This window comes from Halorussus vallis, assembly GCF_024138165.1.
Classification (GTDB): domain Archaea; phylum Halobacteriota; class Halobacteria; order Halobacteriales; family Haladaptataceae; genus Halorussus; species Halorussus vallis.
In genome coordinates, this window is sequence record NZ_CP100000.1 from 1,945,338 (window position 1) to 2,833,451 (window position 888,114).

Annotated in this window: 875 protein-coding genes, 10 tRNA genes, 3 rRNA genes, 1 other RNA gene and 8 pseudogenes (1 of these 897 cut by a window edge); 488 read left to right on the forward strand and 409 right to left on the reverse strand. The window is 66.9% G+C overall.

The window, feature by feature from the left end; genetic code table 11:
- The 5 genes from NGM07_RS09865 to NGM07_RS09885 form a co-directional block, all read left to right on the forward strand.
- On the forward strand, window positions 1-767 hold the 3' portion of the coding sequence (locus NGM07_RS09865; RefSeq protein WP_253520064.1) for an aldehyde dehydrogenase family protein. It extends 658 nt beyond the left edge of the window; only the last 767 of its 1,425 coding nucleotides appear in the window; its start codon lies off the left edge, out of view; it ends in the stop codon at window positions 765-767.
- A 1-nt stretch (window position 768) separates the two neighbouring features.
- The gene (locus NGM07_RS09870; RefSeq protein WP_253520086.1) at window positions 769-1,905 is read left to right on the forward strand and encodes a saccharopine dehydrogenase family protein; all 1,137 of its coding nucleotides are present in this window, start codon (window positions 769-771) and stop codon (window positions 1,903-1,905) included.
- Between the two features lie 3 nt (window positions 1,906-1,908).
- Complete coding sequence (locus NGM07_RS09875; RefSeq protein WP_253520089.1) at window positions 1,909-3,384, forward strand: CoA-acylating methylmalonate-semialdehyde dehydrogenase; 1,476 nt, start codon at window positions 1,909-1,911, stop codon at window positions 3,382-3,384.
- Between the two features lie 631 nt (window positions 3,385-4,015).
- Window positions 4,016-5,704: an aldehyde ferredoxin oxidoreductase family protein gene (locus NGM07_RS09880; protein WP_253520091.1), complete on the forward strand. Its 1,689-nt coding sequence runs from the start codon at window positions 4,016-4,018 to the stop codon at window positions 5,702-5,704.
- Between the two features lie 76 nt (window positions 5,705-5,780).
- The gene (locus tag NGM07_RS09885; RefSeq protein ID WP_253520093.1) at window positions 5,781-5,969 is read left to right on the forward strand and encodes a hypothetical protein; all 189 of its coding nucleotides are present in this window, start codon (window positions 5,781-5,783) and stop codon (window positions 5,967-5,969) included.
- 227 nt (window positions 5,970-6,196) lie between these two features.
- Here NGM07_RS09885 and NGM07_RS09890 read toward each other — a convergent pair whose 3' ends face one another.
- Entirely contained in the window at window positions 6,197-6,496 is a 300-nt protein-coding gene (locus NGM07_RS09890; protein ID WP_253520094.1) for a hypothetical protein, read from the reverse strand.
- A gap of 376 nt (window positions 6,497-6,872) precedes the next feature.
- Here NGM07_RS09890 and NGM07_RS09895 point away from each other — a divergent pair, with 376 nt between their 5' ends.
- Window positions 6,873-7,376: a VOC family protein gene (locus NGM07_RS09895; protein ID WP_253520095.1), complete on the forward strand. Its 504-nt coding sequence runs from the start codon at window positions 6,873-6,875 to the stop codon at window positions 7,374-7,376.
- A gap of 79 nt (window positions 7,377-7,455) precedes the next feature.
- On the opposite strand, the gene NGM07_RS09900 is transcribed toward NGM07_RS09895, so the two are convergent.
- Together NGM07_RS09900 and NGM07_RS09905 are read right to left on the reverse strand one after the other, a co-directional pair.
- Window positions 7,456-9,525 carry a PQQ-dependent sugar dehydrogenase gene (locus NGM07_RS09900; protein WP_253520096.1) on the reverse strand — a complete coding sequence of 690 codons (2,070 nt, stop codon included), beginning with the start codon at window positions 9,523-9,525 and terminating at the stop codon, window positions 7,456-7,458.
- Window positions 9,526-9,983: 458 nt separating this feature from the next.
- On the reverse strand, window positions 9,984-11,126 hold the full coding sequence (locus NGM07_RS09905) for a thiolase family protein (RefSeq protein WP_253520097.1): 1,143 nt from the start codon (window positions 11,124-11,126) through the stop codon (window positions 9,984-9,986).
- Between the two features lie 165 nt (window positions 11,127-11,291).
- Here NGM07_RS09905 and NGM07_RS09910 point away from each other — a divergent pair, with 165 nt between their 5' ends.
- The 3 genes from NGM07_RS09910 (at window position 11,292) to NGM07_RS09920 (ending at window position 15,542) form a co-directional block, all read left to right on the forward strand.
- Window positions 11,292-13,115 (forward strand): flippase activity-associated protein Agl23, encoded by a 1,824-nt coding sequence (locus tag NGM07_RS09910; protein ID WP_253520098.1) that lies wholly within the window; start codon window positions 11,292-11,294, stop codon window positions 13,113-13,115.
- 119 nt (window positions 13,116-13,234) lie between these two features.
- Entirely contained in the window at window positions 13,235-14,626 is a 1,392-nt protein-coding gene (locus tag NGM07_RS09915; RefSeq protein WP_253520099.1) for an ATP-binding protein, read from the forward strand.
- 70 nt (window positions 14,627-14,696) lie between these two features.
- Entirely contained in the window at window positions 14,697-15,542 is an 846-nt protein-coding gene (locus NGM07_RS09920; protein WP_253520101.1) for an alpha/beta fold hydrolase, read from the forward strand.
- A gap of 57 nt (window positions 15,543-15,599) precedes the next feature.
- On the opposite strand, the gene NGM07_RS09925 is transcribed toward NGM07_RS09920, so the two are convergent.
- On the reverse strand, window positions 15,600-16,208 hold the full coding sequence (locus NGM07_RS09925; protein WP_253520103.1) for a cupin domain-containing protein: 609 nt from the start codon (window positions 16,206-16,208) through the stop codon (window positions 15,600-15,602).
- A 129-nt stretch (window positions 16,209-16,337) separates the two neighbouring features.
- Between NGM07_RS09925 and NGM07_RS09930 the strand changes: the two genes are divergently transcribed.
- Window positions 16,338-17,162: an MBL fold metallo-hydrolase gene (locus tag NGM07_RS09930; RefSeq protein ID WP_253520105.1), complete on the forward strand. Its 825-nt coding sequence runs from the start codon at window positions 16,338-16,340 to the stop codon at window positions 17,160-17,162.
- Between the two features lie 49 nt (window positions 17,163-17,211).
- Here the strand turns inward: NGM07_RS09930 and NGM07_RS09935 are convergent, their stop codons facing one another.
- A complete protein-coding gene (locus NGM07_RS09935; RefSeq protein WP_253520106.1) occupies window positions 17,212-18,729 on the reverse strand; it encodes a PGF-CTERM sorting domain-containing protein in 1,518 nt (505 codons plus the stop codon).
- Window positions 18,730-18,888: 159 nt separating this feature from the next.
- Between NGM07_RS09935 and NGM07_RS09940 the strand changes: the two genes are divergently transcribed.
- From NGM07_RS09940 to yqeC, 3 genes are read left to right on the forward strand one after another with little or no spacing between them, the layout of a single operon-like run.
- Window positions 18,889-19,632, forward strand: a complete 744-nt coding sequence (locus tag NGM07_RS09940) for a hypothetical protein (protein WP_253520107.1) — start codon at window positions 18,889-18,891, stop codon at window positions 19,630-19,632.
- 51 nt (window positions 19,633-19,683) lie between these two features.
- Window positions 19,684-20,187 carry a DUF6653 family protein gene (locus NGM07_RS09945; protein ID WP_253520108.1) on the forward strand — a complete coding sequence of 168 codons (504 nt, stop codon included), beginning with the start codon at window positions 19,684-19,686 and terminating at the stop codon, window positions 20,185-20,187.
- Window positions 20,184-20,993: a selenium cofactor biosynthesis protein YqeC gene (gene yqeC / locus NGM07_RS09950; RefSeq protein WP_253520109.1), complete on the forward strand. Its 810-nt coding sequence runs from the start codon at window positions 20,184-20,186 to the stop codon at window positions 20,991-20,993. Before NGM07_RS09945 ends, yqeC begins: the two co-directional genes overlap by 4 nt.
- 42 nt (window positions 20,994-21,035) lie before the next feature.
- Here yqeC and NGM07_RS09955 read toward each other — a convergent pair whose 3' ends face one another.
- The 5 genes from NGM07_RS09955 to NGM07_RS09975 form a co-directional block, all read right to left on the reverse strand.
- Window positions 21,036-21,677 (reverse strand): universal stress protein, encoded by a 642-nt coding sequence (locus NGM07_RS09955; protein ID WP_253520110.1) that lies wholly within the window; start codon window positions 21,675-21,677, stop codon window positions 21,036-21,038.
- A 416-nt stretch (window positions 21,678-22,093) separates the two neighbouring features.
- Window positions 22,094-23,056, reverse strand: coding sequence for a DUF5787 family protein (locus NGM07_RS09960; RefSeq protein WP_253520111.1), 963 nt, complete (start codon window positions 23,054-23,056; stop codon window positions 22,094-22,096).
- An 81-nt stretch (window positions 23,057-23,137) separates the two neighbouring features.
- Window positions 23,138-23,452 carry a hypothetical protein gene (locus tag NGM07_RS09965; RefSeq protein WP_253520112.1) on the reverse strand — a complete coding sequence of 105 codons (315 nt, stop codon included), beginning with the start codon at window positions 23,450-23,452 and terminating at the stop codon, window positions 23,138-23,140.
- Between the two features lie 73 nt (window positions 23,453-23,525).
- On the reverse strand, window positions 23,526-23,807 hold the full coding sequence (locus tag NGM07_RS09970; RefSeq protein ID WP_253520113.1) for a hypothetical protein: 282 nt from the start codon (window positions 23,805-23,807) through the stop codon (window positions 23,526-23,528).
- Between the two features lie 281 nt (window positions 23,808-24,088).
- On the reverse strand, window positions 24,089-25,039 hold the full coding sequence (locus tag NGM07_RS09975; protein WP_253520114.1) for a winged helix-turn-helix domain-containing protein: 951 nt from the start codon (window positions 25,037-25,039) through the stop codon (window positions 24,089-24,091).
- 312 nt (window positions 25,040-25,351) lie between these two features.
- Between NGM07_RS09975 and NGM07_RS09980 the strand changes: the two genes are divergently transcribed.
- The 9 genes from NGM07_RS09980 to NGM07_RS10020 all read left to right on the forward strand — a co-directional run bounded on the left by NGM07_RS09980 (window position 25,352) and on the right by NGM07_RS10020 (window position 31,178).
- Window positions 25,352-26,584, forward strand: a complete 1,233-nt coding sequence (locus tag NGM07_RS09980; protein ID WP_253520116.1) for a translation initiation factor IF-2 subunit gamma — start codon at window positions 25,352-25,354, stop codon at window positions 26,582-26,584.
- A 6-nt stretch (window positions 26,585-26,590) separates the two neighbouring features.
- Window positions 26,591-26,971 (forward strand): PIN domain-containing protein, encoded by a 381-nt coding sequence (locus tag NGM07_RS09985; RefSeq protein ID WP_253520118.1) that lies wholly within the window; start codon window positions 26,591-26,593, stop codon window positions 26,969-26,971.
- Between the two features lies 1 nt (window position 26,972).
- Window positions 26,973-27,542: a DNA-directed RNA polymerase gene (locus NGM07_RS09990; RefSeq protein ID WP_253520119.1), complete on the forward strand. Its 570-nt coding sequence runs from the start codon at window positions 26,973-26,975 to the stop codon at window positions 27,540-27,542.
- Window positions 27,543-27,544: 2 nt separating this feature from the next.
- Entirely contained in the window at window positions 27,545-27,742 is a 198-nt protein-coding gene (gene spt4 / locus NGM07_RS09995; protein WP_253520121.1) for a transcription elongation factor subunit Spt4, read from the forward strand.
- 11 nt (window positions 27,743-27,753) lie between these two features.
- On the forward strand, window positions 27,754-28,305 hold the full coding sequence (locus NGM07_RS10000) for a GTP-dependent dephospho-CoA kinase family protein (protein ID WP_253520122.1): 552 nt from the start codon (window positions 27,754-27,756) through the stop codon (window positions 28,303-28,305).
- 320 nt (window positions 28,306-28,625) lie between these two features.
- The gene (locus tag NGM07_RS10005; RefSeq protein WP_253520172.1) at window positions 28,626-28,949 is read left to right on the forward strand and encodes a 30S ribosomal protein S24e; all 324 of its coding nucleotides are present in this window, start codon (window positions 28,626-28,628) and stop codon (window positions 28,947-28,949) included.
- Window positions 28,949-29,083: a 30S ribosomal protein S27ae gene (locus NGM07_RS10010; RefSeq protein WP_253520123.1), complete on the forward strand. Its 135-nt coding sequence runs from the start codon at window positions 28,949-28,951 to the stop codon at window positions 29,081-29,083. The genes NGM07_RS10005 and NGM07_RS10010 overlap by 1 nt, the downstream gene beginning before the upstream one ends.
- A gap of 2 nt (window positions 29,084-29,085) precedes the next feature.
- A complete protein-coding gene (locus NGM07_RS10015) occupies window positions 29,086-30,675 on the forward strand; it encodes a bifunctional N(6)-L-threonylcarbamoyladenine synthase/serine/threonine protein kinase (protein WP_253520124.1) in 1,590 nt (529 codons plus the stop codon).
- Window positions 30,676-30,902: 227 nt separating this feature from the next.
- Complete coding sequence (locus tag NGM07_RS10020) at window positions 30,903-31,178, forward strand: DUF5808 domain-containing protein (RefSeq protein ID WP_253520125.1); 276 nt, start codon at window positions 30,903-30,905, stop codon at window positions 31,176-31,178.
- 84 nt (window positions 31,179-31,262) lie between these two features.
- Here the strand turns inward: NGM07_RS10020 and pan2 are convergent, their stop codons facing one another.
- Complete coding sequence (pan2, locus tag NGM07_RS10025; RefSeq protein ID WP_253520126.1) at window positions 31,263-32,504, reverse strand: proteasome-activating nucleotidase Pan2; 1,242 nt, start codon at window positions 32,502-32,504, stop codon at window positions 31,263-31,265.
- Window positions 32,505-32,745: 241 nt separating this feature from the next.
- Complete coding sequence (pepF, locus tag NGM07_RS10030; protein ID WP_253510685.1) at window positions 32,746-34,539, reverse strand: oligoendopeptidase F; 1,794 nt, start codon at window positions 34,537-34,539, stop codon at window positions 32,746-32,748.
- Window positions 34,540-34,942: 403 nt separating this feature from the next.
- Between pepF and NGM07_RS10035 the strand changes: the two genes are divergently transcribed.
- A complete protein-coding gene (locus NGM07_RS10035; protein ID WP_253510688.1) occupies window positions 34,943-36,259 on the forward strand; it encodes a M28 family metallopeptidase in 1,317 nt (438 codons plus the stop codon).
- A gap of 150 nt (window positions 36,260-36,409) precedes the next feature.
- A complete protein-coding gene (locus NGM07_RS10040; RefSeq protein ID WP_253510691.1) occupies window positions 36,410-38,257 on the forward strand; it encodes a hypothetical protein in 1,848 nt (615 codons plus the stop codon).
- 45 nt (window positions 38,258-38,302) lie between these two features.
- Here the strand turns inward: NGM07_RS10040 and truA are convergent, their stop codons facing one another.
- The 7 genes from truA to NGM07_RS10075 form a co-directional block, all read right to left on the reverse strand.
- Window positions 38,303-39,097, reverse strand: coding sequence for a tRNA pseudouridine(38-40) synthase TruA (truA, locus tag NGM07_RS10045; protein WP_253520174.1), 795 nt, complete (start codon window positions 39,095-39,097; stop codon window positions 38,303-38,305).
- 297 nt (window positions 39,098-39,394) lie between these two features.
- Window positions 39,395-39,775, reverse strand: a complete 381-nt coding sequence (locus NGM07_RS10050) for an SHOCT domain-containing protein (RefSeq protein ID WP_253510694.1) — start codon at window positions 39,773-39,775, stop codon at window positions 39,395-39,397.
- 45 nt (window positions 39,776-39,820) lie between these two features.
- The gene (hisS, locus tag NGM07_RS10055) at window positions 39,821-41,128 is read right to left on the reverse strand and encodes a histidine--tRNA ligase (RefSeq protein WP_253510696.1); all 1,308 of its coding nucleotides are present in this window, start codon (window positions 41,126-41,128) and stop codon (window positions 39,821-39,823) included.
- A gap of 111 nt (window positions 41,129-41,239) precedes the next feature.
- Window positions 41,240-41,830 carry a DUF7411 family protein gene (locus NGM07_RS10060; RefSeq protein ID WP_253510699.1) on the reverse strand — a complete coding sequence of 197 codons (591 nt, stop codon included), beginning with the start codon at window positions 41,828-41,830 and terminating at the stop codon, window positions 41,240-41,242.
- A 1-nt stretch (window position 41,831) separates the two neighbouring features.
- Window positions 41,832-42,173, reverse strand: a complete 342-nt coding sequence (locus NGM07_RS10065; RefSeq protein WP_253510702.1) for a DNA-binding protein — start codon at window positions 42,171-42,173, stop codon at window positions 41,832-41,834.
- A gap of 125 nt (window positions 42,174-42,298) precedes the next feature.
- The gene (locus tag NGM07_RS10070) at window positions 42,299-42,754 is read right to left on the reverse strand and encodes a 30S ribosomal protein S19e (protein ID WP_253510705.1); all 456 of its coding nucleotides are present in this window, start codon (window positions 42,752-42,754) and stop codon (window positions 42,299-42,301) included.
- Window positions 42,755-42,840: 86 nt separating this feature from the next.
- Window positions 42,841-43,881, reverse strand: a complete 1,041-nt coding sequence (locus NGM07_RS10075; protein ID WP_253510708.1) for a lysylphosphatidylglycerol synthase transmembrane domain-containing protein — start codon at window positions 43,879-43,881, stop codon at window positions 42,841-42,843.
- Between the two features lie 355 nt (window positions 43,882-44,236).
- On the opposite strand from NGM07_RS10075, the gene thiL reads away from it, so the two are divergent.
- On the forward strand, window positions 44,237-45,124 hold the full coding sequence (gene thiL / locus NGM07_RS10080; protein ID WP_253510711.1) for a thiamine-phosphate kinase: 888 nt from the start codon (window positions 44,237-44,239) through the stop codon (window positions 45,122-45,124).
- Between the two features lie 44 nt (window positions 45,125-45,168).
- On the opposite strand, the gene NGM07_RS10085 is transcribed toward thiL, so the two are convergent.
- Window positions 45,169-46,287 (reverse strand): site-2 protease family protein, encoded by a 1,119-nt coding sequence (locus tag NGM07_RS10085; protein ID WP_253510714.1) that lies wholly within the window; start codon window positions 46,285-46,287, stop codon window positions 45,169-45,171.
- Between the two features lie 172 nt (window positions 46,288-46,459).
- On the opposite strand from NGM07_RS10085, the gene NGM07_RS10090 reads away from it, so the two are divergent.
- Window positions 46,460-47,539: a DNA primase large subunit PriL gene (locus NGM07_RS10090; RefSeq protein WP_253510717.1), complete on the forward strand. Its 1,080-nt coding sequence runs from the start codon at window positions 46,460-46,462 to the stop codon at window positions 47,537-47,539.
- 294 nt (window positions 47,540-47,833) lie between these two features.
- Window positions 47,834-49,261: an FAD-binding oxidoreductase gene (locus NGM07_RS10095; RefSeq protein ID WP_253510720.1), complete on the forward strand. Its 1,428-nt coding sequence runs from the start codon at window positions 47,834-47,836 to the stop codon at window positions 49,259-49,261.
- 159 nt (window positions 49,262-49,420) lie between these two features.
- Here the strand turns inward: NGM07_RS10095 and NGM07_RS10100 are convergent, their stop codons facing one another.
- Entirely contained in the window at window positions 49,421-49,618 is a 198-nt protein-coding gene (locus tag NGM07_RS10100; RefSeq protein WP_253510723.1) for a DUF7472 family protein, read from the reverse strand.
- On the opposite strand from NGM07_RS10100, the gene NGM07_RS10105 reads away from it, so the two are divergent.
- Window positions 49,617-49,934 (forward strand): hypothetical protein, encoded by a 318-nt coding sequence (locus tag NGM07_RS10105; RefSeq protein ID WP_253510726.1) that lies wholly within the window; start codon window positions 49,617-49,619, stop codon window positions 49,932-49,934. The genes NGM07_RS10100 and NGM07_RS10105 overlap by 2 nt on opposite strands.
- Window positions 49,935-50,149: 215 nt before the next feature.
- On the forward strand, window positions 50,150-50,845 hold the full coding sequence (locus tag NGM07_RS10110; protein ID WP_253510729.1) for an SWIM zinc finger family protein: 696 nt from the start codon (window positions 50,150-50,152) through the stop codon (window positions 50,843-50,845).
- A gap of 21 nt (window positions 50,846-50,866) precedes the next feature.
- On the opposite strand, the gene hjc is transcribed toward NGM07_RS10110, so the two are convergent.
- Both hjc and NGM07_RS10120 read right to left on the reverse strand, forming a co-directional pair.
- On the reverse strand, window positions 50,867-51,358 hold the full coding sequence (gene hjc / locus NGM07_RS10115; RefSeq protein WP_382194235.1) for a Holliday junction resolvase Hjc: 492 nt from the start codon (window positions 51,356-51,358) through the stop codon (window positions 50,867-50,869).
- Window positions 51,359-51,461: 103 nt separating this feature from the next.
- Window positions 51,462-51,884 carry a RidA family protein gene (locus tag NGM07_RS10120; RefSeq protein ID WP_253510735.1) on the reverse strand — a complete coding sequence of 141 codons (423 nt, stop codon included), beginning with the start codon at window positions 51,882-51,884 and terminating at the stop codon, window positions 51,462-51,464.
- Window positions 51,885-51,983: 99 nt separating this feature from the next.
- Between NGM07_RS10120 and NGM07_RS10125 the strand changes: the two genes are divergently transcribed.
- Complete coding sequence (locus NGM07_RS10125) at window positions 51,984-52,808, forward strand: formate/nitrite transporter family protein (protein ID WP_253510738.1); 825 nt, start codon at window positions 51,984-51,986, stop codon at window positions 52,806-52,808.
- A 16-nt stretch (window positions 52,809-52,824) separates the two neighbouring features.
- On the opposite strand, the gene NGM07_RS10130 is transcribed toward NGM07_RS10125, so the two are convergent.
- The 5 genes from NGM07_RS10130 to NGM07_RS10150 form a co-directional block, all read right to left on the reverse strand.
- On the reverse strand, window positions 52,825-53,766 hold the full coding sequence (locus tag NGM07_RS10130; RefSeq protein ID WP_253510741.1) for an alpha/beta fold hydrolase: 942 nt from the start codon (window positions 53,764-53,766) through the stop codon (window positions 52,825-52,827).
- Between the two features lie 262 nt (window positions 53,767-54,028).
- A complete protein-coding gene (locus NGM07_RS10135; protein ID WP_253510744.1) occupies window positions 54,029-55,312 on the reverse strand; it encodes an adenosylhomocysteinase in 1,284 nt (427 codons plus the stop codon).
- 273 nt (window positions 55,313-55,585) lie between these two features.
- Window positions 55,586-56,359, reverse strand: a complete 774-nt coding sequence (locus NGM07_RS10140; RefSeq protein ID WP_253510747.1) for a hypothetical protein — start codon at window positions 56,357-56,359, stop codon at window positions 55,586-55,588.
- Window positions 56,360-56,611: 252 nt separating this feature from the next.
- The gene (locus tag NGM07_RS10145) at window positions 56,612-57,901 is read right to left on the reverse strand and encodes an amidohydrolase (RefSeq protein WP_253510750.1); all 1,290 of its coding nucleotides are present in this window, start codon (window positions 57,899-57,901) and stop codon (window positions 56,612-56,614) included.
- Between the two features lie 104 nt (window positions 57,902-58,005).
- Window positions 58,006-59,250, reverse strand: coding sequence for a threonine synthase (locus tag NGM07_RS10150; protein WP_253510752.1), 1,245 nt, complete (start codon window positions 59,248-59,250; stop codon window positions 58,006-58,008).
- Between the two features lie 154 nt (window positions 59,251-59,404).
- Here NGM07_RS10150 and NGM07_RS10155 point away from each other — a divergent pair, with 154 nt between their 5' ends.
- Together NGM07_RS10155 and hisG are read left to right on the forward strand one after the other, a co-directional pair.
- A complete protein-coding gene (locus NGM07_RS10155) occupies window positions 59,405-60,541 on the forward strand; it encodes a cellulase family glycosylhydrolase (RefSeq protein ID WP_253510754.1) in 1,137 nt (378 codons plus the stop codon).
- 99 nt (window positions 60,542-60,640) lie between these two features.
- The gene (hisG, locus tag NGM07_RS10160; protein ID WP_253510757.1) at window positions 60,641-61,501 is read left to right on the forward strand and encodes an ATP phosphoribosyltransferase; all 861 of its coding nucleotides are present in this window, start codon (window positions 60,641-60,643) and stop codon (window positions 61,499-61,501) included.
- A 481-nt stretch (window positions 61,502-61,982) separates the two neighbouring features.
- On the opposite strand, the gene NGM07_RS10165 is transcribed toward hisG, so the two are convergent.
- Window positions 61,983-62,324 carry a DUF7473 family protein gene (locus tag NGM07_RS10165; protein WP_253510760.1) on the reverse strand — a complete coding sequence of 114 codons (342 nt, stop codon included), beginning with the start codon at window positions 62,322-62,324 and terminating at the stop codon, window positions 61,983-61,985.
- Between the two features lie 138 nt (window positions 62,325-62,462).
- Window positions 62,463-63,023: a TATA-box-binding protein gene (locus NGM07_RS10170; RefSeq protein WP_253510763.1), complete on the reverse strand. Its 561-nt coding sequence runs from the start codon at window positions 63,021-63,023 to the stop codon at window positions 62,463-62,465.
- Window positions 63,024-63,365: 342 nt separating this feature from the next.
- Between NGM07_RS10170 and NGM07_RS10175 the strand changes: the two genes are divergently transcribed.
- Window positions 63,366-64,370, forward strand: coding sequence for a methyltransferase domain-containing protein (locus tag NGM07_RS10175; RefSeq protein ID WP_253510766.1), 1,005 nt, complete (start codon window positions 63,366-63,368; stop codon window positions 64,368-64,370).
- A gap of 7 nt (window positions 64,371-64,377) precedes the next feature.
- Here the strand turns inward: NGM07_RS10175 and NGM07_RS10180 are convergent, their stop codons facing one another.
- The 4 genes from NGM07_RS10180 to NGM07_RS10195 form a co-directional block, all read right to left on the reverse strand.
- Window positions 64,378-64,815 (reverse strand): acyl-CoA thioesterase, encoded by a 438-nt coding sequence (locus NGM07_RS10180; RefSeq protein WP_253510769.1) that lies wholly within the window; start codon window positions 64,813-64,815, stop codon window positions 64,378-64,380.
- Between the two features lie 405 nt (window positions 64,816-65,220).
- Window positions 65,221-66,228, reverse strand: coding sequence for an AAA family ATPase (locus tag NGM07_RS10185; protein WP_253510771.1), 1,008 nt, complete (start codon window positions 66,226-66,228; stop codon window positions 65,221-65,223).
- A 106-nt stretch (window positions 66,229-66,334) separates the two neighbouring features.
- Entirely contained in the window at window positions 66,335-67,330 is a 996-nt protein-coding gene (locus NGM07_RS10190) for a DUF4382 domain-containing protein (protein WP_253510774.1), read from the reverse strand.
- A gap of 126 nt (window positions 67,331-67,456) precedes the next feature.
- Window positions 67,457-69,352 carry a DUF7282 domain-containing protein gene (locus NGM07_RS10195; RefSeq protein ID WP_253510776.1) on the reverse strand — a complete coding sequence of 632 codons (1,896 nt, stop codon included), beginning with the start codon at window positions 69,350-69,352 and terminating at the stop codon, window positions 67,457-67,459.
- 330 nt (window positions 69,353-69,682) lie between these two features.
- Between NGM07_RS10195 and rnz the strand changes: the two genes are divergently transcribed.
- On the forward strand, window positions 69,683-70,609 hold the full coding sequence (gene rnz / locus NGM07_RS10200) for a ribonuclease Z (protein WP_253510779.1): 927 nt from the start codon (window positions 69,683-69,685) through the stop codon (window positions 70,607-70,609).
- Between the two features lie 97 nt (window positions 70,610-70,706).
- Here the strand turns inward: rnz and NGM07_RS10205 are convergent, their stop codons facing one another.
- Together NGM07_RS10205 and NGM07_RS10210 are read right to left on the reverse strand one after the other, a co-directional pair.
- On the reverse strand, window positions 70,707-71,132 hold the full coding sequence (locus tag NGM07_RS10205) for a hypothetical protein (RefSeq protein WP_253510782.1): 426 nt from the start codon (window positions 71,130-71,132) through the stop codon (window positions 70,707-70,709).
- 141 nt (window positions 71,133-71,273) lie between these two features.
- Window positions 71,274-71,600, reverse strand: a complete 327-nt coding sequence (locus tag NGM07_RS10210) for a cupin domain-containing protein (protein ID WP_253510785.1) — start codon at window positions 71,598-71,600, stop codon at window positions 71,274-71,276.
- Window positions 71,601-71,952: 352 nt separating this feature from the next.
- Here NGM07_RS10210 and NGM07_RS10215 point away from each other — a divergent pair, with 352 nt between their 5' ends.
- Together NGM07_RS10215 and NGM07_RS10220 are read left to right on the forward strand one after the other, a co-directional pair.
- Complete coding sequence (locus NGM07_RS10215) at window positions 71,953-73,986, forward strand: bifunctional metallophosphatase/5'-nucleotidase (RefSeq protein ID WP_253510787.1); 2,034 nt, start codon at window positions 71,953-71,955, stop codon at window positions 73,984-73,986.
- 167 nt (window positions 73,987-74,153) lie between these two features.
- On the forward strand, window positions 74,154-76,157 hold the full coding sequence (locus NGM07_RS10220; protein ID WP_253510790.1) for a DUF460 domain-containing protein: 2,004 nt from the start codon (window positions 74,154-74,156) through the stop codon (window positions 76,155-76,157).
- Window positions 76,158-76,252: 95 nt separating this feature from the next.
- On the opposite strand, the gene NGM07_RS10225 is transcribed toward NGM07_RS10220, so the two are convergent.
- Window positions 76,253-76,483, reverse strand: coding sequence for a hypothetical protein (locus NGM07_RS10225; protein WP_253510792.1), 231 nt, complete (start codon window positions 76,481-76,483; stop codon window positions 76,253-76,255).
- A gap of 179 nt (window positions 76,484-76,662) precedes the next feature.
- On the opposite strand from NGM07_RS10225, the gene NGM07_RS10230 reads away from it, so the two are divergent.
- Window positions 76,663-77,649 carry a tyrosine--tRNA ligase gene (locus NGM07_RS10230; protein WP_253510795.1) on the forward strand — a complete coding sequence of 329 codons (987 nt, stop codon included), beginning with the start codon at window positions 76,663-76,665 and terminating at the stop codon, window positions 77,647-77,649.
- Between the two features lie 152 nt (window positions 77,650-77,801).
- Here NGM07_RS10230 and NGM07_RS10235 read toward each other — a convergent pair whose 3' ends face one another.
- Window positions 77,802-78,008 (reverse strand): DUF7470 family protein, encoded by a 207-nt coding sequence (locus NGM07_RS10235; protein ID WP_253510798.1) that lies wholly within the window; start codon window positions 78,006-78,008, stop codon window positions 77,802-77,804.
- Between the two features lie 100 nt (window positions 78,009-78,108).
- Between NGM07_RS10235 and eif1A (NGM07_RS10240) the strand changes: the two genes are divergently transcribed.
- From eif1A (NGM07_RS10240) to thsA, 6 genes are all read left to right on the forward strand, one after another.
- Window positions 78,109-78,399 (forward strand): translation initiation factor eIF-1A, encoded by a 291-nt coding sequence (eif1A, locus tag NGM07_RS10240; RefSeq protein WP_253510801.1) that lies wholly within the window; start codon window positions 78,109-78,111, stop codon window positions 78,397-78,399.
- A gap of 518 nt (window positions 78,400-78,917) precedes the next feature.
- Window positions 78,918-79,586, forward strand: a complete 669-nt coding sequence (locus NGM07_RS10245) for a nitroreductase family protein (protein WP_253510803.1) — start codon at window positions 78,918-78,920, stop codon at window positions 79,584-79,586.
- A 96-nt stretch (window positions 79,587-79,682) separates the two neighbouring features.
- Window positions 79,683-80,546 carry a serine/threonine-protein kinase Rio1 gene (rio1, locus tag NGM07_RS10250; protein ID WP_253510805.1) on the forward strand — a complete coding sequence of 288 codons (864 nt, stop codon included), beginning with the start codon at window positions 79,683-79,685 and terminating at the stop codon, window positions 80,544-80,546.
- Between the two features lie 778 nt (window positions 80,547-81,324).
- The gene (locus tag NGM07_RS10255; protein ID WP_253510808.1) at window positions 81,325-81,873 is read left to right on the forward strand and encodes a KH domain-containing protein; all 549 of its coding nucleotides are present in this window, start codon (window positions 81,325-81,327) and stop codon (window positions 81,871-81,873) included.
- Between the two features lie 632 nt (window positions 81,874-82,505).
- Window positions 82,506-83,171, forward strand: coding sequence for a hypothetical protein (locus tag NGM07_RS10260; protein WP_253510811.1), 666 nt, complete (start codon window positions 82,506-82,508; stop codon window positions 83,169-83,171).
- A gap of 260 nt (window positions 83,172-83,431) precedes the next feature.
- Entirely contained in the window at window positions 83,432-85,108 is a 1,677-nt protein-coding gene (thsA, locus tag NGM07_RS10265) for a thermosome subunit alpha (RefSeq protein WP_253520176.1), read from the forward strand.
- A gap of 219 nt (window positions 85,109-85,327) precedes the next feature.
- Here the strand turns inward: thsA and NGM07_RS10270 are convergent, their stop codons facing one another.
- Together NGM07_RS10270 and lrp are read right to left on the reverse strand one after the other, a co-directional pair.
- Window positions 85,328-85,675 (reverse strand): DUF7344 domain-containing protein, encoded by a 348-nt coding sequence (locus NGM07_RS10270; protein WP_253510813.1) that lies wholly within the window; start codon window positions 85,673-85,675, stop codon window positions 85,328-85,330.
- Window positions 85,676-85,840: 165 nt separating this feature from the next.
- Entirely contained in the window at window positions 85,841-86,302 is a 462-nt protein-coding gene (gene lrp, locus NGM07_RS10275) for an HTH-type transcriptional regulator Lrp (RefSeq protein WP_253510815.1), read from the reverse strand.
- A gap of 126 nt (window positions 86,303-86,428) precedes the next feature.
- Here lrp and glnA point away from each other — a divergent pair, with 126 nt between their 5' ends.
- Window positions 86,429-87,799, forward strand: a complete 1,371-nt coding sequence (gene glnA, locus NGM07_RS10280; RefSeq protein WP_253510818.1) for a type I glutamate--ammonia ligase — start codon at window positions 86,429-86,431, stop codon at window positions 87,797-87,799.
- 45 nt (window positions 87,800-87,844) lie between these two features.
- On the opposite strand, the gene NGM07_RS10285 is transcribed toward glnA, so the two are convergent.
- From NGM07_RS10285 to NGM07_RS10295, 3 genes are all read right to left on the reverse strand, one after another.
- Window positions 87,845-88,675, reverse strand: coding sequence for a phosphatase PAP2 family protein (locus NGM07_RS10285; protein WP_253510821.1), 831 nt, complete (start codon window positions 88,673-88,675; stop codon window positions 87,845-87,847).
- A gap of 128 nt (window positions 88,676-88,803) precedes the next feature.
- Window positions 88,804-90,045, reverse strand: a complete 1,242-nt coding sequence (locus NGM07_RS10290; protein WP_253510824.1) for a YhjD/YihY/BrkB family envelope integrity protein — start codon at window positions 90,043-90,045, stop codon at window positions 88,804-88,806.
- A gap of 94 nt (window positions 90,046-90,139) precedes the next feature.
- Window positions 90,140-91,249, reverse strand: coding sequence for a tRNA (guanine(26)-N(2))-dimethyltransferase (locus NGM07_RS10295; RefSeq protein ID WP_253510827.1), 1,110 nt, complete (start codon window positions 91,247-91,249; stop codon window positions 90,140-90,142).
- Between the two features lie 160 nt (window positions 91,250-91,409).
- Here NGM07_RS10295 and NGM07_RS10300 point away from each other — a divergent pair, with 160 nt between their 5' ends.
- The 4 genes from NGM07_RS10300 (at window position 91,410) to NGM07_RS10315 (ending at window position 92,912) form a co-directional block, all read left to right on the forward strand.
- A complete protein-coding gene (locus tag NGM07_RS10300) occupies window positions 91,410-91,940 on the forward strand; it encodes a DUF6790 family protein (RefSeq protein ID WP_253510830.1) in 531 nt (176 codons plus the stop codon).
- 63 nt (window positions 91,941-92,003) lie between these two features.
- On the forward strand, window positions 92,004-92,219 hold the full coding sequence (locus NGM07_RS10305; RefSeq protein WP_253510832.1) for a zinc ribbon domain-containing protein: 216 nt from the start codon (window positions 92,004-92,006) through the stop codon (window positions 92,217-92,219).
- Window positions 92,219-92,386: a DUF8143 family protein gene (locus NGM07_RS10310; RefSeq protein WP_253510835.1), complete on the forward strand. Its 168-nt coding sequence runs from the start codon at window positions 92,219-92,221 to the stop codon at window positions 92,384-92,386. Before NGM07_RS10305 ends, NGM07_RS10310 begins: the two co-directional genes overlap by 1 nt.
- A 178-nt stretch (window positions 92,387-92,564) precedes the next feature.
- A complete protein-coding gene (locus NGM07_RS10315) occupies window positions 92,565-92,912 on the forward strand; it encodes a hypothetical protein (RefSeq protein WP_253510837.1) in 348 nt (115 codons plus the stop codon).
- Between the two features lie 87 nt (window positions 92,913-92,999).
- Here NGM07_RS10315 and NGM07_RS10320 read toward each other — a convergent pair whose 3' ends face one another.
- The 4 genes from NGM07_RS10320 to NGM07_RS10335 form a co-directional block, all read right to left on the reverse strand.
- Window positions 93,000-93,332: a hypothetical protein gene (locus tag NGM07_RS10320; protein WP_253510839.1), complete on the reverse strand. Its 333-nt coding sequence runs from the start codon at window positions 93,330-93,332 to the stop codon at window positions 93,000-93,002.
- A 260-nt stretch (window positions 93,333-93,592) separates the two neighbouring features.
- A complete protein-coding gene (gene hisH / locus NGM07_RS10325; RefSeq protein ID WP_253510842.1) occupies window positions 93,593-94,258 on the reverse strand; it encodes an imidazole glycerol phosphate synthase subunit HisH in 666 nt (221 codons plus the stop codon).
- A gap of 79 nt (window positions 94,259-94,337) precedes the next feature.
- Window positions 94,338-95,000: an alpha/beta hydrolase gene (locus tag NGM07_RS10330; protein ID WP_253510845.1), complete on the reverse strand. Its 663-nt coding sequence runs from the start codon at window positions 94,998-95,000 to the stop codon at window positions 94,338-94,340.
- Window positions 94,997-96,025 carry a ring-cleaving dioxygenase gene (locus NGM07_RS10335; RefSeq protein WP_253510848.1) on the reverse strand — a complete coding sequence of 343 codons (1,029 nt, stop codon included), beginning with the start codon at window positions 96,023-96,025 and terminating at the stop codon, window positions 94,997-94,999. The genes NGM07_RS10330 and NGM07_RS10335 overlap by 4 nt, the downstream gene beginning before the upstream one ends.
- Before the next feature lie 145 nt (window positions 96,026-96,170).
- On the opposite strand from NGM07_RS10335, the gene NGM07_RS10340 reads away from it, so the two are divergent.
- The 6 genes from NGM07_RS10340 to NGM07_RS10365 all read left to right on the forward strand — a co-directional run bounded on the left by NGM07_RS10340 (window position 96,171) and on the right by NGM07_RS10365 (window position 104,591).
- Window positions 96,171-96,521, forward strand: coding sequence for a winged helix-turn-helix transcriptional regulator (locus tag NGM07_RS10340; RefSeq protein WP_253510851.1), 351 nt, complete (start codon window positions 96,171-96,173; stop codon window positions 96,519-96,521).
- 178 nt (window positions 96,522-96,699) lie between these two features.
- Window positions 96,700-98,802 (forward strand): thermonuclease family protein, encoded by a 2,103-nt coding sequence (locus NGM07_RS10345; RefSeq protein WP_253510854.1) that lies wholly within the window; start codon window positions 96,700-96,702, stop codon window positions 98,800-98,802.
- Between the two features lie 216 nt (window positions 98,803-99,018).
- A complete protein-coding gene (locus NGM07_RS10350) occupies window positions 99,019-99,987 on the forward strand; it encodes a phosphate/phosphite/phosphonate ABC transporter substrate-binding protein (RefSeq protein ID WP_253510857.1) in 969 nt (322 codons plus the stop codon).
- 45 nt (window positions 99,988-100,032) lie between these two features.
- Window positions 100,033-100,803, forward strand: coding sequence for a phosphonate ABC transporter ATP-binding protein (locus NGM07_RS10355; RefSeq protein ID WP_253510860.1), 771 nt, complete (start codon window positions 100,033-100,035; stop codon window positions 100,801-100,803).
- Complete coding sequence (locus NGM07_RS10360; RefSeq protein WP_253510862.1) at window positions 100,800-101,804, forward strand: PhnE/PtxC family ABC transporter permease; 1,005 nt, start codon at window positions 100,800-100,802, stop codon at window positions 101,802-101,804. The genes NGM07_RS10355 and NGM07_RS10360 overlap by 4 nt, the downstream gene beginning before the upstream one ends.
- Before the next feature lie 501 nt (window positions 101,805-102,305).
- On the forward strand, window positions 102,306-104,591 hold the full coding sequence (locus NGM07_RS10365) for an outer membrane protein assembly factor BamB family protein (protein ID WP_253510867.1): 2,286 nt from the start codon (window positions 102,306-102,308) through the stop codon (window positions 104,589-104,591).
- 40 nt (window positions 104,592-104,631) lie between these two features.
- Here the strand turns inward: NGM07_RS10365 and NGM07_RS10370 are convergent, their stop codons facing one another.
- From NGM07_RS10370 to NGM07_RS10385, 4 genes are all read right to left on the reverse strand, one after another.
- Window positions 104,632-104,898 (reverse strand): hypothetical protein, encoded by a 267-nt coding sequence (locus NGM07_RS10370; protein ID WP_253510870.1) that lies wholly within the window; start codon window positions 104,896-104,898, stop codon window positions 104,632-104,634.
- Between the two features lie 69 nt (window positions 104,899-104,967).
- The gene (locus NGM07_RS10375) at window positions 104,968-105,555 is read right to left on the reverse strand and encodes a uracil-DNA glycosylase (RefSeq protein ID WP_253510873.1); all 588 of its coding nucleotides are present in this window, start codon (window positions 105,553-105,555) and stop codon (window positions 104,968-104,970) included.
- Between the two features lie 518 nt (window positions 105,556-106,073).
- The gene (locus NGM07_RS10380) at window positions 106,074-106,637 is read right to left on the reverse strand and encodes an endonuclease dU (protein ID WP_253510875.1); all 564 of its coding nucleotides are present in this window, start codon (window positions 106,635-106,637) and stop codon (window positions 106,074-106,076) included.
- A 3-nt stretch (window positions 106,638-106,640) separates the two neighbouring features.
- Complete coding sequence (locus NGM07_RS10385; RefSeq protein ID WP_253510878.1) at window positions 106,641-106,820, reverse strand: DUF5786 family protein; 180 nt, start codon at window positions 106,818-106,820, stop codon at window positions 106,641-106,643.
- Window positions 106,821-106,903: 83 nt separating this feature from the next.
- On the opposite strand from NGM07_RS10385, the gene NGM07_RS10390 reads away from it, so the two are divergent.
- Window positions 106,904-107,515: an MBL fold metallo-hydrolase gene (locus NGM07_RS10390; RefSeq protein ID WP_253510881.1), complete on the forward strand. Its 612-nt coding sequence runs from the start codon at window positions 106,904-106,906 to the stop codon at window positions 107,513-107,515.
- 24 nt (window positions 107,516-107,539) lie between these two features.
- Here NGM07_RS10390 and hisH (NGM07_RS10395) read toward each other — a convergent pair whose 3' ends face one another.
- The 3 genes from hisH (NGM07_RS10395) to NGM07_RS10405 form a co-directional block, all read right to left on the reverse strand.
- Window positions 107,540-108,199 (reverse strand): imidazole glycerol phosphate synthase subunit HisH, encoded by a 660-nt coding sequence (hisH, locus tag NGM07_RS10395; protein ID WP_253510884.1) that lies wholly within the window; start codon window positions 108,197-108,199, stop codon window positions 107,540-107,542.
- Window positions 108,200-108,268: 69 nt separating this feature from the next.
- A complete protein-coding gene (locus NGM07_RS10400) occupies window positions 108,269-108,775 on the reverse strand; it encodes a cupin domain-containing protein (protein ID WP_253510887.1) in 507 nt (168 codons plus the stop codon).
- A 169-nt stretch (window positions 108,776-108,944) separates the two neighbouring features.
- Window positions 108,945-109,094, reverse strand: coding sequence for a 50S ribosomal protein L40e (locus NGM07_RS10405; protein WP_253510890.1), 150 nt, complete (start codon window positions 109,092-109,094; stop codon window positions 108,945-108,947).
- Window positions 109,095-109,191: 97 nt separating this feature from the next.
- Between NGM07_RS10405 and NGM07_RS10410 the strand changes: the two genes are divergently transcribed.
- On the forward strand, window positions 109,192-110,571 hold the full coding sequence (locus tag NGM07_RS10410) for a NosD domain-containing protein (protein ID WP_253510893.1): 1,380 nt from the start codon (window positions 109,192-109,194) through the stop codon (window positions 110,569-110,571).
- Window positions 110,572-110,582: 11 nt separating this feature from the next.
- Here the strand turns inward: NGM07_RS10410 and NGM07_RS10415 are convergent, their stop codons facing one another.
- Complete coding sequence (locus tag NGM07_RS10415; RefSeq protein ID WP_253510895.1) at window positions 110,583-111,089, reverse strand: DUF367 family protein; 507 nt, start codon at window positions 111,087-111,089, stop codon at window positions 110,583-110,585.
- 879 nt (window positions 111,090-111,968) lie between these two features.
- Here NGM07_RS10415 and NGM07_RS10420 point away from each other — a divergent pair.
- Both NGM07_RS10420 and NGM07_RS10425 read left to right on the forward strand, forming a co-directional pair.
- A complete protein-coding gene (locus tag NGM07_RS10420) occupies window positions 111,969-112,559 on the forward strand; it encodes a DUF7474 family protein (RefSeq protein ID WP_253510897.1) in 591 nt (196 codons plus the stop codon).
- Window positions 112,560-112,811: 252 nt separating this feature from the next.
- The gene (locus tag NGM07_RS10425; RefSeq protein WP_253510900.1) at window positions 112,812-113,183 is read left to right on the forward strand and encodes a DUF7344 domain-containing protein; all 372 of its coding nucleotides are present in this window, start codon (window positions 112,812-112,814) and stop codon (window positions 113,181-113,183) included.
- A gap of 108 nt (window positions 113,184-113,291) precedes the next feature.
- Here the strand turns inward: NGM07_RS10425 and NGM07_RS10430 are convergent, their stop codons facing one another.
- Window positions 113,292-114,035, reverse strand: coding sequence for a DNA polymerase sliding clamp (locus tag NGM07_RS10430; protein ID WP_253510903.1), 744 nt, complete (start codon window positions 114,033-114,035; stop codon window positions 113,292-113,294).
- Window positions 114,036-114,321: 286 nt separating this feature from the next.
- On the opposite strand from NGM07_RS10430, the gene NGM07_RS10435 reads away from it, so the two are divergent.
- The gene (locus NGM07_RS10435; protein ID WP_253510905.1) at window positions 114,322-116,631 is read left to right on the forward strand and encodes an MEDS domain-containing protein; all 2,310 of its coding nucleotides are present in this window, start codon (window positions 114,322-114,324) and stop codon (window positions 116,629-116,631) included.
- Between the two features lie 99 nt (window positions 116,632-116,730).
- Window positions 116,731-117,504: a 23S rRNA (uridine(2552)-2'-O)-methyltransferase gene (locus tag NGM07_RS10440; protein WP_253510908.1), complete on the forward strand. Its 774-nt coding sequence runs from the start codon at window positions 116,731-116,733 to the stop codon at window positions 117,502-117,504.
- Between the two features lie 147 nt (window positions 117,505-117,651).
- On the opposite strand, the gene NGM07_RS10445 is transcribed toward NGM07_RS10440, so the two are convergent.
- From NGM07_RS10445 to NGM07_RS10465, 5 genes are all read right to left on the reverse strand, one after another.
- On the reverse strand, window positions 117,652-117,858 hold the full coding sequence (locus NGM07_RS10445; protein WP_253510911.1) for a DUF8132 family protein: 207 nt from the start codon (window positions 117,856-117,858) through the stop codon (window positions 117,652-117,654).
- A gap of 80 nt (window positions 117,859-117,938) precedes the next feature.
- Window positions 117,939-118,703, reverse strand: a complete 765-nt coding sequence (locus NGM07_RS10450; RefSeq protein WP_253510914.1) for a DUF7537 family lipoprotein — start codon at window positions 118,701-118,703, stop codon at window positions 117,939-117,941.
- An 81-nt stretch (window positions 118,704-118,784) separates the two neighbouring features.
- Window positions 118,785-119,516 (reverse strand): queuosine precursor transporter, encoded by a 732-nt coding sequence (locus NGM07_RS10455; protein WP_253510917.1) that lies wholly within the window; start codon window positions 119,514-119,516, stop codon window positions 118,785-118,787.
- Window positions 119,509-119,682, reverse strand: coding sequence for a ribbon-helix-helix domain-containing protein (locus NGM07_RS10460; protein ID WP_253510920.1), 174 nt, complete (start codon window positions 119,680-119,682; stop codon window positions 119,509-119,511). Before NGM07_RS10460 ends, NGM07_RS10455 begins: the two co-directional genes overlap by 8 nt.
- 568 nt (window positions 119,683-120,250) lie before the next feature.
- On the reverse strand, window positions 120,251-122,521 hold the full coding sequence (locus NGM07_RS10465; RefSeq protein ID WP_253510923.1) for a twin-arginine translocase subunit TatC: 2,271 nt from the start codon (window positions 122,519-122,521) through the stop codon (window positions 120,251-120,253).
- A 93-nt stretch (window positions 122,522-122,614) separates the two neighbouring features.
- Between NGM07_RS10465 and tatC the strand changes: the two genes are divergently transcribed.
- Window positions 122,615-123,436, forward strand: a complete 822-nt coding sequence (tatC, locus tag NGM07_RS10470; RefSeq protein ID WP_253510926.1) for a twin-arginine translocase subunit TatC — start codon at window positions 122,615-122,617, stop codon at window positions 123,434-123,436.
- 530 nt (window positions 123,437-123,966) lie between these two features.
- Here tatC and larE read toward each other — a convergent pair.
- The 3 genes from larE to NGM07_RS10485 form a co-directional block, all read right to left on the reverse strand.
- Window positions 123,967-124,896: an ATP-dependent sacrificial sulfur transferase LarE gene (gene larE, locus NGM07_RS10475; RefSeq protein ID WP_253510929.1), complete on the reverse strand. Its 930-nt coding sequence runs from the start codon at window positions 124,894-124,896 to the stop codon at window positions 123,967-123,969.
- 104 nt (window positions 124,897-125,000) lie between these two features.
- Window positions 125,001-125,456: a DoxX family protein gene (locus NGM07_RS10480; RefSeq protein ID WP_253510932.1), complete on the reverse strand. Its 456-nt coding sequence runs from the start codon at window positions 125,454-125,456 to the stop codon at window positions 125,001-125,003.
- Between the two features lie 148 nt (window positions 125,457-125,604).
- On the reverse strand, window positions 125,605-127,230 hold the full coding sequence (locus NGM07_RS10485) for a SagB/ThcOx family dehydrogenase (RefSeq protein WP_253510934.1): 1,626 nt from the start codon (window positions 127,228-127,230) through the stop codon (window positions 125,605-125,607).
- A gap of 90 nt (window positions 127,231-127,320) precedes the next feature.
- Here NGM07_RS10485 and NGM07_RS10490 point away from each other — a divergent pair, with 90 nt between their 5' ends.
- The 3 genes from NGM07_RS10490 (at window position 127,321) to NGM07_RS10500 (ending at window position 130,780) form a co-directional block, all read left to right on the forward strand.
- Window positions 127,321-129,291, forward strand: coding sequence for a MutS-related protein (locus tag NGM07_RS10490; protein ID WP_253510937.1), 1,971 nt, complete (start codon window positions 127,321-127,323; stop codon window positions 129,289-129,291).
- Between the two features lie 79 nt (window positions 129,292-129,370).
- Window positions 129,371-129,529, forward strand: a complete 159-nt coding sequence (locus NGM07_RS10495) for a DUF1059 domain-containing protein (RefSeq protein ID WP_253510940.1) — start codon at window positions 129,371-129,373, stop codon at window positions 129,527-129,529.
- Window positions 129,530-129,646: 117 nt separating this feature from the next.
- A complete protein-coding gene (locus NGM07_RS10500) occupies window positions 129,647-130,780 on the forward strand; it encodes an ORC1-type DNA replication protein (protein ID WP_253510943.1) in 1,134 nt (377 codons plus the stop codon).
- A gap of 370 nt (window positions 130,781-131,150) precedes the next feature.
- On the opposite strand, the gene NGM07_RS10505 is transcribed toward NGM07_RS10500, so the two are convergent.
- The 5 genes from NGM07_RS10505 to NGM07_RS10525 all read right to left on the reverse strand — a co-directional run bounded on the left by NGM07_RS10505 (window position 131,151) and on the right by NGM07_RS10525 (window position 136,484).
- Entirely contained in the window at window positions 131,151-131,852 is a 702-nt protein-coding gene (locus tag NGM07_RS10505; RefSeq protein WP_253510946.1) for an SDR family NAD(P)-dependent oxidoreductase, read from the reverse strand.
- A 63-nt stretch (window positions 131,853-131,915) separates the two neighbouring features.
- Window positions 131,916-132,860: a hypothetical protein gene (locus NGM07_RS10510; protein WP_253510947.1), complete on the reverse strand. Its 945-nt coding sequence runs from the start codon at window positions 132,858-132,860 to the stop codon at window positions 131,916-131,918.
- Between the two features lie 550 nt (window positions 132,861-133,410).
- Window positions 133,411-134,655: an ABC transporter permease gene (locus NGM07_RS10515; RefSeq protein ID WP_253510950.1), complete on the reverse strand. Its 1,245-nt coding sequence runs from the start codon at window positions 134,653-134,655 to the stop codon at window positions 133,411-133,413.
- Between the two features lie 198 nt (window positions 134,656-134,853).
- Window positions 134,854-136,017, reverse strand: coding sequence for a sodium:calcium antiporter (locus NGM07_RS10520; RefSeq protein ID WP_253510952.1), 1,164 nt, complete (start codon window positions 136,015-136,017; stop codon window positions 134,854-134,856).
- A gap of 158 nt (window positions 136,018-136,175) precedes the next feature.
- Window positions 136,176-136,484: an ArsR/SmtB family transcription factor gene (locus tag NGM07_RS10525; RefSeq protein WP_253510955.1), complete on the reverse strand. Its 309-nt coding sequence runs from the start codon at window positions 136,482-136,484 to the stop codon at window positions 136,176-136,178.
- A 137-nt stretch (window positions 136,485-136,621) separates the two neighbouring features.
- Here NGM07_RS10525 and NGM07_RS10530 point away from each other — a divergent pair, with 137 nt between their 5' ends.
- Window positions 136,622-136,924 carry an amphi-Trp domain-containing protein gene (locus tag NGM07_RS10530; protein ID WP_253510958.1) on the forward strand — a complete coding sequence of 101 codons (303 nt, stop codon included), beginning with the start codon at window positions 136,622-136,624 and terminating at the stop codon, window positions 136,922-136,924.
- A gap of 9 nt (window positions 136,925-136,933) precedes the next feature.
- Here NGM07_RS10530 and NGM07_RS10535 read toward each other — a convergent pair whose 3' ends face one another.
- Window positions 136,934-137,752, reverse strand: a complete 819-nt coding sequence (locus tag NGM07_RS10535) for an ABC transporter ATP-binding protein (RefSeq protein WP_253510961.1) — start codon at window positions 137,750-137,752, stop codon at window positions 136,934-136,936.
- A 113-nt stretch (window positions 137,753-137,865) separates the two neighbouring features.
- Here NGM07_RS10535 and rpiA point away from each other — a divergent pair, with 113 nt between their 5' ends.
- On the forward strand, window positions 137,866-138,552 hold the full coding sequence (gene rpiA, locus NGM07_RS10540; protein WP_253510964.1) for a ribose-5-phosphate isomerase RpiA: 687 nt from the start codon (window positions 137,866-137,868) through the stop codon (window positions 138,550-138,552).
- 91 nt (window positions 138,553-138,643) lie between these two features.
- On the opposite strand, the gene NGM07_RS10545 is transcribed toward rpiA, so the two are convergent.
- Window positions 138,644-138,811, reverse strand: a complete 168-nt coding sequence (locus NGM07_RS10545) for a DUF1931 family protein (protein ID WP_253510967.1) — start codon at window positions 138,809-138,811, stop codon at window positions 138,644-138,646.
- Between the two features lie 179 nt (window positions 138,812-138,990).
- Between NGM07_RS10545 and larB the strand changes: the two genes are divergently transcribed.
- The 3 genes from larB (at window position 138,991) to NGM07_RS10555 (ending at window position 140,515) form a co-directional block, all read left to right on the forward strand.
- Window positions 138,991-139,776 (forward strand): nickel pincer cofactor biosynthesis protein LarB, encoded by a 786-nt coding sequence (gene larB / locus NGM07_RS10550; protein WP_253510969.1) that lies wholly within the window; start codon window positions 138,991-138,993, stop codon window positions 139,774-139,776.
- A 266-nt stretch (window positions 139,777-140,042) separates the two neighbouring features.
- Window positions 140,043-140,198 (forward strand): DUF7563 family protein, encoded by a 156-nt coding sequence (locus tag NGM07_RS25530; protein WP_438267709.1) that lies wholly within the window; start codon window positions 140,043-140,045, stop codon window positions 140,196-140,198.
- 56 nt (window positions 140,199-140,254) lie between these two features.
- Window positions 140,255-140,515, forward strand: coding sequence for a GIY-YIG nuclease family protein (locus NGM07_RS10555; protein ID WP_368410203.1), 261 nt, complete (start codon window positions 140,255-140,257; stop codon window positions 140,513-140,515).
- A 70-nt stretch (window positions 140,516-140,585) separates the two neighbouring features.
- Here NGM07_RS10555 and NGM07_RS10560 read toward each other — a convergent pair whose 3' ends face one another.
- On the reverse strand, window positions 140,586-141,182 hold the full coding sequence (locus NGM07_RS10560) for an NADPH-dependent FMN reductase (protein WP_253510972.1): 597 nt from the start codon (window positions 141,180-141,182) through the stop codon (window positions 140,586-140,588).
- 528 nt (window positions 141,183-141,710) lie between these two features.
- Here NGM07_RS10560 and NGM07_RS10565 point away from each other — a divergent pair.
- Entirely contained in the window at window positions 141,711-143,093 is a 1,383-nt protein-coding gene (locus NGM07_RS10565) for a phosphoglucomutase/phosphomannomutase family protein (RefSeq protein ID WP_253510974.1), read from the forward strand.
- Here the strand turns inward: NGM07_RS10565 and NGM07_RS10570 are convergent.
- Window positions 143,090-143,299, reverse strand: a complete 210-nt coding sequence (locus NGM07_RS10570) for a hypothetical protein (RefSeq protein ID WP_253510977.1) — start codon at window positions 143,297-143,299, stop codon at window positions 143,090-143,092. The genes NGM07_RS10565 and NGM07_RS10570 overlap by 4 nt on opposite strands.
- A gap of 115 nt (window positions 143,300-143,414) precedes the next feature.
- Between NGM07_RS10570 and NGM07_RS10575 the strand changes: the two genes are divergently transcribed.
- Window positions 143,415-143,996 carry an FkbM family methyltransferase gene (locus tag NGM07_RS10575; RefSeq protein ID WP_253510980.1) on the forward strand — a complete coding sequence of 194 codons (582 nt, stop codon included), beginning with the start codon at window positions 143,415-143,417 and terminating at the stop codon, window positions 143,994-143,996.
- Between the two features lie 51 nt (window positions 143,997-144,047).
- Here NGM07_RS10575 and NGM07_RS25460 read toward each other — a convergent pair whose 3' ends face one another.
- The 4 genes and pseudogenes from NGM07_RS25460 to NGM07_RS10595 all read right to left on the reverse strand — a co-directional run bounded on the left by NGM07_RS25460 (window position 144,048) and on the right by NGM07_RS10595 (window position 146,546).
- Window positions 144,048-144,542, reverse strand: coding sequence for a GNAT family N-acetyltransferase (locus tag NGM07_RS25460; protein WP_368410204.1), 495 nt, complete (start codon window positions 144,540-144,542; stop codon window positions 144,048-144,050).
- On the reverse strand, window positions 144,532-145,173 hold the full coding sequence (locus NGM07_RS10585) for a peroxiredoxin family protein (protein WP_253520182.1): 642 nt from the start codon (window positions 145,171-145,173) through the stop codon (window positions 144,532-144,534). Before NGM07_RS10585 ends, NGM07_RS25460 begins: the two co-directional genes overlap by 11 nt.
- Window positions 145,150-145,353 (reverse strand): annotated as a pseudogene (samp2, locus tag NGM07_RS10590) (ubiquitin-like small modifier protein SAMP2); the annotation flags it as partial. The gene NGM07_RS10585 and the pseudogene samp2, both read right to left, overlap by 24 nt.
- Window positions 145,354-145,451: 98 nt before the next feature.
- On the reverse strand, window positions 145,452-146,546 hold the full coding sequence (locus NGM07_RS10595; RefSeq protein ID WP_253510983.1) for a DUF8173 domain-containing protein: 1,095 nt from the start codon (window positions 146,544-146,546) through the stop codon (window positions 145,452-145,454).
- Between the two features lie 238 nt (window positions 146,547-146,784).
- On the opposite strand from NGM07_RS10595, the gene NGM07_RS10600 reads away from it, so the two are divergent.
- The 4 genes from NGM07_RS10600 to NGM07_RS10615 all read left to right on the forward strand — a co-directional run bounded on the left by NGM07_RS10600 (window position 146,785) and on the right by NGM07_RS10615 (window position 150,921).
- Window positions 146,785-147,792, forward strand: a complete 1,008-nt coding sequence (locus NGM07_RS10600; RefSeq protein WP_253510986.1) for a replication factor C small subunit — start codon at window positions 146,785-146,787, stop codon at window positions 147,790-147,792.
- 259 nt (window positions 147,793-148,051) lie between these two features.
- Entirely contained in the window at window positions 148,052-148,234 is a 183-nt protein-coding gene (locus tag NGM07_RS10605) for a hypothetical protein (RefSeq protein WP_253510989.1), read from the forward strand.
- A 150-nt stretch (window positions 148,235-148,384) separates the two neighbouring features.
- A complete protein-coding gene (locus tag NGM07_RS10610; protein ID WP_253510992.1) occupies window positions 148,385-149,209 on the forward strand; it encodes an ABC transporter ATP-binding protein in 825 nt (274 codons plus the stop codon).
- Window positions 149,206-150,921: a hypothetical protein gene (locus NGM07_RS10615; protein ID WP_253510995.1), complete on the forward strand. Its 1,716-nt coding sequence runs from the start codon at window positions 149,206-149,208 to the stop codon at window positions 150,919-150,921. Before NGM07_RS10610 ends, NGM07_RS10615 begins: the two co-directional genes overlap by 4 nt.
- 15 nt (window positions 150,922-150,936) lie before the next feature.
- Here NGM07_RS10615 and ddfA read toward each other — a convergent pair whose 3' ends face one another.
- Window positions 150,937-151,236: a DdfA family disk-determining factor gene (gene ddfA / locus NGM07_RS10620; RefSeq protein ID WP_253510998.1), complete on the reverse strand. Its 300-nt coding sequence runs from the start codon at window positions 151,234-151,236 to the stop codon at window positions 150,937-150,939.
- A gap of 257 nt (window positions 151,237-151,493) precedes the next feature.
- On the opposite strand from ddfA, the gene alaS reads away from it, so the two are divergent.
- The 3 genes from alaS to NGM07_RS10635 all read left to right on the forward strand — a co-directional run bounded on the left by alaS (window position 151,494) and on the right by NGM07_RS10635 (window position 158,132).
- The gene (gene alaS / locus NGM07_RS10625) at window positions 151,494-154,280 is read left to right on the forward strand and encodes an alanine--tRNA ligase (RefSeq protein WP_253511001.1); all 2,787 of its coding nucleotides are present in this window, start codon (window positions 151,494-151,496) and stop codon (window positions 154,278-154,280) included.
- Between the two features lie 279 nt (window positions 154,281-154,559).
- Window positions 154,560-157,040, forward strand: coding sequence for a bacterio-opsin activator domain-containing protein (locus NGM07_RS10630; protein ID WP_253511004.1), 2,481 nt, complete (start codon window positions 154,560-154,562; stop codon window positions 157,038-157,040).
- A gap of 42 nt (window positions 157,041-157,082) precedes the next feature.
- Window positions 157,083-158,132: a methyl-accepting chemotaxis protein gene (locus NGM07_RS10635; protein WP_253511006.1), complete on the forward strand. Its 1,050-nt coding sequence runs from the start codon at window positions 157,083-157,085 to the stop codon at window positions 158,130-158,132.
- Between the two features lie 12 nt (window positions 158,133-158,144).
- On the opposite strand, the gene NGM07_RS10640 is transcribed toward NGM07_RS10635, so the two are convergent.
- The 3 genes from NGM07_RS10640 to NGM07_RS10650 all read right to left on the reverse strand — a co-directional run bounded on the left by NGM07_RS10640 (window position 158,145) and on the right by NGM07_RS10650 (window position 160,600).
- Window positions 158,145-159,212: a DUF7972 family membrane protein gene (locus NGM07_RS10640; protein WP_253511009.1), complete on the reverse strand. Its 1,068-nt coding sequence runs from the start codon at window positions 159,210-159,212 to the stop codon at window positions 158,145-158,147.
- Window positions 159,205-159,429, reverse strand: coding sequence for a Sp36 family protein (sp36, locus tag NGM07_RS10645; RefSeq protein ID WP_253511011.1), 225 nt, complete (start codon window positions 159,427-159,429; stop codon window positions 159,205-159,207). The genes NGM07_RS10640 and sp36 overlap by 8 nt, the downstream gene beginning before the upstream one ends.
- An 85-nt stretch (window positions 159,430-159,514) precedes the next feature.
- Window positions 159,515-160,600: a YihY/virulence factor BrkB family protein gene (locus tag NGM07_RS10650; RefSeq protein ID WP_253511012.1), complete on the reverse strand. Its 1,086-nt coding sequence runs from the start codon at window positions 160,598-160,600 to the stop codon at window positions 159,515-159,517.
- Window positions 160,601-160,796: 196 nt separating this feature from the next.
- Here NGM07_RS10650 and dps point away from each other — a divergent pair, with 196 nt between their 5' ends.
- The 7 genes from dps to NGM07_RS10685 all read left to right on the forward strand — a co-directional run bounded on the left by dps (window position 160,797) and on the right by NGM07_RS10685 (window position 169,485).
- Window positions 160,797-161,492, forward strand: coding sequence for a DNA starvation/stationary phase protection protein Dps (gene dps / locus NGM07_RS10655; protein WP_253511015.1), 696 nt, complete (start codon window positions 160,797-160,799; stop codon window positions 161,490-161,492).
- A gap of 329 nt (window positions 161,493-161,821) precedes the next feature.
- Window positions 161,822-163,654 (forward strand): vWA domain-containing protein, encoded by a 1,833-nt coding sequence (locus tag NGM07_RS10660; protein ID WP_253511017.1) that lies wholly within the window; start codon window positions 161,822-161,824, stop codon window positions 163,652-163,654.
- Window positions 163,654-166,143 carry a VWA domain-containing protein gene (locus tag NGM07_RS10665; protein WP_253511019.1) on the forward strand — a complete coding sequence of 830 codons (2,490 nt, stop codon included), beginning with the start codon at window positions 163,654-163,656 and terminating at the stop codon, window positions 166,141-166,143. Before NGM07_RS10660 ends, NGM07_RS10665 begins: the two co-directional genes overlap by 1 nt.
- Complete coding sequence (locus tag NGM07_RS10670; RefSeq protein ID WP_253511022.1) at window positions 166,140-166,775, forward strand: hypothetical protein; 636 nt, start codon at window positions 166,140-166,142, stop codon at window positions 166,773-166,775. The genes NGM07_RS10665 and NGM07_RS10670 overlap by 4 nt, the downstream gene beginning before the upstream one ends.
- A 4-nt stretch (window positions 166,776-166,779) precedes the next feature.
- Window positions 166,780-167,685: a DUF7502 family protein gene (locus NGM07_RS10675; protein WP_253511025.1), complete on the forward strand. Its 906-nt coding sequence runs from the start codon at window positions 166,780-166,782 to the stop codon at window positions 167,683-167,685.
- Window positions 167,678-168,631, forward strand: coding sequence for an AAA family ATPase (locus NGM07_RS10680; protein ID WP_253511028.1), 954 nt, complete (start codon window positions 167,678-167,680; stop codon window positions 168,629-168,631). Before NGM07_RS10675 ends, NGM07_RS10680 begins: the two co-directional genes overlap by 8 nt.
- Window positions 168,628-169,485 carry a DUF58 domain-containing protein gene (locus NGM07_RS10685; protein WP_253511031.1) on the forward strand — a complete coding sequence of 286 codons (858 nt, stop codon included), beginning with the start codon at window positions 168,628-168,630 and terminating at the stop codon, window positions 169,483-169,485. The genes NGM07_RS10680 and NGM07_RS10685 overlap by 4 nt, the downstream gene beginning before the upstream one ends.
- 52 nt (window positions 169,486-169,537) lie before the next feature.
- Here the strand turns inward: NGM07_RS10685 and NGM07_RS10690 are convergent, their stop codons facing one another.
- Window positions 169,538-169,732, reverse strand: coding sequence for a hypothetical protein (locus tag NGM07_RS10690; RefSeq protein ID WP_253511034.1), 195 nt, complete (start codon window positions 169,730-169,732; stop codon window positions 169,538-169,540).
- A 215-nt stretch (window positions 169,733-169,947) separates the two neighbouring features.
- Between NGM07_RS10690 and leuS (NGM07_RS10695) the strand changes: the two genes are divergently transcribed.
- Together leuS (NGM07_RS10695) and NGM07_RS10700 are read left to right on the forward strand one after the other, a co-directional pair.
- Entirely contained in the window at window positions 169,948-172,587 is a 2,640-nt protein-coding gene (gene leuS, locus NGM07_RS10695; RefSeq protein ID WP_253511037.1) for a leucine--tRNA ligase, read from the forward strand.
- Between the two features lie 678 nt (window positions 172,588-173,265).
- A complete protein-coding gene (locus NGM07_RS10700; protein WP_253511040.1) occupies window positions 173,266-174,720 on the forward strand; it encodes a PAS domain S-box protein in 1,455 nt (484 codons plus the stop codon).
- 29 nt (window positions 174,721-174,749) lie between these two features.
- Here NGM07_RS10700 and NGM07_RS10705 read toward each other — a convergent pair whose 3' ends face one another.
- From NGM07_RS10705 to NGM07_RS10715, 3 genes are all read right to left on the reverse strand, one after another.
- Window positions 174,750-174,884 (reverse strand): transporter, encoded by a 135-nt coding sequence (locus tag NGM07_RS10705; RefSeq protein ID WP_253511043.1) that lies wholly within the window; start codon window positions 174,882-174,884, stop codon window positions 174,750-174,752.
- 60 nt (window positions 174,885-174,944) lie between these two features.
- Window positions 174,945-176,195, reverse strand: coding sequence for an HD domain-containing protein (locus NGM07_RS10710; RefSeq protein ID WP_253511046.1), 1,251 nt, complete (start codon window positions 176,193-176,195; stop codon window positions 174,945-174,947).
- An 81-nt stretch (window positions 176,196-176,276) separates the two neighbouring features.
- Window positions 176,277-176,498, reverse strand: coding sequence for a hypothetical protein (locus tag NGM07_RS10715; RefSeq protein ID WP_253511049.1), 222 nt, complete (start codon window positions 176,496-176,498; stop codon window positions 176,277-176,279).
- A 108-nt stretch (window positions 176,499-176,606) separates the two neighbouring features.
- On the opposite strand from NGM07_RS10715, the gene NGM07_RS10720 reads away from it, so the two are divergent.
- The 4 genes from NGM07_RS10720 to NGM07_RS10735 all read left to right on the forward strand — a co-directional run bounded on the left by NGM07_RS10720 (window position 176,607) and on the right by NGM07_RS10735 (window position 180,686).
- Window positions 176,607-177,509 carry an ArsR/SmtB family transcription factor gene (locus NGM07_RS10720; RefSeq protein WP_253511052.1) on the forward strand — a complete coding sequence of 301 codons (903 nt, stop codon included), beginning with the start codon at window positions 176,607-176,609 and terminating at the stop codon, window positions 177,507-177,509.
- Between the two features lie 75 nt (window positions 177,510-177,584).
- Complete coding sequence (locus tag NGM07_RS10725; RefSeq protein WP_253511055.1) at window positions 177,585-178,103, forward strand: hypothetical protein; 519 nt, start codon at window positions 177,585-177,587, stop codon at window positions 178,101-178,103.
- A gap of 69 nt (window positions 178,104-178,172) precedes the next feature.
- Complete coding sequence (locus NGM07_RS10730) at window positions 178,173-178,979, forward strand: alpha/beta fold hydrolase (RefSeq protein ID WP_253511058.1); 807 nt, start codon at window positions 178,173-178,175, stop codon at window positions 178,977-178,979.
- A gap of 135 nt (window positions 178,980-179,114) precedes the next feature.
- Window positions 179,115-180,686, forward strand: coding sequence for a class I adenylate-forming enzyme family protein (locus tag NGM07_RS10735; protein ID WP_253511060.1), 1,572 nt, complete (start codon window positions 179,115-179,117; stop codon window positions 180,684-180,686).
- A gap of 4 nt (window positions 180,687-180,690) precedes the next feature.
- Here the strand turns inward: NGM07_RS10735 and NGM07_RS10740 are convergent, their stop codons facing one another.
- Entirely contained in the window at window positions 180,691-182,430 is a 1,740-nt protein-coding gene (locus tag NGM07_RS10740) for a HEAT repeat domain-containing protein (protein WP_253511064.1), read from the reverse strand.
- A gap of 135 nt (window positions 182,431-182,565) precedes the next feature.
- On the opposite strand from NGM07_RS10740, the gene NGM07_RS10745 reads away from it, so the two are divergent.
- From NGM07_RS10745 to NGM07_RS10755, 3 genes are all read left to right on the forward strand, one after another.
- Window positions 182,566-183,282, forward strand: a complete 717-nt coding sequence (locus NGM07_RS10745; protein ID WP_253511067.1) for a type 1 glutamine amidotransferase — start codon at window positions 182,566-182,568, stop codon at window positions 183,280-183,282.
- A 190-nt stretch (window positions 183,283-183,472) separates the two neighbouring features.
- The gene (locus NGM07_RS10750; RefSeq protein WP_253511069.1) at window positions 183,473-183,895 is read left to right on the forward strand and encodes a DUF7344 domain-containing protein; all 423 of its coding nucleotides are present in this window, start codon (window positions 183,473-183,475) and stop codon (window positions 183,893-183,895) included.
- 140 nt (window positions 183,896-184,035) lie between these two features.
- Entirely contained in the window at window positions 184,036-185,199 is a 1,164-nt protein-coding gene (locus tag NGM07_RS10755) for an acyl-CoA dehydrogenase family protein (protein WP_253511071.1), read from the forward strand.
- A gap of 27 nt (window positions 185,200-185,226) precedes the next feature.
- Here the strand turns inward: NGM07_RS10755 and NGM07_RS10760 are convergent, their stop codons facing one another.
- A complete protein-coding gene (locus tag NGM07_RS10760; protein WP_253511073.1) occupies window positions 185,227-185,586 on the reverse strand; it encodes a DUF6176 family protein in 360 nt (119 codons plus the stop codon).
- Window positions 185,587-185,796: 210 nt separating this feature from the next.
- Here NGM07_RS10760 and NGM07_RS10765 point away from each other — a divergent pair, with 210 nt between their 5' ends.
- The 3 genes from NGM07_RS10765 to NGM07_RS10775 all read left to right on the forward strand — a co-directional run bounded on the left by NGM07_RS10765 (window position 185,797) and on the right by NGM07_RS10775 (window position 188,012).
- Entirely contained in the window at window positions 185,797-186,714 is a 918-nt protein-coding gene (locus NGM07_RS10765) for an aminoglycoside phosphotransferase family protein (protein WP_253511076.1), read from the forward strand.
- 65 nt (window positions 186,715-186,779) lie between these two features.
- On the forward strand, window positions 186,780-187,220 hold the full coding sequence (locus tag NGM07_RS10770; protein ID WP_253511079.1) for an MOSC domain-containing protein: 441 nt from the start codon (window positions 186,780-186,782) through the stop codon (window positions 187,218-187,220).
- 57 nt (window positions 187,221-187,277) lie between these two features.
- A complete protein-coding gene (locus NGM07_RS10775; RefSeq protein WP_253511081.1) occupies window positions 187,278-188,012 on the forward strand; it encodes a CPBP family intramembrane glutamic endopeptidase in 735 nt (244 codons plus the stop codon).
- Window positions 188,013-188,057: 45 nt separating this feature from the next.
- Here the strand turns inward: NGM07_RS10775 and NGM07_RS10780 are convergent, their stop codons facing one another.
- From NGM07_RS10780 to NGM07_RS10790, 3 genes are all read right to left on the reverse strand, one after another.
- Window positions 188,058-189,110 (reverse strand): ferredoxin--NADP reductase, encoded by a 1,053-nt coding sequence (locus NGM07_RS10780; RefSeq protein ID WP_253511084.1) that lies wholly within the window; start codon window positions 189,108-189,110, stop codon window positions 188,058-188,060.
- A gap of 66 nt (window positions 189,111-189,176) precedes the next feature.
- Window positions 189,177-189,971 carry an aldo/keto reductase gene (locus NGM07_RS10785; RefSeq protein ID WP_253511087.1) on the reverse strand — a complete coding sequence of 265 codons (795 nt, stop codon included), beginning with the start codon at window positions 189,969-189,971 and terminating at the stop codon, window positions 189,177-189,179.
- 77 nt (window positions 189,972-190,048) lie between these two features.
- The gene (locus tag NGM07_RS10790; protein WP_253511090.1) at window positions 190,049-191,329 is read right to left on the reverse strand and encodes an MFS transporter; all 1,281 of its coding nucleotides are present in this window, start codon (window positions 191,327-191,329) and stop codon (window positions 190,049-190,051) included.
- Between the two features lie 106 nt (window positions 191,330-191,435).
- Here NGM07_RS10790 and NGM07_RS10795 point away from each other — a divergent pair, with 106 nt between their 5' ends.
- On the forward strand, window positions 191,436-191,672 hold the full coding sequence (locus NGM07_RS10795) for a hypothetical protein (protein WP_253511093.1): 237 nt from the start codon (window positions 191,436-191,438) through the stop codon (window positions 191,670-191,672).
- Between the two features lie 66 nt (window positions 191,673-191,738).
- On the opposite strand, the gene NGM07_RS10800 is transcribed toward NGM07_RS10795, so the two are convergent.
- Window positions 191,739-192,206 carry a cupin domain-containing protein gene (locus NGM07_RS10800; RefSeq protein WP_253511096.1) on the reverse strand — a complete coding sequence of 156 codons (468 nt, stop codon included), beginning with the start codon at window positions 192,204-192,206 and terminating at the stop codon, window positions 191,739-191,741.
- A gap of 204 nt (window positions 192,207-192,410) precedes the next feature.
- Between NGM07_RS10800 and NGM07_RS10805 the strand changes: the two genes are divergently transcribed.
- Both NGM07_RS10805 and NGM07_RS10810 read left to right on the forward strand, forming a co-directional pair.
- Window positions 192,411-192,731, forward strand: coding sequence for a 4Fe-4S dicluster domain-containing protein (locus NGM07_RS10805; protein ID WP_253511099.1), 321 nt, complete (start codon window positions 192,411-192,413; stop codon window positions 192,729-192,731).
- Between the two features lie 39 nt (window positions 192,732-192,770).
- A complete protein-coding gene (locus tag NGM07_RS10810; RefSeq protein WP_253511102.1) occupies window positions 192,771-194,144 on the forward strand; it encodes a hypothetical protein in 1,374 nt (457 codons plus the stop codon).
- A 19-nt stretch (window positions 194,145-194,163) separates the two neighbouring features.
- Here NGM07_RS10810 and NGM07_RS10815 read toward each other — a convergent pair whose 3' ends face one another.
- On the reverse strand, window positions 194,164-194,328 hold the full coding sequence (locus NGM07_RS10815; protein WP_253511105.1) for a DUF6757 family protein: 165 nt from the start codon (window positions 194,326-194,328) through the stop codon (window positions 194,164-194,166).
- 49 nt (window positions 194,329-194,377) lie between these two features.
- Entirely contained in the window at window positions 194,378-195,169 is a 792-nt protein-coding gene (locus NGM07_RS10820; RefSeq protein ID WP_253511108.1) for a PHP domain-containing protein, read from the reverse strand.
- 123 nt (window positions 195,170-195,292) lie between these two features.
- Between NGM07_RS10820 and NGM07_RS10825 the strand changes: the two genes are divergently transcribed.
- Complete coding sequence (locus NGM07_RS10825; protein WP_253511111.1) at window positions 195,293-195,577, forward strand: DUF5789 family protein; 285 nt, start codon at window positions 195,293-195,295, stop codon at window positions 195,575-195,577.
- Window positions 195,578-195,920: 343 nt separating this feature from the next.
- Here the strand turns inward: NGM07_RS10825 and NGM07_RS10830 are convergent, their stop codons facing one another.
- Window positions 195,921-196,931, reverse strand: coding sequence for a DUF5784 family protein (locus NGM07_RS10830; protein ID WP_253511113.1), 1,011 nt, complete (start codon window positions 196,929-196,931; stop codon window positions 195,921-195,923).
- A 247-nt stretch (window positions 196,932-197,178) separates the two neighbouring features.
- Here NGM07_RS10830 and NGM07_RS10835 point away from each other — a divergent pair, with 247 nt between their 5' ends.
- Window positions 197,179-197,355: a DUF5786 family protein gene (locus NGM07_RS10835; RefSeq protein WP_253520183.1), complete on the forward strand. Its 177-nt coding sequence runs from the start codon at window positions 197,179-197,181 to the stop codon at window positions 197,353-197,355.
- 119 nt (window positions 197,356-197,474) lie between these two features.
- Here NGM07_RS10835 and NGM07_RS10840 read toward each other — a convergent pair whose 3' ends face one another.
- On the reverse strand, window positions 197,475-198,341 hold the full coding sequence (locus tag NGM07_RS10840) for a YkgJ family cysteine cluster protein (RefSeq protein WP_253511116.1): 867 nt from the start codon (window positions 198,339-198,341) through the stop codon (window positions 197,475-197,477).
- Between the two features lie 108 nt (window positions 198,342-198,449).
- Between NGM07_RS10840 and NGM07_RS10845 the strand changes: the two genes are divergently transcribed.
- Window positions 198,450-198,779 (forward strand): DUF7967 family protein, encoded by a 330-nt coding sequence (locus NGM07_RS10845; protein ID WP_253511119.1) that lies wholly within the window; start codon window positions 198,450-198,452, stop codon window positions 198,777-198,779.
- Here the strand turns inward: NGM07_RS10845 and NGM07_RS10850 are convergent.
- Window positions 198,776-199,099 carry a HalOD1 output domain-containing protein gene (locus tag NGM07_RS10850; RefSeq protein WP_253511122.1) on the reverse strand — a complete coding sequence of 108 codons (324 nt, stop codon included), beginning with the start codon at window positions 199,097-199,099 and terminating at the stop codon, window positions 198,776-198,778. The genes NGM07_RS10845 and NGM07_RS10850 overlap by 4 nt on opposite strands.
- Before the next feature lie 161 nt (window positions 199,100-199,260).
- Here NGM07_RS10850 and NGM07_RS10855 point away from each other — a divergent pair, with 161 nt between their 5' ends.
- The 4 genes from NGM07_RS10855 (at window position 199,261) to NGM07_RS10870 (ending at window position 202,950) form a co-directional block, all read left to right on the forward strand.
- On the forward strand, window positions 199,261-199,470 hold the full coding sequence (locus tag NGM07_RS10855) for a DUF7561 family protein (RefSeq protein ID WP_253511125.1): 210 nt from the start codon (window positions 199,261-199,263) through the stop codon (window positions 199,468-199,470).
- Window positions 199,471-199,649: 179 nt separating this feature from the next.
- Window positions 199,650-199,838 carry a hypothetical protein gene (locus NGM07_RS10860; RefSeq protein WP_253511128.1) on the forward strand — a complete coding sequence of 63 codons (189 nt, stop codon included), beginning with the start codon at window positions 199,650-199,652 and terminating at the stop codon, window positions 199,836-199,838.
- A gap of 151 nt (window positions 199,839-199,989) precedes the next feature.
- Entirely contained in the window at window positions 199,990-201,822 is a 1,833-nt protein-coding gene (locus tag NGM07_RS10865; RefSeq protein WP_253511131.1) for a helicase C-terminal domain-containing protein, read from the forward strand.
- 108 nt (window positions 201,823-201,930) lie between these two features.
- On the forward strand, window positions 201,931-202,950 hold the full coding sequence (locus tag NGM07_RS10870; RefSeq protein ID WP_253511134.1) for a cupredoxin domain-containing protein: 1,020 nt from the start codon (window positions 201,931-201,933) through the stop codon (window positions 202,948-202,950).
- A gap of 27 nt (window positions 202,951-202,977) precedes the next feature.
- Here the strand turns inward: NGM07_RS10870 and NGM07_RS10875 are convergent, their stop codons facing one another.
- From NGM07_RS10875 to NGM07_RS10900, 6 genes are all read right to left on the reverse strand, one after another.
- Complete coding sequence (locus NGM07_RS10875) at window positions 202,978-203,463, reverse strand: GNAT family N-acetyltransferase (RefSeq protein WP_253511137.1); 486 nt, start codon at window positions 203,461-203,463, stop codon at window positions 202,978-202,980.
- Between the two features lie 326 nt (window positions 203,464-203,789).
- Window positions 203,790-204,860 carry a class I SAM-dependent methyltransferase gene (locus NGM07_RS10880; RefSeq protein WP_253511140.1) on the reverse strand — a complete coding sequence of 357 codons (1,071 nt, stop codon included), beginning with the start codon at window positions 204,858-204,860 and terminating at the stop codon, window positions 203,790-203,792.
- Window positions 204,857-205,996 carry a 60S ribosomal export protein NMD3 gene (locus tag NGM07_RS10885; protein ID WP_253511143.1) on the reverse strand — a complete coding sequence of 380 codons (1,140 nt, stop codon included), beginning with the start codon at window positions 205,994-205,996 and terminating at the stop codon, window positions 204,857-204,859. Before NGM07_RS10885 ends, NGM07_RS10880 begins: the two co-directional genes overlap by 4 nt.
- A gap of 111 nt (window positions 205,997-206,107) precedes the next feature.
- Window positions 206,108-206,566, reverse strand: coding sequence for a DUF2243 domain-containing protein (locus NGM07_RS10890; RefSeq protein WP_253511145.1), 459 nt, complete (start codon window positions 206,564-206,566; stop codon window positions 206,108-206,110).
- Between the two features lie 119 nt (window positions 206,567-206,685).
- Window positions 206,686-207,582, reverse strand: a complete 897-nt coding sequence (locus NGM07_RS10895; protein ID WP_253511147.1) for an NAD-dependent epimerase/dehydratase family protein — start codon at window positions 207,580-207,582, stop codon at window positions 206,686-206,688.
- 84 nt (window positions 207,583-207,666) lie between these two features.
- Window positions 207,667-208,419 (reverse strand): CPBP family intramembrane glutamic endopeptidase, encoded by a 753-nt coding sequence (locus NGM07_RS10900; RefSeq protein ID WP_253511150.1) that lies wholly within the window; start codon window positions 208,417-208,419, stop codon window positions 207,667-207,669.
- Between the two features lie 143 nt (window positions 208,420-208,562).
- On the opposite strand from NGM07_RS10900, the gene htpX reads away from it, so the two are divergent.
- Window positions 208,563-209,429 (forward strand): zinc metalloprotease HtpX, encoded by an 867-nt coding sequence (gene htpX, locus NGM07_RS10905; protein WP_253511154.1) that lies wholly within the window; start codon window positions 208,563-208,565, stop codon window positions 209,427-209,429.
- A 142-nt stretch (window positions 209,430-209,571) separates the two neighbouring features.
- Here the strand turns inward: htpX and NGM07_RS10910 are convergent, their stop codons facing one another.
- The gene (locus NGM07_RS10910; protein ID WP_253511157.1) at window positions 209,572-209,910 is read right to left on the reverse strand and encodes a DsrE family protein; all 339 of its coding nucleotides are present in this window, start codon (window positions 209,908-209,910) and stop codon (window positions 209,572-209,574) included.
- A 90-nt stretch (window positions 209,911-210,000) separates the two neighbouring features.
- Between NGM07_RS10910 and pspAB the strand changes: the two genes are divergently transcribed.
- The 3 genes and pseudogenes from pspAB to NGM07_RS25470 all read left to right on the forward strand — a co-directional run.
- Window positions 210,001-210,606, forward strand: a complete 606-nt coding sequence (gene pspAB / locus NGM07_RS10915) for a PspA-associated protein PspAB (RefSeq protein WP_253511159.1) — start codon at window positions 210,001-210,003, stop codon at window positions 210,604-210,606.
- Window positions 210,607-210,888: 282 nt separating this feature from the next.
- Window positions 210,889-211,323, forward strand: coding sequence for a hypothetical protein (locus NGM07_RS25465; protein WP_368410290.1), 435 nt, complete (start codon window positions 210,889-210,891; stop codon window positions 211,321-211,323).
- Window positions 211,230-211,778 (forward strand): annotated as a pseudogene (locus NGM07_RS25470) (sensor histidine kinase); the annotation flags it as partial. The gene NGM07_RS25465 and the pseudogene NGM07_RS25470, both read left to right, overlap by 94 nt.
- 139 nt (window positions 211,779-211,917) lie before the next feature.
- On the opposite strand, the gene NGM07_RS10925 reads toward NGM07_RS25470, so the two are convergent.
- Window positions 211,918-213,006, reverse strand: coding sequence for an ATP-binding protein (locus NGM07_RS10925; RefSeq protein ID WP_253511164.1), 1,089 nt, complete (start codon window positions 213,004-213,006; stop codon window positions 211,918-211,920).
- A 318-nt stretch (window positions 213,007-213,324) separates the two neighbouring features.
- Between NGM07_RS10925 and radA the strand changes: the two genes are divergently transcribed.
- Window positions 213,325-214,356 (forward strand): DNA repair and recombination protein RadA, encoded by a 1,032-nt coding sequence (radA, locus tag NGM07_RS10930; RefSeq protein ID WP_253511166.1) that lies wholly within the window; start codon window positions 213,325-213,327, stop codon window positions 214,354-214,356.
- Between the two features lie 54 nt (window positions 214,357-214,410).
- Window positions 214,411-215,409 (forward strand): AI-2E family transporter, encoded by a 999-nt coding sequence (locus NGM07_RS10935; RefSeq protein ID WP_253511169.1) that lies wholly within the window; start codon window positions 214,411-214,413, stop codon window positions 215,407-215,409.
- Between the two features lie 33 nt (window positions 215,410-215,442).
- On the opposite strand, the gene sufU is transcribed toward NGM07_RS10935, so the two are convergent.
- The 5 genes from sufU to NGM07_RS10960 all read right to left on the reverse strand — a co-directional run bounded on the left by sufU (window position 215,443) and on the right by NGM07_RS10960 (window position 220,382).
- Window positions 215,443-215,871: a Fe-S cluster assembly sulfur transfer protein SufU gene (gene sufU / locus NGM07_RS10940; protein ID WP_253511171.1), complete on the reverse strand. Its 429-nt coding sequence runs from the start codon at window positions 215,869-215,871 to the stop codon at window positions 215,443-215,445.
- A gap of 80 nt (window positions 215,872-215,951) precedes the next feature.
- Complete coding sequence (locus tag NGM07_RS10945; RefSeq protein ID WP_253511174.1) at window positions 215,952-216,398, reverse strand: hypothetical protein; 447 nt, start codon at window positions 216,396-216,398, stop codon at window positions 215,952-215,954.
- A gap of 343 nt (window positions 216,399-216,741) precedes the next feature.
- Complete coding sequence (locus NGM07_RS10950; RefSeq protein ID WP_253511177.1) at window positions 216,742-218,007, reverse strand: MFS transporter; 1,266 nt, start codon at window positions 218,005-218,007, stop codon at window positions 216,742-216,744.
- Window positions 218,008-218,296: 289 nt separating this feature from the next.
- A complete protein-coding gene (locus tag NGM07_RS10955) occupies window positions 218,297-218,929 on the reverse strand; it encodes an HD domain-containing protein (protein WP_253511180.1) in 633 nt (210 codons plus the stop codon).
- 208 nt (window positions 218,930-219,137) lie between these two features.
- Window positions 219,138-220,382, reverse strand: coding sequence for an aminotransferase class V-fold PLP-dependent enzyme (locus tag NGM07_RS10960; protein WP_253511183.1), 1,245 nt, complete (start codon window positions 220,380-220,382; stop codon window positions 219,138-219,140).
- Between the two features lie 257 nt (window positions 220,383-220,639).
- On the opposite strand from NGM07_RS10960, the gene NGM07_RS10965 reads away from it, so the two are divergent.
- Window positions 220,640-220,858: a hypothetical protein gene (locus tag NGM07_RS10965; RefSeq protein WP_253511186.1), complete on the forward strand. Its 219-nt coding sequence runs from the start codon at window positions 220,640-220,642 to the stop codon at window positions 220,856-220,858.
- Window positions 220,859-220,891: 33 nt separating this feature from the next.
- Here NGM07_RS10965 and NGM07_RS10970 read toward each other — a convergent pair whose 3' ends face one another.
- Complete coding sequence (locus NGM07_RS10970; RefSeq protein WP_253511188.1) at window positions 220,892-221,182, reverse strand: DUF424 domain-containing protein; 291 nt, start codon at window positions 221,180-221,182, stop codon at window positions 220,892-220,894.
- Window positions 221,183-221,196: 14 nt separating this feature from the next.
- Window positions 221,197-221,934, reverse strand: a pseudogene (locus NGM07_RS10975) (tetratricopeptide repeat protein); the annotation flags it as partial.
- 605 nt (window positions 221,935-222,539) lie between these two features.
- Between NGM07_RS10975 and thpR the strand changes: the two are divergent.
- The 11 genes from thpR to ftsY all read left to right on the forward strand — a co-directional run bounded on the left by thpR (window position 222,540) and on the right by ftsY (window position 228,203).
- Window positions 222,540-223,097 (forward strand): RNA 2',3'-cyclic phosphodiesterase, encoded by a 558-nt coding sequence (thpR, locus tag NGM07_RS10980; RefSeq protein ID WP_253511193.1) that lies wholly within the window; start codon window positions 222,540-222,542, stop codon window positions 223,095-223,097.
- On the forward strand, window positions 223,094-223,750 hold the full coding sequence (locus NGM07_RS10985) for an arsinothricin resistance N-acetyltransferase ArsN1 family B (RefSeq protein ID WP_253511195.1): 657 nt from the start codon (window positions 223,094-223,096) through the stop codon (window positions 223,748-223,750). Before thpR ends, NGM07_RS10985 begins: the two co-directional genes overlap by 4 nt.
- A 60-nt stretch (window positions 223,751-223,810) precedes the next feature.
- Entirely contained in the window at window positions 223,811-223,963 is a 153-nt protein-coding gene (locus tag NGM07_RS10990) for a 50S ribosomal protein L39e (RefSeq protein ID WP_253511196.1), read from the forward strand.
- On the forward strand, window positions 223,963-224,241 hold the full coding sequence (locus NGM07_RS10995; RefSeq protein ID WP_253511199.1) for a 50S ribosomal protein L31e: 279 nt from the start codon (window positions 223,963-223,965) through the stop codon (window positions 224,239-224,241). The genes NGM07_RS10990 and NGM07_RS10995 overlap by 1 nt, the downstream gene beginning before the upstream one ends.
- Before the next feature lie 4 nt (window positions 224,242-224,245).
- On the forward strand, window positions 224,246-224,911 hold the full coding sequence (locus NGM07_RS11000; protein WP_253511201.1) for a translation initiation factor IF-6: 666 nt from the start codon (window positions 224,246-224,248) through the stop codon (window positions 224,909-224,911).
- Window positions 224,912-225,082: 171 nt separating this feature from the next.
- Window positions 225,083-225,493 carry an ArsR/SmtB family transcription factor gene (locus NGM07_RS11005; protein ID WP_253511204.1) on the forward strand — a complete coding sequence of 137 codons (411 nt, stop codon included), beginning with the start codon at window positions 225,083-225,085 and terminating at the stop codon, window positions 225,491-225,493.
- A complete protein-coding gene (locus NGM07_RS11010; protein ID WP_253511206.1) occupies window positions 225,490-225,951 on the forward strand; it encodes an arsenate-mycothiol transferase ArsC in 462 nt (153 codons plus the stop codon). The genes NGM07_RS11005 and NGM07_RS11010 overlap by 4 nt, the downstream gene beginning before the upstream one ends.
- Complete coding sequence (locus NGM07_RS11015) at window positions 225,948-226,190, forward strand: MarR family transcriptional regulator (protein ID WP_253511209.1); 243 nt, start codon at window positions 225,948-225,950, stop codon at window positions 226,188-226,190. The genes NGM07_RS11010 and NGM07_RS11015 overlap by 4 nt, the downstream gene beginning before the upstream one ends.
- Before the next feature lie 118 nt (window positions 226,191-226,308).
- Window positions 226,309-226,485: a 50S ribosomal protein L18Ae gene (rpl18a, locus tag NGM07_RS11020; RefSeq protein WP_253511212.1), complete on the forward strand. Its 177-nt coding sequence runs from the start codon at window positions 226,309-226,311 to the stop codon at window positions 226,483-226,485.
- On the forward strand, window positions 226,485-226,952 hold the full coding sequence (gene pfdA, locus NGM07_RS11025) for a prefoldin subunit alpha (protein ID WP_253520185.1): 468 nt from the start codon (window positions 226,485-226,487) through the stop codon (window positions 226,950-226,952). The genes rpl18a and pfdA overlap by 1 nt, the downstream gene beginning before the upstream one ends.
- A 6-nt stretch (window positions 226,953-226,958) precedes the next feature.
- A complete protein-coding gene (gene ftsY / locus NGM07_RS11030; RefSeq protein ID WP_253511214.1) occupies window positions 226,959-228,203 on the forward strand; it encodes a signal recognition particle-docking protein FtsY in 1,245 nt (414 codons plus the stop codon).
- Between the two features lie 180 nt (window positions 228,204-228,383).
- Here the strand turns inward: ftsY and NGM07_RS11035 are convergent, their stop codons facing one another.
- Complete coding sequence (locus NGM07_RS11035) at window positions 228,384-228,593, reverse strand: hypothetical protein (RefSeq protein ID WP_253511216.1); 210 nt, start codon at window positions 228,591-228,593, stop codon at window positions 228,384-228,386.
- Window positions 228,594-228,893: 300 nt separating this feature from the next.
- Between NGM07_RS11035 and NGM07_RS11040 the strand changes: the two genes are divergently transcribed.
- Window positions 228,894-230,291 carry a signal recognition particle protein Srp54 gene (locus tag NGM07_RS11040; protein WP_253511218.1) on the forward strand — a complete coding sequence of 466 codons (1,398 nt, stop codon included), beginning with the start codon at window positions 228,894-228,896 and terminating at the stop codon, window positions 230,289-230,291.
- Between the two features lie 57 nt (window positions 230,292-230,348).
- Here the strand turns inward: NGM07_RS11040 and NGM07_RS11045 are convergent, their stop codons facing one another.
- Complete coding sequence (locus NGM07_RS11045) at window positions 230,349-230,864, reverse strand: halocyanin domain-containing protein (RefSeq protein WP_253511221.1); 516 nt, start codon at window positions 230,862-230,864, stop codon at window positions 230,349-230,351.
- A gap of 159 nt (window positions 230,865-231,023) precedes the next feature.
- On the opposite strand from NGM07_RS11045, the gene NGM07_RS11050 reads away from it, so the two are divergent.
- The 4 genes from NGM07_RS11050 to NGM07_RS11065 all read left to right on the forward strand — a co-directional run bounded on the left by NGM07_RS11050 (window position 231,024) and on the right by NGM07_RS11065 (window position 233,567).
- Window positions 231,024-231,602, forward strand: a complete 579-nt coding sequence (locus NGM07_RS11050; RefSeq protein ID WP_253511224.1) for a magnesium transporter — start codon at window positions 231,024-231,026, stop codon at window positions 231,600-231,602.
- On the forward strand, window positions 231,603-232,163 hold the full coding sequence (locus tag NGM07_RS11055; RefSeq protein WP_253511227.1) for a magnesium transporter: 561 nt from the start codon (window positions 231,603-231,605) through the stop codon (window positions 232,161-232,163).
- 94 nt (window positions 232,164-232,257) lie between these two features.
- The gene (locus tag NGM07_RS11060; RefSeq protein WP_253511230.1) at window positions 232,258-233,085 is read left to right on the forward strand and encodes a DUF2391 family protein; all 828 of its coding nucleotides are present in this window, start codon (window positions 232,258-232,260) and stop codon (window positions 233,083-233,085) included.
- Window positions 233,085-233,567: a hypothetical protein gene (locus NGM07_RS11065; protein ID WP_253511232.1), complete on the forward strand. Its 483-nt coding sequence runs from the start codon at window positions 233,085-233,087 to the stop codon at window positions 233,565-233,567. Before NGM07_RS11060 ends, NGM07_RS11065 begins: the two co-directional genes overlap by 1 nt.
- A gap of 137 nt (window positions 233,568-233,704) precedes the next feature.
- Here NGM07_RS11065 and NGM07_RS11070 read toward each other — a convergent pair whose 3' ends face one another.
- The 4 genes from NGM07_RS11070 to NGM07_RS11085 form a co-directional block, all read right to left on the reverse strand.
- Window positions 233,705-240,646 (reverse strand): S8 family serine peptidase, encoded by a 6,942-nt coding sequence (locus NGM07_RS11070; RefSeq protein ID WP_253511234.1) that lies wholly within the window; start codon window positions 240,644-240,646, stop codon window positions 233,705-233,707.
- Window positions 240,643-241,023, reverse strand: a complete 381-nt coding sequence (locus NGM07_RS11075) for a hypothetical protein (RefSeq protein ID WP_253511236.1) — start codon at window positions 241,021-241,023, stop codon at window positions 240,643-240,645. Before NGM07_RS11075 ends, NGM07_RS11070 begins: the two co-directional genes overlap by 4 nt.
- Before the next feature lie 415 nt (window positions 241,024-241,438).
- A complete protein-coding gene (locus NGM07_RS11080; protein ID WP_253511238.1) occupies window positions 241,439-241,855 on the reverse strand; it encodes an RNA-binding domain-containing protein in 417 nt (138 codons plus the stop codon).
- Window positions 241,852-242,448, reverse strand: a complete 597-nt coding sequence (locus NGM07_RS11085) for an AAA family ATPase (protein WP_253511241.1) — start codon at window positions 242,446-242,448, stop codon at window positions 241,852-241,854. Before NGM07_RS11085 ends, NGM07_RS11080 begins: the two co-directional genes overlap by 4 nt.
- Window positions 242,449-242,568: 120 nt before the next feature.
- Here NGM07_RS11085 and NGM07_RS11090 point away from each other — a divergent pair.
- A tRNA-Arg gene (locus NGM07_RS11090) sits at window positions 242,569-242,643 on the forward strand.
- Between the two features lie 266 nt (window positions 242,644-242,909).
- Here NGM07_RS11090 and NGM07_RS11095 read toward each other — a convergent pair.
- Both NGM07_RS11095 and NGM07_RS11100 read right to left on the reverse strand, forming a co-directional pair.
- Window positions 242,910-243,059, reverse strand: a complete 150-nt coding sequence (locus tag NGM07_RS11095) for a hypothetical protein (protein WP_253511243.1) — start codon at window positions 243,057-243,059, stop codon at window positions 242,910-242,912.
- Between the two features lie 465 nt (window positions 243,060-243,524).
- On the reverse strand, window positions 243,525-244,619 hold the full coding sequence (locus tag NGM07_RS11100) for an aminopeptidase (RefSeq protein WP_253511246.1): 1,095 nt from the start codon (window positions 244,617-244,619) through the stop codon (window positions 243,525-243,527).
- Between the two features lie 96 nt (window positions 244,620-244,715).
- Here NGM07_RS11100 and NGM07_RS11105 point away from each other — a divergent pair, with 96 nt between their 5' ends.
- Complete coding sequence (locus tag NGM07_RS11105) at window positions 244,716-245,744, forward strand: threonine aldolase family protein (RefSeq protein ID WP_253511249.1); 1,029 nt, start codon at window positions 244,716-244,718, stop codon at window positions 245,742-245,744.
- Between the two features lie 102 nt (window positions 245,745-245,846).
- Here NGM07_RS11105 and NGM07_RS11110 read toward each other — a convergent pair whose 3' ends face one another.
- Window positions 245,847-245,987 carry a DUF7859 family protein gene (locus tag NGM07_RS11110; protein ID WP_253511252.1) on the reverse strand — a complete coding sequence of 47 codons (141 nt, stop codon included), beginning with the start codon at window positions 245,985-245,987 and terminating at the stop codon, window positions 245,847-245,849.
- 92 nt (window positions 245,988-246,079) lie between these two features.
- Here NGM07_RS11110 and NGM07_RS11115 point away from each other — a divergent pair, with 92 nt between their 5' ends.
- Window positions 246,080-246,472 carry a hypothetical protein gene (locus NGM07_RS11115; RefSeq protein ID WP_253511255.1) on the forward strand — a complete coding sequence of 131 codons (393 nt, stop codon included), beginning with the start codon at window positions 246,080-246,082 and terminating at the stop codon, window positions 246,470-246,472.
- 231 nt (window positions 246,473-246,703) lie between these two features.
- The gene (locus NGM07_RS11120) at window positions 246,704-247,351 is read left to right on the forward strand and encodes an ArsR/SmtB family transcription factor (protein ID WP_253511258.1); all 648 of its coding nucleotides are present in this window, start codon (window positions 246,704-246,706) and stop codon (window positions 247,349-247,351) included.
- Window positions 247,352-247,781: 430 nt separating this feature from the next.
- On the opposite strand, the gene NGM07_RS11125 is transcribed toward NGM07_RS11120, so the two are convergent.
- Window positions 247,782-248,291 carry a metallophosphoesterase gene (locus NGM07_RS11125; RefSeq protein WP_253511261.1) on the reverse strand — a complete coding sequence of 170 codons (510 nt, stop codon included), beginning with the start codon at window positions 248,289-248,291 and terminating at the stop codon, window positions 247,782-247,784.
- A gap of 140 nt (window positions 248,292-248,431) precedes the next feature.
- Here NGM07_RS11125 and NGM07_RS11130 point away from each other — a divergent pair, with 140 nt between their 5' ends.
- On the forward strand, window positions 248,432-249,403 hold the full coding sequence (locus NGM07_RS11130; RefSeq protein WP_253511264.1) for a cation diffusion facilitator family transporter: 972 nt from the start codon (window positions 248,432-248,434) through the stop codon (window positions 249,401-249,403).
- 595 nt (window positions 249,404-249,998) lie between these two features.
- Complete coding sequence (locus NGM07_RS11135) at window positions 249,999-252,179, forward strand: ATP-dependent DNA helicase (protein ID WP_253511267.1); 2,181 nt, start codon at window positions 249,999-250,001, stop codon at window positions 252,177-252,179.
- Window positions 252,180-252,682: 503 nt separating this feature from the next.
- Here the strand turns inward: NGM07_RS11135 and NGM07_RS11140 are convergent.
- Window positions 252,683-253,189, reverse strand: coding sequence for a 2'-5' RNA ligase family protein (locus NGM07_RS11140; RefSeq protein ID WP_253511270.1), 507 nt, complete (start codon window positions 253,187-253,189; stop codon window positions 252,683-252,685).
- Between the two features lie 490 nt (window positions 253,190-253,679).
- Here NGM07_RS11140 and NGM07_RS11145 point away from each other — a divergent pair, with 490 nt between their 5' ends.
- The 11 genes from NGM07_RS11145 (at window position 253,680) to NGM07_RS11195 (ending at window position 265,148) form a co-directional block, all read left to right on the forward strand.
- A complete protein-coding gene (locus tag NGM07_RS11145) occupies window positions 253,680-254,948 on the forward strand; it encodes an argininosuccinate synthase (protein WP_253511272.1) in 1,269 nt (422 codons plus the stop codon).
- 1 nt (window position 254,949) lies between these two features.
- On the forward strand, window positions 254,950-256,413 hold the full coding sequence (argH, locus tag NGM07_RS11150; RefSeq protein WP_253511275.1) for an argininosuccinate lyase: 1,464 nt from the start codon (window positions 254,950-254,952) through the stop codon (window positions 256,411-256,413).
- A gap of 172 nt (window positions 256,414-256,585) precedes the next feature.
- On the forward strand, window positions 256,586-256,750 hold the full coding sequence (lysW, locus tag NGM07_RS11155; protein WP_253511277.1) for a lysine biosynthesis protein LysW: 165 nt from the start codon (window positions 256,586-256,588) through the stop codon (window positions 256,748-256,750).
- A 1-nt stretch (window position 256,751) separates the two neighbouring features.
- Window positions 256,752-257,618 carry a lysine biosynthesis protein LysX gene (gene lysX / locus NGM07_RS11160; RefSeq protein WP_253511280.1) on the forward strand — a complete coding sequence of 289 codons (867 nt, stop codon included), beginning with the start codon at window positions 256,752-256,754 and terminating at the stop codon, window positions 257,616-257,618.
- Complete coding sequence (argC, locus tag NGM07_RS11165; RefSeq protein WP_253511282.1) at window positions 257,618-258,694, forward strand: N-acetyl-gamma-glutamyl-phosphate reductase; 1,077 nt, start codon at window positions 257,618-257,620, stop codon at window positions 258,692-258,694. Before lysX ends, argC begins: the two co-directional genes overlap by 1 nt.
- 2 nt (window positions 258,695-258,696) lie before the next feature.
- Window positions 258,697-259,698, forward strand: coding sequence for an acetylglutamate/acetylaminoadipate kinase (locus NGM07_RS11170; RefSeq protein ID WP_253511285.1), 1,002 nt, complete (start codon window positions 258,697-258,699; stop codon window positions 259,696-259,698).
- Window positions 259,695-260,831 carry an aspartate aminotransferase family protein gene (locus NGM07_RS11175; RefSeq protein ID WP_253511288.1) on the forward strand — a complete coding sequence of 379 codons (1,137 nt, stop codon included), beginning with the start codon at window positions 259,695-259,697 and terminating at the stop codon, window positions 260,829-260,831. Before NGM07_RS11170 ends, NGM07_RS11175 begins: the two co-directional genes overlap by 4 nt.
- On the forward strand, window positions 260,828-261,961 hold the full coding sequence (locus NGM07_RS11180; RefSeq protein ID WP_438267710.1) for a [LysW]-lysine hydrolase: 1,134 nt from the start codon (window positions 260,828-260,830) through the stop codon (window positions 261,959-261,961). The genes NGM07_RS11175 and NGM07_RS11180 overlap by 4 nt, the downstream gene beginning before the upstream one ends.
- Entirely contained in the window at window positions 261,958-262,911 is a 954-nt protein-coding gene (gene argF / locus NGM07_RS11185; protein ID WP_253511290.1) for an ornithine carbamoyltransferase, read from the forward strand. Before NGM07_RS11180 ends, argF begins: the two co-directional genes overlap by 4 nt.
- A gap of 265 nt (window positions 262,912-263,176) precedes the next feature.
- Complete coding sequence (locus NGM07_RS11190) at window positions 263,177-264,001, forward strand: manganese catalase family protein (protein WP_253511293.1); 825 nt, start codon at window positions 263,177-263,179, stop codon at window positions 263,999-264,001.
- A gap of 151 nt (window positions 264,002-264,152) precedes the next feature.
- A complete protein-coding gene (locus tag NGM07_RS11195) occupies window positions 264,153-265,148 on the forward strand; it encodes a CapA family protein (protein ID WP_253511296.1) in 996 nt (331 codons plus the stop codon).
- A gap of 197 nt (window positions 265,149-265,345) precedes the next feature.
- Here NGM07_RS11195 and NGM07_RS11200 read toward each other — a convergent pair whose 3' ends face one another.
- Window positions 265,346-266,908: an HTTM domain-containing protein gene (locus NGM07_RS11200; protein WP_253511299.1), complete on the reverse strand. Its 1,563-nt coding sequence runs from the start codon at window positions 266,906-266,908 to the stop codon at window positions 265,346-265,348.
- Window positions 266,909-267,200: 292 nt separating this feature from the next.
- Here NGM07_RS11200 and thrC point away from each other — a divergent pair, with 292 nt between their 5' ends.
- From thrC to NGM07_RS11215, 3 genes are all read left to right on the forward strand, one after another.
- Window positions 267,201-268,475, forward strand: a complete 1,275-nt coding sequence (thrC, locus tag NGM07_RS11205; protein ID WP_253511302.1) for a threonine synthase — start codon at window positions 267,201-267,203, stop codon at window positions 268,473-268,475.
- Between the two features lie 107 nt (window positions 268,476-268,582).
- A complete protein-coding gene (locus NGM07_RS11210; RefSeq protein ID WP_253511304.1) occupies window positions 268,583-269,809 on the forward strand; it encodes an FAD-dependent oxidoreductase in 1,227 nt (408 codons plus the stop codon).
- A gap of 211 nt (window positions 269,810-270,020) precedes the next feature.
- Window positions 270,021-270,497 (forward strand): hypothetical protein, encoded by a 477-nt coding sequence (locus NGM07_RS11215; RefSeq protein ID WP_253511307.1) that lies wholly within the window; start codon window positions 270,021-270,023, stop codon window positions 270,495-270,497.
- A gap of 25 nt (window positions 270,498-270,522) precedes the next feature.
- Here NGM07_RS11215 and NGM07_RS11220 read toward each other — a convergent pair whose 3' ends face one another.
- The 3 genes from NGM07_RS11220 to serA form a co-directional block, all read right to left on the reverse strand.
- Entirely contained in the window at window positions 270,523-271,740 is a 1,218-nt protein-coding gene (locus NGM07_RS11220) for an MFS transporter (protein ID WP_253511309.1), read from the reverse strand.
- Window positions 271,741-272,741: 1,001 nt separating this feature from the next.
- A complete protein-coding gene (locus NGM07_RS11225; RefSeq protein ID WP_253511312.1) occupies window positions 272,742-273,848 on the reverse strand; it encodes a hypothetical protein in 1,107 nt (368 codons plus the stop codon).
- 742 nt (window positions 273,849-274,590) lie between these two features.
- A complete protein-coding gene (serA, locus tag NGM07_RS11230) occupies window positions 274,591-276,177 on the reverse strand; it encodes a phosphoglycerate dehydrogenase (protein ID WP_253511315.1) in 1,587 nt (528 codons plus the stop codon).
- A gap of 264 nt (window positions 276,178-276,441) precedes the next feature.
- Between serA and NGM07_RS11235 the strand changes: the two genes are divergently transcribed.
- Complete coding sequence (locus tag NGM07_RS11235; RefSeq protein ID WP_253511318.1) at window positions 276,442-277,653, forward strand: inorganic phosphate transporter; 1,212 nt, start codon at window positions 276,442-276,444, stop codon at window positions 277,651-277,653.
- Between the two features lie 108 nt (window positions 277,654-277,761).
- On the forward strand, window positions 277,762-278,151 hold the full coding sequence (gene fer / locus NGM07_RS11240; RefSeq protein ID WP_253511321.1) for a ferredoxin Fer: 390 nt from the start codon (window positions 277,762-277,764) through the stop codon (window positions 278,149-278,151).
- Window positions 278,152-278,538: 387 nt separating this feature from the next.
- Here fer and NGM07_RS11245 read toward each other — a convergent pair whose 3' ends face one another.
- Window positions 278,539-278,760 carry a hypothetical protein gene (locus tag NGM07_RS11245; protein ID WP_253511324.1) on the reverse strand — a complete coding sequence of 74 codons (222 nt, stop codon included), beginning with the start codon at window positions 278,758-278,760 and terminating at the stop codon, window positions 278,539-278,541.
- Window positions 278,761-279,331: 571 nt separating this feature from the next.
- On the opposite strand from NGM07_RS11245, the gene NGM07_RS11250 reads away from it, so the two are divergent.
- The 23 genes from NGM07_RS11250 to NGM07_RS25325 all read left to right on the forward strand — a co-directional run bounded on the left by NGM07_RS11250 (window position 279,332) and on the right by NGM07_RS25325 (window position 296,079).
- A complete protein-coding gene (locus NGM07_RS11250) occupies window positions 279,332-280,294 on the forward strand; it encodes a hypothetical protein (RefSeq protein WP_253511326.1) in 963 nt (320 codons plus the stop codon).
- On the forward strand, window positions 280,291-282,075 hold the full coding sequence (locus tag NGM07_RS11255; RefSeq protein WP_253511329.1) for a UvrD-helicase domain-containing protein: 1,785 nt from the start codon (window positions 280,291-280,293) through the stop codon (window positions 282,073-282,075). Before NGM07_RS11250 ends, NGM07_RS11255 begins: the two co-directional genes overlap by 4 nt.
- Window positions 282,072-283,505, forward strand: coding sequence for a hypothetical protein (locus tag NGM07_RS11260; RefSeq protein ID WP_253511332.1), 1,434 nt, complete (start codon window positions 282,072-282,074; stop codon window positions 283,503-283,505). The genes NGM07_RS11255 and NGM07_RS11260 overlap by 4 nt, the downstream gene beginning before the upstream one ends.
- 121 nt (window positions 283,506-283,626) lie before the next feature.
- Complete coding sequence (locus NGM07_RS11265; protein WP_253511335.1) at window positions 283,627-283,848, forward strand: AbrB/MazE/SpoVT family DNA-binding domain-containing protein; 222 nt, start codon at window positions 283,627-283,629, stop codon at window positions 283,846-283,848.
- Window positions 283,849-284,181: 333 nt separating this feature from the next.
- Window positions 284,182-284,445: a hypothetical protein gene (locus NGM07_RS11270; protein WP_253511338.1), complete on the forward strand. Its 264-nt coding sequence runs from the start codon at window positions 284,182-284,184 to the stop codon at window positions 284,443-284,445.
- A 443-nt stretch (window positions 284,446-284,888) separates the two neighbouring features.
- Entirely contained in the window at window positions 284,889-285,119 is a 231-nt protein-coding gene (locus NGM07_RS11275; RefSeq protein ID WP_253511341.1) for a hypothetical protein, read from the forward strand.
- On the forward strand, window positions 285,116-285,490 hold the full coding sequence (locus NGM07_RS11280; RefSeq protein WP_253511344.1) for a hypothetical protein: 375 nt from the start codon (window positions 285,116-285,118) through the stop codon (window positions 285,488-285,490). Before NGM07_RS11275 ends, NGM07_RS11280 begins: the two co-directional genes overlap by 4 nt.
- The gene (locus NGM07_RS11285; protein ID WP_253511347.1) at window positions 285,487-285,708 is read left to right on the forward strand and encodes a hypothetical protein; all 222 of its coding nucleotides are present in this window, start codon (window positions 285,487-285,489) and stop codon (window positions 285,706-285,708) included. Before NGM07_RS11280 ends, NGM07_RS11285 begins: the two co-directional genes overlap by 4 nt.
- Entirely contained in the window at window positions 285,708-285,890 is a 183-nt protein-coding gene (locus tag NGM07_RS11290; protein ID WP_253511350.1) for a hypothetical protein, read from the forward strand. Before NGM07_RS11285 ends, NGM07_RS11290 begins: the two co-directional genes overlap by 1 nt.
- A 222-nt stretch (window positions 285,891-286,112) precedes the next feature.
- Entirely contained in the window at window positions 286,113-287,165 is a 1,053-nt protein-coding gene (locus NGM07_RS11295) for a hypothetical protein (RefSeq protein ID WP_253511353.1), read from the forward strand.
- A 99-nt stretch (window positions 287,166-287,264) separates the two neighbouring features.
- Window positions 287,265-287,654, forward strand: a complete 390-nt coding sequence (locus NGM07_RS11300) for a hypothetical protein (protein ID WP_253511356.1) — start codon at window positions 287,265-287,267, stop codon at window positions 287,652-287,654.
- Window positions 287,651-287,890, forward strand: coding sequence for a hypothetical protein (locus tag NGM07_RS11305; protein ID WP_253511359.1), 240 nt, complete (start codon window positions 287,651-287,653; stop codon window positions 287,888-287,890). The genes NGM07_RS11300 and NGM07_RS11305 overlap by 4 nt, the downstream gene beginning before the upstream one ends.
- Before the next feature lie 350 nt (window positions 287,891-288,240).
- On the forward strand, window positions 288,241-288,393 hold the full coding sequence (locus tag NGM07_RS11310; RefSeq protein WP_253511362.1) for a hypothetical protein: 153 nt from the start codon (window positions 288,241-288,243) through the stop codon (window positions 288,391-288,393).
- Between the two features lie 50 nt (window positions 288,394-288,443).
- Entirely contained in the window at window positions 288,444-288,839 is a 396-nt protein-coding gene (locus NGM07_RS11315) for a DUF8023 family protein (RefSeq protein WP_253511365.1), read from the forward strand.
- A gap of 47 nt (window positions 288,840-288,886) precedes the next feature.
- Window positions 288,887-290,032, forward strand: coding sequence for a PKD domain-containing protein (locus NGM07_RS11320; RefSeq protein WP_253520188.1), 1,146 nt, complete (start codon window positions 288,887-288,889; stop codon window positions 290,030-290,032).
- Window positions 290,033-290,115: 83 nt separating this feature from the next.
- Window positions 290,116-291,729: an Env/VP5 family phage fusion protein gene (locus tag NGM07_RS11325; RefSeq protein WP_253511368.1), complete on the forward strand. Its 1,614-nt coding sequence runs from the start codon at window positions 290,116-290,118 to the stop codon at window positions 291,727-291,729.
- A 112-nt stretch (window positions 291,730-291,841) separates the two neighbouring features.
- The gene (locus NGM07_RS11330) at window positions 291,842-292,834 is read left to right on the forward strand and encodes a DUF8063 family protein (protein WP_253511371.1); all 993 of its coding nucleotides are present in this window, start codon (window positions 291,842-291,844) and stop codon (window positions 292,832-292,834) included.
- Window positions 292,831-293,709, forward strand: coding sequence for a hypothetical protein (locus tag NGM07_RS11335; protein ID WP_253511374.1), 879 nt, complete (start codon window positions 292,831-292,833; stop codon window positions 293,707-293,709). Before NGM07_RS11330 ends, NGM07_RS11335 begins: the two co-directional genes overlap by 4 nt.
- Window positions 293,702-294,859: a hypothetical protein gene (locus NGM07_RS11340; RefSeq protein WP_253511377.1), complete on the forward strand. Its 1,158-nt coding sequence runs from the start codon at window positions 293,702-293,704 to the stop codon at window positions 294,857-294,859. Before NGM07_RS11335 ends, NGM07_RS11340 begins: the two co-directional genes overlap by 8 nt.
- A gap of 161 nt (window positions 294,860-295,020) precedes the next feature.
- Window positions 295,021-295,260, forward strand: a complete 240-nt coding sequence (locus NGM07_RS11345) for a hypothetical protein (RefSeq protein WP_253511380.1) — start codon at window positions 295,021-295,023, stop codon at window positions 295,258-295,260.
- Between the two features lie 220 nt (window positions 295,261-295,480).
- Window positions 295,481-295,678: a hypothetical protein gene (locus NGM07_RS11350; protein ID WP_253511382.1), complete on the forward strand. Its 198-nt coding sequence runs from the start codon at window positions 295,481-295,483 to the stop codon at window positions 295,676-295,678.
- A 124-nt stretch (window positions 295,679-295,802) separates the two neighbouring features.
- Complete coding sequence (locus NGM07_RS11355) at window positions 295,803-295,946, forward strand: hypothetical protein (RefSeq protein WP_253511384.1); 144 nt, start codon at window positions 295,803-295,805, stop codon at window positions 295,944-295,946.
- 1 nt (window position 295,947) lies between these two features.
- Window positions 295,948-296,079, forward strand: coding sequence for a hypothetical protein (locus NGM07_RS25325; protein WP_256523577.1), 132 nt, complete (start codon window positions 295,948-295,950; stop codon window positions 296,077-296,079).
- A 1-nt stretch (window position 296,080) separates the two neighbouring features.
- Here the strand turns inward: NGM07_RS25325 and NGM07_RS11360 are convergent, their stop codons facing one another.
- Window positions 296,081-296,296 carry a hypothetical protein gene (locus NGM07_RS11360; RefSeq protein ID WP_253511387.1) on the reverse strand — a complete coding sequence of 72 codons (216 nt, stop codon included), beginning with the start codon at window positions 296,294-296,296 and terminating at the stop codon, window positions 296,081-296,083.
- Window positions 296,297-296,564: 268 nt separating this feature from the next.
- On the opposite strand from NGM07_RS11360, the gene NGM07_RS11365 reads away from it, so the two are divergent.
- From NGM07_RS11365 to NGM07_RS11380, 4 genes are all read left to right on the forward strand, one after another.
- On the forward strand, window positions 296,565-296,819 hold the full coding sequence (locus NGM07_RS11365; protein WP_253511389.1) for a hypothetical protein: 255 nt from the start codon (window positions 296,565-296,567) through the stop codon (window positions 296,817-296,819).
- Between the two features lie 189 nt (window positions 296,820-297,008).
- Window positions 297,009-297,194, forward strand: coding sequence for a hypothetical protein (locus NGM07_RS11370; protein WP_253511392.1), 186 nt, complete (start codon window positions 297,009-297,011; stop codon window positions 297,192-297,194).
- Window positions 297,195-297,239: 45 nt separating this feature from the next.
- Window positions 297,240-297,434 carry a hypothetical protein gene (locus NGM07_RS11375; RefSeq protein WP_253511395.1) on the forward strand — a complete coding sequence of 65 codons (195 nt, stop codon included), beginning with the start codon at window positions 297,240-297,242 and terminating at the stop codon, window positions 297,432-297,434.
- On the forward strand, window positions 297,431-297,736 hold the full coding sequence (locus NGM07_RS11380; RefSeq protein ID WP_253511398.1) for a hypothetical protein: 306 nt from the start codon (window positions 297,431-297,433) through the stop codon (window positions 297,734-297,736). The genes NGM07_RS11375 and NGM07_RS11380 overlap by 4 nt, the downstream gene beginning before the upstream one ends.
- A 328-nt stretch (window positions 297,737-298,064) precedes the next feature.
- Here NGM07_RS11380 and NGM07_RS11385 read toward each other — a convergent pair whose 3' ends face one another.
- Genes NGM07_RS11385 through NGM07_RS11395 form a run of 3 tightly spaced genes read right to left on the reverse strand, consistent with a single transcriptional unit; the run spans window position 298,065 to window position 300,440 of the window.
- Window positions 298,065-298,613, reverse strand: coding sequence for a TATA-box-binding protein (locus NGM07_RS11385; protein ID WP_253511401.1), 549 nt, complete (start codon window positions 298,611-298,613; stop codon window positions 298,065-298,067).
- Between the two features lies 1 nt (window position 298,614).
- On the reverse strand, window positions 298,615-299,721 hold the full coding sequence (locus NGM07_RS11390; RefSeq protein WP_253511404.1) for a DNA adenine methylase: 1,107 nt from the start codon (window positions 299,719-299,721) through the stop codon (window positions 298,615-298,617).
- 44 nt (window positions 299,722-299,765) lie between these two features.
- Window positions 299,766-300,440 carry a type II restriction endonuclease gene (locus tag NGM07_RS11395; protein WP_253511407.1) on the reverse strand — a complete coding sequence of 225 codons (675 nt, stop codon included), beginning with the start codon at window positions 300,438-300,440 and terminating at the stop codon, window positions 299,766-299,768.
- Window positions 300,441-300,603: 163 nt separating this feature from the next.
- On the opposite strand from NGM07_RS11395, the gene NGM07_RS11400 reads away from it, so the two are divergent.
- On the forward strand, window positions 300,604-301,344 hold the full coding sequence (locus NGM07_RS11400) for a recombinase family protein (RefSeq protein ID WP_253511409.1): 741 nt from the start codon (window positions 300,604-300,606) through the stop codon (window positions 301,342-301,344).
- Between the two features lie 255 nt (window positions 301,345-301,599).
- Here NGM07_RS11400 and NGM07_RS11405 read toward each other — a convergent pair whose 3' ends face one another.
- The 5 genes from NGM07_RS11405 to NGM07_RS11425 form a co-directional block, all read right to left on the reverse strand.
- Window positions 301,600-301,737, reverse strand: a complete 138-nt coding sequence (locus NGM07_RS11405) for a hypothetical protein (protein ID WP_253511412.1) — start codon at window positions 301,735-301,737, stop codon at window positions 301,600-301,602.
- Between the two features lie 79 nt (window positions 301,738-301,816).
- Window positions 301,817-302,026 (reverse strand): hypothetical protein, encoded by a 210-nt coding sequence (locus tag NGM07_RS11410; protein ID WP_253511415.1) that lies wholly within the window; start codon window positions 302,024-302,026, stop codon window positions 301,817-301,819.
- Window positions 302,026-302,352: a hypothetical protein gene (locus tag NGM07_RS11415; RefSeq protein ID WP_253511418.1), complete on the reverse strand. Its 327-nt coding sequence runs from the start codon at window positions 302,350-302,352 to the stop codon at window positions 302,026-302,028. The genes NGM07_RS11410 and NGM07_RS11415 overlap by 1 nt, the downstream gene beginning before the upstream one ends.
- 55 nt (window positions 302,353-302,407) lie before the next feature.
- The gene (locus NGM07_RS11420) at window positions 302,408-303,469 is read right to left on the reverse strand and encodes a tyrosine-type recombinase/integrase (protein ID WP_253511421.1); all 1,062 of its coding nucleotides are present in this window, start codon (window positions 303,467-303,469) and stop codon (window positions 302,408-302,410) included.
- A complete protein-coding gene (locus NGM07_RS11425) occupies window positions 303,469-304,092 on the reverse strand; it encodes a hypothetical protein (RefSeq protein ID WP_253511424.1) in 624 nt (207 codons plus the stop codon). The genes NGM07_RS11420 and NGM07_RS11425 overlap by 1 nt, the downstream gene beginning before the upstream one ends.
- A 207-nt stretch (window positions 304,093-304,299) precedes the next feature.
- Between NGM07_RS11425 and NGM07_RS11430 the strand changes: the two genes are divergently transcribed.
- Complete coding sequence (locus tag NGM07_RS11430; RefSeq protein WP_368410205.1) at window positions 304,300-305,367, forward strand: A24 family peptidase; 1,068 nt, start codon at window positions 304,300-304,302, stop codon at window positions 305,365-305,367.
- Between the two features lie 172 nt (window positions 305,368-305,539).
- Here NGM07_RS11430 and NGM07_RS11435 read toward each other — a convergent pair whose 3' ends face one another.
- Genes NGM07_RS11435 through NGM07_RS11445 form a run of 3 tightly spaced genes read right to left on the reverse strand, consistent with a single transcriptional unit; the run spans window position 305,540 to window position 308,592 of the window.
- Window positions 305,540-306,442 carry an ABC transporter permease gene (locus tag NGM07_RS11435; protein ID WP_253511426.1) on the reverse strand — a complete coding sequence of 301 codons (903 nt, stop codon included), beginning with the start codon at window positions 306,440-306,442 and terminating at the stop codon, window positions 305,540-305,542.
- Window position 306,443: 1 nt separating this feature from the next.
- Window positions 306,444-307,382, reverse strand: a complete 939-nt coding sequence (locus tag NGM07_RS11440) for an ABC transporter permease (protein ID WP_253511429.1) — start codon at window positions 307,380-307,382, stop codon at window positions 306,444-306,446.
- A gap of 4 nt (window positions 307,383-307,386) precedes the next feature.
- The gene (locus NGM07_RS11445; RefSeq protein WP_253511432.1) at window positions 307,387-308,592 is read right to left on the reverse strand and encodes an ABC transporter substrate-binding protein; all 1,206 of its coding nucleotides are present in this window, start codon (window positions 308,590-308,592) and stop codon (window positions 307,387-307,389) included.
- Between the two features lie 214 nt (window positions 308,593-308,806).
- On the opposite strand from NGM07_RS11445, the gene NGM07_RS11450 reads away from it, so the two are divergent.
- Both NGM07_RS11450 and NGM07_RS11455 read left to right on the forward strand, forming a co-directional pair.
- On the forward strand, window positions 308,807-309,928 hold the full coding sequence (locus tag NGM07_RS11450) for an ABC transporter ATP-binding protein (RefSeq protein ID WP_253511435.1): 1,122 nt from the start codon (window positions 308,807-308,809) through the stop codon (window positions 309,926-309,928).
- A gap of 86 nt (window positions 309,929-310,014) precedes the next feature.
- On the forward strand, window positions 310,015-312,168 hold the full coding sequence (locus tag NGM07_RS11455; RefSeq protein WP_253511438.1) for a S9 family peptidase: 2,154 nt from the start codon (window positions 310,015-310,017) through the stop codon (window positions 312,166-312,168).
- Between the two features lie 380 nt (window positions 312,169-312,548).
- On the opposite strand, the gene NGM07_RS11460 is transcribed toward NGM07_RS11455, so the two are convergent.
- Entirely contained in the window at window positions 312,549-312,770 is a 222-nt protein-coding gene (locus tag NGM07_RS11460; RefSeq protein ID WP_253511440.1) for a DUF7569 family protein, read from the reverse strand.
- A 171-nt stretch (window positions 312,771-312,941) separates the two neighbouring features.
- On the opposite strand from NGM07_RS11460, the gene NGM07_RS11465 reads away from it, so the two are divergent.
- From NGM07_RS11465 to NGM07_RS11475, 3 genes are all read left to right on the forward strand, one after another.
- Window positions 312,942-313,817: a universal stress protein gene (locus NGM07_RS11465; protein WP_253511443.1), complete on the forward strand. Its 876-nt coding sequence runs from the start codon at window positions 312,942-312,944 to the stop codon at window positions 313,815-313,817.
- A gap of 160 nt (window positions 313,818-313,977) precedes the next feature.
- The gene (locus NGM07_RS11470) at window positions 313,978-314,625 is read left to right on the forward strand and encodes a hypothetical protein (protein WP_253511446.1); all 648 of its coding nucleotides are present in this window, start codon (window positions 313,978-313,980) and stop codon (window positions 314,623-314,625) included.
- 90 nt (window positions 314,626-314,715) lie between these two features.
- On the forward strand, window positions 314,716-315,771 hold the full coding sequence (locus tag NGM07_RS11475) for a glutamate-cysteine ligase family protein (RefSeq protein WP_253511449.1): 1,056 nt from the start codon (window positions 314,716-314,718) through the stop codon (window positions 315,769-315,771).
- A gap of 82 nt (window positions 315,772-315,853) precedes the next feature.
- On the opposite strand, the gene upp is transcribed toward NGM07_RS11475, so the two are convergent.
- The 3 genes from upp to NGM07_RS11490 all read right to left on the reverse strand — a co-directional run bounded on the left by upp (window position 315,854) and on the right by NGM07_RS11490 (window position 317,462).
- Entirely contained in the window at window positions 315,854-316,531 is a 678-nt protein-coding gene (upp, locus tag NGM07_RS11480; RefSeq protein ID WP_253511451.1) for a uracil phosphoribosyltransferase, read from the reverse strand.
- Window positions 316,532-316,561: 30 nt separating this feature from the next.
- Entirely contained in the window at window positions 316,562-317,101 is a 540-nt protein-coding gene (locus NGM07_RS11485; RefSeq protein ID WP_253511453.1) for a hypothetical protein, read from the reverse strand.
- Window positions 317,102-317,282: 181 nt separating this feature from the next.
- Window positions 317,283-317,462, reverse strand: a complete 180-nt coding sequence (locus tag NGM07_RS11490) for a DUF8107 family protein (RefSeq protein ID WP_253511457.1) — start codon at window positions 317,460-317,462, stop codon at window positions 317,283-317,285.
- Window positions 317,463-317,561: 99 nt separating this feature from the next.
- On the opposite strand from NGM07_RS11490, the gene NGM07_RS11495 reads away from it, so the two are divergent.
- From NGM07_RS11495 to NGM07_RS11520, 6 genes are all read left to right on the forward strand, one after another.
- Window positions 317,562-317,894 carry a hypothetical protein gene (locus NGM07_RS11495; protein ID WP_253511459.1) on the forward strand — a complete coding sequence of 111 codons (333 nt, stop codon included), beginning with the start codon at window positions 317,562-317,564 and terminating at the stop codon, window positions 317,892-317,894.
- Between the two features lie 124 nt (window positions 317,895-318,018).
- On the forward strand, window positions 318,019-318,189 hold the full coding sequence (locus NGM07_RS11500) for a hypothetical protein (RefSeq protein WP_253511462.1): 171 nt from the start codon (window positions 318,019-318,021) through the stop codon (window positions 318,187-318,189).
- Window positions 318,190-318,280: 91 nt separating this feature from the next.
- A complete protein-coding gene (locus tag NGM07_RS11505) occupies window positions 318,281-318,688 on the forward strand; it encodes an SRPBCC family protein (protein ID WP_253511465.1) in 408 nt (135 codons plus the stop codon).
- Window positions 318,689-318,794: 106 nt separating this feature from the next.
- The gene (locus NGM07_RS11510; protein WP_253511468.1) at window positions 318,795-319,091 is read left to right on the forward strand and encodes a DUF7990 family protein; all 297 of its coding nucleotides are present in this window, start codon (window positions 318,795-318,797) and stop codon (window positions 319,089-319,091) included.
- A gap of 1 nt (window position 319,092) precedes the next feature.
- Window positions 319,093-320,061 (forward strand): ArsA family ATPase, encoded by a 969-nt coding sequence (locus NGM07_RS11515; protein ID WP_253511471.1) that lies wholly within the window; start codon window positions 319,093-319,095, stop codon window positions 320,059-320,061.
- Window positions 320,062-320,241: 180 nt separating this feature from the next.
- The gene (locus NGM07_RS11520) at window positions 320,242-322,065 is read left to right on the forward strand and encodes a carbon starvation CstA family protein (RefSeq protein ID WP_253511474.1); all 1,824 of its coding nucleotides are present in this window, start codon (window positions 320,242-320,244) and stop codon (window positions 322,063-322,065) included.
- A gap of 113 nt (window positions 322,066-322,178) precedes the next feature.
- On the opposite strand, the gene NGM07_RS11525 is transcribed toward NGM07_RS11520, so the two are convergent.
- Together NGM07_RS11525 and NGM07_RS11530 are read right to left on the reverse strand one after the other, a co-directional pair.
- Window positions 322,179-322,805 (reverse strand): DUF8052 family protein, encoded by a 627-nt coding sequence (locus NGM07_RS11525; RefSeq protein WP_253511477.1) that lies wholly within the window; start codon window positions 322,803-322,805, stop codon window positions 322,179-322,181.
- Window positions 322,802-323,182 carry a cupin domain-containing protein gene (locus NGM07_RS11530; RefSeq protein WP_253511480.1) on the reverse strand — a complete coding sequence of 127 codons (381 nt, stop codon included), beginning with the start codon at window positions 323,180-323,182 and terminating at the stop codon, window positions 322,802-322,804. The genes NGM07_RS11525 and NGM07_RS11530 overlap by 4 nt, the downstream gene beginning before the upstream one ends.
- A gap of 136 nt (window positions 323,183-323,318) precedes the next feature.
- On the opposite strand from NGM07_RS11530, the gene NGM07_RS11535 reads away from it, so the two are divergent.
- From NGM07_RS11535 to NGM07_RS11545, 3 genes are all read left to right on the forward strand, one after another.
- Entirely contained in the window at window positions 323,319-323,558 is a 240-nt protein-coding gene (locus tag NGM07_RS11535) for a DUF8007 family protein (protein WP_253511483.1), read from the forward strand.
- A gap of 147 nt (window positions 323,559-323,705) precedes the next feature.
- Window positions 323,706-324,395, forward strand: a complete 690-nt coding sequence (locus NGM07_RS11540) for a DUF5828 family protein (protein WP_253511485.1) — start codon at window positions 323,706-323,708, stop codon at window positions 324,393-324,395.
- A gap of 135 nt (window positions 324,396-324,530) precedes the next feature.
- Window positions 324,531-325,721, forward strand: a complete 1,191-nt coding sequence (locus NGM07_RS11545; RefSeq protein WP_253511488.1) for an inorganic phosphate transporter — start codon at window positions 324,531-324,533, stop codon at window positions 325,719-325,721.
- Between the two features lie 114 nt (window positions 325,722-325,835).
- Here NGM07_RS11545 and NGM07_RS11550 read toward each other — a convergent pair whose 3' ends face one another.
- Window positions 325,836-327,245 carry a hemolysin family protein gene (locus tag NGM07_RS11550; RefSeq protein ID WP_253511491.1) on the reverse strand — a complete coding sequence of 470 codons (1,410 nt, stop codon included), beginning with the start codon at window positions 327,243-327,245 and terminating at the stop codon, window positions 325,836-325,838.
- Between the two features lie 113 nt (window positions 327,246-327,358).
- On the opposite strand from NGM07_RS11550, the gene NGM07_RS11555 reads away from it, so the two are divergent.
- Together NGM07_RS11555 and NGM07_RS11560 are read left to right on the forward strand one after the other, a co-directional pair.
- A complete protein-coding gene (locus NGM07_RS11555; protein ID WP_253511494.1) occupies window positions 327,359-327,637 on the forward strand; it encodes a glutathione S-transferase N-terminal domain-containing protein in 279 nt (92 codons plus the stop codon).
- Window positions 327,637-328,149: a redoxin domain-containing protein gene (locus NGM07_RS11560; protein ID WP_253511497.1), complete on the forward strand. Its 513-nt coding sequence runs from the start codon at window positions 327,637-327,639 to the stop codon at window positions 328,147-328,149. Before NGM07_RS11555 ends, NGM07_RS11560 begins: the two co-directional genes overlap by 1 nt.
- 363 nt (window positions 328,150-328,512) lie before the next feature.
- Here NGM07_RS11560 and NGM07_RS11565 read toward each other — a convergent pair whose 3' ends face one another.
- Window positions 328,513-329,535: an NAD-dependent epimerase/dehydratase family protein gene (locus NGM07_RS11565; RefSeq protein WP_253511500.1), complete on the reverse strand. Its 1,023-nt coding sequence runs from the start codon at window positions 329,533-329,535 to the stop codon at window positions 328,513-328,515.
- A gap of 87 nt (window positions 329,536-329,622) precedes the next feature.
- Between NGM07_RS11565 and NGM07_RS11570 the strand changes: the two genes are divergently transcribed.
- Both NGM07_RS11570 and NGM07_RS11575 read left to right on the forward strand, forming a co-directional pair.
- A complete protein-coding gene (locus tag NGM07_RS11570) occupies window positions 329,623-330,285 on the forward strand; it encodes a helix-turn-helix domain-containing protein (protein WP_253511503.1) in 663 nt (220 codons plus the stop codon).
- Window positions 330,286-330,393: 108 nt separating this feature from the next.
- On the forward strand, window positions 330,394-330,996 hold the full coding sequence (locus NGM07_RS11575; protein WP_253511506.1) for an L-threonylcarbamoyladenylate synthase: 603 nt from the start codon (window positions 330,394-330,396) through the stop codon (window positions 330,994-330,996).
- Between the two features lie 15 nt (window positions 330,997-331,011).
- On the opposite strand, the gene NGM07_RS11580 is transcribed toward NGM07_RS11575, so the two are convergent.
- Both NGM07_RS11580 and NGM07_RS11585 read right to left on the reverse strand, forming a co-directional pair.
- Window positions 331,012-331,677, reverse strand: a complete 666-nt coding sequence (locus NGM07_RS11580; protein WP_253511509.1) for a CRISPR-associated protein Cas4 — start codon at window positions 331,675-331,677, stop codon at window positions 331,012-331,014.
- A 393-nt stretch (window positions 331,678-332,070) separates the two neighbouring features.
- Window positions 332,071-332,673, reverse strand: a complete 603-nt coding sequence (locus tag NGM07_RS11585; RefSeq protein WP_253520192.1) for a conditioned medium-induced protein 4 — start codon at window positions 332,671-332,673, stop codon at window positions 332,071-332,073.
- Between the two features lie 120 nt (window positions 332,674-332,793).
- Here NGM07_RS11585 and NGM07_RS11590 point away from each other — a divergent pair, with 120 nt between their 5' ends.
- The 4 genes from NGM07_RS11590 (at window position 332,794) to NGM07_RS11605 (ending at window position 337,154) form a co-directional block, all read left to right on the forward strand.
- Window positions 332,794-333,378 (forward strand): biotin transporter BioY, encoded by a 585-nt coding sequence (locus tag NGM07_RS11590; protein WP_253511512.1) that lies wholly within the window; start codon window positions 332,794-332,796, stop codon window positions 333,376-333,378.
- A gap of 25 nt (window positions 333,379-333,403) precedes the next feature.
- Window positions 333,404-334,102 carry an energy-coupling factor ABC transporter ATP-binding protein gene (locus NGM07_RS11595; RefSeq protein ID WP_253520194.1) on the forward strand — a complete coding sequence of 233 codons (699 nt, stop codon included), beginning with the start codon at window positions 333,404-333,406 and terminating at the stop codon, window positions 334,100-334,102.
- Window positions 334,099-334,806 (forward strand): energy-coupling factor transporter transmembrane component T family protein, encoded by a 708-nt coding sequence (locus NGM07_RS11600; RefSeq protein WP_253511515.1) that lies wholly within the window; start codon window positions 334,099-334,101, stop codon window positions 334,804-334,806. Before NGM07_RS11595 ends, NGM07_RS11600 begins: the two co-directional genes overlap by 4 nt.
- Window positions 334,807-334,943: 137 nt before the next feature.
- Window positions 334,944-337,154 carry a heterodisulfide reductase-related iron-sulfur binding cluster gene (locus NGM07_RS11605; protein ID WP_253511518.1) on the forward strand — a complete coding sequence of 737 codons (2,211 nt, stop codon included), beginning with the start codon at window positions 334,944-334,946 and terminating at the stop codon, window positions 337,152-337,154.
- Window positions 337,155-337,401: 247 nt separating this feature from the next.
- Here the strand turns inward: NGM07_RS11605 and NGM07_RS11610 are convergent, their stop codons facing one another.
- Window positions 337,402-338,124 carry a DedA family protein gene (locus tag NGM07_RS11610; RefSeq protein ID WP_253511520.1) on the reverse strand — a complete coding sequence of 241 codons (723 nt, stop codon included), beginning with the start codon at window positions 338,122-338,124 and terminating at the stop codon, window positions 337,402-337,404.
- 125 nt (window positions 338,125-338,249) lie between these two features.
- Between NGM07_RS11610 and hemB the strand changes: the two genes are divergently transcribed.
- Window positions 338,250-339,230, forward strand: a complete 981-nt coding sequence (gene hemB / locus NGM07_RS11615; protein WP_253511523.1) for a porphobilinogen synthase — start codon at window positions 338,250-338,252, stop codon at window positions 339,228-339,230.
- 141 nt (window positions 339,231-339,371) lie between these two features.
- Here hemB and NGM07_RS11620 read toward each other — a convergent pair whose 3' ends face one another.
- Window positions 339,372-339,665 (reverse strand): hypothetical protein, encoded by a 294-nt coding sequence (locus NGM07_RS11620; RefSeq protein WP_253511526.1) that lies wholly within the window; start codon window positions 339,663-339,665, stop codon window positions 339,372-339,374.
- A gap of 399 nt (window positions 339,666-340,064) precedes the next feature.
- On the opposite strand from NGM07_RS11620, the gene NGM07_RS11625 reads away from it, so the two are divergent.
- Window positions 340,065-341,720, forward strand: a complete 1,656-nt coding sequence (locus NGM07_RS11625) for an ammonium transporter (RefSeq protein ID WP_382194772.1) — start codon at window positions 340,065-340,067, stop codon at window positions 341,718-341,720.
- A 437-nt stretch (window positions 341,721-342,157) separates the two neighbouring features.
- Window positions 342,158-342,574: a DUF5518 domain-containing protein gene (locus NGM07_RS11635; RefSeq protein WP_253511528.1), complete on the forward strand. Its 417-nt coding sequence runs from the start codon at window positions 342,158-342,160 to the stop codon at window positions 342,572-342,574.
- A gap of 16 nt (window positions 342,575-342,590) precedes the next feature.
- Here NGM07_RS11635 and NGM07_RS11640 read toward each other — a convergent pair whose 3' ends face one another.
- The 3 genes from NGM07_RS11640 to NGM07_RS11650 form a co-directional block, all read right to left on the reverse strand.
- Complete coding sequence (locus NGM07_RS11640) at window positions 342,591-343,610, reverse strand: hypothetical protein (RefSeq protein ID WP_253511530.1); 1,020 nt, start codon at window positions 343,608-343,610, stop codon at window positions 342,591-342,593.
- Window positions 343,607-344,533, reverse strand: a complete 927-nt coding sequence (locus NGM07_RS11645; protein ID WP_253511533.1) for a hypothetical protein — start codon at window positions 344,531-344,533, stop codon at window positions 343,607-343,609. Before NGM07_RS11645 ends, NGM07_RS11640 begins: the two co-directional genes overlap by 4 nt.
- A gap of 106 nt (window positions 344,534-344,639) precedes the next feature.
- Window positions 344,640-345,320, reverse strand: a complete 681-nt coding sequence (locus NGM07_RS11650) for a DUF8127 domain-containing protein (RefSeq protein WP_253511536.1) — start codon at window positions 345,318-345,320, stop codon at window positions 344,640-344,642.
- A 232-nt stretch (window positions 345,321-345,552) separates the two neighbouring features.
- Between NGM07_RS11650 and hemL the strand changes: the two genes are divergently transcribed.
- Both hemL and NGM07_RS11660 read left to right on the forward strand, forming a co-directional pair.
- Window positions 345,553-346,893 (forward strand): glutamate-1-semialdehyde 2,1-aminomutase, encoded by a 1,341-nt coding sequence (gene hemL / locus NGM07_RS11655; protein ID WP_253511539.1) that lies wholly within the window; start codon window positions 345,553-345,555, stop codon window positions 346,891-346,893.
- 108 nt (window positions 346,894-347,001) lie between these two features.
- Window positions 347,002-347,577, forward strand: coding sequence for a DUF8100 family protein (locus tag NGM07_RS11660; protein WP_253511542.1), 576 nt, complete (start codon window positions 347,002-347,004; stop codon window positions 347,575-347,577).
- 699 nt (window positions 347,578-348,276) lie between these two features.
- Here the strand turns inward: NGM07_RS11660 and NGM07_RS11665 are convergent.
- The gene (locus NGM07_RS11665; RefSeq protein ID WP_253511545.1) at window positions 348,277-348,756 is read right to left on the reverse strand and encodes an Lrp/AsnC family transcriptional regulator; all 480 of its coding nucleotides are present in this window, start codon (window positions 348,754-348,756) and stop codon (window positions 348,277-348,279) included.
- A 321-nt stretch (window positions 348,757-349,077) separates the two neighbouring features.
- Window positions 349,078-349,812, reverse strand: a complete 735-nt coding sequence (locus NGM07_RS11670; RefSeq protein WP_253511549.1) for a competence/damage-inducible protein A — start codon at window positions 349,810-349,812, stop codon at window positions 349,078-349,080.
- A gap of 121 nt (window positions 349,813-349,933) precedes the next feature.
- Here NGM07_RS11670 and NGM07_RS11675 point away from each other — a divergent pair, with 121 nt between their 5' ends.
- Window positions 349,934-350,404, forward strand: coding sequence for a hypothetical protein (locus NGM07_RS11675; protein ID WP_253511552.1), 471 nt, complete (start codon window positions 349,934-349,936; stop codon window positions 350,402-350,404).
- Here NGM07_RS11675 and NGM07_RS11680 read toward each other — a convergent pair.
- On the reverse strand, window positions 350,350-351,012 hold the full coding sequence (locus NGM07_RS11680) for an AAA domain-containing protein (RefSeq protein WP_368410293.1): 663 nt from the start codon (window positions 351,010-351,012) through the stop codon (window positions 350,350-350,352). The genes NGM07_RS11675 and NGM07_RS11680 overlap by 55 nt on opposite strands.
- A gap of 152 nt (window positions 351,013-351,164) precedes the next feature.
- On the opposite strand from NGM07_RS11680, the gene hemC reads away from it, so the two are divergent.
- The 10 genes from hemC to NGM07_RS11730 all read left to right on the forward strand — a co-directional run bounded on the left by hemC (window position 351,165) and on the right by NGM07_RS11730 (window position 360,632).
- On the forward strand, window positions 351,165-352,352 hold the full coding sequence (gene hemC / locus NGM07_RS11685; RefSeq protein ID WP_253511555.1) for a hydroxymethylbilane synthase: 1,188 nt from the start codon (window positions 351,165-351,167) through the stop codon (window positions 352,350-352,352).
- A 2-nt stretch (window positions 352,353-352,354) separates the two neighbouring features.
- A complete protein-coding gene (locus tag NGM07_RS11690) occupies window positions 352,355-353,098 on the forward strand; it encodes a uroporphyrinogen-III synthase (protein ID WP_253511558.1) in 744 nt (247 codons plus the stop codon).
- 57 nt (window positions 353,099-353,155) lie between these two features.
- Window positions 353,156-353,338 (forward strand): hypothetical protein, encoded by a 183-nt coding sequence (locus NGM07_RS11695; protein WP_253511561.1) that lies wholly within the window; start codon window positions 353,156-353,158, stop codon window positions 353,336-353,338.
- 82 nt (window positions 353,339-353,420) lie between these two features.
- A complete protein-coding gene (locus NGM07_RS11700) occupies window positions 353,421-353,825 on the forward strand; it encodes a methylglyoxal synthase (RefSeq protein ID WP_253511564.1) in 405 nt (134 codons plus the stop codon).
- 62 nt (window positions 353,826-353,887) lie between these two features.
- The gene (locus tag NGM07_RS11705) at window positions 353,888-354,685 is read left to right on the forward strand and encodes an RNA 2'-phosphotransferase (protein ID WP_253511566.1); all 798 of its coding nucleotides are present in this window, start codon (window positions 353,888-353,890) and stop codon (window positions 354,683-354,685) included.
- A gap of 38 nt (window positions 354,686-354,723) precedes the next feature.
- Window positions 354,724-356,163 carry a RecJ family nuclease gene (gene recJ / locus NGM07_RS11710; RefSeq protein WP_253511568.1) on the forward strand — a complete coding sequence of 480 codons (1,440 nt, stop codon included), beginning with the start codon at window positions 354,724-354,726 and terminating at the stop codon, window positions 356,161-356,163.
- Between the two features lie 295 nt (window positions 356,164-356,458).
- Entirely contained in the window at window positions 356,459-356,914 is a 456-nt protein-coding gene (locus tag NGM07_RS11715) for a hypothetical protein (protein WP_253511571.1), read from the forward strand.
- Window positions 356,915-357,234: 320 nt separating this feature from the next.
- On the forward strand, window positions 357,235-358,728 hold the full coding sequence (locus NGM07_RS11720) for a hypothetical protein (RefSeq protein ID WP_253511574.1): 1,494 nt from the start codon (window positions 357,235-357,237) through the stop codon (window positions 358,726-358,728).
- Window position 358,729: 1 nt separating this feature from the next.
- Window positions 358,730-359,470, forward strand: a complete 741-nt coding sequence (locus NGM07_RS11725; RefSeq protein ID WP_253511577.1) for an ABC transporter ATP-binding protein — start codon at window positions 358,730-358,732, stop codon at window positions 359,468-359,470.
- The gene (locus NGM07_RS11730) at window positions 359,463-360,632 is read left to right on the forward strand and encodes an ABC transporter permease (protein WP_253511580.1); all 1,170 of its coding nucleotides are present in this window, start codon (window positions 359,463-359,465) and stop codon (window positions 360,630-360,632) included. Before NGM07_RS11725 ends, NGM07_RS11730 begins: the two co-directional genes overlap by 8 nt.
- Before the next feature lie 51 nt (window positions 360,633-360,683).
- Here the strand turns inward: NGM07_RS11730 and NGM07_RS11735 are convergent, their stop codons facing one another.
- Together NGM07_RS11735 and NGM07_RS11740 are read right to left on the reverse strand one after the other, a co-directional pair.
- Window positions 360,684-361,358, reverse strand: coding sequence for a class I SAM-dependent methyltransferase (locus NGM07_RS11735; RefSeq protein ID WP_253511582.1), 675 nt, complete (start codon window positions 361,356-361,358; stop codon window positions 360,684-360,686).
- Window positions 361,355-362,299: an NAD(P)/FAD-dependent oxidoreductase gene (locus tag NGM07_RS11740; protein WP_253511584.1), complete on the reverse strand. Its 945-nt coding sequence runs from the start codon at window positions 362,297-362,299 to the stop codon at window positions 361,355-361,357. Before NGM07_RS11740 ends, NGM07_RS11735 begins: the two co-directional genes overlap by 4 nt.
- A gap of 216 nt (window positions 362,300-362,515) precedes the next feature.
- On the opposite strand from NGM07_RS11740, the gene NGM07_RS11745 reads away from it, so the two are divergent.
- The 3 genes from NGM07_RS11745 (at window position 362,516) to NGM07_RS11755 (ending at window position 365,087) form a co-directional block, all read left to right on the forward strand.
- Complete coding sequence (locus tag NGM07_RS11745; protein WP_253511587.1) at window positions 362,516-362,914, forward strand: helix-turn-helix domain-containing protein; 399 nt, start codon at window positions 362,516-362,518, stop codon at window positions 362,912-362,914.
- Between the two features lie 599 nt (window positions 362,915-363,513).
- Complete coding sequence (locus tag NGM07_RS11750) at window positions 363,514-363,843, forward strand: DUF5783 family protein (protein ID WP_253511589.1); 330 nt, start codon at window positions 363,514-363,516, stop codon at window positions 363,841-363,843.
- A 305-nt stretch (window positions 363,844-364,148) separates the two neighbouring features.
- On the forward strand, window positions 364,149-365,087 hold the full coding sequence (locus tag NGM07_RS11755; RefSeq protein WP_253520197.1) for a DMT family transporter: 939 nt from the start codon (window positions 364,149-364,151) through the stop codon (window positions 365,085-365,087).
- 89 nt (window positions 365,088-365,176) lie between these two features.
- On the opposite strand, the gene NGM07_RS11760 is transcribed toward NGM07_RS11755, so the two are convergent.
- Window positions 365,177-365,917, reverse strand: a complete 741-nt coding sequence (locus NGM07_RS11760) for a helix-turn-helix domain-containing protein (protein WP_253511592.1) — start codon at window positions 365,915-365,917, stop codon at window positions 365,177-365,179.
- A 29-nt stretch (window positions 365,918-365,946) separates the two neighbouring features.
- The gene (locus NGM07_RS11765) at window positions 365,947-366,339 is read right to left on the reverse strand and encodes a methylated-DNA--[protein]-cysteine S-methyltransferase (RefSeq protein WP_253511595.1); all 393 of its coding nucleotides are present in this window, start codon (window positions 366,337-366,339) and stop codon (window positions 365,947-365,949) included.
- A 198-nt stretch (window positions 366,340-366,537) separates the two neighbouring features.
- On the opposite strand from NGM07_RS11765, the gene NGM07_RS11770 reads away from it, so the two are divergent.
- The 4 genes from NGM07_RS11770 (at window position 366,538) to NGM07_RS11785 (ending at window position 371,303) form a co-directional block, all read left to right on the forward strand.
- Window positions 366,538-367,788: an ABC transporter substrate-binding protein gene (locus tag NGM07_RS11770; RefSeq protein WP_253511597.1), complete on the forward strand. Its 1,251-nt coding sequence runs from the start codon at window positions 366,538-366,540 to the stop codon at window positions 367,786-367,788.
- Between the two features lie 309 nt (window positions 367,789-368,097).
- Window positions 368,098-368,460 carry a NifU family protein gene (locus NGM07_RS11775; RefSeq protein ID WP_253511600.1) on the forward strand — a complete coding sequence of 121 codons (363 nt, stop codon included), beginning with the start codon at window positions 368,098-368,100 and terminating at the stop codon, window positions 368,458-368,460.
- A 148-nt stretch (window positions 368,461-368,608) separates the two neighbouring features.
- Window positions 368,609-370,096 (forward strand): sulfatase, encoded by a 1,488-nt coding sequence (locus tag NGM07_RS11780; RefSeq protein WP_253511603.1) that lies wholly within the window; start codon window positions 368,609-368,611, stop codon window positions 370,094-370,096.
- A gap of 25 nt (window positions 370,097-370,121) precedes the next feature.
- The gene (locus tag NGM07_RS11785; RefSeq protein WP_253511605.1) at window positions 370,122-371,303 is read left to right on the forward strand and encodes a lysylphosphatidylglycerol synthase transmembrane domain-containing protein; all 1,182 of its coding nucleotides are present in this window, start codon (window positions 370,122-370,124) and stop codon (window positions 371,301-371,303) included.
- Between the two features lie 76 nt (window positions 371,304-371,379).
- Here the strand turns inward: NGM07_RS11785 and NGM07_RS11790 are convergent, their stop codons facing one another.
- From NGM07_RS11790 to NGM07_RS11800, 3 genes are all read right to left on the reverse strand, one after another.
- A complete protein-coding gene (locus tag NGM07_RS11790) occupies window positions 371,380-372,276 on the reverse strand; it encodes a ketopantoate reductase family protein (protein ID WP_253511608.1) in 897 nt (298 codons plus the stop codon).
- Window positions 372,277-372,563: 287 nt separating this feature from the next.
- A complete protein-coding gene (locus NGM07_RS11795) occupies window positions 372,564-372,905 on the reverse strand; it encodes a DUF7130 family rubredoxin-like protein (protein WP_253511610.1) in 342 nt (113 codons plus the stop codon).
- A 99-nt stretch (window positions 372,906-373,004) separates the two neighbouring features.
- Window positions 373,005-375,257 carry a CDC48 family AAA ATPase gene (locus NGM07_RS11800; RefSeq protein ID WP_253511613.1) on the reverse strand — a complete coding sequence of 751 codons (2,253 nt, stop codon included), beginning with the start codon at window positions 375,255-375,257 and terminating at the stop codon, window positions 373,005-373,007.
- Between the two features lie 314 nt (window positions 375,258-375,571).
- Here NGM07_RS11800 and NGM07_RS11805 point away from each other — a divergent pair, with 314 nt between their 5' ends.
- Entirely contained in the window at window positions 375,572-376,087 is a 516-nt protein-coding gene (locus NGM07_RS11805) for a twin-arginine translocation signal domain-containing protein (protein WP_253511616.1), read from the forward strand.
- A 60-nt stretch (window positions 376,088-376,147) separates the two neighbouring features.
- On the opposite strand, the gene NGM07_RS11810 is transcribed toward NGM07_RS11805, so the two are convergent.
- From NGM07_RS11810 to NGM07_RS11820, 3 genes are all read right to left on the reverse strand, one after another.
- Entirely contained in the window at window positions 376,148-381,199 is a 5,052-nt protein-coding gene (locus tag NGM07_RS11810) for a DNA polymerase II large subunit (RefSeq protein ID WP_253511619.1), read from the reverse strand.
- Between the two features lies 1 nt (window position 381,200).
- A complete protein-coding gene (locus tag NGM07_RS11815) occupies window positions 381,201-381,620 on the reverse strand; it encodes a PPC domain-containing DNA-binding protein (protein ID WP_253511622.1) in 420 nt (139 codons plus the stop codon).
- Between the two features lie 126 nt (window positions 381,621-381,746).
- Window positions 381,747-381,920, reverse strand: a complete 174-nt coding sequence (locus NGM07_RS11820; protein ID WP_253511625.1) for a DUF7556 family protein — start codon at window positions 381,918-381,920, stop codon at window positions 381,747-381,749.
- 316 nt (window positions 381,921-382,236) lie between these two features.
- Here NGM07_RS11820 and NGM07_RS11825 point away from each other — a divergent pair, with 316 nt between their 5' ends.
- From NGM07_RS11825 to NGM07_RS11870, 10 genes are all read left to right on the forward strand, one after another.
- On the forward strand, window positions 382,237-384,111 hold the full coding sequence (locus NGM07_RS11825) for an ABC transporter substrate-binding protein (protein WP_253511628.1): 1,875 nt from the start codon (window positions 382,237-382,239) through the stop codon (window positions 384,109-384,111).
- Between the two features lie 193 nt (window positions 384,112-384,304).
- Complete coding sequence (locus NGM07_RS11830) at window positions 384,305-385,336, forward strand: ABC transporter permease (RefSeq protein ID WP_253511631.1); 1,032 nt, start codon at window positions 384,305-384,307, stop codon at window positions 385,334-385,336.
- A 1-nt stretch (window position 385,337) separates the two neighbouring features.
- Window positions 385,338-386,741 (forward strand): ABC transporter permease, encoded by a 1,404-nt coding sequence (locus NGM07_RS11835; protein WP_253511634.1) that lies wholly within the window; start codon window positions 385,338-385,340, stop codon window positions 386,739-386,741.
- Window positions 386,741-387,823, forward strand: a complete 1,083-nt coding sequence (locus tag NGM07_RS11840) for an ABC transporter ATP-binding protein (protein ID WP_253511637.1) — start codon at window positions 386,741-386,743, stop codon at window positions 387,821-387,823. The genes NGM07_RS11835 and NGM07_RS11840 overlap by 1 nt, the downstream gene beginning before the upstream one ends.
- Window positions 387,820-389,175, forward strand: a complete 1,356-nt coding sequence (locus tag NGM07_RS11845) for an ABC transporter ATP-binding protein (RefSeq protein WP_253511640.1) — start codon at window positions 387,820-387,822, stop codon at window positions 389,173-389,175. The genes NGM07_RS11840 and NGM07_RS11845 overlap by 4 nt, the downstream gene beginning before the upstream one ends.
- Entirely contained in the window at window positions 389,175-389,618 is a 444-nt protein-coding gene (locus NGM07_RS11850) for a DUF7555 family protein (RefSeq protein WP_253511643.1), read from the forward strand. The genes NGM07_RS11845 and NGM07_RS11850 overlap by 1 nt, the downstream gene beginning before the upstream one ends.
- Window positions 389,619-389,748: 130 nt before the next feature.
- On the forward strand, window positions 389,749-390,330 hold the full coding sequence (locus tag NGM07_RS11855; protein ID WP_253511646.1) for a DUF7529 family protein: 582 nt from the start codon (window positions 389,749-389,751) through the stop codon (window positions 390,328-390,330).
- Between the two features lie 133 nt (window positions 390,331-390,463).
- A complete protein-coding gene (locus NGM07_RS11860) occupies window positions 390,464-391,309 on the forward strand; it encodes a CBS domain-containing protein (RefSeq protein WP_253511649.1) in 846 nt (281 codons plus the stop codon).
- Window positions 391,306-393,060 (forward strand): glycine--tRNA ligase, encoded by a 1,755-nt coding sequence (gene glyS / locus NGM07_RS11865; protein WP_253511652.1) that lies wholly within the window; start codon window positions 391,306-391,308, stop codon window positions 393,058-393,060. Before NGM07_RS11860 ends, glyS begins: the two co-directional genes overlap by 4 nt.
- A gap of 3 nt (window positions 393,061-393,063) precedes the next feature.
- On the forward strand, window positions 393,064-393,642 hold the full coding sequence (locus NGM07_RS11870; RefSeq protein WP_253511655.1) for a diacylglycerol/polyprenol kinase family protein: 579 nt from the start codon (window positions 393,064-393,066) through the stop codon (window positions 393,640-393,642).
- A 133-nt stretch (window positions 393,643-393,775) separates the two neighbouring features.
- On the opposite strand, the gene NGM07_RS11875 is transcribed toward NGM07_RS11870, so the two are convergent.
- Both NGM07_RS11875 and NGM07_RS11880 read right to left on the reverse strand, forming a co-directional pair.
- Complete coding sequence (locus NGM07_RS11875; protein ID WP_253511658.1) at window positions 393,776-394,570, reverse strand: arylamine N-acetyltransferase family protein; 795 nt, start codon at window positions 394,568-394,570, stop codon at window positions 393,776-393,778.
- 10 nt (window positions 394,571-394,580) lie between these two features.
- Window positions 394,581-394,910 carry a hypothetical protein gene (locus NGM07_RS11880; RefSeq protein ID WP_253511661.1) on the reverse strand — a complete coding sequence of 110 codons (330 nt, stop codon included), beginning with the start codon at window positions 394,908-394,910 and terminating at the stop codon, window positions 394,581-394,583.
- A gap of 186 nt (window positions 394,911-395,096) precedes the next feature.
- On the opposite strand from NGM07_RS11880, the gene NGM07_RS11885 reads away from it, so the two are divergent.
- The 4 genes from NGM07_RS11885 (at window position 395,097) to NGM07_RS11900 (ending at window position 399,300) form a co-directional block, all read left to right on the forward strand.
- Window positions 395,097-395,420 (forward strand): hypothetical protein, encoded by a 324-nt coding sequence (locus NGM07_RS11885; protein WP_253511664.1) that lies wholly within the window; start codon window positions 395,097-395,099, stop codon window positions 395,418-395,420.
- On the forward strand, window positions 395,417-396,175 hold the full coding sequence (locus tag NGM07_RS11890; RefSeq protein WP_253511667.1) for a DUF7972 family membrane protein: 759 nt from the start codon (window positions 395,417-395,419) through the stop codon (window positions 396,173-396,175). The genes NGM07_RS11885 and NGM07_RS11890 overlap by 4 nt, the downstream gene beginning before the upstream one ends.
- 63 nt (window positions 396,176-396,238) lie before the next feature.
- Window positions 396,239-398,788, forward strand: coding sequence for a DEAD/DEAH box helicase (locus NGM07_RS11895; RefSeq protein WP_253511669.1), 2,550 nt, complete (start codon window positions 396,239-396,241; stop codon window positions 398,786-398,788).
- Window positions 398,789-398,988: 200 nt separating this feature from the next.
- Window positions 398,989-399,300 carry a hypothetical protein gene (locus NGM07_RS11900; RefSeq protein WP_253511672.1) on the forward strand — a complete coding sequence of 104 codons (312 nt, stop codon included), beginning with the start codon at window positions 398,989-398,991 and terminating at the stop codon, window positions 399,298-399,300.
- 46 nt (window positions 399,301-399,346) lie between these two features.
- Here NGM07_RS11900 and NGM07_RS11905 read toward each other — a convergent pair whose 3' ends face one another.
- Together NGM07_RS11905 and NGM07_RS11910 are read right to left on the reverse strand one after the other, a co-directional pair.
- Window positions 399,347-399,742, reverse strand: coding sequence for a universal stress protein (locus NGM07_RS11905; RefSeq protein WP_253511674.1), 396 nt, complete (start codon window positions 399,740-399,742; stop codon window positions 399,347-399,349).
- A gap of 80 nt (window positions 399,743-399,822) precedes the next feature.
- A complete protein-coding gene (locus NGM07_RS11910; RefSeq protein WP_253511676.1) occupies window positions 399,823-400,650 on the reverse strand; it encodes an Sjogren's syndrome/scleroderma autoantigen 1 family protein in 828 nt (275 codons plus the stop codon).
- Between the two features lie 182 nt (window positions 400,651-400,832).
- On the opposite strand from NGM07_RS11910, the gene mdh reads away from it, so the two are divergent.
- Window positions 400,833-401,747, forward strand: a complete 915-nt coding sequence (gene mdh / locus NGM07_RS11915) for a malate dehydrogenase (RefSeq protein ID WP_253511679.1) — start codon at window positions 400,833-400,835, stop codon at window positions 401,745-401,747.
- Window positions 401,748-401,813: 66 nt separating this feature from the next.
- Here mdh and NGM07_RS11920 read toward each other — a convergent pair whose 3' ends face one another.
- Window positions 401,814-402,473 (reverse strand): metallophosphoesterase family protein, encoded by a 660-nt coding sequence (locus tag NGM07_RS11920; protein WP_253511682.1) that lies wholly within the window; start codon window positions 402,471-402,473, stop codon window positions 401,814-401,816.
- A gap of 70 nt (window positions 402,474-402,543) precedes the next feature.
- Entirely contained in the window at window positions 402,544-403,137 is a 594-nt protein-coding gene (locus tag NGM07_RS11925) for an IMP cyclohydrolase (protein WP_253511684.1), read from the reverse strand.
- 174 nt (window positions 403,138-403,311) lie between these two features.
- Here NGM07_RS11925 and NGM07_RS11930 point away from each other — a divergent pair.
- Window positions 403,312-403,384, forward strand: a tRNA-Gln gene (locus NGM07_RS11930).
- 164 nt (window positions 403,385-403,548) lie between these two features.
- Here the strand turns inward: NGM07_RS11930 and NGM07_RS11935 are convergent.
- From NGM07_RS11935 to NGM07_RS11950, 4 genes are all read right to left on the reverse strand, one after another.
- Entirely contained in the window at window positions 403,549-404,004 is a 456-nt protein-coding gene (locus NGM07_RS11935) for a hypothetical protein (RefSeq protein WP_253511687.1), read from the reverse strand.
- Window positions 404,005-404,350: 346 nt separating this feature from the next.
- The gene (locus NGM07_RS11940) at window positions 404,351-404,731 is read right to left on the reverse strand and encodes a DUF5789 family protein (RefSeq protein ID WP_253511690.1); all 381 of its coding nucleotides are present in this window, start codon (window positions 404,729-404,731) and stop codon (window positions 404,351-404,353) included.
- Between the two features lie 80 nt (window positions 404,732-404,811).
- Complete coding sequence (gene cgi121, locus NGM07_RS11945) at window positions 404,812-405,327, reverse strand: KEOPS complex subunit Cgi121 (RefSeq protein WP_253511692.1); 516 nt, start codon at window positions 405,325-405,327, stop codon at window positions 404,812-404,814.
- Window positions 405,324-407,558, reverse strand: coding sequence for an ATP-dependent DNA helicase (locus NGM07_RS11950; protein ID WP_253511694.1), 2,235 nt, complete (start codon window positions 407,556-407,558; stop codon window positions 405,324-405,326). The genes cgi121 and NGM07_RS11950 overlap by 4 nt, the downstream gene beginning before the upstream one ends.
- Window positions 407,559-408,051: 493 nt before the next feature.
- Between NGM07_RS11950 and NGM07_RS11955 the strand changes: the two genes are divergently transcribed.
- Window positions 408,052-408,303 (forward strand): ferredoxin, encoded by a 252-nt coding sequence (locus NGM07_RS11955; protein WP_253511697.1) that lies wholly within the window; start codon window positions 408,052-408,054, stop codon window positions 408,301-408,303.
- Window positions 408,304-408,808: 505 nt separating this feature from the next.
- On the opposite strand, the gene NGM07_RS11960 is transcribed toward NGM07_RS11955, so the two are convergent.
- From NGM07_RS11960 to NGM07_RS11980, 6 genes are all read right to left on the reverse strand, one after another.
- A complete protein-coding gene (locus NGM07_RS11960) occupies window positions 408,809-409,591 on the reverse strand; it encodes a DUF7089 family protein (protein WP_253511700.1) in 783 nt (260 codons plus the stop codon).
- Window positions 409,591-409,683 carry a hypothetical protein gene (locus NGM07_RS25535; protein WP_438267711.1) on the reverse strand — a complete coding sequence of 31 codons (93 nt, stop codon included), beginning with the start codon at window positions 409,681-409,683 and terminating at the stop codon, window positions 409,591-409,593. Before NGM07_RS25535 ends, NGM07_RS11960 begins: the two co-directional genes overlap by 1 nt.
- 48 nt (window positions 409,684-409,731) lie before the next feature.
- Entirely contained in the window at window positions 409,732-411,204 is a 1,473-nt protein-coding gene (locus NGM07_RS11965) for an MATE family efflux transporter (protein ID WP_253511703.1), read from the reverse strand.
- Window positions 411,205-411,736: 532 nt separating this feature from the next.
- Window positions 411,737-412,507, reverse strand: coding sequence for an OapC/ArvC family zinc-ribbon domain-containing protein (locus NGM07_RS11970; RefSeq protein WP_253511706.1), 771 nt, complete (start codon window positions 412,505-412,507; stop codon window positions 411,737-411,739).
- Complete coding sequence (locus tag NGM07_RS11975; protein WP_253511709.1) at window positions 412,507-412,896, reverse strand: DUF2073 domain-containing protein; 390 nt, start codon at window positions 412,894-412,896, stop codon at window positions 412,507-412,509. The genes NGM07_RS11970 and NGM07_RS11975 overlap by 1 nt, the downstream gene beginning before the upstream one ends.
- Window positions 412,897-412,900: 4 nt before the next feature.
- Window positions 412,901-413,542 carry an Era-like GTP-binding protein gene (locus tag NGM07_RS11980; RefSeq protein ID WP_253511712.1) on the reverse strand — a complete coding sequence of 214 codons (642 nt, stop codon included), beginning with the start codon at window positions 413,540-413,542 and terminating at the stop codon, window positions 412,901-412,903.
- 2,099 nt (window positions 413,543-415,641) lie between these two features.
- On the opposite strand from NGM07_RS11980, the gene NGM07_RS11985 reads away from it, so the two are divergent.
- Entirely contained in the window at window positions 415,642-417,129 is a 1,488-nt protein-coding gene (locus NGM07_RS11985; RefSeq protein WP_253511715.1) for a Cdc6/Cdc18 family protein, read from the forward strand.
- 171 nt (window positions 417,130-417,300) lie between these two features.
- Here NGM07_RS11985 and NGM07_RS11990 read toward each other — a convergent pair whose 3' ends face one another.
- Window positions 417,301-418,116: a S26 family signal peptidase gene (locus NGM07_RS11990; RefSeq protein ID WP_253511718.1), complete on the reverse strand. Its 816-nt coding sequence runs from the start codon at window positions 418,114-418,116 to the stop codon at window positions 417,301-417,303.
- 238 nt (window positions 418,117-418,354) lie between these two features.
- On the opposite strand from NGM07_RS11990, the gene NGM07_RS11995 reads away from it, so the two are divergent.
- A complete protein-coding gene (locus tag NGM07_RS11995; protein ID WP_253511722.1) occupies window positions 418,355-420,079 on the forward strand; it encodes a DNA-directed DNA polymerase II small subunit in 1,725 nt (574 codons plus the stop codon).
- A 134-nt stretch (window positions 420,080-420,213) separates the two neighbouring features.
- Here NGM07_RS11995 and NGM07_RS12000 read toward each other — a convergent pair whose 3' ends face one another.
- Window positions 420,214-420,630, reverse strand: coding sequence for a hypothetical protein (locus tag NGM07_RS12000; RefSeq protein ID WP_253511725.1), 417 nt, complete (start codon window positions 420,628-420,630; stop codon window positions 420,214-420,216).
- 148 nt (window positions 420,631-420,778) lie between these two features.
- Here NGM07_RS12000 and NGM07_RS12005 point away from each other — a divergent pair, with 148 nt between their 5' ends.
- The 4 genes from NGM07_RS12005 to pheT all read left to right on the forward strand — a co-directional run bounded on the left by NGM07_RS12005 (window position 420,779) and on the right by pheT (window position 427,300).
- On the forward strand, window positions 420,779-422,047 hold the full coding sequence (locus NGM07_RS12005) for an ATPase domain-containing protein (RefSeq protein ID WP_253511727.1): 1,269 nt from the start codon (window positions 420,779-420,781) through the stop codon (window positions 422,045-422,047).
- Between the two features lie 147 nt (window positions 422,048-422,194).
- Complete coding sequence (locus NGM07_RS12010; RefSeq protein ID WP_253511730.1) at window positions 422,195-423,373, forward strand: aspartate kinase; 1,179 nt, start codon at window positions 422,195-422,197, stop codon at window positions 423,371-423,373.
- Window positions 423,374-424,064: 691 nt separating this feature from the next.
- Window positions 424,065-425,573 (forward strand): phenylalanine--tRNA ligase subunit alpha, encoded by a 1,509-nt coding sequence (pheS, locus tag NGM07_RS12015; protein ID WP_253511733.1) that lies wholly within the window; start codon window positions 424,065-424,067, stop codon window positions 425,571-425,573.
- Window positions 425,573-427,300 carry a phenylalanine--tRNA ligase subunit beta gene (pheT, locus tag NGM07_RS12020; protein WP_253511736.1) on the forward strand — a complete coding sequence of 576 codons (1,728 nt, stop codon included), beginning with the start codon at window positions 425,573-425,575 and terminating at the stop codon, window positions 427,298-427,300. Before pheS ends, pheT begins: the two co-directional genes overlap by 1 nt.
- A gap of 59 nt (window positions 427,301-427,359) precedes the next feature.
- Here the strand turns inward: pheT and NGM07_RS12025 are convergent, their stop codons facing one another.
- From NGM07_RS12025 to NGM07_RS12035, 3 genes are all read right to left on the reverse strand, one after another.
- Entirely contained in the window at window positions 427,360-428,880 is a 1,521-nt protein-coding gene (locus tag NGM07_RS12025; RefSeq protein ID WP_253511739.1) for a glutamate-cysteine ligase family protein, read from the reverse strand.
- A 96-nt stretch (window positions 428,881-428,976) separates the two neighbouring features.
- Window positions 428,977-430,032 (reverse strand): quinone-dependent dihydroorotate dehydrogenase, encoded by a 1,056-nt coding sequence (locus tag NGM07_RS12030; RefSeq protein WP_253511741.1) that lies wholly within the window; start codon window positions 430,030-430,032, stop codon window positions 428,977-428,979.
- Window positions 430,033-430,078: 46 nt separating this feature from the next.
- The gene (locus tag NGM07_RS12035; protein ID WP_115798291.1) at window positions 430,079-430,276 is read right to left on the reverse strand and encodes a hypothetical protein; all 198 of its coding nucleotides are present in this window, start codon (window positions 430,274-430,276) and stop codon (window positions 430,079-430,081) included.
- Between the two features lie 356 nt (window positions 430,277-430,632).
- Between NGM07_RS12035 and NGM07_RS12040 the strand changes: the two genes are divergently transcribed.
- The 6 genes from NGM07_RS12040 (at window position 430,633) to NGM07_RS12065 (ending at window position 437,177) form a co-directional block, all read left to right on the forward strand.
- A complete protein-coding gene (locus tag NGM07_RS12040) occupies window positions 430,633-430,941 on the forward strand; it encodes a non-histone chromosomal MC1 family protein (RefSeq protein WP_253520199.1) in 309 nt (102 codons plus the stop codon).
- Between the two features lie 888 nt (window positions 430,942-431,829).
- Window positions 431,830-433,301 (forward strand): 16S ribosomal RNA (locus NGM07_RS12045).
- A gap of 147 nt (window positions 433,302-433,448) precedes the next feature.
- A tRNA-Ala gene (locus NGM07_RS12050) sits at window positions 433,449-433,520 on the forward strand.
- 211 nt (window positions 433,521-433,731) lie between these two features.
- Window positions 433,732-436,651, forward strand: a 23S ribosomal RNA gene (locus tag NGM07_RS12055).
- A 118-nt stretch (window positions 436,652-436,769) separates the two neighbouring features.
- A 5S ribosomal RNA gene (rrf, locus tag NGM07_RS12060) occupies window positions 436,770-436,891 on the forward strand.
- Together the 16S, 23S and 5S rRNA genes with 2 tRNA genes alongside form the textbook arrangement of a ribosomal RNA operon.
- Before the next feature lie 210 nt (window positions 436,892-437,101).
- Window positions 437,102-437,177: transfer RNA gene (locus NGM07_RS12065), tRNA-Cys, on the forward strand.
- Window positions 437,178-437,323: 146 nt separating this feature from the next.
- Here NGM07_RS12065 and NGM07_RS12070 read toward each other — a convergent pair.
- Together NGM07_RS12070 and NGM07_RS12075 are read right to left on the reverse strand one after the other, a co-directional pair.
- A complete protein-coding gene (locus tag NGM07_RS12070; protein WP_253511744.1) occupies window positions 437,324-438,871 on the reverse strand; it encodes an FAD-dependent oxidoreductase in 1,548 nt (515 codons plus the stop codon).
- A 70-nt stretch (window positions 438,872-438,941) separates the two neighbouring features.
- Window positions 438,942-439,655, reverse strand: a pseudogene (locus NGM07_RS12075) (5-formyltetrahydrofolate cyclo-ligase).
- 114 nt (window positions 439,656-439,769) lie between these two features.
- Here NGM07_RS12075 and NGM07_RS12080 point away from each other — a divergent pair.
- Window positions 439,770-440,582, forward strand: coding sequence for a DUF8231 family protein (locus NGM07_RS12080; protein ID WP_253511747.1), 813 nt, complete (start codon window positions 439,770-439,772; stop codon window positions 440,580-440,582).
- Between the two features lie 12 nt (window positions 440,583-440,594).
- Here NGM07_RS12080 and NGM07_RS12085 read toward each other — a convergent pair whose 3' ends face one another.
- Genes NGM07_RS12085 through NGM07_RS12095 form a run of 3 tightly spaced genes read right to left on the reverse strand, consistent with a single transcriptional unit; the run spans window position 440,595 to window position 442,712 of the window.
- The gene (locus tag NGM07_RS12085; RefSeq protein ID WP_253511750.1) at window positions 440,595-440,795 is read right to left on the reverse strand and encodes a DUF8123 family protein; all 201 of its coding nucleotides are present in this window, start codon (window positions 440,793-440,795) and stop codon (window positions 440,595-440,597) included.
- A 49-nt stretch (window positions 440,796-440,844) separates the two neighbouring features.
- Complete coding sequence (endA, locus tag NGM07_RS12090) at window positions 440,845-441,861, reverse strand: tRNA-intron lyase (RefSeq protein WP_253511752.1); 1,017 nt, start codon at window positions 441,859-441,861, stop codon at window positions 440,845-440,847.
- A gap of 56 nt (window positions 441,862-441,917) precedes the next feature.
- The gene (locus tag NGM07_RS12095; RefSeq protein WP_253511755.1) at window positions 441,918-442,712 is read right to left on the reverse strand and encodes a topoisomerase DNA-binding C4 zinc finger domain-containing protein; all 795 of its coding nucleotides are present in this window, start codon (window positions 442,710-442,712) and stop codon (window positions 441,918-441,920) included.
- 169 nt (window positions 442,713-442,881) lie between these two features.
- Here NGM07_RS12095 and NGM07_RS12100 point away from each other — a divergent pair, with 169 nt between their 5' ends.
- Together NGM07_RS12100 and NGM07_RS12105 are read left to right on the forward strand one after the other, a co-directional pair.
- The gene (locus NGM07_RS12100; RefSeq protein WP_253511758.1) at window positions 442,882-443,526 is read left to right on the forward strand and encodes an HAD family hydrolase; all 645 of its coding nucleotides are present in this window, start codon (window positions 442,882-442,884) and stop codon (window positions 443,524-443,526) included.
- A 131-nt stretch (window positions 443,527-443,657) separates the two neighbouring features.
- Window positions 443,658-446,000: a DEAD/DEAH box helicase gene (locus NGM07_RS12105; RefSeq protein ID WP_253511761.1), complete on the forward strand. Its 2,343-nt coding sequence runs from the start codon at window positions 443,658-443,660 to the stop codon at window positions 445,998-446,000.
- Between the two features lie 18 nt (window positions 446,001-446,018).
- Here the strand turns inward: NGM07_RS12105 and arsN2 are convergent, their stop codons facing one another.
- Both arsN2 and NGM07_RS12115 read right to left on the reverse strand, forming a co-directional pair.
- Window positions 446,019-446,468 carry an arsenic resistance N-acetyltransferase ArsN2 gene (gene arsN2 / locus NGM07_RS12110; RefSeq protein ID WP_253511764.1) on the reverse strand — a complete coding sequence of 150 codons (450 nt, stop codon included), beginning with the start codon at window positions 446,466-446,468 and terminating at the stop codon, window positions 446,019-446,021.
- 141 nt (window positions 446,469-446,609) lie between these two features.
- Complete coding sequence (locus tag NGM07_RS12115) at window positions 446,610-448,010, reverse strand: MATE family efflux transporter (RefSeq protein ID WP_253511767.1); 1,401 nt, start codon at window positions 448,008-448,010, stop codon at window positions 446,610-446,612.
- Between the two features lie 162 nt (window positions 448,011-448,172).
- Between NGM07_RS12115 and NGM07_RS12120 the strand changes: the two genes are divergently transcribed.
- Window positions 448,173-448,832 carry a ribulose-1-phosphate aldolase gene (locus NGM07_RS12120; protein ID WP_253511770.1) on the forward strand — a complete coding sequence of 220 codons (660 nt, stop codon included), beginning with the start codon at window positions 448,173-448,175 and terminating at the stop codon, window positions 448,830-448,832.
- Between the two features lie 9 nt (window positions 448,833-448,841).
- Here the strand turns inward: NGM07_RS12120 and NGM07_RS12125 are convergent, their stop codons facing one another.
- Window positions 448,842-449,207 carry a DUF378 domain-containing protein gene (locus NGM07_RS12125; protein WP_253511774.1) on the reverse strand — a complete coding sequence of 122 codons (366 nt, stop codon included), beginning with the start codon at window positions 449,205-449,207 and terminating at the stop codon, window positions 448,842-448,844.
- A gap of 26 nt (window positions 449,208-449,233) precedes the next feature.
- On the opposite strand from NGM07_RS12125, the gene lipA reads away from it, so the two are divergent.
- From lipA to NGM07_RS12195, 14 genes are all read left to right on the forward strand, one after another.
- On the forward strand, window positions 449,234-450,352 hold the full coding sequence (lipA, locus tag NGM07_RS12130) for a lipoyl synthase (protein ID WP_256523650.1): 1,119 nt from the start codon (window positions 449,234-449,236) through the stop codon (window positions 450,350-450,352).
- A 480-nt stretch (window positions 450,353-450,832) separates the two neighbouring features.
- Window positions 450,833-451,942, forward strand: coding sequence for a pyruvate dehydrogenase (acetyl-transferring) E1 component subunit alpha (gene pdhA / locus NGM07_RS12135; RefSeq protein WP_253511780.1), 1,110 nt, complete (start codon window positions 450,833-450,835; stop codon window positions 451,940-451,942).
- A 2-nt stretch (window positions 451,943-451,944) separates the two neighbouring features.
- Window positions 451,945-452,946 carry an alpha-ketoacid dehydrogenase subunit beta gene (locus NGM07_RS12140; protein ID WP_253511783.1) on the forward strand — a complete coding sequence of 334 codons (1,002 nt, stop codon included), beginning with the start codon at window positions 451,945-451,947 and terminating at the stop codon, window positions 452,944-452,946.
- Between the two features lies 1 nt (window position 452,947).
- Window positions 452,948-454,540, forward strand: a complete 1,593-nt coding sequence (locus NGM07_RS12145; RefSeq protein ID WP_253511786.1) for a dihydrolipoamide acetyltransferase family protein — start codon at window positions 452,948-452,950, stop codon at window positions 454,538-454,540.
- Window positions 454,541-454,595: 55 nt separating this feature from the next.
- Window positions 454,596-455,618: an LLM class flavin-dependent oxidoreductase gene (locus NGM07_RS12150; protein WP_253511789.1), complete on the forward strand. Its 1,023-nt coding sequence runs from the start codon at window positions 454,596-454,598 to the stop codon at window positions 455,616-455,618.
- 131 nt (window positions 455,619-455,749) lie between these two features.
- A complete protein-coding gene (locus tag NGM07_RS12155; protein WP_253511792.1) occupies window positions 455,750-456,892 on the forward strand; it encodes an acyl-CoA dehydrogenase family protein in 1,143 nt (380 codons plus the stop codon).
- Between the two features lie 186 nt (window positions 456,893-457,078).
- Window positions 457,079-457,447, forward strand: coding sequence for a hypothetical protein (locus NGM07_RS12160; protein ID WP_253511794.1), 369 nt, complete (start codon window positions 457,079-457,081; stop codon window positions 457,445-457,447).
- A 95-nt stretch (window positions 457,448-457,542) separates the two neighbouring features.
- Entirely contained in the window at window positions 457,543-458,967 is a 1,425-nt protein-coding gene (gene lpdA, locus NGM07_RS12165; protein WP_253511797.1) for a dihydrolipoyl dehydrogenase, read from the forward strand.
- 131 nt (window positions 458,968-459,098) lie between these two features.
- Complete coding sequence (locus tag NGM07_RS12170) at window positions 459,099-459,308, forward strand: HVO_0649 family zinc finger protein (RefSeq protein ID WP_253511800.1); 210 nt, start codon at window positions 459,099-459,101, stop codon at window positions 459,306-459,308.
- A 127-nt stretch (window positions 459,309-459,435) separates the two neighbouring features.
- Window positions 459,436-459,642, forward strand: coding sequence for a hypothetical protein (locus tag NGM07_RS12175; RefSeq protein WP_253511803.1), 207 nt, complete (start codon window positions 459,436-459,438; stop codon window positions 459,640-459,642).
- Window positions 459,643-460,124: 482 nt separating this feature from the next.
- On the forward strand, window positions 460,125-460,931 hold the full coding sequence (pheA, locus tag NGM07_RS12180) for a prephenate dehydratase (RefSeq protein WP_253511806.1): 807 nt from the start codon (window positions 460,125-460,127) through the stop codon (window positions 460,929-460,931).
- Window positions 460,932-461,051: 120 nt separating this feature from the next.
- Window positions 461,052-461,504 carry an Hsp20/alpha crystallin family protein gene (locus NGM07_RS12185; protein ID WP_253511809.1) on the forward strand — a complete coding sequence of 151 codons (453 nt, stop codon included), beginning with the start codon at window positions 461,052-461,054 and terminating at the stop codon, window positions 461,502-461,504.
- A gap of 38 nt (window positions 461,505-461,542) precedes the next feature.
- Window positions 461,543-461,995, forward strand: coding sequence for a peroxiredoxin (locus tag NGM07_RS12190; protein WP_253511811.1), 453 nt, complete (start codon window positions 461,543-461,545; stop codon window positions 461,993-461,995).
- 180 nt (window positions 461,996-462,175) lie between these two features.
- Window positions 462,176-462,676, forward strand: a complete 501-nt coding sequence (locus NGM07_RS12195) for a hypothetical protein (protein ID WP_253511814.1) — start codon at window positions 462,176-462,178, stop codon at window positions 462,674-462,676.
- 68 nt (window positions 462,677-462,744) lie between these two features.
- Here NGM07_RS12195 and NGM07_RS12200 read toward each other — a convergent pair whose 3' ends face one another.
- Window positions 462,745-463,167: a hypothetical protein gene (locus NGM07_RS12200; RefSeq protein ID WP_253511817.1), complete on the reverse strand. Its 423-nt coding sequence runs from the start codon at window positions 463,165-463,167 to the stop codon at window positions 462,745-462,747.
- A gap of 141 nt (window positions 463,168-463,308) precedes the next feature.
- Between NGM07_RS12200 and leuS (NGM07_RS12205) the strand changes: the two genes are divergently transcribed.
- The 3 genes from leuS (NGM07_RS12205) (at window position 463,309) to NGM07_RS12215 (ending at window position 468,222) form a co-directional block, all read left to right on the forward strand.
- Window positions 463,309-466,236, forward strand: coding sequence for a leucine--tRNA ligase (leuS, locus tag NGM07_RS12205; protein ID WP_253511820.1), 2,928 nt, complete (start codon window positions 463,309-463,311; stop codon window positions 466,234-466,236).
- A 174-nt stretch (window positions 466,237-466,410) separates the two neighbouring features.
- On the forward strand, window positions 466,411-467,856 hold the full coding sequence (locus NGM07_RS12210) for a sugar porter family MFS transporter (RefSeq protein WP_253511823.1): 1,446 nt from the start codon (window positions 466,411-466,413) through the stop codon (window positions 467,854-467,856).
- 99 nt (window positions 467,857-467,955) lie between these two features.
- Window positions 467,956-468,222, forward strand: a complete 267-nt coding sequence (locus tag NGM07_RS12215; protein WP_253511826.1) for a DUF7535 family protein — start codon at window positions 467,956-467,958, stop codon at window positions 468,220-468,222.
- Window positions 468,223-468,247: 25 nt separating this feature from the next.
- Here NGM07_RS12215 and NGM07_RS12220 read toward each other — a convergent pair whose 3' ends face one another.
- Together NGM07_RS12220 and NGM07_RS12225 are read right to left on the reverse strand one after the other, a co-directional pair.
- Window positions 468,248-469,243, reverse strand: a complete 996-nt coding sequence (locus NGM07_RS12220) for an ornithine cyclodeaminase family protein (RefSeq protein ID WP_253511828.1) — start codon at window positions 469,241-469,243, stop codon at window positions 468,248-468,250.
- Between the two features lie 84 nt (window positions 469,244-469,327).
- Complete coding sequence (locus NGM07_RS12225) at window positions 469,328-469,696, reverse strand: Ig-like domain-containing protein (RefSeq protein WP_253511831.1); 369 nt, start codon at window positions 469,694-469,696, stop codon at window positions 469,328-469,330.
- Window positions 469,697-469,834: 138 nt separating this feature from the next.
- Between NGM07_RS12225 and NGM07_RS12230 the strand changes: the two genes are divergently transcribed.
- The gene (locus tag NGM07_RS12230) at window positions 469,835-470,392 is read left to right on the forward strand and encodes a hypothetical protein (RefSeq protein ID WP_253511834.1); all 558 of its coding nucleotides are present in this window, start codon (window positions 469,835-469,837) and stop codon (window positions 470,390-470,392) included.
- Window positions 470,393-470,632: 240 nt separating this feature from the next.
- Here NGM07_RS12230 and thsB read toward each other — a convergent pair whose 3' ends face one another.
- The 7 genes from thsB to NGM07_RS12265 form a co-directional block, all read right to left on the reverse strand.
- On the reverse strand, window positions 470,633-472,285 hold the full coding sequence (thsB, locus tag NGM07_RS12235) for a thermosome subunit beta (RefSeq protein ID WP_253511837.1): 1,653 nt from the start codon (window positions 472,283-472,285) through the stop codon (window positions 470,633-470,635).
- 320 nt (window positions 472,286-472,605) lie between these two features.
- Window positions 472,606-472,687 (reverse strand) — tRNA-Ser (locus NGM07_RS12240).
- Between the two features lie 53 nt (window positions 472,688-472,740).
- The gene (locus NGM07_RS12245; protein WP_253511840.1) at window positions 472,741-474,288 is read right to left on the reverse strand and encodes a M61 metallopeptidase family protein; all 1,548 of its coding nucleotides are present in this window, start codon (window positions 474,286-474,288) and stop codon (window positions 472,741-472,743) included.
- A gap of 72 nt (window positions 474,289-474,360) precedes the next feature.
- Window positions 474,361-474,579, reverse strand: coding sequence for a DUF7981 family protein (locus tag NGM07_RS12250; RefSeq protein ID WP_253511843.1), 219 nt, complete (start codon window positions 474,577-474,579; stop codon window positions 474,361-474,363).
- 1 nt (window position 474,580) lies between these two features.
- Window positions 474,581-474,961, reverse strand: coding sequence for a RidA family protein (locus NGM07_RS12255; protein WP_253511845.1), 381 nt, complete (start codon window positions 474,959-474,961; stop codon window positions 474,581-474,583).
- Window positions 474,962-475,078: 117 nt separating this feature from the next.
- On the reverse strand, window positions 475,079-476,290 hold the full coding sequence (gene ilvA, locus NGM07_RS12260; RefSeq protein ID WP_253511847.1) for a threonine ammonia-lyase: 1,212 nt from the start codon (window positions 476,288-476,290) through the stop codon (window positions 475,079-475,081).
- 481 nt (window positions 476,291-476,771) lie between these two features.
- A complete protein-coding gene (locus NGM07_RS12265) occupies window positions 476,772-477,197 on the reverse strand; it encodes a gamma-glutamylcyclotransferase family protein (protein WP_253511850.1) in 426 nt (141 codons plus the stop codon).
- 147 nt (window positions 477,198-477,344) lie between these two features.
- Here NGM07_RS12265 and NGM07_RS12270 point away from each other — a divergent pair, with 147 nt between their 5' ends.
- Both NGM07_RS12270 and NGM07_RS12275 read left to right on the forward strand, forming a co-directional pair.
- Window positions 477,345-478,724: an MATE family efflux transporter gene (locus NGM07_RS12270; protein ID WP_253511853.1), complete on the forward strand. Its 1,380-nt coding sequence runs from the start codon at window positions 477,345-477,347 to the stop codon at window positions 478,722-478,724.
- A 55-nt stretch (window positions 478,725-478,779) separates the two neighbouring features.
- Window positions 478,780-480,021, forward strand: a complete 1,242-nt coding sequence (locus NGM07_RS12275) for a potassium channel family protein (RefSeq protein WP_253511854.1) — start codon at window positions 478,780-478,782, stop codon at window positions 480,019-480,021.
- Here NGM07_RS12275 and NGM07_RS12280 read toward each other — a convergent pair.
- Window positions 480,018-480,281, reverse strand: coding sequence for a DUF7536 family protein (locus NGM07_RS12280; RefSeq protein WP_253511857.1), 264 nt, complete (start codon window positions 480,279-480,281; stop codon window positions 480,018-480,020). The two genes, NGM07_RS12275 and NGM07_RS12280, sit on opposite strands and share 4 nt — an antisense overlap.
- Window positions 480,282-480,408: 127 nt before the next feature.
- On the opposite strand from NGM07_RS12280, the gene NGM07_RS12285 reads away from it, so the two are divergent.
- A complete protein-coding gene (locus tag NGM07_RS12285) occupies window positions 480,409-480,645 on the forward strand; it encodes a hypothetical protein (protein WP_253511860.1) in 237 nt (78 codons plus the stop codon).
- Here the strand turns inward: NGM07_RS12285 and NGM07_RS12290 are convergent.
- Window positions 480,618-481,913, reverse strand: a complete 1,296-nt coding sequence (locus tag NGM07_RS12290; protein ID WP_253511863.1) for an MDR family MFS transporter — start codon at window positions 481,911-481,913, stop codon at window positions 480,618-480,620. The genes NGM07_RS12285 and NGM07_RS12290 overlap by 28 nt on opposite strands.
- Before the next feature lie 143 nt (window positions 481,914-482,056).
- On the opposite strand from NGM07_RS12290, the gene NGM07_RS12295 reads away from it, so the two are divergent.
- Window positions 482,057-483,235 (forward strand): MFS transporter, encoded by a 1,179-nt coding sequence (locus tag NGM07_RS12295; protein WP_253511866.1) that lies wholly within the window; start codon window positions 482,057-482,059, stop codon window positions 483,233-483,235.
- 567 nt (window positions 483,236-483,802) lie between these two features.
- Here the strand turns inward: NGM07_RS12295 and NGM07_RS12300 are convergent.
- Window positions 483,803-485,131 carry an MFS transporter gene (locus tag NGM07_RS12300; RefSeq protein WP_253511868.1) on the reverse strand — a complete coding sequence of 443 codons (1,329 nt, stop codon included), beginning with the start codon at window positions 485,129-485,131 and terminating at the stop codon, window positions 483,803-483,805.
- A 798-nt stretch (window positions 485,132-485,929) separates the two neighbouring features.
- Here NGM07_RS12300 and NGM07_RS12305 point away from each other — a divergent pair.
- Window positions 485,930-486,886, forward strand: coding sequence for a succinylglutamate desuccinylase/aspartoacylase family protein (locus NGM07_RS12305; RefSeq protein WP_253511871.1), 957 nt, complete (start codon window positions 485,930-485,932; stop codon window positions 486,884-486,886).
- Window positions 486,887-486,928: 42 nt separating this feature from the next.
- On the opposite strand, the gene NGM07_RS12310 is transcribed toward NGM07_RS12305, so the two are convergent.
- Entirely contained in the window at window positions 486,929-487,390 is a 462-nt protein-coding gene (locus NGM07_RS12310) for a DUF6653 family protein (RefSeq protein WP_253511873.1), read from the reverse strand.
- Window positions 487,391-487,515: 125 nt separating this feature from the next.
- On the opposite strand from NGM07_RS12310, the gene NGM07_RS12315 reads away from it, so the two are divergent.
- The 5 genes from NGM07_RS12315 to NGM07_RS12335 all read left to right on the forward strand — a co-directional run bounded on the left by NGM07_RS12315 (window position 487,516) and on the right by NGM07_RS12335 (window position 490,446).
- Entirely contained in the window at window positions 487,516-488,628 is a 1,113-nt protein-coding gene (locus NGM07_RS12315) for a pyridoxal-phosphate dependent enzyme (protein ID WP_253511876.1), read from the forward strand.
- Window positions 488,629-488,650: 22 nt separating this feature from the next.
- Entirely contained in the window at window positions 488,651-489,175 is a 525-nt protein-coding gene (locus tag NGM07_RS12320) for an NUDIX hydrolase (RefSeq protein ID WP_253511878.1), read from the forward strand.
- Window positions 489,176-489,364: 189 nt separating this feature from the next.
- The gene (locus NGM07_RS12325) at window positions 489,365-489,712 is read left to right on the forward strand and encodes a helix-turn-helix domain-containing protein (RefSeq protein ID WP_253511881.1); all 348 of its coding nucleotides are present in this window, start codon (window positions 489,365-489,367) and stop codon (window positions 489,710-489,712) included.
- On the forward strand, window positions 489,713-490,138 hold the full coding sequence (locus NGM07_RS12330) for a DUF7521 family protein (protein WP_253511883.1): 426 nt from the start codon (window positions 489,713-489,715) through the stop codon (window positions 490,136-490,138).
- On the forward strand, window positions 490,135-490,446 hold the full coding sequence (locus NGM07_RS12335) for a DUF7521 family protein (RefSeq protein WP_253511885.1): 312 nt from the start codon (window positions 490,135-490,137) through the stop codon (window positions 490,444-490,446). The genes NGM07_RS12330 and NGM07_RS12335 overlap by 4 nt, the downstream gene beginning before the upstream one ends.
- A 32-nt stretch (window positions 490,447-490,478) precedes the next feature.
- Here the strand turns inward: NGM07_RS12335 and NGM07_RS12340 are convergent, their stop codons facing one another.
- The gene (locus tag NGM07_RS12340; RefSeq protein WP_253511888.1) at window positions 490,479-491,231 is read right to left on the reverse strand and encodes a sensor domain-containing protein; all 753 of its coding nucleotides are present in this window, start codon (window positions 491,229-491,231) and stop codon (window positions 490,479-490,481) included.
- Window positions 491,232-491,468: 237 nt separating this feature from the next.
- Between NGM07_RS12340 and NGM07_RS12345 the strand changes: the two genes are divergently transcribed.
- The 3 genes from NGM07_RS12345 to NGM07_RS12355 are packed head-to-tail and all read left to right on the forward strand — an operon-like array spanning window position 491,469 to window position 493,071.
- Window positions 491,469-492,023, forward strand: coding sequence for a halocyanin domain-containing protein (locus NGM07_RS12345; RefSeq protein WP_253511890.1), 555 nt, complete (start codon window positions 491,469-491,471; stop codon window positions 492,021-492,023).
- Window positions 492,020-492,649 carry a hypothetical protein gene (locus NGM07_RS12350; protein ID WP_253511893.1) on the forward strand — a complete coding sequence of 210 codons (630 nt, stop codon included), beginning with the start codon at window positions 492,020-492,022 and terminating at the stop codon, window positions 492,647-492,649. The genes NGM07_RS12345 and NGM07_RS12350 overlap by 4 nt, the downstream gene beginning before the upstream one ends.
- Window positions 492,646-493,071: a DUF6220 domain-containing protein gene (locus NGM07_RS12355; RefSeq protein ID WP_253511896.1), complete on the forward strand. Its 426-nt coding sequence runs from the start codon at window positions 492,646-492,648 to the stop codon at window positions 493,069-493,071. Before NGM07_RS12350 ends, NGM07_RS12355 begins: the two co-directional genes overlap by 4 nt.
- Window positions 493,072-493,082: 11 nt before the next feature.
- Here the strand turns inward: NGM07_RS12355 and NGM07_RS12360 are convergent, their stop codons facing one another.
- Window positions 493,083-494,354: a tRNA(Ile)(2)-agmatinylcytidine synthase gene (locus tag NGM07_RS12360; RefSeq protein WP_253511899.1), complete on the reverse strand. Its 1,272-nt coding sequence runs from the start codon at window positions 494,352-494,354 to the stop codon at window positions 493,083-493,085.
- Window positions 494,355-494,513: 159 nt separating this feature from the next.
- Between NGM07_RS12360 and NGM07_RS12365 the strand changes: the two genes are divergently transcribed.
- The 3 genes and pseudogenes from NGM07_RS12365 to NGM07_RS12375 form a co-directional block, all read left to right on the forward strand.
- Window positions 494,514-495,485, forward strand: a complete 972-nt coding sequence (locus NGM07_RS12365; RefSeq protein ID WP_253511902.1) for a transcriptional regulator — start codon at window positions 494,514-494,516, stop codon at window positions 495,483-495,485.
- Between the two features lie 55 nt (window positions 495,486-495,540).
- Window positions 495,541-495,846, forward strand: coding sequence for a hypothetical protein (locus NGM07_RS12370; protein WP_253511905.1), 306 nt, complete (start codon window positions 495,541-495,543; stop codon window positions 495,844-495,846).
- A gap of 172 nt (window positions 495,847-496,018) precedes the next feature.
- Window positions 496,019-497,002: pseudogene (locus NGM07_RS12375) on the forward strand (outer membrane protein assembly factor BamB family protein); the annotation flags it as partial.
- A 154-nt stretch (window positions 497,003-497,156) separates the two neighbouring features.
- On the opposite strand, the gene NGM07_RS12380 reads toward NGM07_RS12375, so the two are convergent.
- The 6 genes from NGM07_RS12380 to pyrE all read right to left on the reverse strand — a co-directional run bounded on the left by NGM07_RS12380 (window position 497,157) and on the right by pyrE (window position 502,829).
- Window positions 497,157-497,420, reverse strand: a complete 264-nt coding sequence (locus NGM07_RS12380; protein WP_253511909.1) for a glutathione S-transferase N-terminal domain-containing protein — start codon at window positions 497,418-497,420, stop codon at window positions 497,157-497,159.
- Window positions 497,421-497,797: 377 nt separating this feature from the next.
- On the reverse strand, window positions 497,798-499,240 hold the full coding sequence (locus NGM07_RS12385) for an aryl-sulfate sulfotransferase (protein ID WP_253511912.1): 1,443 nt from the start codon (window positions 499,238-499,240) through the stop codon (window positions 497,798-497,800).
- 36 nt (window positions 499,241-499,276) lie between these two features.
- Window positions 499,277-499,570, reverse strand: coding sequence for a hypothetical protein (locus tag NGM07_RS12390; protein WP_253511915.1), 294 nt, complete (start codon window positions 499,568-499,570; stop codon window positions 499,277-499,279).
- A gap of 188 nt (window positions 499,571-499,758) precedes the next feature.
- Complete coding sequence (locus tag NGM07_RS12395; RefSeq protein ID WP_253511918.1) at window positions 499,759-501,237, reverse strand: NCS2 family permease; 1,479 nt, start codon at window positions 501,235-501,237, stop codon at window positions 499,759-499,761.
- Window positions 501,238-501,386: 149 nt separating this feature from the next.
- Window positions 501,387-502,103, reverse strand: coding sequence for a phosphoribosyltransferase family protein (locus NGM07_RS12400; RefSeq protein WP_253511921.1), 717 nt, complete (start codon window positions 502,101-502,103; stop codon window positions 501,387-501,389).
- A 183-nt stretch (window positions 502,104-502,286) separates the two neighbouring features.
- Window positions 502,287-502,829 (reverse strand): orotate phosphoribosyltransferase, encoded by a 543-nt coding sequence (gene pyrE / locus NGM07_RS12405; RefSeq protein WP_253511924.1) that lies wholly within the window; start codon window positions 502,827-502,829, stop codon window positions 502,287-502,289.
- 157 nt (window positions 502,830-502,986) lie between these two features.
- Between pyrE and NGM07_RS12410 the strand changes: the two genes are divergently transcribed.
- Window positions 502,987-503,415, forward strand: coding sequence for an OsmC family protein (locus NGM07_RS12410; RefSeq protein WP_253511927.1), 429 nt, complete (start codon window positions 502,987-502,989; stop codon window positions 503,413-503,415).
- An 86-nt stretch (window positions 503,416-503,501) separates the two neighbouring features.
- Here NGM07_RS12410 and NGM07_RS12415 read toward each other — a convergent pair whose 3' ends face one another.
- Window positions 503,502-504,317 carry a hypothetical protein gene (locus tag NGM07_RS12415; protein WP_253511930.1) on the reverse strand — a complete coding sequence of 272 codons (816 nt, stop codon included), beginning with the start codon at window positions 504,315-504,317 and terminating at the stop codon, window positions 503,502-503,504.
- A 119-nt stretch (window positions 504,318-504,436) separates the two neighbouring features.
- Window positions 504,437-504,637 carry a hypothetical protein gene (locus tag NGM07_RS12420; RefSeq protein WP_253511932.1) on the reverse strand — a complete coding sequence of 67 codons (201 nt, stop codon included), beginning with the start codon at window positions 504,635-504,637 and terminating at the stop codon, window positions 504,437-504,439.
- A gap of 70 nt (window positions 504,638-504,707) precedes the next feature.
- Here NGM07_RS12420 and NGM07_RS25475 point away from each other — a divergent pair.
- From NGM07_RS25475 to NGM07_RS12430, 3 genes and pseudogenes are all read left to right on the forward strand, one after another.
- Window positions 504,708-504,851: pseudogene (locus NGM07_RS25475) on the forward strand (ribonuclease HI family protein); the annotation flags it as partial.
- 164 nt (window positions 504,852-505,015) lie between these two features.
- Complete coding sequence (locus tag NGM07_RS12425; RefSeq protein WP_253511935.1) at window positions 505,016-505,951, forward strand: ABC transporter ATP-binding protein; 936 nt, start codon at window positions 505,016-505,018, stop codon at window positions 505,949-505,951.
- Window positions 505,948-507,726 (forward strand): ABC transporter permease, encoded by a 1,779-nt coding sequence (locus tag NGM07_RS12430; protein WP_253511938.1) that lies wholly within the window; start codon window positions 505,948-505,950, stop codon window positions 507,724-507,726. The genes NGM07_RS12425 and NGM07_RS12430 overlap by 4 nt, the downstream gene beginning before the upstream one ends.
- A gap of 80 nt (window positions 507,727-507,806) precedes the next feature.
- Here the strand turns inward: NGM07_RS12430 and NGM07_RS12435 are convergent.
- From NGM07_RS12435 to NGM07_RS12445, 3 genes are all read right to left on the reverse strand, one after another.
- Window positions 507,807-507,879: transfer RNA gene (locus NGM07_RS12435), tRNA-Pro, on the reverse strand.
- Between the two features lie 73 nt (window positions 507,880-507,952).
- Entirely contained in the window at window positions 507,953-509,770 is a 1,818-nt protein-coding gene (locus tag NGM07_RS12440) for an SLC13 family permease (protein ID WP_368410296.1), read from the reverse strand.
- Between the two features lie 141 nt (window positions 509,771-509,911).
- Window positions 509,912-510,202: a HalOD1 output domain-containing protein gene (locus tag NGM07_RS12445; RefSeq protein ID WP_253511941.1), complete on the reverse strand. Its 291-nt coding sequence runs from the start codon at window positions 510,200-510,202 to the stop codon at window positions 509,912-509,914.
- A gap of 145 nt (window positions 510,203-510,347) precedes the next feature.
- Here NGM07_RS12445 and NGM07_RS12450 point away from each other — a divergent pair, with 145 nt between their 5' ends.
- Complete coding sequence (locus NGM07_RS12450) at window positions 510,348-510,497, forward strand: rubrerythrin-like domain-containing protein (protein ID WP_253511944.1); 150 nt, start codon at window positions 510,348-510,350, stop codon at window positions 510,495-510,497.
- Window positions 510,498-510,551: 54 nt separating this feature from the next.
- Here NGM07_RS12450 and NGM07_RS12455 read toward each other — a convergent pair whose 3' ends face one another.
- Window positions 510,552-512,606 (reverse strand): DEAD/DEAH box helicase, encoded by a 2,055-nt coding sequence (locus NGM07_RS12455; protein ID WP_253511946.1) that lies wholly within the window; start codon window positions 512,604-512,606, stop codon window positions 510,552-510,554.
- A gap of 305 nt (window positions 512,607-512,911) precedes the next feature.
- On the opposite strand from NGM07_RS12455, the gene NGM07_RS12460 reads away from it, so the two are divergent.
- On the forward strand, window positions 512,912-513,085 hold the full coding sequence (locus NGM07_RS12460; RefSeq protein WP_253511949.1) for a hypothetical protein: 174 nt from the start codon (window positions 512,912-512,914) through the stop codon (window positions 513,083-513,085).
- Here the strand turns inward: NGM07_RS12460 and NGM07_RS12465 are convergent, their stop codons facing one another.
- Together NGM07_RS12465 and NGM07_RS12470 are read right to left on the reverse strand one after the other, a co-directional pair.
- Window positions 513,086-513,460, reverse strand: coding sequence for a cupin domain-containing protein (locus tag NGM07_RS12465; RefSeq protein ID WP_253511953.1), 375 nt, complete (start codon window positions 513,458-513,460; stop codon window positions 513,086-513,088).
- 67 nt (window positions 513,461-513,527) lie between these two features.
- The gene (locus NGM07_RS12470) at window positions 513,528-514,739 is read right to left on the reverse strand and encodes an RNA-guided endonuclease InsQ/TnpB family protein (protein ID WP_253511955.1); all 1,212 of its coding nucleotides are present in this window, start codon (window positions 514,737-514,739) and stop codon (window positions 513,528-513,530) included.
- Window positions 514,740-514,956: 217 nt separating this feature from the next.
- Here NGM07_RS12470 and NGM07_RS12475 point away from each other — a divergent pair, with 217 nt between their 5' ends.
- A complete protein-coding gene (locus NGM07_RS12475) occupies window positions 514,957-516,123 on the forward strand; it encodes a CBS domain-containing protein (RefSeq protein ID WP_253511958.1) in 1,167 nt (388 codons plus the stop codon).
- A 1,149-nt stretch (window positions 516,124-517,272) separates the two neighbouring features.
- Here NGM07_RS12475 and eif1A (NGM07_RS12480) read toward each other — a convergent pair.
- The 4 genes from eif1A (NGM07_RS12480) to NGM07_RS12495 all read right to left on the reverse strand — a co-directional run bounded on the left by eif1A (NGM07_RS12480) (window position 517,273) and on the right by NGM07_RS12495 (window position 519,208).
- Complete coding sequence (gene eif1A / locus NGM07_RS12480; protein ID WP_256523706.1) at window positions 517,273-517,557, reverse strand: translation initiation factor eIF-1A; 285 nt, start codon at window positions 517,555-517,557, stop codon at window positions 517,273-517,275.
- 167 nt (window positions 517,558-517,724) lie between these two features.
- Window positions 517,725-517,973 (reverse strand): helix-turn-helix domain-containing protein, encoded by a 249-nt coding sequence (locus NGM07_RS12485; protein WP_253511964.1) that lies wholly within the window; start codon window positions 517,971-517,973, stop codon window positions 517,725-517,727.
- Window positions 517,974-517,997: 24 nt separating this feature from the next.
- On the reverse strand, window positions 517,998-518,735 hold the full coding sequence (locus NGM07_RS12490) for a beta-ketoacyl-ACP reductase (RefSeq protein WP_253511966.1): 738 nt from the start codon (window positions 518,733-518,735) through the stop codon (window positions 517,998-518,000).
- 400 nt (window positions 518,736-519,135) lie between these two features.
- Window positions 519,136-519,208: transfer RNA gene (locus NGM07_RS12495), tRNA-His, on the reverse strand.
- A 257-nt stretch (window positions 519,209-519,465) separates the two neighbouring features.
- On the opposite strand from NGM07_RS12495, the gene NGM07_RS12500 reads away from it, so the two are divergent.
- The gene (locus NGM07_RS12500; protein WP_253511969.1) at window positions 519,466-519,906 is read left to right on the forward strand and encodes a hypothetical protein; all 441 of its coding nucleotides are present in this window, start codon (window positions 519,466-519,468) and stop codon (window positions 519,904-519,906) included.
- Between the two features lie 35 nt (window positions 519,907-519,941).
- On the opposite strand, the gene NGM07_RS12505 is transcribed toward NGM07_RS12500, so the two are convergent.
- From NGM07_RS12505 to NGM07_RS12590, 18 genes are all read right to left on the reverse strand, one after another.
- Window positions 519,942-521,045 (reverse strand): hypothetical protein, encoded by a 1,104-nt coding sequence (locus NGM07_RS12505; protein WP_253511972.1) that lies wholly within the window; start codon window positions 521,043-521,045, stop codon window positions 519,942-519,944.
- A 4-nt stretch (window positions 521,046-521,049) separates the two neighbouring features.
- Window positions 521,050-521,322: a hypothetical protein gene (locus NGM07_RS12510; RefSeq protein WP_253511975.1), complete on the reverse strand. Its 273-nt coding sequence runs from the start codon at window positions 521,320-521,322 to the stop codon at window positions 521,050-521,052.
- Between the two features lie 145 nt (window positions 521,323-521,467).
- Entirely contained in the window at window positions 521,468-521,788 is a 321-nt protein-coding gene (locus NGM07_RS12515) for a hypothetical protein (RefSeq protein WP_253511979.1), read from the reverse strand.
- Window positions 521,789-521,860: 72 nt separating this feature from the next.
- The gene (locus NGM07_RS12520) at window positions 521,861-522,211 is read right to left on the reverse strand and encodes a HalOD1 output domain-containing protein (RefSeq protein ID WP_253511982.1); all 351 of its coding nucleotides are present in this window, start codon (window positions 522,209-522,211) and stop codon (window positions 521,861-521,863) included.
- A gap of 78 nt (window positions 522,212-522,289) precedes the next feature.
- On the reverse strand, window positions 522,290-523,567 hold the full coding sequence (locus NGM07_RS12525) for a Glu/Leu/Phe/Val family dehydrogenase (RefSeq protein ID WP_253511985.1): 1,278 nt from the start codon (window positions 523,565-523,567) through the stop codon (window positions 522,290-522,292).
- Complete coding sequence (locus tag NGM07_RS25480; RefSeq protein WP_368410207.1) at window positions 523,557-523,985, reverse strand: PadR family transcriptional regulator; 429 nt, start codon at window positions 523,983-523,985, stop codon at window positions 523,557-523,559. Before NGM07_RS25480 ends, NGM07_RS12525 begins: the two co-directional genes overlap by 11 nt.
- Before the next feature lie 168 nt (window positions 523,986-524,153).
- The gene (locus NGM07_RS12535) at window positions 524,154-524,567 is read right to left on the reverse strand and encodes a hypothetical protein (protein ID WP_253511988.1); all 414 of its coding nucleotides are present in this window, start codon (window positions 524,565-524,567) and stop codon (window positions 524,154-524,156) included.
- The gene (locus NGM07_RS12540) at window positions 524,564-525,781 is read right to left on the reverse strand and encodes a cation:proton antiporter (protein WP_253511990.1); all 1,218 of its coding nucleotides are present in this window, start codon (window positions 525,779-525,781) and stop codon (window positions 524,564-524,566) included. The genes NGM07_RS12535 and NGM07_RS12540 overlap by 4 nt, the downstream gene beginning before the upstream one ends.
- A 3-nt stretch (window positions 525,782-525,784) precedes the next feature.
- Window positions 525,785-526,267, reverse strand: a complete 483-nt coding sequence (locus NGM07_RS12545) for a cation:proton antiporter regulatory subunit (RefSeq protein WP_253511992.1) — start codon at window positions 526,265-526,267, stop codon at window positions 525,785-525,787.
- A gap of 154 nt (window positions 526,268-526,421) precedes the next feature.
- The gene (locus NGM07_RS12550) at window positions 526,422-526,844 is read right to left on the reverse strand and encodes a hypothetical protein (protein ID WP_253511995.1); all 423 of its coding nucleotides are present in this window, start codon (window positions 526,842-526,844) and stop codon (window positions 526,422-526,424) included.
- 111 nt (window positions 526,845-526,955) lie between these two features.
- A complete protein-coding gene (locus NGM07_RS12555) occupies window positions 526,956-528,545 on the reverse strand; it encodes a cytochrome c oxidase subunit I (RefSeq protein ID WP_253511998.1) in 1,590 nt (529 codons plus the stop codon).
- Window positions 528,546-528,578: 33 nt separating this feature from the next.
- A complete protein-coding gene (locus NGM07_RS12560) occupies window positions 528,579-529,940 on the reverse strand; it encodes a hypothetical protein (protein WP_253512001.1) in 1,362 nt (453 codons plus the stop codon).
- Complete coding sequence (locus NGM07_RS12565; protein WP_253512003.1) at window positions 529,937-531,415, reverse strand: permease; 1,479 nt, start codon at window positions 531,413-531,415, stop codon at window positions 529,937-529,939. Before NGM07_RS12565 ends, NGM07_RS12560 begins: the two co-directional genes overlap by 4 nt.
- Before the next feature lie 79 nt (window positions 531,416-531,494).
- Complete coding sequence (locus tag NGM07_RS12570; RefSeq protein WP_253512005.1) at window positions 531,495-532,490, reverse strand: WD40/YVTN/BNR-like repeat-containing protein; 996 nt, start codon at window positions 532,488-532,490, stop codon at window positions 531,495-531,497.
- Between the two features lie 2 nt (window positions 532,491-532,492).
- Window positions 532,493-533,287 carry a DUF2182 domain-containing protein gene (locus NGM07_RS12575; RefSeq protein WP_253512007.1) on the reverse strand — a complete coding sequence of 265 codons (795 nt, stop codon included), beginning with the start codon at window positions 533,285-533,287 and terminating at the stop codon, window positions 532,493-532,495.
- Window positions 533,288-533,444: 157 nt separating this feature from the next.
- Window positions 533,445-534,824 carry a DUF7972 family membrane protein gene (locus tag NGM07_RS12580; RefSeq protein WP_253512009.1) on the reverse strand — a complete coding sequence of 460 codons (1,380 nt, stop codon included), beginning with the start codon at window positions 534,822-534,824 and terminating at the stop codon, window positions 533,445-533,447.
- On the reverse strand, window positions 534,821-535,888 hold the full coding sequence (locus NGM07_RS12585; protein ID WP_253512011.1) for a TIGR00341 family protein: 1,068 nt from the start codon (window positions 535,886-535,888) through the stop codon (window positions 534,821-534,823). Before NGM07_RS12585 ends, NGM07_RS12580 begins: the two co-directional genes overlap by 4 nt.
- A gap of 84 nt (window positions 535,889-535,972) precedes the next feature.
- The gene (locus tag NGM07_RS12590; protein ID WP_253512012.1) at window positions 535,973-536,542 is read right to left on the reverse strand and encodes a hypothetical protein; all 570 of its coding nucleotides are present in this window, start codon (window positions 536,540-536,542) and stop codon (window positions 535,973-535,975) included.
- A gap of 426 nt (window positions 536,543-536,968) precedes the next feature.
- On the opposite strand from NGM07_RS12590, the gene NGM07_RS12595 reads away from it, so the two are divergent.
- Complete coding sequence (locus tag NGM07_RS12595; RefSeq protein WP_253512014.1) at window positions 536,969-537,172, forward strand: heavy-metal-associated domain-containing protein; 204 nt, start codon at window positions 536,969-536,971, stop codon at window positions 537,170-537,172.
- A 111-nt stretch (window positions 537,173-537,283) separates the two neighbouring features.
- Here NGM07_RS12595 and NGM07_RS12600 read toward each other — a convergent pair whose 3' ends face one another.
- Window positions 537,284-538,705: a CAP domain-containing protein gene (locus NGM07_RS12600; RefSeq protein ID WP_253512016.1), complete on the reverse strand. Its 1,422-nt coding sequence runs from the start codon at window positions 538,703-538,705 to the stop codon at window positions 537,284-537,286.
- Between the two features lie 393 nt (window positions 538,706-539,098).
- Here NGM07_RS12600 and NGM07_RS12605 point away from each other — a divergent pair, with 393 nt between their 5' ends.
- Entirely contained in the window at window positions 539,099-543,355 is a 4,257-nt protein-coding gene (locus NGM07_RS12605; RefSeq protein ID WP_253512018.1) for a hypothetical protein, read from the forward strand.
- Window positions 543,356-543,437: 82 nt separating this feature from the next.
- Here the strand turns inward: NGM07_RS12605 and NGM07_RS12610 are convergent, their stop codons facing one another.
- On the reverse strand, window positions 543,438-544,193 hold the full coding sequence (locus tag NGM07_RS12610; protein ID WP_253512019.1) for a hypothetical protein: 756 nt from the start codon (window positions 544,191-544,193) through the stop codon (window positions 543,438-543,440).
- Between the two features lie 454 nt (window positions 544,194-544,647).
- Between NGM07_RS12610 and NGM07_RS12615 the strand changes: the two genes are divergently transcribed.
- On the forward strand, window positions 544,648-547,281 hold the full coding sequence (locus NGM07_RS12615; protein ID WP_253512021.1) for a hypothetical protein: 2,634 nt from the start codon (window positions 544,648-544,650) through the stop codon (window positions 547,279-547,281).
- A 153-nt stretch (window positions 547,282-547,434) separates the two neighbouring features.
- Window positions 547,435-547,890 carry a DUF5814 domain-containing protein gene (locus NGM07_RS12620; RefSeq protein WP_253512023.1) on the forward strand — a complete coding sequence of 152 codons (456 nt, stop codon included), beginning with the start codon at window positions 547,435-547,437 and terminating at the stop codon, window positions 547,888-547,890.
- A gap of 108 nt (window positions 547,891-547,998) precedes the next feature.
- Here the strand turns inward: NGM07_RS12620 and NGM07_RS12625 are convergent, their stop codons facing one another.
- Complete coding sequence (locus tag NGM07_RS12625) at window positions 547,999-548,412, reverse strand: DUF8146 domain-containing protein (protein WP_253512025.1); 414 nt, start codon at window positions 548,410-548,412, stop codon at window positions 547,999-548,001.
- Between the two features lie 241 nt (window positions 548,413-548,653).
- On the opposite strand from NGM07_RS12625, the gene NGM07_RS12630 reads away from it, so the two are divergent.
- The 3 genes from NGM07_RS12630 (at window position 548,654) to NGM07_RS12640 (ending at window position 552,054) form a co-directional block, all read left to right on the forward strand.
- Window positions 548,654-550,096, forward strand: a complete 1,443-nt coding sequence (locus tag NGM07_RS12630; RefSeq protein WP_253512027.1) for a cytochrome ubiquinol oxidase subunit I — start codon at window positions 548,654-548,656, stop codon at window positions 550,094-550,096.
- Window positions 550,089-551,099, forward strand: a complete 1,011-nt coding sequence (locus NGM07_RS12635; protein WP_253512029.1) for a cytochrome d ubiquinol oxidase subunit II — start codon at window positions 550,089-550,091, stop codon at window positions 551,097-551,099. Before NGM07_RS12630 ends, NGM07_RS12635 begins: the two co-directional genes overlap by 8 nt.
- A 106-nt stretch (window positions 551,100-551,205) precedes the next feature.
- Window positions 551,206-552,054 carry a mechanosensitive ion channel family protein gene (locus tag NGM07_RS12640; protein ID WP_253512031.1) on the forward strand — a complete coding sequence of 283 codons (849 nt, stop codon included), beginning with the start codon at window positions 551,206-551,208 and terminating at the stop codon, window positions 552,052-552,054.
- Window positions 552,055-552,110: 56 nt separating this feature from the next.
- Here the strand turns inward: NGM07_RS12640 and NGM07_RS12645 are convergent, their stop codons facing one another.
- The 6 genes from NGM07_RS12645 to NGM07_RS12670 all read right to left on the reverse strand — a co-directional run bounded on the left by NGM07_RS12645 (window position 552,111) and on the right by NGM07_RS12670 (window position 557,934).
- Window positions 552,111-553,709 carry an HAL/PAL/TAL family ammonia-lyase gene (locus NGM07_RS12645; RefSeq protein ID WP_253512033.1) on the reverse strand — a complete coding sequence of 533 codons (1,599 nt, stop codon included), beginning with the start codon at window positions 553,707-553,709 and terminating at the stop codon, window positions 552,111-552,113.
- 118 nt (window positions 553,710-553,827) lie between these two features.
- Window positions 553,828-554,511: an ABC transporter permease gene (locus NGM07_RS12650; protein ID WP_253512035.1), complete on the reverse strand. Its 684-nt coding sequence runs from the start codon at window positions 554,509-554,511 to the stop codon at window positions 553,828-553,830.
- On the reverse strand, window positions 554,504-555,472 hold the full coding sequence (locus NGM07_RS12655; RefSeq protein WP_253512037.1) for an ABC transporter ATP-binding protein: 969 nt from the start codon (window positions 555,470-555,472) through the stop codon (window positions 554,504-554,506). The genes NGM07_RS12650 and NGM07_RS12655 overlap by 8 nt, the downstream gene beginning before the upstream one ends.
- A complete protein-coding gene (locus NGM07_RS12660; protein WP_253512039.1) occupies window positions 555,469-556,122 on the reverse strand; it encodes an ABC transporter permease in 654 nt (217 codons plus the stop codon). Before NGM07_RS12660 ends, NGM07_RS12655 begins: the two co-directional genes overlap by 4 nt.
- Before the next feature lie 2 nt (window positions 556,123-556,124).
- On the reverse strand, window positions 556,125-557,063 hold the full coding sequence (locus NGM07_RS12665; protein ID WP_253512041.1) for an ABC transporter substrate-binding protein: 939 nt from the start codon (window positions 557,061-557,063) through the stop codon (window positions 556,125-556,127).
- 82 nt (window positions 557,064-557,145) lie between these two features.
- On the reverse strand, window positions 557,146-557,934 hold the full coding sequence (locus tag NGM07_RS12670) for a helix-turn-helix domain-containing protein (protein ID WP_253512042.1): 789 nt from the start codon (window positions 557,932-557,934) through the stop codon (window positions 557,146-557,148).
- Between the two features lie 124 nt (window positions 557,935-558,058).
- Here NGM07_RS12670 and NGM07_RS12675 point away from each other — a divergent pair, with 124 nt between their 5' ends.
- On the forward strand, window positions 558,059-559,480 hold the full coding sequence (locus NGM07_RS12675; protein WP_253512044.1) for a YjiH family protein: 1,422 nt from the start codon (window positions 558,059-558,061) through the stop codon (window positions 559,478-559,480).
- Here NGM07_RS12675 and NGM07_RS12680 read toward each other — a convergent pair.
- Entirely contained in the window at window positions 559,475-560,122 is a 648-nt protein-coding gene (locus tag NGM07_RS12680) for a helix-turn-helix domain-containing protein (RefSeq protein WP_253512046.1), read from the reverse strand. The two genes, NGM07_RS12675 and NGM07_RS12680, sit on opposite strands and share 6 nt — an antisense overlap.
- Window positions 560,123-560,213: 91 nt before the next feature.
- Here NGM07_RS12680 and hutU point away from each other — a divergent pair, with 91 nt between their 5' ends.
- From hutU to NGM07_RS12705, 5 genes are all read left to right on the forward strand, one after another.
- Window positions 560,214-562,019: a urocanate hydratase gene (gene hutU / locus NGM07_RS12685; protein ID WP_253512048.1), complete on the forward strand. Its 1,806-nt coding sequence runs from the start codon at window positions 560,214-560,216 to the stop codon at window positions 562,017-562,019.
- Window positions 562,016-563,041, forward strand: a complete 1,026-nt coding sequence (gene hutG, locus NGM07_RS12690; RefSeq protein WP_438267712.1) for a formimidoylglutamase — start codon at window positions 562,016-562,018, stop codon at window positions 563,039-563,041. Before hutU ends, hutG begins: the two co-directional genes overlap by 4 nt.
- Window positions 563,038-564,297: an imidazolonepropionase gene (hutI, locus tag NGM07_RS12695; RefSeq protein ID WP_253512053.1), complete on the forward strand. Its 1,260-nt coding sequence runs from the start codon at window positions 563,038-563,040 to the stop codon at window positions 564,295-564,297. Before hutG ends, hutI begins: the two co-directional genes overlap by 4 nt.
- Window positions 564,290-565,873, forward strand: a complete 1,584-nt coding sequence (gene hutH, locus NGM07_RS12700) for a histidine ammonia-lyase (protein WP_253512056.1) — start codon at window positions 564,290-564,292, stop codon at window positions 565,871-565,873. Before hutI ends, hutH begins: the two co-directional genes overlap by 8 nt.
- Before the next feature lie 97 nt (window positions 565,874-565,970).
- Window positions 565,971-567,146, forward strand: coding sequence for a thiolase family protein (locus tag NGM07_RS12705; RefSeq protein ID WP_253512058.1), 1,176 nt, complete (start codon window positions 565,971-565,973; stop codon window positions 567,144-567,146).
- A 6-nt stretch (window positions 567,147-567,152) separates the two neighbouring features.
- Here NGM07_RS12705 and NGM07_RS12710 read toward each other — a convergent pair whose 3' ends face one another.
- From NGM07_RS12710 to NGM07_RS12730, 5 genes are all read right to left on the reverse strand, one after another.
- A complete protein-coding gene (locus tag NGM07_RS12710) occupies window positions 567,153-567,470 on the reverse strand; it encodes a hypothetical protein (RefSeq protein ID WP_253512061.1) in 318 nt (105 codons plus the stop codon).
- Window positions 567,454-567,708 (reverse strand): DUF8118 domain-containing protein, encoded by a 255-nt coding sequence (locus tag NGM07_RS12715; protein WP_253512064.1) that lies wholly within the window; start codon window positions 567,706-567,708, stop codon window positions 567,454-567,456. The genes NGM07_RS12710 and NGM07_RS12715 overlap by 17 nt, the downstream gene beginning before the upstream one ends.
- 216 nt (window positions 567,709-567,924) lie before the next feature.
- Entirely contained in the window at window positions 567,925-568,650 is a 726-nt protein-coding gene (locus tag NGM07_RS12720) for an RPA family protein (protein ID WP_253512066.1), read from the reverse strand.
- Window positions 568,651-569,586 (reverse strand): replication factor A, encoded by a 936-nt coding sequence (locus tag NGM07_RS12725; protein WP_253512069.1) that lies wholly within the window; start codon window positions 569,584-569,586, stop codon window positions 568,651-568,653. It abuts the gene before it with no gap.
- Window positions 569,587-569,717: 131 nt separating this feature from the next.
- Window positions 569,718-570,383 (reverse strand): LysE family translocator, encoded by a 666-nt coding sequence (locus NGM07_RS12730; protein ID WP_253512072.1) that lies wholly within the window; start codon window positions 570,381-570,383, stop codon window positions 569,718-569,720.
- A 203-nt stretch (window positions 570,384-570,586) separates the two neighbouring features.
- On the opposite strand from NGM07_RS12730, the gene NGM07_RS12735 reads away from it, so the two are divergent.
- The 5 genes from NGM07_RS12735 (at window position 570,587) to NGM07_RS12755 (ending at window position 574,507) form a co-directional block, all read left to right on the forward strand.
- Complete coding sequence (locus NGM07_RS12735) at window positions 570,587-570,865, forward strand: DUF7091 family protein (RefSeq protein WP_253512075.1); 279 nt, start codon at window positions 570,587-570,589, stop codon at window positions 570,863-570,865.
- 14 nt (window positions 570,866-570,879) lie between these two features.
- Window positions 570,880-571,890 carry a mannose-1-phosphate guanylyltransferase gene (locus tag NGM07_RS12740; protein ID WP_253520203.1) on the forward strand — a complete coding sequence of 337 codons (1,011 nt, stop codon included), beginning with the start codon at window positions 570,880-570,882 and terminating at the stop codon, window positions 571,888-571,890.
- A 63-nt stretch (window positions 571,891-571,953) separates the two neighbouring features.
- Window positions 571,954-572,223 (forward strand): hypothetical protein, encoded by a 270-nt coding sequence (locus tag NGM07_RS12745; protein ID WP_253512078.1) that lies wholly within the window; start codon window positions 571,954-571,956, stop codon window positions 572,221-572,223.
- Between the two features lie 369 nt (window positions 572,224-572,592).
- Window positions 572,593-572,868, forward strand: coding sequence for a DUF8530 family protein (locus tag NGM07_RS12750; protein WP_368410208.1), 276 nt, complete (start codon window positions 572,593-572,595; stop codon window positions 572,866-572,868).
- Between the two features lies 1 nt (window position 572,869).
- Window positions 572,870-574,507, forward strand: coding sequence for a methyl-accepting chemotaxis protein (locus NGM07_RS12755; RefSeq protein WP_253512083.1), 1,638 nt, complete (start codon window positions 572,870-572,872; stop codon window positions 574,505-574,507).
- Window positions 574,508-574,573: 66 nt separating this feature from the next.
- Here the strand turns inward: NGM07_RS12755 and NGM07_RS12760 are convergent, their stop codons facing one another.
- The 7 genes from NGM07_RS12760 to NGM07_RS12790 form a co-directional block, all read right to left on the reverse strand.
- Entirely contained in the window at window positions 574,574-575,359 is a 786-nt protein-coding gene (locus NGM07_RS12760; protein WP_253512086.1) for an SDR family oxidoreductase, read from the reverse strand.
- Window positions 575,360-575,421: 62 nt separating this feature from the next.
- Complete coding sequence (locus NGM07_RS12765) at window positions 575,422-575,901, reverse strand: Tfx family DNA-binding protein (RefSeq protein ID WP_253512089.1); 480 nt, start codon at window positions 575,899-575,901, stop codon at window positions 575,422-575,424.
- 210 nt (window positions 575,902-576,111) lie between these two features.
- A complete protein-coding gene (locus NGM07_RS12770; RefSeq protein WP_253512092.1) occupies window positions 576,112-576,585 on the reverse strand; it encodes a TRAM domain-containing protein in 474 nt (157 codons plus the stop codon).
- A 292-nt stretch (window positions 576,586-576,877) separates the two neighbouring features.
- The gene (locus tag NGM07_RS12775; protein WP_253512095.1) at window positions 576,878-577,051 is read right to left on the reverse strand and encodes a hypothetical protein; all 174 of its coding nucleotides are present in this window, start codon (window positions 577,049-577,051) and stop codon (window positions 576,878-576,880) included.
- 136 nt (window positions 577,052-577,187) lie between these two features.
- The gene (locus tag NGM07_RS12780) at window positions 577,188-577,397 is read right to left on the reverse strand and encodes a DUF6684 family protein (protein ID WP_253512097.1); all 210 of its coding nucleotides are present in this window, start codon (window positions 577,395-577,397) and stop codon (window positions 577,188-577,190) included.
- A 123-nt stretch (window positions 577,398-577,520) separates the two neighbouring features.
- The gene (locus NGM07_RS12785; protein WP_253512099.1) at window positions 577,521-578,513 is read right to left on the reverse strand and encodes a radical SAM protein; all 993 of its coding nucleotides are present in this window, start codon (window positions 578,511-578,513) and stop codon (window positions 577,521-577,523) included.
- 98 nt (window positions 578,514-578,611) lie between these two features.
- Window positions 578,612-579,841, reverse strand: coding sequence for a glycosyltransferase (locus tag NGM07_RS12790; RefSeq protein ID WP_253512102.1), 1,230 nt, complete (start codon window positions 579,839-579,841; stop codon window positions 578,612-578,614).
- A 204-nt stretch (window positions 579,842-580,045) separates the two neighbouring features.
- Here NGM07_RS12790 and NGM07_RS12795 point away from each other — a divergent pair, with 204 nt between their 5' ends.
- The gene (locus NGM07_RS12795; protein WP_253512104.1) at window positions 580,046-581,158 is read left to right on the forward strand and encodes a DUF373 family protein; all 1,113 of its coding nucleotides are present in this window, start codon (window positions 580,046-580,048) and stop codon (window positions 581,156-581,158) included.
- On the opposite strand, the gene NGM07_RS12800 is transcribed toward NGM07_RS12795, so the two are convergent.
- Window positions 581,155-581,688, reverse strand: coding sequence for a twin-arginine translocation signal domain-containing protein (locus NGM07_RS12800; protein ID WP_253512106.1), 534 nt, complete (start codon window positions 581,686-581,688; stop codon window positions 581,155-581,157). The two genes, NGM07_RS12795 and NGM07_RS12800, sit on opposite strands and share 4 nt — an antisense overlap.
- Window positions 581,689-581,802: 114 nt before the next feature.
- Complete coding sequence (locus NGM07_RS12805; protein ID WP_253512109.1) at window positions 581,803-582,645, reverse strand: polyprenyl synthetase family protein; 843 nt, start codon at window positions 582,643-582,645, stop codon at window positions 581,803-581,805.
- 109 nt (window positions 582,646-582,754) lie between these two features.
- Here NGM07_RS12805 and NGM07_RS12810 point away from each other — a divergent pair, with 109 nt between their 5' ends.
- Entirely contained in the window at window positions 582,755-583,111 is a 357-nt protein-coding gene (locus tag NGM07_RS12810; protein WP_253512113.1) for a hypothetical protein, read from the forward strand.
- Window positions 583,112-583,322: 211 nt separating this feature from the next.
- Here NGM07_RS12810 and NGM07_RS12815 read toward each other — a convergent pair whose 3' ends face one another.
- The 3 genes from NGM07_RS12815 to NGM07_RS12825 all read right to left on the reverse strand — a co-directional run bounded on the left by NGM07_RS12815 (window position 583,323) and on the right by NGM07_RS12825 (window position 586,412).
- Window positions 583,323-584,276, reverse strand: a complete 954-nt coding sequence (locus NGM07_RS12815; RefSeq protein WP_253512116.1) for an electron transfer flavoprotein subunit alpha/FixB family protein — start codon at window positions 584,274-584,276, stop codon at window positions 583,323-583,325.
- Window positions 584,273-585,064, reverse strand: a complete 792-nt coding sequence (locus NGM07_RS12820; RefSeq protein WP_253512118.1) for an electron transfer flavoprotein subunit beta/FixA family protein — start codon at window positions 585,062-585,064, stop codon at window positions 584,273-584,275. Before NGM07_RS12820 ends, NGM07_RS12815 begins: the two co-directional genes overlap by 4 nt.
- Window positions 585,065-585,167: 103 nt before the next feature.
- Complete coding sequence (locus NGM07_RS12825) at window positions 585,168-586,412, reverse strand: helix-turn-helix transcriptional regulator (protein ID WP_253512120.1); 1,245 nt, start codon at window positions 586,410-586,412, stop codon at window positions 585,168-585,170.
- 153 nt (window positions 586,413-586,565) lie between these two features.
- Here NGM07_RS12825 and NGM07_RS12830 point away from each other — a divergent pair, with 153 nt between their 5' ends.
- The gene (locus tag NGM07_RS12830) at window positions 586,566-587,828 is read left to right on the forward strand and encodes a DUF7096 domain-containing protein (RefSeq protein WP_253512122.1); all 1,263 of its coding nucleotides are present in this window, start codon (window positions 586,566-586,568) and stop codon (window positions 587,826-587,828) included.
- Window positions 587,829-587,855: 27 nt separating this feature from the next.
- The gene (locus tag NGM07_RS12835) at window positions 587,856-588,335 is read left to right on the forward strand and encodes an archaellin/type IV pilin N-terminal domain-containing protein (protein WP_253512124.1); all 480 of its coding nucleotides are present in this window, start codon (window positions 587,856-587,858) and stop codon (window positions 588,333-588,335) included.
- A gap of 37 nt (window positions 588,336-588,372) precedes the next feature.
- Here NGM07_RS12835 and NGM07_RS12840 read toward each other — a convergent pair whose 3' ends face one another.
- Entirely contained in the window at window positions 588,373-588,999 is a 627-nt protein-coding gene (locus NGM07_RS12840; RefSeq protein WP_253512126.1) for a methyltransferase domain-containing protein, read from the reverse strand.
- Window positions 589,000-589,148: 149 nt separating this feature from the next.
- On the opposite strand from NGM07_RS12840, the gene ahaH reads away from it, so the two are divergent.
- From ahaH to NGM07_RS12885, 9 genes are all read left to right on the forward strand, one after another.
- A complete protein-coding gene (gene ahaH / locus NGM07_RS12845; protein ID WP_253512128.1) occupies window positions 589,149-589,481 on the forward strand; it encodes an ATP synthase archaeal subunit H in 333 nt (110 codons plus the stop codon).
- Complete coding sequence (locus NGM07_RS12850; RefSeq protein WP_253512130.1) at window positions 589,468-591,648, forward strand: V-type ATP synthase subunit I; 2,181 nt, start codon at window positions 589,468-589,470, stop codon at window positions 591,646-591,648. The genes ahaH and NGM07_RS12850 overlap by 14 nt, the downstream gene beginning before the upstream one ends.
- A 201-nt stretch (window positions 591,649-591,849) precedes the next feature.
- A complete protein-coding gene (locus NGM07_RS12855) occupies window positions 591,850-592,125 on the forward strand; it encodes an ATP synthase subunit C-like protein (RefSeq protein ID WP_253512132.1) in 276 nt (91 codons plus the stop codon).
- Between the two features lie 24 nt (window positions 592,126-592,149).
- Complete coding sequence (locus NGM07_RS12860) at window positions 592,150-592,731, forward strand: V-type ATP synthase subunit E (RefSeq protein WP_253512134.1); 582 nt, start codon at window positions 592,150-592,152, stop codon at window positions 592,729-592,731.
- Window positions 592,728-593,789: a V-type ATP synthase subunit C gene (locus tag NGM07_RS12865; protein WP_253512136.1), complete on the forward strand. Its 1,062-nt coding sequence runs from the start codon at window positions 592,728-592,730 to the stop codon at window positions 593,787-593,789. Before NGM07_RS12860 ends, NGM07_RS12865 begins: the two co-directional genes overlap by 4 nt.
- Entirely contained in the window at window positions 593,786-594,127 is a 342-nt protein-coding gene (locus NGM07_RS12870) for a V-type ATP synthase subunit F (protein ID WP_253512137.1), read from the forward strand. Before NGM07_RS12865 ends, NGM07_RS12870 begins: the two co-directional genes overlap by 4 nt.
- Window positions 594,124-595,884: an ATP synthase subunit A gene (locus NGM07_RS12875; RefSeq protein ID WP_253512139.1), complete on the forward strand. Its 1,761-nt coding sequence runs from the start codon at window positions 594,124-594,126 to the stop codon at window positions 595,882-595,884. The genes NGM07_RS12870 and NGM07_RS12875 overlap by 4 nt, the downstream gene beginning before the upstream one ends.
- Window positions 595,885-595,886: 2 nt before the next feature.
- Window positions 595,887-597,311, forward strand: coding sequence for an ATP synthase subunit B (locus NGM07_RS12880; RefSeq protein ID WP_253512141.1), 1,425 nt, complete (start codon window positions 595,887-595,889; stop codon window positions 597,309-597,311).
- 150 nt (window positions 597,312-597,461) lie between these two features.
- On the forward strand, window positions 597,462-598,160 hold the full coding sequence (locus NGM07_RS12885; protein WP_253512143.1) for a V-type ATP synthase subunit D: 699 nt from the start codon (window positions 597,462-597,464) through the stop codon (window positions 598,158-598,160).
- Between the two features lie 128 nt (window positions 598,161-598,288).
- Here the strand turns inward: NGM07_RS12885 and NGM07_RS12890 are convergent, their stop codons facing one another.
- Window positions 598,289-599,059 (reverse strand): Ig-like domain-containing protein, encoded by a 771-nt coding sequence (locus NGM07_RS12890; protein WP_253512145.1) that lies wholly within the window; start codon window positions 599,057-599,059, stop codon window positions 598,289-598,291.
- A 170-nt stretch (window positions 599,060-599,229) separates the two neighbouring features.
- Here NGM07_RS12890 and NGM07_RS12895 point away from each other — a divergent pair, with 170 nt between their 5' ends.
- Both NGM07_RS12895 and NGM07_RS12900 read left to right on the forward strand, forming a co-directional pair.
- The gene (locus NGM07_RS12895) at window positions 599,230-599,631 is read left to right on the forward strand and encodes a DUF6276 family protein (RefSeq protein WP_253512147.1); all 402 of its coding nucleotides are present in this window, start codon (window positions 599,230-599,232) and stop codon (window positions 599,629-599,631) included.
- Window positions 599,632-599,700: 69 nt separating this feature from the next.
- Complete coding sequence (locus tag NGM07_RS12900; RefSeq protein ID WP_253512148.1) at window positions 599,701-600,624, forward strand: aminoglycoside 6-adenylyltransferase; 924 nt, start codon at window positions 599,701-599,703, stop codon at window positions 600,622-600,624.
- Between the two features lie 14 nt (window positions 600,625-600,638).
- Here the strand turns inward: NGM07_RS12900 and NGM07_RS12905 are convergent, their stop codons facing one another.
- Both NGM07_RS12905 and prf1 read right to left on the reverse strand, forming a co-directional pair.
- Window positions 600,639-602,456 carry a metallophosphoesterase family protein gene (locus NGM07_RS12905; RefSeq protein WP_253512150.1) on the reverse strand — a complete coding sequence of 606 codons (1,818 nt, stop codon included), beginning with the start codon at window positions 602,454-602,456 and terminating at the stop codon, window positions 600,639-600,641.
- A gap of 604 nt (window positions 602,457-603,060) precedes the next feature.
- Window positions 603,061-604,302, reverse strand: a complete 1,242-nt coding sequence (gene prf1 / locus NGM07_RS12910) for a peptide chain release factor aRF-1 (RefSeq protein ID WP_253512151.1) — start codon at window positions 604,300-604,302, stop codon at window positions 603,061-603,063.
- 289 nt (window positions 604,303-604,591) lie between these two features.
- Between prf1 and minD the strand changes: the two genes are divergently transcribed.
- Both minD and NGM07_RS12920 read left to right on the forward strand, forming a co-directional pair.
- The gene (gene minD, locus NGM07_RS12915; protein ID WP_253512153.1) at window positions 604,592-606,334 is read left to right on the forward strand and encodes a cell division ATPase MinD; all 1,743 of its coding nucleotides are present in this window, start codon (window positions 604,592-604,594) and stop codon (window positions 606,332-606,334) included.
- 41 nt (window positions 606,335-606,375) lie between these two features.
- The gene (locus NGM07_RS12920) at window positions 606,376-606,513 is read left to right on the forward strand and encodes a hypothetical protein (RefSeq protein ID WP_253512155.1); all 138 of its coding nucleotides are present in this window, start codon (window positions 606,376-606,378) and stop codon (window positions 606,511-606,513) included.
- Between the two features lie 129 nt (window positions 606,514-606,642).
- Here NGM07_RS12920 and argS read toward each other — a convergent pair whose 3' ends face one another.
- A complete protein-coding gene (gene argS / locus NGM07_RS12925) occupies window positions 606,643-608,412 on the reverse strand; it encodes an arginine--tRNA ligase (protein ID WP_253512157.1) in 1,770 nt (589 codons plus the stop codon).
- 172 nt (window positions 608,413-608,584) lie between these two features.
- Here argS and NGM07_RS12930 point away from each other — a divergent pair, with 172 nt between their 5' ends.
- Window positions 608,585-609,472, forward strand: a complete 888-nt coding sequence (locus NGM07_RS12930; RefSeq protein WP_253512159.1) for an ABC transporter ATP-binding protein — start codon at window positions 608,585-608,587, stop codon at window positions 609,470-609,472.
- A 2-nt stretch (window positions 609,473-609,474) separates the two neighbouring features.
- A complete protein-coding gene (locus tag NGM07_RS12935) occupies window positions 609,475-610,284 on the forward strand; it encodes a hypothetical protein (RefSeq protein WP_253512161.1) in 810 nt (269 codons plus the stop codon).
- Window positions 610,285-610,351: 67 nt separating this feature from the next.
- Here NGM07_RS12935 and NGM07_RS12940 read toward each other — a convergent pair whose 3' ends face one another.
- Window positions 610,352-610,711: a DUF3784 domain-containing protein gene (locus NGM07_RS12940; RefSeq protein WP_253512163.1), complete on the reverse strand. Its 360-nt coding sequence runs from the start codon at window positions 610,709-610,711 to the stop codon at window positions 610,352-610,354.
- Window positions 610,712-610,994: 283 nt separating this feature from the next.
- Between NGM07_RS12940 and NGM07_RS12945 the strand changes: the two genes are divergently transcribed.
- On the forward strand, window positions 610,995-611,873 hold the full coding sequence (locus NGM07_RS12945; RefSeq protein WP_253512165.1) for an SDR family oxidoreductase: 879 nt from the start codon (window positions 610,995-610,997) through the stop codon (window positions 611,871-611,873).
- The gene (locus NGM07_RS12950) at window positions 611,870-612,775 is read left to right on the forward strand and encodes an alpha/beta fold hydrolase (RefSeq protein WP_253512167.1); all 906 of its coding nucleotides are present in this window, start codon (window positions 611,870-611,872) and stop codon (window positions 612,773-612,775) included. Before NGM07_RS12945 ends, NGM07_RS12950 begins: the two co-directional genes overlap by 4 nt.
- A gap of 13 nt (window positions 612,776-612,788) precedes the next feature.
- On the opposite strand, the gene NGM07_RS12955 is transcribed toward NGM07_RS12950, so the two are convergent.
- Both NGM07_RS12955 and NGM07_RS12960 read right to left on the reverse strand, forming a co-directional pair.
- Window positions 612,789-614,882 (reverse strand): outer membrane protein assembly factor BamB family protein, encoded by a 2,094-nt coding sequence (locus NGM07_RS12955; RefSeq protein WP_253512169.1) that lies wholly within the window; start codon window positions 614,880-614,882, stop codon window positions 612,789-612,791.
- A gap of 375 nt (window positions 614,883-615,257) precedes the next feature.
- Complete coding sequence (locus NGM07_RS12960) at window positions 615,258-616,820, reverse strand: Na+/H+ antiporter NhaC family protein (protein WP_253512171.1); 1,563 nt, start codon at window positions 616,818-616,820, stop codon at window positions 615,258-615,260.
- A 231-nt stretch (window positions 616,821-617,051) separates the two neighbouring features.
- Between NGM07_RS12960 and NGM07_RS12965 the strand changes: the two genes are divergently transcribed.
- The 3 genes from NGM07_RS12965 (at window position 617,052) to twy1 (ending at window position 621,199) form a co-directional block, all read left to right on the forward strand.
- The gene (locus NGM07_RS12965; RefSeq protein ID WP_253512172.1) at window positions 617,052-617,999 is read left to right on the forward strand and encodes a zinc-binding dehydrogenase; all 948 of its coding nucleotides are present in this window, start codon (window positions 617,052-617,054) and stop codon (window positions 617,997-617,999) included.
- A 983-nt stretch (window positions 618,000-618,982) separates the two neighbouring features.
- Entirely contained in the window at window positions 618,983-620,131 is a 1,149-nt protein-coding gene (locus NGM07_RS12970) for a tyrosine-type recombinase/integrase (protein WP_253512175.1), read from the forward strand.
- A gap of 90 nt (window positions 620,132-620,221) precedes the next feature.
- Window positions 620,222-621,199 (forward strand): 4-demethylwyosine synthase TYW1, encoded by a 978-nt coding sequence (twy1, locus tag NGM07_RS12975; RefSeq protein ID WP_253512177.1) that lies wholly within the window; start codon window positions 620,222-620,224, stop codon window positions 621,197-621,199.
- Window positions 621,200-621,337: 138 nt separating this feature from the next.
- Here the strand turns inward: twy1 and NGM07_RS12980 are convergent, their stop codons facing one another.
- On the reverse strand, window positions 621,338-622,678 hold the full coding sequence (locus NGM07_RS12980) for an alpha-amylase domain-containing protein (RefSeq protein ID WP_253512179.1): 1,341 nt from the start codon (window positions 622,676-622,678) through the stop codon (window positions 621,338-621,340).
- A gap of 411 nt (window positions 622,679-623,089) precedes the next feature.
- On the opposite strand from NGM07_RS12980, the gene NGM07_RS12985 reads away from it, so the two are divergent.
- Together NGM07_RS12985 and ribB are read left to right on the forward strand one after the other, a co-directional pair.
- Entirely contained in the window at window positions 623,090-623,797 is a 708-nt protein-coding gene (locus NGM07_RS12985) for a DUF120 domain-containing protein (protein WP_253512181.1), read from the forward strand.
- A complete protein-coding gene (ribB, locus tag NGM07_RS12990) occupies window positions 623,794-624,450 on the forward strand; it encodes a 3,4-dihydroxy-2-butanone-4-phosphate synthase (protein ID WP_253512183.1) in 657 nt (218 codons plus the stop codon). Before NGM07_RS12985 ends, ribB begins: the two co-directional genes overlap by 4 nt.
- Window positions 624,451-624,481: 31 nt before the next feature.
- Here the strand turns inward: ribB and NGM07_RS12995 are convergent, their stop codons facing one another.
- Both NGM07_RS12995 and NGM07_RS13000 read right to left on the reverse strand, forming a co-directional pair.
- Window positions 624,482-624,727 carry a hypothetical protein gene (locus NGM07_RS12995; protein ID WP_253512185.1) on the reverse strand — a complete coding sequence of 82 codons (246 nt, stop codon included), beginning with the start codon at window positions 624,725-624,727 and terminating at the stop codon, window positions 624,482-624,484.
- Between the two features lie 179 nt (window positions 624,728-624,906).
- A complete protein-coding gene (locus NGM07_RS13000; RefSeq protein ID WP_253512187.1) occupies window positions 624,907-625,437 on the reverse strand; it encodes a DUF4383 domain-containing protein in 531 nt (176 codons plus the stop codon).
- A 209-nt stretch (window positions 625,438-625,646) separates the two neighbouring features.
- Here NGM07_RS13000 and NGM07_RS13005 point away from each other — a divergent pair, with 209 nt between their 5' ends.
- Window positions 625,647-626,582: a branched-chain amino acid transaminase gene (locus tag NGM07_RS13005; protein WP_253512189.1), complete on the forward strand. Its 936-nt coding sequence runs from the start codon at window positions 625,647-625,649 to the stop codon at window positions 626,580-626,582.
- A 151-nt stretch (window positions 626,583-626,733) separates the two neighbouring features.
- Here the strand turns inward: NGM07_RS13005 and NGM07_RS13010 are convergent, their stop codons facing one another.
- Window positions 626,734-627,336 carry a DUF502 domain-containing protein gene (locus NGM07_RS13010; RefSeq protein WP_253512191.1) on the reverse strand — a complete coding sequence of 201 codons (603 nt, stop codon included), beginning with the start codon at window positions 627,334-627,336 and terminating at the stop codon, window positions 626,734-626,736.
- 87 nt (window positions 627,337-627,423) lie between these two features.
- A complete protein-coding gene (locus NGM07_RS13015; protein WP_253512193.1) occupies window positions 627,424-628,260 on the reverse strand; it encodes a proline dehydrogenase family protein in 837 nt (278 codons plus the stop codon).
- 186 nt (window positions 628,261-628,446) lie between these two features.
- Here NGM07_RS13015 and NGM07_RS13020 point away from each other — a divergent pair, with 186 nt between their 5' ends.
- Both NGM07_RS13020 and NGM07_RS13025 read left to right on the forward strand, forming a co-directional pair.
- Complete coding sequence (locus tag NGM07_RS13020; protein ID WP_253512195.1) at window positions 628,447-628,992, forward strand: CDP-2,3-bis-(O-geranylgeranyl)-sn-glycerol synthase; 546 nt, start codon at window positions 628,447-628,449, stop codon at window positions 628,990-628,992.
- 504 nt (window positions 628,993-629,496) lie between these two features.
- Complete coding sequence (locus tag NGM07_RS13025; RefSeq protein WP_253512196.1) at window positions 629,497-633,180, forward strand: LAGLIDADG family homing endonuclease; 3,684 nt, start codon at window positions 629,497-629,499, stop codon at window positions 633,178-633,180.
- Window positions 633,181-633,250: 70 nt separating this feature from the next.
- On the opposite strand, the gene NGM07_RS13030 is transcribed toward NGM07_RS13025, so the two are convergent.
- The gene (locus NGM07_RS13030; protein ID WP_253512197.1) at window positions 633,251-634,546 is read right to left on the reverse strand and encodes a right-handed parallel beta-helix repeat-containing protein; all 1,296 of its coding nucleotides are present in this window, start codon (window positions 634,544-634,546) and stop codon (window positions 633,251-633,253) included.
- Between the two features lie 319 nt (window positions 634,547-634,865).
- On the opposite strand from NGM07_RS13030, the gene NGM07_RS13035 reads away from it, so the two are divergent.
- From NGM07_RS13035 to NGM07_RS13060, 6 genes are all read left to right on the forward strand, one after another.
- Window positions 634,866-635,144, forward strand: a complete 279-nt coding sequence (locus NGM07_RS13035) for a DUF7854 family protein (RefSeq protein WP_253520204.1) — start codon at window positions 634,866-634,868, stop codon at window positions 635,142-635,144.
- 126 nt (window positions 635,145-635,270) lie between these two features.
- Complete coding sequence (locus tag NGM07_RS13040; RefSeq protein ID WP_253512198.1) at window positions 635,271-635,900, forward strand: DUF7504 family protein; 630 nt, start codon at window positions 635,271-635,273, stop codon at window positions 635,898-635,900.
- A 37-nt stretch (window positions 635,901-635,937) separates the two neighbouring features.
- Window positions 635,938-636,276: a DUF7855 family protein gene (locus NGM07_RS13045; protein WP_253512200.1), complete on the forward strand. Its 339-nt coding sequence runs from the start codon at window positions 635,938-635,940 to the stop codon at window positions 636,274-636,276.
- Window positions 636,273-637,169: a DUF7856 family protein gene (locus tag NGM07_RS13050; protein WP_253512202.1), complete on the forward strand. Its 897-nt coding sequence runs from the start codon at window positions 636,273-636,275 to the stop codon at window positions 637,167-637,169. Before NGM07_RS13045 ends, NGM07_RS13050 begins: the two co-directional genes overlap by 4 nt.
- A 26-nt stretch (window positions 637,170-637,195) precedes the next feature.
- The gene (locus NGM07_RS13055) at window positions 637,196-638,071 is read left to right on the forward strand and encodes a DUF7857 domain-containing protein (protein WP_253512204.1); all 876 of its coding nucleotides are present in this window, start codon (window positions 637,196-637,198) and stop codon (window positions 638,069-638,071) included.
- The gene (locus NGM07_RS13060; RefSeq protein ID WP_253512206.1) at window positions 638,068-638,733 is read left to right on the forward strand and encodes a MinD/ParA family ATP-binding protein; all 666 of its coding nucleotides are present in this window, start codon (window positions 638,068-638,070) and stop codon (window positions 638,731-638,733) included. The genes NGM07_RS13055 and NGM07_RS13060 overlap by 4 nt, the downstream gene beginning before the upstream one ends.
- Before the next feature lie 11 nt (window positions 638,734-638,744).
- On the opposite strand, the gene NGM07_RS13065 is transcribed toward NGM07_RS13060, so the two are convergent.
- A complete protein-coding gene (locus NGM07_RS13065) occupies window positions 638,745-639,623 on the reverse strand; it encodes a transcription initiation factor IIB (RefSeq protein ID WP_253512208.1) in 879 nt (292 codons plus the stop codon).
- 181 nt (window positions 639,624-639,804) lie between these two features.
- Here NGM07_RS13065 and NGM07_RS13070 point away from each other — a divergent pair, with 181 nt between their 5' ends.
- On the forward strand, window positions 639,805-640,320 hold the full coding sequence (locus NGM07_RS13070; RefSeq protein WP_253512210.1) for a DUF7858 family protein: 516 nt from the start codon (window positions 639,805-639,807) through the stop codon (window positions 640,318-640,320).
- A 12-nt stretch (window positions 640,321-640,332) separates the two neighbouring features.
- On the opposite strand, the gene NGM07_RS13075 is transcribed toward NGM07_RS13070, so the two are convergent.
- The 4 genes from NGM07_RS13075 to NGM07_RS13090 all read right to left on the reverse strand — a co-directional run bounded on the left by NGM07_RS13075 (window position 640,333) and on the right by NGM07_RS13090 (window position 642,937).
- The gene (locus NGM07_RS13075; RefSeq protein ID WP_253512212.1) at window positions 640,333-640,746 is read right to left on the reverse strand and encodes a GlcG/HbpS family heme-binding protein; all 414 of its coding nucleotides are present in this window, start codon (window positions 640,744-640,746) and stop codon (window positions 640,333-640,335) included.
- Between the two features lie 128 nt (window positions 640,747-640,874).
- Window positions 640,875-641,660 (reverse strand): AAA family ATPase, encoded by a 786-nt coding sequence (locus tag NGM07_RS13080; protein ID WP_253512214.1) that lies wholly within the window; start codon window positions 641,658-641,660, stop codon window positions 640,875-640,877.
- Between the two features lie 97 nt (window positions 641,661-641,757).
- Window positions 641,758-642,186: an HIT family protein gene (locus NGM07_RS13085; protein ID WP_253512215.1), complete on the reverse strand. Its 429-nt coding sequence runs from the start codon at window positions 642,184-642,186 to the stop codon at window positions 641,758-641,760.
- A 319-nt stretch (window positions 642,187-642,505) separates the two neighbouring features.
- Window positions 642,506-642,937, reverse strand: coding sequence for an SHOCT domain-containing protein (locus tag NGM07_RS13090; protein ID WP_253512217.1), 432 nt, complete (start codon window positions 642,935-642,937; stop codon window positions 642,506-642,508).
- A 132-nt stretch (window positions 642,938-643,069) separates the two neighbouring features.
- Here NGM07_RS13090 and ileS point away from each other — a divergent pair, with 132 nt between their 5' ends.
- The 3 genes from ileS (at window position 643,070) to NGM07_RS13105 (ending at window position 648,434) form a co-directional block, all read left to right on the forward strand.
- Entirely contained in the window at window positions 643,070-646,267 is a 3,198-nt protein-coding gene (gene ileS / locus NGM07_RS13095; protein ID WP_253512219.1) for an isoleucine--tRNA ligase, read from the forward strand.
- Between the two features lie 315 nt (window positions 646,268-646,582).
- Window positions 646,583-647,176 (forward strand): DUF7344 domain-containing protein, encoded by a 594-nt coding sequence (locus tag NGM07_RS13100; RefSeq protein ID WP_253512221.1) that lies wholly within the window; start codon window positions 646,583-646,585, stop codon window positions 647,174-647,176.
- Window positions 647,177-647,570: 394 nt separating this feature from the next.
- Window positions 647,571-648,434, forward strand: a complete 864-nt coding sequence (locus NGM07_RS13105) for a TrmB family transcriptional regulator (protein ID WP_253512223.1) — start codon at window positions 647,571-647,573, stop codon at window positions 648,432-648,434.
- 27 nt (window positions 648,435-648,461) lie between these two features.
- Here the strand turns inward: NGM07_RS13105 and prs are convergent, their stop codons facing one another.
- Window positions 648,462-649,346: a ribose-phosphate diphosphokinase gene (prs, locus tag NGM07_RS13110; RefSeq protein ID WP_253512224.1), complete on the reverse strand. Its 885-nt coding sequence runs from the start codon at window positions 649,344-649,346 to the stop codon at window positions 648,462-648,464.
- 190 nt (window positions 649,347-649,536) lie between these two features.
- Between prs and NGM07_RS13115 the strand changes: the two genes are divergently transcribed.
- Entirely contained in the window at window positions 649,537-649,716 is a 180-nt protein-coding gene (locus NGM07_RS13115; protein WP_253512226.1) for a hypothetical protein, read from the forward strand.
- Window positions 649,717-649,794: 78 nt separating this feature from the next.
- Here the strand turns inward: NGM07_RS13115 and NGM07_RS13120 are convergent, their stop codons facing one another.
- The 3 genes from NGM07_RS13120 to NGM07_RS13130 form a co-directional block, all read right to left on the reverse strand.
- Window positions 649,795-650,121, reverse strand: a complete 327-nt coding sequence (locus NGM07_RS13120) for a DUF8000 family membrane protein (RefSeq protein WP_253512228.1) — start codon at window positions 650,119-650,121, stop codon at window positions 649,795-649,797.
- A 400-nt stretch (window positions 650,122-650,521) separates the two neighbouring features.
- Complete coding sequence (locus NGM07_RS13125; RefSeq protein ID WP_253512231.1) at window positions 650,522-650,719, reverse strand: hypothetical protein; 198 nt, start codon at window positions 650,717-650,719, stop codon at window positions 650,522-650,524.
- 80 nt (window positions 650,720-650,799) lie between these two features.
- The gene (locus NGM07_RS13130; protein ID WP_253512234.1) at window positions 650,800-651,633 is read right to left on the reverse strand and encodes an HVO_0234 family beta-propeller protein; all 834 of its coding nucleotides are present in this window, start codon (window positions 651,631-651,633) and stop codon (window positions 650,800-650,802) included.
- Between the two features lie 157 nt (window positions 651,634-651,790).
- On the opposite strand from NGM07_RS13130, the gene glmM reads away from it, so the two are divergent.
- Together glmM and NGM07_RS13140 are read left to right on the forward strand one after the other, a co-directional pair.
- Window positions 651,791-653,155: a phosphoglucosamine mutase gene (glmM, locus tag NGM07_RS13135; RefSeq protein ID WP_253512236.1), complete on the forward strand. Its 1,365-nt coding sequence runs from the start codon at window positions 651,791-651,793 to the stop codon at window positions 653,153-653,155.
- A 66-nt stretch (window positions 653,156-653,221) separates the two neighbouring features.
- Complete coding sequence (locus tag NGM07_RS13140) at window positions 653,222-653,536, forward strand: HalOD1 output domain-containing protein (RefSeq protein ID WP_253512239.1); 315 nt, start codon at window positions 653,222-653,224, stop codon at window positions 653,534-653,536.
- A gap of 3 nt (window positions 653,537-653,539) precedes the next feature.
- Here the strand turns inward: NGM07_RS13140 and NGM07_RS13145 are convergent, their stop codons facing one another.
- Both NGM07_RS13145 and hisI read right to left on the reverse strand, forming a co-directional pair.
- Complete coding sequence (locus NGM07_RS13145) at window positions 653,540-654,697, reverse strand: DUF7118 family protein (protein WP_253512241.1); 1,158 nt, start codon at window positions 654,695-654,697, stop codon at window positions 653,540-653,542.
- Window positions 654,698-654,715: 18 nt separating this feature from the next.
- A complete protein-coding gene (gene hisI, locus NGM07_RS13150) occupies window positions 654,716-655,114 on the reverse strand; it encodes a phosphoribosyl-AMP cyclohydrolase (protein WP_253512244.1) in 399 nt (132 codons plus the stop codon).
- A 134-nt stretch (window positions 655,115-655,248) separates the two neighbouring features.
- Between hisI and NGM07_RS13155 the strand changes: the two genes are divergently transcribed.
- Entirely contained in the window at window positions 655,249-655,848 is a 600-nt protein-coding gene (locus tag NGM07_RS13155; protein WP_253512247.1) for a hypothetical protein, read from the forward strand.
- Between the two features lie 59 nt (window positions 655,849-655,907).
- Here the strand turns inward: NGM07_RS13155 and NGM07_RS13160 are convergent, their stop codons facing one another.
- From NGM07_RS13160 to trpY, 4 genes are all read right to left on the reverse strand, one after another.
- Window positions 655,908-657,992: a gamma-glutamyltransferase family protein gene (locus NGM07_RS13160; RefSeq protein WP_253512250.1), complete on the reverse strand. Its 2,085-nt coding sequence runs from the start codon at window positions 657,990-657,992 to the stop codon at window positions 655,908-655,910.
- A 71-nt stretch (window positions 657,993-658,063) separates the two neighbouring features.
- Entirely contained in the window at window positions 658,064-658,699 is a 636-nt protein-coding gene (locus tag NGM07_RS13165) for an IMPACT family protein (RefSeq protein WP_253512254.1), read from the reverse strand.
- Complete coding sequence (locus NGM07_RS13170; protein WP_253512257.1) at window positions 658,696-659,907, reverse strand: AI-2E family transporter; 1,212 nt, start codon at window positions 659,905-659,907, stop codon at window positions 658,696-658,698. The genes NGM07_RS13165 and NGM07_RS13170 overlap by 4 nt, the downstream gene beginning before the upstream one ends.
- Window positions 659,908-660,004: 97 nt before the next feature.
- On the reverse strand, window positions 660,005-660,508 hold the full coding sequence (trpY, locus tag NGM07_RS13175) for a TrpY family transcription regulator (RefSeq protein ID WP_253512260.1): 504 nt from the start codon (window positions 660,506-660,508) through the stop codon (window positions 660,005-660,007).
- Window positions 660,509-660,717: 209 nt separating this feature from the next.
- On the opposite strand from trpY, the gene NGM07_RS13180 reads away from it, so the two are divergent.
- A complete protein-coding gene (locus tag NGM07_RS13180; protein ID WP_253512263.1) occupies window positions 660,718-661,182 on the forward strand; it encodes a hypothetical protein in 465 nt (154 codons plus the stop codon).
- A gap of 250 nt (window positions 661,183-661,432) precedes the next feature.
- Complete coding sequence (locus tag NGM07_RS13185; protein ID WP_253512266.1) at window positions 661,433-662,752, forward strand: hypothetical protein; 1,320 nt, start codon at window positions 661,433-661,435, stop codon at window positions 662,750-662,752.
- Window positions 662,753-662,839: 87 nt separating this feature from the next.
- Here NGM07_RS13185 and hisB read toward each other — a convergent pair whose 3' ends face one another.
- Together hisB and hisA are read right to left on the reverse strand one after the other, a co-directional pair.
- Window positions 662,840-663,427 carry an imidazoleglycerol-phosphate dehydratase HisB gene (gene hisB, locus NGM07_RS13190; RefSeq protein ID WP_253512268.1) on the reverse strand — a complete coding sequence of 196 codons (588 nt, stop codon included), beginning with the start codon at window positions 663,425-663,427 and terminating at the stop codon, window positions 662,840-662,842.
- Between the two features lie 78 nt (window positions 663,428-663,505).
- Window positions 663,506-664,228 (reverse strand): 1-(5-phosphoribosyl)-5-[(5-phosphoribosylamino)methylideneamino]imidazole-4-carboxamide isomerase, encoded by a 723-nt coding sequence (gene hisA / locus NGM07_RS13195; RefSeq protein WP_253512271.1) that lies wholly within the window; start codon window positions 664,226-664,228, stop codon window positions 663,506-663,508.
- Between the two features lie 654 nt (window positions 664,229-664,882).
- Here hisA and serB point away from each other — a divergent pair.
- Entirely contained in the window at window positions 664,883-665,521 is a 639-nt protein-coding gene (serB, locus tag NGM07_RS13200) for a phosphoserine phosphatase SerB (protein ID WP_253512274.1), read from the forward strand.
- Between the two features lie 30 nt (window positions 665,522-665,551).
- Here the strand turns inward: serB and NGM07_RS13205 are convergent, their stop codons facing one another.
- A complete protein-coding gene (locus tag NGM07_RS13205) occupies window positions 665,552-665,956 on the reverse strand; it encodes a hypothetical protein (RefSeq protein ID WP_253512276.1) in 405 nt (134 codons plus the stop codon).
- 185 nt (window positions 665,957-666,141) lie between these two features.
- Between NGM07_RS13205 and NGM07_RS13210 the strand changes: the two genes are divergently transcribed.
- The 3 genes from NGM07_RS13210 to NGM07_RS13220 all read left to right on the forward strand — a co-directional run bounded on the left by NGM07_RS13210 (window position 666,142) and on the right by NGM07_RS13220 (window position 667,839).
- Window positions 666,142-666,612 carry an Hsp20/alpha crystallin family protein gene (locus tag NGM07_RS13210; RefSeq protein ID WP_253512279.1) on the forward strand — a complete coding sequence of 157 codons (471 nt, stop codon included), beginning with the start codon at window positions 666,142-666,144 and terminating at the stop codon, window positions 666,610-666,612.
- An 89-nt stretch (window positions 666,613-666,701) separates the two neighbouring features.
- Complete coding sequence (locus tag NGM07_RS13215; RefSeq protein ID WP_253512281.1) at window positions 666,702-667,142, forward strand: hypothetical protein; 441 nt, start codon at window positions 666,702-666,704, stop codon at window positions 667,140-667,142.
- A 256-nt stretch (window positions 667,143-667,398) separates the two neighbouring features.
- Window positions 667,399-667,839, forward strand: a complete 441-nt coding sequence (locus NGM07_RS13220; RefSeq protein ID WP_253512284.1) for a phosphate-starvation-inducible PsiE family protein — start codon at window positions 667,399-667,401, stop codon at window positions 667,837-667,839.
- A 196-nt stretch (window positions 667,840-668,035) separates the two neighbouring features.
- Here the strand turns inward: NGM07_RS13220 and NGM07_RS13225 are convergent, their stop codons facing one another.
- From NGM07_RS13225 to NGM07_RS13240, 4 genes are all read right to left on the reverse strand, one after another.
- A complete protein-coding gene (locus NGM07_RS13225) occupies window positions 668,036-669,217 on the reverse strand; it encodes a S1C family serine protease (protein WP_253512287.1) in 1,182 nt (393 codons plus the stop codon).
- A gap of 175 nt (window positions 669,218-669,392) precedes the next feature.
- A complete protein-coding gene (locus NGM07_RS13230; protein WP_253512289.1) occupies window positions 669,393-672,143 on the reverse strand; it encodes an Hvo_1808 family surface protein in 2,751 nt (916 codons plus the stop codon).
- Between the two features lie 141 nt (window positions 672,144-672,284).
- Window positions 672,285-673,484: a homoserine O-acetyltransferase MetX gene (gene metX / locus NGM07_RS13235; protein WP_253512292.1), complete on the reverse strand. Its 1,200-nt coding sequence runs from the start codon at window positions 673,482-673,484 to the stop codon at window positions 672,285-672,287.
- Window positions 673,481-674,815 (reverse strand): O-acetylhomoserine aminocarboxypropyltransferase/cysteine synthase family protein, encoded by a 1,335-nt coding sequence (locus NGM07_RS13240; protein WP_253512294.1) that lies wholly within the window; start codon window positions 674,813-674,815, stop codon window positions 673,481-673,483. The genes metX and NGM07_RS13240 overlap by 4 nt, the downstream gene beginning before the upstream one ends.
- Window positions 674,816-674,920: 105 nt before the next feature.
- Here NGM07_RS13240 and NGM07_RS13245 point away from each other — a divergent pair, with 105 nt between their 5' ends.
- Complete coding sequence (locus tag NGM07_RS13245) at window positions 674,921-675,994, forward strand: family 43 glycosylhydrolase (protein ID WP_253512297.1); 1,074 nt, start codon at window positions 674,921-674,923, stop codon at window positions 675,992-675,994.
- 33 nt (window positions 675,995-676,027) lie between these two features.
- Here NGM07_RS13245 and NGM07_RS13250 read toward each other — a convergent pair whose 3' ends face one another.
- Window positions 676,028-676,231 carry a hypothetical protein gene (locus tag NGM07_RS13250; RefSeq protein WP_253512300.1) on the reverse strand — a complete coding sequence of 68 codons (204 nt, stop codon included), beginning with the start codon at window positions 676,229-676,231 and terminating at the stop codon, window positions 676,028-676,030.
- Between the two features lie 162 nt (window positions 676,232-676,393).
- Here NGM07_RS13250 and NGM07_RS13255 point away from each other — a divergent pair, with 162 nt between their 5' ends.
- The 4 genes from NGM07_RS13255 (at window position 676,394) to NGM07_RS13270 (ending at window position 679,517) form a co-directional block, all read left to right on the forward strand.
- Complete coding sequence (locus tag NGM07_RS13255) at window positions 676,394-676,711, forward strand: hypothetical protein (protein ID WP_253512302.1); 318 nt, start codon at window positions 676,394-676,396, stop codon at window positions 676,709-676,711.
- Window positions 676,712-676,799: 88 nt separating this feature from the next.
- Entirely contained in the window at window positions 676,800-677,864 is a 1,065-nt protein-coding gene (locus NGM07_RS13260) for a S66 family peptidase (RefSeq protein ID WP_253512304.1), read from the forward strand.
- A gap of 53 nt (window positions 677,865-677,917) precedes the next feature.
- Entirely contained in the window at window positions 677,918-679,162 is a 1,245-nt protein-coding gene (locus tag NGM07_RS13265) for an MFS transporter (protein ID WP_253512306.1), read from the forward strand.
- Window positions 679,163-679,214: 52 nt separating this feature from the next.
- Complete coding sequence (locus tag NGM07_RS13270) at window positions 679,215-679,517, forward strand: hypothetical protein (protein WP_253512307.1); 303 nt, start codon at window positions 679,215-679,217, stop codon at window positions 679,515-679,517.
- A gap of 56 nt (window positions 679,518-679,573) precedes the next feature.
- Here the strand turns inward: NGM07_RS13270 and NGM07_RS13275 are convergent, their stop codons facing one another.
- The gene (locus tag NGM07_RS13275; RefSeq protein WP_253512309.1) at window positions 679,574-680,743 is read right to left on the reverse strand and encodes a pyridoxal-phosphate-dependent aminotransferase family protein; all 1,170 of its coding nucleotides are present in this window, start codon (window positions 680,741-680,743) and stop codon (window positions 679,574-679,576) included.
- A gap of 188 nt (window positions 680,744-680,931) precedes the next feature.
- On the opposite strand from NGM07_RS13275, the gene NGM07_RS13280 reads away from it, so the two are divergent.
- Window positions 680,932-681,168 carry a DUF8593 domain-containing protein gene (locus tag NGM07_RS13280; RefSeq protein WP_253512311.1) on the forward strand — a complete coding sequence of 79 codons (237 nt, stop codon included), beginning with the start codon at window positions 680,932-680,934 and terminating at the stop codon, window positions 681,166-681,168.
- 25 nt (window positions 681,169-681,193) lie between these two features.
- On the opposite strand, the gene NGM07_RS13285 is transcribed toward NGM07_RS13280, so the two are convergent.
- Window positions 681,194-682,099, reverse strand: a complete 906-nt coding sequence (locus NGM07_RS13285; RefSeq protein ID WP_253512313.1) for a hypothetical protein — start codon at window positions 682,097-682,099, stop codon at window positions 681,194-681,196.
- Between the two features lie 124 nt (window positions 682,100-682,223).
- On the opposite strand from NGM07_RS13285, the gene ligA reads away from it, so the two are divergent.
- Window positions 682,224-684,302: an NAD-dependent DNA ligase LigA gene (ligA, locus tag NGM07_RS13290; protein WP_253512315.1), complete on the forward strand. Its 2,079-nt coding sequence runs from the start codon at window positions 682,224-682,226 to the stop codon at window positions 684,300-684,302.
- Between the two features lie 26 nt (window positions 684,303-684,328).
- Here the strand turns inward: ligA and NGM07_RS13295 are convergent, their stop codons facing one another.
- From NGM07_RS13295 to NGM07_RS13305, 3 genes are all read right to left on the reverse strand, one after another.
- Window positions 684,329-685,207 (reverse strand): ABC transporter permease, encoded by an 879-nt coding sequence (locus NGM07_RS13295; protein ID WP_253512318.1) that lies wholly within the window; start codon window positions 685,205-685,207, stop codon window positions 684,329-684,331.
- Window positions 685,204-686,130, reverse strand: coding sequence for an ABC transporter ATP-binding protein (locus NGM07_RS13300; protein ID WP_253512321.1), 927 nt, complete (start codon window positions 686,128-686,130; stop codon window positions 685,204-685,206). The genes NGM07_RS13295 and NGM07_RS13300 overlap by 4 nt, the downstream gene beginning before the upstream one ends.
- Before the next feature lie 149 nt (window positions 686,131-686,279).
- A complete protein-coding gene (locus NGM07_RS13305; RefSeq protein WP_253512323.1) occupies window positions 686,280-686,555 on the reverse strand; it encodes a DUF7967 family protein in 276 nt (91 codons plus the stop codon).
- A 500-nt stretch (window positions 686,556-687,055) separates the two neighbouring features.
- Here NGM07_RS13305 and NGM07_RS13310 point away from each other — a divergent pair, with 500 nt between their 5' ends.
- Together NGM07_RS13310 and NGM07_RS13315 are read left to right on the forward strand one after the other, a co-directional pair.
- A complete protein-coding gene (locus tag NGM07_RS13310; protein ID WP_253512326.1) occupies window positions 687,056-687,670 on the forward strand; it encodes a hypothetical protein in 615 nt (204 codons plus the stop codon).
- 9 nt (window positions 687,671-687,679) lie between these two features.
- Window positions 687,680-689,551 (forward strand): excinuclease ABC subunit C, encoded by a 1,872-nt coding sequence (locus tag NGM07_RS13315; RefSeq protein ID WP_253512329.1) that lies wholly within the window; start codon window positions 687,680-687,682, stop codon window positions 689,549-689,551.
- Here the strand turns inward: NGM07_RS13315 and NGM07_RS13320 are convergent.
- Complete coding sequence (locus NGM07_RS13320) at window positions 689,542-689,874, reverse strand: hypothetical protein (protein WP_253512332.1); 333 nt, start codon at window positions 689,872-689,874, stop codon at window positions 689,542-689,544. The genes NGM07_RS13315 and NGM07_RS13320 overlap by 10 nt on opposite strands.
- A gap of 123 nt (window positions 689,875-689,997) precedes the next feature.
- On the opposite strand from NGM07_RS13320, the gene NGM07_RS13325 reads away from it, so the two are divergent.
- The 3 genes from NGM07_RS13325 (at window position 689,998) to NGM07_RS13335 (ending at window position 692,682) form a co-directional block, all read left to right on the forward strand.
- Window positions 689,998-690,855, forward strand: a complete 858-nt coding sequence (locus NGM07_RS13325; protein WP_253512335.1) for a VOC family protein — start codon at window positions 689,998-690,000, stop codon at window positions 690,853-690,855.
- A 78-nt stretch (window positions 690,856-690,933) separates the two neighbouring features.
- Window positions 690,934-692,079, forward strand: coding sequence for an SPFH domain-containing protein (locus tag NGM07_RS13330; RefSeq protein ID WP_253512338.1), 1,146 nt, complete (start codon window positions 690,934-690,936; stop codon window positions 692,077-692,079).
- A gap of 171 nt (window positions 692,080-692,250) precedes the next feature.
- Window positions 692,251-692,682: a hypothetical protein gene (locus NGM07_RS13335; protein WP_253512340.1), complete on the forward strand. Its 432-nt coding sequence runs from the start codon at window positions 692,251-692,253 to the stop codon at window positions 692,680-692,682.
- A 51-nt stretch (window positions 692,683-692,733) separates the two neighbouring features.
- Here NGM07_RS13335 and NGM07_RS13340 read toward each other — a convergent pair whose 3' ends face one another.
- The gene (locus NGM07_RS13340; protein WP_253512342.1) at window positions 692,734-693,117 is read right to left on the reverse strand and encodes a VOC family protein; all 384 of its coding nucleotides are present in this window, start codon (window positions 693,115-693,117) and stop codon (window positions 692,734-692,736) included.
- A gap of 153 nt (window positions 693,118-693,270) precedes the next feature.
- On the opposite strand from NGM07_RS13340, the gene NGM07_RS13345 reads away from it, so the two are divergent.
- Entirely contained in the window at window positions 693,271-693,864 is a 594-nt protein-coding gene (locus tag NGM07_RS13345; RefSeq protein ID WP_253512345.1) for a hypothetical protein, read from the forward strand.
- Window positions 693,865-693,867: 3 nt separating this feature from the next.
- Here the strand turns inward: NGM07_RS13345 and uvrB are convergent, their stop codons facing one another.
- The 5 genes from uvrB to NGM07_RS13370 all read right to left on the reverse strand — a co-directional run bounded on the left by uvrB (window position 693,868) and on the right by NGM07_RS13370 (window position 700,037).
- On the reverse strand, window positions 693,868-695,928 hold the full coding sequence (gene uvrB / locus NGM07_RS13350) for an excinuclease ABC subunit UvrB (RefSeq protein ID WP_253512348.1): 2,061 nt from the start codon (window positions 695,926-695,928) through the stop codon (window positions 693,868-693,870).
- Between the two features lie 640 nt (window positions 695,929-696,568).
- Window positions 696,569-697,639 (reverse strand): DUF7972 family membrane protein, encoded by a 1,071-nt coding sequence (locus tag NGM07_RS13355; RefSeq protein ID WP_253512351.1) that lies wholly within the window; start codon window positions 697,637-697,639, stop codon window positions 696,569-696,571.
- 63 nt (window positions 697,640-697,702) lie between these two features.
- On the reverse strand, window positions 697,703-697,855 hold the full coding sequence (locus tag NGM07_RS13360; protein WP_253512354.1) for a C2H2-type zinc finger protein: 153 nt from the start codon (window positions 697,853-697,855) through the stop codon (window positions 697,703-697,705).
- A 308-nt stretch (window positions 697,856-698,163) separates the two neighbouring features.
- Window positions 698,164-698,793: a rubrerythrin family protein gene (locus NGM07_RS13365; protein WP_253512355.1), complete on the reverse strand. Its 630-nt coding sequence runs from the start codon at window positions 698,791-698,793 to the stop codon at window positions 698,164-698,166.
- 380 nt (window positions 698,794-699,173) lie between these two features.
- Window positions 699,174-700,037, reverse strand: coding sequence for a sulfurtransferase (locus NGM07_RS13370; protein ID WP_253512357.1), 864 nt, complete (start codon window positions 700,035-700,037; stop codon window positions 699,174-699,176).
- 231 nt (window positions 700,038-700,268) lie between these two features.
- Here NGM07_RS13370 and NGM07_RS13375 point away from each other — a divergent pair, with 231 nt between their 5' ends.
- A complete protein-coding gene (locus NGM07_RS13375; protein ID WP_253512359.1) occupies window positions 700,269-701,057 on the forward strand; it encodes a sulfurtransferase in 789 nt (262 codons plus the stop codon).
- 20 nt (window positions 701,058-701,077) lie between these two features.
- Here the strand turns inward: NGM07_RS13375 and NGM07_RS13380 are convergent, their stop codons facing one another.
- Together NGM07_RS13380 and NGM07_RS13385 are read right to left on the reverse strand one after the other, a co-directional pair.
- A complete protein-coding gene (locus NGM07_RS13380; protein WP_253512361.1) occupies window positions 701,078-703,741 on the reverse strand; it encodes a PAS domain S-box protein in 2,664 nt (887 codons plus the stop codon).
- Between the two features lie 126 nt (window positions 703,742-703,867).
- Window positions 703,868-704,872 (reverse strand): AI-2E family transporter, encoded by a 1,005-nt coding sequence (locus NGM07_RS13385; protein ID WP_253512363.1) that lies wholly within the window; start codon window positions 704,870-704,872, stop codon window positions 703,868-703,870.
- A gap of 117 nt (window positions 704,873-704,989) precedes the next feature.
- Between NGM07_RS13385 and NGM07_RS13390 the strand changes: the two genes are divergently transcribed.
- From NGM07_RS13390 to NGM07_RS13400, 3 genes are read left to right on the forward strand one after another with little or no spacing between them, the layout of a single operon-like run.
- Entirely contained in the window at window positions 704,990-706,147 is a 1,158-nt protein-coding gene (locus NGM07_RS13390; RefSeq protein WP_253512365.1) for a thiamine ABC transporter substrate-binding protein, read from the forward strand.
- A 39-nt stretch (window positions 706,148-706,186) separates the two neighbouring features.
- Window positions 706,187-708,058: an ABC transporter permease gene (locus NGM07_RS13395; RefSeq protein WP_382193539.1), complete on the forward strand. Its 1,872-nt coding sequence runs from the start codon at window positions 706,187-706,189 to the stop codon at window positions 708,056-708,058.
- Window positions 708,055-709,110 carry an ABC transporter ATP-binding protein gene (locus NGM07_RS13400; protein ID WP_368410298.1) on the forward strand — a complete coding sequence of 352 codons (1,056 nt, stop codon included), beginning with the start codon at window positions 708,055-708,057 and terminating at the stop codon, window positions 709,108-709,110. Before NGM07_RS13395 ends, NGM07_RS13400 begins: the two co-directional genes overlap by 4 nt.
- A 7-nt stretch (window positions 709,111-709,117) precedes the next feature.
- On the opposite strand, the gene NGM07_RS13405 is transcribed toward NGM07_RS13400, so the two are convergent.
- The 6 genes from NGM07_RS13405 to NGM07_RS13430 all read right to left on the reverse strand — a co-directional run bounded on the left by NGM07_RS13405 (window position 709,118) and on the right by NGM07_RS13430 (window position 715,665).
- The gene (locus NGM07_RS13405; protein ID WP_253512369.1) at window positions 709,118-709,339 is read right to left on the reverse strand and encodes a hypothetical protein; all 222 of its coding nucleotides are present in this window, start codon (window positions 709,337-709,339) and stop codon (window positions 709,118-709,120) included.
- Entirely contained in the window at window positions 709,336-709,506 is a 171-nt protein-coding gene (locus NGM07_RS13410) for a hypothetical protein (protein ID WP_253512372.1), read from the reverse strand. The genes NGM07_RS13405 and NGM07_RS13410 overlap by 4 nt, the downstream gene beginning before the upstream one ends.
- 174 nt (window positions 709,507-709,680) lie before the next feature.
- Complete coding sequence (locus NGM07_RS13415; RefSeq protein ID WP_253512373.1) at window positions 709,681-710,250, reverse strand: twin-arginine translocation signal domain-containing protein; 570 nt, start codon at window positions 710,248-710,250, stop codon at window positions 709,681-709,683.
- Window positions 710,251-710,350: 100 nt separating this feature from the next.
- Window positions 710,351-711,229 (reverse strand): cupredoxin domain-containing protein, encoded by an 879-nt coding sequence (locus NGM07_RS13420; protein ID WP_253512376.1) that lies wholly within the window; start codon window positions 711,227-711,229, stop codon window positions 710,351-710,353.
- A gap of 158 nt (window positions 711,230-711,387) precedes the next feature.
- Entirely contained in the window at window positions 711,388-713,103 is a 1,716-nt protein-coding gene (locus tag NGM07_RS13425) for an outer membrane protein assembly factor BamB family protein (protein ID WP_253512378.1), read from the reverse strand.
- A 213-nt stretch (window positions 713,104-713,316) separates the two neighbouring features.
- Window positions 713,317-715,665, reverse strand: a complete 2,349-nt coding sequence (locus tag NGM07_RS13430) for an ATP-dependent DNA helicase (RefSeq protein ID WP_253512381.1) — start codon at window positions 715,663-715,665, stop codon at window positions 713,317-713,319.
- 720 nt (window positions 715,666-716,385) lie between these two features.
- Between NGM07_RS13430 and NGM07_RS13435 the strand changes: the two genes are divergently transcribed.
- The 4 genes from NGM07_RS13435 (at window position 716,386) to NGM07_RS13450 (ending at window position 718,227) form a co-directional block, all read left to right on the forward strand.
- Window positions 716,386-716,946 carry a DUF1684 domain-containing protein gene (locus NGM07_RS13435; RefSeq protein WP_253512383.1) on the forward strand — a complete coding sequence of 187 codons (561 nt, stop codon included), beginning with the start codon at window positions 716,386-716,388 and terminating at the stop codon, window positions 716,944-716,946.
- 132 nt (window positions 716,947-717,078) lie between these two features.
- Window positions 717,079-717,294, forward strand: coding sequence for a non-structural maintenance of chromosomes element 1 family protein (locus tag NGM07_RS13440; RefSeq protein WP_253512386.1), 216 nt, complete (start codon window positions 717,079-717,081; stop codon window positions 717,292-717,294).
- Between the two features lie 69 nt (window positions 717,295-717,363).
- Window positions 717,364-717,942, forward strand: coding sequence for a peroxidase-related enzyme (locus NGM07_RS13445; protein ID WP_253512389.1), 579 nt, complete (start codon window positions 717,364-717,366; stop codon window positions 717,940-717,942).
- A gap of 108 nt (window positions 717,943-718,050) precedes the next feature.
- Window positions 718,051-718,227 (forward strand): DUF7501 family protein, encoded by a 177-nt coding sequence (locus tag NGM07_RS13450; RefSeq protein ID WP_253512392.1) that lies wholly within the window; start codon window positions 718,051-718,053, stop codon window positions 718,225-718,227.
- Between the two features lie 84 nt (window positions 718,228-718,311).
- On the opposite strand, the gene NGM07_RS13455 is transcribed toward NGM07_RS13450, so the two are convergent.
- Window positions 718,312-718,992 (reverse strand): class I SAM-dependent methyltransferase, encoded by a 681-nt coding sequence (locus tag NGM07_RS13455; RefSeq protein ID WP_253512395.1) that lies wholly within the window; start codon window positions 718,990-718,992, stop codon window positions 718,312-718,314.
- 230 nt (window positions 718,993-719,222) lie between these two features.
- On the opposite strand from NGM07_RS13455, the gene NGM07_RS13460 reads away from it, so the two are divergent.
- The 3 genes from NGM07_RS13460 to NGM07_RS13470 all read left to right on the forward strand — a co-directional run bounded on the left by NGM07_RS13460 (window position 719,223) and on the right by NGM07_RS13470 (window position 720,958).
- A complete protein-coding gene (locus NGM07_RS13460) occupies window positions 719,223-719,663 on the forward strand; it encodes a DUF2391 family protein (protein WP_253512397.1) in 441 nt (146 codons plus the stop codon).
- A 64-nt stretch (window positions 719,664-719,727) separates the two neighbouring features.
- Entirely contained in the window at window positions 719,728-720,315 is a 588-nt protein-coding gene (locus tag NGM07_RS13465; protein ID WP_253512400.1) for a DUF7090 family protein, read from the forward strand.
- A 133-nt stretch (window positions 720,316-720,448) separates the two neighbouring features.
- Entirely contained in the window at window positions 720,449-720,958 is a 510-nt protein-coding gene (locus tag NGM07_RS13470; RefSeq protein ID WP_253512402.1) for a hypothetical protein, read from the forward strand.
- Window positions 720,959-720,963: 5 nt separating this feature from the next.
- Here the strand turns inward: NGM07_RS13470 and NGM07_RS13475 are convergent, their stop codons facing one another.
- Both NGM07_RS13475 and NGM07_RS13480 read right to left on the reverse strand, forming a co-directional pair.
- Entirely contained in the window at window positions 720,964-721,425 is a 462-nt protein-coding gene (locus NGM07_RS13475; RefSeq protein WP_253512404.1) for a group I intron-associated PD-(D/E)XK endonuclease, read from the reverse strand.
- Window positions 721,426-721,640: 215 nt separating this feature from the next.
- Window positions 721,641-721,844, reverse strand: a complete 204-nt coding sequence (locus tag NGM07_RS13480; RefSeq protein ID WP_253512407.1) for a hypothetical protein — start codon at window positions 721,842-721,844, stop codon at window positions 721,641-721,643.
- Between the two features lie 16 nt (window positions 721,845-721,860).
- Here NGM07_RS13480 and NGM07_RS13485 point away from each other — a divergent pair, with 16 nt between their 5' ends.
- Window positions 721,861-722,049, forward strand: coding sequence for a hypothetical protein (locus NGM07_RS13485; RefSeq protein WP_253512410.1), 189 nt, complete (start codon window positions 721,861-721,863; stop codon window positions 722,047-722,049).
- Window positions 722,050-722,260: 211 nt separating this feature from the next.
- Here NGM07_RS13485 and NGM07_RS13490 read toward each other — a convergent pair.
- Window positions 722,261-722,373 (reverse strand) — tRNA-Lys (locus NGM07_RS13490).
- Window positions 722,374-722,469: 96 nt separating this feature from the next.
- Here NGM07_RS13490 and NGM07_RS13495 point away from each other — a divergent pair.
- Window positions 722,470-723,780 carry a M20/M25/M40 family metallo-hydrolase gene (locus tag NGM07_RS13495; protein ID WP_253512413.1) on the forward strand — a complete coding sequence of 437 codons (1,311 nt, stop codon included), beginning with the start codon at window positions 722,470-722,472 and terminating at the stop codon, window positions 723,778-723,780.
- Window positions 723,781-724,175: 395 nt separating this feature from the next.
- On the opposite strand, the gene NGM07_RS13500 is transcribed toward NGM07_RS13495, so the two are convergent.
- A complete protein-coding gene (locus NGM07_RS13500; RefSeq protein ID WP_253512416.1) occupies window positions 724,176-724,928 on the reverse strand; it encodes a DUF7119 family protein in 753 nt (250 codons plus the stop codon).
- A 159-nt stretch (window positions 724,929-725,087) separates the two neighbouring features.
- On the opposite strand from NGM07_RS13500, the gene NGM07_RS13505 reads away from it, so the two are divergent.
- The 3 genes from NGM07_RS13505 to NGM07_RS13515 all read left to right on the forward strand — a co-directional run bounded on the left by NGM07_RS13505 (window position 725,088) and on the right by NGM07_RS13515 (window position 727,269).
- Window positions 725,088-725,240: a hypothetical protein gene (locus tag NGM07_RS13505; RefSeq protein WP_253512419.1), complete on the forward strand. Its 153-nt coding sequence runs from the start codon at window positions 725,088-725,090 to the stop codon at window positions 725,238-725,240.
- Between the two features lie 111 nt (window positions 725,241-725,351).
- A complete protein-coding gene (locus tag NGM07_RS13510; protein ID WP_253512421.1) occupies window positions 725,352-726,314 on the forward strand; it encodes an oxidoreductase in 963 nt (320 codons plus the stop codon).
- Between the two features lie 151 nt (window positions 726,315-726,465).
- The gene (locus tag NGM07_RS13515) at window positions 726,466-727,269 is read left to right on the forward strand and encodes a DUF7983 family protein (protein WP_253512424.1); all 804 of its coding nucleotides are present in this window, start codon (window positions 726,466-726,468) and stop codon (window positions 727,267-727,269) included.
- A gap of 48 nt (window positions 727,270-727,317) precedes the next feature.
- Here the strand turns inward: NGM07_RS13515 and NGM07_RS13520 are convergent, their stop codons facing one another.
- The 7 genes from NGM07_RS13520 to NGM07_RS13550 form a co-directional block, all read right to left on the reverse strand.
- Entirely contained in the window at window positions 727,318-728,655 is a 1,338-nt protein-coding gene (locus NGM07_RS13520) for an FIMAH domain-containing protein (RefSeq protein ID WP_253512427.1), read from the reverse strand.
- 145 nt (window positions 728,656-728,800) lie between these two features.
- Entirely contained in the window at window positions 728,801-730,096 is a 1,296-nt protein-coding gene (locus NGM07_RS13525) for an FIMAH domain-containing protein (protein ID WP_253512429.1), read from the reverse strand.
- 358 nt (window positions 730,097-730,454) lie between these two features.
- Entirely contained in the window at window positions 730,455-730,838 is a 384-nt protein-coding gene (locus NGM07_RS13530) for a helix-turn-helix domain-containing protein (RefSeq protein ID WP_253512432.1), read from the reverse strand.
- Between the two features lie 231 nt (window positions 730,839-731,069).
- Entirely contained in the window at window positions 731,070-731,222 is a 153-nt protein-coding gene (locus NGM07_RS13535) for a hypothetical protein (RefSeq protein ID WP_253512434.1), read from the reverse strand.
- A gap of 306 nt (window positions 731,223-731,528) precedes the next feature.
- Window positions 731,529-731,684: a hypothetical protein gene (locus NGM07_RS13540; RefSeq protein WP_253512437.1), complete on the reverse strand. Its 156-nt coding sequence runs from the start codon at window positions 731,682-731,684 to the stop codon at window positions 731,529-731,531.
- Window positions 731,685-731,785: 101 nt separating this feature from the next.
- A complete protein-coding gene (locus NGM07_RS13545; RefSeq protein WP_253512441.1) occupies window positions 731,786-732,241 on the reverse strand; it encodes an IS1096 element passenger TnpR family protein in 456 nt (151 codons plus the stop codon).
- Between the two features lie 99 nt (window positions 732,242-732,340).
- Window positions 732,341-733,114, reverse strand: a complete 774-nt coding sequence (locus NGM07_RS13550; protein ID WP_256523805.1) for a potassium channel family protein — start codon at window positions 733,112-733,114, stop codon at window positions 732,341-732,343.
- A 155-nt stretch (window positions 733,115-733,269) separates the two neighbouring features.
- On the opposite strand from NGM07_RS13550, the gene NGM07_RS13555 reads away from it, so the two are divergent.
- A complete protein-coding gene (locus NGM07_RS13555; RefSeq protein WP_253512444.1) occupies window positions 733,270-734,091 on the forward strand; it encodes a hypothetical protein in 822 nt (273 codons plus the stop codon).
- A gap of 78 nt (window positions 734,092-734,169) precedes the next feature.
- Here the strand turns inward: NGM07_RS13555 and NGM07_RS25330 are convergent, their stop codons facing one another.
- A complete protein-coding gene (locus tag NGM07_RS25330; protein WP_256523807.1) occupies window positions 734,170-734,304 on the reverse strand; it encodes a hypothetical protein in 135 nt (44 codons plus the stop codon).
- A 323-nt stretch (window positions 734,305-734,627) separates the two neighbouring features.
- On the opposite strand from NGM07_RS25330, the gene NGM07_RS13560 reads away from it, so the two are divergent.
- From NGM07_RS13560 to NGM07_RS25335, 5 genes are all read left to right on the forward strand, one after another.
- Window positions 734,628-735,431, forward strand: a complete 804-nt coding sequence (locus tag NGM07_RS13560; protein WP_253512447.1) for a hypothetical protein — start codon at window positions 734,628-734,630, stop codon at window positions 735,429-735,431.
- Entirely contained in the window at window positions 735,428-735,970 is a 543-nt protein-coding gene (locus tag NGM07_RS13565; protein ID WP_253512449.1) for a hypothetical protein, read from the forward strand. Before NGM07_RS13560 ends, NGM07_RS13565 begins: the two co-directional genes overlap by 4 nt.
- 121 nt (window positions 735,971-736,091) lie before the next feature.
- Window positions 736,092-737,525 (forward strand): alkaline phosphatase D family protein, encoded by a 1,434-nt coding sequence (locus NGM07_RS13570; RefSeq protein WP_253512452.1) that lies wholly within the window; start codon window positions 736,092-736,094, stop codon window positions 737,523-737,525.
- Between the two features lie 184 nt (window positions 737,526-737,709).
- The gene (locus tag NGM07_RS13575; protein WP_253512454.1) at window positions 737,710-738,291 is read left to right on the forward strand and encodes a hypothetical protein; all 582 of its coding nucleotides are present in this window, start codon (window positions 737,710-737,712) and stop codon (window positions 738,289-738,291) included.
- Window positions 738,292-738,446: 155 nt separating this feature from the next.
- Window positions 738,447-738,578 (forward strand): minichromosome maintenance protein MCM, encoded by a 132-nt coding sequence (locus NGM07_RS25335; protein ID WP_256523810.1) that lies wholly within the window; start codon window positions 738,447-738,449, stop codon window positions 738,576-738,578.
- A gap of 127 nt (window positions 738,579-738,705) precedes the next feature.
- Here the strand turns inward: NGM07_RS25335 and NGM07_RS25340 are convergent, their stop codons facing one another.
- Entirely contained in the window at window positions 738,706-738,837 is a 132-nt protein-coding gene (locus NGM07_RS25340; protein ID WP_256523812.1) for a DUF7556 family protein, read from the reverse strand.
- A gap of 189 nt (window positions 738,838-739,026) precedes the next feature.
- On the opposite strand from NGM07_RS25340, the gene NGM07_RS13580 reads away from it, so the two are divergent.
- Window positions 739,027-739,962 (forward strand): hypothetical protein, encoded by a 936-nt coding sequence (locus NGM07_RS13580; RefSeq protein ID WP_253512457.1) that lies wholly within the window; start codon window positions 739,027-739,029, stop codon window positions 739,960-739,962.
- Window positions 739,963-740,109: 147 nt separating this feature from the next.
- On the opposite strand, the gene NGM07_RS13585 is transcribed toward NGM07_RS13580, so the two are convergent.
- Window positions 740,110-741,057: a hypothetical protein gene (locus tag NGM07_RS13585; RefSeq protein ID WP_253512460.1), complete on the reverse strand. Its 948-nt coding sequence runs from the start codon at window positions 741,055-741,057 to the stop codon at window positions 740,110-740,112.
- A 409-nt stretch (window positions 741,058-741,466) separates the two neighbouring features.
- Here NGM07_RS13585 and NGM07_RS13590 point away from each other — a divergent pair, with 409 nt between their 5' ends.
- The 7 genes from NGM07_RS13590 to NGM07_RS13620 all read left to right on the forward strand — a co-directional run bounded on the left by NGM07_RS13590 (window position 741,467) and on the right by NGM07_RS13620 (window position 745,193).
- A complete protein-coding gene (locus NGM07_RS13590) occupies window positions 741,467-741,658 on the forward strand; it encodes a hypothetical protein (protein WP_253512462.1) in 192 nt (63 codons plus the stop codon).
- Between the two features lie 7 nt (window positions 741,659-741,665).
- Entirely contained in the window at window positions 741,666-742,235 is a 570-nt protein-coding gene (locus NGM07_RS13595) for a hypothetical protein (protein ID WP_253512464.1), read from the forward strand.
- 104 nt (window positions 742,236-742,339) lie between these two features.
- The gene (locus tag NGM07_RS13600; RefSeq protein WP_253512467.1) at window positions 742,340-743,296 is read left to right on the forward strand and encodes a transcription initiation factor IIB; all 957 of its coding nucleotides are present in this window, start codon (window positions 742,340-742,342) and stop codon (window positions 743,294-743,296) included.
- A gap of 368 nt (window positions 743,297-743,664) precedes the next feature.
- Window positions 743,665-744,129, forward strand: a complete 465-nt coding sequence (locus NGM07_RS13605; protein ID WP_253512469.1) for a PadR family transcriptional regulator — start codon at window positions 743,665-743,667, stop codon at window positions 744,127-744,129.
- Between the two features lie 172 nt (window positions 744,130-744,301).
- Window positions 744,302-744,466, forward strand: a complete 165-nt coding sequence (locus tag NGM07_RS13610; protein ID WP_253512471.1) for a DUF8015 family protein — start codon at window positions 744,302-744,304, stop codon at window positions 744,464-744,466.
- Between the two features lie 191 nt (window positions 744,467-744,657).
- The gene (locus NGM07_RS13615; RefSeq protein ID WP_253512474.1) at window positions 744,658-744,864 is read left to right on the forward strand and encodes a hypothetical protein; all 207 of its coding nucleotides are present in this window, start codon (window positions 744,658-744,660) and stop codon (window positions 744,862-744,864) included.
- A 149-nt stretch (window positions 744,865-745,013) separates the two neighbouring features.
- On the forward strand, window positions 745,014-745,193 hold the full coding sequence (locus NGM07_RS13620) for a hypothetical protein (protein WP_253512477.1): 180 nt from the start codon (window positions 745,014-745,016) through the stop codon (window positions 745,191-745,193).
- Between the two features lie 69 nt (window positions 745,194-745,262).
- On the opposite strand, the gene NGM07_RS13625 is transcribed toward NGM07_RS13620, so the two are convergent.
- On the reverse strand, window positions 745,263-745,922 hold the full coding sequence (locus NGM07_RS13625; protein ID WP_253512479.1) for a DUF7504 family protein: 660 nt from the start codon (window positions 745,920-745,922) through the stop codon (window positions 745,263-745,265).
- Window positions 745,923-746,114: 192 nt separating this feature from the next.
- Here NGM07_RS13625 and NGM07_RS13630 point away from each other — a divergent pair, with 192 nt between their 5' ends.
- Window positions 746,115-747,791, forward strand: coding sequence for an alkaline phosphatase D family protein (locus tag NGM07_RS13630; RefSeq protein WP_253512482.1), 1,677 nt, complete (start codon window positions 746,115-746,117; stop codon window positions 747,789-747,791).
- A 66-nt stretch (window positions 747,792-747,857) separates the two neighbouring features.
- Window positions 747,858-748,148: a hypothetical protein gene (locus NGM07_RS13635; protein ID WP_253512485.1), complete on the forward strand. Its 291-nt coding sequence runs from the start codon at window positions 747,858-747,860 to the stop codon at window positions 748,146-748,148.
- A 55-nt stretch (window positions 748,149-748,203) separates the two neighbouring features.
- Here NGM07_RS13635 and NGM07_RS13640 read toward each other — a convergent pair whose 3' ends face one another.
- The gene (locus NGM07_RS13640; RefSeq protein WP_253512487.1) at window positions 748,204-748,623 is read right to left on the reverse strand and encodes a hypothetical protein; all 420 of its coding nucleotides are present in this window, start codon (window positions 748,621-748,623) and stop codon (window positions 748,204-748,206) included.
- Between the two features lie 323 nt (window positions 748,624-748,946).
- On the opposite strand from NGM07_RS13640, the gene NGM07_RS13645 reads away from it, so the two are divergent.
- Complete coding sequence (locus NGM07_RS13645; RefSeq protein ID WP_253512490.1) at window positions 748,947-749,210, forward strand: hypothetical protein; 264 nt, start codon at window positions 748,947-748,949, stop codon at window positions 749,208-749,210.
- A gap of 500 nt (window positions 749,211-749,710) precedes the next feature.
- Window positions 749,711-750,187 (forward strand): hypothetical protein, encoded by a 477-nt coding sequence (locus NGM07_RS13650; protein ID WP_253512492.1) that lies wholly within the window; start codon window positions 749,711-749,713, stop codon window positions 750,185-750,187.
- 74 nt (window positions 750,188-750,261) lie between these two features.
- On the opposite strand, the gene NGM07_RS13655 is transcribed toward NGM07_RS13650, so the two are convergent.
- Both NGM07_RS13655 and NGM07_RS13660 read right to left on the reverse strand, forming a co-directional pair.
- A complete protein-coding gene (locus NGM07_RS13655) occupies window positions 750,262-751,476 on the reverse strand; it encodes an inorganic phosphate transporter (protein WP_253520208.1) in 1,215 nt (404 codons plus the stop codon).
- Between the two features lie 400 nt (window positions 751,477-751,876).
- Window positions 751,877-752,194 (reverse strand): annotated as a pseudogene (locus tag NGM07_RS13660) (MBL fold metallo-hydrolase RNA specificity domain-containing protein); the annotation flags it as partial.
- Window positions 752,195-752,325: 131 nt separating this feature from the next.
- On the opposite strand from NGM07_RS13660, the gene NGM07_RS13665 reads away from it, so the two are divergent.
- The 3 genes from NGM07_RS13665 to NGM07_RS13675 all read left to right on the forward strand — a co-directional run bounded on the left by NGM07_RS13665 (window position 752,326) and on the right by NGM07_RS13675 (window position 753,860).
- The gene (locus tag NGM07_RS13665) at window positions 752,326-752,754 is read left to right on the forward strand and encodes a DUF7539 family protein (RefSeq protein WP_253512495.1); all 429 of its coding nucleotides are present in this window, start codon (window positions 752,326-752,328) and stop codon (window positions 752,752-752,754) included.
- Between the two features lie 147 nt (window positions 752,755-752,901).
- Window positions 752,902-753,501, forward strand: coding sequence for a DUF5789 family protein (locus NGM07_RS13670; RefSeq protein ID WP_253512498.1), 600 nt, complete (start codon window positions 752,902-752,904; stop codon window positions 753,499-753,501).
- 119 nt (window positions 753,502-753,620) lie between these two features.
- On the forward strand, window positions 753,621-753,860 hold the full coding sequence (locus NGM07_RS13675; RefSeq protein WP_253512501.1) for a hypothetical protein: 240 nt from the start codon (window positions 753,621-753,623) through the stop codon (window positions 753,858-753,860).
- Window positions 753,861-754,069: 209 nt separating this feature from the next.
- Here the strand turns inward: NGM07_RS13675 and NGM07_RS13680 are convergent, their stop codons facing one another.
- Window positions 754,070-755,314 (reverse strand): cation:proton antiporter, encoded by a 1,245-nt coding sequence (locus tag NGM07_RS13680; RefSeq protein ID WP_253512503.1) that lies wholly within the window; start codon window positions 755,312-755,314, stop codon window positions 754,070-754,072.
- A gap of 270 nt (window positions 755,315-755,584) precedes the next feature.
- On the opposite strand from NGM07_RS13680, the gene NGM07_RS13685 reads away from it, so the two are divergent.
- The gene (locus tag NGM07_RS13685) at window positions 755,585-756,934 is read left to right on the forward strand and encodes a sodium/calcium exchanger protein (protein ID WP_253512506.1); all 1,350 of its coding nucleotides are present in this window, start codon (window positions 755,585-755,587) and stop codon (window positions 756,932-756,934) included.
- A 1,009-nt stretch (window positions 756,935-757,943) separates the two neighbouring features.
- Window positions 757,944-758,666: pseudogene (locus tag NGM07_RS13690) on the forward strand (DUF2270 domain-containing protein).
- A gap of 262 nt (window positions 758,667-758,928) precedes the next feature.
- On the opposite strand, the gene NGM07_RS13695 reads toward NGM07_RS13690, so the two are convergent.
- The 3 genes from NGM07_RS13695 to NGM07_RS13705 all read right to left on the reverse strand — a co-directional run bounded on the left by NGM07_RS13695 (window position 758,929) and on the right by NGM07_RS13705 (window position 760,181).
- Window positions 758,929-759,114: a hypothetical protein gene (locus tag NGM07_RS13695; RefSeq protein WP_253512508.1), complete on the reverse strand. Its 186-nt coding sequence runs from the start codon at window positions 759,112-759,114 to the stop codon at window positions 758,929-758,931.
- Window positions 759,111-759,464, reverse strand: a complete 354-nt coding sequence (locus NGM07_RS13700) for a HalOD1 output domain-containing protein (RefSeq protein WP_256523820.1) — start codon at window positions 759,462-759,464, stop codon at window positions 759,111-759,113. Before NGM07_RS13700 ends, NGM07_RS13695 begins: the two co-directional genes overlap by 4 nt.
- A gap of 87 nt (window positions 759,465-759,551) precedes the next feature.
- On the reverse strand, window positions 759,552-760,181 hold the full coding sequence (locus tag NGM07_RS13705; RefSeq protein WP_253512514.1) for a helix-turn-helix domain-containing protein: 630 nt from the start codon (window positions 760,179-760,181) through the stop codon (window positions 759,552-759,554).
- A 208-nt stretch (window positions 760,182-760,389) separates the two neighbouring features.
- Here NGM07_RS13705 and NGM07_RS13710 point away from each other — a divergent pair, with 208 nt between their 5' ends.
- Window positions 760,390-761,046, forward strand: a complete 657-nt coding sequence (locus tag NGM07_RS13710) for a helix-turn-helix domain-containing protein (protein ID WP_253512516.1) — start codon at window positions 760,390-760,392, stop codon at window positions 761,044-761,046.
- A 110-nt stretch (window positions 761,047-761,156) separates the two neighbouring features.
- Window positions 761,157-761,510: a DUF7344 domain-containing protein gene (locus tag NGM07_RS13715; RefSeq protein WP_253512519.1), complete on the forward strand. Its 354-nt coding sequence runs from the start codon at window positions 761,157-761,159 to the stop codon at window positions 761,508-761,510.
- 369 nt (window positions 761,511-761,879) lie between these two features.
- Here NGM07_RS13715 and NGM07_RS13720 read toward each other — a convergent pair whose 3' ends face one another.
- The gene (locus NGM07_RS13720) at window positions 761,880-763,169 is read right to left on the reverse strand and encodes an MBL fold metallo-hydrolase (RefSeq protein WP_253512522.1); all 1,290 of its coding nucleotides are present in this window, start codon (window positions 763,167-763,169) and stop codon (window positions 761,880-761,882) included.
- Window positions 763,170-763,449: 280 nt separating this feature from the next.
- Here NGM07_RS13720 and NGM07_RS13725 point away from each other — a divergent pair, with 280 nt between their 5' ends.
- Window positions 763,450-763,755: a hypothetical protein gene (locus NGM07_RS13725; RefSeq protein WP_253512525.1), complete on the forward strand. Its 306-nt coding sequence runs from the start codon at window positions 763,450-763,452 to the stop codon at window positions 763,753-763,755.
- A 93-nt stretch (window positions 763,756-763,848) separates the two neighbouring features.
- Here NGM07_RS13725 and NGM07_RS13730 read toward each other — a convergent pair whose 3' ends face one another.
- The 3 genes from NGM07_RS13730 to NGM07_RS13740 form a co-directional block, all read right to left on the reverse strand.
- Window positions 763,849-764,694 (reverse strand): RNA ligase family protein, encoded by an 846-nt coding sequence (locus NGM07_RS13730; protein ID WP_253512528.1) that lies wholly within the window; start codon window positions 764,692-764,694, stop codon window positions 763,849-763,851.
- Between the two features lie 96 nt (window positions 764,695-764,790).
- Complete coding sequence (locus NGM07_RS13735; protein ID WP_253512531.1) at window positions 764,791-765,339, reverse strand: hypothetical protein; 549 nt, start codon at window positions 765,337-765,339, stop codon at window positions 764,791-764,793.
- Between the two features lie 110 nt (window positions 765,340-765,449).
- Window positions 765,450-765,809 carry a group I truncated hemoglobin gene (locus NGM07_RS13740; protein ID WP_253512534.1) on the reverse strand — a complete coding sequence of 120 codons (360 nt, stop codon included), beginning with the start codon at window positions 765,807-765,809 and terminating at the stop codon, window positions 765,450-765,452.
- A gap of 176 nt (window positions 765,810-765,985) precedes the next feature.
- Between NGM07_RS13740 and NGM07_RS13745 the strand changes: the two genes are divergently transcribed.
- The 9 genes from NGM07_RS13745 to NGM07_RS13785 all read left to right on the forward strand — a co-directional run bounded on the left by NGM07_RS13745 (window position 765,986) and on the right by NGM07_RS13785 (window position 776,353).
- Window positions 765,986-766,354: a response regulator gene (locus NGM07_RS13745; protein WP_253512537.1), complete on the forward strand. Its 369-nt coding sequence runs from the start codon at window positions 765,986-765,988 to the stop codon at window positions 766,352-766,354.
- A 66-nt stretch (window positions 766,355-766,420) separates the two neighbouring features.
- Window positions 766,421-769,477, forward strand: a complete 3,057-nt coding sequence (locus NGM07_RS13750; protein WP_253512540.1) for an ATP-binding protein — start codon at window positions 766,421-766,423, stop codon at window positions 769,475-769,477.
- The gene (locus NGM07_RS13755) at window positions 769,474-770,841 is read left to right on the forward strand and encodes a chemotaxis protein CheC (protein ID WP_253512543.1); all 1,368 of its coding nucleotides are present in this window, start codon (window positions 769,474-769,476) and stop codon (window positions 770,839-770,841) included. The genes NGM07_RS13750 and NGM07_RS13755 overlap by 4 nt, the downstream gene beginning before the upstream one ends.
- Before the next feature lie 263 nt (window positions 770,842-771,104).
- A complete protein-coding gene (locus NGM07_RS13760) occupies window positions 771,105-771,656 on the forward strand; it encodes a heme NO-binding domain-containing protein (RefSeq protein WP_253512546.1) in 552 nt (183 codons plus the stop codon).
- Window positions 771,657-771,744: 88 nt separating this feature from the next.
- On the forward strand, window positions 771,745-772,281 hold the full coding sequence (locus tag NGM07_RS13765) for a heme NO-binding domain-containing protein (protein WP_253512549.1): 537 nt from the start codon (window positions 771,745-771,747) through the stop codon (window positions 772,279-772,281).
- A gap of 174 nt (window positions 772,282-772,455) precedes the next feature.
- A complete protein-coding gene (locus tag NGM07_RS13770) occupies window positions 772,456-774,231 on the forward strand; it encodes a methyl-accepting chemotaxis protein (RefSeq protein WP_253512552.1) in 1,776 nt (591 codons plus the stop codon).
- 37 nt (window positions 774,232-774,268) lie between these two features.
- Complete coding sequence (locus tag NGM07_RS13775; RefSeq protein ID WP_253512555.1) at window positions 774,269-774,775, forward strand: chemotaxis protein CheW; 507 nt, start codon at window positions 774,269-774,271, stop codon at window positions 774,773-774,775.
- A 31-nt stretch (window positions 774,776-774,806) separates the two neighbouring features.
- On the forward strand, window positions 774,807-775,832 hold the full coding sequence (locus tag NGM07_RS13780) for a chemotaxis protein CheC (RefSeq protein ID WP_253512557.1): 1,026 nt from the start codon (window positions 774,807-774,809) through the stop codon (window positions 775,830-775,832).
- Window positions 775,829-776,353, forward strand: a complete 525-nt coding sequence (locus tag NGM07_RS13785; RefSeq protein WP_253512560.1) for a chemotaxis protein CheD — start codon at window positions 775,829-775,831, stop codon at window positions 776,351-776,353. Before NGM07_RS13780 ends, NGM07_RS13785 begins: the two co-directional genes overlap by 4 nt.
- A gap of 99 nt (window positions 776,354-776,452) precedes the next feature.
- Here NGM07_RS13785 and NGM07_RS13790 read toward each other — a convergent pair whose 3' ends face one another.
- A complete protein-coding gene (locus NGM07_RS13790; RefSeq protein ID WP_253512562.1) occupies window positions 776,453-777,229 on the reverse strand; it encodes a sulfite exporter TauE/SafE family protein in 777 nt (258 codons plus the stop codon).
- 6 nt (window positions 777,230-777,235) lie between these two features.
- Window positions 777,236-778,510 (reverse strand): NRAMP family divalent metal transporter, encoded by a 1,275-nt coding sequence (locus NGM07_RS13795; protein WP_253512565.1) that lies wholly within the window; start codon window positions 778,508-778,510, stop codon window positions 777,236-777,238.
- Window positions 778,511-778,872: 362 nt separating this feature from the next.
- Here NGM07_RS13795 and NGM07_RS13800 point away from each other — a divergent pair, with 362 nt between their 5' ends.
- Complete coding sequence (locus NGM07_RS13800) at window positions 778,873-781,068, forward strand: PAS domain-containing sensor histidine kinase (RefSeq protein ID WP_253512567.1); 2,196 nt, start codon at window positions 778,873-778,875, stop codon at window positions 781,066-781,068.
- Between the two features lie 33 nt (window positions 781,069-781,101).
- Here the strand turns inward: NGM07_RS13800 and NGM07_RS13805 are convergent, their stop codons facing one another.
- From NGM07_RS13805 to solA, 4 genes are all read right to left on the reverse strand, one after another.
- The gene (locus NGM07_RS13805) at window positions 781,102-782,790 is read right to left on the reverse strand and encodes a BCCT family transporter (protein WP_253512570.1); all 1,689 of its coding nucleotides are present in this window, start codon (window positions 782,788-782,790) and stop codon (window positions 781,102-781,104) included.
- A 330-nt stretch (window positions 782,791-783,120) separates the two neighbouring features.
- Entirely contained in the window at window positions 783,121-784,371 is a 1,251-nt protein-coding gene (gene ilvA / locus NGM07_RS13810) for a threonine ammonia-lyase (protein ID WP_253512572.1), read from the reverse strand.
- A gap of 10 nt (window positions 784,372-784,381) precedes the next feature.
- Window positions 784,382-786,874 (reverse strand): GcvT family protein, encoded by a 2,493-nt coding sequence (locus NGM07_RS13815; protein WP_253512575.1) that lies wholly within the window; start codon window positions 786,872-786,874, stop codon window positions 784,382-784,384.
- A 127-nt stretch (window positions 786,875-787,001) separates the two neighbouring features.
- Entirely contained in the window at window positions 787,002-788,144 is a 1,143-nt protein-coding gene (gene solA, locus NGM07_RS13820) for an N-methyl-L-tryptophan oxidase (RefSeq protein WP_253512577.1), read from the reverse strand.
- Window positions 788,145-788,344: 200 nt separating this feature from the next.
- Between solA and NGM07_RS13825 the strand changes: the two genes are divergently transcribed.
- Window positions 788,345-789,484, forward strand: coding sequence for an aromatic ring-hydroxylating oxygenase subunit alpha (locus NGM07_RS13825; RefSeq protein ID WP_253512580.1), 1,140 nt, complete (start codon window positions 788,345-788,347; stop codon window positions 789,482-789,484).
- Between the two features lie 11 nt (window positions 789,485-789,495).
- Window positions 789,496-789,858 carry a hypothetical protein gene (locus NGM07_RS13830; protein ID WP_253512582.1) on the forward strand — a complete coding sequence of 121 codons (363 nt, stop codon included), beginning with the start codon at window positions 789,496-789,498 and terminating at the stop codon, window positions 789,856-789,858.
- A 75-nt stretch (window positions 789,859-789,933) separates the two neighbouring features.
- Here NGM07_RS13830 and NGM07_RS13835 read toward each other — a convergent pair whose 3' ends face one another.
- Complete coding sequence (locus tag NGM07_RS13835) at window positions 789,934-790,587, reverse strand: helix-turn-helix domain-containing protein (RefSeq protein ID WP_253512585.1); 654 nt, start codon at window positions 790,585-790,587, stop codon at window positions 789,934-789,936.
- A gap of 354 nt (window positions 790,588-790,941) precedes the next feature.
- On the opposite strand from NGM07_RS13835, the gene NGM07_RS13840 reads away from it, so the two are divergent.
- Window positions 790,942-791,694, forward strand: a complete 753-nt coding sequence (locus tag NGM07_RS13840; RefSeq protein WP_253512588.1) for a DUF8081 domain-containing protein — start codon at window positions 790,942-790,944, stop codon at window positions 791,692-791,694.
- Between the two features lie 7 nt (window positions 791,695-791,701).
- Here the strand turns inward: NGM07_RS13840 and NGM07_RS13845 are convergent, their stop codons facing one another.
- The gene (locus NGM07_RS13845) at window positions 791,702-792,397 is read right to left on the reverse strand and encodes an SOUL family heme-binding protein (RefSeq protein WP_368410300.1); all 696 of its coding nucleotides are present in this window, start codon (window positions 792,395-792,397) and stop codon (window positions 791,702-791,704) included.
- A gap of 241 nt (window positions 792,398-792,638) precedes the next feature.
- Between NGM07_RS13845 and NGM07_RS13850 the strand changes: the two genes are divergently transcribed.
- The 5 genes from NGM07_RS13850 (at window position 792,639) to NGM07_RS13870 (ending at window position 796,374) form a co-directional block, all read left to right on the forward strand.
- A complete protein-coding gene (locus NGM07_RS13850; protein WP_253512593.1) occupies window positions 792,639-793,049 on the forward strand; it encodes a 30S ribosomal protein S6e in 411 nt (136 codons plus the stop codon).
- A 253-nt stretch (window positions 793,050-793,302) separates the two neighbouring features.
- Window positions 793,303-793,743 carry a DUF7112 family protein gene (locus tag NGM07_RS13855; protein WP_253512596.1) on the forward strand — a complete coding sequence of 147 codons (441 nt, stop codon included), beginning with the start codon at window positions 793,303-793,305 and terminating at the stop codon, window positions 793,741-793,743.
- Between the two features lie 574 nt (window positions 793,744-794,317).
- Window positions 794,318-794,752, forward strand: a complete 435-nt coding sequence (locus NGM07_RS13860; RefSeq protein ID WP_253512598.1) for a DUF5807 family protein — start codon at window positions 794,318-794,320, stop codon at window positions 794,750-794,752.
- 341 nt (window positions 794,753-795,093) lie between these two features.
- A complete protein-coding gene (locus tag NGM07_RS13865) occupies window positions 795,094-795,384 on the forward strand; it encodes a hypothetical protein (protein ID WP_253512601.1) in 291 nt (96 codons plus the stop codon).
- 33 nt (window positions 795,385-795,417) lie between these two features.
- Window positions 795,418-796,374: a carbohydrate kinase family protein gene (locus NGM07_RS13870; protein WP_253512603.1), complete on the forward strand. Its 957-nt coding sequence runs from the start codon at window positions 795,418-795,420 to the stop codon at window positions 796,372-796,374.
- A gap of 27 nt (window positions 796,375-796,401) precedes the next feature.
- Here the strand turns inward: NGM07_RS13870 and NGM07_RS13875 are convergent, their stop codons facing one another.
- Window positions 796,402-797,214: a BtpA/SgcQ family protein gene (locus NGM07_RS13875; protein ID WP_253512606.1), complete on the reverse strand. Its 813-nt coding sequence runs from the start codon at window positions 797,212-797,214 to the stop codon at window positions 796,402-796,404.
- Window positions 797,215-797,387: 173 nt separating this feature from the next.
- On the opposite strand from NGM07_RS13875, the gene NGM07_RS13880 reads away from it, so the two are divergent.
- Window positions 797,388-797,582 carry a hypothetical protein gene (locus NGM07_RS13880; protein WP_253512608.1) on the forward strand — a complete coding sequence of 65 codons (195 nt, stop codon included), beginning with the start codon at window positions 797,388-797,390 and terminating at the stop codon, window positions 797,580-797,582.
- A 42-nt stretch (window positions 797,583-797,624) separates the two neighbouring features.
- On the opposite strand, the gene NGM07_RS13885 is transcribed toward NGM07_RS13880, so the two are convergent.
- On the reverse strand, window positions 797,625-798,749 hold the full coding sequence (locus tag NGM07_RS13885; protein WP_253512610.1) for a DHH family phosphoesterase: 1,125 nt from the start codon (window positions 798,747-798,749) through the stop codon (window positions 797,625-797,627).
- A gap of 148 nt (window positions 798,750-798,897) precedes the next feature.
- Entirely contained in the window at window positions 798,898-799,329 is a 432-nt protein-coding gene (locus NGM07_RS13890; RefSeq protein ID WP_253512612.1) for a universal stress protein, read from the reverse strand.
- Between the two features lie 106 nt (window positions 799,330-799,435).
- Between NGM07_RS13890 and NGM07_RS13895 the strand changes: the two genes are divergently transcribed.
- Window positions 799,436-799,891, forward strand: coding sequence for a universal stress protein (locus tag NGM07_RS13895; RefSeq protein ID WP_253512614.1), 456 nt, complete (start codon window positions 799,436-799,438; stop codon window positions 799,889-799,891).
- A 195-nt stretch (window positions 799,892-800,086) separates the two neighbouring features.
- On the forward strand, window positions 800,087-801,052 hold the full coding sequence (locus tag NGM07_RS13900) for a formate/nitrite transporter family protein (RefSeq protein ID WP_253512616.1): 966 nt from the start codon (window positions 800,087-800,089) through the stop codon (window positions 801,050-801,052).
- A gap of 243 nt (window positions 801,053-801,295) precedes the next feature.
- Here the strand turns inward: NGM07_RS13900 and NGM07_RS13905 are convergent, their stop codons facing one another.
- Entirely contained in the window at window positions 801,296-801,820 is a 525-nt protein-coding gene (locus NGM07_RS13905; RefSeq protein ID WP_253512618.1) for a GNAT family N-acetyltransferase, read from the reverse strand.
- Window positions 801,817-802,185, reverse strand: a complete 369-nt coding sequence (locus NGM07_RS13910) for a universal stress protein (RefSeq protein ID WP_253512621.1) — start codon at window positions 802,183-802,185, stop codon at window positions 801,817-801,819. The genes NGM07_RS13905 and NGM07_RS13910 overlap by 4 nt, the downstream gene beginning before the upstream one ends.
- A gap of 390 nt (window positions 802,186-802,575) precedes the next feature.
- Between NGM07_RS13910 and NGM07_RS13915 the strand changes: the two genes are divergently transcribed.
- Window positions 802,576-803,301, forward strand: a complete 726-nt coding sequence (locus NGM07_RS13915) for a DUF5806 family protein (protein WP_253520210.1) — start codon at window positions 802,576-802,578, stop codon at window positions 803,299-803,301.
- Window positions 803,302-803,374: 73 nt separating this feature from the next.
- Here the strand turns inward: NGM07_RS13915 and NGM07_RS13920 are convergent, their stop codons facing one another.
- Together NGM07_RS13920 and NGM07_RS13925 are read right to left on the reverse strand one after the other, a co-directional pair.
- Complete coding sequence (locus NGM07_RS13920) at window positions 803,375-804,421, reverse strand: DUF7972 family membrane protein (protein WP_253512624.1); 1,047 nt, start codon at window positions 804,419-804,421, stop codon at window positions 803,375-803,377.
- A 69-nt stretch (window positions 804,422-804,490) separates the two neighbouring features.
- Window positions 804,491-805,096 (reverse strand): DUF7529 family protein, encoded by a 606-nt coding sequence (locus NGM07_RS13925; protein ID WP_253512625.1) that lies wholly within the window; start codon window positions 805,094-805,096, stop codon window positions 804,491-804,493.
- 119 nt (window positions 805,097-805,215) lie between these two features.
- Here NGM07_RS13925 and NGM07_RS13930 point away from each other — a divergent pair, with 119 nt between their 5' ends.
- From NGM07_RS13930 to NGM07_RS13960, 7 genes are all read left to right on the forward strand, one after another.
- Complete coding sequence (locus tag NGM07_RS13930; protein ID WP_253512626.1) at window positions 805,216-807,711, forward strand: ABC transporter ATP-binding protein; 2,496 nt, start codon at window positions 805,216-805,218, stop codon at window positions 807,709-807,711.
- A 240-nt stretch (window positions 807,712-807,951) separates the two neighbouring features.
- Window positions 807,952-809,736, forward strand: coding sequence for an ABC transporter substrate-binding protein (locus NGM07_RS13935; RefSeq protein ID WP_253512627.1), 1,785 nt, complete (start codon window positions 807,952-807,954; stop codon window positions 809,734-809,736).
- A 136-nt stretch (window positions 809,737-809,872) separates the two neighbouring features.
- Window positions 809,873-811,543 (forward strand): ABC transporter substrate-binding protein, encoded by a 1,671-nt coding sequence (locus NGM07_RS13940; protein ID WP_253512628.1) that lies wholly within the window; start codon window positions 809,873-809,875, stop codon window positions 811,541-811,543.
- A gap of 93 nt (window positions 811,544-811,636) precedes the next feature.
- Window positions 811,637-812,650, forward strand: coding sequence for an ABC transporter permease (locus tag NGM07_RS13945; RefSeq protein ID WP_253512629.1), 1,014 nt, complete (start codon window positions 811,637-811,639; stop codon window positions 812,648-812,650).
- Entirely contained in the window at window positions 812,647-813,612 is a 966-nt protein-coding gene (locus NGM07_RS13950) for an ABC transporter permease (RefSeq protein ID WP_253512631.1), read from the forward strand. The genes NGM07_RS13945 and NGM07_RS13950 overlap by 4 nt, the downstream gene beginning before the upstream one ends.
- A 9-nt stretch (window positions 813,613-813,621) precedes the next feature.
- On the forward strand, window positions 813,622-814,011 hold the full coding sequence (locus NGM07_RS13955; protein WP_253512632.1) for a DUF7268 family protein: 390 nt from the start codon (window positions 813,622-813,624) through the stop codon (window positions 814,009-814,011).
- Window positions 814,012-814,048: 37 nt separating this feature from the next.
- A complete protein-coding gene (locus NGM07_RS13960; protein ID WP_253512634.1) occupies window positions 814,049-814,489 on the forward strand; it encodes a hypothetical protein in 441 nt (146 codons plus the stop codon).
- Window positions 814,490-814,496: 7 nt separating this feature from the next.
- Here the strand turns inward: NGM07_RS13960 and NGM07_RS13965 are convergent, their stop codons facing one another.
- From NGM07_RS13965 to NGM07_RS13975, 3 genes are all read right to left on the reverse strand, one after another.
- Complete coding sequence (locus tag NGM07_RS13965; RefSeq protein ID WP_253512636.1) at window positions 814,497-815,195, reverse strand: dienelactone hydrolase family protein; 699 nt, start codon at window positions 815,193-815,195, stop codon at window positions 814,497-814,499.
- A gap of 632 nt (window positions 815,196-815,827) precedes the next feature.
- Complete coding sequence (locus tag NGM07_RS13970; RefSeq protein ID WP_253512639.1) at window positions 815,828-817,138, reverse strand: dihydroorotase; 1,311 nt, start codon at window positions 817,136-817,138, stop codon at window positions 815,828-815,830.
- A gap of 333 nt (window positions 817,139-817,471) precedes the next feature.
- Entirely contained in the window at window positions 817,472-818,176 is a 705-nt protein-coding gene (locus NGM07_RS13975) for a lipoate--protein ligase family protein (RefSeq protein WP_253512642.1), read from the reverse strand.
- 55 nt (window positions 818,177-818,231) lie between these two features.
- On the opposite strand from NGM07_RS13975, the gene NGM07_RS13980 reads away from it, so the two are divergent.
- Together NGM07_RS13980 and NGM07_RS13985 are read left to right on the forward strand one after the other, a co-directional pair.
- Window positions 818,232-819,170 carry a DUF8155 domain-containing protein gene (locus NGM07_RS13980; protein WP_253520211.1) on the forward strand — a complete coding sequence of 313 codons (939 nt, stop codon included), beginning with the start codon at window positions 818,232-818,234 and terminating at the stop codon, window positions 819,168-819,170.
- Window positions 819,171-819,226: 56 nt separating this feature from the next.
- On the forward strand, window positions 819,227-819,868 hold the full coding sequence (locus NGM07_RS13985) for a hypothetical protein (RefSeq protein ID WP_253512645.1): 642 nt from the start codon (window positions 819,227-819,229) through the stop codon (window positions 819,866-819,868).
- Window positions 819,869-819,885: 17 nt separating this feature from the next.
- On the opposite strand, the gene NGM07_RS13990 is transcribed toward NGM07_RS13985, so the two are convergent.
- Window positions 819,886-820,458, reverse strand: a complete 573-nt coding sequence (locus tag NGM07_RS13990; RefSeq protein WP_253512647.1) for a cysteine hydrolase family protein — start codon at window positions 820,456-820,458, stop codon at window positions 819,886-819,888.
- A 161-nt stretch (window positions 820,459-820,619) separates the two neighbouring features.
- Between NGM07_RS13990 and NGM07_RS13995 the strand changes: the two genes are divergently transcribed.
- Window positions 820,620-822,083 (forward strand): Hvo_1808 family surface protein, encoded by a 1,464-nt coding sequence (locus tag NGM07_RS13995; protein ID WP_253512648.1) that lies wholly within the window; start codon window positions 820,620-820,622, stop codon window positions 822,081-822,083.
- 39 nt (window positions 822,084-822,122) lie between these two features.
- On the opposite strand, the gene NGM07_RS14000 is transcribed toward NGM07_RS13995, so the two are convergent.
- Entirely contained in the window at window positions 822,123-822,929 is an 807-nt protein-coding gene (locus NGM07_RS14000) for a hypothetical protein (protein WP_253512650.1), read from the reverse strand.
- A 188-nt stretch (window positions 822,930-823,117) separates the two neighbouring features.
- On the opposite strand from NGM07_RS14000, the gene NGM07_RS14005 reads away from it, so the two are divergent.
- On the forward strand, window positions 823,118-824,248 hold the full coding sequence (locus NGM07_RS14005) for a nicotinate phosphoribosyltransferase (protein WP_368410303.1): 1,131 nt from the start codon (window positions 823,118-823,120) through the stop codon (window positions 824,246-824,248).
- Here the strand turns inward: NGM07_RS14005 and NGM07_RS14010 are convergent.
- Window positions 824,245-824,847 (reverse strand): TIGR00296 family protein, encoded by a 603-nt coding sequence (locus tag NGM07_RS14010; RefSeq protein WP_253512654.1) that lies wholly within the window; start codon window positions 824,845-824,847, stop codon window positions 824,245-824,247. The genes NGM07_RS14005 and NGM07_RS14010 overlap by 4 nt on opposite strands.
- Before the next feature lie 437 nt (window positions 824,848-825,284).
- On the opposite strand from NGM07_RS14010, the gene rnpB reads away from it, so the two are divergent.
- The 4 genes from rnpB to NGM07_RS14030 all read left to right on the forward strand — a co-directional run bounded on the left by rnpB (window position 825,285) and on the right by NGM07_RS14030 (window position 831,662).
- Window positions 825,285-825,714, forward strand: an RNA gene (gene rnpB / locus NGM07_RS14015) — RNase P RNA component.
- Window positions 825,715-826,300: 586 nt separating this feature from the next.
- A complete protein-coding gene (locus NGM07_RS14020; protein WP_253512656.1) occupies window positions 826,301-828,919 on the forward strand; it encodes a heavy metal translocating P-type ATPase in 2,619 nt (872 codons plus the stop codon).
- Between the two features lie 730 nt (window positions 828,920-829,649).
- Entirely contained in the window at window positions 829,650-830,585 is a 936-nt protein-coding gene (locus NGM07_RS14025; RefSeq protein WP_253512658.1) for a cation diffusion facilitator family transporter, read from the forward strand.
- Window positions 830,586-830,612: 27 nt separating this feature from the next.
- Window positions 830,613-831,662, forward strand: a complete 1,050-nt coding sequence (locus tag NGM07_RS14030) for a matrixin family metalloprotease (RefSeq protein ID WP_253512660.1) — start codon at window positions 830,613-830,615, stop codon at window positions 831,660-831,662.
- Window positions 831,663-831,859: 197 nt separating this feature from the next.
- Here NGM07_RS14030 and NGM07_RS14035 read toward each other — a convergent pair whose 3' ends face one another.
- The 3 genes from NGM07_RS14035 to NGM07_RS14045 form a co-directional block, all read right to left on the reverse strand.
- Entirely contained in the window at window positions 831,860-832,312 is a 453-nt protein-coding gene (locus NGM07_RS14035) for a hypothetical protein (RefSeq protein WP_253512662.1), read from the reverse strand.
- Window positions 832,313-832,469: 157 nt separating this feature from the next.
- Complete coding sequence (locus NGM07_RS14040; RefSeq protein WP_253512664.1) at window positions 832,470-833,567, reverse strand: aminopeptidase; 1,098 nt, start codon at window positions 833,565-833,567, stop codon at window positions 832,470-832,472.
- Between the two features lie 554 nt (window positions 833,568-834,121).
- On the reverse strand, window positions 834,122-836,749 hold the full coding sequence (locus NGM07_RS14045) for a valine--tRNA ligase (protein WP_253512666.1): 2,628 nt from the start codon (window positions 836,747-836,749) through the stop codon (window positions 834,122-834,124).
- Between the two features lie 302 nt (window positions 836,750-837,051).
- Here NGM07_RS14045 and NGM07_RS14050 point away from each other — a divergent pair, with 302 nt between their 5' ends.
- The 4 genes from NGM07_RS14050 (at window position 837,052) to NGM07_RS14065 (ending at window position 839,931) form a co-directional block, all read left to right on the forward strand.
- Window positions 837,052-837,474, forward strand: coding sequence for a hypothetical protein (locus NGM07_RS14050; protein WP_253512667.1), 423 nt, complete (start codon window positions 837,052-837,054; stop codon window positions 837,472-837,474).
- 72 nt (window positions 837,475-837,546) lie between these two features.
- A complete protein-coding gene (gene gnd / locus NGM07_RS14055; protein ID WP_253512669.1) occupies window positions 837,547-838,452 on the forward strand; it encodes a phosphogluconate dehydrogenase (NAD(+)-dependent, decarboxylating) in 906 nt (301 codons plus the stop codon).
- Window positions 838,453-838,515: 63 nt separating this feature from the next.
- Window positions 838,516-839,049 (forward strand): GNAT family N-acetyltransferase, encoded by a 534-nt coding sequence (locus tag NGM07_RS14060; RefSeq protein WP_253512671.1) that lies wholly within the window; start codon window positions 838,516-838,518, stop codon window positions 839,047-839,049.
- Window positions 839,050-839,130: 81 nt separating this feature from the next.
- The gene (locus NGM07_RS14065; RefSeq protein WP_253512673.1) at window positions 839,131-839,931 is read left to right on the forward strand and encodes a hypothetical protein; all 801 of its coding nucleotides are present in this window, start codon (window positions 839,131-839,133) and stop codon (window positions 839,929-839,931) included.
- A gap of 3 nt (window positions 839,932-839,934) precedes the next feature.
- On the opposite strand, the gene NGM07_RS14070 is transcribed toward NGM07_RS14065, so the two are convergent.
- Window positions 839,935-840,543: a DJ-1/PfpI family protein gene (locus NGM07_RS14070; RefSeq protein ID WP_253512675.1), complete on the reverse strand. Its 609-nt coding sequence runs from the start codon at window positions 840,541-840,543 to the stop codon at window positions 839,935-839,937.
- Window positions 840,544-841,204: 661 nt separating this feature from the next.
- On the opposite strand from NGM07_RS14070, the gene NGM07_RS14075 reads away from it, so the two are divergent.
- Both NGM07_RS14075 and NGM07_RS14080 read left to right on the forward strand, forming a co-directional pair.
- Entirely contained in the window at window positions 841,205-841,780 is a 576-nt protein-coding gene (locus NGM07_RS14075; protein ID WP_253512677.1) for a 2Fe-2S iron-sulfur cluster-binding protein, read from the forward strand.
- Window positions 841,781-841,864: 84 nt separating this feature from the next.
- Window positions 841,865-843,319 (forward strand): MATE family efflux transporter, encoded by a 1,455-nt coding sequence (locus NGM07_RS14080; RefSeq protein ID WP_253512678.1) that lies wholly within the window; start codon window positions 841,865-841,867, stop codon window positions 843,317-843,319.
- A gap of 117 nt (window positions 843,320-843,436) precedes the next feature.
- Here the strand turns inward: NGM07_RS14080 and NGM07_RS14085 are convergent, their stop codons facing one another.
- A complete protein-coding gene (locus tag NGM07_RS14085) occupies window positions 843,437-843,931 on the reverse strand; it encodes a DUF892 family protein (protein ID WP_253512680.1) in 495 nt (164 codons plus the stop codon).
- A gap of 176 nt (window positions 843,932-844,107) precedes the next feature.
- On the opposite strand from NGM07_RS14085, the gene NGM07_RS14090 reads away from it, so the two are divergent.
- The 3 genes from NGM07_RS14090 to NGM07_RS14100 all read left to right on the forward strand — a co-directional run bounded on the left by NGM07_RS14090 (window position 844,108) and on the right by NGM07_RS14100 (window position 847,240).
- A tRNA-Arg gene (locus tag NGM07_RS14090) sits at window positions 844,108-844,180 on the forward strand.
- A 726-nt stretch (window positions 844,181-844,906) separates the two neighbouring features.
- The gene (gene xacF, locus NGM07_RS14095) at window positions 844,907-846,358 is read left to right on the forward strand and encodes a 2,5-dioxovalerate dehydrogenase (RefSeq protein ID WP_253512682.1); all 1,452 of its coding nucleotides are present in this window, start codon (window positions 844,907-844,909) and stop codon (window positions 846,356-846,358) included.
- A 108-nt stretch (window positions 846,359-846,466) separates the two neighbouring features.
- Window positions 846,467-847,240, forward strand: coding sequence for an IclR family transcriptional regulator (locus NGM07_RS14100; protein ID WP_253512683.1), 774 nt, complete (start codon window positions 846,467-846,469; stop codon window positions 847,238-847,240).
- Between the two features lie 625 nt (window positions 847,241-847,865).
- On the opposite strand, the gene NGM07_RS14105 is transcribed toward NGM07_RS14100, so the two are convergent.
- The 4 genes from NGM07_RS14105 to NGM07_RS14120 form a co-directional block, all read right to left on the reverse strand.
- Window positions 847,866-848,804, reverse strand: a complete 939-nt coding sequence (locus NGM07_RS14105; RefSeq protein ID WP_253512685.1) for a dihydrodipicolinate synthase family protein — start codon at window positions 848,802-848,804, stop codon at window positions 847,866-847,868.
- A gap of 164 nt (window positions 848,805-848,968) precedes the next feature.
- Window positions 848,969-850,651: a TCP-1/cpn60 chaperonin family protein gene (locus NGM07_RS14110; protein WP_253512686.1), complete on the reverse strand. Its 1,683-nt coding sequence runs from the start codon at window positions 850,649-850,651 to the stop codon at window positions 848,969-848,971.
- Window positions 850,652-850,674: 23 nt separating this feature from the next.
- Window positions 850,675-851,784: a hypothetical protein gene (locus NGM07_RS14115; RefSeq protein WP_253512688.1), complete on the reverse strand. Its 1,110-nt coding sequence runs from the start codon at window positions 851,782-851,784 to the stop codon at window positions 850,675-850,677.
- 2 nt (window positions 851,785-851,786) lie between these two features.
- A complete protein-coding gene (locus tag NGM07_RS14120) occupies window positions 851,787-852,071 on the reverse strand; it encodes a hypothetical protein (RefSeq protein ID WP_253512690.1) in 285 nt (94 codons plus the stop codon).
- A 268-nt stretch (window positions 852,072-852,339) separates the two neighbouring features.
- On the opposite strand from NGM07_RS14120, the gene NGM07_RS14125 reads away from it, so the two are divergent.
- Window positions 852,340-853,830 (forward strand): ABC transporter substrate-binding protein, encoded by a 1,491-nt coding sequence (locus NGM07_RS14125; RefSeq protein WP_253512692.1) that lies wholly within the window; start codon window positions 852,340-852,342, stop codon window positions 853,828-853,830.
- 150 nt (window positions 853,831-853,980) lie between these two features.
- On the opposite strand, the gene NGM07_RS14130 is transcribed toward NGM07_RS14125, so the two are convergent.
- Window positions 853,981-855,579 (reverse strand): TCP-1/cpn60 chaperonin family protein, encoded by a 1,599-nt coding sequence (locus tag NGM07_RS14130; protein ID WP_253512694.1) that lies wholly within the window; start codon window positions 855,577-855,579, stop codon window positions 853,981-853,983.
- A gap of 151 nt (window positions 855,580-855,730) precedes the next feature.
- Between NGM07_RS14130 and NGM07_RS14135 the strand changes: the two genes are divergently transcribed.
- The 4 genes from NGM07_RS14135 to NGM07_RS14150 all read left to right on the forward strand — a co-directional run bounded on the left by NGM07_RS14135 (window position 855,731) and on the right by NGM07_RS14150 (window position 860,165).
- Window positions 855,731-856,897: an ABC transporter ATP-binding protein gene (locus NGM07_RS14135; RefSeq protein WP_253512696.1), complete on the forward strand. Its 1,167-nt coding sequence runs from the start codon at window positions 855,731-855,733 to the stop codon at window positions 856,895-856,897.
- Between the two features lie 269 nt (window positions 856,898-857,166).
- Window positions 857,167-858,063 (forward strand): carbohydrate ABC transporter permease, encoded by an 897-nt coding sequence (locus tag NGM07_RS14140; RefSeq protein ID WP_253512698.1) that lies wholly within the window; start codon window positions 857,167-857,169, stop codon window positions 858,061-858,063.
- Window positions 858,064-858,074: 11 nt separating this feature from the next.
- Window positions 858,075-858,911 (forward strand): carbohydrate ABC transporter permease, encoded by an 837-nt coding sequence (locus tag NGM07_RS14145; RefSeq protein ID WP_253512700.1) that lies wholly within the window; start codon window positions 858,075-858,077, stop codon window positions 858,909-858,911.
- Window positions 858,912-859,076: 165 nt separating this feature from the next.
- The gene (locus tag NGM07_RS14150) at window positions 859,077-860,165 is read left to right on the forward strand and encodes a mannonate dehydratase (RefSeq protein ID WP_253512701.1); all 1,089 of its coding nucleotides are present in this window, start codon (window positions 859,077-859,079) and stop codon (window positions 860,163-860,165) included.
- A gap of 58 nt (window positions 860,166-860,223) precedes the next feature.
- Here the strand turns inward: NGM07_RS14150 and NGM07_RS14155 are convergent, their stop codons facing one another.
- Together NGM07_RS14155 and NGM07_RS14160 are read right to left on the reverse strand one after the other, a co-directional pair.
- Window positions 860,224-861,180 carry a malate dehydrogenase gene (locus NGM07_RS14155; protein ID WP_253512703.1) on the reverse strand — a complete coding sequence of 319 codons (957 nt, stop codon included), beginning with the start codon at window positions 861,178-861,180 and terminating at the stop codon, window positions 860,224-860,226.
- A gap of 598 nt (window positions 861,181-861,778) precedes the next feature.
- A complete protein-coding gene (locus NGM07_RS14160; RefSeq protein ID WP_253512705.1) occupies window positions 861,779-862,534 on the reverse strand; it encodes a YihY/virulence factor BrkB family protein in 756 nt (251 codons plus the stop codon).
- A 267-nt stretch (window positions 862,535-862,801) separates the two neighbouring features.
- Between NGM07_RS14160 and NGM07_RS14165 the strand changes: the two genes are divergently transcribed.
- A complete protein-coding gene (locus tag NGM07_RS14165) occupies window positions 862,802-864,322 on the forward strand; it encodes an MATE family efflux transporter (RefSeq protein ID WP_253512706.1) in 1,521 nt (506 codons plus the stop codon).
- On the opposite strand, the gene NGM07_RS14170 is transcribed toward NGM07_RS14165, so the two are convergent.
- Both NGM07_RS14170 and NGM07_RS14175 read right to left on the reverse strand, forming a co-directional pair.
- On the reverse strand, window positions 864,323-865,297 hold the full coding sequence (locus tag NGM07_RS14170) for an ornithine cyclodeaminase family protein (protein ID WP_253512707.1): 975 nt from the start codon (window positions 865,295-865,297) through the stop codon (window positions 864,323-864,325).
- Between the two features lie 39 nt (window positions 865,298-865,336).
- Window positions 865,337-865,651 carry a DUF5789 family protein gene (locus NGM07_RS14175; protein WP_253512708.1) on the reverse strand — a complete coding sequence of 105 codons (315 nt, stop codon included), beginning with the start codon at window positions 865,649-865,651 and terminating at the stop codon, window positions 865,337-865,339.
- A 389-nt stretch (window positions 865,652-866,040) separates the two neighbouring features.
- On the opposite strand from NGM07_RS14175, the gene NGM07_RS14180 reads away from it, so the two are divergent.
- On the forward strand, window positions 866,041-866,778 hold the full coding sequence (locus tag NGM07_RS14180) for a creatininase family protein (protein WP_253512709.1): 738 nt from the start codon (window positions 866,041-866,043) through the stop codon (window positions 866,776-866,778).
- 562 nt (window positions 866,779-867,340) lie between these two features.
- Here NGM07_RS14180 and NGM07_RS14185 read toward each other — a convergent pair.
- Window positions 867,341-867,814: a DUF5790 family protein gene (locus NGM07_RS14185; RefSeq protein WP_253512710.1), complete on the reverse strand. Its 474-nt coding sequence runs from the start codon at window positions 867,812-867,814 to the stop codon at window positions 867,341-867,343.
- 161 nt (window positions 867,815-867,975) lie between these two features.
- Window positions 867,976-868,353, reverse strand: coding sequence for a dihydroneopterin aldolase family protein (locus NGM07_RS14190; RefSeq protein ID WP_253512711.1), 378 nt, complete (start codon window positions 868,351-868,353; stop codon window positions 867,976-867,978).
- A 162-nt stretch (window positions 868,354-868,515) separates the two neighbouring features.
- Here NGM07_RS14190 and NGM07_RS14195 point away from each other — a divergent pair, with 162 nt between their 5' ends.
- The gene (locus NGM07_RS14195) at window positions 868,516-869,124 is read left to right on the forward strand and encodes a translation initiation factor IF-2 subunit beta (RefSeq protein ID WP_253512712.1); all 609 of its coding nucleotides are present in this window, start codon (window positions 868,516-868,518) and stop codon (window positions 869,122-869,124) included.
- Between the two features lie 52 nt (window positions 869,125-869,176).
- Here NGM07_RS14195 and NGM07_RS14200 read toward each other — a convergent pair whose 3' ends face one another.
- The gene (locus NGM07_RS14200) at window positions 869,177-869,404 is read right to left on the reverse strand and encodes a DUF7860 family protein (RefSeq protein WP_253512714.1); all 228 of its coding nucleotides are present in this window, start codon (window positions 869,402-869,404) and stop codon (window positions 869,177-869,179) included.
- Between the two features lie 91 nt (window positions 869,405-869,495).
- Between NGM07_RS14200 and NGM07_RS14205 the strand changes: the two genes are divergently transcribed.
- Entirely contained in the window at window positions 869,496-869,729 is a 234-nt protein-coding gene (locus NGM07_RS14205; protein WP_253512715.1) for a DUF8151 family protein, read from the forward strand.
- Window positions 869,730-869,809: 80 nt separating this feature from the next.
- Window positions 869,810-870,565: an NAD-dependent glucose-6-phosphate dehydrogenase Azf gene (azf, locus tag NGM07_RS14210; RefSeq protein WP_253512717.1), complete on the forward strand. Its 756-nt coding sequence runs from the start codon at window positions 869,810-869,812 to the stop codon at window positions 870,563-870,565.
- Between the two features lie 316 nt (window positions 870,566-870,881).
- Here the strand turns inward: azf and NGM07_RS14215 are convergent, their stop codons facing one another.
- The 3 genes from NGM07_RS14215 to NGM07_RS14225 form a co-directional block, all read right to left on the reverse strand.
- A complete protein-coding gene (locus NGM07_RS14215; protein ID WP_253512719.1) occupies window positions 870,882-871,712 on the reverse strand; it encodes a M48 family metalloprotease in 831 nt (276 codons plus the stop codon).
- A 118-nt stretch (window positions 871,713-871,830) separates the two neighbouring features.
- Window positions 871,831-872,448: a DUF309 domain-containing protein gene (locus tag NGM07_RS14220; RefSeq protein ID WP_253512721.1), complete on the reverse strand. Its 618-nt coding sequence runs from the start codon at window positions 872,446-872,448 to the stop codon at window positions 871,831-871,833.
- Between the two features lie 556 nt (window positions 872,449-873,004).
- Window positions 873,005-873,077, reverse strand: a tRNA-Arg gene (locus NGM07_RS14225).
- Between the two features lie 138 nt (window positions 873,078-873,215).
- On the opposite strand from NGM07_RS14225, the gene NGM07_RS14230 reads away from it, so the two are divergent.
- Together NGM07_RS14230 and NGM07_RS14235 are read left to right on the forward strand one after the other, a co-directional pair.
- Window positions 873,216-873,692, forward strand: coding sequence for a hypothetical protein (locus NGM07_RS14230; protein ID WP_253512723.1), 477 nt, complete (start codon window positions 873,216-873,218; stop codon window positions 873,690-873,692).
- A 308-nt stretch (window positions 873,693-874,000) separates the two neighbouring features.
- Window positions 874,001-875,476, forward strand: coding sequence for a single-stranded DNA binding protein (locus NGM07_RS14235; protein WP_253512725.1), 1,476 nt, complete (start codon window positions 874,001-874,003; stop codon window positions 875,474-875,476).
- Here NGM07_RS14235 and NGM07_RS14240 read toward each other — a convergent pair.
- Window positions 875,473-875,691, reverse strand: a complete 219-nt coding sequence (locus NGM07_RS14240; RefSeq protein ID WP_253512727.1) for a hypothetical protein — start codon at window positions 875,689-875,691, stop codon at window positions 875,473-875,475. The two genes, NGM07_RS14235 and NGM07_RS14240, sit on opposite strands and share 4 nt — an antisense overlap.
- 122 nt (window positions 875,692-875,813) lie before the next feature.
- Between NGM07_RS14240 and NGM07_RS14245 the strand changes: the two genes are divergently transcribed.
- Both NGM07_RS14245 and NGM07_RS14250 read left to right on the forward strand, forming a co-directional pair.
- Window positions 875,814-876,245: a histone family protein gene (locus tag NGM07_RS14245; RefSeq protein WP_253512729.1), complete on the forward strand. Its 432-nt coding sequence runs from the start codon at window positions 875,814-875,816 to the stop codon at window positions 876,243-876,245.
- Window positions 876,246-876,424: 179 nt separating this feature from the next.
- Window positions 876,425-877,435: a histone deacetylase family protein gene (locus NGM07_RS14250; protein ID WP_253512731.1), complete on the forward strand. Its 1,011-nt coding sequence runs from the start codon at window positions 876,425-876,427 to the stop codon at window positions 877,433-877,435.
- 230 nt (window positions 877,436-877,665) lie between these two features.
- Here the strand turns inward: NGM07_RS14250 and NGM07_RS14255 are convergent, their stop codons facing one another.
- Window positions 877,666-878,124: a metal-dependent transcriptional regulator gene (locus NGM07_RS14255; protein ID WP_253512733.1), complete on the reverse strand. Its 459-nt coding sequence runs from the start codon at window positions 878,122-878,124 to the stop codon at window positions 877,666-877,668.
- Window positions 878,125-878,213: 89 nt separating this feature from the next.
- Here NGM07_RS14255 and NGM07_RS14260 point away from each other — a divergent pair, with 89 nt between their 5' ends.
- Window positions 878,214-878,744, forward strand: a complete 531-nt coding sequence (locus tag NGM07_RS14260; RefSeq protein ID WP_253512735.1) for an NUDIX hydrolase — start codon at window positions 878,214-878,216, stop codon at window positions 878,742-878,744.
- A gap of 4 nt (window positions 878,745-878,748) precedes the next feature.
- Here the strand turns inward: NGM07_RS14260 and NGM07_RS14265 are convergent, their stop codons facing one another.
- Window positions 878,749-879,396, reverse strand: a complete 648-nt coding sequence (locus NGM07_RS14265; protein WP_253512737.1) for a uracil-DNA glycosylase — start codon at window positions 879,394-879,396, stop codon at window positions 878,749-878,751.
- Window positions 879,397-879,529: 133 nt separating this feature from the next.
- Here NGM07_RS14265 and NGM07_RS14270 point away from each other — a divergent pair, with 133 nt between their 5' ends.
- A complete protein-coding gene (locus NGM07_RS14270; protein WP_253512739.1) occupies window positions 879,530-880,027 on the forward strand; it encodes a GNAT family N-acetyltransferase in 498 nt (165 codons plus the stop codon).
- A gap of 278 nt (window positions 880,028-880,305) precedes the next feature.
- Here the strand turns inward: NGM07_RS14270 and NGM07_RS14275 are convergent, their stop codons facing one another.
- Window positions 880,306-881,592: a ribonuclease catalytic domain-containing protein gene (locus NGM07_RS14275; protein WP_253512741.1), complete on the reverse strand. Its 1,287-nt coding sequence runs from the start codon at window positions 881,590-881,592 to the stop codon at window positions 880,306-880,308.
- 154 nt (window positions 881,593-881,746) lie between these two features.
- Window positions 881,747-882,046, reverse strand: coding sequence for a DUF7562 family protein (locus NGM07_RS14280; protein WP_253512743.1), 300 nt, complete (start codon window positions 882,044-882,046; stop codon window positions 881,747-881,749).
- Between the two features lie 333 nt (window positions 882,047-882,379).
- Between NGM07_RS14280 and NGM07_RS14285 the strand changes: the two genes are divergently transcribed.
- Both NGM07_RS14285 and NGM07_RS14290 read left to right on the forward strand, forming a co-directional pair.
- Window positions 882,380-882,748 (forward strand): rhodanese-like domain-containing protein, encoded by a 369-nt coding sequence (locus NGM07_RS14285; RefSeq protein ID WP_253512745.1) that lies wholly within the window; start codon window positions 882,380-882,382, stop codon window positions 882,746-882,748.
- A gap of 102 nt (window positions 882,749-882,850) precedes the next feature.
- On the forward strand, window positions 882,851-883,192 hold the full coding sequence (locus NGM07_RS14290; protein ID WP_253512747.1) for a hypothetical protein: 342 nt from the start codon (window positions 882,851-882,853) through the stop codon (window positions 883,190-883,192).
- Window positions 883,193-883,274: 82 nt separating this feature from the next.
- Here NGM07_RS14290 and yciH read toward each other — a convergent pair whose 3' ends face one another.
- The 4 genes from yciH to NGM07_RS14310 are packed head-to-tail and all read right to left on the reverse strand — an operon-like array spanning window position 883,275 to window position 887,957.
- Window positions 883,275-883,568, reverse strand: a complete 294-nt coding sequence (gene yciH, locus NGM07_RS14295; protein ID WP_253512749.1) for a stress response translation initiation inhibitor YciH — start codon at window positions 883,566-883,568, stop codon at window positions 883,275-883,277.
- A gap of 54 nt (window positions 883,569-883,622) precedes the next feature.
- Window positions 883,623-885,890: a transglutaminase TgpA family protein gene (locus tag NGM07_RS14300; RefSeq protein WP_253512751.1), complete on the reverse strand. Its 2,268-nt coding sequence runs from the start codon at window positions 885,888-885,890 to the stop codon at window positions 883,623-883,625.
- The gene (locus tag NGM07_RS14305; protein WP_253512752.1) at window positions 885,887-886,966 is read right to left on the reverse strand and encodes a DUF58 domain-containing protein; all 1,080 of its coding nucleotides are present in this window, start codon (window positions 886,964-886,966) and stop codon (window positions 885,887-885,889) included. Before NGM07_RS14305 ends, NGM07_RS14300 begins: the two co-directional genes overlap by 4 nt.
- Window position 886,967: 1 nt before the next feature.
- Window positions 886,968-887,957, reverse strand: a complete 990-nt coding sequence (locus tag NGM07_RS14310; RefSeq protein WP_253512754.1) for an AAA family ATPase — start codon at window positions 887,955-887,957, stop codon at window positions 886,968-886,970.
- Between the last annotated feature and the right edge of the window lie 157 nt (window positions 887,958-888,114).

The window sequence follows — 888,114 nt, forward strand, 5'->3', positions numbered from 1 at the left end:
CGTTCACCGGGAGCACGGAGGTCGGCCAGCAGATCGCCAGGACCGCGGCCGACCGAAACGCCCAGTGCCTGCTGGAGATGGGCGGCAAGGACCCCATCCTCGTACTCGACGACGCCGACGTCGACCACGCCGCCGAGAGCATCGTGATGGGGAGCAACTGGAACGCCGGCCAGGTCTGCTGCGGCACCGAGCGCGTCATCGCCACCGAAGGCGTCCACGACGAACTCGTCGACGCGGTGGTCGAGAAGACCGAGGCGCTCGAACTCGGCGACCCCTTCGAGGAGGGGACCGACGTCGGCCCGATGGTGTCCGAGCGCATCCAGCGGAAGGTCAAGGACCACGTCGACGCCGCGGTCGAGCAGGGCGGGAAACTGCTGACTGGCGGCGGCACCGACGGACTGTTCTTCGACCCGGCGGTCGTCGACGGCGTGACCGAGGAGATGGACATCGCCCGCGAGGAGACGTTCGGGCCGGTGACGCCCGTCATCTCCGTCGACAGCTACGAGGAGGCCATCGAGGTGGCCAACCGGTCGCGGTACGGCCTCCAGGCCGCCATCTTCACCGACTCGCTCGAGCGGGCGCACGACGCGGCGAATCGGCTCAAGGCGGGCGGCGTGTTCGTCAACGAGACCAACAACTACTGGGAGCGACTGCTCCCGTTCGGCGGCTACGGCGAGAGCGGGTCGGGCGGCCGGTACGGCAGCAAGTGGCACCTCGAAGCGATGACCCAGACGAAGGCGGTCATGATGAACTACAAGGATTACTGAGATGAAGGTAGCTGCACTCGGTGGCTGCGGCGCGATGGGCCGGGCCACCTCCTGGGAACTGGCGACGAACGACGCGGTAGACGACCTGCTCATCGCCGATGCCGACGTCGACGCCGCCGAGGAGTTCGCCGACGAACTCCCCGGCGACGTCGACACCGCGAGGGTCGACGTGACCGACCACGACGCGCTCGTGGAAGTACTCGCGGACGCCGACGTGGTGGCGAACGCGCTCCCCTACGCGTTCAACCTCGACGTGATGGAGGCCTGCCTGGAAGCCGACGCCCACTACCTCGACCTGGGCGGCCTCTACCACAAGACACAGGACCAACTCGAACTGGACGAGGCGTTCGACAAGGCGGACCTGACCGCCGTCCTCGGCATCGGCGCGAGTCCCGGCCTGACGAACGTCGCGGCCGCGTGGGGCGCGAGCCACCTCGACCGGGTCGACGCGGTCCACATCCGAACCGGCGCGAAGGGCGGCGGCGAGGGGTTCGCCTACTCGGCGAAGACCATCCTGGACGAACTCACGATGAACCCCATCGTCTGGGAGGGCGGCGAGTACGAGGAGCTAGAACCGCTCTCGGGCCGCGAGACGTACACCATGCCCGACCCCGTCGGCGAAGTCGAGGGGTTCCACAGCATCCACTCCGAACTGGCGACGATGCCATACACCTTCGAGGGCGTCGAGACGGTCGACTTCCGGGTGGCGTTCTCGCCCGACCTCGTCGATATCTGCGACGTGCTCATCGGCCTGAACCTCACGAGCGAGGAGGAGATCGAGTTCGAGGGCGCGACGTTCAGCCCCCGGGAGTTCCTCGACTGGCACCTCGACCGCCAGCCCAAACCCGGCGCGGTCGAGGAGTGGAAGTCGTTCCGCGTCGACGTGACCGGCGAAGAGGACGGCGCGGACGCCCACTACCGGTACGAAGTCGTCGTCGAGTCCCGACTCGACGACTGGGGCCTGAAGGCCACCGCCGTCTGGACCGGCGTCCCGATGGGCATCGCGGCCGAAGTGGTCGGTCGCGGGGAGGCGCTCGACACCGGCGCGAAACCCCCCGAGGAACTGCTCGCCCCCGAGGATTTCGTCGACGAACTCCGCGAGCGCGACATCGACATCCGGGAGACGAGGGTGGAGTGAGCCGTGACCGACCTCACACCGATTTCGCCGGTCGAGCGAGCGCGTAACTACGCCGCGGGCGAGTGGCGCGACCCCGCCGGGAACGACGAGGCCGACGTGGTGAATCCGGCGACCAACGAAACCATCGCGGTCACCCCCTTCAGCGACGAGTCCGACGTCGACGAGGCCGTCCGAGCCGCCGACGAGGCGTTCGAGACGTGGTCGCGAAAGCCCGTCGAGGAGCGAATCCAGCCGCTGTTCGAACTCAAACGACTGCTGGAGGAGAACCAGGACGACCTCGCGGAGGTGCTGGTGAGCGAACACGGCAAGACGTTCGCGGAGGCGAAGGGCGAACTCCGGCGGGGCATCGAGAACGTCGAGGTGGCCTGCGGCATCCCCTCGATGATGCAGGCCGGCCACGTCCAGAACGCCGCGCCCGACATCGACGAGACGGCGGTCCGCCAGCCGCTGGGCGTGTTCGCGGCGATAACGCCGTTCAACTTCCCCGGGATGATACCGCTGTGGTTCCTGCCGTACGCGGTGGCGACCGGCAACGCCTTCGTGCTCAAACCCAGCGAGCGCACGCCGCTGACGGCCGTTCGAATCCTCGAACTCGTCGAGGCGGCGGGCTTCCCCGACGGCGTCGTCAGTCTGGTCCACGGCGGTCCGGACACCGTGAACGGCCTGCTCGCCCACGACGACGTGGTGGGCGCGTCGTTCGTCGGGTCCACGCCCGTCGCGAGACACGTCTACGAAACCGCCGCGAAACACGGCAAACGCGTCCAGGCCCAGGGCGGCGCGAAGAACCACGTCGTGGTTTCGGAGTCGGCGAACCTCGACTTCGCGGTCGAACAGACCGTCTCCTCGGCGTTCGCCAACTCCGGCCAGCGGTGTCTCGCCAACCCGGTCGCGGTGGTCGAAGACGCCATCTACGACGAGTTCGCCGACCGAGTCGTCGAGGCGGCGGCCGACCTCGAAGTCGGTTCCGGACTCGAAGACGGCACCGAGATGGGGCCGCTCATCACCGCCGAACACGCCGACGCCGTGCTCGACTACGTCGAGGTCGGCGTCGAGGAGGACGCGACGCTGCTGCTCGACGGCCGCGAGCGCGACTTCTCCGGGGCGGGCAACTTCCTCGGGCCGACGGTGTTCGGCGACGTCGACCCGGAGGCGACCGTCGCCTGCGAGGAGATCTTCGGGCCGGTGCTCGCGCTGATTCGGGCCGAGGACTTCGACGACGCCCTCTCGATAGTGAACCGCAGCGAGTACGGTAACGCCGCCAGCCTGTTCACCGAGCGCGGCGGCGAGGCCCGGCGGTTCCGCCACGAGGTCGAGGCGGGCAACCTCGGGGTCAACGTCGGCACGGCCGCGCCGATGGCGTTCTTCCACTTTGGCGGGCGCAAGGGGTCGTTCTTCGGCGACCTCCACGCCCAGGGCGACGATATGATTCGGTTCTACACCGACGAGACGGTGTACATCGAACGCTGGCCCTCGGAGTGAGGTAGGGCGGGCGGTTCCTTTTCTTTCCTCCGGAGACGGAACGGCGAACTGCGCTCCCACGACGGCGAGTAGACCGCAACCGCGACGGTAACACCAATCGCTTCTGCGACCGCTACTCGCACGATGCAAGTGAGTAATCGCAACCGCACCGCCACCGCAGGCCACACGCCTCCCCAGCCAACTCCGTCGCGCCCCTCCGGGGCGCTCGGTCGTCCCTCGCACGAAGATGTCGCCGCATGAAGCGGCGACTGCGCGCGCCATGTCGGCCGTGAGGCTGCACGAAACTTTCCTTGGTTAACGGCGCGCGCTGGCGCGACCCCGTGTCGCGCCGTCTCCGCGCGAGGGATGACCGAACGCCGAAGGCGTGAGGGAGTCGGCTGGGGAGGCGTGTGGGCGTCGCGGTGCGGTGGCGGTGCGGTTGCTCATATGAGTCGTGCGAGTGGCGGTCACAGAATCCGCCCTGTAGTTGGACGTTGCAACTCACCCGAACCCCCACGCGGAGAACATCGAGGGACTCCTCGCAGTCGCAACCATCGTGACAACTACATCGACGTTACGCTCGAGAATTCCCGACCAGGCTCGCTGTCGGACCTCACCATTTTATAGCATACAATCCCCAACGATTGCACATATGCTCCACAGCGAGGGCCCGCTGCTTACCATCGACGTGGGCGAGCGCGAGACGACCACCGAGGACATCGACGACGTGCTGGCGTCGTTCGTCGGGGGCCGGGGCGTCGGCACGAAACTAGCTCACGACCGGATTCCGTTCGACGCCGACCCGCTCGGCCCCGACAACCGCCTCTTCTTCACGACCGGGCCGATGCAGATGTCGAACATGAGTTTCACCGGTCGGATGAACGCCACCGGCGTCTCGCCGCTGACGGGCGGCCTGCTGTCGTCGAACGCCGGCGGATTCATGTCCCGGAACTTCGCCGACACCGGCTACTCCGCGGTCGAGGTTCGCGGAGAGAGCGACGACCTGGTGGTGCTCCACGTCACCGACGAGGGCGTCGAGTTCGAGGAGGTCGGCGACCTCGAAGGCGCGACGGTGCCCGAAACCTGCGAGTACGTCGAGGAGACTCGGGGGCTGAGTTCCGAGCACGTCGCCTGCATCGGGCCGGCCGGCGAGAACCGGGTCCGGTTCGCCTCCATCATGACCACCGAGGAGCGGGCGTTCGGCCGCGGCGGCCTCGGCGCGGTGCTGGGCGCCAAGAACGTCAAGGCGGTCACCTTCGAGGGCGACTCCCGGCCCGAGGTCGAGGTTCCCGCGACCCAGATGGAGATCCACCGCGAGGCCGCCACCACCGACCACATCATGAAACGCCAGGGGACGGTGGCGGTGATGGACATGGCCAACGAGATAGACGGCCTGCCCTCGTACTACTTCTCCGAGCAGTCGTTCGAGGGCGCCGACGGCATCAACGGCGACTCCGTCGAGGAGAAGAAGTACAAGAAGGGCACCTGCTCGGCCTGCGCGTTCGCGTGCAAGCTTCCGACCAGGGACGAGGAAGCGGGCGTCGAAACCGAAGGCCCCGAGTTCGAGACGGCGATGGCGTTCGGGTCCAACGCTGGCATCGACGACATCGTCGACGTGATGAAGTCCAACGAGTTGTGCGACCGCTACGGCCTGGACACCATCTCGGCCGGCAACACGGTTTCCGCGTACCTCGCCAGCGAGGACGCGTTCGGCGACGAGGAACTCATCCTCGAAACCGTCGAGAAGATCGCCCACCGCGAGGGCGTCGGCGACCTGCTGGCGGAGGGCATCGACCGCGCCCACGAGGAACTGGGCGTCGAGAACTTCACCGTCAAGGGCATGGACTTCGCCGCCCACGAAGGCCGCGTGCTCCACGGCCAGGGGCTCTCGTACGCCGTGGCCAACCGCGGCGGCGACCACATGTACGCGACCTTCTACTCGGTCGAGTACCCGCTGGTCCCCCAGGACGAGGCGATGGACCCCGAGGGGCTGGAGGGCAAGCCCGAGCGACTCGTCGAGCGCGAGAACCTGATGGCGCTCAACGACGCGGGCGTGGTCTGTAAGTTCTCGCGGGACTTCATGAGCCCCGAGCGCTACGAGGCGCTGTTCGGCGCGGACTTCGAGGAGTTGCTGGAGATGGGCGAACGCGTGGTCGAGATGGAGCGCCACTTCAACAACCAGCGCGGCATCGCCCGCGACGCCGACCGCCTGCCCTACGACATCCCCGGCATCGAGGAGGCGCTCGACGAGTACTACGCGGTCCGGGGCTGGAACGAGGACGGAACGGTGCCGGACGCGAAGCTCTCGGACGGCTCGGGTGCGGCGAGCGCCGACGACTGAGTTCCGGACGAACCCACTTTTTCCGCGCCGCCGTTCGGCCTTCGAGACTAAGGACCACCGCGTCGAACGGAAAGACATGACCCAGGACCCGGGCACCACTTCCGGCGAGGGGCCGCTGGTCGGCGACCCCGACGGTATCCGCATCGACGACGGCGAGGAGTTCGACTACGTGCTCTCGCGGCCGGACGGCGACGAGTTCGGCTTCGACGCCGTCGACGTGCCGGAACTCCGCGAGATGTTCGGCGAGATGCAGGGCGACGGGTGAAGAGCGACAGGTGAGGAGCGACGGGCGAGGAGTGTCGGGCGAAGAGCGACGGGCGAGCGGCGAGCGCGGTAGTCGAGGCGCCACGGAGGAGCGTCGAACGGTCCAGAGAACCGGTGATGAATCCGCGATTAGTCGGTGGTCTATAATACGAAATTAGTCGGTCCGCAATCGGTTCGCCTCGTCGGTTACCGTCCGGGAGAACCCTGCCAGGCGAGGGTTCTCCCGGTTCACTCCGCCTTCTCGTCCGCGTTCGTGTTCGCGCTCGCGTTCGCATTCACATTCGTCCTCGTGGCCGATTCGACTCTGTTCTCGATGCGCAGGAGTTCGAGCGCCTCGCGCACGAAGAAGTCGGCCTCGTCGGTGCCCTCGGCGTCCAGCGCTCGATTCGTCAGTCTCGTCACCTCCTTCCGGTCCTCGATGTGGAGGAGTTGGAGCGCCTCTCTGAGGTAGTAGTTCTCGGTGTCGGCGTCCTCGGCGTCGAGTGCCAACTGCAACACGTCGAGTACCGGCGCACGGTCGTCTCCCACGGAGGCCACGTCGTCGCGGCCGTGACGGCGGTCGTTACCGGTATGTGTCATAGGTGGTGTGGTCGCTGTTGCGGAACACGTGTACCCGTGCGGAGTGTTCCGCGTGCCGGTCGCACGAACGGCGTAAAATCGGAGCGAATCGCACGCGTCCCGTGCCACCGGCCCTCCGTCGTCGGGGCGTGGTTCGGGCACTCGGCGGGACCGTTGTTCCGTCCGAACAACGAGACGCGCCAGTCGGATACATCTGGTGGGCGTTCGTCGGTCGGAGTCCCGCGCGGTCGATACCACGGAACCGAACGCCGGTCACGCCGACGGTACCGGGTCGACGACCGCGCCACCGACCACCGTTAACTACGTCTCCACCGAACCACCGGCCATGCCCATCCACGGCCTCCACCACGTCGTGTTGAGAATCCCGAACCTCGCCGAAGCCGAGGCGTTCTACCGCGAACTGTTCGACCTGGACGTGCTGTTCCGCGAGGGAACCTACGAGGGGACGTTCGGGAAGGTCCCGGACGACCTCGACTGGGAAGACGCGACCGCCAGGGGCGTCGAACCCGGCATGTCGTTTCTCGGCCGCGACGAGTTCGCGCTGGCGCTGTTCGAACCCGAAGGCGAGAAAGACGCCGAGGAGGGGCAGCCGTCTCGCGGCTCCGCCGCTCGACACTCCGCGGAACTTCGTTCCGCGCTACTGGACCACATCGCGCTCGCCCTCGACCCCGACGACAGGGACGCCGTCCGCGACCGGGCGGCCGACCTCGACTGCGAATACGAGGAGAAATCGGACGCCGTGTTCGTCACCGACCGCTACGGCGTCGAGTGGGAACTCAACGCCTCCTCGCCCCCGCCGCAGACCCCGTTCGACGAACTGGACGTGTAGGGGTGCGAATCGGAGCCGGGAGCGCCCGGCCGGCCAGCGCGGCGACTACGGTCGCCGCGCTGGCCGACGAGCGGTCGAACTACCTGTCCTCGGCGACCTTTTCGAGGTCGTCGTCGAGCGCGGGCGACCGGTCGCCGGCCGCGTCGGTCGTCGTTCCTCCTTCGCCGGTGTCGCCTCCGGTCTGGGTTCCGGCGGTCCCCGTGGTCGTTTGGCTGGTCGTCGTCTGCTGGCCCGCACCGCTTCCGTCGCCCTGGCCCGGCGGCACCAGTTTCAGCACCGCGCCGGTGTCGCCCTCGGGGACGCCGCGCTTGTTCACGAGGACGTAGATCTCGCCGTCGGCGCCGCGGCCGAACATCCGGACGAACCAGTCGAACCCGCCGCGGATGACGAGCTCCTCCATGTCCCAGAGTCGGTCGCGCGGGACGACCTGCGGGCCCTCGGGCGGGACGTTCTCCTGACCGCCGGCGGTCGTGGTTTCGCCCGGCGTGCCGGTTTCCGCGGGTGCCTTCTCGACGTTCTCCCCCTCGGCAGGTTCGACCGTCGCGGTTCCGTTTGCGGTGGTCGTCTCGTCCTGAAGGGCGGCCTCCTGGACCGTCGTCTCGCCGCCTTCGGCTGTCGTCCCACCGCCTCCGGGGGTCGTCCTACCGGCTTCGGTCGCGGTTTGTCCCGTCGTCTGCCCCCCGCCGTCGAAGCCCTGCGGGGGCGCCGCCGCCAGGATTCGCCCGGCGGGTTCCTCCCGGAGCGGGTCTTCGGTCCACGCGCCGAAGACGTACTTACCCTGGAGGCCGGAGATGGTCGGCTGCTCGTAGCGGTGACCCCCGATGACGGTGATACCGACGGGGTTACCCCGGTACTCGTGGGGGAACTCCACGATGGGGTCGCGAAGCGGTTCGCCGCCGTAGGGCTGGTCGGGCGCGTTCGAGGGACAGTCGGTGATGGCGCCCGGAGTGCTGGGCCGTTCCGTGCTGAAGCAGTGGGTACCCTCCTTGACGTTCCAGCCGTAGTTGCCCCCGCGCTCGACCACGTTCGCCTCCTCCCAGAGGTTCTGGCCGGCGTCGGCGACGAACATGTTCCCCTGGCTGTCGAACGAGATACCGAACGGGTTGCGGAACCCGTAGGCGTATATCTCGTCGCGGCCCGGCGCCTCCCCGGCGAACGGGTTGTCCTCGGGGATGCCGTAGGGCGTGTTCTGGCCCTGACTATCCACGTCGATGCGGAGCACGTCGCCCAGCAGGTTGTGAACGATGTCCTGGCCGTTGCCGCCCGTGTTGGCCTCGTACCAGTCGGGGACGTGGCCGTACATGTTGTCGTTCGCGCCGCCGCCGTCGCCCATCGGGACGTAGAGGTAGCCGTCGGGGCCGAACGCCATCGGGCCAGCGTCGTGGTTGTACTGCGGCGACGGAATCCGGAGCAGTTGGCGCTCGGAGTCCGGATTCCCCGACGAGAAGTCCTCGGTCGCCTGGAACTCCGAGACGACCTCGATGTGGTCCCAGTTGATGGTCCGGAGTTCGTCGGTCGGCGGCGCGCTGTAGTGGAGGTAGAACCGCCGATTCTCCTGGAAGTTCGGGTGGAAGTCGATACCGAGCAACCCGCGCTCGTCGTAGTTCTGCTGGGCGTCGGCGTACAGACCGTAGAACCGGCCGAGTTCAACCATCCGGTCGGTGATGTCCATGAACGGTTCGTCGCGGAGTCCGTTCTGGGTGATGACGTACACCTGGCCGGTCTGGTCGGTGACGTACTGGCGCTGGTTCTGGCCCTGCGCGACCGCGAAGTCGGTCGGCGCGGTCAACTGGCCGTCGGCGACCATCTGGACGCCGACTTCGGTGCCGCGCTCGAAGAAGCTCTGGCGCTGGCCGCCGGCCTGGGTCGTCGTCTCCTGGCCGGCGGTCGTCTCCTGTTCGGTAGTCGTGTCTTGGGCGCTACCGAAACCGGTGACGCCGGCCAGCGACCCCGCCGCGACACCCTGGAGGATTCGCCGTCGCGAGGTGTTGGCCCGGTCGCGTACGCCGTCCGAATCCGTCACGTCGATCGGTTCGGCCACGTCGTCGACCGGTTGCGCCGAATCGTCCGCGCGGTCCTCGGCCTCCGCCCGCTCTCGTTCGTCCGTGCGTTCTCGCTCTGTTCGTTTCTCTGCGTCTTCGTCGCTCATCGGAAACCCCACGGGCGAGTCGCCGAACGGGGAGAAAAGCGAGTGTGATAGTTCGCAGAGTAGGCCGGCGTTCTCGGCGAGTAGCGGGGATTACCTCTCGTACGGAACGTCGCAACGGCCGCGTTCGCCGAGCGGGCGAACGCGGCCGACGAGAAAGGTTAGGTTTCTAAAAATTTGACGCGGGTCGTCCGCTCGCGATTCGGCGGTTCGAATCCCGGTTACTTCCGCTCGAACGTGATGGCCGCGCCCTGACGCGACGACCTTTTTCTACGCTCGGTTCGAGCCGGGACCGTACCGGTCCCGGTCTCCTCGCTCGAAAAACGTCGACGAAAAGCACGTCGTTACCGCCTCGTCGGACGCCTTCGGCGTCCTCCTCGACGGTTCCTCGGCCCGCTCGCATCTTCGAGGCCCGGGCAGTTCCCTTCGGCAACCTTCCGCGCCTCGCTGCTCGCGGCGAGTTACTTCCGCTCGAACGTGATGGCCGCGCCTTGGCCGAAGCCGACGCAGAGCGTCGCCAGGCCCTTCTCCGCGTCGCGCTTCTCCATCTCGTGGACGAGCGTCACGGGCAGGCGCGCACCCGACGCGCCCAGCGGGTGGCCGAGCGCGATGGCGCCGCCGTTGACGTTGAACTTCTCGGGGTCGACGCCGAGTTCGTCCCGGGAGTAGACGGTCTGGCTGGCGAACGCCTCGTTGAGTTCCACCAGGTCGAACTCGTCGATGGACTCGCCGGTGCGTTCGAGCAGGCCGCGGGTCGCCGGCACCGGACCGATGCCCATCACGGTGGGGTCGACGCCTGCGACGTTGTTGTCGCCGACGTAGGCCATGATTTCGAGGTCGTGGTTCTCGGCGAACGCCTCGCTCGTGACGAGGGTCGCGGACGCGCCGTCGGAGATCTGGGAGGCGTTGCCCGGCGTGACCGTCCCGTCGCTCCGGAACACCGTCGGAAGCCCCGCGAGGGCTTCCATGCTGGTATCACGGCGGATGCCCTCGTCCTCCTCGACCAGGCCCTCGTCGGTTTCGATGGGGACGATTTCGTCGTCGAACCGTCCGGAGTCGGTGGCCTCGGCGGCGCGGCGCTGGCTCTCGAGCGCGTACTCGTCCTGCTGTTCGCGCGAGATGCCGTACTCCTCGGCGACCTTCTCGGCGGTCATCCCCATCGAGAGTTCGCCGACGTTGTAGAGTTCGGACATCCGGGGGTGGACGTTGCCGTACCCCTGGCTCATCGGGGTTCGGCTCATGTTCTCGACGCCGCCGGCGATGATGGCGGTGCGCTGGCCGGCGCGAATCGCGTCGCTCGCGCTGATGATGGCCTGCATCGAGGAGGCGCACCAGCGGTTGATGGAAGCGGCGGGGACGCTCTCGCCGAGGTCCGAGAGGAGCGCGATGACCCGCGCGACGTTGTTGTCCTGCTCCTCGCGCTGCTGGGCGACGCCCCACATCAGGTCGTCAATGTCCTCGCCGGAGAGGCCGGTTTCCTCCAGGATGGTGTTTATGAGCGGAACCGAGAGGTCCTCGCTACGCACGTCCGCGAACACGCCGTCCTCCTTGCCCTGGGGCGTTCGGACGGCCTTCGCGATGACTGGAGTGGTATCGTCTGCCATGCACGTTGTTCGGGGCCGGACGCCTATAAATGTCCGTAGAACCGAAGGCACGCGGCGAAGAGTTTCTCCAGAAACTATTAGTTCGAACACACGGCTATTCAGGGTAATGCGACCCTCCACCCGCACCGGGAGTCGACCGTACGCCGAACGGAGTCCGCGCTGAGCATGGCATCGGAAACGAAATCGTCGCTGTCGGCGGAGTCGGCCCGCGAGACGCTGACCGGCTACGCCAACCGGACCGTCCTGATAGTCGGCGCCATCACCGTCCTCGCGCTGGCCGCGCGCTTCTTCGCGCTCGGCTACCGCGTCGCCCACCAGGACGAGGCCCGCGTCGCCTACTGGGCCTACCGGTTCATGGTGAACGGCGTCTACGAGTACCGACCCATCGTCCACGGACCGTTCCTCACCATCGTGAACGGCCACCTCTTCGGCCTGTTCGGGGCGTCCGACTTCGTCATGCGACTCGTTCCGGCGCTCTTCGGCGGTCTGCTTCCGCTGACCGCGCTGTTGCTCCGCGAGCGACTGCGCGCGTCCGAGACGGTCGCGCTCGCCCTCGTGCTGGCGTTCAACCCGCTCCTGCTCTACTACTCGCGGTTCTACCGCAACGACGTGCTGCTGGCGGGCTTCATGCTGGTCGCGTTCGCGTTCTTCGTCCGGGCCTACGACGACCGGCGTCCCGCCTACCTCTACGCCGGCACCGCGGCGTTCGCGCTGGCGTTCACGACCAAGGAGAACTCGCTCGTCTACCCGGTCACGTGGGCGGGCGCGGCGGTCCTGCTCTGGGACTACCGACTGCTCCGCGACCGCGCGGACGAGCGCGGCCTGTTCGCGGCCGTCTGGGAGCGCGTCGAGCGGACCGCTCGGGGCGTCTGGAATTGGGGACTCCACTTCGCGCTCGCGGTCGTGGAGTTCTTCGCCATCGTCGTGTTCTTCTACGCGCCGCGGAACACCGACCTGATGACCGAGCCGTCGCCGCCCAGTCCGTACGTCGACGTCGGCGTTCCGGGACTCTACGAGGCGCTCGGCGATCCGACGCTGCTGCCCGCGGTGGTCGGACACGCGACCCTCGGGTCGTGGCACGACTTCGTGGGCCAGTGGGGCGGCGGCAACGAGGGGTCGTACCTCTCGGCGTTCAAGCCGCTGATGGCGGTCCTCGAAGCCGGCGCCATCATCCTGCTCGCGCTGGCGCTCGTCGGATTCGTCCTCGACCGCTACACCGGCGAACACCCCAGCGACGTGGTGTCGTTCGCCACCTACTGGGGCGCGGCGAGCATCCTCGGCTACCCCGTCATCGTGGACAACCCGTTCCCCTGGGAGACGATTCACATGATAATGCCGCTGGTCGTCCCGGCGGCGGTCGGCCTCGCGTTCATCGGACGACTCGGACTGGAGAGCCTCGCCGACGGCGACGCGCTCTCGGCGACCGCGGCGGCGCTGTTACTGGTGGTGATGGCCGCGCAGGTCGGCGCGACGGTCGCCGACACGACGTACATCAACCCCCAGAGCGACGACAACGAACTCGTCCAGTACGCCCAGTCCTCCTCGGAGATGAAGCCGCTCCTCCACGAGATTCGGCGGGTGGTCCGGTCGAACCAGGGCATCGACGTGCTGTACTACGGTAGCGAACCCGACGGCGGCGGGTTCCACGCGCCCAACCCCGACTCGCACGAGATTCCGCCGGCCGGGACCGGGTGGTTCGCGCGCCTGCCGTTCGCGTGGTACATGGAGGCCTACGGCGCGGAAACCGACAGCGTCAGCCGCTCCCAACTGGTCGGCGACGTGGTCCGGGGCGACAACGCGCCGCCGGTCGTCATCACGTTCGGCAACTCGACCACCTGCTCGGACGACTACGAGAACGCCGCCGACATCCAGCAGTACATGGACGGCTACGAGCGCCACGAGGTCCAGCGGTTCAGCCACGACAGCGGGTGCACCGTCAGTAGCGTCGTGGTGTACGTGAACGACGGGACGAACTCGACCGCGTCGTAGTCCGGCGACGCCGCCGAACGAAATCCGAGCGCGGTGAAGTCGAGACGGGCCGCCGGCTTGGTGGCCCGCGGGAACTGCTTCGACGCGCTTAAGCCGCTCTGGGCTCAATTCTCGTGAGAATGAGCGACGCGGCCCTGGACGTCGTCGAATTTCTGCTGACCGCGAGTCTGTACAACGACAATCGAGAACTGGACGAGAACGACCTGCTCCCGCGCTACCGGCAGGTGTTCTGGCCCGACGGCGCGGGCGGCGACGCCTCGGGTCGCGGCGACGGTCCGGACGGGCCGCCGGGCATCGAGCGGCCCATCCGGCCGTCCGTCGAAACCGCCCGGCGAGCGACCGGAATCGACGACCCCTGGAGCGCCATCTCGGGGCTGATGTTCACCGACCGCGACGAGTTCTCGGGGTCGCTCGAACTCGCCCAGCCGGACATGGCCGAGGAGTGGTTCGTCCAGCGCGGCGAGGACCGAATCGTCCACAACCCGGTGCTCGCCTACGCCTTCGAGGACGAGGTCGACGGCGCCGACTATGAGGCCGCCCGCGACGCCAACCGGCCCATCCAGGCCGACCGCGCCTGGATAGACGGCCTCCTCGCGGAGTACTTCGCCGACGAGGAGGAAGAGGAGATGCTCGACCTCGTCGACATCCGGGCGCCCGAGGAGATAGAAACCACCCTCGACGACCTGGTGCTGACCCACGACCAGGAGGCCGAGATCCACAAGATCGTCAAGGCCATCGAGCACCGCGAGTACCTCGCGCAGATCGGCCTGCGCGAAATCGGCAAACTGCTGTTCGTCGGCCCGCCGGGCACCGGCAAGACCTCGACCGCGCGAGCGCTGGCCTACGACCTGGACCTCCCGTTCGTCGAGGTCAAGCTGTCGATGATCACCAGCCAGTACCTCGGCGAGACCGCCAAGAACGTCGAGAAGGTGTTCGAGGTCGCGAAGCGACTCTCGCCCTGCATCCTGTTCATGGACGAGTTCGACTTCGTGGCCAAGACCCGCGCGAGCGACGAGCACGCCGCCATCAAGCGCGCGGTCAACACCCTCCTCAAGAGCATCGACAACATCAGCCTCATCCAGGACGACGTGTTGCTCATCGGCGCGACCAACCACCCCGACCAGCTAGACGCGGCGGCGTGGCGGCGCTTCGACGAGATCGTCAACTTCCCCAAGCCCGACGAGCCGATGCGCTCGGACATCCTCAGGCTCATCACCCGGCCGATGGACATCTCGGACTTCGACCCCGACGCGCTGGCCGCCGAAACCGAGGGGCTGACCGGCAGCGACCTCCGGATGGTGCTCCGGGAGGCGGTGCTCGACGCCCTGACCGAGGGCCGGACCGCGCTGACCCAGCAGGACTTCTTCGACGCCATCAAGGACTTCGAGGAGCGCGACCACCTGAAGGACATGGACATGATAGAGGGCGACCACGACGCGCTGGTCGCGGGCGGCGACATCTCCGGCAGCGCGAGCGCCGACGGCGGCCACAGCCACGACCACGACCACTGAGCGCCGCCGGTCCTTCGCGGGACGTTCTCGCGGCCGTAAAACCATCCTACTCGCAGACCGGACGGGCGATATGCGATTTCCGGAGACCGGCCACCTGCTCGACCGATTCCCGTACGTCCGCGTCGGCGACGGTCCGCGAACGCTCGTCGTCGTCCCCGGCGTCGACGACGCGATGTTCGACGGCGAGTACCCCGTCGCGGCCGGGTGGTTCGCCCGGGCGTACTTCTCGCGGTTCCTCGACGACCACACCGTCTACGTGCTGAGCCGACCGCGCGGACTGGCCGACGGGACCACCATCGCCGACATGGCCGACGACTACGCCCGCGCGCTCGACGAGCGACTCGGTGCGGCCGATGTCCTCGGAATCTCGATGGGCGGGTTCGTGGGACTGGAGTTGTGTCTCCGCCACCCCGAACTGGTCGAGCGCCTCGCGCTCGCCAACTCCGGTTGTCGGATGGCCGGGCCGGGGCTGGAGGCCGTCGAGCGGTTCCTGGAGTACACCCGCGACCGCGACTGGGCCAGAATCCGGGCCGAACTCGCGGCGGCGTCGTTCACCGACTACAGGGCGTTGTCGTACCCGCCGTTGCTCCTGTCGGTCGGCCGGTTCGCGCTCCCCCGGCCGGCCGACCCCGACGACGTTCGAATCTCGCTCGAAGCCATCGAGGCGTTCGACGTCACCGACCGACTCGGCGACGTCGATTCGCCGACGCTGGTGTTCGGCGGTGCGGCCGACCCCTACTTCCCCGAACCCATCCTCGCGGAAACCGTGGCCGGAATCCCCGACGCGGAACTCGCCTCGATTCCCGGGGCCAAACACGGGGCGTTCCACGAGCGCAAGCCGGAGTTCGACGACCGACTCGCAGCGCTCCTCGACCGGCCGACGCACGCGAGCGAACGGTCGGCCGTGCCGGAGTAGCGCGGGTCGAGCCAAGTCGAGGCGGGTCGAGCCGAGTCAGGGCGGCCGACTCAGAGGTCACCGGCGCCCGTCGCCGTCGGTCCGGGCGTCCGGACGGGACGACGCCGGACTCTCGCCGTACCTCGGATACCGCGACCGGTAGCCCGCAAGTCGGCCCGCGGGAGCCAACGCCGTAGCTAGCGCCCGCTGGAGCGGGGCCGGGACGGCCGCGAACCGGAACTTATCGCCGAACGCGTCGGCGAGCACCGCGAACTGGAGGAGTCCCGGGTTCCCGTTCTTCGTCGTCTTCCCGTCGCGGGCTAGGCCGAACGTCGTCTCGAAGAACGCCTCGGCGTCGAGCGCGGGGCGGAGTTCCACCACCGCGTGCATCTCCGTGTCGCCGGCGTTCCACACGGTGTGGGCCGTCCCGGGGAGGACGGAGAACTTCGTTCCCGGAGTCGCGGTCCACTCGTCGCCGTCGATGCGAACCCCGAGCGCCCCCGACTCGACCGACAGTCGCTCCTCCTGTCGGGGATGGACGTGGGCGCGCTTGCCGGTCGCGAAGCCGCCCGGTTCGAGGTAGTAGTCGAACCGCACCGCCTCGCCGTCGGTGTCGCTGGCGGTCGCTCGAAACTCGATTCGCTCGCCGGTCGCCGGATTCGCTATCGTCTCGCCTCGTCGTGCCATCGTTCTCCCCCGCGTCCCGTTCGGTCGGGGCCGCCTTAGACTTGCTCGCAGGCGCCGGTCGATTGCGACCGGCGCCCGCTGTTCCCGTCCCCGAAAGCTTTCTATCCCGAGTCCCTACCGCTTCGACAGATGCAGGTCACCCTCCTCGGCACCGGCGATACCACGGGCACCCCGACGCCGGGCTGCGACTGCGACACCTGCGAGGAAGCCAGAGAGCGCGGCGTCGAGCGCACCCGCTTTTCGGTCCACGTCCGCAACGACCGCACCGGCGAGTGCCTGCTGGTCGACGCCAGCCCCGACTTCCGCCACCAGTTCCTCCACCGCGACGTCGCCCTGCCCGACGAGGCGATAGTGACCCACATTCACTTCGACCACTTGGACGGCCTCGGAAACGTCTACCGACTGCTCGACGACCTGCCGGTCCACGCGGCCGACGAGACGGACCCCGCGACCGGCGAGAGCGTCGCAGACACCGTCCGGCACAAGTACGACTACCTCGACCGGGTGACCGTCCACGGCCGCGCACCACACGAGACGTTCGCGGCCTGCGGGTTCGAGGTGACGCTCGTGCCGGTCGACCACCCGCCGCTGGTGTGCTACGGCGTCGTCGTCCGCGACCCCGAGACGGGCGCGAAGCTCTCCATGACCGGCGATACGAGTTACGGGATTCCGGACCGCTCGCGCGAAGCCCTGGCCGACGCCGACCTCCTGCTGGCCGACGCCATCGTCCCCGCCGACCTCTGCGAGTACCACCCCGCGGGCGGCGACCACCACGGTCCCGACGGCGTCCCCCGGACCTTCGGTACGAAGCACATGACGCGAGAGGGAGCGCTCGCGCTCGCCGATGACCTCGACGCCGCCGAAACCCGACTGGTCCACCTCGCTCATTACTACCCCGTCGAGGAGGCCTTCGAGGAACCGCTCGCCGTCGACGGCGAGCGGTATCGGCTGTAGTCACGGCCGACGGTTCCCGCGGCGAACGCGGGAGGAAAATCGATTGTCTTCAGTCCCGCCGGGCCAGCAGTGCCGCGGCGACCAGCGCCGCGAGCGCCGCGGGGACGCCGAAGCCCGGAACCGACGCGCCGGGGTCGCCGTGGGCGGTCGTGTCAGACGCGTCGGTCGTCTCGGACCCCGCGTCCTGCATCGCGCCCTCGTCGGTTTCGTTCGTCGTCAGGCCCTGGTCGCCGACCCTCCCGCTCGCGTTCTGGAGCGCGGCGTGGCAGGCGGACAGTTTCGAGTCGTTCTTGTGGAGTCCCGCACCGCTTCCGACCTTGTAGGTGCCGGAGGCGTTGATGTCGCGCATGGTCGGGCCGCCGCTCTCGTTCGGGTCAGTCACCCGGGCGGCGTCGTAGACCAGCCACGGCGCGTAGAACTCCCAGACGATGTCGCCCTTCGGCGTGACCTCGACCACGCGGTTGTGGCTGGAGTCGGAGACGAGCGTGTTGCCGTTGGGCAGGCGGTCGGCGTCGCGGGGCCACTTCAGGTCGCCCTTGAGCGTCCAGACGGGGTTCCAGCCCTGCCCGTTCTTCAGGTCGCCGTCAGACTCGTCTGACGAGCCTCCACTCGCTTCGCTCGCGGAGACGCCGTCCGGATTCGCGTACTCGACGATGCGGCCGTTCTCGCTGTCGGCGACCAGGATGGTCGGCGTGCCGTTCTCGCTCCGGAGGAAGTCGGGGTTGTGCTGCTGGTTGAGGATGTTCTTCTTCCCGTCCTCGCCGAGTTTCATCACGATCTCGTTCGACGAGCGGTCGACCACGATGGCCTGGTCGAAGTTGCGGGGCGAGAGGAGGAAGCGGTCCTCGCCCACCTTGTCGACGTCGTTGAGGTGGGTCCAGTCGTGGGTGTAGTTCTCCTCCAGGTTCTTCGGGTCGTAGTGGTCGTCGAAGCGCCACTGCCACGTGATGTTCTGGGTCGTGCGGTTGTAGACGAACACCCGGTCGTCGTTGGTCTGGTTACTCGGGTGGTAGTTGCGCATGTTCGCCACCGCGATGGCGGTGCCGTTGTTGATGAGGTCGGCGTCGTGGGTGTCGGCGACGTCGAACATCTTCGACCAGACCCGCTCCTGGGTTCGGGGGTTGAGTTCGTAGACGACCGTTTTGTGGCCCTTCACGGTCGCGGTGACGAACACGTTGCCGTTGGCCATCGGGTCGACGTCGTACCCCCAGACCACGTCGTACTTCGCGGCGCTGTGGTGGACCCACTCGACGTTCCCGCGCGGGCCGACGCCGACCAGTTTCGCCGGGCGCTTGCCGCCGTTTTTGCCGAACTTGTACCCCTGGACGCTGACGACCGTCATCCCATTCGCGGGCGATTTGATGACGCCCGTGCAGGGACCGGTCGCGTTCTGGAGGGTCGCCGGACTCGACTCCGGATGGACGCCCGGCGCAGTGGCGGCGTTCGGAGCGGTCGCGCCGTTTTCGGCCGTTCCGGTCGGCGCGACGGCCGCGGCGGGCGTCATCACCGAGAGGCAACACAGTAGCGTCGCGACGGCGGCGAATCGCCGCCGAGAGGACGGTAACATGGATTCGAATATCGACGGTATCACTTTTGAATGTTTAGCATCGAACGACGGCGGCGAGCTGTCGTCCGGACGGACAGTCAGAAATCAAATCATAAATATAGGTCTGCGAGTAGACATATATGCATGGATGAAAGTCCATTCAGTCGACGTCGGTTTCTGATGGCTAGCGGAACGACTCTCTCACTTACACTCTCAGGCTGTTCGGGCGGCGGCGACACGACGACCGACGACGGTAGCAGTGACGCGACGACGGTCGAGAACGCGGATACGACGACGGCGAACGAGGACGGTGACGCGACGACGAGCGGCGGCGAGACGACCGAACCCGCTAAATCGTCGAAGGGAACGTTCGCAGTCAAGGTCGTCTACGACGGCGAATGGCAGGGGTCGATTTCCGCCGACGGCAGTTCGAAGTCGATTCAGGGAACCGGACCGAAAACAGTTGAAGTGAAAGGGAACCCCTCCATCATTTCAGCGAACGCCCAGAAGAAGGACAAAGGTGCAGGGAAAGATCTGACCGTCAAGATTTTGAGAGATGGAGAAATCCTCGAAGAGAGTTCCACCGAAGCCGAGTACGGACTCGCGCAAGTCACCGCCTCCGAGTACAACTCGGAATCGAGTGGCAGTCAATCCGGGGGTGCGAAGCTCTCGGTCGAGGTCGTCTACGACGGCGAGTGGCAGGGGTCGATTTCCGGCGACGGAAGCTCTAGGTCGGTCCAGGGGACCGGACCGAAGACGCTCGAAGTGAAGGGTTCTCCTTCCATCGTCTCGGCGAACGCCCAGAAGAAGGACAAAGGCGCGGGCAAGAAGCTAAGCATCAATATTATGAAAGACGGTGAGATTCTCAAGGAGTCCAGCACCACCGCTGACTACGGAATGGCTCAGGTCACCGCCTCGGTGTAAGACCAACTCCTGGCGGGTGAGCTAATGGGGGTCGGCGTCGTAGCCGAAGCCATGGCAACGACGACGCTCAGGCGACGGTTCGCCGAGTCGGAGTTCTTCTGGGACCGCCACGCCAACCCCGCCAGCGGGTGGTCGCGCGTGCCGACCGGACCGCTGCTCGTCTACGCGCTCTACCGGCGGAACTGGGCGCTCCTCGGCGCGACGGTGGCGTTCGTGTTGGTCAACCCGGTGCTCTTCCCGGCCCGTGAGGCCGACGCGTCGGGGCCCGACGGCGCCGAGGAAGGGTGGATGACGAAGGGCGTCCGCGGCGAGCAACTGTGGTTGCGGGGCGCCGACGCCGGCCTGGCCAACTGGTTGAACGTCCTCAACGTTCCCGTCTTCGCCTACGCGCTGTACGCGGCGGTCCGCCGGAAACCGCGGGCGGCCGCCGCGGCGACGGCGGCCGCGATGGCGCTGAAACTCGCGTTCGTCGGCCGGATGGCGAGGCTCTACGAGCGAGAGCCGGGCTGGACGGTCGGCATCGCCGACCGTCCGGCCTCGGAGGAAACCCGATGACGAAGGACCTCGCCGACGCGCTCGACGCTCGCGAGTTGACCTGCATGGTCGGCGCGGGCGGGAAGAAGACGACCCTCTACGCGCTGGCCGACCGCCTCTCGCGCGCGGTGGTGACGGCGACGGTCCGCATCCCCATCTTCGACGGCGAGGTCGCCGACCTCGCCGTCACCGACGAACCGGTTTCGGCGCTGTCGGACGCCGATGCCGATAGTTGGCCGCTCGGCCTCGTGCCCGAGCGCGAGCGCCCGGACCGCTACCGCGGCTACGACCCCGAGACGGTCGCGGCGCTCGCCGACGCCCACGCCGGGCCGGTGCTCGTGAAGGCCGACGGGGCGCGCACCCGCTGGCTGAAGGCGCCCGACGAGCGCGAACCGCAGGTCCCCGCGGCGGCCGACACGGTGGTTCCCATCGCCAGCGCGAAGGTCGTCGGCGAGCGCCTCTCGGCCGAGCACGTCCACCGGCCCGAGGTGGTCGCCGAACTCACGGGCCGCGAGTTGGGCGACCCGATTCGGCCCGAGGACGTCGCCGCCGTCCTCGCCCACGAGGCGGGCGGCCTGAAGGGCGTGCCGGCCGACGCGACCGCGGTCCCGGTCGTCAACATGGTCGACGACGCCGACCTCCGCGAGACGGCCCGCGAGGTTGCCGACGAGGTGCTCGACCGGACGGCCGAGTCGCGGTCGCCCGCCAGTGATTCGACCGCCCGCGGGTCGACCGACTCCGACTCGACCGATCGCGGTCCGACCGTGCCGAGGGTCGTCCTCGCCCAGATGGTAGCCGACGACCCCGTGGTAGAGGTCGTGGAGTGAATTCGGAACCGCGAGCGAGCGAAATTCTCGGCGGAGCGGCCGCTACCGGCGAATCCTGGCGAGGCGCGCCTCGCCCGTGTTGGCGTCGATGTGGACGTTGAACGCCTCGCCGCCCTCGGTCCGCGCCCGGACGAGCCAGGTGTTGCTCTCGCGGTACGGTTCTTCGGGGAATTCGGCAACGGCGCGGCCCTCGTCTTCGAGCGCACGCCGGGCGCGCTCGCGGGCGGACTCGTCGTCCCGGACCGCCCGACCCTGGCGCGCGAGGTTCACCGTCAACACCGGCACGTCGCTCGCGCGGACCACTCGCTCGGTGACGCTCCCGAGGACGTAGCGGTCGACGCCCGACCGGCCCTGGGTCCCCATCACGAGCAGGTCGACGTCCCGCTCGTCGGCGTACTCGCCGATGACGCCCGCGGGGTCGCCCTCCTCGACGGCGGTGACGACTTCGACGCTCCGCTCGGCCCCTTGCCGAGCGATATCGTCGGTGGCTTCGCCGCCCTCCTGGCGCCGGCGCTCGCGGGCCTCCTCGCGGCCCTCCTTCGACGGCTGGTAGTCGAGGGCCTTCCTGTCCACGACGTAGAGCGCGTGGACGGTCGCACCGGTCAGTTCGGCGAGGTCGAGGGCGTGTTCGACGACCGGACGCTGTTCGCTCCCGTCGGTCGGCACCAGGATTCGGTCGTACATGTGCGGGCGTTCGATGCTCTCGTGGAAATAGTCTTGTTTCGCTCGTTGAGCGGAACTTCCTCGAAAGCCTCCGACCACTCGCTCCGAGCCGCGACAGCGACAGCAGAGGGAAGCACTTCGAAAGCCCCCGCCCGCTCGCGGTCGCTGGCCGGGATATTCACGCCTCGCTGCCGCTCGGCGAGAATAGTGCCCGCCCAGGCGACCACGTGAACGCGAGCGGGCGGCCCCTTTCAGTCCACCGTCGGACCTCCGGTCCGACGAGCTCTCGTTCGCTTCGCTCACGAGAACCACCCTGCCGGTTGGTCGGCCGAGCGTTTGCGGTTGTTCGTGTCGCAAAGCGCTTCCGGTGGACTAGTTCACCGAGCGCTTCCGGCTGGTGATTCGGTCGGCTATCGCACCTGAAAACACGCTCCTCGCTACCAGAACTTGTCCAAGCCCGACTGCTTTCGCGCCCGGCCGTCGGGGTCGGCGACCCACGGCGTCCGGCCGTCTCGGGCCGCCACGGCGTCGAACTCCGGCGGGTCGGCGGGGTCGTGGCCGGGGCAGTCAGGGCCGCACTCGACGGGATTCACGAGACTCCCCTTCCACCGGCAGAAAGGCAGGCCCTCGCTCCCTTCGCGGGTTGTGCTCTCGGCCTCCGCGCACGCCGGAAAGTCGTAGGTCCGCCAGCCCTTGCCGTACGCGCGTTCGGCCATCCGGCGGCGCTGGCGGGCCTTCTCGGCGGCCGAGACCACGGCGACGTCGGTCCGGCCGGTGTGGGTTTCGAGGAGTTCGACGCCGGCCTCGTCGGTCGGGAGCGGCCGGGCCTCGCGGACCACCTCGCGCTCGCCGGTTTCGGGGTCGAAGCGCCAGACGCCGACCTCCTCGGGGATGCGGTTGAGGTGGGCGCCGGTCACGTAACTCTCGGTGGCGAGCACCACCTCGTCGACGACCGCGAGACTGACGTCCTTGCGGAGTTGCACTTCGAGGTCGCCGGGGTCGCCGAGGTCGGGTTTGTTCTCAACGCCGACGAGGCGGCCGAACCAGTCGTCGGGGTAGCGGGCGACCTGCCGAATGCGGCCGTCGAGTTCGCGCTCGAAGAAGCCGACCTCGACCGCGCGCTCGGCGAGTCGTTCGGCCCGCTCGGGGTGGCAGTCGAACACCTCACGCGGGCGTCGGGCGCGCCCGACGCCCGCGTCGCTCTCGACGGCGGCCGGGGGAATCGTCTCGGCGGTCAGGGCCGCCCGGGCGTCCATCTCCGGGCCGGGTTCGACTCGGAGTACGTCGAGAATCCGATTGCCGGGGTCACGGACGCCGCCGCCGATCTGCCTGGCGACGACGGCGTCGCCGCGGGCTTCGAGGTGGGCGCACAGGGCCAACTCGAAGGGGAACTCGCGCACGGCCGTCACTGAGCGCGCCGGGAAGAAAAGTTCGCCGTTCGGCGGGCGGGTCGGTCGCGGTCGGTCAGTAGTGGTCGCCGGTCAGTCGTCGGCCGGAACGACCTCGCCCTTCTCCGACTCGGCGTCCTCGTCGTCCGAGTCGTCTTCGCGCTCGGTGCGCAGGTCCGCCTCGGTCGGATCGGCGTCGAGGATCGGGCGTTCTCGTCTCTCGCCCGCCTCGTCCGTGTCTGTGGCGGCGTCGCTCCGCCCGGAGACGAGCGCTCTCGCCCCGGCGACGAGGCGGTCCTTCGCGCGCGCCGGCAGCGCGGGTCGTCCGTCGTCGGTTTCGTCGTCGACGTTCGCCTCGTCGGTCGCTCTGCTCGCGGTTCGTTCCCAGTCGTCCCTCGGGTGGCACATGGTAACTCCCCTCCTGCTCTGGGCGGCCGGACGCGAATAAGGATTTTCGACGCCATCCGACAAAAGGCACCGTTCAGTCGAACCGTTCGAGCGCCGCGACGACGCCGCGGACCACCGCCAGTGGGAGCGCGAACGCCAGACCGACGGACGCGACCCATCCGACCAGCAGGACCGGGACGGTCGTCGGCACGACGGCCGCCGCGGTGGCGAGCGTCGCGGCGGCCAGTAGCGCCGCGGCGACCAGCGATAGCACGGTGATCGGAAGCGCGAGGCGGGCGACCAGCGCCGCGACGAGGCCCTCGCCCCGGGTCGTTCGACCGACCGATGCGGCCGTACCGTGGTTGTCGTACTTCATCTCTTTCTCCTCGCCTACGAGTAGGGGCGGCGGGGATAAAGTTGTAATCTGAAATACACTCCTGCACGGCGAGTTACCGGAATCGGGTTCTGTAAAGCGGTTGTCCATTCGGGGGCGAGCGCCGGGCGAGGAGACGGAACTCGCGGAGAACCCGCGTGAAACTGGACTCGGTGAAGACGGAACGTGAACGAAGTCGAGCACGAGTAAGACGAAGCGCGAACGAGGCGGACCTCGGAGGGCTCCGAAGAGAGAGCCGGGACGGCGGCGGAGAAGGGTGAGTCTCAGATGGCCTTCGCGCTGCTGGAGGACGCCGACCGGCTCTCGCGTTCGAGTTCCACCACGTCGAGGTTCCCGTCGAGGGTCACCGACAGCACCTCGTCGTCGAGCGGAATCTCGACCAGAATCTCCCAGGGGCCCTCCGAGACGACCGTGGTGTGCTCGTCGCTCACGCACCACTCCAGGTCCCAGTAGGGCCGGGTACAGACGTCGATGCCGTGGTCGCGGTGGAACGTCACCACGTCCGACTGGTCGAGTAGCGACAGGCCCACCGCAGAGTAGAGCTGGTGGCGACACTGCTCGCAGCGGTGGTCGACCCGGACTTCGAGGCCCAGGAAGTTCTCGGTGTCACGGGTGACCGTGGTGGTCATCCGGCCGTTGCACTCCGGGCAGACGCCGTCGGCGGCCAGGCAGTGGAGGTGACGGACGCGCTGGTTGAACGCGTCGGCGATTTCGTCGTTCGTGCGGTCGTTGAGGCCGCCCGGCGGGAACGGGTAGCAGCCGTGGTTCTTGCCGCACTCGGTGCAGTCGATGACGAGTCGCTCATCCTCGTAGCTCGCGCGCAGGGTCCCGTCGCAGGCCGCGCAGGTGCCCGTCACGTCGAACGGCTCCATCTCGGGGTGTTCGTTGAACGACCCCGCCAGGATGGCGCGGACGACCTTCTTGCCGGCCTGTCGGAAATCGTAGCCGTCGTCGGTCTGGACCACGAAGTGGTCGGTGAGCTGTTTCAGGTGGTAGTTGAACTGCGCGCTGTCGCGCATCCCCACCGCGCGTCGGAGTTCCGAGAAGCTGACGGGGCGCTCGGGGGCCGCCCACAGCGCCTCCAGAATCGACAGTCGCGTCTCGTTCGCGATGACCGAGAACGCCTCGGCCGGGGCGACGCAGTCCTCGCACTCCTGGAGCGTGACCTCGTCGGCGTCGGCGAGGTCGGGGTTCGGTTCACTCGTTCCGCTCATGTGAGACAGTTGTTATCCGGAGGAGCTAAAGTGTTCGCTTAATCTCGGTTGTGTAGATGAGTTGTCAAGTATATAATGGACCGAATCAGACTCGTCAGCCGCCGTACCGAGGGTAAACCGGAACGTCCGAGGGCGAACCGGGGATGCTCGCCGACGCCGACGGACGGCCGCGACCGCGAGAGCCGAGTCAGACGATGCCTAGCGGGGACCGCGTTCGTCGCCGATTCGGAGTGCGAAGCGGCGAGCGAGAACAGTAGGTTTATCAGTCGTTCGGGCCGAATCTTCCAGTAGAATTACTCCAGGAGGTCAACTTTGACAGGAAACAACGCCCAACCGGAGGTGAACATCGGGCTGGTCGGCCACGTAGACCACGGAAAGACGACGCTCGTGCAGGCGCTTTCCGGCGAGTGGACAGACCAGCACTCCGAGGAGATGAAACGTGGCATCTCCATCCGACTTGGCTACGCCGACGCCACGTTCCGCAAGTGCCCCGGTATGGACGAACCGGAGTGCTACACGGTCGAGGAAACCTGCCCCGACGGCACCGAGAGCGACGTGCTTCGGACGGTGTCGTTCGTGGACGCGCCCGGTCACGAGACCCTGATGGCGACGATGCTGTCGGGCGCGGCCATCATGGACGGCGCGGTGCTGGTCGTCAGCGCCACCGACCCCGTCCCGCAGGCCCAGACCGAAGAGCACCTGATGGCGCTGGACATCATCGGCATCGACAACATCGTCATCGCACAGAACAAGATCGACCTGGTCGACCGCGACCGGGCCCAAGATAACTACCAGGAGATACAGGAGTTCGTCGAGGGGACCGTCGCCGAGGACGCGCCGGTCGTCCCCATCTCCGCCCAGCAGGAGGTCAACATCGACCTCCTCATCGACGCCGTCGAGCGCGAGATTCCGACGCCCGAGCGCGACCCGGACGCCGACGCTCGGATGCACGTCGCTCGCAGTTTCGACATCAACCGCCCGGGGACGACCTGGGAGGGACTGATGGGCGGCGTCATCGGCGGCAGTCTGGTCGAAGGTCGACTCACCGAGGGCGACGACCTCGAACTCCGCCCCGGTCGCGAGGTCGAGGAGGGCGGCGAAACCCGCTGGGAGCCCATCCAGACCGACGTGCGTTCGCTCCAGGCGGGCGGCGACATGGTCGACGAGGTGACGCCGGGCGGCCTGCTCGGCGTCGGCACCGGACTCGACCCCAGCATCACGAAGGGTGACGCGCTCGCGGGACAGGTCGCCGGGTCGCCCGGCAGCCTCCCGCCGACGTGGCGCCAGTTCACGATGGAGGTCGACCTGCTCGAACGCCTCGTCGGCGTCGACAACGAGGACGTCGACGAGATATCGACCGGCGAACCGCTGATGCTCACCATCGGCACCGCGACGACCGTCGGTTCGGTGACGAGCGCTCGCCAGGGCGAGTGCGAGGTCGCGCTCAAGCGGCCGGTCTGCGCGCCCGTCGGGTCGAAGATCGCCATCAACCGCCGCATCGGTGCGCGCTGGCGGCTGATCGGCGTCGGCACCCTGCGGGAGTAGCAGCCGATGGTCGCGGCCGTCGCCATGGACACCAGCGCACTCATGATGCCCGTCGAATCCGACGTGCGGGTCTTCGAGGAGCTATCGCGGCTGCTCGGCGACTACGAGTGCGCGGTGCCACGCGCCGTCCGCGACGAACTGGAGAAGCTCTCGTCGGGCGCGAGCGCGGAGGCGGTCGCCGCGAGCGTCGGAGCCGACCTCGCCGACGACCGCTGTCGGCTCGTGGACCACGAAGCATCGTACGCCGACGACGCGCTGGTCGAACTCGCACCCGAGTTCGACTACGTCGTCACGAACGACGGACCCCTCAAGGCGCGCCTGCTCGAGGTGGGCGCGTCGGTAATTCATATAAGGGGCCGGAACAAACTCGCAATCAGTCAACCATAGCATGTACAAACGGGTCAGACTCAAGGATACGGTCGAGGTGCCCCCAGAGCACCTCGCGGACGTATCGCCGCAACTGGTGAAGAAGCTGCTGCAGGACAAACTCGAAGGGCGGATGGACGAGGACGTCGGGAGCGTCGTCAGCGTCGTGAACGTACACGACATCGGCGACGGGGCGGTGCTTCCCAACCGGCCGGGCGTCTACTACGAGGCCGACTTCGACGCCGTCACGTACGACCCGAAGATGCAGGAGGTCGTGGACGGCGAGATCGTCGAAGTGGTCAACTTCGGCGCGTTCGTGGGCATCGGGCCGGTCGACGGCCTGCTCCACGTCTCCCAAATCTCCGACGAGTACCTCGCCTACGACGAGGAGGGCCAGATGCTCGCCTCCCGGGAGTCCAACCGGACGCTCGGCGTCGGCGACTCGGTCCGAGCGCGCATCGTCACCAAGAGCATCGACGAGCGCAACCCGCGCGAGAGCAAGATCGGCCTGACGGCCAAACAGCCCGGTCTGGGCAAGCACGGCTGGCTGAAAGAGGACCGCGAGAAGCGCCAGGCCACCACCGGTGAGTGAGCATGGCGAGTAACCGTCTCGCGTGCCGCGAGTGCCACGCCGTGGCCGAAGCCGACGCCGACACCTGCCCCATCTGCGGGTCGACCAGCCTCACCGAGGACTGGAGCGGCTTCGTCATCATCTCCCACCCGGACAAGAGCGAGATCGCCAAGGAGATGGAAGTGACCCAGCCCGGCCGGTACGCGCTGAAGGTCCGCTGAGCGAGGGAACCGTGTCGGACGCCCTCCTCACCCTGCCGGCCGAACTCCGCGGCGAACTCAAGGAGCCGATGGGGCCGATACGCACCGACGTCGAGCGACTGCGCCCGGAACTGGGCGAACCGCTGGTCGCGGTCGGCGACGTCGTGACCTACCACCTCGAAGCCGCGGGTATCACGCCCGACGTGGCGGTGGTCGACGGCCTCACCGAGCGCGAGGCGGTCGACGACGACGTCGCCGACGCTGTCGCCGAACTCGGCGAGCGCGCTCGCCGAGTTCGGGTCGAGAACCCGGCGGCGGTCCTGACCCGTGACCTGCTGGCGGCGCTCCGGGACGCCCTGAGCGCGCCCGAGCCGACCGTCATCGTCGTCGACGGCGAGGAGGACCTCGTGACCCTGCCCGCCGTCGTCGCCGCGCCCACGGGCGCGAGCGTCGTCTACGGCCAACCCGGCGAGGGTATGGTCCACGCGAGCGTCACAGACGAGACGAAGGCCCGGATGCGTGACCTCCTGACCCGGATGGAAGGTGACGCCGAGGCGGCCTTCGAAATTCTCGAAGCCGAGTGAGAGGGGTGTTGCGGTGGCGGTGCCGTGCGGAGAGTAGAACCAATTTCTACCGCGAGCGACGCGAGGCGCTTCGCGCCTCGAACCGAGCGGGCCGAGGAACCGTCGAGGAGGACGCCGGAGGCGTCCGACGAGGCGGTGACGACGTGTCTGCGTGAGCGAAGTGAACGCAGGCTCGTCAGAGCGAAGCTCTGACGGTGCTTTTCATCGACGTTCTGCCAGCGAGGAAGTTCGCCACAGGCGAACTTCCGAGTGCGGCAAAAGGTCGTTCGAAATCCTTTTACACGCTACGGGCAGAATTAGAGAGTAACTGAGTGATACACATGGAAGTCGAAATCCTCTCGGAGGAGCAAAATCCCATGCTCCACCGGTCCGAAGTGCGGTTCCAGATAGTTCACGACGAATCGACCCCCTCGCGTCTGTCGGTCCGCGACAGCCTCGCGGCGAAACTCGACAAGGACTCGAGCGAGGTCGTCGTCCACGAGATGAACACCAAGTTCGGCATGCGCAAGACGGTGGGTTACGCGAAGGTCTACGACAGCCCCGAGGCCGCCCGCGACGTCGAGCAGGAGTACATGCTCGAGCGTAACAAGATCGCCGCGGACAACGAGTCCGAGGCCGAGGCCGAAGCCGAGGAGGCCGAATAATGGCGCGCAACGAGTACTACAACGACGACGGCACCACCGACAAGGAAACCTGCACGCGCTGTGGCGACTCGTTCCTCGCCGACCACGACGACCGCCTCCACTGCGGCCGTTGCGGTTACACCGAGTGGAAGTAGGAATGCGCGTCCTCGGCATCGAGGGCACAGCGTGGGCGGCCAGCGCGGCCGTTTACGACGACGAGAACGACCCGAGCGACTCCGACTCGGTTTTTATCGAAACCGACGCCTACCAGCCCGAGAGCGGCGGCATTCATCCGCGCGAGGCGGCCGAGCACATGGGCGAGGCCGTCCCGCGGGTCGTCGAAACCGCGCTGGCCGAAGCCGAGGGCGAAATCGACGCCGTCGCCTTCTCCCGCGGTCCCGGTCTCGGGCCGTGTCTCCGGACCGTCGGTACTGCCGCCCGCGCGCTGGCCCAGACGCTCGACGTGCCGCTGGTCGGGGTCAACCACATGGTGGCCCACCTCGAAATCGGCCGCCAGCAGTCGGGGTTCGACTCGCCGGTCTGTCTGAACGCCAGCGGCGCGAACGCCCACGTGCTGGGCTACCGCAACGGCCGGTACCGCGTGCTCGGCGAGACGATGGACACCGGCGTCGGCAACGCCATCGACAAGTTCACCCGGCACGTCGGGTGGTCCCACCCCGGCGGCCCGAAGGTCGAGGAGGCCGCGAAGGACGGCGAGTACACCGACCTGCCCTACGTGGTCAAGGGGATGGACTTCTCCTTCTCGGGCATCATGAGCGCCGCCAAGCAGGCCTACGACGCCGGCACCCCGACCGAGGACGTCTGTTTCGCCCTGCAAGAGAACGTCTTCGCCATGCTGACGGAGGTCGCCGAGCGCGCGCTGTCGCTCACGGGGAGCGACGAACTCGTCCTCGGCGGCGGCGTCGGGCAGAACGCCCGCCTTCGGGAGATGCTCGCGGAGATGTGCGACCAGCGGGGCGCCGACTTCTACGCGCCCGACGCACGGTTCCTCCGGGACAACGCCGGGATGATCGCCGTGCTTGGCGCGGAGATGGTCCGGGCGGGCGACGCGCTCGACGTTGAGGAGTCGGCGGTGAACCCGGACTTCCGGCCTGACCAGGTGAACGTCACGTGGAGAACCGACGCGGAGTCGGTGACCGTCGAGCGCGAGGACGAGACGGAAGTGAAGGGCGCGGAAGCCACCGTCACTATCGGCGAGTCGCGCGTGACCAAGCGCCGCCTGCCCAAGAGTTACCGCCACCCCGACCTCGACGCGCGGCTCCGCCGGGACCGGACCGTGCTCGAGGCGCGACTCACCAGCGACGCGCGCCGCCAGGGAGTGCCCACGCCGGTGGTGTTCGACGTCGACACCAGCGAGGGGACGCTGGTCTTCGAGCGCGTCGGCGAGGCCGACCTCCGGGACCGACTGACCGACACGCGGGGCCGCGAGGTGGCGCGCCACCTCGCGGCCATCCACGGCGCGGGGTTCGTCCACGGCGACCCGACGACCCGGAACGTCAGAGTCGACTCCGAGCGCACGTACCTCATTGACTTCGGCCTGGGGTACTACACCGACGACGCGGAGGACTACGCGATGGACCTCCACGTCTTCGACCAGAGCCTCGCGGGCACGTCGGACGACGCCGACGAACTCCGTCGGGCGTTCGAGGACGCCTACGCCGAGTCGGGCGACGACGAAGTGCTGGAGCGCCTGCGAGAAATCGAAGGCCGCGGGCGGTACCAGTAATTCCGCGTCGGACTCGGTTAGTGCCTTTCACCGAGGGGTTTCTCGGTACCGACTTCGGTTCGTCGGCGTGCGCTGGCGTCTGCGGGAGCTTCGCTCTCGCGGCACGACTTCGGCTCGCGCCTTCTTCGCGCTCATCACGAACTCATCGACCTGGAACCCCCGAAACGCCCACTGCCACAGCCCCGAGAGCCAAAGCACTTTATTCCCGTCCGCCGTACACGTTACCCATGGCAGACAGACCTAGCACCGGTTCGCTGTTCGGCGTTCCGTACAACTTCGAGCGACCGAGCATCGGACGCATGCTCTCGTCGTACTGGAAACCCGACGAGGGGATGCTGGTGGAGAAGCCGTTCGGCATCGGCTACACGCTCAACCTCGCCAACTGGCGCTCGTGGATCGTCCTCCTCGTCGCCGGCGCGCTGCTCTGGCACGAGCGCCAGGGCGAACAGCGGCGCGCGACGGCCGAGGAAGCGCCGGTCGAGGTCGTGGTCGACGACGACTGACCGTCACCGAAGATTGCAGTCGTCGAATCCGAAATCTCGTTTCTCGAAAAGAGTTCGTGGGTCGCCGAGTCGCCGTCGGGTCCGTCAGTAGGCGTAACTGGGTAGCGACCCCGGCGTGACGATGCTGCCGGCGTCGTCGTCGTCGGACTGCAGTTTTTCGAGGGCGTCCTCGAAGTCCTCGCCCCGGACCTCCGTGCGGCCGTCGCGGATGGCGAACATCCCCGCCTCGGTCGTCAGGCTCTCTATCTCCGCGCCGGAGAAGCCGTCGGTCTCCTTCGCGAGTTTGTCGAAGTCGACGTCGTCGGAGACGTTCATGTCGCAGGTGTGGATGGACAGAATCTTCCGGCGGGCCTCGCGCTCGGGGTCGGGCACCTCGATGAGGCGGTCGAAGCGACCGGGCCGGAGGATGGCGCGGTCGAGCATGTCGAAGCGGTTGGTCGCCGCGATGATGCGGATCTCCCCGCGGTCCTCGAAGCCGTCCATCTCCGAAAGCAACTGCATCATCGTCCGCTGGACCTCCGCGTCGCCCGACGTCTTCGAATCGGTGCGCTTGCTCGCCACGGCGTCGATCTCGTCGATGAAGATGATGGCGGGTTCGCGCTGGCTCGCCAGTTCGAAGAGGTCGCGGACGAGTTTCGCGCCCTCGCCGATGAACTTCTGGACCAGCTCGGAACCGGCCATCTTGATGAAGGTGGCGTCGGTCTGGTTGGCGACGGCCTTCGCGAGCATCGTCTTGCCGGTGCCCGGCGGGCCGTGGAGCAACACGCCGCTCGGCGGCTCGATGCCGACTGCTGCGAACTGCTCGGGGTTCTCCAGCGGTTGCTCGACGGCCTCGCGGACCTCCCGGACCTGCTCTTCGAGGCCGCCGATGTCCTCGTAAGACACCTCGGGGTTCTCTTCGACCTCCATCGCCTGGGCGCGGGCGTCCTTCTCGGCTTCGAGGATGGTCTGGACGGTGAACGAGTCGTTGACCGCCACGCGGTCGCCCGACTCTATCTCGTCGCGCAGGCGCGGGGACACCTCCGTCAGCACCTCCTGGTTGTTGCCGTGCTGTTTGATGATGATGCCGTCGTCGGTCACCTCCTCGGCGGTGGCGACGTACAGCGAGGTGGTCTTGAGGGTCTCGTTCTCGCGTTCGAGGTGGTCGACCTCCTCGCGGAGGTCGTCGCGGCGTTCGCGCGCGTCGCCGAGGCGGTCTTCCAGCGTGTCGTTGACCTCGACGATCTCCGCGAAGTGCTTTCGAAGCGCCGCGAGCCGTTCACCCTCTGTCATTTCGGGGTCGAGCTCGAGCGTCGGTTGGTCGGGGAGCGGTGGGCTGCGCGACATCCTTGCTGTGTCCCCATTGGGGACCAGCTTAAAAGTGCCTTTGGGTCTCGGTCGTTCTCTCGAAAGAAACACGTACACGGAATCGGCGGACACGGAGGATATCTCCGCCGTTGGTGGCGTTTTCGCTCGGGGCGGAAACGGGCGTTCGCCGTCCTCGCGGCCGCGGCCGCGAGGACGGTGCACACTGCATCTGCGACCCGAGCGGTTCGGTAGCGGGCCGAGCAGTCGAACAGCGACCCGATCAGTCCAGCAGCGTCTCCATCTCGTCGAGGTGGTCGTCGTACACGTCGAGCGCGCGCTGGATGGGTTCGGGCGAACCCATGTCGACGCCCGCGGTCTCCAGCAGTTCGAGCGGGTAGCCCCGCGAACCGCTCCGGAGGAACTCCAGGTACTGTTCGGCGGCGGGTTCGCCCTCCTCGAGAATCTTGTCGGCCAGTGCGACCGCCGCGCTGATGCCGGTGCTGTACTGGTAGACGTAGTACGCCCGGTAGAAGTGCGGGATGCGCATCCACTCGCGCTCGATTCGGTTGTCGACCACCGCGGGTTCGTAGAACTCGCGCTTGAGGTCGCCGTAGATCTCGTCGGCCCGGCCGGGGGTCAGCGCCTCGCCGTCCTCGACGACCTGGTGAGCCTGGTACTCGAAGTCGGCGAACATCGTTTGGCGGTAGAGCGTCGAGCGGAACCGCTCGAGGTACTCGTTGAGGACGTGGCGGCGGAACTCGGGGTCCTCGACGGTCTCGAGCAGGTGGTGGGTCAGCAGCGTCTCGTTGACGGTGCTTGCGACCTCCGCGACGAAGATCTCGTAGCGCCCGTAGACGTAGGGCTGGGTTTCGCTCGTCAACTGGGAGTGCAGCGAGTGGCCCAGTTCGTGAGCGAGGGTGAACATCGAGGAGATGTCGTCCTGGTAGTTCATCAGGATGAACGGCTGAGTGTCGTAGGTACCGCCGGAGTACGCGCCCGAACGCTTATTCTGCGTCTCGTAGACGTCGACCCAGCGGGATTCGAGGCCCTCCGCGACCCGGGACTGGTAGTCCTCGCCGAGCGCGTCGAGGGCGTCGACGACGTACTCGGTCGCCTGCTCGTACTCGACGTCGGGCGTCTCGCTCTCGGTCATGGGCATGTAGAGGTCCCACATCTGGAGTTCGTCGACGCCGAGCGCCCGGCGCTTGAGTTCGGCGTGGCGGTGGAGTTTGTCGAGGTTGTCCCGGACGGTGTCGAGCAGATTGTCGTACACCGCGGTCGGGACGTTGGGGCCGTCCATCGCCGCCTCGCGGGCCGAGTCGTAGCCGTGGATGCTGGCGAGGCGCACGTCCGCCTTCACGCTGTTCTTGTAGGCGGTGCCGATGGTGTTGCGCATGTCGGAGATCTGGTCGTAGAACGTCTCGTGGACGCGCTCGCGGAACTCGCGGTCGGGGTCCTTCAGCAGGGTCGTGAGGTTGTTCTGGGTGATCTCGACCGCGTCGCCGTCGGGGCGCTCGACGGTCCCGTACTCCATGTCGGAGTTCATCAGCATGTTGTAGATGTCGCCGGCCGCGCCGGTGACCTCGCCGAGTTCGGCGAGCACGTTCTCGACCTCGGCCGACCGGGTGTGTTCGGCCATCCGGAGCACGTCGTGGAGGTAGTGGTCGTAGGCCTCCAGGCCGTCGGTCTCCTCTATCATCCGGTCGAGTTCCTCCTCGGAGAGCGACTGGATTTCGGGGTCGAAGAAACTGCTCGCGCTGTTGGCCTCGGAGGCCAGGGCCATCGCGCGGGAGGTGAGCGCCTGATAGTGCTGGTCGGCGGTGTTCTCGTCCTTGCGCATCCGGGCGTAGGAGGCGACCATCTCGACCTCCCTGGATATCTCGTCGCTAAGTTCGAGCGCCGACAGTAGGGTCTCGCCGTCTTCGGTGAGTCGGCCCTCGTAGGCCGCGAGGTCGTCGAGTCGGTCCTGGACCGCCTCGTAGGCCTCCTCCCAGTCGTCGTCGTCCGTGTAGATGCTCTCCAAATCCCACTTGTATTCGGCGTCGATATCAGAACGTTCGGGAACCGAACTCATACCACTCCGTTAGGAAAGCCAACCTGTAAGCCTTTGTCATTCGGTCGGCGGTTCCGGTAGCGGGCGGGGTCGGTAGGGCACGAAGGTGCGGTAAGCCGGCAGAACGGAAAGGGAAACGAACCTCTGCAGACGCTCGGTGAAACTGACCGCCGGGTAGGACTGAAAGGGGCCGGCCGCTCGCGCATCGCTTGGTCGTCTCTGGAGGCGACTATTCTCGCCGAGCGCCGCAGGCGCGAAGCGTGAATATCCTCCAGAGCGACCGCGAGCGGGCGGGGGCTTTCGAGGCGGTTTCGTTTAGTGCGTCGTCGCAGTTCGTCACGAGTGACCAGTTCTCGCCTTCCCGTTCGTGCACAACCTCATCTCTGTCCCCACCTTTTTTCCCTCGCTCGCCCCATCTCGTGCCATGACCGACGTGGACCGCGCGCTCGGCGCGGCGTGGATCGACGACTACCCCTGGGAGTTCATCACCCGACTGACCGAGATCGGCGACCGGATGGGCGGCCACCCCGGCGAGCGCCGGGCGGCCGAACTGGTCGCGGAGGGGTTCGAGCGGGCGGGCGCCCGTGAGGCGACCGTCGAGTCGTTCGAGATGCGCCGCTGGACGCGGGGCGACGCCGAACTGGCCGTCACCGACCCCGTCGAGCGCTCGTTCGAAACCATCGCGTTGCCGTACTCGCCGTCGGGCGAGGTCCGGGGCGAACTCGTCGACGCGGGCCACGGCACGCCCGAGGAAATCGACGAACACGACGTGTCGGGCAAAATCGTCGTCGCCTCGACGACCACCCCGCGCGGGTCGCGGTTCGTCCACCGGATGGAGAAGTTCGGCCACGCCGCCGCGGCGGGCGCGGCGGCGTTCGTCTTCCGGAACCACAAGCCCGGCCAACTCCCGCCGACGGGGGCGCTCGAGTTCGACGCGGAGGCCGCGATTCCGGGCGTCGGCGTCAGCATGGAGACGGGCGACTGGCTCACCGAGTACGCGGAGCGCGGCGCTCGCGCCGCGCTCCGCGTGGAGGCCGACACCGACCGCGGGACGGGCCACAACGCCCACGCCCTTCTGGGACCCGACACCGACGACGAGATCGTCGTCGTCGGCCACCACGACGCCCACGACATCGCCGAGGGCGCGCTCGACAACGGCTGTGGCATCACGACCGTCGTCGCCGCGGCGCAGTTGCTCGCCGACATCGACCTCGACACGACGGTCAGGGTCGCGGGCGTCGGCTGCGAGGAGATCGGCCTGCTCGGCGCGGAGGCGCTGGCCGAGCGCCTCGACCTCGATTCCGTCCGCGCCGTCGTCAACGTCGACGGCGCGGGGCGGTTCCGGGACCTGCGGGCGCACACTCACGGCTCGGAGACGATTCGGGAGGTGGTCAAGACGGTCGCCGACGAGGCGAACCAGCCGATAGACGTGCGCGACCAGGTCCACCCGTTCAGCGACCACTGGCCGTTCTTGAAGCGCGGCGTGCCGGCGCTCCAACTCCACAGCGAGAGCGGCGAGCGGGGCCGCGGATGGGGCCACACCCACGCCGACACCCGCGACAAGGTCGACGACCGAAATATACGGGAGCACGCGATACTGACCGCCCTGCTCGTCCGGGAACTCGCCGCGACCGACGAGGTGCCCCGCCAGAGCGCCGAGAAGGTCGCCGGGAACCTGCAGGCGGGCAACTACGAGGAGGGGTTGCGCGCGGCGGGCATCTGGCCCGAGGGCTGGGAGTAGCGCCGAACGACTCCGATTTCCGCTACACCCTTAGTTTCGTCTTGTCAAACTCTTGTTCTTATCGCGCGGTCCGGTAATCGCATCCACGATACCGACGCGATACCTTAGACCATTGTTAACTACCAGCAGACGGTGTTGGGTATCGTTACCATGGGGCGAGAAAATCGCACGGACGCGATTCGGGGAATCAGCCGGCGACGACTCCTGGCGGGACTCTGCACGGGTGCGGTCGCCACGGCGACCGTCGGGGACCGTGCAGTCGCAACCGAACGCAGGTCGCAGAACGCGCCGGAACCGGGCAAACGGATAACGAACGCGCGACGAATCGGAACGCGAGACGTCTCTGACTACGACTACAAGGCGCTGTGGTCGTACCGCAAGCGCAAGTCGTTGGAGGTGTTGCTCTCCGACGCTCGCGTGAACGAGGTCGCTCGCGACTGGATCGGGGCGTTCGAGGCCTACGACCCGCTGACCAACCACCTGGATTCGATCAGCGTCCAGGGGACCACCGACATGAGCGCCGAAGGAACCGTCGCGTCCGGGACGTTCGACGTCACGGCGAACGACCGGCAGGTCGCCTACGGTCTGGTCGACCGTCGAACCGACGAGTTGGTCGCTCTACAGCTCACTGAACCGGAGGACGTCACGTGGGAGCGGAGCTTCGGCGGTCAACCGGGCCGACGCCGCCACGAGTTCGTGCTGTCCAAAGAACGGGTCTGGCAGCACCTCGCGAACCGGGAGTGGTACCCGCTGGTCAAGGTCGCCGAGAGTATCACCGGATACGCTGACTACCCCCACGGGGCGGTCACGCCCACCGCGTACTTCTTCAAAGACGACGGGAAGCTCTCGGTCCTGAGCGCGTTCCTCGACGTGCGGAATCCGGACGACCCGAAGCTACTTGACGTCACCGTCGTCGACCGGTTCGTCGAACACCCGGCGCAGGAGATCGCGCGGTCGATCACGCCCAACGGCGGGACGCGACTCGGACGGATTCCCGAGATTCCCGAAGATAAGCGGCCGCAGATCACCGGTGTACGGGGGTACCACAACATCGAGCAAGTTTCCCGGACTATCGACCGAGCGGGATGGAACGTCGAGTGGACGCCGCCGACCACCCAGGGCGCCGAGGTCGCGGCCGGATTCAACGGCAAGCCGGTGTTCGCGAAGGTCGCACCGTACGTCACCTTCACCGGCTACGACCTGCCGCGGCGGAACGGCCGAAGCACGGCGGAGTGGCTGTTCCCGAACGACGAACCTGTGTTCAGCGGCGAACTCCTCTACTGGGACATCCACAGCCAGTCGTTCGGCGGACCGGGCGTGCTGAGCCTCACGTCGTATCCCAAGACCGGCCGGCGTCCCGAGGGGTTCCGGTTCCGGACGCACTTCCACACTGGAGCGCTACCGAACGCGGTCGACTTCCACTCCGGGCACCGGTTCGGCCCGTACAACTACCACATCTCCTACGAGTTCTACGGAGACGGCGTCTTCAGGCCGGTGTGGCAGCGCCAGGGACCCGGGTACGTGACGGAGTTCATGTTCGAGCGCGAGCGCAAGAACGACGGTCCCGTCCAGTTCTACGTCTCCGCGTGGGCGATAGACGTGACGCCCGGCACCGCGAACGGCGTCCGAACCAGGGTCTTCGACGGCCAAGAGTGGACGACGCCGGAGTCGGAGTTCTACCTCCAGGGCAACGAGCACTCGGTCGTCCAGTTCTCGAACCCGAACGGCTCCGAAACCGTCTCGATTCCGCTCGACGAGACGAAGGAGATGGTGGTGGTCCGCAAGCGGGCCGGCGAAATCGGAGAGGCGACCAGGGTCGAGAACATGGACGCGGAACTCGCGTTCTACCACCCCGCGCAGTACGTGAGCGGCGACCCGATTCAAGGCGAGCGGGTGTACGCCTGGTTGCTACTCGAAGCGCCGACGTACGAACTGCCGCACTCCGCGGGCGTCACTACCTACTCCGCGTTCGGGGATATCGGCCTGCAGGGGTACTGAGACGGCCGTCTCAGCCGGCATCCCCCGCTCACACTCCGCTCGCGTTCACTCGACTCGCTGGAGCACTTCGTCCGCTACGCGCGCGCCGGTCGCCCGCTCCTCCCAGAGTGACTCGAACACTTCTCGCGCGCTCTCGGTGGCCGCGTCGTCGACCGAGAACTCCAGTTCCGGATACTCCACGTCCACCAGCACGAGCGGCGCCGCCGGCGCGGGCGCGACTCCTTCGGGCCCGGTAACCGGTTCGGGGCCGAGAACGCGCGCGACCTTCCCCAACTCGGCGTCGCCGGACGCCACCGCGTGGACGAGCGAGACGACCCTGCGGACCATCTCGCGGGCGAACCCGCCGGCTCGAAGGCGGAACACCAGGTAGTCGCTGTCCCGCGACACCTCGCCGCGTAGCTCCCGTACGGTGTTCTCGTCGTCCGACGTGAGGTTCCGGAAGTCGTTCTCGCCGCGGAGTTCTGCGAGCGCCGATTCCGCACGTTCGAGGTCTGCGTCGGGCGCGTACAGGTGGTAGACGTACTCTCGATACTCGGCGTGGTGAGTCGCGTGGAAGCCCGCGGGCGCGTCGGCGCCGGCCCACGCCCGAATCGACGCCGGGAGTTCGCTGTTGAACGCCCGGGGCGTGAGCCAGTCGGGACACGCGAAAGCGACGGTCTGAGCGACCGCCGAGACGCCGGCGTCGGTCCGGCCCGCCGCGGCGTAGCCCTCGGGCTTTCCGTCGGCGACGCCGAGACGCCCGAGCGCGGTGAAGATACGTCCCTCGACCGTCGGCACGTCGGGTTGGCGCTGGAAGCCGTGATAGGGGCGACCGTCGTACGCGACCCGGAACGCTCGCATGGTGCTCAACTCGGTGTCGGCGGCGGAGGTACTTAGTTTGGCGGAAGGCGCGTCCACCGGAACGTCTCGACCGCAACCACGGATACCAATGCGACACCGGAGACACTGCCGAACGTTCAAGTACGAAGCCGCGGCCAACCCGCCCCGTGACGTAGCACTCGCCGCGGAGGGTTCCGCGATTGCACGGTACGTCCCTCCGCGATTCGCTCTTCGAGACGCGGGCGGAGACCGAGCGTCTCCGCCCGCGTCTCGTTCGTGCCGTCTGTTCGCCACTCTTCGGACGACCCGGGAGACGCGTCACTTGCGGTCGAACGCCCGCTCCCTCGAACCGGCCGCCTCGACGTTCTCGGTTTCCAGCAGTCGTTCGAGGCGGCGCTCGAACTCGTCGTGGGTCAGTTCGCCGTCGGCGTAGCGCGAGCGGAGCCTCGCCACCGGTTCGTCCGACGCGGGCGTTTGGTCGGCCCGGGCGCCGTCGCTCTCGTTCTCGCTCTCGACTATCGGCAACTTCTCTCCGATGAGCGCGACCAGCGGGACGGCGATGAAGAAGCCGAGGACGAAGATGCTCGGGACGAGGAACTCCAGGCCCAGCACCGCCGCGAACGCCGTCAGCCCGAACGTCAGGACGGTCAGGACCAAGAGCAGTCGACTCTTCTCGAACTGCAACGAACGCTGGTTCATGGTCGGCGCTACGAGGGACGCCGACAAAAAGATTCAATCTCGCAACTACTCGAAGTCCTCGTAGGTCGGCCGGTGCTCGTCTTCGGGCGGGAAATCGTCGACAGGCACCTGGGTCTGGTCGCCGGAGGCCATGTCCTTGATCGTCACGTTCCCGTCGGCGAGGTCCTGCTCGCCGACGATGACAACCGTCTCGGCGTTGACGGAGTCGGCGTAGTCGAGCTGTGCGCTGAAGCTCCGCCCCGAGACGTCCGTTTCGACGACGAAGCCGCGCTCGCGTAGCTCGCGGGTGATTTCGGACGCGACGTCGCGGGTGTCGCCGACCTGCAGGACGTAGTAGTCGGTCGTCGCCTCCTCCTCGGGCCAGACGCCCGCGCGCTGACAGAGCAGCGAGAGCGGCGCGACCCCCGGCGCGACGCCGACGGCGGGCGTCGGCTGACCGCCGAAGCTCTCGATGAGGTCGTCGTAACGACCACCGCCGAACACCGACCGCTTGACCTCGCCGGTCGAGTCGAAGCACTCGAAGACGACCCCGGTGTAGTAGTCGAGGCCGCGCGCGGTCCGGAGCGAGAGTTCGCAGTACTCCCGCGCGCCGAAGTCGGCGGTCGCCGCCAGGACGTCCTGGAGGTTCGTGACCGCCGCCTCGACGCGGTCGGTGCCCGCGAACTCGATGAGGTCGTCCAGATCTTCCTCGCTCTTGTCGAGCAGCGCGTCGAACTGCTCGGCCTGGTCGTAGGAGAGGCCGGCGTCGTTGAGCAGGCCGTGGTATTCGGCTTCGTCGACCTTCTCGCTCTTGTCGACCGCGCGGATCGCCGCTCGAGCGTCCACGTCGGCGTCGAACGATTCGAGCAGGCCGCCGAGGATGTCGCGGTGGCTGACCCGGAACTCGAAGTCGTCGGCGGTGAGTCCGAGTCCCGTCAGCGCGTCCGCGGCGTAGGCGAGAATTTCGGCGTCGGCGCTGGGGTCCGAAGAACCGAAGATGTCGGCGTTGAGCTGGTAGAATTCGCGGTACCTGCCCTGCTGGGGTTCCTCGTACCGCCAGAACGGCCGGGTCGAAACCCACTTGATGGGTTTGGTGAGCTCCTGCTGTTTCGCCACAACCATCCGGGCGACCGTCGGGGTCAGTTCGGGCGTCATCGCGACCTCGCGGCCGCCCTGGTCCTCGAATGCATAGAGTTCGTCGACGATGCCCTCGCCGCTCTTGTCGACGTACATCTGCGTGCGTTCGAGCGCGGGCGTCCCGATCTCCCGGAAGCCGTACCGGTGCGCGGTTTCTTCGAGCGTGTCGAACATCTCGCGGCGCGCGCTCATCTCCGGGGGGTAGAAGTCCCGGAAGCCCTTGATTCGGTCGTACATGTGCTCGGATTGGGCGAGCGCGCGCTTGAAAGCTTCCGTTCGGGCGAGGCTCCCTGCGGCGGTCGACATCCGACCGCCGGAAACCGTGGGGAGTCGGTCGTCGGAGTCGGGTCAGCGAAAGCCGGTCACGTAGGTCTGGGTGTGGTCGGGGAACACCTCGGCGACGGCCGCCTCGCCGTGTTCGTCGGCCAGTAGCGTCCGGAGTTCGTCCTCGTAGTCGGCCTTCGGTATCTCCTCGCTCGGGCCAGTCGTCACCGACAGTTTCGCGCCGACAAGCCGGTCGACCGCCGCGCGGCCGAACCCGGCCAGCGGGACGATGTAGTCGACGTCGTGGCGGTCTTCGAGGCTCTGGGCCTGCGCCCGCGAGATGGAGGGCACCCGGTCGTCGCGCCGGGTGCCGTCGGCGACCGCGTCGAACCCCATGTCGGCCACCGATTCGAGCGCGTGCTGGTGGACTCGCTGGATGCCGTTGCGCGGGTAGCCGTCTTCGCGCATTCGGTCGACGACCTCCTCGGCCACGGCTTCGTCCAGGTCGACGGTGTCGAAGTCGAAGCCGGTCGCCTCCGCCGTCTCGCGGGCGTGCTCCCACGCGTCGGTGACGCCGAACCGGGCGGTGACCAGCGTCACGTCGTAGAAGTCGTCGAGCAGGAGTGCCGCCAGCGTCGAGTCCTTCCCGCCGCTGTAGAGGAGTCCGAGTTCCATCTCAGCGCCGCCGGATGTTGAAGCTCTTCGAGTCGGGCTTCAGTTCGCGGAGGAGCTCTTTCATCTTGTCCTCGTCTATCTGGCCGTTGACCCGGCCGCTCTGGGCCAGCGCCAGAATCTGCTGTTCGACGCGGTCGGCGAAGTCGGGCTTGCTCATTCGGACGGAGTTGAGCCGCTTGCGCGCGCCGTCGGTGAGGTACTTGCGGAGCAGCGCCTGCTTCTGGGCGTCGGCCTGCTGCTGGGCCTGCTGTTGGGCCTCCTCCTGTTCGCCCTGCTCCTGCATCTCCTGCATCTTCTGCTTGCGGAGTTCTTCGAGTCGTTCGTCGTCGGGGCTGTCGCTCATACTACTCGTTCGTTAACGCGCACGGCCAAAAATGATTACGGAGGGCGGCCGGCGCGCGGGGGTCGTCGAACGTCGGCGGCGCTATCGGAGTCGGGGTTCGACGGCGCGAAAAAGCGGCGGAGCGCTCAGGCGTAGCGTTCGAGTTCGGGGCGGTCGAGGTCCTCCATGACCTCGCCCGCGGTGTCGTCGAGCAGGCTGCGACCTTCGCCGGTCACGATGCGGCCCGCGCCGCCCTCGGTGTCGACGAGGTCCTCGTCTTCGAGCTGCTGGAGCATCGTCCGGATGATCTTCCGGCTGCCGTTGCGGCGGTGCTCGGGCGCGACCTGGTAGCGGTTCGAGCCGTCCTTCTTGCCGCCGTACTCGGTGGCGAGGCGCTCGACGCCGACCGGCCCGTTGGTGGCGACCTTGCGGAGCACGCTGGCCGTTCGGAGGTACCAGAAGTTCTCCTGCTCGGGCGGGAGTTCGCGCTGCGTGCCGGTCTTGGTGAACGTGGCCCAGTCGGGTTCGTCGATTCGGTCCTCGAGCTTCGCGGCGACCGCCTCGATGAGGTCGTCCGCGGGAACGTCGTAGAGCGTCGTCATACCCACGAATTCCGTTCCGCGGCGTTTAAAGCCATCGTTACAAGCCGACGCGTCCGCCGGATTCCTCGCGGCCCCGCCCCGCGCGCTCACTCGCCGACGCCGTAGGCGTTGTCGGCTTCGAGCATCGCGGTGGCGCTCCCGCCGATCAGGACGGGCAGCCAGTAGGTCGCCCCGCGGTGGATGAGCGCGGCCGCGGCCGCGGTCTGGGCGTCGACGCCCGTCACAGGAACGATGAGCACGACGAGTGCGGCCTCGACGCCGCCGAGGCCGCCCGGCAGGGGCGTGACTCCCGCGACACTCGCCAGCGGGACGACGAACAGCGCGGCGGCGAACGGGACCTGGTGGCCGAGCGCGAGCAACGATAGCCATAGCGAGACGGACAACAGCAACCACCCGAACGCAGAGAACGCCAGCGCGAGCGCGAGCTGGTGACGGTCGCCCGCGACCCGTTCGAGCGCCGCGAAGAAGCCCGAGATGCGTCGCCGGATCGTGGCCTCCTCGGGCGGGTCGACTCGGGGGAGCACGCGCCCGAGCGTACCGCCGACGCGGCCGACGACGCCGACCGCGAGGTCGGCCGCCCGGTCGCGGTTCCGCCAGGCGAGGTAGGCCGCGGCGGGGACCGCGAGCGCCAGCGCGACCAGCGAGACGGCCGCGAACTCGACGCGGTCGCCGACGGTGAACTTCGCGGTGTAGTAGCCCACGCCGACGAGCGCGAACGAAACCGACGGGACGAAGTTCAGGGTGTCGACGCTGGCGACCGCCGCGAGGCCGTTCTCGTACTCGGTGCCCGTCGTCCGGGAGACGAGCAGGGCGCTGAACGGTTCGCCGCCCGCCTGCCCGAACGGCGTGATGTTGTTGGCGAACGTCGCGCCCGAGAAGAGCAGGAATGCCCGGGGGACCGACACCGTGACCGCGATGACCGACAGCACCGTCCGGAGCGCGAGACTCCACGCGAGGAGCCATCCGACCGCGACGACACAGACGGCCGCGACGAGAGGCAGGTCGGCGTGGGTCAGCGCCGCCGCCACGTCGTCCAGTCCGACCAGCGAGTAGAGGCCCAGCAGGACGACGACGGCGGCACCGAATCCGACCGCTACGGACCGCGCTTCCCCGAGGTCTACGTCCATCGGTTCGACCGACGGGGGATTGGGGCTTGAAGCCACCGAAGAACGGTTCGGAACGATGGCTAGGGAGACTAGTTATTACGGGCACCCTGTAGCTCCCACTTCGAATTCTGAAACCGGAAGCCAGCGAACACTCGCGACGAATTGCAGCAGTAACTGGAAACGTGACCGCCTCGAAAGTCCCGCCCTGCCGGTTGATCTTCCGGGCGCTCCTGTGGTTTGGTTCACCGGCGGTTTCGAAGGTTGAACGTCCCACGTGGCGCGCGGGTACGACCCCCATACGACACACGTCCCACCGAACCCGATGTCTCGCAGCAAAGACAGGACACTTTTCTCCGCCGGGACGCAATCGAAGTGCATGGACGAGCGGGCGGCCTTGGCGGCCATCGCCGACCGACTGCCGAGCGCCGGCGACGACGCCGCGGTCGTGGACGGGCAGGTGCTGACGACCGACATGCTCCACGAGACGACCGACTTCCCCGACGGGACGACCCGCTACACCGCGGGCTGGCGGGCGGTCGGCGCGTCGCTGTCGGACGTGGCGGCCATGGGCGCGCGAGCGACCGCCGCGGTGGCGGTGTACGCCGCGACCGAATTCGACCCCGACGAACTCGACGCGTTCGTCTCGGGCGCCAGCGACGTCTGCGAGGCGGTCGGCGCGGAATACGTCGGCGGCGACCTAGACCAGAGCCGGGAGTTCACCGCCGCGACCACGGCGCTCGGCCGGACCGACGACCCGGTGTTGCGCTCGGGCGCGAGCGCGGGCGAGGTCGTCTGCGTGACGGGGACGCTCGGTCGGAGCGCGGCCGCGGTCGAACTGTTCGACCGCGGCGACGTCGAACGCGCCAACGAACTGTTCCGGTTCGAACCGCGGGTGGCCGCCGGGCGCGCGCTTGCACCTCGCGCCACCGCGATGATGGACTCCTCCGACGGCCTCGCGCGGTCGCTCCACCAACTCGCGGAGGCGAGCGACTGCGGTTTCTCCGTGGAGTTCGACGCGCTCCCGGTCGACGAGGCGGTCCGGGCGGTAGTCGAGGATAGTGACGGCGGGGAGGACGAGATTCGGGAACTCTCCGTCTTCTTCGGCGAGGATTTCGAACTCGTATTCACGCTCCCCGAGTCCGACCTCGCGGCCGCGAGGTCGGACTCGCCGACGCCGATATCGGTGGTCGGCGAGGTCACCGAATCGGGCGTCGAGATGGACGGCGAGGCGCTGGCGGACCGCGGGTACACTCACGGGGCGTGAGAGTACGGACGAAGAGCGAGACGACCGATTTCAGGCGACGAATCTCAGGTGATGATTTCGATTGGCACCGGCGTGAAACACAGCGCGCCGAGCAGGAACGTCAGGAGTCCCACCAGCTTCCGGCGCACGTCCAACCGACGGTCGTCTATCGGCTTGGCCGGGCCGACGTAGGCGACCCAGGTCGCGAGCAGCCCCCAGAACACCCACAGCACCGAGGCGTTCGACACCTGCTTGACGTAGAAGACGTAGGCCGCGAGGCCGAACAGCGCGACGGGCACCAGCGCGGCGACCCGTTCCTGCTGTTCGCCCACCATCGCCCGGACGATGTGGCCGCCGTCGAGTTGGCCGACCGGGATGAGGTTCAGGAAGGTGATGAACATCCCGACCCAGCCGCCGATGACCACCGGGTTGACCGACTTCGTCGGGGTATCGTAGGTGAGCGGTTCGCCGACCGCGGCCGCGATGATGTGCAACAGCGGCGGGTAGCCGAACTCGACCTCGATGGTGTTGGCGCTGGCTAAGAACTCCTGAGAGACGGTCACCGGTTCCATCGTCAGTCCGACGGCGGTGACGACGACGGTGGCGACCAGCCCCGCGAGCGGGCCGGCGACGCCGATGTCGAACAGCGCCTCGCGGTCGGGCATCTGGCCCTTCATCCGGATGACCGCGCCCATCGTCCCGATGAGCGTCGGCATCGGGATGAAGTACGGAAGCGACGCCTCGACGCCGTGGTAGCGGGTCATCACGTAGTGGCCGAGTTCGTGAGTCAACAGCACCCCGAGCACCGCCGCGGTGAACGGCCAGGCCCGGAGCGCGGCCGCCGGATTCTGCGCGACGTCGATGTGGTACCACGCCGCCCCCGCGTAGAGCGTCGAGATGACAGTGAGCAACAACAGTACGACGTTCGTCCACGGGAAGCCGTCGATGCCCGTCTCGGCGGGTTCGGCGACCAGCACGTACTCGCCGGTTCGACTGGAGAGATTCACCTCGTAACCGTACTCGCGGAACAGCGGCCACACGGTTTCCATGAGCCGTTCCCGGGGCACGGTCGGTTCGCCGTAGTACACTATCTGCTCGCCGTCGCGGCGGGTTTCGTACACTCGAAACACCGAGGCGAGTCGCTCCGGCGAGGGACCGTCTGCGGGCGGGTCGGTCGCACCCATTCGTTTCGAGATACGTCGCGCTCGTTGATAAACCCCCGGACGACGGCCGGATTCGTTCCCGCTGGCTGAAGCGTTCGGCCGCGGGACGACCGACGCCGGCGCCGGCCACCCCGGAGCGACGCCGACTGCGCGGACCGGGGCGTTTATCCGACTCGGTCGGAATGGGGGAGGTATGAAACCGCTCCACGCCGACTACCCCTTCCTCGAAGCCGCACGGGAGGCGGTCAGAGAGGCCGAGATAGACCTCTCGGCGGTCATCGCGGGCGAGCGGGTCGACGGGACGCGCCATCCGGCGGTCGAGCGCGGCGTCGAGCGCGTGCGCCGGGCGCTGCTCGACGGGACGGTCGAACCGCCCGAGGACGCCCGTCACCCCGGCGTCCAGACCGAACTCCTCTCCTACCCGGTGGCGCGGGTGCTGGTGTCGATGCTCGACACGCCCGGCGCGGTCGAGAAGTACGCGAGCGCCGAAGCCGAGACGGCCTACGAGCGGTTCACCGACGACTTCGAGGTGTCCGACGACGGCGACCTCCGGAGCGCCGACAGCGGGACGGTCACCCTGGAGTACCTGCTCTCGGAGGTCGACCTCGCCGACGCCGTCGAGTCCCACCAGGACGGCTACCGGATGGCGGTCACCGAGTACCTGCCGCTGGCCTCGGGATTCACCGGCGACGAGTGGCGGCTGGCCGCCCGACAGCTCTCGGACGGCCAAGTGGCCCTCTCGGAGGACGAACTCCACGCGCTGCTCCGGGAGGCGGTCCGGCGTCAAGTCGCCGACGGCCTCCCGACTCAGGTGCCCGAGGAGATTCAGGCGGAACTCGCCGACGAACTCGGCGAACTCGAGGAGTCGTTCTCGGAGGTCGACGTCTCGCGCAACATCGACGTGCTCGCGCCCGAACTGTTCCCGCCGTGCGTGTCGGCGCTCGTCGAGCGAGCGCGCGAGGGCGAAACTCTGCCGCCCCACTCGGCGTTCTCGCTGACCGCGTTCCTCGCCAGCGTCGGCGCCGACGCCGACGACATCGCGGAACTCACCGGCGAGAGCCAGGGCGCGACCAGTCTGGAGTACCGGGTCGCCCGGGTGGCCGACGATAGCGGCGCTCAGTACCTCCCGCCGACCTGCGAGACGATGCAGGCCTACGGCGACTGCGTGAACAAGGACGACCGCTGCGAGACGATTTCGCACCCGCTGGCCTACTACGAGGAGGCGCTGGCCGACGCCGAGAGCGTCCACGACTGGCGCGAAGCCGAGAGCTGAGCGGGGTTCGCCGGTGGTCAGTAGCACGGCCTCATTCGGAATCGTCCGCGTAACCGTCGGGAGACGCAGGTCGCGTGTTTTCGTTGCCACCAGCGACCTGCGGACGACTATCGGGAACGGCGTAATCACTCCGGAACGTGCACTGGGGATACCCCGTTCCTTTTCACGAACTGTTTCTCGGTACGTCTTCGGTTCGTCCTCGAACAGCGGTTAGAGAGCGGCCTCTTGGCAAGGAATCGCCGAATATCTTTTTGGTTTGTGCTAGCGTATAGCACGCAGTGTTCCCTTTACACCATGACCCAAGCAACCATCACCACCAGAGGCGGGACTACCGCCGCACTGGCAGAGGAAACCGTCGAGGCACTTCGCCAGCGCCTGCGCGGCCGGCTACTCTCTCCCGAAGACGAGGAGTTCGAGGAGGCGACGCGCATCTGGAACGGCATGATCGAGAAAACGCCCGCGCTCGTTGTCCGACCGACGGGGACGGCGGACGTCGTGGCCGCGGTGAACTTCGCCCGCGATAACGACCTCCTGCTCTCGGTGAAGGGCGGCGGCCACAACATCGCGGGCACGGCGCTGGCCGACGACGGCCTGACCATCGACATGTCCCGACTCCGCGGGGTCATCGTCGATCCCGAAGAGCAGGTCGCGATAGCCCAAGCCGGCTGTCTCCTCGGCGATTTGGACCGTGAAACGCAACTCCACGGTCTGGCCGTGCCGGGAGGCTTCGTCTCCGAAACCGGGTTGGCCGGCCTGACCCTTGGCGGTGGCTTCGGCTACCTGACCCGCCGATTCGGCTGGACGGTCGACAACCTGCTGGAGGTCGAGATCGTCACCGCCGACGGGCGGGTCCGGCGCGCCAATCGGGAGGAGAACGAGGACCTCTTCTGGGCGGTCCGCGGCGCCGGCCACAACTTCGGCGTCGTAACCTCGTTCACGTTCCAGTTGCACGATGTCGGGCCGACCGTCTACGGCGGACTCATCGCCTGGCCCTTCGAGCGGGCGGACGAGATCCTCGACGCCTATCGGGAGTTCACCGTCGAAGCGCCCAGGGAACTCGCGGTGTTCCTTATCATCCGTCGAGCCCCGCATGCACCCTTCGTCCCAGAGGAGTGGCACGGCGAGCGAATCTGCGCCATGACCGTCTGCTACAGCGGTGACCTGGGCGATACCGCCGAGGTGCTCGCCCCGATTCGGGCGCTAGAAGGTCCCGTCGTGGACCTGCTTCGGGAACAGCCCTACACTCAACAGCAATCCTACCTCGACGCGACCCAACCGAAGGGGAATCACTACTACTGGAAGACCGAGTTCACCGCGAAGTTGAGCGACGACCTCCTGTCGACGGTCCAAGAACTAGCCGCAGAGAACCCCATCCCGGGTGGACAGATAGTCTTCGCCCACATCGGCGGAGCGCTCAACGAGCGCGACCCGGACGACGGGGCCGTAAACAATCGCGACGCCCGGTTCGCGTACGGAGCGGCCGGTATGTGGGAGCCGGACGACCCCAACGGGGAGCAGTACCGTGATTGGGTCCGCGATGCGTGGGAGCAGTTCCGTCCCTTCTCGACCGGCGGCAACTACATCAACTTCCAGACCGCCGACGAAAGCGAGGAACGCATCGAGGCGACGTACCGGGACAACTACGACCGACTCGTCGACATCAAAGAGAAGTACGACCCCGAGAACGTGTTCCAGGTGAACAGGAACATCCAGCCGAAGTGAGCGGGTGTTGCAGAGCAGAGCACGGTTGAATCGACGCAACGAGGGAACTCCGGCAGATTCCCTCCGAGCGCAGCCGATTCGAGGGGTAGAACCGCCGTGTACAGCATCGCCACCACTAGAGCGCTCTGAAGTCGAGAGGAACCGCGCGAGACGTTCGAACTAGTACTGCCGGGACATCCAGAAGCCGATGCCGGTCATCAGCAACACGAAGAGGACGATGACGCCCACGACCGCCAGCGCTCCCGTCTCCGTCAGTCCGCCGTTCCCGTACGTCACGCCGACCCCCATCAGCAGCGCGACGAACACTCCGACGGCGGCGGTCGAGACCGCGATTTCGCGGCGCGTCTCGTGGTCCATGGCCGGGGTTTCCGCCGGTGTGGCTAAAAGGGCTTCGAAACCACCTTTCTCCTCCACCTTTTGCTGTGCTCAGGAACGCGGCTTTGCCGCGTTCCTTCGCTGGCAAAATCTGGACCAAAAGCGCTTCGTCACCGCCTCTGCGGCGGCCAAAGGCCGCCGCTTCGACGGTTCCTCGGCCCGCTCGCTGCGCTCGCGGGAGAACTACTGGCGGTGCCGCAGTCGGCAAAGATACCAGCCCTCGCGGCAGTCGAACCCGTTTTTCGAGGAATCGAACGTCGCCATTCGCGGTAAGATTCGGTTTCTATCCTGCACGTGAAACGTTGTGAGAAAATCCCGAAATCGCCGACCCTATTCCGGCGTTTCTAGGGCTCTAAGCCCGCCTTACCCCTGTCCTCCCGCGCTGACAGATGTAACACTTAGGGTCGTCCGGCACCTACGAATTAGTACGCGGAATCGACCGTATTTCGACGAGTGGCGGGGTGGAGACGCAGATTTTCGTCGCGCGGTCGCCGCACCAATTAGAGGGAAGCCATGGCAAACACAACAGCTTCCGAACGAACGCGAGCACCGCTCGCTCCGACGGGCCGGATGGCCGACTTGGACATCCGCGCACAGCGCGCCCGGATGGAGCGAATGGCAGTCACGCCGCTCGGTGGCGGCATCTACGAGGTCGAGGGCCAGAGCGGCCACGTCTACAGCGTGGACCTCCCCGGCGGGCGCTGTACCTGCCCGGACCACAACTTCCGGGGCGTCCGGTGCAAACACCTCCGGCGCGTCGCGATGGAGGTCAACGAGGGCCTCGTCCCGCCGCCGGGCAAGCAGGCCGTCGAGTGTCTCAACTGCGGCGACGAGATCTTCGTCGACGAAACCGACCGCGGCCCGCACCTCTGTACAGAGTGCGCGCTCGAACCCGGCGAGACGGTCATCGACCGCGAGACGGGCGACCTCCTCGTGGTCGCCGAGACGACGATGCGGCGGGCCGACCAGGTCGAGATCCTCGACCGGGACTGCACCGTCGCCGAGTACCCGAACAACCGGCGCTACCGACCCGACGACGTGGTGGTCGAGGTGATGTATCCGATTCCCGCCGGCATCCGCGGCGACGACCTCAAACCCCACCACCTGCGCCGGTACTCGTTCCCGCGCGGGCGACTCGCCCGCCGGGACGAGGTCGACGACGACCAGGCCGAACTCAGCGACTTCGCGGTCGCCGGGAACGCGCAGTAGAAGCGGTAGAACTCCTTCTCGCTATTCGAGCATCGCGGCCGCCTCGTCGACGGACAGCACGCCCTGCTCGACGGCGACTAGCACGTCCCTGACCCCGTGGTCGGAATCGTCGTCGGTCGCGTCGTCGCCTCTCAGGGCCCCCATCTTCTCGCCGTCCTCCAGCGCCTTCTCCTTCTTGACGCGATAGTTGCCGCCGTCGGTCTGGTGGACGTCGGCGGGATGGAAGAAGTACCAGTCCTCGCGGTCGAACCGGACCGCTATCTTGGGCTTGGCGCCGAAGTTCTGGCTGAAGTACACCAGCGCCTCGACCTCCTCGCCGGTGAGGTAGATGGGGTCGCCCGAACTCGACTTCGCCTCGATGGCGTAGAAGACGTCGCCGTCGCCCGCGAGCACGTCCGGCAGTTCGCGCTCGGTGGCGCTCCCGCTTGCGGGCGCGCGCATCACGGCGAACCCCTCCTCGTCGAGTCTATTGACGAGTTCGCGCTCCCGGCGGTCGCCCTTGGCGTTCGACATCACCGCGTCCCCCGGAATCCCGTCGCGTCGGTCATGTTGGGTAGTGTCTCCTTCCCCGTGTTAAGTCCCTCGCAAGCGCGGTGTAAGTGAAACCGGGCGGCGGTCACGCCGACTCGGTCCCCGCCTTATTCTCGACTTCCGGCAGACGGGCGGTCGCCTCGACTTCCACGAGCATCTCCGGGTCGATGAGAGCCGACACTTCGACCATGCTCGTCGCGGGCCGAACGTCCCCGAACACCTCGCCGTGGGCGCGACCGACCGCCTCCCAGTGGTTCGCGATGTCGGTGACGTACATCCGGGTGCGGACCACGTCCTCGACGCTCCCCCCCGCTTCTCCGAGCGCCGACTCGACGTTTTCGAGCGCCCGTTTCGCCTGGGCGTAGGGGTCGCCCGCGCCGACGAGTTCGCCGTCCTCGTCGGTCGCGGTCGTCCCCGACACTTCGACGACGCGCCCGACGCGAACCGCCCGCGAGTAGCCGACTTTCGACTCCCACTCGGTGCCCGAAGCGACGTTCCGGCGTGCCATGTCCGACCCACGAGGCGCGGGACCTTCACTGTCGCCGTCGGTCAAGACCTCGCTCGGCCGGCCAGTCGGCTTTTTCGTCTTCCGGCCGTGTCGTGTTCCGTGTCGTCGAACGTCCCGGACGAGAACCGCGAAACGACCCCGTCGTCCGACGAGCAGAAATCTTCGGAGGCCATCCTCGCCGGAGAGATAACGATGGGCGTGACCGAACTCGAACGCCCCACCAGCGGCCTGTTCCTCTCGGGGCTGTCGGCGGGACTGGACATCGGGTTCGGCCCGCTGTTCATGGGCGTCGTGCTGACGGTCGTCGGCGGGTCGTGGGGGACGCCGGCGACCGAACTGCTCGTCGCGAACGCCTACGCTATCGGCTTTATCTTCGTCATCGGAAGCCGGGCGGCGCTGTTCACCGAGTACACGACGCTCGCGGTCCTGCCCGTGCTCGACCGGCGAGCCACGCTCGCACAGCTGGGTCGGCTCTGGGGGCTCGTCTACGCCGGGAACATCGTCGGCGGTATCGCGTTCACCGTCGCGATGGTGAACTTCGCGCCGGCGTACGGCGCGGTCGAGCGCTCGGTGTTCGCCGAGATTGCGACGCCGCTCGTCCACCACGAACCGGGAGTACTGCTCGCGGGGAGCGTGGTCGCGGGCTGGCTGATGGGATTGCTCTCGTGGCTACTCACCGCCGCCCAGGAGAGCATCTCGCGCATCGTCGTCGTCTGGTTGGTGGCGACCGGCATCGGTATCGCCCACCTGCCACACTCCATCGCCGGCAACGTCGAAGTGCTGGCGGGCACGCTGGTGTCGCCGTCGATAACGCTGGCGAACTACGTCGGGTTCCTCGCGCTCGCCACGCTCGGTAACGTCATCGGCGGCGGCATCTTCGTGGCGATACTCAAGTACGCCTACGTGGTCCGCGGCGTCGACTAGCGGCGTTGGGCGGCTTTCACTCGCGCATGTCGGCCGCCAAGAAACTCACCGCGGCCTCCGTCGCCGCGTCGCCCGGTTCGAGCCACGGCGTGTGACCGTGGTCGCGCAGCGTCACGAAGTCGGCGTTCGCCATCGCGCCGGCGACGGGGCGACCCACCGACGGCGACCAGAAGTAATCCTCCGTACCCCAGACGAACCGGGTCGACGTCTCCATCGCCTCGACCTGCTCGCGCAGGTCGAACTGCGGGCGCATCCCTCGGACGGTACCCAGCGTCTCCATCAGCGACCGAAGGCTCTCGCGCTGGCCGGGCAGGTCCTCGGTGACGAGCCCCGGCCGGAAGAAGGCGTCCGGGAGCGCAGAGTCGTCCTCGACGTTCATCTGTCGGTAGCCCCGCCGGGCGTCGGCGACCGACTCGGCCTTCAAGTAGTCGAACAGCCAGTCGCCGACCACCGGCAGATCGAGAACCTTGAACAGCGTCGGAATCGACCGCGAGAGGCCGGCCGGCGCGCCGATGGCGCAGAGCCGGTCCACCCGCTCGGGGTGGTCGAGCGCGAGCGCGAAGGACTGAAAGCCGCCCAGCGAGTTGCCCATCACCGCGGTTTCCTCGACGCCGACCGAATCGAGGAAGTCGGCCACGTACTCGGCGCCGAACTCCCGGAACCCGGTTTCGCGGTAATCGACCGCGGTCGAGAGGCCTCGGCCCGGCCGGTCGGGTGCGTAGACGGTGAAGCGGTCGGTCAACGCGTCGAACATCGGGAGCCACGAGGCGGAAGTCGTACTGAGTCCGTGCAGAAGCAGGAGCGGTGGCCCCTCGCCCGCGGTCAGGTAGTGGACGCGGCTGGCGGGGTCGGGGAGTTCGGTGTACGCCGAGCGAGCGTCGACGTCGTAGTAGTCGCAGACCGCGTCGAGGAACCGTCGGGCCTCGTCGCTGGGAACGTGGTCGTATTCGAGCGTCATGGTGGCGGAGTAGGTGCTCCGGAAGGAAAGTGTTAGCGACCGGACGTACGCGGTGCGCACGTCCGGTCATCAGTAGCCGTCTCCCCGCGGACGACAGTTCGCAACCGTTGCTCGCGATCGGAGGAATCCTCGGGGGAATCGCGTATCTCGGAACGATAGTGAAGGGCGCGTCGAGGTTGCTGTCGAACGGCGAGTAATCGCGGCTAGCGTCGAAACCGAATCGAACGTGCGCCCGCTCTTCGGGCCGACCGACGAGTACCGCTTACGTCCCGTGCTGCCAGCTACCCATGTACTCTTCCTGCTCGGGCGTCAACTCGTCTATCTCGATGCCCTCGGCCTCCAGCTTTATCTCGGCGATCTCCCGGTCGAGTTCGTCGGGCACGTCGTGGACGCCCGCGTCGTAGGCGTCACCGTTCTCGACCAGTTCGCGCACGCTGGCGGCCTGGACGCCGAAGCTCTGGTCCATCACCTCGACCGGGTGGCCGAGCGCGATGGGCGAAGCGAGGTTTACGAGCCGACCCTCCGCGAGGACGTTGATGCGAGTGCCGTCTTCGAGGCGGTACTCCTCGACGCCGTCGCGGGCCTCGCGCTGACTGGTCGCCAGGTCCGAGAGGGCGTCCAGGTCGATCTCGATGTCGAAGTGGCCGGCGTTCGCCAGCACCACGCCGTCGTCCATCTTCTCGAAGTGCTCGCGGGTGACGACGTCCCGGTTGCCCGTCGTCGTCAGGAACACGTCGCCGACTTCGGCGGCCTCGTCCATCGGCATCACGTCGTAGCCCTCCATGTGGGCCTCCAGCGCGCGCCGGGGTTCGACCTCGGTGACGACGACGTTGGCGTTCTGGCCGGCCGCCTTCTTCGCGACGCCCTTCCCGCAGTAACCGTAGCCCGCGACGACGACGGTCTTACCCGCCCACGAGAGGTTCGTCGTCATGGCGATGTTGGCCAGCGAGGACTCGCCGGTGCCGTGGACGTTGTCGAACAGCCGCTTCATCGGCGTGTCGTTGACGGCGAAGACGGGGTACTTCAGTTCGCCGTCGGCGTCCATCGCGCGCAGGCGGTGGACGCCGGTGGTCGTCTCCTCACAGCCGCCGACGATGGAGTCGATGAGTTCGGGGTAGTCCTCGTGGATGGCCGCGACGAGGTCCATCCCGTCGTCGACGGTGATGGTGGGTTCGAGGTCGATGACCGCCTCGATGGCGGCGTAGTACTCCTCGTCGTCGACCTCGCGTTTGGCGTAGGAGGTGATGTTGGGGTGTTCGTCGAGCGCGGCGCTCACGTCGTCGTGGGTCGACAGCGGGTTGCACCCAGTCACCGCGACCTCCGCGCCGCCCTCCGCGAGCGTCTCGACGAGCACGGCGGTCTTGGCCTCAACGTGCATCGCCATGCCGATGCGCTGGCCGTCGAGGGGCTGGTCCTCCTCGAACTCGGCCTGCACCGCGGTCAGTATCGGCATGTGCTCTCGTGCCCAGTCCATCTTCCGGTGGCCCTCCTCGCGGGCGGACGCCACGTCCTCGACCTGCTCGGAGATGGTCGGATAATCTGCCATGGCTAAACGAGAGGGGACCGGACCCAAAACGCTACCGAAGCCGGACGTCGACGGCCCGCCGTCGGAGTCCTGCTGGGTCCGGCTTCCCGCCGGACTGAAGCGTGCGGAGGAGCGAAAACGAGCGTCAGCGAGTAGTGTCGAAGGTCGCCGAACGTAGACGGTCGGCGACCGGAGGGCGGCCCATTGGCCCCGGGCGAGTTACGAAACGCGGGGACCCGGGCGACCGAACGGAGCGCGGTCGGAGCGAAGACCGTGTCCGCCGGATTTCGGACCTCAGCGGCCCTTGGCCTTGCCGTTGCCCTTCTTACCGTCGTCCTTTCCGCCGTCCTTCTCGTCGTCACCCTGCTCGCCGTCGTCGTTCTTGCCGGCGTGGTCGGGCTTGCCGTGGCCGTCGCCCTCGGCGGTGGCGTTCTGCTCGGCGTCGGCGTCGCCCTTCTTGCCGTCCTTCCCGGCGTGGTCGGGTTTGCCCGCGTCGCCACTCTTGCCGGCGTGGTCGGGCTTCCCTGCGTCGGCGGGCTTGCCCGCGTGGTCAGGCTTGTGCTCCGAACCGGGGTTGTTCGCGGTCACGAAGTCAGAGACGAGTTGGCCGAGCGGGCCGCCCTCGCTGCCGGCTTCGAGCATGTCGTGGACGAACGCCGAAACCAGTTGGCCGAACGACTTCGACTCCTCTTCGGCCGCGACGGTCAGCGTCGCGGTGGTCTGGGCGGTCAGGTTCTCCTTCTCGGTGGTGACGACGACCGTCACGTTATCCTCGGGTTCGGGGAGCGAGACGGTGCCGTCCTCGTCGGTCGCGTACTCGCCCGTCCCCGCGTAGGAGACGTTGCCGGCGGGCGCCACGGACACGGAGGCGTTGGCGACGGCCGAGCCGTTCTGCGTGACCGTCACCGTCGCACCCTCGTTGCCCGCGTCGTCGACCGAAACCGATAGCGGCTGGTTGGCCGACGTATTTGCGGCGGTTCCGAGCGCGGCAGTGCCCGCGGACGCGAACGCCGACAGGATTAGGACGCCGGCGAGCGCGACCGCGACGAGTCGATTGTTCGATTTCATGCACTCGTCTCCTCGAATCTCGACAGGATAAACCCCGCTCGCCGTTCGTTCGGTTCGCACGGTTCACCGACAGTACACGAAGCTCTCATATCTGCTTAGAAAGTTCAAAAAGCATGGAGAGCGTTCAACGATGATAGTTTAACGCGACATTTCTTCTGCGGCGAGGCGGAAACGTCGCGTTTCTTCTCTCTGTTCCGACGGTTGCGGTGAAGAAATCCGATACGTCTGTGCGGCGAGTCGAAGGTCGAATACTTACTCCGCGCGCTTGACCGCGGCGGCCGCGCGCTCCTCGGCCGCGGCACGCACGGCGTCGGCGTCGAGGGTCAGCACTTCCCGGTCGCGCATCAGCACCCGCCCGTCGCAGACGGTGTGGCGCACGTCCGACCCGCGGGCCGCGTAGGCGAGGTGGCTCACGAGGTCGTGGCGCGGCGTCAAGTGGGCGGCGTCGAGGTCCAGCACCGCGAGGTCGGCGTTCGCGCCCGCCTCGATGCGGCCCGAGTCGAAGCCGAGCGCGTCGGCGCTCCCCGTCGTCGCCATCCCCACGACCGCCTTCGCGGGGACCGCGCTGGCGTCGTCGGCCGCGAGTTTGCCGACCATCGCGGCGTCGCGCATCTCGTCGAAGAGGTCGAGGTCGTTGTTCGAGGCCGCGCCGTCGGTGCCGAGCGCGACGGTCACGCCCGCCTCGCGCATCGCCTGGACGGGCGCCATCCCGCTGGCGAGTTTCATGTTCGAGGCCGGGCAGTGGACGACCGCGGTGCCCGAGTCGGCCAGCACCCCGATTTCGCTCTCGTCGAGGTGGACGCCGTGGGCCAGGAAGTCGTCGGGGCCGGTCATGTCGCAGTCGCGGGCGTACTCGATGGGGCGTTCGCCCCGTTCCTCGACGATGGGGTCGACCTCGCCCTCGGTTTCGTTGGCGTGGTAGTGGAGCGGGACGCCCGCCTCGCGGGCCTTCGCCACGAACTCCCGGAGGAGGTCCTCGTCGACGGTCGTGAGGCTGTGGGGCATCACGGCCGTCTTCACCCGGCCGCCGGCCGCGCCGTCGAACTCCCGGGCCGTGTCGAGACTCGTCCGGAAGTCCTCGCGGGCGGCCTCCTCGTCCTTGCCGACCGTGACGACGCCGTGGCCGACGCGGGCGCGCAGGCCCGCCTCCTCGACCGCCGCGACGACCTCCGGGACGTGGAAGTACATGTCGGCGAACGCGGTGGTGCCCGACCGAATCATCTCCAGCAGGGCGAGGTCGGTGCCCGCCCGCACGTCCTCGGGGGTGAACGCTCCCTCGACTGGCCAGACGTCCTCTTGAAGCCACGCATCCAGCGGCTTGTCGTCGGCGTAGCCCCGCAGGAGCGTCATCGCGGCGTGGCAGTGGGCGTTGACGAGCCCCGGTATCACGAGGCCGTCTTCGGCGTCGAGCGTCTCGTCGCCCTCGTCGGTGTCGCCGACGTCGAGAATCGTCCCCTCGTCCCGGTCTATCAGCACGTCAGCTTCCTCGACCGAGAGGTCCGGTCGGAGCACCGTCCCGCCCGCGATTCGCAGGGTAGTCATGTCCCGACGTTTCGGCGGCGGGCGTGTCAATCCATCGGGTTCAGGACGGCCGGAACTCGAATCCTGACGAACCGCGAGCGCCGCGCGCTCACATCCCCGTCGAGTCAGTCCAGGGAAAAGGGGACCGCGTCCGCCACGGCGTCGAGGTCGGGGTCGACCGTCGGGGCGTCTCCGACCGCGTCAGCGGTCTTCTCGGGCCACGCGACGCCCGCCCCGGTGGCGACGCAGACGACCGTCTCGTCGGCGTCGAGCAGGCCGTCGGTGACGGCCTGCTCGACCACCGCGGGCGCGAGCGCCGACGCGGGTTCGAGGAAGTGACCGTCCTGACCGCAGGTCCGAATCGCGGCCTCGACGGCCGCCCGCGGGGCGGCGTAGGCCGCCCCGCCCGACTCCCGGACCGCCGCGAGCGCGTGGTCGCCCGAGGTCGTCCCCATCGTCGACGTGCTCAGCGGTTCCGGCCCGTCGTCGCGGCCGACCGACTCCGTGCCGGCCGCGACGGCGGCCGCGAGCGGATGGCGCTCCGCGGACTCGGCGCTGACCATCTTCGGCACCGCGTCGGTGATGCCGAGGCCGCGGAGTTCCCGGAACCCCTTCCAGACGCCGTAGAAGCCGTCGCCCGCGCCGACCGGGACGACCACCGCGTCGGGCACCTCGCCGAGTTGCTCGACCAGTTCGAACGCGATGGTCTTGTAGCCCTCGTAGACGTAGGGCTGGCCGGTGTACTGACCGTCGAGGTCGTAGGCGACGAACCAGCCGCGGTCGGCGAGTTCCCCGAGGAGGCGCTTGCGGGGCGCGTAGTCGGACAGGTGAATCGACTCGGCCCCGTAGGCCCGCATCTGGCGGTGGTGGGGCGCCTCGCTCGACGGCGAGACGAACGCGAGGACGCGCTCGACCCCCGCACGGGCCGCGTAGGCGGCCACGGCGCTCCCGTGGTTGCCGGAGGTCGCGGTCGCGATGCGGTCCGCGCCGTCGGCGACCGCCCGGGGGACGACGACGGTCGCGAGGCGGTCCTTCCACGACCACGTGGGGTTGGTCGTCTCGTTCTTGAGGAGGACTTCGAGGCCGGATTCTCGTTCGTCCGCCGACGCTCCCGCGCTCGCGGCCGCGAGCGCGGGAGCGTCGGCGAGGGGCGTCCAGCCCTCGCCCATCGGGACCGGCGAGACTTCCTCGGCCGGGAGGAAGCTGGCGTAGCGCCAGAGGTCGGTGCGGTCGCTCTCGGGGAGGGCGTCTGGAAGCGCACCCGCGTCGAACGCGACTTCGAGCGGGCCACCGCAGTCGGGGCACTCGGCGGGTCGGTCTTCGGGGTCGACGCGGGCGCCGCACGCGATGCACTCGAAGTCGTAGCGCATGGCTCGGCGTTCGCGGACCGCGGAAAAGTGGGTTCGGGAATCGGCGAGAAGCCCGTCGGTTCGTTTCGTCCGAGCGCGGCGATACCTTCACGGTCGATGAATATACTCCGGGAGAACAGCAAATGATTTAAATTAGCCCTCTTCTTTGAATCTCATGGCACGCGACACTGGCACGCGAGAATCGTTGCTCGACCGGCGCTCCTACCTAAAGATGGCAGGCGCGGCGGCTGCGACCGTCTCGGCATCCTCGGTCGCGACCGATTCCGTGGCCGCGGGCGGCGGGTCCCCGAACGGCAACGAGCTATCGGGCCTCCGGGGGGCCATCTACTGGCCCGCCCGCGCGTACAACCACTACCAGGTCTGGACCGAGTACGACCGCGCGGAGATCGAACGCGACCTCTCGTACGCGGCCGACCTGAACCTTGACGCGCTCCGCGTCGTCGTGGGCTGGGAGTTCTGGCGCGACCACCCCGGGAAGTTCCGCCGCGCGTTCGACCACCTGCTCTCGACCGCCGCCGACCGGGACCTCCAGATCCTCCCCGTCCTCTTCGAGAGCATCGGGGCCGAACCCGTCCCGAAGAACTTCGCCGACGACGACGTGATGACCGCCTTCGCGGTGAAGTCGCCGAGCCTGAAGGTCGTCGAGAACGAGTCGCTGTGGGACGGCCCCCGGAAGTTCGTCGAGTGGTTCACGAAGCGGTACGGCGGACGCGACGCCCTCCTCGCGCTCGAGATTATGAACGAACCGGGCGACCTGAAACCCCGCGTCGAGTTCTGCCGGGCGATGCTCCGGGCCGCCCGCGGCGTCGATTCTACGGTCCCGCTGACGATGGGCTGCAAGGACTTCAAGTACAACCGCCAGTACGCCGACCCCGAACTCGATGTCTACCAGTTCCACTACAACCTGCCGAAGACGGCCGCCGACATGGAGCGCAAACTCCGGGAGGCCGAGCGGGTCGCGGCCGACGCGGGCAAACCCATCTGGCTGACGGAGTGGCAGCGCTCGCGCCGGCCGGAACCGCCGAACAAGTTCCTGCCGAACTACTCGTCGGTCGCCGATATCATCGCCGACAGCGACGTCGACGGCGACTTCTTTTGGCAACTCATGCTCAAGCCGGCATACATCAACAAACCCCGGAAGATGGGGCGGCTGAACGGCCTCGTCCACGAGGACGGGGCGGTCTACTCGGTCGACGACGCCCGTGCCATCTCGGGCGACGGCGGCGAGTGGTTCGAACGCCAAGACTGGCCCGACTGGGCAGCGACGGCCGAGCGCCGGTGGGCGCCGTAGCCGGAGCGACCCGGACGAAACGGAAGAGGGGCCGGCCCGCCGGCGAGAACTGCGGGATGGAAAGGTAGTTCCCCCGCGAACCCGAATCCCCACCGAACCATGCGAATCGCCGTCCCGAACAAGGGCCGACTGCACGACCCGTCGATGGAACTGCTCGAACACGCCGGCCTCCACGCCGTCGACGGCGCCGACCGGAAGTTGTACGCCGACACGGTCGACCCCGAGGTGACGCTGCTGTTCGCGCGCGCCGCCGACATCCCCGAGTACGTCAGCGACGGCGCGGCCGACGTCGGCATCACCGGCCTCGACCAGATGCGGGAGGCCGAACCCGGCGACGTGGTCGACTTACTGGACCTCGAGTTCGGCCGGTGTCGCCTCGTGCTGGCGGCCCCCGAGGACGGCGGCATCGAAACCGTCGAGGACCTCGCGGGGAAGACGGTGGCCACCGAGTTCCCGAACGTCGCCCGCCGGTACTTCGCCGAACAGGGCGTCGACCCCGACATCGTGGAGGTCAGCGGCGCGACCGAACTCACCCCGCACGTCGAGATGGCCGACGCCATCATCGACATCACCTCGACCGGGACGACGTTGAAGGTCAACCGCCTCGCCGTCGTCGACGAGGTGTTGTCGAGTTCCGTCCGCCTGTTCGCCCGCGAGGACGTCGCCGACGACGAGAAGGTCGAACAGGTCGTGATGGCGCTCCGGTCGGTGCTCTCCGCTGACGGGAAGCGCTACCTGATGATGAACGCTCCCGCCGACCGACTGGAGGCGGTCCGGGACGTGATTCCGGGGCTGGGCGGGCCGACCGTGATGGACATCGAGGAGAAGCAGGGAGGCGAGGAGATGGTCGCGGTCCACGCCGTCGTCGACGAACGCGACGTGTTCGAAACTATCAACGACCTGAAGGGCGTGGGCGCGAGCGGGATTCTGGTGACGGAAATCGAGCGACTCGTGGAGTGACGGCCAGGCGTGTGTTTTTCGGAGGTCATCGTACGTATGACGCGTAGGAGGAGAGAAACTCCTGAGCACGATGACGGTGAGACGGTGCACTAGGATACCCCCGCCTAGCACCGCCACTGCGGCCGCTACTCACACGAGACAACTGAGTACCGCACCGCAACCGCAGGGCCGCGCTAGCGCGCCATGCCCGAAGGACAGTTCCGCATGTCTCCACAGCTGGCACGGCGCGCGGTCGCCGCCTCGTGCGGCGACGAACTCGCGCGAGGGATGACCGAACGAGCGTCAGCGAGTGAGGGAATCGGCTGGGGAGGCGTGTGGCTGTCGCGGGGCGGTGCGGTTACTCATTTGTACCGTGCAAGTAACTGTCCGCGGTGCTGTCGGCCTTCCGTAGCAGTGTGCAGTCGTTCAGTTATAATGTGCGGGAGGCGGTCTGCAGTGCTGTCGTCCTACCGTCACAGTTCACAGCAAATGCACCCCGATGTTACGTCGGTGCTGTAGAGAGCAAAGCCACCAGATTGTAGATGGCGATGCCGAGCAGCGCGCTCACGGTGAAGTGGGCGGCCGTGACCAGTCCGCTGGTCAGATACTTGAGCCGGTAGACCCCCCGGACGGCGAAGAAGTCGGCCACGACCGCCAGCGGGATGACAACCGCCGGATGGTACGCCTGGAGCGCGAACGAGATTATCGCGGGCACGACGCCGACGACGAACGCCCGCGAGATCGGCACCTCGCCGAGGACGTAGCGCGCGGCGATGTGGGCGGTGACGCCGTAGAACAGCACCGCCAGCACGAACGTGCCGACGAGCGCCGTGACCGAAACCATACCGAAAAATGCGACCGCCGGGGTTTGTGTTTGCCGGTTCGGATCGAATCGAACCGGCGAGGACCGCTCCGGACCGCCGTGACCGCACCGCACTGCGACCGTTTCTGCGTTGCGACCGCTTCGAATCGCCGGATCGCGTTATTCGAGCAGACCGAGTTCTTCGAGCCGCGAGACGATCTTGTCGACCGCCTGCTCGGCGTCCTCGGGCTTCTTGCCGCCGGTGATGACGAGTTTGCCCGAACCGAACAGGAGCGCGACGACCTCGGGTTCGTCGAGGCGGTAGACCAGACCGGGGAACTGCTCGGGTTCGTACTCGATGTTCTCCAGGCCGAGACCGATGGCGATGGCGTTGAGGTTGAGGTTGCGCCCGAGGTCGGCGGAGGTGACGATGTTCTGGACGACGATCTCGGGGTCCTCGTTCACGTTGATCTGGAGCTCTCGAAGCTTGTCGAAGACGATTTCGAGGCTCTCGTGGACGTCGGCGGTGCTCTTGGCGCCGGTGCAGACGATCTTGCCCGAGCGGAAGATGAGCGCGGCCGACTTGGGGTTCTGGGTGCGGTAGACCAGACCGGGGAACTGTTCGGGGTCGTAGTCGGCCCCCTCCAGGTCCATCGCCACGCTCTGGAGGTCGAGTTCCTGCCCGATGCCGGTGGAGGCGACCACGTTTTCAATGTTGATGGTCTCCTTTGGGTCAGTCATGTACGACTTAAAGGACGTATTTAAGGTTTATAAAGGTTGGTACTCTTTGCTGATACGTACCTCAGTCGGTTTTTATGTTCTCCGTGGACCGTCTCCCAGAGTTTCACTTATATCAGGGTCGATACGGCCTCTCACTTCGTTTTTCGCCTCGCCGACCCGCGGTGCACGCTGGTTTCACCGACCGGGAAATTCAGCCCGGGAAAGGTGAACCGGCGAGATGGATCGGCGTCGCGTTCGTCCGACGCGGGCCGCCGAGTTCTGAGGCCCGCGAGGACTTCGCGTCCGAGTCCCGGCCGACCCGGAGACGAAACCCCCAAGAGCCACCGCCGAATCCCCTAGGGCGTGTACGCGCTGGAACTCGGAGGGGAGGACGACCGCTTCGCCGCCGCGGAGGCGGCGAGCGCCGCGACCGGCGTCGAGGTCGTCGCGCCCGGACTCGCGACCACGACCGCCGTCACCGACCGGGTGGCGAACCTCGCCTACACCCGCCGGGCCAGTGAACTCCTCGGCCGGACCGACGCCAGCCTCGCGTCGGCCCGCGCCCTGCTGAAAGCCGCCGACCTCTCTCGCGAGGGCACCGTCGCCGTCCGCGCCCGCGACGTGCGCGAAACCGCCGGCATCGACACCCAGCGCGCCGAACGGGAACTCGGACAGGTCCTCGTCGACGCGGGGTTCGCGGTCGACCTGGACGACCCCGACCACGAACTCCGGGCGCTGTTCAGCGACGACGTCTGCCTGTTGGGCTGGCTCGAAGTCGAGAGCCTGCGGGACTACGGGTCACGAAAGCCGACCGACCGGCCGTTCTTCCAGCCCGGCGGGATGGACCCCCTGCTGGCCCGCGCGCTCGCGAACCTGGCGGGCGCGCGACCCGGCGCGACCCTGCTCGACCCGATGTGCGGCACCGGCGGGGTGCTCATCGAGGCGGGACTGGTCGGCGCGACCGTCTACGGCGCCGACGCCCAGTCGAAGATGGCCCGCGGCGCGGCCGAGAACCTCGGCCGCTACCTCGACTCGGACGAACGAACGACCGGCGAATGGGCGACGCTCCAGGGCGACGCCACACACCTCCCGTTCCGGGACGGTTCCATCGACGCGGTGGTGTTCGACGCGCCCTACGGCCGCCAGTCGAAGATAGCGAACCTCGGGCTGGACGACCTCGTCTCGGGCGCGCTCGCGGAGGCCCGCCGCGTGGCCGACCGCGCAGTGGTCGTCGGCGACCGCTCGTGGGCCGACGAGGCTCGCGACGCGGGGTGGGAGGTGGAGGCGGAGTTCGACCGCCGGGTCCACCGGTCGCTGGTGCGCCACGTGGTCGTACTCGACGATTCCGAGACGGCGGCGCTCGACTAAGCGTCGTTCAGCTCTCGGCTTCCAGCGCTTCCTCGCGCAGACGTCGTTCTTCGTCGGTTTCGACCGCGAGTTCGGGGACCGAAACGGGCGCACCGTCCTCGTCGACGGCGACGAAGGTGAACGACGACCCCGTGGTGCGCTCGGTTTCGCCGGTCCGGGGGTCCTCGCGCCACGCCCGCAGGCGGACGGTGGCGCTGGTCTTTCCGGCCCGGTAGACGTACGCGTCGACGAGGGCGACATCGCCGACCGGTACCGGCCGGTGGAAACTGGTGTCCGAGACGCCGGCGGTGACGCACGTCTCGCCGGCGAACCGCATGGCCGACATCGCGCCGAGTTCGTCCATCCACTTCATGAGTTCGCCGCCGTGGAGCGTCTCGTAGTTGTTGGCGTCGTCTGGCTGGACGCGGAATCGGTTCTCCAGGTAGGTGTGTGAAAGTGAAGGCATACGGTGGGGTAGGTGTGGGCGCGTGAAGTATCTCGGGATAGAGACGGTACGATAACTAAAAGAACCGCTACCGCAACGGCGACCGCGACTCGCACGATGTAAATGAGTGACCGGAACCACGATCTCTCCAGCCGATTCGCTAACTGCGTTCGCTCATCCCTCGTACGGGTTGGTCGCGGCCTCGTGCCGCGACCCCGCGCGCCGTGCTGGGCGTGAAGGAACGCGATACGTCCATTGGTCACGGCGCGCGCTCGTGGGGCGGCTACTCGTGTGATTTGTGCGAGTCGCGGTCCGCGGTGCGGTTGCAGTTGAAGTCCGGTTGTAGTCGAAGGGGTAGCAGTCTGCGGTGCTATCGAAGCGGTACGCGGTGCTGTCGCTTACGAGAAACGAACACACATCCAAAACTCAGGCGCCCAGTTCCGCGAGCAGGTGACCGAGGTGAATCCGGTCGCTCGACCCCTCTGCGAGGTCCATGTCGATTTCGCCCGCCAGGCGCGTCAACTCCGCCAGTTCGTCGCCGGAGTACCGGCCCGAGTGAGCCACGTCGAGAATCTCGGCGAGCACCTCCTCGCCGCTGTAGCCCTCGTCGACGAGCAGGTCGTCGAGCGTCTTGCGGGCGTCAGAGAACTCGCCGGCTTCGGCGGCGTCCAGCATCTCGTGAATCTGGGCGTCGACGCCGACCTCGCCCAGCACCTCGTAGGCGGCGTTCATCGTGAGTTCGCCCGCCTCTTCGGCGGTGGTCTGGGCGCCCAGCAGGGCCTTCCGGAGGTCGCCGCCGGCGTAGCCCGCGACGTACTCCAGGCCGCGGTCGTCGTACTCGATGCCCTCGGCCTCGACGACGCCCTCTAACACTTCGACGATCTCGGGGACGGTCGGCGCGCGCATCGCCACCGGGAAACACCGCGACTTGATAGGCGGGATGAGCTTCGTGGGCTGGCGGGTCGTGATGACGAACTGTGTCGCCTCGTGGTGGCGCTCCATCACCCGGCGGAGCGCCTGCTGGAAGTCCTCGCGAATGGCCTCGGCGTTGTCCAGCACGACCGTCTTGTACGACCCCGAAACCGGCGAGTAGCTCGCCGACTCCTTGAGGACGTGGTTGATGAGGTCGGCCTTCGAGGAGTTGCGCTTGCGCTTGCTGTCGATGAACGACGAGAAGCGCGGGTCCGATGCGATCTCCTTCTTCGTCATGCCGAAGAAGTCGGCGACGTTTATCTCCACCAGGTCGGCGTCGGGGTTGTCGTGGGCCTCCCGGGCGAGCGCCCGGACGGCGGCCGTCTTGCCCGCCCCGGACGGGCCGTAGAGGACGAGGTTGATCGGCTCCTCGACGGCCTTCCCGAGGTACTCGCGGACCTCCTCCTGGGGGAGGTCGGCAAGGTCGGGCGCGTACGTGTCGGTCCACAGCGGCGCGTCCATCACCTCCGCCTAGGTATCGGGCGCGTAAGAATCGGTCGGTCCGGACCGGATTCGGGGTTCGAATCGTCGGGTCCGAATTCCGGGTTCGTGTCCGGTCGTCGCGGCGTCAGTCGCCGCCCTCGTCGCCGAGGCGCAGTTTCAGTTCGACCGACTCGTCGTCGGTTTCGACTTCGACTTCGAGTTCGGCCGCGTCGGGGACCGCGAACGTGAGTCGTCCGTCGGCGTCCGTCTCGCCGACGGACTCGCCGTTCACCGAAACCGTCGCGTTCGCCACCGCGGTCCCGTTCTGTGCGACCGCGAGCGTCGCGTTCCCGCCGCGGGTGACGTTCCCGACGAACGAGGCGTTCAGCGCGGCGTCGGTCCCCTCGTCCGAGCGGTCATCGCCCTTCTCTTGCTTCCCCTTCTGGCTCTTTTCCTTGCTGTCCTTCCCTTTCTTCTCGCCGACCGGGTCGACGGCGACGTCGGTGCCCGACTCGCTCACGACCGGCTTGAGGATGTACTTGCCGCTCTTGCCAGCCGCGAACACCGAGATGTCGAAGACGTAATCGACCGACTGGTTCGCGCCGAGGGAGAACTCCTCGTGAATCTGGAGTTTACTGCTCGGGAGTTTGACGTTCACCGACTCGCCGCCGGTCAGCGTGCCGTTCACCTCGCTGACGTGGACGAACACCGTCTGATAGGTGCCGTTGGCGGCGTCGAGCGCGCCGAGGTGGCTGGCGTTCGCGCCGGCCAGTTCGGTGAGGTCGACGGTCCGGTCGTCGACGTCGAAGGTCGTCCACGAGGCGTCGCCTTCGCCGGCGGCTTTGAGGCCGACCTCCGTGACGGTGACGTTCAGGTGTTCGAAGTCGCCCATCGCGTTGCGCTCGTCGCTCACGTAGAACTCTACGGTGGCGCGACCGTCAGTTCGGACGGCGGCGGATTCGCCGGCGGTCGTCGCTCCGGCCGACGCCGTCCCGGCGGTCGCGGTTTCGGTTCCGGTTTCGGTCGCCTCGGCGGTGGTCGCCGGCCCCGCGCTCGTCGTCGCTGTGCTTCCGGTTCCGCCGGTACACCCGGCGAGTAGTAGCATCGCCGTCAGGAGGACAGCGGCATGTCGTTTCGTCACGCTCGGTTCGAGCGCTGGCGGTGTTAATAAAGTATCGTCGTCGGTCGCATCTGCTCTCGGCACACCGTCGGCTCGACGGGGCCGAGTCCGAAAAATGAGTTCCCGAGTCCGTCGCGGTCGCCGTCGTCAGGCTTCCGCGGTCGTGGTCACGGGCGCTTCGGTCGTCTCGTTGCCCGTGGGCGTCTCGGTTTCGACGACCTCCGTGGTCGTCTCCGCGTCTTCCGCCGTGGTGGTTTCCGCGCCTTCGGCCGTGGTCGTCTCCTGGGTCGCGCTCTCGATGGAGATGACTCCGAGTTCACCGAAGTTGCGGGTGTAGACGCCGTGGATGTACTGTCCCGGCGGCACCGCGGCGGTTTCTATCTCGAAGCTCACGTTCGTCTGCTCGCCCGCGCCGAGCGTCACGGACTGGCGGGCGAGGACGGTCCCTTCGAGTCGGAAGGCCACCTCCTGGGTGGATTCCTGGTCGTTGGGGTTGCTGACGACCGCGGTGACGGTGATGTTGTCACCGGCAGTGGCGTTCGCGGGCGCGTCGAGGCTCGAAACGCGGAACGAGTTCATCTCGGCCGCGCCGGCGCCGTCTTCGGTGGTCGTCTCGGCTGCGGTCGTCGTCTCGACCGCTTCGGTCGTCGTTTCGGCCGCAGTCGTGGTTTCGACGCCACCGTCACCGTTCTCCTCTTCCTCGGTGGTCGTCTCGACTTCCTCGGTCGTCGTTTCGACCGCTTTGGTGGTCGTCTCGACCTCTTCCGTGGTCGTCTCGACTTCCTCGGTCGTCGTCTCGACTTCCTCGGTCGTCGTTTCCACGGCACCGTCACCGTCCTGCTGTTCGGTCGTCGTTTCGACCGCTTCGGTGGTGGTCTCGACTTCCTCGGTCGTCGTTTCCTCCGGCGGCATCTGCGGCGGCTGCGGCACGTCGACGTTGGCCGGAGCGGTGACGACGAACGTCACGTTCTCGATGTCGACGTTCTTGATGACGAAGCGGATCGTCTGGAGGTCGCCGGTGAGGTTCTCCTCGACCTGCTCCTCGACCTTCTCGGGGTTCTGGGTGGTGAACTGCTGCTCGCTGAGGTCACCCTGCTGCTGGAGAATCCGAGTCAGGTTGATGGTGACCCGGCGGTCCGAAACCGTGATGTTGCTGACGGTTTCGGTCCGGTCGGGCGTCTCGGAGTCGCCGATCACGAACGACCACCGGTCGATCTCCATGTTCTCGATCTTGAAGACGAACCGCTGCTGGCCGGCGGGTGCTTCGGTCGTCGTCTCCTCTCCCGCCTCGGTGGTGGTTTCGACCGCTTCGGTGGTCGTCTCCTCGGCGTCACCGTCGTCTTCCTCGGTGGTGGTCTCGACTTCCTCGGTCGTCGTTTCGACCTCCTCCGTGGTCGTTTCGACTTCCTCGGTCGTCGTCTCCACGGCACCACCGTTATCTTCCTCGGTGGTGGTTTCGACCGCTTCGGTCGTCGTTTCGACCGCTTCGGTGGTCGTCTCCTCGGCGCCACCGTTCTCTTCCTCGGTCGTCGTCTCCTCGCCGACGCTCACGGTGGCCGAATCGGTGACGGCCTCGCCGTCCGCGGTGTACGGCCCGTCGACGTTACCGGCGGACGTCACGAAGTCGTAGACCTCGTTGTCGTTCGTGTCGAGGTGCGGCATCGCGATGAGCGTCTGGGTTTCGTCGATCGGGCGAGCGAGTTTGATGGTCACGTTCTCGTGCGTCCCGGCTTCGAGGTAGACGGAGTTGCCGAGCACGCTCCCGACCGCGTCGCCTTCGAGGAGCGACGAGTCGTGAATCGCCACGAACCCGCCCTCCGGAAGCGTCACCGACTCGATGGTGATGGTTTCGCCGTCGGAGGACTGGTTCTGGAACGTCACTTCTGCGGTCTGCTGTCCTTCTGCGGTGGTCGTCTCTGCGGCGCCACCGTTCTCTTCCTCAGTCGTGGTATCCGCGACCTCCTCCGCGGTCGTCGTTTCGACCGCTTCGGTGGTCGTCCCACTGCCAACCGCGTTCGTCGCCGATTGCGTCTGGTCCGTCACTGCGAACGATACGGCTGTACCGCTCGCTAGCACCAGCAAAACGGCCATGAACACGGCGCTAATGGTCCTTCTATCTCGTGTCATTTGTAACCCCCTAACCGCAGGAAACAGGAACGGGGACGCCGCGAATAAACGGGGCCGACCGTTTACACGCGTAACACTCAGATACAGACCTTTAGGCCCGGACTATCCGGTGTCTCGTCCGTCGAGTCTCGGGAATCACCTGGCGCGTTTTCGGCCGTAACCCGACGTTTCCGCGGTCGTAACGCGACGTACGCGGCGGAGCGATTCGAAGCGAGTTTACCCCTCGCGGCCCGACCACCGCACATCATGACGATGCGCACTACCTTTCTGGGGACCAGCGGGGCGATTCCGACCACCGAGCGGAATCCAAGCGCGATACTGCTCGAACGCGAGGGCGACCGCATGCTGTTCGACGTCGGCGAGGGCACCCAGCGCCAGATGATGCGCTTTCGCACCGGCTTCGGCCTCTCGGACGTCTTCGTCACCCACCTCCACGGCGACCACGTGCTCGGCCTGCCGGGCCTGGTCCAGACGATGGGGTTCAACGACCGCGAGGAACCGCTGACCATCCACGCGCCGAACGGAACCGGCGAGGAAATCGAGAGCCTCGTCCACGCGGCGGGCCACCAGCCGTCGTTTCCCGTCCGGGTTTCGGAGGTCGAACCCGGCGGGGTCGCGGTCGACCGCGAGGAGTACGAGGTCCGGGTGTTCCGGACCAGCCACGACGCTACCTCGGTCGGCTACGCCGTGGTCGAGGACGACCGGAAGGGCCGCTTCGACCGCGAGCACGCCGAGGAACTGGGCGTCCCGGTCGGGCCGAAGTTCTCGCGCCTCCACGAGGGCGAACCGGTCGAACTCGACGACGGGACGGTCGTCCGCCCCGAGCAGGTGGTCGGCGACCCCCGGCCCGGCCGGACGTTCGTCTACACCGGCGACACCCGTCCGGCGGCCTCGGTCGCCGAGGCCGCCGAGGCCGCCGACCTCCTCGTCCACGACGCCACCTTCACCGACGACGCCGAGGACCGGGCGGCGGACACCCTCCACTCGACCGCCAGGCAGGCCGGCGAGATCGCCGAGCGCGCCGGCGCGAAGCGCCTCGCGCTCGTCCACGTCTCCTCGCGGTACGGCCGCGACGTCTCTGCCCACCGCGAGCAGGCCGCCGAGGCGTTCGACGGCGAACTGCTCCTGCCGGACGACGGCGACGTCTTCGAGGTGCCGTACCCCGACGACTGACGGGCGTTCGCGGGACGGACTCTCCCTCCGGAAGTAGCCGCGTAGTTGTCGCTCCGACCGACTCGCGGACGGAACGTGACGGTATCCGAGTCGGCCGCTACGGTACGTCGAGCGACTGCGCCACTTTCCGGTAGACGAGGAAGTCAGCGATAAGGTAGGCGAGAAGACACACCAGCAGTACGCTCGCGCTCAACAAACCCGGATACGCCCCGAAGCCGGACGGCCACGCGACGGCGTCTATCAGCCTGACACCGACCCAGTACGAGACGAGGGCTACGACCGCGAACGCCCAGAGGCGTCCGAGGGAAGACCCCCGTATCACCACGACCGCACCGGGCAGCAGGGCGACCAAGACGACGACTGCCCCCGTCGCCTCGACCGTCGAGTCGGCGATGGCGGGATACCCGTGGAGACTCGTGGGAACGAACAGCAGTGCGGTTGCCGCCGGAAGGAGGAGGACGACGAGGGAGAGCCAAGCGAGGACGAATCGAACGAGCGCGCTCGCTCCGGTTCGAATCTCCATATCCCGCGAGCGACGTGACACGCATTCAACCTATCGGCGAACTTCGTTCGAGCGTGACGTTCGCTTCGCATCGCGCCTCGCGGTAACGTCGCGGCAGTCGTGGACGTTCGACCGAACGAGGAAATCGCGGTACCGACCTCTCTAGAGGTACTCCTCGCGGGGCGGCACGAACACGTCGACGACCTCCCCCGATTCGAGCGCTTCGAGTTCGTGTTCGACGTCCTTCGGGACGACGTAGCTGTCGCCCGATTCCAGAATCGTCTCCTCGCCCTCGACGACGAGTCTGTACCGACCCGAAACCACGTAGCCGCTCTGCTCGTTGGGGTGGCTGTGGAGTCGGACTTCGTCGCCCGCCTCGTAGAGCATCTTCGTCACCATCGACTCGTCGCCGACCGCCAGCAGTTCGAACGTCACGCCGCTGTACTCCCGTGGCTGTGCGTCGGCGGATTTCGTAACTACGTCCGACATACGCCCCTGATAGGGCACCGTTCGCAATATCTTCTCCGGGTTAAGTGTCAGTATGGGGTAGTTCGTCCCGAACAGGTGGACGAACGGTCGAATCACAGAGTGACCACCCGGTTTTCGGGCCGGCGCCGTCTGCTTCCCGAACCAGGCCGCCGATTCGACGGATTGGCGGCCGCGGTAGTCAACGGGGAACGGGCGGCGGTGCGCATCGCAATCGACAGTACGACGGAGCAATCGACGATACGCCGAAACAATCGCGGTGCGCCGGAGCGGTCGGACGACTCCCGTGATATTCTTTCCCCTATTTCGTAAAATTAGCTGGTTTTATTCGTTATCACTACCATCGTATGCGCGCATGCGAAGGTCAGCAATCGCACTCTCGTTCGTACTGCTCGTCGTCGCCGCGGGGGCGGTTCCGCCCGCGGTGGCGAGCGGAATCGACGCGCAGAACAGTACCGAAATCGACGCACAGAGTAGAACCGGAACCGCCGCGGCCGGTCCGGCCGCGGCGGTGGCTCCGTCGAACAACACCACCGGCGCGACGACGCTCACCGTCCTCTCGTACAACGACGTCCAGACCGCGATGGCCGAGAACGGCACGCTCCCGCGGATGGTCCACCTGATAAACCGGCGCCGGGCGGCCCACGGCAACCCGACCGTCGTGGTCGGCGGCGGCGACGAGGTGAGTCCCTACGCGCTCTCGCCGCTCAGCCGGTGGCGGGTGCCGGTGAAGGCGCTGAACGTCCTCGACCCCGCCGCCGAGGTCGTCGGCAACCACGACCTCGACTACGGCTTCGACGCGGTGGCGAACTTCAGCGAGGCCTCGGAGTTCCCCTGGCTGATGGCCAACATCGTAGACGCCAAGACCGGCGAACCGATTCCGGGCACGAAGCCGTACACCGTCGTCGAACGTCAGGGCGTGAAGGTCGGCATCGTGGGCGTGGCAGACGAGAAGATCAAGTCCAAGACGGCGGTCGACTTCGCCGAGCAGGGCTACGAACTCCGCAACTACTCCGACGTGGCGAGCAGGTACGCCACGATGCTCAAGCAGGAGCGGAACGTCGACGTGGTCGTCGTCGCGGCCCACCTGGGCGTCCCCGTGGCGAAGAACCTCGCCAACACCACCGAGAACGTCGACGCCATCGTGGTCGGCGACGACGAAATCGAGTACCCGCCGCAGGAAACCGGCGGCGCGGTCATCATGGAGGCGGAGGCGCGGGCCGAACACGTCGCCGAACTCAACCTCACGGTCCGGGACGGCGAGGTCGTCGGGTGGAACGGCCGCCTGTTGAACGTCACCGAGAGCGTGCCGAAGAACGAGACGGTCGCCCGCATCGTCACGCGGGCCCGCGAACGGACCCTGAACGAGGTAATCGGGCGCACGACGGTCGCGCTCGACGCCCGGTTCGCCTCGAACTACCACGACGAGACGGCGCTGGGCAACATGATCGGCGACTCGTTCCGGGCCCAGACCGGCGCCGACGTGGCGATAACCAACGCGGGCGGCATCCGCTCGAACGCCGTCTACGGGCCGGGCAACGTCACCGTCGGTGATGTGTACAACATCCTCCCATTCCGGAACACCCTCGTCACGGTCGAGTTGACCGGCGCGGAGTTGAAGCGACTGCTCGCCAGCCAGGTCGTGACGCTCGAGAGCGAAACCGGCCAGCGCTACGGGCCGGAGTCGCAGTTGCAGGTCAGCGGCGTCACCTACGAGTGGGTCGGCCACGAGAACGCGACACGGATTCGGGACGCGTGGGTCAACGGCGAACCGCTGGACCCCGAGGCGAACTACACCGTCACGGTCAACTCCTACATGGCCGGATGGGACGGGTCGGTGCTCGAAGACGCGCCGCGAGTCAGCCAGTCTCACATGCTCTACGGCACCGCGCTGCTGGAGTACGTACGGGACAACACCCCCGTCTCGCCCGAGGACGAGGACCGTATCCGCCGGGTCGACGCGGTGGTCGAACCCGAGTCGGTGTCGGTCCGCGCGGGCACCGCGACCGTCACGCTCGACGCGCCCGCCGGGGCCAACGCCACCGTCGCGGATAGCTTCTACGCGACGCGCGCGCCGGAGGCGCCGCGCGTCGCGGCCGAGTCGGTCGAACTCGACGGCGACACGGTGAGGGTCCGCTTCGACATCTCGGAGTTGAAGCGCCTCGCCGGCGGGCACGGTGCGGTCGAGATATACGGCGAGTACGACTCGACCGCCTACGACCGGGTGTACTTCGCCCACTCGGTGCTGAACGCCGACCTCGAGCCGAGCGACTTCGGGAAGAAGCGCGGGCACGAGAAGGATGAGGAGGACGGTCACGGAAAGGACGGGAAACACGACGCGCGAGCACCCATCACGCACGCGACGGCGACTCCGGTCGCCGTCGCGTAGGTCGACCGAGTTGGCGATAGGTGAATCGGCCGGGTCGGCGACGGTACGCCGAAGAACGCCGGTTCGCTCATCACTCTTCTTTCGAACGGTCGCGGAGAAGCCGCGCGAAGCGGCCGAAATCCGCATCCCGCGCCGGATTTATATCTTCCCGCCGCATACCCCCGGCCGTGAACGCGCGCACGAGTGCCCTCGATACGCTCGTCTTCGGCGTGGACGTTCAGAGCGGGGACGTCCGCGGCGACTCGCCCTCCTACGCGCTGGTCGCCTTCGACGGCGAGAACGTCGACCGCGACGTGGTGAGCCACCGGAAACTCCGGCGACTCGTCGAGCGAGAGGAGCCCGCCTTCCTGGCGACCGACAACATGTACGAACTCGCGCCCGACAAGGACGCGCTGGTCCACTTCCTCCGGGAACTCCCCGACCGGACGCGACTGGTCCAGGTGACCGGCGCCGAGCGACCCGAACCGCTCTCGCGGGTCGCCTCGCGCCACGGCGTCCCGTACGGCAAGAAGCCGATGAAGGAGGCCGAGGCGGCCGCCAGGCTGGCGGCCGCCAACGTCGGCTACGAGGTTTCGGCCTTCGAGAACACGACCACGGTGAAGGTTTCGCGGGGGCGCTCGACCGGCAAGGGCGGGTGGAGCGAGGACCGGTTCACCCGGCGCATCCACGGCGCGGTGCGCAAGAAGGCCCGCGAAATCGAGAGCGACCTGGAGAAGGCCGGTCTGGCGTTCGAGCGCGAGACGACCGAGAAGTACGGCGGCCTCTCGAACGCCGTCTTCACGGTCGAGGCCCCGCCCGGCGACATCCCGGTTTCGAACCGGCGGTCGGGCGACGTTCGGGTCGAAATCGAGCGACAGCGCCGCGACGGTATCGAGTTCGAACCGCTGGCCAAGCGCCGCGACCACGTGCTGGTGGGCATCGACCCGGGCACGACGACGGCCGTCGCGGTGGTCGACCTCGACGGCACGCTCCTCGACGTGCTGAGCACCCGCACCGCCGACACCGCCGAGATCATCGAGTGGATAATCGAGCGCGGCCGGCCCGTCGTGGTCGCGGCCGACGTCGAGCCGATGCCCGAAACCGTCGAGAAGATCCGGCGGAGCTTCGACGCCGCCGGGTGGGAGCCGGCGTCGGACCTCCCGGTCGACGAGAAGCAACACCGGACCCGCGACCACGACTACGACAACGACCACGAGCGCGACGCGATGGCGGCGGCGCTCTACGCCTTCGACGACCGCGAGGAACAGTTCGAGCGCATCGCCGCGAAGGTTCCCCCGAGCATCGACCGCGGAGAGGTCACCGCGCGCGTGGTCGCGGGCGGCGAGAGCGTCGAGGTCGCCCTCGACGCGCTGACCGAGGACGAACCGGTCGAGGAGGAGGAAACCGAGCACACACCCCGGGAACTCACCGCCGAGGAAAAGCGCATCAAGCAACTGGAGTCGCAGGTCGAGCGACTCGAATCCCACGTCTCGGACCTCAACGAGACGGTCGCGGAGAAGGACGACCGCATCGAGGAACTCGAGGGCGAACTCACCGACGCCCGCCGCGAGGAGCGCCGCGAGGCCCGCGAGCGCCGGGCGGTCACCCGCCTCGAACGGCAGAACGACAGACTGGAGCGCCAACTCGACGAGCGCGACGACGAAATCGAGGAACTCGAAGGCAAACTCGCGCGATTGAAGGAACTCTGGAAGCTCGACCACTCGAACTTCAGCGACGTGGCCGAGAAGAAGCAGGGGCTCGTCCCGGTCAAGCCCGTCGCGAAGTTCACCAACGAGGCCATCGAGGCGGCCCACGAGAGCTTCGGCCTGGCGACCGACGACGTGGTGTTGCTCCGGGACGCCTCCGGCGCGGGCCGGTCGACCGCCGAGCGCCTCGCGGAGGTCGAACCCCGGGTCGTCCTCACGCGCGACGGCGGCATCTCGGACATCGCCGACGAGGTGCTGTTCGAGCGCGAGATTCCGGTCGGCCCGGCCGACGACGTGACGATTCAGGAGGTCGACGACCTCGCGGTCGCGCGCGACCGCGAGGTCGAGGCGGTCATCGACGACTGGGAGGACCGGGCCGAGGAGCGCCGCAAGGCCCGGAAGGAGGCCCAGTTGGACCAGCTAATCAGCGAACACCGCGCCGAAACCAAGTACGGGTCGTCGGGCGCGAGCGGTCAGAGCGGGTAGCGCTCGACCGGGTAGCGTCCAACTCGGATAGCGCCGACGCCGGCGTCGGCGCTGTCCGGCCCGTTTCGATTCCCCGTAGGTCGAGCGGTAGCGACTCACTCCTCGATTCGGTCGGCGTGTTCGATCAGGCGTTCGCCGACCGCCCGGGCCACCTCGGGAGTGAGCGTCGCTCGCGCGTGGATTCCTTCGTCGCGCTCGTCGGCCTTGAGGTGGATGTGGACCGCGCTGTCGGACTCGACGCCGACCGTTCCGCTCTCTTTCACGTACCCTTCCTCGTCGCCGTACTCGAAGCTCCCGTCGATCGTGGCCTCGTATTCGTCTTCCATACCCGGTGTTCACGCTGTCCAGCGGCAAAAGCGTGGTCGCTGAATCAGCGAGCACGGGCTTCCCGGTGTTCGCCGCGAAAGTCCACCTAAATTCCTTGCGGTGGTGCGCGGAGAACTGCCACGAGAGCCGGCGTCACAGTGTCGGAAGCCTCAAGCCGAACGCGGGACACTCACCGCGTATGGACGCCTACGAACTCATCACGCGGAACGTCGAGGAGGCCGTCACCGACGAGGAGGTGGAGGCGCTGGCCGACGACCCCGAAGGCAAACGGGTCTACGTCGGCTACGAGCCCTCCGGCGTGCTCCACATCGGGCACATGCTCACTGCAAACAAGCTCATCGACCTCCAGGACGCGGGGATGGAGGTCGTCGTCCTGCTGGCCGACGTCCACGCCTACCTCAACGGGAAGGGGAGCTTCGAGGAGATAGAGGAAACCGCCGAGAAGATGCGCCAGCAGTTCCTCGCCTACGGCCTCGACGAGTCCCAGACCGAGTTCGTCTACGGTTCCGAGTACCAGTTGGAGGAGGACTACGCGCTCGACCTCCACAAACTCGAACTCGGCACGACGCTCAACCGCGCCCAGCGCGCGATGGCCGAGTTGCAGGGCGGCGAAACCGCGAAGGTCAGCCACATCGTCTACCCCCTGATGCAGGCGCTCGACATCGAATACCTCGACCTCGACCTCGCCGTGGGCGGGATGGACCAGCGGAAGGTCCACATGCTGATGCGCGAGGAACTGCCGGAAATCGGCTACGACGCCCGGCCGTGCCTCCACACGCCCATCCTCGCCGACATCGGCACCGGCGAGGGCAAGATGTCGAGCAGTTCGGGCGTCACCATCTCGATGGAGGACTCCACCGAGGACATCGAGGAGAAGGTCAACTCGGCGTTCTGCCCGCCGACCCGCGACCCCGAGGGCGACCTGGAGAACCCCGTCCTCGAAATCTTCCGGTACCACGTCTTCCCGCGGTTCGAGCGCGTCGTCGTCGAGCGCCCCGAGAAGTACGGCGGGAACCTGGAGTACGACGACTACGAGTCGCTGGCCGACGACCTGGAGGGCGGCGAACTCCACCCCGCCGACGCCAAGTCGGCGCTGGCGTCGTACCTCGACGAACTGGTCGCCCCGGGCCGCGAGAAACTGAAGGAACTGGAAGCGCAGAACTGAGCCGTCTCCCCGAAGTCGCACTTCCCGGTAGACCGGCGGTCGATTCCGACGCCCGCCCCGAAGTTCTTTCTCCACCGTCTCGACCGGCACCGACCGTCTCCGTCAGAACACGGCAGTCGTCGGTACGGGTCGAGAGCGTTCGGTCGGCCGACTCACTCGAAGCCGCCGCCGCCCATCATCCCGCCGAGGCCGAAACTCGACATGAATCCGGAGATGAGGCCCCACGCCACGAGGACGAACCCGACGACGACCAGACCGATGCCGGCCGCGATGAGGAGGTTCTGTATCGCGATGACCGCGATTCCTCCGAGCAGGAGGAGCACGCCGACGATTCCTTTCGCACCGAGTTTCCCGAGCATACGACGGGTTCGGTTCGGGTGCGACTTAAACACCCTTGCTCCCGGGACGTGACGGACGAACGACGGCATATTTAAACCTCAGGGTCACCAAACCGCAGACATGAGCGACAACGACGGCGGACGGCGGAAGAACCTCCGCATGCCCGACGACGACGAGGTCTTCGCCACCGTCACCAACATGCTCGGGGCGAACCGCGTGAAAGTACGATGCGCCGACGGCGTCGAGCGGACCGCCCGCATCCCCGGCAAGATGCAAAAGCGCATCTGGATTCGCGAGGACGACGTCGTGCTGGTCGAACCGTGGGACTGGCAGGACGAGAAGGCCGACATCACGTGGCGCTACGACAAGCAGGACGCCGACCAGCTCCGTCAGGAAGGTCACATCCAATAAGACCACCTTTTGCTGCGGTCGGAAACGCCGCTTCGCGGCGTTTCCTGCCTGACAAAAGCTGGACCAAAAGCACCGTCAGAGCTTCGCTCTGACGAGCCTGCGTTCGCTTCGCTCACGCAGACACGGCGTCACCGCCTCGTCGCACGCCGGAGGCGTCCTCCTCGACGGTTCCTCGGCCCGCTCGCTCACTTCGTTCGCTCGCGGTACAGAAGAATATGCGCGAGCCTGTGGCTCGCTGGTCGGCGGTCGGTCGAGGAGCGCGTTACCGTTCAGAGAGACAATCGCTCGGCCTATAGTTCGCGGAGCGTTCGCGTCGCGCAGCGTTCCCGTCAGGGAGCGCCGCGCTGGCCGCGGAGTAGTCTCGTCTCTCGCGGGACGGTCACCGTAGATTTTAGATTTCAAATACGTCGGTAACCGTCGCGTCGGTCGGTTACGCCCCGGTCACGACACCACACCCCAATCGGCAAGACCGCGCGGTTCCGTGCGGGCATTAAAGTCGGAGCCCCTATCCAGAAATAATGGCACCAGAACTGGAGTTCGACGAGCAGGACGTGGCGCACGACGAGGAACTTCCGGCGGCCATCGAGGCCATCCGGACCCGGCGGTCGGGCCACAACTTCGACCCCGACGCCCAGGCGCTCGACGACGAGACGCTCGAAGAACTGATTCGCGACGCGGCACTCGCACCGTCGTCGTACAACCTCCAGCCGTGGGAGTTCGTCGCCGTCCAGGACGACGACCGACTGGAGGAAGTCGTCGAGTTGGCCTACGGCCAGGACCACATCCGGGAGGCCGGCACCGCGATACTCGTGGTGGGCCACACCGAAGCCGAAACCGCCGACCGCGTCTTCGACGAGTGGGAGGCGGCGGGTCGCATGGACGAGGCGTCCGCCGAGCAGACGAAGGCTCAAACCGTCGAGATGTACGAGGACGAGCGGATGGGCCGAGACTACGGCATCCGGAACGCCAGCCTCGCCGCGGAGAACCTGTTGTTGTCCGCGCACGCGCGCGGGCTGAAGGCGACGCCGATGATCGGCTTCGACGCCGAGGGAATCGCGGAGTTCCTCGACCTGCCCGCCGACAAGGTGCCCGTGATGCTCATCGCGGTCGGGCCGAGCGGCGGCGAGGAACCCGAGCGACTGCCCCGCCGGAGCGTCGACGAGATTCTGCACCGCGAGTCGTACTGAGACGCCGACCGCCAACCGCCGACCGATTGTTTCGGCGATTCGCTTCGCCGCCGCCGACCGACTCCTTTTACCGCTGGGGGCGCAATAGCGAGATAGATGTCCGAGGAGTACAGCCTGCTCGACCCCGACAACGCCGAGGGCGTCGGCGACGAGTGGGAAGAGATAGACGTAACCGACACCGAGGCCGACCGCATCGCGCGCAAGCGCGACCGCGAGTTCAACCAGTTCCGCGAGCGACTCGTGGACACCGAGCAGTTCAAGGTCGAACAGTCGGTGTTCGACGACGCGACGCTCGCGGCGCTGTACAAACTCGTCCAGGACGGCTACGTCCAGGCGTTCGGCGGTCCCCTCTCCTCGGGGAAGGAAGCGACCGTCTACAGCGCGCTCGGTTCAGAGGAGCGCGGCGAAGTCGCGGTGAAGATCTACCGCATCAACGCCTCGGACTTCCGAGACATGCGCGAGTACCTCGTGGGCGACCCCCGGTTCGAGGAACTCGGGGGGAACAAGAAGCGCGTCGTGCTGGCGTGGACCCGCAAGGAGTACGCCAACCTCAAGCGCGCGGCGAAAGCCGGCGTCCGGGTGCCCGAACCCATCGCGGTCCAGCGCAACGTCCTCGTGATGGAGTTCCTCGGGAGTGACGGCGACCGCGCGCCCACGCTCGACGACGCCCACCTCGAAAATCCCGAAACGGCCTTCGAGGTCGTCCGCGAGTACATGCGACGGCTCTACGACGCCGGACTGGTCCACGGCGACCTGAGCGAGTACAACATCATCGTCCACGACGGCGAACTCGTCATCATTGACCTCGGGCAGGCCGTAACCATCCACCACCCCAACAGCGACGAGTTCCTGACGCGGGACTGCGCGAACGTCGCCTCGTTCTTCCAGCGCCAGGGGATGGAGGTTACGGGCGAGGAGTTGGAGGACTGGGTCCGGGAGAACTCTGACCCCGATAAGTGAGGTCGGCCAGGAGTAGGACAGAGAGCGATAGCTTCGGTAGAATTTAGCGGGGTTGCTTCTTCCGCGACTGCATTCTCAGCGACCGCCTTCGCCTCTACCGCCTCTACCGCCTCTAACACGTCACAAATGAGTGCCTTGACCCTCCCCAGCCGACTGCGTTTCTCGGCCACTCGCTCTCGCTCGTGGCCTGCGATACTCGCCCCTCGCACGAGAAGCCGAATCCTTCGGATTCGGGGTCCGCGCGCCATCCGGTTGTGAAAACGTGCGAATCTCCACTTTCTACCTGACGCGCGCTGGCGCGGTCTGCGTGAGCGCGGCGAACGCAGGCTCGCCAGACCTTCGGTCTGACGGTGCTTCATGCCGCGCCCTCATGCGCGAGGTCTGCACGAGCAAAGCAAGTGCAGGCTCGTCGGAGCGAAGCTCCGACGGTGGATGAGCGAGTGACCGAAGGGAACGAGGGAATCGGCTGGGGAGGCGTGTGGCTGGCGGTTGCGGTCCTGGAGGATTGAAAGGGCGAGTGCGCTACCCGAACCCCGGCGAAGTTAAGCACCGCAGGCCGTGCCGTAGGCACGGCCGAGGAGCGCAGCGAGCCGCGGGAGGGTAGCGTACGAGGGCTTTCTGGGGGTTCTCGTCACATTCGAGTCGCCGTCAAGTTTCCGACTGCCTTCGTCCGAGATAGTCCCGAAGGAGCCACGAAACCACCGCCCCGTTCCACTGCCATTCACACCCAGACGGCGCGGACGAAGAGTTAAAACGGCCACAGCCAATACGTACTGCCATGCAACACGTGAAGATTCCGCAGGACCGGATCGGCGTTCTCATCGGGGAAGGGGGTGAAACGATGCGCGAGATCGAGAGTCGCGCGGAGGTGCGACTCGACATCGACTCCGAGAACGGGTCCGTGGAGGTCGAGAAGACCGGCGACCCCATCCGGGGACTCAAGGGACCCGAAATCGTGAAGGCCATCGGTCGGGGGTTCGCCCCCGAGGACGCGCTCGCGCTGCTCGACGACGACATGATGATGTTCGACATCATCGATATCGACGCGGCCGCCCGGAACAAGAACGACCTCGAACGCCAGAAGGGCCGACTCATCGGCGAGAACGGCCGGACCCGCCAACTCATGGAGGAACTCACCGGCGCCGACGTCGTCATCTACGGCACCACGATGGGCATCATCGGCAATCCCACGCAGGTCGACGTGGTCCGGAGCGCCGCCGAGATGATTCTGGACGGCGCGCCCCACGGGTCGGTCTACTCGTTCCTCGAACGCAAGCGCAACGAGATGAAGCGCCAGGGGATGGAGTTCCACCAGTTCACCGGGTAGAGTCGAAAACCGTTCCATTACGGGCCTTTCAGCCAGCAATGGAAATTCTCACTTGTGACTGGTTCTGCGTTGCTTCTACGTTCGACTACCGTGCTTGTTCGGTACGAGATAGCGTCCATCAGTATCCCGAACTCGTAGACTCGTAGACCGCTCTATCGCGGGCGCGGAGTCACAGTGTTAGATTTGGTGACTTTCCGCCACTCCTACCCCGTTCGGGGTTACGTCTCCAAACGGAAGTTCGTATACTTCCTCGTTATCGTTGACGTCGGAGCAAGCAAGCGAAAGAGACGAAGAAGAAAGCGATCGAGGTATAGAACCCCCACCGAACGACGGACTGGAGGATTCCGGGGGTCGAGAACCCCAGTATCGTGTGGGGAAGCGATGAACCGAGAAGCACGACGAAGATACAGACTCCGAATGCGAGACTGCCTAAACTCAACCACGTTCGCCAATCGGTAACACGATTCAGTGAGAATTCTATCGCCATTTCGCTGTATCTGTATTAGTGCGCACTCATGATATAAATCTAATGAGACGAAGTGGGCGCGATAATATACCCAAGAATTCGCATAAGTATATTTTCTAACTAGTACAAAATTTTATCATAGCTTACTTCCTACATGTGTGTGCGAATGACAGAAGAAAGAGAACGCACACAAGTTGGCCAGACTTCACCGAAGCGGCGAAACATACTGCGGGGCGTTGCTGCTGGACTGACCGCTACAGTTGGCCTAGCAGGAACAGCGTCGGCAGAGAACGTGTCTCAGAGTTCGACCAGCGTCGAAACCGTTGACGTCGACGTCAGTTCCGCTCTTCAGAAACTGGACGGCGTCATCAATTCCCCGCTGTTCGAAACGCTAGTTGCTGAAGGGCATCTTTCCCGGCGATCAATCGAAGATTTCCCTGCGCATCGGTTGGAAGACGATTCGAAACCAGGTGGTATAACGCGACTACGAGTCAACGGAGAGATAGAGCAGTTGAATTTCCACAAGGTGTTTGACGGGCAGAGGCTGGAGATCAACCTTCCCCTCTCCGACTACGAGCCAAGGGCGGTTCTTCACAGAGAGGACGGCAGTTCGATCGTCTACGAGTACGAAAACCAGTTCCAAGGTCAACCTCTTAACGAGATCGTCGCAGACGATTCTGTCGGTACGATGGACCACTGTTCGGGTTACCGCTACTGTACGACGTGCGTCGCCTGTTGCGGATACGATAACTGGTCGAGAATCGAGGAGCAGATAGAGTGTCCGAACTGCTGGGTCGGACACTGCCAGTGGGTCAAGATCGGCTGTTGTTGAGCCAGTGGGATTCGGCCATCGCCGTCCGTTTTCTATACGTCGTACGAAAGGCGTCTCGTTCCCGTCTATCACACTAAGTGGTACGTCCGGAATCAGCCGTCACTTCCTCGCGACGCCTCTTTGACGCCCCTCCTATAAAAATCTCCGTGCGAAGAGTTCTCATGGTGCTATCACACCGCCGTGCGGCGGGTTCTCGTACTCCAGAGGGAAAGATTTATGTAGAATAGCAATCAATCATTCAGGTGAATATGGCACAGCGAATGGGCAACCAGCCGATGATCGTACTTTCCGAGGACAGCCAGCGCACCTCCGGAAAGGACGCACAGTCGATGAACATCACCGCCGGGACGGCGGTCGCGGAGGCCGTTCGTACCACGCTCGGTCCCAAGGGGATGGACAAGATGCTCGTCGACTCGACGGGCGAGGTCGTCGTCACGAACGACGGCGTCACCATCCTGAAGGAGATGGACATCGAGCACCCCGCGGCCAACATGGTCGTGGAAGTCTCCGAGACGCAGGAGAACGAGGTCGGCGACGGGACGACCACCGCGGTCGTCGTTGCCGGTGAACTCCTCGAGAAGGCCGAGGACCTCCTCGAACAGGACATCCACGCGACCACGCTCGCCCAGGGGTACCGCCAGGCCTCCGAGAAGGCCAAGGAACTTCTGGAGGAGAAGGCCATCGACGTCGACGCCGACGACACCGAGTATCTCGAGAAGATCGCCTCGACGGCGATGACCGGCAAGGGCGCGGAGAACGCCAAGGACCTGCTCTCGGAACTCGTCGTCCGCGCCGTCCAGAGCGTCGCCGACGAGGAGGGCATCGACACCGGTAACGTCAAGATCGAGACGGTCGTCGGCGGTTCCATCGACCAGTCCGAACTGGTCGAGGGCGTCATCGTGGACAAAGAGCGCGTCCACGAGAACATGCCCTACTTCGCCGAGGACGCCAACATCGCGCTCGTTGACTCGGCGCTCGAGATCAAGGAAACCGAGATCGACGCCGAGGTCAACGTCACCGACCCCGACCAGCTCCAGCAGTTCCTCGACCAGGAGGAACAGCAGCTCCGCGAGATGGTCGACAAGCTCGAGGCGGTCGGCGCCGACGTCGTCTTCGTCGACGGCGGCATCGACGACATGGCCCAGCACTTCCTCGCGGAAGCGGGCATCATCGCGGTCCGGCGCGCGAAGTCCGACGACATGGACAAGCTGGCCCGTGCCACCGGCGCGACCCTCGTGAGCAACGTCGACGACATCGAGGAGGAGGACCTCGGCTTCGCCGGCTCCGTCGCCCAGAAGGACGTCGGCGGCGACCAGCGCATCTTCGTCGAGGACGTCGAGGAAGCCAAGTCCGTCAGCCTCATCCTGCGCGGCGGCACCGAACACGTCGTTGACGAAGTCGAGCGTGCCATCGACGACAGCCTCGGCGTGGTTCGCGTCACCCTCGAAGACGGCAAGGTCGTGCCCGGCGGCGGCGCGCCCGAAACCGAACTCGCGCTCGAACTGCGCGACTACGCCGACTCCGTCGGCGGCCGCGAACAGCTCGCGGTCGAGGCGTTCGCCGACACGCTGGAAGTCATCCCGCGCACCCTCGCGGAGAACGCCGGTCTGGACCCCATCGACAGCCTCGTCGACCTCCGCAGCAAGCACGACGGTGGCGAGTTCAACTCCGGCCTCGACGCCTACACCGGCGAAGTCGTCGACATGGAGCAGGACGGCGTCGTCGAGCCCCTCCGCGTGAAGACCCAGGCCATCGAGTCGGCCACCGAGGCGGCCGTCATGCTCCTGCGCATCGACGACGTCATCGCCGCGGGCGACCTGAAGGGCGGTCAGGTCGACGGCGACGACGGCGGCGACGCGGGAGGCGCACCCGGCGGCGGAATGGGCGGCGGCATGGGCGGCATGGGCGGTATGGGTGGCATGGGCGGCGCTATGTAAAATCGGTCAGAAACCGATTTTCATAGGCCGTCGAGTTTCGCTCGACGTAGCCGATGCGAAGGAGGCCGCACGCCTCTCACTCGCCAACCGACCCCCGCGAACCGCACCGACTTCCGAAAACGAGCTTCGTTTCTTTCGACCCAGTGCGCCAGTGGCGACGCGACGTCGCTCCGGGTTACGTCCTCGTCGGTGTCGCTCGACCGCCACACGCTGTCGTGGCTACTGTCCTTCCTCGTACTTCCGCGCCCGCCGAACGAAGGGTTCTACGTCCCCGACGGCGCGGGCGACGGCCACGTCGTCGCCCGCGCGCTCGACGATACCGCGCGTTTCGAGTTTCGGGAGATGAGCGTGGTGGAGTCGAACCTCGACCCGCTCGACGGACTCCTCGTCGGGGCCGGCGGGGTCGTCGGACGCCCGGGCCGCGACCCGACGGGCGAGGTCGTCGACGGCGAGCCGTTCGTGCTCGCAGAGTTCGTACAGCGCGTACCGGCAGTGTCGCGACGCCAGTAGCTCGAAGACGTCGTCCGGCGACAGGTCCCCGTTCACGTCGTTGGTCGAACTATCCATGCGTATCTGAGACCTCCGTGACGACCGCCCACCGTCTGACGTACGTCAGACGAACCTGTTAACGTTGGGGTGCTTTTCCTCGGCAGAGAAGTATCACCACGTTCGGGACGGCCGTCGCTCTCGCCGCCGGCCGACCCGCAACGCAACGTCGCGTCCGCCGCCGACTCAGGCGTCGGTGATTTCGAGTTCGAACTGCTCGTGCTCGCTGGCGGCGTTGAGCACGACGCTGGTGTTGCTCTCCTTGATGTCGGGGTCGTTGAGCAGTTCCTTGATCTGGCGGTTCATCCCGTCGGTGTCGGCGAACTTCCCGACGGCGATGATGTCGTAGTCGCCGGTCACCTCGTAGACGCTTATCATCCGGTCGGCGTTCCGCAGTCGCTCGGTCACGTCGGCCAGAGCGTTGCCCTCGACCTTCAACTGGACGATGGCGGTCACGTCGTAACCGAGCGCGTCGTAGTCGACTTTCGGGGTGTAACCGTCGATGATTCCCTCCTCTTCCAAATCTTTGAGGTGGTTCGAAACCGTCGTCACCGACACGTCGAGTTCCTCCGCGAGACTCCGGAGGCTCGCTCGGCCGTCGTCTAACAGCGCGTTCACCAACTTCGCATCGAGATTTTCGTACGTCATTACGTCCACCATCTCGCCCCACCCATTAGAATTTTACGAACATCCAATTCTCTCGGCTGAAACCCAGAATTGCGCCGACCAGTAACGTTTTAGTAGTGGACGTACTCGTGCAGACTGACGACAAAGATGACGGATGGACAAATTGCTGCTAGCAAAGATTCCGGCTTGAGCGAGGCCGAGCGGGACGTACTACGCCGTATCGAAGAGGAGAACGTCGACTTCGTTCGCCTCCAGTTCACTGACATCACGGGGACGGTCAAGAACGTGAGCGTTCCGGCCTCCCAGGTCGAGAAGGCGTTCGAGGAGGGCATCTGGTTCGACGGTTCGTCCATCGAGGGCTTCGTCCGGATTCAGGAGAGCGACATGCGCCTCGAACCCGACCCCGAGACGTTCGCGGTGCTGCCGTGGCGGTCGAACGGCGACTCCGCGAGCGCGCGACTCATCTGCGACGTGGTCAACACCGACGGCACGCCGTTCGCGGGCGGCCCCCGCCAGGTGCTGAAGCGCGTCCTCGACGAGGCCGAGCAGATGGGCTACACCGTCAGTATCGGTCCCGAACCCGAGTTCTTCCTCTTCGAGAAGGACGAGGAGGGGCGCGCGACCACCAAGCCCCACGACTCGGGCGGCTACTTCGATCTCGCGCCCAAGGACCTCGCCAGCGACGTCCGTCGGGAGATCATCTTCACGCTGGAGAAGATGGGCTTCGAGATCGAGGCCAGCCACCACGAGGTCGCCGACGGCCAGCACGAGATCAACTTCAAGTACGACGACGCGCTCACCGCGGCCGACAACATCGCCACGTTCCGGGCGGTCGTCCGAGCGGTCGCCGAGCAGAACGGCATCCACGCGACGTTCATGCCCAAGCCTATCAGCGCCATCAACGGGTCGGGCATGCACTCCCACATCAGCCTCTTCGACGACGAGGGCAACGCCTTCGCCGACGAGGACGACGAGTTCAACCTGAGCGAAACCGCCTACAAGTTCATGGGCGGGGTCCTGAACCACGCCCAGGCGTTCACCGCGGTCACGAACCCGACGGTCAACTCCTACAAGCGCCTGGTGCCCGGCTACGAGGCCCCGGTGTACGTCGCCTGGAGCGACGTCAACCGCACCGCGCTCATCCGCGTGCCCGACGCCGCGGGCGCGAGTTCCCGGTTCGAGATTCGGAGCCCCGACCCGTCGTCGAACCCCTACCTCGCCCTCGCCGTCGTCATCAAGGCCGGACTCGAAGGCATCGAGAACGACGCCGACCCTGGCGAACCGGTTCGCGAGGACATCTACGAGTTCGACGACGCCAAACTCGACGAGTACGGCATCACCACGCTCCCCGGCAGCCTCGACAGCGCGCTCGACGAACTCGAAGCCGACGAGGTCGTCCAGGAGGCGCTGGGCGAACACGTCACCGAGAAGTTCGTCCAGGCCAAGCGCGCCGACTACGCCGACTACAAGACCCACGTCTCCTCGTGGGAGAAAGATAAGTACCTCGAGAAGTTCTGAGTCGGCCACCGATCACGGCCTCGCCGCTTTTCTCTCCGTCGTCTTCTATCGGATCGGCGTCCCCGACCCCATCTCTCGCGCACGGTCGACCGCGACCGGGAGCAACAGGATTCCCGCGGGGACGACCATGTTCAAACCGAACACCGCGAGCAGCGACAGTTCGAGTTCGTTGCCGACGTAGCCGACCGCGGCGAGCGCCAGCAGTCCAGCGAACGCGGCGGGCGCGTTGACCGGCGTCCGCGGCGGTCCGTCGAACGTCAGCCACGTCGCGCCGGCGCCGACGACGCCCGCGAGCGTCGCCACCGCGTCGGGGGAGAGGCCGGCGGTCGCCAGCGCCGCGAGCGCGAACACGCCCGCCGCGGCGAACGCGCGGCGGGGCCGCCAGTCGCCCCAGTGGAGCAGTCCCCCGAGGTATGCCAGGCCGATGAGGGCGCCGACCGCCACGTCGACGAAGTAGTGGACCCCGATGACGACCCGCGAGGTGAGGACGACCGCGACGACGGCCGCGGCGGCGATAGCGCGCCACCGACGGTTCCGGTGTTCGAGCGCCTCGACGAGCACGCCCCAGAGCACAGTCGCGCCGATGGCGTGGCCGCTCGGGAAGCCGTAGCCGCTCGCGTGACCGACTCGGATGCCGGCGGGCGGCCGCGGGAGTTCGAACAGTCCCTTGAGCGCGACGGTCAGCGCCAGCGCCCCCAGCACCGCCCCGAGCGCGAACGCGCCCTCCTCGCGCTCGCCGAACCAGTAGAGGAGCGCGACCGCGGTGAAGATGAACCACGCGTCGCCCAGTTGGGTGAGGACCGTGAACGCCTCCCTGACGAGCGGCGGTAACAGTTGTTCGAGCGCCTGCGCGATACCGAAACCCCGTCCGTTCATTGTCGGGGAGTTGCGTCGCCGGGAGGATATACGCTACGACTGAGCGCGTTCGCCGCGACCGAATACCGAAACCGCCGCCGACCGACGAACCGTCGCCGGACGAGTCGACTACGACCGGAGGCGGTCGGCTACGACCGGAGGTTCGACACCCGGTCGCTGATGCGACCGGGGAGGCTCGCGGCGCTGATGCCGAAGCCGAGCATCACCATCAGGGTGTAGAGGCCGAGCGTCGACAGCCAGATGACCAGCATCGCGCCGATGGCCCACCCGCTTTCGAGCCAGAAGAACGCCCCGAGGGTCATCACGGTGCCGTACAGCAACACGAGGTACGGCCCCCAGCCGCGGGCGTGACCCCGGCGCATCTGCTTTCGCACGTAGCTCTTCAGTTCGGACTCCACCTCCGGCTTCTCGACCGTGCGCGATTCGATGTCCTCCTCGAACGATTCCACGTCCGCCCGTAACTCCCGGAGTTCGTCGCGGAGATCCACGATGTCGGGAGCGGATTCGTCGTCAGTCATGTATTGAGCCAGTATCTCCTGTTTTCGTTCTATGCGCGCCTGTTCGTCGTCCTTCGTCCGCTCGGCGTAGCTCCCTCGCTCGGCGAAGACCACGTTCACCACCGTCCCCAGCAGGAGGACGATGCTCCCGAAGTACAGCCACGTCACCAGCAACAGCGCGGTGCCGAGGAACTGCGAGGGACCGGTCGAACTGAACTGCGCGTAGATACGGAACAGCACCTGCAGCACCGTCCAGCCGACCGTCGCGACGACCGCGCCGGGGAGCGCCTCCCGGACTCCCACGTCGGCGTCGGGGAAGACGACGTACAGCGGGAGGAAGACGGGAACCAGCGCGACCAGTTGTATCAGCGTCGAGACGAGGCCGACGAACGGGAAGTTCGGAAACAGCGCGGTCGCCACGCCCGCCAGCACCACGACGACGACGGCGGCGCCGATGGCGGCCAGGACGAGGAGTCCGTCCTTGAGTTCGTCCATCAGCCCGGTGCCGCTCTCGGTGGCGTAGATGGCCGAGAACGCCTCGTCCAGTCCACGGAACACCTTCAGCGAGGACCACGCGAGCACGACCAGGCCGATGACCGTGGTACCGCCCTGGTTGGCCGGGTTGAGGATGAACTCCCGCAACTGCTGTTCGCCGGTCGCGGTCAGCAGGCCGGACACCTGCCTGATGACCTGCCTCGCGAACTGCTCGCCCGCCACGAACGAGACGACGATAAACGCCAGCAACAGCAGAGGGATGAGCGAGACGAACGCGTAGTACGCGATGCTCGCCGCGAGGAAGGTTATCTCCTGCTCGCGAGCCTCTTCGATGACCGACCGTCCGACGGTGACGGCGCTTCCGATTCGACTAGGCACGGGACTTGTTTCGCCGACGAGATACAAATATTCACGGGCAACGTATCGGGGTCTTGGCCCGCGAACCCGCGGAGTTACGTCGGTCGCGTCACTGTCACGCCGGTCGTGTCGCCTCGCGTATCTCTCGCACCGTCGCGGGCGTCTTGAACGTGGTGCCGCCGTAGTGGGCGCGCGAGGCCTCGAAGCCGGCGTCGCGCAGGCGGTCCAGAAACTCGTCCATACCCGACGCCGACCGGGTCCACTCCTTGCAGAGGCGATGCTGGTCGTAGTGGGTCGGCTCGTGGAGTTCGCCTTCGAGCGCGTCGAGCAGTCGCTCCGCCCGGGTCGCGGTGCCCATCTCGGGGTCGATTTCGTCGCGGACCGCCGCGACGAAATCGGCGTCGTGGGTCGGGCCGAGCCACAACGGCCCGGACGCCAGGACGCGCTCGCTCGCACACTCCGGGCAGACGTCGAGCGGGTCGGCGATCAGCCCTTCGTCGGCCTCCCGGTAGAGGCAGTCCTCGCAGTGGTAGACGTGGCCGAGTTCGTCGACGGCGGCGTTGGCGTCGGTGGCGCTGTGGTCGAGTTCGAGGTACGTCCGGACGTAGTGGTTGGTCGCGTGGGTCAGGATGGGGGTCACGCCGGCGTCGTAGCGGGCCGCGGTGCGCGCCAGCGCCGACAGTAGGACGCGGACGCCCATCTCGGCGTGGTAGTCGGTGTTTCGCGGGACTGCGCCGTACTTGCGGACCCCGCTGTGGAAGTGCGCGCCGCACAGCGGCGCGGTGTCGGTCGCGGTGACGCAGACCAGGTCGCGGGCGTTGGCGAACGCGGCGTCGGCGAAGGTAATCGGCGTGCCGAACGGGTCGACGTCCACCACGTCGAAGACGCCGTCGTGCATGAGCGCGTTGGCGTCGCGGCGGACGACCTCGCCCTCCAAATCGTTGCGTTCGAGGTTGCGCTCGCACAGGGCGACCGCGTCGGGGTCGATGTCGGCCATCGTCACGTCCCAGCCCTCGGCGGCGGCGCGGACGCCCCGGATTCCGCTGGCGGCCATCGCGTCGAGGTACGACTCGGCGCGCGGTTCCCGGTCGCGGTAGGCCCGCAGGACCGCGACCGTGAGGTCGCGGTTCAGTTCCTGGACGGGGTTGAAGAACACCTCGTCGCCGACTCCCTCCCCGTCCTGTTCGGGGACCTCGACCTCGACCGCGCCTTCCCGGACGTTCATACCCGTAGTCGGAACTCCCGCCTTTTTACGCCGTCGGGTCGCCGCCGGTCGGCGCTCCGTGTCGGCGGTGCCGACGTCGCACGTCGGCCGGCGCGAGTTTTATGCGCGTGCGAGTCGACCCCACACCGTCGCACCGACCGCGACGCGACCGCTCGGGACAATGGCATCGGAGAGCGAGGAGGTCGCGGGCGACTCGTCGCCCGCGACCGAACAGGGGCTGGTGGACCGAATCGTCGCCGCCTACCCGGTGGTGTTCGCGCTCGCCGCGCTCGTCGCGACTGGCGCGCAGGTGGTGTTCCTGGAGCGGCCGCTCGTGGAGTCGGCGCTGGTTAGCTTTCTCGCGTTCACCGCCGGGTTCCAGGGGTTGTGGGCGTTCCTGGGTCACTACTTCCGGTCGGACGAGGTCGCCGCCTCCATCGGCTGGCCGGCGGGCAACCCGTTCCAGAAGGAGGTCGCGTTCACCAACCTCGCGTTCGGCGTCCTGGGCGTGCTCTGCATCTGGTTCCACGGGAAGTTCTGGCTCGCCACCGGAATCGGAAAGGCAGTCTTCGTCCTCGGCGCCCAGAGCGTACACATCCGGGAGATGAGAGCGCGCGGGAACGCGCGTCCGGGCAACCGCGCCGAGTTCGTGCTGGTGAACGTCGCGGTGCAGTCGACGATACTCGTCCTGCTCGCGTTTCGGTTCGGGTGAGACACCTGGCGGTCGGCCGAGCGCAGACAGAAGACTCATGATGGATAGCTAACGATACGGCGTATGGTCTCCGACTCAGACGACCGCGGTTGCCCGAAGTGCGGCCACACCGGCACCGACGTCGGCAAGATTTCGACGACCGGCGGCGGCCTCTCGAAGATGTTCGACATCCAGACGAACAGCTTCAAGGTCGTCACCTGCACGAACTGCGGGTACTCCGAACTCTACCGGGACACAACCTCCGGGTCGAGCGACATCGTCGACATCTTCCTGGGCTGATGGCGGAATTCGGTGCGGTGTTCGTGCTGTTCCTCCTGTTCGCGGTCGTCGCTCCGCTCGCGCTGTACGCGCTGGTGCGGAGCGAACACGACCAGCGCGAGGAGATGGACCGCGAGTCGGCCGAACGAATCGCGCGGCGCGACACCGGCGACCGCGACTGGCGGTGACGGTGCCGAGCGGTAGTGACGAACGAAGCCGTCGCGCCGCGCGGGAGCGCCGGTTCCGTCGACCGGTCACCGTGGCGACACCGGAAACCGTTTAGTCCCGCCGTCCAAACTCCTCGCCCGTGTTCCCGGCCGACGCCATCGAGCGCGACGCCTCCCCGCCGACCCCGGAGGTGTACCCGTGAACGGGGTCGAGCAGTGGCAGGCCGACCTCGCCGACGCCGGGCGACTCACGCCGGCCGTGACGAACCGCATCCTGGCGGTCCACGACGACCGGGGCGCGCAGGCCATCGAGGCCGTCTCGGAGCGCCGGGTCAAGGAGTACCGCGACTTCACCGTGGTGGTCGGCTACGACGACGAGTACGTCGTGGAGGGGATGGGCTGTGGCTGTCGGGACAGCGAGTACAATCTCGACCCCGACGACCCCACCGACCTCTGCTGGCACGTCATCGCAGTCGCCATCGCCGAGCGCGTGGACGCCGTGGACCACCACGACATGTGGTACTCCGACGTGCGAGAGTTTCTCTAAAAATGGACGGCGCGTCTCGGTTCGAGGGCGGCGCGACGTTCGGCGACCCGTCGGACGGTCGTCGGGGTCTCGCCCGTGGTCCTCGGATTATACGCCTCGGGTAATCGGCGCGTCGGCGGTTATCGGACCCGTAATCGGCGACGCCGTGATGGGCGCGCCGGCCGTGATGGGTTCGGTGATAGGCGACGTCGTAATGGGACCGGTAATCGGTGCGTCGCCCGTGATGGGACCGGTAATCGGTGCGTCGCCCGTGATGGGACCGGTAATCGGTGCGTCGCCCGTGATGGGACCGGTAATCGGTGCGTCGCCCGTGATGGGACCGGTGATCGGCGTGTCGGCCGTAATCGGACCGGTGATCGGCGCGGTGAATGCGGGTTCGGCGTCCTGACGGGCGTGACCTTCGAGCGTGCGTGCGTTCATTGTAACTAATTACCTCTCGTGGCGCGGTGCCGTCTACAATTACTCACGATATCTACTTAACTATTATGTAGCAGTGAAAGTAGAAATTAACTCCGGTTCGGGGAAATAGGACCGTCACTCTCGCTAAACGAAACGTCGTTTCCGGAGGCAAAAAGACGGAATTCGGCCCCGTCAGCGGACGAGCGGCGGCGCGGCCGCAGTTGCGGCCGCGCTGCCACTCGTTCGTGAGGTCGCCCGAGAGCGCATCCGCAGTGACCCGGTCACTCGGCGCAGAGGCCGACGAAGTTCCGGAGGATGCGGAGTCCGGTTTCGCCGCTCTTCTCGGGGTGGAACTGGGTGCCGAAGACGGTGCCCGCCTCGTCGGCGACGACCGCCGGGAACCGCTCGCCGTAGTCGGTCGCGGCCACGACCGCGTTCTGGTCGTCGGGGACGGCGTAGTAGGAGTGGACGAAGTAGGCGTGTTCGCCGTCGACGTCCTCGACCAGCGGGTGGTCGCGTTCGACCGACAGTTCGTTCCAGCCCATGTGGGGCACCGTCACGTCGTCGGCGAACCGGACGTTCGTCCCCGGAATCAGGTCGAGGCCGCGAACTTCGCTCGCACCTGCTCGGTTGGCCTCCTCGCTGGAGGTCAGCAGCATCTGCATCCCGAGACAGATGCCGAACAGCGGCGTCCCCGACTCGGCGACGTCGGCCAGCGCCTCGCGGTACGGCCCGGCGTTCTCGACGCCCTCGCGGAACGCGCCGACGCCCGGGAGAACCACGCCGTCGGCCTCGCCGAACGCCTCGGGGTCGTCGCTGATTTCGACGCTCGCACCCGCGCGTTCGAGGCCGCGGGTGACGCTCCGGAGGTTCCCGAGTCCGTAGTCGACGACGACGACCGACGCCTCGGCGGATTCGCGCTCGCGCGCGCTCGTAGTCGTGCTCATGTGTAGACCTGGGTGCGACGCGGGCAAGTCGCTTTCCCTTGGGGAGAAGAGACGGCCCCCGGCCGACCGCGGGCGGGCGCTACTCGGTCAGGTCGGCGACCATCTCGGAGACGGCCGCGAGTTCGTCCTGGTTGACAGTGTGGCCCATCCCCTCGTAGATGCGCTCGTCGACCGCGCCGCCGAGTTCCTCGAAGACCTCGGTGGTTTCGCTGACGCGCTCGGCGGGGACGTGGGGGTCGCGGTCGCTACACCCGAGGAAGATGGGCGTCCCGTCCAGCGACCCGTCGTAGTCCCGCGGAGTCCCCTCCGGGCCGATGAGGCCGCCCGAGAGCACCCCCAGACCGCCGTAGCGGCGGGCGTTGCGCGCCAGGAACTCCGAGGAGAGACACGCGCCCTGCGAGAAGCCGACCAGCATCGTCCGCTCGCGGTCGACGCCGGTGTCGACCGCGGTCTGGATGGCGTCGCCGACCTTCGCGAGCGCCGACGACAGCCAGGGTTCGTTGGCGTCGAGGTCGGCCAGGAACGACTGGGGGTACCAGGTGCCCCGCTGGGCCTGCGGGGCGAGCAGGGCGATACCCTCCGCTTCGGGGTCGACGGCGAGTTCGTCGGCGAGTCCGAGCATCCCCCGAGCGGTCGCGCCCCGCCCGTGGACCAGCACGACCGCGGCGCGCGCCGCGTCGAGCGGCGCGCCCGCGGTCTCCAGCGGCTGGTCGCCGTGGGGGTCGTCGCCTTGGGCGCTCATCGGTCGGCCTCCGCGGTCGAGTCGTCATGACCGGCCGGCCCGCCGCCGTCCGCTCGCGTCTCCGAGCGCGAGCGCTCGGAGACGTGAATCTCGGGCAGTCGGGACTCGATGGCCTCGCGGTCGTTTTCGAGCCACGGCGGGAGTTTCAGGTCGGTGCCCAGCGCCTCGACGGTTTCGTCGCGGGTGAACCCCGGCGGGTCGGTCGCGATTTCGAAGAGGACGCTGCCGGGTTCCCGGAAGTAGACCGACCGGAAGTACTGACGGTCCTTGACCGGCGTGACGAACAGGCCGGCGTCGCCGAGGCGGTCGCGCCAGGCCGCCTGGGACTCGTCGTCGGGCGTCCGGAACGCGACGTGATGGACGGTGCCGTAGCCCTGCCGGCCGCGCTGTTCGTCGGCGGCGTCGACGAGGTCGACGACGCTCGCGCGGTCACCCGCCGCGCGGAAGCGCGTGCGGCCGTCGGTCCCGTCGTCGGAGATGCCCTCGCGCTCGTAGCCCATCGTCTCGAGGACGGTCGCGGTCGCCCCGAAGTCGGTCGAGTTCAGCGTGACGCCGTGGAAGCCCCGAATCGCGCGCTCGACCGGGACCGGGCTGTCGTCCCACGGGTCGATTCCGTCGGATTTGGACGCCGACTCGACCAGTTCGAGCGGTTGGCCGTCGTGGTCCTCGAAGGGGACGACCGTCTCGCCGAACCGCTCGCGGGAATCGCCGACCGAGACGCCCTTCGATTCGAGGCGGTCGACCCAGTAGTCGGCCGACCCCGGCGGAATCGCGAACGCCGTCGCGCCGACCTGGCCCGCGCCGACCCGGCCCTGGGCGGCCCCGTCGAACGGGAAGAACGTCAGGATGGTGCCGGGCGTCCCGCGCTCGTCGCCGTAGTAGAGGTGGTAGGTGTACTTGTCGTCGAAGTTGACGGTCTTTTTCACCAGTCGCAGGCCGAGGACGTCGGTGTAGAACTCGACGTTGCGCTGGGGGTCGCTCGCGATCGCCGTGACGTGGTGGACGCCGGATACTCGGTCGGTCATGGACGGAACGTGCGGAGTTGCGTATCGCGTAGCGTGTCGGCGCGGTCGAGTCGACTCGACCGCGCCGGCGGTAACACGACGTTAGCAGGTTCGCACCCGAACCGCTTTAGGCGTTCGCTGGCGAGGGGGTAATCAGGTAACACCGATGTCCCTGCCCGACGAGGACGACGGCTACAGCGAGGAGACCTGCTTCGTCATCGACTCGCTCGACCAACTCGGCTCGAAGTGGCGACTCGTCGTGCTCCACGACCTCCAGGACGGCGAGAAGCGGTTCAACGAACTCAAGCGCTCGACCGGCGCGAGTTCCCGCACCCTCTCGCGCGTCCTCGACGACCTCCAGGAAACCGGCTTCGTCGAGCGCCGCCTCGAACCCGACTCGCCGGTCGCCACCTACTACTCGCTCACCGAGAAGGGCGGGTCGCTCTGTCCCGTCTTCGAGGAGATAGAGTCGTGGGCCCGCGAGTGGCTCGACGCGTCGGCCGACGACGCCGAGTGACCCCTCGCGGTCGATTCGACGCGCCGCCGTCGGCCCGCGGCCGAACCTTCGCCGTCGACCGCACCTTCATCGTCAGCGCGAACGGTTCCGGAACCCGCGGGAATGTTTCGCAACCATCCCCAATTGTTTCCAAATACTTAGCCTTAATAATTACCGTGCCGAACGAGTGAGTGCGACAATGCAACGACGCACCTTCCTCGAACTCACCGCGGCCTCCACCGCCGCGAGCGTGACGGCGGTCGAAGGGGTCGACGAACTCGCAGGTACCGCGCGCGCCGCGGTCGGCGCCGACTGCGGGGAATCGAGCGGGGTCGCCGACCTCGAATTCGCGTCGGCGACCAGCCTGCTGGATTCGAACTACGGCGCGCTGACCGACTCGTCGGTCGTCGCCGTGTGGGCCGAGAGCACGGCGACGAACACGGACGCCGACGGCGACGGGAACGCCTACGCCTACGACGACGCCACCGACGTCCCGGTGGTCGCGGTGGACGGCAACGTCGTGGGGTTCGGCGCGATGCTCGTCAACGACGGCGACGCCGACTGGACGTACGGCAACGAGGAGTTCGTCCTGAACGTCTGGGACGAGAAACTCGGCGGGTCGGGCACCGTGCTCTGGGACGAGGGTCACGGCCAGTACTACGGCCTCTCGAAGTTCTCGGCGTTCGAGTCCTACGCCGAGGAGAACGGCTACGCGGTGAACGCGACGTCCTCGCTCGTCGCCGACCTCCCGTCGGCCGACGCCGCGGTAATCACCTCGCCGAGCGAGACGTTCACGACCTCCGAGTTGAACTCGCTGTTCGACTACGTGGAGAACGGCGGCGTGGTGTTCCTCCACGGCCAGTCGGACTACAGCGACTACGACGAAACCGAAAACCTGAACGACGTTGCCGGCTACCTCCAGCGGTCGTTCCGGTACAACGACGACGAGGTGGTCGACGCTTCGAACAACACCGGGGCCAACTACGACGTGCTCACGGGCAACTTCAACGAGTCGAACTTCGGCTACTTCTCGAACCGGCCCGGACTCGGCGGCGGCAGTGGTTTCGACGGACCCAAGACCGGAACCGTCGCGAACGTCACCGACGGCGACACCTTCGACGTCGACTTCGACGACGGGACGAGCGAGTCGGTGCGCGTCCTCGGCATCGACACGCCCGAGAAGAAGCAGAACAGGGACGCCGAGCGCGTCCAGGAGTGGGAGGGCATCGAGAGTCTAAGCTACCTCGGCGACTGGGGCGCGAACGCCACCGACTTCGCGACCCGGGAACTCGACGGCGCGACCGTTACCGTCGAAACCGACCCCGAGGAAGGCGCCTACGACGCGTACGACCGCCTGCTCGGCTACGTCTACTACGACGCCGACGGCGACGGGAACCGCGACGAACTCTACAACCGGCGGGCCGTCGAGCGGGGATACGCCCGGGTCTACGGGTCGGGCCTGACGAAACACGACGCGTTCCGGGCCGTCGAGGCGACCGCCCGCGCGAACGGCACGGGCGTCTGGGGCCGGAGCGACCCGGACGCCTCCAGCGAGATCCGCGACCGCGACGTGGACGACCTCTTCTTCCCGCACGCGTCGAGCGTCCGGACCGCGGCGGGCGCCATCGCCGACTCGCGCGTCCCGGTGTACGCCGAATCGACCGCGACCCAGACCGGCGGGAGCGTCGGCTACGACCGGATTCCGCTGGTCGGCGTGGACGAGTCGGCCGGCGTCGGCCTCGTCGGGTCGCCGTTCGTCGACGAGAGCTACGAGTCGGCCGAGGGCTTCGCCGTCGACACCTCCGGCTACGAGAACTTCGTCCTCGCGACGAACCTCCTCGACTACCTCGGCGACGCTTCGTCGGGCGACGTGCTCATCGACGGCGGTCACGGCCAGTTCGGGGCCGAGTTCGCGCTGTCGAGCGAGGACGCCGCCTACTACCAGCGCTACCTCGAAGGCCAGGACATCGGCTTCGAGCAGGTCAACGACATCACGAGCGCGAAGCTCTCGGGCGCCCGGGCGCTCGTCGTCACCGCGCCGACCGAGTGCTACGCGTCGAGCGAGGTCGACGCCATCGGCGGCTTCCTCGCCGACGGTGGCGCCGTCGTGCTGCTCGGGAGTTCCAGAGCCACCGACGCCGCGCGTGCGACGCTCAACGACCTGGCGAACGCGCTCGGGACGGACCTGCGGTTGAGCGCCGACGAGATCACGGATAGCTCGAACAACGTGAACGGCGACCGCACCATCCCGACGACGACGGCGTTCGACGCCTCGTTCCCACTGTTCTCGAAGTACAGCTGAGTCGGTCCGGAGCGCCGGGAGGCGGCGTCGGGTCGCCGGGCGGTCGCGACCGCCCGGCGATACCGCATCGACCGGTGCAGGGTCGACTCCGCACGTAGTCGACCCCGTGCGAGTCTTCGGCGTGCCGACCCGACGCACACCTATCGGACGGAGAGACATATAGAGAAAATAGGAAGGTTTAACGGGAAGCTGTCGAAGCGTTTAACCGATTCGGTCATGGAAAACCGACGAACCTTCCTCAAATCCGCGGCCGCGGCGGGCGCACTCGGTCTGACCGCCGGTTGTATCGGGAACTTCTCCGGGAACCAACCGTACGGAGACAACAAAGTCAAGTTCCTGATGTCACCCACCGAACCCCAGGACCAGATGCGGGCCCAGTACACCCCCATCAAGGAGCGCTTCGAGAGCTACCTCGACGTGAAGAAGGCGGAGATGCAGTACGCGAAGGACTACGCCGCCACGCTCGAAGCGCTCAACAGCGGCACCGCCGACGTCGCCGAAACCGGCCCGTTCGCCGCCGCGCTCGGCGTCGACTCCGGCAAGGCCGAGGTCATCCTCCAGCGCCACGGCTACGGGGCCTGGACTTACTCCAGCGTCATCGTCACGCGGAAGGGGTCGGACATCTCGAAACTCACCGACCTGAAGGGCAAGAAGATCGCGTTCGCCGACCCGCTGAGCGCCAGCGGGTCGCTCTACCCCCTCGGGATGCTGAAGAAGGCCGGCCTCTCGATTCCCGACGAACCGGGGAGTCCGAAGGGCGCCGACTTCGAACCGTCGTGGTCGGGCCACTTCGAGGCGCTCCAGGCGCTCAAGAGCGAGCAGGTCGACGCCGCCGGCGTCGGCTACTTCATCACGCTCAACGACGACCGCGAGTACAAGGACTTCGTGAAGGAGGTCGCCCGCGACAAGGGCATCCCGCGCGCGCCCATCCTGGTTTCGCCGACACTCAGCGACGAGGAGAAGACCAAGATCACCGAGGCGTTCACCAAGGCCGACAAGTCGCTGTACCTCGGCAAGGACGGCAAGGCCGACACCGACGAGAAGAGCGACGACCCCGACGACGACCTCTGGTTCGACGACGTCCGAAAGGCCGACGCCAAGACGTACGACCCCGTCGTCCAGGTGGCCAACGAACTCGGCTACGGCCAGGACATCTTCTCGAGCGGAACGACGACCGGCGAGTAGAGGTAGGCTTTTGACCGTCCCGTCAGGGAAACTTTCCAAGCACAAATGGCAGACATCTCATCGGAAGGCGTGACGAAGGTCTACGGGACCGACACGGTCGCCCTCGACGACGTCTCGTTCGAGATTCCGGACGGGGAGTTCGTCGTCCTGCTCGGTCCGTCGGGGGCCGGGAAGTCGACGCTGCTTCGCATCCTCAACGGACTGACGTCGCCCTCGGAGGGGACGCTGTCCATCGGCGACGAGGTCGTCGCCGGCACCCGGAGCGACGTGTCGATGGTGTTCCAGATGCACTACCTCGTCGAGAGCATGAGCGCCTACCGGAACGCGCTCACCGGCGCGCTCAACCGCACCGCCACCCTCGACAGCGCGCTCACCAACTACGACGAGGCCGACAAGGAGATGGCGCTCCGGGCGCTCGACACCGTCGGCCTCCTCCACGAGGCCGACCAGCGCGCCGGGAGCATGTCCGGCGGCCAGCAACAGCGGGTCGGCATCGCCCGGGCGCTCACCCAGGACCCCGAACTCCTGCTGGCCGACGAACCCGTCGCCAGCCTCGACCCGAAGGCCGCCCAGGACGTGATGCACTACCTGAAGCGGGCGGCCGACGAGCGCGACCTCACGTCCATCGTCAGCCTCCACCAGGTGAACATCGCCCGCGAGTACGGCGACCGCTTCATCGGCCTGCGCGACGGGCGGGTCGTCTTCGACGGCGGAAAGGACGACCTCACGATGGACGTGGTCGACGAGATATACTACGGCGCCGGCGACGGCGACGATGACCGCGGCGTCGAACACCTCACGGAGGCAGGGCGATGAGCGCAGACATCGCCGACGTCAAGCAGCGCATCGAGCGCGAACAGCGGATTCGACGGCTCCTCGGCGTCGTCGGCGTGCTGGCGGTCCTCGGCGCGACCGCGGCCGGCCTGACCTACCTGGGGTTCACCCTGGCGACGCTGGTCCGGCAGGCCGACGAGTGGGTCGCGTTCGTCTCGCACTTCCTCGCGCCGACGTTCGTCGACCTCACGTCGTACACCCGGGCCAACGGTATCGGCGGTCTGCGCGCCATCTGGGTGACGTTCACCAAGCCCTGGACCGTCGTCACCGCCATCGCGGAGGCGCCGGTCGGCAGCGGCGTCGTCCTCATCCCGGCGGCGCTCGCGACCGTCATCGTCGGCTTCACCGGGACGGTGCTCGGCTTCCCGCTCGCGCTCATCTTCGGCATCCTGGGCTCCGAGCGCGTGACGCCATTCCCGTTCAACTTCGTCTTCCGCGGCACGATGAGCGCGATTCGGGCGGTGCCGGCGCTCATCTGGGTGCTCATCTTCATCCCGGTGTTCGGCATCTCGCCGGTCAGCGGCGTGCTGGCCATCGCCACCGACACCATCGGGAACCTCGGACGGCTGTTCACCGACGAACTCGAAGAGATCGACGACGGCCCCATCGAGGCGATTCGCTCGACGGGGGCGTCGCGGCCTCAGGAGGTGCTGTTCGGCATGCTGAGCCAGGTGTCGAACTCGTTCATCGCGTGGACGCTGTACGTCCTCGAAATCAACACCCGCATCGCCATCAGCCTTGGCGTGACGAGCGTCGGCGGCCTCGGGATGTACATCCAGCTCAAACTCGGCACCGGCAAGCCCAACTTCGCGGCGGCGGGGCTCATCCTCGTGGTCCTCATCGTCGTGACCGTCGAACTGCTGTCCTCGCGGGTCCGCGCCCGCCTGCGGCCGGGCGAGCACCAGGGCAAGAGCGTCTTCGACGCGCTCCGCGACCTCGCCGACAGCCGGAAGTGGCTCGGCGTGGACACCGAGCGCCCCTGACGTTCTCTTTCTCTCCGTCGCGTTTCGACGCCGTCTTTCGACCTGCGAGCGCCGACCGACCGGTCTTCCGGAAGCGCTCGGCGACGCCTTCCACCGGAAACGGCCGGCCAATCGGCCGACCGGAAGCGCTCAATTACACGAACCACCAGCCACGACCGGCGACGCCTTCCACCGAAAACGCCCGGTGAACCGACCGGCGGGGTGGGACTGAAAGGGGCCGCCCGCTCGCGTTCACTTCAGTCGTCTCACCGACCCCTATTCGGCGAGCGGCGAAGCCGCGAGCCGGATATGTCGGTGAGACGACCGCGAGCGGGCGGGGGCTTTCGAGACAGTCTCGTTCGCCGCTATCGTTACGTTTTGTGGCGAGCGGGCGGGGGCTTTCGAGGTGTTCGCGTTCGCTGCGGTGGTTGTATCACGTGACGAGCGGGCAGGGACTCTCAGGGAATCTCGTTCGTGTCGACACCCCAACGCTGAATACCGGCGGGTGCGCTTTTTCCCGGTATGTGTCCCCGCGAAATCGGTCGCCGCGCCTTCCTCGGCGGTTTCCTCGGCGGCGGGTCGGTCGCCCGACGCTCGGGCGCCGCCGACCTTGCCGCAGGGATGGGTGCGAGTGCGAGTGTCGGCGTCGCGCCGACGCCCGCGTTCGAGGTCCCGGGCGTCGACGCCGACCACTCGATTCGGTGGCGGTTCAATCACACGAGCGGCCGGAACAGCGTCTACCCGACGGTGGAAGCCGGCGGAACGACCGTCTGCATCGTCCGTAACCACGAGTCGTCAGACGACGAACCGCGGTTCTGGCTGTACGGGCTCTCGACCGCCGACGGGAGCGTCCGGTGGAAGAACGAGCTACGGGGCTACCCGTCGGTCCCCGAAATCGCCGGCGACGCGGTGCTCGCCAACTGGCAGGACGGCCTGCGGGCCTACGACGTTCGGAGCGGCGAGGAGCGCTGGCGGTTCGAGAAGCGAACGTACGGCGGGAACAGTTACTCGCTCGCCGGCGGGACGCTGTATCTCGCGAGCGTCGAGCGGGGGTCCAACGAGGCGAAATCCGCGGTCCACGCCGTCGACCTGACCGACGGCGGGACCCTCTGGACGAAGGAACTGCCGGAGGAGGTCGGAGCGGCGTCGCCGCAGGTCGTCGCCGGCGACGCGGTGTACCTCTCGGCCCACGGCGGCGTCCTGGCGCTCGACCGGGCGGGCGGCGAGCGACGCTGGCTGGCGGAACTGGGCGAGAACGGATTCCGGCCGGTCGAATGCCGCGGTGACGCACTGTACGTCTGGGGCCGGACCGAGATGCTCGCGCTCGACGCCGCGTCGGGGGCCGAACGCTGGCGGACGTCGCTCGGCGAGGGACTGCACGCCCACGGGTTCGTCGGAACCGTCACCGACGCCACGGTGTACGTCTGGGAGGACCGCCTGTTCGCGCTGAACGCCGCCGACGGCGGCGAACGGTGGACGTTCGACCCCTACGAGACGCTGGACGCGAACGAGACGCCCGACTCGGCCCGCGGGCGGGCGCTCGAACTCCGCGACGGCGTGCTCTACGGCATCACGGGCCGACGTGTCCACGCCGTCGACGCCGACTCCGGCACCGAGCGCTGGCGGTTCGACTCCGGGCAGCGACTCCACCGGTACTGGGGCGGCGTGCGTGACGGCCTGGTCTACGTCATCGACGAGTCGAGCGTCGCCGTCCTCGACGCCGACTCCGGCGAGGAGCGCTGGCGGTTCGGACCCCCGTTCGGAGGACCGGAGACGGGGACGGAGTCGGAGACGACGTCCCAAGAGGCACGAGGAACCGAGTCGAGCGCGGAAGGCCAGCGGCAGGTGTTCTGGGCCGAGGTCACCGACGGGACGCTGTATGCGGGACTCCGTAGCGGGACGCTGTGTGCCGTCGACCGGCCCTCGCCGCTGGCCACTGCGCCGGTCGCGACCACCCGGCGGTACGCCACCTCGGGGCCGGGGCTGGTGGCGCTCGGCCTGCTCGGCACCGGACTGCTGGCGGCCGGCTATCGGCGGGCGAGGCGGAGCGCGGAACCCGACTACGAACTCGGCCTCCTCGACCGCGTCGGCGAACGCGGCGAAACCGAAACGTACCGCAAGCGCGTCGAGACGCCCGACGGACCGGCGGTGGTCGCCGAAACCCGACTGGTCGAGTCGGCCGACGCCGACACCCGCGAGGCGTTCGTCGCGGGCGTCGAGCGGTGGGCCAACCTCGACGGCCGGGGCGTCCTGCCGATTCGGGACTACGGCACCGACCCCGTGCCGTGGTTCGAGACGCCCTACGCCTCCGGCGGGTCGCTGGGCGACGCGTGGCCGCTGGCCCGCGAGGCGAGGGTCGAGGCCGCCTCGGCGGCCGCCCGAGCGCTCCATCGAGCCCACGGCGAGGGGGTCGTTCACGGACGACTCGCGCCGAGCACCATCCTGCTCCCCGCGCCCGGCGACGGCGCGAACGCCGCCGTCGCCGGGTGGTTCCTGGGCGACGCGCTCGGCGACCCGATGCCGGGGTACGCCCCGCCGGAACAGCGAGAGCGCGACGGAGATTCGGTCGCGGGGGCCGACGGAGTCGGCCCTGCGACCGACATCTACCGCGTCGGGGCGCTCGCCTACCACCTACTAACGGGCGCGGTGCCGCGGGCCGACCCGCGGCCGCCGAGCGAGCGAAATCCCGCGCTCTCGACCGCAACCGACGACGTGCTGACGACGGCGCTGGCGGCCGACCCGGCCGACCGCCACGGGTCGGCACTGGCGTTCGACGACCGGTTCCGGTGGGCGGCGCTGGACCGCTGAGGGTCGAGCGCCGAACGCTACCGGGCGGGCAGACGGAACGCTACCGGAGTCGAACCACCGCGTAACAGCACGCGACCAGCGGCGACCCGACGCCGGCGAGGAACGTCGTCACGCCCCACGCCAGCGCCGCGGTCGAGCGGTCGGACGCCCGCCGGTCGTGCGTCCGGCGGTCCCGGGGCCGGCGGTCCGGGCCGCGTCGACGCGCGTCGAGATATACCAGCAGTGCGAGAACGAGGGGAACGGCGACGGCCGCGGCGATTTTCGCGAGGTTCGCACCCGCTATCCAACTCTGGGTCGGCGGTACCATGGAGGATATCGGACGGGCGGGGACTTCGTTATGCGCGGCGTACCGGCGTCTCGCGGCCGGGGAGTCGGGTCAGTAGTCGCCGAGTTGGGACTGTCCGCCCGACCCGCCGGCCATCCCGGCGGCCTTGTCGAGGGCGGCGTCGAGGGTGTCCTCCTGGCTCCGGTCGTAGAGGGTCGCCGCGGGGTGGACGCAGACGAGCACGTCCCGGACCGACCCGCCGAGTTCGGCCTGCTCGACCGACCCCGCCTCCTTCGTGACCGCCACGCTCCGGTCGAGCAGGTGTTCGCTGGGCACCTTTCCGAGCGTGACGACCACGCTGGGGTCAACCTGCTCGATTTCGGATTCGAGGTATCCCCGGCAGTTCTCGAGTTCCTGCTTGGTCGGGTCGCGGTTCTCCGGCGGCCGGCACCGCACGCAGTTGGTGATGCGCACGTCCTCCCGGGAGAGGCCGCGCTCTTCGAGTTTCTCGTCGAGAATCGTCCCGCTCCGACCGACGAACGGTTCGCCCTGCTCGTCCTCCTTCTCGCCGGGACCCTCGCCGACGAACAGCACGTCGGCGTCCGCGGGACCGGTGCCGTTGACGATCTGGCTTCTACTGTCTACCAGTTCGGGACAGCGCGTGCACTCGGTGACTTCGAGGCCGTCCATTTCTCCCATGTTCGGTGACACGGCGTTGGGGTATTAAGAGTCGGCGGCCTTCCGTCGACGCGACGAAACCGGCTCTAGTCGTTCGCCAGCGACCAGCGTGACGACGGGAGCAGTGACTACCTCGAAAGCCTCTGCCAACTCGCCTTGACGACTGCGACGACAGCGAAGAAGGCAATCTCGAAAACCCGCCCACTCACCGCGAACGACTGCGACGACAGCAAAGAAGATAGCCCCGAAAGCCCCCGGGCGCTCGCGGTCGCTGCGACGGGATATTTCGGCCGCGGCGGTGCCGCGGCCGAAATAGTTGCCCGCGCAGGCGACCACATCCTTCGGACGCGAGCGCCCGGCCCCTTTCAGTCCCGCCCACGGTGGTCTGTGAAACCGAGCGCTTCCGGAGGTCTATGTCGTCGGGCGCTTCCAGTGGAACCTGTCACCGGCCGTCCCTGGTAGTTGGTGTCACCGAGCGCCTCTGTCGTCCGGCCAGCGACTGTCGGCGCGTCGAGGGGTTCGCGTACCGTTCCCGGAACTCACTCGTCTCCGTCCCGCCGGAGTTCGTCGGCCGCGCGGGCCGCCATGCGGGCGACCCGAACCGGTTCGGGTCGCCCGCCCTCGGGCGTGAACGCCCGGACCGCGTCGCGGGCCTCTCCCGGGTCGACGCCGACCGACCGGACGAAGACCGCCTGGTCGTTGACCGAGAGTCGCTCTCTTGGGGGTTGGGCGTCGAGGAGTTCGAGTCGCCGGTCGAGGGCGTCGCCCTCGAACTCGGCTTCGAGGGCGCCCCGGAGGCCCGGACTCTCCTCGAAGGTCACCGAAATCGCGGGGCGGTCGGTCGCCTCCGCGACTCGGTGGAGGTCCACGACGTTGTACCACGAGAGCGCGATACCCGCCAGTAGCAGGTAGCGCACGTCCTCTCGGTCGAGTTTCCGAAAAATCGAAACGACGGTGTCGGTGGCGTCGGTGCCGCCGACGGTGGCGGTGTCGTAGGCGAACCCGTCGACCACGCGACTCGCCCTGACGACGGTCCCGGCGAGCGTGCTACGGCGGCCGCGGTAGGATTCCGCGACGCCCAGCGCGCGAACGCCGGGCTTCACGGCTCAGGCCTCTTCGTCGTCCTTGATGTCTTTGAGGCGGTCGAGCAGTTCGTCGTTCGACGCGCCGATCTCGAAGTCGACTTTCCCCTCGTGGGAGTTCTCCTCCGTGGCGACGCCGCTGTCGTCGTCCACGTCGTAGTTCTGGTCCTCTTGTTCGGACTCGTCGTAGCTCCCAAATCCCATGGCTATCGAATAGTAGGGTCGCCGTTCACTAAAGTCCCCCGCCGCCCATCAGTCTTTTGAGGGGTGCGGGCGAAAAGCCCGGCATGCAGGTGTACAACGTCACCGCCGACGCGGAGACGTTCACGGCCAACGTCTTCCTCGCGACCGGCGATCGGAACGTCCTCGTCGACGCCGGGGCCATGCCGGGGGTCGTCGACGCCGTGAAGGAACACGTCGACGACGTGGACGCCGTGGTTCTCACCCACCAGCACGGCGACCACGTGGCCGAACTCGACGCGGTGCTCGACGCCTTCGACGCGGACCTCTACTGCTACGGCGACCACCCGCGCCGGACCGAGAAACTCGACGACGGCGACGAGGTCGAAATCGGCGACGAGAGGTTCGAGGCGGTGTACTCGCCGGGCCACGCAGACGACCACCTCGCGTTCGTCTCCGACTCCACCATCTTCAGCGGCGACGTCGTGGTCTACAGCGACGGCGCGTTCGACGACGGCAGTTTCGGCCGGACCGACATGGAGGGCCAGTCCCGGGAGCGAGAAATCGAGAGCATCCGGACAATCCTCGACCGACTGCCCGAAAGCGTCGAGAACATGTACGCGGGCCACGGCGAGGACTTCCACGGCGATGTCCGGGAAGTAATCGAGCGGTCGCTAGAGCGGGCCGAACGGCGCGAACCGAAATATCCGGACGAGTAAAGAGACGAGAGTCGCGTTCCGTTCTCAGTCGGCGGTCGCGGGCGACTCGGTCGATTCGTCGGCCTCGTACGCCTCGGCGTACTCGACGAAGTTCCGCAGAATGCGCAGACCCAGGTCGCCGCTCTTCTCGGGGTGGAACTGCGTTCCCATCACGTTACCGGCGTCGTTCGCGGCGACGGCCGCGAACGACCCGCCGTAGTCGCAGGCGCAGACCGCGCTGTCGTCCGTCGCCGCGCGGTAGGAGTGGACGAAGTAGGCGTAGTCGCCGTCGGCGATGCCGTCGGCGAGCGGGTGGTCGCGCTCGACGGTGAGTTCGTTCCAGCCCATGTGCGGAACCTTGACGTCGTCGCCCGAGAGCCGGACGACCCGGCCGGGTATCAGGTCGAGGCCCGTGACGGTTTCGCCGTCGGGCGCGCCCTCCTCGCTCTCGGTGTAGAGCAGTTGCAGACCGACGCAGACGCCGAGTATCGGGGTGTCTTCGGCAGCGTCGACGAGCGCGTCGTGGAACGGTTCGGAGTTGCGCATGCACTCTTCGAACGCGCCGACGCCGGGCAGCACGACGGCCTCGGCCGCCGCGATCTCGTCGGGGTCGTCGCTCACCTCGACGCTCGCGCCCGCGCGTTCGAGGCCGCGACGGAGGCTCCGGAGGTTGCCGACGCCGTAGTCGATGACCGTGACGTTCACACCGGAACGTGGCGGCCGAGTCCCTTGGCTCTTCCCGATGCGGCGGCGATTACGGGCGCGAAAATCCCCTCACTCCTCGTCGGCCTCGCCCTCCCAGAAGTCCACGTCGGCGTCCTCGGGGAAGAACCCCGAGAGGACGCGGTCGGCCGGGTCGCCGCCGGGCGGCGACCCGGCGTAGACGCCGACCTTCCCCGAGTCGGGGTAGCCCAGCACGTCGGGGTCGTTCATCTCCGAAATCGCGAGGAAGCGGAGCGGTTCGTCGCCGTCGTTTCGGAACTGGTGGGCGCTGTCCTCGCCCGCGGGCAGAGCGACGTAGCCACCGGGCGGTACCGTCGTCTCGCCCTCGGGCGTCCGGAGCGTTACCTCACCCGAGAGGATGTAAGCGGCCTCCTCGTTCCCGATGTGGTAGTGGTAGGGCCACACCTTCTTGCCGGGCGGGACCTCGTAGAGGCTACATCCCAGTCGCTCGCCGCCGGCGGCCGCGCCGAGTCGCACCCGGCGGAACTCGTGGTCGCCGCGTTCGGTCGACTCCCACTCGCGGTCGTCGGCGGCGACGATTCGGTCGGAATCCTCCATGCCGGGTCTTCGCGGCCGAGCGGAAAGAAGCTACTCGCGGGTCGTCATTTCGCTCGTTCTTCGAGACGCGCCGAGCGACAGCTCGGCGCGTCTCGATACTCGCGGAAGGAGGCGTGACCGGGCGGAGATGCGACTAGACGAACGGAGAACGCGAAAATCGAGCGGGCGATTACGCGTTGCGCGGTTCCTTGCTCTTCGGGCGGAGCTTCTTGTACCCGCACTTACGGCACTTGTCGGCGCCCTTGGGGTTGCGGGCGTTGCACCGCATGCAGATCATCTTGTCGAGGGTACGCGCTTCCGCCTTCTCGAAACTAGCCATACGGGCGAGTTTGGCGCGGTCGCGTTTAAACCTTACCGAGTCGGTCCGAGCGCCGGCGGGCGACAAGCTATAATCGGCTCGGCGGCGTCCCCGCTCCATGCGCCGAAGCAGCGTCTTCGCGGTCGCGCTCGCGGCGGTCCTGCTCGCGGTGAGCGCGTTCGCGCCGGTCGGTGGCGCGGCGCTCGCTGCCGACGCCGAGCGAGTCCAGCGTTCGGACCGGGCCGGTCCGACCGAGATATCGTCCTGCACCGACATCACCGAATCCGGCGAGTACATGTTGACCGGCCGCATTGACAACAGGTCGGCGACGAGGCCTTCGTCGGGGCTGGGCGCCTGCATCTCCATCGCGGCCGACGACGTGACGCTCCGCGGCCGGGGCCACACCGTCGCGGGCGGCGACAGTCCGGGCGTCGTCGGCGTCCTGGTCCAGGGGCCGAAGATGCTCTCGAACGTCACCGTCCGGAACCTCCGGACCACCGGCTGGGGCGCGGGCGTCGCGGCCGTCGGCGTCCGAGACGCGACGTTCCGGAACGTCTCGGCGGTCGGCAACCTCGGCGACGGCTTCTTCGTCGAGCGCGCGCCAAACGCGACGCTGGTCGACGCGACCGCCCGCGGAAGCAACACGGGCGTGTTCCTGCGGAACGCCGACGGCGCACGGGTGGTCGGCGGCGCAATCGTCGACAACATCGCGGGCGTCACGGTCGAGCGCTCGAACCGCGCGACCGTGACGGGCGCGAACGTCAGCCGGAACCGCCGGTACGGCGTCGGCGTCTTCGACTCGGCGAACGCGACGGTCGCCGACGTGACCGCGGCGGCCAACGGCTTCGCGGGCGTGGCGCTGTCCCGCGCCGACCGGGCGGTCGTCCGAAACGTCACGGTCGCGGCACCGACCGTCGGCGCCGAGGACTCGGTCGGCGTCCTCGTCAACGATTCGCGCGGCGTCGACCTCGTCGACGTCGCGCTCGGCGGCGGAGTCGGCTGGCCGCTCTACGCGACCGGCGGTTCGACCGTGGTCGGCGAGCGGGTCGAACTCGGCGGCGAAACCCTCTCGTTCGACCTCCGGGACGTGGCACTCGACGCGGCCGACGCGACGCCGCCGCTCCCCGCCGGCCGCCGAATCGTCGGCGGGCCGTTCGTCGCGACGCCGACCGGCGAGAGCGCACACCTTCGGCTCTCGGTCGACTATCGGGACCGGGCCGGAACCGCTGGCGAGACGGGCAGCGAGCCGAGCGGGGCACCGTCCGGGGAGGCACCGTCGCTGTGGCGGTTCGGCCCCGACGGCTGGACGCCCCTCGATGGGGCGAGCGGGGACGAGAACGAAGACGAGAATGGGGTCGAGAAGGAGGGCGAAGGCGGGGACGGCGCCGAATCGAACCTCGCGTCGGCGACCCTCGCCGACCTCGACGAGAACGGGACCGTGGTCGCGGTCCTCGCCCCGGAGCACCGGAACGCGACGACCGCGCCCGCCGGGCGGTAGCTACGGGGCGGCTACGCTTCGTTGCCGGCGTCGAGGTACTCCTGCTGGACCGTGACGACCTCCGAGGAGTCCTCGCAGTCGGCGTAGCGCCGGAGGGGTTCGGCGTTGAGTTCAAGGAACGTCTCGCCCCACCGGAACTTCGCGAGGATCTCCTCGGCCTGCTCGCGCTCGCCGAGAATCGTCAGGGCGGCCGCGAACGCCTCGACGGTGTTGAGTTTGAACGGCTTGCCGTAGTTGACGGGGTTGGCCGCGACGAGGAACGGGAGCGCGCGGTGGACGCCCGGCATCTCGAACAGCGCGCGCTCGGCGGTCTCCCACGAGCAGTCGAGCGCCACGAGGGTGTCTGTCTCGGCACGGTCGGCCGGCGAGAGCGCCCGCTCGGCGTGCGGGTTCAGGACGATGCCGTAGGGCGTCGCGCGGGCCGAGCGGTGCAGTTCCGCGAGGTCGAACCGCGCCAGTTTCCTCGCGGTGCACTTGTCGGGGTCGTCGTCGCCCTCGTACCGGACGTGAAGTTTCACTCTATCCCGACCGTAGGCGCATCGGCTTGAAAAGTCGCTCGTTCGTAAAAATCGGGGAGAGCTTGGCAGACACCAGCACTTCGACAGACGTGACCGCCTCGAAAGCCCCCGGACGTTCTGTCGCCGGAAATCGAGAGGTGATGGAGGAAACCGCTGCGATGAACAGCCAGAAAGCCCCCGGGCGCTCGCGGTCGCTGCGACGGGATATTCGGCTCGCACCTCCGGTGCTCGCCGAATAGTTGCCCGCGCAGACGACCAGGGGCCTGCGGCCCGCGAGCGCCCGGCCCCTTTCAGTCCCACCCGGTGGTTGGCCGCACCGAGCGACACCTTACCCAAGATGCGCCTGCCGAAACTGTTTCCGTGTCGAATCTTCGCGCCCACCCCCGGCGCGTGCTGGCGCGGCTCGCGGCTTGAGCCGCGCCTTCTTCGCGCGAGGGATGACTGAGTGCCCGCAGGGCACGAAGGAATCGGTTGGGGAGGGTGTGGTTCGGGAGGGTGAAAGGGGCCGCCCGCTCGCGTCCGGAGGACGTGGTCGTCTCAGCGACCCCTATGTGCGGCACGGCGGAGCCGTGCCGCGGATATGTCGGTGAGCGACCGCGAGCGGGCGGGGGCTTTCGAAGTAGTCACTGCCTCGGCTGTTGTTACATCTCGTAGCGAACGGGGGTTTCGAGAACGTCTCGTTTGCCGTAGTCGTCGCCGTCACCGTGTTCGGCCAACGCAAACCTACAGTGCTTTCGAAGTGTTCTCCGTTACCGCGTCTTAGACGCGGCGTACACGGCCTGAAACGTTCAAAACCGCCCTCGTACCGACGACGAAACGCGACTCACTCCGACGAAGAATCCCCGCAAGCTATGTACCTCCTGAGTATACGAGGCGAGTGTGCCGCGGTTCGACTACCCCTGCCCCGACTGCCGGACGACGAGCAACCTTCACGGCCCGGACTGCCGCTTCGAAGGCGAGCAGTGGGCCGACATCGAGAAGGCGTACGTCGACGTCGTGGCGATGCTCTCGGGCGGCCCGCTGGGCGAGGACGCCCTGCGCGACGCCGCCCACGGCCGCTGGGGCAAACTCCACCAGGCCGCGCTGGACCGCCTGCGCCACGAACAGCGCGTCGTGGAAACCGACGGCGGACAACTCGAACTCCTGACCGCCGAGCAGTACAAGGAACACGTCACCGACCCCACCGTCGAACCCATCCAGACCGTCGCCCGGAAGGGGTCGGTCCCCGGCGCCCACGACAACGCCGTCTTCGCCATGATCGCGTGGTACGAGATGGTCGGCCTCTCGTGGGAGGAAACCAGAGAGCGCGTCGTCGAGTGGCTCCACGACACCGGCACGTGGACCCGCGGGGGCTTCGAGGAGGCCACGCCCGAGGAGCTGGTCAACCGCAAGCGCCACGTCTACGAGGCGGGGTACGGCTGGAAGGAGAAGGCCGAGGCCGCAAAGGCCGTCATCGACCGGAGTCTGTAGCCGGGACGACAGCGGAGCCGGTTGCGACCCGACCACCGGTCCCCGGACGAACACTCGACTACGGGTTTCCGTCGCAATAATCGCCGGAGTCTATCACGGACGACCCTCGACGAATTCGGGAGTCGGCGTCAACCCAGGTTCCGCCGTCCCCCGAATTAGCCATTCAATTTTTGTAGGGCGATAATGTAATCCAGCTTGTAAACGTCTGACGATGGTTTACCCGGTACGTCCCGGGAAATAAAGAAGATAACTATGAAACCGGGGGAACTCTCTATCGACGAGGTGTTTGCACTGCTGGCGAACAGACGCCGACGGTACGTCTTCTACTGTCTGGAGCGGGAGGACGTGAGCAACACCGTCGGACTGGACGAACTCGCCGCCCAGGTGGTCGAGTGGGAGCGCGAGTGGGACGGCAGGACGAATCGGAACCCGTCCGAACACCACGAGTTCGTCCGCATCGAACTCCACCACAACCACCTTCCGAGGATCGCCGAGACGCCGCTCATCGACTACGACGCCCGGACCAGGACGGTCCGCCACTGGGAGGACTCCTCGCTCGAAGACTGGGTGGAGGACGACCACCCCGAGCGCGAGCACTTCCGGGAACTGCTGGAGACGGGGTGACGGGGAATCGGTTCGAACGCGGTCGAGAAGAGACGAGGAGCGAAAAGCGTCGAGACGACGAAGAGCGTCGAGGCGACGGAACGCCGACCCGGACAGTCGCTCTGGCAGTCAGTCGCTCTGGATGCGCGGTGCGAGCATGAAGGTGACGTTGCCCTGCCCCTCGGCGATGTCGAAGTGGAGTTTGACCGGGAACTCCTCGCCGAGTTCGACGCGGACCTCGGCGTCGCTCGGGATAGCCTTGTCCATGTCCTTCAGGTAGTCGAGGCTGAACAGCGAGCGGGCGTCGCCGGCCTGGAGGTCGATGAGGTCGTCGCGGTCGAGTTCGAGGCGCACGTCGTCGGTGTCGCCCTCGGCCTCGACGACGAACGTCTCGTCGCTCTCGCTGACCGACAGCGCGATATGGTCGCTGACCATGTCGGCGGCCTTGACCGCCCGGTCGATGTCCTTGCCCTCGACGACGATCTCGGCGGGGAGGTCGAGGTCCGGGATGTCGGGTTCCTGGCGGATGGAGTCGGGGTCGATGAGCGCCAGCGTATAGGCCAGTCCGTCGATCTGGATGTGAAGCTTGCGCGTCTCCTCGTCGAGTTCGAGTTGGACGGGCTGGTCGCCGTTGGCCATGCCGGCGATCTCCTTGAGTCGGTCGAGGTTGACGCCGATGATACCGCCGTCAGCCTCGTAGGATTCGAACGCCTCCGCGGAGAGATTCAGGTCTACCATCCCCACGTTCGCGGGGTCGACGGCCCGGATGAGAAGTTCGTCCTCTTCGAGGTGAATCTTACATTCGTCGACGAGCACGCCCACCGAGTCGATAGTCTCCTTGAGCGTGTCGGCACTCACGATGGCCTTAAACATCTTGACGGCAGGTACGAACCCCCAGCATAAAAAAGACCCGTTCAGGCGCGCGTGCGTGGGTGCGGAATCAAGGTGACTGTAACGTCGGCCTACCCCCGGGAAACGCCGAGCGTCGGGACGGACAAGCGAAGCCTGTAAACCGCTCTCTTGGACGGCCGGCGACTCACGTCGGACGGCTGGTGAGTGCACACCCTTATCCGCGGCGAGACGCTGACTACGGGTACGATGAAACGAGGAAACTGCGGATTGTGGGAGGGCCGTCGCGCGTCGGCAGGGGGTGGCATCGGTGAGTGAACGCGCGTCCCCCACCGCAGAGACGGACGACGTCGAGTACGTCGAGTCCGCAGTCGAGGCGCTCCGGTCGAGTCGGGCGTTCCGCGGTCCGGCCGAACCAATCGAGAACCACGACCACGCGAACGGCCACTTCGCACTCGTCTACGACTCCCGGAAAGAGCAGTTCGCCGCCGTCGCTCCGTTCGTTCGCCAGGGACTCGAACGCGGCGAGCGGTGCCTCTACGTCGCCGGCGAGAACTCCCGGGAGGACGTCGAGGAGGCGATGCGCGACCACGGCGTCGACGTGGACGCCGCCCTCGAATCGGGGCAGTTGTCCATCCACGACGAGCGGGAAACCTACCTCCGAAACGAGACGTTCGACGCCGACGAGACCGTCGAGTTCATCGACGCCGCCATCGAGGAGGCCACCGAAGAGTACGAGGGGCTCCGCATGGCCGGCGAGATGAGCACCGTCCTACGCGAAGACCCCGAGGGCGAGGAACTCGTCAGATGCGAGGCCAAGGCGAACTACCTCTTCGACGACGCCGACGGCATCGCGCTCTGTCAGTATAACCGGAACCTGTTCCCCTCGGAGGTCATCCGCGACGTCATCAGCACCCACCCGCTCCTCGTCCACGACGGGCGGATCAGCCACAACGTCTACTACACGCCGCCCGGGGAGTTCTTCGGCCCCGAGAAGTCCGAACGGGAGGTCGAGCGCCTGCTCGGGTCGCTCGGTGAGCAGACCGACGCGGAGGTCGACCGCCGCCAGCGCGAGCGGTTCCTGCGCGAGAGTTACCGAATCACGGCCGACCCCGCGCTCGACTTCGAGCAGAAGCTCCAGCAGTTGTTCGACCTCGGCTGCGAGCAGTTCGGCCTCGAACTCGGCGCGATGGCCAAAGTCGACCCCGACGCCGACCGGTTCGAGGTCGAACACGTCAGCGCCGACCACGAACACTTCGCGCCCGGACTCGAACTCCCGCTGCCGGATACCGACCACACCGCGGCCGCCGACGCCGACGCGGTCGAGAGCGTCGGCAAACCCGACGGATACGGTTACGACGTCACCGTCGGGGGCGAGTTCGGCTTCGAGACGTACCTCGGCACGTACATCGAGGTCAAGGGCGACCTCGACCGGACGTTCTTCTTCGTCTCCGAGGAGCCGCGCCGCGAGCCGTTCTCGGACAACGAACACCTCTTCCAGCGGTTGCTCGGTCAGTGGGTGAACTACGAACTCGAACGCCGCCAGCGCGAGCGGGAACTCCGCGAGCGGACCGAGCACCTGAGCGCGCTCGTCGAAACCACCCCCGAGTGCATCAAGACCGTCGACGCCGACGGGACGTTGCTCCAGATGAACACGGCCGGGCTGGAGATGGTGGAGGCCGACGCGGAGTCGGACGTGATCGGCGAGTCCGTCTACGGCCTCGTCGCGCCCGAACACCGCGAGCGGTTCCGCGAGTTCAACGAGCGAATCTGTCGGGGCGAGCGCGGAACGATGGAGTTCGACATCGTCGGCCTGGAGGGAACGCGTCGGCACATGGAGACGCACGCGGCGCCGCTGCACCTCCCCGACGGGACGACCGCCCACGTGGCCCTGACGCGCGACATCACCGACCGGGTCGAGCGCGAACGGCGACTCGAGGAGACGGTCGAGGAACTCGAGGAGTCCAACGAGCGCCTCGAATCGTTCGCCAGCATGCTCGCCCACGAACTCCGCAACCCCGTCGCCATCGGTCAGATATACGGCCAACGACTGCCGGACGAGTCCGACTCGGAGGCCGTCGAGTACGTCACCGAGGCGTTCGACCGCATCGAGGAGATGATCGACGTGATGCTGGTGCTGACCCGGGGTCGGGAAGCGGTCGGCGACCGGACGGCGGTCGACCTCGCGGCCGTCGCCCGGGAGGCGTGGGGCGACGTGCACGCGCCGGACGCCACCCTCGACGTCGCCGTCGACCGGACGATACGGGCCGACGAGGCGTACGTCCGACAGCTCTTCCGGAACCTCCTGGAGAACGCCGTGGAACACGGGGCCGACCGCCCCCGGCCCGACGATGACCGAGACGAGCGCGACGGACGCGGCGTCTCGGTCACCGTCGGGCGACTCCCCACCGGGTTCTACGTCGCCGACGACGGCCGCGGCGTCCCGGTCGAGGACCGCGAGACGATCTTCGAACCGGGGTACACCACGGCCTCGGAGAACGGGGGGACCGGCCTCGGGTTGGCGTTCGTCCGAAAGCTCGTGTCGGTGTACGGGTGGGACTGCCGAGTGACCGAGAGCGAGGCGGGCGGTGCGCGCTTCGAGTTCCGAGACGTGGTGTGAGGCCCTCCCGGTGGGGCCGCCGAGACGGCTGATCGCGGGCATTCGCCACGCTTACCCGCAGTGACGACCAACCTCCCCTCGTAACCGAGCTTCGCAATCATGGCAAGGAAAGACCACTACTACAACAAATCGAAACAGGAGGGATACCGCTCGCGGGCCGCCTACAAGCTCAAACAACTGAATCGCGAGGAGCACCTCCTCCACGAGGGCGCGACGGTCGTGGACCTGGGGGCGGCCCCCGGCGGGTGGCTCCAGGTCGCCGCCCAAGAAGTCGGCGAGGACGGCACCGTCATCGGCGTCGACCTCCAGCGCATCGACCCGCTCGACGGCGTCGAAACCGTGCGGGGCGACATGACTGACGAGGAGACGAAGGAGAAGGTCCGCGAAATCGCGGGCGACTCGGTCGACGTCGTGCTCTCGGACATGGCCCCGAACATGACCGGCGAGTACAACCTCGACCACGCCCGGTCAGTCCACCTCGCCCGTCAGGCGTTCGAGACGGCGATGGACGTGCTCGACTCGGGCGGCGACTTCGCGGTGAAGGTGTTCGAGGGACAGGACCTGCCGGCCCTCCGCGAGGACGTCGAGGCCGAGTTCGAGTACGTCCGCACCATGAGCCCCGACGCCTCCCGCGAGGAGTCCTCCGAACTGTACCTCGTGGCGAAGGGTCGGCTGACCGGACCGGTCCGCGAAGGCGACACCCTGGAGGTCGAGATAGCGGACGTCGGAAGCGAGGGCGACGGCGTGGCGAAGGTCGACGGCTACACCCTGTTCGTCCCGGGCACGGAGGAGGGTGACACGGTGGAGGTCCGCGTGACCGACGTGAAGCCCAACTACGGGTTCGCCGAGAAAATCGCCGAAGAAGGAGAGTAGCGAGTCCTTCGACCCGGTTTCGCCCGCACGTTCTGAACCGATTTCGCCCGCGAGTCCGGACGCCGACGGCGTCCGGACTCGCGGGGCTTTTCTCGCGCTCCGTTCTCGCTCTCCGCGGTTCGGTATCGCGCCGCCTTCGAGCCGCCGTCAGATGCGGGCGCCGACGCCGACCCAGCGAACCGCGCCCCAGCCGAACAGGACGATGCCGACCATGAACGCGCCGAGCGCCGCGAGCATCAGGTCGGTGCCGGGCGCGGGACCGCCGAAGAACGGACCGCGAACGAGGAGCCAGCCGCCGGCGCTCGTGGCCAGAAGCCCGAGTATCGCCGCGAATCCGCCGAGAAGTTTGTACATGCTCCGCACACCGCAGGAATCGAATAAAACCGTTGTGGCCGTCGAAGGTCGATTGCAGTCGAGTCCCAGGGACGGTCGCGTCAGTTCTCGGACCGGTTCTTCGCCTCGTCGAGCCAGTTCGGCTCTTCGACCGTCGTCTCACCCACGTCCGAGATACCGAGCGAGAAGCCGACCGAGGCGCGCTGGCCGTCCTGTTCGGTCGTCACCTGGACGTCGAAGCCGTGGACGAGGCCCTGCTCGTCGACGAGCAGCGTCCCGTTGTACTCGGTGACGTTCACGCGGTCGGGCGCGGTCACGGCCGACTCGTTGGCCCGGAGGACGATGAGCTTCGTCCCGTCGACCTCGCGGACGCCGGTGGGTCGGAAGCTCACGTTCGACGCGAACTGTTCGACGTATCGCGCGCCGGTGTACGACGCCGGGACGAACTGCATCCCCTTGGGGGTGCGGTTCTGGACCCGGTACATCGACCGGTTGTCGACGGTCGTCTTCGTGTACTGCTTCTCGCTGGTGAGGTACATCGACACCTGCTGGCGCATCGCCGAGACGTTCGCCCGCACGTCGTCGCGGTCGGCGCCGACCGCGGCGTCCATCTCGACCGTCCGGTTACCCATCGAGGAGTTCTGGGACAGTTCCATCGAGAGCGTGAAACTCTCGTTTTCGAGCGCGGCCCGGTGGCCGTCGGCGAGCGCGGCGGCGTCGGTGCCGTTCTCCGAGACGCCGTCGGGGTACGAGACGTCGTCGAGCGTGGGGCCGGTGCCACCCGGCGCGTCCGACAGTGCGCCGGAGCACCCGGCGAGGGCGACGAGACAGCTAACTGCGAGCAACATGAAGATGTTCTTTCGCATACACCGAGCGACCGAGGCGGGGGTCAAAGAAGTGTCGGAGTCCGGCGGTGGGCCGACCGCCGGCCGGCGTCCGAATCCGACTCAGTCGGCCGGGCGGGGCGCGGGCGCGACCGACCTGCGCGACCGGAGGTAGCCGACGACGGCGTAGACGAACGGCGTGTCGGCCACCGCGATAAGGAGTTTCAGGAGGTACTGGCCGACGATCAGACCGAGGAGCGCGCTCGCGCCATAGGGGTCGCCGCCCCGGAGCGCCGGCATCAGCGCGAAGCCGACGGTGACGAAGATGACGGTGTCGAGCAGTTGGCTGGTCGCCGTCGACCCGACGTTGCGGAGCCAGAGGTGGTCGCCGCCGGTGGCCGCGCGGATGCGGTGGAACGCCCACACGTCCCAGTTCTGGCTCACGAGGTAGGCCAGCGAACTGGCGACGACGATGTTGGCGCTCGCGCCGAGCACCCGCGCGAACGTCTCGGGGGCGACCGAACTGAACGGCGCGGCCGGCGCGGCGATGGTCGAGTACACCAGCGCGACCAGCACGAAGTTCATCGCGAAGCCGACGTTGACCAGCTTGTGGGTCTCCTCGCGGCCGTAGAGTTCGGCGTGACAGTCCGAGGCGAAGAACGTCAGCGCGTAGGCCAGCGCCGCGCCGGGCATCACGAGCATCGCGCCCACGACCGGGAGTTTCACCGGGAGCGCGAAGCCGAGCAGTTTCGAGGCGGTCAACTGGGCGGTCACCAGCGCGGTGACGAACAGCGCGATCAGCGCGAGTCGGCCGACCGGGAGCGGGTGGGCATCTCGCACGCGCCCGTCAGTCATCTTCGAGTCTCCCGTGGCGCTCGTCTATCTCGTCCAGCACGTCGAGCATCTTCCGGACCGAGGCCCGAATCGCCTCGCTCCGGTTGACGAACTTACCGTCGTCGCCGACGTGGGCGTCGAGGTCGGCGAGGAGTTCGTCGGGCACTTCCACGCTTATCTTGCTCATACTCGGATAATATCGGCCTGGGTGGTTTAAACTATTCGACAGTCGCTTCGGGCGAGTTCGCGGAGTAGAGTCGGAAACGGGGCCAGACTGGAAAGAGGGCGACGAAGAACGAGTCGAACGCGATACCGGAGACGACGGACGAGAGGAGCTAGCTACTCTCGACACCGAAGAGAACATCATCCGACTCTGAACCGGTCCGCAATCGCGACCGCCACTCGCACTCCACAACTGAGTACCGCAACCGCACAGCACCGCGCCCCGACCCTCCCCGCTCGGGGTCTTCGACCCCTCGCGCATCCACTGGCTGGTGGCATCGGCCGAAACAGGAAGAGCAATCACCAGGCCCGACACCGAGTGAAGGTTGCGCGCCGCCACGCGGCGCGGGGAGGAGTGGGGACCTCGGTGGATGAAGGGCGACCGAGGCCGACCGAAAGGGAGGCCGAGCGAGGGCTTCTTCCCTCATTGGTGTCGGGAGTAGCTAGCGCCCTATAGCGGTCAGAGTTACCGTTTCGGTCGTCCTTGTTCGTCGCCGTCGTACACCGCTTTGGACCGAAAAAGGGTGTCCGTCCTACCGCCGTCCGCCGAGCGTCACGACCCACAGCAGGCCGAGGCCGACGCCGTAGGCCAGCGAGATGGGCACCGCCAGCAGGAACATCGTGTAGAGGCTGTCGGGAGTCACCAGCCCCGAGATGGCGAACACCGCGATGGTGACCTCGCGCCAGCGACTCTTCATGGCGTCGAACGAGACGATGCCGCCGCGTTCGAACAGCAACATCGTCACCGGCACGTCGGCCAGCAGGCCGATGCCGGCCGTGGTGAAGAACACCAGCCAGAAGAAGTTGCTGACCCGGTAGGAGATGATCATGTCGGCGCGCAGGGCGTCGGCGACGAGCCACGAGATGATGTTCGGGGCGACGACCGTGTAACCGAGCGCGCTCCCGGCGATGAGGCCGATGGTGATCGCGCCGGCCCACACGCCGAAGACGCGGCGGTCGCCGCTGGCGATGCCCCGCTCCTTCATCGCGGGCCAGGACCAGTAGAGCAACAGCGGGAGGACCGCCACGGCCGCCAGCAGGGTCGATATCTTGACCTCGAACACCAGCGCCTCGACGGGGTGGAGCGTGACGATGCCGAGCACCTGCTGGTCGGCCCCCATCTCGGGGCGGACCGCCGCAGGGAGTCGCGAGAGGAAGTCCTCCCGAATCTCGCCGATGCCGCCCCGGTAGAGGAACGCGAACGTGAGCGCGAGGACGGCCATGAAGACGCCGACCAGGTACATCATCTTCGAGGTGAGGCTCTCGAAGATGAACCGCAGGTCGTAGAACCACCCGCCGATGTCGTCCTCGGTGGTCTCGTCCTCGGTGAAGGCGTCGGCCATGCCCGCGGCCGTGCTCTGGAAGACGTTCCCGGAGCCTTCGGGGGCTTGGTCGGACTCGCGGGGGAAGGTGGCTCCCTCGCCCTCGGCGTCGTCGCTCGCCGCGTCGGTTCCGTCGGCCGCCGCGCCGGCGGCGGTTTCGGCGGCCGCCTCGGCGTCCTCGTCCTCCTCGGGGTGGAGTTCGTCGTAGCGGTCGAGGATGGCCTGGGCCTTCTCGGGTTCGTCGTCGTCCATCGCCTGCCGGGCGTGGTCGACCGCCGTGGCCTCGTCCATCTCGACGAAGACCTCGGGCGGGGCGGCCCGGACCGCGCCCGCGTCGAGGGTGCTCAGGTCGATGTTGGCCGGAGCGGTCCCCGCGCCGGCAGGGGCGGCCGTCGCCGCGACCTTGTCGAGTTCCTTGGTGAGGTAGTAGATGAACGCCGCCACGAACGCGACGGCGGCGACGGCGCCCGAAACCGCCAGCACCGCCTGCGTCTCGGGGAGTCCGAGCAGTTGGCCGAGCGGCGAAAGGCGGTACTTCGCGTACTCGGTCGGAATCTGGGCGTTGATACCTGCGACGCCGACCCTGGTGAGGAACAGTCGCGCGGCGAGGAACGCCAGCGCGGGCGTCCCGAGCACGCGGATCCAGTTGTCTCGGATGACGCCCAGGAAACTCAGGCGCTCGCTACCGCGCTTGAGGGTGACGATGATCTTCGTCAGGTAGAGGCTGAACGCGTAGAGCATGACCAGCGGCGCGGCCCACATGACCTGAGTGAACGGGTCGGGCGGCGACGCGACCGCGCCGAAGACGAAGATGCCGAGCACGGCGTATCGCCACTTGTCGCGGAACGTCTCGTAGGGGACGATGCCGGTGTACGCCAGTCCGCTCATCGCCAGCGGGAGTTCGGCCGCGAGTCCGAACGACAGCGAGAGGAACGCGATGAACTCGGTCCACTTGACGATGGAGTAGCGCGTCTCGAACCCCGCCGAGATGGCGTTGTCGGCGAGGAACTGGAACATGAGCGGGAAGAAGACCGCGTAGCCGTAGAGGATGCCGGCGAAGAACAGCACGAGCGCGAGCAGGCCGATTAGCGCCAGTTTCCACCCGGCGATCTTTCCTCGGGGGTACCACGACCGCTGCCGGAACGAGTCGCGCGCGTAGTAGAGCAGAACGGGGAGCGCGAGGATGATTCCGGCGATGGCGCCTATCTTCGCCTGGAGCAGGATGACGTCGAACGGGGTCACCGCGACGAACTTCACGTCGGCCGCGAGTGAGGCCGTCATCTGGGCCGTGGTGACCTTCTTCAGGAAGGGCCAACCCACGCCCCGGAGCGCGTAGAACGACGCGAGAAAACCGACCAGGAAGACCACGAACACCTTCCGCAGGTGGTCCTGGGCCGTCGAGAGCATCGCTCCGACTGTCTCGCGACCGCTGTTGACGGCGCGTGCGGTATCCTCGTCGACGATGCTACTTCCACCGGACATTCCTTGGATGGGGTAGCCGTCTCGCGGTTATCAATCTTCTCGTCTTTCCAAGAGAAGAAAGCCTATAATGGGCCGAGCACCTAGCTCGGGTGAATGGCTGACGAAGAGGCGACGGCCGGGAACATCTCCCCCGCGACCGAGGAGGCGCCGGAGTCGTTCCGGGACCCCGAGCCGGCGGCACCCGACGACCCCATCCAGGACGAGGAGATGCCGCTGGCCGACCACATCGAGGAGATGGTAAAGCGGTTGGCCGTGGTCGTCGTCATCGCCGGCGTCGTCACCGCCTTCGCGCTCCTGTTCTCCGAGCAGATCATCAACCGCCTCTGGTACCACATCCTCCCGCTCGAACAGCTCGGCGACCAGGCGCGACCGAAGCTCTACCACCCGCTCGCGCTGGTGCTGACCAAGCTGAAGGCCGCCAGTCTCGCGGGTGCCGTCATCGCGCTCCCCGTGTTCGTCTACGAGACGTACCTGTTCATGCGACCCGGCCTCTATCCCCACGAGCGCCGGTACTACCTCGCGGCGGTGCCGACGAGCCTTGTGCTGGCGTTCGTCGGCGTGAGTTTCGCGTACTTCCTCGTCCTCCCCGCGGTGTTCACCTACTTCGTCTACTACACCGAGGACGTCGCCGTCCTGGCGTTCGGGCTGACCAAGACGTTCAACCTCATCCTGATGCTGATGGGCTACCTCGCGGTGGTCTTCCAGATTCCGCTGTTCATCATGCTCGCCATCATGATGGGCCTGACCACCCGTCAGTGGCTGGCCGACCGCCGGCTACTGTTCTGGGGTGCGTTCCTCGGCATCTCGTTCCTCTTCACGCCCGACCCGACCGGGATGGCCCCCATCATCGTCACCGTGACGATGATCGTGCTGTTCGAGGGGACGCTGTTGCTGCTCAAGTGGACCGACAGGTGACGTCCGGTCGGACTTTGGCTGGGTCCCCGACTGCGGCGCTCCGCCGGCGACGGATTCTCCTCGACGGCGACGTTCTCCTCCGGCGGCCGAAACTCCTCCGGCGACGGGCACTCCTCGATTGTGTCCTCCTTCGGGAGGATGGAGGTACTCGGTGACCCCACTTCGGCCGTTGCGGCGGGATTATTCGGCCCGCGCCGACGGCAACGAGGGATTTCCGGGCGTACAATCGGCATATAACTAAGCGGGTGTGGCTACTACGAACTGATAGCGTTCGCGCCTGCCACTTAGCTCGCGTGCCAGCAGCTACAAATCGCAGTTCGCGTGCCAGCAAACTGCCACCCTGGGTGCGAACGCCCATGCCATTTCTGCGAGGACTCGACCGGCGAGCGACGGCGCCGTACCGGAAGAAGGTTCGCTACGAATCCGGCCGAGAGCCGTCGGCAGTAACTGCCGACGGCTCTCGGCGGATTTTCGGGGAGAACGGGCGCCGACGGTGAGTCCGGACGGTCGGTCGCTATGGTCGGCGACGCTCACTCCGCCGACGGGTAGTCGGCGGCGAACACGTCCTCGACGAGCGGTTCGTCGGCGTCCGACGCCGACGAACCGCCGGCTTCGGTCCCGGCGTCGCGCTCCGTTTCGTCATCCTCGGGGCTGACGCTTCCGGTCCGATAGCCGTGGAGGTCCAGCGTGACGTGGTCGAAGCCGAGTTCGGTCAGGCGCTCGCGGGCGGCCGCGACGAACTCGGGGTTCAGCGCCGCGTCGAGTTCGTCGCGGCCGACCTCGATGCGGGCCAGTCCGTCGTGGTCGCGGACGCGGAACTGCGAGAAACCCCACTGCCGGACCAACTGTTCGGCGCGTTCGACTCGCGTCAGTTTCTCCTCGGTGACTTCGAGGCCGGTCGGGATGCGCGAGGAGAGACACGCCATCGAGGGCTTGTCGGCGACCGAGAGACCGTAGTCGTCGGCGATGGCCCGGACCTCGTCCTTGTCGATATCGTGGGCCAACAGCGGCGAGTAGGCGTCGAGTTCGTCGACCGCCTGGAGGCCGGGGCGGTGGCCGCCGTCGGCGTCGCTCGCGTTCGTCCCGTCGCAGACGACCGGGATGCCGAGGCGCTCGGCGGCGTCGAACATCTTCCCGAGGCGCATCGTCCGGCAGTGGTAACACCGGTCGTCGTCGTTGACGACGAAGTTCGGGTCGTCGAGTTCGGAGAACTCCACGACCTCGTGGCGGATGCTGATCTCCTCGGCGATCCGCCTGGCGTCGTCGAGTTCGGCCTCCGGCAGTGTCTCGCTCTTGGCGGTGCAGGCGACGGCGTCCTCTCCCAGCGCGTCGCGGGCCAGCGCCGCGACCACGCTCGAATCGACGCCCCCGGAGAAGGCGACCAGCACGCCCTCGCGGTCGGCGAGGTCGTCGCGGACGGCCTGCGCTTTCTCCTCGACGGTCCCGGTACCAGCGGTCATGGCGGGAGATTAGTCCGCGGAGGCAAAAGCGCGTTGACCCGACCGCGCGGAGTCGCGGTTCCGACGTGCGCGTGAGCGCCGACTCGCCCGCGCGAGGCCCAGACTCACCTGCGGACCGCGCTCGGAACCGGTTCGCGGCCGAGGACCGCGCGGTCGACCGAGAACGACCCCGACCCAAGGAACACCAGCGCGAGCGCGGCGAGAAAGAGCGTCAGCGTGAACTCGTAGCCGCCGTTCGCCACCGAGAACCCGCGCGGGAGGTGGACGAGCAGCGTCGCGGCAAGCATGTCGGCGGCGAAAAGCGCGGCGGCGTAGCGGGTCAGGAAGCCGGCGAGGACGAAGAGGCCGCCGACCGTCTCGACCAGTGCGACGCCGAGCGCGACCAGCGTCGGCAGGGGGACGCCCAGGCTACCGAGGAAGCCGCCGAACTCGCCCAGCGGCGCCGCCGAGGGACCGACGCCGAACAGTTTGCCGATCCCGTGGACGACCATCACCACGCCGACCGCGAGTCGGACCAGCGCGATTCCCAGGTCGCTGGACGTCGTTGCTCCGTTCGCCATAATTGTTGGTAATCCAAGGTACCCGGTCGGTCGTCAAGACGGTTGCGGCCGGTCGAATCGCAGGGCCGAACGTGGGGCGACTACGACGCTCGGCGAGGAAATCCGAACTCCTCCGGCGAGCGTGCGGCGATTCGCCGCGCGCTCGCCGTCACGCCGGCCGGCCGAGCGTCCAGAGGAACATCGGCGTCGCGCCGTCGGCGTGCGGTTCGAAGAACTCGGTCGCGCGGTCGTCGTAGAAGGTGAGGCCGGTCGCGCCGAGGTCGCGGTGGGCGTAGGCCGCCAGGTAGAGTTTGCCGGCGGTCAGCGACGCCTCCAGTTGGGCGGCGCGGTAGCCCCGGTCGCCGAGTCGGTCGACGATTGCGTCGAGGTCGGCGAGGAAGAACGCACAGAAACCGGCGTCGCCGGCGAGTCGCTGGTCGAGTGCGAGGTGGGCGGCCTCCTCCCGGAAGTCGCCCTCCCGGAGGAGTTCGAGTTCGCCCGCCTCCGGGCGGTAGCGGTACGCGCCGGGCGGCACCGCTGCGACATCGTGGACCACGAGGAAGCAGTCGGTGTACTGGAGCGCCGGCCCGTCCGGGTCGCGGAAGTCGGCGGGGAACCCGGAGACGGCGCGGTCGAGCACCGTCGAAACCTTCCGGAAGTTGAGCGTCTCGCGGGTGTACTCCCGGCAGGACCCCCGGCGGCGAATCGTCCGGTCGAGCGGCGTCTTGGCAGCCCGGGCGTCGTCCACCGGGTCGAGCGCGATTCGGTCGCCGGATTCGTTTCCGGCCGAGTCGCCGTCGCCGCCGGGCGACGACGGCGACGGCGATTCGACGCGGTCCTCGGCGCTCGCCGCTCGCTCGCGCCACGCCGCGGCCGCCTCGCCGTCGGCCAGCGACGACCCGCGGTAGGCGGCGGGGATGAGGTCGTAGCGCTCCTCGCGGTCCGAGAGCGGTTCGGTCGCGGGGTCGATGGGGTCGACCGGGCGCGGGTCGGGTGCGGGGTCGTCCGCCCCGACCGGGACGAGTTCGAGCGGCGCCTCGCGGTCGACGTCGACGCCCAGCAGGTCGGCGACCCGTTCGTCGGCGAACCCCGCGACGACGCTCGCCGGGAGGTCCAGCGCGTGGGCGACCGCGAGCAGGTTGGCCAGAATCGTCCCCGAGTCCCAGAAGGCGTGGCGGTAGGTCCGCTCGCGGTACTTCCAGGCGTTGCGCCACCACGTCGATGTGGCGACGAACGTGAGCGGCGCGTCGGCGACGCGCGCTTCGCCGCCGGTCACGTCCGCGAGCACGCCACGGTAGTCGCCCTCTCGGAGCACGTCCAGCGAGAGCGTCTGCGGGTCGAAGTGGTAGACCCCCGCGTCGAGCGCAGGGAGGTCCGCGGTCGCCGGAAGGTCGCCGGCGACGACGTAGAGGTCGACGTGGTAGAGCGCGCCGGTGCAGGCCGCCGCCCGGAAGAGGAGGTCGCGGTCGCCCCGCCGGATTCGCTTCGTCACGCCCGCCGAGTAGTAGCAGAGCTGGGTCAGCGCGTCGAGGTCCGGCGCGTCGACGCGCCGGACCTCGACGCCTTCCCGCGCTCCCCGGTCGCGGAACTCGGGTCCCAGGTCGGCGACCGCCGAGAGCGTCGGAACCTGGGGCGGCCGAATCCGGTCGGGGAGTTCGACCGCCGGCAGGTCCCGGTAGGCCTTGTAGGGCGTCGGCTTGTTCGAGAAGTCGAGGGAGAAGTCCGACTCCCGGAGTCGTTCGGGGGTGTGTTTCGTCCGCTCGTGGTACTCGCGAGCGCCGACGCGCGCTGGCATGGGCCCGAGTTCGACCCGACCGCTGAAAAAGTTCGAGGGACGTACCACTCCGCGAACGTTTTTAAGCCAGCGGTCGGTACTCCACGCCGAATGGAGTTGGAGGCGATACCGGGCGTCGGGTCGAAGACGGCGGCGGCGCTCGCGCAACTGGACGACCCCGAGCGCGCGCTGAAGACCGGCGACGTCGCCGAACTGGCGAGCGCGCCCGGCATCACGGAGGGCCGGGCCGCCGCCATCGCGCGCGGCGCCATCCGCGAGCGCCACGGCGACCCCGGCGGCTTCCTCGCGACCGACCGCGCGCGGGAACTCTACCGCGACGCGCTCGGCCTGCTGAAGGCCCGGACGGTCACGACCTACGGCGAGAAGCGCCTCGAAACCTTCTACCCCAGCGGCGTCGCCTCGCGCATCGAGGAGGCCCGAGAGTTCGCCGCGCGGGCGGTCGAGCGCGAACCGAACGAGGCGGTACTCGACGCGCTGGCCGGCGTCGAACCGCTGGTCGAGTCCCGGGACGCGATGGTCCGTGACCGCTGTCTGGCGACGACCGACGCCGAGCGCTACACCGCGGCCCAGAACGCCATCCCCGAACTCAGCGTCGAAATCGTCGAGGACGCCCGCGACCTGGCCGACCTCGCGCGGGGCTACTCGACGGTGGTCGCGCTCGACGAGGAGTTCACCGGAGTCACGGTCGACGGCGACGTGCGGGTCGAACCCGACGCGCTCGAACGCCCCGCCGAAGTCGTCCCCGAGCGCGTGCTGGGCTTCTACGCGGCGAACCGCGACAGCCTCCGGGCGGCCGCCGAGGTCCACCGTGCGGCCGGCATCGACCCGCCGCTCGACCTCGACGCGCTCGAAGCCGCGCTGGAGCAGGTCGAGACGGACGGCACCGTCGTCGGCGACGAGGAACTCGACCGACTGACCCGGGCGACCGCCGACCTCGACGCGGCGGTTTCGACCGCCGAGAGTCTCGCCAACGACCGCCTCAGGGAGGCCATCGAGGAGGAGGACGTCACCATCGAGGGGTCGGACCTGCTGTCACTGGTCGAGCGCGGCGCGGGCGTCGACTCGCTGCTCTCGCGCGAACTGAGCGACCAGTACGCCGCCGCCGTCGCCGACGCCCGCGAGGACCTCGTGGCGTCGCTCGACCTCGATTCGGGCGAGGCCGAGGTCGCCCGCCGGGCGTTCCCCGAGGAGCCGACGTTCCCCGTCGAGCACGACGAGCAGGCCATCTCGCGGCTCCGCGACGACCTCAACGCCGCGAAGGACCGCCGGGCCGCCAGCCGGAAGCGCGAACTGGCGGCGGAGCTGGCGGACCGCCGCGAGGACGCCGAGAAGCTCGTGCGGACCGCGCTCGAACTCGACGTCGAACTGGCGGTGTCGCGGTTCGCTCGCGATTTCGACTGCGTCGAGGCCGAGTTCGGCGGCGAGGGGTTCGCCATCGAGGGCGGGCGCTCGCCGCTGCTCGACGTCGAGTTCGCCGAGGTGGAGCCGGTCGACTACGCCGTCTCGGACGTGGCGTTGCTGTCGGGGGTCAACTCCGGCGGAAAGACCTCGACGCTCGACCTGGTCGCGCTGATAACCATCTTGGCCCACATGGGCATGCCGGTGCCCGCCGAGTCGGTCCGAATGGAGCGCTTCGGCGAACTCCACTACCACGCGAAGACCCAGGGGACGCTGGACGCGGGGGCGTTCGAGAGCACGCTCCGGGAGTTCGCGGGGCTGGCCAGCGGGAGCGAGGACCGACTCGTGCTGGTCGACGAACTCGAGAGCATCACCGAACCCGGCGCGAGCGCCAAGATAATCGCCGGCATCCTCGAGGAGTTGCGAGGTCGGGAGGTGACGGGCGTGTTCGTCTCGCACCTCGCGGCCGAGATTCGGGACGTGGCCGACTACGACGTGGCCGTCGACGGCATCGAGGCCGAGGGGCTGGTCGACGGCGAACTGATGGTGAACCGCTCGCCGGTGAAGGGCCACCTCGCGCGCTCGACGCCAGAACTCATCGTGGAGAAACTGTCGAACGACGCCGACGGCGGCTTCTACGACCGCCTGCTGGAGAAATTTTAGCCGACGAGCCGACCCGGAAAGCCACAGCAGTTATCCCGGTCGCCGGCGTCTCGGTAGCCGCCCCGGGGAGGGGAGACAGATGGCACACCAGTTCGAATGTCCCCAGCAGAGCTGCGAGTTCATGGTCCGGGCGAACGACGAGAACGAGGTCGTCGACGTGGCCCAGGAACACGCCCGAGACAAACACGGGATGTCGATGAGCCGCGACGACATCCAGGGGAACGTCCAGCAGGCGTAGATTCGCCGAAACCGAATACCGGGTCGCGAGGGCCCGAGAGTCCGCCGTAGCAGTCTCAGCTGGCCGATATTTTCGACTGCCGAAAGGTTAAGTAGCTGGACCGGCGTGGTGAAAGTGATGGCAGACGACCCCGAGGAGGGGATGCTCTCGTGGGACGAATCCGTGTTCAGAGACGAGCACGTCTTCGAAATCGACTACGTCCCAGAGACGTTCGCCCACCGGGAGAGCCAGATGCGCAGTCTCAAGTACGCGCTCCGGCCCGCCGCGCGCGGGTCGCGGCCGCTGAACGTCATCTCGCGCGGGCCGCCCGGCACCGGCAAGACCACCGCGGTCCAGAAGCTCTTCAGCGAACTGGCGGCCCAGACCGACGTGCGGACCGTCCGGGTCAACTGTCAGGTCGACTCGACGCGCTACTCCGTGTTCTCGCGCATCTTCGAGGGCATCTTCGAGTACGAGCCGCCCTCGTCGGGCATCTCGTTCAAGAAACTGTTCCGCCAGATTACCGAGAAACTGGTCGAGGAGGACGAGGTGCTCGTCGTCGCGCTCGACGACGTGAACTACCTCTTCTACGAGGGCGAGGCTTCGGACACGCTGTATTCGCTGCTGCGGGCCCACGAGGCCCACAGCGGCGCGAAGATCGGCGTCATCGTCGTCTCCTCGGACATGAACCTCGACGTCATCGAGGAACTCGACGGCCGGGTCCAGAGCGTCTTCCGACCGGAGGACGTCTACTTCCCGGTGTACGACCGCGAGGAGATCGTCGACATCCTCCGCGAGCGCGTCGAGCGCGGCTTCCACGAGGGCGTGGTCTCGGCGGAGGTGCTCGACCGCGTGGCCGAGTTGACCGCCGAGAGCGGCGACCTACGGGTCGGCATCGACCTGCTGCGCCGGGCGGGGCTGAACGCCGAGATGCGCGCCAGCCGGACCGTCAGCGTCGAGGACGTCGAACAGGCCTACCAGAAGTCGAAGTTCGTCCACCTGAGCCACAGCCTCCGGGCGCTCTCGGACAGCGAGATCGAACTCCTGCGGGTCATCGCCGAGCACGACGGCGAGCGCGCCGGCGACGTCTACGACGCCTTCCACGAGCAGACCGACCTCGGCTACACACGCTACTCCGAGATCATCAACAAACTCGACCAACTAGACATCATCGACGCGACCTACACCAACGTCGAGGGGCGCGGGCGCTCGCGACAGCTCTCGCTGCGCTACGAGCCCGACGCGGTGCTGAATCGGCTCGACGGCCAGTAGCCGACCCGAACTTCTCCGGAGAAGAGCGACGCCATACAGCCGAATTACAGGGCGTGTAGCGCCCGCACCAGCGATTCGAAGATGCGACTGCGCCGAGACGCCTCGCGTCTCGGCGCAGTCGTGTGTCCTTTTTGGTCTTCTCGTGAGCGAAGTCGTTCGAAAGGCGAAGCCTTTCGTGATGTCATCAGAAATCGGAGATTTCTGATTGCAAGCGGGAGCAGCGCTCCCGCAATGACGAGAGAGCTTCGCTCTCTCGAACCACGAACGAGAGCTCGCGGGAGCGGAGCTCCCACGGTGCAGATTTTTGCGGGGAGCGGTGGCCGGAGCGCCGGAGGCGCTCACGGCCACCCGACGCAGCAAAAAGGTGGTTTCAGAACCGTTCCGTGTGCGGCCGCAGGTCCAGTTCCAGCGTCCACGCGCTCCGGTCCTGTTCGACCAGATGCCAGTAGTTCTCGGCGATTTCGTCGGGGTCGAGGAACGTCTCCTCGTCGCGGTCGGGGTTCGACTCGCGGGCGCTCGGGGTGAGAATCTGGCCGTCGATGACGACGTGGGCGACGTGGATTCCCTCGGGACCGAGTTCCCTTGCCATCGACTCGGCCATCCCGCGGGCGGCGAACTTCGCGCTGGAGAAGCCGAGCGCGCCCTCGCGGCCGCGAATCGCGGAGGTCGCGCCGGTGAAGATGACGGTGCCGCCGTCGCCGTCGAGCATGTCCGGGACGGCCTCCTTCGCGCAGAGGAACGCGCCGTAGCCGCCGACGCGCCACGCTTGCTCGAACTCTTCGGCCGAGAGGTTCCGCAGTCCCTCCCACGCGCCGCCGCTGGCGTGGTTGACCAGCACGTCTACCGGGCCGAGTTCGTCCCGAACGCGCTCGAACCCCCGTTTCACGTCGTCCGGGTCGCTCACGTCCGTCTCGACGCCCACCGCGTCGGTCGGGAGGTCGTCCGCGAGGTCGGAAACGTAGTCGCCCGAGCGGGCGAACAGGCCCACCTCACAGCCCTCGTCGGCGAACGTCCGGGCGATCGATTCGCCCAGACCCGGTCCCACGCCTGCGATTACCGCGGTTGGTGCCATGGCTCGCGGTACGGCGCGGAGCCGGAAAGAGTCCGCGGCGAGGCCGATTCTCGGCGGACCCGTTCAGAGCTTCCGAGCCAGTTTCGCCAGCAGTCCGGTCATCGTCCCCGTGAACGTGACGTCCTCCACGGCGTAGCCGCCCTTCGAAACCTTCGCGAAGTGGACCCGGACGGCGGCGTTCTCTGCCGTCCGTAGCAGGTCACCGAGGCGCACGTCCGACAGCGCCTCGCCCACGGACGAGAGCGACAGCGAGCCGTCCTCGGCGTGTGCGGCGAGTTCCTCGAAGGTGTTCGTCCGAGCGGTGGACGTCGGCGGCTCGACGGTCATCGTCAGCTCCTCGAACGAGGCCGACTTGGACTCGGCAGTCACTTCGCCCGTCGCGGCGGTGACTTCGAGCGCGCCGTCTTTGCCCCGTGCGGTCACGTCCTCGGCGGTCAGCGTCGTTTCGCCGCGAGCGATCCGCACGGTCCGGAACTGTGTGGCGCCGAGCCCGGAGACGGACTCGCCAGCCGCCAGGTCGGCCGCCCCGTCGGGGACGATGCCGCCGACGGTCCCGGTGGCCGCCACTTCGTCGGCGAGCGGTCGGCCGTCGGCCGCGAGCGACGAGAGTTCGAGCTTCGCCGACGCGTCCTCGGGCACGTCGGCGCGCCCGAGCGCCGCGAACAGGTCGGTCGCCGACCCCTCGCTGGTCGCGTCGGCGAACCCCCGGCGGAGCATCCGATACGACTCGTCGTCGACCTGTTCGACGGTCACCCGAACGCCGTCGGCCGACAGCGTTCGCGTCTCGGTTTCGATGCGTCCGCCGCGCGCCCGGATGACCGCGGCGTCGCCATCGCGGGTCATCGCCGCCGAGTCGGCCGAGAGCGTCGCGGTGCCGAGCGTCGCCGAGACGTCCTCGACTCGCTCGGACTCGGCGTCCTGTGCGAGCGCGGTGGTCGAACTCGCGGAGACGCCCGCGAGCGCGAGTGTCGTGGAGGCGACCGTGGCCCCGAACTGGCGTCGGTTCATGCACTTCTCGAGGAGTGGCCCGAGGGTGATAAATCGGAGACGCCGTTCGCACGGTTCGCGGGGACCCTCCAGACGGTTCAGCGGAAAACGGTCGACGGGACGAGACGATTGAGGGAGCTTAGGCGTGGGCGGGCCGGGGCGACCGCGCCCGCGGTCGCCCCGGTCGAAACTGACCGGGAGAGCATCACTGTCGACGGATAAGCCGGGTCTGTGAGAGGTTTGGCGACACCTGACGAGACGAGTCTTTCGAAGAGGACGAGCACTACTACACAGCCGAACTACAGGGCGCGAAGCGCCCGCACCAGCGTCTCCGCCAGCGAGCCGAAGGCTCACGCACCGACGGTCCGAAGATGCGCTGAGGCCGAGTCGCATCGCAACTCGGCCTCAGTGCGTGTCCTTTTTTGGTCCAGATTTTTTCGAGCACCGTGGGAGCGAAGCTCCCACGAGCCGTGCGAGCGGCGGAGCCGCGAGCAGAGAGCGGTGGCCGAGTAGGCCGGAGGCGTGCTCGGCGACCCGACGACAAAAAAGGTGGAGCTGAAAGGTGGTGTTGTTACTCGTACCGGAGCGCGTCGATGGGGTCGGTGTTCGCGGCGTTCCACGCCGGATACAGCCCCGCCAGCACGCCGACGAGCACGCCGACCACGACCGCGATGGCGAACCACTTGTAGGGTAGTACGAGCGAGAGGCCGATGTACTGGCCCGCCGCGTACGCGCCGAGGACGCCCACCGGAATGCCGACGATCGACCCGAGTACGCCGAGCAACACCGCCTCCAGCAGGAACAACTGGAGCACGTCGCGGTTCTGCGCGCCGACGGCCTTCATAATGCCGATCTCCTTGGTGCGCTCGGTCACCGACACCAGCATGATGTTGGCGATGCCGATGGAGCCGACGACGAGCGAGATGACCGCGATGCCGGTGATGAAGCTCGTCAGGGTGTTCAACAGCTCTTCGAGCTGGTCGACGAGGTCCTGGTCGGTCGAAACCGAGAACTCGTAGCCGTCGGGCGCGAGTTGGGCGGCGTCCGAGCGGTTCGTCAGGTAGGCTCTGACGGATTCCTTGGTTTCTGCGACCGCGCCGAAGTCCTCGGCGACCACCGTCACCGTCGGGTAGACGCGCTGGCTCTCGCCGGTGGTCGGGCTCTCGATGGTGGTCCGGTAGAACGGGTCGGTCGGGACGAAGACGAGCGGCTGGGAGCCGAGTCCCTCGAAGGGGCCGCCGGCCGCCGAGGAGTTGAGCAGGCCGACGACTTCGGCCTCGACGGAGTCGCCCGACGCGAGTCGGAGCGTGACGTTCTCGCCGACCGCGACCTGCGTGTCGAACAGCTTGGCGGCCTGTTCGTTCAGCACGACCTCGCGCTGGCCCTGCCGGAACGCTCGGCCGGCGACGAAGCTCCCCGAGTCGAAGTAGGCGGGCGCCGTCGCTATCACCTGCCGCTGAGCGACGGTGTTGCCACTGTGGGAGAGGCCGGCGGTCGGGACGATGCCCCGCGGAACGACCGACTGCACCCCCGAGAGGTTCCGGAGTTCGGACACGTCGCGCTCGGTGAACACCGGTTGGGCGCCCGCGCCAGGCGTGCCGCCGCCCTCGCCCTCGGGGCTGGCCCAGACGTAGACGTTGGGCGTGCGGTCGGCGCCGACCTGGCCGAGCACGTCGGCCCGGAGGCTGGTGCCCAGCGTGACGAAAGTGATGACCGCCGCGACGCCGATGACGACACCCAGCGTGGTCAGCGTCGAGCGAAGCTTGTGGCTCCGGATGGCTCGCCAGCTCAGTCGCAGACTCTCCGTGAACTCCATTCGGTGTCGTACGGTCCTCGCGCGAACGCCTCGGTCGCGGCGGCCCGAGCGGGTCCGATGACGTCGGACCCGCTCGGGCGCGACTGTCCAGTTCCCCGACCTCCCCTTCGTCCGGTCGTCCCCCGATGTAGCGGAGCGGTCGTCCGCTCTAGGTCGACGGCGATACTTAAGATACCGGCCGCGTCCGGCGTCGCCGGTTCACCCCTCGACGGGGAGCGCGGCGAAGAACGCGACGTTGATGACGAGGTAGACGACGTAGAGCGCGAGCAGTCCCGCCCCCGCGAACCTGGTCAGCCGACCCCGGCGGAACAGGTAGGCCGACGCCCCGGCGAACAGCAGGAGCACGGGCAGGTGGAAGTACAGCGCCCGCGGGCTGGTCGAGATGGAGCCGACCAGCGCCACGATGCCGGTGTTAGCCGTGACGAAGAAGATGAGACTCCCGATGATGCCCCCGACCGTGACCTCGTAGTAACCCAGCCGAACCGGCTCGATGGCCAGCAGCAGGTCGTCGAGCGTGAACACGATGGTGACCAGCGTGACCCCGAAGATGGTCTCCCGGAGGTCCCACGTCTCGAGGATGCCCTCGGTCCCCGCCGAAGCAAACTGCGCGCCGAGGACGACGCCCCCGAGCGCGAGGAGCATCACGACCGGCCAGAACCAGTCGTGCCGCGAGAGCCGACGCACCGCGGCCGGGAGGTCGTCGTCGACCGGCGTCTCGGCGCCGTCGGCGCTCGTGGCGGCCTCCATCACCTCGGTCGAGCGCATGTACGACCGGTCGCCGCCGAGTTCCTTCCGGGCGATGTAGCCGAACACCGCCAGGAAGGCGCCGATGAGGAGCACGCCGTGGAGTGGCGCGATCTCGCCGGCGACGAGGAACGGGAGCAACACGAGCGGCGAGGCGACCATGATGGCGAGGTAGTCGTCGGGCACCGACACCTCGAACGGGTAGGCCAGCGCCGCCACCGCCAGCGTCAGCCCGAAGATGGAGATGGCGTTGCCGATGGCCAGTCCGAACGCCACGTCCTGCATCTCGGCGAAGCCGGTGAAGAGGCCGAACGCGACGTTGTCGACCTCGGTGCCCGAAACCACGATGGCCAGCAACAGCGCCGAGACGCCGAACCGCGAGGCGGTCCGGACCAGCGCGTGGATGAGTACCTCGACGCTGGCGAGCAGTATCAGCGACCCGAGCAGGAACGCCCCGACCGCGGCCCACCCCGTCACCGACAGCAGTTCTCCCGATTCGCTCGATTCGCCCGATTCCCCCGCCGCTCCTTGGTCGTCGTCCTGCGCGGCGACGCCGCCGACGGCGAGCGCGAGGACGACCAGCGCGACCAGACAGACCCGACGCGCGTCGAAATACACGTTTGCAGTTCCCCCTACCGCCTCCACGACCGCCACCTACGTGGTATTTGTTGGCCGGGTACCGCGTTCCATTGAACTCGTCTACACGGAGCCGCGGCCCCGGGCGGTTACTCCTGGCCCCTACGAACGTCCGAGGGCGCCCGCGGGCGCCCTCGGACTCAGTCGTCCGTGGCGGTCTCGGTCGGGTCCCAGTCGTCGTCGCGCTCGTTCGTCTGCAGGACGAACGTCCGCTCGGGCGGCGGGGCGGCCCGGAGTTCGACGGTGCGGTCGAGGTAGTAGTACTTCCGGTTGCCCCGCCGGTAGTGGGCGATGAGGCCGGCCTCTTCGAGGCGCGAGAGGTGGTGGACCGCGGTCTTGCCGTCCATGCCGACACGGTCGGCGAGTTCGGAGACGTACCGCGGTTCGCGCGATAGCTCCCGGATTATCTGTATCCGCGCCTTGCTCCCCAGCAGGTCGATGAGCGACACGACGCCGAGGGTACGGTTTCGCGGGCAAAAAGTAGCCGGTCGGTAACGGGCGTCGGAAGCGGTAGCCTTCGGGTAGCGAGCGGTAGCGTCCCGGTAACGGGCCGACGTTTATGCCCGACGTCGCCGTAGGCGACTCCATGGGGGACAGGGTGAACTTGCCCGACGACAACGAGCGCAAACAGACAACGGTGACCGACGGCTTCTTCGAACGCGAGGTCCACCTCTCGCGCGAGGCGACGGCGGCGTTCCTGCGGGACCTGGCCGACCAGATAGAGAGCGACACCAGCATCACGCTCTCGTCTCAGGAGTGGGAGATTCCGTTCGACTACCGCGAACCGATAGAGGTGGAGGTCGAGTTCGCCGGCGGTCGCGAAGCGGAACTGGAGGTCGAACTGGAGTTCACGCAACCGCGCGGCGGCGGCGAACTGAACGTGGAGTAGCGCCGCGGTTCAGTCGAGTTCCGCCTCGACCCGCCGAGGCGACTCTATCTCCTCGACGTCCTCGATGGTGCCGTCGAGGACGTGGACCACGCGCTGGGCGTGCTCGGCGATGGGCCGCTCGTGGGTCACCATCAGGATGGTGTTGCCCTCGTCGTAGAGTCGCTGGAACAGTCCCATTATCTGCCTGCCGGTCTCCTGGTCTAAGTTCCCGGTCGGTTCGTCGGCGAGGATGATGGCCGGGTCGGCCGCCAGCGCGCGGGCGATGGCGACCCGCTGGCGCTGACCACCCGAGAGTTCGTTCGGCCGGTGGTCGGCCCGGTCGGCGAGGCCCACCTCGTCGAGGCGTTCTCTGGCGCGCTCCATCCGCTCGCTCTTGCCGACGCCCTGGAAGACCAGCGGGAGCGCGACGTTCTCGGCCGCCGTGAGTTTGGGCATGAGGTTGAACGTCTGGAAGACGAAGCCGATCTCCTCGCCCCGGACGCGGGTGCGCCCGCGGTCGGACATCGCCGAAACCTCCTGGCCGTTGACGAACACGTCGCCCTCGGTCGGCGTGTCGAGACAGCCGATGAGGTTGAGCAGCGTCGACTTCCCCGACCCGCTCGGCCCCATGACGGCGGTGTACGAACCGGTCGGAATCGACAGCGACACGCCGTCGAGCGCGTGGACGGGTTCGCCGAGGAAGTAGGTCTTTCGCACGTCCCGGAGCGACACCGCCTCGCCGGTGGCCGACTCGCCGGCGGATTCGGCCCAGTCGTCGGCGTCGGCCTCGGCGGGCGGGTCGACGTCGGCGTCGCCGTCGGAGTCGGCGGTCGGGTCGCTGGTAGCCATGATACACGGCTTACGGGGGAGCGTCCCAAAACGCTGACGCCCGTTCCGCCGAGAAACGAGGGCTTGCGCCGAGTTCGGCCAGGCTTTTTACGACGGGCGACCCACCTCCTCGCATGAAGTCGACCGGCGGAACGGAAGCGCAGAAGCGAGCGGCGGGCGAGAGCGCCGCCGAGTCGGTCGAGGACGGGACGGTCGTCGGACTCGGCACCGGGAGTACGGCGGCCCACGCGATCCGCGCCGTCGGCGAGATGGTCGACCGCGGCCTCGACGTGCGCGGCGTGCCGACCTCCTTCCAGTCGCGCGAACTCGCGACGGAGGTCGGCATCCCGCTCGTCGGCCTCGACGAGGTCGAGTCCGTCGACCTCGCCATCGACGGAGCCGACCAGTTCTCGGGGCCGCACCTCGTGAAGGGCGGCGGCGCGGCCCACGCCCGGGAGAAGATCGTCGACGCCGCGGCCGACCGGTTCCTCGTCGTCGCCGACCCGAGCAAGCGCGCGAAACAGCTCGACCGCGCCGTCCCGCTCGAAGTCCTGCCGGACGCGCACACGACCGTCACGGCCGACGTGCGGGGCCTGGGCGGGACGCCGACGCTGCGGCGCGCCGAGCGCAAGGACGGCCCCGTCGTGACCGACAACGGGAACCTCGTGGTCGACTGCGAGTTCGGGACGATAGCTAATCCGGCCGAACTCGCGGCCGACCTCGCCGCGGTGCCGGGCGTCGTCGAACACGGCCTGTTCGTCGGTCTGGCCGACGAGATTCACGTCGGTACCGACGACGGCGTCGACGTGACGCGGTTCTGAGCGTCGGGTCCCCGCACTCGGTCGATTCGGCCGGCGCTGACGGCTCTGGTCGGTGTGGCGCTCGAAAGAAATGAACGGTCGATTTCCCGGTTTACAGGTCGCGGGGCTGGACGGTCTTCCGGTCGTTGGACTCGGCGCGGCGGGCGGCGTCGTCGAGCAGGTCCTCGACTCGCTCGTCGAGCGCGTCGTAGAAGTCCGAGGCAACGTTCTTGTCGTCCAGTGCGTCCTTGACAGCGGCTTTGACGATGAGGTCTGCCATACGCCCTGTCCTTTCCTCCCCCTCCTAATAAAGCTTCTCAAATTTTCGGGTGAACCGCTTCGTTTCGCTCGGTTACCGGTTATCTATGCACGTGGCCGGAACATATAAATAGAAGAGGGTTGTTTTGCGTGGGCGACCGCTGTCGGAGGATACGAGTACGGAGAGCGCCGAGAGAGGGTATGCGCGAGATACTGGAGGCTGTCGCCGCGGGCGAACTGAGCGTCGCGGCGGCCGAGGCGGAACTATCCGGATACGCGACCGACGAGGCCGGACGGTTCGACGCGGCGCGAGAGACGCGCCGCGGCGTTCCGGAGGCGATTCTCGGCGAGGGCAAGACGCCCGAGGAGGTCGCTTCGCTGGCCGCGACCGCCGTCGCGACCGCGGGGCGCGCGCTGATCACGCGGACGGACGGCGACCATCGCGCGGCCGTCCGCGAGCGACTGGCCGACGAACACCCCGACGCGGAACTGACGATTCACGGGCGGTCCGGCGCGGTCGTCGCCCACGCCGACGGCTTCGAGACGCCCGACGTGGACGCGACGGTCGGCGTCGTCACCGCGGGCACCAGCGACGCGGTGCCCGCGGGCGAGGCGGCCGTCGTGGCCGCGGAGATGGGCGCGAACGTCGAACGGGTCGACGACGTCGGCGTAGCCGCCCTGACCCGCATCGTCGACCAACTGGAGGACCTCCGCGAGGCCGACGCGCTCATCGTCGCGGCGGGCCGGGAGGGTGCGCTCCCGACGGTCGTCGCGGGCCTCGTGAGCGCCCCCGTCATCGGCCTGCCGGTTTCGGCGGGCTACGGCTTCGGCGGCGAGGGCGAGGCCGCGCTCGCGGGGATGTTGCAGTCCTGTACCGTGCTGTCGGTCGTGAACGTCGACGCGGGCTTCGTCGCCGGTGCGCAGGCGGGCCTCGTGGCCCGGGCCGTCGGCGGTGCCCGGTCGGGTGCCGACGGCGACTCCGAGTAGTCCAACGAGGCGAGGAAACGTCCGATTGCTCGGTGGGGATTCGAGTTCGGAGTGTCGCCGTCCGACTTCTCGAATCTACACGGCCGAATACGCGGGTACAATGGGGCGTTACTCGCTATCTCGCCTCCGTTTCGGCCACGCGGCCGAACGCTATCTCGGAAGATGTTCTGTCTGTTCACCAAAATAGGAACGAATTTGGAAAAGCATTTTTGGTGTTCCGGAACCAAGTTTTCAATCTGGCGGGGAGACTCGCCAGATGACAGCCAATGCCAAAGTGTGACCACTGCGGCGCGCACGTGTCCGAACGATTCGCCCGAGTGTTCGCCGACGAACACGGTCGGGTTCGAGCCTGCATCTCGTGTTCGGCGAACGCCGGAATCGCCGAAGTCGCGCGTCAGCGTGCCAGAGAGGCCAACGCATAGCACACTGAATGGGCGGAACCCAAGAGCTAATAACCACCACGCGAAGCCTGTCAGGCGTGTCGGTCCACTGGATCTACGTCATCGAATGCGCCGACGGCAGTTTTTATACGGGCTACACCACCGACGTCGAGCGCCGCGTCCAGGAACACGACCGCGGCGACGGGGCGAAGTACACCAGGGGACGCACGCCGGTCGAACTCGTCCACGCGGAGCGATTCGAGTCGAAGTCGGCCGCGATGTCCCGCGAGTACGAGATAAAACAGCTGACCCGCCGCGAGAAGGAGCGACTGGTCGAATCCGCCGACGGCGCGCCGTAATTCCGATGTGAGTGTGCTCCGCGGCGGGTCGAGTGCCACGGCGAGCGGCCGCCGCCACCCGCGGGACGGTTCAGTCGTCGGCGTCGGCGGTCTGCTGGTCCTCGTCCACGCCGGCGTCGGGTGCGGTCACGTCGGGGTGGATGAAGGCGTACTCGACGGCCTGCTCGCCGAGCGTTCGGACGCGCTCTTCGATGTCCTCGTCGACGAACTCGCCGCCCTCGATTTTGTTCCGGGCGCTCCGGATGCCGACCTGGTGGGGCAGGACCCAGGCGTGGACCCCGCGGGCGGTCACGCGCATGTGGTCGAGCGTGCTGGCGAACGACCCGCCGCCGGCGGTCGCCAGCAGGCCGACGGTGGTGTCCTCGTACTCGTCGAAACCGCAGTAGTCGTGGACGTTCCGGAACGCCGCGGAGTACGACCCGTGGTAGACGGGACTCCCCCAGAGGACGGCGTCGGCCTCGCGAATCTGTCGCTTGATTCGCGTCGCGTCCTCGGGTTCGGGTTCGTCGGGGTCGAAGACCGGGAGGTCGTATTCGCGCACGTCGAGGAGTTCGGTTTCGGCGCCGCGCTCCTCGGCGGCGTCGAGGGCGTGCCGCAGGGCGACGCGGGTGTAGGAGCCGTCGCGCATGCTTCCCGCGAGCGCGACGACTTTCGGATTTGCGTTCATCTTGTGTAGATTGTAGGGGCCGAGGTCGAAAACACTTTGCGGAAATCGACTTTTGTAAGGAATTCTATACCTGGGTTTCGCTCGAAGAAACCCGTACTCACCGCCCGTTTGGACTGTTTTACCGACCTCCCGGCGCGCACAGTCGGCCCCGCACGGGGCCGACATCCTCGCGCGAGGTCTGCGCGAGCGAAGCGAGTGCAGGCTCGTCAGAGCTTCGCTCTGACGGTGTCTTCGTGAACGGAGTGAGCGAATCGGTTGGGGAGGCACGTGGCTTGCAGTTGCGGTGCGGATACTCACAGTCATCGTGCAAGTAGCAGTCTGCAGTGCGGTCGCGGTCCCGTCGCCGTTACGGTTTCCGCAGAGTCGTCCAAGGGCAATCACCGTCGATGGAAGTGCCGTCAAGAGAAGGAACTGCCGTCAAAGGAAGCGAAAACCGCAGATCGCCGACGGAGGTTGAACGCCGAAAGGACCGTCACCGTTCAGCGAACACCCGACAGAGAAAAAAGGAGGGCCGACGACGGTGTGCGTATGGAGACGCCGATTTCGTTCGGGACCGACGGCTGGCGAGCGACGTTGGACGAGTTCACCGCGCCCCGAGTCCGGATGGTCGGCCAGGCGGTGGCCGACTACCTCCGGGAGGTCGAAGAGCGCGAGGAGGGAACCGTCGCGGTCGGCTACGACGCCCGCGAAACCTCGCGCGGGTTCGCCGAGGAACTGTGTCGAGTCCTGGCGGCCAACGGCTTCGACGCGCTGATTCCGCCGCGGGACTGCCCGACCCCGCTGGCGGTCTGGACCATCGCCGACCGCGACCTCGCGGGCGCGCTGGTCGTCTCCGCGAGCCACAACCCGCCGAACTACAACGGCGTGAAGTTCTTCCCCCACGACGCCGCGCCCGCCCTGCCCGAGGTTACCGACGAGATCATGGCCCGCATCGCCGACCCCGACCCGCTTCCCGAGGATGAACACGGCACCGTCGAGGAGGTCGACTTCCTCGAACCCTACGCCGAACACGCCTTCGACCTCGTGGACGCCGACCTCGACGGCCTCGAAGTCGTCTACGACGCCATCCACGGCTCCGGGCGGGGCTTCACCGACGAACTCCTGGAGCGGGCGGGCGCGACCGTCCACCGGCGGCGCTGCGAGCAGGACGCCGAGTTCGGCGGGACCAACCCCGAACCGAGCGCGGAGAACCTTCAGGGCCTCGTCGAGGAGGTACGCGAGCGCGACGCAGACCTCGGCATCGCCAACGACGGCGACGCCGACCGAATCGCGGTCGTGACCCCCAAGCGGGGCTTCCTCGACGAGAACCTCTTCTTCGCGGCGGTGTACGACTACCTGCTCGAAGACGACTCGGGGCCGGCGGTCCGGACCGTCTCGACAACCTTCCTCGTCGACCGGGTCGCCGAGGCCCACGGCGAGGAGGTCTACGAAACCGCGGTCGGCTACAAGTGGGTCGCTCGGGAGATGGGCGAGCGCGACGCGCTCGTCGGCGGCGAGGAGTCCGGCGGCTTCTCGATTCGGGGCCACAATCGCGAGAAGGACGGCGTGCTGATGGCGCTGGTCGCCGGGGCCGCCGAGAGCGAGCGGTCGTTCGACGACCGGGTCGACGGCCTGCTCGCGGAGTTCGGCGAGATTCACCAGAACAAGATCAGCGTCGACTGCCCCGACGACGGGAAGGCCCGGGTGTTGGAGGACCTCGAATCCGAACTGCCCGACGAAGTGGCGGGTGAGCGCGTCGAGGACGTCAACACCACCGACGGGTTCAAGATCCTGCTCGAAGACGGCTCTTGGCTCCTCGTGCGACCGAGCGGCACCGAACCGAAGATGCGCGTCTACGCCGAGGCCGACAGCGAGGACCGCGTCGAAGCCCTGCTCGACGCGGGCCGCGACTTGGTCGAACCGCTGGTCTAGTCGGCCGAGCCCTCGCTTCCGAAGTCGAGCATCCCCCGCGGGTTCGCGTAGTAGAGGTACGCCAGCGCGAGACCGAGGAGCACCGCGAGCGTCCCGAGCAGGTCGCCCACCCCCACCGCGAAGCCGTCGGCGAAGGTCACGTACGCCATCACGACCGCGAACGCCGTCCAGATCACCGCGAGCCGTCTGCGTCTCGTCTCGTCCATGGTCGAGGTTGGGGCATCGGCGAAATGAGTGTTCCCACTCGGAGACGGTCGGAGCGGTGCGACTGCATCCCACACCCGGACAAGCGTTTTCCCAGCGCCAACCGTCGGCCGGGGTGTGACCGACGCAGACGACCCGCGTCCGCGCACGGAGACGTACAACGGCGTCGCGGTGCCGACCACCGACCCCGAAGAGGGGCGGGACTACTTCCCGGAGTTCGAAGACGGCACGAGCGGGGCGCTCCGCCGCCGAGTCGGGCGGGGCGACGACGTGGTCGTGGTCGGCGGCGGACGGGGAATCACCACGGTCGTGGCCGCGCGGACGACCGGGTTCGAGGGGTCGGTGACGACCTTCGAGGCGAACGGGGAGATGCTGACGACGCTCGAACGCACGGTCCGCGTCAATCGGGTCGCCGACCGCGTGACGCTCGAACACGCCGCGGTGGGTCCGGTCAGCGAGGACTCCGAGTCGGTGTTCGGTCCGCCGGACGGCGACCGGCGCGACCCCGGCGCGATTCCGGACTGCGACGTCCTCGAACTCGACTGCGAGGGGAGCGAACTCGCGGTGCTAGACGGCCTCGAAGTCCGTCCGCGCGTCGTCGTCGTGGAAACCCACGAACCGCTCGGCGTGCCCGCAGACGAGGTCGCCGAGGTGCTCGCAGACCTCGGCTACCGCGTCGCGAATCGCGTTCCAGCCTGACTGGACGACGAACTCGAAGTGCTGACCGCGGTCCGGGCCGACCGGTAGCGGTCACTCGGCATCGCGCGTCCCGCGGAGGCGGTCGGACTCGCCGTCGAGTTCGAGCACGTCGAAGTTCAGCGACTCGTAGAAAGGAGCCACGCGGGGGTCGAACTCGGCGACGAGGCGGCCCTCGCGCGCGAGGGCCGCCTCGACGAGCGCGGTGCCGATTCCCCGGGCGCGCCGAGCGCGACGGACGGCCACGGCGTCCACGCGCGCGCCGTCGGACTCGGCCTCGTTCTCGGCCACGGCATTCTCGGCGTTCTCGATTCCATTCGCGTGCGCGCCGCGTTCGCGCGGCGCGCACGCGAGCGGGACCAGTACCAGCGCGCCCAGAACCGACCCCGACTCGGCGGCGTCCACGTCTCCCGGTTCCGTCGCGACGAGCACGTCGCCCGACTCGATGCGGTGGGCGAGGTCCTCGCGCACGTCCAGCATCGCGGCGTCGAGAACCCGGCGCACGTCGAGTCGGTCGTCGGGCGTCGCCTCGCGAACCTCAGCGTGCATCGCGCAGTCGGTCCGACGGACGTCGCTCGAACAGTCGGTCGACCATCGCCAGCACCTCGTCGACCTCGGGGCGGTCGTCCGGTCCGTCGCCGCGGTGGACGGCCCAGACGTCGAGTTCGCCGCGGGCGTCGAGAATCGCCGCCGCGGGAAGCCTGCCCAGCAGGTCGTGGAGGCCGCCGAGTTTCCCCCACCGGGTCGGCTGGCCGTAGTGTTCGCCGACGGTCTTGTCCTCGTCGGCGACCAGGCCGAACGGGAGGTGGTACTTCTTCTGCCACTTCTCGGCGCGCTCGCAGGGTTCGGGCAGGACCGCCACCGCCGCGGCGTCGCGGTCCCGGAACTCGCCGTAGCGGTCGGCAACGTCCTCGACCTGCGCGCGACAGCTCTTCGAGCGGTAGTCGCGCAGGAGAAACAAGACGACGGCGTCGTTCCGCGGGTCGGCGGCCAGGTCCGAGAGCGCGAGGGGGTCGGCCCCGGTGCCGGCGTTCGGCAGTTCGAAGTCGATTTCCGAGACGCCCAGCCGCCAGTCGCCGGTCCAGATGTCCGAGTCCGACCGCTCGTCGTCCTCGGAGTCGGTCGCGCCCGCCGGGCTGGCGCTCCGACTCTCGCTCCCGCCCTTGATGAGGCGAAGCACCTTCACGTGGTCGACCTCGACCGTCCGGTCCTCGGGGACCGGACGCCCGTCGACCAGCACCGAAACCTCGTGGGGACTCAACTCGACCTCGGCCAGCAGGTCGGCGTAGGTCGGCTCCTCGGAGTCCGGAACTTCGAGGTCGTGGCTCCCCTCGCCGACGACCTCGACGATGACGTGCATACGAGACGTGTCGACCGCGCGGGGCCTAAGGGTGTCGCTCCCGCCGGCGACCGGACGCGACGGCGGCGACGGGGCCGGCCCTATCCGGGCGACGATAGCTACAGCGTCGTGTCCGAACCGTCCCGAGTCTCCGCGCCCACTTCACCCCGCGGCGCCCGGCGACCCCGATACCGTGTGCGCGCGGCGCGCGCCAGGGCGCCGAAGCCGAGCAGGAGGACGAGGAACTGGACGAAAGCGCCGAGTATCGGAATCAGGCCGACGAGCGAAACCGCCGCGACCCCCAGCACGAGCGCGACCCACTTGCTCTCGCCGTCGGCCAGCGAGAGGCCCCAGACGCCGACCGCGTACATGCCGTAGACGGCCGCCACCCAGAGCGTGAGCGCGTAGACGATGGCTCCCGCCAGCGACAGCGGGATGCCGACGATGGTGATGGCGAGCAACACGAGCAGTATCGGCACCGCGACGAACGCGAGCAGGCCGACGCCGGCCGACCGGAGCGGGTCGTCGGTCGCGCGGGTCGCGACGTCGGCGGAGAACCGCGGCAGGACGACCAGCAGCGCCGCTCCGAGCAGGAGGTTCGTGACCAGTCCGAAGAGCACGCCCGTCCCGGTGGGCGTCGGCGGAGTCGGACCGGGTGCGGGTCCGCCGTCGTCGAAGAGGCTCTGGTCCTCGCGGACCGCGCCGGAAATCCGTGCCCCGGGCGCCCGGTCGAACGTCTCGACGTCGTAGATTACGTCGCCGTTCACGACGGCCGACGGGCCGATGCGGAACTGCTCACCGGCGACGCGCACGTCGCCCCGGACGGTGCCGTCGAGTTGGGCGTACCCCGCGGAGGCCGACAGCGACCCGCCGACGGTCCCCGACTCGCCGACCACGATGTTGCCGGTCCCGGCCTCGACGTCGCCGGTGACGTTGCCCTCGATTCGGACGTTGCCCGCGGCGGTTTCGACGTTCCCCCGGACTGTGGCGGTGTCGGCGACGAGGACGTTCCCCGCGAACGCGGTGAGGTCGCCTTCGACGGTGCCCCGAATCACGACCGTCCCGCCGACGGCGGTGAGGTCCTCGCTCACCGTCTCGTTCTGCCCGACCACGACCGACCCGCCGGTCCGGGTTTCGGCCGCGACGGGTGCGGGGACGGCCGCGAGCAACAGGAACGCGGCGAGGGCGACCGCGAGTACGGACTTCCGTCTCATGCCGCCGACATCGGCCGCCCGACGGATAATAATTGAGACGTTTACGGCGGCCCTCGGCGTTAAGCACTCCGTACCGCCCGAGAACCCGCGTTACCGGATATCGTCCTGCGTTACCGGACCTCGTCCGCTCGCGCGGTACGCCCCGATGCCTCTCCGGACCCCCGGGCGACGCTCGTTCCGCCGCCCGCGGGAGTCGACTCTCGCGGGCTTTAAGACCGGCAGGTTCCTCGTGTCTCACATGAGCGACGCCGAGAGCGAGGCCGACGGCGAGGCCGCCCCCGAGGGGACGCCCGGACGCGGCGACATCTGGGTCGAGAAGTATCGCCCCCAGACGTTGGACGACGTGGCGGGCCACGAGGACATCGTCTCCCGACTGAAGCGGTACGTCGAGCGCAACGACCTGCCGAACCTGCTGTTCTCCGGACCGGCGGGCGTGGGCAAGACGACGTCGGCGGTGGCAATCGCCAAGCAACTGTACGGCGACGACTGGGAGCAGAACTTCCTCGAACTCAACGCCTCCGACGAGCGCGGCATCGACGTCGTCCGGGATCGCATCAAGAACTTCGCCCGGTCGTCGTTCGGGGGGTACGACTACCGCATCATCTTCCTGGACGAGGCCGACTCGCTGACCTCCGACGCCCAGTCGGCGCTCCGCCGGACGATGGAGCAGTTCTCGAACAACACCCGGTTCGTGCTCTCGTGCAACTACTCCAGCAAGATCATCGACCCCATCCAGTCGCGGTGCGCGACGTTCCGGTTCGGCCCGCTCTCGGAGGAGGCGGTCACCGAGCAGGTGCTGAAGGTCGCGGCCGAAGAGGGCATCGAGACGACCGAGGACGGCGTCGACGCGCTGGTCTACGCCGCCGACGGCGACATGCGCAAGGCCATCAACGCGCTCCAGGCAGCGGCCGTGATGGGCGAGGTCGTCGACGAGGAAGCCGTCTTCACCATCACCTCCACGGCGCGCCCGGAGGAGATCGAAGAGATGGTCCGCCACGCGCTGGCGGGCGACTTCAGCAAGGCCCGCTCGGTCCTCGACGACCTGCTGACCAACAAGGGGATGGCGGGCGGCGACATCATCGACCAGCTCCACCGGTCGGTCTGGGACTTCGACCTGGACGACGCCGACGCGGTCCGACTGATGGACAAGATCGGCGAGGTCGACTACCGCATTACCGAGGGCGCCAACGAGAAGGTCCAGTTGGAGGCGCTGCTGGCGTCGCTGTCGCTCGAACACGCCGAGTAAGCCGGCCGGTGCGTTCGCGCCGGAAACGAATCCCGGCGCCTAACCGCGTTAGCGGGAGTCTGACCCGCGGCAATCGACCGTTTCGTCGGTTGCATCGGCGGAGTGAACCGTTCGCACGTCCCACTCGCCGCCGCGTCGACACCGTCGATACCGCCTGAAGTGGCGTCTCGGGCCGAAACGCCCGGATAATCGATGAAAACGGTCGGGAACGGCCGCCTCGCTTATGAGGCCGTCCGTCCTACGACGGAAGGAGAGAACCATGGGACGCTATCCGCGACAGGCGAGGGACGCACGGCTGAAGTGCATCGAGTGTAACGCGCCCGTCGTCGAAACCGTCGAGGGGAACTACGCCTGCGTGAAGTGCGGGGGCGAACCGCTGACCGCGCGGTCCCGGACGACCGACGGGTCGGAAGGACAGACCGCGTCGGCCGCCGACGACTGATTCGGCCGCCGACGACCGCTCGGACCCCGGCCGACTCCGCGGAACCCGACCGCTCGCATCGAATACGACCGACGTGAGGCGCGGCCGCCGGGGGTGCCGCGTCCGCGACGGAGGCCAGAACTTTTGTCAGTCGTTCGCGAATCGAGAGGCATGAGCGACCGCCCTCCGGTTGTCGACGGCGAGCGAGCGACGGATTCCGGCACCGGGGCCGCCATCCGGTCGGAGTCGCTGACCAAGCGGTACGGCGACGTGACCGCGGTCGACGGCCTCTCGTTCTCGGTCGCCCGCGGGGAGGTGTTCGGCTTCCTCGGGCCGAACGGCGCGGGCAAGACCACCACGATGCGGATGCTGACGACGCTGACCAAGCCGACCGAGGGCGAGGCGTGGGTGCGGGGCAACCCCGTCACCGACCGCGACGCGGTGGTGCCCCACCTGGGCTACCTGTCCGAGGAACCGCCCGTCCACGAGGAACTGACCGGCCGCGAGCAACTGGAGTACGTCGCCGGCCTCCGGGACCTCGGCCCCGAAGTGACTGAGCGAATTGAGGACCTCCTCGTCCGATTCGACCTGGCCGACGACGCCGACGACCGCATCTCGACGTACTCGAAGGGGATGAAACAGAAGACCGCCCTCATCCAGGCGGTGCTCCACGAACCGACCGTCCTCTTTCTGGACGAACCGACCTCGGGGCTGGACCCGCGGGCGGCCCGCACGGTCCGGGACCTCGTCGCGGAGTTCAGCGACGAGGGGATGACCGTCTTCCTCTCGACGCACATCCTCCCGGTAGTCGAGGAACTGGCCGACACCGTGGGCGTGTTGAACGACGGCCGCCTCGTCGCCGAGGGCTCACCCGCGGAGCTGACCCACCGTGCCGAGTCGGGCGAGGAGAGCACGCTCGAAGAGGTGTTCCTCGACGTGACCAGCGAGGACCCCTCGGAGTCGCGGGACGGGTTCTCGGAGCGGGCGCGACGATGAAGCGGCCGAACCTGACCCACGCCGCGGCCATCGCCCGGGTCGAGTTCGTCCGGAACCTGCGAGAGATCCGGAGCAGTTCGACCAAACTGCTCGCGTTCGGGTTCGCGCTGGTGTTCTGGGTCGGCCTGCCGACCGTCGGCGGGGGGTACCTCGCCTACCGACTCGGCGCGTCGCTCCCGGAGACCCAGTTCCCGGTCCTCGACCTCGTGCGGGGCGCGACCGCCGTCGGGTGGGTCGGCGGCGCGGCCCTGGCGGCCGCCAGGGCCGCGGGCAAGCGGGGTGAACTCGACGCCGAGGCGGGCATCTTGACGACCGTCCCGGCCCGAGACGCCGCGCTCGGCCTCGAGCTCGCGGAGTACCTCCGGATGGGTGTCGTCGCCGCGATTCCGGTCGCGGCGGTGTCGGTCGCGCTCGCGGTCGGGTCCGGGTCGGTCGCGCCGCTGGTCGCGGTGCCCGCGACCGTCGCGGCGCTGCTGGCGGTCGCGCTCTCGCTGGGCTTTCCCCTCGGCATCGGCATCAAGTGGGTGACGCTCCGGACGCCGTGGCTGGCCCGGAACAAGACGGTGCTGGTCTTCCTGGCGTTCGGACTCTACTTCCTCGCGGTGATGTCCGAGGCGCTCAACGACGCGGTCGCGACCCTCCAGCAGTTGCTCCGGGACACGCCGCTGGCGTGGTTCGGCGACGCCGGCCTGCTCGGACTGCCGGGCCTCGCGGCGAATCCGGTCCACGCGCTCGGCGCGGCCGCCATGGCGGCCGCGCTGGTGCCGACGCTGGCGGCCGTCGGCGTCTGGGCGGCGACGACGCTCTGGTACGCCGACCGGGCGCAGGCCGAGACGAAAGAAGAGAGGGAGGGCGTCGAATCGCGCGAAGGACGGCGGGGGTCCCGGACCGCCTCGCCCTCGCGCGCGACGCGCTCGACTCGCGCGAACGCCGGGAGCGCGGGGTACGCTTCGAGCGCCGGCCTGGTCGAGCGCGCGCTCTCGAAGGCGGTAGGCCGGCCGACCCGGACCGTGACGCTCGCGGCCTGGCGGCGCATCCGGCGTGCGCCCATCAAGATACTCTACGTCTCCTACCCGCTGTTCTTCCTCTACGCGCCGCTCCGGGCCGCCTTCGAGTCGGGCGTGCCGTCGTCGCTCCCGGTGCTGGTCGCGCTCTACGGAACGTGGGCGGTCGGCGCGACGGTGCTGAACCCGCTGGGCGACGAGGGCGCGGTCCTTCCGACGACGCTCCTGTCGGGCGTCGAGGGCCGGGAGTTCGTCGCCGGGCACGTGCTGTCGGCGGCGCTGGTCGGCGTGCCGGTCGTCGCCGGGGCGACCGCGCTGACCGGCGCGGCCAGTCCGCTCGCGCCGGCGCGGTGGCTCGCGCTCACGGCACTCAGCGCCCTCCTGGTCGTCGCCGGGTCGGTGCTGGCGGTCGGCGTCGGCGCGCTGTTCCCGCGGTTCGACAGCGTCGAGGTGTTCCGGAGTCGCGAGGTGCCGATGCCGAGCAAGGGCGCGTTCGCCGTCTACTCGCTCTCGCTGCTGGGCGGGACGGCGGGCGCGGTCGTCGCCGCGATTCCGGCGTTCGCGGCGCTCCTCGAGGGAGTACTCGGGATAAACGTCGGCGTCGTCCGCGCGCTCGGCGCCGGGTTGGCGGTCCTGGTCGGCGCGGTCGGACCGGTCGCGGCGTACCGCTACGCGACGCGGACGTTCGAGGACTTCGCGTTCGACTGAGTCGTTCGGGTTCGTTCAGTCGAGGGGCCGGACGCGAATCGTGCCGGCGCTCTCGACGACGACGCGACAGTCGGCGTACTCGAACCCGACGCGGCCGCCGCCCCGGGAAGTCCCGTCGTGTTTCGGCCGGAACAGTCGGTCCAGACCGTCGGGGTGGACGGCCTCGTGGAGCAGGTCGAGGTCGGTGGTCCCGACGCCTCTGTACTCGGCGACGGCGTCGACGACCGCCTGGGACGCCGGCCGGGTCCGCGGGTCGAACTCCGTCGCGTACGTCTCGTCGTCGCTGAATTCGTCGGGGGCGTAGCTATCGAACATGGGGTGGAGATGGTTTCTCGGATGCGCTCGCTGTGTCGTCCGGTCGGCCGACCCGCCGCGGGTCGGCCGACCGCCGTGAGACGCGAATTGCGCCCCGTGACTCGGATAGTCACAACACGTTCGGAAATAGCTGACGGCATCGCCGAAAACCCAGGGTAAACCATCGGGAACGTTTGCCGACGGAGGCAACCCGTCGACCGGGCCCCAACCCTCGTTGCGGAACTGTTTTACCCGTTCGTTGGCGAATTACGAACAATATGAGTGAACTCGAAGAGGAGTACCGCCTCGATTATTTCGAGGAGAACGACTTCGTTCGCAAGGAGTGCTCCGAGTGCGGCGACCACTTCTGGACGCGCGACCACGACAGGGAAACCTGCGGGGAACCGCCCTGCGAGACGTATCAGTTCATCGACGACCCCGGCTTCGACGAGGAGTACACGCTCGAAGAGATGCGCGAGGCGTTCCTCTCGTTCTTCGAGGAGCACGGCCACGAGCGCATCGACCCCTACCCGGTCGCCGCCAACCGCTGGCGCGACGACGTCCTGCTCACCCAGGCGTCCATCTACGACTTCCAGCCGCTGGTCACCTCAGGGGAGACGCCGCCGCCGGCCAACCCGTTGACCATCAGCCAGCCCTGCATCCGGATGCAGGACATCGACAACGTGGGCAAGACCGGACGCCACACGATGGCCTTCGAGATGATGGCCCACCACGCGTTCAACGCCCGCGAGGAGGTCGGCGACGAGTACGCCTACTCCGGCGAGGTCTACTGGAAGGACGAGACGGTCCAGTACTGCGACGAGTTCTTCGAGTCGATGGGGGCCGACGTCGAGGAGATAACCTACATCGAGGACCCGTGGGTGGGCGGCGGCAACGCCGGCCCCGCTATCGAGGTCATCTACAAGGGCGCCGAACTCGCCACGCTGGTCTTCATGTCGATGGAGCAGGACCCCGACGGCGAGTACGAACTCAAGGACGGCAACCGCTACTCGCCGATGGACACCTACATCGTCGACACCGGCTACGGCCTCGAACGCTGGACGTGGATGTCCCAGGGGACTCCGACCGTCTACGAGGCCGTCTACCCCGACATGATCGCCTTCCTCAAGGACAACGCGGGCGTCGAGCACACCGACGAGGAGGAGAAACTCGTCCACCGCGCCTCGAAGTTGGCGGGTCACATGGACATCGACGAGGCCGAGGACATGGAGGCCGCCCGCGACAACATCGCCGACCAGTTGGGGGTCTCGACCTCGCGGCTGGAGAATCTGCTCGAACCCCTCGAAGACATCTACGCCATCGCCGACCACTGTCGCACCCTCGCGTACATGCTCGGCGACGGCATCGTCCCGAGCAACGTCGGGACGGGCTACCTCGCCCGGATGGTGCTCCGGCGGACCAAGCGCCTCTGCGACAACGTCGGCGTCGACGCGCCCCTCGACGAACTCGTCGACATGCAGGCCGACCGACTCGGATACAAGAACCGCGACACCATCCGGGACATCGTCCGGACCGAGGTCGAGAAGTACCGCGAGACGCTCGAACAGGGCGGTCGACGGGTCCGACGCCTCGCCAGGGAGCACGCCGAGGAGGGCACCAAGATTCCGACCGACGAACTGGTCGAACTGTACGATTCCCACGGCATCCAACCCGACATGGTCGAGGAGATCGCCGACGAGTTCGGCGCCGATGTCGACGTGCCCGACGACTTCTACAGCGTCGTCGCCGCCCGCCACGACTCCGGCCAGGCCTTCGAGGAGCAGGAGGAGGAGGACGACCGCCTCGCCGACCTCCCGAAGACCGAGCGCCAGTACTACGAGGACCAGTTGGGCACCGACTTCGAGGCCGTCATCCTCGACGTCTTCGAGCGCGAGGACGAGGACGGCGAGGAGGTCTACGACGTGGTGCTCAACCAGACGATGTTCTACCCCGAGGGCGGTGGCCAGCCCTCCGACCGGGGCACCCTGACCAGCGACGACGCCAGCGTGCAGGTCGAGGACGTCCAGATCCACGACGGCGTCATCCTCCACCGCACCGACGGCGAACTCGACAAGGGCGACATCGTCCGCGGGCAGATAGACGCCCAGCGCCGCCGTCGGCTGATGCGCCACCACACCGCGACCCACATCGTCATCCACGCCGCCCGGCAGGTGCTGGGCGAGCACGTCCGGCAGGCCGGCGCCCAGAAGGGCACCGACAGTTCGCGCATCGACGTGCGCCACTACGAGCGCATCGACGACGAAACCCGCCGGGAGATAGAGCTGGTCGCCAACGAGATAGTGATGGAGAACACCTCGGTCCAGCAGGAGTGGCCCAACCGTCACGAGGCCGAGGAGGAGTACGGCTTCGACCTCTACCAGGGCGGCATCCCCGCCGGGATGAACATCCGGCTCATCCACGTCGCCGAGGACGTCCAGGCCTGCGGTGGGACCCACGTCCGGCGGACCGGCGACGTCGGCACCATCAAGATCCTGAACACCGAGCGCGTCCAGGACGGCGTCGAGCGCATCACCTTCGCCGCCGGCGACGCGGCCATCGAGGCGACCCAGCGCACCGAGGCCTCCCTCGCGGAAGCGGCCGAGATTCTGGACGTCTCGCCCGAGGAAGTCCCCGAGACCGCCGAACGGTTCTTCGAGGAGTGGAAGGCCCGCGGCAAGCAGATAGAGGACCTCAAAGAACAGCTCGCCGAGGCCCGCGCCAGCGGGTCGGCCGGCGGCGAGGAGGTCGAACTCGACGGCACCACCGCGGTCGTCCAGCGAATCGACGCCGACATGGACGAACTCCGGGCGACCGCCAACGCGCTCGTCGAGGAGGGGAAGGTCGCCGTGCTCGGCAGCGGGGCCGACGGCGCGACGTTCGTCGTCGCCGTCCCCGACGGCGTCGGCGTCAACGCCGGCGAGGTCGTCGGCGACCTCGCCGCGAAGGTCGGCGGCGGGGGCGGCGGCCCGCCGGACTTCGCGCAGGGCGGCGGTCCGGACGCCGGCAAACTGGACGAGGCGCTCGAAGACGCGCCGAACGTGCTGAAGCAGGTCCAGAACGCGTAATCCCGGAGCCGACCGGCGACCCGTTTTTCTGCCCGCGGTCCGAACCCCCGGAGAGCCACGCCCGCCGCCGTCCGGCGGGTCGCGGTCGCCGAGTGGTCGTTCGAACTCGAAGTCACCGCGGCCCGAGCGGGCGGCGGCTTCGACTCCGCGGAAGACCGTCGGTGACGCGACCCGAACCGCCCTTCGTTCTTTCGGGTGTTCGGCGGAGTTATCGAGGGTCGTATGGCGTCGTGCGTAGAAGACGTGCGGTTTATCACTTCTCGGCCGAATCACTCCCGGATGAGCGAGGTCGCACCGAATCACGAGCGGGCGCTCGACGCGCTCGCCGACCGCGTCGCCGTGCTCGACGCGTCGGGGACCATCCTCCACACCAACCGGGCGTGGGACGAGTTCGCGGCCGAGAACGGCGTCGGGACGTCGGCGAGCGCGGGGGTGAACTACCTCGAGGCCATCGACGACGGCGACGAGTTCGCCAGCGCGGCCAGGGCGGGAATCGAGGCGGTGCTCGCCGGCGAGCGCGAGTCGTTCACCCTGGAGTACCCGTGTCACGGTCCCGACCGAAAGCGATGGTTCCAGCTCCGCACGAGTCGGTTCGAGACCGACGGCGAAGCGCGGGCGGTCGCCAGCCACACCGACGTGACCGAGAGCCGCCTCGCCGGCGACGAACTTCACAAGAGCGAGCGGGCGCTGCGCGCGCTCTACGACGTCACCACCGATAGAGACGCCGACTTCGAGACGAAACTCGAACGCATCATCGAACTCGGCTGCGAGCGGGTGGGCCTACCGCTCGGCTTCCTGACGTACATCGACGCCGAGAACGGCCGCCAGGACGTCGTGTCGGCCCGCGGCGACCACGAACTCCTCCAGGAGGGCGCGAGCGAGGACCTCTCCCGGGCGTACTGCCGGAAGACCATCGAGTCGGACGGACTGCTGGGGGTCAGGGACGCCCCCGCCGAGGGGTGGACCGACGACCCCGCCTACGAGCGGTTCGAACTGGCCTGCTATCTGGGCGGGAAGGTGACCGTCGACGGCGACCTCTACGGGACGCTCTGTTTCGCCGACACCGACCCCCGCGACCGCACGTTCACCCCCTCCGAACGCGCGTTCGTCGAGATTCTGACCCAGTGGGTGAGCTACGAACTGGAGCGCCGCGAGCGGAGACGCGCGCTCGCCGAGAGCGAACAGCGGTTCCGGGCGGTGTTCGAGGAGGCGTTCGACGCCATGCTCGTCGCCGACGACGACGGCGAGTACGTGGAGGTGAACGCCGCCGCCTGCGACCTGTTCGGCCTGGGGCGCGAGGATTTGCTGGGTCGGACCATCGCGGAGTTCGCCGACGACGGCTACGACTTCGAGGCGGCCTGGGAGAGCTTCGACCACGAGGGCGGTCTGAAAGGGACGTTCCCGCTCGTGCGACCGAACGGCACGGAGCGAATCGTCGAGTACGTCGCCACGTTCGACTTCCTGCCGGGTCGACACCTCTCGGTCGTCCGCGACGTCACAGAGCGCAAGCGGGCCGAGCGGGAGGCCGAGCGCAACGCCGCGCAGACGCGGCGCGAACGCGAGCGACTCGAACACGTCCTCGACCGAATCGGCGGCCTGTTCCGGGACGTGGTGGAGGTGCTCGTCCAGGGGAGGACCCGCGAGGAGGTAGAGCGGGGCGTCTGCGAGCGCCTGGCCGACGCCGACCCCTACCGGTTCGCCTGGGTCGGCGCGACCGACCTCCGGCGCGAAACCGTGACGGCGCGGCGGTGGGCCGGCGAGGGACCGGACGTCGAGGGGCTGGAACTCCGCCTCGACGGTGACGCGACCGACCCCTGCGTCGCCGCCATCGCGACCGGCGAGGTCCAGATAGCCGTCGACCCGGGCGACGCCGACCTCGCGCCCGCCCACGCGGCGGCGCTGGCCGACGCCGACGACGTCTCCTCGATGGTCGCGATTCCGCTCGCGTACAAGGACGCCGTCTACGGCGTGCTCGCGGTGTACGCCGACCAGGCCGACGCGTTCGACGCGCGCGAGCGGGTGGTCCTGGAGACGCTGGGGGTCGAGATAGCCAACGCCATCAACGCCATGGAGAGCGGGCGCATCCTGACCGCCAACCGGGTCGTCGAACTCGAGTTCGACGTCTACGACGACCTCCCGACCGGCGAAATCGCCGCGGCCGGCGACTGTCGGCTGTCGTACGTCGGGTCGACGTCCCGGACCGACGGGACGCTCCGACAGCTCTGGACCGCCGAGACGTCGAATCCGGAGGCGGTCGTCGCGACCGCCGAGGAACAGGACCGCGTCCGCACCGCGACCCGGGTGACCGAGCGCGACGGCGACCACCTCTTCGATGTCGTGGTCGAGGACTCGTTCATCGCGGAGATGGCCGACTACGGCGCGGTCACGCGGGCCGTCGACGCCGAGGACGGCCGGACGCGGGTCGAACTCGACCTGCCGAACGAGACGGCGGCGCGGTCGGTGTACGAGACGATGGGCGAGCGGTTCGAAACCATCGAACTCGTCGGCTTCCGCGAGAGCGAGCGGCCGACCCGGACCCGACAGGAGTTCGCGTCGACGGTCGCCGAGCGACTCACCGAACGCCAATCGGCCGCGCTCGAAACCGCGTACTTCGGCGGCTACTTCGAGTGGCCGCGGCCGATGTCCGGCGACAACCTGGCGGCGTCGATGGGCGTCACCCGCTCGACGGTCCACCAGCACCTCCGCGCGGCCGAGCGGAAGGTGTTCGAGGAACTGTTCGAGGACGGCGACCCCAACTAGTCGGGTACCGTATCTATCACCCCGTCGGAGAAATCCGGTGTGATGACGACCAACCCGAACGCCGCCGACCGACGAGCCGACATCGGCGACCGGAACCCCGTCGCGGTGTCCAGCACCGACGACGGCGGTGAGCGAAGCGACGGTGACGCGGCCGCGATGGAGGACGAACTCGAGGCCCAGGCCGAGTCGGTCAGAGACGACCTCGACGTCGCCGGCGACGTCGAGGACGAGAACCAGTTGGAGGTCAAGGAGTCGCTGCTCGAACTCTACGAGTCCTCGCAGGGTATCTCGTCCCGGACAACCGAAATCTCCGACCTCGCCCGCGAGCAGTCGACCGGGATGTCGCAGGTCGCCCAGGAGGTTTCGACGCTCTCGGCGGCCGTCGAGGAGATCGCGTCCTCGACCGAGCAGGTTTCCTCGGCGGGCAAGCAGGCCCGTCGCCGGGCCGACGAGGGACAGGACGCCGCCGAGGGGGCCCGCGAGACGATGGAGGCCATCCGGGAGGCCGCCGAGGGCGTGGCCGAGGACGTCCGCTCCATCCGCGAGAGCATCGCCGAGGTCGACGACATCGTCGCGGTCATCGACAACATCGCCGACCAGACCAACCTGCTCGCGCTCAACGCGTCCATCGAGGCCGCCCGCGCGGGCGACGCGGGCGCCGGCTTCGCGGTGGTCGCCGAGGAGATCAAGTCGCTGGCCGAGGAGTCCCAGACCCAGGCGAGCGAGATCGACGACGAGGTGTCGCGCATCCAGCGCGAAACCCGGACCGCGGTCGGGAGCCTGGAGGAGAGCAACGGCCGAATCGACGAGGGCATCGAGACAGTCGACGAGGCGGTCGGGAGCTTAGACGAGATCGCCGACGCGGTCCGGGAGGTCACCCAGGGCGTCGAGGAGGTCGCCACCGCGACCGACCAGCAGGCCGCCAGCACCGAGGAGGTCGCGAGCATGGTCGACCAGACCGCGGCCAACGCCGACCAGATCGCCGACCGGACCGACGACATCGCCGCGGAACTCGGCGAGCAGACCACCAGAATCGACCGGGTAAACGAGTCGGTCGACGAACTCGTCGACGAGGGCGGCCGAGGACGGTAACCGGTCGCGGCCCTACTGCTGGGAGTCCCGGAGGATGAGCGGGCCGATGGCGAGCGTCCGCTTCGCGACCGTCGCGATGCGGAGGACGTAGGACGTAAAGAGCAGGAACGGCACGAGCGTCACCGTGAACCCGAAGGCGGTCACCCAGAGGACGTTGGAAACCCCGAGCGTGGCGCCCGGGAACGACCCCGACTGGAGGAACGCGAGCATCGTCCCGGAGACGACGAGCGCGGGAATCGCGGCGTACAGTATCAACTGCGAGAGGTCCACCAGCGCCCACTGGAAGTACAGCGTCTTGATGTGCTCGCGGGCCGGACCGAACATCACCAGCGAGGTCCGCAGGTCGTCGAGCGCGGTCTTCTGCTCGTCGGTGAGGACGTCGTCGTACTCGTCGGTGATGCGCTCGACCTGGAACACCTTCCACGAGTAGTTGAAGTTGAGCGCGGCGAACAGCACGGCGAAGGTGCCGAACTCCGCGCCGTCGAGTTGGTCCTTGACGGTCTGGGCGTTGCCGATGAGGCTGTCGGTGAACTCCTCGACCTCGTCGCGGAGGTCCTCGTCGTCGCTGTCGGCCATCACCTCCCGCAGGTGGTTCGCGCGGTCCTCGGAGACGCCGACGATGCCCTGGAGGAACGCCGAGGGGTCCGAGGGCGTCGTCTCGCCCATCAGTTCTCCGGCGTAGGTCCGGAAGTCCATCGCGTCGCTCATCCGCTTGCGCTGGTCGCCCAGCGGTCCCGTCTCCTGGGAGAGGACGAGCTGGTTGATGGTCACGACGAGCGTCGTGCCCGTGATGACCGCGCCGAGCATGGTCGAGAAGATGTAGTCGAGGACGGCACTGCTCGCGATTATCGACCGGAACGACGAGGGCATGAGCGCGCCCGCGACGACGAAGGCGACGAAGACGGCGGCGGCGAGCACGCCGGTCACCACCAGCCGGCTGGTCTTGAGCAACAGCCAGAGCTTGAGACGGCTCTCGCCCGCCCGCTCGCGCAGCGTGTTGGCGGTGCTGATGTCACCGTTCTCGTCGCCCCCGCCGTCGCCGCCGTTTTCGCCCGCCGCCCGACGCTCGCTCTCACTCATCGGTCGATTCGGACTCCGTCGCCTCGGACTCGGCGTCCCGCGCGGGTCGCTTCAGGACGAAGTACTTGGTCCCGCCGCCGTCGTAGTCGACGGTGGCGGCGAGTTCCCAGCCCTCGCGGCCGAGTTCGTTCAACGCCTCCTGCGGGTCGGCCGACTCCTTCTTCGTGCCTTCCCGCGGCGGTCGGAGCGTCTCGTACTCCCACTCGCGCCTCGTCATGTATCGTAGACGAACGAGGCGCAGGGCATTATACGACGGGGCCGCGGCGGAGTGGCGTTCCGCTCGGACGCTCCGCCGGGCGACGTCACTCGCCGAACATCCACCGGCGAACGCGCTCCCAGACGGGGAGTCGGCGGCGACGGAGTCGCCGCTTCAGCGCGGCGTTCTCCCGCCGGAGGCGTTCGTTCTCGGCTTCGAGGTGCGCGGTGTCCTCGCGGCTCCGCTGGCGGTCGCTCTCGGACTCTCGCCGCTCGACCGCTCGAAGGCCGGAGCCGCGGTGCTCGGTTGCTCGATGCTCGACCGTTCGACTCCGGGACTCCCGATGCTCGGCCTCGAATCGTTCGCGCTCGGCGGCCGCGACGCGGCCGCCGAGCGCGTTCGCGTCGCCCGTTCGACCCCCGAGGACGGCGTTGACCACCGCGCCGAGCAGGAGGACCAGCGCGCTCAGGTAGAGCCAGGTGACGAGCACCAGGACCCCGCCGACGACCCCGTAGGCCTCGTACCTGCCGGCGTAGACGACGTAAATCTGGAACAGCCACTGGAGGACGGCCCAGCCGACCGTCGCGAAGAGGAGTCCGGGAGCGACCTCCCGCGGGGTCAGGTCGACGTCCGGGAAGACGTAGTAGACCGGGAAGAACGCGAGGATGAGCCCCGCGACGAGCAACAGCGGGTTCAGCAACCCCGCCAGCGGGAGATTCGGAACGAGCGCGAACGCCGCGGCGGCGGCGACCACGACGCCGACCGCCAGGACGAGCGCGAACAGGACCACCGCGCCGTCCCGGAGCTGTTCGCGAAGCGAGTTCTCCTTGGCCGTGTCGTATATCTCGGAGAACGCCACGTCGAGGCCGCGGAATATCTTGAACGTCCCCCAGAGGAACGCGGCCGCGCCGACCAGCGACGCGCCCGCCCGGGTCGGCACGTCGGCCAGCGCTTCAATCAGCAGGCCCTGGGTTTCCGGCGCGAGCATCGACTGGGTGACCGAGACGATGCTCTCGGTCAGGGTCGCGTTGTCCACCAGCGAGAGGACGAACAGCGCGAACAGCAGGAGCGGAATCAGCGAGACGAACGCGTGGTAGGCGATGCTCCCGGCCATGAACGTGACGTTCTCCGCGCGGACCTCGCGGAGGACCGCCCGTACGAACGCCCGCGCGTCGTGACTCCGAAGCTCCACGATTCGACCCCCCTTTCAGGACGAAAGGTCCTGGCGCACTAAACGACTCCGGGCGATTCGGGGGTTCGAACCCCCGAATCGCGCGGCACGAATCGACCGCCCGGGCCAGGAGCGCGACCGGTCGAGCGCCGGACACAGTCGCCCGCCGAACACAATTTTCATGTCCGGCGTCGTCGTGGCGCGAACGGGGGAGACCATGAGTTCACAACGACCGCAAGGGAGCGGACCGAGACAGCCGCGGATGTTCATGACCGGCGTCGACCTGCCCGAGGAGACGCGGCGGACCGTCGTCGGGATGCTCAACCAGAGCCTCGCCGACACGACCGACTTGACGACCCAGCTCAAGTACGCCCACTGGAACGTCAAGGGCATCAACTTCTACCAGCTACACCTCCTGTTCGACGAGATAGCCGAGGTGCTCGAAGAACACGCCGACACCATCGCCGAGCGCGCGACCGCACTGGGCGGCGAGGCGACGGGCACGGCCCGGATGGCCGCGGCCAACACCCGGATTCCGGAGATTCCGACCGACGCGACGACCGGTCCCGAGTACCTCGAAGCGCTGGTCGAGCGCGTGAGCATCCACGCGTCGAACCTCCGGCGCGACATCGAACTCGCGGTCGAGTACGACGACGAGGACACCGCCGACTTGTACACCGAACTCTCGCGGGAGGTCGACAAGCAACTCTACTTCCTGCAGTCGCACCTCCAGGACCAGAGCGCGGTCGAAGGCACGGCGCGCGTGGGCGCGCCGGCGGTCGCAGATCCGACGGGCCAGAGCGCGAGTGCGAGTCCGCCCGCGTCGAACGGCGGGCGGACGCAGGGGTCGGCCCCGTCGCAGTACGGACGACCGATAACGTCGCGCTACGGGTCCCAGCCGACGCGGCGGTGAAGCGTCGGCGAGACGCCTCGGCGTGACCGGCGGAACTCGATTTTTTTCGACTTCGGAGCGCCGAGTCCGGAGGGACTCACGGTGCGGGACTCGCCCGGGTCCGGAACCCGCTCGTCCGAGCGGCCGGCGGCGCGGAACTCGTCGGACGCAATATATAATAAAGTATTTAATAGGAACGTCGTAACGATAATCCGATAGCGCCCGGCACCCTCCAGCGTCGAAGTCCGGGCGACGAGTCGACCGATGACACGGACCCCTAGCCAATCGCTCTCCGCCCGCCGCCCGCCCGACCCGACGACCGGCGAGCGCCCGGAGGTGTCCCCCGCCCCGTGAGCGCCGTCGACGCACTCGGGGCGGCGCTCTCGTCGGCGTTCCTCCGCCCGCTCGGCCTCGCCGCGGTGGCGGCGGCGATACCCGTCCTGGTCCTCTACCTGCTCAAGCCGAACCCCAGCAGGGTGGCGTTTCCCGCCGTCGAGTTCCTGCTTGGCGACCGAGAAGAGAGCCGACGCCACCCGGCGCTCCGGCGACTCCGACGGAACGCGCTGCTCGCGCTACAACTACTGGCGATAGTCGCGTTCGCCGTCTCGCTCGCCTCGCCGTACGTCCCGGTCTCCGAGCGACGGACGGTCGAAGAGACCGTCCTCGTCGTCGACCGGAGCGCGAGCATGGCCACGGAAACCGGCGGCGCCACCCGGTTCGACCGGGCGGTTTCGGCGGCCAGGAAGGCGGTGACGACCGAGACGTCCGTCGTGGTCGCCGGCGCGACGGCGAGCGTTCGGGCGAAACGCGTCCCGGCCGCGGAAGCGAAGGCGACGCTCGACGCGCTCGCCGTCGCCGAAACCGACGGGACGCTTCGAGACGCCGTCCGACGAGCGACGCAGATCGCCGGCGAAGACGCTCGAATCGTCGTCTTGAGCGACTTCGCCGACGAGGGCTGGCGGAGCGCGGTCGCGGCCGCCCGTGCGCGAGGACACGACGTGCGAACGCGGCAGTTCGCCGGCGGCGGCGCCGACAACGTCGGCGCGATAGACTACTCGTTCGCCGACGGGAACGTCTCCGTCCGAGTGAAGAACTTCGGCGACGGGCGGGCGAAACGTCGCGTCTCCTTCGCCGGCGAAACCCGGTCGCTGACGCTCGGGCCGGGCGACGTGGCTCGCGAGACGTTCGCCATCCCGGCGGGCGGCGGTCGGCTTCGGTTGACCCCCGGCGACTCCTTCCCCGTCGACGACGAACTCGCCGTCGCCGCGCCCGACGACCCGACGACGAACGTGCTCGTCCTGACCAACGGGGAGAACCGCCCGCTCGTCACGGCGCTCTCGGTCGTCCGCGGCACGCGCGTGACCGTGAAGCGCCCGCCGACTTCGGTGTCGAAGGACTACGACGTCGTCGTCTTCGGCGACGTGGCGCCGGGACGGCTCCTCGACGGAACCCGGCGGGTCGCCCACGAGACGCTGGCGCGTGGCGGCGCCGTCGTGATTCAGGCCCGACCGAACCTCTCGGCCGTCGATTACGGGGGACTCCTCCCCGTCGAACCGAACGGCACGGCGACGAACCCGACGCTCGAACGGCCGGCCGACGGTCCCCTCACCGAGGGGATGACGTTCCCCGCGCCGTCCTCGTACGTGACCGGCGACCTCCGGTCGGGGCGGGCGCTCCTCCGGACGGTCGACGGCACGCCGCTGCTCGCCACCGCGAGCGTCGAGAACGGCCGCGTCCTCTACTACGGCTACCCGCCGAGCGACGAGGCGTTCGCGCACAACTACCGGTATCCGGTGTTCTGGAAGCGCGTCGTCTACGAACTCACCGGTCGGCGACCCCCGGCGGAACTGAACCGGCGAACCGGCGAGCGCCTCCGATTCGGCGCGAACGCGACGGTCGAGACGCCGGCGGGGCGCCGGGAGGCGGGGTCGCTCGTCCTCCGGCGGGTTGGCTTCTACGAGTCCGGCGACCGCCGGTACGGCGCGTCGCTGGCGAGCGCCGCCGAGTCGAACGTCACCGCGCCCGCCCTCGCCGCGGGCGGCGGAGCGAACGACGGGTCGGGCGGCGCGGCCGGGTCCGAGTCCCGCACCGTCCCGCTGGAACTGACCGCGCTCGCCGCCGGACTCGCGGCGTGCGTCGTGCTGGCCGAACTGGGATTCCTGCGCTACCGGGGTGACCTCTGATGGTGCCGGCGACGCTCGTGCGACCAGAACTCGTCCGATTAGAACTCGTCCGAGCGGTCGCCCGGCGAGCGGCCGTCCCCGGCGTTTCCGTTCCGGGGTTCGACGCGACGGTCGAGTTCGCCCGGCCCGCCGTCCTCGCCGCGCTCCCGGTCGCCGCGGTCGTCCTCGGGTTGCTCGTCCTCCGCCGCGGCGGCGGCCGGGCGGCGACCCCGGACGCGGGAGCGGGTCGGCGCGCCCGAATCGCGCTGTTGGCGACCCGGACGGTCGTCGTCGCCTGCCTCGTCGTCGCCGCGGCCGGCCCGACGACGGTCACCACCGCGACGACCCCGGGCGACCCGACGGTCACGATGCTGGTCGACCGGAGCGCGAGCACGGACGTCTACCCGTCGGTCGCCGACGACCTCGAGGCCGCCATCGAATCGGAGGGCGTCGCCGTCGACCGGGTTCGGGTCGCCGCGGGCAATCGCTCGCGCGTCGGCGACGGACTGCTCGCGAACCTCCGGCCGAACGGGAGCGTGCTCGTGGTCTCGGACGGGCGGGTGACCGGGGGCGCGTCGCTCGCGCGCGCCGCCGACGTCGCCGAGTCCGTCGACGCGACCGTCAACCGGGTTCGGTTGACGCCGAACCGGACCGACCGTCGCGTCGCGGTCTTCGGACCGTCGAAGGTGAGCGTCGGCGTCGAGAACCGGTTCGCGGTCCGCGTCTCCGGCGTCGAGAGCGGAGAATCCGCCGGAGGCGGCGGAGAGGGCGCGAACGGCGGGGCTGCACCGACCGGCGCGACGGTGACCATCGAGGTCGACGGCTCGGTGGTCGACTCCCGGCCGGTCCCCGAGAACGGAACCGTCTCGGTCACCCGGAACTTCTCGTCCGTCGGCCCGCACCGAATCACGGCCCGACTGAACGGCGACGACGTCCACGCGGCCAACGACGTCTACCGCAAGACGGTCCAGGCGGTCGAGCGACCGCGCGTGCTGTACGTCAGTCGCGGCGACTACGCGCTGGAGGAGTACCTCCGTCGGCTCTACGACGTCGAGCGCGTCGCCGAGGTCCCCGAGGACCTCGGCGACTACTACGCGGTCGTCGTCCACGACGTCGCCGCGCCGGACCTCGGGTCGGTCGGCGCGCTCCAGAAGTACGTCATCGACGGCGGCGGCCTCGTGGTCGTCGGCGGCGAGCACGCCTACGAGAAGGGCGGCTACGGGTCGTCGCAGATTGCGTCGATGCTCCCGGTTCGCGTCGGCGGGTCGACGGGCCGACGGTCGCAGGTCGTCCTCGCCGTCGACGTGTCCGGGAGCGCCAAGTCGGGGATGCGCGTCCAGAAGTCGCTGGCGCTCGACGTGCTCGACCAACTCGGCGGGCAGAACCGGGTCGGACTGGTCGCGTTCAACCGCCAGGCCTACCGGGTCGCCAACCTCACGGCGCTCGACGGTTCGCGCGCCGACCTCGAACGGAAGATACGAAGCCTCCGGAGCGGCGGCGGCACCAACGTCGCCCGCGGGCTCCTCGGCGCGTCGAACCTGCTCGGCGACCGGGGCGGAACCGTCGTCCTGCTCAGTGACGGCAGGGACGCGGCCAAACCGTCGTTCGCGGCGGCCGACCGGCTCGAATCGCGGGACGTCCGCGTCGTCACCGTCGGGGTCGGGTCGGTCAACGCGAAGGTGCTCCGCGGCATCGCCGAGCGAACCGGCGGAACGTTCCTCCCCGCCGACGAGACGAATCGGCTCCGAGTGGAGTTCGGCGGGCCGAACCGGCGGTACGACGGCGACCACCTGGTCGTCGTCGACGACGGCCACTTCGTCACCCGCGGGGTCGACCCCACCGCGTCGCTCCCGGGGTCGAACGAGGTCGGCGTCAAGGCCGGTGCGAACCTGCTCGCGGCGACGGGTTACGGCGCGCCCGCGCTCTCGGCGTGGCGGTTCGGACTCGGCCGCGTCGTCGCCGTGACCGCCTACGGGGCCGACGGGAGCCTCGGCGGCCTCCGGACGCGGCCCGCCTCCCTGCTGCTCTCGCGGTCGGTGAACTGGGCCGTCGGCGACCCCCAGCGGAAGGCGACCGGCGTCGTCAGCGCGCCCGACACCCGCGTCGGCCGGCCGACCAGGCTCGTCTACGCGGGCGAGGAGCGCCCGAGCGTCGAGGGCATCTCGTTCTCGAAGGTCGCCGCCGACCGGTACGAGGCCCGGCCGGTCCCCGACGCGCGGGGATACCGGGACGTCCTCGGGAGTTCGTTCGCCGTCAACTACCGGGCCGAGTACGCCGCGCTCGGCGTCTCGCCCGCACTGAAGCGGGCCGTCGAGCGGACCGGCGGCGAGACGTTCGGCACCCGCCAGGCGAGCGCCATCGCCGACGCCGTGACCCAACAGACGACCCACCGGCGCCGAATCGAACGCCGGTGGGACTGGGCGCTGTTGCTCGCCGGCCTGGTCGTCTACGTCGGCGAGGTCTGCGCCCGGCGACTCGGGCGATACCGCGGACGAGGAGCGATTCCATGAGCTACATCGGCACCACCATCAACGTCGCGCTGGCCCTCCTCGTGGGGCTGTCGGCCGTCGGCCTCGTCGGCACGACGGTCTACTACCAGGAGTCGGTCGAACGGCTCCACGCGGAGAACCAGCGCCTCGACGACCGCACGGACAGCCTGCAGACGAACCTGGAACGGAGCAACGAGCGACTCGAAGCCCGGAACCGGACGCTCCGGTCGATCAACGAGAGCCTCCGGACGCGACTCTCGGACATCCGGGAGGTCTCGAAGAAACTCCGGGCGACCGAGGCGAAGCTCAATCGGACGCGGTCGCGTCTCTCGGCGACGAAGCGCGATCTCGACCGGGCGAACGACCGGGTGTCGGACCTCAGTGCGAAGGTCTCCGAGTTGAAAGAGCGCAGAGCCACGCTCGAAGCCCAGCGAGCGCGACTCGAAGCCAACCTCACCGCGGCCCGGAAGCTCACCGACCGGCTCAACGAGACGACCGAGCGGCTTCAGACCCGCCTCGACCGGATGAACGCGACCGCCGACGAGAAGAACCAGACTATCGTGCGACTCCGCGATCGAATCAGGACGCTCGAAGCGGAGAACGAGCGACTCCGCAAGCGCATCCGGGAACTGGAGAACTCCTCGGGGGGATGAGACGATGAGCGACCCAACACCGACCGACGCGACGAACGACTCGGCGGCCGACGGGAGCGTCGACGACGTCCGGAGCGCGCTCGCCGAGATTCGCCGCGAGAGCTACAAGGCGACGTTCGTCTACGCCAGCCTCGACGCGACCTGCGTCCTGTTCGCGGTCGCGCTCGTGCTCGACGCGGTCGGCGGTTCCTGGTTCGACGCGGCCGTCGCGGCGGGAGCGCTCGAACCGCTCGGCGTCCCCGCTCCGGACGTCGGCACGCTACTGGCGGTCGTCGCGGGCGCGGTCGCCTTCGGTGCGGAGGTTCGCCTGCGCTCCCGGCGGCCCGTCGCCGAGCGGTTCGAAGCGGCCAACCCCGAGGTCCGGGAGGCGCTCCGAACCGCCCGCGACGCCGCGGCCGCCGACCGGACGAACCCGATGGCCCGGGCGCTGTACGAGGACGTCCTCGAACGCCTGCGGGAGACCTCCAGCGTCGGCCTGCTGAACGCGACGCGACTCGCCGCCACGGTCGTCCTCGCGCTCTGCCTGAGCCTGGCGTCGGTCCAGACGGCCGTCGTCGGCCTCGAACTCGGCTCGCCGGTCGGCGGTTCCGGGTCGAACGCCGGCGGCGGGGCGACCCACGCCTCGGCCGCGGCGAACCTCTCGGACGCGACCCTGCGCGACGGCGACGAAGTGCTGGGGGACCCGACCGACGTCTCGGCCGGGTCCGAGAACCTGACCGCCGAGGTCGGCGCCGGTCCCGGCGGCGACGGCCAGCGCGAGTGGAACTACGACGGCGATGCGAGCGACGGCCGCGACGACGCGGCCGTCGACCCACAGCGGGCGGGGTTCGCGTCGCCGGAGCGCGTCGAAGACGCCGCGCTCGTGCGGCGATACGCCCGCGAACTCGGAGGAAACTCGACCGATGACTGACGAGCTATCGACCCCCGACGACGTGACGAATCGAATACGAGCGATCCGGTCCGAGGTTCGACGGCGAGTCGTCGGGCAGGAGGCGGTCGTCGACCAGGTGCTCGCCTGCCTGCTCTGCGACGGCAACGCGCTGCTGGAGAGCACGCCGGGGCTGGGCAAGACCCTGCTCGTGCGCACCCTCGCGGCGGTCACCGACCTCTCGTTCTCGCGCATCCAGAACACCCCCGACCTGATGCCCTCGGACGTCGTCGGCACCGAGATGGTCCGGGAAACCGAAACCGGCCGAACGTTCACCTTCGAGCGGGGGCCGGTGTTCGCCAACCTCGTGCTCTCCGACGAGATAAACCGGGCGACGCCGAAGACCCAGTCGGCGCTCCTGGAGGCGATGGAGGAGGGCCAGGTGACCGCCGGCAACGAGACGTACGACCTCCCCGAACCGTTCTTCGTGCTGGCCACCCAGAACCCCATCGACCAGGAGGGGACGTACCCGCTCCCGGAGGCCCAGGCCGACCGCTTCCTGCTGAAGATACTGCTCGACTACCCGTCGGCCGACGCCGAGCGCGAAATCGTGGACCGGTACACCCGGGACGTCGACGCGACCGTCCCCGTCGAGAAGCAGGTTTCGGCCGGCGAACTCCGCCGGATGCAGCGACTCGCCCACAAGGTGCCAATGGCCGACGACGTCCGGGACCTCGCGGTCGGCCTCGTCAGGGACACGCGGACCGCCGACGACCTGGAGTACGGGGCCAGTCCCCGCGCGAGCATGGCGCTCGTCAGGGCGGCGAAGGCACGCGCGCTAATCGAAGGGCGGACCCACGTCAGCGCCGACGACGTGGCCGCGATGGCGCCGCCCGTCCTCCGCCACCGCGTGGTGGTCGACTTCCGGGCCGAGCGCGAGGGGACGACCCCCGACGACGTGGTCGCGGCGCTGCTCGACGACCGATGATAACGACCGACTTCCTCGCCGAACTCGACCGGTTCGACGCCGCCCGGGACCGGCATGCACGCTCGCGAAATCAGGGCGAGCGGACGACCGACTCGGTGGGCGAGGGGCTGACGTTCGCCGACTACCGGCGGTACGCGCCGGGCGACCAGCCGCGGTTCATCGACTGGAACCTCTACGCCCGCACCGACGAACTGTACGTCAAGCAGTTCGAGGCCGAGCGCAACTTCACGGTCCACGTACTGGTCGACGCCAGCGCGTCGATGGACTTCGGCGACGGCGACGCCCACAAGTTCGAGTACGCCGCGAAACTCGGCCTCGGCTTCGCCTACCTCACCGTCCGGGAACACAACGAGTTCCGGTTCGCCGTCTTCGACGGGACCGCAGAGCGCCTCGACCGCGGGCGCTCGAACCGCGGCGAGGTGCTCGGACTCGTCGACCGGTGCAACGCGGTCGAACTCGACGGCGAGGCCGACTTCGAAACCGCGCTCGCCGACTACGCCGCGACCATCCGCTCGAAGGCGCTGGTGGTCGTCTGCAGCGACTTCCTCGCCGACCGCGACGCAGTCGACGCCGGCCTCGAAGCCCTGGCCTCGAACCGGTTGCTCCTCGCCCACGTCGTCTCGCCCGGCGAGCGCGACCTGCCGAGCGCCGGCGACACCGTCTTCGAGTCGCTCGAGTCCGACGAGCGCGCCCGGACCTACGTCGGCAAGCGACTCGCGCGGCGCTACCGCGACCGCTTCGACGCCCACGCCGGGAGCGTCGAAGCGGTCGCTCGCGACCTCCGGGCGCGATACGAGCGACTCGATACGGACGCGCCGTTCTTCGAGTCGTTCGGCGACCTCTGGTTCGAGTGAGCGGTCTAAAATTGGATGACTCGAGCGAGTCGGTGCCGAGCGTTCGGGCGTTCTACCGAAGCCGCCGAGCCACTCGGAGCGCCAGCGAGACGAACGTTCCGAGGCCGGGGACGCGCGAGGAGAGCGCCGCGGCGCCGACGAGCAGGAGGCCGCTCTTCGGGCGGCCGCGGGCGAACGCCATCGCGGCGTCCACGAGCGTCGAGACGATGCTGAGCTTGTTGACGGACTTCGAGTCGAATGCGTTCATGCCTCCGTAGGGAGGGCCTCCACGGACAAGTACCGAACCCTTGGTCCGGTAGGCAGGACGAGAAACCGCAACCGCGGTTCTCGTCGGGGAGATGAGGAGTCGGCGAAGGCGGGAACAGGAGTCGCGCGGGCGGGGTCGACCCGCCGCGCCAGCGGCCAATGAGACAGTACTTTAGTGACGAATTCCAATGGACCGCTAACGGAGTCTCTCTTCACATGCAATCGGACGGAGCCGACGGATACGACCCGAGCGCGATAGAGCCGAAGTGGCAGCGAGCGTGGGACGACGCGGACGTCTTCGAGATCAGCGACGACGCCGAGGACCCCACCTACGTCCTCGGGATGTTTCCCTACACCTCCGGGAACATCCACATGGGCCACGTCCGCAACTACACCATCACCGACGCCTACGCCCGCTACAAGCGGATGCGCGGCGAGTCGGTGCTCCACCCGATGGGGTGGGACTCGTTCGGCCTCCCCGCCGAGAACGCCGCCATCGAGCGCGACATCGACCCCGAGGAGTGGACGATGTCCTGCATCGACTCGATGCGCGAGGAGATGGAGGCGATGGGCTTCGGCTACGACTGGAGCCGCGAGATAACCACCTGCCAACCCGACTACTACCGCTGGAACCAGTGGATATTCAACCGCTTCTTCGAGGAGGGGCTGGTCGAGCGCAAGGCCTCGGAGGTCAACTGGTGTCCGTCCTGCGAGACGGTGCTGGCCGACGAGCAGGTCGAGGGCGAGGCGGAACTCTGCTGGCGCTGCGACACCCCCGTCGAACAGCGCGACCTCGACCAGTGGTTCTTCACCATCACCGACTACGCCGACGAACTGGTCGACGCGCTCGACGAACTGGACGGGTGGCCCGACAGCGTCCGCGGGATGCAGCGCGACTGGATCGGCCGCCAGCACGGCGCGACGGTCGAGTTCAATGTCGAGGGACATGGCCCGGTCGAGGTGTTCACCACCCGACTCGACACCATCCACGGCGTCTCGTTCTTCGCGCTGGCGCCCGACCACGACATCGCCGAGGAACTGGCGGCCGAGGACGACGAAATCGCCCACTTCGTCGAGGAAGTCGCCGACCCCGAGGGCGACGAACCTCAGGGCGTCGCCACCGACCTGACCGCGACCAACCCCGCCACCGGCGAGGAGGTTCCGGTCTTCGTCGCCGACTTCGTGCTCTCCGACGTGGGCACCGGCGCGCTGATGGGCGTGCCCGGCCACGACGACCGCGACCACGCGTTCGCCGAGTCGGTCGGCGCCGACATCGTCCCCGTCGTCGCGCCGTCGACCGACGACGTGCCGGACGTCTCCGAGGACGCTTACACCGAGGACGGCGTGCTGGTCAACAGCGGCGAGTACGACGGCCTCGACAGCGCCGAGGCCCGCGAGCGACTCACCGAGGACATCGAGAGCGCGGCCGACAGCACCCAGTACCGCCTCCGGGACTGGGGCATCTCCCGCCAGCGCTACTGGGGGACGCCCATCCCCATCGTCTACTGCGACGACTGCGGAGCGGTCACGGTGCCCGACGAGGACCTGCCGGTCGAACTGCCGGAGTTCGTCAACACATCGGGCAACCCGCTCGACGCTGTCGAGGACTTCGTTGAGACGACCTGCCCCGACTGCGGCGGACCCGCCGAACGGGCGACCGACACGATGGACACGTTCGTCGACTCGTCGTGGTACTTCCTGCGGTTCATCTCGCCGGACCTGGAGGACGCCCCGTTCGACGTCAAGCAGGCCACCGACTGGATGCCCGTCGACCAGTACGTGGGCGGCATCGAGCACGCCGTGATGCACCTGCTGTACTCGCGGTTCGTCACCAAGGCGCTCGCGGACATGGAGATGCTCGAACAGCGCGAACCCTTCGACGAACTGGTCACCCAGGGGATGGTGCTGCTGGAGGGCGACAAGATGTCCAAGAGCAAGGGCAACGTCGTCTCGCCCCAGAACATCATCGACCAGTACGGCGCCGACACCGCCCGGCTGTTCATCATGCAGGCCGCCCAGCCAGAGCGGGACTTCAACTGGACCGATGAGGGCGTCCGGTCGAGCCACCGGTTCCTGACCCGGCTGTACGACCTCGTCGAGGGCTTCGCGGCCGACGCGCCAGACGGTGAGGACGACGACGTCGCGGGCTACGTCGAGCGCGAAATCGACCGCACCGTCGCCATCGCCCGGGAGGACTTCGAGACGCTGACGTTCAACACCGCGCTCCGGGAACTCCGCGAACTGGTGAGCCTGCTCGAACGCTACGGCGAGTACACCGAACCCCACGCCGACACGGTCGAGTACGGCCTGCGGGCCATCGTCCGCCTGCTCGCGCCGGTCGTCCCCCACGTCTGCGAGGAACTCTGGGACGAACTCGGCGAAGAGGGCTTCGTGGCCGAGGCCGAGTGGCCGACCTTCGACGGCGACCTCTCGGAGGTCGAACTCGAACGCCAGTTAGTCGAGGAGACCCGCTCGGACGTCCGCCAGATAATCGACGTGGCGGGCATCGAGGACCCCGAGTCGGTGACGGTCGCGGTCGCGCCCGAGTGGAAGTACGAGGCCCACGAAATCGCCCGCGAGTCCGACAGCGACAACGTCATCGGCGAACTGATGCAGCAAGACGAGATTCGCGCCAAGGGCGACGCCGCCGCGAGCTACGGCCAACAGCTCCAGGACGACCGCCAGTCGCTGAAGGCCCAACTGCGCCCCAAGCGCGAGGTCGAGGTGCTTCGCCGCGCCGCCTGGCTGCTGGAGTCGGAGTTCGACGCCGACGTGACGATTCTGCCCGGCGACGAGACGAGCGAAGAGGACACCAAGCAGGCCCGACCCGGGCGGCCGGCCATCGACATCGAGTAGGCGAGTCGGCGGATTTTCGGTGGGATTATTGTAACAGGTTAAAATTGAAGTTCGGACTTGGACAAGCCTCAACGAGTTTCGTAATCCAAGCCCGCTTGGCCTTTTCCTCCTCTTCGGAAACTATGCCTTCCGCTTGTTTGAGCCGAAGACGTACGCTCTGTGCCTCGTTACGAATCATCTCCCTGGCGCGTTTCCATTCTCGAGGGTTGTACGGGGGTTTCCCAGAGATATAAGATAGTGAAGGACTACCTGCAACTATTCGGCCTGGTCGATGTTTCGTCAATAATATCTGAACCTCCGTTTCGAACTCGTAGGTCAGAGACCGAATTTGTGAGCTACTCAAGTCGGTGAGAGCGTCGAGAGTGTACTCCTCTTCCCAAAGCTCGAACGTCTCCTCCATCACCTCTGACGGGAGTTCGGGCTGTTCTCGCTGTCGGATAAGCCGATCTACTTCCCTGGAAACTGATACGTGACCATATTACAAAAATGACTGGTTAAAATCATCCGACGATAATAGCAGTTCTACTGATTTAACGTTCGACGGGCGACTTATTTCGGCATTCATCGTCCAGTCTGCAAACTCCGACGAACAGACAATCGCTCGAAAATCTACATAACGCGTCGTTGGTCCGAGGCGAATCCCAATCGTAATCACCCCCCACTGTCTTCGAAGAGGCAATGGGGAGCGTGACGCGGATTATCACCGGCGTGGGCGAGCGGCGCACGGTTATCGGACTCGGAGTACTGCACGTCGCGGTTGCCCTCGGGTTCGTCGCCATGCCGGTCGTCGACATGCCGGTCGGCGACACCGTCGTCGAGACGATTCTCGTCGGCGGGAGCGGTATCGCGCTGGCCTACGGCGGCTATCGCCTCCCCGCGACGGACATTCGGCCGGACCTCTACCACATCGTCGGGACGTGGTGTCTACGCGCCATCGGGGTGATGCTCGGCATCGCCGCGCTCGGGTCGATAGTGGGCGGCGTCGACGAACCGGTTGGCGCCTTCGTCGTGCTACCGGCGCTCGCCAGCGTCGCCGGCCTCGGGATGGGATACCACGACGCCAGAGCCAGAACCCGTGCGGTGGACGCAGAGGAGCGCCGACGGGAGGCCGAACAGTACAGCCGGGAACTCGAACGCTACCAGACCATCGTCGAGACGGTCAACGACGGCATCTTCGTCATCGACGAGGAGAACCGCTTCACGCTGGTCAACGACGCCTACACCGAACTGGTCGGCTACGAGCGCGAGGAACTGCTCGGCTCGAATTCGGCGTTCCTCGCGACGGGAGATACGGACGTGGAGGCGATGTCGGATACCATCCACGAGGACCTAGGGAGCGGACTCGCCGGGCGCCAGACGTACGAGTCGAAGATACAGACCGCGTCCGGGGAGACGCGCGAGGTGGAGTCGACCGTCGCGCTCCTCCCAGAGCAGGAGGGCGCCGACCGGGACAAGGTCGTCGTGGTGCGCGACATCACCGAGCGCAACGAGCGCGAGCGACGGCTCGAGAAGCAGAACGAGCGCCTCGACAGTTTCGCGGGGCTGGTCGCCCACGAACTTCGCAATCCCGTCACCATCGGCCAGATTTACAGCCAACAACTCCCGTCGGACGGCGACCGGAAGGCGACCGAGTACATCACGGAAGCGTTCGACCGCATCGAACACATCATCGACGTCATGCTGGTCATCACGCGCGGTCGGAAGGCGGTCTCCGAGAGCGAGTCGGTCGAACTCGCCGACGTGGTGCGCGAGACGTGGGACGAGGCCGACTCCTCGGGTGCGACCCTCTCGGTCGCAGTCGACCGGGCGATAGAGGCCGACGAGACGTACGTCCGCCACCTGTTCCGCAACCTCTTCGAGAACGCGGTCGAACACGGCGGGTCGGACGTCACCGTCACGGTCGGCGACCTGCCCACCGGCTTCTACGTCGAGGACGACGGGACCGGTATCCCGAAAGACGACCGAGAGGTGGTGTTCGGGTCCGGATACACGACGGCGGGCGGTCGCGGCGGGATGGGCCTGGGGCTGACGTTCGTCCGGGAGATGGCCGACATCTACGGATGGACGTGTTCGGTCACGGAGAGCGAATCGGGCGGCGCGCGTTTCGAGTTCGAGAACGTGACCGAGACGTAGCGCGGAGCCCAGACGCTCGCCGACCTGCTTCAGGATCCGCCCAGGAACCGCATCGCCAGTCCGGCCAGAATCAGCAGGACGCCGATGATGGTCGCTATCGGGGGAATCGGGATGAACAGGAACACCACGCCGACGAGTATCACGCCGGTCGATAATCTGACCATACGTCCACGTTCGCCGGCCGGCCAGTTATGCCCACTGGCGGATTCACCCGATTCGCGCCGTCACGACTCCACGCCCAGCACGCGCTCGGCCGCTCGACCTACTGCATCCGTGTGCCGCTCGGGCGCGTAGACGCCGAAGCGCCACTGCGCGCGGCCGGCCGCCAGCACGCCCTCGACCAGCGGCGACTCCTCGGGGAGTCGCCGCACCTCCTCGCCGACGACCACGCTGGTTGAGGACTCGGGAATCGAGGGTTCGCCCGGTGTGTCCACCAGCACGCGGTCGGGCGCGACGCCCGCGGCGGCGGCGATGTCGCGTTCGAACGCCCGGACCGTCTCGTGGTCGGCGGTGACGACCGCCTCGGGAACCGCGTCGAGTTCGGCCCACGCCGCCCGCTTGTAGAGGTCCCGGCGTTCGAGGCGGGCGGCGGTTTCGGCGGTCGTCTCGCACGCCCGGAGCGCCGCCAGCAGTTCGGCGTCGGTCATCCGGGCGAAGCGCTCGGGGTCGAGGTCGGTCGCGTCGGCGTCGAGCAGGCGCTCGCTGGCGCGTTCGAGCATCGCACCCGCGATGCGGGAGGTGTGGTGGCGGTAGACCGCGGCGTTCATCAGCGCGCGGGCGACCAGCACGCTCTCGGCGGTCGGGACGTTGCCCGCCGCGAGCACGAGGTCACCGTCCCGCAGACGGAGCGCTGACAGCAGGCGCTCGGGGTCGATGGTGCCGTAGGGGACGCCGGTGTGGTGGGCGTCCCGGAGGAGGTAGTCGACCCGGTCGACGTCGAGTTCGCCAGCGACGAGGCCGCCGAGTTCGCCCTCGCCCGCGACCAGCGCGGCGACCTCGTCGGGGTCGAGGCCGTGGGATTCGAGGACCGTGGCGAGCGAGTCGTCGCCCGCGGGGTCGCCCTCGGTCGCCGGCCCGCCGGGAATACCTTCGCCGGCGACTCGAGTCGCGTCGCGACCCGAGTCGCCGGCGAGTAGGTGGCCGATTTCGTCGTGGTGGCGGCCGAGGCGGCGCTGGATGATGCCCTCGGTCTGGTGGCCGTAGGGACCGTGACCCACGTCGTGGAGCATCGCGGCCGCCCGGACGGCCTTCGCGCGCTCGCCGTCGACGCCGAGGTGGGCGAGCGCCTCGCGGGCGAGGTGGTAGACGCCGAGGCTGTGCTCGAACCGGGTGTGGTTCGCGGAGGGGTAGACGAGCCTGACCGTGCCGAGTTGCTTGATGTGGCGCAACCGCTGGAACTCCGGCGCGTCCAGCAGGTCGCGGGCGAGGTCCCCGACCGGGATGTGGTCGTGGACGCTGTCCTTGATGGCTTCCATCGGCCGACCTTGGGAAAGCGCCGACAAAAAGGTGACAGGTCTGCCGCGACCGGCGGTCGCCGCGGGTCGGTCGGCGATGGCTCAGTCGTGGAGCCAGGACACCGCGAGAATCGAGAATACGGGCGCGTACGAGGCGAGCGCGAGCGCGGCCGCGCCGCCCACCAGCAGGGTCGCGAGTTCGTCGGGGACGACGAGGACGAAGTACGCGGCGAACCCGGCCGCGACGAGTAGTCCGATACCCGCGACCGAGAGGTGGGAACGGACGACGTCGACGAACCGTTCGGCGGGGAGTCGTTCGGACATGTGGCGTTCGTCTACCGATTGCAACTTTCGTCTTGAAATAATTGAGGGGTTTACGTGTCGGCGTCCGAAAGACGTTTACTCGCGCCGACGGTCGAGGAGCGTGAACACATGTCGGACGAACTGGACGTGACGGCGTCCGAAGGCCTCGACCCCGACGACGCGTTCACGCTACTCGCCGACGAAACCCGACTGAAGATACTCCGGGCGCTCGGCGACGCCGCCGAACCCGAGGACTCGAACGCGCTGTCGTTCTCCGAACTCCGCCGACGGGCCGACGTCGCCCAGAGCGGCCGGTTCAACTACCACCTCAAGCGGCTGACCGGCCACTTCGTCGAGGGCGTCGAGGACGGCTATCGGCTCCGGTTTCCCGGCGTCCTGGTCTACCAGTCGATACGCGCCGGCACCTTCACCGAGGACGTGTCGGTGGCCCCCTTCGACCTCGACGCCGGGTGTCACGTCTGCGACGGGACGCTCCGGGGGCGCTACGACGGCCTCGTGTTCCGAATCGACTGCGGCGACTGCGAGACGGAGTTCTACCACTGCCACCTGCCGCCGAGCAGCCTCGACCCCGCGCGGCGCGAGGAGACGCTCCGGGCGGCCGACCAGCGCATCCGCGACCACCTCTCGTCGCTGTCGAACCGCATCTGCCCGCGGTGCGCCGGCCGGGTCCCGCCCGAACTCATGGTTCCGAGCGAGGACCACCGGTACGGCGACCCGGCCGCCACCAGCGCGCTCACACTCTACGAGTGCGACCACTGCGGCGCGTACAACTACACCCGGGTCGGCGCCCACCTCCTGTTCGAACCCGCGGTGGTGTCGTTCTGCTACCAGCGCGGCGTCGACCTCTCGACCCGCCGAGTCTGGTCACTGGAGTTCGTCTCCGCCGACACCCGGACCGAAGTGGTGTCCGAGGACCCCTGGCGAGTCGCCGTCGAGGTGGACGCCGGCGACGAGACGCTCCGCGTCGTCGTCGACGGCGACCTGAACGTCGTCGAGACGACCACGCGCTGACCCGCCGGACCGACTCGGAGAACCCCCGACGGAAGGTTTTTTGCCCGACACGTCGTGTGTCGAACGATCAGGCCCATGCCCGAACGCTCGGTGGGCGACCTCGGATTCGGCCTGCTGGCGGTCGGCGTCGCGGTCCTGTACGGCTACCTCTACGCGACGACCGACCACGACCCCTCGGACGCCGAACTCTGGTGGGTCGCCACGACCGGGGTCGTCGGCCTCGTGGCGCTGCTGCGGTACGCCTCCGCGCACTACCGCCGGAACGAGGCCGTCGTCGACGCCGCCGTCTCCCTCCTCGGGTTCGGAGTCGCGCTCTTCCTCACCGTAAGCGGGAACGCGACGCTCGCGGGGTTCGGCGGACTCGTCGGGGTCGTCTTCGGCGTCGGCGCGCTCTACGAGTTCCACCATCGGGGAGAACTGGAGGGTCGATACTCGACGGTGCTCGCCGGCGTGCTCGGCGCGGCGCTCCTGGGATTCGGCGTCGTCCTCGCGGCGCGCGACTTCGGTTCGGGCCCGGCCGCAGTGGGAGTCGCCAGCGCCGCGGTCGGGGTCGTCGCGCTGGCGTGGGCCGCCCGGGCGGCGGTCGGTCGGTGAGTCGGGGCGAGCGCCTCGTCTCGGGCCGGGAGCGAACCACTCAAACCCCGACGCGCCCAACCCACGGCCATGCCGACTGCCGACAACCACGGCGTCTCCCTCCACTACGAGATCGACGGCGGCGACGGGCGCGACGGCGAAGCCGAGACGGTCGCGCTGGTCCCGGACGCGTGCTACGGCGCCTGGCAGTGGGCCTGGCAGTACGACGCGCTGGCCGGCCCGTTCGAGGTCGTGACCTACGAGGCCCGCGGAACCGGGCGCTCGGACGAAGCGGACAGTTACAGAATCGAGGAGCAAGCCGCCGACCTGGAAGCCGTCCTCGCCGACGCCGGGGTGCGGAAGGCCCACGTCGTCGGCGCGGGAACGGGCGGGATGGTCGCGTTGCAGTACGCCCTCGACTACTCGCGTGCGCGGTCGTTGAGCCTGCTCGGCACCTCCCCGGGCGGACCGCGGGCGACGCCGACGCCGCCCGCGGTCCGCGAGCGACTCCGGGCCGGGCGCGACGACCCCGAGTCGCTTCGCACCTCGCTCGACGCGGTGGCGGGCGACGAACTGCTCGAAACCGAGGACCTGGTCGAGCGAATCGTCGCCTGGCGGGCCGCGGAGGACGCGACCCGCGAGGTCCAGCGGGCCTACTTCGACGCCGCCGACGCGTTCGACGTCAGCGACCATCTCTACGAGATTACGGTGCCGGCGCTCGTGATGGTCGGGACCGACGACCGGGTCTACCCACCGGAGAACGGTCGCTTGCTCGCCGACCAACTCCCGAATGGCGAACTCGTCGAGTTCGCGGGCGAGCACCTCTTCTTCGTCGAGCGCTCGAAGGAGGTCAACGACGCGCTCGTCGGCTTCCTCGAAGCACAGAGCGACGACTGACCTCCGGACCGACGATCGACCACCGGACTGGCGACTCACCCCCGGAGCACCGCCGGGCCGACCGGCGAATCGGCGATTCGCCGGTCGGCCCGCGCGGGGACAACGCCTACGGCGTGGGGCGGCGAAGGTTTCGCCATGACGCTCTCGCTCGAACGCCGAGCGGCGCTGTGGGGGGACCGAACCGCCGTCGTCGAGGACGGCGCCGACGAATCCGCGGGGGGACAGGCCGGGGCGGCGCCCGCCGGCGAGCGGGTGAGCTACGCCGACTTGAACGACCGGGCCGAGCGGTTAGCCCGGCGATTGGCCGCGCTCGGCGTCGAGGCGGGCGACGCCGTGGCGGTCGTCTCGCGCAACCGGGTCGAAGTGCTGGCGCTGCTGTTCGCCGTCCGCCGCCTCGGAGCGGTGCTCGCGCCCGTCTCTCACCGACTGACCCCCGCGACCGTCGAGGGGCCGTTCGAAACCGTCTCGCCAGAAGTCGTGGTCCACGAGGCCGCCCAGCGCGACCTGGTCCGGGAGGTGGCCGACGACCGCTCCCAGGAGTTCGACGACCTGCGGCGCCACGACGGCGAGGACTACGAGCGAGTCGACCTCGACCCCGAGGACCCGCTGTTGTACCTCCACGCCACGGGGGAGGCCGACCGGTCGGCGGTCGGCGAGGACGACGAGGAACCCCAGCGCCCCGGCGAGTCGCTGAACGCCGACCCGACCGCGGCCGAGCGCGTCGTGGCGATGTCCGAGCGGGCGGTCGAGTGGAACTGCGTCACCGCCGCGGCGGCGTGGGGACTCGGCCGCGACGACCGCGCGCCGACGCTCCTGCCGTTCTCGGACGCCGACGGCCTGCTCCGGACGGCGCTCCCGCTGCTGTACGTCGGCGGGCGCGTCGCGCTCCTGCGGGTCTTCGACGCCGAGAGCGCGCTGGCCGCGGTCGAGCGCGAGGGCGCGACCGTCTGTCTCGCCGGCGCGACCGAGTACCGCGAACTGGTCGAGTCCGACGCCTTCGAGTCGGCAACGCTCGACAGTTTAGAGTGGTTCGGCGCGATCGACCCGTTGCCGGTCGACGCCCGCGAGGCACTGGCCGACGAGGCGCCCGTGGTTCGAGTGTACGCGAGCGTCGAAACCGGCGCGAACTGCTACGTTCCGCCCGAGAGCGGCGGGGCGGAGGCGGGGCCGGACTTCGACCCAGACCTCGTCGGTCGGCCCTTCCCCGACTGCGAGGTCCGGGTGGTCGCGGACGGCGAGCGAGTCGAGGACGGCGAAGTCGGGGAGTTCGAAGCCCGCGGGCGGGTGGTCGCGAGCGGTTACCTGGACGCCGACGGCGGACTCCGGGAGTTCTCGGGGTGGGTGTCGACCGGCGACCTCGCGGTGGGGGAGGACGGCGACTACTACGTGCTCGGACGCGCCGGCGAGGCGTTCGAGGACGCCGACGGGCGCGTCCACCCCCGCGCCGTCGAGCGGGCGCTGGCGTCCCACGAGGACGTGACCGCGGCCGGTGCGGTGGCCGACGCCGACGGCCTGCGGGCCGTCGTCGTGGGCGACGCCGACCCCGGCGAACTCCGGGAGTACGTCGCCGACCGCATCCCGTCGGGGGTCGAACCCCGCGAAATCGTGGACGTCGAGCAGTTGCCCCGGCGGCCGACCGGCGAACCCGACCGGGCGAAGATTCGCCGCGAGTGGTTCGCCGACGAGGAGCGCATTGACGAGCGGTGACGGTTCACCGGAACCGGTGACGACAGGTGGTGGCGCGCCGCCGGTAGCCGACGTCCCGCGGCCACTCGTCTCCGAGTCCCAGGTAGTCGCCGAACCGCCCGGTCGACCGTTCGGCCGAGGCGAGTCGCAGCGCCTGCCGGAGGCCACCGCGAGTCGGTCGGTCGCTCGATTCGGCGAGTCGCGTCGCCAGTCGGTCGACCGTCTCGGGGTCGTCGGTCGCCGCGACCGCGAGAGCCGTCACGGCGGTCGTCTGGACGACCGGGTCGCCATCGGCGAGCAGGGCGGCGACCCGGTCGAGGTGCGTCCGGACGTTCTCGCGAAAGTTGTCGGCGCCGCGGAGGTCCGGCGTTCGGCGAACCGTCGCCGCGCCCTCGGCGACGATGTCGACCGCCGTCTCCCGGACGACTCCGGACTCGGTTTCGAGCGCGTCGAGGACGAACGGGAGCGGAAGTTCGTGTCGGGCCATCCAGAGGACCGCCGCGCGAACTCGCGGCTCCGAGTCCGACCGGAGGATTCGGCGGGCGACGGTCGCCAGGACACCGTCGTCGAGGTCGTAGAACGAACGGCCGAGCGCGTCCGCGGCGGCCGCGCGGACGAGCGGCGATGAGTCGTCTCGAAGGGCGACGCCGAGACGGCGAATCGCCTCCTCGTCCGGGACGGCCCTGAGCGCACACGCCGCGGCGGTTCGGACGGCGGGCGAGGAGTCGTCGGTCAGCATCGCGAACAGCGCCGACGCGCGGGCGTTGGCTTCGTCGGCGTCGAGCGATTCGGCGGCCGCCCGCCGCACCTTCGGGTCGGCGTCCGAGAGGAGCGTCGACAGGGTGGAACCGGCTTCGCCGCCGTCGCCGGCGAGCGTCGCCGCCGCGGCGGTGGCCGCTCGGTACTTCGGGTTGTCGTCGGTCCGGGTGCCAACCGACGCGTGTCCGGTTCCGCTCGACTTTCCTCGGCGGAGGAGCGCGAGCGACGCGGCCGCGCTCGCTCGGACTCGCGGACGGTCGGCCGAGAGGCGGTCCGTCAGCCACGAAACCGCCCGCTCGCCCTCTCCTGCGAGCGAATCGTAGGCGGCCTCGGCACCCCACCCGTCGAGGTGCGACAGCAGGCCGAAGATGTCGTCCGGGAGGTCGGCGTCGACGTCGCCGTCGGGCAACCGTCCGGTGTCGCAGGGAGCGACCGCGTACTCGTCGGTGAGGTACTCCCGAAACGGGACGTCCGACCCGTGGACGGACGGAGCGGTCGCGAGGACGACGTTTCCGTCGGGTTCTGCGCGGCTCGCGAGGCCGGGTGCGTCCAGAAGTCGCTCCCGGCCGAGGTCCGCGACGAGTTCCGGACCGTAGTACAGCACCGGCGAGGAGGACGTCCACAGTTCGGCGGTCAGTTCGTCGCCGGGAAAGTGCTCGTACTCGGTCGCGAGTCGACCGAACGCGAACTCGCCGGCGTCGAAGACCGCCGCACCCAGTTCGACGACCGACAGGAACGTCAGGTTCGCCGCACGGTTCGGAACGTGGACGCGAAGCCGCGGCGACCCAGGGAAGGCGGAGACGGCGCACCGGAACGTCCCATGCCGGTCGAACCGGAAATCGAACCACCGACCGTCCCGGTCGAGCGGTTCGGCGAGGACCTCTTCGAGAGGTTCGTCGCCGAGGAACTCCCCACCGCGGGAGGCGAACGCTCCACAGACGCGGCGGACGAGTTCCTCGTCGACGGGGGTACGGGAGTGGAATTCCAGCCAGCGGTCGACGCCCATCGGGTCGACGGTCGAACCGGCCGAAGTAATAGTTTCTCACCCGACAGTCGTTCCGCCGGTCGCTCGCGGTCGGAGATACCGGCAGTACTCCCGGTAGCGCAAGTCCTTTTGACCGAGGGCGTCTGGAAGACGACAATGAGTCGATTGCGAATCGCGTTCATCAACGCCGCCCACGACGGGACGGACACCCGGCGGAACTTCCGGCGGGAACTCGACGCCGACCTCGTGGAGTTCGAGGCCACCGAGGGCCGCCTGCCCGACACCGTCGACTTCGACGGCGTGGTGGTTTCCGGGTCGCGGTCGTCGGTGTACTGGGACGAGGAGTGGATCGAACCCACGAAGGAGTGGGTCGAGCGAGCCATCGACGCGGGTCTGCCCTGCCTCGGCGTCTGCTGGGGCCACCAACTGCTCGCCGACGTACTCGGCGGCGAGGTCCGGGACATGGGCGAGTACGAGATCGGCTACCGCGAGGTCGAACACACCGGCGACTCGCCGCTGTTCGAGGGCGTCAGCCGGCGGTTCACCGTCTTCACCACCCACTCCGACGAGGTGGCCGAACTCCCGCCCGGCGCCGAGGAGATCGCCGTCAACGACTACTCGAACCACGGCTTCCGCAAGGGCCACGTCTTCGGCCTGCAGTTCCACCCCGAGTACGACACCGACACCGCCGAGACGGTGACGAAGGGCAAGGACCTCGGCGACGAGCGCCTCCAGCGCGTCCTCGACGGCATCACCGAGGAGAACTTCGAGGCCGCCTGCGAAGCAAAGGTCGTCTTCGAGAACTTCTGCGACTACGTCCGCGAGGTCCGCAACGACGCTGCCGCCGAGGTCGACTCGGCCTCGGCGGTGTAGGTTACGACCGGGTCGGTTCAGCACGGCGGCGGGTTCGTCGGTCGAACGGAGGCCTGATTCTCAGACGTCGGTCGACGGCACTCACAGCCGAGTCGACGCCGGAACGCGATTTTGCGCGGCGACAGAGTACTTAAACCCCATGACCAATGAACCACTACACCCACCCCTGCTCGGCCGCTATACGGAGAAAATGAAAGACGAGATTTCCAACGGCCAGCGCGGAAACGCGGGCACCGAGACGACCGCCACGCCCCGCGAACCGGACCTGAACGTACCCCCGCTGTCGCAGGACAACGTGTTCGACGCGCTGTCCTCGCGCCGGAGTCGGTACGTACTGGTCCACCTCCGCGAGGAGGACGGGGCGGTATCGCTCGACGAACTGGCCGACGTGGTGGCGGCGTGGGAGACCGGCAAGGCCATCGACCTAGTTTCCGAGGAGCACCGCGAACGGGTGTTCACGTCGCTCGCCCACTCGCAGTTGCCCAAGCTGTCGATGATGGGACTGGTCAAGTACGACGAGCAGGACCTGCTGGTCGACCGCGGCCCGCACGCCGAACAGGCCGACGCGTACCTCGACATCGCGGTCGAGCGAGACGACAACGTCGAGCGGTAGACCCCCGGCGAACCGACGGCGGCGGACGGTAGACGCTCCGAAATTTCCGGGAGCGTCCGGGGTCGCGGTTCGTCCGCGCCCCCGGCAATTCTTGCGAACGAAAGGGAGCGTTTTTGAGAGTTCGGGCCACACGTTTTTCCATGCTCGATTACGTCTCGCTGGAGGAGGACCTCGACGAGGAAGAGCGGATGATTCGAGACACCGCTCGCCGGTTCGTCGAGGAGCAGGTCGAACCCGACATCGGCGACCACTTCGAGGACGGCACCTTTCCCACCGACCTCATCCCCGAGATGGGCGAACTCGGCTTCTACGCGCCCAACCTGGAGGGGTACGGCTCGCCGAACGTGAGCGAGAAGGCCTACGGGCTGTTGATGCAGGAACTGGAGGCCGGCGACTCGGGCATCCGCTCGATGGCGAGCGTCCAGGGCGCGCTCGTGATGTACCCCATCCGCGCTTACGGTTCCGAGGAGCAGAAAGAGCGCTGGCTACCCGGCCTCGGCGAGGGCGAACTCGTGGGCTGTTTCGGCCTCACCGAACCCGAGCACGGCTCGAACCCCTCCGGGATGGAAACCTACGCCGAGAAGGAGGGCGACGAGTACGTCCTCAACGGCTCGAAGACGTGGATCACCAACTCCCCCATCTCGGACGTGGCGGTCGTGTGGGCCCGCGACCGCTCGGCCGAGGAGAACCCGGTCCGGGGCTTCCTCGTCGAGACGGACACGGACGGCGTGACGACGAACAAGATAGACGAGAAGCTCTCGATGCGCGCCTCCGTGACGGGCGAAATCGGCCTGAACAACGTCTACGTCCACGAAGAGGACGTTCTGCCGGGCGTCGAGGGGATGAAGGGCCCGCTGTCGTGTCTCACCCAGGCGCGCTACGGTATCGCGTGGGGCGCGGTCGGAGCGGCGCGGGACTGCTTCGAGACGGCCCGCGACTACGCCACCGAGCGCGACCAGTTCGGCGGCCCCATCGCGCGCTTCCAGATCCAGCAGCAGAAACTCGCCGAGATGGCCACCGAAATCACGACCGCCCAACTGCTGGCCCACCGACTCGCCGACCTCAAAGAGCGGGGCGACCTGCGACCCCAGCACGTCTCGATGGCCAAGCGCAACAACGTCCGGATGGCTCGCGACCAGGCGAAGGTCGCCCGCGAGATGCTCGGGGGCAACGGCATCACCACCGACTACTCGCCGATGCGCCACATGGCGAACATGGAGACGGTGTACACCTACGAGGGCACCCACGACATCCACACGCTGATTCTGGGCCAGGATTTGACGGGGATTGCGGCGTTCGAGTAAGCGAACTCGGCGTCCGCGGTTTTCCTCTCACTCCGTCGGCGTCCCCGGCCGTTCGTGATTTACGAGGTGATAGAGCGGTTCGTAGTCGCCGACGTTCTCGAAATCGGCGAGCGTCTCCGCCATCACGGACTGGTGTTCGTGGTCGATGTCGTGATCCGAGTTCTGGTAGGCATCGTAGACGGCGTCCATGTCGTCGGCTTCCATGAAGTAGACGAGATACGTGCCGTCGTCGGTGTGTTCGAGGAACGCCGATTCGGTGTGCATCCCTTCCTGCGCGAGCGTTTCGAGGGCTTCGTCCTCACGCGAGCGAACCTCGGCCATCCACTCGCGCAGGCGCTCTTCCTTCCCCGGTTCGACCTTCTGTTTCGTGAGAACGACGTCGGTCATCGTTCGTCGGGACGCACGGCGGAGACTTAATCGTCAAGGGCCGAATAGATAAAGAACTAAGTATCAGTTCGGAGAACGTGAGAGCGTCTTCTTTCCGGCCATAGCCGCGGCACCGACGGACGAATCACGTCCCGAAAGCCTGCGTGAGTACCACGAACGCAGACCCTGCACCGCACTTTGGCCGGTCGTCGCACGTAACGCGACGAAACTATGACGACAGCAAATCGAGACGTTCACGGCGCGCTCGCATCGATTTCGGACGAATACGAGGTGGTCCGACGACTCCACGCCGTTCCGCCTCACGCAGTCTACGAGGTGACGATAGACGGGACGCGCGCGGTCTGTAAGGTCGCCCGGGGTCAGCGGGCCGACCCCGCCGCGGAGGCCCGCGTAATCGCTCGGATCGGGCGGACGACCTCGGTTCCCGTCCCCGAAGTCCTCGCGGTCGGAGAGGACTGGTTCGTCGCGGAGTGGCGTGACGGGCTACCTGGAGAAGCGACCGCCGACGCAGAACGCGCCCGGGTGATGGGCGCAGGACTGGCGACGCTGCACGCGGAAACCGCAGGGTCGTTCGCGGCGACCGGATTTCCGCGGGACGCGGGGGACGCGCTCGCGGTCGACGCTCGCGACTCGTGGCACGAAACCGTCTGCGACTTGCTCGCCGACCGGCGGGACTACCTCGCGGCGTTCGGCTATTCGGAGGTCGCCGACGCCGCGCTGACGTTCGTGCGCGAGCGCCCCGACCTGCTGGACGGAGCCGGCGACCCCGTACTCACTCACGGCAACTACCTTCCCGAGCACGTCGCCGCGGAGGACGGCGAAGTCACCTGCGTCGTCGACTGGGAACACGCGCTGGTCGCCCCCGGGGAGTACGACTACTGGCGGACGGCACTCCCCCTGCAGAGCGAGGCCGAACCGACCGAACGCGACGCCGTCCTCGCAGCGTTCCGCGAGGGATACGAGTCGGTTCGGCCCCTCCCAGAAGGGTTCGAGCGCCGCGGCGAAATCTATCGGCTAATCAACGCGGTGTCGTATCTGAAGGCGCTCCACCTCCAGCGCCAACAAACCGGGCAGGAGAAGGCCCGCACTGCGGCCGCATTCCGGGAGTACGTGTACGACACCGTCTGAGCGTCGCTACGAACGAGTGACACACCGTCGCGAGAGCTAAGTCCCCGCGCTCCGAGCGATTCGATATGAACGGAACCGGACGCGTCGAGGCCATCCACCTCGCGCCCGAATCCGGCGCGGAAACCGAACCGACGGACTCCGTCGAGGCGGTCGCCGGCGAGGGACTGCGCGGCGACCGCAAGTTCGGCGGCGACAGCTTCGACCTGACGCTCATCGAGGCCGAGGCGGTAGAGGCCGCCGAGGCCGAGGCGGGCGTCGAGATGGGCGACGGCCGCCACCGCCGCCAGATAACCACCAGGGACGCCGCGCTGAACCACCTCGTCGGCGAGCGGTTCCGCGTCGGCGAGGTCGTCTGCGAGGGCGTCGAACTCTGCGAACCCTGCGGCCACCTCGAATCGCTCACCGAGGACGGCGCGGTGTCGGCACTGCTGCACCGCGGCGGCCTCTGCGCCGACGTGGTGGAGTCGGGCGACGTCTCGGTCGGCGACGAACTCGAAGTGCTGTAACCTCGGATACGTGTCTCCCTGACAACCTATTTCTTCCCGCCGACCGTAGCGGTCGCCATGGGTTCTATCGCGCGACGCCTCGCCGCCGTCATCGTCGCCGTCGCCCTCGTCGTCACGGCGAGCATCGTCGGCGGGGTCTTCCTCCTCGTCGGTCTCGGCGCGACCGTCGCCGTCCTCGACCTCGCGGGGAGCGTCGCGGCGGTCATCGCGCTCTCGGAGTTCGGGTTCGTCGTGACGGGCGTCGCCTTCCTGCTCGTGACCGGTCGCGGGTTGGCGTACCTCGACGTGCGGGCGCCGACCAAGCGCGACCTCGCGTGGGCGGCGGTCGGGACGCTCGTCCTGCTGGGGATTCGGGCGGTCGGCGGGTTCCTGCTGGGCGCGGCCGGCGTCTCGCTCGGCGGGCGAGGCCTCGGCGGCCTGGCCGACCGCGGCCTGCTGGAGGCGCTCCTCGTGCTCGTCCCCCTGTCGGTGCTGGTCGTCGGTCCCGCCGAGGAACTGCTGTTCCGCAACGTGATACAGAAGTACCTCGCCGAGTCGTTCTCGCGCCGGGGCGCGATACTGGTCGCCAGCGTGCTGTTCGCGGTCGTCCACCTGCCGAACGCGCTCATCGCCGGACTCGACGCGGCGGGAGCGGCGGGCGTGCTCGCGCTGTTGTTCTGCATCTCGGTCGCGCTCGGCGCGATGTACGACTGGACGGGCAACCTGTTCGCGCCGGTGGTCGCCCACGGCCTGTACGACGCGGTCCTGTTCGCCGCGGCGTACCTCTCGCTGGTGGGCGGGCGACTCGCCTGACGGCGGCCGCGGACGACGATTCGTCGGAGGTCGCGACCGGCGCCGCTATCCGAACCCTTCGCTCTCCAGGTAGTCGTCGGGCACGCCGAGTCGCCGGACGACGGCGGTCAGCCCCTCGACCATCACGTTGGTCCCGCATGCGTACACCTCGGCGTTCGCGGGGTCGATGCGGGCGTCGATGTCGTAGTTCGGTTCCTCGCCGGCGATGCGCTCCATCGCGTCGGTGAGGTCGACGTCGGCCAGCGCGTCGTCGACGACGTACTTCAGCAGCGTCTGCTGGACGTAGGCGGTTTCGCCCGCCCAGTCGGTGAGGTACTCCTCCCGGGAGAGCGTGGGCACGAAGTGGAAGTTGTCGTGTTTGTCGTCGAGCGCTCGGAACTCCTCGCGGTACGCCAAGTCGTCCCGCCACCCGGTGCCGAGGAACAGCCAGACGTCGCGCTGTTCGCCGCCGAACTCGTCGCGGCCCTCCTCGAAGGTGTACTCGATCATGCTCCGGAACGGCGCGACGCCGGTTCCGGTGGCGAGGAACACCACGTCTCGGCCGGAGGGTTCCTGGAGCGTGAACTCCCCGTTCGGACCCCGCAGGGTCACGTCGTCGCCCACCTCCGCCTCGCTACAGAGTTGCGTCGTGAGTTTGCCGCCGGGGACGCGCCGGACGCAGATTTCGAGCGCGTCGTCGTTCGGCGACGAGGCGATGGAGTAGGGCCGCGGCACGCCGCCGTACCGGACCGTGACGTACTGGCCGGGCGCGAAGTCGATGTCGGTCTCGTCCTCGTCGAAGCGGATCTTCAGCAGCGACGGGTAGGCCCGTCGGCTCCGCTGGCGGAGCGTCGAGAACTTCTTTTCGAGCGCGCCCGGCGGGTCGCCCTCGTCCCACGCCTCGCGGAACCGCTCCCAGTCGACGTCCTCGTCGTTGGCGGTTTCGGCCTGGGCCAGCAGTTCCTCGGCGTCGTGTCGCCGGAGGGTTTCGCGGACCTCGGTCTCGATCTCGTCGCGCCGGTTGTGGTCCATCGCCTCAACGTCGACGACCTCCGTGCCCTCGGTTATCAGCGGTAGCGTCTCGGCCGCCTCTCGTTGGGTGATTCGCTCCCGCCCCATATCGTCAGGCTAGTCGGGCGCGAGTCGGTTAAATCGGGCGGCGGACGTTCGATTCGAATCGAACGTTCAGCGATTCCACGCCGCCGCGTCGGGGTCGACGAGTCGCTCGCGGCGGTCTATCGCGTCGATTCGCTCGCGCTCCTCGGCGGTGAGGGTCGGCGCGTCGAGGTTCGCCCGGAGGTGGTCCTCGCCGGTGGCCTTCGGAATCGGAACGACGCCCTCCCGGTCGTTCAGCCAGGCGAGGCTGACCGCTTCGGGGGTCGTGTCGTGCGCTTCGGCGATGTCGACTAGTTCGGGCACGTTGCCCGCTTCGCCGCGCATCAGCGGGGCGTAGGCGACCAGCGTCACGTCGTGTTCCCGGCAGTGAGCCAGCAGGTCGTCCTGCGGGAGCAGGGGATGGCACTCGACCTGGTTGGCGACGACCGGCGCGTCCAGAATCTCGCGGGCCTCGTCGAGCAGGTCGGGCGTGAAGTTACTGACCGCGACGTTTCGGGTCGTCCCCTCCTCGCGGAGGCGGTCGAACGCCGGAAGCGTCTCCTCGGGGTCGTAGGCGCCCGTCGGCCAGTGGACGTACAGCAGGTCGACCGACTCGACGCCGAGTCGGTCGAGACTCTCCGCGGCGGTCGCGCGCACGTCCTCGGGGGCGAGATTGTCCGGGTGGACCTTCGTGGCGAGGAACACCGCCTCGCGGTCGACGTCACTCTCGCGGATTCCGGCGCCGACGGCCGCCTCGTTGTCGTACATCTGGGCGGTGTCGAGGTGTCGATAGCCGAGTTCGAGCGCGGTCCGGACGGTCTCGGTGCACCGGTCGGGGTCGTCGTTGCCCGAGGTGCCGAGGCCGGGGCTGGGAATCGTCGTCACGCCTCGAACGTGTCCGCGAGCGAGGAAAAGTCTACGCGCGGCGGCAACGCCCGCGGCGTGCCGCGGGCGTTGCCGCATCACCGCGAGGCGGCGTCCTCGCCGGGCGCGTCGCCGGCCGTGTCGTCGCCCACGTCCGCCCCGCTCGCGCCGAACGACGACGAGACGACCCGGACCGCCGCGACCCCGACGACCAGCGCGGCCCCCAGAACGCCGACCGCGACCAGCGGCGAAATCGCGTCGGCGACCGTCCCCGCGAGCAGGTAGAACGGGAGTTTCGCCAGCGCGTACGCCATCGACGCCGCGCTCAGGACGGTCGCCCGGCCGACCGACTCGACGCGGTCGTTGACGTACTGGGAAACCAGCGGCGCGAGGAGCGCGTTCGACCCGCGCACGGCGAAGAAGGCGGGGAAGGCCAGTAGCGGCCACGCAAGCGGTGCGAGCAGGAACAGACCGAGGAGCACCGGCGCGACGAGGAGCGTCCCGCGAACGCCGAAGCGGTCGCCGACCGGCCCGGCGCAGTAGCTCGCGACCGCCGCCACGGCCGTGAACGCCGCGTACAGCACGCCCAACGACGCCTCGGGGAACCCCAGCGACCGCGTGGTGACCGGCTGAACGTACATGTTCGCCACGGTCGCGACGCCGAAGAAGAGCGCGGCGTAGGCGACGAACGACCGGAGCGGCGGCCGCGAGAACCGCCGCCGGATGACGGGCAGGGCGTCGAACACCGTGAACGATTCGTCGCTTCCGTCGTTTCCGTCGCTCTCGGCATTTCCGCCGACGTACTGGCGGTTCTCCGGGAGCGTCAACAGGACGACGACGCCCGCGCCGTTGAGCACGCCGGAGGCAAGAAACGGTAGCGCGTGGTCGACGCTGTAGAGAACGCCGCCCGCGAGCATCGCGACGACGGTCACCGCGCGGTTGACCGACCCGCCGCGGCCGCGGACCCGGGCGAAGCGGTCGCCGTCGAGTTCCGCTTCGAGGGTGTCGTAGAGCCAGGCGTCGCCCGTTCCGGACTTGAACACCATCATGAGTGCCCAGAGGACGTAGAGGACCGCCAGTCCGAGGAACGACTCGACGACGACGAAGCCCAGAATCGAGAGGGTCATGAACGCCGAACTCGCGAGCAGGCTGTTGCGCCGGCCGATGCGGTCGCCGACGTAGCCGGTCGGCACCTCGCCGACCACCGTGACCACGGCGTAGAGCATCGAGAGCGTCGAGATGGCGGTGTAGTCGAGCCCCCGGTCGAGCAGGAAGAGCGTGAATATCGGCGAGAAGAAGCCGAACGAAACCGTCGCCTGGTAACAGTAGTACTTGGCGATGGTCGACGACGGCAGGCGGTCGGCGAGACGGGCGCGCACGGTACGGGACCGACTTGTCCGTCGTTCGGAATAAACCCTCCCTGAACCGAATTCCTGTATCCGTTACGACAAAAGTTCGAAGGAACTGCGACGAGAGTGACGAGGTATGAGCCAACGAGGCCCGCCGTGGGGACTGCTCGGGGTCGGCGCGGCGGCGAGTCTCTGTTGCATCGGGAGTTCCGCGGTCGGCGGTGCGGCGCTCGCCGGCGGCGCGCTGGCCGGGGGTTTCGGCGCGGGCCTGATTCAGGCGCTGGTGACGGCGCTGACCGTCGGCCTCGTCGGTCTGGCGTGGCAGTGGCGGCGTGGCGGCGAGAGCGCCTGCGAACCCCGCGAGCGACGGTGAGCGCCATCGCGGTCGGGGCGGTGTCGTCCGCCGGACGGCACCGCCCCGACCGTCACGAGGTAGTTCCTACTCGAACCGGCCGGTTTCCGCGCCGCACTCCTCGCAGACCGTCACGAGGGCGTCCCGGTCGTCGATCGCCCGGATGTCGTTCGACGTGCGCTCGTCGCAGTCCGGACAGTCACGGACCATGTCGAGGTCGTCGGTCCCCCGAGGTGCGCCGAGCGCGAGGGCGACGACGCGCTCGTCGCCCTCGTTGGTCCCCCGCTGGTACTCGCCGGGGGCGAACCGAACGACCTCGCCGGACTCGACTTCCGCCTCGCCCGACTCCGTCTCGAAGGTCACCGTCCCCGACTGGACGTAGAAGATCTCCTCCTGGTCGCCGTGGGCGTGATAGCCGAAGGAGAAACTGTCGCCCGGCGCCAGTTCGAAGTAATTTATCGCCACGTCGGTCGCGCCGAGGGCGTCGGTCAGCGGTCGCTTCACGTCCGCCGGTCCCATCCAGGACGCCACGTCGTCGATGGTGACTCGCTCCATACGTACCCGGGCGTCCCGGACTCCAAAACCGTACCGACGAACGACCACCTTAAACGCTCGGCGGAGAATCGCCAGCGTGCGACGGGACCCCGCTGACGTCCGGCGTTTTTAGCCCGGCCTAAACCTCTTCGAACGCCGATACTTTTAAGTAGAGAGTGTCGTTTTAAGTGCTCTCTCGGCGTTGGAACAGATAGGTGAACTCCGATGGCTATTGATCCGCAATTCCACGAAAACCGCGAGAAGGTCGACACGCACGAGGGCCACGACGTGTGGGGTCCCGTCGACGAACCAGAGAAACTCGGCATCCACGGCACCCACGTCGCCGTCGACTTCGACCTCTGCATCGCCGACGGCGCGTGTCTCGAGGACTGCCCGGTCGACGTGTTCGAGTGGGTCGACACGCCCGACCACCCCGAGAGCGAGAAGAAGGCGGATCCGGCCAACGAGGCCCAGTGCATCGATTGCATGCTCTGCGTCGACGTCTGTCCGGTGGACGCCATCGACGTGGACGCGGGCCGAGCCTAATCGAAATTTACTTACAGTTTCTGCGGGAAGCGAAGTTCGATGATAGCGACAGCCCTCCGCACGCGCATCGTCATCTGTGTCGTCCTCTGTAACTGTCTCGCGCTCACCGTCCCTGCGTCGGCAGTGAGCGGGACCCCAGTCGCCTCCGCGACGACGGCCCCTTCGACCGACGAACCGATTTCCTCGGGCGACTCGTTCTGCGCCGGCGAACGCCTCGGATTCGAAATCCGGAATTCGACGCAGAACGCCGGGAAGTCGTACGAGATTCGCACGGCGACCGACAGCCAGAAGTTAGCCGCTCAGGTGTGGGTGAGAGAGAACGGGACCGGGGTCGTCGACACGACCGCCCTCGCTACCGACGGTGAAGCGAAATCGTACTTCGTCGCCGACGGAGACGGAACGCCGATCGTCTTCGAAGGCGGACGGAGCGTCAAAGCCGGGAACATCACCGAAGCGAAGTGGACCGTCCGGTCGGAACCCTGCGCTAAGTTCCCCGACCGACTCGTCGGCGTCTGGGACTGGCCGTACGAGACCCAACTGTTCGTCGGGGGAGACGCCGAAGCAGTCGAAATCACGAGCGAGACGATGAACGCGACAGAGCTCGCGGCGGTCTTCGGCGGAACGAAGACCGCCGACGGCGTGCGAGTCGACGTCGCGGACCGGCAGACCGTTCCGGCGACGTTCCAGTACCGCCACACGGACGAACACGTCTTTCACGTGTCCGCGGTCGGCGGCGACGCGAACGCGACCGCTTGGCTGACTTTAGTGACATTCCCAGTACCACCCGTCAAATTCACCTCTGACGACGTGATTCGGGGCGGTCGAAACGGGACGGCCGAGGTTTCGCTGGCGTTCGAGGGACCGCGCGTCGCCACGGTCACCGCGAGTCGAGGCGACGTCCGCCTGCACGCGACCGTCCGGGACGCCGACCGCGACGAGAACGTGACGCTTCGGTACGACGTCAACGCGATGGGGTCCATCACCGGCGAGACGAGCGACGAAACGGCCGCCGAGGCGGTCGACGTCGCCGGTGACGACCGCCTGCTCTCGGTGAACGTGAGCGAGAGTCCCGGCTCGCGGACGCACGGCGAGTACGAACTCGAACTGGCGAAGTCCCGAGACGGGGAGGTGGTAGACGTGACGATACTCAGAGTCGTGGAGTCAGAGCGGTCCGGAGAGACGCAGCGTACCGACGACTCGCCGACGACGAAGCGAAACGAAACCGCCGTTACGGAAACGCCGACCGACGGCGCTTCGCCGACCACGGAGGGCGATGCGACCGCCGAAGAAACGAACGGCTCCGAGGCGACGACCGACGAATCGGCGACGTCTGCCGTTCCGGGTTTCGGTCTTGGAGCGGGACTCGCGGCGGTCGCCGTCGCACTCGGACTAGCCGCCGTGCGCCGTCGGTGACACGGTCCAGTACGTCCGGCTAGTTCGGCCGGTCGACGTCGAACGCCTGTCGGAGGTACGCCAGCGCGTCGGTCTCCGCGAGGTACTCGAACTGCTCGCGGAAGTGAGTCTCGCAGAGGCCGACCCGAACGCCGCCCATCTCGGGGGCGAACTCCGCATCCCGGTTGCAGTAGTGACACCGCATACCTCGGGCTACGTCCCGCATCGAATTTAACTCTGTGCTTGCGGGTCGTTCACAGCGACACCGCCGACCGGAAGTGCCGGTACTCCGGTTTCGACAGGCCGGCCCGACCGACCTCGTGGCCGTGGGCGTCGGTCCCTCCGGTCGGCACGAGGTCGTAGTCGGCGATGGCGCGCTCGACCACGCGAGTGTCGACTTCGCGGTCGTAGGGGTAGTAGCGCTCGACCGCGTCGAGGTCGGCGGCGAGTTCCAGCGCCGCCTCCGGGTCGTCGTACCGGTAGGGGTGGGCGAGACCGACCAGGCCGGCGGCCTCCGAGAGGAGTTCGACCCCGCGCTCGAAACCAGTGACGTCCCGGGCGACGTAACAGGGGCCGTCGTTACCGATGAGATCGGCGAACACCGCGCCCACGTCGTCGTAGTCGGTTTCGGGGTGGTCGACGACCGCTCGCGCGACGTGCGGGCGGCCGATGCCCGCGCGGGCTTCCAGGTCGAGGTCCACACCGAGGTGCGCCTCGACGTTCTCGATTATCTTGCGGCCGCGCTCGGCCCGGTCGGTCTGGAGGCGGTCGAGTTCGTCGACGAGGTCCTGGGTCGGGGTCACGCCGTAGGCGAGGAGGTCGACGCGCTCGCCGCCGTCCGGTTGAACGCGCAGTTCGATGCCGTGGACGACCGTCACCCCTTCGATGACGTCGACCGGCGTCGAGAGTTCGGGGTGGAGCCTGTCGTGGTCGGTGATCGCGACGACCGAGACGTCGGCGTCGCGGGCGGCCGAGGGCACCTCCGACAGTTCCATCTCGCCGTCGGAGTTGGTCGTGTGGACGTGGAGGTCGGCGAAGACGCTCATACCGCCCTCAACGAGCGACGGACCGAAAGGGCTTCGCTATCGATTATCACCATTAAACACATTAAATTCGCTTGTACCCCTTGGCGGGAAGGTTTATCATTAACTTTGATGTCTATTGGGGTGATGAGTCTGAAAGAAGCGACCGAACTCCTGCGCGACCACGACTACCCCGCGACCACCGACCAACTCGCCGCCACGTACGGCGACTACGAGATCGAACTCGCGGAAGGTAGCGAGACGCTCGCGGACGTGTTCGAGCGCATCGAATCCGAGACACTCCACGGTTCGGGGGAAGCCGAGGAGATGCTCTACTCCGCGGTCAGCGCCAAGGCCATCGGCCGGAAGGGCTACAGCGACCGTGACCCGACGACGCTCGGGACCATGGGACCGGAGCAAGTCTCCTTCTAGACCACCTTTTTTCGAGGAGTGGTAGCCGTGAGCGCCTGTGGCGCTCCGGCTACCACTCCTCGAAAAAATTTGGACCAAAAAAGGCACGCGAGCGAGACGACGGCATATCGCCGTCGTCTCGCTCGCATCTTCGGTAAACTGGTGCGGGCGCGAAGCGCCCTGAGCAGTCGCTGGTGCGCTTGCTCACTCACTCGCTGCGCTCGTTCGCTCGCGGCGACCCGCAGGCGGTTGGTCAGTCAGTAGGAACAGTTGTCCGTGAAAATTCACAAAACTGGCCGGCCGGCCGCGACCGCGTGCGGTCGCGGTCGGGCGATTCGTCGCTCCGCCTTTGCTCGTTCGTCGGTTAAATCCACTCGACAGCGCCGTTCAGTTCGAGGGGCACCGACCCCTTGCTGTAGGCCTCGACGCGGCCCGAGGGTCGAGCGCGGAAGACCACGGCCGGGCGGTGTCGCACGCCCGGTTGCTCGCCCCGCACGGCGGCCCACTCGTCGTCGCGGAACCCAGAGCAGTCGACGAACAGCACCGCGCCGCCGCCGTGTTCGCTCAACTGGCCGGAGGTCTTCGTCTCGGCGGTCTCCCGGACCGCGGCGACCGGCGTCCCCGCCCGCCGACGCGTCGGCGGGCGCGGGCGCGTGACCTCCACCAGCGGCGACTCGCCGCCGTTCGGCGACTCCGCGCGGAAGTCCAGCGAGTGGCCGGTCGTCACCTCGATTTCGGGCGTGACGTCGTAGCCGGCGTCGGCCAGCACCTTCGCGGCGGTGAACTCGCTCATCGCCGAGGCCATCCGCACGGGGTCGACATGCGGACTGGTGCCGAGTTTCGACGCCATCGTGTACCGGTGGTCGTCGAGCGCGCCCGCGCTGAGGAACTCCTCGTAGAACGCCAGGGCCTCCTCGTAGGTCGCGTCGGGGAACCCCGCGGCGTGTTCGCGCAGGAACTCCCGGGAGGAGTGGCGACCGTCCTTCGAGAACAGGACCGGGAGGAAGAACCACGAGAAGTGGTCGTAGTCGGCCAGCCACGGCGCCTCGACCCGGAGGTCGGCCAGCAGTTCGCGCTGGGCCCACCGGGCCACCGGGTAGGGTATCTCCTCGAAGGTGTACTTCTCGGTGCGCCAGAGCACCGACGGCGTCTCGGTGTTGCCGAGCCAGAACGCCTCGTCGTCGTTCCAGGTGAACAGTGCGAGGTCGCCGTTGTCCATCTCGATGCGCCGAGCCTCGTAGCCGGAGGGGCCCACGTAGTGGGTTCCCGGGAGGGTCGCGCCGAACTTCTCGTCTAAGGGGTCGAGCAGGTCGCGCTCGATTCGGTCGTCTGACCACCGCTCCTGGGAGCGGCGAAAGCGGAGCGGGCTTGCCACGTCCGAACGTAGCCACGCGGGGAATTTACGTGTTGTGCCGCACCGGACGGGCGGCGATACGCCGTCGGACGGCCGCGCAGGTGGCCGAGGACCCGATGCGGCGCGAACGCGAGGGCCCGGCCGACGGAGCCGTGCCACCCGAACTCGCGTCCTTGCCCGTAAATTTCCAGGAATTTTCGGTCGGACGGATGTGTGATTATCCGTTACATTCATTACCACCGCTTTCCAAGGTATGAGTGTGGTTGTCATGTCAATGGGTGCCTATGACGAAGACGAACACGAACGCCGGGAACGGAAAAACAGCGAAGTCGACGCCAGTTTCGACGACGAGCGAACCACCTACCACGGAAAGGTGGAGTACGACTCCGGCGATTCGGCCGAAGACCTCCTCGACAAATTCGAGGAGATAAAGTCGGCGAAGTGACCGTAGTAACGATTTGACCGAACGACGAACCGCGACACTCGAGGAAATTCGCTTCTCGCGACGATACTCGCGGACACCGCGCGTTTACCTCGACGCCGGCGACTGCTCGGCGGTGGAACTCACTCCCAGCCAGGCGTCTCGGGCGCGCCGCGGGCCTCCTCGACCGACTCGGCCAGCGTCGGTTCGGGGGCGGCCGACCCGACCTCGTCCGCACGAGATTCCCAGTCGGCGGCGGCGCGGCCGACCCACGAATCTGCCTCGCCGACCCGTTCGAGCGCCTCGTCGAAGCGCCCGCGGTCGACGGTGGTCGTCCCGGGCGTCCCCGCCACCGCGGCGGCGGCGAACAGCGCGCGGTCGTCGGCGGTGAGGTCGTCGTTCGCGGCGCGCTCGACCACGCCGGTGAGTCGGTCGGGGTCGGGGAAGACGAACACCTTCTGTCCGATGGCTTGCGGGCCGAGCAGCAGGCCCGAGAGGTCCTCCGGCGGTTCGTCGTCGATCAGGCGGTCGCCCGCCGCGCCGAACGCATCCTCGACCCGCTCGCACTCGGTTTGCTGGTCGAGTTCGAGGTTGTGGCCGGGGTACTCGTCGCACTCGGTCGGGTAGACGTCCTCGCCGTGGATGCGACACTGGAGGGTCGTCGGGTCGAGGAACGCGCAGGTCGGCAGCCACGTCGGCTCGGTCCCGAACGGGCCGACCGGCTTGGGTGGCTTTCGCAGGCCGAGGAAGAACGCGGGCTTGCCGCCGATGGCCGAAACCGGCACGCCGTCTATCTCGACGCCGTCCTCGTCGCGCCACAGTCGCGGCGTCAGCGCGTCGCCGAGGCCGGCGTCGACGAACGCCCGGGCGTCGTCGCGGCTCAGCGGGACGAGGTTGTACGCGTCGTCCAGCGGCACCCGCGGCCCGCGGCGCTCGTGGTCGCTCTCCTCGGGCGCTATCGCTCGCCAGTCGATGCAACAGCCGGCGCATCCCTCGCAGTTCACCTTCATGGGAGGGTGTCCTCCGTAACTCTCCGAGGTACGGACCGCGACGGCATAAGGTACCGGATGACGGAACTCCGGGCGGCACTTATCCCGACGGACCTCGTAGTCGGAACCATGACGGACGATGCCATCGCGCCGGACGCCGACCTCGAAGCGCAGGCGGACGTCGATTCGGACGAGACGGTTCGGGTGTGGCTGGTCGAGCGCACCTACTCCGACGACGAACAGAACATCGTCATCCTCGTCTACGCGACGCCCGACGGCGAGCGCTACCTCCGCAAGGAGCGGGCGTTGACGAGTTTCGGCGACGACCGACCGACCACGGCGGCCCTCGACGCGCCGCCGGAGAACCTCGGCTCGGTCGACGACCCCGAAACCCGCGAGCAGTACGCGGGCGAGGCCGCCAGGACCGCCGAGCAGTACGACCCGACCGACGAGATCTAGCTCGTCGGCCGAACGAAGACGTGCCCGCTCGCGGCGACCGTCACCGCGTACCGGCCGACGGTGAACCGGACTCGGCCCTCGTCCCGAGACGCGCCGCCGCGAGTCGGCCGGAAGATATCGTTGAGCGCGTCGGGGTCGACGCTGTCGTAGAGCCGGACGCTCATGTCGGCCGCCGGCCGGCCGGACGCCGCTTCGAGGGCGTCGAGGACCGTGTGGACGAGTTCGTCGCCGCTCTCGGGGTCGTGGTACGTCTGGTAGACCGCCGAGGAGTACGTGCCCAGCGCCGTCGCAGTCGCTATCGGTGAGTTCGATTCGGCCATGTCTGAGTTCCCGGTCGCACCGCGGCGCGACCTTGTCAACAGTTACCACTCGGTTCGGCATATATCGTTCGGTCCTTCCCCGGACACGGTTTCGATACTTCGTCCGTCTCGGAACCGCGTTCTCGGTAGGGCTTTGGTCTTCGCACGCGTTTCGACTACTCATGGCCCGGGAATCCTGCGACGGTTGCGGGAAGTCGGTGAAGATCGCCGGCGGCATCGCCAACCTCTGGACGCTGGAGAAGGAGGCGACGGGCGGGATGACCCTCGAGTTCGAGTCCGACGGCACCGAACACTTCCTCTGTTTCGACTGCATCGACCGCCTGTCGGAGGACCCCACGGCGGCGGACGTCCGGGCGCTCGGCGACGCCTGATCTGCGAGTCGGGCGGCGGCGCGTCGCGCCGCCCGACTCGCGCAGGAAACGAGCAGACGCTCCGAAGAGGCCGCCGCGCCCGCCGACCCGGCCGCCGTCGAATCGACGGCGGCCGGGTCGGCCATCTGTGGTGACGGGTCGGCGAACCGTTTTACGTACGAGAACGTCGTTCGTCCGCCATGGTGGGGCTCGCAGGGGTGGTCGCGGTCGCGCTGGGAGCGTACGTCATCTACGTCGCGCCGGGGCTCGTCCGGCGGTTGAATCGGCTCACCGACCGACCGCCGGGGGAGAGCATCGCCGACGTGTGGGCGGTCAGGTTCGTCGGCGCGCTCGTCGTCGGCTACGGGGTGACCCTGCTCGTCGGGTGAGCGACCCGTCGGGAGTCGCCGAGCGTCTTCGGACTCGCCTCCGGCGCGGAGGCGAGTCCGAAGACGGCTATCGGGTCGGAGTTCGGGCGATGCCGACCGAAGGGCGTCGCATCCGGTGGTTTTAGGCCCCCGCCCGTCGTCGTGCCCGACAGTGAACCCCGAGCGGATTTTCGAGGAGTTTCCCGCGCCCTCCTATCGCGGGAACCAGAAGCGGGCGCTCGCCGACATCCGGGACGCCTTCGACGACGGCAACGACGTGGTGCTGGTGCGCGCGCCGACCGGGAGCGGCAAGTCGCTGCTCGCGCGGGCCATCGCGGGCTGCGCCCGCCGGGTCGACGAAGCCGACCCGAGCGACGCGACGGGGGCGTACTACACCACCCCGCAGGTGTCCCAACTCGACGACGTGGCCGAGGACGACCTGCTGACCGACCTCAAGATAATCCGGGGCAAGAGCAACTACTCCTGCATCCTGCCGGGCGAGACGAACACGCCGGTCAACCGCGCGCCCTGCGCCCGCGAGAAGGGCTACGACTGCTCGGTCAAGCACCGGTGTCCGTACTTCTCGGACCGGGCCATCGCGAGCAACCGCGAGATAGCGGCGATGACGCTGGCGTACTTCATGCGGACCGCCGGCTCCGAGGTGTTCCGCAAGCGGGACGTGGTGGTCGTCGACGAAGCCCACGGACTGGCGGAGTGGGCTGAGATGTACGCCGCCATCGACCTGAACGCCCGGACGGTCCCCATCTGGGACGACCTGAAGGTGCCCGAAATCGACGGCCTCGACCGGGCGGTGACGTACGCCGAGCGAGTCCGGAACGCCTGCAAGCGCGAGAAGGACGACCTCATCGCCAAACCGGAACTCGACCCCCACGAGGCGGCCGAGCGCGACCGCCTGCAGGAACTCATCGGCGAACTCGACTGGTTCGTCGAGGACTACCGCGACAGCGAGAGCGCGACCACCTGGGTCGTCGACCAACCCGACGGCGAGGGCGGCGCGGTCACCATCAAGCCGATGAACCCCGAGCGCTACCTCAGCCACACCGTCTGGGACCGGGGCAACAGGTTCGCGCTCCTCTCGGCGACCATCCTGAACAAGGACGCCTTCTGCCGGCAGGTCGGCCTGAACCCCGACAACGTCGCGCTGGTCGAGGTCGGCCACACCTTCCCCGTCGAGAACCGGCCGCTGTACGACGTGACCCAGGGGAAGATGACCTACGAGCACCGCGAGGAAACCCTGCCCGCCGTCGCCCGGACCATCGTCCGCATCATGCAGGCCCACCGCGGCGAGAAGGGCCTGATTCACGCCCACTCCTACGCCATTCAGGAGCGACTCGTCGACCTGCTCGACGACTTCGGCGTCGGCGACCGAATCCGGGCGCACACCCGCGAGAACCGCGACGCCGAACTCGAAGCCTGGAAGGCGACCGACGGCGAGGAGGTGTTCCTCTCGGTCAAGATGGAGGAGGCCCTCGACCTGAAGGGCGACCTCGCGCGCTGGCAGGTGCTCTGCAAGGCGCCGTACCTCAACACGGGCGACTCACGGGTCGCCCACCGCCTCGAGTCCGGCCAGTGGGCATGGTACTACCGGGCCGCGCTCCGGACCGTCATCCAGGCCTGCGGTCGGGTGGTGCGGGCGCCCGACGACTACGGTGCGACCTACCTCGCCGACACCAGCCTGCTCGAACTGTTCGAGCGCGCCGAGAGCGACACTCCGGCGTGGTTCGCCGAGCAGGTCACCCGGACGAGCGACCCCGACCTCCCGGAGTTCTCGCCGCGCGACGCCAGCGAGTCGATGGGCGGCGCGACCGGCGGCCGCGGCCGCCGGTCGCGCTCGGGGTCGACCGGAGGCTCCTCGGGCGGGTCCCGCTCGGGAGCGGGGTCAGGCACTGCGACCGGCGGAGTTTCGGGCGGAAGCGACCGGTCGACCGGCCGCGACTCCTCGGGCAAGAAGAGTCCGATGGCCGACGTCTGGGACGTGGAGTAACTCGGAGCGAGTCGGCGCCGTGACCGCCGCTCGCGGCGGTCGCCGCGCCGACAGAGACGGGCGGTGCCGTGATTTTATACGAGATGCCGTCGAACCCCGGCCCGGACCATGGGGGGTTTCAAAGACGACGCGGAGCGAGCAGAATCGACGCGAAACACCGACCGAACGCCGGGGATGGACGCTCCGTCGGCGGCGACCGACGACCCAGGGCCGGACGACGCGGGCGGCGCAGAATCGAACGACGCGGGCGACCGGCGCTCGGCATCGCCGAGCGCCGGTCGCAGGAGCGTCCTCCGCGCGCTGGGGGCCGGCGCGGCACTCACCGCGCTCGGGGGGGCGAGCGAGGCGCGCTCGGCCGACCCGCCGGCCGAACGCGCCGTGTCCAAACGGGCGGCCGAGGCCCGCGAGCGGGCGCGCCAGGACGAGAACGTCGACCCGGTGTGGGGGTTCCCGGCGCTGTCGGACGAAACCCAACCGCCGGTCCGCCCCCAGCACGAGGTCGAACTCCAGATTCGGCCGCGCGACGCGCCGGTCCCGGAGTTCGTCTTCGACCCGACGGGGCTGTACATTGAATCCGGCGACACCGTCCGGTTCAGCTACGCGTCGCCCCACCACACGGTGACGGCGTACCACCCGGAGTTCGGCTACCTGCCGCGAGTCCCCGAAGGGGTGCCGCCGTTCTCCGCGCCCGCGCTCCCGCACGGCGGCTACTGGCTCTACACCTTCGACCAACCGGGCGTCTACGACCTCCACTGCGCGCCTCACGAGATATTCGGCCACGCGATGCGAATCGTCGTCGCGTCCCCGAGCGGGCCGGGCGCCGACCCCCTGCCGGACCTCTGCGCGCAGGGCGGCGCGACGACCGGGACGGCCGCGACGACGGTTCCGGAGGGCGGCGAAACCACCGCGGAAGGCGCGACGACCACCGACGAGGGGGGCGAAGGAGGTGAAGGAGGCGAAGGCGGCGAGGAGGAACTCAGCCCGCCCCGACTCGGCGCCTACGCGGTGCTAACCGACGACGCGCTCGACCCCGGGAACATCGTCGAGCAGAAACGGGTGCGCTGGGAGGACCTCGCGCCCGAGAGCAAACAGCTGTTCGTCAGGTTCGAAGGGTTTCCGCCCTGCTAAGGCGGGACCGCTGAGACGAACTCCGGGTCAGCGGTCGAGCGATTTGCGCATCTCGACCACAGGGAACGCGACCGGCCGACCGTCCAACTCCTTTCGAATCGTGCGTTCGGCGACCCGTCGGTATCCGGCGCGGTCGTAGAATCCGGTCGCGTTCAACGACGACCAGCAGACGAGTTCGTCGAGTCCCCGACGCCGGGCCTCGCCTTCGAGGCGGGCGAGGACGGCAGAACCCACCCCGCGTCCGTGGGCCGCCGGGTGGACGTACACCGCCCGAACCTCCGCTTGGCCGGGGACGAGTTCGCCGTACGCGGCGACTTCGCCGTCGCGTTCGGCGACGACGAGAAAGTGGCCGTCCTCCTCGACGGGGTATCGCTCCGGGCCGCCGTCCTTCCGCGCCCACGCAGCCACTTGGCGCTCGTCGTAGGCGTCGGGAGCGCGTGCCCGAATCGCCGCGACGTGCAACGCCAGGATGGCGGGCGCGTCGTCGGGGCGGGCGAGTCGAACGTCTGGCACGGTTGTATGTGAGAGCCTGCCGAGGTAAGCGAGTCGGTCGCGCAGATTCGTCTGCGCGACCGCGATTTCGCGCGGGAGTCGTCGAGATTCCGCCGTCAGATGAACGAGGCGGCGTAGGCGACGCCCGAACTGATCATCAGCAGGACGAAGAACAGCGAGATGAGCTTCTGTCGTACCTTCGAGTCCATATCTCGTGCGAGTGATTCGACCGAGATAACGGTTTGGGTCGGCGCGAAGAATCGGAAGTCCGCCCGTTCGCCGAGCGACCGCGAGTTCTGTCGGAAGCGCGTTCCGACACCGACGGACGCGACCGTCGAAGCCGCCGACTACTCCACCCGCGCGTCCACCACGACGTGCCAGACGCCCTCGCTGTGACTCTTGACCTTCCGGCGGTCGAGCACCTCGACTTCCCGCCCGCGCTCGCTCGCAGCCTCGCGAAGCCGCGAAATCGGTCGGTCCCAGAGGCGTTTCTCGGGCGTCGTTTCGTGGAGGTGGACGACACCGCCGGGTTCCAGCGCGTCAAGGGCGGCGTCGAGGTACTCGTAGGAAGCGTCGGACGAAGCCCGACTGTCTTCCGAGCGTGGCTCGGAAGCATCGTAGTAGCCCATCACGACCCGGTCGACCTTCGGGTCGATTTCGACCTCCCGGCAGTCGGCCCGGAAGGCGTTCACGCGGTCGGCGATGTCGTTGAGCATCGCGTTCTCTATCAGATAGCGGAACGCCGCCGGGTTCTTCTCGACCGCCGTGACCTCCGCGCCGGCCCGGGCCATCGGAAGCGCGAAGTAGCCGATGCCGGCGAACATGTCGAGGACGCGCTCGCCGGGTTCGACGACCTCGCCCATCCGGGCGCGTTCGGTCTTGTTGCCCGGCGAGAACATCACCTCCGAGAAGTCGAGCGCGTACCGGGTGCCGTGTTCGACGTGGACCGTCTCGGTGTCGCCCGCGCCCGCGACGACCGACACGTCGGGTTCGCGGTGTTCGCCCGAGACGCCGCCACGGGAAAGCACCGTGTCGGCCTCGCCGTGGAGGTCGAGTAGCGCCTCGCCGACCTCCTCGCGCTCTGCCGCGTCGAGGTCGCCGTCGAACGCCACCAGGACGACGCTCCCCACGACCGCCCACGACTTCGGCGCGCGCTCGACGTCCTCGTCGGCCCACCCGCGCTCGCGGAGGTGCGAGTCGAGGTCCGACAGTCGGCGCTCGGGGTCGACCTGCTCGACCACGAACAGCACCGCGGTTTCCTCGGGCGGTTCGGTCACGGGGAGCGCGACCGACTCGGCGTCGTACTCCCGGACCCGCCGGGAGTCGTCGTAGACACCCTCCGCGCGCAGGGAGTCGGCGAGAATTTCGCTGTCGGGTTTCGGGACGACGGCGGCCAGCGGGACGTCGCGTTCGCTCATTCGTCTCCGTCGCCGTCGTCCGGCACGACGTGGAGGCCCGCGCGACTCTTCAGCACCGGCACCGTCTCGGCCTCGGGGTCCATGTAGTCGGGGCGGGCGATGGTCTTGGCCTGGTACGTCTCGGGGTCGAGGACCTGCACCGCGCGCTCGTCCTCCACCGTCACGAGGGTGGTCTCCTCGGCGTCCTCCAGATAGCCCAGGCGGCGCGCCTCGGGCGCGTCGCCCTCCTCGAAGGAGGCCTCGTACTGCTCGCCGGTGGTGAGGCGAGTTCCCTTCAGGTTGCCGCGGACGCTCCGGACGACGACGGGGCCGTCGCCGTCCTCGGGGTCGATTATCTCGCCCGGCGCGTACGGCGGCAGGCGGACTGCGTAGGTCACCCGGTAGACCTCGTTGCCGTCCTCGTCCTCGGTGACCAGCGTCTCGGAGTCGGAGTAGCTACCGCCGAACTCCTCGACCATCTTGGCGGCGATCTTCTTGCCGATGTTGGAGGTCGAGATCTTGATGTCGATGCCGTCGTCGGTCTCCTTCGACTCGGTGACGAAGGCGTCGCGGTCGCCGGTCGCCTCCATATCGGCGACGATGTCGTGGGCGATGACGTCGGCGCGCTCGACCTCCTCGGGGGTCGGGTCGCGGTCCCGCGCCCGGACCTGGACGATGCTGGCGTAGTAGTCGCCGGCGATACGACCGCACCGCGTGCAGGTCTGTCTGGAAATCATCACCGGCACCATCACCTCCTCCTCGACGAAGGTGTCCCGGACGATGCCCGAGAAGTGACAGTGCATCCGGATGGTGTTCTGGTCGATCTGCTCGGGTTCGACCTGCCAGGAGACGTCGCGGGCGTCGAGGTGGACGCCGAGCGCGTTGCTGACCTCCTCGATGGCGACGTCGGTGTAGTCCTGGGCGTCGACGTCGACCCAGCGGTTACCGCGGTAGACGGCGCCGCACTGGGCGCAGACGCGGACCTCGATGCGGTCGGGCGCGTCCACGAGGTCGAAGCGGTCGAAGTAGCACGCGTCGCAGAGCTTTCGCTCCTTGCCGCGTTTGCCGACCGCGTCAGGGAGCGCCTCGCGCTCCGCGAGGTCGGTTTCGATGGGGTCCCCGCAGTTCGGGCAGAACTCGCGGGCTTCGGTTGTCATGGACGAGCCTAGGTCGTTCTCACTTTTAAGTCTGTAGAAGCGTAGACGCCCGCGAAACTGCGCGACGGCCGAGAATTCGGCGGCGTCGAACGAAGGAGGTGAGTCCGCCGACTACGAGTCCCTCGTCGCGACCAGGATGCCGACGCCCAGAAGCAACAGACTCGCGCCGACCCAGTGCGGGTTGAACGCCTGCGTGCCGTGGACCACGTCGTGGATGCCCAGCACGTAGTGGTCGACGGTGCCGTCGAAGACGTTGAACAGGCCCGCGCCGACGAGAACCGCCCCGAACGCACGGAGTGCCGAGTGCGACGCCGCCGACCCGTTCAGTTCGCGCCAGACGACCGCCATCCCGACGGTCATCACGCCGACCATCGCGAGCGAGAACAGGCCGTCGTAGTAGATGTTCGTCCGGAGGCCCGAGAGGGTGTTCGGCGTGAAGAAGTCCGAGAGCAGGTGGTGCCACTGGAGAACGAGGTGGAAGAGCAGGACGTCCAACAGCGCGCCGGCGCCGAAGCCGAAGACGCCCGCGCCGAGCAGGACGGTCCGCTCGCCGCCGGTTCGAGCGCTCATACGCGGCGTTCGACCGGAACGCGGAAATCCTCGGTGGCCCGGCAAACTGGAGAACTCGCCGGCCTAGGCGAATCGGCCGCGGCCGATTCGCCTAGGCCGGCGAGGCTTTCGGGTTTCGCTTACTCGCTCCGGACCAGTTCCGGTCCCGCCACGTCCTCGTCGGCCGCCTCGCGCCACGAGTGCTCGGGTTCCCAGTCGAGCACCTCGCGGGCCTTCGCCACCGACAGCGCCGCGTCGTCGCCCGAGACGTTCGAGTCGTCGGGCACCTCGCCGAAGAACTCCCGGAGCGCGTCCTCAATGGGCCGTTCGAGGTAGTTGTCGGCCGCGGCGGCGTGGAACGGTTCGTGGCCGGAGAAGTCGGCTTCCAGCGCGGCCAAGACGATACCGGCCACGTCGCGGACGTCGACGTACGACCAGAAGTTGCCCGCGCCCGCCGCGAGATCCTCGCGGGCGTCGACGCACGCGTACTCGCCGGGGTACTGTATCCACGACGGGCGGACGGAGGCGACGGGGACGCCGTACCGGCGCGCGACCATATTCCCGACCTCCTCGCCGACCACCTTCGAGGTGCCGTAGGGGTCCTCGGGTCGTAGCGAGTGGGCCTCCCGAATCGGGAGGTAGGCGGGCAGACGCTTCTCCTCGGCGAACGCGAAGCCGTAGGCGCTCTCGCTGGAGGCCCAGGCGATTCGGGCGCCAGCACGGCCCGCGCCCACGAGGACGTTGTACGCCGCCAGCACGTTGGTTTCGAACACCCGGCCGCCCGCGTGGCGGGTCGGCGAGGGGAGGGCGGCCCAGTGGACCACCGCGTCGGGGTCGAGGTCGGCCAGCAGGTCCAGCGCCTCCCCGCGGTTCGTGAGATCAGCGGCGCGGAAATCGAGGTTCTCGCGGGCGTCTACCTCCCAACCGGGGTGGCTCCGGTCGACGCAGACGACTCGCCACCCCTCGTCAGCGAGGTGGCCGGCTATCCAGCGGCCGGAGCGACCGAGACCGCCCGTGACGACGACGGTTCCTGGCATGCGCCGGGATTCGAGGGCATCGGGGTAAAAGGTGGGCGTCGCGGAAAGACTCCGCGAGGCACGCCACGGAAATCGGGAGAATCGCTACCAGAAGCCGGTTCCGGCGGACATCTCCACCAGCCCCGAGGAGAGTGCCCAGTACGCCAGCGCGAAGATGAGCGCGTCGTAGAGGCCGTGGACCAGAATCGGCACCACCAGGTTCTCGGTCCAGACGTAGAGGTAGCCCAGCAGAATCGACAGGCCGAACAGGATGACCAGCGTCACGCCCACCGCCACCGGGTTCGGCGTGGCGATGACGGTCGTCGGGATGTGGACGAGTGCGAACAGGACGCTCGAGATGAGTATCGCGGGTAGCGTCGAAATCGCGTCGTCGAGGTACCGCTGGATGACGCCGCGAAACAGCAGTTCCTCGGCGGGGCCGACGACCAGAATCGACAGCGGGACCAGCGCCAGCAGCGTGGTTAGGTAGCCCTCCTCGGCCAGTTGCGTCACCGAGTTGCCGGCCAGCGGGAGGCCGAGCGCCTGGGCGGTCAGGATGGCGACGAGGCGGAAGACGAACAGCGCGACGGTCCCGCCGACGACGAAACCGAGCGCGCGACCGGTCGGCGAGCGGACGTTGAGGTAGTCGAACCCGTGACTGGTCGCCCGGAGGAAGACGAGCGCGGCGGCGACGAAGCCCAGTTCCTGGAGGACGAGCGCGGCGACGAACTGCGTGAGCGCGTCGAGCGACACCACGATAGCCGGAATCGACAGCAGGACGCCCAGGACGATTCCCAGCACGGTGAGGCCGGTGGCGACGCCGACCCGCCGGAGCGGACTGGCCGCGGAGTGTGACATCACGGAGAAGTGACAACGCGAGACGACAAATAGATTGCCGGGCGGCCGACCGCGCCGCGAGGGCCGGATTCGGCGGGGCGCGGGGTTCGACGAGGCGCGAAACACGACGAACGTTTAAACCGGCTGAGACCCTACGGACGCCCATGAAGTGGAAGGCAGACTGGGGACTTCGCGGGCGGATGGCGCTGACGATGTTCCTGCTGTTCGCGCTGTACATCGTGTTCATCGGCGTCCTCTCGCAGTTCGTCCAGATACTCTCCCTCGTACTGATAATGGGCGCGTTCTCGCTCGCCCAGTTCTTCTTCAGCGACAGGATTACGCTGTGGAGCATGGGCGCACACGAGGTCAGCGAACAGGAGTACCCCGAACTCCACCGGATGGTCGGTCGACTGAGCCAGCAGGCCGACCTGCCCAAGCCGACGGTCGCCGTCTCGGACAGTCGCGTCCCGAACGCGTTCGCCACCGGGCGCTCCCAGAAGAGTTCGGCGGTCTGCGTGACGACCGGCCTGCTCAACACCCTCGACAGCGACGAACTGGAGGGCGTGCTGGCCCACGAACTCGCCCACGTCAAGAACCGCGACGTGATGGTGATGACCATCGCGTCGTTCCTCTCGACCCTCGCGTTCCTCGTGGTCCGGTGGGGCTGGTGGTTCGGCGGCGGCGACGACGACAGCCCGCAGGTGTGGGTCGCCATCCTCGCCTCGCTGGTCGTCTGGATCGTCAGCTTCCTGCTCATCCGGACGCTCAGCCGCTACCGCGAGTTCGCGGCCGACCGCGGCGGCGCGAGCATCACCGGCAAGCCCTCGGCGCTGGCGTCGGCGCTGATGACCATCGACGGCCGGATGGACAAGGTCCCCAAGCGGGACCTCCGCGAGAAGTCGGAGATGAACGCGTTCTTCATCATCCCCCTGAAGGGCGACTTCATCGGGAAAATCTTCAGCACCCACCCGAGCACCGAAGCGCGGGTCGAGCGCCTGCGCGACCTCGAACGCGAGATGGAGTCGGCCTGAGCGGGGACGCGGGTCGAATCGGCTCGGTCGAGCCGATTCGACCGAATACGAACCGTGCGCTGTTCTTTCGGGTGTCAGTTCCGTGGTGCGAGTCGCGACGCGCCGCGTCGCGACTCGCACCACGGACAATCGAGCCCCCGGTTCAGGGAATCTTGACGTACGCGTAGCCGTCGGCCTGCAACTTCGCGAGTTCGCCCACGCCCGTGGGCACCGTCTCGATACCGTCGAGGAGGTCCGACTCGTCCACGCCCCGGGAGTCGAGGCTGTTCCGGCACGCGAGTAGCGAGACGCCGTTCTCCGCCAGGGCCTCGACGCGTTCGGGGTCGGTCGAGTCGGTTGTCAGCAGGGCGACGCCGTCGCCGTTCGCCACGAGCGCGGACGACTCGACCGCGGTCGAGTCGTCCGCGAGCAGGTTCTCGACGTTCGACACCGCGTGGTCCTGTTCGCCGCGTTCGCCGCTGAAGTGGAGTACGACGTTCACGGTTGCGTCTTCGGTCCGGGTCACCGTCTGCGTGTCGGCGGGCGGGTTTCGGTACCGCCTCTTTTTGTCGCCGGGTGCGTAGACGGCCCCATGGGATTGTTCGACGGACTGCGGGAGGTGCTCGGCATCCGCGCGGAGGCCGACGCCACGCGGAAGGCCGACCCCGAGGACCTCTTCGGGATGAGCACGGCTCACATCACGATGGAAGCGGAGTTGGGCTACGAACCGACCGGCGACGCCGCGCTGTTCTTCTCGGAGGTCGACAACACCGACTTCTCGACGGTGGTCGAGGAGGTCCGCGAGATACTCGACGTGGGCGAGGAGGAGACGGGCACCCGCACCGAGGACTTCGTCGACGACTACGGCTACTCGTGGATCGTGTTCTGCGACTCGGACTTCGAAGACCTCGTGACCAGCATCCACTTCGCCTCCGACACCCTCATCGAGCGCGACTACGGGTCGCGGCTTCTCGGAGCGATGTTCGCGTTTCGGAAGGACGACCAGCTCGCCTACTGGGTGTACTCGTTCCGCCGCGGGGCGTACTACCCGCTGGTGCCGAAGGGGACGAGTGACCGCGACTCGAAGGCGGAGTTCAAACTCGAGAGCAACCTGGACGGCGAACTCTCGATAGAGAAGGACAAGGAGTACTGGTACGCGCTGTTGCCCGACACGCCCGGCGCCCACCCCTGGGAGTGAATTCGGGACGACTTGGCGGGACGGACTTCGGCCGGCATTTAAAGGGAGTTGTTCGAACAAGCCTCAGTTACACGCAGGTCGGTTCAGTATCGCCCACCGAGAACCGTGTCCGAGTACGATGGTCGAAGGCTGGGAGAGGGTGTCGGTGAACACTGGCGCCGACTCGTCGGGGCGGCAGGCGGCAGACGCCTCGTCGTCGGACTGGGCGGCGCCTACGTCGCGGTCGGGGCCGCGCGCGCACTTTTCGTCGTGGCCACGGGACGGCCGTCGCTGGCGGCGGTCGTGGATTTCCTGCTCGTCGGCGTCCCCGGCCTCATCGTCCTGTACGGCGGCGTTCGACTGTCGGAAACCGCCATCGACCCGGACACGTATCCGCGAATCGTCGCCTGGTGTCTGGCCGGGTTCGTCGTGGTGCTGGCCGTAATCGAACTGCTGAACCTCGAACCCGGGGTGACTATCGCCTATCCCCGGTGGTCGTTCACCCTCGGAACCGCGTTCGGAATCGCGGCCGGGTTCGGTGTCGGCGTGAACGACGCGCGCGCGCCATCACGCACGCACGAGCGGTCGAGCGGCACAACCGAACCCTCGAACGCCAGAACGACCGACAGGACTCGTTCGCCCGGATGGTCGCCCACGAACTCAAGAACCCGCTCTCCATCGCCCAGATATACCTCGAACGAGTCGCCGAGGGCGACGACGCCGCGTTCGGGGAAGTGAAGACCGCGCTCGAACGCGTCGAGGAGATGATAGAGATCATCCTCGTGACCGCGCGCGGAACTGGCGGTTCGCCCGACCGCGAGACGGTTTCGCTGGACGCGGTCGCGACCGAGGCGTGGGCCGACCTGCCGGTCGAGGGCGCAGACCTCGTCGTCGAAACCGAGCGGACGGTGACCGCGGACCCGATTCACCTGCGGCACCTGCTCGAGAACCTGTTTAAGAACGCGGCAGAACACGGCTCCGCGAGCCCTCGCCAGAACGACGGAGACGCGGCGGAGCACGGCGACGGCCGGCTGACGGTCCGCGTCGGGGCGCTCTCGGACGGATTCTACGTCGAAGACGACGGCCCGGGTATCCCCGAAGACGAGCGCGAGGCCGTCTTCGAGGCCGGCCACACCACGGACCGCGACGGAATCGGGATAGGGCTGACGTTCGTCGTTCAACTGGTCGAGGCGTACGGCTGGCACTGCAGCGTCACGGACGGCGCCGACGGCGGTGCGCGCTTCGAGTTCACGGCGGTCGACGGAGTCTCGCCCGGCGGCGAGACACCCCGTCTCGACGCCGTGACGACGAGTCGACGCGAGCCGCTGGAGTTCAGTTCTCGACGCACCGCGGGAGTTCGACCTCGAAGATGGCGCCCCGCGGGTCGTTGTCGCGCACCGAGAGTCGGCCGCCGTAGGACGACACCAGCGTGTCGGCCAGAAATAGCCCGAAGCCGTGGTCGCCGCCGTCGGCCGCCTCGAAGACGTCGGGCTTGTCCGGGTCGGGGATTCCCGGTCCGTTGTCGGCGACGCGGACCGTCACCGTCTCGGCGGCCTCCGTGACCCGGAGGTCGACCCGGGGCGTCTCGCTGTCGTTGTGTTCGACGGCGTTCGAGAGCAGGTTGCCGAACACCCGCGAGAGCGCTTCGTTCGCGACCACGCAGGCGTTGTCCGGGACCTCGGCGTCGAACTCCGCCGCCTCGAACGTCGAACCGACCCGTTCGAGTTCGGCCGCGAGGAGGTCGGCGAGTTCGACGCGTTCGAGGTCGGCCTCGTTCAGCACGGTCCGGGTGACGGTCCGCGAGGAACGAATCAGGTCGGTTGCGTCCTTGCTCTGGGCCTCTACAGTGTCCAGCCACTCCGCGCCGTCGGCGTCGACGTGTTCCCGGAGGATGGCGGCGTGGCTCTGGACCACCGAGAGGTCGTTGAGGATGTCGTGGCGCAGCAGGCGGTTCAGGAAGAAGACGGCGTCCCTGGCCCGCCTGACCTCGGCCGCCTCTCGGCGGACCCTGACGACGAGGACGCCGGACGTGAAGCCGACGATGGCGCCCGCGTCGGCCGCGAACAGCAGGCTGAACGCGGCCTCGCCGACGGCGTGTTCCTCCGCGAGTCGGATGGCGACGGTGAACCCCTGGATGCAGAGCATCGTGGCCAGGCCGCCGACCGACCAGAAGAAGACGCGCCACTCCTTCGCGGCCGGGAGTTCGCTCGCGCGGAGCCAGTAGCCGGCGTAGACGACCGTCCCCGAGAGCACGAGTCCGAACGCCAGCGCGACGACCGACGGCGCGAGGATGCCGTCCGACTGGAGGTCCTCGACCAGGTTCAAAATCGCGCCGAGCGAGAGGAGCACGCCGAGTCCGGTCACCGCCCACGGGGCGAACCCCGAGCGAGCGTCTTCTGCGGCGAGAGACGGGCGGTCCATGGACGTTCGTCCCGACGTTTCGTAGTAACTACCATAAGTTTCGCGTATCCGGGCGCGCCCGGAGAGACTTCGTCCGGCGGTTTCGGAACGATGTCGGGGAGCAGCTACAGAATCCATCTGATTCGCGACACATCCGACCCGACGGGACGGTCCGTCCGGAGATACTCAGTTAAGCGGACATTTTCGCCCCGGCGGCGCACTTTTCCGGTATATATACTCGTCTCGACGGCCGGCCGTGGCCCATTCAGTCTGCCAGTTTCACTTTCACTTTGGTGTTAACGGGGATTTATATGTGGAGGGGCACAAGGCAGGAATACGATGCCAGACGAAGACCTCGAAGAACTCCCAGGCGTCGGCCCCGCCACGGCCGAGAAGCTCCACGAAGCAGGTTTCGACTCCTATCCCAGTCTCGCGGTCGCCAGCCCCGGCGAACTCTCCAACACCGCAGACGTCGGCGAGTCGACCGCCGCCGACATCGTCCAGGCCGCCCGGAAGGCCGCCGACGTCGGCGGCTTCGAAACCGGTTCCGCGGTGCTCGAACGCCGCGAGCAGATCGGTAAGCTCAGCTGGAAGATCGACGAAGTCGACGACCTGCTCGGCGGCGGCGTCGAAACCCAGTCGATCACCGAGGTGTACGGCGAGTTCGGTGCCGGCAAGTCCCAGGTCACCCACCAGCTCGCGGTCAACGTCCAGCTTCCCCGCGAACACGGCGGCCTCGGCGGCAGCGCCATCTTCGTCGACAGTGAGGACACGTTCCGGCCCGAGCGCATCGACGACATGGTCCGCGGCCTTCCCCACGAGTCGCTCCAGGCCGCGATGGACGAGCGCGAGATCGAGGGCACGCCCGACGACGACGAGGCGATGGAACTGCTGATCGAGGACTTCCTCGACAAGATCCACGTCGCGAAGGCGTTCAACTCCAACCACCAGATGCTGCTGGCCGAGAAGGCCCAGGAACTCGCGAGCGAGCACGCCGAGAGCGAGTGGCCCGTCCGCATCCTCTGCGTCGACTCGCTCACCGCTCACTTCCGCGCCGAGTACGTCGGCCGTGGTGAACTCGCCGAGCGCCAGCAGAAACTCAACAAACACCTCCACGACCTCGACAAGGTCGGCAACCTCCACAACGTCGCGGTGCTGGTGACCAACCAGGTCGCCTCGAACCCCGACTCGTTCTTCGGCGACCCGACCCAGCCCATCGGCGGCAACATTCTGGGCCACAAGTCCACCTTCCGTATCTACCTTCGCAAGTCGAAGGGCGACAAGCGCATCGTCCGACTGGTCGACGCGCCGAACCTCGCCGACGGCGAGGCGGTCATGCGCGTCCAGGACGGCGGTCTGAAGCCCGAGTAGTCGGAACGCATCGGCCCGCAGCCTTTTCGCCGACACTCCCTAGCCTCGTAGGGAATGCGTGCACGCACCGGCTTCGCCGTCGTGCTCACGGCCGTTCTGGTCGCGCTGTCGGCGCTCGTCGTCCGACCCTTCCTGAGCTACGTCCTCGCGGCGATACTGCTGGCGTTCGTCCTCCACCCGGTCCAGGAGCGACTGGAACCCCGCGTCGGCCCGCGAACGTCGGCGCTCGCGCTCGTCTGTCTCGCTATCGCGGTCGTCGTCGTGCCGACCGGTCTGTCCCTCCGGACCGCACTCGAACAGGTCGGCGACGTGCCGACGAGCGTCGCGGAACTCCCGGCGTTCCGGTCGCTCGAACGACTGCTCCGGCGAACGCTCGGCGTCGACGTCCAGATCGGGGTCGCGCTTCGGGGGCTTCTCGACCGGTTCACCGCCGCCGTCGGCGACCGGGCGTCGCGGCTGGTTCGGTCGGGGTTCCACGCCTTCCTCGGCGGCCTCCTGCTGTTGTTCCTGCTCTACTACCTGCTCGTGGACGGCGAGCGGTTCGTCGGGTGGGCGAAACACGTCACACCGCTCCCCCGCTCGGTCCAGGACGAACTGTACGCCGAGGCCGAGCGGACCACCTGGGCGGTGCTGAAGGGTCACGTCTTCGTCGCCGTCGTCCAGGGGTTCGTCTCGGGAATCGGCCTGTTCGTCGCGGGCGTTCCGGACGCGATCTTCTGGACGGTCGTGATGATGTTTCTGGCGATGGTGCCGATAATCGGCGTCGCACCCGTGCTGGGCGGGGCGACCCTCTACCTGCTGTCCCAGAGCCGACCGCTCGCGGCCGTGCTGATGGTCGTCTACGGCATGACCGTGGTCGCGATCACCGACGACTACCTTCGGGCGCTGGTCGTCGACAAGGAGTCGTCGCTCCACTCGGCCACCGTCCTGCTCGGCGTGTTCGGCGCGGCCTACCTCTTCGGCGCCGTCGGCCTGTTCGTCGGGCCGATACTGCTCGGCCTCTCGAAGGCGACCATCGAGGTGTTCAGCGACTACTACGACCTGGCGGGGTGAGGGCGGGCCCGAGAGAAAAGCGGTTCGCCGCGTTCAGTCCTCGTCCTCTTCGGTCGTCGTCTTATCCAACTCCTTCTCGCCCTCGTAGATCTCCGCGCCGTCCTGGACGACCTTCTCGGCGAGCACCGCGCACTTCACCCGCATCGGGCTGATGTCCACCCCGAGCATGTCGATGACGTCGTCGCGGTCCATCTCGGCCATCTCCTCGACCGACATGCCTCGAAGCTTCTGGGAGAGCATGCTCGCGCTGGCCTGGCTGATGGCGCAACCGTCGCCGCGGAACGCCACGCGTTCGATGGTCTCTTCGTCCTCGTCGAGTTTCACGTCGATGGCGATCTCGTCGCCGCACATCGGGTTCTCGCCAGCGTGAGTGTAGGTCTTCTCGTCCAGTTCCCCGTAGTTGCGGGGGTTCTTGTAGTGATCGAGAATCTGCTGGCGATACATGTCCGAGCCCATGGTCATCTTGGTTCGGGCTAGGCGAGTGTTCGGTAAAAGGATTCCGTCGAGAAACGCGGCGGAGACGGACGAAAGACGGGACGAACTCAGACGACGTAGCCGATGAGTGCGGCGTCGAGCACCAGCAGGAGTGCGACCAGCGAACTCGTCCGGAACGCCATCTTGAGCCGGGTCGGCAGTTCCGCGAGGGTCGCGTTCCGGGCGTTCTTCGTCTCCCACCACGCCCAGAGGCTGGTGAGCGCGAACAGGCCGTACAGCGTCATCATGGCGACGATGGCGGTGCCGCGGTCGCCCGGCGGGAGTTCGTTGTCGTAGAGTCGCCACAGCGCCGCGCCGCCGGACGCGCCCATCACCAAGATACCGCTGAAGGCGAACCACTTCAGCGAGTCGAGCACGTCGAGCGCGAACTCGGGGTTGTCGTTGCGCCGCGCCGCCGGGATGACGAGCATCGCGGTGACGAGGTAGCCGCCGGTCCAGAGGACGGCCATCAGGACGTGGGCACTCATCGCGACCGCGAGAGTCCAATCTACCATGCGCGGCTGTGCGGACGGCGGCGGTATAAAGCGGGTTGATTCAGTCCCGTGAGAGACGACACCATCACCGATGTAACTGGAACCGACAGACAGCAGCGCCACGGTCAACAGCACCACGCAGTCGACAGTACCGCTACGGCCGGCAGCACCACACAGTCGACAATACCGCGACTCACACGATGCAAGCGAGTACCCGCACCGCAACCGCCTCGGCCACAGACCTCCCCAACCGATTCCTTCGCGTCCCTCCGTGACGCTCAGTCATCCCTCGCGCAGGATGGTCGCGGCACGAGGCCGCGATCAACCCGTGCGCGCCGAGTCGACGGTGGAGACGCGCGTCGCGTCAGGTCGCCGCGTTCTCCGACCGCTCGGTCGCCAGCCCGTACTTCGCGGGGTCGATCTCCTCGACCGACGGGACGCCCCGGAGGAGCGGGTGGGCCAACCAGAAGGCCGTCACGAACAGGAACCCGACACCTGCGGCGGCGACCACGGCGGTGGGCGACCAGAGGTCCCCGGCCGCGCCGCCGAGCAACGACCCGAACGGCGCCGCAGCGGTCGAGACGCTCATCCCGACCGACGACACCCGCCCGAGCAAGTCGTCCGGGACGACCGACTGCTTGAACGCCGCGAAGACGACGTTCGTGACGCCGACGGGAATCCACGCGAAGAAGAACAGCGCGGCGGTGCCGAGCGTCCACGGACTCGCCAGCGCGGCCAGCCAGAGCGACCCGCCGATTCCGAACCCGACCGTCGAGAGCGCGAACAGCGAGTAGCGCTTCATCGGCGAGGCGACCAGCGCCCCGACCAGGATGCCGCCCGTCACGGCCGCCAGCAGGAGGCCGTAGGTTTCGGCACCGCCGCGGGCCTCGGCGAACGCCGGCAGGACCGCCATCGCGGCCCCGATGGTGAAGTTGACGACGACCGACCCGGCCATCACGGGGACGAGGATGGTCCCGCGGACGTAGTCGACGCCCTCGCGGAGTTTCGCGAGATAGTCGGCCAGCGCCGCGGCGTCTTCGTCTCGCTCGGCGCGGTCGGCCTCCGGGACCCCCGCAAGCGCGAACAGTCCGGCCGCGGCGGCGAACGTCACCGAGTCGATGGCGTAAATGGCGACCGCGCCGACCACCGCGACCAGCACGCCGCCCGCGGCGTTGAACGCGAGGTCGACACCCTGGTAGGCGAACGAGAACGCCGAGTTGGCGTCGACGAGTTCGTCGTCGTCGACGATTCGGGGAAGCGCGGCGGTCTCGGCCGGATAGACGAACTGGTTGGCCAGCGAGAGCACCGGCATCACGACCAGCACGAGTCCGACCGTGAGGTGGCCGGTCAGCCACGCGAGCGGGACGACCAACACCAGCAGGGCCTGGACTATCTGGGAGGCGACGAGCGTCCGGCCGATTTGCCAGCGGTCGACAAGCGGGCCGGCCAGAAACTGGAGCGCCTGCGGAGCGAGCACCAGCGCACCCGCCAGTCCGGTGTAGAACGACGACCCGCCGAGTTCGAGCACCAGCCACATCGCCGCGACGTAGTAGAGGCTGTCGCCCGCGTTCGTGACGAGGCGGCCGGCGAACAGCCGACGGAAGGTGGGGTTACGGAGTACCGATTTCATGGAGGACGGAAGGAGTTCCCGTCAAAAAGGTGTTCGCAGAAATACACTTCTGTCGGCGAGCGAAGCGAACGTCGTTTCTGTTGAGATGTTTATAATATGACGACGCAAACCGGCTCGGTCAGCCCCGAAACGCCCGGACGTAGAGGTACAGCAGTACTGCCACGGTCGCAACGAGGGCGAGGAGGACGCCGACGGCGAGGAGCCAACCGTACCAGGGAGACGCTTGCGCGGACATCGGGTCGAAAGAGAGGCCGAACCGTCGTAACTGTTCGGCGGCAGGAACGTCTCGTCAGGCGTCGCCCGCGACCTCTCGCTCGAAGCGGTCGGCGAACTCGCGGACGTACTCGGCCCGCCCTGCCGCGAGTTCGCGGCCCACGTCGGTGTACATCCGGTCGGGGAGGTCAAGTAGCTTCTTGTGAATGTGGTTAAACTGGGTCGCGCCGGCCGCGGAGTCGTCGGCGGCCGGCGGTAGGTCGGGGTCGTGCATCGGCGAGCAGAGTTCGCCGCCGTAGGCGAAACACCGGGCGACGCCGACCGCGCCCAGCGCGTCCAGGTTGTCGGCGTCCGAGAGGAGTTTCGCTTCGAGCGTCCGGGGTTCGACGTCGTTCGAGTAGCGGTGGGCGCGGATGCAGTGTCGGACCGCCTCGATGGTTTCGGCGTTCGCGCCGAGGTCAGCCAGAATCTCGGCCGCCTCGCTCGCGCCCCACTCGGCGTGGTCCGCGATTTCGCCGCGGTCTTCCTTCCCTCGGCCGACGTCGTGGAGCCAGACCACCGCGAACAGCACGTTCTCGTCGACCGGGTCGTCGCAGTCGGCCGCCAGCGTCTCGGCGAGGCGGGCGACCCGCCGGACGTGCTGCCAGTCGTGGGCCGGCGAAACTCCTCCGAAGTACGTCCGGGCGCGCTCTCGGACTTCGTCTTGCATGGGAGAGCCGACCGGCGAAACTGTCAAAAGCGTGTCGGAGGTCGAGTGGTGGTAAGCGACGGAAGCAGATTCGGGTCACGGCGTGCGCTGGCTTGCGGTTACTCATCGTCATCGGGAGTAGCTAGCTGCCCCGTCTCCTCGTCTAACTCACAGCGATACGGAACGGGGTAAAGACCACGACGAAGTGAAGATACGCCCGAGAACGCGCTCAGGCGAAAATCTGCCGAGCGTCGTCCAGACCCTCGACGAGCGCGTCGATTTCGTCGGTCGTGTTGTAGAGGTAAAACGACGCGCGGGCCGACGCCGCGACGCCGAGTTTGTCGTGGAGCGGCTGGGTGCAGTGGTCGCCCGCCCGGATGGCGACCGCGTGGTCGTTGAGGATGGACGCGAGGTCGTGGGCGTGGACGCCGTCGAGGTTGAATCCGACCAGGCCGCCGCGCTCGGTGGGGTCGGTGGGACCGTAGATTTCGATGTCGCCGAACTCGGCCAGGCGGTCGAGGGCGTACTCGGTCAGAGCCTCCTCGTGGCGCTGGATTTTGTCCAGTCCGATGTCGTCGGTGTAGTCTGCGGCCTCGGCGAACGCGATTCCTTGTGCGATGGAGGGCGTGCCGGCCTCGAACTTCCACGGCAGGTCGTTCCAGGTCGACTCCTCGTAGGTGACCTTCCGAATCATGTCGCCGCCGTAGAGGTACGGCTCCATCTCCTCGAGAATCTCCTCCTTACCGTAGAGGCCGCCGATGCCGGTCGGGCCGGCCATCTTGTGGCCAGAGAAGGCGTAGAAGTCGACGTCGAGGTCCTTCACGTCCACGGGGCGGTTCGGCACCGCCTGCGCGCCGTCGCCGAAGATGAGCGCGTCGTGGTCGTGGGCGATGTCGGCCAGTTCGGCGATGGGGTTGACGGTGCCCAGCGAGTTCGAGACGTGGACCGCGCTCACCAGTTTCGTGTCGTCGGTGATCAGTTCCTTCGCGGCCTCCATGTCGAGGTGGCCCTCGTCGGTGACGGGGATGTACTTCACGTCCGCGCCGGTCTTCTTGGCCGTCTGCTGCCAGGTGACCAGCGAGGCGTGGTGCTCCATCTCGGTGAGGACGACCTCGTCGCCGGGACCGAGTTCGTTCAGGCCCCACGAGTAGGCGACCAGGTTCTCGGCCTCGGTGGTGTTCTTCGTGAACACCATCTCCTCGCGGCCGTCGGCGCCGACGAAGTCGGCGATGGTGTCGTGGGCCTCCTCGTAGGCGATGGAGGCCTCCTGGCTCAACTGGTGGATGCCCCGGTGGACGTTGGCGTTGTACTCGTAGTAGTACTCGCTGATGGCCTCGACGACCCGCTTGGGGGTCTGGGTCGTCGCGGCGTTGTCGAGGTAGACGACCTGTTGGCCGTCGAACTCCCGCTGGAGCACGGGGAAGTCCTCCCGTATGCGCTCGACGTCGAGCGCGTCCGATTTCTGAATTCCCATTAGGCCGACCTAAGAGTCGAAGGATGAACATTCCTTCGGTCCGAGCGCCCTCGCGTAACCGCGAGTGGTTACGCGGCGCCTCGGCACCGTGCCGAGACGCCGCGTCGAGGTGCTAGGTTGAAGCGCCGCGACGGACCGGGTAACTCCGCCCGGGTGATTCCTCCTCGAACCTCGAAACGCGAGGCCCGCGCCGACCGCGGGCCGCGGTCGGCGCGGGCCGGGAACGTCGTTAAGAGCCTGGGCCCCTTTCGGGCGGTATGGTCTCGAAACGCCGACTCGCCGCGAGTCTCCTCCTGCTCGGACTGGCGTTCGTCGGGGCGTTCCACGCCGTCGCGGCGTTCGTCTACGACACCGGACTCGCGCCGGTCGGCGTCGGAATCGTGGGCGTCTCGATGCTGAGCCTCATCGTCGTGAACCTGCCGATGCTCGGGGAGGGCGACGGCTCCGAGAGCGACGAGACGGACCGCGAGAACTGAGAGCCGGAGCCAGGCTTCGAACTCGCCCGACGCCTACATCCGGAGGAACTGGGCGTGGCGCGTCGACTCGACGTCGAGGACGTTCGCCTCGTCGACGAATCCCTCGCGAACCGCGAGGTCGACCGCCTCGGTGCCGACGATGTTTGCGACCGACGCCCGGGCGAGGCTGTCGGCGACCGCGCTCTCGTCGACGGACTCGCCGCCGTAGAACTCCTCGGTGACCGTCAGCGAGATGGCGCCCTCCTCGAACGTCTCGCCGAGCACGTCGTCGTCGCAGACTGCCACGAGCAACCCCTCGTCGGTCTGGCGTTCGTTGAGTATCATCGATTCCCGTGCTGTTGGACGAGTTCCTCCTCGGCGGCCTCGCGCATCCGTTCGGCCTCCTCGGCGACCTCCTCGGCCTCGTCGTACTCGCCGACCTCTTCGAGCGCGCGGGCCTTCTCTTCGAGCACCTGGGCGTTGCGCAGGCCGAGTCGAATCGCGTTGTCGATGCTGTTGAGCGCGTCCTCCGAGAGGCCCCGCTCCAGCAGGAAGAACCCGCGGTTGAACCACGCTTCGGCGAAGCGCTCGTCTATCTCGACGGCGCGTTCGGCATGTTCGAGCGCCTGTTCGCTCCGGCCGGACTCCCAGAGCGCGTAGGCGAGGTTGGTCTCGGCGGTGGCGGCGTGCTCGCTATCGTCGTCGATACGAAGCCCTTCCTGGTACGCGCCGATGGCCTCGTCCCACTCTTCGAGTTGGGAGTGGGCCGCGCCCTTGTTCACCCAGGCCTCCTGTTCGAGTTTGCTCCCCTCGTCGGCGAAGTAGGCGGTCCGCTCGAAGGTGTCGGCGGCCTGCTCGTAGCGGTTGATGCTCATGTAGTTCAGCCCCACGTCGAGCAGTTCCTCGGCGTCGACGGCGTCGTTCGAGACGTTCTGCTCGTCGAGCAGGTCGGCGACGACCCGCGAGTCGACGGGGTCGACCTTGTCGGGGTCGACGTCGAGTTCGGGCGGGTCGAGGTCGAACTCCTCGTAGGGGTCGTCGAAACCGTCGCCCTCCGAGAAGCGGTGGGGACGGTCCTCGTCCTTCGGGTCGGTCATGTGGGACGGATTTGGGATTCAGCGGGGTTAAGACCTGCGCCATCGGTTCGTCTACGCGGTGTTCTCGGGCGTGGTAGAGTCGTGGCTTTTCAGTCGGTACGGAATGTGAGATGCGGCGACCGGAGAACCGCAATGCGACAACGACTGTGACCGCGGCCGCGACGGCAGAACGACAGCAGCGCAGACCGCTACTCACACGATACAAATGAGCAACCGCACCGCCACCGCAAGCCACACCCTCCCCAGCCGACTCCTTCACGCCCTTTCGGGCGCTCAGGCGTCCCTCGCGCGAACGCGGCGCTCCGCGCCGCGTTTCCGCGCGCCGTCACCAAATCCAGTTTCGCGCTTCTTCACAGCCGCCGCGGCGCGCGAAGTCGCACCCGTCAGGGTGCGACCGTGCGAGGGAGTCGGTTGGGGAGGCGTGTGGCTGCGGTGCTGTCGCGGTGCGGGTTCTCATTTGTATCGCGATTAGCTAGCTTCATTTGCGCTTTAATCGTCGCAAGTGCGGAGTCGTCTCAGCCACTTGCTCCGACGCGAACCGAGATTAACCTCACAACGTAGCGCGACCACCTACCTTCAAGCCGGAACCCGTCAACATCGTACGCATGCGACTGTTCGTCAGCGTCGACCTGCCCGACGACCTCGCGGAGAAAGTCGCGGCTATTCAGGAGGAGTTCGCCGACGCCTCCGGCCTGAACTTCACCGACCCCGGCCAGGTCCACGTCACGCTCAAGTTCCTCGGCGACGTGACCGACGGCGAACTTCCGCGGGTCAAGAACGCCGTCCGGCGCGCGGTCGGCAAGGCCGACGTCGGCCCCTTCGAGGCGACCTACGAGGGTCTGGGCGTCTTCCCGGACATCAGCTACATCAGCGTCGTCTGGCTCGGAGTCACCGACGGCACCGAGGAGATGACCGCCCTCCACGAGGCCATCGAGCGCGAGGTGACGCGACTCGGCTTCGACCCCGAGGACCACGACTTCACGCCCCACGTCACGCTCGCCCGGATGGAGCACGCGGGCGGTAAGGAACTGGTCCAGGACAACGTCGAGGAGCTGGAACCGACCGTCGGCACCGTCGAGGTGTCCGAGATCCACCTGACCGAGAGCGTGCTGACCGAGGAGGGACCGGAGTACTCGACGCTCGAATCGTTCGCGCTCGAATGACCGCCGCCGAGTCGCCGTCTAGCGTCCGAATCCGCCTTGCAGAGGAGCGCGACGCGCCCACCATTCGGGACATCTACGCGCCGGCGGTCACCGACTCGGCCATCTCCTTCGAGGAAGAACCGCCGACCGAAGCCGAGATGCGCGAGCGAATCGCCGACACCCTGCCCGAGTACCCCTGGCTGGTCTGTGAGCGGGGAGGCGGCGACGAAAACGACGACGACGACAGGGACTCCGAAGTCGCGGGCTACGCCTACGCCGGTCGGCACCGCAAGCGGCCGGCCTACCGGTGGTCGGTGGACGTCTCCGTTTACGTCGCCAAGAACCACCGGCGGGCGGGGATCGCCCGCGGCCTCTACGAGTCGCTGTTCGCGCTCCTCCGGTTGCAGGGGTTCGTGAACGCCTACGCCGGCATCGCCCTGCCGAACGACGCAAGCGTGGCGCTCCACGAGTCGTTCGGCTTCGAACCGGTCGGCGTCTACGAGTCGGTCGGGTACAAGCGCGGAGCGTGGCGCGACGTCGGGTGGTGGCAGAAGCGGTTGCGCGATAGGCCCGACGACCCCGGCGACCCGCGGAGTCTGGCAGAAGTCGAAGTGGGCGAGAGCGAGCAGTTCGAAAGCGCGCTGTCGGCGGGCGAGGCGGCCCTCGGACGCTGAACGAGCGGCCGGCCCCAAAGCAACACGATTTTAAGCCACGGCGGGGAAGAACGTGGTACCATGAGCAAGAAGTCGAAGGCGAAGAAAAAGCGCCTCTCGAAACTCGACCGGCAGAACAGCCGCGTCCCCGCGTGGGTCATCATGAAGACCGACCGCGAGACGATGCGAAACCCCAAGCGCCGCAACTGGCGCCGCAACGACACTGACGAATAATGAGCGCCAACGACTTCGAGGAGCGTGTCATGACCGTGCCGCTCCGGGACGCCAAGGCCGAAGCGAAGCACAAGCGCGCCGACAAGGCGATGTCGCTCGTCCGCGACCACCTCGCCCAGCACTTCAAGGTAGAGGGCGAAGAGGTCCGACTCGACCCCTCCATCAACGAGGCCATCTGGTCGCGCGGCCGCAAGAAGCCCCCGAGCAAGCTTCGCGTCCGCGCCGCGCGCTTCGAGGAAGAGGGCGAGACGATAGTCGAAGCGGAACACGCCGAGTAGAGCTTTGTTCCGCGCCGCCTTTTTCGGGTCGTCGTACGTCGGCGTCTTCGCGCGAGCGACTGACGAGTATCTCCTCGTCCGTCCCGACGTCGAAGGCGACCTCGTCGCCGACCTCGGCGAGGAACTCGGCGTCGAAACCGTCGAAACCACGGTCGGCGGTTCGTCGACGGTCGGCGCGCTCGCCGTGGGCAACGAGAACGGCCTACTGGTGAGCGGCCGCGCGACCGACCGCGAGCGCGACCGCATCGCCGAGGCCATCGACGCGCCCGTGGTGGAACTCCCCGGCAAGATCAACGCCGCGGGCAACGTCGTCCTCGCCAACGACCAGGGCGCGTACGTCCACCCCGACCTGCCCCGGGAGGCGATTCGGGCCGTCAAGGACGCGCTCGACGTGGAGGTCGAACGCGGCGAACTCGCCGACGTCCGCACGGTCGGCACCGCCGCGGTGGCGACCAACCGCGGCGTGCTCTGTCACCCGAAGGCGACCGACGACCAACTCGACACGCTGGAGGACGTGCTGGGCGTGCCCGCCGACATCGGCACCATCAACTACGGCGCGCCGCTGGTCGGGTCGGGCCTGCTCGCCAACGAGAACGACTACGTGGTCGGCCAGGACACGACCGGTCCCGAGATGGGCCGCATCGAAGACGCGCTCGGCTACATCGACTGAGTTCTCGCCTCGCCTTCTCGCGTTTTCGTCACTTCCCTCGTTTTCGTCACTTTCGCGTTTCCATCTTCAGTCTCTCGCTCACTCGTCCTCCGTCTCCCGTTCGAGCGTTGCGAGTGCCGCCGCGGCGGCACTCGCAACGTTTATCTGAATACTTGTTCAACCGTTCTTCCAATGGCACAAGCCAACGACCGACTCCGGCGGCTGGTCGCCGACGAGGTCGGCGACTGCTGCGACGCCGACCTCGAAGCCCACCTCGACGACCTGCGGGCGCTCGACGGCGAAACCGACCCCGACGCGATTCCCGACCGGGTTCGCGTGCTCTCGGCGCTGGCGAGCGACACCCGGTACCGAATCGTCCAACTGCTCGCGGCCGCCGAGGAGGACCTCTGCGTCTGCGAGTTGACCCCGCTGCTCGACGTGAGCGACAGCGCGGTGAGTCACGCGCTCTCGGAGCTAACCGACGCGGGACTCGTCTCGCGGCGCAAGCAGGGCAAGTGGCGCTACTACGGCGCGACCGAGCGCGCCGAGGCGCTGCTCGGCGCGCTCGGGGATGGCGCAGTGAGTGCGGAGGTCGAACGATGAGCGAGCGCGTCGGAGTCGCGTTCGTCTGCGTCCAGAACGCGGGGCGAAGCCAGATGGCGACCGCGTTCGCGGAGCGCGAGGTGCGCGAGCGCGGCCTCGACTGGCTCGACATCGTCACCGGTGGCACCGACCCCGCCGACCACGTCCACGAGGAGGTCGTCGAGGTGATGGCCGAGGAGGGAATCGACCTCTCGGAGCAGACCCCGCGAGAGGTGACCTTCGAGGAGTTGCAGGACTGCGACTACGTCGTCACGATGGGCTGTTCGGCCAAGGACGTCTGTCCCGCGACGTGGTCGGGCGAGAACCGCGACTGGGGCCTCGACGACCCCGACGGGAAGGACCTCGACGCGGTGCGCGCGATTCGGGACGAAATCGAGTCGCGGGTGGCGGCGCTGTTCGACGAACTGGAGGCCGAGCGTGGGTCGGAGGGCGAGAGCGAGCGCGACGCCGAACCATGAGCGCCGAACCGGCGGAGGAGACGCTGGACTGCGTCGCGGGGTGTTCGCCGAGCGCCAAGTTGGTCTACAAACTGCTGGAGTACGGCGGGCCGCGGACCCAGTCTGAACTGGTCGACGCCGCGGGGTTGTCGCGGGACGCGATTCGCGCGGGCGCCGAGGCGCTCGTCCGGTGCGAGGCGGTGGAGGCGTATCGGGACCCGAGCGACGCCCGGCGGAAGGTGTACGAACTCCGCGACTGAGCCGGTGGGTCGACGGTTTCGGGTCGACGCGCGCCGCGAGCGGGAGCCGCCGACGCGAGTTCCGTCACGCCGTTTCCGAGTAGGAAGATTCTTCCCTCCGGGAACCCCACCTTCACGCATGAGTGAGTTTACTGTTCGCGGTCGCTACCAGGACCGGGACGGCTGGCGGAACTTCGAAACCAGCGTCGAGGCCGAGAACGAGAACGTCGCGCGCGAACACGCCTACGCCAACTTCGGCGGACGCCACGGGCTCAAGCGTACCCAGCTCGAGGTCGAGGAGGTCGAAGCGCGATGATGGGTGGCGGCGGCAACCCCGAACTTCAGGAGCTCTCCCAGCAGCTCCAGCAGCTCGACGAGGAGAAGCAGGAACTCGAAGGCGAAATCGAAGAACTCCGAAACGAGAAGCAGGAGATGGGCGACGCCATCGACACCATCGAGGCGCTCGAAACCGGCTCGGTCGTCCAGGTGCCCCTCGGCGGCGGCGCGCACATCCGTGCGAAGGTTCAGGACATCGACGAACTCGTCGTGGAACTCGGCGGCGGCTACGCCGCGGAACACGAGCAGGACGACGCGGTCGAGACGCTCCAGAGCAAGCAGGACAACGTCGACCAGCGCATCTCCGAACTCCAGGACGACGTGGGCGAACTCGAGCAGGAGAGCTCCCAGCTCGAACAGAAGGCCCAGCAGCTCCAGCAGCAACAGATGCAACAGCAGATGCAGCAGATGCAGGGACAGCAGGGGCAGAACGACGAGGACGAGTAACCGGCGATGTTCGACAGTCTGAAGGATAAGCTCGGGAGTTTCCGCAAGAACGTCGAGGAGACGACCGAGGAGAAAGCGGAGGAAGCCGAGGCCGAGGCCGAAGCGGACGCGGCGGCCGAATCCGGGGCCGACGCGGAAACCGAGGCGAGCGCCGACGCCGCGGCGACCGACGCCGAAACCGCCGGGACCACCGGGTCCGACACCGCCGAGACGTCCGACGCCGCGGTCGCGACGTCGAGCGTCGAACCGGCGACCGAACCCGAATCGGAACCCGAACCGGAGACGGAGACGCAGGACGAGCCGGAGACGGAGCCCGAACCGGAGTCCGACGACGCGTCGTCGGACTCCGAGTCGTCCGGCGGGAGCTTCATGAAGAAGGCGACCTCGTTCGCCAAGGGTCAGATCGTCATCGAGGAACAGGACCTCGAAGACCCGCTCTGGGAACTGGAGATGGCGCTGCTGGAGAGCGACGTCGAGATGAACGTCGCCAAGGAGATTCTAGAGAACATCCGCGAGGACCTCATTGGCGCGACCCGGTCGTTCAGCTCCGAAACCGGCGATGTGGTCCAGGAGGCGCTTGCCGACTCGCTGTTGCAGGTCATCTCGGTCGGCCAGTTCGACTTCGACGAGCGAATCCGACAGGCCGACAAGCCGGTGACCATCATCTTCACCGGCGTCAACGGCGTCGGGAAGACGACGTCCATCGCGAAGCTCTCGCGGTACTTCGAGGAACAGGGCCTCTCGACGGTGATGGCCAACGGCGACACCTACCGGGCGGGTGCCAACGAGCAGATCCAGGAACACGCCGACAACCTCGGCACGAAGCTCATCACCCACGAGCAGGGCGGCGACCCCGCGGCGGTCATCTACGACGCCGTGGAGTACGCCAAGTCCCACGACGTCGACGTCGTACTGGGCGACACCGCGGGTCGGCTTCACACCAACGAGGGCCTGATGGACCAGTTGGAGAAGATCGGCCGCGTGGTCGACCCCGACATGACCCTCTTCGTCGACGAGGCGGTCGCGGGCCAGGACGCGGTCCAGCGGGCCAAGCAGTTCAACGAGGCCGCCGAAATCGACGGTGCGGTTCTGACGAAGGCCGACGCCGACTCGCAGGGCGGCGCGGCCATCTCCATCGCCCACGTGACCGGCAAGCCCATCCTCTTCCTGGGCGTCGGCCAGGGCTACGACGACATCCAGCAGTTCGACCCCGAGGCGCTCGTCGACGACCTGCTTGCCGACGAGGAGTGACCGCCGCGCGTCGGTTACCCCTGCCGTTTTTCGTTCGAGGCTTCCCGATGCTCACGAGCGTGACGAGTCGATGCGGAGAGCATCCAGCGGTCCGGCGGACGGGAGCCGGGAGAAATCGACGACGCGGAAATACGGAGGGAGGACGGTCGGGAGTCGAGCGGACGCGGAGAAGTGAGCCGGTCAGTAGCGGCCGTAGACCGCCACGAGGACGTTGACCGCGATGAGGGCCGACGCGACCAGCCCGAGCGTGAACCACTCGACGGGGAGGTTCCGGAAGAGGAGCCAGTAGGAGAGCGCGAGGAAGACCAGCGCCACGACGATGTTGTAGGCGTCGGCCGCCAGTTCGCCCGCCAACCCCGAGTGCGCTCGCGGCCGGGGCTCGCCGGGCACCTCCTGTTCACCGTTCGCTGCCGCAGTGCCATTTTTGTTATTTAAGTCGCGTGCCATGCATTGAATTCGGGGACGAGCGGGACTTTCCAAGGGAATACAATAAGTGTATCGGCCGGTTCGAGCGGAATCGGACGTTAACGGCGGCGAGACGCCGACACGTGTCGAACTGAAGTTCGGCTAGTGCCGAAGTTCGGGACGGCGGCTTCGGAAGGGGGTGTTTCCGAAACCGCGATTCGAACCTCGCACGCGGCCGTACGAGAAAAAGCCTTTAACGACTACGCGGCCTACTTCACCGTAACAATGGTACTCGACGATCTGGGAACCTCCCTCCGCGGTACCCTCGGCAAACTCAGCGGGCAGACCCGCGTGACCGAGGAGGACGTGGAGGAGGTCGTCAAAGAGATACAGCGGTCGCTGCTCCAGGCCGACGTCGAAGTCGGCATGGTGATGGACCTCTCGGAGTCCATCAAGACCCGCGCGCTCGAAGAGGAGTCGCCCGCGGGCACCTCGGCGCGCGACCACGTGCTACGCATCGTCTACGAGGAGATGGTCGACCTGGTCGGCGACTCCACCGAGATTCCGCTGGAGGACCACACCATCCTGCTCGCCGGCCTCCAGGGGTCCGGTAAGACCACCACGTCCGCGAAGATGGCGGGGTGGTTCGCCAAGAAAGGACTGCGCCCGGCGGTCATCCAGACCGACACCTTCCGGCCCGGCGCCTACGACCAGGCCAAGGAGATGACCGAGCGTGCCGAGGTCGACTTCTACGGCGACCCCGACGGCGAGGACCCCGTCCAGATCGCCCGCGACGGCCTCGAAGCGACCGATGAGGCCGACGTGCACATCGTCGACACCGCCGGTCGCCACGCGCTCGAAGACGACCTCATCGACGAGATCGAGGAAATCGAAGACGCCGTCCAACCCGACATCTCGCTGCTCGTGCTCGACGCCGCCATCGGCCAGGGCGCGAAGGACCAGGCCCGCCAGTTCGAGGACTCCATCGGCATCGACGGCGTCGTCATCACGAAACTCGACGGGACGGCGAAGGGTGGCGGCGCGCTGACCGCGGTCAACGAAACCGACTCGTCCATCGCGTTCCTCGGGACCGGCGAGACCGTCAAGGACATCGAACGGTTCGAGCCCTCCGGATTCATCTCGCGACTGCTCGGCATGGGCGACCTGAAACAGCTTCAGGAGCGCGTCGAGCGCGCGATGCAGGAAACCCAGGAGGACGACGAGGACTGGGACCCCGAGGACATGCTGAAGGGCGAGTTCACCCTGAAGGACATGCGCCGCCAGATGCAGGCGATGAACAACATGGGGCCGCTCGACCAGGTGATGGACATGATTCCCGGACTGGGCGGCGGCCTGATGGACGAACTGCCAGACGACGCGATGGACGTCACCCAGGACCGGATGCGGACCTTCGAGGTCATCATGGACTCGATGACCGAGGCCGAGATGGAGCACCCCCGAGCCATCGGCGCGAGCCAGGTCGAACGCATCGCCCGCGGGAGCGGCACGGACGAAGAGCGGGTCCGCGAACTGCTCGAACAGCACAAGATGATGTCCCAGACCCTCAAGCAGTTCCAGGGGATGGGTCAGGGCAACATGGAGCGGATGATGAAGAAGATGCAGGGCGGCGGTGGCGGTGGCGGGATGGGCGGCATGGGCGGCGGAGGCGGCCCGTTCGGATAGTCGCCTCGCCCGGTCGCGACCGTCTCCGATTCCTGCGGTCGGCGCGCGCCGACGCGGTCACTCGACGACGATAGCGCCCTTCATCCCCATCGTCTTGTGGGGCAGACAGTAGTACTCGTAGGTTCCGGCGCTCTCGAAGGTGTGTTCGAACGTCGCGCCGCTCTTCGTGTGGTACTTGCTCTCGAAGCCGCCGCCTTTCGCGACGACGTTGTGGCTGCCACCGTCGCCGGTCCACTTCCAGACGACCGTGGTTCCCGGGGAAACTTTCACCGCCGCGGGGCCGAAGCCGTAGGCCGCGCCGTTGGCCCTCGTGCCGACCTTCACGGTGACCTCGTCGGAGCCGGTTCGGTCGACCACGCCGTCGAAGTTGCCGACGCCGTCGAACCACCCGCCGAAGTCTGTCGAGCCATCGCCGCCGCCGTTTCCGCCGTCTTCTCCGTCTCCGCCGCCGTTCGAGTCGGAACCCGCCGACCCGCCGTCGCCGGAACAGCCCGCGAGCGCGGTCGTCACCGCGGCCGCGCCCGTCAGTTTCAGTACGGTCCGTCGGTCGAGTGCGTCGGCGTCGAGAGCCATCGTACGTACGGTTCTTGCCGGGGCCCCTAAATGGAGCTACCTCCGATTCTCGGGACGCGGGAATCGGCCGGGGAGCCGCGAGCGCGTTCGACCGAACCGACGAGGGCGCTCGGGCGGGACACGCCGGTTTTTTGAGCGCGGGCCGCAATCGTCCGGTAGATGTCCGTTCGCGAGGTCGCCGCACAGGCCTACCGTGAAGCCCTCCCCGCGCTGACGGCGAGCGTCGTCGGCGGGCTGTTCGCGGGCGTGGTGTTGAGCGGAATGCGCGCGGAACTGCGGGCGGTGCCGGGGTTGTTGGTGCTCGTTCCCGCGCTGTTGGCGACCCGCGGGAACGTCTACGGCGCGCTCGGTGCGCGGCTCTCCAGCGGCCTCCACCAGGGGCTGGTCGAACCGACGTGGCGACCCGACAGGCGCGTTCGGGCGGCGGTGGCGGCCGCGCTGGGCAACGGCATCCTCGCCAGCCTCTTCGCCGCGGTGGTCGCCTACATCGTCCTCTCGTGGCTCGGCGACCCCGTCGCGCCGCTCCCGGTGCTGTTCGCCATCGCGCTGGTCGCGGGCCTGCTGTCGGGCGGCGCGCTAACCGTCGCGGTCGTCTCGGTCGTGTTCGCGGGGTTCGAGCGCGGTCACAACCCCGACACGCTGGTCGGCCCGCTGGTGACCACCACGGGCGACGTATTCGGCGTCTCGTTCCTGCTGCTCGCGGTCCGACTGGTGCTGGCGCTGACCGGAGGTGCGTAGATGCAGACGGAGTGGACCGTCCGGGCCATCACGCGGGCGATGCTCCCGGTGTTGCTCGCGCTGACGGTCGTCGAAATCGTGAGCGGGCTTGTCCTCGGGAGCTTCGAGGCGACCCTGCTGCGCTATCCCGCGCTGTTGACGCTGGTTCCGGTCGTCATCGGCACCGCCGGGAACCTCGGCAGCGTCCTCGCCGCCCGACTCTCGACCGCCTTCCACCTCGGGACGCTCTCGTTCGACCCGACCGACGAGGAACTGGCGGGTAACGCCGTCGCGACGGTGGCGCTCGCGCTCACGGTGTTCCCGGTGGTCGGCGCGGGCGCGTGGCTCGTCACGCTCGCGGTCGGCGGCACGCAGCTCGCGCTCTCGACGGTCGTGCTGGTCGCGCTCGCCAGCGGGGCCGCCCTCGCGGTGGTCGCCATCGGCGTGACGCTCGTGGCGACCTACGCCGCCTATCGGTTCGAGTTGGACCCCGACGACGTGGTGATTCCGGTCGTGACCAACACCTGCGACGTGCTCGGCGTGCTGGTGCTGTTCGTCGTGGTGCAACTGCTGATAACGTAATTCGCTAACGGGCGCCTCATCGGCCCAATCGCCTGAAATTCGGCGTTTTCTGGCCGGCGGTTTTAACAGCGAAAGGGTCGCCACCGTAATCGGAATGCCACAGAGTTGGGGCGACGAACTCCGCGAACAGGGGCGCGGAATCGCCGGTGCGCTGCTGGTCGTGGGCGTGACGTTTCTGTACACGATGGAGACGTGGTGGTGGGGGTGGACGCTTCCGACGGGCCATCTGCTCGTCTACGCCCTCGTCGGACTCGGCGTCGTACTGGCCATCACGCGGAAGGTCAGTTTTCGAGAGCCGGACGACCAGAGCCTGGAGAACGACAACTCCATTCGAGAAACCCTGACCGACTTCGCCGACCTGGTGTTGCAGAGCTTCGTCGCCGCGTACGCGATGTTGCTCACGTTCGGAATCATCGAGTTGGACGAACCCCTGTCGGCCATCGCCAGACTCAGACTCATGGAGGTCGTCCCGCTGGGGTTCGGCGCCGCGCTGGCCAATAAACTGTTCGCGGGGACCAAGCAGTCCGAGGACCGACCGCTGTCGTCGACCCTCGCCATCTACGCCACCGGCGCGATCTTCGTCGCGGGCGGTCTCTCGCCGACCCAGGAGATCGAGTTGCTGGCGGCGTACATGGGATGGACTCGTGGCCTGGTGCTCATCGCGCTCTCGGTGTTCGTGTCGTACCTGATGCTGTACGAACTCGAGTTGCGCGGCCAGGAGGGTCGACTCCATGGACGTGACGCCATCTGGAACGTCGGGCACGCATTTCTCGTCTACGCGGTCGCCGTGGTCGTCGGGACCGCGCTGCTCGCGGCGTTCGGCCACTTCATCGACACGAGGCCCGCGGTGATGGTCCAGATGATCGTCGTCGTCTCGTTCCCCACGTCCGTCGGGGCCAGCGCCGCGCAGGTGGTGATCTGATGAGCGAACGGGACGGGCGCGACGACCGAGACGGGCGCGACGACCGAGACGAGCGCGACGACCGAAACCGACGGGACCGAAGCGACCGGGACGAACGGCGCGAGCAGGACGAATGGGACGAAGAGGGGCAGGGGGTGTCGACCGCCGAGAAAGTGCTGACGGTGATAAGCGTCGGGTTTACCATCCTGTTGTTCGGTTACGTCGCGTGGCAGGCGACCCAGCCCCCTAACAAGACGCTGCCGGAAGTCCGCGTCGTCGGCACCGAAACGACGGCCAACGGAAGCGTCGTGGTCCACGTCCGGCTCATCAACCCGGGCGACGAGGGGCTCATCTCCGCCACGGTCGAATCCAACTGCACGCAACCGCCCCCGTCCGTGACGTTGGACTACGTCCCTGCCGACGGCACCGCGCAGGGAACGCTCCTCTGTCCGCCGGGAACCTCCGAGCCGAGCGTGTCGGTCAGTTCGTGGGTGCCGACGTAATCGCGCGGCGGACCGCCACGTTGCGTCGCTTTCGGGTCCGCGGCGGCCTTCTGGCACACTGTTCTCGACGCCCCGGTTCGATTACGCGATTGATTCCGGCGCTCGAAATACTTTCGAGGTGACGGTTCCGACGACGGTCAGTCGCAACGGCGAACCGCGGCGAACAGTGCGCCGAATAGCGCGACCAGCGCAGTCGCAACGCCGAGTCCGGGGACGCCCCCGTCACCGCCGACATCGCCGTCTTCGCCACCGTCGCCGGACGAAGAGGCGCCACCGGTGGTCGTGGCGGCTCCGTCCCCGACGGACAGCGTTCCCGCCGAGACACCGCCGACCGCGACCGCGTGTTGGCCCGCGTCGAACGTGCGGGCGAACGTCACCGTCTTCGATTCACCCGCCGGAACCGCGACCTCCTTGGTGGCGACGGTTCGGCCGTCCACGGTGAGCCTCGCCTCGTAGGTGCCGTTGCCGTCGCCGGCGTTCTCGACCGTGGCGGTGACCTCGACCGTTTCCCCGGATTCGACGCTCGTCTCCGCCAGGTTCGCGTCCGCGACTTCGAACGCGGGTCGTTCGACGCCGACCGCGAACGCGCCGACGCCCGCGGCGTCGGCGCGGAGGACGTACCGCCCGTCCTCGCGCCCCACGGCCGTCGTTTCGAGGCGGTTCCACGAACCGGCGTCGTAGCGGTACAGCGCGACGTTCTCGGGAGTCTCAACTTCGCTCTCGGCGACGGAGAACCGCATGCCGACCGAGTCGAGGTCGGCGTTCGTGACGTAGGTCGGCGTTGCGGTGAGGTAGCCCAGCGTCTCACCGTCGGGCGCGCCGACGCCCGACGGGGAGTCGGCGCTCGCCCGCAGTTCGACGAAGAACCGCGCCGTAGCGTCGACGCTCTTCGGGGTGACGACCAGATTCTCGAACGTGACCGCACCGCCGCGAAGGCCGTTCGTCGGCGAAATCTTGCCCGGCGAACCGCGACGGGCGCTGGTGACCTTCGCCGTGACGTGGTCGTCGGTCACCGAACGAAGTTCGACGCGAACCGACGGCGGCGGCACGCTGCCACCGCCACCGCCACCGCCGCCGCCGCCGCCGGAGTCGCCACCGCCGGTCGGGTCGGTGCTGACCGACGCCTCGGCGACGGTGAACGACTCCGTCACCTCTCGGCGATTGCCCGCGTCGTCGAAGACGACGAGCGTGGCGTCGTAGGTGCCCGCCGGGAGGTCGTCGCGGAAGGTCACCGACGAGTCGGTCACGCTCGCGGGCGTCACGACCACACCGTCGAGTCGGAGCGTGACGTTCTCGGCGCTCACCCCGGAGTAGCCGTCGGAGAACGTCGCGTCGAGCGTGACGCCGCCGACGGTCGGGGTGGCGTTCTTCGTCCCGAACGCGGTGACGTTCGGCTTGGCCGACTCCTTCTCGCCCGTGATGGCGTACGTCGAGAAGTGGGGTGCGTCCATCCGGTAGGTGTAGGTGTCGTCGGTCTGGCTTACCAGCGTCGCGTCCACTCGGTCCCAGCCGTCGCCGGCCGTCTCCTCGACCCAGAACTTCACCGACCGGGGTTTGACGAACCGCCGGTGGACGCGGGCCTCGTCGACGGTCACGGTGACCGTCGCGTTCGTGATGTCGGCGTTCGGAACGGTGGTGTTGATCTGCGGGAAGTACAGCGACGTCCCGTCGGGGGCGAACCGATTCGCTTCGGGGTTCTTCTTCGAGGTGCCGACCGTGACGTTGGCCGACTCTGTCGCGGCGTCGCCGGTATCGATCTCGACCGCCTCGACGTTCGCGTCGGCGACCTTGGCGGCGAGAGTACCGTTCGCGGTCCCGCGCAGCGTCGCCTCTCGGCCGACGCTGTACTCGTCGGTCTCGACCACCCGCTCGTTGCCCGCGCGGTCGCGGACGACCACGCTGAAGGTGTGGTTGCCGAGGCGGTGGAACGCCGGAACCGGACCGGTCCAGTTCTTCTGTTGACCTGGCGCGAGTTCGGTGCCGGAATCCGTTCCGACCGCGTGCTTCACGACGACCGCGGCCACGCCGCGGTCGTCTGCGGCGTTGACGACGACGCCGACGGGACGTTCGGGGAGAATCTCGTCCGTGCGGTTGAGTCCCGACTCCGGTTCGTTCACGGTCGGATTCGCGGTGTCGATGGCGAACTCGGTCGTGCCGTGGACTTCCCGGTTGCCCGCCGCGTCGACGCTGTAGAACTCGACGGTGTAGTTGCCGTCCTCGGTTACCGTCGGCGGTTCCCCGTAGGACTGCCAGCCGGTCGTGCCGCCCGTGTAGGCGCTGCCGTTGATCCGGTACCACGTCGCGGCCACGCCGCTGGTGGCGTCGGTCGCGTCCAGCGCGACGTCGACGTTCGAGCGGTACCAACCGTCATCGCCTTCGGTGCCGTTCAGCGTGACGTCCGTCGTCGGTGCGACGGTGTCGACCTTCGCGGTCGTCCGCCCGGCCGTCTCGACGTTGCCGACCTCGTCGGTGCTTCGGTACTCGACGGTGTGAGTTCCCTCCGAGAGCGCGACGGGACCATCGTAGGTCCGCCACGACCCGCCGTCGATGCGGTACTCCGACGCGACGACCGCGGTCGTCGCGTCGGTCGCGTCGAGGGTCAGTTCGGGCGCTTCGGTGTACCACCCACTTGCGTTCAGGGTCCCGGCGAACGTCGCGGTGGTGTTCGGCGCGCGGGTGTCGAGGAGGAGTTCCTGGACTAGCAACGAGTCGCCCCCGTTTCCTGCCGCGTCGGTGGCGGTCGCGAAGACGGAGCGCGTCCCGTCGGAAACCGCCGACGCGTCGACGACGAACGACCCCTCGTAGGTGCCGTCGTCGTCCGAATCGCTCAGCGCGACCGACCCGCCGCCGAGTGCCGAGGCGTCCAGCGTGACCCGCTCGACCCCGCTCAGTCCGTCGGTGACGGCGAGCGCCACCGTCACCGAGTCGCCGTCGGCGACCGCCCGGTCGTTTTTCTCCTCGGCGACCGACTCGACCGTGACGTTCGGCGCGTGACTGTCGACGACGGCGGTGTCCGACTGGCCGCTCGCACCGTCGTTGCCCTTGTCGTCGGTAACCGTCGTCAGCGTCGCCACGTACTCGCCGTCGCTCGTGAAGTTGTACGTCGCGTTGTAGGTGGTTCCCGACGCGGTGAAGTCACCCTCGGTCAGCGTCGCGCTCTCGGGGCCCGTCAGCGAAACCTCGACGTTCGACAGCGACTCGTTCGCGTCGAAGGTGACGGCCACGGTCCCGTTCGAAAGGTGGGTCGCGTCGAAGTTCGAGACGTCGGGGCCGCGCGTGTCGACGGTCAGAGTCAACAGTGCGCCGCCGGTCGCTTCGGTGCCTTCGACGTCCACCACGCGGTCGAGGGTGACGTCGAAAGAGCCGTCGCGACCGCTCGAAACGTCGGCGACGTAGGTGAACGTCCCCGACCGGTACGTCTCGGCAAAGTCGGCGCGAGAGAGGCTCCCGGTCACGTCGCCGCCGAGCGAGACGTTGAGTTCCGCGAGCGGTTCGCTCGTGTTCAGACGCACGTCCACGTCCTGTCCGTCGGCGACCAGCCTGAAGTCCGAGAGCGACGGTTCCGTCTGGTCGGGTTCGCCGAGCGCCACCGCGATTTCGGCGTCGCTCGTCAGGTTCAGCCGTCGGACGTACGTTCGGTTGACGAACCGTTCGTCGCCCGCCGGGCGACTGACTTCGACGGTGAGATCGCCGGCGAACTCCATGCCCCGACGTCCGGTCGCGCGCGGGACCATGTACCCCTCCGCGTCCGTCGGAACCCGGATGAACCGCGCCGTCCCGCCGTCGTTGTGGTGCGAAACGTCGATGCTCGCGTTCTCGACGGGGACGCCGCTCTCGTTCACGACGCGCACGTCGAGTTCGTGGCCGACCGGGAGGTCGTAACCGCCGAGGTCGGTGTCGGACGTGACGTTCACGCGGTCGAGCACGTACATGTCGGGCGTCCCGTCCTTCGGATGCGGCGAGTCGGTGAACGTGTCCTGGTAGTACGTGAGGTTGTACGCCACGCCGGACACCGCCCGGGAGATGGCGAACGCGCCGGTCGCGCCGGTCTCGTCGTAGGGCCACTTCCGCGTGTCGTCGCTCTCGACTCGAACGAAGTCGTCGGCCGAGGCGCTCCCGTCGGGATGGTAGACCGTTCCGGTGAGGTTGACCGACGAGCGGAGCGTGACGGTGACCTCCCGGTCGCCGGTCACGTTGAGGTTCCGGACGTACTCCGTGTCGGCGTACGCCCGCTCGCCGTCCGGTGGCGTGACTTTCACCGTTACCGGACCGGCGACTTCGACGCCGGTCGTCGACCCGGACGTGATGCGGCCGTCGCGTTCGGTGAAGTAGCCTTCGGAGATGTAGCCGGATCGGTCGCCTTCGGAGACGTGGTGTTGCACGGTCACCTTCGCGAACGGCACGGCGTCACCGCTCTCGTCGACGACGGTGACGTTCAGGTCGTGGGCTTGCGGGAGCCGAGTCGCCCCGAGGTCCGACGACGAAGACCCGTTGACGATGTCGAGGGCGTAGATGTCGGGCGACCCGTCGTCGGGCATGTACGTCTCGTCGTGCCGACTGGCGTTCGCCTGATAGTAGCCGACGACGTAATCGTCGGTCGTCTCGGTCGCCGTGACGGAGAACGCGCCGGTCGCGTTCGTGCGAGTCCCGGCGCTCCCGTCGCCGGAGAGTCGATAAGCACGAATCTCGTCGTCGGCCGCAGGGTCGCCGTCGGCTTCCGCGACGCTACCCGAGAGGTTCACGCGCTCGTCGGTCAGCGTGATCGTGACCGACCGGTCGCCGGTCACGTCGACGATAGCGGTGTGATTCTGGCCCGAGTATCGACTGTGTTCGGGGGCCCGCGCGACCGCGCGGACTCGGCCCTCGACTTCGATTCCGAGCGACCCGTTCGTGACGACCGTACCGTTCGACGCGGTTCGGAGGCCCTCGTAGTCGACGTACCCCGTGGTCGCGTCGGCGTACCGGAGAACTTCGACGCTGGCGTTCGGAATGGGGTCGCCCTCCTCGTCCACGACCGAGACGTTCAGCACGTGTCCCGTCGGGAGCGAACGAGCGCCGAGGTCGGACGATGAAGTGCCGTTGACCACGCCGAGTATGCCGAAGTCGGCCACGCCGTCGTGGCCCTTCGGCGCGCGACGCGTCTTCGACCCGTCGTCGAGGTCGTTCTGGTAGTAGCCGACGATGTAGTCTTCGCGTGCGGACGCGACGGTCAGCGAGAAGTTCCCGTTCGCTCCGACCGTCTGTTCGGTGACCGTCCCCGCGGAGGTCGGATAGACGCCCAGCGTGTCGTCGTCAACGCCGTGACCGCTCGAACTGACGTTTCCGGAGTAGGTGACGGTGTCGGGCATCGTTTCGGTGACGCCGGGAACCGCACCGTCGGCGTCCACCAGTCCGTAGCCGGTCAGATTGTTCGGTTCGTCGCCGCGGAGGGGGACCGCCGTCGAGCGAAGCCGCGACTTCACCTGCGCGGGCGAGAGGGTATCGTCGGCGCTCAGCATGAGCGCGACGACGCCCGCGGTGTACGGCGTCGACGCCGAAGTGCCGTAGAAGCTATCGTACACCGAAGTCGTCACACCGTCGGGCGCCACCACGTCGGGCTTGATACGGCCGTCGATGGTCGGCCCGCGCGAGGAGAACGATTCCAACACGTTGTCGGAGTAGTGGGTCGCCCCGACCGCGATGACGTTCCGACCGGTCGCTGGAACCGTGACGGTCCGGGCGCGGGTCGCGAATTCGGGGTCGCCGCTGGACCGGAAGAAGGCGTCGAAGTCGGCGGTGCCGTTGGCGTCGTACGATTCGATTCGGAGGTAGGCGCGCTCGCCGTCGGAGACGTAAGTCTGAACGCGTTCGGTCGGGGCGGCCGTGCCGTCCTGCACGTTCGTCGACTGGTCGAGAATTGACCCGCTCCCGTCGACGAGGTACACGTCGTAGTCCTCGTGGCTCTTCGGCCAATCGTTCCAACTCACGTAGACGCTGACCGAACCGCTACCGTCGGCCGGGGTCACCTCCATCCGATTCTTCCCGTCCCGAAAGTCGAGGGAGCCATCGGCGTCCGCGTCCCGCCACGTCCCGTTCCAGTGGCTCCCCTCGCCGTCGTTCCCGGCGGAGCTGAGCCAGGTCGTTCCGTTCGCGACGGAGGCGTTGATGCGGTCGTTCATCGGCCCCGTCCCGTCGAGCGGGCCGGCGTTGTACCAACTGAGCGACATCGTGACCACGTCGGTATCGGTGTTGGCCTCCAGCCAATCGATGGCCTCGTAGAATTCGACGCCGGTGCCGACCTTGACTGCGATTATCGAGGCGTTGGGCGCCGTATCGGCGACTAGTTCGGCGGTCGCGGTGCCGTGTTCGCCCGACCGGTTGCTCATCCGACGCGGGTCGGGCGAACTGAAGTTCCGCCAGTCCACGAGGTGGTCGGCTATCTCGGGGTTGGTCACGTCGAAACCGGTGTCGATGACCGCGACGGTGACGCCGTCCCCGGAGACGCCCGCGTCATGGACGGCACCGACGTCCATGTTCGAGAGCCCTTCGCCGACGATTTCGTTCGTATCCGGGCGGCGGGGCTTCCGGACGAACGAGACGGCCGGCGACTCCGCGAATGCGGAGACGGCCGCCTTCGGGACTCGCGCCTGTACGAGGGCGCCGTGGCGCGCCTGCACGTTTCCGCCGTTCTCGCCGACCAGTCCGGCGACGGCGTCTCCCCGGCCGGACTTCGCCTCCACGACGACCCGCACGAACTCGGGGCCGGTTCGACCGTCGGCGTCAGGGGTAGACGCCGAGACGGCCTCCGAAACCGCCGAGGAGAGCTTCGGGTTCGTCGGTTTCCCGGCGGCCGCCCGATTCTGGGACTCGGTCGTGGTCGCGGCAGTTTCGTTCGTCGTCGCGGTCGTAGCCGTCGCCCTCTCGTTGTCGGGGACGGTCGTCGCAGTCGTCACTGCGGTCGTGGTGTCGTTCCCGGAGACGTCGCCCGTCGTGCCGTCGTTGGCGACCGAGAGCGCACTCGCCGGGATGGCCGCGGTCATCGTCGAGACGACCACGAGCAACGCGAGCGCGAGCGCCGAGAGGCGGTCGCGGTCGTTCACGGGTTCACCCCCGTTTCGTCGGTGCTACCATCGTCGGCCGCGGGTCGGGCGGGCGCGCGGACGCGACTCACGTTCGCGTCGGCCGCGAGCGCCACGAGGTCCTCGAGTTCGACGAACGCCTGTGCGAAATCGTCGTGCGACGCGGTGACGGTGGCGTCGTAGTCGGCGGGAAACGCGCGGTCGTCGCGCAACTCCGCGACGACCGCGACGCGACCGTCGCGAGTTCGGAGTCCGTGAGCCTCCGCGTAGGCGCGTCGGTCGTCGGTACGGAGATAGCCCGCGAGCGTCGCGCCGAGCGACGACGTACCCGCCGAATCAGGGGTGGTCGAGGTTTCGGCCGCGTAGTCGGCCGTCGTCCGGTCGTCCGACGGAGTCACCGTCGGCGGCTTCTCCGACGCTGTCGGCGAGTCACCGGACACTGGTGATCCACCGAGACAGCCCGCACAGACGACGAGCAGTCCGAGTGCGATCGATTCACCTCGAACGGATTTCGACCGATTATCATCAGAGATAATTGATAATAATCCATTCATTATCTAGAGCCATAAATCAAAAGATGATAAATTTTTTCGTATCGTCAACTTCGGGTCGTGGCGAACGATGATAGGAAAGCAGCGAATCTCGCAGAGAGGGGACGACGCTCCGAGATAGCGACCGAGAACCCAGCAGTCGTTTGGTTTCCCTCGCGACTACCGGGAACGAACGTGCGTTAACGACGCGGGCCGCGCCGCGTTCGAGTAGTGCCAGCCGACAGAAAAGGGCCGAACGGTTCGAAGTGGGCGTGGTGTCTCGTCAGGAGTCCTCGTCCATAATCGGCTTGCCGTCCTCGGTCGGCGGCGCGATGTGGTCGACGAACTCGTCGATGCCGGGGTCCTCGACGCGCACTCGGACGTGGATGTCGCCGAGTTCGTCGGGGTTGCCCACCGCGAAGTTGACCACGCCCTCGAAGGCGGCCTGCTTCTTCAGGTCGAACGAGAAGGTGTCGCCGCGCCGCTCGGCGAAGAACTCTCCGCGAGCGGTGTCCAGGATCTCCTGGCGGTGGAGCAGTTCCGAGAAGTGGTCGAGCGCGTGGACCTCCGCCACCACTTCGCCGCGGCGCTCCTCGACGTCGGCGCCGGGGAAGATGTTGGTGACGGCGTCGGCCACCCGGTCGGTGAGTTCGGTGTCCGAGACGGGAGCCGTAATCTCGACGTCGACGCTGTAGATCATACCTCACCCTCCGGGGTGGGTCCGCTCTCCGACGTTCGCGCCCGTTCGAGGCCGGCGACACCGTCCTCGACGAGCGCCCGGATCTTCTCCTGGAACGACTCCAGCGAGGCGGTGTTCTCGACGGTGACCTCCGCGCGGGCGATGGCGTCGTCCATGCCGAACCCGCGCTCGCGCTCGTCGCGTTCGCGCAGGCTCTCGTCGTCGGTGTTGTCGCGGCCGCGCGACTCGACGCGCTCGGCCCGGAGTTCGAAGGGCGCTTCGACGCTGACCAGCGTGAACGCGTCGCCGAACGCCTCCTCGAAGCGCTGGACCTCCACGCCCGCGCGGATGCCGTCGACCAGCACGGTGTCGTTCTCCTCTAAGGCCTCCTCGATGACGGGTAGCGAACGCTGGGCGATGGCGTCGAGTCCGTTCTCCTCGCGGAGTTTCTGGGCGATTTCGCCGTGGTGGTCCGCGGGGTCAAGGCCGCGGTCGCGACACTCCCGTCGAATCACGTCGCCCATCGTGACGACGGGGATGCCCATCTCCTCGGCGACGGCGGCGGCCTCGCTCTTGCCGCTGCCGGGCAACCCCACGATACCGATGACCTTCATTGAATTGGGATACTGGCGAGGCCCGCTTAAGCCCTGTGTTCGGGCGGGCGGAGAGGATTGTCTCGCGGACGCGGCGTGAAGCCGCATCGTTTTTTAACGGGCGGCCGAAAGGGATTCTGAGGGCACGTAGCTCAGTCTGGATAGAGCGTCGGACTTCTAATCCGACGGTCGTGGGTTCGAATCCCATCGTGCCCGTGCAGCGACGAGCGCGAGGCGCGAAGCGCCTCAAAAGCGTGAACGGCGAAGCCGTGAGCCGAGCGAGGAGTGAACCGGCGCGAAAGGGGATTCGAATCCTGCCAGTCGCGCGCAACGGAGTGAGCACGTCTGGCTCTGGTTCGAATCCCATCGTGCCCGTCTATTTCAGTCATATTTTGGCGTCAGGTACTGCTTAAGGTTTGGATGGCTTTCTGCAGAACCCCAGAAGAATTCGTCCGCAGTCAACGACGAACGAACTCAGCGTCTCAGAAGAGCGCGCCGACGTCGGGGATGTCGGTCCGACAGAACGGACAGCAGTAACTCGTCTGGAACTCGTTTCGCTGGGCGACGGTTCGGGTTTCGAGTTCGTGCATCGCGATGCTTCGACTGCAGTCTGGACACGATAATTTTGTCATGGAACATCCGTCTCCGGCCCAAACACTTAAATCTCTGTGTAAGACTTTTAGAGAAATCTTTTGGCCACCGCCCGAAAGAACGACTCCGGGAGTCCGTGAAATCAGAAGAAGTTAGAAAAGCAAGGGCGTCTCTCGGTCCGAGTCGAGACAGTTCTAATCTCCGACACTCGGTCGGTTCGCGGGACGTAGGGGCCGGAAGACGTCACTCGCCGAGACGCCAACCATGATTACGAAAACCTCGCTCCGAATCTCGTGGTTCGCGGGTCGTCGCTCGCTACTTCGTCATTCGCCGGACGCACTGCATCCGGCGAATGACGCTATTCGCGGGTCGTCGCTGTGCTTCTCCTCGCTCGGTTCTTCGAGATTCTCGCTCGCTGGTGCTCGCTCTGAATCTCGCTGCTCGCGGCTTCGCCGCTCGCTAATCCGTGATTCGGTCGACGCGCATCGCGCGTCGACCGAATCACGCTATCCCTCGAAGCCGTCCTCGAACCGGAACGTCCCGTCGCGCTGGACGATCTCGCCGTCGACCTCGATGAACGACTCCTCGGCCATGTCGACGATCATGTCGACGTGGACCGCGCTCTCGTTCGGTTCGGCGTCGTCGGGGACGCACTCGTCGTAGGCCCGGCCGACCGCGAGGTGGACGGTGTCACCCATCTTCTCGTCGAACAGCATGTTGTAGGTGAACCGGTCGATGTCGCGGTTCATCCCGATGCCGAGTTCGCCGAGTCGACGCGCGCCGTCGTCGGTGTTCAGGATGCTGCCGAGGACCTCCTCGTTCTTGGTCGCGCTGTACTCGACGACCTCGCCGCCCTCGAACTCGAGGTAGGCGTTCTCGACCTCGTTGCCCTCGTGAACGAGCGGTTTGTCGAACAGCACGGTCCCCTCCACGGAGTCGGGCACCGGCGCGGTGAACACCTCGCCGGCGGGGAGGTTGTTCTTCGCGTGGTCGTTGACCGTGCTCATCCCCTCGATGCTCATCCGGAGGTCGGTGTCGTCGCCCGAGACGATGCGGACCTCCTCGCCCGCGTCGAGGAGGTCGACCATCTGGGCCTGGAACTCCTTCTGGGCCTGCCAGTCCTTGGTCACCGCCGACCAGACGAAGTCCTCGTACTCGGCGGTGCTCATCTCGGCCTTCTGGGCGTTGGCCGGCGCGGGGTACTGGGTCAACAGCCACCGCATGCCCAGGATTTCGTCCTGGACCGGCAGGTACGCCTTCCGGTGGGCCGCCATGGTTTCGCCCGAGACGGCGCTCATGTCGGCCATGTTGTCGTGGGCGCGGACGTGAATCCAGACGTCGGCCGCCTCGGCCAGCGCGAGTTCGTGGTCGGCGGTGTCGAGTTGCTCGGGGTCGATGGCCTGGAGGAACGCGGCGCGGGTCGCGTCGCGCCGGCCGCCGATGTGGAGGGGGTAGGCGCCGCGCTCGCCGACCGCTTCGCAGAGCGCGAGGGTCAGGTCCTGGGCGGCGGGCGGGGCGCTGATGACGACGTTGTCGCCGGCTTCGACCTCGGTCGAGTGGTCGACGACGATCTCGGCGTGTTCGCGGATACGCGGATCCATGCCCGCAATTGTTGCCGAGGCCGGCAAACCGCTTTCGGTCTGTCGGTCCCGTCGCCACTGCGAGGATATTTCACTCGGCCCCCACAAGAGCCACCGATGATAGACCTGCGGAGCGACACGGTGACGACGCCGAGCCAGGAGATGCGCGAGGCCGCCCGCGGCGCCGAGGTGGGCGACGATGTCTACGGCGAGGACCCGACGGTGAACGAACTCGAAGCCGCGGCCGCCAACCTCGTGGGGATGGAGGACGCCCTCTACGTCCCCTCGGGGACGATGGGCAACCAGATAGCGGTCCGGACCCACACCGACCGCGGCCAGGAGGTGCTGACCGAGCGCGAGAGCCACGTCGTCAAGTGGGAACTCGGCGGGATGGCCCAGTTATCCCAGTTGCAGGTCCGGACGCTCGACGGCGGCGAGCGCGGAATTCCGACCCCCGATCAGGTCAGCGAGGGCTACGTCGAAGAGGACCTCCACCGGCCGGGAACCGGCCTCCTGACGCTTGAGAACACCCACAACAGCAAGGGCGGGGTCGCAATCGACCCCGAGAAGATAGACGCCGCGGCCGAGGCCGCTCGCGACCTGGACGTACCGGTCCACCTCGACGGCGCGCGGGTCTGCAACGCCGCGGTGGCCCGCGACGTGCCTGTAAGCCGAATGACCGAGAACGTCGACTCGGTGATGTTCTGCCTCTCGAAGGGACTCGGCGCGCCGGTCGGGTCGATGCTCGCGGGCACCGAGGAGTTCGTCACCCGCGCGCGCCGGACCAGGAAACTGTTCGGCGGCGGGATGCGCCAGGCCGGATTAATCGCCGCGCCGGGCCTGCTGGCGCTCGACAACGTCGAACGCCTCGCCGAGGACCACGAGAACGCCCGCGCGCTCGCCGAGCGACTGGCCGACGTCGAGGGGTTGACCCCGGCGACGCCGGAGACGAACATCCTGCTCGTTGACACCGAGGACGCGGGCGTCTCCGCCGAGGCGTTCCTCGACGCCTGCGAGGACGCCGGCGTCCTCGGCACGCAGTTCGGCCCGACCGTCGCGCGATTCTGTACCCACTGGGACGTCGAGCGCGCCGACGTGACCGAGGCGGCCGAACGAGTCGCTCGGGCGGTTTCGACGCTGAAGTGAGAGAACGGTAGTCCGACGGTCGGCGGCGGGCGTCTCCGACGCTCGCCGCCGACGGTTCGGCAGTACTTCTGGCGGCCGACGACCGCGACCCGCTCCGAAGAGCTACCGGCGACCGCTGTTGACGCCCTCGCGGAAGCCGGTGACGGTCCGGCGGATGAACAGGTACATGAACAGCACGAACCCGAGCATGACGACGATGAAGCCGGCGACGAGGGGGTTGCTGGAGACGAAATCCATAATCATACCGGACGTATTCGGTCGGGCGAACAAATTCGTTTCGACGCCCGTCACCGCCGACGAGATTATTTATACTTCTCGACGGTTCCTTAGTTTAGATGGACGTCACCCGGCGTAGTATCCTGTTCGGATTCAAGATTAGAACGTTCGTGACCCTTGCTGGCTGCCTTTCGTTCGGTGACTCCGAGGTCAAACCGGGTTTCGTGAAGATTAGAAACAGGTCCTCCCGGTCGCATCGACTGAGATTCGGGCCGAGAAAACTCTCGACGGTGTACTACGGTAGGACGATCGAAGTCTCGTCCGATAGTGAATTCTCGGTCCGTTTGCTAGACGAATCGGGGAGATACACGATTCACGCGTGGGTAGACGGTGAGAAAATCGGCTCGGTTACGGTTCGCGTCGAGAGAAAGCACGGAGATGGACTGCTGAAAGGCCCGGGACTCGAACTCGTTATCGAGGGCGGTGGTAGTACGGTCTTCACGAGAGCATGAGGGCGGGAGTACAACCGCCGAGGGCGGCCTTCGTACCCTCATCGGTGTCTGGGATGCTCGTTCTCGCGCTCTCTGTTACCGCGTCGAAAGCTCACGAGAAGCGCCGAAATCCCGAGCGACCGAGACGGCCGCCTGACTCGCCGACAACGCCGGACGGGACGGGGTTGGTTTCGACGGACGTGTCTTCAGACGAGAACAAGGTTCATAGCCCGGGGGTGTCTATGCGCACCCATGGCCGACCTGCTTCCCTCCACTTCGGACGCGACGGCTCCCCAGACGGCGGAGCCGAGGGTCATCGGCGTCGACAGCGACGACGCCGACGACCTGCTCGGCGCGCTGTCCTCGTCGACGGCCCGCGAACTCCTCGCGGCGCTCCACGAGGACCCCGCCACGCCGTCGGCGCTCGCCGACGCGGTCGACACCTCGCTCCAGAACGCCCAGTACCACCTCGGCAAACTCGAGGACGCCGACGTAATTCAGGTGATAGACACCATCTACTCCGAGAAGGGTCGCGAGATGAAGGTGTACGCCCCGACCGACCGACCGCTGGTCGTGTTCGCGGGCAACGAGGAGAAGACGACCGGCCTGAAGGCGGCGCTCTCACGTCTGCTCGGGGCGTTCGGCGCGCTCGGCCTGCTGAGTATCGCGATTCAACTGGCGTTCGGCGACGGCCTGCCGTTCTTCGCGGCGAACGGGAGCGAGGCGGGCGACCCCTCCGGCGGAGGCGGCGGCATGTCGGTCGCCTCGACCGAAACCGTTCGGGAGGCCGGCGGCGCCGCCGCGAGCGCGATACCGCCCGGCCTGCTGTTCTTCGCCGGCGGCGCGCTGGTACTCGCGCTCGGATTCGCCTACTGGTACGCGACTCGGCGCGGCGAGTGAGCTTCGGGCGGAGTTCGCGGGTTCGAGCGCCGGACGAGCCGATTTTCGAGATAGTCGACCGGGACCGCCGATAACTAAAATGCGTTTTTGAGCTTACGGGAAGTACTTGACACACTGGACCGTAGGTCGAAGTGTCCCGCCCCACTGCGGTCCCCGCTGGTTCGGCCCTCCCTCCGTTCCGGTATCTGTCGTTCCCGTCCCCGCCGGTTCGGTCCCCTCCGTCTCGCCCCCTCCACCCGAGTCGGATTCCGCCACTCGAATCGGCTCCCTCCCCAATCGGTCTCTCTCCGATCCGCCGGACGAATCCACGCCCTCCCGAATCGGTTCCCCCCCGCCGATTCCGTCCCTCCGTCGCGGTCGGACCGCAGTCGACCGCCGTCGGCGGTCCGGGACGCCGCTCTCGATTACTCCCCGTTTCGGTCCGATTCCGTCACTCCACCTCGAACGTCTCGACCACCGACCCGTCGCGGTGGCGAATTTCGCCGGCCAGGCCGCCGTCGTCCGCGGCGCGGAGTTCGACGTGGGTCGGCAGGCCGCCGCGCGGTTGTGCGTGGCTGCCGGGATTGAGCAGCAGCAGTTCGCCGGTGTCGACCACGGCGTGGCGGTGGGAGTGACCGAAGACGACGACGTCGGCGGCTTCCTGGCGGCCGAGCAGCGAGAGGCCGGTCTGGCTCCGGTCGTCGCCGTGGGTGAGGACGAATCGACGCCCCTCGGCTTCGAAGGTTCGTTCGGCGGGGAGTCGGTCGCGGACCTCCTGCGTCGCGTTGTTGCCGTAGACCGCGAACAGGCGGTCGGCGACATCTTCGAAGGCGTCGAGAGCCGCCTCGGTGTAGAAGTCCCCGGCGTGAACCACGAGGTCGGCCTCCCGGACGGCGTCGAGCGTTCGTCCCGACAGTTCGTGGCCCGACCGACTGTGCGTGTCCGAGACGATGGCGATCATGTCTCGACCGACGGACCCCAGTTTCCTGAGCGTTGCGTTCGGTGTCCGTGTTCTCACCCGGTGCGTCCCGGCACCGCCGACCCCCGCGTCGCCGCGCCGCCCAACCACTTTCATATCCGGAGGTCGTCAACGAACACCCAATGGCAGAGAGCAAGTCGGTCGTCATCGCCGCGCTCATCGCCAACGGTGCGATAGCCGTGCTGAAGTTCATCGGCTTCACGCTCACCGGCAGCGCGGCGATGCTCTCGGAGACGTACCACTCGATTTCCGACACCGGCAACCAGGTGTTCCTGCTCATCGGCATCCGGTACAGCGGTCGGGAGGCCAGCAGGTCCCACCCGTTCGGCTACGGGAAGGCCCAGTTCTTCTACAGCTTTCTGGTGAGCGTCCTGCTGTTCGGCATCGCCGGGTGGGAGAGCGCGAAGCACGGCTACGACGCCATCATGCACCCCCACGTTCCCGAGCAGGGGCCGGCCACCCTCCTCGGGTTCACGTTCCCCGGGGTGTGGGTCAACTACGGCGTGCTGATCGGCGCCATCGTGTTCGAGGGTTGGGCGCTGAAGAAGGCGTACGCCGGGATGAAGAAGGACATCCAGCAACACGGCTGGAGCGGGTTGGTGGAGGCGTTCAGGAAGACCACCAACGTGACGACGCTGACCGCGTTCACCGAGGACACCATCGCGCTGGTCGGGGCGGGCATCGCCCTGTTCGGTATCTACCTCTCGCGCGTCACTGGGAATCCGTTCTACGACGCGGTGTCGGCCCTGCTCATCGGCATCATGTTGATGGGGTTCGCGGTGGCGCTGGCGTGGGAGAACAAGCGCCTCCTGCTCGGCGAGAGCCTCCCGAAATCCGAGGAACAGCAACTGCGGAAGATAATCGAAGAGTGGGACGATGTGGTGAACATCGTCGACTTCCGGACGGTCGTCTTCGGTCCGGAGGACGCCATCCTCACCGCCGACGTCGCCTTCGGCACGAACCTCGATACGGCCGAGATGGACGACAAGATTACCGCGATAGAGGACGCTATGATGGACGCCAACGGGAGCGTCTCCAAGGTGTACATCGAACCCGAGACGCGGTGGCGGAGCAAGAAGGAGACGGCGGAGTAACTGCCGTGAAACGATAGATTTGCATCTCATTGAGAGCGTTACCATCTCAAAGAGACACTCGCGATAATTTTGGACACGTTCTCGTACTCGTGGGACTTCCGAGACGGAGCAATCACTCGGGGGGTAGCATCGTCTCTAACCGTTTACTCTTCAGGGTGTGATAGCCTTCACCAGTACAGCGGGAAGTCATTCCGGAACACACCTACGTCACGGAACGGTCGAATCAGTACGTTTATCCATAATCCAATCAGGAGGGGAATATGGATCGAACGGATCGGCTTCTCACCCTCGTCGTCTTCTTACTCGCTCTGATTACTCTTGAGCTTGTTTCGCCAGCGACCTCGGATACGTTTCGGACCCTCGCTTCGGGGACGGCGATGTTAGTGATCTACGGGATGCCATTCTACCTCCTCTTCCAGTTCATCGCGTCTCGGACGAGCGAATAGCTGCTCTTCGTTCGTCTCGAACGGCGATTTAGGGTCGCGCCTTCCAATCTAGCTATCGGAGTTTCGACGATATCAGCGCGTTCTGCTAATCAGACACACTTCCGGTCCAGAGCGAGAGTTTAAACGTCGAGCCGCGCAAACCCTACGCCGTGGCAGAGACGAACGGGTACACCCGGTTCTTCCCCTACGACGCGCCCTACGACAACCAGCGGGAGGCGATGGACCGCATCTACAACGCCTTCGCCCGCGGCCAGGACGTGCTGTTCGAGGGGGCCTGCGGGACCGGCAAGACGCTCTCGTCGCTGGTGCCAGCCCTGGAGTACGCCCGCGAGGAGGACAAGACGGTCGTCATCACGACCAACGTCCACCAGCAGATGCGCCAGTTCGTCACCGAAGCCCGCCAGATAACCCGCGAGGAGCCGATTCGGGCGGTGGTCTTCCGCGGGAAGGGTTCGATGTGTCACATCGACGTGGGCTTCGAGGAGTGTCAGGTCCTGCGGGACAACACCTACGAACTCGTCGACGAGGAGCGCGACCTCCGGGAGTTGGAGGAGCGCCAGCGCGAACTCCTGGAGGCCAGCCAGGACGGCGACGAGCGCGCCGCCGAGGCCCGCAGTGCGGTGATGGACGAGCTCTCGTCGGTCCAGGAAACCGTCGAGAGCCTGGAGGAGCAGAACACCTGCGAGTACTACTACAACAACCTGATCGGCGACAACGACGAGTTCTACTCGTGGCTCTACGACGACGTCCGCACGCCCGACGACATCTACGACTTCGCCGAGGAGCGGACCCTCTGCGGCTACGAACTACTGAAAGACGGCATGGAAGGCGTCGACCTCGTCGTCTGCAACTACCACCACCTGCTCGACCCGATGATACGCGAGCAGTTCTTCCGGTGGCTCGGCCGCGACCCCGACGACGTCATCGCCATCTTCGACGAGGCCCACAACATCGAGGGCACCGCTCGCGAACACGCCAGTCGGACCCTGACCGAGAACACCCTCGACTCGGCGCTCGACGAACTCCAGGACTCCGACGACGCCCGGAGCGACCCCGCGTACAACGTCATCGCGGCGTTCCGTCGGGCGCTGGCGAACGTCTACGAGGACTCGTTCGGCTTCGGCGACCGCGAGAAGGTCGGCGACAACTGGGAGGACGTCGCCATCCAGAACGAGGGCAAGCGCGACGACCTCACCCTTGAGTTCCTCCAGGAGTACACCGGCAAGGGCATCGACACCGAACTCGAACTCGCGGTCCACCTCGGCCGGGAGTTGGACGAACAGTACGAGGAGGCATACAAGGAAGGTCAGGCGACGACCCGCCAGGACTGCCAGACCCTGCACGCCGCCCAGTTCATCCAGTCGTTCATGGCCGAAGGCACGGAGTTGGGCCAGTACCCCGTGGTGTCGGTGCGCCGCGACGAGGGCACCGACGAGGTGTACGGCCGGGCGGAACTGTACACCTGCATCCCGCGGGAGGTCACCGAAGACCTCTTCTCGGAGGTGTACGCGACGGTGCTGATGAGCGCGACGCTCCGGCCGTTCGACGTGCTCTCGGACGTGCTGGGGCTGACCGACCCGGTTTCGATGGCCTACGGACTCCAGTTCCCCGAGGAGAACCGCCGGACCTTCGCCGTCGAGTCGCCGGCGCTCTTCTCGAGCGAGCGCGACGACCCCGATACCCAGGAGGTCATCGCGGGCGTGCTCCGGGACGCGGTGGAGTTCACCGCGGGCAACACCCTGCTGTTCTTCCCGAGTTACGCCGAGGCCGAGCGCTACTACGAGCGACTGAACCGGGAACTCGACGCCACCATCCTCATCGACGAACCCGGCACCTCCGTCGAGGAACTGCGCCAGCGGTTCGTCGCCGACGACGACGCCGCGCTGTTCACCTCGCTGTGGGGCACGCTCGCGGAGGGCGTGAGTTTCGACGGCGACGACGCCCGGACCGTGGTCGTAGTCGGCGTGCCGTACCCGCATCTGGACGACCGGATGGACGCGGTCCAGGACGCCTACGACCAGGCGTTCGCCGACCGCTCTGGCCGCGACTCCGGGTGGGAGTACGCCGTCGAGATTCCGACGATTCGCAAGACCCGCCAGGCGCTCGGTCGGGTGATTCGCGCGCCCGAGGACTTCGGAGTCCGCGTACTGGTCGACAAGCGCTACACCCAGGACGGCCGGCGCGAGATGGGCAAGTACAGCGTCCGCGAGACGTTCCCCGCCGAGGAGCGCTCGGAGATGCTCGACATCGGACCCGAGAAGCTGAAGTTCGCGATGCTGAACTTCTTCTCCGACAACGATGCGTGGGACGGCCCGCCGCCGACCCCGTAAACGTCGAGTCGCCCTCCAGAGTCGTGAGTAGAGTTGCTGGGAGAGAGGGGCCTCACTCACACTCGGTATTCGAGGACGTTTGTCCGAATGAGTGTTCTACTCGCACACGCTAGCGAGGGAGTTCAGTTCGAAGAAGCGTCCTGCTCGCACGATTCGAATGAGTACCCGCACCGCCACAGCCACACGCCTCCCCAACCGATTGCGGTCCTCGGCCTCCGGCCTGCGGTCCTCATCCCTCGCACGATGATGGCGCGACATGAAGTCGCGCCAGCGCGCGCCATGCCCTGAAGTCCGTATCTCGAATCTTCACCTACCTCCGGCGCGCGCGCGGCCCCTCGTGAGCCGACCATTCCGCGCGAGGGATGAGCGAGTGAGCGCCAGCGAACGAGCGAATCGGCTGGGGAGGGTTGTGGCTGCGGTGCTCATTTGTGGAGTGCTAGTTCGCTTCATCTCCGAAGAAGACCGATTACTGCTTGCAATGTAACGACCGATGGCAGGATTACTTAGGCCGGCAAAGAGAAGCTAGCGACTTCCTCCTCGTACTTCGAATCCCAGAGTGCCAGCCGCGAGGCAGTCCAGGCCACCGGTTCGACCTCCCGCTCGGCGAGCCGCCGAGCCGCCGCAACATCGCCACCGCGAGCCAGCGTCACGTGGGGCGTGTAGTCGTCGCCCTCCATCTCCTCAACGGGCGGAAACTCGTCCAGCAGTCGCTCGTGGACCGCGTACAGGCCCGGGCTCTCGACCGCGAGATAGACGACCGGTCCTTCCCCGCGAGTCGGATACTCGAAGCAGTCGATGCCGGCGAGACGGACCTCGAACGCGGGCGCGCCCGCGAGCGCCGTCCGGACCTGTTCGCGCAGGCGCGCAACTCCGCCTGCGGGGGCGTCTCCGAGGCGCTTGCAGAGGAGGGTGTGGCGCTCCCGTATCGAGTCGAAGCCGAAGAGTTGGGGGCGAAGCGCCTCGGCGAGGCGTTCGACTTCGCCCGGAACGGGGACGTTGAGGCTGTACACGGTCGAGTTTCGAACGAGACGGCTATGAAAGTGGCGACCGGCCGCGAGCCGGTCAGAAGGGGAACCGAACGTCAGGGGGACGGAAGTCGAACGTCGTTACAGGCCGCCCGTCGACGGGTCGTTCCCGATGAACATGTCGTAGGTGAGCGTGCGTTGGCTCCCTAAGCACGGTTCCACACGACCCCGTCCTGACAGAGAACCCCACGCACGGTCGGCAAACCCTGCATAGACGAAAGCCATTAATAGGCGAGCCACACTACGCAGTAGCAACGATGCAACCTCGCGCCATCGCTGGCACGCCCGCCGAGGCCGCCAGCGGCGCGACTGCGCTCTTCTTCCCGCGACGACGACCGGGGCTTTTCTAGCCCCACTATTACCTAATCCACCGAACCCGTTGGCTTCGCTCTCGACGAGGTCACCCGTATCGTCCGCGAACTGACCCGGAGTCACCAGACACCACATCACCGCGACCCCACACATCATCCAACACATGACAGACCACAACACAGATTCGAAAGTTGCACTCGCCTTCTCGGGCGGACTCGACACCACCGTATGCGTCCCGCTGCTCGAAGAGGAGTACGGCCACGACGAGGTCATCGGCGTCACCGTCGACGTCGGCCAGCCAGACGAGGAGTTCGCCGAGGCCGAGGAAACCGCCGAGGCGCTCGACCTCGAACACTACGTCGTCGACACCAAGGAGGCGTTCGCCGACCAGTGTCTCGACGCCGTGAAGGCCAACGCGACCTACCAGGGCTACCCGCTGGGCACCGCGCTCGCGCGCCCGGTCATCGCCGAGGCCATCCTCGAAGTCGCCGAGGAGCACGACTGCGACGCCGTCGCCCACGGTTGCACCGGCAAGGGCAACGACCAACTCCGCTTCGAGGCGGTCTGGCGCGCCTCCGACCTCGACGTCATCGCGCCCGTGCGCGAACTCGGCCTGACCCGCAACTGGGAGATGGAGTACGCCGAGAAGAAGGACCTCCCCGTCGAGGGCGGCAACGAGGGCGACTGGAGCATCGACACCAACCTCTGGAGTCGCTCGGTCGAGGGCGACGAACTCGAAGACCCCGGCTACGTCCCGCCGGAGGACATCTACGAGTGGACCGAGACGCCCGGCGGCAAGGACGTCGAAACCATCGAAATCGCCTTCGAGGAGGGCGTCCCCGTCGGCATCGACGGCGAGGAGTACGGCAGCGTCGAACTCATCGAGTACCTCAACGACCTCGCGGGGAGCCACGGCGTGGGCCGCACCGACATGATGGAAGACCGCATGCTCGGCCTGAAGGTCCGCGAGAACTACGAGCACCCCGCCGCCACGACCCTGCTGAACGCCCACGAGGCGCTCGAAGGCCTCGTCCTCACCGAGGAGGAGCGCGCGTTCAAACAGCAGGTCGACCAGCAGTGGTCCGAGAAGGCCTACGAGGGCCTGCTGTCGGCGCCGCTCGTGGACGCGCTCGACGGCTTCGTCGACGCGACCCAGGAGAAGGTCACCGGCACCGTGACCGTCAAGTTCGAGGGCGGACAGGCCCGCCCGGTCGGCCGCGAGAGCGAGTTCGCGGTCTACTCCGAATCGGCCGCCTCGTTCAACACCGAGTCGGTGGGCGACATCGCCCAGGACGACGCGACCGGCGTGGCGAAGTACCACGGCTTCCAGTCGCGCCTGGCCGCCGAAGTCTCCGAGAACGCCGAGGCGAAGAAGGCCGAACTGCTCGCCGACGGCGGCGAGGACGACGACGAGCAGCATGAGGACGAGTAGAATGAGCGAGGAGAACGAACTCGCGGGCGACTCGGACGTGGTGCGCCGCGACCGCTTCAGCGGCGGCCCCGCCCGGGAGTTCCTCTCCTCGATGGACGACGACGCGCGCATCTTCGCCGCGGACCTCGCGGTCGACCGCGCGCACGTGGTGATGCTCGAAGAACAGGGCATCGTCGGCGACGACGAGGCCGCCGCCATCCTCGACGCGCTGGACGACGTCGAGGCGGCGGGCTTCGAGGCGCTCCCCGACGGTGAGGATGTCCACGCCGCCATCGAGACGGCTGTCGTCTCGCGGGCGGGCGACGTTGGCGGAAAGATGCACACCGCCCGGTCGCGCAACGACGAGGTGGCGACCTGCATCCGCTACCGCCTGCGCGAGGACCTACTCGACGCCGTCGAGGCGACGCTGGTCCTCCGGGGTGCACTCGCCGAGGCGGCGAGCGCGCACGCCGAGACGGTGATGCCTGGTTACACCCACCTCCAGCCCGCACAGCCCACGACCGTCGGCCACTACCTGCTGTCCTACGAGCAGGCGGTCGCCCGCGACACCGAGCGCCTGCTCGACGCCTACGGCCGGACGAACCGTTCGCCGCTCGGCGCGGCGGCGTTCGCGGGCACGCCATTCGACGTGAATCGGGAGCGCACCGCCGAACTGCTCGGCTTCGACGGCGTCGTGACGAACTCGATGGACGCCTCCTCGACCCGGGACTTCCTGTTCGAGTCGGTCGCGGCGCTGTCGAACCTGGCGGTGACGGTGTCGGGCCTCGCGGAGGACCTCGTGGTCTTCTCGAACAAGGGACTGGTCGAACTCTCGGACGACTACGCCTCGACCTCCTCGATCATGCCCCAGAAGAAGAACCCCGACACGCTCGAACTCGTCCGGGCGACCGCCGGGGACGCCGCCGCGGGGCTGAACGGCCTGCTGACGACGCTGAAGGGCCTGCCCCGCGCGTACAACCGCGACCTGCAGAACGCGACGCCCCACGCCTGGGAAACCGTCGACGCGGTGTCGGAGGCCGCGGAGGTCGCGGCTGGCGCGGTCGCCACGGCGTCGTGGGACGAGGCGGCGCTCGCCGACGCGGCGGGCGAGGGCTTCTCGACGGCGACGGGGGTCGCCGACCTGCTCGCGATGGCCGGCGTCCCCTTCCGGAAGGCCCACGAGATGGTGGCCCTCGCGGCGGAGGAAGGCGCCGACTACGCCGCGCTCGACGCCGCTGCCGAGGATGTGCTGGGCGATTCGCTGTCGGCGTACGTCGAGCGCGAGGCCGTGGAAGACGCGCTCGACCCCGAAGAGAGCGTGGCGATGCGCGACTCCGCTGGCGGTCCCGCCGCCGAAGCGGTCGCCGCCCAGATTTCGGCCGCCGAGGAGGGCGTCGCCGACGACGAGGACGCCCTCGAGACGAGACGCGGCGCGCTGGCGGCGGCCGCCGACCGACTCCGGCAGGAGGTGAACAGATATAATTGAACTTCCACCGGTCCCCTCCGGGACCACATTTATAACCTGTCGAAATCCGACACCGGATTTCGTTTGACGCGGTATTTGCCATTCCCGGGCGCTTAGACGTTAGTTTGTAAAATAATGCTTTGTTGACAGGTTCGAAGTCTTTAAGTGGATAGCCGAGAGAGGGAGAAGTACAATGACCGAATGCGTCCAGTGCGGGGACGACGTGACCCTGCACGACGATGCGGAAGTCGGAGAGATAGTCGATTGCACGACCTGCGGCGCGGAACTCGAAGTCGTCGACCAGAACCCGCCAGTCCTCGACCGAGCCCCGGAGCTCGAAGAGGACTGGGGGGAGTAAATTGCAGATTGGACTGCTCTACTCCCGGATCCGTAAAGACGAGAAACTGCTGCTCGGCGAGCTACGCGACCGCGGCCACGACGTCGTGAAGATCGACGTGCGCAAGCACCAGTTCGGGCTGTCGGACGGCCCCGACGAACTGACCGAGTGCGACCTCGTAGTCGACCGCTGTCTGGCCACGAGTCGGAGCATCTACGCCACGCAGTTCTGCGAGGCGTACGACGTGCCCGTCGTCAACTCGCCCGAGACGGCCCAGACGTGCGCCGACAAGGTGAAGAACAGCCTGGCGCTCGAAGCCGCGGGCGTGCCCACGCCCAACACCGACGTGGCGTTCACCAAGGAGTCGGCGATGGAATCCATCGAGAAGTTCGGCTACCCCTGCGTGCTCAAGCCCGTCGTCGGGTCGTGGGGGCGGCTGATGGCCAAGATCGATTCGGAGAGCGCCGCCGAGGCGATTCTGGAACACAAGGCAACGCTCGGCCACTACGAGCACAAGGTGTTCTACGTCCAGGAGTTCGTCGAGAAGCCCGGCCGCGACATCCGCGTGCTGGCGACCGACGGCGAACCCGTGGCGGCGATGACGCGCAGTTCGGACCACTGGCTCACCAACGCCGCGAAGGGCGGCGAGACGGCCGCGTTCGAACTCGACGACGAGGCTGAGAAACTCGTGAAGGAGGCCAGCGACGCGGTCGGCGGCGGCCTGCTCGGCGTCGACCTGATGGAAACCGGCGACTCCTACACCGTCCACGAGGTCAACCACACGGTCGAGTTCAAGGCGCTCAACGACGCCGTCGAAACCGACGTGCCTGCCGCGGTGGTCGACTGGCTCGAATCGCAGGCCGGCCAGACGGTGGAGGTGACCGCCTGATGGCGGTCGAAGGAGAGATAGACGCGGTCGACGCGACCGAGACGGTCACCGCGACCGTCGTCGGCGCGAGCGGGTTCACCGGCGGGGAACTCCTGCGCATCCTCGCGGGCCACCCCAACGTCGAATTCGCAGGCGCGACCAGCCGCGAGTACGCCGGCAAGTCGGTCGGCTCGGTCCACCCGAACATGCGCGGGTCCGACCTGCGCTTCACCGAACCCGGCGACCTCGAATCGGTCGACCTGCTCTTCGCCGCGACGCCTCACGGCGTCTCGATGGAGCACGTCGAGGAGTTCACCGACGTCGCCGACACCGTCGTCGACCTCTCGGCGGACTTCCGCCTGGAAACCGAGGAGCAGTACGACGAGTGGTACGACGGCCACGTCGCGCCCGAGTACCTCGAAGAGTCGGTCTACGCCCTGCCGGAACTCCACCGCGAGGAACTGCCCGGCGCGGACCTCATCGCGGCCGGGGGCTGTAACGCCACCGCGACGCTGCTGGGGCTGTACCCCCTCTTCGACGCGGACATCCTCGAAGGCCAGTCCGACGTGGTCGTGGACGTGAAGGTCGGCTCCTCGGAGGGCGGCGCGGGCGCGAGCAAGGCCTCCTCGCACGCCGAGCGCTCGGGCGTCGTCCGGCCGTACGCGCCGACCGGCCACCGCCACGAGGCCGAAATCGAGCAGGAACTCGGCACCTCGGTGTCGTTCACCGCCCACGCCGTGGACATGGTCCGCGGTGCGAGCGCGACCTGCCACGTCTTCCCCGACGAACCGGTTTCGACCGGCGACCTCTGGGGCGCGTTCCGCGGGGCCTACGACGACGAACCGTTCGTCCGGATGGCCGCCGGGGGAAGCGGCGTCTACCGCTACCCCGAACCCAAGGCGGTCGCCGGGACGAACTACGCCGAGGTCGGTTTCGAAGTCGACCCGACGAACGAGCGCATCGTGGTCTTCTCGGCCATCGACAACATGGTGAAGGGGTCGGCCGGCCAGGCGGTCCACGCCGCCAACGTCGCGCTCGGCTTCGAGGAGACGGCCGGACTGGAGTTCCAGGGACTCCACCCCGTGGGGGCGCCGTGACGATGACCCGCGAATACACCGAGGCGGAACTGGAGGCCGCCCACGCCGAGCTCATCGACAACGACGAGGTTTCCGAAGACGGCCTTCGGACCGATGGCGGAAGCGTCGGCGTCGAGGAAGAGGAAACCGACGCCCCCGTCGTCGTGAAGATCGGCGGCGCGCGCGCCGTCGACCCCGAGGGCGCGCTGGCCGACGTGGCCCACCTCACCGCCAACGGCGAGGACGTAGTGGTCGTCCACGGCGGGTCGACCGCCGTGGACGACACGCTCGAACGCCTGGGCGAGGAACCCGAGTACGTCGAAACCCCCGACGGCGTCGTCGGGCGGTTCACCGACGAAACCACGATGGAGGTGTTCGAGATGGTCCTTCCGGGCAAACTCAACACCGACCTCGTGGCAGGCCTCCAGAACCAGGGGGTCAACGCGGTCGGCCTGTCGGGCGTCGACGGCCAGCTTCTGACCGGCCCGCGCAAGTCGGCCGTGAAGGTGGTCGAGGACGGCCGCAAGAAGATACGGCGCGGCGACCACTCCGGGAAGATAACCTCGGTCAACGCCGACCTGCTGGAGACGCTGTTCGCGGGCGGCTATGTGCCGGTCGTGACGGTGCCCGCGCTCGCCGAGGAGAAAGAGGGCGGCTACACGCCGGTCAACGCCGACGCCGACCGCGCGGCCGCCGCGGTGGCGGCCGCGGTCGGCGGCGACCTCGTGGTGCTGACCGACGTGCCGGGCGTGCTCGAAGACCCCGACGACGTCGAGACGCTCATCGAGACGGTCGAGACGCCCGCCGACCTCGACGCGGTCGAGGACGCCGCCGAGGGGTTCATGACGAAGAAGGTCATGGCCGCCGTCGAGGCGCTGGAGGGCGGCGCGCGCTCGGTGACGGTCGCCGACGCGAACAACCGCGACCCCATCACGGCCGCCCGGACCGGCCACGGGACGACGTTCGAACCCGGCGCGGTCGGCGCCGACGAGTCGGCCGAGGAGACGGAGGTGGTCGGTAAATGAGCGGCTTCGTCTATTCCGAGAAGCCCATCCGCATCGAGCGCGGCGAGGACGTCTACCTCTACGACGACGCGGGCAACGAGTACCTCGACTTCGGCGCGAGCTACGGCGTCGCCGCGGTCGGCCACTCCCATCCCGCGGTCGTCGACGCGGTCCAGGAACAGGTCGAGAAGCTCACCTTCGTCCAGGCCAGCTATCCGAATTCCGCCCGCGACGCGCTGTACGAGAAGCTCGCGGCGGTTTCGCCGGGCGACCTCGACAACGTCTGGCTCTGCAACTCCGGGACCGAAGCCAACGAGGCGGCCATCAAGTTCGCCCGGAGCGCCACCGGGAATTCGAAGGTCGTCGCGGCCCAGCGGGGCTTCCACGGCCGGACGATGGGGTCGCTGGCGGCGACCTGGAAGCCCAAGTACAAGGCGCCGTTCGAACCCCTCGCCCAGGACTTCGAGTTCGTCCCCTACGGCGACGAGGACGCCCTCGCGGAGGCCGTAGACGACGACACCGCCGCGGTCCTACTCGAACCCGTCCAGGGCGAGGGCGGGGTCAACCCCGCGCCCGAGGGCTACCTGCAGGCGGCCCGCGAGGTCACCGAGGAGACGGGCGCGGCGCTCGTCTTCGACGAGATCCAGACCGGCCTCGGCCGGACCGGCGCGCTGTGGGCCTGCGAGAAGCGCGACGTGGTGCCCGACGTACTCACGTCCGCGAAGGGACTCGGCGGCGGCCTCCCGGTCGGCGCGACGGTCTGCGCCGACTGGGTCGCCGAGGAGTCCGGTCCCCACGGGTCGACGTTCTCGGGCGGCCCGGTCGTGAGCGCCGCCGCGGAGGCGACGCTCTCGACCATCGTCGAGGAGGACCTGCCCGGAAACGCGGCCGAAATCGGGAGTCACCTCCAGTCGAAACTAAGGGGTTCAGAGTTACCGATTCGCACGGTTCGCGGCGAGGGGCTCATCCTCGGCGTCGAGGTCAAGCGCGGCGCCAACCGGATGCTGAAGGAACTCGCGCTGAACCACGGCGTGCTGGCGCTGCCGGCGGGCCGGACCGTCGTGCGCCTGCTCCCGCCGCTGACGGTCACGGAGGAGCACGCCGACCACGTCATCGAGGCGCTGACCGACGTACTCGCGGAGGCCCAGGCGTGAACGCGAACGAAGCGACGGAGCAGGACGAGGAAGCGACGACCGACGCCGCCGACTCGTCGGCGGCGTCGGTCGGCGACGCAGTGGTCGACGACGAGGCGGCCCGCGAACTGCTCGCGGGCCTCGTCTCGATTCCCTCGCCGACCGGCGAGGAGCGGGCGGCCGCCGAGCGCCTCGTCGAGTTCTTCGAGGCCCACGGCCGCGAGGTCTGGATAGACGAAGTCGGGAACGTCCGCGCGCCCGCCGACGACTCGGTGCTGCTCACGTCGCACGTCGACACCGTGCCCGGCGAGATTCTGGTGCGGGTCGACGACGAGGGGAACCTCTGGGGCCGCGGGAGCGTCGACGCCACGGGGCCGCTCGCCGCGATGGCCGTCGCGGCCGTCCGGACGGGCGTCAGTTTCGTCGGCGTCGTCGGCGAGGAAACCGACTCGCGCGGCGCCCGGTTCCTCGTGGAAGACCGCGAGGCCCCCGACGCCGTGGTCAACGGCGAACCCTCGGGCTGGGACGGCGTCACCCTGGGCTACCGGGGCTTCCTGGCAGGGACCTACTCGGCCAGCACCGCGTCGGGCCACACCTCGCGGCCGGACGCCAACGCGATCCAGAAAGCGATGACGTGGTGGCGGGAGGTCGAAGGAGCGTTCGCAGCCGATGAGAGTGGAGACGGTGACGACGGCGAGACGCCCGTCTTCGAGCAGGTGACCGCCAAACCCGTCGAGTTCGACGGCGGCACCGCCGCCGACGGCCTGTCGGTCGGCGCCGATGTGGAGGCACAGTTCCGGATTCCCCCCGGCGAGACGGCCGCGGGCATCCGGGAGACGGTCGAGGACGCGCTCAACTGCGGCGACGTCGACTGGCGCGAACCGATTCCGCCGGTGATGGAGAGTCCGCGGACCGAGGTGGCCCGCGCGTTCCGCGTCGCGATTCGACGAGCGGGGGGCGACCCTCGCTTACTACGCAAGACCGGAACCAGCGACATGAATCTCTACGCCGAGGCCTGGGACTGCCCGATGGCGACCTACGGCCCCGGCGACTCCGACCTGGACCACGCGCCGAACGAACACCTCGCCCTCGACGAGTTCGACCGCGCCGTCGGCGTGCTCGAATCCGTCGCGGCCGACCTGCAAGAATGAGCCACCACGCCACATCCACGACCATGCAACCGACCACCGAATCGCCGCCGGACCACTTCCTCGACGTCGACGACCTCGACGAGGAGTCGCTCGCCGAAGTGTTCTCGACCGCCGAGGAGTTCAAGGACGCCCACCGCAACCGCGAACCGCACGCGGTCCTGCCCAACAGGACCCTCGCGATGCTGTTCGAGAAGCCGAGCACCCGCACCCGAGTCTCCTTCGAAACCGGGATGACCCAACTGGGCGGCCACGCCGTCTTCCTCGGTCCGGAGAACACCCACCTCGACCGCGGAGAGCCGGTTTCGGACACCGCGCGGGCGCTCTCGCGGTACGTCGACGGGGTGATGGCCCGGGTCTTCGACCACGGCAACCTCGAAGCGATGGCGGCCCACTCGTCGGTGCCGGTCGTCAACGGCCTCTCGGACGACGCCCACCCGTGCCAGACGCTCGCCGACCTGTTCACCATCTACGAGGCGTTCGGCGACTTCGAGGACGTGACCGCGGCGTGGGTCGGCGACGGCAACAACGTCGCCCAGTCGTTCGCGGTCGGGTGTGCGATGACCGGCATCGACCTGACGATGGCGACGCCCGAGGGCCGCGAACCGGACGACGACTGCCTCGCGCGGGCCGCCGACTGTGGAGCCGCGCCCGAAGTCGTCAACGACCCCGAAGCCGCGGTCGAAGGCGCCGACGTGGTCTACACCGACGTGTGGGTCAGCATGGGCCAGGAGGACGAACGCGAGGCGAAACTCGCCGACTTCGAGGGATTCCAGGTGAACGACGACCTGCTCGCGGCCGCACCCGACGCGGTCGTGATGCACTGCCTGCCCGCCCACCGGGGCGAGGAGATCACGGGCGATGTGCTGGAGAGCGAGAACGCCGTCGTCTGGGAGCAGGCCGAGAACCGGATGCACACCCAGAAGGCGCTGTTGGCCCAGCTAATCGAGTAGTCGTCGCGCAATTTCCGGAAGACGGCCGTCGTTTTCCTTCGACCCGAAACGGAGTAGACGCTTCGAGAGACGGCACTCGACGCCGGCGGTCGTCGGCCAGGTACGCACATCCCGACCGAAAGTTCGCCCATCACGAGAACGCGTTTTCCAAATACGACCGTTTTCGAGCGAACTACCACCCAGTTTTTAACTAGCCGTAAATAAACGTCAATAGCCAAAACTGCTTACGGGAGTGTCGTTGACTAGCACTGCGGGGGAAACGAAGATGTTCTACCACGACAACGAACTCCAATACGAAGTCGAAGTCGAAGAGCCGGACCCGTACTTCGCAAAGATGCTCCAGCAGGCTATCGGCGGCGTCGAAGGGGAGATGCGCGTCGCCCTGCAGTACATGTTCCAGTCGTTCAGCGTGCCCAAGGAACAACAGGAGTACCGGAACTTACTGATGGAAACCGCGGCCGAGGAACTGGGCCACATCGAAATGCTCGCGACTGCCGTCTCGAAGAACCTCCAGGGCGCGCCCGAGGAGATGCGCCGGGAGGCCCGCGAGAACGACGCCGTCATCGACGCGATGATGAGCGGCGGCCAGCCCCGGCAGGCGCTCTCGGCGGGACTGCACGCGATGCCGGTCGACGCGAACGGCAACCCGTTCAGCGGAAACTTCGTGGTCGCGAGCGGTAACCTCGCCGCCGACATGTACGCCAACATCATGGCCGAGGCGACGGGGCGCCTGCTGGCGACGCGGCTGTACGAGATGACCGACGACCAGGGGATGAAGGACATGCTGGCGTACCTCATCGCCCGCGACACGATGCACCAGAACCAGTGGCACGCGGTGCTGGAGGACCTGGGCGAGACGCTCCCGGTTCCCGCGAGCTTCCCGCAGGAGAAGGAGAACCAGGAGTTCAACTACACGTTCATGTCCACGTTCCGCGAAGAGCGCGAGAACCCCCACGAGCCGTGGACCGAAGGGGCGTCCGTCGACGGCAAGGGCGAGTTCTCGTTCGGCACCCAGCCCGGCGGCGGCAACCCGCAACTCGACAAGGTCATCGAGGAGATGCACAACGAGGCGAACCCGCAGAGCGAGTAGAACCGCCGGACGACGAACAGGCGAATTCCGAGGGATCGACGCCGACAGTTCTTTTTGGAGCCGGTCGCGGGTCGAGCCGCCGGCGAATCGAGCGACCGGACCGGGCGCTTTTGCACAGTCATCTCCAAACGAAACGGAGGGGTGTGAGCCGATGACACGACTGGGATTCACCGGGGACGTGATGCTCGGACGCCTCGTCGACGAACGCCAGCGGCGGCGACCCGCCGCGGCCGTCTGGGGCGATGTCCTCGACCGACTCCGCGCGCTCGACGGCCTGTTCGTCAACCTGGAGTGCTGTCTCTCGACGCGGGGCGGCCCGTGGACCGAGACGTACCGGCCGTTTCACTTCCGGGCCGACCCCGACCGGGCGGTGTCCGCCCTCGAACGCGCGGGCGTCGACTGGGCGAACCTGGCGAACAACCACCTGATGGACTTCGGGGAAACCGCGCTTCTCGACACCGTGAGACGCCTCGACGAGGCCGGAATCGCCCACTCGGGCGCGGGAAGGAACCTCCGGGCCGCCCGCGAACCGGCGGTAGTCGACGTTGGCGACCCGGAGGCCGCCGGCCTCCGGGTCGGGTTCGTCTCGGCGACCGACAACACCCCGGAGTTCGCGGCGACCGAGGCGAACCTCGGGACGGCGTACCTCGACCTCCGGGACGAATCCGCGGCGCGCGAGGTGCTGGCGGCCCAGTTGGCCCGCGCCCGCGAGCGCGACCCCGACCTGCTGGTCGCGTCGCTCCACTGGGGGCCGAACATGGTCGAGGAACCGCCCGAGCGATTCCGACGACTCGCGCGCTGGCTGGTCGAGCAGGGCATCGACGTGGTCCACGGCCACAGCGCCCACGTCTTCCAGGGTGTCGAGGTCCGAGACGGGTCGGTGATTCTGTACGACTGCGGCGACTTCGTCGACGACTACGCGGTCGATTCGACGCTTCGCAACGACCGGAGTTTCCTCTTCGAGATGTCGGTCGAAGAGGACGGGGTCACGTCGCTGCGGTTGCTGCCGACCGAGATCTCGAACTTGGCGGTCCACCAGACGAGTCCGAGCACGGCTGAGTGGAGCAGACGCCGGATGCGGGCGCTCTCGGCGCCGTTCGGTACCGAGTTCGAGCGCGACGGTGAGGTGCTGGTGGTGCAGCCCTGAGCCGCCATAAACTCGCATTCGCTATACTAAATGTAGCATCGAACGGTGCGCGGGGGACTCGCGAATCGGACCAGAGAGAGCCGGTGGCTTACGATTTCGAGGGGTTCGAGCGAATCGTCGCACGTGCAGTGACGCCGGCCGTCGTTCGAAACCGGAACCGAGTACGGCGGGGGACACCGCCAGTTCGTGCACGACCGTCAACCGGATACCGAGACGTCCGAGCACGAGTAGCGGCCGAGTTCGACCCGCCGGGTCGGCTCGGGGCCGTCGAGTCGGGTCGGCTGGGCGACGAAGTACACCGCGAGTCGGGTCAGTTCGTCGTCGCGGTTGCGATTCCAGCGCTCGCAGAGGAATCCGGCGAACGAGCGTCGCTGGGCAGCGTACTCCGACCGGCGAACGTTCGTCAGGTACTTTCGCCATCGTGCGGTGGGGTAGGACCGCGCCACGTCGGTCGGGCGGTCCCACCGGACCGGTCGGCGGTGGAAGGCGTCGACGCGGTCGCCGGAGGCCAGTTCGGCCGGAACCACGTACCAGCCGTCGGTCTGCATCGGCTCCGGGGCGAACATGCCCCAGGGAGTGTCGTCGGCGCTTGCGACCTCGTTCGAACCACCGTCCACGAGTACGGCGGCGTTCCAGCCCAGCAGGGCGACGAGCAGACACGCCGCGACCAACGGGGCCAACCGGGACGCCCACCGGGAGAGCGAGCGTGGAACGCCGGGCCGGGTAATCGTCGAAGACGGAACGACCGTTGCGAGGCGACCGAACCGCCGCGAGTCGGCCGGCGACCGCACCGACTCGCCCGCGTCCTCGCCGCCCCGGGAGTTCGGACTCGCGAAATTCGACTCCAGTACATCCCAGACGGACGACGGGAGGAACGCGAGCAAGGCCGCGACCGAAATCAGCGGGAAGAGCCCCAACCGCATGGTGAGCGCCATCCCGAGGTGCGTCCCGACGAACAGCGCGACGAAGCCGGTCCGCGCGCGGCCGGTCAGCGCGATCAGCAGGACCGAGCAGACGAGCATGCCGAGCCAGAGCCGGTCGACGACGCCGAGCAGGGTGGGGTAGTTCGCGAGAACGTCGCCGAGCAGGACGGTGAACTGGTCGAGGCTGAGAACGTACCGGACGGCCTCGCCGCGCAGCCACAGGTCGCCGCGGAGTTTGAGACCGGCGTTGACGGTGTAGACCAGGACGACCTGCACGAGCAGGGCGGCCGACGCGACGCTCGCCACGCGGCGCCGCGGAGCGGCGTCGTCGCTCGGGGCGCCGCGACGCCGGAGCGCGTCCGCCGACCAGCGCTCGCCGAGCGGCAAGAACAGCCCCCAGAACAGCAACCGGCGGAGCAGCGCGTCCCCGCCGTTGAGCACGAGCGGGTTGCGGGCGTGCAGCGACACCAGCAGGACGAGCGACCCCGCCGTCGCCAACCGGGTACGGTACCCCGACAGCAGCGCGAGGCCGAACACGACCGCGACCGTCAGCAGCGCCGCCTGCACCAGCGGGGAGCCCGAGAGCGCGTGGAGCGAGAACCTGGCCAGGAGCGGATAGCTCTCCCGGAGGGCGGCCCGCGGGAGGACGCCCGCGTCGGTGTAGAACGCGACCAGGTTGCGCGACCGCCCGAGCGCGTCGGCGATCAGGAGGAGTCCGAGTGAAATCCGGAGCGCCGCCAGCGCTCGGGCGTCGACGCCGAACCGCCGGGCCAGCGCGTCTCGACCGCGACTCCGAAGGCGCCGCGCCGGCGTTCCCGGGGTCGAATCCGTCGTCATCTGCGACTCTCGACCGAACGCCGTCAAAGGTCTTGTGGACTGCCGCGTCGGGTCGCGAAGCGCCGACCGAATCCGCACGACCGGGGACCGTTCTCGGCAGAACGCCGGAGCCGACGCCGAAGACGACCGAGTGGGAGGGACGTGTGAGCGATTCCACGGAGTACTCGGCGTCCAGGCCGGATTCGTCCGCGGCAGTAGCGGCGACTTCGTCGGGTCGTCGGACAACGGACGGGCGTCGGTAAATCTGCCCCCGACCGACCCCTTTTTGGGCGTCGGTCGCCTTCCCCCGCCAATGACCGACCTGACGCTGGCCGACGCCGGAGTCGAGTCCCCGCCGGACGGAGCAGACGACGGCGTCTGGCTGACCTGCATCGAGTGCGACTGGAGCGGAGCGCCGTTCGAGGAGGTCCGCTACCGCTGTCCGGAGTGCTCGGGACTGCTCGAAGTGCGGTACGCGGAACTCCCCACCTTCGAGGACTTCGAGGCCACCGGGCGGCGGGGCGTCTGGCGCTACGCCGCCGCGCTTCCCTTCGAAGAGGGCGTGAGCATCGAGGAGGGCGACACGCCGCTCTACTCGGTGCCGACCATCGAGGACGAAGTCGGCGTCACCGACCTCCGAGTGAAACACGAGGGGATGAACCCCACGGGGAGTTTCAAGGACCGCGGGATGACCGTGGGCGTCCGGGTCGCCCAGGAGTTGGGCGTGGGTCGTCTCGCGTGCGCGAGCACGGGTAACACGAGCGCGGCGCTGGCGTGCTACGGCGCGCGGGCGGGGACCGAGGTGCTGGTCCTCCTGCCCGCGGGCAAGGTCGCGGCGGGCAAGGTCGCGCAGGCGAGCCTCCACGGCGCGCGCATCCTGGAGGTCGACGGCAACTTCGACGCCTGCCTCGATATCGTCTCGGAACTGGCCGACCGCGGGGAGGCCTACCTGCTGAACTCGCTGAACCCCTTCCGCCTGGAGGGTCAGAAGACCATCGGCCTCGAGATTCTGGAGCAGTTCCACGACCAGACCGGTGACCTCCCCGACCGCATCGTCCTTCCCGTCGGCAACGCCGGCAACACCAGCGCGCTCTACAAGGCGTTCCGGGAACTGGTCGCCGCCGGCGAACTCGAACCCGAAGAGGTTCCCACGCTGACCGGCGTCCAGGCCGAGGGCGCCGCGCCGATGGTCGAGGCCATCGAGAACGGGGCCGACGAAGTCCGGCGCTGGGACGAAGTCGAAACCCGCGCGACCGCCATCCGCATCGGCAATCCGGTCAACGCCCCGAAGGCGTTGCCGGGCATCCGCGAAACCGGCGGCACCGCAGTCGCCGTGTCGGACGAAGAGATCACCGACGCCCAGCGCGCGCTCGCCCGAGACGGCGTGGGCGTCGAACCCGCGAGCGCGGCCTCCGTGGCGGGCCTCCGGAAACTCCGCAAGTCGGGCGAGATAGGCGCCGACGAGCAGGTCGTCTGTCTGACCACGGGCCACCTGCTGAAGGACCCCGACGCCGCGGCCGCGGCGGGCGCCGACCCCGAACCCGTGCCGGCCGACACCGAGGGCGTGCTGGAGCACCTCGCGGAGTAGTCCTCGCGCAGTTTTTAGCCGCGGGCCGCGCCGAGGCGCGGCCCGCGGACGACGCGTTTTTCGCGCGGCCGACAGACCGATGCGGGTCGCGTCCCGAGTCTCGTCCGATGGGGGAGACACGAACTACCGACGAGACGACGGTCCTCGTCGTCGGGGGCGGGGCGACTGGCGTCGGTATCGCGCGGGACCTGAGCATGCGCGGGGTCGAAACCAGGGTCGTCGAGCGCGGGAACCTGACCAGCGGCGCGACCGGTCACACCCACGGGGTCCTGCACAGCGGCGCGCGCTACGCGGTCGCCGACCCGGACAGCGCGGCCGAGTGCATCGCGGAGAACCGCATCCTGCGCGACGTCGCGGCGGGGTGCGTGCGGGAAACCGGCGGCTACTTCCTCGACCTGCCGGGCGACCCCGAGGAGTACTTCGAGCGCAAGGTCGACGCCTGCCGCGAGGCCGGCATCGACGTCGAGACGGTCGACGGCGACGACCTCCGGGAGGACCGGCCGTGGTTGACGCCCGAGATCGAGCGCGCGCTCCGGGTTCCCGACGGCGTCGTGGACGCGTACAAGTTGACGGTCGCCAACGCCGTCGACGCTCGCGAACACGGCGCGACGGTCACCACGGGGGCCGAGGTCGTCGACTTCCACGCCGAGGACGGTCGACTCGCGGGCGCGACCGTCCGGACCGACGAGGGGACCGAGCGAATCGACGCCGACCACGTCGTCAACGCCGCGGGCGCGTGGGCGGGCGAGGTCGCCGCGCTCGCCGGCGTCGAGGTACCGATGAAACCCTCGAAGGGCGTGATGGTCGTGGTGGACTTCGAGGGCGTCGACGCGGTGTACAACCGGTGTCGGCCGACCGCCGACGGCGACATCGTCGTGCCGCGGCCCGACTCGGTCGTCCTCGGCACGACGAGCGAGGAGGTTTCGGACCCCGACGACTACCCGACCGAGCGCGAGGAGGTCGACCGGATGGTCGCGGAGGGGAGCGAGATGATACCCGACCTCCGGGACGCCGCGGTCCGGGAGGCCTACTGGGGCGTCCGGCCGCTGTTCGGCGGGACCGAGCGGACGTTCGCCGACGGCCGGGCGCTCACCCGGAGTTACACGCTGTTGGACCACGCGACTCGCGACGACCTCGCCGGGTTCTCGACCATCGTCGGCGGAAAGCTCACGACCTACCGGCTGATGGCCGAGTCGGTCGCGGACGCGGTCTGCGACCGACTCGGCGTCTCGGGCGAGTGCCGGACCGCCGACGAACCGCTTCCGGGACCGGGCGACGAGGCGTTCGAGGCCGCGCTGGCAGAGTTCGGCCCGCGCCCGCCCGCCGCGGAGTAGCGACGTCGCGCACGACTGACATCGACGACGGCGGCGACTCGCCGCCGTCGTCGATGTCGCCAACCCCTCTATTTCGCCTGGAGAGCCCGACACCGATTTGACTACGAAAGCCCGGGTGGCTTAAGGCAGGACGCGCGCGAGACGGGCGTCTGACGGCGTCAGACGCCCGTCTCGCGCGGCTTTTTGGGGTTTCGGCCCGTGTTACTCGTTCGTGAGCACCGATACCCCCGAGAACGCTCACGACCCGACTGCCCGGAGGGTGAACGCAGGCGAAACGGAGGACGAACGCGTGGTGGAGGACGTGGGAGACGGAGAACCAGCGGTCGACGACGCCGACGACCTGGTGGTGGTCGTCTGCCCGCAGGACACCCGCGAGCGACTCCGACCCGAACTGGAGGAGGGTCGCGCACAGCTCTACGAACGATACGAACGGAAGTACGAGGACCTGCTGGCCGAGCGCGCCCAACTGGAAGACGAGGTGTCGTGTCTCGAACGCCAGTTGGCCCACAAGGAGGCCCAACTCGACGCCGTGGTCGCCCGCAACGAGCGAATCCTCTCGGAGCGAACCGAGTCGTTCCGCAGGGAAATCGCCGACCGGCGCGACGAGACGGGAACCGACGGATTCCAGTGGACCGGACGCAAGCGCGCGCCCGGCCTGCTCGCCCGGCTGAAGCGGTGGCTCCCCTGACGGCCGGCCCTTTTTCGCCGCCCGCCTACTCGGTTCGCGCCAACCAGACCACGACCAGCGCGCCGACCGCGAGACAGCCGAGCAGTCCGGCGAACGCCGTCTCGTAGGAGGTCCGGCCGGCGACGTAGCCGACGTAGCTCGGTCCGAGACTGCCGACGCCGATGTAGACGGTCCGGGTCGCGCCGAGGTCGCCGCCCATGCTTCCCTCGGGGAACGCGTCCATGAGGAACGCTTGCATCACCGGCGGGTAGGCCATCAGTCCGGCGGCGAAGACGACGACGCCGACCGAAACCGCGACCGTCCCCGAGGCGAGCAGGACGCCGGTCAGCGCCGCGGCCGCGAGCGCGAGCGCGGCCGCGGCGACCTTCGAGCGCCCGAACCGGTCGCCCAGCGATCCCGCGACCGGCTTGACCAGCGCGCCGACGACGAACAGCGCGGCGAACCCGCCGCCCGCGAGTCCCGGCGGGAAGTCCTTCGCCCGCTGGAGGAACGTGGGGAGGAAACCGGCGGCGCTCTGCCAGGTGAACGCGTAGAGGGCGTACGCCAACAGCAACCACCGCAGCCGACGCTGGTCGAGGAGTCGTCGACCGGTCGAGAGCGCGTCGGCGAGGCCGTCGGCGACCGCCTCGCTGTCGATTTCGGGGAGCGTGTAGCGCTCGCGGGCCCAGAGGTGGAGCGCTAACGCGACGCCGACGACCACGGCGACGACCGGGAGGTAGGCGGCCCGCCAGGTGGCGACCGCCAGGACCGCGACCGCGAGGCCGGCCGCAGCGGCCCCGCCCACGTCGCCGGAGGCGGTGTGGAGGCCGAACGCCTGCCCGCGACGCTCGACGAACAAGTCCGAGACGAGCGCCCGCGCGGGCGTCGGGTAGAGCCCCGCGCCGGTGCCGACGACGGCCGCCCCGAGCAGGAAGACGGGGTAGCCCGGCGCGGTCGCGAGGACGCTGAAGCCGACCGCGAGCAGGACGAGGCCGGCCACCAGCAGGGTCTTGCGCGTCAGGCGATCTGAGAGGCGACCGCTCGGGTACTGACAGAGCGCGTAGAGCCCCCACAGCGTGGTGAACGCCACGCCGGACTGGAAATCGGTGATGGCGAGTTTCTGCATCACGGTCGGCAACAGCGGCGAGAGGACGAGTCGGCCAGCCTGAATCGCGGCCCAGCCGAGCGACGCCGCGAGCAAGAGGCGGCCGGAGTAGCCGGTCAACAGGCGCTCGCTCGACTCCTCGGCGTGACCGTGGGACACGTCGGAGGAACGCGGCGGAGCTATTTGAGTTCGGCTCTTCCGGCAGGCGCGTCGGATTTTTGCTGAACGATGTCCGACAGTATCCGCATCGTTCCCGACCAACGCCGGTTCCCCCGCGGCTCCTTCGAGTACCACCGGATTGTCTTGGGTGGTACGTTCGTATCATCCCCTCCGATCGTGACGTGAGAGCCGTCCCTGGCCGTACCTAGACAACGTAGAGTTCAACGGGCCGAGAGATATACCTTCATTCGAACGTTAGTCCGGCGTAGACTGTATCGACTATGCATTGGGAGAACAAAGACATTATATTATTTGGCAGCTCATGTTGGCGATATGGATAGAAGAGATTTTTTAAAGGTGGTGTCCGCGTGTGGAGTTCTAGTGACGAGTGGTTGTAGTTCGTCTATTGCCGGACCGGATCTCCCACTGAGAATGATTAGGGTGGTGAATACTCTCGGAAATAGTATAAGGGTAAGAGTGGAAGTTATGGACGGTAACGGGGATACGGCCCTTCGGAAATCGGAGCGTCTTCGTGCAATATCTCCCGATGGACACGCCGAAGAACTGGTTATTTACCCCGAGCAATTCGAACGGGTGAAAAACCATACGTTCAGTTTATACGTTGACGGGACACAGGTATCCTCGATTACCGGAGAGACCATCAGACAACGTCACATAGAGGACGCGACTCGAGACTCTTGTGTTGGACAGCATTGGTTAGTATGGGATAAGACCTCAAGGGGCACTCTTAAAATCAGTTCATCATCGGAACTTTTCGAGAACTGCAACATCCCACGACCCAGTAATTCGACGAAGAGTCTCACCTAAATAGAACGGAGTCCGCGTCTCAGCGCTCAGTTCATCGTTCCGAACAGCAAACCGAGGATACAAGAAGAGAACAGCATCGGTGTTCCAACGCTCCACGGACACGCGCAAGGTAGAAGCGTTTTATCTCACCGCTCGGGATTTTCACAGTCGTAGCGAGAAGAAGAGTGAGGGCGTTACTGGGTCGTCTTGTTTCGAGAGACGATTTTAGTCGGCGGATTGAGCGCGATCCTCGTAAGCTCACCGTCAACTTGCTCGGACAGTCGCTTCACGCGAGTGCTCAAGTGGCTAGTGGTTTTAACTATCGGGTCGTCAACCTGTCCACCGGATACGTTGACGATGCCGTATCGCTCCTTCTCTTCGGCCGTAAATCGACCCGTAGGGGATGTCGACGTTCCAGATGCCAGAACACTGCCACCGCCCGTGTCCCACGTATACACGTCGTACTCTGTTTCCCACGACTCGCCTCGGCCGGAATAGCCACTGGTAACATGGAGGTCTACACCGCCCTTCGGATCTCCCATTCGCGTCTGAACGCGATCGTAGTGACCCATCTTGCTCGTGTACTCGGTGGTGTGCTCTTGGCCGAAGAGATTCTTGTCGAACGTCACTTCGATCCCGCTTCGTCCGTCCACACTAATATTCGATTGACCGTCTTCTTTCGCTAGTTTGTCCATAATGCTTTCTGCTCCGAGTGCGATTGTGGCGGCTGCTCCGGTGTACGGGTTGGAGGTCGCCGCAGCGGTGAGAAGACTGGTCGCCGTTTTGAAAGCGGGTTCCACCCAGCCAGGGAGTGTCGGCGTCGTCCCACCTTTCGGGAAGAATCCTCGGTAACCTGCTTCGGGGTCAATTTGGCCGTACGACGAGTCGCCGTTGACCCATTTCATCGTGGTTCGTCCGATGTTGCTGATTTCCTCCCAAGTTTGCGGCTGGTATTCGCTCGACTTCATCCTGTAGTTCCGGGTTACAGAACAACCACACAGCCCGACGTACGCTTGCCAGCCGTACGTGTCCGTTTCGAAAACGTCCAGAATCCGTACTTCGGATCCGCCGAAGGAGTAGTTGAAAAGGTCGGTCGAACTTGGGTCCTTGCCGGCGTCCCAGTTGTAAGACAGCTCTTTCGAGTTAGAATCGACTGTAGACTCGATCGTCGGGTTCGTTTGAAGGGCTCGTGTGACGTTGACTCGTCGTTTCTTCGATGCTCCGACGACTTGTGACGTTGATCCAATTCCGATTCCTGTCGCTGCAACCTGACGGAGGAAATTTCTTCTTCCTTTCGACATTGCAATTTTCTGTGCTTGCTAGTCATATATATTATTTACTAACCATATTAGTATTTAAAGTAATGAAAATTCTATAAATATAACATTGTTCTCGGATGATAGAAATGGGGGGAGTCCTTACCCCTACGCCGGTTAAGGAAATTACAAAGGCCCAGTGTACGACTCACGATTTGAACTCGTTAAGGGCTGGCCGAGAGTCGGAGGTACAGACTCGGTATCGCCTCTTCTCTTGGCGATGAGTATTCGATGTTCAAAGTAAACGGATGGATGCAGATTGAGCCTAGGCGCTGACTGGACAGTACCGTCGACGGTGGACGGTCGAGAACGAGTAAAAGTCGATTAAGGCTAGCTTTCTGCCGACCGCGACTAGGGCTACTGCATCCGATTCCAGATATCGTCGTGGAGTCGGCAACGGTTCACACCGAACAGAAATCACCGCAGTACCGGTCTTGCCGAATTTGGAGTGTCCATGCACGTCCGTATCGACCGAAAAGGAAATTTAGTATAGCACTATCAAGTTTACCTTCGGGTCCTCCCGATTTGGAGGTGCGCTGTGCGAAAGCGGTAGAAACGGCGAACGACCTTCTGACGGCGTTCGAGAGCCTCGGTCGGGCGAGGGGCGACGAGCAGTTCGTGATCCCGAGACGACCGAACCGGCCGCGGAGCTATTGAGATCGAGTCAATCCGCCGGTCGACTACCAGTCTGCGTGTTCGAGAAGAAGCGAGACGTCGGCCGAACCGCCTACTCCGCGCCGTTAAGTTCGATGTACTGGACGCCGATGATGCGCTCGTCGCTCTCCAGGGCCGCCTTGGCGTCGTCGGGCACCTGCTCGTCGAGCGTGTAGACGGTCAGCGCCTCGCCGCCGATGGTTTCGCGGGCGTTGAACATCCCCGCGATGTTGACCTCGTGGTCGCCCAGCACCGTGCCGATGAAGCCGATGACGCCCGGAGCGTCCTTGTTGCGCGCGACCAGCATGTGGCCGTGCGGGATGGCGTCGACCCGGTAGTCGTCGATGCGGACGATGCGCGGGTCGTCGCCCGCGAACAGAGTACCCTCGACGCTCACCGAATCGTCGTCGCTCTGGACGGTGACGCGCACGAGGCTCTGGAAGTCCTCGGTCTGGCGGGTCTTGGACTCGGTAACCTCGACGCCGCGGTCCTCGGCTATCTGCGGGGCGTTGACCGCGTTGACCTGCCACTCCAGGGGCCGGAAGACGCCCTTCTGGGCGCTGGCGGTGACGAGTTCGACGTCCTCCTCGGCGATGTCGCCCTCGTAGTGGATCTCGATGGACTCGATGCGCTCGTCGAGCAGTTGGGTGGCAATCTTGCCGGCAGTTTCCGCGAGGCCGATGTACGGCTCGACGCGGGGGAACGCGCTCTCGTCGATGGAGGGCGCGTTCAGCGCGTTGATGACCGGCTGTTCCTCGAACGCCGCGACCACCTGGTCGGCGGTGCTGGTGGCGACGTTCTCCTGGGCCGCCGAAGTGCTCGCGCCGAGGTGGGGCGTCACGACCACGTCCTCGACCGAGAGCAGCGGGTTGTCCTCCGAGACGGGTTCGTCGGCGAAGACGTCGACCGCCGCGCCCGCGAGGACGCCGTCTTCGACGGCCTCGGCGAGCGCCGCCTCGTCGACGACGCCGCCGCGGGCACAGTTGACCACGTAGCCGCCCTCCAGTTGGGCGAGTTCCGCCTCGCTGATGAGGTCCTCCGTCTCGGGCGTGAGCGGGGTGTGGACCGTCAGGAAGTCGGCGCGGTCGAGACACTCGTCGAGGTCGACCAGTTCCGCACCGAGCTGGTCGGCCCGGTCCTCGCTGATGTAGGGGTCGTAGGCCACGAGTTCCATGCCGAGCGAATCGAGCTTCTTCGCGACCTCCTGGCCGACGCGGCCGAGTCCGACGACGCCGAGGGTCTTGCCGTTGACCTCGGTGCCGAGATAGTCGCCCTTCGCCCACTCACCGTTCTTGAGTCGCGTGTGGGCCTGCGGGATGGACCGCGCCGCGGCGAACGCCATGGCGACGGTGTGTTCGGCGGCCGCCCGGACGTTGCCTTCGGGCGCGTTGGCGACGATGACGCCGTGTTCGGTCGCGGCGTCGATGTCGATGTTGTCGACGCCGATGCCCGCCCGACCCACGATGACGAGGTCCGGCGCGGCCTCGAAGACGTCGGCGGTCACCTCGGTGCCCGACCGGACGACGAGCGCGTTGGCGTCCGAGACGGCCGAGAGGAGCGCGTCTCCCTCGACGTCGTAGGCTGTTTCGACGTCGTGGCCCGCCTCCCTGATGCGTTCTAACCCTGCGTCGGCGATGGGGTCCGTGACGAGGACTTTCATGGCTATGAACACTCATTCCGGCGGGATAATCCTTTCCTCGTCCGTGCATTTTGCCGACCGGCGGTCGAGTCGTTCGACCGGAGCCGCTGGCGTCAACCTCCGCCCGAACTTCGTACCCGCCGCAGCGACGGTGACCGCGTCCCTCGTCTTCCGGTACGCACCGATTCCCTGATGAACGATTCTACAGAAAACTAGCACGTGACGTCCGGTTACGCGGTCGGCGAACCGCCACCATTTAAACGGATTTCGTACGTTGTATCGAACGTGCCAAGTCTACTCCTCCTCGTCGGTCTCGCGGTCGCGGTCTTCGTCGGGTTCAACATCGGCGGTTCCTCGACGGGCGTCGCGTTCGGCCCGGCGGTCGGCAGTCGCGTCGTCGGGAAACTCGGCGCGGCGGTGCTGATGGCCGGGTTCGCACTGTTGGGCGGCTGGACGGTCGGTCGGAACGTCGTCGCCACGATGGGCGGCGACATCGTCTCCTCGACCCTGTTCACGCTCCCCGCGAGCGTCGGCGTACTGTTCTTCGTGGGGCTGGCGCTACTCGTCTCGAACCTCTTCGGCGTGCCGGCCTCCACGTCGATGACCGCCGTCGGCGCCATCGCCGGCCTCGGCGTCGCCGCGGGCGACATCGACTGGGGCGTGATGGGCCGCATCGTCTCGTGGTGGCTGGTCGCGCCCATCGTCGCCTTCTGGGTCTGCGCGGTCATCGGTCGGTACCTCTACCCGTACCTGGACGTGTGGTTCCGCGTCGACCAGTCCGAAGGCCCGCTGCTGGAGTACAACCGCGTCGGGTCGCTTCCGTACCCGACCATCGGAACCAACACCACGCGGCGCGAACTGGTTAGCAGCGTCCTCGTGGTCGCCATCGGCTGTTACATGGCGTTCTCGGCGGGCGCGAGCAACGTCGCCAACGCCGTCGCGCCGCTCATCGGGAGCGACGCGATCGGGATGGACCAGGGCATCCTGCTGGCGGCCGGCGCCATCGCGCTCGGGGCGTTCACCATCGCGCGGCGCACCCTCGACACGGTGGGCAACGACCTCACCGACCTGCCCCTGCTGGCGGCGCTCATCGTGGAAGTGGTGTCGGCGTCGCTCATCACGTTCCTCTCGGTCCTGGGAATCCCGGCGAGTCTGGCAGTGAGCGCGACGATGTGCATCATCGGCCTCGGCTGGGGTCGGGCGACCCGCGCCGTGCGGGTCCGGGACGCCGCGGCCGCCGCGGTCCGCGGCGACGGCGAGAGCGGCGCAGACGGTGACTCCGGCGACGGCGAGTCGAAGATGTCGGTCAACGCGCTCACCGCCGAACCCGAAGAGGAGGTCCGGCGAATCGGCGAGGACGACCCCTCCCAACTCCAGACCGCCGACCTGTTCGACCCGGCGGCGACCGGTCGGGTCATCATGCTCTGGATTCTCACCCCGACCATCTCGGCGCTCGCGTCGTTCCTCCTGTTCGAGTTCTTTCCGCTCTATCGGTAGACCACCGCCTGATTTTTCCCGATTTATCAGTAGGTTCGACGCTCGACGCCGGGCAAAACGGACTGGAAACAATAACTACTAACCTTCCCGCGGACGAACCACGACGTGATGCCAACCGTAGAATACCTCAACTACGAAGTGCTGGACGACCAGGGCTGGGACATGGACGACGACGACCTCTTCGAGCAGGCCGCCGACGCCGACCTCGGCGACGAGGACTACGGCACGCTCGACGTGGGCGAGGGCGAGTACATCCTCGAGGCCGCCGAGGCCCAGGGCTACGACTGGCCCTTCTCGTGCCGCGCCGGCGCCTGCGCGAACTGCGCGGCCATCGTCACGGATGGCGAAATCGACATGGACATGCAGCAAATCCTCAGCGACGAGGAGGTCGAGGAGAAGAACGTTCGCCTCACCTGTATCGGCAGCGCGGCGACCGACGAGGTCCAGATCGTCTACAACGCCAAGCACCTCGACTACCTCCAGAACCGCGTCATCTAATCAACGGCGTTAAACGCCCGTTTAACATTCGGGCGTTGACCTTCCACCGATTTTCATCGGAGCGTTAGAATTCAATCCCCTCAGCCCCGCTATTGCCGATTGAGTGCTGAGGCTGGGACTGACCTCATATTACCTGAGTGGGGTTAGCCCGGTCACCCACTGTCTGGAGCCACATCCTGTTGATGTATTAATGTGATGAAGCAGTGAATCACCACCCCTCAGTTTCCGCTGAGACCAAATTTCTCCGAGCGTGGGACGGATGACCCATACGAGCGTGTTCGATGTCTCTCGTCGAGCGTGGTCGCCGTCAGAATCGAGAGCAGCGTGAAGTGGACTCTACGTGCGAGCGTGGGAGCCGGTTGACCCGGGGCCGAACCACCTTACCATCTACCCACAAATCGTGTTGAACATCGGTCCCGGGTACCAGTCTCCACTTCGATTGTTCGGCCGCTGGAGCCAACCCTTCGATTCCATCTCGTTCATCGTCCGCCGCACCGTATGTTTTCGTTCATCAGAGAACCCGAGGTCAGCAAGACGTAGTGGCTCGTCGTCGTCGAGGTTCGACAGCGCGACGAGAACCGCGTGCCACGCATCGTCCCGTACTGTCATATCTGTGTAACCCCTTTGAAGCATCCTAAAGCTTCCGACGATTGGTTCCAACGGTACTCGTCATTAGCGGTTGCATATATTCTAGGGGTTTCTACCACCCCGGGGGTGTGCGAGGAAGTTCGAAATATAATCGAATATTCTCTGACACCCGGGGGGTGGTAAATACCCCTAGATATACTGGAGCGGAAATCATGTGAACCGGTGACAATAGCAACCCTGACCCCGAACGAGGTATTGTGGATAGACTCTCGGTAATTCACTGAAGCACTGAATCACTACTTCTCTACGCTACTGAATAGGTGATGTTGCTCATGGTACAATGCTGGGCAACGCTTATGCCCCGACCCTGAGTTAACCATATATGCAAGTATGGTCCGAGACCAAAACACCTCCCGGCCGAACCGCGCCGAAAAGCGGACGGTATCGGGGCGAAAACGGCAAGTATCGATTCCAGCAGATATGCACGATGATGCACTGAACGGTTCGAAGCACGTCCTTATCGAGGACTGCGGAGACCACTTGCGTTTCTACGGTTACGACGCAGATAGCGAGGGCTCGGAGGACTAGGAAAATGGATGGGCAAAATCCAACTAAAGTTACGGAGTACGACGGTATAGAGGTTTCGGAGAGTTCGGACCTCACGACTGTCTGGGGTATGAAAATCGCCCCGGGCATCGAAAAGACGGATGACCCGGACAGGCAGTCAGAACTCGCGGAAGACTTCGTTCGCCTCATGGTTGAGGTCGAATCCTCTGAGGGAATCCTGATGACAAAGGACAAGTGGAAGAACCGATTGTCCGATTCTCTCGGGGTCAATAAGTCTCAAATAAACGAAATCTACTCGCACGTCGAGCAAGAACTCGGGACCGACGACGAGGCCGACGACGACATTAACCGAGTCCCAGTCGACGAGTTCCTCCGAGAACACGTCGATGAACTCGTTGTTCTCCGGTCCACGGACAGTCACGAGGACGCACGGTATCAGTGGCACTTCGACACGGGTGACGTCATCGAGACGAAGAAGGAATGGAAACAGGAGCACCTGATGAAGGAGGTCCTGTTCGACCGCGCAGGAGTGTTCGCGGCCGACGCACGGGTTGACCAGTACGGGAAGTGGGTCAAGTCGTGGGTTATGGTCAACAAGACTGAGCAGGTCGACACTGGCCCACGTACGGCCGCCGCCGAGGAACTGAAGTCGCGGATTGAGATGCAACCGGCTCTCTCAGATGAAGTCAAGGCCCTTCAGCAGGACGTAGCATTCATTGAGAGCGCTGATGCTGACGTGGTTGAGGTCACGAATACCGTTATCAAGCGCATCTGCGACAACGCTGCCATCGAACCTCGTGCCCTCTCTGCGGAACTCAAGTCGATGGGAGTCCGCCGAGGAGGTGTTCGTCGTACTTCGTACGACGACGTGGCGAACGCTACTTGGTGGCGCATTGACGCAGACTGGGCAACTCCCTCTGAGGTCATCGACCCGGGGGACGAAGCTGATGACTCTGACGACGCGCTCATCGGGGGTGACGGTGAATGACTGACGTTGCCCTTGACGAAGTCGACCTCGTCGGTCCAGACGTCGACGAAAGCGTGAAAATCGAAGGCCCACCCGGAACCGGGAAGACGACGACGTGTGCAGCCCGCGTCGCGCGACTGGTCGAGGAACACGGTGTCGACCTTGACGACGTGGTCTGGGTCACTTACCGTCGCTCCCTCGCTGAGGACACTCTCGAACGACTCTCCGAGTGGGATGTCATCACCGAGTATGAGGTCGAGAACCCCCGGTCGGGTCGGACGAAGTGGATTTCGACCTGCCACGCTACCGCCAACCGGGTTGCCGGAGACTCTCTAAAAGGAACGGTGGCCACAGGGTCTGACCTCTGGGACTTCTACCTTACCACCTACAACGTACCGTACGACGGTGACACGCGCTCTCCCGGCAAGGCGGCGTCGGATGTGCTCCAGTGGCTGGTCCACAATCAGAAACCTCTCTCACAGGCGTACGAGTCCCCTGCGTATGACTCCCTGAGTAGGGAGTGGCCGAACCATCCACATCTGATGGAGATTCGGGAGAAATGGGAGTCGTACAAGACCGAGAATAAGCTGTACGACTACCATCAGATGTTGCAGGCGGCGTTGGAGACTGATGAACTCCCGGGTGAGTCAACGTCCCCGTCCGTCGTCGTCGCCGACGAGTATCACGACGTGTACCCGTTGATGGATGACGTTCTCCGTAAATGGCTCCGAAATGCGGACATTGCGGTGGTCGCAGGTGACCCGCGTCAGGTTGTTAATTCGCACGAAGGGTCGTCGCCACGGTATTTCGAGCGCATTAACTTGCCGTCGGTTACCCTCCCCCGGTCGTATCGCGTACCGGTCGACCACTGGGATGCAGCGACGTCCGTACTCGAACGGACGCACTCGTCACCCTCTATCGAAATCAGCGGTGAGGGTGTGATTTCGCGCCATGAATCTGCCACGTTCGAGTATGACGAAGATTCGGACACGTGGGATGTGCCGGTCGACGACTCGCGTTCGCCAGCCAACCTCTCGCGCGACGCAGACGGGTCAGTGCTGTTCTTGGCACGGACGCGGATGATGGCCGAAGGTGTTGCGGCTGCCCTCCGACACGGCGGGGTCGTCTACACAGGTCAGGGGGGAGCGGGCGGCTGGGCGCGGAACGATAAACGTCGCCACTTGTTCAATTCCCTGACCAAGTTCAGTGGAATCGAGGTCACGGGTGAGACGTCGTGGACGGGCGACTACGACCTCTCTGACCCTGATGTCGACATCACAGGTGAGGAAGCCTACGAACTGCTCAAACACTCCTCTGCCCAACACGCGGGTATCTCTGGGGATGAGTTGTTGAAGCACGCAGGTCGTCTGAAGGGTATGTCGTCCGTCACTGCGGAAACCATCGCGTCGGTCGTTGAACCCAAATGGTGGGGGGTATACACTCACGGTCCTGTTGCTGCACGCGACCTCGTTGGTGTCGAAGACGATGACCGAGTCGCAATCCAACGGGCCGGAGAACACTACGACGAACCTATCAAGCCGGGCGACATCGACGTGCAGGTTCTCACGATACACGCCAGTAAGGGATACGAGGCTGACACCGTCGTCGTCTACGATGGCGTCACCGAGCGCATCAAGCAGGGAATGCAATCGTCTCCAGCAACCCGAGCGAACGAGGACCGGACTTGGTACGTCGCCCTCACTCGGGCGAAGGAACGGCTGGTCATCATGGACCACGCGTTCGACTGGGCTACCGGATACGTCCCGTACATGGTCGGTCGCATCGGGGGTGAGTCGGCATGAACGTCGAGGATGTCGACTGGGACAGTGTCCGAGACGACCTGAAGACTCGTGTCGACGGCATCCGACCCCCAGAGTACATGGAACTGTGCGACGCGCTCGAAGCCACGCACGAAGACCTCAGTGGGATGGCGGCTGGAGGTCTCGTCGAATCCGCGGTATACAACGGTCTCCTGCAGGAGAAGAGCGAGAGTCACTACGCGTTCACGTTGAACGCTATCGATGCACTCGACGAAGTCGAGGAAATGGTCGACCCCATCGAGCCCGTCGACATCAACCTAGACGAGTCCACCGAGACGGATACAGTGGTCTATCCGTCCCTGATGAAGCAGACCAAGCAGTGGATTTGCTGGATGGGGAGCAAGCAACCCCGGGCACCGTGGCAGGGCCATGCGTACCCAGTCAAGTGGGGCGCGCAACTCGAAGCAGATGAGCGCCCGAACGTGGACTTCGGGACGGCACAGCACTGGCTGGAGCCGTATGAGGGCACGAACATCGACTGGCCGGAGGACGCATCACGGGACCTCCGTCTTGGCTACCTGCTCCCCCATGAACCGGGAGAGAACGACGTCTCCCTGATTGACCTTGACGACGTCCGAGACCCCGAAACGGGAAAAGTGCACCCCGTCGCCCTCGGAATCATCGAACAGGCAGGGTCCTACGCTGAGATTTCCCAATCCGGTGAGGGCATCCACGTGTTTGTGGTCGGAACCTTACCAGACGGTCTCGGCAAGGTCGTCGAGAAGATAGACGATGAGCCGTTCGTCGGAGATGAAATCCCGAAGGTCGAGGTCTACGACCACGGCCGAGTGGTCGCGATGACTGGCCAGCACGTCGAGTGCACGCCTACGGAGGTCGCGGAGAACCAGCAGGTCATCGATGACATCGTAGATACCTACGTCGACTACGAGGAACCCGAGAGAACCGTCGACGACGTGGTCGACGAGATGCTGAACCATGAGGAGGGCACTTCGTCTAACTCCGAGTATAGCCCTTACTACAACCTTCACCCGGCCAAGCTCAACGGGGTCGGCGGCTCGGACTGGGACGATAAGGGTCACCGTATCCGTGGCCCACATCCGGCTCACGGGTCTTCGAACAACGACAACTGCGACATCTCGGATGACGGTACATGGTACTGTTTCCGTCACGATGTTGGGGGGCGAGGTCTCAAGCTACTCGCAGTCGTCGAGGGATACATTAACTGTGGAGACGCCGGGTCAGATGCGTTCGACCACCTCACCGATGGCCAGTTCTTGAAACTGTGCCTGACGGCCCGCGACGAGTACGGGGTGGCCGGGAAGCCCCCGTACCGGGCACTGTTGACGGTCGCCGAGAAGCTGTACCTCGTTGACGAGGGCGACGAGCGACTCGGAGAAATGTACGACATCGCCCGCGACGCCTACGACGAGATGACCGTCGGCGATGTCTGAGTTCTCTCTTTTTTCTACTTTGTTGAATCATTGATGTACTGCTTCTACCATACGCATATAAACTATCAAATGCCATAGTAGTGTCAGAGTAAGACTAAGTCAAACTCTGGAGAGAAAACCAATGTCGAAAATACGTACGGAAGGCGACTACGACAGTGCGGTTGTGACAATCCCTGCCGACCAAGCCGAAGAAGCAGGACTCGGCTCAGGAGACGCTGTAACCATCGTCGGCATCGAACCGGGTGTCGCGGTCGTGATGTCGGACGAACAGCTTAGTGTGGACGACCAACTGAACATCCAGTCCTCTCTCGTGGACCTCTCGAACACGGGTGACTCGGAATGACTGACGAAGCGACTCTCCAAGCCATCGACCGCCTTGTCGAGTCTGGGTGGCACTCGTCACCGTCTTCGTCGACAAAATCAAGCACGGAGCAATCTGGGCGGTCTCACACTCATCATGCCCACCCGCTGTCGAACGTAGTGTGGTGGGAGCGGGAAGCCTGACCGACCTGCAGTTCACCTTTTTCTCACCCTCGACTCGGCCCGGTTCCTTCTGAACGCAACGTCGTCACGAGAGAACTCTATCTACCCTCTCGATTTATCTAAATGTTATTTGCATACTTAAACTATTGGGAATTTACCTTTGGGGTAGGGGGATGACATATATGACACAGTCATGATGGGACAAACCCAAACTGACGGCGGGAAGGTATCGACGACGAACAAGACGCAGACGGAAATCGCGTGGGAAGCCCTGCGGGAACACCTGCAGGCGCACGAAGCGGTGACAGTGTGGGACCTCAAACGTCAGGCCAATTTCGACGTCAACGACTGGGCCGCGCGTCAGGTTCTGAACGACGCGGTCGAAATGGGGGCATTGTCGGTCGAGCAGACTGGCCGTGCTAATTGGTACTTCGTCGAGCACGAGGTGTTCTACTAATGGCGCAGTCATCTACATCATCTGACGTAGCAGATACGGACATCTGCCCCGTGTGTGGTGATGTCTACGATGAGTTCACGACTGGGACTATTCGTGGCGGTGGCCGGATTTGTCACGGAGCAGGAGAGGGTGCCTACGTTCACGAACAGGGCTTTGATACGGTCTACGGTGATGGACAATGAGCCTGTTTCAGAGCGTCCGGGTCACTGGTGGTCAGGCTTGCCCCGAATGCGGGTCATCCGATGTGGAGACGGGCTCGACGTGCCGGTGCAACGACTGTGATTGGGAGGTGGATGTCTGATGTCTCTGGACGTCAACATGGCGTTCCATAGTGGCCGCGAGTGGAGGGACCACGACTTCCACGCTCTGGGTCAGCAGGTCTGGGCGTACGCTGACTGGTCGTATGGGTGCACGGCAGACGCACCTGAACGAGGTGACGAGCGATGACGAAGAGTAGTATCACCCGCTCTGAGGCTATCTGGATGGTCATTGGTCGAGATTACATCCAGACCTGTGACGTCGTCGAAGCAGTCCCTGCACATCGACGTACAGTTCAGCGGGAACTCCGGGGGATGGAGGACGAGGGCTGGTTGACGCGTGACGGTGACGGGTACGTCGCTGGCCCACGGACAGAGCGGTTTGTCGAAGACATCATCCGGGAGGGGGAGCGATGACACAGTCCCAACTGAACGGCGAGCCAGCCGACCCCGAGAAGCTCAAAGATGGGTACCACGACTGGCAGACGGTCGACGAAATCAAGCGGCAGTCGTCCGGCTGGATAGATGTCGACGAGCACGACTATGGGCAGACGTTCGAAGCCCGTCTCGGGGCGTGCTTCGGCGAAGACCCCGGTGAATACGATACGACTGAGACGCTGACTATTGATAGCGTCGAACTTGAAATCGAGAAGAAGACGTTCAGTCGTCTCAATAACGGGGAACTTCGGTATGTGGCCCATTTCGCATGTGGTGAGACTGCAGGTGTTCGTACAGACAACGACCTGCGTACTGAATCCACAAAGGTTCGGTTTGGTGGTTCACGATGACCCACGAGGTCCGCTCAGAAAACCTCGCGACGGCAGTCGACCTACTGCGCTTCCACGGGTCGTTCAGAGCGTCCGATGTCGCGATGGAACTTCCACGAGAGTCTGAGTCTGACGTTGAAGAGCAGCTTGAGGCGCTCGTGAGTAACGGATGGCTGGAGCAGGACGGAGTGTACTACTCGGCCGGCGTCCCGGTTGAGACGCCCCGGGAGGTCTGCTGATGTATCACGGCCGCCCAGACGACGTGGACGCTCGCATCGACGCGCTCGTGAAGTCGGGCTCGGACCCGGACGACGAGCGAGCGGTCGAAGACGACGAGGACGAGGACGAGGACTCGGGTTCGAGGTCTCACTCGACTCACCACCCTCTTGGGAACTCAATTTGGTGGGACCGGGAGGCTTGACGGCCACCCCGCTTTCCGCTCGCCGAACCCCCCTCGTTTCTGCTGCAGTTCTGATACTCAGATGCCCATTTGTGCTTAGCAACGTCGCTATCAGGGTAGTAGCACCAGACTGCAGATGTGCAGCTTGAACAATCGGGTAGATATATTTGTGTGAACTCCAGCGGTCGTCATGCTCGATGCACCCAACGCCTAAGCAGTATTTCTCACAATTTTCTTACCAGTATGGCAGAAGAGAAAGAATCGATGGACCCTGACCGGTCTGTCGACGAAATCCAAGACGACCTTGACTCGTACAGTATCTCAGATGAAACTCGGGACGCGGTGCGTTCGGACGCACGCTCGAACGGACACGGCGGTGGCTCCATCGTTACGAAGCCCCAGTTGTGTGGGGACTACTGTAGCGGTTGTCCTCACGGACCCTACTCATGGCTGGTCGACGATGACGGGTGGCACTACCTAGGAAGAGTTTCCGGGACGGGGTCTGATGCAGAGATTGTGACTGGCCAGTCATCTGGTGGGGACGGCTCGACGGAAGAAGTCAAGAACGAGTTTGCTGAACTTCCTGATGAACACCAAGACCTCGCTGAAGTACTCGCTGACCTCAACCTTACCAAATCGGAAGTGAGTGTGCGTGGGGGCGACGGGAACCCGGTGAAATCCCAGTACGTGGTCGATGCAGAGACACTCGACGGGGACACGCAGCCGGTCGGGATTGTGACCGAAGCTGATGGTGGGTTCTCCATCGTGGCCGGTGGGTCACAGTACGAGTTTGATGACGGTTATCCTGCTGAGTCAATCGTCCGACTGGCAACTGGACAGGACGACCGAGTGGAGTCGGACATCCATGCTGGAGGTCTCGACGATGGTCTGCGTATCAGGTCAGAGTCGGAGGAAGCCACGCTGAGTATCTCCAACCGGAGCGGGGGATTGGGGGCTCGAATCCAGCCCCCAGAAGACGGTCCGTTCGACGACGACTACATAGCCACGGAACAGCGTGTAGATTCGTTTGTGAGTGGGTTCAAACGCTACTCTGAAGGACGTCAGAAGGGTTCAGACATCATCGCAGGGCAGGTCGTTGACGAGTATGGTGGGAAGGTCTTGCTCGACTCACCGTTTGAGGCCAAGGACGACATCAAGGACCTTGACTGGGATGACACTCACCGGGAGTGGAAGGCAGATGCCGACGCGTGGGCAGTTGATGTTGGCAGCATCAGTCAAGTAGAAGATGAACTTCGGGATGAGGGGTGGGATGTGTATACTGGAGACCTCGGGTAGCCCAGTCTAAGTTCCGTTTCGGCTCTTTCTACTGTATTATACACATACTAATCGGGTGAAAGTATATATGCTACCAGCAACAACACATATGATGAAGCCATGACGGAAGCAACCGACGCGAACGACGGAGACGCACAGATTACGACTGAAGAAATTGCGGAAGAAGCGCTTGAAGCAGCAATCCAGAACGGAGCATCCCGCGACCCGGTAGGGGCAGTCGGCTACCCCCCAGCGTGGGTGTCAGTCTACGCTGACCCAGATGACGTTGACGACGTCGTCGACGCCATCCAGTTTGTCGCAGGACGGATTGACGCTAGCACTGAGACCTTCATCAAGACGTATGATGACATAGTCAACGAAATCGACGAGGAATACCGGCAGCGGGTCAAGGATTGGGAGAACGGGGAAACCTTCACCGACATCAAACCCACGAAGGGAGAGCCCTACATCCCCAAGGGAACTGTCGGAATCTACGTCGAGTTCAAATGAGCACAGCACTAACTGGTCGGGACAAGGTCTGGAACGCCACGCTGCAGGCCATCTCAGAGGCTAACCGAGACTACATCACGTCTGACGACGTCCGGGCTCATCTCGACGATGACGACGTCGACAACATGACGCGTGAACGCACGATGTGGTCGATGGTCGACCTCGGGTACCTCTCCCACGAGAAACGGGCGAAGAAGTGGTTCATCGCGGCAGACGTCGACGTCCAGTTCGACTAACTCCCCTTTTCAGATTCACTCACTCAACCAGAAACATCTATCCGACCCACCCGGTCGCGGCCAGTTGCCCTCCTTACCAATCCGACCGCTTGCCCGAACCGACCCAACGGTTAAGCAGTCGATTGAACGATACTTACAGCGCAGGCTCATCGAAACAAAACCTGCCTGTCACTCGCGGTGCATCGCTCGCTAACAAGATACCCTCGTCCGTTTGCTTGAATTCCACTGGGGCGCGTGCTGTACTCGCGTCCCACTTACGCTTCATTGCTTCTAGGGTCGGGGGCTGCTCCCTCGATTCCCGGATTCTACAGCCGCCCAAGACCTTAGCAGTCGGTCTGAGATACTGTAATATGCCCTACAACCCCCAAGAATCCGATGTTGGAGAGTGGTGGCCGTGGACCGATGCAAATGGCCGTGTTAAGACGATAAACGCCCTTAAACGGGTCTATCCTAAGTATGGTCGCGGCTACGACGAGTTTGCTGACCCACTTCCCCGAGACTGACCCTGCACAACGACTATAGTCATCCTTTTTTGCGTAGTATTAACGCAAGAATGGTAAGCACAAACTACAACTTCCGGGAAGCGCTCACGCCTCTGCTCGGGATGATTTTCTTCATCGCAGGGGTTGAGACGTTCGGAATCGGCAGTTTCAGTCTGTCGGGATTCGACCTCGGCGCGACACTGTCCACGGCTGGCGGACAGTCGATTACACTTGCGCCCTTCGTCGGTCTCGGGATGCTTGTCGGTGGGTATGCGCTTAACGACCGCGACTTCTCCGACTTCAGCGACGTGCAGTCGTACGTCGCGTACACCACGTTCGGTATTGTTGGTCTGACCGGGCTTGTCCCGGCACTCGGTACCATCGTGACTGGGTCGCTCGCACTCGGGTGGTTCCTCCACTTCGTAACAATCGTTGGATTCGCCTTCATCGCGGGGTATCAGCCATGAACCGGCGTAATCTCACGTCAAGCGTTGGTCGCACTGGTGGCGTGCTCATGCTCGTCGCGATACTACTCGTGTCGACGGTCGCCGCGCATACGCTCGTCGTGTTCACGCTTGACACGTCGACTGATTTCAGCGATAATCAGACCTCGCTCGGCGCGAACTCGACCATCACGAACGGCACGGTCCAGATTGCTGACGGAGAGAGCTACACCACCAGCAACCTCACCACGAGTGAGCCGGTGGAGACCGTTGAAGTCAACATTAGCGGTATCGATGACAGTGCCAACATCGTTGTCTATGACGGAGTATACGGGACTAAAATCACTAACAAGTCCGTCTCTACAACTGGTACGTTTACGCTTGACGTATCAGCGTCGTCCGACTCCAGCATCGCTATCGCTATCGATGACGGAGGTAACACGGCAGTCAACGGCACCACGGACATTGAATCCATCAAACTCGTCCAAAGCAACAGTGCTCCTTTCGCTGCGGGTGCTGACACGCAGGTAGCTGTCAACGATACAGTCGAACTCAACGCTAGTGACTCGACTGACCCTGATGGTGACGCGCTCTCGTACGAGTGGGACTTCGACGATGACGGCACGTACGATGCGACTGGCGAAGTGACGTCTACATCGTTTGCATCCTCGGGCACGTACAACGTCACGCTCCGAGTGACTGACTCGCACGGGGCGACCGACACGGCGAACATCACCATCACTGTCGACCCTGACAGCGACGGTGACGGGGTCATCGACAGTGAGGACGCCTACCCGCTGAACGCTCCGGGCTCGAAAATTGTCGACAACTCCGACACGAAGATTGCTGACGATGCCTTCGTCGAACTCGCGTCGGGTAGTGGCTCGGTGGACCTCACGGTCTACGGGACTAACAACACGACTGATGGGAACTGGACGCAGATTGGCACGACGTCAAAGTCGGCCAGTAGCTCCAGCGCGGTGCTCGCGACGGTGAACGTCGACGACACCTACGACCACTACAAACTCGTGTATGAAGGCGACGCTACGGTGCAGGATGCCGGCCTCATGTACGACTCCGCAGGTAGTGGTGGAGACGTCAACGACACAGTCGTTGGCAGCCTCTCGCTCGTCGACGTGATTATCGGAATCGCCGGCCTTCTCGGGCTTCTGGTGGTCCTCGACATCTTCGAGGTCATCACCCTGTTCGACGACTAACCGCATAGCTCGCAAACCAACTAACCACTGAACGCCCGACAAGGTCGGGTCTAACGGGGTCATACCCTGCGTTCAGTATTCGAATGACATCAAGAATTGAACGGGTCGCCACAATGCTTGCGGTGCTCTTAGTCGTATCTACAGCGGTTGCCCCGGCTCTCATCTACGGGGTTGGGACGGTAACTGCAGCGGGGACTAAGGATGCTGATGACTGCAAGTTCATGGATTCGCAGAATAATTTCGTCCAAGTCGTTGCTTCCATTGAAATTGAGGCGTTGCAGTTTGCTCATTGTGTCGCAGGAGACCTGCTCGAAGACTCGGACGTGAGTGGTCTCGCCGAGTCCGAGGCGCAGCAAGTGCTTCATTCAAAAGCAGCAGGCATCAACGCCAGTGAGAATAACCAACTCGCCTCCCGGTATAACTACGTACAGGATTCGCGATTCATCGCGATGAGCGAAGCCCGGACTCGGGCGGCTCAGTCTCTGGATAATCACTCAACGAAGACTGAGTCGATTCGTGACGCCCGGATTCGCGTTGCTGACTACTACTCTCGCATGGAGCACAACAGCGTCAAAATCCAATCCGCCAACGTTGAGCGCATTCGGTCGATGTACGCCGTCAAACAGAACGAGAACATCACGTACAACATCAGCGTCTCTATACAGGACCCAGATACGTATGGAGCGTACCTCAAGTCCTATGATAGCGTGACGTTCACCAACGGGACAACGACCCTAGAAAACGGTACTGTAGTCAACGTGACCAAGGTGAAGGTCGTGAACGCGACCGTCATACAGACTACCACTACGAGTGACCAGACGTGTTATCAGGGAAATTTCACGAATACCTACGATGAAGGGTACATCGATAACGTCACATCGAACTGTACGTACAACAGTGAAGGAGAACAGACCCTCCGCCTAGTTGCTCAGCCCCCACAGGATTACAACACGAAGCAGGAGGTCTACGACGGGAAGGAATGGCGTTCGCACTACAGCGCAATCAACGAGTCCCATACTTACGTCAGCGACAATATCGCGGCGACGGTCGACTCCGTCTACGCGAATGTCTCGGCCTCTGACATCGACGGCTCGCGCCTCCTGAGCCCGGTTGACCTCGCGCGACAGAGCACGGGCTCGTACTCGACGTCCGGCCACTACTCGTCTACAGTCGCATACGCGGCGATGCGGGGGTATGAGACGAACACAACTGCCGCGATGAAAATCACGTATAACGGGTCGACGTACGAGGGAATGCTGTTCACCCGGGCAACTCCTCCGACGAACGAGAACGGTACCAACGTCTGGAAGGCGAACTACACGTACAACGCCTCGAACATGACGAAGCCAGTGTACTTCGCGGCACAATCGAGTGCTGATAAGACGCGTGTGAAGACGCTTGACGGGCCGTTCGCCATCAAGACCATCAACAACACGAAGACGGGAGAGTCGATGAACTCCACGACGCCTGAGCAGTTCACGTATAAGGACACGAGCTACACGAACATCAAGGAGCAGAACGACGACATGAAGAAGGTGCTCGTGACGGTCGACCAAGACACGGTCGCGGGTAAACAACTCGTTCAGGGACTTTTCGACTTCATGGGTGACAACCCGATTTGGGTCATCGGACTGATTGTCGGGGGCCTTGTCGTCCTCATCCTCGTCAAGGACGGCATCGAACTCTACCTGCCGTAACTCCCTCTGTTCCTGTTTTTCGGGGCAACGTCTATACTGTCTAAATTTTGCGTAGTTATAATGTGAATACTAAATGAATGTGACTCGCCAGATGTTGCTGGTGGTCGGTTGCGTGCTGCTCATTTCGTCGTCTGTTATCACTCCAGTCGCCGGAGCAGGCAATGAAACGACCACGACACCAGCAGGGAACGAGACAACGACTACGACCCCTGATAAGACGAACGTCACGAAGGAAGAGATAGTGACATGGGCTTCGCAGGGTAGGGACATCACTAAATCGAGAGCGCAGGAGCTTCTCTCGTGGTTTAACAGCCACTCGGGAGAGTTCGATGTCGCCGAGTCCAAGCAGGTCCGCGACTGGCTGACCTCCGAACTCACGTCTGGGGCGGACTGGAGCGTAGACACCGTCGTAGCGTACGCTAAGAGCGATAAGGACGTCAAGCTGCCCGAGGCGAAGTCAATTTACGACTGGTACCTCGCGGGCGGCAACACGGACCTTACCAAGAAACAGCGCGGCATAGTGTCTGAGTGGCTGAAGACCCAGCTATCGCAATCTGATGGTCCGGCAACTCCGACGCCGTCAACTTCCACGAACAATACGACGAGCGAGAAGCCGTCAGACTACAAAACCGCGAAGAAGGCAATCAAAGACGGCCATGTCGCCGAGGGGGAACTCAGTAACTCGTGGGACATCAAAAACAAGGAAATCGGCCCTATCAAGGTCATTGCGGCGGAGGGGAACGGGGAGACATCGACTCTCATCATTAAATCGTCGAACCCTACGATGGTGAGTATTACTGACCCGGTTGCCATTGAGCATGGGGATGGTGCAGTCAAAGTGCCGTCTCAGACGCTACATAGCGGATACAACGTCGTGCAGGTCAAGACGATGGAATTCGGTGGAAAGGAGAAAGTGTGGGTGTCTGCTGGCGGATACATTGATGACATTAAATTCAACGAAAAAGCAGACATTGTTCCCAAACCGTACCGGTCGTACGACGTCGTCCTCGGGTTCCTACTCCCGATTCCACTCATGGTGGTGACGACGCTCTTCATGTTCCGTCGGAAGAAGAACAAGCCCAAGTCCCCGGGGGTGGCGAAATGACTGAAACAGTCCACTTCGAGTCGAATCTTGACCGAGTCGTTTACCTAATCGGGGAGTACAAATTCCTCCTCTCAGTACTTGCGCTCGGGGTTCTCACCGTATTAGCGGTCGTTCTCCTGAACTTACCAATCCCTGACTGGAACGACATCCCGCGCTGGGGTCAGGTCGCGATTATCGTGACGTCAATCGGGTGGCCGCTGCCGCTGTTCGCGGGGAGTTACCTCGCAAATAAGCTGCACGACCCTGACTGGGTGTATCCCCGAGAAATCGACGCTGCACGCCCCGTCTCGGACATAGAGGACATCAAGAACGACGACGGGACGATTGATAAGCAACTGATTGCTGAGAAGCACAAAATCCCGAAATCGATGTGGGAGACCCAGTTGACCGTCACCGAGGGGAAAATCTACTGGAACAAGATTGGCGGCTACCCTATCGTCCGAGAAATCGACTACGGCGACGATGTCGACGGTGTCGAGGTCGTCGGACCATGGATGGGTGAGAAGACTGACGTCGAGGTCGCCACCTCGCAGGAAGCTATCGCAGCTAACCGGGGGCAACTGCGCGAGTGGGCGCAGGCGGGCCAGCAGTTGTACGCGAAGCTCCCCGCAATCTCACAGGCTATCGAGTCACGGTACTGGAAGGCGATGTCGGACGATAAGCTGGACCGGGTCGCGAAGCACTCGGAGGTCGTTCGTGGGAGCGTCGTTGAGGATGTCGAGAAGCTCACCGACTCGTTGGAGACACCTGACAACAAGGACAGCGACGACGGTACTTCCGAACCTGACCGTGAGAACCTCTCCGAGGAAGTTGCTGATGAAGCTATCGACGGTGGGGTCCCCGAGGAATGGAAGGGGGGTGGTGTAGATGAGTAATCTGGATAACTACGCCTTCTCGCGTCTGCGAGAGGATTTAGCTCGGCAGAAGCTGCCAGCACTCGAAGAAGCAGGTCTCCTCACACCTGACACCATCCGGTATCTGGAATCGTATCGTCGGCACTACGAGCCGGGCTCGAAACCACACTACGAGACTGGGAAACCCGCGGTCTCTTACCATAATACCGAACACTACGTGAACGTCGTTCGTCCAGAAGTGGGTGAGTGCCTCAGTAGGGCCGTCCAGAGTGGGAATCTGGCTGTCGTCAAACACGCAATCGGGTTGGTCGGCGGAGATGATAGTGACGTCCCGTTCCAAGACGCTCTGACACTGGAGAACCTTATCCACGGAGATGAGTTCCGTATCTTCGTCTTCACAGGTGGTCAAGGAGGAGGGAAGTCGTACTTAGCGTACACGCTCGCTAAGTACAAATCCCGTCTCTGCCGACGCGACAACATCCCCGTCCGCGCTATCACGAATAGCCTCTCCGCTGTCGAGATGAACGATGAACTCGATTTCGTGGGGTCACCGAACGACCTACTCGACTACCGACTGGAGAACCCGGGTCACATCGTGCTCGTGCTCGATGAGGCGTCGTCGTTCTTCTCGTCGAAAGCAGGAAACGCGCATAACCTCCAGAATTTCGTCCCGTTCCTCCGGCGGCTGCGTAAGATGAAAATCGTACCAATCATCGTCTCCCACCGGGCAATGGACATCGGAACAGACATCCGTAAACTCGACAGCGTGGTGTTCATCGACAAGCCAGACCAAGATACGGCAGTCTTCTACGGTGAGTCGAGCGAGGATGACCTCAACGATAAGCTCCTCGAACTATCCAACTACAGCACTGATGAGCGGTACGATTACGACTCTGACGACTTGTTCATCTCGTGGAAATGGGATGGTCTCGACCGAGTCACTGAGTTGATGGAGAACCCGCAGCAGTTTCGTGAGCTTTGGGAGACCAAAGGGGTCGTGAAGGACCTCCGCGAGGTCGCCGAGCGTATGGAGAAAATCGAGTCCTTGGAGCAAGACCGAGACGACCTCATTCGGGCCTGCTCGGAACTCGATTACTCCCAATCCGAAATCGCCGAATTCGCAGGTGTCAGCCAGTCACGCGTCAATCGGCTACTCAATTATTCACAGTGAATAACCCCTTTCCGGGTGAAACAAGGCTAAATCGACAGACGGCGGCGTTATTCAGTCTGCAATAATTCTACGCTGTGAGCACCCACCCTACTACTACGTAGTAGGGTGACTTCTCGCCGGTCGGGGCGAACGGCTATAGTATAATATCTCCATACTTTAGTATGGAAGAAACACCGTCCACAGGTACCGTCTCGCACGAGAGATGCGAGACCTGTGGCGCGTTCCTAATCGAGACGCATGGCGAGTACGAATGCCCCGACTGCAACCAGTCGAGGGACGATTACATTAAACGCAAGCTCACCGAGTTCCAGCGGTTAGTGGACGAGAAAGAACGCATCGAGCGCGAGATAGATAGGCTGTACGCGCAAATAATTCTGACTGCCCGAGGTGAAGAAGCATGAGCGCAGTAGTAGGAGCTATCCTATTCATCGGGATTGGGGTCATTGTTGGACGGACACTCTGGACACCGCGACGTCAGTGTTCGTCCGACTCAGACCACTCAGTATTCGTTGTAGAGAAATACTGTGGCGAGTGTGGAGCCGAAATCGTCGATGGGGACCTGACAATCACTCGACTCCGACGACGACTTCGAGACCGACTCGACCCGGACGGAGGAAGCCAATGAACCGATTCATCAGAGCGTACGCATTCGTGGCGACGGTCGCGTGTCACGCTGGAATTTACCTGTCAGTGACAAGTGATAGTGACCCGCTGTTCGGCGTAGGTGTACTCTTAGGTGCAGCAGTCCTCGCTCTGTCCGTCCTCTCACTGGCACTCGTCGGCATTGAGTCACTGGTTAAGCTGGGTGAGTCAGCGTGACCGTTGCCTGCCCTTCGTGTGGCCGAGACCTGCAGGCTGAACGGAGACTCATCGACTGCATCTGTGGAGCGAGGTGGATACTCAACCTGACACGCGTCCCGAGCACACCGGAGGGACGACCGGCATGACTCACGATGAAGTCGTCCACGTCGCCAAGATGCTGGTCGTGACGGTCCTCTACATGGTCGTCCTCTGTTGGTTCTTGCTCGACGAATGGGGTCGGGAAAAGTATCGCTCGCTCACCCACTGGCACTACGAGGTCGAGTGAGATGGCCGTCGAGAAACTACCGGAGTTCATTGAGTGGGACGGGGACTTCTACTCCTGTGCGTTGTGTTCTGAGACAATCACAGACTCCCGGACTGGTGCGATTCTGCACTTGCTCCGCCGACACGACGACTGACTCACTTCTCTTGCTCGTCGAGCCACTTCGATAGCATCGCCAAGACGGACGAGTAGGCATCATGCCGACCAGATTCGTACTCTGAGAGGTCTGCGTATTGTTCGTCCGGGTCTGACATTCGAAAGCCCCGAACAGCCTGCTCGACCTGCCTCAAAGTCTCGGGGTCCAGTCCAGCGGGGTCGATGACGTCGTCACCGTCGCCAGCGTCGTCGGTCATGCTACCCGCTACGGGCCACTGGGTGAAAGTCTCCCTTGTGGACACCCCCCTCATTCAGACCACTCTCGGTGGTCAGAACGGGATACGTTCGACGAACCGGAGTCCCGGGCCAGAGACTAAGCCGAAAGGACTCAAAGTGATAAACGAGCGCTGCACCTGCGTTCTGAGCCTGCTCGACCATGCCCCAAGGGTGTGGGAGTAGGAACGGTGCTTCTCCACGCTATTCACGCACCCAGCGCCTAAGCCCTTCTTTTTACTATATCAGAATATGGAACGAAACAACATCACTTATCGAGACACGGATACGGTCTACGCTGTGTATGAGGAGTATGACGACAACCGGAGGCTCCTCAACGTCTACGAGAACCTCGACGACGCGAAACAGGAAGTAGACAACCGAGCGCGTGAGCACACCTACGAACCCAACCGTGAGCGTGGTGTATACTCGGAGTTAGTAGACCACGGTATGTTATTCGGCTACTGGGTCGACGAGGTCGACTTCGTCACAGGTGACGAGCGATGAGTCGAATAGAACCTGCTACACCGTATTGCCCGAACTGTGGAACGCTACCGGATGGCGAATACTACGTCGTCCACGACGAGATGGGTCATCCAGTTACATTCAGCGAAGGGCCGGGACTACCCGAACTAGTCGTGTACGGCTGCTTCCACGAAGACTGTGGCCGGTACGCAGGTGTGAAGGTGACGAGCGATGAGTGAAACCGTCTGGCTCGACGAGGTCGTGCTTCAAGCCCTCGACGAGGACCGGGACGTCGACATCAAAGGGGACGCACGCCGCGGGTGGCATATCCTCATCGACGGCGAGCGTGTGACTGGAGACGGCCACGGGCTCACGTGGGAGACCCTCTGCTACGAGGTCGAGGTCGACGACGAGTAACCGACGCACCCAGCGCCTAAGCCCTTCTTTTTCTAACTTTAATGTATGGAACGAAATAACGTCGACGAGGCAATTCGGACGTTCGGCTCCGAACACGAACACGTAATCTACGAAATGGTGACCGGCTGGAAAGAATACGATATGCGCGAGTACGACTTAGCTGTCGAGAGACTCATTGAAGACGCGATAACGAGTCTCAGTAGCGAAGACATTCACCGTATCCGGGGTGACGAGCGATGAAATGTGAATTCTGTCCGAACGAGGTCGAGCCCCACAATGAGGAGGATGCACTCACCTTACGAATCGAGCGAGACATCGTTGTTGAAGATACTGTTTCCATTATCCCAGACCACGTGTTCGACCACGGTCGAGAGTGTATCTCTCACCCGGCTGACGACGAAGACAGAGATATAACCAAATACTGGAGCAGTAGCGACGAGGCAGTCTTCTGCTCCGATAAGTGTCTCATGGCATGGGTTATGTTACAGGATAGTATCCTCGATTCCAGCCTTCGCGACGAACTCAGAGGTGACGAGCGATGAGTGAGACGGATACACTCGATAGGGTCTATTTTACTACCATAGGACTAGTGCTGTTGATGTCCCAACTCTGGATGGCCAATGAAGTAGCCACTCAAATCGCACCGGAGGGTAATCTGGTCGTGTACATCATGGTCTGGACACTCACAATAATCGTGTCCACCTACCTATCGAAGCCGACGTGGGAGAACATCCACCCGTAATCGAGTTGAAGGTCAACTCGCTCATATTTTCCCGAACACCCCTCGTTCAGAGCACTCTATCCGCTATGTAGCTACCCACATAGCCGAATAGTCGCGAGAACTCGTTTACTTGTCACCAAAATAATCCACTATATTGTTGATTGTTCCACACGTGCCTTTATTTCATCAAATGCTTCAGCAACCCCCTCAGTGGTTCGGACACCGGTAAGCGATATTTTCCCTGAAGCGAATATTTTGAACAGCCCTTGATGGTCTGGTGGACGGTAATCTACTGAACCGAATACTTCTGGTTCGTACTGGGCGTGTTTTGTCCCAAGCGCCTCAACTAATGCTTCGAGATTTATTCCCGAGTTGATGGAGTCAACGAAGACGAGATTTCGAACATCAACTTCGCTCGCACTGGGCGGCAGGTCGAAGCCGGTTACATTTTTGATTTCTTCTACTAGCTGGTCCCCAACTCGACGAAGATTTTCGACCGAACTTGAGCCATGAATATTGTACTTTCCTGATGAGAATAGCATGATTGTTGGCTCACTGTCGGTCAGTCGGAGCTTTAGTGCAGGATGCGTCTCGGGCTCGTAGCTCGATAGATATGCGTTAATATCTATTGTGAGGTGAGTAAGGTCTAATTCGACACCGAGGTCCCCGCCACCCGCGACACTAACTAACTCTGGCAAATTAATCGTACGCTACGAATATTATCTCATCTGCGCTATCCTCGCTCGTTGAGAGCGCGTACTGGTGTTCCTTGGCCTCAACAACCACGTTGGACTTGTGGTACTCCAACATGTTCTTCAGTTCTTTAGGAGTCGGTAGACCGGCTGTATTGTAGGAGAGTGCAATGTGGCTATCGCTGAACTTTTCGAAGGTCTTCTCGAATGCGTTGTATACTGCGTCAGGGTCTGTCCACTGGGACGGGTTCCGCTGCAACCGCTTCGTCTTCACGCTATCGTCAATAAGGTCCGGCCAGTCGTCGTATTGGAGCCACCCTTCTAAGAAGTGGTAGTAGAAGCGGTACGGTGTTTCGCCGTTCTGTTTTGTTCGGTCATAGTATGGGGGGTCTAAGTACACGAGGTCTGCTTCAGGAGGGTTTTCCCAGTTTAGCACATCCTCATTATAGGATGCGTTCTCCCGCTCATTGTCGAAGACAGCAGCGTTGAATTCATCAACAACGTTCCTGAAGTGCTCGTCAAATGGTTTTTCCCATGTTGTCTTATTCCCAAACGAACGCTCTACATCTTGAGTACGCATATACAGATTAGCTCGGTGGAACAGGTTGTACGGCCGTTTAGCCAGCGCCGCCTGCGAAACAGCAGAGTTGGCAATAGCGCGTTTATACTCATTATCGAGCTTGTCGATATTGACGCGCATCCTGTCTAACCACTCGTTCTCGTCATCCGTGTAGTAGAGGTCGTCGAATTCATCTTGGACGAGCGATGGGTAGTCGAAATCGTGCTCCTCCAAAAGCCAGTTCACGTCCTCGTCAGTAAGCCGGGCCCCATTGTTCTCAATCAGTGCGAGTCCGATTTGGTGGTTAAATCGAAGGAAATCGTTGTAGAAGACCTGCTTACCGTGCTTCTTTGCCTCAAAAGAAATAGCACCAGTCCCTCCGAAGGGGTCCAACATTGAATCGAACTCAACCCGACCCAAGTTCTCCCATATCCAACTGGAGAGTTTCCGTTTGCTACCCTGATACCGCGTGGTTGGGAAGTCAGCATCAACCGTAGAATAGAATGATGTCTCCTCTCCAGACACATCGAACCTCATCTGCTCGTGGTCACTCATCTGACTACATGGCGGTTGCGAACCGTAAAACAATTACCGGAATTTCAATCGTAGTTTCGCCAATATTCTTCGAAGTCCTCTTCGCTGTCGAAGACCGGTTCTCTGTTTCGAAGAGCTTCCATATCCTTCATCGAGCCCATGGCATTTGTCGTTCCAGTCCCGGAGGACTGTGATGCGAACTCCCACTTTCGGCCGATGAGGGTCTCTATATCCCAGACCATATCGAGGCTTTTCTTGTCATCGTCCCATCTATAAGCAAAGCAGAGAATCCAGTGGTCATCGTAAGTTCCGTAGGGGTACGTCGTCCATGGACTCTCCTCGGTCGGATTTCTAAAGTATCCCGCGTAGCTACCAAGCGTCATTGGGCTTTTCAGACGGTTCTCCGAACTGGCACTTCTACGAGCGGTTTTGATGTCTAGTGCAATCTGTTTATCCTCGAAAATCAGTGTGGAGTCAGGGTACTGTCTGGTGTGGTCCGGTTCAATGAGCTTCGCACCGAGTTCATCTGCCATCTTCTCCACTTGGACGACAGCGTCAACCTCGAAAATCGCCGTTACGCAGTTAGACACCGGTGGAATCGGGATAACCTCGCCATCCCCCTTGATGACTCCTTTCGCGTTCCACGTGAAGCCGTCAAAGTAGTCGTGTAGTGCTTGCTCAAACTCATCCTCGTCGAACGGCTCAACATCGTTATCATACGAATCGAGACGGTCCTGCATAGCCCAAAGTGGATACACCCGCCAGATAAGTCTACCTACAATACAGTAAGCCATCACACGAGACAGAAAATTGGGGGTGAAAACAGACGAACACCCGTTTACAGGATGTAAGCAAGTCGGGGTAATATATAAGCAGGTCTGGATGTAACCTAAGAGTAGAGAAATGACAGAAAAACTGGAATCTGTGGCAGTCTACATCCGCCGGTCCACTGCTGACCAAGATGATGAGCACCAGCGGGACGACATCGTCGATTGGCTCGACCGACACAACCTCGTTCTCGGTGACGTCGACCTCTACGCAGACCAAGCATCCGGTTCAACTGCAGAGAGAGACCAATTCCTCGCGCTCGTCGAGGGCATCGAACACGGTGACTATAGCGACGTAGTTGTCTGGGAGGTTTCCCGGATTGCCCGGAAGGGCCTACTCGCCCAGCGGTTCTTCGACGCTGCAGAGGATAGCGAGACGACCATCCACGTGACGAACGGGAGCGTCAGAGAAATCAGGCCGGATGGTACTGGCCGGCTCGTCGCCGACATCATCGCATCGGTCGCTGCAGAGGAGCGTCGAGCCCTAATCCGACGCACCCAATCTGGACAGCGACGGGCCCGTCAGCAAGGAAAATGGCTCGGCCAAGTACCTGCAGGATTCGCCCGCGATGATGGTTATCTAAAGCCCAACATCGACCCGGATTACGCAGAAGGAGAAACAGGATACTTCGACATCGCCGAAGCACTGGACGCAATCGACCGAGGAGAGAGCTACAATGCAGTCGCAAAGCGAACACCGAATGTAACGAGGCAGACTCTCAGCAACATCGACCAAGACGATGAGCGTCGATGTTGGTATACTGATGCGACTTCTGACGACGAGCGTGTTGATGATGCACTAGATTCAGTACGCTAAACTATGTCTACAGACGAACCAGTCACGAGAACAAATCAACGCGATGCCATCGCAGGTCACAATCTAAACAGCGCAGCCACGTAGTCATTCCAAATGGAGACGGACGCTCGACCTCCACCATCCTCTCACAATCGCACGCTGAACACGCATAGCGCGTGATGACATCTCGTTCACTCTCTCCTGAAGCATAACGTCTATCGAACTCATCGACCTGTGGCCCCAGTTCCTCACGAAATGACGGCAGTTCCCGGGGCATCAATCCTTAACGGGGACGGAGATAGTCTGACGAGCCCACTCCTCGATTAGCTCAGCTTTACTGTCGAAGTGAGGGTGGTCTTCGAGGTGTTTGTCCATCGCGGTGGCCAAGTGGTTGGGTAGGTCGACAGTCGCCATAGACGGTTACCCACTCTGAGACCATATAAATCCACCTTAGAAAGAAATGAAAGTTAGAAGACGGTGCAGAAATGCGCTGTTACGACGAATCGAGAAGACGCTCGGCCTCGGAGATGACCTCTGCGAGCGAGTCACCAGTTATCGAGAACGCAGACTGATGGAACATGATGCGCCACTCCCCAGTGCGCGGATGACGAGCAACCCCAACAACACCCTCCCAGTCAGGTGTCGAACCCGCGGTTCGGTCCGGCATCGATTCGGCCCACTCGACCAACTCAGTGAACTCCATCACGCACCACCCATCGCACTGTAGATGTCCCACCGGTCACCTTCCGTCAGCATGTAGTCACGGACGAGCGTTGCAGGGACGACTCCCTCCCGATACTCCTCTACAGCATGATGGATTGCGTCCGGCAGTCGTTCGAGAGGAACGTCGTCAGAGAGCACGAGAGCATCGTCAGGCACCGTGGGCGACGTCGAGGTGAGCGTGTACGCGTGTGGGCCGGAGTCAGGATGGGAGACGATGTAGACGACCCAGCCGGATAGGTCATTCACGGTCTCGTGGACCTCGTTGATTTGGTCGATTCGACGGTCGTATTCCGTTTTTGACTGCATACATATGACAGCGGACTATAACTGCAAAGGTCCTTACCAACCGTGGTGAAAGTGATTAGTCCGGCCCGTGAGAGTGAGCGTAGCCAACGCCCGCACGCGGGTCATCCTCGACATACCGTTCCTCCGTGATTTTGACGGACGAATGCCCCATCTGCTTGGAGACCTCCCACAGACGGGCTTCCTCGCCTTCTTCTGGAGCTTCGTGAATCATGTACGTCCCGTATCCATGCCTGACATTATGAGCAGAAATTAGCCACCGGTTCGGGATTGGATTCCCATCCTCATCCATGGCTGCGTTCGCGTCAGCATACAGGTACCTGTTAATCCCTGCTCGGTCAGCGGCGTCGATGATGATTTCATTAATACGCTCAGCATGGAGGCGAGCCCCACGCTCACCGACGAACAAGTAATCATGGTCGTTTCCGCCGAGCATCTCGTCGCGATGGCTGTAGTCCAACCACTCCTTCAGAAGACCGTCTAGCGACGGTTGATAGGCCACGACCCGCCGTTTTCCATTCTTCGTGATAGACCCGGGCAGTTCGATTTCCCGTGCTTCACGGTCAAGCATATCAGTAGTGAGTAGACTCTGCTCGCCTCGCCTCAGAGCCGTTTGCCACATCATTCGGATGACGAGTTGGTCACGCACCCTGTTGCGACCAACGTTCTTCTCCATTTTCCTGATGTCTTCTTGAGACGTAGCGTACCTCTCACCATCCTCTAACTCACGCTCCTGCTGGGTCGTTTTCGTCATTCCCCATTTCGAGTCCTTGGAGCCGTTCCACCGTGCAAGGGGATTTGACTCGGCCAACTCCATATTCACGAGATAGTCATGGAACGCGTTAATACGGTCCCACCGGTACCTCGGGGTGGTTCCGTTGAACTCGTTGGACAGTGCGCGACCCACGCGGCTCGCATCGGCCGGCGTCACATCAAGTACGGAATCGATGCCGTGGTCATCCAGCCAATGGTCGTACCAGCGTAGGTCCTGCTTGTAACGCCTCGTGCTGCCAGTCTGACGCAGGTCGTCGTCGTCATCATCAGTACCCGCGTCTAACTCATCGATATAGTCCTGAATCTCATACCGACAGTCATCGACCGGCTTGTAGCGTCGCGGCATCAGACCGACCCCGGGTTCTTGTAGTAGCGTCGCTCCGAAATTCGGATGTCCCCCACCTTCTCACCCATGTCGACGTCTATATCACCCATCTCGATGGTGTCGAACTCCACATCAGGATAGTACTTCAGCATCAGAGCGCACGCACGACGAGCCTCGGATGGCTCCACACCGAAATATTGGGCCCACACTGACGGAGTAGACACTGTATGCGCGACAGAGTGTTCGGACTCCACAATTCTGTGCGCTAACTCCTCCATGTCCGGGAGTTCTTCGCCATCAAGATATTCCGGGAGTGACTCATATATCGACCTTGCCAGCTTGTCTATCTCGTCGTCATCTGATGTTTGGGCATCTATCTCAGTGATGTGTTCTTCCAACCGCTCTAACCGCTCGACAACCGGAGAGAGGGCGACATCCATTGACCGGATAAGGTCCTCCTCATCAATCGCCACATCCTGTTGGCCGTCAGAATTGATGTGTCCCTTGACGAGCGTACGCATCATCCGTGGAATAGAATCGAACTCGTTGGTCTCGTCGATATGCTTCTGGAACTCCTCTTTCTCCTCCGGGGTGACCCTGACCCCTATCATCTCTGTCCTGTTTGGCATACTGATGTTCATCATAGAGACGAGAATCTGTGTTAAACCTATGTTTTACGGCATGGGTGAGAACCGCGTCATCTGAGCGCCCTTCGGCCACGACTCTCCGATTTTTTCGCCGACAGTGTTCGGTAGCAGCGGTGCCGTCGGTCGTCCCGTCTCCAGCGTTCGTCTTCCGTTACTCTTACATTTATATAGGAAGCCGAGACAACCTCGGAGAGAGACTGCGACATGCCCGCACTCCCAATCGACGCCTCCGTCCCCGACCTTCTACGTTTGCTCGCGGTGCCCGTCTTCGGATGGGCCGCCTGGCGGGACGTGGAGACGCGCCGGATTCCGAACCGGACGTGGTACCCCCTCGCCGCGCTCGCGCTCGTCCTGCTGGCGTGGGACGGGTGGCGGGCGTGGACCGGCCAGTTCGGCGGCTTCGAACCGTTCGCCATCCGGGTCACGGTGAGCCTCGGCTTCGTCGCGCCGCTGGTCGTCGTCTTCTGGTGGTTCCGGGCGTTCGGCGGCGCCGACGCCAAGGCGTTCCTGGTGGTCGCCGCGCTGTTCCCGGTGTTCCCGAGTTATCAGGTACTGGGCTGGGGCCTCCCGTACCAGCAGACCCCGCTCGGCGTCTTCTCGCTGACCATCCTGACGAACACGGTGCTGGTCGGCGCGCTCTATCCGCTGACCCTCGCCACGACCAACGCGGTCGCCGGGCGGTTCTCCACGATGATGGCCGTCGGGAAGCCGATTCGGTGGGACGCGGTGCCGAGGGCTCACGGTCGCCTGCTGGAGACGACCGGCGGGATGGACCGCAACGGCGTCGACCTCGACGCCCTGCGGATGTACCTCCGGTGGCGCGGCCTGACGCTGGCCGACGTGCGCGAGCGCACCGACCGCTTCCGGGACCCCGCGTCGCTGCCCGCGAATCCGAATCCGGCGGGCGACGGCGCGGTCGCCCGCGACCGCGCCGTCGCCGAGGCGGAGGGGGACGTGAGAGCGCGCGAGAACTCCGACGCCGAACCGCGGGCCGACGGAAACGGCGTCGGAGAGACGCTCCCGGCCGGAGATGTCCCCGACGACGACCCGTGGGGTGCGGCGCGGTTCCTCGCCGACATCGACCACGGCGCGTACGGGACGACCCCCGAGAGCCTGCGCGAGGGTCTGGACGTGCTGGCGACCGAAGAGCGCGTCTGGGTGTCGCCCGGCATCCCGTTCATCGTCCCGCTGTTCGTGGGCCTGGTCGTCTCGCTCACCTACGGCGATATGCTGTTCACAGGGCTACAGCTATTGGGACTACCCTTAGGTTGATTCGACTCGGCCGTCGCCTCGGCGGTCGGCGTGTCGGCCGACCGCCGCGTATCCACCGAGGAACTCGACCGTATCGAGGCGACGGCGTATCGAAAGAAGTCGGTAACGGTGGGCGGCGGTGGTGGCCGTAGGCGGTCGTAACCGCGGCCGGCGACCGCCCGCGCCGCCGCGGTTACTCTCCCTCGCCCTCCGTACCGGCGACCATCCCGGTGACGTTGCCGACGTTCATCGCCACCGCGAGCACGACGGCGATGGCGAACACGATGAGCGACGAGATGGCGTTCATCTTCGGCGCAGTGCCGTACTTTATCATCGAGAACATCGACGTGGTCAGCACGTTGAGCGTCCCCTTCACGAAGTAGACCCGGATGAAGTCCTCGAACGACCGGATCCACGCGAAGAGGAAGCCCGCGCCGATGGCGGGCGCGACGATAGGGAGCGTAACGTCCCGGAACGTGGTCAACGGGTCGGCGCCCAGGTCGCGGGCGGCCTCCTCGAGCGACTCGTCGAAGGTGTACAGTCGGGCCGTCACCATTAGCACCACGAACGGGAAGCCGTAGACGCTGTGGGTCAGCACCACCGTCCAGAACCCCGGCACGATGACGATGCCGAACAGCTGAGGCAACAGCGTCCGGAAGTAGATGAGCAACGCGATGCCGAGCACGACGCCCGGAATCACCATCGGCAGGATGCCGAAGGTTCGGTAGGTCTCCTTCAGCGGGAAGTCGTACCGAGCCAGCGCGAAGCTCGCGAGCACACCCAGCACCGTGGCGACGGCCGCCGCGAGCGTCGCTATCTGGACGCTGTGCCAGACCGCGGTCAACAACGCGCCGTCGGCGAACGTCGCGGCGTAGTGCGCGGACGTGAACCCCTTGAACGGGAATATCGTGCTCGCGTTCACCGCGAACGACAGGAACATCATCACCGCCAGCGGAATCCACAGGAACACGAGGAGCGCGCCCGCGACCACGTACAGTCCGTACTTCAGCAACTGCTCGCGGCGCTCGTAGTCGAACACCGACGCGCTTCCCGACTCGACTTCGGTTCCGGTTTCGGTGTCGGTCTCCGTCGCCATCTCAGACGCCCCCCAGTTCCTCGATGCTGACGTAGCGGAACGCGAGCGCGAACGCCACCACGATGGAGAGCACGATGAACATCGACGCCGCGCTCCCGAATCCGATGGCGTACAGCGAGGTGATGCGCTCCTCGATGAGTTGTCCGATCATCAGCACCTTCCCCTGGCCGAGGAACCGCGGCGTGATGAACGCGCCGAGGCTCGGCACGAACACGAACAGGCTCCCGCTGATGATGCCCGGCAGCGCGAGCGGGAGAATGACGTCCTTGAGCGCGCCGACACGACTCGCGCCTAGGTCGCGGGCGGCTTCGACCAGCGAGAAGTCCAGACCGTCGAGGCTGGCGTACAGCGACAGGAGCATGTACGGGAAGTACGCGTGGGTCAACCCGACGATTATCGCCGGCACGCCGAAGTTGAACGCCGCGATCGGACCGTCCACGATTCCGAGTTTCAGCAGCGTCCGGTTGAGCACGCCGCTCGGGCCGAACATCAGGTACCACGAGTACGCCCGCACCAGGTACATGGTGAAGAACGGCAGCAGGACGAGGAAGATGACTATCTTGAACGTCCGGCCGCTCCGGCGGGCCAGCAGGTACGCGAGCGGAAACGCGAGCACCAGACAGAGGACGGTGGTGACCGCCGCGATGCCGTACGACAGCATCAGCGACTGGAAGAACGCCGTCTCCCAGAACGGCCCGGTGCCGGAGAACAGCCCCTGGTAGTTCTCGAGCGTGGGCTCCCAGATGATCTGGTAGGTCAGCGTGTCGACGCTGACGAAACTGACCGCTATCATGAACGTCAGCGGCGCGAGCAACAGCAGGAACAGCCACGTCAGCCCCGGCAGGGCCGTGATCCCCAGTTTGCTCGCTCGCGAGTTGAACGCGCCGACGAACCGCTCTCGTGTGGACGCCTCGCCGCGTCCGGAGGTTTCGGTGGACACGGTTTCAGGCCGTCTTGACCTCCTCCCAGGCCTGAATCCACTGCCGCTCGTTTTCGACCGCCTTGAACGGGATGAACTCCGAGAGCCGCTGGGGCTTGATGGAACCGTACAGGTCCTGCTGGCGCTTGTTCAGGTACTGGCTGGTCTTGGGGTTGACGCTGGGCGAGTAGCCGACCTGGGCGAGCTTCGCGCCCAACTTGGGCGAGATGTACTGGTTGACGACCTGCCAAGCCTTCTTCTTGTTGCTGGAGGCCTTCGAGACGACCGCCGACTCGAACCAGGCGAGCGACCCCTCCTTCGGGGTCGCCATCCGCGGCCAGTTCGTACCGTTCGCTCGCATCTCGATGACCTCGTTGCGGCCCGACTGCCCGACGACGAAGTTACCCTGCTTGAACGACTTGATGTACGTCGGGTCGGCGGCGATGTACCCCTGGAGCAGGGGTTTCTGGTCGATGAGCTTCTGTTTGACCTTCTGAATCTGGCTCTCCGAGAGGGTCACCTTCTGGCCCTTGAACGCGTCCTGCATGCCGAGGTAGAGGGCGGTGGCGCTCATCGCCTTGAAGTGGTTGTCGTACATGACGATCTTGCCCTTCAGGTTGGCACCCTCGTAGTTCGCGTTGAACAGGGCGTCGTAGCTCTTCTCGTGGTCGGGCGACAGTTTCCGAGAGTCGTAGGAGTAACCGTACCAGCCGAACCGAATCGGAACGCCGTAGAGGTCGCCCTGGCTCGTGAATTGGTTCTGCTGGAACTGCCGGAACTTGTCGTACATCGCCTGCTGGTGCTGGACCACGCCCTGGGGCACCGGCGCTACCAGGTCGGCCGCCATGAACTTCGGGACGTAGTTGTTGTTCGGAATGGCGATGTCGTACTGGCGGTACTGGCCGGCGTTCCACGAGGAGAACATCTTCGCCGACGAGGTCGACTTCGTAATCTGGATGTTGACGCCCACCTGCTCCTCAATCGGCTTGACGATCGCCGGGTCGCCGTACTCCTCCCACGTCAGGATGTTGAGCGTCGGCGTCTGTGCGCTCGCCGTGCCGACGACCGACGCGCCCGCGAGGCCCGCCGCGCCGACCGCTCCGAGGAACCGCCGCCGCGAGGCGCCGGTCGAGTTTGAATTGCCGGACGTGGGTTTCGAATCGCCGGACGCGAGTTCGGTGCGCCGTTCGTTCGTCTGCTCCGCTCCTTCGTTCCGCGCTTCGTGTGTCATTTGGTGTCCCCACCCAGGGACTAGACCCTTCGCCGACGACAATAAAAATTGGTAATCGTATGGTTGGGCTACCGACTAAATTCGACCGACAACGCGGCGTTTCCCTGTCGACCGTGCGATAGTATGACATACAACCGAAACCGACGTTAATCCATCCCGGCCGGCGCCGCGACAATCGGCCACCGTTTTGTGCACCGGCGCGGTATGGCATGGCATGGCGGCTCAGGGGGAACGACGAACGGCGACGGAGGGGGAGGCACTGATAGAACTCGCGGACGTCCGCAAGGAGTTCGGGGACGTGACCGCGGTCGACGGCATCGACTTCACCATTGAGCGCGGAGAGTTCTTCTCGCTCGTCGGCCCGTCCGGTTGCGGCAAGACCACGACGCTCCGGATGATAAGCGGCTTCGAGACGCCGACGAAGGGAGAGGTGTTCCTCGACGGGCGGGGAATGACCGGCGTGCCGCCGGACGCCCGCGACACCAACCTCGTGTTCCAGCACCTCTCGCTGTTCCCGCACATGACCGTGGGCGAGAACGTCGGCTACGGCCTGAGGAAGTCGGGCGTGGGCGCCGGCGAGCGCGAAGAGCGGGTGTCGCGGTACCTCGAACTGGTGGACCTCGGCGGCTACGACGACCGGAATCCCGACGAACTCTCGGGCGGCCAGCAACAGCGGGTCGCGCTCGCACGCGCGTTGGTGAACGAACCGAGCGTGCTCCTGCTGGACGAACCGCTGTCGAGTCTCGACCGCAAACTCCGCAAGCAGATGCAGGTCGAGTTGCGCAAAATCCACGAGAAGACCCAGGGGGCGTTCTTCTACGTCACTCACGACCAGGAGGTCGCGATGACGCTCAGCGACCGACTGGCCGTGATGAACGAGGGGAAACTCGAACAGGTAGGGACGCCCGAGGATATCTATCGGAACCCGGCGACCCCGTTCGTCGCCGACTTCATCGGCGACACCAACTTACTCGACGGCACCGCTCGGTCCGATGGCGGCCGGACCGTCGTCGAAATCGGCGGAACGAGCGGCGAGGGCATCCGGTTCGCGCCCACCCGCGACGTTCGCGAGGGCGACGTGACCGTCTCGATTCGGCCGGAAGACATCTCGCTCGCCGTCGGCCGGGAGGGCGGTGCCGACCGGGAAACCGGGACCGCGACGTTCGAGGGAGAGGTCGTCGAACGCTACTTTCAGGGCGACCACACCAACTACACCGTGGAGGTCGGCGACGGCCTGACGATGTCGGTGGTGGCCCAGGGCCGGGAAGCGCCCATCGAGCGCGGGGACCGCGCGTCGTTCGCGTTCGCGAACGACGCGCCCGTGGTGTTCGAGTGAGGGCGGTCGCGCCCCGACGAAGTCGGACACCTCCGGAACTGTTTCGGAACGAAACACTATTGCCGGTCGGCCGAAAGTCCGGGGGTATGAAGACCGTCAGTGCGACCGACTATCACGACATCGTGCAGGTCGGCGACCCCCAGATCGCGCCGGACGGCGAGCGGGTGGCGTTCGTCAGGAAGGTGCCGAAAGACGACGAGTCCTACGAGGCGACCGTCTACGTCGTCCCGGTCGGCGGCGACGAACCCCGGCAGTTCACCGTGAGCGAGGGCGTCGACAGTCAACCGCGGTGGAGTCCCTCGGGCGACCGCCTCGCGTTCGTCAGCACGCGCGGGGCCGACGACGACCGGCCCCAACTGTGGGTCATGCCCACCCGCGGCGGCGAGGCCCGGCAGGTGACGGACGTGGTCGGCGGCGTCGCCGAAATCGCGTGGTCGCCCGACGGCACCCGAATCGCGTTCACCCAGTCCACCACCGCTGAGGACCGCGAGGAGGGCCGGGACCGCTCGCTCGACGGCGAGGAGTACGAACCCGAACCGCCGGACCCGCGGGTCATCGACCGGAAGGTCTACCGGGCGGGCCAGCAGTATCTCGACGGTCGGAGGAGCCACGTCTACGTGGCCAACCTCGAGGAAGACGAGGTGGAGCGACTCACCGACGGCGACTACGACCACTCGACGCCCGAGTGGGGCGACGCCGAGACGCTCTACTACGGCGTCAAGCGGACCGGCGACCCCGACGACAACATCGTCATCGACGTGGTGGCCTACGACCTCGAAACCGGTGAAACGGAGGACGTCACGCGGACGACCGGGTGGACGGCGATGCTGGCCGCGACGTCGGACGGCCGCCTCGCCTACGCCTACACCCCCGAGGACCACGCGACGCTGAGACAGACCGGAATCGAGGTGCTGGACCGCGAAACCGGCGAGGTCACGACCCCGACCGCCGTGCTCGACCGGACGCTCGCGGTGTCGGTTTCGCCTCCGTGGGGGACGGTCCCGCCGCAGTGGGGACCGAACGAGGAGGACCTCTTCTTCGTGACGCCCGACGAGGGGACGTACACGCTCTGGCGCGCGCCGGGCGACGCGAGCGCCGACCCCGAATCGGTCGTCGACGAGGGCGGGGTCTACGGGATGTCGGTCGGTGAAAGCGCCGCGGCGTTCGTCCGGTCGGAGTGGGACCACCCCGGTGACGTGTTCGCCACGACCCTCCGGGGCGCCGAGACTCGACGGCTCACCCGCGTCAACGCCGACTACCTGGAGGACCGGGCGGTTTCGCAACCCGAGGAGGTTCGCTTCGAAGGGGGAGACGGCGCCGAGATTCAGGGTTGGGTGCTCACGCCGCCCGATTTCGACGGCGCGGCGTGGAACGCCGCGGACAGTCGAGCGGCGGAGCCGCGAGACCCCGACGAAACCTACCCGCTCGCGGTCGAAATCCACGGCGGCCCCCACTCGATGTGGACGACGAGCGGGACGATGTGGCACGAGTTCCAGTTGCTCGCGGCCCGCGGCTACGTGGTCTTCTGGTCGAACCCCCGCGGGTCCACCGGCTACGGCGAGGAGTTCGTCGCGGCGCTCGGCGAGGGCAAGTGGGGCACCGTCGCCTACGAGGACGTGATGGCGGGCGTCGACGAAGTCGTCGCCCGCGACTACGTCGACGAGGAGGACGCGTTCGTCACGGGCGGGAGCTACGGCGGCTACCTGACGACGTGGATAGTCGGCCACACCGACCGGTTCGTGGCCGCGGTGAGCCAGCGCGGCGTCTACGAACTCAACAGCTTCTACGGGTCGACCGACGCCTTCAAACTGGTCGAGTGGGACTTCGACGCGACGCCGCTGTCGGACCCGGAGTTCCTCTGGGAGCAGTCGCCGGCGGCCTGCGCCGGGAACGTCGAGACGCCGACCCTCCTCATCCACAGCGACGACGACTTCCGGGTGCCGGTGAACAACGCCGAGATGCTCTACCTGCTCTACAAGAAGCAGGGAGTCGAAACCCGCCTGGTGCGCTACCCGCGCGAGGGCCACGAACTCTCCCGGAGCGGCGAACCCGGCCACGTCGTCGACCGCCTCGAACGCCTCGTCCGCTGGTTCGACGGCTACTCGACCCACTTCGACGCGCCGAAGGCGCTCGAGCGCGGCGACGAGGGGCTATCCGCGGGCGAGGAGGACCGCGAGGAGAGCGGCGACGGAGCGGCGGGCGACGCGAGCGAGACGCCGGACGAGCGAGTCGAGGAGTAACTACCGACCGCTCGATAGCCCTTCGTACCGATAAGAGGTCGGTTTCGCCAGGGCGTTCGACGCCGGTGATTCGGCTCTCGCCTGTCGGTTTTTCACCGGAAACGAAGGGGTCCGAATCGTCCCGAAAAGTAAGACGGGTCCGGCGGTGAGCGTCGCGGTCGGATGTGGAGCATCGGGTCCGGTCCTGACGCCGGGCGGACGTGGAGACGCCGAAAACGGCGGAACCCGGAGGCGGAAAGGAGCCGAGAGAAGGGGACGCCTACCGAGGGCTATATTGCACTCGCAGGGGCGGTTTCGTCCGGCGCTACGCCGCGTCCGGTCGAGGGGCCGTCTGCGATTTTCCACCCGACACGGAGGGGTCGGCCGAACCGCGGGGTTCGTCAGTCGACGATGATCTCGGACTCGCCGTCCTCGATGACCGGCGGGTCGGGTTGCATCTCGGCCTCGTAGCGGTCGATCCAGTCGGCGAAGCACTCGGGGCAGAGCCGCTGGCTGTCGATCTGCGAGCGGTCGACGGTGAGTCGGAGCGTCCGCGCCAGCGCGTCCGAGACGGGGTCGCCGCAGTCGTCACACCGCTCTGGTCGGTCGTCGTCCTCGGTCATGGGCGGGAGGTGTGCAGGCACGACATATAGAGTTACTCCTAGAGCGGGCACGCCGCCGGACCCGGGTGCGCGGTGGGTGAGTCCCTCGAAACCGCCCTCCGAGTCGTTCCGTCTCCCGGTGGACCCCTCGGCACGCGAACGCTTTTGCCGCCGGCCGGCGTGGGTCCGACGATGGGCGAGGACGGGTCTCGCGCGGGGGGTGAGGACGGACCCTGCGTTGCGGTGGCGGTGGGCAACCCCGACCACGTCGAGCAACTGGTGCGGACCGCCCTCGACGTGGCCCGCGCCCGCGACGGGTCGGTGTTCGTGGTCGGCGTCGTCGTCACGCCCCGGAGTTCGCCGTTCGCGCTAATGACCGACGAGGTCATCGCCCGGGAGTTCGGCGGCGAGCGCCGGGCCATCCTCGAACGTGCGATGGAGGCCGCCGCCGGCACTGACGTGCCGGTCGGCGGCCGCCTGTTCGTCGCGCCGTCGGTGTGGCGAGGAGTCCTCCACGGTATCGAGGAGCGCGACTGCGAGGCGCTGGTCGTCGGCTGGCAGGAACGCTCGCGCGAGGCCGCGGTGCTCGGGACGAACGTCGACCGCATCGTGAGTCGCGCCGACGCCGACGTGCTGGTCGAGAAGATCGGCGCGACCGTCGGGACCGTCAAGACGGTCCGGTTCCCGGTGGCCGAGAGTCCCCACGCCGACCTGGCGGCGGAGGTCGCGCGAGCCATCGCGGTTTCGAACGACGCGGACCTCCACCTCCTGCGGGTGGCCGACTCGCCAGGCGAGGAGGGCCGCGCCCGGGAGATGCTCGGCGAGTTCGCCGAGCGATTTCCGGGGCTGTCGGTCGAGACGACCGTCAGGGTCGGGGGCGTCGCGGACGTCGTCGTCGCCGAGTCGAGTCCGAACGACGTGACCGTCCTCGGCGCGACCCGCACGGGGCGCATCCGGAGTCGCGTGGTGGGCGACACGCCCCACGAGGTTTCGCGGCGCGCCGAGGGGAGCGTCGTCGTGGCGCGGCGCAACCGTGGGTCGAGACTGCCGCGGCTGTTTCGGCTGTAGGGCGAGAGCGGGAGTACCCCGCGAGGACGGGCGACTGCGACTCGGCGGAATCGAGAGCCGAGAGGCCGACCGCGACGAGTTCCGTCCGTTCGGCCGACGTGGTCAGGGCGAACGCTCATGGAAGCAAGCGACCTACAGAGCCTCGGTTGGGGAAACGACAATGTCTAAACCAGAATCGACCGAGACGTACACGACGGTCATCAAGACGATTCAGGGAGAAAAGTCGGCGTTCGGGACGGCGCCGGACGAGATATTCGTCGACCTCCCGGTGAATCGTCCGAACTACGTCCGCGTCCGGAAGGGACAACTCCTGCAGGAAGGAGACGTACTGTCGAAAGGCGACGCGGAGAAAGCGAAAGGGTCGGAGATGCGGTCGGCCGCGCTCGGAAAGTGGGAAGTAGTCGAAATCACGCCGGACACCGTCCGAGGCAGAACCCTCGACGGCGATGCCGAGGAGACGTGGGACCGCGAGTGGGTCGAACAGCGGCTCGCGACCGGCGGTATGAGTACCGACCTGATCACCTTCGATCGGATCAGCATCCACCGAATCGGAAACGACGAGTCGGGAAGCGACGGCCAAGAGGACGCGGAACGGGCCGACGAGCCGCGACTCGTCGTCCTGACCTACGGCGACAACGGCCGGAAGTTCGGCCGCACGTACCGTTTCGCCGGGCGGGATGCGGAGACGGACGTCGAACTGGTACGAGCCGACCCGTTGCCCGAGGGCGTGGACGCCGACGTCCGAGAGCGGTTCGACGCGCGCGTCCAAGAGGCTCTCGACAGAGACGGGTACCGCGTCCGGGACTGAGACGCGGGACCGAGACTTGGCGACCGATGTCGCGGAAACCGTCCCCGATAACCGCGCGCGGCGACGGGGCCGGAGTACGGGTGTCTACGTATGAAGATGGGACTCGAAGTGGAGTACTGGGTCGTCGACGAAACCGGCGCCCTCTGTGCCGCCGCGGAGCTAGTCGACGCTCACGAGCGCGTCGTCCAGGAGTTCGTCGCTCCGCTGCTCGAAGTGCAGACGCCGCCGGCGGAGCGCACGTCGGCGATAGAGTCGTCGCTCCGCGAAACGCTCGGTGCGGTTCTGGACGTCGCCGAAGAGAACGGAAAACACCTCGTCCCGCTGGGCACGCCGCTCGCGGCGGAGACGGTTCCGATAGTCACCGAACGCGGGAGAGTGCTGGAACGGATCTTCGGCGAGCGCCTCGAACCCGCGAAGAACTGCGCCGGGACGCACGTTCACTTCGACAGGGGCGACGTCGTCCGCCAGTTGAACCTCCTCACGGCGCTCGACCCGGCGCTGGTGAGTTCCTCGCCGTACTACCGAGGACGGCGGGTGGCGAACGACGCTCGGACGCACGTGTACCGCAACCGCGCCGACTACGAACTGGACCACCACCGCGACCTCTGGGAGTACGCCACGTCCGTCGCCGACTGGGAGGCGCGCGTGCGAGCGCGTTACGAAGAGTTCCGGACGGTGGCGACCGGACAGGGAGTCTCGGTCGAGACGTTCGAGGAGCACTTCCGACCCGACGACGCCGTGCTGACGCCGGTCCGCCTCCGGGCGCAGTCGCCCACCGTGGAGTGGCGCTCGCCCGACTCGGCGCTCCCCAGCCAGGTCCTCCGACTGCTCGACGACGTGGCGCGACTCGTTCGGCGAGTCGAGCGGACGCCCGTCGAAATCGGCGACCCGGCGGTCACGTCCGAGCACGTCCGGGTCCCGGAGTTCGGCGACCTCCAGCGGATCGTGAACGAGGCGATCGCGCGCGGTGTCGACTCGCCGCGCGTGGCCGAGTACCTCGAGACCATGACGTTCGACCTCGGGCGGTACCGTCCGATTTCGAGAGACATCGACGGACTCGACGAGATCGGCGACGACGACGCTCGGGAGCTTCGGCTCCGGTACGCCGAGAAGTTGCGCACCGACGTCGCCGGACTGCGTTCGTGACCGCACTCGATAGGCCGAGCGCAGCGTTCGAGAAACCTCGAAAGCCGAAGTACGGAAGCGGTCGCGCGAGAATCGAGATGCGTTACTTCGTCCGGAACGCGCGGTCGCCGGCGTCGCCGAGGCCGGGCACGATGAACCCCTCGTCGTTGAGGTGGTCGTCGATGGCGACCGTCAGCAGGTCGGCCTCGGGGAACTGCTCGCCGACCCGGAGCAGTCCGTCGGGGGCGCTGACCGCCGAGAGGACGAACAGGTGCTCGGGGTTCGGCTGTTCTTCGGTGATGCGGTCCATCACGGCGCACATCGTCGACCCGGTGGCGAGCATCGGGTCGGCGACGATGACGGTGTCGTCCTCGGTCATCTCGGGGAGTTTCACGTAGTCGATGGTGATGGGGAACTCGCCGTCGTCGTTCATGCCGGCCTCCTCGTCGCGGCCGGCCGAGATGACCCCCTGCTTGGCGCGGGGGAACGCCTTGAGCAGACCCTCGACGAACGGGGTCGCGGCCCGAAGGACGTTGATGATGACCACGTCGTCGAGTCCCTTGACGCACTCGCCGGTGGTCTCGGTTAGCGGCGTCTCTATCTCGACGTACTCGGTCTCCATCGCGCCGTCGATGATCTCGTAGCCGCAGATGCGGCCGAGTTTGACCAGGCCCTTCCGGAAGCCGACCTGTTCGGTTTCGACGTCCCGAATCTTCGAGAGCGTGTCCTGTGCGAGCGCGTGGGTGAGGAGTTTGGCGTCCCCGCGGTCTTCGATGGTCATCGCTTACTCGTACGCGGGAGACGCGGGGGCTTATCTCTTGATATAAGCCGCCAGACCGACGGGGTAGCGCGCGAACTTGAACGCCAGGAATCCGCCGACCAGGAGCCAGTGCGGGGCGTCGACGAGGACGTGGTTCCACATGGCCCGCCGCGACCCGGTCGGGTCCACCTTGTCCCAGTGGACGTGGAAGCGGTCGCGGTACTCCTTGACGTGGATACCCCGGCCGTCGAGTTCGGGCCGGCGGTAGTCGGCGTACTGGCCGCGAGGGTCGCCGGTGTGGCGCACGAAGCCTTCGGACTTCGGGTGGGGGACGGCGTCTTTCGCCACGTGGAAGTCGACGTGGTGGGTTTCGCGCAGGACGCGCGCGACGATGCCGTCCCAGACGGAGAGGCGCGTTCGGCAGTCGGGACAGCGGTCGTCGGTGTAGTCGACCTCGGAATCGCAGACGAGGCAGGGCTCCGTCCACTCCCACGGCACGCGCTGGCCGCACTCCGCGCAACCCCGACTGAGGTAGTCGAGCGAGGCGTCGCAGTGGGGACAGGCCGCGGTGCTGACGTCGGATTTCGCCATTACTCGCCCCTTTCGACCGAGCATTATAAACTTTCGGTAGGGGCGCGTCGAGGAAAGTACAATTCCCAGCCGCGTGTTATCACGGATTCTGCGACGAACAGTAACGCAACCCGTGGCCGACGCGGACCCACCGCGAACGGTGGGTCCGCGTCGGCGAGCGTCGACTGAAACCGAGTCGGGTCTACTGGATTACGAGATACGTCAACGCCATCAACAACACCGCGACAGACGCGACGGTGATCCAACTGAACGCCAGCATCTCCAGGAACGCGAGTCCCCAGACAACGGCGTAGGCGAACACCGACGAGAGGACGAGGTTCATCGCGAACAGCACCCGGGGGTCGCCCTGCGAGTTTGCCATCGCTGGCTATCGCCGCCCCATCGCCTTAAACTGTCGGCTCGATTAGTTACCGGTTCGCGGGCCAGCAAACGGAAGTCCGAGCAACGCCAACGGGTGGCCATGCGCCCGCAGAACAGGCTGGGGACGCCGGTCGACCCGGTGCCGTTCCTGGTAGTCGCGGCGCTGGGGTTTCTGGCCTGTTACAGCTACGGTTCGAGCTACCTCCTGACGCTGGGCGCGAGCCTCCGAGAGGCGCTCGCGCTCGCCACCGCGGCGTTCGTCGCCACGACCGCGCTGTCGTACCACCGGTTCGTCTGGACCGCCCGGCCGGACCTCCGGTCGGAGGTCCCGGCCGGGCTTCGACTCCGGCGGTTGCTCATCGCCGCGCTGGCCGTGGTCGGGGTGTTCGTGTTGCTCTCGCTGCCGCTCGTCCACCGGGCGCTCGCGGCGTGAGAGCCGCGGCCGACCGTTCGGGTTCGACGGAGTTGTCCCACCGGGCGAGCCGTATCGGGACAATAGATTCTGCGCGGTCGAATCCGAGAGAAAGAGATTTGTATCAACGGTCGTCGCGGGTAGTATGGAAGACGCGGTCGTCGCGCGACTGAATCTCGTCATCGTCCTGTTGCTCGTCGTGATCGCGATACTGCTGGCGCCGATTCTCCCGACGCTCCTGGTGTACGGCTTCGTCGCTCTCTTGATAGCCCTCATCGCGGCGTTCGTCTGGAGCCTCTCGCAGTCGCGCCGGTGAGTCCGGGACTCCTCGAGCACCCCGACGGTCGCGGGGTCGCCGGCCGCTTCGGACCCGAACCCTTTACCGTCGACCTGCGTACCCCCGGTCGATGCACGAGGTCGAGGTGTCGCGGTTCCTCGGAACGACGCCGCCCGCGGTCTTGCGCACGCTCACGCCCGCGGCGATGGTGGAGTACGAGGGTAGTTTCGAGGTGCAGGGCGTCGAGGAGACCGAAGACGGCGCGGTCGTCACCGCCGGCGCGGGCGGTCTGACCATGCAGTTGGTCTTCGAGGAGCGCGAGGACGGCCTCGTCTACCGCCAGCGCGGCGAAACCGGGCCGTTCGACGCGATGGAGACGACCGTCGCAGTTGCCCCGGAGAATGAGGGGAGTCGGGTGACGGTCCGGTCGTCGGTGAGCCTGGGCCTGTCGCTGGCCAGCGTGACCGACCGCGTGGCGGCGTGGAAGCGCCGCGGCGAACTCCGGCGGGCGCTCGACAGACTCGCCGAAGACCTGTAGCGGACGAAGACGGAGGACCCGACGCCGCGCGGTCGGTCGAAACCGCGTCGTCGCGGGGTTTTCGTGACGGTAGCCTTAAAGCGCCGCGGCGACTGTATGATAACTGATGACACTCGTCGAGCGAATCGCGGCGTACCGGGAGGTTGTCGAAGAGTGGCTTCACGGCCTCTATCACGGCATGATAGAGCATCCGGCCTACGAACTCATCGAGAAGGAGGCCGAGGACAACGACGACGCCTTCATGTTCGCGTGCTTCGCCGACGCGTTCGGCATCCCGAGTCCGGTTTCGTACTACACCGCCGAACTCCTGCCGTACCTCGGCGACGAGTTCGAGCAGTGGGAGCGCCGGATGTGGGACCGCGAATCGCTCATCGAACGCAAGGGCCAACAGTACCACTTCTAACATGGAGAAGTTCGTCTTCTTCGGCGGCAAGGGCGGCGTCGGCAAGACGACCGTCTCGTGCGCCTACGGCCTGAAGTGTGCCCGGGAAGGGCTGAACACGCTGGTCGTCTCGACCGACCCGGCCCACAGCACCTCCGACGTGTTCGACCAGCAGTTCGACGACGACCCCGCGCCCGTGGAGGGTTACGAAAACCTCCACGCGATGGAGATCGACCCGGACGAGGAGGTCGAGCGCCACCTGCTCGACATCAAGCGGACGATGAGCGACCAGGTGAGTCCGGGCATCGTCAACGAGATAGAGCGTCAGATAGAACTCGCCCACCGCACCCCCGGCGCGTACGAGGCCGCGCTGTTCGACCGGTTCATCGACGTGATGCGGAACGCCGAGGAGTACGACCGCGTGGTCTTCGACACCTCGCCGACCGGCGGCACCCTGCGACTCCTCGCGCTACCGGAGTTCCTCCAGAGTTGGATCGACCGCCTCGTGCACAAGCGCGAGAAGAGCATCGACCTGTTCGAGAAGGCGGCCATCGGCGAGCGCTCGGCCCGGAAGCGCGCGGCCGAGGACCCCATCATCGCCCGCCTGGTCGAGCGAAAGGAGATGTTCGAGTTCGCGGCCGAGACGCTCCGGAACGACGCGGCGTTCTTCCTCGTGTTGAACCCCGACGAACTCTCGATTCGCGAGACGAGTCGGGCCATCGAGGACCTCTCGGGCCACGGACTCGCGGTCCGTGGCCTGGTCGTCAACAAGGTCGCGCCCTCGCCCGACGAGGGCGAGGAGGGGACCGGCGCGACCTACCTCCGCCAGCGATACGAGACGGAACAGGAGCGAATCCGACACATCGAGGCCGAGTTCGACCAGCCCATCGTCGCGCGAATCGGCCAGCGCGTCGAGGAGGTGAAAGGCGACCTCCTCGCGGAGGTCGCCGCCGAACTGGGCATTCCGGTCGCGTCCGAGGTCCGGGCCTGACACAGCCAGAAAGTACTCAAGCCCGCGTTACTGTAAGATTCGTTATTGTTTTTCCGCGGAATCAGAGCAGACGGTCGCGTTAAGCGGCCGTTTCGGTGAACATTGTTGTCATCTGGGATGGAGGTTTAGAACAATCTTTAAGGCACTGTTGTCCGTCAAGCTGGAACGAGGTACCACACCATGGTACAAGTTATCTGGCTGGTAGTTGCCGTACTCGCGCTCTTCAGCGCCGGGTATCTGGGATACTCCCGATACCTCGCGCGATTCGTGGAGTTGAGCGACGAGCGCGAGACGCCAGCGCACAAGTACGAAGACGGACAGGAGTACGTTCCGGCGAAGAAGCCGGTCCTGTTGGGGCATCACTATTCGAGCATCGCGGGCGGCGCGCCCATCGTCGGACCCATCACGGCGGGCGTCGTGTGGGGCTGGGCGCCCGCACTGCTGTGGATCGCCATCGGCAACCCCCTGATGGGGTCGGTCCACGACTTCGTGTCGCTGTCGAGCAGTCTGCGACACGAGGGCAAGTCCATCGGGTACATCATCGGCGAGTACGTCGGCGAGCGCGGCAAGAACATGCTGCTGTGGTTCGCGTTCCTGACCATCATCCTCGTCGTGGCGGTGTTCGCGCTGGTGGTCGCCATCGTGTTCAGCGCCTACCCGCAGGCGGCGACCGCGAGCCTCGTCTACATCGCGCTCGCGTTCGTGTTCGGCGTCTACCTCTATCAGCTGAACCTGCCGTTCCTGCTGGGGACCGTCGTGTTCGTCGCCGGCGTCTTCGCCGGCGTCTTCGTCGGCATCGAGTACCCGCTCGCGCTGTTCCCGGCCGCCGCGGGGTCGTCGTACCCCGCCGGCACCATCGTCCTGTTCCAGGGCGGCGAGTGGCTCCCCGCGGCGGCGAGCCTCGGCGTGAACACCGCGGCGTGGGTGCCCATCATCATCCTCTACGGCGCGCTCGCCAGCGCTCTCCCGGTCTGGATGCTGCTCCAGCCCCGTGACTACCTGTCGTCGTTCCTGCTGTACACGGGCGTCGGCGGTGCGCTGCTGGCCATCATCGTCGGCACGGTGCTCGGCACCTCGTCCCAGCCCCTCGAAATCCAGCTCTCGGCGTACAAGGGCTTCATGGGGGCGACCGGAACACCGCTGTTCCCGCTGCTGTTCATCACCATCGCGTGCGGGACCATCAGCGGTTTCCACTCGCTGGTTTCCTCGGGGACGACCGCCAAGCAACTGAACAAGGAAACCGACGCCCGGACCATCGGGTACGGCGGTATGCTCGGCGAGGGCCTGCTCGCGACCGTCGCGCTCGCGACCGTCGCGCTGGTCGCGCCCGACGTGGGCGGCGGCATCGGACTGGCGCTGCCGACGTTCGCGACCGGCGGCGGCATCATCCTGACGTCGTTCGGCATCCCGACGTCGTTCGGCGCGCCATTCATGGCGCTGGTGCTCGTTAGCTTCCTGCTGACCTCGACCGACACCGCGGTCCGACTCGGCCGGTACATGACCGAGGAGATAGTCGGCACGCCGGCCGACGGCGTCGGCGCGGTCGCGAAGAACCGCTACGCCAACGCCGCGGTCCAGGGCGTCCCGGCGTACATCCTCATCACCAGCGGGTCGTGGCTCACCCTCTGGCAGCTGTTCGGCGGCGCGAACCAGCTACTGGCGGCGCTGGCGCTGCTGACCGCGACGGTGTGGCTGGCCAACTGGGACGACTCGAAACAGCTCATCTCGACCGGCGTGCCGATGGCGGTGATGACGACCATCACCATCCTCGGCCTGGGTTGGCTCGCGTTCCACGACAATCTCTACGTGAAGTTCATCAAGGACGGCGGTACGCAGATGACCGGCGTCGCCGCCGCGTCGGCGGTGGTCCAGATCATCCTGGCGCTGGTGCTCATCGCCATCGCACTGGCGCTGGTCCGGATGGGCTACCGAAACATCCAGCGGGTCCGGCGCGGGCGCGGCACGCCCGTCGCCGACGGTGGCGAAGAAACCGGCGACGACTGACCGACTTCGGACGACCGATACTTTTTCGCGCGACGTCCGAGCAACTCCCGGTAACGAACGGCGAGTAGCAACGGGTCAGTCGGCAATTCGAACTGAGAGGAGAGTCACGACCGTCAGCCGCGGAGTCTATCGACGAGGCGCGCGAGGAACCCCGCCGGCTCTCTCGCTTCGGGAACGTCGGCCCAGGTCCGGAACGCGGCGGCCACGTCGGCGTTCTCGCTCTCGACGACCGCCTCGTCGTCGGGGGCGGTGACGAGGAGGTTCACCTCGTAGTGGCCGTAGTAACCGAGTTTCAGCAGGTTGCGGTCCTTGAACCCGGAGACGAACTCGCGCACGTCCTCGGGAATCTCGGGGGCGACGACCGCGAAGGTGAAGTCGGTGCCGTAGTGCTCCTCGTTCGCGACGATCCACTCGTCGGCGAGGTCGTGGCCCAACTCGACGAGCGCCTCGAGGTCGGCCCGCGAAACCGAGTCGGCCCGCCGGACGAGGAGGTGTTCGCGGCTCTCGTGGTTGGCGTAGTTGATGGACCGGTGGAGGAACTGCTTCTGGGATTCGAGGCGCATCTCGCCGTAGAGCGTGAACGATTCGCCGCGAACCCGGTAGTCCTTCTCCAGATCGTAGTTGAACATCAGGCGGTTGCTCACGCGGTCGACGTACTCGTCGTTCCAGTCGGGCACGTCGGGGTACTCCGCGTCGGCCGGCGAGAGGGACTCGTCGGGGTCGACTGCCCCGCCGGTCATGACTCGGAGTCCGGGTCGTAGGCGTGGACGTCGTCGACCGACGGCGCGCCCAGCACCAGCGTCCGGACGGTCTCCTCGGCGTCCTCGGGGTTGAACGCCAACTGGGGGCTGTCGGGTTCGACCACGAACACGTGGCCCTCGGGGACGACGTACTCCTCCTCGGGCGTCTCGACGTGGAGGTCGCCTGCGAGCACGTGGAAGACCTCCTCCTGGTCGTCGTGGTAGTGGTACGCCAGCGGAATCTGCTCGCCGGGCGCCACCTCGTAGAGGTTGACCGCGACGTTCTCCAGTCCCGCCTCGTCGCCGACCGCGCGCTGGACGCACGGCCGGTCTGAGGTCGGTTCGACCGACTCCGGGTCGATGACGTGGTATCCCATGTGGGACCACAGGTCACAGGGATTGAAATACCCTCGGACGGAGGCAGGACGGGGCGGGCGTCCTTCGGCAGTCTCCCGTTCGGCGCCGACGAACCCTTAAGGTCGAAGGCGCCCAACTTCCGTGCGAATCCAACCCATGGACGGAGAGCGAACCGAGGCCTGCGGCAGATGTTCGATGACCGCCGTCGTCTCGATGACGACCGACGACGAGGAGGGACCAAGCGGGACCAACCCCTTCGACGGCGACCGCATCGAGGTCTCCGAGGCGGAGATGGCGATCGTCCACCGGCCCCAGCTCTGGCTCGGGCGGCTCAAGCGTCGGCTGGACGACGCCGCGACCCGACTGACCTACGGTCGTCGACGCGACGAATGCTGAGAGTGGTGAGCGCCGAGGCGGCGGCGAGCGATGAGGGTGGCGTTCGGGGCCGAGACGGCGCCGCCGTCTCGGCCCCGAACGCGCGGAGCGCCGCACGACCACGACGGGCGACAACTGTATAACAGATGGCGCCTAGGGTCCGAATCAATGGAAGAGAGCGTTTCCGGATTCAAGCTCCGCGGTAGCTGGGGCGACATCGTGGAGCACGGCGAACGCATCACGGAAGCCCTCCGCGAAGCCGGCGCCTCCGGCGAGGCCTACGAGGAGTGGAACGACTGGCGACCGAAGTCCCACGAGCGCCTCGGCGAGGACGTCTCGGAGAAGACGGCCGAACAGGCCCACACCGGCGAGGGGAAGGGCGAGAAGAAGGGCAAGACGCCCGACGACGACCTCAAGACCGCCGGCGAGAAGATAACCGAGTCCTACGAGAAGCTCGAAGACGACGAAACCGACGAGGCCGTCGACAAGTGGCAGGACTCGGTGAGCTACGTCGCCAGGGCGGCCGACTCGGCGAGTCGGAAGGCGCTCCGGAAGGTCGAGGACACCGTCTACCAGAAGGTGATGACCCGACTCGCGCCCTACTACTTCGACAACGACCTCGTGAGCGCGAACGTCCAGCGGGCGGGCCGCGGCGGCAACGACGAACCCGAGTTCGTCTTCGAGGTCAACGTCAACGACGACGACCTCAAGGCCGAGGTCAGCGAGAAGCTGGCGGCCTACGAGGACGAGATCGACCGCTGGCACGTCGAGACGGAGAAGCGAACCGAGAACGTCGAGGCCGCCGAGGGCGTCGAACCGCCGGCCGAAACCGAGGGACCGCCGAGGCGGTTGCCCTGAGGCGAGCGGCGGTGTCGGCCGGGACGTGCGTTCCGGGCGAGACGGACTCGGCGAGCGAGTCGAGGTCGCCGAGCGGGACGGATTCGGCAGACGCAGGCCGGTACACTATTCTACCGTGGCCCACAGGCTGACCACATGGCCGTAGGTGGCGTCGTTACGCTGGTAATCGCGGGACTCGCGAGTCTGTTCATGGCGTGGGCCATCGGCGCGGGGTCGTCGGGGTCGACCCCGTTCGCGCCGGCGGTCGGCGCGAACGCGATCTCCGTGATGCGGGCGGGCTTCTTCGTCGGACTGCTGGGCTTTCTGGGCGCGGTGATGCAGGGCGCGAACGTCTCGGAGGCGGTCGGGACCGAACTCATCGGCGGCGTCCAACTGACCGCGATAGCGGCGACCACGGGACTGCTGGTCGCCGCGGTGCTGGTCGCGTTCGGCGTCTTCACCGGCTACCCCATCGCGACGGCGTTCACCGTCACGGGCGCCATCGTCGGCGTCGGTCTGGCGATGGGCGGCGACCCCGCGTGGGCGAAGTACACCCAAATCTCGGCGCTGTGGGTGCTAACGCCGTTCGTCGGCAGCACCATCGCCTACGCGACCGCGCGACTGCTCCGCTCGGAGCGGGTCGCCGAGCGGTTCGCCATCCCGCTGCTGGCGGGGTTCGTGGGCGCCATCGTCGCCAACATCAAGTTCGTGGTGCTCGGGCCGGGAGACGTGAGCCAGTCGGTCGCGACCGCGACCGCGCGGGCGCTGTCGCTACCGGTCGTCGCCGGGATCGACGCCGGCCGAATCGGCGTCACGCTCGTCGTCGCCGGAGTCGTAGTCGGGGTGCTCTATCGGGACATGACCAACGACGCCGACGCTGGCCAGCGACACTTCCTGCTCGCGCTCGGGAGCCTCGTCGCCTTCTCGGCGGGCGGGAGCCAGGTCGGCCTGGCCATCGGGCCGCTGGTGCCGCTGCTCGACCCGTTCGAGATTCCGCTAATTCCGGTACTGGTCGGCGGCGGCCTCGGCCTGCTGGCGGGGTCGTGGACCGGCGCGCCGCGGATGATCAAGGCGCTCGCCCAGGACTACTCGGCGCTCGGCCCCCGCCGGTCCATCGCAGCGCTCATTCCCTCGTTCGCCATCGCGCAGGTCGCCGTCTTCTTCGGCATCCCGGTGTCGTTCAACGAGATCATCGTGAGCGCCATCGTCGGCAGCGGCTACGCCGCCGGCGGCGACGGCGGCGTGAGCAAGCGGAAGATGGTCTACACCGTGCTGGCGTGGCTCGGGTCGCTGGTGCTGGCCATCGTGGTTGCGTACGGTGCCTTCACCGCGATAGAGTCGCTGTAGAAAAGCGGATTTTGTGGAAGTCGAAGGAGACGAACGAGAGAACGGAAAGTCGAGGGAACGGAAAGTCGAGGGAACGGGGACAGAGAGGAGAGGGGACCAGAGACGGGCCGACCGTCAATCGCTCTCCGTCTCGACGCCGCCCTGAATTTCGGTTCCCTCTCCGTCGCCCTCGCTCTCGGCGCGCTCGACGTCGTCGAGTTTCGTCACGCGCGCCTTCATGATGCGGGTGTTCTCGACCTGTTCGACGTGGAGGCGCACGCCGTCGTAAGTGATGTCCTCGCCCTCCTCGACGAGGCGGCCCGCTCGGTTGAAGATGAAACCGGCGATGGTTTCGAACTCCTCGCCCTCGGGGAGTTCGATGTCGAGCGCCTCGTTGACCTCGTCGATGTTGAGTTCGCCGCGGACGATGACGGTGTCGTCGTCGACGTACTCGATGGGCTCTTCCTCCTCGCCTTCGAGGATGTCGCCGACGATCTCCTCGACCATGTCCTCCATGGTCACCAGTCCCTCGGTGGTGCCGAACTCGTCGATGACGATGACCATCTGCATCCGGTTCTCGCGCATCTCGGTCAGGAGTTCGTCGACGTTCTTGCTCTCGGGGACGTGGAGCGTGGGCTGGATGACGTCGGCGAGTTCGAGGTCGGTGCTCTCGCCGTAGTTGTGCTCGCGGACCAGGTCGCGGATGTGGACGATGCCGATGACGTTGTCGAGGCTCCCCTCGTAGATGGGGACGCGTTCGTGGTTGCTCTGGACCAGCGTCTCGATGGCCTCCTCGATGCCCGCGGTCTTCGGCACCGCGGTCATGTCCAGGCGCGGAGTCATGACCTCCTTGGCGATGGTGTTGTTGAACCGGAAGATGCGCTGGAGCATCTCGCGCTCGTCCTCCTCGATGACGCCCTCGCGCTCGCCGGTTTCGATCATGTCCTGGATCTCGTCGCGGGTGACGTAGGAAGTCTCGATGGCCGACCGGCCGCCGGTCACGCGGTTCACGACGCGGGTGAGGTAGTCGAAGAGGACGACCAGCGGCAGGAGGACGTACTCGGAGTACTTCAGCGGCTTGGCGATGCGGAGCGCCCAGGATTCGGTGTTCTCGACCGCGTAGGACTTCGGCGCGCTCTCGCCGAACAGCAGGACGAGCGCGGTGATGCCGAAGGTGGCGACCGCGACCGCTTCGCCCTGGTCGAGGTGGAGCGCGAGGACGCCGGTCGCGATGGAGGACATCGCGATGTTGACGATGTTGTTACCGACGAGAATGGTGACGAGCAGGCGGTGAGGGTCCTCCTTGAGCGCGGAGACCGTCTCCGCCCCCGGCACGCCGTCCTCGACCATCGCCTCGACGCGGTGTTTCGCGAGCGAGAACATCGCTATCTCGGACGACGAGAAGAACGCCGAGAGACCGATGAGGAGGACGATGACCGCGCTTCCGAGCCACGTAATCTGAGCATCCGTGAGGGTGACGCCGAGGACTTCGGCCGCGGGAGCCGCCTGGGCAGAGACGGCGGTGAGCATCGAGAGAGACACCATTCAACAACTCACCTTGAGGGTGGGTACGATTAACTCTTTATTCTTTTCCTCAAAGAGGACGCGAGACTGCCGCGAGCGAAGGCCTTACGGCTGGTTCGTTCGAACATGATAGTATGAGTCACGGAGAGAGCGACCCGCCGATAACGTTCTACCGCCTGCAGGCGTGTCCGTACTGCGAGCGCGTCACGCGCACGCTCCAGAAGTACGACCTCGACTACCGGTCGCGGTTCGTCGAACCGATGCACAGCGACCGGAACGTCGTCAAACGCCTGTCCGGCAAGCGCACCGTCCCCGCCATCGAGGACGAGAACACGGGCGTCACGATGAGCGAGAGCGCCAACATCGTGGAGTACCTCGACAACACATACGGTTCCGACGGGGGTGACGACTGATGGTGGACTTCGACGTCGTCGAACTGCCCGAAACCGACCACGTCGCCGAGGGCGACACCGCGCCCGACTTCACCCGACCGCTGGTCAACGACGAGTACTGGGAGGACGCGAGCCTCTCCGAACTCACCGACGAGGGCCCGGTCCTGCTGGTCTTCTTCCCGATGGACGGGGCGTTCCCCGCGACGTACATCTGGAACGAACTCCGGGATCGTGAGTGGGACGACGGACGCGACCTGCGAATCGTCGGCCTCTCGATCTCGGACCCCTACGCACACAAACAGCTCATCGAGGAGCGCGGTATGCGCTACCGACTGTTCTCGGACCCCCAGAACGGCGTCGCCGAGGAGTACGGCATCGCCAACGACCTCGACGGGATGGCGGGCGTCAGCGAACCGCGCCCGGCGGTCTTCCTGCTGGACGAGGACCGGACCGTCGAGTACGCCTGGGTCGCCGAGGAGTGGCCCGACTTCCCCGACTACGACGAAGTCGAAGACGCGATTTCGGACTACTAAATCGACTCCCGAGGAGCGCGCTGGCCAGGACGGCGACGCGATTCAGGCGCACTCGGGTCGTACGTTCTCGCATCCGATCCGCATCCGATTTTTACGATTTCTCCGATTCCCGGCAGTCTCGACGCTTAGCGACCGGTCTCAACGTCGTAGTCGCGCGCCGAGAGAAGCGGCACTCATCCTTCGATAAATCAAATATAGCGATACGAAATAGCCCATCGTGCGGTACTTCGGTTTCGAAAGACACCTCGCTTCAACGGATGCCCTGTGCGGCAATCGTTCGGAACGCCACGATTCAGCGCCGAGGAGGCCCCTCCGCCGGAATCGGGACGGACGCCGACTTCGGCGGTGCGCCGCCGTCCGCGGTTACGGGGCAGGCGCCGCGTCGCTCCGCCGTCGGGATGTCCGCCGGCCGACCCACTCGTACCCCGACGCGGTCTTCCGAATCGTACCGTCGGCCTCCCACGTCTCGACGACCTGAGCGAGTCCCTCCCGGTACGTGGGATACGTCGGTTCCCACTCGACGTCCCGGCGGAACCGGTCGGCGTTGGTGGGGAACGACTTCGTGAGCATGTTCGCCTGCTCCCGGCCGACGAAGAAGCGCGTGAGCCACCCCGGAATCCGACGGGGTTCCGGCGCACTCAGTTCGGACGCGAACGCCGAGAAGAAGTCGGCGACGGTCACCGGTCGGTCGTCGACGACGTGGTAGAGGCCGGTCGCATCGGCTTCCATAGTCTCGACGAACGCGTGTGCCGCGTCGTCGGCGTGGAGCAACGACAGTTCGGCGTCCCGGCGACCGAGCGGGCCACCCCCGACCACGGGGAGGTCGCCCGACAGGAGTTGTTCGCCCATCTGGCGCGTGTGCCCGGCGTCGGGCGCGTAGAGGAAGCCCAGTCGCAGTATGGTGACGTTGAATCCGCGCTCCGACGCCGCGTCCCGAAGGAGGTCTTCGGTGTCGGCCGCCGACCGCGTGGCGCGGTCGGGGTGGCGGTCGGCGTCCTCGCCGAACGCCGAGCCGTCGGGTTGTCGAGCGACCCAGACGATGCTCGGAAAGAGGAAGCGCTCGACGCTCTCGTCGGCGGCGTCCAGCAGATTTCTCGTGCCCTCAACCCGAACCCGGTCGTTTCGGGCCCAGTCCTCGTCGGTGGGCTTGTCCTTGACCGGGAGCGCGGTCTGAGCGGCGACGACCGCGTCGGCGCCCGCCATCGCGGAGGCGAGCGTGTCGGGGTCGAGTACGTCTCCGCGTCGAGGCGTCCCGCCCCGCGCCTCGACGAGCGCCGCTCCGTCGTCGTCCCGGACGAGTCCGATTACTTCGTGTCCTCGGTCGGCGAGGCGCTCGACCAGTCGACGGCCAATGACGCCCGTTGCTCCCGCGACGAACGTTCGCATGATAGTTCTGATAGTCGCCGCATCGTCGTGGCGTTGGTGCCGGAATGCTGCGGGGGGTTTAAGTCGAGGAGAGCGAAGATTCCGTGGATGAGACACGTCCGACTGACCGTCTCGACGGTCGGACGAGAGAGCGAGGTGCCCACGATGTACCGAGTGCTCTCGGGCGCACCGTACCTCGACAGGGTGGTCGGCCTCCACTGGAACGTCTCGGGCGACCGTCTCGGACTGATGGTGTACGCGGAGGGCGACGACGAGGCGTTTCGAGCGGCGCTACGGGAGGTCCCGGAGGTGCTGGATTTCGAGATCGTATCTGCCGGCGGCGACGGCTTCTACGCCTACCTCCGCAACGAGTTGAGCGACCTGTCGCGGCGGTTGTTCGGAACCTTCACCCGGGGGAGCCTGCTCGTCGTACCGCCGCTGGAGTACGGCGGCGACGGCTCCGCGACGCTCTCGGTCTTCGGGCCGATAGACGAGGTGCAGGCGGCCATCGAGGAGGTGCCGGACCCGTTCGAGGCGACGATCGAGGAGGTGAGCGGCATGGCGGCGACGCCGGGGTTGGGCGAGACGTTGCTCTCCGCGCGTCAGCGCGAGGCCGTCGAGGCCGCGATAGCGGTCGGCTACTACGACATCCCCAGGGAAGGCGACTACGAGGCCATCGCGGCGAGGATGGGGTGTGCGCCCAGCACGGCGGCCGAGCACCTGCGGAAGGCCGAGGCGAAGGTGCTCCGCGCCGCGTTCGCGTCCGAATGAGCGACGGGGCAGTCCGGCGTCGGTCCGAACCGACGGGCGACTCCGCGGCGCCGGTTCGGCACCGCGGAGTCGCCACGCCTTTTTCGTCCGGGCGCGAACGCACGGCCGATGAACGTCGACGAGACGGCCGTCGAACGCGCGGCGACGGCGATTCGGGACGGCGAACTCGCGGTCTATCCGACCGAGACGGTGTACGGCCTGGGTGCCGACGCGCTGAGCGAGTCGGCCGTCGAACGCGTCTTCGACGCGAAGCGGCGGTCCCGCGAGAAGCCGGTTTCGATGGCGGTGCCGGACGTCGAAACCGCGCTCGACCACGTCAACGCCACCGACCGAGAGGAGCGGTTCATGCGCGAGTTCCTCCCCGGGCCGGTGACGGTCCTCTGCGAGAAGCGCGAGGCGGTGCCCGACGCGCTCACCGCGGGGCGTTCGCGGGTCGGCGTCCGCGTCCCCGACCACGAGGTGGCGCTGGCGCTCCTGCGGGCGGTCGCGCCGACGCCGGTCACGGCCACGAGCGCGAACGTCAGCGGGCGACCGAGCGCGACCCGGACGGCCGACCTCGACGCCGAGATTCGCGACGCCGCGGCGGCGGTGCTGGACGCCGGCGAGACGCCCGGCGGTACCGGCAGCACCGTGGTGAACGTCGAGACGGGCGAGATTCACCGGCGGGGAGCGAACGCCGAGGCGGTGGCGTCGTGGCTCGCCAGCAAGTAGGACCGGTACGAGGGCTCACAGTCCCAGGAGCGACCTGAGCGAACGCGTCTTCACGCCGCACCGCTCGCGGAACTCGCACGAGTCGCACTTCGAACTCCCGCGGAGTCGCGGCGGTGGGCCGTCGACGGCCCGGACGGCGTTCACGGCCTTGCGGTAGGCGGCCTTCCGGCGCGTGTCGAGCGCGATTTCGCGGACGACACCGTGGATGGGGTACTCGACGAACGCGTGCTCGACGGGGCGTTCGTGCTCCCAGGAGAGCGCCTTCGCGGCGGCGACCGCCCGGACGGTCTGGGGTTCCCAGACGCCCTGCTCGGGCGGTTCGCCGGCGAAGACCATCGAGGGCGTCGGCGGATCGAGGTCGAGCACCTTGTGGACGACGCCGCGACACTCCCGGCCTTCGGCGAGTCGGTCGCGCTCGGTCGGGTCCCGGAGTTGCGGCCACGCGCCCGCGAACCGCTCGCGGGCGCGTTCGAGGTTCGCGCGGAACGCCGCCGGGGCGACCGCCAGCGGGAGGTCGGCCAACTGCGCGCCGGGCGCGTCGAGCAGTTCGGGGTAGCGGAAGGCGAGGTCGCGACGCGCCTCGACGCATTCGGGGACGTCCCACCCCTCTCGCCGCCGGTAGTAGAGTTTCCGGGGGCAGTAGGTGACCGTCGAGAGTTCGCTGAAGGGAATCTTCGACACGGCGCGAGTTGGTTCCGTTTTCGTACTTAAACCTGAGCGTCGGAGAGTGCGTCGAGAGCTACTCTCGGACCTGAGGCGCGCGCTGGCGCGGCCGAGGCGGTTTCGGCCGCGCCAATGCGTGCGAGGGATGACTGAGCACCTGCAGGGTGCGAAGGAATCGGTTGGGGAGGCGTGTGGCAGTGCGGATGCTGTGCGGTCGCGGTCGACAGGGCGCGAAGCGCCCGCACCAGTGCGAGGGCGGAAGTCGACCAGTAAGCAGAAGATGCGACTCCGCCGAGACGCACTGCGTCTCGGCGGAGTCGCGTGCCCTTTTTTGGTCCAGATTTTTTCTTCGTCGGGTAGCCGTGAGCGCCTGCGGCGCTCCGGCTACCCGACGAAGAAAAAAGGTGGGGTCTAGAAGGAAACGTTCGTCTCCATCCCTTCGGTGGCGTCGTCGAGGCCGTCCTTCTGGACCTCCGCGGTCATGCGGTCGGAGAGTTCGCGGTCCTGGAGCAGGTTCTCGAACTCGTCGCGGTAGCGGTCGTTGACGGTGCGGCGCTCCTCCTGGATCTCGACGACGCGGCGGTAGCGTCGGACGGTCGACTCGCTCACGTCGAGTGCCTCGGCGCACTCGGCGGCGGTCTTGCCGTCGGCCAGCAGTCGGCGGAGGTCCGCCAGGTCGAACGGAGCGTCGGTGTCGGCGTCGCGCACGAGATGCAGGTCGATTCGGGCGCGCGAGACGGTCTTGCCCAGCGAGGCGTCGCCGAGTTCGCGCGCGATTTCGGCGTCGGAGTCGCCGGCGTAGAACCGCCGGACGACGGTCACGAGTTGCTCGTCGGTGAGCGTCGTTCCGAAGTCGTAGCGGTCGCGCATGCGTCCCACCACGTCGGCGAGGCGTTCTGCCACCTCCGTCTCCGAGGACAGCGACCCGTGGGTCTCCTCCTGCCGTTCGGTGACGGTGGATTCGTCGGTGACATCCATGAAGATGTCCCGGAGTTCCTCGGTCTTCTCGTCCATGGTCAATGTTGTTGGCGACACGCGAGGACCCTATTTAAATGTGTCGGCAAACAGAGGGACCGGCGCGGGCGGGCGTCGTCAACCGAAGTCTTGATTTTGGTTGACGGACCAGGAGGAGTCATGAGCGCCCAGACGGGAACGGTCGAGTTAGTCGGCGAGGAGACGGTGGAGAACGTCGCCCGGGCCGCGCTGCTCGCCGCGCTGACCGGCGCGTTCGCCTACGTATCGTTTCCGAATCCCCTATCGCCGGCACCTATCAGCTTGCAGGTACTCGGCGTCTTCCTCGCCGGGATTCTACTGGGTCCGGCGTGGGGCGGCGTCTCGATGGTGCTGTACCTCCTGGCGGGCGCGGTCGGCGCGCCCGTGTTCGCCGGCGGGTCGGCCGGGTTCGGCGTCCTGTGGCTCCAGCCGACCAGCGGCTACCTCTGGTCGTACCCCCTCGCGGCGTTCGCCATCGGCGCGCTAGTCCACGGCGGCCTCGCCGTCCGCGACCCGAGCGAGCGAAGCCTCGTCCGCCTGGTCGGCGCGATGGTCGTCGGGACCGCCGTCATCTACGCCTTCGGCGTTGTCGGCATGTCGCTCGTGCTCGGCCTGACGCTGGAGAAGGCGTTCGTCGCGGGCGCGGTCGCGTTCCTGCCCGCCGAGGCGTTCAAAATCGCGGCCGCGGTCGGCGTCGTCCGGAGCGACCAATTGGCCGCCGAATAGCGCGAGAAGGAGTCCAGAATTGACCATCGAAACCCGCGAGTTGGTCCACCGGTACGGCGACTCGGTCGCCCTCGACGGCGTGAGCCTCGCGATTCCCGACGGCGAGTTCGTGGTGGTCGCCGGCCCGAACGGGTCGGGCAAGACCACGCTGGTCCGCCACTTCAACGGTCTATTCGAACCTGACGCGGGCGAAGTGCTGGTCGACGGAACCCCCGTGGCCGAGGACCTCGTTGCCGCGCGCACGAGCGTCGGCATGGTGTTCCAGCAACCCCGCGACGGCTTCGTCGCGGCGACGATCGGCGCCGACGTGGCGTTCGGCCCGGAGAACCTCGGCCTCGCGCACGAGGAGATCGAGCGCCGCGTCGACGCGGCGCTCGACGCGGTGAACATGGCCGGCCGGGGCGACGAGCGCATCGACGCACTGTCGGGCGGCGAGCAGGAGCGCATCGCCATCGCGGGCGCGCTCGCGATGGAACCGAACCACCTCGTGCTCGACGAACCGTTCACCGGCCTCGACGGCCCCGCCCGCGAGTCGGTCGTGGCCCGACTGCGGGCGCTCCGCGAAGCGGGAACGGGCGTGGTCGTCGTCACCCACGACCTCCGGGACGTGTGGGACCTCGCCGACCGCGTAATCGCGCTCGACCGGGGCCGTATCGCGGTGGACGCCCCGCCGGCGGAGGCCCGCGAGCGACTCCCGGGACTGGGCGTGCGGGTGCCGCCGTGACGCTCTCCTTTCGGCCGGGTGATTCGTTCGCCCACCGTCTCGACCCGCGGAGCAAACTCGCCTTCCAGGTCGCGTTCGCCGCGGCGGCGTTCGCCCGCACGACGCCCCGGGGACTGCTGGCGCTGACCGTCCTGGTGGCGGTCGTGCTCGCGGTCGCGGGTCTGTCGGCCCGCGAAACGCTGACGGAGTACCGGTTCGTCCTCCCGTTCCTGGTCGCGGGACCGGTGCTGGAGACGCTGACGCTTGGGGCGCCGTGGATTCGTCCCGCGGAGGCCGCGAAACCGGCGCTCGCGAGCTACCGGGTCCTGCTCGTGCTGTTCGTGAGCGCGGCCTACCTCCGGACCACGCCGGTCCGGGAGTCGCGGGCCGCGATTCAGTGGCTCGTGCCCGGACGGGCGGGCAACCTCCTCGGACTGGGCGTCGGCTTCGTCTTCCGGTTCCTGCCGGTCCTGCAGGCCGACCTGCGGCGGATTCGGGACGCCTCGGCGGCGCGGTTGGGCGACCAGCGGTCGCTGGTCGCCCGGATGCGACTGGTGGGGGTCGCGGGCGTCGCGCGAGCGCTCGCCCGCGCCGACCGGTTCTCGCTGGCGCTCCGCGCCCGGTGTTTCGCGTGGAACCCGACGCTCCCCCCGCTGTCGACCTCGCGGGTCGATGTGCCGGTGCTGGCGGCGAGCGTCGCGCTTGTCGGGTGGGCGGTCGCGTGAACTAGCGGTCGAGTGAATCGACAGTCGCAGGAACCGCGAGATCGTTTCGTGCAAACGGTAAACTCGTTGTAGGTTCTCGGCAGTGGGAGGCGCCGTGGTCGGTAAAACTTATGCGAATCGTCCCCACCACGTAACACATGGCAAGATTCGTGCTGGCGCAGGCGGGGGCAGACGTCACCCGCCCGACCTTTTGGAAGATCGGCCACCTCGGCGAGGCCATCTTCTACTACCTCGCGGCGGTGGCGATAGTCATCTTCGCGTTCGGGGTCTACCAGCGGTTCGCCACCTACGCGGCGGGCGAGGCCGACTGGTTCGACCGACTCGACGACCTGGGCGGGCGCATCGTCTCGGCCGTCAAGATCGTCGCCTCGAACGAGAAGCAGTTCAACCGCGACCTCTACGGTGGCCTGATGCACGCGTTCATCTTCTGGGGCTTTCTGACCCTGCTCATCGGGACCACCATCCTGATGGTCGACATGGACCTCTGGACGAAGGGTCTCGGCCAGGAGTCGTTCTTCCAGGGAGCGTTCTACCTCTCGTACTCGCTGGTGATGGACGCGATGGGCCTGCTGTTCGTCGTCGGCGTCGGGATGGCCATCTACCGGCGCTACTGGGTGGCCAACCACCGCCTCTGGGGTCGCCACACCTCGCTGGAGGACGACCTCTTCGTCTGGACGCTGTTCCTGTTGGGCGTCGGCGGTTACGTCACCGAGGGCGTCCGCATCCTGGGGACGAGCGCGACCCGCGACGTCTCCTTCGAGACGGTGAGCTTCGTCGGCTGGTTCGTCTACGACGTACTGCTTGCGCTGGGCGTCACGCCCGCGATGGCTGAAGCGGTCTACCCGATAACGTGGTGGTCTCACGCCATCCTCGCGCTCGTGTTCGTCGCCACGATTCCGTACGCCAAGCCGTTCCACATGATCTCGTCGTTCGCGAACGTCGTCACCCGCGACGAGAAGGCGGGCAAGCGCCTGCCGGGCGTCCCCGAGGACGCCAGCCCCGAGGAGATCGGCCACAGCTCCATCGAGGACTTCTCGTGGAAGGAACTGCTCGACCACGACGCCTGCACCAAGTGCGGCCGGTGTTCGTCGGTCTGTCCCGCGAAGGCGTCGAACCGGCCGCTCGACCCCCGCGACGTCATCCTCGACCTGAAGCGGTACCGCGAGGACCGCGACGCCGGCCGGGTCGAGGACATTCCCATCGTCGCCGACACGACGGTCGAGGAGACGTACTCGCCGTCGGGCATCACGGAGGCCGCGACCGACGGAGGGACTGCCACCGACGGCGGCGTCGCGACCGGCGACAGCGTCATCGCGAGCGAGACGATGGAGGCCTGCATGTCCTGCATGGCCTGCATGGACGCCTGTCCGGTCGAGATCGAGCACGTCGAGCAGTTCACCCAGATGAACCGCCGACTGACCGAGTCGGGCCAGATGGACGCCAACGTCCAGGACACGATGATGAACGTCTTCCAGAAGGGCAACACCTTCGGGGACCCCCAGCGCAAGCGCGCCGACTGGACCGACGACCTCGACTTCGAGGTGCCCGACGCCCGCGAGGAGTCGGTCGAGTTCCTCTGGTACGTCGGCGACTACCCGAGTTTCGACGAGCGCAACAAGCGGGTCGCCCGGTCGCTGGCGACCATCTTCGACGAGTCGGGCGTCTCCTACGGCATCCTCTACGACGACGAGCAGGCCGACGGCAACGACGTGCGCCGGGTCGGCGAGGAGGGCCTCTACGAGATGCTCGTCGAGGACAACGCCGCCGCCATCCAGGACTGCGACTTCGACAAGATCGTCTGCACCGACCCCCACAGCTACAACACCTTCAAGAACGAGTATCCGGAGTTTGAGGCGTGCGAGTGGACCGAGAACGACGTGTTCCACTACACCCAGGTCGTCGAGGAGATCTTCCGGTCGGGCTACCTGAACCTCACCGGAAACGAACTCGACTACGTCGTCACCTACCACGACCCGTGTCACCTCGGCCGGTACAACGACGAGTACGAGGCGCCCCGCGAAATCGTGACGGCGACCGGGTGTACCCTCGACGAGATGCCGCGCAATCGCGACAACAGTTTCTGCTGCGGCGGCGGAGGCGGCGGCCTCTGGATGGACTTCGAGGAGGACCCTAAGCCGAGCGAGGAGCGCCTGCGCGAGGCGCTGAACGACACCGACATGGGCGGCGCGGTCGAGAAGTTCGTCGTCGCCTGCCCGATGTGCATGACGATGTACGAGGACGGCCGCAAGACCGGCGACTACGAGGACGACATCGAGATCGTTGACGTCTCCGAACTGCTGGTCGAGGCCATCGGTCGGAAGGACCAAATCGCAGTGTCGGCCGACTGAGCGCACGTTTCGCCGCGCTGACTGTTCTCTGAAATTACGACGCCGCGGCTCTTCGTTCGGGAACCGTCGAAGGAGTGCCGACCGTGTTCGGTACGGAAAGGTGCGCCCGCGTGGGTTTCATGGCATGGCACGCGATGAAGTTGGCACGCGAGCGCGACCGAGTGTAGGTGTCCGAAGTTGTTAGGTGTAACGCCTCGAACCACGTCCGACGCATCGAACGCCGCCGGCGTCTCCGCCTAAGAGACGCTTACAGGTGCGTCGTCGCGAAGTCGACCACGAGCGCGAACGCCCGCGGACCGAATATCGCCAGAATCGTCTGGAAGGAGATCGACCCGATGAACGAGAGGACGACGAACTTACTGTCGCGCATGTCGCTGATGCCGGCCGGGACGGTCAGCATCCCGCGGGTGAACGGCAGCGTGTTGCTGAGCGGGATGGCGATGGGTCCCCACCGCTGAAGCCAGTGCTCGAACCGGCTCAGCGACGACTCGTCGATGCGGAACCACTGCTTCTCAAGCAGGTACTCCCGGCCCTTGCGCTTGGCGAGGAGGAACAGTGCGTACTGGCCGACGGTGGCCCCCGCGGCCATCACGAGCACGATGGCCGCTATCGTCTCGTAATCGCTGGTCGAGTTGGCGAGTATCAGCACCGCCGCCGGCGCGAGGCCCTCGCTCGGCGCGAAGTACATCAGCATCGCACCTTCGAGGATGAGCACCAGGAACAGCGGCACTAGACCGTACTGTCTGAGCCACTGCTTGACCATCTCGAAGTCGCCCACGACGGCGAAGGCGATGCCGACCAGCATCACGAGGCTGAAGAACGCGAGCACGAGGAGCGTTCCGTTCTCCGAGACGAACCGACGAACGGCCCGACGGTCGGTCGCGTTCGACAGCAAGACCCCCGCGACGAGCAAGACGGCACCGATGGTAAGCGAGGCGTCTGAGGCGACGAGGGCGAGCGGGGACAGCATTCGTGACTGTCGTATCGACAGGGGTGACTAAAGGCGTTGTGACCCCGGGCGAGCGCGGCGGGCGCCGGGCGCGGCGCTTCGACCACAGCGACGCGGTTTTGGCGTCCGCGCCGCAAGACCCGGACATGAACTTCACCGACCGGCCGCGTCGCCTCCGGCGGGACGGCGTCCGCGAGATGGTCAGCGAGCACAGCGTCGACGCCAGCGACCTCATCGCACCCGTCTTCGTCGACGCGACGACCGACGAACGGGTGCCCATCGACTCGATGCCCGGCCACGAGCGCGTCCCCATCTCGGAGGCGGTGGCCCGCGTCGAGGAAGTGCTCGAAACCGGCGTCGAGGCCGTGATGCTGTTCGGCATCCCCGAGTCGAAGGACGAGCGGGGCACCCGCGCGTGGGCCGAGGACGGCGTGGTTCAAGAGGCCGTCCGGCGGGTCACCGCCGACACCGACGCCTACGTCATCACCGACGTCTGCCTCTGCGAGTACACCTGCCACGGCCACTGCGGGGTCCTCGAAGACCGTGCCTCCGAGGACTCGCGGCTCACCGTGCGCAACGACGAGACGCTCGACCTGCTGGCGCGGACCGCCGTCTCCCACGCCGAGGCTGGCGCCGACATGGTCGCCCCCTCCGCGGCGATGGACGGGATGGTGGCCGCGTTGCGGACGGGACTCGACGAGGTGGGCCGCTCTGACGTGCCCATCATGAGCTACGCCGCCAAGTACCGGTCGGCGTTCTACGGTCCCTTCCGCGACGCCGCCGACGGCGCGCCCGCGTTCGGCGACCGGCGACACTACCAGATGGACCCGGCGAACGCCCGGGAGGCGCTCCGGGAGGTCCGCCTCGACGTCGAGCAGGGCGCGGACGTGCTGATGGTCAAGCCCGCGCTCCCGTACCTCGATATCGTGCGGGCGGTTCGCGAGGAGTTCGACCACCCGGTCGCCGCCTACAACGTCTCGGGCGAGTACGCGATGCTCCACGCCGCCGCCGAGAAGGGGTGGCTCGACCTGGAGGAGGTGGCGATGGAGTCGCTGGTGTCGATGAAGCGCGCCGGCGCGGACCTGATTCTGACGTACTTCGCCGAGGACGTGGCCGAGCGGTTGTAGGCTGGCCAAATCGAGCTACTCGGGCGCGGCGGTGGAGCGTATCGAGCAGTCCGAGTCCAGGGCGATTCCCGGCTTCCCGTCTTCTCCGACGTTCACCCGGACGTGAAACGACCGGAATCGCTCCCCGACGGTCTCGGTCCGTCACGGACTGTCGTCCGTCCTCGCGCGAATCGTGTAGACCGAACGTCGATTAGGAAGCCCGCCTTCGTACAGCGGACCGGGAATCGCGTCGTCGGTCCGCCCCGGAACGGTCGTTTCTCGTTCCCAGAGCGTGGTACCGTCTGCCGCGATCTGGACGTGGAAGCGGTGGCGTTCGCGGTCGAAGTTACGGAGTCCGACCGTACAGACTGCGGTCGGCGAGCGGTTCGCGCTACAGCCCCCGAGAGCGGGCAGGAGGAGCGCCAAATCGCGGAGGAACGAGCGACGGGAGGCCATCATCTCTTGCGGAGAGGGTAGGAAATTAAGTTACCTTTGGTTCGTCCCGGTTCCGTTCGAACGTCCGATTTCTCTCGCGCGCCCCGGAACCGTGACCTGCGTCACGTTCTCGCACACCGAGTGGACGAACGGCCGGTATTCCGCTCGCCGAGCGTCCGATTTCTGGACGGAATACAACCTTATATCGATATTATCCGATTGTAAATAGGACGCCCGTCTAATAGGCCGTGTAAGAATAGACGTTCGTCAACGATTACCCTTATGTAGCAATTCGCCGTGGAAATATACCGTGACGAAGAACACGAACCGGGTGAAATTCGAAGCTTACGTGAACAGTCGTCCAGACGACATCGTGGAACTGCCGGAAACCGAACCGGCGACGGAGGGCGAGCGGTCGTGATCCAGTCCACCGGCGACCTCCAAGTGCTCGCGGAGGGCGTCAACCTGCTGTGGGTGCTGGTCGTGACGTTCCTCATCTTCTTCATGCACGCCGGCTTCGCCATGCTGGAGGCCGGGCAGGTGCGCTCGAAGAACGTCGCCAACCAGCTCACGAAGAACCTGCTAACCTGGAGCGTCGGCGTCCTGCTGTACTTCCTGGTCGGCGCGGGCGTGGCGTCGCTGGTCGGCGGCCTCACCGGTCCCGACGCGACGACGGTCGCCGAGTCGTTCGGCTACGTCTCGGGCACCTCCGCCGACTGGGTGAGTTGGCTGTTCGGCGCGGTGTTCGCCATGACCGCCGCGACCATCGTCTCGGGTGCGGTGGCGGGCCGGGCGAAGCTCCGGACCTACGTCACCTACACGGTCCTGCTGGCGGGCGTCATCTACCCCGTCGTGGTCGGCTTCACCTGGGGCGGCGGCGTCCTGGCCACGCTCGGCTTCCACGACTTCGCGGGCGGGATGGTCGTCCACGGCCTCGGGGGCATCGCGGGCCTGACCGCGGCGTGGGTCGTCGGCCCCCGCCTCGGCCGGTTCAACGACGACGGCACGGTCAACGTCATCCCCGGCCACTCGCTGACGTTCGCCGTCCTCGGGACGCTAATCCTGGCGTTCGGCTGGTACGGCTTCAACGTCGGCACCGCCGCGACCGTCTTCGTGGTCGAGGACGGCGCACTGAAGCTGGGCGCGTTCAGCTACGTCGGCCGGGTCGCCCTGGTGACCACGCTCGGCATGGCCGCCGGCGCCATCGGCGCGGGCGCGGTGTCGACGTACAAGACCGGGAAGGTCGACACGCTCTACGTCGCTAACGGACTGCTCGCCGGCCTCGTCGGCATCACGGGCATCGCCGACGCCATCGTCTGGCCCGGCGCAATCGCGGTGGGCCTGCTCGCCGGCGCGCAACTGCCCGTCGTCTTCGAGTTCGTCGAGAAGCGCCTGCAGATAGACGACGTGTGCGCGGTGTTCCCTGTCCACGGTTCGGCCGGCATCCTCGGGGCGCTCGCGTTCCCGTTCGTCGCCGTCGAGGGCTTCTCGCTCGACGCCCTGTTCGCGCAGGTCGCGGGCGTCGCCCTCATCGCGGTCTGGACCGTCGCGGCGACCTACCTCGTGTTCGCGCTGGCCCGCGGCCTCGGACAGGCCCGGGTCAGCGAGAGCCACGAGCGCGACGGCCTCGATAGCTCCGAGCACGGCGTCGACACCTACCCCGAGTTCGGCAAGCCCGACGTGGCCGACACGAGCGCGGTGCGGACCGACGGGAGCGGGCGTCCCAACGACGGGCGAATCAAGATGGTCACCGCCATCGTCCGCCCGGACCGCCTGAGCGACGTCAAGACCGCCTTGGCGCAGGTCGGCGCGCCCAGCCTCACGGTGACGAACGTCTCGGGTCGCGGGAGCCAACCCGCAAAGACCGGCCAGTGGCGCGGCGAGGAGTACACCGTCGACCTCCACCAGAAGGTCAAAATCGAGTGCGTCGTTGCCGACGTGCCCGCCGACGAGGTCGTCGAGGCCATCCGCGAGGCCGCCGATACCGGCGAACCCGGCGACGGGAAGATATTCGTCTTGCCCGTCGAGGACGCGGTGCAGGTCCGGACCGGGATGCGCGGCACAGAAGCGGTCTGAGCGAACGACGAACCCGCGGTTCTTTTTCGGGCGTACGGCACGACGAACTGCCCAGTCCTCGCCGACGCGACTCCCCTCCTCTCGAACGCGAACGCCGGCCGATTCTGCGGTCGGCGAGCGCTCGGTGACACGTTCGACCGCAAACGCTCGACGCCACCAACAACCGGAAGCGCCCGGTGTATCAACCGCCGGGTGGGACTGAAAGGGGCCGCCCGCTCGCGCTTGCATGGTCGTCTCTGCAGGCCACTGTTCGGTGAGCGCCGACAGGCGCGAACCGAATATCCTGCAGAGCGACCGCGAGCGGGCGGGGGCTTTCGAAGCGGTCGTGTCGACGATGTTTTCGTGAGATAAGGTGAGCAGAGCGTCTGAATCGGTCACTCTGGTATTTAACCCCTAAATCGCCCAAGGTATATACTGTCGCGAGCAAAAGGACAGGTATGAGCCGCGAACGGACCACCGAGCGCTCCACCGACGTCCGACGAACCAGCGGCAGGCCCCCGAGGCGAGAGGAACCCAACACGCTGATGAACGCGGTCATCGGCGCGGTGGTGACCGTCGTGACCGCGCCGCTACTCCCGCTGGCGGCCATCGTCGGCGGCGCGGTCGCGGGCTACCTCCAGCGCGCCGACATGCGGGCGGGCGCGAAGGTCGGGGCGCTCGCCGGCGCGCTCGCGGCGATTCCGGCGTTCCTGTTCGCGTGGTTCGTCTTCGCCGTACTGCTGTTCGGCGGTGCCGACGTACTCGCGTTCACGCTGATCTTCTCCGTCGTGCTGTTCGTCGTCGTGACCGGTTACCTCGTCGGGGCCGGTGCGGCGGGCGGCGCGCTCGGGGCATACGTCCGGCGCGAGTTGTGAACTCCCGATTGGTCCGTTACCACGGGAACAGTGTGCCGAGACGAAGCGACAGTTCCGCGGCGGTCAGTTCGTCGCCGTCCTCGCCGTAGGTCATCGCCGGGTACGGCCTGAACGAGGTGACGTGGTCGACGTACTGCTCGTAGGCCGACTTCGAGTGGGGCGAGAACGGCGAGCGGAAGTCCTGCTCTTCAAGCGCCCACTGCCCGAACCGCTCGTTGGCGTTCTCGTTCTGACGCCACTCGCCGCCAGCGAGGCGACTCCCCTCCTCGAAGTCGGTTTCGTCGCGCTTCCGGCCGTCGGCGTAGAGGAAGTGCTTGGGATATCGGCTGGCGTCCCAGACCCGGGCGAGTTTCGTCCCGTCGGCCATCGACGCCAGTTCGAGGAAGGTGTACATGTTCGGCGGACGGACGACGAAGGCGGGCACCGTCTCGACGTCCATGCCCGTCACCTCCAGGAACTTCACGGGGCCGAGTTCGTGGAACTTCTCCTTCATGATCTCGATGTAGGTGTCGCTCCCGCCGAGCAACACCGAGGCGCGCACGCCTTCGACGCCGTCGACCTCCTCGCGGACCGCGCCGCTCTCGAAGCGCTTGCCCTCCACGTCGGCCCGGAGTTTGGTCTTGCCGTCGAACCAGTCGAGGTCGTCGCGCTCGATGATATCCATCACGACGTTCGCCTCGCTCGACTGGCCCTCGACCCCGACGTACGGCGGTTTCTCGTTCTCGTTTGTCACGAGGGTCACGCTCGACTCCTCGACTGTCCGGCCGTCGGGCGTGGAGAACGAGAGTTCGATTCGGTTCTTCATCCGGTACTGGCGGAGCCCCTCGTCGTACTCCGGGAGGTGCTTGCGCATCGCCTCGACCTCCGCGAGGTCGTCGGGGAGGTCGGTCACCTGGTCGGCGACGAACCACGCGTCGAGGCACTTGCCGTTGTAGTCGGGCATCGCGCTGTCGAGGTCATCGCCGCCGTCGGCGCTGTCCTCGCTGTGGCCCGGCAGGAGCGTGATGGTCGTCGCCGAGGTCGCGCGCTCGGTCATGGGGACCACCCACCTCCGAGTTTCACGTCGGTCCCGGCGAGCGCGAACAGGTAGCGGTCGTCGCCCAGAATCTCGAACCGGTAGGGTTCCGCCTCGCCGTCGGCGAAGACGAACTCGCCCTCCTCGACGGCGTTCGACTCGGCGGTCACCTCCGTCCGCTGGTAGGGGCCGTGCTCGAATTCGAGGTCCACCAGCGTGGAGGCGATGCGGGCGCTCCCGACGGCGTCGGCGGAGGCGGTCGCCCGGATAGCGTCGAAGACGACGCTACCGCGGTAAGTGAAGTCGGCGGTCGAACCGCCGGAGTCGGCGTCACCCGAGCCAGCGTCGTCAGAACCGACGTCTGCCGGCGACCAGGCGATTTCGAGTCGGGAAACCGCGTCGAGGAGGCCGACATCCACGTCGCTCGCGTCCCAGTAGATTCGGCCGGTCGTCGCCTGCCTGACGGTCACGGGGTCGGACTCGGCGATCAGTTCGAGGTCGCCGCTCCCGTCCAGCAGGTCCGGCGGACCGTAGAGTCGGAACCGGAACGCGACCGGCGCGTCGGTTCCCTCGACCCGGCCCGGCGCGACGTCGGCGGTGAAGTACGGACGCGCCGCCAGGTCGAGCGAACCGACCGGACGGAATATCGCCGGGACGGCGTCGCCCTCGACCGCCGCTTCGAGGGCGCGCTCGCCCTGCGTGACCGCGACCGGGCGGTCGTCGCGGCCGACCCGCGACAGTCGGAGGTCGCCGTCTATCTGCCAGTCGTCCAGGCCCGACTCGAAGGTGCCGAGCGAGAGGACGTCGCCGACGAGCGAGTCGGTCGATTCGGCGCCGGCCGGGTCGGCCGCGACCGACGCGAGCAGCGGCGAGACGCCCACCGCCGCGACCGACGAGAGGACGCGTCGCCGCGACGCTCGGATGTTCGATAGCTCTCGTGCCATTTCGAGTTTCCGTGCTCAGGGTCGCGAGATGAATCTTCGTCACCGTTTCAGTCGGACGAGTGACCGTTCCGGTCGGAACGGCGACCGTTTCGGCCGGGCGATACGTTCAGCGCTCGCCCACCGACTCGGTCCGGAAGCCGTATCCGAGGCAGGCGACCCCGAGCAGAACCCCGACGGACGAGTAGAGCCACCGATGTTCGAGCGGCGGGTCGTAGCTGTCGAGGCCGACCAGATAGTACCCGCCGTCGGCGCGGACGAACCGACCCTCGGGTCGCTCGCCGGTTTCGGCCCACGACCGGTCGTGCGCGAGCGGTTCGTCGGTCCGTATCCGTCCGCGCTCGACGACGCGCCGGTAGGCGCCCGAGATGTCGTCGACCTCGGTGCTGACGTTGTCGAGCAAGTCCTCGGCCGAGACGGGAAGCAACCGCACCGTCACTCGCGTCCGTCGTTCTCGGCGTCCGGTTCGATTCCGGGCGACGAACTCGCCGCGATAGTACCGCCGGTAGAAATTCCCGTTCAATCGGACGTAGGTCCCCCAACTCGTGTTGGGTGCGTCCTCCAGCAGCGTTGTGAAGTTTCGTCCGTTCGTGAATCGGTTCTGAAGCGCGCACTCGACCGAGGTTTCAGAGCCGAACGAATAGCAGTCGACGTCTTCCACGGTTTCGATTTCCGCGGGCGGGGGCGTCTCGTAGCGGAGGTCGGAGTCGACCGGCGTCACCTCCGTCGCGCTGTAGCCGTAGCGCTGCGCTCCGAGGCCGAGCGGGTCGAGGTAGAACGGATTCAGCACGAGAAGGAGGCCGAGAGCGACGGACAGGGTCGTTTTCCATCGAGGAGAGAGGGACCAGTTCGGGAGGGTCACGATGGAGAACGGTTCTCGGGGACTCGATTTAAATTCTCGTTTCGGCGACCGAATTCTTCTCTCCGTCCCTTCGGCGGTTCGTGGACGGGGAGCGTCGGGAAACCCGTGAACTCTCGTACAGACAGAAATCGACTTCACGCAGGAACCTGAACCCTCTCGCATGCACGACGAACGCTCCCGCGAACTGTACGACCGGGCGCTGTCGGTCCTGCCGGGCGGGGTCAACTCCCCCGTGCGGGCGACCCGGCCGTACCCCTTCTTCGTGGAACGCGGCGACGGCGCGCACGTCATCGACGCGGACGGCAACAAGTACGTCGACTACGTGATGGGCTACGGGCCGCTCCTGCTGGGCCACGACCTGCCTCAGGAGGTCCAGTCGCGAATCCAGTCTCAACTGTCGGACGGTCCGATGTACGGCGCGCCGGCCGAGGTCGAGGTCGAACTCGCGGAGTTCATCGCCCGCCACGTCCGGAGCGTCGAGATGGTTCGGTTCGTCAACTCCGGCACGGAGGCGACCACCTCGGCGGTCCGACTCGCCCGCGGTTACACCGGCCGAGACAAAATCGTCGTCATGCAGGGTGGCTACCACGGCGCCCAGGAGTCGACGCTGGTCGAGGGGAAATCGGGGGGCATCGGGTCGCCGAGTTCCAGCGGCATCCCGCAGGCGTTCGCCGAGGAAACCGTCACCGTCCCGTTCAACGACGAGCAGGCCGTCTGGGAGGTGTTCGAGGAGCGCGGCGACGAGATCGCGGCGGTGCTGACCGAACCCGTCCTGGGCAACTGCGCCTCGGTCGGGCCGGTGGAGGGCTACCTCGAATCGCTCCGGGAGATAACCGACGAGCACGGGTCGCTCCTGATATTCGACGAGGTGATGACCGGCTTCCGGGTCGGCGGCCTCCAGTGCGCCCAGGGGAAGTTCGGCGTCACGCCCGACCTCACGACGTTCGCGAAGGTCATCGGCGGCGGCTTCCCGGTCGGCGCGGTCGGCGGTCCCGCCGAGATTCTCGAATCGTTCACCCCGGTCGGCGACGTGTTCCAGGCCGGCACCTACTCGGGCCATCCGCTGTCGCTGACCGCCGGCCTGGAGATGCTCCGGTACGCCGCCGAGAACGACGTGTACGACCACGTGAACCGCCTCGGCGAGGAACTCCGGTCGGGACTGACCGACATTCTCGAAGACCGCGCGCCCGAGTACACCGTGCTGGGTTACGACAGCATGTTCAAGGTGGTGTTCACCCGTCGCGGCCCGCGCGACCTGGAGGGCCAGTGCGAGGCCGGGTGTCGCCAGCGCCCCGACTGCCCCCGGTTCGACTACTGCCCGAAGAGCAAGGCCGACGTCGACGCCGCCGAAACCGAGCGCTGGGAGCGCCTGTTCTGGCCCGCGATGCGCGAGCGGGGCGTCTTCCTCACGGCCAACCAGTACGAGTCGCAGTTCCTGAGCTACGCCCACACCGACGAGGACGTCGAGGAGACGCTGGAAGCGTACAAAGAGGCACTGTAGCGCGATTTTCGCGTGCCAAACGGCGGTTTCCGGACGCGCCGGCCCGTTTGAATGCTCGCTACGAACGTGAGTCGAAGATTTTTACTCGCGCCACTGGACTCGGAAGATATGAATCGAGAACGGCTTGGACGCCGTCTCTCCGTGGTACTTGTACTGACCGGTGTTGCTCTCTCGCTCCTCACCGTCGCCATCGGTGACGTAGTCGGTGCTATCGTCGGCGCGCTGAGTATCGGAGTCGGGGTGACCTTCTACTCGGCCTCCAACTGGGTTTTCGATCCAGATATCGAGTTCGACCTGACAGAGTCCCGGCCGTTTACGGCGAGTCTCATGCAACTGGGCCTCGTCCTAGTCGGTTTCGCCGTTCTCGTGAAACTCGTAAGTGACGTTCGAACCGTCACGAACGCGTTCCGCACGGGGGTTCCGTCTCCGCCATACGTTGCGTGTGCCGGACTGCTGATGGGCGTGGTTCTCGGCGGCGGCAATACCTACCTTACTCACCGATGGGATACGCTCGAGGAACTGAGTCGATCAGTACCTGTTCGAATGGTCGGGTTCTCCTTCACGTTCGGCGTCTTCGCCGTCTTGCTGGTCTATCGACCGCCGTCAAGCGTGCTGTACGCTGGGGCGTACGCAGTCAGTCGCCTTGCCGTCATACTCGGGGTACGTTCTCTCTCACGGAGCTAAGTTCGCACTAGTATTGCTCACGCCATCTATCGCAGGCTCAAGCGGTTTCGACAGCGCCAGTGTGCCGGTTTTCGAGCGTGCCGGACGGAGGTCCGTCGGTCCTCGAACGTACCGGCCTCGTCGAACCTCTCCCGTGCCGAGAAAATCGAACCGACCGTGCGCAATTCAGGGCGTGTATCAACCGGTTCGATAGTACGCGGGAAATCGCGCCCCGCAGCCCCAACAGTTCACCCGAACTTTCCCGTCAGCGGCTTCCTCGTCTTCTACGACACGACTGTTAGACGGAATAATTGCGATTGTCGAGCGTCCGCAGTTGGGGCAGGCGACGCGTTCTCCGCACGGCCTACTGCTCACAACCCACTCTTGAGGTACAAGGATATATGGATTTCTTTCCTAAATTCGAGATAAGGGAGGATTTTCGAGAACGCTTCGTAGCTTCCGGCCTTCCATCGTGGGAAATTTTAGTGGAGGTCGATGAAGCGCTGCGACGTTGTGGGGTGTTTCTCGGTACTCTCCGTACTGCTGAACGGCGCCCATCACGATTCTCGTATTGCGAAATCTCCCGAACCTCAGCCGGAGGCCGGAAGAAACGAAAATCATCACACTAACGTCATAATTTCGCTGCACGGGACGTTCGCACAACGAGGAGATAGCCGCGTATTCGTCCGGGAAGAATCGTAGCATTCGGTTTCCAGCAACTCATTCCTCGCTGACTCTCTCCGAAACCTCCACGTAGTCGAGCGGTTGCATGTGTTCGGCCCGGATGAGGTTCTCGTCGTTGATTTCGAGCGGGAGGTTGTCGAGTTTCTCGGCAATTGCAGTGATGTCCTCGTCTTCGGCGCCGACCGCTTTCAAGTGGAGATTCTCGTGACCGGTCATTAACTCGGTTACTTCGATGATTTGTGGCATCGCCATCGCTTGCTCTGCCACGTCGGCGCGTTCGCTGATACGCGCCGTGCAACTGAAGTGGAAGTAAAGGCGAAGCCCCGTTCGGTCGTAGTCGGTCGTCGTGGTGTAGCCGGTGATGACGTCTTCCTCTTCCAACTGCCTCATTCGATTGTGGATGGTGTTATCGGAGACGCCAATCGCTTCGGCCAACTCGATCGCCGTGTACCGCGCGTTTTCCTGAAGCAGGTTGAGTAACTGCTTGTCTACGTCGTCCAGTTGGTAAGTCGCCACAGATACACCTAACGGTCCAACCCCCCTTTTCGTTATCGATACTCCACACACCCCCAGCGTATCTCTCGAAATTTCCCGTACGCACCCCTCACCTGGGAACAGTCGAACCGTCCGCAATTCTATTTACGACATGCGGAAACGTGACAATAGTAGTGAGATACACGGTAATTGTCACTGACTGCTCACACCACCTACTATCAAACCATAAACAGTTCGGCAGCGCAAATGTGCCGGTTTTCGAACGCGCCGGGCGGCGGTCCGTCGGCGACGGACCGCCGCCCGGCGCGGAGTTCCGAGAGACAACGGAGCGCCGCTGACCCGCTACTTCTCGTCCGTGACCTCGACGTGCTCGCGGAGCCACGCGACCGCCTCGGCGACCGCGTCGGGGTCGGTCCCGGTCACCTTCAGGCGGTTGCTGGCCTCGGTGGCCGGGTAGCTACCGACGGTCACGTCGAAGCGCTCGCGGACGCCGTCGAGCGCGTCGAGCAGCGACGCCTCCGGTTGGGGCGTGTACAGCGTGGTCGAGACGGCGTCGCCGCCGAACTCCGCGGCCACCTCCTCGAACAGCGCCTTCATCTCGGCCGGCACGCCCGGGAAGGCGTAGACGTTCTCCAGCACGCACCCCGGACACAGCCCTTCGGGGTTCAACAGCGCGCGACTCCCCTCCGGAAGCGCCGCCCACGCGTCGACGTCTATCTCCACGTCGTGGGCCTCGACCGTCTCGGGGTTCTCGTCCCGGTAGGCGGCCACGGTCGCGAGCACGTCCTCGCGGACCGCGTCCTCGACGACCAAATCGCGGTCGAAGGCGTCGGCCAGCGCGTCGACGGTGACGTCGTCGTGGGTGCCGCCGAGGCCGCCGGTCACGACGACGGCGTCGAACTCCTCGGCCCACGCTTCGAGGGTCTCCGCCAGCAGTTCGCGGTCGTCGGGCAGCGTGAGGATGCGCGCGACCGTCGCGCCGCTGTCGGTCAGCCGACTCGCGAGCCAGGTCGCGTTCGTGTTCTCGGTGTCGCCCGCCAGCACCTCGTCGCCGACGGTGAGAATGGCGACTTCCATCGAGCGACGAGACGGCCGCCGCGGGGAAAAGGGGTGCGGCCCGTCTCCACCTCGTCATCGCCTTCGGCAGGTCGTCACCGCCTTCGATACGGGTTTACCGCCCCGCTCCCAAGGAGCGGTCATGAGCACGTCCGGCTACGCTCGCGGGAGCGACGGGTCACACCACTGGTACTGGGTGGCCGCGATTCCGGCGACGTTCGTCCTCTGGCTGGCCAGCCTCGCGTGGCTCGCCGTCGCCTCGACGTTCGAAGCGTTCTCGTTCGGCGGCAGCACGATTCGCCTCTCGATGGTCGCGCTCGGCGTCCCGTTCGTCTTCCTGACGGCGTACTTCCCGGTCGCGGTCTACCGCGACGCGAGTTACATCGACCGGACGAGCGGCAAGTGGGCGCCCGAACCGATGCGCCAGGCGCTCGTCGCGCTGGTCGGACTCGTCCTGCTGGTCGCGGTCGGCGGCGTCCTCCTCGCGCTCCGGTTCCCGGTCGACCCGGTGTGGGCGGTCATCCTCGGCTTCGTCGCCAGCGTCCCGTTCGCGGTGCACTACCTCCGACGGCGACACGAGCGGGTCGGCGTCCCCGGCCTCCCGTGGCGGTAGCCCGACGCGCAGGGTCGGACGAGTAGTCCCGAGCGCTCAACCGCCGAGTTCGTCGTCCTCGTCCGAGAGCGTTCGTCGAGGTAGTCGTAAAGCGACCGATAGAGGTCGGCCGCGTCGTCGCCGTTTTCACCGTACCCGTTCTCGCCGTCGTCCCCGTTTTCACCGTCGTTCCCGTCGGTCGACGCCCGCAGGGTTTCCCAGTCGCCGACGAGCGCGAGGAACCGCTCGGCCCGAGTCAGCGCCACGTTCAGGCGGCGCGGGCCGTCCTCGCCGCGGCCGAGGAACCCCACGTTCCCCTCGTCGTTGCTCCGGACCAGCGAAACCACGACCGCCTCGCGCTCGCCGCCCTGAAAGGCGTCGACGGTGTCGACCTCCACGTCGCCGTGGTTCGGGACGCCCGCGTCCGACAGCGCGCGCCGAATCTCGTCGACCTGGGCGTCGTAGGGCGTGATGACGCCGACGTTCTCCGGCCTGACGCCCGCTTCGAGCAGTTCGGCCACCAGCGAGGCCGCCCGCTCGGCTTCCGCGGGGTTGGCGTAGGAGTGACCCTCCCGAACCCGCTCGGGCCCCTCCGCGTCGACCCGGACCAGCGCCGGCAGGCCGTCTATCGACTCGACGACGCGGCCGTCTTAGAGCGCGCCGTCGTAGAACTCCCGGTCGGGGTTCCCACCACCTGCTCCGCCGGCGGTTCGTGGAAGCGAACCGACCCGAAGCGACGCGAATCCCTAAGTGTATCAACCTCCGACGCCGACAACCGAGTATGACTGCAAGCGGCAAACAGCTCCGCCTCGCGACGCGGGGGTCGGACCTCGCGCTCCGACAGGCGGGCGAGGTCAAGGCCGCCCTCGAAGACCGACGGTTCGAGGTCGAACTCGTCGAGGTCGAGACCACCGGCGACGAGATTCGAGACGAACTCATCCACCGGCTCGGCAAGACCGGCGCGTTCGTCCGGAGCCTGGACGAGAAGGTCCTCGACGGCGAACTCGACGGCGCCATCCACTCGATGAAGGACATGCCGACCGAGCACCCCGAGGAACTCATCGTCGCGGCGGTTCCCGAGCGCGCGAGCGCCAACGACGTGCTCGTCACGCCCGACGGGAAGTCGCTGGACGACCTGCCCGAGGGCGCGACCGTCGGCACCTCCAGCCTCCGCCGGAAGGCCCAGTTGCTCAACGCGCGGCCGGACCTGCACGTCGAACCGCTCCGGGGCAACGTCGACACCCGCGCCGAGAAGTTGCTGGCGCCCGCGCTCCAGCACGAACACGAGGAGCGAACCGAGGCCGAGAAGGAGCGGAAGTCCGACGAGGCGATGGCGAAGAAGGGCTACAAGAAGGAGCACGAGGGCGAGTTCGACCGCACGGTCGAAGAGTGGTTCAACGACCTCGCCGAGATCGAGCGCCGGGCGCTCGAACGCGAGGTCGACGTCGAGTACGACGCCATCGTGCTGGCGCAGGCCGGCCTCGAACGCAGCGGCCTGGCCCACCACCTCGACTACGTCGAACTCCCGACCGACGAGTTCGTCCCCGCGCCGGGCCAGGGCGCGCTGGCGGTGACCAGCCTCGACAACGAGAAGGCCGACAACATGCACACCGTGCTCGACCACCCGCGCACGCGGGTCGAAACCACGGTCGAGCGCACCATCCTGGCGGAACTCGGCGGCGGGTGCGTCGCCCCCATCGGCGTCCACGGCCTCATCCAGGGCGAGCACGTCCACGTCGACATCCAGGTGTTCTCCCAGGACGGCACCGAATCAGTCGACGTGAGCCGTGACGTGCCGGTCGAGAACCACGTCAGCGGCGCGAAGCAGGTCGCCGCCGAACTCGCCGAGAAGGGCGCGGCCGACATCATCGAGGCCGCGATGGCCGAAACCGGCGAGTCGGGAGACGGCGAGGTTGGCGAGTCGGTCCACGAGAAGGAGGCCGACGACCGCGACGGCGAGGGCCGATAGCGATGAACAGGGACGTGCGCGTGGCGGTCTTCCGCCCGGACGACGAGCGCCTTGCCGACGCGGTCGAACTGCTCGACTCGCTCGGCGCCGACCCCGTGGCCGACCCGATGCTGGAGGTCCGGCCGACCGGCGAGGCGCCCGGCGACGGCGACTTCGTCGTCCTGACGAGCAAGACCGGCGTCGAACTCGCCGCGGAAACCGGCTGGGAACCAGGAGATGCGACGGTGTGCGCCATCGGCGCGAGCACCGCCGACGCGCTCCGCGACGCCGGTTACGAGGTCAACGTCGTCCCCGAGGAGTACACTTCGGCGGGACTGGTCGACGCGCTCGCTGACGAGGTCGAGGGCGCGCGCGTGGAGGTGGCCCGAAGCGACCACGGCAGTCCGGTGCTGACCGACGGCCTCGCCGACGCGGATGCGGACGTCCACGAAACGGTGCTGTACCGCCTCGTCAGACCGGAGGGGTCGGGCGAGTCCGCCGCGCTGGCGGCCGACGGCGACCTCGACGCCGCACTCTTTACTTCCTCGCTCACGGTCGAGCACTTCCTGGACGCCGCCGAGGAGCGCGGCGTCCGCGAAGAGGCGGTCGCGGGCCTGAACGACGCCGTGGTCGGCGCCATCGGCCCGCCGACCCGCGAAACCGCGGAAGGCGAGGGCATCGCGGTGGACGCGGTGCCCGACGTCGCCGACTTCGACGAACTGGCGTGCGAGGTCGTCGAGGCGGCCGCGCCGACGTATCACGAGTAGGTCGGCCGCTGGCGGTTGCGCGAAACGGATTAGGCGCGGGCGTCCCTGAGGGCCTGCATGGCGACCGACTGCACCTTCTGCGGTTGCGACGTCGAAGCCCACGACCCGGTTTTCGTCGAGGAGCGAGTCGACTGTGAGCGCGAGGAAACCGGGCGGTTCTGCAACTACGGCTGTCTGGCGGCCCACGTCGAGGAGGAGGGCCTCGCGACCGGAACCGCCTGCGACCTCGACGCGAAGTGACGGCGAGACGGCGACGGCGGTAAACCGGCTGCGAACCCACGACGGCGCACACGCTTTTGCGCCTCCGGCGAGACGACTTCGTATGACTCGCATCGCGCTCATCGCCCACGACGACGAGAAACCCGAGATACTCGACCTCGCCCGGGAGTACGAGTCGCTACTCTCGACGTTCGACCTCGTCGGCACCGGCACCACCGGCAAACTCGTCGCCGAGGAGACGGGCCTGACGGTCGAACGCAAGCAGTCCGGACCGATAGGCGGGGACGCCCAGATCGGCGCGGAAGTCGCCGACGAGCGAATCGACGGCGTCGTCTTCCTGCGGGACCCGCTGACCGCTCAACCGCACGAACCGGACATCACCGCGCTGTTGCGCCTGTGCGACGTCCACGACACGCCGATGGCGACGACCCGGACCTCCGCCGAGTACCTGCTCGACGGCCTCGCCCGCGAGACGGAGGCCGACGCTGAGCGGGAACGTGCGGAGTGACCGGCGACTCGCCAAGAGCGCGGCCCCGGCTTACTTCGCTCCGAACGACGTAACACCGTGAGATGACCGACCCCGCCTTTCGGTGCCCGACACACGGCTACGTGACCCCTGCGGAGTCGTCCGATGCGGGAGACGCCGCGGCGTGCCCGGAGTGCGGCCGCGAGACGGAGCGCATTCTCTCGGGTGAGCGTCGCCGCAGGCTCTCGAAGTTCGTCAGCGGCGCGCTCCGCCACTTCCCCGAGGACGCGGGCCTCGAACTCGACGCGGCGGGGTGGACCGACTACGACGACCTGGTCGCCGCGGTGACCCGGAAGTACGATTGGGCCGAACCCGAGCACGTCGCGGCGGTGGTCGCGAGCGACCCGAAGGGCCGGTTCGAGCGAGCGACTCCGACGGAGTCGCTCGCTCGAATCCGGGCCGCCTACGGCCACTCGGTGGACGTGGACCTCGACGCCGAGACGGAGTTCGAAGCGGACGGTGAGGAGGTGACCGGAATGGCGCAAGCGGTCGAAGGGGCCGAAGCGGCCGACGCGCCGCGACGCGGCGCGTCGGCCCGCGACGTCGAGGTGATTCCCGATGCGCTCTACCACGGCACCGCGCCCGAGAACGTCGAGGCCATCCTGTCCGAGGGGCTGAAACCGATGGGCCGCCAGGAGGTCCACCTCTCGGGAACGCCCGCGCAGGCCAGGGAGGTCGGCCGCCGGCACGCGGCCGACCCCGCGCTCCTCGAAGTCAACGCCGCCGCGATGCTCGCCGACGGAAACCGAATCTCGAAGCGCGGCCCCGAGACGTACACCGCCGACGCGGTGCCGCCGGCGTACCTCGACGTTCGAGAGGGCGGTGGGCGACGGGAGCGATAGCGGAAGTTTATAAACGATAGCGACTTACCTCTCCCCGAATGGCTTCCGCCGGTCCCGTCCCCGTACTCGCAGAACGCGCCGTAGCGTGCGCAGACCGACTGCGCGACGCCGAGGAGGTGCTGTTGGCCTCCCACATCGACGCCGACGGCCTGACCAGCGCCGCGGTCGCCGCCGCGGCGCTCGAACGCGCCGGCATCCCGTTCGAGACGGTCTTCAGCAAGCAGTTGGACGCCGATGAAATCGCGGCCATCGCGGCCACTGACTACGAGACGGTGCTATTCACCGACTTCGGGAGCGGCCAACTGGACATCATCGCCGAACACGAGGCGGCCGGCGACTTCACGCCGGTCATCGCCGACCACCACCAGCCGGCCGACGCCGACACCGAACACCACCTCAATCCGCTGCTGTTCGACCTCGACGGCTCCTCCGAGCTTTCGGGCGCGGGCGCGGCCTACGTCCTCGCGCGGGCGCTCGAAGTCGACGGCGGGGACAACCGCGACCTGGCGGCACTCGCGGTGGTCGGCGCGGTGGGCGACATGCAGACGACCGACGGCGAACTCGTCGGCGCCAACGACCGAATCGTCGCCGAGGGCGTCGAGGCGGGCGTGCTCGAAACGGCCACCGACCTGTCGATGTACGGCAAGCAGACCCGCCCGCTCCCCAAGATGCTGGAGTACGCCAGCGACACCCGCATCCCGGGCATCACGAACAACGAGAACGGTGCGCTCCGGTTCCTCGACGGGTTGGACGTGGAACTGCAGACCGACGCCGGCGAGTGGCGGTGCTGGGTGGACCTGACCGAGGACGAGCAGAGCACGGTCTCGAACGCGCTGTTCCGCTACGTCGTCGACAAGAAGCTCCCGTCGAGGAAGATCGACCGACTGTTCGGCACCAGCTACGTCCTCGCGAACGAAACGGAGGGGTCCGAACTCCGGGACGTGAGCGAGTTCTCCACCCTGCTGAACGCGACGGCGCGCTACGAGCGCGCGGACGTAGGGCTGGCGGTGTGTCTAAGGAACGTAACTGACCTAGGGGGTCGCGAGGGTGCGCTCGAACGCGCCCGGGAACTCCTCGGCAACCACCGCCGGAACCTCTCGCAGGGACTCCAACTCGTCAAGCGCGAGGGCGTCACGAAGGAGGACAACGTCCAGTGGTTCCACGCCGAGGACCGCATCCGCGAAACCATCGTCGGCATCGTCGCCGGGATGGCGGTCGGCGCGAACGGCATCGAGCGCGGCACGCCCATCGTCGCCTTCGCCGACAAGAACGACGAGGAGGTCAAGGTTTCCGCACGCGGGACGCCCTCGCTCACCCGCCAGGGCCTCGACCTCTCGGTGGCGATGCGCGAGGCATCTCAGGCGGTCGGCGGCGACGGCGGCGGCCACAACGTCGCGGCGGGCGCGACGATTCCGAAAGGGGCCGAAGAGGAGTTCGTCGTGCAGGTGAACGAGATTGTGGGCGAACAGTTGGAGTGAGCGAGGTACGACGAGTGCGAGAGCGAAATCGGCGTCTGCGACCGGACCACGAGTTGTAACCGGGCGGACTCGGTAGGGGGCGCCGACCACCTGCAGATTGGTACGTGTGGACCCGTAGCTAATTCTGTCGTCGGTCGATACCTTCCGTAGCACACGGCCTTAGCGATCAACCGAGAGGGACGGAGCGCCTCAACCTATGTTAAAGAACATGGCCGAATGAACATATTATTAATTATATATAAGTATATGTTAACCCTCTCGGAAGTTTTTCACTATACCAACCATAGATACGTATATGACAAAAAACTATCCATTAGTCTTGAGTTTGAAACCAACCGTCTGGTTCGGACTTCTAATTAGTGTCGTGAGAGGGTTTATAGGTCTCTGGCATTTCAACGCCACTGTCAGTACAACAGGGCGAGAAATGCCGGTTTTATGGTACGTAGCTGCTTGGTTAGCGTACTTTACGACACCTGCTTTTGCCTTGACCTTGCTCTTTCGCTACAGAATCGTCACTCCAACAATCCCGGTAGCGTATTTGGCGTACGATCTACTCACCGGACCGTTTACTGGAAAAGGAGTTGATGGGCATTATCCAGGTCTTATCGTTGTCGTTTGGCCCGCAATGTTGGTATTGATAGGAGTCATCGCTGGTGTCGAAATCGCCGTCAAATCGATTTTCTTGAATGGCGGTTCGAATAACTTGATTCTGAGGAAGACGATTTCCTTACTGAGGAGGCCATTTAGATAGAGATAGCTTAGTGAGTTCCCGAACGTTCAGCCGTGGTTGCTCTCGACCACCGAGATTCGCCTCGCGGTCACTTTCCGTATCCTTTCAATATCGTAATAACTATCTTGTCGCTCGCTCGGTAGGTAGGTACGAGACTCGCGAGAACCGTCGAGACGCCGAGTCGTCGCCAGCGGCGACGACTCGCGGCTAGAACGGCGTTCGACCGAGAAATCGGTGCTCGCCGGCGGTCCGTCGGCGGACCGCCGGCATCCCCCCGCGAGTTCGACGGAGGCGACACGTTTCGCAGTCGTCTCCCGAGAAATCCGAGAAAATCGAGAATTATGACACGGAAATCCACGACCCTCCTGCTCGCATCGTTCGTCCTCGTCGCCGCGCTGACCCCCGCCGGTGCGGGGGTCGCCGCGGCCGACGACTTCGTGTCGGTGTCGGTGGACGCGCCGGCGTTCCCGACGCCGGACCAACCGTTCCCCGTCGCGGTCAGCGTGACCAACGCCGAGTCCTCCAACACCGCCTACGACGTCCTCGGCGTCGAAGTCAGGCGAGGCGAATCGGCGTCTTCGAAGCGAATCGCCGGCCGATTCACCGGCGTGACGCAGGTCGCGCCCGGCGAGACGGCCAAGCGCTCCGTCGAGGTCACGCTCAACAAGACGAAGACCCACGAACTCTACGTCCACGTGGTTCTGAGCCGAGGCGACGGCGACCGGCGCAGGGTCGTCCACCCGCTCACGCTCAACGTGAACGGCGAACACCCGCAACTGTCGCTGGCCACCCAGTCGGCGCTCCCCGGGGAGGCCCGCGAGCTGACGGTCAACGTCTCGAACGGCCGGGACGACGCCATCCGACAGCTGAAGGTGTCGGTCGGCGGCGAGGCGATCTCGGTCGACGAGCGCTCGAAGATTCGCGCGAGACTCGACGGCGGCGCGGAGGCGTCGTTCTCGTTCACCGCCGAGGCGGCCGAGTCGGGACGTCACCCGGTCGACGTGACCCTCGCGTACACCACCGCCGACGGCGAACGCAGGGAGGTCCGCCGAATCCTCCGCGCCGACTTCACCCCGCCCGAACCGCCGGCCGACCGACCGCAGTTGGCTGTCGAGACGGAGTCGGCGGTCGTCGGGGCGTGGCGGTCGCTCAACGTGACCGTCTCGAACGGGATGGACAGTCCGGTTCGGCAGGTCGCGCTCGAAGCCGCGAGCGACGCGGTCACGATAGAGAAGAGCCGCCAGGTCACGCCCTCGGTGGCCGCCCAGTCGTCCCAAACGTTCTCGTTCCGGGCGAAGGCCGACGAGGCGGGCACCTACCCGGTGAACGTCACGTTCACCTACACCGACGCCGACGGCGTCAAACGCCAACTCTCCCGGACGATAGACGCCGACTTCACGGCGCCGGACAACCCCGGACGAATCTCGCTCACGGGCGTCAGCGCCGAGCGACGCGGCGACGTGCTGGCCCTCTCGGGGAGCGCCGCCAACCTCGGCGGCGAGGCCGTCGACAGCGTCCTCGTGAGCGTCGCCGAGGGGCAGAACGTCGCGAAGGCCCAGCCCCAGCCGGAGTACTTCGTCGGGACCGTGGAAGCGAGCGACTTCGTCACCTTCGACGTGAACGCGCGGCTCAGTAACAACCGAACGACGGTGCCGCTGAAGGTGACCTACGTCGTCGACGGGATGACGATGACCGAGACGGTCACCGTCGACGTCGGCGTGGCCGCCGAACCGCCGAAGCCGAAGCAGAGCGGCGGTTCGCCGCCGTTCGCGCTCCTCGGCTTCCTGTCGGTCGCGCTAATCGGTGCGGGCGTCTTCTGGTGGCGTCGACGCTAACATGTCGCTCATCACCGGAACCGACGTCGTCAAGAAGTACGTCACCGGCGGCGAAACCGTCCGCGCGCTCAAGGGCATCGACTTCGCCGTCGAGCGCGGGGAGTTCGTCTCCATCGTCGGCCCGAGCGGGAGCGGCAAGTCGACGCTCCTCAACGTCCTCGGACTGCTCGACACGCCGTCGAGCGGCACCGTCCTGCTCGACGGCGAGGACGTCGGGGCGATGACCGCCGGCGAGCGGACCGACCGGCGGCGCGAGACCATCGGGTTCGTCTTCCAGAGCTTCTTCCTCGTGCCGACGCTGACCGCGCGCGAGAACGTCGAGGTGCCCCGCCTGCTCTCGGGCGAACCGAAGGCGACCCGGCGCCGCGCGACCGAACTCCTCGAACGGATGGGGCTGGGCGAGCGGGTCGACCACTACCCCGACGAACTCTCGGGCGGCCAGAAACAGCGGGTCGCCATCGCCCGGTCGCTGATAAACGAACCCGACCTGCTACTGGCCGACGAACCGACGGGCAACTTGGACCGCAAGACGGGCGACGTCATCCTCGACGAGTTCGGCGCCATCTGCGACGACGGCGTCGCCGTGGTCACCGTGACCCACGACGACTACGTCGCCGAGTACGCCGACCGCGTCGTCGAACTCGTCGACGGGCGACTCGACCCCGACGGCGACCTGGTCGGCCACCGGGGTGGCCGGTCCGAGCGTGCCCGGGCCAACCCGGAGGGTGAAACCGATGCTTGAACCGCTGTGGCAGCGCGTTCCGGCGTTCCTGATGGCACGCCGGAACCTCTCGCGGGCCCGGACCCGGACCGGCCTGGCGGTGCTGGCGGTCGTCATCGGCGTCGTCGCCATCTCCTCGCTCGGGATGTTCGGCGTGGCGTTCAAGAGCGCTCAGCTGTCGACCATCGGCGAAATCGGGAGCGACCTGCACGTCTACCCGACGGGCGAGAAGGACCCGGCGATGCTGACCGAACAGGACATCAGAACCATCGACCGCCTCGCGGGCGACGCCGAACTCGTCCCGTTCAAGCGGACGTCGCGCCGGCCGGCCGACGGGGGAAGTTCGATGGTGACGGTGTACGGCGTCGAGGACCCCGCCGCGCTCTACGACGTCGCCGACGGCTCCATCCCCGGCAACTGGCGGAGAGGCGCGCTCGTCGGGCAGACGTTCGCCGAACGCCACGACATCGAACCCGGGAACAAACTCGAACTCCAGCGTTCGACGTTCCGCGACGGCCAGCACAGGTGGGTGACCGAGACCTACCGGGTGCAGGCGGTCCTCCAGGACGAGGGGCAGGCGGTCATCGCTCGACCGAACGACGCCGTCGTCCTCCCGATTGAGCAGTTCGAGGCGGAGGGGTACGCCCAGGTCGTGGTCCGCACCGGCGGCGCACAGGAAGCCAACGAAACCGCGATGGCGATTCGCGGTGCGTTCAACGACCGCCGGAAGGTCGTCGGCGTCTTCGAGCGCGCGGAGGTCTCCGAGCAGATAGACGAGGCGTTCGCCCAGATCAACCTCTTCCTCATCGGCATCGGCGGCATCTCGCTGGTGGTCGCGGGCGTGAGCATCACCAACGTGATGCTGATGAGCGTCATCGAGCGCCGCCAAGAGATCGGCGTGCTCCGGGCGGTCGGCTACCACAAGATGGACGTGCTCCGCATCATGCTCGCGGAGGCGGCGCTGCTGGGACTCGCGGGCGCCCTGTTAGGGACGCTGTTCAGTTTCGGCGTCGGCGCGCTCATCAACGGCGCGCTGCTGGGCGACCCGCTCGCGTTCGACGCGGCCGCGCTCCGCTACGCGGCCATCGGGTTCGGCTTCGGCGTCGGCGCGAGCGTCGTCGGCGGCCTCTATCCGGCGTGGAAGGCCGCCAACGCCGAACCGGTCGAGGCGCTCCGGGGCTGAGGTTCGGCGGCGCGATTCCTTCTTCCGGCGAGGTCCTTCCGGGCTCGCAGGCTAGCAGGAAGAGTTCTCGGGCGTGGAGTCCGTGGAGAGAGTGTCATTTTCCGCATCGTTACCGGCCCGTTCGGCGACGAGGACACCCACCTGGTCGTGCATGCGCTCGACTGCCGTGACCGCGAATCCAACGTCGGTGAGTACATCCACGAGCATTCCGACGGTAGCCGCATCGACCCCGTGGCCGAACAACGGTTCTTCGGGGTCGTCCGACCCGAAGAACATCGCGTCGCCGAGGACGAACCGACGCGGGCCGAGTTCGGCGATGGCCTCGATAGCCTCGCGTTTCTCCTCGTCGGGGAGATGATGAAGGGCGAAGTTCGAGACGACGATGTCTACTTCGCCGTCGTATTCCGGGTCGCGGAACTCGCCGTAGCCGAACTCCACGTTCTCGATATCGCTGTCGGCGGCCTTCGACTGCGCCTCCTCTATCATTCCGTCACTGATGTCGCGACCGACGACGTGGCCGGCATCCCCGGCCAGCGCGAGCGCAATCAGGCCCGTCCCCGTTCCGAGGTCGAGGACTACGTCGTCGGGACGAGGGTCTGCGTGGTCGACGACGAGCGAAGCGCACGTGTTGTAGATCGGCTTCTCTTCACCGCCGTGTTTGTCGTCGTAGTGATGGGCTATCCGTGAGAAGCGATCGCCGAGATCCTCGAGACGCTCGTCCGTCATCGCCTCCCTCCTTCGAAGTCTTCCATGGAGAGTTCCATATTCACGGTCGTGCCGACTGCGTATCCATCGGCGACGGCCGACGGTATGGACGGAGGAGCCCCGCTAGAGACGTCGCCAGCGACGAACAGCCCCTCGACCGACGTGAACCCGATTCCTCGTTCGGACCGCGTTGCATCGACGAGTCCAGCCTGATTCACTTCGAGACCGAGTCGTTCCGGGAGCTCGCTGTGTTGCTCCATCGGTGGTGGATAGAAAAGGGCGTGGCGGGCGACGTCGCGACCGTCCGCGAGCGAAACGCTTTCGAGTGCACCTTCTGAGCCGTCGAGTGCGGTGATCGGTTCGTCTTCGATCTCGATTCCTCGCTCGACGAACGCCGACCGCGATTCTTCGTCGAAGACGTCCTCTCCATCGGTGAACACGACGAGATCATCGCTCAGGTTGTAGATGAGCTTCGCGTAGTCGGCCATGTGTCGATTTGTGACGATGACGCCGAGGGGTTCGTCGCGGACTTCGTAGCCGTGACAGTAGGGACAGTGATGCACGCCACTCCCCCACAACTCCTCGAAGCCGTCGGTATCGGGAAGGTCGTCCCTGACGCCAGTCGCTAATACGACCTTCCGACTCGTGACGGTCTCGTCGGAGTCCAGGGTACTGGTGAATCCGTCGTCGTCTCTGCTGACGTCCGTTACCCGCGAATCTCGGAACTCGGCCTCGTATTCGGAAACTTCCTCACGACCGAGACGGCGGAGCTCCTCCGGGGGGATACCGTCCCTCGTCAGATATCCATGGGACTCATCTGCCGGACCATTACGGGGTTCGCCGTTATCGCAGACCAAGACGCTGCGGAGCGAGCGCCCCAATTGGAGGGCTGCACTCAAGCCCGCAGGCCCGCCCCCGACGATGAGAACGTCGCACTCTAGGCCGCCACCAGTTGTTTGCATAGGAAGTGCAATGAGGACACCAGAGATAACACTGTCGCTCCCGAAGACGAAAGCCACTGAATAGAATAGGTTCCAGAATATGGGTTCGTTGGACGCCTTCGCCGCCAACTAAGTTCAATCCGATCTGCAATAGTGTTCGGCGGCTATTCCGGTCTTCGAAAAGACTGCACTGAAGATGCAAACTTTATCTGGCAGCAGTACCAACCCTCGACAAGAATGCCGAACGCCGTACAGGAACAACTCCAGAACGAACGGGAGTGGGAGGGTCTTCTCGACAGTATGCTCGGACTCAACGAGCTCGACAAAGGGGTATTCAGATTGTTAGCGGAATCCTCTGAGCCGCTTACCGTGGATCACGTTGCGAAGTTCATCGGTAAAGAGCGGACGACTGCGTACCGTTCGGTCAAACGACTCGAAGAAGCGGGAGTCGCCGTGCAAGAACAAGAAAGCTGTCCGAAGGGCGGCTATCACCACGTGTATCGAGTCTCCGACCCGGACGAGATAGCCGATGAGCTTCAGCGAATGCTCAACCGGTGGTACGCCGAAACTGGCCAACTCATTCAGGAGTTCCGGGATACGTACGGGGAGGATGGTCCTTCCGAAAGCGGTCGATAGTAATCCACGTTGACATCCGAGAGTAGGACGAACCGATGGAAGAACGTGGCCGCCGAGTAACCGACGCACGCGTCGCTACTCTCGACTTCGGTGAAGGCACGGGCTTCTGTAGTCCCGCCGGATGAACTCCGACACCGACTCGGTTCGCCCGTTTCGAGTGGCAGCACCCCGCGAAACGTCGAATCTCGAGTGTATTTTCTGGACTCGATGAGGTCGCCCGAGAGAGGCAGTCGAGTCATCGTCGAGGTAGCTATCCGAGCTACAGACGTTCTGGAAAGCGCGCAGAAGTAGCCGTCCGAAACGCAGGATGGTCGGGACACCCCATAATTGATATCGCAAAGTGGAGTTTATCGGCCGACCACGCCGTGCATAGTCACGTCCGCCCATCGAGGGGTACGGACGGTATCTAGTCGACTCGCCGGGGTATCACGTTCGGGATATCAACGCGTAGAGCGAAGGACGGGGACGACTGGTCGCGAAAGCGAACGTCCGTTATCCGGGCGAACGGTGGTGACGTGAGCCGACTGTGCAAATGCGCACTCGAACGCCCTCGGCGGGCGACCGCCTCACTTTTGTCCGACCCGGCCATTCCCCCGCGTATGGCCGACTTCGACCCCGAGAAGTTCGAGGACAAGTACGTCCACTACTTCAACGAACTCCAGAAGGCGTACAAGGACGCCTTCAACCGGATGAACGACCGGTACGACTCGGAACTCGTCCACGCCATCGACCAGCAGATTCTGAACGAGAGCGAACCCTTCTACGAGGGCGACGGTGAGTTCCGGGTCGAACTCCCGGAGAACCCGACCGACCGCGTCCAGGGCGTGATCGTCGACGACGAGAAGCTGACGGAGTTGCTCGACGTCTACGTCGAGGCGATCGAGACTGAGTTGCGGCGCGTGTTCGGTTTCGAGTCCGGCGAGGAGTAACGCCGTTGGGGCGGTCGAAACCGAACGTTTCTCTCATCTTCTGAAAACTGACCGTTCGAGCGGCGCAAGCGGTGGACGGCCAGCGAGCGCAGCGAACCACGAACACGCCCATGAATTTTTCTTCGCTATACGAATCTTCCTCGGGCGCTGCTGTGCGACCTCAGACGGTGAACCGTCGGACCTCGTCAGTTTCCTGATTGCAGGGAGTCCCGACGTCACCAAACGCGTGGTACGGGACTTCTTGCCGGAGAATCCCGTCATGGCAGGTGGTCGATTCAGTGGCTCGCAGGACGTTCGACGAGACGATGCAAAGTGATGAACACGGACGCACGGTCTCCGGAGGTTCGGGGCCGTTCGTCGCGCTGGCGCTCGTGTGGGGATCTGCGTTCGTCGCGATAAAGGCGGGACTCGAGTACTTCCCGCCGGTTCTCTACGCCGCGCTCCGGTACGAACTCGCCGCACTCCTCGTGCTCGTCTACGCCTACGCGACGACGGATCGGTGGGCACCTCGCGGTCGCGCCGAGTGGCTGAGCGTCGCCGTGGCCGGGACGTTCGTCTACGGCGGCTACCACGCGTTCCTCTTCGTCGGCCAACAGCACGCGACGAGCGCCGTCGCGGCCGTTCTCGTGAGTTCGATTCCGATTCTCACCGTCGGATTCGCTCGGCTGTTTCTGCCGGACGAACGGCTGAACGCGACGGGGGTGCTCGGTCTGGTCGTGAGTTTCGTCGGCGTTTCCTTGGTCGCCCGTCCCGACGTCGGCGGTCTACTCGCCGGGCGGGCGTCAGGGGAGGTGCTGATCGTGGCCGCCGCGGTCTGTACCGCCGTGGGGTCGGTCTTCGCACAGCGGTTCTCCGTCGACCTGCCGCTCGCGACCCGACAAGCGTGGGCGATGGGGCTCGGCGCGGTCGTGCTGCAAGCGGCGAGCCTCGGCCGCTCGGAGTCGTTCGCGTCGATTCGGTGGACCCCCGAAGCGGTCGGATGGCTGGCGTATCTCGTGGTATTTCCGAGCGCGCTGGGCTTCCTGCTGTACTTTGCGCTACTGGAGCGGCGAGGTTCGATAGAGACGAATCTCGTCGTGTACGCGAGTCCCGTCTTCGCCGCGCTCATCGGGTGGGTGCTCCTCGGGGAACCGCTGACCGCGCTCACGCTCGTCGGATTTATCGTGATAGTCGCCGGATTCGGACTGACGAAATGGGAGGTTCTGCGCGAACGCGTCCCCGGCGTTCTGAACGTGAGGTTCTGAGCGGTCGGGTTGTCCGTCGGCACGAGCGGGGGCGAGGGTGAGGGGCGAGGGTGAGAGCAAGAACGAGAGCGAGGATGAGGTCGAGCGTTTCAGTCGCCGCGTTCCGGGACCCCGAGCAGTTTCGCTTCCACCTTGTGAAGGTGTTCGTTCAGCGTCGACTTCGAGATGCCCAACTCGGTTGCCAAGGCTTCCGCGGAAATCCCCCGCGGAGTCGAGTAGTAGCCCTCCTCGCGGGCGAGTCGAAAGACCTCGTGTTGTCTCCGGGTCAGCCTGTGGAGCGGAAGGCCGCCCAGTCCCGTTCCCCACGTCGCCTCCGTAATACTCAGGACGGTGATGTCCGCGCCGGCGCTCTCGCAGATTTCGTCGAGCGTTGCCTTCACCTCCGACCGTCCCTCGTTCGTCAGGAGGGTCCAGTACTCGACGCCGTCGTTCCCGTCGACCGGTTCGGCGTGGACGAACCCCCGCGAGAGGAACTCGTCGCTGATCTGGGTCGTGCCGTCGTGGTCGATGAGCAGTCCCTTCGTCGCGTTGCCGGGCGTCGACGTCGAATCGAGCCGGTGGGTCTGGTTCACTTCGGAGACGGCGTACACCTGCGGGTGGTCGTGGATTTCCTCGATGGCCGCCGACACCTGCTCCTCGGTGTTCGCGTAGAGCGTGTAGAGCGTCGTGGTCCGACCGGACGGTCGCGTCCGCGTGCCGTAGCCGATCAGTCCGATGTCCAGGCGTTCGGTGAGTTCGATGACCCAGCAGTCCGGATGCCAGACGCGGAGCGAAACGCAGAGCGCCTCGTCGGTGTCGTTCGCGGAATCGGTTTCTGGGTGAGAATCCATCTTTACGGTGATTTTCGACGCGGGAGCGGTCAACGTTCCCTCCCGCCGTGTCCTCGCTCCAGTTCCAACAATTTCTCTTGGAAGCCGGGGTAGATATACCCGCGCAACGAGTCCGCGCCGACGACGCGGTGGCAGGGGACGACGACCGGGAGCGGATTCCGCGCGCAGGCCTGACCGATGGCGATAGGTGCCGTACTCAGCCGGTCTGCCAGTTCTCCGTACGTCCGCGTCTCGCCGTACGGAATCGCGCACAGTTCTCGGTGGACCTCGCCCGTAAACCCGTCCGGGAAGTCGACGGTGAGGTCGAACTCGCGTCGGTCGCCGCGCTCGTATTCGGACAGTTGGTCCCGCACGTACTCGCGAGACTCGGCGAGGAGGGCGGTTTCGAGTTCGATCTCCCGGCCGAGTAGTTCGTACGACATCGGGTGTCCGTACTCGTGGAGGCGGGATAAAATCGGGACCGGCCATAGCCGGTCCCGGACGTTGCCGGCGACGACTGGGGGTCGCGTCCGACCGGAATTTTCCGCGTTGCGGGAGGAAATTTCCGGAAGCGAACTGACCGGCGGCACTAGTTTAGGCAAATCAAAACCCCTAAGTCGTGTTTAGGCGGACCTAAAAGCATGCGAAGAACGCCACGTTCGACGGTATCGCGGAGAGCCTTCCTGAGAGGGGCCGGCGCGGCCGGTGCCGGCGCGCTGTTGGCCGGTTGTACGGGCAACCGGACGGGCGACTCGGGCGAAACCGAGGGGACGACCGGGTCGGGTGCGACTGCGGAAACCACCGCGGGCGACGCCACGACGACGGGCGAGGCGAGCGGCCCCTACTCGGTGTCGATGTCGCCCGTCGGAACGGTCGAGTTCGAGAACGTGCCCGAACGCGTCTTCACGGTCTTCCCCCAGTACGCGGACATGGCGGTCGCGCTCGGCCACGGCGAGAAGGTGAACTCGGTGTACGTGCCGAAGATGTCGGGCACGACGATGAACCACTACTACCACCACCTCGACGGCGTCTCCTTCGACTGGAAGGGCCTGCGCGACCCCCTGACCGACGGCCTCCCGAAGGAGTTGCTGTACGAGTTGAACAGCGACGTCCACCTGGCCGACCCCGCGTGGGCGTCGACCCAGAAGAACTGGGACCGGTCGGACGTCGAGGAGATCACCTCCCAGATCGCGCCGTGGTTCGGCAACTTCTACAGCGGGACGCGGGCCGCGGCCCCTGACGGCTATAAAAATTACCAGCACTACACGCTCTGGGACCTGTTCGGTAACGTCGCGAAGGTGTTCCGCGAGGAGGCCAAGTACCGGGCGCTCGCGAAGGTCCACTCGAACCTCGTCTCCTCGATTCAGGAGAAGCTTCCGCCAAAGGAGGAGCGCCCGACCGCCGTCCGGGTGACGCTCGCGCAGGACGGGAAGTCGTTCTACACCTACCACCTCAACAAGCCCGGGTACTGGCTGGCCGACACTCGGCCGCTCGGCGCGAACGACGCCTTCGCCGACCAGAACTGGAAGAACCTCTGGGGCACCGTCGACTACGAGACGATGCTCGAAGCTGACCCGGACGTCATCCTCCACCTGTGGGGGATGACGCCGAACTACGACATGGCCGAGACGCGGAAGAAACTCGAGAATCACGCCAGCGGGAGCCAGTTGACCGCGGTGAAGAACGACCGCGTGTACGCGGCCGGGATGCGCTACCAGGGACCCATCATGAACCTCTTCCAGATAGAGATGGGCGCCAAACAGCTCTACCCCGACCTGTTCGGCGAGTGGCCCCGCTACGAGGACGGCGACCACTACCCCGAGATTCCCGAGAAGGAGTGGCTGTTCGACCGCAACGAGGTCGCCAAAATCGTCACCGGAAACGGCGCGTAGGCCGGTCGAGGGGGAACGGGGGTCGTGAACCGGGAAGCGCGAATCGGGGCGTCCAAACTGGGGAGTCCGAACCGACCGACGCCGCACGGCGTCGGTCGGTTCGGAGCGTCCGTGGTGGGGTGCTTCGTGGGATTCGACGACGGCTTCGGTTCACCCGGCGGCGTCGACTTGACGCCGCCGGGGTGCCGAGCGACGGCGTCGCCGAAGTCGTCGAACGACGGCGCCGCCGAGGTTACCCGACAATGGCGTTCGAGCGTGGACGAGGCGGTGAACCAAAGGCCTAAGACTGCAGGCTCCCTACCCGCTGGTATGAGCACGGATACGCAGGACGACGGGGACGACCTCGAGGAACGCGTCAGCAACTTCCTGCGGCGCAACTTCCCGCAGATTCAGATGCACGGCGGGAGCGCGGCCATCCAGAACATCGACCGCGAAACCGGCGAGGTCCACATCGCGCTCGGCGGCGCGTGTTCGGGCTGTGGCATCTCCCCGATGACCATCCAGGCCATCAAGAGCCGGATGGTCAAGGAGATTCCCGAGATCGAGAAGGTCCACGCCGACACCGGTATGGGCGACGACGGCGGCATGGGCGGCGGTATGAGCCCGTCGTTCCCCGGCGAAACCACCGACGACGACGGCGACGACGACGAAGGCCCCCAGGCCCCGTTCTAAGCGGTCGTTTCGGCCGTATATCTCGGATTCTTCGCAGGTTTAGGCGCTCCGTAGGCACGCCTTTCCGAATCCGAAACGTTGCGATTCTCAGGATAGAACGCGGCTAACATCAGGATATTTATCCCGCCGGGTGTTGGACGATACTCGTATGACCAACGACGACGCCGCGGGGAACGTCGTGTTCGTGGTCATGGACACGGTTCGCAAGAGCCACCTCTCAGTCTATGGCTACGACCGACCGACGACGCCGGGACTCGAACGGTTCGCCGAGGAGGCGGCCGTCTTCGAACAGGCCGTCGCCCCCGCTCCCTGGACCCTGCCGGTTCACGCCTCGCTGTTCACCGGGATGTACCCGAGCGAACACGGCGCGAGCCAGGAGAACCCCTACCTGGAGGGTGCGACCACGCTCGCGGAGTCGCTCTCGCGGGCCGGCTACGATACCGCCTGCTACTCCTCGAACGCCTGGATCACGCCCTACACCCACCTCACCGACGGCTTCGACGACCAGGACAACTTCTTCGAGGTGATGCCCGGCGACTTCCTCTCGGGTCCGCTGGCGAAGGCCTGGAAGACGATGAACGACAACGAGACGCTCCGGAAGGCGGCCGACTACCTCGTGAGCGTCGGCAACAAGATCCACGAGTACACCGCCTCCGGCGAGGGCGCCGACTCGAAGACGCCCCAGGTCATCGACCGCACCATCGAGTTCATCGACGACGCCGACGACGACTACTTCGCGTTCATCAACCTGATGGACGCCCACCTGCCGTACCACCCGCCCGAGGAGTACAAGGAGGAGTTCGCGCCGGGCGTCGACTCTACGAAGGTCTGCCAGAACTCTAAGGAGTACAACTGCGGCGCGCGCGACATCTCCGACGAGGAGTGGGAGGCCATCGAGGGGCTGTACGACGCCGAGATTCGCCACATCGACTACCAACTCGCGCGGCTGTTCTCGTGGATGGAGCAGAACGACGAGTGGGACGACACTATGGTCGTCATCTGCGCCGACCACGGCGAACTCCACGGCGAACACGGCCTCTACGGCCACGAGTTCTGCATCTACGACCCGCTCGTGAACGTCCCGCTGCTGGTCAAGCACCCCGAGATGGAACCGGGTCGGCGCGAGGACCAGCAGGTCGAGCTCGTCGACCTCTACCACACCGTGCTCGACCACGCCGGCGTCGAGGCCGAGCGGTCGACCAAACCGCTCGACCGGACCCGGTCGCTACTGTCGGCCGACTACCGGGAGTTCGCGGAGGGCGACTACGCCTTCGTCGAGTACTACCGGCCCGTGGTCGAACTGAAGCAACTCGAACAGAAGGCCAGCGACGCAGGCATCGAACTCGACCGAGATTCGCGGTTCTACTCGCGGATGCGGGCCGCGCGCCGTCCGGACGCCAAGTACATCCGCAACGAGCGCATCCCCGACGAGTTCTACCACCTCGACGAGGACCCCGAGGAGATGCACGACGCCCGCGGCGAGGGAAGCGACGAGGAGGTCGAACTCGAAGCGGCCCTCTCGGAGTTCGAGGAGCGCGTCGGCGGCGAGTGGAAGGAAGTCGAGGACGAGGACGTGCTCGACGACATGAGCGACGACGCCAAGGACCGACTCCAGGACCTCGGCTACATCGACTGACGGCGGACCAAACGGAGCTCTCCACGTGACATCCAAAGATACGGACCCCGAGCCGCGGACGAATTCAAACGGAGGTGAGGACGAGCGGAGCGACCCCGAGCCTCGTCGAACGAAATCCGACGGCGGCGAACCGAGCGAAGCCCGAAGAACCGCCTCGGAGCGCGGCGACGGGAGCGGCGGCGGTGGCGGCGAGGCCATCCTCAATGGCCTCACCGACAGTTCCGGCGTCGGCAAGATTCTGGTCGGGTTCGTGGTGGCGGGCGTGCTCGTCTATCTCCTCGGCGTGGTCGCCGGATGGGGACGAGTCATCAACGCGCTGGAACAGGCCGAGTACAAGTGGGTCGCGGTCGCCTGCCTCTCGTCGGTCGTCGGCCTGCTGGCGTGGGGCCGGGCGTGGCAGATCGTCCTCGCCGAACTCGACGTGGAAGTTCCGTACAGGCGACTCAGCGTGACGTACCTCGCGGCCACGTTCGCCAACTACGTCACTCCGATGGGCCAGGCGGGCGGAGAGCCGTTCATCGCCTACATCCTCTCGAAGGACACCGAGGCGAGCTACGAGGACAGCCTCGCGAGCGTCGTGACCGCCGACCTGCTCAACCTCTTGCCGTTCTTCAACTTCGCGGCGATAGGGCTGGTGTACATCCTCCTGCGCACACCGATGTCGGAGGGCGTCGAGACGCTCGCCCAGGGGCTGGCCGTCATGGCCTTCGGCGTGCCGGCGCTGGTCTACGTCGGGTGGCGACGCAGGAAGGGCGTCGAGAAGGTGGTCCTGTCGGTGGTCCGGCCGGTCACGAACTACACCGACCGCATCACCGTCGCCGGCGCCCGCCGGCGCATCGAGGAGTTCTACCGCTCGCTCGAACGCATCGCCGAGGAACCCCGGAGCCTGCTCCACGCGCTCGTGTTCTCGTATATCGGCTGGGTGTTCTTCGCGATGCCGCTGTACTTCTCGGGGCTGGCGCTCGACCTTCCCATCACGCTCGTGCTCGTCCTGTTCATAGTCCCGGCGAGCACGCTCGCGGGACTGACGCCGCTCCCGGGCGGCATGGCCGGCGTCGAAGCGGCGCTGGTCATCCTGCTCGTCGCGCTCGCGCCGATTCCGAAGGGCCCCGCGCTCGCGGCGACCATCCTCTACCGGTTCGCCTCCTACTTCTTCGTGCTCGGGGTCGGCGGACTGGCGACCTTCTGGGTCATCGCGCGGTCCTGATTCGCTCCAAAGTGCAGAGCGAGTCGGGCCGCGCCCCGACTCGCTCGACGCGATGGATTCTCGCCGAGCGATGGATTCACTCTGCCCGCTCGGCCTGCCACGCCCGCAGAAGATTCGCCATCGTCCGGTTTACCGGCACGTCGACGCCCTCTTCTCGGGCGCGGTCGGCGACGTACCCGTTGATGGCCTCGACCTCGGTCCGGCGGCCCGCCCGCACGTCTTGGCGCATCGAGGAAGCGTTGGCGGCCGTGGCGTCGGCGACGCGTTCGACGGCCGCGGCGGCCGCCTCGTCGGCGAGTTCGACGCCGACCGCACGCGCGAGGTGGGCGGTTTCGCGCGCCGCGGCGGTCGCCACGTCGTTGGCCGGACCGGCCAGGAGCGCGCCGTTATCGACCCGAGCCAGCGCGGTGGTGGCGTTGATGCCGGCGTTGACCGCGAGTTTCTCCCACAGCCGGCGGGGAACGTCTTCGGCGACGGTCGTCTCGATTCCGGCGGCGCAGAACGCCGCGCCCGCCTCTTCGGCGATTTTTGAACTTCCGCCCGCTCGTGGTCCGAGGACGACTTCGCCTACGCCGGTGCACTCGACGGTGCCCGGCTCGGGACGCATCGCGCCGTAGGTCGCGGTGCCGGCGAGGATGGGACAATCGAGGCGCTCGGCCAGGGTCTCCTCGTTGCCCATGCCGTTCTGGAGCGAGAGCGCGGCGTCGAACGCGCCGGTCGCGAGTGACTCGGCGGCCGCCTCGGTGTCGAACGACTTGACGGTCACCACCGCGAGGTCGGCCGAGAGGTCGGTGCCGTCGGTCGTCGCCGTCGGGCGAACTGCGAAGTCGAACGCGCCGGTCACTCGGAGGCCGGACTGGCGCACGGCGGCGACGTGCGGGTCGCGGCCGACCAACGTGACTGCGTGTTCGCGTGCGAGGAGGCCGCCGACGAGACTGCCGAGGCTCCCCGCGCCGAACACGACGATTTCCATGTCCGAGCCTTGGGACCGGGGGTAGAAAAGCGGTTAGTTGCTCGCCGGGGGCTGTCCGCGATTCGAGGCCGACCGAACCGCCGGCGAACGCTCGGTGACGCTATACGACTGGGCGGGACTGAAAGGGGCCGCCCGCTCGCGCATCGCTTGGTCGTCTCACCGACCCCTATCAGGCGAGCGCCGAAGGTGCGAGCCGGATATGTCGGTGAGCGACCGCGAGCGGGCGGGGGCTTTCGAGGCGGTCGTCACGACTACTCCGTGAAACTCGCGTCGAGAAGAAGGACCGTTCAGTCCTCGGTCCAGTACATCAGCGCTTCCTTGGGCTCGCCGCAGTTCGGGCACTCGTCGGGGAGGCCCTCGTCGATCTCGCCCATCTCGCCGCAGTTGGTGCAGCGCCACATCAGTTCGCCCTCGCCGAACTCGTGTCCTGCGCGGGAGTGCTCGACGCTCAGGCTCTCGACGCCCGACCGCGTCGAGACGAAGAAGCCGCCCTGCTCCAGTCCCCTAATCTGACCGAGCTCGTTGCCGTCCTCGTCGTAGACCGTCTGGCCGAAGTCGACGTTGAGCGCCTTCTCGACTGCTTCTTCATCGCCGTCGTCCTCCACCGGTTGCTCACCGTGTCCACTCATGTGTGAGGATACGAGGGCATTCTCCATAAAGCCCGCCGCCGATTCCGGCGGGCCGGGACACCGAGTGGGCCGGACGGGCCGATGCGGGACCGGTCGCGGCTACTGGAAACCGAGGCCGCCGTCGTCGGCGTCGGTCTGGGCCTTCCCGCCGAGTTCGTTCACCATCTCCTCGTAGAACTCGCGCCGGTCGTCGGTGACCGACGGTTTGACCTTCTCCAGGGCCGCCCGGAAGTGCTCGTGCGAGACGGTGAGCCCCGTCGCCGCCTCGTCGATCTCCGCTTCGTCCGGCGTCTCGTCGACCTCGCCGTCGCCGCCGAGTGCGAGCACCACCTCGTCCATGGCGAGCATGCTGGCCTCCCGGACGATGGCCTCGATGTCGCCGCCGGTGTACCCCTCGGTTTCCTCGGCCAGCGCGTCGAGGTCCACGTCGTCGGCGGCCGGCACACCCCGAGTGTGGACCGCGAAGATGGCGCGGCGAGCGTCGACGTCGGGAATCGGCACGTAGATGTTCTTCTCCAGTCGGCCGGGGCGCAACAGCGCCGGGTCGATGACGTCCGGGCGGTTGGTCGCTCCCATCACGAAGACGTCGTTCAGCGCCTCGATGCCGTCGAGTTCGGTCAGCAGTTGGGACACCACGCGCTCGGTAACGCGGGAGTCGAACGAGCCGCCGCGCTCGAGCGCGATGGCGTCGATCTCGTCGAAGAAGATGATGGTGGGCGCGCTCTGTCGGGCGCGCTGGAACACCTCGCGGACGCCCCGCTCGGACTCGCCGACGAACTTGTCGAGGAGTTCCGGCCCCTTCACCGAGATGAAGTTCACGCCGCTGGCGTTGGCGACGGCCCGCGCCAGCAGCGTCTTGCCCGTGCCGGGCGGGCCGTACAGCAACACGCCCCTCGGTGCTTCGGTGCGGAGTTTGTCGAACAACTGGGGGTACCTGAGCGGCCACTCGACCGCCCTGACCAGTTCGCGCTTGACCGGGTCGAGGCCGCCCACGTCGTCGTAGGTGACGTCGGGTACCTCGACGTACACTTCCCGCATCGCGCTCGGTTCTATCTCCTGGCGCGCCTCGGCGAAGTCGGTGGCGGTCACCTCGATGCTCTCCAGCACGTCGGCAGGGATGACCGTCGCGTCCATGTCGAGGTCGGGTTGCACCCGGCGAATCGCGTGCATGGCCGACTCCCGCGCGAGCGACGCGAGGTCGGCACCGACGAAGCCGTGGGTGTGCTCGGCGAGTTCTTCGAGGTCGACGTCGTCGGCCAGCGGCATCCCCTTGGTGTGAATCTGGAGGACCTCGAGTCGCCCCTCGCGGCCCGGCACGCCCACTTCGATTTCGCGGTCGAAGCGGCCGCCCCGCCGGAGCGCCGAATCGATGGCGTCCGGGCGATTCGTGGCGGCGATGACGATGACGTCGCCGCGGGCTTCCAGGCCGTCCATCAGCGACAGCAACTGGGCGACCACACGGCGCTCGGTTTCGCCGGTCACCTCGTCGCGACTCGGCGCGATGGAGTCGATCTCGTCGACGAAGACGATGGCGGGGGCGTCCTGCTGGGCTTCATCGAACACCTCCCGGAGGTGCTGTTCGGACTCGCCGTAGTATTTCGACATGATCTCCGGGCCGGATATCTCGTGGAAACTGGCGTCGACCTCGTTTGCGACCGCCTTCGCGATGAGGGTCTTGCCCGTGCCGGGCGGGCCGTGGAGTAACACCCCCTTCGGCGGTGCGACCCCGAGACGCCGGAACAGTTCGGGGTGGCGCAGCGGGAGTTCGATCATCTCCCGAATCAGGTCGAGTTCGCGGCCCAGTCCGCCGATGTCCTCGTAGGTGATGTCCGGGAGTGCGTCCTGTCGGCCCCGGAGGTCCTCCTCGGTAATCGGGGTTTCGCGAATTCGGACTTCGGTTTCCTCGGTGATCACGGTCGGCCCGGACGGACTCGTCTTCGTCACGAGGAAGACGAACGGTTGGCCGAGCAGTCGCATCTGGACGGTGTCGCCCCGGATGACCGGCCGGTCGACGAGGTAGCGGTGTATCAGCGGTTCCGCGCCGCGCAGGATGACGTAGTCGGGCAGCGCGACCGTGATGGACGAAGCGGGTTCGGGGTCGACCGCCTCGACCTCGACCGAATCGTCGACGTTCACGTCGGCGTTGATGCGGACGTTTCCGTCGATACGAACGACGTCGGCCTCGTCGCCCTTGTAGCTACCAGCGACTTTCGCCACGGTTCGGCGGCGGCCGGTGATGGTGACGACGTCGTCCGGTTCGACGCCCAGTTCCTCTCGTCCCGCTTGAGTCAGTCGCGCGATTCCTCGTCCTGCGTCCTGCGGCGCGAGCCCGGAAACCCTGAATTCGGCCATGTTCGACTCTCCAATCCAGCACACCGTCGAGGTGGAAAGTTATTGGCCGAAAGCCATCCTCCGACGGCGAGTATCGGCCGAATAAAGATTCACCGTTCGCGTTACGGAACTTCGGCGTCCGCGGGACGCGACGAACCGGCGGAGATCTCCGGGATCGTCGGAGTTCGGGTCGTCTCGGCGCCGACGCGCGGCCACAACGGTTTCCTAGTGTGGCGTGTTAACGAACCACGCCCTGGACGGCGGTGCTTCGCCGCCGAACGGGGGTGAGACTCGTGCAAGACACGAACGACGCGTTCGAACGTACAGTCGGTTCAATGTCTCGGCGAACAGTGCTGAAACGGAGCGCGCTGGCGGCGGGCGCGGTGGGTCTGGGCGGTTCGGCCGTCACCACCGGGGCCGGACAGGAGGACTCGCCGACGTCGATGCGGGCGCTGATGTACCTCGACCAGGTGTACTCGCTCGCCCGATTCCAGGTCGTCTCGCCGTCGCTGGATTGGACGCCGGAGTTCGGGTCGCTGCCGGAGAACGTTCCTAGACCCATCAACGAGAACTACCAGACGCGGGTCATCAAGTATCAGAACACCAACGAGCGCGTGCTGTTCTTCCCGCGCGCCGACGCGGAGATCGATGAATCAGTGACCTACGCGCTCACGAACGTCAGAGGGTTCGCGGCCGACGACCCGAACGAGCGAATCAACCGCGTCGTACAGGTCCGATTCAGTCCGGCCTCGGAAGTGGACTGGCCGGGCGAGGAGAACGGAACGACGACCGGCGGCCAGACGACGACCCCGGGCGCGGGCGGCGAAACCAACGCGACGCAGAACGGCTGAAGAACCGGTCGTGATTTTTCGGTCGAAGCGGCGTCGGACGGCGCGTTCGGGACCGACGGTTCACATGAAGTCGGCGATGCCGCTCTGTTTGTTCTTATCGTTCTCGAACACCGATTCGAGGTTGCGGTCGAGGATCGCGAGTCGCTGCTTGGTGTACTCCCGGCAGTCGTACTTCTCGGCCACCTGAATCGCGGTGTCCATGTACTTGTTCACCGACCCCTGGTGGACCGTGAGGTTGACCCGGCCGCCGCACTCCCGGCACTCGCCGGTCAGAGGCATCCGGCGGTACTTCTCGCCGCAGTCGAGACACCGCGTCTCCTGTCGCGAGAACGCCCGGAGGTTGCCGATGAGGTCGGGCAGGAAGTGGTACTCGATGACCCGCTCGGCGACGTCCGTCTCGTCGACCGCCCGGAGCTTCCGGGCGAGTTCGAGTTGGGCGTCCATCTTGTCCATCATCGACCCGAGGGTCTTGTACGCCGAGAGGTCCGGGCCGAGCGCGAGGTTCGAGGTGTCGTGGGTGTGGTGGAAGTCGGTGTACTCGCGGTCGGTGCCCAGGTTCGCCTCCGCGATGGTCACCTCGTCCTCCCAGTCGTCGGGGTCCTCCATCCGGAGGGTCGCCTCGTAGAACTCCCGGGGGTACTCCCGGACGACGTCCATGTTGTGGGCCTCGTCGTCGATTTCGGAGGGGTCGATGCGCGAGGACATCACGAGCGGCGCGTCCATCTGCCCCCCGCGCTTGTCGGGGAGGAACTCCTTGCTGAAGTTGAGCAGGCCGTCCATCAGGAGCATGACGCAGTCCTCGTCGCCGTCGCACTGACCGACGAAGAGGTCGTTTGCAACGAGCGTGTGGGTGTCCGCGACGGTGAGGCTGTAAGTGTGCGCCACGTCGCTCTCGACGACCTCGACCGACGCGACCTCGTCAAGCCAGATGTCGCCACCGTCCCCGAAGAGGCGCTGCGAGCGGACTGGCGTCGTTTCGAGGGCAGTCGCGAGCGTCTCGGACTTCCTTTCGAGGTCGAATCCGATTGCGTCGGCGAACTTGGCGGCGTTCTCCGACGTGACCTTGAGGACCCACGACTCGAACTCCGGAACCCGGTCGTCACCGTAGAATTCGGCGACAGCTCCGGTCGACGGACGACGAGTCTCGGTGTACGTCTTGCAGGCGACACCGAATCGCTTGAGTGCGGCGACGAGATCTTCCTTCAATTCGTCGCTCACGGTGTACGCCCGGATATCGATTCTGTCGGATGACGCACTTCCGTCGCCACTGAAGTACGCGCGAAGGAACTCACGCAGAACCGGTTTCGGTGCGGTCATAACGCAGTCGGGGATTCGCTTCGTCTCCGCAACCACACCAGCGTCCAAGATATCACTAAAGAGTGCGGCAACCAGCCGACTCGACGTGGTTACCTTCCACTCGTTCTCTTCGTACGGAGTCACCGACAGTTCGCGTTCGAGAGTTTCGACTACGTGGTCCCGGGGTTCGTCGTCGGGCGAGCAGATGGTCGTCTGGTAGAACTCGCCCGCTTCACGGCGGGTGAACCCTTCGGCAGCGTAGTAGCCGAGAACCTTCGCCACGTCTCGATCGACTTCGAGTATGCGGCTGACGGATGCAGTATCACGGCGGACGCCGAGAGAAACGTCCTCGGATAGCATCTCGAGGGTTTCCCGTTCTCCGAAGAGGGTGACGAAGACGGATGCCGGAACGCTGTCGCGGTCGACCCAGTTGTAGACCGACGAACTGCTCTTATCGAGTCGCTCCGCGACCGGTTGCAAGTAGCCTTCGTCGTCGGTCGCCGAGTCGAAGAGATTCCGAATTCGGTCGGCACCGAGACCCCGAATGACGAGGTCGTCATTCGGGATGGCGTCGGTCGACAGGAACTCTTCGAGGAGGTCGACTTCCGTACGTTCGCCGGCAAACTCGACGTTTTTCGGCGACGGAATTTCGTCGCCGGGATCGAGTTCGCGCGCGTCGACCTCTTCCACCCCACCAGGCGCCCACCGTCGCATCGAGTGGTCGGGGGTCACCGTCAGTTCGCGGCCACTCCGTGTCTCTATCTCCAACAGGTGGTCTGGGGCAGGGTGCTTCGAGACGGCTTCGACCGGTTTCGGGACTCTGTCGCCGTCCTCGTCTATCGAGGGAACCAGAACGTCACCGTCCAGTTCTTCGACCAGCGCGCCGAAGTCGTCCTCGCGCGGGTCCTCCAATCGCTCCTCGACCAACTTCTGAATCTCCTCGTAGTGCCACTCGTCAGATTCGTCCTCGTACCAGACCTTCGTCTCAGGATGGAAGCAGTTGCGACGCTTCGCGGCGTGGAAATAAGGATGTGCGTATCCCACGGCCGCGGAAGTAAAGCCGATTATCCGCCCGACCACCGCGGCGGAGGTGTGGGGCGCCATCCCAAAGACGAGTTCGCCGACCAGTTCCTGGCGCTCGTCCATCTCGTAGTACGGTTCGAGGCCGTAGTACTGTTCCAGCAGGTCGTCGACGAAGTCGGCGGTCTTGAGCATGTGCTCGGCTGCGCCGTCCGAGAGGACGACGTCCTGGACCCTGAGTTCGACCAACTGGTCGTCGTGGCGGAGTTCGTCGCCGTGGATGTCTCGCTCGTAGCCGAGCGCCCGAAGTTGGTCGGCGGTCACGTCGAGTTCCGAGGGCCGGACGCTGGTCACGGGCAGGTCGGTCATGTCGTAGCGGACGGTGCCGTCCTTGAACGACGAGACGCCGTGTTTCGCCCGGAGGACGCCCTTCTCGATGGGTTCGGGCGTCTTGTACGACGACGACAGCCCCTTGACGCCTTTGAGGGTGTCGAAGGCGTTCTCGCGCTCGCCGACCGACTCCATGGCCGACCGGAACTCCTCGTTGATATCGATGGTCCGGAACTCGACCGGCGTGGCCTCGACCTCACAGCGGTCGCAGACCGCTCGGCCCGACTCGTCGAGTTCGACCACCGAGTCGCAGTCGGGGCAGGTGAAGTGCGGGAAGGTGTTGCCGTCGCACTCCGGGCACTTCGTCTTGAAGGTGTGGTCGCCGCAGTCCTCGCACTCGCGGCGGCCGACCTGCACCTCGACGCGTCCGGGCGTGCTGGACATGTCGGGCGCGTGCTTGGCGGCCGCGGCCACGTCGCGCTGACTCCCGCCGGCCTCGCCGATGGGAAAGAGCGTGTGGACCGCCGGCGAGAGGTCGCGGCTCTCGGACTTCTCGGGGCGGCCCATCCGGTTGCCGATGCGGGTCGGCGCGCGCTCGCGGAGAGCGAACGGCGCGACCTCGCGGGCGGCCTCCATCGCGTTGTCGCCCGGTTCGTCTTCGCCCCACTCACGGGCGCGTGCCGAGAGTTCGTCCCACGTCTTCTCGCGGTCGGCCGAGAGGCCGAGCGAGAGCGCGAGGGGCTTCCAGTCGGGGATGCGAATCTCCTCCTCGACCTGGGTGTGGCGCACCAGCAGGGATTCGAGCGTCCGGCGGACGAGGTCGGTGTTCTCGACGACGAGGGCGTCGTCGACTTCGCCGGCGGCGCCGAACTCGCCGTCCGTTTCGCCGACGCGGTCGGCGGCGGCGACCGCGTCGGCCAGCGCCTCGAAACCCTCGACGGGGACGTCGTGCCAAAGGTAGGTGTACTTCGGGTGGAGCGGGCAGTCGTACTCGGTCGCCCACTCGACGGCCTCCTCGGCACTCGGGTCTTCGAGGTCCACGGTGGGGGAGTCGGCCAGCGCCTGGACGTCGGCCCCGGCGGCTTCGAGGTCTTGGCGCCACCACTCGAAGGTGTAGGAGGCGGGCGCGAGCGGGTGGTTGTTCTCGACGAACTCGCCGAAGTTGACGAGGTACTCCCCGAGGTCGAGTATCGCCTCGACGCCGTTTCTGACCTCCAGGGCCTCTGCGGGGTCGTCGATGCGCCGGACATCGCCGTTGGCGAGTTTGACCGTCGGCCCCTCGATGGAGTCGACGGGGACCACGCCCGCGGCCTTGCCGGGGCGCTCGGTCTTTATCTGGGTCCCCGTCGCGAGGAAGTCGTCGACGAGGTGCATCGTCGCGGGGTGGACGCCCGCGGTCGCGAACCCGTGATTGCGCGCGCGCCCGTAGCGCAGGCGGAAGCCGCCGGCCTCGCTCGGGTGGCCGAAGACCGGGCGACCGGCGATGAGGTCCCGGAGGAACTTCTTGGCGGGTTCGACCCGCGTCGGGCCGGTTTCCTCGGGTTCCTTGGCGTCCGCGTCCTCGGCGTCCGCGTCCTCGGCGTCGGCGTCGCTCTCGTCGGCAGCCTCGTCGTCGCCGTCGTCCTTGCCGATGGTTCCGTCGATGAGGTCCTGGAGCCACGGCCAGTCGACCTCCTCTAAGTTCCGAGTGTAACGCTGGATCTTGGGCGCCTTGAGCGCGATGCCCTCCGCGAGCACCAGACACATGCCGCCGCGGGCGTTGTTGGTGTCGACGCGTTCGAGGTCGCGGAACCCCGAAACCTCCTCGTCGCCCGTCGCCTCGCCGTCGAGCATGATGGGCATGTTCTTCGCGATGAACTTCGACTCCTTGTCCTTCGGCGAGTACTGGAGGCCCGTCTCCTTGTCGTAGAGGTTTATCTCCTCGGCGTAGCGCTCGACCTCCTCGGTGCGGGCCTGGTACTCCTCGACGCCGATGAGCGTCCGGGTGTAGTCGGCGACCAGCACCGACAGCGCCTGGGCGGTCCCGCCCGCCGAGCGAATCGGCCCGGCGTAGTAGACGTTGACGAACTCGGTGCCGTCGTCGTTTTCGAGCAGTTCCACCCGGTCGATGCCCTCGATGGGCGCGGCCACGACGCCCTCGGTGAGCAGGGCGACCGCGGTGCGAACCGCGCCCTCGACCTTCCCCTCGCGCGTCTCGTAGTCGCCGACCCGACCCTCCGCGAAGTCCTCGGCGAGTTCGAGGGCGGCCTCCTCGCGGGACATCTCGCCCTCGAGTTCGCGGACGCGCTCGGCGACGCCCTCGATGCCGAGGATGTTCTCGACGCGGTCGGCCATGTCCTTCGCGACCGGAATCTCGACTTCGGGCTTGGGGTCGCCGCTACTCGCGCGAGCGGTCTCGGCGACATCGAACGCCTCGTCTAGGCCCGATTCGAGGCGCTCGAAGTAGCGTTCGTCTGCCTCCCGCATGTTACAGCCACAGGTCGAGTTCGGTCGAGTCGTCGCGCTCGCGGGTCAGTTCGTCCTCGAAGCTTCGCACGTACAGTTCGCCGGCGAAGACGGTCGCGGAATCGAGGTGACCGGCGAGCGTCTGGCCGCTCCGCCGCGAGAGGACGGCGTGGGTGTGGGCGAACCGCTCGCCGTCCAGCCACGAGAGATTACCGACGCAGGCGGCGACTTCGAGCGGTTCGTCGAACTCGACCTCGCGGTACTCCAGTTCCGACTGGTCGTAGAACCAGACGGTCGCGTCCGACACCGCCCCCATGGCGACGAACCACGCCGCGTCCACGTCCTCCTCGTCCGCCAGCGACTCGATTTCTCCGCGCCAGTCCTCGCCGTGACCAAGCCGTGCGACGAACTCACGGTCCCCGGAGACCTCCCGGTAGTTCATACTCACGGCAACGAACACCGTCGGCAAAAAGGTTGAGTATTGGTCCGTTGTCGAGCGGTCATCTCGCGTTACCGGCGGAGAAGGCGAGTCGACCGTCGCGGGGAGCGTCGGCAGGGTCCGAGGGCGCTATCGCCACTCGGCGAGGGAGGTGCTTCCCGCGGTCGGTACGGAGAGCCACGCGTCGTCAGCGGTGGTGTCGGCGATGATGAGTCGCTCGGTGCGACCGTCGTCGTCGACCGAGGCCATGACGTTGCCGTCCGCTAGGACCGCGTCGAGCGCGGTGGCCGTGTCAGGGACCATATGTGTGGATTGGTACCATGGGTTATAAACACTCCGGAACGACAGAATGTCCGACTGCGGAGAAGAAACGAGGGAAATACCCCTGTGGAGTAAGGTACCACGGCACACTAATGACAACGGCGGGAAACGCCCAACTGTGTGCGTCAGTAGACAACATACGACAGGACAAAAACAATCTTCGAGCGTCCGAGCGTGCCGAAGCGTGAAAACCTCACGTAGAATACGTCTAGAAGTAAATTAATCGTAGAGTTAGGCTTCTCATTCCCCGGTTAATAAACGGTAGGTTTATCCGGTCCCATTCACAATGAGCGGTTGGATGACAGATACTAACAACCTCAGCCGTCGTCGCTTCCTGCAGGCGACCGGCGGTGCGGCATCGGCTGTGGCTCTCGCCGGCTGTACCGGCAACACCGACGACAGCGGCCAGGGAACGACCACCGACAGCGGAACGACCACCGACAGCGGAACGACGACGGAGAAGCAGAACAACAACTCGGGCGGTTCCGTCCCGGAGAACTACCTCCGACTCACGAGTTCGACGCTCACCACGCTCGACCCCGTGGCGTCGACCGACGCCGAATCGGGTGAGGTCATCCAGCAGGTTCACGAACCGCTGATGAACTACCCGAACGCGAAGATCGAGGTCAAACCGCGGCTGGCCAAGGATTACACGGTTTCCGACGACCAGAAGACCTACACCGTCAACATCAAGGAGAACGCGAAGTTCCACAACGGTGACAAGGTCACCGCCAAGGACATCGTCTACTCGTGGGAGCGACTCGCGGCGTCGCCCAACTCCCGCCGGTCGTACTTCATCCTCGAGTCCATCGGCATGAAGGCCAAGGACAAGAAGGGCGGTCAGTACGACCCCAGCGCCGAGAAACCGGAGTACAAGCCCGGTTCGATGGCGGTGACCGCCGAGGACGAACACACCCTCAAGTTCGAACTCGCCAAGCCGTTCCACTCCACGCTGGAGATGCTGGCGTACACGTCGTTCGCCGTGATTCCGGAGGGAATCGTCGGCGACATCAAGGGCTACGACGGGAAGATGAAGCAGAGCGCGTTCGCGAAGGACCCCGTCGGCGCCGGCCCGTTCGTCTTCGAGAAGTGGCAGAGCAACACCGAGGCCCGCGTCAAGCGGTTCGACGACTACCACGGTCAGGTAGCGAAGGTCGGCGGCGTCCATTGGAACATCGTCACGGACGCCAACGCTCGGTACAACTACGTGATGAGCAAGAACGCCGACGTCTTCGACATCCCCACTTCGAAGTTCGACCCGAAGAAGATGTCCATCGACCGGACCGACAAGAGCGGCCGCAAGTTCGGTAAATACGGCCCGGTCCGCAACGGCGACAAGGTCAACTTCGCCCGCGTCGCGACCATCAACAACTACTACATCGGCTTCAACACCGACAAGGTCGAGAAGCCCGTCCGTCAGGCATTCGCGTACGCGGCCAACCAGAAGGTCGCGGCCAGCGAGATCTTCAAGGGACGCGTGCAGCCGGCGTCGCACTTCGTCCCGCCCGCCATCTTCCCCGGCGGTCCCAACAACTACGAGAAGCACGGGAAGAACTACCCCTACGGTAACACCCAGACCCTCATCAACGAGGCGAAGAAGGTGATGAAGGACGCGGGCTACGGCCCCGACAAGAAGGCCAAGGTCACGCTGACGGCGTACGAGGAGTCGCCCGTCTTCCAGGAGATCGCGAAACTGCTCCGGGACAAGCTGACGGCGGCGCACATCGACATCACGGTCGAGGTCACGCCGTTCTCCACCATGACCAAGCGCGGCCGCAACGGGAAGCTTCAGGCGTACACGCTGGGCTGGATCATGGACTGGCCCGCGCCGGACAACTTCCTCCAGCTGCTGTACCCACCGAAGACCGACACGTCCATCAAGGGCCCGGCTTCCTACCTCAACTGGAGCGACACGAAAGCGGCGAAGCAGGCGACCGACGCGTGGAAGATCGTCCAGCAGAACTCCGCGCCCACGGAAGCCGCCAAGAAGAAGCGCAACGACGCCTACATCACGATGGAGGAGGCCAACTGGGAGGACGTCGCCATGCTGCCGCTGTTCCACTCGTTCGAGGACCGCATGTGGTACGACTGGGCCGACATCGAGATGTTCGGCGGTGCGGGCGAAACCCGCCAGATGTACAACAAGGTCACCCTCAGCAAGCGCGACAAGTAACGCGTCGACGCGGTTTCACTTTTCTTTCGGCGGGCGGGGTCCGATAGCGACGGCGACCGTCTAATTACCACGAAAGAGTATACGGGAAAGCGCAAGACATAATGAGCGGTCCCGCAAAACGTTCACCTATGTGCGCGGTTCAGTTTGGGAACGACCAGTTCGACGCGCGCTACCGAGGTGGCGGTGATACGCCATGAGTCGGTGGCGCTACTTCGCGAAGCGGGTACTGCTATCGGTACCGATACTGCTGTTCGGGGCCTCGATAACGTTCTTGGTGATTCGTGCCGGACCGCTCGACCCCGTGTCGGCGATTCTGGGACCGAAAGGCGACCCGCAAGCGTACAACACGATTCGGGAGCAACTCGGTCTGAACGAACCGCTGTGGCAGCAGTACATCGACTACATGATCAACCTCTTCACCTTCGACCTGGGGCAGTCGTGGGTGGTCCAACCGAACGTGAGCGTCTACACGCTGGTGCTGGGCTACGCGCCCCGAACCATCTGGCTCGGGTTCTGGTCGGTGATTATCGCGCTGTTCATCGGCATTCCGCTGGGTTTCTACGCGGGCCTGAACCCCAACACGTTCAGCGACTACGTCGCCTCGTTCGGCGGCATCGTCTGGCGGGCGATGCCGAACTTCTGGCTCGCGGTCATCCTGATGAGCGTCCTCTCGCAGTCCGAGAAGATGCTGTTCGGGTTCGACTGGCAGAACTGGATAGTTCCGACCAACGTCACGGGACCGCCGAACCTTCCGAAGGACATCTGGACGCTGGTGACGAGTCCGGACCGATTCCTCGGGGCGCTCAAGAAGATAGCGCCGGCCGCCATCGTGCTAGGGTCGGCGTCGATGGGCAACGAGATGCGCATCGGTCGGACCGCGGTGCTCGAAACCGTGAACTCCAACTTCATCGAGACGGCGAAGGCCAAGGGCGTTCCGCCGCGGTCGCTCGTGTGGAAACACATCTTCCGGAACGCGCTCATCCCGCTGGTGCCCATCATCACGGGCGAGGCGTTCATCCTCATCGGCGGGTCGGTGCTCGTCGAGTCGGTCTTCGACATCAGCGGCATCGGCTACCTGTTCTTCCAGGCGGTGAAGAACGGCGACATGCCGCTGGTCGGGTCGCTGATGTTCATCTTCATCCTGCTGGTCGTGGTGATCAACATCCTGCAGGACCTATTGTACACCATAATCGACCCGCGAGTCGGGTACGACGGGGGTGCCTGAGATGAGTGGTGGCACCGACGAAGGCGAGGAACTCACGCTCCGCGAACGCGTCGAAGAGAACCCGCGGCCGGCGATGCTGTGGCTCGCGGGCGCCTCGGTGCTGTTGCTGTTGGAGATAGGCGCGGTGATCAACTTCGTGACGGGGCTGTTCGGGACGCCCGTCGAGATTCCGACGCTGCTGTCGCGCGAACTCATCCCGAATAACGGCTACTGGCTGCCCGACTCCGGGTGGCACGAGACGTTCCTCGGACTGCCCGCCGCCTACGTGTGGGCGATTCGGGTCGTCCTTGTGTACGCTTACGCGTTCGTGTGGATGGTGTGGCTCTGGAAGGGCTACCTCATCTTCCGCGAGAACTACCGGTACGCCGACTGGACGCCCCGCGACGACATGGTCGACCGCCTCCGCGGTCACCGCTGGGGGCAGTTCGGTGCGATCATCGTGTTCGCGTTCGTCGTGATGGCCGTCTTCGCGCCCGCGCTCGGGCCGACGACGGTCGAGCGGACCATCCAGGACCCCTACTCGCACTACCTCCACTACTACGACGAGGAGGCGGGCGAACTGAAGAACGTCACCGTCGGGACGGCGAACCTCGGCGCGCGGTCGCAGGGGACGCCCTCCCGCAACGTCGGGCCGATGACCTACGACGAGTTCAACCGCTTCCACCCGTTCGGGACCATGCCGACAGGCAAGGACATGTTCACGTTCATGATGGCCGGAGCGCGGGTGTCGCTGTTCATCGGCGTCGTGTCCATCGGCGTCAGCGGCCTCATCGCCGTGTCGTTCGCGCTGCTGACCGCCTACTTCAAGGGGCTGGTCGACCTCGCGGTGGTCATCGCGGGCGACTCCATCATGTCGCTCCCGAGACTACTGTTCGTCATGCTGCTATCGGTGGTGTTGGGCGGCACGTGGATTTCGAAGATGTACAACGGCGGCTTCCTGCTCGCGGTCATCTTCGCCGCGACCGGGTGGCCGTTCCTGTGGCGCGCGGTGCGCGGTCCGGCGATGCAGGTCGCCGAACAGGAGTGGATCGACGCCGCCAAGAGCTTCGGACAGCGCCCCAGCGTGACGATGCGAAAGCACATGGCGCCGTACATCCTCGGCTACCTGCTGGTGTACGCCTCGATGAGCCTCGGCGGCATCATCATCGCGGTCGCCGGCCTGTCGTTCCTCGGACTCGGCGTTCAGGCGCCGACCCCCGAGTGGGGACGGGCGGTCAACGTCGGCCAGGGGTACGTCACCACCGCGTCGTGGCACATCTCGTTCATCCCCGGCGTGATGATCGTACTGGTCGTGACCGCGTTCAACGCGCTGGGCGACGGCATCCGCGACGCCATCGACCCCCAGAGCGAGAGCGGGGAAGGCGAAGGCACTGAGGCCGCCGCGGCCGCCGGAGGTGGTGCCTGATGGCGACCGAAGAGACTCGGGCTACCCGCGCCGAGGAGGAACCGATCCTCTCGGTCGAGAACCTCCAGACAGCCTTCTTCACCGACAAGGAGGTCATCCGCGCGGTCGACGGCGTCAACTTCGACATCCGGCGCGGTGAAACCGTCGGCATCGTCGGCGAGTCGGGGTCGGGCAAGAGCGTCACCGCCCGCTCCATCATGGGGCTGGTGGACTCGCCCGGCCGCATCCTCGACGGCAGCAGTATCAAGTTCCGCGGCGAGGAACTGACCGAGAAGAGCGAGCGCCAGTACCGGAAACTCCGCGGCGGTGACATCGCCATGGTGTTCCAGGACCCGCTGACGTCGCTCAACCCGGTCTACACGGTCGGCAATCAGATCAAGGAGTCGCTGCGACTCCACCAGAACATGCGGGGCGGGGACGCGACCGAGGAGGCCATCAACCTGCTCGAAGCGGTCGGCATCCCGGACGCCTCCCGGCGGGTCAAGGAGTACCCCCACGAATTCTCGGGCGGGATGCGCCAGCGGGCCGTCATCGCCATGGCGCTGGCCTGCGACCCCGAACTGCTCATCTGCGATGAGCCGACGACCGCCCTCGACGTGACCATCCAGGCCCAAATCCTCGAACTCCTGGAGAACCTCCAAGAGGAGCGAGACCTCTCCATCATGTTCATCACCCACGACATGGGCGTCATCGCGGAGATATCCGACCGCGTGAACGTGATGTACGCGGGCGAGATCGTCGAGAGCGCGCCGGTGGTCGACCTGTTCGAGAACCCGCGTCACCCCTACACGCAGGGGCTGTTGAACTCGATTCCGGGCAACCAGCCCGACGCCGAGCGGCTCGAAACCATCGAGGGCGACGTGCCGACGCCGAACGAACCGGCGACGTACTGCCGGTTCGAACCACGGTGTCCGAAGGCGTTCGACGAGTGCACGAAGGTCCACCCGGAGTCGGTGCCCGTCAACGCCGAGGCCGAAGAACACACCGCCGCCTGCCTGCTGTACCCCGAGGACCGCTCGGAGGCTGAGGCGGTCGAACTACACGAGCGGTACGAGGACGAACGCGAGGTGAGCCAACGATGAGCGAGCAGATACAGGAGGAGTCAGTCAGCGTCTCGACCGGCGAAACGTTGGTCGAGGTCAACGACCTCAAGACCTACTACGACGTGGGAGGCGCCATCGAAGACGCGGTGTTCGAGTCGAACCCCGTGAAGGCGGTCGACGGCGTCAACTTCGAGATCAAACGCGGCGAGACGCTCGGGCTGGTCGGCGAGTCGGGGTGTGGCAAGACGACGCTGGGTCGGACGCTCATCCAACTGGAGAACGCGACCTCCGGCGAGGTGCTGTTCGACGGCACCGACATCACGGAGCTGTCGGGCAGCGACCTCAAACAGTGGCGGCGCAACAGCCAGATGGTGTTTCAGGACCCCGAGTCCAGCCTCAACGACCGGATGACCGTCGGCGAAATCATCCGCGAGCCCCTGGACGTCCACGACTGGAAGACGCCCCAGGAGCGCCGGGAGAAGGTGCGCAACCTGCTGGACGTGGTGGGCCTCCAGCCCGAACACTACTACCGCTATCCCCACCAGTTCTCGGGCGGCCAGCGCCAGCGCATCGGCATCGCCCGGGCGCTCGCGCTCGAACCGGAGTTCGTCGTGCTCGACGAACCGGTGAGCGCTCTCGACGTGTCGGTCCAGGCCCAGATTTTGAACCTGCTGGAGGACCTCCAGGACGAGTTCGGACTGACCTACCTGTTCATCGCCCACGACCTCTCGGTGGTGCGCCACATCTGCGACCGGGTGGCCGTGATGTACTTGGGTAACATCATGGAACTGGGCGAAACCGACGAACTGTTCGAGAACCCCAAGAACCCCTACACCCACGCGCTGTTGTCGGCGATTCCGGAACCCGACCCGACCGCCGAGCGCAACCGCATCACGCTCAGAGGGACGCCGCCGAGTCCGCGCGACCCGCCGACCGGCTGTCCGTTCACGACCCGGTGTCCGATGAAGATTCGGCCCGAGAAGTACCAGAACATGGACGCCGACCTGTGGGTCGCCATCGAAGTGTTCCGCGAGGTGCTCCGCGAGCGGTCGCGCGCCGAGAAGACCCTCACCGAGCAGGCGAAGGAGCTGCTCGGGATGGAGACGCGTTTCTCGGACATCGCCGAGATTCGCGACGAACTGTTCGGCGATCTCGTCGTGCCCGACGAGGTGCGCGAGCACGTCGACGCGGCCGCGAGCTACGTCGAGAACAACGAGGAGGAGCGAGCCCGCGAGTACCTCCGCGAGGAGTTCGGGAGCATCTGCGACGCCGAAACGCCCGAACACCACGTCGTCAGCGACTCGGGGCGGGTCAGCGAGTGCCACCGTCACCTGCCCGACTACACCGAGCCCGACGAGTTCACGCCGTACACCGAGCGACTCAACGAGTGATGGCGACTGCGTCCCGACGCGCGCGGCAAGCGCTCGACGCGGTCGTCTACGGTGTGGTCGTGTCGTTCGTGGTGTTCGCCCTCGGGACGGTCGTCGGCCTGCTGGTCGGCGGCGGCCTGGTGACCGCCAAGTACGTGATGTTCGTGCTCGGCATCCTGCTGTTCGGCTACTCGACGTTCCAGATGCGGCCCGACCCGCCGTGGGACACCGAGCGGACCGACGACGGCGACATCAAGATCATCAAAGAGCGCCCGACGGGGACGGTCGTGGGCTCGCGCACGGAGACAAAGTTCCAAGCCGCGGTCCAGCGCATTCCGCCGCTGTCGCGGTACTCGCTGCCGCCTAACGAGCGACTGTCGAAGGCGGCGAAGCTGTTCGTCGCCAGCCTCGCGGTGCTCGCCTGGTCGTTCGCGATGGAGACGGTGTTCGGCATCGTCGGGTGACGGTTTCTCGACCATTCGTCTCGGCGTTCCGACGTTCGACTCGACTCCGGGCGTCTCGCACCGCGAGACGCCCGGAGTCGACGGCGATTAAACAACAACTTTTACCGGGAGTGGGACGACAGAGCCACACATGCCAGAGACAGGGGCCGGCGACGACAACCCGGACTACGCCGAGCGAATCGCGGCCAGCGCCGACGTCGAGAAAGGCGCGTGGCAGCGGACGCTCGAGGACATGAAGGCGATGGCCGAAGAACTGGAGGAAGAGGGCTGGGACGTGCTGACCATCGCCGCCGGCCACACCGCACCGACGAACCCCGACGCGGGCGAAACCGACCGGTGGGGGCTCGTCCACGTCGTGCCGGGTAACAAGGCCGAACCGTTCGCCGAGATGGTCGACACCGGCAAGTTCCCACAGTACCAGGTGTTCCGCAACGAGATGAATAGTCGGGCGTTCGTGGTCACCCAACTGCTCGACCCCGACACCGAGCAGGCCATCCTCATCGCGGGGAACTTCGAACTGCGCCATGCCCCCGGTCTGGTCACGACCGCGCTGGAGGAGGACGAGATGTACACCCACGTCCAGAAACTCGACGGAACTCACCTGGGGTCGTTCCGTCACGACGACGCCGAGAAGTTCTTCCCGAACCCCCAGCGGTACGAACAGTACATGCCGGACGACGGGGACGCGGACGCCGACGAAACTGACGAGTAGAGAGCGGTCAGGGTCGCGAGAGTCGCGGTGCTCGTTTTCGGCCGGCCTTCTCGGAGTCGAATTCGACGGAGACGCGAAGCCAGACCCGTGGGCTTCGTAGACTACAAGAAGGCCCGTCACGTATCCGGCGAACATGAAAGTCGGCGAAGCCATGACGCCCCGCTCGGAGGTCGTTACCGTCGAGCTTCCGGGCACCCGCGACGACGTGCTCGAGTACCTACAGGAGCGGTCGTTCTCGTCCGTCCCCGTGGTCAAGAACGACGACGGCGAGCAGTTCCGCGGGCTCATCTCCCGGGACGACCTCATCGAGAACCCCGACGAGGACCAACTCGCGTTGTTGATGCGCGAGGTTCCGACCACGACCCAGGACGCCACCATCGAGGAGGTCGCGGCGTTGATGGTCGAGGAGGGAACCCGCCGGGTGCCGGTCGTCGACGGCGAACTCGAAGGCATCGTCACCGTGACCGACGTGGTCCGGGCCATCGCGGACGGCGACGCCGACGGCGAGACGCCAGTCGGCGATCTGGCCGCCCGGGACATCAACACCACCTACGTCGAGACGCCCCTCACCGTCGCCGAGCGCGAACTCTACTACGCCAACGTTCCCTACGCCATCGTGCTCGACGAGGAGGGGGAGATGGAGGGCGTGCTGACCGAGGTCGACATCATCGACGTGGCCCGCGTGGTCGAGGGCGAGGAGGAAACCGGCGAGAGCCTCGCCAACGAGGACGACGAGTGGATGTGGGAGGGCATCAAGGCGGTCGGCAACCGCTACCTGCCGACCCGGAACGTCGAGATTCCGGCCGCGCCGGTCGGCGAGTTCATGACCGCCGACGTGGTGACCGTCTCGGCGAACAAGACCGCCATGGACGCCGCCCGGACGATGCTCCGCCACGACATCGAGCAGATTCCGCTGGTCAGCGGCGACGAACTCGTCGGCATCGTCCGCGACATCAACCTGCTGGAGGCGCTCGAATGAGCCGGAGCGACCTCGTCGAACTGGCCAAGCGCCGCGGCTACTTCTTCCAGTCGGCCAGCGCCTACGGCGGCGTCTCGGGCTTCTACACCTACGGTCCGGAGGGCGCGACCCTCAAGCAGAACGTCGAGGACGCCTGGCGCGACCGCTTCCAGGTCCAGGAGGGCCACCGCGAGATCGACGCCCCGACCGTGATGCCCGAACCCGTCTTCGAGGCGTCGGGTCACTTGGACACCTTCGACGACATGCTGGTCGAGTGCCCCGAGTGCGGCGAGAGCCACCGGGCCGACCACCTCATCGAGGACAACACCGACATCGAGGAGGCCGAGAGCCTCCCCATCGAGGAGGTCGAAGAACTCATCGCGGACAACGACTTGGCGTGTCCGAACTGCGGCGCGGACCTCGGCGGCGTGTCGGTCGAGGACTTCAACCTGATGTTCGAGACGAACATCGGCCCCGGTAGCTCCTCGCCGGGCTACCTGCGGCCCGAGACTGCACAGGGCATCTTCGTGGAGTTCCCGCAACTCGCCGAGTACGCCCGCAACCAACTTCCGTTCGGCATCACCCAGATCGGCAAGGCTTACCGCAACGAGATCAGCCCCCGCAAGTCCATCATCCGGGTCCGGGAGTTCACCCAGGCCGAACTCGAACACTTCATCGACCCGACCGAAGACGAACCCGACATCGACCGGGTGGCCGACGTGGAACTCACCCTCTACCCCGCGGAGAACCAGGGCGAGGACGGCGACAACGAGTACGTCGAGATGACCGTCCGTGAGGCGGTCGACTCCGGCCTGGTCCACGAGTGGGTCGCCTACTACCTGGGCGTCGGCAAAGAGTGGTACGAAACCATCGGCGTCGACATGGACCGGTTCCGGTTCCGCCAGCACCTCTCGGGCGAACTCGCCCACTACGCCGCCGACTGCTGGGACGCCGAGGCGGAGGTCGACGGCGACTGGATCGAAATCACGGGCTACGCCTACCGGAGCGACTACGACCTGAGCAAGCACGACGAGTACTCCGACGACGACTTCACCGTCTTCAAGCAGTACGACGAGGAGAAGGTCGTCGAGCGCGCCACCGTCGAACCCGACATGAGCTACCTCGGTCCGGAGTTCGGCGGCGCGGCGGGCGACGTGGCCGACGAACTCGAGAAACTCGCCCAGCGCGACCGGGCGGCGTTCGACGCCGACGAAGTCACCGTCGAAGTCGACGGCGAGGAGTACGCGGTTCCGGTCGAGAAGACCGGTTTCAGCGTCGACGAGGACAGGGAAACCGGCGAGCACATCACGCCCCACGTGGTCGAACCGTCCATCGGCGTCGACCGGGTCATCTACACCGTGCTCGACCACGCCTACCGGGAAGACGAGATAGACGGCGAGAGTCGCAAGCGACTCGCGCTCGAACCGAGCGTCGCCCCGACGTTCGTCGGCGTCTTCCCGCTGATGGACAAGGACGGCATGGGCGAGCGCGCCCGGGAGATCACCGACGAACTCCGCGCGGAAGGGTTCGACGTGACCTACGACGACTCGGGCAACATCGGCCGGCGTTACCGCCGCCAGGACGAGGTCGGCACGCCGTTCTGCGTCACGGTCGACTACGAGAGCCTGGAAGATGGCACCGTAACCCTCCGCGAACGTGACTCCACCGAGCAGGTCCGGGTAGCGATCTCGGACCTGCCTGGCCTGCTCTCGGACCTCCGGGCGGGCGAAACCACCTTCGCGGACCTCGACGCACCCGCGCCAGAACAGTAACCCGTGTCACTCCACAGCGAGGTCAAGCGCCGGCTCGTCCACGTCGCCGGGACGGGGTATCCGGCGCTGTACCTGCTCGGACTGGCGACCTACGAGCAGTTGCGCTACCTGCTGGTGGCGAGTTCGGTCGCCGCGCTCGCGCTGGAGGCCGTCCGACTGCTGGTCGGCCTCGACTGGCAAATCTTCGACGAACTCACCCGCGAGTACGAGCAGGAGAACCTCGCCGGCTACGCGCTGTACATGTTCGGGATGACCGCCGCGGCGCTCGCCTTCGACCCCAGGGTGGCCATCCCCGCGATGCTGATGCTCACCATCGCCGACCCCATCAGCGGCCTGGTCGGGTCGGGCGAACTCGGCGTGAAGGCGACCCACACCCTGTTGCTCACCTTCGGCGTCTGCATGCTCATCGCCAGCCTGTACGGACTCCCGGTGACCACCGCGGCGTTCGGCGCGCTGGCGGCGACGCTGGCCGACGGCGCGAAACCCGTCATCGCGGGCTACGTCATCGACGACAACCTCACGATTCCGGTGGGCGCGGCGGTCGCGATGTACCTGGCGCTGCAGTATCTCCCTACGCTCTAACCCCCGAATCGTCGATTTCGAAGTCGAGGAAGTGACCCGTCGTTCTACGAAGCCGGGAAGGAGAGCGCCGAGAGGTTCGGTGGAGCGCCGAAGGGACGCCGGCGACCGCCGATGCATCGGCGGTCGCCGGCGGTCAGCGGGGACGATAGTCGATTCCGAATTCGCGTTCGAGCGCGTCGTAGTACTCCGCCTCGTCGAGCGAGCGCTCGCGTTCGTCCGCGGCGGTCCGGTGGGTCAGCGCGCCGGGCGAGAGCTTCCGGTGGCCGCGCTCGGTCGCGAGGCTGACGACGGGGTCGCCGGTGAACGGCGACTCGGGTGCGGTCGCCAGCCACTCGCAGGTGGCCTCGAAGTACGACGTCTCGCGCGGGACGTCGCGAAAGACGTACCGGGTCGTCCAGTCGCCGCCGGATTCGCGGTACTCGGCGGCAAAGTCGACATCGGGACGGTCGCTCTCGGCGACGCGCCACGCGACGCCCGCGGCGTCCGGGTCGGTCGCGTCGCCGTCGAGCGCGACCGGCCGCCGCATCGTCGGGACGCCGAGGCCGACGTCGGCCACGTACTGCCGGTCGAGCGAGACGACGTGGGTGAGGTGGTTCGCGGGCGGTCTAGCACCGTCGTCGCTGAGGACCATCGCGGCCCGGCGCTCGACGTCGAAGCCGAGTTCGCCGAGGAACCAGCCGAACAGGCCGTTGAGTTCGTAGCAGAAGCCCCCGCGCTCGCGCTCGACGAGTTTGTCGTAGAGGTCGGCGCGGGAGAGCGACACTCCTTCGCCGTCGCGGCGGTCGAACGGGTCGCCGGTTATCGCGAGCGTCTCGAAAGGGACCGTCGCCACGTGGGCGCGCTGGAGGCGTTCGAGCGCCCGGAGGTTCGGGGGTCGGACGTCTGCGGGGTCGAGGCCGAGGCGGGCGAGGTACGCCGAGACGTCCATCGGTTCCGCGCTACACCTCCAGGCAGACGCCGACGCGCGGGACGCAGAAGCGCCGGGTTCGGCCTTCGCTGCGGCGAAGGCGACGCCGGCGGGTCACTTCGGCCATCGCTTTCGTCGCGCCAGCAAGCGCGAGCGCGACGAAGGCGACGGCGCCGGCGACGGCGAGTGCCATCCGGGCGGGTCCGAAGGCGGCGAGCGCCGGACCGACCAACGTCACGGCCAGCGTCGCCGCGACGATGCCGACCGACAGCATCGCGCTCAGCACCAGCGTGGTTCCGAGGCCGTATTCGGTAGCGGTGCCGCGGAGCGGGGTCGGAAGCTGTTTTTCGGGTGGTTTCATCACAGTTAGACCATGGTGCGCCGCCGGCATAAGTGTAATCTGAACTACGTTTCTGTAGCGGGAGTTACTGAAATCCGTTTCAGTATCGGCCGGCGAGCGTCGGTCGGCCGAGAGCGATTTCGGCCGGTGAATCGCAGGACAGGCGGCCGAATCGAACTTTAGACTGGGAACGTTACCACCGATGCCATGGACCCAGGCCCGAACGACACGGACGGGGTCCAGGACCGGGAAACGATCGTCGGCCCGGAGGTGACGGACGACCGCTCGAAGGGAGAAAAAGCGAAGGAGAGACTTCGCGAGTTCGTCCTGCTCCACGGAAGCAGACCGGCGATCGCGGCCGGGTTGCTGGTCCCGTTTTTCGTCGTGCTCGCGTCGATCGAGCTCGTCATCACCTCGACCACCCAGCAGGTCGTGCCGCTGTTCTACCTGTCGAGCGCCGTCATCGGGGGAACTTCACCCTGCTCACCATCGTCATCTCGATCAGCCAACTCGTCATCTCGCGGCAGTTGAGCGCGCCCGGGGAACTCGAAGACCAGATCAAGGACACGACGACCTACCGCGAGGACGCGACCGAACTGGTCGAGCGGGACGTGGCTCCCGCGACCCCGGCGGCGTTCCTCGAAGTCCTGCTCAGGGGCGTCCGCGACACGCTTCAGGAACTCGAGTCCGACGCGGACGAAATCGCCACCGACGATGCCGTGGAGTCGTTCGAGGGCGTCCTCGGACCGCTCGAAGAGCAGGTCGACTACTCGATTCAGGAACTCGGAGAGAAGGGGACGACCATCTTCGAGGCGCTCGTCATCACCCTCGACACCAACTACTCGGAAGACATCCACCAGATCTGGCGACTGGAGACGGTGTACAGCGAGGACCTCACGCCCGACGCGAAGCGCGAACTCGAGACGCTGGTGACGCGGCTCAAGGACATCGACGTGGCGCGTCAGTACCTCAAGACGGTGTACATCCAGGAGGAGCTCTCGCGGCTCTCCCGCGAACTGCTGTACGTCGGCATCCCGGTCGTCTTCAGCGGTCTCCTCGTCATGGAGGTGTTCATCAGCACCCGACGACCGTTCCTCTCGCCGCGACAGCTATCGCTGATAACGCCGGTGTACACCACCGTCGCGAGCGCGCCGCTGGCGCTGCTGTTCTCGTACGTCCTCCGCATCTCGGTCGTCGCCGAGCGGACGGCGGCCATCACCCCGTTCACGACCCCGACCCAGGAGTCGACGTCGATGGAGGCGGTCGGCGAGAGCGCCGACGACTGACGAATTTCACTTTCACCCCGATAAGCGAACTCTTTAATCGGAGCGCGACGAACCCCGCTACGAATGGCGACGACCGGGGAGCAGTACGTGGACCACGAACTCCTCGTCCCGGAGTTCATCGAGCGACGAATGTATCAGTTGCAACTGGCGGGTCGGGCCAAAGAGCGCCACACCCTCGTCAGCCTCCCGACGGGGCTCGGCAAGACGACGGTGAGTCTGCTCGTGACCGCCGAGCGACTGGCGAACGTCGGGGGGAAGTCGCTCTTCCTCGCGCCGACCAAACCGCTGGTCCAGCAACACGCCGACTTCTACCGGGAGGCGCTGACGATTCCCGACGAGGACATCGTCGTGTTCACGGGCGAAGTGAGCCCCGCCGACCGCGCCGAACTGTGGGAGCGGGCCCAAATCGTCATCGCCACGCCCCAGGTCGTCGAGAACGACCTCGTTGGAAGCCGGGTCAGCCTCGCGCCGGTCACCCACCTCACCTTCGACGAGTGCCACCGCGCGACCGGCGACTACGCGTACAACTACATCGCCGAGCGCTACCATCAGGACGCCGAGAAACCCCTCGTCACGGGGATGAGCGCCTCGCCCGGCGGCGACAAGGACGAGATTCTGGACGTCTGCGAGAACCTCGGCATCGGAAACGTCGAGGTGATGACCGAGGAGGACAGCGACGTCGAGGAATACACCCACGACACCGAGGTCGAGTGGGAGCGCGTCGAACTACCCGACGAAATCATCGAGATTCGGGACGCGATAAACGAAGTCATCTCCGACCGACTTGAGAAACTGAAGACACTCGGGGTGATCAACACGACCCGGCCCGACGTCTCCCAGAAGGACCTCAACAAGGTTCGGGGTGAACTCCAGAAGCTCATCGACAACGACCAGTCGGAGGGCTACAAGGGGATGTCGGCCCACGCCGAGGTGATGAAACTCCGGCGGGCGGTCGAACTGGTCGAAACCCAGAGCGTCGAGGCGCTCCGGCGGTACTTCGAGCGCCAGCGCAACGCCGCCCGGTCGTCGGGCGCGTCGAAGGCCAGCCAGCGGTTCGTCTCCGAACCCAAGGTCCAGGAGGCGATGCGCCGGGCCGAGGACTACGACGGCCTCCACCCGAAGTACTCGCGGGCCCGCATCCGCATCGCCGAGACGCTGGGCATCGAGGGCGGCCAGCGGGTCATCGTGTTCACCGAGTCGCGGGACACCGCCGAGGCGCTGACCGAGTTCTTCGGCGCGCACTTCGACGCCCGGCGGTTCGTCGGCCAGGGCGACAAGGAGGGCTCCAGCGGGATGACCCAGAAGGAACAGCAGGAAACCCTCGACGCCTTCCGGGCCGGCGAGTTCGAGGTGCTGGTTTCGACCTCCGTCGCCGAGGAGGGCCTGGACGTACCCGAGGTCGACCTCGTGCTGTTCTACGAACCGGTTCCGACCGCCATCCGGTCCATCCAGCGCAAGGGCCGGACCGGCCGGCAGGCCGAGGGCCGGGTCGCGGTGCTCCTCGCGGAGGACACCCGCGACGAGGCGTACTTCTGGATCTCCAAGCGCCGCGAGGGCGAGATGGAAGAGGAGATGCGGAAACTGAAGGGCGTCGCCGACGAGGTCGAGGAGGAACTCGACGACTCCCAGCGCCAACTTGGCGACTTCGGCGGGTCGGACGGACCGGCGGGCGAGAGCGGCCGAGAAACCGACGTCGACCCCGGCCTGCAGACGTTCGTCGGAGACGATGAGGACGGCGACGACGAAGACGCCGAAGCGGAGGACGTCCAAGAGGAGCGCGGGACCGACGATTCCGCCGCGTCTCCGGATGCCGACAGCGCAGACGTCGACACCGAAGATACCGACGCCGCAGACGCCGAGACGGCCGCCGGGACCGAAGCGACGACTCGGACCGAGACGACCGCCCAGGCCGAAGACGCCGACGAGGAGGGCGTCGTCGCGACCGCGCGCCCCGACGACGAGAACGTCGAAATCGTGGTCGACCAGCGCGAACTCGACTCCTCCATCGCGAAGGACCTCTCGACCCGCGACGGCCTGACGACTCGCCTCGAAACCCTGTCGGTCGGCGACTACGTGCTGAGCGACCGCGTGGTGGTCGAACGCAAGTCCGTCTCGGACTTCCTGGACACCCTGACGGGCGGCGACCGCTCGATGTTCGAGCAGGTCGGCGACGCGACCCGCCACTACGCTCGCCCGGTCGTCATCTTGGAGGGCGACGGCCTCTACGAGGAGCGCAACGTCCACCCGAACGCCATCCGGGGCGCGCTGTCGTCGCTGGCGGTCGACTTCGGCGCGAGCGTCCTCCGGACCCGGAACCAGAAGGACACCGCCGACCTGCTGGAGGTCATCGCCACGCGCGAACAGGAGCGCGACGGCAGGGAGGTGTCGATGCACGGCGAGAAAGCGAGCAAGACGCTGGCCGAACAACAGGAGTACGTCGTCTCCTCCATCGCCGACATCGGCCCGGTGACCGCCCGCTCGCTGCTGGAGAAGTTCAAGACCGTCGAGTCGGTGATGACCGCCCGCGAGGACGATTTACTGGAAGTCGACGGCGTGGGGCAGGTGACCGCAGAACGGATTCGAGAGGTCATCGGGAGCGATTACGACCGGTAACGTCGCCACGCCGCGGTGAATCGTCCCGAACGTTCCGTCGGAACCGGGCGTTACCGTGCTAACCAACCCCACTCACGGGGGCGTAACGGTCGGTTTCGGGGGGCGTAGGGAGCGTATAACACATCGTTTTCGGGGAAAACCCAGCAGAACGGCGTCACCGAATTAAGAGGGTAGAGACCGAGTCGTTAGGTGAGGAGTAAATGAAAGCTCAACTGTCTTTCGGCGAGGACACGGAGAATACAGTCGATTCGCCGTACGGTACGCCGCGTCACGACACGGACGAACCCGACGACGAACGGACGTTCTACGGAGCGCCGCGACACGAAGTCGGCGAGAGCGGTGAGGAGCGGCGACTCTACGGCGAACCGCAGCACGAGCGTGTCGACCCCGAGGACATCCTCGACCCCGAGGTCGAGTTCGCGTCGGTCTGGCTGGGCGAGTTCGTCCGACCCGCCGGGCCGTCGCCGCGCTCGCGGACGAGGTTCGAACGCGCGACGACCGAGCGGCGCTAATTTCTCTCGATTTCCGAGCCGACGAGCGACGCCGACCGGGACCGACTTACGGAACGACGGTCACCGGGACGGCCTCTTCCTCGACGACCGTGTGGGCCGCACTTCCGAGAATGGCTCGTTCTATCGCGCTTCCCGAGCCGTGGTGGCCCATGACCACGTGGTCGTAGCCGCGCTCCTCGACCAGGTCGACGATGTCCTTGCCGACCCGGTCGGCGGGCCGGAACTCCAGACCCACGTCGGTCGAGAGTTCGGGTTCGCAGTCGACGTCCTCCTCGGCGAGCACCTCGCGGGCGCGCTCCAGGATGTCCTCGGTCGCGTCGGTTTCGCTGTCGGTGATGTGGACCACGTGGAGCGACGCGTCGAACCGCCGGGCGAACTCAACGCCGAACGACAGCGCCCGGAAACTGCACTCCGAACCGTCGATGGGAACCAGCACTTCCATGTCAACGGTCAGGACGAGCGCGGAGTTAACGGTTTTCCCGGGAGGGCGGCACGAGGCGAGAGTCCGGTCGGCGCGGCCGGTCAGCGGTTCGTCCGGTCGAGCGCCGCCAGCGCCTCGGCGGCCTCACGCGTGGCCGCGAGCAGTTCGCGCGCACGGGCCACGTCGTCGGTCGCCTCGGCGCGGCGGGCGAGGTCGGTCGCGGTCCGGACGAGCGTCGCGCGGGCCTCGCTCAGGTCGGCCTCGGCGTGCCTTTCCGGGCCGGCGTCGTCGGGGCGCGCCGACGCGCCCCGACGACCGGACGCGCCTGCGTGCCGGTGTCGAGCGTCCGAGCCGTGACGGTGTCGGCCGGCGGAGCGCCCCCGACGTTCGCGGGGCGCGCGACTCCCGTCGCCGGCGTCGGAGCGACCCTCGGCGTCGGTTTCGCCCCGCTGCTGTGACGGCGGTCCGGAGTGCGTGTCGGAACGGTCGGAGCGTCGTCCGGCCACCCGGACGTCGTTTATCTCGACGCGGGGTTCCTCGCCGGCGTCGGCGCCGTCGTGGGTTTCGTCGGCGGTGTCGCCGGATTCGTCGGCGTCCTCGCTGACGTCGGTCGCAGCGACGGCCTGGTCGGCGTCGACGGGGTCCGGTTCGTCGGCGGCGTCGTCGGCCGCCGCGGTCCCGGCGTCCGCCTCTGCGGCGTTCGCCGCCGCTTCGCCCGCCTGCTGGCAGGTCGGACAGAACTCCTGACCGTCGTAGCGGAAGATGGGGTCGCCACACCGGTTGCAGTGCTTGCCGGTCATGGTCGCGCCCTGGAGGAGGAGTTCGCTCATCCGGCGCGTGTTCTCGCGGTCCTTCTGGTCGGCCTCGTACTTCTCCCGGAGTTTCTCGCGTTCGGCCTCCTTGTCGAAGCCGGAATCGTCGCTGCTCATACTCGACCGGAGGTGCGCGGGCCGGAAAAATCCCACCACCCGCTCTCGACCTCGTGAGGTCGGCGACGGACGGCGGAAGTACGTCGAACGTCGAACGGCCAAACGTCGTCTGCCGTCCCGTACGGCCGTTTTTCGGTCGTTCCGAAGCGCTTAACGGGTTTGCGGGCGGGCTTTTACGTGGTATGACGAAAATCAGCGTGGTCGGCGCGGCCGGAACCGTCGGCGCCGCGGCGGCGTACAACATCGCGCTTCGGGATATCGCGGACGAACTGGTTCTCGTGGACATCCCCGACAAGGAGGACGACACGGTCGGGCAGGCGGCCGACGTCAACCACGGCGCGGCCTACGACGCCAACACGGTCGTCCGCCAGGGTGGCTACGAGGACACCGCCGGGTCGGACGTGGTCGTCATCACCGCCGGGATTCCGCGCCAGCCCGGCCAGACCCGCATCGACCTCGCGGGCGACAACGCGCCCATCATGGAGGACATCGGCTCGTCCATCGCCGAGCACAATGAGGACTTCGTGACGGTCACCACCTCGAACCCGGTCGACCTGCTGAACCGCCACCTCTACGAAACCGGCGACCGCGCCCGCGAGAAGGTCATCGGCTTCGGCGGCCGCCTCGACTCGGCGCGCTTCCGCTACGTCCTCAGCCGGCGCTTCGACGAACCGGTCCGGAACGTCGAGGCGACCATCCTGGGCGAGCACGGCGACGCCCAGGTGCCGGTGTTCTCGAAGGTCCGGGTCAACGGTAAGGACCCTGAGTTCGACGACGACGAGAAGGACGAGATTCTCGAGGAACTCAAGACCAGCGCGATGAACGTCATCGAGAAGAAGGGCGCGACCCAGTGGGGTCCTGCCACGGGCGTCGGCCACATGGTCGAAGCCGTCGTCCGGGACACCGGCGAGGTGCTGCCCGGTTCCATCACGCTCGACGGCGAGTACGGCCACGACGACGTCGCGCTCGGCGTCCCCGTCAAACTCGGCGCGGGCGGCGTCCAGGAGGTCGTCGAGTGGGACCTCACCGAGTTCGAGCGCGAACAGCTCGGCGAGGCCGCCGACAAACTCTCCGAGCAGTACGACGAAATCGCGTAATCGCCTGTTCGCAGTTCGGTGTGGACGCCGCGGCCGCAGCTCAGTTCGAACTCGTTTTCGCGTCGGCTACCGTCCCGCGGAGAGCCGACTACCGATTTTGCTCGGGAGTCCCGCCTCCTCGACGGCCGCCTGCACCGCCTCGATGTCGTACTCGACCCGGTGCTCCTCCACGGCGAGGGCTTCGAGGTCGAGTATCGCGTAGGCCGCGCGGGGGTCGCGGTCCCGGGGCTGGCCGACGCTCCCGGGGTTCATCACGACGCCCTCGTCGTAGACCTCGTGGTGCTGGACGTGGGTGTGACCCATCACGATCACGTCCTCGTCGCCGAGCAGGTCGGCCGAGAACTCATCGGGTCGGGTGTAGCGGTCGGGGTCGTCGGGGTGGCCGTGGACGACCTTCACCCGACCGTCGAACTCCCGGCGTTCGTCGGGGAGGGCCGCCAGCCAGTCCCGCTGGTCGGTCGAGAGCCGCTTGCGGGAGAGTTCCACACCTGCCCGCGCCATCGAGTTGAAACCGAACGAAGTACCCGAGGAAACCGCTCGGTCGTGGTTGCCCATCACGGTCGGAATTTCGCGGTCGCGGACCACATCGACGCACTCGGCGGGCCACGGGTTGTAACCGACGACGTCGCCCGCGCAGACGGCGGCGTCCACGTCGGGGAGGTCCGCGAGGACCGCTTCGAGCGCGACCAGGTTCGAGTGCACGTCCGAGAGGACGGCGACCTTCATGTCCGACGGTTCGGTCGCGCGAAACTTAGTAACCCGTCCCGCTCTCCGGGCCGAAACCCGCCGGCGCGAGCTATCGGTCGCCGTTCTCGACGGCGAACGCGAAGCCGTCGTCGGTGCGAGCGACGCCCGCCGCGCACACCGTGTGTTCGAAGTCGAGGTCGTACGCCTCGCCCGCGGCCTCGGCGGCCGTCTCGGCGGCGAAGTCGAACGATTCGGGGGCGTCCTTCTCGTAGGTCGCCACGAGGGTCGGCTCCGACACCTCGCGGACGAGCAGGGCGTCCTTTCGGACGGTGCCGACGTACGCCGAGTCGTCGGTCAGCACGCCCGCGATGCGGGGCGTGTCGTAGTCGTCCTTCTCGTAGTCGAGCGCCAGGAGGCTCTCGGCGAGGGCGTCGCGGGCGGGGTAGCTCAGTTCGAGTTTCTCGGTGACGGGGTCGACGTGCGAGCCGTTGCCGACCACCGCGGCGTCGGCGTTCGCCGCGCCGTCGGCGCGGCGAACGCAGTTGTACGAGATGTAGGGGTTGTCGGTTTCGGAGGCGTCTTCGGTCGGCGCGACGGTCAGGGCGTCGCCGCGCTCGACGACTTTCCGGTTCGGGAACGACCGCGAGGAGACTCGGTAGGCGGCGATGCTCGGGCCGACGACGACGAAGCGTCCGACGTACATACACGAACGTGCGCAACGAGCGTCCAAATACTCGTTGCTTTATGCACAGATGGAGCGACGCCGATGTCCGGTCAGACCAGCACCGACGCTCGGCCGGCGGCGATGCCAGAGATTGGCACACGGCGGCCGAACGCGCAACGCTTACAAGCCCCCGGCGTGTACGGAGGAATGCGAAGTTCCATGGGGTAGTGGCCAATCCTGTTGCCTTCTGGGGGCAACGACCCAGGTTCGAATCCTGGTGGAACTACTACCGATTCTCGCGTCGCTACTCGCCGAGCGTCGAGTCTCGCAGTTCGTGACGGGCGGGAAGGATTCGGCCTAATTCTCCGGCAGAACGGGTTCGCGTCGGTCGCACACGGACCGCGAACGCCGGGTCGAAAATCGTAGAAAGCCCCGGGCGGTCGTCGAACGTTACGACTCGGACGCGTCGAACTCGGCGGCGACGACGACCTGGCGCTCTCCGTCGGCGTCCTCACTGTCGGCGTACCGGAGCAGGTCGAACTCGTGACCGCCGATCTCCGCGCCCCGTTCGACCTCGAGCTCGCCGTCGAGGTCGTCCCACGACTCGGGGTCGTCGCGGCTCTGGTCGCTGTCGTCGTCCCGCATCGGTCGTCCGATGGGCGTCGAGCGAACGTCGTCTTCGATCTTCTCCGCGAAATCGATGGGGACGTAGCTATCGCCGCGCTCGTCGTCGTTGAAGTAGAGTCGGACGAGTTCGTTCGGCCCCTTCGACCACGGATTGACGACTCGGCCGTCGTAGTAGAGGTCGAAGCCCACGGCGTCGTCTGGCGTCCGGTCGCCGAGGTCCTCGATTTCGTCGTTGCGCTCGAACTCCGTCAGGTGCTGGATGTCGGATTCGCTTGCCATGGTTCGGTCTGTGTGAGCGTCTCAGTTTTCCGCACTCACGCCGCACCCCGAGTTAGGGGCCGGACGTGAATGAGCAGACGGGTTGCCAGTGCATGGCGGCTTAGAGTCCACGAGGCGGCCGAAATCGACGATTCACCGCGAACTGGAAGGTCGAACGAAAGGACCGAACGCGGCACTTCGGCGGCCATCGGTTATCGATTCGGAATCGCAAGAACGAAGAGCCGAACGGTGGAAGCCCCGAAGCGTCGGGTCGGGCGCGGAACGTGCGACTTAAATTCCTTCGAAAGAGCCGCCGCCCTCTCGCTATCAAACCCCTTCGTTTCCACTGGAAAGTACGGGCGGGCGGTCAGTTGGAGTTGACGTCCGACTCCTCGTCGACCGCGTTCTCGTCGAGTTCCCGCAGGTCGCGCTGGTCGTTGTACTCCTCGGGACCGGCGGCCTCGCCGGTGATCTCGTCGTAGACGGCCTCGCGGGCCTCCTCGGCCGACTCGAACCGCTCGTCGACGAGGCGGTCGAAGACGCTCCCGAGGCTCTCGGTTTCGTTCTGGAGGTCCAGCGGTTGGTCGCCGTACTCGGTGGCGAGTTCCTCGCTGGTCGCGGGGTACTTGTGCTCGCCGAGCATCTCGCCGGCCTCGCCGAGCATGGTTTCGACGCTCTCGGTTCGCTCGCGCTGTCGCTCGCGGGCGTTTCGCTGCTCGCGCTCGGGGTCTGGGTCGCGGTCGGCCATGTTCCGGGGTTGGGTCGTGAGACACGTAACCCTGCTGGCTACCCCGACGGCGCCGTCGGATTACCCCGCCGGGACCCCGTTCACTTCTCCACGTCGAGCAATGCGACCCGCTCGCAGACGAGGTCGGCGAGCGTCGCGTCGGTCGCGGCGAGTTCGGCGTCGCCGACGTCGAAGAACTCCCGGACGGCCTCGCGGTCGATTCGGTCGGCCCCGAGCGTCTCGGCCGGCGTCAGCAGGTCGCCGACCGCCGACGCGGCCGGCCGCGCAGCGGCGGCCGCGTCGGTTTCGTTCTCCGGGTGGACGACCACTGCGACGTCGTTTTCGCCCGACGAGACGCCCATCCGGAGCGCACGGTTGATCTGGCGGCGACCCGCGGCGTACAGCAGTATCTCGACCGCGCGGTCACGGGCGACGTTCTCGCCGCGGTCGAACGACCGGTCGGCGCGCTCGACCGCGGCGTCGAGGTGGTCGCGGCCGGCCACGAGGTCGGCGTCGAACGCCTGCACCGCGCAGTCGTACTCCTCACCGATGGCGGCGAGGTCGTCGAGGAAGGCGTCCACGTCGTCGACGTCGACGCGGCCCTCGACGACCTTCACGAGAAATCACCGAGGCTCTGCTGACCCTCGCCGTCGTCGGCGTCGGCGCTCGCGCTCGCCTCCGCAGAGGCCCGGACGCCCTCCAGGTCGACGTCCTTCCGGCCGACGTTCTCCAGAATCTTCTCGGCGGTCTTCCGGCGGCCCTTGAGCGCGCCGAGGACGACCGACTTGTCGGCGTCCCGAAGGTCGGCGCGGGACTCGATGCCCGCGTCGTAGAGGCGCCGGGCGCGCTTGCGGCCGACGTCGCGGACGCCCGCCAGGTCCAGCAGTTCCTCGTCGACGCCGTACTCGACGCGCTTTCGGGCCTCGCGGATGGCCGGCCCGGCGTCGAGGTCGAGTTCGGCCGCGAGTCGCTCGGCGGCGTTCAACAGCCACTCGGCGGTTTCGACCTTCCCGCGGATGTCGCCCGGGCCGACGCCGTAGCGCTCGGTGATGCGGTCCTCGTCGAGTTCGGAGGCCCAGTCTTCGAGCAGGCGGGCGGTCTTGAGTGCCGAGAGCCAGTCCTCGAAGGCGTGGTCCTCGAACTCAGAGGGCATCGACCCGAGGAACTCGGGTTCGCGCTCGTAGGCGAGTTCGGTGTACTCCTCGCGATCGCCCGACCGGAGGTAGAGCTCGTACATGTCCGGCGTGCGCGAGACGAGGTGGAAGAGTCCCATCGCCGTGGGACGGTCGTCGGCGTCCCGGAGGCCGTGAATTATCTCGGCGGCGCTCATCGGGTCGACGTAGAGCTGCGAAACCCGGTGGCCCAGTCCGGTCGCCCGGAGCCCACCGTCCTCGCGTTCGAGGAACTCGTTGCGTTCGAGGTACTCGAGGACGTTGTTCGTGACGGCTTCGAGCCGGCCGGTTTCGTCGGTCTGGGTCGCGTAGAGCGTGCGTTCGAGGAACTCCAGCAGTTCGTCCTCGGTGTCGGCGAACCCGGACGCGACCGTCGCGAGGATGTGGGTCCGGAGCGCGGGTTCGGCCGCGAGTTTCGACCGGACCGCCTCGGGGTCGGCCCAGACGTAGCGGTCGAACAGTTCGTCGAGTTCGTCGTGGCTGTTGGCGATGAGCACCGCCTCGCCGTAGGGGTCGAGGCCGGGTCGGCCTGCCCGGCCGAACATCTGGTGGACTTCGAGCACGTCGAGGGGTTTCATCCCGCCGACGTCGCCGTCGTAGCGCCGCCAGTCGCGGACGATGACCCGCCGCGAGGGGGTGTTGACCCCGGCCGCGAGCGTGGGCGTCGCGGAGATGACCTTCACGAGGCGGTCGCGGAAGGCGTCCTCGACCATCTCGCGGTGGTCGCTCGCCAGGCCGGCGTGGTGGAAGGCGGCGCCCTTCTCGACGGCGTCGGCCAGGTCGTCGCTGGTTTCGGTGTCGCTGACCGCCCGGATGTCCTCGGCGATCTCGGCGAGTTTCCTGCGTTCGTCGTCGTCGAGGTAGTCGCGGGTCACGTCCGAGAGGCGGCGGGCGGCCGCCTCGGCGTTGCGCCGGGAGTTGACGAACACGAGCGACGACCCGCCGTCGCTCAGGGTGTCCTCGACGAGCGCGGCGGTCGCCTTCTCGTTACCCCGGGAGATTTGGGTCTGGGAGCCGTCGTCGAAGTGGAGCGCCTGGCCGTAGAGGACGCCCGCCCGGAGGTCGATGGGTCGCCAGGTCGAGTCGACGAGTTCGGCGTCGAGCCACTCGGCGACCTCGTCGGCGTTGCCGACGGTCGCCGAGAGCGCGACGACCTGGAGCGCGGGGTTGAGCTTTCGGAGTTTGGCGAGGGTGACTTCGAGGGTCGGCCCCCTGTTTTTCGAGTCGACGAGGTGGACCTCGTCGGCGACCACGCAGGTCAGGTCGTCCATCCACTGGGCGCCGTTGCGCACGAGCGAGTCGACCTTCTCGCTGGTCGCGACGATGATGTCTCGGCTGGCCAGCCAGTCGCCGTCGCTCTCGTAGTTGCCGGTCGAGACGCCGACCGAGACGCCGAACTGCTCGAACTCCTCGAACTCGGCCTTCTTCTCGGAGGCGAGCGCCCGGAGCGGGACGATGTACAGCGCCTTGCCGCCGCGGGCGACGCTCGACAGCATGGCGAGTTCGGCGACGAACGTCTTGCCGCTCGCGGTCGGGACGCTGGCGACGACGCTGTCGCCGTCGGTGACGCCCGCCTCGACGGCCTCGGCCTGGGGCGGGTACAGTTCCTCGATTCCCTGCTCGCGGAAGTGGTCGACCACGCCGTCGGGGAGTCCGGAGAGGTCCTCGACCTTCACGGCGACCACCCACTTGCGGAGACGAAAGTACTCATTACACCGCCTTTGGCGCGTCTTCTGGTTTAAACTGTCGGGTCCGGGGTGAAGGTGAAGACGGAGTGGAGAGTGGCGAACGCTTCCCGAATCTTCGATTCGGCGTGCGCTGGCGCGGCCGAGGCGGTTTCGGCCGCGCCAATGCGCGCGAGGGATGAGCGAGTGAGCGGAGTCTTCGTGAGCGGAGCGAACGAAGGGTCGTCGGACCGAAGGTCCGACGGTGCGAACGAGTGAATCGGCTGGGGAGGCGTGTGGTTTGCGGTGGCGGTTGCGGTGCGGTACTCAGTTGTATCGTGCAAGTGGCGGTTGCTGTCGCGGTTGTGCTGGCTGTCGCGGTTGCGGTCGTTGTCGCAATTTCATTCCCGTACTTTCCGAACATCGGACAACCACCGACGAACTCCACGAACATCCGATGGACGACTCCGGCAGGAATTAGACCCCGCCCGCCCAACCCCGAGCCATGCGAATCGAGTTCGACCGCGACGTCTGCACCGGGATGTTCCAGTGCACCGCCGAGTGGGACGCCTTCGAGGAGAACCGCGACGAGGGCAAGGCCGACCTCCGGGACTCGGAGGAGAAGGACGACGAGTCGGACGTGTTCGTCCGCGAGATACCCGAGGACGCCGAATTCGACGCGAAGATGGCCGCCCGCGTCTGTCCGGTGGACGCGATTCGGGTGTACGACGACGACGGCTCTCAGCTGATTCCCTGAAACCGTCGCTACATCGCTCGTGGCGCGGCCAATCTCCAGTCGAAACGAAGGGGTTCGGGACGAGTTTCGAAGGTGATCGCCGAATTGAGCGTTCGGAAGTGAGCGTCGGAAGGGAGAAAACGTTCGGAACGCAGGTCCATCGCAACGGGAGGCGTTCAGGACGTTGCTGTCTTCGGAATTGGGGTTCGAAACGAGGACACCACCAGAACGTGAGCGCCGGCGTGCGGAGGCGCCGCTCTCGAAAAATCTGCGACGAAACGAAGAAAGTCGCCGACAGCGCGACGGCCGATTCGGGACTCACTCGGTCGTTCGATCCTCGGCGGCGGAGTCGTCGTCCTCCGCCACGTCGGGGTAGAGCTGTTCCTCCCATCCGTGCGCTTGACCGCGCACGTCCCAGTGGTCACTCATTTGAGGCACCTACTATCAAATTAACTCCGAGTGACTAAACCGTTATGCTGGACACGGAAAGGCATGTGCGAGGTGCTAACAAGGCCGAACCGGATGGTCAGTCGAACGTCTTCTCGGCCCACTTGACGGCGTATGCCGCGCCGTGGTCGCGGTACGCTTCGGTGTCGAGCGCCGCGAACGGCGCGGGTACGTCGAGGCCGTGCTTGACTGCGCTGCAGGCGAACTCTGCGGCGTCGGCGAAGTCGGTTTCGTCGCGGGCCATCGAGGCGGGGAGCCTCGACAGTCTGGGTTCGATACGCTCGCCGGCGTCGACCCAGGCCTCGTGGAGTCGCGGGCGAGGTTCGCTCCCGTCCTCGTCCCACTCCGCGAACGTCTCGCGCGTGTGGAGGCCGAGGTAGGCGTCGTAGAGCGCCGCGGCTATCTGGTAGACGCTCCCCGAGTCGAAGGGGAGCGCCGCGTCGAGTTCGCGGTACCGTTCGCCGAAGAACCCGAGGAAGTGTTCGGGGTGTCCGGTCCCGACCCCGACGAGCGCCTCGGCGACGAGGAAGTCGACGAACGTCCCGGGCGACCCTTGGACTCGCGCCTTCACGAGGACGACCGGCGGGGCGGTCTGGCGGGTCCAGGCGACGCTCCCGTCGCCCGGCATCCCGACGGTGAAGTCCGACGAGGCGAACCGCCGGAGGAGCGCGGGCACATCCTCGGGAAGCCACTCCTCGGGGTACGACAGCGGGTCGAGGGCGTCCACGAGCAGGCCGAGGTCCTCGGCCTGCGCGGGCGCGAGCGTCTCGAAGTCCGACCCGCAGTCGAGGACGACGGCGTCCGGGGCGTGGGCCTCGCGGACCCCCGCCACGTCCTCGGGGAGCGAGCGTTCCTCGAACATCAGGCCGCCAGATAGATGTTCAGGAGCAGTGCGACCGCAAGCACGGCCGTGAGGCCGACCGTTCCGACCACGATCTTCGTTGGCGTACTCATGGTCGGTGATTCGAGCGCGAGCGTTTAAAATACCTAGTTTCGCTTCCGTCAGTCCGCCCCGGCACCGACCCCCGACTCGCGAGCGATTCGCTTCCACTCCCCGGACCAGAACCTGACGACGTTGACGACCGCCCGGAGGTACATGTCGCCCAGGATGGCGACGTACACCGCGAGGAGGCCCCAGCCGAGTCCCGGCGCGAACCGCCAACTGGCGAGTTCGAACAGCGCGACACCGGGTGCGACCGCGAGGAGCGCGACCGGGAGCTTGAACAGGTACGTCCCGGCGAACGCGCCGTAGAAGGGCCAACTCGTGTCGCCCGCGCCGCGGAGTCCGCCGCGCATGGTCCGGGAGACGCTGAACGCCGCGACGCCGAGGCCGAAGACCCGGACGAACTCGACCGTGAGGTCGACGTGCTCGGTGCCGAACGCGACGGCGACGGGTCGGGCGGCTGCGAACAGCACCGCGCCGATGAGCAGTTGCGTGACGAGCGCGATGCGGAGGGTCTGCCAGCCGTAGTCGGTCGCCTCCTCGTCGTCGCCCGCGCCGATGGACTGGCCGACGAGCGTCGAGGAAGCCGTCGAGTAGCCCCAGGCCGGCATCAGCGCGAGCAGCATCACCCGGCGACCGATGGCGTAGGCCGCGACGACGGGCGTTCCGAGCGTGGTCAGCACGAGCAGGAAGGGGAAACGTCCGAGCGTGCGCGAGAGCCGCGTGCCCGCCAGCGGGAGGCCGACTCGGACGATTTCGCGCGCGATATCGGCGTCCCACTGCTCGCCTCCGAGCGGAAAGCGAACCGAGTAGCGTCCAGACACCAGCGCGGCCGTGAACAGCGCGGCCGCGAGCGTGTTGGCGAGGGCGGTTCCCCACGCCGCGCCCGCGACTCCGAGCGACGGGAACGGCCCCCAGCCGAAGATGAGGACGGCGTTGAGTACGATGTTGGTCGGGAGCGTGAGCAAGCGGACGTACATCGGCGTCCGGGTGTCGCCGACGCCGGCGAGCGCGCGGGCGGCGATCATGCTCCAGAAGCGAAACGCCACCGAGAGCATGATGATGCGGAGGTAGGTCGCGCCAAGTTCGACGACCGTGGGGTCGTCGGTCAGCACGGTGAGCATCGGTTCGGCCCAGACCCACGTCGCGGCGGTGATGGGGAGCGCCATGGCGAGCGCGAGCCACAGCGACTGCTTGATGGCGAAGTTGGCCTTCGCGTGCTGGCCCGCGCCCTCGAAGCGCGAGACGACGCTGATGGTGCCGCTGGTCAGCGCCAGCGAGAGGCCGAACGGGATGAAGAAGTACTGGAAGCCGAGTTCGAGCGCCGCGACCGCCTGGGCGCCGAGCGCCCGGCCGACCATGAAGAAGTCCGCGACCCGCAGTAGGGTGCGCATCCCACCGGTGACCATCACGGGCACCGCGAGGTCGAACGCCTCCTCGCCCTTCTCGCGGTCGAGCAGGCCGAGCGCCGCGAGCGCGGCGGGAAAGAGGAACGCGACCCGCCGTGCCCGGCGTTTGGCACCCTCGAACATCGATTACGGTAATTTCGAAGGCGGTTGTAAACAGTGTTGGCATCGCCGACGCGATTGGTGGTATCGAAGGCGGTGTGGCGCTGGCCGGCGTCGAACGGGGTCACGGAGCGGGGCGGTCGTCCGTCACACCACGGGATGGTCCCGGCTTCGGATTTAAAGCTCGGGGGACGATTTCGGGTCGAACGCAAAGTTCGATTTTCCACCCCGGCGCGCGCTGGCGCGACCTCGTGTCGCGCCATCATCGTGCAAGGGATGAGGACCACAGATTGCGAACGCAGTGAGCAATCGAGGACCGCAGTCGGCTGGGGAAGCGCGTGGCGGTTGCGGTTTCAGGGCGCGAAGCGCCCGCACCAGAGTTAGAGGCGGTAAACGCACCAGTAGTGGAAGATGCGCTGAGGCCGAGTCGCTACGGCGACTCGGCCTCAGCGCGTGCCCTTTTTTGGTCCAGATTTTTTCGAGGAGTGGTGGCTGCCGGGTCTGTGGCCCGGCAGCCACCCGACGAAGAAAAAAGGTGGGAACGAAAGCTGGGTGCTTAACGGTCGCCGACGCGCTCCCAGGCGTCGGGAACCTCGATGACGTACTTGCCGTCTTCCCGCAGCGAGATGATGTACTCCTCGCGTTCGTACAGTTCCATCAGATTGAGTTCGTACTGGCCGGGGTTGACGATGCGGATGCTCTCGAACTGGCTGTTGAGTTCCTCGCGGAGTTCCTCCAGTCCGGGGTTGTGGTCGTCGGGCGCACTCACGACGTTACCCTCCGTTTCGGGTGCGTCGCCCTCGGCGACCCCGCGTCGCTCGCCTGGGTCCGGGAGTTCGTCCCTGGTGACCACGTCCCGGCGCGCACTTGCCTGCGCGGTGTTCTCCGCGTCGTCGAGGTCGGCACCGCCGACCGCGCCGCGGTTCGAATTCGCGGGGGCGTCCCGCGACGCGGCGGCGTTTCGACTCGAAGCGGAGGGGTCGTCGTCGCCGCGCTGGCTCACCCACTCGCGGACGGTGGCCGCCGCGCGGTTGACCGCGTTCGACGTCCCGCCGGTGTCGGCGCTCGACCCGGCGTCCCGTCGGCCCGCGTCGCCCCTCGTTTCGGGTGCGTCGCGTGCTCGCCCGGTCGCGTCGGGCGAGCGCTCCGGCGCTTTCTTCGGTTCGGTTCCGCCCGCCCTGGCACCCCCGGCTCCCGCTCCTCCGTCGTCTACGGCTCCCGCCGGCAGGAACTGGAACTTGTTCCCGCCGCAGTCCGGACAGCCCGAGAGCATCTGCTTCGAGCCGTCGGCGAACGTCCGCCCGCAGGTGGTGCACTGGTGGGGCATTATTTGCGGGACACGAGCGCGCTGATGAGGTTCTCGTCTTTGTGGAGCGTCTCTATCTGGTTGGCCGGACCGATGACCGTGAGCTTCTGGGTCGACTCCTTGCCCATCAAGCGGTCGAGGAAGCTCTGGTCGGCCGTCTCCGAGCGCGGGTACGTCTCTATCTCGATGCCGTTGAACTCGTCGGGGGAGATCTCGGTCATCGTCACCTCGATGAGTTTGCTCTCCTCGTCGGGCGAGAGGCCCGTCTCGAGGATGACGATGTTGCCCTCGCGGACGCCGTCGAGTATCATCCGTATCTTCTCCATGCTGGCCATGCCGGCCATCCGGTCGGCGCCGATGAGGTCGATCTGCACCCCGTTGTTCGCGTCGTCGTTGGTAACTTCAGGCATGATATCACCCGAAGTAGTCCGCGACTTTGTCGTACACTTCGTCCATGTTGTCGCCTTCGAGCGCCGAGAGCGGAATCGTCTCGTGTTGCGGGAACGCGTTGCGAATGCGCTGGACGCTCGAATCCTCGAGGTCGGTCTTGTTGGCGAGAATGAGGACCGGGAGGTCTTGACTCTCGATGATGCCGATGAGCATCGTGTTGACCTGCGTGAACGGGTCGGTGGTGCTGTCGAGCACGTATATGACGCCGTCGACGTCCTCGCGGAGCCAGTGCATCGCCTCCGCGACGCCCTCGGTGGCCTCGCGGGAACGACGGACGGCGTCGTCCTTCTGCATGTCGTGGTCGAGGAACTCCTCGTAGTCCACTTTGGTGGTGACGCCCGGGGTGTCGACGATGTCGATGGTCACCGTCCGACCGTTCCGTTCGATTTCTACGTTCTCCTTTCGCCGAGCGCGTCGGGTTTCGTGTGGAATATGGCTCTCCGGACCGATAGCGTCGCCCGTCCAGTCGCGTGCGATGCGATTGGCGAGCGTCGTCTTACCGGCGTTCGGAGGGCCGTATATACCGATGCGCTTGGGCTCTTGCGCGGAGAAGAGCTTTTCCGTGACACGTGAGATGCTGTCTTTGAGTCCAGTGAACAGTCCCATCCTTACCTCCCAGACCCCGTTAGCGGCGTTAGAAACCGTAGAGGGGGCTGTTGCGCGAACAACTTTATCCCACCTACTTAAATCTACGTCAGACGACGTTCGCGAAAAATGACGTGTCCGAACGGATGTAAATAGCAGGCGTAAGAGGAGGACGTCGATTTCCATCGGTGGCCGTGACGGCCGCGGCGCGGGTGGTTCGTTTCGAAAGGGGTCGCGGCCGCTTCGTTTCGGGTCCGTCGTCTCCGTATCGGTATTCCCTCATCTTCCCTTACGCCACCTCTCTTCTCACGTCATACCTCTCGTTTCGGTACGACCCAATCCCCTCCGTTTCGGGTTGAGCGGGACGTTCGAGTCCATAACGACTCTAGTCGGGAGAGACGAACGACTCAGCACCGTAAGCGCTCGAAGCGGTGGATTTCCAGTCGAAACAGAGGGGGTGTTCTTCCACAGATACGTCGTTCCGGACCTCTCGCGGGGAACTCGAAACGGTGTCGACTCGGATGATTTCTCGGCGGTCGTTGATCGTCGCGATGACAACTCGATTGGACCATGGTATGAATTACCTCTCGACGATTGCTCGAGTGACAGGGGGAAGGGGTGGCCGTTCCCCACCCCCACCCCTTTGTTTCGTGTGGAGAGGGCGGAAGACGGGGTGGGGTGGGCGTAGTTGCGACTGCTGTCGAGAAGCGATCAGATACTACAACATAACCAAGCCAAAAAATAAACCCTTATTCTTGGTCTACGGGTATGGTTGTATTCCTATTGGTATAAAGGTTCGTGTTGTAGAGTCGGGTCTGCCCACCCCTCCCCTCCGTGCCGTTCCACCCGAAACGAAGGGGTGGGGGTGGGGCAACGTCACGACACCCTTCGTCGATGGATCGTCAGCCGCCACCGACTCACCAAAACCCCACTTCGAACGAGTCCAACCGCGTCCGAGACGAATTCGAGTTCCCTGTTTCGTCTTCAGAACGTCCTCCGGTTACCTTCTATCGAGAAGTTCGTTGCTCCGAACTACCTAACCCGGCGAAGCGACGGTAGAGCAAACATAAAATCGATACCTGCTCGACGGAGAACGGACGAAGAAGTAACGCACGAGAAACGAAGGGGGAACGACGCCTCACTGCATGAGAAGAAAAATTAGCCGAGTGGGAAAGTCTAGCGACGAACTCGACGTCGGTGGCCTCGAAGAACGGCCCCGAGAACTGCGGGCCGTCCGACCCCACGTATCCATGACTCGCTCGACTCGAAACGAGGGGGATGGGGGTCCCCACTCGATTGGCCGACACCGTGTGACTCGTACGTCTCTCGACCGAGTCGGGGAAGAAGGAGTTCAAACCGGAGAAGTTCGGGGTCGGTTCCTCTTTCGACTCGAACCGACACCCTTGGGGTTCGGAACCTTTGCAGGCGCGAAACTCGTCCGCTGCTGTGACTTCATCGGACGGTAATCGAAACGCGTCCGCGAGCGACCGCGGGCGACCTCGGTCGGCGTCGATCACCGGCGGAATCCATCGCGTTTCGCCGAAACGGTTCGTCGCTCCTCATCGACTTCGGACGTCCGATTTTCACATCATCTTCGTCCCAAGAACGACGCAGTCGAGGTTCGCACGCGTAGTAACACTAGTGATCCGATGACTTCGTGGCGCAGTGACTTCGCGACGTTCGTATCCGTAACTCTGCGCTGTCAGTCTGCACTCGCCTCCCTGTGTTCGGACGTGACTCGTCGACCTTCCGTCTTGCCTGCCATCTTCGTCTCAGTCGGGGGGAGTTTCGATCGGTCGAGTCGGCTTTCGGTTCGGAGTAAATAGCCCGAAATCGAGCGATTCATCGCGACCGTTCGACCGAGCGACGGAAATTTTCCGCGACTATCAATTCCGAACTTTGTGCCTACGGCGTCTCTCCTGCTTCCGGAGTTCTATTCCGACGGATTCGCTTAGAAGAAGAAAGAGTTTAATACCCTTCCCGACCTTTGGTTCTCTTGCATCAACTGGACGCGCTCGCGCATTCTCCCCCGTATATTCCCGGCGCTCTCGGTCGGTTTCGTCGGAATTCTGCTGCGCGCCGCGCGTCTCCACATGAAACAAAGGGGTCGAAACGAACGCATGACCGACGAAGATACCGAACCGACGGACGACGCCGTCGACGTCGACGCAGACCGAAGTTTCGACAACGTCGGCCTGGACGACGTCGTGCTTGACGACGACGGTGAGCAGGGTCTGTTCGACGACCTACTCAGCGGCGAACCGATTTTCGAGAACAAGGAGGTGCTGCGGCCGTCGTACACGCCGCACGAACTCCCCCACCGGAAGGACCAGATCAACAACATGGCGACCATCCTGGTCGCCGCGCTCCGGGGCGAGACGCCGTCGAACATCCTCATCTACGGCAAGACGGGGACCGGCAAGACCGCGAGCGCGAAGTTCGTCAGCAAGGAACTCGAGAGCACGTCGCAGAAGTACGACGTGCCCTGCAACGTCGAGTACATCAACTGCGAGGTCACCGACACGCAGTATCGGGTGCTCGCCCAACTGGCGAACAAGTTCATCGAGAACAACCGCGAGTACCTCGCCGACCGTATCGCCGAACTCGAAGACCTCCGCGAGGCGGTCGACGACGGCGCGGCGACGCTCGACGACACCGAGTTCGACTCGCTGGAGGCCGTCGACGCTCGCATCGGCGAACTCGAGGCCGACCGCGACGAGATGGAGTCGGTGCCGATGACCGGGTGGCCGACCGACCGCGTCTACAGCACCTTCTTCGAGGCGGTCGACTACGAGGAGCGCGTGGTCGTCATCATGCTCGACGAGATCGACAAACTGGTCGAGAAGTCGGGCGACGACACGCTGTACAACCTCTCGCGGATGAACTCCGAACTCGACAACTCCCGGGTTTCGATCATCGGCATCTCCAACGACCTGAAGTTCACCGACTTCCTCGACCCCCGGGTCAAGTCGTCGCTCGGCGAGGAGGAGATCGTCTTCCCGCCCTACGACGCCAACCAGCTCCGGGACATCCTTCAGCACCGCGCCGACGTGGCGTTCAAGGCCGACGCGCTCAGCGACGACGTGATTCCGCTGTGTGCGGCGTTCGCGGCCCAGGAACACGGCGACGCCCGGCGCGCACTAGACCTGCTTCGGACCGCGGGCGAACTCGCCGAGCGCGACCAGGCCGACGGCGTCAACGAGAAGCACGTCCGGAAGGCCCAGGAGAAGATCGAACTCGACCGCGTCGTCGAGGTCGTCCGCACCCTTCCCACCCAGTCGAAACTGGTCCTCTTCTCGATCATCTCGCTGGAGAAGAACGGCGTCCACAACATCAACACCGGCGAGGTGTACAACATCTACAAGCGTCTCTGCGAGGAGATCGACGCCGACGTGCTGACCCAGCGCCGGGTGACCGACCTCATCAGCGAACTCGACATGCTCGGCATCGTCAACGCCGTGGTCGTCAGCAAGGGCCGGTACGGCCGGACGAAGGAGATCAGCCTCTCGGTGCCCATCGACGAAACCGAGGCGGTGTTGATGTCCGACTCCCGGCTCGGCGACATCGAGAACATCCAGCCGTTCGTCCAGGCGCGCTTCGACAACTGAGCCGAATCGGGACCGAGCCGGGAATCCGAACTGGAAAACTGAGCCGAGACTTCTCGACGAGAAACGAAGGGCGAGTACCGACTGCGCCGGCGAGCGCGAGCGGTGCGAGGCGAGGACCGGAGGCTACGGGTTGTAGACCGTGCGTTGCAGGAAGGAAGTTAACAAGCCGAATTACGCCGGGGAGGCGCCGACCGTTGCGGGTGTGCCGACCGTCGCGGGAGTCCAAGTCGTTCCGGGGGAGATGTACGCCGCGCCGGAGAATTTCAGGCGGACCCACCCGAGGTACGGAATGCGGATTTCGGCCGTGCCGCGGACCCAGCTCGGTTTGACGGGCGCGCTGATGTCCATCGGTTCGACCTGGTCGTAGTGCTGGTTGTGGTCGCCCTTCGTGATGAACCCCGCGTTCGGGGCGGGGCAGTTCGCGAGTTCGTCACAGCTGTCGACGTTACTTCCGATGAACTCCTTGTTGGCCTCGTCGTACCAGTTCTCGCCCTGGTTGACCCAGAACCTGGCGCGGTGGATTATCGGCGTCTCGTACCCGTGACCGTCTGGTTCGTAGATTATCACGTCGCCGTAGCTGTTGAACTTCCGGTAGCCAGCGTCCTTCCCGGCCTGATAGGTCACCACTCCCGTCCCGTCGTGGGCGGCGGCGGGCGTGAGCCGATGTTCGTCCATGATGAACACGAGGTCGCCCTTCACCATGTTGGGCTCCATGCTCCCGCTCTCGATGGCGACCATCGGCGGCCAGACGCCGCTGACCGCGAACAGGATAGCGCCGATGGCGATGACGATGGCGGCGCTACTCAACATCTCGCGGACGAACACGACCGCCTCGTTGTCGCTGTCGCGGAACCGCCGGACGTACCCCAGTGGCCCCGACTCGTCTGCGCTCCGTTCTCTGCCGCCGCCGTCGAACCGCGTTCGACGGGGTTCCTCGTCGTCCGGACCGTCGCTGTCCGACGAGGGACCGTCTCCGGGAGAACTCATTCGGACCTACCTTACCGTTCCGCGGATGTCAATTTTCCGGGTGCGGGACGTGGGTGACGAACCTGTTCGTCGAGGCGTCTCGGCCGCGGCGTCGTCACGCCGACCGGAACGTTGGGATTCCGGCCACGTTAGGGTTCGATTGCGGAGTCGCGGCCGAATCGGACGTCGGCGTTCGACCCGAAACGCTCGGCGGCAACGGTCCGGCACGTTTTTGATTGGCGCCCGATTCTGAGGGAGTGTGCCGATGGAGACGCCCGGTCGTATCGTCAGCGAACTCACCAGTCGCGGCTACAACGCCGACCGCGAGGCGGTGACGCTCCTCGCGGGCGCCGACGACCCCGCGGGCGCGCTCGAAGCCGCGGTCGAGCGCGCGCCCGCGGACGCGTTCAAACTCTCGGCCGACCACGTCCGTTCGATTTTGGAGGAGATGGGCAGACGCCCCTCCCCGGTTTCGAATGGAGCCGATTCTCATTCGAACGCCGAGACGACGCGGGCCTCTCCAGTAGAAACGAAGGGGGTCGAAAACGGCGCCGGCGGCGTCGCATCGTCGAGCGGCCGAGCGGCCGAGGTCGGTTCGGCCGCGGCGACCGCCGCGGCGGTCGCCGCGGCCGATTCGCCCGGCGACGCCGCAGACCCGTCGGACCGCGCGCGGTCGGACGAGTCGGCGGGGGCCTCCGTGTCGGACGACGGCCGAAATGCGAGCGAGTCCGGCGATGCCGCCGCCTCCTCGCGGAACCCGAGGTTCGACCCGGAGACCGACATCGACGGCGATGTCACCGGCCAGAGCACGGGCACCGGCGAGTACGACGACTTCGTGCAGGTGTTCCGCGACCGGTTCAAGCGACTCTCGAAGCAGTTGCGCTCGCGGGTCAACGCCCGGCCCACTTCGGCGGTTCGGAAGATGCCCGGCGGCGGCGACACCGCCATCGTCGGCATGGTCAGCGACATCCGATCGACCGCCAACGGCCACTGGCTCATCGAACTCGAGGACACGAGCGGGACCTTCCCGTGTCTCGTCATGAAGGACCGCGAGTTCGCCGACGCGGTCGACGAACTGCTGTTCGACGAGGTCATCGCGGTCGAGGGGACGCTGTCGAACGACAACGACGACGGGGACGGCATCCTGTTCGTCGACTCGCTGTACTTCCCCGACGTGCCCCGGACCTACAAACCCTCGACCGCAGACCGCCACGTCCAGGCGGCGCTCATCAGCGACGTCCACGTCGGCAGTCAGGAGTTCATGGCCGACGCGTGGTCGCGGTTCGCGAACTGGCTCCACACCGAGGAGGCCGAGCGCGTCGAGTACCTGCTCATCGCCGGCGACATGGTCGAGGGCGTCGGCGTCTACCCGAACCAGGACGAGGAACTCGATATCATCGACATCTACGAGCAGTACGAGGCGTTCTCGGAGTACCTGAAAGAGGTGCCCGGCGACGTGGAGATAATCATGATCCCGGGCAACCACGACGCGGTTCGCCTCGCCGAACCCCAGCCCGGATTCGACGAGGAACTGCGGGACATTATGTCAGTCCACGACGCCCACATCTCGGCCAACCCCTCGACGGTCACCGTCGAGGGCGTCGACGTGTTGATGTACCACGGCGCCTCGCTCGACGAGGTCATCGCCGAACTCCCCGAAGAGAAGGCGAGCTACGACGAACCCCACAAGGCGATGTACCAATTGCTGAAGAAGCGCCACGTCGCCCCGCAGTTCGGCGGCAGAACCCGCGTCGCTCCCGAGGAGAAGGACTACCTCGTGATGGACGACGTGCCGGACGTGTTCCACACCGGCCACGTCCACAAACTCGGCTGGGGGAAGTACCACAACGTACTCGCGGTCAACTCCGGGTGCTGGCAGTCCCAGACTGACTTCCAGAAGTCGGTGAACATCGACCCCGACGCCGGGTTCGCGCCCATCCTCGACCTCGACACGCTCGACATGACGGTGCGGCAGTTCTCGTAACGGGCGCGTCGCGGATATGCGCGGAGCTTCTTCCGCCGTCGAAACGCGCGCAATCCCCGACGCGACGCGTCGGGGATTGCGCGTCTATTTCCAGTCGAAACGAAGGGGTTTCGACCGAGAGAATTCGACTCGCTTCAGACCCGAGGCGGGTCGAGGCGGTACTTCACGGTCTGGTCGTTCTCGAACCGTGGGCCGGTTCCGACGTCCTCGAACCCGGCGGTTTCGACCACCTCCCTGGTTTCGGCCTCGCTCTCGGGGACCAGCACCTCGACGGCCATCCCCTCCTTACGGGCGAACCGCGTCGGCTCTTCGAGCAGGCGATTCCGCGCGTCGGCCGACCCGCGGAGGTGGGTGACCAGTACGGATTCGGTGTCTGCGTCGAAGCCGACGAACCCGACGATGTCGGGGTCCTCGTCGTCCGCGTCGTCCGATTCAGCTTCGGCGACCCGGACGGTTCGGTCGTGAATCACGTTTCGCATCACCTCGGCCGGGGTGTCCGCGAGGTCGCCGAGTACCTCCTCGTCGTCTTCGACCGCGTCGCGTACGCGCATTGTTCACACTTCGAACGCGCCGAAGTTAAAACTCGCGGACGGCGGCGAGGCCGAATCGAGACACGAAACGCGAGACGGGGGACGGGGACCCGCCGGCGGCGTCGCTCCGACGCGTAGGTTCTTGGCCGTCCGGCCCATAACTGCGCCCATGGCTGACACGGGGAGCGACGGGGGAGACGCAGGTCCCAGCGGGGACGCTGGCGGCGGTAGCATCGTCGAGAGCGACAGGGACGCAGGCCGCGGTGACGACCGGGGCGACGGGGGCGCGCGCGACGACCTCTGTGACTTTTGTCGACTTCCGTGTTCGAAGGGGACGGTGACGGCCGAACACCAGTCGACCGTCTACGAGTTCTGTTCGGACACCTGCCGGGAGGCGATGGCCGAGAGCGACCGGGTGTTCACCGAGTACCACGGCTTCCGGCGCATCCGAACCGGCGTCGAGGGCCTCGACCGGTTCCTCCCGCAGGGGTTCCCCCGCAACTCCTTCGTGCTCCTGTCGAGCGACGAGGGGTCGCGGGACACCGCGCTACTGGCCGAACTCGTCTGGCGCGCGCTCGAACGCGACGAACCTGCGGCGTTCGTCACGTTCACCGAACCGCCCATCTCGGTGGTCGAGCAGTTCCTCTCGCTCGACTGGAACGTCCTGCCGTATCTGGAGGCCGACCAGTTACACATCCTCGACTGCTTCACCTACCGGGTGAGCAACCGCGAGCGGATGTTCGAGCGGATGAACGAGTGGAACCGCCACCTCCACCGCATCACCGCCGACGCGACCCGGACCATCCGAGACCCCAGCGACGTGAGCGAACTTCAGAACAAACTCGACAACTGCCTCGAAGCGCTGGGCATGAGCGACCGCGGCATCGTCGCCGTCGACTCGCTGACGGAGTTCGGTACGCTCGTCCAACCGGTCCAGGCCTACAACTTCGTCAAGGACGTCCGGGCCGACGTCTGCAAGGGCCGGTTCGTCCCCATCTTCGCTGGCGGGACCGTCGCGGGCGGGTCCGAGGCTCCGCCCCGCGAGATGTTCCCCCACGACCTCGGCTACGCCGTCGACGGCATCGTGGACCTCCAACTCAACGGCGACATCGTCGAGGACACGCTCATCAAGCGCGCCCGCATCCGGAAGATGAACGGCGTCCTGGCGATTCCCGAGTGGACGGCCTACGAGTTCACCGCCGGCGACGGACTGATCGCGTTCGACCCGCTGGAGGAGATAGAGCGGGCCTACGAACGCCGCGAGGACGACCGCGCCGAGTCGCCGAACGAGCGGTTGAGCGACTACGTCGACGCCGACGCGGCCGGTCCGCAGTCGAACGGGTACGAGAACTCCGGACGAGGAACCGGGGAGCCGAGTCCCGAAGCGACAGAGGCCGACAGCGGTGACGGGAGCCGCGACGCCGGCGGCAGGGAGTGAGGCGTCCGGTTCTCGCTCGGACGCGTCGGACGACTCACACTCGCTGGCAAGCTTCTCACACATGAAAGCAGTTATCTGCGCCCCAGAGTTACCCACTCACATGCTCAGTCGTCACGTACGGGGGTTCTCGGAATCGAAGGTGGTCGCATGCGCGTAGTCGCGAAGTTCGGCGGGACGAGTCTCGGCACCGGCGACCGAATCAATCGCGCGGCCGACTCGGTGGCCGACGCCGTCTCGCACGGCCACGAGATAGCCGTCGTCGCCAGCGCGATGGGGAGCACGACCGACGACCTCCTCGACGAGATTCAGTTCGACGCCGCGGAGGCCGACCGCGCCGAAATCGTCAGCATGGGCGAGCGCACCAGTGTCCGGATGCTGAAGGCCGCCCTCGCCGCCCGCGGGGTCGACGCGCTGTTCCTCGAACCCGGCGGCGACCGCTGGCCGGTGTTCACCGACGAGCGCGGCGAGGTCGACGCCGAGCGGACTCGCGAGGCCGCCGCCGAACTCGCCGCCGACCTCGACGGCGTGGTGCCGGTCATCACCGGGTTCCTCGCGGAGGGGCCGGACGGCGGGGTCACGACGCTCGGCCGCGGCGGGTCGGACACCACGGCCGTCATGCTCGGTAACTACATGGACGCCGACGAGGTGGTCATCGTGACCGACGTCGAGGGCGTCATGACCGGCGACCCCCACGTCGTCGAGGGCGCGCGGAACGTCGCCGAAATCTCGGTCGACGAACTCCGCAACCTCTCGTTCCGCGGCGCGGAGGTCGTCGCCCCGAGCGCGCTCTCCTACAAGGACGACCGCCTCGACGTGCGCGTCGTCCACTACCAGCACGGCGACTTGCTGGCGGGCGGCACCAGCGTCGTCGGCGAGTTCGAGAGCCTCATCGACATGCGCGAGGAGCCGCTTGCCTGCCTGACCGTCGCCGGTCGGGCCATCCGCAACCAGCCGGGCATCCTCTCGGAGCTGTCGACCGCGCTCGGCGAGAGCGACATCAACGTCGACGCCGTCGCCAGCGGGATGGACTCGGTGACCTTCTACGTCGACGCTGAGGAGGCCGAGCGCGCCGAGAACATCCTCCACCGCGAGGTCATCGACGTCGACGCACTCTCGAGCGTCACGGTCGACGACGACGTCGCGGTCATCCGGGTCACCGGGGGCGAACTCCCGAACCGCGCGGGGGTCATCCGCGGACTGGTCGACCCCATCTCGGACGCCCGCATCACCATCCACGACCTCATTACCAGCGCGACCAGCGTCGCGGTGTTCGTCGACTGGAACGAGCGCGAGCGCGCGCTGGAGATCATCCAGGACGAGTTCTAGCGCCCACCTTTTTTTCTTCGTCGGGTAGCCGTGAGCGCCTTCGGCGCTCCGGCTACCGCTCCTCGAAAAAAGCTGGACCAAAAAAGGACACGCGACTGTGCCGAGACGCGATGCGTCTCGGCACAGTCGCATCTTCGACTATTTGGTGCGATTTCTGCACTCGTACTGGTGCGGGCGCTTCGCGCCCTGCCGACCGCCACCGCACCGCGACAGCCACACGCCTCCCCAGCCGATTCCGTCGTGCCCTGTGGGCACTCAGTCATCCCTCGCGCGAAGAAGGTGCGGCCGAAACCGCCTCGGCCGCGCCAGCGCGCGCCATGACTCTCGGCTCACCAGCGTCCGAATTGCGACTCCTCCGCCACTGTGCGAACCGTTCCCGCAATCCTTTTCACCGATTACCGTCATCTATCGGGTATGCCATCCGAACCTCGGACCGGCGGTATCGCCGACCAGCCACGGCTTCGCGCGAGGTTCGGCTTCTTCTTCGCGGCCTGAGAGCGGCGGACTCCTCGGTACTCGAAACGGGCGCCGGGGACGAAACCGCTCTTCGCGCGGCGAGTCCACGCATTCGCCGCGCGAATCACGAAGCGTCCGGTCGGAGTATTCGGGACGAAACCCCCGAGACGTTCGACCGCGCTTCAGAAACGATAAACGGTGGCACGGGGACTACAAAGCAAAGACAGCCCAGACGATGAAACTACCAGCATCACAGGTCGCGGTGTTAGAAGCCGCGAGCGCGAACGACGCACAGCCGATAGACGAACTCGCCGAGACGGCCGACCTCAAGCCGGAGACGGCCACCGGCGCCGCCTTCGAACTCGAATCCGAGGGGCTCGTCGAGGTCGAAGAGTCCGTCGAGGAGACGGTGGCGCTCACCGACGAGGCCCGCGAGTACCTCGAAGACGCGCTCCCCGAGATTCGCCTCTTCGAGGCCGCCCTCGACGCCGGCGCAGACGACGACCCCGCCCAGATGGGTCGGGTCATCGGCCAGTCGGGACTCGAGGGCCCGCAGGTCGACATCGCGCTCTCGAACTACGCCCGGAAGGGCTACGGGACCATCGAGAGCGGCGAAATCACCGCCGACCCCGACGCCGACCCCGAGAACGACGCGGAGGCCGCCGCGCTCTCGGCGCTCGAACTCGGCGAACCGGTCGCCGACGAGGACGTCCTCGACCAGTTAGAGAGTCGCGGACTGATTACCCGCGCCGAGTCGACGGTCCGCACGGTGACCCTGACCCAGGAGGGCGTCACCGCGCTGATGGAGGGCGTCGAGGCCGCCGAAACCGTGGGCCAACTCACCCCCGAGATGCTCACCTCCGGCGAGTGGCGCGACGTGGAGTTCGCCGAGTACAACGTCGAGGCCGACGCCGAGCGCCTCGACGGCGGCAAGACCCACATCCTGCGCCAGACCGCGAACAGGGTCAAGGACACCCTCGTCGGCATGGGCTTCGAGGAGATGGAGGGTCCCCACGCCGACGCCGACTTCTGGATCAACGACTGCCTGTTCATGCCCCAGGACCACCCGGCACGGACCCACTGGGACCGCTTCGCGCTCTCGAATCCGACCGAGATACGCGACTTGCCCGAAGGACTGGTCGAGCGCGTCCACGACGCCCACATGCACGGCGTCGGTGACGACGGCGAGGGCTACCACTCGCCGTGGTCCGAGGACTTCGCGCGGGCCGTCGCGCTCCGGGGCCACACCACCTCGCTGTCGATGCGCTACCTCTCGGGCCACGAGGTCGGCGACCTCGAACCGCCCAAGCGCTTCTTCAGCGTCGAGAAAGTCTACCGCAACGACACCCTCGACCCGACCCACCTGCTCGAGTTCTTCCAGATCGAGGGCTGGGTGATGGCCGAGGACCTCTCGGTCCGCGACCTGATGGGCACCTTCGAGGAGTTCTACGCCCAGTTCGGCATCACCGACATCGAGTTCAAGCCCCACTACAACCCGTACACGGAGCCGAGCTTCGAACTGTTCGGCACCCACCCGACGACCGGCGAGATGGTCGAGATCGGCAACTCGGGGATGTTCCGACCGGAGGTGCTCGAACCGCTGGGCATCGACTGCGACGTGATGGCGTGGGGCCTCGCCCTGGAGCGATTGCTGATGTTGATGTACGGCTTCGAGGACATCCGCGACGTCCACGGGACGCTGTGTGACCTGGAACTGCTGCGGGACACGGAGGTGCTTCACTGATGCCAGTCGTCGACGTGAATCCGGACGAACTCCGGAAACTGACCGGCCACGACGAGAAATCGGACGACGAACTCATCGACGACATGTTCGCGCTCGGCTTGGAGTACGAGGGCGAAACCGACGACGGCGACCTCCAACTGGAGTTCGCGCCCGACCGCCTCGACCGCCTCTCGGTGGAAGGTGTCGCCAGGTCGCTGCGCTACCAGTACGGCGACGACCGCGGCGTCTACGTCCCCGACACCAACGACCCCGACTGGACCATCGAAGTCGACGAGTCGGTGCCCGACGAGCGCCCCTACGTCACCGGCGCCGTGATTCGGGACGTGAGCCTCGACGCGGACGCGCTCGACTCGCTCATCCAGTTGCAGGAGAAACTCCACGCGACGATGGGTCGAAAGCGCGCCAAGGGCGCCATCGGCATCCACGACCTCACCATGCTGAAGGGGCAGGCCGCGACCGCCGAGGGCCAGACCGAGGTCGGCAACTCCATCACCTACCGGGGCATCGCCCCCGACGGCGACCGGTTCGTTCCGCTCGACGCCGACACCGAGATGACGCCCGAAGACGTCCTGCGCGCTCACCCGACCGGCGAAACCTACGCCCCGCTGGTCGCGGAGTACGACCGCTACCCCGCCATCTACGACGACATCGGACTGTTCTCGTTCCCGCCGGTCATCAACGGCCGCCGGACCGAGGTGGAGGCCGACTCGCGGGACCTGTTCGTGGAACTCACCGGCACCGACCAGTGGACCATCGACCACATGTGCAACATCATCTGCTACGCGCTCTCCGCACGGGGCGCGACCGTCGAGGAGGTCGAGGTCCAGTACCCCGACCGCACCCTCCTGCGGCCCGACTTCGAGGTGAAGACGAAGACGGTCACCCACGAGCGCATCGAGAAGACCCTCGGCGTCGACTTCGACGCCGAGCGCGTGGTCGACCTGCTGGAGCGGTCGGGCCTCGACGCCGAACCCGAGACGGTGGGCGACGACGAACTCGCCTACGAGGTGTCGATTCCGCCCTACCGCGTCGACGTGCTCCACCCCGTGGACGTGATCGACGACGTGGGCCGGGCCTACGGCTTCAACGACCTCGACCCGCGCTACCCCGACGTCGGCACCGTCGGCGGCCGCCACGAGCGCTCGAAACTCGAAGACGCCGCCCGCGAGGTGCTGGTTGGACTGGGCTTCGAGGACCTGCTGAACTTCCACATGATCAGCGAGGCGGAGAACTTCGACCGGATGGGCGTCTCGCCGGGGACCGACGTCGTCGGTGGCGGCGACCCTGCGACCATCAAAGAGCCCTACAGCGAGGACTATACGATGCTCCGGACGTGGGCGCTCCCCTCGCTCGCGATGGTGCTGGAGAACAACACCCACCGGGCGTACCCCCAGGACCTCGCCGAGATCGGTCTCGCGGCCGAGGTCGACGAGAGCGAGAACACGGGCGTCGCCGAGCGCCGGACGGTCGCCGCGGTGCTCGCGCGCCACGACGCCTCCTACGAGGACGCGAAGGCCCGCCTCCAGGCGGTCGCGCGCAACTTCGACGCCGACCTCGAGACGCCGCCGACCGACCACCCGACGTTCATCGACGGCCGGGCGGCCGCGGTCGTGCTGGACGGCGAGGAAGTCGGCGTGATCGGCGAACTCCACCCCGAGGTGCTGGTCGAGCACGACCTCGAACTGCCCGTCGCGGCGTTCGAGTTCCGACTGGACGACCTGGAGTAGCGTCGCTTCTCGTCGACCTCCGACGACGCCTGGGCCGGAGGGGGAGACGATTCCAGTTCTTATTCTGCCGGGAACGACCCGTCGAGTAGCGTCCCCGTCTGTCGGTCGACGTAGCTACGTTGCATTCCGTGGACGGCCGCTTTGAGGCTCGCCCCGCCTCGCAGGCGCTCGCGGACCTCCCGTCGCTTCCACTCGGCGGGAGTCGTTCCATCGTCCGCGCGGCGGCGAAGCGGCCGGAGATACTCGGCGATTCGACCGTCCGAGAACCCGCGGAGTTCCAGTCCCTCGCGGGCCGCGGCGAACAGGTCGTCGTACAGTTCGCCGGCGTCGCGGGTTTCGGTGCCGTCGGCGGTGATCCACGTGAGGTCGGCGTCGAGGCCGTCGCGCGTCGCGGCGTAGAAGTTCTCCTCGGCGGTTTCCCAGTCGAGGTCGCCGACCGGGTGGTCCCCGCTGGCGAGGCCGGTGAGGAGTCCGGCGAACGCCGCCTGGAACGAGAACGCGTCTTCGACGGTCGGCTGGGCGGGCACCGGCCGGAACTCGATTCGGACGTTCGCGCCCGCCTCCGTCTCACCGTCGAACACCGGCCGGACCCATCGCCAGTAGGTACCCCGCTTCAACTGGAAGTGGGCGAACTCGCCGTCGGGGTCAGCCGACTCGGTCGAGAGCGGAACCACGGTCCGGTCGGCGACGATGCGGTCTATCGCCTCCGCGGTCGATTCGAGGTCTTTCGGAAACCGAACCTTCCCCGGCGAGTCGTCCGGTCGGTTCATCACTGTCTCGAACACCGGAATCCGGTTCTCGACCCACGCGTCGTCGACGACCGCCTCGGGGTCGGCGTCGTCGTCGTAGAGGTCCGGCGGGACGAACGGCGAGTTGGCCGCGAGTGCGAGCAGGGGTCCGGCGACCCGGAGCGCGTACCGGAAGTAAGTCGGAAGGCGGGTCGCTTGCGGCACCCGATAGTGGAACTGTGTGGAGGTGATCAGACTCTGTGGGAGGACCGTGTCGGCCGACAGCGAGGCGTTCGGGAGATCGATTCGCATTCCGGACGCCACCTCTTCGCGGTCCCCGCTCGGATTCGACATCACGTGGTGGCGAACCGACTCGCTCATGTTCGCGGCGATTTGCACGCCGTCCTCCTCGATGTAATCGCAGAGGTACTGCGCCGCGGTGGTTCCCGACGGCGGAATCGTCCATACCCCGTCGCTGACGAGTCGGAGTCCCTCCACGTCGGCCCAAGTCTGTGCGGCCGCGACGTTCGCTTTCACCTCGGCCTCCTGGGCCGCGAGTCCGCGAGGGGTCAGCGGTCGAGGTCGGACCTGCATCTCGGCGTTGTGGATGCCGAGTTCCTTCTCGAAGCCCACGGTATCGAGCAGGTCGCGCGGAACGCGAGCAAGCGCGCTCGTCTCGTCCACGGCGTAGAACTCGTACTCCATCCCGGCGGTGGCGTCGGGACTGTCGAAGGTCCCGTCAGCGACCGCCGACTTCAGGCGGTCGGCCTCCGCTTCGACGCGACCGTCGAAGTCCGCCTCGTCGAACTCCATCGCCGCCGCCACCCGCGCCGCCAGGGGAGTTTCAACCATACGACCAATTCAACGTTCACCGTTTTCCGGCCGTTGGCTCACTCGTAAACCGATTAATAAGGGGTCGGACGACACGCCGCCGCCCGGTGGGTGGAGTCAGTCGAGGTCGGCGCCGACCGCGGCCTGGACCGAGTCGAAGCCGTCCCGCTCCAAGAGTTCGAGCAGTCCCCGGTTAATCTCGCGCGCGATGGAGGGGCCGCGGTAGACGAGACCGGTGTACAGTTGGACTACGTGCGCGCCCGCGCGAATCTTCCGGTAGGCGTCCTCGGCGGTGAACACCCCGCCGACGCCGACGACCGGGACGTCGGTGCGCTCGGCGACGAACCGGACCGTCTCGGTCGCCCGGGCCTCGACGGGTTTGCCCGACAGGCCGCCCTCCTCGGCGCGGTTGTGGCTTCGGAGGCTCTCGGGCCGGTCGGTCGTGGTGTTCGTCGCGATGACGCCGTCGAGTTCGAGTTCGTCCACGAGTTCGAGCGCGTCCTCGACCGCCGGCCGCGGGAGGTCGGGCGAGAGTTTGACGAGCAGGGGACTCGCGCCCGCGTCGGTCAGCGTCGAGAGGATGGCCTCCATCGAATCGCGGTTCTGGAGGTCCCGAAAGCCCTCCGAGTTCGGACACGAGACGTTCACCACGAAGAAATCCCCGCCCTCGACCACCCGCTCGTAGGTGTAGCGGTAATCCTCGGGGGCGTCCTCGGTCGAGACGTGCTCGGTCTTCGCGAGGTTCACGCCTACTGGAACGTTCGCGTGCGTGCGCGCGAGGCGCTCGCCCACCTCGTCGGCGCCCCGGTTGTTCAGCCCCATGCGGTTGACGACGCCCTCGTCCTCGCGCAGGCGGAACATCCGTGGTCGCGGGTTGCCGCCCTGGGGTTCGGCGGTGACGCCGCCGACTTCGACGTGGCCGAAGCCGAGACTCGCCAGCGCGGCGGGCACTTCGGCGTTCTTGTCGAATCCGGCGGCGACGCCGACCGGATTCGAGAATCGCTGGTCGAACGCCTCGACGCGGAGTCGCTCGTCGTCGACTTCGTACCGCGCGGCCATCGCATCGGCTATCGGCGTTCCCTGTGCGACCCGAAGTCCGGCGTGGACGAAGTCGTGCGCCGTCTCGGGCGGTAGTCCGAACAGAAGTGGTTTCGCCAGCTCGTAGGCGTTCATCGTTCGACCGGCCAGGCCGAGGCGGTAAAAGTTCCCCGTCTCGCCATCAGAACTCGTGTTCGACCTCGTCCTTGTCGGCCTTCTGGATGATTATCTTGTCCTCCCGGACGCGCACGAACACCTCGTCGCCGATGTCCATGCCTGCGACGGCTAGCTCGTCCTCGTGTAGATTGATGTGGACGTTGTGGTACTCGCCGTCCTCGCCTTTCGCGCCACTGGGGCTAAGCTTCTTTTTCCGTACCATCGCGGTATCCTATGCGTAGGTTCGCCATAGAATATACTTAAGTGTTTTCTACCGACCTCCCCCGTCTCGGCCGCCGACGGCGTTCGAGTTCGAGCGGTCGGGCGCTTCGATTGTCACCTCTTCTGGGTTGGCGACTCTTTACTCTTCCGCCCACCCCGTCCGCGGGCCGGGCGCGAGCGCGGAGAAACCCACCATTACGCGGATAAATACCGGCCTTCGCGCCGGGATTCTGCGCGTAACGCGGCGAAATCGCACGACCGCACAGGCTCAACATATAAATGTATCGCCGCTAATGGCTCATATCGGCGATATATTTATAACGGGTCCTGTGCTGGGTTGGCATGGAGGAGAAAACCATGGTACGTGAAGACGGTAAGCGGAACTTTGCACTGCGCAGCACCGACGGCGACGAATCGAGCGTCTTCTCGGGCAACACGCCGCGGCAGGCCGCACTGAAGGCGGCCCGCCGTCTCGACCCGGCCTCTTCGGAGGATTCGGCCGACCGAACCGAACTCAGACTTCGGGAGAAGGGAACCGACAAGGTTCACATCTACGAGGGCTGGGCGTGGCACGAGTCGGCCCCCGACGACAAGCCCGACTGGATGCCCGGCGAGATCACCGAGGCCAACGTCTCGAAGCAGGGTATCGAACACCTCGATGAGTGAGGCGGTCGGCAGAGCACACCAATCGTTTTCTACGCGCGTGCGCCCGAACCCCGATAGCGAGACGTAGCGCCCGCGAAGTTCAACCCTTTTGTGCTCCCTCTCCGTACCCCGAGCCGCGCGGGGCGCACTCGCCGCGACGACGCGCACGACGCGCCGGATGAAACGGCCCGTTCTCCACCCGCGCGACAGCGACGCTCGTTCAGCCTCGGCTCCGTCGGATCGCGACGCGAGTGCTACGTTACACCGGCACGAAGCCGACTCGGTCCGACGGCCTTAAGTGTAACCCAGGCATTCGTAGAGATACGAGCGAGGTCCTGCGGTTTGGGCCTCCGGGACGCGGCGAGAATCGACGTCTTTTTAAGGCGTCTTGGCCGCGTCTCGACGCTAACCCCAATCCAATGCCCTTAAGTGTATGTGGCCACTCGAATTGGATGTGAACGGCGTCCTGCGATTTCGGACGTCCGGTTCGCCTCTAATCCGACGGTCTTAAGTACATACGGGGCCTCGGATTGGATACGAAGTTCCTTCGGGGGTTCTCCTCCGAGGGGCGACTGCGGTCCGACGGCCTTAAATAACTAAGGCCGTTTGGACTGTAATGCGGAAAAGATCAGACGCGATTCGCGGGGCGTTCAACTCGTCCCGCAATCTCGGCCCGAATGGCCTTCGATGGGTTTAAACCCCGTCGAAGCCAACCTTCGGGTCCGAAGGAAATGAGGATTCCACCCCTGCGGTCCGCCGTACACGATGGGATCTGATGTTAGCCTTGGCAGTTCGGTGACACCCGACCAACGATTCGGTCCGGGGTCGTCGAACTGACGGACCTAGACACGATAGACACATTATGTGTCTCCGCCAGAAACCCACCGAGCCATTACGTGCTCGGCAACCATTCCGGTTGATCCTGCCGGAGGCCATTGCTATCGGAGTCCGATTTAGCCATGCTAGTCGCACGAGTTCATACTCGTGGCGGAAAGCTCAGTAACACGTGGCCAAACTGTCCTATGGATCGAGATAACCTCGGGAAACTGAGGCTAATCTCGAATAAGGCTCGATGCCTGGAGTGGCTCGAGCTGGAAACGCTACGGCGCCATAGGGTGTGGCTGCGGCCGATTAGGTAGACGGTGGGGTAACGGCCCACCGTGCCGATAATTGGTACGGGTTGTGAGAGCAAGAGCCCGGAGACGGAATCTGAGACAAGATTCCGGGCCCTACGGGGCGCAGCAGGCGCGAAAACTTTACACTGCACGACAGTGCGATAAGGGGACTCCGAGTGCGAGGGCATATAGTCCTCGCTTTTGTGTACCGTAAGGTGGTACACGAATAAGGGCTGGGCAAGACCGGTGCCAGCCGCCGCGGTAATACCGGCAGCCCGAGTGATGGCCGCTATTATTGGGCCTAAAGCGTCCGTAGCCGGCCAGCCAAGTTCGTCGGGAAATCTGCTCGCTTAACGAGCAGGCGTCCGGCGAAAACTGTCTGGCTTGGGGCCGGAAGATCCGAGGGGTACGTCCGGGGTAGGAGTGAAATCCTGTAATCCTGGACGGACCACCGGTGGCGAAAGCGCCTCGGAAAGACGGACCCGACGGTGAGGGACGAAAGCTAGGGTCACGAACCGGATTAGATACCCGGGTAGTCCTAGCTGTAAACAATGCTCGCTAGGTGTGGCGTTGGCTACGAGCCAGCGCTGTGCCGTAGGGAAGCCGAGAAGCGAGCCGCCTGGGAAGTACGTCCGCAAGGATGAAACTTAAAGGAATTGGCGGGGGAGCACTACAACCGGAGGAGCCTGCGGTTTAATTGGACTCAACGCCGGACATCTCACCAGCTCCGACAGTAGGAGTGATGGTCAGTGTGATGAGCTTACCAGACCTACTGAGAGGAGGTGCATGGCCGCCGTCAGCTCGTACCGTGAGGCATCCTGTTAAGTCAGGCAACGAGCGAGACCCGTATCCGTAATTGCCAGCAATACCCTTGCGGTAGTTGGGTACATTACGGAGACCGCCACGGCTAACGTGGAGGAAGGAACGGGCAACGGTAGGTCAGCATGCCCCGAATGAGCTGGGCTACACGCGGGCTACAATGGTCGAGACAACGGGTTGCAACCTCGAAAGAGGGCGCTAATCTCTTAAACTCGATCGTAGTTCGGATTGAGGGTTGAAACTCACCCTCATGAAGCTGGATTCGGTAGTAATCGCGCTTCAGAAGAGCGCGGTGAATACGTCCCTGCTCCTTGCACACACCGCCCGTCAAAGCACCCGAGTGAGGTCCGGATGAGGCCACCATCCGGTGGTCGAATCTGGGCTTCGCAAGGGGGCTTAAGTCGTAACAAGGTAGCCGTAGGGGAATCTGCGGCTGGATCACCTCCTAAAGACCGGGACCAGGCCGACGCGCCTGGCCCACCCGTTCGTCGCTTCGGCGACGAACACGAGGGTTCCTCGACGACCTCGACCGCTTCGGTGGTCGGGCACCTTCGAACTGCCAAGGCTAACGAAACCCTCCCCGTCCGGGGAGGTGGGCCCATAGCTCAGTGGTAGAGTGCCTCCTTTGCAAGGAGGATGCCCTGGGTTCGAATCCCAGTGGGTCCATACCTCGGACCGGAACTGAATCGCTCCCCTTAAGTGGGATGCGACGAAATGTTCGGGTCCGAAGCAACCGATGCACCACCTCGTGAAAGCGTGGGTGGGAAGGGTTCGATGCACGCTCCCGGCCACCTCCGGGACGTGGCGATGACGACCGTGTGTAAGTGCAATCCAGACGTCCACTGGATCCGTTTAACCGGGTCACAGTGTGATTCCAACAGCGTGGCTACTGTGCCAGCTGGTGGATGGCTCGGCTCGAGCGCCGAAGACGGACGTGCCAAGCTGCGATAAGCCTGAGGGAGCCGCACGGAGGCGAAGAACTCAGGATCTCCGAATAGGAATCCTCTCGCAATTGCCTTGCGCAATGGGGAACGTCGAGAATTGAAACATCTTAGTATCGACAGGAAAAGAAACCGAATGGGATGTCGTTAGTAACGGCGAGTAAACGCGACACAGTCCAAACCGAAGCCCTCACGGGCAATGTGGTGTTCGGACTGACACTCAGCGGTCGACCGACTACGTGAAGTCTCTTGGAATAGAGCGTGAAACAGGGTGACAACCCCGTAACGTAGTCCAGTACACCGTGCGTCAGCTCCAGAGTATCGGGGGTTGGAAATCCCTCGTGAAGACGGCCAGCATCGATGGCCAAGACTAAACACGTCTCGAGACCGATAGCGAACAAGTAGCGTGAGCGAACGCTGAAAAGCACCCCGAGAAGGGAGGTGCAATAGAGCCTGAAATCAGTTGGCGATGGAGCGACGGGGCACAAAAGGTCCTGTGATAAACGACCCGGGAGCAATCCCGCAGTAGGACTCACAGGAAGCCGGTGTTCCGTCGTACGTTTTGAAAAACGAGCCAGGGAGTGTGTCTGATTGGCGAGTCTAACCCGAGCATCGGGGAAGGCATAGCGAAAGCGACATGGCCGCAGCACTATGTGCGAGGGCCGCCGTGTTCAAGCGCGGGGAGTCAATCGGACACGACCCGAAACCGGATGATCTACGCATGGGTAAGGTGAAGCGTGGCGAAAGCCACGTGGAGGCCTGTTAGAGTTGGTGTCCTACAATACCCTCTCGTAACCTATGTGTAGGGGTGAAAGGCCCATCGAATCCGGCAACAGCTGGTTCCAACCGAAACATGTCGAAGCATGACCTCTGCTGAGGTAGTTCGTGGGGTAGAGCGACCGATTGAGGGAGCCGACTCCGAGAGGAGTCGGCCCCTCTGTCAAACTCCGAACCTACGAACGCCGTCGACGCAGGGAATCCGGTGTGCGGGGTAAGCCTGTGCACCAGGAGGGGAACAACCCAGAGCCGGGTTAAGGTCCCAAAGTGCAGACTAAGTGCGATTGAAGGTGGTCCCGAGCCCTAGACAGCCGGGAGGTGAGCTTAGAAGCAGCTACCCTCTAAGAAAAGCGTAACAGCTTACCGGCCGAGGTTCGGGGCGCCGAAAATGATCGGGGCTCAAGTCTGCCACCGAGACCTGGCGGCACGGTTCAGACCGTGATTCAGTAGGTTGGCACTCTATTCGGGCGGAAGCTCGGGCGAGAGCTCGCGTGGACCGAATAGGGACGAAAATCCTGGCCATAGTAGCAGCGTTAGTCGGGTTAGACCCCCGACGACCTTACGAGCAAGGGTTCCTCGGCAATGCTGAACAGCCGAGGGTTAGTCGATCCTAAGTCCTGTCGCAATTCGAGCAGGACAAAAGGGAAACTGGTTAATATTCCAGTACCACCGTACATTGAAAGCCGACGCCTCGGGGTAAGTCGAGCCGGGCCATCGCCCGGTCGAACCGTCCAAATCCGTGGAAGCCGTAATGGCACGAAGCGGACGAACGGCGGAATAGCGAAAGTCGACCCAACCTGGGGCCCGTGAAAAGGCGAGTACGGTGCTCGTACCAAGATCCGACACAGGTGCTCAGGCGGAGAAAGCCAAGGTCTGTCGGGAGCAACCGACGTTAGGGAATTCGGCAAGTTAGTCCCGTAAGTTCGCGATAAGGGATGCCTGCTCCGGAGAGGAGCAGGTCGCAGTGACTCGGACGCTCCGACTGTCTAGTAACAACATAGGTGACCGCAAATCCGAAAGGACTCGTACGGTCACTGAATCCTGCCCAGTGCGGGTATCTGAACACTCGGTACAACGAGGCGAAGGACCCGTTAACGGCGGGGGTAACTATGACCCTCTTAAGGTAGCGTAGTACCTTGCCGCTTCAGTAGCGGCTTGCATGAATGGATCAACGAGAGCGTCACTGTCCCAACGTTGGGCCCGGTGAACTGTACGTTCCAGTGCGGAGTCTGGAGACCCCCAAGGGGAAGCGAAGACCCTATAGAGCTTTACTGCAGGCTGTCGCTGAGACACGGTCGCTAATGTGCAGCATAGGTAGGAGTCATTACAGAGGTACCCGCGCTAGCGGGCCACCCAGACATCATTGAAATACTACCCGTTAGTGACTGTGACTCTCACTCCGGGAGGAGGACACCGGTAGCCGGGCAGTTTGACTGGGGCGGTACACGCTCGAAAAGATATCGAGCGTGCCCCAAGATTCTCTCATTCGGGTCGGGAACCCGAAACAGAGCGCAAGAGCATAAGAGAGTCTGACAGTGTCCTACACAACGAGGGACGCTGACGCGAAAGCGTGGTCTAGCGAACCTATCAGCCCGCTTGATGCGGGCGATAGATGACAGAAAAGCTACCTTAGGGATAACAGAGTCGTCACCGGCAAGAGCACATATCGACCCGGTGGCTTGCTACCTCGATGTCGGTTCCCTCCATCCTGCCCGTGCAGAAGCGGGCAAGGGTGAGGTTGTTCGCCTATTAAAGGAGGTCGTGAGCTGGGTTTAGACCGTCGTGAGACAGGTCGGCTGCTATCTATTGGGGGTGTCATGGTATCTGACGGGAACGATCGTATAGTACGAGAGGAACTACGATTGGTTGCCACTGGTGTACCGGTTGTCCGAGAGGGCATGTGCCGGGCAGCCACGCAACACGGGGTAAGAGCTGAATGCATCTAAGCTCGAAACCCACCTGGAAAAGAGATACCGCTATAGATCACTCGTAGAAGACGAGTTCGATAGGCTCGGGATGTACGCGCCGAGGCAACGAGGCGTTCAGTCCGCGAGTACTAACCGATCGACGCCACACATTCATACCGCACTTGGACCCGTTAAACGGATCCAGGCGTTAACTGGATTGCACTTACATTACGGTCAGACGGACCACCGACGTTGGACATAGTTCGCGGTTCGATTCCGCGAGTCGGCGTTAAGGCGGCCATAGCGGCGGGGTCACTCCCGTACCCATCCCGAACACGGAAGATAAGCCCGCCAGCGTTCCGGCGAGTACTGGAGTGCGCGAGCCTCTGGGAAATTCGGTTCGCCGCCTACCACTCATACTTCATCAAAAGCCCCACAGAGCGCGTGCTCTGTGGGGCTTTTTGTATTTATATCGGAGAGCCGACGGCTCGCGCACCGGCGCTGACGCGCCGCCGCGCTCGCCTCGATGCTCGAGTCGGTCCGCGCCGCGACGCCGTTCGCGGTCGCGGAAATCGCCGGATACCGCTATGTTTAAGCGCGACGAGCGTTTATCTCAGACCGCGCCAAGGTGGCAGAGTCCGGCCGAACGCAGCGGCCTGCAGAGCCGCCTACCGCCGGTTCAAATCCGGCCCTTGGCTTCTCTCGATATCCACGCACGACGAGCGCCGCATGGGACCGTAACTGCCGACCGACCACGAGTTCAATCCCGCTGCCCCACACGACGAGCGTCTCCTCCGAATGCGAACGGCGACTCGCACCGACTTCGCAATGCACGGCCGACGCTCTAGAAATCCATGACTCCCTTGTACAGTTCCCTGACCGTCAGGTGGTGGTTTTCGACCTGCTCCCTCGTGTTTCGGTAGAACTGTTCTCTCTCGCGTGCGATGTCCTCGCTCACGTAGAAGTCGTTCGTCTCGTAGAACTCGGAGGTGGCGCCCATGTTCCGCATGACGGTGTAGAAGTCGGGCAACGCGAATATCTTGAGTTCTGCCAGTCGGCCGGTGTCCTCTGTGTCCACGTTCCAGTCGTAGCCGAACCGGTCGAACGCGTCCGCGATGCGTTCAGTCCGGACGCTTCCCTCCCTCGACCCCATCGCCCGCCAGAACTCCGTGTCGCCCGACGAGTACTCGTAGTGGACGGCGATGAAGTCGTAGATCGACTCCCCGGTGCGCCGGACCGACTCGTTGTACGCCTCCCGAATCGCGTCGTCCACAAGCCGACCGTGGGACGACAGCAGATTCGAGAACTGTACCGCGAGAGAGGCGTTGGCGGTGAGGGCGGTCGACTGGAGCGGTTCGACGAACCCCTCGGCGTTTCCGATGGCCAGACAGTTGTCCACCCAGGCTCGGTCGTAGTATCCGGACGTGAACTCGTACCTGTCGACGTCGGCCTCGGAGACGACCGGGTCGCTTCCGGCGGTGGCGTCGGGAGCCGCGTCTTCGACGTACGCGAGGAACTCGGCGAGCGCGTCCTCGTCAGTGACGTACTCGGACGCGAAGACGTACCCCAGGTCGCGGTCGTCGTACGTGTCGATCTGCCAGAACCACCCGTTGTCGCCGGTTTCGATGACGGTCGCGGGGACGACGTCGGCCAACGGTCGGTCGACTCGGACGTTGAACGCCGCGTCCAGCGGGAACTCGAAGTCCCTGAACTCGACGTCCTGTTCGCCCCGGAGGACGCGGTTGAACCCGGTCGCGTCGACGTACAGGTCGGCCTCGTAGTCCTGACTATCGCTTCGGATTCGGTCGACGTGCGCTCCCGTGGTTTCGACCGCGGTGATCTCGTCGTCGACGAGCGAGACGCCGCGCTCCCGGCAGAGTTTCCGCAGGAACGCGTTGAACCGCCGGGTGTCGAGGTGATAGGCGACCTCGTCGTACCTGTCGAGGTTGCCGTCGGGTCCGTAGTACCACGGCGACTTCCCCTGCGCGACGATCGCCTCGCACTTCGTCAGATGGTCGGGGCTGTCGTAGAGTTCCTCGTAGTGGTAGTAGTAGTGTTCGACGGCGTTCGGCGTGTCCGGTCCGGGGTACTTGTCCGGCGGGTCAAACGGATACTGGAAGGCGGGGGAGCCACACCAGTCGCGGAAGTACACCGACGCCTTCCAGATCGGTTTCACCTCCGAGATGAACCGGGGTTCGTCTATCTCGAGCGTCCCGTGGAGGATGTTCTGAATCTCCCGGTACGTGCTCTTGCCGACCTGCGGGACCTCCCGTCGGAAGTCGTCGACGATCGAGACGTCCACCGCCGGATTCATCTTTCGGATGCCGAGCGCCGTCAGCAACCCGACGTCACCGCCCCCGACGATGAGCACGTCGTCTACCTCGCCGTTCATAACTACCGTAACCGGGGTTTCCGCGCGGTTATAGTTGCTTCGACGGTTCTAGAACCTCGCGTGCCGGGAATCAGGGCCGCCGGGATTCCAGCACCGGCATCTCGGCGATTCGCTCTTCGGACAGCTCGTCCCAGAACACGCCGCCGGGTCGCTCGAACGCCGTCTCGGTCCGAACCGTCCGGGTCGGCGTGACGACGAGGTCCATCGGCACGTCGTGTGCGCCGACATCCACCTCGTCGTCGACGACCTGCGCGTCGTGGACCGTGGTCGCCACGGTGGTTTCCTCGTCGACCAGGCCGAGTTCGTGAAGGACGCCGTACTCCAGGTCGCTGTACCCCTCGCCTTTTCCGACGCGCGCGCGCCGGCCTCGGTGACCGCGACGCTCCCGGAAACCACGAGGTCAACGCGCCCGACCGCTTCGGGGCCGACCTGCCGGGCGTACTCCTCGACGTGCGAGACGGTCGGTGCGCGGTCGCGCTCGGCGGGCGGAATCTCCGCGGGGTTGAGTTCGTAGAACGGTTTCTCGTCGCGCAGGCGCGGGACCGCCATGTAGACGGTCTTGCCGGCGGTCAGCGCGCGGCGCCGGACCGGCAACTGCGGGGCGTCCGGATTGCACTATCAGCGTCGTCGCCGCCTCCCACTCGGGGACGTCTGCGAGTCGGCCGGCGGCGTCGTCGGCGCCGGCGAAGTTCGGGATGCGGCCGTGGGGCGGAAACGGAAAGCGCGCCAGCCCCTCGTCTTCGAGGCGGTCCCAGACGCGCTCGCGGAGTTCCTGTTTGCTCACGGTCGAAACACCGGGTCGAAGCCCCGAAAAGGCTCGCGCTCGACGAGCGAGGCGTCCCGTCGTCCCGTCGGCCAAAAAGTAACCATTAAACGGCGCGCGTCCGTCGCTTCGAACATGCAACGACGCGCAGCGACGGTGTACGCCGTCCTCTTTCTCGTAGTCGCTGCTGGTGCGTACTCGCTCATCGGTACGGCCCAGCAGCCTACGATAGACGTCGACGGGCAGACGTACGCCCAGAACGAAACCGTGACGGTCAACGGGCGGACGTACAACGTCTCGTCTGTCGGCGAAGGCCAGGGAACGCTCGAGTGGACGAACCAGTCGGCGGCGTTCACCGCGACGTGGGCCAACAACTCCACAGTCCAGTTCCAGAACAACAACACCTACCGGGTGTTCATCCCCAACACCTCCAACCCGAACCAGTTCACGCTCCGCCAGGAGTTCAACCTGAGCGACAACACGACGACGGTCAAGCAGGGCAACCAGACGTTCGTTGTCGTCAACCAGAGCGGCGGCAACAAGTCGCTCGTGCCGGTCGACCAGTACAAGCGCCAGCAGTTCGGTCAACCGGACACCCGCCGGTACTCCGAGGGCCAGACGTTCCAGTTCAACGGTAACCGGACGACGGTGAGAAACGTCACCACGGAGTCGGCGACGCTGGCCTGGAACGCACCCAAGACCAACCAGGTGTCGCTCAGCGAGGGCGGCGCGGTCGACCTCGGACCGCCCACCGATAACCGGACGTTCGTCGCCCACTTCCCCGGAAACGGGAACGTCGTCCTCTCGCCGAACGTCGACGGCTATCAGCAGCAGGTCCAGGACATCAACCACTTCAACGAGCGCATCGCGGGCCTCTGGGGCGTCGTCATCCTCAGCTTCCTGACGGTCGTCCTGCTCGTCGGTCTGGCGTTCCTGCCGAACAAGTAAGCGGCCGAACTCCTATTTTCGCGCTATCCACGCGAGTCCCGCGCCGATAGCGACGGCGGCGAGCGCGCCGAGCACCTGTCCGACCAGCAGTAGCGCACCCCCGGACTTGTAGGCCCAGGGAGTTCCGACGAGCGTGGCGATGCCGACGAGGACGAGGAACGCGCCGAAGCCGATGCCGAGCGGTTCGAGCGTGTCCGCGGTCGAAGTTTCCATGTTCGAGTTCTCCGGACGCGTCCGGTTAACTGTTGCCGAATCGTTCGACTCAGGGGGTCAGTCGCGAGACGCCGAGCCACTCGACGCGCTCGCCGTCGGTGAGCGCGAACACCATCCGCTTGCGCACGCCGTGGGCGAGTCGGACGTCGAGCGCGAGGTCGCGCGGCTCGAAGTCGTGGCCGAGCGCGAGCACCCTGACGAGACACTCCGAGTGGCCCAGGTCGTCGACCGACTCGACGTCCGCGTAGGTCCGGAAGTCGGCGCCGAACTTGAACCCGGTCTTGGGAACCACCTCACGCTCGCGGAGCGCCCGGTAGACGCGGAGGCGGCGCGCGAACCGCTCGCCCTCGGCGTCCCGACCGCGGTCGCGGGCCGCGGTCGGGTCGAGTTCGAGGACGCCCTCGTCGGCCAGGTGGGCCGCTTCGACCAGCGAGAGCTGGAGCGCCCGGGGGTCGTCCGCGTCGCGGTCCGCGAGCGGTTGGCCGTAGAACGCTCTGTCGTGCAGTTCGGCGGGCGGGTCCCAGACGAGCGCGCGGTCGCCCAGCAGGTCGGCCGGGACGCTCGAGGGGAGGTCGGTCGTCGAACTCCCGCGCACGTCGGCGCGCTCGGTTTCGAGGTAGGTAATCTCGCTCTCCTCGTCGACGACCGCCAGCACCACGTCGCCCAGTTGGTCGGCGGGCACGTCGGCGCGCTCGCCGACGACGCGAATCCGGTACAGCACCTCGTCGTCCCACGGTCCCTTGCCGCGCGGGTAGACCACGAGGTCGGAGTTCGACCGGGGCGCGCTCACCCACCCCTCGCGGTCGGGCGAGAGGTAGAACCCCCGGTCGCGCAGGTCGGCGTAGACGAGGAACCGCGTGACCAGTTCCTCGCTGGCGAGGAACTCGCGGAACCCCATCCCCGACACCGATTCGAGGTCTCCCTTGAACAGCAGGTAGGCGGCCTCGACGCGCGACAGCGCGACCTTCTGTCCGCCGAGCGGGCGGCCGTAACCGCTGGAGTCGTAGTACCGCTGGCGGGCGTCGCCGCCGACGACCACCTCGTCGTCCCGAAGGCGTCCGTCCATGGTGTTCGTTGGCCCGCGGGTCGTCAAAGGTACTGCGATGGCGCTCCCGGTCGGGGTCAGTCGTCGTCGCCGTCGGCTGAGGCCGGCGCTTCGCGCTCGGGTTCGAGTTCGGGAGCGACCGCGCAGTCGCGGTCGAGACACCGTTCCCCGTCCGAACCGTCGACCCGCGGGAGGCCGCACTCGCACTCCCCGACGACCGGGTCGTCGGGGAGTGCGAACGTCGCCTCGCAGTCGGGGTAGTTCTCGCAACCGAGGAAGAGCGAGCGCTCGCGGAGCACCCGGAGGTCGCCGCCGCAGTCGGGACAGGTCCACTCGCGGTCGAAGCGCTCGCCGACCGCGTCGTCCAGGCTCTCGCAGCCGCGGTCGACGCAGAGTTCGAAGCGGGCACCCCGCTCGACGGCCATCTCGGGCAGGCCGCAGTCGCAGGTCGAATCGAGGACGGCGGCATCCCGGGGCAGGCCGTGGCTCGCCTCGCAGTCGAGGCACTCGACCGTCCCGCGGGCGCGGACGAGCGTCCCGTCGCACGACGGGCAGGTGCCGACCGGCGGGCCGGCGTCGGTGCCGCGGAACGCGACGCGCTCGGCCCCGGCCGGGGCCTCGACCCGGAGGCGCTCGTCGCCCTTGACGGCGACGAGCGCGAAGCCCTCCTCGCCGCGCTCCCGGTACACAGCGTCGGCGCGGGTCAGCCACTCGACCGGCTGGTAGCCCGCCGCGTCGTGGACGAGGACGGTATCGTCGGGCTTGTGGACCACGACGACGCGACCGCGCCGGCGCGCGCCGGCGCGGTCGCGTCCTTCGGCGTCGTAGACTGTCGTACACTCCCCGGCGAAGACGTGGACTGTTTCGGTCACGCCCCGCGTTGGTCCCGTCTTCGGATTTAAAGGCTTGTCCGCCGGAGTAACGTCGATTCAGACCGTCGAACGCCGACGTTCGCGTTCGGAACGCGGTCGTTCGCGCCGACAAGGGGTCGTTACCGCCGGCGCGCCAACTACTATCTGGCTCCGCGCCGTCGTCTCGAGCGTGCAACCGAAGGCCGTGCTGTTCGACATGGACGGCGTCATCGTGAACTCCGAGCGCTACTGGGTCGAACTCGAGGAGAACGAGATCTTTCCCTCGGTCGTCTCCGGGTCGGTCGACGTGAGCGAGACCACGGGGATGAACTTCCGGGAGATCTACGACTACCTCGACGAGGAGTACGAGACGACCGAGAGCAAGGAGGAGTTCGTCGACCGCTTCGAGGAGGCCGCCCGCGAGATATACGGCGAGCGGGTCGAGTTGATGGACGGCTTCCGCGACCTGGCCGCCGACCTCCGGGCCGAGGGTATCACGGTCGCGCTGGTTTCGTCGTCGCCGCCGAACTGGATCGACCGGATGCTCGACCGATTCGAGTTGCGCGACGCTTTCGACGAGATCATCAGCGCCGAGCACATCGCCGGGGCGGGCAAGCCAGCCCCGGACATCTACGAGCACGCCGCGGTCGAAGTGGGCGCCGAACCCGAAGAGTGCGTCGCGGTCGAGGACTCCGAGAACGGTATCGAGGCCGCCCGCCGCGCCGGCATGCGGGTCGTCGGCTACCGCAACCAGTCCGACGAGGAACTCGACCTCTCGGAGGCGGACGCGGTGGCGTCGTCGGCGGCGGAACTGCGCGACGAGTTGCTCGGCTGATTCCTGCGACGAGGGCAGTACTCGAACGCCACGCGGGCGACGCCGCGCTCTCGGCGTTGCCCGCGCGACTCGTCCGACCTGTCTAACCGGTAAAGAAACGCATTTCCCTTCCCCTCTCCGTGACTCCGATAATGGAAGTCGCCGAGGTCGTCCCCGAGTTCACCGAGGCGTTCCCCTTCGAGGAGTTCAACCGGATGCAACGGAAGGTGGTCCCGGCGCTCCTCGACGGCGAGGAGAACATCGTCGCCAGCGCGCCAACCGCCAGCGGCAAGACCGCGCTGGCCGAACTGGCCATCTGTCGCACCCTGCAGGAAGGCGGCACCGCGCTGTTCATCGCGCCGATGCGCGCGCTGACCAACGAGAAGGAGAGCGAGTGGGAGCGATTCGAGGAGATGGGCTACTCGGTGTACGTCGTCACCGGCGAGCGCGACCTGAACCCGCGGCGGGCCGAGCGCGCCGACATCCTCGTGATGACCCCCGAGAAGACCGATTCGGCGACACGCAAACACGACTCGCCGCGCTATCAGTTCATCGAGAACGTCGACTGCTGCGTCATCGACGAGGTCCACCTCCTCGATTCGGAGAAACGCGGCAGCGTCCTCGAAGTCACCATCTCCCGGCTCCGTCGGCTCTGCGACCCGCGCGTGGTCGCGCTCTCGGCGACGATGCCGAACGTCGAGGACGTGGCGGCGTGGCTCGACGCCCCGCCCGAACACACCTTCGAGTTCGCCGACGAGTACCGCCCGGTCGACCTCCACTCGGGCGTCGAGACGTACACCCACGGCGACAACTCCTTCGCCGACAAGTACCGCCGGCTCTACCGGGCGCTGGACCTCGCGGAACCGCACATCCGCGACGGCGGCCAGGCGCTCGTGTTCGTCTCCTCCCGGCAGGACACCGTCCAGGCCGCCAAGAAGTCCCGCGACGAACTCGCCGAGCGTGACGTGCCGGTCGGCGCGCGCGGCGACTACGACTTCCACAACGCGGCGAAGGAACTCAACAACGAGACGCTCCGGAAGTCGGTGCTCGACGGGGTGGCGTTCCACCACGCGGGCCTCTCGAAGAACGACAAGGACCTCGTCGAGGAGTGGTTCAAGCAGGGAAAGGTCCAACTCCTCTTTTCGACGTCCACGCTGGCGTGGGGCGTCAACCTCCCCGCCCGCTGCGTCGTGCTCCGGGACACGAAGCTCCACGACCCTCTCGAAGGCGAGGTCGACATGAGCCCGCTCGACGTGCTCCAGATGCTCGGCCGGGCCGGCCGCCCCGAGTACGACGACGTGGGCTACGGCTGGGTGGTCTGCGACCGCTCGGACGCCGACAAGTACCGCCGGCTCCTCCGGGAGGGCAAGGAGATAGAGTCCCGACTCGACGAGGACCTGGAGTCCCACCTCAACGCCGAGATCGCGATGGGGACCATCCGCGGGCTGGAGGACGTGATGGACTGGCTGGAGACGACGTTCTACTACGTCCGCGCGAAGGCCCGGCCCGAGGCCTACAACTTCGAGAACCTGCGCGAGCGGGTTCGGTCGGCGCTCCAGCGACTCGTCGAGCGCGGCTTCGTCGAAACCGACGACGAACTCCGAGTCTCGGCGACCACCCTGGGTCGGCTCTCCTCGAAGTTCTACCTCCGGATGGAGACCGCCGAAGGGTTCGCCGCCCTCGCGAAGACCGAGTCCATCGAAGTCGGCGACGTGCTTCGGACCGTCGCCGACGCCGCGGAGTTCGACAGCGTGAGCGCCCGCCAGTCCGAGCGCGACGCGGTCAACTCGGTGCTGGTCGGCCAGGAGACGGGCGACCTCGAACCCGGCCCGCGGAAGGTGCTGGCCATCCTCCGGTCGGCGATGTCGGGGACGACGCCCGGCGAACTCCGGAGCGACGCCTGGGTCATCACCCAGAACGCGTTGCGACTGCTCTCGGCGCTCCGGGAGTTCCTCGAACGTTTCGACCGACCGATGGCCGCCAACCTCGCCCGCCGGGCCGAGGCCCGCATCGAACACGGCGTCAGCGACGACGCGGTCGGCCTCACCGCCATCGACGGCGTCGGGTCGGGCCGCGCGAGCAAACTCGCCAAGGAGGACATCGCGACGCCCGCCGACGTCCAGTCGGCGGGCGTCGACGGCCTCGTCGCGGCCGGCCTCTCGGCGGGCGTCGCCGAACAGGTCGTCGAGAGCGCCAGGGGCCTGCCCCGGGTGGTCGTCGAGTGGGGGTCGTTCCCCGACGCCATCGCCCGCGGCGAGAACGACATGCGCGAGGTGACCATCCGAAACGTCGGCGGGTCGGGCGCCGCCGCGATTCGCGTGACGGTCAACGGCGTCGAGATGACCGCGACGACGACCTACCTCGACGGCGAGGCGACGGTGCCGGTCGGCGTCTTCGGCGGCACCGACGACGAGATGGAGTACGCTATCGAAGTCGCGTTCCCCGACCTCCCGCTCGTCCCGGCCTGCGACTCCCGGACGGTCCGGGTCGAGTAACTCGCCGGGTCGAGTCGCTCACCGAAGTTCGATTTTCATGCAGGTCGCGCTCGCCGGACAGAGGTCGTCGAACTGCGCGCTCTCGCGGACCGCCGGGGGTGTCCGCGCCCGCTCGACCTCCTCGAAGCCGAGTTCCGCGAAGAAGTCGGCCGCGCCGGTCGTCAGGAGGTAGACGGCTTCGAAGTTCCGCTCGCGCGCCCGAGCGAGCAGTCGCTCACAGACGGCGGTTCCGTAGCCCCGGCCGCGGGCCGACTCGGCGACCGCGACCGACCGGAGCAGCGCGGCGTCGCCGTAGGCTTCGAGGCCGCCGACGCCAACTCGCTCGCCCGCTGCTTCGGCGACGAACAGCGACGGGTACCCCGAATCGAGGTCGTCGGTCGGCAGTCCCGCGGCGTCGAGGAGCGCCTCGACGGACGCTTCGTCTCGTGGTTCGACCGGGCGGAGTTCGACGGGTGACTGGTTCGACACTGTCGGACGTTCGCGAGAATCGACCGTAAAATCACCGCCGCCGACCGCCGCCGGACCGACGCGCTCGCCGCGAACCGACCCGACGGGTCGGTTCGCGCGGGCCAGTCGGCGGCCGGACAGCGGTCAGCTAACGGCCGGGTGTCAGTCGGCGGCCGCGCGAGCCTTCTCGGCGGCTCGCTTGAGCATCCCGTTGTTGGTCGTGTAGTAGTAGTAGCACCCGACGCCGATGGCCCCGACGACGTTCGATATCGTCACCGCCCAGAAGACGGCGATGACGTCGTAGCCGAGCCACAGCGCGCCGACCGCGGCGATGGGGAGTCGAACGCCCCAGTACTTCACGAGGTCGGCGACCATGCTCACCTTGGTCCGGCGCGCGCCGTTGAATCCGGCGCTGAACAGGTACGTCGCGCCGATGGCCCAGTAGCCGAATACGAGAATCCGGAGGTACCTGACGCTGAGTTCGATGCCGTCCTCCGTCATGTCCGGGACGAAGACGTTCACGAGCAGTTCCGGCACGAACCACTGTATCGCACCTACGACCGTGAGGCCGCCCGCCGCGATGGCGACGCCGACCCACGTCGCGCGCCTCGCGCGGTCGGGTTTGTCGGCGCCCAGGTTCTGACCGACGACGCTCTGGGCCGCTCCCGAGAGTCCGCTCGCGGGGATGAACGCGACGCTCGCGATGCGCGCGCCGACCGTGTAGGCCGCGAGTCCGGCCGACCCGCTGACCGCCGAGACGATCGCGATGATGAGGACGCGGACCGACTGGGCGGCGATCACCTGCCCGCCTCGGGGCGCACCGATGTCGAGGATTTCGCGATACTCCTCGAGGTCGAAGGTCGCCGACTCGCGGGTGAGGGTGAGGCCGTCGCGGCCCCGGAGCAACATTCCGAGCGCGAGCGCGAACCCCGCGGTGTAGCCCGCGGCGGTCGCGAGCGCCGCCCCGCGGACGCCCATCGGTTCGAAGAACGGCCCCCACCCGAGGATGAGGAACGGGTCGAGTCCGAGGTTGACGACGACCGCGGTGACGTTGACGTACATCGACGCCCGCGCGTCGCCCCACCCGATGAACCCGCCCTCTATCGCGTCGCTCATCGTCGCGAACGGGAGCGCGAGCATCACCGTCCCGAGGTAGACAGCCGCCTGCGGCGCAACGTCGCCGCCGGTCGTCAGAAGTCCGATGATGACGTCGGCGCCGGAAACTACAACCACGCCGACCGCGGTTCCGGCCGCCAGCGCGAGCGTCAGGCCGTGGAAGACCGCCCGCCGCACGCCGTCGGCGTCCTCGCCTCCGGCGCGCTGGGCCACGAGGACCTGCGTGCCCGTGAGAACCGTGGTCGCGACGGCGAAAATGAGCGCCATCACGGGGAAGTTCAGGCCGACGGCCGCCACGGCGTCCTCGCCGAGACGGCCGACCCAGAACGTGTCGACTACGTTCTGAACGACCTGCACGAGGTTCTGGACCACGAGCGGGGCCGCGAGTACCAGCAGCGCCCTGACGAGCGAACCGTCGGTGATATCTTCCCGCGAGACGTCTAGCATGGTTTTTCGGTTTTACGTTGCGATAAATACACTACCGTACTTATAGATACTTCGAAACGTTTTCAGGGCCGTTCCGGACCGCCGCATGAGATGAGATGGCATGGCTCTAACACGATTCCCGGCCGGACAGAATATATACTTAACCCTCTAACGGCTGAGAGGATGCTCGGAGCAGAACGGCGCGCCGTCGCTCGGCGCGCACGAGAGTTAGCCGCGCTGACGCCGGGACGAACGGGAAACCTGAGCGTTCGCCGCGGCGACCGATTCGCCGTCACGCCTACCGGCGTCCCCTACGACCGCATCGAGGCCGAGGAGGTGCCGGTCGTCTCGCTCGCCGGCGACGAGACGCGGGTCGAACGGGGCCTCGAACCGTCGAGCGAGACGCCGATGCACTCGGCCGTCTACCGCGAGTTCGACGCGGGGGCCATCGTCCACACCCACTCGCCGTGGGCCTCGACGCTCGCGGTCCTCCGCGAGTCGATTCCGCCGGTCCACTACATGCTCGCGCTCGCGGGCACGACGGTCCCCGTCGCCGATTACGCCACCTACGGCACGCCCGAACTCGCGGCCAACGCCGTCGCCGCGATGGAGGACGCCGACGCGACGGCCTGCCTGCTCGCCAACCACGGCCTGCTGGTCACCGGCGAGGACCTCGACGCGGCGCTCGAAACCGCGGTCAACGTCGAGTACACCGCGCGCATCTACTGCCAGGCGAAGGCGCTGGGCAGTCCCGTCCAACTCAGCGGCGACGAGATGGACGCCGTGGCGACGAAGTTCGAGGGCTACGGACAGGGCGGCGCGGACGCGGAAGAAGAGCGCTGAGGCTGCGGTCTACGAGTCGGAGTTGTACGAGTCGGTGCCGGTGTTCTCGGTCCCGGTCGAGTCCGAGCGCTCGGTCGCGGTCGGCGTCGAGGTCGTCGAGGCCGCGGTCCGGTCGCGCTGGGCGCGAGCGAGCTGGCGGTTAATCCGCGCGAGCTTGTAGGCGGTGTACAGCAGGTAGATGCCCGCGACGCCGACGAGGGTGTAGATGAGGCTCTCGACGGTCTGGGCCGGGCCGGGTCGGAAGACCGGTTCGAGCGCCATCGCCACGATGTTGACCGCCTCGCCCGTCAGTCCGGTCACGCCGATGACGCCCCACGTGAGCGCCCCGACGACGACCAGCAGGATGGCGAGCCAGTCGAAGCCATTGGTCTTCATGCGAGCAGAGAGGGGTTCGACGGGCTTTGTTATTCGCCGGCTACCCCGACGGAACGTCGCCGTACGGTGAGTCCGGTCCGTTTCGCCGCGTTCCGCGGCGATTCGGCGCGGTTCGGCGGTCGATTATCCTCGGCGAAACTTCACGAACGTCCACCGCGAACCGGAATACCCTACCCTTTTCACCTCGCCGACCGAACGGCGACCCAATGAGTCGCCGCCGGAAACCCGACTGGCTGAAGATGCGACCGCCGTCCGGCCGGGAGTTCACGGACATCAAGCGGACGCTCCGGGACCACGACCTCCACACGGTCTGCGAGGAGGCCAACTGCCCCAATCTGGGGGAGTGCTGGTCCGGGCGGAACTCCGACTCCGGCGGCACCGCGACGTTCATGCTGATGGGCGACCAGTGCACCCGCAACTGCGGCTTCTGCGACGTCGACACCGGTGGCGGGCAACCCCTGGACCCCGACGAACCCGCCAACGTGGCGAGCGCGGTGGCCGAAATCGGCCTCGACTACGTGGTGCTCACGTCGGTCGACCGCGACGACCTCGAAGGTCAGGGCGCGGCCCACTTCGCGCGGACGATTCGGGAGATAAAGGAGCGCGACCCTTCGATTCTGATGGAGGTGCTGATTCCGGACTTCCGCGGCGAAGAGGAACTGATTCGGAAGATTATCGAGGCCGAACCCGACGTTATCGCCCACAACGTCGAGACGGTCGAACGACTCCAGCAGCCGGTCAGAGACCCACGCGCGGGCTACGAACAGAGCGTTCGCGTGCTCGAACAGGTCGACCGGGAGTCAGACATCTACACCAAGACCTCCATCATGCTCGGGGTCGGCGAGTACGACCACGAGGTGTACCAGACCCTGAGCGACCTCCGGGAGGCCGACGTCGACATCGTGACGCTGGGTCAGTATCTCCAGCCCTCGCGGGACCACCTCGACGTGTCGAGCTACGTCCATCCCTCGAAGTTCGAGACGTGGCGCGAGGTCGCCGAGGAGGAACTGGAGTTCCTCTATTGCGCCAGCGGCCCGATGGTCCGGTCGTCGTACAAGGCAGGCGAACTGTTCGTCGACGCGGTGCTCCGGGACGGGAAGACCGTCGAGGAGGCGCGCCGCGAGGCCCGCAGGGCCTCGGTCTGAGCAAACGGCGGGGAGGTGGCGCGACGCGCCACCTCCCCGCCGCGAGAGTTCGGAAGCCTCGGTGCGAACGACGTGGATACCGCCCCACTTCCGGTCGACACTTTCCGTGCGCGCCGGGGGCGCGGCCGCGCCCCGGCGCGCGCGAGTTACATTCGAACAAATCTTGACTTGAATTTCCATACTTGGCCCGGAACACCCCAATTTCGCCTGGAGATGGAGTTTCGAGCGACACATTCTCTCGCACGATTCCGATTTTCGTGCAATTTTTGCCGTTCGTCCATCCAACCCCGAGAACCGGCCGTAACAGGCGGACGAACGTCTATTATAGTTCGAAAAAATTTAGAAACACAGCCGAGCTTCGGCCGTAAATGTGGGTTTCAACGACAAAATGGCGCGAGAATAATACCTATGGAAAGTTGGTTACGAAAACCCTATAATGCGTGCGAGTGACCTATCGAATATGTCAGGACGGGTTCGACCGTGAGTGTTGTACACCAAGACCCCCGGGACCGCGTGCAAGTGCTGGACGAGGACGGCAACGTGGTGGAGGGCGCGGACGTGCCCGACCTCTCCGACGAGGAGTTGCTGGACATGTACCGCGAGATGCGGCTGGCGCGCCACTTCGACGAGCGCGCCGTGAGCCTCCAGCGCCAGGGACGGATGGGTACCTACCCGCCGCTGTCGGGCCAGGAGGGCGCCCAGGTCGCGAGCGCCCACGCGCTCGACCAGGACGACTGGCTGTTCCCGAGTTACCGCGAACACGGCGCGGCGCTGGTCCGGGGCCTGTCGCTCGAACGAACGCTACTGTACTGGATGGGCCACGAGCAGGGCAACGCCATCCCCGAGGATGCGAACATCTTCACCGTGGCGGTGCCCATCGCCACCCAGATTCCCCACGCCACCGGCGCGGCGTGGGCGTCGAAGCTCAAGGGCGAGGACAAGGCGTTCCTCTGCTACTTCGGCGACGGCGCGACCTCGGAGGGCGACTTCCACGAGGGGCTGAACTTCGCTGGCGTCTTCGACACCCCGTCGGTGTTCTTCTGTAACAACAACCAGTGGGCCATCTCGGTGCCGCGCGAGCGCCAGACCGCGAGCGAAACCATCGCCCAGAAGGCCCAGGCCTACGGCTTCGAGGGCGTGCAGGTCGACGGCATGGACCCGCTGGCGGTCTACAAGGTGACCCGCGAGGCCGTCGAGAAGGCCAGGAACCCCGACGAGGGCGAGCGTCGCCCGACGCTCATCGAGGCGGTCCAGTACCGCTTCGGCGCCCACACCACCGCCGACGACCCGTCGGTCTACCGCGACGAGGACGAGGTCGAGCAGTGGAAGCGCAAGGACCCCATCCCGCGGATGGAGAAGTTCCTGCGCAAGCAGGGACTGCTCGACGACGAGGCGGTCGCGGAGATAGAGGACGAGATCAAAGAGCGGGTCGCCGACGCCATCGACGCGGCTGAGCAGGTCGAGCGCCCCGACCCCGAGGAGATATTCGCGCACGTCTACGCCGACATGCCCAAGCGACTGCAGGAACAGCTCGAGTGGTTCGAGCGCATCCGCGAACAGTACGGCGACGAAGCACTTCTGGAGGACTGACAATGAGTCAAGCCGAAACCACCCAAGAAACGCAGAACCTGACGCTGGTCCAGGCGGTTCAAGACGGACTGTACACCGAGATGAAGCGCGACGAAGACGTGCTCGTGATGGGCGAGGACGTCGGGAAGAACGGCGGCGTGTTCCGCGCCACCGAGGGCCTCTACGACGAGTTCGGCGAGAACCGGGTCATCGACACGCCGCTGGCCGAATCCGGCATCGTCGGCACTGCCATCGGAATGGCCGCCTACGGGCTGAAGCCGGTGCCCGAGATGCAGTTCTCCGGGTTCATGTACCCCGCCTTCGACCAGATCGTGAGCCACGCCGCGCGCATGCGCACCCGGAGTCGCGGCCGGTTCACCTGCCCGATGGTCGTCCGCGCGCCATACGGCGGTGGCATCCGGGCGCCCGAACACCACTCCGAGTCGATGGAGGCGTTCTACGCCCACCAGCCCGGACTGAAGGTCGTCATCCCGAGCACGCCCTACGACACCAAGGGCCTGCTCACGTCGGCCATCCGCGACCCCGACCCGGTCATCTTCCTCGAACCGAAGCTCATCTATCGGGCGTTCCGCGGCGACGTCCCCGAGGAGTCCTACGAGGTCCCCATTGGCGAGGCCGCGGTCCGCCGGGAAGGCTCGGACATCTCGGTGTTCACGTGGGGCGCGATGACCCGCCCGACGATGGAGGCCGCCGAGCAGTTGGCGGACGAGATAGACGTCGAGGTCGTCGACCTCCGGACCGTCTCGCCGCTCGACGAGGACACCATCGTCGAGTCGTTCAAGAAGACCGGCCGGGCGGCGGTCGTCCACGAGGCGCCCAAGTCGGGCGGCCTCGGCGGCGAGATAACCTCCATCATCCAGGAGGAGGCGCTGCTCTACCAGGAGTCGCCGGTTGAGCGCATCACCGGCTTCGACACGCCGTTCCCGCTGTACGCGCTCGAAGACTACTATCTGCCCGAACCGGCCCGCATCAAGGAAGGCATCCGGGACGCGGTGAGCTTCTGACATGGTTCGAGAGTTCAAACTTCCCGACGTCGGCGAGGGCGTCAGCGAGGGCGAGATCGTCTCCTGGCTGGTCGAGGAGGGCGACGAGGTCTCCGAGGACCAGGCGGTCGCGGAGGTCGAAACCGACAAGGCCATCGTGGAGGTCCCCTCGCCGGTCAACGGTTCGGTCCGCGAGATTCTGGCCGAGGAGGGCGAGGTCGTCCCGGTCGGCAACATCATCATTACCTTCAACGTCGAGGGCGAGGAGGAGGAACCGGCCGCGGAGACGACCGAGTCGGCCGAGAGCGACCAGCAGACCGAGTCCCAGCAGGAAACCGCCGCAGAACCCGAGGTTTCGGAGGGCGAAGCCGGAGCCGCGGGCGACGAGGAGGTTTCGACCGGCGAGGGCCGCGTGTTCGCCGCGCCGAGCGCGCGCCGACTGGCCCGCGAACTCGGCGTCGACATCGCGACCGTCGAGGGGTCGGGCCCGAGCGGGCGCGTGACCGAGCAGGACGTGCAGGCGGCTACCGAAGGTGGCCAGTCCGGCGGTGAGGCCGGCGGACAGAGCACCGCCGGAGGCGAGGAGTCGGGCGCGGCGGCGCCCGACTCCGAGTTCGAACCCGCCGACGTTCAGGAGCCGTCGGCGGGCGCCGGCGCCGCCGGTTCCGGCGGCACCGGCGGTCCCGCACCGACCCCCGCGGAGGCGGCCGACCGCGACCGGACGCTGGCCGCGCCCGCGACCCGGCGACTCGCCGAGGAGCAGGGCGTGGACCTGAACGCCGTGCCCGCGAGCGAGGAGCGCGACGGTCAGGCGTTCGTCACACCCGAGGCCGTCATGGAGTACGCCGAGGCCCAACAGCAGGCCCAGCGAACCGACGCAGCCGCGGTTTCGGCGGGCGCCGCCGGCGAAACCGGCCCGCGCGAGGAGCGGATTCCGTACAAGGGCATCCGTAAGACCATCGGCGAGGCGATGTCGCGCTCGAAGTTCACCTCCCCGCACGTCACCCACCACGACACCGCGGTGGTCGACGACCTCGTCGAAACTCGCGGACGCCTCAAGCCGAAGGCCGAGGAGAGCGGCATCCGCCTGACCTACATGCCGTTCGTGATGAAGGCGGTCGTCGCGGCGCTCAAGCAACACCCGAAGCTCAACGCCGCGCTCGACGAGGAGGCGAGCGAAATCGTCCGGAAGAACTACTACAACATCGGCGTCGCGGCGGCGACCGACGCCGGCCTGATGGTGCCCGTGGTCGAGGACGTCGACCGGAAGGGCCTGCTCCAGATCTCCAGCGAGGTCAACGAACTGGTCCAGAAGGCCCGCGACCGCTCCATCGCCCGCGAGGAACTCCAGGGCTCGACGTTCACCATCACGAACTTCGGCGCCATCGGCGGCGAGTACGCGACGCCCATCCTCAACCACCCCGAGGTCGGCATCCTCGGCATCGGCGAACTCAAGCAGCGCCCGGTCGTCGAGGACGGCGAGGTCGTGGCCCGCCACACCCTGCCCATCTCGCTGTCCATCGACCACCGCATCGTCGACGGCGCCGACGCCGCGGCGTTCGGCAACACGTTCATCGAGTACGTCGAGAACCCCGAACTCCTGCTGCTGGAGTAGGGTACGAAATCGCTGGTAGCCAAACCGTTTTCCTTCGCAGTCCCCGAGTTCCGGTATGGAGCTCTCTGTCGTCGACCTCTCGCCGGTCCCCGACGGCGGCACCGCGACCGACGCCTACGCGAACACCGTCGAAGCCGCGAAGCAGGCCGAACGACTCGGCTACTCGCGGTTCTGGGTGGCCGAACACCACGGCATGGCCGACACCATCGCGGGCACGACGCCGGAGGTGCTGTTGGGCCACCTCGCGGCCGAGACCGACTCGATTCGGCTCGGCTCCGGGGCGGTGTTGCTCAACCATTACAGCCCGTTCAAAGTCGCCGAGGAGTTCGGCGCGCTCGACGCGCTCGCGCCCGGCCGCATCGACGCCGGCCTGGGGCGGGCCAACGGTTCGCCCGCCTCCGACCGCGCGCTCGGCACCGAGCGCCACGTCGAGAACCCCGACGAGGACCACGCCGAGAAGATAGAGGCCGTGGTCAACCACCTCTACGACGCCTACCCTGAGGGCCACCCCTACGCCGACCTGGCGATTCCGCGCTCGGGCGGCGACTCGCCCGTCCCGTGGGCGCTCGGGTCGAGTCCCTCCAGCGCGGCCATCGCGGCCGAACTCGGCCTGCCGTACTGCTTCGCCGCCTTCATCCGGCCGCAATTCGCCGCACACTCCTTCGAGGACTATCGGGACCAGTTCGAACCGTCGCGACTGCCCGGCGGCGTCGACGAACCTCGGGGAATCGTCGCGGTCAACGCGGTCTGCGCCGAGACGGACGAGGAGGCCGCCCGACTCCGGGCGGTGGCCGAGGCGACGTACAAGCGGATGCGCCGCGGCGAGGTCGGCACCAGGCCGTCGGTCGAGGAGGCCATCGACGAACTCGGCGGCGTCCCCGACCCGACGCCCGAGACGCTCGACCCCGGCGAGTGGCCGCGGTCGATCTCGGGAAGTCCCGAGACGCTCGCCGGCCTGCTGGAGCAACTCGCCGACCGCGTCGGCGTCGACGAGGTGATGATACAGCACGCGGTCGGCGACCACGAGCGGGCGCTCCGCTCGCACGAACTGCTGGCCGAGGGCGTGGGTATCTCGTAGTTTCTCGGGCGCTCGCCGCCGTCGCTTGCCGCCTCCACCGCTTGCGCTTCCGCCGCTTGCCGCCGACAGGAACGGCGACTCGCCGTTCCTGTCGGCGAAGCTATTAGTCGCTCCTCGTCGGTGGATACCCCATGCCGTTTCAGTTGACCGAGGACCAGCGCGCGCTCCGCGAGGAAGTCCAGGCGTTCGCCGAGTCGGAGATTCGACCGCGAGCCATCGAACTCGACCGCGAGGAGCGCTATCCGGGCGACATCCTCGACGAGTGCGCCGACCGGGGGTACGCCGGCGTCACGCTCCCCGAGGAGTACGGCGGTCGCGGAGAGGGACTCGTGGAACTCGTCGTCGTTATCGAGGAACTCGCGGCGGGGATGATGACCGTCGCCAGCGCGCTGGCGCTCAACCTCGGCGTCGCCACCGTCGTCGAGCGGTTCGGCACCGACGACCAGCGCGAGCGATTCCTGGCCGAGATGGCGCGCTACGAGACGGTAGGCGCGCTCGGACTCAGCGAGGCGAACGCCGGGGCGAACAAACTCGAGATGGAGACGACCGCCGAACCGGACGGGGATGAGTGGGTCCTCGACGGTCACAAGCAGTGGGTGACGAACTTCGAGCGCGCCGACTACGTGCTGACCTACGCCAAGACCGGCCCGGACGCCGACGCGCCGCACAACATCAGCGCCTTCCTCGTCCCGGCCGAGGAGTTCGAGGTCGAGGAGGTGTGGGAGACGCTCGGGGCGCGGAACGTCAAGTCCCCGCGCGTGCGCCTCGACGGCGTTCGCGTGCCCGACGCGAACCGGGTCGGCGAGGAAGGCGAGGCGTACGTCCAGCGCGGGACGATTCACAACGGCGTCAACGTTCCGGCGCGCGGCGCGGGCATCGCCCGCGCCGCGCTGGAGGACACCGTGGCGTACACGAGCGAACGCGCGCAGTTCGACCACCCCATCGGCGACTTCCAGGGCGTCCGCTGGCGCGTCGCGGAGATGACCCAGCGGGCCGACGCCGCCCGCCTGCTGACCCTGCGCGCGGCCGACTTGGTAGACAGCGGCGAGGACGCGACTCGGGAACTCGCCGCGGCGAAGGTGTACGCGACCGAGGCCGCCGTCGAGAACGCCAACGACGCGATGCAGTTCCACGGCGGGCAGGGCTACACCACCGAGCACCACGTCGAGCGCTACCTCCGCGACGCGCGCCTGCTGACCATCGCGGGCGGGCCGAACGAGGGCCACCGTGACAAACTCGCCGACGCGGTGTACTCGGAGTCGGCGGGCGAGTGAGAACCGCGGCCGCGTTGCCGAAGCAGGCGAGGGTCTTCACCGACGCGCCGCGCGGACGTGCACCGAAAGATTAGTAACCTGATAGTACTTCTGCGGAAAATACATTCGATGATGGTCTCCCGCAGACAACTTCTCGTCGCCGCCGGAGTATCGGTTCTCGGGGGCGTAGGGATGGCGTACGAAGTGATGAATTCACCGGTCGAAGCGACGGGCAGTTCGGAGTCGGGTACGCTCTGCGTTGCAACTGCCCTGACCTCACCCGACGGAACGCTCAGTATCCACGGCGTGCAGGTAAACGAGACGACGGTTTCGGTCTCCTACGACGTTATATCCGACCGTCCCGTCGAGACAGTCGCCGTCGTGGTCGACGGCGAGGTGGTGACCAGTCGGCCCTGGAACGGCGACAAAGCGGAACTCACCTTCTCGCACGACGGACCGGTCACGTTCGAACTGCAAGCGCGCTCGAAGGACGGACGAGTGCTCGATTACGCGGAGATACTGGCAGAGTGCGGCCCCGCGGAGGAGGTGACGGGCGGCACGTCGGGTCGCGACTAATCGCTCTCGATTACTCCGCGCCAAACGCTAGCACGTCTACCTCCGGTGGTAAAATCCGCCTGATTTTTCACCCGGTAGCGCGATTTTCGAGACACATGGTCGTCGGAGACATCTCCACCGGAACGGACGTACTCGTGATCGGCGCCGGACCGGGCGGCTACGTCGCCGCCATCCGCGCGGGCCAGCTCGGCAAGGACGTGACGCTGGTCGAGAAGGACGCGGTCGGCGGGGTCTGCCTCAACTACGGCTGCATCCCCTCGAAGGCGATGATAACGGCCTCGGACCTCGCGTACGACGCGGGCGACGCCGAGGAGATGGGCATCTACGCCGACCCCACGGTCGAACTCGCCGAGATGGTCGGCTGGAAGGACGGCGTGGTCGACCAACTCACCGGCGGCGTCGAAAAGCTCTGCAAGGCCAACGGCGTCGAGATAATGGAGGGTCGGGCGGAGTTCGCCGACGAGAACAAGGCCCGCATCGTCCACGGCGGCGAGGGCCAGGGCGCCGAGACCGTCGAGTTCGACCACGCCATCGTCTCGACCGGGTCGAAGCCCATCCAGATTCCGGGCTTCGACTTCAGCGACGACCCCGTGCTCGACTCCCGGCAGGCGCTCGCGCTCGAGGAGATTCCCCAGAGCCTCGTCATCGTCGGCGCGGGCTACATCGGGATGGAACTGGCGGGCGTCTTCGCCAAACTCGGCACCGACGTGACCGTCGTGGAGATGCTCGACTCCATCCTGCCGGGCTACGAGGACGACTTGGCCCGCCCGGTCAAGAAGAATGCCGAGGAACTCGGTATCGACTTCCACTTCGGTGAGGCCGCCAAGGACTGGGAGGAGTCCGGCGACGGCATCACCGTCCGGACCGAGGACGCCGACGAGAACGTCTCGGAGTTCGGCGCCGAGAAGGTGCTCGTGGCGGTCGGGCGCACCCCCGTCACCGACACCCTCGAACTGGAAAACGCCGGCGTCGAGACGACCGAGGACGGCTTCATCGAAACCGACGACCGCGCGCGGACTAACGTCGAGCACATCCACGCCATCGGCGACGTGGCCGGCGAACCGATGCTCGCCCACAAGGCCAGCAAGGAGGGCATCGTCGCCGCCGAGGTCATCGCGGGCGAACCCTCGGCGCTCGACTACCAGGCGGTCCCCGCCGCCGTCTTCACCGACCCCGAAATCGGCACGGTCGGGATGACCGAGGAGGAGGCCGAGGCGCAGGGCTTCGAACCGGCGGTCGGCCAGTTCCCGTTCCGCGCCAGCGGTCGGGCGCTCACGACGGGCGAGGCCGACGGCTTCGTCCGCATCGTCGCCGACGAACCGAGCGGGTTCATCCTGGGCGCCCAAATCGTCGGCCCCGAGGCCTCGGAACTCATCGCGGAGATGGGCCTGGCCATCGAAATGGGCGCGACGCTGGAGGACGTGGCCGCGACCATCCACACCCACCCGACACTTTCGGAGGCCGTGATGGAGGCCGCCGAGAACGCGCTGGGCCACGCGATTCACACGCTGAATCGGTGAACTTTCCGCGCTTCCGTCGGCTCTTCTGCTTTCTCGTCGTTTCTGTGCCTGGAATCACTGCGAACGCGTAAACTGCTTCGCCGACCCTGATAGTGATAAGAGTTAACATCTGGCAATACGTAGTCCGACGCATGAGTCGCGCCAGAGACGATGGACTCTCGGCGTTCGACCGACTCCGGTCGCGCTACGACCGCGAGGACCTGCGGTGTCCGGCCTGCGGCTACGAGGACGCCGAGGGTCGCTGGCTCGCGGCCACCAGCGGCGAGCGCGTCCGGTACCGTCACGTCTGCCCGAGTTGCGGCAACATCCGGAGTCGGGAGTTCCGGTTCGGCGACGAGTGAGTTCGGGTCGGTTCGGGCGTGGAGCGTTTTCCGTCGTCGAGTTCATTCGAATCGTCGGCAGCGCGTAGCCTGTGGAGTGAACTTGACAGACCAGAAAGCACTTGGCTAGCCGCGACACCCTCCGCGTATGACTTCGCGGACGGTAGCCGGCCTCCCCCTCGTCGTCGGCCTCGGACTCGGCTACTGGGCGGTCTACACGCATCTCCGGATAGCCGAGCAGTTGCGAGCGGGGCGCTGCGACGGGTGCGAACCGTGGCATCCGTTGTTCGTCGCGGCGCTCGTCGGTAGCGCGGCGTTCGTCCTAGTTTCGCTGGTGCTCTTCTCCCGACGGTAACGGTCGCGATGGACGACTCGTCTCGCGATTCGGCGAACTTCGACGACCGCTACTCGCACGGTACAAGCGAGTACCGTAACCGCGACCGCAACGACAACTGCGACCGCGACTCGCACGACGCAACTGAAACCGCACTGCAACCGCGACCGCATCGCGCCACACGCCTCCCCAACCGACTGCGGTCCTCGGCCACTCGCTTCGCTCGTGTCTTACGGTCCTCGTCCACCGTCGGAGCCTCGCTCCGACGAGCCTGCACTCGCTTCGCTCGTGCAGGCCTCGCGCGGAGAAGGCGCGACACGAGGTCGCGCCAGCACGCGCCGACCTGAAAGGAGGCGCTTCCGTCACCGGTTCCGAGAGTTTATATCCGAAGCCGAGGCCAACGCTGTGCATGTCCACACTCCGTTCCTCCCCGCCACACTCTTCCGCCCGGAAAATCTGTCACACCCGACGGCCTTTTAATCGCCTCCGCGAAACACACGCCCATGCAAGCAGTCACCCTCGGCCCCGAGGGAACCTACTCCCACCGTGCAGCGAGCGCCGTCGCCGACGACGTGGAGTTCCGCGAGTCGGTCACGGCCATCGTCGAGGCCGTCGCCGACGGCGAGTTCGACCGCGGGGTCGTCCCTATCGAGAACAGCATCGAGGGCAGCGTCACCGAGACCCTGGACGCCATCGCCGACCACGAGGTCGCGGCGGTCAGGGAACTCGTCACCCCGATTCGCCACGCCCTGCTCGCCCAGTCCGAGGACTTCTCTGTCGTTGCCAGCCACTCCCAGGCGCTCGCGCAGTGCCGGTCGTTCCTCGAATCGGAGTACCCCGACACCGACCTCGAAGCGGTCGCCAGCACCGCCCGCGGGGTCGAACACGCCCGCGAGAACCCCGACGTGGCGGCCATCGGCCATCCCAAGAACGCGGGCGAGGACCTCACGGTGGTCGCAGAGGGCATCCAGGACCGGACCTCGAACGCGACCCGGTTCTTCGTCGTCGCGCCCGCCGAGGAAGGGTCGGAGGCCGGCGGGAAGTCCTCGCTGGTCGTCTACCCGAACGCCAACTACCCCGGCCTGTTACTCGAACTCCTCGAACCGTTCGCCGACCGCGACGTCAACCTTACCCGTGTCGAGTCCCGACCGAGCGGCGAGCGACTCGGCGACTACGTCTTCCACGTCGACTTCGCGGCGGGCCTCTACGAGGACCGCGCCCGCGAGGCCGTCGAGGAGGTCGAGGAACTCGCCGAGAACGGGTGGGTCCGCCGCCTCGGGTCGTACGACACCGAGCACGTCGTCCACTGAGTGGCCGTCCGGTTCCGCGGTCCCCGCCCTGGCGCCTCGCCGACCCCTAGTCGGACTGAATTTTTAAGGGCGAACGCGACGAACCCTCTCTGGGCGACCGAACGCCCGATGGGGGAAACTATGGACCGACGACGAAATCCGTTCAAGGAGATCGAAGAGATGTTCGACCGCATGGGCCGCCAGTTCGAGGAGTCGATGGGCGGCATGGGCGGTATGGGCGACATGAGTGGCATGGGCGAACAGATGTCGATGGACGTGGCCGACCACGGCGAGGAGTACGTGGTCACCGCCGACCTGCCCGGCTTCGAGAAGGAGGACATCGAAGTCTCGCTGCGCGAGGACCAGCTAACCATCCGCGCCGAACACGCCGAGGAGCGCGAGGAAGGCGACGAGAGCGACGGCCAGTACCTCCGCAAGGAGCGCCGCCACCAGTCGACCAGTCGCTCGGTGACGCTGCCCGGCGAGGTCGACGAGCAGGGCGTCTCCGCCCAGTACCGCAACGGCGTACTGACGGTGACGCTGCCGAAGGCGACCAGCGACGACGGCGACTCGCACAGCATCGACATCAGCTAAGCGCAACTTCCTTGCCGCTTCGGGCGCAACCGTCGGCCATGACGCTCGAACCCGGAGACGACGCGCCGACGGTGACGGCCGAGAACCAGCGCGGCGAAGTCGTCACGCTCGACTTCGCGGAACCGACGGTGCTGTACTTCTACCCGCGGGACGACACGCCGGGTTGTACCGTCGAGGCCGAGCAGTTCGACGCCGAACTCGAATCCTACCGCGACGCCGAGGTCGCCGTCTACGGCGTCTCGACCGACGACGTCGAGAGCCACGAGGCGTTCGCCGACAAGTACGACCTCGGCTTCGACCTGTTGGCAGACCCCGACGGCGAGGTCGCCGACGCCTTCGGCGTCGAAACTGCCCGCGGCGCGGCCCCGCGGACGACCTTCGTCCTCGCCGACGGCGAGGTGCAGGCGGTCTACGAGGGCGTCGACCCCGACGGCCACGCCCGCGACGTGCTGAGCGACATGCTCGACGACGGGTTGGCGGCGCTGGACTGAAACCGCCGACCCGGGAATCGCACGACCGCCGGCCGGAGGTCGCGCGTCCGGCCGCGACGACGTCGCGGCCGGGCGCGCGAACGTCCACGCTGAGGACTATGCCGAGAAACCATGCCATGGGATCACGCCGAGAAACCACACCATCGGTAGCGTTTTTCTCCGGCGCGTCGAACACCCGCCATGAGCCGCGAGTCCGACGCGCCCGGCGCTTCCGGCGGCTACGACCCGTCGCTCCGGGCCAAACTCGTCGGCGGCGTCCAGTGGGCGGTCACCGGCTACTTCGTCTTCGCGCTCGCGTTCTTCGCTGTCGGATGGTACCTCCGCGCCACCAGGGCGATGTTCTCGCTGTCGGTCCGGGAGGAACTGGTCGGCTTCCTGCTGGCGGCGTTCGTCGGCGGATACGGCTGGGTCGCCCTGCGGACGCGCTCGGCCGCGGCCGAGCGCGTCGCCCACGTCCGCCGAATCGAAGTCGTGGTCACCCTGCTGGTGCTGGGCTTTTTCCTCCCGGTCGCGGCGATGGTCGTCCTCAGCCTGTTCGGTTTGCCGATGCTCGACCTCGTTCCCGGCGTTAGCTACGCGCTGACGCTCGTATTCTCGTACGGGTTGGTGTACGGACTCGGCCAGCGATTCTTCGTCGGGCCGAAGGCGGCGCCGGAGTCGGAACTGGACGAGTGGTCGTGACGCGAGAAGTCGGAGCGACCCGGCGGGCGTCCATCGACGCCGACGATGGATGCGTCGAGAAGGGACGTTCAGGACGCCGCCTCGGTCGCGGCCGAACCTCTAGGTCGTCCCACCGTCAGGAGGACGGCCGCGACCAGCATGAGGAGTCCGAACGGGAGGACGTACAGCCCCACGCTGAAGAGGCTAATTCCGGCGAAGAGGGTCCCGGCTATCGCGACCGCCCAGACGCTTCCCAGCTTCCGGGTTCGAACCCAGTACCCGCCGGCAAGCGCGGCCGCGAGTAGCACCAGCGCCCAGAACAGGATGACCGGCGCGTTGGCGGCCTCCAGACTCCCCGAGAGGTGCGGCACGCCGTCGAAGACGACGTACGGGAGGACCGACGTCCAGAGCAGTCCGACGGCCCCGGCGATACCCGCCGCCGCCGCGAGCAGTCCGACGACCCCGCCGAGCGTCGCCGGCCACGTGCCGGCGGACTTGAATCCGGGTGACATCGAGCTGAATGCTTGCTCCGCCCTCATATAAGCGTTCTCACCGTTCCGGGGGTGACGCACCTCGGCACCGTCGCCGCCTGACAGGTCGACCAGTCAGGTGCGACCCCTCTTTTCTTCCCGGTTCGTACCGTTACGCGTTCCATGGACTACGACCCGCGAGAAATCGAGCGGGAGTGGCAGGACCGCTGGGCGCGGGAGGGTCGATACGAGGCCGACCCGCCCGCGGAGACGGACGCCGAAGCCGACGAGGACGCCACCTTCGTCACCGTCCCCTACCCCTACCCCAGCGGCGGGATGCACATCGGCCACGCCCGTACCTACACCGTCCCGGACGTGTACGCCCGTTACCGCCGTTTGCAGGGCGACAACGTCCTGTTCCCGCTCGCCTGGCACGTCACCGGCACGCCCATCGTCGGCGCCGTCGAGCGACTGAAGAAGCGCGAGGAAGACCAGATGTCGGTCCTCCGGGACACCTACGGCGTCCCGGAGGAGACGCTGGCCGACCTGGAGACGCCGATGGGGTTCGCCCGCTACTTCGTCGAGGAGCACTACAAGAAGAACATGAAGGCGCTGGGGCTGTCCATCGACTGGCGCCGGGAGTTCACCACCAACGACGACCGCTATTCGAAGTTCGTCACCTGGCAGTACGAGACGCTCAAAGAGCGGGGCCTGCTGGAGAAGGGCCTGCACCCCGTGAAGTTCTGCACGAACGAGCGCAACCCGGTCACGACTCACGACTTGCTGGAGGGCGAGGAGGCGGAGTTCCAGGAGTACACGCTCGTCAAGTTCCGCGCGTCGCGAAGCGACGCGGACCGGACGAGCGGCGACGAGCCGCGAGACGCCGACGGCGAGGGCGCGGTCTATCCGATGGCGACACTGCGACCCGAGACGGTTCGCGGCGTGACCAACGCCTTCGTGAACCCCGACGCCGAGTACGTCAGCGCCACCGTCGACGGAGAAGCGTGGGTCGTGAGCGCCGATGCCGCCGAGAAACTCGAACTCCAGGCTCACGACGTCGAAGTCGAGGACGAGTTCTCGGGCGCCGACCTGGTGGGCGGTCGAGTCTCGAACCCCGTCACCGGCGAGAACGTCCTGCTGCTGCCGGCGTCGTTCGTCGACTCCGACAACGCGACGGGCGTGGTGATGTCGGTGCCCGCCCACAGCCCCGACGACTACGTTGCGCTCCGGGAGGCGCAGGCCGACGCCGACGAACTCGCCGACTACGGCGTCGACCCCGACGAAGTCCGGGCCATCGAACCGAAGTCGATTCTGGACGTGGAGGGGTACGGCGAGGTACCGGCACGAGACGCCGTCGAAACCGCGGGAATCGAGGGGAGCGACGACCCTGACCTCCACGAGGTGACCGCCGACCTCTACCAGGCGGAGTTCCACAAGGGTCGCCTCCGCGAGGTGTACGGCGAGTACGCCGGCGGAGTCGTCGAGGAGGTCCGCGACGAACTGAGAGCCGACTACGAGTCCCGGGGCGCGTTCGGGTCGATGTACGAGTTCAGCGAGGAGGTCGTCTGCCGGTGCGGCGGCGACGTCGAGGTCGCCGAACAGGAGACGTGGTTCCTGCGGTACGACGACGAGGGGTGGAAGGCGAAGGCCCACGAGGCGGTCGCGCAACTCGACGCCATCCCGGAAAACACCCGCGAGCAGTACGACCACACCGTCGACTGGCTCAACGAGTGGCCGGCCATCCGCAACTACGGACTGGGCACCCGCCTGCCGTGGGACGAGGAGTTCGTCATCGAACCGCTGTCGGACTCGACCATCTACATGGCCTACTACACCGTCGCCCACCGCCTGCGGGACGTGCCGGTCGAGGACCTCGACCGGGAGTTCTTCGACACGCTCTTTTATGGTCCCGAGAGCGTCGATTCTCCCGACGAAACCGCGCTCGAACTCCGCGAGGAGTGGGACTACTGGTATCCGGTCGACTACCGGTGTTCGGGCAACGACCTCATCAGCAACCACCTGACCTTCTTCCTGTTCCACCACGCCGAACTGTTCGAGCCGCCGAAGTGGCCCGAGGGCATCACCGTGATGGGGATGGGCTTGCTGGAGGGCGAGAAGATGTCGTCCTCGAAGGGCCACGTCGTCCTGCCGAGTGACGCCATCGAGGAGTACGGCGCCGACACGGTCCGGTTCTTCCTGCTGAACTCCGCGGAACCGTGGCAGGACTACGACTGGCGGGCCGACCAGGTCCGGTCGACCCACGACCAGTTGGCGCGGTTCTGGTCGCGGGCGAACGAGATTATCGAGGAGGACGACGTGCGAGACGGCGACGAGACACCCGACTTGAAGCGCGCCGACCGCTGGCTCCTGTCGAAACTCCAGTCGACGGTGCGCGACACCACCGACGCCCTGGAGCGGTTCGAAACCCGGACCGCCAGCCAGACCGCCTTCTACAACTTCGAGGAGCACCTGAAGTGGTACCGCAAGCGGGCCGACCTCGATAGGCCGGGCGCGTCGTGGACCCTGCGGGAGGTCCTCCGGACCCGCCTCCGCCTGCTGGAACCGTTCGTCCCCTACCTGACCAACGAACTGTCCGAGCGACTCGAAGGCGTCCCGGCCGAGGACGCCGACTGGCCCGAACCTGACCCCGAGTTCGAGAGCGTCCGGACCGAAGTCGAGGAGTCGCTGGTCGCCGACCTGACCGAGGACGTCCGGGACATCGTCGGCGTGACCGACGCCGACCCCGAGACGATTCGGGTGTACGTCGCCGCCGACTGGAAGCGCACCGTGCTCGACGAGGTCGTTCAGACCGGCCCCGACGTGGGCGCGGTGATGGGGAAGGTGATGCAGCACGAGGGCCTGCGCGAGCGCGGGAACGAGGTCAACGACCTCGTCCAGGACCTCGTGTCGGTCGTCCGCGAGCGCCCCGACGACGAAGTCGAGGCGCTGACCGCGGTGGACGAACGCGCCGTCTACGAGGACGCCCGGCGGTTCCTCGAACGCGAGTTCGACGCCGAGGTCGAGATCTACGAGGAGGGCGAGGAGGCCTACGACCCCGCCGAGAAGGCCGGGAACGCCGCGCCGCTCCGGCCCGCGGTTCACCTGGAGTGAACCGGAACGGGACGCAGTTCGTCCTCGCGCGCCGTCTCCGACGATTCCTTCGGACGAAAAACAAATAAACTGGACCTGTTCGCGGTGTTTCCAGACAACCGGAGATTATAATGGATTTCTACCGACTATTTATCGGAAATTATGTGGGTTATGGTGTAGAATTCTTGTGAACGGATGTCATCGGAGCACTCGGTACGGTCGGACGACGGACGAAATCGCTTCGTCTACGTGACCGCCGCGCTCGCCGCGCTGAACGGACTCCTGTTCGGGTTCGACACGGGCATCATCTCCGGCGCGTTCCTGTTCATCAAGCGCACCTTCGAGATGTCGTCGCTGTTCGGCGTCCCGATGGACCCGTCGCTCGTCGGCGGACTGGTCGTCAGCGGGGCGCTGGTCGGCGCCATCGTCGGGGCGGCGCTCGGCGGGACGCTCGCCGACCGCATCGGTCGTCGTCGGCTCATTCTCGTCGGGGCGGTGGTGTTCTTCGTCGGGTCGTTCATCATGGCCGTCGCGCCCAACGTCGAGGTGCTGCTGGTCGGGCGCGTCGTCGACGGCGTGGCCATCGGCTTCGCCTCGATGGTCGGCCCGCTGTACATCTCCGAGATTTCGCCGCCGAAGATACGCGGGTCGCTCGTCTCGCTCAACCAACTCGCGGTCACGACCGGCATCCTCGTCTCGTACTTCGTGAACTACGCCTTCGCCGACGCGGGCGCGTGGCGGTGGATGCTCGGCACCGGGATGGTGCCCGCGCTCGTGCTCGCGGTGGCGATGGTGTTCATGCCCGAGAGCCCCCGATGGCTCGTCGAGCAGGGCCGCGAGTCGGACGCCCGCGACGTGCTCGCCCGCACGCGGAGCGAGGACCGAATCGACGACGAGATGTCCGAAATCGAACGGACCGCCCAGGCCCAGGAGGACACCGGCCTCTCGGACCTCCTCGAATCGTGGATTCGACCCGCGCTCGTCGTCGGAGTCGGACTCGCCGTCTTCCAGCAGGTCACCGGCATCAACACGGTCATCTACTACGCGCCGACCATCCTCGAATCGACCGGCTTCGGGAGTTCGGTTTCCATCCTCGCAACGGTCGGCATCGGCGTCGTCAACGTCGCCACGACCGTCGCGGCGGTCCTGCTCGTCGACCGGAAGGGCCGCCGCCCGCTCCTGCTCGCTGGCGTCGCGGGCATGACCGTGACGCTCGTCGTCCTCGGGGCGGCGTTCCACCTGCCGGGGCTGTCGGGGGTCGTAGGCTGGGTCGCGACCGGGAGCCTGATGCTCTACGTCGCGTGCTTCGCCATCGGACTCGGCCCGGTGTTCTGGCTGCTCATCTCTGAAATCTACCCGCTGAAGGTCCGCGGGACGGCGATGGGCGTCGTCACCGTCGCCAACTGGGCGGCCAACCTCGCCGTCTCGCTGACGTTCCCGATGCTCGTCGACGCCATCGCCAAGTCCGGCACCTTCTGGCTGTACGCGGTCTTGAGCGCCGCTGCGCTGGCGTTCACGTACTTCCTGGTGCCCGAGACGAAGGGTCGGTCGCTGGAGGACATCGAGTCGGACCTGCGGGAGAAGGCGCTCGGCGGCGCGAGCGCGGTCGGCGACCGGCCGTCGGAAGAGCGGGCCGACTGAGTCCCCGGCGACCTGCCGTAGCGTCCCTGCCGTGACGGCCGAACTGACCGACGCCGACCGCCGAAAACGCTTACCTTCCGGTCGTCGATAGGACGGGGTATGAGTCAGGGGGCTTCCGACGCGGGCGCCGAGAGCGCAGTACCCGAACCGGTGAAGAAGGCGATGCGGACGGTGACGCCGCCGTTCCGCGGACGGCCGGACGCCGAGATGACGGTGATCGGCACCGCGTACTTTCTGGGACTCGTCATCCTGCTGATTCCGCTGTTGCCGTTTCTCGTGATCGTGTGGCTCGTCTCGAAGGTGATGGGCGTGTTCGCGAAGAAGGCGCCGACCGAGCAGGTGACCGAGCGACTGCCGGGGCGGTAGAAGGAGCGTTCGGCGCGGCGCGGCTTTACTCGACTTCCGACCCGATGAGGTCGAAGGGGTAGCCGTTGTCGTTGTCGTCGGCGTGCTCGTAGACGACGTGGGCCGCGGCCACGTCCTGGATGGCGAGGCCCGTGGAGTCGAAGACGGTGATGCCGTCGTCGGCGGTCCTGCCTTCGAGGTCGCCGACCACGATGTTGCCGAGTTCGCCGTAGATGTCGTCGTCGGTCAGGACGCCCTCGTGGTACGGGACGTTGATCTCGCCCGAGTGGGTGGTCTGGGCGTGGTCGTCGATGACGAGTTTGGCGTCGAGCAGAATTTGGTCGGCGAGTTCGTGCTTGCCCTCGGCGTCGGCGCCCATCGCGTTGACGTGGGTGCGCTCGCCGATGGCCTTGCGGGAGACGATGGGCTTTTCGACCGGCGTCACGGTCGAGAGCACGTCGCACTGGGCGGCCTCCTCGATGGACCCCGCGCGGACGTCGAAGTCGGCCTCGAAGTAGTCGATGAAGTCGGCGACGGCCTCCTCGTCGGGGTCGCTGACGACGACCTCCTCGATGGGTCGGACCGTCGAGACGGCCTCGACCTGGGTGTACGACTGGACGCCCGCGCCGACGACGCCCATCGAGGTGGCGTCCTCGACCGCGAGGTGGTCGGTGGCGACGGCGGCGGCCGCGCCGGTCCGCTTCATCGTGAGTTCGGTGCCGTCCATGATGGCGAGCGGGAAGGCGGTTTCGGGGTCGGAGTAGACCATCGTGCCCATCACGGTCGGGAGGTCGAACCTGTCGGGGTTGTCGGGGTGGACGTTGACCCACTTGATGCCGGCGGCGTCCCAGTCCTCGGCTTCGAGGTAGGCCGGCATCGAGCGGAAGTCACCGTTGTACTGCGGGAGGTCGATGTAGGATTTGGCGGGCATCTGTGCGTTCCCACGGGCGTACGCGGCGAACGCGTCCTCGACGGCCCGGATGACCTCCTCCATCTGCGTGTTCTCGTCGACGGCGTCCTGGTTCAGCAACAGCGTGTCCATACCCGAACAGTTCGTCCGCCTCCACTATAAATTACCTAAAACGGTGTCGAATCGTGCAGGGTTTGCCATGCAAATTCCCGGAGTTCAACACTCCCCTTCGCCGAAGGCGATTTCGTCGGACCGGACGCGGACCGTGAGATGGTTGCAGTCGGTCACGTGCCACTCGTGGCTCGCGGCCGGCGTTCCGTCAATGGCTACCGTCAAGTCGTACGTACCGTACTCGGCGAGGTTCTCGATGGTGTTCTCCCCCGGCGTGAGTCTGTGTCGCGTGGAACTGACCGTCTCGCCGTCGGGGAGGGCGACGACGACGTCCGCGGAAACTGGACCGTCCGTCTCGTTTATCGCGGTGAGGTCGTTGGCGCGCGGGTCGTGATTCGAGCGGAGACTCGCACAGCCTGCGAGAACCGCCGTCGTCAGCGCGGCGGACTTCCGGAGGAACGGGCGGCGTCGCATATCGGGACCCTGGTTCGTCGTCACGAAATTCTTTGCGTGTGACGTCTCTCTCGCGGTCGGTACTCGCTTCAACTTCACTCTCGTCTGCACCGCCCCAACACGCTCTCCTGGCTGGAAACCGTACGTTCGCGCGATACCATGGACGACTCGCTCTACTCGAGTCTTCCCCGGCGAATCCGACACCGAATCGGTCCCGTCGTCGACCGAATCGCCCGTCGAGTCGGCCAACCGGACTACCGCGTCCGGCCCGCGGGATACGTCGGAACCGTCCACCGTTCGATTGACGACGTCGAATCGACGCTACGCGACGGGGGGTTCGTCTGGGACCCGATGAGCCTGTACCACTACACGCCGGCGGGCAGCACCACCGACGGAAGCTGGGTGTACCGGCCGTCGCGGTTCGCCGACCGACAGCTACACGTCGTGCTCTTCGCCCAGACCGAGAATCGCATCGACCTCTACGCCCACGAGGAGTACAACTGGAAGCGCCATCCGTTAAAGCACGCCGCGGAAGAGGACATCCGCCGCCACGAGGGGTCCGCCGAGATGCGCCGGTGGCTGGAGAAGCGAGGGATCGCGTACGAGTCCGAACCGAAGATAGTTCGCAGAGCCGAACAGGTCGTCGAACGATTTCGAGAGCGCATCCGCGGACGTGACTTTGCCCCGCTGTTCGGCCTTTGGGGCGGGACGCGATAGCGGCCTGCGTTCTTTCTGTCGGGTGTCGGGACGACCCTCGTCCGCGAACGATCGGTGGTAAAATTCGAAAGAAGCAGGAACTTGGTCGGGAAGACGATTCGACGCGTTGACCTCGGCGGCCGAGTGCGGTCGAACGGTGCGGCGGTGGTCGGGAACGGGCGTGAGTGGGCTACTGCCTATCTTACATCGGCTACGTCGAGCGGAGCTCGACGGCCTATGAAAATCGGTCGAAGACCGATTTTACATAGCGCCGCCCATACCGCCCATGCCGCCCATGCCGCCGCCCATGCCGCCGGCGCCGCCCTCGTCGTCGCCCTTGTCGGTCGACAGGTCGCCGGCCGAGATGATGTCGTCGATTTTCAGCACGAGGTTCGCGGCCTCGGTGGCACTGGAGATGGCCTGCTCCTTCGAGTGGGCGGGTTCGACGACGCCCGCCTCGAAGGTGTCCTGCACGTCGCCGCTGAACACGTCCAGACCGGCGCGCTGGTCGCCGTCGTCGTGGGCCGCGCGCAGGTCGACGAGCGTGTCGATGGAGTCCAGGCCGGCGTTCTCCGCGAGAACGCGGGGGACGAGTTCGAGCGAGTCGGCGAACGCCTCGACCGCGAGCTGTTCGCGGCCCTCGACGGAGTCGGCGTAGTCGCGGAGACGACCCGCGACCTCGACCTCAATGGCACCGCCGCCCGCGACGACGCGGCCGTCGGAGACGGTCTGGGCGACGACGTCGAGCGCGTCGGTGACGCCGCGCTCGAGTTCGTCGACCACGTGGTCGGTCGAGCCGCGCAGGAGGAGGGTGACGCCGTGGCTGTCCTCGCCCTCGACGTAGAACAGTTCGTCGCTCTCGTCGCGAGTGACGCTACCGTGGCCGAGGTCCTCGGCGGAGGCGCTGTCGAGGTCCGAGACGACGTTCGCACCCAGGACCTCCTTCAGGAAGCCGACGTCGCTCTTCTTGACGCGCCGGACCGCGAGGATGCCCTCCTTCGCGAGGTAGTGCTGGGCCATGTCGTCGATGCCCTTCTGGCAGAAGACGACGTCGGCGCCGGTGTCGACGATCTGCTGGACCTTCTCCTTGAGCTGAGCCTCTTCCTGGTCGAGGAAGCTCTGGAGCTGGTCGGGGTTGTCGATGCTGACGCTGGTGTCGACGTCCGTCTCCTCGATCTCGACGGCCTCGTTGAGCAGGAGGATGTCGGCGTCCTCGACGCTCTTGGGCATGTTGTCGTGGACGGGGTCCTTGCTGATGACCGCGCCCTTGAGGAGTTCGGACTCGCCGGCCGAGCGACCCGTCTGGGTCTCGGTCTTGATGAACTCGAGGTCGACCGTGCCCTCGACGGTGACCTGCTGGACCGCGTCGACGATGATCTGGCTGAGCGCCTCCTTGTTGAGTTCGGCGCCCTTGCCGGTCATCGACGTCTCGGCGACCTTGCGGAGGAGGTCCTCGTCGTCGGGGTCGACGTTCTCGGCGACGTTGTTGACCTCTTCGCGGGCCTTCTCGCTGGCGAGGTGGAAGCCCTTGATGATGGCGGTCGGGTGGATGTCCTGTTCGAGGAGGTCCTCGGCGTTCTTGAGGAGTTCACCGGTCACCGCGACGGCGGTCGTGGTGCCGTCGCCCGCTTCGTCCTCCTGTGTCTCGGCGACCTCGATGATCATCTCGGCCGTCGGGTTGTCGATGTCCATCTCCTGGAGGATGGTGACGCCGTCGTTCGTGATGGTGACGTCTCCCATCGAGTCGACGAGCATCTTGTCCATCCCTTTCGGGCCGAGGGTGGAGCGAACCGCGTCCGCGACAGCGCGGGCCGCGGTGATGTTGTGCTCCTGGGCGTCCTTGTCCTTGACGCGCTGGGACTCCTCGGACATTACGATCATCGGCTGGCCTTGCATTCGACCTCGCTGACTCATGGTTCAGTAGAAGATATGATTGCCCTTCTATATAAAACTTTACTCCGACGGTCGAACCCGCGGTTTTACTGTCTAGAATCGAAGCCCGTAATATCGCTTGCAGGCGTCGGGTACCCCTCCATTCCCGTGCGAATGGTTAGCAAGAGGCTGGACGGCCGCCGGACTCGGTTCGGTCGGGTTTATATGCCTTCGTCCTCCGGGCGCGCTACCCGTCGTTGCGTCACTTGCATTCCCTGCGCATTGAGTTGTTTAAACCCCGCCCGTTAACTCGCCGGAGAGACATGCAGCCGAAACTGTGCGTCGGTAACTCGCTCGAAAAACGCCAGGACAGGGATTTGAACCCTGAATCCCGGAAGGGAACACGCTTTCCAGGCGTGCGCCTTACCGTTCGGCCATCCTGGCTCAGTACTGAGTAACCGAGGGCCGCATTTAACCGCTTTGTTTCGAAGACCGGACTACGGTCGCCCCGCCCGGAACGCCGCGAAGACCAGGGCCGCGAGCGCCGGGACGACGCCGAACCCTGGGGTCGAGGCTCCGGACGACTCGTCCGTCGTCGATACCGTCGTTGACGAGGGCGTCGCACCGGCCGTCTCCGTCGCCGTCGCATCCCGCGTCGCGGTCGCCGCTGAGTGCGTCGTTGACCCGGTCGTCGTGGATTCGGTCGTGGTCGGTGTGCCGGGTTCTCCGCCGTCGGGAAGCCCGTCGCCGTCCGAGTCCAGACGGAACGGGTTCAGGTCCCGCGACTTCTCCTCGGCCGCCGGGAGACCGTCGCCGTCGAAGTCGCGTGGTCCCTGCGGTCGGGTCACCCAGTCGCCGCCGTCGGGCATCGGTGGCGTCTCGTTCGTCGTGAAGTACCGGTCGAGCCACGCGTTGAGCGACCGGCCGGCCACGGTGGCGACGTCGCGCTCGAACTCGGCGTACGAAACCCGCCCCGAACGTCGGTTCAGCAGGTAGACGACGTCGGCGAACGTCCGCGTTCCGTTCGTCACGTTCCGGATGCGAGCGTCGAGGGCGGCGAGCACGCGGGGTCCGCGCTCGTACGGGATACCGCCGTGCTGCCACGTCGACCGGTCGGCGAGCACCGCATCGGGATACTTGCCGCCGGCCGCCTTCTCCTCGAACGCCTTGTAGGACAACTCGCCCTGCTGATGTGCGAGCAGGAGGTCGTAGTACGACGCGCTGCCCTCGATGAACCAGGCCATCCGCTCCTCGGTGTAGACCGACTGGCGCGTGTGGACGTACTCGTGAAGCAGTGACTGGCGCGTGTACTCGAAGGGCCACCTCTCCCCGGCCGGAACCAGCATCACGTCGCCGCTCGCCGACCCGGCGTGGATGCCCTCCGTGAGCGCCACGACGGTCACGTTGCCGCGATTCCCGACGCGGAAGTCCCGCGACGCCGCCGAGAGCACTCGCCGATAGCGCTCGACCGCGACGCTGCCGGCCCGGGGCCGCACGAGGCGGAACTGCTCTCGGTCCCCGGTCCAGTTCGCGGTCCGAGTGGGACCCATCAGTCCGATATGCCCGACGCCGGTCCCGTTACCGCCCGCGAACCGGTACTCTCGCTCGAAGTCGCTCTCCCGGAAGCGCGTCCAGTTCCCCCCGTCCGTCCGGACCCGCCCGCGGACGGTGGCGCGGGCGAGCGCCCAGTCGCCGGTTTCCACGAACGGACCGGGCGCGCCGTTGTCGGTCGTCTCCACCGGAACGGTGAACGAGACGGTCGGGTCCGCGGTGTCGCCGTTCCAGCGGTAGTCGCAGAAGTTCCCGTACTCGGTGTCGAACCCGGTGACCTCGACCGCCGTCGCGTCCGGAGGGAGGCGCACGCAGAGGCCGTCGACCCTTGCCGCGAGTTCGTAGGTCGCGGAGAATCGCACCGACCCGGCGGTTTCGGGCGTTCGGTCGTACGTTCGTACTTCGGTGACGTCGGGTCCGGTCGACCGGTCGGCGGCGACCGCGGGACTCGCGGTCGCCATGAGGAGGAGAAGCACCGCGAGCCAACGTTTCATGACCGACTCGAAAAACCGTAATTTGATAAGTCTTTCCGGGTGGCGTTTCGGAGTCGAGACGCGGAACGGAACTCACTCGTCTGCGGATTCGTCGGAGGGACCGCCCGCAAAGACGCCGTCCGCGACGTACGACAGTGCGGTCGCGCCGCCGAGGACGACCAGCGCCGTGCCCGCTTTGACCGCAACCGAGTAGCGATGGCCGGCGATCAGTTCGTACCCCTGGAGGAGCACCAGGAAACCGAGCGTTCCGACGACGCCCCACAGGAGGCTGGCTTTCAGGCGAGGACGCACGTCACTCGCTGGAGGCGATTGCTTCGATTTCGACGCCGACGCCCTTCGGGAGGTTGGCGACCTCGACGGCGCTCCGGGCCGGCGGGTTGTCCTGGAAGTACTCCTCGTAGGTGTCGTTCATCTCCTCGAAGTTGTCGATGTCGTCGAGGAAGACCGAGACCTTCAGCACGTCCTGCATGGTCAGGCCCTCCTCTTCGAGGATGGCCTTGACGTTCTCCAGGCTCTGGCGGGTCTGGACCGCGATGTCTTCGTCGTCCAGGAGGTCGCCGTCGGGCGTCATCGGTATCTGGCCGGCGGTGAACACGAGGCCGCCGTTCGTTGTCGCCTGGCTGTAGGCGCCGACCGCGGCGGGGGCGTCCTGCGTACTGATGATTCGCTTCATACCGGAGTTTGTGTCTGCCTCCGGCTTAAACCTACTCAACGACCCCGCCCGGAAAAACCGGGCGCGCCGATGCGGGTCGCGGCGACCCGCATCGGCGCGCGTCTCTCGCGGGCGGACTCATTCGAGTCGCGTAACGGCGAAGTCGGCGGCTTCGAGCGCGTCGAGCAGGTCGGCGACGTGCTCCGGTCCTCGCGTTTCGAGGTCGATCTCGACCTCGGTGGCGTTCATCGCGATGTCCCGGGAGGTCCGGTCGTGCTGGATGGCGTAGATGTTCGCGCGGTGCTCGGCGATGATCTCCAGGAGTTGGCGGAGTTCGCCGGGCCGGTCTTTCACCTCGGTCCGGATCTTGGTGTACCGGTCGGTGTGGACCAGTCCGCGCATGATGACCGTCGTCAGCATGTTCATGTCGATGTTGCCGCCCGACAGCACCGGGACGACGACCTCGTCTTCCTCGTACTCGACCGCCCCGGCGAGCAGGGCCGCCAGCGGCACCGCGCCCGCGCCCTCGACGAGCGTCTTCGCGCGTTCGAGGAGGTGGGTGACCGCCACCGCGATTTCGCCGTCCGAGACGGTGACCACCTCGTCGACGTACTTCTCGATGACGGGGAACGTCCGCTCGCCGACGCTCCGGGTGGCGATGCCGTCGGCGATGGTGTCGACGCTATCGAGGGCGTAGACTTCGCCCTTGTCCAGCGAAGTGGCGACGCTCGACGCGCCTTCGGCCTGAACGCCAACGACCCGGGCGTCCGGTCGCTGGGACTTGACCGCGGTGGCGATGCCCGAGATGAGGCCGCCGCCGCCGATGGGGACGACCACGGTGTCGACGTCCGGCAGGTCCTCCAGAATCTCCAGACCGATGGTGCCCTGGCCGGCCATCACCATCTCGTCGTCGAAGGCGTGGACGTAGGTCCGGCCCTCCTCGGCCTCTATCTCGCGGGCCGTCGCCTGGGCGTCGTTGTAGTCCTCGCCGTCGAGCACCACCGTCGCGCCGTAGCTACGGGTCGCTTTGATCTTCGAGATGGGCGCGTTCTCGGGCATTACGATCTTAGCGTCGACGCCGCTCTTGGTCGCGGCGAGCGCGACGCCCTGGGCGTGGTTGCCCGCGCTGGCGGTCACCACGCCGGCAGCTTTTTCGTCGTCCGAAAGCGTCTTGATGCGGTTCGTGGCGCCGCGAATCTTGAACGACCCCGTCCGCTGGAACGTCTCCAGTTTGAGGTGGACCTCCGCGCCGGTCATGGCCGAGAAGGTGTGCGAGTAGTCGAGCGGCGTGCGCCGGGCCGTCTCCTCGACGCGCGAGCGCGCGTCGACCACGTCGGAGAGTTCGAGCATGGAGGACTGTAGTCGCGGAACGTCTTTAACGCTTTATTTACGGCCCACGGCGCACGTTCGGATTCCGACGAGGATACCGAACCGCCCCGCCGCTCGACGGCGGGGCGGTTCCGTCGCCCCGGCGACGAAACGATTCGCGTCGCTCGCAGGCGAGTCGACTTCGTCCCCGCCCGGCAGACCGGCCGCTCTCGGGCGTTGCGTCGAAGGGGGGAATGTGAGGATGTATGCGCGAAGCGTGTGACGCGCACTCGAATCGACCCGCGGCAGGTACTTAAACCCCCGGTGGCCGGACTGAAAGTGAAAGTGCAAGACGGCGTCGGGGTGAAACGGCCGTCAGACGGGCGGCACACACCCCGTCTGACGCGAGGACGACGGCCGTCATCGGCGGCCGCGCGGCGTCTCGACGGCGTTTCGGTGATGCCCCGCCCGCGACGAACGACGGCCGGAGCGACCGCCGGGGGGACCGGCGTCTACCGGTCGCTCAGCGGTCGCTCGTTCGAACGACGACGCCCCGTTCCCGGACGTACCGCCGGACCCGCTCGGCGAACGGCCCCTGGCCGGGCCAGTCGGCGTCGGCGCCCAGCGGTTCGGGGTCGCCGACGTAGACGGCGACATCCTCTACGTCTGCATCGCTACCGCCGTCGTCACCGTCGCGCTTCCCTCGCTCCCGCGGCACGCCCACCCGAACGTAGAGTCCGCGCTCGACGCCCTCGTAGGCGTCGAGCGCCTCGATTTCGGGCGTCCGGAGGATTCTGCCCGAGACGGTCCCGCCCGGCGCGAGCGTCGGATACTGTCCCTCGACGCGGCGGAGTCCGTCCAGCGTCGCGTCGCCGACGAACTCGAACGCCGAGACGACGCGCGAAACGCGGTCGGGGTCGGTCAGCGTCCCGTAGACGAACGCGTCCATGGGTCGCGGTTCGGGGCCGGCGGAGTTGTGCGTTCCGGACGGACGGGGCCGGCCTCGAACGCGGCCCGTCTCGAAGGCGGTCGCATTCGAGGCGTCGCCCGGTTCCGTTCCGATACGCTGATTCCCCCCGCGCCGGAGACGAGTACCATGGTCGCCGGACTCTGCGCGCGGGTGTTCGCCGTCTGGCGGCGCGTCCTCTCGCTGGCGTGGCCGGTGATGGCCGACCACACGCTCCGGACGCTGATGCGGACGACCGACGTCGTCGTCACCGGACTGTTCTCCCCGGCGGCCGTCGCGGCCATCGGACTCGCCGACCTCTACGCCCGCCTGCCCCTCCGCATCGGACTCGGACTCGGCGGGGGCGCCGTCGCGCTCTCCAGTCAGGACACGGGGCGCGACGCGACAGCGGACCGCGACGAGGCCGTGACCCAGGCGCTGGTCGTCGGCGTCCTCGCGGGCGTGCCGTTCGTCGCCCTCGGGTTTCTCCTCGGCGAGCGCGCCATCGCGTTGCTCGGCGCGTCCGACCGCGTCGCCGAGATGGGCGGCGCCTACCTTGCCGTCGTCTTCGCCACCGCGCCCGCCCGGCACGTGGCGCTGATCGGGGCGCGGTCGCTGCAGGGGACCGGCGACACCCTTACGCCGATGTACGTCAACGTCGTCGGGAACCTGCTCAACATCGCCGGCACCGCCGCGCTCGGCCTCGGATTGGGTCCGTTCCCGCGCCTCGAAATCGTCGGCGTCGGACTCGCCACCGCGTTCGGAAACGTCGTGGTCGCGGTCGCGCTGCTCGCGGCCATCGGCGGGCCGTGGACCGACGCGTCGTTCGCTCGCCCGACCGACGCCACCATCACGCGCCAACTGCTGGCCGTGAGCGTGCCGCGAACGCTGGAGGGATTCGCCACGACGGCCGCGGAGTTCCCGTTCAACGCCATCCTACTGGGTTTCGGCACCGAAGTCAACGCCGCCTACCAGGTCGGCCTCCGACTGCGCCAGCAGGTCACCAGCCCGCTCGCGCGCGGCTACCGCGTCGCCGCCAGCGTGCTCGTCGGCCAGACGCTCGGCGCGGGCGACCCCGAAGGCGCCCGGTTCGAGGGGTGGGCGACCGCCGCGCTGGCGCTGCTGACCGTCGGCGCCGCCGGCCTCGCGCTCTTCTTCGGCGCGAGCGCGTTCGCCCGCCTGTTCACGTCCGACCCCGCGACACTGGAGTACGCCGCGGACTTCGCCCGGGCGTACGGACTCGCCGCGCCCTTCCTGGCGCTGCTCACCGTGCTCTCGGGCGCGCTCCAGGGGGCCGGCGACACCCGGACGCCGCTCGTCGCCCGCGCGACGGGGATGTTCGGGATTATGGTCGGCTTCTCGTGGCTGTTCGGCGTCCGCCTGGGGTACGGCGTCGCGGCGGTCTACGCCGCCATCGTCTGCTTTTTCGTCTGGTCGTTCCTCGTCGTCGCGGCGGGGTTCCGGTACGGCGACTGGGCGGCCCGGGCCGCGGAGATGATGGACGAGCGCGCCAGTCCCGAACGCGCGTAGCCCGACTCGCGACTCGCTACGAACGTTTTTACGGGGAGGCGACCAACCGCCACGCATGGACACGCCGGGCGAGGTGGAGTACGAACCCGTCAGCGTCGTGGAACTGCTGTCGGAGATGAAAGACACCGCCGAGTTGCTCATCGACCTCTCGTTCTCCGCGGTGCTCCACGGGAGCGACGACATCGCCCGCGAGGTGCTCGACCTCGAATCGCGGATGGACGTCCTCCAGTTGCGCGCCCGGATGAGCCTGCTGATGGCCGCCCGGACGCCCGACGACGCCGAACAGCTCGCGCCCGTCCTCGGGGTGGTCGGCGCGGCCGAGAAGATAAGCGACGCCGCCGGCGACATCGCCAAGGTCGTCCTGGAGGACATCGGCCTCCCCGAGGCGATGCGAGCCGCGCTCCCGGAGGCCGTCGAGACGCTCGTCCGGGCGGAGATCGCGGCCGACTCGCCGCTGGCCGACCGGACGCTCGGCGACGTGAACATGGAGACCGAAACCGGCGTCCGCGCCATCGCCATCCACCGCGGCCGGGACTGGATCACGAACCCCGACCGCGAAACCCGGTTCGCGACCGGCGACACGGTCCTCCTCCGGGGTCCCGAGGAGGGCATCGCCGACGTGTTCGAGCGCGCGACCGGCCGAACGTACGAACCGCCCGACCCTCCCGAACCCGGCATCGAGGACCTCGAACGCGCTGTCGACTCCATCGTGCTGATGAAGAACATCAGCGAACTCGCAGTCGACCTCGCCTACGGGAGCGTCCTCTTCGACAGCGAGGCGGTCGCCGAGGAGGTCGTGGAACTCGAAGCCGAGGTCGACGCCCTCCAGTCGCGCTTCGAGGCCTGGACCCTGCGCGCGGCCAGCCGGGTCGAAGACCCCGTCTCGCTCCGGGGCCTGGTCCACCTCGCCAACGCCACCGAGGTGATGAGCGACGCCGCCCTGGAGATCAGCGAGGGCGTCCTGCGGGGGCTGACCACCCACCCGGTGGTCGAGAAGGCGGTCGAGGAGAGCGACGAGGTCATCGTCCGCCTGACGGTCGAACCGGGCAGCGACTTCGACGGCGTGACGCTGGGCGAGCGTCAGGTCAAGACCGAGACGGGGATGCGCGTCCTCGCAGTCCGCAGACCCGCCGAGAACGGTCCGGTCGGCGGCGAGGCGGCGGCCCAGGAGGACGAGCGCGGCGAGTGGGTCATCTCGCCTGGACCGACGACCGAACTCCGGGCGGGCGACGTGTTCCTCGCGAAGGGGACGCGCTCGGGCGCCGAGCGCCTCGAAACGCTCACCGCCGCTCTCTAGAGGTCCTCTTGCTTCGCGAGCCGATAGGCCGATATTAGCGTCAGCACCGTCGTCGTCAGTGCGCCGAGCGCCGACGCCAGCACGAAGCCCAGGCCGACGTAGTAGACGCTCGGCCGGCGGGTCCCCGGGAGGAAGACGAAGAACGCGAGCACTGCGAGCGTGAACAGGACGCCGAACGCGAACCCGCGGACGGCGTTCCGGCGGACGTTCAGCGCCGCGACGAAGTTTGCGCGCGGGCGCTCGGGGACGTTCTGTGACACGTTCGGCGATTGGGCGCGTCGGGTAAAAGACGCGTCGGTGTCAACTCGCGGACCGTGGGAGTCGCCCCTGGCCGGAACCCCGACGCCCGTCCGAACGTTTTTCTCGCGTGGCTGCGTCGCGAACCGCATGACGTTGGAGGACGGACTTGTCGTGAACGGGACGGCCGTGGCGGTGGCGGCGCTCGGCCTCTGGCTCGCCGGACCGCTCGGCATGCTCCTCGTCGGTTTCGCGATGGTCGGCGTCGGCGCGCTGCTGTCTCGAGACTCCGAGGACGGCGCTCTGGAATCAAGCAACTGCCCGGACTGTGGCGCGGTGGTAGAGGGCGACGCCTGCGACTACTGCGGTCGCTCGCTCTCCGAGTAACTCGTCCGGCCGTTCGCCGCCGGGGGAATCCTGCGCTCTAGGGCGAGCGCGCCGACGCCCAACAGGAGCGACAGGCCGACCAGCGCGGGCCAGAGCAGTTCCTCGACCCCGTAGTCGAAGAACGCCCCACCGACCACGGGGCCGATTCCGAACCCCACGCGCTTGGCGACCTCTAGCGCCGACAGTTGGCTCCCGCGGGTTTCGGCGCGCCCGAGGTCGCTCGCCAGCGCGGTGACCAGCGGCGAGTGGAATATCTCGCCCACGGTCCGGAGCACGAGGAACGCCCCGACGAGCGCGACCCCCAGCACGAACCCCGCGCCGTGCGCGAGCACGATGGCGACGAAGCTCGCGGCCCAGAAGCACGCCGACAGCGCGAGGCCGCGGGTCCGGCGCCACGACTCGACCCACGACACTGCGGGCAACTGGAAGAGGACGATGACCAGCGGGTTGAGGACGTACAGCGTCCCCAACTGCTCGCTGGTCAGGCCGAACGCGTTCTCGGCGAAGACGGGGACGGTGCTCTGCATTTGGGCGTACGCTATTGCGAAGCCGACGTTGAGCACCGCGAGCGCGAGCATCGCAGGTTCGGTCATCGCGCGGCGCCACTCGCCGAGGGTCGCCCTCAGTCCGCGAGAGTCGGCGTCCTCGATTTCCTCGATTCCGTCTCGCGCTGCCGCGGTCGCGCGCGACCGCGGCAGCGCGACCCACAGCAGGGCCGCGACGACTCCGCTGGTGAGGCCGTCGGCGACGAACACCGCGACGTGGGCGACGCCGTAGAGCACGCCGCCGAGGACGAACCCCGCGCCGAACCCGGCGTTGCTGGCGACCTTCAGCAGGCCGTAGGCCCGGTCGCGGGCGGCGTCGGTCGTGAGGTCGGCGACCATCGCCTGACTCGCGGGCGCGAACAGGCCGGCGGCGAACCCGGCGGTCGCGGCGACCGCGACGAACTCGGGCGCGCTCCGCACGAGCGCGTAGGCCGCGAGGCTGGGCGCCGACAGCGCCATGCTCGCGACCATGACGGGCTTTCGCCCGCGGGCGTCGGCGAAGTACCCGCCGACCAGCGTGCCGACCGCGGTGGCGACGCTGTTGGCGAACAGGCCGGTGCCCACTAGCGTGAACGGGATGCCGACCTCGCCGTAGAAGTACAGCGTCGCGAACGGGTAGACGATACCCGACCCGAGCACGTTGAGCAGGCGGGCCGCGGCGACGACGTAGACCGCCCGGTCGAACCCTCGGAAGCCCGCGAACGCGGCGGCGAGACGGCGCATCGCTTCCGCGTAGTCGCGGCCGCCCGAAAGGCGTTCGGGAAGCGGACACGCAAGCGTACTCGAAAGCGTGCCGGCGGCTCGGACCGTCGCGCGGTCGCCGACCCAAAGCGATAACGGCCGCGAACGTGTCTATCGAGCGACCGATGACTCGCGTCCGCTGGCGGCACCGAGACACCGTCCTGTCGCTGTGCGTGCTCGCGTACTTCGGCGTCCGGTTCGTCGAGTACGCCCTGAGCCTCGTGTTCGCGGACGTCGAAGCCACCCTGGGCGTCTCGACGTTCGTCGTGGGACTCGCCGTCGCCGCGAGCACCGTCACGTACGCCGCGGCCCAGTTGCCCAGCGGTGCGCTCGGCGACCGCTACGGCGAGCGCACCGTCGTCCTCGCCGCGCTCGGCCTCACCGGCGTGGCGAGTCTCCTGCTCGCACTGTCGCCGTCGGGGCTGTTCGTCATCCTCGGGATGGCGCTGCTGGGGCTGGTCAGCGGGGCGTACTACAGCCCGGCGACGGCGCTCCTGAGCGACCTGTTCGAGGAGACGGGTCGCGCCATCGGGGTCCACCGCCTCGGGGCGCAATTCGTCGGATTCACCGGCCCGCTCGTCGGCGTCGTCGCCGCGCGGTACGGGTGGCGCGCGGTTCTCGCGCTCGCGGGCGTCGTCGTGGTCCCCGTCCTGCTCGGCTTCCGCCTGCTCGTTCGGCCGCGTCGCCCCGTGCGACCCGAGACGCCGATTCGAGAGCGAATCACGCCCGAGGCGGCCGCCGACCTGCTGTCGCGGCCGCCAATCGCGTTCACCACCGGCGTCGCGGCGTTCGCGCAGTTCGTCGACACCGCGACGTTCTCGTTCCTGCCGCTGCTCCTCCGGCAGTACCACGGCGTCTCCGTCGAACTGGCGGGCGTCCTCTTCACCGCGTACTTCGGCGCGGTGACGGCGAGTCAACCGTTCGCGGGGTGGGCGTCCGACCGACTCGGCCCCGACCCCGTGACGGTCGTCGCACTCTCCGTCGGCGTCGCGGGCTACCTCCTCCTGCTCGTCCGCGGCGGCGTCGCGACGGTCGCCGCGGCGGTTCTCCTCGTCGGGTGCGGAATGGGCTGGGGACCGCCCGTCCAGTCGCGGTTCGTGACCCACCTCGACGACGCCGAGCGGGGAATCGGGTTCGGTCTCGTCCGCTCGGCGTACATCGGGTTCGCCGCGCTGAACGGCGTGGTCGTCGGGGGTATCGTCACCCTTTCGGGTTGGAAGGCGGCGATTTGGGTCCTCGTCGTCGCGCTCGCGGTGCCGGCGGCGGCCCTCGGCGCAAACCGGGCGACCGGCCGGTGGACGTAGAGACGCCGGCCGGCGTCTCTACGCGGCTGACCTCCTGTCCGCCGACGCTCCGCCTTGTCGAAACGAACCCGACGCGTCACCGACTCGCAACCGTGATAATCGGTTCGTTGCGGACCGTTTTGGCCTTAACAGCCGCATAACGAAGGTAGATGGCCGCGTAGCGCAGACCGTGCTCGCACTCCTGCTCGCCTGCTGGGTCGGCCTGCTGTTCGTCTTCTGGGCGATGCTGTACGCCGGGAGCGAACGCGCGGCGGTGTCGCGCCGGTGCGACGGTCGGCGGTAGGCCGCTTTGCCTCCCCGCGTCGACGAGAAATGTCCGTGGAGGCGTTCAGTTGAACAGTTCGCCGTTGAATCCGTGGTCGCCGCCTTTCGAGTACGAGCGGACCGCGAGGTAGCCCAGGCCGACGAACAGACCGACCGTCACGACCGTCGCTATCGGTTCCATACCTCGACTTCGACTACCGGTTAGATAATGTTACTGTTCGGATTCCGGACGGCTTTGCTGAGAGAAGTCGTCCGGACCGTTCTCGGAGCTACCGCGTAAGGAGCTCCTACGACCGACTCCCGTCAGCGATACGCGTCCAACTCCCTACCGAAGACGAGGAAGTAGCCGGTGCCGACCAGTCCCACGACGGTCGCCAGTCCGAACGCCAACTCCGGCCCGCCCGGCGAGAGGCCGTAAATCCACCCGCCGACCGCCGCGCTCGGGATGACGACCGCGTTGCGCGCGAGGTAATAGGACCCGACGACCCGACCGCCGGCGTTCTCCTCGGCCGGACCGACGATGAGCGCCTTGTGGGCCGGCAGGCCGGCGAACCGGAGTCCCGAGAGCGCGAACAGCGCGGTGACGAGCGCGGTTTCGGAGACGGCGACGCCCGCGACCGTGAGGCCGCCCTCGGGTGCGTTGACCAGCAGCGCGGGGAAGACGGCGTAGACGACGAACCCGAGTGCGACGACGGGCTTCAGCCCGACTCGCCGGGCCAACTTGGAGACGGGGATCATCACGGCCAGCGCGACCGCCATCTCGACCGCCAGCAGGACGCCGAAGAAGGCGTCGGGTCCGAGGTAGCCCACGACCGGGAGCGTCGCGCTGACTGCGAGGTACTGGGTCACCACGAGGACGACGAAGACGTAGACCATCCCGTTGGCGAACCGGACGAGGGTGTCGCCGACCAGCAGGGGCCGGAGCGTCTCGGGCATCCCCCGGAGGTCGTCGACGACCTGCGAGACGCCCTCGAACTCCTTGCCGAAACTGTCCTCGCTGGCGTCGTAGAGGACGTGCTGGGCGACGGTCGCCAGCAGGCTGAACCCGGCGGCGACCGCCAGCACGTACCGGAACCCGACCTCGAACTCGTACATCGTGAGCAGGCCCGCCGTGATGAGGGGCCCGAGCAGGAAGGCGGTCCGGCGGAACGTCTCGGTGCTGGCGAACCCGGTCGCCAGTTCCTCGGGCGGGACGCTCTGTTTCACGATGGCGAACGTCGCGCCGAGGCCGAACGACTTCCACGCTTGCGCGAGCAGCAGGCCGACGAAAATCCACGTCCACGCGGGAACCGGCTCCACGTCGAACGACGGCGCAAGGAACCACAGCACGAAGCCGAGCGTCGACGCGAGTCCGAAGGCGGTGAGCGCGGTCCGCGAGCCGATGCGGTCCGAGAGTGCGCCGCCCGGGTAGGGGTAGACCGCACTGATGAGATTGCCGAGGCTCCCGTAGAGGCCGATGACCACGCTGGTCGCGCCGAGCACGCCGAGGTAGCGCGCCATGTACCGCCCGGTCATCTGGAAGCCGAGGCTGAACGCGAACATCGCCAGCGAAAGGACGAGGACGTCTCGCTCCAGCGCGAGGAACTGTCGGAACGCCGCGAAGGGGTCGGCGCTGTCGCGTTCGGTCGCCATAATCGGAGGTTGGGAGGTGACGGGCAAAATTGTGGGGGTTCTCTCTATCGGTGTGTCTGGGGTGCGCTGGGTGGGACTACGGAGGTTTGAGGAGTGATGCGGAGCTAGTTATAGAGTTTGAGAAGACGGCGACGACAGCAGACGAGAACGCCTCGAAAGCCTCCGTCCAATCATCACGAAACACTGCTACAACCGTAGCGGTGACCACCTCGAAAGCCCCCGCCCGCTCGCGGTCGCTCCGCGGGATATTCGGCGCTCGCCGACGGCGAGCGCCGAATAGTTGCCCGACGGAGACGACCCCGTCCTTCGGACGCGAGCGGGCGGCCCCTTTCATCCACCCAGACCGCACCGCGGCCGCGCCAGCGCGCGCCACGCCGGATGTTTAATCTTCGAAAGACCCACAGACCAAACCCTCACGGACGCTCGGCCGACCAACCGGCGGGTGGGACTGGAAGGGGCCGGGCGCTCGCGTTCACTTCAGTCGCCTCAGCGACCCCTATTCGGTGAGGGCCGAAGGCCCGAACCGGATATGTCGCTGAGCGACCGCGAGCGTCCGGGGGCTTTCGAGATGTTCTCAGTTGTAGTAATCGTCGTAGCTTGTGAGTAGATGAGGGCTTTCGAGGCGGTCACAGTTACGGTCGCAGTATTTACAATCTGTACTTCCACTACCTCGCTCGAGAACCTCCCAAACAGTAGCGTCTCGTCCGGTTTCGCTCCCACGATTTCCGTGCGTTCAATTCCCACCACCCCTCCCGGCAACCGAACCGCTAAAGGGCGAGTAGCCGCCCGTTATGGGTAATGAAGACGCTCGGAACGGCGAGTGCGGCCCCCGGGGAGATAGACACCGGGCGGCTGCAGGTGGGTGAAACGCGCGACGGCGGCGAATTCGGACTCCCCGTCGCGGTCATCAACGGCGCGGACGACGGACCCACCCTGTACGTGCAGGCAGTCAGCGACGGCGACGAACTCAACGGCCTCGGCGTGATTCAGCGCGCGGTGCCCCAGATTCCGCCCGAGGACCTCTCGGGGACGATTCTCGTGGTCGGCATCGTCAACTACCACGCGTTCCAGGTCGCCGAGCACCGCAACCCCATCGACGACACGAAGATGAACCGCACCTACCCCGGCAACGAGTCGGGGACCTCCAGCGAGCGCATCGCGGCCGCCACCTTCGAGGCGGCGTCGCGGGCCGACCTCATCCTCGACCTCCACCAGGGGTCGACCAGCCGGATGATAAACGAGGTCCGAGTCCGGTGCGGCCAGCGCCACCGCCTCCACGACGAGTGTCTCGAACTGGCGAAGGTGTTCGACTGCGGCTACGTCCTCGACCAGAAGGGACCCGACGGCCAACTCGCCCGCGCCGGCCCCGACGAGGGCATCCCGACCATCGACCCCGAACTCGGCGGCTGCGTCGGCTGGGACGAGGAGAGCATCGAGTACGGCGTCCGCGGGGTGTTCAACGTCCTGCGCTACTACGGCTTCCTCGACGGCGACGCCAACCCCGGCACCCAGACCCGCGCGACCGGCTTCGACCGCTACGGCTCGCCCTCCGGCGGCCTGGTCGACTTTCAGAAGGAACTCGGCGAGTCGGTGTCGCCCGGCGACGTGCTGTTCCGCGTGACCGACCCGTTTGGCCGCCTCAAGGCCGAGGTGACCGCCGACGGCGAGGGCATCTTCTGGCGCTCGCGCCGTCTCCCGCAGGTGGCGACCGGCGAGTACGTCTGCTCGGTCGGCACCGGCATCGACGAGTACTGAGCGGTCCGCCTGCTCTCCCCGTTTCTCCCTCGGCGCCCGCTTTCAGGAGCTCCGCTCCCCCGAGCGTCGGCCGTCCGCTCGTTCCTCGTAGAGGCGAGCCATCCGTCGGAAGAACGCGAGCATGAGGACCATCGAGACGACGGTCCCGCAGGCGGTACCGACCGGACGGCGTTCGACCGCGGCGCGCAACGTGTAGAGGTACACCGGCGCACAGCAGGCGACGAACGCGGTTTCCCTCGACAGTAGCCGTCCGCCATCGAGCCAGACGCGCTCGCCCAGTACGACCTTGGTCGCCCAGGCGTCATCGTCATCGGGCGGTGAAGCGAGGAGCGGGTTCAGCGCGACGGCGAGCAGCGTTCCCGCGAAGAGTCGGCGGTCGCGCCGGTAGATCGCCAGAACGAACGTCGGGAACGCGACGACCATCGCCCAGACGCTCCACGGGTCGGCGTGGCGCGACCAAAAGTAGCGCGCGGCGAGTCCGTCGCCGAAGGGAGTGTCGTCCACGTCCGGGACGACGGCGGACGACCGGATAAACCTCGCCCGGCGGCCGCCGTCCGGACGACGGTCGGCGCCTCGCCCCGACTCTCCGCGTCCGACAACTATTGGTGGCGAGTCCGGCAAGTACGAGTATGCCGACCGACCTCACCTGTCTCGCGTGCGACCGCACCTACGCCGCCGGGCCGGACGAGCCCTGGCGCTGCGAGTGCGGCCACGCGCTCGAATTCGCCGACCGACCGCTCCCCGACGCCCCCGCGCCCGACTTCGCCGACCTCGACACCCGAGCGGGCCTGTGGGCGTTCTCGGAGTTCCTCCCCGTCTCGCCGGCGGTCACGCTCGGGGAGGGGTTCACGCCCCTGCAGGAACCGGATTCGTCGGTCTGGGGCGAGAACGTTCAGTTCAAACTGGAGTACGTCTTTCCCTCGGGGAGCTTCAAGGACCGCGGCGCGACCGTCATGCTCTCGCGGGCCGCCGAGTTGGGCGTCGAGAACGTCGTCGAGGACTCGTCGGGCAACGCGGGCGCGGCCGTCGCCCAGTACGCCGCCCGCGCCGGCATCGACGCCGACATCTTCGTGCCGGCCGACGCCAAGCCCTCGAAACTCGCGGCCATCGAACGCGTCGGCGCGACGCCCGTGAAGGTCGAGGGCACGCGTCAGGACGTGACCGACGCCTGCGTCGAGCGTGTGGAGGACGGCGACGCCTGGTACGCCAGCCACGCCTGGAACCCCGCGTTCTTCGCGGGCACGGCCACCTTCGCCTACGAGGTGGCGGCCCAGCGCGACTGGGAGGTGCCCGACGCCGTGGTCGCGCCGCTCGGCCACGGCACGCTCTTCCTGGGCGCCTACCGCGGGTTCCGTGCGCTGAAGGAGGCGGGGTGGACCGACCGGATGCCGAAACTGCTCGGGGTCCAGGCCACCGGGTACGCGCCCGTCGTCGAGGAGTTGCACGGGAGCGAGGCCGATGCCACCGACGAAGCCAACGACGTGGCCGACGGCATCCAGATCCTCGACCCCGTGCGGAAGGACCAGATTCTCGACGCGGTCGAGGCGACCGACGGCGACGCTATCGCGCTGGGAGAAGACCCCGTGGCGGACGCGCTCGACCGCCTGCACCGGGGCGGCTTCTACGTCGAACCGACCTCGGCGGTCGCGCCCGCCGCGCTCGCGGCGTTCCGCGAGCGCGGCGCCCTGGGCGCCGAAGACGACGTGGTGGTGCCGCTGACCGGGAGTGGTCTGAAGGGATGACCGCCAGGACGGTGTCGGAGCGATGACCGCCTTCGCCGCCGAGTACTGCCCGCACTGCGGAACCGAACTCTCGACTCGCGACGTCGAGGGCCGAGAGCGACGCTACTGCGAGTCGTGCGAGCGCGTCGTCTGGCGCAACCCCGTTCCCACGGCGGGCGTCGCGGTCGTCTCCGACGACGGCGTGTTGCTGACCCGGCGGGCCATCGAACCCGGCGTCGGGAAGTGGTCGGTCCCCGGCGGCCACCTGGAGTTCGACGAGACGCCCGCGGCGGCCGCCGCCCGGGAGCTCCGCGAGGAAATCGGGGTCCGCGTCGACCCCGCCGACCTCGAACTGCTCGACGTGTTCGCCGCCGACTCAATTCCCGGAAAGCGCATCGTGACCATCGGCTACGCGGTCCGGCGCGAGGAGACGTCGGGCGACCCCGAGGCACGCTCCGAGGTCGCCGACGTCGGCTGGTTCACCCCCGCGTCGCTCGCCGAGCGCGACGTCGAACTCCTCGCGCCCCACGGCGAGCGATTCGAGCGGGCGTGGGAGCGACTGGGCTGAGCGCTCGCTGGGTCCGGAGCGGGCGCCGCGTCCGCGACTCGGCCGACCGCGGTCGGCCGAGTCGCTGGGCCTGCGACCGTGTCTGTGGTTTTAAGTCGGTCGCCTGCCGACTCACACCGAGCGCATGACCGTACCGACCGCCGCGAGCGAGTGTGACTCTCCTCGCGGCCGTTCTCGTCACCGGAGCAAATGACCGAGGACAGCGACGTCCGGGAGATCGCCGCTCTCCTCGAAGACGAGTACGCCCATGCGATCCTCGTACACACGAGCCAGCGAGCCATGTCGGCACCCGAACTGAGCGAGGCGTGCGACGCGTCGGTTTCGACCGTCTACCGGCGGGTCGAACGCCTCCGCGAGCACGACTTGCTGGCCGAACATCTCCAACTCGACCGGGACGGCCACCACTACAAGACCTACACTGCCCGACTCGAACGAATCACCATCGAACTCGAAGACGGCGCCTTCGAGATGGAGATCACGTACCGCCGCGAGAACGCCGCAGACAGATTCACCGACCTGTTCGAGGGGTTCCGATAGATGTCCGAACTCGCACCACTCCCGCTCGGCGTCGTCCCGCTCCAGACCGCGACGGGCGGGTCGGCACTCGTCGTCGCCCTCGCGCTCGTCGGGTTACTGCTCACGGCGGTCCTCGCGCTCGCGGTCGCCTACCGGATGGTTCGCGGCTACCGCCGGCACCGGGACCGCGCGCGCCTCGCGATGGCCGTCGGCGTGATACTGCTGACGGCCGGACCGATACTGGTCCAACTCGTCCTGACGAACTTCACCGACGCCTCGACGGCGGCCCGGTCGGCGGTCGCGAACGCGAGCAAACTCCTCGGCCTCTGTGCGATGCTGTACGCGATATACGGCGTGACGGGGCGGCGCGAAACCGCGACCGTGAGGGTCGAGCGCGATATCGGTGGCGACGTCGATACCGACGACTCCGAGGAGGTGGGAGAGTGACGCCGGTCGCGCTCCAGTCGGTCGGCACGGCCGGCGACTCGGCCGGCCTGGTCTTCGCGTTCGCCGCGGTGACGGCCGTCGCCGGCGCGTTCGTCGCGTTCCTGGCGTACCGCGGCTACCGGCGCAACGACAGTCGGCCCATGCTCTACCTCGCGGTCGGTATCGCCCTGCTCACGACCGTTCCGGTCGGACTGAACCACGCGCTGTCGGCCCTGACCGGCGCGACTGACGCCGCGATTCTGCTGGCGATTACGGTCGCGCACCTCGCGGGCGTCGCGTCGATACTGTACGCGCTGACCCGGGCGTAGCCGTCGGCCGTCGTGGCGGGAAATGCTCCTACTCACCAGGGGGTCGTCCAGTACCGCGGCGCGGTCAGCATGACCCGGGCGTACCGACTCCACGCCCACGCGACGACGTTCATCGTCTGGAGCGCGATTACGAGCAACGCGGCACCGAGGACGGCGACCGCCAGCGCACCGGGAAGCGTTTGAATCTGCCACGACCCGACCTCGACCGTCGTGGTGAGTCCGACGAGGAGGTTGTCCCAGCCGAACAGGAGGTCGAGCGTGAACTCCCGGGACGGAACCGGTCCGAGCGCGTGGGCGGTCACCGGGGCGCTCCGGTAGTACAGCGGCGCGAGCAGGAAACTCGCCGCGGTCCCGACGAGCGACGCCAGCGCCGACAACACGACGTTCATGAAGACGAACACGCTCAGCAGGTAGACGGCGGCGCCCCAGGTCCGGCGGTCGGTGACGAACCGCACGGTCCGGTTCAGAACGCCGCCGTCGGTCACCGGGGCGGGTTCGGGGACGTCGACGCCGAGCAGTCGCCTGAGGAGCGCACGCTCGAATCGGGTCAACTGGACGCACACCGCGAGCGTCACGAGTAGCACCAGCGCGCCGACGCCGACCGCCAGCAGCGGGACGCCGGCCGAGAAACCGACCGACAGAAACACGAAGTAGCCGACGCCGAGCGGAAACCGCGTCAGGAGATAGAGGAGGTTGCGATACGTCTGGCGGCGCATCGGCGCGCGGAGCGTCCGACTCACCAGGTGGCCGGCGTCGCGGGTCGGGGACGACGTTTCCGTGGACATCGTTCGATTCACCGGGAATTTCGCGCACCGGAAACCGCGAACTCGCGGTTTCCGGTGCGCGACGTTACTCGCCCTTGAAGCCACGTCGGCTTAATCGCCGCGGTCGTCGCAGCGGGACTTCTTCCGCGAAACCGCCGCCGCGGGAATTTAAACCTTTCGCGCACTCGCCCGCTCGGCGACCGTGCTTCCCGTCTTATCGAACTACCACTCCCAGGTGACGATGGAGAAGATCAAATCGTGAACTCGGAACGCACGGACGACGAACGCGGATTCGACTCGGAACTGACCGGCGGTTCGACCCCCGACAGACGGACGGTCCTCCGCTCGCTTGGTAGTCTCGCGGCGGCGGGCCTGCTCGCCGGTTGCACCAGCATCGGGAACGACGGAGACGGCGGCGACGGCGGAAGCGGCGGGAGCGTCGACGACTGGCTCTCGGACACCGGCAACTACGACGGCGTCGTCGACAGGACCGGCGAGGACGCGGTCACCGTCGAGGTCGGCGCGAAGGGTAACAACGGCGCGAATGCGTTCGCGCCCGCCGCGATAGAGATCTCGCCCGGCACGGAGGTGACTTGGAAGTGGGTGAGCGGCTACCACAACGTCGTCGCCGAGAACGGCGAGTTCGACAGCGGGTCGCCCGAGCAGAACGCGACGTTCCGGCACACCTTCGAGTCGCCCGGGACGTCGCTCTACTACTGCGACCCCCACGAGTCGCTCGGCATGAAGGGCGCGGTCGTGGTCGCGGGCGGCGAGGACGCCGGAACCGCGACCGACGGGATGGGGTCGTCGTGACCGAGCGCACCGCCGGACGCGGGGGACTCACCCCTGAGCACTGGTGGACGCCCGGACGGACGAGAGCGGCCGGACTCGCCGGCATCCTCGGCGGCCTCGGCGCGACCGCGCTCTCGGTCGGTCGAAGCGGCGTCGGGATGGACCTCGGCGCGGTCAACGTGCTCTACCCCGTCGGCTACGTCCTGTTCGTGGCGACTCTGCTCGCGGCCGACGCCCGGTACGCGGACGAGTACCGCGGCCGCGGCCGAACCGTCGCTGGCCTCTTCGGCTTCGCGCTGGCGGCGTACGCACTCTCGGTCGTCGTCCTCGTGGCGGGTCGGGCGCTCTTCGGTACGCTGTTCGTCCCGCTCGGCGGTTTCGTCGGCGCGGCGTTCCTCGGCGCTCGACTGCTCGCGAGCGCCTACGGGGTCGTTCTCTGGGGCCGCACGGACGCGAATCGGCTGGCGGCCGGTCTGTTCGCCCTTACCTTCCCGGCCATCTTCCTGCTCGGACCGCTCGCGGTCGTCGGCCTCCCGGCGCTCTGGGTCGAGGGACCGCTCTACCTGGCATTCGTCGCGCTGGGCTACGACTGTTGGACGGCCGCCGGCGCCGGCGCGTCCGGCGGCGCAAGCGAGGTATCGGGATGACAGCGGTCGAGTCGAGCGACCGCGAAACCGGAACCCCGAGACGCGTCTCGTGGGCGCGCTACGGCTACGTCCTGACGGCGTGCGTCTTCGCCGTCTGCGTCCTCGCGCAGGCGTACATCGCCGGGATGGCGGTGTTCGTCGACCCCGCGAACTGGGCGTTCCACGTCTCGTTCGTCCACCTCTTCGAACCCCTGCTGGTCGTCCTGCTCGCGCTGGCCTTCCTGGGTCGGCTCTCCCGGTCGCTGAAACTGGTGCCGGTGGGGCTGTTCCTGTTGCTGGGCGTCCAGTACGCGACGGCCCACCAGTTCGGGTCGATGGTCGCCGCCATCCACCCGGCGAACGCCGCGGTCATCTTCGCGGTGGCGCTCGCCGCGACCCGGCGGGCGTGGTCGGCGGCCGGCGAGGCGCGGTCGGCCGCGTAATCGCCCCTCCTTCACTTCTCGGAGTGAATCGGCGCGTCGAAGCCGCCCCGGACGAGCGGTTTGGCGATGTGCCGGCGGGCCTCCGGCGGCACCTCGTACCAGCCTTCTTCGAGGTCGCGGTCGACCTCGACTTCGACCTTCCCGTCCGCGGTGTTCTTGCAGTCCCGGCACCGGTAGCCCTGGTTCGCCCCGGCGCTCTTCATCGACCGGCCGCAGTCGGGGCAGTCGGGGGTGACGCGCTCGGTCCGGTTCAGGTCGCAGACCGCGAACTTCTCGAGCTTGAGCGTCCCCTCGGCGACTTCGCCGCAGGCCGTGATGCGGTCGCCCGGCCGGAGCGCCCGGACCCGGTCGCGGAACCGCTTGGTGGGTTCGAAGGCGGCGCACCGGAGCCTTTCGCCGTCGTCCGCCATCTCGAAGAAGACGTGGCCGCCCCGGCGCGTCTCGGGCGCGGTCGTCACCGCGCCCGAGACGCGGTAGCTCCGGCCGTCCTCGACGTCGGCGAGAGCGGCGTCCCCGAGGTGGGCGTCGGTGCCCTGGTTGGTCCGGAACAGCGCCCGGCGCTCGACCGACTCGCCCTCGATTTCGCGGGCGACTCGCCGGACGGCGTCCGGCGAGTCGCCCCGGATGCCGTGGAGGATGGGACCCGGCGTGTGGGGTACGCAGACCAACTCGCCCGTCTCGCGGTCGACGGTGTCCCAGACGTCGGGATAGCCGGCGTCGGCGGCCGTGAACGCCGAGTCGGCGTCAACCTCCCTGGGCGTGCCCCACCGGTCGCGCTCGCGGTAGGTGATGCACTCGTAGGTCCACTCCTCGAAGGCGGCGTGAGCGCCGACGGCGGCCAGCGCCCCGATCTTTCCGCGGCCCTCCTTCCACCCGGCGCTCAGGTAGCCGGCGTCGGCGATGCGCTCGTCGGCCTCGGCGACGGCGAGCAGGTCGCGAACGGCCGAGCGGGCGAACTCGGCCACGGAGTCGGGCACCGCCTCGGGGTCGCCCGGCGCGACGACCAGCCCGGGGTTCGTCCGGGGGTCGGCGGTTTCGGCGACGGCGTCTATCTCCTCGCGGGCGAGTTCGAACGCCGTCTCGGAGTCGGCGTCGGTGTGGACCGCGAGCGCGGCGTTTCCGCGGGTCTTGTGCTTCACCGCGGGGTTGAGCCGAACCAGGAGCAGTCGCCCGACGTCGGCGTCGGCGTCCGCTCGCAGGCGCTCGGCCACCCGGGCGGCGAGGTAGGTCGTGCACATCCCGCGCTCGCGGGAATCGGTGTCGTCGAGGCCGATGACGGTCACTGCCCCGGAGTTAGGCCGTGGCAAACAAGCGGCTTTCGGAGCGTCCGTCGAGCCGTCGGCTATATTTTAACGTTTCGCCGCTCGCTCCCCCGAATCGCAAGCCGCGAAAGGGTTGCAATCGACACAACGCATATATAGGGGAATCACTTACGTGGGGATATGTCCCGGTCTGCACTGGTCGGGAACGTGACCGCGATGCTGGAAGACGCGGGCTTCACGGTCAGCGACCGGTGTGCTATACGCCCGAAGAGCTTCGACGTGGCGGCACGTCGAGGGCGCGACCTGTTGTTGCTGAAGATACTCGCGAACGTCGACGCGTTCGACGCAGCGACCGGACTGGAGATGCGTCGACTCGGGACGCACCTCGACGCCACCCCGCTGGTCGTCGGTCTGCGTACCCGCGACGAGGACCTCGAACCTGGCGTGGTCTACTTCCGCCACGGCGTGCCCGTGTTCAGCCCCGACACCGCGATGGAACTGTTCGTCGAAGGAATGTCGCCGCTGGTCTACGCCGCCCCGGGCGGCCTCTACGTCAACATCGACGGCGACGTGCTGCGCGACGAGCGCGAGGAACGCGGCTGGAGCCTCGGCCGCCTCGCCAAGGAACTCGGCGTCTCCCGGCGCACCGTCTCGAAGTACGAGGACGGCATGAACGCCAGCGTCGAGGTCGCCCTCGAACTGTCGGACATGTTCGAGGGCGACCTCACCAGCCCCGTCGACGTGCTCGACGGCGCCGACGAGGTCCGCGAGGACGAACCGACGCCCGACGACCCCGAACCCGACAGCGACGACGAGCGCATCGTCACCGTGCTCACCCGCGCGGGCTTCGAGGTCCACCCGACGGTCCGCGCGCCGTTCAAGACGGTCAGCGAGGACAACGACAGCCACGAGAACGTGTTGACGGGCCACTCGGCGTTCACCAAGGCCGCCGAGAAGCGCGCCCGCATCATGTCTTCCATCGGCCACGTCGCCCGAACCCGGTCGGTCTACTTCGTCGACGAGGCCAAGCGCGAGAACGTCGATGGGACGGGCCTGGTCGAGCGCGAGGAACTGGAGGGCATCCGCGACGCCGACGAACTCCGGGAACTCATCCGCGAGCGCGCCGAGGAACCCAAAGAAGAACCCGCGTAGTCGGTTCGGCGGGGTCCACATTCAAGTTTCAGCTATCCGTCAGTCACGACCACGGATGGCCCCGTCTTCCGCGTTCGTCGCAGTCTCACTTTTCTCCGCTCCGGTTCTGTCCCTGGTCGCCGCGGTCGAACTGCTTCTGCGAACCGACCCGCTCACGCTCGTGTTGATTCTGCTCGTCGTCACGGAACTCCTGATTCCGACGTGGGTGTACTACGACGCGAGAAAGCGCGAGATGGATGCCGCCGTGTGGTTCCACGCGTCGATGGTGCCCGCGCTCAACGTCTTCGGACTTCTCGGGTATCTGGCTACGAGAAAGTCACATCCGGTCGTCGAGGACGGCGACGCGGACGAAACTGACTAAGGCAATCGGGTAAAAGTCAACGACCGGAAATCTTATTCCTGGATACCGTTGACGACTCTACATGTGTGGGTGTATCGGCCGGCGGAAATTCCTTGTTCTCTCTGGAATATCCCTGTCTTCAGATGCTCTCGAAAAGACGATACGACCGCGGCGACCTCAAAGCGAGTGGCCGATGGACAGATACGACGCTGCAGGAACGGGCTACCGCCCGTCTTTTGACGGACCAAAGGCCGAACCTACTATTCGATGGAAACACGAGTACGACACGCGCTTGACTCCCGCTCCCGTTACGAATTCCGGTGGACGAGTCTATCACGTAAATCGGGACCGTATAACCGTCCGCGAGGCGCAAACAGGAAAGAAGCGATTTGCTTTCACGGGCGGACCCTATCTTTCTTCTATAAGTATAGCTGACGGACCAGCGGGTCGGAACGGTGTCGCCGCCGTCGCAAACGAAGACGGACTCCTCGGACTTGACCCACGAGGCGGTGTCTCTGTATTCGGGTTCTTTCACCTCTTCGCTCGTCGGTGGGCGTATCCTAAGGGATTGGACCTGTTCGAAAACAGAGTCGGTCCGGCACAGACATCACTGCCTCCGGTTATTGCGGGCAATCGCCTGTACTTCGCAGAAACACGCACCGACCAATCGTTGATTGCCCTCGATACCCCGACAGGCGATAGGAAGTGGGCGATAGAGTTTCAGACTAACCTGACCCGGCCGGCGGTTTCGAACAGCCGAGTGTTCGTCGGAGTCTGGGACGATGGCGTTGTCGCGGTCGATTCGGAAACCGGTGAACGACGGTGGCACCGAAGTACGGACGAATCCGACGTGTTCGGTCCCGCAGTCGCTGACGGAGTCGTGTACGTGACCGACGAGCGAAACGTCTACGCCTTCGATGCGGACGAGGGATCGACTATCTGGCGTCAGGGATTCGAATCGCGGGTGAGAACACCGCCCGTCGTCACCACCGATTCGGTGTACGTCGCAACCGAGGAACACCTCGTCTCGTTCGAACGGTCGGGAAACCGACGCTGGCGACTCGCTGGCGGCTGTCGGGATGCCGCGCTGTCTGCCGCGGCGGAAACGATATATCAACCAATGGGTGAAACGTTACGCGCCGTCGATGCTAGCGGACGAGTACGCTGGTCGTTCGAGGCCGACAGCGAGATAGCGACTCCGGTTCTCGGGGATGAAACCGTCTATCTCAGCAGCTCGCGTTCCCTGTACGCAATCGAGTGAACGTGGCGAGAAACGACCTACCCATCGAGGTCGGCAAGTCGATGCTATGGCCGGCATCGATTCGCGGCGTCTACGCCGCCTGTTCGCCATCGCCGTACGTCTCGTCGAGGTACTCCACGATGTCGTCGCTCTCGTGCATCCCCTCGACGTCGTTCTCCTCATCGACCAGCACCGGCACGCCTCGCTGGCCGCTGACTTCCTCGACCTCGTCACGCTCGGACTTCGGCCCCGCGACCATGTTCGATTCGTAGTCGAGGTCGAGGTCGTCGAGTTTGTCCTTGACCTTCGCGCAGTACGGACAGCCTTCGAGTTCGTACAGTTCGAGGTTCGTCATCGTGCTTCGTTCTAGGGCCTTGCGGGACAAGAGCGTGGTGGTGCCGGAACTGCGTGACGCAACCTCGCGCGGTAGGTGAATCGGCTCCTACCGGTACGACGGAGACGAAACCACCAATTCCGACACCGCAACGTAGACCGCTACTTCACTGCCACTGCACAGCGACTGCACAGCAACTCCGACCGCTATTCACACTCCACAACTGAGAAACCGCACCGCCGTCGGACCGAAGGTCCGACGAGCCTGCGTTCGTGACGCTCACGCAGACTTCGGCGCTCGTTCGGTCGTCCCTCGCACGGGTCACGACCTCGCGTTGCTCGGTCGCTCCCGCGCGCCGTGCCGGCCGTGTCAATTCGCGTTCCCGCCGAAAATCCGTTCTAGCTCGCGCCGCGCCGGTCGTTCCACTCCGAAACCTTCCCGGTGAGGGTCGAGACTCCGTCGCGAATCCGGCCGCGCTGGTACACCGTCTCGCCGAGCGCCCAGCTGACCAGCACCACGCCGCCCAGAATCGCGCCGAGGAACTCCCAACTGTTCATCCACACCGGTCGAATCCAGGGCGTGACGTGGGCCCACGTCCGGGCGAACTCGCTCGCCTCCGATTCGAGAATCGTCCCGTCGAACGTCTCGACCAACCAGAACGAGACGGTCTTGCTGTCCTCTCCGCCGATGGAGAGTCCGCTCCCGCTGACGTTGTAGCTCCCCGATTTGCCCATGTCGCGTATCGTCGGCCTGTCGTCTGCCAGTTGGGCCTCGTCGCCGTAGGTGATGCGCTCGACGTCGTAGGGCGCCCACGGCGCGTGGAACTCCCAGACGACCTTTCCTTCGGGGGTGACCTCGAACACCCGGTGGTGCATCGTGTCGACGACGAGCGTGTTGCCGTTGGGCAGTCGGTCGGCGTCGCGCGGCCAGTTCAGCCCCCGCGTCCCGAGGTTCCACGTCCGTTTCCACTCGCCGTTCTCCTTGGCGTACTCGACGATGCGGTCGTTCTCGCTGTCGGCGACTAGGACGGTCGGCGTTCCGTTCTCGCTTTCGAGGTACTGGGGGTTGTGCTGCTCGTACAGCACCGAGTGGTTCTCGTCGTTCCCGAGGGTTTCGGTGACCGTCTTCGTCGAGCGGTTCACGACCACGACCTCGTCCATGTTCCGGGGCGACGCGAGGTACCTGCCCGGGCCGATCTTGTCCACGTCGTTGACGTGGGTCCAGTCGCCCGTGTACTTCCCGCCCGCGCTTCGGTCGTAGTGGCTCCGGAAACGGAACTGCCAGGTGACCTCGTCGGTCTTGCGGTCGTAGACGAAGATGCGGTCGTCGTTCTTCCCCGACTGCTCGTCGTAGTTCCGCATGTTGGCGACCAGCAGTTCCGTCCCGTTGTTGATGAGGTCGACGTCGTGGGTGTCGTGGATGGCCAGGCGTTCGGTCCAGACGCGTTCGCGGGTTTCGGTGTTCAGTTCGTACACCAGCGTCTCGCCCTTCGCGGTGGCGGTCACAAGCAGGTTACCGTTCGCGAGCGGGTCGACGTCGTAGAACCACGTCGCGTCGAACCCCGACCCGTCGTGGACCCACTTCACGTTCCCGCGCGGGCCGACCGCAATCAGGCGCGCGGGCTTGTTGGCGTTGGCCATCCCCTGGAAGTGAAAGCCTTGAATCGAGATGACCGTCGTACCGTTGGCGGGGCTGTCGACCGACGCCCGGAGGTTGCTGGGGTCCTCGGTCGTCGCGAAGAACGTCGCGGCGGAGATGCCGGCCGGTGCCACCAGCGAGACGACCAGCAGTGCGACCGCGCCCCGAACCGCCCAACGGCGCGGTAGCGAGCGGAGATTCATGTTCTCTGGCACGAAGTCGAGTCCATTAAAGGTGAGTCAGACGGGCAGGCGGTCGGCGAACGTCTCGACTTCGTCGTCGGAGACGCCGTACCCCGTGACTCGTCGTCCGTTGCGGGTGAACGACGAGTACTTCGGCGACATCACGCCGATGACCTTCTCGACGGGGATGGAGACGTAGTCGTACTCGTCCGTGGCCACCTGGTTGAAGCCGACGACCCAGTCCCAGTCCTCGATGACGAACGCGGCGTCGACCTGGGTCGCCTCCGCGTCGGCGTAGTAGATCTTCGCGATCGGTTCCTCGTCCGGACCGGCGGTCGGGTATTCGCTCATAGTCGAAACTATGTATCGACGGACGACGACATAACTGTTCCCCGAGCGGAACGGTGTCACGATGGGTGCTGTCGGAGAGGAGTCGCGACGGAACCGGAGTCGACGAGGGAGCGGTGGAGGAGAGCGATGGAGAAGTAGCGGAGAACGATGAGTGCCGTAACTTTCGGAGAAAGAACGACCGGCGGCGCTCAGACGTTACCCCGGAGCATCCCGCTCGTCCGGACGAAGAAGTAGGCAACGAAGGCGGCGGCCAGCACCCAGTGGCCTGGCCGGATGTCCTTGCGTTCGCCCGCGGCGAGCTTCACGACGGGGTAGGAGACGATTCCCGCGGCGATGCCGTAGGCGATGGAGAACGTGAACGGCATGACGAGGATGGTCATGCCCGCGGGGACCGCGTAGGTGATGTCCTCCCACGCGATCTCCACGACGTTTCGGAGCATAACGACGCCGATGACGACCAGCACGAGGTGGGAGGCGTAGGTCGGTACGGCGACGGCGAGCGGGACGACCGCGAGCGACGCGAGGAACAGGAAACCGACCACGAGCGCGGTCATCCCGGTGCGACCGCCCTCCTCGACGCCGGTCGCCGACTCGATATACGTCGTGACCGTCGAGGTGCCGAGCGCGCCGCCCACGGTGGTGCCGACCGCGTCGGCCATCAGCGGCTTGTCGATGTCGGGGAGGTTCCCGTCGTCGTCGAGGAAGCCGCCGACCTGTCCGACGCCGACGAGGGTGCCGGCGGTGTCGAAGAAGTCCACGAAGAAGAACGTGAAGACGATGAGCGCGAACGAGAAGCTCTCGATGTTCTGGAGACCCGTGATGAACGCGCCGGCCAGCGGCGCGATGTTGTAGCTCGCGGCGTCGTAGGTGATGGGCGCGGTCGAGGTGAGCGCCATCGGCGCCTTGAGCGTGACGCCCGGCGGCGCTTGGTCGGCGGGGAACGCCGAGTAGCCGAGCGCCTTGGCGGTGTAACCCATGATCGTCGTCAGAATGATGCCGAAGATGATCGACCCTGTGACGCCGCGGGCGTAGAGTGCGAGCGTGATGAAGAGTCCGATGACGGAGACGACCGCGACGGGGTCGGAGGCGAACACCGGATTGAACGTGAGGAACGTCGCGGCGTCGCCGGCGACGACGCGCATCTCCTCCAGACCGATAATTGCGAGGAAGAGGCCGATGCCGGCGCCGACCGCGAGTTTGACCGGTTCGGGGAACAGCCTGATGATGTACTCGCGCGCGCCGACCGCGGTGAGCGCGATGAAGATGATACCCTCGACCACGACCGCCGCGAGCGCGGTCTTCCAGTCGACGCCGAGCGCGCCGACGACCGTGAACGCGAAGAAGGCGTTGAGTCCGAGGCCGGGCGCCTGTGCGAACGGCCTGTTCGCGTAGAACGCCATCGTTAGCGTCGCGACCGCCGCCGAGATGAGCGTGACGACCGCGATCATCTGGAACGTCCGGGCCGGCCCGACGGTGGCCGGGTTGATGGCCTCCGAGAGGATGGCCGGATTGACGACCACGATGTAGCTCATCGTCAGGAACGTCGTCAGTCCCGCGATGATCTCGGTCCGGAGGTCGGTGTCGTGCTCCTCGAAACCGAAGTACTCCGCGAGCGCGCCGCTCGAACTCGACGTCGCGCTTTCGTCGCTGGTGTCGTTTATCCCCATGATGAACGTGTGGGCATATTCGTGCAGGTGTATTTAAGAATTCTCATCGCATCTGGGCAAGTGTACGTAACCGTGCATTAAAACCGGGCGTCGAGAGGGGTTAGAAAACGAAGAAGTACACGCCCGTGCCCATCTCCCCCCGGCGGAGACTACTCCTCGAACGTGGTCAGCGCGCCGACCGGCGCCTCGGTTCGGGCCTTTGCACGGTCCATCCCCTCCTCGCCCGCGGCGATAAGTGCGAACACGCCGCCGACGTGCGCCTCGGCGCGGTCGGCGATGTCCAGGAGGAGCTCCTGGGTTTCGCCCGACCGGATGAGGTCGTCAACCACGAGGACGGTTTCGCCGGCCGCGATGGACGACGCCGGGAGGTAGTAGGTGAGTTCGATGCCCGAGGCCAGGCGCTGGCGCGACTCGATGAACTCTTCGACGGCGGTTTCCTTGGACTTCTTGGCGTAGGCGACCCGGGCGTCGAAGTAACTCGCCATCGCCGCGCCGAGGGTGATGCCGTCGGTCGCGGCCGTCAGCACCACGTCGGGTCGGTCGAACTCGAACGCCTCGGCGGCGATGGGCGCGACGAGGTCCAGGAAGGACTGGTCGAAGACGACGGCGGAGTTGTCGACGTAGCCCTCGTCGTCGACGCGAATCCGGGCCTCGAGTTCGTCCGCGAGTTCGTCTCTGCCGACGCCGGCGACGATCTCCTCGGCCCGGTCGACGCTCGGGAGGACGTGGCCGTTGACGTAGCGGTTCAGATCGCCCGCCGGCAGGCCCGTCACCTCCGCGAGTTCGTCGTACGTACGAGTCTCCTTCAGCATCCGGAGGACGGCGACCGCCTGCAGTTGCAGGCTCGCCTTCTCTGCGCGGTTCATATCTCGCCTCATCATTCCACGAACTTGAATATCTCGAAGTGAAACGCGCGGATGTACGGCAGAAGTGCGCAACCGTGGATAGCCGACCGGCGAGCGTCGAACGGTCCGGTTTCGACACCGAGACGGTCGCTCGGCGCTCGGACGGCCGCTCGGCACCCGGACAGTCGCTCGGCGCTCAGACGGTTACTCGGCGTCGAGCAGTTCGGTCGCGGTCAACAGCGACTCCAGTTCCACGTCGTGGTCGGCGAGGTTCTCCGCACCGCCCTCCTCGCGGTCGACCACGACCAGCACGCGTTCGACGACCGCGCCGGCGTCGCGCAGGGCCTCGACGGCGTCGACCGCGCTCTGGCCGGTGGTGGCGATGTCCTCGAGGACGACCACTTCCTCGCCTTCCTCCAGGCGGCCCTCGACGAGGTTGGCGGTGCCGTAGTCCTTCTGCTTCTTGCGCGCGATGACGTAGGGGTTGCCCGTCTCGATGCTCGTGGCGGCCACGAGCGGGACGCCGCCGAGCGCGACGCCCGCGAGCTTCGTTTCGCCCGCGTGCCCGCCGGCACGTTCCAAGCGCTCGGCGAACGCCTCGGCGATGAGTTCGAGACAGCGGGGGTCGGTTTCGAAGAGGTACTTGTCCACGTAGTACTCGCTGGTGCCGCCGTGCGAGAGCTCGAACTCGCCGTACTTCACCGCATCGGCGTCCCGGAGTGCGTCGATGAGTTCCTCGTTCGCCATTGGAGGAAGTGGGGGTGGCCGGACCCATAAGCGGTGTCTTTTGGGACGGTCGGACGCCCTGGGAGAAGGGGTCTCGCTCGCGCGCTCTCGGCCACCCGCCGGTCCGCCCGTTCTCGCCGTTACTCCCTTACGCGTGGTTCTCGTACTCCTTCGGGAGATGCCAACCAGAGAAGCCGAAACCACGTGGCAGGGCGGCAAAGACGGAAGCGGCGACTTCACCACCGAGAGCGGCCAGATAGAGGGAACGTTCCGGTTCCCGACTCGCTTCGAGGACGAACCCGGCACGAACCCCGAGGAACTCATCGGGGCGGCCCACTCGGGATGCTTCTCGATGCAGTTGACGGCGCTCCTCGAAGGCGAGGGCTACACGCCCGACAGCCTCGAGACGACGGCCGACGTCCACCTCGAGAAGGCCGACGGCGGCGGCTTCGAGATTCCGCGCATCGAACTGACGCTCGACGCCGAGATTCCCGAAATCGACCAGGGCGAGTTCGAGGACATCGCCCAGAACGCCAAGGAGACGTGTCCGGTTTCGAAGGCGCTGGCGGGGCCGGAGATCACGCTCGACGCGACGTTGCAGAGCTGAGCAGGGCGTTCCGTTTTTCTCGTCACTCGAGTTCGAACGCGAACGACTTCGGATGCGTCGAGCGTCGTCGCTGGAAGCGAGTCTCGTTACGACAGGGCGAGTATCGATACCGCATCCGCGGCCACTCCCATCGTGAGAAAGGCTCCGTACTCGAGGGCTCGACGTCGAAGATTGCGGCGAATCGCATCGACACCGCCGTCGGAGACGAAGAACGGCGTGTCGTCGGTTCCCTCGATCGTCGGCGTTCCCCCTTCGACCGACAGTTCGCCGTGAACCGTCAATCGGGTGCCCTCCGGGACGGCCTTCGACGCGAAGTAGTCGTTTTGCAGGTCTACGTCCGGGTCGTCGTCGATGATACCTCGGAGTCGTTCGAGGGATAACTCCGCCGAATGGCTACTCAAGTGGAAGTACGGCGAGTTCCAAAGGTAGACGTGCCACGTTCGACTCGGAAGAATACCCGCCGGCCGCACCTCCGATAGTCGCTCGGCGTCGTGGGCGTCGCGGAGCCAACTCGGATCGACCCGTACGTCCCCGTTCCCGGTAGTGACCGCGAACGACCCGAACTCGATTCCGGAGGCGAAGGTCGCTTTCGCCTGTCTGGTTTCCCGATTTCCGAAATCGAGCACCTTCTGACCGCTCCTCGGGAACGCCGCCCGCCAAACGTACATCGCGACCGGCGACGGCTGCCCGTCGGTGGCACGGTCGCTCGCGGGTGCCTCCTCGTCGACTCCGACGACTCCTTCGACCGTCACCGGTTCGCCGTCCGCGATGGCGGGAGCAGTCTCGGGAGTGACCCCGGCCAGCAGGCGGTACAGTCGAACGGTGTTCGCCAGCCGATACGCGTAGTAAAGGCACAGTAGCGTGAGCGCTCCGCCCACCACGACAGCCTCTACGGCGACCATCGATTCGTAGCGTCCGTTAGTCGATATTAACGGTGCCGAAGTGTCCAGGACCGACGACGGACTCCGCGTGTCACTCTTCGTGGGCTCTCTATGTTCGTTTGCTCCGACATAGTAGTCGGTTACTCACGGCCGTTGCCCGTAACGTACGACTCCAGCGGTTCCCACCACCACCGCCACTTCACGAAGAACAGAAGCCCACCGAAGACCGAGCCGTAAAAAATCGGAGCTACTTGGTCGGTCACCAACCCGTAAATCGGGAGGATGAGCCCCACGAATAGCAAGACTAAGAGCTTCGTCGGGATGACCTCCTCACTGCTCATGTCGTATTGCTATGACGTGTGTTCAAAGGTGTTGTGACTGCAGAAAACGCAACGGTTGTCCACCAGATGACCACGCGGGCTGGAAGTACGCATCGATTCGATGACGGTCATCCGAGATGTATAGGGTGGCGAGAACCCGACGGACCCAGGCGTCGAGACGTACAGCGAGGCCGTCGCGGCGGCACTGTCGAGCATTCCGGACCACCGGTACACGCCCCGTTTTCTACTGCAGTCTCCGCGACAAGCGGGGCGATAGGCGAGACTGTTTGAGGGTGGTATGAACCGGCAACGGAATCCCCGTAGTGGAGGACTCCAACGAACCCTGCTTAGCGTACAGAGATAGTTTATTAACCACACGGTTATCAATTCAGAGACACGATGCCCTCCATCGAAACGCACGGCCTGACGAAACACTACGGCGACGATGTCACCGCCGTCGACAATCTCGGTCTCACGGTCGAACCAGGCGAAGTGTTCGGCTTTCTCGGTCCAAACGGTGCTGGCAAGTCGACTACGATCAACATGCTACTCGATTTCGTCCGACCAACGTCGGGCGAAATCACCGTCCTCGGATATGATCCACGGACGGACCCACGTGCCGTCCGGGAACGCACTGGCGTCCTCCCCGAAGCTACCGGGTTCTACGAACAGGACACTGCCCGGGACCATCTTCGGTTCGCAACCGCGATGAAACGGACGAATGATGACCCGGATGCCCTTCTCGAACGTGTCGGTATCGCCGATGCCGCCGATCGGCCAGTCGGCGGTTTCTCGAAGGGAATGCGCCAGCGACTCGGTTTGGCTATCGCTCTCGTCGGGTCACCCGAGTTACTCGTACTGGACGAACCACTCGGCGGGTTGGACCCCTCGGGGGCACGGCTTCTCCGTGAAGTAGTCCGCGAAGAACGTGACCGCGGGGCGGCCGTCTTCTTCTCCAGCCACATCATGGACCAAGTCGAGACGGTGTGTGACAGAGTTGGAATCATGCACGACGGCCACCTCGTCGCGGTCGACACGATCGAGTCGCTCCACGCGAGTTCGGAGATGCCTACGACAGTTTCGCTTTCGGTCGAGATGACTCCCGAGGGAATCACGGACGAACTCACGGCTCTCAGCGGCGTTTCAGACGCGACGATTCGGAACGGATCGGTTCTCGTCGAGTGTGCCGATCCGAGGGCCAAAGCCGATGCGATCGCTCGGTTGGACGAAGAAGGCGTTCCGCTCCTCGACATCAACACCGAGGCATCGTCGCTGGAAGAGGTGTTCCTGGCGATCACCGACGGTTCGGAGACGAAGGACGTGAGCAACGTATGAGCCGCGTCTTCACTATTGCACGAGAAGACGCCCGCCGCGCGTCTCGAAGTCGCCTCGTTTGGGGGGCGATCGGACTGCTCGGTGCGATGTTCCTGCCGTCGACGGGCACGAGTGCAACTCCAGACGTCCATCCGATTTTGGAATATCTTCTCATACTCCCGATGGACCTGATGACCTTCTCGCTCGTGGTCGTCGCTGCCGTCGGATACAGTGCCGTCGTTAACGAGCGTGTCAACGGAACAGTCCGTTTCGTTCTCGGTCTCCCCGCGACGCGGCGTGACCTCGTCCTCGGGAAACTCCTGTCCCGGCTCGGAATCGTCGTCGCCGCACTAGCCGTGATCCTCGCCGTTGCCAACATCCTCGTCTACCACGGTTACGGCAGTCCTTACCTGCTTCCGTTCTGGGTGATGGGGGGATGGATGCTCGTCTACGTCGTCGTCTGGAGTGCCGTGACGGTCGGCTATTCGGCTGCGTTTGACTCGCCGTTCCGCACGCTCGGTGCACTCGTCGTGACCCACGTCGTGTTCAGTTTCAATTTCGGCGTGTGGAGCGTCGTCGTTCGGCCGCTGTTCGCGCTCCTGTTCACCGGGTCGCTGGATTCGCCGTCGTACGAGACACTGGCCACAGCGCCGCTGTGGTTACGCGTCACGGAGCGACTCAACCCCCTCGTCGATTTTTGGACCGCGATGCGCTGGTCGATCGAGTTTGTCGGCCCGGGAACACCGACCGGCGGGCCACTCCCTCACGTGCTGGGCACGTTGGTCTTTCTGTCGTTCGGGATACTTCCGCTCGCGATCGGAGTACGTCGGTTCGAGCGAACGGACCTCGGTGGTGAACAGTCCGGCTTCCACGTGGGAGATACGCTTTGGCGGTCACTGTGGAGTGTCCGGACGGTCGTTACGGGAGGAGCATCAGCTCCTCGTGCACGAACGCGAGCAAGTCGAATCTGGTGTCTCGCTATCGCGGACCTCAGACACACGCTCCAAAATTGGGTAGTTGCGGGTGCCCTCGTCGTTACACTCTTGCTCGCGGGACCCTCTCTCTGGGGAGCCATCGACGCGAACTCGGTCTTCACCCACACGCAGGTCCTCACGCGGATTCACCTCTCGTTCACACTTCCCGTATTGGTACTCGGGATCGCTGTCGGTCACAACGCCATCGTGGGGGAACGTAGTTCCGGAACCGCCAGACTCCTTCTCGGGATGTCGGTCACGCGCCGTAACCTCTTCCTCGGAAAACTCCTGTCTCGCGTGGGGATTACTGTCGCTACTCTTCTTCCGCTTCTCCTCTTCGCTGAGGCGCTCGTTGTGACGCGCCTCGGTAATCCTTATCCTGGCGCGTTCCTCGCATGGGCAGGGTGGACTCTTCTGTACGCGACTGTGTGGACTGTCACGACCGTGAGTTTCTCCGCAGCAGTCTCATCGCGGTACCGTTCACTGGCCGTGATATTCGCCACGTATCTCCTCTTCGGCAGATTGTGGGATTCACTGATACTCTCCCCAGTGGCGTTTGTCGTTACCGGGCAATTTTCGGCGGAGGAGTTCGCACGGACTGCCAACCCTCCAGCGTGGTTCCGGTACTCCGAGCATCTCAATCCGTTCGTCGCACTCGGTACCATCCGTGAAGGGCTGTTCGAGGCGACCGGATACGGGACTCCGCATACGGATTTGGTCTTACCGCTCTTCCTGTACAGCGTGGTAGTCTCGGTTCTGTTCGTGGCCGGAATAATCGTGTTCGGTGAAAGACGGTTCGACCGAAGCGGCTTCAGATACTAACGTGACTAGCGTTTCCAAAGGAAGCGATACAGCCGCTTAGGAGACGAAACACGCCGGTTACGAACTGCGCAAAATCCGGATGGGATCGCCCGGATTCGAACCGGGGTTATCGGCACCCAAGGCCGAAAGGATACCAAGCTACCCCACGATCCCGTAGACTTTCCTAGCGCGTCACCGTATGTAAAGGATTTCGTTTGTCCCGCGAACCGCCCGAAGTGCCGCGAACTCACGGGTGAAGGGGCCAGAACGCCGCGATGCCGAGCGTCGTCACGACCGCGAAGACGAGTTGGAGCGGCGTCCCGACCCGGACGTAGTCGGTGAACTTGTAGCCGCCGGGACCGTAGACGAACAGGTTGGTCTGGTAGCCGACGGGGGTCATGAACGCCGTCGAGGCCGCGAACGTCACCGCGAGCACGAACGAGAAGGCGTTCACGCCGAGCTGGGCGGCGGCCTCGACTGCGACCGGAATCATCAGGACGACGCTGGCGTTGTTGCTGATGATGTTGGTCAGCAGCGCGGTCACGAGGTAAAACAGCCCCAGTACCACGATCGGGGGCATGAAGTCGGCGCTCACCACGACGAGTTGGGCCAGCAGGTCGGCCGCGCCGGTTTCCTCCATGGCGATGCCGAGCGGGATGACCCCCGCCAGCAGGAAGATGACGTCCCACTCGACGGCGTCGTACACCTCCGGGGGTTTGAGCACGCCGGTGAGCACCATCGCCACCGCGCCCGCGAGCGCCGACACCATGATTGGGAGCAGGTCGAGCGCCGCGACCGCGACGGCGGCCGCGACGATGCCGATGGCGATCGGAATCTTCGACTCGCGGTAGTCGGGTTGCTCTATCTCCTGGGCGACGATGAAGTCGCGGTTGACGTTGAGCCGCGAGATGCTCTCGGGAGTCGCCTGGATCAGCAGCGTGTCGCCGACCTGAAGTTCGGCGCGGTCCATCCGCTTGCGGATGTACTCCGGGCCGCGCCGGAGCGCCAGCACCGTCGCGTCGTAGCGTTCCCGGAAGTTAGTGCTGGCGAGCGTCTCGGCGACCAGCGACGACCGGGGCGCGATGACGACCTCGACCAGGCTCCGCTCGGTGTCCTCGCCTTCGAGTTCCTCCTCGTCGACGTCGACGTTCGGCAGGAGCGACAGCCCCTCGGTGTTGAGCAGTTCGACGAGGGTGTCGCGGTCGGTCCGGAGCGCGAACACGTCGCCCGCCTGGATCTCCTTCGGTCCCAGCGGTTCGACGAACGTCTGGCGCTCGCGGATGAGTTGGACGAGGTCGAGGTCGAACGGCGTCTCGTCGAGCGCGTCGGCGACGGTCTGGCCGACCAGCGGCGACTCGGCCCCCACCGTCACCTCGGTCAGGTAGTCGGCCATCTCGAACTCCTCGGTGAGGTCCTCCTTCGGCGGGATGCGGGCCGGCAGGAGCCACCGGCCGACCGTCATGAGGTAGATGGCGCCGACGATGGTGACGATGATGCCGAGTTGGGTGAACTCGAACATCGAGAACGCGTGAAGTCCGAGGTCGGGGTTCTCCTGGGCGAGTCGCGCGGTCAGGTCGCTGGCGAGGATGTTCGTGGACGTGCCGATGAGGGTGAGCGTCCCGCCGAACATCGAGGCGTACGACAGCGGAATGAGGAGCTTCGAGGGCGAGGTCTTGCCCTCGTGTGCGAGGTCGGTCACCATCGGGAGCAGGATGGCGACCGCGGCGGTGTTGTTGATGAATCCGGAGATGGAGCCGACGACGCCGATGGTCGCGCCGAGTTGGCGGCGCTCGTCGTCGCGGGTGAACGCCGCTATCTTCCGGCCGAGTATCTGGACCGCGCCCGTGCGCTGGACGCCGTAGCTCAGCACGAACATCGCCAGCACCGTGACGGTCGCGGTGCTGGCGAACCCCGAAACCCCCTGGGCGGGCGACACCCGGGTCCAGGGTTCGAGCACCATCAGCGACACCATGATGCCGATGGCGGTGATGTCGATGGGGACCGGCTCGGTCGCGAACAGCGCGAGCGCGATCAGGACGATGGCGAAAACCACGACGATACCCATCGTCAACTCCGGAACTGCCACGGGAGGTACGTCTCGGCGTGCGCTCAAAAAAGACACGTTACGAAGCGGGGGTCGGACGCGTTACGAGGCGGATACCGGCGCGGACGGCGCGGGCGCGAGTCGGACCGGCCGGGTCGGCACCTACTCGAACACGGAGACGTAGCCGTCGCCGTCGACGATGACCCTGAAACCGTGGACGGTGAATTCGAACCGCCAGTCGCCGTCCATCCCCGACTGGTCGAAGAGCGCGTCGAGCGCCTCGAGGTCGACGGCGTCGTACAACCGCAGGTCGGTGTCCGTGGGGTCGACGTCCTCGACGCGCGCTACGACCTCGATTATCGTCGTGCTGATGTGTCTCTCGTCGCCGTCGTGGTACGTCTCGTACAGCGGAGAGGGTCCGCCGCGAGGCCCGTCGTCGTTCGCCGTCGACATTAGTTTCCCTTTTGAAATTACCCCATATGAAAGTCCGGCAGACGAGCGTCTGACGCACCGCCGGCGACGAGGGACCGATACGCTCCGAGGCCGAGCGACCGTCGCGGCCCGAAATCACGTGGCGATGCGTGCCGTACGCGACTGCATGTCGGAGCCAGACCCGCACGACGAGGAACCGCCGTACACGTTCGAGTGCATGGACTGCGGCTATCGGACCGAGGCCGACCACACCCCCGGCGAGTGCCCGAAGTGCGGCGGCGAGATGGAGAACATCAGTCGCGCGAGAGAATCGTAGGAACGCCGGTCGCCGGTCGTCTTCGTCGTGAGGCGCTACTCTTTTCGCGAGGCGCTACTCGTCTTCGCCGTGGAGTTCGAGTTCCGCGACGATCTCGAAGGGGTCTTTCTCCTTGCGGATGCCGTCGAGTATCTTGAACGCCTCGTCGGGCGCGAGGAAGTGGGTCGTGACGACCCGACCGAGGTCGGTCGGCGAGAGGCCGTCGATGAACCCGTACTCCAAGAGCTTTCCGAGCGCGTGCTTGGTCGGCACCTTGCCGATCATCCGGTCGTTGAGTCGCTTGGCGGCCGACCCGCCGACCGTGATGTTCGCCAGCGTCTCCTCGACCGCGGCGCTCTCGTCGTAGAGGGTCCGGACGTCCTCCATCTCCCCCTTGAGCAGTTTGAACGCCACCTCGTCCTCGGACATCTCCATGCTGTTGTGGTAGGCGGCGTCGGGTTCGACGAGGACGTACACCTTCCCGCGGTCGTGGTAGTCGGGCCGGCCCGCCCGCCCGAGCATCTGGTGGAACTCCTGGACCGAGAGCCACTCGATGCCCATCGCGAGGTTGTCGAAGATGACCTGCGAGGCCGGGAAGTCGACGCCGGCCGCGAGCGCGGCGGTCGTCACGACCGCCGCGAGGTCCTGGTTCGCGAACATCCGCTCGACCTTCTTCCGCCGGCCGTAGTCGAGGCCGGCGTGGTACGGCGCGGAACTGTACTCCAGCCTGCGCGATATCTCGTGACAGCGCCGCCGGGAGTTGGTGAAGATGATGGTCTGGCCGCGGTAGTCCTTCGAGGACTTCCGGTCGAACTCCCGCCTGACGAGTTTGTTCTCGATGTCGGGTTTCTCCTGGCCGTCGGCGAAGGTGACGTGGCGTTCGAGCGGGACCGGCCGCTCCTCGAACTCCACGAGGTTCGCCTCCAGGGACTTCGCGAGGTCCGATGGGTTGCCGACAGTCGCCGAGAGGTAGACCCACTGGGCGCCGCCGTACCGGTTGCGCTTCTTCGCCCGCGTCTCGCAGTAGTATTTCAGTCGGGCGATGAGGCCGTCGAGGCGGTGGCCCCGCTCCTGCTCCTTGAGGGTGTGGACCTCGTCGATGACGACCGTCCCGATGTCCCCCAGGTCGCGGCCGGTCCGGAGCGCGTGGTCGATGCCCTCGTACGTGCCGACGATGACGTCGGCGCTCGGGTCGAAGGCGTGGCCGTCGTCCCGGACCCTGCTCGCGCCGACCCGGATGGTTACGTCCACGAGGTCGCCGTACTCCTCTTTGAAGTCCTCGTGTTTTTGGTTGGCGAGCGCAACGAGGGGAACCAGAAAGAGCATCTTGCCCTTGCCGTCGAGCACACGGTCGATGCCGGTCATCTCGCCGACGAGGGTCTTGCCGGTCGCGGTGGCGCTCACGACCAACTGGTCGTCGCCGTCAAGCAGACCGTTTTGGACAGCAAGGCTCTGGACCGGCAGCAGTTCCTCGAAGCGGTCCTCCAGCAGGGTCTGGATGTCCGGGTGGAGGTCGAGCGACGGTACGTCGACCGTCTCGACGTCCTCTACGTTCGCGCTTATCTCGTCGAACTTCGTGAGGTCGGGGTCGAGTTGCCCCTTCAGGAGGTTGGTGATGCGTTCCAAGTCCTGGACTTCGAGTAGCAGGTCCTCCAGGCGGTCCTGGGCCGCCCGGGTGAGGTCGCCCCGGAACGAAAGTTCGCGTTCGAGTTCCGCTATCGCGCAGTCCGGACAGATGTGCTCCTCGCCCGCGTCCACGGCGGTTTCGGAGGTGATGGGCGAGTAGTGACCGTCCGAGGCGCAGAACCGGCAGGTCCGCACGACCTTCGCCTCCAGTTGGTAGCCGTCGAGCATCTCCTGGAGTTCCTCGCGCGCCTCGGGGGAGGTCTGCTGGGAGATGCGGATGCGGCCGGCTCTGCGTGCGATTTCGACGAACTGGTCGGGACTGCGTGGCTCCTCGCTGCTCCCCCGCTTGACCCGGAACTTCCCGGGTCGCGGGCCGGCGCTCGTCTCCGCGAGTTCGAGTTTCGCCCGGAAGACGCGCTCGCCGTCGCGGTTCACCACCGCGACGTAGTCTCCGGCCGACTCGTGGAGGAACAGCGTGTCCACCTGCGGGACCTGCTTCGACACGCTTCGAGGTAGTGGCTCGCGGTATTTGAGCGGTTCGGAACGTGGGACGACGACACCCGCGAGGGTAGATACCGCACTGCACGTCAGCTACCTCCATCGAATCGTTCTCAGTTTCCGACGCCGCAACGCCGCGGTATCGGAGGCCGAAGAACGGTGTGAACTGCCCCGGAAACGCGACGATAACCGGCGGTAAGCCGGCGATAACCTTCCGTACCCGGCGTTACCGCCGGACTACCGGCGGGCAACCGGTGAATAACAAAGGTAGCGTGGTCGCAAGCGCGGAACGAGCGTAGAATCGATAGACCATGAGGGGGAGACACAACGAACGGTTACCCGAGCGCTTCGACGACCAAGTTACCCTTGAAATAGAGGAGCGCGACGAGGGACGACCGACGATTCGGATGCAGGATAGCTCGGTGAAAGAGGCGTGGATCTCCGCCGATATCGAGGCCCTCGTCTCGCTACCCGAATACGAATAGTTACTCTACGAGTTCTATCTCGTCGTCGCCGTTCGGCACGGCGCACAGGAACGCGCCCGGCGCGTCGCTCTCGTTGCGGTACCAGTGGACGACGCCCGCCGGGATGAGCAACGAATCGCCTTCTTCGACGGTGTATTCTTCGTCACCGATTCCGACCACGTACTCGCCCGAGAGGACGTACTGTTCGTGTTCGACCTCGTTGGTGTGTTCGGGGACCTCCGCGCCCGGTTCGAGTTCGAACCGCCGGATGGCGAAGTTCGGCGCGCCCTGCTCCTCGCCGACGAGGACGCCCTTCGACATGCCTTCGGCGGCGTCGACCGTTTCGTACTCAATTTCGTCGCTCCGGCGGACCAGCGGCTTGGGTGTCTGGCTCATGGCGAACCGTACGGACGGCGAGTATAAAAGAGTCAGTCGACTCGCCAAGTCCGCGACCGGACCGTCCTCACTCCGACCGCGGCGCTCGTTCGAGTTCCTCGTAGGGGACGAAGCCGTCTTCGGGCGTGACGACGCCCGACTGAAGCGCGCAGGCGGCCGCGCCGAGGCCCCGAGAGGAGAGCGGGCCGCGGCGGACGCACCGGAACGCGATGTTCTTCGCGGCGTTGTAGTCGTCGTTCGCCGACGCCCCGCACTTCAGGCACTCGAACTCCCCGGCTTCGAGGTTCCGGTTCTGCGGGTGGGTGAACCCGCATTCCATGCACCGCTGGCTGGTGTACTCGGGGTTGACCTCGGCGACGAGGATGCCCCGTTCGGCCGCCCGGTACTCCACGAACGAGAGCAGGCGCCCGAACAGCCACTCGTCGAACCCGCCGACTGCAGGGTCGAGTTCGCACACTTCGCTCAGTTCGCCGAAGGCGATTATCTCACAGCCGTACTGCTCGGCTTCGGCGACGATGCCGTTTGCGACCTCGTGGAGGCGCTGGCGGACGAATCGGTCGGTCCGGTCGCCGGCCTGCCGGAGGGTTCGCCTGGCGCTCCGGGTACCCGTCGCCTCCAGCGAGGCCCGAACCGACTCGAACTCCTCGCGCCGGTAGTTGAGTTCGGTCGCCGGGAAGAACCGCGCGGTGCTGGTGACCGCGAGGTTCCCGATGCCGAGGTCGACGCCCAGCACCGTCGCGCCCTCGGTGGGCGGTTCGACGTTCGGCCTGGGCGTCCGGAACCCGAGGTGGATGTCGAACTCGCCGTCGCGGTAGTGGAGCGTGCTCTTGGCTGGTTCCCAGCGCTCGTCGTCGAGGTACTGCGACTGGTAGCCGCCGTCGGCCGGCAGGTCGAGGTCGCAACGGACTCGGTCGCCGGTGGTCGTGAGGCTGATCGAGCGGTCGTCGAAGACGGTCATCGTCCGGGTGTCGAAGGTGACGGCCGGACTAGTGAACTCCGGTTTGGACCCACCGCGGGCCCGAGCGCGCTTGATGGCTTCCGCGGCGCGGTGGGTCGCCAGTACGACGTGCTGGCTCCCGAGCGCGGTGCGCTCGCGGAGTTCGTCGTACGCGAGTTGCTGGACTTCGCTCCGGGTGTGGCAGACGCCCCAGGCCTCGTTGACCGCGAGTTGGCACCCGCGTCGCCACTCATCGACCAACTCGCCCAACCGCGTTGCCTCGTCCGGCGCGACCGAGAGTCCGGTAACCGCCGTCCGTCTGAAATATTCGGTGTCGGCCACGATGTACGTCAGTGTTTCAGGGGGGCTCTTGAATACTTTGGGTTTAATTGAGGTCCTAAACTATAGGGCGAACTCGCGGTATCGTTCTCGGCGGCGGGTCGAAAAGTGGACGGCGGCGCGAGGGCCGGGGGAAGACGTCCGTGTTTCGGGCCACGTTCGCGAGAGACGCCGTGAGCGCCACCACATCGTTAAGAGTCTACCACGATTACGTTCACATATGAGGAATTTCACCGTCGGGAGGGCGTTCGGCATCCCCATCAAACTCGACCTGACGTTCCTGCTGATTCTCCCGGTGTTCGCCTGGATCATCGGTTCGCAGGTCGACTTCTGGGTGAACAACCTCAACAGCCTCTGGGGCGCCGACCTCGACGCCGCCGCGCTGACGGCGGGCCAGACCGAGTGGATACTCGGTGCCATCGCGGCCCTCGGTCTGTTCGCTGGGGTCGTGCTCCACGAACTCGGCCACTCGCTGGTCGCGATGCGGTACGGCTTTCCCATCGACTCCATCACGCTCTGGATATTCGGCGGCATCGCGCAGCTCAACGACCAGCCGGAGGACTGGCGACAGGAACTCACCATCGCCATCGCGGGACCGGCGGTCAGCATCGCACTGGGAGTACTCTCGTACCTCGCGCTGGCCGTCGTTCCGACCGGCCTGTCGACGGTCCGGTTCGTGTTCGGCTACCTCGCGCTGATGAACCTCGTCCTGGCGGCGTTCAACCTGCTGCCGGGCTTCCCGATGGACGGCGGGCGCGTGCTCCGGGCGTTGCTGGCGCGCACCCGGCCGTTCGCCGACGCGACCCGGACCGCCGCCGAGGTTGGGAAGCTATTCGCGGTGCTGCTGGGGCTGTTCGGCCTGCTCCAGTTCAACATCGTCCTTATCGGCATCGCCTTCTTCATCTACGTCGGCGCGACCAGCGAGGCCCAGCAGACGGTGATGAACACCGCGTTCCGCGACGTCCGCGTCCGGGACATCATGACGCCGGCCGACGACCTGAACGTGGTTTCCTCGGACACTTCCATCGCCGACCTGCTGCAGACGATGTTCCGCCAGCGCCACACCGGCTACCCCGTGATGGACGACGGTCGTCTCGTCGGCATGATAACCCTCGAAGACGCCCGCGAAGTGCCGGAGGTCGAACGCGACGCCTACCGGGTCGAGGACGTGATGACCACCGACCTGAAGACGATTCCCGCGGCCGACGACGCGATGTCGGCGTTCGAGGCGCTCCAGCGCCACGGCATCGGCCGCCTGCTGGTCATCGACGCCGACGGCGAACTCGCGGGGATCATCTCCCGAACCGACCTGATGACCGCCTTCGACATCATCCAGAAGAGCGGACGCGCGGAGAGCGTCACGCCCGCCGAACAGCCCTCTCGCTGAGTCGCGTCCGACGGGTCACCCGCGTTCGTCGTCGCGACTCGCCGGCCTCGGCCGGCGAACGTCCCCACCTCGTTTGGCCCACCTCTTCCGACTCGCCTCCTCGCGGCCTTTTTGTTCGCGTGCCAACCGCCAGCGCACGTGCAGTCGAATCTCGCTGTTCGGCGTCGAATCGCTCGGCGAGCGATTCGACGCCGACCTCGCCGAACCGCTCGAACCCCGGACGACGTCTGTCCCGGCGGACGCGTCCGTCCGTCCGGAACGACGCTGACGGCTTCTTTGCCGTCGGCTGTCGTCCCGTGAACTCCTGTTCACCACGACCGCAAGTATCGAGTACCGTGTATCATCGCATATTAGGTGGCGTCTTGCGGTATTCGCCTTCGAGGAACTACAGCCGACAATAACGACCGGAAGGAGATGCCGACCGGCAAACAGCCCTCCCGATTCGAGTGCCGGGACCGCTCGTCGAACGACTCCGGTCCCACCTGCCGGTCACCCCTTCGTTTCGGCTGGAAACGCAGAAAGTGGGGAGAACGCTCCGCTGACGGGGCGGCGTCGGAAAGGAAAGATATCGAGACGCGACGGCGTCCGCGTCCGCCGCGCGGCGAGTCGTCGCCGCGACCGGCGGGAGTACCACTGCGAGCTACCGCGGCGCGTCGCGAACGTCGTACGGCGAACCGGGACGAGAACTTTCGTGGGAGGCTTGGTGACACGTCGACGGGAGGCCAGCCCGCCACCAGTGCCTCCGGCTCCGCCGGAGTTGCCGTGTAAGTGCACGCTCTGCGTCCGAGCCGTCGGACGCACTTCTTTCTATGCCGGGTTTGGACTTTGTTATGGGCCGTCTTATCCGTAACAGGACGTATCTGTGGCCGTCTATAAGCTGGCTGAAACGGTTTCGCGGTCGTGAAACGGTTAGAACGTTTACACGTCGGCCGCCGCCGAACCGGTGCCGGCGGCCGATGGAACGCTCCGGTCGGCGTCCGCCCGAGGCGACTCCGCCGACGAATCGTCAAGAAATTGACAAGAACTACCCCGTCGAACCGAGAATTCGGCGGACGCACGGCTCTCGGTCACGTGTCACGGCGTCGAGCGACGCCGACCGCTCGAAGCGGCCGCTCTGTCGTCACTACCGCGAGAAACCCCGAAGAAGCTCTAGTTGATGTGGCCTTCGCGCCGCAGCTGGTCGGCGTCCTGGTCGGTGTAGCGCCACTCGATGTTGGCCTTCTCGTCCTGCCAGGACCACGGCTCGACGACGACGACGTCGCCCTCGTTGATCCAGGTGCGGTATTTCATCCGGCCGGGAATCCGGCCCATTCGGTTCTTGCCGTCCTCGCATCGGACGCGCACGTGGTTCCCGCCGTTGTGCTCGGTCACCACGGCGAACATCTCGTCGCTGTTGGGCATTCGAAGGTTTCGACGCCCGGTTTCTTCACTCACATCCGCACTAGGAGCGTCGCACGTTTAAGTCATTGGTGTCGCATGCTGACGTTTGTCAGACGCACGAACGCCGCGGGAAAAACTCGAGATAGCCGTGAAGACGGTTCGTGACGCGACGCGAATCCGCGCGAGCGTCCATCTCGGTCACTCGTGCGGTTCGGGCCGGTTCACGCGGACGGACAGACGTAGCGCGTCCCGTCCTTCTCGACGAGGCCTTCGCTCCGCAAGGTGTTCAGCACCGGATAGAGGCTGATGAGTTCGATGTCGAGCGCCTCGCGCACCTCTTCGACCGTCTTCGCTTCGGCCGTCGCGAGGTACAGGTAAACGAGTTTGCTCCGCGACGAGTCGAGGGCGGCCGGAATCTGCGCGGTCGTACTGTTCGATTCGGTCGGTCTGCGGTCGAGTTGCTGTTGCATTTTGTGAGTCTCCCAATGTAGTCGTTAGAACGCCATTCCGCCGTTGACGCCGAGTACCTGCCCGGTGACGTACGACGAGTCCGCACTCGCGAGGAACTGGACGGCGCCGGCGACGTCCTCGACGGTGGCGAACCGGTCGAGGGGAATGTCCTCCCGAATCTGGTCCTGGATGGTTTCGTCGACCTCGGCGAGCATGTCGGTCTCGGTGAACCCGGGCGCGACGCAGTTGGCCGTCGTCCCCGAGGCGGCGAACTCCTGAGCGAGCGTCCGCGTGAACCCGAACAGGCCGCTCTTCGAGGCGGCGTAGTTGGCCTGTCCGTAGTTCCCCTCCTCGCCGACGACGCTCGAGACGTTGACGAGTCGTCCCTCGTCGGCCGACTCGATGTCGTCGTAGAACGCCTTCGTGCAGTTGAACGTCCCGCCGAGGTTCACGTCGAGCACGCGGTTCCACGCCTCGCGATCCATGTTCTTGAACACGCGGTCTTCGGTGATGCCGGCGTTGTTGACGAGGACGTCCGCGGGGCCGAACGCGTCGCGGACCTGCTCGGCCATCGCGCCGACCGCGTCGGCGTCGGTCACGTCGGCCTGGACGGGCATCGCCGTCCCTCCGGCGGATTCGACGTCGTCGACTACGTCGTAGGCGTCCCCTTCGGACGACCGGTAGTTCACGACGACGTTCGCTCCGGTCCGGCCGAGCGCCGTCGCGACGGCCGCGCCGATTCCCCTCGATGCTCCAGTTATCACGCAGGTTCGGGCTGTCATGGTAGAGATGTCTCTGAGCGGCAACCTACGGTGTGAGTAGCGGCTACGGAACCTTCGTCCGTCCCCCGACGGTGTTCTCCCCCACTGCCATCGCGTCGTCACTCCCCATCGATGGCGCGTCGATCGGTTCGCCCCCCACCGCGTACCTGAACTCGGAACATCTCTCTGGTTAAACCTTCCCTAGACCGGGACCCAGTCACATTAGGGGAATAATAGGGGCTATTATACTCATTCGTCGTTCGGTATCGTTTCCCGAGGAACGATTCGCCAGTGCCGACCGACCCTCTCGGACGGACCGGTCGGGTCGCGAGCGACCACCGCCGACTGCGCGCTCGCCGTGAGTGTTCGAGATTCGAGCGTCCGCTGGACGTGTGACTCCTCGTTTCGTTCGCGGAAGAAGGTCCAGGTGCGAGAATCGAACCCGCGTCTCAGCCTCCACAAGGCTGAAGGATGGTCCACTACCCCAACCCGGACACGTAATCGTGACTTGCCGCTCGAATTTGAAATACGTTACGACTCGATTCGGGTCTGTCGAACTATCGCACGCTGCAGTGGAAACGAAGGGGTTACGGGGAGGCGGTTCGGCGGGTACCCCTTCGAGGAGTTCGACGGAATTCGCGTGCCATGCCGAAGGTCGCGTGCCAACCTGGATGCGGATCGCGTAACCGTGAAGCCAGTTGCTCGTTCTGGGGGATATACGGGCCTGGCGACGTAATTTCCTCGAGCACCGATGCTCGATGAAAATGACGCAAGTGCGTCGACGAAACGACTCACGAATCGGTACTGGCACTTCCTCGCGGGCTACCTCGCGTTGAGCGCCTTCGGATTCGCGGCGCTCGCCTTCCTCGTCGAGCGGTCGACGATGCTGTTGACCGCCGTCGAGGTCGTCGCGGCGTTCGTGCTACTTGTCCTGGCCAGTCTCGCGGCCGTCCCTGCGCTGTACCGGGACGCCGCCGCGGTGCGCGCGGCCGGCGTCGACTGGACGCCGGGATGGCCGAAGTACGTCGGCTTCTCGCTGGCGTCGCCGGTCGTCGTCTACCTGTACGTCGGCTACGTCGCGTCGGCGCAGGTCGCGCTGCTCGCGGCCGGGGTCGCGTTCGTCCTCGGAACCGTCGAGAGTAGCGCGGTGTACGTCTACAACCGCTACCGCCGGGTCGGCGCCTCGGCGTAGCCGACGCTCCTTTTTCCGCGCCCGGCGTGCGACGTCTACGACCGCTCGACGATGACGCCGCTCGCGCCCACCGCCACGTCGGTTTCGCCGAGCGCGACGGCCCAGAGGGTTTCCTCGGTCCCCGTCGGGACGCTCGTCCACCCCCGCTTGGGCAATCGCTCGTAGACGCGACCGTCGGCCCCGGCGGCGACGAGCCTGCCGTCCTCGGCCGCCAGGTCGTGGATTGCGACGTCTCCGACGATGACGGGCGTCCAGTTTCCGCAGACCCGGTCGTAGCGGTAGACGCGCCCGCCGCCCCCGGCGATGCGGACGGTCTTCTCGGTCGCGTAGACGTCGAAGAAGTTCACCTGGGCGTTCTTCACGCCGATGTCCTTCCAGCCATCCTCGCGCTCGACGAAGGCGTTCCCGCTGGTGTCGACGGCGTAAAAGGCGTCGCCGCCGCTGGTGAGCGCGGGAATCGTCGACCCGCTTCCGGGTTTGACGACCTCGCCCCACTGCGGACAGCCGTTCTCGTCGGTGGTGACGGGCAGCACCTCGCCCGACCCGTTGGCCACCCGGAGCGTCTCGGCGTCGCGCTCGCCGCGGACCGCTATCGCCTCCCACGTGCTCGTCTTCTCCATCGGCGCGGAGTAGTCGTACTTCTTCCCGGTGTCGACGTCGTAGGCGCCGAGCGCGCCCGACGACCCGGCGAACCAGATTCGCTTCCCGCCGGCGGTGACGGCGACGTCCTTGAGCGCGTTGTTCCGGGTCGCCGGACCGTCGGCGACGGCGACGTGCCAGCCGTCGCCGTCGCGCGCGAGGACGTTCCCGCCCGTGCCGACCGCGTAGGGGCCGTTGGCCGTGCCGACGACGCCGAACAGCGTCTTCTCCGTCGGCGAGTCGGCGACCGACCACTCGCCCGGCGCTCCGCCGGCGCCTTTCCGGTCGGCCGTCGTTCGGTCGTTCGTCTTCTCGTCGTCGGTGTCGGTGTCCGTGTTCGCCTCTTTGCCGTCGTCCTCGTCGTCCGTGTCTTCGTCTTCGTCGTCCTCGTCGTCCGGGTCCTCGTCGTCATCGCCGTCCGTATCTTGGTCGTCGGTAGCGTTGGTCACGAACTCGGTAACGCGTTCTCGTAGTTCGGAGAAGGTCTTGCTCGGATTCATGGTATCACCGTCGTCGTTCGAGCGCGTCGATCACGGCCTGGACGTCCGACTTCGGGATGGCGACGCACCTGACGGTGGCGTCGCACCAGACGTTCTGGATCTCCAGCAGGTCGCCGTCCGGGTCGTCGTCGTAGTGGCCGACCCAGACGCCGCAGGAGAAGTCGTCGGTCGAGTCGCCGTCGGTCGGTCGCCGCACCATCTCGCCCGTGTCGATGTCGGGGGTCCGTTCGCCGTCGGTCGTTTCGTTCGTCTCGCTCGTCTCGTTCGTGTCTGTCATTCGTCGTTCGGTGAAGTTCGTCGTCGGTCGTCGGTCGTCGGTCGTCGGTCGTCGGTCGTCGGTCGGCGACTATCGGTCAGTGGCTGTCGGTCGACGGCCGGCGGACAGGGCCGGCGGCTATCGGCTGGCGGTTCGGCTCCCGACCTCAGGGACCGAACTGGGCCTTGTGCTCCTTGTAGAGCACGCCGGTGAACAGCGCGAACGGGATTAACCCCGCCACGGTCGTCGCCAGCGCGACTTGCACGAGCGGCGCGACCTGGTAGGCCGTGTAGAAGTACGCGAGCACGGCGCCCCCCGAGAAGATGAAGAACACCATGCTCAGAATCGCCAGGCCGAAGCTCAATCGCCGGAACCGCCACGCCAGGTTCTCGGACCGTCGCAACATCTTGATGAGGACGGCCACGGGCGGTATCGCGAGGGCTATCAACTGTAACACTGCCAGCGCTATGTCCTGATTTATCGCCATCGGTAGAACGAATCTTCGTCTCGGTCGGTCGTCGACGCCGTACACCTGGGGTTCCGCCGCGAAACCCGCGGCTCAGTCGCGGGGCCGAATCCGAATCACGCCGCCGCTCTCGACGACGATGTCGCAGTCGGCGTACTCGAAGGCGACGCGCCCGCCGCGTCGGGGCGTCCCGTCGGGTCGCGGCCGGAACAGTCGGTCCAGACACTCCGGACGGACGACCTCGTGTATCAGTTCGAGGTCGTCCGTCTCGACGCCTTTCACCTCGGCGACGGCGCTGACGACCTCCTGGGCCGCCGACCGGTTCCGGAGGTCGAACTCCGCGGTGTACGTCTCGTCGTTCGCTCGACCGGCCGCCTCGCAGTCGGTCGATTCTCCGCCCGTTTCGTCTCGGTTCGACTGGTCGTGAGTGCGTTCGTCGTTCATGTCGGATGCGTTCGAAGCGGTGTTCGTTCGACGGTGCGGTTCGAGGCCGGCGAGTCGGTCCGACGACCGACTCGCCGGCTATCGTCGGGACGTCGCCTCGTGGGCCGCCGCGACGCGCGATACGGCGACCGCGAAGGCGGCGTCGCGCCACCGCCCGCCGCCGGCCTCCACGCGGTCGCGCACGTCGGTCCACGCGGAGACGACGCGGGCGTCGACGCGCTCGCCGGTCCACTCGCTCGGCCGGTCGCGTCCGTTGACGGCGGCCAGCCACTCGTAGTAGGAGGCGGTGACCCCGCCGGCGTTCGCGAGCACGTCCGGGACGACCGGAATCTCGCGCTCGGCGAGGACGTCGTCGGCCTCGGGCGTCGTCGGTCCGTTCGCGCCCTCGACGACCAGCGACGCCTCGACCTCGTCGGCGTTGTCGGCGGTCAGCACGTTCTCGACCGCCGCGGGGACGAGGACGTCGACGTCCATCTCCAGTAGCGCCTCGTTCGAGACGGACGCGGCGTCGTGGTCGGTCACGGCCCCGGGTCGCTCTGCGTGGGACGGAACCTCGCGCGTGTCGAGGCCCGTCGGGTCGTAGACGCCGCCGTGAACGTCCGATACCGCGACCACGTCCGCGCCCCAGTCGTCGAGGATGCGGGCGGCGTTCGCGCCCACGCTCCCGAACCCCTGGACCGCGACGGTCGCTCCGTCGACCGCCTCGTCGTAGTGCCGGAGCGTCTCGCGCGCGACGAGCGCGACGCTCCAGCCTGGCGCTTCGGTCCGCGATTCGAGGCCACCGACGGCCGGCGGCTTGCCCGTCACCACGCCCTTGGCCGGCCGCGGCGCTCGGCCGGCGTAGGCGTCGGCGAACCGCGCCATCGTCTTGGCGTCGGTGCCGAGGTCGGGCGCCGGGACGTCGGTTTCCGGGCCGACGAACTCGCCGATTGCGTCGGCGAAGTTCCGGGTGAGCCGGTCGCGCTCGGCCGCGCTCAGCCGCCCCGGGTCGACTCGCAGACCGCCCTTCGCCCCGCCGAACGGCAGGTCGACCAGCGCGCACTTCCAAGTCATCCACATCGACAGGCCCACGCACTCGGCTTCCGTCACGTCCGGGTGGTAGCGCAGGCCGCCCTTGTACGGGCCGCGCACGCCGTCGTGGCGGACGCGGTAGCCGACCACCGTCTCGGTCGTCCCGTCGTCGCGCTCAAGGGGTACCGTGACCCGGTGGACGCCCGTCGGCCGGGCCAGGCGCTCGCGCACCGCCTCGTCGAGGTCGAGTCGGTCGGCCGCGCGCTCGAACTGCCGGCGCGCGGTGCGGAGCGTCGAGTCGGCGGTTTCGGGCTCGGCTCCGGCGTCCGGGAGCTCACCCGTCATCGTCACCGCGTTCGTCTTCACCGTCTTCGTCTTCGCCGCCTTCGCCTCCGCCGCTTGCGTCCCCGTCACCCCTGCCGGCTGCCAGGCACTCGCGCTCCCACTCGCGGTGGGCGGCCAGCAGTTCGCGGGTCCGGTCGGTCACCCGGTAGACGTTGGTGCGACCGTCCAGCGGGACCGACTCGACGTGTCCGTCCTCCTCGAGTCTGCGGAGGTTCATGTACAGCCGACCCCGATTTATCTCCTCGTCGTAGTGACGTTCGAGTTCCTCCTTTATCGCGACGCCGTGGGGGTTCGTCCCGTCGAGTCGCGTGATCGCGAACAGCAGGTTCCGCTCGAACCCCGTCAACCCCGTCAGCGGTTCGGAGTCGGGCGGGTCTTCGTTCGCCTGTTCGTCTCTCCCCGTGTCGTTTCCTCCCATCGTATCAACCGGCGGCACGTGCCGCCACGCCGCGCGCGGGGGTCGAACCCGCTCGCCAGCCTGGTCACTGGACGCGGCAGCGAAATCGCAGGATTCGGTCGCGGTCGCAGTCACAGAATCCGGCCGCGAAACCCGATGCATCAGTGCGCCGGACGCGGGCGACGGCCGTCAGCAGCGGTCGTCGCCCGCGTTCCGCGGCGGTCGGTCCGCGGACCGCGACGGGCCGTCCGCGACGCGCGACGACCCCGCAGAAGACGTGCGCGGGGACGCCGCCGACGCGTCGGCGGCGTCCCCGCATCGGACCGCCGCCCAGGTTTCGAACGCCGCCTGGCCGAACGTCCAGACGGTCGACCCGCCGGCGACGGTGAGGTAGGTCAGTCGGATTTCGACCGGCACCGCCGCGAGGTCGAGGACGCCCGCGCCGCCCGCCGCGACGACGCCGACCAGCGAGACGTTGAGCGTGAGCGCGAGCAGGTCGTTCGTCAGCCAGAACCGGGCGCGGGTCGGGCGTTCGGGCCGCGCCGAGTCGGACGCCGACGCGTCGGCGTCCGACTTGGCGCGCTCGGCCGGTTCCCCGGTCACGGCTCTCCCTCCGAACCGGTCGTCTCGAACTCCAGTCCGAGCAGGTCCGCCAGGCGGTCCTCGTGGCGCATCGACAGCGTGCCGAGGACGCTCGTCGCCAGCACGTAGCCGACGCCGAACTCGGGCACGAGTCGCGCCGGTCCGGCGGCCGCCAGCCCCGCGGCCAGCGTCGCCAGCACCAGCGAGAACTCCCCGCGGGCGACCGTCCCCACGCCGACCCGGAACGACCGCCGCGGCCCCAAGTCGTAGAGTCGACCGGCGAGCGAGCCCGTCAGCAGTTTCCCGGCGGTGGTGGCGACGACCGCGACCGCGAGGAGGCCGGCGAGGTCGGCCAGCGCCGCCACCCGGGTCGAGAGCCCGATGGCGAAGAAGAAGACGGCCGAGAAGAGGTCCCGGACCGGGACCAGGGTGCGCTCGATACGGTCGGTCGTGTCGGTCCGACCGACGACGGCGCCGACGACGAAGGCGGTGACGCCCACGCTCACGCTCGTGAACCGCGCGGTGCCCGCGACCAGCGTGGCGACGCCGAGCACCCGCAGGAGGAACAGTTCGTCCGAGGGCGTCCGGAGCAGGCGTTCGATGCGGGCGCTGCCGACCCAGCCGACGACCGCGACCACGCCCAGAAAGCCCAGGCCGGTCCCGGCGCGGAGCGCCGCGTCCAGCAGGGTGCCTCCGTGGAGCGCGACCGCCGAGACGACCGTGAGGTACACCGCGATGGCGACGTCCTCGAAGACGAGGACGCCAAGGATGACCTCGCTCTCGGCGTCGGCGATCCAGCCGCGCTCGACCAGCGACTTGGTGACGACCGCGCTGGAGGAGATGTAGACGATGCCGGCGACGAACAGCGTCCCCAGCGGTCCGAACCCGAACAGGACGCCGAGTCCGACGCCGATCGCGACGTTGACGACGAAGTCGAGCAAACCGCTCGCCAGCAGTCGCCGGTAGTTCTCGACCAGGCGCTCGAAGCTGACGTGGACGCCCAGGAAGAACAGCAGCGCGACCAGTCCGAGGTCGGCGAACGCCTCGACGAACCCCTCGCGGGAGATCACCGCGAGCGGGACTCCGGCGACCTCGACCGGCGCGCTCGGGCCGACGACTATGCCGGCGAGGATGTAGGCCGGGATGACCGACTGCCCGAGTCGAACCGCGAGGCCGCCCGCGACCGCCAGCGCGGTCAGGACGACGCCGAGTTCGACGATGGTGGGTAGCGCCACTGGTCACCGGGGTCGGACGTACTCCCTGAGCGATTCCTGCTCGGCCCGGGTCCCGACCGCGACGACCACGTCGCCCGCCCGGGTTCGGAAGTCGGGGTTCGGGCTAGGGTGGGTTTCGCCGCCGCGCTGGACCGCGATTATCTTCGCGCCGGTTTCGCTCCAGACGCCGACCTCCGCGAGCGTCGCGTCGGCCAGCGGGGCCTCGGGCGCGAGTTCGTACCACTCGATGATGGCGTCGCCCAGCGGTACCTCGACCCGGTCGAGTTCCACCGGGCGGAAGTAGGTGCCTTCGAGGACGGCCCCGAGGCGACGGGCCTGCTCGCCCGAGAGGCCGAACAGCCGGGTGCTCTCGTCGGTTTCGGCCGAGCGTCGATACACGTCTCGCTTGCTGTCGTGATGGACGACGACGACAAGCCTGTCGTCGCCGTCCAGTTCCAGTTCGTACTTCCGGCCGACGCCGGGGATGTCGGTCTCGTAGACGGTCATGGTGAGTCGGAGTCGAAGTTCTGTAGTCGAAGTTCGGTGCGCGTGGAAGCGTCGTCACGGTCGAGCGGTTCGCCGCGGCGTTTCGCGGTGCTCCGCGGGAGGCGATTCTGCTCGAAGCGGCCGACGAGGCGCCGCTCCGGCGGCGCCTCGTCGGTCACACGAACAGGAGCGCGTCCGAGACGACGCGCCAGACGGTCGCCCAGAAGCCGCCGAGGACGGCGTCGATGGGCGTCCACACGCCGAAGGCGTGGGAGATCGCGTCGTCGGTCGCCACCAGTCCGGTCCAGACGACGTACAGTCGCCACCGGAGGCCGTACCGGGTCGTCACCAGTCCGCCGACGACGGTGCCGGCCGCCCCGAGCAGGCAGAGCGTCGCGCCCGCCGCCGGGTAGTACCGCCAGAGGTGGACCCAGCCGAACAGGCCGGCACACGCGCTCCCGGCGACCAACACCGGTTCCTTGCGGGGGTAGAGGTCCCACTTGCGAGCGCAGGCGAACAGCACCAGGTACAGCGAGTAGAGGAAGTAGTGCGGGCCGAACAACGCGCCGTCCGGAACGGTTTCTGCTGGAAATGGCATGAGGGTAGTCGGTCGTCTGAAGGCTCGTCGGTCGCTCGTCGGCGAACGAAACCCCTGTCGGGCGTTCCGCCGCCGCGTGCGGCGGCGGAACGCCCGCGTGCCGGTGTCGGGTCATCGGTCGGTTCCTCCGTCGTCGCCGCCGCGCTCCGCGTCGTCGTTCCGCCGCCGTCGGTCGAACCGCTCCCACTCCGGCGTCCGGAGTCGGTCGTCGAGGTCCCAGACGTTCGGATCCTCGACGACCGGCCCGCCACGAATCGACCGGACGACGTTCCAGAGCCACAGGACCTGCCCGAGCGCCATCACGTAGGCCGCGACGGTGGCGACCTGCTGGAGCGGGGCGTACGCCGGCGGGTAGGTCGCCATCCGCCGCGGGAGGCCGTCGAGGCCGAGCAGCAGCATCGACCCGAACGCGACCACCAGGCCGAGTTCGGTCAGCCAGAAGTGGAGTCGTGCCAGCGACTCGTCGTACCGCCGACCGGTCAGTAAGGGGAACCAGTAGTAGACGCCCGCGAACAGGCCGAAGACGCTCAGGCCGACCAGCATGAAGTGGAAGTGGCCGACCACGTAGTAGGTGCCGTGGAGCACTCGGTCGACCGGAATCGACGCGAGGAAGACGCCGGTCACCCCGCCCAGCACGAAGTTGGCGACGCCGCCGACGCAGAACAGCATCGGCGCGACGAGTCGGATTCGGCCGTTCCAGAGCGTGGCGATCCAGTTGAACGCCTTGACCGCGCTCGGCACCGCGATGGCGAGCGTGACCGCCATGAAACTCGCCTGGATTCGGGGGTCGATGCCCGTGGTGAACATGTGGTGAGCCCAGACGCCGTAGGCCAGCACGCCGATGGCCAGCGTCGAGTAGACCACCGCGGGCTTGCCGAACAGCTTCCGGCCCGCGAACCGCGGTAGGACGAGGCTCACGATGCCCATCGGCGGCAGCACCAGGATGTACACTTCGGGGTGGCCGAAGAACCAGAAGAGGTGCTGCCAGAGCAGGGGGCCGCCGCCCCCGACCGCGAAGAACGTCGTGCCGACGTTCCGGTCGAGCAGCAACATCACCAGCGCGCTCCCCAGCACGGGGAACGAGAACAGCACCAGCCCCGAGGTGGTCAGCATCGTCCACGAGAAGATGTCGAGGTCGGGCCACGCGACTTCGCGCTCGACCAGCACGGTCACGACGAAGTTGATGGCGCTCATGATGGTGCTGACCCCCGAGAGGTGGAGGCCGAGCAACAGCAGGTCGATTTGCGGGTTGGCCATCTCGGCCGACAGCGGGACGTAGAGCGTCCATCCCGTCGCCGCGGGCGTGACGCCGGGCACGCCCAGCAGTTCGGCGAGTATCCCCGCGCGAATCAGCGCGGCCGCGGGCACCAGCAGCCAGAACGCCACCGCGTTCACCCGCGGGAACGCCATCTCGTCGGCGCCGACCAGCGCCGGCACGAGGTAGTTGGCCAGGCCGAAGAGGACGGGCGTGGCGAACAGGAACAGCATCGTCAGCCCGTGCATCGTGAACAGGGCGTCGTAGGTCCCGGTCTTCCAGATGCCCGACCGGGGCGACAGCAGATTCGTCCGGAGCATCAGCGCGTCGATTCCGCCCAGCAGTCCCGTCGCGAAGCCGAAGACGAGGTAGAGCACGCCGATGTCTCGGTTGTCGACGGTGGTGAGCCACCGCCGGACGCCGGTCGGTTTCGTGGATTCGGGCATGGCGTGGTCCGTGTCCGCGGGCGGAGTCGGTGTTCATCGCGCGTAGCGCAGGTACTCCCGACAGCCGAGGAGTCCGATCGAGGTCGCGAGTCCGAACGCCAGCGTCGGCGAGACGCCGTAGAGGACGCCCCCGACGAGCGCGCTCGGGACCGCCGCGAGTTTTCGCGCGAGTCGAAGTGAGTCCGCGTCGGTGTCGTCGCCCCGCCGGACGACGCGCGTAACGAGGCGCTCGCGGACCGGCCGGGTCGCCGCGCCGAAACCGAGCGCACCGAAGAGCGCGGCGAAGACCGGGAGGCTCGGCGGCGCGCTGGCGAGCGCCAGCGGGACGAGCGAGACGACCAGACAGCCGACGCCGGCGACCGACTCGCTTCCGAGTCGGTCGCCGGCGCGTCGCGCGACCGGCAGGGCCGCCAGCAGGGCGACGCCCACCTCGGCGGCGACGCAGACCGCGAACGCCGCGGCCGGCCCGAGTCGAATCCCGAACCCGGCCGCGGCGACGCCGAAGTCGGCCACGCCGAGGACGAGGAACGGGTAGAACGTCCCGCGCGCGAACCGGAACAGCGCGTCGCCGAACAGGAGCGCCTGGTCGGTCGACGACAGCGCCCTGTCGGCCTCGTCGGTCGATTCGACCGACGAGGCCGACCCGGCGTCCGACCCGAACCGGAATCGACCGCCGACCGGGACGAACGCGCGCAGGCTCCCGACGATACGCTCGAGAGACGGAGCCTCGGCGAGCGGGAGCGCCGCCTCGGCGTCGCCGAGGACGGCGCGGCCGACGGTGGCCGCGAGGCCGAAACTCGCCGCGACGGCGACCATCGCCTGGAAGCCCAGCGCGAACCGCGGCACGCCGACGAACAGGCCGACGAGCGCGAGGACGCCGAGCAGCACGCCGAATCGCCGGAACGTCCGGGTCGTCGCCAGACGCCCGGCCAGCCGGTCGGTCGGAATCCGGCGCGCGACCGCGACGAACCTGACCCCGGGACCGTGCGAGCGCCAGGTCGCCACGCCGGCGACGCCCAGCAGGACCCACAGCCACGGGCCGACCGACGCCCCCAGCGCGCCGACCGACCCCAGTTGCGGGGCCGCGACCCAGAGCAGTGCGCCCGCGGTCGCCACGACGCCGAACCCGGTCGTCACGTACCGGGGGTCGGCGTCGTCGAGCGCCCGCCCGCCGAGGTAGGGATACGTCGCGCGTGCGAGGAGCCATCCGCTCCAGACGAGGCCGACGACCGCCGGCCCCGCGTCGAGCGCCCGCAGGTACGCCGGCAGGTACCGACCCGCGACACCCGCGGCCAGGTCGAACCCGAGCGTCAGCACCGCGACAGCGAACAGGCCGGGTTCGCGTTCGAGGAGTCGGCGGAACGCTTCGGGTCCCGTCGTCTCTGATTGGGTCACTCCTCTCTCAACCTCCGGTAGGCCTCGGCGAATCGGTCGAACGCCTTCGCGAGCGCCTCGCCGACCGCGCGGACCGCCCGACCCAGCGCCCGGCCGAGCGCCGCGGCGTGGCCGCCAGCGACCCACATCGCGCTAGCGAGTCCGACGGCTCCCGCGGCGAGCGCGCCGAGCGCCGCCTTCGTCGGGCCGACCGCCCGGTAGACCCGGTAGACGTACGGCCCGACGTCACCCGGCAGGGCGACCAGTCGTTCGCCTATCGCCTCGTGACCGTAGGTCGCGCCGACCTGCGCGAGGAACAGCGGCGTGAACAGGAGGTTCAACACGAGAGTGTACCCGTCGGGTGCGGTGCCCCCGGTGACGCCCTCCGGCGGTATCAGCCCGAAGAACCCGAACAGGTAGTGGACGACGACGCCGGCGACGACGGCCGCCAGCGCGGTCGCGCCGAAGATGACCGCCGCCATCCGGGTCCCGTAGTAGCGCCGGTAGGCGTTGACGATGGGCGGGATGATGAGGTCGGCGAAGATGAACGAGATCACGCTCCCGAACGCCACGCCGTTGGACCACAGCACCAGCGCGAACGGGACGTTGCCGACCGAGCAGATGAACGTGACGACGCCGACGACCACGCCGAGGACGGCGTTGCTCAGCACCCACGTCAGCGTTCCCTCCGCGCCGACGCCGAACAGCGAGGTCCACCACGACCGAGGGACGAACCCGGCGATGAGCCCCGCCAGCAGGAAGCCCGCCGCGATGTCCTCCCAGAGCATGTCCCACTCCCGGACGGCGTTGGTCGCCGCCTGCTTCCAGCCGGCGAGCGACGTGAGGTCGTCGCGCGGGTCGCTCGCGGCCGCGTGCGACCCGCCGGCCTCCGCCGTTTCGGTCCGGTTGCGGTACGCCCGGAGACAGCCGCCGCAGCAGAAGTACCTCGTCTCGCCGCCGAACTCGGCTTTCACGGCGTCGTCGTCCGTGGGGTCGGTTTCGACCCCGCAGGCCGGGCAGGTTATCTCGTCCAGCGCGAGCGCGTGCTCGCGGGCGACTTCGAACCACTCGTCGGGGACGAACTTCCGGTAGACGTACGCGAGCACGCCCACCGCGATGACGCCCCCGACGAAGTCGGCGGCGACGAACTGCCAGCCGAGCAGTATCCACATCACGAGGCCGAGTTCGGCCACCAGGTCGGTCGCGGCGAATTGGAACGCCGCCAGCGCCGCGACGCCCGACGCGCCCTTCTTGAACAGCGTCTTGGCGGTCGCGACCGCCGAGAACGAACAACTCGACGATAGCGCGCCGAAGAGGGTGCCGAGGCCGACCTCGCGCCACCCGTCGCCGCCGAGGTACGCCGTCATCTGTTCTTCGCTGACGAACTCCTCGACGGCGCCCGTGATGGTGAACCCGAGGACGAGCGCCCACCACGTCTCCCATGCCATCGACAGCGCCAGTCCGAGTCCTTCGAGCAGTGAATCTACGAGTACCATTGCTCCTCCGTGTGAGTCGTCCGCACCGCGGGCGGAGCGCCCGCGGCGCTCCGCCGGTCGTCTCGCTCTCTCGCTCCGGTCATCGCCGGCTCCGTTCGAGGACGGTCCCGCCCGCGCCGACCGCGACCTCCGGGAAGTCGACGGTGCCCAGGGTCACGTCGTGCAGCGGCGCTTCGTTGTCGACCGCCTCGGGCTTCCACCCCTTCCGGGTGAGTTCGAACACGCCGCCGCTCGCGTCGACGGCGAAGCCCTCGTGGCGGTCGCGGACCACGCCGTGAACGTCGGCCTCGCCGACGTTCACCGGCGTCCACGAGAAGCCGTTGTACCGGAAGACGGTGCCGTCGCCGCCCGCGACCGAGACGTCGTCGGCCCCGCGCGGCGCGACGTCGTGGAGATTCACGCCCGCGCCGTCGACGCCGATTCGTCGCCACTCGTCGCCGGCGTCGACCGTCAGGAAGACGTTTCCCGAGGTGTCGCAGACGTAGCCGGTGCCGCGGTCGACGAACGACACCGCGAGGATGCTCGACCCGGGTCCGGGCTTGACGACCGACCGCCACGACACGCCGTCGCCGCCGACCCGACCCTGGAGGAGTTCGCCCGACCCGTTCGCGAGGTAGAGCCACTCCTGGCCGGCCAGGCCGGCGACCGCGACGTCCTCCCAGGTGGAGGTCTTGCCCTTCGGGGCCGACGCGTCGGTGACCGTCCCGTCGGAGACGTCGAACCGCCCGACCGTGCCGCTGCCGCCGCAGAACCACACCCGGCGACCGTTGGCCGTGGCGTCGACGCCCGTGAGTCCGTCGTGGCTGCCGGTCGGTCCGCCGTCGAGTTCGACCCGCCAGTCGCCGTCGATTCGCCGGACGACCCGGCCGCCCTCGCCGACCGCCAGCGGTCCCTCGTTCGTCAGCGTCACGCCGTACAGCGTCATCTCGGTCGGCGACCCCACCGCGGTCCACTCCGGTTCGGCGGTCGTCCGGTCGCCGGGCGTCGGTTCGCTCGAACAACCGGCGAGCGCCGTCGCGGCCCCCGCAAGGGCGGCCAGCACCTCTCGGCGCGAGCGGTGGCTCCTCGGCTTCACGGTCAGAAGGTCGGGACGCCGACCAGTAGCGTCACCAGGCCGCCGGCGATGGCCGCGTAGCCGACGGTCGCCGCGACGTCGCCGCCGCGGTCGGCGAACCGTTCGAGGGTCACCACCGCCGTGAGCAGCAGCATCCAGAAGAAGTTCATCGACCCGACGACGACCATCAGCGCGAACAGCGCCCACGTACAGCGCACGCACCGCCGGCCGTGTTCGACGCCGCGGCGGGCCGCGTCGGGGAACGCCGGGACGTGCGAGCAGACGCCCGCACAGCACGTCCGGAGCGCCTCGCGCTTGTACGCCGTGAGCTGATAGACGCCCGCGACGACCAGCATCCCGCCGACGACGAACCGGCCGTAGTTCGCGACGAGCGCGCTGATGTCCACCAGCGCGTCGACCGCGAGCGGGACGACGCCGGTCGCGGTCCAGACCAGGCTGTAGGTTCCGAGGAACGCGACGGCGGCGCTCGCCTTCCCGGTCGGGGAGGCCTCCATGCTCCCGACGTACCGCCGGACGAACGGGAGCATCGCGGGGTACATCATCGCCGACATCATCACGCCCCACGTGACGAGGTAGAGCACGACGCCCTCGACGCCGTTGTGGGTCGCTATCGCCTCCGGGACGCCGGGGTCGGACATCACCATCGACCCCTCCATCGCGGGCATCGGGAGCCACCCGTCGAACAGGGCGGTCCACAGGAGGAGGGTCGCGGCCGCCATCGCGACCGAAACCTCCGGGAGTTCGTCGCGGTCGGGGAACTGTGCTTCGACGAATCGCTTCGCTGATTCGAGTTGCATGTCTGAGAATCTACGTTCGAGCGTCTGCGTCGATTCGGTCGTCCGCGTTCGATTCGTCCGTGTGACTCGACGCCGACCGCCCTGGTGGCGGCCGGCAGACACCGACCACCTTGGTGGCGGCCGGTCGAAACCGGCGCCGGCTACCGTCACCCGCGCGCTACCGCGCATGCGTGGGTCGCTCCCCCTTCGGCGTGAACGCGCCGGGGGCCGACGTCCGCTTGACGACGGTCGCGACCCGGATGACGAACGCGAACAGGATGGCCAGCGGGCTGAACGCCACCGCCAGCGAGAGCGCGACGACCACCAGGAGCGCGGTCTCGCTGACGGCGGGCGGGTAGCCGCTCGCGTAGATCATGACCACCAGCGTCGAGGTGAGGAACGCCGTCGTGCCGCTGTACGCCAGCAATCGGGAGAGCCGCGCCAGTTCCTGCTGGAGGTAGATTATCTTGAAGTACTGACGGGTCACGTCGATGGAGACGAACACCGACTGGAGGTCTTCGAGCAGTTCGTCGGCGGTTTCGGGAAGCGGGCCGGCCCGGACTCGGAGCCTGCGGGCCGCGGTGAACCGCCGGGAGTAGTTCTCGTTCATCACGGGCAGGAGGACCCCGAACACGCCGGGGTCGCTCCCGCGGAGATTCTCGGTCACCCGGTCGGCCTGCTCCGAGACGCCGGCCGCGTACGCCTCCAGGTCCTCGCGAACCGCCTCGTCGTCGGCTTCTTCGGCGACCGTCCGCAGCGCGGTCGCCCGGTCGCGCATCGCGCGCGCGATGACGACGAGGAACGCCGCCGGGTCGGTCGGACTCACGTCGACGTCGGCCGACATCGACTCGATTCGCCGCCGGAACTCGTGGACGCTGTCGACCCGGTCGCGGAGGTGGTCGGGCGTCCCGAACAGCCGCGAGACGGTGAGCTGATTCACCGCGATGACCAGCGGGATGAACGAGAACAGCCCCGCGATGATGGTACTGAACATCGTCGTCACGAAGCTACTCTCCCTGACGCCGATGACGTTCGTCAGCCCGAGCGTCAGCGAGCCGACGAAGATGGTCGCCACCATCGCGGCCACGAGCGTCCAGCGGTTGCCCTCCAGCAGGAACCAGCGCCGCGCGCGGCGCTGGTTCCCGTCGTCTCGCACCACGGCGGCGACGAGTCGCGTCCCCGCCAGCGTGACCTTGCCGAGCAGGACGAGGAGCTTCCAGGCGATGCGGAGCGCGTACGAGAGGACCGCGACGAGCGACCGCGAGTCGTCCGACTCGCGGTCGCTCGTCGCTGGGGTTTCGTCGTCGCTCGCCGACTCTCCTTCGCCGCCGCCGGCCGACCCTTCGTCGTCGCTCGCCCGCTCCACTTCATCGTCGTTCGCCCGTTCCGCTTCGCCGTCGTTAGCCCGTTCCACTTCGCCGTCGCCGGCCGATTCTTCGTCGCCGCCGTTCGGCGGTTCCGTTCTCCCGTCGTTCTTCGCCTCGATTCCCGGGCCGCTCCCCGTCTCGCGTTCGGCGTCGGGTCCCGGTCCTGTTTCGGGGGTATCATCGGTAGTCATAGGTTCCGAAGGAGTACGTCCAGCGAGCCGCCGTCGAGGTTGACCAGCAACACCGCCAGCACGACTATCAGCATCGCGAACACCACCACGCGTTTGAGCATCCGAATTCGGGTCTCCCGGAGATCGGCCCAGTCCTCGGGGTGGTAGCCGAAGTACCAGAGGCTCACTATCGCCGCGAGGTTGATGGAGAAGACGTTGACCAGGACGACCGCCGCCGACCCGAGCACGACCACCGGCCGCGCCCACGCGATGCCGACGCCGACGACCCCGATGGGCGGCACGATGGCGGCGGCGATCATCACGCCGACGAGGGTCGTGAGCCCGCTGGTCGAGAGGCTCACCGCGCCGGCCATCCCCGCGCAGAGCGCGACCGCCACCAGCAGGAACGTCGGCGAGGTGTGGTTGCTCAACCGCAGGCTCCGGGCCACCTCGATGGCCGGGTCGGGGAACACCACCACCTTCGCGAACAGTGCGAACGCGACGGCGCTGGCCAGCGCCACCGCCCCGCCGATGGCCTGGTACTTCACGCTCTCGGCGAACAGGTCCTCGTCGTAGATGACCGTCGCCGTGCTCGTCGCCATCGACGGGCCGACCAGCGGGGCGATGACCATCGCCCCAACCATCACCGGCATCGAGTCGAGTAACACGCCGGCGGTGGCCACCACCGCGCTGATGGCGGTCATCAGCACGAACACCACCAGGTCCGGCAGCATGTCGGCCGCCTTCGAGTGGAGTTCGTCGCGCGAGACCCGCCCGCGTCCGAGCGCTTCGATGGTGCCCGCGGCGTCCCACGTCCCGTCGAACCGGCCGGAGACGACCGCCTCCGTGTTGACGACGACGGTGTACAGCTCCGTGTCGAGTTCGAGTTCGCGGAGGCGCCGCTGGACCGGTTCGACGCCGTGGGCGGGCAGCGGGAGTTTGACCACGGCCGCCGTGTCGGGGTCGGCCGCGTTGTCGCTGATGGCGTAGTCGAGGTCGTGGTCCTCGAACAAGGACCGAATTTTCTCGCGGGCGTCCGCGGACATCACCAGTATCTCCAGCAACCGCATGTCCTGTCTGACCATTCGAGAATCGAAGAACCGCGGTTCGTCGCACAGTCGTCGGCTCGATCTCGCCTGCGAAAGTCTCGGCCTCCGACCCGGACGGACCTACAGGAGTCGGAGTTCGTCGCCGTCGACAGTCTCGGCGTCGGGGAACGCCCGCGCGTACAGGTCGGCGACCGTCTCGCGGAGTTCGGCGAGTCGGTCGCTCCCGTCGCCCGAGCAGTCGACGCCGCAGCGCGCGACCAGCGTCTCGTCGCCGAGTCGTTCGTACTTCAGTTTTCCACCGCACCCGGGACATCGCGGTTCGGCGTGGGCGTTCATCCACGACGCCTCGTACCCCGACCGCGAGAGCCATTCCCCCAGCGCGTACCAGACCACCACGTCCCACTCCTCGGTGCCCGACGCGGTCTGCTTGAGCCGCGTCAGCCCCAGCGCCGCCTTCGAGTACAGTCGCCCGTCGCTCTCGCGGTGGCGCCGGTGACACCGTCGGAAGTGGTTGAACACGGCGACGCGCGACGACCGGAGCGCCCCGTTCGTCAGTTCCCCGTCCGGCTGAGTCTTCGCGGGATGGTCGTCCCGAACGCCGTGTCGCATCGGCCGACCGAACTCGTCGTAGTGGACGTCTTCTGAAAGCGGTGCGCCGCTCTTCGGACAGAAAGCGAACTCTCCTTTCATCTCATTTCACCCAAGCTTGCATTCCGGTTCACCCAGAGAAACCCTGCGCTGTCCGGTCGGGAGGTCATCCGCGCTCGTTCGTCGAGCGCGTCGTCCGGACCGGGCAGGCGTCATTTCTTAACGACCGCACGGATAAAAAATTTGCCTCTGTGTAGGAGATTAACCTTATTTTCGAATGGCGATACTCGATTGGGAATTTAATTCTTAAAAACAACCATCTTAATTACTAGTTCGTTCGGTTACGTCTCTCGACACTCGCCTCAGCGCCGTCTGGCGGTACCGTCCACGATGCTGATAGTTTCGACTCCGGACAGTCTTGCTCCGTCGCGGTAAAATCGCACCGAGACGGCCCGGTTCGAGCCTGCCGTGCAGTATAATTCATAGTGTTCCGGTATTAATTACCTCCGATTCGTAGGAGCGAATGCGATGCAACGGTACGAACTTCGCGTCATCGGCATGTCGTGTAACGGCTGTGAGACGGTCGTCGAGGACGAGGTGACCCGCTTGCCGGGCGTCGCGTCGGCCGACGCCGACAGCGACGAGAACGTCGTCGTGATCGAGGGGAAACCCGACGCGCGGGACGCCGCGCGGAAGGCCGTCACCGACGTCGGCTACGAAGTCGAGGAGTAACGCGCTGTCGAGCGAGCGACGCGGTCGCCCGGCGGCCCGCTCGCGTGCCACCTCGACCCGCTCTTCTCTCGCCGAGACGCCGACCGACCCCGGACGCCGACGACCGCGGCGTCAGCAGAAGTTCTGGGTGGCGTACACCTTCCCCTCGGACGTGACGTGGACGCCGATTCCCTCGTCGTCCCACGCCGAGAGGAGGATGTTCTCGCGGTGGCCCTCGGAGTTCATCCACCCGCGGACGATGCCCCGGGCGAGTTCGTCGGCGTTCGTGTACCGGACGGTCCCCTCGCCGGTCCTGACGTTCGAGTCGTAGTAGGTGTAGAGGATGTTCTCCGCGCCGGTGTAGTACCGGTCGTCGCCCGCGGGCGCCCGGCAGTCGTAGCCGAACTGTTCGTACCGGTCGGCCCGCGTTTCGCCGTCCGGCGAGACGTGGCTGAAGTAGTCCTCGGCGGCCATGTCCTCGCTGTGGTAGCGGGCTATCTCCCGCAGTTCGGTGTCGAACGCCAGCGTCCCCAGACCGTGCTCGACGCGCCGCTCGTTGACGTACTCGTGGACGAGTCGCTCGACGCGGCTCCGGTCGAGTTCCGACAGCGGCGTGTCTCCGGTCGGCGTTTCGGTCCCCTGGGACGGCGCGCCCTCGACGACGAGGTAGCCCACGCGCTCGCCGAGGTGGGCGGTTTCGCGGTCGGCGCTTCGCTCCTCCTGGACCTTCACCTCGACCGACGACCCCGAGAGGTTCCGGTAGCGCACCGCGCAGGTGTTGGCCCCGCGGAACGTCTGGAGGGCAGCGAGCAACACCGGTTCCCGGTAGGTTCCGTCGAACGCTATCGTCCGCCACCCGTGGCCGACGTCGTCGCGGCTTCCCGCCTCGAACGCCCGGCCGTCGAGGGTCCCCGCGCCGGGTTCGACCGCGAGGTAGCCGACGTCCTCGACGCGGTGGGACCCGCCGGCCTCGGCTTCCTGCAATCGGACGTCGAACCCGGTCCGTCCGACCGCGCGGTGACGGGGCGCGACGGGTTGGGGGCCGGCGGTGGTCTGGGCCTGCGAGAACACGACGGGCCGACTCGAAAACGCGGCGTCGAAGGTCGGAGACGCCCAGCGGTGGTCGGTCCGAATCCGCCCGACTTCGAGGGCCGCGCCGTCGGCGAGGTCGTAGCGGCCGGGGTCCGTCGCGACGTAGCCGACGGTTTCCCGGCGGTGATTTCCGTCGAGGTAGCGCCACTCCTCGACGGCCACCTCGAACCCCGTGCCGGCGACCGCGCGGAGCCGCGGGGTCGCCGGTTGCGGCCCTCGATAGGAGAGTCCCGACGCGACCACGACCGGGTCGGAGTGGGTCGACGGCAGTTCGACCGACTGCCACCGGTGGTCGGCCTCGACGGTGGTCGCGTCGACTGCAGTTCCGGACTGGAGCGCCGCGGCCCCGCCGACCGCGCCGAGTCCGGCGAAACCGACGAGCGCCCCGGCCGTCCGGAGCACGTCGCGTCGTTCGAGTAGCGATGCCTCTGGGTCGCCTTCGCGTTCCTGTTCGCGTGCCATGCGCGTGTGAGCCTCCGAGTCGTTCCCTATCAACGTTCTCTGTCGAGGCCGGTACCTGTCGGCTCGCCGTCGCGAGAATGCGCCCCGCTTCGACACGAAGCGCCGGTTCGACGGTTGACGAACTGCTCGCCGAGCGCCGCGCGGCGCTCGGCGAGCGGCTTCGACCAACCTCGCGTTACGACGGTTTCGGCCGTGAGAACGGGTGATAGGGACCGCCTTACCACCTGTAATCCGCGTTACCGGTCGGTTGCCAGTTTATAACAAAGTCGCGTTCCGGTACATGTCCATCGGAGCAGAATGAGAACACGCGAGGGCGAAAGCGACCGAAGTAGCGTCGGGCGTAACGGCCGTAGAAGCACCGTCTTGTTGACCGTACTGTCGTGCCTGCTCGTTGTGAGCAGCGCCGTCGTCTCGGGGGCAGTCGTCGCGTCGGGGTCCGACGCGGCGGCGGCCGAGTCGACGGCGACCTCCGGAGCGGTCGGTCCGCCGACGGGAGTGGTGAACGTCTCTGATAACTACACGAAAATCGAAGGAGCGGCGACCAACGACAGCGCCGGCTGGTCGACGTCCTCGGCGGGCGACGTCAACGGCGACGGGGTCACCGACCTGCTGGTCGGCGCGCCCCAGGGCGGCGAGAACGACACCGGCGCGGCCTACCTGTTCTACGGGCCGGTCGACGAGAGTAACGTCTCGGTCGCGGACGCCGACGTGACCTTCCTCGGCGACAGCCCCGGCGACCGCGCCGGATGGTCGGTCGCCGCGGGCGACGTCGACGCCGGCGGTCGCTCCGATATCGTAATCGGCGCGCCGTACGACGACGAGGGCGGGACCAACGCGGGCGCGGCCTACGTCGTCTACGGCGGCAACCTCTCGGGCACCGTCACGCTCGGCGACGTCGGCGACAAACTCGTCGGGACCGAGAACGGAAGCTACGCCGGATTCGACGTGGCCGCGCGCGACGTCGACTCCTCGGACGAACCCGGCGTGCTGGTCGGCGCGCCGTCGAACCTCGACGAGCGTCAATCTGGGAAGGCGTACCTGCTGACGGCGAACTCGATCGGAGACACGACGTCGCTCTCGTCGAGCGACGCGACGTTCGTCGGGCGGACTGACACCGGTCGCGCGGGGTGGTCGGTTTCCTGGGCGGGCGACGTCGACGACGACGGCGTCGCTGAGGCGGCCGTGGGCGCGCCGCAGTACAACCGGAGTGGTAGTCCGGGCGCCGGCGCCGTCTACGTCGTCGGTTCGGACGCCGAGGGCGAACGGAACCTGAGCGAGGCCGAAGCGACCGTGGTCGGTGCGAGCGCCAACGACGCCGCCGGGTTCGCCACCGGCGGCGCGGGCGACGCGAACGGCGACGGCGTCGCCGACCTCGTCGTCGGCGCGCCGGCGAACGACACCACCGGCCAGAACGCGGGCGCGGCCTACGTCATCTACGGCGGGGAGTCGCTGAACGGGACGGTGACGACCGCGAGCGCCGACGTCACGGTCTACGGCGAGCGGCCGGCCGACCGACTCGGCTGGTCGGCCGACGTCGCGGGTGACGTCGACTGCGACGGCTACGCCGACGTCGTCGTCGGCGCGCCGAACCACGCCAGGACCGGCGCGGCGTACGTCGTCTACGGCCGGTCGAGCGGCGGGTCGTTCGACGCCGCGAAGTTGATGGGCCAGGCCGCCGGGGACTTCGCCGGCGGCAGCGTCGCCGGCATTCCGGCCGCCGGCGAGGGGCCGGCCGACGTCCTCATCGGCGCGCCCGGGAGCGACGTGGCCGGCAACGACAGCGGCGCGGCGTACTTAGTCCAGGGACAGTGCGCGGCCGACTCGGCGAACTCGACCGCCTCGATTTCGCCCGACGGCGGGCGGTCCGGCGCGGTCGACAGCGGCGGGACGTTCGAGTCGGACGCCGAGAGCGGCGCGAGTAACGGAGGTGGGGCGGACTCGGCGGGAAATTCGAACGCCGGGCGTTCCGACGGTGAGTCGGCGGACGCGAACGCTCGGTCGGGAGACGACGGCGGCGTCGGCGTCGGCGTCGACGCCGACGCCGACGACTCACAGCGGTCGGCGTCCGACGCCGTCGACGGGACCGGAGTGTCCTTCCTCGCCGACGGCGGAAGCGACGGGGGCGCCGCTTCGGTGAACGGCGGGGACGCCTCCCGCAATTCGGACGGAAGCGCTTCGAACGCGGCCGACGCCGCAAGCGGTGCGGACGAGACGCCGGGCGACGGCGAGAACGCCCGGGGCGAGCGAGATGCGCGAAGCGACCGGTCGGCCGGCGGCGAGGACTCCGGCAGTGAGTCCGGAAGCGGAGACGCCGCGGACGACGGTCAGAACGGCGACGGTGGCGAAGTCGATGACGGCAGTGCCGGCGGTGATGGCGCGGATGGCGACTCCGGCACGGGGACCGGAGCGCCCGGAGCGACGCCCCCGGAGGAGAGCGACGACCGGAACGCGCCCGACGACGGCGGCGAGTCGAGCGCGCCCGACGGCGAGGACGACTCGAACGACCCGAGCGCGCCGAACGGCGGCGGAGACGGAGACGGAGATGGAAACGGAGACGCGGGCGGTCCGGGCGACGGGGAGTCCGACGCGCCGGCCGACGGCGGAGACGGTTCGGAGACGGACACCCGGAGTCAGAGCCAGGGGCTGTACCTCTATCAGAACCAGTGCCAGCGCCAGTCCGGCGGTTCGCAGTCCCAGAGCCAGTCCCAGGGCGCCCGCGGCGGCCAGAGCCAGGTGACCTCGGGCGGGGCCGTCTTCTACCAGGCGCAGTTCCAGTTCATCCACGTCGTCCAGAACCAGTGTCAGTCCCAGGGCGACGGGAGCGACAACGTCCAGTACCAGCGCCAGACGCTGGTCATCGTGTTCAAACAGCAACAGGCTGAGAACGGTTCCGACCGCTCGCAGTCCCAGAACCAGTCGGTCGACTCCGACCAGAACCAGACCCAGACGCAGACGGAGTCGGGACGGCGCCAGACCCAGACCCAGGTGTTCCGGGTGACGTTCATCCAGCGACAGGACGCCGCCACCGACGGGGGTGGGAACCAGAACCAGTCCCAGCGCATCGAGGTCGACCAGAACCAGGACCAGTCGCAGGGCGACGGGGCGAACCAGACCCAGACCCAGTTCCAGGTCGTCCGGGTCGTCTACCAGGGACAGGACCAGACCCAGACGTACGGCGACCGGACCCAGGCGCAGTCCCAGAACCAGTCGGTCGAAGCCGGCCAGCGCCAGCACCAGGAGCAGACCGCCGACGCCCAGAATCAGACCCAGAACGAGAGCGTCGAGGTGCGACAGAACCAGAGCCAGCGCCAGTCCGGCGGTAACCTGACCCAGAACCAGAGCCAGTCGGTCGGCGTCGACCAGCGACAGAACCAGACGCAGGGCGACGAGGGGCCGAGTCAGACCCAGAACCAGAGCCAGTCGGTCGACGCGGTGCAGAACCAGACCGAGTCCGGCGGTGAGAACCAGACGCAGGCCCAGAACCAGACCGCCGAACTGAACCAGAGCCAGACCCAGAACCAGTCGCTGACCAACGGCACCGAGCGCCAGCGGGGTAGCGTCGACGTCGGACAGAACCAGACCCAGAACCAGACCGGCGAGAACGACACCCAGTCGCAGAACGAGTCGCTCGCCGTCGACCAGAACCAGTCCCAGGAGCAGACCGACGCCGACCGGACGTCGACCGACGAGTCGAACGCGGACGCCGCCGAGACGACCGCCGCGTCCGAGACGGAATCCGTCTCGACCGCGACGAAGGCGACGAACGCGTCGACCGGGTCGGAGACGGCGAACGCGAGCGAGGAAACGACGGAGGAAACCGAGACGATGGAGGAAACCGAGACGCCGGACGACGGCGATTCGTCGTCCGAGGTCGAGACGACGGAAACCGAGACGACGGAAGAGGAGGTGGCGGAGACGTCCTCGACGGAGGAGACCGCCGAGACGACCGAAGCGGAACCGACGCAAGCGCAGGCCGACGACGGGTCGACGGCCCGGACCTCGACGTCGAGTTCGGACGAAGAACCGACGTCGACCGAAGAGCAGACGACGGAGGAGACGGCGACCGAGGAATCCGGCGGAGACGAGGAAGCCACCGAAAGCGGCGACGGGGGCACGGACGGCGACGGGAAATCCGCGGAAGACGAAGGCGACGCGGAACCGTCGAACGACGGCGAGAAGTCCGCCGAACCCGAAACCGACGAGTCCGGCGAGGAGACGACCGAATCCGAGGACGAGAAGACCGAAGCTGAGGACGAGACGACCGAAGACGGGAAGGCGAAGGGCGACCAGAAGGCCGGAGGCGAAGAGAAGACGAAGGAGGACGGGAAGTCCACGGAAGCCGACTCGACCGACTCCGGGACGAACTCCGCCGGCGGAGAGAAGTCGAAGAAGTCCGAGAAGGCCGCCGGGTCGTCCGAGTCGGCGGCGGGAGACGACGAGCGGTCCGACGACTCGGCGGACGGGACGGAGACGACGAAGGAGTCCGAACCGGAGACGGCCGACGCGTCGACGCCGACCGAACCGTCGGGCGACGGCGAGTCGGAGGACGAAGAGACGACTGAAAAGGAGAGCGACACCACGACGGAGAAGGAGAGCGAGACGACGGCCGAGCAAGTCCGTCCGGGCGAGGGCGTCCTCGCTCCGGCCTGATTCGATACTGACCGCCGGGTCGGCGAGGCGGCCTCGCCGACCCGGCCACCGCGACCGTTTTACCGACTACGTCGCCGTCGACCTACGCGTCGTCGCTCCGGGTCGTCCGGTTCGCGTCCTCGCTCCCGCCGATGTTGGCGCAGTTCCGGAAGACCGAGACGGTCTCCTCGTCGCCGAGGTCGCCGGTCGACGCGAAGACGGCGACGAACTGGTCCTCGTCGACGGACGCCGTGGCGTTCCCTTCGAGCGTCCTCGTCGCGCTCTGCGAGGAGGTCGAGTCTGGCGTAACCGACAGGGCGGTGACCTTGGCGGTGTACTCCGTCCCCTCGGGCGCGACGAACCGGACCTCACTGTCGTTGCAGGAGATCTCGACTTCCGGGACGGCGTCGGATTCCGTCTCGGTCGTCTCGGTCGTCGCGGTCGCCGACGCGTTTGCTTCGCTCGCGCAGTTGCGCACCGCCGACGCGACCGTCTCCTCTCCCGAGGAGTCCTGAACGAAGGCGAACGCGATTCCCTCGCCGTCGAGTTCGAACGTCTCGTTGCCCTCGACGCCCCCGACCGTCGAACTCGACACGTCGCTCTCGGTCGGCGTGACGTTCGCGACCGCGACCGTGACCCGGTGGCTCGCGCCCTCGGGCGCCGTGAGTTCGACGGTGCCCTCGGTGCAGTTGACGTCGACGGTCACCTCGGTTTCGCCCGTCATCGCGTCCCCCGCGTCGAGTTCTCCGCGGTCGGTCGGTACCCCTCCATCGCCGATTCCCGCGCCGACGGTTCCGGCGCCCGCGACGAGCACCACCGCGAGTGCGACGGCCGCGAGCGACCTCCCTGTCCGAAACATATCCGCTCCACATCGGCCGGGCATATATTACTTCTCCCGAGGTCGGTCCTCTGCGCTCGGCCGGAACTCTCCGAAAGTCGGAGCGACTCGATACGGTCAGCTATCGGAATTAACTGGCTTGCTAACCGGTTTCGCACGCGTTCGGACGTCCGTTACTTCCGGTCGGAACGCGTCGGGGCAAAGTTCGCCGCGTTCACCCCGGCAAAACGGGAGTTTTCCGGGACGAATCGAACGATACTCGCGTTTCAAGCTCCGACCGGCGGAGTCTCGATTCCGAGAGCGCCGGACGGCGGCCGAGTCGACTCGGTTTTCCGAGAGTACTCTGAAACCGAAGCAACGCGCATTATGTGGGGATATACGACGGATAATCTCCGTTATCGTTGCCAATGTAGGTGAATAACAAAGTCAGGAAATGCTGAACGTCGCGGTGCGGCAGGGGAGCCGCAGTGAAACAATGAGAATCAGGAAATCGACAGTTGGCCGGTTCATGGCGCTGTTGTTCGCGCTCGTAGTCGCGACCAGCGTCATGGTGCCCGGTTTCGCAGCAGCGACGACCGCGCAGCCGCAGTGCGCCGACGACCAGTCGCAGACGCAGTGGGTAGATGCCAATCAGTCGGCGTCCGAGCAGTCAATCGGAGTCGGCAATAATCAGTCCGGTGAGCAGAACATCGACGGCGGTCTCGACCAGGACCAGTCCGCGACCGGCGACGACAACTGCCAGACGCAGGCGCAGGGAATCACCGAAGGTAACCAGTCGCAGGATCAGGTTATCCTCCTCGGCGCCTACAACGACCAGAGCGGCGTGCAGAACGCCGACGTCTACGGCGACCAGGACCAGTCGATCGAGAACGGCGACAACAACACCCAGGAGGCCTACGGCGACTACTACTTCGACCAGCGCCAGATTCAGGCCATCTTCTACGGCGCCGGTAACGACCAAGACGGTTCCCAGGACGCCTCCCAGTCGAGCGACCAGGTCCAGTCGGTCGAGAACGGGTCGAGCAACCTCCAGATAGAGGACAGCTACCAGGACATCGCCCAGAAGCAGGTCCAGTTCGTCGCCTTCGGCAACAACAACGACCAGGACGCGGGCCAGGCGGCGTCCCAGGACAACGACCAGGTCCAGTCGGTCGAGAACGGGTCGAACAACACCCAGTACGCGAGCAACGAACAGACCATCGCTCAGCGACTGGCGCAGGTCGTGCTCTTCGGCGACGGTAACGACCAGAACGCGGCCCAGACCGCGGCCCAGGACAACGAGCAGGTCCAGACGATAGAGAACGGGTCGAACAACACCCAGGTCGCGACCAACGACCAGGAAGCCACCCAGGACCTGGCGCAGGTCGTCGTCTTCGGTGACGACAACGAGCAGACCGGCGACCAGGACGTCTTCCAGGAGAACGACCAGGTCCAGTCGGTCGAGAACGGGTCGGACAACACCCAGTCTGCCGACAACGAGCAGAGCGCCGACCAGCACAGCGAGCAGGACGTCTACTACGGCGACAACAACACGCAGGCGTCGAACCAGAACGCCGCGCAGGTCAACGACCAGAACCAGTCCATCGTCGACGGCTCCAACAGTTCGCAGTCGGCCGCCAACGACCAGGACATCTCGCAGAGCGACGACCAGGACATCACCAACGGCGACAAGAACCTGCAGGAGTCCGATCAGGACGCTTCGCAGACCAACGCGCAGGACCAGAACGCGACCGGCGACTACAACGAGCAGTCGGCCGACAACGACCAGGACGCTTCGCAGTCGAGCGACCAGTCGGTCAAGAACGGTGACAAGAACGACCAGATCAACGACCAGGACGCTGCCCAGTCGAGCGACCAGGAGCAGGACGTCACCGGCGACTACAACGACCAGGACGCCGAGAGCGACCAGGACGCCGACCAGGACAACGAGCAGTCGGTCAAGAACGGCGACAAGAACGACCAGACCAACGACCAGGACGCTGCCCAGTCGAACGAGCAGGACCAGGACGCTCGCGGCGACTACAACGACCAGGACGCCGACAGCGACCAGGACAGCGACCAGAACAACGACCAGTCGGTCAAGAACGGCGACAAGAACGACCAGTCGAACACCCAGAGCAGCGGACAGAACAGCGAACAGGAGCAGATAGCGAACGGCGACGACAACGACCAGGACGCCGACAGCGACCAGGAGAGCGACCAAGACAGCGAACAGTCGGTCAAAGACGGCGACAAGAACGACCAGGACAGCGACCAGGAGAGCGACCAGACCAACGACCAGGTCCAGGGCGCTCAGGGTGACGACAACGAGCAGGACGCCGAGAGCGACCAGGACAACGACCAGGACAGCGAACAGTCGGTCAAGGACGGCGACAAGAACGACCAGGACAGCGACCAAGACAGCGAGCAGAACAGCCAGCAGGACCAGGGCGCTCAGGGTGACGACAACGAGCAGGACGCCGAAAGCGACCAGGACAGCGACCAGAACAGCGAGCAGGAAGTCGAGGACGGCGACAAGAACGACCAGGAGTCGGACCAGACCAGCGACCAGAACTCCGACCAGGAGCAGGACGCTCGCGGTGACGACAACGACCAGGACCAGAGCAGCGACCAAGAGAGCGACCAGGACAGCGAGCAGTCGGTCGAAGACGGCGACAACAACGACCAGGAGAGCGACCAGAGCAGCGACCAGGAGAGCGACCAGACTCAGGCCGCCAGCGGTAGCGGCAACGACCAGGACCAGAGCCAGAGCAGCGACGTCGACCAAGACAGCGAGCAGGAAGTCGAGGACGGTAGCAACAACGACCAGGACCAGTCGTCGAGTGCCTCCACCGACCAGGACCAGAGCCAGTCGGCCAGCGGCACCGACAACGACCAGGACCAGAGTCAGAGCGCCGACGTCGACCAGGACCAGAGCCAGAGCGCGTCTGGCGACGGTAACGACCAGGACCAGAGCCAGACGGTTTCGACCGACCAGGACCAGAGTCAGAGCACGTCCGGTAGCGGCAACGACCAGGACCAGAGCCAGTCGGTCAGCATCGACACCGACCAGGACCAGGACTCGGACAACAGCACGTCGGTCATGACGGCTCCGCCGCTCGGCTTCTGAACTGACGACGCGACACCTTTTCTTTCGGCGACGCGCTCGACCGAGGAGTGGCGACGCCGTCCGGACGAGCGCCCCCGGGGCGACGCCGACCGACGCCCCGCGGCCGCTTCGACGACACGCTTTTCACCGGAAATCCCCAACTGACGCCCAACAGTGGCCATCACGGACAAAATCTACGTCAAGAACCACCGCCAGATCGGGTCGCAGTTGGAGACCAACATCCCGAAAGGCGCGTTCAAGGGCGCGACCCTCGACATGCTCTTCCAGGGCGACAACCTCGCCAAACTGGACGACACCACTCAGGAGCGGGTGCTGGACTTCGCCGAGGACTTCCTGGACTGCGACTGCCAGAGCAACCCCTACTGTGGCTGTCCGGAACGGAAGTTCATGCGGTACCTGCTCGAACTCCGCGAGCAGGGACTCGGCCCCGACGCCATCGTCGACGTGATGAGCGACGACTACATGGTGTACGCCTACTCGGGCGACGTGCTGTCGTTCCTCGACGACTCGGTCCGGACGCTCGAAGCGGTCGAGGAACTCGCGGGCGTCGAGGGCGACGGCGAGGCCGAGGAACGGGCCCGCCGGAAGAAAAAGCACCTCTCGGGATAGGCTCCGACGCTCCTCCGTCGTCTCGCGAAAGCCGGTCCGCGGAACCACCGTCCGAACCCGCGTCTCGGATTTGCCCGTCCGTCTCTCCGTCTTCCGGTTTCTCCGGTACTACCCCAGTCGGTACGTCCCGTCTCGTTCCCGGTCGTCGTCCAGGTCTTCGAGGTGGATGACCTCCTCGACGTCCTCCTCCTCGTCGAGTCTGTCCTGGAGGTGGGTGGCGAACTGCTTGTACTCCTGGAGTTGTTCGCGGAGGTGGTCGGCCTCCAGTTCCAGGCGCTCGTGTTCCCGGACGAAGCTCTTGGGGACTTCGACCTTCGGGGGGAACTCGGTTTCGTCGCCGGTTTCCTCGGCGAGTTCGCGCTCGGGCACGACCTTCACTCGACCGTCGTGGGCGACCAGCGTGTCGACGTAGTCGCGAAAGACCGCAGAGAGGGAGATGTCGCGCTCCTCGGCGATCTCCCGGAGCGTCTCGAAGGAGTCCTCGTTGACGCGGAAGGAGATAGTCTTGTTCTTGTTACCCATCGTGGTAACCTGTCGCAGGCGCGGCACTTAAGCGTTCGCTCGTTCGCCGCCCGCGACTCGGCGACCCGCGCCGCAGACACCGACGGGACCACCGGCCGCCACCACCTACCCGACCTGTCGGTCGCCGCCGACGCCGGCCGCCGGACCCGACGGCCGGCGTCGTTCGCCGCTCCCTCCGGCGATTCTCACGAACTTGGAATCGGCTGGCGGGACTTACGTCCTCGGCGCGAACGTTCGCTCGATGGTAGACCCCGTGACCGCCTCGCGCCTCCAGTTCGCGCTGACGACCATCGTCCACATCGTCTTCCCCGTGATGAGCATGGGACTGGCGCCGTTCCTCGTCTACTTCACGTGGAAGGAGGTGCGGACCGGCGCGGCGCTCTACGAGCGCCTGCGCCGGTTCTGGACGAAGATTTTCGCCGTGAGTTTCGCGGTCGGCACCGTCACCGGCCTCGTCCTGGAGTTCGAGTTCGGCACCAACTTCGCGGCGTTCTCGACGGCCGCCGGCGAACTGTTCGGCGGGCCGCTGGCCGCCGAGGGGATGATGGCGTTCTTCCTCGAAGCCACCTTCCTCGGCATCTTCGTGTTCGGCCGCGAGCGGGTTTCCGACCGGCTCTACTTCCTGTCGAGCGTCCTCGTCGGCCTCGGCACGTGGCTGTCGGCGGTGTGGATTCTCATCGCCAACTCGTGGATGCAGACCCCGCGCGGGTTCGAGATGGCGACGAAGAACGGCCACCCGGTCGTCCTGCTGACCGACCCCATCGCCGCCTACGCCAATCCCCGCTTCCCCTGGATGTTCGTCCACATGCAGAACGCCGCGGTGCTCACCGTCTCGCTGTTCATGGTGGGCGTGGCGGCCTACCACGTCTACCGGCGGCGACACCTCGGCGTCGTCGACGGCGGCAACTTCGACGGGCGGTTCTGGCGGGCGACGCTCAAGGTCGCGGTCGTCGGCCTCGTGATAACCGCGCCGTTCCAGGTGGTCCACGGCGACGCCTACGGCCGCCACGTCGCCGAAACCCAGCCCCAGAAGTTCGCCGCGATGGAGGCGGTCTGGGAGACCGACAGCTACGTCCCCGAGTACATCGTCGCGTTCCCGACCAGCGTCGAGGACCTCACCGACCCGCGCGCGAAGGAACTGTTCGGCATCGGCATCCCCGGCGGGGCGTCGTGGCTCGCCAGCGGCGGCGACGCCTCCGCCGAAATCACGGGGCTGAACGAGTTCGAGGGGTCGCCGCCCGTCGCGATCGTCTTCTGGTCGTTCCGGGCGATGGTCGCGATGGGGTTCTGGTTCGTCCTCCTGGCGTTCTGGGCGGCCTACCGGTGGTACTCGGGTGAACTGTACGAGGACCGCCTGCTCCAGAAGGCGCTGATGGCGTCGGGACTGCTGGGCTTCCTCGGCGTCGAACTCGGCTGGATCGTCACCGAGGTGGGCCGCCAGCCGTGGGTCATCCAGGGCGTGATGAAGACGACCGCGGGCGTCTCGCCCGGCCTCACCGGGACCGAGGCCACGCTCACGCTCGCAGGGTTCGCGGTCGGCTACCTCGCGCTCCTCTCCGTGTACGCCTACGTGGTCGGCCGCATCGTCCGCCGCGGGCCGAGCGGGGAGCGTCCCGACTACGACGACCTCCCCGAGGAACCCGACGGGGCCCGGGTCCTGACGGGGGTGTCCGGCGATGATTGAAACCGTCGCTCATCCGCGAGCACTCGTTCCCGCGGTGGTCCGATTCGGCGTCGACCTGGCCGACCTCTGGTTCGGCGTCGTGTTCGCGTTCCTCGCCGTCTTCCTGTTCCTCGACGGGTGGGACTTCGGCGTCGGTGCCATCTTCGCCACCCGGGAAAGCGACCACGAGCGCGAACAGTGCCTGGCGGCCATCGGCCCGTTCTGGGACGGCAACGAGGTCTGGCTGGTCGTCTTCGGCGGCGCGCTCTTCGCGGCGTTCCCGCCGGCGTACGCCGCCCTCTTCAGCCGCCACTACCTCCTGCTGTTCGGCGTGCTCGGCGCGCTCGTCCTCCGCGGCCTCGCCCCGGAGTTCTACGAACAGCGCGAGGACGCGACCTGGAAGCGCTGGTGGGGTCGGGCGTTCGTCGTCGGAAGCGTCGGCGCGCCGTTCCTGCTCGGCGTCTTCGCCGGAAACTGGCTCCTGGGCGCGACCGGCGTCCCGCTCGCGTCGGTGGTCGTCGGCCTGGCCGTGGTGGCGCTCAACGTCGCCGCCGGGGCGGCGTTCCTCCGACTGAAGACGACGGGACCGCTCGCCGAGGCGATGCCCCGGTACGGGACTCGCGCCGCCGCCGCGTACCTCGCGCTGGTGGTCGTCGCACTCGGACTGTTGGCGCTCCGCCACGGCCTCCTGGACGCCCTGCTGGCGATTCCGTCGCTGGCGCTCGTGGTGACCTCCGTCGTCCTCTGTGCGTGCTACGTCGTCGCACTTCGGGACGACCGCCGCTACCTCGCTCTCGGGGCCGCGGGCGGGACGACGGGCGCGCTGGTCGCGCTGGTCGGGGTTCTGCTCTATCCCGCGGTGGACCCCCGGACCGGACTCACGGTCGAGCAGGCCATCGTCGGGTCGCCCGCGGTCGAACTGCTGACCGTCGCCGCCGCGCTCCTGCTCCCGCTGGTGGCGACGTACTTCGCGGTGGTCTACTCGGTGTTCAGCGGTCCCATCGAGGTCGAGGAGGCGTACTGAGCGGGCACTCGCCCGGCCCTCCCTCAGGCGCTCGTCGGGGCAACTGCCCCGACGAGCGCCCAGACTGGCCGGAACGTTGAGGGACGCGCCGGCCGTCCTCCCGGAGGTGACGAGCGGCGCACGAAGCGCGAGTACGGTCGTCCGGCAGTTCGAAGGCCCCGAACTTCCGGGGGTTCCGGAGGGCGGGTACGTCGGTGCGCTCTGGGACGTCGTCGTGTTCCTCGTCGTCTTCGGGGTGCTGTACGAACTCGGCAAGCGCGTGGTCGAACCCGTCGTCGCGCGGACGCTGGAGAACTCGCCCGTCCAGCGGACCGCCGCGAGCACCCTGCGGAAGATAGTCCACGTCGTGATTCTCCTGCTGGCGCTCCGACTCGCCCTCGACGTGGCCGACTACGGCTACCTGCTGTCGCTCCCGCCGACGTTCGCCGCGGCGCTCACGGTCGCCATCGGCTTCGCCAGCCGCGACATCGCCTCGAACCTCGTCTCCGGCATCTTCATCGTCACCGACCCGGAGTTCAATATCGGCGATTGGATACGCTGGAAGGACAGCGAGGGCGTCATCGAGGACATCAGCTTCAGGGTCACCCGCGTCCGAACCTTCGACAACGAACTCCTGACCGTACCCAACTCCGAACTCGCCACGAACGCGGTGGTCAACGCGGTGGCGAAGTCGCCCCGGCGGGTTTCGCACACCTTCCACGTGAGCGACGAGACGAACCTCGGCCGGGCGGCGTCGCTCCTCGTCGACGAGGCCCGCAGCGACGGCGACATCCTCGAACGACCCGCGCCGACGGTCAGGGTCGTGGAACTCGACAACTCGCTGGCGGGCCTCCAGGCCCGGTTCTGGATCGAGAAGCCGAGCAGGGAGGCGTTCATGACCATCCGGTCGGCGTACCTCCAGCGTGTCAACGCCCGGTTCGCCGAGGAGGGTATCGACCTGCCGCAGAACTGGTGAGTCGAGGCCGGAGTGAGTCGGGGTCGGACGTCGCTCGTCCGAGGTCGAACCGACGACTACACGAGGTCGGCGCCCGCCGTCTCGGCGGTTTCCGCGAAGCGACCGTCGGCGACCAACTCGGCGGTTTCCCGAATCTCCTCGTGGAGCGAGGTGTCGGCCAGCGGGAGGCCGACCGCCTCGTCGAGGTCGGCGGCAACCGCGGCCAGCGCGTCGGGGAGTTCGGTCCCGGCCAGTTCGGTCCGCCGCGATGCGCACAGCAGTTCGACGGCGACGATGCGCCGGACCGCCTCGACGGCCTCGGCGAGGTGCCGCGCCGCGAGGGTGCCGAGGCTGTGGACGTCCTCCTGGCCGCCCGACACCGTCACCGACCGACCGCTGGCGGAGGTGCGAGTCTCCAGTTCCGCGGCCAGCCCCGTCGCGGTGTAGTGGCCGATCATCATCCCCGATTCGAGCCCCGGATTCGCCGCGAGGAAGGCCGCGACGCCGTCCCCGTCGACGTCGCTGACCAGTTTGTTCGCGCGCCGCTCGCTCACCCGTCCCACCTTCTGGACCGCGGTCCGCAGCATGTCGGCCGCGCCGGCCATCTGCTGCCCGTTGAAGTTGCCGCAGGAGAACGTCTCTCCGTCGGGGAACACCAGCGGGTTGTCGGTCGCGCTGGCGAGTTCGGTCTCGACCACCCGCCGGGCGAACGCGAGTTGTTCGCGGAGCGCGCCGTGGACCTGCGGGATGCACCGGAGCGAGAGCGGGTCCTGGGTCATCTCGTGGTCGCCGTCCGGCGTCGCGCCGACGAGTCGGCGGACGTTGGCCGCCGACTCGGCGTGCCCCTCGTAGGGGCGGACCTCGGTGACCCGCTCGGCGAACGCGGTCGGGGCCTCCCCGAGGAGTTCGAACGTCCAGGCGCCCGCGAGGTCGGCGGTCCGGACCAACCGCTCGGTGTCGTGGACGCCGAGCGCGAGCAGGCCGGTCGTTATCGGCGTCCCGCTCACGACCGCGAGTCCCTCCTTAGCCTTCGGTTCGAGTGGGTCGACGCCCGCCTCCGAAAGGGCGACCGCGGCGTCGACGCCGCGGTCGCCCCTGCGCTCGCTGCTTCGTCGATGGTCGCGCTCGTCGCTCCGTCGGCTCTCGTTTCGCCGGCGGTCGGTTCGCCGTTCGTCGCTTCGGGACTCCCTCGGCGGCAGGCGCTCAACCTCGCCTTCGCCCATCAGGACGAGTCCGATGTGGGCGGCCGCGCCGAGGTCGTCGGTGCTCCCGTCGGCCGGGACGACCGGGTGGACGCCCTCGTTGAGCAGTTCGACGAGTTTCTCGACCAGTTCGACCCGCACGCCCGACGCGCCGACCGCGAGGGCGTTCGCGCGGGCCAGCATCGCGGCCCGGACGACGTCGGTCGGCAGCGGGTCGCCCACGGCGGTCGCGTGGCTTCGGAGCAGGTTCTCTTGGAGTTCGTCGAGGTCGTCGCGGGAGATCGAGACGTTCTGGAGGTCGCCGAACCCGGTGTTGACGCCGTAGACGCGCCGGTCGCCGTCGACGATGTCGTCGACCGCGTCGCGGCTCGCCACGATGCGGTCGCGGGTTTCGGGCGGTAGTCGGACGGGTTCGCGGCCGCGGGCGACCGCGACGACGTCGTCTATCGTGAGTTCTCCGGTGAGTCGTACCATGGTTCGAGAGCGTCGAAGTGGATTCGTTTTCGAGAGTCGGGACTGGTTCGTCTCGGGAACCGGACGTCGGTTCGCGCGCGATGCTTCTCTCCGGCGGGGCGCACGGTGGCGACCACGGTCACGCGGCCGCTCCGTCGGCCTCGCTGGCGACGCCCGAGGGGGTCACCCGGCCTTCCAGCCACTCGAAGGTGCGGTCCAGTGCGATGACGAGCAGTGCGCCCGGAATCGCGCCCGCGAGCAGGACGTCGGTCCGGAACTGCTGTTGGCCGAGGATGACCCACTGGCCGAACCCGCCAGCACCGATGAACGCCCCGAGGTAGGCGACGCCGATGGACAGCACCGTCGAGGTCCGGATGCCGGCGAAGATGACGGGCACCGCCAGCGGGAGTTCGATGCGCCGGAGTCGCTGGAGTTCGGTCATCCCCATCCCGCGACCCGCCTCCTTCTGGGCGTCGTCGACGTCGCGGATGCCCGCGACGGTGTTCTTCAGGATGGGCAACAGCGCGTAGAGGAACAGCGCCAGCACCGCCGGCGTGTATCCGAGGCCGAGCGCGGTGAACGAGAGGGCGATGACCGCCAGCGGCGGCACCGTCTGGGAAACCGCCCCGAGGTTCATCACCACCCAGCCGACCCGCTCGTCGCGGGTGGCCGCGACGCCCGCGGGGACCGCGACGAGGATGGCTGCGAACTCCCCGACGAGCACCATCGTCATGTGCTGGCGGGCCATCTCGGCGAACGCCTTCGGGTTGCTCGCGATGTAGTCGAGCCAGCCGGTGAACACCCCCAGCGGCGTCTCAAACACGGTTGCCCTCCAGCACGGCGGTCGGGTCCGACCCCACCGCGCCGCGCACGTCCTCCTCGGTCAGTTCGCCGACGATGTCGCCGTCGTCGACGACCGAGATGCACCGCTGGTCGCCGGCGAACAGCCGCTGGAGCGCCATCTTCAGCGTGTCGCCGGGCGCGACGGTCCGTTCGGTCGGGGTCCCGTCCCGCGACTCCCGCATCGCCTCGCAGGCGGTGACCGTCTGGAGCTGTTTGAGCAGGCGGTCCTCGCCGATGAAGCTCTCGACGAACTCGTTCTTCGGGTTCGCGAGGAGTTCCCGGGGCGTGTCGTACTGGACGAGTCGCCCCTCGTCAAGGACGGCCACCCGGTCGCCCATCTTGAGCGCCTCGTCGATGTCGTGGGTGACGAACGCGATGGTGACGTCGAGTTCCTCCTGAATCCGGAGGAACTCGTCCTGAAGCTCCTCGCGGGTGATGGGGTCGAGCGCGCCGAACGGTTCGTCCATCAGGACCACTTCGGGTTCGGCCGCCAGCGCGCGGGCGACCCCGACGCGCTGGCGCTGGCCGCCCGACAGCTCCGAGGGGTACTTCTCCCGGACGCTCTCGGGGAGCCGGATGAGTTCGAGCAGTTCGGTGACGCGCTCGTCGATGCGGTCGTCGTCCCAGCCGACGACGTCCGGGACGACCCCGACGTTCTCCGCGACGGTCATGTGGCTGAAGAGGCCGATCTCCTGGATGACGTAGCCCACGTTCCGCCGGAGTTCGATGGGGTCGAGTCGGTCGATGGGCGTGCCGCCGACCGAGACGGTCCCCTCAGTCGGTTCGATGAGCGCGTTGACCATCTTCATCGTCGTCGTCTTCCCGCACCCCGACGGGCCGACCAGCGTGGCGACGTCGCCGCGCGGGACGGTGAAGCTCACGTCGTCGACCGCCTTCGTGCCGTCGCCGTACACCTTCGTGACGTTCTCGAGTTCTATCATGCGTCTCGAACCTCCGTGCCGCCCGGCAGGAACCGCTGGACGGCGTACAGTCCGTAGTCGAGTCCGATGGCCATCGCCGAGATGACCGCCGTGGCCGCGAGTATCTGGTTGGCGTTGCTGAGTCGGATGCCGGCGAAGATGGAGTTGCCGAGGCCGCCCGCGCCGAAGAAGGCCGCGACGGTCGTGATGGCTATCAACAGGACCGCCGCCTGCCGGACGCCGGCCATGATGACCGACAGCGCCATCGGCAGTTGGACCCGGACGAGCAGTTGCCGGTCGGTCATGCCGAGGCCCCGGCCGGCCTCCACGCTGGCGGGGTCGACGCCCTGAATGCCGGTGTAGGTGTTGCGGGCGATGGGCAGCGCTGAGTAGAGCACCAGCGCGGTCACCGCGGGTGCGACGCCGATGCCCATCACCGGGATGAGCAGCGACAGGAGCGCGAGGCTCGGAATCGTCAGCACGATGCCGGCCGACCCGATGAAGAGGTCGGCGGCCCGTTCGTTGTCCCGGACGAGGACGGCGGCGGGAATCCAGAGGGCGACGCCGAACACCAGCGCGGTCAGCGCGATGTTCAGGTGTTGAATCGCCTGCGACACCAGCGTCCCGCTGTTCTCGGCCATCCACGAGAGGACGCTTCCGACGGAGACCATGGTTAGACGAACCCGTGTTCCTTCAGGAAGTTCTTCGCGACCTGCTTAGGGTCCTTCCCGTCGATGCTCACCTTCGCGTTCAGCGAGCGCATCGTCTCGGTGTCGAGTTTCGAGGTTGGCTCGTTCAGCGTCTTCCGCATCGAGTCGTCCAGCGCCTTCTTCCGGACGTTAGGCGCGGGGTTGTAGATGATGAAGTGGTTCTTCGGGTCTTCGAGCACCTGAAGTCCGAACTTCTTGATCTTCGGATTGGTGTTGAAGCCGAAGCCGAGTTCGGTTTCGCCGCTCTTGACCGCCTTGTAGGCCAGGCCGAGTTTCATGCTGACCGTCTCGATGCCGTCGGCCTTCTGCGCGAAGTTGTAGGTGTCGGGGAGTCCCGCCCAGGCGTCCTCACGGCGCTTGATCTCGGGGTTCATCGCGACCGAGAAGTCGGTGTTGCCGGATTTGACGTGCTTCGCGAGGTCGTTCAAGTCCTTGATGCCGTGCTCGTTCGCCCACGAGGGGTTGGCTACGATGACGTAGGTGTTGTTGAACGGCGCGCGCTCCAGCCAGTCGATGTTGTACTTGCTGTTGTACGCGCTGTCGACCTTCCGGTACAGTTTCTCGGGGTCGCTGATGACCGAGTTCTTGCCGAGAATCGACGACCACGCGGTTCCGGTGTACTCCCAGTAGAGGGTGGAGTCGCCGTTCTTGACCGCCTTGAAGTTCGCCGGCGACCCGCCGAGTCCGGTCTTGCTCTCGACCTGGTGGCCCGCCGACTTCAGCATCTGGATGCTGATCTGGCTCAGGATGAACTGTTCGGTGAAGTTCTTCGAGGAGACGGTCAGCGACTTCCCGCTGCCGCTGCCGACGAGGCTGAGACACCCCGCGGTTCCCGTCGCGGTTCCGGCGGCGGCCGCGCCCGCTCCCTTGAGCAACGACCGGCGACTGAGATTACCTGGCATGGCTATGCGTTTCTATGTCATCGTTCGGTCGTAACCGTGACTCCGCATTTGTGAGGCCATTTAAGTAGTCATTCCCGGTCGTTCACGACCGGTGCTCGACGACGAACGCCGCGACGTGGCCCAGCGCGCGCCTGAGATGCTCGCCGGCGGTCGATTTTCGGACGCCCATCGCGTCGGCGACGTCGGCGAGCGTCGCCTCGCGCGGTACCGCGAAGTAGCCCGACTCGACCGCCAGCGACAGCGCCTCGAACTGGCGGTCGGTCAGGTCCCCGAGGAGTTCGTTCCAGGCGACCTGACTCGGGAGCGTCGGCGTCTCGACCTGCGGGCGAACGCGCTCTATCTGGACGTCGCCGACGGGTTCGAGCAGTTCGACCAGGTCGAACAGTCGGTCGCGCGACCGGATGATGAGGTCGAAGAACTCCCGGCCGTGTTTCAGCGTCGTCGGGTCCAGCGGCATGTAGCCGTGTTCGAGCATCACCAGGAACGGCGTCTCCTCCTTCAGGTGGGCGGTGACGAGCACCGTCGCCTGCTCGTCGCGGCGCGCCCGGGGGCCGCCCGCGGGCGTTTCGTCCCCGCTCGCGCGCCCTTCGCTACTGCGGTCCGACGCCGAGACGGCGCCGGACCGCGTGGCGGCGTCCCCGGCGGATGCGGCGCCGGCGCGGTCGTGCTGGACGACCTCGACGCTCTCGTGGTACGGCGCCTCCCGGATGAGTTCGAGCGATTCGTCCAGTCGCTCGCCGCGGATGCGAATTAGTCCCATGTACTCCCGCTGGTGGAGCGTCGCGGTGTAGATGTCGCCGCTGACGCCGAGGCGTCCGATCTCCTCGGTCCAGTCGTCGGGGTATCGGACGCTGATGCGAGCGGTGAGCATCGCAGACAGTTGGCAACCCACTCCTAAAAAGCGAACGGACGGCCGACCCTCGGCTCCGGCCGTCATAATGCACCCTCCCACTGGCGGGGGTAGACTCATAGGCGACTGCCATCTATGAATGTCAATGTCTACCGAGAGAGGCGAAACCTGGACCGTCGACACCGAACCGTCCGCGAAGCGCATCGACGACGTCGACCTGAACGAGTTCGACGCCCGACCGGTGGTCAAGTTCGTCGTCGCGTTCGCGGTGGGCGCGTTCTTCTTCCTCCTGCCGGTCGAGTGGGAGGGGAGCATCACGGTTCCGTTCGACATCGCGGTGTCGTACATCACCGAGACGTTCCCCGACGCCGTCGGCGTCTACGCGCTGACGATAATCGTCGCCGGCGCGGCGCTGACCACGCTGGCGAAACTGGGCGTCGAGGAACTCGGCCCCGTCGACCTCGACTACTTCGACAGTTCGCTCGTCTTCTGGGCGCTCCGGGTCGCGGGCGCGCTGCTGGCGCCCGTGATGTTCTTCCACGCGGGTCCGGACAAGCTCTGGGAGCCCGGCATCGGCGGGTTCATGTGGACGACGCTGGTGTACAGCGTCGGCGTCATCATCCCCATCGGCGCGGTGTTCATCACCATCTTCGTCGAGTTGGGCGGCCTGGAGTTCGTCGGCACGCTCGCGCGACCGGTGATGAAGCCGCTGTTCAGGGTGCCCGGCCGGGCCGCCCTCGACAGCCTCGCGTCGTGGGTCGGTTCGTACAGCGTCGGCCTCTACGTCACCCGCAACGTCTTCGAGCGCGGCGGCTACAACAAGCGCGAGGTGTTCACCATCGCGACCTGCTTCTCGACGGTGAGCATCGGTTTCGTCGGCGTCGTCGCCGCCACGCTCGGGATGCTCCGGCTGTTCCCGGTCATCTTCCTCGCGTACTTCGTCTGCGTCGTGCTCTGCGCCGTCATCCTGGTGCGGGTGCCGCCCATCAGCACGATGCCGCCGGAGTACATCGCCGAACCCGACCCCGAGATGGCGTTCTCGGGGTCGCCGGACGACTACGTGCGACTCGCGCTCAGCGAGGCGGTCGGGAAGGCCGAGGAGGGCGAGACGTTCCTCGAAGCCGCGAAGCGCGGGTTCGTCGACGGCGTGAAGCTCACCAGCCTCATCCTCGGCACCATCCTCGCGGTCGGCCTGACGGCGGTGTTGCTCTCCAGGTACACCCCGACGTTCGACATCCTCGGTGCGCCGCTGGCGCCGGTCCTCGCGGCGCTCGGCCTGCCGAGCGCCGAGACCATCGCGCCGGCGGTCGTTGTCGGCATCACCGAGATGTACGTCCCCGTCCTGCTGGCGGCCGATGCCGCGCCGAAGGCGAAGTTCTTCGTCGCGGTGCTGGCGGTGTCACAGCTCATCTTCTTCTCCAGCGTCGGCCCGATGATAATGGACATGTTCAGCGACGTCCCCATCCGGTTCCGGGACCTCGTCGCGCTGTTCGTCATGCGGACCGTCATCTTGGTGCCGGTCGTCGCCGGGATGACCCACCTCGTCGCGGCGCTCGGTCTGTTATAGGTACGACGCGAGCGCGGCGACGAGTTTGTTCTCGGCCCGCCGGAGGTGCTCTTCGAGGGTCCGGCGTTCGATGCCCATCTCGGCCGCCACCACCTCGGTCGTTATCTCGCGAGGAATCTCGTAGTAACCCGACTCGGCCGCGGTCAACAGCGCCTCGCGCTGGCGGGGCGAGAGGTCCGGCAAGGCGGTGTCGAGGGTGAGTAGCGGTCGGTCGGCCGCCACCGACGTTATCTCCCGCTTCGACTTGACCGTCACTGGATATTCGTCGGCCACCTCCCCGTAGACGGCGCTCAGACTGGCCGGGTTGAGCGCCAGCACGCGACACCACTTCGCGCCGTCGGCGTACCGGAGCGGCGGCACCAGCAGGCAGTCGTGTTCCGCGAGGATGGACTCGATGGGGTCGTAGCCGCCCTGCTCCTTGAGACACGAGTCGGTGACCAGCAGGCGGTCGTCGCCCTCCGCGATGCGCTCGCGCACGCCGACCGCCGCTTCAACGTGGTCGACCACCGCGTCGGCCGCCTCGCCGCCGACGTGGAGCAGGTCGCAGTGGTCGTTGCACCACAGTTCGACCGTCGTGTCGGTTCCGTCGGTGGCCTCGGCGTACGCGCTCGGTTGTTCGATGCCGAGGAGCGCCTCGTACATGCGCGACCGTTAGGGCGGGGATATATTTAAAACACCCTCCACACGGCGGTATCGGGCTATTTGCGTCTCGCGCCCGAATTCGAACAGAGCCATGAGTGAACAACGCGCAGACGAAACCGAGGAGGAAGAGCGAGGACCCACCGACGCCGAAACCGAGGAGGACGACGCGGCGGTCCACGGCGTCGGCGAACCCAGCGAGCAGTGGTACGACTACCAGGGCGCGCCGACCGGCACCGACATCGAGTGCGAGGGGTGGCGCCAGGAGGCCGCGCTCCGGATGCTGAACAACAACCTCGACCCCGAGGTCGGCGAGAAGCCCGAGAAACTGGTGGTGTACGGCGGGACTGGCAGAGCGGTCCGTAGCTGGGACGCGTACGACGCCATCCTCGCGGAACTCCGGGACCTCGGTGACACCGAGACCCTGCTGGTCCAGTCGGGCAAACCGGTCGGGCGGTTCGAAACCCACGAACTGGCCCCGCGGGTGCTCATCGCCAACTCCAACCTCGTCGGCAAGTGGGACAACTGGGAGCACTTCCACGAACTCGAAGCCAAGGGGCTCATCATGTACGGCCAGATGACCGCCGGGTCGTGGGCGTACATCGGCACCCAGGGCATCATTCAGGGCACCTACGAGACGCTGGCGGAACTCGCCGAACAGCACTACCCCGACGACGACGGCCTCCGGGGCAAAATCACCGTCACGGGCGGCCTCGGCGGGATGGGCGGCGCTCAACCGCTCGCCGTCACCATGAACCACGGCGTCTGCATCGCGGCGGAGGTCGACGAGAAGCGCATCGACCGCCGCATCGACACCGGGTACTGCCAGGAGAAGACCGACGACCTGGACGAGGCCATCGAGAAGGCCGAGGAAGCCGCCGAGGCTGGCGAAGCCTACTCCGTGGGCGTCCACATGAACGCCGCCGACATGCTGGAGGGGATGCTCGAACGCGGCTTCGTCCCCGACGTGCTCACCGACCAGACCAGCGCCCACGACGAACTCGAGGGCTACTACCCCTCGGGCTACTCGGTCGCGGAGGCCGACGAACTCCGCGAGGACGACCCCGAGACGTACGTCGAGGAGAGCCTCGACACGATGGAACGTCACGTGCAGGCCATCCTGGACCTCCAGGACGAGGGCGCCATCGCCTTCGAGTACGGCAACAACATCCGCGGGCAGGTGCAGGAACACCGCGACCTGACGAACGCCTTCGACTTCCCGGGCTTCGTGCCGGCGTACATCCGGCCGCTATTCTGCCGCGGGAAGGGGCCGTTCCGGTGGGCCGCCCTCTCGGGCGACCCCGACGACATCCGGCGGACCGACGAGGCCGTCAAGGAACTGTTCCCCGAGAAGGACCACCTCCACCGCTGGATCGACCTCGCCCAGGAACAGGTCGAGTTCCAGGGCTTGCCCTCCAGAGTGTGTTGGCTGGGCTACCAGGCCGAGGGCGAGGACGACCTCACCGAACGCGCGAAGTTCGCGCTCCGCATCAACGAACTCGTGGCCGAAGGAACGATTTCGGCCCCGGTCGTAGTGACCCGCGACCACCTCGACGCGGGGAGCGTCGCCAGCCCCAACCGCGAGACAGAGGCGATGAAGGACGGGTCGGACGCGGTCGCCGACTGGCCCATCCTCAACGCCCTGCTCAACTGCGCGGCGGGGGCCGACATCGTGAGCGTCCACGACGGCGGCGGGGTCGGCATCGGCAACGCGCTCCACACCAACAATCACGTGGTGCTGGACGGCACAGACCTAGCCGCCGAAAAAGCGAAGCGCGTCTACACCACGGACCCCGGTATGGGCGTGATCCGCCACGCCGACGCCGGGTACGACGAGGCCGTCGACGAAGCCGAGTCGTCGGGCGTCGCAGTACCGATGCGGGACCGCGAGCAAGAATGACCGCGTTCACACACACTCAGGAATGGATGGGCACTTCAAACGACACTAACGACGAACAGTTCGGCCACGTCGTCGAACTCGCCAGTATCGACGAGGCCGACCGCTACGACGCCGTACTCGTGGGGGAACCGTTCGACCGGGCGGTTATCGGCCGGAAGGGCGCGGCCGAAGGCCCCGCGGCGCTCCGCCAGCGACTCGCGGGCACCAAGACCCACCACTTCGACGCCGGTCCGGTGCGGTCGGTCGCCGACCTCGGCGACGTGACGTTCGGCGACGCCGACCCCGAGTCGGTCGCCGACCTCCAGGGGCGAGTGCGGACGGTCGCCGAACAGGTCCACGACGCGGGGTCGTTCCCCGTCTTCCTCGGGGGCGACAACTCGATGACGTTCCCGAACGCCGCGCCCCTGCTGGAGTCGGGGAGCCTCGGCGTCGTCAACTTCGACGCCCACCTCGACGTCCGGGAGGTCCGGGGCGACCCGACCAGCGGGACGCCCTACCGCCAACTGTACGAGGCGGGCCTGGACGCCTACGCCTGCGTCGGCGCGCGCCACTTCGAGACCTCCACCGCCTACGCCGACTACGTCGCCGAGCGCGGCGGCGAGGTCGTCACCGCCGAGGAGGTCGGCGACGACGAGGTCGGGGCCGCCGACAGAGCCATAGAGGCGATGGGCGACGTCGACCGCGTCTACGTCAGCGTCGACCTCGACGTGCTCGACGCCTCGGCCGCGCCGGGCGTCAGCGCGCCCACGCCGGGCGGACTCACGACCAGAGAGCTGTTCCGGATGCTCCGCCTTCTCGGGAGCGAGGACCGCCTCGCCGGCTTCGAGGTCGTCGAGTGCGCGCCGCCGCTCGAAGGCGGGACCGCGAACCTGACCGCGACCGCGGGTGCGCGTGCGGTCGCACACATGCTGAGCGCTCGCTCGACGCGCGCTCGCGCGTCGAGCGAGCGCCGAGATTCGGACGGAAAGGGCGGACGAGACGCCGACGACCGCTCCTCCGGTCCGCGGGGTGACCGCCGATGAGCGACCTCACGGCGGTCGTCCACGACGCCGCCCAGGTCGTCACGCTGGAAGCGGGCGAGCGCGAGAACGGCCCAGAACTCGGCATCTACGAGGACGCCGCGGTCGCCGTCGAGGACGGCGAGGTCGTCCGCGTGGGCGCGACCGGCCCGGTCACCCGGGAGTATCCGCCGGAGAACGCCGAGCACGCCGTCGACGCCTCGGGCAAGGCCGTGATTCCGGGGTTCGTCGACCCCCACACCCACGCGCTGTTCGCGGGCGACCGCTCCGACGAGTTCGAGGCGAAACTCCGGGGCAAGACCTACCAGGAGATACTCGAGGAGGGCGGCGGCATCCTCCGGACCGTCCGGGCCACCCGCGAGGCGAGCGACGAGGAACTGCTCGACAATCTGCTCGGGCACCTCGACGCGATGCTCGCCCACGGCACCACGACGGTCGAGGTCAAGTCGGGCTACGGACTGGACACCGAGACGGAACTCCGGATGCTGGAGGTCATCGACCGCGCCGACCGCGAACATCCCCTCGACGTGGTCCCGACGTTCATGGGCGCCCACGCGGTGCCGCAGGGCCGGGACGCCGACGACTACGTCGACGAGGTCGTCGACGAGCAGATTCCCGCGGTCGCAAAGCAGGGTATCGCGGAGTTCTGCGACGTGTTCTGCGAGGAGGGCGTCTTCGACGTCGAGCAGTCCCGGCGCGTGCTGGAGGCCGGGACGGACGCGGGGATGACCCCGAAGGTCCACGCCGAGGAACTCGCCCACATCGGCGGCACGCAACTCGCCGCGGAGGTCGGGGCGACCAGCGCCGACCACCTGCTCCACTCGACCGAGGAGGACGTCGACGCACTGGTCGTGAACGATGTAGTCCCAGTGTTGCTTCCGGGCACCGCCTTCGGCCTCGGCGCGGCCTACGCCGACGCGCGGGCGTTCCTCGACGCGGGCGCGCCGGTCGCGGTGGCGACCGACTTCAACCCCAACTGCTACAGCCAGAGCATGGGGTTCGCCGCCGCGCTGTCGTGCGTCGAGATGGGGATGACCCCCGCCGAAGCGCTGGTCGCCTCCACGACGAACGCCGCGAAGGCGCTCGACCGCCCCGAACCGGTCGGCACCCTCCGGGAGGGTGCGCCCGCCGACCTCGCGGTGCTCGACGCGCCGAGCTACGTCCACGTCCCGTACAACTTCGGCGTCAACGCGGTCGAAACCGTGCTGAAGGGCGGCGAGGTGGTCTGTCGCGACGGAGCGGTGATCCGAGATGAGTGACCGTTCCGAACCGGTCCGTCTCGACGGCGAGCACCTCACCCCCGAAGACGTGGCCGCGGTCGCCCGCGAGGATGTCCCGGTGGCGATTCCGGAGTCGGCCCGCGAGAAGGTCCGGACCGCCCGCGAGCGCGTCGAGGAGGTGGTCGAGAGCGGCGAGGTCGTCTACGGCCTCAACACCGGATTCGGCGAACTCGTCGACGAGCGCATCCCGCCCGAGGACATCGAGCAACTCCAACTCAACCTCGTCCGGAGCCACGCCGCGGGCGCGGGCCGCGAACTGACCCGCGAGGAGGTCCGAGCGATGCTCCTGGGCCGAATCAACGCGCTGGTCAAGGGCTACTCGGGCGTCCGGGAGGTGGTCGTCGACCACCTCGCCGCGATGCTGAACGAGGGCGTCCATCCGGTCGTCAAGTCCCGCGGGAGTCTGGGCGCGAGCGGCGACCTCGCGCCGCTCGCGCATCTCGCGCTGGTACTCGTTGGAGAGGGTCAGGCCGATGTCGACGGCGAGCGAATGGACGGCGCGGAGGCGCTTGCGACCGCCGACCTCGACCCCCTGACACTCCGCGCGAAGGAGGGGTTGGCGCTCATCAACGGGACCCAGCTATCGGCCGGCCTCGCCGCGCTCGCGGTGGTCGACGCCGAGCGCGCGATTCGGGCCGCCGACGTGGCCGGCGCGCTCACGACCGAGGTGACGATGGGCACCACCGCCGCCTGCGACGAGTCCATCGCCCGGGTGCGCCCCCATGCGGGTCACGCCGAGAGTGCGCGCAACGTCAAGCGCCTCACCGCCGACTCCGAGGTCGTCGAGTCCCACCGCAACTGCGACCGGGTTCAGGACGCCTACTCGATTCGGTGCCTGCCCCAGGTCCACGGCGCGGTCCGGGACGCGGTCGCGCACCTCCGCGAGGCGGTCGAAGTCGAACTCAACAGCGCGACCGACAACCCGCTCATCTTCGACGCCGCCGACGCCGACGACCGGGCCAGCGGCACCGAGAACGCCGCGGTGCTGTCGGGCGGCAACTTCCACGGCGACCCGCTGGCGATGCCGCTGGACTACCTCACCAACGCTGTGACCGAACTCGCGGCCATCTCCGAGCGACGGGTCGACCGGATGCTCAACCCGAACGTCCAGGAACCGCACCTCCCGGCGTTCCTGACCGAGGGCAGCGGCCTGCGCTCGGGCTACATGATCGCCCAGTACACCGCGGCCGCGCTGGTCAACGAGAACCGCGCCACCGGCCGACCCTCGATGGACAACACGCCGGTCAGCGGCAACCAGGAGGATCACGTGAGCATGAGCGCCCAGTCGGCGTTCGACGCGCGCGGCGCGGTCGAGAACGCGATCTCGGTCGTCGGCATCGAACTGCTCTGCGGCGCCCAGGCCGCGGAGTTCCTCCCCGAGGACCTCGCCCACGGCGTCGGCACCGCGGCCGCCTACGAGGCGGTCCGGAACGCGGTGCCGCCGCTGGTCGAGGACCGACCGATACACGAGGACATCGAGCGCGCGGACGCGCTGGTGTGGTCGGGGATGCTCGAAGAGCGCGTCGAAGAGGCGCTCGGCGCGGAACTGGCGTAGTCGGCGTGCGACGGTCGTGGGGCGACGGTCGCCACGACCGTCGCCGCCCGACTCCTGCGGCCATCATTTCTATGAACCGGCTTGGCTTACCCCGGCCATGACAGATGCACTGATAGTCGACGCCGCGCGGACGCCCCACGGCTCGTTTCTCGGCGCGCTCGCCGACGTTTCCGCGGTCGAACTCGGCGCCACGGCGGTCCGGGGACTCGTCGAGCGGACGGAGGTCGACGAAGACGATGTCGACTGGCTCGCGCTCGGCAACGCCGTGCAGGCCGGCGTCGGCCAGGTTCCGGCCCGGCAGGTCGGCCTGGCGGCCGACCTGCCCGACGACCTTCCCGCGACGACCGTCAACGAGGCCTCGGGGTCCGGCCTGCGCGCCATCGCGCTCGCGGTCGACCGCATCGTGGCCGGCCGTGCCGACGTCGCCGTCGCCGGCGGCACCGAGTCGATGTCGAACGCGCCCTACCTCGCGCCCGACACCCGCCGGGGCAAGCGACTCGGCGACGCGACGCTGGTCGACGCCCTCATCAGGGACTCACTGTGGGACATGCAGTACGACGCCCACATGGGTGAACTCACCGAGGACCTGGCCGAACGCTTCGAGATATCCAGAGAAGCCCAGGACGAGTACGCGCTCGCCAGCCACGAGCGGGCGGTCGAGGCGGTCGAGGACGGCCTGTTCGAGGACGAAGTGATTCCGGTCGAAGCGGTCGACGGCGAGGCCGTCGAGCGCGACGAGGGGCCGCGGGCGGACACCAGCGTAGAGGCGCTGGCCGACCTGCCGACTCCGTTCCGCGAGGACGGGACCATCACTCCGGGCAACGCTTCGGACCTGAGCGACGGCGCGGGGTGCGCGCTGCTCGCCGACGCCGAGGTCGCCGAGTCGGAGGGGTTAGAACCGCTCGCCCGCGTCGAGGACTACGCGGTCGCCTACCGCGACCCGAAGTGGTTCGGGATGTCTGTCGGCGATGCGGTCGAGCGACTGCTCGACGACAACGACCTGTCGGTCGCGGACGTCGACGTCTTCGAGTTGAACGAGGCGTTCGCCGCCCAGATGGTGTACGTCCGCGACCGCCTCGAAATTCCGATGGAGAAGCACAATCCCCGCGGCGGGGCGGTCGCGCTCGGCCACCCCATCGGCGCGAGCGGCGGCATCCTGACGGCGACGCTTGCCCACGCGATGGCCGACGACGACGACGAACTCGGCGTCGTCGGGATGAGTATCGGTGGCGGCGGCGGCATCGCGATGTTGCTCCGCCGCGGCACCGAGTGAGTCAGTTCAGTCGGCGGTCCACGGCGCTCGTTCGCGGGTCGCTTCGTGCGGGTCGTCGGACGGTTCCTCGCGGCGGCCGTCGCCCTCGCTCTCGTTCGGGCCGTTCTCCGCGCTCTCGGACTCGTCGGCCGTCGACCGGTCGGCGGCCGCGGACCATCGGAAGATGCCGTGTTCCGGACACTCGTAGGCGTCCGCGACGAGGCTCTCGCACGCCCGCCCGCAGTCGGGGCAGGGAGCGACGGCTTCCTCGGCGTTCGGGTCGGCGTCCATCTCGCGGTAGACCTCGCGCCACCCGCCGCTGGGCGACTTACGCTCGTCGGGCATCGTCCCCCTCGTCGCTCGCCTCACTGTTCGTGGCTTTACCGCGCGCCTCGCATCTCGCGGCTTCGCCGCTCGCTTCTTCGAGGCCCGCGCGGTTTCCTTCGGAAACCTTGCGCGCCTCGCACCTGAAACATCCCTCGCGAATCCGCGGGTCGGTCGTCTCCAGGCCGCACCGCTCGCACCGCCAGTAGCAGTGGTCGTACTCGCCGGCCCTGTCGCTGCCGCGGTGGGGCCCGGTCACGGTCCCGGTACTTTCTTGTAATCGTGGCGTATCCGTAGACATTGGGCTGCTCGAACTTGGGGCACGCCCAGCGTTCGGGTGCTGGTCCCACCCGGGCGCGTTTCGAAGCGCGGATGCTGGGCTGTTTATCTGCCGATTCTCTCGCGGTTACGTCGCGTGCTCTCCTCCCATCCACCCCCGAAAGTCGTTCGTCAGTCGATTCCTCCGAAGCCGCGCCTACAGCTGGGCTTCCGGCTCGGCTTCGGATTCGGCCGCCGACGCGTCTCCGTCCCCGTCGGCGTCGGCGTCGGATTCGGCGTCGGCGTCGCCCTCCAGCTCCGTCTGGTCCTCGTCGCTGGCTGCGTCGTCGCTCGCAGCGCCTTCGCCGCCGTCGGTGCCGTCGAGGCTCTCGAGCGCCGAGATGGCGAGGTCGCGGTACTGGTCGAGCGGCAGGTCGTACTGCTCCTCGGCCATCCGGGCGTACTCGTTACCGTCGTCGTCGAACCGCGCGATGCGGTCGAGCGTGCGCTCGGCGGTTTCGACCACCCAGCGGTCGCGGGTGGCGGCGTCGACCTCCGTGATCGACTCCGGACGCACGGAGACGTTGATGTTGCCGTCGTCGGTCTCGTAGGTCCGGGGCTTGCCGGTGATGGCGACGTAGGCAGGCGGTTCGAGTTCGCGCAGCATGCTCGCGGCCTCGGGCTGGTACTGGCCGGCGTAGACGAAGAACGGGTCGCCGTTCGGGTCCACGACCCGGCCCTGCCAGTACTCGCTGTCGTCGCCGATGTCCTCGGTTTCGGTCAGCGTGCCGACGAAGAAGATGCGGTTGGCCCGCTCTCCGGTCGGCAGCAGCGCGTAGACGGGGGCGCGCTCTTCGTCTGATTCCTTGAACGTGTGCGTCGCGTCGTTGAACTCGCCCGCGAACACGCGGCGGGCGACCTCTCGCATGGGTGCTCCACTCATTTACATCGACCTCGCTTTGATGAGAACGTCCTCCGCATCGGCCGGACCGGCCATCGTCTCGACGTCGTTGGCCAGCAGGTACCGCCCCATCGTCGGGCCGGCGACCTTGTAGTAGCGGCCGAGGGTCTTCTCTCGCATCTCTTCGGCGACGACGGTCGTGTCGAGCGCGTCCATCGCCATGTCCTGTGCCTCCTGGAGGCCGATGCCGGTGAACTCCTCGGTCGCCTCCTTGTTGAAGATGACCTCCCGGACCTCCTCGCCGTCGTCGAGGACGCCCTTGATGCGGAGGTCGAACTCGCCTTCGACCTCGCCGTGCTCCGAACAGCGGCCGTTCTGGAGCACGCGCGTGCAGTCCTCGTGGGGACAGCGCTTGATGAGCCCGCTTCCGCTCTGGATGTCCACCAGCGCGCCGATAACTTCCTCGCTGTTGTCGCCGACTTCGATGTCCTGGTCGAGTTCCTCGATGGTGGTCGTGCGGTTGAGCTTCACCGAGTAGTCGCCCTGGTACTCGTCGGAGACGAGGTTACCGAACTTGTAGACCTTCCCCTCCTCGAGTTCCGCGAGGTCGGAGTCGGCCCACTTGGTGAACTTGATGGTGCCCGTCTCGTCGCCGAGCAGGCCGACCTGGCCGACGGCGTCGCTCCGGGCCTCCCAGAGGTCGACGACCTTCGCGGTGAGGCCGAGCCACATCTCGTCCTGGTCGACGTCCTCGACGTTGACCTCCTCGTTGCCGCCGCCACCGGTCCGGATCTCGTCGCGTTCGAGTCCGGCCTCGTCGAGGTAGTGGCTGACGACGCTCCGGCGGGCCTCGTCGACGGGGACGCGGTATTCGTTCACGAGGTTGTCGAGGCGCTCCTCGACCTCCTCGACGGTGATATCTAAATGGTCGGAGAACTGTTCGCGTATCTCTTGGGCGTGCTGGTGCACATCGCTCATGTCGTATCCGTCTCCGCTTCGTTTTCTGTGGGAGACACTTGACTGGTTAGCGCCGCATAGTATAAAAAGCTCTGTATCTCCGGAGTGAAAGTGAAAGTGGTCCCCTCGACGGACCTCCGGCCGGTTTTCGGCTACTGCGATTCGAGCGCCAGCGCCGCCCCGAGCGCGACCAGAACCGACCCCGAAACCCACCGCAGGCCGTCGGCCAGTCGGGGTCGCGCCCGGAAGGCGCGCCGGACTCCGCCAGAGAGCAGGCCGACCCCGCCGAGGTAGCACGCGGTCAGCGCGGCGTAGGTTCCGCCGAGCGCGAGCATCTCGCCGGTCGCGCCCGGCCCGGACCCGACGAACTGCGGGAGGAACGCCAAGAAGAACAGCGCGACCTTGGGATTGAGAACGTTGACGGTCACGCCCCGGAGGTAGCCGCGCTTGAGGTCGGAGTCGGCGGCCGTGGCGCCGGAGTCGGTGACCGTCGGGTCGAGGTCGGTGAGGCCGTCGAGGTCGCCGCCGTCCCACAGCGTCTTTGCGCCGAGGTAGAGGAGGTAGGCCGCTCCGACGTACTTGACCGCGGCGTAGGCCAGCGCCGAGGTCCGGAGCAGGGCCGCGAGGCCGACCGCGGCGGCCGTGGTGTGGACCAGGATGCCGGTGCTGACACCCAGCGCGGAGGCGAGGCCGGCGCGTTTGCCCGTGCCGACGCCCTGGGTGAGGACGAAGACGGTGTCCGGGCCGGGCATCAGGATGAGTGACATCGCCGCGCCGACGAAGACGAGGTAGGCGTGGAGGTCGATGCTCGGGAGCATTCGCGTGCTGGAGGCGTTCGAGGCCGAGCAGGTAAGTCTTGGCGGTCGAGCGATTCCGCGGGATCGCTCGACCGTGAGTCACCGCCCTGCCGTCGGCCAACCGTCGTTTTACGGTCGACTACCGTTTCACGGCCGACCGTAGACGCGGTCGGCCGCCCGCCCACGAACAGACCTATCTTCCCCGGCGCCCAACACGCCCGTAAATGGACGACCGCCTCGAACACTTCCTCCGCTCGAAGCTACGCTCGGCGGGGCGGCAGTACGCCGACGCCAAACGAGCCTACAGCGACGCCCGGCGGGCCGCGCTCGCAGACCTCCCCCAGGACGAGCAGGGTCGCGCCCGCATCGTCTGTCGCCGGCACGCCGAACGCCGGGCGGTGTCGCTCGACACGGCGGCCCGCCCCGATTGCTTCGACCCCGACCACCCCGACTGTCGCGGGTGCGCCGAGGACGTGCGCGACGGCCGAATCGAGACGTGGTAGCCCGTATGTCCGAAATCGATACGCCCATCGTCGCGCTCGTGATGGCCGGCGGCACCGGCACTCGACTCTATCCCGCGAGTCGGTCCGACCGCCCGAAGCAGTTCCTCTCGCTCGCGGACGGCGACGACGATTCCCTGTTGGCTCGGACCGTCGACCGCGTCGGCTTCGCCGACGAAGTCTACGTCTCGACGGCCGAGGAGCACGCCGAGGCGGTCCGCGAGGAGGTCCCCGAAGCGGGCGTCCTCGTCGAACCCGAGGCGAAGGACACCGGTCCGGCGCTGGCGTACGCGGCCCACCGAATACGGGAGCAGGTCGGCGACTGCGTCGTGCTCTGCGTGCCGAGCGACCACGTGATTCGCGGCGACTTCGCGGCCGCGGCGCGCGCGGCCGCGAACGTCGCAGTGGAAACGGAGGGGTTGGTCGCGTTCGGCGTCGAACCCTCGCGAGCAGCCACCGGATACGGCTACATCGAACCGGGCGAAAACCGGGGGACGGGGTACGAAATCGAGCGGTTCAGGGAGAAGCCAGATGCCGAAACCGCCCGGCGGTTCGTCGAGGAGGGCTTCTACTGGAACGCCGGACTGTTTGCGTGGACGCCCGAGGCGTTCCTCCGGGAGGCCGCCGACTCCCCGCTCGCGCCGCTGGTGGATGCGCTGGAGGCGGGCGAGGCCGAACGCGGCTTCGCCGAGGTCGAGTCGGTCAGCGTCGACTACGCCGTGATGGAGCGCACCGAGGCGGCCTACGTCGTGCCCGCCGAGTTCGAGTGGGACGACCTGGGGTCGTGGGACGCCGTCGAGCGCGTGGTCGAAACCGACGCGGACGGGAACGCCACGTTGGGGGACGCACTCGCAATCGACGCCGAGGACAGCGTCATCGTCGGCGACGAGGACGTCCACGTCAGCATCGTCGGCGTCGACGGACTGGTCGTCGCGGCCTACGACGACCGCGTTCTGGTCGTGCCGAAAGACGACGCCCAGCGGGTGCGCGAGGTCGTCGCCGCGTTGCGCGAACGGGGCCGGTTCTGAGCCGCGGCCGCCCGGAGAAGCGGCCGTTCGACCTTTGGGGACGAACGCCGTAGGGTCGATGTCATGGCCGACGTACCAGACGTCGAGGCGGTCGAGACCGAAGACGAGTTCATCCACGTCCGGTTCCGCGACCCCGACGAGTTCGATCAGATTCGGACGCCCGACTGGGCGGCCAACGCCGCCCGCGACGTCTCGGAGGGCGCGGAGGTCCGGACCGGCAAGGAGAAGGACAGCGACGAGTGGGAGGTCCAGAGCGTCCTCATCGAGAAGAGCGTCGGGGAGGACGAGGCCCGCGAGCAGGCCGAGGAGATAGTCGAAAAGATAGAGTCGTAAGCAGCGGTCCGGCCGAAAGCGGTTCGTCGGCGCGGAGTCGAAGGTTCGAGCGGTCGGAACTCGAAGCACCCCGTGACAGACGCGTCCGATTTATGTCTCCACCACCCGTTAATTACCTTCCTGAGTGCGTAAAATACTGGACGCCGGCACCACATCTTACTACTGAGAATTCCATGCATAGGTTATAAAATGAGTTCCGGTCGATTCTGGTATGACGTTAGATATATCGTCACGGAAGATCGTCTGCGGAGGACTTCTACCAACGACCGAGGTTCCTGATTACCCCTCCACAGTCGTCGATGTCGTCCGGCAGACTTCGCTGTCGACCGGAGCCCAGCGGTTCGAGCGTAACGACTCGTAATTTCACTCATGTCATCTTTCGCAACACTCGAAGTCGTCGGTCTGGTGATCAGTCTCCTCGGTCTCGTTCCGGTCGCGTTACTGTACCGCGACAAGTCGAAGTGGTTCACGTGCGGCTACGTACTCCTGGTCGTCGGGATGGTCGCGACGAACCTGGAAGTCGTCGTGCTCGGTAGCGTTCTCGACGTCGTCGAACACGGAGTCGGCGTCGGAGCAGCGGGAGTGACCTTCTTCGCTGCCGCGTACCTGCGCCGGAAGGAAGTCATCGATACGGAGGAGTCGTAAGATGGTCCCGCTCAACCCGATACTCGACTCGATCGGCGTTCTCGGCTTCGTCGGTGCGGTGGTCGTCGGTTGGTGGAACTACCGCGACAGCGAGGCGGAAGCGGCGTTCTGGATGACGTTCACGTTCGCCTCGATGTTGGGGGTGGTCTGGACTGTCAGTCTCATGCTGGAGAAGGCGGGCATCTACCAAGAGGTGTTCAACCTGGCGACCGGTCCCCTGATGACGGCGACCGTCGCCGTGTTCGCCATCGGGGGTACTGCGACGCTCTCGGTCGTCGAGGACATGAAGCAGGTCGTCGAGAACGTGGAGCAAGAGCGCCGGCAAGCCGAACAGGCCAAGCAGAAGGCGCAGGAACAGAGTACCGAAGCGGAACGGGCGAAACAGGAAGCGGAGCAGGCGCGCCAGGACGCCAAGCAACGCGAAGCGGACCTCGAATCGTTCACCGACGCGCTCGAACGGAAGGCCGGGGAGTTCGGCGGCGTCATGGAGGAGGCCGCCGCGGGCGACCTCACCCGCCGGATGGACCCCGAGAGCCCGAGCGAGGCGATGCGTTCCATCGCCGAGCGGTTCAACGCCATGATGGCCGACCTCGAACGGACCGTCGGTCGGATCAAGGAGTTCTCGGTCGAGGTGGCCCACACCAGCGAGGAAGCGAGTTCGGGGACCGGGGAGGTCGAACGCGCGAGCGTCGAGGTCGCCGAGTCCGTCGAGGACATCTCGGCGGGGTCGGTCGAACAGTCCGACCACCTCGACGAGGTCACCAACGAGATGAGCACGCTCTCGGCGACCATCGAGGAGGTCGCGGCGTCGGCCGACCAGGTCGCCGCCCTCTCCGAACAGGCTGCCGAGAAGGGCGTGGCCGGCCGCGAACTCTCCGACGAAGCCATCGACGAGATGGACCGCATCGAGGAGACGACCGGCGAGACGGTCGGCACGGTCGAGCGACTCGACGACGAGATGGCCGAGATCGGCGACATCGTCGACATGATCGACAACATCGCCGAGCAGACCAACGTGCTGGCGCTCAACGCCTCCATCGAGGCCGCCCGCGCGGGCGAGGCCGGCGAGGGCTTCGCGGTGGTCGCCAACGAGGTCAAGGACCTCGCGGAGGACACCCGCGACGCCACTCGCGAAATCGGCGACCTCATCGACCAGGTGCAGGACTCGACGTCGGCGACGGTCGCCGACATGCGCGAGATGCGCGAGCGCGTCGACGCGGGCATGGAGACCATCGACGAGGGCCTCGGGACGCTCGACGAGGTCGTCGAGGACGTCGAGGAGGCCAACGCGGGAATCCAGGAGATACACGAGGCGACCGACGAACAGGCGACCTCGACCGAGGAGGTCGTCGCGATGGCCAGCGAGGTCGCGACCATCAGCGAGGAAACCGCCGCGGAGGCCGAGACGGTTTCGGCCGCGGCCGAAGAGCAGACCGCCTCGCTCGGGCAGGTCGTCACCGAGGTCGATACCCTCTCGGCGAAGTCCAGCGAACTGGACGCACTTCTCGACGAGTTCGAGGTGTCGACCGACGATTCGGACGCCTCGCCCGGCGGCGAGGACGACTCCGCGGCGCCCGGCCGGACCGAGCGGTCGGTGGCTACCGACGGTAGCGGCTTCGAGTGGGAACGGGAGAACTGACCGACCGCAGGGTCCGTCGATCCGACCGCCGAAGCCGAGTTCTCTCTTCTTCGAGGCTCGTCCCGCTCAGCTTCGGAGTCGGCCGCCGTCGACGGGCATCGCCACGCCGTTGACGAAACTCGCGCGGTCGCTCGACAGGAACGCGACGGCGTCGCCGAACTCCTCGGGGTCGCCGACGCGGTCCAGCGGGATGTCCGCGGACCACGCCGCCAGGCCCTCGTCGTAGGTGTCGAACTCGCCGCGCTCGACCGACGCCTCGACGAGTTCCTGGATTCGGGGCGTCTCGTGGGCCCCGGGGAGGACGGCGTTGACCCGCACCTCCGGGGCGAACTCGCGGGCCTGGGTCTTCATCAGGCCGATGACCCCGCGCCGAACCGCGTTCGAGAGCACCAAGTCGTCGATTGCCTCCCGGACGCTCGTCGAGGTGACGTTGACGATGGTCCCGGCGTCGCTCTCGACGAGGTGCGGGTGGGCGGCCTTGGTCAGCCAGACCACGCTCATCACCAGCAGGTCGTAGGCCTCGTACCAGTCGCGCTCGGTCGTGTCGAGGAACGACCCGCTCGGCGGACCGCCCGCGGAGGTCACGAGGTGGTCGAGGCCGCCGAACTCGTCGACGGTGGCGTCGACCAGCGCCTCGACCTCGTCGGGGTCGGTGATGTCGCACTCGACGGCCAGCACGTCGCCGTCGCCGACCGCGTCTATCTCCTCCTCGGCGTCCGCGAGTTTCTCCGCGCCGCGGGCGCAGATGGTCACGTTCGCGCCCTCGGCGGCGAGCGCCTTCGCCGACGCCCGGCCGAGACCGCTCGAACTCGCCGTCACCAGTGCCGCGTTGCCGTCGATTCCCAGGTCCATGGTGGTCCGGTTCGCGGGCGGTGCTAAAAGTTCTCGTGGAACCGGGCGCGATTGCTCGAAAACTACTCCTGACGCTCGTCGCCGCGCGACCGCCGGACCGTCACTTCCCCCTCGGTCGTCACCCCGATGAGGAGGTCCTCCTGGACCTCGCGGCCCTCCACCGCGTCGCCGGCCTCGTCGCTGACGCGCTTCATCAGTTCCGGGGCGGCGTGGTTGACCTTCACGCTGGCCTCGTCGCAGGCGTCGTAGACGCGGGAGGGGACGTCGTAGAGGTCGGTGCCGCCCTCGACCACGATTCGGACCGGCGCGCGGAGCGCCTCGGCGAACGCGACCGTCTCGCGGGCCTTCCGGACGTTCTCGCGGGCGCTGGCCTCGATACTGGAGACGTTCGCGCGCGAGGTGCCGAGGCGCTCGGCGATGGTCGCCTGGGCGGTTCCGCGCTCGCGCAGGGCCAACACCACCGCCTGCCGGTGGGTCAGCACGCTCGTCTCCGCGTCGAACCCCGCGCGGTCGAGCAGTTCCTCGGGGTCGGAGTCGCTCACGGGTTCCCCTCCACTGGGCGGACGGGACCCGGGTTCGACCGGGCGAAGAGACACTCCATACGTGCGTCTACGCACTCGGTACGAAAAAACCCGCGGCGATTCGACGCGGCCGCGTCGAATCGCCGCGACTGCGTCGGACTGCCGTGACCGTCTCGACCGCCGCACAGCGTCGGGACTGTCCACCTCGACGACGCTGAGTCCGCCCGGCGGTCAGCCTCCCCAGAAGTTGTCCCGGCTGCCGAGCCTGGGACGCGAGGGGCCGCCGTCGTCCTTGTCGTCCTTGTCGTTCTTGTCGTCCTCGCTCCGGGTCGCGTCCGATTCGCCGTCCTCGTCGGTTTCCGCCTCCTCGTCCATCGGAAGGCGCTCGATTTCGTCGGCGCGAGCGTGGTTGGACTTCACCTTCGTGATCTTGACCTTCGCGCGAGCCTCCGGCAGGACGCCGTCGACCATGACGATGAAGCCGTCCTCGGTCCGGCCGACGCCCGCGCCGCTCTCGTGGATGTCGTCGACCTCGACGACGACCTCCTCGCCGGGCTGGACGGGCGCGGTCTTGAGGTCGCGAATCGGCTGGTTGTAGTGGTCGCACCACTCGGCGCCCCCGCGGTCGCCGTAGTGTTGGCATCCCATTCCCTCGATGCGTTCCTGAAAACTCGGGCATTCGTCTGCGAGCGGACAGTCCGGCATGAGCGACGATACTTTCTCACCGGTCTAAACACTTCCGACAACCTTTTGCTGCGCTCAGCGAGGGTGCGAGCCGATGGCCCGCACCCTCGCTTCGCTGGCAAAACGTTGATGAAAAGCACGTCGTCACCGCCTCTGCGGCGGCCGAAGGCCGCCGCTTCGACGGTTCCTCGGCTCGCTCGCTCACTGCGTTCGCTCGCGGTAGAACTGCTTGGACTCCACCGCGACCTCCTCGGCGGCCGTAACCGCCTCACTACCGTTTCGCCTTCACACCGCCGTCCGCTCGCCGTCGGTGCTACTCGCCGACGACGAGGAACGTCTCCTCGCCCTTGCACTCGAAGTAGACCGGTTCGTCTTCGAACCACTCTTCGACGTACTCTTCGACGCGTGCGGTTTCGACCTCGGACACTTCCAGCGCGGTCTCGTTCGGGTTCGCGGCGTCTTCCTCGCGGGCGAGTTCGGCTATCATATCCTATACGTATCGGGGTACGAATATGAATGTCAGCCATGCGCAGTGAAAGTGAAAGTGACGGACAGAGACGCCTTCGGGTCGAATAGCGGGTGGTGCCGTCGCCGACCGGGAGCCGTTTTAGAACGGTCGACTTTCAGATGTATTGGGCCGCGATGTACGTCAACAGCGCTAGTCCGACGAACGGGATGACGTGCAGGCCCAGCGCGACGGCCTTGATGAAGATGTTGTCCGGCCACGGCGAGACGACGGCCGTCAACACGATGAAAAACAGCAGGATGCCCATCGGGACGAGGTTGACCGTGATGTCCAGGAGCGTCTCGCGGTTGAAGACGGAGCTGTCCATGTCGTGTATCTCTCACGGCGAGAACTCCCATAACGCCTGCGGCCGGTTTCGACCGCGTCGAGCGTCGAAACGTGGGGGTGGCGTGGTCGCTACGGGAATCGCGGGGAATTCGAGAAAGTCCGCCTACGCCAGCGGCGTCCGCTCGACGACCTGGCCGTCGTAGGTCGGGTACTGCTCGACGATTTCGCCCGTCTCCACGTCGCCCTCCTCGACCATCTCTTCGAGGAGCCACCACGCGAGTTCGATGTGCTCGGACTTGACGGTGTAGAACTCCTCGGGCACGCCGAGTTCGCGGAGGCGGCGCTCGGGTTCCCAGGTCTTGCCGTAGACGAGCGTCCCGTCGTCGGTCACGTCGTCGAACTCCCGGCGGATGTTACGGGCCATCCGCTTCATGCGGTTGCGGTGTTGGGCGGAGTCCTTGAACACCGATGTGCAGAAGTAGACCCGCTCGTGGTCGCCCATCGCGTCCAGAATCTCCTTGGACCCTTCCACCGCGCTCATGTGGCCGTCCTGGAGTTCGTAGCCCTTCTCCTGCATCCGGCGGAAGTTCCCCTGGCTCATCTCGAACTCGTTGACGTTGCAGAACTCCGCGGCGCCCTCGTCCAAGAATTCGAGGAACTCCTCCTCGGCCCGGATGCCCGGAATCTCGAACGCGGGAGTCAGCCCCTCCTCGCGGGCGATGTAGAGGATGTCCTCCCACTCGGTGCCGTGCATCTCGCCCCAGAGGTCGAGCGGCGGGTGGAACCGGATTTCGTCGAGGCCCGCTTCGGAGAGTCGGCGCATGTTCTCGCGGCCGCCCGTGATGCCGGTGTAGAGGTGCGTGTGGTGGTCTTCGCCGAACTCGTCCTTGAGCAGCGAGAGGTACCGGCAGGTCTTGTTCATCGCCTCCTGGGGTTCGCCGCCCGTGATGGAGGTGCCGAGCGCGTCCATGCGCTTGGCCTCGGTGATGACGTCCTCGTCGGACTCGACCTTCCGCTCGTTGGCGTAGACGTCGGTGACGTTCTTGCGATTCTCGCCGAGGGGACAGTAGAAGCAGTCGCGCTGGTCGCAGTAGCCGTAGACGAACAGCACCATCTTCCCCCCTTCGGCGCACTGTTCGCAGCCCTTAGAGATCATTCGTTAACTCCGGATAGCGCGCCGAGGCCCAAAAAGCGTGCGAAACGAGGGTGGACGGCCGGCGTGGCCGAATCGTCGCCGAATCGTCCCCGAACGCACTACGGTCGTGCCCATCCCCGCGTCACGAACCGCTGGGCGAGCACCGCCGCTGCCAAGACCGTACTCAGGGTCGACGCCGCCGCTCGCTCGGCCCGTTCGACGAGTCGAGTCCGGACGTCCCGCACCGACAGGCCGACGCCGAGCAGCGTCCGGACCGCGAACGACAGTCCCTTCCCGCCGTCGAACAGGGCCGCGGACCGGCGGGTCATCGGCCGACCGCCGTCGGCGACCGGAACCGGCGCGGCGTCGTCGGCCGACGACGCCGCGCCGACCGCCGACGCAGCGAGGTCGTCGATCACCGTCTCGGCCACGGCGTCGGCCCCGTTCTCCGACGGGGTCGCCGCGGGCGGCGACTTGACGGCGTCCAGCACGTCGAGGAGGTCGTCGACCACGGCGAACCCCTCGACGTCGGCGCGGGCCAACTGCTCGGCGACCGCCTCCTGCTCGTCGGTTTCGGGCCAGACGACACAGGGCGTGCCGGCGACGGCGGCGTCCATCACGGTGGAGTAGCCCGAGCAGACCACCACGTCGGCGTCCCTGATGTAGGGGAGCAGCGACGCCACCGGCTCCCAGCCGTCGCCGCCGACGTCGAGCACGTCGTGACCTCGGCGTTCGAGTTCGACCGCGAGGCGGTCGAACTCCGAGTAGTGGCTCGGCACGAGGACGACGTCGGCGGCCTCGCGAACGCGTTCGTCGCCCTCCAGCGACACCGGCGGAATCCGGGTCGCGCAGTCGGGGTCGATGGCCGCGGGTGGCCAGACCGCCGGGTAGAAGAACTTCCGGGTCACCGCCGACTGGAACGCGGTGTGGAACCGCGCGCCGCTCCGCTCGACGGGGTCGCGGTACAGCCCCGGGACGTCGTGTTTCAGGACGTACAGCGGCACGTCGGTCCGGGACGCGGCCATCGCGGCAAACATGTCGTCGGTGACCAGCGCGTCGGGGTCGGTTTCGGCGAGCCAGTCGACGTAGTCGGACACCCGGCGGGCGCTCGCGGGGACGCTGCGGGTGAGGACCTGGCCGAGCGACCCGCCCTGGTAGGTGTCGATGTAGTCGACGGTCGTCGGCTCGAACTCGTCGTAGCCGTGGAGCGAGACGAACTCGGTGCCGGCGCCGCCGCCGGCCAGCAGCACCTCGGCGCCCCGGTCGCGGAGGGCGTTCGCGATGGCCAGCATGCGCGTGGCGTGGCCGGCGCCTTCCGGATAGTGGGCGACGGCGATCGTTGGAGACATGGAGGGGACCTGTTGAATCGAACTCCAAATTGTCGGCACATTAACTTTCCGTTCGCCTATCGCTGGATCCGGTCGGTGCGAACGGTTCCGCGCCGGGGCCGAAGTTGCCCCGCCGCGCCGGCCCTAACGACGGGGCGAAACCGGATTCCGACCTCCGGCAAGCGTCCCGAAAAGAGTTAAACCCCCGACCCGTAGCCCCGACCGATGCTGCTGGTCCTGTGCGTGGACCTCGACGACGACCTCGGTCGGAAGACCGACTTCGACACGCCGGTCGTCGGCCGGGAGAACGTCGAGTCCGCGGCGGTGTCGCTGGCCACCGCCGACCCCGAGGACAGCGACGTCAACGTCATGTTCGAGGGCGTCCACCTCGCCGACCGCATCGACGACGAGACCGTCGAGGTCGCGGTCGTGACCGGGGTCGAGGGCGGCGACATCGCCGCCAACCGGGCGGTCGGCGACGAGGTCGACGAGGTGCTCGCGAGCCTCTCGACCAGCGAGGAGGTCCGGGCGGTCATCGTCACCGACGGCGCTCAGGACGAGAGCGTCATCCCGGTCATCCGCTCGCGGGTGCCCGTCGACGGCGTCCGCCGGGTCGTCGTCCGCCAGGCGCAGGACCTAGAATCGATGTACTACACGATGAAGCAGGTGTTGGACGACCCAGAAACCCGCGGAACCATCCTCGTCCCGCTGGGCATCCTCCTGCTCATCTACCCGCTGGCGGTCATCTCCGACTGGATGGGGATGCCCGGCGCGGCCGTCTTCGGAGTCACCTCGGGACTCCTGGGTCTGTACGTCCTCGGCAGGGGCCTGGGCGTCGAACGCCTCCTCGACCGGGCGGCCGAGAAGGTCAGAAACGGCCTGTACGCCGGCCGAGTCACGCTCATCACCTACGTCGTCGCGGCCGCGCTGCTGGTCATCGGCGGCGTCAGCGGCGTCGAGATGCTGGAGTCGGTCAAGGACGCCGCGCCCGGCCCGCTCGGACCGCTCCGGGTGCTCGCCGCCCTCATCTACGGCGCGGTGACGTGGTTCACCGCCGCGGGCATCACCACCAGCCTCGGCCAGATCACCGACGAGTACCTGGCCGGCCGCTTCCGGTGGCGCTACCTCAACGCGCCGTTCTACGTCCTCGCCATCGCGGTCGTCCTCCACGCCATCAGCGCGTACTTCCTCCACCGAGTGCCGCTCACCCTCCCTCGGCTGACCTACCTCGCGGTGATGCTGACCGCCGGGACCCTGCTCGGACTCATGAGCACGCTCGCGTTCGCCATCGCGGAGTCCCGCCAGTCCCGGCGGGCCGAGCAGGAGCAGGTGAGCTAGCCGCCTCCGTCGGTGGTCTGCTCGTTCCCCGTCTCGGTCGTACGCGTTTCCGTCGTTCGTGTCTCCGTCGCTGTTGTGGTCCGTCCAGCGGTAGTCGTCTCCGCCCTGGAAACCGGCCCGAACGTCACCTCCCACACTGGCGTGCTCGGCTGGTTCACCGGCCGGATGCTCTGGCTAAACTCGTAGACGCCGCCCTTCCGGACCTCGGCGGCGTTCGCCGGGAAGAACAGCGCGCGCTCGTCGGTGTTCAGGTACTTGATGACCCGCGAGTTGTGCTCGCCGAACGTCCGGGCGCCCTCCGGAACGACGGGCGTGTAGTTCAACACGTCGGAGGTCACCTCGAACCGCGCGCCCGGGTGGAAACTCCCGGGGAAGACCAGCGCCTCGAACCGCTTGGTGTCGACCTGGTCGTCGTCCCCGTCCTGGGCCAGCGCGACGTTCGCTCCCGCCCCGAGTGCGAGTCCGCCCGCGAGCGTTCCCTTCAGGAACGTCCGCCGGGAGGACTCTCCGGGGCTCGTGTTCTTTGTCATCGGTTCTCACCCCGTCGGACGGGCGGTGCGAACGTCCATAAACGACCGAAACCGTTCTCCGAGTATCGAGGCTGCACACTCCCGTAACTCACCGTTAAGAGGAGAAACGCGCCGCTAGTGCGTCCGGTTCACGACGAACGCCGCGAGGTCCCGCAGGTACCCGGTCGCGGTCAGGTCCGGCGTCGACGCCCGGTCGAGCGCGGCGAGCGCCTCGTCGGACTTCTCGTGGGCGAGGGCGTCGGCCTCCTCGGTGGTGAGGTCGGTCACCTGGACGAGCGACGGGCGGCCGACTTCCGCGTCGTGGCCCGTCGGTTTCCCGAGGTCGGCGGCGTCGGCGGTTTCGTCCAGCACGTCGTCGCGTATCTGGAACGCGACGCCGACCTTCTCGGCGTACTCGCCGAACGCCTCGACCGTCTCGGGCGAGGCGTCGGCCGCGATGGCCCCCAGTTCCGCGGCGGCGCGGAACAGCGCGCCCGTCTTCCGGCGGGCGAGTTCCATGTACTCGGTTTCGTCGGTCGGTTCGGCGACCAACTCGGTCGCCTCGCCCTCGCCGAGTTCGACCATCGCGTCGGCCACCACCTCCATCGCCCGCGGGTCCCGCGAGAACAGTTCGAACGCCTCGCCGAGCAGTCCGTCGCTGGCGATGATGGCCGGCCCGTAGCCGAACGCCGCCCACGCGCTCGCGCTCCCGCGTCGAGTGTCCGACCGGTCGATGATGTCGTCGACGACCAGCGAGGCGTCGTGGACGAGTTCGACGCCGACGGCGAAGTCGACGGCGTCCTCGGCGGTGCCGCCCGCGGCCTCGCACGCCAGCACCGTGACGGTCGGCCGGACGCGCTTGCCCCCCGACAGCGCGACGTGGCGGACCTCCTCGGCGAGTTCCGTCGGTTCGACGCGGTCGAGGACGACTTCGAGACGTTCCTCGACCAGCGCGCGCCGAGACTCGGGATACTCCATTGGACGGGATTGAGGGCCGCCTTACAAAGTAGGTGACGATACCACGACAGCCGCCGGAATTATGTGGCTGATGGTAACGTTTAACAGCGGTCCGTTCGTCGACAGTGTCATGTCGATGGCAGTCGGTCCGACGGTGTTCCTCGCGCCGTTCGTCCTGGTCGTCACGGGGTACCTCTCGTTCGGGGCTATCCTGTGGATCGCGGGGACCGTCGGCGACGTGCCGAGCGTTCGGCGGTTCGCCCGGTCGCTCGCAGTGGGAACCGCCGGGACGGCGACGGCGTTCGTCGCCGCGAACGCCGTTTGGGCGCTCGCGGCGGCCACCGGAGCCGAACGAATCGCCGGCGTCGTCGTGCTGGCGCTCGCTCTGACCGTTCCCGTGTTGCTCCTCGCACCGCTGTTGTACGGATTGGTCCGGTTCGCGCGGCCCGGCCGAGGGCACTCACTCCTGACGACGGCGAGCACGTAGAAGCATTCCGCGAGCGAAATCCACACAACCGACCGGCAGGGCGCGAAGCGCCCGCACCAGTTTGCCGAAGATGCGCTGAAGCCGAGTCGCGTCGCGACTCGGCTTCAGCGCGTGTCCTTTTTTGGTCCAGATTTTTTCTTCGTCGGGTGGCTCATTCGCCTTTGGCGAATGAGCCACCCGACGAAGAAAAAAGGTGGGAACGAAAGGTGTGCTATTCGAACTCCTCGATGAGTTCGGGCACGACCTCGAAGAGGTCGCCGACGATGCCGTAGTCCGCGATGTCGAAGATGGGCGCGTTCGGGTCGGTGTTGACCGCGACGATGGTGTCGGAGCCCTTCATGCCGGCGACGTGCTGGACCGCGCCCGAGATGCCGATGGCGAGGTACACCTTGGGGGTGACGACCTTGCCGGACTGGCCGACCTGACGGTTCTTCGGGAGCCAACCGTTGTCGACGATGGGTCGCGAGGAGGCGAGCGTCGCGTCCAGCGCCTCGACGAGGTCCTCGATGAGCGGGAGGTTCTCCTCCTCCTCGATGCCGCGGCCGATGGAGACGATGAAGTCGGCCTCGCTGATGTCGACGTCGCCGCTGCCGACCTCCTCGAAGCCGGTGACCGTCGAGCCGACGTCCGTGTCGATGTCGGCGTCGAACTCCGCGATTTCGGCGTCGCCGACGCCCTCGGCGGCGGGCCACTCGGCACCGCGGATGGTGACCGCCTGCTGGTCGCCGCCGACCTCGACGGTGGTTTCGACCTTCGAGCCGTACATCTCGCGGGTGACCGTCAGCCCGCCGTCGTAGTCGACGCCGACGGCGTCGGTCGCCAGCGGGATGTCGAGGCGGTTCGCCACGGCGGGCGCGTAGTCGAGGCCGTTGACGCTGTTGGGCATCAACACGACCTCGGGGTCGAGTTCGGCGTGGAGCGCCTCGACGGCCTGGACGTAGATGTCGTGGTTGAACTCCTCGCCCTCCGAGACGGTGTGGACGTAGTCGACGCCCTCGCGGTTGAGGTCCTCGCCGAACCGTTCAGTGTCGCCGCCGATGACCGCGAGGTGGAGGTCGCCGCCGGTGTCGTTCGCGAGGTGGTGTCCGGCGGTGATGAGTTCGTAGCTCACATCCCGGATCTCGCCCCGGCGGTGTTCTGCGACCGCCAGCACGTCGGAGCTCATTCCGCCACCCCCTTCTCGCGGAGGACCTCGGCGAGCCGCCCGGCCGTCTCGCTGGCGTCACCTTCGAACAGTTCCACGTCGCTCTCGCTCTCGGGTTCGTACATCGAAGTCAGGGTCAGGTCGCTCTCGACCGCGTCGGCGTCGAGGCCGACGTCGGCGAGGGTCTTGGGCGCTATCTCCTTGCTCTGGGCCTGTCGGATGCCCCGAAGGCTGGCGTACCGGGGCTCGTTGATACCGGTCTGGATGGTGAGGACGGCCGGCATCTGGATGTCGGTGAGCTCCTCGACGCCGCCCTCCAGTTCGCGGTGGACGTGCGCGACGCCCTCGTCGTGGTCGTAGTCGAGCGCGTTGACGACCGCGCCCCACTCGAAGCCGATCTGGTCGGCCAGCGAGACGCCGGTCGCGCCGAAGTTGTCGTCGCCCGACTGGACGCCGGTCAGCACGAGGTCGGGGTCCTCCTCCTCGACGACCGCCGCCAGCAGGTTCGTCTTCGTCTCGACGTCGAGCAGTTCGGCCTCGGCCAGCGCGTCGTCCCACACTCGAATCGCGCGGTCGGCACCCTTCGCCAGCGCCATCCGGATGGTTTCCTCGGCGCGCTCCGGGCCGATAGTGACGGTTACGACCTCCTCGGCCGGGCCGTCCTCCTTCAACTGGACCGCCTCCTCGACGGCGTAGTCGTCCCACTCGTTCAGGTCGTACTCGAGGTAGCGCTCGCCTACCTCGGTCCCCTCGATTTCGAAGTCGTCTGCGACTTCGGCGACCTCCTTCACAGTCACCAGGACCTTCATAGTACACGAGTCTCTGGCGCGGGGGTAAACGTTTTCGAAACCCGTAACAGCGGGCCGCCGGTTTTCGTTCGGCCGACGCCGCCGACTCGTACAGTCGACTCGCTCAGTCGACGTCGGTCACGTCCTCGTCGGGGAGCGTGATGAGGTTCTCGCGGCCGATGCGGAGTTTGTCGACCTTGTCGGCGTCGTCCATCGCCGACAGGAGCTGGGAGACCTTGGCGTTCGACCAGTTGGTCTCCTTGACGATGTTGGCCTGCTTCATCCGACCGTCGTTCCGTTCGAGCAGGTGGAGGACGCGCTCCTCGTCGCTCAGCAGGTCCACGTCTGTGACGTCGTCTTCGTCCTCGTCACTTCCGTCGCTGTCGCGCCCATGGTCGCGGTCCGTCTCCTCGACCGCACCCGCACCGCCGGCCGTCGCGGCCGACTCCTCGGGTGGCGACGGTGACGGTTCGGCGGCGACGTCGGACGACGCGAGCGAGTCGACGTCGCGCCGCTGGGTCCAGAAGTAGGCCGCGAAGCCCCCGGTGCCGACGAGAAACAGCACGAGGACGATGCCCGAGATGCCGGAGAGGCCGGGGACGATGCCCTTCGGTCCCTGCTGGTTGGAGTCGATGGGCCGATACGTCACTGCGAGGTCGCGGGAGTCGAGCGTCCGCGGACCCTCGTAGGAGATTCGGGATCCGTTGTGGGCGACGTTCGACCGGTAGATGTAGTACCCCTTCGGGGCTTCGAGCACCAGTCGCTGGTCGTCGTCGAGTTCGGGGAGCCACGTTCCCGATTCGGTCACGAACACGTCCCCGAGCGCGACTTGGCCGTCCGACACGTTCGTGAAGTTCGTCCACGTGAACGCCAGCGTCAACACGCCGATTCGGCCGTTCTCGCGTGTCGTGGCCGAGTAGTTCGCGTGGCGGATTCGCATCGTCCGATTCTCGTCCTGACTCGCTCGCTCCGCGACTCGGACGAAGGTTTCGCGCGAGAATCCGGCGTCGGCCCGTCCCTTCCGGTACTTCTGAGCGAGGCGCTCGAACGCGGCCGTCTCGTTCGCGTCTTCGAGGCGGAACTGCGTGGAGACGTGCCAGTGGGCGTTTCCGTTCTCGCGGAGCGCGATTCGTATCGTCGTTACGTCGTCGACCGAGACGTTCGTCGCGTTTCCGGTTCCGTTCTGGACCGTTCCGTTCGTCATCGTCACCGTATCGACGCTTGACGGGTTCGCCGCCGTCGCGAGCGCCGACGGTGGCCCGGCGGCGTGCGGCCGGTCGGCTACCGGCCGGCCGACGGCGGTACCGACGCCGGCGACGACGGCGGCCGAGACGAGGAGGACTACGAGGAGGGCGGCGGACGACCGCATACAATCGCGTGAACGCGCCGACAAGAAAATACTTTCCATCCGTAGTAAAACGTGAGCGCGGCTTTTGAAGAATCTCGGCCGCTCTCCTGGCTTCGTCCGCGGCTTCGACGTTTCGCGTTATTTTAATGATGGGGTAGCCATAACCCCTCTATAATGCGACTCGCCCCCGTTATGCTGGCGTTACTGCTGGCCCTCTCCCCCGGCGTCGTTGCGACGCACTCGGCCGCCCCGAGTGCGTCCGCGGACGTGCGAGCGGTCGATTCGAATCCGCCGGAGTCGACCGAGCCACGTTTCACCCTCGTACCGCCGACGAACGCGAGTACGACCGTACTAACCCTCGGAAAGGAGCCGAAACGGACCGCGTTCGACTCGCCGTCGCTCTCGCTCGGCGACACGCTCGTCAGTGAACGTAGTGAAGTGCAGTCGCGTCTGAGCACGGGCGCGCTCGAAGAACGACTCCGAACTGCCCGGAACGACGAGCAGAAAAAGCAGATACTCAACCGGTACCGCTACCGGATCGAGAACCGCATCATCTCGTTGAGCGCGCGCGAACGACAGGTCACGAAGGCGTTCACCAACGGTTCGATGTCGGCCGACGCGTACCTCCGTGCGCTCGGTCAGATCGACAGAGAGGCCCAACAGTTGCGGACGCTTATCGACGCGATGCAGACCAGCGCCCAACCGATTCCGCGGTTCCGGATGAAGACCGAAGCCGACACGCTGAAGGGGAAACTCGTCACGCTCGAAGGTCCCGTCCGGAATCGGATCGCCGAACAACTGCGCGGCGAGGCCCCGCCGACCAGGGTCTTCGTGGCGACCGCCGACACCGGAGTCGTGCTCTCCGCCATCGTCGACGGGACGTACACGCGCGAGGTGACCCGAATCGACCGTCGAAACCCCGGACTCCAGGACCACATCTCGCTCAGCGAAGTTCCGAACATCGTCGAGAGGAACTACCCCTGGATTCGGAACAACAGCGACTCGACCGGGACGGCCTCCTACGGCGCGACGAACGTCTACCGACGGTGGATGACCCACGAGAACGGTCGGCTCGTCACCTACCTCGACGGCGGCACCAGGTCGATATTCGACGAGATACAGTACAAGCGACTCTCGCCGTCGCTCTCGACCGGCCCGGCGGTCACCAACACGTCCGAGAACGTCACGCTCTCGGTGAACCGGACCTACCCCGGCGGCCCGCTCCGAGTGCGACTCGCGAACGAAACCGGCGCACCGCTGCAAGGGACGATTTCGGTCGCCGGCGAGCGAATCGGCCGAACCGACTCGGCGGGCGTCCTCTGGACGCTCGGACCCGCCTCGCAGTTCCGCGTCACGGCGACTCACGAGGGAACCACCGTGAACGCGACCGTCAGGCCGACGGCGCCGCCCCGCGCTCCGAGCGGAGCCGAGAGTTGAAGTGAGAAGACGCGACCAACTCCCGGGGTGTCGCCCCGCGCACTCTCCCCCGTCGTCGGAACCGTCCTGCTGACGCTCGCCACGGTGGTCGCCGCCGGCGCCCTCGGCGTCGTCGCGCTCGACACTGCCGCACCGACGGTTTCCCGCTCCGCGGCCGTCTCCCAGCCCGTCGTCGTCGACCTCCGCGTGGACGCGGACGCCGACCGATTAACTTTCGTTCACCGCGGCGGCGAATCGCTCGACGTGCGGGCGCTCACGCTCCGAATCGAGGTCGACGGTTCGCCGCTCGCCGAACAGCCGCCGGTCCCGTTCTTCTCGGCGGGGGGCTTCCGGCCCGGACCCACGGGACCGTTCAACAGCGCGTCGGACTCGCAGTGGGAGGTCGGGGAAACCGCGAGCGTCGAACTCGCCGGCACGAACGACCCGGAACTCAAGACCGGGGCGCGGGTCGTCGCCAGGATAGCGGTCGACGGCGCGACCGTCGCGGAGGTGCGCGCGACCGCCTGACCGGACCGCTTCGCTCTTCGCGGCCGCGTCGGTGGCGCTACTCGGTTTCGGGGGCCCGCGCCACCGTCGTGATGGCGACGTCGGGGTCGTAGGAGGGTCCCATCTCGCGGTGTCGGACGTCGACGTAGCCCGCCTCGCGGAACATCCGGTCGGCCTCCTCGCGGTCGTAGAAGAGCATGATGGCGTCGGCGACCTTCTGCATCACCGTCGACTTGGGGTAGTTCGGGCCGACGACGAGCACCTGACCGCCGGGCTTGACGACCCGACGCATGTCTTCGAGCGTGGCGACGGGGTCGGGCCAGTACTCGATGGACCCCGAGGACCACACCACGTCGAAGGTATCGTCGGCGAAGGGGAGTCGCTCGGCGTCGCCGCGGTAGAAGCTCACGGGGTCGTGCTTGCCGAGTTTCGCCCACGCCTTCTCCAGTTGGTGGACGCTCTGGTCGAGCCCGTGGACGTTCCGGGTATGTTCGAGCAGTCCCTCGGTCGCGAACCCGGTTCCGCAGCCGACGTCGAGCACCACGTCGTCCTCGTCGATGTCGAGCATGGCGAGCGCTTCGGCGCGCATCTCCTCGTTCCAGATGAAGGGGTTGACGGTGTCGTACACCTTCGAGAGGTACTTGTAGAACAGTCGCGCCCGACTCTTGTCTTCGAGGATACCCATTTGTCCGACGTTCGGCCCGCCGGTCAAATAATCCTGCCATTCGTCGTCGGGCCGACTCGGCGCGTGAGACACTCTCTCGCGCGCCGAGCGGAGGAGCGGTTCCGCAAGTAGTTTATAGGCGCTCCCGCAAACTTTCGCACGATTAGCACATGCCGAGGCCAGAGGTTCTCGAACGTATCAAGGAGGCCGAGCAGGAGGCCGACGACATCGTCGCCGAGGCCGAGGAGGCCCGCGAACAGCGCATCTCCGAGGCCCGCACGGAGGCCGAGGAGATCCGCCAGGAGGCCGAATCGGAGGCGTCGGAGCTCCACGAGAAACGTCTCGCCGAGGCGCGCGAGGAGATCGAAGCCGAACGGGAGCGCGTCCTCGCCGAGGGCGAAGAGGAGCGCGAGGCGCTCGAAGCGCGCGCCGAGGGCAACGAAGAGGCGGTGATCGAACACGTCGTCGACCTGTTCGAGGAGGCGGTGCATGCTCAGACCTGAGCAAATGAGCAAGGTGTCCGTGACGGGCTCGCGCGCCGTCATGGACGACGTCATCGAGGCCGTCCACGAACTGAATCTCGTCCACCTCGTCGACTACGACGGCTCGTGGGCGGGCTTCGAACCCGGCAACCCCGTCGAGGGCGCAAACCGGGCGTCCGACAAACTCGTCACCGTCCGCTCGCTCGAGAGCATGCTCGACATCGACGAGGAGGACGCCGGACCGAGCCGAATCGTCACCGACGAGGCGCTCGAAGACGAACTCGAGGAGGTTCGGGTACAGGTCAACGAACTCGACGACCGCCGGAGCGAACTCGAAGAGGACCTCCGGGGCGTCGAGGAGCGAATCGACTCGGTGACGCCGTTCGCCGACCTCGGCATCGACCTCGACCTGCTGTCGGGGTACGACCGCCTGCAGGTCGCCGTCGGCGAGGGCGACGAGGAGGCGGTCCGAGAGGCGCTCGAAGCCGACGGCGACATCGCGGAGTTCGAGACGTTCACCGGCGATCGGACTATCGCCGTCTTCGCGTACCCCGCCGACGGCGCCGACGCCGACGCACTGGACGAAGCGCTGGTCGGCGTCGACTTCGCGGTGCTCGAGATTCCCGACGCCGAGGGGAGTCCCCAGGAGTACGTCGAGCAACTGCGCCACGAGCGCCAGAAGATCGAATCGAAGCTCGACGGCGTCGAGAACGAGCTTCAGGACGTCAAACTCGACACCGCCGGCTTCCTGCTGGCGGCCGAGGAGAAGCTGACCATCGACGTCCAGAAGGCCGAGGCGCCGCTCCAGTTCGCGACCACCGAGAACGCCTTCATCGCCGAGGGCTGGATTCCGACCGAGCGCTACACCGAACTCGCGACGGCGCTGGGTGACGCGGTGGGCGACCGCGTGGAGGTCGACGAACTCGAACGCGCCGAGTACGACGAGCACGAGGCGCACGGCCCCGAGGACCCCGACGTGTCGGACGTCGAGGTGGCCGCCGACGGCGGTCATACCATGGGCGGCGACCAGCCGCCGGTCATCCAGGACAACCCCGGTCCGGTCAAGCCGTTCGAACTGCTGGTCGAGACCATCAACCGGCCGAAGTACTTCGAGTTCGACCCGACGGTCATCCTGTTCCTGACGTTCCCGGCGTTCTTCGGGTTCATGATCGGGGACTTCGGGTACGGCATCCTCTACATGCTGTTGGGGTACGGACTTTACAGCCGATACGACAGCCCCGCGCTCAAGAGCCTCGGCGGCATCGCCGTCTGGGCCGGCGCGTTCACGGCGCTGTTCGGTATCCTGTACGGAGAAATCTTCGGCTTACACCGGCTCGGAGCGGTGCTGTGGAACGGCAACCCGCCGATTCACAAGGGACTGCAGCCCCACTACGGCGACTACGCCGTCGCGTGGCTCGTGCTGAGCCTGCTCATCGGCGTCGTCCACCTCGCCGTCGGCTGGATAATCGACTTCGTCGAGAACCTCTCGCACGGCGTGTGGGACGCCGTGACCGAGAGCGGGTCGTGGCTCCTGATGATGTTCGGCCTGTGGGCCTGGGTGTTCTCGGGCGCCGGCGGTAGCTCGCCGCCCATCCTGGTCGGCCCGGACAGCGTCTTCGCCGGCAATCCCTTCCCGTTCGGGTTCACCGGCCTGCCCGCCATCGAGCTGTTCTCGATCGCCGGCTTCGCCATCTCGGCGTGGCTACTCGTGTTCGGCCTCGGCCTCGTGCTGCTGGCGATGGCCGACCCCATCGAGGTCGTCGAGTTCCTCAACGTGCTGGTGAACGTGCTGTCGTACACCCGGCTGGCCGCGGTGCTGCTCGCCAAGGCGGGGATGGCCTTCGTGGTCAATCTCCTGTTCTTCGGCGTCTACGTCACCGGCCACGGCGCGGAGGCGGAGTGGCACTTCGGCATCGGCCACATGCCCCACGTCGGCGACATGGTCCACGGCCACGAGGTCACCGAGATCATGTTCGGGGGCCTCGTGCACTCGGGCATCGCGGGCGTCCTCGGCGGAATCGTCATCCTGCTGGTCGGTCATCTGCTGGTGCTCGCGCTCGGCGTCACCAGCGCCGGCCTGCAGGCGGTGCGTCTCGAGTACGTCGAGTTCTTCGGGAAGTTCTACGAGGGCGGCGGCGAGAAGTACGAACCGTTCGGTTACGACCGACTGTTCACCACTCGCGACTGACGGTCCGGACCGTCCTTTTTCCGACCTCTATTCCCATCACATTCTGGACACGTTCCGTCTCGTAGGTCTTTTGGTCATTGGTAACATAGTGGTCGATTCGGACGTTTGGCGGGGTTCTGGCGAACAATTTTGGGAAGCTTTATGATGGCAACGACGGGAAATACGACTGTCCGGTTACGAGAGTCACAGGATAACTAAACCATGTTCGAATTTGTACTCGCGTTCGTGAACAGTGCTGCTGTACTGCTCGCTCAGGAAGGTGCCGGCGCCGCCGGTCCCGCGCTCAACAACAAGGGCGCAGCCGCCATCGCGGTCGGACTCGCCGCGCTCGGTTCGGGTTACGCGGAACGTGGTATCGGGAGCGCGGCCATCGGCGCCATCGCCGAGGACGAGAGCCTCTTCGGGACGGGCCTCATCATGACGGTCCTGCCCGAGACGCTCGTCATCCTCGCGCTGGTGCTCGTGTTCGTCGTCTAAACGCACCCCTTTCCCTCTTCATCAATGAGTTTGGACACGGTAGTTGAGGATATTCGAAACGAAGCCCGCGAGCGCGCAGAAGAAATTCGTGCGGAGGGCGAAGAGCGCGCAGAGCAGATCGTCGCCGACGCCGAGGCCGACGCCGAGGAGACGCTCGCGGAGCAAGAGCGGCGGACCGAACAGAGCATCGCCCAGGAGTGCGAGCAGCGCCTCTCCAGCGCGAAGCTGGAGGCCAAGCAGAAGCGCCTCGAAGCCCGCCGCGACGTGCTGCAGGACGTCCGCTCGCAGGTCGAAGACCGAATCGTGAACCTGGAGGGCGACCGCCGCAAGGAGCTGACCCAGGAACTGCTCGACGCCGCGTCCGAGGAGTTCGAGGACAGCGACACCGTCCGGGTCTACGGTCGGCCCGAGGACGACGAGTTGTTGACCGACGTGGTGACCGACTACGACGGCTACGAGTACGCCGGTGAGTACGACTGCCTGGGCGGCGTCGTCGTCGAGAGCGACCAGTCGCGCCTCCGCGTGAACAACACGTTCGATTCGGTGCTGGAAGCCGTCTGGGAGGACAACCTCCAAGACATCAGCAACCGTCTCTTCGAGCAATGAACGCCCAGAAAACCGAAGGCTCGTCGAACTACGAGTACGTCACCGCGCGGGTCCGACACCGGCGGGCGTCGCTGTTCGACGAGGAGGACTACCGGAAGCTCCTCCGCATGGGGCCGGGAGAGATCGCCCGGTACATGGAGGAGACCGAGTACGAGGAGGAGGTGAACGCGCTCGGCTCGCGATACGAGGGCGTCGACCTCGTCGAGTACGCGCTCAACCGCAACCTCGCGAAGAACTTCGACGACCTGCTCCGGTGGTCCGAGGGCCAACTGTACGAACTCATCGCCCGGTACCTCCGGAAGTTCGACGCCTGGAACGTCAAGACCATCGTTCGCGGCCTCTACTCCGACGCGCCGCGAGACACCATCTCCTCCGACCTCACCCGCGCGGGCGAGTTCGACGACGAGTTCCTCGACCGGCTTCTCGACGCAGGAAGCATCGAGGAACTCGTCGAACTGCTCGACCGTACGCGCTACGGCGACGCGCTCGAAGACGCCTACGCCGACTACGAGGAGACGGGGACGCTCGTTCCCTTGGAGAACGCGGTCGACCGCGTCTACTACGAGGGCCTGATAGAGGGCGTCACCGAGACGAGCAACCGCGCGACCCAACTGTACGTCGAGTTCCTGCAGGCCGAAATCGACTTCCGGAACGTCCGGAACGCGCTGCGCATCGCCCGAAGCGGGGCCGACATCGACCCGGCCGACTACTTCATCGAGGGCGGACAGTTGTTCCGACGCAACGAACTGTCCCAACTCGCGACGAACGTCGACGAACTCGCGACGTTCATCCGCGACAGCACCTACGGCGACGAACTGTCGGAGGCGCTCGACCAACTCGAGCGCTCCGACAGTCTCATCGGTTTCGAGCACGCACTAGAAGCTGCACTGTTGGAGTACTCGGACCACCTCTCGCACGTGTTTCCGCTGTCGGTCTGTCCGGTGCTGGCGTACATCCTCGCCAAGGAGCGCGAGGTCGACAACATCCGCGCCATCGCCCGCGGCCGCGAGGCCGGCCTGGGCGAGGACCAGATCGAGGACGAACTGGTGATACTATGAGTCAGGAGATAGCGGTCGTCGGCAGTCCCGAGTTCACCACCGGGTTCCGACTCGCCGGCGTCCGGAAGTTCGAGAACGTCCCGGACGACGACAAGGACGCCGAACTCGACGACGCCGTGACCCGCGTTCTCGACGACGACGACGTCGGCATCGTGGTGATGCACGACGAGGACCTGGACCACCTCTCGCGGAAGGTCCGCAACGACGTCGAGACGAGCGTCGAACCGACGATGGTTTCCATCGGCGGCGGCGCGGGCAGCGGCGGAATGCGCGAGAAGATCAAGCGCGCAATCGGTATCGACCTTATGGACGAAGACGAACAAGGTGACAACGAATGAGCCAAGCAACCGAATCCGACACCGTCCGTGAGGACGGCGTCATCGAGAGCGTAAGTGGACCGGTCGTGACCGCCACTGACCTCGACGCCCGGATGAACGACGTCGTGTACGTCGGCGAGGAAGGGCTGATGGGCGAGGTCATCGAGATCGAGGGTAACCTGACGACGATTCAGGTGTACGAGGAGACGTCGAACGTCGCGCCCGGCGAACCGGTCGAGAACACCGGCGACCCGCTGTCGGTCGACCTCGGCCCGGGTATGATGGACTCCATCTACGACGGCGTCCAGCGCCCGCTCGCGGTCCTCGAAGAGAAGATGGGCGCGTTCCTCGACCGCGGGGTCGACGCGCCCGGTATCGACCTGGAGCGGACGTGGGAGTTCACCCCGACCGTCGAGGAAGGCGACCACGTCGAACCCGGCGACATCGTCGGCACGGTGCCGGAGACCGAGAGCATCGAGCACAAGGTGATGGTGCCGCCGGACTACGAGGGCGGCGAGGTCGTCACCATCGAGAGCGGCAACTTCACCGTCGAGGAGACGGTCGTCGCGCTCGACAACGGCGAGACGATTCAGATGCGCCAGGAGTGGCCGGTCCGCGAGGCCCGCCCCGCCAAGGAGAAGGAGACCCCGCGCACGCCGCTGGTCTCCGGCCAGCGCATCCTCGACGGCCTGTTCCCCATCGCGAAGGGCGGCACGGCCGCGATTCCCGGGCCGTTCGGCTCGGGCAAGACAGTCACCCAGCACCAGCTCGCGAAGTGGGCCGACGCGGACATCGTCGTCTACGTCGGCTGCGGCGAGCGCGGGAACGAGATGACGGAAGTCATCGAGGACTTCCCGGAACTCGAGGACCCGGTCAGCGGCAAGCCGCTGATGTCCCGGACCTGCCTCATCGCCAACACGTCGAATATGCCCGTCGCGGCGCGCGAATCCTGCGTGTACACGGGTATCACCATCGCGGAGTACTACCGCGACATGGGGTACGACGTCGCGCTGATGGCCGACTCCACCTCGCGGTGGGCCGAGGCCATGCGCGAGATCTCCTCCCGTCTGGAGGAGATGCCCGGCGAAGAGGGCTATCCCGCGTACCTGGCCGCGCGCCTCTCGGAGTTCTACGAGCGCGCCGGCAAGTTCCAGAACATCAACGACACCGAAGGCTCGGTGTCTGTCATCGGCGCGGTGTCGCCGCCCGGCGGCGACTTCTCCGAGCCGGTCACCCAGAACACGCTCCGTATCGTGAAGTGCTTCTGGGCGCTGGACGCCGACCTCGCGGAACGTCGGCACTTCCCGTCGATCAACTGGGACGAGTCCTACTCGCTGTACAAGGACCAGCTCGACCCGTGGTACGAGCAGAACGTCGCCGAGGACTTCCCCGAGCGGCGCCAGTGGGCGACCGACGTGCTCGACGAGGAGGGCGAACTCCAGGAGATCGTCCAGCTCGTCGGCAAGGACGCCCTGCCCGACGACCAGCAGCTGACGCTCGAAGTCGCTCGCTACCTTCGGGAGTCGTGGCTCCAGCAGAACGCGTTCCACGACGTCGACACCTTCTGCTCGCCGGAGAAGACCTACGCGATGCTCGGCGCCATCGAGACGTTCAACGACGAGGCGTTCCGCGCGCTCGAAGCCGGCGTTCCGGTCGAGGAGATCGTCGGCATCGAGGCCGCCCCGCGGCTCAACCGCATGGGCGTGATGGAGGACTGGGAGGAGTCCATCCCCGAACTCGAACAGTCCATCGAAGACCAGCTCAGGGAGAAATACTAACGATGAAAGAGTACCAGACAATCACCGAAATCAGCGGTCCGCTGGTGTTCGCCGAGGTAGACGAACCCATCGGCTACGACGAAATCGTCGAGATCGAGACGCCCCAGGGCGAAACCCTGCGCGGGCAGGTGCTCGAATCCAGCGACGGTCTCGTCTCGATTCAGGTGTTCGAGGGAACCGAAGGCATCGACCGGAACGCGTCGGTGCGGTTCCTCGGCGAGACCATGAAGATGCCCGTCACCGAGGATCTCCTCGGTCGGGTTCTCGACGGCTCGGGCCAGCCCATTGACGGCGGCCCCGAGATCGTCCCGGACGAGCGCCACGACATCGTCGGCGCGGCCATCAACCCCTACGCTCGGGAGTACCCCGAGGAGTTCATCCAGACTGGCGTCTCCGCCATCGACGGCATGAACACGCTGGTCCGCGGTCAGAAGCTTCCGATCTTCTCCGGGTCGGGACTGCCGCACAACGAACTCGCGCTGCAGGTCGCCCGCCAGGCGACCGTGCCGGAGGAGGAAGAAGCGGGCGAGGACGACGAGAGCTCCGAGTTCGCGGTCATCTTCGGCGCGATGGGTATCACGGCCGAAGAGGCCAACGAGTTCATGCAGGACTTCGAGCGCACCGGCGCGCTCGAACGCTCGGTCGTCTTCATGAACCTCGCGGACGACCCCGCGGTCGAGCGGACGGTCACGCCCCGGATGGCGCTGACCACCGCCGAGTACCTCGCGTTCGACAAGGGCTACCACGTGCTGGTCATCCTGACGGACATGACCAACTACTGCGAGGCGCTTCGCGAGATCGGCGCCGCGCGTGAAGAAGTGCCCGGTCGCCGTGGGTACCCGGGTTACATGTACACCGACCTGGCCCAGCTCTACGAGCGGGCGGGCCGCATCGAGGGTCGGGAAGGGTCGGTCACCCAGATTCCCATCCTCACGATGCCGGGTGACGACGACACGCACCCGATTCCGGACCTCACCGGCTACATCACCGAGGGCCAGATCGTCGCCGACCGCGACCTCAACAGCCAGGGCATCGAACCGCCCATCAACGTGCTGCCGAGCCTCTCGCGGCTGATGGACGACGGTATCGGCGAGGGCTTCACCCGCGAGGACCACGCCGACGTCTCCGACCAGATGTACGCGGCGTACGCCGAGGGTGAAGACCTCCGCGACCTCGTGAACATCGTCGGCCGCGAGGCGCTCTCCGAGCGCGACAACAAGTACCTCGACTTCGCCGACCGATTCGAGGAGGAGTTCGTCGACCAGGGCTTCGAAACCGACCGCTCCATCGAAGAGACGCTCGACATCGGCTGGGACCTCCTCGGCATGCTGCCCAAGGAGGAACTCAACCGCGTCGACGAGGACTTCATCGAGAAGTACTACCCCGAAGGCGAGACCGAGACGGCCGAGGAAGTCGCGGCCGACTGACGGTCGTTCGTCCTTCCGCTTTCTACTCGCTTTCTACTCACTTTCCTCCCGACACCAGCGGTCGCGCCGCTCGAAACGGCTCGTTTCCCGCGCTCTCGCCGCCGCCGACTGTAAAAGGTTAACCCCTTCGAGCCACAAACTCCCGACAACATGGCCAAGGACGTCAAACCGACTCGGAAGAATCTGATGCAGATAGAGGACCGCATCGAACTCTCCGAGCGGGGTCACGACACGCTCGAGAAGAAGCGTGACGGCCTCATCATGGAGTTCATGGACATCCTCGACCAGGCCCAGGACGTGCGCTCGGACCTGGAAGCCGACTACGACCGCGCCCAGGAAACCATCAACATGGCCCGCGCGATGGAGGGCGACGTGGCGGTCCGCGGGGCTGCGGCCGCGCTGAAAGAGCACCCCGAGATCACCACCGAATCGAAGAACATCATGGGCGTCGTCGTGCCCCAGATCGAGTCGAGCAAGGTCAAGAAGGACCTCGACGAGCGAGGCTACGGCGTCCTCGGGACGAGCGCCCGCATCGACGAGGCCGCGGAAGCCTACGAGGAACTGCTGGAGAGCATCATCCTCGCCGCGGAGGTCGAAACCGCGATGAAGAAGATGCTCACCGAGATCGAGACGACCAAGCGCCGCGTCAACGCCCTAGAGTTCAAACTCCTGCCCGAACTCAACGAGAACAAGGAGTACATCGAGCAGAAACTCGAAGAGCAGGAGCGCGAGGAGATGTTCCGGCTGAAGAAGATCAAGGCCAAGAAGGAAGAGGAGGAGAAAGAGGAGCGCGAGGCCGCCGCCACCGAGGCCGCCGAGAGCGAGGAAGTCGTCACGGCCGACGACTGATTCGCGCTCTCTCTCGTTCGTCGGATTCGCATCTCGAAGCCGCGTCTGCGCCACTGTTTCTCTCGCACCGTCGGCGACCATCGTCGACCGGTGATTCTATTTCGGGTCGAGCGGCCCTGCCGGCATCCTCACCGCCCGACGGTAGCGACGGCGACGCTTCCGTTCGGGGTGACGTAAACGAGTAGCTCCTGGGACGGCGGTTCGCCGACGGTCCAGTTTCGAGTCTTCGTCTCCCCTCGCTCCGGTTCGACTTCGACGCGGTAGGTCCCTCGTCGCACCGCGTCGTCGGTTTCCACGACGCCTCCAGCCGGCGGTACGGAGTAGTTCGTAGTTGTAGACGGGACTGCGGACGAATCGATACTCGCGATACGTATCGTCACGTTCGCGGTTTCCGAGGCGAAGTTGTAAGCCCGAAGCGATGCCGAGCCGTTTCGGGTGGAGGCGTTTCCGTCGGCGGGCGAGTCGGGAACGATATCGCGACCGAGTCTCCGATAGCCGGAGCTACCGAATCGACCGATACGCTCGGTCGCAGTGTCGTTCACGAAGTACGCCGTCACCATGTGGGGGAGATCGAGGACGGAGTTTCCGCGGTCGACGGACGCCTCGCACGTGACGAGGCCGTAGAAGCCCCGTTCGGTACGGACGTCCATCGTCGCGTCGCAGAAGACGCTCGTCTCTGCGCCCGGTTCGTCTATCTCGTCCATCAGGTACGCCTCTTCGTACTCGGTTACGTACTTCGCGACCGATTCGTTCGTTAGCGTCGACGGCTTGGTCGGATACGTCGTCTCCGCCGACGGTGTGAGAAACAGTGCGTAAGCGGCACTTCCGCCGCCTACCAGCAGGACGACGATTCCGATACAGACCGGGACGGCCCACCGCTGACGGAAGTCCGCTTTCATACTATCGCATCCGATTCCTAACAAAAGAACGTTGTGACGGTTGCGGCCCAAATCACGACTCCGAATCCGTCCGACACCGTCGGAACCTACTCCCGTCCTGCCACGACCCCGTCCTGTAACTACCGCCGTCCCACAACCACGTTTTTCTCGCTGGTGCTCGACCTTCCGGTATGACCTGCTCCGAATGCGGCGGCGAGCGACTGCCGTTCGCCGTTCCCGAAGCGCTCCGGGAGTACCTCCGTGGCGACTCCCCGCACGTCGCGCTCTGTACGCGCTGTCTCACCCTCGACCCGGTCGGGGACGCACCGGCCGAACTCCCCGACTTCACGACCATCAGCGACGCCTTCCCGGCCGACCGCGAGGCGGCCGCGGCGCTCGCGCTCGCGGTCGGCCTGCTGGCCGACTCGCTCGCGCTCCACCGGAGCGAGATAGAGGCACTGCTCGAACGCGTCGAGCGTGCGGGCACCGACCCCCTACTGGCCATCGACCGCCTCGCGGGTGACCCGGGGCTGGACCCCGCCTTCGACTGGGACCGTCGCCAACCGCAACTCGAACAGTTGCTGTACGAATAGTCCCACACCTCTCACCCGAACCCCGACGGTCGCGGTGTCTTTTTGCGACCGTCGTTCGTATCCCGAGACGTGACCGACGTTCCGTGGGACTACGACGCCTTCCTCGACGATCTCGTCGCGTGGGCCGAACGGCGCGAGGACGTGCTGGCCGCGGTCGTCCTGGGTTCGCGCGCTCGGGACGCCGACCGCCCCGCCGACGAGTGGTCGGACCTCGACTGCCTGCTCGTGACGACCGACCCGGACGGCTACCTCGCCGACGCCGACTGGCTGGCTGACCTGGGTGACGCCTGGCTCACCTTCCGGGAATCGACCGCGACCGGCGACCTGACCGAGCGCCGGGCGCTGTTCGCACCGGGCCTCGACGTCGACTTCGTGCCGGTGTCGGCCGACTCCCTCGAAGCGGTCGCGGCCGCGGGGAGCGACGTGCTGGCTCGCGGCTACCGCGTCGTCTACGACGAGACGGACGTCCGGACCGCACTCGCCGACGCGGTCGCGGCGTCGCAGACCTGCGACGCCGCGACCGACAATTTCTCGGACGATGGCGCCGCGACCGAGAAACGCGAGGCGTACCCCCTGCCCTCCGCCGAGGAGTTCCGCGAACGCCGAGCCGACTGCTGGTACCACGCGGTCTGGACCGCCAAGAAGCTCCGGCGCGGCGAAGTCTGGACCGCGAAGAGCTGTCTCGACGGCTACCTGAAGCGGGAGTGTCTCCTCCCGATGCTGGGCTGGCACACCCGCGCCCGTCACGGCCGCGAGCCGTGGTACGAGGGCCGATTCCTGGAGGAGTGGGCCGACGACCGCGCGCTCGCGGACCTCCGAGGAACGTTCGCCGACTACGACGCCGAGGATTGCTGGCGGGCGCTGTTCGAGACGACCGACTGCTTCGAGTGGGTCGCCGACGAGGTGGCCGACGAACTTGGTTACGACCCCGACCTGCGTGGCGAACGGCGCTCCCGGGACCTCCTCGCCGAACTCTACGACGGCCGAGAATAGCGGATGAACGCTTCCTACTGTCTGATGGCGAGGTCCGGGCCCTTGTCCATCGCCGCGAACCCGACCACCAGCGACTGCTGGCGTCCCGAGTCGCTCTGAAGCCGCGCGGTGAGCGTGTGGTCCGACCCCTTCTGCGAGGGCGACCCCGGTGAGAGGCCGAGTTTGGGCCGCGCGCCCCGCGGCCCGACCAGGAAGTTCACCCGGTCGAGTTCCCGCGAGTAGAACAACTGAAAGAGCGTCGGTTCGCCGTCGTCGAGCGAGGCGCCTTTGTGCGTCCTGACCTCGCCGCTCCCTCCCTGCCGGACGCCGCGGACCTCGCCGTCGTCGATGCGGTAGCCGACGTAGTTGCTCTCGGGGTCGCCCCAGAGGAGTTCGACCGTGGCGTTCTGGACCGCTCGCGGGTGGACGTAACACCGCCAGACGCAGTTGGTCCAGCCGGCCGTCATCGGTTCGCTGGCGGCGTCGAACCCCCGGAGCTTCCGGAGGACCGCTCTCCCGCCGGAGCCGTCCACCGTCAGCTTCGCGCCGCGTTCGCCGAGTTCGACGCTTCCCCCGCCGGACGTCTCGGTGCCGAACCCGGCGATGGAGTCGAAGTGGGTCCGCCACCGGAGTCGCTTCCGGGCCGGCCGGAGGAACTCGTCCTCGGCGAACTGGGGCGTCCGCGCCCGTCCGTTGACCACGAACGTCTCGCGGGTGTCCGTGTCCGAGTAGGGCGCTTCCAGTCGGAGGTTGCCGTCGGGAAAGAGGTAGAGCTTCCCGTAGGGCGTGTAGTCGGCGTCCCACCGGAGGCGGTGGATCCACGGGACGAAGAAGTGCCGGAGGCCGTACCGGCGCTGTTCGCGCATCTGGTCGAAGAAGGCGGGCTGGTTCTTCTCGCTCGGCGGCGAACTGCTGTCGTGGTGGCAGTGGCCGAAGATGCAACACACCACGTTGTCGTACCGGCTGAGAAGTCGTCCGACCTTGTCCTCGTTCTCGGCGTGGTCGTACTCCTGGCCGGTGCCGGCCGACAGCGGCAGGTGCGAGAGCACGACGACGGGCTTGCGCGTGGTCCGAAGCTCCCGGCGCAACCACTCGATCTGCTTCGGGAGGAACTTCGTGCGGACGTGGTCCGCCTCCGAGTAGCCGTTGTTCAACACGAGTATCTTCGCGACCGAGGCGTCGACGGCGTACCACGTCTCCTCGTGCTTCGAGATTCCCCAGGGCTCGTAGCTCCACTTTGTCCCCCACTCGGCGGCGTGCTGGTACTCGTGGTTGCCCCACACCATGTGGGTCGGGACCGAGAGGTCGTCTTCGATCAGGTGGCGGAGTTCGCGTATCTTCGCCCGCGAGCGCCGGCGGTTTCCCCACGCGGGCATCATGTCCCCCAGGAAGAACACCCGGTCGGGTCCCCACTCGTTCATCTCCGAAACGAACCGTTTCAGCTTCCGCTTGGTCCGCTCGGGTCCCACCGTGCCGAGACCAGGCGCATCGCCGGGATAGTGAGGGTCGGCGAGTAGACCGACTTTGACGGGTTCGACCGATAGCGACTCGGCCCTGAGCGACCGGAAGTTGCCCTCGGGAATCGGGTGGTCGGTCGTTCCGAGCGGAATCGCCGTCCAGCCGTCGCCGCCCTTCCTGAACTCGAACAGCCCCTGGTCGGTCACGCCGACGGCGGGCCGGACCTCCGGGTCGGGGAGTTCGTCTTTGGTCGGCCGCCGGTAGAACTGTTCGAACGCATCTTCGAGTTCGGGCACGTCCGCGATGGCGTTCTCGTCGACGGACGCAACGCTGCCGCCGAGCACGGCCGAGGCGCCGAGCGCCGCGAGCAGTTGGCGCCGCGAGAGCTCAGTCACGTTGACCACCTCCGGAACGGAAAGGCCGGCGCAGCGCGTCGATTTCGGCAGGGCAGATAGAAGCTAGGCGAATCTCGGGGCGCGTGCCTGTCATCGGAACCTCTGGCACCGAGCCTCTCCTTTGTTATTCGCTCGCGGAATCGAATTCGCGACCCGACGGAGCCGTCTCCCCCGATTCAATCGCGGACTTCCGGCGCGCAACGTCGACTTCGAACCCGAAATCGGTCGTTGGTCCAACGCCTTCCTTCCGTGCGAATTTCGGAGCCACCTCCGGCAGGGCGCGGAGCGCCCGCACCAATCGCTGAAGATGCGCTGACGCCGGGTCGCGACACGTCGCGACCCGGCGTCAGCGCGTGTCCTTTTTTGGTCTTCTCGTGAGCGAAGTCGTTCGAAAGGCGAAGCCTTTCGTGATGTCATCAGAAATCGGAGATTTCTGATTGCAAGCGGGAGCAGCGCTCCCGCAATGACGAGAGAGCTTCGCTCTCTCGAACCACGAACGAGAGCTCGTGGGAGCGGAGCTCCCACGGTGCAAATTTTTTCGAGAAGTGGTGGCTGATTCGCCGTCGGCGAGTCAGCGACCCGCCGAAGAAAAAAGGTGGGTTCTTTAGACGCCCGTCGAGTACCGCAGAATGCCGGCGACGCCGCCGAACGCCGACAGCAACTGGTCGCCCTTCTCGAAGTCGGTGGAGATGAACTTCGTCTCGGTGCCGCGCTGCTCGGCGATGTTGATGAGGAACTCGATGGCGTCCTCGCGCTCGACCATCTCGGCCTCGGAGCCGTCTTCGCAGGTGTGGGTCGGCGTCTCCTGGCGGCGGTCGATGAACTCGAACTCCTCTTTGTCGCCGCACTCGTAGCTGACGACGTCCTTGCGGAGGTCCTCGGAGATGAGCAGGCGGTCGACCGACCCCATCACGAGGTTCTTCCGGGTCGGCTCGAAGCCGTAGGTCGCCTTGTTGCCCTCGTGGAGCTGTTTGAAGAACTCCTCCATCTCCCGCTTGTCCTTCATCACCTCGGCGTCGGCCAGCACGTCCTCGGCGTTGTCGACGAGGTCGTGGAGGCCCGACTCGTCGGTGTAGGCGACGTCGAACTTGCCCAGCACCTTCTGCTGAATCTCGTGGTGGAGGTAGTCGCCGTCGAGGAACTCGTCCTTGGTCGGCGAGGGGCCGCCGACGAGGATTCCGTCTATATTCCCGCGCTCGGGGACGAACAGGTCGTTGGCCATCTCGGCGACCTCCTGGTAGAAGTTGTCGATGGCTTCGAGGCGCAGGCGGGCGAAACGCTGGGCGGACTGGCCACCTTTGCGCTGCTTGCCCGGCACCAGCGAGGACGCTGACTTGACCGGTTCGACGCGCTTGCCCTTCAGCCAGCCGACGTTCGCCTCGCGGCGGTCGAGGACGATGAGGCCGTAGAGGCCCTTGTCGGCCATCATGTCCTCCAGCGGGCCGGTCAGGAAGTTCGAGTCGCAGTGGTAGCGGAACGACTGGATGGGCTCGGGCGGACTCTCCAGGGTCTTGGTGACCATCTCGGTCCGGCCGCCGCCCGAGTCGATGGCGCCGCTGAAGATGACCATGCCGTTGTCCGGCGGGAAGGTGTCGTAGTAGCGCAGGCGGTCCTTGATGGAAGTCAGCGCGTCCTGGACGTTGGTCCGGGTCTGCTTGGACTTGATGTTGCTCGCCTCGCTGTGCTCCTGGGTGACGTGGGCGACTACGTCGCTGATTTGTTTGTCTTCGGGGATGTAGATGGTGACGAGCTGGGTCCCGGAACCCTCGTACGAGTCGAGGTCCTCGATGACCTTCCGGAACTCGTACTTCTTCCTGTCGGACTGCCCGTCCTCGTCGTCGCTCATTACGGTTATCTAGCCGTCCCAGACGGTAAGTAACCTACGACCTTACGGCAGGGCGTGACAGGGTCGCGCTACCGAGCGACGAGGCGGTGCTCGCGGTACCGCGCGACGAGGAAGCGAACCGCCGGAACCGTCGGAGCGTGGGAAATCACAGCCGACCGACCGGACGCCGACCGGCGCGCGTCGGGGACGCCGCGTCGTTCCCGAACGAGCCGGACGAACGCGGGAATCTGTCGCTTTGAACGGACTAATTTTATATGTGTGTCATGGTTCGGTTGGGACAACGAGTATCATGTCCGACACGGTTTACGCGATATCGAGCGGGAAGGGAGGTGTCGGAAAGACGACGACCGCGGTCAATCTGGGTGCGATGCTGGCCGACCGTGGCCACCGGGTCGTCGTCGTCGACACCGACCTCGGAATGGCGAATCTCGCGGGCTTCCTCGACTTCGAGATAGACGAACCGACGCTCCACGAGGTGCTGGCCGGCGAGGCCGACCCCGAGGAGGGAATCTACGAGGCGCCGGGCGACATCGACGTGCTCCCGAGCGGGACCGACATCGAGGCGTTCGCCAAGTCGAACCCCGCGAACCTCCAGGGCGTCGTCGCCGACCTTCGCGAGACGTACGACTACGTGCTGCTGGACACCGGCGCGGGCGTCAGCTACGACACGCTGGTCCCGCTGGCGCTGGCCGACGCCGTCCTGCTGGTGGCGACGCCCGACGTGGCCTCGGTCCGGGACACCGCCAAGACCGGCGAACTGGCCGACCGCGTGGGCACCGAGGTGGCGGGTGCGGTGCTCACCCAGCGCAGCAGCGACATCCTGAACGCCGACGACGTCGAGGAGACGCTGGGCACCGACGTGCTCGCGGTCGTCCCCGACGACGAGGCGGTGCCGATGGGGGTCGACGCCGGGCGACCGCTGGCGGTGTTCGCGCCGAACGCGCCCGCCGGGGTGGCCTATCGAAAGCTGGCGGCGGTCGTCGTCGGCGACGCCGAACCCGAACCGGAACTGGAGGTGGCCGACTCCGCGGAGAGCCTGGACCGCGCGCACGAGGACGGAAGCATCTTCGGCGAACCGACCGACGCCGACGGGAGCGAGGCCGACGACGGGACCGCGACCGACGATGGCGAGGCCGCCCCGACCGACGAGACGGAGGACGAAGACGACCCTGCCATCGGTGCGGCCGGCGTCTCCGCGGACGACGAGTCGAACGACCCCCTCGGCGGCTCCGACGCCGCCCGCCAGGCCCGCGCCATCGTCGAGGACGCCCACGGCATCGGCGACGACGCCGAAGCCGACGCGGGCGAGGCGGCCGACGGGGAATCGGACGTGGACACCGACGCTCGGAGCGTCGACGACCTCCTCAGCCAGCACATCGACGACGACCGACTCGGCGGCGGCGGCGACCCGCTGAGCGCGGTCGAGGAGTCTATCGACGCGCCCGCCGGTGAGGACGCCCCCGACCTCGACTCCGGAGAGAGCGAGTCCGACCTCGCCGACGCGGACGGAGACGCGCGGGCGACGGAGGAACCGACCGACTGGAACTTGGAGGACCCTGACTCGGACGACCCTGAGCGGTCGGACGCAGAGCCCGACGAATCGGCCGACCTCGATTCGACGGGGGCGGAGTCGGCGGCTGACGCCGCCGACTCCGCCGAATCCACAGGCTCCGCCGACCCGCTCGCCGGGACGGACGACCCGCTGGCGGGCGACGAAACCCCGGACTCTCTGGAGGAGTCCGACGAGTCCGCGGACCCCCTGGCTGAGAGCGACTCGGTCGACCCGCTGGCCGAGGACGGCGACTCGGACGAAGCGTCCGAAACCGCCCGCGACGACCTCGCGGGCGCGGTCCCCTTCGAGCGCGAGGACCCCTCGGACGAACCCTGGGACGAGGCTGAACCGTCGGCCACCGGGGACGATTCGGCCGACGGCTCGGGGGCCGACGACCGGAGCCGGAAGGTGTCAAAGAAGGACGGTGATTCGGAGGAAGGGTCGGGCGTCCTCGGTCGCATCGGTTCGCTGTTCAAGTGAAACCGGTAACGACTAAGGACTAGACCGTCCCACGCACTAGTATGGCAGACGATAGTTCGGTTTCGCTCTGGTGGGTACTGCTGTTCGTGATACTGACTCTCGCCGTCGGAGCGGGTGCGGTCCTGTTCGTCGGCGGCAATCTGATCGTCCCGCCGGAGTTCGTCGCGCCGCTCTGGTGACGCTCGGCGCGTTCTCTCGGTTTCTCGCTCGAATCCGTTTCTTTCCCGTAGTCGGCGGTATCGTCGCCGTCGCTCCGCGTCCGTTTCGAACGATAGAGACGAGAGTCACGCGATGAATCGCGGGACGACCTACATCGAGCGCGGCGCGGCGACGCCCAGCACCTGCAGGGCGTTGCCGACCGCGTGCTTCGACGCCGCGACCAGCGCCAGGCGGGCGTCCCGGAGGTCGTCGTCCACGTCGTCCGAGAGCACCGGGCACTCTCGGTAAAAGGCGTTGAACGTCTCGGCGAACTCCCGGGTGTAGGTGGCGACCACGTGGGGTTCGAGGTCGGCGGCGGCCTCCTCGATGACGGCGGGGAAGCGAGCGATCACTTCGAGGAGTTCGCGCTCCGCGGGCGCCTCCAGTAGCGAGGCGTCGAAGTCCTGCGGGGTGGCCTCTCCCGGGGGGATGCCGGCCTCGTCCAGGATGCCGCAGGTCCGGGCGTGGACGTACTGGACGTAGGGGGCGCTCTGGGCCTCGAAATCGAGCGCGCGGTCCCACTCGAAGGTGATAGCCTTGGTCGGTTGCTTGGAGACGATGTCGTAGCGGACCGCGCCGATGCCGACCTGCTCGGCGATGCGCGCGACGTCCTCGTCGGTCAGGTCGTCGTCGCGGATGCGGTCGTCCAGGCGGTCTTCGACCTCCTGTCGGGCGCGCTCGATGGCCTCGTCGAGCAGGTCGTCCAGGTCGATGCCCGTCCCGGCGCGCGTGCTCATCTTGCCCTCCGGGAGGTTGACGTAGGAGTAGATGACCTGCCGGAGCTGGTCAGTGTCGTTACCGAGCAGTTCGAGCGTGGCGTTCATCTGGTCGGCCTGGAGCTTGTGGTCCTCGCCAAGCACGGTGACGGCGCGGTCGTACTCGTCGAACTTCCACTCGTGGTGGGCGAGGTCCCGGGTCGCGTAGAGGGTGGTGCCGTCCGACCGCAGGAAGACGAACTTCTTCTCGATGCCGAACTCCGAGAGGTCGAGTTGCCACGCCTCCTCCTCGTAGACGGACTCGTCGAGATTCTTGAGGCGGTCGACCACGTCGTCTGCCGACCCGTCGCGGAGGAATCGAGTCTCCTTGACGAACTCGTCGAACTCCGCGGGCAGGCGGTCGAGCGTCTCGCGCATCCCGCCGAGCACGGTGTCGACGACCTCCTGGACGCGCTCGTAGGTCGTCTCGTCGCCCTCCTCCAGGCCCTGCATGATGGCCTGAATCTCGGCTTCGGCCGCCTCGACCTCGTCGGGGTCGCCTTCCTCCAGGAACTCGTTGCCCTTGCGGTAGTAGCGCACGAGGCCGTAGTCGGCCTTCTCGCGCTCGGGTTCCGAATCGAGGTCGTCCTCGTCGAACGTCTCGTAGGCCCAGGTGAACACCGCCATCTGGCGGCCCGCGTCGTTGACGTAGTAGTGGCGGTCGACGTCGTGGCCCGCGAACGCCAGCACCCGCGCCACCGCGTCGCCGACGATGGGGTTGCGCGCTCGGCCGACGTGGACCGGTCCCGTGGGGTTCGCGGAGGTGTGTTCGACCACGACCGACTCGCCCGTCGGTTCGAGGTGGCCGAAGTCCGACGACTGGGCCGCCTCGACCGTCCCCTCGTAGTAGGCATCGCTCGGCAGGAAGTTGACGTACGGTCCCTGGGCCAGCGCGGCCTCGACGTAGTCGTAGTCACCGGCGTTGATCTCGCCGGCGATGTCGCTCGCGACCTCGGGCGGGGGCGCCCCGACCTCGCCGGCCAGCCGGAACGCCGCACTGGAGGCCAGTACGGCGTCCACGCCCTCCGGCGGCTCCTCGATGCCGAGGTCGTCCGTCGGCAGGTCGAGCGCGTCGAGCGCCGACCCGATGGCGGCCTCGACCTCGTCTCTGAACAGCAGGAACATATCCGCTCGTTCCGGGCGAGCGGGTATAGGAATTTCTTTCTCTCGACGCGTGCGCGGGGCGACTTCGGGACGCGATTCCGATACGGAACCGGGTTCGCACGTGAGCGGCGACGAACGACAGCATTTTACACCGATAATTCAAAATATCTAACACGAACACGGAACCGGACGCATGCTCACTCTACACGACATCGTCGCCGGCTACGGCCGACGGCGAGTGCTGGACGGACTCGATCTGCGCGCCGATTCGGGCTGTACCGTCGTTCTGGGGCCGAACGGTGCTGGCAAGACCACTCTCTTTCGCGTCGGGGCGGGAGTGCTCGAACCGACGCGGGGAACGGTGTCGATAGTTGGGGACGACCCCTTCGAGAACCCTGCGGTGAAACGGGACGTCGGGTACGTCCCCCACGTCCCATCGCTGACACCGAACCTCTCCGTCCGGGAGAACCTCCGGTTCTGGGGCCGCGTCGACGGTCTCGACCCGGTGTACGTCGGCGAACGGATCGATTCGCTGGCCCGCTCACTTGACTTCAGCGACCTGCTCTCGCGGGACGGGAGCGAGTTGAGTCGGGGGCAGTCCCAGCGGGTCGCCGTCGCGCGAGGGTTGCTCTCGGAACCGTCGCTGCTCTTCCTCGACGAACCGACCTCGGGACTCGACCCGTCGGCGCGGGGGAAACTACTCGCGTTGCTCCGGGACCTCGCCGCGTCCGACCGGACGCTCGTCTACACCACCCACAACCTCCACGAGGCCGACGAACTCGCCGACGATATCGCGCTCCTCCGCGACGGTGAAATCGTCGCCTCGGGTCCGAAAGACGAAGTCGTCGACCGGCGAGGCGCGCGCACGGTTCGGATGAAACTGTCGGCCGACGACGGAGCCTCGCACCTCCGCGCGCTAGGATACGACCCGGTCGACGACGGCGAATACGTTCGATTCGAACTCGATTCGGAGACGACGGTCACCGACCTCGTCGAACTGCTCGACGAGCGGGGCGTGACGGTCAGCGACGTGGAGACCGATGGGAGTCCGTTGCAGGGACTGTTCGAGGAGGTCGACTGACGGTGTTCGATTCGACTCCTTCGATTCGGCTCGCGAAGGCGCTGATACGGCGACAGTGTCGCGCCTCGGGCGCGAAGATGTTCGTCGCGCCGGTCGGGTTCGGCCTGCTGTTTCTAGTCGTGAACCTCGTCGCCGCCCAGTCGCCGAACCTCCTGACCGGACCGACGGAGCGAGCGATCCGTCGGTACGCTCGCCTCTACTTCGACGGCGTCGACGGCACCAGCGCGAGCGTCCTGGCGATGTTGCTCGTTCAGGGGCCGTACCTCCTGTCGATATTCGGCGCGCTCACGGGGCTTCGCGTCGGTCGAAAGTTCACCCGCCGGGAGGTCGAGAGCGGCCGGTTCGAACTGTTGCTGGCGTCGCCGTACGACCCGGACGAGGTCTTTCGCGGCCTCGTCGCGAGTTCGGCGATACTGACGCTGCTCCAGTTGCTCGCGCTCGCGGTGGTCGGACTCGGCGGCGTCCTGGTCGTCCTCCTCGCCCTCGGCGTCTCGTTCCGGACGCAAGTCGGCGAACTTGTCTACGCGTCGTTCCTGACGCCGATTCCGGCGGCGCTGTGGGCGGTGGTCGTCACGGTCGTCGTCGTCGCCCTGTTCTCGAACGAGCACAGGATCGTCGGCAACGTCGAGAACATCACGAACATCGTCGGTATCGCACCGGCGTTCGCGACGCTGTTGGTTCTGAACTTCGCACCGGGGGTGAACCTCCTGCAGGTGACGTTCGCGACGCTCGGAGTGAGTCTCGCCGGAACGGTCGTCGGATCGTGGGCCGTGGACCGGTGGTTCACGGTCGAGGGGGCCCTGTCGCAGTAGCGGGCGAGTCGCTCGCGTCCGACGACGCGTCCGGCCGGTTCCCGAGAACGAGCGTCGCCGGGACGTGTCACACGGTTCGGGCTTTCACCAGCATTCCGACGATGAGGACCACGACCACGACTTCGTACGCCGTGCTAAGGGCGTCACCGGCGAGCCCCTGCGCGAGCACGACGCCGTAGGCGAACGTGAGCACGCTGATGAGAACGAGCGTCCCGCCGACGAGTTCGGCCAGACGCTCCTGGTCGCTGACCATCTCGGGGTTGATGCCGGCTATCAACTCGGTCATCTGCCGATATCGAATCAGGTATCCCAACACGAGCATGACGACGCCGAGTCCGAACGTCGCCGTCGGGAAGGAATCCCCGAAAAATTGGAGCGGTACGACGTTCCGCAGCCGCGCCGTCGAGTCGGAGTACAGCGTTCTCATCGTCGGACTCCTCGGCGGTGACGCCGTCTGGGCTGTCGGTTCGAACTGCCGGACGAGTGGTCGCGAGCGTCGGCGGGGAGTCGGCGACGCGACCGGCGTTGCCGTCTCCGATTCTCCTCATACATGTTTTCGTTCTAACTTCTTTCCAACGGTGGTATTTAATTCGACCTATGGGGCGCGCCCGTATCCGTAGCGCGACGGTACCGCACGGCGGTCGCGAATCTGCGACGGTGTCTCTCCGCTCGGACCCGGCGATTAACTGCCTCGCCGACGAAGCGCGCGCATGGGAGAGACGGTTCTCGTCACCGGCTGTTCGACCGGCATCGGCCGCGCGACCGCGCTCGAATTCCTCGAAGATGGCTGGGAGGTGTACGCCACCGCCCGGAATCCCGCGGACATCGAGGATCTCGGTGAGAAGGGATGCAACGTCGCCACCCTCGACGTGACCGAGGCCGACGATGTCGAGCGGGTCGTCGACCGTATCTTCGACGACGAGGGTCGCCTCGACTGCCTGGTCAACAACGCGGGCTACGGCCAGTTCGGACCGGTCGAGGACGTGCCGATGGAGAAGGTGATCGAGCAGTTCGAGGTGAACACGTTCGGCCCGCTCCGGCTGATTCGGGCCGCGCTCCCGCGAATGCGCGAACGCGGCCGTGGCACCGTCGTCAACGTCACGGCCGGGGTCGGCGGCCTGACCGTGCCCGGACTCGGCGTCTACACCGGTTCGAAGTTCGCGCTCGAATCCGCGACCGACGCGCTTCGCCAGGAACTGTCGCCGTTCGGCGTCGACGCGGTGCTAGTCGAACCCGGCATCGTGGCGACCGACTTCTACGACCGCGCGCTCGCCGAACTCGCCGCACTCGACCACTCAGCGGCCTACGACGACCTCTACCGGGTGCTCGACGATATCGGCGCGGTCGAGGCGGGCGGCCCCGGCATCAACCGACCGGAGCAGGTGGCCCGGACCATCGTGCGGGCCGCGAGCGCCGACGACCCCGACCCCGTGTATCGGGTGGGTCCGAGCGCGACGCTCGGCACCTACGCCGGCAGCGTCGTCCGGGGCCGGACGCGCGATAAGGCGTCTCGGCTGGGCGTGAAACTGGCGTCCCGCGAGTCGGTCCAGCGCCTCCTTCGGCGGCGGGCCCAGGACGCCCGGCGGTGACGCCGAGCGACCTCGCGACCGCAGAGGGAAGCGCGAACGACGGGCGACCCGCGTGGCTCGACGCCGACCGCTACCCCTTCGAATCCCGCTGGGCCGACCTCCCGGCGGGCCGACTCCACTACCTCGACGAGGGCGAGGGCCGGCCGGTGGTCCTGCTCCACGGCAACCCCACGTGGTCGTTCCTCTACCGCCGCCTCGTCGCGGAGCTATCGGCCGACTACCGGTGTCTCGCGCCCGACCTGCTCGGGTTCGGGTTGTCGGAGAAGCCCCCGACGTTCTCGCACCGCCCAGCGGCCCACGCCCGCGTCCTCCGGCGGTTCCTCGACTCGCTCGACCTCGACGGCGCGGTGGTGGCGGGCCACGACTGGGGCGGCCCGCTGGGGTTCGACTACGCCACCCGCCGCCCGGACAGGGTCGCGGGCTTCGTCACGATGAACACGTGGGCGTGGCCGCGGGACCGACTCCGCGACCGCGTGGTCGCCCGAACCGTCGCCGGCCGTCCCGGGCGAGCGCTCGTCGGCAGGTACAACGCCTTCGCGCGGGTCGCGCTCGCGCCCGCAATGGTCCGGCACGGGCGGTCGGCCCGGTCGGTCTATCGCCAGTACGCCGCGCCGCTGGCCGACCCCGTCGCCCGGCGGGGCACGTGGACGCTCGCCGGGGCGGTGGTTGACTCCCGAGCGTGGCTCGAACGACTCTGGGACCGCCGGGCGGCGCTCGCGGGGACGCCGGTCGCGCTCCTGTGGGGCCGGCGCGACCCGATGCACGCGTCGCTGATTCGGCGGTGGCGGGCGGCGTTCCCCGACGCTTCCTCGGTCGTCTACGACGACGTCGGTCACTTCGTGCCCGAGGAGGCGGAACCGAGGCTCGCGGCGGCGTTTCGGCAGTTTTTGAATCGAGTGTGAGCGACTCGGTGGTTCACGCCCGGTCGGAAGTCGCCCACCGGACCGCGTCGGCGAACTTCAGCGCCGAATCGTAGCGGTCGTCGGGGTCGGACGCGAGCGCCCGAGAGAGTACCGCGACGAGTTCGTCGGGAAGACCTGCCTTCGGGTCCTTCACGGCATCACCGGTCGGCGAGACGCCGCCCGCGGGCGGCGTCTCGCCGACGAGCACGTCGAACGCGAGCGCCCCGAGCCGGTAGACGTCGGCGAGCGCGGAATCGGAATCTCCCTCGGGCAGAACGTATCCCGCCGGCGGGTCCCGGAGCGCGGCGGCGAGTCGCCAGTCGGCGACTCGCGCGGCACCGCCGGTGAACAGGACGTTTCCGGGCACGAGACGGCCGTGGGTGACCTCTTCGCGGCGGACGAGATGGACGATTTCGGCGACGTCGGCGACGACGCGACCGATCTCCGTTAGGGGCAGTTTGCCAGCGCGGTCGGCGAGACTTCCGCCGGCCGCCCACTCGGCCGCCACCCAGGGCCGGGGTTCGGTTCCCCACTGCCGCACTTCGAGGACGCCCTCGCAGTCGAGGCCCGCCCACGCCTCGACCGCCGCCGCGAACGCCTCGGGCGCGAGCACGTCGGGCGCGAGGCGGGCGAGCGCGACGCGCCCGCCCGCCGGCGTGCGCGCCCGGAAGAGTTCCTTTTTCGGGCTCTCGGCGACGAGCGTCTCACGCTCGAAGTCGGCGAACGCGGTCGGTTCGGGCGGCGGGGCGTTCGCCCGTTTCCGCCGGCGGTACGCGGCCGCGAGCGCACCGCCGGCGAGCAGACCGCCCGCGGCGACGCCGAACGGGCCGGTGGCGACCCTGGCGGCGTCGTACAACGGCGTCGGACCGTCGGGACCCGAGACGGCGTAGACGGTGCCCGACTCGGTGCCGAAGTAGGCGATGCCATTGCGGACCTCCGGGGGCCACGTCGACTCGCCCGAGTAGGGAAAGCGCCACCGCAGGCGGCCGCTCCGGGCGTCCAACCCGTAGAGGGCGTCCGTTCTGCTGTCGACGAAGACGGTGCCATCGTCGACTCCCGCGACGACGGCGGCGGCGTCCGTTCTGGTGTCGAACGTCCAGCACCTCGTCCCGTCGGTGGTCGAGACGGCGTGGACTCCGCCGGCCGCGCCGACGTACATCGTCTCGTCGGCGAACCGCGGCCAGTTCGCGACCGCCTCGCCCGCGTCGTACCGCCAGCGTACGGTGCCGGACGCGGCGGAGCGGGCCCGCAGGACCGAACCGTCGGCGATGTAGACGGTCGACTTCCGCACGGTGCCGGGGAATCCGGTCGGGGCGGCGTTCGTCGCGACCGTCCACCGCGGACTCCCGTCGTCGGCGTCGAACGCCGCCAGGACGCTCTCGCTGGAATTCCACGCGAAGGCGACGCCGTCGGACGTGCCGGCCGCGAGGACGTACGGGCCGTCGTCGCCGGACGCTTCGAGCGCGGTCCGCCACCGGACCTCGCCTCCGGCGGCGTCGAGGGCGTAGAACCCGCCTCGAATCGTCCCGACGTAGAGCGTCCCCTCGTGGAATTGCGACGAGAGCCAGACGGGGCCGTCGGGTTCGAACCGCCAGCGTTCGGTTCCGTCCTCGGCGTCGAGCGCGGTGAGGCCGTTCTCGCTCAGGAACACCGTCTCGGCGGTCGCCAGCGAGACGTCGACGTGCCGGCGACCGTCGTCGTCGCCGTACCGCCAGCGGACGCTCCCGTCGGCGGCATCGATGGCGGCGAGGCCCCGCCGAGTCTCGACGTAGAGCGTCTCTGTGGCGCCGTCGGTTTCGGCGGCGTACGTCTCGACGAGGGATTCGGGGTCGCCGGAATCGACCTCGAATCGCCAGCGCTCGGCGCCGTCGGGTCCGAGCGCGCGGACGCCGCCGGGAGTCCTGACGTAGAGTCGGTCGCGGGCGCTGAACCGGGAGACGGCCGCCGGGCCGTCGCCGGTCCCGACAGACCACTCCACCGACCCGCGCGGTGCAAGCAGGTGGTCGGGCACCGCGTCGGTCGCGTTGGTCCACGAGAAATCCCCGACGCCGACACCCCCGACTGCCGCGCCGGCGAGGAACTCGCGTCGGGTCGGAGACCACTGCATCGCTTCGGTCGTCTCGGCCGCCCTACATGTGTCTTTCTCAGCGCCGCGCATCAAAGTTCGAACCGGCGGAACTTACGGCACCACGGAGCGAGCGCTCCCTCGTCGGAAACAGACGTCGAGAAGACGGAGGGTGCGGAATCGGTCGAGTCGACGCTCCGCCCGTCGTGGCTGGTCGGTTTCGCGATTCCCGTCGTCGCGTTCGTCGTCATCTCGGGCGCGGTTCTGCGCGAGATTCGGGAGTGCGTACCGACGTGGGAACGTTCCCCGAACTCTCCGAATTCGCCCGGAAAATCGGACGAACGAAGGGTTCCACCGCGAGGACGCGGCACGAACGACGACTCCGAGGGGGCCGAACGAACGCCGCGACTCCGAAACTCAGTCCGCGTCCGAACCGAACACCCGCGGCATCGCGACCGCGGTGCGTTCCGAGAGCGCGTAGGCGGCCACGGCGAGCGCGACGACGCCCACGGCGAGGAGGGGAAGCGGCGACACGCCGTAGCCGCTGGCGAGGAACAGTCCGGTCGCGACCACTCCGCAGAGGACGGCGTACGGAATCTGCGTGTTCACGTGGTCGACGTGGTCGGCGCCGGCGAACATCGACGACAGCACCGTCGTGTCGCTGATTGGCGAGCAGTGGTCGCCGAACAGCGACCCGGTGAGGATGGCGCCGATGGCCGCCGGGAGCGGTGCCCCGAGGTTGAACGCCAGGGGGACGGCCACGGGGAACATGATGCCCATCGTCCCCCACGAGGTGCCGATACTGAACGAGATGATGGCCGCCGCGAGGAAGACGACCGCGGGGAGGAGTTCGGCGGTGATGACGCCCTGCGCCACCGAAACGACGAAGGGGCCCACGTTGAGCGCCTCGCTCACGGAGCCGATGGTCCACGCCAGCGAGAGGACGGCGACCGGGAACATCACCATCTTGAACCCCTCGAAGATGGAGTCGCTGATGGCCTCCAGTTCGACCCGGGCGTGTCCGACGAGGATGGCGAGCAGCAGGGCGCAGGCCGAGAAGACGCCCCAGAGGATGGCGTCGGCGGTCGCCGCGTCCTTGAGCGCCTCCACCGGGGTCACGCCCGGCCAGCCACCGGACGTGAGCAGGCCGAGACCCGTGACCCCCACGAGGACGACGATGGGGGCCGCGAAGTACCACCACCGCGCGTCGACGTGGTCGGGCGTGACGATGTCCTCCTCGCGGGTTTCCAGCAGCGGGTCGGCGTCGTCGCGGAGGACCTTGCCGGTTTCCTTCGCGCGCTTTTCCGCACGCTTCATCGGGCCGAAGTTCCACCCGGTCGTGACGACCACGAACACGAGCACCACGGCGAGGAGGCTGTAGAACCGGTACGGGATGCTCTGGAGGAACACGACGAACGCGCTCTGGTCGATGCCCAGCGACGTGAACTGCTCTCTGATGAGTCCGACTTCGAATCCGACCCACGTCGAGACGACGGCGATGCTGACGACGGGCGACGTGGTCGAGTCGAGCAGGTACGCGAGTTTCTCCCGGCTGACGTCGAACTTGTCGGTGATCGGTCGCATCACCGACCCGGTGATCATCGTGCTCGCGTAGGAGTCGACGAAGATGAGCATCCCGAGGATGCTCGTTCCCAGTTCCGCCTGCCGGCGCGTCCGAATGCGGGCGATGATGCGCTCGGCGAGAGCGCTCATCCCGCCCGAGAGGAATATCATTCCGAGCATCGCTCCCGAGAGGAACGTGAATAACAGCAGTTTGCTGTTGAACGACGCGGTGATGTTGTCGATGACCAACTGGAGGGCGTGTGCGGCCCCGACGACCGGGTTCCACCCGACCAGGATGGTCGCGCCGATCCAGATACCCGCGAAGAGCGACAGCAATACCTGCCTGCTCAACAGCGTCAGTACGATGGCGAACAGCGCCGGCAGTAGGCTGATGATGCCGTACGTGTCTGGTGGCATTCCATTCGACCACTTCTCAGCCCCCAAGGTTAAAGTTTGTCCATTTTTTGAACCATAATTAGTATCTCCGTCTACATTATTCTGTCCAAACATCGAATAATTATTGATACTTCACTTGACAAATGACGTCCGGCGGGCCGGATTTTGGAGCGACCCGCCACCGGCGACGGAACGGACCGGCCGGGCGCAACGGGCGCAACGTATACTCCCGTACCCACCGTGGCGTTTCGTATGAGAGCGATGGTCATCACCGACTTCGGCGACACCGAGGTCTTCGAGCGGCGCGAGGTCGAGAAGCCGACTCCGGGCGCGACCGAAGTCCTCGTCCGCGTCCACGCGTCGTCGATCAACCCCGTCGACACCAAGATTCGCGAGGCGGGGTCGTGGGCCGGCATCTCGCCGCCGACGGTCATCGGCTACGACGTCTCGGGCGTCGTCGAGGCCGTCGGCGGCGAGGTGACCGACTTCGCGGTCGGCGACGAGGTGTTCTACACACCCGAGATATTCGGCGAGGAGGGGAGCTACGCCGAGTACCACACCGCCGACGAGTCCATCGTCGCGCGCAAACCCGAGTCCCTCTCGCACGCCGAGGCCGCCGCGCTCCCGCTGGCTGGCGCCACCGCCTGGGAAGCCATCGTCACGCGCGGGGAGGTCGAGGCCGGCGAGACGGTGTTGATTCACGGCGCCGGCGGCGTCGGCGCGCACGCCGTCCAAATCGCGGCCGCGAGCGGCGCGCGGGTCGTCGCGACGGCCAGTCCCCAGACGGTCGAGCAGACCGAGGACCTCGGGGCGACCCGGGCCGTCGACTACGAGTCCGAGGACTTCCGCGACGTCCTCGACGCGGAGTTCGACGAACCGGTCGACCTGGTGTTCGACACCGTCGGCGGGGAGACGCTGGTCGAGAGCACCGGCGTCGTGCGGCCCTACGGCCGGATGGTCACCATCCTCGAACCCGAGGGTGCCTGGGGGTCTGCCTACCAGAAGAACCTCGACGTCCGCATGCTGTTCCTGGAGCGCGACCGCCGACCGCTCGACGCGCTCCGGCGCCTCGCCGACCGCGGGCAACTCGAACCGGTCGTCGACTCCGTGCTCCCGCTCGAAGAGGTCGCGAAGGCCCACGAGATGGTCGAATCGGGCGGCCTCACCGGAAAGGTCGTGCTGGACGTCGCCGGCGAGTGACGAGGAGCGCCGGCAACGTCGAAGCATGCTGACCGAACCGTTCTACACCTCCTTCGAAGTGATTTCGGTAACTAAGAGGCCGCGATAGAGGCAGTAGTCGGCCATCGATTCGTCTACACCCCGAAATTTCCCCGGGAGAATGGTGGTAGTAGAGGGGTGTAGATTTTAGCGGTGTCCTTAGTCTCTTTTCCAGTGAGTAGGGCAGTGCCCATATTCGAGAGTAGAGGGTAGCAGGCCTGTCGCTCCAGCATAGGACTCCATGCTTTTGAACCGCTCAATCGCTCAAGTCTCATATTTGACTGCAACACTGGGGTGTATCGCTGGTTTCGGTTTCGTAGTAACACTCTTCTCGGCTCACTACTGCATCTCTCGATAGACTGTATTCTATGTTACCGGGGGATAGATGCATACTGGGGGCTGTTTAGGGTGAGATGGTCGAACAGAAATCAGGAGCGCTGTGAATCCGCGAAACGCCTGAATTTGACACGGAAACCAGGGATGTACCGTCGGATCGTACTTTGACGGTCCTCCGACGCGCTTGCGGACGGTATTCGCTCATCGAACACCATCACCCTCGAAAAGTTGAAATTCAGAGTACAACCGCTCTCCCCTGCGAAAACGAACACTAACAGAGACGCCGTGGCTTTATGAACAACTTATCATACTGGAATCCGAAAACTGTAGTCTACACCCCCTAACTCAACATATCTCCCGGAAATTCGGGCTTTTGGTATTCGTGCGCTTCGAAGGTAGTGAGGATGGATTGACGAGAAGACGGTCGTTTGAATAGGTGTAGAGCGGCGTGTATCACACGCAAGTGATGAACCGCTTTCGCAGGGAATTTTTCAGCGCCCTAACGGGCGGGGCGCTCACAGAAACATCTGCGTACGAACCCACGACGAACAGACTGACTCATCGAGAGTTGCATCGACAATGACAGTCTTCAGTGCCGACTGAAGACTCTCGAATTCATCATAGTGACAATGGCACAGGGCCCAATAAAGAAACTCCACAGCGAGCGAACGCGAATCGAACGATACGACGACGACGGAACACTTCCCCGGGAAACGACCGACGCCCTGCTTGAATGGGCGTCAGCGCTCCATCCTCACGAGACAGAGTTCGAATACGTCACGCCGGATGGTGAACGGAACGAGTTCGCTATATCGACAGTCCAATCGTATCTCCGTTCGATGCGGAAAGTCGCACAGCGTGCATTTCCCAACCTTCTAGGGACATCTCCGGATACGTTCAACGATGCGATTGACGCCATGCAGACGGGCGAAAATCCGAACGTGAAAGAGGGAGGACTTGCGAAAACGACGCTCGGGATAACGCAATCAGCAGCGAAGACCTTCTTCTGGTACTTCGAGCTTGCTCACCCGGACGAAATCAATGCGTATGGCGAAAGGAGTACTCCGAAACACGATGAAGACGATCTCTTCTCACGTGAAGACGTACAGGCACTGAGAGCGCACATCAAGCGACCGCGGGACCGTGCGCTCCTCGAACTCCTGTTGAACACTGGCCAGCGAATCAGCGCGATCCAAGGTCTCAGAATCAAGGACATCGACATCGAAGCGGGATTGTTCTCTTTGAACACCGAACGTGGAGGGCTGAAGGGTGCAGCACGACGTAGCGAGCACCGTCCTCTACTGGGTTCGAAGCCGTTTCTTGCCGACTGGCTCGACGCGCATCCGCTCTCAGACAATCCCGATGCCTACCTGTTCGTCGGTGATCCGGAACACCACTACACAGATATTAACCAGCCATTATGTCAGAGTTCGATTCGCCGAATGCTTGAACGGACGGCAGAGCGTGCCAACGTCGAGAAACCGGTGAACCCCCACAACTTCCGGCACTACTGGACGACGACGATGAAACAAGACTACGGTCTGAACGACGAGGAGATAAAGTACCTGCTCGGGCATAAGCGAGAAGGAAACGGTGTGAACTTCGTGTACAACCATTCGACGGATGCGAAGCTCCAGACGAACACGGAACGGAAGGTTGGAACGAGGGATGGGCCAACAGCTAAACCGTTGACCCCTGAGAGTTGTGGAGAATGTGGCGAAGACCTCGAGTCACATTGGACGTGCTGTCCGGTCTGCGGGACAAGGTACTGCCTCTAACGAAGCCGAACTAACCCCCGGACACAACTCGAGTGAGAAGCAGCACACAGAGGAAAGAACGTTTTAGCCTTCGACGACATTCATCCGGTAATGAGCGACTCGGATGGACCGAAACAGGTAGACAGTCCGGACTACCACAGTGAGAATCATACGGCGACCCAGACCTGTGGCTGGACGGCCAACGCACTTCGGGGCGAGGGAAAATGTTATAAAAATGTGTGGTACGGCATCGAATCGCACCGCTGCATCCAGATGACGCCCGTCGTCAAGTGCAACGAGCGGTGCGTCTTCTGCTGGCGCGACCACGCCGGCCACGCCTACGAACTGGGGGACGTCGAGTGGGACGACCCGGAGGCGGTGGTCGACGCCTCGATTCGCCTCCAGCAGAAACTGCTCTCGGGGTTCGGCGGCAACGAGAAGGTCCCCCGCGAGGCGTTCGAGGAGTCGATGGAACCGCGCCACGTCGCCATCAGCCTCGACGGCGAACCTACCCTGTATCCCTACCTGGCCGAACTCATCGAGGCGTTCCACGACCGGGACATCACCACCTTCCTCGTCTCCAACGGCACGCGTCCGGAGGTCATCCGGGAGTGCGACCCGACCCAGCTATACGTCAGCGTCGACGCCCCCGAGCGGGCCACCTTCGACCGCGTGGTGAAGGCGATGGAGGACGACGCCTGGGAGAAACTGGTCGAGACGATGGACATCCTCGCCGAGAAGGACGAGACCCGCACGGTCATCCGGACCACGCTCGTCGGCGGCCAGAACGTCGAGAACCCCGACTGGTACGCCGGATTCTACGAGCGCGCCGACCCCGACTTCGTCGAACTCAAATCGTACATGCACGTCGGCGAGTCCCGCGACAGGGTGGACCGCTCGTCGATGCTCGACCACGAGGACGTGATGGCGTTCGCCGAGGCGGTCCAGGAACACATGCCCGACCACGGCGTGCTGAAGGGCGTGCCCGCCTCGCGGGTCGCCCTGCTATCGAAGACCGAGGACACCTGGGTGCCGAAGTTGCAGAAGGACAGCGAGTTCTGGGCGCGCGACCCCGTCACCGGGGACTGACGAGGATTCGGCGACGCTCTCCCTTCTTCGGTTCGTAGCGCCTCTAGGGTCCTGCTTGTCCTCGCTCGACTCGTCGCGGGAAAAGCCGAGGAAGGCGGCCGCAGTGCGGTCGTGGACCCGGCCACGAGACGCCCCGAATCAGTACGGGGCGTAGAACACCCAGCCCTCCGCCGGCACCGATAGGTCGACCCAGCCATTCCCGTCGGTGGTGACGTCGCTGGCGGTGCCGCTGTAGTCGTGGAGCGTGGTGTTCGTCCACGACGTGTACACTCGCCGAGAACGAGTTCCGGTGGCGTTGTTGATGCCGACCAGCAGGTTGTTGTACCGCTCGTACACCGCGAGGTCGGTCCCGGCGTGGCGCCAGTAGGTTTCTCCGCCGGCGAGGTTCTTCTTCACCCACACCATGTTGTTGACGGCGTCGTCGTCGAGGATGGCGTTTGGATAGAGGTTGTAGATCATCGGCGTCCCCTCGACGGTCAGGACGAACGCGTGGGCGAGGTGGTACTGGTCGGGCGCGCCCTCGTCGTGGTTCTGGACGAAGGGATGAGCGTGCCAGGGGTCTTGGGCGACCAGCCCCGCACCCTTCAACTGGCTCAGGTCGCCGCCGGAGAACGCGTCGTGGAGCACCCAGTACAGCGGGTAGTCGAAGGCGTCCATCCCGGTGTCGACGTACCCCTGGACGTAGTCGACGCTCCCGCTGTACACCTCGCCGATGCGGGCCATCCCGAGTTCGTCGGCCTTCGGGTTGGCGTGGTCGCGCCAGTACTTCTCCTCGACGTGCTTGGCCGCGTCGTAGCGGTAGCCGTCGGCCCCGAACGACGCGATCTTCTCCATGTAGTTCATCAGTTCGCCCCGGACGTAGTCGGAGGTCGAGGACTCGTACTGGGCGAGGTCGGGCAGTCCGAGGAGTTCGCCGTGTTCGACCTGGTGGTCGTCGCTCCAGTCGTCGATGGAGCCGACATCGTGGTGGAAGTCGCTGTAGGAGAACCGCGGGAAGTCGTAGTCGTAGCCCGTTGCCATGTGGTTCATTACGCAGTCGACGTACACCTCCAGCCCCTGGTTGTGGGCCTCGTCGATCAGCGCCTGGAGGTCGGCCTCGGTGCCGAACTCACTGTCGAACGTGGTGAAGTCGACGGGCTGGTACCCCAGCGGCGGGTCGTTGCGGCCGCTCTGGTCCTCCCAGGTCAGGTCGCTCTTCTGGGGCGCCTGTATCCAGACGGCGTCGTACCCCCGGTCTGCGACCGTCGAGAGGTTGCCGGTGATGGTGGGCCACGTCTCGTGGAAGTACTGGAAGTGGATGGGTTCGCCCGCCGCCGACGCCTTCCCCGAGAACTCCCGCAGGCCCGCGCCGACGCCGACGGCAGAGAGGCCGCCGACGAACGCCCGCCGGGTCAGACTCGCGCTCGGGATACTGCCCGCGGTCCGTTCTCCGCCGGCGCACTCCTTGACCGCGTCTCCGCCGCCCGCGCCTCTACCCACTGCGTCACCGCCGGATTCGTCGGAGTCGCGTTGGTCTGAGTCGCGGGCGGCGCACGTCTCGGAGACGGACGCCGCGCTTGAGTCCGCTTCCCGCGTAGCGCGTTCGCACGCCGGTTCTCGCCGCTCTCGAACGTCGGTCGTTCGCTCGCTGGGTGACTCGTCTATCATGATGCAAACGTGTGATACAATATTTTCACACTTTAATATAGGGTGTAGGTTCAAATCATCAAACGGAAGAAGGGAGGAAAAGATCATGCGGAGCACCGAAAGTCGGCAACTCCCGGCAATTGCGAGCAACGACGGGCAAGTACCGCAGCGACTCGGCACCCCGTCGATGTCCCTGCCCGTTCCAATTCTGGGAACCGTTCCAAACCCGTTACTCTTAAATCGGGCGCGGCCGCAGTTCTAGCCATGTCAGCGACGCGACCGCGCGCGGTCGGCTACGACGAACTCGCCGCGCTCAAACTCCTCGCGCTCGACGGCGGGCTGGAGGGAGAGGTCAAGGTTTCGTGCTCGGCGCTCGCCGAGCGCCTCGACGCCTCGAACCAGACCGCCTCCCGCCGCCTCCAGGGACTCGACGACGCCGGACTCGTCGAGCGCGAACTGGTCAGCGACGGCCAGTGGATCTCCATCACCGACGACGGCGAGTGGGCGCTCAAGCGCGAGTACGAGGACTACCGTCGCATCTTCGAGACGCCCGCGGGCGTCGACCTCACCGGGACGGTCACCAGCGGGATGGGCGAGGGCCGCCACTACATCTCGCTGCCGGGCTACATGGAGCAGTTCGAGGACCGACTGGGCTACGAGCCGTTCCCCGGGACGCTGAACGTCGAACTCACCGCCGAGAGCGTCCGCGCCCGGTCGGCGATGGAGGCGCTCGAGCCGGTCCCCATCGACGGCTGGGAGGACGACGACCGGACCTACGGCCCGGCGGTCTGTTACCCCGCCGTGGTCGAGACGCAGGACGGCGACGTCTACGAGGAGGCCCACACCATCGCGCCCGAGCGCACCCACCACGACGAGGACCAACTGGAGGTCATCGCGCCCGAGAAACTCCGCGAGAAACTCGGCCTGGAGGACGGCGACCACGTGACCGTCCACGTCGAGGAACAGCCATGAGTCGGGCCACCGCGGGCGTCGAAGCCGCCGTCGAGGCGTTCCGCGAGGGGTCGCCGGTGCTCGTCCACGACGCCGCCGACCGCGAGGGGGAAACCGACCTCATCTACCCGGCCGGTGCGGTCGCCCCCAAGGACGTCTCGCGTATGCGCAACGACGCCGGCGGCCTCGTCTGCGTCGCGCTCTCGGACGAGGTGGCCGACGCCTTCGACCTCCCGTTCCTCCAGGAGGCGCTCGACCACCCCGCGAGCGGAGCCCACGACCTGGGCTACGACGAACGGTCGTCGTTCTCGCTGACGGTGAACCACCGCGACACCTACACCGGCATCACCGACGAGGACCGCTCGACGACGATTCGCGAACTCGCGGCGGCCGCGACCGACCCCGACGCGACCGACTTCGCCGCGGCGTTCCGCGCGCCGGGTCACGTCCACCTGCTCCGGGCCGCCCCGGGCCTGCTGGCCGACCGCGAGGGCCACACCGAACTCGGCATCGCGCTGGCCGCCGCCGCCGACCGCGAACCCGCCGTCGTCGTCTGCGAGATGCTCGACGACCGGACGGGGAAGGCGCTCTCGCCCGACGACGCCCAGGCCTACGCCGACCGCCACGGCTTCCCGTACGTCGAGGGTGCGACGCTCATCGACCGACTCGGATAGTCCGTCTCGCGCTTTCTCTCTCTATCTTTCTCTACCGTCGGTAGTCGAGGCCCGCCTCGCCGCGGAGCGCTCGCTGTCGGCGAATCGAATCGTTTCGAAACAGCGCCCAGACCAGTAGCGCGTCGGCCGCGAGCAGGAGCGCGACGATACCGCCGGACACTGCGCGGGGATACGGGGTCGAAAGCGCGACGCGCACCGCCGCGCCGGAGGAAGCCGCGAGCAGGACGAGCAACGTCGCCCACTCCGCGAGGGTGACGCGCGAGGGGAGGTTGAACACGGCCGGCGGTTTCCGGTCGTCGTACTTATCGACGCCGAAAGTCGCCTGGGTGGGGTCGGCCGGCCCGCAACCGCGGGCCGGCCGACCGCGTCTTCGCGTCGTCTCCGTGTCGTCTCACCGTCACGACGAACGAAGCTCTCTCGCCGTTTCGGCGGTCCGTAGACCGCCGAAACGGCGACTCACCGAACGTCGCGGTCGGCGGGTCGGTCGGCCTCGGCCCGGCGAGTATCCGCGTCGGGGAGCATGAACCCGACGCCGCCGAACGCCAGCGCAAGTCCGACGTGGAGCAGGAGGTCGGCGGTGTCGGCGTTCAGGAGCGCCTCGGCCGCGGCCGGCGCGACGAGTTGGAAGACGACCAGCAACCCGTAGACGACCCCGGCGGTCTTGTTGAACTCGTCCGCGTACTCGCCGTTCGCGTACAGGCCCGCCGCGACAGCGAGCAGTCCGGTCAGCGCGTGGAAGGCGTTGTGGAGCGGGTTGACGCCGAAGACGAGCAACTGTTCTCCTGCGGCGAATCCCACGATGCCGACGACCAGCAGCGTCGCGCCGAGCAACACGGTCACCGAGAGCTGAATGCCGCTGTCGAAGCGTCCCTCGTCGTCCTCGCCGACACCCCCGGACGGCGTCTCGCCGGGGTCGATCGCTTCGCCGGACGGCGCCTCCTCGGAGCGCCCCTCGTCGGCCCCGTTCGCGTCGTCGTTCGTTCCCATACGCGCGGTACGCGTCCCGGCCCAAAGTGGGTTTTCGCCGGCCGACTCCGGTCCCGCCGGGTTCGTCGGTCATTCGACTCCTCCGCCCCGGTCGGGGGGGTTCCCGGACTCACGTGGGTACCCGGAAACCGTTTTCGCGGCGCCTCGCAGAACTCGCCCCGGCCGGAACCGTCAATACTGATAAGGGAGGGCTCCGTCCGTCCGGACGTATGAGCTTCGACGAGATGGACGTCGACACGATCTGGATGAACGGCGAGTTCGTCGACTGGGACGACGCCCAGATCCACGTCCTCACCCACGGCCTGCACTACGGGTCGGGCGTCTTCGAAGGCGTCCGGTGCTACGACACCGAGAACGGTCCGGCCATCTTCCGCTGGGAGGAACACCTCGACCGACTCTACAAGTCCTGCAAGCCCTACGACCTCGACATCGGCCACGACCCCGAGGAACTGACCGAGGCGACCAAGGAACTCATCCGGCGCCAGGACTTGGAGTCCTGCTACATCCGGCCCATCGCCTACTACGGCTACGGCAGCCTCGGCGTCAGCCCCGGCGACAACCCGACCGACGTCGCCATCGCGGCGTGGCCGTGGGGCGCGTACCTCGGCGAGGAGGCCCTCGAAGAGGGCGTGGAGGTCATGGTGTCGTCGTGGCGCAAGCACGCCTCCAGCCAGATTCCGACCAACGCCAAGACCACCGGCCTGTACGTCAACAGCATGCTCGCGGGCGAGGAGGCCCGCCGCAACGGCTTCGTCGAGGCCATCGTGCTGAACAAGGAGGGCAACGTCGCCGAGGGTCCCGGCGAGAACCTCTTCATGGTGAAGGACAGCGAGGTCTTCACGCCCGGTCTGGCCGAGAGCATCCTCGACGGCATCACCCGCGACACCGTCATCACGCTGGCCGAGGAGTTGGGCTACGAGGTCCACGACCAGGCGACCATCTCCCGCGGCGAACTCAACACCGCCGACGAACTGTTCTTCACCGGTTCGGCGGCGGAGGTCACGCCCATCCGGAAGGTCGACAACGTCACCATCGGCGAGGGCACCCGCGGCCCGGTCACCGAGGAGATTCAGTCGGCGTTCTTCGACCTCGTCGAGCGGCGCACCGACGACCACGACGAGTGGTTCGAGTACGTCGAGGAGTAGTGGAGCCCGGCGGACCGAGCGTCCGCATCCGACCACGAGGTTTCGTTTTCTGCGAGCGTTCGATTACCCCACGCCACCACGAACTGCCCCGCCGCGGAGTTACGCGCATCGAGGCGCGACGTTCTCGCTCGACCGCTACTGTGTGGCCGGCCTACTGTGCGGCCGGCGACTCCTTCTCGTCCTCGACGTCGATGGGAATTCCCGAGTCGCCGGTGTCACCGAATCCGGCGCTGAGGATGCGGGTCAACGCGTCCTCGACGGTTTCGTCGGCCTCCTCGAAGTCGCTCGGCTTGGCCTCGATGACGAAACCAGTGGTGATGTTCGGAGCGGTCGGCATGAAGAGCAGTTCGCGGCCGTCGTCGGTCTTCTTCCCGGTCTTGAACGCGGTCATCCGCATGTTGCCGAAGGCGTTGACCTTCACGGGGGCTTGGAGGTCGGTCGTGTCCGAGAGGGCGGTTTCGGCCGCCATCTTCGAGGCGTTGTAGACGACCCGCAGAACGGGGAGGCGATTCATCAGGCCGTCGATGGCACCTTCGAACAGGGAGCCGACCGCGGTTCGCATCATGTAGCCGACGCTGAGGACGAGCATCGAGAACACCACGAGGACGGTGGCCACCTTCACCGGGGGCTTGAGGCCGTCGAGAAACGGGATTCCCGCTATCGCCAGGTAGAGCCACGCGATGATGTACGCGGTGACCATGATGGGCAACAGCACGATGAGCCCGCTCGCGACGTCGCGCTTCCAGGAGGTCATTCGTCCGGTGGTATCCGACCGCAGAGTTATAAACTAGATGCTATCCGTCGAGAGGGTATCGGCCGAAGCGGAGTCCGTGGGGTCGACTCACCGACCGAGTATCGCGCGCAGGCCGAACAGCAGGTTCTCCTTGCGCTCCATCATCCGCCGGTAGAAGTACGACGCCCACTTGCCGCCGTAGGGGACGTACTGGTAGACCTCGTAGTCGCGCGCCAGTTCGTACTGGGCGTCCTCGCGCACGCCCATCAGCATCTGTACCTCGAAGTCGGTGCCGTGTTCCTCGTGGAGTTCCTCGGCGAGTTCAATCATCGCGGGGTCGTGGCTCCCGACCGCGACGCCGCCCTCGAAGTGCTCGAACATGTACGCCAGATACTCGCGGTAGACGGCGTCGACCGTCGCCTTGTCCTTGTACGCGATGGACTTCGGTTCGTCGTAGGCGCCCTTGACGAGTCGGACCTTGCCTGGCAGGTCGGCCAGTCGCTCCAGGTCCTCCTCGGTCCGCTTCAGGTTGGCCTGGACGCAGACGCCGACGCCGCCGTCGTGTTCGAGCGCCAACTGCTCGTAGGCGTCCAGCGTCGCGTCGGTCGTCTCGTGGTCCTCCATGTCGATCCAGCAGAAGACGTCGCGGTCGGCCGCGGCCGCCGCGATGCGCTCGACGTTCTCGCGGAAGACGGTCACGTCGACGCCGAGGCCGATCTGGGAGGGCTTGACCGAGATGCAGGCGTCGACGCCGGCGGTGTCGATGTCCTCCAGCAGTCGCACGTACGCCTCGGCGTCCTCGTCGGCGGGGCCGCGGTCGTGGTAGTGCTCGCCGAGGAGGTTCAGGATGGCCTTCACGTCCCGGTCGTTCAACCCCCGGACGTGCTCCAGCGCCTCCGCCGGCGACTCCCCGGCGACGAACTTGCTCGCGATGGGCGGAATCATGGCCGGGGATTTTCGCCGACCGACCATTAAAATACGTTATTCGTGCCGGAGTACGGTGTTCCCGGCGCCGGTGGGACGAGCGTCGGTAGCGAGGCGCACGCGGCCGCCCGCCGCTTCGACGGCCCTCCCGGCGATTCCACCGCGAACCGCCCGCCCTTAAGACCCCTCGCGTTCGCGTATTCTGACATGGGCGTATTCGAAACGGTCGCGGTCGCACTGTGGGCGATGTTGCCCGCCTACGTGCCGAACAACGCGGCCGTGCTGGCGGGCGGCGGGCGACCGATAGACGGCGGGCGAACCTGGGGCGGGCGCCGGGTCCTCGGCGACGGGAAGACCTGGCGGGGCACGGCGGTCGGCATCCTGGTGGGCGCGGCGCTGGCGCTGGGTCTCAACGCGGTCGAACCCGCCATCGCCGACCTCGTGGGCGTCGACCTCCCGGCGTTCCCGCTCGCGGTGGTGCTCGCGCTCCCGGCGGGCGCGATGCTCGGCGACATCGCCGCGTCGTTCCTCAAGCGCCGGACCGGCCGCCAGCGCGGCGCGGCGTTCCCCGGTGTCGACCAACTCGACTTCGTGGTGTTCGCGCTCCTGTTCACGTTCCTGGTCGCACCCGCGTGGTTCGGCGACGTGTTCACGCTCCCGGTGCTGGTGGTCGTGGTCGTCGCCACGCCGCTGTTGCACGTCACCACGAACGGTATCGCCTATCTGCTGGGGCTGAAGAACGAGCCCTACTAACCCCCACCTTTCGTTCCCACCTTTTTTCCTCGTCGGGTCGCTGATTCGCCGTCGGCGAATCAGCCACCGCTCCTCGAAAAAATCTGGACCAAAAAAGGACACACCCTAACGCCGAGTCGCACTGCGACTCGGCGTTAGGGCATCTTCGACTGCTCGTGCGTCTACCGCTCTAACGATAATGCGGGCGCTTCGCGCCCTGTTGACCGCGTTCGGAACGTCGTTTCAGCGCACGCGGAGGTCACACCCGATTCCGTACTGAACTGTCACGCCGAGTACACCGACAACTCGGCTAGCGTTGTAACCAGAAATCACGGCCGAATCGCCGCGTGCGCTCGGCCGCGTCGCGGCCGAGCGCACGAGTTCGGCGGTTCGGTTCGCCGGGCGTAACTGTCGTTAATTCCACGTTTCGACCCAGTAATCGCCGGACGACGAATCCGCCGGCACTTTCACTTTCGCGGTGGTTTACGAAGGTTCATACCGGAGGAGGAACTAGGGAAGAGTCGAATGGCTCGCGCGGAGAATACGGAGCTAGTCGACAGGTTCGAGCAGTTCTACCGTCGGTACTACAGCGACCAGATCGGTCGGCTCGCGGCGAACTACCCCGGCGAACAGCGCTCGCTCTACGTCGATTGGGACGACCTCTATCGCTACGACGCTGATCTCGCCGACGACTACCTCTCCAAGCCCGAACAGCTACAGGAGTACGCCGAGGAAGCGCTTCGGCTGTACGACCTGCCCGTCGACGTCAGCCTCGGTCAGGCCCACGTCAGAATCCAGAACCTGCCGGAGGCGACCGACATCCGCGCCATCCGCGCCCGACACGTCAACACGCTCGTCGCCGCCCAGGGCATCGTCCGGAAGGCGACGAACGTCCGGCCGAAGATACAGGACGCTGCCTTCGAGTGCCAGCGCTGCGGCACGCTGACCTACATCCCCCAGAGCGGCGGCGACTTCCAGGAACCCCACGAGTGCCAGGGCTGCGAACGCCAGGGTCCGTTCCAGATCAACTTCGACCAGTCGGAGTTCGTCGACTCCCAGAAGATTCGGGTCCAGGAGAGCCCCGAGGGACTCCGCGGCGGCGAGACGCCCCAGAGCATCGACGTCCACATCGAGGACGACATCACCGGCAACGTGACCCCCGGCGACCACGTGACGGTGACCGGTATCCTCCACCTCGAACAGCAGGGTAGCGCCCAGGAGAAGTCGCCCGTCTTCGACGTCTACATGGACGGCATCTCGGTGACCATCGAGGACGAGGAGTTCGAGGACATGGACATCACCGACGAGGACAAGAAGGAGATCGTCGAACTCTCGAACGAGAACGCCATCTACGAGCAGATGGTCGACTCGATGGCGCCGGCCATCTACGGCTACGACCAGGAGAAACTCGCGATGATTCTCCAGTTGTTCTCCGGCGTCACCAAGCACCTCCCGGACGGGTCGCGGATTCGCGGCGACCTCCACATGCTCCTCATCGGCGACCCCGGTACGGGTAAGTGCGTTAAAGGAGATACGCGGGTCACGCTCGCCGACGGGACGGAACGCAAGATTCGAGAACTGGTCGAGGAGAACTTAGGCGACCCAAAGCCGATAGACGACGGTGTGTATCAGGAAGTGGACATCCCGCTTCCTTCGATGCGAGACGACGGTTCGCTCGCACAGAAGCGCGCGACGAAGGTCTGGAAGCGCGAAGCGCCCGATGAAATGTACCAGATTCGGACGAGCAGCGGCACGAAGTTGGAGGTGACGCCTTCTCACCCACTGTTCGTCCAATCGGGCGGTGCGTTCCAGGCACTCCGTGCCGAGGATCTTCAGGAAGGGCAGTTCGTCGCTACGCCGCGAACCATTCCGACGAAAGGAGACGACACCCTCGACGTCGAATACCGCCGGTCGAAGGCACACAACGCCGTTCGACTCGACCTTCCCGACGAGTGGACTCCGGAACTCGCTCGTCTCGTCGGGTACGTCGTCGCCGAAGGATACGTCGAATCGCGGAAAGACGACACCGGCTACGTCACAATCACGAACGAAGACCGAGAGATACTCGACGACGTCGCGGACTCGCTCGAACGACTGGGTCTGAACTACACCGAGCGCGAGTCGCGCTCGGGCAAGTCCGCCAGCGAAGTCTGCTGCTCGTCTGGCGAGTTCGTCAGCTTCCTCGAAGCGCTCGAACCTGCCATCCTCGAACCGTCGGCCGACCAGCGCGTCCCGGACGCGCTGATGCGAGCAACCCAGGAGAGCAAGATTGCGTTCCTCCGCGCGTACATTGACTCCGAAGGGCACGTTTCGGCGAAGCAACGCGAAATAACGGTCGCTTCGACGAGCGAAGAACTCCTGAAACAAGTCCGGAGTCTCCTCCTTTCGCTCGGTATCACTTCGCAGTTGTCGGAACGACAGAACGGGAGCTACCAGCTTCGAATCAGCGGAAATCAGTTCGGCCGATACGTCGACCGCGTCGGGTTCATCACCGACCGGAAGGCCCGCAGTGCCGCCGCGAGGGACGACGGCGAGCAGAACACGAACCGAGACGTAGTTCCCGCACTCGACGACGACCTCCGCCGAATCCGCACGTCGCTCGGTCTCTCGCAGTTCGACTGTGCAATTCCGCGCTCGACGTACCAGCACTACGAACGCGGCGATAGAACCCCGAGTCGGACGAGCCTACGAGAGGTCGTCTCTAAGTTCGAGACTCGACTCGCCGAACTCCGAGAACTCCGCCAGAAGGTGACCGAAGGCGAGTGGTCCGCAGTCGAAACCGCTCGCGAAGAACTGGGCCTCTCCCAACAAACGCTCGCCGACGGAATCGGTGTCTGCCAGCGGTCGGTCAGCCTCTACGAGCAGGGCGAAGTCATCCCGGATGGCGGGCGCGTCACCGACGCGAAAGACGTCGTCCGTGACCAGATTGAGGACGCACTCGCCGTCGAGAGTGACGTACGGAGTCTCCGGTCGCTCACTGACGGTGACGTCGCGTGGGACAGAATCGAGTCCATCGAGCGCGTGAAACCGGACTACGACTGGGTGTACGACCTCGAAGTCGCAGGGACGCACAACTACCTCACGAACAACGTGGTTTCGCACAACTCCCAGATGCTCTCGTACGTCCAGAACATCGCGCCGCGCTCGGTCTACACCTCCGGCAAGGGTTCGTCGTCTGCAGGTTTGACCGCCGCCGCGGTCCGCGACGACTTCGGCGACGGCCAGCAGTGGACGCTCGAAGCCGGCGCGCTCGTGCTCGCCGACAAGGGCATCGCGGCGGTGGACGAACTCGACAAGATGCGCCCCGAGGACCGCTCGGCGATGCACGAGGGCCTCGAACAGCAGAAGATATCGGTTTCGAAGGCCGGCATCAACGCCACGCTCAAGTCGCGGTGCTCGCTGCTCGGCGCGGCGAACCCCAAGTACGGTCGGTTCGACCAGTACGAGTCCATCGGCGAGCAAATCGACCTCGAACCCGCGCTCATCTCGCGGTTCGACCTCATCTTTACGGTCACCGACCAGCCCGACGAGGAACACGACAAGCGGCTGGCCGAGCACATCCTCCAGACCAACTACGCGGGCCAGCTCAACACCCAGCGGACCGAGATGAACGCGCCCAACATCTCCGAGGAGGAGGTCAACAGCCAGACCGAGGAGGTCGCGCCCGCCATCGACGCCGACCTGCTCCGGAAGTACATCGCCTATTCGAAGCGCAACTGCTACCCGACGATGACCGACGAGGCGATGGAGACCATCCGGGACTTCTACGTCGACCTCCGGACGAAGGGCGCCGACGAGGACGCCCCCGTGCCGGTCACCGCCCGGAAACTGGAGGCGCTGGTTCGGCTCTCGGAGGCGAGCGCCCGCGTTCGACTCTCCGACAGCGTCGAAATCGAGGACGCCGAGCGCGCGGTCGAGATTACCCGGTCGTGTCTCCAGGACATCGGCGTCGACCCCGAGACGGGTCAGTTCGACGCCGACGTGGTCGAGACGGGCACCTCGAAGAGCCAGCGCGACCGCATCAAGAACATCAAACAGCTCATCGCCGAGATCGAAGAGGAGTACGACGACGGCGCGCCCGTCGACGTGGTGCTCGACCGCGCCGAGGAGATCGGCATGGACCACTCGAAGGCCGAACACGAGATAGACAAGCTGAAACAGAAGGGCGAGGTGTACGAACCCTCGACCGACCACCTCCGGACGACGTAAGATAGACCGCACAACGGGCTAATCCTGTATAGGGGCTGTATAGTCGACTGCAAGCGGTAGCATGAGTAATTCACCGTCCAGCGGTTTCGGTCGCTGATTGATTTTCAGACTCCACGCTCCCCCACGCAATCCTAAGGTCGATGAACGCGTCCGCACTCGTGTTGGTCACGGTCACGCCCTCGATGACCGGCGTTACAGTCGTCTCGTTACCCGCGTCCGAAGGAACTGTCGTCGTCGGCCCGAGTGCGACATCACGTGCCTCGAAGGTGACGGCGGCGGCGTCAGTCTGGAAGTTCTGCACGGTGTTCGTTGCGTCGTTCACCGCGACGTACGCCCAGGACGCCTGGTCACGGGCGTCAGTGTCAGTGAATACGTTTCCCGAGGCACCATCGGCGATGACCCCCGCAGACGGAACCGGAGGGTTTCGTCCCGGTGGGAGCGTTCCTTGGGTACCGACGACGTTGTTGTTCGAGAACGTACTGTTCGTCACGGCGAACAGTACGATGCCGGCATAGCCGTTACGGCTGAAGTCGTTGTCGGCAACCGTCACGTTTTCCACGACGTTCCCGATTGGCTCGTCCACTATTCCGAAACCACGGAACCCGTTCTCGGTCGCAGTGACGTTTCGAACGGTGCTCTCGGACGAGTTCGTCAGTTCGATTCCGCTGAACCCGTTAGAGTTCGCAGTGACGCGTCGAACCGTACTGTTCCTCGAGTTCACCGCGTAGACGCCGTTGAACCCGTTGCGGTTCGCCGTGCTGTCCTGGACCGTACTGTCGTGAGAATCGCCCGTTCGTATTCCGAAAAGAGCGTTTTCGGCGGCGGTGGCGTTGCTCACAGTGGAATCGGTCGCAGTGGACATCTCTACCCCGACTCCACTGGTGGTGGCGGTGATGTCACGAACGGTCACCCGTGTCGAATTTCGGGCAACGACTCCACGGAACCATTCGGTGACGGTCACGTTCGTGATGGTGACGTTCGAGAGCGAGGACGAGCCGTTTGGATTGACACTGACCCCGACACCTGCTTCTGGTGGAGGGCCTCGCAACGCGTCCAGCAGTTCCTGCCGAGTGATGCTCCCGTCGATCGTGTGGCCACCCCCGTCGAAATGGACGTTGCTCGCCCGGATCTCGATGCAGGTATTTTCGGTACTATTCTCGATGGGTTCGGTGAGCTGGTACGTGCCTGGCTCGTCGATTACGGTACAGGAGTCGAGGGATGTCGCCTGCTGGTAGGTACCTCGATCAAAATCCTCGATTGCTCCCCCAACCGTGACGCCTGCAAGGGATAAAATTAGTACAACCACTACCGCTGTGAGAGTCTGGAGTCGGTTGCTTCGTCTTTCTGCCACGCCGAATCGAGACATAGGAGCGGTTCGCTGACACTCGTATTCGTTATTGGGGGCATGCACTCGGCAATTCTCGATATCTACGACGTCACAACGGAAACCGCGAGTTTCCGTTTCTCTCACTGACGGTATTGTATGCAGGCGTAGTGAGGAAGAACGAGGCCTTTATACAGGCTCTCGTCTTGATTTTCGGCGAAGAAGGTTCGACCAGACCAGTACGGAAGGTATTAGTGTAACTGACGAGTGTTCGACACCAAGCGGCCACCTCACGAACGGCGACAGGACTAAGTCGCGTGACCGTGACGCGAGGGTGACACAACGAACGACAGTACTCATCATGGACCGCATCTCCGCCCTCCGGAACGTCGAGGACGCCCTGGCCGACTTCGAGTCGGGCGAGGCCGACCTCCGGGCGACCGAGCGCCGCGTGCTGAACGTCCTCCGGACCTACGCGACCGAGTTCGGCGAGGACGACCTGGCCGCCTACCGCGCGTCCGGTTCGGACCGGGCCGACGGACTCGTGGTCGTCGCCGACTCGCGGTCGCAGGCCCGCACCCGAATCGGGGATTTACTGGACGCCGAAGAGTTAGAATTCGAGATCGAACGACTCGGCTGACGGTCCTGATGACGGAAAAGAGAGGGGAAAATAAATAAGCTAGGTCGTCTAAGAACAACGTAGACGAACGGGTGTGCCGCCCGAATCGGGTCGGCACGGCCGAGGGACGAACCACACAACGAACAGATGCAAACGAAGGGTCACAACGGGGACGGGTCGCTACGGGACAGCGTAGAGCGAGGTACCTCCATCTTGCTGTTGTCGCCGTCGCTCGACGAAGCGACCGACGACGCCTGTCTCGACCTTCTGACGCTCGACCGTCCGCGAGCGGAGAACGTGCTCTGGGTGACGTACACGCGCTCGCCGGACTCCTGCGTGCAGGACTGGCTGAGCCACGCCGGCGAGCAACCGAACAACATGCGGTTCGTCAGCGTCGGCGAGACGACCCGCTCGGCGGCGGCCGCCCCGAGCGACGGACGCGACGTGGGCGGCGAACTGGTCGAGACGCTGTCGAGTCCCGGCGACCTCACCGGACTCGGCATCAAACTGAGCGAGATCCTCAAGGAGTGGAGCGCCGCCGACGCGGATACCGTCGCGTGCTTCCACTCGCTGACGGCCCTGCTCCAGTACGCCGACCTCCAGACGGTGTACAAGTTCCTCCACGTCCTCACCGGTCGGTTCGAGGCGGCCGGCGTGACCGGTCACTTCCACCTCGACCCCGACGCCTGCGACGCCCAGACGGTGAGCACGCTCACGTCGCTGTTCGACACGGTGGTCGAGCGCGACGACGGTGAATGGGTCGTCCGTTCGAGGTAGGATAATTTTAAATCGAGTCGGCGGGAAACATCGGGTAGTGCTACTGGTCGTGACGTACTCGCGGGCCGCCCGCCAGACGCTCAGGAACGCTTGCGACGCCCACGAGGCGACCGTCGTCCAGCGGTTCGGCCGCGCGGCGCTGCTCGAACCGACCGAACTCGGCGCGTTCCTCGCGCTCCGCCTGCGCGCCAAGCACGGCGGCGACGTGCAGGTCGAACGGACCGCGCCGTTCAACGAGTTCGCCGACGTCCCCGAGTCGGTTCGAACGGCCGCCGAGGCCTACGAGCGCCGCGACAGCCCGAGTACCCCCTACGCGAAGTTCGCAGCCGGAACCGACCTCCCCGACCCCGACCGGATGGCAGACCACGACCTATGAAGGTCCGCGTCGGCGGGCGGGTACTGGCCGGCGACGCGGTCGACCTCCGCCGACTCGACCGAACCCCTCGGCCCGAGTCGCTTCTCGTCGAGATTCGAGGTGGCGGTGGTGCGGGCGAACGAGCGAACGAAACCGAACGCGGTGACGCCGGGCGCGGCGCGCCCGGTGTCTCCGTCGCCGTCGACTGTCCGGCCCCCGGTCCCGCCCACGAGTTCGTCGGCTTCGTCTCTCCCGGCGCGACGATTTCGCTTCGGCCCGCGCTCGCGGCGGCCGCCCGAACGCGAGGCCACGAGGCGCCCCAGGACGCCGAACTCACGACTCTCCAAGAACGCTTCGCCGCGCTCGACCCGGCCGACGTCGACCTGACGGCCGCCCGTCGCCGGGTCGCCGACGCGACCGGCGCGGAAACCGACCTCCGCGAGCGCGTGGCGGCGCTGCGCGGGCGAGTCGCCACGCTCCGCGAGACGCCGGACGCCGACCCCGCGTCGGCCGCGGCCGAACTCGCCGACGCCGCCGGACGCCTCGCGGAGGCCGAAACCGAGCGTATCGCCGCCGAGCAGGCGCTGGCGGGCGCGCGAAACCGCGCCCGCCGAAGCCGCGAGCGCCGACGCGAGCGACTCAGTCTCCGCGACCGAATCGACAACCTCCGGCGAGACGCCCGGGCGGACCTCGCGGATTCGATTCGCGCCGAGTTCGACGCGGCGCTCGCCGACGTGCCGGACACTCCGCCCGACCGCGAACCGGGCCGAGACGCCGACACGGACCCCGTCTCGGCCGCGCTGGCGGTCGCGCGCGTGGCCGACCTCGACGCGCCGGTCGTCCTCGCCTGCGACCGGTTCGAGAGCGCGGCCGCGGCCGCGTCGTGGCTCGACGCCGCCGTGCTGAAGGTTTAACACCGAAGACGGAACCAAGCCGGGGCGTGCAGTTGGACTGTCGATGCGACGCCCGAGACGGCGTCACGCTCGTCGAACTGGTGGTCGAGAACGACGCCGCGGTCGCCCGTCGGGTCCGAATCGGCAACCGACTCGACGGTACGGTGTGGCCGCCCCGGTGCGAGGGCGTCCCCGAAGCGGGGTGGGACGACGGCGGATTCGAGGGCGTCGTGGCGCCGGGCGAGCGCCTGGCGGTCGGCTACGCGTCACCCGCTGGACCGCGGGACCCGCCGGCAGAAATCGTCTGGACCGAGCGGGCGGCCCGCGACCCCGACGCGAGTTCCGAACGGGTTTCGGCCCCCGAACGCGACACAGACGCGCGTCCCGAGACGGGAGCCGATTCGATTTCCGTCGGGGCGGTCGCCGCGACGCCGGAAAGCGTCGTGCGCTCGCTGGGCGACCCGCGTCCGCCCGCCGACGCGGTTCCGCTGGCGGCTCCCGAAGCGCGTTCCGACTCGACTGAGAAACGGGACCGACCGAATCAGGACGACGAGAGCGACGGTGAGACGGACCGAGACGACCCGAACGAGTCGGATATCGATTCCGGAGGCGATTCGACCGAGGTGCCGGCCGCGGCCGGCACCTCGGTCGACGATGCGCACCCCGAACCCGTCGACGCCTGGCTGTCGGCCGCCGAACGCCGAATCGAGCGCGTCAAGTCGCTGGCGGCGGCGACGACGCTCGACGAGGCCGCGGCGGAACTCGAAGCCCTCGGCGGACTGGCGGCCGCAGAGGATATGCTCGCGGTCGTCGCCGACGACCGCGAGCGACTCCTCGCAGTCGCCGAGCGGGCGGCCGAACTGGGCGACCGGGCGGCGGCGGCCGAGGCGGTGCCCCTCGACGCCTACCGGAGGTTGTCGTGATTCTGGCCGTCGCCGGGGGGAAGGGCGGCGTCGGTAAATCGACGGTCGCGCTGAACCTCGGGGCGGAACTGGACGCGGTGGTCGTGGACGCCGACCTCGGGATGGCCGACTTACCGGACGCTCGCGGCCCCGACCTCCACGACGTCCTGGCCGGCCGCGCGACGCCCGTCGAGGCGGTCCGGGAGGTCGGTCCCGTCGGCTTGCTCCCGTGCGGGCGGACGCTGGCGGGCGCGCGGGCGGGCGAGGTCACCCGTTTCGTCGAAGCCGTCGAGGCTGTCGAAGACGCGTACGGCTCGGTCGTCGTCGACTGTCCGGCGGGGCTGGCCGCCGACGCCGGACTCCCGCTGTTCGCCGCCGAGGCGTGTGTCCTCGTCACGACGCCGCGAGAGTTCGCGCTGGCCGACGCCCTGCGGACGCGGGCGCTGGCCCGGCGACTCGACTGCGGGCTGGCGGCCGTCGCGCTCAATCGGTCGGGACCGAACCCGCCGACGGAGAAGATTCGGCGGGCGCTGGGCGCGCCGGTCGTGGCGATTCCCGACGCCGACTCGCTCCGGCGCGCCCAGCGCCACGGTCGGCCGGTCGCATCGCTCGCGGCCGAGTGTGCGCCGGCGAAGCAACTCGCCGAGTTGGCGGGAGAAGTGCGTCGGTGTGCGCGGAACTGAGTCTCGGGTCGCTATTCCTGCAAATCGTAGAACGTCGAGCGGAGCGTCACGGGGGTCACGTCGGCCACGTCGGCGGCCTCGCGCTGGGTCAGGTGCCGCCCGGCCTCCCGCGCCGCGGTGTAGAGGCAGGCCGCGGCGAAGCCGCTGGGGTCTCTGCCCGAGACGAGGTTCTCCTCGTGGCCGCGCTCGACCAGTTCGCCCGCTCGGTTCTCGACTTCGACCGGGAGGCCGAGCCTGCTGGCGAACCGTGCCAGGTACTCGCGGGGGTCGATTGGGCCGGTCGGCAGACCCAGTTCGCGGTTCAGGGCGTCGTAGGCGACCGTGAGTTCGGCGCGGTCGGCGCGGGCGTTCTTCAGGACCTCTTCGAGCGTCCGCGAAACCGAGTCGGTGCGGCAGGTGGCGTACACCGCGGCGGCCGCGAACCCCTCCAGCGACCGCCCGCGGAGCAGGTCCTCCGACTGGGCCGACTCGAAGAGGACGCAGGCGCGGTCCCGGATGGTCCGGGGCAACTGGAGGGCCGAAACCAGCCGTCGAATCTCGGTGAAGGCGTACACCTGATTTCGCTCGGCCTTCGAGGAGATTCGCGCGCGTTCGTGTTCCCTGCGCATCCGCGTGACCTGCCGGCGCTTGCGCCCCGTCAGTCGGAGGTCGCCGTTGCCGCCGTGGCCGATCTCGGTCGTCAGCCCGCGGTCGTGGCGCGAGCGGGTCAGGGGCGCGCCGGTCCGCTCCTTCTCGGTTTCGTCGTCGGCGAACGCGCGCCACTCCGGACCGCGGTCGATGCGGTCCTCGGCGACCACGAGGCCGCAGTCGGCGCAGACGGTTTCGTCGCGCTCGGGGGTCAGTCGGCCGTCGCACTCGGGACAGGCGGGTTCGGCGTGTGCTTTGCTCATCACACTCGAAACTTCTCCCGAGATGGTATTTAAACGAACGCGGATACGGGGAGAAACGACCGCTCGCGCCCGGTGGAACGTACCGGTTACCGGTACGCTCTCTCCGGCGAGCGCCCGGCGGTACTATTCCGGGCGTAATTGTCTGGAAATATTTAAGTCGAAGACGGAACAAGTTCCGCGCGTGACGCTGGCCGACATCGCCGACGGACTCGAGGTGACGACCGAGCAGCGCGACTCGGGCGTCGCGGCGGTGGACGCCACCGAAACCGACCTCCGGGACGCGCTGGCCGAGTACGCATCCGACCTCCCCTGCGACGCCGAAGCGGCGGCCGAGATAGTCGAGGGCCACACTTCCGGCCGGTCGGTCGGCGACACCGCGCGCGCGGCGGGCGTCGCCCCGATGACCGCCGCCAAGACGCTCCACCTGCTGGGCTGCGAGGGCGTCTCGCCGCTGACGCCGCGCGCCCACGAGATTCTCGCCGACTGGCTGTCGGCCGACCTCTCGCGGACCGAAGCGCTCGAACTCACCGGCGCGTCGGAGTCGGAGTTCGCGCTGGCGACGTTCGTCGAAACCCACGACCCGCTGGCGGGAGCGAGCGAGGTCGTGGAGGGCGCGTACGCGCTCGGCGGCGACGCCGCCGTACGCAAGCGCGACGCGCTGGCCGAGACGATGAGCGACGTCGGCGACCTCTACTGAAGCGTCGACGTCTCAGCGCAACTCCTCGAACCGTTCGACGCCCGCCCGAGCGACTTCCATGTCGTCTTCGACTTCGCTCCCGCTGGCGCCGATCGCGCCGACGATGTCGCCGTCGCGCTCCAGCGGGAAGCCGCCGCCGAAGACGACGATGCGGCCCTCGTCGGTCGTCTGGAGGCCGTACAGCGAACCGCCGGGCTGGCTCGGCTCCGCGAGGGCGTCGGTCGGCTGTTTGAGCGCCGCCGCGGTGTAGGCCTTGTTCTTCGAGATGTTGACGCTGGCGAGCCACGCGCCGTCCATCCGGTGCTGGGCGACGAGGTTCCCCTCGGCGTTCGTGACGGCTATCACCATCGAGAGGTCCATCTCCTCGGCCCGCGCCTCGGCGGCCGCGAGGAGTTCCGTCGCGGTGTCGAGCGTGATGTCGTTCATGGGACTCGCGCTCTGTGACCATTCCCCTTTCAGTAAAGCTGGTGGGCGGCGGCCCCCGACCGCCGGTACCCGACTCGCGGTCGTCCGAGCGCCGGCCGAGCGCAGTCCCGGTATTCGTTCCCTCTGCGTTACGTCAGCGCGTCCGGCAGGTACCGCTCGGCGTCGAACTCGAACAGCCCCGGTTCCTCGAATTCGAGTTCCACCGTCGTCCGACACACCACCTCGGCGGCGTTCGCCACCGCTGGCGCGAACGCCGTCTCGGGATGCAGGACGCTGCTGGGGACGCCGTCGACGCCGGTCACCTCGCTCTCGGGCACCGCGGCGTCGGCGCTCCGGAGCGGTTGTTCGGACGCCTCCGGAACTACCCGGTTGGCGACCACGGCGTCGGCTTCGGTCCCGACGTCGGCGAGGCGGCCGCGCAGTCGCCCGACGGCGTCCACGCCGCGGTCGGTCGCGGGCGCGACGACCGCGACCCGCTCGGCCTCGGTGACCGCCGCGACGGCCTGGTTGGAGGCGACCGGCGGCACGTCGACGAGCACGTGGTCGAACGCCTCGACGGCCTCGGCGAGGAGGTCGCCGAATCGCTCGGCCGCGCCCGCGGTCTTCGCGCGGGCCATCCGCTCGAACGACGCCCGAGCGGGACAGAGCGCCAGTCGACCCGGGAGGTCGGCGCTCGCGTCGTGGTCGTACAGCCCCTCCGCGAGACTCGATTCCTCCTCGGCCGTGAGCAGTTTCGTGACGTCGGCGTCGATGCGGCCGGCGATGTGGCGCGCGAGTCCTTCCGTCGCGAACGCGGCGTCGAGAATCGCCACCTCGCGGCCGTCGCGGGCGAGCGTCGCGCCGACTTCGACGGCGAGTCGAGTCGTGCCGGCGCCGCCCGTCGCGCCGACCAGCGCGGCAGTCGAAACGGTCATTGCTTCGAGTTGTCACTCGATGATATAAAAAGGTCGGCTTCGCCGCTCGTCGCGACCGTCGGCGCACCGCGCAGACGGTCGCGGCCACTTCCGGGGTCTACCGCTGGTTGTGAATCTCCTCGGCGATCTCGTCGAGTTCCGCGTCGGTGAGGGTCGGCCGCTCGCCCGCCACCGCGTGGACGGGGCTGCCGCCGTCGCCCTCGAACCGCGGGATGATGTGACCGTGGACGTGCGGGACCTCCTGACCGGCGGCCGCGCCGTCGTTGAACGCGACGTTCGCGCCGTCGGCGTCGACGGCGTGCTGGACCGCCGTGTTGAGTCGATGGAGGACGCCGAAGACGTGGGCCGCCACGTCGCCGGGGACGTCTTCGAGTTCCTCGTAGTGCTCCTTCGGGATGACGAGCGTGTGGCCCGGCGAGAGCGGGTTAGCGTCGAGGAACGCCATCGCGGTGTCGTCCTCGAAGACGGTTCGGCTCGGGATGTCTCCGTCGACTATCTGGCAGAAGATGCAGTCGTCCTGGCTCATGGATGTCGTCCGAAGCGTTCGTTCGCGCGGCGTATCAAGGTTGAGGCTCCTTCGGAGCGAAGGCCGATTGCTCGACCGCCTCGGCCGCGCGGACGCGACGGGCCTCCGACGAGGGCGCGAAACCGCGACTTGATCGTGACTGTGACGGGACGTGTCGCGGCAGCGACCTCGACCGCTACGTACGCTAGACGAGTGAGGACCGCGCCGCCACGGCCACGCGCCTCGCCGGGTGATTCCCTCGCAGTATCGGGCGTGGCCCCGTGTCACGCCAATGCGCCGGTCGGCAGGTAAAGTCCGCGCTCGCGCCGCTGCAACGCCCTCACTCCCGCAGTCGCTCGCGCTCGCGCTTCGCGCGGTCCTCGACGCTCTCCAGCGTCTCGGTGTCGAGGAGTCGCTCCAGCTTTCGCTCGAACTGCTCGTCGGTGAGTTCCCCGCGGGCGTACCGCTCTCTGAGCGTTTCGAGCGCGTCGCGGTTGTTGGGTTCGGCGGGTTCGGACTCGTCTTCGGATTCCTCGCCGGTCCAGGCGCCTCCCCAGTCGGCGTCGTCGCCGTCGTCCCACCACTCGCTGATGTCGTCCTCGTCGCCGAACAGGAGCGCGACGATGGGGACGACGACGAAGTAGCCGACGAACAGCGCGGCCAGCCACCAGTCCTGCCCGGTGAACATGGCGACGAGCCAGAGTCCGGTGACCAGCGTGCTCGCTACCTTCGTCGCGTTCTCGCGGAGGCGTTCGCCGGGCGTCGCGGCCATACGAGCGTCTACGTAGCTGACCGTTATAATCGGTGCGTCGTCGGCGACGACACGTCGCCTCGCGCGACCGCGAATTGCAGACGCGCCTGCGTAACCGAACCCAATTTAACTCCGTAGGCGAACAGAACCACTATGAGCAGGTTCGAGGAAGTCGACGACCAGTACGAACCCCGCGCGGTCGAGGACCGCGTGTTCGGCTACTGGGACGAGGTCGACGCCTACGAGAAGGCCAAGCAGCACCGCGCCGACGGCGAGGACTTCTTCTTCGTCGACGGCCCGCCGTACACCTCCGGGGCGGCCCACATGGGCACGACGTGGAACAAGACCCTGAAGGACGCCTACATCCGCTACAAGCGGATGTGCGGCTACGACGTGACCGACCGGCCGGGCTACGACATGCACGGCCTCCCCATCGAGACGAAGGTCGAGGAGCAACTCGGCTTCGAGAACAAGAAGGACATCGAGGAGTTCGGCGAGGAGAACTTCATCGAGGCCTGCAAGGAGTACGCCGACGACCAACTGGAGGGCCTGCAGTCGGACTTCCAGTCGTTCGGCGTCTGGATGGACTGGGACAACCCCTACCGGACGGTCAGCCCCGAGTACATGGAGGCCGCCTGGTGGGGCTTCTCGCAGGCCCACGAGAAGGGACTGGTCGAGCAGGGCCAGCGCTCCATCTCCCAGTGCCCCCGGTGCGAAACTGCCATCGCCAACAACGAGGTCGAGTACGAGGACGTCGAGGACCCCTCCGTCTACGTGAAGTTCCCCCTGCGGGACCGCGAGGGCTCCCTGGTCATCTGGACCACGACGCCGTGGACCATCCCCGCCAACACCTTCGTCGCGGTGGACGGCGACCTCACGTACCAGCAGGTCCGCGCCACGAAAGACGGCCAAGAGGACGTGCTCTACGTCGCCGCCGAGTGCGTCGAGGGCGTCCTGAAGGCGGGCCGCTACGACGACTACGAGGTCGAAGACGAGTTCACCGGCGAGGAGATGGTGGGCTGGCAGTACGACCACCCGCTCGACGAGGAGGTCCCCGCCCACGCGTCCGACGAGGGCACCCTGCAGGTCTACACCGCCGACTACGTGGAGGCCGACCGGACGGGTCTGGTCCACTCCGCGCCCGGCCACGGTGAGGAGGACTTCGAGCGCGGGACCGAACTCGGCCTCGACGTGTTCTGCCCGGTGGGCGGCGACGGCGTCTACACCGAGGCCGGTGGCGAGTACGAGGGTCAGTTCGTCAAGGACGCCGACGAGAACATCGTCGCCGACTTGGAGGAGAAGGGCCTGATGCTCCGGGCCGACACCGTGGTCCACAGCTACGGCCACTGCTGGCGGTGTGACACCGGCATCCTCCAGATCGTCACCGACCAGTGGTTCATCACCATCACCGACATCAAGGACGAACTGCTGGCCAACATCGAGGACAGCGAGTGGCATCCCTCGTGGGCGCGGGACAACCGCTTCCGAGACTTCGTCGAGGACGCCCCCGACTGGAACGTCTCCCGCCAGCGCTACTGGGGCATCCCCATCCCCATCTGGACGCCCGAGGACTGGGACGGCGACATGGACGACGTGGTCGTCGTCGGCACGCGCGAGGAACTCGCCGAACTGGTCGACCAGGACGTCGACCCCGACGAGGTCGACCTCCACAAGCCCACCGTGGACGACCTCACCATCACGAGGGACGGCGAAACCTACACCCGCATCGCGGACGTCTTCGACGTCTGGCTCGACTCCTCGGTCGCCTCGTGGGGCACGCTCGACTACCCCGAGAACGAGGAGGCCTTCGAGGAACTGTGGCCCGCCGACCTCATCATGGAGGCCCACGACCAGACCCGCGGGTGGTTCTGGTCGCAACTTGGCATGGGGAGCGCCGCGCTCGGCGAGGTCCCCTACGACGAGGTGCTGATGCACGGGTGGGCGCTCGCGGAGGACGGCCGGAAGATGTCCAAGTCCATCGGCAACATCGTCGCGCCCGAGGAGGCCATCGAGCGCCACGGCGCCGACCCGATGCGGACGTTCCTGCTCGCCCAGAACCCGCAGGGCGACGACATGCGGTTCTCCTGGGACGAGATGGAGAACGTCCAGCGGGACCTGAACATCTTCTGGAACGTGTTCCGGTTCCCGCTGCCGTACATGCGCTTAGACGACTTCGACCCCGAGGAAACCACGCTCGAAGCGGTCGACGAGGACCTCGAACTCGTCGACGAGTGGGTGCTGTCGCGGCTCCAGACCGTCACGGCCGAGATGACCGACCACTGGGAGGACTTCCGCCAGGACAAGGCGCTGTCGGCGCTCCTGGAGTTCGTCGTCGAGGACGTCTCGCGGTTCTACATCCAGGTCGTCCGCGAGCGCATGTGGGAGGAAGAGGACAGCGCGAGCAAGCAGGCGGCCTACGCGACGTTCTACGCGGTCCTGTCGGACCTCGTCGCGCTGCTGGCGCCGTACGCGCCGTTCGTCGCCGAGACGGTCTACCAGAACCTCACCGGCGACGCCGGCCACGAGACGGTCCACATGCGCGACTGGCCCGAGATCGACGAGTACTGGCAGGACGCCCAACTCGAAACGGACGTGAGCCTCCTGCGCGCCGTCGAGGAGGCCGGGTCGAACGCCCGCCAGCAGGCCGAGCGAAAGCTCCGCTGGCCCGTCACCCGAGTCGTGGTCAACGCCGACGACGAGCGCGTCGTCGAGGCGGTCGAGCGCCACGGCGACTTGCTGGCCGACCGGTTGAACGCCCGCGAGGTCCGGGTGGTCGCGCCCGGCGAGAGCTGGGGCGAACTCCACTACAGCGCCGAGGCCGACATGAGCGTGCTCGGCCCGGCGTTCGGCGACGACGCCGGCCGCGTGATGCAGGCGCTCAACGACGCCCAGGTGCAGGAAACATCGCTCGACGCGCTCGAGGACGCCGTCTCCGAGGCGCTCGGCGAGGACGTCGAACTCACCGACGAGATGGTCGAGTTCGTCACTGAAACCCCCGAGGGCGTCACGGGCGTCCCGTTCGACACCGACGGCGACCAGCGCGGGGTCGTCTACGTCGACACCGAACTCACCGAGGACATCGAGAGCGAGGGCTACGCCCGCGAGGTCATCCGCCGGGTCCAGGAGATGCGCAAGGAGATGGACTTAGACATCGAGGAGCGCGTGCGCCTCGAACTCGACGTCGCCGACGCCCGCGTCGCCGATCTGATAGACGAGCGCATGGACCTCGTCCGCGAGGAGGTCCGCGCCGACGAGGTGGGGACCGTCGAGGACGGCTACCGCAAGGAGTGGGACGTCGAGGGCGTCGAGATGACCATCGCGCTCGCGCCGCTGGCGGAAGCCCAGGCGTAGGTCGAACGTCCGAAACGGGACGCGATTCGGAGACGGGACGCGGATTTCGAGGGCGGACGCGATTCCGAGGCGCGATGCGCCTCGGAATCGCGGGCCGACGGGAGCCTCCGCCGCGGCGAGACGACGATTCGGTTCGCCGGCTGTACGGTGACGGTCACCAGCGACGGCGTCGTCACCGCCGAGCGACCGGCCGACGAGTAGTCATGTTCTGTCGAAGCGGGACCGGCGAGTACACTTTTGCGGACGCGGCCCGTTGAGCCGTCCGTCACCCGAGTACGGGAAGTCCGTCTCTCAGCCGGGGGAATGGGGGTTTCGATGGAACGAGCGAACCGGAAGCCGATACTGCTACTGCTACTCTTCGCGGACCGCGCGACGAGCGACGACGCCGAGCGCGCCGGCGACTCGGCCGAACTCTACGCCGGGACGGCGTTCGAACTGCTCGACAATCCGCGCCGACGCCGCCTGCTGGCCTACCTCGTCGAGTGCGGCGGGTCGGCCCCGCTGGCCGACGCCGTCGACCACGTGGCGGCCTGGGAGCACGACTGCGACCCCGAGGAGGTGTTCTCGACCGACCGGAAGACGGTCTACGACTCGCTCCGGCGTCGCCACGTCCCGCGACTCTCCCGGGTCGGCGTCGTCGTCCACGACGAGCGTCGGGGCGTCGTCTCCCTCGGGCCGGCGGCCGACGCCGTGATCGACCGACTCGGCGACCGGCGGTCGCCCTGTGCTCACTGGGAGACGTACTTCCTCGGTCTGGCGGCCACGGTCGGGGCGTTCGTCGCCGCGGAGGTCGCGGCGACCGTCCCGGAACTGCTCTTCGGCGGGGAACACGCCGTCGTGGCCGGACTGTTCGGCGCGCTGACGCTGGTCGCGGCGCTCGACGCGCGCTATCGGTTCAGCGCGCGCTAGTTCTTTGACCCGTCGGCAGAATCGTCCCATCACCTCCGCTCGCCGCTCGAAACAGTCGTCACCGAAGTGACGACTGGGCACGTAGTCGCGGTAGGTGGTTGGTTGTCGGCCTACGCGCCAGTGTCGCCTTCGAACCCCGCCCCTATGAAACTTTTTGTGATTTTTTGAGTGAACCCTATTGCGCATCGTCTCCCGGTTTCGGTCGAAGATGCGCGTTTCGTTTCCATTTTCCCCGCCGGCGCGCGGTGCGCCGACGTTCGTTCGGCCGCCCTACGGCGCTCGGGGACCGAGATTCCTATATATCCGGGGCCGAAACTCCGCCTCGAAACCCGCAGGCAGTTCCGGACGACGCCGCGCATCGCGCGGCGTCGTCCGACCGCGGTAGGTGGTTGGAATGACTCACGAAAAGCAGACGACGGTGGTCGAGTTGTTACAACAACTCGGTCTGAAGGAGTACGAAGCGAAAGTGTTCGCGGCGCTGGCGCAGGTTTCCCAGGCCACCGCCAAGGAGATAAGCGAACTCGCGGACGTGCCCCGAACTCGGGTGTACGACGCGGGCGAGGAGTTGGCACTGCGCGGCCTCGTGGAGGTTCAACAGTCGAACCCCCAGCGGTATCGCGCCATCCCCATCGAGGAGGCGGTGGAGGTGATTCGACGCCAGTACGACCGGCGCTTCGAGACGCTGTCGGAGACGTTGTCGGACCTCGAAGCGTCGGGTGACACCCGGCGACGCCCCGAGGGCGTCTGGTCGCTCACCGGCGCGGAGGCCATCGCCGAGCGGGTCGCCAAGTTGGTCGAGTCGGCGACCGAGGAGGTCGTCGTCCTCTTCGGCTCGGACCCCGGCGACGCCGCGCCGATACTCGAACGGCTCGGGGCGGCGGTCGACCGCGGCGCGACCGTCTACGTCGGCTCGCTGGCCCCCGACGAGGCCGACCGGCGGCGGGTCGTCGACGCGGTTCCCGGCGCCCGCCGCGCCGACGTCCTGGAGGAGTTGCTCTCCTCGCCCGCCGCCGACACTGCCGACGCCGCCGACATCGGTTTCCTCGTCGTCGCCGACCGGGACGAACTCCTGTTGAGCGCGGTCGGCGACCGCGAGGGCGACGTCGAGGCGGCGGTCCGCTCGACCGAGTTCGGCAACGGCCTCCTGGCCGTCGTCAGGCGACTCCTCGACGGCGCCCTCCCGACGGAGGGCGCGGAGAGCGAGCAGGAGGAAGAGGCGGACGCGCCCGCGTCCGAGGACGACACGCTGGCGGAATAGTGGCGAGAACTGACGGCCGACAATGGCCTACAGCGCGTCGGCGAGCACCGGCGCGACCGACACCTCGCTGACCGCGCGCTCGATGGTGTCGGTGCCGTAGACCGCCTCGACGCCCGCCCGCGAGAGTTTCGCGTAGGCGTCGGCGGCCAGCATCGGGTGGACGCAGGCGACGAACACCCGGCCGGCGCCGCGCTCGCCCAGGATCTCGACCGCGCCCGCCATCGTCGACCCGGTGGCGATGATGTCGTCGGTGACGACCACGTCGCGGTCGGCCACGTTGGTGTCACTGGGGGTCAGTTCGACCTCGGTGCCCGAGAGGCGCTTCTTCTCGAAGTAGTCGACGGTGCCCTCGCCGTAGGCGTCCCGGACGGTTTCGGCGATGTCGAGCGCGCCTTCGTCGGGCGAGAGGAAGACGGGGTCGGCGAGGTCCGCCGGAAGCGGGTCGGCGAGGACGCCGGCGGCGTCGACCGATTCGGCAGGGGTGTCGAAAAAGTCGCAGACCGACTCCTCGTGGGGGTTGACCGTCACCACGCGGTCGGCGTTCGCCGAGAGGGCCTTCGCGACCGCGCGGGCCGAGACTGGCTGGCCCGCCTCGAACGCGGCGTCCTGGCGGGCGTACCCCATGTACGGCAGGACGGTGACGACCTCGGTGGCGCCCCACTCGCGGGCGGCGTCCTGCAACTGGATGAGTTCGAGGTGGGCGTCCGAGGAGACGGTCGAGGCGACGATAATCGCGCGATTTATCCGTCCAGCCGCGCTGCGCTCGGCGAACTCGCCCTCGGCCAGGCCGGGTGCGGCCGCCAGCAGTTCGCCGTCGGGGAATCGCTCGAACTCGATGCTCGCCAGGGGTTCGTCCAGCGCGGCGGCGAGTTCCGCCGCCAGCACCTGCGAGGTTGACCCGCTGATAATCATACGAGTTGGGTGCACCCCGGCGGGTAAATCGGTTTTCACTCGGGTCGGAAGCTTCCTACCGTCGGCTGTCACTCCGTCTCGATTCTCGCGGAAACACTCGTCTCGCGGGCGCGGACACAGTCTTCTGCGCCGGCCGATTCGATGAATTACAGTCGACAGTATTAACGTCGCCCGGTGGGACCGGCCGGACGTGTCGAAACACGTCGCCATGGTGTTCGGCCTGTTCGTCTCGCTGGCGATGTTCCTCGGCGTCGTCGCGGTAGCGACGGGTGGCGGGATTAGCGTGAACCTCGCGGCGGTGGTCGTCTGGGTGGGTCTGTTCGTGGCGGTGGGACTGGGGTTCGTGTTGATGGGCGTCTCGACGAGGTAGCGTCGAGAAACCCCGTGGAATTCTTCAGAACGAGACGGACTCTTCGCGCTCCCCCACGTCGCGTTGTCGACCCTGTAATCAGTCCCGCTCGTCGTCCCCGCCGGGAAGCCGACGGACCGCTTTCTCCCATCTGTCCTTGGCCGCCTGCCCGGGGTCCGCGAACGGGTCGTACGTGATGTCCTCGGCCGTACCGACGCGATTCGGCCCGTCGCCGTCGGTCGTCGTCCGCCACACGCCGACCACCGCCACGACCACCAATAACGCGAACAAGAACGCTAGCGCGATACTGGCCAAACCGTCGAGGGGGAACGCCACGAAGAGCAGGGCCAGCAGAAGCGCAGCGAGTTGGGACGCGTAGAGGAAACGACTGAGCCAGTCGCCCGGAATCTCGAAAGCTCGTCCCATCTTTCTCCCGGAAATCTGACCCACAGACGTTTAACGTTTCTCACACGATTCCTGTACGACTACTCGACGCTACGGTATCGAACGATACGAGCGACGCTGACCGCGGAGTGGAACGCCTCGAACGCTCGCCGCTTCGTGCGGCGACAATCCTCGCGAGGGATGAGCGAACGACCGGAGCGAGTGATCGAATCGGCTGGGGAGGCGTGTGGCCTGCGTCTGCGCGAGCAAAGCGAGTGCAGGCTCGTCGGACCGCCGGTCCGACGGCGGTCGCAGTGCGGTTGCTCGTTCGCATCGTGCGAGTAGCAGTCTACGGTGCGGTGGCCATCGCGGTTCTGACTCGTAGCCATCGTACGAGGCACAGACACGGCCACCACTCGCATAACCGAAAACCACGGACGACTCAGTTCGTAAGCTCCGGATTCCGCAGTACCTTCAGCCCCGCGTACGAGTAGTAGCATCCGTGAAAGGCGAACACGAGTATCGCGGCTCCCGTCGCCCACCCGTCTCCCACTTCGCCCGTCCGGAGGTGGTAGAACTGCAGACCCATCATGAGGAATCCCCCGAAAGCCAGCGCGAAGTAGATCAGCCACTGCTTCATACGGCCGGAACGTGACAACCTCCAATCAAACCTCCGGAAGAGAAACCCGAAGACGCGACCGAAGATAGCCGAGAGTCCGATTACGGCGCGGCGACGGCCTTCACACCCTGCAAGCCAAGCATCTGGGAACGCCAGCCGTCGCCGACCGAGAGCAGGAACGTCCCGTCCGCCGTCGCGGCGTAGACGCCCTCGCCGTGGTCGAGCGCGACGATTTCGCCCTCGGCGGGCACCTCCTCTTCGTGCCACTCGCCGTCCTCGTGGGCGAACAGCCCCGTTTCCCCCGCGACGTGCGCCCAGCCGAGTCGCCCCGCCTCGCCCGACGCGGCGCCGACCGCCCGGAAGTCGCCGTCGAGTTCGTCCATCCAGCCGTTGCCGAGCTTGTAGAGTCCCGCGGCGGTCGCGGCCAGCGGGACGCCTGCGGTCGATACGTCCCGAACGTCTTCGAGGCCGACGTGCTCGACGCCCGACGCGGTAGCGCGATAGACGCCCGACTCCGCGGCGAGCAGGTCGCCGTCGATGGCCCGCACCTCCTCGATACTCCCGAGTTCGGTCCACGCCGAGTCACCGGTTTCGTCGCCGTCGTCACCGTCTTCCTCGCGTCGTAGCACCGCGCCGTCCTCGCGGGCGACCAGCAGGTCACCCGCATCGCCGAACCCCACCGCGACCGCCGGACCGACGTCCAGCGACTCGAATCTGTCCTCCCCGCCTATCAGCACCGTCTCGTCGGTCGCCACCGCGAGTCGGCCGTCGCGCCCGGCGGCGTCCCGGGCCGTACACCGGCGCTCCAGGCCGAATCGTCCCACCAGGTCGTCGGAGGTCTCGACCACCGCCACCCCGAAGTCGCCGACGACGTACACCGGGACCTCCTCGCCGTCGCCGCGGTACACCCGCTTCTCGTCGATGCTGATGCCCATGTCCGGAAATCCGCCCGCCCGCGGGTTAGGCGTTGGGATTTCGCGACCCGCCGAGCGGGAGACCCTCCCCGAAAACGCGCCCGAAACGCCCCCAGCGGGGGCGAACCGACGACCGCGCTCCGGAATGTCTTTGGCCCGCGAGTCCTCACGCTCGCACATGAAAGTATTCGGGTCCAGCGGCACGCGCGGGGTCGCCAACGAGGAGTTGACCCCGCAGTTCGCGCTGAAGGTCGCGGAGGCGGCCGGGACGGTGTGGCGCGCCGACCGCGTGGCGGTCGCCCGCGACACGCGCGCGACGGGGGAGATGCTGGCCGACGCCGCCGCCAGCGGACTGGCGAGCGTCGGCGCCGACGTCGACCGCCTCGGCATCATCCCCACGCCGGGCGCGCAGGCCTACGCCGAGCGCGAGCAGATGCCGGTCGTGATGATAACCGCCAGCCACAACCCCTCGGAGTACAACGGCGTGAAACTGATCGGAGCCGACGGCGTCGAACTCGCGGTCGAGGACCTAGAACGCATCGAGCAGAAGTTCCTCGCCGAGAAGTTCGAGACGGTCCGGTGGAGCGAGACGGGCGAGAGTCGCCGCGTCGAGGGTGCCCGCCGGGAGTACGTCGAGGGGATGCTCGCCGCGGTCGACCGCGAGAGAATCGCCGACGCCGACCTCACCGTGGCGCTGGACCCCGGCCACGGCGCGGGTTCGCTGACCTCCCCGGAGTTCTTCCGCGAACTCGGCTGTCGGGTCGTCACCGCCAACAGCCAACCCGACGGCCACTTCCCCGGCCGGGACCCCGAACCGGTCCCCGAAAACCTCGGCGACCTCGGTCGCCTCGTCGCGGCGACCGACGCCGACGTGGGCATCGCCCACGACGGCGACGCCGACCGGGCCATCTTCTACGACGAGAACGGCGAGTACGTCGAGGGCGACGCCACGCTGGCGGCGCTGGCGGCCGCCGAACTCGAACCCGGCGACTCGGTCGTCTCGGCGGTCAACGTCTCCCAGCGACTCGTCGACGTGGCCGACGACGCCGAGGCGTACCTCGAACTCACGCCCATCGGGAGCACCAACATCATCACCCGCATCGAGGGCCTGTGGAAGAACGACCGCCCTGTCCCGGTCGCGGGCGAGGGCAACGGCGGCATCTTCTTCCCCGACTACCGGTTGGCCCGCGACGGCGCGTACACCGCCGCGAAGTTCCTCGAACTGCTGGCCGACCGGACCGTCAGCGAGGTGGTCGAACCGTACGACGACTATCACAACGTCCGGATCAACATCGGCTACGCGAACGACGCCGAGCGCGAGGCGCTGCTGGAGGCGGCCGAGCGCGAGGCCGACGAGGCGACGGCCGACGTGACCACCCTCGACGGCTACCGACTCGACTACGGCGACGCCTGGGTGCTGGCCCGGCCGAGCGGCACCGAACCGATGGTCCGCATCTACGCCGAGGCCCGAGAGCTATCGCGGGCCGAGGAACTCGCCGAGGCGATGGCCGAGGAGCTCCGCGAGGCGAAGGCGGCGGTCTGAGCGTCCGAGGCGGTTAATTCGGACGCCAACAAGGTTATTCGACTCGCCTCCGTTACTCTGTCTGGCATGGAGGAGCGAGAACCCAGAGACGTTTCCGGCGGCGATCGTGACGACAAAGTCCACCAGCGGTACTACCCCGAAGAAGACCGAAAACTGAGCACCGCGGTTCTGGAGGCCATCGAGGACCAGAAGGGCGAGGACCTCTCGAAGGCCGACTTCCGGTTGTACGACGACGTCGACCCCGACGCGCTCGACGCGCTGTTCCGCTCGGACGCCGACGCGAACACGTCGGTCCAGTTCAACACCGACGACGTGACCGTGACGCTCTGGGGCGACGGCGGCGTCGAAATCCGAATCACGCCGCGCGAGGAGAAACCGTAGCGTTCACCGCTCGGGGTACTCGGCGAGCGCCTCGTTCAGCGTCTCCTTTTGCTCGCGCAACTCGGCCAGTTCCGACTCCACCGCGCCGCCGGCCAGTCGCTCGCGCTCGTCGTCGGATAGCTCCTCGCGCGCCCGCGCGGCGGTCCGCAGGCGCTCGAAGCGCTCCTCGTCGCGGGTGAACTGCCGGATTTCGCGCAACCTGGCCACCGTCTCCTCGGGGGCGAACTTCGAGACGACCGAGATCAACTCCTCGATGCGCCACCGGAGGTCGGCGGCCGACCGGGGCGGCCAGTCGATTCGGAGAGGTCGGGCGTCGAGGCGTTCGAGGTACGTCTCGTTGGTCGCCACCGCGCGCTTGAGCGCCTGGGGGTCGCCGACGTAGTGGTCGAGTTTCGAGTTGGAGTAGCGGGCGTACTCCAGCAGTTTCGGTATCGACTCCGCGCCCGCCTCCCGTTCCCGGACGTACTCGACGAGCGACTCGGGCGGCCGGTCGAACTCGACCAGCGGGTAATCGCGGGTCGCGGCCACGAACGCCAGCACCTCGCGGGCGCTCGACCCGCGCTTGAACTCGGCGAACGCCTCGTCGACGGCGTCGTCGTAGGCCGAAATCGGATTCCGGAGTTCCTCGACCGGCGCGTCGAGGTCGGCCTCGCCCAACTCCAGCAGGTGCTCGCGGTCGCGTATCTCCCGGTCGACCTCCCGGCGGCGCGCCGCGACGTCGCGGCGCGCCTCGCGGTAGGCCGCGAGCGCCTCGTCCCGCCGGTCGAGGAGCGCCGCGACGTCTCCGGCGGGTTCGAGGTCGGCGCGGGCGCGCTCGAAGTCCGACTCGCTCAGCCGGCGCTTGTCGAAGCGGTCGTTGGCCGCCTCGAAGGCGTCGCCGGCGGGCAGGTCGTCGTCCAGTCGGCCGACGAGCGCGGCGAAGCGGTCCTGGAACTCGATGAAGTTCTTGAAGTTCTCCTGACCCGTGCCCGTGGCCTTCCCCTCGTAGCGGTTCAGCAGGTCGGTCGCCTCGTCGTAGGCCGCGGCGACCGAGTCGACGGTCGCCGCGCCGTACTCCTCGATGCGGTCGTCGGCCCGTTCGAGTTCGTCGGCGGCCTCGGCCAGCGCGGCGACCGGGTCGTCGCGCTCGCCGTCGGCCGGTGCGGTGGAGTCTGAGTTCATCGGTGGAACACGGTCAGATTACGACTCGTAGACCTCGTCGGGTTCGAACGCCCGCTCGCCGACGACGTCGCCGTCGAGGGTGCGGTAGAAGCAACTCTCGTAGCCGGTGTGACACGCCCCGCCCTCCTGGTCGACCAGGTAGAGCAGCGCGTCGCCGTCGCAGTCGACCCGGACCTCTTGGACCCGCTGGACGTGACCGCTGGTTGCGCCCTTCTGCCAGAGTTCCTCGCGACTCCGCGAGTAGTAGTGAGCCAGGCCGGTTTCGCGGGTCTTCTCGACGGCCTCGGGCGTGACGTAGGCCAGCATCAGCACCTCGCCGGTGTCGGCGTCCTGGGCGACGGCGGGGATGCGACCGCGCTCGCCGAAGTCGAGCGCGACGGCGGGGTCGGCGTCGTCGGTGTCGGCGGCGTCGCTCATGTCCGGACGATTCGGCGCGTCGGGCGATATGTCTTGTGTGTCCGAGAGGTGAGGGAGTCGGCGCGTGGCGCCGACTCCCTCACCGGCCCGTAACTGTGAAAAGATTGAAGCGACCGCCGGGGCAACTCCCCCGCATGACCGCCGCACTCCGCTCCGCAGGTTCCCTCCTCCGCCCGAACCGACGCCTCGCATTCCCGTTCGCCGCGGTGCTGTACCCGCTGCTGTGGTTCGTCGCTCGAGACGCCGATATCGCCGCGCGCGTCGGGTCGGCGGACCCGACGCGGACAATCGGCCTCGCCGCCGTCTCGGTCGTCGCGAGCTACGCCCTCGCGGTGCTGGCCGCCGCCGTCGCGGCGACCGTCAGTTCGCGCCGTGGTTCCGCCCCGGCGTGGACCCGACCGCTGGTCCGACCCTCGGACGCGACGCTCGCGGTCTTCGCCGGCGTCTCGCTCGCGCTCGGCTACGTCGTCTTCTCGGGGTCGCCGCTCGGCCTCTCCGGGTGGCTCTCCCCGGTCACGCGCCTGCTAGGTGCGGTCGTCGGCTGGCCGCTCGTCGTCTCGTACGCCGCGACCGTCGCCGCGAGCGACGCGCTCGGCGTCTCCTCCTTCGCCGCCGAGGTCGCGGCGGTCGTCCTCGGCGTCGGCCTCTCGGTCGCGTGGCTGTTCGTCCTGTCGGGGTGGCTGGTGGCACTGCTCGGCGGGCGGTCGGTCGCGTCGCCCGCGACTGCGCGATAGCCCGCCCCAGCGCGACCCGTCGGACTTCCCGAGAAAAAAGCGCGAACGTCGCGGGTCGGCTACGACCCGGGTCCGTCGACCGCGCCCGAGCGCCGGAAGTCGGCCGCGCCGAGGTAGGTGCCGTCCCGCACCATGATGGCCTGGGCGTTGCCGAGTTCGGTCGGTTCGTCCTGCAACCGGTGGCCGAGTCGGCGGAGGCGCTCGCGCACCCCGCGAGGGACGCGCCGCTCCCAGTACACCTCCGGGTCGGCGTCGTTGTAGATTCGCGGTGCCGCGATGGCCGCCGGTAGCGACATGTCGTACGTCGCCACGTTCTGGATTATCTGGGCGACGGTCGTGATGATGGTCTTGCCGCCGGGCGACCCGAGCGTCATCAGCGGGTCGCCGTCGCTGAACACGATGGTCGGACTCGTGGAACTGAGCGGGCGCTTGTTCGGCTGGACCTCGTTGGGGCCGCCGGGCGTCGCGTCGAAGTCGGTCAGTTCGTTGTTCAGCATGAAGCCGTAGCCCGGCACCATCATCTTCGTCCCGAAGAACTGCTCGATGGTGCTGGTCCACGACACCATGTTGCCGTCGCCGTCGGCGGTGGTGAAGTGGGTCGTCTGACCCCGGTCGACCGCGAGCGGTGTCGGCCGTCGCCCGACCCCGCCGCCGGCCCGCGCCGAACTCCCGGTCGCGTTTCCGCTTCCGCCCTTCGACCCGCCGCGCTTGCTCATCGCCAGCAGCGTCGCGAGTAGCGCGAGCAGTCGCCGCGCGGTTTCGCCGTCGAGGCGGCTCAAATCGAGGTCGCTCAGGTCGAATTCCGACGGGCTCGGTCGCCCGGCCACGCCGTCGCCGCCGACCAGCGACCCGATGCGGTAGGGGTCGCCTGGCTGGTACGACCACGGGTCGCCCGGCTTCCACGGCGGGTTGCTGGCTTGAGACAGCGGAATCTTGCTCCGGCGCTGGTCGGTGTACTCTTCGTCGAGGAGGCCCTGCCACGGCGCGTCGACGAACAGTTTGTCGCCCATGAACGCGCCCCGGTCGGCGTACGACCGGTGGAACGTCTCGATGAGCGCGTGGTACCGCTCGGCCGACCGCGGTCCGTACTGTCCGAGGTCGAACTCCTCGGTTATCTTGAGTATCTGGCCGACGGTGAGGCCGCCGGAACTCGGCAGCGACATCGTGCGGACGACCACGTCCTCGTACTCGACGTAGTCGGGGTGGTCCATCGTGACGTTGTACGCCGCCAGGTCGTCGACGGTCATGCTCCCGCCGGCCCGCTGGACCGTGTCGGCGATGGCCCGCGCTATCTCGCCCCGGTAGAACGCGCTGACGCCCCGCTCGCGAATGAGCCGAAACGTCTTCGCCAGGTCGGGTTGGACCAGTTCGTCGCCGGCCTGCAACGGCTGTCCGCCCGGCACGAACACGTTCCGGGCGGCCTCGTTGAAGTTGTCGACCTCCTCGGCGATGGTCTCGGCGAGATGTTGGTCGACCGTCGCCGTCCGCCCGCCGGGCGCGGCCAACTCGACGGCCGGCCCGATCAGTTCGTCGATGGACATGGTGCCGAAGCGCTTGAGCGCCACGTCGATGGCCCGAAGCGTCCCCGGCACGCCGACCGCGTCACCGCTCTTGTGTCGGCGCTCGAACGGAATCGGGTCGCCCTGCTCGTTCAGGAACATCCCCGGTTTCGCTCCGGCGGGCGCGCGTTCGCGGTTGTCCACCGCGTAGGTCACGTCCTCGTCGGCGTCGTAGACGAGCATGAACCCGCCGCCGCCGATGCCGGAACTGTGCGGCTGGACCACGTTCAGCGCGAACTGGACCGCCGCCGCGGCGTCGACCGCGTTCCCGCCCTCGCGCAGGACGTTCGTCCCGATTTCGGTGGCTGCCGGGTGGACCGACGACACCATCCCGTCGTCGCTCCTGGCCGTCTCGACCTGCCCCGGCTGAGTCGCCCGCGGCGCGCCGTCGACCGTCGCGCGCTCCCGCGCGGCGGCGGGCGCGGCGCTCGCCCCCAGCGCGACCGCGGTCCCCCGCAGGAACGTCCGTCGTTTCGTTCCCCGTTTCGATTCCCCGTCTCGCCCGGCGCTCCGTTCGTCGCTCCGCCCGGCGTCTCCCTCGGTCGTCGGCTCGGCGTCGCCCGAGCCCGCGTCGTTTTCCCCCATAGTTTCTCCATTGCCACGCTAGAACATGGCACGGTTTGCTACGGGAGAAGCGGCTTAATTCTAGGGGAGCGTCAGCTGACCTGTCCGGAATCGGTAATCTCGGCCCGCCCGCTGGTCGCGCTCCGGATGCGGTCGCGGAGCGCCTCGGCCTCCTCCACGGGCACGCGCACGTCCAAGGTGACCCGCTCGGCGTAGTCGGCGTCGAACTCCGCGCCCTCGGACTCTACTATCCCCCGCACCGTCCCCGAGTCGTCGTACTCGACCGTCACCGAGAACCGCTCGTGGGGGCGCTCCTCGACCGTCCCGGCGTCCTCGAGGGCCTCCTTGACGGCCCGCGAGTAGGCCCGCGCGAGGCCGCCGACGCCGAGGTTCGTCCCGCCGTAGTAGCGGGTCACGACCACCGCGACGTTCTCGACGCCCTCCTGCTGGAGGACGTTGAGCGCGGGCTTGCCGGCCGACCCGGACGGTTCGCCGTCGTCGCTGGCCCACTCGCGCAGGGGGTCCGCCCGGACGCGGTAGGCGGGGACGTTGTGGGTCGCGTCGGCGAACGCCTCCTGAACCTCGGCGACGAACGCCTCGGCCGCCTCGCGGTCTTCGGCGGGCGCGGCGCGGCCGACGAACTCCGAGCCCCGAACCTCGAAGGCGGCCTCGCCGCGTCCGGCGACGGTGCGATACGTCTCGTCGCTCCGGTCGACGTCGTCGCTCACGAGTCGGTCCCTCCGTCGCGCCGGGACGCGTTTCCGGCCGGACTCTCGTCGCTCGTCACGTCTTCGGGCGCATCGTCGGGTGCGAGGTCACTTGCGTCTGCCGCTTCGTCCGGGGTCGACCCGATGGACTCGGCGGCCTGAATCCGGCGGGTGACGGGCTCGCCGTGGACCAGTTCGGGGACGACGATGCGCGCGAGGTGGACCGCGACGACGACCAACAGCGGGCCGAGGAACAGTCCGTACCAGCCGAACAGCATCGTGCCGCCGACGTAGGCGAACACCATCAGGCCGCCGTGGACGTTCCGGCCCGCGATGTACGGCCGCAGCACCGCCACCGGCAGGAGGTCCAACAGCAGGAAGCAGACCGCGAAGAAGACCAGCGGGAACCACACCGGACCCCCGCCGTTGACGGCCTGGTAGGCCATGTACGCGCCCACGGGGACGTAGACCACCTTCCCGACCACGAGCGGAATCAGCGTCGCCACGCCGGTCAGGAGCGCCAACAGCGTCGGGACCGGGACGCCGTCGGAGGCCACCGGCGCCAGCACGTTCAGTCCGTTGTAGACCACGACGCCCAGGCCGGTCACGACGAAGACGGTCAGGACGTTGCCGACGTACACCTCCCGGAGGTCGTCGTCGACCGCCATCGCGTAGGCGTGGGCGGCCGACCCCTTCGCGCCGAACTGGTCGCGGAACCACGCCGCGATGCGGTGGTCCTCGCGCAGAAGGACGAACGCCAGCAGCATCGACAGCACGAAGTGGGCGAGGCCGGTCGCCACTGCGCTCCCGATCGACACAGCCGTCGAGAGCATCTTCTCGCGGGGCGTCTGGGTCGGTTGCGGGCCGAGGGCCTTCTGGAGGTCCTCGGCCAGCGCGGTCGCTTGTTCGGGGGTGCCGGGGACGAACCGGGCGAACGACGACAGCGGCGCGCCGGTGAACTGACTGAGTTCCTGGAGGCCGACGAACGCGGTGTAGCCGACCAGCGCGAACACCGGGAGGGAAACCAGCAGGACGGTCACGTCGGCGGCGACGTCGGAGGAGAACACGCCCCGCAGTCGCCGGTAGACCGGCCGCATCCCGTAGTAGATGAATATCCCCAGCACGACCGTGCCGACGAACGCCCAGAGGACGAACGCGAACACGCCCACCACCGCGAACGTGAACGCCCACCAGGCGAGTCGCTCGCGGTCCTCGGGGAGTACGCTCATGCGGGGAGATTGGCCGGCCAGCCGTAAATATCGACTCGCCGACGGGCCGTTCGCGATGGGTGTCGCAGAAGCGGGAAGCGAACGCGGACGCCGAGCGCTACTTCAGTTCTATCTTCCTGACGAAGCCGAGGTTCTTCAGTTCGTTCAACACGTCGCCGGGGATGTCGGCGTCGGTGACGAGGTAGAGTCGGGGTTCGTCGGTGAACTCCGGGTCCTCGCTGATGGTCTGGCGAATCGAGATGTCGTGTTCGGCGAGCAGGCCGGTGACGGTGGCGACGATGCCGGGTTCGTCGGCGTCGGCCACGTCGATGGTCAGCACCGTCAGGTCGAGCACGGGCGCCAGGTCCATCAGGCTCGGAATCGAGGAGATGTTCTGGAAGATGCGCCGCAACTGCTCGTCGGCGAGGATGGCGTCCGTCGTGGAGTCGACCACCCGGCGGTCCACGTCGATTTCGCGGGCGATCTGGGTGTTGGGAATCTCGATGCCGCCCGAGACGACCCGGCCGTCGTCGTTGACCGAGAAGCCGCGTTCGAGGAGCAGGCGTATGACGGCTTGCTGGGAGGGGCTTCCCTCGAACTTCTGCATAATCTCGTCGAACATCTGTTTGTAGGTGATGGGGTTGGAGGGGGCTTAGTGGTGTTGTCTCTCGGCGCTTCGCCGGTCGCTGTGAGGCGTATCTGGTTCGCTGAGTGAACGGAGCGGTACGTACCGCGCGGATTCCACGTCGGAAGAAAGACCGTAAGTTGTAGACTATTCTTGTAGTTGTTCAGGCGGAAGATAACTAACTTATTACAGATTCCAGCGGCCGTATGGCCGAAAACGCGGGGCGCAACTCGAAACGATTCGACGACGAAATCCCGACGGCAGACCCGGAGCAGACGCCCCACCGGACAATCGAAGAGTCGGGATGGTGGCGAGCGCATTTCCTCGTCTTGGCAAGCGGACTGTTCGGACTCACGGCGGGAATCATGTTGCTGGTACTAGTCGCATCCTCGTCGTTCGGTTCGCCGCTTTACTGGACGAGCGCGAATCTCTTCGGGTACGTTATCGTGGGTTCACTGCTGGTGTTCCTCGGGAGCACTCTCGCGGCGTTCTACGGCTATTACGTCGAGGCGAAAATCCTCAAACAGTCGAACGCCGAGTGGCAGCCGTACTGGTGGCTCTACGTTATCGCGACGCCGCTCTGCTCGATCTTCGTCACCTCCGTCATCTATCTGTTCCAGCGCGAACGACACGTCGGGATTCGATGGGAACAGTTGGCCATCTGGCGCTGAGTATCTCTCCCGTGCCCGTTAGCGGATACGATTCTCCCAAATCGGTCACGACGTGAGTCAGCGACGGGTTCCACCACGTACTTACCCCCACTGGCAGTTCAGTCTCGGATGCTGTTCTGAACGAAGCAATCGTAGTACCGGCTATTGTTCCGGGACCGACGACGGCTGTACCCGCATCCCACCTCACGTGCCGAGAATCACTCCCACGGCGGGAGTAGTTTGATTTAGCTGCGACGAGTCGTCTACCCCGATGTTCCCCGCCCGGTCAGACGTCGTCGACCTGGAGACGGGTCCCCGAGTCGTCTCCCTCTTCCCGATAGCGTTCGGCGACGACTGCGGGGCGACGGTTTCCGTCGAGTGGGTCGCCACCGCGACGCCCGAACGCCCGGCCGAACTCCGCGCGACGCTGACGAACCGCAACGAGTTCCGCGCGAAGTTCCGGACGCGCTCGCTTCCGCCGTTCCACGGAGTCTGTAGCTCTCGGCTCCGAGAGCGCGCGGGTGCGTCGGCGACGGTGTATCTCGCACCGACGGCGGACCACCCGCTCGTCGACGAGCGGACGAGCTACGAACGCGGCGACGACGGATACTGGCACGCGGCCGAAGTCCCCCCGGAACAGCCGGCGTCGCTCTGGCTCGACCCCGAGGAGTCGATTACCGGCGAGTACCACCTGCTGTGTCACGCCGACACCGAGGGGTTCCCGACGGGGCGGTACCGATTCGGCGGTTCGGACGGCGGGTTCTCGATTTCGGTCTGGGACGCCGACGCGCCCGGTCCCGCCGAGGGGTCGGCGTTCGAGGGGGTCGCGCTCCCGCCGCTCCCGCGCGACGCGGGGACGGCGTGGCATCACGAGGCCGACGCGACGACCGAGACGTATCTCCGACCGACCGTGGAGGAGGCCGTGATACCGGGTCGCCTGGACTTCGAGTTGGTCAACCGCTCGCACGACCAGGTCGAGGGTAATCCGCTGGAGTGGCACCTGTATAAACTCCGCGGCGGCGAGTGGTATCGCATCGCGCCGCCCGAGACGCCGCAGCCGCTGAGTCACCTCTCTCCCGGCGACACGAAACCCTACACACTCCGGGTCTTCCGCGGCGACCCGGTCCCGTGCGACCGAGGGTACGACGTGGGGCACCTGGGCGGCGGTCGGTACGCGTTGGAAGTCGGGACGTGGGGGAGCGCCGTCCGCGCGGTCGCGTTCGACCTGCTCGGCGACCCCGTCGAGGTGACGCCCGGCGATGCGCTCACCGCCGTCGAGCGGGACGGCGACTCGCTCCTGGCGACCGCGGAACGCGGCGACGCGGGCGGCGAGCACAGTCGCCTCGCCAAGTACACGCTCGCCCGCGTGGACAGCGTCCCCGCGGATGCCGACCCGCAGCGCCTCGTCGCCGAGCAGGTGCTCCGCCGGGACCAGTTGCGCGACGCGCTGGGGCTACTCGACCGGTACGACGCGCGCTCGGTGACGATAGCGGAGTACGACTCGACTCGTCCGCCCTTCGGCTTCCGCGAATCCGGGTTCGTCGAGTACCGCGGCGACGTGTACGAGATTACCACCGAGGCCGAGGAGTGAGCTTCCGCTTCTCCGGTTTCAAGTGCGTCCGAATCGTTCGGCTACTTCTCCGGCGAACGCTCGATACCGAACTACCGTTTCGGGCGGCTACAACTGCCCCTTCGTACTCGCCACGTCGCCGCGCCGCTCGTCGATTCTCGTCGCGTCGTCGAGCGCCCGCGCCGCCGACTTGAACATCGCCTCTATCTCGTGGTGGGCGTTCTCCCCGCGAACGCTCACGTGGAGCGTCAGTCCCGCGTTCGTCGCCAGCGAGCGGAAGAAGTGCTTCGCCATGTGACTGGTCATCCCGCCCACCGTCGCCTGCGAGAACTCGCCGTCGAACTCGAAGAGGGGTCGCCCGCTCACGTCCACGACGACCGAGGCCACCGCCTCGTCCAGCGGGACCTTCCGGTCGGCGAAGCGCTCGATGCCGCGCTTGTCGCCCAGCGCCTCGTCGAACGCCCGGCCGAGCGCGATGGCCACGTCCTCGACGGTGTGGTGGTCGTCGATGTCGAGGTCGCCGTCACAGCGCACCGTCAGGTCGAACAGGCCGTGCTTGGCGAAACTCTCCAGCATGTGGTCGAAGAAGCCCACGCCCGTCTCGACCGTCGACTCGCCGTCGCCGTCGACGTCCAGCGTCACTTCGATGTCGGTCTCCGCCGTCTCGCGCGCGACGGCGGCCGTGCGGTCTGCCATGTGCCAGCATTAGGCCGGAGGACTATGGACGTTGCCCTCCGCGCTCGCCTCGGAGGTTCGCCCGCCGGTTTCCTTAGCTCAGGCCGCCATCGCGTCTTCGAGCGTGAACTCCCCCTCGTAGAGCGCGGTGCCGACGACCACCGCGGCCGCGCCGGCCTCCCGGAGCGCCCGCACGTCGTCCAGCGTCGCGACGCCGCCCGAGGCGATTACCGGGATGTCGACCGCCTCGACCACCTCTCGCACGCGGTCCGTCTGGACGCCCTCTAACTTGCCCTCGACGTCCACGTCGGTGAACAGGATGGCGCCCGCGCCCAGGTCCTCGTAGCGCGCCGCCGCCTCCGCGGGGTCGAGGCCGGTCCCCTCGGTCCACCCGGCGACGACGACCTCGCCGTCCTTCGCGTCGAGACTCACGGTGACGGCGCCGGGATGGGACTCCGAGATTTCGGCGACGAGGTCGGGGTCCTCGACCGCGGCGGTGCCGAGGATGACGCGATCGACGCCCCGCTCCAGCAGGTCTATCGCGTCCTCCGCGGTCCGGATGCCCCCGCCGAGTTGCACGTCCACGGAGACGGCGTCGAGGATGCGCTCGACCGCGTCGGCGTTCGCTCGCTCGCCCTCGAACGCGCCGTCGAGGTCGACGAGGTGGAGCGTCTCTGCGCCCCGTTCGACCCACTGCTCGGCCGCTTCCACGGGGTCGCCGTAGGTCTTCTCGGTGCCGCGCTCGCCCTGGACCAACTGGACGACCTCGCCGTCCTGCATGTCCACCGCCGGAATCACCTCGAACTCGGGGAAGGCAGTCATTGTCCGGTGGTATGTGTGGCGGGCGTTAAACGCTGACTCTTCCGGCGATAGTGCGTGGTCGGGGACGAGGGGTGGGCGGATGATATCTGATGGGGCAAGATGTGGGTGAGCGTGTACGAAACTGGAGTGTCGAAGCAGCTAGCTACTCCCGATGACTATGAGTAACCGCAGCCACATACCTCCCCAGCCGATTCCCTCGTTCGCTGGCGCTCACTCGGTCATCCCTCGCACGAACGCGGCGCTCCGCGCCGCGTTTTCGCGCGCCGTAACCTGGGTCAGCTTCGCGCACTCTCACGTCTGGCGTGGCGCGTGCGGTCGCGGCCTCGTGCCGCGACCAATCCGCGCGAGGGATGAGCGAACGCAGTGAGCGAATCGGCTGGGGAGGCGTGTGGCTGTGGCGGTGCGGTTATTCATTTGTATCGTGCGAGCAGAACGCTTCACTCACCAAGCATACCCTTCGACGGAGTGCGAGCAGGACGCCTCACTCACCCAAAATTCTCCTTCGAGGGAGTGCGAGTAGAACGCTTCGCGTCGTTCGTCTCCGGCTGTGGCTTTACGTCGCTCACTTCCAGGTCGTCACTTCCCGTCGTTCGATTCCTCCAATATCGCCGAGTCCCGACGTTTCAAGCCCCCGGCCCGCGAACCGGCCCACACATGACGCTGGTCGCGTTCGACTTCGACGGGACGCTCTCGGACTCGGAGATGACGGTCCTGCTCGGCGAGCGGATGGGAGTCGCCGACGAGATGGCCGACATCACCGAGCGAGCGATGAACGACGAGATTAGCTACGCCAAGAGCCTCCGCGACCGGGCGGCCCTGCTGAAGGGCCTCTCGGAGGAGGACGCCGAGGCGGCCTTCGACGACGTCTACCTCCGGACCGACGCCGGGACGCTCATCCGGGAACTCAACGAGGCGGGCGTGACCACCGCCGTCCTCACCGGCGGGTTCGAACGCGGCGTCGAGAAGGCGCTGGCGCGCGAGGGCGTCTCGGTCGACACCATCGTCGCCAACCGTCTGCCCATCGTAGACGGCGAACTCACCGGCGAGGTCGAGGGGCCGCTCATCGAGGGCACCAAGGACGACGCGCTCGAACGCCTCGCGGCCGAGCGCGAGATAGACATCCGCGACACCGTCGCGGTCGGCGACGGCGCCAACGACCTCCCGATGCTCGAGATTGCCGGCCAGGCCATCGGCTTCGTCCCCAAGCCCGCGGTCCGGCCCGCCTGCGACCTGACGGTTTCGACGATGGAGGAACTCAAGGACGTGTTCGAGGAGGACGGCCTGTTCGACTGAGGCGGCGCTCGTACGGAACCTATTCAGCGGTCAATCGGTCTGCAGTTCGGCCGTAATCCACTTCGAATCCGGGAACGCTTCTCGAATCAGTTTCACCCTCGATTTCCCGACCGTCTCTGGAGAGGAATCGCTGGACGCTCCGACGAACAGTGCGACCGTCTTGTCGGGCACTCCTTTCGGTATCACGAATTTCTCTTCGGTGGCCTGTACGTATTTACCGACGTCGATCTCCCATCGAAGGTGCGCCACGCTTTCGCCTTCGCCGTTCTTCTCGATGTGAACCGTCGCCACGAACTCCCCGTCGGAAAGATGATACGTTCGCGCCGAGGTTATCGAAAAGTCCGGCTTTGCCGAGTTCGATCGAAGCGCCTGACAGCCCGTGAGAAGCGTGACGATAGCTGCCGTTCCAGCGGAGACGAACACGCGGCGATTCATGAGAATCGCAACTCCATCTCCGATATGAATTTTCCGATGTGAACGACGGAAAAGTCCCCGAGAAGACAGACACGACCGCCACCGAATTTAGATCAAGTCCGGAATAATGGCGTATCGAGCGCTGTCCTACTACTTCTCGCCAACTTTATCTTCTCGGGAGGTCTATAGATGTGCGGTAATCCACAATGGCTCGATACGACCCATTCGAGGAGATGGACCGCATGTTCGAACAGATGCGAACCCGGATGTGGAACGTCGGCGGGCCGTTCGACGGCCTCGACGTACGCACTCGCGGACGCGGTGACGCGAACCTCGACCTGACCGAGCGCGAGGGCGAGTACGTCCTCGTCGCCGACCTGCCGGGGTTCGAGAAGGAGGAGATCGACCTCACCTTCGACGACGGCACGCTGACCATCGCTGCCGAACACGAGGTCCGCGACGCCGAGGAGATGACGGGCGAGACGGGCGAAGTCGCCAACGTCGGCTTCGCCCGCTCGCGCAAGGTCGCCGAGAGCGTGACCGTCCCCGAGGAGATCGAGGAGGACGAGATCACCGCCTCGTACCGCAACGGCGTCCTCGAAGTCCACCTGCCCCTCGTGGCCCGGGATGAGGACGACGAGGCCGACTCCGGCACGAAGATCGGCATCGAGGACTGATCTCGACCCAGCGACGAGTTTTTCTGACGGCGGTAGAACGGACGTGCTCCCCGAAAATTACTTCGCCGACGCTTTCGAACGAATCGTCGATGCCCTCCACTTTCTCCCGACGGACGTTCCTCCGCGCCGGTAGTGGAGCGGTCGCCGCTACCCTCGCGGGCTGTTCCGCCTCCCGCCGGCCGGGGTCGGTCGACCTCTCCGTCGTCAACTTGACGGACCAACTCCGCACCGTCACGGTCGCCGTTCACCGCCAGCGGGGCAAACGAATCTGGAGGCAACGAGTCGATCTGCCCGCCCGCGAACCGAACGACGGGTATCGCGTCGAGACGACGAACGCGCTACGAAACGTCGGAGCGGACCAGAAATACAGCGTTCGGGTCTCGGTCGACGGAACGAACGCGACCGCCCGTGAGACGCTCTCCATCACGTGCGCCGACGAGGACGGAAAGACGGACGCGGTCGTCGTTCGCGTCCTCGCGAACGGTTCCGGGTCGGTCGTTCCGGAGATCGACGTTCAGTCTTGCGGATAGTCCGTGGCCCCTGCGGAAATCGAGGAGAACGGACCGTGATTTTCTCGGACGGTTCGGAGGCGACCGTTGGCGTCCGAACCCACGCTTCGATGGCGTACCGCCATCCCGCACAGGTCGACCTGCACGGCGCCGTCCGTTCGAGCGGGAAGTTCCGCTCTGCGAGCGGCTTGCCATCAGCTATCACGGATCGCCGGTCGTCTCGTCCCTCCCCGTCGCCGTCCCACGACTAATGTGTCTTGCCGCCGAGAACGGTACCATGGACGCCTCTCGCGCCACGGGTTGGTTGGAGCGGAGCGTCGCGTTCTTCCAGACGCTCATCGCCGGATTCCTCGTCGTCCTGCTCGCCGTCGGGGTCATCGACCTCGGCCTCATCGTCGGTCGGTTCTTCCTCGCGCGCGACGTCACGAACCCCGACGCCACGCTCACGCTGATCCGGTCGGCCGTCGACGTGGTGCTCTACCTGTTCGTCGTGGTCGAACTCTACAAGACGATCGTCGCGTACGTCGAAGAACAGAGCGTCGTCGTCGCCGTGATGCACGCCGGCCTCATCGCGGTCGTCCGACAGATTATCACGTTCAAACCCGACGAGTACGTCCCCTCGAAGGCCATCATCATCGCCGGCGTGTACGCGCTGTTGCTGGTTGCGTTACTGGTCGGCTTCTACGTGGTTCACGGCCGCATAGAGGGGTCGGAGTAGGGAGGCGACTCGCGGCGGTCGGAAACGGTAAGCGCACGGGAACGTTTCTCGCAGGGTGTTTGGGCAGTGAGGACGAGGGAACGCCGACGTCGACCGTCGCTTCGCCGCCGACCGTCAGCGAACGCTCCTCGTAGATGGCGCTCCCGGCTCTCGACAGGAGGTCGCTAAAAACTGTAGAACGCCGGTCCTTCGACCGTCAGGCTCCGGAGTCGGGCCGAGTGCCGAGCGTCACCGTCACCCGCTGGCGCTCGCCGTCTCGGAGGATGGTCATCCGGACCGTATCGCCCGGCCGCTTCTGGACGAGGACGCTGGCGAGGTCCTCCTGAGAGCCGATTCGCTGGCCGGCCACCCGGAGTATCACGTCGCCGCCGACCGGAACCGGCTGTCCGTTCACCTCCACCGTCCGGGTGCTCCCCTGGAGGACGCCGTCGGCGGGCGACCCCGGGACCACCTGGCCGACGAGGACGCCGCGGGTGACCCGCAGGTCGTTGGCCTGCGCGACGGTCGGCGTCACGTCGGTCGACGTGATGCCGAGGAACGAGTGGTTGTACGTGCCGTCCTCGATGAGCGCCGGGACGACCCGCTGGACCCGCGAGGCCGGGACCGCGAAGCCGATGTTGTCGCTCCCCTGGGCGCCCGCGGTGTTGACGCCGATGACCTGCCCGCGGCAGTTCATCAGCGGACCCCCGCTGTTGCCGGGGTTGATGGCCGCGGTGGTCTGGACGGTGTTGGGTATCGTGAACTGCGGGCCGGTCGCGCCGCCGGCGGGCAGCGAGCGGTTCACCGCGCTGACGATGCCGCCGGTGATGGTTCCCTGGAGGCCGAGCGGACTCCCCAGCGCGGCGACCGGCTGACCCGGTTGCGGGCCGCTACCGTTCAGCGCGAGCGGGTCGGCGTAGTTCGGGACGTTGTTCACGTCGAGGACCGCGAGGTCGCTGTAGGCGTCGGTGCCGACGACCTCGGCGGTCCGCCACTGGCCCTGGTTGAACTGAACCTCGACCGAGGTGGCGTTGGCCACGACGTGCTGGTTCGTGACGATGCGGCCCTGGTCGTCGTAGACGAACCCGGAGCCGAGTCCGCCGCCCCGCGGCGTCTGGACCTGTATCGTGACGACCGACCCGATGGCCTGGTCGTACAGCGACCGGTAGTTACAGGTCGGCTCCTGCTGGACCAGCGGCGCGCCGGCGGCCGACCCGGTCGCGGTTTCCGCCGCCGCGGCGGCCGTTCCTCCGTCGGTCGCCGCCCCTTCGGCGCCCGGAATCAGCTCACCCCCGTCGACGGCCGGAGCGAGCGCGGTCGCGCCGACCGCGCCGATCACTCCGCCGCTGACGAGCGCGAGCACCAGTACCCCCGTGAGAACTTGCGTGCGTCTTCGCATCGGAGGGAAACACGGTTTCGAGGTCCTTGAAACCGGTGACCGACGCGACTCCCCGCTCGACCCCTCGCGTCGGGGGAGTCGGCGAACGCGCGCCGACTGATGACGGCCGGGTGCGCTCGCGTCGGCCGACTACGGAATCGGGCGGCGTGCTCACGCCGCCCGATTCACCGGACGTTCAGTTCGGCGCGCTCGCGGAATCGGCGGCTTCCGTCGCCGTGGTAGTTTCGCTCGGTGATGCCGTCCCGTTCGTCGCGGTCCCGTTCGGCGACGCCGACGCCGCGGCGTCGGCGTCGGCGCCGAGGTTCGGCCGGAGGTCGTCGAGCGCCTCCACGGTCGGGGCGTTCACGACGGTCACGCTCGTCCCGTTCCGGACCACACGGAAGGCGTCGGCGAACGGTCCCGACTCAATGACCCACGTGTTCGGGCCGACCTGCTCCGCGCCGTGGCCCAGGAGCGTCCGACGGTACGCCCGGTGGAACTCCTCGGCGTCCCGCGGCGTGTCCCACGCCGTCTGCCAGACGTAGCCGTACGCGGTCCCGTTCGGCGTCTCCTTCCGGTAGGGGACCAGCACGTCGTTGCCCCAGCCGACCGACGGCGGACTGGTGTAGTTGTAGAGGTCGAAGGGAGCGTCGTTGGGCACCAGGTGGTTCTCCACGCTCACGACCGGGATTCCGTACTCGTACCCCTGGTACCAGAACATCGCGAAGATGCCCACCTCGCCCACCGTCGTCCGGCCGTCCCGGGTCGGCCCGGTGAGGTTCTCCGGGTCGAACTCCTGCCAGCCGTCGCGGGCGGTGCTCTCGAACGCCAGGGGGACCGGCGTCTCGTTCCGGCGCTCGGGGTGGAGGAACTGCTCGGTGCTATTCGGGGGGTGCTCGTACGCCTCGTCGACCGCCGCCCAGCCGCCCCGCTCGCGCAGGGTCGCGATCAACTGCGGGCCGTCGGAGTACGGCGAGAGGACGATGGCCCGGCGCGCGAAGTTGCGGTCCGCCGGAACTTCGCCGCCGGGGGGCGTCTTCGACGGCGTCTGGACGCAGTTCCAGACGACGCCGCAGTACTTCTCGTACAGCATGGCGACGTACTCGGCGTCGCCCTCGGTCAGGCCGAGGCTCCCGCGCAGTTCGTCCTCGGACCGGGGTCGGTCGCCCGGTCGGTCGACGTCGAAGTGCTGGCCCTGGAGTGCGTGGACGAGTTCGTGGACGAGCGTCGTGCCGTCGACGACCGGCGGGTCAGCGTCGGAGACGAGGGTCAGCCGCCGGGAGTCCCGGTAGTACGACCCCAGAATCCGGGTGCTCTCGTTCTCGAGTATCTGCGTGGCGTTGCGGTCCTCGCCGGCGACGAACAGCGCCTCCCAGTACTGGTTCTCCCAGGCCGACTGCTCGCCGCCGACGCTCGGCGTGGCGGCCGCCTGCCGCTCGAACCGGTCGCGGTCGACCACGTCGAGCGTAATCGACTCGGTGAACTCCAATTGCCGGAGGTGCTCGACTCGGGCGATGGACCGGTAGACGTACCGACGGAGTTCGTCGTCGGTTAGGCCGTTGGACTGGTTCACCGCGATGTCCTCGTCGTGGCGGATGCCGCCCTCCTCGCCGATGCCGTCGTCGGTCGATTCGAACGTCATCAGTCCGTTGCGGTTGTTCGCCACCCGGACGCCCGTGGAGTTGGTGACGTAGACGCCGGCGAAACTCGTGTTCAGGACGACGTTGTCGACGACGGCTCCGCCGGTCGCGTTGGCGACGTAGACGCCGGCGAACTGGTCGCTGGCGTTCGAGTCGACGACGGTCGCGCCGGCGGTCCCGTACAGGAAGACGCCGTACTGCTGGTTCCGCGAGGCGTTCGCGCCGACCACCCGTCCGTTCGCGACCTCCTGGAAAAGGACGCCGGCGAGTCGGTTCCGCCGGGCGGTGCCGTCCCGAATCGTCGTCCCCGTCCCGTTGGCGGCGAAGACGCCGATTCGATTGTCGGAGGCGTTCGTGCCCATGACGCGACTCCCGGTCGTGTTCTCCAGCAGGACGCCGGCGAGTCGGTTTCGAGCGGCGACGCCGTCCCGAATCGTCGTGCCCGCGGCGTCGATCGCGTAGACGCCCGCAAGCCGGTTGTCGACGGCGGTCGCCCCCGTCACGTCGGTTCCGGTCGCGCCGAACAGGTAGACGCCGATTCGGTTGCCCGAGGCGTTCGCGCCCGCGAGGTCGGCGTCGGTCGTCCCGTCGAGCAACACGCCCGCGAGGTCGTTGTTCCGCGCGACCACCGCCGAGAGGGTCGCGTTCCGGCCGCCGGACCGGTAGACGCCGACGAGGCCGTTGCCCGAGGCGGTGACGTTCGCCAGTCGACTCCGGGCGGCCTCGAACAGGCCGACGCCCACCACGGCGTTGTCGACCGCGGCGACGTCGGCGATTCGGACGCCCCACGACCGGGCCGAGACGACGCCGAAGCCGACGTTCGAGGCACGGACGTCGACGATGCGACTGCTCCGGAGTCCGTTCGCGACCACGCCCCACCGCCAGTCGGTTACCCGAAGGTCGGTCACCGTGACGTTCGAGCGGCGTCGGTCCCCGGTCGCGGCGACGCCGACGCTCGTTCGCGGGGCCAGCGGGTTCGCGCGGCCGGCGAAGAACTGCCGGGAGAGTCGGTCGGCGTCGGGCGACGCCCTCCCGTCGACGACGTGGCCGTTCCCGTCGAGGACGACGTCGCTGGCCCGGATTCGGATGCAGGTGTTCGCGTCTCTGTTCTGCAAGTCGGCCGCGAGCACGTATCGTCCCGGCTCCGAGATGGTCGTACACGACGTGATTTCGGTGGGCGCGGCTGCGGCCGCTGTCGCGGCCGTCGATTGCCCTCCGTGCTGTGCTCTCCCCATCGTCGTTCCGGCGACGGTCCCGGCGCTCACCAGTGCGAGGACGAGTAGCCCCGCGAGCAGTCGGTTCCCCATTCCCGACTGCCGCCACGACGGGGGTGACAATGAATCTATGGCGGCGTCGCGGGGGCCGCGGCGACCGCCGCGGCCGCCCGCGAGCCTTCTGCGTCCGCCGAGCATCACGCGTCCGCCCACGACCCTCTCACGCCCGGCGAATCAGTCGCCGAACAGGCTGGCGTGGACCGGCGCGAACTGGCGTTCCTCGGCGTCGCTGACCGCCCGGCCCTCGACGCCCGCCTCGAGGAAGTCGCGGATGGGCGGGCCGACCTCCTCGGGTTCGACCAGGAAGGCGTCGTGGCCGTGGTCGCTCTCGACGACGTGGTGGGCGGTGTCGACGCCCGCCGTCTCGAAGGCGGCCGCGAGGCGCTCGGCCTGCTCGACGGTGAAGTGCCAGTCGCCCGTGAAGCTCAGCACCAGCGCCTCGCCCGAGAAGCCGGAGAGCGCGTCGGCGTCCGAGTCGTAGCCCGACGAGAGGTCGTAGTCGTCCATCGCCCGGGTGAGGTAGAGGTAGCTGTTGGCGTCGAAGCGCTCGACGAACTTCTCGGCCTGGTAGTCGAGGTACGACTCGACCTCGCGGTAGGGGAAGTACTCGCCGGCGGGGTCGCCCGGGGCGAACCCGTCCGAGACGACCATCCCGGCCGACCGCCGGCCGAACTTCTGGGCCATCGAGTCCTTCGAGAGGTAGGTGACGTGGCCGAGTTGGCGCGCGACCGCCAGCCCCTCGTCGGGGTCGGGGCGGTCCTCGCCGTAGTAGTCGCCGCCGTTCCAGTTCTGGTCGGTGGTGATGGCCCGCCGGGCGATGGACTCGATGGCGAGAATCTGGGAGTCGAGGCGGGCGGCGGTCGCCACGGGGACGAGGCGGTCGACCCGTTCGGGGTAGCGCTTGCCCCACTCCAGGACGTTCATCCCGCCGACGCTCCCGCCGACCACCGCCTTGAGCGGCCCGATGCCGAGGTGGTCGAGCAGGCGGGCCTGCGCCCGGGTCCAGTCGCCGACCGTCACGGCCGGGAAGTCGGTGCCGTAGGGTTCGCCCGTCTCGGGGTCGACGCTCGCGGGACCGGTCGTCCCGTAGCAAGAACCGGGGACGTTGGCGCAGACGACGTGGTACTCGCGGGTGTCGATGGCCTTTCCGGGGCCGACCACGTCGCCCCACCACGCCCGTGCCTGTCCGTCGGTCCCGTTCTCGCCGCGGTGGGCGCCCGTGACGTGCTGGCTCCCGGTCAGGGCGTGACAGGCCAGCACCGCGTTGTCGCCGTCGTACTCGCCGTAGGTTTCGTAGGCGACTTCGAGGGGAAGGGTGCGGCCGCACTCGAACTCGAACTCGCCGAGGTCGGCGGTTTCTCGCGCTCGGGTCATGTCGCCTCCGGGGACGCTTCTGTCTCCGCAGTCGCGCGCTCGATGGCCCGCTCGAAGTCCGCCAGCAGGTCGGCGGGGTCCTCGATGCCGACCGACAGGCGCACGAGGTCGGGCGAGACGCCCGCGGCGCGCTGTTCCTCGGGGGATAACTGGGCGTGGGTCGTGCTCGCGGGGTGGATGACGAGCGTCTTGGCGTCGCCGATGTTGGCCAGGAAACTGGCGAGTTCGACGCTCTCGCAGAAGCGCTTGCCGCCCTCGTAGCCGTTCTCCAGGCCGAAGGCGATCATGCCGCCGTACCCCCCGTCGAGGTACTCGCTGGCGTTGTCGTGGGTCCGGTGGCTCTCCAGTCCCGGATACTTCACCCAGGCGACGTCGTCGTGGTCGTCGAGGTACTCGGCGACCACGGCGGCGTTTTCGCAGTGGCGCTCCATCCGGAGCGGGAACGATTCGAGGCCCTGGAGGGTCTGCCACGCGTCGAAGGGCGCCTGCTGGTTGCCGAGGCTCCGGAGCGCGCGGAACCGGACCGCGGCCGCCAGCGGCGCGTCGGCGAAGTCCCGCGAGAAGTCGGTGTCGTGGTAGGCGGGGTTGACGCCCGCGAGTTCGGGGTAGTCGTCGGCGCGGGCCTCCCAGTCGAAGTCGCCGCCGTCGACGAGCACGCCGCCGACGGTGGTGCCAGAGCCGTGGAGCCACTTGGTCGTCGACTCCCAGACGACGTCGGCGCCGCGTTTGAGCGGGCGACAGAGCGCGGGCGTCGCGAAGGTGTTGTCGACGACGAGCGGCGCGCCGGCGTCGTGGGCGATGTCGGCCACGTGTTCGAGGTCGGGCGTCACCAGCGAGGGGTTGCCGACCGTCTCGACGTGGACGTAGGCGGTGTCCGAATCCACCGCGTCCTCGTAGGCGTCGTAGTCGAGCGTGTCGACGAATCGGGCCTCGACGCCGCGCTTGCTCGCGGTCTTCGAGAGGTAAGCGGTCGTCCCGCCGTAGGTGTCGGTCGAGCAGACGACGTTGTTCCGCTCGCCGGTCAGCACGAGCGTCAGCGAGTCGAGCGCGGCCATGCCGGCGGAGGTCGCGACGGCGGCGGCGCCGCCCTCCAGGGAGGCGAGGCGTTCTTCGAGGGCGCGCGTCGTCGGGTTCGAGATGCGCGAGTAGATGTCGCCCTCGGCTTCGAGCGCGTAGAGGTCGGCGGCGTGGTCGGCGTCCTCGAACTCGTAGGAGGTCGTCTGGTAGAGCGGCGGCGCGCGCGCCCCCGTCGCGGCATCGGCCCCGTGGCCCGCGTGGAGGCTCCTGGTATCGAAGCGCGGCTCGTCGCTGGAGTCCTCGCCGTTAGTCATGTGCTACAATCATATTCTCGGAGAAGGTTATAACCGTCAGTTACGGTAATGTTTGCGAACCCCCTCGGGCGGTGGGCTTTTCCCGCTGGTCGGCGAACGCCCGGCGTGAATCGGCGCACGTTCCTCGCGGGCGTCGGCGCGGCGACGCTCGGAGTGCAGACCGCCACGGACGCGCTCGCCGCTCGGGACCGCGCCAACTGGCGCGGTCCCGGACGGGGAAGAGAGCAGGACCGCCAGCGCGCGACCTACCGCAATCCAGTCTATGCACACGTCTTTCCGGACCCCGACGTGCTCCGCGTCGACGGCACCTACTACGCTTACGGAACCTACCACCCGTGGGGGCGAAAGCCCAAGCGCCAGTTGATTCCGATTCTGCGCTCGCCGAACCTCGTCGACTGGGAACCCGTCGGGCCGGCGTTCGAGTCCGTGCCCGCGTGGTCGGAGTACGAGGGCCTCTGGGCGCCGGGGGTCGGCCGACTCGGCGGTCGAACCCTGCTGTACTACTCCGACTCGGAGTTCGGCGCGGATAACCCGGGAATCGGCGTCGCCGCCGCGCCCGACCCGACCGGCCCGTTCGAACCGCGCGGCGGTCTGTTCCGGAGCGAGCGAATCGGCGTCCCCAACTCTATCGACCCGATGTTGTTCACGAGGGAGGGAACGCCGTTCCTCTTCTGGGGGAGCCACCGCGGCCTCTACGGGATTCGACTCGCCGAGGACGGCCTCTCGACCGCGGGCGGGAAGTTCCAGATAGCGGGCGAGGGCGTCGAGGCGCCCTACGTCATCCGGCGCGGCGACTTCTACTACCTGTTCGGCTCGCGGGGGACCTGCTGTCGCGGCGCCGAGAGCACCTACCACGTCGTCGTCGGGCGCTCGCGGTCGCTCCGGGGACCGTACCGCAACCGCGCCGGTGAGCGACTCACGCTCGCCGACGTGACCGGGACGACGATTCTCCGGTCGGGCGAGCGGTTCGTCGGGCCGGGCCACTGCGCAGTCGTCCGCGACGAGAACGGCGGGTGGTGGATGCTGTACCACGCCTACGTCCGGGGGAACGCGTGGATCGGCGAAACCCCCAGACGAGTCCTCATGCTCGACCGGATTCGCTGGCAAGACGGCTGGCCCGTGGTCGGAGAGAACGGAACCCCGAGCGCGCGGGGTCGGGTGCCGCCAGTTCGGGGCTGAGCGAGGGTTTCCACCTCGTGGGGCGACGCGTCATCAGGTGAAGGTGCGGAAGACCGCCAGGAAGAGGAGGAGGCAGAACCCGCCGACCATGACGACCACGAGGGCGACGCCGCTGAGTGCGAACAGCGACCCGCCGAGGACGTCGACGAGTTCGAGCGCGAGTAACGCGACCAGCAGGTAGGTGACGCGGTCGAGTTTGGCGGCGAGGGCGTCGGCGTTCGGCGCAGTTCCGGACATGATTGATAGCCGCGAGCGAGAGACGAAAAATACTTTCATCGAGTGTCGGAACCCGTCCCCATGACCCGGCGCGCCCTAGCGTGTGTTCTCGCCCTCCTCTTGCTGGTGACTCCCGGCTGTTTCGGGCCCGGGCCGTTCGAGGAACCGCGGTCGGTTTACAGAGTGTGCGGCGCCGCCGTCGTCGACGCCCCCGAGAACGCGACCGTCGTCGACGCCTCGGACCGTCGAATCCGGGACGTCGAGTCGATTCGGCGGGCCGTCGACTGGGCGATAGCCGACGCCAGCGAGACGGAGTCGGGACCGATGCGGTGCGTGTCGGTGAACGAGAGCGAGTACGACGCCGCACGACGGCACCTCCGGACGACGCCGCTCTATCACGGCGACCCCCACGAGGAGTGGGGATTCAACGCCACCGGACTGTACGTCGCGGCGAACGGGACGGTGGTTCGAGTCGAACTCTCCGAGTCGGCGCTCGGTTAGGTCGCGGGGGAACGTCGAACCGCCACCGGGTGCGACCCCTCGACGCACCTCCGTAACACGTAGGTACTCCGACAGACAACTCCCGACGATGAGCGAATTCGTCGTCCCGCCAGCCCTGGAGCGCGGCGACCGCGTCGCGGTCGTCGCGCCCGCCGGCGGCAGCGCCGCGCGGTACCCGCACGTCTACGAACTCGGACTCGAACGCCTCCGCGAGATCTTCGACCTCGAACCCGTCGAGTTCCCGACCGCGACGAAGGACGACGAGTACCTCTACGACCACCCCGAGGCGCGCGCCCGGGACGTGATGGACGCCTTCGCCGACCCGGACATCGCGGGCGTCGTGTCGACCATCGGTGGCTGGGACCAGGTTCGGATTCTGAAGCACCTCGACCCCGAGGTGCTCGTGGAGAACCCCACGCGGTTCTACGGCATCAGCGACAACACCAACCTCGCGCTCTCCCTCTGGAACCTCGGCGTCGTCTCGTTCTACGGCGGGACCGTGATGACCGACCTCGCCATACAGGGCGAGATGCACGACTACACCGTCGAGCACCTCGAACGCGCGTTCTTCGCCGACGACCTCGGCGCGTTCGGTGAGTTGCGGCCCGCCGAGCGGTTCACCGACCACGACCTCGACTGGGAGGACCCCGACAACCTCGACCGTACTCGCGAGATGGAGTCCAATTCCGGGTGGACCTGGCGCGGGGCCGAGACGGCCGTCTCGGGCCGAACGTGGGGCGGGTGTCTGGAGACGCTCGACATGCAACTTCGGACAGGCCGGTACCTCCCCGCGCCCGAGGACCTCGACGGGCGGGTCCTCCTGCTCGAAACGTCCGAGGAACTCCCCGACGCGATGCACGTCCGCGAGATTCTGGTCGGGATGGGCGAGCGCGGCCTGCTGGAGCGGTTCGCGGGCGTGCTCGTCGGCCGGGCGAAGGCCCGGAACCTCTTCGAGGACCCCGGCCCCGAGGGTCGCCGGGCGTACCGCGAGCGCCAGCGCGAGGCGATAGCCGAGGTGCTCGCGGAGTACAACCCGGACGCGCCGGTCGTCTTCGACCTCGACTTCGGTCACACCGCGCCGACCGTGCCGGTGCCGGTCGGCGGACGCGTCGAAATCGACCCCGCGAGCGAGACGGTCGCGTTCGGGGAGTGAGCGCGTTCCAGCGTCTATAAGGGCCGGCCGTCCCAACGTCCGATACTTACACCGTGAGTTCCCCCCGACGCGATAGACGCCTCCTCGCCGCGGTCGTGTTCGCCGTCCTCCTCGCCCAGGTCCTCCTCTACCCCGGCGTCCCCGACCTCGTGGCGGCGGTCGGCGCGACCACGACCCTCGACGCGAGCATGTGGTTCCTCGCCGCGGAGTTCGCGGCGTTCGTGGCCTTCGCGGGCGTCTGGGGCGCGCTGAGCGACGTCACGGGGCGGCGCGTCCCGTACATCGTCGCGGGCGCCGTCGGCGGGTCGGCGGGCTACTTCGCGCTCGCGCTCCTGCCCGCGGCGCTCTCGCTGTCGTTCGCGGAGGTGCTGGCGGTCCGCGTCCTCCAGGGTGCGACCACCATCGGCGCGTTCTCGCTGTCGATGACGATGCTGATGGACCTCGAAGGCGGGCACGGCCGCAACATGGGCGCGGCCGGCATCGCCATCGGCCTCGGCACCGCCGTCGGCGCGCCGCTGGGCGGTCGGCTCTACGGTTTCGGCCCGCTCGTTCCGCTGTACGTCGCGGGTGGCCTGCTGCTCTGTGCGGCGGCGCTCGCGCTCCTCGTCGGCCGGCACGCGCCGCCGGCCGACTCCGCCACAGCGGAGTCGGCCGACGACTCGACCGGCGCGACTCCGGGTCGCATCGCGGAGGCGCTCTCCGTGCTGGCCGACCGGCCGACACTGGGCGTCCCGTACGTCTTCGGGTTCATCGACCGGTTCACGGCGGGGTTCTTCGCGCTCGTCGGCACCGTCTACTTCCGCCAGGAGTTCGGCCTCGACGCCGCGACGACCGGCATCCTGCTGGGTCTGTTCTTCGTCCCCTTCGCCCTGCTCCAGTACCCCTTCGGCGTCCTCTCGGACCGCATCGGCCGGACCAAACCCATCGTCGCGGGGTCGGCGGTGTACGGCCTTGCGGTGGTGGGCGTCGGCCTCGCGCCGACGGTCGCGACCGCCGGCGCGGCGATGGTCGGCGTCGGTGTCGTCGGCGCGCTGATGGCCCCGGCGACGATGGCGCTCGTGACCGACCTGGCGACCGACGCCGACCGCGGCACCGCGATGGCCGGGTTCAACGTCTTCGGGAGCCTCGGCTTCCTCGCCGGCATCGTCGTCGGCGGCACCGTCGCCGACGAGGTCGGCTTCCTCGCGGCGTTCCTCGTCGCGGGCGCGCTCGAAACCGCCATCGCGCTGGTGTCGATTCCGGCGTTCCTCAAGTTCGACCTCGGAGAGCGGGGCGAGGGCGCGGCGTTCGGTCGGTAGCGTTCGCCGATACCCGTATCAGTCTCGGCGTCGACGACCCTAGCCGTTCCGGATGTCACAGATTTCACGAAATCACGAAACCACGACAGAAACCGCGGTCACGGTCGTGCGGTGGGCGGCGATGGCGCTCGCGACGTACGCGGTGATGGGGGTCGTCTACTCGGTGCTGGTGCTGGCCTCCGCCGGCGGGCCGTTACTCTCGGAGTCGCGTTGGGAGGTGATGACGGCGTTCCTCCTCCCGGCGTTCTACGCCAACCCCACGCGGGCGCTGGTCGTCCCGGGAATCGCGGCGGTCGCGTTCGTCGTCTCGGCGGTTGCGGTGGTACTCGCCGCCCGGGCTATCGAGTCGCTCTGAAACGAAATCGGGCGACGCCGAAAAAGCGGAAACGGAAACGGAACCGGGACCAGTCGCTACCGCAGGATATCGCGGGCCGCGTCGACGCCCGCTTCCGCGTTCACGTCGGCGCCAACCGCCTCGAAGGCCTCGCCGATGGTGCGCACGCCGCGCAGAATCTGCTCGCTGGAGAGGCCGCCCATGTTGCTCACGCGGAAGATCTCGCCGCCGAGGTGAGCCTGCCCGCCGCTGATGGAGACGCCGCGCTCCGTCACGGCGTCGAAGAAGGCGTCGGGGTTCTCGCGCACGTCGGCGGGCAGCGAGATGGCCGTCAGCGTGTTCGAGAACTCCGTGGCCTCGTTACGCTCGGGGAAACTCTCCAGTCCCATCGCGCGGAAGGCCTCGCGGAACGCCTTCGACTGCTCGCGGTGGCGCTCGATGCGCTCGGGCATCCCCTCCTCGGCGATGTCCTCGACCGCGACCGCGAGGCCCCGGAAGAGCGGGACCGCGCTCGTAAAGGGCGTCTGGTGGGACTCGGCCTTCCGGAGGTGCCAGTCGAGGTCCTCGTAGAAGGGCGCGGCGTCGCCGTCGAACTGCTCCTGGGCGGCCTCGGTGGCGTACATCGCGGAGGTGCCCGGCGGCGCGGCCAGGCACTTCTGAGCGTCGGTGACTGCCACGTCGACGTTCCAGTCGTCGACGCGGAACTCGTCGCCGCCGATGGAGGTCACGCCGTCGACGACGAAGGTGGCGTCATGCTCGGCGGCGATTTCGCCGACCTCCTCGACGGGGTTCAGCAGGCCCGTGGAGGTTTCGTTGTGGACCATCGTCACCACGTCGGTGTCGTCGTCGACCGCCTCGGCGACTTCGTCGAGGTCGAGGGACTGCCCCCACGTCGCATCGACGGCGTCGACCGAGGCGTACCGGTCGGCGATTCGCTTGAATCGCCGGCCGAACTTCCCGTTGACGAGCGCGACGACGTCTCCGCCGTCGCCGACGAGGTTGGCGACCGCGGCCTCCATCGCCATCGTCGCGGTGCCGTTGAAGATGAGACTGGTGCCGTCGCTCGCGGTCGAAGACCCGTCGAGCGTCGACTCGGTGAAGACGTAGTCGAGCGCGTCCTGCGCCCGCTCGTAGACGGCCTCGAACTCCGCGGAACGGTGCGAGACCATCGGTTCGCTCATCGCCTGTCGCACCTCGCGCGTGACGGGGACCGGACCCGGATTCAAGAGGAGAAAGTCCTCGCGCATGGCTCAAACGTTCACGGCCGACGGCTTAAAGTCGCGGGTGCTCGCAAATGCCGCCAATTTCGCCGGAATTGCGGCGGAGCGATACGCGTGCGGCGGCCCGCCGGAACGCGCCACCGCCGGCGGAGATGTGAGACGCCTGCCAAGCGGCCATAGCTCTGATGTGTGCATTCGTTGTATTTCCGACGCCTATGGTAGAATTCAGTGACAGCGACGAGGGCAAGCCCGTGAAGATGGACGGAGAGAAGGTCGGCATGATCAAGACGGTCGAGCACGGCACCGCCTACGTCGACCCGGACGCCGGCATCACCGACAAGATAAAGGCGAAACTCGACTGGGGCGAGCGAGACGAGGACACCTACCCGCTTCAGGAGCGGGCCGTCGACACCATCACGGACGACGAGATTCGCCTGCGGAGCAACCTGTAAGGTCCCGCCGGCCCGACTCCACGTCTCACGCGCTCGCTTCTTCTTCGAGCAGTTCCGAGAGGCCGTCGAGGTGGTCGAGTCCCACGACCGCGACCACGTCGCCGTCCCGGCGGAGCGACCGGATGCGGTCGGCCATGCACTCCTCGCGGGTCGCGTCCCGGAGTTCGACCGGCCGCGGCGGGTCGAACGCCCGGAGCAGCGACAGCGACCGGTCTGCCTGTCGGCGCTCGTCGCGGGCCTGCACCTCGGGCGGGTCGGTGCGGTCGCAGTCGTGTTCGACCGGCGAGTCCACCTCGACCCGGAGGCCGGTCCGGTCGCCGAGGACGGCCACGGCCCGGCACGCCAGCGCGTGGCGGGTCACCGAGGCAGTGCCCGACAGCACCCGGCGGAGCGTCCCGGCCGAAACCGCCTCGCGCCGGCAGTTCCGGACGAGGCGGGCGAGAAAGCCCCGGCGGGGCGCGTCGACGCCGACCACGTCGGCGTCGCACTCGCGGGCGGCCTGGGCGGCGGCGCTCATCTCCCCGCCGAACGCGGGCGGCGTCCGGGCGTCCTCGGCGTAGTTCAGGTACAGCGGAAGCGCGAGCGGCGGGATTTCGAGCGCCACGGCGGCGGGTTCCCGGTCGCTGACGACCTCGCGGGCGCGGTAGACGCTCGCGGGGTGGTCGTGGACCGCCCCGACCAGCGTCACGTCGTGGTCGTCGCCGGTTCCGGGGACGGTGAGCGTGTACTCGGCGTTCAGTCGGGGGTCGGCCGCCGCCTCGTCGGCCGCCCGTTCGTCACCGCGCGGGGTTCGGCGTCGGTGCTCGGTTCGCGCGAGGCGGTCGGTCCGCCGGGCGCGGCCGATTCGTCGGGGGAGAGCGATTCGGTCGGGGAGTCGCGGTCGTTCGGCGAGTCGGTCAGGGAGGGCATCGAACCTGAGGGTCGGTATCACGCACCCCTCTTGGGCGTTCCGGTTCCGGGACGGTCGCCGGGTCCCGGTTTTGTGGCGACCGTCCGGCAGTCCCGGGCCGACCGCGAAGCCGAACTTTTTACCCGAGAACCGACAAGAGGGGGTAATGTCAGCGGCGAGCACGGACGAGAACCCCTACGTCGAGGAGCCGCCGACCGACTTCGCGCCGGTCGACGAACTGTCGGAGGTCGAGGCCGCCGAGCAGGCCGGCCTGCTCCGGGAGGCGATTCGGTACCACGACCACCGCTACTACGTCGAGAACGACCCAGTGATCGCCGACCGGACCTACGACGCGCTGTTCTCGCGGTTGCAGGACCTGGAGGAGAGCTTCGACGTCTGGACCGAGGACAGTCCGACCCGGCGGGTCGGCGGCGAACCCCTCGACGAACTGGAGACGGTCGAGCACGTCGCCCCGATGCTCTCCATCGACTCGTCAGGCGAGGCCGAGGACGTCCGGGAGTTCGCCCGGAGGATGGAGCGAGAGGCCGGCGACGGCGTCGCCTACGTCTGCGAACCCAAGTTCGACGGCCTCTCGCTGGAGGTCGTCTACGAGGACGGCGAGTACGTCCGGGCGGCGACCCGCGGCGACGGCTACGAGGGTGACGACGTGACCGAGAACGTCCGGACTATCCCGACCGTGCCCCACCGACTCCGCGGCGACTACCCCGACTTTCTGGCGGTCCGGGGCGAGGTCCACATGCCCGAGAGCGACTTCCAGACGCACAACCGCGAGCGCGTCGAACGCGGCGAGGACCCCTTCGCCAACCCCCGGAACGCCGCCGCCGGCACCCTGCGCCAACTCGACCCCTCGGTGACCGCCGAGCGACCGCTGGACGTGTTCTTCTTCGACGTACTCGACTCCTCCCGGGAGTTCGAATCTCACTGGGAGCAACACGAGACGCTTCCCGACTGGGGGCTGAAGGTCAACGACCGGGTCGAACGGGTCACGGACGTCGAGGACGCCATCGACTACCGCGACCGCCTGATGGAAGACCGCCCGGACCTCGACTACGAGATCGACGGCGTGGTCATCAAGGTCGACGACCTCGCGACCTGTGAGCGACTCGGCGCGACCGAGCGCCACTACCGGTGGGCGTTCGCCTACAAGTTCCCGGCGCGCTCGGAGGTCACGACCATCACCGACATCGCGGTCCAGGTCGGCCGGACGGGACGGCTCACCCCGGTCGCGCTGCTCGAACCGGTCGACGTCGGCGGGGTCACCGTCTCGCGGGCCAGCCTCCACAACCCCGAGGAGATCGCCGAGTTGGACGTGAACGTCGGCGACGAGGTGAAGGTCGAGCGCGCGGGCGACGTGATTCCGTACGTCGCCGACGTGGTCGAGAAACGCGGCGAGGGCCACTACGAGTTCCCCGACCGCTGTCCGGTCTGCGACAGCGCGGTGGAGTTCGACGGCCCCATCGCCTACTGCACCGGGGGACTGGCGTGCCCCGCCCAACTCCGGCGCGCGGTCGCGTACTACGCCAGCGACGACGGACTCGACCTCGACGGATTGGGCGGCGAGCGCGTCGAACAGCTCATCGACGCCGGACTCGTCGAGGACAGCATCGCGGACCTCTACGACGTGGAGAAGGACGACCTGCTCGAACTCGAAGGCTGGGGCGAGACGAGCGCGGAGAACCTGCTGGCGGAACTGGACGAGTCCAAGCACCCGCGCCTCGGCGACTTCCTCTCGGCGCTGGGCGTCCCGCGGGTCGGGCCGGCGACCGCCGACGACCTCGCCCGCGAGTTCGGGAGCCTGGACGCCGTGATGGACGCCGACCGCGAGGAACTCGAAGGCGTCTCCGGAATCGGCCCGAAGGTGGCCGCCCAGATTCGGGACTTCTTCGACTCCGAGCAGAACCGCCGGGTGGTCGAGCGCCTGCGCGCGGCGGGCGTCGACCCCGAAGTCGAGGCGGTCGAGGGCGGCGACGAACTCGCGGAGCTGACCTTCGTGTTCACCGGGTCGCTCGACGCCTACACCCGCGGAGAGGCCCAGAACCTCGTCGAAGACCACGGCGCGAACGCGACGACGAGCATCTCGGGCAACACCGACTACCTCGTGGTCGGCGAGGGCGCCGGGACGACGAAACTGGAGCAGGCCGACGAGGAGGGCGTCGAGCGACTGGACGAGGAGGAGTTCGAGGAACTGCTGGCGGAAAACGAAGTCGACGTCGAAAACGAGTAGCGAGAGCGCGTTCGAAGCCCGGCGATTCAGAGGTCCTCGTCCTTGAACACCCAGTACCCCACGGCGACCGGCACCAGCAGCCACAGCAGGAACTGCGCGACCACGACCGGGTCCGAGAGGTAGAACGGCACGTCGCCCAACCGCTGGGTGATGATCTGCTTCTCCATCCGTCCGGCGCCGTACAGCCGAGCGTCCAGTACGCTACCCGTGTAGAGGCGCGCCAGCAGCGTCTCGTACGCCCGGACCGGGTTGAAGTACTTGATGAACAGCCCGTACTTCACGAGAGTCATCGTGTCGAGGCCGAGCGAGAGCTGGTCGTTGAACAAGCTGAGGATGCGCCGAACCTGGGTCCAGAGCATCGTGAACAGCACGTAGAGGCCGACCGTGCCGAGCATCGCGCGGCGGTTGGTCGAGGTCGCGGCCGAAACCGCGACCGCGATGGAGACGAAGACGACGCCCAGCAGCACCGTCAACACGACGAACGCGAGGTAGTTGAGTATCTTCACGCCCACGCCGTAGGCCGCCAGCACGACGAGCGCGAGGACGAGTCCGGACAGTATCGACACCGCGACGACCGCGCTCCGGCCGACGGTCTTGCCGACGATGGCGTCCTTCCGGGAGTGGGGCAGCGACAGCAGTAGCTTGATGGTGCCCGACTCGCGCTCGCCGACGACCGAACTGTAGGAGGCGACCGTCGCCACCAGCGGGATGACCAGCGCGATGACGAACTGGCCCAGCGTCCGGACGAACGCGTCGGTGGTGAGCGACCCGTCGTTCGGGACGTTCGACCCGATGAAGTACGCGCTCCCGACGAACAGGCCGAGGAAGATGGCCGCCATCCCCCAGAGCCACTTCGAGCGCACGGCGTCCTGGAAGTCCTTCCGGGCGACCGCCTGCCAGGTCATGCTCGCACCTCCTCGGTTTCGCCGTCGGTGGTGTAGGCCATGAAGAGGTCCTCCAGGCTCGCCTCCTCGGTTTCGAAGTCCTCGACGGTCGCGCCCGACTCCTCCAGCGTGGAGATGACGCGGGTCTTGGCGTCGCCCTCGCAGGTGACCCGGAGGATATCGCCCTCGCGCGCCACCTCCGAGACGCCCGACAGCGCGCTGACGGACGCGACCGCCTCGTCGGTGAGCGAGTCGACGGTCACGCGGAGCACGGTGTCGCCGCCCGCGGCCTCGCGCAGGCCCTCGATGGAGTCCTCGGCGACCAGTTCGCCGTCGCGCATGATGCCCACGCGGTCGCAGACCGCCTCGACCTGCCCCAGGATGTGGCTGGAGAAGAAGACGGTCGCACCCCGGTCGGCCTCCGCCTGGACGATCTCGCGCATCTGGCGCGCGCCCTGGGGGTCCAGTCCCGTCGAGGGTTCGTCGAGGATGAGCATGTCCGGTTCGCCGACCAGCGCCATCCCGAGGACGAGTCGCTGGGCCATCCCCTTCGAGTAGCCGCCGGCCTTGCGGTCGCCGTCGCCCGCCAGGCCCACGCGGTCGAGGATGGCGTCGGGGTCGTCTTCGACCTCCTTGGATTCGATGGCGAATTCGAGGTGCTGGCGTCCCGTGAGTCGGTCGTACACCGAGAAGCCCTCGGGGAGCACGCCGAGGCGCTCGCGCACCGCGACGCTCTCGCGGTGGGCGTCATTGCCCAGCACGCGCACGTCGCCGTCGGTCGGCCGGACGAAGTCCAGGATCATGTTGATGGTCGTGGACTTGCCCGCGCCGTTCGGCCCGAGGAAGCCGAACACTTCGCCTTCCTCGACCGTGAACGAGAGGTCGCGGACGGCGACGACGTCGCCGTACCGCTTGGTCACCCCGTCGAGTTCTATCGCGGTCATTGTCGGCGGTTTTGCGGCACCCAGGGTAAAGCTTTGTCCTTATCGTGTCGACGGCCGGACGAAAAACGGGGGTTGCGAAGTCGTCGATTTCGCCGTTCAGCCGGCCGCTCCGGCCTCTCGACCGACGGACGCCGCCTCGGCCGGACCGCTCACACCGCGTCGTCCGGGTCGTTCTGCTCGGCCATCCGGGCCGCCTCCGTCGCGTACCGCTCGCGCGTCTCGTCGTCCTCGGTCGGCTTCAGTCGCTCCGGGTCGGCGTCGATGGCGGCGGTCACCTCGCTGTCGCCGCGGCGCACGATGGCGGCCGCCCGCTCCTGCTGGAGGTAGCGCTCGCCGTCGGGCGTCGCGTACACCAGCACCACGAGGTCGCGGTCGGTGTAGGTGCGCTCGACAAGCCAGAGTCGCACGTCGTCGTCTCCGTCCATACCGTCACGTCGGGCGTCGCGGTGTTGAATCCACGGGGTTCGGCGTCGGGGGAGAATCGGATTCGACCCGGCGCGATTTCGGGTTCGAGAAGTGAAACCCTGGACTTCGCATTTCCGACCTTTTTCGCCTTCCGGGCGCGGCCGCGAGCGTGCTCGCGGCCGCGCCCGGAGCCATGGAACCCCCTTCGAGGTCGTTCGTTTCCGCACAAAAGTCGGGTTTCGTAGCGGGCCGGGAGAATTCGCCTCGGTTTTCTCGGTTTTACCCTGGTTTCGACTCATTGTTTTCGGCGTGAGTCGAGATACCGAATCCCGCGACGAGTGCTGAACTATACCATTCGGCGATGAAGGGTTCCGTTTCGTGACACTGCCAGTAGCGTTAAGATGTACAGGGCCGTACCTGGGTGACGAATGAGTCTACGTGGGTGGCAGGTACGAACGGGGAACAGCGTAGGAACACGGGACCGAAACCGCCTTCCGGGCGGTCGGTTTCACGCGTAACGATGAGCCAGTCCCCGCTGTCTCAGGCGACCGACGACCGTCTGGCGAACATGCTGTTCCAGGGCGAGGAGGTCGAAGAGGAGTTCACCGCCGACGGCGCGCGCGTCGCGGTGACGACCCACCGCGTCCTGGTGTTCACCCCCGACGGTGACGCCAACGGCCGCCGCTTCGACCACGCCGACCGCCCGAACGTCGTCGACGCAACCGTCCGAACCAGCGGCCGCGAGTCCTACGTCGGGTGGGGCGCTCGCGTCGCGGTGTACGGCGTGGTGTTGCTCGGCGGCGGCTTCCTCCTGAAGAGCAGCGGCATCGTCGAGCAGTTCGGCAGCGTCGACCCGCCGGAGTCCGCTCCCGCGGGCGGCATCGTCCAGTTCGTCGACGTCCTCCCGCACGCGCTGGCCGCGATGACCGACGTCTTCCTCCTGCTGGGCGGCCTGCTGTTGCTGGGCGCCGCCGGCCTGCTGGCGCTGTACTTCGGGTCGCGCTCGCGCGAACTGGTCATCGAGCGCTCGGGCCGCGACCCCATCCGAGTCCCCATCCGGGACGACGACGGCGAGCGAATCGCCCGACGGCTCCGCACGGTCGTAGGGACAGCTTCAAAGCCGAGCGGCGACTAACCTCGGTCGATGGATGGGGACGCGGTCCGGGCGCGCGCGGCCGAATTGCCGCGCGAACCCGGCGTCTATCAGTTCCAAGATGGAGAGACGGTCCTCTACGTCGGCAAGGCCGTCGAGCTACGCGACCGGGTGCGGTCGTACGCCGACCCGCGGGGCAGGCGCATCCGGCGGATGGTCGAGCGCGCCGACCGCATCGACTACTCGGTCACCGACACCGAAACCCAGGCGCTACTCCTCGAAGCGAACCTCATCAAGCGGTTCCAGCCGCGGTACAACGTCCGGCTGAAGGACGACAAGTCCTACCCCCTCGTGGAACTCACCGACCACGAGTTCCCCCGCATCGAGGTCACCCGCGACCCCGACCCGGAGGCCAGCGCCACCCGCGGCACCGACGGCCCGCGGGTGTTCGGCCCGTTCACGAAGAAGACCCGGGTCGAGACGGTCGTGAAGGCCCTGCGGGAAACCTACGGCGTCCGGGGCTGTTCGGACCACAAGTTCGCCAACCGCGACCGGCCCTGCCTCGACTACGACATCGGACTCTGCACCGCGCCCTGCACCGGCGAAATCGGCCGAGAGGGCTATCTGGCGGACGTGGAGTCGGTCGTTCGGTTCTTCGAGGGCGAAACCGGCGTGCTCGCCGACCCACTCCGCCGGGAGATGGAGCGGGCCGCCCAGGGCCAGGAGTTCGAGCGCGCGGCGAACCTCCGGGACAAACTCGAAGCCGTCGAGAACTTCCACGGCGGCGCGGGCGAGGCGGTCGCCAGCCAGCGCGACGAGCGCTCCGTCGACGTGCTCGGCGTCGCGCTCGAAGGCGAGTCGGCGACGGTCGCACGCCTCCACAGCGAGGCCGGTCAACTGGTCGAGCGCGAACGGCACGCCGTCTCGATACCCGATGCGGACGAGACGAGCGAGGCCGACGCCGACGAGGCGAGCGCTGGCGCTCGCGACGAGGAAGCCCGACCCGGGGCCGTCCTCGCGGCGTTCGTCCCGCAGTACTACGCCGAGCGCCGGTTGCCCGACGCCCTCCTGCTCTCGGAGCGCCCCGACGACCGGGACGTGCTCGACTGGCTCGAACGCGAGGGCGTGGCGGTCCGAGTGCCCGGCGCGGGCCGCGAGGCGACCCTCGTGGACCTCGCGCTCAAGAACGCCCGCCGGGGGTCGAGCCAACCCGACGCCCTCGCGGCGCTCCGCGACGAACTGAACTTGAGCCGGGTGCCCAAGCGCATCGAGGGGTTCGACGTGAGCCACGCCCAGGGTACCGCCGCGGTCGGGAGCGACGTCACCTTCGTCGACGGGTCGGCCGAGAAGTCCGACTACCGCCGGAAGAAGCTCCGGGACGAGAACGACGACTACGCCAACATGTACGACCTCGTGCGGTGGCGCGCCGACCGCGCCGTCGAGGGTCGCGACGACCGGCCGGACCCCGACCTCCTGCTCATCGACGGCGGCGAGGGCCAACTCGGCGCGGCCCGCGACGCGCTCACCGACGCCAGGTGGGACGTGCCCGCAATCGCGCTCGCGAAGGCGGAGGAACTGGTCGTGACGCCCGACGGCAGTCCCGCGAGCGAAGCGAGGGGGAGTTCGTCGCGAGCGAAGCGAAGCTACGTAACGTACGACTGGCCCAACGACGCGGCCCACCTCCACGTCCTCCAGCGGGTCCGCGACGAGGCCCACCGCTTCGCTGTCCAGTACCACCAGACGCTTCGGGACGACGTCTCGACCGAACTCGACAACGTGCCCGGCATCGGACCCCAGACCCGCCGAAAACTCCTCCGGCGCTTCGGGAGCGTCGAGGGCATCCGGAAGGCCTCGCCGACCGAGTTGCGGGCGGTCGAGGGCGTCGGGGAGAAGACGGCCGAGACGCTGGCGACTCAGCTCTGAGCGCTCTCGCTCATCGTTTCTCGCGCTCGCCCGGTCCACGCCAGCAGCACCGCGACCGCGAGCAACAGCGCGAACCCAAGCAGAACCTCGGCCTGGAGGAGTCCGACCACGGCCAGGCCCGCGGTGGCGACGCCCGCGAGGCGGTAGCGGTCGTACCAGATGCCGAGCGCCGCGACCAGCGCGAACGACAGCGGCAGCAAGTAGATGAGCGGCCCTGCTCCGCCGAATCCACCCTGGGTGTGGGTGTAGACGCCGATGAACAGGAACAGCATCACGACGGCGACCGAGAATCCCCGGGCCATTGCGACGCGAACGTTCGACATGCCTCACAGTTGTCCGGCCGTCGGTATAACAGTGGTTGTGCCGCGATGACGTCGATGTAACCTGGTTGTCTCGGGGTTCGCGAAGGTATATCCACGCGACGCACCAACGTGCGGTGTGAGAACATGACTTCACCACCGGACGCGGGCCCGTTGCCGAAGGAAACCCGCATCGGGCGGAGCGCGCTCCGAGTCTCGGACGTCGCGGAGGCGACCGAGTTCTATCGGGACGTGGTCGGACTCGGCGTTCTCCGCCGCGCCGAGACGACGGCGGTGCTCGGCGTCGAGGAGACGCCGCTCCTCGTGCTGGAGGGCGACGAGGACGCGCCGCAGCGACGTCGCGAGGGGACGGGACTCTATCACAACGCGTTCAGGCTGCCGTCGCGCGCGGCGCTCGGCGACGCGCTGGGCCGGATACGCGACCGCTGGAGACTCGGCGGCGCTTCCGACCACGGCGTCAGCGAAGCGCTGTACCTCACCGACCCGGAGGGCAACGGCGTCGAGATATACCGCGACTTCCCGCGCGAGGAGTGGCCGGTGGCCGACGACGACCGCGTTCGGATGACGACGACGCCGCTCGACCTCGACGCCGTCGAAGGCGCCGCCGCGGGCAACCAGCGGGTGCCGCCGGGTACCGATATCGGTCACGTCCACCTCGAAGTGTCCTCGTTGGAGGCGTTCCGGCGCTTCTACGTCGAGGTCCTCGGGTTCGAGATTCAGGCCGACGCGCCCGGCGCGCTGTTCGTGTCGGCGGGCGGCTATCACCACCACGTGGGGGCGAACACCTGGAACCACCGGACCGAACCGGTCGGCGGACGGGGTCTGTCGTGGTTCGAAGTGGTCGTCCCGGACGCGGACGCGCTCGATTCGGTTCGCGAACGGTTCGCCGACCGGGGGATTCCCGTCGCGGCGACGGACGAGGGTATCGCCGTCGACGACGAAGACGGTATCGAGGCTCGACTTCGCGCCGGGTCGCCGGAGTAGCCGTCGGACCGGTCGAGCGCTTCTGCTATCTCGTCACGAAGGTGAACTGTTAAGCCGCTCGGGGCGAGTGTAACTCGCATGGACAGTCCCTTCTACCTCCTGGGACGGCTCACCTCCGGCTTCGACCTCTCGAAGGTCGTCGCCGGCGCCGTCTTGGTCGGTATCCTCCTCTTCGCCCTCCCGCAACTCGACCCCATCGCGGTGGTCGGCGTGCTCGTCGTCGCACTCGCGCTGGCGGTGCTCGCCAGCGCCGTCGAGATCGTCGGTCCCTACGAGAAGCGCGCGCTGACGGTGTTCGGCGAGTACAGGGAACTGCTCGGGCCGGGGCTGAACGTCGTGGTCCCGCTGGTCAGCCAGACTCACACCTTCGACATGCGGACTCAGGTGCTCAACGTGCCCGAACAGGAGGCCATCACGCGCGACAACTCGCCGGTCGTCGCCGACGCGGTGGTGTTCATCCGCGTGATGGACGCCGAGAAGGCGTACCTCGAGGTCGAAAACTACAAGCGCGCCGTCTCGAACCTCGCCCAGACCAGTCTCCGGGCGGTGATAGGCGACATGGACCTCGACGCGACGCTCTCCCGCCAGGACGAGATCAACGCCCGCATCAGCGAGGAACTCGACGAAGCCACCGACAAGTGGGGCGTCAGGGTCGAGGCCGTCGAGGTCCAGAAGGTGATGCCCACGCCGACCGTCGTGGACGCGATGGAGCAACAGACCTCCGCCGAGCGCCGCCGCCGCGCGATGATTCTGGAAGCGCAGGGCGAGCGCCGGAGCGCCGTCGAAACCGCCCAGGGTGACAAGCAGTCGAACGTGATTCGCGCCCAGGGCGAGAAGCAGGCACAGGTGCTCGAGGCGCAGGGCGACGCCGTCTCGACGGTCTTGCGGGCCAAATCCGCCGAGTCGATGGGCGAGCGCGCCGTCGTCGACAAGGGGATGGAGACCCTGGCGTCCATCGGCCAGGGCGAATCCACGACGTTCGTCCTGCCCCAGGAACTGTCCTCGCTGGTCGGCCGCTACGGCAAGCACCTCACCGGTAGCGACGTGCAGACCGACGGGGAGACGCTGGAGAGCCTGAAGTTCGACGCCGAAACCCAGGAGCTACTCGGACTGGACGACCTCGACGAGCTGCTCGCGGGCATGGACGACGGCGGGATTGTGGCCGACGGCGAGGAGGAACTCGACGTGGAGCGCGAGGAACTGCGGGACGCCGAGACGGAGTGACGCCGTCTCGGCGTCGAGCGCTCCGCCCGAGGCCCCCGGCGCGAACCGAGGCCGACCCAGACGCGAACTCCGGAACGAGAGCGCGAACGGCCCGAGCGGGACGACGGAACCGACGAGAGCGCCGCCTCCGGCGGCCGCCAGCCATTTTCTGCCGACCGTCGTACTGCCTCCATGTCCGACCAGAAGCGCATCGCGGTCGACTTCGACAAGACGCTGACCGAGGGCGAGAAGAGCTACGTCAACGAGGAACCCGAGAACCCCGACGAGGAGATGGTCCAGTGGGTCAACGAGAAGTACGCGGAGGACCACACCGTCATCATCTGGACCGCCCGGCCCTGGGAGGCGGCCCAGGACACCGTCGCGCGACTCACCGAGTGGGGCGTCGACTGGCACGGCATCCGGATGGAGAAGGGCAACGCCGACATGTACGTCGACGACAAGGGGACGACGCCCTCTTCGGAACTGGAGCAGGACGGCTACGACGGCGACGGCGAACTCGACGAGAGCGAAACCGAGGGCGACGGCACCGACCCCGAACACGGGGACGTGCAGGAGGCGGAGGGAGACGATGCCGAGAGCGGCGCCGAAGAGGGCGAGGCGTAACGGTCGAAAGCGGTTCGAAGTCGTTCGAGGCGTCGTGTGGCCGACGCCGAACTACGAGTGAGGCGGGTTTCGGTCGTTCTTCTGGCACGCCATCAGTTGATTCCCGTCCGGGTCCTCGAAGGTGACGAAGGTGACGCTCCCGACGTCTTCGGGCCCCATGACGACCGGGACGTCGAGGTCTACGAGAAAGTCCCGCGTCGCTTCTGCGTCGTCGGTCCAGAAGAAATACAGCGGCTGCGAGGAGTTCTCGACCGGTCGGTTGGCGTCGAGAACCAGCCCCGTCTCGCCCGCCATCTCGACGTCGTAGATGGTCCCCTCGTGAGCGGTGTCCTCCGCGGGCAGGCCGAACAGTTCGCTGTACCACTCGACCGAGCGCTCCATGTCCGACACGGGGACGAACACGTTTCCGATTCGATTCCGAAGTGGACTTTCCATCGAGTCGAAGTCCGAAGAACGGCGACATAACCGTTCAGCGCGCGCCGAAAGTGTTCGCCGTACGGACCACAACCGACGCCGTGAGGTTCCTGATTCTCTTGGGTATTGAAACCGAGCGAACGATTCAAGCGGAACGGGTGGCAGGTAAGAGTCATGTCTACGAGTAAAACTGCAAAGGAACATTCTGAGGAGGCAGAAGTCGACTTACTGAGTCAAAGAACCGTCCCGAACAAGACCTACTGGTCAAAGATTGCAGCGGGAAGTTTCGATAGACTCTCCGTTTTCCTCGTCCTGAGTGCGTTCCTTGTACCAATTATCCTCGCCGCTCTTTGGGGAACTATCGGGAATCACCTTCCTTTTCTCAAGGCTGGTCCCTACCGTGGAAACCTGATTGCGTTCTCCATCGCCTCCCTTTCTGCGGTCTTCACGCTACTTTCGATTAGAGAAAAGAAACGCGACCGTGAAGCGAGTGTCGGACCAACATTGTTCGTCGCCAAGCGGGGCGACGAATACGGAATCGTGAACTTGGGTGCCGGTCCAGCCCACGAACTCACGGTGCAAGTGGCCGACGAACACGTCGACGATTGGGAGCACCACTCATCGGTCGAGACTGACAAAATCCTCCGTGTAGGAGACGATTTCCTCTCACTCGATACCGAGGACGAACCGAGGGAGGTTCGGATGGTGTACCGAACCAACCTCGGAAACAAGGAACGTCCCATAATCCGGGAAATCACCGCGGAGTAGCCGTCAGAACTCGCCTTTCGGCTCCGGTACGCCGCCTTCGACCTCCACGTCCACGTCGAACTCCTCGCGGAGTTCCCGGATGCGGTCGCGGATGTCGGCGGCCAGTTCGAACTCCAGGTTGCTCGCGGCCTCGTTCATCCGGTCTTCTAGGTCCTCGATGCGCCGGGCGGCCTCGTCGTCGGTTTCGGGTTCGCCGTCGGTCACGCCGGAGGTGTCGGTCTTGGACCCCGGCAGGTTGGCGTCCGAAACCTCCTTCTCGATGGTCGTGGCTTCGAAGCCGTGCTCCTCGTTGAACTGCTGTTGAATCTTCCGGCGGCGCTGGGTTTCGTCGATGGCGGCCTCCATCGCGTCGGTCATCTGGTCGGCGTACAGCACCACCTCGCCGTTGACGTTCCGGGCGGCCCGGCCCATCGTCTGGACCAGCGAGGTTTCCGAGCGCAGGAAGCCCTGCTGGTCGGCGTCGAGGATGGCCACGAGCGACACTTCGGGGATGTCCAGACCCTCCCGGAGGAGGTTGATGCCCACCAGCACGTCGAACTCGCCCAGGCGCAGGCCCCGGACGAGTTCGTGGCGTTCGAGGGTGTCGGTCTCGTCGTGCATGTACTCGACCGCGACGCCGGCCTCCTCGAGGTACTCGGTGAGGTCCTCGGCCATGCGCTTGGTGAGCGTCGTCACGAGCACGCGCTCGTCGTTCTCGGTTCGCTTGCTGATGCGGTCCATCAGGTCGTCGATCTGGCCCTGCGCGTCGGTGACCTCGACCTTCGGGTCGACGAGGTGGGTCGGCCGAACGATTTGCTCGACGATCTGCTCGCTCTGTTCCTGCTCGTAGTCGGCGGGGGTCGCCGAGACGTACAGCGTCCGGTCGGTCTTCTCCTCGAACTCCTCGAAGGTGAGCGGGCGGTTGTCGTACGCCGTGGGGAGTCGGAAGCCGTTCTCGACCAGGCTGTCCTTGCGGGACTTGTCGCCCGCGAACTGGCCCTTGATCTGCGGGACGGTCTGGTGGGACTCGTCGATGACCGTGAGGAAGTCGTCGGGGAAGTAGTCGAGCAGGGTGTACGGCGCGTCGCCGACCTCCCTGTCGGAGAGGTACACCGAGTAGTTCTCGATGCCCGAACAGTAGCCGGCCTCGCGCATCATCTCTAGGTCGAAGGTGGTCCGCTCCTCGATGCGCTGGGCCGCCACGAGGTCGTTGTTCCGCTCGAAGTATCGGATGCGGTCGTCGAGGTCGTCCTTGATCTCGGCGATGGCGTCCTCCATGGTCTTCTCGGGGATGGAGTAGTGCTCCGCCGGGTGGACCAGCACCGCGGGTTCCTGGGAGACGACTTCGCCCTCCAGGGGGTCGACCTTCATCATGCGGTCGACCTCCTCGCCCCACAGTTCGACCCGTACCGCGTACCGGCCGTACATCGGGAAGATTTCGACCGTGTCGCCCCGCACGCGGAAGGTACCCTGCGTGAAGTCGACGTCGTTGCGCTCGTAGTTGAGGTCCACCAGTCGGGCGAGCAGTTCGTCCCGGCCGATGTCGTCGCCGACCTCCAGGCGGAGGCTCATCTCCTCGTAGTTCCGCGGGTCACCGAGGCCGTAGATCGCGGAAACCGACGCGACCACGATGACGTCGTCGCGGGTGAGCAGCGACCGGGTCGCGGAGTGGCGCAGGCGGTCGATCTCGTCGTTGATGGACGCGTCCTTCTCGATGTACTTGTCCGTCTGCTCGACGTACGCCTCCGGTTGGTAGTAGTCGTAGTAGGAGACGAAGTACTCGACGGCGTTGTCCGGAAAGAGGTTGCGGAACTCCTCGTACAATTGGGCGGCGAGGGTCTTGTTGTGGGCGATGACCAGCGTGGGCATCTCTATCTCCTCGACCACCCACGAGACGGTGTTGGTCTTGCCCGACCCCGTCACGCCCAGCAGGGTCTGTTTGTCCATTCCAGACCGGAACCCTTCGGCCAACTGCTCGATGGCCTCGGGCTGGTCGCCCGCGGGGTCGAAGGGCGCGTCGACCCGGAAGTCGCTTTCGGCGTCGGGTTGGTCGGGCGAGAGGGGACCGGAGTCGGCGTCGCTCATACTGGAACACGGTAAGCATCGGAGCTACTTGAGACGGTCGCTTGGGAACAAGAGGGGAGTGAAAGTGGTCGTGTCTTTCGGTCGTTCGGGGCTACCGAGGAGGGACCTTTCGGACGAAGCATCCTGCTCGTACTCCGCAATCGAATGGTGTCTTTGCGAGTCGGGCGTCCTGCTCGCACTCCGCAGAGACGTGTTCTTTCCTCAATCGAAGCGTCCTGCTCGTAGTCTATGGTTGATGGTGTTTATGCGGTGAAGCGTCCTGCTCGCACGATGCAAATGAGTAACCGCAACCACATCCTCCCCAACCGACTCCTTCGTGCCCTGCGGGCACTCAGTCGTCCCTCGCGCGGTCGCACCCTGCCGGGTGCGACTTCGCGCGCCGGGGAACCGGTGAAAATAGCGCGAGGTAGTGTTTTCGAATTGGCGTGCGCTGGCAGAGTGCAGTGGCGGTTTGCAGGGCGCGAAGCGCCCGCACCAGTTCTCCGAAGATGCGAACGAGATGACCGCGCGCTGCGCGGTCATCTCGTTCGCGTGCCCTTTTTTGGTCCAGATTTTTTCGAGGAGTGGTTGCCGGACAGACCTCCGGCCTGTCCGGCGACCCGACGAAGAAAAAAGGTGGGAACGAAAGGTGGGGGTCGGGTTAGGTGCTCCAGTCGGTGTCGGCGCGCTGTTCCTCCTCCGGGGTGAACGGCCCGAACACGACCGTCCGGCGCGAAACCGTCGCCAGTCGGAGCGCGTAGGAGAACAGCACCGCGACGGGCGAGAGCGTGACCGCCGTGAGGAGTGAAATCGCGACCACCGACGGGAGGAACGACACCGTCAGCGCCCAGGCGTTCTTGTACGCCAGCAGGACCACGCTGGCGGTGACGATGGCGACCGACCCGACGTAGACGATGCGCCGCGAGAGCTGGGCGAGTTCGCGCTGGAGGTACAGCGTCTTGAAGTACTGGCGAGCGGTGTCTATCTGCTTCAGGAGTTCGCGCATCTCCTCCAGCAGTTCGTTCGCGCGGTCGGAGAACTGGTCGCCGTAGATGGTCTGGAACCGCCGGGTCGTGTAGAACTGCCAGGAGTCGTCGTAGTTGAGGATGGTGAGCAGGCCGTCCATCTCGAACGGCTGGGCTTCGAGGTCGTCGGCCACGTCGTTGGTCTGGTCGCGCACGGTGGCGACGTAGTCGGCGATCTCGTTCCGGAGTCGGTCGTCGTCCGGGGTCGCCTCCTCGCCCAACTCGGCCGCGCGACCGTGGAGCGCCCGGAAGAGCACGCGCGTGAAGCCCGCGGGCTGGGAGGGCGAGATGACCGAGTCCGTCGTGTCCTCGATCCGCTCGCGGAACTCGATGCGTTCGTTGAGTCGGTCGTAGAGGTCGTCCGGCGAGCCGAACTGCCGCGAGAGCATCAACTGGTTGATGGTGAGGACGATGGTGACCAGCGAGAGCAGACCGTTGACGAGGCCGTTGAACAGCCACCGCATCCGCTTGGCGTTGAGGTTCGGTTCCAGCACCACGAGGCTCACCGTGAGCGCCACGACCATCCCCGCGAGGATGACTCCCGAGACGGCGAACCGGTTGCCCCGCAGGAGCATCCACCGGACGAATCGCCCCCCGCGAATCCACTCGATGAGGCTCGCTTCCGACCGGTCGGCCTTCGACGGGTCGGGGTCCTCGCCCGACGTGGTCGACGTCCCCGACGGTCCGTCGCGCTGTGATGAACCCATCCGTCCGGAACGTCTACGAGTGCAGACAAAAGTCCGATGGCAGTTCCGGATTTCCGACAGTAGTTACTCGAACGACAGGTCGTTGGGATCCTCGGCGACGACCCACCAGTGGACATCCCGCTTGGGGTGTCTGCGCTCGACGTGGGCTTCGAGGTCGTCCCCGCTGTCGAAGTCCTTCCCGCAGAGGTTGCATCGGTGGTGGCGCTTGTGAGGCATGGCGAAGGTGGTACGCCGGACGCGGCAAAAGCCCTACCGGCGATGACAGTCGTTCCAAATCGGTATCTCAATCGACAGCTCCTCACTGGACGAGGCCGGAAGGCGGTAGTCGCACCGGTTGCTCTCAGATGCGAGCGAACGAAGTGAGCGAGCGTGTCCTTTTTGGTCCGGATTTTCTCGAGCACCGTGGGAGCGAAGCTCCCACGAACCGTGCGAGCGGCGGAGCCGCGAGCAGAGAGCGGTGGCTAATTCGCCTTCGGCGAATTAGCCATCCGACGAAGAAAAAAAGTAGAACGAAAGGTGGGGACCTAGCAGACCGGCTTCGGATTCACGCCCATCGACTCCAGTGACTCGGTGTACTCCTCGTAGGCCGCCTGAATCGCGCCGCCGGCCGCCTCCTTCGCGCGCTCGTAGTCGTCGTCGCTCTCGCAGACCTCCTCCAGCAGGTCGGTCGCGCGCTCTAACTGGCCGTCGAGATCGTCGCCCAAGTCGCGGAACAGTTGAGCGGTCTGCGGGTCGGCCTGCCCGACGAAGAAGCCGACCATCTGGGACTTCGACTGGTCGCTGGCGAGGATGCGCCCGAGCAGGCCGCCGACTCGGCCCTGGGTGTCCTCGACGCCCCGGAGGTACTCGTGGAGCGCCGGCACCTCGCTCGGTTCGTGGTCCTCGCCGAGTTTTCCGACGACCTTCTCGTAGTGGTCGCGCTCCTCGTCGGCAGTCTCGGCGAAGACCTCGCGCGCGGTGTCGTCGTCCTCCGAGTCGGCCCACTCCTCGAACGTCTCGGCGGCGGCGTACTCCGAGTCGGCGGCGGCCCGGAACACGTCCTCGGGGTCCATCTCGCCGCCGGTCGCGGCGTACAGCGACTTCGAGGAGCCGAGTCGTGAGAGGGCGGTTTCGTTGTCGTCGCGGACCGCGTCGAGGAAGTCCTCTGCGTTCATGGCTCGTGGTACGGAGGGCGGGCGTTTGTAAGTAGCGACGGCGGAAAGAGTGGACAGTAGACGTGTCCGTTTCGGAAACGTTCGTCAGTTAGTTACGAGTGACAACAACCGAGTCAGTGACCGCTTCGAAAGCCCCCGGCCGCTACGCTCCCGCGGCTCGATGCGCTCCTCGGTCGCGCCTTCGGCGCACCCTGCGGTGCTTGACTTCGCCGGGGTTCGCGTAGCGGCCGGCCCCTTTCAGTCCCACCCTGGCGGCTGGTTCACCGAGCGCTACCCGTGATCTGTGTCGCCGAGCGCGACCCTCGGCCGGTAATCTACTGTTGCGGAAAATGGGAAGACGCGTCTCGTTTCGCCCGTCGGTCGAAGCCGCGGGTCCGTCGTCAGTTGCTGCCCTTCTCGATGGGCGCGTCGACGAGGTTGCCCCACTCGGTCCACGACCCGTCGTAGTTGACGGTGTCGTCGTAGCCCAGCAGTTCGTGGAGCGCGAACCAGGCGACCGACGAGCGCTCGCCGATGCGGCAGTACGCGACCGTCGTGCCCTCGCCGTCGATGTCCTCGTCGGCGTAGAGTTCCTGGAGTTCGTCGCGGTCCTTGAACGTCCCATCGTCGTTGGTCACCGCGGCCCACGAGATGTTCTTCGCGCCCGGGATGTGGCCGCCGCGCTGGGCGGTCTCCTGGAGTCCTGGTGGGGCGAGCACTTCGCCGGAGAACTCCTCGGGCGAGCGAACGTCCACGAGGGGGACGCCGCGGTCGATGGCCTTCTCGACGTCGTCGCGGTACGCGCGGATGGACTCGCGCGGGCCGCCGGCGTCGTAGGACTGCTCGGAGAACTCCGGCACCTCGTCGGTGGTCGGGTAGTCGTTCTCCAGCCAGTAGTCGCGGCCGCCGTCGAGCAGGCGGACGTCGTCGTGGCCGTAGTACTTGAACTGCCAGTAGGCGTAGGCGGCGAACCAGTTGGAGTTGTCGCCGTAGAGGACGACCGTCGAGTCCTCGGTGATGCCGTGGCCGCCCAGCAGGTCCTCGAAGTCTCCCTTCTCGAGGATGTCGCGCTGGGTCTGGTCCTGCAGTTGCGTCTCCCAGTTGAAGCCGATGGCGCCGGGGGCGTGACTCTCCTCGTAGGCCTCGGTGTCGACGTCGACCTCGACGAGTCGGTACTCGGGGTCGTCGCTCTGGAACTCCTCCAGGTGGTCTTCCACCCAGTCGGCCGTGACGAGAACGTCGTTTGCGTACTCGGTGTCGCTCATACGTCCACTCCTTGACGACGTAGCGTTATATTACCTTTACTCACGGTAGGTACCGCCTCGTGTCGGCTTTACCGGAAAGGATTGCCAGTTGGTTGCCCCGGCCGCCCTCCTCCCCGAGAGGCGATGTGTCTCCCCGACGGAGAGGCGGCAGTACTTACCGGGACCTCGGAGTCCCCGCGAAAGGTCGCCCGAACCGGGAGATTAAGCCTTCGGAGGCGCTACCGTGGGGTGATGCAGGAGAACGTCGTAGTGAGCGCCGACTGGCTCGCCGACCGCCTCGGCGAGGTGGCCGTCGTGGACGTGCGCGACGCCTGGGAGTACGAGGGCATCGGCCACGTGCCGACCGCGGTCAACGTCCCTTTCGACACCTTCCGGAGCGCCGAGGAGAGCGACGAAGGGATGTTGCCGGGCGCCGAGCGGTGGGCCGAACTGCTCGGCGACGCGGGTATCGAGAACGACGACACTATCGTCGCCTACGACGACACCCACGGCGTGTTCGCGGCGCGGTTCCTCGTCACGGCCGAACTGTACGGCCACGAAGACCTCCGCCTGCTCGACGGCGACTTTAGTTCGTGGACCCGCGAGCACGAGACGACCACCGACGTCCCGGACCCCGAACCGACCGCCTACGAGGTCCGTGAACCCGCCGCCTCGCCGCTGGTCGACCGCGAGGCGGTCGAAGTGGCGGTGGACGCGCCCGACGACGACACGGTCATCGTCGACACCCGCACCCCCGAGGAGTTCGCGGCGGGCCACGTCCCCGGCGCGGTCAACCTCGACTGGAAGGAACTCGTCGACGACGACTCTCGCGGATTGAAACCTCGGGAGGAACTCGAAGCGATACTGTCCGACCGGGGTATCACGCCCGACCGCCGCGTGCTGCTCTACTGCAACACCGCTCGACGAATCAGCCACACCTACGTCGTCCTCTCGTTCCTGGGGTACGACGACCTCGCGTTCTACGAGGGAAGCCTGACCGAGTGGGAGGCCGTCGGCGGTCCCATCGAGACGGGGTCGTAATCGTCCGGTCGCGCGGCGAGTCAGTCGTCGAAGTTCGTGAATTCGAAGCGCGCGCCGCCCGTCTCGCTCTCGGTCACCCGACAGTCCCACTCGTACACCTCGGCCAACTGCTGGACGAACGCCAGTCCGAGACCGGTCCCGCCTTCCTCGGCGGCGGTCGTGTAGCCCGCCTCGAAGACGGTTTTCCGGTCGTTTTTCGGGATGCCAGGACCGTCGTCGGCCACGTAGAAGCCGTTCGGTAAGTCGCCGACCGTGACGGTGACGTCCGACCCGCCGTGTTCGACCGCGTTCTCGAAGAGGTTGCGGAAGAGGTGGCGGATGTACGTCTCGTCGGCCTGTCTCGTGGTATCGAGCGCGACGTCCAGGGTCGCCTCGGGCGTCTCCACTTCTCCCCACGCCTGCGCGGCCACGTCCGCGAGTCGGACCGCGCTCCCCTCCTCGACCGCCTCCTGACCCCGGGCCAGCACCAGCAGGACGTCGATCATGTCCTCGATGCGGTCGAACGCCTCGGTGACGTACTCGACCGCGTCGGGGGCCGCCTCGGCCGGGAGTTGGCTCCCGTATATCTGGCCGATGGTGACGGGGTTGCGGAGTTCGTGGGCCAGCATGCTCGCGAAACTGTCCAGGCGGTCCTTCTGGCGCTGGAGGCGGCGCTCGCGGTCGGTCCGCTTGAGCGCGGCCTCCGCGGTGGCCGCGACGAGTTCGACGAGGCTCTCCATGTTCTCGTCGAACGTCCCCTGGTCGGCCGCCTCGACCGCGAGCGCGCCGTACTCACCCAACGGCACTACCATCGTCCGGCGCTCGCCGGTTTCGTCGGCGTCGTCGGTCGGGGCGGCCCCCTCGAACAGCGTCACGCCGTCGGCGATGCTCCGCCGGATTTTCTCGTCGTCCTCGGCGGTGAGCGACCTCGCCCGCTCCGTCGTCGATTCGGCGCCGCGCGACGAACTCATCAGTTCGAGCACGTCCTCGTCGGCGTCGTAGGAGTAGACGACCGCGTCGGCCAGCGCGATGTCGTCCGTGAGCGTCTCGACGATGATATCGCCGATCTCCTCGCGGGTTTCCGTCTGGAGCAGTCCGCGGGTCGACTCCTGGAGCGCGGTGAGCGTCTGTTCGCGTTCCTTGCGCCTGATAGCCGCTATCGCGTGACTGATGGTTTCGCCCAGTTCGCTCATCACGGCTATCTTGCGCTCGTCGAAGGCCGACTCGTGCTCGGCGTACACGGTCAGGACGCCGTACTCGACCTCGTTGTACCGGAGCGGAACCGTTATCGCCGACTCGTAGCCCGCCGTGAGCGAGGCGTCCCGCCACGGTTCGCCCGCGGGGTCGTTTCGCAGATATTGGACGGGCTGGACCTCCCGGGTCCGGAGCGCGGTCGCCCCGACGCCCTTCTCCGTCCGCTCGGCGATCTCGGCGTCCGTGGTCCGAATCGCGTCCAGGTACTCGTCGCTGACCCCGGCCCACGCTCGGGGCGTGATCGTCTCGTAGTCCTCGGTGTACTCGGCGGTCCACGCCGCGGAGTACGTGTTCGACGCCGCCAACCGGTCGCACACCTCCTGTTCTATCTCCTCGCGCGACGTCGCCGTGACGAGCGCCTGGTCGATGTCCCGGATGACCGCGTTTATCTGGTTGAGTTCGTCCAACTCGTCGCGCTGACTGCGGAGTCGTTGCTCGTACAGGTGGCGCTCGGTCATGTCCCGGGTGACCTTCGCGAAGCCCCGCAGGTTCCCGTCGTCGTCGTGGAGGGCCGTGATGGTGACGTTGGCCCAGAACGTCCCGCCGCCCTTCTGGACGCGCTTGCCTTCGTCTTCGACCCGTCCGTTCTCGACGGCCTTCTCGAGGTTCCGCTCGGGGACGCCGTTCTCGCGGGCCTCGTCGGTGTAGAACGTCGAGAAGTGTTCGCCGACGATCTCGTCCTCCTCGTAGCCCTTCAACTGCTCGGCGCCACGGTTCCAGGTCTGGACGATTCCGTCGGAGTCCAGCAGGAAGATAGCGTAGTCCTTGACCTCCCGAACGAGCGTCTCGAACCGCCTTTTCTGCTCGCGGAGTCGCTGTTCGTACTCGTGGCGCTCGGTCATGTCCCGGGTGACCTTGACGAACCCGCGGAGTTCACCGTCGTCGTCTCGGACCGACGTTATCGTCACGCTGGCCCAGAACCGCTCGCCGTCGTTCCTGAGCCGCCACCCCTTGTCCTCGGTGCGTCCGTCCTCCCTGGCCCTCGCGAGATTTCGCTCGGGGATGCCGTTCTCGCGGTCCTCGTCGGTGTAGAACGTCGAGAAGTGCTCGCCGATGATCTCGTCTTCCTCGTAACCCTTCAACTGCTCGGCGCCACGGTTCCAGGTCTGGACGATTCCGTCGGGGTCGAGCACGAAGATGGCGTAGTCGGTGACCGACTGGACGAGTTCGCGAAACTGCGCCTGTTCGAGCGTCGACTCCGTGCCCGACTGAGCGGCCGACCCCCTGTCTGGCGGCCGCCACCAGAGTCGCCGGTCCGAACCGACCTCCCTGGTTTCCAGTTCACCACACTCGACCAACGCTTCGAGTCGCTCGGCGGTCGCATGCTCCGTACGGTCCAACGCGTCAGCGACCTCGCCCGTCGTGAGTGGTCGCCCGGGCGAATCGCCCCGGGTGAACACGTCGAGCGTGTCGTCGGGCGTGCGTCGTGACGGAGGCCCGGACGTTCCCATACGCGGTAGTCCCACGCGACGGGTATAAATGAACCTTTCCAGATCGACTAACGTCAAGTCCTTCGCACTCTTTCACGACGATCCGCCGGAGTTGCGGAAAAGGCCGTGGAGCGCGACGGCCGCCCGCTATTCGGGTTCTTCGTGCCCGTGGCCGTTGACCTCGACCGTCAGCATCTGTGAGGCCTCCACGAGGAGTGCGACCACGAGCGGTCCCGCGATGAATCCGACGGGGCCGAGGCTGAGCAGGCCGCCGGTGAAGCCGACGAAGTAGAGGCTTCCGGGGAGGTGGGCCGTCTCGCGGGCGAGGCGCGGCCGGACGACCGCATCGGGAAGCCACCCGACGACGACGCTGGCCACGACGGCGAACAGGACCGCGCCGGTCGCGTCACCGACCGTGAACCGGTGGACCGCGAGCAGGGCGACCAAAAACGAGGGGCCGACGATGGGCAGGAACTGGAGGAGTCCCGAGACGATGGCGAGCGTCACGTAGAACTCGAAGTCGAACAGGACGAACACCGGGAGCGCGACGAGGAAGGTGGCGAGTGCCGTCGCGGCCTGGAGGACGTAGATGGCGAACAGCGTCTCGCGGGTGCGCTCGTGGAAGGCGGTCGCGATGTCCCGGTGGGCTGCCGGAACCAGTCCCAGCAGCGCCCGGCGGACCTCTCCGCGGTGAATCAACAGCGCGAACACCAGCATCGCGAACAGCGTGGCCTTGAGCGCGAGGATGGGCGCGAGGCGGGCGATAGACAGCGCGAGTCCGGTCAGGGACTCTCGGGAGAGTCTGACGACGACGCTCGCGTCGAGCGTGTAGACGAAGCCGAACAGTTCGACCGTCGTGCTCCGCGGGAGTTCCCGGATGAGCGCGAGCAACTCGGCCTGCCGGCGGTATATCAGGAAGCCGAACGAGGCGAAGACGACGACCACGCCGACGAACGCGAGCGCCGTCGCGACCGCGCTGGCCCACCACGGCGGGAGCCCCCGGTCGACCAGTCGGCGGTGGAGCGGGACGAGGACGTAGGCGACGGTGATGGCGAAGAAGACCGTCGCGAGCACGTCGAACAGCACCGCGGCCGAGAGGGCGACGAGCGCCAGAAAGACGGCGCCCACCGCGCGCTGTCTCGTTCCGGACATGTTCGACCCTGCGCAAGCGGAGGTGATAGGCTTTCGGCTCTCGACTCTCGCCCGGCCCGGCACCGGGGCGACCGCACATCACGCGAATTAAGTACCACCGACTGTAATAACCGGGTAATGAAACGACGAACCTTCGTCAAAAGCGGCGCGGCGGGAGCGCTCGTCGGCCTCGCCGGTTGCACCGGCGGCGGGACCGGCGGCCAGGGGACGACCGCGAACGGCGGGACGACGACCGGCGACGCGACCACGACCGCGGAGACCGAAACCGCGGCGGCGAAGACGACCCGCGAGAACCTCAGCGGGACGCTGACGGTCGCGACGTACAGTTCGTTCGTCGACGCGCCGAGTTCCTCGCCCGGCAAGTGGCTCAAGCAGACCTTCGAGAAGCGCCACCCGGACGTGACCGTGAAGTTCCGGACGCCCGAGAACGAACTCAACTACTACATCCAGCGGGCCGCCCAGGGCGTCGACCTCGACGCCGACCTCTACGTCGGAGTCAACCCCGACCACCTCATCCGCATCGACGAGAAACTGGGCGGCAAGAAGCTGTTCGAACCGACGGCGCAGTCGCTGTCGAACTACGGCCACGTCAAGGACAGCCTGAAGTTCGACCCGAAGCACCGCGCAGTGCCCTACGACACGGGGTACATCAGCCTCGTCTACAACGAGAACCAGATTAAACAGGCGCCCACGACGTTCGCCGACCTGCTGAAGGACCGCTACCAGGGCAAGCTCATCGTCCAGAACGCCAAGACCGCCGTCACGGGCCGGGCGTTCCTGCTGTGGACCGTCCACACCGTCGGCGAGGACCGCTACCTCGACTGGTGGCGGAAGCTCGCGAACAACGGCGCCAAGATAATGGGGTCGTGGGACGACGCCTACACCGCCTACGAGAACGGCGAGGCCCCGATGGTCGTGTCGTACTCGACCGACCAGGTGTACGCCAACCGCTACAACAAGGACATGAGCAAGCACCAGGTCGGCTTCCTCAACGACCAGGGGTACGCCAACCCCGAGGGGATGGCGAAGTTCGCCGGCACCGACCAGTCGGCGCTCGCCGAGGCGTTCATGGACTTCATGCTCGAGAAGGAGGCCCAGAAGCAGATCGCCCAACGCAACGTCCAGTTCCCCGCGACCGACTGGGCGCCGCTGGGCGAGGAGTTCAAGAAGTACGCCAAGGAGCCGCCGAACCCCGTCACGTTCACCTACGACCAACTGAAGGGCAACGTCGACGACTGGGTCGACTCGTGGGCGCGCGAGATAGCCAGCAAGTAACGCCAGCGATAACCGACCGGCGACGAGAACGGAGGACGAGTGAGCGACAGACGCGAGGACGCGACCGAGAACCCGGAGTCCGGTAGCGCGCCCGGAGCGCCAGCGTCGGACGGCGCGCCCGGAACCCGCGAGCGAGAGCCAGTCGCCCGCGCTCGCGCGGGCGACTGGCTCGAACGCCGCGCGCTGACGGTGCTCGGCGTTGTGACGGCGGCGGTCCTGCTCGTGGTCTTCTACTACCCTGTCCTCACGGTGTTCGCCGACGCGGTCCGGGTCGGCGGACGGTTCACGACCGAGGTCGTCGCCGAGGTGCTGACCGACCCGTTCTACTTCGGCGTGCTCGCCCCGCTCCTCTCGGGCGACTTCGCCGAACTCGGCGACGTCGCCGCCGACACGCCGCTGGGGCTGTTCGGCTTCACGGCGTTCCAGGCGCTACTCTCGACGGTCGCCAGCGTCGCGCTCGGCGTCCCCGGCGCCTACGTCCTCTCTCGCTACGAGTTCCCCGGCCGGCGGACGATTCGTTCGCTGACCATCGTCCCGTTCGTCCTGCCCTCCATCATGGTCGCCATCGGATTCTACGCCTTCTTCGGCGCGAACGGTCCCGTCAACGACCTGCTCGCCGCGCTCGGGTTCGGCCGGGCGAACCTGCTGTTGACCCTCGAAGCGATAATCGTCGCCCACGCCTTCTACAACGCGCCGCTGGTCGCGCGGGTCACCACCGCGGCGTGGGAGAGCGTGGACGCCCGGATGGTCGAAACCGCCCGCTCGCTCGGCGCGAACCCGCGGCGAGCGTTCCGCAACGTGCTCGCACCCCAACTCCTGCCGGCGATTCTGACGGGCGCGCTCCTAACCTTCGTCTTCACGTTCATGTCGTTCCCCATCGTGCTCGCGCTCGGCGGGTTCGAGTTGGCGACCGTCGAGGTGTGGGTGTACTCGCTGGTCCAGGACCTGGACTACGCCGAGGCCGCGACGCTCGCCGCGTTCGAAACCGTGCTCTCGCTCGTACTGACCTACGCCTACCTCCGGTACGAGGCCCGGCAGGCCGGCGGTGCGCGCGCGGCGAATCCGCCGGCCCGCAAGCGACTCGTCCCCGACGACTGGACGCCCGGCGCCGCGCTCGAACGCGCCGGCGTCCTCGCCTACGCCGTCGTGGTCGCCGTGGTGTTCGTCGGCCCGCTGGCGAGCATGGTCGTCGAGAGCCTGACCGGGCCGCAGGGGTTCACCCTCCAGTACTACCGGTTCCTCGTCGAGCGCCAGGTCGAGGGCGCCTCGTTCCAGACCAAGCCCGGCGTGGCGGTGCGCAACTCCCTGCTGTTCGGCGTCGCCACCCTCGTCGTCGCGCTCCCGATGGGCGTCACCGTCGCGGTGCTGACGACCCGGGGCGGCCGGGGGCGAAAGCTGGCCGACACCGCCGCGATGGCGCCGCTGGCGGTCAGCGGCGTCGTCGTCGGCCTCGGGATGCTCCGGGGACTGGTCTTCGGCGTCGAACTCTGGGGGACGAGGGTCCAGGTTTCGGGGCCGGTCGCCATCGTGGCGGCCCACGCCGTCGCGGCCTACCCCTTCGTGGTCCGGAACGTCGCGCCCCTGCTGGCGGGCGTCGACCGCTCGATGGTCGAGTCGGCCCGCGCGCTCGGGGCGACCCGGGCGCGGGCGCTCCTCGACGTCGAACTCCCGCTGGTCGCCTCGGGAGTGGCCGCGGGCGCCGCCTTCGCGTTCGCCATCAGCGTCGGCGAGTTCGATTCGACGGTGATTTTGGCCACGGGGAGTTCGAGTTACACGATGCCCGTCGCCGTCGAGCGCTACATCGGCAGCCAGACCCTCGGCCCGGCCACCGCGATGGGGACGGTGCTGCTGGTCGTGACCAGCGTCGCGTTCGTCGCGGTCGACAGACTGGGAGGGCGGTGGGAGACGTGACCGACCTCCACCTCGACGCCGTCTCGAAGTCCTTCGGCAACGTGACCGCGCTCCGCGCCGTCGACCTCGACGTGGCCGACGGCGAGTTCTTCACGCTGGTCGGCCCGTCGGGGTGCGGCAAGACCACCACCCTGCGGGCGGTCGCGGGGTTCGAGACGCCCGACTCGGGGTCGGTCCGGTTCGGCGACCGCGAGATGACCGGCGTCGCCCCCGAGGACCGCGACGTGGGCGTGGTCTTCCAGAACTACGCGCTGTTTCCCCACATGACCGTCGCGGAGAACGTCGCCTACGGCCTGCGGTTCCGCGAGACGCCGCGGGGACGCTCGCGGGACGAGCGGGTCGCCGACCTGCTCGAACTGGTCGACCTCGCCGGGTTCGGCGACCGGGACCCCGACGAACTGTCTGGTGGCCAGCGCCAGCGCGTCGCGCTGGCGCGGGCGCTCGCGCCCGGCCCGGAGGTGCTCCTGCTCGACGAACCGATGAGCGCGCTCGACGCCCGCCTCCGCCAGACGCTGCGGACCCAGGTCAAGCGAATTCAGTCGGAACTCGGCATCACGACCCTCTACGTCACCCACGACCAGGAGGAGGCGCTGGCGGTGAGCGACCGGGTGGCCGTGATGAACGACGGTCGGGTCGAACAGGTCGGCCGCCCCGAGGACGTCTATCGCCGGCCTGCGACCCGCTTCGTCGCGGAGTTCGTCGGCGACAACAACGTCTTCGAGGGCGAACTCCGGGACGGGTCGGTGCGGGTCGGGGACGCGGCGTTCCGCGTCGCCGACCTCGACCGCTCGCCGGGCGGGGCCGTCACCTTCTGCGTGCGGCCGGAGGTGCTCGAACTCGGCGCGACCGAGAACGCCTTCGAGGCGACGGTCGAAACCGTCGAGTTCCTCGGCGAATCCTTTCGGGTCCACCTCGACTGGGACGGCCGACCCGTGGTGCTCCGGGTCGAGGAACGCCCGGAGCGAGAGCGCCTGCGGGTCGGTTTCGACCCCGAGGACGCCCACGTGGTTTCCGCCGCCGGAAGCGGGCGGGCGGTCGCCGAGGAGCGGTGAGCGCCCGTCACTCGCGGGGAAAACAGCGGGTGCAATCGTCGTAGAAGACGGTCTGGCGCGCCGAGAGCTTCCGCCACCCGGCGTCGTCGCGGTGGAGGAACGTGCGGCACGCCGGTTCGTCGCCGGTTTCGTCGGGCCGGTGGCGCTTCTTCGTGGTCGGGGACGGACTCACGATGTAGTACCCCTCGGCGTCGCCGGGGGCGTCGGAAGTGTCGCGTCGCGTACTCATCGGTAGTCCTCCAGGTCGACGACGCTCGCCGACGCGGCGTTGATCCACTCGTGGGTTTCGCCGGGGGTGTAGACGACGAGTTCCGGCGTCCCGTCGCTGCCGGTTCGGGCGTAGGTTTCGATGCTGTTCTCGGTTCGGTCGTCGGTGGGGGTGGCGCGTGTTTTCATGTCGGGTGCCTCCCGTGGGATACCGATATCGGGTAGGCGTCGGACGGGGTTAAGGGCGAGCCATGACCGCGGTGAAAGTGAAACTGAGAGGGCCGGTCGGAAACACGCGCAGGTACTTCGACCTCGCCGACGCTCGAATCGCCGGTCGATTCCCAAAGAAGGAGTCGGGCGGTTTCAGTAACCGCCACCGCCGCCGCCACCGTCGGTCGTCGTGCCGTTCGCCGCTGTCGTCGTCCCGCCGGCCGTGGTCGTCTCGAACCCGGTGCCGAACTGGATGTCGCCGCGCATTCGCTTCGGGTGGTACTCGCAGTAGTACTGGGCCATCTCCTCGCTCGCCGTGAACGTCAGCGACGCGGTGGCTCCCATCTGCTCGTTCGACTCGCTCGCCACGATTTCGCCCCCGTTCGCGTCCTCGATGATGAGTTCGTGTTCGTGGCCGTCGAGGTTCATCCAGACGATTTCGTACCGCTGGCCCGACTGCAGTTGGAGCGTCGGGTTCTCTGCTCCGTGAATCGCCGACGGTGCGAGGCCGAACCAGTGTTCGACCTCGCCGCCGAGCAGTATCGTCGTCGCCTGGCCGCCGGCCGTCGTGGTTTCCTGGCCGGTCGTCGTCCCCTGGCCGGCCGCGAGCCCGCCGAGGCTCGTGGCCGCCCCGACCGCGCCGGTCGCCAGCAGGAAACTGCGCCGCGATGCGACGTCGCTGTTCGCGTTGTCGTTACTGTCGGAACCGCTCGATCGTGTCATTCTTCCCCACCGAGCGCGAGGTACGACCCCGGTCGTTCAAAATGTTACCGGCCGAAACGGTCTGGCAACCCGGACGAGAGAGCGGTTCGAAGCGTCTCCGCTACCGCCGGACGAGTCCCTCGCCGGTCACGACCTCGACTCCGCCCCGCATCGACTGCGGATGGAACGCACAGAAGTACTCGGCCATCGCCGGTGTCGCCTCGAACGACGTCTCGTGGGTTTCGCCCACGCCGTCTCGGTCACTGGTGTCGGCGAGGTCCTCGCCGCTCGCGTCCGCGACGTGGAAGTCGTGCTCGACGCCGTCGAGGTTCACCCAGACGAGGTCGTACTCGCGTCCCGCTCGGAGCCGAAGCGTCGGATTCGGTCGCCCCCGAATTCCGGCCGGCGTGAGGCCGAGCCAGTAGCCCACCTGCGCGCCGAGCACGACGGTCGTCTCGTCCAGCACCGGCGGCCGCTCGCTCGCGCGGGTAGTTTCGTCGTCTGCCGTCGTCTCCGTTCCCGTCGCCGTCTCCTCTCCCGTTTCTCCGCCGCCGCTCGTCGCGCCCCCCGATTCGACCGCCACCGTCCCGCGCATCGTCTGCGGGTGCACCTCGCAGTAGTACTCGGCCATCGCCGGCGTCGCCTCGAACTCGACGGTCTGTGTCGCGCCCCGCTCGGAGACGATGTCCGTCTCCACGAGCGGGTTCCCGTCCGAGTCTTCGACCACGAAACTGTGCGGAACCCCGTCGGCGTTGGTCCACGTGACTCGGTAGGTCACGCCGGGGTCGAGCGACAGCGCCGGATTCGTCATCCCTGCGATCGATTGCGGCGTCCGACCGACCCACCCCGAGACCGCTCCGTCCAGCGCGATTTCGGTCGCCTGTACCCGCCTGAATTTCTCCACTCCCCGTACTCCCCCGATTCCTGCGAGCGCCCCGGTCGTCGTGGCGGCCGCGAGGACGGCCCGCCGCGACAGTCGCGCGTGCTGATTTTCCCCCATCGAGACGCGTTACTACCGCTGAGCCGATAAATCGAGTGGGCGGTATCGGCGCGCCGTTCGACGTACCGGTGAAAAAAGACCGCGACGCCGGTCGATTCGAGGACCGTCGAAGCGTTCGACGGTCCTCGAAGCATTCCGATGTCCTAGAAGTCGCTCGCCTACGCTCCGGCGTCGAGCGTAATCGTCTCCGTCGCCGTCTTGCCGTCGCTACTGGTGACGCGTAGTGTGACTTCGACGCTGCCGCACGCCGGAACGGTCACTTCGGCGCGTTTGCCCGTGGTCTCGAAGGTGCCGTCACCGTCGAGGTCCCACTCGTACGTCACTATCTCGTCGTCCTCGTCGCTCGCGTCCGCCCGCAGTTTGACGGTCGAGTTGCCGCCGAGTTCTCCGTCTTCGGCGTCCTTCGGCGCGGTCCGAATCGTCGCCGTCGGTTCGGAGTCCCGCGTCCGCGGTTCGTCGTCTGCGACCTGATGCTCGTCGCTCGGTTTCGTCTCGCTCCCGTTGAGCGCGTAGACTTCTCCACCCAACTCTAATGACCGGTCGTCGTTCTCGGCGACGTAGACGTGACCGTTCGCGGGTGCCGTGACGAACGGGTCCTCGTACCGTAGTCCACCCTCGGTCGCGTAGCTCCACCGCTCGCTTCCGTCTGCTCGGTCGAGCGAGTAGACGACCGTGTGCGCGGTCGGGTAGTGGACGTACTTCGTCGGGTCTTCACCCTCCTGGAAGCCCGGGCCGTAGTCGCCCTTCGTGGGGAAGTCGCCGCCGACGTACACCGAGTTCGCGCCGACCGATGGCGCGCTCGTGAGTCGCACGGCGGTCCGGAACTGCCAGTCTTCGGTTCCCGTCTTCGCGTCGAGCGCGTGAACCGCACCGACACGCTCGTCGTCGCCGTCTTCGTAGTGGTCGTCGGTCGTGACGTACACCGTCTCGTCCGTCACCGCGGGGGCGCTAATCCAGTCGGACTCGCTGTCCTCGAACTTCGCCCGCACGGGTCGTCGCCATTCGACGCCCCCGTCGTCCGCCGACAGCCGATAGACGACGTTCGGCTGTGCGGTGACGTAGATTGCGCCGTCCGAGACCGCAGGACCGGACATCTCCGACGCGGCCGGGACCGACACGTTCCACTGTTGGCTCCCGTCGCTGGCGTCGTACGCTGTCACGGTTCCCTCGGCACCGGTCACGTAGACGCTGCCGTCGGCGACTGCAAAGCCACTCAACGAAAAGCTCGGGATTTCCGTGGTCTCCGTACTCCATCGCCGTTCGCCGGTTTCGGCGTCGAGCGCGTAGAGAGTCCTGTTCGAAATTGCGTACACCGTGCCGTCGGCCACGGTCGCACCGGTCGCCCAGTCGGTCGCTTCCTCGAACCGCCACTTCGTCTCGCCCGTCTCGGCGTCGAACGCGAACAGTCCGGCCTTGCCGACATCGTAGCTCGGCGGACTGGTAATCGTCTCCGTGGACGCGAACACCGTGTCGCCGGAGACGGCGGGCGTGCCGACCACGACCGAGAGGTCGGTTCTGTTCCACTCTTCCACACCGGTCGTCGCGTTGTGCGCGACGACCGCGCCCTTGGCGACCGCGGTGTCGGATTGGGATTCGTAACCGACGTAGGCGGTCCCGTCGGCGACGGCGACGCCAGACGGTTCGCCCTCTCCTTCCGGTTTCCACGCGGTGTCTGCGTACGTTGCGCTCGGTCCACTCGCGTTCGTCACGCCGGTTCGTCCGCCGTCCGCGCGCTCTCCGGGCCACGCGCCGTCCGCTTCGGCCGCGTTGGCCGCGGTCGGCGACCCGGCGAGGACCGCGCCGCCGAGCGACGCAGACGAGACGACGAGGATCGTCGTTACTAGTAGTACCGATAACTTCGTTTCTCGTTTCATTGCTGCTGTCACTATGTCTCCTTTCGTCGCTCAGTCGAATCGACCGAATGCGACACCGAGAACGATTACAATCAGACACCTAACTATTCAGTAGGTAAACAATTCTGAAAGGCTGTTATTCGCTGCACAACTCAGACAGGTGGGTCGCTAACCAGCTTCTACGCGCCGTCTAGCAGTTCTCTGGGGGAAATTGCGGCTCTCGCCGAGGCCGAATCAATCTCGCCAGAACCGCTCCAGCCCCAGCGAGAGCATGTCCGGACTCACCGGCTGAAACTCCTCTCGCTCGGTCGCGGGGAAGTACTCCCGGACGCCGTCCCACGACTCGCGGGCGTACCGGGCGTCGACGAGCACGCGGACGCCCACCTCGTCGACGCCCCGGATGACCCGGCCGAGCGCCTGGCGGGCCTTGCGGACCGCCGGGACGGTCAGCGCGTACTCGAAACCGTCGCCGAACTCGCGGTCGTAGGCGGTCCGCACCGCCTTCGTGCGGGGGCTGGCGGTGTTGATGATGGGGACGCCGCAGACCACCGCGGCGCTGAGTTTGTCGCCCTCGTAGTCGACGCCCTCCGTGAGGGTGCCCCGAAGGCTCGTCACGAGGACCTTCGACTCACCGCCGAAGAACTCGGCCTTGAGGTCTTCGGTGGCCTCGTCGGCGCTGGACTCGTCGAGCAGGACGGGTTTCTCGACCTTCGGGTTCTCCCGGAGGCTCTCGGCGGCCCACTCGGCCTCGGCGTAGTTGGGCATCCCGACCAGGACGTTACCGGGGGTGCTGGTCGCCACGTCGCGGAGCGCGTCGGCGTACACCTGCCGAGTGGGGGTTTCCTCGCCCGGTGCGCCCCGGTTGTCGTAGGTGAACTTCGGAGCGTCGACCGCGAAGCTCTCGCGGTTGGCCTCGGGGAAGTTCAGGCCGTAGGTCCGCTCGACGACCGGGCGGCGCTCCTCGCCCTCCAGGTGGTTCAGCCCCGTCACCTCCTCGAACACGTCGACCGGTTCGAGGGTCGCGCTCATCAGCACGCCGCCGCCGAACTCCGAGAGTCGCTCGCCGATGGCGTCGCTGGGCACGCAGTTCTGCATGGCGAGGCGGGCGTTGTACGCCCGCCGCCACGACTGGGGAGGTTCGGCGTCGTTCCACGTGCGTTCGAGTTCTATCTCCCGGAAGTAGCGCTCGTGGTCGTTGCGGTACCACTCGCCGAGCACGCGGCCCGCGGCGGGCGCGGCCCGCTCTTTCTCCTCGTCTTCGGCCTCGTTCAGGATGCGAGCGACCACCGAGCCGACCGCTTCGGCGCGCACCCAGACGCCGTCGTGGTAGCCCCGGTTGGCGGCCCACTCCGATATCTCGTCCTCCTGCGGTTCGGTCGGCGGGCGCAGGGGGATTTCGGCGTCCGGCAGGTCGGGGAGGTTCGACTTCCAGCCCCGGTGTTCGCGTTCGAGGTACTCGGTCACCCGGCGGTCGAGTTCCTCGCGGAGTTCCCGGAGGAACTCGCGGGTTTCTTCGAGTTCCGAGAGGCTCACGTCGCTGTCGCCGAGTTCGCCCCGGACGAGGTCGGCGTCGGCGGTGGTGTGGCTCTCCTGCCCGTCGAACTTGATGGGCTGGATGACCCGCGTGAGTTCGGATTCGGCGTCCCGAAGCGTCTTGTCGGCCACCGCGTCGCTGACGAGGTCCCGGACGCGGGGTTCGAGCATGTGGGCCTCGTCGCAGACCACGAACGTCGAATCGTCGAGCAGCGCGCCGGTGAACGTCGCGGTGGTGACGGGGTCGAACGCGTGGTAGTAGTTGCCCACGACGACCTCGGCGTGGGCCAGCACCGCGCCCATCATCGAGTGGGGGCAGGTACCGTACTCGACCGACCGCGCGACCAGCGTCTCGGGGTCGATGAGCCCCATCGACTCGAAGTCGAAGGGGACCGCCTCGATGGGTTCGCCGTCCTCGGGCATGTCCTCGAGGAACTGGGCGTAGAACGGACAGTACTCCAGGTTGTCGTACTCGGGCATCTGCGGCGGGTAGGGCGTCGGCTCGTCGGCGGTTTCGAGGTACGAGGCGGCCGCCCGGCCCTGCGCGCCCGAGTCGGCGAGCCCGGTCTGCTGGCTCCGGGCGCGCGAGACGAGGTTCTGGGCCGTGGTCGACCCGCCCTCGCCGGTGATGGCCCGGGTGTCCTCCCGGAGCGTCTCGCACCGCCCGTAGACGTTCTCGTCGTCGATACCGCCGGCGTTCTCACGGTTGTACGGACAGACGTCGGCCTTCCCGACGAGCGTCAGCCCCGTGACGGGGTTCCAGTCGTCGGGGAGGTTCGCGTTGATGGTCCGGAGGTCCGCCTCGAACTGCCGAAGTTGTTGCTTGACGCTCGTGAGGACGACCACGCGTTCGTAGTCGCTGTCGGGGTCGCGGACCAGGTGGATGCCGGCGGTCAGCGCCAGCATCGTCTTGCCGGTCCCGCAGGCCCCCTCCACGACCGCGAAGCCGCCCCGCTCGGCGGTATCGATGGCCGTCTCGATGCCGTCGACCTGCTCGTCGTAGGCTGCGTCGTGGCCGAAAATCTCGCGCCACGAATCTGCGGAAGTCACTGCACCGAGGTAGCGCTTCTTCGGGTTTGAACGTTTGGATGGCGCGGTGGAAGTGAAGGTGAGCGTCTCTAAACGCAACGACCAGCGGAACTGTGACCGCCCAGAAAGCCCCCGGGCGCTCGCGGTCGCTGGCCGGGATATGCGGTTCGCGCCTGCGGCGCTCACCGAATAGTGGCCCGTCCAGACGACCTAGCCCTTCGGGCGCGAGTACCCGGCCCCTTTCAGTCCCACCCGAACCGCACCGCGCCACACCCTCCCCAGCCGACTCCCTCACGCCTGCGGCGTTCAGTCGTCCCTCGCGCGGCTTGGTCGCGGCACGGGGCCGCGACCCCGCGCGCCACGCCGGCTGTGGAGATGCGCGAGATAGTCTCCCGGTCACGGCGCGCGCTGGCGCGACCTCGTGTCGCGCCGTCCTCGTGCGAGGGATGAGCGAACGGAGTGAGCGAATCGGCTGGGGAGGGCGTGGCGTGCGGTCGCGGTGTTGCCTGGCGGACTGAAAGGGCGAGTGCGTCTCGGCGAAGCACGGCGACGTAAGCACCACAGGCCGTGCCGAGGGCACGGCCGAGGAGCGCAGCGAGCCGCGCGAGTCGAGCGCACGAGGGCTTTCTGGCGGTTCACGTTCTCCCGTCGGTATCTGAACGTCTCGGTTGCAGCGCTTGCTGACTCAACCGTCTGGTATCGATGAGAAGCATTACCCGCGACCAAACACAACTCACGTCCATGACCGAAGCCGAGCAGGACGACTTCGATCCCGAGCAGTGGCGCGCCGAACTCGAAGGCCACCGCGAGCAGAAGGACGAGTTCCTGGCCGACCATCCACAGTCGCCGCTCCCGCCCGAGGAGCGCGAGGGCTTCGCGGGCCTCGAGTACTTCGACCCGGACCCCGACTACCGCGTTCGCGCCGAGGTCGAGGTCCACGACGACCCCGAACCGGTCGAGATGGACGTGAGCGCCGGTCGCCCCCAGCGGTACCTCCGGGTGGCGACCTTGCACTTCGACCTCGACGGCGAGGCGTACGAACTCGCGGGGTACCGTCAGGAGGAACAGGAGGGCCTGTTCGTCCCCTTCCGCGACAAGACCACGGGCCAGCAGAGCTACCAGGACGGCCGGTATATGGAGTTCGAAACCGAGGCCGACCTCGAAGACGGTGCGGAGATGGTGCTGGACTTCAACCTGGCGTACTCGCCGTTCTGCGCGTTCAGCGAGGTGTTCTCCTGTCCTCTGCCGCCCGAGGAGAACTGGCTGGAAACCGAGATTCTCGCGGGCGAGAAGGCTCCGTAGACGGCCTTCGCGCTCGCCACACCCGGCCGACGCTCGCCGCGCCCGTCCGTACACTCGCCGTGACCTCCCGGACCCGACGGCACCAGGGACGAACTCATGCCACCCCGTCACGAAGGCTTCGACGGGGGAGCTATGTCCGCCAATCTCAAACAGCGAATCCGGCGCGTCGTCGCCGAGCAAACCGCCGAGAGCGAATCGGGGACCGTGAGCGAGCAGACGCTCAAGCGAATCCTCTCCGGGAACGCCGGCGTCGAACCGCCCGAGGTCGAAGCTGCGCTCGACGAACTCGTCGAAGACGGGACGCTGCGGAAGGTCGACGGCGAGTACGCACCGTCGGCGGAGGCCTGACCTGGCCGGACGCGTTCGGACGGTTCGGGACGCAGACTTAACTGGTGACCTCGCGTGGTTCCGCCCGCCATGGCCGACGAGCCGATGACCCGTTTTCCCGTTCCCGACCTCGAATCGCTCCCGGAGGACCTCCGCGACCGAATCGAGGAAGAAACCGAGCGCGCCGGCTTCACGCCGAACGTCTTCAGCGCGTTCGGCTACAAGCCCAGCCACTTCCGGCCGTTCTTCCAGTACCACGACGCCTTAGTGGAGGACACGCCGCTCGACCGCGAGGAAGTCGAGATGATCGTGGTGACGGTCAGCGGGGTCAACGACTGCCTCTACTGCGTGGTCGCCCACGGCGCGCTCTGCCGATTCTACAGCGAGCGTCCGAAGTTGGCCGACCAACTCGCGACGAACCACCGCGCCGCCGACCTCTCGGCGCGCCGCCGGGCGATGCTCGACTTCGCCGTGAAACTCACCGAGGAACCGAGGCGCGTGACGGGCGACGACCTCGACGCGCTCCGGGAGGCGGGCCTGTCCGACGAGGAGATCTGGGACGTGGGGAGCGTCACCGCCTTCTTCAACCTGAGCAACCGGATGGCGACGATGGCCGACATGCGCCCGAACGACGAGTTCTACGGGTTCGCACGCGAGATGGACGAGTAGCCGGCGGTGCCTCCAAGCCAATAGAGTATAAGGCACGTATTAGGTAATTTATCCTCCCTAAAGGATATGGCGGCAAAATATAAACGCCTCGTCGGCCCACTCATAGCCATGAGCGCAACAGCGACTTGGAACGACCCGAACCACTGCCCGTTCTGCGGGACCGAACTCGCCGACCCCGGCGCGGGGTTCGTCGACCACATCGACGCGAGCGACGAGTGCGAGTCCGGTTTCGAGACGTGGCGGAGCAACGTCGCGGGCGACATCCGCGGCGGCTGGAGCGGGTAGAAGCCGTCGACCCCGTCAGAAGGGGCCTCGGTTTCACTGCTTTTGGGACATTCCGACGAGAAGAGGCAGAGGAGAGTTCGTTCGTCAGGGTGCGACGCCGACCGTCAGCAGCGTGCCGAACTCCCGATAGCGTTCGACCATCTCCTCTCGGGAGTCCCAGTCGTCGGTCGGGAACTCGCTCGCGTCGGGAATCTCGGTTTCGCGGTCGGGGACGTTGTCCTGCTCGGCGACGTACAGCCCAGCGTTCCGGAAGGCCTCCCGGTACTCCTCGGCCGACCAGCGGGTCATCTCCACGTCGATGAACTCCTGCCACTCGTGGGAGTGGACGTTCTCCTCGTAGTAGTTCACGGCGCAGAAGAAGGTACCGCCGGGCCGGAGGATTCTGCGTACTTCTTCGAGCACGTGCTCGGGGTCGTTGGCGTAGTAGAACGCCTCCATCGTGAAGACGTGGTCGACGCTATCGTCGGCGAACGGGAGGTAGTCGAAGTCGCCCACGAGGAAGCCGACCTGCGGGTCGTCGGTGTATCCGCGGGCGTTCCTGGCCATCTCGGGCGACCCGTCGAGGCCGTAAGCCCGTCCGGCGCGCTGGGTGTCCCGGAGCGCCCGGACCGCGTAGCCGCTTCCGGTGCCGAGGTCGAGCACGGTTTCGCCCTCCTCGACGGGCATGCGCGCCAGCACGTACTTGGCGGTGTGCCAGTGTCGGTCTTCCATCCCCCTGTCGCGGCCGTCGGCCGCCCACTCGTCGAACTCCTCGCGTACGCTCATGCGAGGTGGGAGACGCGCCAGCGACAAAACGGGTTCGGAACGACGTTTTGCAAGGGAGGCGCGGTACCGCGCCTCCCTTGCAAAACGTCGACGAAAAGCACTGCGCTCGTCCCTTCGGTCCTCGCTTGGCCCACTCGCTCACTTCGTTCGCTCGCGGTGATACCACACGGTCGCAAACCGCCCCGCTGGATGGCAGGAGCCTTTTGTTCGCTCGGTGTGTCACGTCGCGTATGGTCGGTCGGAAAAAGCGATACGCGCTGGCGGACTCGGCCCAGCAGATAGTCGGTGGCTTCCTGCTGGCCGGACCGTTCGTCGTCACCGAGGAGGTGTGGAATCTGGCCCGGGACATGACGTGGTTCCAGGCGGTCGCCACGGTCGGCATCGTCTTTCTCATCGGGTACGGCGCGCTCTACAAGGCGGACGCCGACCGCGACCCCGACCGGGAGGCGGAGGTCGTGGGCATCCCCACGCGGTTCATCTCGCTGATGCTGGTTTCGTTCGGGTCGGTCGCGATACTGGCGGTCGCGTTCGGCGCGCCCGACACCTTCCTCGGCGACACGTTCGTAGACGGCAAGCCGTCGATGGAGACGGTCGCCATCACGCTCCGGGCCGTCAGCGTCGGTGCGGTGTTCAGCGTCGTCGGTGCGGCCACCGCCGACAGCGTCTTTTGAACCGACTGTCACTTTCGCGAACCTACCCGCATTCTTAAGTCCGTACCCCGTATTACCCGACGATATGGACTATCGACTCGCCATCGAGAACGCGCCCGATACCGTCCCCGGTGGCACGGGCATCCTCCTCCTGCATCCGAGCACCGGCGAGACCGACCGCATCGACACCGACTTCCTGAAGACCGACACCGACAACTTCCTCGTCATCTCCACCCGGACCACCGCCCGGGAGGTCAAACAGAAACTCGACCACTACGACGTCGACGAGAGCAAGGCCCAGATCCTCGACACCCTGAGCATCGAACGGGGCTACTCCCGGCGGAGCACCGACAACGTCCACTACGTCTCCTCGCCCGACGACCTTGACGGCGTCCGGGAGGTCACCGAGCGGTTCCTCGAAACCACCGAGGGCAAGCGTCGTATCAGCCTCGATTCCATCACGGAGATGGCCTACTACGCCGACGAATCGCGGGTTCGGGAACTCGTCCAGGACGTCCTCGACCTGCTGGACGAACACGACGCCGTCGGCCTGTTCCATCTCTCGAAGGGCGTCCACGACGAGGTCCAGGTCGAGCAGTATCTCGGGATGTTCGACGCCATCGTGGACCTGGACCGCGACGGCAACGTCTCGACCGACTTCGAGGACCTGTAGGCGAGCGCGTTTCGCGGCGAGTCTCGGGGGTTCAGAGCGGGGCGTGGGTGAAGTCTCTAAAGGGCTGCTCGTCCGTCGAGAGGTCGTTTCGGTGTGGCATACTTATTAGTCAATAGACGAACAACTATCCCGCATGGATTCGCGGTCCCATCGACTGCGCGACCTGATGGTCGGCGAGGGACGGTCGAAGACGATGCGGGCGCTCGTTCTCGCGGGCGGATTCGTCGCCGCCGGCGCACTGCTCGAGTATCTCCTCCTTCTCACGTCGTTCGAGAACCCCGTCGTCGAACTTCTGCACGAGACGTTTCTCCTCGACGGATACCTTCCCGGCTGGCACGCGACGGGCGCGGTCTTCGTCGTCGGCTTCGCCGCCCTCCACGCCTATCTGAACGAGGGCTACCTCCCGAGCGTCCTCCTCGGTTGGAGTCCGGCGTACGGCAACCTCGCCTGGACCCTCGGGTCGCCGACCGAGGTCGCGAACTACTACCTCGACCCCGCCGCGGCGTTCGAACGCACGTTTCCGGAGGCGTTCGTCCTCGCGACGTGCGGATTCGTCCTGGGGGTCGGCTTTCGCTGGGTTCGAAGGCGGCGCGGCCACGTCGTATCGCCATCGGAATCGGACGAAGTGCAGTCTGCAGGTTGAATCCGCTACGTTGCAGGTTCGTTCGCTGAACGTTCGTCGCGAATCGACTCCACCCATCTCTCGACACTGTACTCGTCGGCCCAGTTGATGTTCGGCGAGTTCTTCTTCGACGGCTCTATTCGAAGCCCCATCGTCGTTTCGGGCGCTTCGGCTATCGGGACGACGAACGACTCCTCTATCGCCGGCGCGTAAACCGCGAACACGTCCACCTGTCCATCGTATCCCTCCTTCTCGATGGCTCTGGTCAACGTCCCCGAACTCCGTGTTTCGAACTGGACTCGCCCATTCTCCAACCTCCCTGTTTTTATCTGGACGCGGTGAAACTCCCCGCCTTCCTCGACCACGACATCGTATCGTTCGTTGTCACCGAAGGGTTCTAGTACTGCTAACCCTCGACGAACGAATTCGAAGATGATCGCCGCTTCGCTCCGCTGCCCTCGCTCTTTTGGATGGGTTCTCTCGCTCACGGTCGGAAAATAGTCGTTTCGACTAAAAATGATTGGAGCTGGTTTCGACCATAAATTGTGGTTTCTGGGCAACAGCGATACGCTATTATCCTATTTCGAGCGCAACAGATTCAACAGTTACCCGCGACCCAGACGTTTGGCAGTTGCTTCCAACCCAGATGATGCACTCGATTCACGGATTCCCGCGCACCCAGGTTCACCCCCTCCTTAGGTGTTTATACATCGACAGTATATACGAGAAGGTAGTCATGTCGAGAAACAATGAACCTACGGTATTTGACAAAGGACACGGACCACTCTCCAGCCTCGACGAACGAGGCGGCGGTGTAGTCGGCGCCCTCGGTGGTGCCGCGCTCGGCTTCCGTGCCGGCGGGCCCGCCGGCGCACTCGGCGGCTGGGCAGTCGGCGAAGCAGTCCACGACCCGGACCGATAGCATGGTCCGAGACAGCGTCAAAGCGCTCGCGATCGGCGTCATCATCATCGGTGTCGGGATGATTGCCGGTGGGTTCCAAGGAACGAGCATCGCGGTCCCCGCAGTCGAAGTCGGTGGTCAGCTCGTCCTAGTGGGATTCCTTGCGTTCATCGGCGGGGTTGCACTGGTCCGGCAGTGGGCCAAGGACTAACCCCTCTGTTTCCTCTGTAACCCATAAACCGTGGTTTCTCCCGGTAGAATACCTAGCAGGTACTGTTCATCGAATTCCTCGTAGAAGCGGGCCAGGAGGGATTTGAACCACCTGAAGACGCTTCCTCGCCGAAAGGCGAGAGTGCCTCTTCCGTCGTTCAAATCCAACCACGGCATCCGCTTTTCGTCACTCACTTCGTTCGTTCGAAAAGCGGGCCGGGAGGGATTTGAACCCCCGGCCGTCTGGTGTCTTCCACAACCACCCGAAACGGTGCGAGTAGTCGTGCTAAAAGCCAGACGCTCTGCCTAACTGAGCTACCGGCCCTCAATTTCCGGTTGCGTCCGCGAAGGTTAAACGTTTACTATCTGCGACCGGCCGCCATCCCGCAAAATTTACTCTCCGAGCCACTTTGACTCGGGCATGGACGAGGACTTCGCCGCACGCGACGCCGACTTCTGGGCGTTCGCCGAGAAACTGCTCGGGTTCGACACCACCGTCGGGAACGAAGCGCCCGCCAACCGGTGGTTCCGCGACACGCTGGACGAGATGGGCTTCGAAACCTACGAGTGGACCGCCGACGCCGAGGCGCTGGCGGCCCACTCGTCGTTCCCGGACGACCCGGCCGAGATCGAGGCGGCCGACCGGCCGAGCGTCGGCGGCGTCCTCGAATTCGGCGACCCCGAGGCGGGGCGGACGCTGGTGCTGAACGGCCACGTCGACGTGGTTCCGGCCGCCCGCGAGTCGTGGTCGTCAGACCCCTTCGACCCGGTCTGGAGCGAGGGAGAGACCGACGACGGTGAACGTCTGACCGCCCGCGGCGCGGCCGACATGAAGTGCGGACTTGCGGCGTGCGTCTTCGCCGCCGCGCACCTCCGGGACCTGCATGCCGACTCGGCGTCCGACTCGGACGCCGAGTCTGCGTCGAATCTGAACGGCCGCCTCGTGGTCGAGAGCGTCGTCGGCGAGGAGGAGGGCGGTATCGGCGCGGCCGCGTCGGCGCTGTCGAATCCTTACCCCTTCGAGCGCGACGCGGCCATCATCGCGGAACCGACCGAACTCCGGCCCATCGTCGCCTCGGAGGGGTCGGTGATGAAGCGACTGCGCCTCTCGGGGCGGTCGGCCCACGCCGCCTCGCGATGGCGCGGCGTGGACGTGCTGCCGTACTTCGAGGAGATTCGGCGGGCGTTCATGGAACTGGAAGCCGAGCGCGGCGAGACGGTGACCCACCCGCTGTACGAGGAGTTCCCGGTGTCCTGGCCGGTCGTGTTCGGCCGGGTCGACGCGGGCGACTGGGCGTCGAGCGTCCCCGCCGAACTCACCGCCGAACTGCGAATCGGCGTCGCCCCGGGCGAGACGGTCGCCGAGGTCGAGGCCCAGTTCGAGGACCGACTCGCCGAGATCGTCGCCGCCGACGAGTGGCTGGCAGAGCACCCTCCGGCGTTCGAGCGTTTCTCCATCCAGTTCGAGCCCTCCGAAATCGCCGCCGACGAACCGGTCGTCACCGCCCTCCAGGGCGCGATGGCCGAGAACGGTCTTTCAGACACCGAGGCGCGCGGCGCGACCTACGGCGCCGACGCCCGCCACTACATCGACGCCGGCATCCCGACCGTGATGTTCGGTCCCGGCACCATCGAGCAGGCCCACTTCCCCGACGAGTCCATCGTCTGGTCCGAGGTGCTGACCGCCGGTGAGGTGCTGGCTGGTGCGGCACGCGAGTTCTTGCGGGGGTGAGTGGCTTCGGGAGTCCGCGTTCTGCGGGCTTCGCCAGCGACCTCCGCCGCCGGAGAGCGACTTGTACGATGACGATGAAACCGCACTACGACCGCGACCGCGACAGCGACCGCAACGCAGACCGCGACCGCAGCGCAAACTGCGACTCGCACGACGCAACTGAGCATCTGCACCGCGACAGCCGCACGCCTCCCCAGCCGACTCCTTCGTGCCCTTTGGGCACTCAGTCGTCCCTCGCGCGTTTTGGCGTGCCACGGAGGGCACGCCAGCGCGCGCCGTAAGCAAATATCCGAACTCGCACATCTCCACAGCCGGCGTGGCGCGCGGACTTTCGAGGTGGTCCTCGTGCCGGTTACCGCGGTTCGGAACGAGCAACCACTAGACGCGAAAAGAGTTCACGAGAGCCATTCGTCGAGCGCGTCGGCAACGACCTCCTCGGGCTCTTTGCCCTCCATCGCGGCCGCCCGGCGGAGTTGCCGATACGTGTCGCTGGGGAGCGAGAGCGTCAACTCGCCCGGCGTCACGCCCTGTTCCGAAAGCGCCCGCTCGACCGGCGTGCCGCCGTTGACCGCGCTGGCGACCGAGCGCACCTCTCGCACGGTGAGGTCGCCGTCCAACACTGCCCAGGCGAGCTGAAAGCGGTCCTCGCCGCCGACGCGGGCGATGTGCTTGGCGGCGGTCGGCGCGATGTGACCCATGGCGACGTACCGCCGGATGGACTCGGGCAGGTCGTGGACCCGCGCCCACTTCCGGATGAACGCGACGGTCACCTCTGGACCGGCGCGCTCGGCCGCAGCCTTGTACGACCCCGCCCCGCGCACCAGCGCCGCGCAGGCAGCTGCGCCCCGGAGCATGAACACGTTGTCCTCGTCCCCCGCGGTGTTGGTCGCGAACTGCCGCACCGTCTCGGCGGCCTCGGCCACGCTCTCCTCGTCGGTGGGGTCGAACGCCTTGGCCTCCTGGGCGCGCCTGCCAGTGACCGCCTCGTCGCCGCGCACCACCGGTTGCCCGACGGGCGACTCGCGGTCGGTCGGCGGGCCTTCGCCCCGGGACGGCGGCCGTTCTTCGCGGGTCGACGACCCTCCCTCGCGGGGCGGGCCGTCCTCCCGGTCGGCCCGCCGACGGTCGTCGCGTTCGTCTCGACTCATCGTCCAGTCAGTCGCATCCCGTCGGCAAAAGTCCGTGGGTCCGGTTCGAGCCCGCAGTATTCGCCGGAGACTCGGAGACGCCCGCCGGGCGGAACGCCGACAGGTCACGGCGCGGCGACAACTGCTTTTCCCGTCGGGGTCCTTCGGCTCGTGAGAACCATGCGACTCGGACCCTTCCGCCGTTTGACCGAGAGGCTTCGCAGCGACGCCGAGGGAACCTACGTCTGCACGCTCTGCGGCGCGCGGTTCGACGACGGGCGGGTCGTCTGCCCGAAGTGCCGGGGGTTCGTGGTTTCGGCGGACGACGACTGAGCGTCGGCGCGTCGCGCCGACGCTCAGTCGTTCGAATCGACGCTCGTCGTCCGACGCGCCCCGTTCGACTCGACCCCGGGATTTCTGTGTCCCGAGTCCGTACGTCGCTCCATGGCTCGACAGGGAGACGAAGCGTGGCGAGCGATGCCCGACCAGGACGGGAAAGTGACGGTCGTCACCGGCGCGAACACCGGCCTCGGCTTCGAAGCGACGCGCGCGTTCGCCCACAAGGGCGCCCACGTCGTGATGGCGTGTCGCGACACGGACAAGGCGGCCGACGCGAGACACGACATCGAGCGAGAGGGGCCTCGCGGGTCGCTCGAAGTGGCGACGCTCGACCTCGCCGACCTCGAATCGGTCGAGGCGTTCGCCGAGGAGTTCCGGACCGACCACGAGGACCTGCACGTCCTCTGCAACAACGCCGGCGTGATGGCGATTCCGCGGAGCGAAACCGCGGACGGCTTCGAGACCCAGTTCGGCGTCAACCACCTCGGCCACTTCGCGCTGACCGGCCGCCTGTTCGACCGCCTGCGCGAAACCCCCGGCGAGACGCGCGTGATCACCCAGAGTAGCGGCCTCCACGAGAACGGCGACATCGACTTCGCCGACCTCCAGGGCGAGCGCTCCTACGACCCCTGGGACGCCTACGCCCAGAGCAAACTGGCGAACGTCCTGTTCGCCTACGAACTCGACCGCCGCCTGCGGGCCGCCGGGGTCGCCGACGTGGCGAGCGTCGCCTGCCACCCGGGGTACGCCGCCACCGACCTCCAGCGCCGCGGCCCCGAGAAATCGGGGTCGACGGTCCGGCTGTGGGCGATGAAGGCCGCGAACGCCGTGCTGGCCCAGAGCGCCGAGAAAGGCGCGCTCCCGATGCTGTACGCCGCCACCGCCGACGCCGTCGACGGCGGCGACTACGTCGGTCCCGGCGGCTTCCGGAACATGCGCGGACTCCCCGAGATACAGGCGTCCAGCGACCGGTCGTACGACCGCGACCTCGCGGCGCGACTCTGGGAGGTTTCAGAGGACCTGACCGGCGCGCGTTACGACCTCGAAGCCGCGCCGACGGCCGAGTAGTCGGTTCGACGACCGCCCGTGAAACCGGCACGTGCTGGCCGAGTAGCCGGGGCACGACCGCCGAGTCGTCGTCGCGCGACGACCGAGCGCCGCCGACACTTTCACTCCCTGCGAAGGTTTTTGTAGCGTCGGGCACCGAACTCCTCCCATCATGGAGACGACCGATTTCGACCCGGTCGCGTGCCCCGCGGCCGACTGCGACTACGAGGACGCGGTTCGCGACGTGGCCGCCCACGTCAGCCGTGCCGAGGACGACGGCCATTCGTGGGACCAACTCGGCTACGACGGCGCGCGCGACTTCGTGATGACCGAAAAACAGCGCCAGATGGACGGCGGGAGTGGCGGGCAGGCGGCCGACGGAGGAACGGCCGGCACCGCCGGAAGCGCCGGGTCCGGGCGGTCGCCCGCGGCCGCGGGCGACCACCCGGACGGATTCGGCGACGAGGGGGACGCCGAACCGTTCGAACTCGGCTTCGAGGAGGACGCGCTGGTACTGCTCGAACTCGTCCACGACTCGGAGTTCGAGACGCTCGACGACCTCGACCGCTCGGACCTCGTGGATCTCTACACCCTGCTGTCGGACCTCAAGAGCGCGGCCGACGACGCCCGCAAGGAGGTCCGCGACGAACTCAACCGCCAGATACCGGACGACGGGACGATTCCGGCGCGCCTCGGAAGCGTCCGGCGCTACACCTACAACCGCCGGAGTCTCAAGGACGAGCAGACGGTCAGGTCGGAACTCCAGCGCGCCGGCGTCGACCCCGACGCCGTCCGGACCTTCGACACGAGCAAGCTCAAGCAGGCCGCCGAGGACGGCCACCTCGACGAGGAGGCCGTCTTCGACTTCGAGGAGCGCACCCGCCTCCAGAAGGCCGATGCGAACCCCGAACAGCGCCGTCGGCGCTTCGAGGGCCTGTCGCCGGACCTGCGCTCGCTCGTGGAAGACGACGACTGACGAGTCCCGCACTCGCGGCGACGCGCCGACCCCGGACCGAGTCCGGGACTATCCGCATCCGAGGTGCTTGCGGAGCGCCTTCGTCTCCGGCTGGATGTCGTTCAGCGCGGTTTCGCTCACACCCTTGCCCTTGTTCGCGCCCAGTAGGTCGAGGAACTCTTTCAGCGTCGCGCAGGCCGCGGTCGTCTCGCCGGCGTCGATGCCGGCCTCGGCGTCGTCGAGCAGGGCGTTCAGGTCGGTCGCGATCGGCTGGTCGATGTCCCCGGAGAGCTGATACCGGTCGACCAGGTCGTACTGTCGCGCCACCGTGGTCCGCTCAACCTCGACCGGCACGGTGACCGTGGCTTCGGTTCCGAGGCTCTCCGGGTTGGCCGCGATGCGCACGTCGTAGCTGTCCGGCGGGACGTCGGCCGCCACCCGCAGCGTCGCCGTGGTCGTTCCGCCCTCGGCGAAGGCTCGGTCGACGCTGTTGTCCACGATGGTTATCCCGTCGGTGGGCGGGTCGACCCGGTCTATCGACAGTCCGGTGACGAACCCGTCGGGGTCCGTCGCGCCGACCTCGGCTTCGACCGCGTTCGTCTCGGTCACCTCGACCGGTTCGTAGAGGAACGTAATCGGCTCGTTCCGGTCCGAGACGGACACTGGCTCCTGGGGCGCGCCGACGGAGTCCGTCTCGTCGCCGCCCGGATACACCTCGAACGCCTGTACGAGTATCCACTTGCTCTCGTCGACGCCGGAGTCGGACGCGGCCTCGTAGTTGTTGTCGCTCGGGATGTTCAGCGGTCCGGGGTCGCCGACGACGTAGCAGACGTACGTCGTCTCTATCTCGAGTTCGAGGTCGCGCTCGATGGTGACGACCTCGCCGTCGACGAACACCTCCATCAGGTAGTCGCTCTCGGTGACGTCCGTGGCCTCCTGCCACTGGCCGCGTCCGAGCGTGCCGCTCCGGGGGTCGTCCGGAATTCGGGGCGTCTCGCCGTTCTGGGAGATGCGCCAGTCTATCTCCTCGTGCAGGGAGTTGTGCCTGACGACGAATCGCGCGTCGGTCGACGGCGAGTAGTCGTTCCGGTATATCGACAGTCGGTACTCGAAATCCCCGACCCGGTGGAGAACCGCAGAGTAGCTATCGCCCTCGGTGAGGTCGACGGAGGCCGAGGCGAGTACCTCCCCGTTCGGGTCGTCCTTGGGTCTGACTTCGAAGGTGTAGGTTCCGTACGGCCGGTCGGCGGTGCCGTCGATACCGAGTTCCGGCCCGATGCTCAGCGGCTTGACGTCGTCGATGTACGGTACGTCGGCGTAGTTGACGTACACGTCGACGGCCCTGCCGGTGCCGTTGACCATCCAGCAGCGCGCCTTCTCCGTCGGCATGTCCTTCTCGTCTACCATCCGTGGTCGTCGCTCCGAGGTGCGGGGTGAAAAGCCGGCGAGACGCGATAGTTCGATATCAGATGCGGGGTGGTAGCCTCGCGGCCGGCGGGCAGGCCCGCCGGCCGCGAGTGCCACCGCCCGCGGTCCGGATTTCGTGGCCGACTTATCCGCACCCGAGGTGCTTGCGCATCGCCTTCGTCTCCGTCTCGATGTCGACTGCGGCCGCGACGCTGATTCCCTCGTCCTTGTTCTCGCCGACGACCGTGACGACGCGCTTCAACGCGTCGCACGCCTCCGCGAGTTCGCCGGCGTCGAGGTGCACCACGGCGTCGTCGAGGCTGTCGCGGAGCTGTGCGGCGATTTCGTCGGTCATCTCGCCGGCCTCGCGGTACCGGTCGACCAGGTTTCGCAGGCGGTGGACGGTGATCTTCTTCACCTTGACCGACCGCGTGCAGGTCGCTCGTTCACCCAGTCCCTCGGGGTTGGCGACGAGTTCGACGTCGTAGTCGCCCGGCGGAACCTTCGGCCGCACCGTCAGCGTGCCGGTGGTGATACCGCCGATGGCGTACGCCCGCTCGACGCTCTCGTCGGGAATCTTGAAACCGTCCGAGTACGGTTCCACCTCTCCGACCGCGAGGTCGGCGACGATGCCGTCGGGGTCGGTGGCTTCGACCGTCGTCTCGGCCCGGTTGGTGTGGTACAGTTCGAGTTCCCTGCAGGCGAACTGTATCGTCTGGTTCCGGTCGGTGGTCGCGTACGGCTCGGCGGGCGGGGTGACGACGTCGTCGCGGTCGGGTCCCGACTGGACCTGGAACTCCTGTCGGAAGATGTGGTCCTCCTTCTCGTCGGAGCCCATCCACCACTTCGGGTCGTCGACCAGGTAGACCACTATCGCGCGGTTGGCTTCGAGTTCGAGGTCCTGGCGGAAGGCGACCACCTTCCCGTCGACGACGATTTCGAGGCGGTAGTCGTTCTCGGTGACGTCGATGGCCTGCTGCCACTGGGCGCGCGAGAGGCTCCCGCTCCGCTCGTCGTCCGAGATGCGGGGGTCGGCTTCGGACTTCGGGAACAGCCGCCAGTCGATCCGCTCGGGCGCGCCGGTGTGGCGGATTTCGAACCGGGAGTCGTCGGACGGCGAAAAGTCGTTCTCGTAGACCGACAGCTCGTAGGTCGCGTCGTCGGACCGGTGGAAGACGGCGGAGTAGCTGTCGCCCTCGGTGAACTCGACGGAGACCGACGCGAGGACCTCCCCGTCGAGGTTCCCCTCCGCGCGGGCCTCGAACGTGTACGTCCCGTACGTTCCGTTGGCGTCCGAGTCGATGGAGAACACTCCCTGGTCCTCGGTCGGTTGGATGGTCGTGAGCGGCGTCTCGCGGTAGTTGACGTAGACGTCTACGGCCCGGTCGGCCGTGTTCAACAGCCAGCACCGCGCGTCTTGCGTCGGTCGTTCGTTCGTCATCTACGGTCGGAGAGTGGCCCGGCGGCGGGATAAGCGGGTGAAACGTGACGGTCCGCCGTCCGGTCGAGGTACCGGCGGCCGTTCGAGTCCGGTCGTCAGTCGTCCTCCGACCCCGTCGCCGGTCGTCCGAGTCCCCGCCGGCCACGGTCGTCGCCGGCGGCGGTCGGTCGTCTCCGTCCGTCGATTCCACAGCGAATTCGGGTGAGGCGGCGGGCGCGCACCGCCGAGAGCGGAGTCATTCTCGACCGCACGTAGCCGACGCCCGCACTTGACTCGGCGACGCAGTCCGGCGAAGCGGACGGTTCCGCGGTCGCCGGACGAGGTGAACCCGCGTCCGGCGACGCCGTCGGCCGACCGGTCACCGCTCCAGTTGGACGCCGCAGGTCCACTCCAGCGTCTGGGTCACCTTCCGGAGAACGCGGTCCGCGTCGTCGGTCAGCAGGTAGGCGTTGGTGCGCCCGTCGATGAACGACTTCTCGACCAGGTCGAGTTCGACGAGTTCGTCGAGGTTCCGGTAGAGTCGAGCGTGGTCGACGCTGCACTCGTAGTAGTCCGAGACGGCGTCCATGATGCAGGTGCCGCTCGACGGCGACCCCTCGCCGTCGAGCAGTTTGATCATCACCAGCAGGTCGCGCTGGAATCCCGACAACGCGGTCCACCGGACGGCGGCGGCGTCGTCGGTGGCCGCCATCGCGGGCGGTCTGTCGGGGCGTCGTCCGTCCGGTCGCTCGTCCGTTTGCATGGGTATCTCTGGTCGCGTCGGAATCTCCGAATCGGTTCGTCACGTCGCTCGGGCGCCGTTCCGTTCGCTTCGCTAGTGGAGCGAACCGTCGTCGCAAATAATCTTGCTCACGCACCGGAAGTGAAAGTGAACGCGCGAGGCCCCGAAACGGGCGCTATCAGGGGCGACGGCGCGGCGGTCGGGTCGAAAAAACGAGGTGGGTGCCGGTTCTGACGGTGCGGACTCCGACTCTCAGTCCGCGCCCTTCTTGCTCGTCAACACCCACGCGATGGCGATGATGACTATCGCGACGATGACGACGCCGAGGAGGAGGGTGGGGTCGATTCCGCCTCCGCTCGCCGCGAGTACGGTACTTCCGAGCGCTGCCGTCTTGGACGTGATCATGTCGATCACGCTTGGACCCAGCGGACATCCGGTAAAGACTCCGTGAGACCGTCCAGCGGACCGGAACGTGTCCCGAGACGGGCACGAGGTGGAGTCGGTTCCGGACGACGGGACCGGCTGAATCGACGCACTCGCGTCGATTCAGCCGGCTCTTGAGTAACTCCGCCGTCCCCTACGGTCGCTCGGTCGTGCGGTATCCGCCAGAAACGTGGCCGTTCGGATTCGAGGGTGAACGACCGCTCGCCGCGTCGCCGTCCGCTCGGATTCTTCGAGGCCGCCCTCGCGCCGTCCCTTCGCCCCGAGCGTTCAGTGCTCGCTCGCGACGGCCAGCGCGTCCTCGACGTTCGCCAGGAACTGTCGGAGTTCGTCGAAATCCTCGGACGCGTCGGCGTTCTCGTCGAGAGTTTCCGAGAGGCGCTGCACCTGCTCTATCGCCGTCTGAACGTCTGTTGATTCGGACATGTTCTCGTCTCGTCGACGGACGTATAAATGTCCAACAACTGTCCGGTCGAGCGGACTGTCCGGAACGGCCGCACGTCCGCCGACAACAGGGCGTTGCGCGGTCACCCGTCGCGGTTCGACGGTCGGAGCAGGTCGACGTCGCCCTTCCTGCCGACCACCGCCGGCGGCGTCGCGTCCGGTCGGTCGTCGTCGATTCGGTCGAGGGTCGCGTAGAACCGCCACTCTTCGACGTAGTCGAACAGGTAGCAGATGCGGCCCCACCGTTCGAGGCCGAACTCCGCGACGGTCACCGTGGCCGCGTCGAGCACGTCCTCGTCCCACCGCATCGCCCCGCCGCTCGACAGTTCGCCGTACTCGCGGGGCGACTGGTACTTCACCGGACTCTCCCAGTAGTCCCGGTCGGTGCCGAAGAACCAGAGCCGGTCTTCTTCGAGTCCGACCGCCTCGGCGATGGTCTCGTGGAACTCCAGGAGCGTCCGGTCGCCTCCAATTTCGAAGTCGCGCCAGAACGTCCCCGACGACCGCTCGGACTTCACCCGGAACCGGTAGGCCGCCATGCGAGTGGGTGGTAATCGGTTGTGCATACGTTTTTTGGTGGTTTGGTGGTCCGGTCCGTCGCTCGTCGCTACTCGCGTCGCCCCGACGTTCCTCCCGCGCTACTCCTCGCGCCGCCGGCCGCAGTGGGGACACCGCTCGGGCTTCGACCCGGTTTCCTCGAGGATGCCGGAGACGAGGATGCTCGACGGGACCGCGGCGACGCCGAGGCTCAGGAGCGAGACGACGACCCCGAGCGACCGACCGAGCGGCGTCACCGGGTAGACGTCGCCGTATCCGACGGTCGTTATCGTCATCCCGGCCCACCAGAGGGCGGCCGGGATGGACGAGAACGCCTCCGGTTGGGCCTCGTGCTCGGCGAAGTAGACCGAACTCGCCGCCAGCAGCCACAGGAGCGTCGTCGCGAACGCCGAGGCGACCAAGTCGGCGCGCTTGCGACGGAGGACTCGGACGAGCAGGTCGACGCCGTCGAAGTACCGGACGAGTTTGAGGAGCCTGAGGACCCGGAGGAGGCTCGAAGAGCCGAGCCCGCCGACGCCCGTCGCCAGTCCGACGTAGAACGGCAGAATCGCGAAGAGGTCCACACCGAGGTGCGGGTCCGCGAGCCCCGAGCGGTCGCCCCCGCGAGCCAATCGCCACGTCACCCGGGCGACGAACTCCGCGGTGAACGCGCCGACCGCGAAGCACTCGACGGCCCGGAGGAGCCCGCCGTACCGGAGCGCGATTGAGTCCACCGTGCCGAGGACGACCGCCGCCGTGTTGGCGACGACGAGCGCCAGTATCGACCGCTCGACCGCGGTCGCCGTTCGTTCGTCGCCGACGGTTTCGGCGATTCGGTGGACGACGCGCTCGGCGGCGCGTTCGAGGCGCTTCATCTGCTGTCACCCGTCACACTTCTCGCGCGGCGGTCGCGCACTGCGCGACCGCCGCGCGCCACGTGTTTGCCGCGCGTCACGTATCCGCCGCGCACCACGTGTCCGCCGCGCATCACGTATCCGGGGTACATGTGCACGCTCGCGCTACCGCCGGTATGGTCTGGAGCCTCGTCCTCGGCTCCGTCATCAGCGCGCTGGCGGGACTGACCATGGCGTTCACGACGGCACTGCTCACCGACCACCGCGAGAAGCGACAGTGGCTCAGAACGAAGGTGTACCAGCCGCTGTACGGCGAACTCACCGAGGTCATCTCCGGGGAGATTCCCGGCGACGGCCGCGAGTACTCGTCGCTGTGGGCCGACTTCGGCTACTACAAGACGCACAGCGTCGACTCCGAACTCGCCGACGCGCTCGACGGCTACGCCAGCCACGTCAGCGAACTCTCCGGGCGAGAGCGCCGCGCCGACGTCGACGCGTTCGTCGCGGCGCTCCCCGACTACGTCTGCGAGGACGGGGACGCCGTCGCCGAACTCCCCTCCGGGCGCACCGTCGACGTCCGGACGTGGCTCAAGCGCAACCTCGTCGTCCTCTCGACCGCCCCGTCGTTCCGGGCGGAGGCGTTCGGTTTCGACCCGGCGGACCTCGACTATCTCTGGGCCGAAGTCGACGACCTGTCGGCCGACGACGTCCGAGGGGAACCCTTCGACACCGCCGAGGCGCTCGAAGCCGTCTCCAAGGAGTTCAACTGGGGGTACGAGGCGCTCTACCACCGCTGGAACGACGGCTGGGCGGAGGACCTCGCGGCCGCCCTCCTCGCGGCCGTCGAGCGCCCCGGCAGCGACGTGCAGGCGGCGCTGTTGCTCCGGCGCGACGTCGGCGCGACGGCGAGCGAACTCAAGCGCATGATACGCGACCGAACGGACGTGGGGCTGTTCCGCAGCCTCTGGGACGACTGGAATCGGCGGCGAATCCGATGACCGCGCTCGCGGCGAGCGGGGGTCGTCGGCCTCCGACGGCCCGCCCGGCCCCGAGACGGGTGGTTCGACCGCCATCGCTCACGGAGGGACGGTCGCCCGCTCGTCCGCGGCCGATTCCCGGTCCGGTTCGAGCGCCGGTCCACCGTCCGTGCCGCGTTCGCCGGCCCGCGCGGGTCGGCGAACGCGACCGTCGGCGGCGCACAGCGAAGCCATACGCCGACTTGCCCGCGCGCTCACAAGTACTCCTTCGACGTTCCGCCAGCCGAACAGGTCGGGTCCGGGCCCGCGACGTTGGCGGTCGGTGCAGGCGGTCGGTGCAGGCGGTCGTTGCTGGCGGTCGTTGCTGGCGGTCGGCGTCCGCGAGACGCGGCGACGCTGTCGTCGGGACGTGGTTCCGCGGCGAACCGTCCACTTTCCGCGCCAATCTGGCGTGGTCTTTACGGACGACGTCGAAACCGCAGTCACGAGACGGCGCCCGTCGACACCCTCGCCGTCTGGGAGTTCGACCCCCGAACCACGCCCACGACAGATACCATATGAAACGGCCGTCGGACCTCGCGGAGATAGTGGAGTACCTGACCTTCGGGAGACAGTCGCGATTGCTCTTCCGGGTGTGGACGCTACAGATAGTCCTCGTCTTCTTCGAGGTGCAGGCTCTCCGGGGCGTCCATCCGGCGGTCGAACGCCAAGTCGGCGCTTCGGCCGTTGCCGCGGCCTACGCCGCGGTCGGGGCGCTCGCGCTGTTCGCCATCGTCGCGTTCGTCCACCGAATGAGCCGGCTGACCTTCGCGGCGACGTTCCGGAGTCCGCTCCAGGTGGGACTGTCGCTGCTGAGCTATCTCGTCGTCGCCGGCGGCACGGTCGTCCCGCTCGTCTCGGTGCCGGGCGTGCCGCCGTCGTTCGTCGGCGGCGCGACCGTCTCGAAACTGTCGCTCGTCCCGATGGTGACGGTCACCTTCGCCGCGCTCCTCGCCGTGGGGTTCTACGCCCTCTTCGACTTGGAGGACTCGCCGTCACGGCGGGAGATACGGACGACGCTCCGGAACTGGGTGCGGGTCCTCGACTGGGTCGACGAACCCGAGGGCTCGCAGGCCAAGCGAGAGCGCTACACCGAGTTCCGCGAGCGCACGGCGGAACTGTCCCGGCTTCTGGAGTACGCCGTCACCGAGGAGGGCGGGCGGCTCCGGGACGACTTCGAGGACTGGCTCGACGCCTTTCGGGACCGGAGCCCGCTCTCCCAGGAGGCCATCGTCCGCGGGAACGTACGGAACGAGCGGCTGGAACGGCACCACGAGGAGCTGATTCGACTCGTCGAGCGCTTCGAACGCATACAGGAATGATAGACAGATACGAGACGCCGGACGAAGCGATTCCCCACGAGACGACCGTGCTCGTCCTGACTGAAACCGAAACCTGCTTCGGCGAACCCTTCGCGGCGCTGTTCGAGGAGGTGCGTTCGCAGATCGCCTGCGACAAGCTCCTCGTCGAGGACCACTACCGGTCGGCCGGGAATCTCCCGGACTACGACGTGCTCATCCAGTACGGCGTCTGGCTCGTCCACTACAGCTCCCTGCTGGCGGAGGGTTCGCCGTCCATCCGGTCGTACCTTGAGAACGAGTCGGTGCCCGACGAGACGCAGGTCCTCGTCGTGTTCGACACCGACGACGAGCGGTTGGCCTCCAACGCCGAGGAGGGCCTGGAGACCGAGTACAGCGACCGACTGACAGTCGTCTCCACCCGGAACGAACTGGTCTACTACCTCCTGGGCCACTTCAACACCGCCACGCCGTGCAGCGCCGCCGGACTCGACTACCTGGTGTCGTGGAACAACAAGATGTCCGACTTCGTCGGGCCGTACCGCGACGTGGACCGCGACTGACCGGCCATCCGGTCGAGGAGGTCCTTCGGCCCCGGCGTCCGCTCTCCACCGGGACCGTCCGCGGCGCTATCGAATTTCGCCCCCTTATCCACCGAGCGGCCGACGTTCCGGTCGAACGAAGATGTTCACAGGACCCGACGAATCCACGCCCGTGCGCGACCCCGTCCCCGAACGCCTCACCGCCGTCGACCTCCCCCACGGCGTCGCGGCCGGCGACGTGACGCCCCGGAGCGCGGTCGTCTGGACCCGCTCCGACGGTCCGGCGACGGTCCACGTCGAGTACAGCCCCGACCCGACGTTCTCGCGGTCGCGGTGCGTGAACCCCGTCGCGGTCGGCGAGGACACCGACTGCACCGCGACGGTCAGACTGGCGGACCTCGCGCCCGGGCGAACGTACTTCTACCGCGTCTGGGCGCTCCGTGGCGACGGAGCCTCGCGGCTGTTCGCCGCCCCCGGAGACGCGACGACCGGGCGCTTCAGAACGCCGCCGTCGCCGGACGCCGACGAGTCCGTCTCGTTCACCTGGGGCGGCGATACGTACGGCCAGGGCCGGATGCCGCCTTACCAGTCGTTCCGGGCGATGGAGATGCTCGACCCGGACTTCTTTCTCTACGAGGGCGACACGATATACGCCGACTGCGAGTCGCCCGCGCTCCCCGACGGCAACCCCGAAACCGTCGCGGACTACCGCGCGAAGTACCGCGAGATGCGCGAGCGGGGGACCCACCTCCGGTCGCTCCTCGAAACCACATCGGTCGTCTCCATCTGGGACGACCACGAGGTCGGCAACGACTGGGCGGGCACCGTCGAACCCCGACTCCCGGCGGCCAGGCGGGCGTTCACCGAGTACTGGCCGGTCGACGACCACCCGTCGGTTACGGGCGAGGACGCCCGCCGCCTCTACCGGTCGTTCCGGTGGGGCGCGGCCGCCGAACTGTTCATCCTCGACACTCGCCAGTACCGCGACGACAACGCGATGGCCGACGGCCCGGAGAAGACGATGCTCGGCGACGACCAGCGCGAGTGGTTGAAGGAATCGCTCGCCGGGACCGACGCGACGTTCGCGCTGGTCGCCAGCACCACCTCGCTGGCGAGCGTCTCCAGCGGGGCCGACGAACGCGACTCGTGGGCCTCCGGCGGGTCCGAAACCGGCTTCGAGCACGAACTCCGCGACATCGTCGACTTCGTCGCCGAGAACGTCGAGAGTACGGTCGTCTGGCTCACCGGCGACCGCCACTTCGCCCGGTTCCTCTCCTACGACCTCGACGACGACGGCGACCCGGAGATGTACGAGGCGCTGGCGTCGCCCATCGGGGCGGCCCCGCGCGACCCGTCCGACTACGACCCCGACGAGACGTTCTCGCCGACCGTCCACTACGAGGAGGGCGGCAAGTACGAGGGCGGGGAGTTCTACAACTTCGGCTACGCCGTGGCGAACACCGACGCCCTCGAACTAGGGTTCCACGACAAGTTCGGCGAACAGCGGTGCGCGGTCCGTATCGAACCCGATGCCGACGACCCCCTGTCGGTGAATCGCCGCCACGACGGCGGGTGAGCGCGTCGCGATTGTCGCGGTCGCGGTTGTCACGGTCGCGGCCGCCGCCGACGTAGTCCGCGGTGCGGTCGGCGTCGGCGACGCCGACCGCACCGCGGACCCTCCTTCTTGCTGCCGGGACCGTCCATCGTTCCGTCACGTGTTCCGTCGATATGGCCGCCCGGCGGCAACGTCCGCTCGACCGATGGACCTCATCGCGATACTCCTGTCGATGCCCGTCGTCTCGCGGGTTCTCCTCGCACCGGTCGCCGTCGCCGCCGCGGTCCAGCGACGCCTCGGACCGAGAGCGAAACCGCTGGAGCGCTGGCGCCAGCGACTCTGGCGCCTCGCGCGCGGACCCTTCCGACTCGTCGGCGGATACACCACCGAGCGGACGACGACCGGTGAGTACGTCTGCTCGGTCGACGCCTCGCCCGAGACGCTCGAAACCCACCTCTGGCGCGGGGGGTTCCACCGGAACCTGCTCGCGGCCAAGAAGTACCGGGACGCTCCGGAGAGGGTGCAGTGGTCGGACTCCTCGTGGGTGTACCGCGACGACTTCCTGGCGGACGAACAGCTTCACGTCACGCTGTTCCGGCGACCGTCCGGCGTCGACTGCTACGTCCACGCCGAGCCGTCGAACGTCACGCGGCCGCTCGACCACTGGCAGCGCCGCGGGAAGGTCGAGGGCGACCCCGACCGGACGCTCCGGGACGCGCTCGCCGCGGCCGGCATCGAGTACCGACGGGACGTCCCGGCGCTGCCGGACGGGGCGCCCGCGGAGTGATCCGGTTCCGGCGCTGGGTTCGGTCGTTCGGTCCGGGGTCGTCGGACCGAGGTTGGAGCACCAATCGATAGTCGACTATCACGAGTTCACGGTTCTAGTGTCCGCTCCGATTACGTCACGGTAGCTCCGCCGAGCCTCGGCGGGGCACCCTCCCCATGAGCAACTCGACTCGATTCACGTGCCCGAACTGCGACGAGCGGCACTCCATCGTCGTACAGGACGACTCGAAGACGACTCACCTCGACTGTCCGAACTGCGGGGAGTCCGTCGTCCCCGTCTTCGGATAGCGAACGCGACCGGCCGCCGCCCGCCGCGGTGCCGGGGTACCGCCGCGGCGGGCGGTGGCGTGTCGACGCTCCGTCGGCAATCTGTACACTTCGCTCAGAATGCGACGGTTTCGCCGTTTCTCTCGACTCACCGCCACTCGTCCAGCGACGTCGACTCGTCGTCGCGGACGCAGAGCCACGCGTTCGGCCGTTCGGGGTCGGCGACGACGAACTGGAGTTCTCCGTCGAACCGCTCGCGGAACGTGACGAGGTCGGCCATACGCGTCGTAGTCGCTCGGCCGAGAAGTACGCCGGAGTGCGTCCGGACGTCCGACACGTTCGCTCGGACATGGCCGTCGTCCGGACCTGTTCGAAATGTAGACGGTATCGCCGGCTTTTCAGGGGTTATCTCGTTGGTCGCACTGATGGTGCACGAACCGACGACCGACGCGGACCTGGACGGCGAACGATGACCGGGAACGGACCGAACGACGACCGGCCGACCGCGAAACCCGACGGGGAACCGACCGACGGTCGCGCGTCGAAACGCCAGCAGGAGAACGACCCGATCATGGATATCAGCGAACTCTTCGAGATCTTCGACCCGAACGACGACTCGACCGACGAGAAGCAGAAGAACCAGTCGAAAGACGACGGCGAGACGTCCAAGCCCAAGACGGACGAGAAGCCCGAGAAGTCGGCGAAGAAGGAGAAGACGAAGAAGAAATCGGAGAAGAAGGAGAAGTCGGAGAAGAAGAAAACGCCGAAAGACGACGACGCCAAGAACAAGAAAAAGAAGGACGACGGCGGGAGTTCCGACGACTCCGAGGGCAAATCGTCGAACGACGACGCGCCGAAGACGGACGACGGCGAATCCCGGTCGAACGGGAAACAGTCCGGCGACGACGCCGAGAGTTCCTCGGGCGACGGAGCGTCCAAGCAGAGCGGCGACGGCGGGTCCGGACAGTCGAGCGACGGCGGTGACGGTGGCGACGGCGGCGACGGCGAAGGGAACGACGGAGAGCCCCGGAACCAGGCCGGCGGCGTCAGTCTCGACGTGGAGTTCCCGCCGGACGGCGAGACGACGACCGTCGACGTCCCCGAGACGGACGCCGAAACCACCTCCACGGCCCAGGCCGAGGCCCAGCAGGGAGAGGGCCCGGCCGCGAGCAGCGCCAGCACCTCCGCGACCAACAACGGCCACTCCGAGACGAGCGCCGTCTCGGTCGTCGTGAGCGAACACGGTGCGGCGGCAGCCTCCGACATCGGCGTCGTCTCGGTGGGCGAGAACGGCGCGGCCGCCGCCAGCGAAGCCGGCGTCGTCGCCGTGGGCCCCTACGGCGGGAGCGCCGCCAGCAACGCCGCGAACTCGACCGAGGTATCGACGAAGGCCGACGACGAGTAGCGCCGATTCGACTCCTCGAGGATTCCTTTCCGACGCCCCGCTCCGCCGGCGAGTCGCGAACGACGAGCGAGTGCCGTCGAGACGGAGGGCGTCGACGAGAACCGAGTCCATGCGGGGCGGGGGCGCGCTCCCGAACGGCCGGCGTCGCTACGCGTCCGACCGTCCGACGACGTCGCCCTCGACGTGCGTCGCGGCCCAGTCGATGCCCGCCTCGATGTCCTCGGCCTCCACGTAGTGCTCGTCGTCGTCGCTCATCAGGTGCTCGTCGGCGTCGCTCACGAACGCCTCGAACGCCTCACGGGAGCCGTCGAAGACCTCCAGGAGGTCGGTCTCGGCGACGGTCGGCGACTCGACGAGGTCGCGCTCGTAGGCGTACCGCCGACCCAGGATTGTGAAGAACGCCCGCGCCTCGGGTTCGACACCCTCCGCGAGGAACTCGACGCGGCCGTCTTCGTCGATCCGGAACACGTTCCGAATCCTGTCGCGCTGGGCGGCGAGGACGGCCCACCCCGAGTCGTCGCGGCCGGCCGGCACCTTCCGGCTCTCGGCGCTCTTTGTACGCTCGTCGGACCGGTCGTCTGCGTCGCCGCCGGCGCGTTCGAGTCGCCGAATCGGCCCGTTGATCTCCTCGGCGAGCGTCCCACCGGCACGCTCCGTCGCGCCGAACACGTCGTCTATCATGTCTCGCCGGCCGTTCTCGAGGATGGCGATCTTGTCGGCGACCGACCGGTACTCCTCGACGGTTTCCCGAAGCTCGGTTTCCTGCTCGGAGGAGAGGTAGATGTCGCTGACGGTGATCGAGTGTTCGAGGCCGTCTATCTTGGAGTGTATCTCCGACCGGACGCGCTCCCAACTGTACCCCGAGGGGTTCTCGAGGGCCGTCCCCAGCGTGGCGTAGCACTCCGTGAGACTGGTGTGGACTTCCGAGAGCGCCTCGACCTTCTTGTCGAGGTAGAACTCGGCGAGGCGACGTCGGTTCTTCGACCTGAGTCGGCGCTTGGTCGTGTGGTAGTTGACGCCCGCGGTCACGGTCGCGCTCACGATTCCGATCGCGCCGCCGACGATTGCGCCGGCGACCTCCGGAGCGAGGCTCATGGGTGAGCGGTGGCCGCGACGGCGTTTGACTACCGCCGATTCGATGGACGGTGAACACGTTCGCGGGGCGCTCGCGCTCGCGTCGGAACGGATAGTTCGCTGACCGATTTCACCGGTTCAAGTCTCCTCCCCCGGTAGATGCGAGTGGCCTCGCTCCGGCGAGGCCCTCCAGCGACCCCCAGAACCCAGCGCCGCGTCGCGAACCTCTCTTCCCCACCCTTCGGCCCTCCTGCTCCCGTTCACGCTCGTCGTTTCCGAGGGCGAGGCGACCGCCTCGCCCTCGTCCGTACCGTCGCGTCGAACCGGACGGGACCCGCGGTCGACCGCGGAATTCATGCAAAATCACGAACTTGACTAGGATACTGACCGTGATTAGACTTTATTACCTTCGGAATTTTACTGAAAATCGATGCCCGACCCAGAACGAAGCGGCGGTCCGGAACTCGACCGAGAGACGGTCGATTTTCTCGACCGAGAGGCAGAGCGACTCGAAACGACGTCCGGCGACGTGCTCCGTCGGCTCGTGGAGCACGTCCGGAGCGCCCGCGAAGACGGCCTGAGCTGTCCGCACTGCAACAACGAACTCCTCATCGAGATCTGATTCACAGATGGCACTCAAGAAACCCGACCCCGACACGGACAAGCAGGGAGAGAAGCGGACGAAGAACGCCGGCGACGGCGCCCCGGAGACGGCAGACACCACCTCGAAGGCCAAGGCCGAAGCCGAACAGGGCAACGGGCCGGCGGCCAGCAGCGCGACCACCTCCGCGACCAGCAACGGCCACTCCGAGACGAGTTCGGTCGGCGTGGTCGTGAGCGAACACGGCGCGTCGGCGGCCTCCGACATCGGCGTCGTCTCGGTCGGCTCCGAGGGCGCGGCCGCCGCCAGCGAGGTCGGCACCGCCGCGGTCGGCCCCGAGGCGGGCGCCGCGGCGAGCAACGCCGCGAACTCGACGACGGTATCCGTCGAGGGATGCGAGCACCGTCGGACCGACGAGCGCGCCGAACCGCCGCGACGGGAGACGCGTTCCGAACCGGACGTGTCGACCGAACACGACGAAACGCCGGACCAGGACGCGTCGGCGGAGCGAGACGACTCGTCGAGCGACGGCACCGAGTCGGAGCGCGACGAGTCTGCCGAGGCGGACCCGGCACCCGAATCGGACGACGAAACGTAACCGCGAGACGCCGACCGACGGGTCGACGTGACCCCTCCGCGACTCGCCGACCGCCTCCGCGGGGGTCGCGTCGACTCGGCGGCGGCGCGACCCCCTCTTCACCCATGAGCCTCAGAGACACCCAGACGAGAACCGAATCCGCTCGACGGACCGCCGAAACCGACGACTGTCCCGAGTGCGACGGTCGCCTCGAACCCGACCCTCAGCGGGGCGAAACCGCCTGCGCAGAGTGCGGATTGGTCGTCGCCGACGACGAGATCGATGGCGGTCCCGAGTGGCGCGATTACGACGATTCCGACGGCACCGAGCGGTCGCGCGTCGGCCCGCCGCTCACGAAGACGCGACACGACGACGGCCTCTCGACCACCATCGGGTGGCGGGACGCCGACGCCAACGGCAACGCGCTCGGGCCGCGCCAGCGCGAGCGGATGCGGAGACTCCGCACCTGGAACACTCGGTTCCAGACCCGTGACCCCAAAGAGCGCAGTCTGAAACAGGCGCTCGGCGAGATCGACCGGATGGCCTCCGCGCTCGGACTCCCCGAACACGTCAGGGAGACCGCCTCGGTCATCTACCGCCGCGCCGTCGAGGAGGACCTCCTGCCCGGCCGCTCCATCGAGGCCGTCGCCTCGGCGGCGCTGTACGCGGCCGCCCGCCAGTCGGACGTGCCGCGGAACCTCAAGGAAACCGCGCGCGTGAGCCGTATCGACCGCCGAGAAATCGTCCGCGCCTACCGCTACGTCACCCGCGAACTCGGACTCGGCGTCGAACCCGCCGACCCGGGGGACTACCTCACCCGGTTCGTCTCCGACCTCGGCCTCGACGGCGGCGTGGAGGTCCGGGCCCGACGGCTTCTGGAGGAGGCCAGGGACGAGAACGTCGACGTCGGCAAGAGCCCGGTGAGCCTGGCCGCGGCGGCGGTCTACGCCGCGACCCTGCTGGTCCACGGCGCCGATCGACTCACCCAGGTGGAGGTGTCGGAGGTCACCGACGTCAGCGAGGTCACGATTCGGACGCGGTACCGCGACCTCCTCAGGGCCGACGACGACTGTCTGCTCTGACGGCGTCGACGCCTCGCGCCGACCACCGCGTGGACGTCACTCCCGACGGTTAGCGCCGGCACCCCCGCCACCGTCGACGGTGGTGGGGTGCCGGCGAAAGGGATATTTTCGGAGGGAACGTTCCAATAAATGTGTTTATTATAGAGTATCAACGCATTATAATTAATGGCGGCGACAACGGGCTGTTACCGGACTCAGGCCGCGTATGACGTCCGCCAGCGCGCCGACCCGCCGCCGACGGCACGATGCCGGTACTTCGCGTTCGGCGAGGTGCCGGCCGTCTCACGGAATCGAGAGCGAGACTCCGGACGACGGTCGCGGGCGGCGCGTCGACGCGGACGTTCGATTGCTCGGCCACCGGGACAAAAATGTCAGAGAAAAAACTACAAACGTCGGATTGCCGACGGACGAACTCCCGAACCGACGTCGAACGACCATCCCCGGACTCCGACGTTTCGGTCGACGACGCGACCGAACCGAACGCGAGCGCCGACGCCAGTCCCACGACCGACGGCGGCACGACGTGGATCGAACTGACCGGCTTCCAGCGCGACCTCCTGAAGTGCGTTCGTCTCGTCGTCGACGAGGCGACCACCCCGACGGGCCGGACTATCAAGGAGCACCTCGAATCGGAGTACGGCGAGGAGATAAACCACGGTCGACTCTACCAGAACCTCAACGACCTCACCGAGTGTGGCTGTATCGACAAGCGGGTCGTCGACGGCCGAACCAACGCGTACTACCTCACCGAGGAAGCGATGGAGATGCTCGACGAGACGGCCAGGCAGTTCGTCTCGACGTGCGGCCTCCGGCGGTCGGCCGGCGAGTCGTGAGCGTCGACTCGACCGGCAGTCGAACCCGCCGCTCGGTCGGTTTTCGCACCGGCGGGCGTCCGCCCGTGTGGCGGTTCGGGCCGGTCGGCCGGTCCAAATCGCCACTCGCCGAACGGCCCCTCCCTCGAAGTTTCCGTACGCCGACCGAGACCACGGACCCGCGAACCCGCGCATGAAACACCCCGACGCGATCCTGGCGGCGATTCCCGCAACGTACCTCCTCGCCGCCGCGGTTCTGTGGACGCTGGACGCGAGCGTCCGCGACGCGGTGCTCGTCGCGTCGCTCACTACGGCGGCGATACTCGCGCAAGCGCTGTTCGTCAGTCCGCCCGAGTGACCGACCCGCCACGGGGCCATCCTCGGCGGACGCCCCGCCGCCGAGTCGTTCGCCGCCGGTCCGCTCGCTCGTCTCCTCGTCCGCCGCGAACCCATCCACCGCCGACTCGCTCGTCGCCTCCCGTTACCGACCGGTCCGTCGACGCGGTCCGGTCGCGTTTCGGATAGACGTCCATCCCGAGTCGCCGATACTTGAGGGGCCGTCTCGACGTCCCGGACGTGGTCGATACACTCATCCAGCACACGTTCGGGAACAGTTTCGGAGCGACGGCCAACGCGCCGCTATCCGGCGGCGGCTCGATCTCCCTCTCGGTGGAGCTCGTCGTCGCGGTCAGCGTCGTCGCCATCGTCAGCGTCTCGCTCGCCTGGCTGCTCGGTCGCAACCAGACGAAGAACTGACCGCTCGGTCGAGGCACCTCGACCGAGCGGCGACCGTTCTCCCGCGAACCCTCCGTAGTGAACTCCGGTTCGACTCCCGATTCTGATACCCATCTGTACCGAGTTACCCCTACTTATCCGGCCGGGCCGGCGTGTCGACTGTGGTCGGAATGATCACGGAAGGCCAATCCGAAATCCAGACCGAACTGTTCAGCGCGGTCGCCCAGACGACGACTTCCGCCGGTTCCGGCGGTTCCTTCTCGTGGGAACTCCTCGCCCTCGCGGGCCTCGCCGGACTCGTCATCATCGCCCTCGCGTGGCTACTGGCCGGCGGTTCGTCCTCCGACTGAGGCGACCTGCGCGACGCATCGAAGCCGAGAACGCCCCTCCCGCCCCCTTTTCGCGGTCGTCGACCGCCGTCACAGCGGTCGCCAGTCCGACGGACCGTCCGCCGACAGCCAGCGGTACTGGTAGTCCTCGGCGGCGACCCGGAGTTCCGCGACCGCGTCGAACAGCGGCGCAAGCGACTCGACGGTTTCGGACTCCCGGGGTAGCGGGACGTGGAACACCCCGATTCCGCCGGCGTTCCGGAGTTGGCCCGTCATCATGTTGACGAAACGGAACACCGGTTCCCGCTCGTGCTCGACGAGGAGGTCGGACAGGGCGTCGACGCACACGCGCACGTCCGTCGCGTGGACGTCGTCTGACGCCCCGCCGGCTTCGAGTATCCGCCCGGAGACGGCGCGACCGAGCGTCGACAGGCGGCCGTCGGTGACTCGCGTCTCGTTCGGCCGCGGCTCCTCGTCGTCCGACGCGCAGCCACGCCGCCTGACGGGGTATCCGATGACTTCGACGTCCGACGGGCGGTCGTGCCACGAGGGGCCGCCGCAGTCCTGCGTCGAGACGAGCACTCCCAGCCGATTCGCGGCGCCGCCCGCGAACAGTTTCCGACAGGCCGCGGCGGTCGCCTCGCGCGGCACACTGCCAACCACGAGCACGTTCCGGGGTTCGTCGAGGTCGTCGAGCGCGCCGCCGAAGGACCGCGCGCCGGAACCCCCGTCGTCAGTCTGCCTGTCCAACGTTGTTCCTCTCGCTTGTTCGAGTAGAAAGGGAGCATCTTATCACTTGTACTTTCAGTATCATGCCGTCCGTTCCGTCACGTTCGTTCCGTCCGTTCCGTCCGTTCCGGGCCTGTGCGGCGGTCGAACGGGACCGTCCACCCGGCTATCCGATGTTCGCGGTTCATCCCCGGCGGGGGCCACGTCCGAGTGATGCCCGATTCGAACCTCCCCGAGCGCCACACGCCGAATCGAGGCGGAGACGCCGACTCGCCCGAGGTGGCCGTCCGCTCGCCGGTCCGGTCGGCCGACGCGTTCGACCCCGACCCGACCGGCGACACCGACCGCGTCTTCCCGCTGTCGGTGGCCAGCGGCAGTCCGACGCCGACTGGCGTCGTCCTCTGGACCCGCGTCGCCCCCGAAGCCTACGACTCCGAGACGCCGCTCGGCCTAACCGTCGCCGAGGATCCCGACTTCGAGTCGGTCGTCTCGCGCTCGCGGATTCCGGCCGCGGCGTTCGGCCGCCGCCACGATTACACCGTGCGCGTCGACCTTAGCGGGGAACTCGACCCCGACCGCCACTACTACTACCGATTCGTCCACGACGGCGTCGCCAGCAACGTCGGCCGATGTCGGACCCTCCCCGCACCCGACGCCAGTCCCGACTCGGTCAGCCTGGGCGTGGTGGGCTGTCAGCACTACCAGAACGGCTACTACGGCGCGTACAACCACCTCGCCGGCGAGGACGTCGACTTCGTCCTCCACCTCGGCGACTACGTCTACGAGGCGACGAAGGACCAGTTCCGCGCGCCGGGGGCTACCGACTATCCGGGCCGGGACTTCGAGTTCCCGAGCGGCCACGACGTCGCGTGGAACCTCGCGGACTTCCGGAAACTCTACCGGACCTACCGGTCGGACGGCTTCCTCCAGGCCGCCCACGAGCGCCACACTTTCATCCGGGCGTGGGACGACCACGCAGTCGCCAACAACCGCTACTGGGACTACGAGGCCGACGCGCCCGCCACCGCCGACCACCCCCGAGGCGACGACCCCGCGTTCATGCGGAGACTCACCGCCGACGGCATCCGGGCGTGGTGGGAGTACACCCCCGCCCGGGTCGACTACGACCCCGACGCCGACCACCTCCACGACGCCCTGCGCCTCTGGCGGCGGTTCGAGTTCGGCGACCTGCTGACGCTGCTGCTGACCGACGAGCGCCTGTTCCGGAGCGAACCGCCCTGCGCCGACGACACCCTGCTACCCGACTGGCTCCCGTGGGCGCCGAGCCTCGGCGAGTCCGGTCGCACCATGCTCGGCGAGCGCCAGCGCGAGTGGTTCCTCGACGGGGTGCGCTCGTCGGACGCCACGTGGACCGGGTGGGCCAACGAGGTGCTCTCGATGCCGTTCCGGGTGGGCGTCGGGCCAGTCTCGACCACGCCGAACCTCGACGCCTGGGACGGTTACGACCGCGAGCGCGACCTGGTGTTCGACGCGCTCGCGGAGGCGGAGAACGCGGTGACCCTCACTGGCGACATGCACACCGCCATCGCGGGCTACCAGCGGACCGACGACGGCGCACCGGTCGGCGTCGAGTTCATGACGCCGTCGGTCACCAGCGTCAACATCGCCGAGTCGGTGTCGGCCCACGACGGCCTCGCGGCGAAACTGACCCGACCGCTACTGTCGAACGCGGTGACGGCGATGAACCCCCACTTCGAGTTCTTCGACAGCCACCACTGGGGCTACTCGGTCGCCGAATTCACCCGCGACGACTGCACCTTCACGACCTACAGCGTGGACAAGTCGGTCGACTCGCCGAACGCCGAGCGGGAACGACTCGCGAAGTTCCGCGTGCCCGCCGGGCGCGTCGAAATTCAGCGCGAGGCGTGAGCGGCGACGTTCCGTCTCACTATCCGTTCTCCGCGGTTCATACGCCCGAGGCGTCGACTCTCGGGTATGTACGTCGCAGTGCTCACCGACGGCACGACGTTCGACTGCACCGATTACGAGGAAACCGACACCGGCGTCGAGTTCGCGGGACCCGACGACGAGGTGGTCGCGTTCGCGCCCTACCACGGCGTCCGGTACGTCTACCGGGCGGACGGTTCGACGGAACTGCGGCGAGGCGGTCGTCGGGAAGACGACAACGACAACGACGACTCGAATCCGGATTCGAACGACAACGACGGCGACCCGTGTGCGGCCTGTCGGTCGGCCGTTCCCGAATCGGAAGCTTCGGCGGCGTGAGAAGTCGGTTCGGTGTGCGTCGGAGGGTCCTTCGGGAGTCCGCGCTCGCGTCGGTCTATGCCTCTACCGCCTCGTCGATCGCCGCAACACGACCCCGCTGCCAGACGTACAGCAGCGCCGACGCGGGCGGGCCGGTGAGAACGCCGAACAGGGCGAGTCCGGGTATCGCCGCCAGCATCGGACCGAACGTAGCCCAGAAGACGACCGAAATCGGCGCGACGAGCGCGTAGGACCACGCCAGCGGGACGCCCGTCCCGACTCTATCGAGTCGACGGCTGTCGAGTTCGTACAACACTCCGAGCGAGAGCGTCATCAGGACGCCGACGGCGAACTGTCCCCGCGTCGACGACAGTCCAGCGAACGCATCGAATCCGAAACTCAGCGCAGGCGCCGCACCCCAGGACGCGCCGAGGAGGAGTATCGCTCGTCTGTATCCGATTTCGCGGAGGGAGGGACGGGCGGCTTGAGTTGCCATGTCGGCGGCTTCACACCTCGCCATCATAAGTCACACGGCTGATGAGATTTCGGGGTCGTCGCCGGTCGAGTCAGCACGGCGTTCGCCGCCGAACGACCATCGGAAACGCTATCGACGGTTCTGACGGTGTTATCGGTACGTGTACAATCCGTCGTAACGCACGAAAACCTATAGGATTCCTAAAGAAAATCCCCTTTATGGCACGAATTGTTCCGAATGGAATTCGGCCGGCAACGATACTCGCCCTCCTCCTCGGCCTCGGTAACGCCGTATTCGGACTCTGGAGGGTTTCCCAGAACGGTCACGTTGGAATTATCGGGGTAGTGTGGGGTGGAATCGGACTGACGGCGACGGTCGCAGTTCCGCTCGTGCTGCTCACCCGATACTCGTTACTCATGCCGATAACGGTTGCCGTCTTCGTCACCGGATTCTATCTCGCCGACCCCGGACCCACGGTCGGTGAACCGTTCGTCGGGTACGTACTGCTGTGGCCGGTCCTGGTCGGCACGGGACTCCTCCTCGGCGGCATCGAGTATCTCCTCAGGGCGCGGTACGGACTCGCCCCGCCTCGACCACTCACGGTTTAGGCGAGCTCACCGACGAACCTCCGACCGTCCAAACTCCGCGTACTCGAACCGAACTGTCCGATGAGAATCGCGTGACCTTGACGTGCACCGACGCACGCCACGGCCACGGTCACGTCGAACGGAATCGGTAACGACCGCGACACCGTCCTCAGGCGGTGACCGTCACCGTTTCGCCCAGTTCCGGCGCGGTCGCGTCGAACCCGTTTCCGACCGCGATTCGACGGACCGTCTCGGCGTCCGTCTTTCAGAAATTCCGACCACCAGAAGTTAAGATGATGTATTATGATAGCTAGAATAAAATATTTAACTATATAATTACGATGTGTTTAATGCATGCCTAATAAACAAATAGTAACGAAGTCGATGGGGGAAAAGACGCGAAACTGAACCGACGGTCCGTTCTGTCGAAGACTGCCGTCGGTGCCGGCGCGCTGGTGGGCGTGTCCCGTTCCGCCGGGGCGACCGACGCCGATGGCGCTGCGCTGCAGGATCACCACCGTATGGTCGCTCGGTTCGACGACCGCGCCGCAGTCGCTCGGACGTTCGAAGAACACACCGACGAACTGGTGGCGGAACTCGCCGAAGCAGGACTCGCGAGCGACAAGTCCACTCTCGTCAAGGCCGCCAAGACCGACGACGTCAGAGTCGGGGTCGTCGAGGAAGACGGCCGTCCCATCACCCACCTTCAGACGACGCTGGACGTCGGCGACGGAACCTTGACCGCCGTGGTCCACGCCGAAACCGGACGTTCGTACGCCGTCTATCGGCCGACGAACGAAGACCGCGTGCTTCGAATCGACCCGGACGTGGCTGGACGACCGGGCACGCAGAGCTGCTGGACTACCGACAGCGAGTGTCGGTACGCGTCCTGCGACGGCTGGGAGAACGCCTTCGTCAGCGGCTCGGAGTACGAGAAAACATGCTGCGGCGGGGTGTGCCAGTGGGAAAACACCGGTAACTGTTGCGACCCAGCGTGAACGGTCGGCGCGCGCCGCTTCGCCCAATGATTTTTCGTCCGGGTCGTCACTGCCGCGACGTTCGGTCGCGACAGCTATCGGTACAGCGGGAAGAGCGTGAACAGGAGATAGGACGCAGCCGACGCAATCGACGGCGTTAACACCCAGAGGACGATGACGCGGCCGGTCGCCCGCGCGTCGTAGAGATCACTCGTCCGAACGTCCTCGACGGCGTCGCCGATGGGGGTGACGCCGTGGTCCGGCGAGGGTCCTTCTCGACCGCCGTTCGACGCCCGCTCGCTGCCGTCGGCGGGGGAACGAGGCGAGTCGTCGGAACCGGCGACCGCTTGTTTCGCGACGTCCGTGACCGTCTTAGAACGGGTCGCGCGCCCCCAACCCAGTCCGACAATCGCCATCGTCGAGGTGACCGCGAGGCTTGCCGGAATGTCGATGTATGAGAGGAATCCGATGAGACTGGCACTGATGAGTTCGACGACGAGCGCCGCGAGAATCGGGAGTTCCGTGAGGTCGCTGCCGACCGTCTCGAGAGTGCGGGCCGCGATGGTGAACGCGCCGAGGCTGATTGCGCCGCCGCCGATGATGATGTATGGGGCGAACCCGCTTCCGAGAGCGTTCGCACCGTAGAGCGGGGCGACGGCGTTCGCGACGTTGCTGGCGCCCGCCGAGAACGCCATGTAACAGCCGATAATCACAACAAGGCCGCTGCTTGCCAGTTCCCCGTAGGTCGCCCCGTCGGCGAGGCCAGTCGGGATGTCGATAGGCCCCACAGTCTTCCACGCGACCAGCGGATCGCCCGAGCGTTCGATGTCGAAGCGCGCCGAGAGGTGCGGATACGCGTACCGACCGATTACCGCGGCGAGCCAGAACGCGATGATCGGCGAGACGAACCACCACGAGACGATTTCGCCTATCTGCTCCCACTTGAGAAATCCGCCGGCGAAACCCATCCCGGCGATGGCGCCGACAGCCGTCATTGACGTCGAGGCGGGCACGCCGAAGAGGTTCGAGACGAGCAACGCCACGCCCACGAAGAAGAGGACGACGACCCCGGCGGCGAGGTTGAAATGACTGGCGGCGACTATCTTCCCGCCCATCGTCTTGATTACGCCCCGACCGAGCGTTCCCCCGCCAATGAGTGCGAAGACAGACATAAGGAACGCCGCCGTGACCTTCGTGGTCACGTTACTGCCGACGGCGGGCCCGAACGCGACTCCCGTCGAGGAACCCCCGATGTTGAAGCCGACGAAGACAGCGACTGCGACTCCAGCGACCAGAAGCAATCCGACCATATTATCAATCGCACACCCTACCACTTCAAGTATTCGAACGTGATATATTAACCACTCACCGATGGTCGTTTCAGGTTCCCCCCTGTCCATCGGATAACAGTCGTTCGATGCCCGTGACCACCTCGCCGGTCGGGTGGTCGAAACCGACGTAGACCGTGAACAGGTAGTCGAGTCTCTCGGCGAAGCGACTCTCGGCCGGCAGACAACCATCGACCCGAGGACAACCACCGGTACTGGACCGGACGCTCCGAGGAGTTCTCGCCCGCCTGCTACGCGAAGATCGGCCGAAACGAAGTGACCGAAACCCTTGTCGCCGTGTTGGACCACCAACACGGTTCGCGCGGTTCGGGTTCTCTGAGGCCCGGACCGTGGGACCGAGCATATAGGGTCGATCCGTCCTTCAATTCTCGGCGGTGACCGTCACGGTCTCGCCCAGTTCCGGCGCGTTCGCGTCGAAGCCCTCCGCCCGGAGTTCCTCGGCGAACGTCTCACACCGGTCGCCGTGGTTCACCAGCACCTCGGCGTCCCGATAGGCGTCGAGGAACGCGAACAGGCCCTCGCGGTCGGCGTGGGCCGAGAAGTCGTATGCCTCGACCTGCGCGCTCACGGGCATGATTCGACCGTCGATTTCTGCTCTGCCTCTATCGAGGAGTTCGCGACCCGGCGTCCCCTCCACCTGGTAGCCCGTGAACGCGATTTTGTTCGTGGGGTTCGCCCGAACCGCGGAGACGCGTCGAGTTGATGTGGATACCAGTCCTTTTCCGTCGCTAGCGTCTCGTTTTAGTATGTCGTTCCCCATCCGGTTCGGTTGTCCGAACGTTGATTGACCTGGCAGTCGTCCCTCGAAGCATGGGTGAGTTTCCAGACGAACGCCAACTCGTCGTGCGGGCGCGTTCCCAGTTGGACGAGTGGACGAAGAGCGCCCGGAGAGAGGCGTACGCCGAACTGTTCGAAGGCGACGATGCGGTCCTCTCCTCCGAAGAGGTGGGACTTCTCGATGCACTCGACTCCGAACTGGAGCGACAGGGCGGCGATGGTGTCTGGGGGACGGACCAGTACGGCATCCACACTGCCGGGACCACGAGCGCAGACACCTCACTCGGAGTCGTCTGCGTGTATCACCCACAGATTACCACCGACTCCGTGCTTCGAGGACCCGACGATCTCGACGACGAGACCGAGGAGCGACTCAACGCGGCACTCTGGCAATACAGCGAGCGTGTCGCAACACTCATCGAAGCAAAACTCGACGAGTTCATCCGCCAGACGCAGGGCTAGCCGCGCTTCTCGTGGTCCATCAACCGTGGACCGGACCGGGTAATCGGCGACGAAATCACTGACCTCGTGTCTCGAGGCTCGCCCGTTGGATTCGGAACATCTGTCCTCGACCACAGGACTATCCGACTAGGGCACCAATATTACGAGATGGCAGACAACAAATCGGGGCGAGACGAGCAAGCGGACAACGCCGACAGACGCCAACGAGAGCGTAGCATCGCCGAGGAACTGGAGCGAGGGGACGAAACGGAGCCCCCGGTCGGCGCGGGAGCACTCGCCGACCTAGAGCCGGACCTCGAATCGATAGAGTTCCCGGCGACGGGAACCGAGGTCGCCGATGCAGTCGGCGACCGCGAGGTCGAATCGGTCGACGGGACCTACACCATCGAGGAACTGATTCCGGATACGGACGCAGAGATATTCGATTCTCCTGCTGCCGTCCGAATGCGGGTCCAGCGGCCGACAGTCGCCGCCGCCATGAAGCGGGTCGTGGAAGCCAGTCAGACGCTTCCGAACACCGATTTCCGGGAGTCACAGCGCGAAGCCTACGAGAAGACGTTACAAGAACTCAAAGCGATCGACGCCGATGACGACGACGAAGGGGTGCAGGCTATCAGCGACTGGATCGTCGAGCGGGTCCGTGCCAAAGAGAAACTTCCGGGGTCCCGGGCGGTCCGCCGGCAAGCGGCGAAGTTCTGCCGGTCGAACGGGTACCAAGTCCGGAACGACGAGTGGCTCGGCATATAGACCACCGACCAGTGAGCGAGTGCGAAACATATTGGGGGACGAAGATAGTCCGGCGCGAGCGATGGTCGCTCCGCCTGACCCATGAAGACTGTTATTCCAGTGGAGAACTAACTCCGAGTATGTCGCGATACGAGGCTTCCTTCGAGATAGATTCGAAAACCGATTCGTACGCCGTGCGACGCATCCTATCGCAAGTGTACGACGCGGTCCGAGAAGAAATGCGCAGTGTCCGAGAGGGTTCAGACGACGCTAGTGAACTCCTGCAGGAGTTCGAAGCGCTTCGAGAAAGAGCGAAGCATCCCACACCAGGGAGGCTGACGATCACCTACGAACAATACGACGACGAATTCGACGATTGAGATTACGTCCTGATCTTTGACAATCCCCCTACCTCTTGTCGAGTGAAGAACGCACTGAACCGAAGGGCGAACACAACCGGTGCCAGTCCGGGACCTTCGCTGGGTGTCCACCTCCTACAAGCGTGGGGACGTCCTCCGGGCTTTCCCCGAGTGACACAGTCGCAGTCTACTCGTACTGTTCGACCTTTCTTTCGACCGGTTCGAGCGGATTAGGTTACACCGGTCGCTTCGAGCACGCTTGTCATCGACAGTCCTTGGAGGATCATGCTTGCGACGACAACACCAAACACCGCCGTTCTGAGCTGACCTCCGAAGGGGATGGCCGGTCCGAGACTGAGCGCGAGAGCGATCGGTATCACGCCGTGCATTCCACCCCAGATTATAACGTGCTGGTAGCTTACGGGAACGGGGTCCTCGATCACTTGGTTCAGGAGATTCATGATTCCGTAGATTACGCCAGCACGGACACCGATCAGGAGGACAAGCGTAGTTAGCACGATTGGAAGAGTACTGAGCACTTGTCTCGACGATACCTTGATGCCGATGGCGACGAACAACATCGTTTCGAGCAGGAAGACGATGCTCTCCCAAATGTCCACCAGAAACTCGAGATTCTCCTCGCTCAGTGCGTACTGTCTGGACAACGTCCCCAAGATGAGGCCTGTAACTACCGTGGCGAGAATTCCACTTACGTGGAGCACGTGTTCCGCGACGTAAAACCCCCCGTAGACCGCGATGAACGATATCATGAAAAGATTCGCTTGGTCGTTCGTTGTTCGTTGCATTCGGTACGTGGCGTATCCAATACCGATTCCGACGAGAGTTCCGCCGAGACTCACAGTGAGGAAATCGATCAGGAACGCCTCCAACTGGTCTAACGAGAAGAGTCCCGTTCCGGTAAGTTCTGTGGGGCTAGCATCCCGTACGAGTGCTAACAACGCCGAGAACACAACGATCGCAAGACCATCGTCGAGAAGGCTCTCTCCCTCGACAAGAACCGCCAGTCGCGGTGGAGCTCCCGCTTCCTCAAACAGTGAGAGGACGGCAACGGGATCGATCGGATAGGCCATCGCTCCGAACAGGAGCATGATTAACAGCGGCATTTCGAAGAGCTTCGTCCCCAGCCAGCCGATCGCTGTGATGGCGACGGGGAGCCCGACAAGAACGGTTATTACAGTAATCAGCAAGTTTTGTCGGAATCTCTCGTGGTCAATCTCCGCAGCGCCAAGGAACACGATCGCGGGCAGAAATATGAAGAGAATCACGTCGTGCGTAAAGAGAGGGTCGAGGTTGAACCCGAGGTACGTCTGAAGAGGAAAAACCGTCAACATGAACCCGACTGTGACAAGTAAAACGGTGTATGGGAACGAAGTTCGGTTTGCCAGAACCCGAACGCCGATAGCAATGGTGAAGGAGACAAGCACTCCCAAGACGACAGCGGTTGCCTCGACCATGAAGTGTTTGAACTCTACTATACCACTGGAATCTCCATTCGCTTGAATGGCATGGCCACCAAGGAACGGTAGGGACGCATCCCTAGTGGTCGGCTGTTCTACTGGAATAGCTGGCTCAAGAAGAGGGTTTCAACAGAGCCAGGAGAGTACAAGACAGCTGTTTCTGACGGTGGCTTTTCTGCCAACGTTGTAGAATCGAGTAACCCGTGTCCGAATCCGTAACGATGATGGGCACAAGAAGTAGGTGCGTGTCTCGCGGTTATCGAACTAATGCTCGATCGGTTTCGTCATCCACTTGCCGCCGTCGCCGTCGCGCTGGTAGTGACGGTACCGTGGATCTGGACATTCGTCTCGTCTGGTGGATACGGAACCGTGCACCCGGGAGAAAACATCGCGCCAGGCGTGGCCGTCCTCGTTGCTGGCCTCGCAATACTAGGTGCGGCATTCTTGCTCGCGTGGGCGACTGAGACCGCCGAAAAGGACGTCCCGCAGGCATTTGCCATCGCGGTGCTGGCAGTGCTTGCCGTGGCTCCCGAGTACGCCGTCGACGCCCTCTACGCGTGGCAGGCCGGTGCTGGCTCTAGGGAGGCTGCCAACCTCGCAGTAGCCAACATGACCGGTGCGAACCGTATTCTCATCGGCCTCGGATGGTCTGGGATTGCGCTGTTCACGATCTACCGCGCGAAGCGCACCGCCGACGCGGCGGTTGAGCACCGCCCGGGATTCCTCACAGATGCGGTCAGTCTCGACCGAGACATCGCCACCGAGATTACGTTTTTACTCGCGGCGACTGCGTACGCGTTTTTCGTCCCCTTGAGTGGCGGTATCGGGCCGCTTGATACCCTCGTTCTCGTCGGACTGTACCTTCTCTATCTCCTCGTCGTCATCCGCGGTGACGTCGATACGTCCGAGGAACATGTTGGCGTCCCTGCATACTTTCAGCAGTATCCGAAAGCACGACGGATTGCAGTCGTCCTCTTTGGCTTCGCGTTTTCGGGCACGATGATCTTCACTGCGGTACATCCGTTCGCCGAGGGACTGGAGCAGTTGGGGCTACAGTACGGCATCCCCGAGTTCTTCATGATTCAGTGGCTCGCACCGCTGGCCTCGGAAAGCCCCGAACTCATCGTCGTCGCCTATCTGGTGAACAAAGCGCGCTCGACCGCCGGGTTCAATACGCTCATCTCCTCGAAGCTCAACCAGTGGACGTTGCTCATCGGGACACTTGCTGTCGTCTATTCCATCTCCGCTGGCGCTATCGGTACCCTCCCGTTCGATTCGAAACAGGCAGCAGAGATCTGGATCACCGCCGCCCAGAGCCTCTTCGCGATCGCCATGCTGACGAACTTCGAAATCAGTACTCGTGAGGCGGTCGCGCTGCTCGTCCTATTCGCGACGCAGGTTCTCGCGGAATTCTATGTGATTCAGACCTATGCTGAACCGGCCGCGACACGGATCAGTATGTCCATCCTCTACGCCTACACCGCGGTATACGTCGTCCTCGGTGTCGGATTGTTCATCACTCGGCGCGAAAGTGTCCGCGAACTCCTCGAGCGAAGCGCCTCGAACGCTCGGACTGCAATAGGAGCCGGGACGGGCCAGACTGAGCACACAGATTGACAGCGATGCAGTAACAGAGACAGACAGTCTGGTGGCGAGTGAACCGGAAGATTGCCCGAGTCAAGGGTGACGAATCACTGAACAACGGTAACCCGAAGGGGAGTAATCTCACGGTAGTCGGAGGGCACATTTCGGTAGCGGTCCCCTGCGACCGCAACCGAGCCATGCTTGAACGGCCGGTCGGGGCGTTCAAGCACACCCCAGTTGCTTCAGCACCCGTAGAACTACTGCTAAGACCTGATTCGTTCGTGTTCCGGCGCGAGGTCAAGAAACACCTCGTCTTCAGCACCACACGTTAGACAGACATGCACGTAATAGAGTCCGTCCTCATCGCGCTTTTCGATACGCCACTCCGACTGGGCTTGGGCTTCGTTTCCGCATACCGGACAGCGTTTGGGATGGTCCTGGAAGTACGTGCTCGTGAAGTCGATGAACGACTTCGTCCCGTGACGGTGTGTCCGCATCGGTCAGTGCGTACGGTACCTCCGTGTATTAGCGCGCCCCTTAGGTCTGCGTACTATCCAGTGTGGCAGGGTAGCGACACGTGAAATCCGGCGTGAAAGTCACAGAGGGTAGTGTCAGCCGACAGTTCAGTCAGTCGAGACGGTTCGTTCGGCAATCACCAGCGCCTGTAACGCCGATCGGATGTGATAATCTTTCTCCGAGCGTATATCCGTGTCTAGCGCTCCTTCGAGATGACCGCTTGCCAGCTCCCGAACTCGACTGTCGATCAGTAGCGTGTGGTTCTCCTCGTCGGCCTGCGGTGTGATATCCACAGATGCCCACGGTTCCATGCGGTAACGTAACGCACTCTAACCGCATTTTTCCATGCCCTGGTAGACGAGGGTATATTTGTTTCCACCGGTCACCGAGCGACGAGGATGGAACGACCGATTGACACCGACACTCGGTTCGGCATATTATATCCGGGAACTGAGTCACGTCCGTTCCGTTCGCTTCGGAATCTGTCGTACCGCCGGTTATGTGAACGAGGGGCGTAGACACCGGCATGACCGACTCGGACAGCGATGAGTTCGACCCGACAGCACGTGAACAGCGCGAAATCGGACACGAGATGGTCGACCAGAGTACGGGTCTCGGCTCGGTGATGGCCCACGCCTACCGGGGCGAGATGGACGAGGCAACCACGTGACGGCAACGTCTCGATCAGGCGACCACGTGGGCGGTGACGGTCATCGCAGCGATTCTCACGTGGGCGTTTTCGAACGCAGACAACCCACATTACATTCTGCTCATCGGAATCGTAATCGTCACCATCTTCCTGGGCATCGAGGCCCGACGGTACCGGAATTACGACGTCTATCGATCGCGCGTTCGATTGCTCCAACAGAACCTGTTCGCAAACGCCCTCGATCCATCACAGGGCGTCGAACATCCCAACTGGCGAGCGGAACTCAGCGAGGACTACCGGACACCGACGCTGAAAGTCACGTTCGGCGAGGCACTCGCGAATCGACTTCGACGGATCTACCTCGCCTTGCTCGGTGTCCTCCTCGCCGCCTGGATCTTCCGAATCACCGCATTTACGCCTCGACAGGACTGGGTCGGGGCCGCCGGAATCGCTGCCGTTCCCGGTTCCGTCGTGGTCGGCGCTGTCGCGACGTTCGCCGCCGCGGCACTCGGAATCGCGCTCTGGCCCCGGGAACGACACGCGAAGGGAGAGTTTCGCGAAGGCGATCCGGAGACGTGGAAGGATTCCGAGGGCGAATAGAGCCGTTCGAATGAGGTGACCGAACTAACGCCGGCTCACTATCCGTGTATCAATCATATCCGTACCGTGCGCGGGAGCTTCAGCGAGATGGGTGCCTCGCATCGGATACACCCTCGACCATGACCGACACTTGCGTCGGTGCGGTAGCAAACGAACACCGCTAACGGCTCGTGGGAACGCTTCTCGAAAAGATAATCGCTCGGGTCAGCCCACCTCCCGCGCTTCATCTGGCCACGATTGTCGCGTTCTGCGATGACTGCGTTTACTCCGACGCCTCGATCTTTTGTACTTCGGTGACGATCACGTCCCAGTCCGGCTGGTCGGCACTGTTCCGACACTCCCACCCTCCTTCGACGTCGATTCCATTGGTGTACGCCCGCCGAAGGAGCGCCTTCAATTCGGCATTCAATTCGGATTTAGACGTGAGCGGCGTCTCTTCGGAAGTCATTTGTGAAATGCGCCCTCGCTCGCGGTTTCAGTTCGGTCGTGTCCCGATGGGGCGAGTGCGACGGTACCGTCGCTGTAGACGGTGATCGCGTACTCCGCGACGGTGAACCTGACCGATATATCTCCGTCCATCGGCTCCCGGACGCGAACGAGCTCATCGAGTGCGTCAGTATCGACGATGTCGTGGAGCGGATCTAGTTCGACCAAGTCTCTGTCTATCACCTCCGAGAGCGCCGCGACGACGGCCATGCTTGCGGAGGTCGTGTCCTGATCGAACTCGAATCGATACGTCTCGGAGTCCTGCTGATACGTCTCCGACTCCAACTCGACACCGGTTTGCGTGGCGATCATTACAACGATGCTAGCGGCCTCGGTCGGGTAATTCGGACTTCTGACTATACAGGAGGTATAAATGGGGGTCGAACGGTGCGGTCGGACCTACGACCTGATGAGCGTCGCGGCGATGAGCCGTCGATGCCCGCGTTTCAGTCGAGAGGAAAGCGACTGCTGGGTGATGCCGAGTTCCTCGGCGATGTCTTCGAGCGACGCCTCACGTGGTGAATTGAAGTACCCGCGTTCGTAGGCCAGTACTAGCGCCTCTCGCTGGGTGTCAGTCAACTCGTATCCCTCTCCCTGTACCGGGAGCAACGCGTGCACGGCGGTGATGTCGATAGGAATGTCGTTCTCCTGGCAGTAGGTTCGAAACTCGCTGATATCTTCCTGACTTTCGCCGCGCACCTCGAACTGCCACCCTTCCTTCGTCCCGACCCCCGAAAGAGTGACGAGATGTGTTTCAGCAAGGGCGCTCAGGACGCCAACGTACTCTTGGTCCCACTCGGCGCGCATGAGATACTCGTTCTCGACGCTATCGATGAATTCGATGTTGGTCACGCCAGCGTGGGCTTCGAACGCGGCTTCGATGTCCTCGGCATCCGCGCCACGAACCCAGAAGTACGGGATGATCAAGGTTTCGTGCGGGATGAGCCGCTCCAGTTCGACCGTCACCGCCGGCAGGTTCTCGAAAATCGTTCCCAGTGGAAACTCTTCCGCTGGACTCGTGAACTCCATTACGGTAGCCACACCGGACGCTTCGGCACGAAGCCCGATAACCGGCGCGGGTGACGTACCGAGCCTCAATTACGATGGCCGCAGACGCGATGGGCGACCGCCAATGCGGGATACTGGACGGTGGTGCGCTACCAGTTTCAAAGAACATGGTGCACCATGCCGTCCCGTTTTGTACGGGTGTGACCAACCATGATGGCAGGAACGAGTAATGAGCGTAATTGCTGAATTTCGTATTCCATCTACCGACTTCGAACTCGGCCGGATTCTCTGCGTTGAGGGTGTCACGTCCATCGAACTCGAATCTCTCGTCCCGATCGGGGAGGCTACCGTTCCGCTGTTCTGGATTCACAACTCGACACGGCAGTCGTTTCTCGAAACCGTCCAACGCCATCCCGCGGTCAACAGCGCCACGGAAGTGGACGTGTTCGAAGATCGAACGCTCTTCACGCTCGATTGGGACGCGAACCACGACCACGTCTTCCGAGGAATCCGCGCGAGCAACGGGCAACTTTTGAGTGCCATCGGAACGCCCGACGAATGGGAGTTCGAGTTGCGATTCCCCGATCACGCGGCCCTCGGCGAGTTCACGGCACACTGTGAGGACGCGCAGGTTTCCGTAGAGGTGATTCGCGTGTACAATCCGACGAAACCGGACGCCGGTCCGTGGTACGGCCTGACCCAGCCGCAGCGAGAAGCGATCCGTCTCGCCGTGGGGATGGGATACTACGACATCCCGAGAGGCTGTACGACCAAGGAGCTCGCGGACGAACTCGGGATCTCTGACCAGGCCGTGACGGAACGGCTCCGTCGTGCCATCGTGGCGCTCGTCACGTACACACTCGTCCCCTCCGAGTCGAGGGCGTGAACCGATCATCTCCTTTGTACACCATGGCAAAGGCTCACCGGGCTTGCGTGTCACTCAGTAGGTATGCACCCGACGCCGAAAACGGAACGATTGGTCTCCGGGGAAGTCGCATGACGATCCGTACAACCGAGCGGAGGAAATCGATCTCTCCCGATGTAATTCTCTCGGCAGTCGCCAACGACTACCGACGGGTCGTCCTTCGAGCATTACACCACACCGACGAGGAAGCGATGGGGGTGAACGCGCTCGTAGACCGCGTTGCCGACCGGGTTGGAAACGGTGAACCACCGGACGACGAACATCGACAGTACATTCATACTGCACTCCATCACGTCCATCTTCCAAAACTGGAAGATTGCGGGATGATAGTCCACGATACCGAAACGGATCAGGTCCGGAACGTTACCGGTGAACTGGGCCAGGAACTACTGGCGCTGGTCGCTCCCTACGAAACCGGAGAGTAACCCCGTTTGTGACGGCCGCGTCGTCTGACCGGCGGTAACGATTCGTTCCGTCGGACGGGATTCGGTCGACACCAGCGACCGACTCGGAATCGCGGTCGGCAAACTCGTCGAGTTGCACCTATGACGTCGTCTCGGTCGCCCGACAAAGCACGGCGTCACTACGGTCGGACCGTAACCGTCGAACGAGTCGAGTGCACAGCGTCGCTTCGAGAACTTCGAGGAGTCTCGGGCGATAGCTCGTCGGACCAAGCGAGTCGGTCGTTCAACGACCCGTTGTGACCGCAACTTTAGGAGTCCGCGTTCAGTCTCCCTCTCGTTTGAACGTGTACCTCGCTGAGGATTTCGACAGCGCCGTAATTCTCCCCGTTCTCAGGCGGTGATCGTAACGCTCTGTCCGAGCTCCGGGGCGCTTGCTTCGTATCCTTCCTCCCGCAGTTCGCGTGCAAATTCTTCACACCGGTCGCCGTGATTCACGAGAATCTTGGCGTCCCGGTACGAATCGAGGAACTCGAACAACCCGTCTCTGTCAGCGTGCGCTGAGAAGTCATACGACTCCACTTGCGCACTGACGGGCATGATTTGACCATCGATTTCGGCGCGACCTCTATCGAGGAGTTCGCGTCCCGGTGTGCCCTCGACCTGATAGCCCGTCATCGCAATCTTGTTCGTCGGATTCGCCCGGATTTCGGGGATATATGAAACGACTGGCCCACCAGTTAGCATTCCACTTGTCGTGACGATTGCCGTGTTTTTGTCGGCGATGCGTTTCCGTTGGCCATGCCGTCCAGTGACGAATCGGGCGTGAGACTTCGCCCGGCCGAGCGCGTCGGGGTCCCGGACGAACTCGGGATACTGGCGCGCAATCTGGGTCACTTTCTGCCCCATACCGTCGACATAACAATCGATGTCGTGGGCCTCGCAGACCATCAGCATCTCCTGGGTGCGTCCGATGGCGAACGCCGGCACCACCACGGTGCCGCCCTCCCAGACGGTCGTCCGGACGCTCTCGGCGAAGCGCGCCTCGACCTCGCGTCGGGGGTCGTGGTGAACGTCGGAGTACGTCGACTCGCAGAGCACCACGTCGGCCTCGGGGCGGGCGGTCGTCCCCGACAGCAGTTGGGTGTCGTCGGTGTGGAAGTCGGCGGTGTAGAGCAGGCGGGTTTCGCCGTCGTCGACGAGGACGTGGGCGCTCCCGGGGATGTGGCCGGCGTCGAAGAAGGTGACCTCGTAGCCCGCGTCTCGCGGGCCTCGCCCGCTCGACTTTCCCGCGGAGCTTCGCTCCGCGCACACCTCGAACGTCTCTTCGTAGCCGTGCGTCTCCGAAACCTGCGAGAGACGTTTGATTTCGGCCTTCGTGAACGGGCAGTCGTAGCTCCCGCCGTGGAGTTTGAGCGTGTCGCGGGCCAGCAGTCCCGCGAGGTCGCGGGTCGGCGGCGTCCAGTGAATCGGCGGCCGGGCGTCGCCCGACAGCAGGGAGGGGAGCGCCCCGACGTGGTCGAGGTGGCCGTGGCTCACGACCACGGCGTCGGGGTCGGGGTCCCGAACCGGGTAGGAGGGCGGGTTGCCCGTCAGCATCCCGTAGTCGAGCAGGAGAGAGTCGTCGACGAGGACGGCGGCGCGCCCGACCTCGCCCGCCCCGCCGAGAAACTCGATGTTCATTGGCAGTGCGTAGTGGATGTGGCCGCTTTCATCCGTCGGTTCGAGACGGGATTCGGTTCGTCGCCGCGAAGCCGGCGCGAAAGCGTGCGAGCACGTCTCTTGGTGTACGGTACCGCGTGTGAAAAAGTGTTAATACATATACATTTGTACAGTGTAAGTCCATGGTGTTCGACGAACGCCCCTGACGACACGCCCAGCCCGGGTGGTACGCTCGCGTACGACCGTGGCGGGGCTCCCGATTCGACGTCCGGTATGCAAACCAACATCCCACACCCCGCCAATGAACGATAGACATCATCCGCACGCATCGACCCGTCCGGCCCACCTCGAAGACGACGTTCCGCGCACGTGGCGCAGCTTCGCGCTGTCGGTCGGCCTCGTCGCACTGTTCCCGCTGACGCTGTTCGCCCTCGCCCACCTCGCGGTCGTGGCGGCCGCGCTGGTCGGCGCCTGTGCCGGCCTGCTCGCGCAACCGCTCTACCGCGGGTTGCAACGCCGACTCGACCGGTACGACTCCGACCGCTCTGACCCCGACGGCGCCGGCCGCCCGACCGACGCGCTCGGTCCCGCCGCGACGAAGGACTGACCGGCCGCGGTCGGCACGATGACGGCGCCGATCGCCGACCGCCGACTCCTTCTTTCCGCGAACCGCGGACGCCGTCGGAGCGTCCGTCCGGACTTACCCTGCGACCTCGGCGTCGAGAAATCGCCGCGCACGCGCGGCGATCTCCGACCGGAACGCCCGCGAGTCGAACGCCGCCGCCTCGTCGAACAGGCGGTCGTGTTCCTCGCGGAACGCCCGCTCGACGGTGCACTCGAAGACGGCGTCGAAGTCAGGCGTGCGCCCCTCGGCTTCGAGTTCCCGGACGACCGCCCGGAAGCGGTCGTCCGTCGCGTACGCTTCGGCGAACTCCTCCGCGGACGTCTCGACCGGGCCTCGGTCCTCTGAGTCTTCGAACGCCGGGTTCGGAAGCGTCGCGCGTTCGCCGGTCTTGTTCCGCAGCACGACGCCCTTCGCGGGGCCGTCGTACCACGCCGACTCGGGAATCTCGTATGAGTCGGGGTCGAAGTCGACCGCCCGGACCTCCTTGGCGACGGCGTTCACGGGGTCGAGGCCGAGACGCTCGTAGATACCCTCGACGGAATCTGGCGGGAGGAACGCCGCCTTCTCTTCGGACCACACGTCGGTACCCAGGAACGACGGCAGGCGGTCCCAGTCGTAGTCTATCGCCCGGCGGTGGGTCGCCACGCCGAAGAACGTCACCGACTCCACGTCGCCCACCGCGTCGCGGAGCGCCCGCCGGTCGAAGCGCTTGCGGACGTGTCGAACCGCGTGGCGGTAGGCGTCGGGAATCTCGTCGGCGTCGAAGACTCGGGTTCGGTCGCCGAAGCGCAGGAGGCCCGAGTCCCGGAGTTCGAACCGGAGGGCCGCCCCGTCGACCCGCTCCTGAATCCAGAGGTGGCCGCCGTCGAGCAGTTCGGGCGGCGCGTCCTCTATCGGGGGAATCGACGGGTATCGTCGCATCTGGGGAGTGATAGCTCGCGGGCGAAGGTAAGCGTTCTGTCGTCTTCGCGTTCACTACGACTTCGGAGGGAATTCGAGGGCATTCGTGCTGATACGTTACAGGCGGTGGCGTCGCACGTCGAGGACGTACATCCGGTCGCTTTCTGCGATGCCGACGTCCATCCCGCACCTGGTGCCGATGACGTTGGCGGCGTGTTCGGCGCCGCGAGGGAGCTCCCAGCCGGAGATCTCGGTCACCTTGGCGTAGCCGATGCCGTCTACTCGGTCGCGGTGCTGAAGTACGTGTTCGGAGGCCGAGTCGAGGTGCTGATAAAGCGTAGACGAACCCTGTCCGTCCTCGAATCGCTTGGTGATGACCGCCTCCTCGGGTTCGAGGTGTGCCAGGAACGCGTAGGCGATTACCTCCATCTCGTGGAACGCGGGACTGTGGCCGCCTGCGTAACAGTAAACGTGTTTGTCTCGGGTCTTCACGCGGAAATCGTCGGGTGACAGCGGTCTGTCCTCAAGAGACGGCGCGTCGTCGGGAAGGGTGATGTCTGCGGTCAGGCTCTGCCAGTCCCGTTCGAGAAGCGGTTCGAAGTCGGCGGCGAGGTCGTCGGGGGTTTCGGTACGTATCGTGAGACACAACGCGTTCCAACTGCCCATGTGTCAGAGACGGACACAGTCTACCAAAAGTGTTTCCTCTGTCTGATAGGTATCACCGACTACTGTGAGGACGCTCTGTTCTGGAATTCTGGCAGTTGGCCTACGGCAGATCACTCCGAGACGATGGCCGGCTGGAGTTCGCCGACGGCCGACAGTACCTCTTCGCGCTCCGTCTCGGGCACGTCGAAGGTGGCCAGTGACTCGTCGAGGTGGACCGCGATGATCTCGAAGTCTCGCTCGGTGACGTCGAGGTGGTCGTGGGCCGCCTCCATCTCGGCGCCGGAGTACTCGACTGGACCGCCCGCCACGGAGCTAAGGAACTGGGTCTGATGGGCGCGCTGGGCCTCCATATCCACGTCCTCGAAGAAGTGGCTGACGCGCTCGTCCGAGACGATGCGGTCGTAGAACTCGTCGACGACTGCGCCGATGGACTCCTCTCCGCCGAGTCGCTCGTAGAGCGTTTCGGACATTCCTACCGGAACGCGTCGCCACCGACTATTAAAATTATTTTATAAATATTGGCATATTATCGGCCATCTGGCTAGACGCCCCGCTCAGCGCCGTATTTGTCGTTAATCTCTCACGTAATCCCGGGGAAACGTTTTATGGTTCGGCTCGAAGCCCCCTTAATGATAGGGACGATGTTATGAATATCGGGATTCTACTCGTCGACGACTCGAAGTTCATGCGCCAGCGGGTCAAGAGTGCGCTCGCGGACGACGACTACCGCATCGTCGCCGAGGCGCCCAACGGCGCCTGGGCCATCCAGCGGTACAAGGAACACGCCGAGGAGGTCGACCTCGTGCTGATGGACATCGTGATGCGCAAGGCAAACGGACTGAAGGCGACGGCCGCCATCAAACAGCTCGACGAGGAGGTCAAGGTGGTGATGTGCACCAGCGTCGGCCAGCGTCAGAAGATACAACTGGCGGCGCGGGCCGGCGCCGACGCCTACATCACCAAGCCGTTCGACGACGACGAACTCACCGACGCCATCGACGGAGTGCTGTCGTGACGTCGCGCCGACCCGCAGACGCCGTCGACCGGGGCCGCCGAGATGGGACCTCGCGGGGGTGCTCGCGTGGACCCGACTGACGACGCGTTCTTCCGCGAGGCCCGCACCCAGATTCGGGCGCTGAACGACGGCCTGCTCGCGCTCGAACGCGGCGAGGAGACCGCCGCGACCGTCGAGGAACTGTTCCGGGTCGCCCACTCGCTGAAGGGGACCTGCCGCGTCCAGGGACTCGCCGACGGCGGCGAACTCGCCCACGGTGTCGAGGACGTGCTCGCCGCGATTCGGGCCGGCGAGGTCGAACCGGTCCCGGACCTGATAGACCGAACGCTCGGCGTCGTCGACCGTCTCGAAGCGACCGTCGGGGCCGCCGCGACGGGCGAGGAGACCGAGTCCGACGTCGACGCGACGCTGGCGGCGCTCCGGGACTCGCTCGACGAACACCGCGAACGAGCGCCTGAGTCGGCGTCCGGCGACGGCCCGCTCGGTGCTAACCGCTCCGAAGCCGAAGCCGAGGCCGACTGGGACCCGACCGACGAGGGTCTGAGCGACGACGTGGTCGCGGCGCTCGAAGCCACGACCGAGTTCGACGACATCGACGCCCTCGTGGCGGAGATGGACGCCGAAGGCGAGGGCGGAGACGAGGACGAACTCGACGGATGGGGACTCCTCGACGACACGGCGGGTGAGACGGACGAGAACGCGACCCCCGCGACCGATCCGCTCGCGTCCGGCGGCCTCGAAACGCCCGGCGACCGCGAAACACCTGACGACCCGGAGACGCCCGCGGAACCGTCGTCGTTCTTCGAGACGACCAAAGAGGCGGTCGACGACGAGGAGTCCATCGACGCGCTCCAGGCCGACATCGACGACGTCCAGTTCGGCGAGTTCGACGAGGACGACGAGTACACCATCGAGGAACTCATCGCGCTCGACCCCGACGACGACCTGCCGGGCGGCGACGACCCGGCGTTCGAGGAGGCTCCGACCGACGCGTCCGAGGCGGTCGACGAAGGCGAGACGTCGGCCGACTCGCCGGCGGGGGACCCGGTCGACCTCCTCGGAGCGGACGCAGTACCCGACCCGGCGTCCGACGCCGCACCGGACGCGGCCTTCGCCGAGTCGGACTCCGACTCGGCGGAGGCCGCAGGTGGGGATGACGTCCCGGTCGACCTCCTGGGAGGCGGCGACGCCTCGGAGGCGGAGGCGGAGTCTCGCCCGCCGACCGCCGATGCTGGCCTAGCAGACGCCGCTGGGACGGCAGAGGAGTCCAACGTGACGGAGTCGGCGTCCGATTCGCCGGCCGACGAAGCGAGCGAAGCCAGCGACGACGATGAGAAACCGGGCGGTTTCCTCTTCGAACACGACTCCGAGGACTCCACAGAGACCGCCGACGAGGACGCTCCAGCCCCGGTCGACGAGCCGGCGGACGCTCCGGTCGCAGAACGCGAAGACGGCGAGGCCGACACCGACCCGGTCGAGGTCGAAGCCGACGCTTCCCCGGAACCGACCGACGTCGGCGATTCGGACCACTCCGAAGACTCGGCCGACGTTCCCGACCCCGACACGACGCCGACCGACGTCTCGCTCCCGGACGCCGAGGTGCCGGCCGCCGAGGTCCCCGACCCCGACTCGCTCCCCGAAACCGACCTCGGCGTCGACCTGTCGACCGACTTCGACGAGGACCTCGCGGCCGACCTCGACGCCGGCCGCGACGCCGTTCCGGACATGACCTTCTCCGTCGACGAGGAGATGGCGGCGTTCGAGTCCCGGTTCGACGACCTGCTCGGCGACCGGTCCGGCGAGGACGCCGGCGACGACCGCGACGTCTTCCGGGCCGCGGTGAGCACCATCGAGGAGAGCCGACTCGACGCCGAGGCGTTCCCGACGACCGACGCCGGGGCCGACTCCGAGCGGGCGGGCGACTTCGACCGCTTGCAGGCGATGACCGTCGATGTCGACACCGCCGACCGACTGCTCGACGTCGCCGAGGAACTGTCGCTGACCCACCTCCGACTCGACGAGGCGGTCGGTCCCGACACCGACGACGCCATCCGCGAGGAGGTTTCGAACCTCCTACGGACCGTCACCGAGTACCGCCGCACCGTGATGGACGTCCGACTCATGCCGCTGTCGGCGGCGGTCGAAACCATCCCGCGGACCGTCCGGGACGTCGCACGCGCCCAGGACAAGGAGGTCGACCTCGACGTGGGCGACGCCGAGGTCGAACTCGACCGGAGCATCCTCGACCGACTCCGCGACCCGCTGGTCCACCTCGCGCGCAACGCGGTCGACCACGGCATCGAATCGCCCGACGAGCGCGAGGCGGCGGGCAAGCCCCGCGAGGGGACCGTCGAGATTCGCACCGAACGCGTGGGCGACGAGGTCGTGGTCGAACTCGCCGACGACGGCCGCGGCGTGGATCCGGAGGCGGTCCGCGAGCGAGCGGTCGAGGCGGGCGTGCTCGGGTTCGAGGAGGCCGAGGACCTCTCGGACGACGAAACCTACGACCTGCTGTTCGAACCCGGCCTGACCACGACCGACGAAGTGACCGACGTCAGCGGCCGCGGCGTCGGCATGGACGTGGTCCGGCGGACGGTCGCCGACCTCGACGGTTCCGTCGCGGTCGAGAGCGAACCCGGCGTCGGGACCACCGTCCGCCTGCGGGTGCCGGTGTCCATCGCGCTCACGGAGGTGCTGTTTGTGTCGGCGGCCGGCCGGACCTTCGGCATCCCGATGAGTTCGGTCGAGCAGGTGACGCCCGCGCCGCCGGTCGAGACCGAGGACGGCCGGGAGGTCGTCCGGCGCTCGGACCTCGACCTCGTGGGCGGCCTGCCCGAGGGCGTCGAGGCGGCCGACGCCTACCCGCTCGTTCGGTTGCCCTCGGCGCTCGACCTGCCCGACGCTGGAGAGCACGGCGAACGGGACGCCGACGACGTCACCCAGGTCGTCTGGATTCGCTCGGAGGCCGAACGCATCGCCGTCTCGGTCGACCGCATCGTCACGACCCAGGAGGTCGTCGTCCGACCGTACGGCGACCTGCTCGCCGACGTGCCCGGCGTCGGCGGCGCGACCACCCTCGGCGACGGCGAGGCGGTCAACGTGCTGGAGGTGAGTTCGCTGTGAAACTCGACGTCGACAGCCTCGGGACGTTCTACGAGATGGCCCGGGAGGGCGCGGGACTCGCGGCCGACCGGCTGAGTTCGATGACGGGCATCCCCGCCCGCGTCGAGGTGACCCACCTCAACTTCACCCGCGACGGCACGGTCGCCAGCGACCTGGGTGACGGCGAGTGGGTCGGCGTCCGGGTGGGCCTGACCGACGGCTTCGAGGGCACCTCGCTGCTGCTGTTCGACGCCGAGAGCGCCCGGACCGTCACGTCGGCCGCCATCGAGGGCGTCGAACCCGTGGCGGGCGAGTCGCTCCACGAGAGCGCAGTGACGGAAATCGGCCAGGTGATGAACAACGGCTTCGTCGACGGGTGGGCGAACGTGCTCGACACGAACATCGACGTCTCCGCGCCGACGTACGTGACCGCCGACGAACTCGGCGGCGTGCTGGCCGACTCGACGCCGACGCCCGCGGCCGACGAACTCGCGGTGCTGTTCCGCAACAGCTTCGAGGCGGTCGGCGAGGAACTGACCTTCCGTCACTACCTCCTGCCCGCCCGCGACACCGTCGAGCGCCTGTTCGCGGCCCGCTCGCCGGCCCGCGCCATCGAGTTCGAGAAGCTGGTGGGCTTCGACCGCATCGCCCAGCGCGGCGCGGCCCAGGTCGCCCGCAACCTCACGCGGATGTCGGGCATCGAGATGGACGTCGACATCCGGCGCATCGACTTCGTCTCGCTCGACGCGATTCCGAGCGAGGTGTCGCCCGAACCGATGGTCGGCGTGGCGTTCAGCTTCGCCGGCCTGCCCAGCGGCTACCTCCTCTTTCTGTTCGACGAGCGTTCGGCGCGTCGACTGGGCGGCACCGACCCGGAGGCGCCCTCGTCGCCGGACTCCGAGACGGCACCCCCGGCCGACGCGCCGAGGGCCGCGCCGGAGTCCGGCGCGGCCCTCGGCACGGAGACGGACGCCGCGTCCGGCGAGGTTCCCGCGACGGGACTCGGCGAGTTCCAGCGCGACGCCATCAAGGAACTGTCGAACGTGATGGCCAGCGGGATGCTCGACGGCTGGGCGAACCTGCTCGACACCACTATCGACCACTCACCGCCGGCCTACGCCCACGACATGGGCGCGGCGGTGGTCGACCCCCTCGTCGTCGGCCTCGGGGCGTCCCAGGAGTTCGCGTTCGTCTTCGACACTTGCGTCGAGGCCGTCGACGGCGAGGTCGACCTCGACATCTACGTCATCCCCGACGAGGCCGACCTGAAGGAGGCCCTCGGCTCGTTCGACTTAGACCGGGTGGCCGACACCCGCCCCGAGGCGTCGACCGAACTCCCGGACGTGGACGTCGACCTCGACCGACTCGACTGGGAGGCGCTCTGAGCATCGAATCGGTTCGAACGGTGTCCCGGGGTTCGCTCATCCGGCGGTTTCGGCGCGCCGGACGCCGCCGCGGCCGTTTCGGTCCTCTCCGTTAGATAACACAATCCCGAACAATTATATCATCTTGCTGAGTCGCGTTCGATTATGTTCCGTCGAGCGGGGGGTCGACCGACCGTCGAGACGCTGTCGCAGGGAGGACGCCCGGACCGGCCGACGCGGCGCGCGTCGGCCGCGGACCGACTCGACGCCAGGAGGTGTTGCCCGTGCACGGTATCGTGCTGAAGGGACTGAAGGACTTCGTGACGACCGAGTACGACGAGGCGGCGTGGCTGGAGATTCAGCGCACCGCCGGCCTCGAAGGCCAGATCTACGTCCCCGTCACCGAGTACGACGACGCCGACGTGCTCGGCCTCGTCGAGGCGGCGTCTGAGGTTTCCGGCGAGGCGGTGCCGGACCTGCTCGACGCGTTCGGGCGGTTCCTCGTCCCGCCGCTGGTCGAAGTCTACGGCGTCCACGTCGACGCCGACTGGACCGGCCTCGAACTCGTCGCGAACGTCGAGACGTACATCCACGAGGCGCTGCGGGCCAAACAGCTCTCGACCTACACGCCGCCGGCGCTCTCCTCGGAGTGGGTCGACGAGGAGACGGTCCTGGTGACCTACGACTCCGAGCGGGAACTCTGCCCGCTGGCGAAGGGACTGCTGCACGGCGTCGGGAACTACTACGGCGAGCAGTTCGCGGTCAGCGAGGAGTCCTGCATGGGCGAGGGCGACGACGCGTGCGAACTCCTCGTCGAGAGCGCTCCGGGCGCATGACTCGCCGGAGTCTGCGGCGAACGATACCCCGGAAGCGACGCCGGCGCGCGCCGGCGTCGCCCCGGCGGGACCGAAGGGAGGTCGATTCGTGCACGGGATAATCTTCAAATCACTCAAGGACTACGTGGTGGCGAACCGCGACCACGAGACGTGGGACGCCGTCCGACGGGAGGCCGGCCTCCACCAGCGGGTCTACCTCCCCATCGACACCTACGACGACGACGAACTGTTCGAACTGGTCGCGGCCGTCGCCGACCTGACCGGCGCGCCGATTCCGGACCTGCTGGAGGGGTACGGCCGCTTCGCGACGGCCCAACTGCTCGACACCTACGGAAACGTCGTCGACGACGACTGGGACGCCCTCGACCTAGTGGCCAACACCGAGGAACAGATTCACACCGTCCTCCGGATGCGGAGCGCCGACCTGAACCCGCCGGAACTGGACTGTCGCCGGGACGGCGACGACCGGGTGACGGTGACCTACCGCTCGGAGCGGCAACTCTGCTCGGTCGCCCGTGGCATCGTCCACGGCGTGGCCGACCACTACGACGAACCTCTGTCGGTTTCGGAAACCGAGTGCGTCCACGCCGGCGGGGACCACTGCGAAATCGTGGTCGAGCGCTGAGGTCGGAATCCGGCCGGGAGCGCCGCGCGCGGCGCTCCCGGCCGGTTCGTTGCGGCGGGTTCGTCGCGGTCGATTCGTCGCCGGATGCCAATCGTCCGACGATAGTTTTCTTATATAATTTATTGCTCATGTATCGCGAAGATTTATTAAGCCTTCTTGAAATGGTTTCTTCAAATGACTGGGTTCTCGGCAAAGCTCGTCCCGGGATTCGTCCGGCGGAGCTACGCGCTCAAGTTCGGGTTGACGCTGGCGTTCGTCGGCGGCGTCGCCGCCGCGGGCGTGTACGCGACCGGACAATTCGATAGAACTGTCGTCGGAGCAACCTTCGGCGGCGCCATGCTCGCCGGCGTCGTCGGCACGGTCCTCTCCAGACGCACCGCGCGCCGACTCGACGGCCTCGTCGACAGCGCCGACCGAAGAGCCGACGGCGAGGAGCCGTCCTTCGAGAGCGGACGTGTCGACTGCGTCGGCCGGGTGGCCGACGCGATGGCAGACACCCACGAGACGCTCCTCGACGAGCACCGCGCGCGCCGCGAAGCCGAGGACCTCAACGCCCGCATCGAACGCCGGGCCGACGAGTACGGCGCCGTCATGCGCGAGTGCGCGGACGGCGACCTGAGCCGACGGTTGGACCCCGACGCCGAGAGCGAGGCGATGGCCCGCGTGGCCAGGGAGTTCAACGAGATGATCTCGGCGCTCGAAGCCGCCGCCGGCGACCTCACGCGGTTCGCCAACGAGGTCGCGACCTACAGCAAGGAGGTGACGCTGAGCACCCAGGAGGTCAGTTCGGGGAGCGGTCGGGTCGTCGACTCGCTCCGTGACATCTCGACCGACGCCGAGGTCCAGACCGACGACCTCCAGGCGGCCGCGATGGGGATGAACCAACTCGCCACGACCGTCGAGGAGGTCGCGGTTTCCACCGACGAGGTGGCCAACATCTCCGAGCGGACCGCCCGGACGGGCGAAGTGGGCCGGGAGGCCGCCACCGCCGCGGTCGAGGGAATGACCGACATCGAGAACGAGTCCGAGGAGACGGTCGAGGCCATCGAGAACCTCGAATCCGAAGTCGAGCAGGTCGACGAACTCATCGACTTCATCTCCGAGATTGCCGAACAGACCAACATGCTCGCGCTCAACGCCCACATCGAGGCGTCGCGGGCGGGCGAGCAGGGCGCGGGCTTCGCGGCGGTCGCCAACGAGATCAAGGAACTCGCCGAGCGCACCAAGGAGGCGGCGGGCGACATCGAGACGCGACTCAACCTCATCCAGCACCAGACCGACCGCACGGTCGGCGAGGTCCGCGAAACCAGCGACCGCATCTCCCAGCAGACCGACTCGGTCGAGAACGCGGCGGAGGCGCTGGCCGACATCGCCGAGTACGCCCAGGAGACGAACGTCGGCGTCCAGGAGATAACCGACGCGACCCAACAGCAGGCCGAGGCGACCAACGAGGCGCTCGCGATGGTCGAGGAGGCCGCGGACGTCAGCGAGGATATCACCGCGGAGGCCGAGACGGTCGCGACCGCCGCCGAGTCCCAGACGATGGCGCTCTCGCAGGTATCCGAGAGCGCGAGCGACCTCGCCGACCAGGCGACCCGACTCAGCGACGAACTGAACGCGTGGGGCGACGACCGCGCGACGTTCGGCGACGCGATGGCCGGCGATGCCCCGGACGAAGGGGACGTGGACGAAGTAGACGGTACGGACGCGGGCGAGGCGGACGGTCCGGACGAAGCAGACGGTGCGGACGAAACGGGCGGTGTGGACCCGAATACGGACGCCGACGAGCAGGCGACGGACGCGAATGTCGACGCAGGGAGCCACGAAACCGAGACCGAAACCCAGACCGAAGACGCCGAGGACCCGGACGCCGCTCGCGAGGAAACGCCCGACCCACTCGAACCCGACGGCGGCGAACCCGCCGACCTGTTCAGCGACGAGGGGGCCTGACGATGCGACGGAGTCCGACTCTCGGAGGCGATGACGGATGAGCGGCGAACTGTCGAGCGGCGCGGCCCCCGAACCGGTCGGCGACCGACGCGACTGGGTGGAGTTCGTCCGGTTCGCGCTCGGCGAGGAGCGCTACGGCCTCGAACTCGGTCGGGTCAAGCGGATACTCCCCGACCCGACGGTGACGCCGGTGCCCCAGTCCGGTCCGGCCATCGCGGGCGTGACCAGCCTCGGCAGCGAGATTCCGGTCGTCGTCGACGGCCGACCGCTCCTCGGGTTGCCCGCGCGCTCGCCGGACGACGAGTCGGTACTGCTCGTCCTCGACCGGCGGACCGGCCAGCCGACGGGACTCCTCGTCGACGAGGTGGCGGGAATCGACCCCTACCACGTCGACGACGTCCGGCCTCCCGCGGACGCCGAATCGTGGGAGCCGTCGGTCGACCGCCGCTGGTTCCGGGCCGTGGTCGACGACCCGACAGGCGGCGACGCGCTCGGCGTGTTCGACGCCGACGCGCTGGTCGCCAACGCGAGGGATGCGTCGTGACGGGACGAGCGTCGGTTCGGGAGGTGTCCCGATGAACCCCGGCGGCGACGCCGAGAACCACGACGACCCCCGACGCTCCGAGGGGCGAAAACGTCCCGCGGAGCGCGAGAACGACGGCGGCGAGGGGACCGCCCGTGAAAGCGCCGAACGCGACGGCCAGGAGCGCGCCGACGGACGCCAGGCCCCGGACGCGAAACGTCGCCTCGAGAGTGCCGAACGACGGCGAACGGGCGCGGCGGACGGCGAATCCCGGCCGCCTGCGACCGCCGAACCTCGCGAGTCGAAGCCGACCGACGGGAACCGTCGGTCGGCGAGCGACGACGCCGAGAGCCGGTCGGTCGCGCCCCGGAAGTCCGAACCGTCGGGAGCGGGCCGCGGAGACGGGGCGACCGAGTCCGGTACCGCGGCCGGAACCGACGAGACGCCGACCGAGTCGGCCGACGAGGACCGACTCGCGATACCGCTGGAGACGCTGGCGGTCCTCAACTGGCTGGGCGACACCGGCGTCGACGGGGCCGAGCGCCGCCTCAGCAAGGCGCCGGTCGACGACCTGACGGTGCAGACCGAGCAGGTCAAGGTCGGCTACGCCACCGCCGAAACCGGCCTCTCGCAGTTCAGCCCCGAGGAGCACGCGGGCGCCCGGATTCCCCTGAGCGAACCGCTCGTCGGCAACATCCTGGTGGTGTTTCCCATCGGGAGCGCGAACAAGGCGGCGGCTTTGATGCTCAAGAAGGCGGTCGACGACCTCTCGTCGGTGTCGGTCGAGATGGGCCTGGACGCGCTGGCCGAACTCTGTAACATGATGGCCAACGGCTTCGTCGACGAGTGGGCGACGCTGTTCGAGACGCCCATCGACACCGGTTCGCCCATCAGGGTCCGGAACGCCGAGCGAAAGCTGGTCGACAACGTTCTGAACCACTACGAACTCGGTCTGTACATCACCTCGCGGTTCACCATCCCGGAGTACGACGTCGACGGGACCATCTACGTCTTCCCGGGCAAACCTGAGTTCGTCGAGAAGATATCGCGGGTCGGCCTCGACGTGATAGAGCAATGAAGACCTACGCGAGCGCCCCTGACGACCCCGAGCGCGAGCGACTGTTCGTCGGCGTTTCGGAGTACGAGGTGGTCGCCGACGGCACCACGCTCGTCGCCTACGGACTCGGCGCGTGCGTCGGCCTGGCCGTCCACGACCCGGAGAACGGCGTCGGCGGCCTCGCTCGCGCGATGCTCCCCCGGCGCTCGGACGGCGACGGAACGAGCGACGCCAAGTACGTCGACACGGCGGTCGAGACGCTGGTCCGGGAGGCCATCTCGGCGGGCGCGAGCTTCGGCGCGCTGGAGGGGTACGTCGTCGGCGGCGGCGACCTGCTGGACCTGAAGGGCCTGCCGCGCGAGGTGAGCGAGCGGAACGTCGAGACGGCCCGCGAGGCGTTCGCCGACCTCGACGTGTCGCTCTCGGGCGTCGCGGTCGGCGGCGACCGCGGCCGGACGGTGGAGTTCGACACCGCCGCCGGAGAGGTTCGAGTTATCACGGCCCACGACCCCGAGCCGACGCTGCTCGGCCGCGACGAGTAAGCTATCTCGGCTTCGGTGAGTTCTCCTCCCCCGAGAGAATCGAATCGCCGAGAGTGACCGCGAGAACGAGTTCCGAACGTGCGATTCCGGCGGGCGGAGTCAACGCAGCACGAGATACGGTCCCAGCAGCAACATGAGTCCTGCCAGCACGCGGGTCAGCAGTTCGGCGTCGACCGACTGGGCGACCCGCCAGCCGATGACGACACCGACGAGTTCGGGGATACCGATCACGGCCACGAGCGGCCACGCGACGGCGTCGCGAACGACGTAGCCGAACGTCGCGAACGTGGCGATGAAGATGGACTGGACCTGCGCGGTGCCGACGGCCAGCAACATCGGTACGCCGGCCACGACCAGAATCGGGACCGCTAACACGGGACCGCCGACCCCTAGCAGGCCGCCGGAGACGCCGACGAATCCGCCGATGACCCCGTACTTCAGGGATTCCGGGACCCGCGGGCGGTCGCGTTCGTCGTCACCGCCGCCGTACCGAGACCGGTAGAAGACGAGGACGCCGGTGAGCGAGATGAACACCCCGAGTAGCAGTCCGAACGTCGCCTCGTCGACGAGCGCATTGAGTCTGACCCCGACCAGCGCGCCGACGAGGCCGGTGACGCTCAGGATCGCCGCCGCCCGAGCCCCGCCGGCGGTTCCGAGTTCGCCCGAACGGTAGTAGCTCGCGGTCCCGAGAACGCCGGTGACGATGAACGTCGCGCTGGCGGTTCCCACGACGACGGCGGGCGGGAGGTCGGTCAGCGCGTACAGCGCGATGGTGACGAAGATTCCGCCTGGTCCGACGGCGGTGATACCGACGCCGCCGAGCAGCGAGATAACGACCAGGAGAACGAGCGTCCCCGCGGGAATTCCGGCGACCATACCGAATCAGAACCCACCCGAGAGGATCGCGTCGATGACGAACTGGCCGGCGCTCCACGCCGAGTACACCGCCAGCAGGACGAGGGCACTGTTGACCGCGTTCAGCCACCAGCCGTTCGTGTGGGTGCCCATCACGTCCGAGTCGTTGACTGCCCAGAACAAGAGCACGGCGGTAATCGGGAGGCCCACTACGCCGTTGTACGCGGGAAAGAGGATGATCATGTCGATGACGCTGAGCCCGAGGAACTCGTGGACGAGCGGCGAGAGGCTTCCCAGACCGACTCCGACGACGTAGATGACGTTGAACAGCCGACCGTCGTCCGCGTACTGCGTTCCCATCGCTTCCGGGATGATGTACGCGGGCGCCCACATGATCGGAACGATGCTGTTGAACGCGGCGGCGAGCGTCCCGGTGAGGAACACGACCATCGCCCACTCGCCCAGCACCGACGCGAGCGCCCGTCCGGGCGTGAGGAACGTCTCGAGTTGTTCGTACCCCGCCGGACGGAGAATCGCCGCCGCGACGACGACGATGGCGACGGTCGTGATGCCGCCGACGGCGTAGCCGATCGAGAGGTCGCGACGCATCGTCGGTACGGCAGCACTGGTGGACCAGCCCTTCTCGTCGACGAGTTGGGACTCGAGGAAGAAGTTGGGCCAGAGCGCGGTGGTCCCGAGGATGCTCACCGCGAGGGTCATCGACCCGGCGGAGTCGATTCCGGGGACGAAACCGGTGGCGACCGCGGCGAGGTTCGGGTCGCTCGCGCCCGCGACGAGTAAGTAGAGGACCAGCAGACCGAACATCATCGCCACCATAATCTTCTCGACGGCTCTGTATCCGAGGATGCCGATTACGATGGCCGCGAGCCCCGTCAGGTAGGCGAAGGGCTGCCAGCCGATACCCTGCAGGTCGAGCAGGACGACGATGCCCTTGCCGACGGCGGCGGTGAGTTCGAGCGTCCACGCGACGCAACCGACGGACAGCAGTATCATCACGACCGTCGCGAGGGTCGAACCGAGCTTTTCCCGGGCGAACGCCGCCAGCGAGTCACCGAAGATGCCGAGTCGCGCGCTCATGTCCTGCGCCATGAAACCCAACAGCACCGCACCCACGACGGCCCAGAGTAGGCCGTAGCCGTAGCGCACGCCGGCCGAACTCGCGATGAATATCGATCCCGACCCGAAGTAACTCGCGACCATCACGAACGCGAGGCCGTACTTCTGGAAGAACTCGGCCGCCGACGGTCCCGGTAACAGTTCGCTGATAGTGTTGCTACTCATGATTGTAGAGCTGTCATTTACGTAGACCGTTCCGCTTCACTCCCACCACGCCCCGCCTCCAAGTTCGGTTCAGGCTTATTATAATAGACGTGCCCGCTCAAAGAGTGTTGTGGGCGGATATCAGTTCAGTATCCGGTGACGAGTCGCGGGCAAGGTACCGACTCGACAGCCGAGATTCACTTTCGACGTCTCGATGTGTCCGGACTACCCTCAAATCGGAAGCGTTTCGACAGAATCGACGGCTCCCTTTTCGCCCGACTCAGACCGCCAGCCACGCCAGCAGCCGGAGCGCGGCAATCCCGACCGTGATCGTCCGTGCCGGCCATATGAAGATTTATTCCCCGTAGCGCGCTACTGCGGGTATGAAAGAACGGGTGGAGGACTCCGGAACGGCGTTCTGGTGTGACGCCGACGACACCGAGGCCCTCCGTCGCTTTCGGACGCTCGTGAACGCCATCGACGACGGCGTCTTCCAACTCGACGCCGACGGTCGACTCGCCGCGGTCAACGACGGCGTCGTCGAACTCACGGGGTACGCCCGCGAAGAACTCCTCGGCGAACACGTCTCGCTGGTCCTCGACGACGGTTTGGCCGCCGAGCGACTTCTCGAGAGTGCGACCGACGTCGGCGACCGATTCGAGTTCGCCGTCCGGACCGCCGATGGAGACCGAATCCGCTGCGAAGTCCGAGTGACTCCGTTCGAAGCCGACGGTGCGGGACGGGGTGCGGTCGGCGTGATTCGCGACGTTCCCGAGCGGTGGGAAGCGGCGTCGGAGCGAGCGGAAGCGACCGCCGAGACCGACCAGCAGATGCGGCTCTACGAGACGCTCGTCTCGAGCACGCCCGACCTCGTCTACGCCTTCGACCTCGACTACCGCTTCACGTTCGCGAACGACGCGACGCTGGAGATGTGGGACCAGACCCTCGAGGAGTCGCTGGGGAAGACCCTGCGGGAGATCGGCTACGAACCGTGGCACGCGGAGATGCACGAACGCGAGATCGACCGGGTCGTCGAGACGAAAGCGCCCGTCCGGGGCGAGGTCGAGTTCCCGCACGCCGAACTCGGCCGGCGCGTCTACGACTACATCTTCGCGCCGGTGCTCGACGACGACGGAGAAGTCGAGGCCATCGCCGGAACGACGCGCGACATCACCGAACGCAAGCAGGCCGAGGAGGCGCTCCAGCGGAGCGAGGAACGCCTCCGCGCGCTGGTCGCCGCGAGTTCGGACGTGGTGTACCGGATGAGCCCCGACTGGAGCGAGATGCACGAACTCGAAGGCAAGGAGTTCCTCGCCGACATCGACGAGTCGACCAGCGACTGGCTCGACAAGTACATCCATCCGGACGACCAGCCGCGGGTCACGGAGGTCATCGAGGAGGCGATTCGGACCAAGAGCGTCTTCGAACTGGAACACCGGGTGGAGCAGGAGGACGGGAGCACGGGCTGGACGTTCTCGCGGGCGGTACCGATGCTGGACGAGGACGGCGACATCGACGAGTGGACCGGGATGGCGAGCGACATCACCGAACGGAAGCGCCACGAGCAGGCCCTGGAGGAGTCGGAGCGCCGGTACCGGACGCTCGCCGAGAACTTCCCGAACGGTGCGGTCGGGGTGTACGACCGCGACCTCCGGTACACCCTGACCGAGGGGAGCGTTCTGGGCGACACCCTGCCGAGCGCCGACCGCCTGGAGGGCAGCAGGATGCCGGAGATATTCCCGTCGGAGACGGTCGAGGATCTCGAACCGGTGCTCCGGGCGGCGGTCGAGGAGGGCGAAACCGGCAAGGCGACGACCGAGTTCGGCGGTCGCAACTGGGACGTGTGGGCGGCACCGCTTCGCGACGCCGATGACGACGTCTTCGCCGCGCTGAGCCTCGCCCAGGACGTCACCGAGCAGGTCGACCGCGAGCGGGAACTCGAAGAGCGGACCGAGCGCCTCGACAGATTTGCGAGCATGCTCGCCCACGAACTGCGCAACCCCGTCACCATCGGCCAGATATACAGCGAGCAACTGCCGACGGACGCCGCCCCCGACGCGGTCGAGTACGTCAACGAGGCGTTCGACCGCATCGAGGACATGATCGACGTGATGCTGGTGGTGGCGCGGGGCCGCGAAGCCGTGGGCGACCGCTCTCGCGTCCACCTCCCGACGGTGGCGCGGGAGGCGTGGGGAGAAGTGGAGACGCCGGAGGCGACCCTGGACGTCGCGCTCGATACCGCGATACGGGCCGACGAGACGTACGTCCGCCACCTGTTCCGCAACCTCTTCGAGAACGCCGTCGAGCACGGCGGGTCGGACGTCACCGTCACCCTCGGCGGCCTCCCGACCGGGTTCTACGTCGCCGACGACGGGGCGGGCATCCCGGCCGAGAACCGCGACGCGGTGTTCGAAGCGGGATACACGACGACCGCCGGGCGGGAGGGAATCGGCCTAGGGTTGGCCTTCGTTCGCGAACTCGCCGACGGGTACGACTGGACGTGCGCGGTGACCGAGAGCGGGGCGGGCGGCGCGCGCTTCGAGTTCACGGGCACCGACCAGGACCCAGAGCAGACCTGAGCGGGTGAACAGCGACGGCCCGCCTCGCGTCGGTCAGTCGTCCTCGGACGGTTCGGTCGGTCCCGCCGCGTCGCTCGCTGCTGCGTCTCCCGTCGGCCCGGACCGACTGCCGATGAGCATGTCGTCGCCGCGGACGTCGCCGCCTTCTTGCACGAGGACGCGCCCGTGTGCGTCGCTGAACTCCTTCGCCATCCCGTAGACCGCGACGAGGCCGACGACCGCGACCGGACCCCCGGTGATGATGGCGGCCTGCTGGAGCGCGTTCGTCCCGCCGATGACGACGAGAATCGAGGCGATCAGCCCCTGCAGGACGCCCCAGGTGAGCCGGTTGAGTTTCGAGGGGTCCTCCTCGCCGCCGGTCGTCAGCATCGCGAGCCCGAGCGTCGAGGAGTCCGCGGACGTGACGAAGAACGTGATGACCAGCAGGAAGAACAGCGCCGACAGCACTTCGCCGAATGGCAGTGCGCCGAACAGCGGGTACCCCGAGACGGCGATGCCGAACTCGTTTATCGCGCCGAGGATGTCGGCTCCGCCGGAGTTCTGGAGGCGCATCGACGTACCGCCGACGATCATGAACCAGGGCACCGTCGCCAGCGTCGTGGCGATGACGCCGACGAACGTCACCTCGCGGATGGTCCGGCCCTTCGAAATCTTCGCGAGGAAGATGCCGGAGAACGGCGCCCACGAGAACCACCAGGCCCAGTAGAACACGGTCCAGGCGCCGACGAAACTCGCGTCGCCGGACCCCACGCCGGTGAACAGACTCATCCCGACGAACCCCTGGAGGTAGTCGCCGACGGCCTGGGTCCCGAGGTTCAGAACGAACGACGGGAATCCTACCAGGAAGACGACGACGCCCAACACGAGGAAGACAAGGACGTTCACCTGCGAGAGGCGCTTGATGCCTCGGTCGACGCCCGACACGACCGAGAGCGTGAACAGGACCGTCACGCCGGTGATCGTCAGGATAGTTCCGAGGTCGCCGAAGGCGACGCCGAACTGGTACTCCATCCCGGCGAGTAACTGCTGGCCGATGAAGCCGAGCGACGTGGCGATACCGCCCATCGTCCCGAAGACCGCGACGACGTCGACGAGCGTGGCCCACTTGCTGTCCTCGAGGTCGTCGACCCCGATGAACGGCGCCAGCACCGTCGAGAACCTGAACGGCGCGCCCTTGTTGTACGCGAAGTACGCGATGGGTACCCCGACGATGAGGTAGGCGCTCCAGGCCGAGATACCCCAGTGGAAGAACGTGTACTGGAGCGACCCGACCATCTTCGCCTTCGCGCTCGCGCCCGACCCCGTCAGCGGAGTGCCGTTGCCGAAGTGGTAGATCGCCTCCGCGGGGCCCCAGAACACGATTCCGGCGGCGATTCCCGCCGAGAAGAACATCGCGAAGTACGTCAGGAAACTGTGGTCCGGTTCGGTGTCCTCACCGCCGAGTCGTATCTTGCCCCACGGGCCGAAGATGAGGAACGTGGTGAACGCGACGAATATCAGCATCGCCCACAGGTAGAACCACGAGAAGTTCGTCCACAGCCAGTTGTTCAGGTCCGTGATTATCTTTCCGAGTTGATTCACCTGACTTCCGTCGACCGTTACGGTCGGACTCAGCGCGTACGCGACGATGAATGCCACGGCGACGACGACGCCGGAGCCGAAGATCACCGGGTCGATCTCTTCGAGGAACTCGTCGAGCAAACTGTTCGGTTCACTGCTCATGGTTAATCGGGTACGGTAGTGGTGGTCTGCTGTCGCATCCGCGACCGCGCTCGGGTCGCCTCCGGCGGTCGAAGCGTCGCGCCGGTCGGCGGCGACCCCGGCGGTGGTCGCGGTGGTCGAGACGCTCGCGTCGGCCGCGCGCCGCGACGGACGTGCCGGGTCGGTTCGACGGAGAACCCGACGCGAAGCCGTTCGGCGCCCAGATGAGTGGCATCCTGACCCACGGTACCAGTTCTCAAGGCCACGGATAAACGTTCGTGTGGAGCACCTGCCTCTTTAAAACGGCCGGGAGAGACGGGACGTCCGTCCGGAAATCGGTCGATTCGAGGCTCACCCGGCGTCGCTCCGGTTGACGTGTTCGACCGGGTAGCCGGCCGCGGCGATCGAGTCCACGATGTTCGCGGCGTGTTCGGCGCCGCTCGTCTCGACCTGGAACGTCAGGTACGCCTCGCCGACGTCGAGGTCCTCGACCGCGCGGTCGTGGCGGACGGTGCGGATGTTCGCCCCGTGTTCGGCGACGATGCCCGACAACTCCTCCATCTTCCCGTACCGGTCGTCGATGCGGACCCGGAGGCTCAGAATCTGCTTCCGGGCGGTGAGCGCGTGGACGAGGACGGTCTGGAGCATCGTCATGTCGAGGTTTCCGCCGCAGAGCAGCGGCATGACCGTCTCACCTTCGACGTCCAGGTCGCCGAGGACGGCGGCCACCGACGCCGCGCCGGCGCCCTCGACGACCTGTTTCGCCCGCTCCAGCAGCACGAGGATGCTCCGAGCTATCTCCTGGTCGGTGACCGTGACGACCTCGTCGACGTGTCGGTCGATGAGCGCGAGCGTCCGCTCGGAGATTCCGCCCGTGGCGATGCCGTCGGCGATGGTGTCGACGGAGTCGAGCGTCTGGGGTGCGCCCTTCTCGAGGCTGTCGGGCACCGTCGCGGCGCCGGCGGCCTGGACCCCGACGATTCGCGTCTCGGGCGATAGCTCCGCGAACGCCGTCGCGACACCGCTTATCAACCCGCCCCCGCCGATGGGAACGACGACCGTGTCGACTTCGGGGTCGTCCTCGTACATCTCGACGCCGAGTGTTCCCTGGCCGGCGACGATGGCCGGGTCGTCGTACGCGTGGACGAACTCCGCCCCGGAGTCGCCCGAGACGTCCCGGGCGTGGGCCATCGCCTCGCGGAAGTTCTGCCCGACGAGTTCGACCGACGCGCCGTAGCCGCGCGTCGCGTCGACCTTCGTCTGGGGTGCGGTCTTCGGCATGACGATGGTCGATTCGACGCCGAGGCTCGTCGCGGCGAGCGCGACGCCCTGGGCGTGGTTGCCGGCGCTGGCGGCGACGACGCGCTCGCAGTCGGTCTCCTCGACGCACTGGGCGATCTTGTTGTACGCCCCGCGCGTCTTGAACGACCCCGTCCACTGGAGGTGTTCCAACTTGAGCGACACCCGCTCGGCTCCCGTCATCGCCTCCAGGGAGGTGCTGCGTTCGACGGGCGTCGGCTTGACGACCGTTCGGTCGTCAAGTCGCTCGCGCGCTCGCTCGACGTCGGCGAACTCGACGGTGTGTACAGGTTCGGTGGTCATGGGAGCGCGGCTACCGGAGTATCTTCTCGCGGTCCGGGTCGTACAGCGGTTCCTCCTCGACGGTCGCCGGGTAGCGCTCGTTCTCGTACCGTATCTCGACCGACCGCCCCGGTTCGGCGTACTCGGGCGGGAGGTACCCGTACGCGATGCCGGCGTCGACGGTGTAGCCGTAGTCGGCGCGCGCGACGTACCCCAGCACGTCGTCGCCGTCGACGACCGGGTGGCCCGAGTCGACGACCGCCCCGGGTTCGTCGAGCGTCATGCAGGACAGCTTCCGGTCGAGACCCTCCTCGCGGGTGCGTTCGAGCGCCGCCTTGCCGACGAACTCGGTGTCCATATCGACCGCGAACCCGATGCCGGCCTCGTAGGGGTCGTACTCCGGCGTGATGTCGGTCCCCCACAGTCGGAAGCCCTTCTCCATGCTCATCGAGTTGAGCGCGGCGTCCCCCATCGCGACCGCGCCGTGGTCCTGGCCCGCCTCCCAGACGAGGTCCCACAGTTTCGCACCGTACTCCATCGGGGCGTACAGTTCCCAGCCGAGTTCCCCGACGTACGAAACCCGCAGCATCGTCACCGGCACGCTCCCGACGTACGTCTCCCGGCACGAGAAGAACGGGAAGGCGTCGTGGGAGATGTCGGCCTCGACGAGTCCGGCGAGCGTCTTCCGAGCCTCCGGACCCCACACGCCGAGGCCGCAGGTGCCCGACGTCCGGTCGGTCACGGTCACCGAGTCGGGGGCGCGCTCGCGAACCCACCGGCCCTGCTCGGTGCCGGAACTCCCGCCGCCGGTCAGCAGCAGGAACCTGTCGTCGGCGAGTCGGGAGACGGTCAGGTCGGCGAGGATGCCGCCCGCCTCGTTCAGCATCGTCGCGTACCGGACGCGGCCGGGCGCGACGTCGACGTCGTTCGAGAGCAACCGCTGGAGGAAGTCGGCGGCGTCGTCGCCGGTCACCTCGATGCAGGTGAACGACGAGAGGTCGTACAGTCCGACCCGGTCGCGGACGGCACGATGTTCGGCGCCGTGGGCCTTCGACCAGTTCCGGCCCGGCCAGCCGTCCCGGTCCGGCACGCCGTACTCCGCCGCGAGCGGTTCGTTGGCCTCGTACCACTGGGCGGCCTCCCAGCCGTCGGCGTCGTAGAACTCCGCGCCGAGTTCCTCCTGTCGCGGGTAGTAGGGACTCCGCCGGAGGCCGCGCTCGCTTCGGGGCTGTTCGCGCGGGTGAATCAGCTGGTACACCTCCTGGTACTGCTGGGCGCCCCGGTCGCGGGCGTACCGCCGCGACCCCGAGTGGGGCTGGAACCGGTCGACGTGCGCGCCGGTCACGCACACGCGCTCGCCGTCGAGTCGCGGGACGCCGTTCTCCATCCACTCGGCGAGGATGTTGCCCGCGCCGCCGGACTGGGTGACCCAGACCGCCAGGCCCCACCACAGGCCGTCGACGTCCTCGCTCTCGCCGAAGATGGGCATCCCGTCGGGGGTGAACGAGAACATCCCGTTGATGCGGTACTCGAACTCGGAGTCGGCGAGCGCGGGGACGAGTTCGGTCGCGGCGTCGTACGCCGAGCGGTCGATGTCGGGGTGGGTCGGCTCGAAGAAGTGTTCTTCGGTGAACTCGCGGATGGACGGCTGGTCGGGCGCGTCCTCGGGCGAGAGGATGTCCTCGGGGTCGACCAGTAGCGGTTCGTGGTCGTAGGAGCCGATACCGTAGCGCTCGCCGTGCTGACGGAAGTACAGCGAGTAGTCCTGGTGGCGCAGGATGGGCTGGTCCAGTTCGCGCGCCGCGCCCCGGAGTTCGTCGAGTTCGTCGGAGACGAGGTACTGGTGGGCGCACGGGACGAGCGGCACGTCGACGCCGACCATGTCGCCGAACAGCGGCCCCCAGATGTTCGCCGCCACCAGCACCTCGTCGGCCTCGATGCTCCCCCGGTCGGTGACGACGGTGCGTATCCCCTCGTCGTCGGTTTCGAGGTCCGTGACCGTCGTCTCGCCGAAGAACCGGACGCCCCGGTCGCGGGCCGCTTCGGCCATCGTGGCCGAGACGTCGACGGCGTCGGCCTTCCCGTCCGTGGGCACGTAGTAGCCGCCGTGGATGGCGTCCTCGTTTATCTGGGGAATCTCGGCTTTCACCTCGGCGGGCGAGAGCAGGCGGCCACCCTCTATGCCGTAGGCCATCCCCCGCTCGCGCTTGCGCTTCAGGAAGTCCCACCGGTCTTCGGTGTAGGCCACTTCGACGCCGCCGGCCTGGCGGAAGCCGTCGAGGTCCGAGTAGAGCCGTCGGGTGTACTCGGCCATCCGGGTCATCAGCTTTCCCCCGGCGGTCTGGAACACCAGGCCCGGCGCGTGGGAGGTCGACCCGCCGGTTTCGAACAGCGGTCCCTGGTCGACGACGACGACGTCCTCGCGCCCGAGTTCGCTCAGGTGGTACGCGGTGCTGCACCCGACGCACCCCGCACCGACGATGACCGTCCCGGCCGCGTCCGGAAGTTTGCCACTTGTTCCCATGTAGCTAAGTCTGGTGGTCGCGGCGCGTCATAAGTTCTCGTGTGAGTCAACGCCGGCTTTATGGGGGCGTTCGGGGCGGCGCGAGACGTCCGGCCCTGCAGGTTCGCCAGGCCGCGAATCACCCTCGTCACTCGAAGCGGTCGAGTCCGAACATCTCGACGGGGTGGTCGGTGTCGCCGTCGACCGCGAGGTCGGCGAGGACCTCGCCGATGGCGCTGGCGAACTTGAAGCCGTGACCCGAGAAGCCCGCGCCGACCGCCACCTGCGGGTGGTCGGGAAGCGTATCCAGGATGAAGTGTTCGTCCGGGGAGTTCGTGAACATGCAAGTCGCCAGTCGCATCGTCGGGCCCGCGCCCTCGGGGAAGTAGTTCTCGGCGCACTCGCGCAGCACGCGCTCGTCCGCCGGTTCGACGTCGCGGTTCCATTCGTCGGGGTCGACCCGCTCGTCGCGGTGGTGGTACTTGCCGAGTTTGAACCCCGGCACGTCGTACCGCGGAAGTCCGTAGAACCGACCCTCCGGGACTTCGAGGTTCCACACCGGGAAGTTCTCGGGGTCGAACTGCGTCGGCGACTTCGGGTGAAACCACGCGAGGACCTGCCGTTCCGGGACCGCCAGTCCGTCGAGCGCGTCGACGAACTTCGCGGCCCACGCGCCCGCCGCGACGACCATGTTCTCCGCCTCGTACTCGCTGCGGTCGGTTTCGACCCGGACGCCGCCGTCGGCCGTCTCCGACCAGTCGGTCACGCGCTCGCGCGCTCGGACCACCGCGCCCGCGCGCTGTGCGGCCTCGGTGTGGGCGACGATGCACTGTTCGGGGACGACGAAGCCGCCGTCCTCCTGATACAGCGCCATGTGGTCGTCGGGCAACCGATAGCCGGGGAACCGCTCGCTGACCTCCGCGCTCGTCAGCACCTCGTGGGGGATGCCGTGTTCCTCGCAGGAGCGCCGCGACCCCTCGAACACGTCGTTTCCTGGCGGCGCGGCGTCGATGGACCCGGTGACGTGGAGGAGGTCCCGGCCGGTCCTGTCCGCTAAGTCGGTCCAGAGTTCGTACGCGCGTTCGATGAGCGGGATGTACGACGGATGTTCGTAGTACGCTCGTCGGATGATGCGCGTGATTCCGTGCGAGGACCCCATCGTGTGGGGGATGTCGTAACGTTCGAGGCCGAGCACGTCGAGGCCCCGGTTCGCGAGGTGGTACGTCGCCGCGCTTCCCATGCCGCCGACACCGATGACGATAGCGTCGTACCGCTCGCCGCGTTGGCTCATGTCAGCCGCGACGACGCGGCCGCTTTTATTGATGGTTTGGGTGCGCTGGGATGGGCTTTATCCGTGTGACGAGCGGCGTCGGGCCGCTTTGGTCGTGGCGATGGTCACGAACGGAGAGTCGGCCGCGACCGGTCGGTCCTACTTATAGCAGTCTCTATCTGCGACCAACGCTTATCCGTGATAGTGGGTACTGTTCTCACATGACGCGTTGGGACGACGGTAAGACCCAGACCGCACCTGTCAGTCCGGACATCACCGACGAGAACAACGCATTGCCCGCGAAGTACTTCACCGAACCGGACGTGTGGGAGATGGAGAAGGAGAAGGTGTTCTCGCGGTACTGGATATACGCGGGACACGCGAACTGCATCGACGAACCGGGCGACTACTTCACCCGGACGGTGGGCGACTCGCAGGTCATCGTCGTGCGCGACCAGGACGACGACGTTCGGGCGTTCTACAACGTGTGCGCACACCGCGGGTCGAAGATGGTCGAAGACACGCCGATGACCGACCCGGGGAACATGGGGCGCATCCAGTGTCCGTACCACCTCTGGACGTACGACCTCGAGGGGAACCTGCGGACGACGCCGAAGAGCTTCGAGGAGGCGAGTCTGAACCCGGACCTCGAGGACGACGATGTCCAGGAGTTCGACGGCGAGGACAACGGTCTCATGGAGGTCCACACCGACACCGTCGGTCCGTTCGTGTTCGTCAACCTCGACGACGACCCGATGTCGCTCGACGAGCAGACCGGCAAGATGAAAGACGAACTCGAAGAACTCCCGCTCGGCGACTACGAGCACGCCCGCCGCATCGTCTCCGAGGTCGAGTGCAACTGGAAGGTCTTCGGCGGCAACTACTCGGAGTGCGACCACTGCGAGGCCAACCACCAGGACTGGATAGAGGGGATCGCGCTCGACGAGTCCGAACTGGAAGTGAACGACTACCACTGGGTCCTCCACTACACCCACGCCCAGGACGTCGACGACGAGTTGCGCATCCACGACGAACACGAGGCGAAGTTCTACTACCTGTGGCCGAACTTCACGGTCAACATGTACGGGACCGCCGACGGGTACGGGACCTACATCATCGACCCCATCGACGAGAAGCGGTTCAACCTCGTCGCCGACTACTTCTTCGCCGACTCGGACCTGAGCGAGGAGGAAGAACAGTTCATCGAAACCAGCCGGCAACTCCAGGAGGAGGACTTCGAACTGGTCGAACGCCAGTACGAGGGGCTCAGCATGGGCGCGCTCGGGCAGGCTCAGCTCGGTCCGAACGAGCACACGGTCCACAAACTCCACCGGCTGGCCCAGGAAGCGTACGACGCGTAGGCGAATCCACCATGAGCCACCAGCACCCCAACGTCGTGACGGTTTCGTGCCCGGACTGCGGCGTCTCGAAGGACGTCGACCCGCCGAACCAGGCGATCGCGTTCTACCGCCGCCACAACAAGCTCACCGGCCACGACGTCGAGATCGACCGCGCCGACGTCGGCGTCGAAACGGAGGTTCCCCACGACGGCGACGTCGGGGTCGTCGTCGCGGAACTCGAGACTCGATTCGACGACGGCGTGCCGCTCGGCGTCGTCGCCGCCGTCACCAGCGAGCACGGCGTTACCGTCGGCGAGACGCTGGCGGCGGTCCGCGAACGGCGACTGCGCGGCGAACTGTACGAACCGCGAGACGACCATCTGCGCGCGACGTGACGGCGGGTCGGCTTCGGCCGCCCGTTCGTCCGACGCCGGTTCGCTCGGCCTTCTCGTTCGCTCGACACCCGGTCGTCACTCGTCCGTGAGCGTCGTCCTGATGAGTTCGAAGACGCCGCGGCGGAGCCGTCCGCCGACGGCGCTCGGCGAAACGTCGAGCGACTCCGCCAGCCCTTCGAGGGACGTCTGGCGGGGCTCCTCGAAGTACCCCTGCTCGTAAGCGGCCAGCAGCGTCTCGCGCTGTGGCTCGGTGAGCTTCGCCGTCTCGTTGACCGTCCACTCGTCGCGTCGGTAGAGGTTGGCGACGTCGAAGGAGATCTCCTCGTCCCGACAGTACGAGACGAGGGAGGCGAGGCCGTCCCGGTCGGGAATGTGGAGCGTGACCGTCCACCCCCTGTCGCTGCTCTCGGCCTCGGCCATCAGCCCGCCGACCTCCGTCGTCTTCGGCGAGATGAGCTTCGTCTCGGGCGTGTGGGCCATCCGATAGATGCGCGAACCGCCGGAGTCGGTCACGTTCGTCCAGTCGGTGACCGTGTGGTCGGCTTCGAGCGCCGCTTCGAACGCGTCGAACGAGTCGGCCTCGCTCTCGACGAGGAAGAAAAACAGCCCCGTCTCGGGGTCCGTCGCGGAGTGGGGGATGACCTGTATCGAGACGCTGTCGACCGCCTTGACGGTCGGCGTCAGCGCGAGGTCGGGGTGTCGGATCTCCGCGACGACTATCAGACTCATCTGTCGGCCCGTCGTCGGCTATCGGTCGAGCGACGCTGGCGCCGAGCATCCGTCCGCGACCCCCCGTTTCGTCGACGGTGGGGTTTCGAAGGTGCGCGGCGAATCGAACTGCCGTCGGGACGGGCCGAACGGACTCCACTGTCCATGTTAGTGCGTAGGGATAACGAGTGTCATAATCGTTCGGTGCGAGAGCCCGCCGGGAACCGCCGGCCTCGACGGGGTCCGAACCGTGGCGCCTCTCGACGCCCGCCGACGCGGTTCGCCCGCGAGTCGTTCGGCGACGCCTCCCCGGACCACCGCGTCACGACCGCGAAGGGACCGATTGAAATACTCGGCGGGGCCACCGTCTCGGCGATGAGAGACTTCACCGACCCCTTCCGCGTCGCCGTCAAGGAGACGGCGACCGAGGCCAACGAGGCGGCCCGTCGCTTCGCCGAGGCAGAGGGCGCGGTCGTGGAGTTCGCCTCGCGGGCGGCCGCCGTCGAGCGCGCGAAGCGACTCTCCGCGGAGGGCGAGACCCCCGTCGCCGTCCAGCAGGCCGCGCCCCAGGACCGGAGCGGCGTCGACGCCTACCTCGTTTCCCGACCCCAGCGCCGCAAGCACGACCCCGACGGCTCGGTGGCGACCGGGCTGACCTTCGACACCACCGCCAACCAGTACGGCGCGCTCGGCGAGGCGCTCATCTGCTCGCCGACGGTCAATCCGCCCGTGCTCACCTACTTCGCCCGCGAGGACCCCGACGTGCCCGACACGCCGGCTGGCGCCGACCTCCGGGTCGAACTCGACACCAGTCCGGACCCCGTGGTCGTCGGCACCGACGGCAAGCGCTGGGAACCGGACTGCCGTGCGGCGGTCCGACTCGGTCCCGACCGGCCGCTACTCACGGAGTACTGGTGCGAGGTCAAGACCGGCGACGGCTCGTTCGAGCGAAGCCAGCGCGCCGCGATGCGCGCGAAGGCACGGGAGGCGACCGTCCTCAAGATTCGGGTCGACGTGACCGACCTCCCCCAGAGCTACACGGCCTGGGTCCGGACGCTCGGCGCCGGCGGGGACGACGAGGTGGCCGTCACCGCGGGCAGCCCGAACAGCAAGTTGACCGACTTCTGACCGCCTCTCACCTCGCCTTCCGCTCCGCTTCCCACTCCGCCGCTATCTCCACCGCCACCTCGTTCCGGCGCATGAACGGCGGCGTCCACGGGTCGTCGTACTGGAACACCACCGGCCGGGTCCGGGGTTCTAACCCCCGGCGTTCGAGCGCGTCAAGCAGGGCCTCGCGGTACTTCTCGACCCGGTCGTCCGTGGCGTACCACGAGAACCGCTCGACCGCGAGCGTCCGGGGCGGTTCGACCGCCAGCCGAACTGCGGTGTCGGTCGGAATCGGCGCGTCGTCGGGGTCGTACTCGGCGGGGAGGTAGAACGCCATCGTCACCCCGTCCGTCGCTCCGGCGGTCCGGACCGGCGTCGTCATCGAAATCTCCTCGCCGGCCGGCGGCGCATCTCGCCGCGTGCGAACCGGCGCGGTCGTCGGCACCTTCTGGCCCTCGGTCGCCACCGGCGCGGTCATCGACACCTCCTCGCCGCTCTCGTTCTCGCCGGAGATGTACCGGAAGAGCCGCCGGAACGCCTCGTCCTCGTCTGCGGCGGTCGTCTCGGCCAGCACCGTCCGGGGGTAGCGCCGGAGTTCCACGCCGTCGAACTCCGCTATCGTCTCGTAGGGAATCCCCTCGGTCGTCCGGTCGACGTACGCGCCCCAGCCGACCCACGCCGCGAGCAGTCCGCCCGCACCGGCGAGCAGCGCGAGGCGACGCAGTCGCCTCGAAGACGCGAACGGAGAATCCGTGAGTAGTGCCTTGGTTCGAGTTCGCACAGGCGGTCCACGCCGAGGAGGACCAAAAGCCCACTCGCCACGACGAGGGTGCGCGCTCTAGTGTCGGATTGGGTCGCGAGTCGCGAGTCGGCGGGTCGACCGGGACGGCCGTGACCTCGACGACCGCGACGTCTGGGAACTTCACTTCGACGTATTTTTAGGCGGCATCCCCGTTTCTCACCGTATGGCAGACTTCCAGGTCGTCGTCGCGGACCCCGACTCCGGGGCGACCCACCAGCGCGACGTAGACGGACAGGACGCGAACCGATTCCTCGGCCGGTCCATCGGCGAGGAGGTCGACGGCGGCGCCGTCGGCCTCGACGGCTACACGGTCGAGATTACCGGCGGCTCCGACAAGGCGGGCCGCCCGATGCGCGGCGACGTCGCCGGCCCGAACCTCAAGGAGGTCCTCCTGGAGGGCGGCGTCGGCTACGAGCCGTCCCGCGACGGCGAGCGCAAGCGCATCACGGTCCGCGGCGGCGAGGTCAGCGAGGAAGTCGCCCAACTCAACGTCAAGATCGCCGAGCGCGGCGACACCTCCGTCGAGGAACTCCTCGGCGAGGGCGGCGACGAGGAAGACGAAGCGGACGAGTAATTTCGCACCCACCTTTTGCTGCGCTCAGCAACTCGGCCGCCGATGGCGGCCGAGTTGCTTCGCTGGCAAAATCTGGACCAAAAGCCAGCGTCACCGCCTCTGAAGCGGCCAAAGGCCGCTTCTTCGAGGGTTCCTCGGCCCGCTCGCTTCGCTCGCGGGACAGCAACAAAGTAGCCGACCGCCGGTCGAGACGGGTTGCTTCAACCGCAGGTGTTTTCTCCCTCAGTGCGCTAGTCCGGCCCAAGTTGCTTCCATGGCCGACCGAATCTCCAGCGACAACGCCTCCCTGACCACCGTCCGGGCGACCCTCGTCCGGAGCGGCGCGCTCGACCGCCCGAAGGTCGAACTCCCCGCCGAACACGCCGAATCGTTCCCGACCGACGACGTGGTTCGCGTCGTCGCCGACGACACCGAGTACCGCGCGACCGTCGAAGCGCCGCTGACCGGAGACGGCCGCGAGATTCGCGGCCTCTACGACACGCCGCGACTCGCCCGCAACCCCGGCGAGGGCGAGAACCGCCTCGCCGAGTGGCTGGAGGGGACGAACCTCGACTTCGGCCAGTCGGTCCTCGTGGACGTGGTCGAAGCCGGCTTCAAGTACGGCCTCCGGGAACCCGGCCAGCGCGCCGTCTACGAGGCCACCGAGGCGCCCGACTCCAGTCTGGCGGACATCGCGAAAGACATCGACGGGTAGTCAGAAGCTCTCCAGGCCGCGTCAGTTGTCGGCGGTCGATTGCGCCCGACTGTCGAGTAATTCCCGCGTTGTGGACTGTCGACCGAACCGACGCGCTCTCCCTTCGAGTAGTATCGACGCTGCTCGCACGACACAACTGAGTAACTGCAAGCCACACGCCTCCCCAGCCGACTCCCTCGTTCGCTACCGCTCACTCGGTCGTCCCTCGCGCAGGTTGGTCGCGGCACGAGGCCGCGACCCCACGCGCCGTGCCGGTTGTGGAGTGCGCGATATCGTCCTTTGGACACGGCGCGCGCTGGCGCGACCTCGCGTCGCGCCTTCATGCGCGAGGGATGAGCGAACGAGCGCAGCGAGTGAGCGAATCGGCTGGGGAGGCGTGTGGTCTGCGGTCGCGGTGGCTGTGCGGTACTCATTTGGATCGTGTGAGTTGCGGTCTGCGTCACGGCCGCAGTCACGGTCACTCACCTGACTCGTACGGCAGGAGTCCGTTTACGCGTGCTCAGATTCGAACTCGACATTACCTCCGAGCGACAGAGAACGCACGCCTTTTCCCGCTCTCGTCCCTACGCGGCGTATGGACAAGCGCGAGCAGTTCCTCGCCGGAAAGCGCCCCGAAGACGTGGCGCTGTTCCTCGCCGACTCGTTCGTCGAGGGCGACGGCGACGGACTGGCCAAGCACGGCGAATCGGTCGGAATCGGCACCCTCCTCGTCGTCGAGGGCGAAAAGGGTCGGCGGGTCTTCCAGGCCGCGACCGACACGGACGCGATGGGCTTCGCCCAGCAGGCGATGGGCACCGAGGGCGACATCGATAACCACCTCGCGGGAGGCACCTGCCCCGACTGCGACGGCGACCCGCAGTTCGTCTTCGCGTTCGCCGAGGAGCAGAACGAGGAGGTCGGCGGCATCTACGCCGAGGGCGACGTCATCCACGCCTACGCCTACTGCGACTGCGGCACCGCGTACTCGGACAAGTGGGTCGCGAACGAGGAATCCGTTCCCGACGCGTAGGGGCCGAACGAATTTTCCGAGAACGACGGAATCTAGCACTTCGAACCACCCCGTCGGTACGAACTGCGACTACCGCGGTAGCGATGACTTCGAAAGCCCCCGGCCGCTACACTCCTGCGACTCGCTGCGGTCCTCGGCACTCACTTCGTTCGTGCCTGCGGTCCTTGCTTCGCCGGGGTTCGTGTAGCGGCCGGCCCCTTTCAGTCCCACCCGGGAGGTTTGCGTTGCCTCCGTAACGGTGGCTTGCCGAGCAACCGAAACGGCGGTCTGCGTCGCTTCGTTCGCTCCTCTCACCGGTCGTCGGCCGGAGTCGTTATCATCCTCTGCGTCGCAAAGCAGGCATGCTCTCCGACCCCGAATTCGAACGCGTCCCGGTCGCCGAGTGGGATTCGCTGGTCGACCACCTCCGGCGGTTCGCCGCCGACGGTGAGTTCAACGAGGCCGACGACCGCGCCGTCGTCACCGTCGGGGACGCGCGGTTCTCGGTCACCCGCGAAGGCCACGTGGAAACCGAAATGGTCCTCCACGAGTTCGAGGACGAACACGTCGGCGCGCTCTACTTCGACCACGAGGGCGGCCGCGTCCGGGTCGACGGCGGCGGCACCACCTACGAGTTCCGCCGGCCGTCGTAAGCGGTTTCCCCCCGCGGTGCCTCGGTCGGGCCGATGAGCGACTCGGACTCCGACTCGCCCCCGCGAACTCTCGACGTGGCGACCGTCGGGAGCGCCGTCGTCGACCGCCTCTACTCGCTGACGAACCTCCCGGAACCCGACGGCGGCGCGTTCGCCCGCGCGGAGTCCACCGCGGTCGGCGGGGTCGCCGCGAACGTGGCGGCCGCGCTCGCCGAACTCGGGCGCGAGACGGGCGTCGTCGCCCGACTCGGCGGCGGCGAGGACGGCGAGCGGGTGCTGGCCGACCTCCGCGAGCGCGGCATCGACGCCGCGCGGGTCCGCCGGGGCGACGAGCGGACCTCCTACGCGATGGTGTTCCGGGACCCCGAGGGCGAGCGCATGATCGTCGCGGGCGGCGAGAGCGTGCTGAACCTCCGCATCGACGCCGACGACCTGGCGTACCTCCGGGAGGCCGACGCCGTCTTCACGAGCGCGTATGCGCCCGACCCCGCGGGTCGGGCGCTCGCCGACGCCGCGAGCGAGAACGCCGACCTCCCGCCGCTGGTCTTCGACCTCGCAGGACCGCTCGAAGAACTCGAAGACCGGGGAGCGCGCCCCGAAACCGTCGACGACCTCGTCGCGGCCAGCGACCTCGTGGTGTCGAGTGAAGTCCCGATTCGGTCGTACCTCGGCGTCGGCCCGCGCGAGGCCCTGCGGGAACTCCGCGCCCGGGGCGTCGACCGCGCCGCGGTTACGCTCGGGGCCGACGGTGCGCTCCTCCTCGCCGACGGCGAAATCCTCGACGTCCCGGCGTTCGAGGTCGACGCCGTCGACACCACCGGCGCGGGCGACGCCTTCACGGCAGGTCTGCTCGACGCGTGGCTCCTCGGCGGGAAATCCCCGGAGGAAGCGGGTCGGTTCGCCGCGGCCACGGCCGCGCTGAACTGCACCGGCGAGGGCGCCCGCGGCGGCCTGCCGTCGCGGGCGGCGGTACGGAACTTGCTGGACTGACCGCCGCGTCCTGCGGCGGTTGCTCGACTAACTTCGGTCGCGCGCCGCCACCAGTTCGGCGACCTTCTCCTCCGAAACCGGATTCGTCGTCTCGCCGCCCTCCTTGAGCGCGGTGCCGACGATGGCGCCGTCGGCCACGTCGAGCAGGTCGCCGACCGTCTCGGTCGTCGTACCGCTGCCGACGAACACCGGCGCGTCGAGTCCCGCCTCGTCGCGGGCCGCGGCCACGGTTCGAAGGGCGTCCGAATCGACCGCGTGGCCGGTGCCGGCGCCGCTGACGACGACGCCGCTGGCGAGGCCGCGGGCGACGGGTTCGGCGACCGCTTCGGCGTCGAGCGGTCGCTCGGCCAGCGGGGCGGAGTGTTTCACGTCCAGGTCGGCGAGAATTTCCACGTCGCCGCCGAGTCGCTCGCGAAGGCGGACGGTTTCGTGGGCCTTCCCTTCGACGACGCCCTGGTCGGTCACGCGTGCGCCCGCGTGGACGTTCACGCGCACGAAGTCGGCGTCGGCGGCGGCCGCCACCGAGAGGGCGGCCTCGGCGTCGTTCCGGAGGACGTTGATTCCCACGGGGAGGGCTATCTCCTCGCAGATCTCGGTCGCCGCGCGGGTCATCGACGCGACGACGTGCTTCGGTACGTCGTCCGGGTAGAACGGCGCGTCGCCGAAGTTCTCGACCATCACGGCGTCGGCCCCGCCCGCTTCGAGGCGGTGCGCGTCGCGGCGCGCCGTCTCGACGACCGCGCTGAAGTCGTCGCCGTATTTCGGCGCGCCGGGGAGCGGCGCGAGGTGGACCATGCCGACGATAGGCTTTGCGGCGTCGATGGCGTCGAACTGCGTCATGACTCGGACGTAGGTTGGTCGGCGGAAAAGGGTCGCGTTCTCGGCGGGCGAGCGCCCCTCCGGCGGGCGCGCATCGCCGGTGACGCGTGCCCGCCTCGTCGGTTTCCGCACCGTCTGGGTCGTCCCGCCGGCACATCGCCACCGCTATGTAGCTTCGCCGGCCTCGGCCCCGCATGGACTACAAGGACTTCGTGGTCGTCGCCGTCGCCGCCCTCTTCGGGATGGCTGGGGCGACCGTCGGCGGCTTCCCCGGCGTCGCGGTCGGCATCGTCGTCGGCGCGGGGATGGCCGCGACGTGGGCCGCCGCCACCGACCGCGCGAACTACCTCGAACGCCGGGTCGGGGAACTCGAATCCGAGGAGCGCTAGGCCGGCGCTCGCGTTCCGCTTCTCTGGTGACCTTCGGTCCGTCTACTCGTCCGCCGACTCCTCGTCTTCGCGGTCCTTCGCCGCCGCCGTCTCGGCCTCCACGTCTCGGGCGACGTGCCAGAACGCCTCGATTATCACCTGCTTGGCGACCGCGCCGCGGGTCGTCCAGTGGTGGGCGTAGTCGAGCATGTCGTCGTAGATTCGGGGCTTACACCCCGCCGCGCGGGGATGGCCGCCGCCGTTGACCTGACGGGCGACCTCGTGGGACCGCTCGAACCCCTCGGAGCCGCGGATAGAGGCGCTTCCGGAGGGTTTGACGACCACCGCGGCGTCCGAACCTTGCTGGCGGAGTTCCTCGGCGACCTCGTTCTGGGAGCACCGGCCGTAGGTCACGCCGACGGTCCACGGGCCGACGTCCTCCATCTCGGCGCGGGCGACCGCCTTCTCGATGAGTGCGTCCTTCTCGACCCGCATCTCCGCGAGGAACTCCTCGACGTCGGCCGGGAGGTCGGCGCCGTGTTCGGCGACCGCCTCGACGTACTCCTCGGGTTCGGACCAGTAGGAGAAGTCGGCGAGGTCGTCACTCCGGGGGTCCTCGCGGATCCAGAGGTCGTGGTCGCGGGTGACCGCCGCGAGTTCGACCAGGTAGTCCGGGAAGTCGTAGTCGAGCGACCGGACCGCAACGTCCGCGGTGCACTCCTCGTCGCTGTCGCCGACCACGAGGTCGACGCCGGCCTCGTGGACCGCCGCGGCGACCTCGTCGTCCCACTGGTGGTGGTCGAACCACCGGACGTCGCCGGCCTCCTCGACCAGCACGTCGAGTTCGTCGGCGATTTCCTCGTAGTCGTCGGGACAGAGGTCGCAGACGAACACCCGCGCGCCGGGTTCGCTGTAGGCGACGACGCGTTCGAGCGCGTCGGCGAGGTCGTGCGGGCCGGCGTCGACCAGCGCCGCGTCGCCGTACACCTCTCGGACCAGCGCCGTGCAGGCCAGGCCGTCGGAGTCGGGGTCGGCCACCACCGCCACGTCGGCGCCGGTCAGCGCCGCCTCGGCCTCGGCGTCCTCCTTGGCCTCTTCGATGGAGTCCGGGATGAAGAAGCCCTCCCCGGGCAGGATGGATTTGCGTTCCAGAGAGAGATTGTCGTCGTCGATGACCCAGTCTTTCATAACAGTGCTTCCGGCCGCGGGGGGAAAGTTCCCGCGGTTGCGGCGTCGGGCCGGGGTCCGTAGACGCGTCCGCGAACACGTACACCGAGGGCCGACCGCGAACCCGCGCCGGCGGCGCGGGTTCGCGGTCGGTTCGGTCGTCGGACGTTCAGGCGCCGTTCGCGAGTTGGCGAACCGTCAGCACCGGGACCGGGCAGGTCCGGACGACGCGCTCGGCGACGCTCCCGATGAGAAAGCGGTTCTCGCCGTGGCGGCCACGGGTGCCGGTCGCCACCAGGTCGGCGCCGGTTTCGCGGGCGTACTCGCCGATTTCCGCCGCGGGGTGGCCCTCCCGGACCGCGGTGGTGACCTCGCGGTCGGCGTGCTCGCGGACCGCCGACAGCGCCTCCTCGGCCTGGCCTTCGAGGGCGTCGTGGAACTGGTCGCGCAGGTCGTCGGGCGACGACTCGACCTCCCCCTCGTCGACGACGTAGAGCGCGTGGACCGCGGCGTCGAACCGACGCGCGAGGTCGAGCGCGACGGCCACCGCGCGGGTGACGCTCTCGGAGCCGTCCGTGGCGACGACGACTGTGTCTATCATGGTCGCTCCTACCGGGTGACGGCCCATAAAGTTCGATGATGCGTCGCCGCGGCGTTCAGGGACGGGGAAGGGAGGATTTTTGCCGGACCCCTCCGCATGTACGGCCATGACCGAATCGCCGCTGGAGGTCGAGACGGTGCTCGTGCCGGTCGACGGCAGCGACGAGTCCGTCGAGGCAGTCGAGTACGCCGCCGCGGTCGCCCAGAAGTACGGCGCGAGGGTCCACGCGATGTACGTCCTCGGCGAGGACGTGGTCCGGGGCATCGAGTCCGGCACCGTCGACGAGGACGACGTACTCACCGAAACCGAGGCGTTCATCGACACCGTCCGCGGAGTCGCCGACGACCACGGCGTGGGGGTCACCAACTCGAACGCCTACGGCTTCTCGCCGACGAGTAAGCTCCAGCACCCCGGGAGCGTCATCCTCGACACCGCCGAGGACGTCGACGCCGATTTCCTGGTGATTCCGCGCGAACCGCTCACCGGCGAACCCGGCGAGATACTGGAGAAGGCCGCCGAGTACGTCCTGCTGTACGCGAGCCAGCCCGTGCTGTCGGTTTGAGTCGGTTGAGCTGTCCGTCACATTCGAAGTCCGGATGACTTCTGCCCTAGTCGGTGAGCGATGCGCGAAATCACACCGAAACGGTTCCATTGAAATCCCCACTTGCTGACGTCTTTCCGACCCGGGTCCGCTTCGACCGCCATCGCCACAAGTCCCATAGTCGAAAGGCACGATAATACTCTGAGAGAACGAGAAATGGACGACGGGGATGAGGAAACACCTAGAGTTCGCCACCGTGATCGAGCTGCTTCCGGAGCCCCAGCCGAGGGCTGGGCCCTCAGCGATCGGTTCTCGTGGGAGGAGATCCACCAGCGGCTCCTCGCATCTGCCGACGAGGCGATCAACAGTCCCACCTCGGAGTTGTTCTTAAGCGGATTGACTGCGGGATTTGCAATCGTACTGACGTTCATCGGGTACGCTGTCGGGAGTGCCGCTTTTCCGAACAACCACTTCCTCGCCTCCGTACTATATCCGATCGGATTCCTGTACATCATTCTGGGCCGATACGAACTCTTCACCGAGAAGACTCTCCCGCCAGTCAAGCTGGTGTTGTCTAGACTGGCCAGCCTTCCGCTGCTCCTGCACATGTGGGGTACCGTATTGGCAGCAAACATTGTCGGAGCAGCGGTTGGCGTATTCATTCTCGCCAACACCCACGTCCTTTCACCGGACGCGATGCGGGCCGGTGCCGAATTCGTCCAGCACGGCCTTGAAGTGGGGTGGTGGGACGTCTTCTTCAAGGCGGTGTTCGCCGGCTGGCTGGTCGCCGGCGTGGTGTGGCTCGGAGCCGCCGCACACGACACGATTTCCCGCGTGATAATCATCTATCTGGTCTTCTACATGATTCCCACCGTCGGCCTGTTCCACGTGGTTTCCACGGGAGCTGAAGCCCTCTTCTTCGTATTCGTCGGCGACCCGGGTCCGGGACTGGTCACGATATTCTACGAGTTCTGGCTTCCGGTGTTGCTCGGCAACACGTTCGGGGGCGTGGTGCTGGTCGCCTTGGCGAGCTACGCCCAGTCCGAACAACGGCGCTACCCGGAGATCCGCGTCCTCTCCCCGCGCGAGATGCTGTTTAGCCTTAAGGGAGGCCGACCGTTCGACACGCCGAGGCCGGGGATTCGACTGACCGAGGACGACGAGGAGGCCGGGACGGAATGACTCGCCGTACTCTCGGTGTGATATTGACTATCGCTTCTCGCGCTGTTCTGCCTTGTTCAAGCCATCGGGGATTTATATACGAGAGGACTCGGTAGGCTCAGCCTCTGTATTCAGCACGCATCCCACAGTACATCTGTAGCAGATAGGAAGTCTCCTAGCCAATTCGCGCCACACATCGAGCATTCCACTTCCTGACGGAGTAGAAGGATTTCGATAGAGCCACCGAAACCGATCTCACCGAACTCACAATCGAAGCGCCATCTCTATCTCGAAGCTCTCGCTGCCGGAGGTTTCGAAGCCCACCTTCTCGTAGAGGCTCACCGCGGCGTGGTTCCACCGCTCGACGGTCAGCCACACCTTCTCGATGCCGTTCTCGCGGCCGTGCCCCAGCAGTCCCTCGATGAGCTTCGAACCGATGCCGGCGCGCTGGAACTCCTGGTGGACGAAGATGGCGAGTTCGGAGGCGTCGTCGGCGTCGGGGACGAGCGTGGCGTGGCCGACCGCCCGGTCGCCGTTCCACGCGACGACGTTGAGGCCGTCGAGCAGCACCTCCAGCCAGTCGCGGACTCGGCTCTCGGTCGCCGGCGGAATGCCCTGGGCGCGGTCGGCCGAGTCGAAGTCCGTGTACATCTCGACGAGCGCCTCGAAGTCGCCCTCCTCGAAGGGGCGAATCTCAATCTCGCGGCCCTCCTTGTCCTCGAACGACAGCGGCGGCACGGGGAACTCCCCGGCGGGTTCGTCCGGATACCGGCGGTCGCTCGCGCTCATCGTACCAGCGTGACCGTGACCGGCGAGTTCAGCAGGACGAACTCGGAGATGTGGCCGAGCCGTATCTTCCCCATCGGACTCCGCTGGCCGCCGCCGAGCACGATCTGGTCGAACCCTTCGGTTTCCGCGAGGTCGACCAGTTCGCTTCCCGGGTCGCCGGTCACCCGGCGGACCTCGGCGTCGAAGCCGGCGTCGTCCAGTTCCTCGTGCACGCGTGACTCGACCTCGTCGGTTCCGCGCTCGCTCTCGGGGTTCTCGAGGACGGCGACCGTGAGGTCGTCGCCCGCGGTCTTCGCGCGTTCGATAGTCTGCGAGAGCGCGCGGAGGGAGTCGTCGCTACCGCCGATACCCAGCAGTACGTTCATGTCCGACCCAACCGCCCGGACCGTGAAAATAGTTGCGTGGCGGCCGGTACCGCGCGGACCCCGGCCAGACGATACGCTTTTCCACGTCTAACCGTAACCCCGACTCACATGACGGACGACCAATCGCGTCCGACCGACGAACAACACCAGGACGCAGAGAGCGAGACTACCGAAGTCGCCGACGGCGACTCCGGTAGTCTCGATGAAGCGAGCGACGAAGTCGCGAGCAGCGAGACTCGCGAGGCGGAAGCCGACCGAGTCTCGGAAGCGAGCGGCGAAGCCGCGAGCACTGAGAATTCGGACGTTTCTGGAGGGGACCGCGGAGACTTCGAAGACGCGACCGACGAAACCGCGAGCGACGAGGAGCGGTCGCCGACCGGCGACCGCTCCTTGCCGGCCGAAGCCGACGCCGGGGACGCTTCGGAACCGGTCGAGTCCGATTCCGAAGCGACCGCCGAAGCCGACGAGGCAACCGAGGAGGTCGAAGCCGACACCTCCGAAGCCGACGCCGCCGAATCACCAGCGGACGGTTCCGGCGCTGACGCGCCGGAACCGTCCGTCCCGGAGGACGTGGCGAAGTACGAGCGGTTCAAGAAGATGGACGGCGCGCAGTACGACCGCGTCAACGAGTTCCTGCGCGAGCGCACCTACGTCACCGCCCGCGAGTGGGCCATCGCCCGACTCTGCGCCGACTTCCGGACCGAAACCGGCGTCGAGATGACGAAGATCGGCCGGAACCTCCCGGAACTCGTCCCCTTCATGACCGACACCTACACGCCCCAGGCGGTCAACCAGGCCCGGTCGGCCTTCGAGGAGAAGGTCCGGCAGTCGGGGGCGACGTTCCTCTACGGGGCGATGTCGGGCTTCTTCACCGCCGAGGAACTCGACGACATGATGTACGAGGTCACCGAGATCGCGAAGTTCCTGCTCGAAGTCGAGGGCGTCGACCTCTCGGTCGACGAGGAACTGGAGGCCGAAGACCGCATCTCCGAGGTGATGCGGGAGGTCCAGTCGGCCAGTGCCGACCTCCGGCGCGACGAACTGGAGTGTCCCGAGTGCGGCCACGAGATGGTCGCGGAGACCGACCACGACCACGACGTGGAAGCCGACGACTGAGGCCGCGACGACCGAGCGGACGACCGATCACCGCGAGTCCGGAAGCGACGACCGACCGCCGCAGAACTGCCGGTCAGTCGTCGCTGCGCTCGTTGCCGGCGACGAACGGCCCGATGAACAGCGTCGACTGGGAGACGGTCGCCAGTCGAGCGATGTAGGAGATGAGCGTCATGAACGGCACCAGCGACACCGTAATCGCCCCGGCGACGAACCAGAGCTGATTTTCGATTCCGAGCGTCTGACCGGGAAACACCGCAGAGTCGTATATCTGGGCCGCGAAGTAGGTGAGCAACAGCGACGGGAAACCCAGGTACAGTAGCGCCCGCGAGAAGTTGATGAACTCCGTGCGGATGTACGTCGTCTTGAAGTAGGCGCGGGCGCTGGCGAACAGTTCGATGGCGTCGACCATCTCCGAGAGGGCCTCGACCTCCTCGTCGGTCAACTCGTCGTCGTAGGCGCGCTGGATTCGCCGGAGGTCCCGGAGCTTTCTGGAGATGTCGAAGTCCATCACGGCGGGCACCGCCTCGAAGTCGCCGAACGTCGCGCCCGCCAGTTCCTCCTCGACCCCCTCGGCGTCGATCAGCAGGTCCCGGACGAAGTTCGCCACGTCGTTCTGCAACTCGAAGGTACCATCGACCGTCTCGCCGAGTTCCACCGCGCGCCGCTGGAGCGCCGAAACCATGTCGTCCAAAAACTGCCCCGGCGAGAGCGGACTCACCGTCTCTTCGAGCAGGTCCTCGCTCTGCTCGCGCAGTTCCATCGTGTCCCGAAACCGTTCGCGCTGGTCGCTCACCGGACCGAGTTCCGGCGAGAGCACCAGTTGGTTGATGGAGAGGACGATGGTGACCACGGAGACGATGGTCTTGAGAAGTTCGACCAGCGCCGACGCCGGGGAGATGCCGCGGGTGAGAAACCGGTGAACCGAAACCGGTCCGAACGCGCCGACGACCACCGTCAGCAGGAACGTCGTCGCCGTGAGCGCGACGACGACGGTCCAGCGGTCGGCGTCGATGAGTAGCCATCGCTTGACGTCGAACAGGGTCCGCTGGAGCGGCCCGCGGTCGGGACGCTCGATGGTGTCGCTGATTTCCGTCGGCGAGTCGAAGTCCGTCCCGTCCATCTGGCGGTAGACGAGTTACGGCGCCCCGACCTTTCGGTGCTTCGGCCCGAAGTCGCCTCCGCCCGTCGATTACGCCCGCTCCCCGTCCCCGTCGCCGTCTTCGCCCGGCGGCGCGAACACCGAGGGGTCGTCGTGGACGAACTCGATTCGCTCTTCGGAGAGCGTCCGGACGTAGCTGTAGAGTTCGCCCTCGCTCCGCGCGAGTTCGAGCATCCTCTGGGCCGACTGGACGTCGTAGTAGGCCGGGTAGAGCACCGCGAACTCGGCGTCGCGGTCCTCCATGGCGACGACGAGCAACGCGAGGTCGTCGGCAGCCGCGCTGAAGACCTCGTAGGCGTCGAAGGAGACGCCCTCCTCCATCCGCTCCTCGACGGCCTCGAACTCGTCGTCGGGGACCAGCACGTCCAGTCCGAAGCGGTCGTCGCCCGACTCCGGGTCGGGGGTCAGCACCGTCACGTCGCCGGGGTGGAGCTGTACGGTTTCCCAGCCGTCGTCCTCGTAGCCCGCGGCGGTCGCCTCCATGTCGGCGACCACGTCGTCCCAGAACTCCATCGCCCGGAGGTGGGTACCGGGGAGGTTTTCGACCTCCTCGAACGCCGCCGCCGGGTCCTCCTCGGCCAGCGCTTCGACGTCGTCGCCCGACTCGGCGTCGCGGTCGTCGCCGTCCTCGCTCATGGACGTTTGGGCGTTCTTTCGGGTGAAAAAACTTCGCATCGTGAACCGGTTCCGGCGCGAACGCCGAGCGTTTCCAGTGGAAAGGTATTTGCCCGCCGACCTACCACTTTCTGGTAATTGTGAGTGAGTTACTATCGGTCTCGGATCTGCGGACGCAGTTCAACACGGAGCGGGGTGTCGTCGAGGCGGTCGACGACTTCGACCTCTCCATCGAGGAGGGAGAGACCGTCGGCCTCGTCGGGGAATCGGGGTCCGGCAAGAGCGTGAGCGCCCTCTCGCTCCTGCAACTCATCGACGACCCCGGGGAGATCGTCAGCGGGGAGGCGCGGTTCCACCACCCGGAACTCGCGGCGTCGTTCGCCGACGAGTACCCCGGCGGAGTCGGCGAGTTCGTCTTCCCCGAGGAGGGTGACGTCGACCTGCTCTCGGCCCCAGAGAGCGCGATGCGCGACGTGCGGGGCGGCGAGGTCAGCATGATCTTCCAGGACCCGATGACCTCGCTCAACCCCGCGCTGACGGTGGGCGAGCAGGTCGCCGAGAGCCTGCGCCTCCACCAGTACGGCGGCCAGCGAAAGGACTCGTGGTGGAACGCGGTCCGGGACGTCGCGCCGAGTCTCGGCGGCGGCGACGTCGACGAGGCGGTGTTGCAGGACACCATCGACGTGCTTGAGGAGGTCGGCATCCCCGAACCCACCGCGCGGGTCGACGAGTACCCCCACGAGTTCTCGGGCGGGATGCGCCAGCGGGTGCTCATCGCCATCGCGCTGGCGTGTCGGCCCAAGTTGCTCATCGCCGACGAACCGACCACCGCGCTCGACGTCACCATCCAGGCCCAGATTCTCGACCTCATCAACGACCTCCAGGACGACCTCGGCACCTCCGTGCTGATGATCACCCACGACCTCGGCGTGGTCGCCGAAACCTGCGACCGCGTGGCCGTGATGTACGCCGGCGACATCGTGGAGGTCGGCCCGGTCGACGAGATATTCCACAACCCGAGCCACCCCTACACCTACGCGCTGCTCGAATCCATCCCGCGCGAGGACAAGCAGCGACTCCAGCCCATCGAGGGCAACGTCCCGGACCTCATCGACATGCCTCAGGGCTGTCACTTCGCCGGGCGGTGCCCGTGGGAGCAACCCGAGTGCACGCAGGGCGAGATTCCGCACCTCCAGCACGGCCCCAAGGAAGTGGACCACCGGGCGAAGTGCGTCCTCGAGGAGTTCGACACGAGCGAGTACGCCGAGGACCGAACGGGCGTGAGCACCGCCGACCACGAAACCGGCGACCGACTGCTCGCGGTCGACGACATGAGGAAGTACTTCTCGCGGGCCGACGGGTTGCTCGACGAGTGGCTCGGCAACGAGAAGGAGAGCGTGAAGGCGGTCGACGGCGTGAGCTTCGACATCTACGAGGGCGAGACCGTGGGCCTGGTCGGCGAGTCCGGCTGTGGGAAGTCGACGGCGGGTCGCACCCTCCTGCGACTCGAAGACCCGACCGACGGCACCATCGTGTTCGCGGGCACCGACCTCGCCGACCTCGACCGCGACGAACTCCGGGAGGCGCGCAAGGAGATGCAGATGATCTTCCAGGACCCGCTGTCGAGCCTCGACCCCCGGATGACGGTGGGCCAGACCATCATGGAGCCGCTGAAGATCCACGACCTGCCCGAGGAGTCGCCGGCGGGCGACAAGGGTCGCAAGCAGCAGCGCCGCGAGCGCGTCGTCGAACTGATGGAGGCGGTCGGCCTCGAACGCGGTCAGTACGACCGCTACCCCCACGAGATCTCGGGCGGCCAGCGCCAGCGCGTAGGCATCGCCCGGGCGCTGGCGGTCGACCCAGATTTCATCGTGGCCGACGAACCGGTGAGCGCGCTCGACGTCTCGGTTCAGGCCCAGATCATCAACCTGATGGAGGACCTCCAGGAGGAGTTCGGGCTGACCTACCTGTTCATCGCCCACGACCTGAGCGTCGTCCGGCACATCTGCGACCGCATCGCGGTGATGTACCTGGGCGAAATCGTCGAGGTCGCCGAGACCGACGAACTGTTCGCCGACCCCAAACACCCCTACACTCAGGCGTTGCTGTCGGCGATTCCGGAACCCGACCCGCGGGCCGACACCGACGACCGCATCATCCTGGAGGGCGACGTCCCCTCGCCCATCGACCCGCCGTCGGGCTGTCACTTCCGGACCCGGTGTCCGCAGGTCATCCCGCCGGAGGGCCTGGACATCGAACAGCGGGCCTACCGCGAAGTGATGGACTACCGCGAACGCGTCGAGAACCGCGCCATCGACCTCGAAGCCACGTGGGAGGAGGCCGCGGGCGGCGACGCCGCCCGCGCCGAGGCGGCGACCGCCGCCGACGGCGGACGACCGGAGGCCTCCCGCGACGCGTTCGCGGCCACCCTGTGGGACCGGTTATTCGACGTCGAACCGACGGGCGAACCCCGCGAAATCGTCGCCGAGTCGTTCACCCACCTGGCGAACGACGACTGGGCGTCGGCCGAATCGCTGCTTCGCGAGCACTTCGAGAGCGTCTGCGAGCGCAAGGAGCCGGTGTTGCAGGACGAAGCCCACCCGTCGGCCTGCCACCTCTACGACCAGCCAGAGTGACCTTCTAATCGGCGCGGCCGAGACGCCGCGGCGTCTCGGCCGCGCCCGTTCATGCCGGCCGTCGCCCCATCGTTTTTCGGTCGTTTCGTCCGTTTTCGGGCCACCCGTCTGTCGCCGACGCCGTTACGTTCGTTACGCGTTCGAAATGCTTCCGTACCGGTCCGAGAATTGAACCAACCGAATCGGGCCACAATCCGCTCCCGTAGCCTTATATTCAGCATGATTGATTAGTAGCGTTGGATGACTTCAAACGACACATCCGTTTCGAGGCGGAGCCTGCTGAAAGCGGCCGGGGGGGCGGCGGCGTCGGCGTCGGTCGCCGGGTACGTGGAGACCGATAGCAGCGAAGACGTACAGCAACAGGGCGGCGGCACGGTCACCTACGCCAGGGGGAACGACTCTGGGACGCTCGACCCGCAGAACACCACGAGCGGGGAGGACGTCAAGGTCACCAACCAGATGTACGACACCCTCATCGAGTTCAAACCCAACCAGACCTCCCTGCAGGAGGGGCTGGCGACGAAGTACTCGATGAACGGGACGACGGTGAACCTCACGCTCCGGAAGGGCGTCAAGTTCCACAACGGCGACGAGTTCACCGCCGAGGACTTCGTCGCGACCTATCGCCGGTTCACCGACCCGAGCTACCAGTACTATCCGGGCAACGAGTACGTCTCGGCGTACGGGCCGTTCACGCTGGGCGACTGGGTGAAGAGCGTGAGCGCGGGCGGCGGGACGTCCGGCGGCCAGCAGACGACCGGCGGTCAGCAGACGACCCAGGGCGACGGAGCGTCGGGGACCGCAACGACCCAGGCCGGCGGCGGTGGCGGGGGCGGGAGCTACACCCTCACCATCGAACTCCAGCAGACGTACGCGCCGTTCCTGCGGAACCTGGCGATGTTCGCCTCCAGCGTGCTGTCGCAGGCGGCCATCCGCCGCCACGTCCAGGACCAGAACTTCTCGCTCAGTCAACAGCCGGTCGGCACGGGGGCGTTCCAGTTCGAGAACTGGGACAAGGGCAACCAGCGCATCCGACTGTCGCGCAACCCCGACTACTGGGGCGAGGGTCCGTACGTCGACGAGGTCGTGTTCACGGCCATCGCGCAGAACACCACCCGCGCCCAGACGCTCATCTCGGGCGGGGCCGACATCATCGACGGCATCGGCGCCCAGTCGAGCCAGATCGTCAAGAACGCCGACCAAGCCGAACTCATCGAAACTCAGGGCATCAACGTCGGCTACTTGGCGTTCAACATGGCCCAGCGCGAGGAGTTCCGTAACAAGAAGGTCCGGCAGGCGATCAGCTACGCCATCAACACGAAGGCGATCGTCCAGACCATCTTCCGGGGCATCGCCACCCAGGCAAGCCAACCCATCCCGCAGAAGGTGCTAGGGTACAACGAGAACATCGACCCCTACCCCTACGACCCCGACCGGGCCAAGCAACTGCTGAACGAGGCAGGCTACGGCAACGGCTTCGAGTTCGAGTTGGCGACGTTCCAGAACCCGCGGACGTACAACCCGTCGCCGATTCAGGCGGCCCAGACGGTCAAGTCCAACCTCAACGAGGTCGGCATCACCGTCAACATCAACCAGCAGCCGTTCAACCCCTTCCTCACTTACACCGAGACGGGGAAGCACGACGCCTGCTTCCTGGGGTGGATGACGGACAACGCCGACCCGGACAACTTCTTCTACGCCCTGTTGCACCCGCAGGTTTCGAACGACAAGATTCCGCAGGGCCAGGACTGGGTCAGCTTCGACACCGAGGGGTTCAACACGCTCAACGTGGCGGCGTGGGCCAACACGAAGTACATGCGACTCACCGAGCGGGCCCAGTCGACGCTGAACACCCAGAAGCGCGCCGACCTCTACAAGCAGGCGGCCCAGATCGCCCACGACGAGGCGCCGTGGGTGTTCATGGACCACGCGAAGGAGCTTCGGGGCGTCGCCAACCGAATCCAGGGCTTCCAGATCGCGCCCATAAGCGGTCCCCTGCTCAATCGGGTCAAGATTCAGAACTGACGCGACCGGCGACACCGTCGGTTCTCGATTCTTTTCGTTCGGCGCGGCGAACGAATACTCAATGGTGAGTGAACGTTTTATATTTCTTTCGCCGCCGTTCGGCACGCTTATATGCGATGTCTGAGCATGGTGGGCTATGGCGCCAAGTGACAGGCTCGACCGGCGTAGCTTCCTCAAGGCGGCCGGCGGCGCGACCGCCGCCGCCGCGCTGGCTGGCTGTACCGGCAACGACGGCGAAGGCCAAGGAACGACCTCGTCCGGCGACGGGAGCAAACAGCTTCTCACGTACGCCCGCGGGTCCGATTCGAGCAGCCTGGACCCCCAGGCGACGACGTCCGGCGAGGACGCGAAGGTGATGAACCAGATTTACGACCGCCTCATCGGATTCAAGCCCGGCGGTTCGTCGCTCGTCGCCGGACTCGCCGAGAAGTACGAGTTGAAGGGCAAGACCGCGACGCTCACGCTCCGGCAGGGCGCGAAGTTCCACAACGGCGAGGAGTTCACCGCCGACGACTTCATCGCCACCTACCGGCGGTTCGTCGACGAGAACTACAAACACTTCGTCGGTAAGAAGAACCAGTCCATCTACGGTCCGTACCTACTGGGAACCGTCAAGGACGTCAAGAAGGACGGCGACTACACGCTCAAGTTCACGCTCAAGAAGAAGTACGCGCCGTTCCTCGCCAACCTCGCGGTGTTCGCGCTCGCGGTCCTGCCGAAGTCGCTCATCGAGAGCGAGACCAAGGTCGGAGACGACCCCGTCGGCACCGGCCCGTTCAAGTTCGACAACTGGAACACGGGCAACCAGCGCATCCGACTCACGGCCAACGGCGACTACTGGGGCGACGGTCCGAAGGTCGACGAGGTCGTGTTCACGGCCGTCAGCCAGAACACCACCCGCGCCCAGACGCTCGACTCCGGCGGCGCCGACATCATCGACGGCATCGGCGCGCAGGCGGCCTCGGTCGTCAAGGGTTCGAGCAACGCCTCGCTGAAGAAGGTCGCCGGCATGACCATCGGTTACATGGCGTTCAACCTCCCCCGGGTGAAGGAGTTCCAGAACAAGAAGGTCCGCCAGGCCATCAACCACGCCATCGACACGAAGGGCATCGTCGAGAACATCTACCGCGGGCAGGCCGTCCAGGCCAGCCAGCCGGTGCCGCCGACGGTCATGGGTCACAACAAGAACGTCAGCCCCTACGAGCACGACCCCGAGAAGGCCAAGTCGCTGCTGGAGAAGGCCGGCTACGGCGACGGCTTCTCGTTCGAACTCGCGACGATGACGAACCCGCGACCCTACTTCGCTTCCCCGAAGCAGACCGCCCAGACGGTCAAGTCCAACCTCAGCGAGGTCGGCATCGACGTGACAATCAAGGAGCAGAAGTGGGACGCCCACCTCACCTACACCGCCCAGGGTAAACACGACGCGTGTTTCCTCGGCTGGATCTCGGACAACGCCGACCCGGACAACTACTACTCGCCGCTGCTCGACCACCCCGACCTCTCGGTCGACGACGTGCCCAAGGGCCAGGACTGGGTCAGCTTCGACACCGAGGGCGCGAACTCCGGCAACCGCGCCAACTGGGCGAACACCGAGTTCATGAAACTCGTCGGACAGGGCCAGTCCACCTACGACTCGGCCAAGCGCAAGGAGACGTACAAGAAGATCGGTAAGCTCACCCACGACGAAGCGCCGTGGGTCTTCATGACCCACACGCAGGTGCTCCGCGGGGTCGGCAACAACGTCAAGGGCTTCAAAATCGCGCCCATCTCCGGACCGTTCCTCAACATCGTCTCGCTCGAATAGCGGTCGATTTCGGCCGGTTGACGTTTCGACGTTCGACCGACGGCTCGGCGGTAACGAGTCTTTTTTCACGTTCGCGGTTTTCTCTCCGAGTGAATGATTTCCAAGCGGTTCGTTATCAAACGACTCCTGCTGCTGATCCCGGTGCTGTTCGGGGTGGCGACGTTCGTCTTCGCCATCCTCCACCTGGCGCCGGGCGACCCCGCGCGGGTCATCGCGGGCCAGCGGGCGTCCGAGGAGTTCGTTCGACAGATTCGGACGGAACTCGGCCTCAACGACCCGATATGGGTCCAGTACGGTCGGTTCCTGGTGGAGGCGGTCCAGTTGGACTTCGGTCGGTCCTACCAGATTCAGAAGGGCACGCCGGTCACCGAGGTGCTCCGGTACAAGCTCCCGGTCACGCTCGAGATGGCCATCTACGGCCAACTGCTCGGCATCCTGTTCGGCATCCCGCTGGGGCTGCTCGGCGCAGTTAAGCAGGACTCGGTGAGCGACCACCTCACCCGAATCGGCGCGCTGACGGGCATCAGCGTTCCCATCTACTGGAGCGGCCCGCTCGTCATCCTGCTGTTCGCGCAGGTGCTCAACCTGTTGCCGGCCAGCGGCCGAATCGCCTCGCGGTTCGACATCCAGCCGATAACGGGCATCATCACCCTCGACACCCTGATACAGGGGAACTTCGCGGCGTTCCAGTCGGCGGCCGCCCACCTGCTGTTGCCGTCGATGGTCATCGGCATCTACTCGATGGCGCTCATCTCGCGGATGATGCGGTCGTCGATGCTGGAGGTCATCCGCCAGGACTACATGCGGACCGCCCGCGCGAAGGGCCAGGGCTCGAAGATAACCGTGATGAAACACGGCTTCCGCAACGCCATGATTCCGGTCGTGACCGTCATCGGCATCCAGTTCGGCACCCTGCTGGGCGGGGCGGTCCTGACCGAGACCGTCTTCGGCATCGCGGGTATCGGTAGCCTGCTCGTGAGCGCCATCCAGGTCGGCGACTACCCCATCGTCCAGGGGACGGTGCTCACCTTCGCCTTCCTGTTCACACTCGTCAACCTCGGCGTCGACATCACCTACTCCTACCTCGACCCACGGATCGAACAATGAGTACGCAAACCGAATCCACCGGCGAAGAAGTCGAATCTCGGGGCGTCGTCGCCCAGCTACGGGCGTCGCCGTTCCTCTCTGAACTGCTCTCGAACCGCCTGGCCGTCGCCGGCCTGCTCATCATCGGCGCGATAGTCGCCATCGCGCTGTACGCCCGGCTGTTCATCGACCTCGCGTCAGTGACGACCAGCCAGATCGGCACGAACCCCAACCTCGCGCCGCCGAGTTGGCTCGGCGTGAAAGAGACCGCGGTCGTCACCGACTACGGCACGTGGGCCTACCCGTTCGGCACCGACATCCAGTCGCGGGACATCTTCAGCCGCGTCCTCTACGGCGCGTGGTACGCGGTGAAGTACGGCACCATCACGGTCGGCGCCTCGACGGTGCTCGGCGTGGGGCTGGGCATCATGGCCGCCTACTACGGCGACGTCACCGACAACGTCATCATGCGGACGATGGACGTGCTGCTGGCGTTCCCGAGTCTCCTGCTGGCGCTGGCGCTGGTCGCCATCTTCGGCACCGGCCTGTTCAAGGTCGTCATCGCGCTGACGCTGGTGTACACGCCGCGGTTCGCCCGCGTCGTCCGCGGCGCGGCGCTGAAGGTGCTCGAAGACGAGTACATCGACGCCACCGTGGCGCTCGGGGCGAAAGACCCCCGGGTGCTGGTGCGCCACGTCTTGCCGAACTGCCTGGCGCCCATCACGGTCCAGTCGACGCTCAACTTCGGCCTGGCCATCATCGACATCGCGGCGCTGTCGTTCCTCGGCTTCGGCGCGGAGGCCGGCACGCCCTCGTGGGGGCTGATGCTCTCGAACGGCGTGACCCAGGGGCTGCTCACGGGCGACTGGTGGTGGTCGTTCTTCCCCGGCCTGTTCCTCGCGGTCACGGTCCTCGGGTTCAACCTGCTCGGCGACGGGATGCGCGACGCGCTCGACCCGCGGATGCGCGAGACGGTCGACTGACGACGACGAATGGACGACCGACGAACGGAATCGGGCGACCGGCCCGCCGACGGACGCCCCGACTGGCGGCGGCGCGCCCGACGCGTCGGGCGCGCCGCCGGCCTCGGCTTCGCGGCGGGCGCGCTCGCGGTCGGCGGATTCGTCGCCGCGGGCGAGACGGTGCGGTTCGCCAGCGACACCGTGTTCGCGGTCGGCGCGCTGATTCTCGGCTTCGCGGTGCTGGGCTGGTCGGGGTCGGTGTTCGCCGGTCGCGGCATCGAGAACGCCCAGGAGCACCTCGACGTGAGTTCGAACTGGTCGGAGGCCGACTCCCGGCGGGCGATGACCCTGCTCGCCGGCGTCGGCGTCGGCGGGATGGTCGGGTCGGTGCTGGCGACGCTGGCGCTGGGCGGCGTGTGACGCTACCTTTATTTTTACCCGACGGACACCGAACGCCGTGAACGCCCGCGCCCTCCTCCCGATCTGCCTCGTTGCCCTCGTCGCGCTCGCCGGTTGTTCCGGATTCGGCTCCGGCCTCCTCGGCGGGCGCGACGGTCCGTCGCGCCCGCCGCAGTTCGACGGCGTCTACCTCGACAACGAACACGCCGAACCGCACGCCCTCGAGGTCGTGGTCACCGAGAACGAGTCGGTGGTCTACTGGAAGCGCGTCCAACTCGACGCCTCGTACGTCCGCGAGGACGGCACGCAGGTCGCGCCGTCCGAACACCTCGAACCGTCGGTACTGGGCGACCGGGGCGACTACGTGGTCCACTTCCGCCTCGACGACGAATCGTCCGGCGAGCGATTCGCCATGCGGGAGTACCTGACCGAGAAGTGTACCGGCTGGTTCGTCGAAGTCGAAGAGGACGGAACGCTCAACTACGGCGTCGTCTGCTGACTGCCGCCTACGCTCGGCCCGCCAGGTGCTCGGCGAACCACTCGGCCGCCGCGTCGGCGACGATCTCCAGCTTTCCGGGTTCCTCGAAGAGGTGGGAGGCGCCCTCCACCACCTGCAACTCCTTCTCGCAGGTCAGCCGGTCGTACTCGCGCCGATTGAGCGCCAGCACCGCCTCGTCCTTCGACCCGACGAGGAACAGCGTCGGCGCGGTCACGGCCGGAATCGCGTCGTGGGCGAGGTCGACCCGGCCGCCGCGGGAAACCACGGCGTGGACGTCGTCGGGGGCGCTCGCGCCGGCACGTTCGGCCGCGTCGCCTGGACTGTCCCCACCCCCGCGGACGGCCGCCGCACGGAGCGCGGCGGCCGCACCGGTGCTCGACCCGAAGTAGCCCAGTCGCAGGTCGGCGGTCGCCTCCTGCTCGCGGAGCCACTCGGTCGCCGCGAGCAGTCGCTCGACCAGCAGGTCGACGTCGAATCGCGTCTCGTAGTCGCGGTCCTCCGCCTCGGTCAGCAGGTCGAACAGCAGCGTCCCGACGCCGCGGGCGCGAATCCGCTCGGCGACGAAGTTGTTGCGCGGGCTGAGCCGAGAACTCCCGCTGCCGTGGGCGAATGCGACCAGTCCGCTCGCGCCCTCGGGGACGACCAGTTCGCCGGGCAGTCGCTCGCCGTCGGTCGGTATCTCCGCGTCGCGTCGAACCCCCACCATGGGTACCGGGTCGCCGCGAACGCGGTTAAAACTCGCGTCGAATCGGTTCGTCGGGAGTACGGGAAAAGCGGCGGGAAGACGTCCGAGACGACTCGCGGCCCGAGCAAGTACCGCGAGCGCAGGTGGCTGGCAGTGGATGGGACGTTCCCGCCGCGATGTCATCACGGACGAGCACCCGTCGGTTGGCTGGCGATGCGGTGGTCGGCGGCGGCGAATCCGGGAACAGGAGCGGCCCCGGATTCGGGACTCGTCGGTTGCGCGCCGTTGGCGCGCGGTCCGACGGTGTTTCGCCGACGATACTCCCTATGGCCGCTTCCGGCATAACCGCGTCCGTTCGGGCAACATTTGTACGAACGGATTGGAATTCGGGAATCTGTGCTGGTTACTGGTGTGGTGACCAGATATATTGGTCAAGGCGGTCAGTAGTTTTCCGACAAGGTTTACATAGACAAATTTCCCCCTGCCGGTGCTGCTGAAAGCGATTGTCGACCGCTATCGAAGTACCTGCCGGTAGCGGTCACCATCGTCACGTCACGGCGGTGTGCTCGCCCGTCGGGCGAGCACACTGCGCACCGCAGACCGTCCCGAAAATCGTCGGTATCGCCCACCGCGTCGAGTCCCGCGACTCGTGGTTATCCGCGGACGTTCTCGCCGACGGGGTCGCCGAACTCGCCGCCGACGCCGTCGAACTCGACGTCCGACTTCTCGCTCAGGTAGACGACGTTCCCGCGGACCATCGTCAACTCGGGGAACACGCCTCGCGCACCCTCGAAGGGGGTCCACCCACACTTCGAGTGGAGGTCCTCGCCGCGAATCTCCCGGGACTCGTCGGGGTCCACGAGCACGAGGTCGGCCATCAGCCCCTGTTCGACCTTCCCGCGCCGGGTCAACCCGAAGACTTTGGCGGGGTTGGCGGCGGTGACGTCCCGGACGCGCTCGTAGCTGAGGGCGCCCTGCCGGGCCTGCTCGAGCAACAGCGGGAGCGCCGTCTCGACCCCGGGGACGCCGCTCGGGGCGTCCCAGATGCCGGCGTCCTTCTCCTCGCGGGTATGGGGTGCGTGGTCGGTCGCCACCACGTCCACGGTGCCGTCGGCGAGGCGCTCGAACAGCGCCTCGCGTCGCGCCTCGCTCCGGAGCGGCGGGTTCATCCGGCCGAAGGTGCCGAGTTCGTCGTAGTCCTCCCGCGAGAGAAAGAGGTGGTGGGGCGTCACCTCGCAGGTCGCGCCGCCGGCCTTCGCGGCGTCGACGCCCTCGGGCGTGCTGGTGTGAGCGATGTGGAGGCGGGCACCCGCTTCGTCGCCGATTTCGACCGCGCGCTCGACCGCCGCGGCCTCGGCCTCGGCGGTCCGGTAGGCGCTCCAGGCGTCGTAGTCGTCGCCGTCACGGTCCAGGGCGTCCTCGTCGAACAGGTCGGCGTCCTCGGCGTGGACGGTGACGACCCGGTACTCGTCGGTCGCCGCTTCGACGGCTTCCTCGAACAGGTCCCCTTCGATGCCCATCTCGCCGGTCGAATCGGCGAGGAACACCTCGCCGAGCGCGAGCGTCGGCCGGTCGAACAGTTCGTCGGGCTTCCAGTCGGGGGTCACGCCGCCGTTGATGCCGTAGTCGACGTACGACGCGGCGGCGAGTTCGGCCTTCCGGTCGAAGCTCTCGCCGTCGACGGTCGCCGGGTCGGTGTTCGGCTGGTCGACCACGGCGGTCACGCCGCCCGCGGCCGCCGACTTGCTCCCGGTTTCCCACGTCTCCTTGTGCGAGAAGCCGGGTTCGCGGAAGTGGACGTGGACGTCTATCATCCCGGGCAACAGTAGCCTTCCGTCGGCGTCGACGACGTCGCCGGACTCGGTGAGCGTCGACCCGACGGCGGCGATGCGGCCCGCGTCGGTGTCGATGCGGACGTCGACCTCGCGGCCGTCGGCGAGCGTCGCGTTCCTGATGGTGAGCATTTTGGTGTGTCTGGTCGGGCGGGCGTGGTAAGCGTCTCGGTTCTTCGTGTTCGGATGTGGTCTGCTCGCCGAGTCTCCGATGATACGATGGTGATAACCGAGTTCGTGACCGCTTCGAAAGCCCCCGCCCGCTCGCGGTCGCTCACCGACATATCCGGCTCGCGCCTATCGGCGCTCGCCAGATAGGGGTCGCTGAGGCGACCATGTAAACGCGAGCGAGCGGCCCCTTTCAGTCCCACCCTTCGGGAAGTTCACCGAGCGTTTCCGTGGTTCGTGTCACCGGGCGCTACTGCTGGTGGTGGCGTCGAGCGTCGCGATGAAAACGGTCCCGTCTCAGTCCTCGGCGGCCGCCTCGTGTTCGTCTTCGAGGTCGACGATTTCCGTTTCCTGGTCGCCCGCCAGCAGTTCCTCGACGGTCCGGACGACTCGGTCGGGGTCGGCGCGACCGCCCGCGTTGGCGATGCTGCCGACCGAGTCGGGGTCGAAGGGCACGTCGAGCGCGGCGTACACCGGGTCGAGGACGCCTCGAATCTCCTCGTGGTCGTCCACGACCACCACGCCCGAAACCAGCGCGGCGTTCTTTCGCACTCGCTGGGCGACCCCGACGATCTTGCCGTTCCGCTGGAGCGAGTAGTCGCCGGGGCAGAAGCTCTCGTCGGGTTCGCCCCGCGTGGCCGGTACGCCGAGTCGCCAGAGCGCTCGCTGGACCGCCCGGGTGACATCCTCGTACCGCTCGTCCATCCCCACCCGCATGTCCTCCAGCGGGGTCGCCCGGGCGAACGCCACGGTGGTTCCGGTGTAGGCGACCGCCCGGCCGCCGACCGACCGCTGGACCGGTTCGAAGTCGCAGGAGCGGGCGACCCGCTCGGCCACGTCGTAGTCGTCGGCGCGGGTGTCCCGCCGACCGAACGCGAGCTGTCGATGGGGTCGCCACACTCTGAGTCCGGCCGCGCCGGTCTCGGCCGTCCGGTCGAGGATCGCGGCGACGACCTCCCGGTCGGCCGCGATGGTCGGCGCTCGCCCGCGGAACACGCGCATGAGGAGGGGTAGCCATCCGGAGTACCTAAATCCTCCCGTCTCCGAGGTGGCGACGATGGTCGCCCTCGACGCCGAGGTCCTCGCGCGCTACCCCCGGTTCTCGCTGTACAACTCACCCTACGACGCCCACGACGAGGGCTGCGCGATAGACCTCTACCCCCAGTCGGACGAGTTCGCGGCGGCGGTTCGCTCGGCGTCCGACGACCCGCGCCGGGCCGAGTCGCGGCGCGACTCGGCCCGGCGCGAAACCGCCGCGCCCAGCCCCGTCTCCGGAGAGGTGGTCGCCACCAGGTCCGTGCGCGCGCCGCCGAAACCCTACGCGGTCGAACACGACCACCTGATAGTCGTCGACACCGGCGACTACCTCGCGCGAATCCTCCACGTCGACCCGTCGGTCGAACCCGGCGAGCGAGTCGCCGTCGGCGACTCGCTCGGCGAGATGGTCCGGTCGGGCTTCTTCGCGCCGTGGGTCGACAACCACCTCCACCTCGGCTTCCGCGACCCCGACGCGAACCCCTTCCGCGCCTCGGGGTCGCTCCCGGTGGAAGTCGCCGTCGAGGTCGAACCCGTCCCCTGGGACGGCACCGGCACCGTGGTCGAGACGGCCGACACCTACGCGATTCTGGACTCGCCGACCCACCCCGCGCCCGGCGAGCGATTCGCGGGAATCGCGGCCGAATCCACCGCAGAAGACGGCGTGGCCCTCGAAAACGGCGCGCGCGCCGTCCTCGACGGCGGCCTGCCCCACTACGACGGCGGCGGCGTCCTCGGCGACTGGCCGGGCGGGCCGGTGTCGCTGGCGGGGCGGCGCGTCGGCTTCGCCGACGGCCGCACCGTCGCGTGGGACGACGTGACCGTGCTGGCGAACGGACGGGAGATAACGGGCGTCTCGCTGTGCTGCTCGAAGCGCGAGGCGTTCGGCGCGAAACTGGTCTGTCCGGACGCGGCGTTCGAAGTCGGCGAGGAGGTCGAGGTCGGAATCGCGTCCCGGTGAGCCTCCGACGCGACTCGAACCGCCACTACTAACTCCGCGCCCCGCCCGCCGACCGTATGGAACGCCGCCGTCTCCTCCGGGCGGCCGCGGGCGTCGGCGTGGCCGGCGCGCTCGGCACCGCCGCGGTCGTCGCGTCCCGCCCGTCCCTCCCGCCCGCTCGCTACCTCGGCGACGCCGTCCCCCGCCCGGACGGCGCGCCGGTCGTCGCCGCCGACCACACCGAGCGCGGCGACCACCCGGAGGGCCTCGTCTGGCAGGACGCGACCGTCTACGACCTCGGCGAGAACCGGTTTCGACTGGTCACCCGGTGCGTCCTGATTCCCGGCGAGAACCAGTACGGCACGAACTGGAAGACCGCGGGACTGACCGTCGAACACGACTGGAGCGCGGCCGATGCGACCGTCGAGTCCCGGAGCGCCGACGTCGTCCCCGCGAAGCGCGGAGAGGCCCGCTCCTCGCTCGGCCTGGAAACCGGCCGCGGCGACCGCGCCCGCCGCTGGCGACTCGCGTTCGACTCGCCGACCGGCAACACGGTCGACTACTCGTTCGCGACCACGGTCGAACTCCCCGGCGCGCCCGGCGCGGGCGACCCGCTGGTCGGTACCTCATTCGAGGTCGAGTTTGCGGGCGGATGGTTCCGGTCCGAGACGTTCGGCGCGGAGTCGATGCTCTCGGTCGGCGACGAGTCGGAGGAGTGAGTCGCAGACGGCGAGGGCTACGAGAACTCTATCTCGGCCTTCGTCGTCGTCTCGCCGAACAGCCAGTCCGCGTGCTCGACGGCGTACTCGTGGTGGTCCTCCTCGATGTAGCCCAGCGCGTCCTCGACCAGGACCGGCCGGTAGTCACGGAGACCAGCGCTGCCGGCGGTGTGGAGCACGCAGACGTTCGCCAGCGTCCCGCACAGCAGCAGGTCGTCGATGCCGTGGGTGTCCAGATACGCCTCCAGATTCGTCCGGTAGAAGGCGTCGTAGGTGTACTTCTCGACGACGTGGTCGTCCTCGCGCACGTCCAGGTCCGCGACCAGTTCGGCCTCCCACGAGCCTTCGACGACGTGCTCGCCCCAGCGCTCGAACTCGTCGTAGTAGTGGTTGCCCTCGAACTGCTCGGGCGGGTGGACGTCCCGGGTGTAGATTACCGACGCGCCGGCCTCGCGTGCACGCGAGACGACGTCGGTGACGTCGCCCACCACCTCTTCGCTGGCGGGCGCGTACAGGCTCCCGTCCGGGTGACAGAAGCCGTTCTGCACGTCCACGACGACCACCGCGGTGGCGTCAGGGTCGAAGCTCATGAGCGGGGCTACGGCCACACCCGGCGAAAGCGTTTCGCCGCTCGGCGAAACGCTCGCGCGCTCCGGGCGAAGGCGGTCGCTTCTCGGAGTAGGCTCCGCGTACTCCGGGCGTCCTTTCGAGAGCCTTTTTGTCGGAGCGGTCCCACTGGACGGTCACACGAATGCGCACGACCATCGCGATCGCGGTCGCCCTCATGCTCGTCGTCGCGGGCTGTTCGCAGGCTCCCGGAACGAGTCCGACGACGGCGGGGGACCAGACCGGCGCACAGCCCCTCGAAGACCCCTCCTCCGACGTGCTGGGCTGGGAGCAGGGCTACTGGTACAACGAAACCATCGCGGTCACTCCGAACGACGGTCTGAACGCGACCGAACTCAACAAGTCGGTCGCTCGCTCGATGGCCCGCGTCGAGCAACTCCGCGGCCTGGAGTTCCAGTCGAAGGTCCCGGTCCGTATCCAGACCCGCGAGGAGTTCACCAAGCAACAGCGCAACCAGAGCGCGCCGGCCAAGCGTCGGACGTTCGACAACGCGAAGTTCGAGGCGCTGTTCCTGATCAACGAGTCGACCGACTCCCTGGCGGTCCAGAACAGCAACTCCGGGTCGTCGGTCGGCGGCTTCTACAGCCCCTCGAAGAACTCCATCGTGGTCATCTCGAACGCGGAAAACGCGTCGACGCCGACCCTCGACGAACTGACGCTCGGCCACGAACTCGTCCACGCCCTCCAGGACCAGCACTTCAATCTCAGCACGTTCAACCAGACGACGCGCGAACTCCACAACGCGAAGGACGGCCTCATCGAGGGCGACGCCAACCTCGTCCAGCACCTCTACTCCCAGCGGTGTCGGGGCGCGTGGAACGGCAGCTGCTCGATTCCGACTCGCTCTTCGGGGTCGAGCGGTCGGCTGGCCAACATGGGCGTCTACCTGCTGAAGTACCAGCCCTACAGCGACGGCCCGGCGTTCGTCCGCAGCGTCCGCCGTCAGGGCGATTGGAAGGCGGTCAACGAACTCTACCAGAACTCGCCGGCCAGCACCGAGCAGATCATCCACCCGAAGAAGTACGGCGAGGACGCCCCCGCGGAGTTCAGCGTCCAGAACCGCAACAGCGGCAACTGGAAGCGCCTGCAGTTGAAGGGTCGCCCGAACTACGGGAGCGTCGGCGAGGCGGGCATCTTCTCGATGTTCATGTACCCCTACTACGAAACCCAGGGCAAGACCCAACTCATCCCCGCTCGGCAGTTCTTCAACATCAACCAGTCGACGGGGAAGCTGGCGAACTTCAACCCGCTGAACTACAACAGTAGCTACTCCGATGGCTGGGACGGCGACAAACTCGCGGTCTACGTCAACGACAACGCCAAGCAGAACGAGACGGGCTACGTCTGGAAGACCAAGTGGGACACCCGGAAGGACGCCCGCGAGTTCGCGACGGGCTACCGGAAGATGCTCCGGTACCGCAACGCCACGAAGGTCGACGGCCGCGCGAACACCTGGCGCATCCCGCAGGGCCGGGAGTACGCCGACGCCTTCTACGTCAAGCAGACGGGCAAGACCGTCGTCGTCGTGAACGCCCCGCGCGTCGCGGGCCTCTCGAAGATTCGGAAGGGTGCGGCGCCCAAGCGGTAATCGACGGCCACGTTTCTCCTCCTCTCGATTCCTCGCGAGTCACGCCGAGTCGAGCACGAACTCCAACTCGAAGCGGAGCGTCGAGTGCGGCGCGTTCGGGTGGTGCGAGTACGCCACCCGGTCGGCGACCCGATACGCGCCGGGACCCGGGACGGACGCGCTCTCGGGGTAGTTCGGCGCTTCCTCCGAGTGAATCCGGTAGCGACGGGAGAGACGCTCGCCCGGCGAAATCTCGGTCCTCATTTCGGCCAGATGCGAAGACCAGCCGTCCTCGGTGAAACTCACGCCGTCTTGCTCGTCCTCGAACCGGAGGGAGAGTTTCTTCCCGTCGGCTCCCTCGGCGACCAGCACGCCGAACGGGGCGCCGGCCCCGGAGAACACGGTCTGGTGGTCGGAACCCGCGTTCGTCAGCGCGAGTTCGACGACGCTCGGACTCGCTTCAGTGATGCGGTCGTCGACGACCCGCGCTCCGAACTCGACGGCGGGCGGCCCGTCGAGCGGAACGCGGTACAGCGCCAGGCCGATGTGGGTGTACTCCCCCTTCGAGACGCCGGTGAAGTAGTCCGTCGTCGCGACGGTTTGGGCCAGTCCGTCGGGGAACCCGTTCGAACGCCACTCCCCGGTCCGGACGGCCGCCTTCACGACCTCCCGGACGTCGTCGTCCTCGATTTCGCCGATTTCGACGACGGTGGGGTCCTCGCCCGTCCGCCGCCGACGCTCGACCGCCTCGGTCGTGGCGTACCCGGCCGTATCCAGGACGTACTTCGCGTCCGGGCGTTCGGTGGTCGACGTCACCGCGAAGTCGGTGATGCGATACTCGGCGGCGGGGCGGTCGTCGGCGCTCATGGGTTTCGGTCGCCGGGCGTGCGCGCCCCGGCGGTCACGTCCGCGTTCGTCCGTCTCTCCGGTAAACCTTCCTCCGAGCGTCGCCGACGACCCGCCCGAAACCGTAGCGGGACCTTTTTCGCTCCGGCCGCGGTAGCCCCGGACATGTTACCCCTTCGGAGGCGGTCGGCGTGACCGACCGGTTCGACATGGTGTCCGAGGAGGCCATCCGCGACGGGACGGCGACCGACGCGTACTTCCTGCGGACCGAGGAAACTCTGCGGGCGGCCGACCGAAACCCGCACGTCGTCGCGGAGGTCACCGCCGACCAGTTCCCGACCGGCGAGTTCGACCTGCTGGCGGGCGTGAAGGACGCCGCCCACCTGCTCGAAGGACTCGACGTCGACGTCGACGCGATGGCCGAGGGCCGCCTGTTCGACGGCGGCCCGGTGATGCGAATCGAGGGGAAGTATCTGGAGTTCGCCCGGTACGAAACCTCGCTACTCGGATTTCTCTCGCACGCCACCGGCATCGCCACCGCGGCGCTGGAAGTCCGGCGGGCCGCGCCCGACTCGTCGGTGCTCAGTTTCGGGGCGCGCCACGTCCACCCCGCCCTCGCGGCCGTCGTCGAGCGCGGCGCGCTACTGGGCGGCCTCGACGGCTTCTCGCACGTCGCGGCCGGAGAGATTCTCGGCCGGGAGGCCAGCGGGACGATGCCCCACGCGCTGGTCCTCGCGTTCGGCGACCAGGAGACCGCCTGGACCGCCTTCGACGAAGCGGTCGACCCCGACGTGCCCCGCATCGCCATCTGCGACACCTACGACGACGAGAAAGAGGAGAGCGTCCGGGCGGCCGAGGCGCTCGGCGACGCGCTCGACGGCGTGCGCATCGACACCACCAGTTCGCGGCGCGGGGACTTCTGCCACATCATCCGGGAGGTCCGTTGGGAGCTCGACGCGCGGGGGTACGACGACGTCGAGATATTCGTCAGCGGCGGCCTCGGTCCTGAGGACCTCCGAGAACTCCGCGACGTGGCCGACGGCTTCGGTGTCGGCGGCTACGTCAGCAACGCCGACCCGCTGGACTTCGCGCTCGACATCGTGGAGATCGACGGCGAACTCGCCTCGAAGCGGGGGAAGCTCTCGGGGAAGAAACAGGCCTACCGGACCCCCGACGGCGGCCACGAAATCGCGCTGGCCGACCGCGAGGGTCCGGCCGACGGCGAACCGCTGTTGGAACCGCTGATTCGAGACGGCGAAGTCGTTCGGACGTTCGACGTAGACGAGGCTGCGGAGCGTGCGAGTAAAGATGCAGACGTCGTCGGCTTCCGCCAGAACTAGATCTCTTCGATGCCGCCTTCGGGTTCGCGCTCGCGGAAGACCTGCCCGTCGAACAGCGTCACCATCACGTCGTCGTCCTCCCACGCGCCGCGGGGGAGGCCGGCCTTCCGGCAGGTGCGGTCGAGGTACTCGAAGACGCTCCAGTCGTTCGCGATGGGGAGCGTCGGGTACATCCACGCCTGCTCGCCGCGTCCCTCGATGGCGACGCCGTGGCGACCGAGTTCGAGGTCCTCGACGGGGTCGTCGGACAGCAGCGTGTCGCGGACGATGCAGACCGAGATCCGGAGGTTGGGGAGTTCGGGAGCTTCGATTTCCGAGCCACAGGAACTGTCGCTCGCCGCGCTGATGGCGGAGTCGACGATGAGGTGGCCGAGCTGGTCGGTCCCCTCGTAGGCGCCGTCGCAGCCACGAAGCTGTCCTCGGCCTCGCGTCGACGTGAGCCGGACGAACACGCCGGTGCGGTTGTAGAACGCTTCGCGCATGCTTCCGGGCTGTTCCCGCTGGCCGTTGAGTACGTAAGATTCGACGGATTCTCGAGCGAGTTCGACAGCGCGCGTGCCATCCTCGTAGGAGAGAGTTACTGCCTGGGCCTGTGCCATACAGAACTTTGTATGGCCGCAAGTATCTTCAAGTCTTCCCTTCAATACTAAATTTCGTAAGGTATCACTACTCGACACGTGGGGCACCTTACCACGACGAATCGAGCAGTTTCCGCGCAGTAACGCGGCGTTATTCGGGCGCGTGACCGTTATTGGTGAATCTAAATTATTGAAAATAAATAATTTATTCTCGCTGTCAGTGGGGATTTTCGACTCGTTCGACTATCGACGATGTCGCACGTACCGAAACAGAGTTCGAGGGTCGAAACGGTCAGAATGTAGAGCGGAACGGTCCGCGACGGTGCTTCGACGCGCTCGATCTCCGCCTGCCGGACCGACGAAGTCGAGAGGCAGGTGGCGAGGCGTCGAATGCTTTCGACGCCTCGCCCGGCCGGCCCACCGAACGGCTTAAACGCGGCCGGACGCTACACTCGCCCGGCAGAGGGAGCCGAGTTCCCGCGGCGCGCGAGGCGACTCGCGCACACGACGCCGGCGACGCCGGCGTCCACGTGAGGAAAGTCCCCCCACCGTTCGGGCGGGCGACCGGGCGCAAGCCCGGAGCGGGAGACCGCTGGCTCTGGAACAGAAACGAGACCGCTCTTCCCGACCGATGAGGTGCGCGAACCCCGACCGAACGAAGGCGAGAGCCGAGTAAAGGAACGGGGAGCTAACCCACGGAGGGCGCGTGGCGACAACGTCGCCACGTTACGCCGAGACGGCGCCAGCCGTCGAGCGTAGACGGAAGAGGACGGATGGAACGGCGAATCCTCGCCGGTGCAAGTCCGCGTCGTACTGGTAGCCCGAACGCAGACGCGGACGCTCAGCCGAATACTCGGACGAACAGAAGGGGGCTTACTCCCCTCAGCCGCTTTCGTACCCGCGAGAGCCGTCTGCGGTGGTATGCGTCGATATGTGTCTCGGGGCATCCGAAACGACTCGCCGAGTCGACGGCGAAGCTACGCAGGAAGCGGTACGGGACGAATCGGGGTCGCTCGTCCGGCGACCGGGGTCGCCGGACGAGCGTCCTCTCGAAGCCGCGTGGACGTTCTGGTTCGATTCTCAACTGACGTGCGGCGGTGGTCCGGGCGGCGATGCACTATGTCATCACGACGGCGAGCAACGCGAGCGCGGCGAACAGTTCCACGGCGAGTACCGTGACGGCGGCGCCGATTTTCAGGGTTTGCATGGTCCCTCTCTCCTCATCACAACCGTGGGTATCCATCGCAATAAGTCGGCGCGTACGTTCTGTTCTGTTTACGATTACAACTTCCGCAGGATGTAATGAACGGTCGTGAACTGACCTTGTCCGCCGGTAATGGCGACATAAGGTGCGACTAATCCCGCCGCCCCCTTTCGGTTAATAACTAAGACCGAATTCGTTGTTAGGTTTAGTTAACTGAGCCGGGTTCTCTGACAGCGGGATTAATAACCGTTCGGCGACTACACACGGACGATGAGCGACGATAGGACACGGACGGTCAGGCTCTCGGTTCCCGAGATGGACTGCCCGTCCTGCGCGGGGAAGGTCACCGCCAGCGTCGAGCGCCTCGACGGCATCCGGGACCTCGACGCGGCGGCGACGACGGGCACGCTGACGGTGGCGTACGACCCGGCGGCGACCGACGACGCGGCCGTCCGCGAGCGGGTGGAGACCGCGGGGTACGCGGTCGAGTCGGGGTCGGGCGGGGCGGACGACGGCGAGCGCACGGAGCGGTTCTCGGTGCCGGAGATGGACTGCGCCTCCTGCGCCGGTAAGGTCGAGTCGGCGCTGGAGCGGGCGGGCGTCGACTCCGTGGACACTCAGCCGACGACCGGCGAGGCGCTGGTCACCTACGACCCCGAGACGACCGACCGCGAGTCGCTGGTCGCGGCGGTCGAGGGTGCGGGCTACGAGGTCGCGGCGACGACGGACGAGAGCGACGGCGGCGGCCCGGAGGTTGCCGACGCCGAATCGGTCTGGACGAGCACGCGCGCCCTCAAGACGTGGGTCGGCGGCGCGCTCATGCTCGCCGGCCTCGCGCTCCACTTCGTGTTCGCGAGCGCGGACGCCGCGCTGTTCTCGGCGCTCGGCCGGGAGTTCCACGTCTCGGGGGTACTGTTCCTGCTCGCGGCGGCGGTTTCGGGCCAGGCGGTCCTCCGGAACGGCTACTACTCCGCGAAGAACCTGAGCCTCGACATCGACCTGCTGATGGGCACCGGCATCGTCGCGGCGGTGGCCGTCGGTTTCTACTTCGAGGCGGCCTCGCTCGCGGTGCTGTTCAGCGTCGCCGAACTCCTCGAACGCTTCTCGATGGACCGCGCCCGCGAATCGGTCCGGTCGCTGATGGACCTCTCGCCCGACACCGCGACCGTCAAACGCGAGGCCGACGCCTGCGAGAGCGGCGACGACTGTTGCGGCGGCGAGACGACCGAGGAAACCGTCCCGGTCGAGGAGGTCGCGGTCGGCGAAATCGTGGTCGTCCGGCCGGGCGAGAAGGTGCCCGTCGACGGCGTGGTCACCGAGGGCGACAGCGCGGTCAACCAGGCGCCCATCACGGGCGAGTCGGTGCCGGTCGGCAAGACCCCCGGCGACGAGGTGTACGCCGGGACGGTCAACGAGGAGGGCTACCTCGAAGTCGAGTCGACCGCCGAGGCCGACGAAACCACCCTCTCGAAGATCGTCGAGTCGGTCGGCGACGCGGGCCGCGAACGCACCGACCGTGAGCAGTTCATCGAACGGTTCGCGGCCTACTACACGCCCATCGTCGTCGCGGCGGCGCTCCTGACCGCCTTCGGCCCGCCGCTGGTGCTCGGCTGGGAGTTCCGCGAGTGGTTCGTCCGGGGCCTGACCCTGCTGGTGGTCGCCTGCCCGTGCGCGTTCGTCATCTCGACGCCCGTCTCGGTGGTGTCGGGGGTCACGAGCGCCGCGCGCAACGGCGTGCTGATCAAGGGCGGCCCGCACCTCGAATCGATGGGCGGCGTCGAGACGGTCGCGTTCGACAAGACCGGGACGCTCACGAAGGGCGAACTCGCGGTCACCGACGTGGTGTCGCTGAACGGCACCGACGAGGCCGACCTCCTGCGGTGCGCCCACGACCTCGAACACCGGAGCGAACACCCCATCGCCCAGGCCATCGTCGAGCGCGCCCACGGCGCGGTCGCGGCCCACGACGGCGACGAGCGAGCGGTCGAGAACTTCGAGAGCCTCACCGGCAAGGGCGTCCGGGCCGACCTCGGCGGCGTAACCCACTACGCGGGCAACCCCTCGCTGTTCGCCGAACTCGGCTTCGACCTCGAACACGTCCACCTCTCGACCGACGGCGGCCGACTCGCCGGAAGCGAGTCGGCCGCCGACGAGGCGGGCGAAGCCGACGAGAGCGACGACCTCGCCACCGGCGAGGTCGTCGCGGAAGCGGCCGAGAGCCGCTGTTCGGACCGCGAGGACTGCCTCGACCTGGTGGCCGACGTGGTACCGCGACTCCAGAGCGAGGGCAAGACGGTCGTGCTGGTCGGCACCGAGGACGAACTGGAGGGCGTGCTCGCGGTCGCCGACGAGGTCCGCCCCGAGGCGCGAACCACGATAGAGCGCCTCCACGCCCGGGGACTCGACACCGTGATGCTGACCGGCGACAACGAGCGCACCGCCCGCGCGGTCGCCGAGCAGGTCGGCGTCGGCGACGTCCGGGCCGAACTCCTCCCCGAGGACAAGGCCGAGGCGGTCGCCGACATCGCGGCCGACCGCGACGTGGCGATGGTCGGCGACGGCGTCAACGACGCTCCGGCGCTCGCGGCCGCCACGGTCGGCGTGGCGATGGGCGCGGCCGGCACCGACGCCGCCATCGAAACCGCCGACGTGGCGCTGCTGGGCGACGACCTGCTCAAGGTGCCCTACCTCCACCGGTTGGCCCGGAAGGCAAACGGCGTCATCCGCCAGAACATCTTCGCCAGCCTCGCGGTCAAGGCGGTGCTCGCCGCCGGCGCGCCGCTGGGACTGGTCCCAGTGTGGCTGGCCATCCTGGTCGGCGACATGGGGATGAGCCTCGGCGTGACCAGCAACGCACTGCGTCTGGCCGGCGTGAAACCCGAAGAGTAGGTCGGCTTGGGGGTTCGGGCGTGAATCGGTCTTTGCTGTTTTGAGCGGGCTGATAGTGCTTTTACGGAGAAGCTAGCTGGCTGATTCGAGACGAGCAAAGACGATGCTTTCTCGGGGGAGTTAGTAGGTCGACCGGGTCGAGAGAAGACGCGTTCTCGGAGAAGCTAGCTTGCACGATGCAAGTGAGTGACCGCAGCCACGCCCTCCCCAGCCGATTCCCTCACTCGCGCCTGCGGCGCTCGTTCGGTCATCCACCGGAGGACTAACCGCGTCCTCCGAGCCTGCGCTCGCTTCACTCGCGCAGACCTCGCGCGCATGGGCGCGACCCCAAACCGCGAGGTCGCGCCAGCGCGCGCCGTGACCAAAAGACGGGATTTCGAAGCCTCGTTTCCGGTGTGGCGCGCGCAGTCGGCTCCTCGTGAGCCGACAAACCGAGCGAGGGACGACTGAGCGTCTCGGAGAGACGCGAAGGAGTCGGTTGGGGAGGCGTGTGGTCCGCGGTTGCGGTGCGGTTGCGGTCACGCGAGCGAAGCGAGTGTGACCTCGTCGGACCAGCGGTCCGACGGCGGTGCGGTACTCATGTGAATCGTGCGAGTGGCGGTCGCTGTCGAGGAGTCGTCAGAGAAACGGTTGCTGTCGGGGACTCCTCCAAGTCCCAGTCGTAGTAACGACACCCACTCGCTAGCCCAAGAAACACAAGACGCCCGGACCCGAAATCCCAACGACACGTATGGCCCACGACCACGACGACCGCTCACGACATCCCGGCCACGACCACACCGGCGACGCTCCCCTGCGGGCGCTCGCCGTCGCGCTGGCCATCAACACCGGGTTCCTCGTCGTGGAGTTCGTCGGCGCGCTGTACGCCGACTCGCTCACCTTGCTGGCCGACGCGATCCACATGCTCGCCGACAGCGCCAGCCTCGGCCTCGCCCTGCTCGCGGCGTGGGTTTCCGCGCGGCCCGCCGACCCCAAGCGCACCTACGGCTACCAGCGCGCCGAAGTGCTGGGGGCGTTCCTCAACGGCGTCTTCCTGCTCGTCACCGTCGGCTACATCCTCTACGACGCGTTCCGGCGGTTCCAGGACCCACGTCAGGTCCGCCCGCTGGTGGTGGTCGGCGTCGGCGTCGCCGGACTCGGGGCCAACCTCGCGGCGGCGTGGGTCCTCCGGGGTCGCCGCGAGTTGCTGAACGTCGAGGGCGCGTTCCTCCACCTGCTGGCCGACGCGCTCGGGAGCGTCGCCGCCGTCGTCGTCGGTGTCGCGCTGGTCTACACCGACCTGCTGGTGCTCGACCCGCTCTTCGCGCTCCTCGTCGCGGCGCTCGTGCTCTATTCGGCGAAAGACTTGCTCGCCGACAGCCTCAACATCCTCCTGCAGGGCACCCCGCGCGACGTGGATGTCGAGGAGGTCGCCCGGTACCTCGAACGACTCGACGGCGTCGTCGACGCCCACGACGTCCACGTCTGGGCGCTCGACTCGACCCACACCGCGCTGTCGGCCCACGTGGTCGTCGCCGACGGAACGTCTCCGGACGCCGTCGTCTCCCGCTGTCAGTCCGAGTTAGGTCGGAAGTTCGACATCGACCACGCGACCGTACAGGTCGAGTCGGAGTCGTACTCCCACGTCGCGGAATTCGACTGTTATGAATCTGACGGCAAACCTTGAATACCGACGACGTTGTCAACTGTGGTGATGTGGCGCACACTCCTCGTCGCCGTCCTCCTCGTCCTCGCCGGGTGCGCGACCACCCTTCCCGGTTCCGGCGGTCCGTCAGAGACGGCCTCCCCGTCCGACCACCGGGCGCTCAAGCCCGACGACGGAACCTCGCGGGCCAACCCGTGGGGCGAGTCCACGCTGACCGTCGCGGTCAACAACACCGCCAACGAGTCGCGGGACTTCCGACCCCTCGTCCGGGACGCGCTCGGCTTCTGGTCGAACAGCAGCGAAGAATACGCCGGGTTCCCGGTCGACTACGAACTCGTCTCGAACGCGAGCGGCGGTACCGCCGGACGCGGCGAGGAAGTCGACGTCGTGGTAAAGTTCGTCGACAAGATCGAACAGTGCGCGAACGTCACCGACCCCGCGGGCTGTGCCCCCTACGTCACCAGGCGCGGTCAGGTTTCCCGGCCCATCACGGTCGAGATCGCGGGTAGCTACTCGAACAACTCGACTCGGCTCATCCTCCAGCACGAACTCGGTCACACGCTCGGGCTGAACCACTCCGCCGAACCACAGCGGGTGATGTCCCACACCTCCCAACTGACGACGCTCCCGATGACGAACGCGACCGACCGGACGCTACCGTGGCGCGACTCGAACTTCACGGTGTACGTCGACGACGACAACGCCTCGAACCTGGCGGCCGCGCGCCGGCAGGTCCGCCACGCCCTCGACTACTACGCCGCGGGCGCGAACGGCACCGTCCCGGCGAACGTCTCCTACACCGTCACCGACAACCGTAGCACCGCGGACGTGGTCGTCGAGTTCGCCGACAGCCTGCCGTGTCGGGACGCCAAGAGCGGGTCGTGCGGGCGCGTCCAGGGCGTCGACCCCGACGGCGACGGCGCGCTCGAACGCTACGACAACCTCCACGTCACCGTGAGCGGCCTCGCGACCGACGCCGTCGGCTGGCACGTCGGCTACTGGCTGGGCTACGGCTTCGGCTTCCACGACCCCGGCGAGTGGCCCGCGCCGTTCCGCGACGCCTCCTACCGCCAGCGCCGCTCGAACTGGTGGGACTAACGCCCCACCTTTTCCTGCGGTCGGAAACGCCGCTTCGCGGCGTTTCCTCCCTGGGAAAATCTGGACCAAAAGCCAGCGTCACCGCCTCTGAAGCGGCCTGCGGCCGCTTCTTCGACGGTTCCTCGGCCCGCTCGCTCACTCCGTTCGCTCGCGGCAGAACGGCGTAGCGCCCACCGCAGGTGGACCCGCCGACTCGCTCACTCCCGGAGGACGACCGCCTCGGCGTCGCCGCCCGGTGCGGCACCGCCGGCCAGCGCACCTTCGAGAACGTAGAGTAGTCCGCAGGTGGTCGCCGCGGCGACGCCGAGCGCCACGTCATAGCGCGCGGCGAGGTCGGTCGGCAGTCCGGCCGTCGCGAGCAGGTAGTTCACCGGCCAGAGCGCCCCGTTCGGCGCACCCGGCTGGAGCGACCACCACACCGCGACCGCGAACGCCGCGCCGCCGAGCAGGCCCGCGAGGACGCCGTGGCCGAGTCGCCGGCGGAACGTTCCGCCGGCGACTCGGCCGGCGAGGTGACCGCCGACCAGGCCGGCGGCCGCCACGGCGGCGAAGGCCGGCCAGCGCGCGCCCGCCGGCAGCGCGACGAGCGCGGCGAACGTCGCGACCGCGGCGTCGACGGTCGCGCCGACGAGAACGGCTTCGAGTTCCATGGCCGCAGTTCGGGCCGGAGAAACGAGAGGGTGGTGCCCGGGGGTCCGCAATTCGGCGATGCGTCCACGCATCGCCGAATCGTGCTATTCGCGGCTCGACCGCTCGTTTTTGATAGGTTTTCGCTCGCTCCCAAAATCCGGACCAAAAGGTGCTCGATTACGCCTCGAAGCCGTCTTCCCACCGGAACCGACCGTTTCGCTGGACGACCTCGCCGTCGATCTCCATCCGCGAGTTCTCGCTCACGCCGGTTATCATGTCGACGTGGACCGCCGACTGGTTGCCCTCCTCGCCCTCGGGGAGGCAGTCGCCGTAGGCTCGGCCGACCGCGAGGTGGACGGTGTCACCCATCTTCTCGTCGAAGAGGATGTTGTCGGTGAACCGGTCGATGCCGCGGTTCATCCCGATGCCGAGTTCGCCGAGTCGGCGCGCGCCATCGTCGGTTTCGAGGACGTCAGTGAGCGCCTGCTCGCCGGCCTCGGCCGACCAGTCGACGACCTCGCCGTCCTCGAAGGTCAGGCGGACGTCCCGGATGCGCACGCCGTTGTGGGTCATCGGCACGTCGAAGTACACCTCGCCCTCGGGGTCGTAGGGCGCGGTGAACACCTCGCCGCTGGGGAGGTTGTGGCTCCCGTATGCCACCGACGCGGCGCTGTTGACCGCGGTCCGGCCCTCGACGGACATCGTCAGGTCGGTGTCCTCCTTGACGAGGCGGACTTCGCTCCCGGCGTCGAGCAACTCCTTCATGTTGGCCATCTCGTCGGCGAGGCTCTCCCAGTCGCGGAGGACGGCGTCGTAGACGAAGTCGCGGTACTCCTCGTAGCCCATCCCCGCCTGCTGGGCGTGGGCGCGCGTGGGGTGCTGGGTCGCCACCCAGTCGGTGTCGAGCCGGGCGGTCCGGATTCCCTGCCGGGATTTCTTGTACGCCGCGAGGCGGTCGCCCGGCGCGCTCGACTTCTCGGCGACGTTGGTCTTCCCGCGGAGCGACAGCACGCTGTCGGCCCGTTCGAGCATCGCCAGTTCGAAGTCGGGATCCTCGTCGAAGCCGCCGTCGTGGCCCCGAACGAACGCCGCCTCGACCTCGTCGGAGATGTAGGTCGGCAGGACGTTCGCCCCGACCTCGCCCAGTTTCTCGGCGACCGCGACCGCGAGGTCGTGGGCGCCGTCGTCCACCCGCACCACTACGTCGTCGCCCGCCTCGACGCGGGTGCTCCAGTCGACCAGTACCTCGGCGTGGTCGCGCGTGCGTTCGTCCATTGTCTGAACGCGCTTGGGGTTTTGTCGTGATAACCACGACGATTCTGATGGGGAGAGTTTGCTGTTCGGAGTTATGTTGGTTCTTCGACGGTGTGAACGCTATCGTTCTCGATTCCCCCATCTGGACATCGCGACCACAATAACGGTTCACTCCGCCGTGACTGCTACTCACACGATTCACATGAGTACCGCAACCGCACCGCGACTGCGCGCGCCACGGCGGCTGTGAAGATACGCGATACTGACCTTCGGCGTGGCGCGCGCTGGCGAGAGTTCATCTCACGCCAATTCGCGCGAGGGATGAGCGAGTGAGCGTCAGCGAACGAGCGAATCGGCTGGGGAGGCCTGTGGCCTGCGGTGGCGGCGCGGTAACTCATGTGAGTCGTGTAAGTAGCGGTCACTGTTGCGGTTCCGGAGGCTGTCGCGGTTGCGGCCGCTGTCACGGATACGACTGCTGGCGGTTCACGACTCGGTTTCCCCGCAACTGCCACGAAAATGCGCCACCGACCACGAAACCCGAAACCGGACAAAATCAACGACGAAAACGAGAGGTGTTACGGGAAGACCAGCACGGTGGCGTTGTCGGTTTCCAGCACCTCGACCTCTTCGCCGCTCTCGGCGCGGTACTCCTCGACGATGTCGACCGCGTCGCCGTCGATGGTCACGTCCTCGCCGTCGACTTCGAGGGTGATCTCGCCCTCTATCTCCTTGTCGTTCTTCAGTTGGTTGAAGTCGGCCGACTCCAGCGCCCCGATGACCTGGCCGGCCTTGTCGCGGAACTGCGGGCCGATGACGCTGTGGTCGGGGTCGACGCCGACCGGGACGAGTTCGACGTTCGGCTTACCCTCCTCGGGGTAGACCGGCGCGTTGACCGTCTCGCTCAGGTCGTAGGTGTCGAGTTGGCGGCCGTCCGCCGAGTAGACCTCGATGCGGTCGAGGTCGGCGTTGAGCGCCATCCCCGCGTCGGACTTCCAGGCCCGGACGGTGCTGGCGACCTCGGCGACGACCTCGCCCTTGCGTTCTGCGTCCTCGTCGGCGAACTCGACGTCGGGCCAGCCCGCGACGTGGACGCTACCGTCGGTGCCGGGCAAGTGGTGGTAGACCTCCTCGGCGAAGTGGGGCGAGAAGGGCGCGAGCATCCGGACCGAGGCCGAAACCGCGGTGTAGAGCGTCGCGCGGGCGGCGTCGCGCTCGCCGGGCCGACCCTCGTAGAGGCGTCCTTTCACGAGTTCGACGTAGTCGTCGGCGAGGTCCTCCCAGACGAACTCCCGGAGTTTCCGGAGCGCCGAGTCGAAGCGGTAGGCCCGCATGTCCTCCTCGACCGCCTCGGCGGTCCGGAAGAGCTTCGTCAGGATCCACCGGTCGGCGTCGCGGTAGGCCGGGTCCGAGATTCTGGGCGTCTCCTCGTCGAAGTGGCCCGAGGCGAACTGGAAGATGTTCCAGAGCTTCGTGAGGAACCGGGAGGCCGACTTGACCTCCTTCCACTGGAACTGGATGTCGCTGCCGGGTTGGCCGCCGAGCGCGAGCGACTGCCGGAACGCGTCGGCGCTGTACTCCTCGATGGCCTCGGTCGGGCTGACGACGTACTCCGGCCGGGACTTGCTCATCTTGTTGCCGTCCTCGCCGAACACCATGCCGTTGATCAGCACCTGCTCCCACGGCTTCTCGTCCTCCAGCGCCGTCACGCGGAGCAGGGTGTAGAACGCCCACGTCCGGATGATGTCGTGGCCCTGGGGTCGGAGGCTGGTCGGCGAGAACTCCTCGTCGGGCCAGCCCTGGACGTGCATCGGCGAGATGGACGAGTCCATCCAGGTGTCCATCACGTCGGTCTCGCCCTCCCAGTCGTCGGCGCCGCACTCGGGGCACTCGCCGACCGCGGGGTCGGTTTCGGTGGGGTCGAGCGGGAGTTCCTCGACGTCCGCGACGTGGATGTGGTCGCACTCCCCGCAGAACCACGCCGGGATGGGCGTGGCGAACACGCGCTGGCGGGAGATGACCCAGTCCCACTCCATGCTCTCGGTCCAGTCCTCGAGCCGTGAGTACATGTGCTCGGGAATCCACTCGACCTCCCGGGCCTTCTCCAGAATCTCGTCCTGGCGGACCTCGACGAACCACTGCTCCTTGCTCAGGATCTCGATGGGGGTGTCGCAGCGCCAGCACGCGCCGACCGACTGGTTGGTGGGTTCGGAGTCTTCGAGGTAGCCCGCTTCCTCCAGGTCCTCGGCGATGGTGCCCTTGGCCTCCTGGATGGTCAGGCCCTCGTACTCGCCGGCGAGTTCGCCCAGGCGACCGTCCTCGGTGAACACCGGCCGGAGGTCGAGGTCGTGTTCGGCCCACCAGGTCACGTCCTGCTTGTCGCCGAACGTGCAGATCATCACCGCGCCGGTGCCGAAGTCGCCGTCGACGTCGTCGTCGGCGACCAGTTCGACCTCCTGGCCGAACAGCGGCACCTCGAAGGTGTCGCCGACTCGGTCGGAATACCGCTCGTCGTCGGGGTCGACCGCCATGCCGACGCAGGCCGCGAGCAGTTCGGGTCGGGTCGTGGCGATCTCGATGTCGTCGTTCCCCTTGCCGGGGAAGGTGACGTAGTAGAGCGTCCCCTCGCGGTCGATGTTCTCGACCTCGGCGTCGGCGATGGCGGTTTCACAGCGCGGACACCAGTTGACGGGGTGTTCGTCGCGGTAGACGTAGCTCTCGTCCTCGTCGCCCCGGGCCATCTCGACGAACGACCGCTGGGTCTTGCCCCAGTACTCGGGGTCCATGGTGCGGTACTCCGCCGACCAGTCCTGGGAGAAGCCGAGGTCGCCCATCGTCTCCTTCATCCCGTCGATGCGTCGCTCGGTGTACTCGATGCAGAGGTCCCGGAACTCCTCGCGGGAAACCTCCGTGCGGTGGATGTCCTCTTCCTCCTCGACCTTCACCTCGGTCGGCAGGCCGTGGCAGTCCCAGCCCTGCGGGAAGAGCACGTCGTCGCCGAGCAGGCGGTGGAACCGCGCGGCGAAGTCCATGTAGCTCCACCCGAGCGCGTGGCCGATGTGGAGGTTTCCGGTCGGGTACGGCGGCGGGGTGTCGATGACGTAGTCGGGTTCGCCCTCGTGGTGGTAGACCTCCGCGTCCTGCCACTCTTCCTGCCACTTCGGTTCGACTGTCTGGGGGTCGTAACTGTCGGGAACGTCGGTCATGATGTAGCTATCGCTGACTCCGTCGGGTCGTCGTTGCCGCGAGAAAGACGCGCCGCTGCGCTATACTGTTCGACGTACTACCGACACAGTCAGCCTCATGCCACAAAGGAGTGGGTCGGGCTTGATAAAGGTTCTCGTCTCCCGGAAGGATTCTTCGGACGTAATCGCGGCTCTACGGGACTCCGGACGAATCCGGTCGAATCGACGGCTCCTCGACCGCGACTGCATCGGAACTCGCTGCTCGCTCGTAACGATGTAACTAGACACCCATGTTCAAGTCGCTCCGCCGGAATCACGCGGGCATGGCCTGCGAAAAGTGCGGCGCGAGCACCCGCGAGAGAGCCGAACTCTGCCGTGACTGCGCCGCCGCGACCCCGAAGTACGTCGAAGCCATCTGCGTCCTGAGCATCGTCGTCGACCCGTTCGTCTTCGCGCTCCTGTTCTCGGTCACCGCGATGCCGCCGCTGTTCGCCGAGCGAATCCTCCTCTTGCTGTCGCCGTTCCTCCTCGCGAAATTCCCGCTCTACTACGGCCTCTTCCGGGCGCGGACGTGGGCGTGGGGCTTCGGCGTCATCATGTTCGCCGCGGGCGCGTTGGTCGGCCTCGTCGCGCTCTGGTTCGGCAGCCTCGGTGGCCTCGTCACGCTGGTCGCCAACGGTGCCATCGCGGCGTACCTCTACAGCCAGCACGAGGCGTACCTCCCCGAGCCGGACTCGACCCCCTGACCCGATTCTCCTGTCTTCGCGCCGGCGACCCGAACCGCAACCCCTACCTTCGCCCCCGAACCACCTCCTCGCATGCAACTGGGCGTCATCGGACTCGGCCGGATGGGCCGCATCGTCGTCGACAGAGTACTCGACGTGGGCCACGATGTGGTGGCTTTCGACCTGGACGAAGAGGCCGTCGCGGCCGCCGAGGAGGCGGGCGCGACCGCCGCCGATTCGGTGGTCGGCCTCGCCGAAGCGCTGGGCGACGAGAAGCGCATCTGGCTGATGGTGCCCGCCGGCGAACCGGTCGACGCCGCGCTCGACGACCTCGAACCCCACCTCGACGAGGACGACGTCGTGGTCGACGGCGGCAACTCCCACTTCGAGGACTCGGTGCGCCGGGCCGAGTCGACCCCCGCGGCCTACCTCGACTGCGGCACGTCGGGGGGACCCGCGGGCGCGGAACTCGGCTTCTCGCTGATGGTCGGCGGCCCCGAGTGGGCCTACGACGAACTGGTCCCGATCTTCGACGCGGTGGCGACCGGCCCCGAGGGCCACGACCGAATGGGGCCGGCCGGGTCGGGCCACTACGTCAAAATGGTCCACAACGGCGTCGAGTACGCGCTGATGCAGACCTACGGCGAGGGGTTCGAGCTGCTCTCGGAGGGCCGCTACGACCTCGACCTCGAGAAGGTGGCCCGGACGTGGAACAACGGCGCGGTCATCCGGTCGTGGCTGCTCGAACTCTGCGAGGAGGCGTTCCGCGAGGAGGGCACCGACCTCGGCGACGTCGACGACCACGTCGCGGGTGGGTCGACCGGCACCTGGACCGTCCAGGAGGCCCTCGAACAGGAGGTTCCCCTGCCGCTCATCTATCAGGCGCTCGTCGAGCGGTTCGGCTCGCGTGCGCCCGCTGAAGGCCGGTTCTCCCGCCGACTGGCGAACCGGCTCCGCTACGGGTTCGGTCGGCACGAAGTCGCACGCCGCGAGGAGTGAGTCGCCGACGCGGAAGCTACACCGATACGACACTTTTAGTCGCCCGGTCGCGAACGACGACGTATGCCCGGGCCGAAGTTCCTCGACGGCGACCGCGTCACCCTCCGCGTTCCGGCCGAGGACGACGTCGAATTCCTGCTCGAACACGAGAACGACCCCGCGGTGCGCCGCACTCGGAGCGCGAACCTGCCGACCGGGCCCGAGGAGGTCCGACGGCGGCTCGGCGGGACGCTCGGCCGCTCGGACGACACGCTCGCGCTCGTCGTGTCTGCCGACGGTGACCCCGTCGGTCTGGTGTATCTCATCCGCGAGAAGCCGAACGACGACGTGTACGGCCGCGCGGAACTCGCCTTCTGGGTCGCGCCCCACGCACAGGGCAACGGCTACGCGACCGATGCGGCTCGGACGGTCGTGGCGCACGGGTTCGACCGCCTCCGACTCCACAAGGTGACCGCGAAGGCGTTCGCTCACAACGAGGCCTCGAAGCGAGTACTGGAGAAGGTCGGCTTCGTCGAGGAAGGCGTCTTCCGCGACGAGGCGTTCGTCGACGGCGAGTACCGGGACGTCGTTCGGTACGGACTACTGGCCGACGAATAGCGCGTTCCGGCGAGTCCCCTCTATGGTATCCTCACGCACACCTCCGCCGACTTGATGACGACGCGGGCCGACCGTTCCGCCATGTCCCCCGCCGTCTCGCTGTTCTTCGCCGACTTCGAGGACGAGCGCGGCGAGGTCGGCTACTACTGGGAGCGACTGAACTCCCTCGACGTGCCGGTCCCCGAAACGACGTTCGTCACGCTCGAGGCGACCGAGGACGGCTACCGCTGGGACACCGACGAAATTCTCCGATTCATGCGCGAACGCGACCTCCACCGGGCGTTCGTCCGGACCCAGCGCAAGGCCGCGACCGTCCGCCTGCGCGAGGGGTCGTTCGTCCCGCGGCCCGACCCGGAAGCCGTCGACCGGACCGTTGCGTCGCTCCTCGATCAGAACGACGAGCAGGGTTGGCCCCACGGCGAGGGTCTGGTCGTCCGGGAGTGGCTCGACCTCGATTTCTGTCGGTTCCCGGCCCACTCGTGTCACCCCTCGATTCGGTTCTTCGTCGACGACGGCGAGGTCGTCGGTCAGACGCCGGCCGACCCGGACGCTGACGAGATGGTCTGCGCGGGCCGATACGACTACCTCGAACCGGTCCTCGCCGAGGCAGATTTCTCGACGCCCCGACGGTACGCCGAGCGAATCGCCGCCGAGTTCGACGAGGCGACGTGGGGCGTCGACTTCGTGCTCGACGCCCGCAGCGACTGGTACTGTACGGAGTTCAACTTCAACGGCGTCTACTGGAACCGCCGGGAGGAGTGCTACTGGAACATGTGCGGACAGGGCGACTTCGAACCGTTCTCGCCGGTCGAGATGCACTCGGCCGCGCTGTGGGGCGTCCGGCCCGAGCAGAGTGAGCGGCCCGACGGTCGCTGGTGGTGAGTCTCAGCCCTGCCCGTGGACCTCACCCCGCGGTTCGTACTCGATCTCGGTCGCCACCGCGTCGGCGACATCCTCGCCGCAGTACTTCGCGACGAGGTGGAGCGACAGGTCGAGTCCCGAGGTCACGCCGCCCGCCGTGAGCACGTCGCCGTCGTCGACCACGCGAGCGTCGACGACGGCGGCGTCGGTTTCTCGGAGGTCGTCCAGCGCGCCCGCGTGCGTGACCGCCGGGCGACCGTCCAGAACCCCCGATTCGGCCAGGAGCATCCCGCCGGTGCAGACCGCCGCGAGGGTCGTCCCGTCGGCGTGGAGTTCCGCCAGGGCGTCCGGCAGGTCGCCCCTCTCGGCTTCGGCCCACACGCTCGCGGGCGCGCGGTCGTTCCACCCACCGCCGGGGACGACCACGAGGTCGGGGTCCGTTTCGGCGAGGACGCCGTCTGGTTCGATTCGGAGGCCGTGGATGGCGGTGACTCGCTGGGTGGGTTCGAGGGTGCGGAGCGAGACGGCGAGGTCCCCGCCGCGGCTCGCGGCGGTCGAGAACACCTCGTAGGGCGCGACGGCGTCCATCTCGTCGAAGCCCTCGTAGACGACTATCGAGATTTCGGTGGTCATACGATTCAGTCGGAGACGGAGACGAAAAGCGTGTAGGTGATTGCAGGAAAGACGCGGAAATCGAAGCGGTGACCGCCTCGAAAGCCCCCGGGCGCTCGTCGCGAATGATGAGAACTACAGTAGATAAAAGCACTTTGAAAGCCCCCGGTGGCTACGCTCCCGCGGCTCGCTGCGCGCTTCAGTCGCTCACTGCGCTCGCTCCTTCCAGTGCTTACTTCGCCGGGGTTCGCGTAGCCGCCGGCCCCTTTCATCCACTCACTTCCGGACCGCACCGCGACCGCCACACGCCTCCCCAACCGACTCCGTCGCGCCTCTTCGAGGCGCTCGGTCGTCCCTCGCACGGAGATGGCGTGAGATGAACTCACGCCAGCGCGCGCCACGCCGGACGCTCACCCTCGTAACCGCCGGTGAACTAAACTACCGGAGGCGTCCAATTGCACTGGCCTCCAGGCGGGACTTTCGAGGTGGTCACTATCTCCGTTGTTGTCGCGTTTCGTCACGAGTGGCCGAAGACGTTCGGGCTGTCCCCAACTACAACGATTCTCATAGCTAGTAATCGTCGCATTCCTGCCCCGCTCTCACCCGCAGCAAACTCCTCCCGTCGGCGTATTTCCCGCGGACAATCACAATGCTGTTAAAGTAGTATTCCGTAGCCCCGCGCATGGTAGACGTATTGGGACTGGGACTCGGACTCTCGCTGGTCCTCATCGTAGTGGCGCTGCACTATTCGAGGGGCACCGAGTGGCGCGTCCCCGACGACATCTCCCAGGAGGTGCTCGAACGCCGCGCGGCGACCGTGCCGGAGACGGACTTCCCCGAACCGATGAACCGCTCCATCGGCGGCGGTGGCGGTGCGGTCGCGGTCGGCGGCGGCGCCGAGGGCGAACTCGAAGGCGAGGGCGACGAAGAGGAGGGATTCGACCCCGCGGCCATCTCCGAGGACGAGGTGGAGTACTTCGAGGTCGAGTACGTCAACGAAGGGTCGACCATCGAGGTCGCGAACAACGAGACGCTGCTCGAAGCCGGCGAGGACGAGGGCTGGGACCTGCCCTACGCCTGCCGACAGGGCCAGTGTCTCTCCTGCGGCGGCAAGGTGACCGACGGCGACGCCCACGAGTACGTCCGCCACAGCAACAACGAGACGCTCGGCGAGGACGAGGTCGAGAAGGGGTACATCCTCACCTGCACCGCCTACCCGACCGCCGACCTCTCGCTCGAGACGAACGAGACGCCCTGACACGACACTTTCCGAATCTCTCGGTTCTGCGGACCAATTTCCAACCCGAAGCGTTAAAATCCTAAGCCGTTCTGCGAACGAATAGTGTCGTCTACCGAGTCCCGCGACATCACCCGGGGCGACCTGTCCCGACCGCTGTTCCACCTCGCGTGGCCCATCGTCGTCACCCAGTTGCTACAGGTGACGTACAACGTCGCCGACGCGTTCTGGCTCGGCCGGTACTCCGCCGCCGCGGTCGGCGCAATCAGCCTCGCGTTCCCCATCATCTACTTCCTCATCGCGTTCGGCGGCGGATTCAACGTCGCCGGAAGCACGCTGGTCGCCCAGTACACCGGCGCGAACAGCAGGGGTTCTGCAGGGAAGGTCGCCGGACAGACCGTCGGCTTCGTCGTCGCCATCGGCGCGGTGCTCAGCGTCGTGGGCTACTTCGGTGCGGGACCGATGCTCGCGCTGTTCCCCAGCCACGGCGCCACCGCCGCGGAGGTCGTTCCGCGCGCCCAGGAGTACATGGAGATATTCTTCCTCGGCCTGCCGCCGATGTTCGCGTTCTTCGCGTTCTCGGCGCTGCTGCGGGGTTACGGCGACACCCGGACGCCGATGCGGGTGATGGCGGTTAGCGTCGCGCTGAACGTCGTGCTCGACCCGTTGCTCATCTTCGGCATGGGGCCGTTCGCCGAGATGGGCATCGCGGGCGCGGCCGTCGCGACCCTCGTTGCGCGGACGGTCGCGGGCGTCTACGGACTCTACGTGCTGTTCGCCACCAACACCGGGCCGGACCTCCGCGTCGACCACCTCGCGCCGGACTTCGAGTACATCCAGGACATCGTCCGCATCGGCGTCCCCTCGGCGCTCGAACAGTCGGCCGGCGCGCTCGCGATGGTGACGCTGACGGTGATGATCGTCACCTTCGAACCCGCGGTCATCGCGGCCTACGGGCTGGGCAACCGACTCATCTCGCTCGTCTTCCTCCCGGCGGTCGGGTTCGGCAAGGCGACGAACACGATGGTCGGACAGAACCTCGGCGCGGGCAAGCCCGAGCGCGCCGAGCGCGCGGTCTGGCTGGCGGCCAAAGCCGGCGCGGCCATCATGCTCGGACTGGCGGTCCTCGCGGCGCTGTTTCCCCGGCCCGTCGTCTCGGTGTTCATGGCGACCGGAACGCCCGAGGCCGCGCGGACCATCGACTACGCCGCCGAGTACCTCCGGATTCGGACCGTGGAGTTCGCGTTCATCGGCGTGTTCCAGGTGATGGTCGGCGCCTACCGCGGGGCGGGCAACACCAAGACCGCGATGGCGTTCTCGATGGTCACCCTCTGGCTCATCCGCGTGCCGGCGGTCTACTACCTCGCGTTCCGGACGGGGCTCGGCCCGACCGGCATCTGGGTCGGCGTCGCGCTCGGACACGTCGTCGGCGCCGTCGGGGCGACCGCATGGTTCACCCGCGGGACGTGGAAGCGGTCGGTCATCGACGGGACGACCGACGCCTCCCTCGAAGCCGACGGTGGCGAGCACAAGTCCGAGGGCGAAGACGGCGCTCGCTAAGTGGACTAGCGGGCGACGCTCGAATCGCTACGCGCGAACCGGCTCCTCGAAAAAAGAACGTTGCTGAACGTCGCTGGCGCACCGCGTGCGTCTCCCGACTCGGTCGTCCCCGACGGCTCAGTCGGCGGCGATCTGCTGGTAGTTGAAGCTCTCGGCGAGGTCTTTCAGTTTCTCCAGCGTCTCCTCCTCCTCTTCGAGGTTCTCGTGGAGGATGTCGCCGGCTTCGTCCATCCCAAGGCGGTCGGCCAGCATCGCGAGGTTGCCGTAGGCCGCGATCTCGTAGTGTTCGACCTTCTGGGCCGCCGTGACGTTGAACACGTCCAGGACCTCCTGGTCGGGGTCCTGCTCGGCGAACTCCTTCTGCTCGGCGATGATGCCCTGGATGGCCTCGCACTCCTCTTCCTCGGGCGGTTCGCTCAGCATGTCGAACACCTCTTCGAGGCGCTCGATGTGGCCCTGGGTCTGCTCGCGGTGGTCGCGGAACGCCTGCTTGATGTCGTCGTGTTCGACCTGGTTCTCCAGGTCCTCCAGCGCGTCGACGATCTCGTGTTCCGCGTAGTAGATGTCTTCCAGCTCGTGCTCGAACAGTTCTTCTAAGTTGTTTACAGTCATCGGAAACCCCTCACCGTATCGAAGGTCCGCGAGTTCCGTAAAAGAATTTGCCGACAGCTGAACTATCCGGACGCGTCGGATACGACGCATGACAATCCAAGGTGTCCGGCGCGGTTCCGGGCGCGATTCGCGACTTTCACAACCGTTAAATCGGCGAGTCCTGTAGTGTTCGGTGAGGGCGGCTAGTTCAGCGGACAGAACGTTTGGTTCCGGACCAAAAGGTCATGGGTTCAAATCCCATGCCGCCCGCTTTCTCCTGCGACTCACACGGTGAGCACTCGGTGAACTCGCCGGAAGAACGGTGACCTACGATGCAGATGGGATTCGAACCGGCACATAGTTACTGTAATATACCTGTAGTTTATTGGTGGCTGATTATCGCCGGAGATAATTTCTGCGAAGAAGATAGAACTGTTATTGAAACGAGGTCAAAAGCAGTCGGGACTTAACTCTGAGGAGAAATTAAATCTCGTGGATAAAGGGGGGTAAGACAACAAGAAGTAGGAGATATGGTGGTGTAGTATGAAATATCTACATATAGACCTCGATGAAAGAGTAGAGCTCGGAAACGAAGCGGGCGGGTGGGTAATTTCACAAACTAAAATTCTATCCTCTCACTGTGAAGCCATCACTAATGGAAAATTAATTATACTTTCCAGCTCAGTTCACCGCCACTTCCCTCGTTTCGACCCGTCAGCGCCTTCGACGTTTTCGTCGACTCTCATCACGTTCGATACCTGTCGACCAGTTACTGATAGGCGAACGGCTCAGTCACGGCGGATGCGAGTGCGAACAGTTGCCGCGTTGTCGTCACGAACGCACTCCGCTAGCCTCGACGACTTCGCTCCGCTCACGTCGCCTCGGTGTGTTCCGCACAACCCCGCACGCCTCCATATGTGACCGTCGTCACGGTGGGAAACTCCTCTTGCACCGACCGAAACATTAGTAGTTCTGTGTTAGGAACTATCAAGGGCGATGTCCACAGCGTACGGTAACTACATCGGCGGAGAGTGGGTAGACTCGGAGTCGGCCGAAACGTTCGACGTTCTCGACCCGGCGAACACCGACGAGGTCGTCGGCCGGTATCAGGATTCCACGGCGGAAGACGTCGAAACAGCGGTCGAGGCCGCGGTCGACGCCCAGGACGAGTGGAGCGACACGCCCGGGCCCGCGAGGGGAGCGATACTTCGCGACGCCGCCGGCGAACTCGAAGCGCGCAAGGAGCAGGTCACCGAAACCCTCGTCTGCGAGGAGGGAAAGACCCGCTCTGAGGCGTCGGGCGAGGTTCAGCGCGCCGTCGACATCTTCTACTACTACGCGGAGAAGGCCCGCGACTTCGGCGGGACCGTGAAATCGCCGAGCGCGTCGGGGAAGGACCTGCACACGAAACGCGAACCGCTCGGGACCGTCGGACTCATCACGCCCTGGAACTACCCCATCGCGATTCCGGCGTGGAAGCTCGCGCCCGCGCTCGCGGCCGGGAACACGGTCGTCCACAAGCCGGCGTCGGCCGCGCCGAACAGTTCCCGCGTCCTGTACGAGTGTCTCGACGAGGCCGGCCTCCCCGACGGCGTCGCGAACATGGTCACCGGGTCGGGCAGCGAGGTCGGGTCGCCGTTGGCGGCCGCCGAGGCGGTCGACGGCGTCTCCTTCACGGGGAGCACGGCGGTCGGAACGGCGGTGGCCGAAACCGCCGCGCAGGACCTGAAGCGCGTCCAGTGCGAGATGGGCGGGAAGAACCCGACCGTCGTGATGCCGAGCGCCGACGTCGAGGAGGCGGTCGAAATCGTCGGCGTCGGCGCCTTCGGGACCACCGGACAGTCGTGCACCGCGTGTTCGCGGGCCATCGTCCACGAGCAGGTCTACGACGAATTCGTCGAGGCGATCACCGAGTACGCCGAGTCGCTCGACGTCGGTCCCGGCGTCGACGACCCCGACGTGGGACCGCACGTCTCCCAGGACGAACTCGACTCGACGCTCGAATACGTCGACGTCGGGAAGGAGGACGGAGCTACCCTCGAGACGGGCGGGGAGCGCCTCACCGGCGGCGAGTACGACGACGGCTACTTCGTCGCGCCGACCGTCTTCTCGGACGTCGACAACGGCGCGCGCATCGCCCAGGAGGAGATCTTCGGCCCGGTGCTCTCGGTCATCCGGGTCGGCGACTTCGAGGAGGCCCTCGCCACCGCCAACGACGTCGACTTCGGCCTCTCGGCGAGCATCGTCACCCAGGACCACTCCGAAGCCGGGACCTTCGTCGAGGACGTCGAAGCGGGCGTCGCCAAGGTGAACGAGAAGACCACGGGACTGGAGCTCCACGTCCCGTTCGGCGGTTACAAGGACTCCTCGACGAACACTTACCGCGAGCAGGGCGACGCCGGTCTGGACTTCTTCTCGTCGGTCAAGACCGTCTACGACAACTACTGAGCGCTCCTCCGCCGCTTTCTCGTTTCTTCGGCCTGTTCCCTCGGGTCGCATCCCCGGCAGTTCCCCAGGAGGGAACAACATTATACGTGGCCCGTCTAATGTACCTGTATGCCGAACAAAACGGACGGACGCCCCGGACGAACGATACGGTCGGTGAAGATCGCCTTCAACGTCATCGACCTCTTGCAGGAGCGGGGCCGAATCGGGGTCACGGAGATCGCCGACGAACTGGGCCACTCGAAGAGCACCGTTCACAGTCACCTCCGGACGCTCGAGGACCGCCGGATGATCGTCCGGGAGGAGGAGGGCTATCGGCTGAGCCTGAAGTTCCTGGACATGGCGACCCACGTCAAAGAGCAGGTCGGGAACTACGACGTCATCCGCAACGAGGTCGAGGAGTTAGCCGCGGTGACCGACGAAATCGCCCAGTTCGGTGTCGAGGAGCACGGGCAGGTCGCCTACCTCTACAAGGCGACCAGCGAGCGAGCGGTCGAGACGCGCTCGCGCGTCGGGCGTCGGGCCCCGATGCACTCGACGTCGCTCGGCAAGACGATCCTCGCCTACCTTCCCGTCGAGCGGACCGAGGAGATCGTCGAGTCGATGGAGTTCGAGCGCTTCACGCCGGAGACGATCGCGAGCGCCGACGAACTCTACGACGACCTCGAACGCATCCGCGAACGGGGCTACGGAATCGACGACGAGGAGAACATCGAAGGACTCCGGTGCATCTCGGCGCCGGTGAAGAACGAGGACACCGTCCTCGGCGCGGTCAGCGTCACCGGCCCGTCGAGTCGCGTCACCGACGAACGAATCCGAGAGGAACTCGCCGACCAGGTCCAGCGGGCCGCGAACGTCATCGAACTGAATACGAAGTTCTCGTAAGTGCCGCAACCGATTTTCCGTCCGAAGCGGTCCGACGGTCGGCGTACCGTACATCGACCGTCGTTCTCTACATCTGGCGTCCGGCATCCACCCTCGGTTCCCCTACCACGAACCGTTACAGTTCTAATCCTGTAATGGATTCTGGCTTCTCTCCGCTCATCGCGCTCGTCCAACCGGCGACGGACGTCTCGAAATTTCGACGAGGTGCCGTAAACGGCAGGGAGAGCGCCCGGAAAGTGTAGAGGCGGAGAGTTCGCGAGAGCAGAACTGGTCGGGGGATTTCGACCGGCCGGTGGGACGAACGACGCTCCGACGGCGTCCGAAACCCTCCGTTCGGCGTTTCGACGCCGAATATTCACGTCATTGCCCCCAGGAGCGTTCCCGTCTCGGGAACGCTCGTCGCCCCGTAGCGTTCGACGGTCGGACGGCCGGCGTAACGACGGCGAGGGAAGGAGCGAGGAGCGGGAATCGAGAGACGAATCGGTGGCGTCACCGACCGGTGTTCGGTATCGGCATCGTCCAGAGAACACGTGTCCGACGGTGCGAGCGTGACGTCCGGGACTCCCGGAGTACCGTCCTTCGAACGTCGCTTTACCGCTCTCGCTTCGCGGTCGTCGGTCCTCGCTCACCCGATGAGTCGGGCGATGTTGTCGTCGAGTTGGTTGTACAGTTCCTCCGCGCGCCGTTCGTTCTCCCCCGAGAGGGGTCGAATCGGCTCGCGGACCGCGCCGCCGTGGAGTCCGGCGAGTTCGAGGCCCTTCTTGACCACCGAGACGCTGACCGCACCCGGAATCGAGTTGTCGGCGCCCGTCTCGTCGCGGAGTCGCTGGAAGGGCATGCAGATGTTCCTGAGCGTGCGGGCGCGCTCCCAGTTCCCCTCGGCGAGCGCGTCGAACAGTTCGAGGCCGACCTCCGGCCTGAAGTTGCTCACCCCCGCGGAGAAGCCCTCGATTCCCTCGCCCCAGAACGACACCGCGAACGGTTCGGCGAGGCCGTCGACCCAGACGACGTCGTCGTCACCCGCGGCGACTCCCTCGCCCAGTTTCACGCCGTCCTTCAAGGCGTACTTGATGCCGACGACGCCGTCGATGCGGGTCAGGTCCGCGAGGTAGTTCACCGACGGGTCGAATCCTCGGACGTAGGGGACGAGCGGCGTCTCGGTGGCGGCGTCGAGTTTTCGGTAGTATTCGAGCAACCCGCGTTCGTGGATGTAGGTGTGGTCGGGCGGCATGATCATCATCGCGTCGACCCCGACGCGGTCGTAGGCGCGAATGAGTTCCGTCGCCGCGGCCGTCGACCCGCCGACGCCCGCGAGCACGCACGCGTCGTCGGGGAGCGCGTTCACGCTGGTCCTCGCCACCTCGATTCGCTCTTCGTGGGAGAGCGAGTGGTACTCGCTGATGTTCGCCGTCGCGAGGAACGTCCGGATGCCGCGGTCGTAGATGTCCTGCGCGTTCTCTTCGATTTTCCCGTGTTCGATTTCGAGGTCATCGTCGAACGGCGTCAGTAGCCCGACGGCGACGCCACGTAGACGTGCCCGAACCTGCTCAACTGGCAGTGGCATGTTATGCCAATACGGTCGGCATAGTATAAATCCATCGTCCGGAATCCTCGAATTCGCCATCCGGCGAGAATCCGTGCTTCGGAGGGGCGCGTGGGGCGTACGGTCGGCGCGTGATACTTCGGCGGACGTTTCCGGGCCGCGGCGGTTCGGACGGACGGCGCCGACTACTCGTGTTCGACTTCCGGGTCGAACGCCGAGAACTCCACGCCGGGCGAGAGCATCGCGTCGAGGGTCAGGAGTCGCTCGGCGACCGACCGCGCGGTTTCGAGGGCCTGCGAGAACGTGCGCCGGGGTTCGACGACCCCCGCCTCCCACGCATCGACGCTCTCGCCGGTCGTTAAATCGAGGCCGGGAGCGTAGTCCGGGTCGCGGGCGAGCGCGGCCCGCAGGTTCGCCGTCGCGTCGACGTGGTTCAGGCCGGCGTTTCGTGCGAGCACTCCCAGGAAGTCTTCGAGCGCGTCGGCGAACGCCTCGACGGCGAGTTGCTCTCGCCCGGGGACCGACCGCGTCTCCCGTCGAAGTTCGTGCATCACCGCGGCGGCGGGGGCGCCCGCGCCGGGGACGACCTGGCGGTCGACCGCCGCCACCGTGGTCACCGCGACCGCGTCGGAGACGAGTCGTTCGCGCTGTCTCGCCGACGCTTCGAGTTCGACCGGGACGACGAGGGTGAACGCGCTCCCGTCGCACTCGTCGAAGACGGTCCACTTCTCGTCGTCGTGGACGATTTCGCGCACGCGCCCGGCGGTGCCGACGACGGCCTCGGTCACGTCGTCGACGTGGGAGACGACCGTGGCCCCGGTCGCGCGGGCCAGGCGGTACACGTCCGACTTCGGATACTGCACGCGGTCGACGACCGCGATTCCCGCCCGGTTCAGCGCGAGTCGGAGCGGGTCGTCGACCTCCGCCTGGGAGACGAACACCGACACGTCCATCGCCGCGAGACGCTCGGCGAACTCCCGACGGCGACCGCTCCGCGCGGCCCGCTCGCGTTCGAGTTCGGCGGGCGACCCGACGCGGGTGTCCGTCGTCTGCGTCGCCGTCGCGCCGAAGGTCATCTCGTCGTCGACGACGACGAGGTTCGCGTCTTCGAGCGCGCCCTCGACGACCGGTTCCCAGTCGAAGTCGACGTCAGCGTCCTCGGCCTCTTCGAGCGGGGTTGGTCGTCGCCGCGCCACGACGCCCCGGTGGAATCCGCGCTCGCCCTGAGTCGTGGCGATTACGTCGACGTCGTCGCTGTCGATCCACCGTCCGTCGGTCGCCTCCGCGAGGCCGGCGACGGCCTCGGCGACTTGGTCGGCGTAGCCGCGTCGAACCTCTCCCGTGACGTCGGCGGTCACGGCGGTGGCGGCGACGCGGGCGAGCAGTTCGCGGTCGGTCGGGTCACAGGGCCGCGCGAGTTCGTCGAGCACTTCACCTGCTCGGGCCGCGGCGAGCGCGTAGCCGGCGACCACGGTGTTCGGGTGGAGGCCGGACTCGACGAGGTCCAACCCGCGGTGGACGAGCGCCTCCGCGAGGACCACCGCCGTTCCGGTCCCGTCGGCGAGCGCCCGCTGCATCGAGTCGACGGCGTCGACGAACAGCGCGGCGACGGGGTCGTTGAACCCGCCGCCGCGCTCGACTCCCTTCAGAATCTCGTCGGCGTCGGCGGTGAGAATCGTCTCCGGTTCGTCCTGGTGGTCCCTGGTTTCGACGAGTTTCTCCAGGGTCCGCGGCCCGACCGTCGACCGGACCAGCGAAGCGACGTCCTCGGTCGTTCGCCTGACGTACTCGCGCACCTCTTCGTCCCGAATCGCCCACTCGCCGCGGTCGAGACGCTCGAAATCGGGCTCCGTGTCACCGATGTCCATTGTCTGAACGTTTGGCAGATGCCCTAATAAAACTGCGCCACCGCGGTACTAGGCCCGAACTCGACGGAGGCGTTCGCGGCGGCCCGGTCGCCGGCGAGCAGCGTCTCCCGGATTCGGCCGATTCGGGGGTTCGACCCGGGGAGTTTCTGGGCCTTGCGGTCGAGCGCGTCGGCGACGCTCCGCTCGGCGCTCCGCAGGTTCGCCTCTATCTGCGAGACGTCGGCCCGAGACGCGCCCGGAGCGTTCCCCTCGCGGGCTTCCGCCAGAAGCAGTCGCGCGTTCTCGGCGATGGCGAGCGCGTCCCGACCGTGGGCGGTGACCCGACCGGTCGTGTTGTACTCCCAGCCGATTTCGACCGCCTCCTCTTCGAGCATCCCGACGAGGAACCGGGCTTTCTCCAGCGACGCCCGACGCTCGGACATCCCGGGGTCGACATCCGACCGGGCGTCGATGGCGACGAGCATCCCCCGCTCGGCGGGGTTGTACGCGTCGGACTGGTACGCGGCGCCGACGACGCCGCCGGTGCCGAGCACCACCAGGACGACCGCCGCGAGCGCGAGCGCGACCTTCGGGGCCCGCCGAATCGGCGCCGACCTGCCGAACGGGTTGATGTCTGCCGGTTCGACCGAGACGGAGAACGTCTCCTCTATCTCCTCGACCAGTCGCCGGGTCTTCTCGGACGTCCCGTTCACGACCAGTCGACTCGCGTCGGTCACCCGGACGAACGAGTTGTGGAAGCCGGCGTGGGTAACCGTCAGTCCGTCGCCCTCGGGGAACGACTCCCGACGAACCCCGTCGTACGCGTCGTCGTCCCGAATCGTCGCGGCGAGTCGGTCGAGCACGTCGTCGGGGACGGGCGACGCGGAGACGAACGTCGACCTCGGAACGGCACCGTCCCCGTCGGGTTGCCGGGCGCTCTCGCGCCAGAATCGTAGGAACCGCAGCCCCTGCCGGAACCGGAACCGACCGGCGACGTAGGCCCGCGGGAGCGCCGCCACGGCCACCCCGAGCGCCGCGGTTCCGAGGAAGGGGACGAATCCGCCGGTCGGGCCGTACTCGAGCAGCGCCCAGGCCGAGAGCGCGAACAGGAATCCGCCGCCGCCGGCGGTGAACGCGCGCAGTTTACTCGCCATCGTCACCGCCCGTAGAACGCGCGCTTGACCTTGCCGAAGAGACCGACTCGCCGGGACTCTGCCTCGCGTTCGAAGACCGGCCCGAACAGTCGCTCCAGTTCGTCTCGACTCTCGATCTCCCTCGCGTCGACGTCGGCCAGCAGTTCCGCGACCATGACGGAGTTCCCCTTCGCGTCGACCGGGACGTTGGCGAACGCGTGCTCCCGCTCCAGTTTGCGGACTCTGACGGGGTAGGACCACCCCGACTCCTCGATGAGTTCGTGTATCGCGTCTGGCCCGGTTGTCATACTGGCCTCTATTGTGACGAGATATTTAAATCCATTTCCGGCGGCAGGGTCCTCGAAGGCGGTCCTCGCTCGGAAACGACCGCGTCGTCCCGCCGAACGCCGCCGACCAGTGAGAACATTTATTAGGGTTGAACATGACTATCAGGTGGTGCAATAGACTGTCATGGTGAGACGTACCACATCCTCGGGCTCGGATTCCCCGACCGAGGACGAACGGACGAGCGAAGCGGACGACAAAACATCGACGGACATCGACCGTCGAAGCGTGATGAAACTGGCCGGTGGCGTCAGCGCCGGGGCGCTCGGCGCGCTCGCGGGATGCGCGGGCCAGTCGAACGACGGTAAGAAGACGGACGGAGAGGGCAACGCGAACTCCAAAGACGACACCGCCGCCAACAAGGACGGCGGTCAGCAGGAGTCGGTCACGGTTTCGTACTGGTCGGGTAAGGCGGCCGAAACCCCTCAGCTGAAGCAGTACTTCCAGAAGGGGATGAAGACGTTCGAGAAGCAGAACAGCAAGGTCAAGGTCGACCTGAGCGTGATGTCCTGGGACCAGTTGAACCAGAAGTACATCACGACGATGCAGTCGGGGACCAACCCACCGGACCTCGCGGCCGCCGGCACGTACGGCCTCGAGATGTTCCAGAACGGGAAGGTGGCCGAACTCTCGACGTTCATGGAGGGCGACTCCGACCTACCCGAGAAGTGGACGCCGGCGATGCAGGAGGCGACCGACTACCGGGGCAAACAGTGGGCCGCGGGAATCGGCGGCCTGAACACCACCGTCTTCGCCCTGCGTTCGGACATCTTCCGGAACGCCGCCGGAATCCAGAACCCGGAGAAGGAACTCAAGACGTGGACCCAGATGCGCCGGGCGCTGGACAAGATCAAGAAGAACACCGACGCGCACGCGTACGAGGTGACCGGCACCCAGGCCGACGTCGAACCCTACTGGGGCAACGCCAGGACCGCCTACACCGGCGGCACCGACCCCTGGATCGACGTCGAGGACAAGGGGTCCTCGAAGGACCCGCACGTCAAACCCGGGAAGGCCGCCCGCACCGACGGGATGATAAAGAACAACATCGACCTCGGCAAGGCGTACTCGACCGACAAGCACCCGTCGCGGGGCGACGAGGGCGTCATCCCGCTATTCGTCCGTGGCGACATCGCCTCGTACGGCTACAGCCTGAGCGTCAAATCCATCAAGGCGATCAACCCCGACGCCACGTTCGGGTGGGACGGGGAGGCCTACGCGCTCGCCGCGCCGAAACTCGACCCGAACTACGGGAACGAGTTCGACATTCCGGAACTGGCCGACAAGAAGGGCCAGCACGGCGGTCACTCCTGGACCCTGGAGGGCCAGCTCTGCCTGACCAAGTCCTCGAAGGTCAAGGACGCGGCGTTCAAACTCGCGAAGTTCCGCAACACGAGCAAGGACTTCGGACTGCCGCTGTACGTCGACCCGAAGCTCGCGCAGTCGGTCCCGGCGTACAAGCCGCTGCTCGAGGCGATCCAGCAGTCGAAGTACGAGAAGATGCGGACCCAGCCGCTGAACAAGCAGATCAGCCTGCTCGAAAACTACGGCGACAACTACCGGACGACCGGCGCGAAATGGGACATCCCCAGCACGAGCACCATCCGGTGGGACAACATCGGCGGGACGATGGCCAAGGCCTACGCGGGCCAGATCAAGCGCGACAAGGCGCCCCAGCAGATGGGCAAGGCCATCGAGAAGACCATCCAGAGCGCCGGATAACCCGACTTCGGGCGGCGCGACTCGACCGCGAACGTTCTCCCCCTTCTCGACGGTCCCCTCGCCGGATTCGTCCGAATCCGGCGAGTGGGCCGCTCTCACGATATATTCTGCCGATTCACGTTCGTTCTCGCCGACCCCCGAGCGACGCGGCTACCGGGCGCCCTCGTCGTCCGCCTCCTCGGCGGCTCCCTCGGGGCGCAAGTCCGTCGCCGCGACCTGCGCGTCGATTCGCGTCAGTTTGATCGCCAGTTCGGTCGCGGCGTTCCACGCCGCTCGCTTGAGCGAAACCGGTTCGACGACGGCGTCGTCGGCGAGGACGTCGCCGACGGCGCCCCGGTCGGAGTCGACGCCCAGCGCGTCCCGCCCGTCACCGTGCCCGACGCGAAGTCGGGTGAGCGCCGCGTGGCCGTCCATGCCGGCGTTCGTCGCCAGCGTCCGCGGAACCGCCAGCAGCGCGTCGGCGAACGCCTCGACCGCGAGTTGCGAGCGGTCGTCGACCGACCGCGCGCGCTCTTCGACCGCGAGGGAGACGCCGGTTTCGACCGCGCCGCCGCCCGGAACCACCGTCCCGGTTTCCTCGGCCGCCAGCGTCGCCGCGACGGCATCCGAAACCGACTGCTCGAACTCGTCGCTGGAGCGGGGGTCGGGCGCGCGGCAGAAGAGGGTGAACGTCGGTTCGCCGGCGTCCGATTCGACCACCGTCATGTCCCGGCCCGCGGTCCGTCGGACGGTGACGGTCGCGGTTCCTCGGCTTTCCTCGTCGAACGTCCCGAGATTGGGAACGACGCGCCCGCCGGTCGCGCGCGCGATTCGCGCCAGGTCCTCGTCGTCGACGCGCTCTATCGCGAGTATCCCCCGGTTGGCGAGCGTCCGCTCGACCCGGTCGTTGACCGCGCCGCTCGTCAGGATGCAGTCACAGCCAGCCGCGACGGCGGCGTCCAACTGGTCCCGAAACGCCTGGCGCTCCCGGTCGCCGATAGCGACCCGGTCCTCGAACGACTCGACCGGCACCCCCTCGGTCGAATCGCCGGAGACGCCGCCGGCGACCGACGGCACGTCGACGGTCGACGAGAGCAGGGCCAGACCCGCCCGTTCGCGCGTCCGCGGCATGTCCTCGGCGACCGGCTTCGCGTCGAGCACGACGCCCGCGACCAGTTCGGTTTCGGACTGGGCGCCGCCGAGGCGCGAGACGACCTTCACCTGCCGGCGGTCGGTGGCGGTCGCGGTCCCGGTTTCGGTTCCGGTCCCGGTTCCCCGCGACAGTTCCGCCACCGCCAGCGAGACGTACTGCGCGACGTCGGCCCGAACGTTCGGGTCCCGAGTCCCCGTGAGCGCGGTTCGCGCGACGGCCTCCCGCCCGACCGTCGAGAGCGGCGACGCGCGTCGCTCCAGTTCCTCCGACGCGACGGCCATCGCGTCGCGGTACCCCCGCTCGATGGCGGTCGGGTGGAGGCCCAGTTCGGCGAGTCGGTCGGCCTCCGACAACAGCGCGCCGAGGAGGGTCACGAGTCCGGTCGACCCGTCGCCGTGTCGCGACCGGAAGTCCGAGGCTGCCGTTCTGAGCAGTGTGACCGTCGGATTCGTGAGGTCGAGTTCTTCGAGGACTACCGCCCCGGACGACGTCGTCAGCACGGTTCCGTCTTCCCGGACTACCAATTTGCTCGCGCCAAGCGGTCCCAGCGTGGTTCGAACGACGTCGCACAGCGCGTCGAGGTCGCCGACGTTGCCACCGCCTGTCTCGGTAGGCATACTCTACGATACTTGCATTCCCCCTTATGTGTACTGGATGGGGCGACGACGACGCGCCCGCGGGCGGCACTTCACTTCCCGCCGCGCGTGGACTTGTGTAAGGGATAAGTATTTATGATTCTGGCCTGAATCTGGAAGACACGACCAAACAATGGCAAGTGTTAGCTTTGACAACGTCACGAAGGTGTTCGACTCCAAGTCGAACGCCATCGTCGCGGTCGAGGAGCTCGATTTGAGCATCGAGGACGGCGAGTTCGTCGTCTTCGTGGGGCCGTCGGGCTGCGGGAAGTCGACCACGCTCCGGATGCTCGCGGGCCTGGAGACGGTGACCGACGGCGAGATACGACTCGACGACGACGTGGTGAACGACGCGTCGCCGAAGGACCGCGACATCGCAATGGTGTTCCAGGACTACGCGCTCTACCCCCACAAGACCGTCCGCGGCAACATGGGCTACGGCCTCAAGATCGGTACCGACCTCTCGGACGAGGAGATAGACCGTCGCATCCGGGAGGCCGCCGAGATGATGGGCATCGAGGACTTGCTCGACAAGAAGCCCGCCTCGCTCTCGGGCGGCCAGCAACAGCGGGTCGCGACCGGCCGCGCCATCGTTCAGGAGCCGTCGGTGTTCCTGTTCGACGAACCGCTCTCGAACCTCGACGCGAAGCTCCGCAAGCACATGCGGACCGAACTGGCCCGTCTGCACTCCGAACTCGAGATCACGAGCATCTACGTGACCCACGACCAGGAGGAGGCGATGACGATGGCCAGTCGGATCGTCATCTTGAACGACGGGAAACTCCAGCAGGTCGGCACGCCCAAGCAGGTCTACTACCGACCCGCCAACCGGTTCGTCGCCGACTTCATCGGCTCGCCGAGCATGAACTTCTTCGACGTCGAACTCCGCGAGAACGACGACGGTTCCAGGGAGTTCGTCTGTCCCGGCCACTTCAGCTACGAGATCTCCGAGCGACTGTACGAGCGAGTCGCCCGGAACGCCGACGCCACCGAGTTCGAGATCGGCATCCGACCTGAGAACATGACGGTCGACGAGAACGCGCCGGAATCGGTGAGCGTCCGGGCGCCGGTCGACGTCGTCGAGGTGGTCGGTTCGGACAACTTCATCTACCTCGACCTCGCCGACCGCGAGGCATGCATCCGGACCCCCTCGTCCATCGAACCCGAGGAGGGCGAGGTCGTGAACCTCACCTTCGACGAGAGCGACCTCCACGTCTTCGAGCGCGAGGGCGGCGAGGCCATCGTGCACGGCCACCGAGAGAACGACGACACCGCCGCGGAGTCGAAGGTCGAACTGTGACCGCCGGGTCGCGGTCCGGTCGCCCTTCGGACCTTCCCGCCCATCGACAGGGCGGGCGAGCGATCGAACACGTCTGATAAGCTACACACGGCCACGATACCCCGGCGAACCGGGGTGCTATCGTCGCTTTCGCGCCGCGAGCGTCGCGTCTAACCGGTCACGTTTTCGTCCGGGAACACAATCTTTATGCGGTAAAAGGTGAATTGGTAATAGACGACATGGCACATAGTGAAGACAGCACCGCGCAGAATTTTCGCGATAAATACGGGATGGAAGAAGAGTCCCTCCTGGACCGCCTGAAGGCACACAAGACGGATTACCTCTTCATCCTCTTTCCCGTCGTCGCCTTCACGGTGTTCTTCTACTACCCCATCGCCAGGGGAATCTGGCTGACGCTCCACCGGGTGAACCTCGGCGGGTCGAACGTCTGGGTCGGACTCCAGAACTACCAGTGGCTGGTCACCAACGACCTGTTCGTCTTCGCGCTCGGCTGGTCGATCGTGTTCGTCGGGGCGTCGACGTTCTGCCAGCTCTTCTTCGGAATGTTGCTGGCCGTGCTGTTGAACGAACTCCGCGGGGCGAAAGAGCGCTGGACCACGGCGACCCTGATGGCGCCGTACTTCAGCGCGCCGCTCGTCGGCGGGATAATCTGGCTGTGGTTCCTGAACCCCAACTACGGCTTCGTCGCGCGGCTCTTCACGACGTTCGGGCTCGAACCCATCGACTTCCTCTCGGGGTCGTTCTGGCCGTACGTCTCGCTTATCGTCGCACAGAGTTGGCACGACTACGCGTACGCGGGCATCATCTACGCGGCGGCGCTCAAGTCGATTCCCAGTTCGCAGTACGAGGCCGCGGCGATGGACGGGGCGGGTCGGCTCCGCCGGTTCTGGGACGTCACGCTCCCGCACCTGAAGATTCCCACCATCATCATCCTCGCGATACGGACCGCGTGGAACTTCGCGGAGTTCGCCCAGCCGTTCGTGCTGACCGGCGGCGGGCCGGGGACCCGGACGATGCTGTTGAGCATCCTGGTCTACCGGGTGGCGTTCCTCCGGACGCACTTCGGGCGGGCCTACGCCATCGGCATCGTCATGCTCGCCATCTCGGTGCTCGCGGCGGTGCTGTACATCACGCTGATCGGCGAAGAAGAGGACATGTACCTCTGAGGTGACCACGAATGATAGAATCACGCAGAAGAGACCGACTCGCACTGTACGCCGGACTCGCCGTCTTCGGTCTGGTCGCACTGCTCCCGTACCTGTGGATCATCCGGACGTCGTTCCTGACCAACCTCGCGGCCATCAGTACCGACGTTCCGCTCATCGTCCTCCCCGGCATGGAGTCGTTCTCCATCCAGAGCTTCATGACCGTCTGGGAGAACTACAAACTGGTGACCTACTTCAAAAACAGCGTCTTCATCTCGCTGAGCGCCACCGTCATCGCGCTACTCGTCTCGATTCCGGGCGCCTACGCGTTCGCCCGCCGGGACTTCCCCGGCCGGCGGATCATCTTCTACACCGCGGTGTTCACCGTGATGTTCCCCTCCATCGTCATCTTCATCCCGGTCTACGAACTGTTCTACTGGCTCCGGCTGGTGAACACGTACGCCGGCCTCATCATCGGTCTGGGCGTGTTCGTGATGCCGCTGTCCATCTGGCTGCTCCAGGGTTTCTTCCGCCAGGGCATCCCGCCGAACATCGAGGAGGCCGCCAAACTCGACGGCCTGACCGACCTGACGGCGTTCCTCCGGATCGTCCTGCCGCTGAGCGCGCCGGCGGTCGCCGTCACGGCGCTGTTCGCGTTCCTGAACGCCTGGAACAACTTCCTGTGGGTCTACCTGCTCACCAGCGACAGCGGCAAACACACCGCGACGGTCGCCATCTACTACCTGACCGCCGGCGACACGCTCCGCCAGTGGAACCAGATCATGGCGGTCGTGGTGATGCTCGTGCTCCCGCCGGTGCTGTTCTACGGCCTCATCCAGGGCCGCGTCGGCGAAGGCATGACTGGCTGAGCCTCGGTCGTCGCGTTCTCGTCTTCTTTCCGTATTCTCGCCCGCGTCCTCGTTCCAACTTAACCCGGGCGACGCGACTCAACTTGCTGAGTCGCGTCGCCCGGCGAGCGTCGTGGCGGATTTCCGAGGATAAAACTTATTGGTGGAGTCCGACCTTGCTATACTATGGCAGATACGACTGTTGCGGAGCCAGCCGAGGGTGAAGCCGTCGAAGACCGAATGCGCGTGGGATTCCGGACGCGGGAGTTCTCCGATGCGCGACTCCGATTCATCAAACAGCTGGGGGTGAACGACGTCTTCCTCGACCACTCGGCGGTCGAGGAGGAACCTGACGAATTCATCGACAACACGCAGGCGGGACGCTCGGACACCCTCACCCTCGGCGGGGAGTACGTCCCCTCGGTCGAGGAACTCGTCCAGGCGCGGACGAAAATCGAGGACGCCGGCCTCAGCCTCACCGGAGTCCACTCGCTTCCCTACTCCACCTACGGCGACATCATGTTCGGCCGGGATGGGAAGGATACCCAGATAGACCGGATAAAGACCCTGATTCGTAACATGGGGAAGGCGAAGGTCCCGATACTGGGCTACCAGTGGAACCCCCGCGGACTGGTGCCCATGCGAACCTCGAAGACGCGGCGGATTCGCGGCGAGGCGCGGGCCACCGGCTTCGACGTCGAGGACATCGAGGACCCGGAGGCGCCGTTCGCCGACGCCGACGCCGACTACTCGGAGGCGGAGTTCTGGGACAACTACGAGTACTTCCTGGAGGAGGTCCTGCCGGTCGCCGAGGAGGCCGGGGTCCGGATGGCCCTCCACCCCGCAGACCCGCCGGTGATGGCGAAGATGGGCGGCATCCCGCGACTGTTCCGGGACTTCGAGAGCTTCAAGCGCGCCATGGAACTCGTTCCGAGCGAGAACCACGGCCTGAAACTCTGCCTCGGCTGTTTCTCCGAGATGGGCGAGGACATCCCGAACGTGGTCCGGTACTTCGGCGAGCGCGACGAGATAATCTTCGTCCACTTCCGCGACGTGGCGGGGACGATGCCGTCGTTCAACGAGACGTTCGTCGACGAGGGCAACTTCGACGAACTCGCCGTGATGCGGACGCTCCGGGACGTCGGCTTCGACGGCGCGATGCTCCCCGACCACGTCCCGCGGATGGAGGGCGACTCCCAGTGGGGCCACCGGGCGAACGCGTTCACGGCCGGCTACCTCCGCGGACTGGTCGAGGCCGTGCTCCGCGAGGAGTGACTCCGAAGACCGCGACTCCGAAACCACGAGCACGAGCGCGCGAAGACCGACGCTCGACTCACGTGCCTGCGAGGTGTTCGTACGCCGCGTCGAGTCGGTCGCGCTCCCACTCCGACAGCTCCCAGCGCTCGATTCGGTCCCACCCGCTCGCCGAGAGGGTCACCGGCACGCTCATACAGACGTCGTCGAAGCCGTACTCGCCGGCCAGCGGGACCGACAGACAGACCGTCTCCTCGGTTCCCCCGGTCAGAATCGCGTGGGCCACCGCCGCGGCGCCCCGGCCGGACACCCACCGCGACGACTTGTCGGCCCCGCGCTGTCGCATGACCTCGTAGGGGACGTCCCGGACGTAGTCGACCACCCGCTCGCGCTCCCGGTCGGTGAAGTCGGTCGGTTCGCCCTCGACAGTGGTCTTCGAGAACACCGGAACGACGCGTTCGCCGTGTTCGCCCATCGTCGGACACCGAACGTCGCTCGCGGCCGCGTCGTGGAGGCGACCGATTTCGGCCGCGGCGCGGGCGGTTTCCGACAGCGAGTAGCCGACGAACGAACGGCGCGGCCACCCGGACGCCCGCCACAGTCGCTCGGTGATGCGGTCGACGGGGTTCGTGACGACGACGACGGGCCGCGGGTCGGCTTTCCGCATCCAGGCTCCGAGTTCGTCGGCGACCGCGCTGTTCTGCTCGAAGTAGACGTCCCTCCCGCCCCGCCCGACCGCCTCGTCGGGGCGCGAGACGTTGTAAACGACGACGACGCAGTCGGTGTTCCGGACGGCTTCGGGTCCGGGCGCCGCTGTCTCGACCGGACCGCGACCGGCCTCGACGTCGGGCGCGATGGCCCGACCGACCGCGTGGGCGTCGTGGTTCGTCGCGTGTTCGATGTCCGTCGCGTGGCCGGCCACGGCGTCGTCTTCGACGTCCACCATACGGACTCGGACGTCGGGGACCGTGACCGCCAGCGTGTACGCGAGGGTCGATCCGACAGAACCGGCGCTACCGATGACGGTTACGTGCATTGTCTTGGGTCGTCCTGTTTGCGAGACCGCTCGGTGTTTCCGCCGACTACGGTAGTACCGCGGCCTCGTCGGTACCGTAGACGCGACCGCTATTAAAACCCGACCGGCGGTCACGCTCGATTCGAAGTCCGCCGCCGTCGGTGACGGTATCGAGCGGGCATCGCTCGGCATGGGATAAACGCGAACTTCAAGTTTCCCTCCGAGAAACTATCCAATCGTAAGTTACTGACGATTACAAGTTTTTGTCCGTGAGTCACGCTAATATATATGGGTATTCTGGGAGGTACCGTAATCTATCTCGCCAAAAACCAGGAATAGAATCCGAAAATTAGATTTTAGAGTGTATCTCTTACCTACATATTATATAATATTTACATGAGAACTGGATATGGGTGGCGACCGTTGGAAATTTCCTATGGCGCGATTGCTCACACTCATCCGCCGTCACAGGTACGCTTCGAAATCACCAAAATCCGGTCGTTCGGCGACGGTCACGGCCGCCTTCGGCTCACACCGTCTCGAGGAATCGCCGGCGTCCGAAGGTGGCCTACCCGAGTGAACGACGCGAACGCGAGCAGGCTGAAACCATCGTGGGCGTCTATCGTCCGGCGAGGGTCGCGTTCACGACGACTCCCGCCATGAGCGCGACCGAGGCGATGTAGAGGCTGGTGAGGATGAGGATGATTCCGCTGAGGGCGCCGTAGACCGCGTATCGACTGGCGTGGTCGGCGTAGAACTGGATGCCGGCGAGGAGCGCGGTCCACCCGAACGCGGCAATGAACGAACCGGGAACCGTCGCCGACACCGAGGTCACCGCCTCGGAGGGGACGTAGTACATCGGGACGAACGACAGCGAGAGCGAGACGAGGAGCACGACGAGGCCGCCGCCGACGACGTGCGTCCGGACCGGTAGCAGGCTGAAGAGGACGCTGGTGAGCACGACCGAGACGACGGCGAAACCGAGCGACACGAGGACGCTGGCGGCGCCGGGAACCTTCTCGACCAGCGACTGCTCGGGCGTCTCCTCGACCCGCTCGACGACCGTCAGGAACCCCTCGGCGACGTTCACCCCGCTCCAGGTGAGCACGGCGGCCGCGAACAGCGCCGCGCCGGTCCGCCCCGAGTTGTTCGTCATCGCCTCGTAGACGAGGCGCTGGGCCTCGGGCGTGAGAAAGCGGGGCGAGGCGGCCTCGATTTGCCCGGCGGCCGATTCGCCGACGACCGCCAGCATGAGCACCATCAGCGGGAGCAGAGAGACGAACCCGTAGTACGCGAGCGCGGCGGCGGGGTAGTGGATCTCGTGTTCGCCCGCCTCCCGGACGACGGTCAGCGCGGCGTCGAGTCTGTCGGCCATGCGAGGTGCACGAATCGTACGTGGACGACTCCCGTATGCTTCACGCCCGAAACTCCCCGCGCCGATGCCGACGCCGACCGAACTCGACCGATAACCGCCCCGCCCGATCGCTCGACCTTGTCACTCGGTATCGTGTCTCGAGAACTGATTTATGAGAGACGCGAGTTAGCAGAACGATAGCGACAGCGAACCGGCCGCGGCTAATTTCGAATTCGCACGGCCCGCAACACACAACCTTCAAATCCACCCCTTTCGTTTCGAAACACAATGTCCTCCGCACGCTCGACCGGCTCCATAACGGAGGGCGGACTCACCCGCCCGATGTTCAGGCTCGCCTGGCCCATCGTGGTCGTCGAGCTACTGCAGGTAATGTACAACATCGCCGACACGTTCTGGCTCGGGCGGCTCTCCTCGGACGCGGTCGGCGCGCTGAGCCTCGCGTTCCCGCTCATCTTTCTGCTCATCTCGGTCGCGGGCGGGTTCACCGCCGCCGGCTCCATCCTCGTCGCCCAGTACACCGGCGCCGACAGCGAGGGGTCGGCGGGCGCGGTCGCCGGCCAGGTGATGATGTTCGTCACCCTCATGTCGGTGGTCCTCGGCGTTCTGGGCTACTTCGCCACCGACCCGATGCTCGCGCTCCTGCCCAGTAGAGGCGAGACGACCACCCAGTTGGTACCGCTGGCCTCCGACTACATGCGGGTGTTCTTCCTCGGCATGCCGTTCCTGTTCGGCTTCTTCACCTTCATGTCGCTGTTACGGGGGTACGGCAACACCCGGACGCCGATGCGCGTGATGGTGGTCAGCGTCGCGTTCAACGTCGTGCTCGACCCGCTGCTCATCTTCGGCTGGGGACCATTCCCGGCGATGGGCATCGAGGGCGCGGCCGTCGCCACGGTGACCGCCCGGGCTGTCGCGACGGTCATCGGGTTCTACGTGCTGTTCGGCACCGACGCCGGCCCGGACGTCGAGTTGACCCATCTCGTGCCCGACCTCGACATCATCGAGAAGGTCGTCCGCCTCGGCGTCCCCTCGTCGCTCGAACAGTCGATGAGCGCGCTGGCGATGATCACCCTGACCGCGATGGTCGTCCAGTTCGCGCCGCCGGTCGTCAGCGCGTACGGCCTCGGCAACCGCCTCGCCTCGCTGGTGTTCCTGCCCGCGATGGGGCTGGGTCGGGCGACGAACACGATGGTCGGCCAGAACCTCGGGGCGGGCAAGTCCGACCGCGCCGAGCGCGCGGTGTGGCTCGCGACCAAGGTCGGCGCGAGCGTGATGCTCGCGGTCGCCGTCGTTGCCGCGCTGTTCGCCGAACCCATCGTTTCGGTGTTCATGGCGACCGGGACCGACGCCGCCCGCAAGACGGTCGAGCACGGCGCGACCTACCTGCGCATCCGGTCGGTCGAGTTCGGCTTCATGGCCGTCCTGCAGGTGATGCTCGGCGCCTACCGCGGCGCGGGCAACACCCGGACCGCGCTGGGCTTCTCGATGGTCGCGCTCTGGCTCGGCCGGGTCCCGACGGTCTACTACCTGTCGTTCGTCGGGGGCATGGGCGCGACCGGTCTGTGGGTCGGCATGACGTTCGGCAACGTCCTCGGGGCGACCGCGGCCGCGCTGTGGTTCACCCGCGGGACGTGGAAGAAAGCGGTCGTCGACGAAGGCAAAGCGGGCGTCGCGCCGGAAGCCGACGTCGACCACGACGCGGGAGCGTCGGCCGACGGTGACGCCGTGGCCCCTGCCGACGTCGCCGCGGAAACCGACGTCACCTCCGACGGCGGCCGCGACCGATAGCTACAACGCCACGTCCTCACCGATACCTCGTTTCTCCGCCTCCTCGAAGACGCGTTCGGCGGCCGCCGCGTCCAGCACCGCGGTGCCGACGCTCTCGACGACCAGGATCTCCTCGTCTCGCTCCCTGCCGACGTCGCCTTCGAGCGCCGACGAGAACGCGAGCAGTTCGTCGGCGCCGACGTCGGCCGACAGCACGTCGCCGACCTCCGCGACCTCCTCGGGCACGTCGGCGAACACCTTCGCGGCCCGGTCGAACGTCGCGGCGTCGAGTTCGCGCATCTCGGACGTGTACGCGCCGACCGCGACGACGAGTGCGCCGGGTTCGAGGTCGTTGCCCGAGAAGACCGGCTCCGCGCTGGTCGTCGCGGTCACCACCACGTTCGCGCCGGAGACGGCCTTTTTCGGCGAGGCGACGGCCTCCGCGGGTACGCCGAGTTCGGATTCGAGGTCGGCGGCGCAGGCCTCCTTCGAGTCGCTCGGCGAGTACACCCGGATCGACTCCAGGTCGGTCGCCGCGGCGATGGCCCGGGCCTGCCAGCGCGCTTGGGTGCCCGCGCCGAGAATGCCGAGCGAGACGGGGCCGGTCGCCAGTTCCGCGGCCGCCAGCCCGCCGATACAGCCGGTTCTGGCGCTGGTGATGCGATTGCCGGAGAGGTAGGCCACAGGTCGGCCGGTGTCGGCTTCGGTCAGCGCGATCTGGGCGTTGACGGTCGGCAGACCGCGTTTGGCGTTGCCCTCGTGGACGCCCACCAGTTTCGTCGCGTAGTGGGCCGCGCCGTGGACGTAGGCGGGCATCACCAGGCCGGTCCCCTTTGGGTCCGGACCGTCGAGTCCCGCACCGACGGGGAAGTGCGGTCTATCGGGACGCTCGACCGCACCCCGGCCCTGCGCGATGAACGCGTCTCGGACGACGCCGAGGAGGTCCGGAAGCGACAGACACGTCGCGACCGCCTCGTCGGAGAGGATGCGAACCATACCGCGGGTTCGTCGCCCGGCCCCTTCGTGTTTTGCCCCTCAGAACGACTCGTCGGTGTTCTCGCCCTCGTTTCCGGCCCCGCGGTCGGAGTAGCCCTCGCGGCCGACCGCCTCACCGCTGACCCGGTTGAGGATGGCCTGCTGGACCTCGTCGGCCGACTCGAACGTCTCGTTGTCGCCGGTCGCCAGCGCCTCCCGGAGGGTTTCGGACCCGCCCTGGAGTTCGAGTTCCCGGTCGCCGAACTTCTCCATCAACTCGCCCGAGTCCATCGGGTAGTCGGCGTTTTCGAGGTCGTCTTCGAGGTCGCCGAGTTCGACGCCCAGCTCTCTGCTGTCGTCTCCGGATTCGCTCATGGGTTGAGCTAGTCCGCGTAACTGGATAAGCGGTGTGGCCCCTCTCACCGGTGCGTGGTATCTAGTCGACGGTGTGCCCGCGTTCGGGACCGCCAGTCGGTGATTTTGGACGGCGAGTGCTGCGACCGTGACTGCTTCGAAAGCCCCCGCCCGTTCGTACGCGATGCCTAATTCCCAACCGCAACAGCGACGTTCTCGAAAGTCCCACCCGCGGTGGTGGGTGTCACCGGGCGCTCGCAGCAGTAGGTCGGCCGGGCGCTCCCGGTCGGTGGTGTCGCTGGTCGCATCCAGTAGACCGGTCGGCCGTCGCGTCCACGCGGTCGCGTCTCGCCCCGAGACGCGACCGCGTTTCCGCCGGGTACAAGGCCACTGCCTGCGTGCGTCGGGACATGGACCTCTTCGACGCGACGTGGACGGACGCCGACGCGGCCGAGACGGACCTGGCGCTCCTCCCCGTCGGCAGCACCGAACAGCACGGCCCGCACGCGCCGCTCGGGACCGACGTGCTCACCGCCGAGGCGGTCGCGGAGGCCGGCGCGGCGGCCTACGACGGCGAGGTCGTGGTCGGGCCGGCGATTCCGGTCGGCGTCGCCGCCGAGCACCGCCAGTTCACCGGGACGCTGTGGGTCAGCGAGGAGACCTTCCGGGACTACGTCCGCGAGACGGTCGCCAGCCTCGCGTCTCACGGCTGGGACCGCGTGGTGCTGGTCAACGGCCACGGCGGCAACGTCGGCGCGCTCCGGGAGGTCGCGAGCACGATAACACGCGAGGACGACGCCTACGCGGTCCCGTTCACGTGGTTCGAGGCGGTCGGCGAGCACGCCGGCGACATGGGCCACGGCGGACCGCTCGAAACCGCGCTCCTCCGTCACGTCGCACCCGAGACGGTCCACGAGGACCGAATCGAGGACGCCCGCGCGGGCGCCAGCGACGGCTGGGGCGACTGGGTCAGTTACGCCAACTTGGCGGTCGATAGCGCGGAGTTCACCGAGAACGGCGTCGTCGGCGACCCCGCCGCGGGCGACGCGGCCCGCGGCGAGGAACTGCTCGACCTGGCGGGCGCCGCGCTGGCGAAACTCCTCGATGCGGTCGAAGCCCGGGACGTCTCCCGGCCGCCGCACAAGTGACGCGAGGGCGTCCTACTCCCGGACTGCGCAGTTTTCGCTAACACCCCGGCGCGCGCTGGCGCGACTCCGCGGTCACGCGAGCGAAGCGAGGGTGACCTCGGAAGACGCGGTTTGTCTTTCGGCGGTTTTGGAGTCGCGCCGATGCGCGCGAGGTCTGCACGAGCGAAGCGAGTGCAGGCTCGGAGGACGCGGTTTGTCCTCCGGTGGACGACCGAGCGCCTGTAAGGCACGACGGAGTCGGTTGGGGAGGGCGTGGCTTGCATCTGCGCGAGCGAAGCGAGTGCAGGCTCGTCGGACCGAAGGTCCGACGGCGGTGGCGGTGCGGTACTCAGTTGCATCGTGCGAGCGGCGGTCTGCTGTGCTGTCATCTTCACGTCCTAGTTTACGAGGGGTTCTCCGTCGGAGTCGTGCGAGTAGCAGTCTACGCTGCGGCCGCTGTCGCAGTAGCTGAGTGAACCAGTATTGGAAATCCGAAAATAGACCGAATCTACACGCCGAGAGAGCGAACGCTATCGACTTCCGAGGGCTCCCTGTTCGAACCGCGACCGCGATTTCGACGCTGTCAGGCTTCCGCGGCGGCCTCTTCGGCTTCCTCTTCTTCGTCGTCTTCGTCGGCTTCCGCCTCTTCCTCCTCTTCTTCCGGTTCGGCGTCGAGTTCCTCCAGTGTGTTCTTCAGGCCGGGGATGGTGCTCGCGAGGTCGCCGACCTGCTCTTTGGCGTCGCCGATGTCCTCGATGGCGTCCTCGATGCGCGCGATCTCGGCTTCGAGGTCGTCGGCGTCCTCGAAGGCGTCGGCCCGCACGCCCATGGTGTACCACTTCTTGGCGTCGCGCAGGTCGTCCTCGGCGTCGCCCGCGTCGAGCGCCGAGCGCAGGGCGTTGAGCGCCCCGAGGGCGTTGTCGGCCTCGACGTTCCAGATGTCGTCGGCGTCGGGGAGCGCCGCCGCGGCGTCGTCGAGACTCGATTCGACGTCCGTGCGGATCTCGTTGGCCGCCTCGCCGAACAGTTCGTCCTCGTCGAGTGTCGATTGACTCATACGTTAGCGTTGGTCGCGGTTCCTTTTAAAGGCACGCCCGAAACCGAAAGTGAAACCGCCCTACGCACCCGGGTGGCCCGGGACGAAACCGAAAGCGTCCTCGTTCGCCCGAACTCTTCTCGGCCGCCGAACTGGTTCGACGGCGGGTCGAACCGGGTCGACTACCGCCGGACCGACTCAACCCGCATCAGCGGGTAGCCGTCCTCCATCTCCATGCGCGTGACGACTTGACAGTCCTCGCGCTCGACGACGATTTCGACCTCCATGAACCGACCTGTGAGTTCGGTGTACTCGTGTTCCATCTCCGCCGCCAGTTTCTCCTCCAGAATGTCGACGGTCACCGACTCGCAGAACGGCTGGTTCTCGATGGACTCCTCCATCGCGCGTTCGAGGCTGGCCGCGCTGTCGGGGCTGACCGGCGTGCCCGCGAACTGGTGGTAGAGCGCGCCGAACTTGATGCCCGCCTCGAAGCACGCCCGCTCGCCGTCGGTCGGTGTCGTCGCTTCCGCGTCGTCGCCTTCGTCGTCGCCAGTGCTCATGGTCGGCTCGATGTTCGCCCGGCGCTAAACTCCTTCGCGTGCGTACGACGTCCGCCGTGCTAAAGCGCGCCGGGCGTCGACCTTCGCCCCGAATACGTAGTCTACTCGTCATGTGTCGGCGACTCACGGAACACCTATCCGTCTCAGACTCCTCGTGCGCGTATGGACTACAGTTCGAGCCTCGACAGAGCCATGGACGCGGTACCCGAGTTCGAGGGTTCCGACGAGCGATTCAGCTACCCGGACGCCCAGACCCAGAAGGACGGCGCGTTCACCCGACTCACGAACCTCAGCGACATCGCCGACGCGCTAAGTCGGGACCCCGAGCACATCCACAGCGCGCTCCAGCGCGAACTCGGGACCAACGGGAAACTGGACGACGGCCGGGCCCGTTACAACGGCACCTTCTCCGGGTCGGACTTCGACACCGCCCTGGAGAGCTACGTCGAGGAGTTCGTCCTCTGCTCGGAGTGCGGCCTCCCCGACACCCGCCTCGTCCGCGAGAACCGCAACCTCATGCTCCGCTGTGACGCCTGCGGTGCGTTCCGCCCCGTCACCAAGCGCTCCTCGACGACCCAGACCCAGAACCGCGAGGCGGTCGAAGAGGGGAGCACCTACGAGGTCAAGATCACCGGCACCGGCCGCAAGGGCGACGGCGTGGCCGAGAAGGGCAAGTACACCATCTTCGTTCCCGGCGCCCAGGAGGGCGACGTGGTGCAGATCTACATCAAGAACATCTCGGGCAACCTCGCGTTCGCCCGGTTGGCCTGAACTGGCCAGCGCGTCTCCGTCTTCTCTTTCGTTTTCGCATTTCTTCCGCGTTTTACTCCGTCAGCGGCATGATTATCCCGAACACGAGCGGCGACAGCAGTGCGCCGAGCGTCCCGACGATTTCCATGTCGGTGAACAGTGCGTTCTCCCACGCCGGGAGTGTCACGTGCATCGCCGCCACGCCGAGTTCCGCGCCCGCGCCGACCGCGAACACCGCCAGGCTCAGTGCGAAGCCGAGTTTGGTCAGTCGACCGTAATCCAGGTTTCCGTATCGGCCCATGCCGACGAAGTCCGTCGCCGACCCCGAAAAACGTTCCTGAATCGTCGGTAACGCGAAAGCCCCTTATGAATGCGGTTCGTTTCCCGAGCTAATGTACGAACTCCTACTCGAACTCGGCGGCGAGGCCTTCCTCGTCGTCGGCTACGCGGTCGGCACTCTCGCGCTGTCCGCGGTCGGCGCGTTCGCGGAGTACGAGGGCCTCCAGCAGTTCATGACCGGCGACCAGACGCTCGCGGCGTGGTACGCCTACGTCGGCCTCGTCGCGCTGGCGCTCGCGTTCCAACTCGGTCGCAAGCGACTCGCACCGCAGGTCGCGGGTCGGTGAGTTCGACGCGGAAACGGACCGGAACCGGTCCGGTCGCGAATCGCACGTTACTTATCGCCGGATTCCCTCCCTCCACCTGAATGGACGACCCAGTCCTGCTTACGGGCGCGGGCGGGCGCGTCGGGCAGGCCATCCTCTCGGACCTCTCGGAGAAGTACGAGTGGCGACTGCTCGACCGGGACCCGCCCACCGAGGATACCGCCCACGAGTTCGTCGTCGCCGACATCACCGACGCCGAAGCGATTCGAGAGGCCGTGGAGGGCGTCGGCGCCGTCGTCCACCTCGCGGGCGACCCCCGTCCGGAAGCACCCTGGAACAGCGTGCTCCACAACAACATCGACGGCACACAGAAGATACTGGAGGCCGCCTGCAACGCGGGCGTCGAGAAGTTCGTGTTCGCCTCCTCGAACCACGCCGTGGGCGCGTTCGAAACCGACGAGCGGAAACCCGACATCTACCGGCCCCACGACGAGTTCCGCCTCGAAGGGACCGAACTCCCGCGACCGAGCAACCTCTACGGCGTGAGCAAGGCGACCGGCGAGATTCTGGGGCGGTACTACCACGACCACCGCGACATCAGCGTCGTCTGCGTCCGCATCGGCAATCTCACCAAGAACCACCCGCCGAAGGACTACGAGCGCGGCCAGGCGATGTGGCTCTCCCACCGCGACTGCGCTCACCTGTTCGACCGGTGCATCCAGGCCGACTACGACTTCGAGATCGTCTACGGCATCTCGGACAACGACCGGAAGTACTACTCCATCGAGCGCGCCAAGCGGGTGCTGGGCTACGACCCACAGGACAACTCCGCGGAGTTCCCGAACGCGCGGCCGTAGCGGTCACCGGTACTCCGACTTCTCCGTTTGGTCCGTCGTCTGCAACAGATTCGCGTCTCACCCGATACGCACGACACGTACCCGACGGTATCGATTCGGTGTCTTCCGAAAACCCGAGAGCAGTCGCTCGCGGTTGTTGGAAAGACGGGGTAGGTCAGTCAGCAGTTGGCTCACGTGGAAACCACGCGAGTCGAAAGGTGGCTGTCCGACCGTGCCGCCTGCATGACTCTCTCCGCTATCGCTATAAAACACCTCCGGTCCTCGGCTCCGGCGGCGTCGTTCCTGGTCGCCGGACTTTCACGCGCTCGCGCCGACTTCAGGCGAGCAGTTCCGGCGCGAGGCGCGCGATTCGCTTCTCCATCGGCGGGTGCGTCGCGAACAGCGTCGCCAGCAAGCCCCGCTTGCCGCCGAAGATGCAGAGCGCGCCGACCCGGTCCTGCACGTCCGGCGCGTCGTCGTGGCGGCCGACCTGCGCGATCTTGGCCAACGCCGAGGCCATCGCCTCGGGGTCGCCGGTGTACTCGGCGGCGTCGCTGTCGGCGACGTACTCGCGGTGCCGGGAGATGGCGAGCACGAAGACGGTCACGACCATCTGAACGATGGCGCTGAGAATCCACGCGACGATGGTGCCCGCGATGCCGTCGTCGGCGAGCGCGACGACCCAGAAGACGACCATCCCGAGCATCTGGGCGACGCTCTGGCCCAGCACCATCAGCACCACGTCGCGGTTCTTGACGTGGGCGAGTTCGTGGGCTAGCACGCCCTCAAGTTCGTCGTCCTCCAGCAGTTCCAGCAGGGTTTCGGAGACGACGACCACGCCCGCGCCCTTTCGACCGACCGCGAAGGCGTTGGGGACGCCCATCCGGCCGACCATGAGTCGGGGTTTCGGAATCTCCATGTCGTCGCTCAGTCGCTCGACGGTGCGGTGGACCTCGGGGTACTCGTCCTCGGGGAGGTCCTCGGCGCCGACGCCCCGCAGCGCCAGCCACTTGCCGAGTTTGTACTGGGCCGCCGCGAAGACGACGCTGAGCGCCAGTATCACCGGCAGGCCGAACAACCCCCGGAGGAACCACGCCATCGCGGCGTAGAACGCGAAGACGATCGTTCCGGACAGTACCATCCGCGCTTTCAGTCCAGCGTGTCGCATACCCCGACGCGCGAACCCGAACGAAATAAGCATTGTTCGGATTATCGATACTAATAACGCCGACCCTCCTGCGGACGGATGCCGGCGGTCGCGATAGGACCGTCGGCATCCGACCTGTTCAGTCGAACAGTCCCTCCACGTCCGTCTCCTCGTGCTCGCGCTTGCCGACCGCGTCACGGAGTCGCTGGAAGATTATCCCCCGATTCGCCTCGTCGCGCGCGAAGTCGAGGACGAACGTGACGAACCGGCTGGTCGCCTTCCCGGCTTCGAGGTCGGCGCGGGCGTACTCGACCGCCTTCTCTATCACCGCCTCGTCGTAGCCGTACTCCTCGGCCAGCACCTCGGCGGCGATGGCGCCCGCCTCGAAGCGCAGGTCCTCGGGCACCAGCGCCACGCCCTCGTGGGTCAGTTTCGGCGGCGCGACCCGTTCGACGTGCTCGGGGTCGGTCGCGACCGCCCGGAGGTACTCGTGGACCGCCCCGACGTTCACCTCGCGGTAGTCGGCCGGGAGGTCGGCGAGGTACGCCGTGCCCGACTCGGCGAGTCCCCGCGTCCCCTCCCAGTTCCGGCCGGCGGCGTGGTGGACCGCCGCGGTGAACTGGATGAGGCCGTGGAGGAATCGCTCGTCGTCGGTGTCGGCCTCCAGGTCGAGCCAGTACTCCTCCCAGGCGTCGTGGGCCGCGTGGAACTCCCCGGCGTTGTAGATGGCCACGCCCGCGCGGAGATGGTTTCTCATATCCGGTGAGTTCGCTGTTCGGGGAGAAGATGGTTTGGGAAGACCGCCGAGTCGGAGGGGGTACGAGAGCGACAACGAAGAAGCCCACTCGGGCGACCAAGCGAACACGAGCGGGCGGGATTGAAACGGACCGCTCTGCCGGCTGATTCGCCGGGTGCTTGCGGTGGACCATCCCACCGGCCGTTTCTGTCGCTAACTTGGCCTCTTGGCGCGCGCTGGCGCGGCCCTGCGGTCACGCGAGCGAAGCGAGGGTGACATCGGAAGACGCAGGTTGTCTTCCGGCGGTTTGGGGCCGCGCCTTCGTGCGCGAGGGATGAGTGAACGAGCGCAGCGAGTGAGCGAATCGGCTGGGGAGGCGTGTGGCTTGCGGTCGCAGTTGCAGTGCGGCTACTCAGTTGCATCGTGCAAGTAGCGGTCGCGGAAGCCGTCGCTGTGGTGGTTGCGGCCGTCAGTTTACCATTTTATCGCTCCGACAGTGATTCTTGAGGTCGCTATCCAGCCGATTCCACTGACTGAAAGTACAGAATCCACTCGTCGTCGTTGCGCTGAAGAGAAACGTCCTGACGGAGATTTGAACTCCGGTCACTGGCTCCGCAAGCCAATAGGATAGTCCACTACCCTACCAGGACTCATCTCTACGTATGCCGGTTCCGTTAATAAGGCCTGCGGTCTGCTCGCGGAGTGAGACGCCGACGCAAGCCACGGTGGCACAAACGCCCATTTTTCCATCCATGAACGTTATGAAAGTCCGGAGCGTGCCACTTCGTATGGACCGACGCGAACTGCTCACGCGAACCGGCGCGCTCCTCGGTGCCGTCTCGCTCGGCGGCTGTCTCAGCCGCTACGGCGAGATTCCCGGCGGAGGCGGGGGCACCACCGCGAGCAGTCCCACCTTGGCGGAGCGGTCGTTCGAGATGACCGACGCCGGCTGTGGCAACCCGACCAACGAGGCGAGCGTCGCGTTCGACCCGGAACGGTCGACCGTGGTCGTCACGGGGACGATTTCGGCTCAAAACGCCTGCCATCGCGCGAAACTCGTCGACACGAGCTACGACCCCGAGGCGGGGACGCTCGCCGTAACCGTCGCCACGACCCCGCGCGAAGGAGCGGAGGTCTGCGCCCAGTGCATCTTCGAAATCGACTACGAGGCGACCTTCCGGTTCGACGGCGGCCTCCCGGCGAAGGTTTCCGTTACGCACGACGGCCTTGGCGGGTCGAAGACCGTAACGACGACGAAACGGTAGGAGCGCGAACGTCGACGTACTAACGAACGTGACCGCCTCGAAAGCCCCGAGGTAGAAGTCGTGGCCGGGCGTTCGCAGTAGTTCAGTTCGCCGAGCGTTCTCGGACGATTGGCTGGTACGCCATCGCACACGAAATCTTCCACTTCCTTCACCGAACGTTTATAAACGAAACCGGCACAACCCCGTGGCGTGACACGCCCCCGACCCGGAGACGCGAACGCCGAGTTGACCGCTCAGACCGCCGTTCTGTCGGCTCAGCGGCAAGGACAATGCTTAAGCGCGGGCCACCCTTGCTCGCTAATACGATTATGGGCGCGATAGAGGACGTTCACGCGGACCTCGAAGCAGATATCTCTCTGGAGGAGTTCCGCGAGACGGTCGAGGAGAAAGTCGAGCAGATGGGAGGTCTCGCCGACGAGGAGACGGCGGCGATGCTGGTCGCTCACGAACTGGACGACGAGGGCGGCGAGGTCAACAGCGTCGCCGACGTCGAACCCGGCATGGAGGAGGTCAAGTTCGTCGCGAAGGTCGTCAGCGTCGGCGACGTCCGGACCTTCGAGCGCGACGACGAGGAGGCCGAGGACGGCCGCGTGCTCAACGTCGAGGTAGCCGACGAAACCGACTCGGTCCGCATCACCTTCTGGGACAAGCAGGCCGACGGCGCCGAGGAAGCGCTCGAACCCGGCGACGTACTCCGCATCGCGGGCCGACCCAAGGACGGCTACAACGGCGTCGAGGTCAACGTCAACAAGGCCGAACCCGACGACGAAACCGAAATCGACGTCCAGATTCAGGACACCTACCGGGTCGAGGACCTCTCGCTCGGCCTCTCGGACGTGAACCTCCGCGGGAAACTGCTGGACACCGACTCCATCCGCACCTTCTCGCGGGACGACGGCTCGGAGGGTCGCGTCTCAAACCTGAAGGTCGGCGACGAAACCGGCCGCATCCGGGTGACCCTCTGGGACGAGCAGGCCGACCTCGCCGAGGAACTCGACCCCGGCATCTCGGTCGAGGTCGTCGACGGCTACGTCCGCGAGCGCGACGGGAGCCTCGAACTCCACGTCGGCAACCGCGGCGCGGTCGAGGAGATCGACGAGGAGATAGAGTACGTTCCCGACGCCGCCGACATCGGGAGCCTCGAAATCGGCGACGTCGTCGACGTGGTGGGCGTCGTGCGCTCGGCCGACCCCAAGCGGACCTTCGACCGCGACGACGGGTCGGAAGGCCAGGTCCGGAACATCCGCGTCCAGGACGAGACGGGCGACGTCCGAGTCGCGCTCTGGGGTGAGAAAGCCGACGCCGAGGTCGCGCCGGGCGACAAGGTCCACCTCGCCGACATCGAGATACAGGACGGCTGGCAGGACGACATCGAGGGGTCGGCCGGCTGGCAGTCGACGGTCGCGGTCCTCGACAGCGACGTGGGCACCGGGAGCGGCGCCAGCGAGGACGCCAGCGACTCGGGCGAGGCCGGACTGGGCGCCTTCACCGACGACTCGGAGTCCGGTTCGTCCGGCGCGTCCGGAGCGTCGGACTCGGCCGCCGAAGCGGCCGAGTCCGACGCCGGCGCGTCCGCTGGCGGAAGTAACGACGCCGCCGGGAGCGCCGACGGCGAGTACGTCGAGTTCACGGGGACGGTCGTGCAGGCCGGGAACCCGGTGGTGCTGGACGACGGCAAAGAGACGGTGAGCGTCGAGACGGAGACGGACGTGACCCTCGGTCAGAAGGTCACCGCCCGGGGCGAACTCCGCGACGGACGGCTCGACGCCGAGGACCTGTTCTAACTGTTGAACGGTTCTTCGTCGCGGTGGTTGTCGACGTTCTGCTCGTCGCCCGCCGCGTCCTCGCGCGCCTCGTCCTGCTCGACTCTGGTTTCGTCTTCGATCTGTTCCTCGCGGGCCTGTTCGGCCTCGGCCTTCTCCTCTTCGACCTCCTCGTCTTCGTCCGATTCGTCCTTCTCTTTCGCCATCGTCCGCTCTCGCTCGTGGTCGTCGGCCATGCCCGAACGTAGGCCGGCGAATTCCTTATGTTTGCTGGCGGGTCGCCCCCGGAGAAACGCGCGCAGGCCGCCCGAACGACGCTACGGAAAGAACTAAGGGCGCGACATTCGGGGGTTGGGGTATGAGCGTCGAGTTGCCGTTCGCACCGGTCGACACCATCATCAGACGGAACGCCGGCGACCTCCGGGTGAGCGCCGACGCCGCCGAGGAACTCGCCCGGCGCATCCAGCGCCACGGGGCCGAACTCGCGGTCGCCGCGGCCGAACGAGCCACCGATGACGGCCGGAAGACGTTGATGAGCCAGGACTTCGGCGTCGAACAGGTCGTCGACAAGGACAGCCTCGAACTCCCCGTCGCGCCCATCGACCGCATCGCCCGCCTCGACATCGACGACGACTACCGGGTGGCGATGGACGCCCGCATCGCGCTCGCCGACATCCTCGAGGACTACGCCGACAACGTCGCGCGGGCGGCGGCCACCCTCGCGAACCACGCCGACCGTCGAACGGTCAAGGCGGAGGACATCGAGACGTACTTCAAGTTGTTCGAGTGACCGCACGGTCCACTGCCCTCCTCCGACGACCGGCCGCTCGACGAGTCGCCCCCGGTGCGACGTCGGCGAACGGTTCGCGGAGCGAAGCCGTTAAATTCCACTGGGGCGGTGTAGTTGATAGACGTGCTACCGACTGCCGCGGCCCGCCGTCGCTCGGCGGACGACGGACGTAACCAACGATGAACTTCGGCTACAGCGACGAGTGTCTGGCACACGATACGGGCGAGCGCCACCCGGAGAACCCCGACCGCCTGCGGGCCATCCGCGAGGGACTGGCCCGGAGACACGGCGTCGAGTACGTCGACGCCGACTCGGCCTCCGCCGAGGTGGTGGAGGCGGTCCACGACGCCGACTACGTCGAGGAGTTCCGGGAGTTCTGCGAGAGCGGCGGCGGCAACTGGGACCCCGACACGGTGGCGGTCGAAGCGACCTGGGACGCCGCGCTCCAGTCGGCGGGGCTGGCCCGCTGGGCGGCCCTGTCGGCGCTCGACGGCGACGACGGTCGCGAGACGCCGTTCTCGGTCGGTCGGCCGCCGGGCCACCACGCCCTCTCGGACGACGCCATGGGCTTTTGCTTCTTCAACAACGTCGCGGTGGCGGCCAGGGCGGCCATCCGCGAACGAGACGCGGAGTGCGTGGCGATTCTGGACTGGGACGTCCACCACGGTAACGGCACCCAGGAGATATTCTACGACGTCGACGACGTCTTCTACGCCTCGCTCCACGAGGACGGCCTCTACCCCGGCACCGGCGAGGTCGAAGAGTCCGGCGAGGGCGCCGGCGAGGCGACGACGCTGAACGTCCCCTTGCCCGCGGGCGCGGGCGACCCCGAGTACCGTGACGCGGTCGACGACCTCGTCGCACCCGCGTTCGAGGCGTTCGACCCGGACCTGTTGCTCATCAGCGCGGGCTTCGACGCCCACCGCCACGACCCCATCTCCCGGATGCGGGTTTCCTCGGAGGGGTACGGCATGCTCACCGCGCGGGTCCGCGACGTCGCGGAGCGAACCGACGCCGCGCTGGGGTTCGTCCTCGAAGGCGGCTACGGACTCGACACGCTGGCCGAGAGCGTCGCGGAGGTCCACGAGACGTTCGACGGTCGCAAGCCCGTGGTCCCCGACGACGAGGCCAACGAGGACGTCCGCGAACTAATCGAGGAGACTCGGACGAGCCACCCGATTTTCGACTGAGGTGCGCTAATTTTACGCCGAGTCCGGTCGACGCACCGACCGGAGGATGCGCGAGGGGTCGCAGACCCCGAACGGGGAGGGTCGGGGCGCGGTGCTGTGCGGTGGGTGCTGTTCTCACCTGCATCGTGCGAGTGGCGGCCGCAGTCGCGGACGCGATTGCGGTCACTGTTGGATTTGGTGTTCGCGTCGCCGTCCCGCCCCACGCCTATCCTGCAGTAAGTGACAGAAGGCTATTCGCCGGTCTTCTCGCGGACATCGTCCGAGCAGGCACCGTACTCCTCCTGGGGCGCGCTGCACGCCCCGTCGCAGGGGTGGCCGACGTACTCCCGGAGTCGGTGGACCGTCTCCTCCGAGAGCGTGTGGCCGATGGTGCGCGGGTCGCCGTCGCCCTCCTCCAGCGTCGCGGCGTCGAGGCCCAGGTCGTCTTCGAGGAAGTTCTCGGCGACGCAGTGGCGCCAGAGGAGCTTTCGGGCGGTTTCCTCGCCGTCGTCGGTGAGCGAGACGCCCTCGTACTTCTCGTAAGTCGCGAACCCGCGCTCCTCCAGCGTGGCGAGCATCTCGGTGACGCTGGCGGGGCTCACGTCCAGCGCGGCGGCGAGTTCGCCCGTGCCGGCCCGCCGCTCGCCGCCGGCGCTCAACAGGTGGACGGCCCGGAGGTACCGCCCGACGCTCGCCGAAACCTCGCTCATGGTAGGCGGGCAGTCGGCCCGCGGCGACGTAAATTTTTCCTGCGCGCGAGAGCCACACGATTTACCACCGCTCCGACCCGAGCGGTCGTATGGACGACGACTGGCGCGTCATCGAGTCGGTCGCGGAGTACGAGACGGGGTGGTACACCGGCGGCTACGACCTGGTCGAACAGCCCGACGGTTCGACGAAGAAGTACTACTGGGCCGAACTCCCGCCCGCGGTGGTGGTCCTCGCGGTGGAGGACGACCGGGTCGTCTTCGTCGAACAGTACCGGCCGGTCATCGGCGAGACGTGCCTGGAGTGTCCCGCGGGCATCGTCGAGGACGGCGAGTCCTACACTCAGGCCGGCACCCGGGAACTCCGCGAGGAGACGGGCTTCGAGGCGGCGGGCGTGAGCTTGCTTGAAGATTTCTACTGCTCGACCGGTGTGCTCCGCCACGAGCGCGGCATCGTCTTCGCCGAGGGGCTGACCCCCGTCGAACGGGACCTCGACGACAACGAGTTCCTCCGGGTCCGGAGCCTCCCGGTCGACGAGGCGCTCGCGGCGGCCCGCGAGGACCCGGCCAACGACGCGACCATCGAGGCGCTGTTGCTGGCCGAGGAGGAGGGCCTGCTCTGAGCGGTCAGCGCGCGGCCGCGATTCGGTCGCGAATCGCGTCGACGTACTCCTCGCGGGTGTAGCCGATGCGCGGGAGCCAGACGTTCTGGTAGGAGGGGTGCAACAGCGGCAGGACGGTCGTCTCGAACTCCGGAGATTCGCGGGGTCCGAGCACCGAATCGAGGAAGCCGCCCGGCAACTCGCCGAGCACCGCAAGGGTGGCATGCTTGCCGGTCGTCGCCACCACGGCCGGGCCGATTTCGTCGATTTCGGTCGCGAGGTGGTCGCGGCAGTTGCGGCGCTCCTCGGCGGTCGGTTCGCGGTTGGTGGGGTACTCGTCCTCGTTCTTGGAGTCGTCACCCTCGGCCCGTGGGAAGCACTTCACCGCGTTCGTGAAGTACAGTTCTTCGGGCGTGAACCCGGCATCCGAGAAGAGGTCCCGGACCTGTCGACCGGAGTGCCTGGAAGTGTAGGCCATGCCGGTCCAGTTGCCACCCTGCCAGCGGTCGGCCTCGGGATTCCCGTATGCTGGCGCTTCGCCGACCACAACCACGTCGGCGTTGAGCGACCCGACACCCCACGAGATGCACTCGCGCGACTTGACCAGGACGGGACACCGCGCACACCCCGATTCGAGGACGTTCCGCGAGTCGCGGTCCGGAAACTCGGTCATGGACGAGGTTGGCGTCCCGCGACCCTGAATTGCACGTTTCCGCGGTAGGGGTCGGTCGGCGACCGACCCCTACCGCGCGAACGGTTCCCGCGGTCACCGAACGCTTTTATCAACTACCGACCACGTAGCCGACATGGAGTTCGACGTCCGGGAGGCGACGCCGGCGGACGCAGACGCCGTCCACCGGGTCGCCCGCGATGCCTGGCACGCCGCCCACGAGGACGCGCTCGGCGCGGCGGCGGTCGAACGCGCGATTGCCGAGTGGTACGACCCCGAAACACTCGCGGCGTCGACGCAACGGGAGGACGGCCGCTTCCTGGTCGCGTCGGCAGACGGCGAAGTGGTCGGATTCGCGCAGGCCGTCCTCGGCGAGGCGGACGAACCGGCCGACCTCGCCCGTATCTACGTCGCACCCCACCGCTGGGGCGAGGGCGTCGGCACCGTCCTGCTCGAACGAATCGAGCGCTGGCTCCGCGAGCAGGAGGTCGACCGCCTCCGGTTGGCCGTCGTGGCCGACAACGAGGTTGGCAACGCTTTCTACGAGAAGCACGGCTACGCGGTGGTCGAGGAGCGCGAACAGGAACTGTTCGGCGCGACGTTCGACGACTACGTCCGGGAGAAGGAGTTGTGATTTAATCTTCGAATATGGGCTTTCGGGACGGTCTGATGAACGACAACACCGTCGCGGAGACCGTCCCGAAAGCCCCCGACCGCTCTCCAACGACGACCGCAACGACAGCTAACGGGAACGCTTCGAAAGCCCCCGGCCCCTTTCAGTCCCGCCCGGTGGACTGTAGAGTCGAGCGCCTTCGGGGGGTTGGTCGTTCCGTTGTTACCGTCGGTGGGGTAGACTGTCGCTACTGTCGGTCGGCGAAACGCACTCCGACGAAAAGAGATTCCGTCCGAAACTCAGTCTTCGTCTTCCTCGACGACCTCGATGCCGCGGTTGTTGACCGCGTTCGGGTCGAGACCGACCTCTTGGAGGTACTGCTTGTACTCGCGCTCGCAGGCCTCGGCGTCGGCCTGCTTGTCGCTGGCGCGGTCGCACAGCGCCACGAGGTCCTCGGGCACGTCGTTGGTGTAGACGATCCAGTGGTTGATGAGGTCGGACAGTCGCCGGATGGGGCTGGTGAAGTGGCCGTATATCTCGAAGTTGAGCGCGTGGTGGCCGCCGAACGGGTCGTTCATGTACCGCGCCCGGGGCATCACCTTCATCACGGCCCACTGGATCTTGTCGAGCTGGCGAGCCGGGGCCTCCTCCAGCGTTGCGTTGACCGCCTTCCGGGGGTCGTCCCACGCGTCGCCGGGGATGGAGACGCCGTCCAGGTCTTGAATCTCCTGGAGGGCCTCGCTCCACTCGTCGGGCGTCGGCTGGGGATGGACCCGGTACATCGCCTCGACCCCGCGGTCCCACATGAGGGTGTGCGTGACGGCCTTGTTCGCCTTCAGCATGCACTCCTCGATGATGGTGTGGGCGCGGTCACGCCGGGGGTTTAGCACGAGGCTCCCCTCCTCCTTGCGCTGTTCGTGCATCCGGTCGGCGACCTCGAACGCGAGTTTGTTCTCCTCGTGGAGCGGCGCGTCCTCGTCGTCGATGCGGTTCTCGGCCTGCGAGTAGGTGAGTCGCTCGTCGCTGTTGATGACCGACTTGTATATCTCGATGTCTTCGTAGCCCAAGTGCTCCTTATCGAGGTGCATCTCGACGGTGTGGGCGAGTCGGTCCTCGTTCGGGACCAGCGAACAGACCGTCTCGGCCAGCATCGGCGGGAGCATGTGGATGGTGTAGGCCGGCAGGTAGACGGTGTTGGCCCGCTCGACCGCCTCCTCCCACATGTTCGTCTCGGGGTTGACGTAGTGGGTCACGTCGGCGATGTGGACCCAGAGGACGTACTCGTCGTCGCGCTCCTCGATGGAAATGGCGTCGTCGAAGTCCTGGGCGTCGATCGGGTCGGTCGTCCACGTCGTCATGTCCCGGAGGTCCCGGCGCTCGTCGACCTCGTCCTGAATCTCCTGCTGGATGTCCTCGGTGCGCTTCTCGGCCTCGGTCATCACCGCCTGCGGGAACTCGTCGCGTATCTCGAACTTCTCGAACAGCTCCTCGCGCCGTGCTTCGAGTCGCTCTGCCAGTTCAGGGGAAATCTCGACGGGGCCCTGGCCTTCGGCGGTTCCGGCCTCGGCCTGCGCGTCGCTGGTCATGACACGGAATTACGTCGGGGAGTAGTTAGACGTGTCGGGACCGCCCGAGCGGCAGCGCGACGGTTCGAGGCGACGCTCGGCGTCCGGTGCATCGAGGTGGCCGTCGTTCGCCCCCGCGTCGGGATGCGAGTAACCGCCGCTTACCGCCCGCGACTCACCCCTCGTGGTCGACCGAGTCGTATCGCTCTTCGACCGCGTGCCGATATCGGTCGAGGAACTCGGTTTCCGTGAGGGTGCCGGCGTCGATGTCGACCAGCAGGTCTTCGAGTTCGTCTCGTTTCTGGTGACAGAGGTCGTCGTGACAGCCCTTACAGAGGTACTCGAACTGCTTTCCCTCTCGGTCCCACCTGTCTCCCTCTTTGTCGTACTCTCTGGCGTCGGAGCGGCGGACGGTCTCGCCGCAGGCGATGCAGTCGACCGAATCGCTCCCCCGGCGCCTCCGGGAACCCCACATACCCCTACAGAGGGCCTACCGTTACTTGCTCTTTTTGGACAGTCGCCAAATATATTCGAAGAATGCTATTGTGAAAGTAATCTCGGCTTACCCCCTCCGGTCGTCCTTCTCGTCACGCCCCGAACGGGCGCCGGTGACGCGCTCGCCGCCGTCGCAGTCGCCGACGCCGCGCCCGCAGGCCTGCGGGCGCGGCGTCGGCCAGCGAGTCGGTTCTATCGGCGTCGCGTTTCCGGGAGATGCGGCGTCGAGAGGGCGGTGCCAGCGGTGCGTCCGCGGCGGAGCAGGTCGATTCGACCGCGGGGCTTATCCGGAACGACGCCCAACGTCGTCTCGATGGACGGCGAAATCTCTCCCGAAGCTCTCAACGACCTCCTGGAGGCCGACGAGGACGTCCGCGTGGTGGACATCCGTCCCCGCCAGCAGTTCGAACGCGGCCGCATCCCCGGCAGCGAGAACATCCCGTTCCACGCCCTCTCGCGGGACATCGACTCGCTCGACGGTGCCGAGCGCGTCGTCACCGTCTGCCCGCACGGAAAATCGAGCGTGCAGGCGGCGCGACTCGTCGCCTCCTACGAGGGGATTCCGGACGACGCCCGCGTCGAGAGCATGGCCGGCGGCCTCGACGCCTGGGAGTACGACCTCGAAACCGACGGTGACGACGCCGAGGTCGGCGACGACGCCGCGCCCGACAGTCCGTTTTGAATCCGCCTCTCGCCGGGACGGCCACCGCCGCCGCCGGAACGACCCGGCCGCGACCGGCCTCGAATCGGTAGTAAAATTACCTCCGCGAGCGTTACGGCTCCCGTGTCGCCTCCGCTAGCCCGAGGGTCGCTCGTTCCCTACTGGTACCTGATTACCGGCGTACTGTTCGTCCTCTACGGTGTTAGCGCGGTGGGGTGGCTCGTCTGGCGCGACCCCGACGCCGACTGGCGCGCCCGGAGTTCGAGCGCGCTCGTCCTCGTCGGGTGCATCCTCGTCTGCATCTACTGGCTCGCGCGGATCTACCCGGCGTGGGCGGTGCGGGTGCTCTCGGTCCGGTTCCTCGTCCTCGTGCTCGCCGGCGTCGCCGTCGGGACGCTGGCGGCCACCGTGTTCGCGGCGCTGCTGGTAAGGGCGATACGCTACGTCCGGGTCAACCGGGTCTGAGAGTCGCGGTGTCGAGAAATCGGAGATTCGCGAGAGCGTCGCCACTCCCGACGTAGAAACGAGACAGAACCGAGGGGGTCGGTCAGGCTACGTTGAAGCCACGGTCACGTAGGAAATCCTCGACGCGCCCGGTGTGGTTGCCCTGGAGCTCTATCTGGCCTTTTTCGACGGTGCCGCCGCACGCGAACTTCGACTTGAGGTCCGAGGACAGGCTGTCGAGATCGACGTCCTTGGGGTCGAATCCTTCGATGATCGTTACTTCCTTACCGTAGCGTCGCTCGTCGATGCGGATGTTAATCTGCTGGGATTCTTTAGCTACGTCCTCGCAGACGCAGAGCTCCTGAGGCAGCCCGCACGTCGAGCACACTTCCGACATTACGGCTAGGGCTACGAAATCAACGTATTAAACATTGTCGGGAACTCGGTGGGTTCACCGCCCCGAGAGGAGGCCCTGTCGCTCGGTTACGAGGTCGTCGACGAGCGAAACCGCCTCGTCGGCGACTCCCTCGTCGGCCCGGCCGGCGTAGCGCGCTCGCTCGTGGAGTTCGCCGACCCGGCGCGCCCGCTCGTCGAGGCCCTCGATGGCCGACAGGTACTCCCGCGGCGTCTCGCCGGGTCGGCGCTCGCGGTACTCCGCCGCCAGCAGGTGTTCGAGTCGGTCGAACGCCCGCTCGACGTCGGTTTCGGGGTCCCTGCGGGGTTGCCACCGGAGCCAGACCGCCCGCTGGGTGCGCTCGGCGAGGCCGCTCCGCCGGGCGGCCGCGAACAGGCCGACCAGGAGCAGGCCGCCGAACGCGGCCTGCTCGCGCGTGGGCGGCCAGAACGGAACGTCGCCGATTCCGAAGCCGCCGCCCTCGCCGGCGGTCCCGTTGGCCGCGGTCGTGATCGTTCCGACGGTGCCGTTGTACGAATCGCCCAACCCGGGGCCGAGTCGATTGGGGTCGACGGTTCCGACGCCGGGCCCGGAGGTGACGGTCGTCCCGTTCGGTGCGGTCGAGGTTTCGTTCCCGTCGGTCGTGGTCGTCTCGGTGGGCGTGGGCGTCCACGTCCCCTGCTCGCTCCCGGCGGCGTCGACGTTCGAGACGTTGCTCGCGCGGGCCTGCGTGACCTGGGTGCCCTCTCTGCTCTGGCGCGGACCGGCGGGCGTCGGGTCGAACGCCACCCAGCCGACGTCCGGGAAGTACACCTCGACCCAGGCGTGGGAGTCGAGGCCGCGGACGACCCACTCGTCCTCGGCGACCCGCTGGCCCGACGTGTAGCCGACGACGAACCGCGCGGGAACTCCCTGCGAGCGGAGCATCGTCACCATCGCGGAGGCGTAGTAGGTGCAGTAGCCCTTCTCCATGTCGAAGATGAACTTCTCGGCGATGTCGCCCTGCGGGCGCTGGACGTCGAGCGAGTAGCGCTTGTTCGACTCCAGCCACTTCTCGACCGCCTTGGCCTTGGCGTAGGGGGTCCGGTTTCCGGCGACGATTTCGTTTGTCTTCTGCTGGATGTGGTCGGCCGAACTCTCGGGCAACTGGAGGTAGCGGCTCCGGATTTCGGCCGGGTAGTCGGTGCCGGCCCGCCGGAGCGTCCGCCGGGTCGGGTCCGGTACGCGACTGACGACGGTGTACTGCTCGCCCTCTCGGAGCGCCCCGACGGGGACGAGCGCGCCCAGCGAGGTCCGGCGGGTGTTGTCGCGGTCCCCGGCGGTCAACCGGGTGGGCTTCCACGCCGCCGGCATGGCGCCCAGCCGTTTCGCCTTCACGGTCACCGTCTGCTCGACGCGCTTCGTTCGACCTTCCGGCGCCGACATGACGGTGTAGTCGCTCGCGTCGCCGGTTCGAATCCAGCCGCCGCCGTCGTAGCGGTCGTAGGCGCCGACCCGCCAGTAGCCGGGTTCGTTCGACTCGACGGTGAACCGGACCTTCGGCGACAGCCGAATCGAGCCGACGACGCTGACCCGCTGGTCGTTGTTCAGCAGGCTCCCCTGGACGGTCGGCGTCCCCGCGCCCGAACTCCCCGGCAGAAGCGGGCTCGCGCTCCCGCCGGGGACGAGGCTCACCGTCGAGGCGAGCACGACCATCGCCACCAGCACGACCGCGACCGTATCGACCTGCGCCGACGTGCCGCCCCGCCGGGCCATCGTGCCGAACGCGAGCGTCGCGGCGGCCGCCAGGGCGCCGACGAGCGTGAGGACGTTCCCCGCGTCGCCCGTCAGGACGAAGAAGCAGAGCGCGGCCCCGCCGGCGGTGACCGCGAGCGCGTAGCGCCGCCGGAGGACGAAGTACCACGGCCCGAACAGCAGCGCGGGCGCGACGCCGAGCGCCCACGCGCCGACCTCGGTCATCCGGAGGACCGACAGCCCGCTCAGTAGCGCGAGGTTGTCGCTCAGCAGTTTCCCGGTCGAGAGCGCGACGAGGTAGGCGCTGGGCACCGCCAGGTAGTAGGCGACGAGCCCGACCGCAAGCAGCGCCAGCGCCAGCAGGCCGGCCTGGTAGGCCTTGAGGTGACGCGCCACCAGCGCCCCCGCGACCAGCGTCGCCGCGACCAGCGCCAGCAGGGTCGCGGTCCCGCCCACGATGTCGGTGACGTGGTAGAGGATGCTCCCGTAGGTCGCCATCAGCACGAGCGTCGCGGCGACCGCCAGCCAGTGGTACGGCACCGCCACGCCGCCGAGTTCGAAGTCGCGGCCGGTTTCGGTCGGCGCGCTCATCGGCGGTCACCTCCGCCGTCCGTCGCGACCGACTCCCAGGCCCCGCTCCCTGCGGCTACGGGGGACTCTGCAGAGTCGCCCGCGGTCGCGCCCGGCGTCGCGTCGGCGTCGCCGGACAACTGCCCGAAGGTGACGGTCCGCTCGCCGACGGTGACGCGGACCTCCTCGGAGTCCTTCGGCCCCGCGACGACCACGTCGGCGTCCTCGCGCCGGTCGCCCGCCACGGTTCCGGCCGACGTTCGAGCCAGCGCGCTCAGCAACTCGGTCAGATGTTCGTCGCCGGCGCCGGGTTCGACCCGGCCGCCGGGCACCGTCAGGCCGACCGCGAGGTCGGCCTCCAGCAGGTAGGTCGCGACGCTCGCGGCCGCCTCGGCCACGTCGTCGGCCCGGCCCTCGTCGGCCTCCGCGAGGAGTTCGATTCGCTGGCGCTCCTCGTCGGCCTCGAACTCCATCACCACGAGGTCGGCGTCGGGGCGCTTGGCGCTCGACTTCCAGTGGACGTCCCGGAGCGGGTCGCCACGCTCGTACTCGCGCAACTGGTCGAAGCGCTCGCGGCCGTTCAGGCCGAACTCCCGGTGGAGCGCGGCGAGGTCGCCGGCGTCCCGGAGTCGCCGAATCCGCGGGAAGACGACGACCTCGCGCTCGACGGGGTAGCGGTAGGTCCGCTTCCAGAGGCCGAACACGTCCTGGGCGACGACCTCGACCGGCCCGACTCGGCCGACCCCGCGCTCGCGCAGGTCCACGTCGAAGGTGACGGTCCCCGAGTCGACGGTCGTCTCGACCCGGTCGTCGGACGCGTCGAGGCCGTCGGCGGCGTCGAGTGCCACGACCGCAGAGAGCGGCGTCGGCGCGTCGAAGTCGAGCGAGACGGTCGCGGTTTCGCCCGCGAAGCCGTACTCGGGCACTCGGAGCTTCAGGTCTGGCTGGGCGGCGCGTCGCATCTGGACGGCCGCAGCGACCAGCGCGACCACCGCCGGACCGACGACGGCGTTCAACGCCCGCGGGCTGAACCGGGCGGCCATCGCCACGGCGGCGACCACGACCGCGACGAGCGCCCAGCCGCGTCGCGTCAGCATCTCACTCCACCGGCACGGCGTCGAGCGCTTCCCGAATCAGGCCCCGACCCGAGCGGCCGCCGGTCTCCGCGCCGGTCCGGACCCGGTGGCCGAGGACGGTTTCGGCCTCCGCCTGCACGTCGTCGGGGACGACGTAGTCCCGGCCGTCGAACACCGCGCGGGCCTGGGCGGCCCGGAGCAAGGCGATGGACCCCCGCGGGCTGACCCCGAGGTCGGCCCGGTCGCGGGTGTAGTTCGCCAGTCGGGTGACGTACTCTCGGACGGCCGCCTCGGCGGTGACCTCGGAGACGGTTGCGCGGGCGCGCCGCAGGTCCTCGGCGGTCGTCACCGGTTCGAGTTCGTCGATGGGGTGGCGACCCACCACGCGCCGGAGCACCTCCGCCTCGTCCTCCGGGCTGGGGTAGCCAAGCGAGAGCTGTTTGGAGAAGCGATCGATCTCGGCGATTGGGAGTTCGTAGGTCCGGTCGCCCTCGACGTCGTTCTGGGTGGCGATGACGGTGAACGGCTGGTCGAGTTCGCGGGTCTGGCCGTCGACGGTGACCGTGGCCTCCTCCATCGCCTCCAGGAGCGCCGACTGGGTCTTCGGCGGCGCGCGGTTGATCTCGTCCGCGAGGACGACGTTGCCGAAGATGGGGCCGGGCTGGAACTCGAACTCGCGGGTCTGCTCGTTGAAGACGTTGACGCCGGTCACGTCGGTCGGCATCAGGTCGGGGGTGAACTGGACCCGGGTGAACGTGCAGTCGACCGACTTCGCGAGCGCGCGGGCGAGCATCGTCTTGCCGACCCCCGGCACGTCCTCCAGCAGGAGGTGGCCGCGCGCCAGGATGGCGGTGACGATGTGTTCGGTGGCCTCGTGGTGGCCGACGATGACCCGTTCGACGTTCTCGACGACCCGCGAGGCGAGGTCGGAGGCCTCTTCGACCGACAAGGGTTCGGGCGACGCTCCCGTTCGACGCGGCTGGGGTTTCGCGTTCGGATTGGCTTCCGTCATGTATCGTGAGTGGCGCTGGAGGGCGAGAGCGGCGACGGTCGACCCGCGCCGACCGCGACCGCCGTCGGTACGCCTGTTGCCCGTACGTAGTTATCCCTCCCTTGTAACTTTTGTCGCAGTTTTCTCGCAGACGGAACGAGGGGTTCCGACCGCGCTC

What these genes read in the sequence shown, in the direction of transcription:
- NGM07_RS09870 (WP_253520086.1), top strand. Translation starts at nt 769, where the DNA reads ATGAAGGTAGCTGCACTCGGTGGCTGCGGCGCGATGGGCCGGGCCACC.
- NGM07_RS09880 (WP_253520091.1), top strand. Translation starts at nt 4,016, where the DNA reads ATGCTCCACAGCGAGGGCCCGCTGCTTACCATCGACGTGGGCGAGCGC.
- NGM07_RS09885 (WP_253520093.1), top strand. Translation starts at nt 5,781, where the DNA reads ATGACCCAGGACCCGGGCACCACTTCCGGCGAGGGGCCGCTGGTCGGC.
- NGM07_RS09895 (WP_253520095.1), top strand. Translation starts at nt 6,873, where the DNA reads ATGCCCATCCACGGCCTCCACCACGTCGTGTTGAGAATCCCGAACCTC.
- NGM07_RS09900 (WP_253520096.1), bottom strand. Translation starts at nt 9,525, where the DNA reads ATGAGCGACGAAGACGCAGAGAAACGAACAGAGCGAGAACGCACGGAC.
- NGM07_RS09905 (WP_253520097.1), bottom strand. Translation starts at nt 11,126, where the DNA reads ATGGCAGACGATACCACTCCAGTCATCGCGAAGGCCGTCCGAACGCCC.
- NGM07_RS09910 (WP_253520098.1), top strand. Translation starts at nt 11,292, where the DNA reads ATGGCATCGGAAACGAAATCGTCGCTGTCGGCGGAGTCGGCCCGCGAG.
- NGM07_RS09915 (WP_253520099.1), top strand. Translation starts at nt 13,235, where the DNA reads ATGAGCGACGCGGCCCTGGACGTCGTCGAATTTCTGCTGACCGCGAGT.
- NGM07_RS09920 (WP_253520101.1), top strand. Translation starts at nt 14,697, where the DNA reads ATGCGATTTCCGGAGACCGGCCACCTGCTCGACCGATTCCCGTACGTC.
- NGM07_RS09925 (WP_253520103.1), bottom strand. Translation starts at nt 16,208, where the DNA reads ATGGCACGACGAGGCGAGACGATAGCGAATCCGGCGACCGGCGAGCGA.
- NGM07_RS09930 (WP_253520105.1), top strand. Translation starts at nt 16,338, where the DNA reads ATGCAGGTCACCCTCCTCGGCACCGGCGATACCACGGGCACCCCGACG.
- NGM07_RS09935 (WP_253520106.1), bottom strand. Translation starts at nt 18,729, where the DNA reads ATGTTACCGTCCTCTCGGCGGCGATTCGCCGCCGTCGCGACGCTACTG.
- NGM07_RS09940 (WP_253520107.1), top strand. Translation starts at nt 18,889, where the DNA reads ATGGCTAGCGGAACGACTCTCTCACTTACACTCTCAGGCTGTTCGGGC.
- NGM07_RS09945 (WP_253520108.1), top strand. Translation starts at nt 19,684, where the DNA reads ATGGCAACGACGACGCTCAGGCGACGGTTCGCCGAGTCGGAGTTCTTC.
- yqeC (WP_253520109.1), top strand. Translation starts at nt 20,184, where the DNA reads ATGACGAAGGACCTCGCCGACGCGCTCGACGCTCGCGAGTTGACCTGC.
- NGM07_RS09955 (WP_253520110.1), bottom strand. Translation starts at nt 21,677, where the DNA reads ATGTACGACCGAATCCTGGTGCCGACCGACGGGAGCGAACAGCGTCCG.
- NGM07_RS09965 (WP_253520112.1), bottom strand. Translation starts at nt 23,452, where the DNA reads ATGTGCCACCCGAGGGACGACTGGGAACGAACCGCGAGCAGAGCGACC.
- NGM07_RS09970 (WP_253520113.1), bottom strand. Translation starts at nt 23,807, where the DNA reads ATGAAGTACGACAACCACGGTACGGCCGCATCGGTCGGTCGAACGACC.
- NGM07_RS09975 (WP_253520114.1), bottom strand. Translation starts at nt 25,039, where the DNA reads ATGAGCGGAACGAGTGAACCGAACCCCGACCTCGCCGACGCCGACGAG.
- NGM07_RS09985 (WP_253520118.1), top strand. Translation starts at nt 26,591, where the DNA reads ATGGTCGCGGCCGTCGCCATGGACACCAGCGCACTCATGATGCCCGTC.
- NGM07_RS09990 (WP_253520119.1), top strand. Translation starts at nt 26,973, where the DNA reads ATGTACAAACGGGTCAGACTCAAGGATACGGTCGAGGTGCCCCCAGAG.
- spt4 (WP_253520121.1), top strand. Translation starts at nt 27,545, where the DNA reads ATGGCGAGTAACCGTCTCGCGTGCCGCGAGTGCCACGCCGTGGCCGAA.
- NGM07_RS10005 (WP_253520172.1), top strand. Translation starts at nt 28,626, where the DNA reads ATGGAAGTCGAAATCCTCTCGGAGGAGCAAAATCCCATGCTCCACCGG.
- NGM07_RS10010 (WP_253520123.1), top strand. Translation starts at nt 28,949, where the DNA reads ATGGCGCGCAACGAGTACTACAACGACGACGGCACCACCGACAAGGAA.
- NGM07_RS10015 (WP_253520124.1), top strand. Translation starts at nt 29,086, where the DNA reads ATGCGCGTCCTCGGCATCGAGGGCACAGCGTGGGCGGCCAGCGCGGCC.
- NGM07_RS10020 (WP_253520125.1), top strand. Translation starts at nt 30,903, where the DNA reads ATGGCAGACAGACCTAGCACCGGTTCGCTGTTCGGCGTTCCGTACAAC.
- pan2 (WP_253520126.1), bottom strand. Translation starts at nt 32,504, where the DNA reads ATGTCGCGCAGCCCACCGCTCCCCGACCAACCGACGCTCGAGCTCGAC.
- pepF (WP_253510685.1), bottom strand. Translation starts at nt 34,539, where the DNA reads ATGAGTTCGGTTCCCGAACGTTCTGATATCGACGCCGAATACAAGTGG.
- NGM07_RS10035 (WP_253510688.1), top strand. Translation starts at nt 34,943, where the DNA reads ATGACCGACGTGGACCGCGCGCTCGGCGCGGCGTGGATCGACGACTAC.
- NGM07_RS10040 (WP_253510691.1), top strand. Translation starts at nt 36,410, where the DNA reads ATGGGGCGAGAAAATCGCACGGACGCGATTCGGGGAATCAGCCGGCGA.
- truA (WP_253520174.1), bottom strand. Translation starts at nt 39,097, where the DNA reads ATGCGAGCGTTCCGGGTCGCGTACGACGGTCGCCCCTATCACGGCTTC.
- NGM07_RS10050 (WP_253510694.1), bottom strand. Translation starts at nt 39,775, where the DNA reads ATGAACCAGCGTTCGTTGCAGTTCGAGAAGAGTCGACTGCTCTTGGTC.
- hisS (WP_253510696.1), bottom strand. Translation starts at nt 41,128, where the DNA reads ATGTACGACCGAATCAAGGGCTTCCGGGACTTCTACCCCCCGGAGATG.
- NGM07_RS10060 (WP_253510699.1), bottom strand. Translation starts at nt 41,830, where the DNA reads ATGGAACTCGGACTCCTCTACAGCGGCGGGAAGGACTCGACGCTGGCG.
- NGM07_RS10065 (WP_253510702.1), bottom strand. Translation starts at nt 42,173, where the DNA reads ATGAGCGACAGCCCCGACGACGAACGACTCGAAGAACTCCGCAAGCAG.
- NGM07_RS10070 (WP_253510705.1), bottom strand. Translation starts at nt 42,754, where the DNA reads ATGACGACGCTCTACGACGTTCCCGCGGACGACCTCATCGAGGCGGTC.
- NGM07_RS10075 (WP_253510708.1), bottom strand. Translation starts at nt 43,881, where the DNA reads ATGGACGTAGACCTCGGGGAAGCGCGGTCCGTAGCGGTCGGATTCGGT.
- thiL (WP_253510711.1), top strand. Translation starts at nt 44,237, where the DNA reads ATGGACGAGCGGGCGGCCTTGGCGGCCATCGCCGACCGACTGCCGAGC.
- NGM07_RS10085 (WP_253510714.1), bottom strand. Translation starts at nt 46,287, where the DNA reads ATGGGTGCGACCGACCCGCCCGCAGACGGTCCCTCGCCGGAGCGACTC.
- NGM07_RS10090 (WP_253510717.1), top strand. Translation starts at nt 46,460, where the DNA reads ATGAAACCGCTCCACGCCGACTACCCCTTCCTCGAAGCCGCACGGGAG.
- NGM07_RS10095 (WP_253510720.1), top strand. Translation starts at nt 47,834, where the DNA reads ATGACCCAAGCAACCATCACCACCAGAGGCGGGACTACCGCCGCACTG.
- NGM07_RS10105 (WP_253510726.1), top strand. Translation starts at nt 49,617, where the DNA reads ATGGCCGGGGTTTCCGCCGGTGTGGCTAAAAGGGCTTCGAAACCACCT.
- NGM07_RS10100 (WP_253510723.1), bottom strand. Translation starts at nt 49,618, where the DNA reads ATGGACCACGAGACGCGCCGCGAAATCGCGGTCTCGACCGCCGCCGTC.
- NGM07_RS10110 (WP_253510729.1), top strand. Translation starts at nt 50,150, where the DNA reads ATGGCAAACACAACAGCTTCCGAACGAACGCGAGCACCGCTCGCTCCG.
- hjc (WP_382194235.1), bottom strand. Translation starts at nt 51,358, where the DNA reads ATGTCGAACGCCAAGGGCGACCGCCGGGAGCGCGAACTCGTCAATAGA.
- NGM07_RS10120 (WP_253510735.1), bottom strand. Translation starts at nt 51,884, where the DNA reads ATGGCACGCCGGAACGTCGCTTCGGGCACCGAGTGGGAGTCGAAAGTC.
- NGM07_RS10130 (WP_253510741.1), bottom strand. Translation starts at nt 53,766, where the DNA reads ATGACGCTCGAATACGACCACGTTCCCAGCGACGAGGCCCGACGGTTC.
- NGM07_RS10135 (WP_253510744.1), bottom strand. Translation starts at nt 55,312, where the DNA reads ATGGCAGATTATCCGACCATCTCCGAGCAGGTCGAGGACGTGGCGTCC.
- NGM07_RS10140 (WP_253510747.1), bottom strand. Translation starts at nt 56,359, where the DNA reads ATGAAATCGAACAATCGACTCGTCGCGGTCGCGCTCGCCGGCGTCCTA.
- NGM07_RS10145 (WP_253510750.1), bottom strand. Translation starts at nt 57,901, where the DNA reads ATGACTACCCTGCGAATCGCGGGCGGGACGGTGCTCCGACCGGACCTC.
- NGM07_RS10150 (WP_253510752.1), bottom strand. Translation starts at nt 59,250, where the DNA reads ATGCGCTACGACTTCGAGTGCATCGCGTGCGGCGCCCGCGTCGACCCC.
- NGM07_RS10155 (WP_253510754.1), top strand. Translation starts at nt 59,405, where the DNA reads ATGGCACGCGACACTGGCACGCGAGAATCGTTGCTCGACCGGCGCTCC.
- hisG (WP_253510757.1), top strand. Translation starts at nt 60,641, where the DNA reads ATGCGAATCGCCGTCCCGAACAAGGGCCGACTGCACGACCCGTCGATG.
- NGM07_RS10165 (WP_253510760.1), bottom strand. Translation starts at nt 62,324, where the DNA reads ATGGTTTCGGTCACGGCGCTCGTCGGCACGTTCGTGCTGGCGGTGCTG.
- NGM07_RS10170 (WP_253510763.1), bottom strand. Translation starts at nt 63,023, where the DNA reads ATGACTGACCCAAAGGAGACCATCAACATTGAAAACGTGGTCGCCTCC.
- NGM07_RS10180 (WP_253510769.1), bottom strand. Translation starts at nt 64,815, where the DNA reads ATGCCTTCACTTTCACACACCTACCTGGAGAACCGATTCCGCGTCCAG.
- NGM07_RS10185 (WP_253510771.1), bottom strand. Translation starts at nt 66,228, where the DNA reads ATGGACGCGCCGCTGTGGACCGACACGTACGCGCCCGACCTTGCCGAC.
- rnz (WP_253510779.1), top strand. Translation starts at nt 69,683, where the DNA reads ATGACGATGCGCACTACCTTTCTGGGGACCAGCGGGGCGATTCCGACC.
- NGM07_RS10205 (WP_253510782.1), bottom strand. Translation starts at nt 71,132, where the DNA reads ATGGAGATTCGAACCGGAGCGAGCGCGCTCGTTCGATTCGTCCTCGCT.
- NGM07_RS10210 (WP_253510785.1), bottom strand. Translation starts at nt 71,600, where the DNA reads ATGTCGGACGTAGTTACGAAATCCGCCGACGCACAGCCACGGGAGTAC.
- NGM07_RS10215 (WP_253510787.1), top strand. Translation starts at nt 71,953, where the DNA reads ATGCGAAGGTCAGCAATCGCACTCTCGTTCGTACTGCTCGTCGTCGCC.
- NGM07_RS10225 (WP_253510792.1), bottom strand. Translation starts at nt 76,483, where the DNA reads ATGGAAGACGAATACGAGGCCACGATCGACGGGAGCTTCGAGTACGGC.
- NGM07_RS10230 (WP_253510795.1), top strand. Translation starts at nt 76,663, where the DNA reads ATGGACGCCTACGAACTCATCACGCGGAACGTCGAGGAGGCCGTCACC.
- NGM07_RS10235 (WP_253510798.1), bottom strand. Translation starts at nt 78,008, where the DNA reads ATGCTCGGGAAACTCGGTGCGAAAGGAATCGTCGGCGTGCTCCTCCTG.
- eif1A (WP_253510801.1), top strand. Translation starts at nt 78,109, where the DNA reads ATGAGCGACAACGACGGCGGACGGCGGAAGAACCTCCGCATGCCCGAC.
- NGM07_RS10245 (WP_253510803.1), top strand. Translation starts at nt 78,918, where the DNA reads ATGGCACCAGAACTGGAGTTCGACGAGCAGGACGTGGCGCACGACGAG.
- rio1 (WP_253510805.1), top strand. Translation starts at nt 79,683, where the DNA reads ATGTCCGAGGAGTACAGCCTGCTCGACCCCGACAACGCCGAGGGCGTC.
- NGM07_RS10255 (WP_253510808.1), top strand. Translation starts at nt 81,325, where the DNA reads ATGCAACACGTGAAGATTCCGCAGGACCGGATCGGCGTTCTCATCGGG.
- NGM07_RS10260 (WP_253510811.1), top strand. Translation starts at nt 82,506, where the DNA reads ATGACAGAAGAAAGAGAACGCACACAAGTTGGCCAGACTTCACCGAAG.
- thsA (WP_253520176.1), top strand. Translation starts at nt 83,432, where the DNA reads ATGGGCAACCAGCCGATGATCGTACTTTCCGAGGACAGCCAGCGCACC.
- NGM07_RS10270 (WP_253510813.1), bottom strand. Translation starts at nt 85,675, where the DNA reads ATGGATAGTTCGACCAACGACGTGAACGGGGACCTGTCGCCGGACGAC.
- lrp (WP_253510815.1), bottom strand. Translation starts at nt 86,302, where the DNA reads ATGACGTACGAAAATCTCGATGCGAAGTTGGTGAACGCGCTGTTAGAC.
- glnA (WP_253510818.1), top strand. Translation starts at nt 86,429, where the DNA reads ATGACGGATGGACAAATTGCTGCTAGCAAAGATTCCGGCTTGAGCGAG.
- NGM07_RS10285 (WP_253510821.1), bottom strand. Translation starts at nt 88,675, where the DNA reads ATGAACGGACGGGGTTTCGGTATCGCGCAGGCGCTCGAACAACTGTTA.
- NGM07_RS10295 (WP_253510827.1), bottom strand. Translation starts at nt 91,249, where the DNA reads ATGAACGTCCGGGAAGGCGCGGTCGAGGTCGAGGTCCCCGAACAGGAC.
- NGM07_RS10300 (WP_253510830.1), top strand. Translation starts at nt 91,410, where the DNA reads ATGGCATCGGAGAGCGAGGAGGTCGCGGGCGACTCGTCGCCCGCGACC.
- NGM07_RS10305 (WP_253510832.1), top strand. Translation starts at nt 92,004, where the DNA reads ATGGTCTCCGACTCAGACGACCGCGGTTGCCCGAAGTGCGGCCACACC.
- NGM07_RS10310 (WP_253510835.1), top strand. Translation starts at nt 92,219, where the DNA reads ATGGCGGAATTCGGTGCGGTGTTCGTGCTGTTCCTCCTGTTCGCGGTC.
- NGM07_RS10320 (WP_253510839.1), bottom strand. Translation starts at nt 93,332, where the DNA reads ATGAACGCACGCACGCTCGAAGGTCACGCCCGTCAGGACGCCGAACCC.
- hisH (WP_253510842.1), bottom strand. Translation starts at nt 94,258, where the DNA reads ATGAGCACGACTACGAGCGCGCGCGAGCGCGAATCCGCCGAGGCGTCG.
- NGM07_RS10330 (WP_253510845.1), bottom strand. Translation starts at nt 95,000, where the DNA reads ATGAGCGCCCAAGGCGACGACCCCCACGGCGACCAGCCGCTGGAGACC.
- NGM07_RS10335 (WP_253510848.1), bottom strand. Translation starts at nt 96,025, where the DNA reads ATGACCGACCGAGTATCCGGCGTCCACCACGTCACGGCGATCGCGAGC.
- NGM07_RS10340 (WP_253510851.1), top strand. Translation starts at nt 96,171, where the DNA reads ATGTCCCTGCCCGACGAGGACGACGGCTACAGCGAGGAGACCTGCTTC.
- NGM07_RS10345 (WP_253510854.1), top strand. Translation starts at nt 96,700, where the DNA reads ATGCAACGACGCACCTTCCTCGAACTCACCGCGGCCTCCACCGCCGCG.
- NGM07_RS10350 (WP_253510857.1), top strand. Translation starts at nt 99,019, where the DNA reads ATGGAAAACCGACGAACCTTCCTCAAATCCGCGGCCGCGGCGGGCGCA.
- NGM07_RS10355 (WP_253510860.1), top strand. Translation starts at nt 100,033, where the DNA reads ATGGCAGACATCTCATCGGAAGGCGTGACGAAGGTCTACGGGACCGAC.
- NGM07_RS10360 (WP_253510862.1), top strand. Translation starts at nt 100,800, where the DNA reads ATGAGCGCAGACATCGCCGACGTCAAGCAGCGCATCGAGCGCGAACAG.
- NGM07_RS10365 (WP_253510867.1), top strand. Translation starts at nt 102,306, where the DNA reads ATGTGTCCCCGCGAAATCGGTCGCCGCGCCTTCCTCGGCGGTTTCCTC.
- NGM07_RS10370 (WP_253510870.1), bottom strand. Translation starts at nt 104,898, where the DNA reads ATGGTACCGCCGACCCAGAGTTGGATAGCGGGTGCGAACCTCGCGAAA.
- NGM07_RS10375 (WP_253510873.1), bottom strand. Translation starts at nt 105,555, where the DNA reads ATGGGAGAAATGGACGGCCTCGAAGTCACCGAGTGCACGCGCTGTCCC.
- NGM07_RS10385 (WP_253510878.1), bottom strand. Translation starts at nt 106,820, where the DNA reads ATGGGATTTGGGAGCTACGACGAGTCCGAACAAGAGGACCAGAACTAC.
- NGM07_RS10390 (WP_253510881.1), top strand. Translation starts at nt 106,904, where the DNA reads ATGCAGGTGTACAACGTCACCGCCGACGCGGAGACGTTCACGGCCAAC.
- NGM07_RS10400 (WP_253510887.1), bottom strand. Translation starts at nt 108,775, where the DNA reads ATGGAGGATTCCGACCGAATCGTCGCCGCCGACGACCGCGAGTGGGAG.
- NGM07_RS10405 (WP_253510890.1), bottom strand. Translation starts at nt 109,094, where the DNA reads ATGGCTAGTTTCGAGAAGGCGGAAGCGCGTACCCTCGACAAGATGATC.
- NGM07_RS10410 (WP_253510893.1), top strand. Translation starts at nt 109,192, where the DNA reads ATGCGCCGAAGCAGCGTCTTCGCGGTCGCGCTCGCGGCGGTCCTGCTC.
- NGM07_RS10425 (WP_253510900.1), top strand. Translation starts at nt 112,812, where the DNA reads ATGAAACCGGGGGAACTCTCTATCGACGAGGTGTTTGCACTGCTGGCG.
- NGM07_RS10430 (WP_253510903.1), bottom strand. Translation starts at nt 114,035, where the DNA reads ATGTTTAAGGCCATCGTGAGTGCCGACACGCTCAAGGAGACTATCGAC.
- NGM07_RS10440 (WP_253510908.1), top strand. Translation starts at nt 116,731, where the DNA reads ATGGCAAGGAAAGACCACTACTACAACAAATCGAAACAGGAGGGATAC.
- NGM07_RS10445 (WP_253510911.1), bottom strand. Translation starts at nt 117,858, where the DNA reads ATGTACAAACTTCTCGGCGGATTCGCGGCGATACTCGGGCTTCTGGCC.
- NGM07_RS10450 (WP_253510914.1), bottom strand. Translation starts at nt 118,703, where the DNA reads ATGCGAAAGAACATCTTCATGTTGCTCGCAGTTAGCTGTCTCGTCGCC.
- NGM07_RS10455 (WP_253510917.1), bottom strand. Translation starts at nt 119,516, where the DNA reads ATGACTGACGGGCGCGTGCGAGATGCCCACCCGCTCCCGGTCGGCCGA.
- NGM07_RS10460 (WP_253510920.1), bottom strand. Translation starts at nt 119,682, where the DNA reads ATGAGCAAGATAAGCGTGGAAGTGCCCGACGAACTCCTCGCCGACCTC.
- NGM07_RS10465 (WP_253510923.1), bottom strand. Translation starts at nt 122,521, where the DNA reads ATGTCCGGTGGAAGTAGCATCGTCGACGAGGATACCGCACGCGCCGTC.
- tatC (WP_253510926.1), top strand. Translation starts at nt 122,615, where the DNA reads ATGGCTGACGAAGAGGCGACGGCCGGGAACATCTCCCCCGCGACCGAG.
- larE (WP_253510929.1), bottom strand. Translation starts at nt 124,896, where the DNA reads ATGACCGCTGGTACCGGGACCGTCGAGGAGAAAGCGCAGGCCGTCCGC.
- NGM07_RS10480 (WP_253510932.1), bottom strand. Translation starts at nt 125,456, where the DNA reads ATGGCGAACGGAGCAACGACGTCCAGCGACCTGGGAATCGCGCTGGTC.
- NGM07_RS10485 (WP_253510934.1), bottom strand. Translation starts at nt 127,230, where the DNA reads ATGCCAGCGCGCGTCGGCGCTCGCGAGTACCACGAGCGGACGAAACAC.
- NGM07_RS10490 (WP_253510937.1), top strand. Translation starts at nt 127,321, where the DNA reads ATGGAGTTGGAGGCGATACCGGGCGTCGGGTCGAAGACGGCGGCGGCG.
- NGM07_RS10495 (WP_253510940.1), top strand. Translation starts at nt 129,371, where the DNA reads ATGGCACACCAGTTCGAATGTCCCCAGCAGAGCTGCGAGTTCATGGTC.
- NGM07_RS10500 (WP_253510943.1), top strand. Translation starts at nt 129,647, where the DNA reads ATGGCAGACGACCCCGAGGAGGGGATGCTCTCGTGGGACGAATCCGTG.
- NGM07_RS10505 (WP_253510946.1), bottom strand. Translation starts at nt 131,852, where the DNA reads ATGGCACCAACCGCGGTAATCGCAGGCGTGGGACCGGGTCTGGGCGAA.
- NGM07_RS10510 (WP_253510947.1), bottom strand. Translation starts at nt 132,860, where the DNA reads ATGAACCGACGCCAGTTCGGGGCCACGGTCGCCTCCACGACACTCGCG.
- NGM07_RS10515 (WP_253510950.1), bottom strand. Translation starts at nt 134,655, where the DNA reads ATGGAGTTCACGGAGAGTCTGCGACTGAGCTGGCGAGCCATCCGGAGC.
- NGM07_RS10530 (WP_253510958.1), top strand. Translation starts at nt 136,622, where the DNA reads ATGGGGGACAGGGTGAACTTGCCCGACGACAACGAGCGCAAACAGACA.
- NGM07_RS10535 (WP_253510961.1), bottom strand. Translation starts at nt 137,752, where the DNA reads ATGGCTACCAGCGACCCGACCGCCGACTCCGACGGCGACGCCGACGTC.
- rpiA (WP_253510964.1), top strand. Translation starts at nt 137,866, where the DNA reads ATGAAGTCGACCGGCGGAACGGAAGCGCAGAAGCGAGCGGCGGGCGAG.
- NGM07_RS10545 (WP_253510967.1), bottom strand. Translation starts at nt 138,811, where the DNA reads ATGGCAGACCTCATCGTCAAAGCCGCTGTCAAGGACGCACTGGACGAC.
- larB (WP_253510969.1), top strand. Translation starts at nt 138,991, where the DNA reads ATGCGCGAGATACTGGAGGCTGTCGCCGCGGGCGAACTGAGCGTCGCG.
- NGM07_RS25530 (WP_438267709.1), top strand. Translation starts at nt 140,043, where the DNA reads ATGCCAAAGTGTGACCACTGCGGCGCGCACGTGTCCGAACGATTCGCC.
- NGM07_RS10560 (WP_253510972.1), bottom strand. Translation starts at nt 141,182, where the DNA reads ATGAACGCAAATCCGAAAGTCGTCGCGCTCGCGGGAAGCATGCGCGAC.
- NGM07_RS10565 (WP_253510974.1), top strand. Translation starts at nt 141,711, where the DNA reads ATGGAGACGCCGATTTCGTTCGGGACCGACGGCTGGCGAGCGACGTTG.
- NGM07_RS10570 (WP_253510977.1), bottom strand. Translation starts at nt 143,299, where the DNA reads ATGGACGAGACGAGACGCAGACGGCTCGCGGTGATCTGGACGGCGTTC.
- NGM07_RS25460 (WP_368410204.1), bottom strand. Translation starts at nt 144,542, where the DNA reads ATGCACGCTGAGGTTCGCGAGGCGACGCCCGACGACCGACTCGACGTG.
- NGM07_RS10595 (WP_253510983.1), bottom strand. Translation starts at nt 146,546, where the DNA reads ATGAGACGGAAGTCCGTACTCGCGGTCGCCCTCGCCGCGTTCCTGTTG.
- NGM07_RS10600 (WP_253510986.1), top strand. Translation starts at nt 146,785, where the DNA reads ATGAGCGACGCCGAGAGCGAGGCCGACGGCGAGGCCGCCCCCGAGGGG.
- NGM07_RS10605 (WP_253510989.1), top strand. Translation starts at nt 148,052, where the DNA reads ATGGGACGCTATCCGCGACAGGCGAGGGACGCACGGCTGAAGTGCATC.
- NGM07_RS10610 (WP_253510992.1), top strand. Translation starts at nt 148,385, where the DNA reads ATGAGCGACCGCCCTCCGGTTGTCGACGGCGAGCGAGCGACGGATTCC.
- NGM07_RS10615 (WP_253510995.1), top strand. Translation starts at nt 149,206, where the DNA reads ATGAAGCGGCCGAACCTGACCCACGCCGCGGCCATCGCCCGGGTCGAG.
- ddfA (WP_253510998.1), bottom strand. Translation starts at nt 151,236, where the DNA reads ATGTTCGATAGCTACGCCCCCGACGAATTCAGCGACGACGAGACGTAC.
- alaS (WP_253511001.1), top strand. Translation starts at nt 151,494, where the DNA reads ATGAGTGAACTCGAAGAGGAGTACCGCCTCGATTATTTCGAGGAGAAC.
- NGM07_RS10630 (WP_253511004.1), top strand. Translation starts at nt 154,560, where the DNA reads ATGAGCGAGGTCGCACCGAATCACGAGCGGGCGCTCGACGCGCTCGCC.
- NGM07_RS10635 (WP_253511006.1), top strand. Translation starts at nt 157,083, where the DNA reads ATGACGACCAACCCGAACGCCGCCGACCGACGAGCCGACATCGGCGAC.
- NGM07_RS10640 (WP_253511009.1), bottom strand. Translation starts at nt 159,212, where the DNA reads ATGAGTGAGAGCGAGCGTCGGGCGGCGGGCGAAAACGGCGGCGACGGC.
- sp36 (WP_253511011.1), bottom strand. Translation starts at nt 159,429, where the DNA reads ATGACGAGGCGCGAGTGGGAGTACGAGACGCTCCGACCGCCGCGGGAA.
- dps (WP_253511015.1), top strand. Translation starts at nt 160,797, where the DNA reads ATGAGTTCACAACGACCGCAAGGGAGCGGACCGAGACAGCCGCGGATG.
- NGM07_RS10665 (WP_253511019.1), top strand. Translation starts at nt 163,654, where the DNA reads ATGGTGCCGGCGACGCTCGTGCGACCAGAACTCGTCCGATTAGAACTC.
- NGM07_RS10670 (WP_253511022.1), top strand. Translation starts at nt 166,140, where the DNA reads ATGAGCTACATCGGCACCACCATCAACGTCGCGCTGGCCCTCCTCGTG.
- NGM07_RS10675 (WP_253511025.1), top strand. Translation starts at nt 166,780, where the DNA reads ATGAGCGACCCAACACCGACCGACGCGACGAACGACTCGGCGGCCGAC.
- NGM07_RS10680 (WP_253511028.1), top strand. Translation starts at nt 167,678, where the DNA reads ATGACTGACGAGCTATCGACCCCCGACGACGTGACGAATCGAATACGA.
- NGM07_RS10685 (WP_253511031.1), top strand. Translation starts at nt 168,628, where the DNA reads ATGATAACGACCGACTTCCTCGCCGAACTCGACCGGTTCGACGCCGCC.
- NGM07_RS10690 (WP_253511034.1), bottom strand. Translation starts at nt 169,732, where the DNA reads ATGAACGCATTCGACTCGAAGTCCGTCAACAAGCTCAGCATCGTCTCG.
- leuS (WP_253511037.1), top strand. Translation starts at nt 169,948, where the DNA reads ATGCAATCGGACGGAGCCGACGGATACGACCCGAGCGCGATAGAGCCG.
- NGM07_RS10700 (WP_253511040.1), top strand. Translation starts at nt 173,266, where the DNA reads ATGGGGAGCGTGACGCGGATTATCACCGGCGTGGGCGAGCGGCGCACG.
- NGM07_RS10705 (WP_253511043.1), bottom strand. Translation starts at nt 174,884, where the DNA reads ATGGTCAGATTATCGACCGGCGTGATACTCGTCGGCGTGGTGTTCCTG.
- NGM07_RS10710 (WP_253511046.1), bottom strand. Translation starts at nt 176,195, where the DNA reads ATGGAAGCCATCAAGGACAGCGTCCACGACCACATCCCGGTCGGGGAC.
- NGM07_RS10715 (WP_253511049.1), bottom strand. Translation starts at nt 176,498, where the DNA reads ATGTCCGAACGACTCCCCGCCGAACGGTTCGTCGACGTCGTCCGTTCC.
- NGM07_RS10720 (WP_253511052.1), top strand. Translation starts at nt 176,607, where the DNA reads ATGTCGGACGAACTGGACGTGACGGCGTCCGAAGGCCTCGACCCCGAC.
- NGM07_RS10725 (WP_253511055.1), top strand. Translation starts at nt 177,585, where the DNA reads ATGCCCGAACGCTCGGTGGGCGACCTCGGATTCGGCCTGCTGGCGGTC.
- NGM07_RS10730 (WP_253511058.1), top strand. Translation starts at nt 178,173, where the DNA reads ATGCCGACTGCCGACAACCACGGCGTCTCCCTCCACTACGAGATCGAC.
- NGM07_RS10735 (WP_253511060.1), top strand. Translation starts at nt 179,115, where the DNA reads ATGACGCTCTCGCTCGAACGCCGAGCGGCGCTGTGGGGGGACCGAACC.
- NGM07_RS10740 (WP_253511064.1), bottom strand. Translation starts at nt 182,430, where the DNA reads ATGGGCGTCGACCGCTGGCTGGAATTCCACTCCCGTACCCCCGTCGAC.
- NGM07_RS10745 (WP_253511067.1), top strand. Translation starts at nt 182,566, where the DNA reads ATGAGTCGATTGCGAATCGCGTTCATCAACGCCGCCCACGACGGGACG.
- NGM07_RS10750 (WP_253511069.1), top strand. Translation starts at nt 183,473, where the DNA reads ATGAAAGACGAGATTTCCAACGGCCAGCGCGGAAACGCGGGCACCGAG.
- NGM07_RS10755 (WP_253511071.1), top strand. Translation starts at nt 184,036, where the DNA reads ATGCTCGATTACGTCTCGCTGGAGGAGGACCTCGACGAGGAAGAGCGG.
- NGM07_RS10760 (WP_253511073.1), bottom strand. Translation starts at nt 185,586, where the DNA reads ATGACCGACGTCGTTCTCACGAAACAGAAGGTCGAACCGGGGAAGGAA.
- NGM07_RS10765 (WP_253511076.1), top strand. Translation starts at nt 185,797, where the DNA reads ATGACGACAGCAAATCGAGACGTTCACGGCGCGCTCGCATCGATTTCG.
- NGM07_RS10770 (WP_253511079.1), top strand. Translation starts at nt 186,780, where the DNA reads ATGAACGGAACCGGACGCGTCGAGGCCATCCACCTCGCGCCCGAATCC.
- NGM07_RS10775 (WP_253511081.1), top strand. Translation starts at nt 187,278, where the DNA reads ATGGGTTCTATCGCGCGACGCCTCGCCGCCGTCATCGTCGCCGTCGCC.
- NGM07_RS10780 (WP_253511084.1), bottom strand. Translation starts at nt 189,110, where the DNA reads ATGGGGCGGGAGCGAATCACCCAACGAGAGGCGGCCGAGACGCTACCG.
- NGM07_RS10795 (WP_253511093.1), top strand. Translation starts at nt 191,436, where the DNA reads ATGAGCCAACGAGGCCCGCCGTGGGGACTGCTCGGGGTCGGCGCGGCG.
- NGM07_RS10800 (WP_253511096.1), bottom strand. Translation starts at nt 192,206, where the DNA reads ATGGAGCGAGTCACCATCGACGACGTGGCGTCCTGGATGGGACCGGCG.
- NGM07_RS10805 (WP_253511099.1), top strand. Translation starts at nt 192,411, where the DNA reads ATGGCTATTGATCCGCAATTCCACGAAAACCGCGAGAAGGTCGACACG.
- NGM07_RS10810 (WP_253511102.1), top strand. Translation starts at nt 192,771, where the DNA reads ATGATAGCGACAGCCCTCCGCACGCGCATCGTCATCTGTGTCGTCCTC.
- NGM07_RS10815 (WP_253511105.1), bottom strand. Translation starts at nt 194,328, where the DNA reads ATGCGGTGTCACTACTGCAACCGGGATGCGGAGTTCGCCCCCGAGATG.
- NGM07_RS10820 (WP_253511108.1), bottom strand. Translation starts at nt 195,169, where the DNA reads ATGAGCGTCTTCGCCGACCTCCACGTCCACACGACCAACTCCGACGGC.
- NGM07_RS10825 (WP_253511111.1), top strand. Translation starts at nt 195,293, where the DNA reads ATGAGTCTGAAAGAAGCGACCGAACTCCTGCGCGACCACGACTACCCC.
- NGM07_RS10835 (WP_253520183.1), top strand. Translation starts at nt 197,179, where the DNA reads ATGTCAATGGGTGCCTATGACGAAGACGAACACGAACGCCGGGAACGG.
- NGM07_RS10840 (WP_253511116.1), bottom strand. Translation starts at nt 198,341, where the DNA reads ATGAAGGTGAACTGCGAGGGATGCGCCGGCTGTTGCATCGACTGGCGA.
- NGM07_RS10845 (WP_253511119.1), top strand. Translation starts at nt 198,450, where the DNA reads ATGACGGACGATGCCATCGCGCCGGACGCCGACCTCGAAGCGCAGGCG.
- NGM07_RS10850 (WP_253511122.1), bottom strand. Translation starts at nt 199,099, where the DNA reads ATGGCCGAATCGAACTCACCGATAGCGACTGCGACGGCGCTGGGCACG.
- NGM07_RS10855 (WP_253511125.1), top strand. Translation starts at nt 199,261, where the DNA reads ATGGCCCGGGAATCCTGCGACGGTTGCGGGAAGTCGGTGAAGATCGCC.
- NGM07_RS10860 (WP_253511128.1), top strand. Translation starts at nt 199,650, where the DNA reads ATGGTGGGGCTCGCAGGGGTGGTCGCGGTCGCGCTGGGAGCGTACGTC.
- NGM07_RS10870 (WP_253511134.1), top strand. Translation starts at nt 201,931, where the DNA reads ATGGGGGGTTTCAAAGACGACGCGGAGCGAGCAGAATCGACGCGAAAC.
- NGM07_RS10880 (WP_253511140.1), bottom strand. Translation starts at nt 204,860, where the DNA reads ATGAGCGAACGCGACGTCCCGCTGGCCGCCGTCGTCCCGAAACCCGAC.
- NGM07_RS10885 (WP_253511143.1), bottom strand. Translation starts at nt 205,996, where the DNA reads ATGACAACCGAAGCCCGCGAGTTCTGCCCGAACTGCGGGGACCCCATC.
- NGM07_RS10890 (WP_253511145.1), bottom strand. Translation starts at nt 206,566, where the DNA reads ATGAGCGCTCGAACCGGCGGCGAGCGGACCGTCCTGCTCGGCGCGGGC.
- NGM07_RS10895 (WP_253511147.1), bottom strand. Translation starts at nt 207,582, where the DNA reads ATGCCAGGAACCGTCGTCGTCACGGGCGGTCTCGGTCGCTCCGGCCGC.
- NGM07_RS10900 (WP_253511150.1), bottom strand. Translation starts at nt 208,419, where the DNA reads ATGTCACACTCCGCGGCCAGTCCGCTCCGGCGGGTCGGCGTCGCCACC.
- htpX (WP_253511154.1), top strand. Translation starts at nt 208,563, where the DNA reads ATGAAGTGGAAGGCAGACTGGGGACTTCGCGGGCGGATGGCGCTGACG.
- pspAB (WP_253511159.1), top strand. Translation starts at nt 210,001, where the DNA reads ATGGGATTGTTCGACGGACTGCGGGAGGTGCTCGGCATCCGCGCGGAG.
- NGM07_RS10925 (WP_253511164.1), bottom strand. Translation starts at nt 213,006, where the DNA reads ATGGACCGCCCGTCTCTCGCCGCAGAAGACGCTCGCTCGGGGTTCGCC.
- radA (WP_253511166.1), top strand. Translation starts at nt 213,325, where the DNA reads ATGCCAGACGAAGACCTCGAAGAACTCCCAGGCGTCGGCCCCGCCACG.
- NGM07_RS10935 (WP_253511169.1), top strand. Translation starts at nt 214,411, where the DNA reads ATGCGTGCACGCACCGGCTTCGCCGTCGTGCTCACGGCCGTTCTGGTC.
- sufU (WP_253511171.1), bottom strand. Translation starts at nt 215,871, where the DNA reads ATGACCATGGGCTCGGACATGTATCGCCAGCAGATTCTCGATCACTAC.
- NGM07_RS10945 (WP_253511174.1), bottom strand. Translation starts at nt 216,398, where the DNA reads ATGGTAGATTGGACTCTCGCGGTCGCGATGAGTGCCCACGTCCTGATG.
- NGM07_RS10950 (WP_253511177.1), bottom strand. Translation starts at nt 218,007, where the DNA reads ATGAAATCGGTACTCCGTAACCCCACCTTCCGTCGGCTGTTCGCCGGC.
- NGM07_RS10955 (WP_253511180.1), bottom strand. Translation starts at nt 218,929, where the DNA reads ATGCAAGACGAAGTCCGAGAGCGCGCCCGGACGTACTTCGGAGGAGTT.
- NGM07_RS10960 (WP_253511183.1), bottom strand. Translation starts at nt 220,382, where the DNA reads ATGGGAATTCAGAAATCGGACGCGCTCGACGTCGAGCGCATACGGGAG.
- NGM07_RS10965 (WP_253511186.1), top strand. Translation starts at nt 220,640, where the DNA reads ATGGTCTCGAAACGCCGACTCGCCGCGAGTCTCCTCCTGCTCGGACTG.
- NGM07_RS10970 (WP_253511188.1), bottom strand. Translation starts at nt 221,182, where the DNA reads ATGATACTCAACGAACGCCAGACCGACGAGGGGTTGCTCGTGGCAGTC.
- thpR (WP_253511193.1), top strand. Translation starts at nt 222,540, where the DNA reads ATGCGACTGTTCGTCAGCGTCGACCTGCCCGACGACCTCGCGGAGAAA.
- NGM07_RS10985 (WP_253511195.1), top strand. Translation starts at nt 223,094, where the DNA reads ATGACCGCCGCCGAGTCGCCGTCTAGCGTCCGAATCCGCCTTGCAGAG.
- NGM07_RS10990 (WP_253511196.1), top strand. Translation starts at nt 223,811, where the DNA reads ATGAGCAAGAAGTCGAAGGCGAAGAAAAAGCGCCTCTCGAAACTCGAC.
- NGM07_RS10995 (WP_253511199.1), top strand. Translation starts at nt 223,963, where the DNA reads ATGAGCGCCAACGACTTCGAGGAGCGTGTCATGACCGTGCCGCTCCGG.
- NGM07_RS11005 (WP_253511204.1), top strand. Translation starts at nt 225,083, where the DNA reads ATGGCACAAGCCAACGACCGACTCCGGCGGCTGGTCGCCGACGAGGTC.
- NGM07_RS11010 (WP_253511206.1), top strand. Translation starts at nt 225,490, where the DNA reads ATGAGCGAGCGCGTCGGAGTCGCGTTCGTCTGCGTCCAGAACGCGGGG.
- NGM07_RS11015 (WP_253511209.1), top strand. Translation starts at nt 225,948, where the DNA reads ATGAGCGCCGAACCGGCGGAGGAGACGCTGGACTGCGTCGCGGGGTGT.
- rpl18a (WP_253511212.1), top strand. Translation starts at nt 226,309, where the DNA reads ATGAGTGAGTTTACTGTTCGCGGTCGCTACCAGGACCGGGACGGCTGG.
- pfdA (WP_253520185.1), top strand. Translation starts at nt 226,485, where the DNA reads ATGGGTGGCGGCGGCAACCCCGAACTTCAGGAGCTCTCCCAGCAGCTC.
- ftsY (WP_253511214.1), top strand. Translation starts at nt 226,959, where the DNA reads ATGTTCGACAGTCTGAAGGATAAGCTCGGGAGTTTCCGCAAGAACGTC.
- NGM07_RS11040 (WP_253511218.1), top strand. Translation starts at nt 228,894, where the DNA reads ATGGTACTCGACGATCTGGGAACCTCCCTCCGCGGTACCCTCGGCAAA.
- NGM07_RS11045 (WP_253511221.1), bottom strand. Translation starts at nt 230,864, where the DNA reads ATGGCTCTCGACGCCGACGCACTCGACCGACGGACCGTACTGAAACTG.
- NGM07_RS11050 (WP_253511224.1), top strand. Translation starts at nt 231,024, where the DNA reads ATGTCCGTTCGCGAGGTCGCCGCACAGGCCTACCGTGAAGCCCTCCCC.
- NGM07_RS11055 (WP_253511227.1), top strand. Translation starts at nt 231,603, where the DNA reads ATGCAGACGGAGTGGACCGTCCGGGCCATCACGCGGGCGATGCTCCCG.
- NGM07_RS11060 (WP_253511230.1), top strand. Translation starts at nt 232,258, where the DNA reads ATGCCACAGAGTTGGGGCGACGAACTCCGCGAACAGGGGCGCGGAATC.
- NGM07_RS11065 (WP_253511232.1), top strand. Translation starts at nt 233,085, where the DNA reads ATGAGCGAACGGGACGGGCGCGACGACCGAGACGGGCGCGACGACCGA.
- NGM07_RS11080 (WP_253511238.1), bottom strand. Translation starts at nt 241,855, where the DNA reads ATGATCTACAGCGTCGACGTCGAGATTACGGCTCCCGTCTCGGACACC.
- NGM07_RS11085 (WP_253511241.1), bottom strand. Translation starts at nt 242,448, where the DNA reads ATGAAGGTCATCGGTATCGTGGGGTTGCCCGGCAGCGGCAAGAGCGAG.
- NGM07_RS11095 (WP_253511243.1), bottom strand. Translation starts at nt 243,059, where the DNA reads ATGACAAAATTATCGTGTCCAGACTGCAGTCGAAGCATCGCGATGCAC.
- NGM07_RS11100 (WP_253511246.1), bottom strand. Translation starts at nt 244,619, where the DNA reads ATGGATCCGCGTATCCGCGAACACGCCGAGATCGTCGTCGACCACTCG.
- NGM07_RS11105 (WP_253511249.1), top strand. Translation starts at nt 244,716, where the DNA reads ATGATAGACCTGCGGAGCGACACGGTGACGACGCCGAGCCAGGAGATG.
- NGM07_RS11110 (WP_253511252.1), bottom strand. Translation starts at nt 245,987, where the DNA reads ATGATTATGGATTTCGTCTCCAGCAACCCCCTCGTCGCCGGCTTCATC.
- NGM07_RS11115 (WP_253511255.1), top strand. Translation starts at nt 246,080, where the DNA reads ATGGACGTCACCCGGCGTAGTATCCTGTTCGGATTCAAGATTAGAACG.
- NGM07_RS11120 (WP_253511258.1), top strand. Translation starts at nt 246,704, where the DNA reads ATGGCCGACCTGCTTCCCTCCACTTCGGACGCGACGGCTCCCCAGACG.
- NGM07_RS11125 (WP_253511261.1), bottom strand. Translation starts at nt 248,291, where the DNA reads ATGATCGCCATCGTCTCGGACACGCACAGTCGGTCGGGCCACGAACTG.
- NGM07_RS11130 (WP_253511264.1), top strand. Translation starts at nt 248,432, where the DNA reads ATGGCAGAGAGCAAGTCGGTCGTCATCGCCGCGCTCATCGCCAACGGT.
- NGM07_RS11145 (WP_253511272.1), top strand. Translation starts at nt 253,680, where the DNA reads ATGACAGACCACAACACAGATTCGAAAGTTGCACTCGCCTTCTCGGGC.
- argH (WP_253511275.1), top strand. Translation starts at nt 254,950, where the DNA reads ATGAGCGAGGAGAACGAACTCGCGGGCGACTCGGACGTGGTGCGCCGC.
- lysW (WP_253511277.1), top strand. Translation starts at nt 256,586, where the DNA reads ATGACCGAATGCGTCCAGTGCGGGGACGACGTGACCCTGCACGACGAT.
- argC (WP_253511282.1), top strand. Translation starts at nt 257,618, where the DNA reads ATGGCGGTCGAAGGAGAGATAGACGCGGTCGACGCGACCGAGACGGTC.
- NGM07_RS11170 (WP_253511285.1), top strand. Translation starts at nt 258,697, where the DNA reads ATGACCCGCGAATACACCGAGGCGGAACTGGAGGCCGCCCACGCCGAG.
- NGM07_RS11175 (WP_253511288.1), top strand. Translation starts at nt 259,695, where the DNA reads ATGAGCGGCTTCGTCTATTCCGAGAAGCCCATCCGCATCGAGCGCGGC.
- argF (WP_253511290.1), top strand. Translation starts at nt 261,958, where the DNA reads ATGAGCCACCACGCCACATCCACGACCATGCAACCGACCACCGAATCG.
- NGM07_RS11190 (WP_253511293.1), top strand. Translation starts at nt 263,177, where the DNA reads ATGTTCTACCACGACAACGAACTCCAATACGAAGTCGAAGTCGAAGAG.
- NGM07_RS11195 (WP_253511296.1), top strand. Translation starts at nt 264,153, where the DNA reads ATGACACGACTGGGATTCACCGGGGACGTGATGCTCGGACGCCTCGTC.
- NGM07_RS11200 (WP_253511299.1), bottom strand. Translation starts at nt 266,908, where the DNA reads ATGACGACGGATTCGACCCCGGGAACGCCGGCGCGGCGCCTTCGGAGT.
- thrC (WP_253511302.1), top strand. Translation starts at nt 267,201, where the DNA reads ATGACCGACCTGACGCTGGCCGACGCCGGAGTCGAGTCCCCGCCGGAC.
- NGM07_RS11210 (WP_253511304.1), top strand. Translation starts at nt 268,583, where the DNA reads ATGGGGGAGACACGAACTACCGACGAGACGACGGTCCTCGTCGTCGGG.
- NGM07_RS11225 (WP_253511312.1), bottom strand. Translation starts at nt 273,848, where the DNA reads ATGTCGAAAGGAAGAAGAAATTTCCTCCGTCAGGTTGCAGCGACAGGA.
- serA (WP_253511315.1), bottom strand. Translation starts at nt 276,177, where the DNA reads ATGAAAGTCCTCGTCACGGACCCCATCGCCGACGCAGGGTTAGAACGC.
- fer (WP_253511321.1), top strand. Translation starts at nt 277,762, where the DNA reads ATGCCAACCGTAGAATACCTCAACTACGAAGTGCTGGACGACCAGGGC.
- NGM07_RS11245 (WP_253511324.1), bottom strand. Translation starts at nt 278,760, where the DNA reads ATGACAGTACGGGACGATGCGTGGCACGCGGTTCTCGTCGCGCTGTCG.
- NGM07_RS11250 (WP_253511326.1), top strand. Translation starts at nt 279,332, where the DNA reads ATGGATGGGCAAAATCCAACTAAAGTTACGGAGTACGACGGTATAGAG.
- NGM07_RS11255 (WP_253511329.1), top strand. Translation starts at nt 280,291, where the DNA reads ATGACTGACGTTGCCCTTGACGAAGTCGACCTCGTCGGTCCAGACGTC.
- NGM07_RS11260 (WP_253511332.1), top strand. Translation starts at nt 282,072, where the DNA reads ATGAACGTCGAGGATGTCGACTGGGACAGTGTCCGAGACGACCTGAAG.
- NGM07_RS11265 (WP_253511335.1), top strand. Translation starts at nt 283,627, where the DNA reads ATGTCGAAAATACGTACGGAAGGCGACTACGACAGTGCGGTTGTGACA.
- NGM07_RS11270 (WP_253511338.1), top strand. Translation starts at nt 284,182, where the DNA reads ATGATGGGACAAACCCAAACTGACGGCGGGAAGGTATCGACGACGAAC.
- NGM07_RS11275 (WP_253511341.1), top strand. Translation starts at nt 284,889, where the DNA reads ATGACGAAGAGTAGTATCACCCGCTCTGAGGCTATCTGGATGGTCATT.
- NGM07_RS11280 (WP_253511344.1), top strand. Translation starts at nt 285,116, where the DNA reads ATGACACAGTCCCAACTGAACGGCGAGCCAGCCGACCCCGAGAAGCTC.
- NGM07_RS11285 (WP_253511347.1), top strand. Translation starts at nt 285,487, where the DNA reads ATGACCCACGAGGTCCGCTCAGAAAACCTCGCGACGGCAGTCGACCTA.
- NGM07_RS11290 (WP_253511350.1), top strand. Translation starts at nt 285,708, where the DNA reads ATGTATCACGGCCGCCCAGACGACGTGGACGCTCGCATCGACGCGCTC.
- NGM07_RS11295 (WP_253511353.1), top strand. Translation starts at nt 286,113, where the DNA reads ATGGCAGAAGAGAAAGAATCGATGGACCCTGACCGGTCTGTCGACGAA.
- NGM07_RS11300 (WP_253511356.1), top strand. Translation starts at nt 287,265, where the DNA reads ATGACGGAAGCAACCGACGCGAACGACGGAGACGCACAGATTACGACT.
- NGM07_RS11305 (WP_253511359.1), top strand. Translation starts at nt 287,651, where the DNA reads ATGAGCACAGCACTAACTGGTCGGGACAAGGTCTGGAACGCCACGCTG.
- NGM07_RS11310 (WP_253511362.1), top strand. Translation starts at nt 288,241, where the DNA reads ATGCCCTACAACCCCCAAGAATCCGATGTTGGAGAGTGGTGGCCGTGG.
- NGM07_RS11315 (WP_253511365.1), top strand. Translation starts at nt 288,444, where the DNA reads ATGGTAAGCACAAACTACAACTTCCGGGAAGCGCTCACGCCTCTGCTC.
- NGM07_RS11320 (WP_253520188.1), top strand. Translation starts at nt 288,887, where the DNA reads ATGCTCGTCGCGATACTACTCGTGTCGACGGTCGCCGCGCATACGCTC.
- NGM07_RS11325 (WP_253511368.1), top strand. Translation starts at nt 290,116, where the DNA reads ATGACATCAAGAATTGAACGGGTCGCCACAATGCTTGCGGTGCTCTTA.
- NGM07_RS11335 (WP_253511374.1), top strand. Translation starts at nt 292,831, where the DNA reads ATGACTGAAACAGTCCACTTCGAGTCGAATCTTGACCGAGTCGTTTAC.
- NGM07_RS11340 (WP_253511377.1), top strand. Translation starts at nt 293,702, where the DNA reads ATGAGTAATCTGGATAACTACGCCTTCTCGCGTCTGCGAGAGGATTTA.
- NGM07_RS11345 (WP_253511380.1), top strand. Translation starts at nt 295,021, where the DNA reads ATGGAAGAAACACCGTCCACAGGTACCGTCTCGCACGAGAGATGCGAG.
- NGM07_RS11350 (WP_253511382.1), top strand. Translation starts at nt 295,481, where the DNA reads ATGAACCGATTCATCAGAGCGTACGCATTCGTGGCGACGGTCGCGTGT.
- NGM07_RS11355 (WP_253511384.1), top strand. Translation starts at nt 295,803, where the DNA reads ATGACTCACGATGAAGTCGTCCACGTCGCCAAGATGCTGGTCGTGACG.
- NGM07_RS25325 (WP_256523577.1), top strand. Translation starts at nt 295,948, where the DNA reads ATGGCCGTCGAGAAACTACCGGAGTTCATTGAGTGGGACGGGGACTTC.
- NGM07_RS11360 (WP_253511387.1), bottom strand. Translation starts at nt 296,296, where the DNA reads ATGACCGACGACGCTGGCGACGGTGACGACGTCATCGACCCCGCTGGA.
- NGM07_RS11365 (WP_253511389.1), top strand. Translation starts at nt 296,565, where the DNA reads ATGGAACGAAACAACATCACTTATCGAGACACGGATACGGTCTACGCT.
- NGM07_RS11370 (WP_253511392.1), top strand. Translation starts at nt 297,009, where the DNA reads ATGAGTGAAACCGTCTGGCTCGACGAGGTCGTGCTTCAAGCCCTCGAC.
- NGM07_RS11375 (WP_253511395.1), top strand. Translation starts at nt 297,240, where the DNA reads ATGGAACGAAATAACGTCGACGAGGCAATTCGGACGTTCGGCTCCGAA.
- NGM07_RS11380 (WP_253511398.1), top strand. Translation starts at nt 297,431, where the DNA reads ATGAAATGTGAATTCTGTCCGAACGAGGTCGAGCCCCACAATGAGGAG.
- NGM07_RS11390 (WP_253511404.1), bottom strand. Translation starts at nt 299,721, where the DNA reads ATGAGTGACCACGAGCAGATGAGGTTCGATGTGTCTGGAGAGGAGACA.
- NGM07_RS11395 (WP_253511407.1), bottom strand. Translation starts at nt 300,440, where the DNA reads ATGCAGGACCGTCTCGATTCGTATGATAACGATGTTGAGCCGTTCGAC.
- NGM07_RS11400 (WP_253511409.1), top strand. Translation starts at nt 300,604, where the DNA reads ATGACAGAAAAACTGGAATCTGTGGCAGTCTACATCCGCCGGTCCACT.
- NGM07_RS11405 (WP_253511412.1), bottom strand. Translation starts at nt 301,737, where the DNA reads ATGGCGACTGTCGACCTACCCAACCACTTGGCCACCGCGATGGACAAA.
- NGM07_RS11410 (WP_253511415.1), bottom strand. Translation starts at nt 302,026, where the DNA reads ATGGAGTTCACTGAGTTGGTCGAGTGGGCCGAATCGATGCCGGACCGA.
- NGM07_RS11415 (WP_253511418.1), bottom strand. Translation starts at nt 302,352, where the DNA reads ATGCAGTCAAAAACGGAATACGACCGTCGAATCGACCAAATCAACGAG.
- NGM07_RS11420 (WP_253511421.1), bottom strand. Translation starts at nt 303,469, where the DNA reads ATGCCGCGACGCTACAAGCCGGTCGATGACTGTCGGTATGAGATTCAG.
- NGM07_RS11425 (WP_253511424.1), bottom strand. Translation starts at nt 304,092, where the DNA reads ATGATGAACATCAGTATGCCAAACAGGACAGAGATGATAGGGGTCAGG.
- NGM07_RS11430 (WP_368410205.1), top strand. Translation starts at nt 304,300, where the DNA reads ATGCCCGCACTCCCAATCGACGCCTCCGTCCCCGACCTTCTACGTTTG.
- NGM07_RS11435 (WP_253511426.1), bottom strand. Translation starts at nt 306,442, where the DNA reads ATGGCGACGGAGACCGACACCGAAACCGGAACCGAAGTCGAGTCGGGA.
- NGM07_RS11445 (WP_253511432.1), bottom strand. Translation starts at nt 308,592, where the DNA reads ATGACACACGAAGCGCGGAACGAAGGAGCGGAGCAGACGAACGAACGG.
- NGM07_RS11450 (WP_253511435.1), top strand. Translation starts at nt 308,807, where the DNA reads ATGGCGGCTCAGGGGGAACGACGAACGGCGACGGAGGGGGAGGCACTG.
- NGM07_RS11455 (WP_253511438.1), top strand. Translation starts at nt 310,015, where the DNA reads ATGAAGACCGTCAGTGCGACCGACTATCACGACATCGTGCAGGTCGGC.
- NGM07_RS11460 (WP_253511440.1), bottom strand. Translation starts at nt 312,770, where the DNA reads ATGACCGAGGACGACGACCGACCAGAGCGGTGTGACGACTGCGGCGAC.
- NGM07_RS11465 (WP_253511443.1), top strand. Translation starts at nt 312,942, where the DNA reads ATGGGCGAGGACGGGTCTCGCGCGGGGGGTGAGGACGGACCCTGCGTT.
- NGM07_RS11470 (WP_253511446.1), top strand. Translation starts at nt 313,978, where the DNA reads ATGTCTAAACCAGAATCGACCGAGACGTACACGACGGTCATCAAGACG.
- NGM07_RS11475 (WP_253511449.1), top strand. Translation starts at nt 314,716, where the DNA reads ATGAAGATGGGACTCGAAGTGGAGTACTGGGTCGTCGACGAAACCGGC.
- upp (WP_253511451.1), bottom strand. Translation starts at nt 316,531, where the DNA reads ATGACCATCGAAGACCGCGGGGACGCCAAACTCCTCACCCACGCGCTC.
- NGM07_RS11485 (WP_253511453.1), bottom strand. Translation starts at nt 317,101, where the DNA reads ATGGCGAAATCCGACGTCAGCACCGCGGCCTGTCCCCACTGCGACGCC.
- NGM07_RS11490 (WP_253511457.1), bottom strand. Translation starts at nt 317,462, where the DNA reads ATGGCAAACTCGCAGGGCGACCCCCGGGTGCTGTTCGCGATGAACCTC.
- NGM07_RS11495 (WP_253511459.1), top strand. Translation starts at nt 317,562, where the DNA reads ATGCGCCCGCAGAACAGGCTGGGGACGCCGGTCGACCCGGTGCCGTTC.
- NGM07_RS11500 (WP_253511462.1), top strand. Translation starts at nt 318,019, where the DNA reads ATGGAAGACGCGGTCGTCGCGCGACTGAATCTCGTCATCGTCCTGTTG.
- NGM07_RS11505 (WP_253511465.1), top strand. Translation starts at nt 318,281, where the DNA reads ATGCACGAGGTCGAGGTGTCGCGGTTCCTCGGAACGACGCCGCCCGCG.
- NGM07_RS11510 (WP_253511468.1), top strand. Translation starts at nt 318,795, where the DNA reads ATGACACTCGTCGAGCGAATCGCGGCGTACCGGGAGGTTGTCGAAGAG.
- NGM07_RS11515 (WP_253511471.1), top strand. Translation starts at nt 319,093, where the DNA reads ATGGAGAAGTTCGTCTTCTTCGGCGGCAAGGGCGGCGTCGGCAAGACG.
- NGM07_RS11520 (WP_253511474.1), top strand. Translation starts at nt 320,242, where the DNA reads ATGGTACAAGTTATCTGGCTGGTAGTTGCCGTACTCGCGCTCTTCAGC.
- NGM07_RS11525 (WP_253511477.1), bottom strand. Translation starts at nt 322,805, where the DNA reads ATGACCGGCGGGGCAGTCGACCCCGACGAGTCCCTCTCGCCGGCCGAC.
- NGM07_RS11530 (WP_253511480.1), bottom strand. Translation starts at nt 323,182, where the DNA reads ATGGGATACCACGTCATCGACCCGGAGTCGGTCGAACCGACCTCAGAC.
- NGM07_RS11535 (WP_253511483.1), top strand. Translation starts at nt 323,319, where the DNA reads ATGGACGGAGAGCGAACCGAGGCCTGCGGCAGATGTTCGATGACCGCC.
- NGM07_RS11540 (WP_253511485.1), top strand. Translation starts at nt 323,706, where the DNA reads ATGGAAGAGAGCGTTTCCGGATTCAAGCTCCGCGGTAGCTGGGGCGAC.
- NGM07_RS11545 (WP_253511488.1), top strand. Translation starts at nt 324,531, where the DNA reads ATGGCCGTAGGTGGCGTCGTTACGCTGGTAATCGCGGGACTCGCGAGT.
- NGM07_RS11550 (WP_253511491.1), bottom strand. Translation starts at nt 327,245, where the DNA reads ATGGTGTCTCTCTCGATGCTCACCGCCGTCTCTGCCCAGGCGGCTCCC.
- NGM07_RS11555 (WP_253511494.1), top strand. Translation starts at nt 327,359, where the DNA reads ATGAGTCACGGAGAGAGCGACCCGCCGATAACGTTCTACCGCCTGCAG.
- NGM07_RS11560 (WP_253511497.1), top strand. Translation starts at nt 327,637, where the DNA reads ATGGTGGACTTCGACGTCGTCGAACTGCCCGAAACCGACCACGTCGCC.
- NGM07_RS11565 (WP_253511500.1), bottom strand. Translation starts at nt 329,535, where the DNA reads ATGCGAACGTTCGTCGCGGGAGCAACGGGCGTCATTGGCCGTCGACTG.
- NGM07_RS11570 (WP_253511503.1), top strand. Translation starts at nt 329,623, where the DNA reads ATGAGACACGTCCGACTGACCGTCTCGACGGTCGGACGAGAGAGCGAG.
- NGM07_RS11575 (WP_253511506.1), top strand. Translation starts at nt 330,394, where the DNA reads ATGAACGTCGACGAGACGGCCGTCGAACGCGCGGCGACGGCGATTCGG.
- NGM07_RS11585 (WP_253520192.1), bottom strand. Translation starts at nt 332,673, where the DNA reads ATGGACGAGAAGACCGAGGAACTCCGGGACATCTTCATGGATGTCACC.
- NGM07_RS11590 (WP_253511512.1), top strand. Translation starts at nt 332,794, where the DNA reads ATGAGCGCCCAGACGGGAACGGTCGAGTTAGTCGGCGAGGAGACGGTG.
- NGM07_RS11605 (WP_253511518.1), top strand. Translation starts at nt 334,944, where the DNA reads ATGGCAAGATTCGTGCTGGCGCAGGCGGGGGCAGACGTCACCCGCCCG.
- NGM07_RS11610 (WP_253511520.1), bottom strand. Translation starts at nt 338,124, where the DNA reads ATGCTGTCCCCGCTCGCCCTCGTCGCCTCAGACGCCTCGCTTACCATC.
- hemB (WP_253511523.1), top strand. Translation starts at nt 338,250, where the DNA reads ATGAACTTCACCGACCGGCCGCGTCGCCTCCGGCGGGACGGCGTCCGC.
- NGM07_RS11620 (WP_253511526.1), bottom strand. Translation starts at nt 339,665, where the DNA reads ATGGCCTCCCGTCGCTCGTTCCTCCGCGATTTGGCGCTCCTCCTGCCC.
- NGM07_RS11635 (WP_253511528.1), top strand. Translation starts at nt 342,158, where the DNA reads ATGAGCCGCGAACGGACCACCGAGCGCTCCACCGACGTCCGACGAACC.
- NGM07_RS11640 (WP_253511530.1), bottom strand. Translation starts at nt 343,610, where the DNA reads ATGACCGAGCGCGCGACCTCGGCGACGACCATCACGCTCCTGCCGGGC.
- NGM07_RS11645 (WP_253511533.1), bottom strand. Translation starts at nt 344,533, where the DNA reads ATGGCACGAGAGCTATCGAACATCCGAGCGTCGCGGCGACGCGTCCTC.
- hemL (WP_253511539.1), top strand. Translation starts at nt 345,553, where the DNA reads ATGCACGACGAACGCTCCCGCGAACTGTACGACCGGGCGCTGTCGGTC.
- NGM07_RS11660 (WP_253511542.1), top strand. Translation starts at nt 347,002, where the DNA reads ATGAATCGAGAACGGCTTGGACGCCGTCTCTCCGTGGTACTTGTACTG.
- NGM07_RS11670 (WP_253511549.1), bottom strand. Translation starts at nt 349,812, where the DNA reads ATGGAAGTCGCCATTCTCACCGTCGGCGACGAGGTGCTGGCGGGCGAC.
- NGM07_RS11675 (WP_253511552.1), top strand. Translation starts at nt 349,934, where the DNA reads ATGAGCACGTCCGGCTACGCTCGCGGGAGCGACGGGTCACACCACTGG.
- hemC (WP_253511555.1), top strand. Translation starts at nt 351,165, where the DNA reads ATGACTGCAAGCGGCAAACAGCTCCGCCTCGCGACGCGGGGGTCGGAC.
- NGM07_RS11690 (WP_253511558.1), top strand. Translation starts at nt 352,355, where the DNA reads ATGAACAGGGACGTGCGCGTGGCGGTCTTCCGCCCGGACGACGAGCGC.
- NGM07_RS11695 (WP_253511561.1), top strand. Translation starts at nt 353,156, where the DNA reads ATGGCGACCGACTGCACCTTCTGCGGTTGCGACGTCGAAGCCCACGAC.
- NGM07_RS11700 (WP_253511564.1), top strand. Translation starts at nt 353,421, where the DNA reads ATGACTCGCATCGCGCTCATCGCCCACGACGACGAGAAACCCGAGATA.
- NGM07_RS11705 (WP_253511566.1), top strand. Translation starts at nt 353,888, where the DNA reads ATGACCGACCCCGCCTTTCGGTGCCCGACACACGGCTACGTGACCCCT.
- recJ (WP_253511568.1), top strand. Translation starts at nt 354,724, where the DNA reads ATGGCTTCCGCCGGTCCCGTCCCCGTACTCGCAGAACGCGCCGTAGCG.
- NGM07_RS11715 (WP_253511571.1), top strand. Translation starts at nt 356,459, where the DNA reads ATGACAAAAAACTATCCATTAGTCTTGAGTTTGAAACCAACCGTCTGG.
- NGM07_RS11720 (WP_253511574.1), top strand. Translation starts at nt 357,235, where the DNA reads ATGACACGGAAATCCACGACCCTCCTGCTCGCATCGTTCGTCCTCGTC.
- NGM07_RS11725 (WP_253511577.1), top strand. Translation starts at nt 358,730, where the DNA reads ATGTCGCTCATCACCGGAACCGACGTCGTCAAGAAGTACGTCACCGGC.
- NGM07_RS11730 (WP_253511580.1), top strand. Translation starts at nt 359,463, where the DNA reads ATGCTTGAACCGCTGTGGCAGCGCGTTCCGGCGTTCCTGATGGCACGC.
- NGM07_RS11735 (WP_253511582.1), bottom strand. Translation starts at nt 361,358, where the DNA reads ATGACGGACGAGCGTCTCGAGGATCTCGGCGATCGCTTCTCACGGATA.
- NGM07_RS11740 (WP_253511584.1), bottom strand. Translation starts at nt 362,299, where the DNA reads ATGCAAACAACTGGTGGCGGCCTAGAGTGCGACGTTCTCATCGTCGGG.
- NGM07_RS11745 (WP_253511587.1), top strand. Translation starts at nt 362,516, where the DNA reads ATGCCGAACGCCGTACAGGAACAACTCCAGAACGAACGGGAGTGGGAG.
- NGM07_RS11750 (WP_253511589.1), top strand. Translation starts at nt 363,514, where the DNA reads ATGGCCGACTTCGACCCCGAGAAGTTCGAGGACAAGTACGTCCACTAC.
- NGM07_RS11755 (WP_253520197.1), top strand. Translation starts at nt 364,149, where the DNA reads ATGCAAAGTGATGAACACGGACGCACGGTCTCCGGAGGTTCGGGGCCG.
- NGM07_RS11760 (WP_253511592.1), bottom strand. Translation starts at nt 365,917, where the DNA reads ATGGATTCTCACCCAGAAACCGATTCCGCGAACGACACCGACGAGGCG.
- NGM07_RS11765 (WP_253511595.1), bottom strand. Translation starts at nt 366,339, where the DNA reads ATGTCGTACGAACTACTCGGCCGGGAGATCGAACTCGAAACCGCCCTC.
- NGM07_RS11770 (WP_253511597.1), top strand. Translation starts at nt 366,538, where the DNA reads ATGCGAAGAACGCCACGTTCGACGGTATCGCGGAGAGCCTTCCTGAGA.
- NGM07_RS11775 (WP_253511600.1), top strand. Translation starts at nt 368,098, where the DNA reads ATGAGCACGGATACGCAGGACGACGGGGACGACCTCGAGGAACGCGTC.
- NGM07_RS11780 (WP_253511603.1), top strand. Translation starts at nt 368,609, where the DNA reads ATGACCAACGACGACGCCGCGGGGAACGTCGTGTTCGTGGTCATGGAC.
- NGM07_RS11790 (WP_253511608.1), bottom strand. Translation starts at nt 372,276, where the DNA reads ATGGAAATCGTCGTGTTCGGCGCGGGGAGCCTCGGCAGTCTCGTCGGC.
- NGM07_RS11795 (WP_253511610.1), bottom strand. Translation starts at nt 372,905, where the DNA reads ATGAGTGGACACGGTGAGCAACCGGTGGAGGACGACGGCGATGAAGAA.
- NGM07_RS11800 (WP_253511613.1), bottom strand. Translation starts at nt 375,257, where the DNA reads ATGGCCGAATTCAGGGTTTCCGGGCTCGCGCCGCAGGACGCAGGACGA.
- NGM07_RS11805 (WP_253511616.1), top strand. Translation starts at nt 375,572, where the DNA reads ATGTCTCGGCGAACAGTGCTGAAACGGAGCGCGCTGGCGGCGGGCGCG.
- NGM07_RS11810 (WP_253511619.1), bottom strand. Translation starts at nt 381,199, where the DNA reads ATGCGGGAGGCAGACGAACGCTACTTCGAGCGCCTCGAATCGGGCCTA.
- NGM07_RS11815 (WP_253511622.1), bottom strand. Translation starts at nt 381,620, where the DNA reads ATGAACTACCGGGAGGTCTCCGGGGACCGTGAGTTCGTCGCACGGCTT.
- NGM07_RS11820 (WP_253511625.1), bottom strand. Translation starts at nt 381,920, where the DNA reads ATGGTCCCTGACACGGCCACCGCGCTCGACGCGGTCCTAGCGGACGGC.
- NGM07_RS11825 (WP_253511628.1), top strand. Translation starts at nt 382,237, where the DNA reads ATGACAGATACTAACAACCTCAGCCGTCGTCGCTTCCTGCAGGCGACC.
- NGM07_RS11830 (WP_253511631.1), top strand. Translation starts at nt 384,305, where the DNA reads ATGAGTCGGTGGCGCTACTTCGCGAAGCGGGTACTGCTATCGGTACCG.
- NGM07_RS11835 (WP_253511634.1), top strand. Translation starts at nt 385,338, where the DNA reads ATGAGTGGTGGCACCGACGAAGGCGAGGAACTCACGCTCCGCGAACGC.
- NGM07_RS11840 (WP_253511637.1), top strand. Translation starts at nt 386,741, where the DNA reads ATGGCGACCGAAGAGACTCGGGCTACCCGCGCCGAGGAGGAACCGATC.
- NGM07_RS11845 (WP_253511640.1), top strand. Translation starts at nt 387,820, where the DNA reads ATGAGCGAGCAGATACAGGAGGAGTCAGTCAGCGTCTCGACCGGCGAA.
- NGM07_RS11850 (WP_253511643.1), top strand. Translation starts at nt 389,175, where the DNA reads ATGGCGACTGCGTCCCGACGCGCGCGGCAAGCGCTCGACGCGGTCGTC.
- NGM07_RS11855 (WP_253511646.1), top strand. Translation starts at nt 389,749, where the DNA reads ATGCCAGAGACAGGGGCCGGCGACGACAACCCGGACTACGCCGAGCGA.
- NGM07_RS11860 (WP_253511649.1), top strand. Translation starts at nt 390,464, where the DNA reads ATGAAAGTCGGCGAAGCCATGACGCCCCGCTCGGAGGTCGTTACCGTC.
- glyS (WP_253511652.1), top strand. Translation starts at nt 391,306, where the DNA reads ATGAGCCGGAGCGACCTCGTCGAACTGGCCAAGCGCCGCGGCTACTTC.
- NGM07_RS11875 (WP_253511658.1), bottom strand. Translation starts at nt 394,570, where the DNA reads ATGGACGTCTCGGCGTACCTCGCCCGCCTCGGCCTCGACCCCGCAGAC.
- NGM07_RS11880 (WP_253511661.1), bottom strand. Translation starts at nt 394,910, where the DNA reads ATGAAACCACCCGAAAAACAGCTTCCGACCCCGCTCCGCGGCACCGCT.
- NGM07_RS11885 (WP_253511664.1), top strand. Translation starts at nt 395,097, where the DNA reads ATGGACCCAGGCCCGAACGACACGGACGGGGTCCAGGACCGGGAAACG.
- NGM07_RS11895 (WP_253511669.1), top strand. Translation starts at nt 396,239, where the DNA reads ATGGCGACGACCGGGGAGCAGTACGTGGACCACGAACTCCTCGTCCCG.
- NGM07_RS11900 (WP_253511672.1), top strand. Translation starts at nt 398,989, where the DNA reads ATGAAAGCTCAACTGTCTTTCGGCGAGGACACGGAGAATACAGTCGAT.
- NGM07_RS11905 (WP_253511674.1), bottom strand. Translation starts at nt 399,742, where the DNA reads ATGGAAGTGCTGGTTCCCATCGACGGTTCGGAGTGCAGTTTCCGGGCG.
- NGM07_RS11910 (WP_253511676.1), bottom strand. Translation starts at nt 400,650, where the DNA reads ATGAGCAGCGACGATTCCGGCTTCGACAAGGAGGCCGAACGCGAGAAA.
- mdh (WP_253511679.1), top strand. Translation starts at nt 400,833, where the DNA reads ATGACGAAAATCAGCGTGGTCGGCGCGGCCGGAACCGTCGGCGCCGCG.
- NGM07_RS11920 (WP_253511682.1), bottom strand. Translation starts at nt 402,473, where the DNA reads ATGAAGGTCGCCGTCCTCTCGGACGTGCACTCGAACCTGGTCGCGCTC.
- NGM07_RS11925 (WP_253511684.1), bottom strand. Translation starts at nt 403,137, where the DNA reads ATGTACGTCGGACGCTTCGTCGTCGTCGGCCCGAGCATCGCCGCCTAC.
- NGM07_RS11935 (WP_253511687.1), bottom strand. Translation starts at nt 404,004, where the DNA reads ATGGCAAGCGAATCCGACATCCAGCACCTGACGGAGTTCGAGCGCAAC.
- NGM07_RS11940 (WP_253511690.1), bottom strand. Translation starts at nt 404,731, where the DNA reads ATGGCCGACCGCGACCCAGACCCCGAGCGCGAGCAGCGAAACGCCCGC.
- NGM07_RS11955 (WP_253511697.1), top strand. Translation starts at nt 408,052, where the DNA reads ATGCGAATCGAGTTCGACCGCGACGTCTGCACCGGGATGTTCCAGTGC.
- NGM07_RS11960 (WP_253511700.1), bottom strand. Translation starts at nt 409,591, where the DNA reads ATGTTCGAGGAACGCTCGCTCCCCGAGGACGTGGCGGGGGTCCGCGAG.
- NGM07_RS25535 (WP_438267711.1), bottom strand. Translation starts at nt 409,683, where the DNA reads ATGAGTACGCCAACGAAGATCGTGGTCGGAACGGTCGGCCTCACGGCC.
- NGM07_RS11965 (WP_253511703.1), bottom strand. Translation starts at nt 411,204, where the DNA reads ATGTTCGAGGGTGCCAAACGCCGGGCACGGCGGGTCGCGTTCCTCTTT.
- NGM07_RS11970 (WP_253511706.1), bottom strand. Translation starts at nt 412,507, where the DNA reads ATGCCCCACCAGTGCACCACCTGCGGGCGGACGTTCGCCGACGGCTCG.
- NGM07_RS11975 (WP_253511709.1), bottom strand. Translation starts at nt 412,896, where the DNA reads ATGCCTGAAGTTACCAACGACGACGCGAACAACGGGGTGCAGATCGAC.
- NGM07_RS11980 (WP_253511712.1), bottom strand. Translation starts at nt 413,542, where the DNA reads ATGGGACTGTTCACTGGACTCAAAGACAGCATCTCACGTGTCACGGAA.
- NGM07_RS11985 (WP_253511715.1), top strand. Translation starts at nt 415,642, where the DNA reads ATGACCGACGAAGATACCGAACCGACGGACGACGCCGTCGACGTCGAC.
- NGM07_RS11990 (WP_253511718.1), bottom strand. Translation starts at nt 418,116, where the DNA reads ATGAGTTCTCCCGGAGACGGTCCCTCGTCGGACAGCGACGGTCCGGAC.
- NGM07_RS12000 (WP_253511725.1), bottom strand. Translation starts at nt 420,630, where the DNA reads ATGCGCGTACGCGACGCGGTCGAAGACGACGAGGAGGTACTCGGCGAC.
- NGM07_RS12005 (WP_253511727.1), top strand. Translation starts at nt 420,779, where the DNA reads ATGGCTGACACGGGGAGCGACGGGGGAGACGCAGGTCCCAGCGGGGAC.
- NGM07_RS12010 (WP_253511730.1), top strand. Translation starts at nt 422,195, where the DNA reads ATGCGCGTAGTCGCGAAGTTCGGCGGGACGAGTCTCGGCACCGGCGAC.
- pheS (WP_253511733.1), top strand. Translation starts at nt 424,065, where the DNA reads ATGAAACTACCAGCATCACAGGTCGCGGTGTTAGAAGCCGCGAGCGCG.
- pheT (WP_253511736.1), top strand. Translation starts at nt 425,573, where the DNA reads ATGCCAGTCGTCGACGTGAATCCGGACGAACTCCGGAAACTGACCGGC.
- NGM07_RS12025 (WP_253511739.1), bottom strand. Translation starts at nt 428,880, where the DNA reads ATGGTTGAAACTCCCCTGGCGGCGCGGGTGGCGGCGGCGATGGAGTTC.
- NGM07_RS12030 (WP_253511741.1), bottom strand. Translation starts at nt 430,032, where the DNA reads ATGAACGCCTACGAGCTGGCGAAACCACTTCTGTTCGGACTACCGCCC.
- NGM07_RS12035 (WP_115798291.1), bottom strand. Translation starts at nt 430,276, where the DNA reads ATGGTACGGAAAAAGAAGCTTAGCCCCAGTGGCGCGAAAGGCGAGGAC.
- NGM07_RS12040 (WP_253520199.1), top strand. Translation starts at nt 430,633, where the DNA reads ATGGTACGTGAAGACGGTAAGCGGAACTTTGCACTGCGCAGCACCGAC.
- NGM07_RS12070 (WP_253511744.1), bottom strand. Translation starts at nt 438,871, where the DNA reads ATGAACGGCGAGGTAGACGACGTGCTCATCGTCGGGGGCGGTGACGTC.
- NGM07_RS12080 (WP_253511747.1), top strand. Translation starts at nt 439,770, where the DNA reads ATGCAACGACGCGCAGCGACGGTGTACGCCGTCCTCTTTCTCGTAGTC.
- NGM07_RS12085 (WP_253511750.1), bottom strand. Translation starts at nt 440,795, where the DNA reads ATGGAAACTTCGACCGCGGACACGCTCGAACCGCTCGGCATCGGCTTC.
- endA (WP_253511752.1), bottom strand. Translation starts at nt 441,861, where the DNA reads ATGGACGGACGCCTTCGGGACGACGAGGTGGTCGTCGGCGGCGACGCC.
- NGM07_RS12105 (WP_253511761.1), top strand. Translation starts at nt 443,658, where the DNA reads ATGGAAGTCGCCGAGGTCGTCCCCGAGTTCACCGAGGCGTTCCCCTTC.
- NGM07_RS12115 (WP_253511767.1), bottom strand. Translation starts at nt 448,010, where the DNA reads ATGCTAGACGTCTCGCGGGAAGATATCACCGACGGTTCGCTCGTCAGG.
- NGM07_RS12120 (WP_253511770.1), top strand. Translation starts at nt 448,173, where the DNA reads ATGCTCGGAGCAGAACGGCGCGCCGTCGCTCGGCGCGCACGAGAGTTA.
- NGM07_RS12125 (WP_253511774.1), bottom strand. Translation starts at nt 449,207, where the DNA reads ATGAAGACCAATGGCTTCGACTGGCTCGCCATCCTGCTGGTCGTCGTC.
- NGM07_RS12140 (WP_253511783.1), top strand. Translation starts at nt 451,945, where the DNA reads ATGAGTCAAGCCGAAACCACCCAAGAAACGCAGAACCTGACGCTGGTC.
- NGM07_RS12145 (WP_253511786.1), top strand. Translation starts at nt 452,948, where the DNA reads ATGGTTCGAGAGTTCAAACTTCCCGACGTCGGCGAGGGCGTCAGCGAG.
- NGM07_RS12150 (WP_253511789.1), top strand. Translation starts at nt 454,596, where the DNA reads ATGGAGCTCTCTGTCGTCGACCTCTCGCCGGTCCCCGACGGCGGCACC.
- NGM07_RS12155 (WP_253511792.1), top strand. Translation starts at nt 455,750, where the DNA reads ATGCCGTTTCAGTTGACCGAGGACCAGCGCGCGCTCCGCGAGGAAGTC.
- NGM07_RS12160 (WP_253511794.1), top strand. Translation starts at nt 457,079, where the DNA reads ATGAATTCACCGGTCGAAGCGACGGGCAGTTCGGAGTCGGGTACGCTC.
- lpdA (WP_253511797.1), top strand. Translation starts at nt 457,543, where the DNA reads ATGGTCGTCGGAGACATCTCCACCGGAACGGACGTACTCGTGATCGGC.
- NGM07_RS12170 (WP_253511800.1), top strand. Translation starts at nt 459,099, where the DNA reads ATGAGTCGCGCCAGAGACGATGGACTCTCGGCGTTCGACCGACTCCGG.
- NGM07_RS12175 (WP_253511803.1), top strand. Translation starts at nt 459,436, where the DNA reads ATGACTTCGCGGACGGTAGCCGGCCTCCCCCTCGTCGTCGGCCTCGGA.
- pheA (WP_253511806.1), top strand. Translation starts at nt 460,125, where the DNA reads ATGCAAGCAGTCACCCTCGGCCCCGAGGGAACCTACTCCCACCGTGCA.
- NGM07_RS12185 (WP_253511809.1), top strand. Translation starts at nt 461,052, where the DNA reads ATGGACCGACGACGAAATCCGTTCAAGGAGATCGAAGAGATGTTCGAC.
- NGM07_RS12190 (WP_253511811.1), top strand. Translation starts at nt 461,543, where the DNA reads ATGACGCTCGAACCCGGAGACGACGCGCCGACGGTGACGGCCGAGAAC.
- NGM07_RS12195 (WP_253511814.1), top strand. Translation starts at nt 462,176, where the DNA reads ATGAGCCGCGAGTCCGACGCGCCCGGCGCTTCCGGCGGCTACGACCCG.
- NGM07_RS12200 (WP_253511817.1), bottom strand. Translation starts at nt 463,167, where the DNA reads ATGTCACCCGGATTCAAGTCCGCCGGCACGTGGCCGGCGACGCTCGGC.
- leuS (WP_253511820.1), top strand. Translation starts at nt 463,309, where the DNA reads ATGGACTACGACCCGCGAGAAATCGAGCGGGAGTGGCAGGACCGCTGG.
- NGM07_RS12210 (WP_253511823.1), top strand. Translation starts at nt 466,411, where the DNA reads ATGTCATCGGAGCACTCGGTACGGTCGGACGACGGACGAAATCGCTTC.
- NGM07_RS12215 (WP_253511826.1), top strand. Translation starts at nt 467,956, where the DNA reads ATGAGTCAGGGGGCTTCCGACGCGGGCGCCGAGAGCGCAGTACCCGAA.
- NGM07_RS12220 (WP_253511828.1), bottom strand. Translation starts at nt 469,243, where the DNA reads ATGGACACGCTGTTGCTGAACCAGGACGCCGTCGACGAGAACACGCAG.
- NGM07_RS12225 (WP_253511831.1), bottom strand. Translation starts at nt 469,696, where the DNA reads ATGCGACGCCGCCCGTTCCTCCGGAAGTCCGCCGCGCTGACGACGGCG.
- NGM07_RS12230 (WP_253511834.1), top strand. Translation starts at nt 469,835, where the DNA reads ATGGACGACTCGCTCTACTCGAGTCTTCCCCGGCGAATCCGACACCGA.
- thsB (WP_253511837.1), bottom strand. Translation starts at nt 472,285, where the DNA reads ATGAGTCAGCGAGGTCGAATGCAAGGCCAGCCGATGATCGTAATGTCC.
- NGM07_RS12245 (WP_253511840.1), bottom strand. Translation starts at nt 474,288, where the DNA reads ATGAAACGTTGGCTCGCGGTGCTTCTCCTCCTCATGGCGACCGCGAGT.
- NGM07_RS12255 (WP_253511845.1), bottom strand. Translation starts at nt 474,961, where the DNA reads ATGAAGCGAATCATCAGTACGCAGGACGCCCCCGCCGCGGTCGGCGCC.
- ilvA (WP_253511847.1), bottom strand. Translation starts at nt 476,290, where the DNA reads ATGCTCGAACTCTCCGACGTGGTCGACGCGCGCTCGCGCGTCGAGGAG.
- NGM07_RS12265 (WP_253511850.1), bottom strand. Translation starts at nt 477,197, where the DNA reads ATGGACGCGTTCGTCTACGGGACGCTGACCGACCCCGACCGCGTTTCG.
- NGM07_RS12270 (WP_253511853.1), top strand. Translation starts at nt 477,345, where the DNA reads ATGGTCGCCGGACTCTGCGCGCGGGTGTTCGCCGTCTGGCGGCGCGTC.
- NGM07_RS12275 (WP_253511854.1), top strand. Translation starts at nt 478,780, where the DNA reads ATGGACACGCCGGGCGAGGTGGAGTACGAACCCGTCAGCGTCGTGGAA.
- NGM07_RS12285 (WP_253511860.1), top strand. Translation starts at nt 480,409, where the DNA reads ATGACGTTGGAGGACGGACTTGTCGTGAACGGGACGGCCGTGGCGGTG.
- NGM07_RS12290 (WP_253511863.1), bottom strand. Translation starts at nt 481,913, where the DNA reads ATGCGCCGTCTCGCCGCCGCGTTCGCGGGCTTCCGAGGGTTCGACCGG.
- NGM07_RS12295 (WP_253511866.1), top strand. Translation starts at nt 482,057, where the DNA reads ATGACTCGCGTCCGCTGGCGGCACCGAGACACCGTCCTGTCGCTGTGC.
- NGM07_RS12300 (WP_253511868.1), bottom strand. Translation starts at nt 485,131, where the DNA reads ATGGCGACCGAACGCGACAGCGCCGACCCCTTCGCGGCGTTCCGACAG.
- NGM07_RS12305 (WP_253511871.1), top strand. Translation starts at nt 485,930, where the DNA reads ATGAAGACGCTCGGAACGGCGAGTGCGGCCCCCGGGGAGATAGACACC.
- NGM07_RS12315 (WP_253511876.1), top strand. Translation starts at nt 487,516, where the DNA reads ATGCCGACCGACCTCACCTGTCTCGCGTGCGACCGCACCTACGCCGCC.
- NGM07_RS12320 (WP_253511878.1), top strand. Translation starts at nt 488,651, where the DNA reads ATGACCGCCTTCGCCGCCGAGTACTGCCCGCACTGCGGAACCGAACTC.
- NGM07_RS12325 (WP_253511881.1), top strand. Translation starts at nt 489,365, where the DNA reads ATGACCGAGGACAGCGACGTCCGGGAGATCGCCGCTCTCCTCGAAGAC.
- NGM07_RS12330 (WP_253511883.1), top strand. Translation starts at nt 489,713, where the DNA reads ATGTCCGAACTCGCACCACTCCCGCTCGGCGTCGTCCCGCTCCAGACC.
- NGM07_RS12340 (WP_253511888.1), bottom strand. Translation starts at nt 491,231, where the DNA reads ATGTCCACGGAAACGTCGTCCCCGACCCGCGACGCCGGCCACCTGGTG.
- NGM07_RS12355 (WP_253511896.1), top strand. Translation starts at nt 492,646, where the DNA reads ATGACAGCGGTCGAGTCGAGCGACCGCGAAACCGGAACCCCGAGACGC.
- NGM07_RS12365 (WP_253511902.1), top strand. Translation starts at nt 494,514, where the DNA reads ATGTCCCGGTCTGCACTGGTCGGGAACGTGACCGCGATGCTGGAAGAC.
- NGM07_RS12370 (WP_253511905.1), top strand. Translation starts at nt 495,541, where the DNA reads ATGGCCCCGTCTTCCGCGTTCGTCGCAGTCTCACTTTTCTCCGCTCCG.
- NGM07_RS12380 (WP_253511909.1), bottom strand. Translation starts at nt 497,420, where the DNA reads ATGACGAACCTCGAACTGTACGAACTCGAAGGCTGTCCGTACTGCGCG.
- NGM07_RS12385 (WP_253511912.1), bottom strand. Translation starts at nt 499,240, where the DNA reads ATGAATCTCCGCTCGCTACCGCGCCGTTGGGCGGTTCGGGGCGCGGTC.
- NGM07_RS12390 (WP_253511915.1), bottom strand. Translation starts at nt 499,570, where the DNA reads ATGAGCGAATACCCGACCGCCGGTCCGGACGAGGAACCGATCGCGAAG.
- NGM07_RS12395 (WP_253511918.1), bottom strand. Translation starts at nt 501,237, where the DNA reads ATGGGGATAAACGACACCAGCGACGAAAGCGCGACGTCGAGTTCGAGC.
- NGM07_RS12400 (WP_253511921.1), bottom strand. Translation starts at nt 502,103, where the DNA reads ATGAACCGCGCAGAGAAGGCGAGCCTGCAACTGCAGGCGGTCGCCGTC.
- pyrE (WP_253511924.1), bottom strand. Translation starts at nt 502,829, where the DNA reads ATGGCGAACGAGGAACTCATCGACGCACTCCGGGACGCCGATGCGGTG.
- NGM07_RS12410 (WP_253511927.1), top strand. Translation starts at nt 502,987, where the DNA reads ATGCCAACCAGAGAAGCCGAAACCACGTGGCAGGGCGGCAAAGACGGA.
- NGM07_RS12415 (WP_253511930.1), bottom strand. Translation starts at nt 504,317, where the DNA reads ATGGTCGCCGTAGAGGCTGTCGTGGTGGGCGGAGCGCTCACGCTACTG.
- NGM07_RS12420 (WP_253511932.1), bottom strand. Translation starts at nt 504,637, where the DNA reads ATGAGCAGTGAGGAGGTCATCCCGACGAAGCTCTTAGTCTTGCTATTC.
- NGM07_RS12425 (WP_253511935.1), top strand. Translation starts at nt 505,016, where the DNA reads ATGCCCTCCATCGAAACGCACGGCCTGACGAAACACTACGGCGACGAT.
- NGM07_RS12430 (WP_253511938.1), top strand. Translation starts at nt 505,948, where the DNA reads ATGAGCCGCGTCTTCACTATTGCACGAGAAGACGCCCGCCGCGCGTCT.
- NGM07_RS12440 (WP_368410296.1), bottom strand. Translation starts at nt 509,770, where the DNA reads ATGGGTATCGTCGTGGTTTTCGCCATCGTCCTGATCGCGCTCGCGCTG.
- NGM07_RS12445 (WP_253511941.1), bottom strand. Translation starts at nt 510,202, where the DNA reads ATGTCGACGGCGAACGACGACGGGCCTCGCGGCGGACCCTCTCCGCTG.
- NGM07_RS12450 (WP_253511944.1), top strand. Translation starts at nt 510,348, where the DNA reads ATGTCGGAGCCAGACCCGCACGACGAGGAACCGCCGTACACGTTCGAG.
- NGM07_RS12460 (WP_253511949.1), top strand. Translation starts at nt 512,912, where the DNA reads ATGAGGGGGAGACACAACGAACGGTTACCCGAGCGCTTCGACGACCAA.
- NGM07_RS12465 (WP_253511953.1), bottom strand. Translation starts at nt 513,460, where the DNA reads ATGAGCCAGACACCCAAGCCGCTGGTCCGCCGGAGCGACGAAATTGAG.
- NGM07_RS12475 (WP_253511958.1), top strand. Translation starts at nt 514,957, where the DNA reads ATGAGGAATTTCACCGTCGGGAGGGCGTTCGGCATCCCCATCAAACTC.
- NGM07_RS12485 (WP_253511964.1), bottom strand. Translation starts at nt 517,973, where the DNA reads ATGCAACAGCAACTCGACCGCAGACCGACCGAATCGAACAGTACGACC.
- NGM07_RS12490 (WP_253511966.1), bottom strand. Translation starts at nt 518,735, where the DNA reads ATGACAGCCCGAACCTGCGTGATAACTGGAGCATCGAGGGGAATCGGC.
- NGM07_RS12500 (WP_253511969.1), top strand. Translation starts at nt 519,466, where the DNA reads ATGCTCGATGAAAATGACGCAAGTGCGTCGACGAAACGACTCACGAAT.
- NGM07_RS12505 (WP_253511972.1), bottom strand. Translation starts at nt 521,045, where the DNA reads ATGAATCCGAGCAAGACCTTCTCCGAACTACGAGAACGCGTTACCGAG.
- NGM07_RS12510 (WP_253511975.1), bottom strand. Translation starts at nt 521,322, where the DNA reads ATGACAGACACGAACGAGACGAGCGAGACGAACGAAACGACCGACGGC.
- NGM07_RS12515 (WP_253511979.1), bottom strand. Translation starts at nt 521,788, where the DNA reads ATGGCGATAAATCAGGACATAGCGCTGGCAGTGTTACAGTTGATAGCC.
- NGM07_RS12520 (WP_253511982.1), bottom strand. Translation starts at nt 522,211, where the DNA reads ATGAACGACGAACGCACTCACGACCAGTCGAACCGAGACGAAACGGGC.
- NGM07_RS12525 (WP_253511985.1), bottom strand. Translation starts at nt 523,567, where the DNA reads ATGACGGGTGAGCTCCCGGACGCCGGAGCCGAGCCCGAAACCGCCGAC.
- NGM07_RS25480 (WP_368410207.1), bottom strand. Translation starts at nt 523,985, where the DNA reads ATGGGAGGAAACGACACGGGGAGAGACGAACAGGCGAACGAAGACCCG.
- NGM07_RS12545 (WP_253511992.1), bottom strand. Translation starts at nt 526,267, where the DNA reads ATGACCGTCTACGAGACCGACATCCCCGGCGTCGGCCGGAAGTACGAA.
- NGM07_RS12550 (WP_253511995.1), bottom strand. Translation starts at nt 526,844, where the DNA reads ATGCCATTTCCAGCAGAAACCGTTCCGGACGGCGCGTTGTTCGGCCCG.
- NGM07_RS12555 (WP_253511998.1), bottom strand. Translation starts at nt 528,545, where the DNA reads ATGCCCGAATCCACGAAACCGACCGGCGTCCGGCGGTGGCTCACCACC.
- NGM07_RS12565 (WP_253512003.1), bottom strand. Translation starts at nt 531,415, where the DNA reads ATGGTACTCGTAGATTCACTGCTCGAAGGACTCGGACTGGCGCTGTCG.
- NGM07_RS12575 (WP_253512007.1), bottom strand. Translation starts at nt 533,287, where the DNA reads ATGCAACTCGAATCAGCGAAGCGATTCGTCGAAGCACAGTTCCCCGAC.
- NGM07_RS12580 (WP_253512009.1), bottom strand. Translation starts at nt 534,824, where the DNA reads ATGACTACCGATGATACCCCCGAAACAGGACCGGGACCCGACGCCGAA.
- NGM07_RS12585 (WP_253512011.1), bottom strand. Translation starts at nt 535,888, where the DNA reads ATGGTCAGACAGGACATGCGGTTGCTGGAGATACTGGTGATGTCCGCG.
- NGM07_RS12590 (WP_253512012.1), bottom strand. Translation starts at nt 536,542, where the DNA reads ATGAAAGGAGAGTTCGCTTTCTGTCCGAAGAGCGGCGCACCGCTTTCA.
- NGM07_RS12595 (WP_253512014.1), top strand. Translation starts at nt 536,969, where the DNA reads ATGCAACGGTACGAACTTCGCGTCATCGGCATGTCGTGTAACGGCTGT.
- NGM07_RS12600 (WP_253512016.1), bottom strand. Translation starts at nt 538,705, where the DNA reads ATGGCACGCGAACAGGAACGCGAAGGCGACCCAGAGGCATCGCTACTC.
- NGM07_RS12610 (WP_253512019.1), bottom strand. Translation starts at nt 544,193, where the DNA reads ATGTTTCGGACAGGGAGGTCGCTCGCGGCCGTCGCACTCGCGGTGGTG.
- NGM07_RS12615 (WP_253512021.1), top strand. Translation starts at nt 544,648, where the DNA reads ATGAGAATCAGGAAATCGACAGTTGGCCGGTTCATGGCGCTGTTGTTC.
- NGM07_RS12625 (WP_253512025.1), bottom strand. Translation starts at nt 548,412, where the DNA reads ATGGGTAACAAGAACAAGACTATCTCCTTCCGCGTCAACGAGGACTCC.
- NGM07_RS12630 (WP_253512027.1), top strand. Translation starts at nt 548,654, where the DNA reads ATGGTAGACCCCGTGACCGCCTCGCGCCTCCAGTTCGCGCTGACGACC.
- NGM07_RS12635 (WP_253512029.1), top strand. Translation starts at nt 550,089, where the DNA reads ATGATTGAAACCGTCGCTCATCCGCGAGCACTCGTTCCCGCGGTGGTC.
- NGM07_RS12645 (WP_253512033.1), bottom strand. Translation starts at nt 553,709, where the DNA reads ATGGTACGACTCACCGGAGAACTCACGATAGACGACGTCGTCGCGGTC.
- NGM07_RS12655 (WP_253512037.1), bottom strand. Translation starts at nt 555,472, where the DNA reads ATGATAGAACTCGAGAACGTCACGAAGGTGTACGGCGACGGCACGAAG.
- NGM07_RS12660 (WP_253512039.1), bottom strand. Translation starts at nt 556,122, where the DNA reads ATGGTCTCCGTCGGAAGCGTCCTCTCGTGGATGGCCGAGAACAGCGGG.
- NGM07_RS12665 (WP_253512041.1), bottom strand. Translation starts at nt 557,063, where the DNA reads ATGCCAGGTAATCTCAGTCGCCGGTCGTTGCTCAAGGGAGCGGGCGCG.
- NGM07_RS12670 (WP_253512042.1), bottom strand. Translation starts at nt 557,934, where the DNA reads ATGCTCACCGCTCGCATCAGCGTCCGATACCCCGACGACTGGACCGAG.
- NGM07_RS12675 (WP_253512044.1), top strand. Translation starts at nt 558,059, where the DNA reads ATGTCTACCGAGAGAGGCGAAACCTGGACCGTCGACACCGAACCGTCC.
- NGM07_RS12680 (WP_253512046.1), bottom strand. Translation starts at nt 560,122, where the DNA reads ATGTACGAGGCGCTCCTCGGCATCGAACAACCGAGCGCGTACGCCGAG.
- hutU (WP_253512048.1), top strand. Translation starts at nt 560,214, where the DNA reads ATGAGTGAACAACGCGCAGACGAAACCGAGGAGGAAGAGCGAGGACCC.
- hutG (WP_438267712.1), top strand. Translation starts at nt 562,016, where the DNA reads ATGACCGCGTTCACACACACTCAGGAATGGATGGGCACTTCAAACGAC.
- hutI (WP_253512053.1), top strand. Translation starts at nt 563,038, where the DNA reads ATGAGCGACCTCACGGCGGTCGTCCACGACGCCGCCCAGGTCGTCACG.
- hutH (WP_253512056.1), top strand. Translation starts at nt 564,290, where the DNA reads ATGAGTGACCGTTCCGAACCGGTCCGTCTCGACGGCGAGCACCTCACC.
- NGM07_RS12705 (WP_253512058.1), top strand. Translation starts at nt 565,971, where the DNA reads ATGACAGATGCACTGATAGTCGACGCCGCGCGGACGCCCCACGGCTCG.
- NGM07_RS12710 (WP_253512061.1), bottom strand. Translation starts at nt 567,470, where the DNA reads ATGCCCGACGAGCGTAAGTCGCCCAGCGGCGGGTGGCGCGAGGTCTAC.
- NGM07_RS12720 (WP_253512066.1), bottom strand. Translation starts at nt 568,650, where the DNA reads ATGAGTGGAGCACCCATGCGAGAGGTCGCCCGCCGCGTGTTCGCGGGC.
- NGM07_RS12725 (WP_253512069.1), bottom strand. Translation starts at nt 569,586, where the DNA reads ATGAGCGATGTGCACCAGCACGCCCAAGAGATACGCGAACAGTTCTCC.
- NGM07_RS12730 (WP_253512072.1), bottom strand. Translation starts at nt 570,383, where the DNA reads ATGCTCCCGAGCATCGACCTCCACGCCTACCTCGTCTTCGTCGGCGCG.
- NGM07_RS12735 (WP_253512075.1), top strand. Translation starts at nt 570,587, where the DNA reads ATGGACGACCGCCTCGAACACTTCCTCCGCTCGAAGCTACGCTCGGCG.
- NGM07_RS12745 (WP_253512078.1), top strand. Translation starts at nt 571,954, where the DNA reads ATGGCCGACGTACCAGACGTCGAGGCGGTCGAGACCGAAGACGAGTTC.
- NGM07_RS12750 (WP_368410208.1), top strand. Translation starts at nt 572,593, where the DNA reads ATGTCATCTTTCGCAACACTCGAAGTCGTCGGTCTGGTGATCAGTCTC.
- NGM07_RS12755 (WP_253512083.1), top strand. Translation starts at nt 572,870, where the DNA reads ATGGTCCCGCTCAACCCGATACTCGACTCGATCGGCGTTCTCGGCTTC.
- NGM07_RS12760 (WP_253512086.1), bottom strand. Translation starts at nt 575,359, where the DNA reads ATGGACCTGGGAATCGACGGCAACGCGGCACTGGTGACGGCGAGTTCG.
- NGM07_RS12770 (WP_253512092.1), bottom strand. Translation starts at nt 576,585, where the DNA reads ATGCCGGACTGTCCGCTCGCAGACGAATGCCCGAGTTTTCAGGAACGC.
- NGM07_RS12775 (WP_253512095.1), bottom strand. Translation starts at nt 577,051, where the DNA reads ATGATAGCCGAACTCGCCCGCGAGGAAGACGCCGCGAACCCGAACGAG.
- NGM07_RS12780 (WP_253512097.1), bottom strand. Translation starts at nt 577,397, where the DNA reads ATGGACAGCTCCGTCTTCAACCGCGAGACGCTCCTGGACATCACGGTC.
- NGM07_RS12785 (WP_253512099.1), bottom strand. Translation starts at nt 578,513, where the DNA reads ATGATCTCTAAGGGCTGCGAACAGTGCGCCGAAGGGGGGAAGATGGTG.
- NGM07_RS12790 (WP_253512102.1), bottom strand. Translation starts at nt 579,841, where the DNA reads ATGTCTCCAACGATCGCCGTCGCCCACTATCCGGAAGGCGCCGGCCAC.
- NGM07_RS12795 (WP_253512104.1), top strand. Translation starts at nt 580,046, where the DNA reads ATGCTGCTGGTCCTGTGCGTGGACCTCGACGACGACCTCGGTCGGAAG.
- NGM07_RS12800 (WP_253512106.1), bottom strand. Translation starts at nt 581,688, where the DNA reads ATGACAAAGAACACGAGCCCCGGAGAGTCCTCCCGGCGGACGTTCCTG.
- NGM07_RS12805 (WP_253512109.1), bottom strand. Translation starts at nt 582,645, where the DNA reads ATGGAGTATCCCGAGTCTCGGCGCGCGCTGGTCGAGGAACGTCTCGAA.
- NGM07_RS12810 (WP_253512113.1), top strand. Translation starts at nt 582,755, where the DNA reads ATGTCGATGGCAGTCGGTCCGACGGTGTTCCTCGCGCCGTTCGTCCTG.
- NGM07_RS12815 (WP_253512116.1), bottom strand. Translation starts at nt 584,276, where the DNA reads ATGAGCTCCGACGTGCTGGCGGTCGCAGAACACCGCCGGGGCGAGATC.
- NGM07_RS12820 (WP_253512118.1), bottom strand. Translation starts at nt 585,064, where the DNA reads ATGAAGGTCCTGGTGACTGTGAAGGAGGTCGCCGAAGTCGCAGACGAC.
- NGM07_RS12825 (WP_253512120.1), bottom strand. Translation starts at nt 586,412, where the DNA reads ATGCGGTCGTCCGCCGCCCTCCTCGTAGTCCTCCTCGTCTCGGCCGCC.
- NGM07_RS12830 (WP_253512122.1), top strand. Translation starts at nt 586,566, where the DNA reads ATGCGACTCGCCCCCGTTATGCTGGCGTTACTGCTGGCCCTCTCCCCC.
- NGM07_RS12840 (WP_253512126.1), bottom strand. Translation starts at nt 588,999, where the DNA reads ATGGGTATCCTCGAAGACAAGAGTCGGGCGCGACTGTTCTACAAGTAC.
- ahaH (WP_253512128.1), top strand. Translation starts at nt 589,149, where the DNA reads ATGCCGAGGCCAGAGGTTCTCGAACGTATCAAGGAGGCCGAGCAGGAG.
- NGM07_RS12850 (WP_253512130.1), top strand. Translation starts at nt 589,468, where the DNA reads ATGCTCAGACCTGAGCAAATGAGCAAGGTGTCCGTGACGGGCTCGCGC.
- NGM07_RS12855 (WP_253512132.1), top strand. Translation starts at nt 591,850, where the DNA reads ATGTTCGAATTTGTACTCGCGTTCGTGAACAGTGCTGCTGTACTGCTC.
- NGM07_RS12860 (WP_253512134.1), top strand. Translation starts at nt 592,150, where the DNA reads ATGAGTTTGGACACGGTAGTTGAGGATATTCGAAACGAAGCCCGCGAG.
- NGM07_RS12865 (WP_253512136.1), top strand. Translation starts at nt 592,728, where the DNA reads ATGAACGCCCAGAAAACCGAAGGCTCGTCGAACTACGAGTACGTCACC.
- NGM07_RS12870 (WP_253512137.1), top strand. Translation starts at nt 593,786, where the DNA reads ATGAGTCAGGAGATAGCGGTCGTCGGCAGTCCCGAGTTCACCACCGGG.
- NGM07_RS12875 (WP_253512139.1), top strand. Translation starts at nt 594,124, where the DNA reads ATGAGCCAAGCAACCGAATCCGACACCGTCCGTGAGGACGGCGTCATC.
- NGM07_RS12880 (WP_253512141.1), top strand. Translation starts at nt 595,887, where the DNA reads ATGAAAGAGTACCAGACAATCACCGAAATCAGCGGTCCGCTGGTGTTC.
- NGM07_RS12885 (WP_253512143.1), top strand. Translation starts at nt 597,462, where the DNA reads ATGGCCAAGGACGTCAAACCGACTCGGAAGAATCTGATGCAGATAGAG.
- NGM07_RS12890 (WP_253512145.1), bottom strand. Translation starts at nt 599,059, where the DNA reads ATGAAAGCGGACTTCCGTCAGCGGTGGGCCGTCCCGGTCTGTATCGGA.
- NGM07_RS12895 (WP_253512147.1), top strand. Translation starts at nt 599,230, where the DNA reads ATGACCTGCTCCGAATGCGGCGGCGAGCGACTGCCGTTCGCCGTTCCC.
- prf1 (WP_253512151.1), bottom strand. Translation starts at nt 604,302, where the DNA reads ATGAGCGACGACGAGGACGGGCAGTCCGACAGGAAGAAGTACGAGTTC.
- minD (WP_253512153.1), top strand. Translation starts at nt 604,592, where the DNA reads ATGTCCGACACGGTTTACGCGATATCGAGCGGGAAGGGAGGTGTCGGA.
- NGM07_RS12920 (WP_253512155.1), top strand. Translation starts at nt 606,376, where the DNA reads ATGGCAGACGATAGTTCGGTTTCGCTCTGGTGGGTACTGCTGTTCGTG.
- argS (WP_253512157.1), bottom strand. Translation starts at nt 608,412, where the DNA reads ATGTTCCTGCTGTTCAGAGACGAGGTCGAGGCCGCCATCGGGTCGGCG.
- NGM07_RS12930 (WP_253512159.1), top strand. Translation starts at nt 608,585, where the DNA reads ATGCTCACTCTACACGACATCGTCGCCGGCTACGGCCGACGGCGAGTG.
- NGM07_RS12940 (WP_253512163.1), bottom strand. Translation starts at nt 610,711, where the DNA reads ATGAGAACGCTGTACTCCGACTCGACGGCGCGGCTGCGGAACGTCGTA.
- NGM07_RS12945 (WP_253512165.1), top strand. Translation starts at nt 610,995, where the DNA reads ATGGGAGAGACGGTTCTCGTCACCGGCTGTTCGACCGGCATCGGCCGC.
- NGM07_RS12955 (WP_253512169.1), bottom strand. Translation starts at nt 614,882, where the DNA reads ATGCAGTGGTCTCCGACCCGACGCGAGTTCCTCGCCGGCGCGGCAGTC.
- NGM07_RS12960 (WP_253512171.1), bottom strand. Translation starts at nt 616,820, where the DNA reads ATGCCACCAGACACGTACGGCATCATCAGCCTACTGCCGGCGCTGTTC.
- NGM07_RS12965 (WP_253512172.1), top strand. Translation starts at nt 617,052, where the DNA reads ATGAGAGCGATGGTCATCACCGACTTCGGCGACACCGAGGTCTTCGAG.
- NGM07_RS12970 (WP_253512175.1), top strand. Translation starts at nt 618,983, where the DNA reads ATGGCACAGGGCCCAATAAAGAAACTCCACAGCGAGCGAACGCGAATC.
- twy1 (WP_253512177.1), top strand. Translation starts at nt 620,222, where the DNA reads ATGAGCGACTCGGATGGACCGAAACAGGTAGACAGTCCGGACTACCAC.
- NGM07_RS12985 (WP_253512181.1), top strand. Translation starts at nt 623,090, where the DNA reads ATGTCAGCGACGCGACCGCGCGCGGTCGGCTACGACGAACTCGCCGCG.
- ribB (WP_253512183.1), top strand. Translation starts at nt 623,794, where the DNA reads ATGAGTCGGGCCACCGCGGGCGTCGAAGCCGCCGTCGAGGCGTTCCGC.
- NGM07_RS13000 (WP_253512187.1), bottom strand. Translation starts at nt 625,437, where the DNA reads ATGGGAACGAACGACGACGCGAACGGGGCCGACGAGGGGCGCTCCGAG.
- NGM07_RS13005 (WP_253512189.1), top strand. Translation starts at nt 625,647, where the DNA reads ATGAGCTTCGACGAGATGGACGTCGACACGATCTGGATGAACGGCGAG.
- NGM07_RS13010 (WP_253512191.1), bottom strand. Translation starts at nt 627,336, where the DNA reads ATGACCTCCTGGAAGCGCGACGTCGCGAGCGGGCTCATCGTGCTGTTG.
- NGM07_RS13015 (WP_253512193.1), bottom strand. Translation starts at nt 628,260, where the DNA reads ATGATTCCGCCCATCGCGAGCAAGTTCGTCGCCGGGGAGTCGCCGGCG.
- NGM07_RS13020 (WP_253512195.1), top strand. Translation starts at nt 628,447, where the DNA reads ATGGGCGTATTCGAAACGGTCGCGGTCGCACTGTGGGCGATGTTGCCC.
- NGM07_RS13025 (WP_253512196.1), top strand. Translation starts at nt 629,497, where the DNA reads ATGGCTCGCGCGGAGAATACGGAGCTAGTCGACAGGTTCGAGCAGTTC.
- NGM07_RS13030 (WP_253512197.1), bottom strand. Translation starts at nt 634,546, where the DNA reads ATGTCTCGATTCGGCGTGGCAGAAAGACGAAGCAACCGACTCCAGACT.
- NGM07_RS13035 (WP_253520204.1), top strand. Translation starts at nt 634,866, where the DNA reads ATGGACCGCATCTCCGCCCTCCGGAACGTCGAGGACGCCCTGGCCGAC.
- NGM07_RS13040 (WP_253512198.1), top strand. Translation starts at nt 635,271, where the DNA reads ATGCAAACGAAGGGTCACAACGGGGACGGGTCGCTACGGGACAGCGTA.
- NGM07_RS13050 (WP_253512202.1), top strand. Translation starts at nt 636,273, where the DNA reads ATGAAGGTCCGCGTCGGCGGGCGGGTACTGGCCGGCGACGCGGTCGAC.
- NGM07_RS13065 (WP_253512208.1), bottom strand. Translation starts at nt 639,623, where the DNA reads ATGAGCAAAGCACACGCCGAACCCGCCTGTCCCGAGTGCGACGGCCGA.
- NGM07_RS13075 (WP_253512212.1), bottom strand. Translation starts at nt 640,746, where the DNA reads ATGAACGACATCACGCTCGACACCGCGACGGAACTCCTCGCGGCCGCC.
- NGM07_RS13080 (WP_253512214.1), bottom strand. Translation starts at nt 641,660, where the DNA reads ATGACCGTTTCGACTGCCGCGCTGGTCGGCGCGACGGGCGGCGCCGGC.
- NGM07_RS13085 (WP_253512215.1), bottom strand. Translation starts at nt 642,186, where the DNA reads ATGAGCCAGGACGACTGCATCTTCTGCCAGATAGTCGACGGAGACATC.
- NGM07_RS13090 (WP_253512217.1), bottom strand. Translation starts at nt 642,937, where the DNA reads ATGGCCGCGACGCCCGGCGAACGCCTCCGCGAGAACGCGACGAAGGTA.
- ileS (WP_253512219.1), top strand. Translation starts at nt 643,070, where the DNA reads ATGAGCAGGTTCGAGGAAGTCGACGACCAGTACGAACCCCGCGCGGTC.
- NGM07_RS13100 (WP_253512221.1), top strand. Translation starts at nt 646,583, where the DNA reads ATGGAACGAGCGAACCGGAAGCCGATACTGCTACTGCTACTCTTCGCG.
- NGM07_RS13105 (WP_253512223.1), top strand. Translation starts at nt 647,571, where the DNA reads ATGACTCACGAAAAGCAGACGACGGTGGTCGAGTTGTTACAACAACTC.
- prs (WP_253512224.1), bottom strand. Translation starts at nt 649,346, where the DNA reads ATGATTATCAGCGGGTCAACCTCGCAGGTGCTGGCGGCGGAACTCGCC.
- NGM07_RS13120 (WP_253512228.1), bottom strand. Translation starts at nt 650,121, where the DNA reads ATGGGACGAGCTTTCGAGATTCCGGGCGACTGGCTCAGTCGTTTCCTC.
- NGM07_RS13125 (WP_253512231.1), bottom strand. Translation starts at nt 650,719, where the DNA reads ATGAAGCAGTGGCTGATCTACTTCGCGCTGGCTTTCGGGGGATTCCTC.
- NGM07_RS13130 (WP_253512234.1), bottom strand. Translation starts at nt 651,633, where the DNA reads ATGGGCATCAGCATCGACGAGAAGCGGGTGTACCGCGGCGACGGCGAG.
- glmM (WP_253512236.1), top strand. Translation starts at nt 651,791, where the DNA reads ATGAAAGTATTCGGGTCCAGCGGCACGCGCGGGGTCGCCAACGAGGAG.
- NGM07_RS13140 (WP_253512239.1), top strand. Translation starts at nt 653,222, where the DNA reads ATGGAGGAGCGAGAACCCAGAGACGTTTCCGGCGGCGATCGTGACGAC.
- NGM07_RS13145 (WP_253512241.1), bottom strand. Translation starts at nt 654,697, where the DNA reads ATGAACTCAGACTCCACCGCACCGGCCGACGGCGAGCGCGACGACCCG.
- hisI (WP_253512244.1), bottom strand. Translation starts at nt 655,114, where the DNA reads ATGAGCGACGCCGCCGACACCGACGACGCCGACCCCGCCGTCGCGCTC.
- NGM07_RS13155 (WP_253512247.1), top strand. Translation starts at nt 655,249, where the DNA reads ATGACCGCCGCACTCCGCTCCGCAGGTTCCCTCCTCCGCCCGAACCGA.
- NGM07_RS13160 (WP_253512250.1), bottom strand. Translation starts at nt 657,992, where the DNA reads ATGGGGGAAAACGACGCGGGCTCGGGCGACGCCGAGCCGACGACCGAG.
- NGM07_RS13170 (WP_253512257.1), bottom strand. Translation starts at nt 659,907, where the DNA reads ATGAGCGTACTCCCCGAGGACCGCGAGCGACTCGCCTGGTGGGCGTTC.
- trpY (WP_253512260.1), bottom strand. Translation starts at nt 660,508, where the DNA reads ATGTTCGACGAGATTATGCAGAAGTTCGAGGGAAGCCCCTCCCAGCAA.
- NGM07_RS13180 (WP_253512263.1), top strand. Translation starts at nt 660,718, where the DNA reads ATGGCCGAAAACGCGGGGCGCAACTCGAAACGATTCGACGACGAAATC.
- NGM07_RS13185 (WP_253512266.1), top strand. Translation starts at nt 661,433, where the DNA reads ATGTTCCCCGCCCGGTCAGACGTCGTCGACCTGGAGACGGGTCCCCGA.
- hisB (WP_253512268.1), bottom strand. Translation starts at nt 663,427, where the DNA reads ATGGCAGACCGCACGGCCGCCGTCGCGCGCGAGACGGCGGAGACCGAC.
- hisA (WP_253512271.1), bottom strand. Translation starts at nt 664,228, where the DNA reads ATGACTGCCTTCCCCGAGTTCGAGGTGATTCCGGCGGTGGACATGCAG.
- serB (WP_253512274.1), top strand. Translation starts at nt 664,883, where the DNA reads ATGACGCTGGTCGCGTTCGACTTCGACGGGACGCTCTCGGACTCGGAG.
- NGM07_RS13205 (WP_253512276.1), bottom strand. Translation starts at nt 665,956, where the DNA reads ATGAATCGCCGCGTGTTCGTCTCCGCTGGAACGGCAGCTATCGTCACG.
- NGM07_RS13210 (WP_253512279.1), top strand. Translation starts at nt 666,142, where the DNA reads ATGGCTCGATACGACCCATTCGAGGAGATGGACCGCATGTTCGAACAG.
- NGM07_RS13215 (WP_253512281.1), top strand. Translation starts at nt 666,702, where the DNA reads ATGCCCTCCACTTTCTCCCGACGGACGTTCCTCCGCGCCGGTAGTGGA.
- NGM07_RS13220 (WP_253512284.1), top strand. Translation starts at nt 667,399, where the DNA reads ATGGACGCCTCTCGCGCCACGGGTTGGTTGGAGCGGAGCGTCGCGTTC.
- NGM07_RS13225 (WP_253512287.1), bottom strand. Translation starts at nt 669,217, where the DNA reads ATGCGAAGACGCACGCAAGTTCTCACGGGGGTACTGGTGCTCGCGCTC.
- NGM07_RS13230 (WP_253512289.1), bottom strand. Translation starts at nt 672,143, where the DNA reads ATGGGGAACCGACTGCTCGCGGGGCTACTCGTCCTCGCACTGGTGAGC.
- metX (WP_253512292.1), bottom strand. Translation starts at nt 673,484, where the DNA reads ATGACCCGAGCGCGAGAAACCGCCGACCTCGGCGAGTTCGAGTTCGAG.
- NGM07_RS13240 (WP_253512294.1), bottom strand. Translation starts at nt 674,815, where the DNA reads ATGACTAACGGCGAGGACTCCAGCGACGAGCCGCGCTTCGATACCAGG.
- NGM07_RS13250 (WP_253512300.1), bottom strand. Translation starts at nt 676,231, where the DNA reads ATGTCCGGAACTGCGCCGAACGCCGACGCCCTCGCCGCCAAACTCGAC.
- NGM07_RS13260 (WP_253512304.1), top strand. Translation starts at nt 676,800, where the DNA reads ATGAGCGAATTCGTCGTCCCGCCAGCCCTGGAGCGCGGCGACCGCGTC.
- NGM07_RS13270 (WP_253512307.1), top strand. Translation starts at nt 679,215, where the DNA reads ATGTCACAGATTTCACGAAATCACGAAACCACGACAGAAACCGCGGTC.
- NGM07_RS13275 (WP_253512309.1), bottom strand. Translation starts at nt 680,743, where the DNA reads ATGCGCGAGGACTTTCTCCTCTTGAATCCGGGTCCGGTCCCCGTCACG.
- NGM07_RS13280 (WP_253512311.1), top strand. Translation starts at nt 680,932, where the DNA reads ATGGTAGAATTCAGTGACAGCGACGAGGGCAAGCCCGTGAAGATGGAC.
- ligA (WP_253512315.1), top strand. Translation starts at nt 682,224, where the DNA reads ATGTCAGCGGCGAGCACGGACGAGAACCCCTACGTCGAGGAGCCGCCG.
- NGM07_RS13295 (WP_253512318.1), bottom strand. Translation starts at nt 685,207, where the DNA reads ATGACCTGGCAGGCGGTCGCCCGGAAGGACTTCCAGGACGCCGTGCGC.
- NGM07_RS13300 (WP_253512321.1), bottom strand. Translation starts at nt 686,130, where the DNA reads ATGACCGCGATAGAACTCGACGGGGTGACCAAGCGGTACGGCGACGTC.
- NGM07_RS13305 (WP_253512323.1), bottom strand. Translation starts at nt 686,555, where the DNA reads ATGGACGGAGACGACGACGTGCGACTCTGGCTTGTCGAGCGCACCTAC.
- NGM07_RS13310 (WP_253512326.1), top strand. Translation starts at nt 687,056, where the DNA reads ATGAGCCAGTCCCCGCTGTCTCAGGCGACCGACGACCGTCTGGCGAAC.
- NGM07_RS13315 (WP_253512329.1), top strand. Translation starts at nt 687,680, where the DNA reads ATGGATGGGGACGCGGTCCGGGCGCGCGCGGCCGAATTGCCGCGCGAA.
- NGM07_RS13320 (WP_253512332.1), bottom strand. Translation starts at nt 689,874, where the DNA reads ATGTCGAACGTTCGCGTCGCAATGGCCCGGGGATTCTCGGTCGCCGTC.
- NGM07_RS13325 (WP_253512335.1), top strand. Translation starts at nt 689,998, where the DNA reads ATGACTTCACCACCGGACGCGGGCCCGTTGCCGAAGGAAACCCGCATC.
- NGM07_RS13330 (WP_253512338.1), top strand. Translation starts at nt 690,934, where the DNA reads ATGGACAGTCCCTTCTACCTCCTGGGACGGCTCACCTCCGGCTTCGAC.
- NGM07_RS13335 (WP_253512340.1), top strand. Translation starts at nt 692,251, where the DNA reads ATGTCCGACCAGAAGCGCATCGCGGTCGACTTCGACAAGACGCTGACC.
- NGM07_RS13340 (WP_253512342.1), bottom strand. Translation starts at nt 693,117, where the DNA reads ATGGAAAGTCCACTTCGGAATCGAATCGGAAACGTGTTCGTCCCCGTG.
- NGM07_RS13345 (WP_253512345.1), top strand. Translation starts at nt 693,271, where the DNA reads ATGTCTACGAGTAAAACTGCAAAGGAACATTCTGAGGAGGCAGAAGTC.
- uvrB (WP_253512348.1), bottom strand. Translation starts at nt 695,928, where the DNA reads ATGAGCGACGCCGACTCCGGTCCCCTCTCGCCCGACCAACCCGACGCC.
- NGM07_RS13355 (WP_253512351.1), bottom strand. Translation starts at nt 697,639, where the DNA reads ATGGGTTCATCACAGCGCGACGGACCGTCGGGGACGTCGACCACGTCG.
- NGM07_RS13360 (WP_253512354.1), bottom strand. Translation starts at nt 697,855, where the DNA reads ATGCCTCACAAGCGCCACCACCGATGCAACCTCTGCGGGAAGGACTTC.
- NGM07_RS13365 (WP_253512355.1), bottom strand. Translation starts at nt 698,793, where the DNA reads ATGAACGCAGAGGACTTCCTCGACGCGGTCCGCGACGACAACGAAACC.
- NGM07_RS13370 (WP_253512357.1), bottom strand. Translation starts at nt 700,037, where the DNA reads ATGAGCGACACCGAGTACGCAAACGACGTTCTCGTCACGGCCGACTGG.
- NGM07_RS13375 (WP_253512359.1), top strand. Translation starts at nt 700,269, where the DNA reads ATGCAGGAGAACGTCGTAGTGAGCGCCGACTGGCTCGCCGACCGCCTC.
- NGM07_RS13380 (WP_253512361.1), bottom strand. Translation starts at nt 703,741, where the DNA reads ATGGGAACGTCCGGGCCTCCGTCACGACGCACGCCCGACGACACGCTC.
- NGM07_RS13385 (WP_253512363.1), bottom strand. Translation starts at nt 704,872, where the DNA reads ATGTCCGGAACGAGACAGCGCGCGGTGGGCGCCGTCTTTCTGGCGCTC.
- NGM07_RS13390 (WP_253512365.1), top strand. Translation starts at nt 704,990, where the DNA reads ATGAAACGACGAACCTTCGTCAAAAGCGGCGCGGCGGGAGCGCTCGTC.
- NGM07_RS13405 (WP_253512369.1), bottom strand. Translation starts at nt 709,339, where the DNA reads ATGAGTACGCGACGCGACACTTCCGACGCCCCCGGCGACGCCGAGGGG.
- NGM07_RS13410 (WP_253512372.1), bottom strand. Translation starts at nt 709,506, where the DNA reads ATGAAAACACGCGCCACCCCCACCGACGACCGAACCGAGAACAGCATC.
- NGM07_RS13415 (WP_253512373.1), bottom strand. Translation starts at nt 710,250, where the DNA reads ATGACACGATCGAGCGGTTCCGACAGTAACGACAACGCGAACAGCGAC.
- NGM07_RS13420 (WP_253512376.1), bottom strand. Translation starts at nt 711,229, where the DNA reads ATGGGGGAAAATCAGCACGCGCGACTGTCGCGGCGGGCCGTCCTCGCG.
- NGM07_RS13425 (WP_253512378.1), bottom strand. Translation starts at nt 713,103, where the DNA reads ATGAAACGAGAAACGAAGTTATCGGTACTACTAGTAACGACGATCCTC.
- NGM07_RS13435 (WP_253512383.1), top strand. Translation starts at nt 716,386, where the DNA reads ATGACCGAAGCCGAGCAGGACGACTTCGATCCCGAGCAGTGGCGCGCC.
- NGM07_RS13440 (WP_253512386.1), top strand. Translation starts at nt 717,079, where the DNA reads ATGTCCGCCAATCTCAAACAGCGAATCCGGCGCGTCGTCGCCGAGCAA.
- NGM07_RS13445 (WP_253512389.1), top strand. Translation starts at nt 717,364, where the DNA reads ATGGCCGACGAGCCGATGACCCGTTTTCCCGTTCCCGACCTCGAATCG.
- NGM07_RS13450 (WP_253512392.1), top strand. Translation starts at nt 718,051, where the DNA reads ATGAGCGCAACAGCGACTTGGAACGACCCGAACCACTGCCCGTTCTGC.
- NGM07_RS13455 (WP_253512395.1), bottom strand. Translation starts at nt 718,992, where the DNA reads ATGAGCGTACGCGAGGAGTTCGACGAGTGGGCGGCCGACGGCCGCGAC.
- NGM07_RS13460 (WP_253512397.1), top strand. Translation starts at nt 719,223, where the DNA reads ATGGTCGGTCGGAAAAAGCGATACGCGCTGGCGGACTCGGCCCAGCAG.
- NGM07_RS13465 (WP_253512400.1), top strand. Translation starts at nt 719,728, where the DNA reads ATGGACTATCGACTCGCCATCGAGAACGCGCCCGATACCGTCCCCGGT.
- NGM07_RS13470 (WP_253512402.1), top strand. Translation starts at nt 720,449, where the DNA reads ATGGATTCGCGGTCCCATCGACTGCGCGACCTGATGGTCGGCGAGGGA.
- NGM07_RS13485 (WP_253512410.1), top strand. Translation starts at nt 721,861, where the DNA reads ATGGTCCGAGACAGCGTCAAAGCGCTCGCGATCGGCGTCATCATCATC.
- NGM07_RS13495 (WP_253512413.1), top strand. Translation starts at nt 722,470, where the DNA reads ATGGACGAGGACTTCGCCGCACGCGACGCCGACTTCTGGGCGTTCGCC.
- NGM07_RS13500 (WP_253512416.1), bottom strand. Translation starts at nt 724,928, where the DNA reads ATGAGTCGAGACGAACGCGACGACCGTCGGCGGGCCGACCGGGAGGAC.
- NGM07_RS13505 (WP_253512419.1), top strand. Translation starts at nt 725,088, where the DNA reads ATGCGACTCGGACCCTTCCGCCGTTTGACCGAGAGGCTTCGCAGCGAC.
- NGM07_RS13510 (WP_253512421.1), top strand. Translation starts at nt 725,352, where the DNA reads ATGGCTCGACAGGGAGACGAAGCGTGGCGAGCGATGCCCGACCAGGAC.
- NGM07_RS13515 (WP_253512424.1), top strand. Translation starts at nt 726,466, where the DNA reads ATGGAGACGACCGATTTCGACCCGGTCGCGTGCCCCGCGGCCGACTGC.
- NGM07_RS13520 (WP_253512427.1), bottom strand. Translation starts at nt 728,655, where the DNA reads ATGGTAGACGAGAAGGACATGCCGACGGAGAAGGCGCGCTGCTGGATG.
- NGM07_RS13525 (WP_253512429.1), bottom strand. Translation starts at nt 730,096, where the DNA reads ATGACGAACGAACGACCGACGCAAGACGCGCGGTGCTGGCTGTTGAAC.
- NGM07_RS13530 (WP_253512432.1), bottom strand. Translation starts at nt 730,838, where the DNA reads ATGCAAACGGACGAGCGACCGGACGGACGACGCCCCGACAGACCGCCC.
- NGM07_RS13535 (WP_253512434.1), bottom strand. Translation starts at nt 731,222, where the DNA reads ATGATCACGTCCAAGACGGCAGCGCTCGGAAGTACCGTACTCGCGGCG.
- NGM07_RS13540 (WP_253512437.1), bottom strand. Translation starts at nt 731,684, where the DNA reads ATGTCCGAATCAACAGACGTTCAGACGGCGATAGAGCAGGTGCAGCGC.
- NGM07_RS13545 (WP_253512441.1), bottom strand. Translation starts at nt 732,241, where the DNA reads ATGGCGGCCTACCGGTTCCGGGTGAAGTCCGAGCGGTCGTCGGGGACG.
- NGM07_RS13550 (WP_256523805.1), bottom strand. Translation starts at nt 733,114, where the DNA reads ATGAAGCGCCTCGAACGCGCCGCCGAGCGCGTCGTCCACCGAATCGCC.
- NGM07_RS13555 (WP_253512444.1), top strand. Translation starts at nt 733,270, where the DNA reads ATGGTCTGGAGCCTCGTCCTCGGCTCCGTCATCAGCGCGCTGGCGGGA.
- NGM07_RS25330 (WP_256523807.1), bottom strand. Translation starts at nt 734,304, where the DNA reads ATGGCTTCGCTGTGCGCCGCCGACGGTCGCGTTCGCCGACCCGCGCGG.
- NGM07_RS13560 (WP_253512447.1), top strand. Translation starts at nt 734,628, where the DNA reads ATGAAACGGCCGTCGGACCTCGCGGAGATAGTGGAGTACCTGACCTTC.
- NGM07_RS13565 (WP_253512449.1), top strand. Translation starts at nt 735,428, where the DNA reads ATGATAGACAGATACGAGACGCCGGACGAAGCGATTCCCCACGAGACG.
- NGM07_RS13570 (WP_253512452.1), top strand. Translation starts at nt 736,092, where the DNA reads ATGTTCACAGGACCCGACGAATCCACGCCCGTGCGCGACCCCGTCCCC.
- NGM07_RS13575 (WP_253512454.1), top strand. Translation starts at nt 737,710, where the DNA reads ATGGACCTCATCGCGATACTCCTGTCGATGCCCGTCGTCTCGCGGGTT.
- NGM07_RS25335 (WP_256523810.1), top strand. Translation starts at nt 738,447, where the DNA reads ATGAGCAACTCGACTCGATTCACGTGCCCGAACTGCGACGAGCGGCAC.
- NGM07_RS25340 (WP_256523812.1), bottom strand. Translation starts at nt 738,837, where the DNA reads ATGGCCGACCTCGTCACGTTCCGCGAGCGGTTCGACGGAGAACTCCAG.
- NGM07_RS13580 (WP_253512457.1), top strand. Translation starts at nt 739,027, where the DNA reads ATGACCGGGAACGGACCGAACGACGACCGGCCGACCGCGAAACCCGAC.
- NGM07_RS13585 (WP_253512460.1), bottom strand. Translation starts at nt 741,057, where the DNA reads ATGAGCCTCGCTCCGGAGGTCGCCGGCGCAATCGTCGGCGGCGCGATC.
- NGM07_RS13590 (WP_253512462.1), top strand. Translation starts at nt 741,467, where the DNA reads ATGCCCGACCCAGAACGAAGCGGCGGTCCGGAACTCGACCGAGAGACG.
- NGM07_RS13595 (WP_253512464.1), top strand. Translation starts at nt 741,666, where the DNA reads ATGGCACTCAAGAAACCCGACCCCGACACGGACAAGCAGGGAGAGAAG.
- NGM07_RS13600 (WP_253512467.1), top strand. Translation starts at nt 742,340, where the DNA reads ATGAGCCTCAGAGACACCCAGACGAGAACCGAATCCGCTCGACGGACC.
- NGM07_RS13605 (WP_253512469.1), top strand. Translation starts at nt 743,665, where the DNA reads ATGTCAGAGAAAAAACTACAAACGTCGGATTGCCGACGGACGAACTCC.
- NGM07_RS13610 (WP_253512471.1), top strand. Translation starts at nt 744,302, where the DNA reads ATGAAACACCCCGACGCGATCCTGGCGGCGATTCCCGCAACGTACCTC.
- NGM07_RS13620 (WP_253512477.1), top strand. Translation starts at nt 745,014, where the DNA reads ATGATCACGGAAGGCCAATCCGAAATCCAGACCGAACTGTTCAGCGCG.
- NGM07_RS13630 (WP_253512482.1), top strand. Translation starts at nt 746,115, where the DNA reads ATGCCCGATTCGAACCTCCCCGAGCGCCACACGCCGAATCGAGGCGGA.
- NGM07_RS13635 (WP_253512485.1), top strand. Translation starts at nt 747,858, where the DNA reads ATGTACGTCGCAGTGCTCACCGACGGCACGACGTTCGACTGCACCGAT.
- NGM07_RS13640 (WP_253512487.1), bottom strand. Translation starts at nt 748,623, where the DNA reads ATGGCAACTCAAGCCGCCCGTCCCTCCCTCCGCGAAATCGGATACAGA.
- NGM07_RS13650 (WP_253512492.1), top strand. Translation starts at nt 749,711, where the DNA reads ATGGTCGCTCGGTTCGACGACCGCGCCGCAGTCGCTCGGACGTTCGAA.
- NGM07_RS13655 (WP_253520208.1), bottom strand. Translation starts at nt 751,476, where the DNA reads ATGGTCGGATTGCTTCTGGTCGCTGGAGTCGCAGTCGCTGTCTTCGTC.
- NGM07_RS13665 (WP_253512495.1), top strand. Translation starts at nt 752,326, where the DNA reads ATGGGTGAGTTTCCAGACGAACGCCAACTCGTCGTGCGGGCGCGTTCC.
- NGM07_RS13670 (WP_253512498.1), top strand. Translation starts at nt 752,902, where the DNA reads ATGGCAGACAACAAATCGGGGCGAGACGAGCAAGCGGACAACGCCGAC.
- NGM07_RS13675 (WP_253512501.1), top strand. Translation starts at nt 753,621, where the DNA reads ATGTCGCGATACGAGGCTTCCTTCGAGATAGATTCGAAAACCGATTCG.
- NGM07_RS13680 (WP_253512503.1), bottom strand. Translation starts at nt 755,314, where the DNA reads ATGGTCGAGGCAACCGCTGTCGTCTTGGGAGTGCTTGTCTCCTTCACC.
- NGM07_RS13685 (WP_253512506.1), top strand. Translation starts at nt 755,585, where the DNA reads ATGCTCGATCGGTTTCGTCATCCACTTGCCGCCGTCGCCGTCGCGCTG.
- NGM07_RS13695 (WP_253512508.1), bottom strand. Translation starts at nt 759,114, where the DNA reads ATGACTTCCGAAGAGACGCCGCTCACGTCTAAATCCGAATTGAATGCC.
- NGM07_RS13700 (WP_256523820.1), bottom strand. Translation starts at nt 759,464, where the DNA reads ATGATCGCCACGCAAACCGGTGTCGAGTTGGAGTCGGAGACGTATCAG.
- NGM07_RS13705 (WP_253512514.1), bottom strand. Translation starts at nt 760,181, where the DNA reads ATGGAGTTCACGAGTCCAGCGGAAGAGTTTCCACTGGGAACGATTTTC.
- NGM07_RS13710 (WP_253512516.1), top strand. Translation starts at nt 760,390, where the DNA reads ATGAGCGTAATTGCTGAATTTCGTATTCCATCTACCGACTTCGAACTC.
- NGM07_RS13715 (WP_253512519.1), top strand. Translation starts at nt 761,157, where the DNA reads ATGACGATCCGTACAACCGAGCGGAGGAAATCGATCTCTCCCGATGTA.
- NGM07_RS13720 (WP_253512522.1), bottom strand. Translation starts at nt 763,169, where the DNA reads ATGAACATCGAGTTTCTCGGCGGGGCGGGCGAGGTCGGGCGCGCCGCC.
- NGM07_RS13725 (WP_253512525.1), top strand. Translation starts at nt 763,450, where the DNA reads ATGAACGATAGACATCATCCGCACGCATCGACCCGTCCGGCCCACCTC.
- NGM07_RS13730 (WP_253512528.1), bottom strand. Translation starts at nt 764,694, where the DNA reads ATGCGACGATACCCGTCGATTCCCCCGATAGAGGACGCGCCGCCCGAA.
- NGM07_RS13735 (WP_253512531.1), bottom strand. Translation starts at nt 765,339, where the DNA reads ATGGGCAGTTGGAACGCGTTGTGTCTCACGATACGTACCGAAACCCCC.
- NGM07_RS13740 (WP_253512534.1), bottom strand. Translation starts at nt 765,809, where the DNA reads ATGTCCGAAACGCTCTACGAGCGACTCGGCGGAGAGGAGTCCATCGGC.
- NGM07_RS13745 (WP_253512537.1), top strand. Translation starts at nt 765,986, where the DNA reads ATGAATATCGGGATTCTACTCGTCGACGACTCGAAGTTCATGCGCCAG.
- NGM07_RS13770 (WP_253512552.1), top strand. Translation starts at nt 772,456, where the DNA reads ATGACTGGGTTCTCGGCAAAGCTCGTCCCGGGATTCGTCCGGCGGAGC.
- NGM07_RS13775 (WP_253512555.1), top strand. Translation starts at nt 774,269, where the DNA reads ATGAGCGGCGAACTGTCGAGCGGCGCGGCCCCCGAACCGGTCGGCGAC.
- NGM07_RS13780 (WP_253512557.1), top strand. Translation starts at nt 774,807, where the DNA reads ATGAACCCCGGCGGCGACGCCGAGAACCACGACGACCCCCGACGCTCC.
- NGM07_RS13785 (WP_253512560.1), top strand. Translation starts at nt 775,829, where the DNA reads ATGAAGACCTACGCGAGCGCCCCTGACGACCCCGAGCGCGAGCGACTG.
- NGM07_RS13790 (WP_253512562.1), bottom strand. Translation starts at nt 777,229, where the DNA reads ATGGTCGCCGGAATTCCCGCGGGGACGCTCGTTCTCCTGGTCGTTATC.
- NGM07_RS13795 (WP_253512565.1), bottom strand. Translation starts at nt 778,510, where the DNA reads ATGAGTAGCAACACTATCAGCGAACTGTTACCGGGACCGTCGGCGGCC.
- NGM07_RS13800 (WP_253512567.1), top strand. Translation starts at nt 778,873, where the DNA reads ATGAAAGAACGGGTGGAGGACTCCGGAACGGCGTTCTGGTGTGACGCC.
- NGM07_RS13805 (WP_253512570.1), bottom strand. Translation starts at nt 782,790, where the DNA reads ATGAGCAGTGAACCGAACAGTTTGCTCGACGAGTTCCTCGAAGAGATC.
- ilvA (WP_253512572.1), bottom strand. Translation starts at nt 784,371, where the DNA reads ATGACCACCGAACCTGTACACACCGTCGAGTTCGCCGACGTCGAGCGA.
- NGM07_RS13815 (WP_253512575.1), bottom strand. Translation starts at nt 786,874, where the DNA reads ATGGGAACAAGTGGCAAACTTCCGGACGCGGCCGGGACGGTCATCGTC.
- solA (WP_253512577.1), bottom strand. Translation starts at nt 788,144, where the DNA reads ATGAGCCAACGCGGCGAGCGGTACGACGCTATCGTCATCGGTGTCGGC.
- NGM07_RS13825 (WP_253512580.1), top strand. Translation starts at nt 788,345, where the DNA reads ATGACGCGTTGGGACGACGGTAAGACCCAGACCGCACCTGTCAGTCCG.
- NGM07_RS13830 (WP_253512582.1), top strand. Translation starts at nt 789,496, where the DNA reads ATGAGCCACCAGCACCCCAACGTCGTGACGGTTTCGTGCCCGGACTGC.
- NGM07_RS13835 (WP_253512585.1), bottom strand. Translation starts at nt 790,587, where the DNA reads ATGAGTCTGATAGTCGTCGCGGAGATCCGACACCCCGACCTCGCGCTG.
- NGM07_RS13840 (WP_253512588.1), top strand. Translation starts at nt 790,942, where the DNA reads ATGAGAGACTTCACCGACCCCTTCCGCGTCGCCGTCAAGGAGACGGCG.
- NGM07_RS13850 (WP_253512593.1), top strand. Translation starts at nt 792,639, where the DNA reads ATGGCAGACTTCCAGGTCGTCGTCGCGGACCCCGACTCCGGGGCGACC.
- NGM07_RS13855 (WP_253512596.1), top strand. Translation starts at nt 793,303, where the DNA reads ATGGCCGACCGAATCTCCAGCGACAACGCCTCCCTGACCACCGTCCGG.
- NGM07_RS13860 (WP_253512598.1), top strand. Translation starts at nt 794,318, where the DNA reads ATGGACAAGCGCGAGCAGTTCCTCGCCGGAAAGCGCCCCGAAGACGTG.
- NGM07_RS13865 (WP_253512601.1), top strand. Translation starts at nt 795,094, where the DNA reads ATGCTCTCCGACCCCGAATTCGAACGCGTCCCGGTCGCCGAGTGGGAT.
- NGM07_RS13870 (WP_253512603.1), top strand. Translation starts at nt 795,418, where the DNA reads ATGAGCGACTCGGACTCCGACTCGCCCCCGCGAACTCTCGACGTGGCG.
- NGM07_RS13875 (WP_253512606.1), bottom strand. Translation starts at nt 797,214, where the DNA reads ATGACGCAGTTCGACGCCATCGACGCCGCAAAGCCTATCGTCGGCATG.
- NGM07_RS13880 (WP_253512608.1), top strand. Translation starts at nt 797,388, where the DNA reads ATGGACTACAAGGACTTCGTGGTCGTCGCCGTCGCCGCCCTCTTCGGG.
- NGM07_RS13885 (WP_253512610.1), bottom strand. Translation starts at nt 798,749, where the DNA reads ATGAAAGACTGGGTCATCGACGACGACAATCTCTCTCTGGAACGCAAA.
- NGM07_RS13890 (WP_253512612.1), bottom strand. Translation starts at nt 799,329, where the DNA reads ATGATAGACACAGTCGTCGTCGCCACGGACGGCTCCGAGAGCGTCACC.
- NGM07_RS13895 (WP_253512614.1), top strand. Translation starts at nt 799,436, where the DNA reads ATGACCGAATCGCCGCTGGAGGTCGAGACGGTGCTCGTGCCGGTCGAC.
- NGM07_RS13900 (WP_253512616.1), top strand. Translation starts at nt 800,087, where the DNA reads ATGGACGACGGGGATGAGGAAACACCTAGAGTTCGCCACCGTGATCGA.
- NGM07_RS13905 (WP_253512618.1), bottom strand. Translation starts at nt 801,820, where the DNA reads ATGAGCGCGAGCGACCGCCGGTATCCGGACGAACCCGCCGGGGAGTTC.
- NGM07_RS13910 (WP_253512621.1), bottom strand. Translation starts at nt 802,185, where the DNA reads ATGAACGTACTGCTGGGTATCGGCGGTAGCGACGACTCCCTCCGCGCG.
- NGM07_RS13920 (WP_253512624.1), bottom strand. Translation starts at nt 804,421, where the DNA reads ATGGACGGGACGGACTTCGACTCGCCGACGGAAATCAGCGACACCATC.
- NGM07_RS13925 (WP_253512625.1), bottom strand. Translation starts at nt 805,096, where the DNA reads ATGAGCGAGGACGGCGACGACCGCGACGCCGAGTCGGGCGACGACGTC.
- NGM07_RS13935 (WP_253512627.1), top strand. Translation starts at nt 807,952, where the DNA reads ATGACTTCAAACGACACATCCGTTTCGAGGCGGAGCCTGCTGAAAGCG.
- NGM07_RS13940 (WP_253512628.1), top strand. Translation starts at nt 809,873, where the DNA reads ATGGCGCCAAGTGACAGGCTCGACCGGCGTAGCTTCCTCAAGGCGGCC.
- NGM07_RS13945 (WP_253512629.1), top strand. Translation starts at nt 811,637, where the DNA reads ATGATTTCCAAGCGGTTCGTTATCAAACGACTCCTGCTGCTGATCCCG.
- NGM07_RS13950 (WP_253512631.1), top strand. Translation starts at nt 812,647, where the DNA reads ATGAGTACGCAAACCGAATCCACCGGCGAAGAAGTCGAATCTCGGGGC.
- NGM07_RS13955 (WP_253512632.1), top strand. Translation starts at nt 813,622, where the DNA reads ATGGACGACCGACGAACGGAATCGGGCGACCGGCCCGCCGACGGACGC.
- NGM07_RS13965 (WP_253512636.1), bottom strand. Translation starts at nt 815,195, where the DNA reads ATGGTGGGGGTTCGACGCGACGCGGAGATACCGACCGACGGCGAGCGA.
- NGM07_RS13970 (WP_253512639.1), bottom strand. Translation starts at nt 817,138, where the DNA reads ATGCTCACCATCAGGAACGCGACGCTCGCCGACGGCCGCGAGGTCGAC.
- NGM07_RS13975 (WP_253512642.1), bottom strand. Translation starts at nt 818,176, where the DNA reads ATGCGCGTGTTCCGCGGGCGAGCGCCGACCATCGCGGCCGACCGGGAG.
- NGM07_RS13980 (WP_253520211.1), top strand. Translation starts at nt 818,232, where the DNA reads ATGGTCGCCCTCGACGCCGAGGTCCTCGCGCGCTACCCCCGGTTCTCG.
- NGM07_RS13985 (WP_253512645.1), top strand. Translation starts at nt 819,227, where the DNA reads ATGGAACGCCGCCGTCTCCTCCGGGCGGCCGCGGGCGTCGGCGTGGCC.
- NGM07_RS13990 (WP_253512647.1), bottom strand. Translation starts at nt 820,458, where the DNA reads ATGAGCTTCGACCCTGACGCCACCGCGGTGGTCGTCGTGGACGTGCAG.
- NGM07_RS13995 (WP_253512648.1), top strand. Translation starts at nt 820,620, where the DNA reads ATGCGCACGACCATCGCGATCGCGGTCGCCCTCATGCTCGTCGTCGCG.
- NGM07_RS14000 (WP_253512650.1), bottom strand. Translation starts at nt 822,929, where the DNA reads ATGAGCGCCGACGACCGCCCCGCCGCCGAGTATCGCATCACCGACTTC.
- NGM07_RS14005 (WP_368410303.1), top strand. Translation starts at nt 823,118, where the DNA reads ATGGTGTCCGAGGAGGCCATCCGCGACGGGACGGCGACCGACGCGTAC.
- NGM07_RS14010 (WP_253512654.1), bottom strand. Translation starts at nt 824,847, where the DNA reads ATGGCACAGGCCCAGGCAGTAACTCTCTCCTACGAGGATGGCACGCGC.
- NGM07_RS14020 (WP_253512656.1), top strand. Translation starts at nt 826,301, where the DNA reads ATGAGCGACGATAGGACACGGACGGTCAGGCTCTCGGTTCCCGAGATG.
- NGM07_RS14025 (WP_253512658.1), top strand. Translation starts at nt 829,650, where the DNA reads ATGGCCCACGACCACGACGACCGCTCACGACATCCCGGCCACGACCAC.
- NGM07_RS14030 (WP_253512660.1), top strand. Translation starts at nt 830,613, where the DNA reads ATGTGGCGCACACTCCTCGTCGCCGTCCTCCTCGTCCTCGCCGGGTGC.
- NGM07_RS14035 (WP_253512662.1), bottom strand. Translation starts at nt 832,312, where the DNA reads ATGGAACTCGAAGCCGTTCTCGTCGGCGCGACCGTCGACGCCGCGGTC.
- NGM07_RS14040 (WP_253512664.1), bottom strand. Translation starts at nt 833,567, where the DNA reads ATGGACGAACGCACGCGCGACCACGCCGAGGTACTGGTCGACTGGAGC.
- NGM07_RS14045 (WP_253512666.1), bottom strand. Translation starts at nt 836,749, where the DNA reads ATGACCGACGTTCCCGACAGTTACGACCCCCAGACAGTCGAACCGAAG.
- NGM07_RS14050 (WP_253512667.1), top strand. Translation starts at nt 837,052, where the DNA reads ATGGCCTGCGAAAAGTGCGGCGCGAGCACCCGCGAGAGAGCCGAACTC.
- gnd (WP_253512669.1), top strand. Translation starts at nt 837,547, where the DNA reads ATGCAACTGGGCGTCATCGGACTCGGCCGGATGGGCCGCATCGTCGTC.
- NGM07_RS14060 (WP_253512671.1), top strand. Translation starts at nt 838,516, where the DNA reads ATGCCCGGGCCGAAGTTCCTCGACGGCGACCGCGTCACCCTCCGCGTT.
- NGM07_RS14065 (WP_253512673.1), top strand. Translation starts at nt 839,131, where the DNA reads ATGTCCCCCGCCGTCTCGCTGTTCTTCGCCGACTTCGAGGACGAGCGC.
- NGM07_RS14070 (WP_253512675.1), bottom strand. Translation starts at nt 840,543, where the DNA reads ATGACCACCGAAATCTCGATAGTCGTCTACGAGGGCTTCGACGAGATG.
- NGM07_RS14075 (WP_253512677.1), top strand. Translation starts at nt 841,205, where the DNA reads ATGGTAGACGTATTGGGACTGGGACTCGGACTCTCGCTGGTCCTCATC.
- NGM07_RS14085 (WP_253512680.1), bottom strand. Translation starts at nt 843,931, where the DNA reads ATGACTGTAAACAACTTAGAAGAACTGTTCGAGCACGAGCTGGAAGAC.
- xacF (WP_253512682.1), top strand. Translation starts at nt 844,907, where the DNA reads ATGTCCACAGCGTACGGTAACTACATCGGCGGAGAGTGGGTAGACTCG.
- NGM07_RS14100 (WP_253512683.1), top strand. Translation starts at nt 846,467, where the DNA reads ATGCCGAACAAAACGGACGGACGCCCCGGACGAACGATACGGTCGGTG.
- NGM07_RS14105 (WP_253512685.1), bottom strand. Translation starts at nt 848,804, where the DNA reads ATGCCACTGCCAGTTGAGCAGGTTCGGGCACGTCTACGTGGCGTCGCC.
- NGM07_RS14110 (WP_253512686.1), bottom strand. Translation starts at nt 850,651, where the DNA reads ATGGACATCGGTGACACGGAGCCCGATTTCGAGCGTCTCGACCGCGGC.
- NGM07_RS14115 (WP_253512688.1), bottom strand. Translation starts at nt 851,784, where the DNA reads ATGGCGAGTAAACTGCGCGCGTTCACCGCCGGCGGCGGCGGATTCCTG.
- NGM07_RS14120 (WP_253512690.1), bottom strand. Translation starts at nt 852,071, where the DNA reads ATGACAACCGGGCCAGACGCGATACACGAACTCATCGAGGAGTCGGGG.
- NGM07_RS14125 (WP_253512692.1), top strand. Translation starts at nt 852,340, where the DNA reads ATGAAACTGGCCGGTGGCGTCAGCGCCGGGGCGCTCGGCGCGCTCGCG.
- NGM07_RS14130 (WP_253512694.1), bottom strand. Translation starts at nt 855,579, where the DNA reads ATGCCTACCGAGACAGGCGGTGGCAACGTCGGCGACCTCGACGCGCTG.
- NGM07_RS14135 (WP_253512696.1), top strand. Translation starts at nt 855,731, where the DNA reads ATGGCAAGTGTTAGCTTTGACAACGTCACGAAGGTGTTCGACTCCAAG.
- NGM07_RS14140 (WP_253512698.1), top strand. Translation starts at nt 857,167, where the DNA reads ATGGAAGAAGAGTCCCTCCTGGACCGCCTGAAGGCACACAAGACGGAT.
- NGM07_RS14145 (WP_253512700.1), top strand. Translation starts at nt 858,075, where the DNA reads ATGATAGAATCACGCAGAAGAGACCGACTCGCACTGTACGCCGGACTC.
- NGM07_RS14150 (WP_253512701.1), top strand. Translation starts at nt 859,077, where the DNA reads ATGGCAGATACGACTGTTGCGGAGCCAGCCGAGGGTGAAGCCGTCGAA.
- NGM07_RS14155 (WP_253512703.1), bottom strand. Translation starts at nt 861,180, where the DNA reads ATGCACGTAACCGTCATCGGTAGCGCCGGTTCTGTCGGATCGACCCTC.
- NGM07_RS14160 (WP_253512705.1), bottom strand. Translation starts at nt 862,534, where the DNA reads ATGGCCGACAGACTCGACGCCGCGCTGACCGTCGTCCGGGAGGCGGGC.
- NGM07_RS14165 (WP_253512706.1), top strand. Translation starts at nt 862,802, where the DNA reads ATGTCCTCCGCACGCTCGACCGGCTCCATAACGGAGGGCGGACTCACC.
- NGM07_RS14170 (WP_253512707.1), bottom strand. Translation starts at nt 865,297, where the DNA reads ATGGTTCGCATCCTCTCCGACGAGGCGGTCGCGACGTGTCTGTCGCTT.
- NGM07_RS14175 (WP_253512708.1), bottom strand. Translation starts at nt 865,651, where the DNA reads ATGAGCGAATCCGGAGACGACAGCAGAGAGCTGGGCGTCGAACTCGGC.
- NGM07_RS14180 (WP_253512709.1), top strand. Translation starts at nt 866,041, where the DNA reads ATGGACCTCTTCGACGCGACGTGGACGGACGCCGACGCGGCCGAGACG.
- NGM07_RS14185 (WP_253512710.1), bottom strand. Translation starts at nt 867,814, where the DNA reads ATGAGTCAATCGACACTCGACGAGGACGAACTGTTCGGCGAGGCGGCC.
- NGM07_RS14190 (WP_253512711.1), bottom strand. Translation starts at nt 868,353, where the DNA reads ATGAGCACTGGCGACGACGAAGGCGACGACGCGGAAGCGACGACACCG.
- NGM07_RS14195 (WP_253512712.1), top strand. Translation starts at nt 868,516, where the DNA reads ATGGACTACAGTTCGAGCCTCGACAGAGCCATGGACGCGGTACCCGAG.
- NGM07_RS14200 (WP_253512714.1), bottom strand. Translation starts at nt 869,404, where the DNA reads ATGGGCCGATACGGAAACCTGGATTACGGTCGACTGACCAAACTCGGC.
- NGM07_RS14205 (WP_253512715.1), top strand. Translation starts at nt 869,496, where the DNA reads ATGTACGAACTCCTACTCGAACTCGGCGGCGAGGCCTTCCTCGTCGTC.
- azf (WP_253512717.1), top strand. Translation starts at nt 869,810, where the DNA reads ATGGACGACCCAGTCCTGCTTACGGGCGCGGGCGGGCGCGTCGGGCAG.
- NGM07_RS14215 (WP_253512719.1), bottom strand. Translation starts at nt 871,712, where the DNA reads ATGCGACACGCTGGACTGAAAGCGCGGATGGTACTGTCCGGAACGATC.
- NGM07_RS14220 (WP_253512721.1), bottom strand. Translation starts at nt 872,448, where the DNA reads ATGAGAAACCATCTCCGCGCGGGCGTGGCCATCTACAACGCCGGGGAG.
- NGM07_RS14230 (WP_253512723.1), top strand. Translation starts at nt 873,216, where the DNA reads ATGGACCGACGCGAACTGCTCACGCGAACCGGCGCGCTCCTCGGTGCC.
- NGM07_RS14235 (WP_253512725.1), top strand. Translation starts at nt 874,001, where the DNA reads ATGGGCGCGATAGAGGACGTTCACGCGGACCTCGAAGCAGATATCTCT.
- NGM07_RS14240 (WP_253512727.1), bottom strand. Translation starts at nt 875,691, where the DNA reads ATGGCCGACGACCACGAGCGAGAGCGGACGATGGCGAAAGAGAAGGAC.
- NGM07_RS14245 (WP_253512729.1), top strand. Translation starts at nt 875,814, where the DNA reads ATGAGCGTCGAGTTGCCGTTCGCACCGGTCGACACCATCATCAGACGG.
- NGM07_RS14250 (WP_253512731.1), top strand. Translation starts at nt 876,425, where the DNA reads ATGAACTTCGGCTACAGCGACGAGTGTCTGGCACACGATACGGGCGAG.
- NGM07_RS14255 (WP_253512733.1), bottom strand. Translation starts at nt 878,124, where the DNA reads ATGAGCGAGGTTTCGGCGAGCGTCGGGCGGTACCTCCGGGCCGTCCAC.
- NGM07_RS14260 (WP_253512735.1), top strand. Translation starts at nt 878,214, where the DNA reads ATGGACGACGACTGGCGCGTCATCGAGTCGGTCGCGGAGTACGAGACG.
- NGM07_RS14265 (WP_253512737.1), bottom strand. Translation starts at nt 879,396, where the DNA reads ATGACCGAGTTTCCGGACCGCGACTCGCGGAACGTCCTCGAATCGGGG.
- NGM07_RS14270 (WP_253512739.1), top strand. Translation starts at nt 879,530, where the DNA reads ATGGAGTTCGACGTCCGGGAGGCGACGCCGGCGGACGCAGACGCCGTC.
- NGM07_RS14275 (WP_253512741.1), bottom strand. Translation starts at nt 881,592, where the DNA reads ATGACCAGCGACGCGCAGGCCGAGGCCGGAACCGCCGAAGGCCAGGGC.
- NGM07_RS14280 (WP_253512743.1), bottom strand. Translation starts at nt 882,046, where the DNA reads ATGTGGGGTTCCCGGAGGCGCCGGGGGAGCGATTCGGTCGACTGCATC.
- NGM07_RS14285 (WP_253512745.1), top strand. Translation starts at nt 882,380, where the DNA reads ATGGACGGCGAAATCTCTCCCGAAGCTCTCAACGACCTCCTGGAGGCC.
- yciH (WP_253512749.1), bottom strand. Translation starts at nt 883,568, where the DNA reads ATGTCGGAAGTGTGCTCGACGTGCGGGCTGCCTCAGGAGCTCTGCGTC.
- NGM07_RS14300 (WP_253512751.1), bottom strand. Translation starts at nt 885,890, where the DNA reads ATGAGCGCGCCGACCGAAACCGGCCGCGACTTCGAACTCGGCGGCGTG.
- NGM07_RS14305 (WP_253512752.1), bottom strand. Translation starts at nt 886,966, where the DNA reads ATGCTGACGCGACGCGGCTGGGCGCTCGTCGCGGTCGTGGTCGCCGCC.
- NGM07_RS14310 (WP_253512754.1), bottom strand. Translation starts at nt 887,957, where the DNA reads ATGACGGAAGCCAATCCGAACGCGAAACCCCAGCCGCGTCGAACGGGA.